This is a genomic window from Bacillus sp. FSL K6-2944 (assembly GCF_038005385.1).
Taxonomy (GTDB): domain Bacteria; phylum Bacillota; class Bacilli; order Bacillales; family Bacillaceae_G; genus Bacillus_A; species Bacillus_A cereus.
Window position 1 is genome coordinate 2995565 of sequence record NZ_JBBOTE010000001.1, and the last position, 684436, is coordinate 3680000.

Genomic DNA, 684436 nt, shown 5'->3' on the forward strand with positions numbered 1-684436 from the left:
TTCTATTCTTTTTTCACATTCCACTATTGTTGCACCAGAACCCTTAAATAAAGCTAATACTAGCAACCATTGTCGTTTCAATAAATTCAAATAAGTTAACCCCGCTCTTCATTCCTATCGTGAAACAACCGACCGTTACACTTATAAAAAGAATAATTATTGCTACTATATATTTCGCATACACAATTTGTTTTCTCAATATTGGTAAACTATTTACTATAACTTCACTCTCATTTTTACTATCTGCTTCAAATGTTTTTACTGTTGCCCCAATTGTAATAATTACTGACATAATTATGAACAGATTTTCCGTATCTGTTAAGGCCATATAAAAGAAAACAGGATACAGTATGTACCAAATTAAAAATTTCCATTGAATGATGAAATCTTTTAAAATTAGTTGCTTGATCATGTATTACCCCTCCTAATATGAAAATGCCCCTTCTATAACTCTGCCTCCTGAAACATTTTCATTGAGAGGAACATTGATATGAATATACTTACTAACACTCCAATACTAAGAACACCCATTGCTAGTGTAGCCTCTTGAGAGTGGAGTACTTTTAACATAATTGTTTTATCACCAAAAATATTGCACATAAGACCAATCATACCCATTAAAGGAAAAAGCATAATCAAATTTAAGACAGTAATAACTTTATATCCCCCAATGTAATTAGTCGGTATCGTTACTGCACAATAAATCAAAGTTGCTACTATTGCTGAAAATATTGCATACCCAGGCATAACTATATCTCTGTTCAATAAAATATTTCCTAATATTACGACTATAAAAGTTACACTCAAACCAGCCATAATAAATAATGTGCTTGAAATATATTTAGCTATAATTATCTCTTTTCTCGTTATAGGCAAACTCACTAACACTTTTTCTGCTTTACTTTTCTCGTCATAATAAAAAGAAATATATATAATCGTACTACATGTTATAAATACTCCTATTGCAATCCCCATTGGTTCGACGGAATTCTTAAAAATAGATAAAATAGGGATTAAAAAATAGAAAGGAAACATCTTCTTCTGTAAAAAAACTCCTTCAAAATCAATTGTTGCATATAAATTCTCCTCTCTATAAATCACGCGTTTCATAAATTTTAATTGTAAGAAACATAGAAACGATATAGACACTAGCTAATATCATTCCTCCAACTATAAATACACCAATATGTACTGGATTCATAATCCACTCACTGAATGAAGATGTTGTTTCATTCAGCCCATCACTAATAAATATCCAAAGAATTACACCCACTCCTATTGATGCTGCTGATCCTATACTTCTTACTACCTTCGATTTTGTACCATAATAACTAGGGAAAAACGTGACAACAAAAAATGTGGCATAAACAGCTCCATTTATGACTTCATACCATGGAATTTCAATGTATAGATTAGGATGATATACACCGATATCACTAATAACCACAATACCCCTTATAAGAAAAACAACTAACATCGTAGAGAGAATGGCACCAACAATGAATATTGCACAGGAAATATATCTAGCAATTATGATATCCTTTCGACTTACCGGTAAACTATTTATAACAATGTCACTTTTATTTCTTTCATCCATAACGGTTAACGTCATAACCGATGAAAAGGTTATAAATAGACAACTCATTGGAAATAACAATTCACCACTTGCATCTAACATAAAGAACAAAAGGGGCATAACAAGATTCACTAACCAAATTACCCGAAAAAAGAACAAATCTTTATATACGAGCTGACGCATAGGCACCTCTCCCTTTCGCAGTGTAAACGATAATGTCATCTAATGTAGGCTTTTCTAGTACAACCTCATTTCCAAACCAATCGATAATTGTTTGTTTATCCTTCGCTAAACCTTCAAAACCAAATTTATTTTTTCGTAATCCAACAAATAGTTCTTTTCCTTCTCGGTCTAATAAATCATTACTTCCTTTTACGATTACGTAGTTCTCCATTAAGTCTTCTTTTTCACCAGTAAATATAATTTCTCCATCATTGATGAACGTAACATAATCTGCAATGCGCTCTAAATCTGTTGTAATGTGCGTTGAGAATAATACGGATACTTCATCTTCCATTACAATTTCTTGCAACATATCAAGTAATTCACTTCGAACAACTGGATCTAACCCTGCTGTCGGTTCGTCCATAATAATAAACTCTGCGTGGTGCGAAAGTGCGATGGCAATCGCAAACTTCATTTTCATCCCTTTAGATAGCTCTTTAATTTTTTTATACTTTGGAACTTGCAATCTATGCATATACGATTGATACTGCTCTTCGTCCCACTTTTTATATAACGGTGCAATAATACGCTTCATTTGTTCACACGTTAAATCTTCGTAATAATGATTTTCATCATATACAAAACCAATATTTTGTTTTATGTCCTTTTCGGCTTTCTTATTGTCTTTGCCAAAAATTTTTATATCGCCGCTATCTTTTCTAATTAAATTCATAATCATTTTGATCGTTGTACTTTTCCCAGCACCATTTGGTCCGACAAACCCCATAATATATCCTCGTGGTAATGCAAAACTTATATTTTTCACTGCAAAATCTTGATAACTTTTACAAACATTTTTTAGCTCTAACATCTCTTATTCCCCCTTATATAAACACGCAATCATCTGCTGCAATTCTTCAAGTGAAAGCTGCAACACTTTACTTTCTTTTACGATTTCTTCAGCTTTACTTTCCAATAGGCGAAGCCTTTGTTCTTTTAATAGTTCATTATTTTTACGTGAAACATAAGTCCCCTTCCCAGCAACAGTTTCTATATATCCTTCTTTTTCAAGCTCCTCGTATGCACGCTTCGTTGTAATGACACTAATTTGTAATTCCTTCGCTAAGCTACGAATAGACGGTAATTGATCTCCACCCTTTAAACCGCCATTTAAAATAAGCTGGCTTAATTGTTTTCTTATTTGCACATAAATAGGGTCTTGGGAAGAATTCGAAATAATAATATTCATGTTTTCCTCCAGTGTGTGTATATACTGTGTATACCTTATATATACAGTATATACACACCATCCTATTTTTGGCAAGAAAAAAGACCAACATTTTCCTGTTGGTCTTTCGTATATGTATCACTTTTCAAAGCGATCTAACATCTCGTCTCTCATTCCGAAACTTACTACTGCAATTCCTATATACATAAACAGAAGGAATGCCGGATGAACTGTGTTGTACCAGCTGCTGTCAACAATTAAGTAAATCGTTAATGCCACAACAAGAACAAACGCTAAGATAAACATATAAAAGTGTCTTGTACTACCCATGATAAACTCCTCTCTTCTCACTTCACCATTCAACAGTTTATTTTATCGAATAATTCGATATGACTCAAGGTTAACTTTCTGTTATGTAATCAAGTTCTACCTTTACAATGTCCTCACATGCTATTGAAATGATTGTTCCTTGTTTATCAATCGCCGTCACTTCTCTATTATCCATTACACGATTTGCTACTCTTTCTAACACTTTTCCTTGGTCTCGATAGCAAAATTCTTTTACATCTTTAATTGTTTCTCCATTTTCTAAATGGTATACCATTCTATAACATCGATATCCCACACTTTCACCCCCGTCTTGTTCGTTTTTTCACATATACATAAAAATGAGTAATCTTTGCCTCATCACATCTTCTTAATTTCAATAAAATTCTAACAAAAATAAATACTTTTATCAAACCGACTTTTTCAACAAAACTACCTATAAAACTACACCTTTACACCATTAGGAAACAAAAAATATATTTTTTAACATTTTCTTCACTATTTCTGCATAAAGTGAAACTTTAATCAGTGGGGATTTTTGTTCATCCCCACTGATTATTAGTTGAACCAATCGGGCATTTACGGACAGTTTATCTCCCACCTGACTTCTTTGCACCAGCTAAGTTTTGAGTTGGAAGTTTACTGTCCGTTAATGCGGGACAAATTATCCATACAAAAAAAGAACCCGCCTCAGCGAGTTCTTCTTTTGTTATTCTAATTAAACTTGTACAGGAGCTGGCTTTGCATAACGTAAAACTGGTTTACGTGCAGCCATCGTTTCGTCTAAACGTTTAATGACTGTCGTATGCGGTGCTTCTTGTACAACTTCTGGATTTTCTTCTACTTCTTTAGCGATTTGAATCATCTTATCAATGAAACCATCTAATGTTTCTTTTGATTCTGTTTCTGTGGGCTCAATCATAATACATTCTTCCACATTTAATGGGAAGTAAATTGTTGGTGGATGGTAACCAAAATCAAGCAGACGTTTTGCAATATCTAATGTACGTACACCAAGTTTCTTTTGACGACGACCTGATAATACAAATTCATGCTTACAATGTCTATCGAATGGAAGATCATAGAATGGCGCTAATCTTCTCATCATATAGTTCGCATTTAATACAGCATACTCCGTTACTGCACGCAAACCATCTGGACCCATAGAGCGAATATACGTGTATGCACGAACGTTAATTCCGAAGTTACCATAGAATGGTTTCACACGACCAATTGCTTCTGGGCGGTCGTAGTTGAAGTGATAACCACTTTCCGTTTTCTCTAAAATCGGTTTTGGTAAGTACGGAATTAAATCAGCTTTCACACCTACTGGACCAGAACCTGGGCCACCACCGCCGTGAGGACCTGTAAATGTTTTATGAAGGTTTAAATGCACAACGTCAAATCCCATATCTCCTGGGCGTGCTTGGCTTAATACCGCATTTAAGTTTGCACCATCATAGTATAATTTACCGCCTGCATTATGGACGATTTCTGCCATTTCTAAAATATTTTCTTCGAATAGACCTAATGTATTAGGATTTGTTAACATAAGTGCTGCTGTTTCTTCGTTTACAACACGTTTTAAGTCTTCTAAGTCAACAAGGCCATTTTCATTTGATTTTACTGTAATTGTTTCAAAACCAGCTACAGTTGCAGATGCTGGGTTCGTTCCGTGAGCAGAGTCAGGTACAATTACTTTCGTACGGTTAAAGTCACCATTCGCTTCATGGTATGCACGAATTAACATTAAACCTGTCCATTCTCCGTGTGCACCAGCTGCTGGTTGTAAAGTAACAGTATCCATACCTGTAATTTCAATTAAATGCTCTTGTAAGTCGTACATTAATTCCATTGCACCTTGTACTGTCTTTTCATCTTGCAGTGGATGAATATTTGCAAATCCTGCGAAACGAGCTACACTCTCATTAATTTTCGGATTATATTTCATCGTACAAGATCCAAGTGGATAGAATCCAGAATCAACACCGTGGTTACGGTTTGAAAGTGCTGTATAGTGGCGCATAATATCAAGTTCAGATACTTCTGGTAGCTCTGCATCTTCTACTCGAATATAATCGCTCTCAAACACATCTTCTAGTTTCACTTCTTCTACATCTAATTTGGGTAAGCTATATCCTATGCGTCCTTCTTTACTCACTTCAAAGATAAGTGCTTGGTCTTGGTTCTTCATTGGATAGCCCCCATTTCGTTTACAAGTGTGTCAATTTCCTCTTTTGTACGAAGCTCAGTTACTGCTACAAGCATATGGTTTTCATGCTCTTTATAATCACGGCCTAGATCGTAACCACCGATAATATTCTTTTGTAATAATGCATCGTTTACTTCTTTCACTGGACGTTTGCAATCTACAACAAACTCATTGAAGAATGGTCCAGCAAATGTTACTGTGAAGCCTTTTGCTTCAAATTGACGTTTTGCATACTGTGCTTTAGAAATGTTTTGACGTGCCATTTCTTTCACACCTTGTTTGCCAAGTGCCGTCATTGCAACAGAAGCTGCTAATGCATTTAACGCTTGGTTTGAACAAATGTTAGATGTCGCTTTATCACGACGAATATGCTGTTCACGTGCTTGTAACGTTAATACAAATCCACGTTTACCATCTGAATCTACAGTTTGTCCAACAAGACGTCCTGGAATTTTACGCATAAATGCTTTCGTTGTTGCAAAGTAACCACAGTGCGGTCCACCAAACTGCGTTGGAATACCGAATGGTTGTGCATCACCGATTACAATATCAGCACCAAATTTCCCTGGTGGTGTTAATGCGCCTAATGATAATGGATTTGAAGAAACGATAAATAATGATTTTTGTTGATGAACGATTTTTTCAATATCAGCTAATTTTTCAACTTGTCCGAAGAAGTTTGGATATTGAACGATTACACAAGCAACTGTATCATCTACTTCACTTTGTAATACGTCTAAATCTGTTACACCATCTTTATGATTAATTTCAACAACTTCAAGATTTTGACCTTTTGCATACGTTTCAAGTACTGCTCTTGATTCTGGATGAACCGCGCTAGATACAAGAATTTTCTTTTTGCGAGTATGGCCAGCTGCTAACATTGCCGCTTCAGCTAAAGCTGTACCCCCGTCATACATAGAAGAGTTTGCTACATCCATTCCTGTTAATTCACAAATCATTGTTTGGAATTCAAAGATTGCTTGTAATTCCCCTTGTGAAATTTCCGGTTGGTATGGTGTATAAGCTGTATAAAATTCTGAGCGAGAAATAACATGATCTACAATTACTGGAGCATAATGATCGTATACGCCTGCTCCTAAGAAAGAAGCGTATTCTTTTAAGTTAGCATTTTTATTAGCCATTTGAGATAGCTCTTTTAAAAGCTCTGGCTCTGATTTTGCTTCTTTAATTTTTAAATCCCCTTTAAAACGAACACTCTCTGGAATATCAGAGAATAATTCATCGATCGTTTGAACGCCGATCGTTTGTAACATTTCTTTTTTGTCTTCTTCTGTCATTGGAAGATAACGATGCAACATGAAATCTACCCCTCTCCCCGTTACTTTGAACGTTTGTAAAATGGTGTTGGAACAACTACTGCTTTGACGCGTTTATTACGAATTTCAATTTCTACTTCTGTATCAACTGCTGCGTATTTTACATCAATTAGTGCTAAACCAATGCTTTTCTTTAACGTTGGAGATTGTGTACCACTTGTTACTTCCCCAATTTTCTCTTCACCAATAAATACAGGGTAATGCGTACGAGGAATTCCACGTTCGATTACTTCGATGCCGACTAATTTACGAGGCGCACCGTTTTCTTTTTGCTCTTTTAACGTTGCTTTTCCAAAGAAGTCTGCTTCTTTATTTGTTTTTACCGCAAAGCCAATTCCAGCCTCAATCGGTGTAATATCTTTTGATAATTCTTGTCCATAAAGTGGTAATGTTGCTTCGAATCGAAGTGTATCACGAGCACCTAAACCACATGCTTTTAAGCCCTCTTCTGCTCCAACTTCAAGAAGTTTCTCCCAAAGTTTTGCAGCATCTTCACTCTTACAGTAAATTTCGAATCCATCTTCACCTGTGTAACCTGTACGAGATACAAGTGCTGGAATTCCATCTACAAAAATATCGTTTTTAAATTTAAAGAACTTAATTTCTTTCAAATCTTCTGACACAACTTTTTGTAAAATGCCTTCTGCTTTTGGTCCTTGAATTGCAAGCTGTGCAACTTCACTAGAAACATTGACTACTGTCGCATCGCCAATTACATGACTTGCTAACCATTCGTAATCTTTCTCGATATTTGATGCATTGATTACTAATAAATAGTCTTCTTCACCACGTTTGTAGATTAATAAATCATCTACTGTACCACCATTTTCGTAGCACATAGCTGTATATTGTGCGCCCCCTACCTTTAAGGTAGATACGTCATTTGTAACAACACGTTGTAAAAATGCTAAACTATCTACACCTTTTACTTCAACTTCTCCCATATGAGACACATCGAACAAACCTGCAGCTGTACGTACAGCTTCGTGTTCTTCTTTAATGCTTGAAAATTGAACTGGTAATTCCCAACCACCGAAGTCGATTGTTTTCCCACCATACTTCGCGTATACATCAAATAACGGTGTACGTTGTAATGTAATCATGCTCTCTCCCCCTTATGCTTTGACAAATCAATAAAAGTTGCTTCCCTTTTCTAAACATTTTCATTCTGAAAAGATAGGATATACGGAATCTCATTATATTTTTTTATGAAAGCGTAAATAAAAAATCACTTTCTTGGATAAAATACGAAAGATTCCACACATTTCACACCATTATCCTAACATCATTCGCTATATTTCATCAATATTCTAGCATAAAAAATAATTTAGAATTTTTTATGTTAAAACACAATAAATACAGCTTTTGAGATTTAATACTTTATTATTGTCTATCATATAGCCTTTAATAACGATAATTATGCCTTCTTTTAAGGTAAATCATCATACATTAAAAAATAATTACTTTAGTTTATAAAAGGTGGGAGAGTTGTAATGAATGTCGATATTTCCGTAGATCGGACGTGGCAAAACAATTTTTTAAATAGAATTGACGAAGATGGTCCTTGGACAAACTGGGATTTATATCACTTAGCTTATGAAACAGAAAAATCGTTACTTGTTCCTACTTTTGATGGACTACAAGCACCGAAACATTTATCCCATTTCACACCGCTTCCGCATCAATTAGAAGTCGCTCAAAATGTGATTGAACAAATGAATGGTAAAGCGATTCTAGCAGATGAAGTAGGCCTTGGAAAAACAATCGAAGCTGGACTTATTTTGAAAGAATACATGGTCCGCGGGCTCGTGAAAAAGGTACTTATACTTGTCCCAGCTTCTCTCGTATCACAATGGGCATACGAGCTGAATACAAAGTTTTTCATTCCCGCTGTAGCACAAAAGAAAAGCTACTCGTGGGAACAAGCTGACGTAATCGTATCATCAATTGATACTGCGAAACGTTCACCACATCGCGATATCGTGTTGAACTTGGAATATGACCTTATTATTATCGATGAAGCACATAAACTGAAAAATAATAAAACAAAAAACTATGAATTTGCACAACGATTAAAAAAGAAGTTTTGTTTATTACTAACCGCTACTCCTGTTCAAAATAAGATTGATGAAATTTTTAACCTTGTTTCTTTATTAAAACCAGGACATTTAGGCAATCAATCCAACTTTGAAGAATATTACGCTTCCAAAAATCGCTCAGCCGAATCAGATGAAGACTTAAAAGCTCTCATTAATAAAGTAATGGTGCGAAATAGACGACATAATACCGGTATCGATTGGCCGAAGAGACATGTACGCACAATTTTTGTTGAGTTTAATGAACAAGAACAAGCTCTATATAATGATATCGAAAATTGGCGAGGACAAGACGCCTTCACATCTGCTTTCTCATCGTTAACTTTAAAACGGGAAGCATGTAGTAGTCGTGAGGCTGTTTACTATTCATTGAAAAAGCATGTAGAAAAAAGACAGAAAGAAAACGAACATTATATAAAAGATCCACATATCGATGTGCTAATGGACAAAATTAATCATATTCCTTTCAACTCGAAAGCAACTAAAGCTCTAGAGCTTATAAAAGAAATTGACGATAAAGTCGTCATTTTCACGGAATACCGAGCATCACAGATGTACTTACAATGGTTTTTACAACAACACGGTATTTCTTCTGTTCCATTCCGCGGCGGATTTAAACGCGGGAAGAAAGATTGGATGAAGGAACTTTTTCAAAATCGTGCCCAAGTGTTAATTGCAACGGAAGCTGGCGGAGAAGGCATTAACTTACAGTTTTGTAGCCATATGATCAATTATGATTTGCCATGGAATCCAATGCGTCTTGAGCAAAGAATCGGACGTATTCACCGTCTCGGTCAAAAGAATGATGTTCATATTTATAACTTAGCTACAAAGCATACTGTTGAAGAACATATTCTGAAACTGTTATATGAAAAAATCAACTTATTCGAGCGTGTTATCGGTGAACTCGATGAAATTTTAACGAGAATTAATATGAAAAACATCGACGCGCACATTCAAGAAATTTTCGCGCAATCAAAAAGCGAAGGTGAAATTAGAATTAAGATGGAAAACTTAACATCTATTATCGACTTTGCGAAACGAAATGAAGCTGAGGTGCAAGGCTATGCAGCAACATGAAATTCATAATTACTTATACAATTTCTTTGAGGCGAATAACTGTGAAATTTTAGAACGTTCTCCTCATTTATTAGATGTACAGTTAACAATTGAGATGGATAAATTATTAATGAATCGCCCTTTTTATTGGCACTATCTTGAGAAAACAGGAGGCGTACCGAATCCGATGCGCCTTACTCTTATTACAAATCCAGAAAATGAAGAAAATGATGGTGAGCTTATTCACTACGGTTCACCACGTCTACATCAAATTTTCCAAACGACAAAAGAATTAGGCTCTTACATACGTTTATATGAGGATGTAAGACATAATGGGGCAACACATACACCGCTCCACCCTTGGCTCGGTATTAATATAAAAGTTTCCTATCAATGTGATCGAAAAAAAGACATCCTTCACTCGATTGGCATTCATCTCATTTCTGGAACAATGATGGCAAACTTTCATGAAACATTAACAAACATTAAACTTACACCAAAAATACCTGATTTTTGTTTTACGCTCTCGCCCATCATTAAACCTCAAAGTGGTTTACAACGTATAGAAGACGCTTTAAAAAATATAATTGCAGAAGATGACCATACGTGGGCAAAAGAAGCAAGAGTGCGTTGGAATCATGATTTAGACCTTTTAAACCGTTTTTATGAAGAAAGTGACGAACTTCCTGAGAGCTATGAAATTGAAAAACAAGCTCTGCAAGAACAGTATGAACCACGTATTACAGTGCAAATTATTAACGGTGGACTCTTTTATGTTACCGCGAATCATTTTCTATCAAAATAAAGCTCCTTCTGCTTTAGAAGGAGCTTTATTTCGAGTTACTCTCTATCCTCATTACGCTCTTGTTGTTTTTGCTTTGCCATGCGTTTTTGATACGCACGATCCTTCGCGCTCACATGATTTGCATCAGTTGGAAGATTTTCTTTCGAACGTCCAATTCCATTGCTCATCTTTCCCACTCCTTTTTACGTTTTTCAGAATACATGTTTATTTTCAGCTAGAGTTACAATCCTTATACAAAAAAATAAGAGCAGCCATTGGCTACTCTTACTCGCTCACATATTTTTGAAACATATCATGGATGCCTTTATTTACTAGGTTCGAGATCTGCTCGTCAGATTTATTCGGATAACGATCACGCAATCTGATAGATGCCTTCACCATTAAATTTTCTAATACAGAACGGCCACCTTCTCCATAAATAATTTCAGCATATTTAACAAGCCTTCCATCCTCTACTGTTGCTGGATTATGATTGAAGAAAAATTTACTCATTGTCTCCACCTCTCTCTTTTGATAACGTTTACATTTATATAGATTATTTATGTTATTTATTTCACAATATTGTATGCATGTATATTTAATTAGTTTCATTATAAAGCAACATATCGATAGTAAATATGTGATTTTCCGTCCATTTTGTGAACAAACTAAAAATGAAAGCGTTTCCTTTATTATATACTAAAAAAACTTACTACGCTAGGGGCAATTTTTTTCAATCTACTAATCCCTCAAAAATTGATATATTTTTTCTTTTCCCATTAAACCTTATACAATTTTCAGAAATTATATTATAAAATATATGTATGACTTAAGGAGGCTTTGTATGAATCAAAATAAAAAAGCTATATTAGATCTTGTCTTTTATCTCGTAATCCCATTCCTCATTTGGAAATTTGCAAAACCTTATATCGATCCTTATTACGCGATGTTACTTTCCTCTGTTCCGGGGATTATTTATACACTGTATACCTTTAAAAAAGAAAAACAGTTTAACGTGACAGGGTTCTTTATTTTAATTACACTCATTTCTAATACAACGGTAGATTTATTATCTGGGTCAGCTGAACGAATGTTGTGGAATGATGCATATTATCACATCGTACTCGGTATTATCGTCATCTGTACAATTTTCATAAAAAAACCACTCATGTTATATTTCGCTGCGGATATTGCAGCACTGCAAGGTCATGACCGTGATAAAAGTCGTGAGCTGTATCGTGATAGTCGTATATATCCAGCACTGCAATATTTAACGTTATTTTTCGGGCTACAATTTATATTAAAAAGCTTTTTAAAAATTTATTTCATCTCTGTTTTTGGTGTAGATGGCTACGGTGAAATGAGAGCGATTATGACCGCTGTCGGATGGGGTATTTCTATTTGTATCGGAATAGGGTTCGTATGGGTGAACAATAAAATACATGCCGTTACGGAAGAACAAGAATCCGTGCAGTAAACAAAGATGCCCTAGTGTATTACGACACTAGGGCATCTTTATTTTGCTAGACATATGACTAAAATTTAACTTGATTTTTTTCTTTTACTTTTTACATTTCGATAAAACAAAGCAGCACTCAGCGGCATAACACCAAACCACTTATTCATAAATGGCTCTTTTTCAGCACGGCGTTGTTCTTTCTTTTGTTTTCGATCTTCTTTTGGAGCATCCATATACGACACAAACTGCTGCGTCACAAAGCGAACATAATCATTAGTAGACATATTATCATCACCTCTACTTGATTAGTATGTCCACTTTTTTATACATTAATCTTTTCCCTTAATTCATTCATAATTTGCTTTACAGACTTATTTGTCGTATCGATATGAATATGAGCCTCTTCATAATAAGCTCGGCGTAATTCAAATTTCGTTACAAATGCATCTATATCTTTCTTTTGAAATAGTGGACGTGTCGTATCTTCACGAAGCCTTTCTGCAATTACATGCGGATCACAATATAAATACACGACAGTTCCGTTCTCTTTCATCCACTTGCGATTTTCTGCTCGTTCAATAATTCCCCCACCAGTTGTAATAATGACATTATGGACTGGTAGCGAACGTAACATTTCGCTTTCATATTCCCGAAAAGCCATTTCGCCTTCTTCGGCAAAAATATTTCGAATTGCCTTCTCTTGCTTCTCTTCGATTTTTTGATCAGTATCTACAACATCCATTTGAAGTTCTTTACTTAACGCTTTTCCAATTGTTGTTTTCCCTGCTCCCATGTAGCCGGTTATGTATATAGATTTCATTTTCTGTCCTCTCAATCGTCATTTATTAATTGTTATTATAACGAAAGATGCTACTTTGTTTAATAAAAAAACGTTTTGTTCTTCATACTATGAAGAACAAAACGTAACATTCGCTTTTACTTATAAGTACCTCTTCTCACCCACTGCGTTGCAATCCATTTCTCGCCTTTCGTTACAGGTGCCCCTCCATGTAACGTAAGCTCATTTAGTGATTGATCTTGATAAAAATACTCAAAGTATACTGCCATTCCTTTTCTAGGATGTACAGAAAGATTTAATTTCGGGAAGTACGTTTCCCCGCCTTCTTCTACATCATTTAAGTACATTACAAGCGTACTAATACGATTGTTAGCAGCTGATCTACTATGTTCCGCAAAATAATCATAGTGTGCTTTATATTGTTGATCCACTTCATAATTTAAAATGTGCAATCCTTCACCATGCGACGCAGGAACATTCATGATAGATGAAATTCGTTTTTCAATCTTTGAAGTAAGTTCATTGTCTTCCAAAAATGCACCGCTACTTGTTCGAATATCATTTACATCACGTGATGAACCAACTTTAGAACGCTTCATTTTATTTTTAGACATTTCAATCAATTCATCACACTCTTCATCACTTAGTACATTTGCTAATACGACAATAAGAGGTTCTTCAAATTTTGAAATAATGTGTATTTCTCTATCTTCTGTCATAATCGTATTTCCTTTATGATCAAAAATAGTTTGTTCCTTATTTTCACCTATTTGATTGTTGTTTGTCATTTCCCTATTCTCCCTAAAAATAATGATTGGATAGCATGAATATATCATATTCTTTCTACCTTTCTCTTTTTTGAGAAAATTTAAACTTTTAATCATTATATTTATCCATTTCTTCTAAAAAATCAATTTAATTTACAATAGGAAACCTTGATTTATTTACATATATTTTACATATTATCCTTCTATCCAATCGACTATTTTCCCATCCTTTTTTCTATACCGAAAACCTACCGTATAGAAAGCTTCCTGTTTGAGTGTGCACTGCAACGTAACGAGAATTAAATCATTTTCAAAGACATAATTTCCACTCGCTTCTCCCTTTTCATACTGAAAGAAAAATGTACCTTCTTTTTCTTTTTGCTGTAAATCTTTTTTTATATCTGTAATAGATCGGTTAAGTAATTCATCCAATAAAAACTTTTGTTCTATTTCTATATAAAATTTTTTATCTGTAAACAACATATTTGTTTCGTATATAAAAAAAGAAGTTAATAAAATAAGAAAGATAATCGTTCCAGGCATTGTAAATCCATTTTGCTTTCTCATACGTTTATTCCTATTTCGCTATATCGCATAACTACACCTTCATATATTTTCCCACTAGTATCTTTCACATTTATAATGAGTACATGAGGTGTTAGTTTGTAAGAAACCGTTCCAATATTTTGTAAAACAACTTCCCTCCCGCGCCTATTTACCTTTCTTATAAGACGACTATTCTCTTTTTCATACGATACTTCACTCCCATTACGCGATCGGAATCGTAAAATACTTTCTCCATTTTCAAATGCTAGCTGTTCTCCAGATGATACTTCACGAAACTCCAATTGCATTTGCCCTAAATACACATCCCACTCCCAATCATTTAACCCTTTCGACTGTTTATTTTCCATTTCAATGAAATGTAGGCGGGGAAAGAGCAAAAAAAATATTGATAATAGAAACAGACATACAATCATTTCTATTAATGAAAAACCAAATTCTAATTTATTTTTTCTCCTACATAAAAGCATTGTTCCATCATTCTGTCTTTCACATCTCTCCACATAGTACAAACTTCATTGCCTCCCCAATATGTGTAATACACAATTCCATTTATATTCTTTTCTATTATTCGCTTGTCTTCATTTCCATACATATATATAGCTGCTTCTTTTTTTAATAATCCAGTTGCCTTATAACGAATTTGTATATTTTTTCTTTCTTGCATAACTAATACTGTTTGCGGTAGTAGTAACGATACAGCCATCATTAAAACACTTAACGATACAATCATTTCAGCCATTATGGATCCTTTTTGACATTTCACGATACGTAAATCTCCCTCTTCCAAGCTGAAATACAATTTCATATTTATAATTTCGATACGAAATTATAATCGTACCACCTCTATTAATATTTCCACTTGGATTATATGTCATCGGATTTGGAAACGTATGCAAATCAATTTGTATATCTTCTTCATACTCTCGCTTGACGATATAATACTTTGTACCTGACTCTTTTATAGCATACATATTTCTATCTTTATGCCAACGTAATGTATAGTGCTTTTGACGGTTTATCGCTAATTGCTGCATATACAAAATATCATTTGAAAACTGTCTCAAAAATTGTTCAACTTTTTGTCGCTCGTATAAGGAATGAACACTAAAATACGTAACTATACTTAATACAGAAATAGCAAATAAAACGAGTAACATTTCTAAAAAAGTAAACCCCTGTTGTTTCACAATGCCCTAATTGATACTGCGCCATCATCTGAAATATGAATAGATTCGCCATTCGGGCACTTATCAGTTGTAATATACTTTTCATCTGTCAGTTCTTTTAACGATGGAATTTTATTATGTTGTAATTGATATACTTGTATTTGCGCTTCTATAGATTTCACGTAAGCTGCACAACCTTTTCCTTGGACCGATGAGCGCTGTGTAACTACATTCGGAATAATTAATAGTAATAATATAGTTATGACAACCATTACTAATAGCATCTCTAACAGAGTAAACCCTTCCTCATTCTGCATACAAATGCCCCCTAAATAGAATTCATCATTTGAAACATCGGCATAATCATCGCTAAGTACATAAGGACAACGATTCCTCCAATACATGTAAATAAAATAAGCTGAATGATAACTAACATATGTTTAATTTTCCGTTCCATCTTTTCCATAATAAGATCGCTATAGTCACCTAATTCAATCCCTAAATTGCCGTTTGCTTGTCCATGCGTAATAACATAAGAAAGTTCTTTCTCGTAATACCCACTTTTAGCAATGATAGATTGTAACTGTTCTCCTCCAATTAATTGTCTTTCAATCCGGCTCGCTTCATATTTAAAGAACGGATGATATCTTTGCTCCATCATTATTGTTAAAGCTTCACATACTGATAGTCCACCATTTAATAAACCACTCAACTGAGTAGCAAAATAATGTGAATGCTTTAAAATAAGAAATGTTTTGATGAGGGGAATACGAAGCATAATTTTTACCTGTCTAATATGTGGAAGTTTCCTAAAATACAACATGTATAAAATACCTCCAATAATAACAGTTAAAATAGCGGTTAAAATAATGTAAGGTAGCAGTTTTATTGCACTTAAAATTTGTTCTGTAAGTAGTGGTGTATTAGAACCGAACGAACTATAAACCATTTCAACCTGAGGTAATAAAATGAGTTTAAAAATAAAGAGCATGATTAGTAGAAAAAACATCAAAAACATAGGATACTGCATTATTTTCATCATGTCTCTCCTATACTTATCTTTCTTATAAAGAAGTGCACTTCCTTGTTGCAAAGCAAAAGAAATATCACCATGTTGCTCGGCATAAAATAAATAACTTAACATGTCCTGATGAAACTTTAACTGATGAAAAGAATCGTGTAGACTTTTCCCATCTTTTAACCCCTCAATCATGCGCTGCAATTGTACTTTCTTTTCTACAGGTAATTGAAACTGTAAAAATTCTAATGCTTGTAAAAGAGAGTAGCCTTTTTCTAATAATTCTCCTAAACGTTTCAATAATACTACTTGATCACTTAAACTCCATGTTTTCTTAAACATAAACATCTTCTTCTAAAAAACCTAAAGCATATCCTTTTCGTATTGACGATTCTAAAGTCTCATGTTTGTAAGTAACACATTCTCCACCAGCTTCTTTAAGCGCTTGTTTTAACTCATATCCATATAGTAGCTCATATATGCTAGCCTGCCTTACTTGCCTCATTGATTTACATAAAGTTGAGCACTTTCCTCTGCAAAACGGACACTTCAATTCGACAAGTCGCTGTGCAGCTACAGCCAATAAAGACTGTTCAATCTCTTGCCTCGTTATACCATAATCCATGAAGCGAATGATTGCTCCTTTCGCATCATTCGTATGCAGTGTTGTCATTACTAAATGTCCTGTCAAACTTGCTCTTATAGCTATTTTTGCTGTTTCTTCATCACGGATTTCACCGACTAAAATAATATCTGGATCATGACGTAAAATAGCCTTTAATCCTGTTTCATATGTGAGACCCGCTTTTTCATTTATTTGAATTTGTAATACATCGTCACTTCTTTTTTCAACCGGATCTTCAAGTGTAATGATGCGACGTGTTTTCTTTTTTCTAATTACCTCTAATAATGCATACATTGTCGTCGTCTTCCCAGATCCAGTCGGTCCAGTAAACACAAGTAGCCCCTGTGAATAGCGTAAAAACGAGAGTAGTTTTGCTGCCGTACTTGGAAATAACGAAAGATGTGATAAGGGCTGAACAGATGCTTGTAAATGAAGGCGAATAACGAGACTTTCTTGATATACTGTTGGAAGTGTTGAAAGGCGTAAATACACTTCTTGTCCATCAATTTGCAAATACAACGAACCATTCTGTGGCTTCCGTTTCTCGCCTATGTCCATAGATGCTAAAAATTTGAAATGTGAGACAAGTTTTTCTCCAAATTCCTTTTCAATACACTGTCTCGTCATTAAATCTTTTCCTATACGTAGTTGAACCGCTACATCCTTCTGCCGGGGCACAATATGTAAATCTGACGCTTGTACCCTACACGCTTCTTTTAAAATTGCATTCGCAAAAATTTCAATCCCATTCATCACTTTTCCCTCCTCACTATGTATATAGCATGAAAACATGCGCAATAAAAATTTGGACTTTTGTATTTTCAATAGAGGAAAAAGGAAAAATATGTTTGTGAAATTATGAACAATTTCCGAATTATTGTCTGAAATTACCTATACTCATGTTTATCTGTATTATAATGTTATTATCTTGGATAAAGTGATAAAGGTGGAGATCCTCATGGAACAAGCTTTAAAAATTACAGGTGTATTATCTGACCCAACTCGTTATTACATTTATAAATATATTTCGCAAAAACATAGTTACGTAACGGTACAAGAAATTGCAGATGAGTTTGACATTCATCCAAACGTAGCGCGTTTACATTTATCTAAATTAGAAGATGTTCATATGCTAAAATCGGAAACGAAGAAAACTGGAAAAGGCGGACGACCGAGCAGATTGTATGTCTTATCTGAAGATGTTATCCAATTACAATTTCCATTCCGTGATTATCAATTGTTAGCAAGAATCGCATTTAATTCTTTACTTAGTCTTGGTGCTGCTGGTGAGAAAGCGCTATACGAAACAGGAAAACAATTCGGAGCTGAATTAATGCAACAACATATGCAACGTTTAAATGTGAGTGAAGATGCTTTAACAGTGGAACAAAAAGTTCAAATTGCAAAAGAAGCTTTCTCAACAGCTGGCTTATCACCTGCATTTGAATTAAGTGCAGATGGAACAAAAATTTTCTATGATGTACACAATTGTCCATTTAAAGAAGTTGCTGTTCATCATCCAACTGAAATTTGTAACATGCACGGAGATATGATGAAAGGGATTTTTGAAATCCTATTCCCTAACATGGAATTAACTCGAAATGATAGTCTATTAGATGGATGTAAATCTTGTAATTATAAACTAACAATTTAATTTTTCATATAAAAAGAAGCCAATAATAATTGGCTTCTTTTTATATGAACGAATATTTACAATAGTAAGAAAAATAAACTATAATGAGGTGAGGTTTACTTTTTTTAGAAAAGGAGGGAGATGGCATGGAGCGCATGTTTCGCGTTCTCGGCTTTTGGACTGGAATTTTCTCGGTTATGTTTTACGTAGGGGATATGCAACCGGCCGCACTACTATTTTTAGGACAAACAGGTTTCTTCGTACTTTTAAGCTATTTAAAATTAACAGAGCGTATGTATATATACGTATTTGGGGCATATTTAACTGTTTTCTTCATAGGATTTACATACTACACGACATTCTTACTTGTGCCTGGGGCTGGACATTAAAAGATGGCATTTTGCCATCTTTTTTTTTAATTCCGGAATTTCCTAGTTGACTTATAGGTTTTATTACCTTATATTCTATATAACAGATTGGAATTAGGGGGAATCAACATGAATACACTGCTTGTCGGAATTAACGTTGCAGTCATGCTCATCTTAGTTGGCGTATTATATTATATGCAACGTAAGCATGTATCTTTTAATAAACGTGTATTTACCGCTTTAGGAGTCGGAATTTTATTCGGTCTTATATTACAATTTATTTATGAGCCAACTTCTAAAGTAATTATTGAATCAAATACTTGGTTTGGCTTAATCGGTAACGGTTATGTAAAATTACTTCAAATGATCGTTATGCCACTTATTTTAGTATCTATTATTTCAGCATTTACAAAATTACAGTTAACGAAAAACCTTGGTAAAATTAGTGGCCTTATTATCGGTATTTTAATTCTTACTACAGGAATCGCTGCAGCTGTCGGTATCGCTGCAAGTGCAGGATTTGATGTATCTGCAACCGGCCTACAACAAGGTGATGCAGAATCTGCTCGTCTGAAACTAGTTGAAGAAAGATTTACTTCTATTGAAAAGACAACAATTCCAGATAAATTATTAGAGCTATTACCTACAAATCCGTTTCTTGATTTAACAGGCGCTCGTCCAACATCAACAATTTCTGTCGTAATATTTGCAGCCTTTATCGGCATTGCCTTTATAGGTGTAAAACGAAAATATCCAGAACAAGCAGAGCTATTTAAGAAGATGCTTGATGCTGTATATGCAATCGTAATGCGTATGGTAACATTAATTTTACGCCTTACTCCATACGGCGTATTAGCTCTTATGGCAAAAACAGTTGCTGGTAGCGACATAAATGCTATTTTAAAACTTGGCAACTTCGTGTTAGCGTCTTACGTAGCACTTATCGTAATGTTCGTTATCCACTTATTATTAATTGCGCTATCTGGTTTAAATCCAATTCAATATTTAAAAAAGGTGTTCCCTGTATTAACATTTGCATTCACATCTCGCTCTAGTGCTGGTGCGATGCCATTAAATATTGAAGCGCAAAAAGAAAAGCTTGGTATTTCCGAAGGAATTGCAAACTTCGCAGCTTCATTTGGGGTATCTATCGGACAAAACGGTTGCGCAGGTATTTATCCAGCAATGCTTGCAATGATGGTCGCTCCAACTGTAGGAATTGATCCATTACAACCACAATTTATTTTAACTTTAATCGCTGTTGTTGCTATTAGCTCATTCGGTGTTGCCGGAGTTGGTGGCGGCGCAACATTCGCAGCTTTAATCGTACTATCTACAATGAACTTACCAATCGGTATTGTTGCTCTAGTTATCTCGGTTGAGCCATTAATCGATATGGGGCGTACAGCTCTTAACGTAAGTGGCTCTATGACAGCAGGTCTTATTTCAAGTAAATGGCTTGGTGAATTAGATCAAGATACGTACAATCAAGATGATACAAAAACTGGTGAAATTGCTTCATAATGAAAAAAGACGCTAACATACAATTGTTAGCGTCTTTTTTATTCCGTCCCCTCTTTATAGATTTTATCTTGAGAATTATCACTCTAAGTATTCTTCTAGTTGCTCTTTTAACTCTTCCTCAATCTCATAACAAGATTCATCAGCGAGTTCCCCTACTTTCTTACTCCCCAAAATGTTTGATTGAATTGGCATTCCTAAAAAGATTCTTTCACATTTCCAAATTGGAATATTATGAAATCCAATCAGCTCTTTTTCTTCATCTAATATAGCTATAGCAACTGATGAATAATAACCCACCTCAAAGGGATTCTCTTTTTCTCTTGCAAATCCCATATCTAATTCCATGTGTTTTTCTATGTATAAATGTGAATACTCTTTATGCAGTTTAAGTGATATTCGCTCTATTTCCTTCTCCATACATTGAATGTTCTCTTTTAACTCCAACGTAAACTCCTGTTCTTTATATTTCATTTTCGCCTCCTTAAACATAGAAAAAGAGAATACAATAACATATCCTCTTTCCTCAAATATATTTCATTATCTCACAGCCCGTCCTTTTCACAAATAACCATTTTGTTCGCACCATTTATGAAATTGTCCTACGTCTACTCCAACTAACACGATATCCTTTAGCTCTACATCAATGACTTGTTCTCCAATTACAATAGCAAACTGCGATGCTAATTTTGTCTCATTTTTCTTTACAATTCCAATTCGGTTCCGATGCGGTCCATCTTTTATATATGCTTTTTGTCCTACAATATCAAAGTTCAAAATTCTCACCTGTTATGAAGTGACCTTTGTCAATAGTTTTTCACCCATAATATTTTTCTTGATGGCATACAAAAGCTTCAGAAATAAGATCTATCGACAGTTAACCACTCTGTTATTCGTGGATTGGTTACCTCAGGTTAATGGTTCGTCGTTAGGCTCTTATAATCTCACTGCGTGGATCACACCTTTTCAAATTCTAATAAATAGCTTGTTTATCAGAATTTCAGCCATGCCAGAAGAGGTGAGTCATAGATAGCCAGACCTGTAATTCACTATCTCTGAAGCTCATCTATGCCATCAATTGATACCTTTGGTTTCTAACTATGAATGAATCAATCAACTTCATATCCTTCCCTCTTTATTTTCGGTGAATTTTACCTGTTTCTAATCCCCATATAAAACACCCCAGTTCTCTTGCGATAGCTGTAACGGCAACATTTCTAGGTTTCCCTTGATATATCATGCGATAATATTTTCTTTGTAACCTTTCTACAGCCTGATCCGCATAAGCAATCACTTCGCTTCGTTGCCCTTTTTGTCTTGCTTTCACTCGCTTCGATTTTAATCCGATTGTTCCTTTTACCAACGCATTTGCACATTCTACAAGAGTAGACCTAACGGTCGAATTTCCTTGTTTTGTAATCGAACGTCGACTGATTTTTTCTCCACTTGAGCTTTCGCTTGGTGTCAATCCTACATAAGCCATAAATGCTTTAGCCGTGGGAAAACGAGTGAAGTCTGCAATTTCCACATGAACAGTCATTGCCGATGTTGTATCTATACCTTTTAAGCATCTTAAATTTGCGATTGGTTCTTCGTACCTTTCACGATGAGATAATTCTTCTAATCTCAGACTGAACCGCTCAATTTTATCGACTAGAACATCATACTGTAATAGGTATTCGCCTAACGTTTCTTTGAATAATCCTTGTAGATCAAGATTCTTTAACCATTTCATATAAGCGATTGTCCAGCTTGATTTCCCTTCATACACATAGCCATGCCTTAAAAGGAATGCTTTTATCTGTTGTTTTATTTTTTTCAAAGATGTTTTAAAATCACCTAACATGCGGATATACTCTTTCACGGCAACATCCTCTTCTTCTGGAACATATACTTCTTTATAGGTGCCATTTGCTAAATTAAGAGCAATCATTTTGGCATCGAATTTATCATTTTTAACCATTTTATTTTTTGATGAACTGTACATTGTTGTGGGAGCTAAAATATCACAATCAATTCCATTTTGTTCAAGAAGATTATGAAGTGAATACCCTAAACAACCAGCCTCATATCCAGCTTTAATTTTTATATCTTCACCATATTTTGTTTTCAGTTTCTCAACGAATTTTTTTACGAGAGATACATTTGAAGCACATCGTGCTTCTCTTACAATTTCCCCAGTTGTTCCGTGTAGTGCACATAAGCTAAAACTTTCCTTGTGGACATCCATCCCAATATAGATTATATTTTCCATAGTGGCCTCCTATTATCATAGGGTATAACCCCATTCATAATGTTTTCATTCATTATTATGGGTTAAAATCCCTGACTTGATAATCTAGGAGGTCGCTTCATATTATCTCTTTTACTGCGCTCAAATTGGAAATACGATCTCCACCTCGGAAAATTTCCTTTCATTGCACTATTTCTATATATATATGACGAAACAATAAAAGAGTCCTTCCTTCTTTACAATTATTTTTTCTTTGTTTCATTTTTGTGATTGAAACGTAAAGTTTATAATAAAATACACTTGGAAGCGCTTTCTATGTAATTTTTTATGTTATAATATATAAGTAGAACTTCGTAAAGAGGGTTAAAAAATGAATACAAAAATGATTAAAAAAGTAATTGAAGCATTAAAAGTATATGGCTTTCAGGATGTATCATTCTGTGACAAAACGAGGCAATTTTTATTTCATAACGAAACCGATATTATGAGCGGCTATGCAGAAATAACATATAGTAGTCAATTTGAAAAATTCAACGTACAAATTCATCCAATTGAAACACATCACCAAGCAGAGTTACAAGAGATTGAAAGACATATACAAGCTTGTATAAGAAAAGTGGAATATTTAAACGCACTTCTTACCGGGCAGACAAAACTAGATGATAAAATTATTATTATGTAAAAAAAGAACGTGATCCAATCACGTTCTTTTTTCATTATACGTTCATCTTTTCCTTTAGTTGTAATCCTGTAACAGATTCTAATACATCCATCGATTCTCCAAATGTCATATCAAAAATTGTCTTGTCCTCTATGTATGAAAACTGTCTGAAACGCTTTTCTAACACCTTCACAGCATCTGATGTAAAGTTTGCACTATCAATGCCAAATTCTGTTTCAAGAAGAACGATCCAATCTAACACATGAAAACCTAATCCATTGACGAATGAAATCAATTTTTCTTCTGGGTTTGAAGATAAGAATACTTGGCGTTCCATCTCACTAAAAAGTTCTTCTCCTAAGATTTCAGCTAACTCATCATCATGTTCACGTTCAACAAGTTCTTCGTAGCCGTAATCATCCACAAGCTCTTCTACTTCTTCACTATCCTGACAAAGCAATTGACTAAGAAGTGCCTCTTTCTTAAATTCACTATTTTGTACGACTTCTAAAAAGCTCGTTTCCCATCCATTTTCTAATTTCATATTATGTACTCCTTTATATACGTTTCTTATCATCACTGTACCCAAAAGATCACTTTTATAACCTTTTAGGTAGTTACTATTATTTCATATGATTCATAACATAAGATGCAAACTCAGCTACATCTCCTTCAAAAATATTTATTTCTGGCAAGTGATAGAACGTTGTTTGGAGCGGGCTTCCTGCATGATATACATATATCGTTTTCTCTAGTGCAATCGCCATTCCAAACTCTGTATGGCTCCCATTTCCGCCATCTAATATAAGTAAAAATACATCCGCTTCTTTTACAGCATTTTGTTCTGCCTGACCAATTTCTCTTAATTGTTCTTCATTTGCTGCTTTTTCGTTTTTGGTCCAATCATATGTATGGTGCCATCCTGCATGTTTCAGTTCATTTGCTACGGAACGTACAAGATGTTTATTTTGGAAACCTGAGGCGATATAAAAATTCATTTATATACACTCCTTCATTATGTATAGGGAAACTCCTTTTTAGCGTTATTTGTTATAGCTACAATAAAGAACAACTTCAAAAAAAATCCCCATCTTTAAAACTTATTTGCGTTTAAATGATGGGATGCTTCATGGTCTTCTTTTATTTTTTGTTTTTTATAACTTTCATCAGCTAACATTTCTAGTTCAGCTGTTATCTCCGACTTTTCAAGCTCTCTTTCTTGCGAAAATTTCCTTGAAATATAAACAATAACACTACCAACGTACAACACAAAGCATATAATAAGTGCAGTATTTTCATAGAGACTTAGCTCCAACACAGTCACTCCTAATCCATTCGTATTTTCACGCCTCATTAATTGGAATTTCCCTATTAACCCATTTGTTATCCCGCTATTTGAGGGCAGTAAGACTCCCTCCTCAAAATTCAGTAACAGTAAAGAAGTTAGATGTGGGATGCACCCAACTGATTAAAGTTTCACTTTATTGTAACATAAAAATATCAATTCTTGGAATCTTTCACCCTACTAAAAGAGGCATGATTATTTCATCATGCCTCTGAAATATTTTGAATGATTGTTTTAATTGCTTCTTTTCCATTATATTTTTTTAGTGCTGTTTTATACTTCTCATTATTTTGATTTAATTCTTCGACATACTTTATAAGAGATTTTACATTTACATCTTCTTCATATAATACGGAGGCATATCCTTGTCTTTCAAAGGACTCTGCATTTAATATTTGATCTCCACGGCTTGCAAATTTCGATAATGGAATTAAAACCATCGGCTTTTGTAATGTTAAAAATTCAAAAATTGCGTTGGAGCCCGCGCGTGAAATAACAAAATCTGTTACCGCTAATATATCTGGCAGTTCTCCATGTACATATTCAAATTGTCTATATCCTTCTTTATTTTGTAAACTTTCATCAAGGTTACCTTTTCCGCAAAGGTGAACAATTTGATACTTTTTAAGAAGTTCTGGTAATGCTTCTCGAGCCGTATCATTAATTTTTTTCGCGCCCAAGCTGCCTCCCATAATCGTAATAACTGGCTTTTTACGTGAAAAACCTAAAAACGCTAAACCTTTTTCACGATTTCCCTTCAGCACTTCTTCACGTACAGGAGACCCCGTATATATTACTTTTTCTTTCGGTAAATGTTTCGCTGCTTCTTCAAATGTAACAAATATTTTCGAAGCAAAACGAAGCGCAATTTTATTTGCTAGTCCTGGCGTCATATCAGATTCATGTAATAAAACTGGTACTCTATTTAGCCATCCGCCAATTACGACTGGTACAGATACGAAACCGCCTTTTGAAAAAATCACATCTGGTTTTAGTTTTCGAATTCTTACATACGCATCCATAACACCCTTCATTACAAGAAAAGGATCTTTTATATTTTTTAAATCAAAATAACGACGTAGCTTTCCACTCGAAATACTATAGTAGGGAATGCCTTCCTTTTCTATAATCGTTTTCTCAATACCTTGGTGAGAACCAATATAAGAGATATCCCAGTTGTTTTCCTGTAAATATGGGATAATGGCTAAATTAGGTGTTACATGTCCTGCCGAACCGCCACCTGTAAAGACTATTTTCTTCATACGTCTCCCCCTTCTAGACTATAATACACTAAAATATCTTGCCTCAGGGTGAGAAAATACCATAGCCGTTACGGACGCTTCTGGCTCCATCATGAATCCTTCTGTTAATGAAATACCTATTTCCTCTGGATGAATTAAGCGAAATAGCTTTTCTTGATCTGCAAGTTCTGGACACGCCGGATAACCAAATGACACTCGTATTCCTCTATATTTCGTACGGAAACGTTCTTCCATCGTCAGTTCAGGTGAGTCCGGAATGCCCCAGCGGTCACGAATGAGCATATGTGTTTTTTCAGCAAGTCCTTCCGCTAATTCAAGCGCTAACGATTGAATGGCATGACTACGTAGGTAATCACCTTTCGCCTTCCACTCTTCAGCAATATCCCGAACTCCTTCCCCAACCGTAACAGATAAGAAAGCAACATAGTCCATCTCATCTCCTATTGGGCGCAAATAATCACCTAAAGTACGATAGGGAGCCTTTCCTTGTCTAGGGAATGTGAAACGCTCTATAACACGCGTATGATCTTCTGGATCATATATTACAATGTTTTGTCCGTCGCTTTGCGCTGGGAAAAATTGATACACTGCTTTCGGCTTTAACCAAGATTGTCCTTCCTGCAATAATTCATCTATTAAATCATTTAATTCATGTGCTCTCTTATCTCCCTCTTTCAAAAGCTTCTTCACATTTCCTTTTAATCCAAGGTGATGCCCAAGTAGCATTTGTCTATTCAGAAATGGTGCGAGATGAAGGGCGGGAACATCTCGTAATACAATTCGTTTTGTTGAATCAGGCACCATAACCTCTGATTTTGGTAATGGCTCAATTACTGCTGGAATTTCTACTTTCTTCTCCTCTTTTTTTACGATATGAAGATGACGTTCTTTTTTATCCTGCTTCATCTTCTCACGCTCTTCTTCTTTTTGAAGCTTATTAATAATATCGAGCCCCGTCATCGCATCACTCGCATAACAAACGAGTCCTTTATATGATGGTGAAATCCGATTATCTGTAAACTTTCTCGTTAACGCTGCACCACCTACAACAATGGGCACATCAATATTTGCCGCTTTTAAATCTTCAGCAGTCGTTACCATTTGTTGAGCTGATTTTACTAATAAACCTGAAAGGCCTATAATGTCCGGCTTCTTTTCTTGTACTTCTTGAACAATTCGATCCGAACGTACATTAATTCCTAAATTAATAATCTCATATCCGTTATTCGCTAAAATAATTTCAACGAGATTTTTCCCAATATCATGCACGTCACCTTTTACAGTTGCTAACAATACTTTCCCTTTTTTCGCACTATCACTAGATTCCATATGTGGCTCTAAATAGCTTACAGCGGCTTTCATACTTTCGGCACTTTGCAATACTTCAGCAACAATAAGTTCATTATTATTAAATAGTCGTCCTACCTCGTCCATCCCTGTCATAAGCGGACCGTTAATAATATCAAGAGGTTTTCTTCCTTCTTCAAGTGCAAGACTTAAATCCTCGTGTAATCCTTGTTTTGTACCTTCTACAATATAATTTGCTAGTCTTTCATCAAGCGTTAACGTTTCTTGCACAACGACATCTTTCTTTTTAGCAACTCGGTAAAAGTTTGTAAATTCTTCTAACGTCTCTTTCGTCGTTTCAAACAGTAATGCATCTGCAAGGCGTTTTTCTTCCTCTGGAATCGACGCATAGCGTTCTAATTTTTCCGTATTCACAATCGCGTAATCTAATCCTGCTTTCGTAGCATGATATAAAAAAACTGAATTTAATACTTCACGTCCAGCCGGTGGTAAACCAAATGATATGTTACTTACACCTAAAATCGTTAAACACTCTGGTAACGCTTCTTTAATAAGGCGAATTCCTTCTATAGTCGCTGCCGCTGAGCCAATATATTCTTCATCACCTGTCCCTACTGGAAACACAAGTGCATCAAAAATAATATCTGACGGGCGTATCCCATACTTCTTTGTAAGTAATTCATAGCTTCTTTTCGCAATTTCTATCTTTCGTTCCGCACTAACCGCCATACCGTCTTCATCAATTGTTCCTACAACTATAGCGGCACCATACTTTTGAAGAAGCGGTGTCACTTTTTTAAATCGTTCTTCTCCATCTTCTAAATTAATTGAATTAATAACAGCTTTTCCTTGAATATAAGTAAGAGCTCGCTCCATCACATTTTCATCTGTTGAATCAATCATAATCGGTACTTTTAAAACTTTCGTAACTTCTGCTAAGAAGTTTTCCATATCTTCTATTTCATCGCGATCAGGATCTGCCATACAAATGTCAATAATATGAGCATTTTTCTTCACTTGCGCTCTTGCCACTTCAGCAGCCTCTTCAAATTTCCCTTCTGCTACTAAGCGTTTAAATTTACGTGACCCAATAACATTCGTTCTTTCACCTACAAATAACGGTCTCATAGACTCATCATATTGCAGTGCTTCTAATCCACTAATTCCATGTCCTTCTCTCTCATGATGGTCACGAGGCCTAAGAGATGCTAGCGCGGATTTCATTGCTTTTATATGTTCTGGTGTCGTGCCACAACAACCACCAATAATATTAACCCATCCTTCTTCAGCAAATCGCTTCACCTTTTCAGCAAGAGAAGATGGAGATTCATGGTAATGTCCATCTTCATCAGGAAGACCTGCATTTGGATAACAAGAAATGTAACACTCCGATAAATCAGATAGTGAACGAATATGGTCCCTCATAAACTCCGGACCAGTCGCACAGTTTAACCCAACAGATAATGGTTTCATATGTTCTACTGATAAATAAAAAGCTTCAATTGTTTGCCCAGCCAGAGTCGTTCCCATTGGCTCAATCGTTCCTGAAATCATAATAGGAACCGTTTTTTTCAGTTCTTCAAAAGCGGCTTGAATTCCAATATAAGCTGCTTTCACGTTACGCATATCTTGACTCGTCTCAACGAGTAATACATCAACTGCTCCTTTTAATAATCCTCGTGCCTGCCTTGTATAAGCCTCAATCAATTCTTCAAAAGTCACACCACCTGTAACACTAATTGCTTTCGTTGTTGGTCCCATCGCTCCCGCAACATATACTTCCTTCCCGCTTTCTTTAACAGCTTGCTTCGCCAAAAGTGCTGCCTTTTCATTTAGTTCTTCATCTAAATGAGACAGATCATAATCACTTAGTACAATATTCGTTGCCCCAAATGTATTTGTTTCAATAATATCCGCTCCAGCTTCAATATAAGCTTTATGAATCTTTAAAATAACGTCTGGTCTTGTTTCCACTAAATATTCATTACAGCCCTCGTACTCTTCTCCTCCGAAATCTTCAGCAGTTAAATCCTCTTGCTGAATCATTGTCCCCATCGCACCATCTAATATTAAAATGCTATTTTTTAATTTTTCTTCTATACACTTCATCAATTAATACCTTCTTTCACTTCTTGCTTTTCTCTTACATATTTAACAAGATGTTCTGTAATTTCATACTTTAAAAATGGTGTAATAAGATAAATACCATTAAAATATTTCATCGCTGCGTCGACCAATTCTTGTGAAATGCGGATCCCTTCCTCAATTGCTGCCTCTTTCGTTTCATGTCCATCCATTCTCTCTCTTATTTCTTCAGGAAGAGTAATACCCGGCACCTCAAAATGAAGAAAATCTGCATTCCGCTTACTTACTAACGGCATAATTCCAATAAAAATAGGTTGTTCCAAATGCTTTGTCGCTTCATACACTTCTTCAATTAACTTGATATCGTAAATTGGCTGAGTTAAAAAATACTCCGCTCCAGCATCTATTTTTCGTTCCATTCGCTTAACCGCTGCTTTTAAGTGCCTCACGTGAGGATTAAATGCGCCGCCTACAGAAAACCTTGTCGCCGGTCCAATTGATTTCCCTAAAATTGAACGTCCATCGTTCATTTCTTTAATCATTTTAATAAGCTCAATAGAGGATAAATCATATACAGAAGTGGCACCGGGAAAATCACCAACGCGCGCTGGATCACCAGTTAAAGCTAACACTTCTTCCATCCCTAACGCCGATAAACCTAACAAATGAGATTGTAGTCCAATGACGTTATGATCTCTACACGTTAAATGCGTCAATACTGGGATATCATGCTTCGTTAATAACGCACCCATCGCCATATTAGAAACACGAGGCGATGCTAATGAATTATCTGCTAGAGTAATAGCATCTGCTCCCGCTCTTTTTAACGCTCTTGCTCCTTCAAAAAAACGCTGTGTATCTAACGTTTTCGGTGGATCTAATTCCACTACAACTGTTGTTTGTTTTTTCGCTTTCTCTGCTAGAGTGACGTGAGCCTTCGAACGTTTCTCATGCGTATGAACGACTTTCGGCCTTTGAATCGTGTCTTTTTCTATTACAGGGGTAATATTCGCAACAGCGCGCTTCATACTTTGAATATGTTCTGGAGTCGTACCACAACAACCACCCAATAACCGAATACCTTGCTCAATAAATCTCGGTGTCATCGCTTCAAAATAAGCTGGACTTCCCTCATATACGTAACGTCCATCCACATAATTCGGGAGGCCTGCATTTGGGTATGCTGATAAATAGCCATTTTGAGGAATCGATATCATTTTGAAAGCTTCCGTCATATGAAGCGGCCCTAGTTGACAATTCAATCCAACAACATTTGCACCGTAATCTATAAGTTGCTTTAATATTTCATTGACATCATTTCCATTTTGAGTCGTACCTGCTTCATGTAACGCTAATTGCGCAACAATTGGAATATTCGTTTGCTTACGCAATACTTTAACGGCATGAAGTAATTCAAATTCATCGTAAAAAGTTTCTAATAGTAATCCATCAACCTGTTCTTCTAGTAAAGCCCCTGCCTGTTCAAGTAACATAAACTCTCTTTCCATATCAGTCGTTGTAACAGCTCCGATATGTTTCATACCACCAATTGTTCCTAAAATTGCATTTTTATCTGTCACAGATGCTTTCGCTAGTTTTACTGCCGCTCTATTAATTTCTGTAACTTGATTTTCTAAACCATACATACGTAATTTCGCCTCATTTGCTCCATACGTATTCGTTTGAATTACATCTGCTCCAGCAGCTACATATTGTTTATGAATCGATATAATTAAGTCTGGATCAGATACATTCAATTCTTCAAAGCTACTTTGCAAACCATGTGAATGCAATAACGTCCCAACCGCACCATCACCTATTACAATTCCTTTTGATAATAAATCTAGTAATTTCACGACTCTCCCTCATTTCTATCAATATAAAAACCCCCTCTTCACTTTGAAGAGGGGGACATAATCGTTCCTCCTCTTATTATGCAAAACATTCGTTTTGCAGGTATTAGCACCGTTTCAAACATTTCGTTTGAAGGTTGCCGGGTTTCACAGGGCCTTTCCCTCCACCGCTCTCAATAAGAGTTGTCTTTATTATTTTATTTATGTAGCTAAAAGGAAATGCGTTCCCCTTTTAACAATGTTTGTTAATTTTTTGTAACTACTCAGCCACCTTTCGGTGTCTTTTTTAAATTTTACTAGTTTCATATGCCTCCCATTTGTAAATACTGAGTATATCAAACAGGGGAGGTGAATCTTATGGTCGATCGAAAAATTATTTTAGATACATATAAAAAAGGACCTGAAGCTGTTATTTCTTTATTTGAAGAAACATTTTCTAAGTTAGAAAAACGTATACAAGAACTAGAAAATGCTTCAAAAAAAAACTCCAAAAATAGTCATAAGCCACCTTCTACAGATGGTTTGGGTAAGCCCGTTACAAAAAGTTTGCGCAAACCGTCTCATCGTCAAACGGGTGGCCAGTTGGGCCACAAGGGACATACTCTTGGTTTGACAGCGACTCCAGATCATACGATTACACATTCTCCTACATATTGTACTTGTTGTCATACTTCCTTGAACCACGAGCCTGTAAAAGGGTATCGCATTCGCCAAGTGTATGACTTACCACCTATTCAGATCGAAGTGACAGAACATAAAGTAGAACAGAAAGAATGCCCACATTGCCATTCTATCCAAGAAGCCCAATTTCCTTCGACAGTATCTCGTCCTGTTCAATATGGTCCAAATATAAAAAGACTGATTCCCTATTTAACGCATTATCAATGCATTTCTTTGAAGCGAACAAAAGAATTCTTTCAGGATTGTTTTGGACATTCTATAAGCGAAGGAACCCTGGTAAATCATACACAGGCTTTCGCTTCTCAATTGCAGCCATTCATAAAAGAAGTAAAGGAAAAGATTCTGCAGTCTCCTGTTGTCCATTTTGATGAAACTGGTATGCGTGTAGAAAACAAAACACAATGGTTACATACTGCCAGTACACCGGAGGTGACATTGCAACATATTCATCAAAAACGTGGAAAAGAAGCAATGGATGCTGGAGAAATCTTGCCATCTTTTTCTGGAATTGCGATGCATGATGGTTGGAAATCGTATGATGCGTATACAGATTGTCGTCACGTTTTATGTAATGCCCATCTCTTACGAGATTTACAAGGAATTATAGATAGTACTGGAGAACAATGGGCACAACAGATGCAGAAATTTCTAACGCAAGCGTTGACGATGAAAAAGCAATCCGAAGGTACCATGCCAAAAGCGACGCAAAAGAATCTGTTTATTATGTATCAATCCATATTGAAAGAACAACAGATTCTTTCCACGAAACAAAAGAAGAAAGGAAAGCAGACGCCTTCTCAAAATTTATGGAATCGCTTCGTCAAGTATTCTGACAGAATTCTAGCGTTTTTAGAACATCCAGCCATTCCATTTGATAACAATCAAGCAGAACGGGATATTCGGATGACGAAAGTAAAACAGAAAGTGTCTGGGACTTTCCGAAGTAAGAAAGGCGCAGAATCTTTTTGTCAGATACGAAGCTTTATGAGTACCATGAAAAAACAAAAACAATCGGTCTTACAAGCGATAAACCAAGTCATAGAAACTAGAACGGTTCCTTGGAATAACACGACTTCATAAGAGAATTTCTCTATTTGGCATAGATTCTTTCTCTGATTGGAGTATTTTCTTTTCATGTTTTCGAATCGGAAACATGTATTTGGCCTGTTTTTTTATTTGAAGAAGCTGAGTAGTTACAATTTTTTAATAAATTTAGCATGCACAAAAGTAAAAGTCAATGACACTTGCGGAAAAATAAAAATTATTTAAAATAAAGTTGCAATTCAGTTATATTTTATTGTAAAGTTAAAAACATAATAAAAATTTCATACGAACATTCTTATCTAGAGAGGTAGAGGGACTGGCCCTGTGACGCCTCAGCAACCATTAACATTTTGTTAATAAGGTGCTAATTCCAGCAAATTGTGAAAGATTTGACAGATGAGAAGAAGACTCTATTCAAACCGAAAGCCTTCTTCTTAGAAGGCTTTTTTTATTTTATATTCACTTAATGTTTCAATTTAAAAAGGAGGAATTTTCATATGTCAACAATCGAAACAAAACTAGCACAAATCGGAAATCGCAGTGAAACTACAACCGGAACGGTTAATCCACCAGTTTATTTCTCAACCGCTTATCGTCACGAAGGAATTGGTAAATCTACTGGCTTTGACTATTCACGAACTGGCAATCCAACTCGAGGTCTTTTAGAACAGGCGATCGCAGACTTAGAATATGGCGAACAAGGTTATGCCTGTAGTTCAGGGATGGCGGCTGTTCTCCTCGTCCTTTCTCTATTCCGCTCTGGAGACGAACTTATTGTATCTGAAGATTTATACGGGGGAACGTATCGATTATTTTCTGAGCATGAAAAAAAGTGGAATGTTCGATGTAGATACGTAAATACACAGTCTATTAAACAAATTGAGCAAGCTATCACAACTGAAACGAAGGCTATTTTCATAGAAACTCCAACTAATCCATTAATGCAAGTTACTGATATTGCTGCTGTCGCAACTGTAGCGAAAAGGAACGGACTACTCCTTATTGTAGACAACACTTTCTACACACCTTATATACAGCAACCATTAACAGAAGGTGCTGACATTGTACTTCATAGCGCAACGAAATATTTAGGGGGACATAACGATGTACTAAGCGGGCTTGTTATTGCAAAAGGAAAGGAACTTTGCGAGGAAATCGCTCATTATCATAATGCATCAGGTGCAGTTTTAAGCCCATTTGACTCATGGTTATTAATTCGCGGTATGAAAACGTTAGCGCTTCGCATGAGGCAACATGAAGAAAATGCGAAAGCAGTTGTTGCGTATTTAAATGATGAAGACGGGGTGACAGATGTATTTTATCCAGGAAGAGGTGGCATGATCTCATTCCGCCTTAAAGATGAAGCTTGGATTAATCCATTCTTACAATCTTTATCCTTAATTACATTTGCCGAAAGTCTTGGTGGTGTAGAAAGTTTAATGACTTATCCAGCAACGCAAACACATGCTGATATTCCTGAAGAAATTAGAACAGCAAACGGCGTATGCAATCGTCTTCTTCGATTCTCAGTTGGCATTGAAAATAGTAACAATTTAATTCAAGACTTAAAGCAAGCAATTAAACTCGTAAAAGAAGGTGTAAGAATATGAGCTATTCTATAGATACACTCTTACTACACAACCAATATAAACACGACTCGCAAACAGGCGCTGTGAACGTTCCTATTTATAACACATCAACTTTTCACCAGTTTGATGTAGATACGTTCGGAAAATATGACTATAGCAGGTCAGGAAACCCAACTCGTGAAGCTCTTGAAGATATCATTGCTTTATTAGAAGGCGGAACAAAAGGATTCGCCTTTGCATCAGGCATTGCAGCGATTTCCACTGCATTCCTCCTTCTTTCACAAGGTGATCACGTACTCATTTCAGAAGATGTGTACGGAGGCACTTACCGAGTGATAACTGAGGTACTCTCCCGTTACGGTGTTTCACATACATTTGTTGATATGACCAATTTAGAAGAAATAAAACAAAACATTAAACCAAATACAAAGCTCTTTTATGTAGAAACACCTTCTAACCCACTTTTAAAAGTGACAGATATTCGCGAGGTTTCTAAACTCGCAAAATCTATTGGGGCTCTTACTTTTGTTGATAATACATTTTTGACACCACTATTCCAAAAACCACTTGAACTTGGAGCTGATGTCGTTCTTCATAGTGCTACAAAATTTATTGCTGGTCATAGTGATGTTACTGCCGGATTAGCAGTAGTAAAAGATTCAGAACTCGCTCAAAAGCTTGGATTTTTACAAAATGCATTCGGTGCTATTTTAGGACCTCAAGATTGTTCTCTCGTACTTCGCGGTCTAAAAACATTGCATGTACGCCTCGAACATTCAGCTAAAAATGCCAATAAAATCGCACATTATTTACAAGAGCACTCTAAAGTAAAAAATGTCTATTATCCGGGATTACAAACTCATCTCGGATTTGATATTCAACAATCTCAAGCAACATCAGCTGGAGCGGTCTTATCGTTTACTTTGCAGTCAGAAGATGCACTCCGCAAATTTTTATCAAAAGTAAAATTGCCTGTTTTTGCAGTTAGTTTAGGAGCTGTAGAGTCAATTCTTTCTTATCCAGCAAAAATGTCACATGCAGCACTGTCGCAAGAAGCTCGTGATAAAAGAGGAATCTCTAATTCATTACTTCGGTTATCAGTCGGTCTTGAAAATGTTAACGATTTAATATCCGATTTTGAAAATGCCCTTTCTTATGTAGAAGAACCTGTAAATGCATAGAGAAAAAGAAGATATGAGATTAGGTTTTCATATCTTCTTTTTATGCGGTTTAGCTATATTCATTTGAATTTCTTCTTTTCTTATAGTCCATAAAAAATAAAAGTATATCATCTATTTCTAAATAATGGATTAATTGATATATTAAGAAATAAAAAGGGGTGAAAATAATGGATACTTGTGCAGATATTTTAATCGTTATCGATTTACAAAATGGCGTATGTTATAGCGAGGAGCATTTATTTGATTTACAGAACTTACTAAAAAAAGTAAATAAAAGAATTTATTCATATAGAAAATTAAATAAACCAATCCTTTTTGTTCAACATTGTGATGATGATTTAGTACCCGAGAAAGAACTTTGGGCTATTCATACCGATCTAGATGTTCAAGAACAAGATTTTTTTGTAAGAAAAACACATGCAAATTCATTTTATAAAACAAACTTAAAAGAAATTTTAGATCAATTATCTGTAAATCGCATTGAATTTTGTGGCGCCCAAACAGAGTACTGTATGGATGCAACGATTAAGTTTGCCCACGGACTAGGATACGAAAACTTTATGGGACAGAAAACAACCTCTACGTTGAATAATCCTTTTATGTCCGCAAAAGAGACAATTGATTTTTATGAGAACATATGGAATCACAGATTTTTAACGTTGCTAAAAGATGAATTTTAGAATAAATGACTAATGACTTGATCATCCTAAGATTTATCAGCCGTAATCAAATATTTCATTATCACCATAAAGAAGCGAATGACATTCAGCTTCTTTTCTTTTAACCTGTTTTATATTCTATATATATCATTATAATTCCTTTGTCATATTATTTTAAAAATTTCGTATATTCATTTGAAAGAATAAGAAAATCATGATAAAATTGTGTTACAAATATATCTATATCTTTCAATTTTTAAAACGCATCGAAATTTTCACCCAAAAATGTCATTTTACAAAAACATGCTAATTTACCTATTTTATTTACATCCGGGTCTCTTTTCTTACAATTTCTTTACTTTAGGACTTTTTTTCTGCAACAACTATTTTCTTTTCTTTAAATTTTTGGTATGTATAGTATGGTATAATAGCTCACACGGAGGTGGAAAAGAACATGTTAGAAACCTTTCAAAAAGAATTAGAACTATATGAAAGTAATGCAGAATTATTAAAAGTGCTAGCTCATCCTGTTCGTTTATGTATCGTAAAAGGATTAATCGAGCGCGGTCCAAGCAACGTTTCTACAATGTATACTGGCTTAAACATGCCACAATCTACAATTTCACAGCATTTAGCAAAATTAAAAAGCGCTAAAATCGTTTCTAGTGAAAGAAAAGGATTGGAAATTTATTACAAAGTAGAGAATGAAACAATCATTCAACTCGTTCGTGTATTATTAGGTTAGGGACTAATAATCGCAGAAAAAGAACGTATTCTATATTTTTTATCTCATATCTTTAATATAAATATATATCATGAGAGGAAATATATAATACTACATAAGTCGTATTAAAAAACAAGACACAGTATATACTGTGTCTTGTTTTTTATATTGTTACATACTGATCCAAATGTAAATGTTGCATATCTTTTGTATGTATAACAACATCAAACGAACTCCCTACTCCTCCATTTAAAATCATAGAACGAACTGCTCGATTTTGTTTTTGCGTTTCAGAAAAAGGATTCGTATCTTGATGGCTCGTAAGCTGTTCTAATATCCCTGCAGCTAACAAGAACTCAGATTGTTTCTTATGCCATACTGCACTCATTCCTTGCATACTAAAGATCTCCTTTAGCTCGTCCCAATGAACATGAGTAGTAAGATCCATTTCACCTGGATGCGCTAGTGGGTTACGCATTAGCTTATGCTGATAATATCCTCGCAAACTTCCTTCGCGGTGTGCTGGATGCATCCATTCTTCTTTTGTGTATCCGTAATCAACTGTAATACATATACCTTTTTGAAACCATTTCGAAATTTCTTTTATATACTCCTCCATAACAATTGGTACTTCAAAACGTTGCCCTTCAGCAATATAAATATTATATTTCAATAAATAGCGACCAATTCTTTTATTTAACGGCCTACATACTTCTGAAAGGTTTCCTTCCTCTGTATATGTAATACGTACTTCATACAATATACCATTTCTTTTCTCAATTACTTCAACAGGAAATGCATCAAACAACTCATTCGAAAAAAGAATTCCCTCGAAAGAATCTCCCATTTCACTATAGGAGGTATAGTACGATACATTAGAAAATGAGCCAAGTTGCTCCTGCTGTAATTTCCTATGAAAAGGGCTCACTTCAATCATTGAATAGTTTAAATTAATAAAGGTGTTTGGAGATAATTGCTTCCATTCTTGTAAAACATCATAGGCAAACTTCCCTGTTCCCCCACCAACCTCACAAATATTCGAAGCAACTTCACCATTTTCAACAAGACGAATAAAAAGTTTAGCAAAAGTTTTTGCAAAAACAGAGGATACATTGCTACTTGTAAAAAAATCCCCTTGTCTTCCAATCTTTTCACGTTCTTTCATATAATATCCATGACCCTCCGTATACAATACAAGGTTCATATACGTACTATATGAAATTGAATAATCCTTTTCTTTCCCCATCCATTCTCTTAAAATGAGCTCCATTCCCATAATAACTCCTTATTGTAAAAACGGATTATTTTCTTTTTCAAAGCCAATGCTTGTTTCTGGACCATGTCCACATAACACCGCTGTTTCATCTGGTAATACAAATAATTTCTCTTCAATACTTCCAATTAATTCAGCAAAACTTCCACCAGGCAAATCTGTTCTTCCAATGCTCATTTGGAACAATACATCTCCTGAGAATACAGCATTCGCTTCTTTACTATAATAAGAAATACTTCCTGGAGAATGTCCTGGTGTCTCAAAAACTTCAAAATTAAATGATCCAATTGTTAATGTACCTTCTGCATCAATAATATGATCCGCTGGTTTTGCTGTAATACTGCGGTTCATCATAAAAATTTGAGAGCCGTTTACAGTTGCATCTCCTAACCAATCTGCTTCTTCTTTATGTACGTACACAGGAATATAAAAAGCGTCTCTTACGGCATCAACAGCACCGATATGATCAAAGTGAGCATGTGTTAATAAAACAGCCAATGGTTTTAATTGTTCTTCTTGTAAATATGTAACGAGCTTTTCACCTTCATGACCAGGGTCAAAGATAATGCACTCTTTTTGATCGTTCATTAAAATATAAGCATTTGTTTGTAATGGGCCTAACGGCATTTGTATCCATTTCATATAAAAATCTCCTCCAGTTATTAAAAACTTACTTTTAATGATACAACATTTCTTTCTCTGAGGAAAAGAAAGGATGCTATCTCGACAATCATTTTTAAAACATGTACAATATAAAAGAGTAAATATTCCAAAAACTCATAATAAGAAATGGGTAGACAGAGGAGGATATTGTATGGGCCTTGTTATTATTTTTACACTTGTCACTCTGTTAGCTGTATTTGCTACGCTTAGAACACTTCGTGAAAAAAACTTTTTCGCGAGCGGCTTTGCAATTGCAACTGTACTCGTTTTCGGATGGTTTACGATCATGACTGTTCTATATAACGGGTATCCACCAGCAGCTTAATTCGTTTACACTTTATTCTTCATCGAGATTTTACACAAAAAGAGGAAGGGTTCCCCCTTCCTCTTTTCATATTTCACAACTTATATCATCTTCGCTTCGTATTTGTGCTTTTTTACAAGCCAAGCTCCTCCGATAACACCTGCATCATTACCAAGTGTTGCAATAGCTAACTTCGTGCTCTTTACAGCACGTGAGAAAGCGTATTGCTCGAAATAGCGTTGAATTGGTTCTAATAGCGCATCTCCAGCTTTAGACACGCCTCCACCAATAACAATTTTCTCTGGGTTCAATGTACTAGAAAGGTTCGCTACAGCTAATCCTAAATAAGAAGCTACTTTTTCTACTACTTCACCTGCTAATTCATCACCTTGTCCAAGTGCTTCAAAGACATCTTTTGATGTAATACGTCCTTCTTCAGCTAACATAGAACGCAACACGCTCTCTTTATTAGTCTCTTGTATTTTTTGCATAGCAACACGTACAATACCTGTCGCAGATGCTACTGTTTCTAAGCAACCAGACTTCCCGCAATTACATGGGAAAGCATTTTCTGTAACGACTGTAATATGTCCAATCTCACCAGCAGCACCACTCACGCCGTGTACAATCTCACCATTGGCGATTACACCACCACCAACGCCCGTACCAAGTGTCATACAGATTAAATCTTTTGCACCTTCACCAGCACCTTTCCACATTTCACCAAGCGCTGCTAAGTTCGCATCATTATCAATAACAACAGGTAATCCTGTTTCTACTTCTAATAAATCTTTTAGCGGATAGTTTTTCCATCCTAAATTAACCGCTTCATAAATCATTCCAGACGCCACATGTACAGGACCAGGAGCTCCCATACCAATACCAATTAATTTGCTCTTCAATTCGCCTAATTCTTCTAGCTTTTTATCAATTGCTTTCGCAACATCAAGTGTAATATGTTTTCCTTGCTCACCTGTATTCGTAGGGATTTCCCACTTATGTAAAATTTCACCGTATACATTAATAAATGCTAATTTAATCGTTGTACCACCAAGGTCAACACCAACTAACCATTTCTCTTCCATGTTGCTTACCTACCTTTATCTAATTCTTATTTAGCTCTTTTTGAATTTCTTGCTTCAATAAAAATAAAGCTGTTTGATAGTCTTGTGGATCGATTAGCTGTGATTGATTTAATTCACGCAATTCATCTTGCATTAATTGTAAATCTGCAATTCGATCTCCCGTATAAATAATCGTACCAAATTTCTTTAGCAATTGCTGAATATCATAAATAGATACCATTTCATCACCCTCTATGCTCACTTACTATAAAAAATTATAATAAGAAAACGTTCACATATTTTATTATAATCAAGAAGAAAAAGTCTCGTCAATTTTTATTTGTCTATACAAGCTTATTTATAAGCAGTGTTCCTTTTTCTGTAATAATTTTTTCTATGTTTTTATCAAATGGCTCTACTGGAATGTGTTTTACCATTTGAAAATCATACGCTAATGACAGCGTTTTCCCTTTATAATGCACGAGATAACGATCATAATAGCCACCGCCGTACCCAATTCGCTCTCCTCGTTCTGTATAAGCTACGCCTGGGACAATTTGAAGATCAATTTCATCCATATTCACTTCTTCCGTAAGCCCGGGAATCGGTTCACGTAAATTCATATACACCGTTTCTAATTGATCAAAATCATTAATTTGCCGGAAGGACATCGTTCTAGTTCCTTTATTACACTTAGGAACTACAACTTTCTTTCCTTCTTCCCAAGCTTTTTCGATAATAGGATATGTATTCACTTCATTTTCCATTGAAAGAGTAATTCCAATTGTTTTAGCTTCAACCCACTCTTTTTGCGCATACAACGAAAATGCAATCTGTTCTGATAAAGTTGTATACTGTTCTTCTGATAAAGAATTCATGTGTTCTATTATTTGTTTACGTAAACGTACTTTCTCTGCTTTCACACATTCTCCCCCTTACAGTGACACTTTACTCTATGCTGATAGTGTATCACTTTTAACATAGGAATCGAATAAAAAAAGAAACAGTAGGAAAATATTCCTACTGCTTACTTTGTTTCACGGTGTAACGTAGACTTCTTGTCACGCTTGCAATACTTTTTAAGCTCGATACGCTCAGCGTTGTTACGTTTATTTTTCTTTGAGATATAGTTACGATCTCCGCATTCTGTACATGCTAGAGTAATATTCACACGCATTCTTATTTCCCTCCAGTACTAATAACTTAAATCAGACTATACTATAATACCACTTTTAAAATAAAAATTCTACACCTTTTGATATTGTCTAATTTTTTCTATAAGATTTTTCATATTTTCCCTTGCTATTACTGGGTTTCTAGCATGTGAATACACCAAAAATTTTGGTTGTTTTGTGTCAGAAACGATATAAGACCACTCTTTTTCAGTATATTTGAACTGTACTCCTTCAAATATACCTTCTCCCTTCCTTTCTATATCATCCAATAATTTCCTCATAATTTCCCCTTTTTCATTCCATGAACATACCACTTCATCATAAAGTAAATAGAGCGGAGGTGATTGCTCTACTATGCTGAGAAACGTTTTTCCTTGCAATGCTATTAGCTCGAATAATTTTCCAATCCGATATAAAATATCTCGCTTCCACCTTACTTGAAACGACTTTCTTTCATCCTGCGTATAAAATAGAAGATAACATTCTCCTAACTTCAAAGACATTGGGTAAATATTTCCTGTCGATTCGAGTAAGAAATCTGGAATATCGACCTCTTCCAAATCTGTACCTTGGTAAATATTACTATGTTTATCGTATAACTCGAAATGATTTCCTTGCTCAGAAAACATAAGAGCCATATTCGCTTTACTTGATTTCATCAAAGCTTTCACATGATCTTTTTGTTCGCTTGCATAAATCCATGTAACTGTACAACCAAGTCTTTGTAGAAAGAGCATAAGTAAATGTTGCAACGTATCATTTCTCTTATTAATAAGAAGATGAAACTTCTGCATCTGTATTTTCTCGATATCAATATGCCCCAATATAACTTCTATATACTCATTCATAGAAACATGAACCAGCTTATTTCGCCCCATCTCTTTCTCATGCACGTAATAAAACAATTCGGACATATATACTTGTTCTATCTCTTTTTGCTGCTTATACGTTAACGGCATGCCAGCTTGACCATACAACTTTATAACAATCTCATTCTCATTCTCCACTTGAATGAAAACCCCACCTGCACATTGCAAATGATGAACACTATATTGAAAAAGTGACTCGTTCATTTCTTTACATTCCATCGTATGAATCCCTATACCATGAATAGCATGTAAAAATAAATTTTTATAAGAGGTTGTTTCTATATTTTCTTGACTTCCAATTAATATACTTTCTCCTTTTTTAAAAAGAGAACCATACGCCATCGCAATCTTCACGATAAACTGGGGAGTAATTTCAACATTCCCTCTTCCTACAATGCGGCTTTTTTGTAACCACCCTGCACTCATTTCACTTTCTTGAATACCAGCCGCTCCTACTATCGAATGACTATCAATCGCCTTATAAGGCCATAGTTTTCCTTTTTGCTTAATTACCGTACTTCTTCCGATGTGACAGTGATCCGCTACAACACTTTTTTGAAACAGTGTAACATCATCTTCAACTATTGTACGCTCTCCTATTGTCGTTTCTAATAGTTCACAATACTTCCCAATGTGGGCATTTGCAAAAACAATACTTTTTTGAAGATGAGAATAATTTGAAACGATACTATTTTTCCCAATAATAGAATATGGCTCAATTACAGCTCCTGTACCAATCTTTGCTCCTTCTCCAATAAAAGAGGGGCCATGAATTTTCGTCCCTTTACCAATCGTCACCCCTTCTCCCATCCATACCATCGGTAATACTTCTGTATAAGGAATAGGTACTTGTAACTTTTTCGTTAACAAATCAAATTGTGCTTGTCGATATTGATTAAATGTGCCGATATCTAACCAATAACCTTCTGACAAATATGCGAATAACACATTTTTGTTTGCCAATAACGGAAACACATCATGACTGAAATCAAAAAATTGCCTAGGCGGTATGTAAGAAAAGATTTCTGGCTCCATAATATATATGCCTGTATTCACAACATTAGATACTACCTCATTCCAGCCCGGCTTTTCTATATATCGTGTAACCTCCTGGTCTTTATTCATTACAACCAATCCAAATGAGAGTGGATTTTCTACTTCTTTCACAAACATTGTTACCATTCTTTTCTTTTGTTCATGAAACCTAATTCCTTCTGATAATTGAAAGTCAGTTAATGCATCCCCGCTTATCACAACAAATGTTTCATCTAAAAATTGTTCTGCTTGTTTAATACTCCCTGCTGTGCCAAGCGGAGGAGAGTCTTCAAAATAATACAAGTTAACTCCCCATTTACTACCGTCACCAAAATATTGCTTAATGGTCGTACTCATATATTGAACAGTAATTGCAATTTCACGAATACCATGCTGGCGTAATAACTCAATATTATATTCTAAAACTGGTTTTTCTAATAATGGTAACATCGGCTTTGGAGTATTACATGTTAATGGTCTAAGGCGCCTTCCTTTTCCTCCAGCTAAAATAACCCCCTTCATATACTTCAGCCTCCACTTATATAATGTTCAGTAACTCCATATACCATATGTATATTCCCTATCCCACATGAACTAGCAGCATAAACTTGATTAGTTAAACACATCCTCATTTAGAAGACTATATAATTAAATTTCTAACCTATAAAAAAGTACATTTCAAACAACAAGAAAGCGCTTACTATAAATTGGTAAATAATACTTATTAACGACAAACATATATACTAATTTTTCCATTACATTATGATACATCTTATCATCATAAACTAAAGGAAACAACGAGCTTTTTTTGTCATGTTTTGACTAAAAAAAGCAGGTGATTTCTCATCACCTACTTTCATTCCTACTCATTCAATAAATAATGCTTTCCTTTTACTAAATAAAAGACATTTTCAGCAATATTTGTAATATGATCTGCTACACGCTCAATATATCTCGCGACAAATGATAATTGTGTAATTTGCGTAATTGCTTCTGGTCGTTCCGGAACTGAAGATATAAACTCACGAATTGCTTTTCCATATATTTCATCAACGGAATCATCCATTTCAGCAATTTGTTTCGCAAAAGTTAAATTTTCTTGTTCATATGCTTCTAACGCTAAATGCAACATCTCATTTGCAACCGCAAACATTTCATCTAGGTTGTGCAAACTAACAGCCACTTCTTTTTCCCCAAGACGAATTGTAGCCTTTGCAATATTAACAGCATGATCTGCAATGCGCTCTAAATCTGTCGCTGTTTTAATTGAAATAAAAATCCTTCTTAAGTCACTTGCTACAGGTTGCTGCTTCGTAATGAGCATAAGCGCAAGATCGTTTATTTCCTCTTCTAAATTATCCATGCGGTAATCACCATCAATGACCTCTAACGCTTTCTCTACATCTCTTGTATGCAGACCTTCCATAGCAATCAATAAAGCCGCATTTGCTAATTCTCCAAGCTCAATCACCTTTTGCTGTAACGCTTTTAAATCACCTTGAAACTGTTCTCTTACCATTTTTCTTCCCCCTCAATATTATGTGCCATTATATAAAAGTGAAACTTTAATCAACCCTCATCAATCGGGATTTGATAGGCAGCAAGATCCCCTCCCTAACTTCTTTGCTTTCGCTAAATTTTAAGGTGGGGGTCTTACTGCCCGCAAATAGCGGGGTAAATCTCCTACATAGCCTCTTACGCTTGTAATAAAACTTAAGATAAGGAGAAGTATTACTTCTTTATTAACAGTAAGATAAAATAAGAAATGCCCTCTGTTAAGAGGGCATTTGCTCTTAGCTTTGAAACGATATCAACCAAAGCGACCTGTAATATAATCTTCTGTACGCTTATCTGAAGGAGTCGTAAATAATTTGTTTGTATCTGTATACTCCACAACTTCCCCGCTTAAGAAGAAAGCTGTTTTGTCTGAAATACGCGCTGCTTGTTGCATATTATGCGTTACGATAACAATACTAAAATCTTTCTTTAGCTCTTGAATTAATTCTTCTACTTTTAATGTTGAAATTGGGTCTAATGCCGATGTTGGCTCATCCATTAAAATAACGTCTGGCTCAATAGCTAAGCAGCGTGCGATGCATAGACGCTGTTGCTGTCCACCAGATAAACCGTATGCATTATCGTGCAAACGATCTTTTAACTCATCCCAAATCGCTGCTCCACGTAAACTTTTTTCAACAATTTCATCTAATGTCTTTTTGTCACGAATACCATGGATTTTTGGACCGTATGTTACATTCTCATAAATAGATTTTGGAAATGGATTTGGCTTTTGGAACACCATTCCTACATGCGTTCTTAATTCTTCAACTGGATATGATTTATCAAATATATTGCGTTCTCTATACTCAATTACACCTGTAGTTCGAACGATCGGTACTAACTCTACCATGCGATTTAATGTTTTTAAGTAAGTTGATTTACCACAGCCACTTGGACCGATAATGGCTGTAACTTCATTCTCATGAATACTTAAATTAATATCTTTTAAAGCATGGTCTTCCCCGTACCATAAATTTAAATTTTTCGTATCAAATACTACCTTCTTTGGCGCAGTCTCGATTTTCTCTTCGTTTTTCACCTGTACATTTACTACTGTTGCTACCATTTGAATTCCCCTTTCATCCACTTCCAACTTATTTTCGATTTCGTAACCATAAAACAAATATATTGATAAATAGCAACAAACCTAACAAAACAATCATCCCAGCTGCTGCTACATACTGAAATTCTTCTTGTGGCCTACTCATCCAATTAAAAATTTGAATTGGTAGAACTGTAAATCTATCAAACATACTAAATGGAACATAATTTGCAAACGCAAGTGCCCCAATAACTAATAGTGGTGCAGCCTCTCCAATTGCTCTTGATATCGCTAACGTACAGCCCGTTATAATCCCTGGGAAAGCATATGGCAATACAATTTGATACATCGTTTGCCACTTCGTAGCACCTAATCCGTAAGAACCCTCTAATAAAACACTTGGTACTGATCGAATTGCTTCTTGACTCGCCACAACAACTGTTGGTAAAACGAGTAGACTCATCGTCAATGCTGCTGCAACTATACTCTCTCCTAAATGAAGAGCATATACAAAAATAGTTAAACCAAGCAATCCAAATACAACGGATGGTACTCCTGCCAACGTTTGATTATTAATCTCTATTATTTTTTTAAATAGAGATTCCTTCGCATATTGCTCTAAATAAAGTGCTGTTCCAACTCCAAATATAAAAGAAACAGGTATAACAATACTCATAAATAATATTGTCCCTGACAAAGCTGCAGCAATACCAGCTTCTTTCGGATTACGTGAAGCGAAATTTGTAAAGAAATCTATTGAAAGATAACTTATACCTTTTTCAACAATTTGAAACAGTAACAAAAACAAAATTACGATTGAAAATAAAATTGCTATATAAAATAACAATTTGTAAATTCGATCTTTTAAAAAGCGTGATGCCATATTTTTTTGTATTTTTTTATGATTCAACATTCGCATATTATGTCATCCTCCTAAAACGGCGCATAATTGACTGCGAAATGATGTTCATAATAAAGGTAAACAAAAATAACGTTGCGCCTACAGCATACATGCTGTAATACGTAATCGTTCCATGCGGAGCATCACCTAAACTTACTTGCACAATATAGGCTGTTAACGTTTGAATAGAATGTGTCGGATCAAGCGATACATTTGGTGTGGATCCTGCTGCAATTACAACGATCATCGTTTCACCAATTGCACGAGAAGCTGCTAATATAATTGCTGCCATAATCCCTGTAAAAGCGGACGGAAACACCACTTGTTTTACCATTTCAAACCGCGTCGCTCCGAGTGCTAATGAAGCTTCTTTCGTCCCTTTCGCCACAGCTCTCATCGCGTCTTCAGATAGAGATGCAATTGTAGGCATCATCATAAATCCGATAACGATTCCTGGACTAATCGCATTAAAAAACTGTAAATCTGGTATAATCCTTTGTAAAAGCGGTGTAACAACTGTTAATGCAAAAAAACCATATACAATTGTCGGGATACCTGCTAATAGCTCTAACATCGGCTTTAATATTTTCCGTGCACTATTTGAAGCATATTCGCTTAAAAATACGGCACACGCTAAACCGATAGGAATTGCTACAAACATAGCAATTGCTGTTACAAGGAACGTTCCACATATAAGTGGTAATATACCGAATTTAGGATCTTCAAAAAATGGTAACCATTCTTTCTCCGTTAAAAAGGAGTATAATGATATTTTTTGAAAAAACATGATTGTTTCATTAGAGAGCGTAAAAACAATTCCAAGTGTCGTCACAATAGAAACACTAGCAATTATTTTTAGTAATAAAGGCACTATTCGATTGATTCGCTGCGTTTTTTTTCTTTGTTTTGTATTTCTTTCAATCAAATGTTGTACAGAAAATGTAATTTGACTTTTGTCATTATGAGCCAAAGATGAAAACCCCTTTCCACCCTGACATTACCTTTTTATTTCTGTTAACATACGCAGCTGTTCATTGTATTTTTCTTTTCTTAATTTTACATATCCGACCTCTTCAGCGAGGTTACCGACATGCTGAATCATAAACTCAACATAGTTTGCTACATTCATTTTATTTCGGATAGATGCATTATTCACATAAGTAAGTAGCGGCCTAGATAACGGCTTATACTTACCTGATTGAATGGTCTCTTTCGTCGGAAATACACCATTTACTTTTATTGCTTTCACCTTATCTCGATTAGCCATATAATAAGCATATCCTACAAAAGCAATGGCATGTTTATCATTCATTACCCCTTGCATAATAACTTGATCATCTTCAGACAAAGAGACTTTTTTTACAATGCGATGATTTTGTAAGATGACATTTTGAAAATAATCATACGTACCAGAGTCTACGCCTGGTGCATAAAACTTCACTTGTTCACGTGGCCATGTTGAATGAATTTGTGACCATCGCTTCTCTCTTCCATCTTCACTCCAAAGTAGTCGTAACTCGTCTACTGACATATCGTCTACCCATGTATTATGGCGATTCACAACAATCGTAAGACCGTCGTTAGCAACCTCAAAAGGTGTGAACTGAATAGAGTTTTTCTTCATTTCATTTTTCTCGACTTGTTTCATTACTCTCGAAGCATTATTTATATCTACTTCTCCTTTACTGAAACGATTAAATCCTCCCCCAGTTCCAGAAATACTGATGGAAATTTTCACGTCTGGATGCACCTTTGTATATTCCTCCGCTACTGCTTCTATAATAGGAAAAACCGTTGAGGATCCATCAACTCTCACTTCTCCCGTATCATTTAAAGCAAATGCAGTAGACATTTCAAAACAGAGGAACCATATTGATAATACGAAAACTTTAATCGGTGTACGCATCCATTTCACGTGTTCTTCCTCCTAGAAGTAACCGGAAATAACAGGATTACAGATATAAGAATACTGCTAAACTATTAATTCGGTTTTAATTGTTTGTAAAAGTTTTGTAAAGTTCCACAAAAATCAACATACGGTACAATTTTAATTCAGTAGTAGCTATTCATTTCCTCTGATGATTTCCCTATAAAACAGTTATCCCCTATCCCATCATATACAAGTATCATTTATACGGCCGCGTTTTTTCAATGTTGTATACTTGTCCACATTTATTACACGATATGCATAAACCATAAAAAAAAGCACACTATCTTTTCAGATAGTGTGCTTTTTTACAACTTTTTTATTCATCATCTTGCTCTTTATTTTTATTGTCTTTATCATCTTTTGGAGCTTCACCATTTACTTCCTTGTTTTTCAAATCAAAGTAAGCGTCCATAATTTCACGACCAATATATCCATTAATACCAGTCTTATCATCATGTACCCATGGAACGACAACAGAGAATGCTACTTCTGGATCTTCAAGTGGCGCATAACCTACTAATGTTAAGTTATATGTTTCCACACGTTCACCTTTTGCATTTCTACCAATCTCTTTATCTCCACCATACACAGTTTGCGCCGTACCCGTCTTCCCTGCCGCTTTATATTTTGCACCTGTAAAGTATTTTGTAGCTGTACCACCTGAATCATTATACACTTGTCTAAATCCTTCTTGAACATGTTTAATTTGCGATTCCGGCATATCAATACGATTTAATACTTTCGGTTCCATAGATTGAACAACTTTCCCAACTTCATCTGGTTTCACTGCCGGTTGACGAATTTCTTTTACAACTTGTGGTTGCATGCGATATCCGCCATTGGCAATCGTCGAAATATATTGCGCTAATTGAAGCGGTGTATACGTATCATACTGTCCAATTGATAAATCTAGTAAGAAACCTGGTTGACTACTTCTACCCATCTGACCAGCAGATTCATTCGGTAAATCAATTCCTGTTTTTACACCAAGTCCAAACTGTCCAAAATAATAACGCATCGTATCAAATGCTTTTTGAGGTATATCTAACGTACCACCTCTCACATATTTAACACCGGCGATATTCATCGCTGTTTTAAACATATAAACGTTAGAAGACATTTTTAAAGCTGTAAGGTCATTAATGTATCCCATCGTTTTCCAAGACGACTTCGTAGGTGTACCTTTTAATTTAATTGGTTCATCCAATTGCACCGATCCTGGTTGAATCGCACCAGTTTGATATCCAGTAAGTACTGTTGCACCTTTTACAGTTGATCCCATCGGATAAGAACTTGTCATGGTACCTAATGCAAAGTCATTTACTTTCGTTTGACCATCTTCGTTAACTAATTGTTTCCCCGCCATAGATAAAACTTCACCATTTTTTGGGTTCATCATTACAACGAATGCGCGATCTAAAAGAGGTTCGCTTCCTTTAAATCTCATTAAATTCTTCGCAAGAATATCTTCCACACGCTTTTGTAATTCCATATCAATTGTTAAATTCAGATCATTACCACTTTGTCCTTTTGATACATTAATCGTTTCTAAAATATTACCGTTTTTATCTGTAACATTTCTAACTTCTGCTTTCGTACCGTGCAGACTATCTTCATACTGTTGTTCAAGATAACTTTTTCCTACTCGGTCATTTCGATTATAATCACGAACAAGATAGTAATCTAGTCTTTCTCTCGGTAAGCCTTCATCAGATGTCGACACCCCACCTAGTACACTTCGGAATAAATCATCGTACGTATATTTTCGCTCCCAATCAACATTCGTATCTACACCTGGTAATGCTGCTAGGTTTTCACTAATAATCGAATATTCCTTTTCTGTAGCATCCTTTTTAATAACTTGAGGTGTCATTGCATATCCGCCGTCCATCTTACTTTTAATCGCTAGTATTTCTAGATCTTTTGCGGATAATTGATTAATCTCTTCTTCTGTTACACGACTTCGCTGACGCTCGTCTAATTCTTTATCATCAATTTTTTTATCTTTAAACTCTTGACGATCTTTATTCGTAATTTTTTCTTTAGCTTCCTCTTTATGCATAGCAAGCCAATAATCTTTTTTATCGCGATCTGTTAATTTATCTGTCGGTACTTCAATCAAATCTGCTAGCTTTTTCGCTGTTTCTAAGCGATCTTCTGCAGTTGATCCTTTCATTTTTGTAAATGTAATAGTACGAACGGCTGCATTATCTACTACAGGTCGCCCATAACGGTCAAATATTTTCCCACGCGGTACAGGATTACTTATCGTTGAGTTTTCTTTCTTCTCCACTTCATTCTTATATTCTTCACCGCGAACAATTTGTACATATCCGAGCCTTACAATAACCGCGGAGAACATTAAAAACACGCAGAAAAACAGCACGTTTAACCGAAAAGGAACGTGGGTCTTTTTCTTATTTTGCTTCTGCTTCTTGCTCATACAAACCCCCTCTACCAACAGCTATGTAATGTGAAAGGGACACCTTCATACAGGTGTCCTCACTGCTGTCTTACATCTTTTTCTATTCTAGCATAAAACAAACGAGAAGTTAACCTTCTGGTTCAGTTTGATTTTGCGCGTTCCCTTGCGTTACAACACTTGCTTTACTCGCATTTCCCTCATCATATTTGACATTTTTAACTGCAAAATAAATAAGAAAATGTCCAGCACCTAAAATACATAATAAGTAAGGTAAACTTTTTTCAGGTGGAAAGAATAGTACAGCACATAAAAAACTTAAAATGGAACAGATTCTTCCGGCGTTTAACCACAACTCCCGAACAACGACATATTCCACACGCCATTCTCTCGCATTTTTCGCTCTACCAATTACGTCATATGTCATTGATCCGTACGGAACAAGTAAAATAGGATATGCAATTGCAATACATGCCGCATAAATAAGTAATTTCGTGTATGTAACATTGAAAATAACTAAAAAGACGACAGCATATAAAATAATGCCTCCAAGTAAAATTGCTTTTTTTCGCCACTCCTTCTTTAACATACGAGCAACTAAGTAATAACATACAAAGGATACAGCAGAGTTCACTAAACTGTATTTCCCTAATGCAAACTCACTATTAGTTGCTAAATAAACATATACTGAAATGACAAAAATAAACGTTCCTTCTCTCAATCCTTGGAAAAAATGAGCTCGTGTAATCTTTCCCCAATTTTTATCAATCCGTCGTTCTTTCAATACTTGCACGATTTCATAACGCCCTTCACATTCTCTTTTAGATAAAAAGAAGCTTAAGACGACAGCAATTGCAAATAGAACTAATGAAAGAAAGAATATAACAGTATAGCCACTCCATTTCTCCATACGTGAAATTGTGTATCCTGCTGCTATTGGTCCAATCATTCCAGAGAAGGATGTAAGAAGTCCAAGAAACCCATTAAAGAAATCTCTTGTTTCTGGTTCTGTAATTTCAAATGTCAATAAGTTAAAAGCCAACCAGTAAAAACCGTATCCTACTCCTAAAAGAGCCCCCATTAATAAAATATACTGAGAAGCACTTTTCCCTGCTACTAAGACAACAATAAAAAAAATTGCGAGCGTCCCTACTCCTATTCGTAATAAAATCGAGCGATCGATACGTTTCGCTAATTTTCCCCCTACAAGAAATGTGAGAGGCTGTAATACCACGCTGGCTAAATTATACAAGCCAAGATTCACATAATTTTGTGTTTGTTTCCATAAATAAATATTTACAAACGTATTCGATAAAGAAATTGCGAGCGTGTATAAACCTCCTATAAGGAGCAATAACACTAAATCCCGATTCACTTCAACGTCACCAATTATATGTTTCCATTTCATACACAACTCTCCTTTACTTCATGTTCTAGTCTTCCAAAGACAAGCCCAATTATGTAAAAGGAAAACATAGAAAAAAGCTAGGAGCTCTCCCCTAGCTTTTTCTATATTTATTACGATTATTTTGCTTCTTGGTAACGTTTTTCAGCAGCGTTCCAATCTACAACGTTCCAGAATGCGCCGATGTAGTCTGGACGACGGTTTTGGTAGTTTAAGTAGTAAGCATGCTCCCAAACATCTAAACCGATAACTGGAGTTTTACCTTCAGTTAAAGGAGAATCTTGGTTTGGAGTGCTTGTTACTTCTAACTCACCATTGTTTACTACTAACCAAGCCCAACCAGAACCGAAGCGAGTTGCGCCAGCTTTTGCGAATTCTTCTTTGAATGCATCGAAGCTACCGAATTTTGCTTCAATTGCAGTTGCAAGTTCACCTACAGGTTGTCCTCCGCCGTTTGGAGATAGGATTGTCCAGAAGAATGTATGGTTAGCATGTCCGCCACCATTGTTACGTACTGCTGTACGGATTGCTTCTGGTACTTCGTTTAAGTTTGCAACTAATTCTTCTACGCTTTTGTCAGCTAATTCTGCATGACCTTCTAAAGCAGCGTTTAAGTTTGTAATGTACGTGTTGTGATGTTTTGTATGATGGATGTTCATTGTTTCTTTGTCAAAGTGAGGCTCTAAAGCATCATACGCATAAGGTAAATTTGGTAATTCGTGTTTTGCCATTGTTATATTCCTCCCAGTTTATGTATTGCCACTTAAGTGACATACAACTTCATTCTACCCTAATTGCCATAGGGTGCAAACAAATAAATCACATTGTCTTGCTATCATTAAAGTAGCAAAATTCCCACTTCTTTTCAATTAAAATGCTCATATATTCCGTAAAAAAAGCTTCCTTCTACAAGGAAGCTTCCTGCTAACATAATAAACATGCGAAATGGATATGGACCCTGTAGGACTCGAACCTACGACCGGACGGTTATGAGCCGTCTGCTCTAACCAGCTGAGCTAAGGGTCCACAATTATGTATGTAACAACATATCAAATAGAGGAATTCCTATCGGATATGCTCTTTAAGAAATGTAAGATAAATTTACCATATAGAAAAGAAAAGTGTCAATTGTATTTTTCTTATTTAAAAGAAGAAAGTTAATAAAAGAAATTTAGTTATCTCCACTATATGTAAATATAATATATCTTGAGATTCTCTAGATTCCTACGTTACAATGATTTTATACATACATAAAGGAAGTGAATCTATGTCCATATTTACCCAATTCGTAAAAAGCATATACTCGCCTAAAGATATGGCGCTATTCCGTTTTCAAAAAATCGGTAAAACCATTTTGTATATTATGCTACTTTGCTTAATTACTACTATTCCAAGAACTTTTTTGTACGGTAGTTTTATCCAGGATGGTGTTGGCATGGTAAATCAAGTCATCGATAAAGATTTACCTGATTTTAAAATCGAAAATGGCGAACTAAAAGCCGATATTGATCAACCTATTGAAAAAGAAGAAGGAAATACACTTTTCGTATTTGATCCAAATTCAACAGACCTAGAAAAATATCAAAATAAAACAGGTTTATTTGTTTTAAAAGATAAAGTAGTCTCTATGGGAAATGGTCAAACACAAACGTATTCTTATAACGATTTGTTAGGTGCATCCCTGGAGAAAAAAGATTTACAAGAATTTATTTCTTTATTCGATAATATTTATCCAATTTTATTATTTGTTATTGGATTCTTAGTGTACCTATTCCAATTATTCATCACTTTTGTAGGCGTGACTTTACTTGCGTTCATCGGTTCTGCTATGAGCGGTCAACGTAAACTATCCTATAAACAAGTTTGGACACTAACTGCATACAGCTACACAATCCCAACCATTTTCTTCATGATTATGGATTTATTCAAAATCGTCGTACCTGGAGCAACGTTCATTTATATCGCTGTTGTTTTAATCGTTCTATACTTAACGATTAAAGAGGTACCCAAACCGAAAGAAAAATAAAAAATGCCTAAATAGGCATTTTTTTTTTGGACAAGCATATATTCCTAGCAAAGGAGTGAAGAATATGAAGAGATTAGGTATATTCCTATTCGTGCTTGTTCTCGGTTATATATTTTATTACGATATAAAAATCGGTACTTTACCGATGTTAAGTTCATATAAAAAAACAACTGCTGCTCAAACAATTAAAAAAGAAAACACAGACAGTCAACAAAATAAAGCGAACAAAACAGAAAAAGAAACGGATGTATCTTATAAAACAATTGAAGTAAAAACTGGTGAGACAGTTCTTTCTATTACAGAACAAATTAACAAGAAAAAAATTCCTTCCATAGAAAAAGTCATTGACGACTTTAAACAATTAAACAAAAGTACATCTGCTACAAAAATACAAATTGGAAAGTCTTATAAATTCCCGTTATATCAATAAGCTATCACTTAATCCTTGTCAATTACATAAAGGCGCTGATACAATAGTAAAAGTGAAACCGAGTACTTCGGTTTCTATAGCCCTATATCACGTATACTATCATTGATATGAGGGACTAAATAAGAAACTTCTTTTATAAGGAGAGCGATCTATTCGTGAATGAAATGACTCATCGTACAAAAACACGTCCAGTTAAAGTCGGTAATTTAACAATCGGCGGTAATAATGAATTAATTATACAAAGTATGACAACAACAAAAACACATGATGTTGAAGCAACAGTTGCTGAAATCAAGCGTTTAGAAGAAGCCGGCTGTCAAGTCGTCCGCGTTGCCGTTCCAGATGAACGCGCAGCAGATGCTATTGCTGATATAAAAAAACAAATCAACATTCCACTTGTTGCTGATATTCATTTTGATTATCGCCTTGCTTTAAAAGCAATTGAAGGTGGTATCGATAAAGTACGTATCAATCCAGGTAATATTGGTCGTCGCCATAAAGTAGAAGCTGTTGTAAATGCAGCAAAAGAGCGCGGTATTCCAATCCGTATCGGTGTAAACGCTGGTTCATTAGAGCGACACATTTTAGAAAAGTACGGGTACCCAACTGCAGATGGTATGGTTGAGAGCGCGCTACATCATATTAAAATTTTAGAGGACTTAGATTTCCACGATATTATCGTATCTATGAAAGCCTCTGATGTTAACTTAGCAATCGAAGCATACGAGAAAGCTGCTCGTGCTTTTGATTATCCATTACATTTAGGTATTACAGAATCTGGAACATTGTTTGCCGGAACTGTAAAAAGTGCTGCTGGTCTTGGAGCAATCTTAAATAAAGGCATCGGAAATACACTACGTATTTCATTAAGTGCTGATCCAGTTGAAGAAGTAAAAGTTGCTCGCGAATTATTAAAATCATTCGGTCTTGCGTCTAATGCAGCAACACTTATCTCTTGTCCAACTTGTGGTCGTATTGAAATCGATTTAATTAGCATTGCTAACGAAGTGGAAGAATACATCTCTACACTTCAAGTACCAATTAAAGTTGCAGTACTTGGTTGCGCTGTAAATGGCCCTGGTGAAGCTCGTGAAGCTGATATCGGTATTGCCGGTGCACGTGGAGAGGGATTATTATTCCGTAAAGGGCAAGTCGTTCGTAAAGTACCAGAAGAAACAATGGTAGAAGAACTGAAAAAAGAAATCGACGTAATTGCTGCTGAAATGGCTGCTGAACGAGAAAAAGAAAAAGAGACACAAGAACAATAAAAAGAAGGTTGCCACAATATTTGTGAGCAACCTTCTTTTCTACGTAAAAAAGCTCGTCAGTTACATAACCGACGAGCTTTTACTTTGCACATTTTGGACAACGACCATATATTTCAAACTTATGACCCGTTACTTCATAACCAGTAAAATCTTTATTCATAAAATCCATTGGGCAGGAAGTAATCTCTTTCGTCCCCCCACAATCCAAACAAATAAAATGATGATGATGTTCCATAATAGAACAAGTAAAACGAAAATGTTTTTCGCCATTTAATTCCGTTTGTTCTAAAACACCAATCTCAGCAAAAACTGTTAAGTTACGATAAATCGTATCAAAACTAAGCCCTGGATAATCGTCTTTCATATGTTCTAAAACGTCTTTCGCAGTTAAATAACGATTATGTGCTGCAAATAATCTGAGCATCTCTTCTCTTTTTCCAGTATGTTTATATCCTTTTTCTTTCATTAGGCGTAAAGCTTCTGTTAGATTCATACCTATCCCTACTTTATGCAGTTTTTTTCTTCTTCCATAAAATCGCACCGATTAAAATAAGAACTGCTATCATAACAATTGTACCACCTGGCGCTAGATCAAGTTGATACGAAGCAAACATTCCACCAATTACTGCAATTTCACCAAATAAAATGGAAAAGAAAATTGTTTGTTTAAATCCTTTATCAATACGAATACTTGCTGCAACTGGTAATGTCATTAATGATGATACGAGAAGAACCCCCACTACACGCATTGATACTGCAATGACAAGAGCAACTAATATAATGAAAATAAAGTGAATCCATTTCGCTCTTAAACCAGTTGATACTGCGTATTCCTCATCAAATGATAATAGAAACAGCTCTTTATATAATAAAATAATTGTCGCAACAACAACAATTGCTACAATCCCAATAATAATTAAATCTGTACTTGTTACAGCACTGACACTACCAAATAAATAACTAAATAAGTCTGTGTTAAATCCATTTGCAAGTGAAATGAAAATAACTCCAACCCCCATCCCTGCCGAAAGGATAATTGGAATTGCTAATTCTTGATAGTGCTTATATACAGTTCGTAACTTTTCGATTAGTAGCGCTCCACCAATCGAGAAAATCATCCCCATATATAAGGGGTTTAAAAATCCACCTGTAAAAATGGTTTTTTCAAGTAATAAACTTGCTGCAATACCCGATAACGTCACGTGACTTAATGCATCCGCAATAAGAGATAAACGACGAATAACAACAAACACACCAATTAGCGGTGCAACAAGTCCAATTAAAATACCTGCGTATAAAGAATTACGTAAAAAGTCATATTGTAAAAAATCTTGTATCATTATATCCTCCCGTGATGCTCATGTTCGTGTTCTAAACGATGAACATGATGTCCATATAAGACGGACATTTCTGCATCTTCTAACTCTCGGAACTTCTCTACATTTCCATGGAAATGTAGATGTTGGTTTAGGCATGCAACATGTGTTACTTTTTCAGTAACAGCTCCCATATCATGAGTAACAAGAATTAATGTGATCCCGAGCCTTTTGTTTAAATCCTCTAATATTTCGTAAAAACTTTCCACATTTTTCACATCGATTCCAACAGTAGGCTCGTCCAAAATAAGCAATTCAGGATCACTAACGAGCGCACGAGCAATAAATACACGCTGTTGCTGTCCACCAGAAAGCTCTCCAATGTTACGACCTTGAAACTCACTCATCCCTACATCAGCAATTGCTTTTTCTACCTTTTTTTTATCCTCTTTTGTAAAAAAGCGAAAAAGCCCTTTTTTCGAAACAAGTCCCATTGAGACAACTTCAGAAACAGTTGCTGGAAAACCAGAATTGAAACTATTTGCCTTTTGGGATACATAACCAACTTTGTTCCATTCCTTAAACTTCTTACTATCAACGCCAAACACGCGTATGCTTCCTTCTTTTGGCTTTAAAACGCCTAATAAACACTTAAGTAAAGTTGATTTACCTGAACCATTCGGTCCCACTAAACCTAAAAAAGCTCCCTTCGGAACTTGCAAATTAATATTTTCTAACACATTCCGATCTTCATATCGGAATGTTAAACCTTCAATTTCTAATATATTATTCATAGCATCTCACCTATTTTAATTCAGAATGATTCCGATTTATATCTATTTGAATTATAGTACAGCTTATTATAGTTGTAAACCAATCTGCCTAAAATATATCTATTTTTTCAAGAAACCTTACTATTATAACAAAAAGCAGAGAAAAATTCTCTGCTTTCAAAAAATATTCCTATAAACTTTTAGTGAATAGCCGATTTAAACTTACCACCATTTGTCTCTTGCGTGCTCATAATCGTAACAAACGCATTTTCATCAATTTCATGCACAATTGACTTTAATTTCGTCACTTCTAGACGCGTTACAACTGCATAAATAACTTCTTTTTCTTTATCCGTGTAACCACCTTTTGCTACAAGCTTTGTCGTTCCACGGCCAAGACGATGCAAAATCGCGTTTGATACTTCCTCATATTGATCAGATACAATTAAAACCGCCTTCGTTTCATCTAGCCCTTGAATTACTGTATCGATTGTTTTAAATGCGATATAGTACGTCATAACAGAATACATCGCTTGTTCCACACCAAACACAAATGCTGCCCATGCAAAAATAAATAAGTTCACAAACATTACGAATTCACCAACAGAGAATGGTAATTTCTTCGTTAATAAAATCCCCATAATTTCAGTTCCATCTAGCGATCCACCATGACGAATTACAAGTCCTACACCAAGACCTAAAATAAGACCACCAAACACTGTCGCTAAAATAGGTTCTGTTGTAAATGGTGGTACCGCATGTAACGTTGACTCAATGAAAGCTAACGCTACAATACCAAATGTCGAAGATAACATAAATGTTTTTCCAATTTGCTTATAACCGGAATACATAAATGGGATATTGAGAACAACGACTAAAGTAGAAAAACTTAACCACCAAATGTTAGGAGTAAGATAATCTAATATAAGAGAAATACCAATAATTCCACCATCAATAATTTTATTTGGCATTAAAAATAGTTCAATTGCTACCGCCGCGCATGCTGCTCCAAAAATAATCATAACTAAACGATAAATGAGATGAATAACACTTTCTTTTCGATGTTGCTTTTGCTCCATAAGTCCTCCCTTTACTCTTTTTCTGTAGTTTTGTCCTTATATTATAACATACGCTTCTTTTCCTCATGAAAAAAGAAACTCCATACGAATATGTACAAGCTACATGCTCATATATTTCGATAGAAGAACGCGTGAAGGAGGATAATAAGATGAACCTCATTAAACAAATTGTTAATAAAAAATTAAATCATATTTCTACAAAAGAGTTATTAAAATATAGCAAAGAATACGAAGTTCCTATTACAGCCGCACAAGCTGACCAAATCGTTTTACTTATGAAGGGTAAAAATATTAATATTTACGATAACAACGAGCGACTAGAGCTCTTAAAACAGATCGCAAAAGTAACTTCCCCTGCCACTGCCCAACAAGTAAATACATTATTTCAGCAACTACTAAAATAAGGAGGGGATTTCCCCTCCTTATTGCGCTTTAATTTTTTCAAGAAGCCCTTCATCAAAAGTGCCGTTTTTCAGCATTTCGATTTCCAATTTATATGGTGGCTTCTTATCTTTTTTATCTTCCCCTACATACGGTGTTTCAAGAATTTTTGGTACATGCATTAACTGTGGATGATGTACAATGTGATGCAATGCTTTATACCCAATGTGACCAAATCCAATGTTTTCATGACGGTCTTTTCCTGCTCCGCGTACATTTTTACTATCATTAATATGAAGTACTTGTAAACGATCTATACCAACAATCTTATCAAATTCGTTTAATACGCCGTCAAAGTCATTTACAATATCATATCCTGCATCGTGCGTATGACACGTATCAAAGCATACAGATAGCTTTTCATTATATTTTACACCATCAATAATCTTCGCAATTTCTTCAAAGCTACGACCGCATTCTGTTCCTTTTCCTGCCATCGTCTCTAACGCAATGTTAACCGTCTGTTCTGGCGTTAATACTTCATTAAGCCCTTTAATAATTTGTTGAATACCAGCATCTGCTCCAGCACCAACGTGCGCTCCTGGGTGAAGAACAATTTGTTTCGCTACACCTAATGCCGATGTTCTTTCAATTTCCATGCGAAGAAAGTCTACGCCTAATTGGAATGTTTCTGGCTTCGTCGTATTCCCAACATTAATAATATACGGCGCATGGACGATAATTTCCTCAATTCCGTTCAGCTCCATATGTTTTCTTCCTGCTTCTATGTTCAATTCTTCAATTGGTTTTCTTCGTGTATTTTGCGGTGCACCTGTATAAATCATAAACGTTGTTGCACCGTATGAAACAGCCTCTTCACTTGCTGCTAATAACATTTTCTTACCACTCATAGAAACATGAGATCCAATCTTTAACATACAATCACCTCTTCAATATACAATAGATATAATGATAGCATAATTTGTAGAAATATGTAGTGAATTGTTTGTTCACAAAAGACGCACTACACAAATTCATATGACTATTTAGACAGACTATACTCTTCATTTAAATTAGCGGGATTAAAAAAAGATAAGGGAAACCCCTTATCTTTTTTTATTGCTATATTTTCTCTTCACTTTGTCACGTTCTGTTGCAAGTTTACGTTTATAGTTTGGTTTTACTTTTTTCGGTTTTTTAATAACTTTCGTTGCCATAACATCAAGTTCGTCATTTGGTTTTTTACGGCTCTTACGACGACGACGCTCACCTAAATCTGCCCACTCATCTCCACGTAAATCTACATGTTTAAACTCGATATGACGTTGTTTTTCTAAGCTATCTAACGCTTCTTCGTTTGCTGGATCATAAATCGTCACTGCAATACCAGAATGCCCCGCACGTGCTGTTCTTCCAACGCGGTGAACGAAGAAATCTAAATCTGATGGTAGCTCATAGTTAATAACATGGCTAATCCCTTCAATATCAATACCACGTGCTGCTAAATCAGTCGCAACAATATATTGGAATTCAAGGTCACGAATTTGTTTCATCATTTTTTTACGATCACGTGGTGATAAATCCCCGTGAATTCGTCCAACTTTTAAGCCACGTTCCATTAATCCATCAGCAACTTGGTCTGCCATCTTTTTCGTATTCGTGAAAACAACTGCTAAATACGGTTTAAATTGAAGTAGCATTTTATGCACTAAATCAATTTTATTACGATGTTTAGAAGGCACTAAATAGTGTTCAATGTTTCCAGCTGCAACTTGTTTTGGATTGATATGAATATGCTCTGGATTCTCCATATATTTCTTCAGAAACGGTTTTAGTTTTTGAGGAATTGTTGCAGAGAAAACTAACATTTGCAAGTTTTTAGGCATGCGTGCTGCAATTTTGTCTACATCATGAATGAATCCCATATCAAGCATTAAGTCTGCTTCATCGACAATAATCGTATTTGCTTTATGAACAAATAATGCTTGTTCTTCAACTAAGTCTTTAATACGTCCTGGTGTCCCAACTACGATATGAGGTTGTTTTTTCAATTTCTCAATTGAACGTTGTTTATCAGTTCCACCAATTAAACAACGTGCTGTAATCATTTGGTCTTCCGCACAAAACTTTGTTAATTTCACGATTTCTTCGTAAATTTGTTGTGCTAACTCACGAGTAGGCGCTGTAATAACAAGTTGTACTTCTTCACGACTTGCATTAATTCTGTTTAATGTAGGAAGTAAGTATGCATGTGTTTTCCCAGAACCTGTTTGGGATTGTCCAATTACACTTACACCTTTTTTCACGACTGGGAAAATTTTCTGCTGAATTCCTGTCGGCTCTGTAAAGCGTAGTTCACGAACTGCATCTATTAAAAATGGTTTAAAATCATACTGTGTAAAAGTTTGTTGTGTCATAAGTTACACCTTCTTTCTAAAATTTCTACTGCGCGCACAAATCAGTCAAGTCTACATTATATCGAAATCTACAAGTAAAATCCATCTTTAGTTTAGGTTTTCACTTCAAAAACTAACCTTCTTCCCTTTTATTGCATATTGTATGTGTATATACCTAACTGAAGAAAGGAGGATTTCTCACATGTTTCCGAAATCCCCTACAAGGCAAATGTATCCGAATCCAGGGCAGCAACCTTATACACCATATCCAATTCCACAACTACCACCAATGGCACAAAAAAAGAAAGGTTTTCTTGCTAAGCTTTTTAAAAAACACGATCCAACCGAGCCTTTTATGCAAATGGTTCCACCTTACCGACAAATGGAAGGGCAACCGATGATGCATCAGCAACCACCACCGCCCCAATATCAACAGCAATATCCGCAGCAATACCAACAACAATATCCGCAGCAACATCCACAATATCAACCATACATGCAGCAATATCCTGAGCAAATGATACCGCCTCAAATGTATGAATCAACTGAAACGCGCGGGGGCACAACTACAGCTGCGGCAACAGCAAGCAGTGGCATCGGCAGTTTTTTTTCGAACTTAATTTCAAATCCAACTAATATGATAAATAACATCGAAAAAGTATCCCAAGTCGTTCAATCTGTAGGTCCTGTCGTCGAACAGTACGGTCCTATTATGCGTAGTCTACCAAGCATTGTTAAAATCCTCACCTCTGGAAAAAGCACGGAAGAAAATCAAACGGAAAATGTAACAGAGCCAGTTGAAGTAGAAAGTCCGCCTCCTGCACCTCAAAAAAAGAAACGAAAACGAAAGAAAATAGTGATTGAACCTGTAATAGAAAAAGAGTTACCGAAAGAACCAGTTCAACAAACAGCAACAAAACCAAAACTATATGTGTAACAATCCTTTGTTTTCTATCCACTCCTCCTTTATAATGTAAAAGACTATGCACAAAAGTATCCCTTGTTTAGAAGGAGAGGATTACTCATATGAAAATTGTAAAAATTTCCCCTCGTGGTTATTGCTACGGTGTTGTCGATGCAATGGTAATTGCACGTAACGCCGCATTAGATAAATCATTGCCGAGACCCATTTATATTTTAGGTATGATTGTTCACAATAAACATGTTACAGACGCTTTTGAAGAAGATGGAATCATCACATTAGACGGTCCAAGTCGCTTAGAAATTTTAGATAAAATTGATTCTGGTACTGTTATTTTCACTGCACACGGTGTTTCTCCAGAAGTTAAACAACGCGCAAAAGAAAAAGGTTTAACAACAATCGATGCTACTTGCCCAGATGTTACCAAGACGCATGACCTTATCGAAGCTAAGAAAGCGGAAGGGTATCATGTCATTTATATCGGTAAAAAAAATCATCCAGAGCCAGAAGGCGCAGTTGGTATTGCACCTGACATCGTTCACCTTATCGAAAGAGCCGATGATTTAAAAACATTAGAAATCCCAACAGATAAAATTTTAGTAACAAATCAAACAACGATGAGTCAATGGGATGTTCAACATTTAATGGAGGACATTCAAAAAAAATTCCCAACAGCAGAATTCCATAAAGAAATTTGTTTAGCAACTCAAGTTCGCCAAGAAGCTGTCGCTAAACAAGCTGATGTTGCAGACTTAACAATTGTTGTTGGTGATCCGAAAAGTAACAATTCAAATCGCTTAGCACAAGTATCACAAGAAATCGCGGGTACAAAAGCATATCGAGTTGCTGATGTAAGCGAAATTCAATTAGAGTGGCTACAAGGTGTAGAAAACGTAGCTGTTACAGCAGGTGCTTCTACTCCAACGCCAATTACGAAAGAAGTTATCGCTTTCTTAGAGCAATATAACCCAATGAATCCCGCTACATGGGAAAGAGTTCGAAAAGTACCGTTACAAAAAATATTACCTCGCGTGAAAGTGAAAAAAGAACAATAATAAAAACCGTTGCTTGCATGAGCAACGGTTTTTATTTTTCTTATACAAATATAAATGGATCTGTATGTAACTGCGAAGCATGAATGTGTACATTGAGTTTCTTTGCATCTACTTTTTCTTGTAATTGCTTTTGTACACCTTGTTTCATTACTTTTTCAACATTATGTCCTGGGTCAACTATATTTAAACCGAGCATCATCGCATCATGAGCAACATGATAGTACATGTCACCAGTTACATATACATCTGCTCCTTTAAATTTCGCTTGGTTTATATATTTATTACCATCTCCACCAAGTACAGCTACTTTACGCACTTTATCGTCTAACTTACCGACAACTCTTGCGCCCTTCACGTCTAATGATTGTTTCACATGTTCTGCAAATTGACCAAGCGTCATTTCTTCTTGTAAGTATCCTATTTTTCCTAGGCCTAACGTTTCACCTTTATTATCAAGCGGATACACATCGTATGCTACTTCTTCATAAGGGTGCGCCGTTACCATTGCTTTAATCACTTTCCGCTGTAATGAAGCTGGAATAATCGTTTCGATTCGCACTTCTTCTACACGTTCTAACTGTCCAGTTTCCCCGATATAAGGATTTGTCCCCTCTTGAGGTACAAATGTGCCTGTACCCTCGCTACTAAACGTACAGTGGCTATAATTGCCGATATGACCAGCACCTGCGTCTCCTAATGCATTCCTTACTTCTTCTGCATGAGTGACTGGCACAAACACAACAACTTTTTTCATTTCTTCTGCATATGTCGGTGCCAAAACTTCTGTATTTTGCAATCCTAACGCCTCAGCAAGTAAATCATTTACCCCGCCCTTAGCAACATCCACATTTGTATGCGCTGCATAGATTGCAATATCATTTTTAATACACTTTTCAATAATTTTCCCATACGCCTTATCTGTATGAATCGCTTTTAACGGGTTAAAAATTAAAGGATGATGAGCAATAATGACATTTGCCCCTAATTGAATTGCTTCATCCACAACTTCTTCCGTTACATCTAACGCAATCAATACGTGCCGCACCGGTTTATTAAGCGCTCCAATCTGCAGGCCAATCTTATCTCCTTCCATCGCCAAATGCTTCGGATACATACTTTCAAATAAAGAAATAATTTCATGGCCATTTGGAATTTTACTCATGATAAAACCTCCCCTATCATTTTCATTTTCGCTTCTACTTCCCCACGCTTCGCTTTTGTTTCTTCAGAATCAGCTGCACGTTCTAACTGTTTTAAAATATTTTGGAAGTTTTTTAATTCTCCTTCCCATTTTTCAACGAAGGCTTCACTTTTTTCTGTTATTAAAAATGGTCCCATAAACAATTCAGCTTGTTTATTTTCAGAGTAAGGCGCTGCAACATTTCCTCGCTCCCCTACTAAAATTTCGTAAATTTTCCCATCTTCTTTTACGATTTTTTCATGGATAAGCTCCCAACCATTCTCAATAAACCATTCACGAATATGATGCGCTGCAATATTAGGCTGTAAAATTAAACGTGTTACACCTTCTAATTTTTCTTTACCACTTTCTAAAATGTCACGAATTAACGCTCCGCCCATTCCGGCAACTGTAATTACATCTACTTCTCCTGGTGTGATAACAGCTAATCCATTCCCTTTACGCACATCTACTTTATCTTGTAAACCACTTTCAGCTACAGTTGCTTGCGCAGAGCGAAATGGTCCATCTACGACCTCTCCTGCAACTGCTTTTGTAGCAATATTATTTATAATTGTATAACACGGTAAATACGCATGATCCGATCCAATATCAGCGACTGTAGATCCTACTGGTATTTCACGTACAACTTCTTCTAATCGTTTTGAAAGCTTTACTTCATTCATGTATTTCCATTACTCCTTCTCTTGTCAGTCTGTCTCCATGATAATGAATTTATAGTAGTTGTTGCAAGCCCATAACAACAATTCACTGCTCTTATCATTCATCGTATTTTAGAAAATATAGAAAAACAAGCCCTTTGCATAAGCAAAAGGCTTGTCATACGGAACTTTATTTTTTCTTCGATAACCAATCAGCTACTTTAGCGGCTTGATCAGCTGGAACTATATTGGCAGGCATATTGCCTTTTCCTTTCGAAAGAATTTCTTTAATTTCATCCTTTGAAAGTTTCCCACCAATTTTTTGCAAGTTAGGTCCAACTGCCCCTTGTAACTGATCACCATGGCAGCTCGTACAGCTTTGCTTCACAATATCTTCTGGTTTTGATGCCGTTTGTGCTGGCTTCCCGCCATTTTTTGCATCAGCTAACTCTTTAGATTTATTTAGCCCCTGAAATGAAAATACAAACATAACGATAATACCCAATGCTGCAATAAGAGCGAACGGAATCAGCGGATTACGTTTCATATCTCTTCTCCCCCCTCTATACCCCTAAATAGTTAGATGATTCAGTCATTTCCATTGTACTTGAAAACGCTCTATCAGAAAAGAGTAAACTACCACTTGTTAAAAATATTCCATAAATTCAGTTTATTGTTTTTTATTGTCATATCGCTTATTATTTCGATAATTATTAACGTTTCTCATCATATTTTTCGCTTTTCTACATATATTTTTGTATAGAATAAACAAAATTAATCGAAAAATCGAAAAATGAGCATTTGCAAATCAAAAGACAATTCTGTAAAATAAATTACAAGAAATTGTAATCGTTGCCGATAGCTAAATTTTAACAAAAATTAACAAAATAAAAAAGTTTACTTCACAATGGTGAAGTAAACTTAAAAAATAACCTATTCTAAGAAATCCTTAAGACGCTTACTACGGCTTGGATGTCTTAATTTGCGAAGTGCTTTTGCTTCAATTTGACGGATACGCTCTCTCGTTACGCCAAATACTTTCCCAACTTCTTCAAGCGTACGAGTTCGTCCATCATCCAAACCGAAACGAAGACGTAGAACATTTTCTTCACGATCTGTTAGCGTATCTAACACATCTTCTAATTGTTCTTTTAGCAATTCATAGGCTGCATGGTCCGCAGGCGATGTTGCTTCTTGGTCTTCAATAAAGTCACCTAAATGGGAGTCATCTTCTTCACCAATTGGTGTTTCAAGAGAAACTGGCTCCTGTGCAATTTTTAAGATTTCACGTACTTTTTCTGGAGCAAGATCCATTTCTTCACCAATCTCTTCAGGAGACGGTTCACGACCTAAATCTTGTAATAATTGGCGTTGTACACGAATTAACTTGTTAATCGTTTCAACCATATGGACTGGAATACGAATTGTTCGCGCTTGGTCTGCAATGGCACGTGTAATAGCTTGGCGAATCCACCAAGTTGCATACGTACTAAATTTGAAACCTTTACGATAATCGAACTTTTCAACAGCTTTAATTAGACCCATATTACCTTCTTGAATTAAGTCTAAGAAAAGCATACCACGGCCTACATAGCGCTTTGCAATACTTACTACAAGACGTAAGTTTGCTTCTGCAAGACGACGTTTCGCTTCTTCATCGCCTTCTTCAATACGCGTTGCAAGTCGAATTTCTTCTTCTGCAGATAGTAAGTCTACACGACCAATTTCTTTTAAATACATACGAACAGGATCGTTGATTTTAACCCCTGGTGGTACACTTAAATCATTGAGGTCAAACTCTTCTTCTGTTTTTGAAATTTGGCGATTATTAGGGCCTTCTTCGTTGTCATTATCACCAACTAAGTCAATGCCTTGTTCACCTAAATATTCATAGTATTCATCCATTTGATCGGATTCAATTTCAAATCCATTCATGCGTTCTGCAATCTCTTCATATGTAAGAACGCCACGTTTTTTTCCGAGCTCAGTGAGTTGTTCTTTCACTTGCTCAAGGGTCATTTCAGTTTCAATTTGTTTAGAACGAGCTGGTTTGTCAGCCATCTGTTCCCCTCCTTACGCGAGATACAAACATTCATTATACTAAAACTTTATCAAAAAAGCTATTTTCTCGCTTTTTGATTTTGTAAATATGCTACATAATATTTAGCAGCCTCTACAGGATCTGTTTTTTCCATTTGTTTCACTTTAAAGATGATCTCCATCTTTTCAAGTTTTTCCTGATGCCGCCTAAGCGTCTCCAAATGGCCTTGCAACACTTCTTCTGTGTATTCTGGATTAATAAATTCATCCGTCGAAATATCAGTGATAATATTTTTCAACTTTTCATCAGAGAGCCAACTTAAAAATGTTCCGACTGAAGGTTCATTTCCCTTTTCATAATATGCGTATAGTTCATATAAAATCCCTTTATGTTCTTCTGTATGAAAATCTTCTATATGGGATTCCATACGAACAGCTACTTCTGCACTTTGCAACATATGGTAAATAATTTCTCTTTCCGCTCTTTCAAAACCTGTTAACTTCGGTTTTGTTTGAACGACTTGAGACGGTTTAGCAACCTGCTTTATTTGTTTTTGCTGTACCTTTTGTTCTTTGCGATATTGGTGCAATTGATTCAAAAGTGTTTCCATTGAATACGAAAATTCTTGCGATAATGACTTCAAATATGACTCTGCCTGCATCGCATCTTGTAACAACGATAACTCTTTTAAAACACTTTTCACATATTCTTCTTTGCCAGACTCATCTTGCAAATTTTTCCCTAAACGCAAATAATTTATTTTAAAACCAACAAAACTCACACTTGATTTCACAAGATTTTCAAAAGCGGTAGTCCCATATTGTTGCACATATTCATCAGGATCAAGCTTATCTGGCAAGGATGTGACTTTCACTTGGCAACCAACTTTTAGCAATAATTGCCCTGCTTTCATCGTCGCTTCTCGCCCTGCTTTATCACCATCATAGCAAAGAACAACAGTTTCAACGTTACGTCGCAGAAGTTTTGCTTGTTCTTCAGTTAAAGCTGTTCCCATTGTCGCAACAGCTTCTTCCACACCACTTTTTACCGCAGCTAGTACATCGGCATATCCTTCAAAAAGAACCACTTGCCCACGCTTTCTAATAAACGGTCTTGCTTGGTGGAAGTTATACAACAATTTACTTTTGTGAAAAATCGGTGTTTCAGGGCTATTTAAATATTTCGGAGTGTCATCCCCTAACGCCCTTCCACTAAACGCTATCACCTTACCTTGTAACGTATAGATCGGGAACATAACTCTTCCACGGAAGCGATCGTAATGACTACCATCCTTCTCACTTCTTATTAGAAGGCCAGCTTGTTCCATACTAGACAGCGATAAACCTCTTTTTTGTAAAATTTTCGTCGCCGCATCCCAAGCAGGTGATGCATAACCAATTTCAAACTTCTCAATCATCTCTTTCGTAATACCACGGTTTAATAAATATGAAAGTGCTTCATTTCCCTCTTCCGTATTTACTAATAAATGATGATAATACTTTTTCAATAATTCATGAGCTTGTTGCATGATGACAGTGTCATCAGATATGTCTTCTTGTTGTCCTTGTCCTGATGTGTACTCTGCAACCGCAATTCCATTTCTTTCGCCTAGCTTTTGAACAGCCTCGGTAAAAGCCAGTCCTTCCATTTTCATTAGAAAGGAAAATACATTTCCACCTTCTCCACATCCGAAGCAATGAAAAATTTGCTTATCAGATGAAACAGAGAATGAAGGAGAATTCTCACCATGAAATGGACAAAGGCCGAAATAGTTACGCCCCTGTTTTCTAAGTTGAACGTATTCACCAATGACTTCTACAATATCGGATGATGTCCGAATCTGTTCAACAACTTCTTCGGGAATTCTGTTCCCCATAACTCCATCTCCGTGTCGTATTTTGTATTCGATATAAATTAAAAAATTCCTTTATAATTCGACAATATTTTTCTAAACTTGTTAGAAAGTGTTGCCGATTACATTGTATAAACGATTTTGAACCTTTCCTATAGGTCCTTTATCTGCATAAATCGCATATACATACTTGCTATATAAAATTGTATACATTTGCTCATCTGTTACAAATGTATCTCTTAGAAACAATACATATACACCTTTTTCCAAGAAGAGTAGCAAGCCACATATACTGTTTGATCTTGAGATCTGTAACTTTTTCATGTTGATCCATATAACAATCAACTCCATTTTGTTCAGTATCTACAATGATCCAATTGCCTTGCTATTTCCTTAAAGGATGAGCATATGATGCGACAAACAAAATTCAGACATGAAATTCCGCTCCAACTTGCACAATTTCAGCCTTCACGGGATATACATCTACACCAACTAATATGTTGTTGATGTTTTGCATATTTCTGTATTCTACATCCCTTCTGTGAATCCTTCCATAATGTGCGTTTTCTTGTATAGATTTTGTCGATTTAACGTAATTACATGTCTTTTTCGTAAATCCTATCCCTAGTTTATTCTGAAAAATTAAAGTCTAAACGTAAAATATAGGTTTTTATCACAATTTTTTATTATAATATATTTTCTTCAACTACGCTACATATCCCTTTATTTTTTCATCTTACATTTCAGGATGACAAACTCACACCTTGAATATACTAAAAGACAAAGGAGTATAAGTATAACCATTACACTACAATCTATTACAAAATCCATAGGTATCATATTTCACACGAGCGAAAAAAGCACATTCACCTTTGGTAAATGTGCTAAAACATTTTTTGGTTTTGCACTGCATTCACAATAATATTTGCTGTTTCTTCAATCGCTTTATTCGATACATCGATTACTTGGCAATTTATTTTACTAATTACTTCCTCAAAGTGATCAATTTCTTCTTGAATACGATTAATATTTGCATATGTTGCTCCATCACTTAATCCAAGTGATTTTAATCGTTCTTTTCGAATATGATTTAACTTATCTGGCGTAATTTTCAAACCGAAACATTTTTCTTTTGCCACTTGATATAGTTCTTCAGGTGGGTCAACTTCTGGCACGAGTGGTACATTCGCAACTTTCAAGCGTTTGTTATGAGCTAAATATTGGGAAAGTGGTGTTTTTGATGTACGCGAAACACCAATCAACACGATATCTGCTTTTAAAATACCTCGTGCATCTCTGCCGTCATCATACTTCACAGCAAACTCAATCGCTTCAATCTTTTTAAAGTATTCTTCATCTAACCTACGGACAACACCTGGCTCATATCTCGGCACTTGCCCCGTAATTTCTTCAATTTGATCAATAAGAGGGCCGATAATATCGTATGCCTCTACCCCTTCTTTTGCAGCCTCTGTTACTAAATACTGGCGCATATCAGGCTTAACTAACGTAAAACATATAAGTGCTTGATTACTCTTAGCAATCGAAATCACTTCTTTTAATGTCCCTGTATCTTCTACATACGGTACACGTCTAATATCAGGAGCAAACGGGAATTGCCCCATTGCTGCTCGAACAACCAAATCAGCCGTTTCCCCTACAGAGTCAGATACGACATATACGATTTTATTATCCATTACATTACCTCACTTTAAACAAATTACACTTATTCGTTATTTACTAAATTTACAAACGCACGTGTAATATTTGTTTTTGTAATTCGCCCAATCACTTCTAAACCTTGTTTCGTATCTTTTACAACTGGCATTGCATCAATCTGTCTTTCTATTAATTCCATCGCAATATCATATAAAGAATCCTCTCTACGACACATCGCAATGTTTGGCATCCTTGTCATGATAATATTAACCGGAAGAGAGGTTAAATCCTGCTTTCCTAAGCTCGCTCTTAATAAATCTTTACGAGACACAACACCAACTAATAGAGTCATCTGATCTACAACGAACAATGTACCAACGTCCTCTAAAAACATCGTACAAATTGCATCGTATACGGAAACATTTTTATCAATTACAACCGGTCTAGATTGATAATCTTGTACTTTAATTTTCTTAACAGCTTCAGATAATAGCTGCCCCCCAGTTTTACCCGTATAAAAATAACCTACGCGTGGACGTGCTTCTAAATAACCAGCCATCGTTAAAATTGCTAAGTCTGGTCTTAGCGTCGCACGTGTTAGACCCAATTGCGCTGCAATTGATTCCCCTGTAATAGGACCGTGATCTTTTACAATCTGAATGATATGTTCTTGCCGTTTATTCAGCTCTATGATAATCACCACCTTTAATGCACAACGAAAAAAGTTATACTATCTCTTAAATATTATATACTAAATATGCTATTCGAAAAAGAAAGTATGTAAAAAGGACCGTATACGGCCCAAAATTATATTTGAAACTTATCAAGTTGTTCTAAAAAACGTCTTGATTTCAAATAAATTCCGCAATATTCATCATAATATGTATTCAATACTAAACGCATTTGTTTTTTTGTGCTATCCTTTACCGATACATTTCCGAGCCTATGTAAATCGAAATGGAAGAAAAGACGTAATAATTTATGAACAGCTTCTCCTACCGGTATACGATATGGGTCTTGCTCTGCATGACGTGAGCACAGAAAACCGCCTTCCCTGACGGAGAAGGCGACAAAGTCTGTTTCTTGATGACAAATCGCACATGTATCAAAGTACGGGCGCATCCCTAATACCGGAAGCATTTTCGTTTGATAAATTAATGATAATACTTCTGGATCAACACCCTCACACATATAATGCAACGTTTGATATAACATTTCAAATAAATACGGATTATGTTTTTTATCTTCTGTTGCTTTATCAGTTAACTCAACAATAAATGATGCATAAGCAGTTAAAAATATATCCTCGCGAATTTCTTTCATAGTTGAAATAATCTCGCCTTGTTGCAATGTTCCAAGCCCAGATCCCATTTGAATTAGAAAATGGCCATGTGTCATTAATTGCGACACAGATGCTAATCGGCTTTTCGGTTTTTTTGCCCCTCTTGCCATTGCACTTACCTTACCAAGTTCTCTTGAGAATATTGTAACAATTTTGTTCGTTTCTCCGTAATCTGTCGTACGGATAACGATGCCCTCAACTTTTTGAAACATGTTCGTCACCATCCAAGGTTTGAACAAAACGGGTCAAGAAATTGGAGAGTCTAGATGCGCTAGCTCCTCTTCATGTTGATCCATCTCATCGTTTACGTCTTTTTCCATTTCTTTCAAAAGCAAGTACGTTTCAATGCTTCCTGTTTTGGAGAAAAACTTCCAGGTAAAATCTAGCATAAGAATCCACCTTTCTCAATAAGCGTAGCCTATAAACCAATTTCCTTTGTTGTTATTAAATTGACCCATTTTGTCCATTTTCATGTGAGAAAAATTTTTCCTAATTTATCAAAGTTCATAAAAACCAATAATCAGTGGATGAACCAACCATCCACTGATTACAACTTTACTCTATTTTAGTACTCATCCTCGCGGAAACCTAGGTCACGAAGCTGAGACATTTTATTACGCCAATCTTTTTGCACTTTTACCCATACTTCTAAAAATACTTTAGAACCAAGTAGCGCTTCAATATCAAAACGAGCTCGCTTACCAACTTCTTTTAACATTTTTCCTTGTTTTCCGATGATGATTCCTTTTTGTGATGCACGTTCAACAACAATCGTTGCATTTATATAAACTGCCCCGCCCTCACGCTTTTGAATCGCATCGATAACAACAGCCACAGAATGCGGCACTTCTTCACGTGTTAAATGTAGTACTTTCTCACGAATAAGCTCTGCAATAATAAATCTCTCCGGATGATCCGTTACTTGATTCTCTGGATAGTATTGTGGTCCTTCTGGTAAATACTTTTTAATTGTCCCAATTAAAGCGTCCACATTATTACCGTCTAACGCAGAAATTGGTACAATCTCTGCAAACTCATGTAGTTTACGATATTGATCAATTAACTCTAGTAATTGCTCTGGATGAAGTTGGTCAATTTTATTAATGACTAAAAATACTGGTTGTTTTGTTTCTTTTAATTTCTCAATGATGAATTCCTCACCACGACCAAATCCTTCAACTGCATTAACCATAAACAGAACAATATCAACTTCTTTTAATGTCGTTTGCGCCATCTTTACCATGAAGTCGCCTAATTTATGTTTAGGTTTATGTATTCCTGGTGTATCAATGAAAATAACTTGTGCATCATTTTCTGTATATACACCTTGAATTTTATTACGAGTCGTTTGTGGCTTATCACTCATAATAGCAATTTTCTGGCCGATAATACGGTTTAAAAATGTAGATTTTCCAACATTCGGTCTGCCAATAATAGAGACAAAACCTGATTTATAACCTTTTCTATTCATGTAAATCCTCCGCTAAAAATGCTCCTGGTAACAATTCTCCGACTGTCGTCTCTTGAACGTCACCATGTAAGTTTGATAAGTATACTTTCGTATCCTGTTTACATAATTCTACCATAACTTGTCGACATGCTCCACAAGGAGGTACTGGACGCTTTGTATCTGCTACAACCGCAATGGCTACAAATTCGTTATCCCCTTCAGAAACCGCCTTAAATAAAGCTGTTCTTTCAGCACAATTACATAAGCCATATGATGCATTCTCAACATTACATCCACGATACACTTTTCCATCGCGCGTTAATAATGCTGCACCTACTTGAAATTTAGAATATGGTACGTACGCTTGTTTACGCGCTTCGATTGCTTCTAGAATTAATTGTTTACTATTCATATTCCCGCATCCTTCCTGTTCACAGCTATGAAGAGATACACTCTCTCATTAAAGGCCCTTACGGCACTTCCAAAGCTTAATAAAAGCTTCGGAATGCAACTATACCATATACGGTAAAAAGATAATAGCACCAATTATAACAGCTATAATTGCAAACAATAAAACCGCTCCTGCCGCAACATCCTTTGCAATTTTTGCAAACGGATGAATATCGGCAGTCGCTAAATCTACCGTTTTTTCCACAGCCGTATTTACCATCTCTAAACTCATTACACTCCCTATTACAATAAGTAATATCATCCACTCTATTTTCGTAATATGGAAATAAAAGCCGCAGCATATAACAATGACTGCGGCTAAATAATGGATTTTCATATTTCGTTCATGACGAAAACAAAAGAATATACCAGCTATAGCATATCCAAAACTATCTATAAGTTTTCCTTTTTTCATCGTCCTAATCCAAAAGCTTCTAAAATTTCTTTTTGTCTTCCGAACATTTCTTTTTCATCTTCTTCTGTCATGTGATCATAACCAAGTAAATGTAAAAAGCCATGTAACGCCAAAAATCCAAGTTCACGATCGAAAGAATGTCCGTACTCTTCAGCTTGCTCTTTCGCCCTTGGAATAGAGATAATAAGATCCCCTAACATGCGCGGCATCTCTGCACCAACAATCTCCATTTCTCCTTCTCCCATCTCTTCCATGGCAAAGGATATTACATCTGTAGGTTGATCTTTATCTCGGTAATCACGATTAATTTCTCTAATGCGCTCATTATCTACAAATGTCACCGATACCTCCGCACCATCCTCGATATTTTCCATTTGAGCTGCTTTTTCTAACACTTCACGAATTAAACTCATATACTCTTCTTTTACTTCTTCTGTTTCATCAATAAAATCAATTAACAAACTCATTCTTTCTCCTTTTCTTCCGGAGGTTCCGGATATGTAATACGCGAATGGAAAATACCATTTAACGTTTCACACAACGTTTTTCCAACGATTTGTAGTTCCTTAAACGTCAAATCACATTCACTAAATTGACCGTCTTGCAGTCGATCTTTAATAATACTTTGCACCAAATTATTAATTTGTTCTGGCGTTGGGTGATTCATAGAACGTACCGCAGCTTCTACACTATCAGCAATACCAACAATTGCCGATTCTTTCGAAGTTGCTTTTGAACCTGGATAACGGAACATCTCTTCTGTATATTTTTCTTTATCTTCTTTAATAGCTTTATAATAAAAATATTTCAGTAACGTTGTACCGTGATGTTGCCCAGCGATATCAATAATTTCTTGTGGAATATGATATTCTTCGAGCATTCTTACTCCATCCGTTACGTGAGCAATTATAATATCTTTACTCGTTACAGGATCTAATTTATCATGCGGGTTTTTAATTCCCATTTGGTTTTCAATAAAGAATTGCGGTTGTACTGTTTTTCCTACATCATGATAATATGCCCCTACACGCGCTAATACACCATTTGCCCCAACTGCTTCACAAGCAGCCTCAGAAAGATTCGCTACCATTACACTATGATGATATGTCCCTGGCGCTTCTAACAAAATTCTGCGTAAAAGCGGATGATTTGGACTTGATAGTTCCATAAGCTTCATACTTGATACGATTCCAAGTCCACTTTCTAAATATGGTAAAATCCCCATAGCCAAAACGGATGATATAATCCCTGAAAGTGAAGCCATTAATAATTGCGTACCAATTTCAAGAGGCGAAAAATTCCCATTACGTAATAATAAAAGCGCCGCCAATACGACTACATTTAATACAGAAACGAGTATACCAGCTTGTAAAATCATTGTACGACGATTTTTTTCTCGCAAGAAAATACTAACCGATAACGAACTTAACAATACGTAAATCCCTACACTATAATTTAATGTACTCGTTACTCCTTCATTAAACATAATACTTCCGCATACAGAAAAAATCATACTCGTTAAAAAGACAAATCGATCACCAATCATTAGTTTTACAAGTATTGTTCCCATCGCAACTGGGACAACATATGCAATCCCTGCGTATTCAAGTTTTTGAAACAAACTAATGATTTTCATTAAGACGATTGTGATAGACAAAATTGTAATATACGCTAAAACATACGGTCTATCTTCTCTTTTTCTCTTTAAAAATAATTCAAATTGTTTATGCATAAAGTATAGTAACACACCAATGAGTACCGCTAATCCAACATAAGGTTGAAAACCGTTCCCTTTTTCTAACAAACCAACTAATTTCAACTGATTATACACATCACTTGAAATTGTTTCACCTTCTCTAACAAGAACTTGTCCTTGAAGAATATAAACAGGTGGAACTAAATCTTCCTCTGCTTTTCTCTTCTCTTTCGTTAAGATTGGGTCATAAAAATAGTTAGCTGAAATTGCATATCTTCCTAGCGCCTTAATTGATTCTTTTAAACCATTATCAACATTAACACTATTCATCTCACTTACATATCGTTCTTTCGCATCTTTCAATTCGTCCATTTTAATATGCTCAGTCATGATACTATTAATCGCTGTGACCGCAGCATCTTTCGCTAATACTAATTGGCTCGGATCTGCATTAATCAAATTCAGTAAGTTTGAATCAGATAACTCTTTCGTTAAGTCAGCGGGTAGTTTCTTTTTTAACTTGTCCACTTTCTCAGCATCAGTCATCTTTTTTTGATCATCCGGTCCAACAGCTTTAATCTCTTGCACCACTTCATCCACTTTAGCAAAGACGTCATTCACAATATCAACTTTGTTTTGTTTATACTCACTTTTATATGTATATTGATCTTCAACTTTTGTAGCGGCTTCTTTTTTCTTTTTATCCGTTGTAACTTTATCTTCAATTTTTATAGGAGAATGGATTGTCTTTTTCGCAATAGAATACATATTAACATCTAATTGTTCTGGTTTTACATTATTCATAAGCGCAAAAAACAGCACTGCTCCTAACACAACGTAAGAAATCCAACTTAGTTTTTTCGAATGTTGTAAATTACGAAACCACTTAGAAATTTCTTGAGATCTTGACATGATTTCAATACCTTCTCCTCTCCAGAAATAAAGTGAAACTATTTATAGCTTTCATTTCTTCTACCAAACGATACTTTGAGGCAATATTTTATACACTAGTACCAATAGTTTATTTTCCTTATCTTTCATGATAGTAAAAAATATGACGTTCGCCAACCTTATCATACAAAAAGAAATGATCCTGACAAATAGGATCATTCCATTTTATCATATGCCTCAATAATACGTTGCACCAATGGATGTCTCACAACGTCCGTTTGTTCTAATGTAATAAATGACAGACCTGATACACCAGATAAAATATTAGCAGCTATAGATAGCCCTGATTTTACCCCTTTTGGCAAGTCTACTTGTGAAGGGTCCCCTGTAATAACCATTTTAGAACTAAAACCTAATCTTGTTAAAAACATTTTTATTTGAGCACCCGTTGTATTTTGAGCCTCATCTAAAATAACAAATGAATCATCAAGCGTACGCCCCCTCATATAAGCAAGCGGAGCTATTTCAATTACTCCTCGCTCCATCATACGCTGCGTATATTCTTGTCCAAGAATATCATGTAAAGCATCATATAACGGGCGTAAGTATGGATCTACCTTCTCTTTCAAATCCCCTGGTAAAAAACCTAAATTTTCTCCAGCTTCTACAGCAGGTCTTGTTAAAATAATTTTCTTTACATATCCTTGTTTTAAAGCCCTCACAGCCATTACTACAGCTAAATATGTTTTTCCAGTTCCTGCAGGCCCTATCCCAAAGACAATATCATTCTTCTTCATCGCATGAATATATCTTCTTTGCCCCATTGTTTTTACACGAATGGATTTACCTTTTGCAGTCTTGAAAATTTCTTCCTCATATAACTCTTCAAATTGAGCAATTTTCCCTTGTTGTGCAAGCTGAATCGCATACGCAACATCTCTCTCTGAAATTGATATACTTTTACGAATTACAACAAGTAATTGCTGTAAGATTTTTTCTACGAGTGCCACCGTTTCAACTGCCCCAGATACATGAACAGTTTCTCCTCTAGTTACGATCGATACATTCAGTTCTCGTTCAATTACTTTTAAATGCGCATCATTAACTCCAAAAAGAGCGATTGCTTCGTTAGCATTTTCCAATTGTTGGTTCATTTCTACTAATTGTTCTGCCATTACTCAGTCTCCTTGAATATCGGATTCGGATATTGGTTGTGGCTCTGCAATATTTTCAACCACAGTATAATGCAATGTGACTTTTAGTTGATCCGCCTCAACCTCTTTACTCAAAATCTTATCACTTACAATCATAGCATGTTCATCCAATTTTTTCTTTAGTTCTTTTTCGGCCATCTCCTTCGCTACTTTCAGCGCTTGCTTTTCTGTATATTCTCGATTCGCTTCTTCCTCTTCTCTCACAACATCTTTTTCATATGCAATCGGCAGTGTAAAACCAAATAATTTCACATCATGCTTTACACTTTCAGTACGAGAGCGTTTATACTTATCATGCTGAAATCCCCATATTTTTATTTTCGTATCCCCAAATTTAAGAAAATGTTCATTGTATACATTACCAGTATACACTTGGAATTGCGTCTTTAACGGGACATCCACCTTAGATGTATACCACGTTTCGCCATATACAATACCTTTCGCTGAAACAATCGTCGGACTTTCCTCATTACCATATATTCCCGATACGAGAATCTGTCCTTTTTCTACATGATCATTTTTCAGTACAACCGGCTTTCCAACTTCTACAAACGTTTTTGTAATAATCGCTTCTTTTTTTGCTACTAAATTTTGCGGCCTTTGTTCCTTTTCTTTCTTCGGTTCGTTTTTTTCAACAATTTTAAAATGATAAGTCGTTCCCCTTACTTCTAGTCCCGCCCAAGTAATGGCATTAATATTATCTGTCAAATGGCGTTGTACATCTTCTACATTCGGCATTTGAAATTGTAGTTTCCCTTTTTTAATACCCATTTTATCCAATTCTTTCATCAATATATATTCTGTTTCAGGTTTAGCTCCTGTAATTTCAATTTTCCAAACCATATTTGACATTGCAATCACACCAAAAAAGAAAATTAAAAAACCAATTAAAAATCCACTGTTTTTAATTAAACGTTTATTCCAAAAAGGAAAACCATAACGTCCAATAAAATATAATTTACATTCATTTTTTCTATAAATTGGTTTTATTTTTTTCACATCGCGTAACAACATACAAAAAACTAACGTTTCATCAGCTATCTTTTTAACATCCCAAACTAATAAATTCCTCCGTACACATTCATTAACAAACCGTTCCGCTCCTCTACCTTCAATTCGCACTTTTACATATCCAAGCCACTTTATAAACCATTTATTTTTCATTTACCACCTTCACTACCTTTCTAAAAGTAGATATACTACTTTTTATTTGAAGCATTAAAATAGCTCGTACTAAAATAAAACAGAGTAAAACTGTAATCAGTCTCTATCAACGGAACTTTTACAGGATAAAGAAGAAAAACTTCACAAATGGAAGTTTCACTTCAATCACCTTTTTTTTCATTTTCTAAAAATGTTACTTGCTCAATTATCCCCTCGAGTAAAAGCTCTTCTGGAAGAATCGTTTTAATAACAAAGGATTGTCCTTTAATTAATAATTGACCGTGTTTTAAAAGCAATCGCACTTCTTTATCTGAAAACACTAATAACCCCCGATGATTTTCTATATAAATATGTATTTGCCCAACAAGAGTAATCCGAGGTAGATCCATTAATACATCCACTGGTAGGTCTACTTGTTTTGTCAACCAATTTTTCATTTGTTCTAATTTCTTCATCTCGAAAGACCCCCTCTCATCCCATATATATGTATTTCTTCACAAGTGCCTATCGTGTTATAACGACTTCACTAACATAACTATATTCTGCAAGAGTTCATATCATGTTAATTAAAACAGTCGCTATATGAAATCATATTTGTCAGGACAATGATGGATCAGAGGATGTTACCTTTAATAATAGAAGTATTAATACAAGAATATGCGCCCCTACAGGATATCAGTACAAGTTACATTAAGAAATTGAGCCTAGCGAGAAGTGGGAAACTTGAAAAAACCTGTTACAATTCGTTCTGGACGTGACATACTGACCATAGAATAAGTAGTTGTCATTTATTGGACAACTGAGATAAAGTAAAACTATAATCAATCCTCACCAATCGGGCTACCCGTTAATGCGGGATAAAATCAAAAAAAAAGAAAATTTCTTCACTCTGAATGTTACGTTGTAAGTAAGAATATTTTATAGATGGTTGTTATATGAATTTCAAAAAATATTAGGGTTCATTAAAAAATGAATTAATAAATGAGGAAATACGAAAGGAAATCGGCTTTGGTCAAGAAGTTTTGAATGTTATAAAACAAGTTACCGACAGTAATATCCAGCCATTTTATGCAACTGATGCAAAATCTAAAATAGTTAGAATCTCTTTCGTTACCTTTGAGGATTATGCTGAAGAGCAAGCTATAAAACTTCAATCTGAGTTTCAGAAGGCTCGGTACTTAGCTTTTATTCGCGAAAGAAGTTTTAGTCAAGGAAGTAAGAATAGGTGTAGAATCGGAATTATACAAGGAAATAATAAATTGAAACTTTAACTAGAGGGGTTTTTATCACTTACAGAAACGCTTTTTAAGCAATATAGCGTTTCTCCTTAATCAGAACAATAAAAAAACGTCTCATACGAAATGAGACGTTTTTTTATGCTAATAGCTGGATAACCAGCTTATTCACAAGTGATCCGTCTGTTTTACCTTTTACTTTCGGCATAACAGCAGTCATCACCTTACCCATATCTGCTTTAGAAGTCGCACCAACTTCAGAAATAACTTGCTTGATTACATCAACTAGTTCTTCTTCAGTTAATTGCTCTGGCAAATATGCGCTTAAAATCTGAATTTCACTTTGCAGTTTATTAACAAGGTCTTCACGACCAGCTTTTTTAAATTCAAGGAGGGAGTCCTTATACTGTTTTACTTCACGAGCTAAAACTGTTATTTCCTCTTCTTCAGTAAGAGTATGTTGCAGTTTAATACCTTCATTTTGTAAAGCAGCCTTAACCATACGAATAACGGTTAATTTTTCTTTTTGTTTATTCTTCATCGCTTGTTTCATATCATCGTTTAAACGACCGAGAAGACTCATAACTTACACCCTCTCTTAGAATTTACGCTTTCTTGCCGCTTCAGATTTCTTCTTACGTTTTACACTTGGTTTTTCATAAAACTCGCGCTTTCTTGCTTCAGCAAGTGTACCAGTTTTAGAAACCGATCTTTTAAAACGGCGAAGTGCATCCTCCAAAGACTCGTTTTTACGAACGACTGTTTTTGACATTCTCTTTCCCTCCCTCCGAAACATCACACTTACATACTAACTTCAGCATGCAAAAAGAAACACTTCTTCAGCATGTCTTTTACGATTATAATACATTTTATCACTTCAGGTCAACTATTTGGCAGAATAAAAGAAGAATAGAAGCATTTCCTTTTCAAAAGTTATGCAAATAACTAGTATCCTTCACTGATGAAGACAACTATATTTTTATCATTTCATCTTTTTTCATACAGGGATGCATGAAACGCCTCCCCACCTTCTATTACTTAACCGCTTCAAATAAAGAAAGCATGCAAACCGTTTCCGGTTGCACGCTCTTTTTATGCGCTAGCTGATTCTTTTTTCACATCATCTTCAAGAACACGAACAAATTGCGCTTCGTTATATGGATAACCAGCTTTCGTAATTTTCACTTTCACTAGCTTACCAATTAATTCTTCTGATCCTTCAAATACAATTTTCAAGTAGTTATCTGTATAACCTACATATAACCCTTCACGGTCGCCCTCTTTAAATTGCTCTTCCGGAATGATTTCAAGCACTTCACCTTCAAACGCTGATGCGTACTCTTTCGCTAATTGATTAGATAGCTCAATTAAACGATGAACACGATCGTTCTTCACATCTTCAGGAACTTGATCTTCCATGCGCGCTGCAGGTGTTCCTGTACGTTTTGAGTAAGGGAACACATGTAACTCAGAGAAGCGGTTCTCTTTAATGAAATTGTATGTTTCCATGAATTCTTCTTCTGTTTCACCTGGGAAACCAACGATTACGTCAGATGTAATCGCAAGGCCTGGTAACACTTCTTTCAAACGATCTAAACGCTCTTGGAAGAATTCCATCGTATATTTACGACGCATACGTTTTAATACAGTATTAGAGCCAGATTGCAACGGAATATGCAAGTGGCGTACAACTACTTCAGATTTATCTAACACTTCAATTACTTCATCTGAAATTTGACTCGCTTCAATAGAAGAAATACGAAGACGTTTTAATCCGCCTACTTCCGCTTCCATATCACGAAGTAATCCAGCTAAGTTATAATCTTTTATGTCTTCGCCGTATCCACCTGTATGAATACCCGTTAATACGATTTCTTTATAGCCTGCATCCACTAATTGTTGCGCTTGTTTAATAACTTCTTTTCCATCACGAGAACGCATTAAACCGCGCGCCCAAGGAATGATACAGAATGTACAGAAGTTATTGCAACCCTCTTGTATTTTTAAAGACGCACGTGTACGATCCGTGAAATAAGGTACATCAAGTTCTTCGTACACACGTGTTTTCATAATATTGCGGACAGCATTAATTGGTTGACGCTCTTTACGGAATTCTTCGATGTAACCTAACATCTTTTCACGATCCTGTGTACCAACTACAATATCCACACCCGGGATCGCCATAATTTCAGCTGGAGATGTTTGTGCATAACATCCCGTTACACAAATAACTGCATCTGGATTTTGACGCACAGCACGTCTGATTACTTGACGGCTTTTTTTGTCCCCAGTATTCGTTACTGTACATGTGTTAATAACATATACATCAGCTTTCTTTTCATATTCTGTTCTTTCATAACCACCTTGTTTAAACAATTGCCAAATGGCTTCTGTTTCATAGTGGTTTACTTTACAACCTAACGTATGGAACGCAACAGTTGACATTGATCATCACCCCATCAATTCAAAATGATACGAAGCAGCACTTAACGCGTATAACGGCGCCGTTTCTGTTCTTAAAATTCTTGGTCCTAAACTACATGGTACAAATTTATGTTCACGAAGCGCTGTAATCTCTTCCTCAGCTAAACCGCCTTCTGGGCCAAATACAATCAATAGCTTTTGACCTGGTTTCATTGTCGTTAAAGCTTTCGCAAAATTAGATTTCTCGCCTTGTTTTGCTTCCTCTTCGTAAGCAACAAGACAAGCATCATACTCACCACTCATTGAAAGCAATTGCTTAAATGATGCTGGAGCATGTACTTCTGGAATTTCACTTCTATGTGATTGTTCCGCAGCTTCTTTCACAATTTTTCTTAAACGCTCAACTTTTTTATCAGCTTTTTTCGCATCCCATTTTACGATAGAGCGAGATGCTTGAAATGGTAAGAATGCAGCTGCCCCAAGCTCAGTTCCTTTTTGAAAAATTAACTCTAGCTTGTCTCCTTTTGGCAGTCCACTTGCAATCGTCACGAAAACAGGAAGTTCACTTGACGCCTCTACCCATTCTACAATAGCCGTATTAATAAATTCACTGGTAATTTCATCAATTGAACATACTGCTGTTTTTCCATTTACACAGCAATAAATATGATCACCAGCTGACATACGCATCACTCTTGCGATATGATGTACGTCATCACCTACAATGCGAATACTTGTCTCATTTACATATTTCTCTTCTACAAAATAACGTTGCATATAATCACCTTAGTAGAGTTTCGTTCCTTTCGTAAGTCAACACTTACGAAAAGAACGAAACGTTATCATTTTTCATATAACAAACGGCAAGTCCCTCACCTTATAGTGAGAGACTCCCCTTTTCATTATAGACTAAAATCTATATTACGCATTTCGTGCAATAATTGCTACCCAATCTTCCATTCGTAACACTTCTTCAATTGTAAATCCAGCTTTTTCTAGCGCCTCAGAAATTACTTTTTCCTTCGCAGCAATAATGCCCGATGTAATAAATAATCCACCTGACTTCACAACTCTTGCTGCATCTTCAGGGAATAATAGAATAATTTCTGCTAATAAGTTAGCTACGATTAAATCAACAGGACCTTCAATACCTTCTAAAAGACTATTTTGTCCAACAGACACGATATCATCTGTTGTATTTAAACGTACATTCATTTCTGCACTTTCAACCGCAACCGGATCTAAATCATACGCTTGAACAGAAGACGCACCTAATTTTGCTGCTGCAATACTAAGTACACCAGAACCTGTTCCTACATCAATAATAGCGTCACCTGGCTGTACTGTTTTTTCTAAAGCACGGATACACATCGTTGTTGTTGGATGAGTTCCTGTACCAAACGCCATACCCGGGTCTAATTCAATGATTTTTTCATCAGGAGAAGATGGTGTATATTCTTCCCAAGTCGGTACGATTGTGAATGTATCAGAAATTTGTACTGGATGGTAATATTTTTTCCAAGCAGTAGCCCAATCTTCTTCATTGACTTCGTTAACGGTAATATTTCCAGTACCAATTTCGATGTCGTAAGATGGAAGCACATCAATAGATGATTTTACACCTGCAATCGTTTCATGTAAAGAATCGGTTTGCGGGAAATATGCTTTTATTAATACACCTTCCGCCGGATATTCATCTGGATTCAATGCATAAATTTCACCATATTGTTGCTCGCGCTCTTTCGTTAACTCCGCTGGATCCTCAATCGCAACTCCGCTAGCACCAGCTTCATGTAAAATATGAGAGACAGCTTCTACTGCTTCTTCTGTTGTATGAATACTAATTTCTGACCATTTCACAATTTACCAACTCCATTTTTTATTTCCATTATTCCCCTTTGAAAGCACGTTTAAGCTTTCCGAATAAACTATCATCCTGCTCTTCTTGTCCTGCAAATTCACGTAATAAATCTTTTTGCTGTGAAGTTAATTTCGTCGGTACAACAACACGAACGACTACATATTGATCTCCTTGACCGTATCCACGTACGTTCGGAGCACCTTTTCCTTTTAAGCGGAACTCTGTTCCAGTTTGTGTTCCTGCTGGGATTTTCAGCTTCACTTTACCATGAACAGTAGGGACTTCCACTTCAGCACCAAGTGCCATTTGTGCAAATGTTAATGGCATTTCGCAAATAATGTGGTCTCCTTCACGCTCGAAGAATTCATGATTTCTTACATGAACAACAACATATAAGTCTCCTGCTGGTCCGCCATTTACGCCGGCTTCACCTTTTCCAGACACACGAATTTGTTGACCATTATCAATACCTGCTGGAATTTTAACATTAATTTTTTTACGTTTACGAACTTTACCTGAACCGTGACATGTCGTACATTTTTCTTTAATAATTTGTCCAGTTCCTGAACAATGACCACAAGCTTGACGGTTTACGATACGACCAAACGGTGTGTTTTGTTCAACACTCACTTGACCAGAACCTGAACAATGTTTACATGTTTCTTTTGAAGTTCCTGGTTTTGCTCCACTACCTTTACAAGTATCACATGGATCTTCTACTGGAATTTCCACATTTAATTCCTTACCAAAAATAGCTTCTTCAAAATCTAAAGTGACTTGATATTGTAAGTCAGCGCCTTGGCGCGGAGCATTTGGATCACGACGTCTGCCGCCACCACCGCCAAAGAAAGAACTAAATATATCTTCAAAACCGAAGCCACCGCCGAAGTCTCCTCCGCCGCCAAATCCACCGAATCCTTGATTTGCACCAGCATGACCAAATTGATCGTACTGCGCACGCTTTTGATCATCACTTAACACTTCGTATGCTTCTTGTACTTCTTTAAACTTTTCAATTGCATTTTCTTCTTTGCTTACGTCTGGATGGTATTTTTTAGCCAAACGACGATACGCTTTTTTTATTTCATCTGTTGAAGCGCCCTTGCTAAGTCCAAGGACCTCATAATAGTCTCGTTTACTCATAAATTTACAACCCCCGAATCTTTCACATAAACGTAATTTTAACACCGAAAGAAAGTGCTTTGCAACAAAGTTTCCTCACTTACAGTATGCAAAGCGAAAAACTTAAGATCCTCACACATCGCTTCTCATTCGTGAAAAAAGCCAAAGTCAAGGCACGCTTGACTTTGACTTTTTGTCATCTTACTTATTATGTTTACAGTTGAATTACTTGTCTTCTTTTACTTCTTCAAACTCAGCGTCAACTACATTGTCTTTCTTCGCGCCAGCGTCTTGTGCACCTTGCGCACCTTCTGCTTGACCAGCAGCTGCTTGAGCTTGCTCGTATAATTTAACAGTTAATTGTTGTACGATTTCTTGTAAAGCATCTTTTTTCGCACGAATTTCTTCAAGCTCGTTTTTCTCGATTGCAGCTTGTAATGCTTCTTTCGCTTCTGTTGCTTTTGCAACTTCAGCTGCATCTACTTTACCTTCTAAATCTTTTACAACTTTGTCTGTTTGGAATACAAGTTGGTCAGCTTCATTACGAAGTTCAACTTCTTCCTTACGTTTTTGGTCAGCGTCAGCATTTGCTTCCGCTTCTTGTACCATACGTTCTACTTCTTCATCAGAAAGACCTGAAGAAGATTGGATTGTAATAGCTTGCTCTTTGCTTGTTCCTAAGTCTTTCGCACGTACGTTAACGATACCGTTCGCATCAATATCGAATGTTACTTCGATTTGTGGAATACCACGTGGTGCTGGTGGAAGGTCAGTTAATTGGAAACGACCTAACGTTTTGTTGTCAGCTGACATCGGACGCTCACCTTGTAATACGTGAATGTCTACTGCTGGTTGATTATCAGCAGCTGTCGAGAATACTTGTGACTTACTTGTTGGAATTGTAGTGTTACGCTCGATTAATTTCGTGAACACGCCACCCATAGTTTCAATACCTAAAGAAAGTGGAGTTACGTCTAATAATAGAACACCTTCTACATCACCAGTAAGTACGCCACCTTGAACTGCAGCACCTAATGCTACAACTTCATCAGGGTTTACACCTTTATATGGCTCTTTACCAGTTTCACGTTTAATAGCTTCTTGTACAGCTGGGATACGAGTAGATCCACCAACAAGAATAACTTTATCTAATTCGCTTGGAGCAAAACCAGCGTCTTTTAATGCACGACGAGTTGGCTCTAATGTTCTTTCAACAAGACCTGCTGAAAGCTCTTCGAATTTCGCTCTTGTTAACGTTAATTCTAAGTGTAATGGACCAGCAGCTCCAGCACTAATGAATGGTAATGAAATTTGAGTTTGTGTTACACCAGAAAGATCTTTTTTCGCTTTTTCAGCTGCATCTTTCAAGCGTTGAAGCGCCATTTTATCTTGGCTTAAATCAATGTTATTTTCTTTTTTGAACTCAGCTACTAAGTGATCGATGATAACTTGGTCAAAGTCATCGCCACCAAGACGGTTGTCACCAGCAGTTGAAATAACTTCGAATGTGCCGTCTGCTAACTCAAGGATAGATACGTCAAATGTACCGCCACCTAAGTCATATACTAAGATTTTTTGTTCTTCGTCTTGTTTTTCTAAACCGTAAGCAAGTGCTGCTGCTGTTGGCTCGTTAATGATACGCTCAACTTCTAAACCAGCGATACGACCAGCATCTTTCGTTGCTTGACGCTCTGCATCGTTGAAGTATGCAGGTACTGTAATAACAGCTTTCGTTACTGTTTCACCTAAGTATGCTTCAGCAGAAGCTTTTAAATTTTGTAAAATGATTGCAGAAATTTCTTGAGGTGTATAATCTTTACCTTCAACTTCTACTTTGTAGTCTGTACCCATATGACGTTTAACAGACATGATTGTATTTGGGTTTGTAATTGCTTGGCGCTTTGCAACTTCCCCAACTTGACGTTCTTCATTTTTGAAAGCTACAACAGAAGGTGTTGTACGGTTCCCTTCTGGATTTGGGATAACCTTTGGTTCTCCACCTTCCATAACAGCTACACAAGAGTTTGTTGTACCTAAGTCAATACCGATAATTTTACTCATGGCGAATCCTCCTAGTTTTATGTAAATTATTGATTTACTTTTACCATTGATGGGCGAATCACACGGTCTTTTAATTTATAACCTTTTTGGAATTCTTCCACAACCGCGTTTGATTCAAATTCACTATCTTCCACTTGCATAATAGCTTGGTGTTCATTAGGATCAAACTGTTTACCAACAGCTTCAATCACTTCCACACCTTCTTTAGTCAGCGCTTCTAACAATTGACGATGCACCATCTCCATACCTTGTAACAATGATTTCGTTTGCTCATCAGTCGCTTCCACTTGCATTGCTCTTTCAAAATTATCAAGAGCTGGCAAGATGTCTGAAACTAGACTTTGTGCTCTATATTTTTCAGCAGCCTGTTTATCCATTTGGACACGGCGCTTATAATTTTCAAAATCAGCTTGTAGACGTAATGTGCGACCTTCCGTTTCCGTTAGTTTCGCTTGTAACTCATCTACTTTTTCTTGTAAAAGAGCAGCCTCACTTTTTTCTTCTACAGTTTCTTCACTGTTTTCTGGCGTGACAGCTTCTTCAACTTGCGCTTCTTTTACTTCTTCTACCACTTGTTCGTTACGCTCTTCCACAATATTCACCTCCTTAAAAGGTATTAGGTATCATGCATAGCATGATTACCTAATCATTATATATTACACACAGCAATGAAAATTTCATCACTTGAGCGAATGTATTACTCTCATTTACTTTTTAAGCCCATCAGTAAATTGTCTCGTAAATAACTGTAACAAACTAATTACACGAGAATATTGCATTCTCGTAGGACCTAAAATAGCAATTGTTCCAAGTTGCTCTTCGCCGATCGAATATGTTGCAGAAATTAAACTACAATCCTCCATAGCCGTCGAAGAGTTTTCCCTACCAATTTTCACTTGAATCCCGACTTGTTTATGACGCAAAATGTCATAAAATTCGGCTTCATTATCAATCATGGTAAGTAAAGATCTAACCTTTTGAATGTCATGGAACTCTGGCTGCGAAAGCATATTTGCTTTTCCTCCAAAGTATATCTTTTCCGATAACGGAACTTGAAATGTACCATCCAACATTTTTATTGCACTATCGTAATTATGAACATACCCACGTAAAACTGTAACAATTTCCTTAAAGATTTTATTATGAAGTTCTTCCATCGGTACGCCAGATAGCTTTTCATTTAAAATATTAACCATTTTTTCTAAATCTGATAAATCAACAGATTCCGGAACGGTAATCGTTTTACTTTGTACATGCCCTGTATCGGTTACAATAATAGCGACTGCAGTTTGACGATCAAGCGGCACAATTTGTACATTTTTAAGTTTATTTGTACTTAACTTCGGTCCAAGAACAATTGCCGTATAATTCGTAAGTTCTGATAAAATTTGAGCAGATTGCTGTGCAATTTTTTCCGCTTCAAAAATTCTTTCAGCAAATAAATCTTTAATTTGTACAATTTCAGCGTTCGGTAAGTTTTGCGGCGCTAAAAGATGGTCTACATAAAATCGGTAGCCTTTCTCAGAAGGAACACGTCCAGAAGAACTGTGCGTTTTTTCAATAAAACCTAATTCTTCTAAGTCCGCCATTTCATTTCGAATAGTAGCTGAACTAAATGTGATTTCATCTTTTTTAGCCAACGTTCTAGACCCAACGGGCTGCGCTGATCCAATAAAGTCATCAATAATTGTTTGTAAAATTAAGAGCTGACGTTCCGTAAGCATCTCATCATCACCTCTGTTAGCACTCTTTGTCTTTGAGTGCTAAATCTATTAATAACTTACCAAAATTGACATTCAATTGTCAACGGAAACGTCACGAAATAATGAAACTTTTTCACGCCTATGGAACATTTAATTAGTCAATCAAAAATGATTGGAATACTTCATTCCCTAATAATTTTCCTTTTCGCGTTAAACGCACATGTCCATCTTCCTCTTCAAGCAATCCCTGCTCTTGGTTGCTTTGTAACTGCTTTGCGAAAACTTGATCCATCTCTATATTAAATTTATTGTGGAACGCCGTTTTAGAAACACCTTTTGTTTTTCGAAGCCCTAAGAACAGCTCTTCTTCCATTCTTTCTTTCTCCGTCACTTTGTGAACATCTAAATACGGAAATCCTGTTTCATCAATTTTATTAAAATATTGCTTCAGAGGACCAACATTTTGAATACGTTCTCCGTTCACATAACTATGAGCTCCAGCTCCAAATCCATAATACTCTTCATTATTCCAGTATGTGAGATTATGTCTACTTTTATTGTCACCTTTTGAGAAATTACTAATTTCATACTGGTTATAACCGTGTTTCTCCATTTCATCCATTACTATTTCATACATTTTCGCTTCATGGTCTTCACCCGGAAGACGTAATTTTCCTTTGTTCATTAAGTTATAAAACACTGTTTTTGGCTCCACAATTAATGAATATGCCGAGAAATGTTGTACACCAAGCGTAAAAGCAATATCTAATGTTTCTTTTACATCTTCTATCGTCTGTCCTGGCAAAGCATAAATAATATCTACATTAATATTTTTAAAGCCTACTTCCTGTGCCTCTCGAATCGCGAGGAATGCATCTTCCCTCGTATGCTTGCGCCCGATCTTCTCAAGAAGTTCATCACGGAACGTTTGCACACCAAAACTAATTCGATTTACTCCACCTTCTAGCAGTACATTTAGCTTCTCTTTCGGTAAATCTCCTGGATTCGCTTCAAATGTTAATTCACAATTCGGGGCGAACGGACGCAAATGACGATTAATAATCTCGAGTAAATTTTTTGTCTGTTCCATATTTAACGCTGTCGGAGTTCCCCCACCCACAAAAATCGTTTTCATACTATCAAATGGAACTTTTTGAACCGTATTTATTATTTCCTTCTCTAAATAATCTAAATATTGATCAACCGGTTGGCGTTCAATAAACACTTTATTAAAATCACAATAGTGACAAATGTGCTGACAAAACGGAATATGAATGTATGCAGCTTGTACCAAATATAACTCCTACCTTTCTAAAAAGAAAACCTCCGCACTCCGGAGGGTTCTCTACTTCTCTAACGTATTACGAATTTGTTCCATTCGCATTTTTCCCCAATCATACATCATTTCAACGATCGGTAAAAGTGACATGCCTAGTTCCGTCATATAATACTCAACGCGAGGAGGAATTTCAGGATATACTGTCCGATCAACAATCCCATCTTCCATTAACTCTTTTAATTGGTTCGACAAAACTTTATGAGAAATGCTTGGGAATAACCGTTGTAATTCACTGAAACGATGCGGCCCTTCCACACCAAGATGCCACAGTATCACAACTTTCCACTTTCCACTAATAATAGAAAGCGTCAATTCCTTTTCACAATTAAAATTACCATTTTGTATTTTATCTTGAATATCTTTTCGAATATTTTCGGACATTAACAATCTCCTAACTCTATATGAACTAAAAAGCTCTCTCATTATTGTAAATGAGAGCTGCTCAGATGTCTAAAAAGTAATTATACAGAAAAAAGAAGCCGCACAAACGACTTCTTTTTTATTTCAAATATTAGTTGTCATCCATTTTCAGTACAGCCATGAATGCCTCTTGCGGTACTTCTACAGAGCCAACAGACTTCATACGTTTTTTACCTTCTTTTTGCTTATCAAGAAGTTTACGCTTACGAGAAATGTCACCGCCGTAACATTTTGCAAGTACGTTTTTACGCATCGCTTTAATTGTAGAACGTGCTACAACTTTATTTCCGATAGTCGCCTGAATTGGCACTTCGAACTGTTGTCTCGGAATTAATTCTTTTAATTTCTCTACGATTACTTTACCACGGTCATACGCTGAATCACGGTGTACGATAAATGATAAAGCATCCACTTGTTCATTATTTAAAAGAATATCCATTTTCACAAGTTTAGATGGCTTATAGCCAATTAACTCGTAGTCAAATGATGCATACCCTTTCGTATTTGATTTCAATTGATCGAAGAAGTCATATACGATTTCTGATAACGGGATTTCATATGTTAATGTAACACGCGTTTCATCTAAATATTGCATATCAATAAACGTTCCACGTTTACCTTGGCAAATCTCCATTACAGCTCCAACATAGTCATTCGGAACCATAATTGAAGCCTTCACAAACGGCTCTTCTACACGATCGATAGACTGTGGATCTGGCATATTAGATGGGTTATCAACAATAACATCTTCACCGTTAGTTAAATAAACTTTATAAATAACGCTTGGCGCTGTTGTAATTAAGTCAATCTTAAATTCACGTTCAATACGTTCTTGAATGATTTCCATGTGAAGAAGCCCTAAGAAACCACAACGGAAACCAAATCCTAGCGCTTGAGATGTTTCTGGTTCAAACTCAAGAGCAGAATCGTTTAACTCTAATTTTTCTAATGCATCACGTAAATCGTTATAACGAGCAGAGTCAATTGGATACAGACCACAGAATACCATCGGGTTTAACTTACGGTAACCTGCTAACGGCTCTGCAGCTGGACGTTTCGCATGTGTAATCGTATCACCAACACGTGTGTCACCAACATTTTTAATCGATGCTGCTAAGAAACCTACATCACCTACTGTTAACTCGTCACGTTGCGTAGTTTTCGGTGTAAATACACCTACTTCTGTTACTTCAAATTCTTTACCCGTTGCCATCATACGTACTTTATCGCCAACTTTTACTGTTCCATTTACAACACGGATATAAGCAATTACACCGCGGTACGGATCATATAAAGAGTCGAAAATCATACATTGTAATGGCTCTTCTGAATCACCCGACGGAGCTGGTACTTTTTCAACAATTTGTTCTAAAATTTCTTCAATACCAATTCCAGCTTTCGCAGAAGCAAGTACCGCTTCTGATGCATCTAAACCAATTACATCTTCTACCTCTTGACGTACACGTTCTGGATCCGCACTCGGTAAGTCGATTTTATTAATAACTGGTAAAATTTCCAAATTATTATCAAGCGCTAAGTATACGTTTGCTAACGTTTGCGCTTCAATACCTTGCGCTGCATCTACTACAAGAATCGCGCCTTCACAAGCCGCTAAACTACGAGATACTTCGTACGTAAAGTCGACGTGTCCTGGTGTATCAATTAAATGAAGAATATACTCTTCACCATCTTTTGCTTTATAGTTTAATTGTACTGCGTTTAATTTGATTGTAATACCACGCTCACGCTCTAAATCCATAGAGTCAAGCAACTGAGCTTTCATTTCACGTTGTGTTAACGCGTTTGTTTTCTCTAAAATACGGTCTGCTAACGTTGATTTTCCGTGGTCAATATGAGCAATAATAGAGAAATTACGAATTTTGGACTGTCTTTTTGCTCTTTCTTCTTTATTCATCTATGTTCTCAACTCCTAATAGTCTCGCCAATATACACTAGCACTGATTATATCAATAGAGCAACAAAGATTCAATGAAAACTCGTGCTGCTTACGATACAAATCATTCTATCTATATCTTATGCGAATAAACCATAAGAGACAAACCCTTTTCAAATTTTAAAACGGCTGTCTTACAAACCAGTAAAACAACCGCCTCCCATGTTACTCTTAGCTAAAAATTCCTTTTATTTTCCCAACAACGATATCCGTTCCGAACTTCGTCATTTCATAAGCTACACTAGCTACTGCCATCCCAATTCCTTCTACAACATTAAAACTTCTTAAACGTTCTAACTGTTGTTGTTTTTCTGAGGCCGAAAACGAGCTACCCAAAATTTCTGATTCAGCACCTGTACTTTCTGTCCCTGTCATATGAGCTATTTGTTCATATGACAGTTGCTGATAGCCTTTCATACTTTTCAAACCATGATTAGCAAGTGCCACTCCTGCTATCATCATAAGTAAACATAAAGCCACACTACATATACACAAAAGCGTAAAGCGACTCAAACGATAATCATCTGTTCCCCTCAATGTGTATATGCTCCCGTATTATCTTGATCAATTTGATGATGCAGCGCCGCATTTAAACCACTCGCTATTACATTCGCCATATCCTCAATAAAAGTATCTACTTCTTTTGGGGTTACCATTAAATTATGACCAAGAGGAGATAGCACTTCATAAATCAGCCTTCTTTTTTCTTCTTCTTCCAACGTACCAACAGCACCTAAAAACATATTTCTGCTCTTTTCATCCGGCATATCTTCTTCCGTTAATTTTTTCTTTTCTCCAAATGAAAATCCCGCTGGTAACAAAGAGCGTGAAGGTTTATTTCCTTCTTTCATCTCTCGGCCGAAATGTTTCAAAATAAAATCAATCGTATCACTTGTAATCGAAACAGCATCGACCACAGTCGGAACACCAATCGCGATTACAGGGATACCTAATGTGTCTTTACTTAGTTCTTTACGTTTATTCCCAACCCCCGATCCGGGATGAATTCCAGTATCAGAAATTTGTATCGTGCTATTTACTCGTTCAATAGAACGGGCAGCTAATGCGTCAATCGCAATTACAAAGTCCGGGTTCGTCTTCTCAATAATCCCATAAATAACATCGCTCGTTTCGATTCCTGTAATTCCCATTACCCCCGGCCGAATTGCACTAACAGGCCTAAACCCTTCTTCTACACTTTCAGGCTGTAATTGAAACAAATGTCTCGTTACTAATACATTTTCTACAACTATCGGTCCAAGAGCATCTGGTGTTACATTCCAATTCCCAAGACCTACAATTAAACAGCTTGCTTCTTTTGTAACGCCAACCTCTTCTAAGAAATTAGAAAATTCTTTTGCAAAAATACGCTCCACTTTTTGTTGAAGTTCTGTATCTTGCTGACGTATACCTTGAACTTCAAGCGTTAAATAATTTCCAGGCTTTTTACCCATCGCTTCAGAGGCAGCTTCATCAATTGTTACTTTTGTAATTATAGTCCCCTCTTCTTCTCTCTCTTTTACAATAACTCCCTGTATCCCTTTTTGTTCCTCTTGGCTTTCTTGCAACATTTGATGGGCTTCTACAGCAAGGTCAGTTCTAATGCTATATTTACTTAAATCTAATGGTTCTTTCATCGTATCTCCTCCGTAATTCATAGTAAATATCGTTAGATTTCCCAAAGTTATATAAGGTCATTCTTTCCTTTACGTGAAATTTCATGGATATACTATTGCAATTCTCTTCACCGTTTGATAGAATATCACTTGTTCTATGTAAGAATCGAGTCATTCGATTGCACCAGGGAGGTGAAAAGTATGGCAAACATCAAATCTGCTATCAAACGCGCTAAACTTAGCGAAGAGCGTCGTGCACATAACGCTTCTATCAAGTCTGACATGCGTTCTGCTGTTAAAACTGTAGAAGCTTTAGTTACTAATAACGATCTTGAAAATGCTAAAGAAGCTTTCAAAACTGCTTCTAAAAAACTTGACAAAGCAGCTCGTAAAGGTCTTATCCACCAAAACGCTGCAGCTCGTCAAAAATCTCGCTTAGCGAAACAAGTAAACGCGTAAGGCGTTTAAAAAACGATCCATTTGGATCGTTTTTTATATACAAAAAAGTTCATGTACTTAGTACATGAACTTTTTTGTGTCATCACATATGATTTAATCGCATTAAGAAAAACTCGAGCACAAGTTTCTTATCCATCTTTCCCGTCTTCATACTATAATCAGCTTCCGCTAATTCTATAATCACTTTTTTTAATTCTTCAAAAGAGAAAAACTTCGTTTGATTCATTGCCAACTTCACGCGATACGGATGTACACCAATATGAGACGCAATTTGATTTTGTCCATAACCACGTTGCTGTAGCTCTTTCACTTGATACAACAAGCGGAATTGACTCACTAATAACGCAAGCAATTTAATCGGCTCTTCCTGCTGCGTAAATAATCCATCCAAAATTTGCATTGCACCTGCAATATCTTTTTTCACCACTTTTTCTGTCAAAGCGAATACATTTTGCTCAACGGATTTTGGTACAAGCTCTGCAACAAGTTTCGTCGTAATCTCTCCGCCCATACCGACGTATAACGTTAACTTGTCCATTTCCTTCGCCAACATTGTTACATTACTTCCCACAAGCTCTAGCAACAAACTAACAGCCGCGTTATCAATATGCACATGCACTTCATCTGCACGAGCAACAATCCACTTCTGAACATCCTGTATTTGCATCGCATTTGCTTCTACTACATCTGCTGTTTTCTTTAATAGTTTTGTAATTTTTTTTCGCTCATCAAGTTTTTCGTAAGGCGCAACAAAAACAAGAATAGAAAATGGAGAAGGTTCACCAATGTATTCTTCTAAAATTTTTATATTTTGCTCTAACTTTTCTTTTTGCGAAGTCAAAAATAGCGGTGATTTTATTAACAGTACTTTCCGTTCTCCGAAGAAAGGAAGCGTACGCGCATCCTCAACCACATCTTCTAAATACGCTTCTTCTAAATCGTATGTCACAACATTAAACTCTCGATCTTCTTCTTCAAGTGCTTCTGTCGTAATAAGCTTTATCGTTTCATTTATAAAAAAAGCTTCCGTTCCATATAGTAAATATAACGGAGCAAACTGTTTCTTTTTAATTTTTTTATGTATATCACTCATACTTTTTCCTACTCCCTAACTTGGCAATATATATTTATACTAATGCCCTAGCTTTTGTTTTACAAGTACAAAGGAACAGGCTTTATAACCCGTCCCTTTATTTATATTAAACGCCACGCAATAAGCCCCGGGTTTCTTATTGGTGTGCGGTAATCACCTTCCCTTTATTATTCGCAATAAAAATTTGAGTATAAGTGCCAACTGTTAACATGCTTGGAAACGAAAAACTCACATTACTTCATGATTTAAAAGTAGCAAAAAAGCTCGTTTTCTCTTCATATGGAAATTGTAGATTTTTTTCTGACAATATTTTATACTAAAGTGGAATGTTGGGGAGGGATTCTAAATGAATGATTTTGAACAAAACGTTCAAAGTAAACGCAATGACGCTATTGATTCAGGGGTAGGATTTATCGTCTCATTTGGTTTTTTCGCAACACTTTTCATCATTGCAACTGTTATTAAATTTATCGGTTCTTAAAGACTGCCACTTCATGGCAGTCTTCTCTTTTTCATCTATTATGTGTTTTATCATATGTGATTTTACTTTTAAAGGTTCCATTTTCCCCTTTAAAAACATAGGAAATAGCACCTTGCTTGTCCGTGCGCCATATCGCACTCCCCATCTTCTCAAAACGCTCTATCACTTCTTTATGCGGGTGTCCATACCTATTCTGCTTACCAACAGATATAATCGCTACACGAGGCTGTATGACGTTCAAAAAAGGCTCTATAGATGACGTATTACTCCCATGATGAGCAACTTTTAAAACATCCACTTGTAAATCTGGATATGCCTCTACTAAAATCTTTTCCCCTTCTTCTTCCAAATCGCCTGTAAATAGCCACTTCAACCCTCCAAATTTTGCCCATATTACAATTGAAGCGTTATTTTCGCTTTTTTCTTTTCCTTTTGGAGCTAAAACGAAAAATTCCGCTTCATTTACACTCCAACTCGCCCCTTCCCCCACTTCAGTTATTTTCATTTCCTTTTCTAATGCCTGTTTCTTGACTACTTTTTCTAATACTGCATCTTTTCCCTTTCGGCCAAATACCACTTCTTTTACAGGTATATATGATAATAATTCTTGCGCAGCACCTATATGATCTGCATCTCCATGCGTTACGATTAATTTATCAATTGTTTTAATACCTTCTTTTTGTAAAAAGGGTATTAAAACATCATTCCCAACAGAAAATTCATGCTTTTTTTGTTGCCATTCTTCCTTATTCACACGAAGCGTTCCACCTGTATCAATAAGATAAATCCCTTTATCATACGGAAGGCGAATTAATATTGCATCACCTTGTCCAACATCAATAAATGTTACACTTCCGCTTCCTCTAAAATATGGATATACATAATGACATGTGCTAATAAAAATAAATACACTCGCAACTATACAAACCATTTTTTTCGGCGCTCTTCTTTCCCAAACCATCAATATACTGACAATACTCGCGCAATATACAGCTACAAGATTGAAGGGCGTTTCCCCGAAGATAAGCTGGGTAAATGGTAAACTTTCACAATAACTTAGAAAATCATTAGACATACTCAAGCCTATTGATAATACATCCGCAAATCCTTTTGCAAGAAACGGGACAATTGGCATACACAGTAAAATAATAATGCTACATGGTAATACAATGATAGATAAAAACGGAACGTATAAGAGATTGAGGAGAATGCTATATGGAGAAAAATAACCAAAGTGATATAACAAAATCGGAGTACTAACGAGCTGTGAAATGATAGAAATATAAATAGAATTTCGGATTACTCCGTTGCTACTCCCTAACAATAACGGAGCAGACAAAAGTAAAGCGAAGCTACCTACAAAAGAAAACTGAAATCCAATATTAAAAACAAGATAAGGGTCATATATAAGCATACATATAGCTGTTACACTTAAAGCATCTAAACTAGATAAACGAATCGAGCACATAAAAGCAATCAACATCAAAACCCCTGTTATAGAAGCTCTTATAACAGAGGGTGAAGCCCCTGCTAAAACCATATACAAAGGAATACAAATGATAAGGCAAATTGTTGCTACCTCCCTCGTCGCACCGCTTCTTAGCAAAATAAAATATACTATCACCATCAACAATACAATGTGTGAACCTGAAATTGCTAACAAATGTACAAGACCAAATTGTTGATATTGCTCTTCCACTTCAAACGTCATTTGTTGTCTATCACCAAAGAGTAATGCATTCATAAAAGCACCTGATTGCTCTGGAAACATTTCTGTAACTTTCGAGATTGCTTGTTGCCTTAAAAGAAGAATCCATTGCGTGAGCGACAGTGATGTTTTATAGCATTCAGAAATATATGTAGCCTCAAATGTGAAATGAATATGTTGCTTGTATAAATAATCACGGTAATTAAAACCATGAAAATTCCGAGCTGTTTCCGGTTCTTTCCTCTCACCCTCGAATACACATGATATCCCTGCGTATAATTGTTGCATTTTTTTCTTTTCCAAAGCTGATTTTATTCTATAACTTAACTGCACTATATTTTTATTCTGATCTTCAAATTGAAAAGATAGGCGATCCCCATTAACAAGCGGTGTGTTTTGTATAACCCCTCTTGTAACTGCATAGGGCTTCCCTAGAGGCTTATTCCATACTTGAACATAGGAAGTGTATATAACGCTACTAAAGCACGCTACAATACAAAAAATGAAGGTTTTACGCGAAGTGCGATATAAACAGAAGAAAACATTTAAAAAGAGGCAAAAAACTATCAATAAAAGTGACGAGGAAAAGGCAATTGCAATCCCTATTATAAACGAGATTGCAACATACCCCCATTGTTCTTGCAACTTATACTCACTCCTTATAGCATCATTTTTGCTTTCGTGAATACATGCTGTAATTCTTCCATTGATAAATTATCTTTTTCTAAAGACACAAATAATTCTTTCAACTCTGTATAACGTTTTTGATCCTCTAATGCAGCAATATCATATTCTAGCGGAACGTGTTTCACTGTTACATTCGCTTGTTCAAATAACTCTATGGCGTATGGATGATTTTTATAATCCTGCGCATAATAAACCGCTGTAATACCACTTTGAATAATTGCCTTACAACATTGTAAACAAGGGAAATGCGTAACGTAAATTTCTGCTTCCTCTGTTTTCGCACCAAACTTGGCACATTGTAATAAAGCATTCATTTCGGCATGAATTGTCCGAACACAATGATTATCGATTACGTAACAACCATCATCTATACAATGTACGCCACCTTTAATTGAACCATTATATCCACCAGCAATAATTCGTTTATCGCGAACGATTGTCGCTCCTACCGCAAGCCTTGTACATGTACTACGCAAAGATAGTAGATGGCTTTGCGTCATAAAATATTGATCCCATGAAATTCGTTCCATATTTTTCACCTACTTTTTTGTCTACTTGTAGTGTAGCGAAAGAAGAAAAACTTCGTCAATCTTTTACGGAATAATAATTTGATCTTTTATCTTTTCAAGAGACTTCGCACCAATCCCATCAATCTCTAATAAATCTTCTATTTTCTGAAACGGACCATGTTCTTCTCGATATTTCAAAATACTTTCTGCCTTTCGAGAGCCAATCCCTGTAATTTTTTCTAGTTGTTCTTTCACCGCTGTATTTATTCGAATCTTGCCATCTTCCTTAGAAGAAGTAAGCACCCCTTGTTCTGATTCATTTTTACTCGGTATATAAAGAAGCATTTGATCTTGTACAATTTGTGCTAAATTCACTTTTTTCATATCTACTTCTGATAAAAAACCACCAGCCTTTTGAACCGCATCCTTTACGCGATCTCCTTCCTTCATTTCATATACCCCTTCTTTACTAACCGCTCCTTTCACATCAATTATAATTGTTCTTTTCTGTTCCTTTGTATCCGATATTTTCGGTTTACCCTTTTTTTCGATCTCCTTCTCTTGTACATTCATTGTAATAGGCATTCGTTCTACACTCTGATTCGTTTTCCAAAAAACAAGAAAAAGTAAAGTTCCAATAATAGCTACTAAACCTAACCACTTTTTCGGAAAATCCCACATCATTTTACACCTCTAATCATAAATTTATAACATCATTCATATTGTTTAGGAGAAAGCTGTTACGAAGGAGGGATGAAACTTTGAACATAGGAATTATAGGGACAGGAAACATGGGGAATATACTAATCGATGCATTTTTAGAAACCCGTGCTGTCAAACCTTCGTGCCTTACAATCATTAATCGGACGCCTGCAAAAGCATATCATATAAAAGAAAAATACCCTTCTGTTCATATAGCAAAAACAATCCCGGAAGTAATCGAACAATCACAACTTATTTTTATTTGTGTCAAGCCGATAGATATATACCCTATCCTAAAAAAATACGCTGAACATTTTTCTGATGAAACGTGCTTAGTTTCTATTACAAGTCCAATATCTCCATCACAATTAGAGACTCTCGTACCTTGCCACGTCGCGCGTATCATTCCAAGTATCACAAATCGCGCGCTCTCTGGCGCCTCACTATTTACATTTGGAGATAATTGCTCTGAAGAATGGCAACAAAAACTACTTCGTCTATTCAAAAACATTTCTACACCTCTTGTAATAGAAGAAGATATAACGCGCGTTTCATCTGATATAGCAAGTTGCGGTCCTGCTTTCTTTAGTTATTTACTACAATGCTTCATTAACGCTGCTGTAGATAAAACAAATATTACACACGAAGAGGCTACTACTTTAGTAAGTGAAATGGTCGTGGGGATGGGGAAATTACTTGAAAAAGAAATCTTCACATTACCTACCTTACAAGAAAAGGTTTGCGTGAAAGGCGGCGTTACTGGGGAAGGCATTCGGGTTTTAGAAGAGCACGTTGGAGATATGTTCCATAAGTTAATCGAGCGAACACATGAAAAATTTGATGAAGATTTAGAATGCGTTGATCAGCAATTCAATAAACACACATAATAAATACGTCATTTTCATTCCAAATCCTTTTTATAAATACTTACTTTTTTACAATACATTTTCACTTCAACTACTATTCCCACACTTTACGCATACAATCTTCAGATTATGCTAGAACTAAAAATACATCTTCTTTATAAAACAAAAGCAACCTTCTCGGTTGCTTTTGTTTTATCCATTTTTCTTCGCCATGAAGAAAATACGCTCTGTTTGTTCTGTAACTTCAAGTCGCTCAAAATCACCTGTTACACGAAGCACTGTAAAACCTGCTTCTTCAAGCCATTTCGTTAACTCTTCCACTTGATATGCACGTTGCACGTGACATTCGTCAAACCGATGGTACACATCTTCTTCCGGATCTTGAACAAAGAATGTTAAATCATGCTCTACACTATTTGATTCTTCACCAGGGAAGCAATTCCAAATAAGAGATATTTCTTCTCCATTCACTGTATACGTTTCATTTTGAAATACATGATGTATTTTATATAAAGAATGTACATCAAATAAAAACAAACCATCTTGACGTAAATGATGAAATACTCTTCTAAATGTTTCTTGTACTCCATCTTCTTGCAATACATAATTTAATGAATCACAAAAGATGGTTACACAATCAAACTCACCTGGAACATCAAGCTCTCGCATGTCTTGTTGATAAAAAGGAATAAAGTATCCCTCTCCTCCTAGTTTTTGCTGAGCGACTGTTAACATTTCTTCTGAAAGATCGACACCTATTAAATCGTAACCCTTTTGCACAAGCGGCAGGGTTACATTACCTGTACCGCATGCTACATCAAGAATTTTTGCCTCTTTCATATCTGCCTGCTGTAAACTTTCCTCTGTAAATTCCACCCATTTATCATAAGGGACATCATTCATTAGTTCGTCGTACAACAATGCAAATTGTTCGTATTTCATTGGCCTAACTCTTCTGTAATATCTTCACGTGGCACATCGCCCCATAGACGCTCTAAATTATAGTGATTACGCTCATCTTTATGGAATACATGAGCAACTACATCTCCAAGATCAACTAATACCCAACGTGCTTCGTCAAACCCTTCCATACGTTGTACGTCGATTTGGAACTCATGTGCTTTTGATTTAATTTCACGTGCAATTGCTTGCACTTGTTTATCTGAATTTCCGTGACAAATAATGAAATAATCTGCAATTGGTGAAATACCTTGCATATTTAGGACAACCATATCTTCTGCTCTCTTATCATCAGCTGCTTTTGCCGCTAATACTAATAAATCTTTATCGTTCATTTACTCATTTCCTCCTTGATAACTGCATTGTATGTTTGGAATGTTAATGGATAAATCGTCTGATCTTTTTCCATTAAAAATTGAATTGTTCTCTTTAACGCAAATAATAAAGCTTGATTTATATCCGTATATGCGAGTTTACGAGCCTCTTCCACTCCTGGAAACTTTCGCCCAGGTTCAATGTAATCCGCTACATAAATCACTTTATCTAACATCGTCATATTCTCATGACCACTTGTATGATATGTAATAGCTTGCAAAATTTCAGAATCCGTAATGCCTACTTCTTTTTCTACTAAGTATGCCCCAACAGGTGCATGCCATAACTCTTTGTTATAGCAAAGTAAATCTTTCGGCAAATCTTCACGTTTAATAATCTCTTCCATCTCTGAAATTGTTCTACATTTCGCATAATCATGGAATATAGCTGCCATCTCTGCTTTTTTTTCGTCCACACCGTATAACTTAGCAAGCTCAATCGCTGTCTCCATTACACCAATTGTGTGTATATAACGTTTTTCATGCATTTGTTGTTTGACAATATGCAGTGCATTTTCACGATTCATACAACCCATTCCTCTCGATATATACCTGTACTTTTTCGGGAAGTAAATATTTACACGTTTTCTTCTCCTTATATCTCTCACGTAATAAGGATGAAGAAACTGCAAATTCCGGAATTTCCACTGTAGTAATCTTATATGGTGTATGCAATGTATACCCAGGTCTTGCAACTCCAACAAACGTTACAAGATTAAGTAAAGCTTCAATGTTATACCACTTCGGTAAATACTCAACCATATCCCCACCAATAATAAAGTGAAACTGCACATCCGGATACTTCTTCGTCAATTGTAACATAGTGTCATACGTATAAGATGGGCCCTTCCTACTTAGCTCTTCTAAACAAATAGAAAAGTGCTCTTCTGCCTCAGTCGCGAGCTCTAACATATGTAAACGACTTTCTACACTTGTAATATTCCGCCCTTGTTTATGTGGCGGAATCTGGTTTGGCAAGAACCATACTTCTTCCAAGTTCAAAGCGTGATATACTTCATTTGCAATTAGCAAATGTCCATAGTGAGGCGGATCAAATGTACCGCCAATGATGCCAATTTTTCTCAAAAGAAACGCCCCTTCCTTTTACATACAGCAACTCTCCTCGGTTAGGAATGAAGAGAGTTGCTATTAATAAAAGTTCAATCGGTTTCGCTCTCTACATCATTACGCATAAACGATAAAAATAGCGCATGCTAGTCTTTTTATCGAGGAAGCTTAATTTGTTTATTTTCTCTTGATTCTTTGTATAAAACGATTGTGCTTCCAATTACTTGAACGATTTCAGCACGTGCACCTTTTGCAAGTTCTTCCGCAACCTCACGGCGATCAAATTCACAGTTTTGTAATACACTTACTTTAAATAACTCACGAGCTTCTAAAGTATCTGCGATTTGTTTAATCATATTTTCATTTACTCCGCCTTTTCCTACTTGAAAAATTGGTGTTAAATGATGTGCTTGTGCACGTAAAAATCTTTTTTGTTTTCCTGTTAACATGTATGTTAGCCTCCAAGCTTTTCTATAACTAATTGTTTCATTCTCTCGATATTTGGCGTGCGTCCTGTCCACATTTCAAATGCAAGTGCTCCTTGATAAACAAACATATCAATACCATTTTGAATGATTGCACCTTGCTCTTTTGCCTCACATAAAATTTTCGTTTCAAATGGATTATAAATTATATCTGATACAATCGTTCCTTTTTTTAACGAACAAATTTGTAATGGCGTATGTTCTACGTGTGGATGCATACCTATCGTTGTCGTCTGAATGATAATATCATAATTTCCTTGTTCTTCTGTCGCTTTTTCTAACGACAAAGCAACAGAATTAACATCGGCCGTACGTGCAGCAATAAGTTCCTTTGCCTTATCTACTGTACGATTGGCTACATCAATCTCTTTTACACCTACATCAGCAAGAGAAAAATAAATAGCTCGGCTAGCACCACCTGAACCAAGTAACAAAATACGTTTCCCTTGAAGTGGTTCATTACTAATTGACTGCAGCGCTCGAACAAAACCAATCCCGTCTGTGTTATAGCCAATTAATCTTCCATCCTTATGAACCACTGTATTTACTGCACCGATTTTCCTTGCTAATGGGTCAATCTCATCCAAATACTCCATAATAGCAACCTTGTGCGGAGTTGTTACATTAAATCCTGAAATACCTAATGCTTTTAAACCTCTTACTGCTTCCCCTAGCAATTCCTCTTCAACAAGGAACGCATGATAATGGGCATCCATATTCAAGTGTTCAAATGCATCGTTATGCATAACGGGTGATAATGAATGTCCAATTGGATTTCCGATTACACCATATAATTGTTTCATAAATCCCTCTCCATATTAAATTAAAGATTTACGTAGTGAAACACTTACTCCTTTTGGTACGTGTGCAACAATTTTTGCTCCTGGTTCGTTCACAGTAACCCATCCTAATCCAGAGAATACAACATCCGTTTTAGGTTCACGAATATTAAATTCGTATTTCACTAGCTCAGGCATATTTGCTAATTCTTCTGGCGTTGGTGGGCTTAGTAAATCCCCGGCATGATTTTTATATAATTCATCTGCTTTCTCAAGCTTTGTACGATGGATTGTTAAGCGATTCGAGAAGTGACAAGTAAATGCACGACGACCACCACTTACATAATCAAAACGTGCCAATCCACTAAAGAATAACGTTTGTTCTTCATTTAATTGGAATACCATCGGCTTAATTTCTTTTGTTGGTGTAATAAGCTTTAAGCTTTGCTTTCCAACATAATGAGCCATTTGGTGGTGGTTAATAATACCTGGCGTATCATATAAAGAAGACTCTTCGTCCAATGGAATATCAATTAAATCAAGTGTTGTTCCTGGGAAATGAGATGTTGTAATTACATTTTCAGTCTCATCACTAAATTCTTTAATCATACGATTAATAAATGTCGATTTCCCTACATTCGTACATCCAACAACATAAACATCTTTGCCGCCGCGATAATACTCAATAGCATCTGCTAGTTCAGCGATTCCTTGTCCCTTCGCTGCACTAATTAAAAAGACATCTTCTGGTTTTAATCCTAGCTGCTTTGCACTATAGCGCATCCAATGTTTTACTTTATCATGTTTTACTGACTTTGGAATTAAATCAGCTTTATTTCCAACAAGTAATACTTTATTATTCCCTACGAAACGATGTAAGCCAGGTAACCAGCTACCATTAAAATCAAAAATATCTACAATTTTGACTACTAATGCATCTGATTTTCCAATTCCATTTAAAATGCGTAGGAAGTCATCATCTGTTAACGATACATCTTGAATTTCATTGTAATGCTTCAAGCGAAAACAACGTTGACAAATAACTTGTTCTTTCTCTAAAGATGAGGCAGGAGCATACCCCACTTCGTTTTTATTTTCTGTTTGAATTTCTACACCGCAACCAATACATTTAATTGTTTCAGTCAAACTTTATTCCTCCCAGTTAATTAAACCTTTTTTCTTCATATTTTTCATAATTCTTCGTTCAATTTTTCGATTAAAACGCGTTACTAATCCGTCCGTTTGTGCTACCGGTACAACTAAAATTGTATGAAGGCCTACTCGGTTGCCACCAAGCACGTCCGTCAGTAACTGATCTCCAATTACTACAACTTCATCTGGCTGCAAACGCATCTCTTGTATCGCACGCTTAAATGCGCGAACAAATGGTTTACGTGCACTATGAATAAATGGAATACCTAATGGATCAGCAAAATCTTTTACACGTTGCTCATTATTATTTGAAACGACCGTTACTTGAATGCCTTGCTCTTTCATTTCCAAGAACCATTTTTCAAGTTGCGGTGTTGCATTGGGACGATCCCATTCAATTAAAGTGTTATCTAAGTCAGTAATAACGCCTTTAATCCCACGTTTTTTTAAATCTTCTGGTTGAACATGATATACATTTTTCACATATTCATTTGGTAAAAATAGTTTCAATTTCTTTCACCTCTTTGAGGATTTTTCATAAAATTTTTCGACAACATTTTTCGATATATAACCTGTGGATAAAATTGTACACATTTTCCACATTAATTTTTCAGTTAATTTGGAATTTACTAACAAACTATACACACTTTATCCACCTAGGTATGTGGATAACCACTCGTTTGTGACTGTCATATTTTTTTGGTACATTAAATGCATCAACGAATCAATCCTTATATTATTAGGAGGTGACTCACCTTGAAAACAAAACATATGGAACAGTTATCCACTGAGTTACTCACTGAGTCTTATTATAAAGCAAAAGAACTAAAATTAAATCCCGACTTCATTTTACTTATAAAACAAGAAATCATTAGACGCTCATTAGAGGACAAGCTTGTCAAATCATCTTGATTACATATAAAGTGAAAGTTTAATCAGCCCTTATCAATTAAACAGTTAAAGGATAATTTATTGGATGCCCTGTAAAAAGAGCCATCCTACGATGGCTCTCGAATAAACAAGTACTCCCATCTAGGGGATTTCATCATTAAGTATCTTTGCCCATAACTCTTACTTACGGTTATAAAAGCTTTTCTTTATTTATGAGCTAAGCGAGTAGCTATTTTTTGACCAAGACGAAGCTCTTGTCCACTCTTTAATTCCTGCACTACTTCTATCATATCTTTTTCAAACAATAACACAACTGTTGAACCAAATGTAAAGTATGCCATTTCTTCACCTTTTTGAACAGTGTCTCTCTCATGCAAAAGCTCAATACTATTAACAAACATGGCACCTACTTTTACAAGAGCCATATGCTCGCCATCACTGCTTACTTCTGTAACAGAACGATAATTTTTTGACAGTGGTTCTTTCCCGTATTCCATACCAGCTGCATTTACCGGATATGATTTTCTACCGAGTACAAATCTTTCAGTCACAGAACCAGAAAGCGGACTATGAATGCGATGATAATGACTTGGACTCAAATAAATTACCATATATGTACCGCCTGCATATCGCGTTGCACGTTCTTCATTACCTAGCATATCCACAATCGAATAACGCTTTCCTTTAATATCAAATGTTTTTGTATCCTCAATAGGACCTTGATCTGCAAAAACACCATCAACAGGACTAACGATACTCGATGCATCTGTATCAATACTACGCTTTCCTTCTTTTAGCTTACGCGTAAATAATTCATGCAATGTTCTATATTCCTTCAAACCCTTTTCCATCTCATCTTGATTAATTTGAAAAACTTTCGCATACGATGGAATAATGATAGAGCTCAAACGAGATTGTGCAAATTTACGTAATATATAAGAAGTAAAGCGACCATTTGTAAGTTCTATCATAAGTCGATATAATGTACGTCGCAAATTGCGAAACCCCCTAATCAGTCTATAACTTTAGTTTTCCCTTCTTTTCTTTCTATATCATATGTAAAATTGGTTCTTATTCCCACATATCATATAAAGCAGCCTTATTATACATACAGAAAACTAAGTATGGTATTATTCTTAAATTATTTAGCACCTTCTAATATTACAGATAGAATCCGTCATTTTCAACAGTGAACATGTATTTCTTCTTAGCATAACGCGTTTTCTTTTCTTATTTACAATAAGAAAAGCAGCCCATTTTAAATATGGCTGCTTCTAATACACTTTACTCTTTCGCTTTTTTCTCTTTCTCTGCCCTTACAAACTCGTGGAACATTTTCATTAAAGCACGCTTTTCAATCCGTGATACATAGCTTCTAGAAATACCAAGCGCCTTAGCGATTTCCCGCTGTGTTTTCTCCTTATCTAGCCCAAGTCCAAAACGTTTCACAATCACTTCTTTTTCTCTTTCGTCTAAAATATCGATATACTCTTTAATTTTTTCTAACTCCATACTAAGCTGAATCATATCAATTACATCTTCAGACTCTGATTTTAATATATCAATAAGCGATATTTCATTGCCCTCTTTATCTTGCCCGATCGGATCATGAAGTGAAACATCTTTTTTCGTTTTCTTTAGTACACGTAAATGCATCAAAATTTCATTTTCAATACAGCGTGCTGCATACGTCGCAAGCTTCGTTCCCTTTCCAGCAGAATAGCTCTCGATCGCTTTAATGAGCCCGATCGTACCAATTGAAATTAAATCTTCTGCATCTTCTCCTGTGTTCTCAAATTTTTTAACGATATGAGCTACAAGCCGTAAATTATGTTCAATTAAAAGATTTCTCGCTTGAGCATCACCTTGCTCCATTAACTCTAAGTACTTTCTCTCATCATCTGATGATAACGGCTGCGGGAACGCATTATTCTTCACATAAGAAACAAAGACAAACACTTCTCGAACCATATATCCAATTGCGGCGAATAGACTCAAACCTTTCACCTCCGCCAAAATAGTGGTCTTTATTATGTGTATGTGGGCGTGAGGTTGTTTGTGTCTGTACAGTTTATTTATAAAACTCAACACTTCCAACATTTAAAATAATTTATTGTTATATTATAATTATATAAAATTGTTATTTATATATGAATATGCTATTAAAGGGGACATTATTCATGATTACATTAGAACGATTATTAAATGTAACAATTTATTTAGGGGTATTTTTACTTTTCATTTCGTTCATTACTTTTGTTATTAAAAGAGGGCCTGATTTATTATTTTTTCAATTTGGAATTTCTTTATTTTTTGGAGCTCAAATTATAACTGGAATAAAATTTTTTCATAACTATGGTTTCTCGTTTCACTCAAAACTAGAACTACTTATCTTTATTTTCTATGTAATTGGAATTATTACATGTATACTATTGTTCTTTCATTTTCAAAATCTGTATCGAATTTTTTTATTAATTTGTAGTTTTTTATTTTTAACTGGATCCAATTATTACTTTAAAGAAACATTAAATTTTAGTAAAAAAACTCCAAAGCAACATAAAACTTTTTTAAGTACACAAGAAGACTCTTTTCCAAAAGAAGTCCGTAAATTTTCAGAGGATTACAATAACATAATAAGGAATGACTTTTATGAAATACCGATGATTCCTACTGAATTACAGATTACAAGCAAAAAAGATTCTTCCCATAGTACATCTTTCTTAGTTGAACTTCATAATAGCGAGAATGAAATTACTGATGACTCTGTACAATTAACTCCATCAGACCGTTTTTATGTGCTGTTAAATACACAAAAAACAAAAATATCAAAAATAGTATATGAAGGGCAGAATTTTTTCACATTTACAGTCACACTAAAGGCTCTTAATTTACAGCAAGAACCAGAAATTCATAATATGTTTTTAGAAATAGATAAACGTAGAGCGATAAATCTTCTTAATTTTGAAATTAAAGCCCATACTAAAGAATGGAAAGTAATATTTAAAAGTGATAGTTCTCATTCCAATCTTCCTATCACATTTACTTTTGAAAAGCGAACAGGCAAATTATAAAAATAAAAAGAGTTATTTTCTTTGAAAAATAACTCTTTTTATTTTACTTACTCCAAATCTTTCTCCCAGTTTGGGCATCAATATAACGAATTTCCCGACTACAATCAAAAGGTTCTTTATGTTTTTCATCTGTCGTTTGTTTGTACAGTAGTTTGTATTTCGTTTCCTCTGCATCATGATCTACAAACCATTCTAATTTAACTCGGATAGCCGCTCTGTATATTTCTAACGCTTTTTCTTTTGTTACTTTTGGTGTTGTTTCATATGTAAGTAATTTTTTTATAAAGTTGCTAGACTCCCCCGAGTAGTGCATAACAGCACCATTTTCTGCATTGATGTTGATCATAAATTGGTTATACTCTGCCGGAATATCATTTATATATACAGAAAAGATAAATCTTTCAATCCCATCTTCTTCTGCTTCACGTTCCTCCCAAAGACGCAGATATTGTTTGATATCTGGAATAACTCGTTCTAAAAATTGAAGTGCTTTTTGTAAACATTCCTCTCTAGACAGTATTTGCTTTACTTCTTTATCATCTGTCAGTTTTATAAAACCAGTTAATTCATTGGTTAATTTATCAATTGTAACGCTAACTAAATTATTATATTTCAACATCGGTAAATGCTTGTTAAAGAATTCATTCATTAAATATGGATTCTTTTCTTCTTTCTGTTTTTGTAATTCCTCTTTCGGAACAAATTTCATCCTTATTTCATCATCATTTTCCGTCTCAACTACTTTTGTAAAACTTTCTTTATCCCAGTCAAATAAATCGAATACATCATCTTGTTGGCTACCCTTTTTTTGTTTTCTAACAGCCACTGTTGGCGGTAATTTATAATGATCTGGTCCAAATAAATCTTTACCTGTACTTGCATCAATAAATACATGACTAGGTTCTGGTACATACACAAGGTGGTACCCTTTTACTTCTTCTCCATTTTCATATTTACATAAAGAATGTGTTAAATCTACAAATACAAGCCTCATATCTTGTTTGGCCTTTAAGTTGTCTAAAACGATATTCTCCTCAACAATCTCACTTGGCCATAACGGCTTTTCTTTTATGCTTTCTCGTCCGTTATAATGAAAATTCACAACATTCCCTGAAGGATGCACTTGCACCACACATCCTGTATCCGGTAATGGATATCCATTTACTTCTTGCATATAATTTATTTCTTTCCAGCCACGCCAATCATCCTGGATAGTTACATATGTATAAAACTCTAATTCTTCTTCCACATGTTTTTTTATAAATACATTTGCAATCTCTCTTACCCTATTCTCCTCTATAACTTCCTTATCACTCGAAAAATAATTTCCATCATCTATCCTAAATTCAATTAAATTACCAGTATGTCTATTCAATGTAATTTGTATCGTTCTCTCCTGATCCTCTTTATGCTCCCACCATAATAGATGATACGGGTCATCAACCCCTTCTTGATCATCTACAACAAGACTATATTCATCTGGAATGTTAATAATATGAGCCACTCGCTCTTTTCTTTCCTTATCTTTTTGATTCATCATACCGCTCCCTTTATTACATTTTAAGGTAATTATAACAAACAAAACCAAGGAACTATAAAAAAAAGACTAGAGATATCTCTAGTCTTTTACTTCGTCTCACGATGTAACGTTACTCGCTTTAATCGTGGACAATATTTTTTTAGTTCGATGCGTTCTGGATTGTTTCGTTTATTTTTCTTAGAAATGTAATTACGATCGCCGCACTCCGTACAAGCTAATGTAATATTTACACGCATATTTAATTCTCCTTTCTTTCAAAGATCGCAACTAAAACGTAATGATTACGATTTATATATTATAAAACTTCATTCTATTTGTCAATTGCAAAAACAAGAAGATTCCATTTAGAATCCCCTTGTTTTTATAGTTAAATAAATTTTGTCCCGCATTAACGGGCAGTAAGACCCCCACTAATTAAAAGTTTCACTTTATTAAAACGATTCGTATGTAACAAATTCACTAATCGGCTTTCGATATCCTCGTGGGCGAGTTTTAGTCATATCACTTTTTCCTATCGTAATCATTAAAACAGGTACTATATGCTCCGGCATATTTAATTCACTTTGTACTGCTTTTTCATCGAAACCAATCATTGGACATGTATCATAGCCATAATATTTAGCTGCGTACATAAAAGTCATCGCGCTTAACGAAGCATTTCTAATCGCTTCATCCTCCATGAAACGCTCTCCTTTTCCTTCATATAAACCTTTCGTTTGCCTAATTGTATCTTCATATTCACATTCATCAATCATTTTTAAAACTTTCATACCGAAGTAAATATTTTCAACATTTTGGTATGCTTTTTTATCACCACAAACGAGCACTACCGCTGATGCACTCGATACTTTATATTGACCGAAAGCTAATTCTTTTAATCTTTCTTTTCGCTCTTGATCACGAATTACAACATAATGTGTGTGCTGCAAATTATAGCAAGATGGAGAAAGCTTAGTTAACTCAAATATTTTTTTAAAATCCTCATTAGGGATTTCTATACCTTGTATAAATTTCATTGCAGAACGTCTAGCGATTGCTAATTCTTCAAAGTTCACCATATATCCTCCTCAATAACTATAAATTCAAATATACATTAATTTATACAAATAGATAAATCAAATAAAAACACTTTAAATCCGAATAATAATTATGATTAACAGCAAAAAAGACAAAAAGCTGAAACAATTAGTTCATACGAAATTCACACGAATCTATTACTATAGAAACTGTACATAGTGAACTTATTAACAATCACGTTTATTTATATAAAATCTTACTCGAAAGGAGTTGAAAGTATGAAAACTAAATATCGCTTTATGATCTCATCATTTGCTGCTTGCGCTTATATGATTTGGTATTTAGTATAATAACGACCTCACTTGCAAATAGGAAAAGGTGTGTATATAAATGGAATATAATCAATCAACAGTTAACTACTGGAAAGCTTTTGTATTACCATATACATTTGCTTTAGAAGAGTTAAAAACTAAATTTGAAATTATGAACCGGGAAGCTCAATTTCTAGAGGATTACAACCCGTTTGAACATATAAAAACAAGACTAAAACAACCTGAAAGTATTATTAAAAAACTAGAGCGCAAAAGCTTATTACCAACAGTTGAAAACGCTCAAACACATTTACAAGATATTATTGGTATTCGTATTACATGTTGCTTCGTAGAAGATATCTATCATTTGAAAGAAGTCATTCAAAAACGCGAAGATATGGAAGTCATAGAAGTAAAAGATTATATCGCTAACCCAAAACGAAACGGATATAAAAGTTTACACATGATTATTAAATACCCTTTATCACTAAATTCTGGTACAAAAGATGTATTTGCAGAAATTCAGTTACGTACACTAGCAATGGACTTTTGGGCAAGTTTAGAACACAAACTTTATTATAAATATGAAGGGAAAATACCGGAGTATTTAAAAGATGAACTACATGATGCAGCAATGAAAGCTGAAGATCTTGATAATAAAATGGCCACAATCCGTCAAGATATTGATGATATTGAGGCATGCTCAAATCAAATTATGCTACCACTATAAAAAAAGGTTCTCGCCAATGAGAACCTTTTTTCTACCATTTTGGGAAGTACGACTCCTACACTTATTAAAGTTTCACGTTATTTTTTCTCTATTGTTCGAACCTCTTCAATCTTCCATTTATCCTCTTCTTTTCCAAGGGCATACTGTACTTTCTTTTGAAGAGTGATACTGTCGTCTACTTCCTTTTCTTTCGTTTCAACAATAACATACCCTACTTTACTAACTTTCATATCTATATGTTCCAATTCAATTTTCTTATTTCCCTTTTGAAATGCGGCTTCTTTTTGTGTTTTTAAGTCTTCAGCACTAGGCATCTTCTTTGAAAATAACTCCATATGTTCTGCAAGATTTTTTTCATTCGTCGTTCGCACAAATGTATGAATAACATCTTGAATAGATCTCTCTTCTTCTTTTGTTATTTGTACCTTTTCCTCAGTTTTTTTAGTAGTAGATTTTTGTTCTACATTATTCTCTTCTTGTTGACATCCAACTAGTAATACTACAAATACTAAAAGGAATCTTAATTTCCTAAATAACTTTTTCATATTCCCAACTCCTAAAAAGAAAAGTGAGGCATTTCGCCTCACTTTCGCTCTTAATTAGCGTCTTCCTTTATTCGGATCGCCACCGCCAACAATATCAAAGACACGTTTCGCTATATTTGTATTCTCTTGAACGCCAGAGAACAAGTATTTACCTGGACCAAATGCATATACGTTTACATCTTCCCCTGTATGTCCACCCGTTGTCCAGCCTGTAACCGAGCGCTTATTGAAAATATCTTCAATTGCATTATCAATCTTTGTTACATCTTTTGAAGGAGCTATATCATTTACAGCTTGAATTTCTTCTGGAGTTAATTGTAAATCAATATACTTTTTCAATGTTTCTTCTACATTTGCACCTTTTGCAATCTCATTTGCCATAAAGTCTGGTGTACGCTTTGCAGCTTTAATTGGATCTACTTTAAAGTTATACTCGCCATTGGCACCTAAAGATAATCCACCAGTAGCGTGATCTGCCGTTGCAACAACTAACGTATTTTTATCTTTTTTCGCAAACTCAATCGCTGCTTTGAAAGCTTTTTCGAAGTCTTCCATTTCACTCATTGCACCAACAATATCATTATCATGTCCAGCCCAGTCGATTTGACTTCCTTCCACCATTAAGAAGAAACCATTTTTATTTTTGTTCAAACGCTCAATTGCTGCATTAGTCATTTCTTCTAATGAAGGTGTTTTCTCATTACGGTCAATCATTTTATCTAATCCACCTGGTGCAAATAAACCAAGAATTTGATCATTTTTATCATTTAACAATTGATCTCGATCCGTTACATAGCTATAACCAGATTTCTTGAACTCTTCTGTAAGATTACGATCTTTTCTAACAAAGTTCTTTACGCCGCCGCCAAGCATAACATCTACTTTATGCTTCCCTTTAATTTTCTCATCAAAATAATCATTTGCAATTGCGTCCATATTTTTACGGCTAATGTCATGCGCACCGAAAGCAGCTGGTGTTGCATGTGTAATTTCAGAAGTTGCAACGAGTCCCGTTGATTTCCCTTTTTCTTTCGCTTGCTCAAGAACTGTTTTCACTTCCGCTTTATCATTATCAACTGCAATTGCAGCATTATATGTTTTAATCCCTGCTGACATAGCTGTTGCTGCCGATGCAGAGTCTGTAATATTTTCATGTTCATCTTCTGGGTATGTTTTTTGTGTTCCTACAAGATGCTTATCAAATTCTGTAGATTCCATTTCAAAGGTTTTTGGATTATCTTTCATATAACGGTGAGCCGTCATATATGAAGGGCCCATACCATCCCCAATTAATACGATAACATTTTTAATCTTTGCATTGCTTCCGTTCTCATCTGCATTAACCTCACTAGAACGAGTAAAATTCCATGTTGCTACCGAAGTAACTGCTAATGATGCCACAACTGCAAATGGCCATGCTTTTTTCACAAACTTTTTCACTGTCTTGTCCCCCTAATTAGGTTATTCATTTCCCACTATCAAATTTAATGGAAGACTATTAAGAGAAAATTAGCTGTATGTAAATTTTCTGTTAACTTATGTAAATATCAGTTATAATTTGTATAACTTTGTCTTTTTGTATCAATCATCCCGCCCTTTACAATTTAAATATAAACAAGTTGAATTTCATTTAACGTAAATCCCTTTTTTTACATTTTGACTCTATTTTTATGAAAACAAATAGAAATGCGGTGAGCCTTTATGAAAATAGTAAAGCTAAATGAGTCTTTTATTTTTGAATTACTTAATCTTTGCAAATCTGTTGGATGGTTACACGATGAAATTTTTATGAAAAAACAATTCGAAATGTATCTTTCTATCGGCACACTTGTAGGTTACATTCATGAAAACAAACTCATTGCGACTGGAGGAGTATTTCCCTTTCCAAGTAACTTCGCTTCCATTGGTATGTTAATCGTTCACCCTAATTTTCAAGGACGCGGATTAGGGCGCATGTTGCTAAATCATTGCTTGGAACAAATTCATCCAAAACAACCCATTGCACTTATTGCGACAAAAGCTGGCGAACCTCTATACACATCATGTGGATTTCAAACAGCAACAACGATTCATCGTTTTGAAAAGCAGACTATTAAGACGTATCCTTCTCACTTACAACAAGTACAAGAAGAAGACCTTATATCTCTTACTTCTCTGGATCAAATTGCAACTGGTATGAATCGTTCTCTACTTTACTCTTTGCTATTACCAAGGGTCGTATACTCTTTTAAAATTGAAAGAAATAACTGTATAGAAGCTTTTTCATTATGCATACAAAAGGGCAATATATTATGTATCAATCCACTTATCGCCAAGCAAGAAGAAGATGCTATCCAATTATTAAAAAAGATATGTGAATGTTGGAATGGTATAGTACGAATTGATGTTCCACACTCACAATTTACATTTCGTCAATTTCTTCAAACAGAAAATTTCCAAGAAACGCTCCTTTCACCTCTTATGATAAAAAATGGTAGCCAACTTCCTGGAAATCGTAATATGCTATTTGCTATGATAGATACAGCGTTATGTTAGAAAGGAGACACCTAATTGAAGCGATTTAGCTATTTTATGGTAGGTTGTCTTACTCTTACACTATTAGTAGGATGTAGTGCAGCAGAAAAGCCAGTAGAACAAGTAAAACAAGTTAAAAATACAATTACAGCGAAACTAGCTACCGAGGAAAAAATGGTAGAAATAGATGGTCAAACCATTTACTTTAAAAAGATTGGTAATGAAAAACCACCTTTACTTATGATTCATGGCTTTGGAGGGTCATCAGATGGTTTTCAAAAGATTTACTCCGATTTAGCAAAAGATCATACAATTATTTCTGTAGATGCTTTAGGATTCGGGCGCTCATCTAAGCCAATGGATTTTTATTATTCTTTTCCAACTCATGCAAATTTGTATTATAAATTAATGAAAAAACTAGGGTATGATTCATTCGCAATACTGGGGCATTCCATGGGGGGAGAAATTTCTCTAAATTTAACATATTTATATCCTGAAGCAGTTACTCACCTGTTATGAAGTGACCTTTGTCAATAGTTTTTCACCCATAATATTTTTCTTGATGGCATACAAAAGCTTCAGAAATAAGATCTATCGACAGTTAACCACTCTGTTATTCGTGGATTGGTTACCTCAGGTTAATGGTTCGTCGTTAGGCTCTTATAATCTCACTGCGTGGATCACACCTTTTCAAATTCTAATAAATAGCTTGTTTATCAGAATTTCAGCCATGCCAGAAGAGGTGAGTCATAGATAGCCAGACCTGTAATTCACTATCTCTGAAGCTCATCTATGCCATCAATTGATACCTTTGGTTTCTAACTATGAATGAATCAATCAACTTCATATCCTTCCCTCTTTATTTTCGGTGAATTTTACCTGTTTCTAATCCCCATATAAAACACCCCAGTTCTCTTGCGATAGCTGTAACGGCAACATTTCTAGGTTTCCCTTGATATATCATGCGATAATATTTTCTTTGTAACCTTTCTACAGCCTGATCCGCATAAGCAATCACTTCGCTTCGTTGCCCTTTTTGTCTTGCTTTCACTCGCTTCGATTTTAATCCGATTGTTCCTTTTACCAACGCATTTGCACATTCTACAAGAGTAGACCTAACGGTCGAATTTCCTTGTTTTGTAATCGAACGTCGACTGATTTTTTCTCCACTTGAGCTTTCGCTTGGTGTCAATCCTACATAAGCCATAAATGCTTTAGCCGTGGGAAAACGAGTGAAGTCTGCAATTTCCACATGAACAGTCATTGCCGATGTTGTATCTATACCTTTTAAGCATCTTAAATTTGCGATTGGTTCTTCGTACCTTTCACGATGAGATAATTCTTCTAATCTCAGACTGAACCGCTCAATTTTATCGACTAGAACATCATACTGTAATAGGTATTCGCCTAACGTTTCTTTGAATAATCCTTGTAGATCAAGATTCTTTAACCATTTCATATAAGCGATTGTCCAGCTTGATTTCCCTTCATACACATAGCCATGCCTTAAAAGGAATGCTTTTATCTGTTGTTTTATTTTTTTCAAAGATGTTTTAAAATCACCTAACATGCGGATATACTCTTTCACGGCAACATCCTCTTCTTCTGGAACATATACTTCTTTATAGGTGCCATTTGCTAAATTAAGAGCAATCATTTTGGCATCGAATTTATCATTTTTAACCATTTTATTTTTTGATGAACTGTACATTGTTGTGGGAGCTAAAATATCACAATCAATTCCATTTTGTTCAAGAAGATTATGAAGTGAATACCCTAAACAACCAGCCTCATATCCAGCTTTAATTTTTATATCTTCACCATATTTTGTTTTCAGTTTCTCAACGAATTTTTTTACGAGAGATACATTTGAAGCACATCGTGCTTCTCTTACAATTTCCCCAGTTGTTCCGTGTAGTGCACATAAGCTAAAACTTTCCTTGTGGACATCCATCCCAATATAGATTATATTTTCCATAGTGGCCTCCTATTATCATAGGGTATAACCCCATTCATAATGTTTTCATTCATTATTATGGGTTAAAATCCCTGACTTGATAATCTAGGAGGTCGCTTCATATTATCTTATTTTAACTGATGCTACAGGTGGCCCTCATACATTCGTTAATAAACAAGGCTCACCAAAACCACAATTGTCGACTGATTTAAATGCCGTTTCTTCTATTACAGATTATGATGAAAGCAAAGTGAAATTCAAACGTAATGATGAAGAGCATTATAATAAAATGAAATTATGGCCTAGACGTCTTAAAATTAATGCAAATGAAATAAAACAGCCAACTTTAATTATATGGGGCAGAAATGATAGTAGCGTTTCCTGGAAAGAAGGAGAAACGTATCATCAATTCTTAAAAAATAGCACTTTACATATTATTGAAAAAGGTTATCATGCACCATTTCGCCAAGAACCACAAGAATTTGTCGGGTATGTAAAAGATTTCTTTAAGAACAATCCGATTAAAGTTGAAAAATAACATAAACGGGTATCTCAAAATGAGATACCCGTTTTCATATATTAAGCAGCTTGCTTTTGGCGTTTTGGCGTTTTTGATCCTAATACTTTCGGGATAACGAAGCCATCCATTCCAAATTTCCCAGCGTTCATACCGGAAACAAGAACAAACATAGATAAGATAACCATCTCAGGGTTCACACCAATTGACCCACTAAACATATAGGAAAAGTTCATTACAAGACCAAAAAAGACCGCTGTTTTTGTTAAACAGCCTACAATTAAACCAATTCCGACTAAAATTTCTCCCCATGTTACAAGTGTATTAAACAAATCTACATTTGGAATTGCAAATTCTTGTAAGAATGATGCCCACCAAGATTGAACAGCCGGTTGTGCACCTTTAGATTTTTCAATTGCCCCTTGCAAATAACCTGTTGCATCGAATCCTTTTCCTTGTAGTTTACCGATTCCAGCCATTAACCATGTGTAACCAAGATATACTCGAATTACTGCTAATGCAAAAGAAACTGCTTTGTTTTCTCTTAAAAATTGAATAACCATATCTTCCTCCTAAAGTTGTAATTAAGTTAGTTACAGATAATATAATAACATTAGTTACTTATTTTTCAAACGTTAATTATGAATAATCTGTGACATGCGTATGAAACATTAAAAACTAACGTTTATATAGTAACTTTTATTACCTGTAAAAACTTGAACATATCATACCACAAGTGATAACCATTTTCATTGAAAAAATGTAAAAAAAATGTGAGTTAAATGTGAAACACGTTTATTCGAATATAGAATAAACGTGTTTCACACTAATTATAGAATCGAAATGTATGTGTCTCCTCATCAATTAAACTCGCTTCTTGAAAGGCTTCTTCTAACGTTTTCCCATGGTTAATAACCCCATAAAATAAACGTATAGTAAACATAAGTGCTGCATTTCCATCTACATAATCAATCGATCCAATATATGATTTCGCACCACTATGTAAAAAAGATTTTGCTAGATTTTGCTCCCCTAACGTGCACCCGCTATTTACAATATGTGTATTATGCAATTTTGCATATTTATAAATTTCTTCTGTACCAAAATACCCTCTCGGTTCATCTTGTTCATATACTTCTTCGCCTAACTCTTCCATGACAAACTTCCCTTCTTCACCATGAAAGCAAAAAATAATATAATTAATATCGTTAAATAAGTTCTTTCCAGAAAGAACTTCCACAAAATCTTTCGGTCTACCAATCCAATATGTCACAACCCTTGCACCAAAATATTCAAGAGATGCTCGGATTGATTGCGCCTCTAAATCCGAATTAAAACCAACTACTAATGCAATATTCAACATACAACCCCCATCCTATAATCAGCCCTTATCAATCAGAATTTTATGGGATAAATCCATTTCATATATGCCCGTTTCTTTCAAAAAATCTGATCTAGTTAAAACGACTTTCTGTAAATATTGCCTATATGCTGTAATTGTTCCATCGTGAGATACAATGCAAATTCTTTCAGCACCCAGTTCATAACACCAAAGAAGAAATTTATCTACTATTTGCTGAAAACTATTCTCTGAAATAGTGTTTATACCTTCCTTCCATAACTGATTATTTGAGCTTTTCTCTATCGAAAAATGCGGAAATAACTTTGTTATCATTCCCTGATCTACTATATAATCGCACGGTAATGTTCTCGCTACTTCTCGATAAGGAAAAATACGCGGAGATACATATGGATGAACGATTTTTTGACAAGCAACTTTCGCACTCCATATTGTCGCCGTTTGCAAAGTTCTAAGTGTAGGACTAGCAATTAATATATCCGCCTCTTGTAATGGCACATTGCATTGAAGTAATTTAGCCTGATTCCTTCCTTCATCCGTCAATGGCGGATGAAGCACTTTTAAACTTGATGGCAAATCCCTTGTATGTTCTCCTTCCCCGTGCCGAACAAAGACGATTTTCATCCCCTTCCTCCTCTCATTATGAAATCCTCTTACATATTTCTTCCCTATCTCATACTTTATTCCTGCTATATGAAAAACTGATATGTAAAACACTTTTTACAAGGGAGAAGTGAATCAAAAAATATAAAATGGATAACCATCTTAATTGGAATGATTATATGGGGATACATAAATGGATTTTTTAGTAGTGATAAAGTGAAACTTTAATCCGTGGGGGTTTTGTTCATCCCCCCACGGATTATTAGTTGAACCAATCGGGCTTTTACGGACAGTTGATCCCCACCTAACTTCTTTGCCTCCGCTGAATTTTGAGGTGGGGGTCTTACTGCCCGTTAATGCGGGATAAAACTGCTAATCCTTGGATTACAGATGATGAACGTGAAACAAAAATTAAACAAAAAGCAATTACGGCAAGCTGGTCCGGTGTTTTTATGTTTTGTACCATTAGCCTCTTAAATAAATGGTTAGGTTTAAGCACAAATGATAACTCACCGTACTTACCAGACCCTATCGCAGCTATTTTAAAGGCAAATGTAGAGTTACAAGTTTTACTCATGCTATTTGTTATGTATGGAATATTTTACTTACATTATCGAAGAAAATTAAGTGCCTAACTTCTAACTCATGATTATCCTCCTAAATGGTTATAGTAATCATGACAAAATGAAAGGAGAGATATAAACATGAGTAACTCGAATGAATTTTTAGATACACTACATGAAAAACAAGCAAAAGATGAACAAAATAGAAAGCGCCAAGGGAACGGAAACCCAGCGAAAAAAAAGCCAAATAAAACACATAAATAACAGTAAAAAACTGCCTAAAACAATCTTTTAGGCAGTTTTTTATTCTTCTTTTACCGAGATAACATTTCCCCAATTCCATCTCTCATAATACCATTCTGGTACATCTATATTTTCAATCCACTTCATTTCATGCTTTCCATCCTTATGAGCAAGCCATACATCCGCTTTCTTACGGTCTGAACGTATCCAAATTAATTGATTACTCTTCTTCATGAAGATCGGGTGGTAATCCCCTTGCTTGTTCGTTTTCTTTGTGATTTGATGCTGTGCATTACTTGTACTATCGACCTCATATAAAGATGGTAGTGGCCTTTTTTCTGGTGGAGTTTCTATCCCTGCCTCTTTTGCTCGTGAAACGATAATTACTCTATCGTTCTTCCATACAAAATCCCAATCAACATATCCTTTCGGCGTAAATATGTTCTGCTGAAGTGCTGGCAATTCCTTTACTTTTAAATGTTTATTTTCTAATGCAACTCTTCCGCTCCCTTCAATATAAGCTAATATATTTTTTGATGGTGCCCATTGAAACCATTGTGCGTTTAATAACATTTGATCTACTTTTTCAAACCGACTGCCGTCTGCACGAACTAAGCAAAGCGTATTACTATCAGCTGACCATGAAGCTGTCGGTACTGCTAAAAATGAAATCCACTTTTGATCTGGTGACCACTTAAAGCCACTTGCTACTAGCGCTAGGAAATCATCGTGTTCATTTGGCAATGCATACAAATGCTTCATTTTGTGAGGATTCATATGTGCATCTTTTTGCACTTCATATAGCTGAGCCCCTGTCCATCCTGTTGGAAGTAAGTGCGCTTCAGAGGATACAAGAAAGTTCTTTCCATCGGGGTACCATGCATAATCCCCTACACCAGCCGATACATTTTCAAAATCTGCATTCTTTTTTTCTACATCAAATGTATTTAATGTACCTGTAAATATAAATGCAATTATATTTTCTGTTGGTGACCATTGATAATTCGATGCTTCTGAGTGAAACGGCGTAACTTTCTTTCCATCTTTCAGCCGATATAACTCAAGAATATTTTGTTTCTCCCCTTTTACATATGCCAGCCATTCTCCATCATGTGACCACTTTGGCCCTGTTATGTTCTCTCCTTTTGTAAGTTGTTTTTCTTTCCCATCAACTTTAATCCAAAGGTTATGATGACGAATAAAAGCAACTTTCACACTATTATTTTCTGCGCTAGTAATAGCGATAGAACATAAAAACATAAACAACACTACACTAACACTTACTATTAGCCTTTTCATACCATCACTCCATTTCCCTCATAGCATTCCTCACTTTCTTCCTACAATATGTGAAAAATATCGATTCGACATAATCAGAAAAAATCCCCCAAGAAATTTCCAATTCATAGAGGATTGGTATGAATTATGTCGAAAGTATAGTTTAGCCAACATTTATATGTATAAGTTCTAACTAAAATGTAAGATTACATTTCTGAATATTGGCACTTTTTATTAGGGGGAGTATCAATGAAAAAAACTACATCTACACTATTAAGCATGGCGCTTGTCTTTTCTAGTTTTGGAGCTTTAAGCGCTCATGCTGAATCACTACAAAAGGAGAAGCAATTTAGTCCACAATTAAAAACAACGATTGAACAGTGGGGAGAACATAAAATTGCTCAAAATGTTGAAACGAAAACAACAAAAGAAATATCAGTAATTGTAGAATTGCAACATGCACCTCTCGCTGCTCAAAGTAATATTCAGCATGCTCCAGATTTACAAAATAGTAATGCGCAGTCTTATCATGCTGAGCTCAAAAAAGCACAAGAAGATACAACTAAGAAAATAAAAGAAAAAGCACCTGGTGCAAAAATTAAAGAAGTGTATAATACGTTATTTTCCGGATTCTCTATTTCAGTTCCTGGAGATCAAATTACCTCTCTTGCCTCTTTACCTGAAGTAAAAGCAGTCTATCCGAACTTAACATATAAATTGCATGAAACATCAAAAAGTACTACTAACGAAGAAGCACCAAATATCGGTGGACCGACAATTGGTGCACCTGAAGCGTGGAATTTAAAAGATCCATCTGGCAAACCGCTTGATGGAAAAGGCATGAAAGTAGCCATTATCGACTCTGGCGTAGACTATACACACCCTGACTTAAAGGCAAATTATATCGGTGGATATGACACGGTTGATGAAGATAGCGATCCAATGGATGGTAACGTACATGGTACTCATGTAGCTGGAATTATTGCTGGTAACGGAAAAATTAAAGGCGTTGCTCCAAACGCTTCTATTCTAGCCTATCGTGTAATGAATGGCGGTGGAACTGGTACAACAGATGATATTATCCAAGGGATTGAGCGAGCGATTCAAGATGGTGCGGATGTGTTAAACCTCTCCCTTGGGCAGGATTTAAATGTACCTGATCAGCCTGTAACATTAACGTTAGAACGAGCAGCGAAACTTGGTGTTACTACTGTCGTTTCAAATGGAAATGACGGACCAAAACCTTGGTCTGTTGATGCTCCCGGTAACGCAAGTAGTGTCATTTCTGTTGGAGCATCTACGGTTTCTATCCCGTTTCCAACATTCCAAGTAGCTGGTTCCAGCAAAACATATCAAGGGTTACCGTTATCAAAATCCGATTTTCCAATAGGAAATGCTTCCCCTCTTGTATACGTTGGTTATGGCAATCCAAGTGATTATGCAAAACAAGATGTGAAAGGGAAATTCGCACTTATTTTACAAGGTACTTCTAGTACATTAGTAAAAGCAGAACAAGCGAAGCAAGCTGGGGCACTTGGTGTGTTATTAATCTCTAGCGAAAAAGAAATTAATATGATGCCGGAATATTTTTCACGTGAACATCTAGCTGTCCCAGTAATGCAATTATCAAATACAAATGGGGAAGAATTAAAAACTTTAATTACAAAACGAAAGAAAAATATAAAAATTGGACAACCAAAGCAAACAGAACTTATCGGTAACTTTAGTTCAAGAGGACCATCACAAGGAAGTTGGCTAATAAAGCCTGATGTTGTTGCACCTGGAGTACAAATTACTAGTACAGTACCGCGAGGCGGCTATGAATCGCATAACGGAACAAGTATGGCTGCTCCGCAAGTAGCTGGAGCGGTTGCCCTCTTGCGTCAAATGCATCCTGATTGGACGACAGAACAATTGAAAGCGGCTCTTGCTAACAATGCAAAAACATTACATGATGTCAATGAAAATACATACCCTGTTATGGCACAAGGATCAGGTTTAATTAACATTCCGAAAGCAGCTCAAACAAATGTATTAGTAAAACCTAACAATGTCAGCTTTGGTCTTATTAAGCCAAATAGCGGAAAAGTAAAACTGACGCAAAATGTTACATTACAAAACCTTTCTAGTAAAAAGAAAAGTTTTTCAACTCGTGTGGAGTTACTAGATGCAAACACAAAAGTAAAAGCTTCTGTCCCTTCATCTATTAGCATTCAACCGAATAGTAGTACCGAAAAACCATTTACTATCACTGTAGATAGCTCACTACCACAAGGTGTGTATACTGGAAATGTATATGTAAAAGAACAAGGGGCAAAAGAAGAAATTCGAATTCCATTCACATTTAGTATCGATCCTAAAGATTATAAACGTATCGATGGACTTGAAATTATTAATTCTACTTTTAGCCCAAATGGCGACCACGTACTAGATGATAATCTCATCAACTACTATTTAGTTGCGCCTGTGGATGATGTCACATTGCATGCAAATTTAGTTATGAAAGAACGTGTAACGTATCAAGGGATTATCCATCAAGCTAAAAATGCAACTCCTGGATACAAACCTTTCAAATGGAATGGTACAAAAGCCGATGGCACTCCTTTAGCTGACGGGCTATATCAAATCGAAGCAGTTGCTTCTAATTCTGGCGGAGAAACAAAACAAACAGCTGCTGTATTTCTTGATCGAACTGCACCTAAGTTAACATACGAAGTTGACCAAGAAAATCTCGTAATTAAAGGAAAAGTTGATGATATTCTACTAGATTGGATGTCAGAATCTGGTTGGATAGCACCTGGTATTCCAGTGAGAATGCAATATGAAATTAATGGAAATGGTGTATGGGACCAGGCATTCCTGAACCCTTGGGAGAAAAGCTATGACATTTATTTCGATCGTACTCAATTACAAGAAGGAAAAAATACTATTCACATTGTAGCAACTGATGCAGCTGGCAATACCTCTAATTTAACTGTTAATTTAGAAGTGAAATAAAGTGAAACTTTAATCAGTGGAGATTTCGTTCATCCCCACTGATTATTAGCCTTCACCAATCGGGAGTTACGGGCAGTTGATCTCCCCTCTCACTTCTTTACTCCAACCGAATTTTGAGGTAGGAATTTTACTGCTCATTAACACGGGATAAAAAATTTTTGTTGACAATTTTTTTAATATAGTTTTATAATACAAAACATAGTTTAGTTGAACGAATTATATATCGGCTTTGAAGGAATACTAGTAGCGACTTATATCACTGTCTCAGAGAACTGATGGTTGGTGCGAATCAGTACATATACAAGCGTGAATTACAATTCTGGAGCTTCTTTCCCGTAATGCTTTTTATGCATGAAGAGAAAGACGGATCTTTCCGTTATCGTAAAGTGAGTGGTAAACAATTAGTTGTTTACAAATAGGGTGGTACCGCGATTTTTATCGTCCCTATCGGATTTTCCGATAGGGACTTTTTTGCGTCCATCCTCTTACACAATTTCATATATACGCGTTGAAAGAATCGCAGTAGTATCTTATATCCCTGTTACAGAGAGCTAATGATCGGTGGAAATTAGCACATATATAAGTATGAATTACAATTCTGGAGCTTCTTTTTCGTAGTGCTTTTATGCATGAAGGAAAAGACGGAATTTTTCCGTTATCATTAATTGAGATGTAAGTATATTTTCACTTACAAATAGGGTGGTACCGCGATTCTTTCGCCCCTATCGGACTTTCCGATAGGGGCTTTTTCTATTTCTCACAGAAACAGATGTTAAATAATTCCGAATCTTATGATAAAATTTTATAAGCGCTTACAAAAATGAAAGGAGGTGATACAAGCTATACGAAATCGATATTCAATTTTATTGAAAAAAAGGAGGATGTCTAAATGACAAAGAAAACAGAAATTCCATCACATTTAAAACCATTCGTATCCACACAACATTATGATCAATACACACCGGTGAATCACGCTGTGTGGCGTTATATTATGAGACAAAATCATAGCTTCTTAAAAGACGTTGCTCATCCAGCCTATGTGAACGGACTACAATCATCTGGTATTAATATAGATTCAATTCCAAAAGTAGAAGAAATGAATGAGTGTTTGGCACCAAGTGGCTGGGGTGCTGTAACGATTGACGGACTTATTCCCGGCGTAGCATTCTTCGATTTCCAAGGACACGGATTACTACCGATCGCAACAGATATTCGGAAAGTAGAAAATATCGAGTACACACCAGCGCCAGATATCGTACACGAAGCCGCAGGACACGCACCGATTTTACTTGATCCTACATATGCAAAATATGTGAAACGTTTTGGGCAAATTGGTGCAAAAGCTTTCTCTACAAAAGAAGAACATGATGCATTTGAAGCTGTTCGTACATTAACGATAGTAAAAGAAAGCCCTACTTCTACTCCTGATGAAGTTAAGGCTGCTGAAAATGCTGTAATTGAAAAACAAAACTTAGTTTCTGGTTTATCAGAAGCTGAACAAATTTCACGTCTTTTCTGGTGGACAGTAGAATATGGATTGATTGGAAATATAGATGATCCAAAAATATATGGTGCTGGTCTCCTTTCTTCTGTTGGCGAAAGCAAACATTGCTTAACAGACGCTGTAGAAAAAGTTCCATTTTCTATCGAAGCATGTACAGGGACAACTTATGACGTAACAAAAATGCAACCACAACTATTCGTTTGCAAGTCCTTTGAAGAATTAACAGATGCGCTTGAAACATTTTCTAAAACAATGGCCTTTAAAACAGGTGGAAAAGAAGGTTTAGAAAAAGCAATTCGCTCTGAGAACTATGCAACAGCTGAGCTAAATAGCGGATTACAAATTACAGGTACATTTAGCGAGACAATTGAAAACGATGCAGGTGAATTAATTTACATGCGAACAAATTCGCCAACGGCATTAGCACTTCATAATAAACAGTTAGCGAATCATTCTACTTCTGTACACAGTGACGGATTTGGAACACCAATTGGATTACTCACTGAAAATATTGCATTAGAAAATTGTACAGACGAACAACTACAATCATTAGGAATTACAATTGGAACTATCGCTGAGTTTACTTTTGCAAGTGGTATTCATGTAAAAGGAACAGTAACAGATATTGTAAAAAACGATAAGAAAATTGCTCTTATTTCCTTTATCGATTGCACAGTTACTTATAACGCCCGCGTTTTATTTGATGCTTCATGGGGCGCATTTGATATGGCTGTTGGCTCACAAATCACTTCAGTATTCCCAGGTGCCGCAGATGCAGCAGCATTTTTCCCAATGGATGAAGAAGTTCAAGAAATTCCTGCTCCACTTGTACTGAATGAACTTGAACGTATGTATCAAACAGTTCGAGATATTCGAAGTGAGGGGATTTTACACGAAGCGCATATCGATCAATTAGTAGCAATTCAAGAAGTATTAAATAAATTTTATGCGAAAGAATGGTTGCTGCGCCTTGAAGTATTAGAGTTACTTTTAGAGCATAACAAAGGGCATGAAACATCTGCAGCATTACTACATCAACTTTCTACTTTCACAACTGACGAAGCTGTAACACGCCTTATTAACAATGGTCTTGCGTTACTTCCAGTAAAGGATGTGAAAAATGATGCTAAGATTAACTGAAGAAGAAGTTCACGAGGAATTATTGAAGGTAGATAAATGGATGGTAAAAGATGAGAAATGGATTGAACGAAAATATATGTTTTCCGACTACTTAAAAGGAGTCGAATTTGTCTCTGAAGCCGCCAAACTATCAGAAGAACATAATCACCATCCATTTATCCTTATCCAGTATAAAGCAGTTATTATTACTTTGTCATCTTGGAATGCAAAAGGTTTAACGAAACTAGATTTTGAGCTTGCAAAACAATTTGATGAACTATTTTTACAAAACGAAAACGCAATTATAAGAAAATAAAAAAGAGAAGCCTTTTTAGGCTTCTCCTTTTATTTTGAAATGGATACAATGTCCAAATGGATCCTCGACTTGTAATATTCCATCTTTGTACGTAGCAATCTTGCCAATATTTTTTAAGCTTTCACATACTTGCTCTTTTTGTTTTTCATCCGCTAGTACAATTGTGAAATATTTTAAACCAACAGAACCTGGCATTTGCGGTGGTACCCCTTCACCTTGCCACGTATTTAAACCGATATGGTGATGATAACCACCTGCTGATACGAACAACGCTCCATTACGAGCTGGGATCGTTACTTCAAAACCAAGACCATCAACATAGAAACGTTTCGCTTCCTCTAAATCAGCTACATGGAAATGAATATGCCCCATCACAGTACCAGCTGGAAATCCATTCCATGTACTTCCTTGCTGTAATAATTCTTCACCAGCTAACGGGTTACTAACAAATGGGAGTTCTCCATTCTCATCACGCCAAACTTCTTTTTGTCGATCATGATAAATTTCAATCCCGTTTCCATCTGGATCAGCTAAATAAAGAGCTTCACTAAAGTAATGATCGGCTCCGCCATGTAGTGGATATACCATCTCTACAAGATGACGAAGAACATTCGCTAAATCCTGCCTACTTGGTAATAAAATTGCGTAATGATATAACCCTGTTCTTCCTCTTTGTTTCGGAAAAGCTTCTTTCTTTTCTTCAATGATAAGAAGTGGTTCATCATTTTCATTCCCAAATGTAACGACTGCTTCTTCTTCTTTTAGCACCTTCATACTTAGTACTTCCGTATAAAACTCTAGTGATTTCTTTACATTAGATACGTATAAATGAACAACATCAAGTGTTGTATCGGGATGAAGTTGAAAACTCATCTTGTTAGCCCCCCCATTTAAATTAGTTCTTCTTTGACATTTTTTCTTTTAAGAAATTATCTACAAAACCATCAGCTTTTGCAACAAATAAATATGCACCCATTGCTAATAATGCAAGTTCTAATTCGAAACCAGGATTTTTTCCATCTCCCAATAAACCAGCTGACCATTTCACTTTTACGATTGCTCCAACCATAACAAGCGCAAATAATAATCCAATATATCTTACACCTAAACCTAGAATTAATAATAGGCCTCCAACTAATTCAAATGTTGCTACACCGTATGCAAGTCCTCCTGGTAAACCAATGCTTGTAAACCACCCTGCAATATTGTCAATTCCTGATTGGAATTTTGTTAAACCGTGCATGAAGAATGTTACCCCTAACACGATACGAATAATTAAGTTACCAATATGTTGATTCATTTCTTTCTCTCCTTTATAGTTTTCTTATACAAAACTTTTATTTACATTACAAAACATACACTAATTTTTTTTATTCGTCAATTCATTTTCACTGGGAAAAAATATATTTTTTTTGCTATGATACAAATAGTTGTTTACAAAAAGGAGCTTGATTTTATGAATATTGGTTCTGCAATACGTGAAATTCGTCAACGTAGGGGCATAACAATCGCACAAATTTGTGAGGGAACAGGTCTTTCTAAAGGATTTATGAGTCAGGTTGAAAATAATAAAACATCACCATCTATCTCAACTTTAGAAACGATCTCCAATTTTTTAAACGTTCCCCTTCCCTATTTATTGTTAGAGCAAAAAGATCGATTAAAAATTGTCAAAAAAGAAGAACGGAAATACAGTGTATACGGCAAAGATGAGCAAAGAATTGAACATGTTGCGGAGCAAGGGGGCCTTCGCCTATCTTTAGTAGAAATCCCTACTGGATTCCCGAAAGAAAACTCACCAAATGCCCATGAAGGGGAAGAATGTCACCTTGTATTACGCGGAAAACTAGAAGTTCAGCACGGTGAAGATATTGCAATTGTAGAAGAAGGTGATTCTTTCTCATGGAATGCATGCGTTCCTCATATTGTTCGTAATATAGGAGAAGAAACTGCATTATTACTCATCTCTAGTTATGCGGAAAATCGAAAACGTGTTTATTAAATAATAAAAAAAAGAAGCCTGTTAAACAGGCTTCTTTTTTATCCCCTTATAATTCCATAACTTGTCCCAACTAGTACAGTCTTTTCATGCTGATTGCGATAAACTGACTCGATTGAAACTTTTTTATAGCCTTCCATTTGCTCAACATTTGTTAAAGTTAGTTCACAAGTGATCGTATCTCCTGTGAAAACTGGTCTAATAAACTCACTTACTAATTCTCTTGCTATGTAATGTAACTCTTCTCCCACTTTCGTTCCAATGCTAGCAGTCAATAAACCATGAACCATTAATCTTCCATTTTCATCGTATTCCACATGGTGTCTACCTTTATCACCGGTAATATTTGCAAATTCAAAAACTTCTTCCTCAGTAAATCTTCTTTCATATTTAAATACATCCCCAGCTTTTACACTCATTTTTATCCCCCTAATAATAAACAGAATTTTCTTTTATTTTATCATAAAACGAGCCTCAATCCATTCTCTATTATCAAAAGTCTCAAAATTACCTCGCTATACTTTTTTACTTTCCATTCATTTATCGGTGACCATCTCTTTTTGCGACTTGATATCCATAATACGCACATGTTCCATTTCTCGATAGCTCTCTAACTTCAAATCCACAGCTTCTATAAAAATCAAAATTGTTCGCTGATGTATGCGCAAACCAATCACCGTGGGGAAGTTTTTGCAGGCAAAGAGCTACAAGCTTCTTACCTAATCCCTTCCCTCTATATTCACACTTCACAACTAAATTTACTATGTTCGCAATCATAATTCCATCAGAAATGACTCTAACCATCGCAATCATCTCTTCCTCATCCCAAATTGTGAAAGCCCATGTTGAATTTTCGAATGCTATCGTAAATTTTTCAATTTGCCAAGAAGGGATATTATCATTACTCCAACCGGCATCTTCAAATAAAGCTTTAATTGCATATGCTGGTACACTACTCGTTCCCTCACGAATAATAAGTCCATTATGATAAATGTACATGTAACCCCTCCCTTTATTTTCATATACCATTCTTCAAAAAATGCAATTTACCTTTAAAAAAGTAATTTTTTCATCCAACACGCTTAATAGAATAAACTAGAGCATCGATTCCATGAAATGACGTTGTTTTCTCGTAGCTGAGCCCAGTTTTTCTAGCAACAAATATTGAGGCAGGATGATTCGGATTAATAAGAGAAATTAATTTATTCATTCGTAATGCTTGGAAACCATAGTCACGAAATGCTGCCGCCGCTTCTTTTGCATACCCTTTTCCCCAATACTGAGGAAGTAACCAATAACCAATTTCAATTTCCTCTTTTCCATCTATTTTCTGCTTTACCAGCCCTGCATGACCAATTCTTGTTCCCGTTTCCTTTTCAATCAATACAAATAAACCGAGACCGTTTTTATAGCTAGGAATCACCCATTCCTCCAGACTTTTTTTACACTGCATATATGTTTTTAATGTCCCATTTCCAATATAACGCATTACCTTCTCGTTCCCCCATAGTGAAGCGTAGAACTGTAAATCATCCATTGTATATTTGCGAATTTGTAAACGTTCTGTATGAAACATGCTGGCACTCCTTTCCACTAATTTATTCTTCATTTCACGATCATGTTTTGTATGTATACGGTATGTTACTATTTATTATAAAATGAAACTTTAATCAGTGGGGAATTTTGTTCACCCCACTGATTATTAGCCTTTACCAATCGGACGTTTACGGGCAGTGGATCTCCCGTCTAACTTCTTTGCTTTAACTGAATTTTTAGGCAAGAGTCTTACTGCCTGGAAAATAGCGGGATAAATGAACCAACGATAAAATAAACAATATTCATTCTAAATAACTAAAAAAAGCAGTAGACAAATATTGTCCACTGCATCCATATCATAACTAGCATAAAGAAAACTACAATTGAGGGGGGTGTAGGATTTTCAAATATACTAGATACTTATCCCGTTCTAACGGGCGGTAAACTTTCCAATTGTTTCAAGTGAAAAGTTTACCGCTCATAAGAACTTCCTTCGTTCATTAAGATAGTATTGCTAGATAATCATATACACGCTTAGATTTCTCTCCACCCATTCGTGCATGTTGAAGAAGAGAAATACCATGAGGGCCAGATGCACGCAATGCTTCTGGTTGAGCTACTAAAATAGCTTGTACAACTTCTAATTCACCAAGCATAGCTGCTGCAAAAATATCCATCCGAGCACCCTTTTCTAGTAAATAAAGAGCAATATCTTTACGACCTACATGTGCCGATGCCCCTAACGCACTTTCCCAATCTGATCCACCCCAATTATAAGAAGCGTGAAGTAAGCTTGGTGATTCAACCAATAGCTCTTGTACTTTCTCTAAATCCCCGTGAGCTGCCATAACAAATTCTCTTACTAATTCAGTGGTAATACGCTCTTCTGTTTGCATCGCTCTTCTCCCCTTTTAGAAATTCGTTTCGGTGTAAAAAAAGGCTTGTCACTTCCCTGAAAAATATCTACATCTATGCCAAATACATGTTGAAACATTTCATGGCATAGTACTTCTTCTGGTATACCATCATACTGAATCTTTCCTCGCTTTAATACAAGTAAACGATCACTATATTGAGCAGCTTGGTTAATGTCATGTAAAACCATTATAATTATCATTCCAAACTCCTCATTTAATCGTTTCACAAGTTCCATTACTTCCAACTGGTGAACGATATCTAAAAAGGTTGTTGGTTCATCCAATAATAAGACATTTGTACGTTGCGCTAGCGTCATCGCAATCCAAGCACGTTGCCGTTCCCCTCCTGATAAAGAATGTAAAAGACGATATTCATACCCTTCAAGATTTGTAACAGACAATGCCCAATCAACAATTTTTTCATCTTCTTTATTTAAGCGGCTACTCCATGATTTATGTGGACCTCTTCCGAACTCAATTAGTTCTTTCACTGTTAAATCTAATTGATGATCATGCATTTGTGGTAACATTGCTAATTGCTTCGCTACATCAGCACTCTTCATCATATGAATATTTTTCCCATCTAAAATGATGTCCCCTTCGCTTTGTTTCAGTAGCCTTGCTATTAAACGAAGCAAAGTAGATTTTCCCGATCCATTCGGACCAATTAAACTAACGATTTCTCCAGCCTTAATATGTACATTCATATTTTGCATTTGAAATCTTTCAGAGTGTGCGTAAAACACTTTGTTAACGGAAATCACTTTGTTTTCCTCCTCTATGAATTAAATATAAGAAGAACGGACCACCTAAGAAGGACAGTAAAATACCAACAGGCAATTCGATTGGGTCAAACCAACTTCGAGCTATTGCATCCGCAAAAACAAGTAATACCCCGCCGCCAAGGCATGATAAAGGTAGCAAATATCTATAATCATTTCCAACTAATAAACGTAGCATATGTGGTACGACAAGACCGACAAATCCAATAAGACCAGACACACTTACTGCAATTCCAGCTAATAATGTACTTACTACGATTAAATAAAACCGACTTTTTTCCACATTATGTCCTAATAACTTTGCCATTTCATCTCCAAGCATTAACACTCGAATATGCTTAATACCAAAGAAAGCTAATATAATGGCGAATATTGCATAATAAATAATCATGTTTAAATGTGCCCAACTTACACCACCAATACCGCCCGCTAACCACGGTAACACCGATTGTACTTTGTCACTATGTAATAACATTAATGCTGACGTTGCTGCACCAATTAATGCATTGATCGACACCCCTACTAAGACGATTCTTGAAGGTGGTGCCCCTTTTTGCCATGATAAAGCATAAATAACCATCGCTGTTATGAAAGCTCCTAAAAACGCCCCTAGTGGTAAAAAAGCTAGATGCTGTGGGAATAAAATCATGATGACAATTGCTACAAGGCCTGCTCCAGATGAAACTCCGATAATACCAGGATCTGCAAGAGGGTTTCTCATAACCCCTTGTAGCAGTGTACCAGATGCAGCTAAACATGTTCCTACTATAAACCCAATAAGCACTCTCGGTATGCGAAGATCCCATACAATTCGATGAACTGTCGAACCTTCCTCTTGTATACCTGTTAAAATATCTCGTATAGAAAAGGATAAACTTCCTGCGAAAAGACCGTACAAGAGACCTAGGATTGTTAATATAACTAAAGTAACTGCTATTATCCATCTTTTTTTCGCAAAAGGATGTTCCTTTTCTCTTACTACTTCACTACTTTCCATACGTATCATTTCCTTACATCTTGTATACTTTTATACATAAAGTCCATTGCTTCTGTAACTTTTGTACCAGGATTAGATCCAAATAAATCAGGTGGCAAAATAACTACGCGGTTTTGTTTTACTGCCTCTAAATTTTTCCACGCTTCATTTTTCATCATTTCGCCTTCGAATGCTTTTTTCACACTTTTTGGATCTCCGTGTGTAATTAAATAAATCACATCTGGATTCGCCTCAATAATACGTTCTACACTTAGCTGTGCATATTGCGGATATTCTTTCGTTTCTGGAAAATCAGAAGCAATATTTTTTCCGCCTGTTTTTTCTAAAATATCACCTGATAAAGATGTTGGTAATGCCGCTAAATAAGTACCTGGTGCGCCATACACTAGCAATGCTTTCACATCGCTCTTTTTCTCATATTTCTTCATTTGATCATTCATTTTTTGATTAATTTCTTTTGCTTTATCTTCTTTCTTCATTACCGTTCCATATAATTCAATATTCTTTTGAATATCTTTTACAGAATTCGCAGAAGAAATGATAACTTGCGTTCCTTGTCCTTCAACCGTTGGCACATTCTTTTGGAATCCATTGTTAGCAACAAGTACATCGGGCTTTAAACTAGCAATTTGCTCAAAATTCGGTTGATGTGCATTCCCAATTACTTGTGCTTTCTTTAACTCCTCTGGAAGAGTTAATTTCGTATCCGGGCGACCTACTATTTTTCCACCTAAAGCATGAATAATATCCATGTCCCCCATACTTAATGTTGCAAAACTTTCTGGCACTTTATCGAATGTTACCTTTCTTCCTGATAGGTCGGTAATTTCGATTTTCTCTTTTCCTTTTTCTGTTTTGGTTGCAGACGCTTTTTCGTCCCCTTTGGCACTGCAACCTATTAACAAGAAAAAAATAGATAAAATCGCTGTAAATAGCGTAATAGATTTTTTCATTCCTTCACCTCTAATTGATAATGATAATCATTAACTACTATTCTACTTTAATTGATAAGGATTATCATTGCCAACACGAAACGCATACATTTTTCTACAAAAAACAAAAAGCGTGACAAAAAGATTTTTTCTTTTCGCCGCGCTCTAGTTAACAATATTATTCACATTCATTTTCCTCTAGCTGGTCACGCATCACTTTCACACGCTGAAAGAAAAAGAACGATAAACTTAAAAATATAACGATGCTCCCCATCATAACAAAAAATTGGATTGTCTCTTTTGCTCCATTCGGAATCAACAAGCCAACCATTAACAATGTACTTACAGCGAGAAGAATTTGTCCGAACCGAGTATAGTCTTCTATTTTTCCTTTTAATTCTTTCATTATATTCTCACTCCTCCATTTCACTGTATCATATTCTATGAAACTGAAAGACCAGTAAATACAGCCATTCTGGGAGATGTTTTCCAATAAAAAAAGAGCCGCTTTACTGCGGCTCTTTTTTAATCATTATTCACCTTTATATGCTTCCATATAAATTTCTTTCAGTTCTGAAATAAGCGGCAACTTTGGATTAGCAGTTGTACATTGATCTTCAAAAGCTCTTTCTGCTAATACTCCAACAACCTCTTCAAATTGCTCTTTATCTACTCCTTGTCCTGCAATACTCATATTAATATTTACGCTTTTTCCAAGCTCAATAATTGCTTTGACGAGTGATTCCACCCCTTCTGCTGCCGAGCTTGCTGGAAGCCCGAGCATTCTCGCTATATGTGCATATCTTTCATCTGCCACAAAGTGCTCATATTTTGGGAACAATGCGTGTTTTCTTGGCTTAATAGCATTATAGCGGACTACATGCGGCATTAGAATGGCATTTGCGCGTCCGTGCGGAATATGGAATTCTGGTCCAATTTTATGTGCTAAGCTGTGATTAATACCGAGGAAAGCATTTGCAAATGCCATACCTGCAATTGCAGAAGCGTTATGCATTTTTTCTCTTGCTTCTTCATCATTTCCATCTTTATATGCTCTCGGTAAATATTTGAATACGAGATCAATAGCTTTTAATGCTAATCCATCTGTATAGTCATTTGCCATAACAGACACATACGCCTCAATTGCATGTGTTAAAACATCCATACCAGTATCTGCTGTTACATGTGGTGGTACTGTCATTACAAATTGCGGATCAACAATTGCTACATCTGGTGTTAATTCATAATCTGCAAGCGGATACTTTATATTATTTTTCTTATCTGTAATAACCGCAAATGGTGTCACTTCTGATCCCGTTCCTGATGTCGTTGGAATCGCAACAAACTGCGCCTTATTTCCTAATTCCGGATATTTACATGTACGTTTTCTTATATCTAAAAACTTCTGTTTAATGCCATAGAATGTCGTTTCTGGATGCTCATAGAATAACCACATTCCTTTTGCTGCATCCATAGCTGAACCACCACCAAGTGCGATAATTACATCTGGCTTAAAGCTTCTCATCATTTCCGCACCTTTAAAAACAGTTTCATCTGATGGATCTGGTTCGACCTCAAAGAAAACTTCAACTTTCACATCATTTGCATGCTTGTTTAAATAGTGCGCGACTGTATCGACATAGCCATGTTCAACCATTCCAGGGTCCGTTACAATAAATGCACGTGAAATGTTAGGCATATTTGCTAAATAAGCTGTAGCATGTTTTTCAAAATAAATTTTTGGTGGTAATTTGAACCACTGCATATTCTTTTTTCTATTTGCCAGCCTTTTTATATTTAATAAATGAGTGGCTGTTACATTTTGGGAAACTGAATTCTTTCCGTATGAACCACAACCAAGTGTAAGTGATGGAATAAATCCATTATATATATCCCCTATTCCACCTTGTGATGAAGGTGCATTTACAATGAGACGGCAAGCTTTCATACGTAACCCAAATTGCTTTTGCACATCTTTATTTGTAGAATGGATAACTGCTGAATGTCCTAAACCACCTAGGTTCAACATTTCTTCGCAATATGTAAATCCTTCTTCTAATGAATTCGCCTTCACACAAGCTAATACTGGACTCAGTTTCTCACGAGATAACGGATATGCTGCTCCGATACCTTGAATTTCAGCTACAAGCATTTTTGTATGTTCAGGAACAGTAATCCCAACTAAATCGGCAATATACTGTGCTGATTTCCCTACAATATCACTATTTACTGCACATGTATTTTCATTTATAACAAGCTTTTCTAATTTTTTTCTTTCTTCTTCTGTTACAAAGTAACAATTGTTTTCAATCATTTCTGTTTTAACATCATCATAGATTTCTTTATCGACAATTATTGCTTGTTCCGATGCACAAATCATACCGTTATCAAATGTTTTCGATAAAATTAAATCATTAACAGCTCGTTTTACATGTGCTGATTTTTCTATATAACACGGTACATTACCAGGCCCAACGCCTAACGCTGGTTTTCCAGTAGAGTAAGCTGATTTCACCATACCAGCGCCTCCAGTTGCTAGAACGAGTGCTACACCATCATGGTTCATTAATTGTTTCGTCGCTTCAACAGACGGTCTTTCAATCCATTGAATACAGTGTTTTGGTGCACCAGCTTTCATCGCTGCATCATATACTGTTTTCGCCGCTGCCACAGAACATTTTTGTGCGGAAGGATGAAACGCGAAAATAATTGGATTTCTTGTTTTTATCGCAATTAACGCTTTAAACATTGTTGTCGACGTTGGATTCGTTACTGGCGTTACCCCAGCTACTACACCGACAGGTTCCGCGATTTCTATTATTTCTTCATGAGAATCTTCGTGAATAATTCCTACCGTTTTATCTTGCTTTATACTATGCCAAATATATTCAGTGGCAAAAATATTTTTAATGCATTTGTCTTCATATACACCACGGCCAGTTTCTTCAACTGCTAATTTTGCTAGCGGCATATGTTGATCAACACCTGCTAATGCCATTTCATGAACAATGTTGTCAATTTCCTCTTGTGTAAAACTTTCTAATGCTTGTAAAGCTTGTTGACCATTATTTACTAGTGTATCAATCATCTTTTTTACTTCCTGCATTTCATTTACAATTTTCTCTTTGACTACCATGTAAATTTCCTCCTATTCTACTATCACGGTCCTTATATGTCCCTATGGGTCAAAATAAGTCCCAATTAACATAAAAAAATAGAGATGCTTTCCTACATGAATTTCATTGTTTGTGAAATTTTTCACAAGTTTGTTCGTGAGTAACATTTCCTGAATTCAATATACATGAAATCATTTCGTTTGTGTATGTCTATTTTGTGAAATGTTTCACAAAATAATGTAATAAAAAAACACACTGCTAATATAGAGCAGTGCATTTTTTTATTATGCTAACGCTTGTGCTAAATCTTCAATTAAATCTTCACCATCTTCAATACCGACAGAAATACGAATTAATGTATCTGTAATTCCTAATTCTTTGCGGCGATCAGCTGGGATTGATGCATGTGTCATTTGAGATGGAATAGAAATTAAACTTTCTACTGCTCCTAAACTTTCAGCAAGTGTAAAGTACTGCAATTTCTCAAGTACTTTATTTAATGTCTCTTCACTATCTACATCAAATGAGATAATAGCACCAAATCCATTTGCTTGTTCTGTTGCTAATTCGTGGTTTTGATGTGATTCAAGACCTGGGTAATATACTTTATTTACTTTTGGATGATTATTTAAGAACTCAGCAATAGCGCGTGAATTCGTTTCATGTTCTTCCATACGAATTCCTAACGTTTTTAAACCACGAAGTAGTAAAAAGCTATCTTGTGGCCCAAGAATACCGCCTGTTGAGTTTTGTACAAAGTGAAGATCTTCTGCTAGTTGTGGGCTATTTACAACTACTAGACCTGCAACTACGTCACTATGACCTCCTAAATATTTCGTTGCACTATGAAGCACAATATCTGCTCCTAAAGAAATCGGCGACTGCCAATATGGCGTCATGAATGTGTTATCAATAATTGTTAATAAGTCTTTCTCTTTAGCAAGAGTAGATATTTTCTTAATATCAGTAATTTTTAGTAGTGGGTTCGTTGGTGTTTCTACATAAATTGCTTTCGTATTTGGACGAATCGCTTCTTCAACTTCCTCTAAGTTTGTTGTATCTACAAATGTATGCTCAATACCGAAACGGTTTAATACTTTCGTAATAACGCGGTATGTTCCGCCATACACATCATCTGTTAAAATAACGTGGTCACCTTTTGAGAACAACATAATTGTCGCTGTAATAGCAGCCATTCCTGAACCAAATGCAAATCCAGCATGCCCATTTTCTAATACAGCAATCATTTCTTCTAAAGCTGCACGTGTTGGGTTACCTGTACGTGAATATTCATATCCTTGATGCTTACCAACTGCTTCTTGTTTGTACGTACTTGTTTGATAAATCGGTACGTTTACAGATCCAGTTGAAGGTTCTCCTATGCGAATACCATGAATTAACTTTGTCTTTGCTCTCATTTTTTATTCCCATCCTTTGTATATGTCTTTACTTAAATAGCGCTCACTGCTATCTGGAAAAATGGTTACAATATTTGTACCTGGTGCTGCCTTCTCTGCCTCAAGTAAGCTCGCATGAAATGCTGCTCCTGAAGAGCTTCCAACGAGAAGTCCTTCTTTTTGCGCTAATTCTTTCACTCGTAAAAATGCATTTCGATCAGAAATCGTATGAATTTCATCAAAATAAGATGTCTTCAAAAATGGGGGGATAAATTCCAGTCCAATTCCTTCGGTCTCATGTGAACCAGCCTTACCACCATTTAAAATAGATCCTTCTGGCTCTACGATAACTGTTTTAATATCTATATTTTTTTCTTTCAAGTAAGATGCAGTCCCCATAAACGTACCGCCAGTTCCTGCTCCAGCAACAAATATGTTAATCTCTCCATTCAATGCGTCCCACAGTTCAGGTCCTAATGTTTTAAAATATGCACGAGGATTTGCCTCATTTGCGAACTGACTTGGAGAGTATGAATTCGGTATTTCATTTACTAACTCTTTTGCTTTAGCAATTGCACCGGTCATTCCTTGCTCAGTCGGTGTATGCACGACAGTTGCACCTAGTGCTTTCATTAATTCTTGTTTTTCAATACTAAATTTCTCTGGTACACAAACAATAACACGTAAATCATGTTCTAATGCTGCAAGTGCCAGTCCAATACCAGTATTCCCAGCAGTCGGTTCAATAATTGTTCCACCCTGGGTAACAAGCCCTTTTTCTAGCGCATCTTCGATTAATTCTCTTCCTAAACGATCCTTAACGCTTCCGCCTGGATTATAAAATTCAAGCTTTGCAAATAAACGGACCCCTGTTGGAAGTGAAAAACGAGTAATTTCTACAATTGGTGTATGACCAATTAACTCATGAACTCCACGATATACATTCATCGTGTTCTCCCCCTTGTTTGCCAATAAAGAAAAGGCAACTGTATGTATTTTCTTTATATGAGACAGTTGCCTTTTTGTTACATTACTTTAACTCTTCTAACACTTTTACGATAAAGTTTGTAGAATGAAGAGCTGCTTGATCTAAAAACTGATCAAATGAAACATTTGATTCTTTACCAGCAATATCAGAAAGTGCGCGAATGATAACAAACGGAATTTCATATTGGTGGCATACTTGTGCAACAGCTGCTGCTTCCATTTCTACCGCATAAAGATTTTCAAATTTATCACGGATGGCTGCAACGCGGTTCGGATCACTCATAAATGAATCACCTGTTGCAATCATACCTTTTACAACTTGAATATTTTCTTCAGCCTGCATACATTTCTCAGCTAATGCAACTAACGCCTCATCAGCTTTAAATCCAGGCGGCATTCCTGGTACTTGACCATATTCATAGTTAAATGCTGTTACATCTACGTCATGGTGACGAACTTCAGTGGAAATAACTACATCACCAACGTTTAGAGAATGATGGAATCCACCAGCTGAACCAGTATTAATTACTTTTTCAGGCTTATATTTTTCTAATAAAATTGTCGTTGACATCGCTGCGTTTACTTTACCAATACCAGACTTTAACAAGATTACTTCATGCCCTGCTAATAGCCCTTTCGTAAATTCACAACCAGCAACCGTTTCTGTTTCTGCTTGTTCTAATTTGTCACGTAAAATACGTACTTCTTCTTCCATTGCTCCAATTACAGCAATTCTCAATCTAATCCCTCTTTCTATTGCTTAGTTGCCTCCATTACCCAAACGAAATGATTTAATCTCGTGAAAGTTACATGGAAGCCATTGTTTTCAAAAATAGTCTGCATAACTGGAATACGTGTATAGTATTCCGTTTGCAAATCGTTTGCTAACTGGTGGAAACCTCTTTCTTTTGCTGTTTCAACAGTTTTATCATATGCATCTTGATCTGCAAATATCGTATCAGCAAACACTATTTTACCACCTTTGTTTAGCAATTGACTATATTTCGCAATCGCTACATTTTTTTCATCATCTGTTAAATGATGAAATGCATAGGTGCTTACAATGGTATCAATTGAATTTGGAACTTCAAACGAAAGAAAATCACCCTCTGTAATTGAAAATTCTTTTGGCAATTTCTCTTTTGCAATCATGCGCATTTCACGCGACGGTTCTATACCGTAAACTGTGCGGCCAGCAAGTAATAATTTATTTGTTAAATTACCTGTACCGACACCAAATTCTAATACATTACCAAATGACTTGTTAACTACATCCTCTAGAATGTCCTCATAATGAGCGAAAACTTCTTTATATTGTATATCTTCGCCTTGTACAAATGAGTCGTACGTATGAGCCCACTCATCAAATAAACCATTAAATTCTGTACCCATAAAAATTCCCCTTTTTCTTATCGGTTTTATCAGTATGATATTCCCTCTTTCTAAAAATGTCAATTGAAATGTACATGGTATTTCCTTCTTTTCTTTGTTACACTATAGTTGATTACATAGGAGAGGGGCCGTCTTCATGTCATTTACCTTTGAAATGTTAGAAGATAAAGTAGAGTTTTTTGAAGCGGGAGACTTAGCTTCTTTAGAACGAAAAATTAGTGAACAAATTGATAATAATAAAGCACTTATGCTTGAAGTTCATCACATCTCTCATCAAATGGTTATGGATCCTGAAAGCAAAAGACCGTATTATAGCGCGGTTGTTCATTTTAAATTAAAGAAATTGCGTTAACAAAAAAGAGAAGCTCCTAAGGAGCTTCTCTTTTTTAGTTTAGAGTTTGAACAAGTACTGGTTTCCAGCCCTCATTGTCTACCCAATCAATATTTACGTAATATCTTTTCCCACTTTGCTTATCTTGAACATCACCATAAGCTTTGCTCTTTCCAGTTTTGTCTCTTCCAACAAAATGGAATACTAATTGCTCTTTCGGTATCTCAACACCTGCAGCAATTGCACTTTGCATCTCATTCCAATCTGATGACCCTTGTTTAAACGTCATCGCCGGTGATGAACCTTGTTCTGTTCCTACAGCTTTCCAAGAAGGTTTTGTGTAAGCCTCTTTTGCCTTAGATACAGTTTTTTCAGCTGATACTTTCTCGTTAGCTTTCGCTTCTTCTTCAGCTTTTTTCTGTTCTTCTTCAGCCTTTAGCTTCTCTTCTTCAGCTTTTTTCTTAGCTTCTGCTTGCTCTTGTTCTTTTTCTTTTTTCTTAGCAGATTCTTTATCTTCTGATTTTCCAGCTTTCTCATTCTTTGTTGTTTGTTGAGAGACTTTCTTATCAGTAGAAGATGCTTGCTCTTTCGTACTAGGAACGAACAATTGATATGCTACAATAGCTACTAATAGTAATACAATAGCGATTGCAATATTTAAAACACCGTTTTGACGACGTTTTTGTTGTTTCTGTTGGAATCTTGATCCTCCTGCCATTCTCCAAACCTCCATGCAGTTTTTCCTAATTGCTATTGTAACATTAAACCTAGAAAGGTTGAACATTTACAATGATATTTTCATGAAATGAAGACATTTCACTATAAATTGCAAGATTACTTTTCATTCTCTAATTGATAGATTGCTCCCACCATATCTTTAAAAGTAGGTGTAACTTTATTCACTTTGCTATCAGTCTCTAGATCAACAACAACTAAAGCATATCTTGGATTCTCATACGGAAAATAACCTGCAAACCAGCGATTCACCCTCGTCCCTTTCCCCGTTTGCGCTGTCCCGGATTTTCCAGCGACACTTAGTGGCAACGAACGGAATGCCGTTCCTGTTCCTTTCTCCCTTGTTACAACGCCTCTTAATAACTCTTGTAATGTTTTCACTGTTTCATACGAAAGCTGTTTTCCATTTAACGTATGGCTCTCAAATGTAAAAAAATCCGCTCCATTTTTATATACTATTTTTTCAACAGCTTTCACTTCCATCTTTTCTCCATTCCTCGCAATCGTCGCCATCATATTTGCAATTGCTAGAGGTGATATACGTACATCTTTCTGTCCAATCGCTGTTTGTTCTACCGCTTTTTTATTACTTTTATTTTCTTCATTCCCCCAAATAGTAGTGCCTTTCTCTTCTGGCATTTGCTCAAAATGAGGTGTATGAAATACAGAACCTTTCCATCCAACCTTTTCATTTGCTCCTAGAGCTGCTACGTATGTTTCTAACACCGTCCTATCCTTTTGTAATAGCTCGTTACCTAACTCGGAAAATGTCCTGTTACAGCTCCTAGCAAAGCTCTCTTTAAAGTTAAGCGTACCCATCCTAACTTGCGGGTCGTTTTCACCATATAAATCTTTATTACAGTTAAATGTCCGATTAAACAAATTTACTTTTTGATCAATGACTGCAGCTGCAACTACTGTTTTAAAAACAGAGCCTGGAAAATGTGGCGTTAACATTTGATTTTCAAGTGTAGTTTTATATAAATTCTCATCCCTTACTTGTAAAGACGGCTTACTAACCATCGCTAATATTTCATTTGTCTTTACATCAAGTAATACTAATCCCCCCTTCTTTATTTCGTTTGCTTCAATCACTTCTTCTGCTTTTTGCTGCAACTCTTTATGTAAAGTAGTTTGAATCCTAACTGGATAAAATGGATTTCCTGGTGAAGTGTATTTCGCTTGCTTTCCGAAAATTGGTTCTCCTTGCCGATCTACTTGATATAATACTTTTGCCTCTCCATCAGTCAATAGAAATTCATCAAATGATTGCTGTAATCCTGAAATACCTATCGGCGTTTGTTTTGAATTTTTGTAACTACTCAGCTTCTTCAAATAAAAAAACAGGCCAAATACATGTTTCCGATTCGAAAACATGAAAAGAAAATACTCCAATCAGAGAAAGAATCTATGCCAAATAGAGAAATTCTCTTATGAAGTCGTGTTATTCCAAGGAACCGTTCTAGTTTCTATGACTTGGTTTATCGCTTGTAAGACCGATTGTTTTTGTTTTTTCATGGTACTCATAAAGCTTCGTATCTGACAAAAAGATTCTGCGCCTTTCTTACTTCGGAAAGTCCCAGACACTTTCTGTTTTACTTTCGTCATCCGAATATCCCGTTCTGCTTGATTGTTATCAAATGGAATGGCTGGATGTTCTAAAAACGCTAGAATTCTGTCAGAATACTTGACGAAGCGATTCCATAAATTTTGAGAAGGCGTCTGCTTTCCTTTCTTCTTTTGTTTCGTGGAAAGAATCTGTTGTTCTTTCAATATGGATTGATACATAATAAACAGATTCTTTTGCGTCGCTTTTGGCATGGTACCTTCGGATTGCTTTTTCATCGTCAACGCTTGCGTTAGAAATTTCTGCATCTGTTGTGCCCATTGTTCTCCAGTACTATCTATAATTCCTTGTAAATCTCGTAAGAGATGGGCATTACATAAAACGTGACGACAATCTGTATACGCATCATACGATTTCCAACCATCATGCATCGCAATTCCAGAAAAAGATGGCAAGATTTCTCCAGCATCCATTGCTTCTTTTCCACGTTTTTGATGAATATGTTGCAATGTCACCTCCGGTGTACTGGCAGTATGTAACCATTGTGTTTTGTTTTCTACACGCATACCAGTTTCATCAAAATGGACAACAGGAGACTGCAGAATCTTTTCCTTTACTTCTTTTATGAATGGCTGCAATTGAGAAGCGAAAGCCTGTGTATGATTTACCAGGGTTCCTTCGCTTATAGAATGTCCAAAACAATCCTGAAAGAATTCTTTTGTTCGCTTCAAAGAAATGCATTGATAATGCGTTAAATAGGGAATCAGTCTTTTTATATTTGGACCATATTGAACAGGACGAGATACTGTCGAAGGAAATTGGGCTTCTTGGATAGAATGGCAATGTGGGCATTCTTTCTGTTCTACTTTATGTTCTGTCACTTCGATCTGAATAGGTGGTAAGTCATACACTTGGCGAATGCGATACCCTTTTACAGGCTCGTGGTTCAAGGAAGTATGACAACAAGTACAATATGTAGGAGAATGTGTAATCGTATGATCTGGAGTCGCTGTCAAACCAAGAGTATGTCCCTTGTGGCCCAACTGGCCACCCGTTTGACGATGAGACGGTTTGCGCAAACTTTTTGTAACGGGCTTACCCAAACCATCTGTAGAAGGTGGCTTATGACTATTTTTGGAGTTTTTTTTTGAAGCATTTTCTAGTTCTTGTATACGTTTTTCTAACTTAGAAAATGTTTCTTCAAATAAAGAAATAACAGCTTCAGGTCCTTTTTTATATGTATCTAAAATAATTTTTCGATCGACCATAAGATTCACCTCCCCTGTTTGATATACTCAGTATTTACAAATGGGAGGCATATGAAACTAGTAAAATTTAAAAAAGACACCGAAAGGTGGCTGAGTAGTTACGAATTTTTTTTCAATTCTCCATATCGCTTTTGAAATTCCCTTTCGTTCTCCCCTACATCACCAATTAAATGACTTATCTCTCCAGTTTGTTTTAATCGCACTTCAGCTGCTACAATACCTAATACATGTAATTCATTTACCTTCTCCATCTGCTCTCGTGTCACTCGAAATGGAGCAGTTTCTCCTTGTAGGGTAAATGCATTTTTGTTATTTTTCATTTGTCTTCTAATCTCTTGTCTCGACACACCAATGATATGCGCGATTTTCTCTAACATGTCATTTTTTATTTGTAAAAATGGAAAAATAATTAAAACAGGATATTTTTCCTCACCTATTTCTTTACCATTACGATCTATAAACTGCCCACGTCCATCGTCTACTGTAATGGATTGTGTGCGTTGCGTAACACTTTTTTCAATTAAATTTATTTTGCGATCAGTAAATGATTCTGTATCTATAATTTGAATTTGGATTAAACGACAAAGCAATAAAAACATAACGCTCATAAAACAAATTAAAACAATTGTAATTCTCCGTTTTATTTTCATAAAAAACACCTCGTCTATTGTAGTTTAGACGAGGTACTATTTTATTTATACAAGCTCCAAGACAAAAATAGATATTATATAAAGCTATTATTGTTTTTTTGGCTTCTCTAAAAATTTCGTAAGAAGCGATTTAAATTCAGTTTCATTCACTCCAGTGTTTTTAGCAACTTCAATTACAGTAGTTGTTACATTAGCCGCTACTTTTAAATAGTCCTTACTGAAATTATCCATTTCATTTCTTTTTTCTTTTGCATTCTCAACTGTTACAGAATCAATACAAGTAATCATCTTATCTACAATATGTAAATAATTATTTTGTGCATCTATTATTTTTTGAACGTCATCTTTATTACTTACTTTCGATTGTTTTAAATATGTATATGCTTGATTCACTTCATCTTTTAAAATTTTATCATTATTTTTCGCCTGTTCTTGTAACATATTCTTCATATCATCTATTGTTTTTTGATCCATCGAATCTCGCAATAAATAATCTGGATTCCCAATCGCATAATCGTACTTAATCGTTACATCTTGAAATATTTTCATCACAATAGCTAATTGATACGCTACATCAAAATCATTGAATTCCTTTTTATCTTGTGGATTTGCTAAGGCTTTTGAACTCTCAGTTGCTTTTGAACTCTCAGTTGCTTTAATATCCTGTTTTTCTTCTTGCTTCACTTTTTCTCCCTTTGATGATGTAGTTTCCTCTTTCGTTCCGCAGGCAGCAAGTCCTAATATAGAGATACTACAAACCAATCCTGTAAAGATTTTATGTAACTACTCAGCTTCTTCAAATAAAAAAACAGGCCAAATACATGTTTCCGATTCGAAAACATGAAAAGAAAATACTCCAATCAGAGAAAGAATCTATGCCAAATAGAGAAATTCTCTTATGAAGTCGTGTTATTCCAAGGAACCGTTCTAGTTTCTATGACTTGGTTTATCGCTTGTAAGACCGATTGTTTTTGTTTTTTCATGGTACTCATAAAGCTTCGTATCTGACAAAAAGATTCTGCGCCTTTCTTACTTCGGAAAGTCCCAGACACTTTCTGTTTTACTTTCGTCATCCGAATATCCCGTTCTGCTTGATTGTTATCAAATGGAATGGCTGGATGTTCTAAAAACGCTAGAATTCTGTCAGAATACTTGACGAAGCGATTCCATAAATTTTGAGAAGGCGTCTGCTTTCCTTTCTTCTTTTGTTTCGTGGAAAGAATCTGTTGTTCTTTCAATATGGATTGATACATAATAAACAGATTCTTTTGCGTCGCTTTTGGCATGGTACCTTCGGATTGCTTTTTCATCGTCAACGCTTGCGTTAGAAATTTCTGCATCTGTTGTGCCCATTGTTCTCCAGTACTATCTATAATTCCTTGTAAATCTCGTAAGAGATGGGCATTACATAAAACGTGACGACAATCTGTATACGCATCATACGATTTCCAACCATCATGCATCGCAATTCCAGAAAAAGATGGCAAGATTTCTCCAGCATCCATTGCTTCTTTTCCACGTTTTTGATGAATATGTTGCAATGTCACCTCCGGTGTACTGGCAGTATGTAACCATTGTGTTTTGTTTTCTACACGCATACCAGTTTCATCAAAATGGACAACAGGAGACTGCAGAATCTTTTCCTTTACTTCTTTTATGAATGGCTGCAATTGAGAAGCGAAAGCCTGTGTATGATTTACCAGGGTTCCTTCGCTTATAGAATGTCCAAAACAATCCTGAAAGAATTCTTTTGTTCGCTTCAAAGAAATGCATTGATAATGCGTTAAATAGGGAATCAGTCTTTTTATATTTGGACCATATTGAACAGGACGAGATACTGTCGAAGGAAATTGGGCTTCTTGGATAGAATGGCAATGTGGGCATTCTTTCTGTTCTACTTTATGTTCTGTCACTTCGATCTGAATAGGTGGTAAGTCATACACTTGGCGAATGCGATACCCTTTTACAGGCTCGTGGTTCAAGGAAGTATGACAACAAGTACAATATGTAGGAGAATGTGTAATCGTATGATCTGGAGTCGCTGTCAAACCAAGAGTATGTCCCTTGTGGCCCAACTGGCCACCCGTTTGACGATGAGACGGTTTGCGCAAACTTTTTGTAACGGGCTTACCCAAACCATCTGTAGAAGGTGGCTTATGACTATTTTTGGAGTTTTTTTTTGAAGCATTTTCTAGTTCTTGTATACGTTTTTCTAACTTAGAAAATGTTTCTTCAAATAAAGAAATAACAGCTTCAGGTCCTTTTTTATATGTATCTAAAATAATTTTTCGATCGACCATAAGATTCACCTCCCCTGTTTGATATACTCAGTATTTACAAATGGGAGGCATATGAAACTAGTAAAATTTAAAAAAGACACCGAAAGGTGGCTGAGTAGTTACGATTTTATGTTTCATAATTAGCCCCTTTTCCCTTTTGAAACCTATATTCTCCAATTATGATATCAAAGTTTAAAATGTTTTTTTGACATTTTTTGTCGAATCACTCTAAGGTTTACACAAATTTTTCTATTCTACAGATAAAGTGAAACTTTAATTAGCCCTCACCAAGCGGGCGTTTACGAGCAGTCCGACGCCCACCTAACTTCTTTACTTCCGCTGAAGTTTGAGATAGTGGTCTTACTGCCTGGCAAATAGCGGGATAAAAAAAAAGATTCTCCCGATAGGAGAATCTTTTTTTTATTTTACAGAGACAATCTCTACTTGCATTTCTCCGCCTGGTGTTTGGATTGTTACTTTCTCACCAATTTGCTTACCTAATAAGCTTTTTGCGATTGGAGAATCGTTAGAAATTCTTCCTTCAAATGGGTCAGCTTCCGCGCTACCTACGATTGTGTACGCTTCTTCATCTCCATTTGGTAATTCTTTAAATGTTACTGTTTTACCTAATGTAACAACAGTAGATACTTCGCCATTATCTTTAATGATAACTGCGTTACGAATCATATTTTCTAATTGTGTAATACGTCCTTCTACGAACGCTTGCTCATCTTTCGCTGCATCGTACTCAGAGTTCTCAGAAAGGTCCCCGAAGCTACGTGCGATTTTAATACGTTCTACTACTTCTTTACGTCTTACTGTTTTTAATTGCTCAAGTTCGTTCTCTAGTTTTTGCTTACCCTCTTGCGTCATAGGGTATGTTTTTTCTGTTGACATATTTTCCACTCCTTTTATATACCAATCCCCCGAAAAAAAGAGGAGTTCCATATGAAAACTCCTCCGCTTCCATTGTTAGCGGAGGTTTCTAGTACCCTTGCACTAGCGGAGTTGTCACATACAACCCCGTATTTCCAATTCTTCTTTATATAAAGAAGATATGTATGGAAAGTTGATATAAATATGCCCTCACCTATATATAGATGAGGTTGCATGTTTCATTGTATTCGATAGGAAGGGAAAAAATCCCTTCCTACCGTATATCTTTTACTATGCTATTACAAATTTACTTTTTGTTCAAGAATTGTTGCAATTTTTGTCACCATAATATCAATTGCAACGTGGTTTTGTCCACCTTCAGGGATAATAATATCCGCAAATTTCTTAGAAGGCTCAATAAATTGATTGTGCATTGGACGTACAACATTTACGTACTGATCAATAACTGAATCCATCGTACGACCGCGCTCTTTAATATCACGCTGCATGCGACGCAGAATACGAAGGTCAGCATCCGTATCAACGAATAATTTAATGTCCATTAACTCGCAAAGACGTGGGTCTTCTAAAATAAGAATTCCTTCTAAAATAATTACATCTTTCGGCTCAACTGGAATAATTTCTTCTGAACGCGTATGCAATGTATAGTCATATACAGGCTTATCAATTTGCTCATATGCAAGCAACTGCTGCAAATGTTCAATTAACAGATCATTATCAAACGCAAGCGGATGATCATAATTTGTTTTTAAACGCTCTTCCATTGGTAAATGGCTTTGATCTTTGTAATAATAATCTTGCTCTAAGATTAAAATAGAATGACCTTTAAAATGGTCAAAAATCGCTTTCGTTACACTCGTTTTACCTGATCCCGAACCACCAGCAATTCCAATTACAACAGGCTTATTCGTCCCCATTCGACTATCACTCTTTCTTATTGAAGTATGCTTTTGCGCATCATATTATTCACATACACTCGTTGATCCACTTTGAATTTCACGATTTGCAACGGATGTCTCGCTGCATCTAATTCGTTTCCATCCTCATCCCAAATTTTCTCCACCGTTTGCGTAAAGTTTTCTATTTCTGGTCCAAAGAACTCCACTTCATGTCCTGGTTTGAAATGATTACGTTGCTCAATCGTTACGATGCCCGTTTCTTCATTATAATCTAACACTAAACCAGCAAAATCATACGTTGTTTTCTTACTATGATTTCCAAACATTTGCTCTTGATGTCCTGGAACCCCTTCAAAGAATGCAGGAGCTGTATCACGATTTGCACATTTATCAAGCTCATCTAACCATTCTTGTTTAAACTCAAAGTTATCTGGATCCGCACAATAAGCATCAATTACTTTACGATATACAGTTGCTACAGTCGCTACGTAATGGATTGATTTCATACGTCCTTCTACCTTTAAGCTATCGATTCCGATTTCAATCATTTTCGGAATTGATAAAATTAAATTTAAATCTTTTGGACTCATCGCAAAGTGAGCATCTCCTTCTTGGAATAGAGGAAGCTCTTTTGCATCTTTATGTTGTGATACTGTTTGAACTAAATCATAATCCCAGCGGCAAGATTGGCAACAACCACCACGATTAGAATCACGCGCTGTCATATGGTTACTTAATGTGCATCTTCCTGAATATGCGATACACATTGCACCATGTACGAATGCTTCAATTTCAATATCCACTTTTTCTTTAATTTCTTTCATTTCTTCATAGCTTGCTTCACGAGCTAATACAAGACGATGTAAACCTTCTTCTTTCCAATACTGTGCTGCTTTCCAGTTGGATAGTGATTGCTGTGTGCTTAAATGCACCTCAACAGAAGGCGCTACGCGTTTACAAGTCTCAATGATAAGCGGATCAGCAACGATAATTCCCGTTACGCCAGCTTTTTCAATCCCTTTTAAATATTCCTCTAGCCCGTCCATATTTTCATTATGTGCAAAGATATTTGTTGTTACGTATATTTTTGCTCCATACTTCTTTGCAAACTCAACGCCTTCTGCCATTTCTTCTAGCGTAAAGTTACCTGCATTCGAACGAAGACCAAATTCTTGTCCACCTAAATATACAGCATCTGCCCCGTAATGGATAGCTACTTTTAATTTTTCTAAGTTACCCGCAGGGATTAACAGTTCAGGTTTCTTCACAATAACACGTTTGCCATCGATCACTCGTGAAATTTCTTGTACAGTCATTTCCTACACCCTCCTCGTTTAGTAAACCGTTTCTTTAAAGAAGAATCCTGTATCTAACGGACGATTTACTGGTTGCATTTCTTCTATTTCTTTATATAGATCATCTTTCACGTCATAATATGCATCACGATCTTCTACGCATAAATCAATCGCTTGACGATATTTCTTCGTTACTTCAATAATGTATTCAGAGCTTTTTAGTACACCGTCGATTTTTAAGCTATCAACTTCAGCTTCGATTAGTTCCTCTAATTCATCGATGAAACAAATATCGTTCGGACTCATAATGTGAGTACCATTTTCATCTTCATAAATTGGATATTTATTGTTACGCTCTGGGTCATATAAGAACATATTCTCTTCATATTTTTTCTTTTCAATGTCAAGATTACGTCCTTGATACTCAAAGTAGTTTCCTACTAATGAACGCTTCGATTGGAACATACAAGTCATACCGTGAATTTGTACTTCTAGTTCCACTTCAGCATTTTCTTTTAAATCAACAATTTCATCTAAGCTCAGCTCACGAGCTAATACAGCGCGCTTCGCTCCTCTTTGTCCCCAGTAGTTACAAGTGAACCAGTTTGTTGCTGTCGTTTCTGTATTCCAGTGCAACTGCATATTTGGTGCTACTTCGCGAACAGCCATTAATACCGCTGGATCTCCGAAAACAATTGCATCTACATTTACTTCGTTTAAAAATGAAACGTAATCTGTTAATTCTTCTACTTTATCGTTGTGGAACATAGCGTTCATGGCTACGTATACTTTCACACCATTTTCATGTGCAATCTTCACAGTTTGTTTTACATCTTCACGTGAAAACTCCCCTGCTAAACGTAAACCAAACTTTTGCTCACCGATCATTACCGCATCTGCTCCTGCTTTCGCAAGAGGTTCGATATCCGCCACCGCTCTTGGCGTTACTAACAATTCAGGTTTCTTCATACCTTGGTCACCCTCTCTTTTTACTAACAGCTACTCCATCACCAATTGGGAAAATCGTTGTATCATATCCTTCATGATTCATAAGCCACTCATTGTACGTCTTAATACGACGGATTAAACCACGTGTACGTCTGTTTTCAATTTTCTCTTTTGTCGTTACAAGACCGTGGTACATAACATTATCTGAAATAATTACTCCACCAGGATTTAATAACGGTTCATATAAGTCAAAAAAGCGACGATACTGTCCTTTTGCTGCATCAATAAAAATAACGTCAAATGTCCCGTGTTCTTTTACTTGTTCACCTGTCTCTAACGCATCACCGTAAATAACTGAAATACGATCTGTTACTGGGGAACGTTCTATATATTCAAGTGCTTTTTCATATCTCTCACGATTGCGCTCAACTGTCACAATACGTGAATTTGGAATAGCTTGCATCATACGAATACTAGAATAACCGATTGCTGTTCCAAGTTCTAAAATGCTTTTCGGTCCAATTAAACGTAAAAATTGCAGCATAAATTCCATTCCAAGTCGATCCATAATCGGCACATGATTTTCTGTTGCATATTCTTCCATTTCAAGAATTAATTTATCTTTCGGATCAATAAATGATAATAGGTACTCGTTAACTGCATCCTCCATAAATGGTCCTCCTTATTTACATGGAGAAGTGCCTCTATGACGTCTTTTCACACATAGAATGCAATAAAAATACAAGCCAGCTTTACCCTTAGCTTGTACGTCCCGTTTTGATATTAAAAACGATTCTTCTGCCAGTTTTTAACCCGATATATTTTACCACAAAAAAGAGGGATGTGCGACTTTTTTCGCTATCCCTCCCCATTTCACTGTTTTTTCGTAATGTATTTTTGCTTTAATGCATTATGCTCTTCTAATGTTTTCGCATAATACACTTCACCACTTGGTGCAGCTAAGAAATAATAATAATCTGTTTGCGCAGGTTCTAACGCAGCTTCCACTGAATGTTTACCAGAGTTTGCGATCGGCCCTACCGGCAATCCTTTTACAACATACGTATTATACGGTGAGTTGACCTTTAAATCTTCGTATAATACACGTTGTTTATGCTTTCCAAGTGCATATAATACCGTTGGATCCGTTTGAAGTGGCATGCCTTTTGTTAAACGATTATAAAAGACACTAGAGATCTTTTGACGATCTGTAAAACCAGTTGCCTCTTCTTCAATAAGTGAAGATAATGTTAAAAGCTGATGAACATCCCAATTCTTCGCTTTCATTTTCGCCTCATTTTGAACAATGATTGCATTTGTTTTCTCAAGCATTGGAATTACAATTGCTTCTAACGTCGTATCTTTCTTATAAAACGAATACGTTGCAGGATATAAATAACCTTCTAATGGGTATTTAATATTACTATCAAAGATTTTATCTGTTAATAACTTCGGATACTTTTGCTGCATTTTTTGAATAAATGCTTTATCGTTTAATTGACGCGTAACATCATCTTTATTCCACTTTAGTTCTGTCGCAATCGTTTCTGCAATTTCAGTTACTTGCGCCCCTTCTTTAATCGTCACTTTATAAAGAGCTGGACGATGCACGTTGCCAGATGACATTTGTTCGATCACATCTTCAGCATTCATTGAAGGATTTAATAAATATGTACCTGCTTGTAAACTTTTCGATTTAGCCTTTGTATAAAAACTAAAAACTGTACCGTTTTTTACAGCGCCTTTTTCTTCTAAAATTTCTCCAATTTTACTTGTAGATGATCCTTTCGGAATTTCTACTTCAATCTCTTTTTTATTCCCGCTATCAACTGGTCCTAATGCGGATGAAATATACGCATAGACTGAACCACAAACTAAAAGCAGTGCAATAATCGAAAATAAAAAGATGCGTCTACGCTTCTTTTTCACTTGATTCTCTATCAAAACATTTCCTCCTTACTTAATTGTAGACCGTATGTACACCTTTCTATACAGCACGATGTAAAAACGCAACAAATTCACTTATCTTTTTTAATTGATACTTTATTTTTCTACAATCCGTCTCATTATACTACAAAGACTTACACAGTTTCGACAAAAAATCTTTCATTTTACATATAAATACAAAAAAAAGATGGACTGTATGTCGTCCATCTTTTCAGTACTTATTATTCAGCTTCTTGCTCATCAGCAATAGTGTTAAACGTTTCTTGTACCATTTCCCACTCTTCTTCTGATTCGATTGGAAGTAAAACTCCGCCCTCTTCTTCATTTTGCTCATAAGCCATTGCATCATAAATTGGGTCTCCATCTTCATCTACTTCACCGATTGGAGAGAAGATTACGTATGATTTTTTACCAAATTTGTCAGCATCAAAAGTGAAAATAATTTCACATAAATGTTCGTTACCTTTTTCGTCTACAATTGTAATTTGACGTTCTTCCATTTTGGTCACCTCTTATTTTCTATCTAAAAATCCTTGTAAGATTACGACTGCAGCCATCTTATCGATTACTTGTTTTCGCTTCTTACGACTTACATCAGCTGAAATGAGTAGACGTTCCGCTGCCATTGTTGACAAACGCTCGTCCCACATTACAACGTCTAATTGTAACAGCTCTCGTAGGTTTTCTGCAAATTGTTGGCACGCTTCACCACGTGGGCCAATTGTACCATTCATATTTTTAGGTAAACCTACTACTATTTTGTCCACATTGTACTGCTTTACTAACTCAGAAATACGATCAAAACCAAAGTGACCTCGTTCTTCGTTAATCTTAATTGTTTCTAATCCTTGTGCTGTCCAGCCCATCTCGTCGCTAATTGCAACTCCGACTGTTTTTGTACCTACATCTAAACCTAATATCCGCATAAACTACTCCTCACGATGATGTTTCAAGTAAGACTTCACAAGCTCTTCAATTAACTCATCACGTTCAAGCTTGCGAATGATGCTACGTGCATCTTTATGGCGAGGTATGTATGCTGGGTCTCCACTTAATAAATAACCGACGATTTGGTTAATCGGATTATAGCCTTTTTCTTGAAGTGCATCATACACAGTTAAAAGTACATCATTTACATGGACACTCTGTTTTTCATCTTGAATGCTAAACTTCATTGTTTTATCAAAACCGTCCATTTCAAGCACCTCACTTATATAGTAAGTATAGGGAGAAGAACTTCTCCTCTCCCTACCATTGTACACTACTATCTCTTTATTTTGAAACAGATTTAACGTACTCTTGTACAAATGCTAAAGCTTCTTCGACTTGAGCTGGGTTTTTACCGCCTGCTTGTGCCATATCAGGACGGCCACCACCGCCACCGCCGCAACGAGAAGCTACTTCTTTCACAAGTTTACCAGCATGGTAACCTTGGCTAATTAAGTCTTTCGTTACACCTGCTAGGATGTTTACTTTATCGTCATTAACAGACGCTAATACAACAACTGCTGACTCTAATTTATTTTTCAGATCATCCATCATCGTACGTAAGTTGTTCATATCTGCAACATTTACTTTCGCTGCTAATACATTTACACCATCAACTGTCATTACAGAATCAGTTAAGTTTCCAGCTTCGATATTGCTTAATTTCGCAGCAAGAGATTCATTTTCTTTTTGCAGTTGTTTCACTTCAGCAAATAGACCATCAACTCTTGTTAAAATATCTTTCGGATTTGTTTTCATTTTTCCTGCTGCTTCTTTTAATAAACCTACTTGATCGTTCATTAATTCGTATGCAGACTTACCAGTTACTGCTTCAATACGACGAGTTCCTGCACCAATACCAGACTCAGCAACGATTTTGAAAATACCGATAGAAGCTGTATTATCAACGTGACAACCACCACAAAGCTCTAAGCTGTAATCGCCAACTTGTACAACGCGTACAACATCTCCGTATTTTTCACCGAATAATGCCATTGCGCCCATTTCTTTCGCTTCTTCGATTGCTTTTTGAGAAATCTCAACATCAATACTTTCCCAAATTTTTTCGTTTACCATACGCTCAATTTTTTCTAATTCGTCAGCTTGTACTTGACCGAAGTGAGAGAAGTCAAAACGTAGACGTTCAGAAGTTACAAGAGAACCTGCTTGGTTAACGTGTGTTCCAAGTACGTCTTTTAATGCTTGGTGTAGTAAGTGAGTTGCTGTATGATTTTTTACAACGCTACTACGGTTTTTCGTATCGATAATAGCTTTTACAGCCGCATCTTTCGTTAATGTACCTTCTTCAACAACAACTTTATGCAAGTTTTGGCCGTTTGGTGCTTTTTGTACGTCTTTTACAAGAACTTTCACACCATCTGCAAGAAGGTAACCACGGTCTGCAATTTGTCCACCACTCTCAGCATAGAATGGTGTTACATCAAGAATTAACTGTCCTTCTTCACCAGCTTGTAAGCTGTCTGTGTATTCGCCGTTTTTCACAAGTGCAACAACGTTACTTTCTGTTACAACTGTACCGTAACCAACGAATTCGCTCGCTACTTTAATTTCTCCAAGGACACCACCTTGAACTTGCATAGAATCAACGTCTTGACGAGCAGCACGTGCACGCTCACGTTGTTTTTCCATTTCATTTTCAAAACCTTCATGATCAACTGTCATGCCAGCTTCTTCTGCATATTCTTCTGTTAATTCAATTGGGAAACCGTATGTGTCATATAGACGGAACGCATCTACTCCAGAAATAACAGTTGTTTTTTCTTCTTTTGCTTTTGCAATTACTTCAGCTAAAATTGCTTCACCATCATGAAGTGTTTCATGGAAACGCTCTTCTTCGTTCTTCACAACTTTCGCAATGAAATCTTTCTTTTCAAGTACTTCTGGATAGAAGTCTTTCATTACTTCTCCAACAACCGGTACTAATTCAAACATAAATGGACGGTTGATGTTTAATTTCTTCGAATAACGAACAGCGCGGCGTAATAAACGACGTAATACATAACCACGGCCTTCGTTAGATGGAAGAGCACCGTCACCAACAGCGAATGTTACTGTACGGATATGGTCAGCAATTACTTTGAATGCCATATCTTTTTCTAAATCGCCATTACGATATTTTTCACCAGAAATTGTTTCTGTTGCACCAATCATCGGCATGAATAGGTCTGTATCAAAGTTCGTAGGTACATCTTGAACGATAGATGTCATACGCTCTAGACCCATCCCTGTATCAATGTTTTTCTTAGGAAGTGGTGTATATGAACCGTCTGGATTATGGTTAAATTGAGAGAATACAAGGTTCCATACTTCTAAGTAACGCTCGTTTTCTCCGCCTGGATATAATTCTGGGTCACTAAAGTCATTACCGTAAGCTTCTCCGCGGTCATAGAAAATCTCTGTATTCGGTCCACTTGGCCCTTCACCGATATCCCAGAAGTTTTCTTCTAAGCGGATAATACGCTCTTTTGGAACGCCCATTTTCTCATTCCAAATTGTGAATGCTTCTTCATCTTCTGGATGGATTGTAACTGATAGTAATTCTTTATCGAATCCGATCCATTTGTCGCTCGTTAAGAATTCCCAAGCCCATGTAATTGCTTCTTCTTTGAAGTAATCACCAATTGAGAAGTTTCCTAACATTTCAAAGAATGTATGGTGACGAGCTGTTTTCCCTACGTTTTCAATATCGTTTGTACGAATTGATTTTTGAGCATTTGTAATACGTGGATTTTGTGGGATTACACGTCCATCAAAATATTTTTTTAATGTAGCTACACCACTATTAATCCATAGAAGAGATGGATCTTCATGTGGAACTAGTGATGCACTAGGTTCTACTGCATGTCCTTTTTCTTGGAAAAAGTCTAAAAACATTTGACGAATTTGTGCGCCTGTTAGTTGTTTCATTGTATTTTCCTCCTTAAATATAAAAAACTCCCGTCCCTATAAAAGGGACGAGAGTTAACTCGCGATACCACCCTAATTATGAATTGATTACAATAACAATCAATTCATCACCTCATGGTGCCGTAACGTGGCAAGACGGCAGTGATTAGCTGCTCTCAGGATTAGCTTTCTGTTACCCTTCATTTAAAGCTTCTTTCAGCCATATGGAAGCTTCTCTCTATAAATGGACTGTAACGTACTTGTTCCGTCATTGATTTAATGTATTATATGACTAAATATAATAGAATTCTCTTAAGTTTGTCAATGTAGATAATCATTTATATTGTATTAATTGCTTATTAATCATAGGTATTCTACTATTCATTCTTAACAGCCTTTTCATATATTATGCGTTTATTAACAAATCGGAATCTCCTTATAAGAATGATTTATAAAAATTTCTAAATATTACTTTTTTTGCTACAATTAAATTATTGTTAATAAAATAAAGGAGCGATCACAATGACAACCTTACTTAGCAAAGCTAAAAACATATTAGCGACTGACGAAACGATATTATTTTACGCAGCATGTTCATTAGACATATTTATTTATCGTTCCGTCGCAAGGCCAGGATTGCTAATTTTAACGAACAAAAGACTATTCTTTTATGGGCCAGATGTAAGTAAGAATCCAATATTTGAAGAGTACTCTTTCGCAAAAATTTCTAATCTAAAAGAACAAAAGCGTCTTTTCAACAATCAAATTATATTTATGTATGATAACGAATGGAAAAAAATAAAACATATTCAAACAAATGATGTGAGCTCCCTCGTTCAAAAAATACACGAGCAACTTTCTAAATAAATATATGATTAGCCCTCTATTTCTTACATAGAGGGCTTCTATACTTACACATCTTCTTTTTTCAAGAGCGGTCTCACATGAACAATGACAGTGCGAATAACTGCTAAAATCGGAACCGATATTAGCAATCCTACAATCCCAGCTACCTCTCCCCCAACTAGTAAGGCAAGCATAATAATAACGGGATGCATACGAAGTGACTTACCAACGATGTAAGGCGATAAAATGTTACTCTCCACAAATTGCAAAATCGCAATCGTGATCCCCGCCTTAATAAGTAAACTCGTTGATACTGTTGCTGCAATCATTAACGTCGGGATCGCTCCTAAAATAGGACCGAAGTATGGGATTATATCCGTTACCCCAATAATAATGCCAAGCAATAATGGATATTTCATACCGATAAACCAAAAAGAAAGAGCTGATACTCCCCCTAATACTAAACAAACAAATAACTGTCCTCGAATATAGCTTCCAAGTGACTTATCAATTTCTTTCGCAAGCATTTGCCCCGTACCTCGCCATTTACTTGGGACTAGTTTCCAAAAGATATGATAAAACTCACCATAATCTTTTAATATGTAAAATACAATAAACGGTATTAAGAAAATAATGAGCAATGAATCGAGTACACCACGAGCTGTACTCATCACTTTATTTAAAAGCGCTTGAATCTTCGTTTCCACACCCACAAAAAGTTGCTTCACCTTTTCATGAATGAACGAAGGGAAATTCGCTGTTTGTTCTGTAACGCCATCCATCCACGAATCGTACATCTTTGTAAACTGGGGAAATTGTTCATTAATCTCTTGTAACTGTTTAATAACAACTGGTGTTCCTTTATAAATCCCATAACCAATTCCGCCAAAGAAAAGGATATAAATGAGCAAAATGGCAAGTGTACGGGGCATCCCTTCCTTATGAATTTTTTCAATTAAAGGGTGCAATAAATACGCAATAAAACACGCGATAAGAAACGGCGTGATTGCTACTTTAAATACAAAAATAATCGGTGCCCATAGCGGCTTAATTTTTAAAAAGACGAGCAGACAAAGAAAAACAAGTAACAATAATCCTAAACGATATATCCAAATGATTTTAAGATTCTTCACATGAAAAACCTCCTCCACCTTTATTTTGAAAATAAATGGGGTAGGTTATGTGCGAAACTTTTAAAATCTTTTCATACGGACCATACTGTTTTTTAAAGACGTACATATAAATAACATAACAAGGACAACCACCCCTGAGAATACAGCATGAATTAATATAATCAGGAGGGCTAATTATGGTTTTGTTTATGCTTGGATTATCAGCACTTTTTATGATTCTTGAATGGATTTGTATCGGGTTCGGTATTTGGAAGGGGTTCTTTATTCATTCCTCACGTAAAGAAAAAGCGAAGCAATTATGGCAGTATGGAATACTTGGCGTTGGCTGCTACGGTCTATCTTATCTTTTCTCAGAGATCGGACTTTTTTATTTGCATATGGGTGCATAAAAAAACTCCCTTGTCTACAAGGGAGTTTTTCAATTTATCGAAATGATTATAAGTAAGACTTAATCATCTTACGTGCTTTTTTCATATTGCGTTTTGAAAATACATCTTGTTTACGAGCATATTGATATGCTGCAGCTCCAACACCTAATGCGATTAATGAATTGCGTAGATTCAAAGTAAATCCCCCTTTTCGTTATCCGATCGTTCTTTCATTCTCATCAAATAAATCATCAAGAGAGCTTAATGAACCGTCTTCCTCAACTTGATGTGTATGGATTTTCCCCTTTGAAACCGATAATTCGATATAACAATTCCAGCAATAAAATTGGTTGACACCTATTTTTCCAATGTCTTTCCCTTTGCAATTTGGACAAATGAACATATGGCTTTCATCTCCTTACAGTCTCCCAGATTCTATTCGCCATTATGTCCAAACTGCATTCATTTATACATTACTGGAGCCTTTCAACGCTATGCGTTTGAAAGTTTCACTATATAATTTCACCTTGTTACATGAAATCATACGGTGAAATGTTTTCCACGTCCATTTCCTCGCCATTAACTGTGACCATCTGTACTTCTCCTTGTGATTCTTGCAAGCGACTAGCTAAAGTTGTTTGACGCATTGCATCATCAAGGCGATTTACACCAGATTGGAAAGCTGCTTCCTCCCCGCAAATAATAAGGAACTTCTTACTTCTTGTAATACCCGTGTAAATTAAATTACGACGTAACATACGGTTGTAACTTTTCACGATTGGCATAATAACAATCGGAAATTCACTACCTTGTGATTTATGAATGGAACAACAATATGCATGCGTAATTTGATTTAAATCGGGCTTCGTATACGTTACCTCAATTCCATCAAATGAAACGATAATCATATCTTGTTGCTCAACGTTTTCTTTTGCATAAAACACCGAAACAATTTCCCCAATATCACCATTAAACACTTGGCTCTCCGGCTGATTCACGAGTTGCAGTACTTTATCACCTCTTCGGTACACAACATCACCGTAAGCAATTTCTTTACTCTTTTCCCTCTTCGGATTAAATACTTGTTGCAGCGCTTCGTTTAATACATTAATACCAGCAGGCCCGCGGTACATCGGTGCTAATACTTGAACATCCCTTGCACTAAAGCCTTTTGTTTTAGCATTTTCGCAAACTTTTTTCACAACCTCAACAATTTGAGCCCCTGTACAGCTGATAAACGAACGATCTTTTTTGTTTTGCGCTAAATCTGGTGGTAGAGTTCCATTTTTTATCGCATGGGCAAGTTGAATCACTGATGAGCCTTCCGCTTGACGATAAATTTCAGTAAGCTTCACTGTCGGAACTGCGCCTGCATTTAATAAATCTTTTAATACTTGTCCAGGTCCTACAGATGGCAACTGATCTTCATCACCTACAACGATAACTTGAATATTCGTCGGCAACGACTTAAATAGCTGATTTGCAAGCCAAATATCAACCATTGAAAATTCATCGATAATAAGGAGCTTACCTTGGACAGGATCCGTTTCATTACGCTGGAAAGATCCTTCTGGCGTCCAACCAAGTAAACGGTGAATTGTGCAAGCTGGAAGTCCTGTCGATTCACTCATCCGCTTCGCTGCTCTTCCTGTTGGAGCTGTTAATAGTATTGGAAATGGATTATCATCACTGTATTCATTCGGATTTAACGATAATCCGTGAAGTGACGCATACATTTCAACAATCCCTTTAATAACTGTTGTTTTCCCTGTTCCTGGTCCACCTGTCAATAACATCATCGGTTTATGAAGTGCCGTTTGAATTGCTTCTTGCTGAAACGGTGCATATTGTACGTTCAGTTGTTCTTCAATTTCACCTAACGTTTTTAACACTTCCGCTTCTGGAAATGAAGGTGTTTCTTCTTGATTCATAAGCCTGCGAATAGACTTTACAACACCTTTTTCAGAGTAGAATAACGTCGCTAAATACACTCGTTCTTCTTCTATGATGACTTTCCCTTCACTTTGCATCGTTTCAATACAACCTATAATATCTTCCTCAGTCACTCTTCCTTCTTGATTGTTTAAAAGTGACATCGTTTCTCTTACAAGTTGATCTTTCCTCATATAAACATGACCAAGTTGTAATGAGACATTCTCTAATGTGTAAAAACATCCCGCTCGTACACGGTCGTCATGATTACCCGATATCCCTAACGCACGCCCTATATCATCCGCTCTTCCAAAACCAATCCCGTCCACTTCTTCAATAAGTTGATACGGATTATTACGAATCACTTCTAATGTCATCTCTTTATATTGCTGGTAAATCTTAATAGAAAGTTTCGTTCCAAAACCGTAGCCATTTAAAAAGCTCATTACTTTCTCTAATCCTTGATGTTCAACAATTGTCTCATATATTTCCTGAGCCTTTTGTTTATTAACAACACCATTTAACGCCTCAGGGTCATCCATAATTTTAGAAATAGCATGTTCTCCGAGATGGTCCACAATTTTTTCAGCTGTACGTTTTCCTATCCCTTTAAATAAATCACTCGCTAAATATTGCACCATACCTGCTTTTGTTTGCGGCAATTCTTTTTTAAATGTTTCAACCATATATTGTTTTCCATACTTTGGATGGTCCTTAAAATGACCTGTCAATGTAAACACTTCATCTTCATGCATGCGGGGAAAATGACCGTTTATCATTACTTTCTTTTCGTCATACGTTTCATTCGTTTCAATGACTTTCATACTGACAACGGAATAGAGGTTTTCTTCGTTGTGGAAAATGGTATGAAGAACTTGCGCTTTTATAAACTTTTTCTCTTCCTCAAACAAATCCATTGCATGTTGATTTCCCATCTTTCCTCTCCTTTCCGATATTTTCACTTTAATGAGCAGTACATCCCCCACCTTTTTAGATGAGGGATAACTACCCATTAAACTATATTTTTATCTTATTCAGCTTCTTGCTCTAATAAACGAACGCCATTACCCGCTAAAAAGTGATCTGGCTGAATTTCAGTTGCTTTCTTAAATAAAGCGAGAGCCTTCTCATTATTTTCCTCAAATACGTACGCAACACCTAAATTGTAATACGCATCTGCATGCTCTTCATCCATTTCTAATACCTTTTCAAAATAAGGTTTCGCCTCTTGAACATGTTCTAATCGCGCGAAGCAAAGTCCGCACTGGAATACAGCTTCTACATCGTTTTCATCTAATTCTGTTGCTCTTTGTAAGAATGGTAGTGCAAGACGATCATTTCCAAGCTGTACATGTGTGATACCTAACATAAATGTTACATCAGCTGATTGTAATCCAGCTTGCATTGCTTGTTCAAATACAGCTTTCGCCTCAGTAAATTGCTCTTGGCCATAATATACATTTCCTAAACCATAATAGGCAGCTGCAGATTTATCATCTAACTCTAGTGCGCGTTTATAAAATAAAATCGCTCGCTCGCTATCACCTAATACGTCTAATAAATTTGCAAAATTAATGTATCCAAGCGCATCTTTCGGATTTTCTTCGATTGCTTCTGTAAAATTTTTAGCTGCTTCTTCCCAGTTTCCTTCTTGCATATATTGAATACCTGTTTCAAGTTTGTTTGACATGTCCTTCACCTCTACAACAAATTATAACAAAGAATGTATTTTCCAAGCGAACGAAAATTCGCTTTATGTAAAAGAAACCTCTAACCGCTAATCGGCAGAGGCTTCTCGTTTATCCTAAATAATCCAATTTCTTACCACTACGGTATACTTCATCAATTGTAGCACCGCCTAAGCACTCATCTCCATCATAGAAAACGACTGCTTGTCCTGGTGTAATTGCACGAATTGGCTCATCACAAAGAATACGAACTGTATTTTCATCAACGATTTGAACCGTTACTTTATTGTCTTCTTGACGATAACGGAATTTCGCCGTGCACTTAAATTCTGTTTCTTTTTCTTTGTTACTTACCCATCCTACATTCGTAGCAATAACTTCATCACCATATAGAAGTTCGTTATGGAATCCTTGATCAACATATAAAATGTTTTCTTTTAGATTTTTCCCAACAGCAAACCATGGATCACCATTACCACCAATTCCAAGGCCATGACGTTGTCCAATTGTATAATACATTAAACCGTCATGCTTCCCTTTTACTTCACCAGATAATGTTTGCATTACACCTGGTTGTGCCGGTAAGTAGTTACTTAAGAAATCTTTAAAGTTACGCTCACCAATGAAGCAAATACCTGTACTATCTTTTTTCGCCGCTGTCGCTAAGCCAGCTTCTTTCGCCATTTCACGAATTTGCGGTTTCTTTAATTCACCTAACGGGAACATTGTTTTTGATAATTGCTCTTGGCTTAATTGATTTAAGAAATATGTTTGATCTTTATTGTCATCAACGCCGCGAAGCATTTTATATTCGCCGTCCATATAAGCAACGCGTGCATAATGGCCTGTTGCCACATAATCCGCACCAAGCGCAATTGCATGCTCTAAAAATGCTTTAAATTTAATTTCTTTATTACACATTACATCTGGGTTTGGTGTACGACCAGCTCGATACTCATCTAAGAAGTACGTAAATACTTTATCCCAGTATTGTTTTTCAAAGTTTACTGCATAATACGGAATACCAATTTGGTTACACACTTCAATTACATCATTGTAATCTTCTGTTGCTGTGCAGACACCATTCTCATCTGTATCATCCCAGTTTTTCATAAAAATTCCGATTACATCATAACCTTGCTCTTTTAATAAAAGTGCTGCTACAGATGAATCGACGCCACCGGACATTCCGATGACAACGCGTGTTTCGTGAGGTAGTTTGTTCATCATGTCACCTCCCATGCTAATTTTGTGTTAATCGCTTCACGATTTTCACTGTTTCGTACGCCGCTTTTTCAATTTGCTCTTTCGTATTTCCAAGTCCAAAACTAAAGCGTACGGATGAACGTATTTGATCGGAGTCTTTTCCAAACATCGCTACTAATACATGTGATGGATCAATCGAACCAGCTGTACAAGCAGAACCGCTTGATACTGCAATGCCAGCAAGGTCTAAGTTCACAAGAAATGGTTCAATGTTCATTCCTGTAAAACTTACATTAAGTACATGCGGTAAGCGATGTTCTAAGTTTCCGTTTACCTCGAAAGTAATGCCTTCATTTTTGAAGACAGATACCATTATATCTTTAAACTCTTCATATTGGGCATTTTTTTGCTCACGAGTTTTTTCAGCTATAAGAATTGCATGCTGAAGCCCAGCAATACTAGGCACATTTTCCGTACCAGCACGGCGTTTTCTTTCTTGCTCTCCGCCTATTAATAACGGTTCAAATTTCACATTTGCACCAGCGTATAAGAACCCTACACCTTTTGGCCCATTAATTTTATGAGCTGAAATTGATAATAAATCAATTCCAAACTCTTTCACATTAATTTCTACTAAACCGTAAGCTTGTACCGCATCTGTATGGAAATAAGCTTGATGATCTTTTAGCAACTTTCCTATTTCCACAATTGGTTGCATTGTCCCTACTTCATTATTCCCAAACATAACAGATACAAGAATCGTCTCTTCTGTTAATGCCTTTTGTATGTCAGAAACTTGAATAAGCCCTGTTTCATCGACAGGTAAATATGTCACTTCAAACCCTTCACGCTCTAACAATTCGCACGTATGCAAAATCGCATGATGTTCAATTTGCGTCGTTATTATGTGGTTACCTTTATGACAGTTCGCACGTGCTACACCGATAAGCGCTAAATTATCAGCTTCTGTACCACCGCTCGTAAATATAATTTCATTCGGATTCGCATGAATGCTGCGTGCACACACTCGTCTCGCCTCATCTACTGCATGGCGAGTTTGACGTCCATAAAAGTGAATACTAGACGGGTTCCCGAATATTTCTGTCATATATGGAATCATCTTTTCGACCACTTCTGGGTGAGTCGGAGATGTCGCAGCATGATCTAAGTAAATGCGTTCCATTAAATCTCCTTCTTTCCAAATCGTTTCACAAGGAATTAAATGTAAAACATATAGCCCCCGTGATTTTCTTCCTCATAACGTACTAAATCTTCTAACGTTGTACTATCTAACACTTCTTGCACCGCATCACGAACACGCATCCATAACTGGCGCTGTGCTGGCTCTTCTTCTTCTATCATTTCTACAACACTAATCGGTCCCTCTAATACACGGATTACATCCCCAGCTGTAATGTTAGCCGGTTGATCAGATAATACATATCCGCCGTATGCCCCGCGCGTACTCTTTACAAGACGAGCGTTACGAAGTGGTGAAATTAATTGCTCTAAGTAATGCTCGGATAAGTCATGCGCCTGCGCAATTGATTTTAATGAAATCGGACCTTCACCAAACTTTTTTGCAAGATCAATCATAATTGTTAAGCCATAGCGGCCTTTTGTTGAAATCTTCATCTATTTTGCACCTCTTTTCAAATTTTCACTTCTATTGGTTATATCTTATTTATAAAAAGAACACAATTTAAAATCCTATGAAATTATAGCATAATATAGTATTATAAGAAATTTCAACTTGTGTATCAAAATGATAACATAAAATCACATTGAAAAACTCGGAAATTATTACAATTGAAAGAAAAATGAAAATATTAATCTTCATTTTTCCCATAAAACAGCATCCTATTTCAAATTCCGTAGAAAAAAATGATACGATAGAACGAGATTATATATTAAGGGAGACGGTCCAAATGAAACAACCACTCGCACATCGAATGCGCCCTACAAATATTCAAGAAATTATTGGGCAACAACATTTAGTTGGTGAAGGAAAGATTTTATGGCGAATGGTCCAAGCCAATCATTTTCAATCTATGATTTTATACGGTCCTCCAGGTACAGGAAAAACATCCATTGCCAGTGCAATTGCAGGAAGTACCGGTACCCCGTTTCGTCTATTGAACGCTGTTACTCACAATAAAAAAGATATGGAAGTTGTCGTACAAGAAGCGAAGATGCATCGACATCTCGTTTTAATTTTAGATGAAGTTCACCGTCTAGATAAAGCAAAGCAAGACTTTCTATTACCTCACTTAGAAAGCGGACTTCTTACTTTAATTGGTGCTACGACAAGTAATCCATTCCATGCAATAAACTCCGCTATTCGAAGCAGGTGTCAAATTTTCGAATTACACGCACTAACAGAAGAAGATATTTTAATTGGGTTAAAAAGAGCTTTAGAAGATAAAGAAAAAGGGCTTGGAGAATATGCAGTAACGGTAACAGATGAAGCACTACATCACTTTGCAAACGCCTCTGGTGGTGATATGCGTTCCGCTTATAACGCACTTGAGCTTGCTGTATTATCTAGCTTTACTACAGACGATCAAGCGGCTGAAATCACACTCGAGATTGCAGAAGAATGCTTACAAAAGAAGAGCTTCGTCCACGACAAAGGCGGCGATGCTCATTATGATGTATTATCAGCATTTCAAAAATCAGTGCGCGGAAGTGATGTAAATGCAGCACTCCATTATTTAGCACGCCTTATTGAAGCAGGTGATTTACAAAGCATTGGCAGACGCCTTCTTATTATGGCTTATGAAGATATTGGACTTGCTAGCCCACAAGCTGGACCACGTACACTAGCTGCAATTGAATCAGCTGAACGAGTTGGATTCCCAGAAGCACGCATCCCACTTGCAAATGCCGTTATCGAGCTATGCTTATCACCAAAATCAAATTCAGCTTATAAAGCACTTGATGCTGCATTACACGATTTACGCAACGGTCAAACAGGTGACATTCCAAGCCATTTAAAAGATAGTCATTACAAAGGCGCAGAATCACTTGGAAGAGGCATTGGATATTTATATCCGCACGACCATCCAAACGGCTGGGTAAGGCAACAATACTTACCTGATAAAATAAAAAGCAAGCAATATTATAAACCGAAAACGACAGGAAAATTTGAGCAAGCACTTTCTACTGTTTATGAAAGATTACAAACTTCGAATAAAACGAAAAATAAAGGGTAACATAAACGAAAACGTCACCATTATGGAGGCTTCGCTTATGAAAACACGTCAAGATGCATGGACAAAAGAAGATGATCTCCTTTTAGCAGAAACTGTTTTACGACATATTCGCAGCGGAAGTACACAAATAAAAGCATTTGATGAAGTTGGCGATGCGTTGAACCGGACTTCAGCAGCTTGCGGCTTTAGATGGAATGCTGAAGTAAGACCGAATTACGAGGATGCGGTGCAGCTTGCAAAAAAACAACGTAAAGAATTAAAACGTTCTGAAGCTAATATAGAAAAAGATCGGTTCACGAAAACGAAACAACTCGTAATTGACGCCGATTTTTCAGAAGATATTACGCCAAGTAAACAAGATCTTACGATGCAAAATGTCATCTCATTTTTGCAAAACTTGGAGCATAATAACCCTTCACTCGCAAAGTTGCAAACGGAAAATGATGTATTACAAGCTCAGCTCACTTCTCTGCAAAAAACGAATCATGAACTTGAAACGAAATTAGCGGTACTCACAAAAAAACAACAAGCAATCGAAGAAGATTACGCGATGCTTGTTCGAATTATGGATCGTGCTCGAAAACTTGTTTCAGTCGAAGAGCAAGAAGAGCAAATTGCCCCAATTTTCAAAACTGATCAAAATGGGAATTTAGATATTATTTATTCTGCAGAGAATTAAAAACAGGGATGTCACTTTTTTAACTGAGTGACATCCCTGTTTGTTTTCGGTGAGCCATATATAGATATCGGTAAATGAAATTATATTAACGGTTTTTCGAATATATCTATCACAACTTGCAATATATCAACGATTTTTCAAATATATCTATCACAACTTGCAATATATCAACGATTTTTCAAATATATCTATCACAACTTACAATATATCAACGATTCAATAAAGGATATCGATTTAACGACAAAGATTGACAATAACATTCCTCCTTGTCATACAAGGAAACTCCTAAAACTGATTGGATATTTTTTACTAAAATGTCATTATAAACATATACCTTTAAAGGGAGATGGTTGCTATTTCATTAATAATCTTCAAAATAACTCTTGGCCTTCTCGTCCTAACTTTAGCTCTTTTCACCATTAACAGTCTAAAAAAGACATCCGCCTATAAATCAGATAAATATGATTATTGCTTACTAACCTTACTTACATTTGAACTAGTAGTGATGCAAATATTCATATTTCTTTAATACATATAAAAAAGCATATATCCAAAATGGATATATGCTTTTCTTTTATTCTTGCCCTACACGTTTCACTTCTACGTTTTTAATGCGTTCACGTACAACGTGACTTGCCATAATTAAGCCTGCCACAGATGGTACGAATGCATTTGATGAAGGCGGTAATTTCGCCTTACGAATTTTTGCATTCTCGTCTGGTACAATTTCTTTACGTACTTCTTCACGAATTACGATTGGGTTTTCGTCAGAGAAGACAACTTTTACACCTTTTTTAATACCCTCTTTACGAAGCTTCGTACGAATGACTTTCGCAATTGGATCTGTATGTGTTTTAGAGATGTCCGCAATACGGAAACGAGTTGGGTCCATTTTATTCGCTGCACCCATACTTGAGATAATTTTAATTTTACGACGTAAACATTGTTTAATTAAATGAATTTTGAACGTAATCGTATCAGATGCATCCACTACAAAGTCTAAACCGTACTTAAAGAACTCTTCATATGTTTCATCTGTATAAAACATTTCTAGTCCAATTACTTCACACTCTGGGTTAATGTCCGCGATACGCTCTTTCATTAATTCTACTTTTGAACGTCCTACAGTAGATACTAAAGCGTGAATTTGACGGTTTACGTTTGTAATATCTACAACGTCTTTATCAACTAATACGAGACGTCCTACGCCAGAACGTGCTAACGCTTCAGCTGCAAAAGAACCTACACCGCCAATTCCTAAAATACCGACTGTACTATTTTTTAATATTTCAAGTCCTTCTTTACCGAAGGCTAATTCATTACGTGAAAATTGATGTAACATTCAGCTCTACACTCCTATTACAAAAATGGTCTACCATGTATTCTAGCGTTTTTCCGACTATTTGTATAGAAAAAGTTATAGAATTCTTAAAAATACATATTTCGAGAATGAAAACATAGACCAGAATTTTATTTCTTCCTAAATACACGTTTAAAAAAGAGGATTTAGAGAACCGAGCAGATCGAGGCGCTGAAGCCAGGAGGAGCGCAGTGTAGAAACACTACTCGAGCACCGGACTGGCGAAGCAACGATGAGATGCGACAGTTATCTGAACCAGACTTTTTAAACTTCCTTTCAATACACGTTTAAAAAGGAGGATTTAGAGAACCGAGCAGATCGAGGCGCTGAAGCCAGGAGGAGCGCAGTGTAGAAACACTACTCGAGCACCGGACTGGCGAAGCAACGATGAGATGCGACAGTTATCTAAACCGGACTTTTTAAACAACCTCTCAAAAAAAGTCTAGACGGTTATAGTATAACCATCTAGACCCTATTCTTACTTCTCTTCTTTCAAGCTTAATTTTAAGTTCAGTTCTTCAAGCTGCGCTTCTGCAACTGGGCTTGGAGCTTCTGTTAATAAGCAGCTTGCGCTTGCTGTTTTCGGGAATGCAATTGTATCACGAAGGTTCGTACGGCCTGCAAGTAACATAACAAGACGATCTAAACCTAATGCGATTCCGCCGTGTGGTGGTGTACCGTATTCGAATGCTTCTAATAAGAATCCGAATTGCTCTTGCGCTTCTTCTTGTGAGAATCCAAGTGCTTTGAACATTTTTTCTTGTACGTCACGCTCGTAAATACGAAGTGATCCACCACCAAGCTCATAACCGTTTAATACAAGGTCATATGCTTGTGCACGTGCTTTTTCTGGTGCTGTTTCTAGTAACTCAACGTCTTCACGGAATGGCATTGTGAATGGGTGGTGAGCTGCGAAGTAACGATCTGCATCTTCATCGTACTCAAGTAGTGGCCAATCAGTTACCCATAGGAAGTTAAATTTACTTTCATCAATTAACTCAAGCTCTTTACCTAGACGTAAACGAAGTGCGCCTAAGCTATCTGCAACAACGCTCTTCTTATCTGCTACGAATAGTAATAAGTCGCCAGCAGTAGCTTCTAATGTGCTCATTAACACATTTGCATCTTCTTCACCGAAGAATTTCGCAATCGGTCCTTTTAGGCCGTCTTCTTCAACTTTAAGCCAAGCTAGACCTTTTGCACCGTATACTTTCACGAATTCAGTTAATGCATCGATGTCTTTACGAGAATATTTACTTGCAGCACCTTTTGCATTAATTGCTTTTACTTGTCCGCCGCTTTCTACAGCACTTGTAAACACTTTAAAGCCACAATCTGCTGCAAACTCAGATAAGTCTGTTAGTTCCATTTCAAAGCGTGTATCTGGCTTATCAGAACCGTAGCGAGCCATTGCATCAGCATATTTCATACGAGGGAATGGTGCACTCACTTCTACACCTTTTGCATCCTTCATAACTTTCGTCATCATACGCTCCATCATATCTAAAATTTCATCTTGTGTTAAGAATGAAGCTTCGATATCGATTTGCGTGAATTCTGGTTGACGATCCGCACGTAAATCTTCATCACGGAAACAACGTGCTACTTGATAGTAACGCTCAAATCCGCCGACCATAAGAAGCTGTTTAAATAACTGTGGTGACTGTGGTAATGCATAGAATTCACCATCATGTACACGACTTGGCACTAAATAGTCACGAGCTCCTTCTGGCGTGCTTTTCGTTAAAATTGGTGTTTCTACTTCTAAGAACTCTTCTGTATCTAAGAAGTTACGAATTGTTTTTGTTACATCGTGACGCATTTTGAATGTGTTGAACATTACAGGACGACGTAAGTCTAAATAACGATATTTTAAACGCACATCTTCTGATGCATCTGTATCATCAGCAATGATAATTGGCGTTGTTTTCGCTGCATTTAGTACATTTACTTTTGTTGCTTGTACTTCAATACGACCAGTTGCCATATTGTCATTAATTGCGCCTTCACCACGTTCAACAACTGTACCTTCTACGTGTAATACGTATTCGCTACGAATTGTTTCTGCTACTTCTAACGCTTCTTTTGATGTTTCTGGGTTAAATACAACTTGTACGATACCTGTACGGTCACGTAAATCGATAAAGATTAATCCACCTAAGTCACGGCGTTTTTGTACCCAACCTTTTAATTGAACTGTTTGTCCAACAGCTTCTACTGTTACTTTTCCACATGCATGTGTTCTTTCAGCCACTGTAAGTTCCCCCTATATTAATTTCTCTGCTACGTATGAAGCAAATACATCTAACGCTACTTCTTCTTGTTCACCTGTTGCCATATCTTTTAAGTTAATGATGCCTTTATCTAGCTCATCTTCTCCTAATACAGCTACAAATTTCGCCTTTAGACGATCTGCTGATTTAAATTGTGCTTTCATTTTGCGATCTAAATAATCTTTTTCAACTGACAATCCAGCTTTACGAAGATCGAACGCAACTTTTGCAGCATGGTCTTTCGCTTTTTCGCCAAGCGCTACAACGTAACAATCAATGCTATGTTCAAGTGGTAATTCAATGTTTTCAGCTTTTAGCGCCATAATTAAACGTTCAATACTCATTGCAAAACCGATACCTGGCATTTCTGGTCCACCGATTTCTTGTACAAGTCCGTTATAACGGCCACCACCGCTTAATGTAGTGATCGCACCGAAACCTTCTGCCTCACTCATAATTTCAAAAACAGTGTGTTGATAGTAGTCTAAACCACGCACTAAGTTCGGATCTTTTTCAAATGGAACATCCATCATCGTTAATAGTTCTTGAACTTTGTCATAGTATACTGCTGAATCTTCGTTTAAGTATTCTGTAATAGATGGTGCTGTTCCCATTAATTCATGGTTACGGTCTTTCTTACAGTCTAAAATTCGAAGTGGGTTCTTTTCTAAGCGAGATTGACAGTCAGAACAGAATTCGCCGATACGTGGCTCAAAGTGTGCGATTAATGCATCACGGTGTGCTTGACGGCTCGCTGCGTCACCTAAACTGTTTAATACAACTTTAATATTTTTTAAGCCCATGCCGCGGTAAAATTCAACAGCAAGTGCAATTACTTCTGCATCAATTGCAGGGTCATTACTGCCGATTGCTTCGATACCGAATTGTACGAATTGACGATAGCGACCTGCTTGTGGTCTTTCATAACGGAACATTTGACCGATATAGTATAATTTCGTTGGTTGTGTCGCATCACCAAACATTTTATTTTCAACGTAAGAACGTACAACAGGTGCAGTACCTTCTGGACGTAATGTTAAGCTACGCTCTCCACGATCTTGGAATGAGTACATTTCTTTTTGTACGATATCTGTCGTATCACCAACACCGCGTAAAAATAGCTCAGTGTGTTCAAAAATTGGTGTACGAATTTCTTTATAATTGTAACGACGGCAAATTTCGCGTGCTTGCCCTTCGATATACTGCCATAACTCAACAGTGCCTGGAAGAATATCTTGCGTTCCGCGTGGGATTTGAATAGACATATTCAGTTCCTCCTCAAATTGTTTTAATCTTAATAAAAATAAAAAAACTCCCGCCTCTACTGTTTAAACAGTAGGGACGAGAGTATTATACCCGTGGTGCCACCCTAATTGAAGCACGTATGCTTCCACTTTTTTAATAACGCTTAAATATGCGTTCATCCCTACTAAGCATATATGCCGTTCAAGTTGAAACCTCTAGAGTGTCATTCAATCAGTCATCATGCAGAAATGTTTTCAGCCTAAGACATTCCTTCTCTTTCCATGTGTGTCTCATTTACTCTTCTCTATCAACGGTTATATTCATATGTAAATATAAAATTACTATACGTTTGTTAAGTAGGATTGTCAAGTGCTCTAAGAACGTTCAATCTGCTTCTTTAAACGCTTTACATCTTGAAGAGAAATCCCAAACTCCGAAGCAAGCTCCATTGAAGTATTGTTTTGCTCTTTTGAAATAAAATCATGAAAATTCACGTTAAACAGTTGATTTGCACCATTTGTAACAGAATGCCCTTTTTCATTCATACGCATACGTATATCCCTCACATTCAATATGGATGTTTTACTTTTTATTGTTCCATATTGATGAGAGAGTTATACATAACCGAAACTGCTATTGATTCCAAATAAATGAACAAAACATACAACAATGTATAAAAAAGAGAGGATTATATAACCCTCTCTTTTTTATGAACACTATTTACTTTCTACAATTAAGGTCACCGGACCATCATTGATTAAAGAAACGTCCATCATTGCTCCAAACTTCCCTGTTTCCACATGTAATCCTTGTTTACGAACTTCTTCATTAAAGAAATCGTATAAACGCTCTGCATAATCAGGTTTCGCAGCATCCATAAAGTTTGGACGTCTGCCCTTGCGGCAATCTCCGTATAATGTGAATTGCGAAATAGATAGAACTTGTCCTTCTACATCAAGTACAGAATGATTCATCTTTCCGCTCTCATCTTCAAAAATACGTAAGTTTGCAATTTTTTCCGCAATGTAAGTTGCATCTTTTTCTGTATCTTCGTGCGTAATGCCAACTAGTAATGTTAAACCGAACGGAATTTGTCCTACGATCTCACCGTCTACTGTGACAGACGCTTTCTTTGATCGTTGTAAAACAACTCTCATCTTTCTACACTCCCTATTAATGCATCATGCGTCGTACTGCATAAATTTCTGGAACGCGTTTAATGCGTTCTACTACTTTTTTCAAGTGTTGTAAGTTACGAATCGAGATTGACATATTAATTGTTGCCATCTTATTACGGTCACTTCTACCAGAAACAGCTGAAATGTATGTTTTCGTCTCTGTAACAGCTTGCAGTACTTCATTTAATAAACCGCGGCGATCGTAACCTGAAATTTCAATATCAACGTTATACTCAATTTCTTTTTCAGGGCTACCTTCCCACTCTACCTCTAATAATCGTTCTACAGCTTCTTCTGTATGAACATTTACACAATCACGGCGGTGAATTGATACACCTCGGCCTTTCGTAATATACCCAACGATATCATCGCCCGGAACTGGGTTACAGCATTTCGATAAACGGATTAATAAATTATCAGCACCGCTTACCTTTACACCAGAATCCCATTTTCGAATTTTCATCGGTTTACGGACTTCTTTAACTTCAACAATTTCTTCTTCTTCGCGTTGTTTGCGGAACTTGTCCGTTAGTCGCGTAACAATTTGCGAAGCTGTAATTCCGCTATATCCAACTGCTGCAAACATATCTTCTTCATTTGCAAAGTTAAATTTCTCAGCGACGCGTTTTAAGTTATCCGGCGCCAATACTTCTTTCATCTCATACTCTAGACCACGTACTTCCTTTTCAACAAGTTCACGGCCTTTTTCAATATTTTCGTCTCTACGTTGTTTCTTAAAGAATTGACGAATTTTATTTTTCGCATGAGATGTTTGAGCAAGTTTTACCCAATCTTGACTTGGGCCATATGAATGTTTCGACGTTAAAATTTCAATGATGTCGCCTGTTTTTAATTTATAATCCAACGTCACCATTTTACCGTTTACTTTTGCACCAATTGTTTTATTCCCAATTTCCGAATGGACACGATACGCGAAATCAATCGGAACCGATCCAAGTGGTAATTCCATTACATCGCCTTTCGGTGTAAAGACGAATACCATGTCAGAGAATAAATCAATTTTTAATGACTCCATAAATTCTTCTGCATTAGAAGCTTCATTTTGCCATTCTAATATTTGACGGAACCATGTGAGTTTCTTCTCTAATGTACCTGTTGTTTCTGCTGTTTTTCCTTCTTTGTACGCCCAGTGTGCCGCGATCCCGAATTCTGCAATTTCGTGCATTTCTTTCGTACGAATTTGCACTTCAAGTGGATCACCTTTTGGTCCAATTACAGTCGTATGAAGAGATTGATATAGATTTGCTTTTGGCATTGCAATATAATCTTTAAAACGACCTGGCATCGGCTTCCAGCACGTATGAATAATTCCAAGCACCGCATAACAATCTTTAATACTATTTACAACGACACGTACAGCTAATAAATCGTAAATTTCATTGAACTGCTTATTTTGCAGTGCCATTTTACGATAAATACTGTAAATATGTTTCGGTCTTCCAGAAATCTCAGGTTGAATTGCAACTTCTTTTAATTTCTCACGAATACCAGTCATTACTTCGTCTAAGTATTCTTCACGTTCTGCACGTTTACGCTTCATTAAATTTACAATACGATAATATTGTTGGGGATTTAAATAGCGAAGTGACGTATCCTCTAGCTCCCATTTAATAGTACTAATTCCGAGTCTATGTGCTAAAGGTGCAAAGATTTCTAACGTTTCATTCGCTATGCGACGCTGCTTCTCTTGAGGCAAATGTTTCAATGTACGCATGTTATGAAGACGATCAGCTAGTTTAATTAAAATAACTCGAATATCTTGAGCCATTGCAATAAACATTTTGCGATGGTTTTCTGCTTGTTGTTGTTCGTGAGATTTATATTTGATCTTCCCAAGCTTTGTAACGCCATCAACAAGCATAGCAATTTCTTTGTTAAATTCCCGTTCAATATCTTCTAACGTAATCTCTGTATCTTCCACTACATCATGTAAGAAACCTGCTGATACCGTAGCTGGATCCATGTGTAAATCAACTAAAATACCTGCAACTTGAATCGGATGAATAATATACGGTTCACCCGATTTTCTATATTGTTCGCTATGCGCATCACGTGCATATTCATAGGCACGTGCCACTAGCTCAATATCTTCATCCGCTAAATATTGACTTGCTTTCTCGAGTACCTGTTCAGCTGTTAGTACCTGCTCATTTGCCATCGAATCACCTTTTATTGAAAATTGACTTTATCTTTATTTAATAGAATAAATTATATTCTATCATTATAACCCAATGATTGTGAATTGTGAAAAGGAAAAGATTTTACTGACATTTCACCATAATTTTTTGTTCAATTATACAAAAGTACCCGCTCCTCTCCAAGAGATTCACGGGTACTTTTTATCACCGTAGTTTTACCTATATAGTGATTAGTATTTTTCTAATACTAATACATCGTAACCATCTAACATTTTACGACCATCTAAGTAAGTAAGTTCTACTAAGAATGCAATTCCTGCTACAACTCCGCCTAGCTCTTCAACTAACTTAATTGTCGCTTCGATTGTTCCACCTGTAGCTAATAGATCATCTGTAATTAATACGCGTTGACCTGGCTTAATTGCATCTTTATGGATTGTTAAAACATCTTTACCATATTCTTTACCGTAGTCAACTGTAATTACTTCACGTGGTAATTTTCCTAATTTACGAACTGGCGCAAATCCTACTTCTAACGCATAAGAAACTGGGCAACCGATAATGAAACCACGAGCTTCTGGTCCTACTACAACATCGATATCTCTTTCTTTTGCGTACTCAACGATTGCGTCTGTTGCTGCTTTGTATGCTTTACCGTCATTCATTAAAGGTGTAATGTCTTTAAACACAATACCTTCTTTCGGATAATCCGGTACAATTGCGATATGTTGCTTGAAATCCATATTTCTGAATCCTCCTCAGATCTAAAAGGTTTGTAAATACAAATCCTTTACCCTAACTGTTCTACTTCTTTATGATTACGAATCGTTTCAAACCATGTATATAGTTGCTGATATGTGCTATAAACCAATTCTTTTTCTAATTGTAAGTGGTTCATTTTCTCACGATATGTGTTCGATTCAATTAAATCACGCTTTTGTTTTTTGTCTGCCATAAAAATGACGCCATCTTTTATTGTAACAAATTCTAACTCAAAAAACACCTGTGTCATGAAATTTACTGTATCTTTTGACCAACCTTTATGACGACATAGTTGTTCTCCATATTGTCTTAAAGAAAATGGTGTTTTTTGGCTTAAGAAAGAATAGTACCATTTAAAGTGTTCTCTCGTCGGAACTGTACTAAATAAGTGGTTATTCTCTTGATAAAATAGCGTATAAATTCGCGCTGGGAATCCTACCTTAAATAGCTCACGTAATTCATCTGTTCCTTTTGGTAAATCAAGTAACACGATATATTGATCATCTAAATGCGTTACTTCTGAAGCATGCATGAGCTTTTCTTTATAGCTCTCTAAAGAAAATTTATTCAATACCTCTTCAGAAAAATACACCATTGTTATTTTTTCTTTCGGAAGTTCTGCTAAATTTGCTTCTGCATTACGCATACTACGCCAATCAAATAATTGCCACGCCTCTACAGCAATATCTTGTACCATTAGTTGTGGCTTCTTAAAGTTATTCCATTCATTAATAGACGCTTCTCCTATTACAGATACTTTTGCAACTGGAGAGATTTCTTTCGCATATGCACCAAAGCCAAATCCAATTGTATCCAGTGTTGCTTGTCCATCACGAAGAGCCATTTTTAAATGAGAGCCATCTGATCCGATTGCGCGAATGCTTTCTAACTCTGCATCTTTTACTGCAATACGTGGTTTCGGATTTCCAACACCAAACGGGGCTAGTTTTTGCATATCTTCAATTGCCGCTAGCGTTACATCCTCTACTTTACAAAAAACATCAACTGCTGTAATTGGAATAAAATCTTCTTCTGTTAAAATTGCATCTGCTTGTTCATTTAAGCAGCGACGTAATTCATCTACATCATTCATATGTAGCGTCATTCCCGCTGCCATCGGATGCCCTCCGAAGTGTGGTAATAACTCTCTACAATCTGATAAATTTGCAAACAAATCAAATCCTGCAATACTACGTGCTGAGCCTTTTGCTGTTTCTTTTATAGGATCAATGCTTAATACAATCGTCGGACGATAAAAACGTTCAACTAATTTCGAAGCAACAATTCCAATTACCCCTGGGTTCCAGCCTTCTTTCGCAAGTACTAATACTTTATTTTCTTCTGGTGGGAAGTTATTTTCCACTTCAGCGATAGCCTCTTCTGTAATTTGCTTTACAATATCTTTTCGCAGTTTGTTCAGCTCATCAATTTCTTCAGCTAGCTCTTTCGCTTCCTCTGGATCATCTGATAATAAAAGGTGTACAGCCGGCGCAGCATCTTCTAAACGCCCAACCGCATTAATACGAGGTGCAATTGAGAAACCAATACTCTCTTCGGTAATTTCACTTTGCGAAACGTTAGCAACTTTAAACAATGCCTTCAAACCAATATTTCTCGTCATACGCATATGTTTTAAACCGCGTTTCACTAGCAACCTATTTTCACCATGAAGTGATACTAAATCGGCTACTGTACCAATTACTGCGATCTCTAATAAATGTTCTGGTACACGGCCTAATAGTGCATGCGCAACTTTAAACGCAACACCTACACCAGCTAAATAGTGAAACGGATATACACCGCCATCTAATTTCGGATGTATAATCGCAAGTGCTTCTGGCAATTCTGGCGGTGGCTCATGGTGATCTGTAATAATTAGATCTATTCCAAGCTCTTTCGCTACATTCGCTTCATGTACCGCTGCAATACCAGTATCGACAGTAATAATTAGCGAGAACCCTGCGCTATGCGCCCAACGAAATGCTTCTTCGTTCGGTCCATACCCTTCTGTAAAACGATTTGGAATGTAAAATTCTACTTCTGCACCTAATTCTTGAAGAGCAAGATATAAAACTGTCGTACTACTTACTCCGTCCGCATCGTAATCACCAAATATTAATATTTGCTCTCCATTTTGAATCGCCTTATTTACACGTTCTACCGTTCTATCCATTCCTTCTAATAAAAATGGATCATGAAATTCTTGATTTTCTGTATTTAAAAAATCTAAAATCTTATCTTCTGTATCGAGTCCTCTACCGAGGAATAACGAAACGACAAGTGGCGATAACTGTAATTTACTTGCTAATTCACTCACTCGCTCGTCATTATATTCTTTTTCTTTCCAACGCGTCTTCGGTTGTAACACGAAATCACCCCTTAACCTGTTCATTATACAAGACAGATTAAGGGGTGACAATATAATGCAAACTACGATGCAATATCTATATACTAAAATGTTAATGATGTTTAATTTGGAGAATACGGATTTATATGTACGAATACATTTTGTACATTATCTTGTTTCATAAGTATTTCTTTCACATGTTTTCCAATACGGTGTCCTTCTTCTACAGTAATGTATGGATCTACGGACACTTTAATATCGACAATAACATAATGACCATGCTCCCGTGCATATAAAGAACCAATTTTTTTCACACCATCTACTTGAAGAACTGCTTCTCTAAGCGGAATAACATCCTCCTCATGAAGAACATGGTCAAGCGTTGCATGAATTGCTTCCGCTCCAATGCTCCATGCCATTTTTACAACAAGAAGTGAAACAACTAATCCCGCAATTGGATCAGCGTATACAAGCCAGTCTATACCAAGCTCACCACCTATTATAGCTGCACAAATACCGATTAAAGCTGCAATTGAAGAAAATACATCCGAACGGTGCTCATATGCATTTGCAATAATTGCATCACTGTTTACTCTTTTCCCTAATCGGAATTTATATTGAAACATTCCTTCTTTCACGACGATTGAAAGAACAACAGCAAATATCGTAATTCCTTTCGGCGGTTCTAGTTCTTGCGAAAAAGCTTTTATAGACGAAATCGCGATTTCAAGTCCCACAATAAATAATAATACCGCAACAATAATCGCTGAAATCGATTCCGCTTTACCATGACCATACGGATGATCCTCATCAGGTGGCTGCTTTGCCGCTCGCAATCCAAAAAGTACAGCTAGCGAACCTATTACATCTGATGCAGAATGCACGGCATCCGCTAATAGCGCTTTACTGTTCCCAATATAACCAATTACCGCCTTTACAATCGCTAATATAATATTACCAACGATCCCGACAATAGCACCAAACTCGGCCTGTTTAAAACGTTCATCTTTTTCCATAATTAAAATCCCTTCTTTTCTTAACCTATCTTTTTATTTTAACAAAAACAGCGATAGCACCACCACTTTCTTCCATCTTCTTTCTGTTAAAAAGTTGCTATCTTATTGTATCCACAAACGAAAAAAGAGATGCCTCATAAAGAGACATCATCTTTTCTATACTTGCGGTTCAGATTCTACTTTCTCAACCTTCTTCTTGTTTTTTCCCTTTTTCAAACGACGGTTTTCAAGCATTAACCAAATTTGAGAGGCAACGAAAACAGAAGAGTACGTACCTACAATTAATCCAACAAGTAACGCAAACGAGAAGTTACGTAGTGACTCACTACCGAAGATAAGCAGTGCAATTACTGGGAATAACACTGTTAATACGGTGTTAATCGAGCGACCAAGCGTTTGGCGAATACTTGCATTTACGATTTCTTCTAGATCTTTTATATCGCGCACTCGTTTTTTCTGTTTGTATAATTCACGGTTTCTATCAAATGTAACAATCGAGTCATTAATAGAATAACCGATGATTGTTAGTACTGCAGCAATAAACGTTAAGTCTACCTCTAGTTGGAAAATACTAAACATAACAATCATAACGAATGCGTCATGTAATAATGCAAGCACTGCAGATAACGCATACGTAAATCGGAAACGAATACTTACGTATAAAATGATAACCGCAGAAGCAATTAATACTGCGATAAATGCATTTCGTGCAATTTCTTTACCAATTGTCGGTGAAACTGTACTTACGTTTGGATCTGTACCATATTTATCGTGGAAGAATGTTTTTGTTTTCGCAATTTCATCTTTTGATAAAACACCTAATGTACGAACTGCGAAACCTTTATTGTCATCTCCAGTCGGTACAATATTTTCTTCCTTCACATCAATGTTCAATTCTTTAAAATCTTTATGAACATCAGACACAGTAACGGCTTGTTTTGATTGCAAGTCGATACGTGTACCACTCGCAAAGTCAATACCAAGATTCAATTTGAAAATTGGTAAGATAATTGCACCCGCAATTACAACTACAATCGAGAAGATAAGGAATTTATGACCGATATTTACGAAATTAATACGATCAAATCTCGTTGGCGGATGTACTACCCCTTTTGTTAATGGAATAATATCCTTTTGTTTCACACCAAAATATCCTGGTTTTTTATCAAAGTAACGGCTCTTTACAAGTAAACCTAGTAAGAAACGAGTACCGAATACGTTCGTAATAAAACCAACTAAAATACTTACGATTAAACTTGTTGCGAATCCTTTTACAGAGCTATTACCATAAACGAATAACACACCAGCTGCTGCAAGAGTTGTAACGTTTGCATCTAGAATTGTTGCTAATGAACGATGGTTACCAGCGCGGAATGCCGACATCATGGACTTACCAATTTTCAACTCTTCTTTCAGTCTCTCGTACGTAATAATATTCGCATCAACTGCGATACCTACTCCGAGCACTAACGCCGCAATACCTGGCAACGTAAGAACTGCATGCATCCAGTTAAAGACAAGTAATGTAACGAAAATGTATAAACCTAACATAATAACCGCTACAAGTCCTGGTAAACGGTAGAATACAAGCATAAATAAGAAAATAAGAGCGATACCAATCGCACTAGCGAAAATCGTTTGCTCTAACGCTTGTTGACCAAATTTCGCTCCAACAGATGTTGAATACATTTCTTTTAAATCAACAGGAAGTGCACCTGCATTTAATAAAGATGAAAGTTGTTTCGCACTTTCAACTGTGAAGTTTCCACCTACGATAGATACTTCAGCTTGGTTAAATACTTGGTTTACTGTTGCTGCTGATAAGAATTTCGGATTCGGTTTTGCAGATTCTGCTTTGTACGAATCTTTTCCTTCTTCAAAATCAAGCCAAATTACCATTAAATTCGTTGGTGGTGGCATTTTTGAAATTTTTTCAGTTACTTCACGGAATTTTTCAGCGCTCTTTAGTGTAAGACCTACGCTCGCACGGCCTTGCTCATCAAATGTTTGCTTCGCTCCGCCGCCTTTTAAATCCGTTCCGTCCATAAGAAGATTATCATCTACATCACGGAATGTTAATTTCGCTTGTGTTGATAACATTTCACGTGCTTTTTGCTGATCTTGTACACCAGCAAGCTGTACACGAATTCGATCTTGCCCTTCGATTTGAATGTTCGGCTCACTTACACCGAGAACATTGACACGATTCTCAAGAGCACCTACTGTACTTACAAGTACGTCTCGATCGATTTTGTCACCTTTTTTGGCTGGTTTTACTTCATACAGAATTTCAAAACCACCGCGAAGGTCTAGTCCTAGACTAATTCCTTTTGCTATGTCTTTTCCTGCCGCACCAATTACTCCACCGATTAATAAAACGATGAGGAAAAAGGCGGCAATTCTCGTACCACGCTTTGCCATATGTACCCTCTTTCCGCTACTAACACTTTAAATAAATCTCTTACGATTCACTTTTACACGTGTGCATACGTCTAGTTAGTAGACTTCCTTTCTATAATTTTGCTAGCTCATCACTAGCTGTGCCGGTACGTTTTCACGATACCTGCACTTTCATTATTTGTTTTCTCTCTTCACTACCTCCTTTATATATGATCTTAGACATAATTATTTCCTGATTATCAATACCTATCATTATACTGCAAAAGGAAGAACAAACCAATTGCAGTCGGTTATTTATTTTCATATTCATCAAATGACCAAAGTGGCGCTTGATATGCTTCAACAGTTAAATATGTCATATATTCATTAGCACTTACTGTTAATACGTCATTAACTAATTCATACAATCTAACATCGCTGTCTATCTTCTTCCACTTTTTCACTTTAAGAAACTTCCAAATGTCATCATCTGTCACTCTGTCGTAGCCGAACATTTGAAACTCTTCTACTTTACTTTCTAAAACGACTTGTAACTGTCCGCGGTATGATTCTACCAAAGCCTCTCTATCTAACATCTATAACATCTCCTTCTTATTTCGCACGAAAAGTCGCTTTTATTCCCGCTCTAATGGACAGCAATAACTACTTTCAAGAGCACTATCATATTTCACTCTCTTAAATGCTTGTCATTCTTGTCTCGTACGTGCATATAAATTATTGTAAATCATTCCATTGATTTTGAGAAGGTAGGAGAAGAACATGACGAGACAAAGCTTTTTAAAAGGCGCATTTATTTTAATGATAGCCGGCTTTATTACAAAAATACTCGGCTTTATCAACCGCATAGTAATGGCACGTATTTTGGGAGAAGAAGGCGTTGGTCTTTATATGATGGCCGTTCCTACATTCATTTTAGCAATTACATTGACACAAATTGGTCTTCCTGTCGCAATCGCAAAATTTGTAGCAGAAGCGGAAGCTGTGAACGATAAACAAAGAGTTAAAAAAATATTAACCGTATCACTAGCTGTTACATCCGTTATTAGTATTATTTTAACAATCGGAATTATGTTCCTCACACCTATTTTAGCAAAAACATTATTAACCGACGAAAGAACGTACTATCCATTAATGGCCATTTTGCCCGTTGTTCCTGTTATTGCTGTTTCTTCTGTTTTGCGTGGTTATTTTCAAGGGAAACAAAACATGAAACCTAGCGCTTATGCGCAAGTTCTAGAACAAGTCGTCCGCATTACCATTATCGCTATATGCATTCAATTATTTTTACCTTACGGCATAGAATACGCTGCAGCCGGCGCTATGTTATCAGCTGTTCTCGGTGAAGTTGCATCGTTATTATTTTTACTCACGTTATTTCAGCGAGAAAAACATTTATCAATACGCTCTGGATTTTTCACTACTGTAAAGGAAAGCAAAGGGACATTTTATTCTCTGATGGATATTGCCCTTCCAACTACAGGAAGTCGTTTAATCGGCTCCGTTTCATATTTTTTTGAACCTATTGTCGTTATGCAAAGCTTAGCAATCGCTGGTGTCGCTGCTTCTGTTGCAACCCAGCAATACGGTATATTAAACGGTTATGCATTCCCGCTTCTATCACTACCCGCCTTTATTACATACGCTCTCTCTACAGCGCTCGTCCCTTCTATTAGTGAAGCAATGGCAAAAAGACAACATAAATTAGTGGAGCACCGTTTACAACAAGCACTTCGAATTTCATTAATTACCGGCGGATGGTCTGTCGTTATATTATACGTATTCGCTTCTCCTGTTTTAACTCTTATGTATGGATCAGACAGCGCAACAGCATTCATTCAACTTCTTGCGCCTTGCTTTTTATTTCATTATTTCCAAAGTCCACTTACCTCTGTTTTGCAAGCTTTAAACTTAGCAAGAGCTGCAATGATGAATACATTTATTGGAGCCATCGTGAAATTAATCGTTATTTTTGTACTAGCATCAAGGCCAGAATTTCAAATGATGGGGGTTGCTCTCGCTATTGCAGCAAATATTGTAACAGTAACATTTCTTCACTACGCTACTGTTTTAAAAAAGATTACATTTACCATTTACGCAAAAGACTATATTTTCGGCGGACTTGCCATCGGTATCGCAGGCGCCTTCGGTTTTTATCTTCATAAATATATTATTTTCTCTCATGCCCTTGGCATACAAACATTATGGGAAATCACTTTAACAACAATTGTTTATATCGTACTTCTCTTCACTTTCAAACTCATTCGAAAAGAAGAGTTAAGTCGTCTCCCTATCATTCGTAAACTTTCATTTTTGAAATAAGGTGAAACTTTAATCAGTGGGGTAATCTCCACTGATTATTAGTTACACTAATCATTCTTACTCTTTCAAAGAATAAGTCTCTAATTTTCTTTTACATCAACAAAAAATTTTCCGTTTTGAAAACTACAGTATAAAATTTGTGTTACATCATTATAACCTAAGTTTTTTAATTTCTCAATAAGCCATGCATCTGTATGTTCAATCATTTGTAAATGACTAGATTGAATTTCTCCATCAATAATAAGAGGAAGCGTAAACTGCAATGTATCTTGTTTATTTTTTTGTTTTTGAAAGACAGATAACTTCCCAGACGGTTCCAAAATAGCATATTCTACATCCCGAATATCTCCAACTCCTTGTTCCCTTAATTGCATCATTAAATCATCTATATTATAACGTTGCTTTCTCATCTTCTTTTCATCAATCTTTCCCGCGTTTACAAGAATAGCCGGCTCACCTTCTATTAAATGCCGAAAGCGTTGATACTTTAGGGAAATGACTGACAAAATAATTTGGATGCACATAAGAAAAGTCATCGGAACTAATTGATGCCAAAGTGATTTATCGGTATTTTCAATTGCCACTACAGCCATTTCTCCAAGCATAATAAATACGACTAAATCTAATACACTTAGCTCTCCTATCTCACGTTTACCCATAAGACGAAAAATAATTAAGATGATGATATACAAAAGCATTGTCCGTCCAATTATTGATATCCATTCCATTTCTACATCTCCTCGTATATTAATATTTAAGCCCTATTACAGGCTTAGATTTTCTTCTTAATAAGAGCCCTATAAATAAAAATACTTGGACGTCTCAAGATATTTCTAGATAATGATTGTAGGATCATTTGGGACAATTCTTTCACCTCCTGTGGATTTACCACATTTGAAGAGTGTTTCTCAGTGAACGTGCGGGACTCCCTACTCGCAGGCTGAGCAGCCTGCCCCTCGAACCTAGATGATAGTAGCTCTAGGGCGGCTTTCGATTCAGGACTAGCTCTCATACACGAGGTTGTTGGTCGGCGTACACACTAGAGATATCTCGAGACGTCCAAGAAATGATTCTAATATAGAAGGGAGGTCTCTTACATGAGATTATTTGTTGGTTTAGATGTAAGTTCGTTTGATATGAAAGTTTGCTTTTTAAATGGTGATGGAGAAAAACTGGATTCTTTTTCGGTCAGTAATGACCTACCAGGAGCTACTACACTCAAAGAAAAATTATTACAGTGTGTTGCAGGGAAAGAGGTCGACATCCTTAAGATTGGCCTAGAATCCACCTCTGTTTACAGCTTTCATCCTTCTATGTTTCTTCACCATGATATAGATTTACAGCGTTTTGGAGCAAAAGTATTTCTCCTAAACCCAAAGCAAGTCGCAAATTTTAAGAAAAGCTATTCTGACATGAATAAAACCGATGAGATTGATGCCTATGTCATTGCTGATTACTTACGATTTGGCCGCAATCAAATGTCTATCGTAAAAGAAAGCCAGTACGTGGCACTGCAGCAATTAACTCGATCACGATACCAACTTGTCAAAATGTTAACGAAAGAAAAACAACACTTTCTTCAACACCTAAGTTTTAAATGTAATACATTTTCACAAGAGGTGGATACTTCCGTATTTGGTAGCGCCATGACAGAACTATTTCTTGAAAAATTCAGCTTAGAGGAACTAGCTAATATGCCTTTAGAAGAACTCGCTGAGTTCCTACAGGAAAAAAGTCGAAACCGTTTTGGTGATCCAAAATGCGTAGCAGCATCCATTCAAAAAGCTGTGAAAGCTTCTTATCGCTTGGATAAGGTTGTAGAAGATTCAATAGATGTCATCTTAGGTACATCCATCGCAGTCATTCGTACGTTTCAACAGCAAATCAAGGAATTAGAAAAGTCTATTAAAAAAATCATGGCTGGTTTGACCCAAACACTTGAATCTATTCCTGGAGTAGGTCCTGTTTTCGCTGCCGGTATCATTGCTGAAATTGGCCAAATCGAAAGATTTGACGATGAAACAAAAATAGCCAAATACGCTGGATTATACTGGCGAAAGCACCAATCTGGTCGTTTTACAGCTGAAGATACTTCATTATCCCGTACAGGTAATCATTACTTGCGTTATTACTTAGTTGAAGCCGCCAATTCAGTAAGAAAGCATGTATCAGATTATCAAGAGTATTACGTGAAAAAATATAATGAAGTACCAAAACATCAACACAAACGTGCACTCGTTCTAACCGCAAGAAAATTTGTGCGATTGGTGGATGCGCTACTACGTAGCCACCAACTTTTTACGCCTGGAAGGTGTGTGAAAGAATGACATAAATTTTTGTCATCGCTACCTTTCATTATTTTCCAGTAAATTACATTCGTTACTGGTTTAGTTTCGTGATGCCTTTTTTAAACAAATTGACCTTTGGCAACTTTAAACTTTGTTATTTCTCAGTTGACATACTACCGCAGGTCTTTTTTACGTATAGACTCCCCTATAAAAAAGAAACTAGTCTAACTTAGACAAAAGGAAAATATGCTTGTATTAAAAAGGGGGAATGCATAAATGGATGGAACGAAAAAATTATCAACTGCAATTGGCTTCGGTATTGTTACACTACTAATTCTCGCATCTATTACTAGTATGATTATGGCTCTTTTATTAAAGTTTACGAATATAAACGAAGGGACATTAACCGTTACTATTTTTATACTCGCTCTTTTATCTATGCTTATGTCTGGATTTACTGCCGGCAAAAAGGCTCAAGGAAAAGGTTGGCTAGTAGGTCTCACAACAGGTCTCACGTTCACTATACTCGTTTTTCTAGTTAACTATTTAGGCTTTTCTCAAACTTTATCGAACTCACAATTACTTTATCAATTAGCATTAATGGGGGCGAGTACACTCGGTGGTATTTTCGGTGTAAATATGTCAAAGCAAAGTAACTAAAAAAGGCCCTGCATATTTCATGCAGGGCCTTCCAAATTAGTTTTTCACAACTTCACGAATCGCATTGCGATCGAACGTTAAGTGTGAACCACCAGATTTAATAACAATTTTCGTCTCATCTACTGATTCGATTGTACCGTGTAAACCACCGATTGTTACGATAGCATCACCTTTTGCTAACTCACTTTGCATTTGAGCAACTGCTTTTTGACGTTTTTGTTGCGGGCGAATTAATAAGAAATAGAAAATCGCAAACATCGCAACGATCATAACGATATTCATCATACCTGCATTCATCTTTTGTTCCTCCTTTTAAATTATGTATTAGAAGTTTTTAGCATTCGGTTTATTAAAGCCATACTGTTCAAAGAACTCTTCGCGGAAATCGCCAAGACGGTCTTCACGAATAGCTTGTCTCACCTGCTCCATTAAGTTTAACAGAAAATGAAGGTTGTGATAAGACGTTAAACGAATTCCGAACGTTTCATCACATTTCATTAAGTGACGAATGTACGCACGAGAGTAGTTTTTACATGTGTAGCAATCACAGTTTGGATCAAGCGGACCGAAGTCTCTTGCGAATTTCGCATTTTTTACAACGAGGCGACCTTCACTTGTCATACATGTACCATTTCGAGCGATACGAGTTGGAAGTACGCAGTCAAACATATCAATACCACGAATTGCGCCATCGATTAACGAGTCAGGAGAACCTACTCCCATTAAGTAACGAGGCTTATTATCTGGAAGAAGTGGTGTTGTAAACTCAAGTACACGGTTCATAATATCTTTCGGTTCGCCTACAGATAAACCACCTACAGCGTAACCAGGGAAGTCCATTGAAACAAGATCTTTCGCACTTTGACGACGAAGCTCTTCGTACTCTCCCCCCTGTACAATACCGAATAAACCTTGATCTTGCGGACGTTCATGCGCTTTTAAGCAACGTTCTGCCCAGCGGCTCGTACGCTCTACAGATTTCTTCATATATTCAAAAGTAGCTGGGAATGGTGGACACTCATCAAATGCCATCATAATATCTGAACCTAATGCATTTTGGATTTCCATCGCTTTTTCTGGTGATAAGAATAATTTATCTCCATTTAAGTGATTACGGAAGTGAACGCCTTCCTCTTCAATACGACGGAAGTCACTTAAACTGAATACTTGGAAACCACCAGAGTCTGTTAAGATTGCACGATCCCAGTTCATAAATTTATGCAAGCCGCCTGCTTCACGAATAATTTCATGACCTGGACGTAGCCATAAATGATACGTATTACTTAAAATAATGCCAGAATCCATTGCTTTTAATTCTTCTGGTGACATTGTCTTAACTGTTGCAAGTGTACCAACTGGCATAAATGTTGGTGTATCAAATGAACCGTGCGGCGTATGCACACGACCTAAACGGGCACCCGTTTGTTTACATGTCTTAATAAATTCATAACGAATTGCTGTCATAACTTACTCCTTTTATTTGTTTCTCATTTTAGCGTGAGATGCAACGAACATTGCATCACCGAAGCTAAAGAAACGATATTTTTCTTTTACTGCTTCATTATAAGCATGAAGTACATTATCTCTATTTGCAAATGCACTTACAAGCATAATTAATGTTGATTTCGGTAAATGGAAGTTTGTAATTAAACCATCAATTGCTTTAAATTCATATCCCGGATACATGAAAATATCTGTCCACCCAGAAGCGGCGCAGAGCTTACCGTCATGATCTGTTGCAATTGTTTCTAACGTACGAGTTGATGTCGTACCTACAGTAATAATACGTCCACCATTCTCTTTCACACGATTTAATAATGCCGCTGTCTCTTCAGACATATGATAATATTCTGCGTGCATATGGTGTTCTTCAATCGTGTCTGCAGAAACTGGTCTAAATGTTCCAAGTCCTACGTGAAGTGTAATGAATGCTAACTGAACGCCTTTTTGCTTTAACTTCTCAAGTAACTCTTCTGTAAAGTGAAGTCCCGCAGTCGGCGCTGCTGCTGAACCGATTTCTTTCGCATATACTGTTTGATAGCGATCGCGATCTTCCAGCGTCTCTTTAATATATGGAGGAAGCGGCATTTCCCCAAGTTCATCTAAAATTTCATAGAAGATGCCATCATATGAAAATTCAAGCTGGCGTCCACCTTGATCTGCAGTTCCTGTGCAAGTTGCTTTTAATTTCCCTTCGCCAAAAGAGATAACAGTTCCTTCTTTTACACGTTTCGCTGGCTTTACAAGCGTTTCCCACTTATCACCTTCTTCTTGTTTTAAAAGAAGTACTTCAATGTGCGCGCCTGTATCTTCTTTCACACCGTGCAAACGAGCAGGCATAACTTTCGTTTCATTTAAAACTAAGCAATCCCCCTCATGTAAGTAAGAAAGAATATCCGTAAAATGTTTATGCTCAATATCACCTGTTTCACGGTCTAACACCATTAATCTTGATGTTTCACGATCTTCTAACGGGACTTGTGCAATAAGTTCTTCTGGTAAATGAAAATCAAACAGATTTATATCCATAGCTATATCCACCTATTTCTTATTTAAATCGATTTATTATATACATAATAAAAGATAATACAATACTTAACACAATACATGTAATGATAGGAAAATAAAAGGTAACGTTTCCTTTTTTCACAAAAATATCGCCTGGAAGCCTTCCAATGAACTTCCAAGCTAATCCAACAACGATGAGTAAGATCCCGGCTGTAATAAGCAGCTTTGGCATCTCCGTCATACGTTTGGTATCTCCATTCCGAAATGTTCATACGCAAGCGGCGTTACAATTCGGCCCCTTGGCGTTCGTTGTAAAAAGCCAATTTGTAATAAATACGGCTCATACACATCTTCAATCGTATGAGATTCTTCTCCAATTGTTGCTGAAACCGTTTCTAATCCAACTGGACCGCCACGGAATTTCTCAATAATACCAAGCAGTAATTTATGATCAATATGATCTAGACCTAATTTATCTACTTGCAGTAGCTCTAATGCCATTTGTGTAATTTCCATCGTAACCGTTCCGTTACCACGAACTTGCGCGAAATCACGTACACGTCTTAAAAGACGATTCGCAATACGAGGTGTACCACGAGCACGTCTTGCAATTTCTAATGCAGCTAACGAATCGATTTCAACTTCAAATACTTCTGCTGTACGTTCAACAATCGCAGAAAGCTGATCTACTGTGTAGTACTCTAACCTTGAAAGTACACCGAAGCGGTCACGAAGCGGTGCCGATAATGCTCCAGCACGTGTTGTTGCTCCAACTAATGTAAATGGCGGTAAATCTAGGCGTACAGAACGTGCTGAAGGCCCTTTTCCAATTACAATATCAAGGCAAAAGTCTTCCATCGCAGGATACAATACTTCTTCAATTGATCTATGCAAACGATGAATTTCATCAATAAATAATACATCCCCTGGCTGAAGCGCTGTTAATACAGCAGCTAAATCTCCTGGTCTTTCAATTGCGGGACCTGAAGTTGTTCTAACATTAACGCCCATCTCATTGGCAATAATATTCGCAAGCGTCGTTTTACCAAGACCTGGTGGTCCATATAAAAGCACGTGATCTAACGTTTCTTCACGCATTTTCGCCGCTTCAATAAATACTTCTAAATTATGTTTTGCTTTATCTTGGCCAATATACTGACGGAGCGTCTGTGGCCGTAATGAATATTCTAAATCCGCATCTTCATATGCAGATTCCCCTGAAAGGAGACGTTCGTCCATTATACTCACCTCTTACCATTTAGTAAAAGACTAAGTGCCTTTTTAATATACTGATCCGTCGTTAATGATTCTTTTAATAACTCTGGTACAACACGAGAAACTTCGCGTTCTGCGTATCCAAGTGCGCGGAGAGCTTCCAGTGCCTCATCAAGCTCAGCTGATGAACCTTTCTTCTCATCAAAACGTTCTGTGTCTGAGAATAAATCAACAAATGCATCTGGTACGACATCTGCTAGTTTTCCTTTTAAATCTAAAATCATTTGGCGTGCTGTTTTCTTTCCGACGCCTGGGAATTTCACTAAAAACTTCTCATCTTCATGCTCAATCGCTTGAACGACCTGTCCTGTTTGACCAGAAGCTAAAATTGCAAGAGCTCCTTTTGGCCCAATGCCAGACACGCCTAACAACTTTGTAAATAATAAACGCTCTTCACGTGTTTTAAACCCGTAAAGTGCCATAATATCTTCTCTCACATAATGATATGTATAGACACGGATTTCTTGCTTACTTCTTTGAAATACATACGGATTTGGTGTGAAAATTTGATAACCAATTCCATTATGATCAATTACGACATATTCCGGCCCTACATACTCCACGTAACCTGTAACATATTCAAACAAAATACGATCTCTCCCTCTTAAATCATGTATTCCATTTTAACATATTTAATGATAGAAAAGCGAGACTGCCCCAACAAATGTTCTCCACTTGAAACTTCTGTTATTTTCCATTGACAGAAAGGTTAAAGCACCTTAATATACAGAAGTCGATAATGATTATCAATACTAATTAAAGGGGTTACATCAGGATGAAACGTAAGCTATTTATTTTATTTACTATTATGCTCGTTGTTCTTTCTATCGTTGGCTGTTCTTCTCAAAAAGAAGAATCGAAGGCAAAAGAACAACCGAAAACAAAAGTTGTAAAACATGCTAAAGGTGAAGCTACAATTCCAGTAAATCCAAAGAGAATTGTTGACTTATCTGGATCAACAGAAGAACTATTACTTCTTGGACACAAACCTGTTGGTACAGCAAATACATATAAAGATAAAATCCAAGATCACTTAACAGACAAGTTAGATGGAGTAAAAGCAGTAGGTTGGTACTGGGCACCTAAAGTTGATTTAGAAGCTGTTACTGCTTTAAAACCAGACTTAATTATTTTAAACAACCGTCAATTGAAAATTTATGATCAACTAGAAAAGGTTGCACCTACAGTTGTTCTAGAAACAAACTTAGAAGACTGGCGTGGTAAGTTTAAAGAAGTAGGTAAGCTATTTGACGAAGAGAAGAAAGCGGACAAATGGATTGCAGACTACGATAAGAAAGCAGACTCTTTATCTAAAAAAATTAAAGAGAAAACAAAAGATGAGAACTTTATGTTCGTCGCAGTTACACCACAAAACTTCCGTGTATACGGTAGCTTCGGATACGGTGACATCATCTTTAACGACTTAAAACTTCCAGCAACAAAAGGCACAGATTTAAAACAAACGATGGCGCAAGTATCGCTAGAAGGTCTTGTTGCATTCCAACCTGATCAAATGTTCGTTGTAAACTTCGGCGGCGAAGCTGATAAAGTTTACGAAGACTACAAAAACAGTGCTGTTTGGAAAGACAATAAAGCAGTTAAAAACAATCACGTATATGAAGTATCAAATGAAGTCTTCAATACGAAAGCATTCAATCCAATCGGAAAAGATATGCTAATTGATGAAATCGCAAAAGAAATTTTAGCTAAAAATAAATAAGAAAAAAGCAGCTCACCATGAGCTGCTTTTTTTCTTACTTTGAACTGCGTATTGCTTCATTTTTTCAATCGTCTTCACAAAACCTTCTTTTGATTTAATACGAATGCCACGTTTCAATTTCGCACGTTCATAGCTCTCAAGCTTTTTCATATCAATTTGAAAGAAAGAATGGATCGCATTATCACTTTTCGGTACACCTTTGAAAATTTGTAATATCCCTTCCTCTGAAACACCAAAATACCCGCTCGTTTTCAATAACGGAGAAATATCATCAACTTTCTTTTGCAATACAATTTGTACATCATCACGATCAACGAGCTGCCATTCTTTATACTGCTGTAAAAACTTTTCTAAATCCGTCACTTTTTCTGTAAGTATTTCTTCGCTTACTTCGCCATCAACATACATACGCTCTAATAAAATTGTAACCTCAGGTTCTTTTTTCGTTACTTCTGGTACTGGCCCTTCCGCCTTCACATTCGTTTCATAAACGAAACAAAACATCATAACGAAAGCTTGCATCGCAATCAGTATCCATTTCATTTCCGTTCACCTCTTTTAGGCAAGATCATACTTTCATTAGTAGTTTTTCCGGAAATGGGGGTTTTATCCATATTACATTTCTTTCGAAAAATAAAAAATGCAGATAAGGGTTTACCTCATCTGCATGTATCATTTACTTTTATATAAAATGAAAGACGCCTGCAAAGCAGGCGTCTTGATGCGTTTACGGCGAGAGACCAGGCGACCACATTCGCGTGTTTAGCACTTAAGCATATCTCTCGTCTTACGTAAATTAGCTCATCGCTTTGCTAATATAACATTAATAAAGTATAAGTGCAACATGTTTATAAAAATATTTTATTTCCTCTTTCATCCAAATTATTTTATGTAAATTATAAATTGATAATTGCAATATATATGTTACAATTAATGTGACAGCGAAATCATAATAAGCAGGGGATGAATATTATGAAAAAAATAAAGGATGAACGCCTCATTCTTCAAATGTTAAAAAACATACGTATTGTCTTTCTTTTTCAATACATTGGCGTAGTTGGAATTTTAGGCTATATCGGATTCACTGAAGGCATTGATCAAATTACGAAATCTCCATTGTGGCTATTATTTATGTTTACAAGTATTTTACTTGCTTATTTACAGTTAAGTGTTTCAATCGATGTAGAAGAAGGCGAAAAGGAAATACAGTTAACTCCTTATTACAAACTTGTCTTCCACTCCCTTATTGTAGGAATCGTTACGGCTATTATTTATATTATTTTCAGTCCAGAAAGACCTCTATTTGAAGCTATTTCAACAGGTAGTATTCTTTTCATATGCTTTTTAGTTTCTTATTCCGTTAGTTATTTTATTAAAAAACGTCGCTTACAAGACAACGATGAATAAAGAGGAAGGGCTATCCCTTCCTCTTTTGTTTTGTTATCGCACTGTACCAGTTAAACCGTAACGAATGTCTCGGAACATATTCACTATGTCACGATTAAAATCGTTTGTAACTGTACCGTTACGTAGACGCGTACTCATTGCATCGACACGAGTAAACATATCATTTCTTACAGAAACATATACGTTTCTGTTTCCAACTTCATTTGCAACAGCTTGACGAATTTCGTTAGCCATCGCCGTTTCATTTGTCACTGTGTTACGTGGTTTTACCGCAATCGCTACATCGTTTCCATATACAACTGTAGACACACGGTCTACGTTATTCATACGTTTCACACGATTTGTTATTCTTTCAGCTGTTTTACCATCATTGTTAATGTATGAATTGTTCATTGTAATATTACGAGTTGGATGCGGATTAGCAATTTGTCCATTGTAATTTACATCTCGATAATAATTGTATCCTGTATCGTTACGACCATTTCTATATGTTACATAATCTGTATAACGATCATTACGTGTCACATTATCACGATACTGGTGTGTATCATTATAAGATGTACGCTCGTAATTGTAGTTACGTCCATCCATTGCATTGTTATCTTTCGGTGTACCACATGCAGCTAATGCACTGGTAACTAACAAAGAAGCAGCAATCACTTTTACTTTCGTATTCAATACAAAAACCCCCTCTGTTAGAATGAGCTTCTCTACTGAAAAGCTCCCTCTTATGATGAGTAACCGAGAAGGTTTTTACACTGTTAATATTTCACTGGGAATTTTCTAGCACTTCATAAAAAAACTTCATTTTCTTAATTAACAGGAATGTAAAAAAGGCGGGAATACTCCCGCCTTTTTAAACTTCTTCTTCGTCCTCTTCTTCTGAAACGGGCTCTCCAAATACATTCGGTGGATCTGGTTGATAATACATCGTTCCTGGCTGTGGTGCATATGCAGACTGAGTTGGTTGGTAATATAAAGGATTCGCATATTGCGGACCGCCTGGTTGTGGACTATATAGTCTACTTTCTCCTCCGCATCCACAATCTTCCTCACCCTGCACAAGCGGCGGCATATTATTATCCATTGGCATCATATTCTGGTTTGGCATAGACGTATATTGCGGTCCAAACGGCGCTCCTTGCTGATATGGCATTTGATATGGATTTGGTTGTTGATAATACGGATTCGGCGGCATCATGGGCTGTTGATACGGCATTTGATAGGGCATCATATTGGGTGGTTGATTGTTATCCATAATCGGCATCATATTCGGCATTTGATTGTTATCCATAATCGGCATCATATTCGGCATTTGATTGTTATCCATAATCGGCATCATATTCGGCATTTGATTGTTATCCATGATCGGCATCATATTCGGCATTTGATTGTTATCCATAATCGGCATCATATTCGGCATTATATTCGGCGGCTGGTTGTTATCCATAATTGGCATTATATTCGGTGGCTGGCTGTTATCCATGATTGGCATTATATTCGGTGGTTGGTTGTTATCCATGATTGGCATTTGAATATTTGGCGGTATGACTTGTGGAATAACTACATTTTCTTTCGATACATTTGGCGATACTATATTCCCTACGTTTTCTTTTTTCACTTGCGGTGACACTATATTCCCTACATTTTCTTTTTTCACTTGCGGTGACACTATATTTCCTACATTTTCTTTCTTCACTTGTGGCGATACTATATTTCCTACATTTTCTTTCTTCACTTGCGGCGATACTATATTTCCTACATTTTCTTTCTTCACTTGTGGCGATACTATATTTCCTACATTTTCTTTCTTCACTTGCGGCGATACTATATTTCCTACATTTTCTTTCTTCACTTGCGGCGATACTATATTGTTTTTTTTCGTTTGCGGAGAAATGATATTGTTAGGTTTCATTTTACTAATTTGAGGAGCAATTAACTCGCTTCCTTTTTTTATTACATCTGAAATTTTATATTCTTTTTTCGGTTTTATTGGTGGTTGTGGCGGCTGCGGTAATACATTTACCGAAAACTTCGTGTTTTCTTTTTCCGCCGGTTTTTGTTTTTCTATCACAGGTGGTTTTTGAATAACAGAAGGTTTTTCAACTGGTTTTTCTTTTTGAATTGGCTGTTCTTTTTGCACCTCTTTTTGCGGTTTCACCTGTACTTCTTTTTGTGGCTTTACCTGCATCTCCTTCTGTGGTTTCACCTGTACTTCTTTTTGCGGCTTTACCTGCATCTCCTTTTGCGGTTTTACTTGCACTTCTTTTTGTGTTTGTTGCATAGCTGGCTGCTGTGTAATTGGTGCTGATTGATACGTAACTTCTTCTTCATCTTCTATTCCAAGCGGAGTTGGTGTTGCTGCAAATTCTTTTTGCTGCACTTCTTTTACGTATTGCTTTGGAGGCGCTGAACCTGCTCCAGCCTGTTGTTTCATGTGAACACTCTTGGATGGCACTTTAATTTTCATACCTGGCATAATTAAATCTGGATTACTAAGTTGTGTATTTGTTTTTTTCAACGTGTCAAAATCCACTCCGTACTTTTTCGCAATTTTCCAAAGGGTATCCCCTTTTTGCACGATATGAATTTTCAAATTTTCCCCCTCCTGTATAACTTATCTATAAGTAACAAATCTCATGAAGTAACTCTTTCTAAATAACATTAACTTCTTTTCACTTTTATCACTTCTTCGATTTTCAATATCATTCGAAGCGGAATAAGCATAAAGAACCACAATGATTTCTTCAAAACAATGTATGCCCATTTCGTTCTCGTTATGATTATATGTATGAAAAAAAGCAACAGGAATACCGTTGCTTTACACACGCTCTAACATACGATTTAATGCAAGAACCGCTTCTGCCGTTACTTGTTTGTCTACGCTAATAACGTTAATTTCTTCTCCTCTTTCTATCGTTTCAAGTGTCCATAATAAGTGAGGCAGATCAATTCGGTTCATCGTTAAGCACGGACACATAAATGGATTAAGTGAAACAATTTCTTTATCTGGATGTTGCTGAATAATTCGGTTCACTAAATTCATTTCTGTACCAATCGCCCATTTGCTACCAGATGGCGCTGATTCAATCATATCAATAATATATTTCGTTGAGCCTGCATAATCTGAAGCAGCTACAACTTCATAACAACATTCTGGATGTACAATAATATTCATATCAGAATGATTTTTTCGTACGCTCTCAATGTTCTTCACTGTAAAATTTTGATGAACAGAACAATGCCCTTTCCATAAAATTACTTGAATTTCTTCTATATCCCCATCGTACTCTAATGAATCTGTGTGTGGGTCCCATACTGCCATTTTATCTAACGGGATACCTAAATCGTACGCTGTATTTCTCCCTAAATGTTGGTCTGGTAAAAAGACGAGACGTTCTTTTTGAGTAAACGCCCAAGATACCATTTGCTTTGCATTAGAAGATGTTACTGTTGCTCCTCCGTTACGACCACAAAACGCTTTAATTGCAGCTGTAGAGTTCACATATGTTAACGGAATCATCGTATCTCCAAATAATTTCGTGAGCTCTTTCCATGCTCTTTCTGTTTGTTCAATATCTGCCATATCCGCCATCGAACAACCTGCACGCATATCTGGTAAGATGACAACTTGATCATCTGTCGTTAACATATCTGCTGTTTCCGCCATAAAGTGCACCCCGCAAAACACAATATATTTTGCGTCTTTATTGCTCGCTGCAACTTGTGCAAGCTGAAGTGAATCCCCTGCTGCATCTGAAAATTGTACCACTTCATCTTTTTGATAATGATGCCCTGGAATGAATAACATTTTCCCCATTTTCTCTTTAATTTCACGAACACGCTTTTCCATATCTTCCGTTGACATCGTGTAATAACGCTCTGGTAACATCGTTTCAATTGGCTGTACTTGTTCTAAAATACTCATATACGTTTCTCCCCTCTAAGCCACTTTCCTTATCCTTCAATATTGAAACTAATATCAAGTGCTTTCACTGAATGTGTTAACGCTCCAAGTGAAATATAATCTACCCCTGTTTTTCCGTATTTCGGTAAATCTTCAATTGTGATGCCCCCTGAAGCTTCTGTAACGATAGCACTTGGTACAATTTTTGAAAACTCCCGGATTTCATCTGGCGTACGATTATCGAACATAATAATATCAGCACCAGCAGCAACAGCCTCTCTCACCTGTTCCTCAGTTTCTGTTTCTACTTCTACTTTCACCATATGTCCTAACTTCTCTTTCACTGATGTAACAGCTTTTGTAATAGAACCAGCAAACGCAATATGATTGTCTTTAATCATGACACCATCATATAAACCGAAGCGATGATTAAATCCACCGCCGCACACGACTGCATGCTTATCAAACATACGTAGTCCTGGCATCGTTTTTCGCGTATCACAAATGCGAGTATGACTGCTATCTAAAGCAAGAACCGCTTTACGCGTCATCGTCGCTATTCCGCTCATACGCTGAATAATATTTAATATAACGCGCTCTGCTGTTAATAACGATGCAATTGGGCCTTGCACAGTTGCAATGATTTCGCCTTTTTCTACAAGGTCCCCATCTTTTTTATGAAGCTCTACTTCAATTCTCTCATCAATTAATTTAAATCCTGATTCAATTACTAAACGTCCTGCAAAGACCCCTGTATCCTTCGCAAGAAACGTTCCTTTCGAAAGCAAGTTATCTGGAAAAATAAGCTGAGATGTTACATCTCTTTCCCCTATATCTTCTAAAAAAAATCGATTTAATGCTTCTTTAACTTTTATCGTGTTCATAAAGCCCCTCTTCCCCTCATCACACAAGTTGTCGTTTTCTCTTTACTCGAACAATCTCTTTCTTTCCTATATTTCTATCTGGATAATCACTCCGGTAATGCCCGCCAATACTTTCTTCTCTTTGCAAGGCTGACACAACTATAAGCTCACAAACCGTTAACATATTAATAAGCGTTATCTCTTCATTCGTAAGAACATCATGTTGTAATATCATATTTCGAACACCATACTTACTAAGCCATCTCTTCGCATAAGATAAACTTTGCTCTGTTCGCACAATCCCAACATATTTCATCATGCATTTTTGTATTTCTTCTTTCGTCGGTAAATGATTCAGAACGATAAACTTTGCTTCCTTTTCGGCTAGCATGTTCACCTTTTCTTTTGTCTCTCTAGATAAAATGTGTCGTCCGATTCTTTTTCCAAACACAAGACCTTCTAATAATGAATTACTCGCTAATCTATTTGCACCATGAACCCCGTTACAAGCTACTTCACCGACTGCGTATAAGTTCGGAATAGACGTCTCTCCATCACAGTTCGTTTTCACGCCGCCCATGTGAAAATGAGTACCAGGCACGACTGGAATAAGTTTTTTATTTATATCGACTCCATTTGTTTTACATATCGATGACACGGTCGGAAAGCGTTGTTCAAAGTTTTGAATCATTTCGATGTTTAAGTACACTTTTTCACCCGCAAGTAGCTGTTCATGAATAGCCCTTGCGACTACATCACGAGGCGCTAAATCCTGTTCGGAATGTATATCCATCATAAAACGCTGCCCTTTTCCATTTATAAGGACAGCTCCTTCTCCGCGAACAGCTTCGGACACAAGACCAGAACAACGCCCACCCGCGTATAACATCGTCGGATGAAATTGTATAAACTCTAAATCTACAAGCTCTCCGCCTGCACGGTACACCATTGCAAGTCCATCGCCTGTAATCGTCTCATCATTAGAAGTAAAGGCGTATAAACCGCCAATACCGCCTGAAGCTAACACCGTATAATCTGCATTGTAACGTTTCAATTCTCCTTTATTGTTGCGAGTTAAAGCCCCAACACATTTATCTTTTTCTATAATAAAATCGAGCACCATTTCCTGTTCCACTACCGTAACGTATGGAGCTACTTCTTGAATAAGATGCTCTAATAAATTCTTTCCTGTTGCATCGCCACCTGCATGTAAAATACGACGTTTTCGATGCGCTCCTTCTTTTCCAAGATGAGGACCTGTTTCATCTCCATCAAATTTCATTCCATTTTCAATAAGGTTATTAATTTCTTTCGGTCCTTCCTCGACTAAATAACGGACCACTTCTTCATTGTTATAATGACACCCTGCTACTAGCGTATCTTCAAAATGATCATTAGGATTGTCGTATGTAGCTACCGCTGCGGCAATTCCACCTTGAGCTAAATGTGTATTATTATTATGTTTCGTCTCCTTTGTGATAATAATCACATTCTTTTCGTGACAAATCTCTTTTGCAACACGAAGTGCCGCAACGCCACTTCCAATAATTAAGACATCTGCGCTTGGCATAATTGTTGCCTCCTACTTTACACTTTTTCAACTGTCTTGACACCTATATTTACATAGTTTTAAAATAATGACAAGAGTTTTTTTATAATTCTTATTTTCACTACCATTTTAAAAGTAAAAGAAATGTAACTCTTACTAGAGAGAGGAACTTACATGATGATATATCTTGACTATGCAGCTACTACACCTATGAGCGAGGAAGCGTTACAAACATATATGAAAGCAGCTTCACAATACTTCGGAAATGAACAAAGTTTACATGATATTGGAGGAACGGCTTCTTCTTTATTACAAGTTTGCCGAAAAACATTTGCGGAAATGATTGGAGGCAAAGAACAAGGAGTATTTTTCACAAGCGGTGGATCGGAATCGAACTATCTTGCGATTCAATCACTTCTAAATGCCCGAAATAAGAAGCATATTATTACGACACCTATGGAACATGCATCCATTCGAAGTTATTTTCAATCTCTAAAATCAAAAGGCTATACGATCACTGAAATTCCTGTTGATAAAAATGGACTCATTTGTTTAGTAGATTTAGAGGCAGCTATTACGGAAGATACTGTGCTAGCAAGTATACAGCATGGAAACTCTGAAATCGGAACCGTTCAAAACATTACAGAAATCGGGGCACTTTTAAAAAAATATAATGTTTTATTTCATACGGATTGTGTGCAAACGTTTGGTAAACTGCCTATCCATGTTTTTGAGATGGGGATTGATAGTCTTTCTGTTTCAGCACATAAAATATACGGACCAAAAGGTGTCGGCGCTTGCTACATAAATCCGCAAACTCGCTGGGAACAAGTATTTCCAGGAACTTCTCACGAAAAAGGATTTCGCCCAGGTACAGTGAACGTTCCCGGCATCGCATCTTTTTTAACAGCTGCTGAAAATATATTAAAAACTCAATGGGAAGAAAGTTTACGTTTTAAAGAGTTACGATCCTACTTTTTAGAACAAATACAAACACTTCCGCTAGAAATTGAAGTAGAAGGTCATTCTACTTCTTGTTTACCACATATTGTTGGGGTTACAATAAAAGGAATAGAAGGTCAATATACTATGCTAGAATGTAATCGCCATGGTATCGCCATTTCCACCGGAAGTGCTTGCCAAGTCGGTAAACAAGAACCTTCGAAAACTATGCTTGCAATTGGAAAAACGTATGAAGAGGCAAAACAATATGTCCGCTTCTCTTTCGGACAACAAACAACGAAAGATCAAATTGATACTACTATTCATGCACTACACACAATTGGAAATCAATTTTATAGAGGTGTTAAATCATAATGAAACAAAATGAACAAAAAAAGATTTTAGGTGAAGAAAGACGACAACTTATCCTCCAGTGGCTTCTTGCTGCAAATGAACCGTTATCGGGGAATGAACTATCGAAAAAGACGAACGTAAGTAGACAAGTTATCGTGCAAGATATTTCCTTGCTTAAAGCACGAAACGAACCAATTATTGCGACTGCTCAAGGTTATTTATATTTAAAGCCACAAGAGAAGCAACAAACTTTTGAACGCGTAATCGTATGCCAACATAAACCAGCAGAAGTACGTCAGGAACTTACAATGCTTGTTGACCATGGCGTTACGATTAAAGACGTAAAAGTTGAGCATCCTGTATACGGTGACTTAACAGCCTCCATTATGGTAAGCAATCGCTTTGATGTAGAGCAATATTTACAAAAAATCGAAAACACAAATGCTTCCTATCTTTCACAACTAACAGATGGTATTCACTTACATACAATCGAGGCAGATTCTAAAGAAAAATTAGATGCTGCTTGTGAGGCGTTAGATAAAGCAGGATTTCTCGTTTATTAATGTAAAGCACAGAGTTTTTATCATTCTCTGTGCTTTTTTAATGCTATAATATTGTAATCAATCGTAAAGGAGATCAAATATGGGAATTGAACTCGTTCACTTTAGCATTGGCAAACCGAAACAAATGAAATATGGCGAAGATAAAGAAATGATAACAGGTATATGTAAAGATCCTACAGAAGAGGCCTTTCTCTCAAAAGACGGATTTCGTGGTGATGACGTAGCGGATTTAAAACATCACGGCGGACCTGATCGCGCTGTTTGTGTGTACCCACACGAGCATTACGCACTATGGGAAGAGGAATTTCAAACTACGCTTCCCGCTTCCACATTTGGTGAAAACATTACCGTAACAAATATGTTAGAGCATGATGTTTGCATCGGAGATACATACAAATTAGGTGAAGCGATTATTCAAGTGACACAAGCGCGCGTACCTTGTAGCACAATTTCAAAACGCCTTGGCATCCCTGGCATACTGCCGCGTATTGTAGCAACTGGATTTACTGGCTACCTATGCCGCGTTCTTCAAGAAGGTACTGTACGTAAAGATTCAAAAATTACATTACTAGAACGTCCATCAAGCAATGTTTCTGTTTTATTCTCTAACGAAATTTATTTTCATAATAGAAAAGATAAAGATGGCATCGAGAAGATTCTTGCTGTTCCAGAACTAGCTGATATTTGGCGTGGTCAATTAGAAGATCGTCTTGCGAAGTTAAAATAAAGAATCCCACCTTCTGCAGGTGGGATTTTATTAATCTATTAAAAAATATATTAGGCAATGAAATGATATTGACGATTAGACAAACACCAACATTCCATCTACATCTTACAACCAATAAGAAGAATAACTCCCCAGCACAGTAACAGAAAAACCGAGTGCTTCAAGTTCCATCGTTACGCCTGGCAATAATACGTCATCGTATGCTTTATCGACATCGATTAAGAAAAAGTAATTTCCAAGACCTGTTTTCATCGGACGCGATTCGATTTTTGATAAGTTTAATTTTCTCCATGCGAAAGCTGATAACACTTGATATAGGGCACCTGCATAATCTGCAGGTAACGTTATCATAAGCGTCGTTTTCTCTCCGCGGTTCTCTCCGTTATTCGGGAGTACTGCTTTCTTTTTCTTATGGAGTACTAAGAAACGCGTGTGATTATTTTTATGCGTATGAATACTACGTCTCACAATTGTTAATCCGTATTTTTCTGCAGCCGCTTCATTTGCAATAGCGGCAATTTTCTCTTCAGGATGTTCTTTCACATATTGTGCAGCAGCACTTGTAGATGTCATATCTCGAACAGTTACTCCTTTTAATTCTTCATTTAAAAATTTATGGCACTGTGCAATGGCATGCGGATGAGAATGCACTGCATATACTTCATCCCACACTTCTGCATACTGCGGATGTACAAGTAAATGCTGCTGAATTGGTACTGTAATTTCTCCTACAATGGAAAGCGGCTGCTCATGTACAAGGTAATCAACCGTTATATTCACTGAACCTTCTATTGCATTTTCTAACGGTACAACTGCGAAGTCTACATTTTCATTTGCAGCTGCATCTATACAATCTGGAATCGTTCGATACGGTACATGCTCTGCTTCCGGAAAAAAACGACTCACCGCCATATTTGTAAATGTTGCTTCTGGTCCTAAATATCCTACTCGAATCATCGTCTTTTCCCCTCTTTTTCGTTTTCTTACTGTTATACCATACTTTTTTATATTCTTCTATGTAAATTTCGAATATTTAAAAAAGACTAGCATTCGCTAGTCTAAATGTTTCTTATACTCTCTTTGAGCGAAGAAGAAATAAATGATACATGCTGCGATATAAAACAGAATGAACAAACCTACTTTTCTTAATGATCCATCCATAAAAAGCGTATTATGAAACGTATATAATGCAACTGCACTATGCATACTCCCTACTATAATTGGCGCAAAAAATAGCATACATAATTGCCAACGAGAAATTTTCCATACTTCTTCCTTCGTCATTCCAAGTTTAGAGAGTGCACCATACTGCTTTCGGTCCGATGCAATATTATGGAACCATTTAAAATACACGATACTACATGAAGTGAGAAAGAATAATATACTAATAAATGAGCCTACAAATAGAGTAATATCGCCGCCTTCTTTCATATTTACATACAACTCCATATTGCTTCGAAATGCATTATTATTATCTTGTTTTATATGTCTCCGTAAATCTTCATTTAATTTCTTCGTCTTTTCGATATTTGATAATGTGTAGCCTCTATATATCATTTTTTCAGAATCAGGAACCTGATTTGCTATACTGTCAAAATCTTCATCATTCATAACGAAGAACAGACCATTAATGTACGAAGGGTGATGGTTAAATTGAACCCCTTCTTTCTGACCGTTAAATACGAATTGATATGGTTGATTCATTACTTGCAATTGAATCTCTTTTTGATTATATACATTCGAATTATTGTATTTATTATAATAAACGAGTGTCACTGTACCTTTTTTAGGACGATACGTTTTCTGTCTTTGTTTCCTTGCTTCTTGGTTATATTCACTTTCTTTTATAAGCGGTACTATTGTTGTTTCTCCCTTATTAGACTGAAAGGATGCATAAACTCCAACAAAACTCATATATTGAAAATCATCATACTCATATTGATGCAGTAATTTTTCAACCGCACCTTCCTCAAAGACTTCATGAGTAGAAATACCTTTTTCTATGTACGAAAACGAGTGTACCCCTCCAGTTCGCCACATATCTTGCATGCTAGAAAAATATAAGAACACCGTACCTGTTGCTGTAACTACAAACGTCGTTGCCATAGACATCAGAAAGAAAAAGCGACCATTTTCCTTCATTCGATGTGACAATTGATTCACTATAAATAAATACGGATATGTATACATAATCTTTTTATTTCGCTTTATCATTTCTAACACTTGGGTAGCTCCATGTGTAAAAGAAAAGTACGTTCCAAAAAAGACAAGTATAGACACAGGGAAAAAGTATATTGCTATCGTAGTCATCGTCACTTGTAGCGCCAACGCATACCCGCCCACTAAACAAGCAAAACCGAATAAACAAAGCCACTTTGATGTTTTCTTCTCTTTTTTATCTGTTCGAAATTCTTTCAATAACCGAATGATTTTTATATTCCATATACGTAAAGCACTTATAAAAGATAACAAAATAAAAACGACCATATATGTAATAAATGTTACACCAATCGCCCTTACGTCAAATATCACAGGGAGTTCTTTCGGAAGCCCCAGTAACATACTAAATACCATAAAAAAGAGTTTTAAAAATATCATACCGAGCACAATACCGAAAATATTCGCGAAGACCCCGATTAAAATTTGTTCGGTCATAATCATTCCTATTACGTTAGATTTCGTTGCTCCCATTAACATATATAACCCTAATTCTTTCTTACGTGCTTCTATGAAAATAGAAGTAGAGTACAAAATAAATATGACGAAAAAAGAAATGATTATAACATTACATATGATAAGTCCCCAACGTACGTTTTGATACCACATCGTCTCTTGCATATACGGATGCACAATGACAGACATATATGCGTAAGAAGCAAATATTGCAAAACAACTACTTAAGAAAAACACTTTATAATTACGCCAATTTCCTTTTATATTTTGCAGCGCTAGTTGCCAAATGTTCATCTATCGTCCTCCTGTAACTTACTACATAGGCAAAAAGCTAGAGGTTCCCCTAGCTTTTTACGTGTTTTAAATATCCTCTTTGCGCGATCATAAAGTAAATGGCAGAAGCTAAAATGTATGCTCCAATTACAAGCGCACCTGATTTCCATAAATCAATATAAAGCATTTTCCCTAACGTATGAAGAGCAACTCCACTATGAATGGAACCGATTAAAATTGGGATAAAGAAGATAACTCCCATTTGTCGAATCGCAATTTTGCGAATTTCTTTATCTGTCATACCGATTCTCTTTAACGATTTAAATTGAATACGATCTTGTTCTTTATCGTTAAACCATTTAAAGTATGTCATACTACAAGCGAAGAAGAAGAACAGTACCGCTACGAAGAAACCGATGAACATTGTAATTGCTCCACCTTCTCTTATATCCTTATACGCAAACACTGAATTTCTCAATTCTCCTTGCTTTTCTGGTGCAATTTCATTTTTCAAATCTAATACAAGATTTTCTGTATTTTTCCAATCCTCGATATAATAACCGTAATATTTCGTCTTTTCTTCATCTGGTACGAGTTTTGCATATTTCTCAAAATCTTGATCATTTACAATAAGATATTCACTATCATTAAAAACAGAATACTGCGTTGGATTATTTAATTGAACAGACTGCTTTTGCCCGTTAATTGTAAATTCATACGGTTTCGTACGATCTATCTTCATCAGTTCATTTGACATATCAACCATAACCATCGTTGCACTACCTGGTGCATTATGAACTTCTGTAGGTTGCTCTCTCTTTTGTTTGCGCACTTCTGCATTATATTCTTTTTCTGAAATAATCGTCATCGGTACTTCATGTTCACTATTAAACAACGTTATTTTCTGTGTTGCCGGTAGTTTAACGTAGGTTACTTTTCGCGCATCTTCAAACCCGTGTCTCTTCACAAGCTCCTGTACCTTTTCTTCATTAATAAGATTATGCGTATTTAACCCCTTTTCCTCATATGAAATAGCATGTGGTGTAAGTTCTACCGTTTTCGCACTCATATTTTCAAAATATACGTACAGTGTACCTACTGCTGAAGATACTACCGCCGTAATAATAGAAATTACAAATAGAAAACGAGCATTATCTTTCATTTTATAAATAAGATTGCTAAGAACAAACATATTTGGATACGTATAGAAAGATTGCTTTCTTTTTTGTAATGCTTTTAATACAACTGTACTACCTTGTGTAAATAATAAATACGTTCCGCCAATTGTCAGTCCTACCACCGGTAAAAAGAGGATGAGGAAATTCAGAAACGTTACTTGGAAGCTAAGTACATATGCAACAATAATACATCCTATACCAACTACACATAACCATGTAAATGCAAACGGCTCTACTTTTTGCTTTCTAGCTTCTCTTAATAAATCAATAATTTGCAAGCGTCCTACCGTCCAAACGCTAAACAATGATAGGATTAAAAATAGGATAAAGTATACGCCAGCTGTAATAAGAACTGCTTTACTATTCCAAACAAGTGGAAGTGTCTTATCTATTTTCAATAATACGCTTAACGCTTGGAAAAATAATTTTGAACAAAGCATTCCAACCCCAATACCAATTACAATTGCAATACTACCTAACATCAGTTGCTCTAATATAATCATTCGGCCGAGCTGCGATTTCGTTCCGCCTATTAATGTTAGTAGACCAAACTCTTTTTTTCTTGCTCGTAAAAACGTTGAATTTGCATATAAAATAAAGAGTGCCGAGAAGATGACCACAATATAATTCATCGATTCTAATCCTTTTGTGATCATCTTTCTCATACTAATATTACCGCTTACGACATCTGGATGATAAATAAAAGAAGCATACATGAAAAATACGACAATCGATAAACAACTACTTATAAGAAACGCTTTATAGTTACGCCAATTTCCTTTTACGTTATTAAGCGCGAGCTGGCGAAAGTTCATGATATTCTCCTCCTAGCATCGCAAGTACGTCCAGAATTTCTTGGAAAAAGGCTTGTTTCGTTCTTCCTTTATGTATTTCCGAGAAAAATTCCCCATCGCGTATGAAAAGGATACGTTCACAATAACTAGCCGCTACTGGATCGTGCGTAACCATTGCAATCGTTACTTTCTTTTGCTCGTGTAAATCTTGCAGAGCGCCCATTAGCGATTTCGCTGACTTCGAGTCTAAGTTTCCAGTTGGCTCATCTGCTAAAATTAACGTCGGTTCATGAATGATTGCTCTCGCTGCTGCTGCACGTTGTTGTTGTCCCCCAGATACTTCGTATACTTTTTTATTTAAAATTTCTTCGATGTTTAAAAACTTCGCAATTTCCAGTACTTTCGCATCGATTTCATTTACAGATTTCTTCGCCATTACAAGTGGTAAAATAATATTTTCTTTAATGGATAACGTATCAAGTAAATTAAAATCTTGGAAGATGAATCCTAAATGTGTACGGCGAAACTCCGCTAATTTTGCAGCACGCATTTGATTAATTTCTTCTCCATTTACAAGCACATGACCTGAAGTTTGCTTATCAATTGTTGCTAATAAATTTAAAAGCGTTGTTTTCCCGCTTCCTGAAGGACCCATAATCCCTACAAATTCGCCTTCTTCTATTTTAAAATTTATATCGTTTAAAGCAGTCGTCGCTACTGAACCTTTTGATTGGTACACCTTCGTTAATCCTTTTACTTCAAGAACACTCATTTCTAATCCCCCTATGTGTTTTCTTCTTACATTTACTATAAGAAAAATAAGAAAAAGAAACGAGTGATTTCCCTTACAAAACGTTTTGTTATCTTACAGTTTTGTCATTTTTCTCATTAATGTATGATATTCTTCATCTTTTGCAAATTGGAACGTGAATGTTGTCCCTTCTCCTTTAGCCGATTGCACATAAATACCGTGATGTAAATTATCGCAAATTTCCTTCGTAATATATAAACCCATTCCAGTCGCTTCTCTCGTTTTACGGCCATTTATCCCCGTAAAGAATGGATCAAATATACGCTTTACATCTTGCTCTGGAATACCGATTCCATTGTCCTTAATATGTAATAACACCTTTTGGTCTTTCTCTTCAATTTGAAATTGAATTTCTTTTTTCTCTGCCGCTGAAATTTTTGTATACTTAATTGCGTTTACAACAATTTGACCTATAGCAATACTTAGCCATTTTCTATCAGAGGCAACCATACAAGTATCTTCTTCAAACATCACTTTCGGAAATACAGACGATTGAATGAAGGATTTCCGATTTTCATTAATAATACCTCGCACGACATCTATAACATTTACTACTTCTACCTTATAATCTTTCGCAAACTGCTCTAGTCTTGCCATATGTAACGCTAAATCTAAACCATTTAGTATACGGTTATTTTCTTCACGAATACTTTCAACTGTTGCTCTTGCCTCACGATGCTCTTTGCCAAACTTTTGCAGCAATAATTCAATAACAGATACTGGTGTTTTCATTTGGTGAATCCATTGGTTCATAAATATCATTTGCTGTTGCTCTTTCGCATGCTGTTTATGAACTTCATTCATATATTGCTGTCTTAATAACGTAAAAGATTCAACGACCATTTCTTGCTCTGATGTATAAGATTCATCAATAAGTAAAGAGTCATGTAATGTATTTCCACCAGTAACATACTTTTCGATCCTCTTTAAAAACACACTCCGTTTTCGGTAATCGTAAATAAGGTATACAGTAAACACAACTGTTCCTAATAAAAGTCCATATAACCATGTACTCCAATCAATGGATCGCTTTTCTAAAAGACTTTGCAACTGTAAAACGAGCCCAAATAAACAAAGGCTAACAATATAAGAAAGAATTAAAGAAAAGCGGTCCATGAGGTAAATTTTAACCTTCATGCCCTTCGCCCCACTCCGTAAGAAGCGCATAACCATATCCACGTTTCGTTACAATTGCATTTTTAATGCCTAACTCCTCTAGTTTCTTCCTTACACGTTTTACATTTACGGTTAATGTATTATCATCCACAAATGCTACTTCATCCCATAGAGCTTCTAACAGTTCTTCGCGCGTTACATATTGATTCACCTGTTTCATTAAACACTCTAATAAGTAAAACTCATTTTTTGTCAGTTCAGTTTGTTGTCCTTGCCACTCAACAATATGCTGAGACGGGAATAACAACAGTCCATTTACACCTAAACAATCACTCTCAGCAGCAGAAGCATACTCTCCGTAACCACGGCGAAGTGCACTCTTCACCTTTGCCATTACGATATCTAAATGGAATGGCTTCGTAATATAATCATCGCCGCCATTTTCAATCGCCATTACTTGGTCCATTTCTCCTGTTCTTGCAGAAACAAAAATAATTGGTGCATTCGATACAGTACGAATTTGACGACACCAATAAAAACCGTCAAAGTACGGTAAATTAATATCAAGTAACACGAGATGAGGATTCACTTTTACAAACTCATCTTTTATTTGACGTAAATCACTTGCTCTGAATGATTGATAGCCATATCTTTCTAAATGCTCTTCTAATATTCCCGCGATTTTCTCATCATCTTCTACAATTAATATTTTATACATGTTCGTTTTCTCCCCATAAAAAATTCTTCTAAAAACCACTCCCCTTTTTATTATAAATTGAAAATTTAATTAGTGGGGATTTTTTCCTATACAAATCCGATTTTTACGATATAAAAAAGACTGCCGTATTTCGGCAGTCTTAATCGATAAATTCAAATTCATATTCAAGAATTTTTACAATATCTCCGTCTTTTGCACCACGTGCACGAAGCGCTTCATCAATACCCATTCCGCGCATTTGACGAGCGAAACGACGTACAGATTCATCACGTGAGAAGTCTGTCATCTTGAATGTTTTCTCGATATCGTAACCAGAGATAACAAACGTGCCATCACTTTCACGTGTAATTTCAAATTTAACACCTTCAGTATCAAATTTGTACATTACACTTGTATCAGACTCATCCGCAACTTCATGTATTGGGAATTCTGGTGTTGTTTCTATTAAGTTCGCTACTTCAAACAGTAAGTCACGAACACCTTGTCTTGTTACAGCTGAGATTGGGAAGATTTTTACTTCGTCTCCCACTTTCTCTTTAAATGCTTGTAAGTTTTCTTCTGCATCTGGCATATCCATTTTGTTTGCAACAACAACTTGCGGACGCTCAGTTAAGCGAAGATTGTATTCTTTCAATTCATTATTAATCGTTACGTAATCTTCATATGGATCACGGCCTTCTAAACCAGACATATCAATAACATGCACGATTACACGTGTACGCTCAATATGACGTAAGAATTGGTGTCCAAGTCCGACGCCAGCATGTGCGCCTTCAATTAGTCCTGGAAGGTCAGCCATAACGAAGCTGCGGTTATCACCAGTTTCAACAACACCAAGATTCGGAACGATTGTTGTGAAGTGATACTCTGCAATTTTCGGACGCGCTGATGATACAACAGATAATAATGTAGATTTACCTACACTTGGGAATCCAACAAGTCCAACGTCTGCTAGTACTTTAAGTTCTAGAATAACATCACGCTCTTGACCTGGTTCCCCGTTCTCAGCGATTTCTGGCGCTGGGTTCGTAGCTGTTGCGAAACGTGAGTTACCACGGCCACCACGGCCACCTTTTGCAATTACAGCAGTTTGTCCATGCGTTACTAAATCGGCAAGAATTTGACCAGTTTTTTCATCTTTTACTACTGTTCCTGGCGGAACCTTTACAAGTAAATCTTCAGATTTACGTCCGTGCTGACCTTTACTCATTCCGTGCTGACCGCGATCAGCTTTGAAATGACGTTGGTAGCGGAAGTCCATTAATGTACGTAAGCCTTCCTCAACTACGAAAACAACATCTGCACCTTTACCTCCGTCGCCACCTGCTGGGCCACCTTTTGGTACATACTTTTCACGACGATACGCAACCATACCATTACCACCGTCGCCGCCTTTTACATATATCTTGACCTGATCTACAAACATTATTTCACCACACTTTTTTCAATTGGTTGTAATATAACTGAGACTTCTTCGTCTCGCACTGTATAAGAAATGGAATACCATTTATTGTTTTGGGTCGCAAGCCAATTCTGTAGTTCTTCTACACTCGTTAGCTTACCACGAAAATCAAAAAAGAAACGAGCATTATCCGCGTCACATTCAATTGTGATACAAACATAATTTTCAACATATACGTCTAAACTATGCTGAAGCATCGAGAAAAATTGATTCGTCCATGTACATACAGTCTCATCTAAGTGAGATAAGTTATGTAATTTCCCTAATACTTCGTACTCCAATAAGCACGGCTGCTGTTTCCAATTATATGTTAAAATCCACTCTGAAAATAAAGGCATTGATAGCCCCATCAGATTGGATTCTTGTCTCGCTTCTTGGACAAAACGATCGATGAGACTATGAATTTCTTCCACTTTTCCAAGGGAAAGGTTTCCTTTCACCATCTGCATACGATTGAGCCAATCATGTCTTGAATGGCGCAATGCATCTATAATTGTCCATTTTTCATTCATTTAGATACCCCTTAATATAGAAAAACTCTAACCTGCACTCAGGTTAGAGTTTTCCGTGAGTTCTTATGCTTCTTGAGCAACAGGATATACGCTCACTTGTTTGCGGTCACGACCAAGACGCTCAAAGCGTACTACGCCGTCAACTTTCGCGTATAAAGTGTCATCGCCACCACGACCAACGTTAACACCTGGATAAATTTTTGTACCGCGTTGACGGTAAAGAATTGAACCACCTGTAACCGTTTGACCATCTGCGCGTTTAGCACCAAGACGTTTTGACTGAGAGTCACGACCGTTCTTTGTACTACCTACACCTTTCTTAGATGCGAAAAACTGAAGATCTAATCTTAACATACGTTACACCTCCTGCACTTTTTCTATTAAACGGATATACTTTCCGTAATCAAGTTCGATCGTCTTAAGCGAAACAACTAATCCTTCTAAAAGCGTTTGTGCTTTTTCTGCTGCATGAACGTCTAAATCATTAGGCAATTCATACGTTAAGAATCCGCCATCACTTCCGAGTTCAATAGTTGCTTGCACATTACAAAGTTCTTCCACTGCATTTATAGAACCAAACACAACCGCTGTAGTTCCAGCACAGACAAGGTCTTGTCCATGTGGCGCATAATCGGCATGTCCAGTCATTTTAAATGATTGGATACTTCCTAATTTCGTGCGACTTATCGTAATTTTAATCATGTTAACCAGAATTAAGCGTTGATAGCTTCAACAACTAGCTTAGTGTAAGGTTGACGATGACCTTGTTTCTTACGATTGTTCTTTTTCGCTTTGTATTTGAAAACGATGATTTTCTTAGCGCGACCTTGTTTTTCAACTTTCGCAGTAACTGTTGCACCTTCTACAACTGGGCTACCAACTTTAACGTTTTCGCCACCAACGAAAAGAACTTTGTCAAAAGTAACAGTTTCACCAGCTTCAACATCTAATTTTTCAATGTAGATTGCTTGACCAGCTTCAACTTTAATTTGTTTTCCACCTGTTTCGATAATTGCGTACATACTTGCACCTCCTCTTAATTACTAAGACTCGCCAAAAACGAGGTAGACATAAATGCCTTTAGGGAACCTGTCTTGTGCGGTTGTAGCATATAGCCGTTTAGGTGCTATAAACTATAACATAAAGATGTTATCATGAATCATAGACGGTTGTCAATAAATGTTCTGCTAACTATTTTTTCCGTTCTACAATTTCTTTTTTACTTCCAAAACGAACGATAGCATACTTTTCGATAATATCATCTTTGAAATAAATTTCAAATGGAATATTTTTTTGTAATTCTTTTTGCAAAAACTGTTTTTGCAGTTCTTTAGGCGCAGCGATTAATACTGCTTCATCTTCTATATTGCCATATGTGATTAGTTCTCTCTCTAACTCATACGCAATTGTTTCATGCGACATCACATAACCCGTCGCTTTGCAAGGTACACACTCTTTTAATAATACGTCCCGTAAAGAATGCTTTTTACGTTTACGTGTCATTTCCAAAATCCCTAGCTCCGTAAAGCCGAGCACCCTTGTATATGTTCGGTCATCTTGCATAGCAGCTATGAGACATTCTCTTACCTTTTCTTTATCTTCTCTTTTTTTCATATTAATAAAATCAATTAATATCATACCACCAATATCACGAAGTCTTAATTGGCGTGCAATTTCTTCAGCGGCTAGCTCATTTGTGCGAAGTACTGTATCTTGTAAATTTTGTTTTCCCGTAAACTTGCCCGTATTCACATCAATTACAGTCATCGTCTCCATTTGTTCTACAATTAAATAAGCACCATTTGGAAGCCAAACAATTTTTTGGAGTGCTTTCTCAATCTCACGCTCTATTCCAAAATAGTTAAACATCGAAGACTTTTCATTATAAAAAGATACTTTTTCTTTTCCAACTTTGTCTTCTAATTCCTTTACTATACTTCTTGTATCTACAACTACTTTTTCAATTGTTTCAATTGGGTTCTCTTGAAATACACGATCTAAAAAGGTCGCCGGTCGATGAAGTAATAACGGCACCTTTCCTTGACCCTCTTTTCTTTTTAACTCTTCATACAACTGTTGTAACCCTTGCATTTCAGCTTGTATTTCTTCAATTGCTCCTTTTTCAGAAGCAGAACGGAAAATGTATCCCCCCGTTCCCTCTATTTCAATTTGGAGTAACTGTTGTCTTCTTTTATTATTTTTTATTTTTCGAGAAACAGCGCGCATCTCATCAAACGGCATATAAACGACATATTTCCCGGTAAATTCTATATTCGCTGTCAATTTAGGCCCTTTCATATCAATTGCCTCTTTCACAACTTGTACGAGTATCGCTTGCCCTTCATGTATACGATAAGAAGATGGTACATCATCGTATGAAAGGTAAGCATGTTTTTCTAAACCGATGTTTACAAAAGCTGCATTCATTCCAGCAATTGTTCTTACGACACGTCCAACATAAATATGCCCAACAATCTCTTGCTCTTCATTACGTTTCCATAAAAACTCAACAATCTTTTTCTTCTCTTCAATTGCAACGCGCTTTTCCGAACCAGCGTAATTCACATATAACGTTTTCAAAATTATTTCCTCACTTTATAATCTTCTTTGCTTTTACAATAATAAAAGGTTAGTGCTATCGTCAACACTAACCGATTAATTCTTCAACTGATGAAGTTGTTCGTTTTTCAGTAAAATATGCATAGAGCAATTCATTTTCATCCAATGTGTAATGCTCTTTATATTTTCCACGGACGATAATAGAATGCTTATATCCTCTACGAAATTTTGTGAAAATCGTATATAAACGATCTTCCGTTTGCACTTCAATAGGTGCAATCTTTTCGATTCCTCTTTTGTTTCCATAATAACGTTCTAATAAAAAACGCATAAATGCATACCGTCTTTGTTTCCACTCTTGATATAATGACACTGCTAAAAATATGAGTAGTACCCACATCATAATATTGTTACTATTCCAAAGTAACTGCCATCCTAATATTACACTAAAAAAAACACATGACAATTGCATCATCTTTTCATGTGCTTGTAAATAAGGGAAACGATATGATAATACATTAAACAATACTTTCCCGCCATCTAACGGCCAAATAGGAAGTAAATTGAATGCTAAAATAATTATATTATTCCACATGAAGAAATAATATAAATCTGCATTCAGCCAACCAGCTTTGAACAACATATAACCTACCAGCATCATCCAAACATGTTGAATCGGTCCTGCAATTACGACAACAAGTTCCTCTTTCAATGACTTATTACCATGTTCCTCAAGCTCGGCAACGCCACCAAACGGCAAAAGCTGAATTCTTTTTATACGCCAATTATAGTGTGCTGCTGCAAAAGCATGCCCAAGTTCATGAATAAGAACAATACAAAATAACAGTAGTAACTCTTTAAAACGCGCAGTAAAAATACCAATGACAATAATAACCCAAAATAATGGATGCACGGAAATTTTCGTTAAAACGTCCCTATATTTAATCAAATGATATCACCTGGATCGGATCAATAAATTTCTCATTCTTTTTTATCGCGAAATAAAACTTTCCATTTTTATCATTTGTATCATTACTCACCGTTCCAATTTTTTGTTTCTTTGAAACGTAATCATATAATTTCACTGACATATCGTTTAAGTTTGCATACCATGACTCCGTACCATCTGCATGTTGAATTTGAACTGTATTTCCAAGTTCCTCTTTCTTGCCTGCAAAAACAACTAACCCTTCATTTACTGACTCCACTTTTGCATTTGTAGCTGTTTGGACAAATACACCTTGGCCATTTTTTTGAAACCCTTGCATTACCTTTCCAGAAGCAGGAATTGCATAATCTTTTTGCTGAATACTTCCTTCTTTTTTCTCGTTCGGCGAATAGAATACAAGCGGTTTTCCAAATTGCTTTTCGTACCATTTCGCTACAGTAGCAAACTGAAATTCCTCTTTCATCACTTTTTCTGTAACAGCTTTAGCTCCATTGAATGAAGAAGGAGCATTCTTATATAAAATAGCAACCGAAAGAACTAATATTGCTGATAATAAAACTTTGAAGAAAAAGACTTCCTTTCGAAATAAAGGATGCATTTCCTTTTCTCCATCTTCAATAAATACTGCTTCACTATCAAAATTCCCTCCGTTAAAATACTGCTCTTCCTCCATCCTTTCTTGCTCGGCCTTCCTTTTTGCAATCCGCTTTTTAATTTCTTCTACGCGTCTATTCTTCATACTGTCTCCTTTCTTTCGTTAAGCTAATTTCATTAGAAACAGTTGTATACAGTTTGTACATATGTATGAGCTAAGAAAGAAAGATATTCGTGTGAAGAAAAAAGAAAGCACCTCGCATATGTGCGAAGTGCTCTTAACGGATTCCAAAGAAGTTTTTCACCTTTGCAAATACCGATACCTTTTCTTGTTCAAATGCTTGTAATGGTACATTCTCACCTAACAAGCGTCTTGCAATATTACGATAAGCCAACGCTGCTTTTCCGCTTGGTTGCAACGCCACAGGTTCACCTGTATTTGTAGCTCGAATAACTTCATCGTCATCTTCGACAACACCAAGAAGCTCGATTGACAATGTACGTACAATTTCATCAACATCTAACATATCCTGTTCATGAAGCATATGACTACGTACACGGTTAATAACAAGTTTGGGTGGTTCAATATCCTCTTTTTCTAAAAGCCCAATAATACGATCCGCATCGCGCATTGAGGATACTTCTGGAGTCGTAACAACGATTGCTTTATCCGCACCAGCTACCGCATTTTTAAATCCCTGCTCAATCCCCGCAGGACAATCGATTAATATGTAATCATAATCTTGACGTAATACTTGTATTAATTCATCCATTTGTTCAGGTGTTACCGCTGATTTATCACTCGTTTGTGCTGCAGGTAATAAATAAAGATCATCAAAACGTTTGTCTTTAATAAGAGCCTGAGGTAAACGGCAACGCCCTTCAACGACATCAACAAGATCAAATACAATACGATTTTCCAGCCCCATTACTACGTCTAAATTTCGAAGACCGATATCTGTGTCAATTAAGCACACTTTCTTTCCAGATAACGCTAGGGCCGTACCAATGTTCGCAGATGTAGTAGTTTTACCTACTCCGCCTTTTCCAGATGTAATTACTATTGCCTCTCCCACAGCTATACAATTCCCCTTTCTAACTTTGTTAAATTAGGTCTAAGATGAGTGAGAAGTTGCAGGCGATCGACAACAATGTGATTGTTCTCATTAATATACGCACATTCTGCCGCCTCCGCTCCGTCTTCTTTCTCTTCCGGAGCCCGCATTGCCACATCACTAATTCGAAGTTGCATCGGGTTCATAACAGATGCAGCGATTACAGCATCCGAATCCCCATAATACCCAGCATGTGCAATTCCTCTTAATGATCCTACGACAAAAATATTCCCCCCAGCGATAACCGTTCCGCCTGGATTAACATCTCCAATTAACAACAAATTTCCTTTTACATGTAAAACTTGTCCAGAGCGAACAATTTTGGAAATAGGGACAATTTCTGTTTCTTCTTTCCAAGCTATTGCTTCTGCTTTAGTGATAACATCACTTTCAATTGAATCCACAACAAGATTCTTTTTATTACGAATTAACGTACGAATCTCTTCTTGTTGGACTTCTGTTAAATAACGATTTCCTACTTTCACATGCACTTCAATTAAAGAGCGCCCATCACCATCGTAGTAATGTGTAGAAAGTTTTTCGTCTAATTCCATCAATAATTCTGAGAATGAACAACAATCATCTAAATGAAGCGTTATCCCATCTTTTGTCCCTTTTATCGTTACATTTTGTTGCTTTTTTTCTTCCACTAAAGTTCACCCCACCGATTCAATTCGACATAAAATTAGAAAATCCTTTTTTCTTTTTCTTCCATCGCTTTTGAAAGACGCACTATATATCGTCTCAGTGGGAAACAAACTATCAATAAGAAAATAGCATTTAACAATAAAGTAGGAAGGAGACGATCTGTGAAAAAGACATACGCTGGCATATGAGTACGCCCTAATAAAGTTAAGAATCCATACACATAATACTCTAGTGCTACAACGCTAGCTAATATGATAGAAACAACAATAAATAAATTCAATTGTAGTACTTTCATCACACTATATACTAAATAAGCTAAAATCGGATAAGCAAAAATATATATCCCGACAAGTTCTGTGTATACGGTATCAAATAAGAAGCCAAATAATAGTCCGTAATAAATCCCTTGGACCGGACTATAATACACTGTAATAAAACATAAGACGATTATAAAGAAATGCGGTGCTGCTATGCTGTCTTTCCAAAACACATCCGTTGGAACAACAGTAGCAAACATATTTTCAAATAGAAACACAAAAAGGAGCAAAAGAGGAAGAGCTGCTCTTTTTAATATCTTCATCATCTCTTCTTCTCCTCCTATTCTAATGGCGCTGAAGGTGTTGCACGTTTAGCAACCGTAATATGCTCTACGTCATTTAAATCAGCGGCAGGTTTTACATAAGCTGTTTTTGTTAAGCCATATGCATCCGGCTGAACTTCAACGATTTTTCCAATTACAAGACCTTTCGGGAAAATATCACCCAGTCCAGATGTTACAACTAGTTGATCTTTCTCTACCGGTGCATCAGAGCCAATCTTTGTGAAAAGAAGTAATTGCTTTTCTTTGTCATAACCTTCAATCAATCCAAAGATTTTCTCTTGCCCTTGTACAATAGCAGAAACGCGATTTGTTCGGCTCATAGAACTTAGTAATTCTACTGATGATGTAAACTGAGATACACTTTTCACTCTTCCAACTAACCCTTGTGAAGTTACTACAGCCATATCTTTTTTAATTCCTTGCTGTGCCCCTTTATCAATTCCAATTAAATCGTACCATTTATCTGGATTACGAGAAACAACAGTAGCTGGAATTTCAGTATACCCGCTATTTAACTCTTTTTTACCAGTTAGCTCTTGTAACTTCTTGTTATCATCTTCTAATTGTTTTACTTTCCCTGATAGACCTGCATAATTATCTAATTTTGCTTTTAATTCTTTATTCTCTTCATACGTGCGCTTTACATCCTCTACATTTTCGAAGAATCCAGCTACGTATTTCGCTGGCTTTTGGAATACACGTTCTACAACACCGACAGTATCTTTAACAAACTGCTCTGGCCATGTTAAACTGTTCCGTTCTTTCAATGAGATTCCAATCAATGCCACGAGAAGAATAATACTAACCAACAAAACAATTAATCTTTTGTTTAAGAAAAACTGTGGCACGTTCACACCCTCTTAATTTCACTGATTTTTATTTTGCAATATTATCGAGCAGCAGTTTTGAAAAGATCGATATTGTCTAATGCTTTACCTGTTCCAATTGCTACGCAATCTAATGGATCTTCTGCAACAAGAACTGGCATTTTCGTTTCTTCACTAATTACTTTATCTAAATTACGTAGTAATGCCCCGCCACCTGTTAATACGATACCGCGGTCCATAATATCAGCCGCTAATTCAGGTGGAGTTTTTTCTAACGTATTTTTAACTGATTCTACAATCGCATCTACTGTATCTTTTAATGCATCTGCAATTTCTTCTGGCTGAATTAGTACTGTTTTTGGTAAACCACTTACTAAATCACGACCGCGAATTTCCATAGGCTCGATACCTTCTGGCTCGCCTGCAGAACCAATTTCTAATTTTAATGCTTCAGCTGTTCTTTCACCGATCATTAAGTTATAGCTTTTCTTAATGTACTGAATGATTGAATCGTCCATATCATCACCAGCAACACGGACTGACTGGCTTGTTACAATACCACCTAGAGAAATAATTGCAACTTCTGTTGTACCGCCACCGATATCAACAACCATACTACCAGTTGGTTCCCAAACAGGTAAGTTTGCACCAATTGCTGCTGCAAATGGCTCTTCGATAGGATAAGCATCACGAGCACCCGCTTGACGAGTCGCATCGATTACTGCACGTCTTTCTACAGCTGTAATACCAGATGGTACACATACCATTACATACGGCTTACGTGAGAAGAAACCGTTTGATTTTTGAGCTTGTTGAATGTAATATTTCATCATTGTTGCAGTTGTTTCATAATCAGCAATTACACCGTCTTTCATCGGGCGAAGTGCCACAACGTTCCCTGGTGTACGACCAATCATTTGTTTTGCATCGCTACCTACAGCAACGATTTGTTTCGTATCAGTTTGTAACGCAACTACTGAAGGTTCACGTAAAACTACACCTTTTCCTTTTACATATACAAGCGTGTTCGCAGTTCCTAAGTCTATTCCAAGATCGCGAGTAAATCCACCAAATCCAAACATATTATTTATCTTCCTTTCTTGTTTTCACGGACTCATTTTTTCTTACTTTATATTATAAAAACAGTACGTTTTTTATATCTTTATCCTTTTTGTAGATAAATTTCTACAAAAAACTCATAAATCACATTATAAAACAAAATAAGTAAAAAGCATAGTCTTAAATATGACCTTTTTCCTTTAAACTCACGAATTTATGGTCACCTATTATAATATGATCAAGCACTTCAATTCCGATAATCTGGCCGCATTCTACTAAGCGTTTTGTTACTGCAATATCTTCACGGCTCGGCGTGGGATCTCCTGAGGGATGGTTATGAAGACATATGATAGAGGCTGCTGCACGACGGAAGGCTTCTTTAAAAACTTCCCTCGGGTGTACAATTGACGTGTTTAAACTTCCAATAAAGATCGTTTGCCTATGTATAACTTGATTTTTTGTATTTAAATATAAACATATAAAGTTCACGTAAATACGAAAAATTACAAAACAAAAGAGCACAGCGTGTATAAGTAGTGCTACCAACACTCTTATGCCGTTCACCTGAGCTGACCAGGTAAACACTTGCTATACTCTCATGAGTTATTGTACATCATGCAGGGTCTATTAAGCAACGTTTACCAAATTATTGGTGACGTTGCTTTTTTGTTTCCTAGAAGGAGACTTATAATATGGAAAAGAAATGCATAGATGTTATAGCAAGTGAAGAATCATTCCGTAACTTATCACCATTTATAGAATTAGAAGAATTAAACAAAACTATACGCGTATACAGAGATACTATCCGCATGTCTATTAAGCGTACGGACGTACAATCTAAACTCATTACACTACTTGAAATGTTAAAACGCCACAGCTGCAAATATGTAGGTGTTAGTTTCCTATGCAAAAATTCAATTGCTAGTATGATGGAAGTTTCCTATAAAACTGTACAACGTTTAATGAAAAAACTTGTGAATCTAGGTATAGTGAAACAAGTTTCTATGAAGCGAAAAAAAGATATGCTACAAACTTCGAATGCGATTATCATTCAACCGATTGTGGAAGAAGTGTCCGACAAGGAGTATACAAAATGTCCTGCAAAGTGTCCTACCATTAAAACAAAACCTGTTTCCTTAAAACAAAATATAAAAGATATAAACAAACGTAATCGGAATGAGAATCCCAATACACTTGAAGAAAATATGGAACAAGCTGATTTCGTTGCGCACTGGGTACCAGAGCGTTTCGTTTCTTTCGTTCGCTCTTTTTACAGTGATTCAAAAACCATTCAAGAACTGTGGAAGGTCGTAAGACAGTGTAATCGAGTTGTGAATTATACAACAGGGAAACACGCATTTACAAAAGAGCAGGAGCTTACGATTGGCTTACAAGCTATCAAAGAGCTTGTGATGAAAATGAAATCCGGAGTAAACATGAAGAAGGGGACATTCGCTTATTTCAACGGGATTGTACATAACGTAATGGACAAGTTCTACTTCAATAAAGAATTTATGGCCATATAAAAAACACCTAGCTACATGAACTAGGCATTTCGATTTTGAAACTATCCATGCATTGTTATTGCTTGCCAAACAACTCACACTGTGCGTATGAACGCTACATGGAATCATCCATTTGCCAACCGTTGTTTCTTCTTTTGACAGACAACATTTGCAACTTCCGATACAATGTGGATTTTGATACCTGTGTCTGTTCACAAATTTGAGGAATCGTCAGCTTTTTCTGTGCATAGAGAGCGATGGCTTGCTCCAAATTTGGATTCTTTTTATGGTATCTTTCTACTCGACCCTTGTACTTCCTCTCTCGTTTCGCCAGCTCAATTCCTTCCCGCTGGCGCATACGAATTAAATCTCTTTCTAATTGATTGACACCGCACATGATAGTGAGGAGAAATTGACTATATGGATTTTTGGATGTTAAATCCAGCCAGGTATCTTTCACAGACTGTAAATTCGCCCCTTTTTTCTGAATGTACGCCACTAACTCAAACAATTCCGCTGTACTTCTTGTAATGCGAGTTAAATCAGTTACCCATACTGTATCGCCTTCCTGTAAATCTTGCAGGAGCTTCTGTAGTTTGGGCCGATTACGGTCCGCACCAGATGCCTTTTCTTGATACAATTTATCGATTCCTAGTTGTTGTAATTGCTTGATTTGTCTTGCTAGGTTCTGATCTTCCGAGCTGACCCTGACATATCCAATTTTTCTCACTTGTTCCTCCCCCTACTCTTTAGTAAATAAAATTCGTTCCACACAAGCTCTCCCTGTTGTTCTATGAGCATCTTTGTGTATGCCATTCTTATTCTACAGGATACGTTATCTGTACAACAATCTGTTTCTTGTGTTTTTCGGGGTACGTACCTACATTTCCATTCTCCTATTTTCTACAAGAAAAGTGATTCCCTTTCCTCCAGCACTGAAAGTGCGGTTGACGCTGTTTCTCTGTTTGTACTATATCAGTTAGCATTTTCAATATTCTACATCACAGTCAGTTTACAGGAGATATCATTTACACCTCATACTCGCTCCTTTGTGTTTTGGAATGCTAAAAGTACCATCCACGTGCTTCTCTTTTCTACAAGGGAATGTCCCTCCTCCTCACCCTAGCGCTGGAAGTGCGATTGTTATTGTGCATATAGCTCTTACAACTGGTCTTTCATTCTGTATGTTGTTGCTTGTTATACGATGGATAGATTGGGAATAAAAATGGTGCTTATTATGTGTGCGAAAGATATGGAGGGGGAGGCTTGCTGTTGTTTTTTCTCTTGCTCTTCCCCATTATTATATCCAAATCCTGTTATCACATTTTCAAAACATATTACGTATGATTGTAAGAATGGCTTGTTACGTATTCGATTGCTGATTGGCGTATGTACCATCCCCTGTCAAAAATCGACAGGAAATAAAAAGATTTTATAGGCTTGGCGGGTTAATTGCCACACCGTAAGGATTCGTGCCCACCGCGATGGTCGTTACCTTCGCGTACGACGATGCGTCTATCACCGATACGCTGTTACTATTATAGTTCGTCACCCACACCTGGTTATTCGCTGCGTCCACTGCCACATCCCAAGGACTCGAACCTACCGCGATGGTCGTTACCTTCGCGTACGACGATGCGTCTATCACCGATACGCTGTTACTAACCTGATTCGTCACCCACACCTGGTTATTCGCCGCGTCCACCGCCACATCTTCAGGATTCGAACCCACCGCGATGGTCGTTACCTTCGCGTACGTGGATCCCTCTATCACCGATACATTGTTACTACTGTAGTTCGTCACCCACACTTGGTTATTCGCCGCGTCCACCGCCGCATAGCGAGGACTCGAACCTACCGCGATGGTCGTTACCTTCGCGTACGACGATGCGTCTATCACTGATACATTATTACTGCTGCGGTTCGTCACCCACACCTGGTTATTCGCCGCGTCCACCGCCACATAGCGAGGACTCGATCCCACGACAATTGTCGTTACCTTCGCGTACGACGATGCGTCTATCACCGATACGCTGTTACTAACCTGATTCGTCACCCACACCTGGTTATTCGCCGCGTCCACCGCCACACCTTCAGGATTCGAACCCACCGCGATGGTCGTTACCTTCGCGTACGACGATCCCTCTATCACCGATACATTGTTACTACTGTTGTTCGCCACCCACACTTGGTTATTCGCCGCGTCCACCGCCGCATAGCGAGGACTCGCGCCCACGGCAATCGTCGTTACCTTCTCAAACGAAGTCCCATCTATCACCGATACATCGCTACTTCCGCTGTTCGTCACAAACACATTCCCCACCGGCAAAGGAGGCGTAGGCCCAGTATGTCCCGTTGCCCCTGTCGGCCCAGTTGGCCCCTGTGGTCCAGTATCCCCATTGTCTCCTTCTGGCCCAGGAATACCTGTTGGTCCAGCTGGCCCTTGTGCCCCTTGTGGCCCCTGCGTTCCTGGGTCACCTTTGATCCCCGGTGATCCCGCTGCTCCTTGCACGCCTTGCGGTCCTGTGTGTCCGGCTGCTCCTTGGGCACCCACTGGCCCCTGTGATCCTGGTGGTCCTTGCGCCCCCGCAGGACCTGTTGGTCCAGTAGAGCCAGACGGCACATGAGAGGTAATGGTAACCGTAAACGTGAGCGTGTTAAACAATTGATTTTTCACCGCTACACTCGATGTCAACAGTTCCGCTACAAAAATGGAAAGTGCGTTATATAAAGATTGCATCATATTGGAAATTTTCCCGATTTGCGCGACACCATTTAATTGATTACTCGTACCCAGTAAGAGAAACAAACTAAATCGCGTGGCATTTCGGCCATCTGCTGTGGGGAATTCATCCAGTAAGAAGTTGTAGAGGAGGTCCAGTTCTGTTTTCAGTTGCGCTTGCGTAGCTGGCGTAGGATTGTTCACATAATTCGTAACCGCCGCTTGTAAATTCGCAAATAAGTTCAGCAGCGCGGCTTCTTGCGCAGGGGTAATCGGAACAGTCGGGGTAATCATGGGCACGATGTTGGATGCATCCAGCTTTTCATTTTTTTCATGATTCTGCTCATTTGTCATCGCTGTTTCCTCCTTGCTTGTTGTGCGGATTCCTAGGTTGCACCAAAAAGGAAGTGCCTCCATGTTCCTTCCCGAACAATGTATCTGCTGCGCCAAGTGGTCCCGTCGGTCCGGTAGGTCCTGGAGGCCCAGTTGGTCCCGTAGGCCCTGTCGGCCCGGTCACGCCATTGTCGCCCTCTGCCCCTTGTATCCCTTGCGGCCCAGTTGGTCCTGGTGGTCCTGACGGTCCCTCTGGTCCTTGGTCCCCTTCTTGCCCCTGTAGTCCAGTGACGCCTGGTGGTCCCTGTAATCCTGGCGCTCCTGGTACCCCTGCTGGTCCAGCTGGCCCTAATGCCCCTGGTGCGCCTGGTGGTCCCGGTGGTCCCGTTTCCCCTTGTACGCTGTTCAGTTCTGTCGATGTCACCGCCATTACATTCGTCAAAATCGTAAACAATTGATTCGTAATGGCAGGCGAAGATGTCACTAAAGACGCCACAAATACAGACAATGCGTTATAGAGTGCCTGTAACAGCTCCGCAATTTGTCCAACCGGTGCGGTCAAACTGGCTAACGCACCCTTCGTGCCAAGCAGCAGAAACATACTATACCGCGTCGCATTGCGCCCATCGGCCGTGGGAAACGTGTTTAGTAAAAACGTGTATAACTGATCACAGGCTTGCTGCAGGGCTTGATTCGGCAATATCGTCGGATTATTAAAATAATTGACAACCGCTGTTTGTAACTGTTGAAACAGCGCGATTAGCTGCGCCTCTTCCGCCGGTGTAATCGGAATAATCGGTACCAATAGGGGTCCCACATTCCCATTCTCTTGTTTCATGCCAACATTCCTCCTTTTTTGAGCGTTTGCACACACTGTATCCACGGCTTATGCCCGCCCATTGCTTCTTCCATCCAAAGCAAACGTTGCCGATCACTTGTAAAATAGTACACCTGCGGTACAGGCTTCCCCCTTTTTTCTGCATGTTTCACAAGCCCCTCATACCGGCGCATATTGCAAAGTGTGTAATGCAAATTTTCTCCAGTATCGATCTCCACAATATACAGTTTCTTCCGGTCATACCAATACGCTGCCGGCACCAGCGGGTCCCGTTTCGAAGAAGATAACAACTCTTCTTGCCACTGCCACGCCGGATACCCACACCAAGCCCAGATTTCATTTCGGTATAAGACATCGTAGATGTCTTGCAACCCACTAAGCATCGTGACATGAGATGTCCCCAGTAACGCACCGCCCTTGCGATTGAGTCCAAAAATATGACGAGATGGCTCTTGAATGTTGTGCAAATACGGACGCAAATGCTCGAGTTTACGCAGGATACTCCGCCGACTATACGCGCCCATATAGGCAGCTAATTGCCCCGTCGTGGTCCACTCTAGCTGCTGAATGATCGCCAGCATTTCTAAATCGGTCACGATGGATTCGGCCATTCCCTTTTTTGTCATCCTACACCCTCCTTTTGTACAAAATAGAGACAACGTAACAAGAAAAGAAACCCCCTATCTAGAAGGATCACACCACAAAAAACTTCCCAATAGGGTGTACCCAAAGGAGAAGAATTCAAAATGCTCCTAATCCCCAGTTATCAGAAATATCTAACAGATATAGGAATCTCTTTTGTTCGTTGCTCCCGCAACAGAGAAAAGAAAGAAAAGCCGAATATTCTCCACAACTATCCAAACATACATCTCTCTTTCTCTTTTGTTGCTTATTGTATTCTATACAACAACGTAGCACTTCGTGCATACTTTTTTGTTATTTACACCAAAAAAAAGGAGGTAACAAAAGGAAAAGAAAGAGTAACACCCAAAAGAAATGGTGAAACTCACCAATATATGGAATCCACTATTCCTGTAAAAAAAACAACTTTTACATTTGATTATAAAGATATAATTTTACAAAAAGAACCTTTTTCCCCTCTTTTTCAGGTAACAAGAGGCATACGACATGACCCATACGTACCATTTTTCATCCTTCCTATTAGGGTACACCCTATTGGGAAGTTTTACCCAATAACGCATGATAGATTCCTATTTTCCTAGCTTTCAAATCCACACAAACTCACACTCTTCTAATCCCTCATTCCCATATCCCACCCACCCACCAAAACAGACACAACCTGCCCCTTACACCCGTACATAGCCACTTCCCCTCTCACCCATTCTTCTACCTCGTCCAACGCTTGCCCCGCCTACATTTTCCGCCCGGCCTATTTCTTGTCATGCAATAAGAATGACCACCAGTTCCCTCCACTGCGCCATGATTTTCCCATCATTTCCTAACAAAGAGAAATTCTTCTTTTCCGACCCATCTATCGCCCCTAGTTTCCTATCTTGCAAGATTTCCTAACAGTGATAACGGCTACTGTGGAAGATTTTTTATGTGATAGCATATGTTGCTTCTACCTTACATATCTTAGAGTACTCCCAGTTTATGATATACCTTACAAAAAAAGCAAGCCAGACCACTATCCTGGCTTGTTTCTTCCCGTTTTATCTTTATGGTGATGAGAGCCCAGATATAAGTAAGCATGTACACTTATTCTTATTTGTAAGGAAGTGTCATATCTGAAATTTGGTCACATATAAGAACAGTAATTCCGCATCGCTTCACATAGATGGTTCTACCACAAAACAGCGTACTCTAGTCAAGAATACGCTGTTTTTTTATTTTTATCGTTCCTATTCATTTCTACTGTTTCATATAATACTATTGGTAAACTAACAATGAGAGATAATATATCTTTATCATGTCAAAAAAGAGCGTTCCTCACTCGCCAGAGGAATGCCCTTTTTTGTTTACCTCACATACACATAGGCTTCACTTGTTACTTCTTATTTTGCATGTAATCCAACATAATAACAAATAAGAAGTATAAGGAATATTGAACTTGTAAGAAGTGTTTTTTTTAAGAATTTTTCTCTGTTAAATATTGCGAATATCGCAGTACAACATAATGTTACACCCATAATTCCTAATAAAATATGTGAATTAAATTTGAGGTCAACTCCTGATACATACAATTGAAAAGAACATATTGCTATAAGCAAACAAATTAATGCCATTATACCCAATATTTTATTCATATACTCACCCCTGAAAAATGAATTACTATAAAAATAGCTTAGCTTTAAGAACCATTGATATGGGTTGATTGATATCCCAACATGTATTCGAATATACAATTTACCACATTCTTGCAAATAAAATATACCATAAAAAGTCTTTTGCCAAAGGACTTTTTATGAGGTTTTCTTCTAAGATTTCTATGATAAAATCTCAATTGTCAGTTACCTATATATGGCAATACAAAAAAATAACAATTAAATAAGAGGGGAATTTTAAATGAATACAACAAACAGAAAAATAGCTAGTTCAGCTATGGCTTTAGGCTTATTAACAACTTCACTTCCAACATTATCATTGGCAGAAGAAAAGAATTCTATATCTTCTAACAAGCCTACCCAACTCATTCAAACTCAGCAACCTAACTTAAAAGTTTTAAAGGATGACACGAATGAAAAAATAGTAGAAGCAAGTGATAATCGTATAGTTTCTACTTCTACATATGATAAAAAAAATAAAACATTACATATCGTAACTAAAAATTTAGCTGATCATACTATATCTACTAAAACTGTTAATTTACAACATGCTAATTCCCTTTTACATATTAGAAAAAAACGTGAAAGTTGGGACATTGAAGTTTTAGATCACGCTTCTTCTTTAGATGGTAAGTTTGAATATACTTATTACAATAAAAACGTGTGGTTACTTCAAGTTCCTGGAGAAAATGCTAAAAATCCTGTTGAAAATAGTGATAATAAAGCTGATTTAAATGGTTTTAGAAATTCAGTAAATAATTTGATGACTCATGAAATTGCTTTTCTTTCTAAAGTTTCAGGAGATGTAGCTATAGCTTGTATAGCTTTATTATCGACTCCAACTCCTTGGACAGTAGTTTCTGGAGCAGCAGCTACTATAGGACTTGCAGCATGGGCAGTTCCAGATTTATATAAAGTATTTCAAGAAGCTGATAATTGTAGATACCACTTTAATAGAATATAAAGCAGCTTATTTGTTTAATTACAAGGAAAAAAAGTAAACATAGTTCGAAAAGAAGGTCCTCCCTATCCATGAGTAGACCTTCTTTCCATTTATGTAGCATATACATGGGCTTCACATTTGCTGTTACATACTATGTTTTACCTTTCAAATTTTACATATCCACCTGAAACCCACTGATCGGCACCAACGTTATACCATCCATCTTGATATCCCCACGACTGATACTGTTCTCCTTGGTACACATTTTTTACGACACCATAGTTCGTTCCTGGACCAGTACGAACACGCAATACATCAGCTGTAATCGTTACGACACCAATGCCATCATTTGAAGATGTGGACGTTGCTGATGCATTTCCCCCTGTATAACGAATGTATGATGAATCATGATATACCCACTGCTCGCCACCTAAGTTTAGCCAACCATTTGATTGTCCCCATACTTGGTAGGACTCCCCTTTCCCTAATTGACGGATCACTCCGTATCCAGTACCTGGACCTTTGCGGAGGTTGATACAATTCCCCTCAATATAAGCAATTCCTATTTCACTCGTTGAAGACGGAATTGCTGTCGACGTGACGGAGTTACCACCTCCATTGTATGCATGTTGCACTCTTTCAATAAAGCTATCCCATCGTCCTTCTGCCAACATACGATGTGGGCAATACTTTCCACTCCATGATTGATGTGTACGGACTTTATGAATGGGAATATTGTACTGTTTCATGAGCTGTGCTACAACGATAGCGGCATGATCTTCTGCTTGATAGTATCTCTCTCCACCGCTTAAAGAATAACAGATTTCTACACTAATAGACTTGCGATTACCGGCACCGTTTCCGTCACCACAGGCCCATGCGTTACGCTCTAACGGAATTCCTTGCACAGCTTCTTTATCATCTACCGCGATATGAAACGATACTTGGTTATCATTTCGAATCATATACGCCACTTCATTTTCTGCCGATGCATCATTATACGTATTATGAATTGTGATCCATTCTGGATGCATGGTATACGGACATTTTGTACCATATTTACTTGGGTCAACGAATTGTTTTCTGATTTCCATTATTGAACCTCTCCCTTGTTCTTTTCTTGTTTTTGTTTCCCACCTAACATCTCAACTGCGTTTGTTAAAGCTTGTGGAAGCGGAATCCCCATTCGACCAGCATTTTCTAAAAGCGAAAGCAACTCATTTCCGATAAAGAAAAAGATTGTTGCTTCCCGAATTGCGCTATTGCTTCCAAGTGCCACATCTAGCTGGGTCGCCACTCCGACCAAAAGAAAAAGCACCACCTTTTTGGCGATGCCTTTGAAACCAACTTTACTTTTTAATTCTCCGTTATATCCTGCTGCAATGATGCCAGTTACATAATCAATCACTGCCATTGTTACTAAGACTTTCAATGTTGCATCCCATCCTCCCAGAAAATACCCACAGAAGCCACCAAAAGTGGCAATAAAGGTTTTTAATACTACATCGATACGATCCATCTTTTTCTCTCCTTTTTTCAATCATAAAAACAGCTTATGGCTGCTCTGGTTTCTCGTCTATTCATTTTCGAACGAAATCTTTTAATATGGATACTTCATTTATAAGCATTGAAACTTGCTCTTTTAATTGTTTATTTTCTTCCTTTATTTCTTTCCATTCAATATGCATCTTTTGAGTGGCTGCGATATGAATTGCCAAAGTTCCATATATATTAACAGCCTTACCATCTTCTGATTTGAATATTTCATCGGTCTCTTCTGCTATAAAACCATAATTTGCTACAATATCTTTTGTTGTGAACGGCACTTCTCCTTCTTCTTTTCCTTCTCTCATCTTATACAACTTTTCTACTTCCGTTTTTAAGTTGTAACTCCTTGGTTGCAAAGCCATAATTTTTTCTACAGGATCAAACGGCAAATCCCTAATATTAGCTTTCATATTCTTAGTTGATTTATTGTAAAAGTTCCCATTAACAGTTAGACTTCGGCATTCCAAATCCCTAAATTCAGTACCGTTATAATTCTTAACTTGAAGAGAATTTTGATATCCCGAAACATGAGATGCTCTCACTCGTATATATGCTAGTCTTATATCAGCATTCGCATTATCATCATCAATTAAGACACTATTCTGATCAGATGGTTTATTTCTATTTCTAAAATAAAACTTACCTGCATTATTATCGTAAAAATGTTCCTCATTAGAAGCTAGCCAAATTTGAGAATGAGCCATAACATGAAAACTTTTTGTTGCTTCCATGTTAATATTCGTACCGCCATTATCCCATGTAGTTTCCAACCTCATTGTTCTCTTAGCTCTTACTAACAGAAAATCATCGCTTCTTACGTTCATTAATCCCTTAGAATCTATGAGAACATGTCCACCCGCACTCAACTCTAACCTACCACCACTATCTCTAAAGAACCCTACAGTAGCATTTGTTTTAAACATATTATTACTAATTTCATTAACCATACCAATTGTTCCCCAAGCATTTGCAAAATCTGTTTTATTCGGCGTCACTTGTGTAATTGCTATAGAACCTACAGTATCTGTTGAATCTTTCCCCAAAAATAAAGAAGGCTGAACCCCACCATCATTACGCGTATAAAATCCCCAATAACTTCTTACAAGCCCATCCTCTTTTAATCGAACATTAGATTTCATTATCTCTACCCATCTAGGGTCATTCGATTGCCGGGAAGTCCTAATATTCATCCCTTCCAAAACATCCCCTTTAAGATGTTCGGCTGTAACGTATCCTACAAGGTTGATTTTATTAGCCTGGACTTGAATTTGTTCTGCAGTTTGATTGATAGATGAGATAATATTGCCCTTTTTGACTGTAGAATTCATTTCATTACTCATTACAGATAACTGAGAAGTATGCGAATCCACTAAAGCCTTACTTCCAAATTGACCGTTTGCTTCTGTTTTCGTATAAACATCCTTTTTCTCTGCCCTTAGTTCAATACTTTTAGACTGTTGATTTATGCTTGTTTCAAAAGTTGATACCTTAGAGTGAAAATCAAAAGTTGCTACTTTCTTAGCAATCTCACCAACTAGAGCATCATAGTTTCCTATATCTTTAGGGTTTTCCATGAATGTAGAAGGAGTTGATCCTTGTTGTAGCATGGGTTGAGAAACCCACATTCTACCGTTTTTACGTACCCATATCTCTGCTCTAATATGAGTTACGTCTTTGTTTGGCATTCCTAATGTAACGCTTGCAAATACCCAAGAGCTGTTTACTAATAGTGGCTCAAGCTCTGTTTGTACGTGGTCTAGTGCTGTGTTACCATTCCACAATTGCATTTTAATGACTCCGCCTTGTCCTTCAAACAATGATTTATTGTCTGTGTAAAACCACGCTGAGTAAACATATACACCACTCCTACTTGTCACAGGTATAATTTGATTCATTCCCGCATATACAGGATCGGTTTGTCCTGTCTTCTCAATCTTTGCAGAGTTGTAGCCGTCATGGTGTCTCGCAACATCTACAGTTACTCCAGCAGGAACTATCCATTTATCGAAGCTAGGAGTACGACTGATAATTGCACCGGAGTTCTTATCTATGTCTCTCTTTTCAAATGCAGTATTAAGTAACATATTAGTAGAACCTAATCCACCTACATAATTTTGCATTTGAGTCTCAGAAACTTTAGATTGAATCTGATTATTCAACTGTGTGATATCACTCGTATTTTGTTGAATCATTTCTCCTTGTTTGCCCTGTGTTTGCGATAGAGTTGTAATGGTTTGTGCATTAGAATCTGTTGTTTGTTTAACTTGATTCAAGGTAGTTTGCATTGTACCTTGATCTTTTTGAACAGTTGATACAGTAGTTTTTACACCATCTACACTTTTTGCAATTTCGGTTGTTTTCTTGGTGAATTCATCAGTTGTTACTTGATCTTCTACTGCTGGTTTATAGTCTGTTGCTTTATTTCCAATTTCAATTTGCCATTCTTTTAATTCGATCATGCCTTTAACATTACGTAATAGCGTTTGCGGATTGAAAACCTCAATTGCCTTATCTTTAAGATTATAAGTAAAGGAATATGTTTTCCATTCTTGGTTTGCGTTAACATCACTTTCGCAACGAACACCAGGCCATAATTGTTCACCATCTTTATACTTTATCCACACTTCTACTCCAGCCCATGGATTCGGTGTTCCCTTTTCATATCCAATAGTTCTAGCTTTAAAGCTAACAGTAAACTGCTGCCCTTGTAGCATCGATAAACCATCCGGCACAATTTTAAATGACTTATTTACTACATTAGACACTGTTGTTCCTGTGTCAGATTTAAGTGTGCCACCTGTATTTAACAGAATGTTACGTCCGCCAATCTTCATATCATCAAACTTCTTCTCCACACTACTCAACTTCTCAGTGACTTTTCCTGCTTCTTCTTTAATTTCAGTTGTTGTTTTCTTAAGCTCACTTGTTGTTTGCTGCACATCAGAAATCGTCTTCTTCGTACCTTCCACAGTGGATTCAACCGTATTTAATTTATTACTGATTTCAGTATCTTTTTTTGTTAACGATTCAATAGAAGTTTTAAATCCATCTGCGGTTTGCTCTGATTTCGTCATACGTTCCGTAAGCTTTCCTTGTTCATTTTGAACATTAGAAACCGTAGTGTTAATCCCTTTAATAGTCGTCTCAATTTCTACCGTCTTTTTAGTAAAATCAGTTGTTGTTACTTGATCTTCTGGTGCTGGTGTCCATGCTGTAGCAACGTTAGCTAATTCAAGTTTGACGTTTTTTACATACGCTGTACCTTCAATACCTTCGCCACCATATATATACAATCTAGAAACTTTAGTACCGTCAAATTTTTCATGAAGTTTCATGGTAAACGTATAGCGTTCCCATCTATTAACTTCACTTACGTTAAACACATACTGACCACTGTGAAAGCTTTGTGCTGTGTTACCTTCAATAAAATGATGTAACCCACCGTTTATACGGAAACCTTTTGTATCTGACCAAATATCCATACTAATAGTAATTTCTTTACCCGCGACATTATTTCTCGCAAATTCTGCAACCACATCTTCAGCGATACCCAGCCATCTATTTTTTTGACCGATAATACTGTTTTTATTAATAAACGCTACAACTGGATAACCGAAAGTAGTTATATCTAGATGGGCATGATAACCTTTTGTTGGATCTGCTACACCACCGTTATACCCACTTCCCCAACCAGATGCCTGAAGATTACCATTTAACGATTTGTCCCAACTTATAGAATCATTAACAATATAACTAGAAAAATTAGAGTTTTTAAGCGAATTTCGTCCATCTAGTTTTGTATTATCTACTTGCGTTTTAAGTTCTGTAAGAGTCTGTTTCGTCCCCTCAGCTGTTGTCTTAATCTCGTTTGTTTTCTGCTCCAACTGTGACAACCCTTCATTCGTTTTCTTTAATTCGGACTTCTCCGCTTTCTGTGTAAGAGCTTCATTTGTTTGACCAATCGATGTATTAATATCCTTGAATTTCTGTACATTCCCTTGTTTATCAGTTTCATAGATTTGTTTCCCTATAAAACCATTGTTAATTTCCTCTTTTGTAAACACTCCAGATTTATCGGCTTTATCTTTTAACTGTGCATTAATCCATGTTTGATCCACTTTGCCATTAACTTGCTTTTGAACATCCACTATTTGTCCAGCTATTTCTTGCGCTTTACCTTCCACACTTTGAACCTTTTGATTTAACTCCGTTTTAGCTGTTTCAATATCTTTCGTAACATCTTTAATACTTTGCTGCAATGGTGCTGTATCAGGAACAACAGGTTCCCACACTACACCTGTCCATATTTTTAAAATACCAGGCTTTCCATTACTAATATCACGCCATAGCGTTTTATTTGATTTAAGATTAGCGGTGGGTGGATTAACTCCTTCAATAATATCTACAAGATTTTGATCCATGTATTTTTGTGTTGCTTCTGCCAAATCTTTTGCTGTTTGGCTTTCTTTTTGAGCCTGATCAGCTTTATCTTTAGCATCAATGATGTCTTTGTTTTGTTCCTTTACTTTATTATTTAATTGGTCAAATAACTCCTGCGGAACCTTGTCATACAATGAACTTAGTATCTTTTGGTATAATCTTCGCAACTCATCATTTTGATCAACGATTTCACGATAATCACCAAATACATAGTTATCTTGTGTAGGATCTTTAAAAGATTCATCACCAGCAATAGCTCGCGCTTCAAGATACAACTTAGGTGTAAACCCTTCATCTATAATTCGAATTGTATCTCCTTCATTGATTTCTTCATGTGATAAACCAGGTATTCTTGCTATATTTTGTACATCGACTCCATAAGAAACAGAAGCGTTCACAATCTTACTCATTTCCGTTTTCATTAGAGTTAAAAGTCTCTCTGGAGACATATTTTGGTCGTCTGTTTGTGGAGTGTAGAAAGCGAATTTATGTTTTCCGTTTTCATTCCAGCGTTGATAAGCTGCATCATCCACAAGATAAGGAACACCCTTATTTATGGAGGAGATTGTAATAAATTCTCCATTTTCTTTTTTCACAAAGCCTAATAAGGCTGTACAAATGTTTTGAGAGTTCTCAATACGTTTAATTCCTATTAAATCTTTACCAAAGGTTACTTCTTTTCTTGTATCTCGTCCTCGTCTCTTAACCATATCCACATAACGACCAACAATTTTAGAACCAACAACTTCAGCTCGATATTGAATTTCTATTTCAAATGAAGCGGCAATTTGTTTAAGAAAATCCAATGGATTTGTAAATTCTTCAATTTCCATTGAGTGCGCTCCATCATGTTCGGTTTTACCTATTTTCCACTTCGTTCCTTTAAGAGCTATTTCCATACACTGTTTTAATGTTTTGCTTTCCAACTTTTGTGGCTCTATAATTGCTGCTTTAGCAAGCTGAATCCATTCACCAGATGCATAAACCATTAATGATCTATCCTTAGAATCCTTTTCCGTTTCTGTAATGACATAAGGAACGATTCTACCGCCACGTACTTCTTTTAATACTAAATTTTGCTGTACAAGTGTTGCTGCATGATCTGTATTCTCAAATACCCTAAACTCTAGAGTATCAATATTATTTTTAATTTCCCAATGCCGTTTGTCATCCCAATAGTCCTTAGGTTGTATAGCTGAAACGATTTGATTTGTTTTAAAATCAACAACATGTAAGTCTCCACTTGGTGTACTCATCTAAATCGCTCCCTATACGTTAATTTTGCTATTCCTACATTTGCTGGACGTATTATGACTTCATTTTTCCCTCTCTTTATAACAGGGAATGAACTAAATATATCTTTTAGTGCAATTGCATTTGTTCCATTGATTGTTACTAATGATCTTTCTGTGTCTATTTGAATTTTATCTCCTATATCAAAAATATAAGGTGTTACATCTTTATCGAAATGATTAATCTTGTAAAACTTAACATCTTCAACAAACGCGACTTCCATTGCATCATTATTTCCGTATTTAGTAACTGCTACAGCAATTTTTTTAGGCTTCATGGTCGTATACTTGGACGTATTACTTATGTCTATCCAATAATCTAATACAGTATCATTATCAATCTCTGTATTCGCTCTGTATTTAGATACCTTAGCAGACCACTTGTTACCTTCACGCTTCATTGACAAGTGACCTCTAAAATCATTGAATGACCCTTCACGAATACCACCTGTGGATTCTATGATTCTATAGTTATCTTTATTGACCTCAGATTCCATCCAACCTACGCCTACTCTACCATTGATGTTCTGCATAGTATTGTAGTAATCTGTTAAATCCAGCATAGTCATAACTTCATCATTATCTCCTAGAAGAAATACAGTTACAGAACCCATTTGACCAACCCTAGTAGATTGTAGTGTGAATTGACAATCTAAAATAAAATCAGTAGCATCTTGAGGGATTGCTCTAGTCATTACAGGTCCATGCCATGCGGTACCATTACCATAATCTTCAGCATAGAATGCGTAACCTTGCCATACTTTAAAACTACCTGCAGGCTGAATATAACCGATTTTTTGAGTATACGGTGTCCATTTAGTTAAGTCGGTCATTTCGTCCCATAAAATACGTTCCTCTTTAGATACTACAACCGTCTGTACTGGGACTGGATAACCAAGTCTGAAGTACTCTAACCCGTTCCATACATCCAGAAAAGGACTCTTTGCCCCTACAGTTATATCAATAATTGGATTAGACTCTACAGATCCTTTGTTAATAAAGTTAGACTTTAAATCACTGTTCTCAATAGCAAGGGTTTTATTTTGTATAGGCCCTAACTTATATGGCATTGGACAAATGAACTTAAGTGTTCCTATTCCAAGTGTTACAAACTCATCTGGATCAAAACTGTCATCCACAACTGCTAAATATGTTCTATTGGGTTCTACATCAAAAATAAGCTCTACTGGTTGATCTGTTATTAACCAAGTTGCAATTTCTTCTTTTAACATTTCTAAATCAGCATCATCAGGAACTATAATCCCTACAGGAATTGATAAAACACGCATTTCTGTTTGTGTATTTAATAATCTTGCTCCTGGATATCCTGGGGTACGTAGAAAGTTCCGTTTCAATGGTGCCCAAGTTGGTCTTTTCCAACCTTTTGCAATTTGGATATACTTTTTACGTTCATTGTTAAATTTGAAAGAGCTCATTTTGACACCTCATTTCTTTATAAAATAAAAGAAACCCAAACCTAAAAGTCTGAGTTTCTTTTTTCTTCCCTTTCTTGATACTCGGTTGTATATCGATAAGTACCACGTGCCACATCTCGTCCATCTAAAACAACAGGAACTTCCACAACTAAATCACCGCCAAGCATTGGGGTTACTCCATTACTTGATGAACCAAAAGAATTATTAACAACTTGATTTGATACACTATTTGTCATCGCCTGTCTGCTATTCGACATATTTCCATACACACCACTCATGACATTTTTTAGTCCTGCCAATTGGCTTGCGGAACTAGTCATCATACGTCCCATGTCACTCATTAATTGATTTATTTCACCTGACATAGCAAATTGACCTCGAGGCATGGCTGCTACGATTCCCGCACCAATACCTCCAAGTGTCTTTTTATTTAAAGGTAAAACAGCTTCATCACCAGCTTCGCCAGCCCCTTGTAGATTGCCACCATTCATTCCGAATATTGTCGGCTTAGTGAAGATACCACCTTTTGCACGCCAGTCCACATTAACGCCTGATGGGATAGTAATATTTTTCCCCATCACTGTCCATGTACTAGTCTGCAAGCTAAAGTGTGGTAATTTAGGCATTTCAGGAGATGGTATTTTTAATCTTAAATTACTAAAGAATGACTTGATTTTATCTACAAATCGCTCTACTTTATCAACCGCATCTTTAATTGGATCAATAATAAATCGTTTCGCTGCTTCAAATTTTTCTTGCGCTGCATTTTTTACAGAATCGAATTTTTCTCTAGCTGAATTATATAAATCAGTAAATTTTTGCTTTGCCTGATTATAAGCGTCTGTTACTGGCTGAATAACATATTGCTTCACTAAATTCCAGGCTGCGAGTGTATACAATTTTATAGATTCCCAATTTCCTAATATCCAGTTAGCTAAATCTGAAAGCTTTTGTTTCGTTGTATTCCACAATTCTTGAACCGGTTGAATAACATACTGTTTTATTAAATTCCACCCTGCTAGTGTGTAAGACTTCGCTAATTCCCACTGTGAACCAAGCCAAGAAACTAAATCAGTAAATTTTTGCTTCACTAAAGTCCAAGTTTCCTGAACCGGTTGAATGATATACTGTTTAAATAATCCCCACGCAACTTGCGCTACCGCTTTTGCAATTTCCCATTGTGTACCAAGCCATGTAACTAATTCTCCAATTTTTGTACTTACCCATTCATAAGCTTGTTGAATTGGTTGAATAATATATTGAGATATTGCCGCCCAAGCAATTTGCGCTCCAGCTTGGATTAATAACCATCCAGCTTGTAGTACCGTTGAAATTAATGAAATAATTGGATCTAAGAATGTAAGTATAGAATTCCAAATTTCTTGCCATTTTTGGTATAGTTGCATGAAAAATTGAGTTGCTGTTTCTACCAATGATGACCACCAAGTAGATGCCGTCTCAACCAAAGAGGAGAGCCAACCTACAGCTGTATCAATTAAAGAAGAAAACCATCCTGAGGCTGTTTCTACTAGAGAAGCCCACCAACCAGACACTGATTCTACAAGCGAAGATAACCAAGATGATGCTGTTTCGACTATTCCACTCCACAATTCAGATAAATATTCACCTATAGAATTAAAGGTGTCTATCGTCCATTGACTTATAGAATCCCAATTTTGATATATAGTAATACCTAAAGCAACAACCGCGGCTACAACAATAGCAATTAATGCTACCCATCCCATCATTGCAGCCCCTATACTCGATATAACGACAACGATTGGTGCTAAAGCCATAAATGCTCCTGAAATTACACCAATAGCTACTGCTATAGCTGCCAACGTAGCCGCTAATTTAGGATTATTAGAAATCCAATCCGCTATTTTAGTAACAACATCAGCGATAACTCCAAGAACAGGTTTGAGAGCCATTTGTAAATCTTGCATCGCCTTTTGGAATTTAACCGCTGGGTTTGCATCCATTTTCTTAATGGAATCATTCAATTTATCTTGTTGTTTTCCAAAATCAACCGTTTTATCTTTCGCACCTAGCAAAGTATTAATGATGTTTTGCCCTTGATCTTCATACATTGTCATTTTGTTATCGTAAAGGCTTTTTATCCTCTACTTCTTACAGTTCATTTCCTGTAAGTTCGGCATACGTTTTCACTAATAAGTGTCGCGGTCTCGTGGAGGGATTATATCTTTTCACCCTCTATGCTCTGCCCCTGACTACACTTCGTATAGCCTTCGGTTCAAATTAGGATTCGCACCCTTTTTGCTTTATACCGCGATTTTAATTCGGCACAATTTATCATCTACCGAATAGTTTTACCCCTAATTCATTACGTTTCGTTTCATCTTCTACTTGTGACAATGCTAAAGCAATATCAGTCATAGCGGCCGAACCTTCTTTACCACCATTAGCTACAGCTTGTCCCCATTTTTGTAATTGTTCTGCTGAGATATTAGTACCTTCCAACGTTTCCTTCATAGCTTTATCGACACCTTGACCGAATTCAGCTGCTTTAATCCGTCCCTCTTTCAAACCATCTAAGAGATTATCAATCATTTATATTCAACGTGATTCGCAACGTCACGCCCGTTCTCTTATGAACTGCTATACGTCACCGCATAGATTAGACTATATCTTCAACTACTTGAGTTGCTCCCCGTTTCGAGTGTCATTTGCTTACACCCTACGTCTTTCGACTAGTCGTTGCACGTTCCTTAATTAAAAGGCTTCGCTCAGTATTGTCTCATTCGAGAGTTTCACTGAATTAAAGGAGTTTTTCATTGTATGTCACCATACAAGGGAACTATAATCTAATTCCATGTTCCTGTTTCAACCCCAGCTGCCATGATTGCTTGGACCTCTTCAGCGTTGTAGCCTGCTCGCGTCAGCTGACCACCATATTCAGCGATAATATCTAATTGTTCTGGTGGGAAGCCCATTTTTAGTAATGCATCAGCCATCCCAAGAGCGCCCTCTTGGGAAATCCCTAATTCATTTCCTATTTCATTTGTTTCTTGAATTAATTCAGTGAAATCTATACCTGCATATGCTTTAGAAATAACAGCTGCGCTTTTTACAAATGAAGCATTTGCTTCATCACTAACATTTTTATTTAAAGCCCATTGTCTTCTTACACCTTCAAGCGATTCTTCAGCATCTAATCCATATGCTGAAATGCCTCTTACTGCTTCCTCTACTGATTTCTTTGAGGACTCAGGAACATCGAAAGAGATATCAATCTTCGTTTGTAGCTTTGACATGTCCATTGCTTTTTCAATAGCCGTTGCAATTCCGCCACCAGCTGCTAATCCACCGATAACATTTTCTAATCCAACTTTTAGACCTTCAAACTTCTTCTCAGTTCTTCCAGCTTCTTGTTGTAAATCTCTCAGTTCATTTCGTACTTGCTGAATTGAATTACCAGCATCTACAGATCGTAGCGCTCGCTGTAATTTCTCTATATCTGTTTCTGCTCCTAATGCTTCGCGGCCAATAATTCCAATCGCTTGCTCTAACTGACGACTTGTAGCTGTTCCATTTCGAATTGCATTCACAAGACGATTCCCTAATGCTCCTGCAAAATCATCAACGCTTTTTCCTGTAGCTCTAAACAATGTTTCCAATTGCCTTGTAGAACTCGCTACATTCTCTTGTTCAGCTTTCATGTTTCCTAGTTTATTTTTAAGACCATTAAGTGACCCTTCTGTAAATTCAATCTCACGCCTGAATGCACGATACTGTTCTTCAGAAATTTTACCGTTTTGGAATTGAGCTTGTACTTGTTGCTCCGCTGCTTTCAATTTATCTAGCTTTTGCGTTGTATTTTCAATCTGTTGCGTAAGTAACTGTTGTTTTTGCGCTAATGCTTCCACATTACCAGGATCAAACTTTAACAACCTTTCAACATCTTTAAGTTCTTTAGTTAAATCATTACTTCTTTTATTTACATCTTTTAAAGCGTTTTGAAGTCCTGTGGTTTCTCCGGCAATTTCAATCGTAATCCCTTTAATTCTTCCTGCCATTTTCTCACCCCTCGTATACTATTTTTTAATCGCCCTTTCAAGCGAAGATTTAGCGTCATATTTTCTTGGACGCCTGAGGATATTCCTAGATAATGAAACTAAGGATCATTTGGGACAATTCCTTCACCCCTTGTAGGTATAACTACAAAGAAAGACTGTTTCCCAGTGTCCGCTTTATGCTTCCTACTCACAGGCTGTTCCCCTTGTATCAAACCTAGCTGTTAGTAGCGCTAGGGCGGCTTTTGAAACAAGGACAAAGTTCTAATACACGAGGATGTTGGTCAGCGGGTCACACTAGGGATATCCCCGGGCGTCCAAGGAGAACATTTCTAATGATTCTAAACGAAAGGAGGAGTTTCCCTATGAAATTATTTGTCGGTTTAGATGTGAGTTCTCAAGATGCAAAAGTTTGTTTTTTAAATGGTGACGGAGATCGTTTACAAGCTTTTACCATTACAAATGATTTACCTGGAGCAATAACCTTAAAAGAAAAGATACTAGACACAGCCTCCAGGTCTACCTGTAAAACGATTAAAATTGGACTAGAATCTACATCCATTTATAGCTATCACCCAGCTATGTTTCTTCACAATGACAAAGAGTTAAGAACCTACGGTTCTCAAGTGTTCATGATTAACCCAAAACAAATTGCAAACTTTAAAAAAAGCTATTCAGAGATGGATAAAACAGATGCCATAGATGCATTTGTCATTGCAGATTATGTTCGTTTTGGGCGTCATACGATGTCCATTGTAAAGGAAGAGCAATATATTGCCTTACAACAACTAACTCGTTCTCGATATCAACTCGTACACGCTCTAACAAAAGAAAAACAACACTTTCTTCAACACTTAAGTATGAAATGTAGTCAATTTAGTCAAGATGTTAACTCTTCGGTATTTGGAAATGCCATGATGGAATTATTTTTAGAACAATTCAGTTTAGAGGATCTCATACAAATGCCTTTACAAGAACTAGCTCTTTTCCTTCAGGGAAAAGGAAGAAACCGTTTTGGGAATCCTGAGGAAGTAGCCAAATCCATTCAAAAGGCTGTCAAGGGATCCTATCGTCTAAGTAAAGTCGTAGAAGATTCTATTGATCTTCTGCTTAGTACTTCCATCCGGATTATGCGTACCTATCAAACTCAAATTAAAGAGATTGAAAAAGGCATAGAAAGTTTAATGTCTACCTTGCCTCAGACACTTGAAAGCATTCCAGGTATCGGTCCTGTATTCGCAGCGGGTATTGTCGCTGAGATTGGCCAGATTGAACGATTTACAGATGAAACCAAGATAGCCAAATACGCAGGACTATTTTGGAAAAAATATCAATCCGGTCGCTTTACTGCTGAAAACACATCCCTATCTCGAGCAGGAAATCAATATTTACGTTATTACTTAGTTGAAGCCGCCAACTCTGTAAGACGTAATGTCCCTGAATATCGTGATTACTACGCAAAAAAAGCAGCAGAAGTGCCTAAGCATAAACACAAAAGAGCTCTCGTATTAACCGCAAGAAAATTAGTACGTTTGGTGGATGCGCTACTACGCAACAACCAAATTTACGCGTTCGGAAGGAGCGCTGATAGATGATGTCTAGCGACATTCTTCCTTCTCATTGAATTCCATTAATTTACATATAATTAATGGTCTAGTTTCGTAATGCCTTTTTTAAGTAAAAATGATTCACTGAACTCTTGACTCTTCAAAAGCGTTACTTGACATTACACCACAGGTCTTTCTTAGAATGAATCGAAGTCTTTTTGACCTGCTTTTCTAACTTTTTCTTTATCTGGATTCTCTAACTCAGCGAATTCAGCAATGTAATCAAAGCAATCACCAACGGTCATTTCTTCTAAATCACCTTGTGTTAAATTTGCTTTATAACAAAGAGCAAGAAACAATTCAGTGGTAAATTCTTCATCACTGAATGTCCCTTGCTCTCCATTGTTTTTCTTTATTTTTTTTTTGCTCCCATAGTGAGCTGAACTAATTCCATTACCTCTGGCATAATTTCTTCAATTGGGAATTCTTCAAATTCATCCAGCCATGTCATAGGATCAGGAATATTCGGATCAGCCGTTTTAGCGTATAACCAAGTTAAGTCATAAATAAGTTCAAAATCCACATTGCTTAAATCAACATTAGACATATCAATTGGCTGTTGTGAGCCACCTGGTGAAGTTACTGCACTAATTGCCCCTAATCCCATCAAATCAGCAAATAAATTCCGTCTGAATTGTGCTTTATATCGCTTAACTGTTGCTGCTGTAGCTTTTAATCTGACTTTTTTTCCGTCTATTGTAATTGTCTTTTCCATTCACTTACGCCCCTTTTGGTACTGCAGGTAACTTTGTATACACTTTTTTGTACCAATTATCATAGATTTCTTGTTTTGATTTAGTTGTAGTTTTCGTTTTAACCATACGTTTTCCGTTAATATCAATAGGGCTTGATACAAATTTAAGTTCATTTGTGTTAGGTTCTGCTGAATTTGTTTTCGTTTTAGATGCAATTGTTGGACGACTTGCTGCGCAGTTAAACATAACATGTCGAGTCGCTCGTACATCGCCATCGAATTCAAACAATAAAGCAAATGGTTTTCCTTTTGCGTCAGCTAATTCATTTAATACACCATCTTCTGTGTCTAATTCTTCTCCCAATGCATCAACTGCAAATTGCTCTGGAATTGTCGCGATGGATAGCGTACCGTCATAACCTTGGTTATTGCTTGCTGCATAGTACAGCATGTCATCCGCGTAGAATTCAATTAGATCTCCTCGTGGATCACAGGTTAATTCAACCGCACCTGGTAATCGGATTGGTGTACTGAATGTAACTACACCATCTTTAATTTCATAGAGTGCATAGTGGACATTTTTCAGACCGAAAGCTACTTTATTTTCTGGCATTCACATCAACCTCGTTTCGTATATTTTTTGATACATTTTTTCAGATTCAATAAAAGTCCCGTACGAATCATAAGGAATCTCATGATCGTCTAGGACTTTTTCAAGTTTTGCTTCTGCAACTAAATCTTTTTTATTTGTGTAAAGTTCAATATTTGCATCGTCTATCTTGTAATACACCTTATTATCAGCCATTAAATTTGCTGATCCATCAACAAGGATACAAATATAAGGTGGCACTGGTACTGGCTTTCCTGGCGTTGCTATGAAATGCGAATAAGCCACAGGATAACCTGTAGCTTCAAGGATTTTTATTAACTCACCTAATGTCATTATTCAAGCGCCCTTTCAATACGCCTTGGTAACTCATCAATTACATATTGTTCAACTGGAAGGATATGAACTTGTGCAGGTACACGGCCACCACCGACTTTCGCATGTCCATTTTCTAAAAGATGCGTTAATTGTCCTTGTGAATTGTGGACGACAACACCATTACCTTCTTTTTTCTTACGCCATCCTTTACGATATGCCCCTGTTTTTTTAGGACTACCTTGCTTTAATTTTTCTACAGCAACATCAGCAACCTCTTCTTGTGCTGTCAACAATTCTTCTTCCACAACATTTGCATATCTTTGTAATTCTCTAGCAAGATCACTCGCAAAATCATTCATATCAAGTATGCTCCTTTGCGATAATAGTCAATGTTTGATACATTTCATCATCATTCATTGGCGGTTCGATAATATCAAAGATACGACCTTTCATATTGATTCGCATTTCTTCTGTAATATCAGAAGTATAAGGAATCACAAAACGATAAACTCGTGTAGCTTGTGAAGCCGAAGCTTCAATGTACTCGGAACCTTTCACCGTTTTTATCATTGACCAGGCTTTCTTTAATTCTTGCCAAGATGTTTCGATTACTTGGTTTAATTCATCTTTTATTACTACAGGTTGTTCAATGCTAATTCGATTCCTGAAATCACCTGTATTTAATGGTTTTTTATACTGAAAAGGACGCATATTAATCACCGTCCAACTTAATTTCTTCTAAAGCTTTTCCAATGCTTAAACTATTAATCTGGCTTAAAAAGTTCTTATCGAAATACTCTAAGGCATCGTTATAAACATAACGAGAACGTTCAAAGACTAATTCCTTGAACACCTCGTCAATATTAAAATTGTAATTACCACAAACCCTAGTTAAATCTTCATTGGATGCAAATAGGATGCGTCTCAGGTTGTCATCTTCATCATCACCTAATCGCATCCTATCTTTGAATTGCTGTAATATTTCATTTGAAATTACCTTATCCATTCACATCATTCCTTATTTAGCTGCTGGTGGAGTTGGTGGTGTAAAAGAAATTTTTAAATCATAAACAAGAGCCGCTTTATTATCTTTTGGTTTACCATTAGCAAACTGTTTGATTGTATAAAGCGTAGCATCTTCAATCGCTAATGTTTGGTCAAACTTTTTAAGTTTGTATCCACCTGCTATTGCTGCGATATATTGTCCTTTCACAAAGAATAACGCTTTTCCAACTGGAACTTCTTCAGATTCAACAGTTTGAATGTTATAAGGTAATGCCATTACCCATTGGCCATTAGCAGTTTGAATTGTGTTACGTGCTTGTACACCAATTGCATCTACAGGATTGACAACCATCACAATTTTATTTAACACTTTACGAGATTTTCCTTTTCCATCAACAGATAAAGCTTTTACTACTTCATAAAGCTCACCAGCAATTACTTCACCATTTTCAGAAGGAGCAAATGTTAATGTGCCGGATGATTTTTTATCAGTAACTGCGCCTGTAGTTGCATTTACATCTTTCATTAAACCTACTGGTTGATGCGCTACTAATCCGCCACCATTTACAAAGCCAAACTCTAAACCAACAGAATAACTTTCTACTAATAATGTTCGAACGTAACGCTCAACCCATACTGGACCTAATTCAAGCATGTCATTTGGAACAGCGCTAAATGCAGTTAATTTAAGTTGTCCAATTTGTTCTTCTCTAAAGGCTGCATTTATTTGTCCTCTAATATCACCGAATAATTCTCCCCATGCATACGCTTTTGTTGCGTCAGAATAAATAAACTTCGTTACTGCTCCTAAATCTTGCATTCCAATTGCTTCAAGTAATGGATGTTCAGTTACTAAATCTTCAAATACACGTTCTTGTGTAGTATATGGAAGAATTGAATCATCCTTAAATCCCCCATCTTGTACAACTGCATTAAAGAATTTACGTTCTTCAGACGTTAAAACGTTTTGTCCACGTGACGTCAAAATTTGAGCGTCTTGCGCTTCGATACGTGCTTGCGCTGAAATTTTTTCTGATAAATCCGTTACAAGAGTATCAAACATATCATCAAATGCTGCAGATAAATCCTCCATTTTTGTATCTTCCGCTTTCACCAGATTCATATATGCTTGTTTTTTCGCTTCAAAGTTTTCCATTGTACCTTTAATTTTCATAACCATAATTGTTTCCTCCTAATTTTTGAGAATTAAAAAAACCTTTTCCGTTTTTGATTGCCCTCCACTTGTAAATGTGGTGGTTCTGGATTAGGTTTATTTGATAAATTCATATTTTGTTGTAAGTTATTCGTTACCCTATTAATAATCTGTTCCAACTGTTCATCAGTAATACCACTATCACTTTCTCGATTATCAAATTCTACTTTGTCAGCAAAACCTTCTTGTACTGCTTGTTCAGCAGTAAACCACGTTTCAGCTTCTAATAAATCTGTAATCTCTTCACGACTTTTACCTGTTTTTTGCTGATAAATTGAAACTATCGACTCATCATACGCTTCGAGTGCATTCAATGTTTTTTGAATATCCTGCTTGTTTCCATAAGCTATTGTTGACGCTTCATGAATCATCATTCGTGAGCCTGTGCGCATGACAATCTCGTCAGCAGCCATTGCAATAATCGATGCAGCAGAAGCTGCTAGTGATGTAACTTCCACAATGACTTTTTTATCTAAGTCCTTTAAGTAATTATAAATCTCAACACCTTGATCGGCATCGCCACCACCACTGTTTAATTTAATTTTAACTGTAGATGCTCTAACTTCTTTCAAAGCGCTTCTTACACTTTCAGCACTAATAGCATCGTACCACCAACTGCTACTACCGATATAACCTGATAACACCATTTCGTGCTCATCATTTTCTGGATTAACTGCATTAGAAAACTGATAAGGAATATGTTGTATTTTATTTTTCATTCTTATCACCTCCTCGTATATTAATATTTAAGCCCTATTACAGGCTTAGATTTTCTTCTTAATAAGAGCCCTATAAATAAAAATACTTGGACGTCTCAAGATATTTCTAGATAATGATTGTAGGATCATTTGGGACAATTCTTTCACCTCCTGTGGATTTACCACATTTGAAGAGTGTTTCTCAGTGAACGTGCGGGACTCCCTACTCGCAGGCTGAGCAGCCTGCCCCTCGAACCTAGATGATAGTAGCTCTAGGGCGGCTTTCGATTCAGGACTAGCTCTCATACACGAGGTTGTTGGTCGGCGTACACACTAGAGATATCTCGAGACGTCCAAGAAATGATTCTAATATAGAAGGGAGGTCTCTTACATGAGATTATTTGTTGGTTTAGATGTAAGTTCGTTTGATATGAAAGTTTGCTTTTTAAATGGTGATGGAGAAAAACTGGATTCTTTTTCGGTCAGTAATGACCTACCAGGAGCTACTACACTCAAAGAAAAATTATTACAGTGTGTTGCAGGGAAAGAGGTCGACATCCTTAAGATTGGCCTAGAATCCACCTCTGTTTACAGCTTTCATCCTTCTATGTTTCTTCACCATGATATAGATTTACAGCGTTTTGGAGCAAAAGTATTTCTCCTAAACCCAAAGCAAGTCGCAAATTTTAAGAAAAGCTATTCTGACATGAATAAAACCGATGAGATTGATGCCTATGTCATTGCTGATTACTTACGATTTGGCCGCAATCAAATGTCTATCGTAAAAGAAAGCCAGTACGTGGCACTGCAGCAATTAACTCGATCACGATACCAACTTGTCAAAATGTTAACGAAAGAAAAACAACACTTTCTTCAACACCTAAGTTTTAAATGTAATACATTTTCACAAGAGGTGGATACTTCCGTATTTGGTAGCGCCATGACAGAACTATTTCTTGAAAAATTCAGCTTAGAGGAACTAGCTAATATGCCTTTAGAAGAACTCGCTGAGTTCCTACAGGAAAAAAGTCGAAACCGTTTTGGTGATCCAAAATGCGTAGCAGCATCCATTCAAAAAGCTGTGAAAGCTTCTTATCGCTTGGATAAGGTTGTAGAAGATTCAATAGATGTCATCTTAGGTACATCCATCGCAGTCATTCGTACGTTTCAACAGCAAATCAAGGAATTAGAAAAGTCTATTAAAAAAATCATGGCTGGTTTGACCCAAACACTTGAATCTATTCCTGGAGTAGGTCCTGTTTTCGCTGCCGGTATCATTGCTGAAATTGGCCAAATCGAAAGATTTGACGATGAAACAAAAATAGCCAAATACGCTGGATTATACTGGCGAAAGCACCAATCTGGTCGTTTTACAGCTGAAGATACTTCATTATCCCGTACAGGTAATCATTACTTGCGTTATTACTTAGTTGAAGCCGCCAATTCAGTAAGAAAGCATGTATCAGATTATCAAGAGTATTACGTGAAAAAATATAATGAAGTACCAAAACATCAACACAAACGTGCACTCGTTCTAACCGCAAGAAAATTTGTGCGATTGGTGGATGCGCTACTACGTAGCCACCAACTTTTTACGCCTGGAAGGTGTGTGAAAGAATGACATAAATTTTTGTCATCGCTACCTTTCATTATTTTCCAGTAAATTACATTCGTTACTGGTTTAGTTTCGTGATGCCTTTTTTAAACAAATTGACCTTTGGCAACTTTAAACTTTGTTATTTCTCAGTTGACATACTACCGCAGGTCTTCAATTGAATTTGCAGATTGATAATTCTTCGTAATTACAAATTCGTCTAGTTCTGGATTATTAGAGCGTTCAGCACCAAACAACTTCCTCACCTGTTATGAAGTGACCTTTGTCAATAGTTTTTCACCCATAATATTTTTCTTGATGGCATACAAAAGCTTCAGAAATAAGATCTATCGACAGTTAACCACTCTGTTATTCGTGGATTGGTTACCTCAGGTTAATGGTTCGTCGTTAGGCTCTTATAATCTCACTGCGTGGATCACACCTTTTCAAATTCTAATAAATAGCTTGTTTATCAGAATTTCAGCCATGCCAGAAGAGGTGAGTCATAGATAGCCAGACCTGTAATTCACTATCTCTGAAGCTCATCTATGCCATCAATTGATACCTTTGGTTTCTAACTATGAATGAATCAATCAACTTCATATCCTTCCCTCTTTATTTTCGGTGAATTTTACCTGTTTCTAATCCCCATATAAAACACCCCAGTTCTCTTGCGATAGCTGTAACGGCAACATTTCTAGGTTTCCCTTGATATATCATGCGATAATATTTTCTTTGTAACCTTTCTACAGCCTGATCCGCATAAGCAATCACTTCGCTTCGTTGCCCTTTTTGTCTTGCTTTCACTCGCTTCGATTTTAATCCGATTGTTCCTTTTACCAACGCATTTGCACATTCTACAAGAGTAGACCTAACGGTCGAATTTCCTTGTTTTGTAATCGAACGTCGACTGATTTTTTCTCCACTTGAGCTTTCGCTTGGTGTCAATCCTACATAAGCCATAAATGCTTTAGCCGTGGGAAAACGAGTGAAGTCTGCAATTTCCACATGAACAGTCATTGCCGATGTTGTATCTATACCTTTTAAGCATCTTAAATTTGCGATTGGTTCTTCGTACCTTTCACGATGAGATAATTCTTCTAATCTCAGACTGAACCGCTCAATTTTATCGACTAGAACATCATACTGTAATAGGTATTCGCCTAACGTTTCTTTGAATAATCCTTGTAGATCAAGATTCTTTAACCATTTCATATAAGCGATTGTCCAGCTTGATTTCCCTTCATACACATAGCCATGCCTTAAAAGGAATGCTTTTATCTGTTGTTTTATTTTTTTCAAAGATGTTTTAAAATCACCTAACATGCGGATATACTCTTTCACGGCAACATCCTCTTCTTCTGGAACATATACTTCTTTATAGGTGCCATTTGCTAAATTAAGAGCAATCATTTTGGCATCGAATTTATCATTTTTAACCATTTTATTTTTTGATGAACTGTACATTGTTGTGGGAGCTAAAATATCACAATCAATTCCATTTTGTTCAAGAAGATTATGAAGTGAATACCCTAAACAACCAGCCTCATATCCAGCTTTAATTTTTATATCTTCACCATATTTTGTTTTCAGTTTCTCAACGAATTTTTTTACGAGAGATACATTTGAAGCACATCGTGCTTCTCTTACAATTTCCCCAGTTGTTCCGTGTAGTGCACATAAGCTAAAACTTTCCTTGTGGACATCCATCCCAATATAGATTATATTTTCCATAGTGGCCTCCTATTATCATAGGGTATAACCCCATTCATAATGTTTTCATTCATTATTATGGGTTAAAATCCCTGACTTGATAATCTAGGAGGTCGCTTCATATTATCTCATTTCTAGTGAATGCACCACTTGCTACTAATTTATCAACAGCTTCAGCATGATCTATAATATCTTTCTCTTTCACACCAGTTACTTCAATTTTTTCTCCTAATAGGAAATTCTTTTTTTCAATTAATTTCGCATTTAATTCATCTTCAATCTTTTTAATTAGAGGACTAATACAGAACTTTATATAGGCTTTAATTGATGTTTCGTAGTCTCCCATATCACCACGAACTAATGCCGTAGGAATACCTAAAATATTAGCCACATGATCTATTAAATCTTTTTTTAATTTTGATAGTTCCTCTACAGACCTTCCATTATTTGAACCATCGGCAATTTCCGTATAGTTAAAACCTTTTATTTTTGGAACGATTGCAAAAGCGTTTTTCCGAAACGCCCCAAACAATTTATCCATAAAGCTTTGTAATTTAGTAAGGTTTTCCCCCTCCAAATTCTGTGCGGATTCCATCTCGGCAGTTGCACGTATTTGATTAGAAAACATATTTGTCTCAATCATACGACTAAAAAGTTGAGTGTAATCCTTGAATATTCCACTCATAAATTTTGTCAATTCTTCATTGTTATAAGTAATGTAAATAACCTCGTCCATTTGAAATGACCTTTGGAATGTATAATCCTTTACGGTTACATTTTTAAACACATCAGGATATACTGCATATTCAACACGATCAAAATGATCAGCAATGAGTAAATCATTTTGATCTGTAAGAATTGCCAACACTTCATTATCAAGAATCAATTTATACACAAAATCTTGCCAAAAATCAGCTGCGCTTTGATCTGTATTGGGCCTAATATTCAATAAATAATGCCAATCATTATATTGACGTGTATCCTTTTTCATCATCCGAAATTCAGACAACGAAACGGTTCGAGCAATAAAATTAATACAAGTTTCTAATGCTACCTTTTTTAAATACGCTCTTTGATTCGTTTCAATACCAAAGAAATCAAAATCATTTAGCATCATATTAATCTCTTTATTTTTACCAAGTACATCCGACAACCAACTCATATTTCCCCTTCACCCCCTTCTTAGAAGTTCAATGCATTCAGCAAGTCTAGCGCTGCACCAACATCTGTTTCTCTTACCTCATCCGCTCGATACATAGCATGTACAAATGCCTGGAATCCATCTGTTTTTCTGCGAACTGGTTCTTTCTTCTCATACATTTTATTTCCATCTTTTTTAATAACAACGAGTACATTATTGGTATACCAACGCATTATTGGATTATCACCAAATACAATTTGGCGATGTGCAAATGCAACTTCAATTCTAGGAGCAAGCAAACCATGAATAGCTCTCGGATTTCTAATTACTTCAACTTCAAATCCAGCATCCTCAAAAAGTGTTCTTAGTAAGTCCGCACGATAATTATCCATTATGATTTTTTTGATATCATAATAATTTCGCATTTCAACGAACCAAGCAACGATGGTATGCGGATCAATTGTTTCTCCTTCCACAACTGTCAGAAGGCCTTGCTCTTCCCATTCTCTAATTGGTGCAAACTTTTTCTTACCTGCAATTTCAGCATCATGCTTTTTGGAATAACTATAATATTTATCAACGAATTCCTTTCTAGCATACGAATGAGATTTCCATAAATAATCACCCTTACTTCTAAAAAGTAATCCACATGCTGCGAAATCACGAATACTTGCATAATCAAGTGCGCCGATACATTCATGACCTTGTAAATCTGGCAATTCGCGATTAGTTGCCGCAATCTCTTCCCATTTTGCAACTGACCTTTCTAAATCTGTAACAGGTAAATTCATTCGTTTTGTCATGAATTCTTCTCTATTACTTGGGTCATCTTCTAAATCTTCGTATTCTTCTTTTATAGTTTCAAGTAACCCCTCAGCATATTCGCTCAATGGTTTAGATAACATAGGATTAGCAAGTTCCCAATTATCAATATCATCCACTTCGTTTTCATCATTCAATTTACAGATAAAAGGAAAGACAGCATTCGGACGTGCTTCACCGTTCAATACCTTCATTGCCTTTTCTTTTTGCTTATCTAAGAAACCGTCACGAACATATCCATCTGTACCAATGTAAAATTCACGTGGGTTTTTCTTTTTCCCTAAACCACTGATATGAACACGGACATCTTTATTACTTTCGTATTGATGTATTTCATCAAATACTACAGCACCATCACGCAAACCATCTTTTGTATCACCGTTTGAAGTCCTAAACTTCAGTACACTTTCAGTAGCCTTTGAAACCGTTTGAGTTAACGTTGTTTTAAAGGCCCTCTTCAAGACCTCATTCTTCTTCACACATTTATGAACTTCATCAGGGCTTGTTTTCGCCTGTTCTTCACTATTCGCAACAACTGAAATGTTATACTCTGGAATGCCATGTAATTCACTAATTAAAAAATGAATAATAACAGAAATCAGACCATTTTTACCGCCGCCACGCCCTAACATCCATAGGAATTTACGATAAAATACACGTCCATTTTTCTTATAAAACAAAAAGACGAATGCTATTAAGAATTTTTGAAATGGTTGCATCGGAAAATACCACTTCTCACCGAAGTTAATACAATCCTCAATCATTTCATCATCAAAATACAAATCGTCTCTATTTAGAACGTATTTTTCTAGATATCCAATTAACAGTTCTCTTTCTTTATTGAACTTCACTTTCCCACTTCGATAAAGTTCAATATATTCTTCTACATATTTTTGCTTAATCATGTAAGATCACTTTTGTTATATCCTGTATCAGGGATAGTATTCTTAACAACAAACTTTATATCTCTCCCTAACGCAATTAAAGAACTGTTAATTTTATTCCTCTCACTTATAAGAGGGTGGGCCTTAACGAAAACTTGGGTTCCATTTTTGATTGTTACAGATTCCCCTTCTTTAGTTATCGTTTTATTAATTTTTCGAAATGCTTTAACTAGATCAATATAACGTTCCACCTTTTCAACTTCAACTAAATCTGTCGTATCAATACTATTCATTAACTGTTCCTTTAACCTTACAATACTAACAGCCATCTACCCACCCCCCTTACGCGCGTATTTTCGAAAAAAACCTGACAGTTAACCCCCTCCTCCGGTGCCCCTTAGACGAAAAAAAGCCCATTTCTTGAACCGGGGGGTGTTATTACCGAATCATTTTTATCATTTTTACCACTTTTCATCGTTTTCCCATTTGTTTACCTTTTTAACAAACACTCTACCGTGTTCTTTATTATGGCAATCCACACAGACTGTTTCTAAATTATCTATTTCTAATGCAAGTTCTGGATGATGTTCCAGTTCTTTTCTATGATGGACAACAAGCTGTATCTTCTTACGCTTTGCTCTCTCGCTGTATTCATTGGTGTCCACACAAACACTACCATTGCGCTTACACTCTTGGCATTCATAGTTGTCACGCTTCTTTACTTGTTCACGTAACCTCTTCCACTCACCACTGTCATAAAATTTACGCTTCTGTTGTTTGGTTTTATATTCTTTCATCCCTTATTTACCTTTCCCTTTACATTTGCAAAAGGTCATCTTTATAATTTTATGTTTGTATACTTCTTGTTATAGTAAAAGTACCCTAACATTCCGAACACCTATTATGGTTATAACGGATTTTTTCTTACCCTTTCTTTGCACAGCTACTTGTCTCCACAGATGATGTAGCTGTGTATTTTTTCGTCTATACTGACTTATCATTTTTTACTCTTGGAAAAGGTCATTTTTAACATTCTCTGTATCTTTATTTCCTGTTATAGTAAACATGAGTTAAACCTCTCTTGCTGTCTAGGCTCAATCATAGTTGGATCCTTTATGTATCTCTACCCTTAGCACAGTTGCTTATCGTCCACAAATGATGATGCAGCTGTGCTTTTCATTTGTTTCTATTCCTTTACAAATTCATCCACGGTTTTATCTAACAAACTAACCATCGCTTCTCTTCTTTGCTTTGGTGTTGTATTATCTTCCAACTCATTAAAGATTGGAATTGCATGTTCTAATTTCTGTTTATCGATACGCTCATTCACAAGGTCCTGTCCTAACATTGAAATGAATGTGCCGATGATCACGGCTTGTTCTTGTTTTGTTTGTTTCATCTATTCATTCCTCCACAAAAAAAAACACCCAAATGGATGTTTTTTTAAATTACTCTATTATCCGACTTGGTCTTCGAGTCCGAACAGAAGACACTTGTTGCACAGAAACAATCTGTTCTGGATTAATTAAAATATCATTAAAACGTATCAAACCTTCCCTAAAACTTCCATCTGGAGCAACTACTTTATCTAAAAATTTTTCCAAACTCATTTGAAAAATATGTACTTTTCCATTCACAAGTCCAACATGGGTCGTAACTATTTTATCCATTCCACTCTCTCCTCACCCTACATAAACGCCCCTAAAGAGACCATTATGTTTTTCAGTACCCGTTCACCCCCACACAGCCAGATTATGTATCATACAAAAGTTTGGCTGAGTTTTTTCATGCGAATAAGAAAAAAATTCTATCTCTTTTTATCCTTTGAATGTTTCTGGCTCCACTCTGCTAATCCACCTAACGACTTCACCTTTCCCCTCCATATCCATACACCCATCTTTCTTTTTAAACGATAAAAAAAAGAAGGCCTACATTGTATGTATTTTTCTTTATCTCTTTTCAACAACTCTTCCATGGTTGAACGCATGACATATTCTTTTGAATAGGGCACAAAACATTTCCCAAACATTTTATAATACTCAAAACGCTCTGTATAAATCCCTAATTCCTCATATACTTTTAGATGTTCCTGATAAACACAATCATCCACAGAACATAGCTGTAACCTATCAATTTTCTTTTGTAAATCTGTATTTGTAGTATCCATTTTTTCACGCCTTCCTCACTGTTTTCCACTACAAGAACATCCTAATAAATGTTTATACCACATTTATATGCTTAATTTTGGTACATAACACCATTTTTAATCGTATTGATAAAAAAAGAGAGCAATCAATGACATGACTGCTCTTACATAATTTATTTAGAGAGAAAGGTCTTTGGAAAAAGCGCTATTAATAGGTGTTGTCCTATACTTCATTGTATGCTTATCCTTAGAAAAAAGTTCTAGACACTGCATTTTTTGGTTGTAAAAACCATTTTTCTACGCATACTACAAATGGTTGGAAAACAAACCCTCCAAACGGTTTATTTCAGGCCCTCAACTTGGTAAACAATTACACTTATATCTAAACTGTTTTCCTCCAACATTTCTTTCAGAAGGTTGAAGAATGCCCAGAATCCCTTACATCTACTATAGCTTACCCACATTTGTATATTCTGGCATTCTTCATTCCTTCACCCTAAAAACATACGCCTCCATTATGGATATAGCGCCTCTTTCAAACGCCAAGTATATATGTAACTTGCCCACATTACACATACCTATCTCCATCTTGGCGCCTGAAAGAAGAGCAACCGCTCTCCCGTTACTACCATAATCATTCAATTGACGACTATGGTTGCTGGTTGCGGCTCTTCCTGTTACAATGGTTGCCCGCGAAAGCCTGTAGACATATTATAGTAGGAAACAGTTTCCGCTATTTCTTACCTTCTTTAAGATATCATATAGTCCCCTCATTAACCTACATTTTTTGTCCTTTGACAAATGTCATTTTCTGCATCCACTAAGATGCCTAACATGTTAAAATGCATGTATCCTAATTAAATTTCTGCGAAGGCATAACTTCCTTGCCTTCCAACCCATTACAGCCACATGACTTTTACATAAGTCATGTGGCTCTTTTTTATAGAACCTTTATGCAAGATAGTCGCTCTTACGTAAAATTCTATGCTATTACTATAATTCATTTTTTCAATAGATACCATGTGTAAAACTTACTGTAAGAAAAGTGTAAGTTCCTCAGCCAGCTTTATCCTTCTAGAAATTTCAGCATGCTTTTGATATACATAACTACTACTATAGCCTAATTCTCTAGCTATAGATTCTAATGTTTTTCGTTGCACATACTTACCAAATAAAATTTTATTTTCTAACCCTTCAAACTTGCTAATTAATAGTTTGAGGTCATACTGATCGTTCATCTTATTCGCTAACTCATATTCTATAACCGCTATGTGTTCTTCTATTTTCGCACCATCTGAATCCGCAGTTAACTTATACTTTGATAAATCACCAACACTCCAACGCATTAATTCTTTTTTACTTCTATGCAATTTATTTTCTAAATAAATGATTTCATCTTCCAACTTTTTATAATCTTTAAACCATTCAAACAAGGGTTGGCTCACCTGCTTCCTCTTTCACCACGTAAACTTATTTCTTCATGTTACGTTTATTTAACTGTTTTCTTAAATGTCCATAACTCACATTAAACTTTTTAGCAATTTCAATATATTTCATTCCATGTTCTTTAAGTTTAATGGTCTCTTCACAAATTTTATTCCATTCGTCTTCTGTTCTTTGTATGGATGTTTTAACAAAAACTTTACCTCCCAAAACAACCCCTATTTCATTCAATCTCTTCCCTACTTCACACTTTGTCCAGCAATACACAAAATCACGAGAACATGTATTGTCACACTGACGGCAATGGTTATCTGTTAACCCTAGTATTTCCATCCTCGCTTCTTTTGGACTCATATAGTAACCATTCCTAACTTATCTACATGATATAAATAATCAACAGGTGCTCTATTCGTTTGTGGTACTATATACGCTCTTTTCTCAAATTCCTCTCTTGGAATAGACTTTCTTCCTCCGTCATACAGCATAGCTTCATAGTATTCTGCTACTACAGAAACAGGAACAAAATAAATAACCTGATCCGTTCTGAATTCTATTAAAAAGAAACAAAGTGCTCCCTGTTCTTGTGTATCCTTTAAATAGTCAATCTGGTGCCTACTTATATTATCTAACGGGAAGCTCGTGGTTTTCCAGTAGATTTCGCTTCAAAATAAACAGCCCTTCCTTTATACACACCGTCATAATCTACTGTAGATTTACTTTCCCACGCACTTTTAGTTATATTCCCTTTCTTATCAGTCTGTATCACTTTTATTGGTGTAGGGCGCTTATTAAATACTCCTACATTCGCTGCTTTATACATACGGCATGTATTGTTTAATAAAAGTTCAAATGACATTCCTCTATTAGCGTAACCCATGATACTCCCTCTCTTTCCACTACAATAATTATTTTGTATAAATATCTAGACTCCTATATTTCAAGAAGTCCAGATTGAATTATTTACTTAACTTGAACCAACGGATTAGCTTCTCCACTCACTTGTGGTAACTTACCATCCCATTTTTCTAAATTCTTTTTCTATCGCTCCATTCATTTCCCCTTGATGTTGGAATACCTCAAGAACTGAATCGTTAGAGAAAACGTTTCATGTCGCTTTCTTAAGTCGAGTCTGCAACCACCCGTTCTCAATCACATCTGGAGCTTGTCCTTTGAACTTGTTATAAACAACACCTGCATGTCCCCTGGTCAATCACCCTTACGCTCATTGCAGTTAAAATTCCACCTGTTAAAAGACTACATCCTACTACTGCTGCACCTACAATTTTCTTTGTATTCATTTTATTTTTCCTCCTTGAACATGTTTTTAATTTTTAATACTACGTTTCCAATACACTCAAAAACTCCTAATTTACCTGCTACAATCCATAAAAATGACAACACCATGATAAACACTACAATTCCTACAAATAACGAGAACATTGCATCACGCCTTTCTCTTTAGCTTCACAGCAATCCAGCGTGGTATTTTTGTATATTTTAAGAGTGCAAACATGGTAGTTTCCGTATCCCCATTCACAAATGACCAACAAACTCTTCCCATCATTCTGTCCCAATTAAATGTTGGATCAAGTTTTTCGTTGTATGATCATAACGTTTTGTTCTCTTTAATAGTTATATTTCCCATACCTTTCCTAGCTTTTTTAAACCATTTGTAATCTTTATCGTTACCCTTACATGCATATAAACCATATTGAGTGCCTCTTGCATATCGCATTTTAAATGTGTATCCCCTTATCCTTTATTTGAGATTGAGCAAACTATTTATTCACTTGCTTTATCCAACCATATCTTCAGCGAAAAATAGCATTTCTAAATTATCTATTGCAACCTCATATATTTGATGCGAGTTCATAATTTGTACAGTTGCTCTATCATCTATTACGTGTAAAACACGAGATGCATACACATCATCCGTTACAACATCACCAGAACGATACTCGTTCGGCTTACGTCCTTTTTGAGCAAATACACGTCTTACACTTTCTGCGTTGATTTCCTCAACTGTGGCATATCTACATGTATTCGCATGATTATAGCCCCAATCACCATGTATTGCTCCTTCGCATCCCCATAACTCTACTTTGTCGTTAAAAGTATCCTTAATCACTCGTTTCACTTGTGTAATAACTTTGTTATCCTTCCATTCGCATACAACCCATTGACCAGTAGCTACATTCTTTTCATCAATTTGTAAATTCATTCCCTATCTCTCCTCGTACAAGATTTATGAATTCAAACTAATTCGCTATATAAGTTAACTTCCTGCGCTTCATTCTTTCTTCTCTTGATGGAATTACCATTGTTAGTTAAGTTCTTGAATTTCTTTTAACGATCTATTCGAAACTTCAATACTACGAATCTTAAAACTATAATTCTTACGATATTTTTCACGGATTTTTAATCCTGCATCTTCTTTCGTTTCAGCTTCACAAAATTCTAATTTGAATCCTGATTCTGTAACAATATCCACCATGTATGTATCTATTAGTGGCTCATAAATAAAATCATGATCTATTGTGATTTGTTCAGTCATTTGATTCACCTTCTATTGGTGAAAGCGTAATAATCATTTGTTGATCTAACACATTCCCTATCACAGCATTCATCCATAGATTAGGATTCATTTTTCTCATTAAAAATTCGATGATTGTAATTAACTCTTCGGTAGATAAGTAAACAAATTTACCTAATGACTCTTGATTGAACTTGCCACCTCGTTTTTCAATCGTTAGAGCTACTTCATTATCAATCACGTATCTTTTTGCAGTTACTAAATCAAATTGACGGACTTTCTCGCGGCCGAATCCTTTTATTAATTCCTTTAGCACGTCATAAATGAAACGAAAATCTAACACTTTTACTTTCTGTTCAAGCTGCTCTCTACACTGCTTGCATAAAGTCCTTTCCAAACCAGAAATATATATTTTACTCATATCAGACTCAGGAAAAGGATTTTCGCATTTATAACACTCTTCTCCAATTACATCTTCAAATGGATTTAACATGTAAATTCCTCCTATGATTTATATTTGTTTAGCACTTCTTGCAATCTCTCACGCTCTTCATCAATAGATTGCGAGTTTTGCTTTTCAATTTCTTTTTTAGTTGGCCCAACATCTTCACATAACCAATCTGGAACAATTTCTTTTCTATTTGAACGACCTGGTCCCGAACCATTCAATCGTTTGTTCTTACTCATTTCAAAGCGCCTATCTAATGTAGCAACATCATCTAGTGTTTTTACTTTTTGTTTTTCCCAGCTTTTCAAAATGGCCTTAATATAATTCCATTTTGGTTTATTTTCATCAATGGCTTTGTGAGCAGCATGTTTAATTAATTCGCTACCAAATGAATCACAAAACTCTCCTAATTCCGTAATGGCCATTTCACTTAATGGAATGCCTTCATTTTTTAAAAAGTTATAACTGACCTTAAATTCTTCATCGACTAATACATGTGATTTAGATTCTTTATTATCATCATGATAATAATTAGTATTTTGTATATTAGTATTTAATTTATTAGTACTTGGTATATTAGTATTTAGTAGCTCGGGATTTTCCACCAGTGGGTTTTCCATCGGTGGCTCTTCCACTGGTGGAAAACCCACCAATGGCTCGACTTGTGGAACTTCATGAATTACCGTTTCCCAACTGACAATTTTATTTTTATCGTTTCTAATTGGAATACGTTGTAAATATCCGTATTCTTTCAACTCTTTCATTCCACTTCTTAAACTATCAAGACCATCTTTCGCATGCGTAGCTAGCTCTTCTCTATAAAATACCCAATCATCCGGAAGTGTAAGGATATACGCTAAAATACCTTTTGCTTTCCATGAAAGCCTTTCATCTCTTAAACCGGTATTATTTACGACAGAATAATTTTTGTTCTTTTCTACTCTTACAATTCCCATATTCCCTACCTCTCCTATTTCCAAAATATTGATTAATTGATATAATACGTATTAATTCTTTTATTTCAGGACCCGTTGCAGCGGGTTCTTCTCTTATGCATTCTTGCGAATTCTTTCAACTACTTCTTTTCTGCCACCCACCTTTTCTAGATGATCTGCTACACGAAAAACCTCTGTTCTTTCTGCTTCACGATCACTTTTCTGTTTCTTAAAATACATAGCTGATAACTGTTTTGATATCTCTAAATCTTTTATACTTTGCTTCTGATAAGCGTTATGCAATTCAAGATACAAAGTTTTATTACTTTCCTTATTTGCCTGGTTCATTTGTTTATATAACAGATGTAGATTTTGTATACACTCTCTACGCTCCTCTTCTAATTCCACAGCCTTTTCTAGATGTTCCGGAAGAACTCGGCTTTCTATTCCCATCATTTAAAGCCTCCCTTTCTAAGCGATCACTTTCATCAAACTTTCGTTCAATGAAAGTACCACCTTTATAAACTCCATACGCAAGTATCACTATCCCTAATCCGAAGATACAGACATTCGTTGTACTTTCTACTGTTGTAATATCCATTAAGCTAAAACAAACACCTTTTTAGACTCAATTTCTTGCGCCAATGCTACGTTTAAATACTCTTTAATGTTATTCATCGCTTCTAGCTTCCAAGCCCCACCATCGGCTTCAAACAAACCACAACGTGCACCTTCACGCATTCTGAACACAAACTTACTTTCGGGTTGTTCCACTTCAACAAATGTTCTATATGGGCTTAATTGCACTGGATTTGGTACTTTCGCATTCCCTCTACTAGCAACGCCTGTTTTCACCGTTACAACTTGTGATACACCATCATCTCCAATTTCCTTTACATCTTCTTCTACAACGGTACCAACTACCTGTAAAACAATGTCGCGATGATTGTTTTGTACAAAACCTGATTGCAATGCAATATTAAATTCTTCTCTGTCATAAAAGCTTCCAAAATTAAAACGTGGAATGGATGCTTGTGCTTCGATATAAGTACTTCTAGCCTTATCTCCATTAACCGCAGTAAAGCATCTTACCGTTGTTGGGTTTACAATATGAATCATTACAGCTTCTGTTGTGTCAAATTCTGATTTCACGTAACCTACTAAACCAGATAAACTACGAACAGTAATCTCTGCTGGTGTTGGTTCTTGCACAAGATGTAATCGTTGTGTTGAATAAGTTTGTTCCCCGATTTTATGTGTTTCAATCGTTCCAATCTCTAATACTTTTTCAATTGCTTCTCTTGTCATAGTCATTTTTATTTCCCCTTTTCTTAATTAGATTTACCTTTCATATAATCGATTACTACTGTTTGCTTCTCAACAGCCTGATTTTGTTCTTTTTCTTCTACTTCTTCTACAGGTTGTCCAACATCTGTTTTCACATCACCCTGTAGATCCATATAAAACTGTCCCTGGATCCCCGAAGCTAACTCTTGACCAACTAAATTTCCGTTTTGGTCCATATCTAATAGAATCTTAGACTCTACCGCTTCTGTTGGTGCTAGTTTCGAAGTGGCTTGAACCTGACAATTCCATACATCACGCTTTTTATCACCAGCAAACGAAAGTGTTAAAACAATCTTTCTTGCTTTTTTAGGATCAGTATTTAAATCCGCCATATTTTCCATTACACGCTCAAACTCTTGATGAAATCTTTCAGCAAGTGCTCCATCAGCAAATGTATTTAAATCAATCATGACTTCCATTACTTTTCTCACCTAAACCTTTCTTATTAAAATTCAACATCCACTTGAATATCGATGTTCATAGGTATTTCTTGCGTTACACGAATTGATTTTGGACTTACACCTTTTTGAATTAACTTTTTAACTTCTTCTTTTGCAGCTTCTTTTGTGTGAAATTCACTGATACCTGGAAAACCTGCGAAATTACTAGTAATCACTAAAATCTTTTGTTGCATGCTTGCTCCTCCTACTGAACTTCCGCCATATTTATTTGTGCATTTGTAGCTGTAATTTCTTCTTCTAAAATGATTGGAAGTGAATATTCTTCATTAATGATTTGAATCGCTCTATCTAAATGATGACGTTTAATAGCTTTATAACTACTAATCCCAAACTCTCTATGTAATTGACTATAAATATCGCTATACACTTTTTTTTCTAAGGCTAACATCCCGATAAGCATTAGATTCTTTACCACCTAATAGAAGAACACCTAACTTTCTTACAACCTTTGATACTTCATCACATTCGATAGCATATAAAGGAGCGTTTTCTCTTAAATCCTTCACATCTGATTTAATATCTTGAATTTCTTATTTTTGACCTTCTAAAACATTAAATGTGAGTTTCAGAATACTCATTGGATCTTTAGGAAGTTGTTGCTGATTTTGTATGTGTTGTTTCATTCGTTTAAACTCTTCGATAAACTTGATTTTCATTTGAACAGCTTCTTTTGTGTTGTAACTCATTGCAACTAGCGTGAAAGCTTCTTCTGTTAAGTTGTACTTAAGATATTTTCGCCCACGCTCATTTTCATAATTTGACTCGTGAAAATTTACGAGTCAAAATTCAGGTCCCGCATATTCAATTTGTTTTCTAATATCTTTCAATACATTGTCATGTGTCTTTTCAAACATTTCAGCAATCATTAAACTATCTGTTACTACTTTTCCGTTGTTTTCAAATACTAATGCTTGTTCGTTTACTGCTGTTAATTTAGCCATGCTACGTTCCTCCTAATTAATATACTTTTGGAATTACTTTAGTTGTATTTGTATAACGATGTAATAAATGTAATTCGTTACTTACTTTTTTAAAGATTAACCAATGTTCAGGATTTAAATTGTATGATTCGATATGCATTTTTTCCTTTTTTGTTGGATTTTTACCGTTTTTCATGATTAGTCACCTTCCTTATCTAGTTTTTCTTTACGTTCTTCTTCTAAAATACGAGGGATAGATGTTTTCATGAAAAATTCCACCATTCTTAACTTTGTTTCTTCACTTGGTGGATTATCCAATACAGTTCGTTCCATTAATAGCACCATCCGTCTCCGAAACTTCATATTTCATGAAGTTTGTCGGTAAAAAAATTTCTTCAATACCTTTGCCTAGCTTTTGAGCGATCAAGAACATTTCATTGGCTTTAAATTGAGTAACTCCATGCTCTTTATTAACATATGTTCTTTTATCAGTTCCTATTAAATTAGCCATATCTTGTTGTGTTAACCTATTATACATACGTAATGATACTAGTTTGTCTTGCAAAATAATCCACCTCACTTTCGACAACTTCATATTACATGAAGTTATAACATGATTCAACAATTATTTTCATATTTTATGAAATTTATTATTTATTTTCTTGTTATATGAAATTTCCAGTTTAAAACTTCATGAAATATGATATAATGAAATAAGAAAAGAGGTGAAACTTCATGAAACAAGACGTTTCTAAATATGTTGGTCAACAAATTAAAAACTTTAGGAAACTAAAGAAAATGACACAAAAAGAATTAGGTTTACAAATAGGAAAAAAACATAATACAATTTCATCTTATGAAAATGGCACAAATGAACCTGAACAAGATGTGCTATTCGCAATTGCACAAGCATTAGATATATCAATTAATGATCTGTTTCCGTCTACAAATGAGGTGTATAAGACTAATAATCAAATTATTTCTTTAGTAAATGAATCTGATTACACTTATTTCCCAACTTCAATTTCAGCTGGTTTACCTATACAAGTTGACGGAATGACAGAAATAGATTTGGAAACTATACGTATTCCTGATTCATTAATGGGGAAATGGGCAGGTAGAGAAGATATTTTTATGACTCGTGTTAATGGTGATTCAATGAATAAAGTCATACCTCATTCTTCTTTAATTGCCGTAAAAGAAGTGACATTAGAAGAACTTTATGATAATGACATGGTTGTTTTTAGTAACGGTTGTGATTATTGTGTAAAGCGTTTCTTTAATGACAAGGATAATAAACGTTTAATATTCCGACCAGATTCTTATGATAATTGTTTCTTTGATTACACAGTATCTTACGAAGATGCCACGAATATAAAAATACACGGTAAAGTAGTAATGTACTTCGTTTCATTAGACTAATACAAAAGGTAATTAAATCCTTAGCGCTAGGAATTTAATGGACAGCCCGTACAGCTGTCCTATTTTTTTAAAAAGGAGAGATAATAGTGACTGTTGGGATTTATATAAGAGTAAGTACAGAGGAACAAGCACGAGACGGTTTTTCTATCTCAGCTCAACGCGAGAAATTAAAAGCATATTGTGTAGCACAAGACTGGAATAATTTTAAGTTTTATGTGGATGAAGGTGTATCAGCCAAGGATACCAATCGACCACAATTAAGTATTTTATTAAATCATATTCAGCAAGGCTTAATCACTACTGTTCTTGTTTATCGTTTAGATCGTTTAACTCGTTCTGTTATGGATTTGTACAAGTTACTTGATACATTTGATAAATATAACTGTGCTTTTAAATCTGCAACAGAGGTGTATGATACTTCTACAGCAATGGGACGAATGTTCATTACAATTGTTGCTGCACTTGCTCAATGGGAACGAGAAAATTTAGGTGAACGTGTACGAATGGGGCAATTAGAAAAAGCTAGACAAGGAGAATATTCAGCAAAAGCTCCTTTTGGATTCGATAAAAATAAACATAACAAACTTGTAATAAATGAGATTGAGAGTAAAGTGGTTTTAGATATGGTAAGAAAAATAGAAGAAGGTTACTCTATCAGACAGCTCGCCATCCATCTAGACAGCTATGTTAAGCCTATAAGGGGCTACAAATGGCATATACGTACCATATTAGATATTCTTTCTAATAACGCCATGTACGGGGCTATAAAGTGGTCTAACGAAAGAATTGAAGGTGCACATGAAGGAATCCTTACTAAGGAGCGGTTTATACAATTACAAAAAATATTATCTAGCAGACAAAACATTAAAAAGAGACAAACACATTCAATTTTTATATATCAAATGAAATTAATATGCCCTAATTGTGGGAATCGTTTAAGTAGTGAACGATCCAGATATTACAGAAAAAAAGATGAGCAACATGTGGAGTGTAATCAATATCGATGCCAGTCGTGCGCACTGAATAAACATACAACTAAACCTTTTGCTACTAGTGAAAGAAAGGTAGAATCTGCATTAATGAATTACATTTCAAATTTACAATTTGAACAAGTACCTAAAATAAATAATGAAAATAACGAATTAGAAATACTAAAAAAACAAGTTAAAAAAGTGGAAAAACAAAGAGAAAAATACCAAAAGGCTTGGTCAAACGACTTAATGACAGACGATGAATTTACAGAACGGATGAATGAAACAAAAATAATATTAAATTCTGCTAAAAAAAGGTTACAAACTTTAGAGGTGAATAACCATCAAGAGATAGATGTAGATGTGATAAAAGAAAAAGTGAATAATATCAAAAAGAATTGGTTTCATCTATCTCCTGATGAAAAGAAACAATTTATGAGTATGTTTATAGAGAATATCAAAATTGATAAAAAAGACGGAGTTACAGAATTATTAGATATAGAATTTTATTAGTGTTTATGTTACATTTACACAAACAAAATGCTCTTGTTGTAAAAAACGCATTTCTTCCATCATGTATTTCGCACAATCTTCTGGACTTCGAATACTATATCTATTTTGATATTCTAAACGTACCATTCTTCTGCCTAGTTCAAAGGCTGCCATAAGTTGCGATGCCTTTGAAATCCCAATACCATGTATACTAATTAGCTCTTCTAATGTTGCATCTTTCAACATACGTAAGCCATCAAATTGATGTAAAATTTTATCTGACAACTTTAAAACTGTTTCTTCTTTAGAACCTGTTCTGAGTAACACTGCGAGAAGCTCTCGATTTGATAAACTTCCAGCACCTTCTAACAATAAACGCTCCCGTGGCTGTTCTTCTCTTACAACATCACGAATACCGTTCATCTCTCCACCCCTTTATTTGTTCTCTCAAAGAAAACCCCATGCAATTTTACGCATGGGTTACATCAATATCAAATTGTTTTAATTCCCGAACGAGACGTGCAATTGGTAAGCCAACTACACTATAGTAGTCCCCTTGAATATTTTGAACGAAAATAGATCCTTTACCTTGAATCCCATAACTACCGGCTTTATCAAAAGGTTCTTTCGACGCGACGTATGTATCAATTTCCTCTTCTGTTAACTCCCAAAATGTAACTTCTGTACGCTCATAAAAAGTAACCGTTTTTTCTTTTGCTATAATTGCAACACCTGTATACACTTCATGTGTTTTCCCTGATAGTAATTGCAACATCTCTTTCGCCTCATCCTCATTAGAAGGCTTACCAAGAATACGCGACTCATATGTAACAATTGTATCTGCACCTAACACAATGTGATCACTATTATTTTCTGCCACCGCTGATGCTTTTTGCAAGGCAAGCGACATTACAATATCAGAAGGCGATGAATATGCACCAATTGTTTCCTCTACTTCACTTACAACGATTTCAAATGGCACACTAGCTAACTCAAGCAATTCCTTCCTCCGAGGTGACCCTGAAGCTAAAATTATTTTTCTCATATTTTCTCCTTCCTTTCTCACATGAAGCAGAACAATTTATATTAATCGTATCAAAGGAATAGTTTGTCCACAAATGAAAGAAATATTAATTTCTCTAACTAAAATAACACTTCTTTATTGCATACGATTATATTCCTGTCATAGAGAAAGCACTTTGCTCTAAATTCAAAAGAAAAGAAAGAAGTACATGTACTTCTTTCTTACTCATTTTATTATCCTATCATTTCACTTTCTACGAAACAATTTTTTCATACGAGAGTAAACCATCAATAATAACTTGATTTAATTTCGCCAAAGATTCCTTATCCATCTTCCCATCTTTTACTGTTTGTACAGCTACCGACGTATACATATACAGTTTCTTTGCTTCTTCTTGTTTCATACTTTTCCCTTCTTTTTCAACCTTTTTCCATTCTTTTTCAATTACTTCTATATCTTTTGCGCTACTTTTTCCACCAACTTGTACGCTAGAAGCATATTTTGCTAAATGAGTGTATAATGGCTGCACTTTTGTTAAAAATGTTCCTACTTCTTTATCATCTTTCAGCAATGCTTTATCTGTTATATCCCAGTTCTTTTTTAAAACGGAGACACCATCATTTTTATACTTAGTCATTAATTGATCTATAGACTGTTCATCGCTAGCAATACCAACAACTATTGCATACTTATCACCGCTCGGTCTCAAAGCACCAATGCCCCCATTGCCTTTCCATTCTTCAAGAGCTGCCTGTCCCTTTTCTTCAGAAGAATAAAGCCCTCCTTGAACAAAAAATAATTTCATTGGATCCAATGACGTTCCTGCTTGTGCTTTTTGTTTTTCTTCTTTCGGTGCTGGTGTTTGTTCTGCCGTTCCACCCACCTTTGATTCTCCATTTCCAGTCGGCCTTGAAGCTGTCACTTCACTTCCTCCTGTCGTTCCTTGTCCAGTAAGTAAATGAAGCATCCCCATTCCAAACGCCGTACCGATAATGATTGCAGTTGCAACGATTACAATTAATGTATTACTCCACTTCTTTCGGTATTTTTCCACAGACATTGATTTCGCTTTTTGAAACGGAACAACATTTTTCGGTCGTTCACTTTCTACTACCATCCATTCAAATTCATCTTTCTTTTTTTCCTCATACTTCGCTTCTGTTCCATTCACTTTCACTGAGATCGTTCGTGATTGCTTGTCCATACACTCACACCTCACCTCTTATCGTTGTCCGCATCATATCATATTCATTTCATAAAAAAACGAGATATTTGTCAGAGGAATTCGCCAAATAACCCTATATATTTATCTTATATGTATGCATTTGACTTCATTTGTAGAACAAAAAAACTAGATAGCAAAGACTATCTAGTTTTTCTCGCAAATATATTTTCGTACTTCAGAAATGAAATAAAGAGAACCTGTTATGATAAAAACATCATTTTCTGCTATCATTTCAACTTTTGTATCAATTGCCTCTTTCCAATTTTCAAAAACTAATTTTGATTCTTTCTGTGAATATGATGCAAGCTTATCAGCAGAAATAGCACGATCAAAGGCGAATGTTGTAAAAATAATTTCATCTGCAATGGTTTCTAATTGGCCTACCATGTTATGTAATTGTTTATCACCAAGGGCAGTAAATAACACTATTACATTTTTATCTTTGTAATGCGCTTCTACTGTTTTCACAAGGCTTTCGATACCTTCTGGATTATGAGCACCATCTATAATAATATCTGGATTACTTTGCAGTTTTTCAAAGCGCCCCACCCAATACGCTTCCTGTAATCCAGTTCTTATTTCTTCTTCCTCAATTAAAAATGATAAGTATGTTTTTACATACATGACTGCCATAAGCGCAAGTGCTGCGTTTCCTACTTGGTGGCTGCCTTTCATTGTGATTCGCACATCTTCAAAAGAGGCGAAAGGACAAGTGAAATCGAACTGTTCTCCATCTTCACTAGACTGTTTATGTAATGCTGTAAAATGGTTGCCCATCTCGTATAAGTTTGCATGATTTTCCTTTGCAACATTTTGAATGACTTGCAAAGCTTCTTCATCTTGTACACCAGTAATTACCGGCACGCCAGACTTAATAATCCCCGCCTTTTCATATGCAATTTCTCCTAGTGTATTTCCTAAAATATGCATATGATCGTGACCGATATTCGTAATAATCGTGAGAACAGGGTGTATAACATTGGTAGAATCAAAACGTCCACCAAGCCCTGTTTCAAATAAAACAACATCACAGAAATTGAATTTGCCGAAATAGCAAATCGCCATAACAGTAATAATTTCAAACTCTGTCGCTTCCCCTAAATCCGTTTCATCTAGTTTTTCCACGACTGGTTTTACCAGCTTTACAAGTTCAGTAATCTCTTCGTCTGCAATTGGTGTTCCATTCACACTAATGCGTTCATTAAATGATTCGATGTAAGGAGAGGTAAACGTTCCTACCTTATATTTCGCGCCTTCTAACATGTAACGCATATATGTTAACGTTGAACCTTTTCCATTTGTACCAGCAAGATGAACACATTTGATATGACGCTCTGGATTTCCAAGTTCTTCTAACATCCATCTCATTCTTTCTAATCCTGGCTTAATTCCAAATTTCAATCGGCTATGGATCCACCCTATCGCTTCTTCGTATGTATGTATCACGTATATTTTTCCCCTTTCAAAAGACAACTTTCATAGTTCTATTATACGCAAAGAAAAGAGACTCACCAATATAGTGAGTCTCTAAAAACATTTTTACTTTTCAAGATCTGCTAGACGTTGACGAACTGCTTCGCGTTTTTCTAGGTAATCTTGCTCTTTCGCACGCTCTCCTTCAATAACCGCTGCAGGAGCTTTCGCTACGAAACCTTGGTTAGAAAGTTTCTTCTGTACACGTTCTACTTCTTTATCGAACTTCTCAAGTTCTTTCTCAAGACGAGCTCTCTCTTCATCAAGATTGATAAGATCAGCTAACGGTAAGAATAACTCTGCACCTGATACGATTGCAGTCATTGCCTTTTCTGGCGCTTGTAAGTCTGTTTGAATTGTTAATTCGCTTGGGTTACAGAAACGCTCAATGTAAGAGCTGTTTTTCGTAAGTTGAGCAAGTACAGCCTCATCTTTTGCTTTAATTTGCATTTGAACTTTTTTGCTCATTGGCGTATTTACTTCTGCACGGATGTTACGAACAGAGCGAATGATATCAACTAGAAGGTGCATTTCTGCCGCAGCCTCCGTATCTTGTAAATCTTCGCGAACTGTTGGCCACGCAGCTACTGTAATAGACTCGCCTTCATGCGGTAAATGTTGCCAAATTTTCTCTGTTACGAATGGCATGAATGGGTGTAATAGACGCATTGTTTGATCTAATACGTAAGCTAAAATAGAACGAGTTGTTTTCTTAGCTGCTTCATCTTCACCGTATAGTGGAAGTTTCGCCATTTCAATATACCAATCACAGAAATCGTCCCAAATGAAGTTGTATAATGAACGACCAGCTTCACCGAACTCATATTTATCCATGTTACGTGTTACGCTTTCGATTGTTTCGTTTAAGCGAGTTAAGATCCACTTATCCGCAACTGATTTTTCGCCAGTTAAATCGATTTCTTCATACTTCATATCATCCATGTTCATTAATACGAAACGTGATGCGTTCCAAATTTTATTAATGAAGTTCCAAGTAGATTCTACTTTTTCCATGCTGAAACGTAAATCTTGACCTGGTGCACTTCCTGTTGATAAGAAGAAACGCATTGCATCTGCACCGTACTTCTCGATAACATCCATTGGATCAATACCGTTACCAAGAGATTTACTCATTTTACGACCTTGCTCGTCACGAACTAAACCGTGAATTAATACATCTTTAAATGGACGCTCGCCTGTAAACTCTAAACCTTGGAAAATCATACGAGATACCCAGAAGAAGATAATATCATAACCCGTTACTAGTGCATCTGTTGAATAGTAACGTTTGAAGTCTGCTGAATCTTCATTTGGCCAACCAAGTGTGGAGAATGGCCATAATGCTGAACTGAACCATGTATCAAGTACATCGTTATCTTGATTCCAGTTTTCAATATCTGCTGGTGCTTCTGTACCTACGTATACTTCACCAGTTTCTTTATGGTACCAAGCTGGAATACGGTGTCCCCACCATAATTGACGAGAAATACACCAGTCATGAATATTTTCCATCCAACGTAAATATGTGTTTTCAAAACGCTCTGGTACGAACGTTACTTTTTCTTCTTCTTTTTGTTGAAGCGCTACTGCTTTTTCAGCAAGTGGAGCCATTTTTACGAACCACTGTGTTGATAAATAAGGCTCAACAACCGCACCGCTACGCTCACTATGACCTACTGAATGCATATGTGGCTCGATTTCTACTAATACGCCAGCTTCTTGTAAGTCTTTTACTAATTCTTTACGGCATTCGAAACGATCCATACCGTTATACTTACCAGCTTTTTCGTTCATCGATCCATCTTCGTTCATTACTAAGATGCGTGGTAAGTCATGACGGTTACCTACTTCAAAGTCATTCGGGTCATGAGCTGGTGTAATTTTTACAACGCCCGTTCCGAAATCTTTTTCTACGTACTCATCAGCAATAATCGGAATCTCACGGCCTACGATTGGAAGTGTAACTGTTTTTCCGATTAAATGTTTGTAACGATCGTCTTCTGGATGAACTGCTACTGCTGTATCACCAAGCATCGTTTCTGGACGAGTAGTAGCAAGACGAATGTGACCAGAACCATCTGTTAACGGATAGTTCATATGGTAGAATGCACCTTGAACTTCTTTATGAATTACTTCAATATCAGAAAGAGCTGTACGTGTTGCTGGATCCCAGTTGATGATATATTCACCACGGTAAATTAAGCCTTTTTCGTATAATTGAACGAATACTTTATTAACCGCATCTGATAAACCTTTGTCTAATGTGAAGCGTTCACGAGAATAGTCTAGTCCTAAACCAACTTTCCCCCATTGTTGACGAATGTGAGAAGCGTACTCTTCTTTCCACTCCCAAGCTTTTTCAAGGAATTTTTCACGGCCAAGATCGTAACGTGAAATACCTTCTTCACGAAGTTTTCCTTCTACTTTCGCTTGTGTTGCGATACCAGCATGGTCCATTCCTGGAAGCCATAGTACATCGTATCCTTGCATACGCTTCGTACGAGTTAAAATATCTTGAAGAGTTGTATCCCAAGCATGACCTAAGTGTAACTTACCAGTTACGTTCGGAGGTGGAATTACAATTGTATACGGTTGTTTCTTCTCGTCTCCTGTTGCTTCAAAATATTTGCCTTCAAGCCACCATTGATAAAGGCCTTCTTCAACGGACATATGATCATATTTAGTTGGTAAATTCTTTTCCGTGTTTGACATTATTTTCCCTCCTTAAAATAAAAAATGTCCCTCATCCAAAAAGGACGAGGGACATCGCGGTACCACCTTTATTTACAAACAAATTCATAATTTGCTTATACTCTTAATTTGATAACGGACAAATCCGTCTTTTCCTAATAAGAACTATTCCGTTCAGAAAAGATGCTCCAGGGCTACCTTCTAACATAACTATCTAGAGAATCTCCCAGCTAATGATTCTCCTCTCTGAAGACGTTTCATGTTATACTCTTCCCCTTCAAGGCATTTATATGATTGTTAATTATTATATACAATAGTGTAAAAAACGAAACCTTATTCGTCAAGATAAATTTAAAACTACAGCTTTTGGTGCCAAAAAGAAGATAAGTAGAATCCTCTACTTATCTTCTTTACCCCGCTATTTGTGGGCAGTAAGACCTCCACCTCAAAACTCAGCTGAAGCAAAGAAGTTAGATGGGAGCCCTGGTGCCCGTAAACGCCCAATTAGTGAAGGCTAATCATCAGCGGGGAATGTTTACTTTATCCGTTCCCTTGCTGGGCAGCTTGTAATTGTGACAGGAAATATTCTATATTGCTAACGAGCCAATGCGATTGTTGCAAACTCTTTACTCCGCGCAGTTCATTTTCCTCGTTACGATTATCTCTTCTTTTCTTATAAGACTGGATTTGCCGAATAAATTGCGATGGATACGTCATATACGCAAACATAAGTAGTTGCTCTTCTTTCGTAAAAGGGAAATTTTTTTGATACATTTGAAACCATTCAAACCGATCACTTCTTGCGATTGGATATGTGTTTAAAGACCGTGAATAAAAACCTACTATATCTTGCACAGGCGTTGCAAACTTCGATTTTTCTAAACTAATAAAATAGCCATTCCGTTCATAGTCAAATAAAAAATGATTCAGTGACACATTACCATGCACAAAAGTAATACGCGTTTTCTCCTTTTCTTTCATCGCATCGTTCCACTCATTTAATTGCTTCGTTGCAAATTCACGCGCTCTCATTACATGATGATAGTACGTACAATATTGCAATTCAAACGGGGACATATACCATTTTGATTCAGATTCTACGAGAAACTCTTCTAACATCTCACCATCATTTTCCCAACGATCGGATATACTTGTATAATGTTTTTCTAAATCTTCTTCCGTATACGTTTCTTCCTTCACAGTTTTTTGATGCAACGTTCCAAGTGTCTGAAACATTTTATGGTATTGATCATTGTCCTCACCGTTTCCTTCTGCACGTTCTAACCAAGGCATTAAATAATAATTATACGTCCCGTCACTTAAAATATAACTTCCATCCGTCGCATGATATATAGGTACATAATTTGAAAAACCTTTCTCCTTCAAATATTGAATATGATGCAGAAAGTTATTCCGCTCTAACTTTCTGCCTTCTATTTTCTTGAGTGCATATGGACCTTGATTCGTATAAATTTTCATTACATTTCCGTGCTCTTCCATATGCTGCGTATCCAATCTATATTGCCTCACGATAGGTTCATAGTGATTTCGCAACTCAATATCCATACGAATAACCCTTTCTATTCAAAACATAGCCTCTAAGAAAGGAAGTGAGTGAAAACACTCACTTCCTTATTTCGCCTTTACCCTTGAAACGGGAATATAAATAATTTGCCCCGTATTTAAAAATATATCTTCTGTTTGATTGACACGGTATAAATTTTGTACAGACGTTTCATAACGGTCTGCAATAGATTCAATTGTATCCCCTTCTTGCACGAAATACATTCTTAACTTTGTAAATTCTTCTTCCGGTTCTTTCGTAAATAGTTTTGTTAAATAAAGCGCATTTTCATCTCGCTGTGAGTACTCTTCTTCTTGTTCTTCCTGCTTTTTCGCTTTTTCTTTCTTGAAATCTTTTCGTCCGAACAGTTCAAATTGCGGCGTTGTTTCTTGCTCCTCTTCACGTTCCACAAATTCATGTTCTTCTATTTTCTCTTCTTCTAATTCCTGCTCTTTTCTTTCCTCTAATTGGAACGGTTCAAATGCGTAATCTTCCCACTCATCTGATTCCTTATATGCTGGTTCTTCTACATGCGGCGCCGGTCTATTTTCATCCTCTTGCGCTGAATCTTCTTCTAACTCAGCATACACCGTTTCTTCCTCTTCAACTTCATCCTCGCTTCTCTCTTCATCACACAAACCGGTAATAGATATATCCGCTAATAATTGTAAGCAACCATTTTCCTTTAATTCATAATCAAATTCCTCGATTGATACATATAGCTCTTCAATTACTTTCACTCGATTTCTCGGAATTGATATTTCAAGTGGAAAGGAATGAACAAGTTCATTAACCCCATCTTCTCTTGTTTCTACATAATCAATTGACTTTGCTGGCGATAGTTCTCTTAATGAATACGCGGAATCATCTTTTCGTGCAACATACTCTCCCGTTAAATCTAATTGTCCTCTCACGATTACTTCATGATCAAGCTCTTCTATCTCAACGTCTGGATCTAACGAAATTGACAAAAGTTCTTCGACTTCCTGTCCTTTTTGGAACCACACAGATTCTTTTAATGAAAATCGTAATGAATGATCTGTAGCCACTTCTTTTCCCCCTCCCAAACTATATGTCATTACAGATTTATGTGTGGGAAGCTTACTTTATGAATAAAAAAAATCGCTCCCCTTATGGAGAGCGATTTTCTCTAATACACTACGCTTTTAATTTTGACATTGCAATTTCAGCTGCTGCAATCGTCGCTTCAATATCTGCATCACTATGTGCTGTCGATAAGAATAAACCTTCGAATTGAGATGGTGGTAAGAATACACCTTGTTCTACCATTTCACGATAGTAAGCCGCAAAGAATTCTAAGTTTGAAGATTTTGCTGCATCGTAATTAATAACGGGTTCATCTGTAAAGAAAATACCAATCATAGAGCCTGCACGGTTAATATGATGCGGAATGCCATGTTTTTCAGCTGCTTTACGTAATCCAGCTTCTAACATTTCAGCTTTACGCTCAAATTCTACATATGATTCTGGCGTTAACTGTACTAACGTTTCATAACCTGCCGCCATTGCAAGTGGATTACCTGATAAAGTACCAGCTTGGTAAATCGGTCCGCTTGGCGCAACTTGGCGCATAATTTCTGCTTTACCACCGTATGCTCCTACCGGTAAACCACCACCGATTACTTTACCTAGGCATGTTAAATCAGGCGTTACGCCATAATAACCTTGGCCACAATTATAAGCTACTCGGAACCCTGTCATTACTTCATCAAAAATAAGCAATGCACCGTTTTGTTCTGTTACTTCACGAAGACCTTCTAAAAATCCAGGCTGCGGAGGAACAACCCCCATATTTCCTGCTACTGGTTCTACAATTACACAAGCAATATCATCACCGAATTGTTCAAACGCGTATTTTACGCTTTCTAAATCGTTATAAGCTACTGTAATCGTATTTTTCGCTACACCTTCTGGTACACCAGGACTATCTGGTAACCCTAAAGTCGCCACACCAGAACCAGCTTTAATTAATAACGAATCACCATGACCGTGGTAACAACCAATAAATTTCAAGATTTTATTACGACCTGTATAACCACGAGCTAAACGTAGTGCACTCATTGTTGCTTCCGTTCCAGAGTTAACCATACGCACAATCTCAATTGATGGCACGCGCTCAATAACAAGTTTTGCTAATTTATTTTCAATTTCTGTTGGTGCACCGAAGCTTGTACCTCTTTCAGCAACAGATTTTAACGCTTCTACAACACGATCATTTGCATGACCATGAATTAAAGGACCCCATGATAATACGTAGTCGATGTATTCATTCCCATCGATATCATATACTTTAGAGCCTTTTCCACGCTCCATAAACAACGGATTCATCCCAACAGACTTAAAGGCACGAACCGGGCTATTTACGCCACCAGGCATTAAGTCTTGCGCCTCTTCAAACGCTGCAATTGACTTATCAAACTTTTTCATTATTTAGCGCCTCCTTCTTGTAACCATCTTGCTGCATCTTTTGCATGATACGTAATAATTAAATCTGCCCCTGCACGTTTCATACTAATTAATTTTTCAAGAACAACTTCTTTTTCATTAATCCAACCATTTTGCGCTGCCGCTTTAATCATCGAATATTCACCACTTACATTATAAGCGACAACTGGTAAATTAAAGTTATTTTTCACATCACGAACGATATCTAAGTAAGAAAGAGCTGGTTTTACGATTAAGAAATCTGCACCTTCCATTACATCTGATTCTGCTTCACGGAATGCTTCCATACGGTTTGCCGGATCCATTTGATATGTTTTACGGTCACCAAATTGCGGTGCACCGTGCGCAGCATCACGGAATGGTCCATAAAATGCTGATGAATATTTCACAGCGTACGACATAACTGGCACGTGTCCAAAACCATTTTCGTCTAATGCATGACGAATTGCTGTTACGAAGCCGTCCATCATGTTTGATGGCGCAATAATATCCGCTCCTGCTTTCGCTTGACTTACAGCTGTTTTCGCAAGAACTGCAAGAGACTCGTCATTTAAAATAATCCCATCTTCAATTACACCGCAATGACCATGGCTTGTAAATTGACATAAACATGTATCTGCAACTACTACTAGCTCAGGGAAATCACCTTTAATTTGCTGAATAGCACGTTGTACAATTCCATGATCACAATATGCTGATGATCCAACTTCATCCTTTTCAGCAGGTAAACCAAATACAATAACAGAACGAATACCTAAATCAACAACTTCTTGCATTTCAGCTTGCAATAAATCTAAAGACATTTGATATACGCCCGGCATAGAAGGAACTTCATTACGAACATTTTCACCTTCTAATACAAAAATAGGGTAAATAAAATCTTCCGTATGTAAAAACGTTTCACGCACAAGTGCACGCATGCCCCCGCTTTGTCTTAAACGACGATGACGATTAAATTGTAAAGAGTTCATAGATTTCTATCCCCATTCTTTCATTTTATAGATTCACAAACATATTGTAGTAATGCTTCTACAGTGTACTCTTTCGGCACAATAACAGACGGAAAATAAAGACTTGCCTCTTTTTCCGTAATAGGTCCTATACAAGCAATTGTACATTTTTTTGTCCATTCTCTCCAGTTTGTACCCTCAAGTAAACGAACAAAACTAGTAACAGTTGAAGGGCTCGTAAATGTAATAATGTCTACTTTCCCTAACTTCAATGCTGCTATAAGTTCTTGCTTTTTTTCTATATTCACTTTCGTACCGTATACGATTAGCTCATCTAGAGAAACACCAATTTCCCGAAGTGCAACCGGAATTACCTCTCTTGCTAAATTCCCTTTCGGAAATAAAATACGTTCGTTTCCACTTAATTCTTTTAGAAACTCTTCTGCAAATGCTTCTGCAACAAATGAAGTCGGAACAAAATGAACTTGATAGCCCCTTTTTTCTAACTCTAATTTTGTTTTCACACCTACCGCAGCGATTCTAATGGTTAGCGGTAGTTTCTTTTTTAAACTATCTAGAAAAAAAGCTACACCATTTCTGCTCGTAAAAATAACCCAGTCGTATGAATGTAGCTGCTCTTCAATATGTTGAATTTGCCTATGAGACATACCTTCCATACGCAAAAGCGGAATTTCCAATGGAATTCCGCTCTTTTCTTTCACTGCTACACTCATTTGTTTCGCTTGATGCTGGGCACGTGTAATCAATACCGTTTTTCCAGCGAGAGCGTTCATATTTATTGTTGCTCCTTATTTGCAGCAAGAATGAGTTCTTTGGCGCCTTGTTTAATTAAACGGTCCGCGGCCTCTAACCCTACTTCCTCAGGATTAGTACCCACTACTGTCTCTTTTAATAAAACAGAGCCATCCATAGAGCCGACAAGAGCTGTTAATTCGATTGCATCGTTTTCTGTAAGGGTTGCATATCCAGCAATTGGAACTTGGCATCCACCTTCAAGTTTATGAAGAAATACTCGCTCCGCTGCCACTGTTCTTTCTGTTATCGTATCATTAATATGCGCTAACAACTGCAATAAATCCTTATCATCCTCACGACACTCAATCGCTAATGCACCTTGTCCTACAGCAGGTACACATAACGTATCATCTAAATGTTCTGTAATAACATCATTATCCCAGCCCATTCTTTGTAATCCAGCTGTCGCTAAAATAATCGCATCGTAATCTTCTTCTTTTAATTTACGTAAACGTGTATCGATATTCCCGCGAATCCACTTCACTTGTAAATCTGGTCTCGCAGCGAGTAGCTGTGCACTACGTCTTAAACTACTCGTACCTAAAATAGCACCTTCCGCTAACTCTTTAAACGATGCTCCATTTTTTGAGATAAAAGCATCACGAGGGTCAACACGCTTTGGTGTACAGCCAATCATTAAACCTTCTGGAAGTACGGCTGGCATATCTTTCATACTATGTACAGCCATATCGATTTCTTTCGTAAGTAACGCATGCTCAATTTCTTTAACGAACAAGCCTTTTCCGCCTACTTTTGAAAGAGTAACATCTAAAATAACATCACCTTTTGTGACAATTTCTTTCACTTCAAATTCATATGGTAGACCTAGGGCTTTTAACTGATCAATAAACCAGTTTGTTTGCGTTAATGCTAGTTTACTCTTTCGTGACCCTACAATAATTTTGCGCATAATTCTCTCTCCTCATTATAAATACCAAAAGTGGAAATTGGACAACCTGCTTAATAGAAAAATGTTTACTAGCATTACGAGAAACGATCCGATATTCCACTGTACAATTTTCTTACCTTGCAACACATCTGCCGCTCGTAAATATAAACCTGTGCAATACACAAATAGAACGACAAAAGATCCGATTACTTTCGTATCATACCAATGGAAATTATCCAATTTTGTATATCCCCATATACATCCTAATAAAATTGCTAGTAAGAAAAATGGAACAGAAAATAAATTTAATCCGTAAGACATAGATTCTAGCTTCGGTAAATTCCCTAACCTTCTTAATCTCGCATTCCATTTTTTCTTTTTTAATAGGCGATATTGCAATAAATACATAATAGAAAAAATGAACGATACAGTAAACGTTGCGTAAGAAATAATTGCCATACCGACATGCACGTATACAAGTTCTGAAACTAATTGTTCCGCAAGTACTGGCGACATCTTTCCGAGCGGTGTAAAAATAGAAAAAGCGCTTACGCCAAATGCTACAACATTTGTAAAAAAGACTAAAAAGTCAATTCTCATAAATCGATTAATAACTAACGACATCGTAATCAATAACCAAACATAAAAATAAATCCCTGATAATAAAGTTAAAATAGGATTCGTTTCTGAATCTGTAGCTCTAAGCAACATAAAAATAGACTGCAGGACCCATACAATCGCAAGTAACCAAAAAGCAAATCGGTTCGCCTTTCGGTTACTTTGGAAATAATCTATAAAATATAAACTAATGCTACAAGCATATAAAATAATTGCAATATGATAAATAATACTGTTATTTAAAAAACTCATCCGATCATCCTTCCAAATTATAAAGATGGAACGGATGGTGTCCACACTCTTTTATGTTCTACTTCTTCCGCACGACTCTCTACTTCTTCCGTTTCTAAATCAAAAATCTTTGCAAATAACGCTAATTTTTCGCTCGCTCCCTCTTCAGCAGCTATTTCTTTCGCTACTAAAATTGGGTCTTTTAATAATTGATTAATAATACTTTTCGTATGCTTACTAATAACTTTTTTCTCACGATCACTAAGGTTTGGTATTTTTCGCTCTAGGCTTACCATCGTTTCACTTTGGATTGCAAGTGCCTTATCACGAAGAGCTGATATTAATGGAACAACACCAAGTGTACTTAACCACGTTTTAAATAGAACAATTTCCTCTTCAATCATAAATTGAATTTTCTCTGCCTCTTTCAAACGCTCAGCACGGTTTGCCTCCACTACTCCTTGTAAATCATCAATATCATACAAGAAAGAACCTTCTAGCTCATCAATCGCTGGATCAATATCACGCGGCACTGCAATGTCAACCATAAATAATGGACGACCAGAGCGCATTTTCTCCACCTTTGTCATCATCTCTTTCGTAATGACATACTCAGATGCACCAGTTGAACTAATTAAAATATCTGCTTCTAATAATGCACATTGTAATTCGCTTAACGATTTTGCATGTCCCATATATTTCTCAGCCATTACTTCTGCTTTCGAAAGCGTCCTATTCATAACTGTTACTTTACGAGCACCACTTCCATATAAGTTTTGTAGTGCAAGTTCGCCCATTTTACCAGCACCAAGAATAAGCACATGACATTCTGTTAACTCGCCAAATATTTTCTTTCCAAGCTCAACAGCAGCATAACTAACAGACATTGCACTTTCCCCGATTGTTGTTTCTGAGTGGGCACGTTTTGCTAATGTAATGACTTGCTTAAACAATTCATTAAAAATTGTGCCTGTTGCTTTAACTTGTTGCGCTTCTAAAAAGCTATCTTTTATTTGACCTAAAATCTGCGTTTCTCCGACTACCATTGAATCTAAACCGCACGTTACGCGGAATAAATGATCTATTGCGCCATCTTGTTCAAAAATAGTTAAATATGGCGCGACTTCTTCTATTTCAAGCTGAAACCAATCAGCTAAAAACTTCTTAATATAATACCGTCCCGTGTGTAATTGATCGACAACAGCATAAATCTCAGTGCGATTACAAGTTGACACAATGACATTCTCTAACACGCTCTTTTGATTTTGTAATGTAGTCATCGCTCGCTCTAGTTCTGCTGCCTGAAATGTGAGTTTCTCACGAAATTCTACAGGGGCTGTTCGATAATTTACACTAACAACAAGAATATGCACGCAGCATGTCCCCCTTCACCCGTTTTATCACTTTATCTACTATCATAATACAACTTTCCTCTTATGAATCTGACAATCGTGTGAACAACCGATTATTTTTTAATTATTCTCCGTATGTAATAAAGGAGATTCAATAACACTAATAAAAAAATTCTACTTTATAATGATTATAAATTAATAACTCTATTTGTACGTTACCAAAAAAAGCCCTCATAATCAAGTGATGGAAACTATTCCATATAAATTATAACATCATCTTCCCTATCTTCTTTCATCATGAAGGAAAATATGTATGATTGTTCCAAAATGTAACAAAGACTTTCTCAATACAATGTATTTGACATTGCATTTCTTTTTCGTTATATTAGTTTTACAAAATTAAATTGTGCACAATTTAATTAGAAGGGAGTTATTTATGACAGAAGACTCTTTGCATCTAGATAACCAACTTTGTTTTTCTATTTACGCCTGCTCTAGAGAGGTTACTCGTTTTTATCGACCTTATTTAGAAGAAATGGGTATTACGTATCCCCAGTACATTACTTTACTCGTACTATGGGAGCAAGATGGACTAACAGTAAAAGAAATTGGAGAACGTCTATTTTTAGATTCTGGTACGTTAACACCTATGTTAAAACGTATGGAATCATTAAAACTTGTAAAACGTGTTCGTTCCAAAGAAGACGAGCGAAAAGTTTGTATTGAATTAACAGAACAGGGCAAAGATTTAAAGGAAAAGGCTTGTTCATTACCGACAACGATGGCTACAAACTTAGGAATTACAGAGCAAGAATATCGCTCTTTATTAATTCAACTAAATAAACTGATTGACACAATGAAAACAATTAATGATGGAAAAGGGGAATAAATATGGATAAATTATATACTGCTTCAGTAACAGCAACAGGTGGAAGAAATGGGAAAGTAGTTTCAGATGATGGCATATTAAATCTTGATGTAAAAATGCCGAAAGCACTAGGTGGTGCAGGCGGAGAAGCAACAAATCCAGAACAACTATTTGCAGCTGGTTATGCAGCTTGTTTCGATAGTGCATTACAACTTGTCATTCGTACAAAACGTGTGAAAGTAGAAAGTACAGAAGTAACTGCTCACGTTTCTATCGGAAAAGATACAGATGGTGGTTTCGGCCTATCTGCTGTACTTGATGTACATGTGGCTGGCGTTTCACATAGCGAAGCACAAGAACTTGTAGAAGCGGCTCACGGTGTATGTCCTTACTCGAAAGCAACAAGAGGAAATATTGAAGTTACATTAAACGTACGCTAAAAAATTTAGCAAAACAAAAACGCGCGACATTCGTCACGCGTTTTTTGTTTTTGTAAATTTATGAATTGCTTTCCACGCTTCTTCTTTTCCAAGTCCTGTTTCAGAAGAGAATAGAACAATTTCATCGCCAATTTCAACAGCAAGCGTTTCTTTTACAACTTTTAAATGCTTTTGCCATTTTCCTTTCGGAATTTTATCGGCTTTCGTCGCAATAATAATTGTTGGGATTTCATAATGCTTTAAGAAATCATACATCATCACGTCATCACTTGTTGGTTGGTGACGTAAATCAACTACTAATACAGCTGCGTCTAATTGTTCACGCGTTGTAAAGTACGTTTCAATCATTTTCCCCCATGCAGCGCGCTCCGATTTAGATACTTTCGCATATCCATAACCTGGAACGTCAACAAAGTGCATCATCTCATTGATTAAGAAAAAGTTCAGCGTTTGCGTTTTTCCTGGTTTAGAAGAAATACGTACTAACTTTTTACGATTTAAAATTTTATTAATAAAGGAAGACTTCCCCACATTTGAACGACCTGCTAATGCAATTTCTGGTAAATCACTGTCTGGATATTGTTCTGGTTTAACAGCACTAATTACAATATCTGCTTTTGTTACTTTCATTGTTTCACTCCTACTAATGCGTGCTCCAATACTTCATCTAAATGAGATGCAAGCACAAACGTAAGGTTTTCTTTTACGCTCTCTGGAATATCATCTAAATCTTTCTCGTTTTCTGCTGGCAAAATAATTTTTGTTAAGCCTGCGCGGTGAGCACTTAATGTTTTTTCTTTTAAACCACCAATTGGTAATACACGACCACGAAGTGTAATTTCACCTGTCATACCGACTTCTTTACTTACAGGAATACCTGTTAGCGCAGAAATAAGTGCCGTTGCCATCGTAATACCTGCTGACGGTCCGTCTTTTGGAACTGCTCCTTCTGGAACGTGAATATGAATATCATTTTTCTCATGGAAATTCGGATCGATCTGAAGCTCTTCTGCACGAGAACGTATATAACTAAACGCAGCTTGTGCTGATTCTTTCATAACATCCCCAAGTTTCCCTGTTAAAATTAGTTTCCCTTTTCCTGGCGCTACAGAAACTTCAATGGCAAGTGTATCGCCGCCTGCTGCTGTGTAAGCTAGACCTGTTGCCATACCAACTTGGTCTGTTTTTTCAGCTTGCCCATAACGGAATATGTGTTTACCAAGTAAATCAACAATCTTTTTCTCTGTCACAACGATACGTTTACGTTCTGCTGTAACGATAATCTTCGCTACTTTACGGCAAACTTTTGCAATTTGACGCTCTAGCGTACGAACACCAGCCTCACGTGTATAATAACGAATAATCTCAAGCAGCGCTTCATCACGCACTTGTAAATTACCTTTTCGTAAGCCATGTTCTTTTAATTGTTTCGGCAATAAATGCTCACGAGCAATGTGTACTTTTTCAAGTTCTGTATAGCCAGCAATCGAAATGATTTCCATACGGTCAAGTAATGGACCTGGAATACTTGAAAGTGTATTAGCAGTTGCTACAAACATAACTTTTGATAGATCATATGGTTCTTCAATGTAATGATCACTGAAGTTATGGTTTTGTTCTGGATCTAATACTTCAAGTAATGCCGCTGATGGATCTCCACGGAAATCGTTAGACATTTTATCAATCTCATCTAATAAGAAGACTGGATTAACTGTTTTCGCCTTTTTCATACCTTGAATAATGCGTCCTGGCATTGCTCCAACATATGTACGGCGGTGACCACGAATTTCAGATTCATCACGCACACCACCAAGAGATACACGGACGAAGTTACGATTCAATGATGTTGCAATTGAACGCGCTAACGAAGTTTTGCCGACCCCAGGAGGGCCTACTAAACAAAGGATAGGTCCTTTTAATGAATTCGTTAACTTCTGTACAGCTAAATATTCAAGTACACGCTCTTTCACTTTTTCAAGACCGTAATGATCGTTATTTAAAATCTCTTCCGAATGAGCAAGATCAATTATATCTTCTGTTGCCTCTGTCCACGGAAGCGCTAATAACCAATCAATATAATTGCGAATAACACCACTCTCCGCAGAACTTGCTGGTAACTTTTCATAACGATCTAATTCTTTCAGCGCAGCCTTCATTGTTTCTTCCGGCATTCCTGACTGTTCAATTTTCTCACGAAGTTCTTCTACTTCTCCGCCCTTGCCTTCTTTGTCGCCAAGTTCAGTTTGAATCGCCTTCATTTGCTCACGTAAGAAATATTCTTTTTGCGTGCGCTCCATGGAACGTTTCACTTTTTGCCCAATTTTCTTTTCTAGGCTAAGTAACTCTTGTTCATCTTGAATAATTGAAATAAGTGTTTGTAATCGTTCTTTTACAGATACAATCTCTAGAATCTCTTGTTTCTGCTTCGTTTTAATCGGCAAGTGAGAAGCAATTAGATCAGCTAATCTCCCTGGTTCTTCCACATCAGCTACCGTTGCAAATGTTTCATTTGAAACTTTTTTCGAAACTTTAATATATTGTTCGAAATGCTCCAGTAACGTACGCATAAGAGCTTTCTCTTCTAAATCATCTTCTACTTCTTCAGTTACCGTTTTAATCGACACTTGTACTACATTTTCTTCTTCGATAAACTCTATTACTTCTGCTCTATGTAAACCTTCCACAAGGACACGAAGCGTACCGTTCGGCAATTTTAACATTTGCTTCACTTTCGCCACCGTACCTACACTATATATGTCATCTTCTTTCGGATCATCGATATTCATTTCTTTTTGCATTGCTAAAAAGATGATATTTTCATCCATTGCCGCCTGCTCTAGTGCTTGTATCGATTTATCACGTCCTACATCAAGATGCAAAACCATCGTTGGATATACGAGAACGCCTCTTAATGGTAGGAGGGGCACGATTCTTTCGTTCGTATTCATACTAGACATAGCACCTCCATAATAAATTAAACTCCTGTTCAACTATTTTATATTACAATACACCTAGATGCAATTGCTGAGATTCCGCGCAATTGTAAATAGCTTGTTTTTCTACCTCACGAAAAGAAAAAAGACTCCGATTAAGCATACAAACTTAAACGAAGTCTGGCAAATTTTATTATTGTTTATTTTCACATAGATTGTGCATCAGTTTCGTCTACCTTAGTATGTACATCTAGCTCTCTATGCATATTTTCTTGCATAAACGTTAACTCAAATACTTCTTTTAACTTACGGACAGGAATAATTTCAATTCCCTTGATCGTATACAAAAATGGTTGCATATTTTCAGCAGGAATAATGACTTTCTTAGCTCCCGCTTTTTTCGCAGCTTTTATTTTTGCGTACACGCCACCAATAGGTTTTACTTCTCCGTGTATACTTATTTCCCCTGTCATCGCTACTTCATTATTTACATACGTGCGGTGCACCGCAGAATATACACCTGTTGCCATAGCGATTCCTGCAGAAGGGCCATCAATCGGGATACCACCTGGAAAATTAATATGTATATCATATCCTTCTGGCAACACATCTAAAGAACGAAGTACTGTTAATACATTATCAACAGAGCCTTTCGCCATACTTTTACGACGAATCGATTTCGTTTGACTACCAATACTTTCTTCTTCCACAATTCCGGTAACATTTACCGATCCTTTATCTTTCGCCTTGATTGCTGTTACTTCAATTTCTAATAACGCACCTGTATTTGGTCCGTATACAGCAAGACCATTTACAAGACCAATCCTTGGAATCGGATAAATGCGCTTTTCATATTTCGGTGTAAGCTGACTTGAGTGAACAACCCACTCTATATCTTCATCCTTAATGAAAGAACGTTCTTCATTTATCGCCATACCAGCAGAGATTTGCACGAGATTAATCGCTTCTCGTCCATTCCTTGCATACATCCCGATCATTTCAATACCATTTTCACCTATTTGCATTTCCACTTTTTCCGCGGCATTTTTCGCTACTTTTTGAATTTCTTCCGTATCTAATTCACGGAAAAATACTTCTAAGCAACGTGACCGAATAGCAGGAGGAATTTCCTCTGGCGAACGTGTCGTTGCTCCAACTAAGCGAAAATCTGCCGGTAAGCCTTTTTGGAAAATATCATGTATATATGTTGGGATCATCGTATTTTCTTCACTATAGTACGCACTTTCTAAAAATACTTTTCGATCTTCTAACACCTTTAACATTTTGTTCATTTGAATCGGATGGAGCTCGCCAATCTCATCAATAAACAAAATACCACCATGTGCATCTGTTACAGCACCTTTTTTCGGTTGCGGAATACCTGCTTGCCCCATCGCCCCAGCACCTTGATAAATCGGATCATGCACCGAACCTATTAAAGGGTCTGCAATACCACGTTCATCAAACCGAGCTGTTGTCGCATCAAGTTCAATAAATGTTGCATTCGTACGAAATGGAGATTTAGGATTTCGTTTCGCTTCTTCTAATACAAGACGTGCTGCCGCTGTTTTCCCAACACCTGGCGGGCCATATATGATTACATGTTGCGGATTCGGACCACAAAGAGCCGCTTTTAACGACTTAATTCCGTCCTCTTGCCCTACAATATCTAAAAAGGTTGTAGGACGCACCTTTTCTGCTAGCGGCTCTGTTAAAGAAATCTCACGCATTTTACGAAGCTGTTCTAATTCTTTTTTCGATTCTCGATCAATTGAAACTTTTTGTGTTCGTTGATTTCGAAGTAAATGCCAGAAATACAATCCGACAATTACACCAAAAACAAGTTGAACAACTAAAAATATATTTGTCCAGCTCATTATTTATTTCCTCCCGCAATATTTTATCTCTTAGTATTTCCGCGGAGGAACGTAGCTAAACATAAAGAAAAACAGCAATTATAAAAATTGCTGTTTCCCTTTCGCATTATGCAGATGTTTTTGTATCAAGTACAGTACCGTCTTGTAACACCAATTTTGGCGGCTCATTATCAGCTACTGTTTCTTTTGTAAGAATACACTTCTCGATATCTTTACGAGATGGAAGTTCGAACATTACATCAAGCATTAAGCCTTCAATAATAGAACGAAGTCCACGAGCACCCGTTTTACGTTCAATTGCTTTTTTCGCAATTTCGATTAGTGCACCTTCTTCAAACTCTAACTCAACATCGTCAAGCTCCAATAATTTTTGGAATTGCTTAACAAGTGCATTTTTCGGTTTCGTTAAAATATCAACAAGAGCATCTTCATCAAGTGGCTCTAGGTTCGCAATAACTGGAAGACGACCGATAAACTCTGGAATTAAACCAAATCTTAAAAGATCCTCTGGTAATACGTGAGATAAAACATGCTTCTCATTCACATCAGCATTTTTCTTCTCAGAACCAAATCCAATTACTTTTTCACCAAGGCGACGTTTAATAATCGGCTCAATGCCATCAAACGCTCCACCACAAATGAATAAGATGTTCGTTGTATCAATTTGAATAAACTCTTGGTGCGGATGCTTACGACCACCTTGAGGTGGAACGCTTGCTACAGTACCTTCTAAAATTTTCAGAAGTGCCTGCTGCACACCTTCACCAGATACATCACGTGTAATTGATGGATTTTCGGACTTACGTGCCACTTTATCAATCTCATCAATATAAATAATTCCTTTTTCCGCTTTCTCAACATCATAATCAGCTGCTTGAATTAATTTTAGTAAGATATTTTCTACATCTTCCCCAACATATCCAGCTTCTGTTAAAGATGTTGCGTCCGCGATTGCAAATGGAACATTTAGAATACGCGCTAACGTTTGTGCAAGTAATGTTTTACCACTACCTGTTGGCCCGATAAGTGCGATATTACTCTTCGCTAATTCTACATCATCAATTTTGCTGTTAGAATTAATGCGTTTGTAATGGTTATATACCGCTACCGCTAGTGCTTTTTTCGCGCTATCTTGCCCGATGACATACTCATCTAAGATTTCACGAATTTCTACCGGTTTCGGTACATCTTTGAATTCTACTTCTTCGTCCTTCGCAAGCTCCTCTTGTACAATTTCAGTACAAAGTTCGATACACTCATCACAAATGTAAACACCTGGACCTGCCACTAACTTTCGAACTTGCGTTTGTGTTTTACCACAGAAAGAACATTTTAATTGCCCTTTTTCATCATTAAATTTAAACATATTTTCACACCCCTTACAAAGTGCTAACCTCTTGCCTTCGTATGTACACGATAAATGTATCGTATGTAAATACATATTATGTCACTACGTGGCGAGAAATACAAATAATATGACTAGTTATGTACAAATAAAAAATTTTTAAAACTTTTGAAATATGTATATTCGACTTGTAAAGGAACTTTTCCTTCTCCATCGAAAAGTTTTATAAATATATTTCTATATTTATAAAACAAGGCACGATTTTAATCGTGCCTTGTTATTTTATTATGCAGCGTTTTCTACTAAGAAGTCTACAGCTTTACGCACTTTAAGATCTTCAGCTAAAGCGTCTACGCTTCCAAGAGCTTGCTTGATAGCGTCTACTGGCATACCGTACATTTCAGCCATTTTTTCAACTTCTGCAGTTACTTCTTCTTCAGTAACTTCGATGTTTTCAGCTTCAATGATAGCTTCAAGAACAAGATTGATTCTTACACGTTTTTGTGCATCTTCTTTCATTTGCTCTTTTAATTTGTCAGCATCAGTACCTGTGAATTGGTAGTAAAGCTCAAGGTTCATACCTTGTTGGCTTAAACGTTGCTCGAATTCACGAACCATACGATCTAACTCAGTGTTGATCATAGCTTCTGGAATTTCGATTTCAGCGTTAGCAGCAGCTAATTCTACTACTTCGTCACGTACTTTGTGCTCAGCTTCGTGCTTTTTGCCTTCTTCTAAGTTTGTGCGAAGTTTTGCTTTTAATTCATCAAGAGTTGCAACCGCTTCGTCTGCTTCTTTAGCGAACTCGTCGTTTAACTCAGGAAGTTCTTTTGTTTTGATTTCGTGAATTGTTACTTTGAATGTTGCTGGTTTGCCAGCTAATTCAGCAGCATGGTACTCTTCTGGGAATGATACTTCAACGTCTTTAGACTCACCAGATTTAAGACCGATTACTTGCTCTTCGAAACCTGGGATGAATGTACCAGAACCGATTGCTAGAGAGTAGTTTTCGCCTTTTCCGCCTTCAAATGCTTCGCCATCAACGAAACCTTCGAAGTCGATTACAGCTGTATCACCGTTTTCAACAGTTCCTTCTTCTTTAACAACTAGTTCAGCTTGACGTTCTTGTAAAGATTTTAATTCGTTCTCTACATCTTCGTCAGTTACAGTTGTTTCAACTTTTTCTACTGCTAAACCTTTGTACTCACCTAATTTAACTTCAGGTTTCACTGTAACTTTTGCAGTGAAGATAAGGTTAGCATTTTTTTCGAACTTCTCGATGTCGATTTCAGGATGATCAACTGGGAAGATACCAGCTTCTTCAATCGCTTCACCGTATGCTTTTGGTAAAATGATATCTAAAGCATCTTGGTATAAAGATTCAATACCAAAGCGTTGTTCGAATAATGGACGAGGCATTTTTCCTTTACGGAAACCTGGTACGTTAATTGTTTTTACTACTTTTTTGAACGCAGCGTCGATAGAGTTGTTTACTTCTTTAGCATCAACTTCGATTGTTAAAACGCCAACGTTACCTTCTAATTTTTCCCATTTTGTAGACATTTATTCTTTCCCTCCAACTATAATAATGTATGCACATACCTCTATAGATTAAGATCTTCATTATCTCTTTTTTGAAATAACAAATACACAAATAATCCTCTAGCAAAAGCTTTCAGATATAATGTTCCAATCTACTAATTGCCCAGAAGACAACTACGGTATATTTTGTTCGAGAATAATATGAAACATATTAAGTAAGAGAATTACACTTCTCTTCTCTTACAAACAGGCAGTTTTCTGCCTTTTGCAACCCTTACATTATAACATAGAATATGCTCGTTTCAAGAACTGAACGATTCTTTTTCATAATTATACGGGCAAATATCCTTCTCTTTCAACACGTAATAACCATTGATAGGCAATATGAAACTCTTCCAATTCGATATTGTATGCTGCCATAAGCTCTTCTTCATCAATAGCCAATCCGAAACGCTTTCTTCCAATTCTCTCTAAAACAGCTGACCAAATCTCTTCTTTATCCATTAATAGAGCAAATGGGAAAATACTAATTTGCAATTCTTTCCAATATGTAACCGTTGCTTCAAATATATCGGGATAATTTTGCTCTAATCGACTTGATAATTTATGTATAATGTTATTGGATTGCTCCTCATTATGACCTGTAAATGCTGGAATTACCTTAATCGTATTCCCAAACTTTTCTACCTCTATTTCCTCTTCTACCTGACTTTCTATCATTTTATACAAAATAGAAGTTTTCAAATAGGGGTGTTGCTCTTCTTCTATTAAAAATTTCTTTAAAACAGGTAATGCAAGATCTAAGTCTTTTAACGAAAGTCGCTGAATCGCTCTTAGCTTCTGTCCAAAGTTTTCTCCAAAAATTTCATTAGTAAACTCATCCAACTCAAAATTTGAATCGACTAGCGATGCGTCTCCCTCATTGAGCATACCTTCTGCAAATAAAGCAAGTTGCGCTAATTTTTCCTTTTGATCAGGCATTATATCTTTCGTTTGTAAAACCTTTTCAACAGTTTCAATAACACCTTCATAATCATTTGTTTGAACTAAAATAGTCACGTACGTTTCAAGAATATCACCAAATAAGACAACTCCTGTTTTAAGCAACTGTTCACATTTGTCTTTCGCTTCTTCCATACGTTTTAATTCGAGTAAACAAATAACTGAAGCTAATTCCGTTTGTTCCGTTTCCGCATTATACTGACGTAATATTTCAAAGCAGCGCAATGCATCTTCGAACTTCCGCTCTTTCAGCGCTAAAAAACCTTCATCAATATAGCGCTCTGATAGTTGTGGAAACAATACGACCGTATTTTCTTTTTTATCCATACGTCCGCCTCTTTTTCTTGATTTTAATTATGTTCAAAGTAAATATATCAAATGCGTAATGAGAACACAACATCCCAAAACTATTTGTTTGAAATATAAAAATATTTAATTTTTACATTCCAATACGAATAAATCTCTACTAAAAATTAAAATTGTACAAATAAAAATCCCCAGCAACAAGCGCAGAGGATTCATCATTAATGGAAAGCTTTTATAATTGTGGGGTATATTACAAGGGTAATAATTTGGAGAACAATAATTGCCATAACAATCATGCTAAAATAGAAGATTGGTTTACTTCGCTTCATTAAAAACATAATAATAAGCATCGTACAAGCAAACAAACTTAAGAAGAACAAACTTGTTGTCGAACTAAGTATACCACTTGGGACAAAGAACAATAACACTACACTACAAGTACCTATAATTCCAAATAACCATTCCATTCATTCACTCATTCCCTTTCCCTCTCATGGCTGTTTTCTCTAAGCAATCAAATGTTTCACAACATCAACTACATACGTTAATTTCTCATACGCTACAAATCCAAAAGCAACCGTTAAGCCCGTTACAACTAATCCTTTCATCATTTCTGCCTCCTCGTTTTATCGTTGTTATCTTCATTATAAAAGATTAGCAATTTGTTACCATCGAACTACCTTACAGTTACCTTACAGAATTGTAAGATTTCAAAAGAGGATAGAAAAACACCTCACATAGCTTGAGGTGCTTTCACGGAATTTCTCTATAATCACTTGCAAAATTAACTTTTTTCTCTTGGTTATTTTTCGGAGAATCCAATCTTAAACTAATAGATTTACTAAATAATTTAGGATCAAAATAATTATTCATTACTTTTCTTAACTTACCTTCAGATATTTTCGTATTACAAGAAAACAAAGGATGAAAATCATGTTAATATATTTTTATACAATTAAGAATTTAATTTACAAGGGGGATTATATATGTTTAAAAAAATGGCCGCAGATGTATTAGGACTAAGCGATGTAGGTTCTGTTATTACACCTAAAGACTATGATAAGGTCGATGCCGATGATTATGTAATGCATGAAGACGGAGAGAAAATTTACTTTCTAATTAAATCGAAATCAGATGAATATTGCTTCACAAACAAAGGGTTAATTCACTTGGACGGTACAAGCGCAACAAGTAAAAAACGTACACTACGCCGCTTTCGTTATAGTAAATATCAAATTAAAAACGTAGCACTCGAAACTGCAGGAACGATTGATTTAGATGTAGAAATTAAGTTTCAAATGGGCGATGAACATTACTCAATTGATGTTCATAAAAAACATATTGAAGAATTAAAAGATTTATATAAGGCTTTACTTAAAATCGAAGAAATTTCATACGACAACGATATTACATTACAATATGCACATAAAAGTTTAGATATGGCATCTAATGCCTTTAGCCGCATTTCAAACGCACAAGTAAATTTAGCAGAGCAATTTAAAGAAATGAACGAGATTGCCTTTAACTGGCTTGTTGATACGAAGAAACAATATAATGTGAAAGATTATGGTTTTGTATTTGAGAAGTTTATTAATAACTAAACAGAAAACCTTGTTATCAAAAGATAACAAGGTTTTTGTAGCGTACCAGGAGAAATTCGAACTCCCGCTCCGCCCATTTCCGTACTATTTTATATATTTTGATCGCAGTCTTAATATATCTTCTCCTTCGCGAATGCCTGCCGATCCCTTCCTCACATTTTTTACGACAGTCCAATTCGGGTTAGTTTCATCACCGATGTTCTGTACTGTAAAATTGCCATCACCATATTTTCGGTGGCCTTCTGCCAATTTCTCCGTTAAATCATTCTCATTTGATCTCGCCATCTTTGCGCCATCTCCCTTTTTTATACGACCTTCTTAAACCATCTAACCAATCACAGGTCCAGTCAATTGGAGATTCTCATTTTCCGCTTCTATTAATTGTAACACACTGCCGGGGATAAGTTCCGATAACTGCTGCTCAACCGTACTAGAATGGTAAAGAATTTTATAATATTGCAAGTAAACAATTAAGAGAATCTGGATATGGATTTGAGTTCCATCATAAACCTATTAATTCTTTAAATTAAATAAGATGAATAGGGCGCATAAATGGCGCTCTTTTTATTTAAGAAAAAAAGTACATATGCAACTGCTTAATATCAAAGGAAAGGTCGCAAATATTAAGCATGAACTACACTTATAACCCAAACATCAAATTTTAGACAAACAAAAAACCTTGTTATCTTTTGATAACAAGGTTTTTTTAGCGTCCCAGGAGAGATTCGAACTCCCGACCGTACGCTTAGAAGGCGTATGCTCTATCCGGCTGAGCTACTGGGACATGGAGCGGGTGAAGAGAATCGAACTCTCGACCAGAGCTTGGAAGGCTCTTGTTTTACCACTAAACTACACCCGCATATGTTATTTTCTTTTCTTCGTTAGCGCCGTTGCCCTATCGACAATATTTATTATATGTATAACCACACATAAAGTCAACACCTTTTTTAAAAGAGGATAAATTTTCTTATCCTCTTTTAAAAACTGCCTGTTCAACTAGTTGTCCGTCTAACGTTTCAAAACGAACTTCCATTTGATTTTCATCCATTTCTAATAAAGCAAATGTCTTTTCTACACGCTGACGTGGTAATAAAATACTGCCTGGATTAATAAATAAAACGCCCTCGATTAATTCCGCACCTAATACGTGAGAATGTCCGAAGCATGCAACTTGCGCTCCCACTTCTTCAGCATGGTACGCTAGCGTTTGTAATGTCATTTTTACATTATGTCGATGCCCATGTACAACTAAGAAGCGAATTCCATCTACATCAGTTACAATTTCATCTTGAAAGTTAGCATAATCACAATTTCCTTTTACAACATGGAAACCTTGCAGCTCTTCATGAGCAGGCGTTAGCTCTGAATCACCGCAATGAATCATGGTATCTACTTTCCCTTCATACTTCTCTTTTAACTGCTGTAATTCCTTCACAGAGCTATGACTATCGCTTACGATTAAAGCTTTCATCAATCTCTCTCCCTTATTCTCCTAAAAACCATTCAGGGATTTTTTCTTCTAGCTTACGAAGAGCACGTCCGCGGTGACTAATAGCATTTTTTTCATCTGAACTTAATTCCGCCATTGCTTTTTTGTATTCTTCCACATAAAAGATCGGATCGTATCCAAAGCCATTTTCTCCGCGGCGTTGTTCTAAAATAAATCCTTCACATGTCCCGTTTACAATGACAGGCTTTTTATCACCTTCAGGGAAAGCTACTGCTAATGCACAGTAGAAGCGAGCTTTACGCTTATCAAACGGTATTTCATTTAATTCTTGTAAAACTTTATCAATATTCGCTTGATCATCTTTTGGCTCTCCAGCAAAACGAGCTGAATACACGCCTGGTTTCCCGTTTAACGCATCTACAATAAGACCTGAATCATCCGCAATTACAATTGCATTCAACTGTCTACTCAAACTATCCGCTTTTAAGATCGCATTTTCTTCAAATGTTTCACCAGTTTCTTCGACTTCTTCAATATGAGGAAAATCGTGTAATGATTTCACTTCTAAATCAAATCGCTCAAATAACTCAGCAAATTCACGTACTTTCCCCATATTTTTTGTCGCTACAACAACTTGTTTCATTTTTTCCACCTCTACTCTATATGAGATACGATGTCACCTAACGCTTCTTTTTGCATATCAATCAGTTGGAAAATGCCTTGTTCTGCTGCATCAAGTAATTCATTTAACTGCGCTCTACTAAACGTCGCTTCTTCTCCAGTTCCTTGCACTTCAACGAACTGACCTTTTCCAGTCATAATTACATTCATATCAACGTCTGCTTTAGAATCTTCTGCATAGTTTAAATCTAAAACAACACCTTGCTCTTCAACAATTCCTACTGATGTTGCTGCTAAATAATCTTTTACTGGAATTTTAGATACTTTTTCTGCTTGTAATAATTTCTCGAAAGCTAATACCATCGCTACATATGCACCTGTAATAGAAGCTGTTCTCGTTCCACCATCTGCTTGGATGACATCACAGTCAATCCAAACTGTTCTCTCGCCAAGCGCTTCTAAATCAACTACCGCACGTAATGCTCGTCCTATTAAGCGCTGGATTTCCATTGTACGTCCTGTTACTTTCCCTTTGCTTGACTCCCTAATTGTACGTTGTTCTGTCGCACGTGGAATCATCGCATATTCAGCTGTTACCCAGCCCTTTCCTTCTCCACGCATAAATGGCGGGACACGCTCTTCAATTGTCGCTGAGCAAATTACCTTTGTATCCCCAACTTCAATTAATACAGATCCCTCTGGATGTTTTAAATAATTCGTATGAATATGTATATGGCGTAATTCTGTTTTCTCTCTACCATCTACTCGCATAAAAATAACCTCCTCTTAATTACTACTCGTTAGTATAGCCAAATTTAAATGTATGATATGTATACAATAAAAGAAGGAGAACCCAAAAAGCAATTCTCCTTTCTTGCTTAAGTATATCAAATTATTCAAGATTAAAAACTACCTGTATTCACGTTTTCTGGACGATCTACAGGTTTTATTAACTTTCCGCCCTTTTCATCTATAAGATTTGCTTTTCCATTCACTTCAATAGAAATATTTTTCACACCTTTCTTTTCTGTTAAAGATAAAACTAACGACTTCAATACGTAATTTGAGATCATATTTTTATCTGGGTTTACAAATATATTTTCATTAAAGTTTAATGTAAGATTTCCGTCTTGTAATTTCGGATTCGTAATAAGCTTAACGCCTGGATTAAAATCATTCAGGAGCGATTGATGGATCGGACCTTTTACAAGTTCATCTATAATTGCTGCATAGTCATTTTCTTTACCTTCCGCAACGCGGCGTGTGACTGGTACGTAGTATTGCTGTTTATTATTATTTTGCGCCATAAAATACAGTGTGACTGGTTTTGTATTTGTTACATCTGCTACTTGTTCATCATCGAAGTTAATACCATTTGCACGGCTCACTCCTTCACCAAGCGGTGTACCACCAACCGGCATCTTTGCCAATTTCTCACCATTTATTTGGAACTGCACTTGTTTTATCTCTGTAAATTGCGTCAACGTCCAAGCTATAGATTCAACGATTTGACGCTCTTCTTCTTTCGCATAGTTTTTCATTTCTTTAGAGAAATCAATAACTGCCGTTCCGTCCTTTTTCAAATCTAAAGTCATCGTTGTATTCGCCGGAATGACTGCACGAAACCCATTCGGTAATAAATTCGTTACCGGTCCATCTTTCACAAGGTATTCTAACGTTTGCTTCACAGTCTCATTTGCTTTCGGAGTAGGTATAGCTAACGTTTGTGGTACAACATAACCATTTTTATCAACAAGGTATAGTTCTCTGTTTACCATTTGCCCTTGCTTATCTTTTTTAGCTACTTCTTTCTTCCCACCCTCTGTATACGTAACTTGTTTTGGCGGATCAATTTGTTCAGTTGCTTTCTCTTGATTTATAAAGCCACACCCTGTTAGTAAAACAGCGCTCACAGTAGCACCAACAACCCATTTAAAAGTGGATTTAGGCATGCCATTCCCCCCTAAAATCTAAGTTTGTACTATTATGTATACGAGCTGTTTCACGTTTTAGAACAAGCTGCGCCTCTTATAAATTGAAACTTTAATCAGTAGGGGTCTTACTCCCCAGCAAATAGCAAGATAAAACAAAAACTCCTGATTTCTCAGGAGCTCACTTATATAAATTCTACTATTATTCTTTTTCTAAATGAATATGCTTCACATTTTCAATCGGTTGACCGAACCATTTTGATGCAATTTCTTTAAACAAGCCTATTTTTCCTGTTGTTAAGAAGAGATGATCGCTTTGTTCTTCTCCTTCATTCAACATTTTACTATGATATAAGATTGTACTTACTTCACGTGCTGTTTCATCACCAGAACTAATTAGTTGCACTTTATCTCCCATTACTTTTTTAATAACAGGTCCTAAAATCGGATAATGTGTACACCCTAATATAAGTGTATCAATATCGGTACTTTTCAGTGGTTGCAACGTTTCTCTTACAACTTCATACGCCATTTCACTTTCGAAATTCCCACTCTCTACAAGTTCAACGAAAGGTGGACAAGCTAAACTTTCTACCATAACACGGTTATTAATAGACTTTAACGCCTCTTCGTATGCACCACTTTTCACCGTTCCAATCGTTCCAATAATCCCAACGTGATACGTGTTTGTCACTTTTAAAGCTGTACGTGATCCTGGGTGAATAACTCCTACTACTGGAATTGGTAATTGTTTTTGCATCTCTTCTAATACAACTGCAGTTGCTGTATTACACGCAATAACTAACATTTTAATATTTAAGTCTAGTAAATGCTCTGTCATTTCCCACGTAAATTGACGTACTTCTTCTCGAGAACGTGGACCATAAGGACAACGTGCTGTATCTCCTAAATATATGATACGCTCTTTCGGCAACTGACGAATTAATTCCTTCGCTACTGTTAAACCGCCAACTCCTGAATCGATAACACCGATTGCTCTATTCAACTTCATCACCCGTTTTCTCATTCATCATCTTTTATGTTTATCATTATATTTTACACACTTTAAGTTCGCTCACTTCAAATACTTCTGTATGAAAATTTTCATTTTCCCATGTATAGACTAGGACCTTTTTTATTTTGCTCCTTTTTTTCGTAATTTGCAAGATAGAAAAATAACCGACCTTCTATAAGAAAGTCGGTTTCTTCTATATAAAGTGCATATTCATTGCTCCATCTTTTTTTGAAAAGAAGACATTCCCATCAATAAGAAAAAATGAGCAGCAATTAAAATGACGATCAAAATAAAATTCAATCGATAACTATTTGTAGATTCCATAATTTTGCTCGCTACAGCTGGTCCAAATGCCATACCGAAAAAGTTAATTAAATTATATAAACCAAGACCGACTCCAACTTTAGCTGGATTTAATGTTTTCGGGATAAATGTGTTTAATGATACTTGAATTGCCGAATAACTCATAAATGTTAAAATAACCGCAAATAAAATAAAGAGTAAGTTCCCGTCCGGAATAATCCCTAAAATTAAAAAGCCAATGATCATAACTACAGAAGCTACATACATCATCTTCACATTCCCAAACGAAGGAATAATCTTTCCGGTAATAAAACTAGATACAATACCAAAGAGAGATGCAATAAACAATACAATTCCAATAACGAATGGAGACAATCCATGTCCTCTTCCTAACAGTAATGGTAATAATAATAAACTAGCACATAACGCCACATTAATGATAAATCCGACCGCTATTAAACGAAGTAATGGTTTATTTGTAAATAACTCAATATCAATAAACGGCGACTCTGTTCTCTTCATATGAGCCTTAAATAAAAATAGAAAAACAACAGATAACACAAAAAGCCAACTATTAATATTAACTCCTAATAAAATGGTCGTAATCAATACAAATAATAAAACTGCTCCAATGAAATCAAAGCGAAACACTTCATCTGTATGTCGCGCCTCTTCTGGCATAAATTTTACGAGTAAGAAAATACCAATCATTGAAATAACCATAAATAAAAATAAATACGGCCACCCTAACGTATTTGTAATTGCCCCACCTACTAAAGGTCCAATACCAACCGCTAATGCAATAGAAGAACTAATCATTGCTAACGCACCTGGTTTTTTAGCTGGAGCAACTAATTTCGCCACCGCAATCATACTAAGCGCAATAAACGCTGCTCCCCCGCTCGCCTGCACTAACCTTGCGAAAATGATAATTTCATAAGATTGATTCATAAATCCAACAATAGAACCAGCTACAAATATGATAATAGAAATAATTAATAGTCTTTTTACACTGTAACGATCAGCCAGCTTTCCATATATTATCGAACCAATACCGACAACTAAAGAATACCCTACTACAACCCAACTTACTTTCGATTGACTAATTGATAAATCATTGGCAATATCCTCTAGCGCTACATTAAATAACACAGCGTTCATCGGTCCTAACAAAACAATAAAACATAATGTAAAAACAAACCATTTCGAATGGTTTCTTATATCTTTCCCCATGTGTAACACTCTCCTGATTGCAATTTTAAAACTGTCAAACTATAGATAAAAAAATGAACTTATTTAAATGTTGTATCACCACTAAACAACTTCATTAAATGTATAAAAGGTGCTAATTTATCGCGCGATAAAGTGAAACTTTAATCAGTGAGGTTTGTGTTCATCCCCCACTGATTATTAGCCCTCACCAATCGGGCTTTTACGGGCAGTTGATCTCCCACCTAACTTCTTTGCTTCCGCTGAATTTTGAGATGGGGGTCTTACTGCCCGTTAATGCGGGCTAAATTGAATTCGAAACGAAACACGTATGTTGTTCGATATTCATGGAACTATCATAGTTTCAGCATTACAGTTTGTCAACGAAAAAATATACAAAGTAAACTAATTCAGTCTTTTTAGTTTACTTTGTTCAAAAGTTATTATACACTAATTTCGAAGCCGATATAAGGAGGACTGGCATGATTATTCAAATTTACATTTTTTAACTTAATAAAATGAAACGCATACAGAACTTTTATATAGAAGAGACATTATAGGAGGATTATGATGAAGAGAAAAATGTTAGTTGTATTAACAAGCGTAGAAAAATACCCAAATTTAAATAGGGCTACCGGACTTTGGCTTGGTGAAGCTGTACATTTCGTAAAAAAAGTAGAAGAAGCGGGTTACGAAGTTGATTACGTCAGTCCACAAGGCGGTTATACACCAATTGATCCACATAGTTTAGCAATGGCGGAGAGTATCGATTGGGAATGGTATCAAAAGAAAGAGTTTATGAATCGCCTCGGTTCTACAATGAAACCAAGTGAAGTGAATCCAGAAGACTACGCTGTTATTTATTACGCAGGTGGCCACGGGGTTATTTGGGACTTCCCAGAAAATAAAGAACTTCAAAATATTAGCCGCAATATTTATGAAAACGGCGGAATTGTTTCTTCGGTTTGTCATGGAGCTGCTGGTTTATTTCATATTACATTAAGCAATGGGGATCGTTTAATTAGCGGTAAGAAGGTAACAGGCTTTTCAAATGAAGAAGAAAAATTAGCTGAATTAGATCAATTCGTTCCATTTTTAACAGAAGATGAACTCATTAAAAATGGAGGACTTTACGAAAAAGCCGCGCAACCGTGGGAAGCTTATGCTCTAGAAGATAATCGTGTTATCACTGGTCAAAACCCAGCTTCAGGTGGTCTAGTAGCCGAATTAGTATTAAAACAGTTGCAAAAATAATATGTACTAAAAAAGCAGATTCTCCTCTATTAAGGGAGATCTGCTTTTTTACGAAATCATTTGCAAAATAGCAATAACTTCTTTTTCAATTTCAGAATCATCAATTGCTTCTATATACTCTGGTTTAAAAAGTTGATACTTCTTTAATTGATAAAAATCAAGTATCGCTTTCTTTAACGTAATATCGTACTGAATACAAAAAGAATGATCTATAATACGTCTTAACATCACATCATCTTGTACCATAAATAATTGTGCATTCATTTTATTAAAATAACCTTGTTCCATACCCGCTTCAAAAAACATTTGCAAATTATGGTTACGATTTTGTTGGGCAGCGACTAATTGATCCGACAAATGCGGATATGCTTCTTTCAAATCTTGCAAAAAAACATCCGAAATATATGTCACACATTTTAAAGAATGAATAAACGTCTTTTGGAAACGTTCTGTAAATGACATACTTTCATCTTGATTATCCGCATCACCTTCGAGTAGATAGTTCATGAAATCCTCTACTACCGCCTCAATAATTTCATCTTTCGAAGAAAAACGTTTATATAAAGTAGCTTTACTAATATCCATATATTTCGCAATTTCATCTATTTTCAATTGGCTAAAACTTGTCTTTCTAATAATGGGCTTTATTTTATTAATATAAGTATTTGCACATGCGACTTTTCTCATTTAAAAGAGCCTCCCCTTTTGTCCATACAAAATAGTATAGCAAATTCACGAATGATTATAAATGAAGTTATTATACTCACTATGCCTTTTTAGTTTATTACATTTTCATATACTATACATAAAAAACTATAATCAATTATTACCAACTGGACGGTTACAAACCAATTTCGAGGCGGGAATTTTAGAATACAGTGAAACTTTAATCAGTGGGGGGCGTTCATCCCCACTGATTATTAGCTCTCACCAATCGGGGGTCCTACTGCCCGGCAAATAGAGGGATAAAAATACCCACTACCTTTGTTAGTAGCGGGTACTTTTTCTATAATTTATTTACAGCCCTTTTTATAGCCTTACCTATTTCCACGCTAGACTGTGGATTTTGTCCTGTAATTAAATGACCATCTACTACTACATGCGGCGTAAAATTGGGGGCTACATAAAACAAAGCTCCTTCTTCTTTCAACTTACTTTCTAGCAAAAACGGAACGCGCTTTTCTAAATGTATAGCTCTTTCTTCATCGTTTGTATAACCTGTTATACGCTTACCCACAACAAAAAACGAGCCATCCTTATTTTTCACACCGACTAAAGAGCTTACTCCGTGACAAACAGCCGCTACAATCCGGTTATTGTTATACATATTCTCAATCAAATTTGCTACATATGGATTACCTGGAAAATCTACAATCGCCCCGTGCCCACCACCAAATAAAACCGCATCATAATCCGAAAAATGAACATTTGAAATCGGCCTCGTATTTTGCAATAAAGAAGCTACATGCTTGAATTCGCGAGGTATACCATTCGGAATAGACACTCTATCTATAGGTACTCTCCCGCCTTTTATTGACACAATATCAACATCAAACTTAGCCTTTTTTAATACATGATAAGGAGCTGCGAGCTCTTCAAGCCACAAACCAGTCGGGTGTCCATTCATATCATGAGCACTTGTTGAAACTAACAGTATCCTTTTCAACATATCCCCTCCTTATTACCTATTTATGTATGAAACGTTTTTATCATTCATATAGCAAGTGAAGCAAACAAAAAAATAGCCGACTTTTATATAAAAGTCGGCTGCTTTCTTATAATTCGAGCTCTCCCATACGAAGAAGCTCCACAACTGCTTGTGAACGTCCTTTAACCCCTAGCTTTTGCATTGCGTTTGAGATGTGGTTGCGAACTGTCTTTTCACTTATAAAAAGTTCACCTGCAATTTCCTTCGTTGTTTTATCTTGAACCAGCAATTCAAATACTTCTCTCTCTCTCTTTGTGAGTAAAGGTTTAGATTGATACGCTTTTTCCTTCAACTGGTATAACCCTCCTTGCTTAAGCCAGAGCTGTGTATGTGTAAGTTGGGTGTTTATTTAGTCAAGATATTGTATGAACGAAATGTGCAGGTGGTGAATGAAAATGGGCTTTATTTCCTATGTTATTTTAGACTTTTATACAGTGCGTACACTCTTTTTATCCACTTACTTTCCAACGCGCCATATTTGTTCTAGCAATATACTTACAACCGTACCTACAAATAAGCCATTACCGAATATATATTGCATAACAGACGGCAAGGATTGGAGTGCTCCAGACGGTAAAAACATAACGCCGCTGCCAAATAATACTGCAACGCCTAAAATCGTTACATTCCTTTCACTCATCGGCACTTGTTTTATATTATTAAATCCAATTCCAATTAACTGTACGAACGAAGCCATTAAAACAGCCGATGCGACAGCTGATGGTAAAGATGCTAAGTAACGAATAATACTTGGAAAAAGAGACATTACGACTAGTAACGCACATGCCATTAAGAACGATCGGATATATTTTTGTTTTGTTAAACGTATAAATCCTGCCGTTGCTGGTAACGGAACGACACCTACAGTTGAAAATACAGAAGAGATGATATGCGAAATCCCCCCAACCCATGTTCCATCTTTCAACTGTTTTTGTTCAATAGTCGCTTTATGAATAGTTGCTTGATTAATTGCTATAATAGCTGCCACCGTATTCGAAACTAAAATACATACCATAACAAAACTTGATACAGCCATACCTGTATTCCATTTTGGAAGTCCCCAAGCAAATATATGTGGAAGTTGCACAAAATGAGTTACTTGAGATGGGATTGTCACTTTTCCTGCAATGAGAAAAATAATCCACCCACTAATTAATCCTATTAAAACTGCATAACTTTTGACAAAGCCTTTTCCAAAATTAGATAGTATAATAACGAACAGAAATATACTAAACGCGATCATTGCTGTAAATCCGTCGATTTGAGAAATAGTAGCTGTAATTCCTAACATTCCTTTTAAAAATACACCACTTAATTGTAAACATAATAAAAGTAAAAACGTCCCTGTCACAAGCGGCGTAAATAAAAATAAAATACGTCCTATAAAACCAGTTACTCCTAATCCTATTAAAATAATACCGGAGATTATCATTCCTAATTCTAAAATTTGCAGTGTACTATGTAATTGATCTTGTCCGGCCGTTGCATAAGCAAGTACGGTAAATACACCAACCCAAGATCCAGCCGGCCCATCCGCAATTGGTAGTCTATGCCCAAGCCATCCTTGTAAAAAAGAAGATATACCAACTACAAAAAACGTACGCTGCATTAAATAAAATATTTCTTCCGTCGTAAGATGAAATAATCCGCCAACGACAATTGGTAGTGCGATTGAATTTGCTAATAAAAATATAAACCATTGCAAAGTTCCCATAATATGATTTTGGTTATGTTGATTGTCCAATTTTTTCATCCCTTCTAGCTTTCCTATAAAAATATATTGTAAGAATAAAAAAGAAGAGTTCTATACTCACCATTAGAACCCTCCTCAAAATATTTAAACGATTCTTCTACACAAGATTATTTAATTCCACCTCATTTAAACTTCCAACAACAATATTTCCTTTATACACGACTAAACGTTTTTCTGTTTGACGCGCCACTGCTTCAGCAGCGCATGTCGCATTCGTCAAAACAAAGCTCGCTTCATCCCCTACATTCGGCCATACTCGCTTCCCTTCCTTATTTAACGTTTCTTTTCCTCCTGTAATAAAGCGGAGTGCTTTTCCTAAAGACCTTTCGTCACTCCACCCAAAACGCTCTGCTAATCGATTCGCCTTTTGAAGCATATCACCTGTTCCAAACGGTGACCAATGATCTGTAATGCTATCATTGCCTAATGAAACCGTAACACCTTTTTTATCTAATAACGGAATTGGGATTACTTGTTTACCAATTGGCACTGTTGAAGTAATATCAATATTTACATTTGCGAGTCTTTCTGCCACTTCTTCAGCCTCTTTATCAGTAACACCACCAAGTCCAAGTGCATGACTAATCGTTACACGGCCTTGCCATCCTGCTTCTTCTGTTAAACTTGCCAATCTCTTCATCGTAAACGTTCCAAGATTATTCGCATCGTGCAAATGAATATCAACATCCGCATTAAATTCGACTGCGATATCCATAATTGTATGTAATGACTTTTCAATGTCATTATCCACTGTAGCTGGATCTACTCCTCCGACTAGATTGGCACCCATACGCATCGCATCTTTCACGAGTTGCACAGAATTACTGCGCAATAATCCATGTTGCGGAAACGCAACAATTCTACTAGATACTCGATTTTTATATGTTTCTAATGCCGCTAACGTCGCCTCCAAATTACCAAGCCCAATAATTGGATCAACATTACAATGCGTTCTAATATTCGTTGCACCATTTTGCAGTAGTAACTCTAGCATATTTTCCGCTCTATTTTGAGCAGTCGCTAATTGCTTTGGTAAAATTTTTTCTTCTTCATTAAAACGTGTAAAAATACTTTCTGCTGGCATACAAGCTTTCCATGGGCCACTATAATATGTTTTATCAATGTGAATGTGCATCTCTTTGAAAGCTGGCAACATTAATAAGTTCTTAGCATCAAAAGTTACTATATCTTCCTCTTGAACAATCCCTTTTATAATTTTTTTAATTCGACCATCTTCAATAAGTAAACTGCATAATTCTGTTTCTGTTTGTGAAATTCTCTCTTCTTCATATGTATATCCTGATTCAAGCATTACGTTAGTCAACCAATATACTGTCATCTCTATTTCCCCACCCTTTATTAAAAATCACCTCATAACTACAAGTTTAATATCCACTGAAAATTAAGACAATTAATACGATCGCTTCTCACAAAAAAAATGTAATACAACCCCATAGTCTTCTCATAAATTTCCATATAGAATAAAAGTATGCAATTTGATATAAAAAGGAGTTGATTGGAATATGTCAAAAAGGTTATGTAAATCCGAAACTGATAAAATGCTATTTGGTATATGTGGTGGTTTAGGAGAATATTTTGATATTAGCTCTACTCTTATTCGTATCATTTGGGTTATTGCTGTTTTATGTTTTGGGACAGGATTTTTAGTTTATTTCATTTGTTTATTACTTATGCCACGTTCGTACTAATGGCATCATTTCACATACTTAAGAAGAGCAAATCACCTATAGAATCCTATAGGTGATTTTTTCATGAAGAATATTTCATCGTTAAATGTAATACCGCCACTTCTTCTTCTTCATTTTTATAAATATGCTTCTTATTCGCTTCAAATTGAATGGAATCAAACTCATTTAATTCGTATACATCATTCTCCACTTGAATAGACACTTTCCCTTTCATTACCGTTACAAGCTCAATCGCACCTTCATGATGAGCTTCTGGCTCATATATACTATTTGATCGTAAACAAGCACGGTGCATTTCCATCCCTGTTTCTTTCGTATAACGGAACATCGTTTCTAAATGCCACGCTTGTCCTTCATCTACTGCAAATCCTTCTCCACAGCGCGCAACAGCTACAGGTTCTCCAACAACCATTAATCTGGATAAAGGAATTGATAACCCTTTCGTTATTTTCCAAATGACAGCTAGTGTCGGATTTGTTTCCCCTCTTTCGATCTTTCCTAATGTTAATTTACTAACTCCTGTTTTATGGGCTAATTCTTCTAAACTTAATTTCTGTTCATTTCGAATTTGTCTCAATAACTGTCCAACTTGTTGAATGACTTCTTTCGTTTGCATATCTTCATTTTCTTTCATATATAAAACCACCTCAAAGTATAAAATAGTTTACTTTTAACAATTAAAAGTATATCATACTATACATAATTATTTATTTTCGAAAGGAGTGCTATACTTCATGCGCGCAATTTTATTAGGTCTTTTATCATCGGCCTTTTTTTCTGCAACCTTTATTATTAATAGAGCAATGAATGTATCTGGAACGAGCTGGGCTTGGACAGCTTCCTTCCGTTTTTTATTTGCTCTTCCTATTTTATTCCTTATCGTTTTATTTCGCAAAAACTTTAGGGGATTATGGGAAGAGTTAAAAAAACATCCATTGGCATGGATCGGATGGGGTTCTGTTGCCGGTATTGGTTTTTATTCTTTATTAAGTTTCGCAGCTGTCTTTTCTCCAGCTTGGCTCGTTGCTGGAACTTGGCAAGTTACGATTTTAGCTGGTTTACTACTATCACCACTATTTTTCGTGAAAATAGAAACAAAATCAGGTACGAAACTTGTACGCGGAAAAATTCCACTTCGTAGCTTATATGTTGCATTATTTATTTTACTTGGTGTAATTTGTATGCAAGCAACTGCCGCAGGCCATATTACAATGACTCAGTTCATTTCAGGTTTTTTACCTGTCGTATTAGCCGCTTTCTTATATCCGTTCGGTAACCGAAAAATGATGGAGCTTGTTGGTGGACGCCTTGATACGTTCCAACGTGTATTAGGAATGGCAATTGGAAGTCTTCCTATAACAATCTTGCTTGGTATATACGGATTTTCTACTACTGGCATTCCAACATCCAACCAAATGCTTCAAGGATTTTTGTTAGCATTATGTTCCGGCGTTATTGCAACGATGACATTTTTCTTTGCTACTGACTTAGCAAAAGATAACCTCGCTCTACTTGGAGCTGTTGAAGCAACACAAGCTGGAACGATGGTCTTTACCATACTTGGAGAAATCATTTTCTTAAATGGTTCACTCCCTGGAGGACTTTCTCTCATCGGAATGATTATTATCATGTTAGGAATGGTTGCAAATAGTATTTTAAACCGTTCTGTTCCAGTCGTTAAACAGAAAAAATCGGCATAAAAAAAGGGTATGGTTCTATAGAGATGAACCATACTCTTTTTTATTGTCCCCCTATTTCGCCTTATCAGAATAGTATTTCATTGGCTGTTTATACTAAAACTTATGTTATAATACGTTTCATGCGCATTAATAGGAGGTAAATTATGTTAAAAAAAGCAATCGCTGAATTTATTGGTACATTTGTACTTGTATTATTCGGAACTGGAGTAGCTGTCACTGGCGGCGGAATTGAAGGAATTGGAACATTAGGAATCGCTATGGCTTTCGGCTTATCTATTGTAGCTATGGCATATAGCATCGGAACAATTTCTGGATGTCACATTAACCCAGCAGTATCAGTAGCTATGTTCATCAACAAACGAATGAACGCTATGGAACTTTGTTATTATGTATTAGCTCAAATTTTAGGTGGTTTATTAGGAACTGCAACGTTAGTAACAATTTTAAAATCTGCTAAAACACCTTTAGATAATTTAGGACAAAATGGTTTCGGAACTCTTGGTTTATCTGGAGCATTTTTAGTTGAGTTCATTTTAACTTTCGTATTTATTTTAGTTATCGTTGCTGTAACAGGTAAAAAAGGAAGTTCTTCTTTAGCTGGACTAGTAATTGGTTTCACATTAGTTTTAGTTCACTTATTAGGAATTCCGTTAACTGGAACATCTGTTAACCCAGCTCGTAGTATCGCACCAGCTTTATTTGTTGGTGGAGAAGCACTTTCTCAACTATGGGTATTCATCATAGCACCAATTCTTGGTGGTATCTTCGCAGCTATCGTAGGTAAATTCATTTTAAATACTGAAAAATAGAATTTTCAATATTTCTAAATAAAAAAATGCGAGCCCTCATTATGAGGAAGCTCGCTTTTTTTATTCTTTCATTTTAGACTTTAAATTTGTAACTAATTGATCTACCGTTACATTTGCAAGTACGTTTTCCATCGCTTCTTGCGCTTGCATTAAAATAATTTCTAATACTGATTGAATATTAGCTCCTACTGGACATTCAATGTTGGGATTTTCATGGAAGGAAAATAGTTGTCCTTCTTCTACAACTTCCACTGCTTTATATACATCAAGTAATGTAATTTCTTCTAAATCTCGAGCAAGTGTCGTACCACCTTTACCAGCTTGTACATCAACAAGTCCTGCTCTCTTCAACATTCCTGTAATGCGACGAATCACAACTGGATTTGTATTCACACTACCGGCAATCCATTCAGAGGTACAGCGAGAGTTTCGATCTATCGCAAGTAATGTCAGCATATGAACACCTACTGTAAAACGACTACTAATCCCCATCTGCACACCCTCCTTTTTATTCATTCTATTAAAAGACGACTCTTATTATTATATACTATTTTTAATTTATACATAAAGAAAAAGCATGATTTCAATAGGAAATCATGCTTTTCTCTCATTATTGACGCTTTATAAATTTCGCTAAATCTTTAAATTTCACTTTATCTGAGTAATTCATTACGCCGTTTACGTAAATGCGGCTTGTAACAGCATTTAATACCGCAATTGTCGCCAATAAGACTGCTAATGTTATCGTAATTTCTAGCATACCTGCTTCACCAGCTACAATACGTGAGAAGGTAACCATCGGTGTAAAAAATGGAACGTAAGAACTTACAACAACGATAGTACTATTCGGATCACTTAATGATTTAATACTAATAAAGAATGCAGCCATAATTAAAATCATTACCGGGAAAGATACAGCTTGTAAATCCTCCGTCTTAGACACGACAGCTCCAGCAGCAGCATACATCATCGCATAAAGTAAATATCCCGTAATGAAATAAACAAGAAACATGCTGATAACTTTTGCATCTAATTTCGTAAAGTCAATTGGAATACCAAATAGTGAGGCACTTTCTAAATCGACCCAACCTAACAAATATGGAATAAGATAACCACACGCCAATACGACAAGTTGCAATAACGCCGTTGAAACAACCGCTAAAATTTTCGCATACATCATCGTAAGAGGCTTCACTTTCGGAAGCATTACTTCCATTACACGTGATGCCTTTTCAGATGCAATATTCATTGCGATTGTATTTCCGAACGCTACAATAAACATATATAAAGCAAATGTAAAGAAATAGGCAATTCCGAAAGAAGATGTACGATCTTTTATCGCTTCTTGCTTTACTTGAATTTCTGTTTGTAATTGCTGTGCAATTTCTGGTGAAACATTATTTTTGGCAATCGTCACCATCGTATATTGTTGCTTTAAATATCCTGCCATAATTGCAGAAGTTGCTTGGCTTGGAAATCCATTATACATATATGTAATCGATGGAGCCCCACCCTTTTCCGTCACATGGAATAGACCATCTAAATCGCCTTCTTCTACTTGCTTATGCAGTTTATCAAAATCATCCTTTGAACCAATTGTTATTTTTGCTGATGGCAATAGCTTATTTAGCTCATCTTTTTGTACTTTATATGTGGAACTCTCTACTACAACTGCAATTTTATCTTTATCATTATTTTTATCATCGCCTGAAGTAAAATGATTAAATGCAAAAATCCCAAACACAACTAAAAATAAAATCGCACTCGTAATTAATGATTTCTTAGATAAAAACGCTTCCCTAAAATAAAATGAAAATACGTGAGAAAATTTACGCATCGTTATTTCGCCCTCTCTACAAAGATTTCGTTTAACGTCGGCTCTAACATTTTGAATTGTCGTAAGCTAACACCTTGCTCTTGTAACTGTTGCAAAATCTTGAGAGCTTCCGCATCGTCTTGTACTTTCACATAAAGAAGGCCTTGTTGTTTTTCATACGATACATGTATAGCTTCTAATCCCTTTTCATTCTCTACTGTATCTTCAATCGTTAAATTACGGAAACCGTATTCTTTCTTAATATCACTTAGCTGTCCTTTTACGACTGCTTCACCTTTTTTCAAAATACATACATGTTGGCAAAAAGCCTCTACTTGTTCCATACGATGACTTGATAAAATAATCGTCTTTCCGCTCTGTACTTGTTCTTCAATAATACTAGCTAACATCCCAGCATTAACTGGATCAAGGCCGCTGAATGGTTCATCTAAAATGAGAAGTTCCGGATTATGAAGAAGAGCAGCAATTAATTGGATTTTTTGCTGATTCCCTTTTGAAAGCTCTCCAGCCGTTTTAAATTTATATTCTGGTATCGCTAAACGCTCTAACCAGTGATCAATAGCGTGATCCACTTCTTTCTTCGACATTCCTTCTAATCTACCAAAATATCGCAGCTGATCTATTACTCTACTTTTTGTATATAAACCTCTTTCTTCTGGTAAATACCCAATTGTTACACCACTATTTCCAAATGCTTTTCCATCCCATGTAATCGAACCTTCATTAGGCGTTAATAATCCGAGAAGCATTTTGATTGTTGTTGTTTTCCCTGCACCATTTCGTCCAAGTAACCCTAGTACTTCACCTTTTGGTAACGAAATTTGCAAACCGTTAACTGCTTTTGATTCCCCAAATTGTTTCGTTAAGTTTTGAATTTGTAAACTCAAGTATAAAGCCTCCCCTTTAGTATCATTCGTACTCTCTTTCAAAGACTATGTTTATTCAAGACAAAATATAGCACCACGCTTCATCCTCTTATATGTAAACATCGTCATGAATCCATCATTTGTTCTATTTAGTTAAAATTGTAAATAACAAAGTTCTTTTTGTCAATTATAATTGTCATTACGACAATAAAACTTGTCAAAACAGCTATTATTATTTTGCTCATCTTTCTAATATAGGACATACTACTATATATACAAAAGACAATATGCAAATGTTCATATAAAAATATTATATTTTAATATATAATATAAAATGATTTTCTAACATCAAGGAGGATACATATGAAGATGAAGAGGGGCATTACCACTTTATTATCTGTAGCGGTTCTATCTACATCACTTGTAGCATGTTCAGGAACACCAGAGAAAACAGTGGCGAAAGAAGAGAAAGTAAAATTAACAGAACAACAATTAATGGCTGATTTATGGTATCAAACAGCCGGTGAAACGAAAGCACTTTACTACCAAGGGTACAACATTGGTCAATTAAAGCTTGATGCAATTCTTGCAAAAGGGACAGAGAAAAAACCTGCTATCGTGCTTGATTTAGACGAAACTGTTTTAGATAACAGTCCTCATCAGGCAATGAGCGTAAAAACAGGCAAAGGCTATCCTTACAAATGGGATGATTGGATTAAAAAAGCTGAGGCTGAAGCCCTTCCAGGCGCAATTGATTTCTTAAAATATACAGAGTCTAAAGGTGTAGATATTTACTACATCTCAAATCGTAAAACGAATCAACTAGATGCAACAATTAAAAATCTTGAGCGTGTAGGTGCTCCTCAAGCAACGAAAGAACATATATTACTACAAGATCCGAAAGAAAAAGGAAAAGAAAAACGCCGTGAACTCGTTTCTCAAACCCATGATATTGTCTTATTCTTCGGTGATAACTTATCTGATTTCACAGGTTTTGATGGAAAATCTGTAAAAGATCGTAACCAAACAGTAGCAGATTCAAAAGCACAATTTGGTGAGAAATTCATTATTTTCCCGAATCCAATGTATGGCGATTGGGAAGGCGCTTTATATGATTATGATTTCAAAAAATCAGATGCAGAAAAAGATAAAATCCGTCGCGACAACTTAAAATCATTTGATGTAAAAGGCAAGATAAATACTTCCACACGTCTATTCTTTGCCTTTCCTTCTTGTGTATCGTTTGGAGCAATTGAACGGTATTCTCCGTATCCAATCGCACTAAATTTTTCTGGTTGTAATTCTTTATTTTGCAGTAATACTTGCATAAAATTAACTGCCCGCTGCGTACTTAATTCCCAATTCGACGCAAACTGCGCATTGGCAATAGGGACATTATCCGTATGACCCGATACTGTAATTTCACGAGGTGACGCTGAAACAAGTAAGCTAGACATCTCTTTTGCAATCCCTAAAGATTCTAATTTCACATCTGCTTTCCCCGAATCAAACAGTATATTTTCTAATATTGTCACCATTAATCCCTTTTCAGTTAATTTAGTTTGAAAAGAAGAAGATAATTGTTTTTCATTAATATATTGATCAATCTTTTTTTGTAATGCTTTCAATTCATCCATCTCTTTTTTTTCTTTAGCTCTAGCTTCTTCTTGTTTTTTTGCTTGTTCTGCCTCAAGGCTACTTGCTGATAATTCTTTTTCATCATTTGGCTTTTGATCACTTAAAAATTCTTTGTTACCTGTTCCCCCAGCTAATTCACTTCGAAAAGCAACTGCCATCTGTTTAAACTTCGCAGCATCTATACTACTCATTGCGAATAAAACGATAAACAATGCAAATAACAACGTTAACATATCAGAATATGGGATTAACCACGTTTCATCGATATGCTCATCATGTTTTTTCTTTTTGCCTCTTCTATTTTTCTTACTCCGCATTTTTTTCTGCTCCTTTTTCTAGCTTTTTACGCTCAGTTGCAGAAAGTGCACCTAAAATGCGGTTCTTCATAATAAACGGATATGTACCTTCTTGTAACATTAATAAACAATCAATGATTAAACGTTTTTTCTCAATTTCAGCTGAAGATTTTTGCTTTAACTTATTTGCAAATGGATGCCATAATACATAACCTGAAAAAATACCAAAAATCGTTGCAATAAACGCACCCGAAATAGCATGACCTAACTTTTCAATATCAGTTAAGTTACCAAGCGCAGCTACAAGACCGATAACAGCACCTAAAACTCCTAATGTCGGTGCATACGTACCAGCTTGTGAAAAAATAGCAGCTCCCTTTGCATGTCTTTCTTCAATTGCTTCTAATTCAGATTCCAAAATCTGCTCTAAATCTTCTGCGGATACGCCATCAATCACAAATTTCATACCGCGCAAAAGAAATTCATCTTGAATTTTGTCTAATTGTTGCTCTAAAGACAAAATACCGTATTTTCTACTTTCAGATGTCCAATGAACAAATAATTCTAGCAACTGTTCATAACTTAAATCCTTTTTATTTGAACCAAAAAGAACTTTAAATAGTTTTGGAACCCTTTTTAGTTGATTCATCGGAAATGCAATACATACTGCAGCAAATGTACCGATAAAAATAATTAATGCTGCGGCAGGATTTAATAAGGCTGTTACGTCAGCGCCCTTGACGACCATCCCTACTACCACTGCTACAAATCCTAAAATAAGTCCAATAATTGTTGCAAAATCCATTCCCATTCACTCCTAGTCTATACAAGAAGTTCTTTATTCTCGATAATCGCTACATCTTCTTATGTATATATATTACATAAAAAATGCAAATCATGAAAGATAAGAAATGAATTATATAAAAAAATACTACAAATTCACACATTTTCTGACATTTTCTTTGCATTTCTATTACGTTATGACTCTTATATTCCTTTTCCAACAAACTAGATTTATAATAAAAAAAACAATACACATTTTATGAAGAAGGGACTGTGATTACAAGGCATCATGAAAAAGATAATAATTATTTCTGCCACTACTATTGTAATCGGGATCACATCTTTCGCTTACTTTGGTTCTAAAACACCACTACATAATGAAGCAAAAGCTGTCGAAAGTCAAAAGCATAATAACCATAAAAAAGAAGAGATTCCTGCTTTTCCAAAAGCTGATCATAATGCAAAGAAAATAGATAATGACTTTTCAGTTGTAACAAATCCAAAATCTAATCTTGTCTTAATTAATAAACATCGAAAACTACCAGATGGATACATTCCTGAAGACTTAACGAGACCAAATGTACCATTTATTAGTCCAAAAGATAAAGAAAAAACATTGCTGCGCAAAGATGCTGCCGAGGCACTTGAAAACATGTTCAAAGCTGCGAAAAAAGAAGGGCTTGATCTTACAGCTGTATCTGGTTATCGTTCATACAAACGCCAAAAATCGTTGCATGATACATACGTTAGACGTCAAGGAAAAGCCGAAGCTAATTCGGTAAGCGCAATTCCTGGTACAAGTGAACACCAAACGGGTTTAGCAATGGATATTAGTTCAAAATCAGCTAAATTTCAATTAGAGCCTATCTTCGGAGAGACAGCAGAAGGAAAATGGGTCGCGGAACATGCTCATGAATTCGGCTTTGTCATTCGTTACTTAGAAGATAAAACAGATACAACAGAATATGCCTATGAACCATGGCACTTACGCTACGTTGGTAATCCATACGCTACATACCTATATAAACATCACTTAACATTAGAAGAAGCGATGGAAGACAAAAAATAAGAGAGCAAATTGCTCTCTTATTTTTCTTTCACTCTATTATTGTAGTAATTTCTTCTTCCATTCTTCAGGCCATGGTTCGCCTCTTCCTGTTTTTTTCGAAGCTTGAACCATCATTCCGCGACCTACTAAACAAACCTCTCCTGCTGCATTCTTCACCATATAATGTAAATCTAAAGAAGAATTCCCGACCGATCCTGCCTTTACATACACCTTCAGCTGTTCATCAAAATATATTTGCTTAATAAAATTACATTGTAAATCCGCAACAACGATCATCGTTTCTGATGATGCATGTGTCCACTCTTGCATAAATCCAAGTTCTTTAAACAACGCAATACGAGCTTCTTCAAAATAAGTAAAAGCAACGACATTATTTACATGTCCAAACATATCTACTTCACCAAAACGAACCTTTACAGGGTTGTAAAACGAAAAACCACTTTCCCATTGCTCAAAGTCTTCAATATAAGAAATCCTCTTCATTGTTATCTCTCCTTTTCACCTCGAAATAAACAGAATAAACAGAAAAATAAAGTTATAAATATTGCCTCTTCGATATGAAGAGGCAATATTTATTAATAGTTATTATCGCTACCAAAGAAATCTTTGAACGATTGAATTGTTGTATCACGGTTTAATGCCGCAATTGAAGTTGTTAAAGGAATACCCTTCGGACATGATTGCACACAGTTTTGAGAGTTACCACAGTTTGCTAGTCCTCCATCTCCCATAATTGCACGTAAGCGATCTGCTTTATGCATTTCACCCGTTGGATGTGAGTTGAATAAGCGAGCTTGTGATAACGGTGCTGGTCCAATAAAGTCAGACTTACTGTTTACGTTTGGACATGATTCTAAGCAAACACCACATGTCATACATTTTGAAAGCTCATAAGCCCATTGACGCTTTTTCTCAGGCATTCTTGGTCCTGGACCTAGGTCATACGTACCATCAATTGGAATCCACGCTTTAACGCGTTTTAGAGCATTAAACATGCGACTACGATCAACTTGTAAGTCACGTACAACCGGGAATGTCTTCATCGGTTTTAAGCGAATTGGTTGCTCTAATTGATCAATAAGTGCCGTACATGATTGACGTGGTTTTCCGTTAATCACCATCGAACATGCACCACATACTTCCTCTAAGCAGTTCATATCCCATGCAATCGGAGTTGTTTGGTTCCCTTTTGAATCAACAGGATTACGACGGATTTCCATAAGTGCTGAGATAATATTCATATTCGGACGATATGGAATTTCAAACTCTTGGTCAAACGCTTGCGCATCTGGCCCGTCTTGTCTCGTAATGATGAGGCGGATTGTTTTCTCAGACATGTTGTTTATCCCCCTTCTCTTCACCCTTAGCAGCTACATCGTGTTTTGAAGAATAATCACGTTTACGCGGTTTAATTAACGAAATATCAACGTCCTCGTAATGGAATGCTGGTGCATTTCCTTCTCCCTCAAATTTTGCCATCGTAGTTTTTAAGAAGTTTGCATCATCACGATTTGGGAATTCAGGTTTGTAATGCGCCCCACGGCTCTCATTACGGTTATATGCGCCAATTGTAATAACACGTGCTAACTCAAACATATTTGCAAGTTGGCGTGTAAATGAAGCACCTTGGTTACTCCATCTTGCTGTATCGTTAATGTTAATACGTTTGTAACGAGCCATTAATTCTTCAATTTTCGCATCTGTTTCTAATAATTTTTTATTTTCACGAACTACTGTAACGTTATCTGTCATCCATTCTCCAAGCTCTTTATGAAGAACATACGCATTTTCGTTACCATCCATCGTTAAAATATTGTTAAATTTCTCTGTTTCGATTAATTCATTTTGCTCATATACAGTAGATGAAACAGCATCAGATGATTTAGAAAGACCTTTCATATACTCAATTGCGTTTGGTCCTGCTACCATACCACCATAAATTGCTGATAATAGTGAGTTCGCACCAAGACGGTTACCACCGTGCATAGAATAATCACACTCACCTGCTGCAAATAAACCTGGAATATTTGTCATCTGTTTATAATCAACCCATAGTCCGCCCATTGAATAGTGAACAGCTGGGAAGATTTTCATCGGTAGTTTACGAGGATCATCCCCTGTAAATTTCTCATAGATTTCAATAATTCCACCTAGTTTAATATCTAGTTCTTTTGGATCTTTATGAGAAAGATCTAAGTACACCATGTTTTCACCGTTAATACCTAGTTTTTGCTCTACGCAAACATCAAAGATTTCACGCGTTGCGATGTCACGAGGTACAAGGTTTCCGTAAGCCGGATATTTTTCTTCTAAGAAGTACCATGGTTTACCATCTTTATATGTCCAAACACGTCCACCTTCACCACGTGCAGATTCACTCATAAGACGTAATTTATCGTCTCCAGGAATTGCCGTTGGGTGAATTTGAATGAACTCACCGTTTGCATAATATGCGCCTTGTTGATATACAGCAGAAGCTGCTGTACCTGTATTGATAATGGAGTTTGTTGATTTTCCGAAAATGATACCAGGGCCCCCTGTTGCCATAATAACGGCATCTGCTCCGAAACTTCTAATCTCCATAGTTTGTAAGTCTTGTGCAACGATTCCTCGGCACACACCTTCATCATCAACAACAGCTCGTAAGAAATCCCAACCTTCATATTTCGTTACAAGTCCTGCTACTTCGTGACGACGTACTTGCTCATCTAATGCGTAAAGTAATTGCTGTCCAGTTGTTGCACCAGCAAATGCTGTACGGTGATGTTGCGTTCCACCAAATCGACGGAAATCAAGAAGTCCTTCTTCCGTACGGTTGAACATAACACCCATACGGTCCATTAAATGAATGATACCAGGTGCTGCTTCACACATTGCTTTAACTGGTGGTTGGTTCGCTAAGAAGTCCCCACCATAAATTGTATCGTCAAAGTGGATCCATGGAGAATCCCCTTCACCTTTCGTATTTACGGCACCGTTAATTCCGCCCTGAGCACATACAGAATGTGAACGTTTTACTGGTACTAAAGAAAACAGTTCAACATTTACTCCTGCTTCTGCCGCTTTAATCGTTGCCATTAAGCCAGCCAAGCCACCGCCGACTACTATAAGTTTCCCTTTCATGCTCTCCCACTCCTTACTGGTTTGCTAGCTGTGGATCGATGAACGCTAATAATGCACTCACACCTACATAAGATAAACCTAAGAAAATAGCTAATGTTACATAAGTAGAGATTCTTTGTGAACGTGGAGATACTGTAATTCCCCAGCTGATGCAGAATGTCCATAGTCCATTTGCAAAGTGGAAAATTGTTGAAACAACACCAACTAAGTAGAATGCAAACATAGCTGGATTGTTTAAAATATCTGCCATCATATCATAGTTTACCTCTTTACCTAACATTGCTTGAATACGAGTTTCCCAGACGTGCCAAGAAATGAAGATCAGCGTAACGATACCTGAAATTCTTTGGAAGACGAACATCCAGTTACGGAAATAACCGTAAGAAACCGCATTGTTCTTAGCTGTAAATGCAATATATAAGCCATATATAGCATGGTACAGTATCGGTAAAAAGATGATGAAAATTTCTAGCGCATACCGGAATGGAAGGAGCTCCATAAAGCCTGCAGCTTTGTTAAAAGCCTCTGCTCCTCGTGTTGCAAAGTTGTTTACAATTAAATGTTGCGTCAAAAAGACACCAACCGGGATGACCCCCATTAATGAGTGCCACTTACGAAACGTATACTCGCGGCCTTTCATGTCCCCATTACCCCCCTTGAATGTTTGACTGCTGTTTTCAGATTAGTTTATGACAATAATGTTTTTTCACTATTGGCATAAGAAAAACTGAAAAAATTATTCGAAATATTTCAGCATAATTTGATACCAAGTTCATTTTACTCCTATTTTTGTCGAAGCGTCAAGAAAACGTATACATAATTTGCATATAATTTGCCAATTCTTTTTTTCTTCTTATATATTCAGATTTTCCTAAAGAAAAATCTGTTTTTATAAATGTGAAATGTTATATAATAATCCCTATAGAAAGAGGGGAATATTGTGAGTAAAAATACAATCGATACAACATCTTTAGAAGATGTTTCATTGAACGCCTTCGCTTATGAATTGCTACGTGAAGAATTACTACCTGATTTAATCGGCAACGATTTAGATGGTATTTTATACTGGTCTGGTAGAAACCTTGCAAGAAAATATCCGCTAGAAACAATTGAAGAAGTCATTCAGTTCTTTGAAAAGGCTAGCTGGGGCACTTTAAGCATTGTTGAACATAAGCGTCGTGAAATGCAGTTCCAACTTAAAGGCACACTCATCGCAGAACGTCAAAAACAAAAACGACATTCTTCTTATCAACTAGAAGCCGGATTCATCGCTGAACAAATCCAAAAGCAACGGAACGTCGTTGCAGAGTCATACGAAGAAAAGAAAAAACGTTCTGACTCTATTACATTTCTTGTAAAATGGGATATAAAAGATCTCATTGAAGTGTAAGCATTACCTACAGTCAACTAGACATATCAGTTTAGTTGACTTTTTTGTATTTTCATTCAGATGAGTTTATTTTAAATCTTCAGAAATTATACCAAAAAACAGAAGACGTTGTAAACTACAACGTCTTCTTATCTGTTAAATACGTATAAATCGTCTCCGCGACATTTTTCGGCATACCCGCTTCGACAAATTCCTCTATAGAAGCTTCTTTCATCTTCTTTAATGAACCAAAATGTTTTAACAATACCTTTTTCCGTTTATCACCGATTCCTGGAATATCATCCAATGCTGATTGAATGACAGATTTCCCATGTAATTGACGATGGAATGTAATCGCAAATCGATGCACCTCATCTTGAATACGCTGCAATAAATAAAATTCTTGGCTATTTCTCTCAAGCATCACAGGTTCCGGTGGATCCCCAATAATTAAATGGGAGGTTTTATGTTTATCATCTTTTACAAGACCTGCCATCGGAATATATAATCCGAGCTCATTCTCTAAAATATCACTTGCAGCCGCTAGATGGCCTTTTCCTCCATCAATAATAATCAAATCAGGTAAAGGTGAATTTTCTTTAAGTGCCCTTGTATAACGGCGCCTCACAACTTCTCTCATAGACTCATAATCATCTGGCCCTTGAACCGTTTTAATTTTATATTTTCGATACTCTTTCTTCGCCGGTTTCCCATCGATAAAAGCAATCATTGCAGAAACGGGATTTGTTCCTTGAATATTTGAGTTATCAAACGCTTCAATACGATACGGCGTTTCAATCCCAAGCTGCTTCCCTAAATGATCTACCGCTTTAATCGTTCGTTCTTCATCACGTTCAATTAAGTAAAACTTCTCTTCAAGAGCAATCTTCGCATTTTTATTTGCCAATTCTACAAGGTCTTTTTTCTTACCACGTTTCGGCTGCGTCGCTTCCACTTCTAAAAAGCGCTCTACTAATTCCGAGTCTATACTTCCTGGAACGACAATTTCCTTCGGCTTAAAATGACTACTGTTTTCATAAAATTGGCCGATAAACGTTAAAAAACCCTCTTCTGGTTCATCGTAAATTGGAAACATAGAAACATCACGTTCAATTAGCTTTCCTTTTCGAACGAAGAAAACTTGAACACACATCCATCCTTTATCCACTGCATATCCAAACACATCACGATCTACTAAGTCACTCATAATCATCTTTTGTTTTTCCATAATCGCATCAATATGAGCAATTTGATCACGCAACTCTTTTGCACGTTCAAACTCTAGTTTCTCTGAGGCCTCATACATTTTTATTTCTAGTTCTGAACGAACTTCTTTATGTCCACCATTTAAAAACTTAATAATTTCATCTACAATTTCTTTATTTTGTTCTTCCGTCACTTCTTTCACACAAGGCGCTAAACATTGACCCATATGATAATACAAACAAACTTTATCTGGCATATTCGTGCATTTCCGAAGTGGATACATACGATCTAGCAGTTTTTTCGTTTCATGAGCAGATTGTGCATTTGGATAAGGACCAAAATATTTCCCTTTATCCTTTTTTACGTTTCGAGTAATGAGTAAGCGCGGTTGCTTCTCCGCCGTAATTTTAATAAAAGGATATGTTTTATCATCTTTTAATTGAATATTATATTTCGGATCATATTTTTTAATTAGATTTAACTCTAAAATAAGTGCTTCTAAATTCGAAGAGGTTACAATATATTCAAAATCAACAATTTCTCCTACAAGCCGCAGTGTTTTCCCATCATGTGAACCAGTAAAGTACGAGCGCACACGATTTTTAAGCACTTTTGCCTTTCCGACATATATAACCGTTCCTTGCTTATCTTTCATCAAATAACAACCAGGTTGATCTGGTAAAATAGCCAACTTCTCTTTCAAATGTTCGTGCACTCGTCTCCCTCCATTTCTACATACTTAGCATTTTTATTTTCCCTTGAAAACATACTATGCCCAAACACCCAACATACGTTCTTTTATTGTAACGGAAAGACTGTAAAAAAGAAAATAAAAAAAGCTACCAAATGGTAGCTTTTTTTATTTTAGAAGTGTTTAGAAACTAATTCTACTAACGCTTCTTTCGGTTTGTAACCTAACGCTTGATCAACTACTTTACCGTCTTTTAATACGAAAAGAGCTGGAATGCTCATTACTTCGAATTGACGAGCAGTTTCTTGGTTTTCATCAACGTCTACTTTTACTACTTTTACTTTTTCGCCTAGTTCTGCATCAATTTCCTCTAATACAGGAGCGATCATTTTACAAGGTCCACACCAAGGTGCCCAGAAATCTAATAATACAACACCTTCGCTAGTTTCTGCTGCGAAGCTTTGGTCATTTGCGTTTACAATTGCCATTTTATTTCCTCCTTCAAGTATATTCTACCAAGAGTATATCATTAACTTATATACGTGGCGAATAATATGTATCGTTATGTATTGTAACAAAAAAATGTTCCTTTATACTATATAAAAATACGGATTAAATACTAAAAAGATGAGAGACAGGGGATCTCTCACCTTTTTCTATATATAGGGGTACTTCACTTGGAACTCAAGGGTACTTAAATCATGAATGTACTTTTAACTTTTTAAACTCTTCTGTTAAAAGAGGTACAACTTCGAATAAGTCACCGACAATACCATAGTCAGCTACTTTAAAGATACTTGCTTCTGGATCTTTATTAATCGCAACGATTATTTTTGAGTTAGACATACCTGCTAAATGCTGAATCGCACCAGAAATACCACATGCAATGTATAAGTCTGGCGTAACAACTTTACCAGTTTGACCAATTTGTAATGAGTAATCACAGTATTCAGCGTCACAAGCACCACGAGATGCCCCAACAGCGCCGCCTAGTACGTCTGCTAACTCTTTTAATGGCTTAAAGCCTTCTTCACTCTTCACACCACGTCCGCCAGCGATAATAACTTTTGCTTCAGAAAGATCCACACCTTCTGCTGTTTTACGGACAACATCTTGAATGATTGTACGTAAATCTTTCACATCAACTGTAATAGAAGATACGTCACCGCTGCGAGACTCATCTTTTTCCAGAGTTGCAATGTTATTTGGACGCACTGTCGCAAATAAGATGCCGTCTGTTACAATCTTCTTCTCGAATGCTTTACCAGAGTAAATTGGACGAGTGAAGATAACATTTCCACCTTCAACCTCTAAAGCAGTTACGTCAGAAACTAAACCAGCTTCAAGCTTCGCTGCTAATTTTGGTGATAAATCTTTACCAAGTGCTGTATGTCCAAAAACGATACCTTCTGGATTTTCTTCAGCATGTACAGCTAAAAACGCTTGTGCATAACCATCAGATGTATATGATTTTAATTTATCATTTTCAACTGTCACAACGCGATCTGCACCGTAATGAATCAATTCATTTGCAAAAGAGGCAACGCTGTCTCCAATTAGAAGACCTACTACTTCACCGCCTTCTGCAATTGTTTTTGCTGCTGCTACCGCTTCAAAAGAAACGTTACGTAGCGATCCATCACGAACTTCACCCATTACTAATACTTTACGAGCCATAGATTTTCCCTCCTGCATATATAATTTCGTATTTTATTAGATTACTTTCGCTTCTGTATGGAGCAACGATACAAGTTCTTTTACTTGATCTTGCAGCTCGCCTTGTAACACTTTTCCTGCATCTTTCTTAGGAGGCAAATAGATTTCAATTGTTTTTGTCTTTGCTTCCACATCATCTTCTTCTAAATCTAAATCATCTAATTCTAATTCTTCTAGCGGCTTTTTCTTCGCTTTCATAATACCTGGAAGCGATGGATAACGCGGTTCATTTAAACCTTGCTGTGCTGTTACTAAAACTGGTAATGAAGTTGCAATCACTTCTGTATCACCTTCAACATCACGCTCAATCTTCACATTTGTACCGTCAATTTCAAGTTTTGTAATTGTCGTTACATATGGAATATTTAACGCTTCAGCTACGCGTGGCCCTACTTGTCCAGATGCACCATCAATTGCAACGTTTCCGCCTAAAATTAAATCTGCATCTTTATCTTTTAAATACTCAGCAAGTACTTTTGCTGTCGTGAACTGGTCACCATTTTCTACATCATCTTCAATATTAATTAATACCGCTTTATCACAGCCCATTGCTAATGCAGTACGAAGTTCTTTCTCACTATCTTCGCCACCGACTGTTACAACTGTAACTTCTCCACCTTGTGCGTCTCTTACTTGAATTGCTTCTTCAATTGCATATTCATCGTAAGGGTTGATGATGAATTCCGCTTCGCCATCGTAAATTGCACCGTTTTTAATTACGATTTTTTCTTCTGTATCAAATGTTCGTTTCATGAGTACGTAGATGTTCATTCCATTTACCCCCTTGTTTTTCAGAAAGATTCTATCAATTTTAATTTTCTGTTAATTTATATTAAAAAAATAATTGAACTACCTGCCACTAAATGAAGGTTTACGCTTTTCTAAAAATGCGGCTACACCTTCTCTTCCATCTTCACTCGTAAATACTTCACCAAAAATTTGTGATTCACGTTGTACACCTTCATAGTAATGAGACGATTTTGTCGTTTGCAATAACTCTAGTACAGCACGAGTTGTTGCTGGACTTTTTCCAGCAATTTGTTTTGCAACTTTAAGCGTATCATCTAAAAGAGATTCTTCAGAGAACAATCCGTTAACAAGTCCCCACTTTAATGCTTCTGCACCAGTAATTGGTGTACTTGTTAACATCATTTCACAAGCTTTCGCTTTCCCAACATAACGTGGTAAGCGCTGTGTACCTGCAAAGCCAGGAATTAATCCAAGTGTTAATTCAGGTAAACCAAGTTTTGCACTTTCAGTTGCAAAGCGCATGTGGCAAGACATAGCAAACTCAAGGCCGCCGCCCAGTGCCGCTCCATGAATTGCCGCAATAACTGGTTTTGAACATTTTTCAACACGCTCAAACGTAACTTGTCCAAGCTGTGCTAATTCTGTTGCTTGCTTCGCTTCAGTAACAGATGTAAATTCTTTAATATCTGCTCCTGCTGAGAAGAAACGTCCTTCACCGTGAATAACAACAACACGAATGTTATCATCCTTTTCCACTTGATCAATTAATTCAGTAACGTCATGCATAACTTGTGAAGACATCGCATTCGCTGGTGCGTGATTTAACGTCGCCACCGCGATATGATCTTCAACTCTTACAGATAGGAATTTCAACATGATCCCTCCCATTATTGACGATAACCACAAGCTGCAATAAGTAGCCCGTGTACCGTTTTTGAAAGTGCGACCAGATCATACTTATGATCGCTCATTACCCAATTGGTCACAACTTCATCTACTGTTCCAAAGATCATTTGTCTTGCCACGCGAACATTTAAATCTGCTTGAAATTCACCTTGTTTTATACCAGTCTCTAAAATCTCATCCATAACTTGTAAGTAGCCTTTTAATACTTCATTTATTTTAAGGCGCAAGTCTTGATTGGACTGCCTTAGCTCTAATTGCGTAACGATAGCAAGCGGATCATTTTGCGACAACAGCAAGAAGTGCGTTTCTACCAACATGAATAACTTCGATACAGCGCTTTCAATTCCTGCTGTTTTTTGACGAATTGTTTCGACAAATTCTCCCATCTTCTCTTGGAATAAGGATATTAATATATCTTCTTTATTTTTAAAATATAAATAAATCGTGCCATCAGCTACCCCAGCTTGCTTTGCGATTTTAGAAACTTGCGCTTGGTGGTACCCATTCTCCGCAATCACAATGACTGCCGCATCAATAATTTGATTGTATTTCGGTCTATTTTTCTTCACTTTACTGTCCCCTTCAAGAAGATGACTGAATGAATAGTCATTCATATTCTTATAATACTGACTATTTAGAAAAGTGTCAATCCTATTTTTTCAAAAAGAAAGGGCCTTAGCCCGTTTGCTCATCCTCATTCTTTCTCTTCTCTTCATCTATTAGAACACGGCGTAAAATTTTCCCTACTGTCGTTTTTGGCAATTCATCTCTAAACTCATATACTTTCGGCACTTTATAAGCCGCTAAATATTTACGTGCAAACTGATTTAATTCTTCCTCAGAGCACTCCGTACCTTCTTTTAACACAACAAATGCTTTAACCGTCTCTCCTCGGTACGGATCTGGAACTCCAATTGTCACTACTTCTTGCACTTTTTCATGCTCATATAATACTTCTTCAACTTCACGAGGATACACATTAAATCCACTCGCGACAATCATATCTTTCTTGCGATCTTTTACATAGAAGAATCCATCTTCATCCATGTAGCCAACATCACCTGTATGGAGCCAGCCATCTTGCAATACAGCCGCTGTTTCCTCTGGCTTATTCCAATATCCTTTCATAATTTGAGGGCCTTTCACTACAATTTCACCTATTTCTCCTGGCGGTAATGCCTCACCAGTTTCAAGCGACATAATGATTGCTTCTGTATCTGGCCACGGAACTCCGATGCTACCTGGCACTCGCTTTTCCCATAAAAAATTACTATGTGTAACCGGAGAGGATTCTGTTAAACCATATCCCTCTACTAGTTTACCACCTGTAACTTTTTCGAACTTTTCCTGTACTTCTACTGGCAGTGGTGCTGATCCACTAATACAAGCACGAATAGAAGAAATATCGTATTCTTTTAAAAGCGGACTATTTAAAAGAGCGATATAAATAGTTGGTGCCCCTGGAAACAATGTCACTTTATGCTTCTTAATCGCTTCAAAAACCATTTTCATATCAAACTTTGGAATAAGGACCATTTTGTATCCTTGCATAATACTTAAATTCATAACAGCTGTCATACCATAAACATGGAAAAATGGAAGAACCCCAAGAACGACTTCTTCTCCTTCTTTGCAATTATATAACCATTGAACTCCCATTAACGTGTTAGAGACGAGGTTTTTATGCGTTAACATAACTCCTTTCGGAAATCCGGTTGTTCCTCCTGTGTACTGTAAAAGAGCTAGATCATTTTCAGGATCACAAGGCACCTCAACATTCGTATTCACTTCTTTTTCTACTGAATTCCAAAGATGAATCGTTTCACTCTCTGATACTTTCACAACTAAATTCGACTGTTTTTTCTGCACAAATGGATACAATAGATTTTTAGGGAATGGTAAAAAGTCTGCAATACGAGTTACGATAATATGCTCAATTTTTGTAGCAGATTGAACATTCGTTACTCTTGGAAACACTAAATCGAGACAAAGAATTACTTTTGCTCCCGAGTCATGAAGCTGATATTCTAATTCCCTTTCTGTATACAGTGGATTGGTTTGTACTACGATACCTCCCGCAAGTAATGTACCGTAATAACCAATTACAGCTTGCGGACAATTCGGCAACATAATAGCAACTCGATCACCCTTTTCCACACCGAGCTTTTGAAGATAATTTGCAAACCGCTTCACCTTATCATGGAAGTCCGAAAACGTAATATCCTTCCCTAAAAAGTGAAGCGCTTTCTTTTCTGGGTAGCGAGAAGCCATCTGTTCTACATATCTATGAAGCGGCTGAATATCATAAGAAACCGTACTCGGAATTTCCTCTGGATAACTTTTCAACCATGGTTTTTCCACCTTCATTCCCCCTTCAAATACATAAAAAATAAATGAATGTTCATTCATGATGGTTATTTTCATTATATTATAGTCACCATAGCGTTACAATCATAATATTCTGACTTTTATATAACTATGCTTTACTTCATTAACTTCTTATTATATGTAGAAACTCTCTTAATCTTAAAAGAGTAAGAGAGTTTGTCATTAACTTAATCTTATAATTGTTAATACCGCTCCTGGGGTAGTTGTTGATAATGTCGCAACAGCTAACAAACCAAATAATTGCAAGCTAATAGCATCTCCTGCTGCAAGAGTTGTAATAATTGTTGCACTAAATGATGTGGTTGCTACCGCAGGAGAATTTATTGTCCCAGCAAGTGCCCCTCCATTAATTGTAATCCGTGAACTGACTAATAATGAAGCCGTTATATTAATTGTATATGAAATATAATAATTACCAGCATTTGCAACCGTAAATACTGTGTTTCCACCAGAAACAGTAATTCCTGGACCGATGTTTTGATTATTTGGAAGCGGGACATTCGTTCCACCAAGAACTACCGATATCGCTGTTCCCGACGTATTATTTGCAAATGCATATGTCGCCGTGATACTTGTACCTGTAGCCCCGGTTGAACCCGTTGAGCCCGTCGCTCCTGTTGCTCCTGTCGGACCGGTTGAACCCGTCGTTCCCGTTGGACCTGTTGAGCCTGTTGCTCCCGTTGGGCCTGTCACTCCTGTTGAACCCGTCGCTCCCGTTGCCCCTGTTGAACCTGTCGCTCCTGTTGGGCCTGTCGCTCCCGTTGGACCCGTTGCTCCCGTTACTCCTGTCGCTCCCGTTGGACCCGTTGCTCCTGTTATTCCTGTCGCTCCCGTTGCCCCTGTTGAACCCGTCGCTCCCGTTGCCCCTGTTGAACCCGTCGCTCCCGTTGCCCCTGTTGAACCCGTCGCTCCCGTTGCCCCTGTTGAACCTGTCGCTCCTGTTGGACCCGTTGCCCCTGTTATTCCTGTCGCCCCCGTTGGGCCTGTTGCCCCTGTTATTCCTGTCGCTCCTGTTGGACCCGTTGCCCCTGTTATTCCTGTCGCTCCCGTTGGGCCTGTTGCTCCTGTTATTCCTGTCGCTCCCGTTGGACCTGTGTCGCCTGTTACTCCTGTCGCCCCCATTGGGCCTGTGCCACCTGTTGCTCCTGTTGCTCCCGTTGGGCCTGTGCCACCTGTTGCTCCCGTCGGACCGGTTGGACCAACCTTAGGAACTGTCCCATCGCAACTAAAACAGCATGAATCAACATGTACACCATTTTGATTATTACACCCACAATATCCATTTACGTTATTGCTCCATGAAGACATGTTGATCACTTCCTTTACATTCGATCTTTTTAGCGCAATCACCGACTTAAAAAACACCTATCTAAATAACAAAGAAATACTTTGCCTAGTTGGGGATAAAACACAGATTTCCTCCATACATTCTAGTAATTATTACATGCGATTCACTCTCCTTTTGCTTGTACTTTCGCCTTATCTCCACAGACTATTAACAATACACATTACACTATCGTACACAGCCACTTTCCCATTTAAACTTTCCACATTCGCCAATATTTTTAGTAAAGAGGCTTATTCTTCATAAATAGCGACTATAATATATAAAAATCCGTATAGTTCGTTATTTTTCGTCAAAATTTTAAAAATATATTGACACTTAAAATATCCTCATAGTATGATTTGGGTGTTGTAATTGATAACCATTTTCACTTATGGTACTAGTTACAAAAAACACTTAATTTGGGGGCAAAAGATGAAGAAAATTCTCAGTATTTTCATAGTAGTTCTTCTATTCGCTGTTGGATGCGGACAGCAAAAAGAGGAGAAAAAAGAAACAAAAGCGGACAATAAAAATCAAGCTATAACAATTAAACACGCTGAAGGGGAAACGAAGTTAGATAAACCAGCAAAAAAAGTAGTTGTACTTGAGTGGGTATATTCTGAAGACTTATTAGCACTTGGTGTTCAGCCAGTAGGGATGGCAGACATTAAGAATTATAATAAATGGGTAAATACAAAAACAAAACCGAGTAAAGATGTTGTAGATGTAGGGACACGTCAACAACCAAACTTAGAAGAAATTAGCCGTTTAAAACCAGACTTAATTATTACAGCTTCATTCCGTGGTAAAGCAATTAAAAATGAATTAGAGCAAATTGCACCAACAGTTATGTTTGATCCATCAACAAGCAATAACGATCACTTTGCTGAAATGACAGAAACATTTAAACAAATTGCAAAAGCAGTTGGAAAAGAAGAAGAAGGTAAAAAAGTATTAGCTGATATGGATAAAGCATTCGCTGATGCAAAAGCAAAAATTGAGAAAGCAGACTTAAAAGATAAAAACATCGCAATGGCACAAGCATTTACTGCTAAAAACGTACCAACATTCCGTATCTTAACTGACAATTCTTTAGCTTTACAAGTTACAAAAAAATTAGGTCTAACAAATACTTTTGAAGCAGGAAAATCTGAGCCAGATGGTTTTAAACAAACAACTGTAGAATCATTACAAAGTGTACAAGATTCAAACTTCATTTACATTGTAGCGGATGAAGATAACATTTTTGACACGCAACTAAAAGGCAACCCTGCTTGGGAAGAATTAAAGTTCAAAAAAGAAAACAAAATGTATAAATTAAAAGGCGACACTTGGATTTTCGGTGGTCCTGAGTCTGCAACATCTTTAGCAACACAAGTAGCAGATGTAATGACAGCGAAGAAGTGATTACACAATGAATAGCTTACAACATACACTTCGAGCAAGTCTTGTATTCGGAGGAGGAGCAGCTCTCTTGCTCCTCCTTTTCTTTATTCATATCGGACAAGGTCAAGCAAACATTTCCTATAGTATGATTATTGATGCTCTTATCTCACCGAACCAATCACTAGAACATCAAACTTTAATTATGCTTCGATTACCTAGAGCTGTAATTGCCATTTTAGCTGGAGGCGCTCTTGCTGCATCAGGGGTTATTTTACAAACGTTAACGAAAAATCCACTTGCTGAATCCAGTACAATGGGTATTCACTCTGGCGCATATTTCTTTCTAGTAGCGGCTACAATTTTCTTACCGAAAGATTTACAAATTAATTCTCTTCTGTTCACATTTATCGGTGGTGCTATTACTGCTTTATTTGTATACCGTATTTCTGGTGGAAAAAAGGGAACCCCACTTAGAATGGCATTAGCTGGTATGGTCGTTACATTAATGCTCTCTGCCTTTACCGGAACGATGCAGCTTTTCTATGAAAATGAAACAGCTGGTTTATTTTTATGGGGAGCTGGCTCTCTTATTCAAAATAACTGGGATGGCGTTCAATTTGCTTTTCCATTTATCATTATTTCTTTCCTAGTTTTACTATTTATGTCTCGTAAACTCAACATTCTCTTACTTGGTGATGATGTTGCTATTTCTCTTGGTGAAAAAACAGCAGTAACACGTCTTATCGCCTTCATTGCTGCAATCTTTTTAACAGCAGTAATTGTTACTGTTGTTGGACCAATTGGCTTTGTCGGCTTAGTTGCACCTCATTTAATGCGCCTTATCGGATACCGTCAACACTTTACTCTTCTTCTCTCTTCTTTCTTATGGGGGGCAGTATTATTGCTTGGAGCAGATGTTGTCGGTAGATTAATAGATCCAACCGGTGCAGAACTTCCTGTTGGGGCAGTCACAGCAATGATTGGATCTCCTTGGCTTATTTACTTAGTGTATCGAATGATGAAATCGAAACAATATATGAATGATAACGGTGCGAATGCAGCTGGAGCTAGTTCCCGCTATTACTCTTATAAAAAGGTAATCATTATATCTATCACACTTTGTATTGTGACGATTGCTCTTGGTGTTACAATCGGTAGTAACGCTTATATCGAAAGCATTACTAATGTTATATCAGGTCAATTAACACAATTTGACAAAAATATGATGATGAATCTTCGTTTACCAAGAATGCTCGTTGCTGCTATTGCTGGCGCATGCCTTGCAATAAGTGGGCTTGTTTTCCAAAGTATATTACGAAACCCACTTGCCGATCCTTCTATTATTGGTATTTCATCGGGAGCTGGTGTCGGCGCTTTAACGATTATGTATGTCTTTCCTGCACTTCCTGGTTTCTTCCTACCAATTGGTGCATTTATTGGCGGACTACTTGCAGTTGGAATTGTCCTCTTCTTCTCTTGGAAATCAGGATTTAGTCCAACAGCTCTCGCTTTAATAGGGATTGGTATTTCTGCGCTTGGCTCAGCAATTATTCAAATCTTTATCGTTAGAGCCAATTTGAATGTTGCCGCTGCTTTAACATGGTTATCTGGCAGTACGTATGCAAGAGGGTGGAATCACTTAGAAAATATCATTCTATATCCATCTCTAATTCTTGTATTCATTATCTTTTTCTTAATAAAACAACTTGACGTTCTCGTACTGGGAGACGATTTAGCAACTGGACTTGGGCAACCAGTAAATAAAACACGTCTTGCTCTAATTGTGCTAGCGACACTACTTGCGTCAGTAAATATCGCTGCTGTCGGTACAATTGCCTTTTTAGGCCTTGTCGCACCTGTTATGAAGTGACCTTTGTCAATAGTTTTTCACCCATAATATTTTTCTTGATGGCATACAAAAGCTTCAGAAATAAGATCTATCGACAGTTAACCACTCTGTTATTCGTGGATTGGTTACCTCAGGTTAATGGTTCGTCGTTAGGCTCTTATAATCTCACTGCGTGGATCACACCTTTTCAAATTCTAATAAATAGCTTGTTTATCAGAATTTCAGCCATGCCAGAAGAGGTGAGTCATAGATAGCCAGACCTGTAATTCACTATCTCTGAAGCTCATCTATGCCATCAATTGATACCTTTGGTTTCTAACTATGAATGAATCAATCAACTTCATATCCTTCCCTCTTTATTTTCGGTGAATTTTACCTGTTTCTAATCCCCATATAAAACACCCCAGTTCTCTTGCGATAGCTGTAACGGCAACATTTCTAGGTTTCCCTTGATATATCATGCGATAATATTTTCTTTGTAACCTTTCTACAGCCTGATCCGCATAAGCAATCACTTCGCTTCGTTGCCCTTTTTGTCTTGCTTTCACTCGCTTCGATTTTAATCCGATTGTTCCTTTTACCAACGCATTTGCACATTCTACAAGAGTAGACCTAACGGTCGAATTTCCTTGTTTTGTAATCGAACGTCGACTGATTTTTTCTCCACTTGAGCTTTCGCTTGGTGTCAATCCTACATAAGCCATAAATGCTTTAGCCGTGGGAAAACGAGTGAAGTCTGCAATTTCCACATGAACAGTCATTGCCGATGTTGTATCTATACCTTTTAAGCATCTTAAATTTGCGATTGGTTCTTCGTACCTTTCACGATGAGATAATTCTTCTAATCTCAGACTGAACCGCTCAATTTTATCGACTAGAACATCATACTGTAATAGGTATTCGCCTAACGTTTCTTTGAATAATCCTTGTAGATCAAGATTCTTTAACCATTTCATATAAGCGATTGTCCAGCTTGATTTCCCTTCATACACATAGCCATGCCTTAAAAGGAATGCTTTTATCTGTTGTTTTATTTTTTTCAAAGATGTTTTAAAATCACCTAACATGCGGATATACTCTTTCACGGCAACATCCTCTTCTTCTGGAACATATACTTCTTTATAGGTGCCATTTGCTAAATTAAGAGCAATCATTTTGGCATCGAATTTATCATTTTTAACCATTTTATTTTTTGATGAACTGTACATTGTTGTGGGAGCTAAAATATCACAATCAATTCCATTTTGTTCAAGAAGATTATGAAGTGAATACCCTAAACAACCAGCCTCATATCCAGCTTTAATTTTTATATCTTCACCATATTTTGTTTTCAGTTTCTCAACGAATTTTTTTACGAGAGATACATTTGAAGCACATCGTGCTTCTCTTACAATTTCCCCAGTTGTTCCGTGTAGTGCACATAAGCTAAAACTTTCCTTGTGGACATCCATCCCAATATAGATTATATTTTCCATAGTGGCCTCCTATTATCATAGGGTATAACCCCATTCATAATGTTTTCATTCATTATTATGGGTTAAAATCCCTGACTTGATAATCTAGGAGGTCGCTTCATATTATCTCACTTAGCAAGAATTGTTGTTGGTATGAACCATCAAAGACTATTCGTTTGCTCAGCACTGTTTGGAGCAATTCTTCTTTCCATTGCTGACTTACTCGGCCGAACAATCGCATATCCGAAAGAAATTCCTTCTGGTCTTGTCGTCGCTGTACTTGGAGCACCTTATTTCTTATGGTTGATGAGGAAGAGTGGGAAGAAAGTTAATTAAAAAGGAGGCTTCTTGTTAGAAGCCTCCTTTTTATATACTAAATAAAGTGAAACTTTAATTAGTGGGGGGTTCTTCATCCCCACTGATTATTAACCCAAACCAATTGGGCTTTTATGAGCAGTGGATCTCCCACCTAACTTCTTTGCTCCAGCCGAATCTTGAGGTGGGAATTTTACTGCAGGTGAATAGCGGGATAAATTACTCTGATCTCACTAATTTTACAGATTTAGTCCCTCCCATAAACTCATGATGTACAGTTAATGTGCTCTCCTCAAGTTTCAAATCAACCTTCTGTTTTCTTTCTCCCATTAAAAATACAAGCTCTATGGAAATAATCCCTTGGTCCACACTTAATATTCGAAAGTCTCCTATAGTAGTCCCTTTCCCAAAAATATTATGTTCCATAAATTCTCCGCCTGTTTTCTCACTATTAATAGATTCTATTTCCAACCCAACTGGCCTGTCTGTACTTTCTGATGACATCCAAGACCCCTTTAACTTTCCAATATCAGCCTCTTTTTTCTTTTCATTTTTTAACTCTTCCTCTTTTTTCTTAACTTCTGCTTGTTGAGTTAGTAAGCCATCTATTTGCTTATTCAGCTCTTCGGCCCGTTGATTTTCCGAAATAAATTGTTGATTTTGGCCAGTATCGTTAACAATTTTATTTACTATCCCTTTAGCCTCTTCATACTTTTTATCATTCTTTAACTTCTCTGCCTTTTCCAATTGACCTATATATTGACCTTTTAACTCTTTATGCTCTATGAGCGAATCTTTTTGTTCTTTCGCTTGACTTTGAAGGATTGCGGAACCATCTTTCATCTTTTCTACTTCTTGAAACAAACCTATTGCTTGTTCTATATTTCCACTCGATTTCTCTTTTATCGAACTTATCATCTTAGTAGTTTGGTCTTTTAATACCTTTGCTTCTTTATCATCCTTTTTCTCTTCTAATGCTAGCTCAAATGATGCTACTGCCGTGTCATATTCTTTACTCGCTAACGCCAATTTCCCTTGATCCATTGCTTTTTTATAGGTTTCATTGCTACATCCTACCATTAAAAATAAAATTATGATTCCTAAAATCAATCTTTTCATAATATCCCCCTGAATTAATATAATTCTATATACACTCAATAGTATCATAAAATTTATATATAAAATTTTAAATACCATTATTAAAACATAAAGGGAACTTGTCATTTCTTCTCGAACTTAATCTATGAACATAAGTAGAGGGGGATAACAATAATGTACCAAACAATTGAAGGCTTCTTGCAATCATGGACATACGAAGCAGAGTCTACTCAGAAAATGCTTGATTCATTAACCGATGCATCTTTATCACAAGAAATTGCACCTGGACATTGGACGTTAGGAAGAGTCGCTTGGCATATCGTGACGGCAATTCCTGTTATACTATCTGGCACAGGGCTAAAGTTTGAAGGAGAAACGAAAGATTATCCTGTCCCAACTTCTGCAAAAACAATTGCAGATGAGTACCGTAAAGTGAATGCGGCTTTTGTTGAAGCACTTCAAAGTAAATGGACTAATAAAGATTTAGCAACTATTAATGACTTCTTTGGTCGCCCTATGCCGAATTCTATATTTTTAATGACACTTATTAATCATCAAAATCATCACCGCGGGCAAATGACGGTTTTAATGCGACAAGCCGGCTTAACAGTTCCTGGCGTATATGGCCCCGCAAAAGAAGAATGGGCTGCGGCTGGAATGGAAGCTCCTAAAATGTAACGACAAAAAAGACAAGGTGTTTACACATCTTGTCTTTTTCTGTAACTTGTTTCATGTGAAACTATTTTTTCTAAATGGTTGTTTTATGGAATATATAGGTTAAAATGAATACATATTACGAAGAGGGGTAACCAAATTGAATACAAAAAATAAAAAAATAGCTATGGGAACTATTTTACTAACTTCTATTATTGGAGTTATTAGTGTATCTCTTTATTTCACCTATTATGGTACCCCTTGGGGAAAACAAACAGCAATTACGGAATCAAAAGAGTATATTACAAAATATTTTAATCTAGATGCAGAAGTCAAAAACACTTCTTACGATGCTAAAATGAATAGCTATGCAATCGCCTTTGAAACAAATAAAGACGGAGAGTTTACTATCGAATATAAAAGTCCTAATAACTTTAATATTTCTCCAGAAGTACAAGCGTATTTAAGCAAACACTCCAAATTTACAGAGTAGTAACGAAGCATACATATACAAAAAAGGAGTTAGTATAACACCAACTCCTTTTACGTATTCTTATCATACTGCTATATCTTCCTTCTCTATATTTTTAATGCCGTAATACGCAATCACAACTCCAATTGCTGCGAGTGCTAGTTGAAGGGGAAGAAAAGTTGCTGTAGAAAACTCTGGGTTGCCATTCATTGCAATTGTGACAACGATAAGAGATGAAACAATTGTAGTTGGCACGGAGCGTTTACGCATTCCGAAATATAATGGGATTAAACTCATCCCCGCAGTTGCAATGGCTAAAGGAACTAGTTTTATTCCTTCTTGCATCAATTGATCTACTGTAAATGAATTAGGAAGAATTGAAAAATAGCTATCTATACCAAAGAAAACTCCTACTACTAAAATGTTAGATACAATAACTGTTATAAATGTTACTATCGCTGTAATAGCCAACTTACTAGCCATCATTTTCTTCCGATTAATAGGGTAAGAAAACATAAGTAGTATTGTTTTATTTTTATATTCACCAATTATTAGCCTTGCGATTAATACACTACCAAAAACAATAAACGTTGCTCTTACTATTGTGCTAGCCATTAACAATATCGTCTCTGGATTCCTTATTTCTGCATCACCTTCTACTTGAGCAATGATGCTCACAAAGATCATTAATGCCAGTATAACAATATTTGCAATAATTGCTCTCTTCACGTACCAACCAAGCTTAAACTTTTTCAATTCTAGCTTCATTAAATGTAGCATGATAGTGTCCTCCTTCCTCCTAAGATTTAATCAATATAAATGACTCCTGTTTCACTTAAAATCTTCGCTTCATTTTTTGCATCACCAATCGTTCCTACTTTTATTTTTTCTGTATTTTTATCTTTCTTAAGTCCTTTTAAATCCACTATTACGTCAGCCGAATTACTTTTAGCCATAAGCTTCAATGATGCCGGGACACCTTTATACCGTACGCCAATATCCCCTGATTTTGTTTCTATAAATAATGATTTTCCTTCTGTCATATCTTTCAGCAATACTTCCCCAAATGTTGAAGTGATGTTCATATTTGAGTTACTTACATTTGTTATATAGTTATCACCAGTCGTAGACTTTATATTTAATTCTTGTACTGAACTATCTTTTACAACTAACTCTCCACTTTGCGATATGAATTCACCTTTCTCGGCTGATAGTCCTACAATCATTCCATCCCCAGATTTGCCTTTCGTCACGATACTTTTTACTACTATATCTCTTATTTTCACATCACCTGATTTATTATTTAATACAATTTTATCTATTTCTTTCTTCGGAATAGCTATACATATACTATTCTTCTTCCTAAACGTAAAACCATTAAAAAATTTGTTCGCCTCTTGTTTTTGCTTAACCATAATTTTATTTTCATCATTTTCTATTTTGACGGGATCTATCTCTTTATCTGCTTGTTCACCTTGAGCGGAAATTATTATTTTATTAGCGTCTGTACTTTTAAATTCAAGATTCCAGTTTTCATTGTCTACTTCTATTTCTTTTATATTATTTATCTCAAAAGACTTTTCTTTCTTAAAATCTTTCCCCTGAAATATCTTAAAACCAAAAACCGCACTAGCAATTGTAATGAATAATATTGCAATTACTATTATTTTTTTCACTATTCATACCCCAGTTCGTTTTCGTTTTAAGCTTGCTTCACGCCACATCGATCTTGTCGATTTTACGAAACGATAGATAACTAATGAAAATTCCTAATAAACAGAGCACGATTGGGATAGCTATAAAATCAAACATACTTACTTGACCGTTTCCAGGACCATAGTTACCACTAATCAGCAAGCCAATTATTACTGCTGAAGTAATCGTTGTCGGTGTCGATTTCTTTCTCATTCCAAAAAATAAAGGAATTAAACTTATACCAGATATCATAAATGCACTTATAATAGTACCTGGAACCATAGCTATTATTTCACCTATCGTAGCAGGTGTTTCAATCAGTCCCATCATTGGACTCACAAAATATACGAGCAAGCTAATAATGAAAGTCGCGATAATCGTGCTCACAAAACAAAAACAGAAAACAATTGTTAATTTCGCACTCATTAGCATTTTCCTTTGTAGCGGATACATAAATGATAGTTGTATCGTTTTGTTCTTATACTCATCAATTACTAAACGTGATAAAATGACTGAACTAAAAATAATGAATGTTATCCTAATAAAAATATTTACTAAAGCCATGTTCTGTGTGAAGTCAAAGAAGAGCACGTCTCCCTCGGCTTTCATTCCCCATGCCATAAGGCTTACTGCAGCGAAAATTGCTATAATACAAATTGCTACACTTTTAAAGTAACTAGATAATTGATGTTTCTTCCATTCGAGCTTCATTAATTTAAACATATAAACCACGCCTCCATTCTTTATATACCTGTCTCTACGCTGCTAACATTCTAATTCCAGCAGTAACGAAGCTTAACATTCCTATCACTAGTAGGATTAACAACCATTTCCGCTCTGGTTTTCTATAATATAAAATTCCACTTACTAGCATTACGATAAATCCACTTACCAGGTTCAGCCACAGTCCATTAAGCATGAATGCCCTCTCCATCCATTACATTTAAGAAATATTCTTCTAAGGAACTATGTTTCTTATTAATACTTTCAATTTCCACATCGTTCATAATAAGTGCTTTGGAAATGGCTTGCTGTGTCACCGCCACTTCATAAACCCGAATCATGTTTCCACTCATTATTTTGTAGTTTTTTATACCAAGTTTATCTTCTAAAATATAAGCTGCACGCTTCACATCAGGAACAGTAATTTCAATGTACTCTGTTTGTTTTCCGTTAATACTCTTCATTGAAACTTCTTTTATTAGTTTTCCATTTTGAATGACACCAATTGTATCCGCCATTAATTCCATCTCACCTAAAATATGGCTAGAAACTAATAATGTAATGCCATATTCTTTGCAGAGCATTTTAAATAAGTCTCGTAACTCTTTAATACCAATTGGATCTAAACCGTTAATGGGTTCATCTAAAATGAGCAATTCTGGCTTTGTCACGATTGCTCTTGCAATACCGAGTCGTTGTTTCATTCCTAATGAAAAATCTTTTACTTTTTTATTATCTATCCCTTGTAGTTTCACTAAATGTAAAGCATGGTCAATTGCATTTTTATCGTAGTAGCCCATATATTCACAATGTAGGTCTAAGTTTTCTTTCGCCGTTAATTTATCATAAAAGATTGGGTATTCAATAATTGTCCCCATTCTTTTTAATACTTCATAAGATGTATCTGTTAATTTCTCACCGAAGATTTCAATATCACCACTCGTCGGTTTTATTAAATTTGTAATCATTTTCATAATCGTTGTTTTACCAGCACCGTTTGGTCCTAAAAAACCGTAAATTTCTCCTTTTTTCACATGCATGTTAACACCGGAAATAACTTCTTTCCCTTTAAACACTTTCGTTAACTGATTTGTTTTTAATATATGTCATGTTACTTTCCCCTTTCGCAATACTCTATATTTCTATAATAGACAACGGAAATCTCTTTTTTCTTACCCGTTTCTTACAAATTCCTTACGCTGAAAAAAAGCTTGTAGAATCTACTGCTCTACAAGCTAAAACTGTATCTTTGTTAATACAATTGTAAAAATTGTTTTTTCATACGGTTTACTAGAAAGATGGATTTTCCCGTCCATCGCTTCCACAAGCCGTTTCGTAATCGTTAATCCGAGACCACTTCCTTGGTACAATCTATTTCTTGAATCTTCAAGTGTGTACATACGCTCAAACACTTTATCAATATGAGATTCATCAATCCCTTTTCCTTTATCCCATACATCTATATACACGCCCGTGTCATCATCTCTTAACGTCATACCGAGTGCCTTTCCATCGTCTCCATATGTAATTGCATTTGATATTAAATTATTCAATACCCTACCTAATACTTCTACATTTCCAAGTGCGTATATATTTCTTTCTGGTATATCAATATGAACCTGAAAACCTTTCGTCGTCACTAAATCATAAAAAGATAAAATCTTCTCGCGGCAAACTTCATTCATATTTACTTTTGTCATTTCAATTGCTTTGTCACCAGATTCTAATTTTGCCAAGTCAAAAAACTTATGAATTAACTCCATCACTTCTAGTGTTTTCGTATGCACTTTTTCAAGTAATATTTGTTGTTCTTCTTTATTTATCGTTTTATCCTTATTTAACATTTCTATATATCCAAGAATAACTGTTAGTGGTGTTTTCAAGTCATGCGAAATATTTGAAAGCATTTTTCTCATCGAAATTTCTACTTTTGCATGATCTGCATTCGTTTTCTGTTTTGCATCTAATAATTGATTAATTGCCACTAATAATTTTTGCAATTCTAGATCATCTGTCATAACGAGTAACGTCTCGCCTGTTTTGTCATTTACAATACTTTCTAACTTTTCATATGTGTATCGTAAATTTTTACTACTATTTTTTCTCATTCTATATTGCATATAAATAACACATAACAATATAAAAATAATACCTATTAACAAATTGACCATATTACATCACTTCCAACTTATAGCCGATGCCCCATAACGTTTTAATATATTCTGGATTAGATGGATCACTTTCGATTTTCTCACGCAATCTTCTCATATGAACATTAATAACGTTATCGTCACCGTAATACTCTTCATTCCAAACTAACGTATATATTTGCGCTTTCGTAAATACACGATTTTGGTTCTTTACGAATAGCTTTAAAATCTCAAATTCTTTTAAAGTAAGTTTGAGAGACTTCCCGTTTTTTTCAACTGTAAAATTAATTGGATCAATTGTTAAATCACCAATTTGAATCATCTTTTCTGTTGTTTCTGTAACCGAATATTTCGTAGACCTCCGAATACCCGCTTTTACACGTGCAGCTAATTCAATCATAGAAAACGGCTTACAAATGTAATCATCTGCTCCAAGTCCTAATCCAACAGCTTTATCAACATCTGTATCTTTTGCCGACATCATTAAAATCGGAACAGCACTTTTTTCTCGAATGATTCGTACAACTTCTAAGCCATCTAGCTTTGGCATCATAATGTCAAGGATAATCAAATCAAATGAACCTTTTAAATATGTGTTCACGCCTTCCTCTCCATCAGACGCAATTGTTACTTGAAAACCCTCTTTTATTAAATACTTTTCCACCATCTCTTGAATTGAGATATCATCTTCAACTAATAAAATATGATGTGACATATGTCTATCCCCTTTTTACAAACGTTAACAATCCAATTGTATCGTAACTACTACAGACTGGAAACAATTATATGAATTTTCAAACCAACTTCCCTTCCTTCCTTAACAATGATATGATGAAATTCACTACGATTGTTCATAATTAACTTTATATAAAGGAGACTTATCATGTCAGAAAACAAAAAAGTAAGCTTAGCTGATTTAATGCGCGAACAACTTGCTAAGAAAAAGCAAGGAAATGGAAATGGTCAAAATGCAAAAAATCAAAGCCAAGAAACGAAAAAATTACAAAACCAACAAACAAAGAAAACAAACAACCAACGTAGACGTACAGGTGTGTAAATGAACGGACAAAAACGTTCTAATATCGCGCCCGGTCTTGAAGTTGATATTGTATTAAAACAAGATCAACGAACAGGCAAATTAACACGTGGAATTGTAAAAGATATTTTAACAAACTCCCCTTCCCATCCGCATGGCATTAAAGTGCGATTGCAGGACGGACAAGTCGGTAGAGTACAAAATATCGTTCAATAAGAAAAGGAGCTCAAGTAAACTCGAGCTCCTTTTCTTTATTAACCTTTAATTTTCTCGATGAAAACTACTTTTAAGTAGTCTCCTTCTTTAAATTGATCAATGGTACGGAAATCTTCTGGTAAAGAATGTTCTTCTAATATTTTATATTTGCCATTCATTTCTTTAAAGGCTGTATCGATAAAGCCTTTAAACTTTTTCATATCGAATGCGCTACAATTTGTAGAAGCAACGATAATACCGTTATTTTCTGTAATAGCAATTGTTTCTTTTAATAAATTTTTATAATCTTTTGCTGCACTAAATGTATATTTTTTTGAGCGGGCGAAGCTTGGAGGATCAAGTACGACCATATCAAATTTCATCTTTTTCTTAGCTGCATATTTGAAGTAAAGAAATACATCTTCTACAATAATATCTTGTGCTTCATAATCAACTTCATTTACACTAAACTGCTCAATCGTTTTACTTAAACTACGATTTGCAAGGTCAACACTCGTCGTTTTACTTGCTCCGCCAAGCGCTGCAAATACAGAGAAAGCACCTGTATAAGAGAACATATTTAACACTGTTCTTCCCTTTGCATATTTATCACGAATTTGTTTTCGAACGTTACGTTGATCTAAAAATACACCAACCATTGCCCCATCATTTAAATAAACCGCAAAGTTCACACCGTTCTCTTTTACGATAAGTGGGAACTCGCCGCGCTCTCCTGCTACGAAATCATCACCCTCAATATATTTCCCTTTCGTATCAAAACGCTTTTTCTCATAAATACCTTTAAAGTTTGCTACTTTTTGAAGAGCGGCTATAATCTCATCTCTGAAAGTGTAAATCCCTTCACTATACCAACTTACTACGTAGTAGCCATCATAATAATCGATAATTAGTCCTCCAAGACCATCACCTTCACCATTCACCACACGGAATGCTGTCGTATCACTTGATTTATAAAATTGCTTTCGTTTATGTAGGGCAGATTTGATTTTACTTTCAAAGAAAGATTGATTAATTTGTTCACTCTCTTTTCTCGTTAAAATCCAGCCGTATCCTTTATTTTGCTTTCCATAATAACCTTTTCCGACAAAGTTGTTCTTCTCATCTACTACTTTGATGATTGTTCCTTCTTCACGAACATCATTTAAATTTTGAATCGCATCTTTTAAAATAAGCGGATATCCACTTTTAATTTCTTTTATAAATTTCGGTTTTATTTTTACAGTTACTTCTAATCGCATATAATAACTTCCTTTCCATTTGCATGCTTTCTCTACAGGAAGCATTTGAAAAACGAGACTGAAAAAACAGCCTCGTTTCACTATACCATATTATTGCTTTGCTAGTACAACTAGCTCATTCTCGCACTTAACCGCCACATATTTACTATGTTTTGAAATGAAAATCTCACTGTCCAAAATAATAGAAAAAAACTTATATATTTCACATTTACCATTGACAATGATAATGATTTTCATTATCATTTGATGTATATGAGTTCTTGAAAATATAGCTACATTTATAGGAGGAATAAACATGATTATTGTTACAAATACAGCTAAAATTACAAAGGGAAATGGGCATAAATTAATTGAGCGTTTTAATAAAGTAGGTAAAGTTGAAACGATGCCAGGCTTTTTAGGTCTAGAAGTTCTTTTAACACAAAATACAGTTGATTATGATGAAGTAACAATTAGCACTCGCTGGAATGCAAAAGAAGATTTCCAAGGTTGGACAAAGAGCGCTGCATTTAAAGATGCTCACTCACATCAAGGCGGAATGCCAGAATATATTCTTGATAATAAAATTGCTTACTATGATGTAAAAGTTGTACGTATGCCAATGGCTGCAGCACAGTAAGAACAGTCCTTTTTTAAAGTATAGAATATGAGAAGCGTTATCTATCACTTCTCATATTCTATACTTTTTTCTTTAATTTCTTTTTACTAATTTTGCGTGTACAACTAGCCTTCCAGCCTCTGGATCAAGAGCATAATCACAAGTAGAAAGTGTTACGATTTCATCATTAGCCGTCAATTCCGTATCCGTTTTGTACAGTGATTTTTCTTGAATTTCCTTTAAGAACGATGCATATGCCACATCATTTCCAAAATCCGTTTCAATGTAATAAAAGTCCGTTGTTGTCGTGTATACTGAAAAAACTTCAACGTCGTATCCTTCAAATAATGTATCGTAATATAATTTACGATGAGACATAAAAAAGTCTTCATCCAACATTTTTTTTAAACTACCAAACATAGAACCATCTTTCATACGATGGCCATATAAAATCGTATTTCGATTTTGAGATTTCACATCATTACGATGGTCCATAAAAATGCTTCCCGCTCTCATATCTTCACCTTTATAATTACGAAATAAATAGTAATCATTATCTTTTGCTTGAACGATTGGATAATTAATTTGTGTATCATCCATCGTAATCCATCCGACTATCTCTGGATTAATTTTCTGGAGATCCTGAAACTGTTTACGTACCTCTCCATTTTCTGATTTTTCTTCCATTGGACTTCTTTTATAAATATGTTGTGCCTCAGCCATTACTTTACGATTTTCATAATAATCCATGAAAATCCCGCCCAACTCATACATTGAATAGAAAAAGATTCCTAAAAACACAATTGTAAGTATGCGTTGAAAAAAAGAATTCTTTTTCCGTCCTTTCTTACTATTCAAATTATCACCTCAAAACGGATTATGCTCAGCCTTTAGATTCCCATAGGTACCATGTACAATCCGGTATCTTCATCCTGCTTTACAATGACATCTACACCATATATTGCTTTAACCATTTCTTCTGTTATTACATCATTAGGAATACCTTTCGTAATGATTTCTCCATCTTTCATAACGATAATATGGTCGCTATAACGAATGGCTTGATTAATATCATGTAATACCATTACAATCGTTAGTCCATGCACTTCATTTAACTCTTTCACTAACTCTAATATTTCTAACTGATAGTAAATATCTAAATATGTGGTCGGCTCATCTAAGAAGAGCATTGGTGTATTTTGAGCTAATGTCATCGCGATCCAAACTCGCTGCCTCTCTCCACCAGATAAAGCATAAATTGGCTTATCACGCTTACTTTGTAAATTCGTACATACTAGTGCACGCTCAATCGCTTCTCTATCTTCATCTGTTTGCGGAGAGAATATATTTTTATATGGCATACGCCCGAAGCTTATTAGCTTTTCCACTGTAATATCTGCTGGAGCCTCATTTTGTTGATGGACAACTGCTAGCTTTCTAGCAAACTCTTTCGGTTTATATTCACCAATCGCTTTCCCATCAAGTATTACTTCTCCACTGCTAGGAGCGTGGTTTCTAGACATGACACTAAGTAATGTTGATTTCCCACATCCATTCGGTCCAATGATTGTTGTAATTTTCCCAATTTCTATTTCACTACTAACAGACTTTAAACGATTTGTTACGTTATCGTATGAAAAGGTTACATTTTTAATTTCCATGAACTTTATCACTCTTTCTAAGCAAAAATATTAAGAATGGACCACCAATAACCGCCATAATTGTTGCTGCTGGAATTTCGTTAGGTGGCACAATTAACCTTCCAATTGTATCTGCCGTCAAAATTAATAACGCCCCTGCAAGCGCAGAAAATGGAATTAATACTTTATGGTCTGAACCGACTAATTGTCTTGAAATATGCGGAACTAGTAATCCTACAAAAGCAATAACACCTGCAATCGCTGTTGATACTGCCGCTAAGAGTACTGCAATGGCAGAAATAATAAGACGAACTCTCGTCACGTGCAAGCCTAAGTTTTTCGCAGTCTTATCTTGTAGCGATAATAAGTTACACCAAGCTCCTACGAACAGAGCAAGAATAAGACCAATCGTTCCATAAGTCACCATTATTTCTACATCGCCCCACGTCTTCATTGTTATATTAGAAGTCGTCGTTTGCTTAATACTCTTAATAAAATACCCACAAATCGTAACGAATGATTCATTTAATCCAGTAAACATTGCATTAATGGCAATACCAATTAAAATAATGCGAAGCGGGCTTAATCCTGATTTCCATGAAAACGAATACACGAGATAACATGCAAGCGCACCACCTAAAAAGGCGAATACGGGTGTCCAGAAAAAGAATTGCGGAAACAACGTAATAATAACGAGTGTCATAAAACTTGCTCCTGAAGATATACCGATTACCCCAGCATCGGCGAGTGGATTTTTCATAACAGCTTGAAAAAGCACACCTGAAACAGCGAGAGCCGCTCCAGTGAACAACGCAATAATAATACGCGGGAAACGTAAATCTTTAATGACTTCAACATCTTCATTTCCACCTGTAAATATCCCTTGTACAAGTTCAACAATACCTACTTCTAAACTCCCTTTCATCGCTGACAATGATGTCATAACAATAAGCAATGCAGTAACAATGAGGAAACTCCAAGTTTTTTTATTCATTCTACTCTTCCTTTATATTAAAATGCATCACGGATACATCATTTTTTTCAATTCATCTAACGCTTCAATTGCTGCTAAATTGCCTGTCGTTCCAAATAAACGCTCTTCTAAATCGTAAACACGGTTATTTTTAACCGCAGCAAAGTGTTTCCAAATATCATTTGTTTTAAATTCTTTATCAAACATTTTTACAACTTCATCAGGCATACCATGAGCTGCTCGTAAAATAATATCTGGATCAGCTTTCTTTAAATACTCTGTATTAGAAGCTAAATATTCTACTTGTTCACCTTGCACAATATTTTTACCACCTAGTTGTTTCACTAAATCTCCAATATAAGAATGCTCTGTTGCTACTAAATAACTTCCCGGCACACCTAATAAAATAAGCACTGTCGGTTCTTTCTTTCCTTTTACTTCTTTTTGAATGCTAGCAACCTTTTTATCTAATTTAGTTACTACTGCTTCGGCCTGTTTTTCACGCCCATATTTCTTACCTAAATCGCTAATAGAACTTTGCATATTTTTCAAACTCGTTAAATCTAAAAAGTTTGCTTTCATACCCACACCATCAAAAACTGGCTTTAATTCATATTCAAGTGTTGTCACAGATAACACTTCTGAAGGCTTTAATGACTTTACCTTTTCCATATCTGGACTCATTGGATTCCCAACTTCAGGTAAACCTTTATATCGCTTCGGTAAAGTTTTAGAGCTTGTTGGAACGCCAACTAAATCTACTTCTAACGCATCCATAATTTCAGTAACAGCCACTGTTGTTGCAACAACGCGCTCTTTACTCTCACTCTTTACCTGCTTTGCTGTTTCTTTTTTTGGTGATGAGCACCCAGCTATACTCATTAACAAAATGATAGCCATTAGTACACTTGCAATTTTCTTCACTCTCAATCACCACTCCTTTCCATACAATATGAAACAAGTCTTGATGCACGCGAATATGCATCAAGACTCCAAAAATTACAATCTACCTGCTCTATATTTACGAACTAGTAAAGCAAGTGAACCTAGCAGTAACACCATATATAAACCAAGTTGTGCTGTATCTGCAGTTTTTGAGTTTTTCTCTTTTTTCGAATCATTTTTTGTATCTTCTTTTTTCTTCTGACCATCTGCATTTCGGTTAAAATCAGGAGTACCTACTGTTTTTACATTATCTACTTTCGGTGTAGTCACTGGATTTTTCGGTTCATTTTTCGGTTCCTCTTTAAGAGTTCCTAACGCGCCGATATTATTTGTATCAAATTGAATTTGCACATCGTAGAAATGATGGTAGTTCATCTCATCGATGTCTACCTTTACTTTTGCGTTTAATTTTTTAAATAGATCTTCTACTTCAAACTGTACTACTCGCGTATTTACATTTTTATCTTCGCTTACTACTTTCGCATCAGCGAATAGTTCATTGTTTTCCGTTTGGAATTTCGTAATCCACGCACTATTTTTCAGCGTCATCTCAATATATTTTTTACCATCTTTTACGATTAATTTCGCTGGATTTACAACATAGTCATTCATCTTTGAAATCTCATCTGTTTTATCTTTTAATACTTTAAATGTAATATCATATTGGCCATCTACTAAATTTTTCGGATCAACTATTACTTTCGGGTTATTATTTCCACCTTGGTTGTTGTTTCCGCCTTGGTTGTTGTTTCCGTCTTGGTTGTCGTTTCCGCCTTGGTTGTCGTTTCCGCCTTGGTTGTCGTTTCCGCCTTGGTTGTCGTTTCCGCCTTGGTTCCCTAAGGCTTTAATACTGTCTTGATCAAATACAAATTGAACATCATAAAAATGGTGATAATTCATTGAATCAATATCTACTTTTACTTTTGCATTTAATTTTTTAGACAAATCGTTTACTTCTACTTCTACTACTCTTGTATTTTGTTCTTTATTTTCACTTAACACTTTTGCATTAACGAAAGAACCATTTTTCTCAAATTCAAATTTCGTAATCCATGTACTATTTGTTAATGTAAACGATACGTATTTCTTACCATCTTTTACTTTTAATACACCTGGGCTTTTTGTGTATGTGTTCATCATTGAGATTTCATCTGTTTGATCTTTTAACACTTTAAAGCCAATTCTGTATTCACCATCTTTAAGAGCTTTTGGATCAATTGTTGTGTTATTATCTTGGTTATCATTTCCACCTTGGTTGTTGTTTTCACCTTGGTTATCTAACGACTTAATGCTACCTTTATCAAATGCAAATTGAATATCGTAAAAATGGTGATAATTCATTGAATCGATATCTACTTTTACTTTTGCATTTAACTTTTTCGATAAATCTGGTACTTCTACTTCCACTACGCGTGTATCAGTTTTTTTATCTTCACTTATTACATTTGCATCAACAAACGAACTATTTTTCTCAAATTCAAATTTTGTAATCCAAGAACTGTTCGTTAACGTAAATGATACATACTTCTTACCATCTTTTACTTTTAGCACACCTGGACTTTTTGTATATGTGTTCATCATTGAAATTTCGTCTGTTTGATCTTTTAATGCCTTAAAATTGATGCTGTATTCACCATCTTTAATTGTTTCAGCATCTGGTTTTTTATTTTCATCTGGTTTTTCTACTTCTGGTTTTTCTACTTCTGGTTTTTCTGCTTCCGGTTTTTCTGCTTCCGGTTTTTCTACTTCTGGTTGTTTCTCTTCATTTTTAATTTGTTCAAGTTTATCTTGTTCAAATAAAAGTTGTACATCATGCATTTGCTTATAATTTCTTGATGCCATTTCGATAAATACTTTTGTATTTAGTTTTTTAGATAAATCGTTTACTTCAAACTCTACTACTCTTGTATCTTTTTCCTTATCCTCACTCACTACTTTTGCATCAACAAATGCGCCATCTTTTTCCGTTTGGAAATTTTTAATTAATGAGCTACTTTTTAGTGTTACAATTGCTTTTTTCTTACCGTTTTCTACTTTTAATACTCCTGGATTTACCATGTAACTATTCATCTTAGATTCTTCATCTGTTTGATCTTTTAACACTTTAAATGGAATGCTGTACGCACCATCTGTAATTGTGTTAGAATTTGGTTGTTGATCTGGGTCAGGCTTTTGGTCGGGCTTCTGACCTGGATCGGTAGTTTCATTTGGATCTGGCTTATTAGCTGGGTCCTCTTTTTCATTTGGTTTTTCTACATGAATTGGTGTAATGCTATTTTGATCAAATGCAATACGAACGTCGTACTCATGATGATAATTTAAAAAATCAATATCTACTTTTACTTTTGCATTTAATACCTTCTCTACATCTTCTACATCAAATTCTACTACTCTTGTATCTTTTTCTTTATCTTCACTAATTACATTTGTCGCAACTAGCTTACCTGCTTTTTCTGTTTCAAATTTCGTAATCCATGAACTATTTGTTAATGTAAAGGATACTTTCTTTTTCCCATCCTTCACTTTTAAAGTTCCCGGACTTACTGAATATTGATTCATCATCGATTCTTCATCTGATGTATCTTTTAAAACTTTGAAGCCAATTGAATATTCACCGTCAGCCAACTTGGTAGCTGCTTGAACTGCAAGTGGTTGTAATGTTGATACGAATGTAAATATCATTAAAAACATAGCAACAATAATTTTTGTATACCTGTTCAATGGAACGACTCTCCCTTTTGAAAATTATTTAATACTGTTCCCATCAAATACAAAGCGAATATCATACGAAGCATTATAATTAATAATTGGAATATTAATTTTCACCTTGCCATTTAGTTTTTTTGACAAGTCAGCAACTTCAAATTCTACAACTCTAGTATTATCTTTTTTGTTTTCACTTAACACGGTTGTTTCTACAAATTGACCATCTTTTTCTACTTGGAAACTTTTAATAGAAGCACTATCTTTCACTTTAAATGAAACATATTGTTTTCCATTTTTAACTGTTAATGTTGCTGGGCTTTCAAAATAACTATTCATTCTAGACGATTCATCTTTATCGCCTTTCCATACAGTAAAAGCAATATTATATTTTCCATCAGCTAGTTTTGTAGCAGCCTTTGCATCTTGTAAACCTAGTGTTGCGATAAATGTAAATAAAACAGCAAATACGGCAATAATCATTTTAAATTGTTTAAACATATATTCATCACCCTTCAAAAGATTTATTTACTCAATTTCACTTTACGAATTAAGAAAGCACCTGAAATAAGAATTAACACTGCAAACAATCCAATACGTGCTTCATCGCCTGTTTTTGGGTTATCTGTTTTTTCAGCTTTTCCATTTTCATTTTTTGTTTCTTTATTCACTTCTTTAGCTGTTTCCTTACTCTCTACTTTTGTTTTCTCTTCTTTTACTTGTGTATCTGTTTTCGCTTGATCATTATTTTTTGTTGTAGCAGCTACGCCATTATCGCCACCTACAGCTTTTACATTTGCATCAAAAGCAAAACGAATTGTGTAGTGGTGGTCATAGTTTGCACTTGGTACAACAACATGAATTTTTACAGCTGCCGGTTTGGATAAATCATCTACTTTAAACTCTACTGTTCTTTTATCTGCCGATTCATCTTTATTAACAACTTTCGCATCAACAAAATTTCCGTTCTCTGGTGCTTTAAATTCTGTAATCCAAGCACTATGATTCATCGGAACTTGTACTCTCATCTCACCGTTTTTCACTATTAATTTTGCCGGCTTTTCAAAATAGTCATTTGCCATTGAAGCTGAATCATTTTCCGCTTTTTGAATTACGTAATTAATATCGTAAGTACCATCAGCTAGTTTTGCTGAAGCATTCCCGTATGGCATTACAAGAAAAGCTAGCATACATACGAACGTTATAATAAAAGCGGGTAATACAGAAACCTTTTTCATTTTTTTTGTTTCCTCCTTGGTTATCTTTCATTTCACTTTTTCCGAAAATGATAATTATTCTCAATTAATAAGAAAAAAATAATCTCTTCTACCTATTATTTAATTAGCATTCTTTTATGTAACATAAGCATTATTGATTATCATTCTCATTTAATATTAAAAATAATATCTCACCCTATTCCTTATACGAAGGCATAGAAACTGAGAAAAAATTATAAAACGTATTTATTGATTATCATTCTCAATGTAAGTCAAAAAAAATAAACTTTCTCTTCTCCTCTTCTTTCACCTCTTCCCATAACAACACTATAGTTATAGAAACCCCGTTTCCCTCACTTCCCTTCCAATATTTCCACAACTAAGTCAATCTTAGCCTACTCATAAATTTTTTGTCAACTATATTACGTATAAAATTTTTAATATCTAAATTTCTCTATATGCGGCTTTTTTTACAAAAAAAGAGACTTTCTATTATAGAAAGCCTCTTTTCTCTATTTTTCTACAGCAATTTCCTGCTTTTGAAACTTAGAAACTATATAACCAAATCCTATACCGATTATACCTGGAACTAACCAACCAATTCCTACACTATATAATGGAATCTTATCTAAAATAGGTGCTAGCGCTGCAATTTGAAGGTTTGCATTGTGTAACCCATCAAAGAAACTTATTGCAAATGCTCCTACAATCCCGCCCACATACATCGCTAATGGAAGACGAACGTAGTTTTCAACAAGTGATAATACGATAAGTACGATTCCAATTGGATAAATTGCAATTAAGATTGGTAATGCTAATGCATTTAACTGAGTTAACCCAAGGTTTGCTACCATAAATGCTAATACACAGAAAATGAAAACGACTTTTTGATAAGAAAGCTTTGGTAATAAAGAAGAGAAGTAATCACCACAAGCTGCAACAATACCTACAGAAGTTGTTAAACATGCTGCTGTAATTGCGATCCCTAGTAATAAAGTTCCGTAGCTACCAAATAAATGATTCACGACATTTGTTAAAATAATTCCTCCGTTTGCGCCCATTCCAAGTGACACACTAGAAGCTCCAAGATAAGCAAGTGCTAAATACACAAGTAGTAGACCAAGCGCTGCAATAAATCCTGCAAAGATTGTTACTTTTGCAATACTGTTTTTATTTGTAATGCCTTTTTCTTTTAACGCATGAATTACAACATTTCCGAATACCAGTGCCGCAAGTCCATCTAAAGTTAAATATCCATCAATAAATCCTTTAAAGAGAGGAGCACTATACGCTTCTGTCGGTGCACCAAATTCTCCAATTGGTGTAATAAGTGCTTTACCTACGATAATTGCAATAACAGCTAATAGTATTGGAGTTAGCACTTTACCAATACGACCCACTAATTTCGAAGGATTTAAAGCTAAATAGAAAGTGACTGCAAAGAAAATAAGTGTAAAGATAACAAGTGGATATGACTGACCAGCTATCTCACTTGGTAAAAACGGTGCAACACTCATCTCATAAGCTACTGTTCCTGTACGCGGCACACTTACGAATACGCCTAAACATAAATAAATTGCAGTGATAAAAACAAGTGCGAATATAGGATGTACACGTCCTGCTAGCTCATTAATATCTCCCTTTAAAGCTATAACAATTACTCCTAATAAAGGTAGTCCAACGCCTGTTACGATAAAACCAAACAACGCAATCCATACGTCTGTTCCAGCGCCTTGTCCTAATGCTGGTGGAAAAATCATATTACCCGCACCAAAAAACAGTGCAAATAACATTAAACTTATTGCAAACATCTCTGAAAACTTTAAAGATGATTTCATTTCTACTAACCTCCTAAAATAATAAATTAACAAAATATTCTGAATTAAAATCCGTCACATATCCTCTTTCAAGCATACTTCCCCGTAAAAGAACGCAAAAAACACCCGTCCCTAATAAAGGGACGAGTGTTGAAATCGTGGTTCCACCCTTATTCTAATAAAATGAATTTATAACGAAATAAGCTCATTTTATAGCTCGTGTAAATTGATAACGGTTTTATCCGCCAAGAATTACAATGCATCATGTATGCAGTTCACTCTTGAAGTTTAGAGGTGGTAAGCTTGTCTTTTCGTATTAGGAAGCTCACAGCCTAAGGCTTCCCTCTCTGAGAATCGTAAAATACAACTCATGTCCTCATCATTACTTTTATAAAATATCTTGTCGAAACTTGTTGTTTTTTATTATATGGGCTATTTTTTAAAAAATCAATAGTTTTATTTTTTCTGACAAAAAAATATAGGGAGAAAATTTTTCCTCCCTATAACTGCCCTATTAAAATTTCTAACTCTTCAGCTGTAACGCTCCGCCACTTTCCAACTTCAAGCTCATTTAGCTCTATATTCATAATGCGTACTCGCTTTAGCTTTATTACAGTAAATCCGAAAGCACGACTCATTCTACGAATTTGCCTGTTCATTCCTTGCGTTAAAACGATACGAAATGTTGATTGATCGACTCTTGTCACTTTGCACGGCTTCGTCATTCCATCTTTAATCTTTACACCGCGGGACATCTCATCAATAAACCAGTCCGTAAAAGGTTTATCGACTGTGACAACATATTCTTTCTCGTGCTCATGATCACCATGTAAAATTTGATTCGCAATGCCGCCGTCATTCGTTAATAAAATAAGTCCTTCTGATGCTTTATCTAATCGCCCAACTGGAAAGATTCGCTCTGGGTAATTGATATAATCAATAATATTATCTTCAATATGATCGGCTGCTGTACAAGTAATTCCGACTGGTTTATGAAATGCGATATACACTTTTTCTTTCTCTTCTTTTACAATAACTTGCCCATCAATCGTTACCCTATCACCATCGCTTACGAGTGCACCGTGCGTACATATTTCGCCGTTAATAGCCACGCGTCCAGCTTTAATGAGACGATCTGTTTCACGTCTGGAGCATAATTTTGCTTCGCTTATGTATTGGTTGATTTTCATGTTCTATTCCTTTTCACATATATTAAAAGCGTCAATCTATGGCAATATCATTCTGCCACGATTGACGCTTTTTCACTTCGCAAAAACAACTAAATAAATAACCCCAATCACCAAAAATATTCCACAACAAGCTAACAATACTTTTGCAAGTTTGTCCATAAACATATAATGGTTTCCCCTTTGTTTCGTTGTTTTCTATTTTAATTCGACAACTGTTACGCCTAGGCCTCCCTCGCCCATGTCACCGTAACGGAAGGTTTTTACACCGCGATGCTTCTTCAAGTAATCTTGTACACCTTGGCGAAGTGCTCCTGTCCCTTTACCGTGAATGATTGATACGCGAGGATAGCTTGCAAGCTGGGCATCGTCTAAGTATTTCTCAACGCGCGCCATTGCATTTTCAAATCGTTCACCACGAAGATCAAGTTCTAATGAAACGTGATAGTCTCTACCTTTTACCGTTGCAACTGCTTTTTTCTCTGTTTGCTTCGGTGTGTTAATGTATTCCATATTAGATTCTTTCACTTTCATCTTCAGAATACCGATTTGTACGCTCCACTCTGTATCGCTTACTTTTTCAAGTAGTTGACCTTTTTGACCGAACGTTAATACTTTCACTTCATCACCTGCACGTAACTGTTGTTTCGGTGCAGTGTTTTTCACATTTACTTTTTGTTTCTTAACAAGCTCTGGCGCTGCGCCTTCTAGACGACTCTTCGCTTCAATTAGCTCGTGGTCTTTCACATTTGCAAGCTGTGCTTTACGCAATTGACGAAGTTCTTGAATAATGCCTTCTGCTTCTTTCTTTGCAGCTTCGACTTTTTCTTCTCCTTCTTTTTGCGCTTTTAATAATCGTTCATCACGATCTTCGTTAAATTCAATGATTTGACGTTGTAATTCACGATGCAGTTTTTCAGATTGTTTGCGAAGCGCTTCTGCTTCTTTCCAGTCACGCTCTGCGTTCTTCTGGCTTTCTTCTAACTTCGCAATCATATTTTCAATTTTATTCGTATCTGTACTAATGTGATTGCGTGCTTGCTCAATAACGCGATCAGATAATCCAAGACGTTTCGAAATTTCAAAGGCATTACTACGGCCTGGTACACCGATTAATAATTTATAAGTTGGACTTAATGTATTTACATCAAACTCAACACTCGCATTAATAACTTGCTCACGGTTATATCCGTATGCTTTTAATTCTGGATAATGCGTCGTTGCAACAACGCGAGCACCGCGATTACATACTTCATCTAAAATTGAAATGGCAAGTGCAGCCCCTTCCTGTGGGTCTGTTCCAGCACCTAATTCATCGAATAAAACTAAGCTTTCAAAATCAGCTTTTTCTAAAATATCAACGATGTTCACCATATGTGAGGAGAACGTACTTAAACTCTGTTCAATCGATTGCTCATCACCGATATCAGCAAAGATATTTTTGAATACACAAATCTCTGACTCATCCATTACTGGAATGTGAAGGCCAGATTGCGCCATTAACACACAAATACCAACTGTTTTCAGCGTAACTGTTTTACCACCTGTATTCGGTCCTGTAATAACAATTGTCGTGAAATCTTTACCTAACATAATGTTATTTGGCACGATTATTTCTGGATCGATAAGCGGATGGCGTGCTTGTCTTAAGTCCATGTAACGCTCGTTATTTACAATCGGCTTTGTCGCTTTAATTCGCTTCGCATAAAAAGCTTTCGCAAAGATGAAATCAAGATTTGCAACTACTTCTACGTTTGATAAAACGATATCCGCTTCTACTGCCACTTCTTCTGTTAACATTAATAAGATGCGTTCGATTTCTTGTTTTTCTTTCACACGTGCTTCTTGCAGTGCATTATTTAATTCTACAATGACTTGTGGCTCAATAAATAACGTTTGTCCAGAAGCCGATTGATCGTGAACAATACCACCATATACGCCGCGATATTCTTGTTTTACTGGGATTACGTAACGTTCGTTACGAATCGTTACAATCGAATCAGACAGCATCTTTTGCGCGTTTGAAGAGCGCGTCATATTTTCTAACTTTTCACGAATACGACTTTCCGCAGTACGAATTTGAGTACGAATACCACGCAGTTTATCACTTGCGCTATCGACTACTTCACCGCCGTCACCGATGCAATTTGTAATTTTCTTTTCTAAATCATATAAAGATACAATTTGAGCGACGTGAGTTTCTAAAATCGGAAGCTCGACACCGTTATCAGCCATATCTTCAATGAAGCGTTTCATATTACGACTACCATACATCGTATTTGCAATATCAAGTAATTCATTTGGACTTAACATACTCCCAATTTTTGCACGCTTCACATTTGAGCGAATATCCGTAATACCACCTAATGGTGCACTACCTTTTAAACGAATAACTTTCGCTGCTTCATCCGTTGTATCTTGCATTTCTACAATTTCTTCAAAATCAGTGCTCGGCACTAAATGCTTCACTTTGTCACGACCAAGTGAAGATGCTGTATGTTCAAGTAATTGTTCTTTTACTTTATTGTATTCTAATACACGCAACGTTCTTTCTAACATGTTGCAGGTCCCCCTTGTATTACTTATTACGTTTAATATAGTCTAATAAACGTTCAATATCCCACGTGTTAATCACGTTATCTTTTTGAATCCAACCTTTACGTGCTGCTGCTACACCTGTTTCCATATCTTCTAACATTTCAAGCGTATGAGCATCCGTATTAATCGCTACTTTCACACCAGCATCTTGTGCTTGTTTTAATAATTTCGCGCTTAAATCTAGACGGTTCGGATTCGCATTTAATTCTAAAACTGTATTTGTCTCTTTTGCTAGTTCAATTAATAAATCTGTATCTACATCATAACCCTCACGACGCCCGAGAAGACGTCCTGTAGGATGGGCAATCATTGTGACATGTTTATTCTCAAGTGCAGTACGTAGACGCTTCATAATCGTTTCACGGTCTTGTGAGAAGCTAGAGTGAATCGCTCCAATGACATAATCTAATTCTGCTAATACTTCATCATCAAAATCAAGCGAGGCATCTGGTAAAATGTCCATTTCAATTCCGCGTAAAATTGTAATGTCTGGATACTTTTCATTCATACGTTCAATTTCTTTCGCTTGCTCACGAAGACGCTCTTTCGTTAAACCGTTCGCCACTTTTAAGTATTGCGAGTGATCAGTAATCGCCATAAACTTATATCCACGAGCACGGCACGCTTGTACCATTTCTTCAATAGAAAAAGCACCGTCACTCCAAGTTGTATGCATATGTAAATCACCTTGTATATCGGAAAACTGAATTAAGTTCGGATACTCTTTAATTAATTCAATTTCTTTTCCATCTTCACGCACTTCTGGCGGAATAAATGGCAAACCGAAATGAGCAAAGAAGTCTTCTTCAGTCTCAAATGTTTTCACTTCACCTGTTTCCAAGTTCTCTACACCGTACTCACTAATTTTCTCGCCTTTATCTTTTGCGATTTGACGCATTTTTACGTTATGATCTTTTGATCCTGTGAAATGGTGAAGAGTTGTAATAAACTCTTCTGGTTTTACTAAACGGAAATCAATTGAAATATCATATTCATATTGAAGACGGACAGAAACTTTCGTATCTCCACTTGCTATTACTTCAATCATATTATCAAATTGTAGTAAATGCTCACGTACCGCTGCTGGTTCTGTCGTTGCAATGATAAAATCTAAATCTTTCACTGTTTCACGAACACGGCGCAAACTACCAGCGCAAGAGAAACGAATTACTTCAGCAATATTCGACAATTTCTCCTCTATTTCCCCGGCAATAGGCAATACCATCGCAATTGGTAAACGCTCTGGACGAGAGCCTACTTGATCGATTGCTTCTAATATTTTCTCTTCTGTCTTCTTACCGAAACCAGCTAAAGCTTGTACTTTATTTTCCTCACAAGCAGCTTTTAACGTCTCCATATCAATAACGCCTAGCTCTTTATATAACTTAGCCACCTTTTTACCACCAAGACCTGGTAGTTTTAATAACGGCAATAAGCTACTTGGTACTTCTTTTTCAAGTTCTTGTAATACTTCAGATGTTCCCGATTCTATATATTCTTGTATAACGGCTGCTGTTCCTTTTCCGATTCCTGGAATCTTTGTGAAATCTTCAATTTCAGAAAGACTACGATCGTCACTTTCTAATGCTGCTGCCGCTTTACGAAATGCAGATATTTTAAATGGATTCGCACCCTTTAGTTCCATAAAAAGCCCGATTGTCTCTAATAATTTGATCACTTGTTTTTTATTTACTTTCATCATTGCCCCGCCTTTCTTTCATAGAAAAAAACTTCTCTTTCCGAAAAAAGAGAAGTTATACTCTGCTACCTGTCTGCCATAGTTCCTTCACCTTTTCAGATAGAATCGGTGTATCGTCTACAATTATTTTGCTAATTGATGATTTTTGTAATGGTGTTTGTACTTGTTCAATCGGAAGAATATTTCCAATGATAATTAAGACAAACAAAATAATATATACTTCTAAAAATCCGAGGATTGCCCCCGCAAACGCATTTACTTGCTTTAAAACCGGTATTTCTGCAAACATATTTAACAAATTACCAAGTAATGAAAGTGCAATTTTAGTGATAATAAACAATATGATAAACGCAAGCGCTTGATAAAATACTGTCTCAATATTATTTGCATCAATCCATTCTGGAACAGATACGTTTTTATCAAATGGATACGGAATAAATTTCGCAAGTGCTGGCGCTAAATCTTTACAGTACCAGTATGCAACAAGGTATGCGATAATAAAGCTTGTTAACTTTACAAGTTGCAGAATAAACCCTCTGCGTAAGCCGAGGAAAAATCCCATAACAAGCAGTAAAATGATAATAATATCAATCATGTTATTCCATTCCTTTTTTTGTCATACTTTCTTTCAATTTCTCATGTTCTTCTTTTAATTTTATGTAATCGTGTATGACGTTTACCGCCGTCAATACCGCTAGTCTACTCGTGTCAAGCGAAGGATTCTTGGCATTGAGTTCGCGCATTTTATCATCCACAATCGCTGCTACCATGCGGATATGACTTGTACTTTCATCGCCAACAACTGAATATTGCTGACCATAGATTTCTACATTAATTCGACTTTTCTTTCCCTTTTGTTGTGACAACTCACCGGCCTCCAATCACGTACAGAATCCTAAAGTTTATCATACCATGAACCTTCATAATATGGAAACAGAAAGAACAATCCGATATGATAAAAATAACAATATAAAAAAAGGGGCGACCATTATGTCAAATTCTATCGTAATTCAAACAAATTCTACAGTAATTGAAGACATGAAACAACAATATAAACATTCGCTTAGCCCGAAAACTCCGCAAGGCGGGATCTTCATGGCAAAGGTACCATCTTGCACGATTACAGCGTATAAATCTGGAAAAGTAATGTTCCAAGGAGGCCGCGCTGAAGCAGAAGCTTCTCGTTGGCAAACTGTCTCTCAAACACCGAAAACAGCTGCAAAAAAATCTGTTGATTCACACCGTTATGCACCGCCTGCTTCCATCGGTACAATGTCTATTGTAGGGTCTGATGAAGTTGGTACTGGTGATTTCTTCGGACCGATGACAGTCGTTGCTGTATATGTGGATGCAAAGCAAATTCCACTACTAAAAGAACTTGGTGTAAAAGACTCTAAAAACTTAAATGACGATCAAATTACTGCCATTGCGAAACAACTTCTACACGTTGTTCCTTATAGCTCTCTTGTCCTTCATAACGAAAAATATAACGAGCTATTTGATAAAGGAAACAACCAAGGTAAGTTAAAAGCTTTACTACACAATAAAGCTATTACAAACTTATTAGCTAAAATGGCACCTACAAAACCTGAAGGCGTCTTAATCGATCAATTCACACAACCTGATACATACTATAAATATTTAGCAAAACAAAAACAGGTACAGCGTGAAAATGTTTACTTCGCTACGAAAGGTGAAAGTGTTCATTTAGCTGTTGCCGCCGCTTCCATTTTAGCTCGCTACTCATTCGTAAAACAGTTTGACGAACTAAGTAAAAAAGCTGGTATGCCACTTCCAAAAGGTGCTGGTAAACAAGTTGATATCGCTGCTGCTAAATTAATTCAAAAGCTTGGTAAAGAACGATTACCTGAGTTTGTGAAACTGCATTTCGCTAATACGGAGAAGGCGCTTCGCTTATTAAGATAGTATCGACAAAAACAGGAGCCTACAAACTCCTGTTTTTTGTTTCATGTGTTCTCGATTCAATGTAATTGCATTTACTATTTTCCTCTTCTAACTATATCGCTAAATTAACTCATTTTTAGTAATTCCCCTATAAAAAAGGAGAGCCGCCAAGACTCTCCCTTTTTTATATTAGCTTCGTTTCTGCTTCTTATTTGATGAAGATACTTTATGAGAACCCGTTTCATGTTTTGTTGTCCCTTGTCCTTCCACTTCTGGAGAACCTAGGATTGATCTTGAATGGTCTTTTTTCACTTTTTTACTCATTGCACTCACCCCCAAGGTTACTTTTTACTTAAGGGTAAAAAACTATTCAACATAATAATCTGAACATATACTCGCTACTCTTTTACTCTCGTGTTTGGTTTTCGCTTATGTCCCATAGCCGCTTTGCTGCATCCTTATCCAAGGCAGCTTCAGACATTTCCCCTACTTGTTTATCGGCATAGTAATAACCACTCTGATTAGTAAATCCAGTTGATTCTGCTAGCCATACTAAAGTTTCAGCACCTTTCTCCGGCGTACGGGAGAAAGGTTTCATTGCTGCCATAGTTAAGCGAGCAGCTAGACCATTATCCTGGTTAAAATTTGTATTCACTAGCCCCGGGTCAAAGCTATAAGCACTAACACCCGTTCCCTCCAACCGCTGTGCCAATTCAGAGGTGAATAAAATGTTAGCTAGTTTTGTTTGTGCATAACGCATTGTAGGACCGCCCATGAACTTCTTAATACCGCGATACAGTTGTTCTGCATCTAGATCATCGAAATCAATTCCCTTTTTAGCCATTTTATGACCGTGAGATGCAGTGGTAATGACGCGAGCAGGAGCACTTTCTTTTAAACGCTCCAACAACAAATTTGTAAGTAAGAATGGACCTAAATGGTTTACCGCCCAGGTCATCTCCAAACCGTCCTCTGTAATTTGTCTTGTTTGAAATAAAGCACCCGCATTATTTACTAATATATCAATTCTCGGACATCTTTCTAAAATATCGGTAGCTACCTGGCGTATAGATTGTTGGGAAGACATATCAGCGAAAAATATATCTACCACTGCATTCCCATCCGTTATATTTTCAAGTTGAGTCATAACATCATTCGCTTTTGCTTCATTACGTGCAATGATTCCTAGCTTAGCACCGCTTTTTGCAAACATCTTAGCTGCCGCTAATCCAATACCACTTGTTGCACCAGTGATTACTATATACTTGTCACGCAATGTCCACTTTGTATGACTTGGAATTTCCCCCATTGTATAAAAACCTCTTCCCTATATAAATGTCGCATTCGTTTTACTTATATATGAAGTGGGAATTGAACTATGAACAACATCTTTTCTAGTCGTGAAATACTTTATAAAGTTCAGGTTGCAATTACAACCTTTCTCAATAAAAAAAGCGAGAGCAGTTGCTCTCGCTTTTTTTATATCTTAAAACTCAGAAGAACCTGGAGTTCTTGGGAATGGAATTACGTCACGGATGTTAGCCATGCCAGTGATGTACATTAGGAAGCGCTCGAAACCTAGACCGAATCCAGCGTGTTTTGTACCGCCGTATTTTCTAAGTTCTAAGTACCACCAGTAGTCCTCTTCGTTCATACCTAATTCTTTAATTCTGTCTACTAAAACGTCCATTCTTTCTTCACGTTGACTTCCGCCGATTAATTCGCCGATGCCAGGAACTAGAAGGTCAGTAGCAGCTACTGTTTTACCGTCTTCATTCAAACGCATGTAGAATGCTTTAATGTCTTTCGGATAGTCAGTTACGAATACAGGGCGTTTGAAGATTTGTTCTGATAAGTATCTTTCGTGCTCTGTTTGTAAGTCAATTCCCCATTCTACTGGGTATTTGAAGTCAGCACCTGATTCTTGAAGTACTTTAATTGCTTCTGTATAAGTGATGCGACCGAAGTCTGAGTTAATTACGTTGTTCATGCGCTCAAGAACTGTTTTATCAACGAAGCTGTTGAAGAATTCCATTTCTTCTGGTGCATGCTCTAATACGTATTTCATTGCATATTTCAGCATATCTTCTGTAAGGTTCATTACATCCCCTAGTTCCGCGAATGCAATCTCAGGCTCAACCATCCAGAACTCAGCAGCGTGGCGAGTTGTGTTTGAGTTTTCTGCACGGAATGTAGGTCCGAATGTGTATACATCACGGAATGCTAATGCATAAGCTTCAGCGTTCAGCTGTCCACTTACTGTTAGGTTTGTTTCTTTACCGAAGAAGTCTTTTGACTCATCAACTTTTCCGTCTTCACCTTTTGGTAGGTTATTTAAATCTTGCGTTGTTACGCGGAACATTTCGCCAGCACCTTCTGTATCACTACCAGTGATGATAGGTGTATGAACATGTACGAATCCACGCTCTTGGAAGAATTGGTGAATCGCAAATGCTGCGATAGAACGTACGCGGAACGTTGCAGAGAATGCATTTGTTCTTGGACGTAAGTGAGCGATTGTACGTAAGTATTCAAATGTATGACGTTTCTTTTGAAGTGGGTAATCAGAATCTGATAAGCCCTCGATATCAATTTTTTCTGCTTTAATTTCAAATGGTTGCTTCGCTCCAGGCGTTGCAATTACTTTACCTTCTACTTTAACTGAAGAGCTAAGTGGAAGTTTTGCAATTTCTTTGAAGTTCTCTAATTCTGTATCGAAAACGATTTGAACGCTTTTGAAGAAGCTACCGTCGTTTAATTCGATGAAACCAAATGCTTTTGAATCACGTAAGTTACGAATCCACCCTGATACTTGTACTGTTTGATCTGCATACTTTTCTGTATCTCTATACAGACTTTTTACTAATGTGTTTTCCATAGTGAAATTCTCCTTTGCTCATATATTTAAATACAAAAAAACCTTTCATCCATAAAGGGACGAAAGGTTAAACTTCGCGGTACCACCCAATTTGTCATAAAGACCAACTTTAACTCGTATGTAATACATACTTCCCGGTTTGTAACAGGCCGGATTCCCGTCTAAGTCTACTCTTGAATACGAGATTCAATTTCGGTTAGCAACTCCAAGGTGTTCTTCACATATACCGCCTCATCAGGCTCTCACCGTCCCTGACTCGCTTTGGATTATAGTATATACTACTTTTCCTTATCATCGTCTTTCATTTTGTTAAACTAAAATTAATGTACTACATTCGAGAGAAAGATGCAAGATGTCGGAAAATATATCAGTATTTTTCTTTTTTCAACAACATATATTTAAACGATTTCCATGAGAGATTAATTCCCTACTGTATTATCCTAATTTCCTTTTAATAATTCTTTCATCTTCATTTTTGTATCTTCCTCTATACGTGGCTGATAAATTGTAAGCTTTAATTCAGGTGCATCATAAACCTGGAGTGTAACATGATCCATGACCAACGTCCCTATGGCAGGATGTAAAAGTACTTTCCGACCAATAGGTGTTCCTTGCACTTCATGATTTGACCACCACATACGAAATTCGCTACTTCTTTCCGTAAGTTCCTCAATCACATTTTTAAACCACTCATCCCCAATAAATTGTGTATATGTAGCACGGAACTGTGCAATTAAACGTTGTGCATGATTTTCCCAGTTTTCAAATAGTTTACGGTATTCTTTTGATGTAAAACAACGCCAAACCGCATTTCGATTTCTCTCATCCATTTCACCAAAATCACCAAATACAACACTAGCAGCCTTATTCCAATGAACAATGTTAAGTTTTTCATCAATTACATAAGCAGGACAAAATTGTAATTGATCTAGTAACCCCTCTAAAACCCCATTTATATGTCCAGCAATCGGCTTCCTTATTTGAGAAGGTAGTGAAAGATTTGCCAATAAAATCAAATGATTTCTTTCTTCTCCCTCCAACCGAAACACACGAGAAATTGACTCTATAACTTCTTGAGAAACTTGGATATCACGCCCTTGTTCTAACCATGTATACCATGTCAATCCAATTCCAGTTAATTGTGCAACTTCTTCCCGTCTTAATCCTTTTGTTTTTCTTCGCTGACCAATTGGTAAATTAAATTGCTCAGGAGTCAACCTAGCTCGGCGGCTTTTCAAAAAATCTGCTAGTTCCTTCCTTCTATCTGCATCGCTTAACATATAATATTCCCCTTTATTAGTGGTAGTTTTTATACCAGTATAAATACACTCCTATTTTCATTATAAACCTACCTTTATCTTAATGAGTAAAGACCTGCGGTAGTATGTCAACTGAGAAATAACAAAGTTTAAAGTTGCCAAAGGTCAATTTGTTTAAAAAAGGCATCACGAAACTAAACCAGTAACGAATGTAATTTACTGGAAAATAATGAAAGGTAGCGATGACAAAAATTTATGTCATTCTTTCACACACCTTCCAGGCGTAAAAAGTTGGTGGCTACGTAGTAGCGCATCCACCAATCGCACAAATTTTCTTGCGGTTAGAACGAGTGCACGTTTGTGTTGATGTTTTGGTACTTCATTATATTTTTTCACGTAATACTCTTGATAATCTGATACATGCTTTCTTACTGAATTGGCGGCTTCAACTAAGTAATAACGCAAGTAATGATTACCTGTACGGGATAATGAAGTATCTTCAGCTGTAAAACGACCAGATTGGTGCTTTCGCCAGTATAATCCAGCGTATTTGGCTATTTTTGTTTCATCGTCAAATCTTTCGATTTGGCCAATTTCAGCAATGATACCGGCAGCGAAAACAGGACCTACTCCAGGAATAGATTCAAGTGTTTGGGTCAAACCAGCCATGATTTTTTTAATAGACTTTTCTAATTCCTTGATTTGCTGTTGAAACGTACGAATGACTGCGATGGATGTACCTAAGATGACATCTATTGAATCTTCTACAACCTTATCCAAGCGATAAGAAGCTTTCACAGCTTTTTGAATGGATGCTGCTACGCATTTTGGATCACCAAAACGGTTTCGACTTTTTTCCTGTAGGAACTCAGCGAGTTCTTCTAAAGGCATATTAGCTAGTTCCTCTAAGCTGAATTTTTCAAGAAATAGTTCTGTCATGGCGCTACCAAATACGGAAGTATCCACCTCTTGTGAAAATGTATTACATTTAAAACTTAGGTGTTGAAGAAAGTGTTGTTTTTCTTTCGTTAACATTTTGACAAGTTGGTATCGTGATCGAGTTAATTGCTGCAGTGCCACGTACTGGCTTTCTTTTACGATAGACATTTGATTGCGGCCAAATCGTAAGTAATCAGCAATGACATAGGCATCAATCTCATCGGTTTTATTCATGTCAGAATAGCTTTTCTTAAAATTTGCGACTTGCTTTGGGTTTAGGAGAAATACTTTTGCTCCAAAACGCTGTAAATCTATATCATGGTGAAGAAACATAGAAGGATGAAAGCTGTAAACAGAGGTGGATTCTAGGCCAATCTTAAGGATGTCGACCTCTTTCCCTGCAACACACTGTAATAATTTTTCTTTGAGTGTAGTAGCTCCTGGTAGGTCATTACTGACCGAAAAAGAATCCAGTTTTTCTCCATCACCATTTAAAAAGCAAACTTTCATATCAAACGAACTTACATCTAAACCAACAAATAATCTCATGTAAGAGACCTCCCTTCTATATTAGAATCATTTCTTGGACGTCTCGAGATATCTCTAGTGTGTACGCCGACCAACAACCTCGTGTATGAGAGCTAGTCCTGAATCGAAAGCCGCCCTAGAGCTACTATCATCTAGGTTCGAGGGGCAGGCTGCTCAGCCTGCGAGTAGGGAGTCCCGCACGTTCACTGAGAAACACTCTTCAAATGTGGTAAATCCACAGGAGGTGAAAGAATTGTCCCAAATGATCCTACAATCATTATCTAGAAATATCTTGAGACGTCCAAGTATTTTTATTTATAGGGCTCTTATTAAGAAGAAAATCTAAGCCTGTAATAGGGCTTAAATATTAATATACGAGGAGGTGAATTTTATGATAATAAAAAATATAGAAACACATTCTTTTGAACTAACACAGCGATTTGTTTTATTTATGGCGGTAATATGTGGTTTTACAGTAGCAAACGTGTATATAAATCAAACCCTTTTAGTAAGCATAGCCCATACTTTTCATGTTTCAGAAACTAGAATCGGTATTGTTGCTACCGTAACCCAAGTCGGATATGCATTAGGAAATCTTTTCATAGTTCCTTTAGGGGATATACTTGAGAGAAAAAAATTAATTTTAATTTTATTGTCTCTCATTTGTATTAACTTAGCTTTAGCCGCTTTCTCAACAGATATGACTTGGCTAATTGCAGCTAATTTTATTCTTGGATTTGTTACAATCATCCCCCAGATTGTAATCCCTTTCGTCTCTCAATACGCCACTGATCAAAATAGAGGTCAAATTTTAGGAAATGTATCTATCGGTCTAGTTTGCGGCATTTTAGGAGCTCGATTAATTAGCGGATTCATTGATATTCACTTCGGATGGCGAACTGTTTATGGGATTTTTTTCATAAGTACTTTCATTCTTATGTTATTAGTGAAAATGTATTTCCCTAAAGGAGATAAGACTCATCACATGCAATATAAAAAGCTTCTCTTTTCTTTCATTCCACTCTTGTTGCAAGAGAAAATGTTACGAAAGGCTTGTTTAAGTCAAGGGATGGTATTTGGAGCTTTCAGTGTTTTTTGGACTACACTTATTTTCTTATTAACTACACATCCTTATCATTACGGAAGCTCTACTGTTGGATTAATCGGTTTAGTAGGAATAGTAGGAGCATTTGCAACACCTATTATCGGGCGCATTATAGATAAAAAAGGAGCCATATTTGCAAACGCTTTATGTACGTCTATTTCATTTTTTTCTTTTTTACTATTTTTGTTTTCAGGGTACTGGTTACCAGGACTCATTGTAGGGGCTCTTTTACTTACAGCTGGCACTCAAGCAAATCAAGTAGCTTGTCAAGCACACCTTTTCCAATTACATCCTGAGAAACGAAGTAGTTTGAACGGCATATACATGGTGGCAACATTTCTCGGTGGGTCTATAGGCTCTTACTTCGGACTGCTCGTCTGGAGCAAATGGCAGTGGACCGGAGTATGTATTCTTGGAATTTCCATGATAAGTATTACACTAATCTCATTTATAAAAATGCCCAATTATACTAGAAGGGAAGATGTATGTAATGAAAGAAACTAGTGTGAATTATGAAAAAGGGATGGGAATTTTAGCAAAAATCTCTCCTGAACATTACCAAAACATCGTAAATAACCTTGCAGATTCTGTTGCACCTGATTTAGGAACATTAGCTGTAGAATTTAACTACGGTCAAATTTTTGCCAGACCAGGTCTTGACTTGAAATCTCGATTACTTGCGACCGTTGCTGGATTAACAGCTTTAGGGAATACTGAACAACTGAAATTTTATATAAACGGAGCTTTAAACGTCGGATGGACAGAAGAAGAAATCATTGAAGTAATGATGCAAATGATTATATATGCCGGATTTCCTGTAGCATTAAACACCATTTTAACGGTTGCTACCGAAGTATTTACAGAACGAAAAACAGATACAATGTAATTAAAAATAAAAAGGTTGAGTCCCCTTCAATGGGTACTCAACCTTTTTATTTATAAATTACTTACGTAACTCCGCACCAAATTTCTCTTCTACCGCTGTTAATACACGGTTATGTGCTTCTGTTACTTCTTCGTCTGTTAATGTACGTTCTGCATCGAAGTAAGTCATAGAGAATGCAAGTGATTTCTTGCCTTCTTCCATTTTTTCACCTTCGTATAAGTCGAATAGTGTTACGTCTTTCAGAAGTTCTCCGCCAGCTTCAGCAATGACTTGCTTCATTTCACCAGCTTTTGTTTCTTTCGTTACTACAACAGCCATGTCACGTGTCATAGATGGGAAACGTGGAATTGCTGCGTAGTAAGTTTCTTCAGCGTCTGCACCGAATACTTTTACAAGAGATAATTCAAATACGAATGTATTTTTCACATCTAATTGTTTTTCTGCTTCTGGGTGCAATTGACCGATGAAACCAATTACTTCGCCATCTAATACGATGTCAGCTGTACGGCCTGGGTGCATACCTTCGCGTTTTGCTGGTGCATATGTGATTTGGTTTGCAACGCCAAGTACGTCGAATAGTCCTTCTAGTACACCTTTCACAACGAAGAAGTCTACTACTTTCTTCTCACCTTGCCATGCATGGTGAAGAGCAAGACCTGTCATAACACCTGCAAGATGTTGTTCTTCTTTCGGAAGTTCTCCTTCTTCTGTCGGTAAGAAGATAGAACCTACTTCGTATAAAGCAACGCTGTCGTTTTTACGAGCGACATTGTATGAAACTGCTTCTAGTAATTGCGGTACTAAGCTTAAACGAAGTTGGCTACGTTCTTCACTCATTGGAAGCGCAAGACCTACAGGCGCCTTTTCGTTTGGCTCAACCATATATTGTTTCGCTTTGTCAGCGCTTGTTAATGAATACGTGATTGCTTCATATAAACCAGCACCCTCTAAGAAGCGGCGTACTTTACGACGTTTCGTTTGTGCTGATGTTAATTTACCACGAGTCATCGTTCCAGAAGGTAATGTAACTGGAATGTGGTCATAACCGTATAGACGGCCCACTTCTTCTACTAAGTCTTCTGAAATTGTAATATCAGGACGACGTGCTGGTACATTCACGTGGAATGTTCCTTCTACTTCTGTGAATGGGAATTTCAAGTTTGTGAACATTGTACCCATTTCACTCGCAGAAATATTTGTACCTAATACACGGTTTACTTTTTCAGCAGTAACAGATACTGTACGCTCTTGTACTTGTAAGTTGTCAGCTTCTACTACACCTTCAAGTGCTTCACCGCCAGCATATTTCGCCATTAAAGCAGCTGCGTGTTGAATTGCTTCAAATGTACGTGTTGGGTCGATTCCTTTTTCGAAACGTGCACTTGATTCACTACGAAGACCTAAGTCTTTTGATGTACGACGTACTGTTTGACCTGCAAAATATGCAGACTCAATTAGAACGTTTACTGTCTCATTTGTAACTTCAGAATCCGCCCCGCCCATTACACCAGCAACAGCTAAAGCTTTCGTGCCGTTTGTAATTACAAGGTGGTGGCTTTGTAATGTACGCTCTTGATCATCTAACGTTTCAATTTTTTCACCTTCTTTTGCAAGACGAACAACGATTTCTTTTGAACCTAATTTATCGTAATCGAATGCATGTAACGGTTGACCGTATTCCATTAAAATGTAGTTTGTAATATCAACTACGTTGCTAATTGGACGAATGCCAGCTGCCATAAGACGAGTTTGCATCCACATTGGTGATGGACCAATCTTTACGTTTTTAACCATTTTTGCAATGTATAATGGGTTTTCTTCTTTCGCTTCTACACTTACAGAAATATAATCAGAAGTTTTTTCTGCTGTTTCTTGTAAGTCGATAGCTGGAAGCTTTACTTCGCGGCCATAAATAGCAGCTACTTCGTAAGCAACACCTAACATGTTTAAGCAATCTGCACGGTTTGGTGTTAAGCCAAGCTCAAGTACTTCATCGTGTAAGTTTAAAATTTCAAGTGCATCTGCACCAACTTCAGCGTCACTTGGGAAGATGAAGATACCATCTGCGTATTCTTTTGAAACTAACTTTCCATCAATACCAAGCTCTTGAAGAGCACAAACCATACCGTGAGAAGCTTCACCGCGTAGTTTTGCTTTTTTGATTTTGAAGTTACCAGGAAGTACAGCTCCAACTTTTGCAACTGGTACTTTTAAACCTTTTGCAATGTTAGCAGCTCCACAAATAATTTGAACTGGCTCTTCTTCACCGATATCGATTAAGCATTTGCTTAATTTATCAGCTTCTGGGTGTTTTTCACATTCTAATACGTGACCAACTACAACACCTTTTACACCTTTATTTAATACTTCAACGCCTTCTACTTCAATACCACTTTTCGTGATTTTGTCTGCTAGTTCTTGTGCTGTTACATCTTTAATATCTACATACTCTTGTAACCAACGATATGATACGAACATACTTATCCTCTCCTTCCCTTACGCTCGTTTGAATTGTTGTAAGAAACGTACATCATTTGTATAGAAATGACGAATGTCATCTACTCCGTATTTCAACATTGCGATACGCTCTGCGCCCATACCGAATGCGAAACCTTGATATTCTTTTGAATCATAACCAGCCATTTCAAGTACGTTCGGGTGAACCATACCTGCGCCTAGAATTTCAATCCAGCCAGTTCCTTTACAAGTGCCGCAGCCTTTGCCATGACACATCATACAAGAAATATCCATCTCTACAGATGGCTCTGTGAATGGGAAGAAACTTGGACGAAGACGGATTTCACGATCTTCACCGAACATCTTTTTCACGAATACTTGCAGTGTACCTTTTAAGTCACTCATACGAATGTTTTTATCAATTACAAGACCTTCAATTTGCATGAACTGATGTGAATGCGTCGCATCGTCGTCATCACGGCGATACACTTTACCAGGACAAATAATTTTAATTGGGCCTTTTTCTTTATTATTTTCCATCGTACGTGCTTGCACAGAAGATGTATGTGTACGTAGTAACGTTTCTTCTGTGATGTAGAATGTATCTTGCATATCACGCGCTGGGTGATCTTTCGGTAAGTTTAGTGCTTCGAAGTTGTAGTAGTCTTTTTCTACTTCTGTTCCTTCAGCTACTTCATAACCCATACCGATGAATACATCTTCAATTTGCTCAACAACAGCCGTTAACGGATGGTGACAACCTGTTTCAACAGGACGACCTGGCAATGTAACATCAATTGTTTCAGTAGCTAATTTCGCTTCAATTACTGCTTTTTCTAAGTTACTAATTTTGTCGTCTAGACGCGTTTGAATCGCTTCACGTACTTCATTTACTAATGCTCCCATACGTGGACGCTCTTCTGCTGATAATTTTCCCATGCCGCGTAATACTTCTGTAATTGGACCTTTTTTTCCTAAATACGCTACGCGTACGTCGTTTAAGCCTTTCAGCTCTTTCGCTTCTTCAATAAGCTCTAACGCTTTTTGCTTTAGCTCTTTTAAACGTGCTTCCATTTTGGAACCCTCCTAATTTTAAAAATAAAAAAACCTCGCTCCCAAAAAGGGACGAGGTAAATTCGCGGTACCACCCTAAATTGACAGAACATGTCTGCCCACTCATTAGTTATAACGATCAATTCTGACCGGAACGCCTTTACATATACATGGTCCTGGCGTCAACTCCAGAGGTGAATTCACTTTCGTCTACCATAAGAATGCTTTCAGTCTACGACATTCTCTCCCTATATGGCGATTTTGTAAGCTACTCTTCTCTATCAACGTTTTTCGTTATTTAACTTTTAATATAATGTACTTCAACTTATTATAAGAAGTTTTTTATTTGTTCGCAACCGGGCTTTGCAAATAATACGTTAAAATCCCTGCTGCAACCGCAACATTTAATGATTCTGCCCCGCCGTAAATCGGAATATACAAGTTTTGATCCGTTTTTGCAAGAATTTCTTGGCGTACGCCATTTCCTTCATTTCCTACAATTAATGCAAAACTGCCAGCCGGCGTTACTTCACCATACGGAACTCCATTTTCAAGAGCTGTTCCATATACAGGAACGTTATTTTCTTTTAACTTGTCTACCCATTCTTCTAAGTTCCCTTTTACAATTGGTAAGTGGAAAATAGAGCCTTGTGTAGAGCGGAGTACTTTACTATTGTAAACATCAACACAACCTTCTCCAAGCACAACGGCGTGAATACCAGCTGCATCAGCTGTACGAATAATTGTTCCTAAATTACCTGGGTCTTGCAGGCCATCTAATAAAAGGAATTTCCCATCAGTAAGAGCTACTTCTTTCTCATGCTTCTCACAAACAGCAAATACACCTTGCGTCGTTTCTGTTTCACGAAGTATTTTTACAATCGCCTCAGGTACGATGTACATTTCCACATCATTAACTGTCCAATCTTTCGGAAGGTCTGTCTGATCTGAAACGATAAGTTCTGTTACAATTCCTGTCTTCAAAGCTTCCTCGACTAAGTGGAATCCTTCTACAAAAAATAAACCTTTTTTATCGCGTTCTTTTTTCGTTTGCAGCTTTTTCCACTGCTTTACACGCGGATTTTGTACTGAATCAATGTTTTTCATAATATGTATTTCCCTCTCTTCTTGTCTTATCATTATAGCCTATTTTTCATACATATTTACATAAAAAAGAACAAAAACTAACGTCAGTTTCAATTCTGAAGAAGAGGTGAAAGCAATGAGTTTTAATTTACGCGGTGCCGTATTAGCGAATGTATCTGGAAATTCACAAGATCAATTACAAGAAACAATCGTCGATGCAATTCAAAGCGGTGAAGAAAAAATGCTTCCAGGTCTTGGCGTTTTATTTGAAGTCATTTGGAAAAACGCTGATGAAAATGAAAAACACGAAATGTTAGAAACACTAGAGCAAGGATTAAAAAAATAAGCAATTTGAAAATCACCTTTGCATAAGCTAAGGTGATTTTTTTGCAGAAAAATTTTTTCTTCTCCTAAACATTTCTACTTTACTAACGAACTATGATGGAGTACAATGTTCAAAATACATTTAAACCGATCGATTTTTCTTCATATACACCATAAGATAAAAGGAGTGAATGTTTTATGCACCGTATTACGCTTGAACAAATTTTTAAACACCACATTACACAAAAATACGTAAACCGTTCTGGAATGGTCCACGCGATCGCTGTCGCTTACCATGCATTTCACCTAGCCAAAAAGCATCACGCCTCAGTCGATGCTGCCACAAAAGCTGGCTTCCTTCATGATATCGGACATCATACGTGGTACACAGGCGGCAAATGGGATTATGACTTATATAAAAAGAATGATATCCATGCAATTAAAGGCGCTGAAAGAGCACATAAATTACTTATTAGATTAGGAGAACATCCAAAACTAGCAAAAGAAATTTCTATTGCAATTCTTCTTCATACAGATTCTTTCTTAGTGGAACAAGAAATTGAAAGAACATCTCTTCAAAATATTATTAAATGGGCAGACGAAGCAGATGAAGAACCGGGCGGAGCGCATCATTATCGAACAATTTCTTATGAAAAAGCACTTAAAGCAATTCAGCAATTAGATCGATTGGTAGAGCGTGAATTGCAAATAGAGCAAGCAAAATTGAATAACAAGACAGAACATAGTTATCAATGAGAAAGAGGCATCACTACAGGGTGATACCTCTTTTATTATTTTATGGAAAATAAACCTTTATCCCGCATTAACGAGCAGTAAGACCCCCACCTCGAAATTCAGCAAAGACGAGGAAGTTAGGTGGAGAATCAACTGCCCGTAAAAGCCCGATTGGTGAGGGCTGATAATCAGTGGGGGATGAACCTCCCCAATGATTAAAGTTTCACTTTATATGTAATATTTAAATGTTACATTCAAAAACATCTTACTTTATAATTAAATATACAAATATAAAAGAGGTGATTTTACAAATGCAACCCGCTACACAGCTTTCTAATGAACAAAAACACTCGATGTCATGGGGACAATTTATTAGCTCTGTTTTATTCGCCTTTTTTGGAACTGGACTTATTACTATGTTCCTCGCAATGCCATTAACAATTTATACAGCAGGTCTTACAGATAAAAAACAAGTTGCCCTGTATGAATCTATTGCAAATACTGCAAATACCGTATTACAACTAGCTGTATTGTTATTCTTCATTTTTAAATTCGAACCCGCAAAAAAATTACTACTAAAATCTTTTAACTTTAAAACACTGAAAGAATGGCGCACATACGTATACTTACTTCTTTTCTTCGTTATCAACATCATACTCAATTACATCTTGTTAAATTATGTGTTCCAAGACGCAACAAAGCAGCAATCTTCCGCACTAAGCTTAGACGTCTTTAAACAATATCAAATATTATTACTTCTCAGCTTTGCAATACTCACACCCATTTTTGAAGAACTTATTTTCCGTGGTTTTATACTTCGCTTCTTCTCAGAACGCTTTCCATTTTGGATTGCAGCCATCGTAACAAGTTTCTTCTTCGGTATCGCTCATACATACTCACTTGGGGTAATGGTAATTACTTTCTTTATGGGATTATTAATGGCCATTTTATGTAAAAAAACAAAGTCCATTATTCCAGCTATGTTATTTCATATTATGAATAACATGTTGGCATTCTTGAGTTAAAAAGAGGTATCATCGCGATACCTCTCTTTACTCTTTTATCATAACTTCAAACTCTTCTGCGGTTAGCGTTTTTGATAATCCGTATCGTTATTACCCATTTCCTTCAATTTATATATACTCATTAATAATATCCAAAATAAACCTCATGTAGTAAAATATAACTTAATTCACATAAAGGAGTTTACATATGTTCAGTATTATTTGGATGCTTTTCACGCCACTTCTCTTACTATGCGGGATTGCTGGTGGTATTTTTTTAATAGTAACGGGGATTAAATATCGGAAATTACTCGTTGGTTTAATGGGGCTACTTAGCCTATCCTTTGTCACACTACCTTTTGTTCTTTTAAGTGTAGGGATTCATATCGATACAATTTTCCCGATTCCAACTGCTCTTTACTGGACCCTATTTTCTTTAACTGGATTATTAGCAGGGGTAAGTGGAGTACAAGCCAAAATTAAAAGTATACGTAATATGGGATTCATTATTTTTACCATTGGAATATTAGGTGTTATCTTCTGGGAGCTCATGTCTGTAGGTGATTCATTCTATATATAATATTTTTTAGCAACCTACAAATCGGAGGTAATACAGAAGTGTTTGGAATATTAACTTGGATGATTTTAGCTCTTACTTTAATGTTATGCGCATTTATCGTTGGTATTTTTTTAATTATTTATGGTATTAAATATCATAAATCACTCACTATTATAGCTGGTTTAATTAGCATATTACTTATCGTTGTTCCTATCGTTTGTATAGGTTCTGGAATAGATTTAGAGGGGATGGTTCCAATTTCGGGAACTTTATATTGGTGCTTCTTCTCTTTAGCTGGACTATTAGCTATTATAAGCAGCAGGCAAATATCGAGTATTTGTTCTATGGGGATAATTTTGTTTCTAGCAGGGCTGTGCTCCGTAACTGGTTATCATTTTTTATATCTCACTCTTTAAAAAGACAAAAAAGCAGGGAAATTAATTCCCTGCTTTTCTATTTGGTTTATTGCCTGATTGTAAGAAGAACGATAACACCCAAGCGATACCTGCTAGTATCGTTGCGATTAAGAAGGCATCGTTAATACCGTTAATTGCAGATAGCTTTGAAATTTGTCCATATAATAGTTGTGTGCTCATCGCGTCTCCTGCTTGAGCTGATCCAGCTAAGGCCGCTAAGCTTTGACCCATGCCGTGTACTTTATCAACTAAAATTGGGTTTGATGTTGTTAACACGTTGCCGTAATCAGCTACGTGAGCAGTCGTTTGTTGCGTCATAAGTGTAATTAAAATAGCTGTTCCGATTGAACCCGCTACTTGTCTTGACGTATTTTGCGTTGCTGTACCGTGAGAAATTAATTTCATCGGCAGCGCGTTCATACCAGCTGTCATAATTGGCATCATAATGAATGACATACCAATTGAACGTATAATGTAATCCGTCATAATAACGCTATACGGCGTATCCATCGATAATTTTGTAAATTCATATGTCGCATACGTCGTAATTGCCAATCCAATTATCGCTAATGGACGAATACCATATTTATCGAATAATTTACCCGCTACTGGTCCCATGATCCCCATAATTAATGATCCTGGAAGAAGTAGTAAACCAGATTCAATTGGCGTAAAGCCACGAATGTTTTGCAGATATACTGGAAGCAATAACATACCTCCGAATAATGCCATCGTAACGATTGCATTAATTACTAAAGTAAAAGTAAATACTGGATATTTAAATACTTGTAAATCAAGCATTTTATTGTCCGTTGTTAACTCTCTCCAAATAAATAACGCTAAACCAATTACACCGATAACAAGTGAAATAATGACTTCTGCACTAGTCCAACTATTATTTCCAGCTTCACTAAATCCGTACAATAAGCTTCCTAGTCCAATACTTGAACTAACCACACCGAATATATCTAATTTCGTTTTAGACACCGGCTGAGCTAGTGTAAAGAATTTTAAAGATAGGAACGTAATAATTAAACCAATAATAAACATCGCATAGAACATTAAGTTCCAGCTATAGTTTTCAATCACCCAACCTGTTACAGTTGGTCCGATAGCTGGTGCTAAAATCATCGCTACACCTAGTAATCCCATCGCCGCTCCGCGTTTATGAGGCGGGAATAACGTCATGAAGATATTCATACCAACCGGCATTAAAATACCCGCACCAACTGCTTGAATTACGCGACCTGTCATCATCATTGTAAAGTTTCCTGAAGTAGCACAAATGATAGATCCTACCGTGAAGAATAACATTGCTGCTACAAATAATTTACGATACGTAAATCGTGAAACTAAAAAGGCACTAATCGGTACTAAAATACCATTTACAAGCATGAAGCCTGTAATTAACCATTGTGCTGTTGAAGTTGATACATTAAATTCATTCATTAACGGAGGTAATGCAACGTTAATGATTGTTTGGTTTAAAATAGAAACGAACATGCCGAGAATTAATACAGCTACAACTGCTTTTACGTTCACATTCTCTACAGGCATAGACATTTGTTTTTTCGGCACTTCTTTTTCTTGTTTTACTTCTTCTTGCTTTCCTGTTTCTAACTCAACTACATTAGAAATTTCCGATTCTTGCTTTCGTTCAATTTCTTTCTCTTCTGTTTCAACTTTACTTACTTCTATTTTACTTACGGCTGGGACTTGTTCTTCTCCCATTTTCGTTTTTTTCTTTCGTAAAAGACGATTTACAAGGAAGAAGACGATTATACAAAATAGTGCATATCCTGCAATTACAATTGAGGACATCTCATCTCCCCCTTACTTATGAATACGAACTGTCACATTCATGCCAGGAACAATATTTACTGATTTGCTATGATCTAAAGAAATTTTAACTGGTACTACTTGTGTTACTTTCGTATAGTTCGCTGTTGCGTTGCTTGATGGCAACATAGAGAATGTATTCGCTGTTGTTAAGCCAACTTGTTCTACTTTTCCTGTTAACGTTGTATCTGGGTATGCATCTACATACACATCTACATCTTGACCTTTTTGAACATCATCAACATCTGTTTCTTCAATGTTTGCTGTTACCCATAAATTGTTCATATCAAATGCATAAGCAATCGGGCTACCCGCTCCAACGAAAGCATTTGTTGTCGCGTTTGATTGTACAACTGTTGCATTTTGTGGAATTGTTACATCTACTGTTTGTTCTCCATTAGCTGCCGCTACAGTAACAGTACCTAATTTATCGTTCTCATTATAATTTTTTCCTACTTCAGCTTTCCAGTCAGTTAGTTTACCTGCTACTGGTGAAGCAACCGGAATTACCTTTCCATCAATCTTTGCATTGTCTGTTTTTAAGTAATTTTCCGTTTGATTGTAATAGTAATAACCGCCAATACCGCCGCCAACTAGTACAATTAATGTGATAATGTTGATAATTACCATTCTTCGAAACTGATTCATTGCATTCCTCTCCTTATATCGCATATAATTTTTTTCTAAACTATTTATGTCCTTATTGTTTAGATTGTTTAATTGTTAATTATATTAACCTTTTAACAAAAAAATCACACCATCTGCAGCGTAAATCGAAACTTCTCTACCTGCGAGCGGTGCTGATTTCTGAAGGACTATCGTTTATAATTATAAATAATTATTTTGAATCTACAACCGACAATTTACGTATGAAATGTCGTTTAAACAACAATATAATACCAATATGTTGTTTAAGTATAGAAAATTAAACGAGGGGAAATAAAAATGTCTATTAAAAATACAAATGATCCACGTGTAAAACGGACGAGACAACTCATACAGGATGCTTTTGTCGCTTTAGTAGGCGAAAAAGGTTTTGAAAATGTTACTGTGCAACATATCGCAGAACGCGCTCCTGTAAACCGCGCTACATTTTATAGCCATTACCACGATAAATATGACTTACTAGACAAAAGCATTGAAGAAATGTTAGAAAAGCTAACTGAAGTAATTAAACCGAGAAATAGAAATAAAGAAGATTTCCAACTAACATTTGATTCGCCACATCCAAGTTTTTTGGCCTTGTTCGAACATATTGCAGAAAACACTAACTTCTATAACGTCATGCTTGGTGATAAAGCTGCTGGAAACTATACGTATAAGATGATGAAAGCAATTCAAACGCATTTAACATTAAGCCTCTCTATTTCACAACCTAACGATGAAAAACTAATGGTTCCACGCGATATTCTCATTAGTTATGTTACTGGTGCCCACCTAGGAATGATTATGTCATGGCTAAAAAGAGGGATGATATATACCCCGCATTTTATGGCGATGCAATTAACTCGTTTAATTATTTTAGGGGCTCATACTGCTGCAGGATTAGAAAGGCCTTTTTAAAACATAAAAAAGCGAAGGAGAAGCTCCTTCGCTTTTTCTATTAATTAAATGTAATGTTATGTACAGCCTCTTTATCAAGACGTTTAATAACTTCTACAATTAACTTCACTGCATTTTCATAATCATCACGATGTAACATTGCCGCATGAGAATGGATATAGCGCGTTGCAATTGTAATTGCCATAGAAGGAATACCATTTACAGCAATGTGAATCGCACCCGCATCCGTTCCTCCGCCTGCTACTGAATCATATTGATACGGGATTTGTAATTCATCAGCAACATCAACTACGAAATCACGTAAACCTGTATGTCCAATAACAGAAGCATCATATAAAATGATTTGTGGTCCATCGCCCATTTTACTTTGTGCTTCTTTTGACGTTACACCCGGTGTATCTCCAGCGATACCAACATCTACTGCGAACGCGATATCTGGTTTAATATAATTCGCAGATGTTTTTGCGCCACGAAGACCAACTTCTTCTTGTACAGTTCCAACGCCATATACAACATTTGGATGCTTTTCATCTTTTAATTGTTTTAATACGTCAATTGCAATTGCACAACCGATTCGGTTATCCCATGCTTTTGCAAGTAACATTTTTTCATTCTTCATCACTTGGAATTCAAAGTAAGGTACAACTTGATCTCCTGGTCGTACGCCCCACTCCATCGCTTCTTCTTGGCTAGAAGCACCGATATCGATGAACATGTCTTTAATTTCAACTGGCTTTTTACGAGCTTCTGGAGGTAAAATGTGCGGTGGTTTTGAACCAATTACACCTGTTACATCTCCTTTACGCGTTACAATCGTCACGCGTTGCGCAAGCATAACTTGTGACCACCAGCCACCAACCGTTTGGAAGCGAAGGAAACCTTTGTCATCGATTTGTGTAATCATAAATCCAACTTCATCTAAATGACCTGCAACCATAATTTTCGGGCCGTTTTCTTCCCCTACTTTTTTCGCAACTAAACTCCCTAAATTATCAGTAGAAAGTTCGTCCGCAAACGGCTCAATATATTTCTTCATTACTTCACGTGGTTCACGCTCATTACCAGCAATACCACGTGCATCTGTTAATTCTTTTAGCATTGTCAATGTCGCGTCTAATTTTGTCATTGCCAACACCCTCCTTTTTCTTCAGTCAATTCATTATACAATAATTAAATTGAAATATTCAAAAATTAAATTAGTATCCTTGTGTTTGACGCTGATGATTTACTTCATTTTTATCTAAATATGCTTTTTCAATCTCTTCTTGTTCAAATTCAAGTGCTTGTCCAAGTCGAAGATAGCTCGTAAATAATTCAATATAGTTTGTAATAGATGGTTGATCTGTAAAACGAATTACTTTCGCATATGTGTCTAAGAAAATTTCCACTTGTGTTTTATTCGTCTGTGCACATTTATAGAATAGGAAGTTTTTATCAATACCTAAATCAATTCCGATTGATAAAATAAAATGCAAACCATCTACGTATTCTTCTAATATTACTTCACGTTCTGATGCTGGTTTGTTGCTCCAATATTTAAAACAACGTGTTTCATTTGCAAGTTCTCCAATTTCTACAAGAAGAGCTAGCATTTTTTCTTTTAACAATTTTTTCGGTTGTAAGTCATGTTCTTTTGCAATACGGTCATCTAATTCTTTTTGTAATTTAAATAGTTGTAGTAAGTCCATTCTATTGTCCTCCTCCAACATCGCATTTTACGCAACAATGTTGTTTCATCTCAAAGTTCATTATTATGTTTCAGTTCTTATGAATAAGTCAGCTATCTAACTCTTTATAAAATAGCTTGTCCTTAATTTACAAATACGTTTCAGTCATCGCTCTTAAATTGTTCATCTGATGAAAGTTCCATATCATCTTTCCATTATAGCAGTGTCGTTTCAGCTAGGAAAGATACTCTTCTTTCCAAACGAGCAGAATTGAAAAAAGCCAGGAGTATTCTCCTGACTTCATATGTATATTCTTCTATACTGCTATAACTTTTATATTGATTTTGTCATATTGATAACAACATAGCCGTTAATCTTTAGAATTTCTTTCACTTCTAACTTCTATTTGAATACAAATAAAAAAACCTTAGAAGAAAATTCTTCTAAGGTTTCAACTAATTAATTAGTTAATGTTGTTTTTTGCAACTGTTGCTAATTCAGCGAAAGCTTTTTCGTCATGAACAGCTAAGTCAGCAAGCATCTTGCGGTTAACTTCGATGCCAGCATTTTTAAGACCGTGCATTAAGCGGCTGTAAGAAAGACCATTCATACGAGCTGCTGCGTTGATACGTGTAATCCATAATTTACGGAAGTCACGTTTCTTTTGACGGCGGTCACGGAATGCATACATTAGAGATTTCATAACCTGTTGGTTAGCAACCTTGAATAATGTATTTTTTGAACCGTAGTAACCTTTTGCTAATTTAATTACTTTTTTACGACGTTGACGAGTAACTGTACCACCTTTTACTCTTGGCATAATATTACCTCCTAATTGTTCTATATATCAGCCGAACTTATTTTAAGTTGTCAAGCATTTGACGAATGCGTTTGAAGTCACCAGCGCTTACTACACCAGCTTTACGTAGTTTACGTTTAGCTTTTGTAGATTTGTTAGCGAATAAATGGCTTGTGTAAGCGTGAGAACGTTTCAGTTTACCTGATCCAGTCTTTTTGAAACGCTTTGCAGCGCCGCGATGAGTTTTTTGTTTAGGCATAGGTATTTCCTCCTCTATCTATTACTTATCGTTTTTCGGTGCTAAAACTAAGAACATACTGCGTCCTTCCATTTTAGGCTTAGATTCAACTGTGCTAACTTCAGCACAAGCTTCTGAGAAGCGATCTAAAACACGTTGACCGATTTCTTTATGAGTAATGGCACGTCCTTTAAAGCGAATTGATGCTTTAACCTTGTCGCCTTTCTCTAAAAACTTGATAGCATTACGAAGTTTTGTGTTAAAGTCGTGTTCATCAATTGTTGGACTTAAACGAACTTCTTTCATGCTAATTACTTTTTGATTTTTGCGCTGCTCTTTTTCTTTCTTCTGTTGCTCAAAGCGGAATTTACCGTAGTCCATAATGCGGCATACTGGCGGTTTCGCATTTGGAGCAACTAATACTAAATCAAGATTAAGATTTGCAGCTAAGTCTAAAGCGTCATTACGAGACTTGATTCCAAGTTGATCGCCATTTGCGCCAACTAAACGTACTTCACGTGCACGAATTTGCTCGTTAATCATCATATCCTTGCTAATAGTAAGCCACCTCCAAGGTTTTCTCAGAACATATTTTGTAGTCATAGAACCCGAACAAAAAAAGTGCGGGCATACGACACCCACACTTGTAAAATCTTAAGTAAGAAATACATTTACCTGTTAACTGCGAATGCGTCCATCAGGTGAGAAGCGGGTGCTTCTACTTGTTCCACAAAACAATATTCTATTATCCTTGATGAGTTTATCATAGGACATGACGTCTGTCAAGAAGACGCGATGTGTTTTACTAACAACAAGAAATATTGTAACAAACAACTAACATACTTGCAATACTTTTTTATGATAAGTGTTACATGGTTATTTTTTCTAATTTTTCTCAAGTATATTACATAAAAAAGCCGCGGTATACCGCGGCTTTTTCTTATCGTTTTCCTTCTACTTTAATCATGTCAACAAAAGCATCTAATGCGATTGTTTCTGATTTTTGTTCACCATATTTACGTACGTTTACGCCGTTTTCAGTTACTTCATTGTCACCTACTACAAGCATGTACGGAATTTTTTGCATTTGTGCTTCACGGATTTTGTAACCGATCTTCTCTTCACGAGTGTCTAATTCAACACGGATACCAGCACGACGCAATTCGTCTTGTACTTTCTTCGCATAGTCTAAATGTACTTGCGGAGAAACTGGAATTACTTGTACTTGAACTGGAGCTAACCATGTTGGGAATGCACCTTTGTATTCTTCAATTAAGAAGGCTACAAAACGTTCCATAGTTGATACAACACCACGGTGAATTACAACTGGACGATGTTGTTTACCGTCTTCACCAACGTATGATAATTCAAAGCGTTCTGGAAGCAAGAAGTCTAATTGTACAGTTGAAAGTGTTTCGTCTTTTCCAAGAGCAGTACGAACTTGAACGTCAAGTTTTGGACCGTAGAATGCCGCTTCACCTTCAGCTTCATAGTAATCAAGACCCATTTCATCCATAGCTTCTTTTAACATACCTTGTGCTTTTTCCCACATCTCATCATCCGCATAATACTTTTTAGTATCTGCTGGGTCGCGGTAAGATAGACGGAATGAGTAGTTCTCTAAACCGAAATCTTTGTACACTTCTAGAGTTAAGTTTACAACACGTTTTAACTCTTCTTTAATTTGATCTGGACGAACGAAAATATGCGCATCGTTTAAAGTCATTCCGCGTACACGTTGTAATCCAGATAACGCACCTGACATTTCATAACGGTGCATTGTTCCAAGTTCCGCAATACGGATTGGTAATTCACGGTAGCTGTGAATATCATTTTTATAAACCATCATATGATGAGGACAGTTCATTGGACGAAGAACTAATTCTTCGTTATCCATTTCCATTGATGGGAACATGCCATCACGGTAGTGGTTCCAGTGACCAGAAGTTTCATAAAGCTCTCTGCTTCCTAGTACTGGAGTATATACGTGATCATAGCCTAAGCTTGCTTCTTTATCAACGATATAACGCTCGATAATACGACGAATTGTTGCACCCTTTGGTAACCAAAGTGGTAAACCTTGTCCTACTTTTTGGCTATTAGTAAATAGTTTTAATTCTTTACCTAATTTACGGTGATCGCGCTCTTTCGCTTCTTCAAGCATACGTAAGTGCTCATCTAATTCCGCTTTTTTAACGAATGCAGTACCGTAAATACGTTGTAGCATTTTATTATTGCTATCGCCGCGCCAGTAAGCACCTGCAACGCTTAATAATTTAAACACTTTAATTTTCCCTGTAGATGGAAGGTGAACACCACGACAAAGGTCGAAGAATTCGCCTTGCTCATAGATTGAAATAACTGCATCTTCTGGAAGATCGTTAATTAAATCTAATTTTAACTCATCGCCGATTTCTTCAAAGCGACGAATTGCTTCTGCACGTGGTACTTCATGACGAACGATTTCTAAGTTCTCGTTCACGATTTTTTGCATTTCTTTTTCGATTTTCTTGAAGTCTTCAACTGTAATTGCTTCTTCCATATCAATATCGTAGTAGAAGCCATTTTCAATTACTGGACCAATGCCGAGCTCAACCTTAACATCTTTATATAAACGTTTTAACGCTTGTGCTAAAAGGTGGGCTGTTGAATGGCGTAAAATATATAGGCCATCTTCAGAATCTAATGTAATGATAGAAACTGCACCATCTTCTTCGATTGGTGTAACAAGATCGATCATCTCATCGTTTAATTTTCCAGCTACAGCTTTTTTCTTTAAGCCTGGGCTAATAGAAGCTGCGATTTCTTCAGTTGTTACGCCTTTTGGAAACTCCTTCACAGCTCCATCAGGGAAAGTAATTTTAACTACATCTGCCATCACTGGTCACTCCTCTTTTTCTCAAAATAAAAAACACTCATCCCGTAAAAAGGGACGAGTGTTGAATTCGTGGTTCCACCCTTGTTCCAATTAACATAATTGTTAATTGCTCAAGTTCAACATAACGGTGTTGTCCGTTAGCAATTACTAGAAAAACCGTTCACTGCTAAAGTTTAGAGGTGGTAAGTAATAATCCCGTACTAGGAAGCTCACACCCTAAGGCTTCCCTCTCTGAAAATCGTAGAAAACTACTCATGTCCTCATCATGACATTTCAATATATTTCATTTATGTAGGTAATTATATGCTCAAAAACTTAGAAAATCAAGGGCGTTACCTTTATTTTTTAAATTTTTCACATTGCGCTCAAAATCATGTAATCCATGTAATTGGACCCGTTCTTGGAACACATTTCGCAAAGTAATAATCATATTATGGTCTTGTTCTTTCGTATATAAATAAATCTTTTTAGGCGAAATAGAAAGAAGCGGCGCAATTACTTTCGTATCAATATATACATCATTTTGCTTTAATAATTCCTCATCTATATATTGGACCAACTTCTCCTGTTTTAAACGTCTACCTTTATCATCATAAAAGATAAAGCTTTCATCAAAAATAAGATGCACGCAAGACAAACGTGATTTACGGCTACTTACTTGTTGCCGAAGCGTCTCAATGAACATTTGGTATTCTTGCTCCATCTTATATTCATCAATTGCCACTTCCGCAAGTTTAGCCACCATTTCCCTATATGTACGAAGACGAAAACGGATATATGATGAAAACGAGAATGAGAGCGGATCACAAAGCCAATTATTTAAAGAAGACTTAATATATGACTCAAATGCGTTACGCGTTAAATCCTGAGCTACACCTTTTCTTCTTCCCTTTAAAATCTCATGTGCCATGTGCAATATTTGATGACACTCTTCTTGTTCTTCATAAAAAAACTTTTCTTTTAAAATCGTATAAATCCACTCATTTTGTTTCACATTCACAATGAAATACACCATTACTGGCAATAAGATCTTTTCAATATAATTCGATTCACGTACTGGTATGTGAATCACCACTTTTTGTTCCTGTAAATACACACTCGTTTCCTTATATAATACTTCCGCTCTTTTCAGCAATTGTCTATATACGTGCATAGCATCATTTTTTTCTTCGAAGCAAATTTCAATCACTTTTGTCCCCCCTTTTATCCCCGCTCTAAAGGACTGTATCTATACGTTACAAATCCTATAAGAGTCCGTTCCGCGTGAAGTTCACTCTTAGTAGAATTACATTTCCTATCGTTAGAAAATCCACTCAATATGGCTTGCTAATTTTATATATATTAAGGGAGGGAGAAAAAAATGATACAAGCTACTATGAATTTTTATTGTATACTTTACTTATCAATAAAATGAGGTATCAGAATGTTTGAATATAAATTCGTAAAAGTCGAATTACATTGGGGGTTCACTCGCTCAAAACCAGCTGAAGACTACCAAGAAATTATTCAAGAACATGCTAGAAATGGCTGGAGGTTCGTACAGATTGTTGCCCCTACGATTGGCAGTTCTGGACAACCTGAATATTTCGACCTCATATTTGAAAAGAAAATATCACTATAATACAAAAGAGCAAGCTTCTCAGCTTGCTCTTTTACTTATGACGACGGTTTTTCCCACCAATCGGAATTGGTTTCGCTAAATATTTAATTCGTTCCATAATACGTGCTGCCTTCATTTCTTCAGCCTCGCCACGCTGCGTATACGTTAAATGGTGTTCCAGTTGTTTAAAATCAAAATTAGACGTAAAGAACGTCGGTAAGTTTTCTAACATACGGAATTGTAAGATTGCACCGAGTACATCGTCACGGACAAAGCTTGACATCGCTTCTGCCCCGATATCATCTAACATTAAAACTTGTACGCGTTTAACCGCATCAATCTTCTCACCAATCGAATTATCTTGAATTGAACTTTTAATTTCACGTAAAAATTCCGGGAAGTATACGAGCATCGAACTTATTTTCTTTCGAGCAAGCTCGTTCGCTATTGCTCCTAACAAATACGTTTTTCCTACACCAAATTTACCGTACAAATATAAACCTTGTGCTTTTTTACCTGGTTCATATGTACTTAAAAATTCATTCGCTGCACCAATCGCATCGATACGTGCATTTAAATCAGAAGGATCTAAGTTTTCCATAGTTGCCTGTAAAATATCCGTTGGCATATATACACTTTGAACAAGTTTTTCATATTTCTTTCTCTCGTCATGCGCTACTTTTCTAACGCAGCGATCGTATTGAATATCAATCATCTTCCCTTGAATAACAAGCTTTGGCTCGTACCCTTGTAGCATATTTTTACATGAGCCTAAATCCGGACAATCCACGCAACCTACACTTTGTCCAATATATTCATATAACTTCACAAGACTGCGCTCAATCATAGAAGTCGTTACTTCACCCTTATGTTCATCTATAAATTCTTTCACACGCGGATGCGCCATTACTTCTGCCTTTAATACTTCATATCTATTTTTAAAGTTTTCATTTTCCATTAATTTTGCAAATGAATTTTGAATATGCTCCATTTTCTCACCTGTTATGAAGTGACCTTTGTCAATAGTTTTTCACCCATAATATTTTTCTTGATGGCATACAAAAGCTTCAGAAATAAGATCTATCGACAGTTAACCACTCTGTTATTCGTGGATTGGTTACCTCAGGTTAATGGTTCGTCGTTAGGCTCTTATAATCTCACTGCGTGGATCACACCTTTTCAAATTCTAATAAATAGCTTGTTTATCAGAATTTCAGCCATGCCAGAAGAGGTGAGTCATAGATAGCCAGACCTGTAATTCACTATCTCTGAAGCTCATCTATGCCATCAATTGATACCTTTGGTTTCTAACTATGAATGAATCAATCAACTTCATATCCTTCCCTCTTTATTTTCGGTGAATTTTACCTGTTTCTAATCCCCATATAAAACACCCCAGTTCTCTTGCGATAGCTGTAACGGCAACATTTCTAGGTTTCCCTTGATATATCATGCGATAATATTTTCTTTGTAACCTTTCTACAGCCTGATCCGCATAAGCAATCACTTCGCTTCGTTGCCCTTTTTGTCTTGCTTTCACTCGCTTCGATTTTAATCCGATTGTTCCTTTTACCAACGCATTTGCACATTCTACAAGAGTAGACCTAACGGTCGAATTTCCTTGTTTTGTAATCGAACGTCGACTGATTTTTTCTCCACTTGAGCTTTCGCTTGGTGTCAATCCTACATAAGCCATAAATGCTTTAGCCGTGGGAAAACGAGTGAAGTCTGCAATTTCCACATGAACAGTCATTGCCGATGTTGTATCTATACCTTTTAAGCATCTTAAATTTGCGATTGGTTCTTCGTACCTTTCACGATGAGATAATTCTTCTAATCTCAGACTGAACCGCTCAATTTTATCGACTAGAACATCATACTGTAATAGGTATTCGCCTAACGTTTCTTTGAATAATCCTTGTAGATCAAGATTCTTTAACCATTTCATATAAGCGATTGTCCAGCTTGATTTCCCTTCATACACATAGCCATGCCTTAAAAGGAATGCTTTTATCTGTTGTTTTATTTTTTTCAAAGATGTTTTAAAATCACCTAACATGCGGATATACTCTTTCACGGCAACATCCTCTTCTTCTGGAACATATACTTCTTTATAGGTGCCATTTGCTAAATTAAGAGCAATCATTTTGGCATCGAATTTATCATTTTTAACCATTTTATTTTTTGATGAACTGTACATTGTTGTGGGAGCTAAAATATCACAATCAATTCCATTTTGTTCAAGAAGATTATGAAGTGAATACCCTAAACAACCAGCCTCATATCCAGCTTTAATTTTTATATCTTCACCATATTTTGTTTTCAGTTTCTCAACGAATTTTTTTACGAGAGATACATTTGAAGCACATCGTGCTTCTCTTACAATTTCCCCAGTTGTTCCGTGTAGTGCACATAAGCTAAAACTTTCCTTGTGGACATCCATCCCAATATAGATTATATTTTCCATAGTGGCCTCCTATTATCATAGGGTATAACCCCATTCATAATGTTTTCATTCATTATTATGGGTTAAAATCCCTGACTTGATAATCTAGGAGGTCGCTTCATATTATCTCAAAGAGCGTTCATTCTCTTCTATTAATCACGCTTATATTTTTTTAACACTTCTTCTAGTCGTTTTCGTTCATCTTCTAGCGTACTTGCATCTTTTTCTACACTTACATCTTTCTTCACTGTTTCTTTCTCTTGTTCTTTCGGCTCTTCTTCCTTAAGCCAATCTGGCACCATTTCTTTCCGCACCGTTTTCTTCGCCGTACGGCCTTTTTTCTTCGTCTCAGCCCACTCTTGATATTGACGGTTCTCTTCTTTCGCTAACGCCATCGCGTCCGCTACTGTACCGACCTTTTTACGTGCCCAATGCCCAGCAATCTTCTCGACATACGTTTTCGCAAGTTTCATATCTGAGCGTAGCATAACGTAATAAATAAGTACATTCACAACTCCTGGTGTCAATTTTTGATTAATCATGACATCTTCAACGATCTGCAAGTCCGCTTTCGTTGCCTCTGCACCACCAGAAATCTCTTTCAATAGTTGTTTTGGTGAGATTTCCTCTAGCTGCTTTATTAGCATCTCCTCTTGCGATGAAGGCTCTTTCTCTTTCATCGTACGTGCAGCATGAGGCTGTACTCTTTCACTTAATACCGGTAATGCTTGACCATTTTCAAATTGATACCAATCGCGCGCTCCTTTTCTAAGCCTTTCCATATCAATTGTTTGCATCTCTGTCACTGCACCAAGAACGATATTTTGCATCGATAACACATCTACACCATACACGTAAGCAAGTGTTATAACGCAGTCTCTCACTTGATCTGTAATCGCTTTTTTAGGAACAAGAGCGGACAATCCATCTACAAATAAAGAGAAATCAAAGAAATCATTCCAAACTTTCGGAGCGTCTCCCTTCTCGTTACTTGGCATAGTTGTCGTTTTTGGAATACGAAGGTCTTCTTGCGCATGCTCAAGTTGTCCTGGATTAAACGAACCAAACACATCATTGAAAGAACGCGTAACATTTTCATAAGAAACAAAATCAAATTCTTCTTCTAAGAAATATTGCTTTACTTGATTATATTTTGTCCTGCTCAATCGATTGTATAAAAAGATACTTAAAACAATATCATCAAAAAACTGCTTCGGAGATAAAGGTGGTTGCAACTCATATATGAACATTCGAATATCTTTTTCTTTCTTAATATATACCTTCAAAAGCCCAATTGCCTCTAACTTTACTCGTTCCTCATATACTTCAGGAAGTTGCATTTGCATAGTCACCATAAGGGAATGATGCGTATTCTCTTTTCCAAATACACGATCTTGCTCAAGCTCTCCCCATAGTGTCATGTATAAGCTAAAAGCTCTACTACCTATTAACGGCTGATACAACATCGTTAACACTTTTCGGTCGTAATTGTGCAGTAGTCCTTTCGCACTTACTTTATAACGATCAATCGGCAATAGCTCCATCCATGACTGTTTTTCCATTCTTGCTTTTCCTTTCTCTCATCCAATCTATCCTCTACTTCATTCGTTCTATCTTCATTATATAAATTCTTAGTGAAAAAGAGCTATTAGCTTGCGCTTCTAGCTCTCTTATCCTATTACTTACGGTATGTAAAGAGAATAAAATACAACTTCTACTCTCTTTCTTTTTGCAGTATATCTTTTAATTCTTCAATAAATACATTTAAATCTTTAAATTGACGATATACAGAAGCAAAACGTACGTAAGCAACATCATCAATATCGCGAAGTTCTTCCATAACAATTTCACCAATCATATCACTTTTCACTTCTGATATACCTAAATTACGCAGTTCACGTTCCACGCTTTGTGTTACTTCTTCTAATTGCCTTAAAGATACTGGTCTTTTTTCACACGCTTTAATTAAACCGCGTAAAATCTTTTCTTTATTAAACTCTTCTCGTGTGCCTTCTTTTTTTACAACGATAAGAGGTGACTCTTCTACCCTTTCAAAGGTCGTAAAGCGACTTAAGCAGCTTTCACACTCTCTCCTTCTTCGAATAGAGCGCCCCTCGTCTACCGGACGCGAATCTAACACTCTTGTACCATTATGAGAACAGGATGGACAACGCAATTCATTCACTCCTTTACACTATACTCTTTATTTTTCTCTACTCACTTCACCTAAAATATATATACAATATTATATAACTCATTCTAACTCTCTTACCACTTTAAGTTCCAGCGCATCACTTTATCATCTCATCCTTAAAAATAAGATGGTATATAGGGCACTACCTCATTTGCAAGAGTCCAATTTATTCAACTAACGAGTACGTTATATTTTCCCTTTTTTATAAACTAAAAAAGAGGTGCATTATACACCTCTTTACATTTTAAATCAATTATGTTCTTTTTTAAAGAGCTTTTGTTTCTCTCTGCTTAATTTCGAAGCTACCAGTGCCTCGAGGAAGCTCGATGCTCTCACGCGTTTTCGCGTTTAAACCTTCTGCAATATATTCTGCAGCAACATTTGGATCAATACGATCCCCACAAGTATAAACATCAATACTTGCGTAACCGTGCTCCGGAAAGCTATGAATTGTTAAATGTGATTCTGAGATAATTACTACTCCACTTACACCTTGTGGTGCAAATTTATGGAAAGCAACCTCACGCACTTCAGCACCAGCTCTTAGTGCTGCATCCACAAATAATTGTTCAATATACGGCATGTCATTAAGCTTGTCGAAATCGCAATCCCAAAGTTCAGCGATCACGTGACGACCCATCGTCTCCATAGTATCCATTCTACAGTTCCCCCTTGTAAATTTATTCTAACTGTTCGAATTGAAAACTAATTTGCAATTTGGCTTGCTCCACTACCACGGGGGAAAGTTAGTCCAGAGAGGTCCTAACCCTTTAAGTAGTGACTACGTACCTCAGCTCTTAAGTTTACGAGTGTTAGTATACTTTGTTTATTTTCATTTTGCAACAACAGTTTTTTCGATTTTCTGTCATATTTTCCTCTTTACTTTTCCCTAAAAAAAATAAACGATTCACAAATGCAGTAATCACAACGTTTCGTGGTATGTCCACTTTTTAAAATATACTTATATAATTTTTTTCCTTTTCAGAAAAAATTAAAAAAAGAGGGCAAATATCGCCTTGCCCTCTCCTCCCTTATTCACTTAAATGTGTTGCACATTTTCTTGTTTCGCTAACTCTTCAACAACTAACGTTACAAGATCTACAACACGACGAGAGTAACCCCACTCGTTATCATACCAAGCAAGTACTTTCACTTTACGATCACCCATTACCATTGTAGATAAACCATCGATAATAGCTGAGTGTGTATTTGTATTAAAGTCGATAGATACTAAAGGCTCTTCGCTGAATTCTACAATACCTTTTAACGCACCGTTTGCAACAGTTTTGAATGCATCGTTAATAGCTTCAACTGTCACATCGCGTTTTACATCTACTACTAAATCAACAAGAGACACGTTTGGTGTTGGTACACGAAGTGCCATACCATGAAGTTTTCCGTTTAAATGTGGAAGAACTTTTGCTAGCGCTTTCGCAGCACCTGTCGTTGTCGGAATGATTGATTGTCCGCAAGCACGTGCTCTTCTTAAATCTTTATGTGGGTTATCAATATTTTTTTGGTCATTTGTATAAGCGTGAACTGTCGTCATTAAACCGTTTTCAATTCCAAACTGCTCATCTAACACCTTCACAACAGGCGCTAAACAATTTGTTGTACAAGATGCATTTGAAATAACAGTATGTTTTGTAATATCTAATTGGTCTTCGTTCACACCAACTACAATTGTTACATCTTCATTTTTACCAGGCGCTGTTAAAATAACTTTTTTCGCTCCAGCTTCAACGTGAAGAATTGCTTTTTCTTTCGAATTAAATTTACCAGTTGCTTCAATTACAACTTCAACACCTAAATCTGTCCAAGGCAATTCCTTTGGATCGCGGTTGTTTAAAAGGCGAATCATTTTTCCATCAACTAATAAGTGATCTTCAAATGCTTCTACTGTTCCGTCAAACTTGCCATGAACTGTATCATATTTAATTAAGTGTGCTAACGTTTCAGATGGATAGCTTGCATTGATTGCTACAATTTCGAATGCGCTTTCTTTTATTGCTTGACGAAATACCATTCTCCCAATACGTCCAAATCCATTAATTGCCACACGAGTCATAATATGTTATCCCCCTTGAATGCGTTATACTATTTATCTCCAATCCCAATAATAGTATAACACAAAAAGGGGATATGTCACTAAGCATTTTCATTAATTTCACAATTTTTTAGTCAATAATGTTCCACTTTTTTAAAATTACCTGCAATTGTGTTTTCGTTTCCATAATTGTGCCATCATTATTTATCACTTCATCTGCATTTTTCACTTTTTCTTCTAACGGCATTTGAGATTGAATACGAGCTGTTGCTTCTTCTTCTAAAAAGTTATTTCGTTTCATTAAACGTTCTAATTGCGTATGCGGCTTAACCGCTACAACTAAAATGCGGTCAACGAGACTTGTTAATTTGCTTTCAAATAAGAGAGGAATATCTAACACAACCGCTTGCATACCTTCTTTTATGTACATTTCCTTTTGCCTATTCATTTCCTCACGCACTGCAGGATGAACAATTTTATTTAACTGCAATCGTTTTTCTTCATTATAGAAAACGACACTTCCTAGTTTTGGACGATCTAGTTCTCCATCCTCTTGTAACACTTCCGTTCCAAATACTTCTACTATTTTGTTATATGCTGGTTTTCCTCGCTCTACAACTTCTCTTGCGATAATATCTGCATCAATAACTGGTATGCTCAGTTCACGAAACATTTGAGACACTGTACTTTTTCCGCTTGCAATGCCTCCCGTTAATCCAATTACTACTGTCATAATAATCCTCCTCATAATAAAAGGCGCGAAACTAATGTTCCACGCCCATACTTACATTTTCCAAATTCCAATAATGATGAGTAATACTCCAGGCAGGAATGTAAATTTTTGTAACCACTTCATATTTGATAAAACCGTTCCAAGTTTCATTCCAATAAATAAAAACAAAGAACTCATAACTGCAACTAATATCGCCATCATAGCGGGTGCATACCCTAATAAAGATGCACCAATTCCGGCACCAAATGAATCTACAGAAAGAGCTATACCAAGAAGTAATGCTTCTCCTGCAGAAATGGTGCCTGATTTATCAAAATCTGCAACAGTCGGTTTCCGTAAAATTTGAATCACTAGGCCTAGCGAGGCAATCTCTAATTTCCAGACCTTCTCCTCTTGCTTCGGTTCTTCTTTTCTCTCACTTCGAAAAAATTGATATAATACCCAAATCCCTATTCCAATAAGAACAAGCCCACCGATACGCGTTGCGATAACAGGTGAAAATACTTTCGCGATCATATGTCCAATTCCCATTGAAACAAGCATAACAGCCGCTGAACACATTCCGATAATTATAATTGATCTTAGTGGAATTCTTACGCTTCTTAAACCATATGTTAGCCCTACACTACAGCTATCTAAGCTTAATGTAAAAGCTAATAAAATAAGAGATAAATAAAGGTACATCGGTAAGCTCCTCCCTTATACATAGCTCTGCTGTATGTATATGACAAATGCCTATCCGATGTTATCTCTTTTCTATATTCTAGGCTGACAAATTGGGCAGTAATGCGTTCCTCGCCCGCCAACAACTGTTTTTTCTAATATCGTGCCACAAGTTACGCACGGCTCTCCTTTTTTCCCATATACATTTAGGAGTTCTTGGAACGAACCAATTTGCCCTTGTGAGTTGATATACGTCCGAATTGTACTTCCGCCACGCTTTACTGCTTCGCCTAGCGTTGTAACGGTAGCCTCATAAATTCGCTCAATTTCTTCTACTGTTAAAGACGAAGCTTCTCGTTCTGGATGGATTTGAGAACGGAATAAAACTTCATCTACATATATATTTCCAAGCCCTACTAAAAGACGCTGGTCCAGTAGCACAACTTTTATTTTACGATTTGTCTTTTGTAATCTTTCTTGTAAATACTGCGGTGTCATTTCAGCATCAAATGGCTCCGGACCTAAGTCAGCAAGAGGCATTTGGTTCATTTCTTCACCTTTCTTAAAGAGATGCATCGTACCAAACTTTCTCACATCTTTATAATGTAATTCCGTTCCATCTGTAAATAAGAAACGGACGTGCGTATGTTTATCAATCGGCTCATCCTCTTGATGTAATAAAAACTTACCTTCCATACGCAAATGTGAAACAATGACATAATTCGTTACATATAAAAGCAAAAACTTTCCTCTTCGCTTTATATTTTCAATCTTCTCGCCTTTTAGCATTTCTTTAAAGATTTCTGCATCATCCGGTCGTTTCACTATTTTTGGATAAGTAACAATAACATCTTCAATCGTTTTTCCTGTTACAAGATTTTCAAGTGTCCGTCTGACGTTTTCAACCTCTGGTAATTCAGGCATTTCATCACTTCCTTATTTTGCGTCGTACCAAGTTGGACCGTAAGAATAATCAACTTTCAGCGGAACTGCAAGTTCAATCGCATGTTCCATTACTTCAGGTACAAGCTGCTCTAATTTTTCGATTTCTTCTTTTGGTGCTTCAAATATTAATTCATCGTGTACTTGCAGAAGAAGACGCGCTTGTAATCCTTCTTCTTCTAAACGATCTGCCATAATAATCATCGCTTTTTTAATAATATCTGCTGCAGTACCTTGAATTGGTGTATTCATCGCTGTACGCTCAGCGAAGCTACGCAAGTTAAAATTACGACTCGTAATTTCTGGAATATAACGGCGACGATTTAATAATGTAGCTACATATCCTTTTTGTTTCGCATCTTTTACGATGTCCTCCATGTATTCTTGTACACCAGGGAAACTTTCTAAATACTTTTCAATAAATTCCGCTGCTGCTTTTCTTGTAATTCCTAAGTTTTGTGAAAGACCATAATCACTAATACCATACACAATTCCGAAGTTAACAGCTTTCGCTTGTCGTCTCATATTTGAAGTTACTTCATCTTTTTCAACGCCAAATACATCCATAGCTGTTTTCGTATGAATATCCATGTCATGTTGGAACGCTTCAACTAGCCCTTTATCATTTGCAATATGAGCTAATACACGCAGTTCGATTTGTGAATAATCAGCCGCATACATAATCCATCCTTCTTCTGATGGAACAAATGCCTGACGAATCTTTCTTCCTTCTTCTAATCGAATCGGGATATTTTGCAAGTTCGGATCCGTTGAACTTAATCGACCTGTTTGCGTTAACACTTGATTAAAGCGAGTATGAATTTTAGATGAATCTTCATGTACAACTTTCAGTAAACCTTCAATGTAAGTTGAATTTAGTTTCCCTAATTGACGATAATGTAAAATATTTGGAATAATTTCATGGTGATTCATAAGCTTATCTAGTACATCAGCTGACGTAGAATAACCTGTTTTCGTCTTTTTAATAACCGGTAAGTTTAAGTTCTCAAACAGAATAACACCAAGCTGCTTCGGTGAATTAATATTAAACTCTGTTCCCGCAAGCTTATAGATTTCCTGTTCCATTTCCTTTAATCTACCCGCAAGTTCTTCTCCCATATTACGAAGACGCTCTGTATCAACTTTTACACCCTTTACTTCCATATCAGCTAATACACGTGCAAGCGGCAATTCTAACTCTGTAAACAGTTCATATTGCTCATTCTTCTTTAACTCTTCAACGAATGTTTGCTTTACATCATATAATACATGCACTTTACGAGCCACATGCTCCGCGACTACCTTTAACTCTGGAACAGCACGTTTCGCACCTTTTCCGTAAACTTCTTCATCTGATTTCACAGCATGCGTTTCTTTCATTTTCGCTACAGTACGGAAATCTTTATCTGTATCAGCCGGGTCAAGTAAATAAGCAGCGATTAATAGATCAAAGTCAATCCCTTGCATATCTATCCCATTCCATTTCAGTGCAACGATTGCACGCTTCGCATCAAATGTATGCTTTCTCATCTCTCCATCTGCAAGCCACTCTTTAAAAGCATCTGACTTAAGAGCAATGTCTGTCTGAATAAAGTAACATCCATTTTCATTTTGAATACCGAAACCTTGAATGTCTGCTTTATGATAGTTATCTTCTTGTACTTCAACGATAAGCGCACTATCTTGCTGAAGCATTTCTTCTGTAACTTCTTCCACAATATCAAATGTAATATCATCTAATTCAGCTGGAGCTGTTTCTTCTGGCGTAACGCCTAATTTATTTAAAAGAGATGTAAATCCTAAACTCTCGAACATTGGAATGACATCACTTGCTTCATATCCTTTATACGCCATATCATCCACATGAACTGTAATCGGCGCATCTGTAATAATAGTTGCAAGATCCTTACTCATAAGAGCTTGTTCTTTATTTTCTTCCAGTTTTTCTTTTAATTTCTTCCCACTTACTTGATCTATATTTTCATACACCGCTTCAACCGTTCCAAACTGTGTTAACAATTTAATTGCCGTTTTTTCACCAACTCCTGGTACACCCGGTATATTATCTGACTGGTCTCCCATTAAACCTTTCATATCGATAATTTGCTTTGGTGATAAGCTGTATTTTTCAAATAAAGCTTCTTTCGTATATTCATCCACTTCTGTAATCCCTTTTCGCGGAATACATACAAGCGTGTTATCAGAAACAAGTTGAAGTAAATCTTTATCTCCTGAAATAACTTTTACACTCGCCCCTTGCTCACTCGCTTCTTTCGCTAACGTTCCCATGATGTCATCCGCTTCATAATTTTCTAATTCATAACGCGGTACATTGAACGCATCCAGCATCTCACGAATAAACGGGAACTGCTCTGATAATTCAGGTGGAGTCTTTTGACGTCCTCCTTTATACTCACTATACGTTTTATGACGGAACGTTGTTTTGCCTGCATCAAACGCCACTAACATATGAGTTGGCTTTTCTTCCTCTAATATTCTCATTAACATCATTGTAAAACCGTAAATTGCGTTCGTATGTATACCTTTGTCGTTATTTAAAAGCGGTAGTGCAAAGAAAGCACGATACGCGATATTATTACCATCTACTAATACGACCTTTTTTTCCAAAATTGAAACCTCCCCATACAAATTTGAAATGATTTTTTTCACAGAAAAAAACCGTTCCTTTCCTCTCTCTATATTAACATGACTAATAGAGAGAAGAAAAATAACGGCTATTTTCTTTCATATATAAAACAGACTTATATTGGCATAAAGGGAAGTGACGAGAACAGCTTAACTATTCTCGTCCAAAATTACTCCTTGGATGAAGGGGTTTTCATGTATTATATTAACAGAGCTTTATTAATATTTAATTAAGCCATTGTTAATATATTGTAAACATCCTTCATCCTATTTTTCAGTTGCTGATTTCGGTAAAACAACTGTAAACGTTGTCCCTTCTCCAACTTCACTATCTACTGTAATCGTACCTTGATGCGCCTCAACTAAATGCTTTACGATCGACAATCCAAGGCCGGTACCACCAGTATTTCTACTTCTTGCTTTATCCACCCGGTAGAAACGTTCAAAAATACGCGGAATTTCCTCTTTACTAATACCAATTCCAGTATCCGATACTTTTATATAAGCATTATATTTATCTTCCGCTAACTCTACTGAAACAACGCCTCCAGCCGGTGTATATACGATTGCGTTATTAATTAAATTAATAAAGATTTGTTTCAAACGACTTGGATCTCCAATAACAGAGGCACGTTTTAATACATTAACTTGTAAAGAGATTTCTTTTTCTCCTGCTTTATTATCAAGTACCATATGAATATCTTCAAGCAGCCCCTTCATATCAACGGTTCCCATATTTAATTTAAATCCTTGTTGTTCGATCTTCGACAAATCTAATAAATCTTCAATTAATCCTTGCATGCGCTCACTTTCTTTTAAAATAATGCGCAAGAAATGTTCGCAGAATTTTTTATTATCCATCGCTCCGTCTAAGAGTGTTTCTGAAAAACCTTTAATAGAAGTAATCGGTGTCTTTAATTCATGAGAAACATTCGCTAAAAAGTCTTTTCTCATTTGTTCTAATTTCTTTAACTCTGTTATGTCATGGAATACGAGAACAATCCCTTTCCATTCATGGTTTGTCCCGATAATCGGCGCTCCATATACTTCGAAATGCTTCCGTTCAATTCCAAGTGGCAATAACATTTGTTTACGCACTTTCACTTCTGTCATAAAGATTTCTTCTACAAGCTCAATAATTTCTGTATGATGAAACGATTCATAATATAAGCGATCTAAATATTCTTCATCTGTTACGTGGAAAGTTTCCTTATAAGAGCGGTTTACAAGGTTTATATATCCTCGGCTATCAATTAAAATCATTCCGCTTCCCATATTTTCAATTAACGTATGCAGACGATCTTGCTGCATTTCTTGTTCAAGTGTCATCTCTTGTAAATTTCGAGCTAAAATATTAATCGCTTTACTCAGCATCCCTGTTTCATCCGAATGACTTTCGTATGCACGTGCTTTATAATTACCCTTTGCCAATTCAATTGCAACTTTCGTAACCGATTCAATTGGCCTAATATATTGCCCTGTAATTTTCATACCTAAAAATACAACTACGAGACAAGCAATGACAAATCCGATAATTAATAATCCCCACGTTTTTTGATGTACGTCTCTTAAAGGATCAATTATACTTTTCACCAAAATGTATCCTTGTTTTCCTTCTACATCTTGAACGAACACCGCATGATAAAATTCATTCTTTCGATCCGTTTCTTTCGTAATCACTTTACTTCGTTGTTTTGCCACTTCCGAAGAAAGTTCTTTAATCGTCTCTGGACTAAATGCCAATTCTTGTCCTTTTCTATATTGAACTTTCTTTTTTTCATCCAAAAATACGATAGAAGCTGGTATTTTTTCTTCTAACTTTTCAAATATGTATGGGTTTTTTAAGACATTATCAAAACCTTGCTCTTCTGCTAACGTCGCAACATACTCTGTCTCTTTTACCATTCTCTCTTTAGCATGATCTATATAGTAGTTTTCAAACACAGTTTCTAGTAATAAACCTAGTCCAACTAAAATAAATACAATAAGAGAAACAAATGTAAAAAGAAGCCTGGAACGAAATTTATTCATTCCCTTTTGGCTCCTCTAATTTATATCCTAAACCACGTATCGTTTTAATGTACGTCGGTTTTTTCGTATTTTGTTCAATTTTATCGCGCAAATGGCTAATATGAACATCAACAATTCGTGTATCACCAGCAAAATCGTAATTCCATACAGCACTTAGTAATTGATCACGTGTCAACACGCGACTTTTATTTTTCGCAAGATACACAAGTAGTTCAAATTCTTTTGGTGTTAATTCAAGCTTTCTTCCTTGGAAATAAGCCTCATAAAATTCCGGTAAAATTTTAAGTTCTGCAATTGTGATGCTATCTTCATCTGGCGCTTCTGCAACTTGTTCTTCTTGTTGTAATTTCGTACGACGCAAAATCGCCTTCACACGAGCAACAACTTCTCTTGGACTAAATGGCTTTGTCATATAATCATCCGCCCCAAGTTCAAGGCCTAGCACCTTATCAAACTCATCATCTTTTGCCGTTAACATTAAAATCGGCGTCATAACGCGCTGCAATCGTAATTCTTTACACACTTCCATACCATCCATTTTCGGAAGCATTAAATCTAATATAATTAAATCTGGGCGTTCTGTTGTCGCTTTTTGAAGCGCCATTTCTCCATCCATCGCTGTTATAACTTCAAACCCAGCTTGTTGTAAATTAAATTCGATTAAAGTTAAGATAAATTCCTCATCATCAACTACTAAAATACGATTGTTCATTCTTTTCCTCCAAGTTATAGACTTGAAACCTTCTTCATCCTAGTATTTTCCCCGTTATTCTCATCATACTAGAAAACAAGGTCCCTCTCAATATAATTGTCTATTCATGGAGATCGTTTGTGTAGAATTGAGAAAATAGAAGTAATTACGATTCACCTGCAACTACACAGGATTTTGCCAAACTTTATAGATTGCTCTCTCTTCTTTAAAGCTCACTTCCGTATGAACTATAAAATCTTGATTTTGTGCTAGGAAAAACGAAAGAGCATACGCTATTTTATAATCTGGTGTTTCATATCCATCAAATACTCTCCCGTACATTTCATTCGCAACCCCGTCTGCCCACACTTCAGCTTCTCTTACCGTTTCAAAGATCACGTCTTCTCTTTTCCACCTCACCTAAAAAACCACTCCTTTAATTGACTTCAATTACCGATAATTATATTATTAATCTTAATATATAAATTAATAATATACGGAGTCTATTATGCGACTAATACTATCCATTCTATCTTTAGCAGTCACATGTATCCTTGCTTTTAACGCTCCGAGCTGGGATACGATTAAAACGGGGTGCTCAGAATTTGCTGAAGGGTTCAAAGAAGGGTTCTTCAACTAAAAATAGCGCTAGCATCCTTATTAAAGGTATGCTAGCGCTATTCATATTTTCATCTTTTTAAAAATTATCTAATGCTTTTTCCATAATAGAAACTGATTTAAAAGGTGGCGTTACTGTTAATGAACCTTTCACAACAGTTTCTCCTTTTTCATCATGAGCAGATACAAGCATATCAATTGTATGTTCCTCCTCAGAAACAGCCACAACTTCAAAGTGGATTTGTAACGTTTCATAATGGTGAACATGTTTCACGAATGTAAGGTCCTTTCTCGTAATATGACTTCCTGGACCCGGTAAATATTTCGTAACCGCCGTTGTAATCATTCCCGTTAGCATAATGCTTGGTACAATCGGCTTTTCATACGGAGTTTGGGATGCGTAATCATGCTGAATATATAATGGATTGGCATCATTCGTTAACCCTAAGTACAATAACAAATCTTTATCCTCAATTTTTTCAGTGATAGATAATTTCTCTCCTACTGTAATTTCATCCATTTTACGACCAATTTGAACTTTTTTCTTTAACATGTTACAACCCCCTCCGATTTTTTCACCTTATTATCCTACTAAAAGCGATACCTTATCCGAAATTTACTATGATGAGGGCAATGTATAGTATAAATCTACAGTTTCATTATAGGATATTACAAATGATAGCGTTTTCATATTATTTCAAAAAAACAATTCGGTAAATAGTAGAAAAAGATTCGGAATCCCGAATCTTTTTCACTACTATTCAATTATTAAACAAGAACTTTCATTACATTACGTACAGATTCTACAGAGCGATCTAACGCTTCTTTTTCATCTGCAAGAAGTTCTAATTCAATAATTTTTTCAATTCCGTTACCACCTAGAATTACTGGTACCCCTAAGTAAAGGTCACTATAACCATACTCACCTTCAAGGTACGCAATAGCTGGTAATATACGGCGTTGATCTTTTAAGATTGCTTCTGTCATTTCAACTAAAGAAGCTGCTGGTGCGTAATATGCACTACCGTTTCCTAATAAGCCTACAATCTCACCGCCACCTTTACGTGTACGTTCTACGATTGCTTCTAAACGCTCTTTCGGAATTAACGTTTCTAACGGAATACCGCCTGCATAAGAATAACGCACAAGAGGTACCATGTCGTCACCGTGTCCGCCAAGAACAAATCCTGTAATGTCTTTTACAGAAAGATTTAATTCTTGTGCGATGAATGTACGGAAACGAGCTGTATCTAATACACCCGATTGGCCGATTACACGCTCTTTCGGGAATCCTGCTTCTTTAAATACAGAATATGTCATTGCATCAACTGGATTTGTTAACACAACAATAATTGCATTTGGTGAATGTTTTGCAATGTCGCGCGTAATACTTTTCATAATTTTAGAGTTTGTTGCTACTAAGTCATCACGGCTCATACCAGGCTTACGTGCAATACCTGCTGTAATAACGACAACGTCAGAATCAGCAGTATCTGCGTAATCAGATGTTCCAATAATGTTAGCATCAAAACCTTGTACTGGGCTCGCTTCTAACATATCTAACGCTTTCCCTTTTGTTGGATTTTCCAGTTGTGGAATGTCCACTAATACAACATCTGCAAGTTCTTTTTGTGCTAATAAGAATGCCGTTGTTGCTCCTGTAAATCCTGCACCGATGACTGAAACCTTCTTGCGTTTGATTGTCATAATTTACCCCCCGCTTTAATTATGCGTTTTTGATTATCGCTACATCCATGTTTTTAATAAGTTCATTAGCGAACTCAGAACATTTCACTTCTGTTGCACCTTCCATTAAGCGTGCGAAATCATAAGTTACTACTTTTGAAGCAATTGTTTTCTCAACAGAAGCAGTTACTAATTTCGCAGCTTCGTTCCATCCTAAGTGTTCTAATAATAATACACCTGAAAGAAGAACAGAAGATGGGTTTACTTTATCTAAACCTGCATATTTTGGAGCTGTACCGTGTGTAGCTTCAAAGATAGCATGTCCAGTCACATAGTTAATGTTTGCACCAGGTGCAATACCAATTCCACCTACTTGTGCAGCAAGTGCATCAGAGATATAGTCACCATTTAAGTTCATTGTTGCAACAACATCGAACTCACGTGGACGAGTTAAAATTTGTTGTAAGAAGATGTCTGCAATAGAATCTTTTACGATGATTTTTCCAGCCACTTCAGCGTCTGCCATCGCTTTATTCGCTGCATCTTTACCATCTTTTTCAACGATACGATCGTATTCAGCCCAAGTAAATACTTTGTCGCCGAATTCTTGTTCCGCTACTTCGTAACCCCAGTTTTTGAAAGCACCTTCTGTAAATTTCATAATGTTTCCTTTATGAACTAATGTAACAGAAGAGCGTTTTTCGTTAATTGCATATTGAATTGCAGCACGAACAAGACGCTTTGTCCCTTCTTCTGAAATTGGCTTAATACCAATACCAGATGTTTCTGGGAAGCGGATTTTATTAACACCCATTGCTTCTTTTAAGAAAGCAAGAACTTTTTCTGCTTCTGGAGATCCTTGCGCATATTCAATTCCAGCATAAATGTCTTCTGTATTTTCACGGAAAATAACCATATCAGTATCTTCCGGACGTTTTACAGGTGAAGGAACACCTTCAAAATAACGAACTGGACGTAGACATACATATAAATCTAATTCTTGACGAAGTGCTACGTTTAGAGAACGAATACCACCGCCAACTGGAGTTGTAAGTGGACCTTTAATCGCGATTAAATATTCACGAATTAAGTTTAAAGTTTCTTCTGGTAACCACTCGCCTGTTTGGTTGAATGCTTTTTCCCCTGCAAGCACTTCTTTCCAAACGATTTTCTTCTCACCATCATAAGCTTTTTCAACTGCTGCTTCTAGTACGCGAGATGCAGCTGCCCAAATATCAGGACCAATTCCATCTCCCTCGATAAATGGAATAATCGGATTGTTTGGTACATTCATAACACCATTAGTTACAGTAATTTTTTCACCTGTCGTCAATGTGATAACCCCCATGTTTGAAATTTCATATGTATGAAACTGAGGGAATAACCCCTCAGTTCAAACCGTTAGTCAAATTAAAATATTCTAATCATTACATCTTTCCGAAAAAATCAGACTTTTGAAAGCGTATTTTCACTATCAAAATAGTGTTATTCGCTTATCGTTGTGCAATTGGAACATACACTTGATGCGTTGGTCCATTATAATCAGCACGCGGACGAATTAAACGGTTGTTTTCATATTGTTCTAGAATATGAGCTAACCAGCCTGACATACGGCTAATTGCAAAAATAGGTGTAAATAAGTCATGGTCAATTCCTAAACAATGGTATACAGAAGCTGAATAGAAATCAACATTTGGTGGAAGACCTTTTTCTTTTGTTACAATGTCTTCAATTTTGATAGACATATTATACCATTTCTCTTCTCCTAAAAGCACGCATAATCTCTTAGACATTTCACGTAAGTGTTTTGCACGTGGATCACCCTGCTCATACACACGGTGGCCAAAGCCCATGATTTTCACTTTATTTTGAAGAGCATTATGAATATATGACTCTACATTTTCTTCTTCACCAATCTCAGTTAACATCTTCATTACATTTTCATTTGCCCCACCGTGAAGAGGACCTTTTAATGCACCGATTGCTGCTGTAATACCAGAATATACATCTGAAAGTGTAGCTACGCAAACACGTGCAGTAAATGTAGAAGCGTTTAACTCATGATCTGCATGAAGTACAAGCGCCTTATCAAAAGCTTCAATTTCAACTTCATTTGGCTCGCGATCATTTAACATGTACAAGAAGTTTGCAGCTAATGATAAATCCTTTCTTGGCTCAACAATATCTAAACCTTTACGGATTCTCGCGTAAGCAGCAACTAAAGTTCCCACTTGCGCCTGTAATTTAACCGCTTTCAAATAATTGGACTTTTCGTCCATAATTTCAGCGCTCTCATCGTATAATGATAGCATGGAAATTGCAGTTCGTAAAACAGACATCGGATGTGCAATTTTTAAATCTACTTGTTTCAAATATGTTAAAATCTCACCTGGAACTTTATAGTATTCTGATACAATTTCATTAAATTCCGCTAGTTCTTTTTCATTAGGAAGCTTGCGGTGCCATAATAAGTACACTACTTCTTCAAACGTAGCATTCTCAGCTAAATCATCAATATTATACCCAACATAAGTTAATGTATCATCAATAATAGAGCTCACAGATGATGTTGTTGCTACTACCCCTTCTAAACCTCGAATAACAGTCATGACATTCTCTCCTTTTCCTGAAAATTCTCCCAACCTTGCTCCTTATATCTATTTGCTCCCCTTATGAATTATGAACGCCCGTTCACTCTTTAGGCAAGCAAAATGCACGATCATGCAAATTTGTTGCGATGTTCCCCTCTTATTGTCCATTGTTTACATGGAAAGCATGAGCGTGAATGTCTCCCCGAATCCTCACGCTCAAAACAACAAGTTAGTGAGGAAAATACATTCCGAAGAGTTTTATGATAAAAACAACATAAAACAATATCATTATAAAATTGTTTTATGTTGTTTTTATTTTATCTGGTGTAAAGTCTCTGCTGTTATGTAACTTTTCAAAGTTTCTAATCCTATTATAAACAATTATCTGACTTTTGTGAACAGAAAGAATTCAAAAATTTTATATTACTATAAAATTCCTTATTTAAACATTTGTATAATACTCATAACCGCATAGGCAATTCCAGCCCCAATTAACGGACCAACAGCAACCCCATTAAATAGCGCAACCGCTATAATTGTCCCAAAAACAAGCGCAGTTGTAATGTGGGGATCCGTTGTCAACAATTGTACGCCGCCTTTCGCTAACAAAGCGACCGCTACACCTGAAGCTAAAGCAATCCACGCATAATAAGATTTTGCCGCTTCTCCAAGTTGTTTAAAACCTATTTCCCCCGTCGCAATCGGTACGAGCACCGCTATTGTAATGACCGTTACACCTAGGTTAATTCCTTTCGTTTGTAAATAAGGAAAGACCTTATCTCCTAAAAACGTAAACTTCAATAAAAATAACACACCAATAGCCACAGTAAGCGATTGGTTTTTCGCAATAAGTCCTATAATAAGTAGTATGAATAAAAATAACGTTGACTGACTAATCATGTTTGCACTTCCTTTCTGAAAATAATGAACTCATTTCCAAACAAAAATACCTTTAAACCTATCGTTATACATGATATATCGATGCCTATTCAACATGAATCACTTCATTTTTTATGTATTTTAAAATGATAAATTGAGACTTTCACCATAAAAATTTAAGCGTGTATACATTTTAAAAAACAGACGTCTCTTCTTTCTTTTCTAATTAGAAACAGGTAAAATAAAAAGAAGAGAAAATGAAGTTTTTACCATATAGTAGAAGCATCAACACCAAGCTTTCACAGTCACTCACATACTGAAAAAGCAGGAAAAATCCATCATTCCACTATAACATAAAGTGAAACTTTAATCAGTGGGGCACACTCGTTATAAGTTGAACGAATTAGGATAATCCAAATTGGAATGGGAGGTATACATCTTTGAACCGAAACTTACTATATATGATATTGCGACTCATATTTGTCATTGTAGCAACGGTAGCTGGGTTCTATGTATTACTATACATGTCAGGGCTTATCTATCCTTTTATTATCGCTTTTGCATTTGCTTATTTGATTAATCCTGTCGTCAATTTCCTTAATCAAAAACTACAATTTCCTCGCGCACTAGCAGTACTCGTTAGCTTAATTCTCGTATTTGGAGCTATCGTTGGACTTGTTACATATCTTGTGACTGAAGCAATATCTGCCACAACATACTTACTACAACTTGTTACAGTAAAGTTTCCAGATATCGTTACATTCGCTCAGCAATTTGCACTTAATCATATTATGCCTCTCTACGATGATTTAATCTCTAAATTTAATCATCTTGGAGAACCACAGCGCTATACAATTACACAAAACATTCAAAACTTAGGAACAGAAGCGACAACACAAATGAAAGAACTTTTAACCGCCATTATAAGCGGGTTAACGAATTTCATTAGTGCACTGCCAACAACTTTAACTGTCCTTGTATTCATTTTATTAGCCACTTTCTTCATTAGTTACGATTGGCACCGTCTTGCTCAGAAAGCAAGAAAATTGCTACCGAATCGTGTACATGGCTATGGAAAAACTATTTTTGTCGACTTAAGAAAAGCTTTGTTTGGTTTTGTGAAAGCACAACTTACACTCGTATCTATGACAACTGTCATTGTACTAATCGGGCTTTTAATATTACGCGTACCATACGCCATTACTATCGCGATTATTACAGGGGTTGTAGATTTACTACCATATTTAGGAACAGGCGCAGTCTTTGTTCCATGGGTTATATACGTATTTTTCACTGGCGATACCGCATTCGCCATTGGTCTTCTCATTTTATACATCGTCGTGATTGTCCAAAGACAAATTATGGAGCCGAAAGTACTTTCATCTAACATCGGTCTCGATCCATTAGCAACACTCGTCGCTCTATTTGTCGGCTTTAAACTTTTTGGCTTTTTAGGATTAATCATCGGCCCAGTCACCTTAGTACTACTTAATACATTACACAAAGCTAATGTCTTCCATGACTTGTGGAAATATATTAAAGGTTCACCTTCAAAATAATAGTTTCTAATTCATACACAACAAAAAACTTACATGTAATCAGTGGGAAATTCCCACTGATTATTCCTTGTACTTATTTTTCATACTTATTACATAAAACAAGAGAATTGCACTCAAAAAAGATAATTCTCTTGTTTTTTTGCATGAAAAACGCATATTCCGTGGTGTTTTTACATATTTATTCTATTTATTTTATAATTATCATTTACATTTATTACTTTTTATGTAAATGAATAAATATACAAAATAGCATAAAATAAGACTTCAACTAACAATCTCCGCCTTTTTATATGAATTTTTTACACCAATCGTTCCTCTATATAAGAAAACAAAACTTTAATTTAGCAGTGTTTCCCTCCATCTTATTCATCTAAATTAATAGCACTAAAAAATCACAAGTTTAATCGAAGTACACACAAGAGTTCAAACGAAAATTATATAGCAAATATAATAAGCGAACGTTTTGTTCATCCCCACTCATCATTCGCCCCACATCAGACACTTACGAGCAGCCCAGCTTTGAGATAGAAATTCCACCCCACAAATAGCGCGGTAAAACAAAGCTTCAATCAGCAAGTTCCTCTCCTTTTACAAGACAAAAAAATAGCACTTAGATTTCTACAATCTAAGTGCTATTTCTGAATAATAATAGTAGAACTCTTTCTAAATTTCCATTCCATCCACTTCATAACAAGCGGCTTCAATAAAGCTCTCGTAATAGGGATCACGCAGATAAACCCTAGCATATCTGTCACATACCCAGGAAGCACTAAGAGAATACCTCCTACAAATACAAAAATACCATCTAGTACCGCCTCACCTGGCATTTCCCCTCTATTCAACTTAGATTGAATCTCTCCAAGCACTTTAAACCCTTGTCTTTTCGCCAAATACACACCTACAACACCTGTAAATACAATCATAGCGAACGTAGACCATAAACCTATTACATGACTTGATCCAATTAAGACCGTAATCTCAATCGCCGGTATTAAAATAAACAAGAATAGTAACCACTTCATAGTTCTACACCTCTCTCACATCTCACTTTTAACGCCCTCACAATGCCTATATACATCATATGAAATATAGATACCCTTTCATATTAAAACCCATAACAAACAGCTTTTAAAAGCAATTCTAGGCGCTTTAAGCTAATTTTATCTCGTTTTTGTGTAAAAAAAAAAAAAAAAGAGAAGGACTCCGATCCTTCTCTCCGTATTACTTATAGCACTTCCGCATGTCCATTATAAACAATTCCGCGTGCTGCATCAACTGTTACTTCTTGGCCATTTTTTAAAGTTGCTGTTACGCCGTTTACACCAACGATAACAGGAATACCGATTGATACACCTACAACAGCTGCATGGCTTGTTAAGCCACCTTCTTCTACAACTAAAGCTGCAGCTTTTTCGATTGCAGGAATCATATCTTTATCAGTGCTTGTTGTAACAAGGATATCACCTTCGTTTACGTTCGCTACAGCTTCAGCAGCTGTTTTTGCTACAACTACTTTACCTTTTGCAGCTTTACGACCGATTCCTTGTCCTTTAGCAATTTCTTCACCAACAACGTGGATTTTCATTAAGTTTGTTGTACCAGTTTCAGCAACTGGAACACCAGCAGTAATCACTACAGTATCTCCAAGTCCGATTAGGCCTGCATCCATACCTGTTTGAATTGCTGTATCTAACATTTCGTCAGTTGAAGCTGCGCGCTTCTCAGCCATAAATGCTTGTACACCCCAAACAAGTGCAAGACGACGTCCTACTTGCTCGTCAGATGTTACAGCTACGATTGGAGATTTTGGACGGTATTTAGAGATCATTTTCGCAGTATATCCACTTTCTGTTGGAGCTACGATTGCAGCTACATCAAGAGCAAGTGCTGTATGTGCAACAGATTGGCTAATTGCATCTGTAATTGTTGGAGTGAACTCTTTAATACGTTTTTTGAACATATCTTCATATTGTAATGATTTTTCAACACGTACCGCAATGTTAGCCATCATTGTTACTGCTTCTACTGGGTATTGTCCAGCAGCTGTTTCACCTGAAAGCATGATTGCATCTGTACCATCGAAGATTGCGTTAGCTACGTCACTTGCTTCCGCACGAGTTGGACGCGGGTTACGTTGCATAGAATCTAACATTTGTGTTGCAGTAATAACTGGTTTACCTAACACGTTACATTTTTTAATTAGACGTTTTTGTACTAACGGTACTTCTTCTGGTGGAATTTCTACACCCATGTCACCACGAGCTACCATTAAACCGTCAGAAACTTCTAAGATTGAATCGATGTTGTCGATACCTTCTTGGTTTTCGATTTTTGGTACGATTTGGATGTATTGAGCGTTATGCTCTTCTAATAATTCACGGATTTCTAATACGTCAGACGCTTTACGTACGAATGAAGCTGCAATGAAATCAACTTTTTGCTCGATACCGAAGATGATATCTTTTACGTCTTTTTCAGTGATACCAGGAAGCTTAATGCTTACGTTTGGTACGTTAACACCTTTTTTATTTTTTACAGTTCCGCTGTTAAGAACTTTTGTACGGATGTTTCCATCAGCTTTTTCGATTACTTCTAGTTCGATAAGACCGTCATCGATTAGAATACGAGAACCTGGGTCTACATCGTCATAAAGACCAGCATAAGATACAGAGAACTTCTCTGCAGTACCTAATACTTGCTCAGTAGAAAGAACTACTTCTGCACCTGTTACAAGCTCAGCTTGTCCGTCTACGAAGTCGTGAGTACGGATTTCTGGACCTTTTGTATCAAGTAAGATACCAACTGTTTTACCAGTTTTCTTTGAAGCTTCACGAATGTTTTTAATACGAGCTCCGTGCTCTTCATGGCTACCATGAGAGAAGTTTAAACGAGCAACGTTCATACCTGCTTCGATTAATTGCTCTAATTTTTCAATACTTTCACTAGCAGGACCTATAGTACATACAATTTTAGTTTTACGCATATTGCACCTCCGAAAATTATGAAACCGTTCCCAAATATCTGACATTACGCCGATTAGATGGATAATTCTTTAGATAATTGATACATGTCTTTATCGATTGTATGCTTTTGAGCTAACGCTTCGATAATGTCATGATCAACAAGTTTGTTATCTTGAATACCTACACAACGTCCGCCTTTACCAGCAATTAATAATTCAACTGCTCTTGCGCCAAGACGACTTGCTAATACACGGTCTTGTGCACTTGGTGATCCACCACGTTGTACGTGACCTAATACAGTTACACGAGTATCAAAGTTTGTTGCTTCTTCAATGTGCTTACCGATGTCAATTGCACTTCCAACACCTTCAGCTACAACGATAATACTGTGTTTTTTACCACGTTCACTACCACGCTTCAGACGAGCGATAACATCATCCATGTCATACTCTTCTTCTGGAATTAAGATCGTTTCCGCACCATCTGCTAAACCAGCCCATAATGCGATATCACCAGCGTGACGTCCCATTACTTCGATAACATATGTACGTTCATGAGATGTAGCTGTGTCACGAATTTTATCAATTGCATCAATAACAGTGTTTAAAGCTGTATCGAAACCAATTGTGAAGTCTGTTCCAGGGATATCATTGTCGATTGTACCTGGTACACCAACACATGGGAATCCTTGTTCAGTTAATTTTTTAGCGCCTTGGTAAGAACCATCTCCACCAATAACAACAAGTCCTTCGATACCGTGTTTCTTTAATTGCTCGATACCTTTTAGTCGTACTTCTGGATCTTTAAACTCAGGACATCTTGCTGTATATAATTTTGTACCACCGCGGTGGATAATATCGCCAACAGAACCAAGTTCTAATTTTTCAATGTGACCAGAAATTAATCCAGCGTATCCATGGTAAATACCATATACTTCAATATCATGGAAAATCGCTTTACGAACAACTGCACGAATGGCAGCATTCATACCAGGTGAATCTCCACCACTTGTTAATACACCAATACGTTTCATTTGTACTCACCTCATAAAGATTATTTGCCTTATAATAAAATAACACGAAAAAATATAAAAATACAATGGAGAAGATGTGTCTTTTCATAATAAAAACGTGCATTCGCGAAGTGGAACGCACGCTTTTCTTATTTTATCCAAATGGAAGCGTTTGAAAACGAAACTTGCCCAATTTTCATATATTTTTCATAACGTTTTTCGATTAATTCATCTTTCGAAATTCCGTTTAATTGTTCAAAAGTTTTTCGAATCATTAAGTCTATATTTTCTGACTGTTTCAAAATATTACGGTGAGCTCCGCCTCTTGCTTCTGGAATAATTTCGTCAATCACACCTAATTCTTTCAAATCTGCTGCTGTAATTTTCATTGCCTCTGCAGCTTCCTTTGCTTTTCCTGCATCTTTCCAAAGAATTGCCGCTGCACCCTCTGGTGTAATAACAGAATAAGTGGAATTTTCTAGCATATGAATGTAATCTCCAACTCCAAGGCCTAGCGCACCACCACTACCACCTTCGCCGATAACGATACAAATAACAGGTACCGTTAAACCTGCCATTTCAAATAAATTGCGGGCGATAGCTTCACTTTGACCACGTTCTTCAGCAGCTTTACCAGGATAAGCTCCTTTCGTATCAATAAAACAAATAATAGGACGATTGAACTTTTCCGCCTGCTTCATTAAACGTAATGCTTTTCGATATCCTTCTGGATGAGGCATTCCAAAGTTACGGCGAATATTTTCTTTCGTATCTTTTCCGCGCTGATGCCCAATTACAGTTACAGGCATCCCTTTATATTTCGCAATGCCGCCGACAATCGCTGCATCATCGCCAAATAGACGATCTCCATGACATTCGAAAAAATCAGTAAATAAGTGCTCAATATAATCGAGCGTTGTCGGTCGTTCTGCATGACGAGCAATTTGAACACGGTCCCATACTTTCAGATTGCCGTATATATCTTCCTCTAAATTTTCTAGCTTTTCTTCCAAAATACGAATCTCCTCACTGAAGTCCATCTGGCTGTTTTTCGTATAGTCTTTCAGTTCACGAATCTTATTTCTTAGCTCAACAACTGGTTTTTCAAATTCTAGCTCTGCCATACAGCCATTTCCCCTCCTTGATGAACTTCTAAAATCTTGCGAAGTGATTCTCTCATATCATCACGATGCACCACCGCATCTAATTGACCATGATCTAGTAAGAATTCTGCCGTTTGGAAATCTTCTGGTAGTTTCTCACGCACCGTTTGTTCAATTACACGTCTACCAGCAAATCCGATAAGTGCACCTGGTTCTGCAAGATTATAATCACCAAGTGAAGCGAAACTCGCTGAAACCCCGCCCGTCGTTGGGTGAGTCATAACAGAAATAAATAATCCTCCTGCATTACTATGCTTTTTCAAAGCTACGCTTGTTTTTGCCATTTGCATTAAACTTAATATACCTTCTTGCATACGGGCACCACCCGAAGCAGTAAAGATAATAAATGGAACTTGTAAGTCGTACGCCTTTTCAACCGCACGGGCGATTTTTTCTCCTACTACAGAGCCCATGCTCCCCATTCGAAAACGAGAATCCATTACTGCAACAACAACAAGCATGTCATCAATTGTTCCTTCACCAGTTACAACCGCTTCGTTCAATTCAGTCTTCTTACGATCGCTCTCTAGTTTCTCTTCATAACCTGGAAACTCGAGTGGATTTAATGAAACCATTTCTTTGTCACACTCACGGAATGACCCTTCGTCCAATATACTATCAAGACGTTCCCATGCATTCATAGGATGATGATATCCACAATTCACACATACTTTTAAATTTTTTAGAAGTTCTTTCGTATACATGATTTTTTTACATTCCGGACATTTTGTCATAACGCCATCTGGTACATCTTTTCGTACTTGTTCTGAAGGTATTGCAGCGTACTTTTTCTTTTTCACGAATAAATCTCTTAGCACAATTTGACCCCCTTCGTTGAGAGCTAAGGTTAGCGTAAGAAGAAAATGGGGCTAACACCAAAGTTTGATGTTAGCCTTATCTTCTCAATCTGTCTAATAACCTCACTCTTTACGTTTAACTTTAACCGCTAAGCGGTAGAATGTTTGTCATAACGTGTCATGGTCATTTCGACAAATTTTATACATTACGAGTGAAACTGTATATTCTCTACTAATTCATCGTAAATTTTTAGTGCATCATTTTCTTGTTTTTCTTCCAAAGTAGCATAAAGCTTTCTATACATATCGATAGAATCTCTTGAAACTTTACAAGAAAGAGCTGCTACGTAATCATTTACGATCATCCAAATGCGATATAGTAAATAATTATCGACTTGTTCAATAAGTGTTTTAAAGAACGTTTGATGAAGCGTTGGGACTGAGCTTTCATTTCCTTCAAGTACTTGGTGTAATCTACTTAGTACTTTAGAAAACGTTTCTTTCGGTAAATTACATACAATTCGAATCATATCTTTCTCAAGTAATCGTTTCGTTTGTAATAAATCACGAATTGTTTTCTCATCTTGCAATAAGAACGGAGCAATTAATTGTACAAGACCGTTATCATAAAAGTTTCGAATAAACGTCCCTTCACCACGTCTCGTTTCAATCAATCCTACCAGTTCTAAAGCACGCAATGCTTCTCTTACAGAGGAACGTCCTACGTTTAAGCGTGAACTTAACTCACGCTCAGACGGCAAACGATCCCCCGCCACCAAACCATCCTCTTCCATAATGGAACGGATTTTTTTTACAATTTCGAGATATACTTTTGTATTTGATGATGTCAATGGAAATTCCTCGCTTATTCTTTACCAATCAGCGCTAATTGTTTTGTTTTTTCAGCGATCTCATTTGGATCTACTTGACGGCGAGCTACTCCTGTCTCCATTGCTGCTTTTGCAACGTAAGCCGCTACTTGAGGCGCTACACGCGCGTCAAATGGTGCCGGAATGATATAGTCTGCATTTAACTCATCTTCTGCTACAAGCTCAGCAATAGCCTGTACAGCTGCCATCTTCATTTCTTCGTTAATTTGTGTCGCATGTACGTCAAGTGCACCGCGGAAAATACCAGGGAACGCCAGTACATTATTTACTTGGTTCGGGAAGTCAGAACGACCTGTTCCAACAACAGCTGCGCCCGCTGCTTTTGCCAATTCTGGCATAATTTCTGGAACTGGATTCGCCATTGCAAAAATAATCGCATCGTCATTCATTGTACGAACCATCTCTTCTGTTAATGCACCTTCTGCAGATACACCAATGAATACGTCCGCACCTTGTACAACATCAGCTAAAGAACCTTCTATACGATTCTTATTTGTATATTTTGCAACTTCATCCTTCACCGGATTCATACCTGTAGGACGACCATCATAGATTGCGCCTTTACGGTCACACATAATAATGTCGCGTACACCATAGCGATATAAAAGTTTAATAATTGCAATACCTGCTGCACCTGCGCCATTTGCGACAACTTTAATGTCAGACATTTTCTTTCCAACTAATTTCAGTGCATTTACAAGACCTGCTACTGTTACAATAGCTGTTCCGTGTTGATCATCATGGAAGATAGGAATATTTGTTTCTTTTTTCAAACGCTCTTCAATAATGAAGCAGTTTGGTGCTGCGATATCTTCTAAGTTAACGCCGCCAAAAGTTGGCTCCATTAATTTTACAGTTTCAACAATTTTATCTACATCGTTTGTATTTAAGGCAATTGGGAATGCATCTACACCAGCAAAGCTCTTGAATAATACAGCTTTACCTTCCATTACTGGAAGAGATGCTTCAGGTCCAATGTTACCAAGACCAAGTACAGCTGTTCCATCTGTCACAACTGCTACCATATTTCCCTTCATCGTATATTCATATACCTTACTTTTATCGTCATAAATTTCTTTACAAGGTTCTGCAACCCCTGGAGAATATGCAAGACTTAAATCTTTTGCATTTTCTACTTTTACTTTTGATACAGTTTCTAATTTTCCTTGATGCACTTTATGCATGTGAAGTGCTTCTTCACGAAGTGTTGACAAACTATCCACTCTCCTCAAATTATTCTTGCTGATATCAATTTCTCCAAGTGGTCTGACCACGAACACTACTACTATAATAATCGAAGTGTAGGGAAATTGTCCATTATATTTTCACAACTACATTTTCTTCCCCGACAATTTCACGAAGTGCTCCTAAACATTCTTCACTTGGATGAATCGATAAACTCCGAGATAATTGTACCATTTTATGTTCCTTTTCATAATAAATTAGTACTTTCGCAAAACCTGAATAGTCGAACAATATTTTCGTAACCTGATTTAAAAGCTTTTTCTCATACTGAGACGGCAATTTCACGTAAACAGATGCGTCTTTCTTTTCTTCATAAACATCCATTTCCTCTAGCGGATATAGTCCATTTACAATCCATTGCAGCTTATGATTTCTTAGCTCAATCGTACCGTCAACTAAAACAATTGCTCCTTCTTGCAACTTATCCGAGAAATGTATATACGTTTCCGGGAAGAGGACCGCTTCCATTTCATCATTTTGATCACAGAATGTAATAAATGCCATCTTTTGAAACTTTTTCGTACGAATCACTCTCACACTTGTTATATACACAATAGCTCTTTGTACTTTTTTCTTGTGTCGCATCGCCTGAGCGAGAGATGGAATTTCTAATTCTTTTGCTAACTTCACATATTGCGCTGTCGGATAACTTGATAAATAAAAGCCAAGCGCTTCCTTCTCTTTATTTAGTTGTTCAATAAAAGATAACTCTTCTCCTTGTACATATTTTGATTTTGGAACAGCATCTCCTAAATCACGTGCGAGATTCGCGTACTCTAACGCCCCTTTAATACTTTTCCATAAATTCGTTCTCGAAACACCAAAATCGTCAAAACATCCCGACCAGACGAAAGCTTCTAAATTACGCTCCGTTACGAACTTTGACGGCATACGAAGACAAAATTCAAATAAATCTTCGAACATTTTTTCCTCTCGTTCTTCTAATAATGCCGTCACTGTAGCCATTCCAATATTTCGGATCGAAAGTAAACTGTAACGTATCGCATTCCCTTCTATTTGGAAGTTGTAGCCACTCCTCTGAAGAGACGGTGGCAAAACGTGAAAACCTTTCCGCTTCGTTTCTCGTATATACTGTACAATCTTATCTTCATTTCCAATTGCGCTTGATAATAATGCCGTCATAAATTCCAGCGTATAATTCGCTTTCAAATAGGCAAGCTGATATCCGATCATACTGTAAGCTACAGCGTGACTTCGGTTAAAACCGTAATTCGCAAATCTTACAATTAAATCATAAATTTTCTCTGCGGATGTCTCATCATAACCATTTCGCAAACATCCTTGGACGAAATGCTTACGTTCCTGATCTAAAATATCACGATTTTTTTTACTCACCGCACGGCGCAGTAAATCTGCTTCTCCGAGCGAAAAACCAGCTAACTTCGATGCAATTTGCATAATTTGTTCTTGGTATACAATGACGCCGTATGTTCTTTCTAAAATTGGCTTTAAATCCGGATGTAAATATTCAATTTTTCTTTTTCCATGTTTCGATTCAATAAAAGTCGGTATCTGTTCCATCGGTCCTGGTCTGTATAACGAGTTAACAGCTACGATATCTTCAAACTCATTCGGTTTTAACCCGCGAAGTACATTTCGCATACCACCCGACTCAAGCTGGAATACACCTGTTGTATCCCCTCTCCCTAATAATTGGAACGTCTTTTCATCTTGAAGAGGTAAGTTTCTTATATCGATTTCTTTCCCTGTTTTGTTCGCGATAAATTTTATAATATTTTCAAGTAACGTTAAATTACGTAATCCTAAAAAGTCCATCTTAAGCAAACCAAGTTCTTCTAGCGCATCGGCTGGATATTGCGTAACATAAACATCGTTATGTCCTTCTTGAATTGCTACACTTCCTGTTAGCGGTTCTTGACTCATAATAACACCAGCCGCATGAATAGACGTATGACGTGGTAAACCTTCTACACGTTTTGCGATTTCAAATACACGCTCATGCAGAAGATTCCCTTGTATAAACTCACGAAGTGATTGTGATTCTTCATATGCATCTTTTAACGTTATACCAAGCTTTGATGGAATAAGTTTTGAAAATATATCAATATCTCGCGGCGGAAGCCCCATTACGCGGGCAATGTCTCTAATTGCCGCTTTTGCTGCAAGCGTACCAAACGTTACAATTTGCGCAACACGGAGCTGACCGTATTTATCTTTCACATAGCGAATCATCTCATCACGTCTTACGTCTGGAAAATCAATATCAATATCGGGAAGCGTCACACGTTCAGGATTTAAAAACCTTTCAAATAATAGATCGTATTCAATTGGATCAATATCTGTAATTTCTAATACGTATGAAACGAGTGAACCAGCTGCCGATCCACGACCTGGTCCTGTTAGAATATGATTTTCATGTGCATACTTCATAAAATCCCATACGATGAGGAAATAATCACTAAATCCCATACGAGAAATAACATTTAATTCATGATCCAAACGCTTTATATGCACTTCTTTCGGTTCACCATATCGTTTCCGCAAACCTTCTTCACAAACACGACGCAAGTATATATCACTCGTTTCATTAGACGGAACAGGAAACTTCGGAAGTTGATTTACATGGAACGGTATTTCTACTTGGCAACGCTCTGCAATTTTTATTGTATTTTGGATTGCTTCCGGCGCATGGGAAAATAGTGCTTCCATTTCATCCGATGACTTTAAATAATACTGATCTGTTTTCAGCCTCGGCCTATCTGGATCAGTCATTTTCGTTCCACTTTCAACAGATAGTAAACATTCGTGAACAAGCGCGTCACTTTGATTGATATAGCGCACATCGTTTGTTGCAACGACTGGAATATTAACCCTACTAATAAATTCAGGTAGTTTCTCTTGTAAAAGCAACTCATCTTGAATCGCATGATGCTGCAAACTCATATAAAAATGGCCAAACATATTTTGATACGTGCGAGCTACTTCTTCAGCCTGACTCTCATTGTCTTCTAGTAATAATTGCTCAATTTCGCCATCTTTACCTGGTGAAATTGCAATTAATCCTTTCGCATAATGCGCAAGCCACTTCTTAGGAATACCTTCTTTGGACTTTGTCATAATACTACTAGAAATCTTTAATAAATTTTGGTAGCCTATTTCATTCTCAGCAAGTAATACAAGCGGATAAGACCTTTCTTCTTCTTCACTAAAAATAGAAGCGGTTAATCCAATAACGGGCTGTATACCATGTTTCTTACATGCTTTATAAAACGGAATAACGCCATACATAACATTTTCATCCGTAATAGCCAGCGATGAAAAACCGAGTTCTTTCGCCCTGACTACAAGCTCATCAATTTTACAAGCACTTTTTAATAAACTAAAAACGGTTTGACATTGTAAATGCACAAACTTCACTGTTGTACCCTCTCTTTACCTATTTGACTACTTTTATTATAGGTGATGAGGAAAGCGGAAATCAAAACATACTTCTTATACTTTGTCCATATATATGAAGAAGAAAGGGGAATGACGATGGATGTAAGAGAACATACTTTTTTCTCTCTGCTTATTATTAGTTATTTTATTGCCTTTGGGGTTATACTTGGCGGTTCATTAATTGGTGGATTTGGTGCGTTTCTTATCGGAAAACCAGCTCTAACTTACATTAATCAATTCGCCCAAAATTTAAGAATTTGGGCACTCGTTGCAGCAATCGGCGGAACATTCGATACCTTTTATAGCTTTGAAAGAAGTTTCTTTGGCGGAGATATGAAAGATATCGTAAAGCAAATTCTCCTTATTTTTTTCGCAACTGGTGGTATGCAAACAGGTCTCATTATTATTAAATGGCTAACGCAGGAACATGTATGAGAGTACCAAGTGCCAATACAGCAAAAAGATGGTACTTAGTATTAGCTGGGGCTGCTGTTGGAGGCGTGTTGAGCTGGTTTATTTTTTTGTACATATACGGTGTTTTTCAAGAAGAACAAGCTAGTAAAATAGCAGAACAAAGAGAAATTATAGAAAAACAAGAAGCAAAGCTCCACGTCCTTCTCGAAGATCAAGAAAAATTGAACACTGAAAATAAACGGCTCTTAACCATTCAAGAGATTAAAATAAAACTTATCAATCGAGAAAAATACGATTTAGACAATCTCACACTCGAAAATATGACTACATCTATCCATAATGACCTCCAACATCTTTTAACCAAAAACATTCAAAGTATCGCAAAAAATAAAGACCTACTTAAAAAGGTAATCGAAAATAAAACGTACAAACATTACGATCGGCTATACCGTTTTAAAGTCGATACAATATCTTTTGATACAGTGCTTGAAATTAGCATTACTATAGAGAAAGAAAAATAAAGAAGGAGGGCTTTAGCGCCGCTCCTTCTTTTCGTTCTAACATATAGTCTCTTATTTACAAATCTCACGTAAATCAGCAAAAAGACGATCCGCTTCTTCCCAAGAAGATGCCTTCGCACCAGAAGCCATCGGATGCCCCCCGCCGTTATATTGCATTGCTAATTTGTTTATAACTGGTCCTTTTGAACGAAGACGAACACGAATTACGTCGTCTTCCTCTAAAAATAGAACCCACGCCTTTAATCCATCAATATTGCCAAGCGCTCCAACAACACCAGATGCTTCAGAAGGAAGTACATCAAACTCTTCTAATACTTCTTTCGTTAATTTAATGTAAGCTACTCCTTCTTCTACCATCGTAAAGTTTTGTAAAATATAACCGTTTAAACGAGCAATTTTTTCTTTTGTCTTATACATCTCATTGTATAAATCTGTGAATTTCACACCCATGTCAACAAGCTCACTTACGTAACGAAGTGTTTTTGCTGTCGTATTCGGGAATAAGAAACGACCTGTATCTCCAACAATTCCTGCTAAAATAAGGCGGGCTGCTTCTTTTGTTATTTTTAATCCTTTATCTTTTCCATAGTTATAAAACTCATAAATCATTTCACTTGTAGAACTCGCTGTCGTATCTACCCACGTAATATCTCCATATGGATCTTCATTTGGATGATGATCAATTTTAATTAACATCTTCCCTTTTGTATAGCGTTGATCGTCAACACGTTCTTGATTCGCAGTATCACAAACAATAACAAGCGCATTTTCGTATACACTATCTTCAATATCATCCATTACTCGTAAGTATGCTAGTGACGGCTCATTGTACCCAACCGTATAAATATTTTTCTCTGGAAACGATTCTTGTAGAATTGTACCAAGACCACCCTGTGAACCTAACGCATCTGGATCCGGACGCACGTGGCGATGAATAATAATTGTATCAAACTCTTTAATTGCTCCTAAAATTTGCTCATGCATATGTATAATCTCCTTTTTAATCAACTTCTTCACTTTATCCTCCATTATAACGGAAAGTATTTCATACATGCGAACAATTGCTTTATAATAAAAGTTAGAAAGTTTAGATATTTCTTTTTCTTTTCTATTATTTTTCACAAAGCGATGGGAGTGTTCATTATGCCAGTATTAGTCTTCTGTATTATCGTCTCATTTATGTTGTACCTCTTTTACAAAACAAAATACTTTCGTACAAACCGCCCAATGGAGAAAGGTTGGCTCTCAGGAAAATCCGCAATGGCACTCGGTTCATTCGTTTTATTTTTCGGGATAAACCAATTCTTTTTAGAACTTTCAACCGCTCGTATTATCGTTGGTGTTTTATTCGTTCTATTTGGTAGTGCAAGTGTATTTAACGGGTTTCGCCAATACAAACATTTCTTGCCATTAGCAGTTAAAGAAGCTGAAGTCTATGAAGCAACGTAAAAAAGCATCAATATTGTGATGCTTTTTTACGTCCCTTAACTTTCAAAATCATATACGCAACAAACGCAGATGGTATATTAAATGGGTTCCCTTGTACGTGAAAATGTAATTGTTCTTCTCCAAAAGACATTTTTTCATATAGCTCTCGCTGAGATAATCCTGTCTTTTCCTTTTTTTCATGTAAACCTTGTAAATATAAATATTGAATCGGTATCATTACAAGAAAGTAAAATAGTGCGATACTACCAAAAAAGAGTACGGCTGACGACATAATGTATACCACCTCTCGCAATTCCATTTTATTACAATATAATCATAACACAATATACAACTGAATTGAATTATTATTCCGTCTTTTCTCACATTACTTTTCCACTCCATCCCATACATATTTCACCAAAACTCCCATCTAAAATCATACCTTTCAAATTTAAAACAACAAAAAAAGATGGAACAAATCAAAACGATTTGTTCCATCTTTTTATTTATCGATTAACTGAACCATAAGTAATGCTTTTCCAACAACATTACCTTCATGATGCACCTCTACATCGACCTTACCAAATTTACGTCCAATTTCTAATACTTTCGGATGAACAGATACAACATTATCAATTTGAACCGGCTTTACGAAATAAATCGTTAAGTTTTCAACAATTAAATCACTTTTCTTTTGCGCACGAATGACGCGATTTGTCGCTTCTGTCACAATTGTTGCAAATACACCGTACGATAACGTCCCGATTGAGTTCGTCATTTGCGGCGTCACCGAAAATTGATATAGATGCTCATTCTTCGCTTCTTTTGGTGTCATAAATTGATTCGTTACAATATCATCAATGGTTTCTCCAACTTGTGGCTGACGTTGAATCATTTGCAGTGCCTGAAGTACATCTTGACGGCTAATAATACCTTGCAGTTTGTTTCCTTCCTCAACGACAGGAAGTAATTCAATTCCTTCCCACACCATCATACGTGCCGCAGCTGCGACAGACATTTTACCGTTCACTGTAATTGGGTGTTTTGTCATTACTTTATCAATTGGTGTTTCTTTCGCTACTCCGATCATATCTTTTGAAGTTACGATTCCTAGTACTTTGTTACTTTCATCGACAATTGGATATCTTCCGTGCATTGTCTCTTCGTTATATGCATGCCATTGCTGTACTGTATCACTCGGCTTTAAATATAACGTTTCTTCAATTGGCGTTAAAATATCTTCAACGAGTACAATTTCTTTCTTAATAAGTTGGTCATAAATTGCACGATTAATTAACGTTGCGACCGTAAATGTATCGTAGCTACTTGAAATGATCGGCAGCTTTAATTCGTCTGCTAATTTCTTCACATGATCTTCCGTATCAAATCCGCCCGTAATTAATACAGCGGCTCCAGTTTCTAGCGCTAATTCATGTGCATTGGTACGGTTACCAATAATGAGTAAATTCCCAGCTTCTGTATAGCGCATCATCGCTTCTAATTTCATAGCTCCGATTACGAATTTATTTAATGTTTTATGTAGTCCTTCTCTGCCCCCAAGTACTTGACCGTCGACAATGTTAACGACTTCTGCATATGTCAGTTTTTCGATATTCTCTTTCTTCTTTTGTTCAATTCGAATTGTTCCGACACGTTCAATTGTACTAACATATCCTTTATTTTCTGCATCTTTAATTGCACGGTAAGCGGTCCCTTCACTTACACTCAAATCTTTCGCAATTTGTCTTACAGAAATTTTATGGCCTACTGGCAGGCTATTAATATGTTCTAAAATTTGGTTATGCTTGGTAGCCAAATGGTTTCACCATACTTTCTTTTCCCTAAATTCTTCATGTGTTGTACTTTTAGTATACTATATTTTCAAAACTGTTACACTCTCTCTTTGCATACCTGTACTATTTTTTTTATAACAAAATGACGCTTACATTCCACCAGTCATTCTATTACAACAATGTAATGCTATTGTCATCTCATTCGATAGTTCGCCCACTTAATTGCCTATACAATTAAGACAAGAAATAAAACAAAGGAGCGAACACATGATGAAAAAACTTTTAGAGGTTGTAGGTGCTGTATTTTTAGCTTTCGTAGATGGGAAAAAAGTTGCAATGGAATTGAATGAAACACCTGAACAACCACGTACCAAAAGAGAAGAATCACCAAAACAAATACAAGCATTAAAAGCTGTCCTACACACGTAAAAAACCCTTCACTTTTCTTTTCAAATGAAGGGTTTCTTTTCTATAGTGTAATACTTTCTCCAGCTTCTAATACTTTCCCTGTACAATTTTGTAGCTTTTCTACAAATTGATATGGATCTTGTTCAATAACTGGGAACGTATTGTAATGCATCGGTACAACAGTTTTCGCATTAATCCATTTTGCCGCTAGTACAGCATCTTCTGGCCCCATTGTGAAATTATCACCAATTGGTAAAAATGCTAGATCAACTTTATTTAATTCCCCAATTAACTTCATATCAGAGAATAGTGCAGTATCTCCTGCGTGGTATACAGTTTTCTCTTCTGCTGTAAATAAAATACCTGCTGGCATACCTGTATATGTAATCGTCTTATTTTCTTCATCAATATAACTAGAGCCGTGGAATGCTTGTGTAAACTTCACTTTTCCGAAGTCAAATTCATGTGAACCACCAATATGCATCGGGTGTGTATTTACACCTTGCCAACTTAAAAATGTTGCTAGTTCAAATGGCGCTACAACAACTGCATTATTTTTCTTCGCAAGTTCTACTGTATCTCCAACATGATCACCGTGTCCATGCGATAAAAGAATTGCATCCACTTTTACATCTTCAGTTTTTAAATCTGTTTTCGGATTACCTGTTAAAAACGGGTCAATTAAAATAACTTTTCCATTCGCCTCAATTTTCACAACTGAATGTCCATGATAAGATACTTTCATTATTACATTCCTCCCCTGTTCACATTCTCACTTTGTATTCTACATGATTTTTCAATTCCCTGTCTTTTCTAACATCTATTTACTTGTCATAACGCTTTCTTCCGAGTTAAAGTTATATTTGTAATTAAATATCTCGGGGGTGCCAATCGATGAATGCTAGATTAGAAAATTTAATGCAATGGCTAAAAGAAAAAAACGTAGAAGCTGCGTTCTTAACTTCTACACCAAACGTCTTCTACATGACAAACTTCCACTGTGAACCACACGAAAGATTACTTGGTATGTTTGTATTCCAAGAAAAAGAACCTATTTTAATTTGCCCTAAAATGGAAGAAGGTCAAGCACGTAACGCTGGCTGGGCACATGAAATTATCGGATTTACTGATACTGACAGACCATGGGATATGATTGCAAAAGCAATTAAAGACCGCGGCATCAATGCAAATGCAGTTGCAATTGAAAAAGAACATTTAAACGTGGAGCGCTACGAAGAATTAACGAAATTATTCCCAAATGCAGCTTTCAAATCAGCTGAAGAGAAAGTTCGCGAACTTCGTTTAATTAAAGATGAAAAAGAACTTTCTATTTTACGCGAAGCAGCTAAAATGGCGGACTATGCTGTTGAAGTTGGTATAAATGCAATTAAAGAAGATCGTAGTGAACTAGAAGTATTAGCAATTATTGAACACGAATTAAAAACAAAAGGCATACATAAAATGTCATTTGATACGATGGTATTAGCAGGTGCGAACTCAGCTCTTCCACACGGTATTCCTGGCGCAAACAAAATGAAACGCGGTGATTTCGTACTATTTGATTTAGGCGTAATCATTGACGGTTATTGCTCTGATATTACACGTACAGTGGCATTCGGCGAGATTTCTGAAGAACAAACTCGTATTTACAACACTGTACTTGCTGGACAACTACAAGCAGTTGAAGCATGTAAACCAGGTGTTACACTTGGCGCAATCGACAACGCTGCTCGTTCTGTTATCGCAGATGCAGGTTACGGAGACTTCTTCCCACACCGACTTGGTCACGGACTTGGAATTAGCGTACACGAATATCCAGATGTAAAAGCTGGTAACGAGTCTCCATTAAAAGAAGGTATGGTCTTCACAATCGAACCTGGTATTTACGTACCAAACGTAGGTGGCGTTCGTATTGAAGATGATATTTACATCACAAAAGACGGATCAGAAATTTTAACGAAATTCCCGAAAGAGTTACAATTTGTAAAATAATAGAAAAAGGCAGCGGGAGTGCTGCCTTTTTCTATTTCCCTACTATTTCAAATTTCTCTACAATCATTTTTGCTGGATAACTTTCAAGTATTTGAGAAAACCATACTTTTATTTTATCCCCTGTTTTTAACTGTTTATATGCGTCTTTGTCCTTAAAGCTCAAGACTATATGTGCTGGATGCTCTTTATTCATTTGTTGTTCTATATAATGTTGCAACTCTACTTTTGTTTCAACCGTTTTATCATCGGCAAAAAACATCGTGTCATTTCTTAATATGATATACCCTTCTTTAGGTACTTCTTTTACCGTTACTTGCTCTACTTGTTTTGTATCACACGCTGATAATACGACTAGAAATACACTTAAAAACATAACAATTTTCATATGCCTATTCATTTTTAACTCCTTACTCTAGGCTATTTCAAATTTAACACCATCTTCTCCTCATACTTATCATCCCATTTAATCACAACTTCTATAGGTTCATCTTTAGAGATAGGCGCGCAACTTACACAAGAAGACTTCATTTCAACCTTTGCTCCTCTATGAACTTCTGACGTTTGTGTCATTGTACTAAAGGCTCCATTAATAGCAATCTCTAAGTTTTTAAATTCTGTCTTTCCATCCCCGCCCTTATATTGAAACGTAAACATTCCATCTTCACTGTCATCCTTAATATGCCCTTTATATTGTCCAGTCCAACTTTTGCTCTCGCTAGAAAAAGTAAAATACCAAATCGAGCAGCTTCCTAAAAAGAAAATACTAATGAAAAAGAATAACGCTCTCTTCATCATGCCCCTCCATTCAAATGCACTTATTTATTGTCTATTTCTTCCTTCTATTATACTATTAAAATACAGAATTTTCTAAAACAGGGGGTTTATATGTTACGACAACAGTTAGAAGAAATTCGTAATAATAATTACATACTGGATAACACACTTAACATTGATTCTTTAAGTTCCAATATGCTTGAGCAAATTGGCGATACTGATAGCTATTTAAGGGACAAACTCATCTACTCTACTTTTTTTCATCTCATCAAGAAGGAATATCTTTCACACACACAATTACAGAAACTATTATTAGAAAGCATCGGTGAAAAATATTTATTGTATAAGATTCATTCAGATGATGAAGATGCGGTATTTACCCGAGCATTTACAACATTATTAATTGCCCTCATTATTGATGCTGATACAAATCATAATTTCTTATCACAGACTGATATTTCAAATGTAAAAGATCAACTAATTCTATATATGAACAACGAACATGATTTCCGGGGATATGTGCAAAAACACGGCTGGGCACATAGTATCGCTCATGCTTCTGATACATTTGAGGCGCTTGTGAATAGTCCTAAACTGGAAACTTTATATTACGAAGAAATATTACAAACTTTATTAAACAAAGTTTGTGTTCATTCCATCTATTACAAATATGAAGAAGATGAACGTATCGTTTATCCGATTGTCGCAATGCTACAAAATGGCTTAAAGGAAGAAGCACTCATATTAGCCCTTCGTGATTTAGTAGCTCAATTACCCGTTCAAAAACAAACATTACATATTGAATCATACGAGTTTCTATACGGAAATATAAAATCTTTCTTACGCAGCTTATTTTTCAGACTGCGCAAGCTTTCTATATGTGAAGAAACAGAATGCGAAATTGAAAAATTGCTACAAGAACTTCCAAAATATTATTAAAAAAAGAAGGCCACTCAAAAAGTGCCTTCTTCTATTTCACTAATATTTAATTGAAATTTCACGATCCAAACTGAGAAAAGGTGGACAAGAAGCGCAAACGCCATACATGCTCCGCTTAAAAAAGTTAGTATAGGATGCGAATACACGTGCCCCAATCCATAGGATACCGCCACGAAAAACATTGTTATGTAAATATAAATTGCTCCATGTATTTGCCTCATATAAACCTCCTTTTCCCATATTATAACATAAATTTTCTGATTATTCACATTAATTGCTTGTAATCAATATTTCTCAACTGTTACACCTCTTACAGCAGCCTTAATATATGGTGCTCCTTGTAAACTTTGTAAATCCTCTGTTTTGCCTGTTACGACTACACCGTATATTGGTAGGTCTTTTGGTTTGGTGTTTTTTATTTCTTTATAGTTTGTCCTAAAAGATTCTAATATCCCTTTTATTTTTACTTAAAGATATCCAAATACAGCTGTTCTACATTTTTATCATAATAAAAAGCACATCTATTTTGATGCGCCCTTCACATATATTTTATTAACATATAAATCACTTTTTTGAAACAAAAACTCTCACTCATCTCTCTCCATACTATCGTTATGACTTAGTTTCCATAATAATTGAACGAGGATAAAACCCCAGCTTTTCATAAAACGATACAGCTTCATTTCCGTACACTACTGTTAATTCAATTTCATCTATCTTCTTCGCTTTAAACCATTCCACTGCACTATTCATTAATTTCAAACCAAATCCGTTTCTTCGGTATCTTTCATCAACGAATAAAACTTCAATCTTTCCGTTTACACTTTTGCTATACGCTATACAACATCCTAATATATTATCTGTTTCCGCCTCAACTAATAATTCAATTCTATACTCTCCATACTTTGAATTTTGTTTATAAATTTCAATACGTTCCTCAAATGTCATTCTTGGATAGTCACCAGAAAAATGCCTTGATGTATTATTATGATATTCATGCAATTTATTTAAAGGTTCTCTTATTACTTCTATTTCATCGAGAGTGATATATTTATTACTAATTCTCATCCTACAGCATCTCCAATAATATATATTCCAACCAAAAAGATGACCATTTTACGGTTATAAAATACCAATCTATTATTTCATCGCGTCCTTCACAACATCTTGAATCATAACAACTTCTGTTTTCATATCAATAGACGGTGCTTCTTCATCGATACATTCATACCAAAATGCTAAGTGCTTTTTATCAATTTCATGATGCGAATTTTCGACAAAAATACCAGCTTCTCCTTGCACAGAATACCAATATAAGTACTCTTCTCCATCTCTTATTTCCCGGAAAATTGTCTCAACGTACATCTTTTCGTCGTTTAATGTCAAAAGTACTTCTTTCATATTGTCATTCAGAAGCTGCATCCATTCATCTACACGATGACTTTTATCTTGTTTCACTTTAAATCTCGTTAACTCCACATTCATTTTTATTCCCCCGTTTTCTTACGTACAAACAATCTATATTCTATTGGATGATAAAAACTTAATTTACTAGCTAATTTTTGCGAAGGAATATTGTCTACATAACAATCCCAGCACGGTATAATATCATTTTGTATGCAATGTTCAATAAACCTTGCTGCAACAGCTTGGGCTAATCCTTTCCCTTGATATGCTTTATGCGTCACAATATCAATTTCAGCAAATCCGTTCCCACTAAATATTGAAACACATTCCGCTACAATCATTCCTTCTAGTTCTATACAAAATCCAAAACCACCGTTTAAAAACGTTTCTTTTGATCCCCAATATTCTTTGTAGTACTCCTCTGTAAATTCACTGCTTCGTTCTATATCTCTTCTATCAATACGCTTCACTTCATATGTATTTTTGTTACAATCTCGTTTTCTCTCTTCAAAGGTTACGCTTTGAAATTTCATTCGCGGAATGTTTCGAAGTACATGACTAAAACGTTCTTCTATCATCATTTCCCACTCGTTACTCGAAGAGAACAATGTAAATCTCTTCTCTGTTTTTTCAATAGCCTTTTTTATAAAAGAAAATAAATCTTCGTTATAATTTTGATCATCAGTATCACCAAATAAATAATAAATACCGTTAGCTGTACGAATTAGTCCTGCTGTTAATTTCTCGTTTGCAAAAACCTCACCATCTATCACTTGATCACATACCGCATAAGCAAACGTCGTCGTTTTTGTATGACTTTCTAAAATCGGAAGGATTTTTCTATACTCGGCTACGGATAATTTTTTCATAATTGCTCCACTTTAATCGTATCCGCCTCTATATGTTCAAAACAAAGATTTACAGTTCTCTTTAATGCTCTCGTTCTATGAATCTTACATGCTGGAATTAAGATTGAATCATTTGGCTTTAAAACCGCTGTTTCTCCATCTTCAAAATCAATAAGTAATTCTCCCTCTAACACAATAAATAATTCATCCGAATTAGAATGATAGTGCCAATCATATTCACCAGTAAATACAGCGATTCGTAAGCAATGACTGTTTATATTTGAAACGACGAAGTTTTTATGTTGATCTTTAATATCCTTTGTTAATTCTATTAAGTTCACAGTCTCCATCTTTCGTCCCATCCTTTCATTAGTCGTTCTTCTAAAAAACTAACTTAATCTCCACCACCTCCGCAATCTCCTCCACCATCACTTGAGCTACTACAGTCATTGCTACTGTAGTCACCGAATCCACTTGATGAGCTTGAAGCGTATGAAGATTTTTTGCTTCTTTTTCTATCTTTTTTACTTTCATGACTAGGCCATACTGTAGCAAAGAGTATAACGAATAAGGCTAATTCTATTACAACAAGTATAAATTCTAGAATGCTCTCAATAATATTGGGAGTTATCCCAAAACTGTAAAACACTCCAAATGAATACATACACAAAATTACATACAGAGCCATACAAATATACCGAAATGTTTTCTCTATCGTAATGACTACTTTTTGTGAAAAAGGTATGTTCTGTTCCTTTTTGTTCTTTATATACCTTTGTCTCTTTGCCTGTTTTTTCTTCCTCTTTTTGCTCCCCATCGAATCCCCTCTTTTTATTATATAATTCTAAATTATCATAATAAAAATCGATTTACACCAATAAATAACAATTATTCACATGTTATTTCTCCATATAAAAAAGACCCTCCTCACGAAAAGGAAGGTCTCAAATGTATTTCTATTATGATAAAGCAGGAGCTTTTTCAAGAAGCTCTTTTGCATCAGCGTATTGTAAGCCGTGAGCTTCCGCAACTGCTTCGAATGTTACATAACCATCTAATGTGTTAATACCTTTTAATAATGCAGTGTTGCCTAAGCAAGCTTCTTTGTAGCCCTTGTTAGCAATTTGTACTGCATATGGTACTGTTACGTTTGTTAATGCAAGAGTTGACGTACGTGGAACTGCACCTGGCATATTAGCAACTGCATAATGAACAACGCCATGTTTTTCGTAAGTTGGGTTGTCATGAGTTGTAATACGATCAGTTGTTTCGAAAATACCACCTTGGTCAATCGCGATATCTACAACGACAGAACCTGGTTCCATTGATTGAATCATTTCTTCAGTTACAAGTTTTGGCGCTTTTGCACCCGGAATTAATACTGCTCCAATAACAAGGTCAGATTCTTTAACAGCTTCTGCAATATTGTATGGATTAGACATTAATGTTTTTACTTGGTTACCGAAAATATCATCTAATTGACGAAGACGTTCTGCACTTAAGTCAATGATTGTTACATCTGCACCTAAACCTACTGCAATCTTAGCTGCGTTTGTACCAGCTTGACCACCGCCAATGATTGTTACTTTGCCGCGTTTTACCCCTGGAACGCCTGCAAGTAAAATACCTTTACCGCCTTTGTTTTTCTCAAGGAATTGTGCACCGATTTGTGCAGACATACGACCAGCCACTTCACTCATAGGTGCAAGTAATGGTAAAGAACGATTGTCTAATTGTACTGTTTCGTATGCGATTGATGCAACTTTGTTATCGATTAATGCTTTCGTTAATTCTGGTTCTGGAGCTAAGTGTAAGTATGTGAATAAGATTAAGCCTTCACGGAAATAGCCGTATTCACTTGCTACTGGCTCTTTTACCTTCATAACCATATCTTGATTCCATGCTTCTTCAGCAGTTTCTACAAGTTTCGCACCAGCTTGTACGTATTCTTCATCTGTAAAGCCAGATCCTAAACCTGCTCCTTTTTGAACAAAAACTTCGTGACCATTTTGTACTAAATGTACTGCTCCCGCTGGCGTCATTGCCACACGGTTTTCATTGTTTTTAATTTCTGTTGGAATACCGATACGCATGATTAGTTCCCCCTTGAGTTATGAAATGACCCCTGAATCATTTTTTAAAGCGCTTTCTACGCTCTTATATTTTAACATAATATCTCAATATTTGACAAAAAAATAACACGAGTTTTCCGATAGATTTAATTTTATATTAAAGGACAGTATTATCCGCACCTCTCAGCACAATGGATAAACTGTCCAATTATTCGAAACTTCATCTTATTTTATTCTATCGATGTCTATGAATAACATCCACTGCACCAGTCACTTCAATAATTGTACCGGTAATCATATCGGAATCGTCCTCACATAAAAACGAAATGGTTCTTGCAATATCTTCACCTGTTCCAGATCTACCAATCGGTGTGTTATGCTCTTTCAGCTGACGTGCTTCTTGAATAGTTGCCTCTTTCATATCGCCAATAATATCACCAGGACATACCATGTTCGCAGTGATACCATACTCCGCTTCTTCATAAGCAACTGTTTTCGTTAATGAAACAAGTCCTACTTTCGCTGCGGCAAAAGCTGAACGATAAATCCATCCCGGTGCACTATCCGCCCCTTGAAATCCGTAATTAATAATACGGCCAAAGTTCTGTTTTCTCATGACCGGAACGACAAGTTTTAATAAATGAAATACCGCTGTTAAATTTCCCTGAATCATTTCATTCCATTCATCTTCTTCATAATCAACTAACTTTTTTCGTTCAAATACATATGGACCAGCATTATTAATTAAAAAGTCAATTTTGCCAAAACGGCTCATCGCTTCTTCTACTATTTTATGTAAATCTTCCTTTTTCGTGACATCCGCTTGCACGAATTGTAGACGCTCTTCCACATCTTTATATGTTTCTTTCATCGTTTCCATAGCCGTGATATCGCTATGGTACGTTACTGTTACTGAATAGCCTTTAGCCAATAACTTTTCTGTTACTTGCTTTCCTAAACCTTTCGTACCGGCTGTAATGAGCGCATGTCTCACAAAACTGCCCCCTTTTAAATTGCTATACTTCATATGTAACAAGTTCTCGCTCCAATTACAACTAAAATGAATTGAAACAGAGTTTTCAAAATTCTGTAACGTTTCTGGCAAGCACGTTACCAAAATTTGTTTTATAATTAAGTTGTAAACAGTTATAAAACAGATTGGGAGGAATTTACTATGAATAATACATATACAAATATTTTAATCGCGGTGGATGGTTCTAAAGAAGCAGAAAAAGCCTTTAAAAAAGCAATTCAAGTCGCAAAGCGCAACAATGCAACATTAACAATTGCTCATATCGTTGATGTAAAAGCATACTCAGCAGTAGAAGCTTATAGCCGTGCAATTGCGGAACGTGCAAATCTATTTGCAGAAGACCTATTAGAAGACTACAAAAAAACTGCGCTTGAAGCTGGTCTTGAAAAAATTGAAACTGTATTAGAATTCGGTAATCCTAAATCAAAAATTTCAAAAGAAATCGCTCCAAACCATAAAGTAGATTTAATTATGTGTGGTGCGACTGGTTTAAATGCTGTTGAGCGTTTCCTAATTGGTAGCGTCTCTGAACATATTATTCGCTATGCGAAATGCGATGTCCTTGTTGTTCGTGGTGATGAAGAGCAAGGTGAGCTTTAATTTATAGATAAAACACCAAGTCCACATAGGCTTGGTGTTTTTCATTTTATAAACTTCACTATAAACAAAAGACATGCTACGACAACAACGGTAATTGCCAACACATAAGGCGGAAGAAACTTCAAAGACCATAATGCCATCATAATCGTCGCAACCGTTAAGTACGTTCGCCTTGCACCTTCTGTCATTTTTTTACGAAATAAGAAAACATACAAATAACCAATTGGCGGCGTAATAAAGCAAAGAACGTATATGATTTTTGATTTTAAATACCACTTTTGTTCTCCAAGTTTCTTTATATCCCCTTCTATTCTCTTATGCTCTTGTTCTTTCGCTTCTTCTACAAGCGGATTTTCCTCTTCTCCTCGCTTTTCTTTCATATAAGGAAGAAAGTGCATAAAAAAATAGTATGCGAATACGAATGCTCCAAATCCAATATTTACTCTTTCTAATGGAATATGTTCACTAAAAAAAGCAGCAGTAAGCACTAAAGACAAACAGTATGTCATCATCCAAAAGGAACGTTTTCTCTTTTTCCGTTCCATTTCTTTTTTGCCTTGTATATCTTTTCTTTTCGAAAGCCATATAGAAATAAAGCAATCTACTACAAATAGAGCAAAAATAAATATCGCAACGTGTACTGTTTCTAAATCCTCAAATGAAAAGATATTTGGGAATGCAACATGTAATACAATGAATGTGTACAAAATTAGCCCTATAAAATAAATACGTCTCATTTTCCATCCCTTTCTTATTTCCTAACATTACGTTAACATACATTTTTTAGAAATAGACGGACAAAATATATATGTGTAAAAAAGGAGGATGCTATATGGATGATTCTGAACGCATTATTTTAGATGTGAACGGCAAAGAAATTGAAATGCTAGATACGATTCGCACTCATTTTAAAGAGAAGCACGGCGTTGAACTAAGTAATGGTGCATTACTTCGTGATTTGATGGATATTGAGTATATTCGAATTACGGAAGATCGACATAAGTATGATTAAAAGAAAACGACTGCAGGCGAATGCCATCAGTCGTTTTCTTTCTTTATTTAAGCTCTTGATGTTTCCCGCCCATACCACCAGACTCATTGCTATCTTGGTGTACAGTTAGTTTATTTGTTTTCGCATCTTTTAAAACTCTATATGTATATGATTCATTTGGTTCATCTTTAAACTGTACATTCATACCATACGAATCCATTTTGCTATAAAAGGCCGGTTTTATATATAAAATATCACTTTCTTTATATCCTTTATCTTGTAAATGCCACATCGTTGCGATAACCGCTTCTTCTCGCTTTTCTTTTTCACCAACATATATATATTTGTCCAAAAGAAACACTTTAGCATTTGCAATTAAGCTAATTAACAGTACAATGATCAACACTATTTTTTTCATAGACTTCCCCTAAATTGTTATTTTTTACTACATTTTAACTTAAATGCTAGTAAAAAATAAAGTACGCCAGACTTTAATAGACTGGCGTACTTCCCAACTCAACTCTTAATAACTTCTTTCGTTAACCCCTTCGCCTTCTCCAAAGCGTTTTTGATTTGTTCAAACCCAGTCCCGCCAGCACTGTTACGACGCTTTACAGCTGCATATGGTGACAGCACTTCATACAAATCTTCTTCAAATAAGGAGCTCATTTCTTTATATGTTTCAAGAGAGACATCTAATAAATAAATTCCTTTTTGTGTGCAATATAGCACTAACTTTCCAACAATTTCATGAGCCTGACGGAATGGTAGTCCTTTGTTCGCTAAATAGTCAGCAATTTCTGTTGCGTTGGAGAAATCTTGCGTCACAGCTTGCCCCATTTTTTCTTTGTTTACAGTCATCGTTTCAAGCATGCCCGCCATAATATGAAGGCATCCTTCTACTGTTTTAACTGTATCAAACATTCCTTCTTTATCTTCTTGTAAGTCTTTATTGTAAGCGAGCGGTAATCCTTTCATTACTGTGAGTAAACTGAATAAATTACCGTATACTCTGCCTGTTTTACCACGGATTAGTTCCGCCATATCCGGGTTTTTCTTTTGCGGCATAATGCTGCTTCCCGTTGCATATTGATCGCTCATTTCAATAAATTGAAACTCTTGGCTACTCCATAAAATAAGTTCTTCGCAAAAGCGTGATAAGTGCATCATAAGCATAGAGGAGTTACTTAGGAACTCCAGTATGAAATCACGATCGCTTACTGCATCTAAACTATTTTCATAGATTCCATTAAATCCAAGAAGCTCCGCACTATACTCTCGGTCAATGGGGAATGTCGTTCCAGCTAACGCTCCTGCTCCTAATGGCGAAATGTTAATACGTTTTAACGAATCTTCATAACGATTCACATCACGCTCTAACATCCAAAAGTAAGCGAGAATATGATGAGCAAATGAAATCGGCTGAGCACGTTGCAAATGCGTATAGCCAGGCATAATGGTTTCAATATTATTTTCTGCTTGATGAACAAGAACAGTTTGCAATTGCTTTGTAGCTTTTATAATATGTTCTACCTTTTCTTTTAAATACAAATGCATATCTGTCGCTACTTGATCATTACGACTTCGGCCAGTGTGAAGTTTTCCTCCTACTTCGCCAATTTGTTCAATTAACATTTTTTCGATGTTTAAATGAATATCTTCTGCTTCTACTGAAAATTGTAGCTTATTCTCTTTTGCTTCTTTCAATAAATATTGAAGACCTATCTTTATTTTCTCTGCTTCTTCTTGCGTAACGATGCCTTGCTTTGCTAGCATCGTGACGTGCGCAATACTTCCTTTTATATCTTGATTTACTAATTGTTGATCGAAGGAGATGGATGCTCCGAACTCTTCAACCCATGCTTCCGCTTCTTCTGTAAAACGTCCGCCCCAAAGTTTGCTCACGCTTCCACCTTCTTTTGATTCACTTGGCTGTATACTTTCGTCGGTAAACCGAATAATGAAATGAATCCAACTGCTGCATCATGATTAAATTCATCTTGAGCAGTATATGTTGCTAATTTTTCATCGTATAAAGAGTATTCAGATTTACGTCCTTCTACAATCGCATGACCTTTAAATAATTTCACACGCACTGTACCTGTTACATTCTTTTGCGTTTCTTGTAAAAATGCATGAAGCGCTTGTTTTAAAGGCGAGAACCATAAACCATTATAAATAAGTTCTGTTATTTTCTGTTCAATCACTGGTTTAAAATGTGCTACTTCTTTTACGTGTGTTAAATCTTCCAACTCTTTATGCGCAGTGATTAACGTCATTGCTGCTGGGCATTCGTATACTTCACGAGATTTAATACCGACAAGACGATTTTCTACGTGATCAATACGTCCAACGCCGTGTTTTCCAGCAAGCGCATTTAACGTTTTAATTAATTCTGCAAGTGAATATGCAGTGCCATTTAAAGTAGTCGGTACGCCTGCTTCAAATCCGATTTCTACAAACTCTGGTTTATTCGGTGTATCTTCTAATGCCAATGTCATCTCATATGCATCTTCTGGCGGCGCTGCCCATGGATCTTCTAAAATTCCACATTCGTTGCTGCGTCCCCATAAGTTTTGATCGATTGAAAACGGGCTATCTAAATTAATCGGAATTGGTACATCGTTTTCTTTTGCATAGGCAATTTCTTCTTCACGTGACCACTTCCATTCACGTACAGGTGCAATCACTTCTAAGTAAGGATTTAATGCTTGAATAGAAACTTCAAAACGAACTTGATCATTTCCTTTCCCTGTACATCCGTGTGCAACTGCAGTTGCGCCTTCTTGTTCTGCGATTTCTACTAATTTCTTCGCAATAAGCGGACGAGATAATGCAGAGACAAGAGGGTATTTCCCTTCGTATAATGTGTGTGCTTGCATCGCCATCAATGCATATTCATTCGCGAATTCTTCTTGAACATCAATCATATATGATTTAATTGCACCTACTGAAAGTGCCTTTTCTTTTACAAATGCTAAGTCTTTACCTTCCCCTAAGTCTAAACAAAGCGCGATAATATCATAATTCTTCTCTTGTAACCATTTAATTGCAACGGAAGTATCAAGACCTCCGGAATATGCTAATACAACTTTTTTCTTCTCCATTTTGCATCCCCCTAAGAATAAATATTCATTTTCTTTTATAATAATTCACACTTTACCACCTTTCACAAAATGTATCAAGAGTCATTTTCAAATTTTTTCAAACAATTTCGTCGAACTTCTTTCTGTTTTTCTGTACAATATAAGCAGGACAACGGGGGTGAACTTATGGAAAAGTATTTCTTATACGATGATCATCTAGGAATTGAAATTCCTCATTTACAAGAAGATTGGGAAGATATCCCCGAAAAAATGCAGCATGCTATTTTACTAAGATGGGAACAAGTTCGCGGAAAGATTCCTGATCGAATAAAAGAACTCGAGCACTCTATTAATGCAAAACAGCATCATTTAAATAACGAAGAAGACTTCGAAATTTCTTGCAAATTGAATTCAGAAATTGCCGATCTCGCTTCCATCATTAATGACCTTTGGCTTTGGTATCGACTCACTCAAAATGTATCTGAGGGGAAAGCACACCAATGAAAAAAGCATGCCCCTCAATTACTTTGGGTCATGCTTTTTTGTCGTAACATGATTTACAATATATTTCTTGTGCTGTTTTCGCCAAACATACATCGAATGGACCAACTAATATACTTCTTTCTTCCGGCAACTTTACAAAAGCAACAAGCTCTTCTTCATATTGAATTTTTTTCTGACATGAAATGCATATTAATTCTTTTCTTTTGAACATGTCTTTTAGCATACCTTCACTCTCCCCTTCATCTATCTATATTAATATAATCTCATAACAGTTAAGACTTGTAAAAAAATGACACATTCCGAATCGAATGATTCATATACTATGTACAAAGGGGGGTCTAAAGCTTATGCGTGCTTTCGTTATTATTGCTTTAACTTTTTTAAGTGTGATTAGTTGGGATGCGTTTTTTAAAGATAAAAGTGATGAAAAGAATACAACTGAATAAAACCCTTTTTTTCTTACTTATTGGACAAACCGTTACAAACTGTCCAATCCTCCGAAATAACTTAGGCTTTTCTACAAAAATATTTAAACATAACATTTTTTGTAGATTCCCTCCGTTTATTGTCGGTTTCCATCCGCATACATTTTTTAAAAGTATGATATAATAGTATAAATCTTGAAGGAAGGGATTTTGATATCATGATCGCTCGAAGGAGCATGTGGCATCGTATTGACGAATCATACACGTAGCGTATTTTTTAGCTCAGATACTTTAGTCTAGCGAAAAAAATACGAGAGTGGGGAAATTATGATTGCCCGAAGGATAATTTGGCAAAAAAAAGACTCTTCTTACACATAGCGTTTTGTTTAGGACTTAATTGTTACTAACTAAACAAAACAAAGAAGAGCAGGATTGCTAAATGACGAATCCTACTCCACGTTTTGTTTAGTCGTTTTAAGACTTAAACTAAAACGAAGGTAGGGAGAATTGATGGACGAGAGGATTATTCGTTATTTCTTCAGCGACATATAGCGTAGTTAGTTTTTTCGTAAACTAACTGAAAGCTACATGTGAGCTCGTAGTTAGTTTACAACACAAAAAGGACTACTAACTACGGAAAGAAGGAATAACGATGAGGAACATCCAAAGTCGGCAAATTATTAAAGAAATTTTTATGGTTTTAATCGGTTCATTTATTTTAGCAGCAGCGCTATATCACATTCACTTCCAAAACCACTTAACAGAAGGTGGCTTTGTAGGAATTGCACTATTCATTCAAAACTTTTATGATATTTCACCATCTATTTCAACTGTATTAATGGATATCCCAATTATTTTACTGTGCGCTTCATTTTTAGGTAGAAAAATGGTTGGTTATTCATTCCTAGGTTCAATTTCATTCGGAGTATTTTATTCCTTTATGGAAAATTATTCTCCATTTACGGTAGATTTATCAAATAACTTATTTATAGCTGCAGTAGTTGGCGGTGCGTTAGCTGGTATTGGACTCGGTTTTATATTACGATTTGGCGGTGCAACCGGTGGAGACGATATTTTAACAATTGTATTAAGTAAACGAACTCGTTTTACAATTGGGCAAATTTTCTTCGTCTTTGACGCGATTGTTCTTGCGCTTTCATTATATTATTTAAATTGGACAGAAATTGCTTTTACTATTCTTTCGATTGCCGTACAGGCAAAAACATTGGATTTAATTTATTATCCAAAAACAGAAAAAACAGCAGAAAAGCAGCCAGTATCTGTTCCAATGTCCAAAAAACATGCAACGAATTAAAAAAGCGAAAGGCTTCGGCCTCTCGCTTTTTTTATGCTCTTTTTTCTTTCTCGACTATATGGCGCACTTGATAAAATCTATTTGCAAATTCAGTAACGTTTCTTGTTAAACGATAATTCACTGTAGATCCAATTGCCATTCCAATTACCGGTATACCTTGGAATAATTTACGACGAAGAGCATAAATCGAAAATGTCTTCAAAATTTGTTTTAACACAACCTCAGTAGAAGCTGTTTGTAGCACTGCTTCGTCTCCTTCGTAAAAGAACGAATCTTCTTGCTCCAGCTCTTGCAATAAATTGTACCATGCATATTGCTGAAGTCTTCCTGGTAGTAATGACGCATGAAACACCTTTAACGCAAGCATCATTTCATACGGCTTGTTCACATCATGTCCAAATGATGTTGCAATAAGTTGGACTGCCTTCACATTTAACGCGATCATAACCGGAAAATCCGCCGTTAATAATAATAAACCTCCAGCACCTGTTGCCCCACCTTGTACAAATGAATATAGACGATGACGTGCTGTTTGCTGCTCTGCTATGTATGTTAATTGATCAATAGATAATGCTTTCAAATCTTCAAGCTGTTCAATCGATTCATCAAATAACCTTGATGTTCCTAAAATCCGATTACGTGCATCTAACTGTGCTTGTGAACTTTGAATAAATGCATGCAAATGAAAGAGCCATCCATCTGCTTTCGTGAAGAATTCTTTTCGCTTTTTCTCAGGTAATTTCGCAACTGTAGCATGTAACCATTTATCAAACACTTTTTGAAAATCGGTCGCTTCTTGCTCAACTAATTGCGCTTCCCATTCTTTTATATTGTCTAAAATGGCTTGTTCTCGCTTCGATCGCATCGTAACAACCACCTCGTTCGATTTTTTTCTATTGTAACATATTTCTGCTTATTCTTTGCAAATATGCTTGTCTATCTTTATTCACATACCATTTTTGAATGGCATAAAATATTAACAAAAAGGATGAGATAAATCACATGAATCTATCCGATATAAAAAAAGAATATAATGCGGTATTCAGCTTAGGACAAAACTGCTGGCCCGCTTGGGCATTATATCAATTAGAATTATCACCATTTTTTGGCGTTATTGATTTTATGCTAAGTCCCTCATTAGAAAAAGTGAATGTATTATTACAAAATCGATTTGACCGCTTTTTAAATTTCGAAAATTTATCCTTCATCTCATTTTGGGATGATGATGCAAAATTAAGATTAAGGGACAACCTTTATGAAATTGACTCCTGTCATGACTTTAAAACAGATGTAAATACACCAACTTCTTGGCCTTCTTATACAGAAATTAAGTTAAACTATGAACATCGTATTAATCGTTTTCTAGCTACAATTGAAACGGCAGAATCCATATTATTTATTCGAACTGGAGGAACATATGAAGAAGCATGTTCCCTAGAACAAATTTTATCTCAAATCGTTACACATACATTCTCTGTCCTGTTACTAATTCCTGCCGATATACCAACTATCACCCAAGAAGATTGGGGATTACAACGTATTTGCGTTATGAAATGTCCTATTATGGATGTATACCAATACAATGAAGCATTTTGGAAAGACTTATTTGATGGAATTACAATTAGACCGCACACTTAAATACACGATACTTTTATCACACCATACATTATAATCGTCCTTATACAAAACAAATAAGGAGTGATTCTATATGTATCCACGTGCAAAAGCTTTCGGTCTTGCTGTACATCAAGATCGCCTTCTCGTACAAGAATATTATACAGAAGGCGAAATATATTATCGTCCTCTTGGCGGTTCAATTGAACTTGGTGAAAAATCAGCACATACTGTTATTCGGGAGTTTAAAGAAGAGCTTCATACGGAGATAGAAATCACCAATTATTTAGGGTGTTTAGAAAATGTCTTTCATCTCGATAGAGACATTGGTCATGAAATCATTCAACTATATTCTTTGCGTTTATTAGACACGTCACTATATGAAATGAAAATATTAAATATACAAGATGAAGAAACAGTAGCGTATGCGAAATGGATTCCTATTACGGCATTCATTCAGAAAGAAAAAATATTATATCCAGATGGAGTTTTAAAATACATCCAAAAGAAAAAAGACGAAATCCTATAGGATCTCGTCTTTCTTTTCATATATTAACCAATATCTCCAAGACGTAGTACGTCACGAGCAATCATAACTTCTTCGTCAGTTGGAATTACGATAATTTTTACTGGAGAGTGTGGGAAGCTGATGAATGCTTCTTCACCGAATACGTTATTACGTTTTGCATCGAAGTATACGCCCATGTACTCAAGGCCTTCTAATACACGCTCACGAATAATCGCACTGTTTTCACCTACACCAGCTGTGAAGATGATTGCGTCTACACCTTTCATACGAGCAGTGTAAGAACCGATGTATTTGTGGATACGGCTTACGAATACATCAAGTGCTACTTTCGCACGGTGGTCGCCTTCTTCTTCTTTCGCAATGATGTCACGTAGGTCACTAGAGTAACCAGTAAGACCTAACATACCACTCTTCTTGTTTAATACGTTAACTACTTCTTCTACTGTTTGGCCTGTTTTTTCCATGATGTATGGAATTAACGCAGGGTCAAGGTTACCAGAACGTGTACCCATTGTTACACCAGCAAGTGGTGTGAAGCCCATAGAAGTATCGATAGATTTACCGCCTTCTACTGCTGCGATACTTGCACCGTTACCTAAGTGACAAGAAAGTAAGCTTAAGCTTTCAATTGGACGACCTAATAATTCAGCCGCACGCTCAGTTACATATTTATGAGAAGTTCCGTGGAAACCGTATTTACGGATGCCGAATTTTTCATAGTACTCATATGGTAAGCTGTATAGGAATGCAGATTCCGGCATTGTTTGGTGGAATGCTGTATCGAATACTGCTACTGCTGGTACGTTTGGTAATACTTCTTGGAATGCTTTAATACCAACAACGTTTGCTGGGTTATGAAGTGGTGCTAAATCGCTTAATTCTTCGATATCAGCTAATACTTCATCAGTAATTAAAACAGAGTCAGCAAATTTTTCGCCGCCGTGAACAACACGGTGACCGATACCGCCAATCTCATCTAGAGATTTAACGATTCCGTTTTCAGTTAACTTTTTAAGAAGCATATTAACTGCTACTGCGTGATCTGGAATGTTTGTAATTTCTTTTTGTTTTTCGCCATCTACAGTAATAGTGAAGATACTATCTTCTAAACCGATACGTTCTACTAAACCTTTTGTTAATACTGTTTCACTTGGCATTTCAAATAATTGGAATTTTAAGGAAGAGCTTCCTGCGTTAATCGCGATGATTTTTGACATCTAGTCTTTCGCCCCTTTTTCTCTTGGTAGTTGTGTGGATGTTTCCACAAACCGCTCGATTTTATCTGATCAAATTCACCAAATATGAAAACGTTTCATCATTAGCAAATTTTATACTCACGATTTTAATTTAAACATCGTCCGACATATATTTCAAGTGAAAAAATTGTAACACCAAGAAAAAATATATATTACAGATTTCAAAAAAATTCAGTTAAATCTTGTATATATTTAAAAATATGACATATTATATAAAACTGTACTACATGAATCACTAATGCTGTTACATATACCCAGCTTTATTTATGTGTTGCAAACCAAGTATTTAATTGATCCATAATGTCTTCCATCGCCTTCATGTTAGAGAATTTAGGCAACTCCACTAATAACGCCTGTTTTGGCATTGTTACATTAGCGCCTTTCTTTTGGAGAACAAATATACTTTTTGCATTTTTCTCGTTTTTAAACATGGAAACAGGAAGCTGTAATAACCCTTGAATAAAGCATGTTTCTTTAATAAATGCATGTAATTTTGGTGCCTGGTCACTTTCAAAAATGAAGTTTGGTACTAAGAAGAATAAGTAACCGCCCTCTTTCGTATGTTTCACACTTTGTTCAATAAATAAGTGATGGGCATACGACATTCCTTCATCTGCTTTTAATTTATATTCACTTGCACCGATTTCGTTTGGATAATAACCAACCGGTAAGTCTGAAACGACTGCATCAACTGGATCGATATAAAGTGGTGCTAGTCCATCTTGATGGAAGAATTCGATTGCATGCTTTTGTAAATTTGCATTTACTAAAGCAAGTTTAATTAGCACTTCATCCACTTCTACACCAAATCCACTCATTGTTAGTCCTTCTTTGGCGCTATTAAACACTGTAGTCATTAAATTACCTGTTCCAATTGCAGGATCTAAAACTGTGATCTCGTTTTGACCTTGCATAAATTTATGGAATAAGTAACTCATGAACATTCCAACTGCATCAGGCGTCATTTCATGATTCGCTTGTACGCCTTCTTTCATTCCTTTTAAGATGGCTAACTGAAATGCTTTACGAATTTCTTCACCTTTATATGTTTCTTCATTAAACGTACTATATTCACGATTCAGCCTTTCAATTGCTGATTCGGATAATTCCTCTTGTAAAATCGCTCCCTCAAACAAGTTATCACCTGTTTCTACAAGCGCCTCTAAATATGTTACATCTAATTCTTTACGTAAAACTACCGCAGAAGAATCAAAAATAGAAAATAATGTTTCTACTGTCTGACTCACGTACATTCCTCCTTCTCTCTTTTACACATAACTTATATCATACCACAAAGTGATTTTTTCCAAAAAGAAAAAGCGACCTCCTGTAAAGAGCTCCCCTTTAGTTATATATGATATAACGTTTTTTCTCATATATCGATGCTGTTACAGAGCAATATATGAGAAAAAACGACCTCTTTATAAGAGGTCATTCTCTTCACATTACTTCGCAGATTTAGCTGCTTCTAATGCTGCTTCATAGTTTGGATGGCTTGTACCTTCGCTTACGTATTCTACGTAAACTACTTTGTCATTGCTATCTACTACGAATACTGCACGAGCAAGTAAACGAAGCTCTTTCATTACTAAGCCGTAAGCTTCACCGAATGAAAGATCGCGGTGGTCAGAAAGTGTTACAACATTTTCTAAACCGTTTGCTGCACACCAGCGTTTTTGAGCGAATGGTAAATCAGCGCTAATTGTTAATACTTTCGCGTTTTCAATACCTGCTGCATCTTGGTTAAAACGACGAGTTTGTGCATCACACACACCTGTGTCGATTGAAGGTACAACACTAATTAATTTCACTTCACCTTTGTATGTTTCTAAACTTACTGGAGATAAGTCGTTTGCTAATACTTGGAAGTTTGGCGCTTGATCGCCAACTTTAACTTCTGTTCCAACTAAAGTCATTGGATTACCTTTAAAAGTTACGTTTGCCACTTGAAAATCCTCCCTTATTTAAACAAAATATGTACAATGTAAATGATAGTTTGTCCCTATCGATAATGCAAATAAAATCGCTTTATTTACAAAAAAATTAAAGAAGCTAACCTATTGATTAGCTTCTTTATTCGTTAAATTTGAAATTCAGGATTATCTTCTTTTCGTTTATCCATCATTTCTTTCACTTTATCAACAGCTTGTGGCGCTAATTCAATTATTTTATCGATGACGTGTGTTTGTTTATCTAAGTGCAATACTTTCACACCATCTCCATTTATAACAAGAAAGGCAACAGGATTAATAGAAACTCCTCCTCCACTTCCACCGCCAAATGGATGACGGCCTGAATGTTCTACTTTACCAAATTCACTTCCACCAGCAGCAAATCCGAAACTCACTTTCGAAACTGTAAGAATTACGCTTCCATCTGCCGCTTTAATTGGGTCACCAACAATTGTATTTACATCAGTCATTTGTTTTAAAAGCTGCATTGCTGTTGTCATTAAACCTTGAATTGGATGGTCCATTCTATATCCCCCCTATGCTTGAACAGATTTTTCTGTCATACCAGATCTTTGTCTTCTCATAAATACGAGTAATTTGACGCCAGTTTTTATAGCGCGGAATATACGAAAAGATGCTGTTAACTCGCATCTTGATGCAAATCCTTTCCCTTGAAAAACTGGGGTAATTTCAAATTCTGGTACGTCGACAATATGCATATATTGTCCGACAACTCCAGCAGCCATACCTTTTGTCCCCCATGCATATCCAGTGACAATGCCAGTACTAGCTGCGTCGCCTGCTCCAATTTGTGTATGCCATTTCCAACCATTGATTTTCACTCGTTTGAGAAAATCTTTAACAATAGTATGAACTTCTTGAAGCTTTTTTATCAGTTCACCAATGCTGTCAAGTTGCGCCATAATTTTATTATCGAGTCCGCCGTCCTCTTCAGCTTTTTCGATTTTCTGTCCTGTCTTTTTCTGCTGTTTTTCAATTCTTTCCAACACATCAAATGTATATCGAATCATCCATATTTTCACTTGAAGCAAACATTGCTTTTCCATTTCTGAATATAAAAATGTCACCTTAAGCTTTATTTTCGACAATAGTATAAACAAAATAAAAAGAAGAAGAATTATTATTCCAATTACGAGCCACTTCATACGTATCATCCTTTCACTCCGTACCCATTATCGACAAGTTTATTCATCGTTAAACAGAGTTCTATAAGATTGAATATAAAAATTTTTCTAAAAATAAAAAGGTATTTTGACAATTTATATCGAAATATATTATTTGAACATATCATCAGGGAACGGACTCTAATGATATGTAGCACGAAAAACAGAAAATTTAACTGCAGTGGAGGGATACATAATGGCAGATCGTCGCAATTTATTTTTCTTTTATGGTGATGACAAAGCAACGCTCGTTGAAAAAATGAAACCAATCTATCGTATTTTAGAAGAGAATGGATTTACCATATTAGATCATCCAAAAAATGCAAACGCTATCGTCAGTGTTGGAGATGATGCAACCTTCTTACAAGCCGTTCGTAAAACTGGTTTTAGAGAAGATTGCTTATACGCAGGGATTTCTACGAAAGATGAAATTTCTTTCTACTGCGATTTCCATATTGATCACGTTGATACAGCCCTTCAAGAAATTACAAAAAATGAAATTGAAGTGCGAAAATATCCAACAATTCAAGTAGATGTAGATGGCAGTACATCTTTCCATTGTTTAAATGAGTTCTCATTACGTTCTAGCATTATTAAAACATTCGTTGTAGATGTTCATGTTGATGATTTATATTTCGAAACATTTAGAGGGGACGGTTTAGTGGTTTCTACCCCAACAGGAAGTACTGCTTACAATAAATCATTGCATGGTGCAGTTGTTGACCCGCTTATCCCATGTTTCCAAGTAAGCGAACTAGCATCTTTAAACAACAACACTTACCGTACGCTCGGTTCACCTTTCATTTTAAATCACGAACGTACATTAACTTTAAAACTAAGACCAGACGGTAACGATTATCCTGTTATCGGCATGGATAACGAAGCGCTTAGCATTAAACAAGTGGAAAAAGCTGTTGTACGCTTAAGCGATAAACAAATTAAAACAGTTAAATTAAAAAACAATTCTTTCTGGGAAAAAGTACAGAGAACGTTTTTATAAGATTAAAATAACCGCAGAATTATGAAATTCCATAATTCTGCGGTTATTTATTTCCCCCGATTGACGCGAACAATACTCTCTTACTATCCGGCCGTTATTCTTGTCAGTTTTTGTCGGTAATTCGATATATTCCGAAAACCGCTCATATATTTTTACGCATCTTTTCTATAGACAACTTGGCCATCTATTACGGTCATTTCTGCTTGTACTTCTTTTATTTCTTCTGCCTCAATTTCAAAAATATTGCGGTCTAATATTGTAAAATCTGCTTCATATCCTTTTGCAATTTGCCCTCGCTTCGCTTCTTTTCCGATTGCATAGGCACTTCCTGTTGTAAATAAAGAAACAGCCTCATAAACCGTTAATCTTTCCTCAGGCATATAGCATATACCGTCAATAAAACTTCTACGTGTAACAGCGCTATATATGCCTAGAAACGGATTCACTTGTTCAATAGGAGCATCTGAGCCACCGTTGCAGTGTAATCCTGCCTCCAGTAACGTCTTCCAAGCGTACGCATAACGAAGACGGTGCTCGCCTAGTTTTTCAGTGACTGACGGAAAATCTGATGAAAGAAAGACTGGCTGTATATCGATAATGGCTTGCAAGTTTTTCATTCTTTCTATCAACTCTTCACGAGCAAGCTGACAATGAATAATGCGGTCACGCACCCCTTCTGCTGGTGGATATAATTCGAGTGCATCAATGACATATTCAAGCGATAAGTCACCGATAGTATGAATCGCAACTGGCATATGTAGATCTCGTGCTTTCTTTACTAATTCCGCAAGTTCTTCACGTGAGAAAATCGCAACTCCATTTGTTTCCTTCGCATCTTCATACGGTTCACTTAATAATGCTGTTCTTCCGCCAAAAGAACCGTCAGAGAAAATTTTCATTGCTCCAAATTCAATATAATGTTCATTTTCATATTCTTTTCGTTCATGTGCTACTTCATGGTGAACGAGCAAATGGGCTTTAAATGGCATTTCTTTTATAACGTGAGAAAACGCATTATATGTTTTTCTAAAACCACCATAATAATTTAAATCTTCCGTATGCCCGCCAACAAGTCCGTATTTCCAGCAATCTTTAATCGCTGTTTGCAGAGCTCTTTGTAAATAAGCTTCATCAATTTCTGGCTGAACATGTTTAATTAATTCTTGCCCTTGTTCATATAAAAGCCCTGTTAACTTATTTGATGAATCCCTACCAATTTTCCCGCCTTTTGGATCTTCTGTCGCTGCTGTTATATTCGCTTCTTGTAGTATGTATGCATTCACCCATGTAACGTGACGACAAACTCTCTTTAGTAAAATGGGATGTTCTTTCGAAATTTCATCTAAATCACGCGCATGAACATCTTTCGTATCTGTAAAGTTATTTTCATTCCATCCTTCTCCAATAATCCAAGAGCCCTTTGGAGCTTCTTCCACTCGCTTCTGAACAAGAGTAAGCACTTCGCCATAAGATGTACAATTTGATAAATCTAGACGGAGTAATCTCTCTCCATGCCCAATAAGATGCATATGACTATCAACGAGACCTGGGATCATTGTTTTGCCTTTTAAATCGTACAATGTAACCGCGGCATATTGGTTTTCTAACTCTTCTTTACTTCCAACATCAACGATCGTACCGTTTTCAACGTAAACAGCGCCCACTTTTTCATTTTCTTCTCTCATTGTGTAAATGGTGCCGCCATACCAAATTTCTCCCATATATCCCATCTCCTTTATTTTTTATTGTATAAAAAAAAGCACCATTTCAAAACATGGTGCTTTTCTAAAAATTACTTTTGTTCAGTAGTAGACGTTGTAACTTGCCATTCAATATTAAATTTATCTTTTACTTGTCCGTATGCTGGGCTCCAGAATGTTTCTTGAAGTGGCATGATAACTTCTCCACCTTCTTGTAACTTATCGAATACTTCTTTTGCTTTTTCTGCATTACTAATTTGAATTGCGATTGTTACTTGAGATCCGATTGCATGCCCTTGACCTGGGAATGTATCAGAAATCATAAGATCCGTATTACCAACTTTTAAAGTAGCGTGTAAAACGCGCTCTTTCGCTTCAGCTGGAATCGGGTATTCTGGATTTTCAGGCATGTCACCAAAAGTTTGCATGACTTCTACTTTTGCATCTAAGGCCTCTTTATAAAACTGTACAGCTTCTTGCCCACCACCATCTAAAACTAAGTACGGATTAATACCTAAAATCATACGGACACCTCTTTTTTAAATTTATAAAATCGAACTTGTGTTCGTTTTTATTTTATCATTGATTTACATTTCATTCAACTATTTACTTCACTGTTTTCAAAATTATTTTGACGGAATCTCCATCTCTTGTTTTCTAAGTTCAATACGGCGAATTTTCCCAGAAATCGTTTTTGGTAGTTCATCTACAAATTCAATTTTGCGAGGGTATTTATATGGTGCAGTGAGTTCTTTGACGTGTTGTTGGAGTGTTGGAATTAATGTTTCTTCGTTCTTTTCTATATTCTCTCTTAATACGATAAATGCCTTCACGACACTTCCACGAATTTCATCAGGACTTGCGACAACTGCACATTCTCTTACGTAAGGATGTTTTACAAGTGCATCCTCTACTTCAAACGGCCCGATTGTATAACCAGAGCTAATAATGATATCATCGCCGCGCCCTTCAAACCAGAAGTAGCCGTCTTCATCTTTCTTCGCTTTATCACCTGTAATATAATAATCACCGCGAAATTGCATCGCTGTACGCTCATCGTCTTTGTAATATTGTTTAAAGAGGGCCGGCGTTTCAATGTGAACTGCAATATCACCAACTTCGCCTACTTTAACTGGGGTACCTTCCTCATTTACGATATCGACGTGGTTACCTGGCGTTGGTTTCCCCATTGATCCTGGTCTAATATCCATCCCTTTCATTACACCAACAAGTAATGTATTTTCCGTTTGCCCATAGCCGTCTCTCACTGTAATATGAAAGTGCTTTTTGAACGTTTCAATGACTTCTCTATTTAACGGCTCACCTGCCGATACAGCGCTATGTAGTGCCTCTAAATTGTACTGGCTTAAATCTTCTACCTTTGCCATTAATCTATACTCAGTCGGTGTACAACAAAGTACATTCACCTTATTATCGTCTAATAAGTTTGGGTACGTTTTCGGTTCAAACTTACCGTGATATACAAACCCTGTTGCCCCTGATCCTAAAGTTGCTAAAAACGGGCTCCAAATCCACTTTTGCCAGCCTGGACTAGCTGTTGCCCATACAATATCATTCTCTTCAATTCCGAGCCAATTTGGAGCGCTCGTACGTAAATGAGCGTATGCCCACGCATGTGTATGAACGACACCTTTTGGATTTCCTGTCGTTCCTGACGTGTAAGATAAAAAGACCATATCTTCTTTATCTGTCTTCGCCATTTCTAACATGTCACTCTCTGTTTCTAACGCTGTTTTTAAATTAACCCATCCATCTACTGACTGCTCGCTCAGGACAAATTTTCGAAGAGATTCCATCGCTTCTATATCATCAAACTGCCTAATATACGGCTCATAGCTTACTATCGCTTTTACTTCTCCATGTCCAATTCGATATTCTATATCTTTTTTACGTAACATTTCCGAGCTTGGAATTACGACAAATCCTGCTTTAATAGCAGCAATATACGTCATGTACGCTTCAATTAAACGCGGCATCATAATGAGAAGCTTGTCCCCTTTTTGCAAACCACTTTTTATAAAAGCGTTTCCAATTTTATTCGCACCTTGCATTAATTCAGCGTATGTAACTTCCCTTCGATTCCCTTTATCATCTTGCCAAATTAAAGCTAACTTCCCTTTATCACCTGTATATTTCTCTATTTCAGAAACTAAATTATAAGACGGTGGCGCCAACAATTCTTCTCGCTTCATAAAATATCCTCCCTTTTCTTTATGCCTCCTTTATATAATAAAGAATTTTCAGTTAATTTTGAACCCTCTTCTTTTGACAAATTTTTCAGTTCTGTCGAATTAGTAAACGAAATTACATCGACTTACCGACAAATAGCGACACAACACAAAAAAAGAAAGAGCGGGAGAACCCGCTCTTTCTAAGCCATCATATGGGATTATTTTTGGTAACCGCCTAATTGTTGCTCAGCTAGTGAAACTAGACGTTTAGTGATTTCACCACCAACAGAACCGTTAGCGCGAGCTGTTGCATCAGCTCCAAGTTGAACACCAAACTCTTGAGCGATTTCGTATTTCATTTGGTCTAATGCTGATTCAGCACCAGGAACCGCTAATTTATTTGTGCTACGTGACATGTTATATCACCTCCTTGTGAGTATAGAGTGTGATAAATAACATGACTTCATACACGTTTTAGATATGGTAATTTATGGTTATAGAAAAGTTCTTCAAATTTTTCTTCTTCCGCCACTACTTCTACCGTTTGTAACACCATTGTTTCTTTGTTCGCTACAGCTTCATCGATCAATGGTGTGAAATCGTATTTCGCTTCAAAACGATTTGCTTTTTCACGTTTTGGCTTCGTCGCTGGGCTTGCTGGTGTGAATACAGTACAGCAATCTTCATATGGACGAATTGAAATATCATACGTGCCGATTTCTTCAGCTATTTTAATAATCTCTAATTTATCCATCGTAATAAGCGGACGAATAACTGGGTAGTTTGTTACTTCGTTAATCGTATGCATACTATCTAACGTTTGGCTTGCTACTTGTCCAAGACTTTCACCAGTCGTAATTGCAAGTGCGTTACGCTCCTCAGCAATACGTTCTGTAATACGCATCATCATACGGCGCATAACCGTCATTGAATAGCTAGATGGGATTTCTTTATTAATCGTTTTTTGCACTTCTGTAAACGGAACAAGGTGAAGCATTACTCGTTTACAATACTTCGTTAACTCTTGTGCTAAATCGATTACTTTTTGTTTTGCACGCTCACTTGTGAAAGGTGGACTATGGAAGTGAACTGCTTCCACAGATACGCCGCGTTTCATCGTTAAGTAAGCTGCTACTGGGCTATCAATACCACCAGAAAGAAGTACCATTACTTTTCCGCCAACGCCAACTGGTAAACCGCCAGCTCCCATACGCTCATCGCACATGATATAGCTATAGCCACTGCGGATCTCTACGCGTACATTTACATCTGGATTATGAACATCTACTGTAATATCTTCTGTATTTTCTAGAATGTGTCCGCCAATCTCAGGTAATAATTCCATCGTTCTCATTGGGAAATGCTTATAAGAACGGTGTACAGTAATTTTAAATGTTTTCACATCACCTTTTACTTGTAAGAAAGCTGCTAATGCACCTTCTTTAATGTCTTCTAATTCTGATGGTACTTTCATCGCTAAGTTAAACTTATGAATACCAAATACATCCTTCAATCTTTCAGAGACTGCTTCATGATCTTCACCATTTAACTGGATGTACATACGATCATGTGTTGCATCGATTTTAATATTTGGGAATTTTTTCAGTTTGAACTTCACGTTATCTTTTAATGTGCTTACAAACTTAGAACGGTTCTTACCTTTTGTCGTCATTTCTCCGTAACGCACTAAAATATATTCATATTTCAACATAATTTCTTTACCTCATCACTTCATATAATTTTGGCATCGTCTCTTTTACAATACCTTCAAATTGTTTTACTTCTTCCATTGTGTTTTCTGGTGCCAAACTAATACGAATAGCGCTTGCAGCTGCTGCATGCGGCACTCCCATTGACACTAACACTCTGCTCACTTCATTTGCTTTTGAAGAACAAGCAGATTTCGTTGACACATATACACCGTGTTCTTCTAAAGCATGAACGACTACTTCTGGTTTTAAACCAACAAATGATACATTTAAAATGTGCGGTGCTGCATATGCAAGCGACGTGTTAATCGTTACATCTTCCATCTCTTTAAAGAAACGAACAAGCTCTGCTTGTAAACTTTGCAAATGAGCTACCTTTTCTTTCACTTGTTCCATTGTCATACGAAGTGCTTTCACCATCGCTACAATGCCAGGTAAATTTTCTGTACCAGAGCGATACTTAAGCTCTTGTTGACCACCTGATAAAATCGGATCTAATCTTACGCCATCGCGTACATAAAGAAGACCCGTTCCTTTTACACTGTGGAATTTATGTCCAGATATTGAGCAAAGATCAATATGAGACGCATATAAATCAAGCGGTACTTTCCCTATCCCTTGTACATGATCTACATGGAATCTTATTTTCGGATGATTCGATAATAACGTTCCAATTTCAGCAACGGGCTGAATTGCTCCAGTTTCGTTGTTCACATGAATAATTGACACAAGAATCGTATCTTCACGAAGTGCTCGTTTCACATCTTCTACCGACACAACACCATGCTCGTTAACCGGTAAATATGTTACATCAAACCCGAGCTCTTCTAATTGCTTATATGCCTCAAACACAGACGCGTGTTCAATATTTGTTGTAATGATATGTTTGCCACGCGAACGATTCCTCATCGCTATCCCTTTAATCGCAAGGTTATTCCCTTCCGTTCCACCTGATGTAAAAATAATTTCAGAAGGTTTAACACGAAGAAGCTGCGCTGCAATCGTTCTTGATTGTGTTAATAGACGCTCTGCCTCTCCTCCAAGCGAATGAATAGAAGAAGGATTACCAAAATATTTCCCAGCAACCGTCACGTACGATTGAAGAGCTTCTGGATATGGCTTCGTCGTCGCACTATTATCAAAATAGATCATCGTTCTTCCCCTTTCAGCGCTATCACATCGTATAATCATATCATAAATACGTGTCATTACGCTAAGACTACGCAAAGGTTCCATTTTATCTCGATTGGTGAAGGCTAATAATTGTCGAGGATGCCCTCCTATTACAGTTTCACTTTATCCCGCATGAACGGGCAATAAGACTCTCACCTGTTATGAAGTGACCTTTGTCAATAGTTTTTCACCCATAATATTTTTCTTGATGGCATACAAAAGCTTCAGAAATAAGATCTATCGACAGTTAACCACTCTGTTATTCGTGGATTGGTTACCTCAGGTTAATGGTTCGTCGTTAGGCTCTTATAATCTCACTGCGTGGATCACACCTTTTCAAATTCTAATAAATAGCTTGTTTATCAGAATTTCAGCCATGCCAGAAGAGGTGAGTCATAGATAGCCAGACCTGTAATTCACTATCTCTGAAGCTCATCTATGCCATCAATTGATACCTTTGGTTTCTAACTATGAATGAATCAATCAACTTCATATCCTTCCCTCTTTATTTTCGGTGAATTTTACCTGTTTCTAATCCCCATATAAAACACCCCAGTTCTCTTGCGATAGCTGTAACGGCAACATTTCTAGGTTTCCCTTGATATATCATGCGATAATATTTTCTTTGTAACCTTTCTACAGCCTGATCCGCATAAGCAATCACTTCGCTTCGTTGCCCTTTTTGTCTTGCTTTCACTCGCTTCGATTTTAATCCGATTGTTCCTTTTACCAACGCATTTGCACATTCTACAAGAGTAGACCTAACGGTCGAATTTCCTTGTTTTGTAATCGAACGTCGACTGATTTTTTCTCCACTTGAGCTTTCGCTTGGTGTCAATCCTACATAAGCCATAAATGCTTTAGCCGTGGGAAAACGAGTGAAGTCTGCAATTTCCACATGAACAGTCATTGCCGATGTTGTATCTATACCTTTTAAGCATCTTAAATTTGCGATTGGTTCTTCGTACCTTTCACGATGAGATAATTCTTCTAATCTCAGACTGAACCGCTCAATTTTATCGACTAGAACATCATACTGTAATAGGTATTCGCCTAACGTTTCTTTGAATAATCCTTGTAGATCAAGATTCTTTAACCATTTCATATAAGCGATTGTCCAGCTTGATTTCCCTTCATACACATAGCCATGCCTTAAAAGGAATGCTTTTATCTGTTGTTTTATTTTTTTCAAAGATGTTTTAAAATCACCTAACATGCGGATATACTCTTTCACGGCAACATCCTCTTCTTCTGGAACATATACTTCTTTATAGGTGCCATTTGCTAAATTAAGAGCAATCATTTTGGCATCGAATTTATCATTTTTAACCATTTTATTTTTTGATGAACTGTACATTGTTGTGGGAGCTAAAATATCACAATCAATTCCATTTTGTTCAAGAAGATTATGAAGTGAATACCCTAAACAACCAGCCTCATATCCAGCTTTAATTTTTATATCTTCACCATATTTTGTTTTCAGTTTCTCAACGAATTTTTTTACGAGAGATACATTTGAAGCACATCGTGCTTCTCTTACAATTTCCCCAGTTGTTCCGTGTAGTGCACATAAGCTAAAACTTTCCTTGTGGACATCCATCCCAATATAGATTATATTTTCCATAGTGGCCTCCTATTATCATAGGGTATAACCCCATTCATAATGTTTTCATTCATTATTATGGGTTAAAATCCCTGACTTGATAATCTAGGAGGTCGCTTCATATTATCTCAAAATCCAGTTAGAGCAAAGAAGTTAGGTAGGAGTCGGGCTGTCCGTAAATGCCCGATTGGTGAAGGCTAGTAATCAATGGGGATGAATCCTCCTACTGATTACAGTTTCACTTTATTTTGAAACGAATAACCTTGCTGTATTCCGCTATTCATTATAGCAACATCGTCTGCAAAATTACACAAAAAAACAAACCCTTTTATGAAAGGGTTTGTTCATTGTCTACATATTCAGCTATTTTTTGAACAACGCCAGGTTCAAGTTGCTCTAATACTGAAGCCGCTTGTTCTAAAGCTGCATCGTATTGGTATTCACGGAATAATTTCTCAGCATAATTTAAACTTTCTGCTAGGTTTTCATCATGACTACGGTAACGGTTACCGTACTGAATTAATTTTTCCACTAAATATGCTTGTCCAATTAACTCTTCTGTCATTTCAGCCACACCGTTCACAGTTGTGTATGCTTCTTCTAAACTGCTATTTACAGCGTTCATATTTAACGGCTTCACTTCTAATTGTTCATATACAGCTTGCATTGCCATTTGCCCTCTTTTTAAATCTTCCATAATACTCTCTGGAAGACCTGGCAAATTCGACTTTTGCATAAAGCGTTTCGTTTCGAAAATAGTATTTCGCATTTCTTGTAACTTCTCACGTGCTTCAAATTCTTCTTTGCGCATCGCTTGCAGCATTTCTTTATATTCTGCATGAAGTACTTTTAACGTTTCACATTGCTCATAAACCTCTTCTAGTTCCTCACGAATAATAGAGAAGGCAATATCTTGTTCTGCAACGCGTAATTGTAGCATTTCAAAACGTTTCGTTAAAATGTGCATTTGCTTTTCAATTACTTTTTGAGACTCAATGTCTTTATCTTGTAACTGATAGCTTTGTTTCACAAGTTGTGTTTCTGTTTTCGTTTCAATCGTTTCGATACGCATTTCTTCTAAGTCATCGTAAACAGAAAGTGTTTTTTGCTCCACATAATGTCTCGCATGTACTTCTTGTTCCAATTGATCGTAGAAGCCATCTAAACGTATTTTTAAGTTTTCTACTTTTTCAGCCGCTTCTGTTATATGAAGCTCCTGTATATCCATTAAACATGTTTGTAGTTGTTTCGTCATATCGCGAACTTCTTTAGGGACTTCCAAATAATCTAATACATAACCTTGTCTTACCATATCATTATGTCCGTGTAATAAATCTTCCAGCTGAACTGGTAACGTCGCTTGACACTCTACCAATAAATCTGGAATTTGGTGAATAATGATTTCTAAATCTGCTAAACCTTCTTCCAAACTAATAACAATTTCTCTCGCTTTTAAATAGTCGCCATTGTTTGTTGCTTCTTCAAAGGTTTTAAATTTCTCAGATTCAGCGTCTAGCATCTCTTCGATTTTCTGCTCTGCTGCTCCATACATATGTCTATGAGCAAGAACACTCTTTTTCATACTACGATATGTATCACGTAACCCTTCAATTTCCGAGCTATTTTTCTCATGGCTTTCTAACAATTGCTGTAATTCATTTAAAATGTCAGTAATACGATTATCAGCGTCATCTAAACCACTTATGGATTCGTTCATCGCATGCTTTGCTTTTCGGAAGGAGAATTGCGAGGCGAATTTTCGCGCTTGCGCTAAATCTTTGTCAGCTTTCGGAAGGGTTGTTGATACAATTTCATCCCATTCTTCACGCCATTTACCAAACAGTTCTTCTGTTTGACCCGTCATGTTTAAATCTTTTACCCGTTTTAGTTCATCTGCCACAGGTTTATCTTTTATCTCTTGTTTCCACTGCTCCAGTGCTTCAATATCTTTATATGAACGATTTCTTATCACAAGCTCTATCATGAGCAGCACTAGAATAGAGCTTACTACAATGATAACGATCGTCAGGATAGAATCCATGCAAAAAAGCCTCCTAGTTATATCTCTTTTTTTGTCCGTTCCGTTTATGAAATGGAAGGCATTATGTATAAAAAGGGAATTCCCCTATATTTAACAACTAACAATGTACTAATCATACCATGTAATGGTTTGTTTTTGACCTAGTTTTTTTAAAAATTTCATGTTTCTTTCAATGTGATTGTAATCTTTCTCAATATTCCGCCTACCTCACTCCCTATCCTCAAATGATTGTAATAACAAACAATCTTTCGTATGGGATACGAAATAAATTTTCCGCATGAGTGGTGGTTCAACAGAAATTACATGTACATTTCCTTGCCTTACAGACTGCTCTACTGCCCTTTCTGGAAGTAACGTGATACCAAGGCCAGCTTTTACCATTGCAAGCATCGGTTCTGCGTAAGATGTTTCCACAGCTATAGTTGGTTTTACACCTATTTCATGAAACATGTTCATAATCATTTTCCTTACATCACATATTTCTGGATATACAATTAATTTTTCATTGTGCAGCTCTTCTATTTGAATGACTATCTTCTCTTTGTACGGATGATTATTTGAAACGGCACAAACAATTTTCTCTTGTTGCACTTCTTTTATATACGTAGCACCTTCTACTACTGAATCGATGAACATCGCGTCAATCTCCCGCGCTTTAAATAAATCTCTTAATACTTCCGTATGCCCGATTTGCCATTCCACTTCGAACTCATCACCTAATATATTTTTACATTCTGATATGTAATGCTCCGCTAAACTCGGTAGTATACCAATTGAAAACTTCCGGTTCTCTTGATACCCCCTCATTTCTGTTTTCACTTCATTTATTTGCTCCAAAATCGGTAACATTCTTTTTATAAATAACTCTCCTGCCTCCGTTAACTCTACTCCTTGCGCAGAACGCTTAAGTAACGTAACCTCTAAATCCGCTTCTAACTTTTGAATTTGTTTACTAAGCGCTGGTTGCGATATATGTAAAATCTTACTTGCCTTTGATAAACTTCGCGTATGCTTCACTTCAATAAACGATCGTACTGCCTCCAAATCCATCGTACACACCTCTAACAAAAAGTTATAACCGTTATAAGAAATCGATATTTCCTCCTATAAACAATTACTCTTTATACTTATTTCATCAACTTACTATAACGAAATGTAAAGGGGAAAGATACTCTTGAACAAAAAACAAATGCTACTCGGATCCTTTCTATGCTTACTCGCTGTCACTGCCTGGGGATTTATGTTTCCTGTAATGGCAAATGCTCTGCAATTTATCGATCCATTCTTCTTCACAACGATTCGCTATGGATCAGCAGCTATTATTTTTCTTATTTTGCTATTAATTACTGAAGGAAAGACTTCACTCCGCTTAGAAAAAAGAACACTTTCTCTATTCTTTTACGGGACAGTCGGTTTCGCGGGGTATGGTTTTCTCGTTTTCTACGGACAACAACTTGCCGGACCTTCCGGAGCAATCCATGCAGCTATGATTCAATCCCTTATGCCACTGATTGCCTTATCACTGCAATGGATAACGAAAAATCGCCGCCCACAAAACTATACATTCCTTTGTATGTTTGTTGCATTACTTGGTGTTATGCTTGTCATTTCAAAAGGAAATATTCACTTATTATTTGGAGCTGTAAGCCACTTATCAACAAACATATTGATGCTATGCGGCGTTACTTGCTGGGTCATTTATACAAACGGGGGTGCTCGTTTTCAATCTTGGTCACCACTTAGGTACACGACATTAACTTGTTTATTTGGCTCCATTTCACTCATCGTTATTGTTACTTTCTTAACGTACACAAATATAGTTACTATGCCGTCACTGCGTACAGTTGTGAGCGTTCGTTTTGAGCTCTTTTATATGTCGATTATCGCAGGCGTTATCGCTGTATTTTGCTGGAATATGGGAAATCGCTATATTTCATCTATTAACGGCATATTATTTATGAATTTAGTTCCTATCCTTGCACTGATCGGTTCTATCTTTCGAGGTTATACAGTCGATAAAATTGAAATCGCTGGAGCTGCATTAACAATTATAGCGCTATTATGTAACAATTTATGGCAAAGAAAAGTAAACATAAAAATCCCCACCTCAGTTCGTTAGGTGGGGATTCTTCACATATGAACAGCTCTTGGCCATTCATGGTACATATTCGCCTTACATAATGCTTGTTCCATCCATTGCTCAATCTCTTTCGTGTACATTTCTATGAAAAATGTCTCAGACGGGAAAGAATGCAGTACTTCTGATATATATTGTGGATATAAAAACGGCATATTTATCATACCTTTTAATTGCGTCATAAACATTGTAAATGATACTTTCTGAAATTCTTTTTTCATTTGTCCTTGTCTAATCATTTGTTCTATATAATATCTTTCTTTAGAAAAATAAACGGTCATCACTTCACGAATTAATGTCGTATCAAGCGAAAGCTCTCGGTAGAAGAAACGTGTTAGTTCTCTATTTTCAAATTGATATCGTAAAATCCCGCGCACCATTTGCACCATCACATCTTTAGCCGACAAATACTCTCTCTGTTCAAACGACATTTCAATCACATGAATATATCCTTCTAAAAAATCAGTAATAAGCTGTTCTAATAAACCTTGCTTCCCAGCAAAATAATATGAAATATTCGCTACATTCACATCCGCTCGCTTTGCAATGTCTCGCACCGATGTTCCATCATACCCTTTCGTATTAAACAACGATATTGCCGCATCAATTACTTTTTGTTTCGTCTGCTTCATGCGCTCACTTCCCCTCACTGAACAGCTATAGTTTAAATTTCTTGACTTTTAAGACAAATTCCTTTAATTTTCTATCGACAAAGTCATGTGAAATACATCGTATTTTGCTAATATTTTACACATCTCGATAAAAAAGGAGCTGTTTCCATGTTTACTAAAGAAAGTTATGCAGGATCTCGCGTGCAGCAATATGAGACAGTAATTAAACAACTGGATGCGTTATTAACTGGCGAATCAAACGTAGTCGCAAACTTATCAAATGCGTCCGCATTATTAAACCAATTTTTAGATCGCGTTAATTGGGTTGGCTTTTACGTAACAGAAGGAAATCAGCTTGTCCTTGGACCGTTCCAAGGAATGCCTGCTTGCGTACGCATTCCATTTGGACGAGGCGTTTGCGGCGTAGCAGCTGAAACGAAAACAACACAGCTTGTAGCAGACGTTCACCAATTCCCAGGTCACATCGCTTGCGATAGTGCTTCTAATTCAGAAATCGTTGTACCGATTGTGAAAGAAGGAGCTGTCATTGGTGTACTTGACATTGATAGTCCTGAAAAGAATCGTTTTGATGAAGTAGATCAGCGCTATTTAGAAAAGTTTGTGGAAACACTCCTAAAACATATGTAAAAAGAAAAGAGCGAGTTATCGATTTAGTACGCCCTGTACAAAACCGATAGCTCACTCTTTTTTCATTGATTTACAGTAGATATTTTCTTTAATGCCTGCTCTAAATCAGAAACGATATCCTCCCACGATTCTAAACCGACTGATAAGCGTATTAAATTATCGAAAATGCCCATTTCTTTTCTTAGTTCAGCTGGAATCGCAGCGTGCGTCATCGTTGCTGGATGCTGAATTAACGTTTCTGTATCTCCTAAACTCACCGCAATTGTAATAAAGTGAAGATCATTAATAAACGCTTGCGTCTCTTCTTTTCCGCCTTTTACTGAAAAAGAAATAACACCGCCCCCGCGTTTCATTTGACGAGATGCTAACTCCCCTTCTGGATACCAAACACCTTCTACCGCATCATGTTTTCTTAGGAACGATACAATTTTTTCTGCATTATCACAATGACGATCCATTCTTACTGCTAACGTCTTTAACCCGCGTAATAATAACCACGCATCAAACGGTGCCATAATACCGCCAATATCCTTTCGCATCAGGCGAATCTTTTCAGCTAATGCTTTCGTTTTACAAATTGTTACGCCCGCTACAACGTCACCGTGACCACCAATATATTTTGTCGCACTATGCACAACAGCGTCACAGCCAAGCTCAAGCGGTTTTTGTAAATAAGGTGAACAAAATGTATTATCAACAATAACAAGTAAGCCATTTCGCTTTGCAACCCGAATCACTTGTTTTAAATCAATTAATTTCATTGTCGGATTAATTGGTGTTTCAACGAAAATAAGCTTTGTATTTGGGCGAATTTTATTTTCAATATCAACCTCTGTTTCCATATCACAAAACGAATGCGTAATCATAAATTTTTCTTCTAACACTTCTAAAAAACCGTACGTGCATCCGTATAATCCATTTGAACAAATAATATGATCTCCAGCCTTTAAAAAACCGATTAAAGTCGCTGAAATAGCTGCCATACCAGATCCGAAGGCAAGTGCCTCTTCTCCTTCTTCTAACACCGCCATACGTTCTTCAAATAATTTCACAGTTGGATTTCCAAGCCGTGAGTAAATATAAGATGGATCCACTCCCGCAAAACTCGCCTCTCCTTGCTGCGCAGTCTCAAATGTAAATGTAGAAGTTTGAAATAAAGGTGGTGTTAAACTTCCTTTATGTTCCTCAGGTGTATAACCGTGATGAATTAACGCTGTCTCCATATGCTTCTTTTTCATAAAAACATCCCCCTTATGTTTTTATTGCCGCATATTCATCCATAAAAATTTGATGAACGTTTTACTTCATTTTATGTAAGCGTTTTATTTGTGTTTCTATCTCTTCTTCTATATTGTTTTAAATTCCTTCTTATATTAATTTCCAAAATTTATATGCATAAAACAAAAACGTACTCGCTTGACGAAACTCTGGGTAAAAGATATAATAGCGTTTGTGTAAAATAAAAAGGCAGCCTTGTAATGTGAGTTTATCGTTTGTATTTTGTTCCTCTACGGAGGTGTATCTCGTAACTCCCTGCTGCTGGAGCGAAGGTACATGAAAACAAAATGCCCGTAAATATCGATTACGTCTGTTTTTATTTTACGTAAATAAAAACATTTTTAAAGGAGGAGTCAACTATGGCTCGTTATACAGGTCCAGCTTGGAAACTGTCTCGTCGTCTTGGAATCTCTCTAAGCGGCACAGGAAAAGAATTAGAAAAACGCCCTTACGCACCAGGTCCTCACGGTCCTAACCAACGTAAGAAACTTTCAGAATACGGTTTACAATTACAAGAGAAACAAAAACTTCGTCACATGTACGGCATGACTGAGCGTCAATTCCGTCGCACATTTGACCAAGCAGGTAAAATGCCTGGTAAGCACGGCGAAAACTTCATGATCCTTCTTGAAGCTCGTCTTGACAACTTAGTTTACCGTATGGGCTTAGCTCGCACTCGTCGTGCAGCTCGCCAATTAGTAAACCACGGTCACATCATGGTTGATGGCGCTCGCGTAGATATCCCATCTTACCGTGTAAAACCTGGTCAAACTATCAGCGTTCGCGAAAAATCTAACAGCCTTGTTGTTGTTAAAGAAGCGATCGAAGTTAACAACTTCGTACCAGAATACTTAACTTTCGATGCTGACAAATTAGAAGCTACTTACACTCGTCACGCTGAGCGTGCTGAGTTACCAGCTGAAATCAACGAAGCATTAATCGTAGAGTTCTACTCTCGTTAATGACAAAAAGCCAATCCTGTGGATTGGCTTTTTTCGTTTATATATAAAATAAAATTATTTATTTTCCTCTTTCTGAACATATACATAAGCATCTTTCTGCTCTTTATGTACATCCACCTTCGAATTCTCTGCAAGCTGACCCGCATTTAGCAAAGAAAAAATAATGAGCGCTTCTAGTGACATTTTGTTTTACCACTCCTTTCTAGTTGTTATACATTTATCATACCGCTTACATGTGATTTCCGTATGAACTCGAAAAGGAGATTACAACAAAATGGTTACAAGCATATGAATGCACGCTATATTAACCATAAAATGGGAGGTGGATTCTTTTTGAAAATAAATCAAATGGTTCAACTCGGAAGTTCATTTATGCTATTTATTACTTCCGCACTTATTAATTGGTATCAGGGAAGTAATTTAATAGATGATCCTGATGAATGGAAATATAGCGCTAAATTTACGAATTACTTTAAAGGTACCGTTTCAAATTACGAAGATATTTATCAAATCGACTTCTTTATATATGCAGCAAAATTTTATCCAACAGCATTTATCGTTATGCTAGTGAGTTTACTTTATATGCTCATATTAATTCTTTATATTCTATTCAAAAGAAAAGATGTGGCGTTTTAAATCCATACATAAAAACCCCGAATCATAAACTTTTCAGCCTACAATTCGGGGTACTATTTGTTTATATTCGTTTCGGATTAGTAACGAATTAAGAAATATTTCTTTTTACCGCGGCGAATGATTGTGAATTTACCTTCGATGCGGTCTTTTTCTGTTACAACGTAGTCTAATGCTTGTGTACGCTCACCGTTTACGTAGATTGCGCCGTTCGTTACATCTTCACGTGCTTGACGTTTTGATGGAGAGATTTTGCTTTCTACAAGTAAGTCGATTAATACTGTATCTTCTGCAGTACGTTCTACAGATGGTACGTCTTTGAATCCTTGTTCGATTTCGCTTGCAGTTAGTTCTGCTACAGAACCGCTGAATAATGCAGCTGAAATTTTAATCGCTTGTTCTAATGCTTCTTCGCCGTGAACAAGTTTTGTCATTTCTGCACCTAATGCTTTTTGTGCTGCACGTTTTTCTGGCGCTTCAGCTACTTGCTTTTCAAGCTCAAGAATTTCTTCATGAGATAAGAATGTGAAGTATTTTAAGTATTTAACAACATCACGGTCATCTGTGTTAATCCAGAATTGGTAGAATTCATAAGGAGTTGTTTTCTCTAGGTCTAACCAAATTGCGCCGCCTTCTGTTTTACCAAACTTCGTACCGTCAGATTTAGTAACTAGTGGAATTGTTAAACCGAATGCTTTCGCATCTTCTTCTGATTTACGGATTAATTCAAGACCAGCTGTAATGTTACCCCATTGGTCACTACCACCGATTTGCAGACGGCAATTATGTTGTTGGTATAAGTTTAAGAAGTCGTATGATTGTAAAATCATGTAACTGAACTCAGTGAATGAAATACCAGTTTCTAAACGAGATGCTACCGTATCTTTTGCTAACATATAGTTTAAACCGAAGTTTTTACCGATATCGCGTAAGAATGAAATGACATCTAAATTACCAAGCCAGTCATAGTTATTAGCCATCGTTGCTGGGTTGTCCACGTTTTCAAACTCTAAGAAGTTTGAAAGTTGGTTTTTAATGCTTTCTGTGTAGTAAGCAACTGTATCTTTCGTATTTAATGTACGCTCTGCTTTTTTACCACTTGGGTCACCGATCATACCAGTACCACCGCCAACAAGTGCGATTGGTTGATGACCAGCTAATTGGAAACGACGTAACATTAATACTGGTAACATATGACCGATGTGTAAGCTATCTGCTGTCGGGTCGAAACCACAGTATAATTTAACGCTTTCTTTTTCTAATAATTGCTCAAGTCCCTCAGCATCTGTTTGCTGATTAATTAGACCGCGAAATTCAAGATCTTGTAAAATACCCATATCCTACATACTCTCCTTTAAGTTCATTACTGGCGTGAAGGTTGAAAACATAAAAAAATCGCCCCTTCAAATAAGGGACGATTTTGATTATCGCGTTACCACCCTAGTTGCAGGCAAAAAAAAGCCTACCACCTTATTTACATAACGGCTTAGCACCGTCTTTTCCCTTTTGAATACAATTCAATCGAAAAAAGATGCTCTAGGGGCGTAATTCGCGATCATCTATGTGCTGATTTTCACCGGCCATCAGCTCTCTAAAACAGGGAAATGATCACTACTTCTCCCTTTCCACGCTCAATTATTCATATACTTTTCTTTATACCATCATTTATATAGGCATGTCAAATAGAGGTCAGGTTTCCCTTCTTGTCAATCCTTTACAACACCATAAAGAGTATCGTAATAAGAGAAAGAATTGGAACCCCAACTAATAACGATACATGAAACACAATCGATAAATCATTCCCAATGGTCGCCTCCACAGGATCTTTCGTTGGGGAACCAAGAAACCCGATTAATCGATCGAATCGACTTACCGTTTTTGGAAAGTCTGGTATTTCTACATGATCACTATCTAAATGTTGCTTTAACTTATATTCACTCTTAAAGGGATTTTCGCTCAATTTCGTCCACCTCCAGCAATTGTTTCAATTTCTTTATCCCGTTATGAAGTCTCGATTTCACCGTTCCAATCGGAATGTTTAATATCTCTGCAATTTCTTTTTGCTGCATGTCATGATAATAAGAAAGGATTAGGACCGCTCTTTGCTCTTCTGGAACTTTCAAAATTGCTTCTCTTACTGTGAGCCGATCTTCGTGAGAAAATTCTTTTTCCGGAATCGGCACTAAAAATGGCAAAAGCGTACGCCACTTTTTTCTCCTATTTAATTTATTAATCATAAGACGATAACCAATTTGAAATAAATACGTTTTTATTTTACCTTTTTCAAGTTCATACATATGTTTCTTACGCTCTAGCGTCAAAAACGTATCTTGCACAAGATCGATACTTAATTGTTCATCTCGGTTAAATCGATATAAAAATGTGTATAGCGCTGGTTTGATTAAAACATATAGTCTTTCTCCCGCTTGTTTATCTCCACTTTGATACGCAAGCATGAGCTCCTCCTCAATCCCAATCTGCGCCATGATTTTTGATCTCCTTTATTCCTTTTAACGTTAATGAAATACGGGAAATTAAATATGCAATCGCAATAAAAATCCACAATTGTGATTGATTTGTAAAAAATTGCACATATGGGTTTTGAATCGTAAATCCCATTGCAACTAAAGTATTTAACGCTTGCACACATATGCATGCATACAACGCAAGGCAGACAGAAATAGTGTCAAATACATTCCAGCGAAAATACACTTTTGTTTTTGTAAAATCAATTTTATATCCATTTTTCCGTACTATATGTTTTCTATCAAATGGAATAATGATTGAAAACAGAACACTCATTATAACTCCAGCTGTAAGCATTGATACTCTATATCCAATTGGTATCGGTAAGAAAAGACCACAAGAAAATACGACTATAATTCCAAGTAAAGCAAAAGCAAGAAGTAATTTATTAGACATATAAAAGCCTCCCTCATCTATTCTTTCATAAATGTATACAGACGAGGAAGGCACTTCGTTCAAATATTATTTTAGTTTTTTTATAATCTTTGCAGGATTCCCGCCAACTACTACATTATTAGGCACATCTTTCGTTACGACAGCACCAGATGCGATCACCGCATTGTCTCCAATTGATACACCGGGATTAATAATTGATCTTCCGCCAATCCATACGTTATCGCCAATTGTAACTGGTTTTCCGTATTCTGATCCGCTTATGCGCTCTACTGGATCAAGCGGATGTGTTGCTGTATAAATGTGAACACCTGGAGCTAACATACAGTTCACTCCGATTGTTACCGGGCATACATCTAAAATCGTACAGTCAAAGTTCGCGTAAAAATTTTCGCCAACGTGAATGTTATAGCCGTAATCACATCTAAAAGAAGATTCAAGATGAATATTATCTCCTGTCGTTCCGAATAATTCTTTTACGATTTCGCTACGCTCTTTCAATTGCTCTTCTGGCGTATCATTTAATTTTCTCGTTAATATACGTGCTTGCTCTCTTTCTTGTACTAAAACTGGATCAGCCGGTATGTACATTTCTCCTAGTATCATCTTTTCCTTTTCTGTTTTCATCATACTATCCCCTTTAACTTATATATATGAGTTCATGATATCATAAAAAAGAAAGGCCTGAACATTTTTCGTTCAGACCTTTCTCTCTTAATCTTCCATCGTTGATAAGTCACCTGTTGGTAAATTCAGCTCCCACGCTTTTAATACGCGTCGCATAATTTTACCACTTCTCGTTTTCGGTAATTTATCTCTAAATTCAATTTGTCGTGGCGCTGCATGAGCTGCTAGGCCTTTCTTTACAAATTGACGAATTTCTTCTTTTAATTCATCAGATGGTTCGTATCCTGCTCGAAGTGCGATAAATGCTTTAATAATTTCGCCGCGCACCGGATCAGGAATACCAATTACACCAGCTTCTGCAACAGCAGCATGCTCGATTAATTTACTTTCTACTTCAAACGGACCAACGCGCTCACCTGACGTCATAATTACATCGTCAATACGTCCTTGGAACCAGAAGTATCCATCTTCATCCATATAAGCAGAGTCACCTGATACGTACCAATCTCCCGGCATGAAATAAGATTCATATTTTTGCTGGTTATTCCAGATCCCGCGCATCATAGATGGCCAACCTTTCGCAATTGCTAAGTTACCCATTGTGTAAGGAGGTACTTCATTTCCTTCATTATCAACAATCGCTGCTTTCACACCTGGAATTGGTTTCCCCATTGAACCTGGACGGATTTCCATACAAGGGTAGTTACAAATTACTTGTCCACCTGTTTCTGTCATCCACCACGTATCATGAATACGAAGTCCAAATGCATTCATACCCCAGCGAATTACTTCTGGATTTAACGGCTCACCAACGCTTAATACGTGACGAACTTGTGATAAGTCATATTTTTTAATTGCGTCTTGTCCAGCTCCCATTAACATACGGAATGCTGTTGGTGCGCTGTACCAAACCGTCACACCGTAATCTTGCAGTGCTTCATACCAAGCTTCTGGACTAAAGCGTCCACCTAAAATAACGTTTGACGCTCCAACTAACCACGGTGCGAAAATACCGTAAGCTGTTCCAGTTACCCAGCCCGGGTCAGCAGTACACCAATATACATCGTCTTCTTTTAAATCTAATACCCACTTCGCCGTTTGATAGTGCTGAACCATTGCGTTTTGCGCATGAAGCACACCTTTTGGCTTACCAGTAGAACCAGACGTGTAATGTAGAATCAAACCGTCTTCACGGCCTAACCATTCAATATGTAATTCTTTTGAAGCTTGTTCAAATAACGGATTGAACGCTACCGTTTTACCGCCTTCTTCTACATTATCTCCAACAAGGAAAACTGTTTTTAAAGCCGGTAAATCATTTAATGGTACGCGCTCTAATAATTCAGGCGTTGTAATTAACACCTTTGCTTCGCTATCTTCTAAGCGATCGCGAACTGCGCCTTCCATAAATGCTTCAAATAGCGGTCCAACAATTGCTCCTAATTTCACTGCACCTAAAAGTGCGAAATATAACTCTGGAGAACGTGGCATAAAAATAAAAACGCGATCGCCTTTTTCTACATCGCCATAATTCTTAAGGACGTTTCCTGCTTTATTAGAAAAATCCTTCATTTCCTTAAATGTATATTTCTCTTTTCGCGATCCATCTTGATAATAAAGAGCTACTTTATTCTTTCGATCGGATTTCGCATGCTTATCAATTGCCTCATACGCCATATTTACTCGGCCTGTTTCATTCCAAGTAAAGTTTTTATTAACCTCTTCCCAGTTAAAATTCGCGTATGCCTCATCATAATTCGGCAAATTATTTTCTCCTTTAATGACAGGAAGCGTTTCTACTTTCATACTTTACATCCCCCTCCTATGTATTCTATTATCTATTATAATGACATTATTTAAAATTTTCAGTATATTTGTTGATTTTTAGACAAATTTTTAATGACAAATTTCGATTCACATCGCATATATTATAAAGTACGATATTAATAGATTCACAAACCCTCAAGGTGGTGAGCAATACATTGATTCATAAAAAAATATATAATGCTAGAAACTTAAAAACAGCGAAAGGCACTTTAATTATTGAAGGTCCTGTCTCTACACATAACTTAGAAATGTATGAGTTTCATCCAGACTTAATTGCGTTTCGTCCTGCCGAGCAACAATATAAAGCAATTGTCGAAATTTCTAAATTACCAGAAGCTCGTCTCATTATTGCTAGACATGACCAAACAATTGTTGGATATGTTACATACTTGTATCCTGATCCACTTGAACGATGGTCAGAAGGAAAAATGGAAAACTTAATTGAGCTTGGGGCAATTGAAGTAGTCCCAGCCTTCCGCGGGAGTTCTGTCGGAAAGAACTTACTAGAGGTTTCTATGATGGACGATTATATGGAAGATTACATTATATTGACGACTGAATATTATTGGCACTGGGATTTGAAACAAACAGGATTGAATGTGTGGGAATACCGAAAAGTAATGGAGAAGATGATGAATGCTGGCGGGTTACAATGGATGGCTACAGACGATCCTGAAATTTGTTCACATCCTGCCAACTGTTTAATGGTCCGCATCGGTAAACGCGTTGATACGGATTCTATTCAAGCTTTTGATCGTCTACGTTTTCACAATCGTTTTATGTATTAATAAAGGGGGCAACTGGAATGATTGTAGAAGAAATTATGAATCAAAATGTAGTTACATTACATCCAAACGATACAATCGAAACAGCAATCCGAACGATACGCACGAAAGGCATTCGGCACATTCCAATTGTCGATCAAAATAATCACGTCGTAGGCATTATTTCTGATCGGGATGTAAGAGATGCAAGTCCGTCTATTCTAGATGAACAAGTTTCACTCGATATGCTACAGCAACCTCTCGAACTTATTATGAAACATCCTGTTATGACTTGCCATCCTCTCGATTTCGTTGAGGAAATTGCTACTTTATTTTTTGAAAATAAAATTGGCTGTCTTCCTGTTACAAAGGCCGGGAAGTTAGTTGGAATCATTTCTGAATCTACAGTATTACACACGTTAGTAAAATTAACAGGAGCACATCAACCAAGTTCGCAAATTGAAATTCAAGTAAAAAACGAACCTGGTATTCTTGGAAAAGTCGTTGCTATTTTTAGTGATTTACAAATAAATATCGTGAGTGTTCTCGTCTACCCAGCAAAAGACGAGAATGATAAAGTACTCGTTTTCCGCATTCAAACGATGAATCCTCTAAAAGTGATTGATGCACTTGAAGCAGAAGGCTACCGCGTATTATGGCCAAACATCATGGGGATGCAAGCATGAGTAGCGCGTTTATTTATTCGGATGACTTTCGGGGCTATTCATTTAGCCCTGATCATCCTTTTAACCAACTGCGCGTCACACTTACGTATGATTTATTACAAAAGGGCGGTTTCATCTCTCCCTCTCAAATCATCTCACCACGGATGGCTACAGATGAAGAGATCGCCTACGTTCATACAGAGGAGTACATAAATGCGGTAAAACGTGCTGGAGAAGGAAAGTTAGAAAAATCAATTGCGATGACATATGGACTCGGAACAGAAGATACACCGATGTTCCCAAATATGCACGAAGCAAGCGCATTGCTCGTTGGTGGTACGTTAACAGCTGTCGATGCTGTTCTTTCCGGAAAAGTAAAACACGCACTTAATTTGGGCGGCGGCTTACATCACGGCTTTCGCGGCAAAGCATCTGGCTTTTGTATTTATAACGACAGTTCTATCGCAATGAAATATATTCAAAAGAAATACGGTTTACGCGTCTTATATATTGATACAGATGCTCATCACGGTGATGGCGTACAGTGGTCGTTTTATGATGACCCTAACGTATGCACCATTTCACTACATGAAACTGGTCGCTATTTATTCCCTGGAACTGGTGCTGTAAACGAACGCGGACAAGGTAATGGCTATAGTTATTCTTTTAACGTTCCACTCGATGCTTTTACAGAAGATGAATCGTTCTTAGAATCATATCGAACTGTTGTAAAAGAAGTTGCAGCGTACTTTAAACCGGATATTATTTTAACGCAAAATGGTGCTGACGCACATTATTATGACCCACTTACGCATCTTTGTGCGACAATGAATATTTACCGCGAAATACCGAAGCTCGCTCGTGAAATTGCTAATGAATATTGCGACGGTCGCTGGATCGCTGTCGGTGGCGGTGGCTATGATCACTGGCGCGTCGTTCCAAGAGCTTGGGCACTCATTTGGCTCGAAATGAACAACATCCAAAACATCTCAGGTTATCTCCCTCCAGAATGGATTGAAGCTTGGAAAGGACAAGCAGAAACAGAACTTCCCCTCACATGGGAAGATCCAGACAACATGTATAAACCTATCCCCCGTAAACCAGAAATTGAAGAAAAAAACGCATTAACTGTAGCGAAATCCCTTGAAATTATTCGGAATAATATGACAAAATCTTTATACTAAACGAAAAGGAGGCTCGTTTTTGAATAGCCTCCTTTTATTTAAAGCTTGCTATTATTGTCGTTTTCTGTCGGTAAGTCGATATATTTTAATAATCGCTAATATATTTCGAGTTGCGCCGATATATTTTGATAATCGCTGATATATTCCGAGTTGCGCCGATATATTCTAATAATCGCTGATATATTTTTATGTACTAATGGATTTTATGAGGAAAGGTCGTGATATTATGTGGATACAACAAATGATCCACACGAAACGTGGCACATTTGAGCTTTTTACTAAAGGCAGTGGCGAACCGCTTTGTATTACACATCACTATTCACAATTTAATGAAACTGGTGATTACTTTGCGGATGTTTTTACTGCTACGCATCGTGTATTTCTCATTAATTTACGAGACGCTGGTAACTCGTTAAAAGCCAATTCAGAAAAAGAATTAAGCATGATTGAAACAATCCACGACTTGGAAGCCATACGAGAAGCATTACAACTTCCAACATGGCATTTCGCTGGCCATTCAACAGGTGGTATGCTTGGACTTTTATATGCAATTACATATCCACATTCCTTACAATCATTAGTCGTAGTAGGAGCTGCAGCAAGTAACTATACCGAAACACCATTTTGCATTTATCACCCAGCACATCCACAGTTTCATTATATGCAAAAACTCATCGAAAACTTAAAAAGCCCTCACCTTACAAATGAAGAACGAAAAGAACTATCTACTAAGAGAACAAAATTATCATTGTATAAACCAGAAAACTACAACTCTTATTTTTGTAAACCAATCAATAAAACAATGTCCATTAGCCGGATGAATGCTTTCGCCAATGAATATCCTTCATTTGATTTAAGAGAGTATTTATCTTCCATCCAAACAAAGACACTTATTATATGCGGAAGATATGATGTGCAGTGCCCGATTCAATATTCTATCGAGATACATGATGGAATACGTAATTCTATCTTCATTCCATTCGAAAATAGCAACCATTATCCTTTTTTAGAAGAAGCTGCTCAGTTTACTTCTACTACTCAAACATTTTATAAATCGTTAGTACCATTATTATTAAGAAAACCTAAACACTGACAAAAAGCTCACAGCCTCTATAAGACTATGAGCTTTTTTCAAAAGAAATATTTCACACTAAAAACAACTAAAAAAACAAAAGAAATAACAACTAAACCCACATCAAATAATACCGACTTTTTATCTCTATCTTTTAAACTTACCTTAGAGCTAGAAATGCTTTTAATTACCCAAAAGATCGCAAAAAAGAACCAACCGAAATGATTATTCGTAGAATCTTCATCATAAAACATTTGTATTGCACCAATAATCAATAAGATAAGTACGATATTAGTTCCAATCTTTAAAGTCTTATTTGATTTATTATCTTTTAATATATCCCCCAACATATAGCTCGCTCCCTATGCTCTCCTCTGTTTTGTTTCTCTTTACATTTTAACATAAATTACCTATTCCTTCCTTTTCATTCGAATAACATACAAAAAACCTGCCAATTACTCGGCAGGTTCCCTACACATTAAAACGATAACCAGCTCCCCACACTGTTTCAATATATTGCGGGTGAGCAGGATCTCTTTCAATTTTTTCACGTAGCTTTCTAATGTGGACGACAACAGTGGCTAAATCACCAGCGGAATCTAATCCCCAAATGCGTTCAAATAACTGTTCTTTATTTAATACTTGGTTTGGATGTGTTACAAAGAATGTTAATAAATCAAATTCCTTCGTTGTAAATGCCACTTCTTCATTGTTTATAAAAACTTTCCTCGCCCGTTGATCGATAGAAATTCCGTGAATGTATAGCGTATCACGTTGCTTACTTACATTTCCTGATAATCTTTCATAACGAGAAATATGTGCTTTTACTCTTGCGACTAATTCACTCGGGCTAAACGGCTTCGTTATATAATCATCCGCTCCTAATCCGAGTCCGCGAATTTTATCTATATCTTCTTTTTTTGCTGAAACAAGTAGAATCGGAATATCTTTTACAGCACGTATTTGTTTACAAATTTCGAATCCGTTCATTTTCGGAAGCATAATATCTAAAATAATTAAATCATAGTCTTCTTGCAACGCTGTTTGTAAACCTATTTCTCCTGAATGCTCTACATCAACTTGGAAATCATTAATTTCTAAATAATCTCGCTGTAATTCTGCAATACTTACTTCATCTTCTATTAGTAAAATTCTTTTCAATTTACTCACCACATTCCTCTACTTTTTCCAATGAGAAGAAAATGCTTGTGCCTTTACCAAGCTCGCTTTCCGCCCAAATTTTCCCGCCATGTTCTTCAACAATTTGCTTCGCTATTGCTAAACCAAGTCCACTTCCACCTGTGCTAGAATTTCGCGATTGTTCTGTACGATAAAAACGTTCAAAGATATACGGTAGCGTATCAGATTCTATACCTGATCCATTGTCCATCACTTTCACAATAACTTTATTGTTATCACTCGATACTGTTACAGTAATTTTCTTCTCTTCTTTATCCATGTACTTCACACTATTATGAATTAAATTTGATATAACTCTATTTATCTTTTCGCAATCAGCCGTTACATATAATGGCGATGCATGTAATTGTAAGTTAACTTCTATACCTTCTTCACTTAAATCCATCTGCATCTCTTCTATTAATTCTTGCATAAACGTATTTAATTCAACTGTCTCAAATTGGAATGGAACTCGATTCAAATCGAGCTTCGAAAACAAAAAGAGTTCATCAATGAGTGTGTCCATATGTTTTGCCTTCGTGTGAATTGTCGTTAAATACTTATCCATTTTTTCTGGCGTATTTGCTACCCCGTCCTTTATTCCCTCTACATATCCGATAATAGATGTAATCGGTGTTTTTAAATCATGCGATATGTTTGAAATAAGTTCTTTTCGATTTTCTTCATACTGCGTTTGTACTTCAATCGATTCTTTTAACTTCTTCCTCATTTCCTCAAATCCTTGATTTAATTGACCTATTTCATCGTGCGATGTAACTGGCATTTGAAAATCTAAATTTCCTTCTTTAATTTTCTCTGTTGCGCCTTTCAATACAAAAATTGGTTTTATTATACTTCTTGAAACGAGATAACTTAATAACCCAATAAGTAAAATAGCTAATAGTAAAAGCGATACGAATAAGATTGGAAATAATTTTTGTGTAAGATCTACAAATGAACTTTGCTTTTTTAGTACAAATATACTCCCTTCTTCTTTCTCTGCAAAATAAAAATCAAATTTTACATATCGATAAAATGTATCACCTAGTTCCGTTGTACCACGACTATTAATATTTGCTGCTTCAAATTTCGGAAGGGCTTCTTTTAAAGATACACTTTCAAATACGTTTGAAGCATATGAAAGTGTTTCTCCTTTTCTTACTACTATTTTCACACCCTCTTTTTCTATTGCTGAGACAAACGACTCATCTAGCAATTGAGATTGATGCTGTTTAGCTGCTGACTTCAACTCAAGATAGGCATTCTCTTCTTCTGGTGTAAGCGGCTTTTGAATATAAGAACTTTTATAGAAATTTTTCACTGCTTCCAAGTCACCTGTTATCGAAAAAACGATTAAAAATCCCGCGACTAATATAAGTGTAATGGAAACGAGGATAACAGCAATATAAGAAAATAAAAACCTTGTTTTAATAGACATATCTTAAATCCTCACTTTACCCCGCATTAACGGGCAGTAAGATCCCCACCTCAAAATTCAGAGAAAGCAAAGAAGTTAAGTGGGGGATTAACTGCCCATAAAAGCCCGATTGGTTCAACTAATAATCAGTGGGGGATGAACAACCCCCCCACTGATTAAAGTTTCACTTTATCAAACCTTATTATTTATAAGCATAAAAATATATGTTCAATTACTCAAGCGATTTTATAGTAATTTTAGCGTCAGTTTATAAAAATTTAATGTTCCTATTTTACAGTTGAAATTAGGAGGTTGAAATTCCATGTTCAAAAAAACATTCAGTATGATATGTTGCGTAATTTTTTTACAAGGATGCTCGCAAGAACAAGAAGTAAAAAAGGAGATGATAAACATGGAGACTGCACTATTAGCAGCTACTGAAAAAAATGAAACGAATACTGTTATATCTTTACTAAAACAAGGCGCAAATATAAATGCGACGGATAGTCAAGGACGCACTCCGCTTATGATTGCTACATACAAAAATGATGTAAAAACCGCAAAGGCGCTTATCAAAGCCGGTGCTGACGTAAATATTCAAGATGACATGAAAAATAATCCCTTTCTATACGCCGGTGCGGAAGGTTACTTAGACATTTTAAAACTAACAATTGATGCTGGTGCAGATCCTACGATTACAAATCGTTACGGCGGAACAGCTCTTATCCCAGCTTCAGAACATGGCTATATTGACGTCATAAAAGAACTCCTCACTCGAACAAATATTGATGTAAATCATGTAAATAACCTGGGATGGACAGCTTTAATGGAAGCCATCGTACTAAGCAACGGAGATGAAACACAACAACAAGTCATCCGCCTGCTCATTGAACACGGCGGAGATGTAAACATTCCAGACAACGATGGTGTTACCCCGCTAGAGCATGCTCGCGCTCATCACTTTGAGGAGATAGAGAAGATTTTGTTAGAAGGCCGTAAGTAAAAAGCTAATTTTTGCCTTCCTCCCCCACCCTATGCTACATTTAAGCCGTTACATTAATATTAATAGGGTGGGAATAAACATGAACAAACCTAAAATTGGGATGATTGGACTTGGAAGTATTGCGCAAAAGGCCTATCTTCCAACACTTACAAAAGAAACTGATTGGAATTTTGTAGGGGCGTTTACACCTAACGCAGAGAAAAGAAAACAAGTTTGCCAGCAATACCGAATTCAAGACTTTCATTCTATTGAAATGTTAGCTTCGGAATGCGATGCAATCTTCGTTCATAGTTCAACTGCATCGCATTATGAAATCGTTTCTGAACTTCTAAAAAAAGGGATCGACGTTTATGTTGATAAACCGCTCGCAGCTACAGTGGAACAAGCTGAGCAACTAGTCGAGTTAAGCGAGAAGTATAACCGAAAATTAATGGTCGGATTTAATCGCAGATTCGTTCCTATGTATGTCGCTGCCAAAGAACAGGCTAATGATATTTCATGGATTCGAATTGAAAAGCATCGTACAAATAAAGTCGGGCCATATACGTACGACTTCACTATGTTAGATGATTATTTACACATTGTAGATACCGCTCGCTGGTTAGCTAATGATGACCTTAACGCCGTTCACAATATGATGCAAATCAATGAAAAGAATGAACTTCTTTACGGACATCATACATATACAACTCCAAGTGGACTGTTACTTTCTACTGCAATGCATCGCCATGCCGGTACAAATTTAGAACAAATTGAACTTGTAACGCCAGGGAAAATCATTCGCGTAAAAAATATGAATACATTTGAAATTGAACAGGAAAACTCAGTTTCACAAAGTGGTTCCCCATCATGGGATACGACGTTAAAACAACGTGGTTTTGAAGATGCTGTTCATCATTTTATTAAGTGTGTACAAGGCGATACAAAGCCTGTTGTAGATGGATTAGAAGGATTAAAAACGCAGCAAATGCTACAATCTTTACTAGATGATGTAAACAAAAATTAAAACGGATACATTTTTCAGAATTTACTTTCATTCCCATTCCCTCTTTATTTCTCTCGTAAATTTCTATAGAATATGTTGATAGGAATTATAAATTTCATAATGAATCGTGGAAAGGATGGGATTAACACATGTGGAACGAGTTTAAAAAATTCGCTTTCAAAGGGAATGTCGTTGATTTAGCTGTCGGGGTTGTAATCGGTGCTGCATTCGGTAAAATCGTTAGTTCTTTAGTAAAAGATATCATCACACCATTACTTGGTATGGTATTAGGTGGCGTTGACTTTACAAGTTTACACTTTGGATACGGTAAATCTGCTGTTATGTATGGTAACTTCATCCAAACAATTTTTGACTTCTTAATTATCGCAGCTTCTATCTTTATGTTTGTTAAAGTTTTCAACAAACTAACATCTAAAAAAGAAGAAGAAAAAGAGGAAGAAATTCCAGAACCAACAAAAGAAGAAGAACTTCTTGGCGAAATTCGCGACTTACTAAAACAGCAAAACTCTTCTAAAGATAGAGCATAATTGAACGGATAAAAAGGCATGTCCCCTCGGGACATGCCTTTTCTATATGCTATAACGTTTCCGAATTCATATGAATAAATAAAATAATACCAGCAACCATAAGTACCATAATGCTACCTGCAAATAGTGTAATACCAATAAACATTAAACTTGTGCTCATATCTACTGATACACTTTCAATAAAAATAGAAATTACATACGTGATAAGGGCAATTCCTGCAAGAATACTTCCTGGAACAAATCGCTTTAAACCATTTTGTTTTAACGTCATATATGCAAAAATAGCAGTCATACAAAGCGTAATTATCCAAAGAACGATCATCTCTTTTCCCCCCTCACAAGCCTTTTCTTTCTATTATACATGACATTGCCCTATAATAGTTAAATTTGCACTTATGTGACATATAACAAGGAATCATACAATCTATAAAGAAGTCTTCCAAATAAGCTATAGACTAGGGAGGATTTCAATTGGAAGATGATATTGTAGGATATTTTAAACGAGTAGAGCGATTCGATTAAATCACAATTGACTTAGACAAAGATGAAACCATTATTACTGACCATGTGAAACAATATGATCCTTCTAGATTAGAACAGTTAATACAAAGTTTTAAAACGCACTGCCCAAACATGCCTTGAACATAATTTACGAAGCGCTGAAGAACTTTTTGCATTTTGGAAAAGACATTGACGACCAGGAAAATATGGATATTTCTCATATAAATTGATATAATTACCATATATAAATATTCTTTGTAAGGGAGTGTTCATAATGATTTGGATTTCACTAATCGTATTAGCTTATTTCATCATTCTCGTCCCAATACAGTACAACTACATTAAAATGCTCAAAGAAAAACAGAAAAAAATGAGTGTCTCACAAAACGAACTATATGACAACATGTCTTATGAAGAATCCCAAGTACATTACCATTATCAAAGTAACGTATTTACAATACCTGCTTCGCTTGTCGCAAGTATTATTTATAAAGTGAACCATGCAGCATAATATGTACGCTGTAAAATTATTGTTTGAGTCTGTTCATTCTAGTGAGCCTGATTCTACGAAAATTGATGAGTATTATGAAGAGAATCACGATACACTTTTTGAAGAAAGTATTATTCTTGTTAAAGCAAACAGTTTGGAAGAAGCTCATGCACTAGGCGAACAAATCGCTATACAGTCTGAGCATACGTACGATAATAAGTACGGCCAGCAAATAACATGGACGTTTCGAAAACTATTGCATGTGTTTGAATTAGACGATACCCCATTTGAAACTGGAAAAGAATTGTATGCAAGATTTTTACACGTTAAGAAAGACGAAATGGTAAATGCAGTCGTACAAAAATACTATCCTGAATACGAATAAAAGCTCACAGCAATCGCTGTGAGCTTTTTTATACTTACTTCGTTGAATCTCTAAATTGGATACGGTGAGGTAAGATAACAGTGTGATCTTCCACTTTTTCTTTGTTCATATACTTTGTTAATAGACGCATTGCTACTGCACCGATATCATACATCGGTTGAACAACTGTTGAAAGCTGCGGACGAACCATTAATGCAAGGCGTGTATTATCGAAACCAAGTACTTCTACGTCAGTTGGTACGTTTAATCCAGCGTCTTGTGCTGCATGGATTACACCTAGTGCCATTTCATCAGAAGATACGAAGATTGCTGTTGGCTTTTCATCATTGCTCCAAAGCTTTTCGAATGCTTCGATACCTGAGTCATATGTGTAATCTCCATCGATTACAAGATTTTCATCATATGAAATACCTGCTTCTTCTAAAGCTTTTTTATAACCTTGTAACTTCTTCGCGCTTCCCGCTTTATCAATGAAAGGACCAGAGACGAAACCGATACGTTTATGTCCTTGCTCGATAAAGTGCTTCATTGCATCATAAGCTGCTTGTGTATAATCAATATTTACTGATGGCGTTTCATTTTGCTCATCAAATGATGCTGCTAATACAATTGGTACTGGAGATTTTTTAAATTCTTCAATGTGAATGTCTGTAATATCTTCACCCATGAAAACAATTCCGTCCACTTGTTTTCCAAGCATCGTATTTAATAAATGGAACTCTTTCTCTTTGTTTTGGTCAGAGTTACTTAAAATGATGTTATATTTGTACATTGTTGCGATATCTTCAATTCCACGAGCTAGTTCTGCATAAAACGTATTTGAGATATCAGGAATAATAACACCTACTGTAGTTGTCTTCTTACTTGCTAGTCCACGTGCTACCGCATTTGGGCGGTATCCTAAACGATCAATTGCTTCTAATACTTTCTTTCTTGTTGTAGGCTTTACATTTGGGTTACCGTTCACAACGCGTGATACGGTAGCCATTGAAACGTTCGCTTCACGCGCTACATCATATATTGTTACGTTCATCTCATCGCACACTCCTTCTATTTTTGTTATCTATTTTTATGTATCGGTTACTTGAATGAAAAAAAGACATCAACTCTATTTGCAGATGCCACCAATCGTCCCGAGTTCTTCCTTTTACTAATGATACGATAAAAACGCAGGCTCATACAATATTTTCCCGCAAAAGTTTCGAAAAAATTCGCTTCTTTTCTCGTATTTTCGTATTTTTTATGAAAAAAGGGCATTTTTTGTAAAAAAATAGATGTTTCCTTAGTAGAAATCTTATTTTAAGCAGTACGATAGTAAATGAAATTTATATCGGCGATTTTTCGAATATATCGACTGTAACTCGAAATATATCAGCGATTTTCCAAATATATCGACCGCAACTCTAATTATATCAGCGATTTTTTAAATATATCAACTTACCAACAAAAATCGACAATGACAGTCGCTATACAATAGGAGAAAGCTGTTCCAAAATGCCTTTTTGGAACAGCTCATTAAAAGTTTTTATAATTTACTTCCAAATGATTTTAATTCATTCATAAAATCATTGAACTGCGGTATATTCATTTGTTGCGCTGCATCAGATAAAGCTACAGCTGGATCTGGATGTACTTCAGCCATAATTGCGTCTGCACCAATTGCCATCGCTGCTTTTGCAGTTGGTAAGAGAAGGTCACGTCGCCCTGTAGAATGCGTTACATCGACAACGACAGGTAAATTGTGTTTCTTTCTTTAAAATCGGCACAGCGGAAATATCAAGCGTATTACGCGTCGCTCTTTCATACGTGCGAATACCTCGTTCACATAAAATAATGTTCCCATTTCCCTTTGCCATAATATATTCTGCCGCATTAATGAATTCTTCAATCGTTGCTGATAGACCACGTTTTAATAATACTGGTTTATTCACAGCACCAGCTGCCCTTAGCAAATCAAAGTTTTGCATATTGCGAGCGCCAATTTGAATAACATCAACGTAATCTAATGACATCTCAATATCATTCGGATTTAAAATTTCACTAATAACAGCCAAATCATATTCATCTGCTACCTGGCGCAAAATTTGTAATCCCTCTAATCCAAGACCTTGAAAATCATACGGTGAAGTACGTGGTTTAAACGCACCACCACGCATTAATTTCAGACCTTGCCCTTTCATTGCTTCAGCAACTTGACGTACTTGTTCATAACTTTCCACTGCACACGGTCCCATAATAAAATGCTGATTTCCGTCACCAATTTTTTCACCATTAATTTCAACAATCGTATCTTCTGTTTTTTTCTTACGAGAAACAAGTAATGCTTTACGATGATCGTCTTCTTGTAATTCTAAACCAGCTTGAAAAATTTGTTTGAAAATATGTTGTAAAGTCGAAGTTTCAAATGGACCATTATTATTCTCTGCAATTAAATCCAGCATATTTCTTTCACGTACAGGATCAAAACGTTTCACACCTTGTACTTCTTTTAAATTACCAACTTCTTGTACGAGACGACCTCTTTCGTTTAGTAACTCTAATATTTGTAAATTAAGTTGATCAATTTCAGAACGTAAACGACCTAATTGTTGTGATGCCATAAGAAAGCCACCTCTTTCAAATTCCTATATGTTACTTTTTTAAGATAATTTATTATAGCTGATACATATACGATTGTCACACGATATACAGCAAGGAATTACTATCAAAAAACATTATATATTTTCATTTAAAATAAAAAAAAGACAGTTTACATACTGTCTTTTTTTACAAGAAGGAAACAAACGGTTTATCACTGTTTTTCTCTTTTATAATAACGGCCTCAATTTTACTCTCGGACTTGATCTGTAATTGTACTTTCGCATCTTTAGGCAATTTGTCTAACATGCCTTGAGCAGCCAATTGGGTAAGAGCCATTAATTCTGTTTTACCGTTATATTTAATAACAATATTCATATTTAATGTATCCATTTGATCTTTCTTATAAGAAACTTTAGCGTTGACTGGAATAAAATCTCCATTAGAAAAACCTTTTATTTCCTTAGCAAAGTTATTTATTTTTGTATTATCTTCTCCATGTGCTTGTGTAAATTCATCAGAAGGATATGAATACGACTTTTCATCGATCGTACTCCAATTTCCAAGGTTCGTATCATTCTTTTGAACAGTAGCACTAGCAATATACGTACCATTTTTTAAAGAACTTGTACTTTCTTGCTTAAAGATAGCAAACGTAATTGGAGATTTGTTATATTTATCATTTTTGTTAATAGCTTCAATAAGTTGTTTAGCAACTTCAGTCCCTTTAGACATAGCCTCTTCATTCGATACACTTGAAGACATAGCTAAGCCAATCATAACACCAGATAAACTTAATTCATTTGAATTCTGTTTTCCGAAATAATCTTGTTCTATAATATTTGTCAAAACTGGGGCTTCTACTTTCGCAACTAGTTCATCAATTAGTTTCTCTGGAATATACTGGTTTAATTGCAGTACGTGACTCTCTGTATCAAATTGCTGCGTTGCAATATTTATTAAACCATTTTCATACTCTGCTAAATCTAATTTAGAATTTGTTTTTATATTAGCTGTATTAATAACCTTTTGTTCTTTTAAAGGAATAACAGTTCTATAATAATCTTTAGAAACAGCAGTTCTCGGAATCATACTTTTTTCTTTTGTATCTTTTTGTATAACTTCATCCTTCTTACTAATCGTATTACTATTGTTACTACAAGCTCCCAGTAATAAACTTACGACTGCGAAGGATAATGCCATTTTCTTCATTACTTAAAACCTACTTTCAACAATCTAGTTATTTAGTTTGAACTATTAATAGTGTACCACTAAATATATTTCAACAAAAACAAAAAAAAAAGAAGCAAGCACCTTTAGCTTGCTTCTTTTTACTTTATATTCTCTTCTAAAGCATCTTTTTTAATATTCCAATGAGATGTATTCCATACTACCATCCCATCTTTTATGTATAACACTTGTGGTGATTCATGTCTAATACTGTATTGTTCTGCAACACGATTTGACACATCTCTCGCATCTTGTACGTATAAGTAATACGCTGGTACTTCTCTTTCTTCGCTGCAATACGCTTGAAATTCTGTGTATGCACCGTGACTAATTGGGCATGTCGTACTGTGTTTAAAAAGAACATACGGCTCGTTCTTTTCTACTAAGACTTCAAGCTCTTCAATTGTTTCAAGTTTTGTCATATTCATCACGATTCACCTCTCATACGAAATCTAGAGCGTTTCTCTTTCTTTTCAGCTTTTTTCTCAATTCTTTCTAATTTACGCTCTTCTTTTTCAACCTTCTTCTCTTGTCTCGACGCACGGTAATGATTGTATACTTCAATCGCCGCACTGCTCCACTGTACAACTTGCGCTACTTTATCAGCGTTATTTTCAATTTCGTCCGTTACAGAGTCTGATACATTACGAAGCTTCGTATTTAAAGATTGGATTGTCGTTCCAATCCCATCTACACCCGCTACCACTTTATTTAATGACTGTGACTTCTGTTGAATATCATCAGCTAACGCATTCGTTTTATGTAATAATTGCTCTGTCTCTACGCTAATTCCTTGCATTTGTTTTTCTAAACCTTCTAACGTGCTTGCAACGTTTTCTAACGTCTTCTGAACCGATAACAACGTTCTGCATACATACACTACTAATACTGCGAAAGCAACCGCGATAATAGCCGCACTTACATATAAAAGAACTTGCATTTCATCACTTCCTTTATCTTTTTCATACTTTCCCCTATTATACAATCATTTTCCGTTTCATTCTAATCCCTATCTCATCATTAGAATTTTCATACTTATTCGTTAACTGTAACATAAATCATTCAACAAATTCCACTAAGTAGGTTACAATAGGAGAGGATACATAATTAGTAGGGAGGCTTTACATATGAAAGATCCACGTATTGAAAAGTTAGCATACAATTTAATTAACTACTCTATCCGCTTACAAAAAGGTGAAAAAGTATTAATTGAAAACTTTGGCTTACAAAAAGAACTTGTAACTGCACTTGTAAAAGAAGCATATGCAGCTGGTGGTTTCCCATTCGTCTCTTTAAAAGATCATCAAGTAGATCGCTCTTTATTAATGGGGGCTACTGAAGAACATTTCGAACAAATCGCTGCATATGAAGCAAGCGTAATGAAAGACATGGACGCTTATATCGGCCTTCGCTCTGGCGATAATATTAATGAACAAGCTGACGTTCCAAGTGAGCGTATGAAAGTTCATGGCCAAACAGTTGGTAAAAAAGTTCATAGAGACATTCGCGTTCCAAAAACACGCTGGGTTGTTCTTCGCTACCCAAATGCTTCTATGGCACAGCTTGCTAAAATGAGTACAGAAGCTTTCGAAGACTTCTACTTTGAAGTATGTAACTTAGACTACGGTAAAATGGATAAGGCGATGGACAGCCTTGTTACATTAATGAATAAAACAGATAAAGTTCGTTTAACTGGTCCTGGAACTGACTTAACATTCTCTATTAAAGACATTCCAGCAATTAAATGCTCAGGTCATTTAAACATTCCAGACGGTGAAGTATACTCTGCACCAGTTCGTGATTCTGTTAACGGTACAGTTTCTTACAACACACCATCTCCTTACAACGGTTATACATTTGAAAATGTACAACTTAAGTTCGAGAACGGCCAAATCGTTGAAGCAACTGCAAACGATTCAGAACGCATTAACAAAATCTTCGATACAGACGAAGGCGCACGCTACGTTGGTGAGTTCGCAATCGGCGTAAACCCATACATCTTACATCCAATGGGAGACATCCTATTCGATGAAAAAATCGATGGCAGCTTCCACTTCACTCCTGGACAAGCTTACGACGATGCATGGAACGGTAACAACTCGAACATCCATTGGGACTTAGTATGTATCCAACGCCCTGAATACGGCGGCGGCGAAATTTACTTCGACGACGTACTCATCCGTAAAGACGGACGCTTCGTTGTAGCTGAATTAGAAGCTTTAAATCCAGAGAACTTAAAATAATAATAAAAACGCTCGGGATTTTTCCGAGCGTTTTTTTTATTAATACTTTAATAACTCTTTCGCCACATCTTCTGGCACTTTAAAACTCATTTTCTTATTTTTCATTTCAACTTCGACATAAGGGACATCTTTATATACTGTCATCGTACCAATTTCATGTAACTCTTTTTTATCTTTACTCGAATCCAATAATTTCGGTGTATCCTCTTGATACATTGTAAATGTTTTCCCTTGCGGAGTATCTAAAGGAGCCGATTGCATTTTCCACTTATCCATTTTCATGACTTCAAACAGCTTTTCAATTTTTTTCTTATCGGTAATTACTTTTTTCTCACTTGAATCAGTAAGTGATTCAATTTCAACTTTTTGTGCCTTTTCTAAGTTCATATCAGCCTTTTCCTTCTTCGCACTACACCCTATTAAAAGAAAGGATGCAGTTAACAGAAGTAAAAATAACATAAGGGCTTTTTTCATTTCTAATCCCCCTAACTACATAGTGCTACTTTTCTCACTTTTTGTTTGCTGAAAATGAAAATAATATAAAAGTGCCACTGCGATAGTACCGATTAATATTGGTACATATAAAGGCAGGTTCCATTTCATATTTATCCTAGTGCAGATAGCAAACACCAGCATAATTTCCAAGCAAAAAAAAGGTTTTATATATTTCATTTCTTCCCTACCATTTCTATTTTCACATATGGATTTTCTTTCTCTATAAGCGCCAAGAATTCATCCATATTTTGCGGCATCGCAACCATATGTACTTTATATGCATTCGTCGTAATTTCAAGAGACTTTCCGACCTGACGTATAATTCTCACATCTTTTAATACAATATCATCATTTAAAATACCGTACTTTAATACGCCATTTTCTACTTTATGTTTTTTAATAAATACTTCCCAAACGAGTGGTACATTTACAATGAAGCATAAACCCATCCCAATCAACGCTGACATCCAATGTGCTTTATTAGTGAAAAGCATGACAATTGGATATATAAACATAAAAACTAACGTAAGGCAAACGAAAATGACTACTGACTTACTTCTTTGAATTGGAAAGTTCATACCTACACCCCCTAATCCAAATTATACCACTATTTCCATTTTGGTTCATAGAAAAAGGCCATTTCTAAATGACCTTTTACACAATGTACCTATAAAATTTCTTATCTACCTGTAGCACCGGAAAGTTTTTCGGCAACTCGTCTATACTCACACTTTGAAAACCATTCTTTTCATAAAAACGATGTGCCGCTAAAAATTTTACTGTTGTTCCTAAGTAAATATCTTTCAATTTTTTATCCTCAGCCCATGAAATTGCTGTTTGAAGCAACATATGTGATGCGCCCCATTCTTTTCCGCGAAACTCTTTTTGTACGAACATTTTTCTTAGCGCTACTTGATGATTCTCAATATCTAATAAAGCTACTGTTCCAACTACTTTACCATCATAAATTGCTACCCAAAAGTTTCCGTGATCCTTTTGATAGAATGTTTCTATTTCAAGTAAATCAGGTTGCTCTTCTTTCGTAATTGAAACATTATACTCTTTTTGCTGAATATGAACGATAAGATCTACTACTTCCTCTTGAAACGTACTTTCATATGGAACAATACGAATCTTCTCGTTCATCGAATCTCTTTCCATTCTGAAGCTAGTAAACTATATACAGCGATATCATGAAAATGATCATATAGCCATTCTTCATCTCGTAAAATACCATCTAACTTAAATCCTAAACGTTCTGGAATTGCGCGGCTTTTCGCATTTCCAACACCGCACCGAATTTCAATTTTATTCAGCTTTAAATTTTCAAATGCATAGTGAAGTACAGCCTTTACGCTACGCGTCATAATACCTTTCCCGCCAGCATCTTCTGCAAGATAATACCCAAGACTCGTCGCTTTCTTCCCCCAGCTCACTGGATGAATGCCTACCATCCCAACGAGCTTTCCTTTGTAACGTATACCACTTTCAAAACCGTCTCCCTCTGCAAACTTCTTTAACCACATCGGAAAAATTTCATCATAAGCATCAGCAGATTTTGTCCCATCTACCCAAGGGAGCCATTTCCGTAAATGATTACGGTTTTGATCTAATAATTGATATAATTCCTCTTTATGATGTTTTTCTAGTAATTGTAGTTCGATTTCGTCATCTACTCGGAGTGTGAACATGTTTTTTAGTCCCCTTTTTAGTTTTCTTATTATTCTAACATTTATATTTCAAAACGCGTACCAATATATCAACGATTTTTGAAATATATCGAACACAACTCCATATATATCGACGTTTCAACATTAATGCACAACCACGACAACATAAAAAAGACGCACAGCCAAGCTATGCGTCTTTTCTATTATTTCTCTGCAACTTGAACTTCTTTTACGTAAGCCGCTTCGAATTTTTGGATGTCACCTGCGCCCATGAAAATTAGAACGCCGTTTTTATGTTTCTTTAATACATCCGTTGTTGTATCTGTAATTAATTCTGCACCGTCAATACGCTTTTGCAGATCTTCGATTGTTAATTCACCTTTGTTTTCACGTGCTGATCCGAAAATATCACATAAGTATACTTGGTCAGCTTTGCTTAGGCTTTCTGCGAACTCATCTAAGAACTTTTCTGTACGTGAGAATGTATGTGGCTGGAATACAGCGACAATTTCACGCTCTGGATGTTTTTGACGAGCAGCTTCAATCGTTGCATTAATCTCTGTCGGATGGTGTGCGTAGTCATCGATGATTACTTGCTCTCCCATCGGCTTTTCATTAAAGCGACGTTTTACGCCTTCAAAAGTTGTTAATTGATGTTTTACTGCTTCTACATCAACATTTTCATAATGGCAAAGCGCGATTACTGCTAACGCATTTAATACGCTGTGATTGCCGTATCCTGTAATTTTGAACGTATCATAGTACGTGTTACGAACGAATACATCAAATATCGTACCATCTGTTCTCTTTTGAATGTTGCGTGCTTGGAAATCATTATCTTCTCCAAATCCATAGAAAATAACAGGTACTTTCGCTTGAATTTTTTGAAGTTCTTCATCATCTCCACATGCAATAATGCCTTTTTTCACTTGCAATGCCATCTCTTGGAATGCACTGAATACATCATTGATGTCTGCAAAATAATCTGGATGATCAAAATCAATATTCGTCATAATTGCATAGTCTGGATTATAAGACAAGAAATGACGACGATACTCACAAGCTTCAAATACAAAATACTTACTATTTTCTACCCCATGCCCTGTTCCATCTCCAATAAGGTAAGATGTTGGGTGTGCACCTTGCATTACATGGGCTAACAAACCTGTTGTTGATGTTTTTCCGTGTGCACCAGTTACAGCAACACTTGTGTATTGGCTCATCAGGTCACCTAAGAAATGATGGTAACGATGGACTGGGATGTTTAATTCTTTTGCTGCTACGATTTCTTCATGCGTATCAGGAAATGCATTTCCTGCAATAATCACTTGTCCTTCTTCTACATTATTCTTATCAAAAGGAAGGATCGAGATACTACGCTTTTCCAACGCTGTTTGTGTAAAGAAACGTTTTTCATAATCAGACCCTTGAACAGTATGCTTCATATCATGAAGAATTTGCGCTAATGAACTCATTCCTGTTCCTTTAATTCCTACAAAATGGTAAACTGTCATCTTAAAGAACCTCCAACATTTCGAACTAATACAACGGCCTATCTATAAGACAGTATATGAATCTTTTCTTATTTTGGTAATCATCATACATTTTTGATGTAGTGAAGTTATTCTTTCCCTTCACTTATCAGGATAAACTCGTACGTACTTCTTTATATGTCCATAATAAGTCCATTATAGCAAAAAAGAAGCCGCTATACTATGATAACAGAAAAACTGATAGGGTCAATCACCTATCAGTTTTTCTCTCTTTTACATCTCTTCTCTTTTTTCTAATTGAACACGCTCTAAACGTGGGTTTGGACGATATTTACGACCAGCTTTTGCTTCTGGTTTCCCATTTAGTTCTACATTATCACCAGTAAAGCCAATATTCATTTTTAATAAGCTACTTCCTACCCCGTATATGTCAACAGGTACGTTTTGAGCTTCAAATTCACGAATACGCTTCTCATCAAATCCACCAGTTACAACGATGTCTACATGCTGGAATCCTTCTTCATCAAGTGCTTTACGAAGTGCGAATACAAGCGATGGGTTTACACCACGTGGATCGAATGTTCCAAGTACTTCTGGGTGGCGAATAAAGTATTGATCAATCATCGTGCGGGACGTATCTACACGTACACCTTTTAATGTTGATCCAAATTCACGCGCTACGCGAAGTGCATCTGTAATGACATCATTGTTGTAATCAATTAATACAACTAATTCATCTTCTGGGAATTTCTTATGATATGCTTTTGCCGCTTCCACAACATCACCATTAAACATTTGAATTAATGCGTGAGGCATCGTCCCCATACCACTTTTGCCCCACCATTCATTCATCGCATGCGTCGCTTGTGCGCTCATACCTCCGATGTATGCTGCATAACCGTCACCAGCTTGTTGTGTATAATGATCATCACGATCTCCCATGAAAATAACTGGTTTTTCTTTATCTACGCTACGCGCAGCTTGGACAACGTTATATACGTTTGTCGCAACCGATGTACGACGAGCTAAAATCCCATCAATGACACCTTCTAAAAATCCGAAATTTTCATAAGGACCATGAATTGTTAACACTGTTTCAAATGGACTAATTTTATCGCCATCTTTTAAAGAGTTAATTTCAAGTTCCTCAGGATTTTTAGCGAATGTTTGTAGCAATGCAATTACTTCATCCGTTCCGCAAAGAACTGCATTTTCCTTTTGGAAAAATTGCATCGTTACAACACTTTTCGGGCGAAATTCTTCGATGATTTCTCTAGTCTTTAAAAAGTAAACGGCAGAGAACCAACCTTCTCCAACACGTTCGTCAAATTTAAATGTTTTATTTGTTAGTCTATTTATTTCACCTTTTAATTTTAATTCAATTTCTTTCATGTCGCTTTACTCCCTACTTTACTATCCAACATTTTCTCTTAGTATACAGCAAAACCGTTTACTATACATTTGTTTCCTGCATAGCGGCAAATTCATCCTCAGAAATAAGGACATCTCTCGGTTTCGTTCCTCTACCTTCAGAAATAATTCCTTGCGATTCCATCTCTTCAATGAGACGTGCCGCGCGATTATAACCGATGCGGAATTTTCGCTGTACAGAAGATGTGGACGCTCCCCCTTGTTCTACAACAAATTGACATGCATCAAGGAACAATTCGTCTTCCGACTCAGCTTGTTCTGTTTTCGCTAATAAATCCTCTTGCTTAAATAAGTAATTCGGCTTCATTTGCTTTTTCACATGATCAACTGTTTTTTCAATCTCATCATCCGATACATATACACCTTGTACACGAACTGGTTTAGATGTACCGTTCCCTAAGAATAACATATCACCACGGCCAAGTAATTTCTCCGCGCCCCCAATATCAATAATCGTACGCGAATCAACTTGAGATGATACAGTAAACGCAATACGCGTTGGAATGTTTGACTTAATTAAACCTGTAATAACATCTACAGATGGACGCTGCGTCGCTACTAATAAATGAATACCACAAGCACGTGCTTTTTGCGCAATACGACAAATCGCTTCCTCAACATCACCAGGTGCTACCATCATTAAATCGGCTAACTCGTCAATGACAATAACGATATAAGGTAATGTCTCTCCTGGAATTTCTCGCTCACTTACAATCGTATTGTAGCGAGTTAAATCACGAGCACCTGCGTGTGCAAACAATTCATAACGGCGTTCCATTTCCTCAACTGCCCATTTTAATGCAGCTGTCGCTGCTTTTACATCCGTAATAACAGGTGCTACAAGATGCGGAACAGAATTGTATGGTGCAAGCTCAACCATCTTCGGATCAATTAACATTAACTTCACTTCATGTGGTTTCGCTTTATATAAAATACTCGTTAAAATCGCGTTAATACACACACTTTTACCTGAACCCGTTGCACCCGCAATAAGTCCGTGCGGCATTTTTCGAATATCCGTTACAATTGGGTCCCCTGAAATATCAAGTCCAAGCGCAACAGTAAGCGGTGATTCACTCTTTGTGAATACAGGACTTCTTAAAATTTCGCGAAGAAATACTGGCTTGCTTTCTTTATTTGGAACTTCAATTCCAATTGCACTCTTCCCTGGAATCGGCGCTTCAATACGAATATCTTTCGCAGCTAAACTTAACTTAATATCATCACTTAAGTTTGTAATTTTATTTACTTTCACACCTGGGTCTGGCTGTACTTCAAAACGAGTTACCGCTGGCCCTTGCGATACATTAATAACATGTGCGCCAACGTGAAAATTATTAAACGTTGTATCTAATAATTCTTTCTGCTCCTCTAACCATTCTGTATTATCTAACGCTGATTGCTGTGGAATCGACAACAGCGCTAATGGTGGAACAGTATATGTCGGTGGTGTATACAATACATTTCGCATATCGTTCTCTCTTTGATTTACAACATATGCTTTCTCTTGTACTTCCGTACTTGAAATTGGCTTTTGTACTTGCTCTACCACTACTTGCTGCACGGGACGTTCTTCCACTTGTGATTCTACCACCTGCTGCATTGGGTTTTCTTCCACTTGCGGTTCTGCTACCACCTGCTGCATTGGTTTTTCTTCCACTTGTGGTTCTGCTACTACTTGCTGCACTGGGCGTTCTTCCACTTGTGGTTCTACTACCACCTGCTGCATTGGGTTTTCTTCCACTTGTGGTTCTGCTACTACTTGCTGCACTGGGCGTTCTTCCACTTGTGGTTCTGCTACCTCTTGTTGTACTGGCTTATTCTCTACTCGTACATTAGCAGAAGGCTGCATTGCATTTGCTCTAGCTGCATGTCTTTCCATTAATCGTGTTCTATCTTGTTTCAACATAACAACATTAAATGGTACATGGCGCTTTTTCTCACGTTTTGGTTCTTCTTTTTGTACAACTGGTTGCTCTTCTACGACTTGTGTTTCTTCTACAACTCGTTGCTCTTCTACGACTGGCGCTTCTTCTACAACTCGTTGCTCTTCTACGACTGGCGCTTCTTCTACAACTCGTCTATTTTCCTCTGTTTCTGCAATTAAAACATTCGCAAAGCTTTGAACATCTTTCTTCGTTTGTTCATCAGCCTCAGCAACATGTATGAATTCACTCTTTTGTTCAATTGCTTCATCTTCTTGCTGAATTTCCTCAAGTGCTACAAATGTCTCTACTACAGGCGCTTTTGTTTCTGCAATCACTTCTGTTTCTTCTGCTTCCGCAATTACTTCCACTTCTTCTGACTCTTCCGTTTCTGCAATTACTTCCACTTCTTCTAGCTCTTTTGCTTCCGCAATTACTTCCACTTCTTCAGGTGCCTCTGTTTCCATAACTACTTCTTCAAGCTCTTCCGTTTCTGCAATTACTTCTACTTTTGACACTTCTTCTGGTATTTCCACAATGATTGTTTCTTCAAGTTTTTCTTCTGCTTTGACAATCACTGATTCTTCTGGAGCTTGCTTTTCTACTTCAATAGTAGGTTGTTTTATTTCTGTATTACGTTTAATTTCTTCTGATAATATTGTATCCTCGTGCTCTACTTTAGAAGCTACTAATTCTTCTTGTAGATTGTTTTCGTTTAACACCACTACATCTTTTTCTAGCTTAGCACTTTCCATCTGCTCAGCTACTGTTTTATGAAGTAATTCATCCGCTGAAACTTCCTGCGGTGTACTCATTTCTTTAATCACTTCTTTTTCTTCTACTAAAGGCACTTGGCGTTCAATTTCATAACCGTTTTTCTCTAGCCATTGATCAACTACTGACTTTTCTTCCTTTTTATTCTCTTCATATTGTTGCTCTCCTTGCTGGTTAGCAGCTCTATGACTAGAAGAAGTTGGTGCTTGTCCTTCTGAGAAATCAGATAATTTATATCCTTTTTTCTCTAACCATGCATCAACGACTGATTTACCCTCTACAGATATTTCAAGATCTTCTCTTTCTTTTACTTCCTCCTGCTTTTCAACCTTTTTCTCTACTGAAGGACGATTATATCCATAAATTGGCGAAATCATTTCTGTTGGACGAAATGGTCTACGGTTACTCTCTTGCGAAGGTGCAGATGCCTTTTTAACGACAGACTCCCGCACCGGTTCATATTGCACTTCCGGTTCTTCATATGTAGAAACAACCTTTTCCACATACGGTCGTCTGCTTCTTTCCACCTTTATTCCTCTTTGGGCAGTCGGTTCTTCATATGCTACTCCTTGAACAGGTTGTTCTTCAAAGCGATTTACTTCGCTTTCATCCTCTTCATCGAACCCATTATCCGGTACTAAAGGAAAACGGCATTTACCTGCATTCCTACTTGCCATTTGTGCTTCTCTTGCTTCAGTGTAGTGGTTTACACGAGGAATTTTCGGCTGACTTTCAATTTGCTTTGGTACTTCTTTATTCATCGCTGTTTGTTCTTCCTCTTTGTTAAACAGCTTTTTCATCCAATCTAACATGCTTACCACTCTTTCTACTAAATAGTAACATCCTTTATTGTATCAGCATTCGGCAAAAAGTGCAGGTAAAATTAAGCATGTCATATTTATCCACAATATTCTAATTTACGAGTGTTTTCATATGGAAAAACGCAGCCTTTCATGTAAGACTGCGTTTAAGCTTTACTCTTCCGATATGCATCTACACTATCCGTTACACTTTGCAATAAAGAATTTACATACTGCGGGTCAGATAATTTTTTGTCTTCTTCATAGTTTGACATAAACCCAAGTTCTAATAACACACCAGGAACCTTTGCCCAATTAAATCCAGAAAGATCATCCCGAAATTTAATTCCATTTACTTTTACTTGCTGGTTCTCCCTCATTTTATTTACAATCATTTGAGAGATTTGAAGACTTTCCGCATAAATCTCTTTCGTATACGGACTTCCTTCTGCCGGCGTCAATACAGCAAACCCACTTTCGTTTGGATTTTCAGAACCATCTGCATGAAGACGTAAAAATAAATTCGCCTTATGATTATTTGCGAATGTCGCCCGTTCTTTATTACTTATATCAACGTCTTGTGATGTTCTCGTCATTAATACTTGTATCCCTTTTGCTTCAAGCTTTTCTTTTAATAAAAAAGCCATTTCTAATACAAGTACAGCCTCTCTCTTTTTCGTCACAACACCTGTTGTACCGTCTGTCACTTTATATTTTTGCGTTGTTGCCCCTGGTCCAATTGGCTCTAAATTTAAATTCGCTTTTTGTTGATGTCCTGGATCAATAACGACGAGAAACTTCTCTTGTTTTTCATTCCCCTCTACTTTTTGTTCATTATTTTGCACTGGTTGCTCAGTTGGCTGTACTGGCGTAGTTTCTTCTTTCTTTTCCTCAGATGATACTTCCTCTTGCTTATGTTCTACTTGCTCATTCGTTTGAATTGCTTGTGACTCTTCATTCTTTTCTTGTTCTTGCTGCTTTTCTACCGGTGCGTCTTCTTTGGTATCTTTGTTTTTCTCTTGTATAGAAGATGTAGTTTCTTTTTTCGGCTGCTCTTGTGAACAACCGGCCATATATATTCCAATGAATGCAATCATGCTCATTATTTTTATATACTTCATACTTCTCTCCCATCACTTTGCACCGGATTCAAAGTTTTTCTTATAATTGCCCTATAATCTCATCCATATTTCCAATATAAACTGGCTGCCATTTTTCTGTACCACGTTCTGCAGTATAAACCGGATAAGCGTCATCATCTATATTTACGAAAACTGGATCGCCCATATCCGTTTCATATCCAATTGTAATCCATCCTTCTTGCCACTTTCCGTTTTCTTCACTTATTAATGAATTTTTATGTTTATCGTATCGGTAACCGATTTGTCCTTTTTCTAATTCACTTTCACTAAACACATATATTTCATAAGTACCTAGCTCAATATCTTGCTGTTTTGAAGTTTCAATTCGTTTTAGAAGTTCTGCGATTTTTATTTGTTGTTTCATACGTCTATCCCCTTCTATTTTTCTAAATTTTAACTAGTTTGTTTATAAAATACAATATAGATTTTAAGAAAAAAGGTGACATCCTTATAATATGAATGATTTTTTGAATATATCTGTCACAACTCTACATATATCAACGATTTTTCAAATATATCTATCGTAACTCTACATATATCAACGATTCGACACGGAATATCGACTTACCAACAAAAAATGACAAAACAAAAAGAGAGGCTGCCCAAAAGGACAACCTCTCTTTTCTTATATCAATTAAAATTTAAACTCTTGTCCAACTTCAAAGCTATCTTCTAATACAAGAATACCTTTTTCTTGTGGAGCATCTGGAAGCTCTAATTCACATGCAGAGCAGATCATTCCAGAAGAAGGAATACCGCGAAGTTCTGCTGGTTTAATTAACATACCACTTGGCATTACAGCACCAATTTTTGCAACGACAACTTTTTGTCCTGCATCAACGTTTGGTGCACCACATACGATTTGTAATGTTTCTGTACCGATTTCTACTTTACAGATGTTTAGCTTGTCAGCATTTGGATGCTTTTCTTTTTCAGCTACATAGCCTACAACAAATTTCGGAGAAAGATCTGCTTCTACTGTTTCTTCAAAGCCATTCTTCGCTAAAATTTCGTTGATTTTCTCTACAAGCTCTTTCGTTAATGTAAGGTTGCCTGTTTCTTTTACTTCTAAGTAAGAAGATGCATTAAAAATGTTGAATCCTGCTGTTACATTGCTTTCACGATCATATACGCGTGCAACATCTCCTTTGCGATCAAAAGTACGGTTCTCTAAAGTAATATCTTGTAAGGCAACAATTAAAGTGTCACCAATTCCTTCAAGGTTGTAAAAAACGTTCACTTCGTTCATCCTTTCTCTTTTCCATCTGTCTTCTTCCGATTTTTCGCTAAAATAAAGATTGGTTCAAATTCTCCATCTTCATATACGAATGAAAGTGATGTAATCGGAACATGCCCTTCGGCAAAAAATTTCATTGTCATTTGTGCAATAATATCATAACCGATTTCGTTGACGATATCAGCAATAATTAATACATCTTGGTGAGGAACAGCAACAACCATGTCACCAGAAATCTTTTCACGCATCGATTGTAGTAACGATTCGTTTAAAATACGAGTCGCGTCATACCCATCATTTGTGTTTAAAAAGTAGAATGTATTACCCGCTACTGTGTCTTGTTTAAATTCATAACCTAATGAGCGTGCGTTGAATAATGCCATTTCACGCACTTGCTGTTCTGTAAGTTCTAATTTTTGTAATAGACGCTCATCAATTAGTCGATACGTTTTATTCGAATCTAGCGCGTAGTAAATACGTGTTTCCGCCGTATGATCCGTCATAATAAACGGATTTCCTTCTTCTGCTTGTTTCGGGAAAGAAGTAGAGCGAATAACAGGTAAAATTTTCGCTCCGCTATTTTCTTCTTTATGCATCGCAATTAGCGCTTCTTGTACGTAATAAGCAACTTCTTCAATTGCCTTTTCCTTGTTCACTTCCCATTTTGCCACAACTCCTGGAAGCGATACGTTAATACCTTTTTTGGAGTCTTTTTGTTCAATACGTAAAACTTCTTTCTCACTATCATACTGAAAGTCCCATTCTGGGCGAGATAATTTCTTTATTAACTCATCTTTCATCTTTTTACTTGTCATCTTCATCTCTTTTTTCCTCCCTTCCAAAAAAATAACCTCCCCCGCGAAGGTAGAGGTTGTTTTACAATTCAATTGGCAAATTGCCTTATTTTAAACCTTCAATGAACTCTTCGATTTGTTCTTGTGTTTTACGATCTTTGTTTACATAGCGACCAGTTTCTTCACCTTTATTGTACGCTACAAAGCTCGGAATGCCAAATACGTCTAATTTTACACATAGATCAATAAACTCATCACGATCTACATAGTAAAATGAGAAATCACTATATTTCTCTTCTACTTCTGGCATAAATGGATCTACAAAGCGGCAGTCTGGGCACCATTCTGCTGAGAACATAAAGACTACATTCTCTTCATTTTTTAACTGTTGGAATTGCTCCATGCTTTCTAATGACTTCATCTATATTTCCTCCTCTAACGGGTGCATTTTTCATGTTATAATCTTTCTTTTATACTACCATACATCGCGCATGGTGCAAGGTTTATGCTTGCTTTTTGTCATACCTATATTGCCCAACTAACAACTTAACAACGTGTACAAATAATTCCGTGCGGTCGACATAATCATCTGTAAAAATACCGATAGCACCTTCGTGACTACGAATATCTTTTCGCTGCACAAACTCTTCCATCACTTCGCTTAATTCCTTACCATCTTCAAGAGGTGCTAAAAAATCGTCTGGTAACGTAATACGCGCTCCTCCGGCCACAAATACTTTCCCATCCATTGTTGCTAGCGCGCCCCAGTTACACATAAATAAACCGTGCTCCGTTTTCATTACGCCGCCTTCTAGCCCAATACCAATTGGAGCTTCTCCTTCCTCTAGCGCTCGCTTCGCTCTATTAATCGCTCCTTGCATCGTCTCTTCATCTGAGAAAGGCTGAGCTGATACTCCTGACGGAACAGAAAGAGATGTAATTTCAGCATCTTTCCAAACCTTCTCCACAGCGCCAACCTTCGTTTTATTCTTTGATCCTACTACTACTTTCATTTCGTTCACCTCTATAAAAATTCATCATTCTATTCTAATACCTCTATCAGATACGAATTAAGCATCAACCACTACCACATATCACCAAGTCATCTATTCAGCCAAAAAAGAAGGTTTTTTCTAGCAACATTACCGTCTTCAAAAACAAAAACAGCCTTCCTCTCACTTCCTACTTGGAGTCTTCATACATCATTCGAACACCAATTAAGCACTGACCGCTCCCACTCATCGCTGGGTCATCTATTCAATCTAAAAAAGAAGGTTTTTTCTAACAACATTACCGTCTTCAAAAACAAAAACAGCCTTCCTCTCTTTTCCTATCTAGGGTCTTAATACACCATTCGAGCACCAATTAGGCACTGACCGCTCCCACTCATCGCTGGGTCATCTATTCAATCTAAAAAAAGAAAGGCTCTTCAGCCCTTCTTCCTCTCTACGCGTTATTCTTAATTGTCTCTAACGTCGTTTTATCTGTTGTTCTTACAAGCTTCGTAATTAATTCTTTCGCCGCTGCATAATCATCAACATGTAAAATTGAAGCATGTGTATGAACGTAGCGCGCACAAACACCAATTACTGCTGATGGGATACCAGAGTTACTTGTATGTACACGGCCCGCATCTGTACCACCTTGTGAAATAAAGTATTGGTACGGAATGTTGTTTGTTTCTGCTGTATCTAAAATGAATTCGCGTATTCCTCTATGTGTTACCATCGTGCGATCGTAAATACGAAGAAGAGCACCTTTTCCTAATTGACCGAACTGTGTTTTGTCACCAGATGCATCGTTTGCTGGACTTGCATCAAGCGCATAGAAAATGTCTGGTTGAATCATATTTGCAGCGGTTTGCGCTCCGCGAAGACCTACTTCTTCTTGTACAGTAGCACCAGAATATAATGTATTTGGTAATGTTTCGTCTTTTAATTCTTTTAACAATTCGATTGCAAGACCACATCCGTAACGGTTGTCCCAAGCTTTCGCCATAATTTTCTTCTCATTTGCCATCGGTGTAAACGGGCAGATCGGCACGATTTGTTGTCCTGGTTTTACACCAATTTCAATCGCATCTTCATAACTATCTGCACCTATATCAATTAACATATTTTTTATATCCATCGGTTTTGCACGTTGCGCGTCACTTAATAAATGAGGAGGAATAGAACCAACAACCCCAATAACAGGACCATTCTTCGTCATAACTTGTACACGCTGTGCTAATAAAACTTGGCTCCACCAGCCGCCTAACGTTTGAAAACGAAGCATTCCGTTTTTCGTAATTTGCGTAACCATGAAACCTACTTCATCCATATGACCTGCTACAAGAACACGTGGGCCAGTTTCGTCCCCTTTTTTCAGACCAAATACGCTACCTAAACCGTCTTGTACAATTTCATCCGCATATTTGCTTAATTCTTGTTTCATAAAACGGCGTACATCATGTTCAAAACCTGATGCACCTTGTAATTCTGTTAACGTACGAAATAATTGTAATGTCTCTTTATTCACGAAGTCCCCTTCTTTCAAACCTTAGTAGAATACCTCTTTTATTGTAACGAAATTTTCGAAATGTTTCTAGTTTCTTCTTTTTTAACTGTATTTGCTTTATAATTATTATCGGTACACTATTTTTATTTTATAGAATTGAGGTGAATATATGAGCTGGAAAGGTTTAGTAGCAGGTCTTGGCGTTGGGTTCGCAGCTGGTTATCTCGTTGCAAACAAAGTACAAGAACAATCCCATATTTCTTCAGAAAAAGCATTGAAAATGGTGAAACAAGCATTAAGTCATAAAGGTGAAATTACTGGCTCCTGGGTACATATGGTTCCAGAGACATTTGAAAAATATGATGTCGCATATGAAGTTTATCGCGGCGGTCTTACAACGATGTTAAATGATATACAAGAACGATTTGAATTTTTAGTTGATGCTAAAACAGGTACTGTTTTAGAGGTTATAGCAGCATAAAACGGAGGGTTCCCATTAGGTGAACCTCTTATTTTTTTGAAATTGCGAGTATTGTTTAAAATTATATCAGCGATTTTTCGAATATATCAGTGCAACTCAAATTATATCGGCGATTTTTTAAATATATCGACTTACCGACAAAACCCCACAATAAAAAAGAAGCTGCTCCAATAAATATGATGGAACAACTGCCTATTTTTATGCTTCTATACTCGTTTTCCGTTCTATTTTTTCTACGATATGCCCTTCCTCATTCCACTTCACAGCACGATAATATGCATCATGATAAAACGTAAACCACGCCTCTTTGTCAGCACCATACTTCATCCACTTTTGTTTATTTTCAATCGAGGTCATCGGATAATCATCGTATGCCATTACCCATAATACATTTTGATGCGCGTGCGTCGGCAAGAGATCTGCTAAATGTAGCATCGTTTCCCCTTGACTCTCCAAAGCGATGACTGCATGTCCATCACTATGCCCACCCGTATGCGCCATCTTGATTTCATCTGTAATTTCTATTTCTTGCTGGAACGTAACAACTTGATCTACAATTGGCTCCCAATTTTCCTTCCAATATGTATTACGTGATCTAATGTTTGGATTCCTCATTTCATTCCATTCTGTTTCACTTACGTAAACTTTCGCATTTGGAAATGCCGGCACAAGGTGATCATCTTCCCATTTTGTTAGACCAGATGCATGATCAAAATGAAGATGTGTCATTAAAACATATTGAATATCTTCAGGCTTTAATCCCTGTTTTTCTAACGATTCATAAACCGATGATTCTTCTGTTACACCTTGATTTCGTTTCATCTTCTCATTCAACTTACCGTTTCCTATTCCTGAATCAATGAGCATATTTCCATCTTTCGTTTGTAAAAGTAACGGATCTGTTCGTAAGTAAATATGATTTGTGTCATTATGTTTATATTTACGTGACCAAAGTACTTTCGGCACAACACCAAACATTGCCCCTCCATCTAAATGTGTATTTCCGCCTTTTAACCACGTTACTTTTATATCTCCAATTTGTAACTGTTCCATTACACATCCCCCTTTCAATTAATCTTAACATAAAATTCTGATTATTTTAGATGTAAAAAAACCTATGCATTACTGCATAGGCTCTGTACGATATTTTGCTTCAACTCGGTAAATACGATGACCTTTACTAGAGAATTTCTCTTCGTATTCAGTCATGATGTTACCTTCAAAGTCGCTGTTATGAAGATCTAAGCTTAAGTACGTTAGTAACATACCATACTCAGCCATACTCATAAGAGAATATTCAAATAAACCTTGATTATCTGTTTTGAAATGAATTTCTCCGCCTTCTACTAACACTTCTTCATAATTGCGTAAAAACGTTTTATACGTTAAACGACGCTTCGTATGACGCTTCTTTGGCCATGGATCTGAGAAGTTTAAATAAACGCGATCAATCTCACCTTTTGCAAAGAAAACTGTTAAATCTTCAGCATCTTTATTAATTAACTTTAAGTTCGGCACTTCTTCTTCAATTAATTTATCAAGTGCATCTACAACAACACTTGTGAATTTTTCAATTCCAATATAATTAATATGTGGATTCGCTTTTGCCATATCATACATAAAGCGGCCACGACCTGTACCTACTTCAATATGAATTGGTTGTTCATTTCCAAATACTTCTTTCCAGTTACCAGCGCGCTCCTCTGGGTTTCCGATTACGATATGTGAATACTCATTAATTCGATCCATTGCATATGGTTTATGTCTTAAACGCATAGATGTCTCCCTCTCTTTACAAAACTATTTTAAAGGAATAATTCCTTCTTTCTGTTTTTTAATCAATCTACCAAACAAAAAACCAAGTACGTACGAGCACTCGGTCCGTTTCTTTCAAGTATAAGATGTACCATTTTGATAAAAACTACATACAGCATTAAACATTCCATGACGAAACAGCTTTTTCTCTTACATTTGAAGAGAAAAACAATCGAAAGGATGATCCGTTCATGCCAATTAATCAACAACATCAATTAGAAGTGCTGAAAGATATTTTAGTCAACCACCAAAGTGATTGCTGCGGGACAGTTTCAGAATGCGAGCAATTAGAGCGCCTCATTCAATCGTTACTCGCAAACGATAATATAAGTAGTGACGCTAAAACAATGCTAAACGATGTATATTCTTATAGTCAATCGGGTAAATCTTCCTCTAATTTGGACAACCATATTTCCAATAATCAAGAACAACTTACTCAGTGGATTGCTGGAATGGACAATTTTTCTTAAGTATTATTCTGAAGCAAGTAGTTGCTGTAAATATTGATGCCAATATTCAGCTTCTGCTTGCTGTTTTTTTGTTGTATGCCATTGAATAGACAAAATCGTTTGTGCTATCACATACCATCTCATGCGCCTAAGCAGCGATTCATCCATTTCAATATCATAAAAACCGAGCCACTCACTCCACTCCTGGCGCGGAATGTACCAATATAATAACATACCAAGGTCTAGAGCTGGGTCAGCAATTACAGCTCCATCCCAATCAATTAAAAACAACTCATCTTCATCCGACAATATCCAGTTGTTATGGTTTACATCACAATGGCATACAACGAATTCATTGTATTCAATAGTTTTTAATGAATCCATTAAATATTGAAGGCCTTGCTGAATTGTTTCATCATCCCTTATATCTCCTCTTAAAACGAGTTGCAGTTGTTGTAATAACTCTTGTGCGTGAAGCGGTTGCTTCCCAAGTCTTTGAATCATCTGTACAAGCGCTTTAGAGGAGTGAATTTTCTTCAAAAGTTTCGCAACACGTTCTAGTTTCATATCCTCTGGCTCTAACTTCTGTCCCGGAAGCCATTTTTGAGCAGAAATTACATCACCGTTCGTTACCCTTCTTGTCCAAAGTAATTTTGGAACAATTCCTTCTGCTGACAATACCGCTAAAAAGGGCGATGTATTCCGCTTTAAAAATAACTTCTGTTGTCCGTTTTGCGCAATATATGCATCGCCCGTTACTCCACCAGCCGGTACAAGACTCCACTCTTTTCCTAATAATTGTTCCAACCATTCCATATTCATTACCCGTTAACAAATCCTTATCTTTTATAGTTATGAAAAGAAAAACCGCAACATTTCTACACATGTTGTGGATTCATATATTTTACTGTAAATGAAAAGAAAAATTAGCCTAAGCCAAAAATCCTCTATTTTATTTTACAAAACCTGTCATAGAATGACAACTTATCAAAATCGTCACCTTTGTCAATTCTACATTTATTACATTCTCATCGTCAAGTAGCGATTTGTCACATTATCGTCAATATATACGTGCTAATTGGAGCGAGCTTAAGTTCCTTTCCTCTAAATGAAGAAATTGGCTCTATTTTCGCTTCGTTTTCGTTTACTAACACATGCCACGTTGCTTCTTTCGGAAGTTGCACAGTTTTAGCTTCTAAACCGCTATTAAATAAGACGATAATCTCTTTCCATGGCCCAAACGTTTCTGCATGCTCTAGGTGATATGCAAGTACTTCTGTAGATGTTTGTAAAAAAGTCATATGTTTTTTTATAAGGTCTGCGCTTTGTAATCGGAATGCCCCATGCTCTTTACGAATCGCAATTAAACCTTTTATATAGTTAACAGTCTCTATCTCTTTCTCTTTTTGATCCCAATCTAATTGATTAATCTCATCATTTGCATTATAACTATTTTCATTTCCTTTCTTCGTACGATAAAACTCTTGCCCTGCGTGTAAGAAAGGAATGCCTTGTGAAAGAATAACCATTGCGCTCGCTAACAGGTGACGTTTTTTCAAAATCGTTTCTGATTCTTCATTACTGCGCACTAGTTTATCCCACATCGTCATATTATCATGACATTCTACATAGTTAATGCTTTGCGCTGGCTCTAGAAACAGCCCTGTTTCTTTCATACTTAAAAGACTTCCTGCTGCAATATACTGCAAATGATTACAGTCTACATGCCCACCAAATGCAAAACCACGCTTATTTATATGAAATGTACTCCCTTTTATCCCATCACGAAATTGATCATTAAACTGCGCGATATGTGGCATTTTCTTCGCATTATTTAACGTTGCTTTTTCTTTGGCAGGAAGCGGTGTTTGTAAATCCCATCCTTCTCCTAATAACAAAGCATCTCGTTTTATGTTTCGCACTTCTTTTTCTATCATATTCATTGTATCAACATCTAAAATTCCCATTAAGTCGAATCGGAATCCATCGACATTGTATTCAGTAAGCCAATATAAAATAGACTCTACAATGAATTTCCTCATCATTTTCCGTTCAGACGCTATATCATTTCCGACTCCCGTCCCATTAGAAGGCATACCATCTTCACCATGACGAAAATAGTATCCTGGAACAAGCTTTTCAAATGATGATAGCTCTCTTTCATAAACATGATTATAGACAACATCTATAATCACCCTAATACCTTGTTCATGAAATGTTTCAATTAGTTGTTTGCACTCAACTATCCTGTTATACGGATCAGAGGGGTTTGTAGCATAATATCCTGTTGGTGCATTGTAATATAATGGATTATATCCCCAATTATAGGCGGACGAAGGATTCGCCTCATCTACACCACCGAAACAATATAAAGGTAATAGTTCAACATGTGTAACACCTAAATCTTTTATATGGGACAACCCTGTTAATGTCCCATTCCGTCCTGTTGTTCCCTCTTCCATCAATCCTTTATATGTTCCCTTTTGAATTACTCCACTATTTGGATGTATAGTCGCATCACGAATATGCAGTTCATACAATATGGCATCTGTCATTGATTGTAATGTTGGTAATCCCTCTCGTCTTGTTACATTCGTTTTTTCTAAATTGATAACAACACCATGTTTTCCATTTACCGTCACCGACTTTGCATAAGGATCTACAGCTTCGTTCCATATTAAATTAATACAAACGAGAAATGTATAGCGTGCTCCGTCTAAATCACCTTGTAATGTTTGAATCCAAACTCCGTTTTCTCCCCTGTACATTTCATGATCGGTATATTCTTTATCGCTCTTATAAATTCTTACTTTCGCAAGCCTTGCAGTTGGGGCCCATACTTTAAATGTCGTTTCTTCTTTTTGATAAACAGCACCTAAATCTGTACCTTCGTAATAATACTTTTCATCGAAACTTTTTGTTCGAATAACAGCACCTATTTGTAAATCAGTTTCTTCATTCCGTTCATCTCGTACTGTATAATACTTCCCCACATCTAGCGGCTCTTCTATAAAGCACTCATACTTCGTTGCATCTGGAAGCGCAATAGTATGAGCAATCGGTAAATCTTTCACATTACTTCCTTCTTGCAAACGAAATGTCCGACTTGTTCCATACGCATGTGGGAGCAAAATTGTAATTTTATTCATTTCATCTAAATAGGCATCAAATGGACGTTTTACTTTCAACATAAAAAAATCACCATCATTCTCAAAGTTAAAATAAAGTGAAACTTTAATGAGCGAGAAAATTTTTCCATCCTCACTTATTATTAGCCTTCACCAATTAGGCGAGATAAAATGAGCTGCAAATGATAAGGCTTTTCTTATCAACAAGACTCTATACAGTAACTCCATTCTTCTCTATAGTATATTCACCTGCATAAAAAACGTTTTCAACATTCTATTTTTGTAATTTTATTTCAGCAATCGATTTATACTTCGGGGTTTCTTTCACGTGGGATTCGTATAAAGTAATTGTATCTGCTTGAAATGATATTTCAGGCACTTCTTTTATACTTTCTAAACGAAACTTTTCTTCTCCTATCCATTTACGAGCAACGGTAATATGCGGGTGATATGGGCGTGTTTCTAGAGAAAATCCATTTTCTTCACAAATGGCATGTATTTGCTTTTGCAACTGAAACAAATCGTGATTCTCACTTACCTTCGCCCAAAAAATACGAGGCTGATCTTCCCTACCAAACGTTGAAAAACCTTGTAATGTGAACGATAGTTCTTTTGTTTCTGCAATTGTTTGTAATCCATTCTTTATTCCCTCTAATTGTTCCCCCGTTGCACTCCCTAAAAATGAAAGGGTAATATGATAGTCTTCTTTATGTACCCATGAACGAAATTGTAATTCCTCTTGCATATCCTCTTTATAGTTAGACAGCATTTCTTTTATATGATTCGGTAACGTAATTGCGACAAAATAATGCAGTTCCATGTACATCTTCTCCTTCTTTTCTATTGTTGCTTTTCTTTCTTATCTCATTCAGGTAAAAAGAAGCCGCTCTCCAAAATAGAGAGCGGACATTATTTATATATCCATTACTTCGCTAATTCATGAATTGCTTGCGCGTAAATTGCTGTTGCTTTCAATAAGTCTTCAATTTCGATATACTCATCTTTTTGATGCGCAAGTTCTTCTTTTCCAGGGAATAGCGGGCCAAATGCCACACCAGCTTTTAATGAACGAGCATAAGTACCGCCGCCGATTGCTAATAGTTCTGCTTTTTCACCTGTTTGTTCTTCATACACACGTTGTAACGTACGGATTAATACGTGATCTTTATCGACGTGATGTGGGCGAGAATTAGAATAGTCAGCCACTTCAAAACCATGCGTACCAACATATTCTTTCAACTTCACAATTATTTCTTCAAAGTTAGTTGTAACTGGGTAACGTACGTTTAGCCCTAAGTTACCACCGTTTTCTTTCGTATAAGAAATGCGACCGACATTCACTGTTAACGGACCGCTAATTTCATCTTTGTAAGCAATAGTAGCTTTTTCACCAAAAATATCACCAGTAAATGTTTCTGTTGAAAATGTCGCAAATGCAGTTGCTTTTCCATCAAGTGAAACTGTAGTTAAGAAGTTTGCTAATAATAAACCTGCATTTTCTCCTTTTTCAGGAGTAGATCCGTGCGCTGAAATTCCTTCTATTTGCAACGTCACTGTATTTCCTTCTATAGTCGATTTCCCTATTTTTTTAGCAGTTTGTAAATACTCTTCATATGCTACTGTAAGTGCATTTACATCTTCTCCTGTGATAACTGCTTCTGCAAAATCAGGAACCATATTTAAACGGCGCCCTGAATCAAATGAAACAAGTTCATATGTACCTTTTTTCTCTTCACTACCATTTTGCACAACTTGTATATCAGAAATTCCTTTTTCTGCATTAATAATTGGAAAGTCTGCATCCGGTGCAAAACCAATTGTTGGCATTTCTTCATTTTTAAAGTAGTGATCTACACATTTCCAATTGCTTTCCTCATCTGTTCCTATAATCATACGAACACGTTTTGAAAGAGGTAAGCCTAATTCTTTCACAATTTTCATTGCATAATATGCTGCCATCGTTGGGCCTTTATCGTCAATTGCACCACGTGCAAAAATCTTTCCATCGCGAATATCCGCACTATATGCGGGAGTCGTCCAGCCATCTCCTTCTGGTACAACGTCAACGTGACAAAGAATACCTACTAATTCTTCTCCTTGTCCCATTTCAAGATGACCTGCATATCCTTCTAAATTTTTAGAAGCAAAACCTTCAGCTTCTCCTTTATGTAACATGAAAGATAGAGCTTTTTCTACACCTTCACCGAATGGTGCGCCCTCTTTCGCAGATTCTTCTTCCCATACACTTTTAATTTGTAAAAATTGTTGTGTATCACGAATTAAATCATCTTTTCGTTTTGCAACTTCTTCTGTCCAATTAATCGCTGACATCACGCATCCATCCTTCACTATATTGTTTCTTTCATCATAACAAACAGAAATCTCTTATGCCATACACGAAAACTAAATACCGAACAATTGTAATATTTCAGATATTTCTTATTAGTTTTTCTTTTGTTTTTTCAAAAAAATTTGCAGGAATTTGGCGTTTTACGTAGAATTTTATGTGTTAGTTGACTGACCATATATACAATGTCAACTACCAATATTTTTCTATATGAATATTTGTTAAATTTCTGTAAAATTTAAGTAGATTAAAGCATGAATTTTATCATGTAGAGTACAATGGTAGTAACGACCTTCTTTCCTGAATGGGGTCAAAAAAACTAGTAGAGGAGTGGTTTTCTCTTGAAACCTACAACTACTCGTATGCTAACACGCATTAAATCAATTTATATGTACATCAATGAAAACGGAACGGTAACGACGAAAGACCTTGTAGATGAGTTCGGGATCACACCGCGAACGATACAACGTGATCTAAATGTGTTGCAGTTTAATGAACTCGTGTATAGCCCTTGCCGCGGTAAGTGGACAACAACAGGAAAGAAAGTGAGAATGACCTCATAACGAAAAATAATTGTATGGTAAATAAATACATACCCCTTTCTAATGATTAGAAAGGGGTCTTTTCTGCGCCTATAAAGGTACTACTTTTCAGTATCTACTTGATATGTTTTTAACATTTCTACTTCTTCATCTGTTAGCTCTCGGTATTGTCCAAGTTCTAGTTCTTCATCTAATACTAACGGACCCATCTCTGTTCTCTTTAGGTAGACTACTTTTTTTCCTACCGCTTCAAACATACGCTTCACTTGATGGAATTTCCCTTCCGTAATCACAAGCTCAATTTCAGAAATATCATCGCTTTTCAATATTGTAAGTGCACCTGGCTTTGTTTCATAGCCATCGTCTAAAATAACACCTTTAGCAAATTCTTTTACATCCTCTTCTGTTACTACTCCTGCAACGTGTGCATAATATTTTTTCGGCACATGCTTTTTCGGAGATAATAATTGATGTGATAACTTCCCATCATTTGTTATCAATAAGAAGCCTTCCGTATCGATATCAAGTCGTCCAACTGGGAACGGATCAAAGATTGCATCTTCTAATTCTAATAAATCTATTACTGTTTCATGATTATCATCTTCCGTCGCTGAAATAACACCTTGTGGTTTATGCATCATTAAGTAAACAAATTCTTTGTATTCCACAACTTCACCGTGAATCATAACTTCTTGCTCTTCTACATTTACATGAACTTTCGCATCTTTTACTGGCGTTCCATCAATTTTCACAACGCCATCTTTCAATAATTTCTTTACTTCTTTTCTACTTCCATATCCCATATTTGCTAATAATTTATCTAATCTCACGTTTTTCACCTTCTTTATTTATCATAGAAAAGGGGACGTAATTACGCCCCTCTTGATTTCAACTTTATTTTAAATCTACTACCAAGTTTACGTTGAATTTTATCTAATGCTTCTCCACCAAATACTCTTTCAAGTACTCCTGTGCGAATTGCTAACAATCCGTAAACAAGACCGCCAATACCTGCACAAATCGCAACTGTTATAAGAGCACCAATACGGCCATCAGGCGAAATCATGAAGGATAGAATCCATTGTGATAGTTTTACAGCAACGACCATTATAAGTGTCAGTACTGCAATTTGGAATGTTCTTTTATATACAACACCGAATGAATAGTGTGCGTATTTTTTAATTTGTTGATTTGTGTACCAAACAGAAGCTAAGAAACCAACTGCTGTCGCTAGAATTGCTCCTACTGTACCGAAATAACGAATAAAGATTACGTTACATACAAATTTCAAAATAACGCCCATTATAAGCGCAATAATCGCATGCTTCTGCTGGTTAATACCTTGCAGGATTGCTGCTGTTACTGTAAATAAAGCGAATAACAACGCAACTGGTGCATACCACATTAATACTTGTCCACCTAGTGGATCTGAATCGTAAAACGCAGTATAAATTGGATATGCAAGTGAAGAAATACCGACAACTGCTGGCAATGTTAAAAACATATTTGCCTGGAATGTTTGTGTAATTTGTAATTTCAAATAGCGGTATTGTTTTTCAGTAAATGATTTTGTGATTGCTGGTACAAGTGTTAAACTAAACGCTGTTGCAAGTGATACAGGAATCATAATTAACTTATGCGTCCACATTGTGAAAATACCGAGAGCTCGCTCTGCGATATCACCTTGACCAATCGCCTGCATAATTGAGTTAAATGTCAATGTATCAATTTGTTGATATAAAGGAATTGTTAACCCAATTACAACGTAAGGAATCGCATATGCAAATAACTCTTTAAACAATTGAACGGTGCTTACTGTTGATTCTGGTACAGTTTGTTCAATTAAATATTGATCCAAATATTTTTTACGTTTTAGCCAGTACCAAATTAACACACCGAGTGCTCCAACCGCTGAAACGAACGCAGCAAATGTCGCTACTCCAACTGCTGTTGCAACTGTACCGCCAAGTACTTTAATAACGATAAAACTACCTGCTAATAAAAAGACGATACGAATAATTTGTTCAATAATTTGTGAAACGGTAGTTGGTCCCATAGACTGGTGACCTTGGAAATAACCACGAATTAAACTCGCTGCTGGTACAACAATAAGCGCGAAGCTTACAAGACGAATGATCGTCGTAACTTCTCCTACATTATTGTGTATACTTTGTTTACCAAGCATCGCTTCTGCAAACAATGGCGCCGTCATATACAGTACTAGGAACGAAAGAACTCCTGTTACTATCATCATAACCATTCCCGAGCGGAACATTCTCCGGCTCGTTTTATAATCGCCAAGCGCATTATATTTGGAAACAAATTTTGAAACAGCAAGTGGCACACCTGCCGTTGCGATACTTAAAAAGATCGTATATGGAATGTATCCATATGTATAGAGCGTTCCGCCTTCTGTTCCTACTAATGCATGAAACGGAAAGACGTAAATCATGCCTAAGAACTTTACTAAAAATGTCCCTAGCGTAACAATAAGCGTTCCGCGCAGAAATTTCGAATCGGACATACAAAAATCCTCCTACATCTACATAAAGTGAAACTATAATTAGTTGGAGACTTCTCTCCTACTCCTTATTAGTTGAACCATTCGAGCATTTACAGGCTAACAGACTCCCTATTTACTTCTCCTAAATCTTGAGGTTTTAGTCTTATCGCCTACAAATGGCAGGATAGTGCTGAACTCTAACTTTTGTATTGTACCACAATTCTCTCATTAAGCAGTACTTCACTCTATTTTTCTTTTAAGGGAAAACATGCTATTCTTTTAGGCAGGAAATGTAGAAAATGAGGTCGATATATTATGCATTATGATGTTATTGTCATCGGCGGCGGTCCTTCTGGGCTAATGGCTGCAATTGGTGCTGCAGAAGAAGGCGCAAATGTCTTACTTCTTGATAAAGGAAATAAACTTGGGCGTAAACTTGCAATTTCTGGTGGCGGACGCTGTAACGTAACGAACCGTCTACCACTTGATGAAATTGTTAAACATATACCAGGAAACGGTCGCTTCTTATACAGCGCTTTTTCTATTTTTAATAATGAAGATATTATTACATTCTTCGAAAATCTCGGTGTTAAATTGAAAGAAGAAGACCACGGTCGCATGTTCCCTGTGTCAAACAAAGCACAATCTGTTGTAGACGCACTTTTAACACGATTAAAAGACTTAGGTGTAAAAATTCGTACAAATACGCCTGTTGAAACGATTGAATATGAAAATGGTCAAACAAAAGCAGTTATACTGCAAACAGGCGAAGTGTTAGAAACAAATCACGTCGTTATCGCTGTTGGCGGAAAATCAGTTCCTCAAACTGGATCTACTGGAGACGGATATGCTTGGGCTGAAAAAGCGGGTCATACAATCACAGAATTATTCCCAACAGAAGTACCTATCCTTTCAAACGAGCCGTTTATACGTGACCGCTCATTACAAGGTCTTGCTTTACGTGATATAAACTTAAGTGTATTAAACCCGAAAGGAAAAGCTATCATTTCTCACAAAATGGACATGCTCTTCACTCATTTCGGCCTATCTGGACCTGCTGCTCTTCGCTGTAGCCAATTCGTCGTGAAAGCACTGAAAAAGTTTAAAACGAATACAATACAAATGAGTATTGATGCATTGCCAGAGGAAAATAGTGAACAACTATTTCAGCGCATGCTGAAACAAATGAAAGAAGATCCGAAAAAAGGAATTAAAAACGTTTTAAAAGGTTATGTTCCTGAACGTTACTTCCTATTCTTATTAGAAAAAAATGAAATTGACGGCAGCGAACAAGCTGGACAAGTTTCTCACGAAAAGATTCGTGCACTTGTGAAAGACTTTAAAGAGTTTGCTGTGAATGTAAATGGTACGCAGTCAATTGAAAAAGCATTCGTTACTGGCGGCGGTGTATCCGTGAAAGAAATTAATCCGAAAGAAATGTCTTCTAAATTTACGAACGGCTTATATTTCTGCGGAGAAGTTCTTGATATTCATGGTTATACTGGTGGCTATAATATTACATCAGCCCTTGTTACTGGTAGAATTGCCGGAACGACAGCTGGAGAAAACGCGAAAATGCAGTATTAAAAAAGAAACAGGGATTCCTGTTTCTTTTTTTATATGTACATGAAATTATATGAGCGATTCCACAAATATATCAGCGATTCCGCAACTTATATCGGCTATTTTCCAAATTTATCAGCGATTCTGCAACTTATATCGGCGATTTTCCAAATATATCGACTTACCGACAAGAAACGACAAATATAGGCTCCACTTAACTTCCCATTGCTTTTTTGTTGCTTTATATACCTTAGTACCTTTATATTTTATATTGTTGAATATTTAAAAAAGGGTAAGGGGAAAACAAATGAGAAAAAAAGTCATGATGTCTTTAATGTTAATGACGTTTCTTTCTGCGGTAGAAGGAACGATTGTTAGTACAGCAATCCCTCGTATAACGAGTGATTTGTCAGGCGTCGAACTTGTTAGTTGGGTATATGCAATTTATATGCTTGCAACAGCTGTTTCGACTCCAATATACGGAAAGCTCGCTGATTTATTTGGCCGTAAAAAAGTTTTACTGATCGGAGCTACAATCTTTTTAGTCGGTTCTGCACTTTGCGGAGTCGTTACATCGATGGAACAATTAATCTTCTTCCGCGCGCTTCAAGGTATCGGTGCTGGTGCTGTTATGCCAATCACAATGACGATTATTGGAGACTTATATAGCGAAGCGAAAGACCGCGCGAAAGCACAAGGTTGGATGAGTGCCGTTTGGGGTGTATCCGGTGTTATCGGACCGTTAGTAGGTGGATTTTTAGTTGATTCCCTTTCTTGGCGTTATATTTTCTTCCTAAACGTTCCATTCGGAATTATCGCTTGCTTAATGATTGCAATTTACTACAAAGAATCTATTAAACCTGCTAAGCATCATATCGATTATCTTGGTGCAACAGTCTTCTCATTAAGTACAATCGCTCTACTATATGCATTATTAACAGGTAGCAGTAAGCAAAACTGGGGAGACATGACAATTATCGGCCTATTAATCTTTGCCGCTATTTCATTTATTATTTTCTTATTCATCGAGAAGAAATCTCCGGAACCATTAATTCCGCTAGCACTTTTCTCTAACCGTACATTATCTACGATAAATATATTAACTCTTATTGCTGGCGCAATGATTATTAGTATTACAATGTACCTTCCAATTTGGAGCCAAGGTGTATTAGGGAAAAACGCTACAGAAGCTGGACTTATTTTAATGCCAATTCCTGTTATGTGGACATTTGGCGCTATTTTCTCTGGTAACTTAGTAGGCAAATTAAAAACGAAACAAATCATTTTACTTGGAGCTAGCATTTTATCAGTCGCTACGTTCTTATTATTTACACTATCAACAAATTCACCATCGTTCCTTATTTATGTAGCAGTCGGATTATTCGGCTTAGGAATGGGGCTTGTGACACCGATTTACATGGTAACAATTCAAGCAGCCGTACCAGCTCATACACGCGGAACAGCTGTTGGTTTAAACACATTTATTAATACATTTAGTCAAACGTTAGGTGCTGCAATATTCGGTACAATCTTCAATACGATGATTCACGCACGTGGTATTAAAAATCTTGATCTTGTATCTGGTGGACATGGCGGTACTACAGCAAACGTAGTAACCGAATCGCAATCTGCATTAGCATCAAGCGTACACGTCATTTATATGAGCACTTTCGTATTAGCAGTATTTACATTAATTATCGCTTGGCTCTTATTAAAGCCAGCTACACAAACAAGTGAGCAACAATAAAAAGGATGACCATTTTGGTCATCCTTTTTTATTCTTCATTCTCCACAATATGTTTCAGCATGGATAATTTATTATCCCAAAAACGTTCATAATACGAGAGCCATTGTTGTAATTCTTCTAATGGTTCTGGATGCAAACGATATATCTTCTCTCTTCCGCTTTTTCTTCCACTTACTAAATTCGCTTCTGAAAGAATATGAAGGTGCTTTACAACCGCAGTACGACTCATCGGAAAATGATCCGTTATTTTGGAAATCGGTAACTCTTTGTCACTTAATAACCGTATTACTTCTCGGCGGGTTGGATCAGCAATTGCTTGAAATACATCATATTTCGCTGCTGACGAGGACACTTAGCCTTCGACAACCTTTTTCAGTTTTTCATTTACAATCGCTACCCAACCACCGCTCATTCTATCGCGAATAATAGAGCTCTTCGCATTTGCTTTCGGAAGAATTTCATCAGGATGTTTCCAGCCGCCGTGAATTAACGTAAATTCTGTTTTGTTATCTCCTAAGTCTTTCAAATCAAATGAAACAACCCAGCCATCTGTATCCCATGAGAAAGATAAATGGTTTGGTTCATCAATTTCTAATACTTTACATGGTGATGGCCCAAATGGTGATTGCACATGAAATTCATGTCCTACCTCTAATACAAAATCATTTGGCATAAACCATGACGCAATCCCTTCTGCAGTTGATACTACACTCCATACCTTTTGAATAGACGCGTTAAAAACGATTGTTTGTTTAATATCATTTAATGTATTTTGTTGTTCCATTTTCATTCTCCTTTACTCGGCGTTACAACATAACACCTTTTGGTTACACTTTGATAATATAACACCTTTTAGTTTCATGTCAACGCTAATTCTTTTACTGTTGAGAAATTCTCAACATTTTTTCAACAGGACAAACACCCTCTTAGCATTTCCTCATAATATACTCACAAAGGCAATACAAAATAAAAACTTCTCTCAACATGAAACTCCATCATTCATATTGAAAGAAGCGCCTTACTTATATCATGCGTACTTCGTCTCTCCTCCTTCCCTCAGGGACAATACGCGAGATATGACAAATCAGAAGGAATATGCCCACCATTTGAGTAGGTAGTTATTTCTCTTCTCCTCAACATTTCCTCAGGAGCGAAATGACTACCGACTCACTTTTTTCAAACAAAATAAAAAGGGGTTGAACGCTATGTTCTATTGTATTAACTGCTCTGATATTCATCATGAAAAACATCCAAATGATAAAGTATTCAAAAACGGTTTTTATATTGATCCATTTTTAGGTGATCGTTATCACCTTGGTATGTGTAAAGATGCCCAAAACCATGAAACAGGGGAGCCTCTTTTAACGACAAAGAAATCAGGCGCCCCCCAATCTATTATGAATGTATTACCGACACATGTTGTCCCAACATAAAGCATAAAAAAGAGCTGGCTCACCCAGCTCTTTTTTATGCTTTATAAACGATCATTGCTGAAAAACAATAAATTTGGTTTTCATCGTCGTTAATGGAAACACCAACTTGATATTTAATATCTACCAAGTTGCTATCATCAATCTTTTTCAAAAAAACATTTACAGCATCTTCTAAGTCTTTTTCGTGACTTTCATCAAATACTTTCACACGAATCATGTTAACACCGTCCTAGATCGCAGCCCTCCGCCGCTTGATTATTGCCACGGTGCGTATCTATGATGCGATAAAACTTTCCATTCTCATATATATATCCGTCTTCTAACACATATTCTTTATCTTCAGTATAGACATAAAACTTACCTATCATAAATTTACTCGTATATAATTCCAAATAATTTGGTCTAAATTTAGCTACAACTTTATTTGTAATATCAATTTTTATTGTGCGCCCCACCTTCTCTCCCTCCTTTGCAAAGAACGGATTTAGGTATATTGTATTAGCGCTTTTACATTTTATGCTTAAAAATAAGTGGATATGCCTTCTTTCTTCACCTGTACTATTTTTCTAAAAAAATCACGATAAATAAGGTCCCAAAAAAAAACATAAAAAAGCACTTTATCTTATTGACTCGAATATAAATATTATGTTATTATATAAAATTTGACATTTTTACATACTTATGCTATCATTAAAAGTGGTTACCACATATGGAGGTGGATGATTTGTTTCAAATTGGTGATAAAATCGTTTATCCAATGCACGGTGCAGGAATCATTGAAGCAATTGAAGAGAAAGAAATATTAGGTACTTCACGTCAATATTGTGTGATACGCATCATTAGTAAAGATATGCAAGTAATGCTTCCGATGGATCAATTAAAAAAATCGGGTATTCGTTATATCGTTGATCGAGGTACGTTAGATGATATACTTCTTGAATTTCAAAACGGGGAGTCAGACACATCACTCTCATGGAAACAAAGATATACAATGAATATGGAAAAAATGAAAAACGGCAATTTACAAGATAGCGCAGAAGTTGTTCGGGATTTACTTCGCCGCAATAAAGAGAGAACTTTAAATGCGAGTGAAAAACAAATGCTAGATAACGCCCGAAAAATGATGATCAGTGAAGTTGCACTCGTACAAAATGTTTCTGAACATCAAGCAACAGAATTTCTTCAAGATACAATTAATCACTAAATTTAAAATAGCTGGCCGCTATTTTTTTTTGTAAAAAAAGGACGAAGAGTTTTATCTCTTCGTCCTTTTATATTACCCACGCCCAGCTTGAAACGATGGATATAACGTCATTCCACCATCTGCAAATAGCGTAATTCCCGTTACGTAACTCGCCTCTGATGAAGCAAGCCAAGTTGCTACTGCTGCGATTTCTTCAGGTTTTCCAATATAGCCCATAGGTATCATACTTTCTACGTCAGCACGTTTTTTAGGATCAGCAAACTTTTCTGCATTGATTGGCGTATTAATTGCACCTGGTCCTATATTATTTACTCGAATACCTTTTGGTGCATACTCTAGCGCTAACGTTTCTGTCATCAGTTTAATGCCACCCTTACTTGCTGCATAGTGCACAAATAGTGGCCACGGAATTTTCTCATGAACACTAGACATATTAATGACAGAACCTTTAATATCATGTTCTACAAAATATTTAATCGCTTCACGACTTCCTAAAAAAGCACCTGTTAAATTTGTATTAATTACCCTATTCCAATCTTCAAGCGGCATTTCATGCGACGGTACCGCGTTTTCTATCCCTGCATTATTAATCATAACGTCAAGCGTACCAAACTCTTTCACAGCAGATTGAATGAGATTCACAACATCTGATTCGACGGTTACATCACCTTTTACAGCAATCGCTTCGCCGCCTACCTTTTTAATTTCTTCTAACACATCATTCGCTTCTGATTCTCGTGAGCGATAATTAATAACCACTTTCGCTTTTTCCTTAGCAAACCTCACTCCCATCGCTCTTCCAAGACCAGTTGCTGATCCTGTAATAACGACAACTTTCCCTGCTAAATCACTATACATTTCCATACCTCCTTTAACTTTTGGCTATACCTAACATAATTCCGGCTGCGATAATAAAAACAATACCGACAACGATACCCGTTAATTGACGTTTCGTTTTCTTTTCACCTAATATAAGGATCCCACCAAGCGTGGAAATAATAATTCCCATTTGCGATAGCGAGAAACTTGTTGCGACTCCAACACGCGGCTGCGAAATGAATAAAAACATATTTCCAGCTGCCCAAATTAATCCTGGAATAATATTTCGGATTGCATATTTATTAAATGGATGATGTTTAAAGGTAAGCAAAATCCCACCTAACACCATACCAACTGCTTGTGGCAACAAAGCTGACCAACCATCTACGTTAAATAGTCTAATCACTACTACGTAAACTAAATAGCCAACTGTTGAAATTAATAAAATTACGATACCTCTTTTAAAGTTTGCTGCTTGCTCTGCATTCTTTTCTTCTTCACTTTGAAGCGATGTTAAAATAACACCGATAATAATACAAACGAGCGCTAAAATCCCAAGGACGACCGATATTGTCGTGGACCATTCATGAAATACGATAACGCCAAATAAAGTCGTCGCGACTAATTGAAGTCCTGTTGAAATTGGCATCGTCCTCGAAACACCCATTAAATCAATACTTTTCAATTGATTTGCCTGACCAAGCGCCCAAAATAAACCTGACACAACTCCAACTCCGATAACGGTAGGTGTTAATACTGGCTTCATAAAAATATAAACAACAATTGAGAAAATAAGTGCTCCAAACGTTGTTCCGAGCGTTTGACTATACGGTCCCCCGCCCAGTTTTACGTTAAATAGCACAATACTTCCCCAAAATATAGCTGGTAAAATCGCTAAAAATATATCCATCACTCATTACCTTTCTTTACTAAATGCATAGGTTATCACTCTAAGTCATTAGAGTGAGCTTTTATTTTTTCTTTTTCCCGTTCACAAACTTTTTCTGCAATAGCGTCAGAAACATTCTTTTCTCGCTCCACTTTCTTTATCTTTACGTGATCTAAATGGTCTTCCAAAGTAAGCGTAACTCTATCGTTCGGGGGATTATGCGCTCCTTGAAATGTAAGAAATTGTAGCTTCACTTCATACCTAGGAACAAATTCATCTTTCTTGCCGAGACGCTTTATATTTATAACTGAAGCACATTCATATTGATCTTCTGTCACTTGTCTAATAACTGAATAGTACCTATTTGATAATGCACTCTCTAAAAGCTGTTCTCTTGATTCTTTCGCGAAAGAATCACTTGGAGAAGAGAAAAAAGACGCACATAGCATTGTCATAACTACACATATTTTTTTCATAATTCCCTCCTTGTTCTATAGATTAGTGTTCTCAAAACTGCCATAAAAAAACGACTTTCCCTATATAGGAAAGTCGTTTTAATGAATCCAATATTAACCACCGCTCACTGGTGGGATTAGTGCAACAACATCACCAGATTGGACCCTGTCATCTTCATTTGCATATTCTTCATTAATCGCAACCATAATTGGCTCTGAAACTGGTACATTATATTCGTTCGCAACAACATCTTTTAACTGTGCAACCGTAATATTTTCTTTCTCTATTTGTAATTCACTTGTCCCTGCTTCTTCTTGCAAGTGCGCAAATAACAATACTCGAATCATACTTATAGCTCCTTCCCAGGCTCTCCCGCCGGATATGGTGTTTTTTCTAATTGATCACCAATCCATGAGTCACCATCTTCCCAAAACTCCTTTTTCCAAATCGGAACAATTTGTTTTATGCGTTCCATAATATATTCGTTCGCTTCATAAGCCGCTTTACGGTGTGGTGTTGAAACAGCAACAACAACCGCTATATCAGAAATTTGCAACGTACCGATGCGATGTGTAATCGCAACGTGTGTACCTGGCCATTTCTCTTTCACTTCTAATCCGATTTTCTCTAGCATCTTTTCTGCCATCGTTTTATAAGCGACATATTCTAAGTATAATGTACGACGCCCTTTCGTAAACTCTCTAACCGTTCCAATAAATGTTGTAACAGCACCGCATTCACGTCGAATTACTTTCTTCGTTACCTCTTCAATCGAGATTTCTGTATCAATTACTTCATAATATGTATTTGTCATTTCGCACTCCTAACCGTTTGTAAAAACCAGTCTATGTACAACTCTTCTTCTGTTATATGAAATACTTTATATTCTTCTCGTATATTTACTGGGACATCATACCACGTAATAACCGCCACTATATTTTCTACTTTATGTAAAAGCTCAGCATCTTCCGCAGAACGAAGTAACACTACTTTCGGGTAGTTCTCTTTTTTATAGCCCTCTATTAAAATTGTATCCACTTTAAAAAACTCATATAAGCGAATAATTTCTTGCAAGGACCATTTCTTTCTTAGTGAAGAAAGTGAAAGTAATCCAGCACCTTCTACACTACTTACGACAGCACCAGCTTTACGGTGTCGTTCGCTATCTTTTTGCGCTACTTCTGGAAAACCTCCGTGCCCGTGATGTTTAATTGTAGCAACTTTCATTTCGCTTTCGGCTAATGCATGCACAATTTTCTCTACAAGTGTCGTTTTTCCGCTATTTTGATACCCTACTATTTGTAAGATTGAAGGGGCTTCGCCCATGGCCACTCACATCCCTCAGAGTGCTCTAACAATAATATGGATACTTTCATTCCGGTCTCAAATCCTCTCGTTCCTCCGGGTAACACGATAAAAGCATTCGCATCTGCAAGTGAAGATACCGCACTCGATTTATCTAAACCAACCGGCATCGCTTGTAACGCCCCATCCACAATTGTTACGTTCGCTCTTACGAAACGAGTAAATGGATTTGGCTTCGGAAAATCTTTTTGTAAAATAGCATCCGCTCTATATACGTGAGGTTCCTTCGCATACAAATACGTTTTTATAATTGGATGCACAAATAATTCAAAGCCTACATAACAAGCAGACGGATTTCCTGATAAACCAAAGAGTAACTTTCCATCAACTTCAGCTACTGTCGTTACACTTCCGGGCCTCATGGCTATCTTATTAAAGAGTACATTTGCCTGTAATCTTTCATAAATAGCTGGTAAGTAGTCATAATCTCCTACTGATACACCGCCTGTTGTAATTAAAATGTCGACCTCATCCATCGCTGATTGAACAGCTGTAAAACATGCCTCTAACTCATCCGCGAGTTGACCATAATAACGAACTTTCCCGCCAGCTTTCATAATTTGAGCTGCGATCATATACGAGTTACTATTTCTAATTTTCCCCGGTTCTAACGGCTCATGTACTTCTAATAATTCACTTCCTGTCGTTACAATACCGACAACAGGCTGTTTTACAACTTTCACCGTGCTATATCCAAACGTTGCTAGTAAGGCCGCAACACCTGGATTAATTGCAACACCTTTCTTAACGAGAACTTGATTTTGTTTTATATCTTCTCCTTTAAATGACACATTGTCACCGTTATTAAAAGGGCGTTTTAACTTCATATATGTTTTCCCGTTCTTCTCAAACCCTTCTGTCAGCTCTAGCATTACGACTGCATTGCAATCTTCTGGAATAGCTGCTCCTGTCATAATGCGAATTGCTTCAAAAGCTCCTACTTCCTCTAAAAAAACGGAACCCGCCCCGATTTCTCCTATTACTTCAAATTCAACTGGATTCTCTTGAGTTGCTTCTTTCGTATCTTCTGCTCGAATGGCGAAACCATCGTAAGGGGAACGATCAAAATGAGGAACGTCATGATCTGAGACAACATCTTCCCCGAGAATTCTCCCGTAACTTTCCGTAATAGAAATTTCTTCTACTTCACCATGCTTCGCATATTTCATTACCCGTTCTACTGCCTCAGCAACTTGAATTGGAATTCGTTTTTCTACCATCGTTTCTCACCTGTTATGAAGTGACCTTTGTCAATAGTTTTTCACCCATAATATTTTTCTTGATGGCATACAAAAGCTTCAGAAATAAGATCTATCGACAGTTAACCACTCTGTTATTCGTGGATTGGTTACCTCAGGTTAATGGTTCGTCGTTAGGCTCTTATAATCTCACTGCGTGGATCACACCTTTTCAAATTCTAATAAATAGCTTGTTTATCAGAATTTCAGCCATGCCAGAAGAGGTGAGTCATAGATAGCCAGACCTGTAATTCACTATCTCTGAAGCTCATCTATGCCATCAATTGATACCTTTGGTTTCTAACTATGAATGAATCAATCAACTTCATATCCTTCCCTCTTTATTTTCGGTGAATTTTACCTGTTTCTAATCCCCATATAAAACACCCCAGTTCTCTTGCGATAGCTGTAACGGCAACATTTCTAGGTTTCCCTTGATATATCATGCGATAATATTTTCTTTGTAACCTTTCTACAGCCTGATCCGCATAAGCAATCACTTCGCTTCGTTGCCCTTTTTGTCTTGCTTTCACTCGCTTCGATTTTAATCCGATTGTTCCTTTTACCAACGCATTTGCACATTCTACAAGAGTAGACCTAACGGTCGAATTTCCTTGTTTTGTAATCGAACGTCGACTGATTTTTTCTCCACTTGAGCTTTCGCTTGGTGTCAATCCTACATAAGCCATAAATGCTTTAGCCGTGGGAAAACGAGTGAAGTCTGCAATTTCCACATGAACAGTCATTGCCGATGTTGTATCTATACCTTTTAAGCATCTTAAATTTGCGATTGGTTCTTCGTACCTTTCACGATGAGATAATTCTTCTAATCTCAGACTGAACCGCTCAATTTTATCGACTAGAACATCATACTGTAATAGGTATTCGCCTAACGTTTCTTTGAATAATCCTTGTAGATCAAGATTCTTTAACCATTTCATATAAGCGATTGTCCAGCTTGATTTCCCTTCATACACATAGCCATGCCTTAAAAGGAATGCTTTTATCTGTTGTTTTATTTTTTTCAAAGATGTTTTAAAATCACCTAACATGCGGATATACTCTTTCACGGCAACATCCTCTTCTTCTGGAACATATACTTCTTTATAGGTGCCATTTGCTAAATTAAGAGCAATCATTTTGGCATCGAATTTATCATTTTTAACCATTTTATTTTTTGATGAACTGTACATTGTTGTGGGAGCTAAAATATCACAATCAATTCCATTTTGTTCAAGAAGATTATGAAGTGAATACCCTAAACAACCAGCCTCATATCCAGCTTTAATTTTTATATCTTCACCATATTTTGTTTTCAGTTTCTCAACGAATTTTTTTACGAGAGATACATTTGAAGCACATCGTGCTTCTCTTACAATTTCCCCAGTTGTTCCGTGTAGTGCACATAAGCTAAAACTTTCCTTGTGGACATCCATCCCAATATAGATTATATTTTCCATAGTGGCCTCCTATTATCATAGGGTATAACCCCATTCATAATGTTTTCATTCATTATTATGGGTTAAAATCCCTGACTTGATAATCTAGGAGGTCGCTTCATATTATCTCATATTTGCAAATTTTTTTATCTCGATTAAACTTTATATATTCAATAGAAATTACTTCAAGGAGGAATTCCATGTCTTCATTTACACATTTCAATGACCAAGGACGCGCAAAAATGGTTGATATAAGCGACAAAAAAGCAACCGTTCGAACAGCAATTGCGTGCTCTAGCATTGTCGTTACGAAAGAAATTTACGATAAAATCTCTCACAATGAAATTGGGAAAGGTGACGTATTAGCAGTTGCGCAAATCGCAGGCATTATGGCCGCGAAACGTACTTCTGATATTATCCCAATGTGCCACCCTTTATTATTAAAAGGTGTTGACGTTTCTTTCGATTGGAAACAATCAGAAGAACAATATCGTTTACTCATTGAAGTAAAAGTTAAAACAGAAGGTAGCACCGGTGTTGAAATGGAAGCTTTAACAGCTGCTTCCGCTACCGCTCTTACTGTGTATGATATGTGTAAAGCTGTCGATAAAGGTATGATTATCGGCGAAACGTACTTACTTGAAAAAACAGGTGGAAAAAGTGGAGATTATGCGAGAAATTCATAATCCTCTCTCCGTTGAGCCTAAAGGGTTTCCTTTAGGTTCAACCTATATATCTTGCATATAAACTTTTCGCTACATTCATATCATTCGTCCCATGAATGAACGCCCTGCCATCTGTAAATAAAACAAAACGATATTCTTCTACCGGAAATGATAATAAATAAGGTGTCGCCTTTATCTCTACGCTTCTTTGTAAGCGTTTTTTAATTTCTTCTAAATTAAAATTCTTCCGCACACCCGGGCGAATTTGTACTGTATTCCGCCCACATAACACTTCTGTTTTCGTTTGTCCTTCAAATGTTAAACTCGGATATGTACGTAACCTTCCGCAAGATAAACAAGTATCTTTTTTCTGCCTATTCACTTTAAATGCCATCTGTTGATTATTCCAAAGATCAAACGATAACATCGTTTCACGAAGCGCACCAAAGTCTTCTACTAATATTTTCAGCGCTTCCGTAATTTGATGCGCAACTACTAATTGTACTGCCGGTTGTATAATACCAGCTGTGTCACATGTTGCACCGCTCGCTGGATGCTCCATTAAACAGCGAAAACACGGGGTTTTCCCTGGTAAAATTGTATACGTTACTCCGTAGCTTCCGACACACCCACCATATATCCACGGAATATTATACTTTTGTGAAATATCATTAATAAGAAGACGCGTTTCAAAATTATCTGTCGCATCTAATATTAAATCTACATCATTCACTAATTCTTCCATTTCTTGCACCGTGACATCCGTCACAACCGGATTTATTTCTACCTCAGAATTAATCGCTTTTAAATGCTCTGCAGCCGCTACCGCCTTCGGTTTATACTGCTTTGCATCTTCTTCTGTGTATAGTTGTTGTCTTTGTAAATTACTCCATTCTACATAATCACGATCAGCAATCGTTACTTTTCCAACCCCTGCTCTAACAATCGCTTCTGCATTTGCCGCACCGAGAGCACCAGCACCAATAATAAGCACATGCTTCTCTCTTATTTTTCTCTGTCCTTCTTCTCCAACACCAGAAAATAATATTTGTCTTGAATATCGCTCCTGCATGCGATAGCCCCCTTTCTTATCCTCCTATATAAGACATTTCGATTTTCGGACGATTTTTTGCACTTTCTTCTGTTCGTTCATCCGAATACCTATCTTTTCTATTCATCCATACATCTTGTATAACACTTAATAACTCCTCATCCGAAAGATTTCCTCTAAGAAGTTCTCTTACATCCAAACCCTCTGTCGCAAATAAGCACGTATAAAACTTTCCATCTGCCGAAATTCTCGCCCTCGTACAAGAGGCACAAAATGACTCAGAGACAGATGTAATAAAACCAACTTCAACATTTGTTCCAACGTACCGATATCGCTTCGCAACTTCACCAAAGTAATGCGCTTCAGCTGGCTCAAGCGGATACACCTTATGAATCATCTCAATCAATTCTCGTTTTGTAACGACTTGATCAAAATTCCACCCATTTGTACTACCAACATCCATAAACTCAATAAACCGAAGCGTGATTCCTTGCTCTTTAAAATACGCAGCCATCGGAAGTACCTGATGATCGTTCATCCCTTTTTTCACAACCATATTTACCTTTACTCCCAGCCCCGCCTCTTTAGCTGCTATAATTCCCTTAATTACCGGTTTCGTATTAATATTTCGACCATTAATATTCTTAAATATGTCATCATCTATCGCATCTAAACTAACATTCACTCTATGTAATCCAGCTTCTTTTAATGCCTTCGCTTGTTTCGTTAAATGAATAGCATTTGTCGTTAACCCTATATCTATTAGCCCATCAATTTTCACAAGACGTGCAATAAGTTTTGTTAAATCTTTACGAAGTAGTGGCTCACCACCAGTAATTCTAATTTTTCGTACACCGATGTTAACAAATAATTTTGCCAAACGCTCAATTTCATCAAAAGTTAGTAAAAACTCATCTTTCAAAAAAGCATAATCTGGCCCAAATATTTCCGCTGGCATACAATATGTACATCTAAAATTGCAACGATCAATGACAGATATACGTAAATCTTGAAGTGGGCGTCCAAAAAAATCTTTAACCATCTCCTGCATCGCCACCCTCCCTTTCTGCCAAATTTCTTTCTTTTCATTCTATTATAATATATTTTCGAACTACGATGTTTTTGCTCAAGGGAATAAAGTGAAACTTTAAATAATTAGAGGGGATCCACTCCCCCCTGGTTAACGAGGTTTACTTACAAATACAAAGATAAAAAAACCTTGAAACATAAAAGTTTCAAGGTTTTTTGCTTATTAACTTAATCTAATAATAGTTAGGGTAGCCCCTGGCGTTGCTGTAGATAATGTAGCTACTGCAACTACTCCAAATAACTGTAAGCTAACAGCAGCTCCAGCAGGCAAGTTAGCGATTATTGTTGCACTAAATGAACCAGTAGCCACTGTCGGAGCGTTTATCGTTCCCGCAAGCGGACTGCCATTTACAGTTATACGAGAACTTACAACTAATCCTGCCGTTAAATTAATTGTATAAGCTATATAATAATTTCCTGCATTCGCAACTGTAAATACAGTATTTCCACCACTAACGGTTATTCCTGGACCAATATTTTGATTGTTCGGTAATGGTACATTCGTACCACCTAATAAAACGGAAATAGCGGTTCCTGATGTATTATTCGCAAATGCATACGTTGCAGTTGTACTAACTCCAGTCGCCCCGGTCGCTCCAGTGGCTCCAGCTCCGGTTGGACCTGTATCTCCAGTTGGACCTTGTGAACCGGTTGCTCCTGTTGCCCCCGTTACTCCTTGGATTCCTTGCGGGCCTTGAATTCCTTGTGGTCCTTGCACTCCTTGTGCACCTGTTGCTCCTTGAATCCCTTGTATTCCTTGCACTCCTTGTGCGCCCATCGGACCGGTTGGACCAATCGCCCCTTGTATTCCTTGCACTCCTTGGGGCCCCTCTGGACCGGTTGCTCCTATTTCCCCTTGTATCCCTTGAATTCCAGTTGCTCCTTGTGCTCCAGTTGCTCCCGTTATCCCTTGCACACCTTGTATTCCCTGTATTCCTTGTGGACCTTGTGGGCCGGTTGCTCCTTGCACTCCTTGAATTCCTTGTATTCCCTGAGGACCCTCTGGACCCGTTGCTCCAACTGGCCCTTGAACACCTTGTATTCCTTGCGGGCCCTGCAGTCCCTCTGGGCCTTCTGGGCCGGTTGGACCTATCTCTCCTTGTATCCCTTGGATTCCAGTTGGACCTTGTGACCCAGTCGGACCTATGTCACCTTGCGGACCTTGGATTCCCTGTGGGCCTTGTGCTCCTGTTCCCCCTGTCGCTCCTTGGATTCCTTGAGAACCTTGTGGGCCTTGAATTCCTTGTGGGCCAGTTGGACCTATGTCGCCTTGTGGGCCTTGAATCCCTTGCGGACCTTGATCTCCTGTGGCCCCCGTTACTCCTTGAATTCCTTGGGGACCTTGAACACCTTGTGGCCCTGTTGGACCTATCTCTCCCTGCACACCTTGGATTCCTTGCGGACCCTGTAAACCCGTCACTCCGGTTGCTCCCGTTTCTCCTGTCGCTCCTGTCACTCCAGTTGAGCCTGTCGCCCCAGTATCTCCTGTTACTCCTGTCGCCCCGGTTGCTCCTGTCGGGCCAGGTGGTCCACCAGATGGACCAGTTACTCCCGCCGGACCTGATGGCCCCGTTGGGCCGGTCGGTCCTGCTGGTCCTCCAGACGGGCCTGTTACCCCTGTTGGACCAGTTACTCCTGTTGGGCCTGTAGTGCCTTCCCCTGTCGCCCCAGTTGCTCCCATATCTCCTGTTGCCCCCGTCGGACCTTGGATTCCTTGAATTCCTTGTGGACCTTGCACTCCTTGTGCACCCGTCGCTCCTTGAATTCCTTGTACTCCTTGCACTCCTTGTGGCCCCATCGGACCGGTTGGACCAATCGCCCCTTGAGCACCTTGCACTCCTTGTGGCCCCTCTGGACCCGTTGCTCCTATTTCCCCTTGTATCCCTTGAATTCCAGTTGCTCCTTGTACTCCTGTTGCTCCCGTTATCCCTTGCACACCTTGTATTCCCTGAATTCCTTGTGGGCCTTGTGGGCCTGTTGCTCCTACCGGTCCTTGAATGCCTTGTATCCCCTGGGGACCCTCTGGACCCGTCGCTCCAACTGGCCCTGGCACACCTTGTATTCCTTGCGGGCCCTGCAGTCCCTCTGGGCCTTCTGGACCTGTTGGTCCTATATCACCCCATCGGACCTTGTATCCCTTGAACTCCCTGTGGCCCTGTTGCTCCTGATGGCCCTGGTACTCCTTGTATACCTTGTGGACCTTGATCTCCTGTGGCCCCTGTTACCCCTTGTGGCCCTATAACCCCCTGTATACCTTGTGGACCTTGATCTCCTGTGGCTCCCGTTGCCCCTTGAATACCTTGAACTCCTTGTATTCCTTGTTCACCAGTTACTCCCGTCGGACCCGGAATACCTTGAATACCCTGCGAACCTTCTGGACCTGTTGGCCCAATTGGTCCTTGAATCCCTTGGATTCCTTGCAAGCCCTGTGCTCCCGTACTTCCAGTCGGACCTGTACTTCCCGTTGCTCCTGTTACCCCTGTACTTCCTGTAGCCCCAGTATTCCCCGTTGCTCCAGTCGCACCTGTACTTCCACTCGGTCCGCCACCCGGACCTGTCGCACCAGTCGGCCCCGTCGGACCAGGAGGTCCTCCAGATGGTCCAGTTATTCCAGTTGGACCTGTTATTCCAGTCGGGCCTGTTATCCCCTGACCAGTTGCTCCAGTCGCTCCGGTTGCACCTGTATTTCCACTCGGTCCTGGTGTTCCTGGTGTTCCTTGTATCCCTTGTGCTCCTTGTATTCCTTGTGGACCAGTTGCACCCGGTAACCCTTGGACGCCTTGAATTCCTTGAGATCCCTCAGGTCCCGTCGCTCCAATTGGCCCCTGTAATCCCTGTATCCCTTGTATACCTTGTGCCCCAGTCGCTCCCATTGGACCAATCGGACCTTGTAACCCTTGCACACCTTGAGGTCCTGTCGCTCCAGTTTCTCCTTGTGGTCCTCTCAGTCCTTGTGGCCCCTGCTGTCCTTCTGGTCCAGTTGCACCTATTGGACCAACTGATCCTTGTATCCCTTGCACACCTTGAGGTCCTGTCGGGCCCATCTCCCCCATCGGACCTTGTAATCCTCTTGGTCCTTGAGGTCCTGTTGGGCCTTGTGGACCGGTTGGACCAGTAATCCCTATACCTGTAAATCCAGTTGGAACAGGGGGGAAAGTAGGCCCAATAAGTTCTGGTGGAATTCTAAAATTAGAGCTTAACGAATTTTGCTTCCGATTATTATCACGATTCTTCACACTTTCACCACCTACAAACCGTCTTTTTCATAATAAATAAGCCTCTTCTTAATCTATTTACAAAAATAATTTCCAAGACTATTTTTATTTTAAATAATAAAAACTCCCTTAATTCCTTAAGGGAGTCCTGCAATTGAATCCATATTATCTGTATTAGGGACAGCTTGTGCTATACCCGATGTATTTACACTTTGCCCCATATTTGTTCCTGTTACAGTACCAGCAGGAGTGCCTCTTGTATATGTTGTCGTCACCGAATCACCCGGCTGTAAACAAAGCTTCGTCTCCGTCCCTATTACTGTAACAACATCAATCCAAGTGCACCCCATTGAACCACTATATGATTTCGAAGCAGTAAATGAAGTATCACTCAAATTATCACCGGTAAATATATTCCCAGTGTTATTCACAATAAGAAATTCTTTTATATGAGCAGGCATAATTACACTCTACCTTTCCTCTATGAACCTAATGTACGTGTACTTGTTGCTAACGGCGGAAGAAACACTGATGTTCTAATGACTGCTTCTGGCTGTCTTTTCCCATTTAAAAAAATAGCCGCACTCGACCCTCCAGCACCTGCATATACTTTTGCTACAGCTAAAGGCGAGATATCATAACAGTCGCCGACATTAACAGCTCCTGTATTATTAATAATTTTTACTTTACGCAAATTAATCCCCATTTACCCCTCCTCCTTTTTATACTGTATGCAAAAGAAAAAAACTTGAAACAGACTCGTTTCAAGTTTTTAACTATTAACTATTTCGTTTCACCTTCATATTGAAGCATACCGCCAACCATATTCACTGTTTTAAATCCTTGCTCATTTAAATAATGACATACATTTTCACTGCGCATTCCTGAACGACAAATAAAGATATATTCATTCTCTTTATTAAAGAAATCTACTTTATGTGGGATATCGCCCATTTTAATATGTACAGCTTCTGGAATCTTTCCTGCCGCTACTTCTTCATCTTCTCTTACGTCTACTAAAAATAACGTTTCTCCATTTTCTAAACGCTCTTGTACCTCTTCTGTAGTAATTGTTTTAACTTCTGTCATATGTAGTTCCTCCTTATATACAATAAAACCTTTAGTTTCTTTTTCACAAACATTCTCTACCAATTTTAGCACGCAAAAGAAAGAACGCAAAGAATCGAAAAACTATTTCTCAATTTTCTCGCAAAACTTATTCTTTACAAACATAACTCTTGCATTGTATCCTCAATATACTTGTCTTATGAAAGGAGCCAATGAAAATGACACTTTCCCTTTTCATAATGGGCATCATTTTCTTAATCGCTGCAATTATTACTCTTAGTATGAAAAATACTAAAAAAATAAAATCACCCCAAGAAATGTCATTCTTATTTCTATTGCTTAGTATCGCATTCTTCGGTATAGCAATTGCCACATATATTTTCCGTCTACAAATCATGTAAAAAAAGGTGCCTACTACAAACATTGCACCTTTTCCCCATCATTTGTCTTCTAAACAAAACTAGATACTTTCCGATTTAAAAATTCATAAACTTTCTTTTCAAATAAATGAATATCAAATGCTCCCGCCATATGCCCATTTATACTTTCTATCTCATACACTTCCGCATACTTCCCTTGTTTTTGCAAAATATCTACCATTTTATAGTTGTAACGAGACGGCTGAAGCAAATCTTGTTTACATGGAATCATAAGTACATTCGCTTCTATGTTAGAAAGAGATTCTTCTAATGAAGAAAAACCATGTGTAATATCATGCAATAAAACTGCCTTTGCAGTATACATCCATGAATTTGCATCTACTAACTCTATACTTCTATATGTCGCTTTATTTATCTCTTTTTCAAATGATGTTAGTGTAGAAAACTTTTCATAAGGTTTTATCTCTATACTATTACGAGGAAATGCCATTTCATAAAAATGCTCATCAAACGCGTTCATAAACATCATTCTATTTGCTAAATGAAGCCCCTTTATCGGCTGCTCTTCTCCATATTTTCCACCTTTCCAACTTGGATCCAGTTGAATTGCTTCAATCGCATTTTGCGCTACGTTTACTGACGTAATAATTGGATTTTGTGGGTTCGTAATAACGCCAATCATCCGCTCTACCATATGTGGATAGTGAACCGCCCATTGTTGTGCAATCATTCCCCCTGCCGACGGTCCAATTACAGCGTGTAATCTTGAAATTCCCATACCTTTTATTAACTCATATTGCATACGAGCTATATCAAGAAATGTAAAAACCGGAAAATCCATAGCATATTCTTCTCCAGTTTCTGGATTAATCGATTTCGGTCCTGTTGTAATCACATATGGATTTCTCACCTGCACATTACAAAGATTATCTGTACATATAACAAAATACTTATTTGTATCAATTGCTTTTCCAGGTCCAATGAGCCCATCCCACCAACCAGACTCCTCATCATGCACTGTATATTTTCCTGCCGCATGACTTGTTGCACTAAAATAATGACAAACCAAAATCACATTTGACCTTTCTCTATTTACCGTACCATATGTCTCGTATCCCATTTGAACAGGAATTTCCCTGCCATTTTCAAACGTAAACCCTTTTAAAACAAACTTCTCCTTTTTTACAATTTGCACAGATTCTCCCTCTTCCCGTTATAGTATGAACTGCTTACTAAAGATTTTTTTCCATGCAAACTAATCTCCTTCTTCTTTTCATAAATAAATGAATAATATACAAAATTAGCCACAAAATAGCACTATATTACAAGATTAAAGAGGGTATACACATGATTTGGAATTGGTTACGTAAGAAAAAAAAATCAAATAAACCAGAAGCAAACGAAACAGATAATCAGGAGCAGCATTCTAACAATGAAGAGGATGATAACAAAGAACAGACTAGAAGTATGAAACATAATAAAGGTAAAAATCACGAACAAAAAGATTCTTCTCAGGATACGCAACAAAGTGCTAAACAGGAGGACTCGTCTCAAGATAAACAACAAAGCGATAAACAAGAGGATTCCTCTCAAGGTAAGCAACAAAACGATAAACAAGAGGATCCCTCTCAGAATAAACAACAAAGCGATAAACAAGAGGATTCCTCTCAGGATACGCAACAAAGCGATAAACCAGAGGATTCTTCTCAGGATAAGCAACAAAGTGCTAAACAAGAGGATTCTTCTCAGGATAAGCAACAAAACGCTACACCAGAGGATTCTTCTCAGGATAAGCAGCAAAGTGCTACACCAGACGAACCTTCTCAAGAACAACAGCAACATTCTAAGCAAGACAACTCGGAGCAAGGGCAAGGGCAACAGCAACATTCTAAGCAAAACAGCTCCGAGCAGGATCAACAACAAAATGCTAAACAAGACGAATCTTCTCAAGGACAGCAGCAGCAAAACTCTAAAGGTAATAGTATTTATGATTTTACGAAACCAGAAAAAGACCGTATCCATTCTTTACAAAATTTAATAGAGAAGCTGAAAAGGTCTAGTGATTTTGTGAATTATCATACATCCGACGATGAAACGATGCCTTATTGGATTTCTTACTATCGTCCTTCGCTTGATGGAGAGAAATTACAAAAATATTTAATGCCTACTCTTTTGGAACGACCTAATGCTTCACTAGAAGAGCTGAAAGAACATATTCCAATGAGCGGCATTACAATTACGAACGACTTACAAAAAATTGAGGATATGGTTTTAAAGGGGCATGCGATTATTCAATTGAATCAGCAAGATCAAAAATGTATGCTAGCAAACATTGCAATTGATAATTATCGTGCACCAACCCCTCCTTTAAACGAATCAACTGTTATTGGTCCGCAAGAAGGTTTTGTAGAGGATATTGATACAAACATTAATTTAGTTCGAAAGCGTCTTCCTGTTTTAGATTTACAAACAAAAGAAATGATTATTGGCGAGTTTTCCAAAACAAAAGTTGTCATGATGTATTTAGACAACCTCGCTGAAAAAGATAATGTAGATTTTCTCGAGGAATCATTACGCGCTCTTGAATATGATCAAATTAATGATAGTGCTTATATACAAGAATTGATGGGTGAAAAATCGATTTTCCCTCTCTATATCAATACAGAACGCACTGATAGAGTTACAAAAGCACTAATTGATGGAAAAATCGCTATTTTCGTTGATGGTTCTCCAAGTGTTTTACTAACACCTGTATCCTATTTCGATTTTTTCATTTCACCAGAAGACTATAACGTCTCCTGGATGTACGCTACATTTTCAAGGATTTTAAGATTAATTGCCGTTCTATTTTCAATTTGCGCTACACCGTTATACGTTGCAGTTTTAAATTATCATTATGAACTTATTCCAAGTGATTTACTTGAAACTTTAATTTTATCAAGGGCACAAGTACCATTCCCACCTTTAATTGAAGCGCTCTTTTTAGAACTTGCAATCGACTTACTGAGAGAAGCTGGCGCGAGGTTACCGATGAAAGTTGGTCAAACGCTCGGTATTGTAGGGGGTATCGTAATCGGACAAGCATCTGTACAAGCAGGTTTAACGAGTAACATTTTATTAATTATCGTTGCACTATCAGCACTCGCTTCCTTTATTACACCTATTTATAAAATGGGAAACGCTGTTCGATTACTACGCTTTCCTTTTCTTATGTTTGCAGAAATAGGCGGATTGCTCGGAATTTCTCTTGGATTTATCTTTTTATTTACTCATCTCTTTAGACTTACTTCCTTACGTAAGCCGTACGCTTTGTTTTATCCGACAAGGCAACAATCAGTTAAAGATTCTTGGATTCGTTTTCCATTAACAATGATTGATACGAGAGATGTGCAAGCAAGACCACAACATGTAAAAAAAGCAGCGAAAGGAATTTCAACAAAACATAGATCAGATTTTGATGATTGAGAAATGAGGTGCATTGATGAGTAAAGTTCAAGAAAAATATCAAATATCTCCTATCTTTGTTTTCTTCTTAATTCACGGTGCACAGTTTGGTGCTGGAGTTCTCGGATTCGCTCGAATCATCGCAAAGGCCGCTGGATACGACGGATGGATGGGAGTTATACTCACAGGAATTTTCATCCATATTCTTATATGGATGATGTATGTCTTATTAAAAGAAACAAATGGGAATTTAGTTGATTTACATCGGCAAACATTTGGAAAATGGCTAGGAAATGGCATTAGCATCATCTTTATGGCTTATTTTTTAATCGTTAGTATTTCGGTCATCCGAACATATGTTGAAATTATTCAAGTATGGATGTTTCCTACCGCTTCCACCTTTATGTTAACACTCTTTTTATGCTTAGTTAGCTATTACATTATCTCTTCTGGATTTCGTGTAATTACCGGTATTTGCGTCATCTCTGTTGGTGGTACATTAGGATACTTATTTCTAAGCTTATTCGTTTTGAAATATTCACATTGGGATAATTTATTACCTATATTCACACATTCTTTTTCAGACATTTTAAAATCCGCTCAACTGTCAATCTACAGTATGACCGGTTTTGAAATTTACCTCATGGTGTATCCATTTGTGAAAAAGCCTATGCAATCTCATAAATACGCTCAGTTTGGAGCACTATTTTCAAATCTTCTATATTTATTTAGCACCCTTTTAGCCTTTGCATTTTTTAGTGAAAAACAATTGTTAAAAACGATATGGGCCCAACTTTCTATGACCCAAGTCATTCAATTACCATTTATAGAAAGACTCGAATATATTGCAATTTCAGGCTATGCACTCGTTATTATTTCAAGTTTCATCCTCCCTTTATGGGCGTCAATGAGAGGAACACATGAAATATTCCGTGTAAAACAAAGGGGTATTTTAATTGCTTTTATCTTTATCACTCTCATTGTTTCGCAACTTTTAACCAACAGACACGATATTAATAACTTTATTAGTAATGTATCAAAAGTTAGTTTTTGGCTCATTTATGTATACATCCCAATCCTATTTATTATTGTGTGGGTGAAAAGAAAATGGAAAAAATCAAAAGCACAAGCAAATTAATACTTATTTCTTGTATAACATTCTTCAGTCTAATTGGATGTTTACAAAAAAATATTATCGATGATGTACAACTTATTCAAGGAAGCGTTTTTGATGTCGCAAAAGATAATAAAGTAAAAGTGACATTCGTTTGTCCCATTCAGAAAAAAGGAAATAAAGTTCAAGTTTTTGAAGGCAGTGCAAATGCAGTAAAACAAGTAAAAGCAGACACATCTTTAGAGTCTTCTCAACCATTTGCTAGCGGACAAATGCGTGTCGCTCTATATACAATAAGGCTTGCCAAAACAGGAATGTCTACTTCATTCGATACATTACTTCGAGATGTGAATATAGGGAACGCTTTATATGCTGCTTTATTAGATGGGAATGGTACTGAACTTTTAAAGGGCAAATATTCGACTTCATACAACGTTGCAATTTATATAAAAAAATTGCTAGAACATAACATGGAGACCGGACCTTTACCAGCGGATAATCTACATATAGGAGCATTTCGCTATTATCAAGAAGGAAAAGACTACTATATTCCCATTCTAAAGAAGCATGGTGATAAAATAAAAATTACCGGAATTGGCCTTTTTAAAAAAGATAAATATATCGGTAAAATTGCGGAAAAAGATATGTTCATATTTAAAGGACTATTAGAGAAACATAAATTAGATTCACATGAATTTAAAACAGATTCTGCGTACGTAATGATTAATAATATTCGTTCTGTTCCAACTTACGATATAAAAATTAAAAACGGAAAGCCTTCTTTTTTCATTCACGTTCGTCTTGATGCACGTATTCAAGAACTATCAAAACAAATTAACTTAGAAAATAACAAGAACACAAAAAACATTGAAAAAGATGTCCAAAAACAATTAGATAAACAAGCTGCTAAGTTAATTAAGCAATTTAAATCTTTAGGCGTCGATCCTCTCGGGCTAGGTGCAAAGTATAAACAACATTATCGCCCATTCAAATTAGAAGAATGGAGACAAATGTATAAAGATGTTCCGGTTCATATAAAATACACCGTAAATATTACAAATTCTGGTGTTATTGAATGAGAAATGATTGAACTCCTCTCTCCAGCATGATACAACGGAGAGAGGAGTTTTTTATTATCAAATAGAGAGAGAAGATATTTATGGGGGAGCTTATGTCTAAAAAATTAGTAAAGCCTATTTTAAATGGTATTTTATTTCTCGGCGTCTTTTTATTTGCTCATACATACTTAAAAAATGTTTCCTTCACACGTTACTTACTTGTCGTTATACCAATGTTACTCGTCGGTATTTTTGGCATCGATCTTATTTCATCGCTTTTAATAAAAAAAGAAGAATAACGAGCGAACATCTTATTTCGATAAGATGTTCTTTTCATTTCATAATCACCTTATGTTACAATAAACTTCGGCATAACGTAAGAAAGGATGAAACAACATGACAAACGAAAAAGGTTTAGATAAAGGATACGAACTTGTTGCGAAAATGCATGAAGTATTCGGACATCCTGTGACAAATACTCCAACAAAATTAACAGAAGAACGTGCAAAAATCCGTGCGAGTTTTATGCAAGAAGAGCTAGAAGAATTTCTAGAAGCAACGACTGTTGAAGATCAATATGATGCACTGATTGACCTTATTTACTTTGCATTCGGCACGTTTGCCGAAATGGGCGTACGTCCTGATAAAGGATTCGAAATTGTAAATAACGCAAACATGGCAAAACTATTCCCTGACGGGAAACCTCGATTCCGCGAAGGTGACGGTAAAATTCTAAAACCTGAAGGCTGGCAAGCACCAGAACCACAACTTCGTGTTGAAATTGAACGTCAGCGTCAAGAAGCTGAAAAAAACTGCTAGGATTTCCTAGCAGTTTTTTATTATGGCTTTTTTTCTGCCAATCATTAATGACCCACGTGCCCTGCGTGTCCTGCTGCTCCACTAATACTAGCTGCTCCTGCTGCCCCTGCTCCTCCTGCTCCAATTCCACCTGTCCAAGGAGAAGATTGTTGTTGATATTGCTGATATTGTTGGTGCTGTTGGTGCTGTTGACCTTGGTGTCCATGATGGTGGCCTTGGTGCCCATGATGACCGTGTTGGCCTTGATGACCTTGGTGATGGTGGTGACCTTGGTGTCCATGATGTTGGCCTTGGTGGTGATGTCCATGGTGACCATGTTGGCCTTGGTGAGTTTGATAAAGAACAGCCTGCGGATGTATATGATGGTGGCCGTGGTGATGTACTTGTTGTTGATGATGTCCATGATGGCCATGGTGACCTTGGTGGTGATGGTGTCCATGATGGCCATGGTGACCTTGGTGGTGATGATGTCCATGATGGCCATGGTGACCTTGATGATGGTGTCCATGATGACCGTCGTGGTGGCCATGGTGACCGTAAAAACCTTGTGGATAACCACCTACTCCGCCTGCCACAACACCTACTCCCGGTACCGGAAATCCTGTTTGTACTCCTCCAACGAAAGATGGGAATGTAGTTGGTACGCCTACTGGTACTCCTCCGGCTGCTCCGCCTACAAATGTTGGGATTCCTGTTTGCACTCCAGCTACTGATGATGGAAATCCTCCTGTTAATGTTGGGATTCCTGTTTGTGCTCCAGCTACTGATGTGGAAAATCCTCCAGGTGTTCCACCCATCCAGCTCGGAATTCCGCCATATCCTTGTTGTCCGCCTCCCATTAACATCATTTGTTCATAACTATCCGATCCACCTCCGAAAAAGCCATGTGGTGCATTATTGTCCATCCCTTTCATTCCTTTCACCTCTTCTACTCAATTTAGCCTACCTTTTTTATCATATTTCCTATAGAAAAATAGGTGTTTGTCTGTATTGGAATTCCGCTCTTTTATTTGTACGTATTGGAATAATTGAAAACTTAGACTAGGGTGATCCAGAGATTATTTTCTACACAAAAAAGCTCAGAGTATACATACTCTGAGCTTTTATTTAGAATAAATTAATTTGCAACAACATTAACAAGTTTTCCAGGAACAACAATTACTTTACGAACTGTTTTCCCTTCAATTTGGTCTTGAATTGCTTCAAGTGCAAGTTGTTCCATTTCTTCTTTTGATGCGTCTTTACTCATTGTTAGTTTTGCGCGAACTTTACCCATAACTTGAACAACAATTTCAACTTCATCTTCTACAAGTTTAGACTCATCAAATGTTGGCCAGCTTGCATATGTGATTGTTTCATTGTATCCAAGTTTGCTCCATAGCTCTTCCCCGATATGAGGTGCAACTGGTGCAATCATTTTTACGAAACCTTCTACATATTCTCTTGGAAGTGTTTCAGCTTTGTATGCATCGTTGATGAATACCATCATTTGAGAAATCGCTGTGTTGAAGCGAAGCTCTGCATAGTCTTCTGTTACTTTCTTCACTGTTTGATGGTAAGCTTTTTCAAGCTCTTTATTTGGTGCGTCAGTAATTTTCTCACTTAATTCACCGTTATCTTGAACGAATAGACGCCATACGCGGTCTAGGAAACGACGAGCTCCGTCAAGACCATTTTCAGACCAAGCAATTGAAGCATCTAATGGTCCCATGAACATTTCGTATAGACGAAGTGTATCTGCACCGTGGCTTGCTACGATATCATCAGGATTTACAACGTTACCTTTTGATTTACTCATTTTCTCGTTGTTTTCACCTAGAATCATACCTTGGTTGAATAATTGTTGGAATGGCTCTTTCGTTGGAACTACACCGATATCGTATAATACTTTATGCCAGAAACGAGCATATAGTAAGTGAAGTACGGCATGTTCTGCACCACCGATATAAATATCAACTGGAAGCCATTGTTTTACTTTTTCAGGATCTACAAGTGCTTCGCTATTGTTTGGATCGATGTAACGTAGGTAGTACCAGCAGCTACCAGCCCATTGCGGCATTGTGTTCGTTTCACGACGACCTTTTTTACCAGTCTCAGGATCAACAACATTTACCCACTCGTCAATGTTAGCAAGTGGTGATTCACCTGTACCTGAAGGACGGATGTTTTCTGTTTTCGGAAGAACTAATGGTAATTCCTCTTCTTTCACAGCTGTCATTGTACCATCTTCCCAGTGAATTACTGGAATTGGTTCACCCCAGTAACGTTGACGGCTGAATAACCAGTCACGTAGACGGTACGTTACTTTTTGATTTCCTGCGCTCGTTGCTTCAAGCCATTCAATCATTTTTGCGATTGCTTCTTCTTTATTTAATCCATCAAGGAATGCTGAGTTTACGTGTGCCCCATCACCTGTGTACACTTCTTTCGTAATATCTCCGCCTTTTACAACTTCCTTCATTGGAAGATTAAATACTGATGCGAATTCATAGTCACGCTCATCGTGAGCTGGAACTGCCATTACAGCACCTGTTCCGTAAGTTGCAAGAACATAGTCAGCGATCCAGATTGGTAATTTCTCACCGTTTACTGGGTTAACTGCGTAAGCACCAGTGAATACACCAGTTTTCTCTTTCGCAAGTTCTGTACGCTCTAGGTCACTCTTCATTTTTACAGCATTAATGTAAGCTTCTACCGCTTCTTTTTGTTCTGCTGTTGTAATTTCTGCAACAAGTGCATGTTCTGGAGCTAGTACACAGTATGTTGCACCAAATAATGTATCAGGGCGCGTTGTGAAAACTGTGAATTTCTCGTCTGTACCATCGATGTTGAAGTGTACTTCTGCACCTTCAGAACGACCGATCCAGTTACGTTGCATATCTTTTAAGCTTTCAGGCCAATCAAGCTCATCTAGATCTTCTAATAGACGATCTCCGTAAGCTGTAATTTTTAACATCCACTGTCTCATCGGACGACGCTCAACTGGATGTCCACCACGCTCACTCTTACCGTCAATGATTTCTTCGTTTGCAAGTACTGTACCAAGTGCTGGGCACCAGTTTACAGGTACTTCATCAACGTAAGCTAAGCCTTTTTCAAATAGTTTTAGGAAGATCCATTGCGTCCACTTATAGTAGTTTGGATCTGTTGTATTTACTTCACGGTCCCAATCGTAAGAGAAACCTAATGATTTAATTTGGTTACGGAACGTATTAATATTATGCTCTGTAAATTCAGCTGGGCTGTTTCCAGTATCAAGTGCATATTGCTCTGCTGGAAGACCAAATGCATCCCATCCCATTGGATGAAGAACGTTATATCCTTGCATACGCTTCATACGAGATAAAATATCTGTCGCTGTATAACCTTCTGGATGTCCTACGTGTAAGCCTGCACCTGATGGATATGGGAACATATCTAGTGCATAAAATTTTGGTTTTTCTGTCTCATCTGGCGTACGGAATGTTTTATTCTCTTCCCAGTACCCTTGCCACTTCTTCTCAATTTCTTGATGATTAAAGCTCATGAGATACCCTCCTTGAAATTCTATTTATTTTCACCGCCCAAAATACAAAAAACCTCTCATCCCTAGAAAGGGACGAGAGGTTATAGATTCCCGCGGTACCACCCTAAATTAATGTACAAATATACATTCGCTTAGATCCGTAACGTGGATTAACGGCAATTGCTACTATTAGTTTCACAACTGCAACTCAAAGGCGAGTTCATAACGAAACGTGGATTGACTTGCACCGACCGTCAACTCTCTAAACCAGCTTCTATTACTACTACTCCTTCTCACTGTTATTACACATATAAGTTAAGTGAACTATCCTTCACCTAGTATCTCTTAAGAGCTTACTTAAAGCGAGGACTTCTCGGTTAATCGTTACTCTTAATAACTAACGAATTCATCTTAAGACAGCCGAGCTATCTCCCTTGTTCTAAAGGTTGTTTTATTTAAATATATTCTAAAACATGTTACATGTTCCGTCAAACTAAACTGCAATTTTTTCTTCAACTGTTTCTTCTACTTTTACTCGTTTATCATAAATGCTCGTTGCTATAAGCGCTACTACAAGCATTACCATGATTGCTATAAACAATACTTCCATATTGTATAAATCCACAATTGCTCCGCCAACGACCGGTCCGAACATTTTTCCTACAGTCGCCGCACTATTTACGACACCTTGATAAAATCCTAATTTATCTTTTGGTGCAAGTATATTTGCAATCGTTGGAACCGCAGGCCATACAAATAACTCACCAATTGTTAATGTTACCATCGCAACGAGGAACATCGTAAATTGCTGCGCTTGACTTAACACAATGAATGACGCCGCAAAAATGAAGATTCCAATCATAATTTGTTGTTTTAAAGAACGCTTCATCCAACGAATTAGCATACTAACAAGTGGTTGCGCACAAACAATCATCGCTCCGTTTATCGTCCATAGTAAACTATAGTGACGAAGGCTAATATTCAATTCTTGCATATGTGTTGCAATCGCTCCTTGCCACTGTACGTATGTAACCCAGCATAAAGCATATGCTACACACACGATAAGAAGTGCTTTAAATCCAGGTGTAAGTGACCACCCTTTTTTCGTTTCGACTTCTTTTTGCACTCCTGGCTCTTTCTTGTCTTCCATACCGCGGAATCCAATAAAAGCAATTAAAAAGAAAACAAAGTATAAAATAAAATTCGCTAAGAAAATATAATCAAAACGATACGATGCAACTAATCCACCACATGCCGTTCCGATTGCAATACCAACATTTTGTCCAACGTACATCGCATTAAATGCCCGTCTTCCGCCTTCTGGCCAAACCGTACCAACCATCGCATACATCGATGGGAAGACCATTCCAGAACCGAAGCCGATTAACGCTAGCCACACAACATATAACGGCCAACCGTGGAAGAACACAAGACCTAAAATCGATACAAGTGTAATCACGATCCCTACTAAAGTTGATTTATAACCGCCCCATTTATCAAATAAAACACCGCCGAGCAAGTTTCCGATTACACCAGTAAGCGAATTGATCATTAATACCATTCCGGCCACAGATAAAGATTTTCCTAGGTGATCATGCAAATAAATTGTATTAAAAGGCCATAAAAAAGAAGCACCCGTGACATTAATAATCATCCCAGCTACTAATAGCCATACTTTCCTTGGCATAGTTTCCCCTCCTATTCTATTTTTTTCGTTCATATATATAACAGTAAAATTGTAGTCGTTTTTAAATAGGAAGGCAACTGATTAATAGTTGATGAAATTCAGATAATGGTTCGACGGTTAATGAAATTATAATGATTGCTTCTTGGATTATATCAGCGATTATTAAAATATATCGACTTACCGACAAAAAATGACAACAGTAACAATGTATAAAGAGGCTGCATGAACTTCATGCAGCCTCTTTATACTATCCAACTTCCTTTTCTCGCTTCGCACTTTCTTTAGCGCTCCATTTAAATATTTTATCTAATAAGAAATATATTCTCCCAGATTCTTTCGTTAACAAAGGTCCTAACGATGCCAATATTAAAACATACAAAGCTGAGAATGGTTTAATAGTTGCCATTAAGCCGCCCGCAATTCCAATATTCGCGACGATAATGGAAAATTCTCCGCGTGATACAAGTGTTAAACCGATATTCGTAGAAGCCTTATGCGATAACCCAGCTTTACGCCCCGCAACCATTCCAGCAGTAAAATTACCGATAAGAGTAATGAAAACTGCTCCTAATGCCAACCACACTGCTCCTCCAAGTGAAAATGGGTCTATACTTAAACCGAAGCTGAAAAAGAATATAGCTCCAAAGAAATCACGAAACGGAACAACGAGCTGTTCAATTCGATCACTATGCTCTGTTTCAGAAAAGACGAGCCCCAATAATAATGCTCCAATCGCCTCCGCGACATGAATCGTTTCTGAAAATCCTGCTACAAAGAACAAAATAGCGAATATTACGATAATAAAAATTTCATTGGACGAAATATCTAACATTTTATTTAAAAATCGTGTAGCTTTTCTAGCAACTACAAAGAATAGTAGCATATACCCTACTGCGATTAAAATAGATGTAAGAGCCCCTACAAGTGACGTTGCCCCTCCGAGTACTAATCCTGAAACGACTGATAAATATACGGCTAAAAAGATATCATCAAACATAATGATTCCTAAAATTAGCTCCGTCTCTTTATTACCAGATCTTCTTAAATCAACAATTACTTTCGCAACAATTGCACTCGATGAAATTGTTATAATCCCAGCAATAATTAATGTTTCTAATAAGGGGAAACCCATTATATATCCGTAAAGTAAACCTAATATAAAATTAAGCGATATATGAACAGTTCCCCCAAAAGCAATTGATTTTCCTGATTTAATTAATTTTTTAATTGAGAATTCTAAGCCTAAATAGAATAAGAGGAATATAACGCCAACACGGCCGAGGAAGGAAATAACTTCTCCGCTTTCAATAAATCTTAAATCGATAAGCCCTAAATCTGGCGCATGTGGCCCCACTAGCATACCGAGTATAATGAGAAACGGAATAATCGAGAACTTTAACTTTGCAGCGAGAATAGCTGCAAAAGCGACTAATACTAACGCAGTCCCAACTTCAAAGATTAAAGGTAACTACTCAGCCACCTTTCGGTGTCTTTTTTAAATTTTACTAGTTTCATATGCCTCCCATTTGTAAATACTGAGTATATCAAACAGGGGAGGTGAATCTTATGGTCGATCGAAAAATTATTTTAGATACATATAAAAAAGGACCTGAAGCTGTTATTTCTTTATTTGAAGAAACATTTTCTAAGTTAGAAAAACGTATACAAGAACTAGAAAATGCTTCAAAAAAAAACTCCAAAAATAGTCATAAGCCACCTTCTACAGATGGTTTGGGTAAGCCCGTTACAAAAAGTTTGCGCAAACCGTCTCATCGTCAAACGGGTGGCCAGTTGGGCCACAAGGGACATACTCTTGGTTTGACAGCGACTCCAGATCATACGATTACACATTCTCCTACATATTGTACTTGTTGTCATACTTCCTTGAACCACGAGCCTGTAAAAGGGTATCGCATTCGCCAAGTGTATGACTTACCACCTATTCAGATCGAAGTGACAGAACATAAAGTAGAACAGAAAGAATGCCCACATTGCCATTCTATCCAAGAAGCCCAATTTCCTTCGACAGTATCTCGTCCTGTTCAATATGGTCCAAATATAAAAAGACTGATTCCCTATTTAACGCATTATCAATGCATTTCTTTGAAGCGAACAAAAGAATTCTTTCAGGATTGTTTTGGACATTCTATAAGCGAAGGAACCCTGGTAAATCATACACAGGCTTTCGCTTCTCAATTGCAGCCATTCATAAAAGAAGTAAAGGAAAAGATTCTGCAGTCTCCTGTTGTCCATTTTGATGAAACTGGTATGCGTGTAGAAAACAAAACACAATGGTTACATACTGCCAGTACACCGGAGGTGACATTGCAACATATTCATCAAAAACGTGGAAAAGAAGCAATGGATGCTGGAGAAATCTTGCCATCTTTTTCTGGAATTGCGATGCATGATGGTTGGAAATCGTATGATGCGTATACAGATTGTCGTCACGTTTTATGTAATGCCCATCTCTTACGAGATTTACAAGGAATTATAGATAGTACTGGAGAACAATGGGCACAACAGATGCAGAAATTTCTAACGCAAGCGTTGACGATGAAAAAGCAATCCGAAGGTACCATGCCAAAAGCGACGCAAAAGAATCTGTTTATTATGTATCAATCCATATTGAAAGAACAACAGATTCTTTCCACGAAACAAAAGAAGAAAGGAAAGCAGACGCCTTCTCAAAATTTATGGAATCGCTTCGTCAAGTATTCTGACAGAATTCTAGCGTTTTTAGAACATCCAGCCATTCCATTTGATAACAATCAAGCAGAACGGGATATTCGGATGACGAAAGTAAAACAGAAAGTGTCTGGGACTTTCCGAAGTAAGAAAGGCGCAGAATCTTTTTGTCAGATACGAAGCTTTATGAGTACCATGAAAAAACAAAAACAATCGGTCTTACAAGCGATAAACCAAGTCATAGAAACTAGAACGGTTCCTTGGAATAACACGACTTCATAAGAGAATTTCTCTATTTGGCATAGATTCTTTCTCTGATTGGAGTATTTTCTTTTCATGTTTTCGAATCGGAAACATGTATTTGGCCTGTTTTTTTATTTGAAGAAGCTGAGTAGTTACGATTAAAGTATCCATCGATTATGAATCCCCTCCTACTGAAAGTAACTCATTAATAATTCTTTTTACTTCATGTCTTTCACCTGATAATACAAGCATATCGCCAGCTTCAATGATAGAATCTGGGCCTGGATTAAAGAACTTCTTCATATTCTTTTTCAAAATGGCAATAATCGTTACATTATATGTGTTTCGGACATGTAAACTACCAATTGTTTTTTGTACGACTGGTGCATTATTTTCCACCTTAAACCACTCAATTGATAATCCTTCAAAGGCCATTTCAATCGTATCTAAAGCTTGTGGTCTATATACCATTCCGCCCAATATAGCTGCAATTTGTCTCGCTTCGGAATCACGAAGAGAGACGCTTGAAATACTCTCCTCATGATCAGTATCAAAATGGTATATTTCTCTTCGGCCATCATCATGAATAACGATAACCATCTTTTCATTACCTTTTGTAATCACTTCAAACTTACATCCAATACCCGGCAGTTCACTCTCTCTAATATTCATATTTTCCGCCTCCTAATTCTTTTAGTTACGGCTTTTATAAATCGACATCAATCTCCGTTTTAAAGGTCTCATCCTTTGAGATGCCTAAATACTTTAGCGTCTCTGATGGAGTCGCGTGATGGAAATGTTTTTGCAATAACGCAATCGCTATCCCTCTTTTGTACGCATGAAATCCAAACGTTTTCCGCATTGAATTTGTTCCGATCTTACCAACAACTCCAACTGCTTCTGCAGCATTATGAATTACACGATACGCTTGTTGGCGCGTAATTGAATTTGGCGTTTTATTAGATTGAAATACGTAATTTTCTCTTTTAACGCCAATAGATTGTACGTAATCTAAAAGCGCTTCTTTTACTTTTGTATTTAAATAAATATCTTGTTTAAATTTTTCATCTTTCACAGGAAGAGTATAAAACTCTTTAACAGTCCCGTCTTCATTTAATACATCTTCAAATTTCATACTAAGTAGTTCTGTAATTTTTAATCCTGTGTTAATTCCAATAACAAATAAAAGATAATCTCGCTGGGAGTGCTCTTTTAAATATTTTTTCATAGCCTCAATTTGGCTTATATCTTTTAATGCCTCTACAACTTCCATACATGTATTCTCCTCATCTTATGAACGGTAATTTTCTCATTATGTTGTCCATTTTACCTTATCATGCTATGAGATTTCCATGTGTTATCCATTATTTTCACAATATACTCAGGTGGTTCTGAAAACTTTCAATGTGGAAACTTACGATTGTATAAATACGTTGCGGTAAAAAATGTGGGGATAAAAGTTCAGCTTCTTTCTACAGATTGGATTCCTCCTTTCCTTATACAGCTACTTCTACTTTTATATTACGTTACTTACTTGCATTATATTATATATTTCAGTAACATTAAAGTGTTTTTATTATTAATCTTCTTTCGGAAGAACAATTCCTTTATACAATTGAACTGTAATAAGGTAATAAATCGTGTAAATAACTAAGAAAATTACGATTGGTACCCAAATACGGAAGTACGGATCAAGTAAAATAAATCCGAAAATATTCATACCAACTAATACGTGAGCAATACCTACAATTGCTGGGAATAGGAATACTAAGAATAACTCTTTATAAATTGATTTTGTTAATAATTCACGGCGCACCCCGATTTTACGAAGCATTTGATAACGCGTAATATCTTTTGATGCACCAGAAAGAATTTTGAACATTAAACAACTTGCCATCATTGCTAAGAAAGCAATTCCAAGGAAGAAGCCCATAAACACTGTTCCGCTCGCAACACCATAGAACATGTCGTAAGATTGATATTTACTGTTCATTCTTTCAGCTGTTACATTTTTATATTTATCTAATTGCAACTCGTCAAGTTTTTTCCATTCTTTTGTATATGTTAAGAAATCATCTGCTTTTCCGATAAATGCTATACCTTCTTTACCACTTATCCCATCGTACATTTTTTGATCTACAATTTTAATTGCATGATCTTCGTATATATAATATGGATGAATTGTGCTAAAAGCATCTACCCATTCTTCTGGAAGTTCTTTAGCGTTCGCATCTTTTTCATTCATTTCTCTAGAAACTGCACCTACTGGTAATTCCTGTGAAGCCTTCTTCGTATTTACTAAATCCTTCATCGACTTCATATTTTCCATATCTTTTACTAAAGGACGATTTTTCTCTAAATCTTCTTTTACATAGTAAACGTATTTATCATCTACTTTGTAACGATATTCGCTTTTCTCTTTAAATGTAATACCGTTTAAAATTTTCTTTTCTTCAGCTGTCGGATTATGAACTACTGAATCATAGATTACTAAACCATCAACCATTTTTATAACGTTATTTTTAAACGCCATACCACCTGAAATTGCACCAGCTCCAAGAGCAACTAACATCGCTACTGTTGCAAGTACCTTTGTTAAGCTATTAATACGGAAATTTAATTGTGCAAATGTAAAAGCGTTAAGTCCTTTTTCACTACGCTTTTTATTACTTTTTAACTTTTTAATAATAACTGGAAGAAGTGATCCAAATAACATGTAAGTACCAGCTGTTGTTGTAATTAATGCAATAAGGATTCCCATCTCTCTTAATTTTTCCATATAAATCATTGATGCATAGCCAATTCCTAATAAAATAACCGCAAGGAAGGCAACTAAACCTGTCATTTTCCCTTTTACTGCAACACGTTCTGTTTGTGCATCTGCATGTACAAGTTGCAATACAGAAATACGTGATAATTTAATACTGTTCATAATTGCTGATAGTACAAATAATGCAAAGAAGAAGATGCAAGTAACAGTCATAGATGGGAGGTAAAATGCTTTATAGCCTTCACCAGCAAATTCTAATTGTTTCATTAATAATTGACCGATACCTTCTGCAAGTCCTACACCAACTGCAATTCCAATTGCAAGAGACGCGGCGCCTAATACAATTGTCTCAATAAACATAAGTAATGTAACTTTATGCTTTTTTGCTCCTAACATCATATACATACCAAACTCTTTTTGACGAAGAGATAGTAAGAAAGAGTTCGCATATAAAATATAGAAGAACGTTATGATTGCTAATAAAAATGAACCTGCTTGGAATACAAATCCGATTGATTTAATCACTGAATTAGATTCAAGAAATGATTCATTTAGTGCTAACGTTTGAAACATATAAAAAATTGAGATCGACATGACAAGACCAACAAGTAAGACGATATAATCTTTTAGCTTACTCTTTAGCCCTGACATGGAAAGTTTGAATAACATGCTCTAGAACCTCCTTTCTTACGCTTTTTGTGTGCCTAAGTCCGCAAGCACATCTAAAATTTCTTTATAAAACTCTTCACGTGTACCGCCGCGGTGAATTTCTTTATATAGCTCACCATCTTGAATGAATAAAATACGCTGACAGTAACTTGCACTGTACGGATCATGTGTAACCATCATAATAGATACGCCTTGATCTTTATTTAAGTTTGTCATCGCATCAAGTAAGCTCGTTGCATTTTTAGAATCAAGCGCTCCTGTTGGCTCGTCCCCTAAAATAATTGCAGGCTCATGCACTAAAGCACGCGCTGCTGCTGAACGTTGTTTCTGTCCACCAGATACTTCAGATGGATACTTTTGAAGTATTGCTGAGATTCCTAACATATCAGCTACCTTTTCTACTTTCGGTCCAATATTACGTGACGCGACACCTTGAAGAGATAGTGGAAGTGCGATGTTTTCATAAATAGATAAGTTTTCTAATAAGTTAAAGTCTTGGAAGATGAAGCCTAATTTTTGTGAACGGAAATCAGAAAGCTCACCTTGCTTCATTTTCGTAATATCCGTACCCGCAATTTCAACAACGCCGCCCGTTGCTTTATCAAGTGTTGAAATTACGTTTAATAATGTCGTTTTACCAGAACCAGATGGTCCCATAATCCCTACAAACTCACCCTCTTGAATTGAGAATGAAACACCTTTTAACGCATGTGATTGGTTCTCACCTTTTTTACCGTACACTTTTTGGACGTTTTTCACGTCTACAACTGGTTTCGTCATATATATCCTCCTACGCTTGTTTTTCCATTACCTATTTTGCGCCTTTTGGAAGTGAACTGCTATTTGTTAACATTACATTTACCTTACACTTTTGTAATATAAAGAAGGTGGGCGTGTAAGTTTGGCTTTTACTACTTTGAATATTAGTGACATATTGAATCGGTAAATGAAATTATATCGGCGATTTTTCAAATATATCGGTGCAACTACAAAAGCTGAAAATAAAAATAGGCTGCTCCACAAAAAAGGAACAGCCCACTTCTCTCTTTATTTCTTTAAAGGTGTTACCGTCCAATACGTAACAACTCGCCAAATCCATTCTAATGGACCCATTTTAAAGATTTTCATCCAAATTACACTAAACACAATTTGAATTGCATAAATTGCAATACATACATATAAAGTCTGCATGTAAGTTAAGTTTTCTGCAAAGTTAAATACACTGCCTGCAATTAAAATCATTGCAGTTTGTCCAATATAATTCGTTAAAGCCATTCGGCCATAATATTTCAGTGGTGCTAACAATGTTTGAACTGGTTTTAATTGAAGTAATAAAATTAATGCTCCAACATAGAAAGCTGAAATAATTGGTCCCACTGTAACACCAATTTTTAAAAATTGGCTTGCAGCGTCCATTGTTCCGTCCTCATTCATAAGTATCATATTTACAAATGGATCAGCAGGAACGTGCCCATATTGATACCATACAGCTATGACACTTAAAACAAACATAATACCTGTAAAAATAGCGACTTGCTTTATGTTTTTTGAAAGATTTTCAAATACACGATATTGTCCTGCAGCAAGTCCTAATAAAATTAAACCAAGTGGTAATAGTTCTTTAACTCCCATTACACTGAAGGCAATTGTCAAAATAAGTCCTAGTACTAGGTTCACTTCTTTTTTCGCTTTATAAAACGGTAAAACGATTAACCCGCAAATTGCGTATAACGATAGTGCTTCTCCAGGCTGAAACATTTGATGAATTAAACCAAAAATAAATAGTGCAACTAAGCGGCGTAAAAATAAAACATAGCCATTTTTCCCCTTCGCAATCGCTCTTGAAATAAAGATATAGAATCCCACTCCAAATAAGAATGAGAAGATTGAGAAGAAACGACCTTCTACAAATAAGTATAAAAATCTTTGATAGCTAGCATCCACTGTGCTAGGATCTGGAATTTTAATGTTAAGTAGTGCGAGAATATTTACTAAAATAATCCCTAGTAGTGCAAAGCCGCGAATGTAATCTAACTCATCAATTCGCTTGTTTATAATATTGTTCCCCATAAAGCAACTCCTTGTATAAAACTTAATCCTTTCTTACTCTACTGGAGAAAGCTGCTCACAACTATCGACAAACCTTACATAAATCTTACATTATTGTCATATGGCAAAATAAAACCAGGTCATATTGCGACCTGGTCTACTCTGATTGTTTCGATTTTTGAGGTTGTCCTTTTTTACTATTACGCTGTTTTACTTGAACAATCGGATCAAGTTCATTCGAAAACTCAGCGTTATGTCCATTTTGCGTTTTTTGTTCTGGGTTATTTTGATCTGAACGTTTCGCCATTACATTCACTCCTTATTAGTGCGGTGTAATAATCATTTGATGTTGCAATTGGCGAATTGCCATACGTGCTCTATTTAACTGCTCACGTTGCTCATCATTCGCATGTTGTTGCATCGTTTGTAAATCGTTATACGCTTGTTCTAATTGTAACTGCGCATCTGAATACTCCATCGTATTATAATGCTCTTGTCTCATACCAAGATCTAATTGTTCTTTCGCATATTCCACCGCTTGTTCCGCTTGTGTAATATACGATTCAAGTGATTGACGCTCTGCCATAATTGTCCCTCCTTGCTTCAATTCCCCTTTAGTGTGTCCCTTCCATCTGAACCTTATGAGTATGTTATAATGGATTTTGTTTCATTTTGACTCGGCTTAGGAGGGAAAGTAATGAAGGTTCAAAACCCTTTTCCATATACAAACGACAATAAACGTTATCATACATGGAATTATCATTTACGAAATGAATTTGGTGAAAAAATCTTTAAAGTTTCATTAGATGCTGGCTTCGATTGCCCGAACCGTGACGGTACAGTTGCTTATGGCGGTTGTACATTTTGCAGTGCTGCTGGATCTGGTGACTTCGCTGGCGATCGCCGCGATGATGTTATAACGCAATATCATGAAATGAAAGAAAAAATGCGCTCAAAGTGGAAAGACGGAAAATGTATCGCTTATTTCCAGGCGTACACAAATACACATGCACCACTTGAAGTGTTAAAAGAAAAATTCGAACCGCTTCTAGCAGAAAAAGACGTTGTCGGTCTTTCTATTGCGACTCGTCCAGATTGTTTACCGGACGATGTTGTTGAATATTTAGCGGACTTAAATAAACGCACTTACCTTTGGGTTGAACTCGGACTACAAACCGTCCATGAACGTACTGCAAATCTTATTAATCGTGCTCACGATTATCCTTCTTACGTTGAAGGTGTAAATAAATTACGTAAGCACGGCATTAAAGTTTGTTCTCATATTATTAACGGCCTTCCACTTGAAGATTACGACATGATGATGGAAACAGCTCGTGAAGTAGCGAAGCTTGATGTACAAGGAATTAAAATCCACTTACTTCACTTATTAAAAGGAACGCCAATGGTGAAGCAATATGAAAAAGGACAACTCGAGTTCCTTTCTCTTGAGGATTACGTAAGTCTCGTTGTTGACCAACTTGAAATGGTTCCAGAAGACGTAATTGTGCACCGCATCACAGGTGACGGTCCGCCTGATTTAATGATTGGTCCAATGTGGAGCTTAAATAAATGGGAAGTATTAAATTCCATTGATGCAGAATTTGTACGCCGCGGAAGCTGGCAAGGAAAATATGCAAATGAGGAGAAACAAAAATGAAATTAGAACGTGTATTACCGTTTGCTCGCTCGCTTCTGCAAACGGCAGTAAAAGAAGGCGATTACGCTGTAGATGCAACTTTAGGAAACGGCCATGACACTTGCTTCCTAGCTGAAATCGTTGGAGATAACGGAAAAGTATTTGGATTTGATATTCAAAAAGAGGCAATTGAAAGCTCAACAACTCGTCTAAAAGAAAAAGAACTTTTCGAACGTACTGTTTTAGTTCACGATAGTCACGATACACTTCTATCCATATTACCAGAAGATGCAAAAGGAAAAGTAACAGGCGCAATTTTCAACTTAGGTTACCTTCCAGGCGGAGACAAGCATATCGTCACAAAACCGAACTCAACAATCTCGGCGATTGAGCAATTATTAGACGTAATGGCGCCTGAAGGTATCATCGTCCTTGTCATTTACCACGGACATCCAGAAGGACAAGTAGAACGCGACGCTGTACTTAAATTTGCCGAAGAACTAGACCAAAAACAAGCACACGTACTGCGATATGGCTTCATTAATCAACAAAATAACCCGCCATTTATTGTGGCGATTGAGAAGCGATAAAGTGAAACTTTAATCAGTGGGGGCATCCCCACTGATTATTAGTTGAACCAATCGGGCATTTATGGGCAGTTTATCTCCCACCTAACCTCTTTGCTCCAGGCGAATTTTAAGGTGGGAGTTTTACTGCCCGTTAATGCGGGGTAATATATCAACGATTTTTCAATTATATCTATCGTAACTCGGGATATATCAACGATTTTTTCGATATATCTATCATAACTTACAATATATCAACGATTTCTCGGATATATCGATTGTTCGACAAAACATAACAAAAAAAGACGTGCATTCATTGCACGTCTTTTTGTTATTCTCCTATATAATGGATGTAAACATTCTTAAAGGAGACGAAACAATGATCGGAATACTAGCAGGAATGGGACCAAAATCAACTGGGCCATTCGTCGATACAGTTGTAGCAAAGTGCCAAACAATATACGGAGCAAAGTATGATATGGACTTTCCTCATATGATGATCTATTCGTGCCCAACACCGTTTTACATGGATCGCCCTATTGATCACGAAGCGATGAAAAAAGCAATTATTGAAGGAGCACAAAAACTTGAAAGTACTGGCGCAAGCTTTATCGCTATGCCGTGCAATACGGCGCATCTTTATTTTGAAGAATTACAGCGTTCGCTTTCTATCCCGATTTTAAATATAGTCAATGAAACGTTACAAGCAATTCCTGAAAATACAAAAAGAGTCGCTCTTCTCGCAACAGAAGCAACTGTTCAAGCTGGGATTTACCAAGATGGGATTGCAAAACGTAATATAGAGTACATTCATCATGAAAAATGGCAGGAAATGATTAATCAAATCATTACTTATATTAAATCTGGGGAGGTTGAAGAAGCTCGCGAATTGTGGAATGCGCTCGTTTTACAATTGAGAGAGGAAGTTGATACGGTAATTATCGCATGCACCGATTTGAATGTGGTGGCGAGTGAGGATTTTGTTGATTCCTCTCAATGTCTTGCTAATGCGGTTGTTAGGATGTATCTATCAAATACAAAGAAATCTTCATAAACATAGAAAACACCCCTTTTGAAATGTGTTTTATGTTTTATGAAAATCATCCTAAAAACTTTTAACTTTCTTCACAATTCTTTCAAAGTAATCACACTTAATCTCGCTATATTAAATAAGTAGTTATTCATATAGGGAAGGTTAGGGGAACTGAAAGTATGAAAGTAAATCGTTCGCTTCATTACATTTTTTGGCGTTGGCATTTTTATGCTGGGCTTTTTATTACGCCGCTTCTTATTACGTTGTCACTGAGCGGAATTGGGTATTTATTTCGGGAGGAAGTTGAAGATTTCATCTATAAAGATTTATATTTTGGGAAGAGTGCTCAAACAGAATCTATTTCGATGTCTGATTCTATTTCCTTAACAGAGAAAAAATATCCACATTATAGCGTGGCGAAAATTAGTGAGTTTAATGGGGATTATAATACGAGACTTACCATTGCAAATGAGTATACTGGGCAACAAAAATATGTGTATTTAGACAGCAATAATCAAATTGTTGGGGATCAAAATGCAAGTGAAACGTTTGCCAATATAATGAGGGAATTACATAGTTCTCTTTTAGTTGGTGGCACTGTCGTAAACTATACTGTAGAACTCGCGGCATGCTGGACAATCTTTTTAATCGTAACCGGATTGTACATGAGTATACGACAATTCAAAAACACACCATCATCCAATAAGCGAGAAAAAGCAAAAAGACGTCATTCTATTATCGGTATTATATTTACAATTCCTCTCTTTCTGCTAGTCGCATCTGGATTGCCATGGTCAGGATTTATGGGGAACCAAATTTATAAAATCGCATCGTCAAATGAATCACTCGGATATCCAAAATTGTACATGGCTCCGCCTGAATCAAAGGTAAAAGAATTGCCGTGGGCAACAAGAAAAGAAGCTCCGCCTGAATCAAATTCAAATGAACCGAAAGCAATTTCTGTCGATGAATTACAAAAAGGAATTGAAATAAAGAAGCCATATGTTATTTCACTACCAGCTGATCCGAAAGGTGTATTCACTGTTTCGAAATCGAGCGGTTCTGGTATTACAGGTATGCATGTTGCACCAAATGAAGAGATAACAGCTTACTTTGACCAATATAGCGGGGAGCTCATTTCAAAAACGGACTATCGTGATTATGGATTACTTGCACAATGGTTCACTTACGGTATCCCGCTTCATGAAGGACATTTATTCGGATGGCCAAATAAAATATTATGCTTACTAACGACATTATCTCTACTACTTCTCATTTATTACGGAATAAAAATGTGGTTAGCAAGAAAGCCGAAAGGAAAATTAGCCGCACCTCCAAAACAAAGAGATAAGAAAAGTATATTCGTTTTCTTTATCATGATGGTGATACTAGGCGCTGTCATGCCTTTATTTGGACTATCTGTTTTAGTTATTTTTGCAATTGAACTTCTTATATATGTATTTTTAAAAATACGATCATAATGAAAAGAAAACCACTCTACATGAGTGGTTTTCTTCATCACTGCGCTGTTTTCTTTCGGTACATCTTCCCGTTCCAATAGAAGAATCGTGAAGTGAGGCCTCCGTACTTTACAATGCGCCGTGCCATTTTGTGCATATTCTTTTGTGCTGATACTTTTTGATCTGATAAATAAATACCAAGTAACCCTCGGCTTATAAGGCGATGAAACTTCGCATGAGGCAAATCACCAATGCTCTTCTCCGCTTCTTCTACAAAGTGTTTCATCCGATCTAATATCGCTTGCTCGTTTTCATAATAACTACAGAAATTCAAATCTCCCCCTATACGGTCTTCTTCTTGATCAATGAAATAATCAAGTAAGATATGAAGTCCTTGTACGTAAGGGAAGTACCCTTGTCTAATTTTCGCAATATCTTCATCATGTAACTCATCATGAAATGCATATGCTACAAGACAGAAAATTCCAAGTGTAGAACCGGCACATGCTGAAAATTCAAACCAACTCATCTCAGGTAAGTTTTCTTTATGTGCTTCAAACCAATTTTTCAGGCGCGGCTCTCTTTCTTCTAATTTCACGTGTTTATGAATTTGCAAATCACAATAATAACAAGCAAGTTCATGAAGAACAGGAGCAATTTTGTCATAGTGCTTCGTTTTCTTTAAAACATCTTGGCATGTTTCAACAAGTTCATCTAAATAACCACCATCATCTTGATCATCACGATAACGATAATAATTACCGCCACCTTCTACTTCAGGTGATAATGCCATTAACATCGATTCATGCAGTGCGGCAAAATCATTTGGATCAAGTGATGTACTGCGATCACATAAATTATCTAAATAGTCGCTGATCGTTTGATACGCTACGATAAAACGAATACATTCTTCTCGGTGTTCATTTGCTAGCAGAGCTAAAATGCCACCGCCCTCACAATGAAACGTTTTATGCTCAATACTTGCGATTGCCTGACTATGAAGCTCATCATTCGGAATATGGTAGGCACGCTCTTTCCACATCGCTAGCTCATGGTGTACAACCGGAAACACATCACGGTATACTTTCGCCATGAGCGTTATGGGATTACTCGGTACGTTCACTTCTTCCTTCATCTCCTCTATTAAATGTACAAATAATGATTTATTTGTTTGTTTTTACTATATTATTGACATGCATTTCAGTAAATGACTGAATATAACTCAAAATTTCATCACGCTCATACTCATTTAATAACTCGTGATAACAATTCGGCCATTCTTTAAAAGCCTTATCACTTATTTTAACATTATCAAACCAAGTGCGGACACGTGTTTTATCTACAAGTTTATCCTCACAAGCTTGCATTAGCAAGAGCGGAACATCTGGAAAATCATCTATTTTTTTATGAGCAATTTCGATAGACTTAATCAATTCACTATACCAACGTACTGATACTTTGCGCAAGAACAAAGAATCATTCTCCATTGCATCTCTCACTTCGTGGTTACGTGTTGACATTTCCACCGTAAGATTCGTTGCAAATTGCAATTTTGGAGCCACAACATTTAATATTTTTGAAGCAAATTGAAGCGGAGCAGAGGGTCCAGTCACTACCCCTAAACAAGGCGAACTCAAAATAATACCCTCTACATCTTCTCTCTTCGTTTCTTGCATCATACGAATGACAATAAGACCACCCATACTATGACCGAATAGAAAAATAGGTAACCTATACTTTCTTGCTTCTTTCACCCATAATTTAACTTCCTCTATGTATTCATCAAATGAATCAATATGTCCTCTATTTCTTGAAGTCGTTCCATGTGACGGAAGATCCCCCATCACGACGTGATAGCCGATATGATTCCACATTTCCGCAACGGCTTCGTAACGTCCGTGATATTCCATTGCGCCGTGCACAATAACAATGACAGCCTTTGCTTCCTCCGCTTCATAATTCCACATACGGCTCTCCTCCATTTCACTCTTTCTCATAATTTGATACACTAAAACTAGTCTCTAGGAAAGGAAGACTTTACATGATATATCCTTACAAAGAAAAAAACCGAAAATTGCGAGTAGTGCTTTTATCGCTGACTATGTTACGATTACAGGCGATGTTTACGTTGGCGAGGAATCAAGTATTTGGTTTAATACAGTCATCCGTGGTGATGTGTCACCAACGATCATTGGAGACCGAGTAAATGTACAAGACCAATGTACACTCCACCAAAGCCCTCAGTATCCTCTTATCTTAGAAGATGATGTTACAGTTGGGCATCAAGTTATTTTACATAGTTGTCATATTAAAAAAGATGCTTTAATTGGAATGGGATCCATTATATTAGATGGTGCTGAAATTGGCGAAGGAGCTTTTATCGGCGCTGGAAGCCTCGTTTCACAAGGAAAGAAAATTCCACCAAACACGTTAGCTTTCGGTCGTCCCGCGAAAGTCATTCGTGAATTAACAGCAGAAGACCGTAAAGATATGGAGCGTATTCGCACGCAATACGTTGAAAAAGGTCAATATTATAAATCATTACAGAAGTAAATTTCCGCTGCCATAAGATTGGCAGCTTTTTTTATATAAAATCTAACTTTTTCTTTACAAAACATTATTACTCCCTCAACAAAATCTTATTAAAATAAAAGCTAATATCTCCATATATATGTAAACGAGGGAGGAGAATTTTCATGAAGGTCAGTGGATTATATAAAATAGAATGTTACATTTTCAAAGGAATTAATCGCTACTTTGATCAAAAAACATTAAATATCTTTTTCAGCAATATTACTCATATCGGTGGCGCGACTTTCTCCATCGCACTCACACTTTTCTTTTTAATTTTTGCAAAAGGTACTTTACATCAAGCAGCAATTGCAACTGCTATTTCTTTAGCAATTAGCCATATTCCTGTACAAATATTAAAAAGATGGTATCCACGAAAACGTCCTTATTTAACAATTCAGGATGCAAAATATCCAGTCCATCCATTAAAAGACCACTCTTTCCCGTCTGGTCATACAACAGCCGTTTTCTCTGTCTTCATTCCATTTATTTGCTATAATCCAAGCTTACTTGCTTTCCTATTACCGTTAGCATTATGCGTTGGTATTTCACGTATTTATTTAGGACTTCACTATCCGTCAGATGTATTCGTCGGTATGTGCCTTGGCACTTGCTCTGGCATCATCTCTTTTTATCAATTCATCCCACTTTTCACATAAAGGAGTGATATGATGAGAGTCGCCATTTTTACCGATACTTTTACGCCACAAGTTAACGGGGTTGCGAAAACGTTAGAGCGATTAACACGATATTTTCAGAAAGAACAGATCGCCTATTCTGTTTTCGCCCCTCAGCATACAGCTGAAGATAATTTTGTAGCGAATGTGAATAAGATGAGAAGTATCCCGTTAACAATATTATATCCAGAATGTCGTTTTTCTTTTCCTACTCCGCGCATTAAACGGGAACTACTTTCCTTTAAACCTGACATTATTCACATTGCCACACCTTTCAACATGGGACTTTGTGGATTGTATTATGCAAAAAAGTTAAACATCCCAGTTGTCGGTTCTTATCATACTGATTTCGATGCCTATTTACGTTATTACAAAATCGAATTCCTCTCCAATATGCTGTGGAACTATTTAAAATGGTTTCATAGTCATATGCAAAAAAATTTTGTACCCTCTCCTGAAACATTACATCAATTAAAACATAAAGGCTTTCAGGCCCTCTCTATTTGGGGACGTGGTGTAGATTGCAATCTCTTTCATCCATCTTACAATACAGACCTATTCCGAAAAAAATATAATATTACAGCGAAGTACGTCCTTTCCTATGTTGGACGGATTGCTCCTGAGAAAGATATTGATACGTTGCAAAATCTTATCGTTAAATCAGCACATACTCGAAGCGACATTCATTGGCTTATAGCAGGAGACGGTCCTCTAGCAACAAGTTTACGTGAAGCTGTTCCGAAAACAAATATCACTTTTACTGGCTATTTACAAAGTGCAGATTTAGCTGAAGCATATGCTTGTTCTAACATAATGGTATTTCCATCAGCTACTGAAACATTCGGAAATGTCGTACTTGAATCACTCGCATGCGGTACACCTGTTATTGGTGCAAATAGTGGCGGGGTTAAAAATATTATTACAGATGGAAAAACGGGAGTTCTTTGTCCGCCTAAAAATGAAGATGCATTTCTATCATCCATTTATTTTTTATTACAAAATGAAGAAAAACTTGAGCAGATGGGAATAGCAGCTTCATCTTTTGCGAAATCAAAGAGCTGGGATGAGATCTTTCGTGGCTTGCTTAACCAATATGAAGAAGTCCTTCAGCATAACGCATCAGAGTTGCTTGCTTAAATAGAAAAACTCCCTTCAAAAAAACGAAGGGAGTTTATTACATGGTCATAAATTTTAGTTTAATAAATGATACATAAGGTTAAGCATTGTTTTATTTCCATATTAATTATATCAAAAATAAACATAACTAAACAGACTTGTAATAAAAACCCATAAAAATTAATATATGGTTATACAGTGTTTTAACTGTATAATGATTTTAAGAATTCCCCTTAAAATCAACTCACTCACATACCTTTATACAGCAATTGTTCCCCAATTCTGTATATCAAAAAAACCTTTCATTCATTTGAAAGGTCTTTTTGAGCCTGCACATATTCTTCTTTCGTATTTACATTTATAAACCAATCCGCATTCGCTTGTACATCTTCTCCAGAAACATACTTCACATTACATTGTGATAAAAGCTGCCCCATACTTCTTTTTTCTTCCTGAAGTAAAGCATAAATCTTTTCTTTCACGCGGTTATGATACGCCGCAAGTAGCGGTTGTTTTCTTCCATTAATAATAGGTACAACCGCATCATATTCATTGTTCGTTTGCTCTAGTAAAATGGTAAACCATTCATGCGACACGTTTGGTGCATCGCAAGGCATAATAGCGTACCAATCTGCTTCTATGTATTCCATTCCTGATACAATGCCGGCCAGCGGTCCATTCCCTTTATAGTGCGGAATGTCTTCTATAACAGGTACTTGTACGAATTGCTCTACTCGCTCTTTTATATCAATATGGCTAATTACTACAATGTCTTGCAAAGTATTTCCCATCACTTTCACAATATGCTCAACAAAAGTAGTTCCCTTCCAAATTGCTAACGCTTTCGGCTCACCGAATCTACTCGACATACCACCTGCTAATACAATTCCAGCATACTTACTCATTGGCGATGCAGCTCAAATGTAATATGACCTAATTCCGGTAAAATTAATTTATTCATCGCAAGGCGAACCGCTCCGCTAGACCCTGGCATCGAGAAGACTACTTTGCGCCCAATTGTACCACCAATCGCTCTACTTAACATTGCGCTGCTTCCGATATCTTCTAAATAACTAATCATACGGAACAGCTCACCAAATCCAACAATTTCTTTATCTAATAACGCTGATACTGCTTCAATTGTGACATCGCGTTTCGTAATACCAGTACCGCCATTTGTTAATACAACATCTACATCTTCCTTATGATAACCAGCTAACACTGCTTGCTGAATACTTTCTTTATCATCTTTTACAATTTCATAAGAAGTTACTTTATGTCCCGCTTCTTTTAACAATTCATGTAATAGTTGTCCGCTCTTATCTGTTTCTTCCGTACGTGTATCGGAAATCGTCACGATCTTGCAACGCACTTCTTTTGGAGCTTGTTTTTTATGTTCAGTTACACTCATTTTTTATCTTTCCTTTCTTAAAGACTTTTCTTCATTTTATCATACATACCTTTACACAATTATGTATGAAGCCAATCATGCGCCATGATACAATATAAGTATACTAACCCACAAAAAGGAAAGTGCCCTTTCTTATACTCCTAGACTACACTTCTTTAGCTACTCTTTATATTTTCTACATAATAGAATTCAATTTTAAAACTTGTACTAAAAAATAAATTGGAGGTCTACATAGTATGGAACTTTATAAAAAATTAACAACAACATTTATCCTCTTATTCATCGCTTCAATCACTGTCGGCTTTTCCTTAAAAGGCGCAATTCCATACGCTACATTAGTAAGCATTATATTCGCGACACTATTTTTACTAAGTAGTGCATTTTGCGCAGGTAAAGCACGTCAAATGAAAGGTTGATTACATATGTTCCAGAAGAAATCAATCCTTTGTAAATCATGTGAAAAGGAAATATAAGCATATGAAAAGGCATGGATTCATATGCCATTTCCAGCAAGTGGCATGACTAATATGAAAAAGTATATTGAGCTAGATGGAGAAGTATATTGCAAATCATGTATTCAAATTATAAGTAAAACGAAATAAAAAAAGCTTTGCGCTCACCGCGCAAAGCTTTTTTTCATATATTATAGACCAGCTTGCTCTTTTAAAGCTGCTGCTTTGTCTGTACGTTCCCATGATAGATCTACATCAGTACGTCCGAAGTGGCCGTAAGCTGCTGTTTGTTTGTAAATTGGGCGACGTAAGTCTAGCATTTTAATAATACCAGCTGGGCGAAGATCGAAGTTGTTACGAACTAGCTCTACTAGTACGTCTTCAGATACTTTACCAGTGCCGAATGTATCAACTGAAATTGATACTGGTTGTGCTACACCGATTGCGTATGCAAGTTGTACTTCTGCTTTTTCAGCAAGACCAGCTGCTACGATGTTTTTCGCAACATAACGAGCTGCATATGCTGCAGAACGGTCAACTTTCGTTGCATCTTTACCAGAGAATGCACCGCCACCGTGGCGAGCGTATCCACCGTAAGTATCAACGATGATTTTACGTCCTGTTAAACCAGCATCACCTTGTGGTCCACCAATTACGAAGCGGCCAGTTGGGTTAATGAAGAATTTCGTTTCTCCATCCATTAATTCTGCTGGTACTACAGCTTTAATTACGTGCTCTTTTAAGTCGCGATCGATTTCTTCCCATGTAACATCTGGGTGATGTTGTGTAGAAATTACGATAGTATCAACACGTACTGGTTTACCATTTTCATCATACTCAACTGTAACTTGCGTTTTTCCATCCGGACGTAAGTATGATAATGTATCATCTTTACGTACTTCAGTTAAACGGCGAGCTAATTTGTGAGCAAGCGAGATTGGAAGTGGCATTAACTCTTGTGTTTCATTACATGCGAAACCAAACATTAAACCTTGGTCTCCTGCACCAATTGCCTCAATCTCAGCGTCAGTCATTTGACCTTCGCGTGCTTCTAGCGCTTGGTCAACACCCATAGCGATGTCAGCAGATTGCTCATCGATAGATGTTAAAACTGCACAAGTTTCTGCATCGAATCCGTATTTTGCGCGTGTGTAACCAATGCCTTGAATTGTTTCACGAACGATTTTTGGAATATCTACGTAAGTAGAAGTCGTAATTTCCCCCGCTACCAATACTAAACCAGTTGTTACAGTTGTTTCACAAGCTACACGTGCATTTGCGTCTTTTGATAAGATCGCATCTAAAATTGAATCAGAAATTTGGTCACAAATTTTATCTGGATGTCCTTCAGTTACAGACTCAGATGTGAACAGATGACGTTTTTTTGTCATGTGGTAAACCTCCCTACAGTAATTGTATATATTGTACGGAACTCATCCTTAATTTGCCACAAACTGCGACATACATTTATTCTCCCACACAAGCATACAGAAAAACCTTTCCTACTTTACATAGAGGAAAGGTTTAATTTGCTACTTGCATACTGCTTTTTGCCCTTCGCTCTTATCGTTCGAGACCTGTAGCCTCGCACAGGTTTTAGCACCTATTCACCTGTATTTACCACTACAAGTGAGGTTGCTGGGCTTCATCGGGCCTGTCCCTCCGCCAGCTCGGGATAAGAGAGTATCCGTCCCAACCTATACTAAAGAAATGATATTCATTTGTCAATTAATATTCACATTTTCCTGAAAGTTTTTCTCAATACGCCTGAAATGAAATATTAATAGGGAAATAATGCATTCACACAAACAAAAAGAAATAAATAGTATACATTATTTATATAATTGTGTTATACTCTTGTTGGGGATTACGAGAAATATTTCATTAAATGAAAAGGATGGTATATAAATATGAGTACTGTGAATGTCCAAATTGGTTTACACGAATTATTGAACGGAAGCAATGCACAGATTCAACTAAGTGTTCCGCAATTAGTGGAAAAAGTATTAATGCGAAATGAAGGGAAATTAACTTCGACTGGTGCCGTTTCTGCTTCAACTGGAAAATATACAGGACGTTCTCCTAAAGATAAATTTATTGTGAAAGAAGCATCGGTTGCTGACAAAATTGCTTGGGGAGCTGTGAACCAACCGATTTCTGAAGAACATTTTAATAAATTATATACTAAAGTTTTAGAATACTTAAAAGAAAAAGAAGAGTTATTCGTCTTCAAAGGATTTGCAGGCGCTGACCGCAATTACCGCCTACCAATTCAAGTTATTAACGAATATGCATGGCACAATTTATTTGTACATCAATTATTCATTCGTCCAACTGAAGAAGAATTAACAACTCATGAATCAGAGTTCACAATTGTTTCTGCACCGAATTTCAAAGCTGATCCAGCTGTTGACGGTACAAACTCTGAAGCATTCATTATGGTTTCATTCGAAAAACGTATCGTACTAATTGGTGGTACAGAATACGCTGGAGAAATGAAAAAATCAATCTTCTCTATTATGAACTTCTTATTACCTGAACAAGATATTCTTTCTATGCATTGCTCTGCAAACGTAGGTGAAGAAGGCGACGTAGCACTATTCTTCGGTTTATCTGGAACAGGTAAAACAACATTATCTGCTGATCCAAACCGTAAACTAATCGGTGATGATGAGCACGGTTGGTCTGATAACGGTGTATTCAATATTGAAGGCGGTTGCTACGCGAAATGTGTAAACCTTTCTCACGAGAAAGAACCACAAATTTTCGATGCAATCACATTTGGATCTGTTTTAGAAAACGTTATCATTAATGACCAAACACGTATCGCCGACTACAACGATACTACTTTAACAGAAAATACTCGTGCTGCATACCCTATGCATGCGATCGACAATATCGTACTGCCAAGTGTTGCTGGACACCCAAATACAATTATTTTCTTAACTGCTGATGCATCTGGCGTATTGCCTCCAATCAGTAAGTTATCAAAAGAGCAAGCTATGTATCATTTCTTAAGTGGTTACACTAGTAAACTAGCAGGAACAGAGCGCGGCGTTACTTCTCCGCAAGCTACATTCTCAACTTGCTTCGGTTCACCATTCTTACCACTTGATGCATCTCGCTACGCTGAAATGCTTGGTGAAAAAATCGAGAAACACGATGCGAAAGTATTCTTAGTAAACACTGGCTGGACTGGTGGCGAATACGGCGTTGGTAAACGTATGAACTTAGGTTACACTCGTGCAATGATTCAAGCTGCATTAAACGGTGAACTTGCAAAAACTGAAACAGCTAAACATGATATCTTCGGTCTTGAAGTTCCACTTCACGTACCAGGTGTACCTGACGAAGTGTTAATGCCTGAACAAACTTGGGCTGATAAAGCTGCTTACAAAGCAAAAGCAATCGAACTTGCAAATGAATTCAAAGCTAACTTCAAAAAGTTCGACAGCGTATCTGAAGACATTATTAACTTAGGCGGTCCAATCGCTTAAATTAAAACTTTCTGTTGGAATAACCCTTTACTCATATGAATAAGTGTCGTGTAACCGTAAAGTTTCGCGTACTCACCGACAAAACCCAATGCGGCTTAACGGTTACACACACTTACATAAAAAAGAAGCTTACGTGAAAACGTAAGCTTCTTTCTATATCTTATATAAAGTGAAACGCTAATCTCTTCATCTGTGACCTAGATTATAAAATTACAGCTTCGAATATATACATTATATCCCTACTCACTACATCTCTCGGGTTTCACATCGTATGGGGCTAAAAAAGGCCCTGACCGCTTCTATTCGTGACTGGATCATCTATTCCATCTAAAAAGAAGTCTTTTATCTTTTTAGCTCTTTGTTAGTTCTTTCTCATCTTTCATGCTATAGTAACCTAAATTCACAACGATTAAGAAATACCCACCCATAATCCCTACTGCAAACGCCCACATAACCATGTGGTGCTCAATTTCGTACATAATAATAGCACCCAAAATGGCAGCTGCAAAACGGTTAAACATACCGAGTGTCGGTGCTTTCGTCTTCTTTACAATACTATCTCCAAGCTTCTCAATTCTTCTGCCTAAAAGCCAAACGCAATACATACTTACAATAAGCCCAATTCCAGCGCCTAAAAAGTGTGCTGAAAACGGTGTTAACATCCAACCTAGTAACAAAATACCTAGTATATAATACGATTGGATTTTAAATGATCTTAGTGACATACTAATCATGCTGTACCTCTCTTCATTCGTTCTTATCTATCCAACAAAAAATTTCTTTCAAATTCATATTCCTTACATTCATTTCATTCAAATTAAAAACAACATAAACAGTATGTTTATGTTGTTTAAATGTTTTTAGAAAATAATATTATACAAGATTTCAAACATCATATTCTCATATTTTGTGACGGTTTTTCAAACTTTTTTCGTCCATTTATGAAAAAAATGATATCAATCTATGATCATACGGATATGATGTAATAAGCACACAAATAAAGGGGGCGTCTAATGATTTATTTTTTAATGGCTCTCATTCACCTCATTATCCCTGCACTTATTGGACTTTCATTGTATTGGTACACGAAAAATCATAGCATTTTTTACGCTGTCCTCGGTGTTCTTCTTCCAGGTATTATTCTTATTACACTCTTCCGTATTCCATTTTTAAACTTAATTCCACTTATTACTGCTATCTTGTTTCTCATCTTCTTACCAAAAATAAAAAAATAGGAAAGCAGATCATAGGTGATCTGTTTTCCTATTTTGATATAGGTTCCCCTGCAATAGAATGAACTTTTACTTTCTCCGATTTCACAAACCATAGACCGACAAAAATGATAATTCCACCGATGATTTGTTGAAACGATACATATTCATTTGCCCAGACAGCTGCAAATAGAACCGCTACAAGCGGCGTTATATACATATATACCATCGTATGTGACGCCCCAATTTTTTGAACACCAACATACCACATTACTAGACCAAATACTGTTACAAAGAAAATAGAATATAGTAAAGCAAATAGTGTCATTCCGTGAGTAATGTGAAATGGCATGACAAACACATGTGGACCACTTAACAATAATAGCGGAATCGCACCCACTAATGCAGACCATGCAGTAACACGTAATGCTGAATATTTTTTAATTAATGGTCCTGCTAAAACAGGATAAAGCCCCCAGCATATTGATGTAATAAGTCCAATTCCATTGCCATAAAAAGAACTAGTAAGTGAATGTCCTGCTACTAAAACTAAGGCTGCACCAACAAAGGCAGTCATAGAACCGATTAACTTTCGAGAAGAAAACTTTTCTTGTTTCAAGAAAATCGCAAATGCAGTTGTAAAAATAGGTGAAATAGAAATGAGTAAAGAGGCATTTGTAGCGGATGTATATTTGACAGTTTCCATAAATAACGTTTGATACAGTACAATACCTACAACGCTAACGATAATTAATCTAGGTATATCCGTTCGCTCCATATAAACCGACTTTTCAATACAAAAGGTAAGGAGTAACAGAAGCGGTGCCGCCGCCATCATACGAAGTGCAGTAAACTCAATTGCTGTAAATTCTAAAAGTCCATACTTCGCAATTGTATAGTTAATCCCCCAAATAATAACAACACTTAAAATTAATAACTCAATTCCCCATCTTCTCATGCGTATCCCCTCCGCAAAGAAGATTATACAGAAAATTCAATCACATGTACATTTCATTATGTGAAAAAATCTTTTTATTATATGAAACGTTTTGGTAAATGAAATTATATCGTCGATTTTCTGAATATATCGGCGCAACTCCATTTATATCAGCGATTTTTTCAATATATCGACTTATCGACAATAATAGCGACTTATAAAATAAAAAAAGTGAGTCCAAAATACATTTTGGACTCACCTTTACTATACTCGAACGTGTAATTTCATATTTGGATTATAAAACTGGCTTGGGCTCTTCAACTGAAAAGTTCCTCCACCTTCATGCCAATCAACCGTTAACTTATCGTCCATAAATACAAGCTTTGTACGATCAGCGATAAAATTCATTGTGCTTGATTCAATATCCACATCGCGCTCATCTTTCTCTGCTACAGCTACTAAATCGATGATTCCGCTCATAACACAACCGCAACCTTCATTATCATAAAATAACTTTATATATTTCGCTTCACTTGGAATCGTATCCATAATCTTTTTATATGCTGCTTCTGTTACAGTAACGTACATATGTTAATCTTCATCCTCTCTTCTCTTATCATTCATATATTGTATCACCATTTTTCTTAAAAGTTATATACAGAAAATTAAGACTAATATACAATGTATGTGATAAAGTTTCAGCAATCGAGCTTTTATGAGTAGTTCATGCAGGAGAAAGGATGTTTACTATCTGTCTTCAAACTACAACGATATCCCATGTTATTAGGTGTATTTAGTAGTTTCTTCATTTCTAGCGGAATGCTATTACAGCATGTACTTCCCTATTCTCCTTCTATTAGCTGGATTCTAGGTTTTATTTGTTTCCTATCCGCTTCTTATTTTGCTACGAAGAATACAAACAACTCATAAAGCAAGAATCATCTTAAGGAGGATTATCAAACATGCCAGCCTTAAAAAAAATAGAGCAATCACTCGATCACTTATTCCAAATTGAAAAATACGGAAAAGATAGTGCCTTTAGTCGATTTATCCCAGCCGTATATGATCCTATCAAATTTCCTTGGCAACAATTTTTCGAAGCAAATTTTGTAGATTTATGTAACGGCCTTATGATGCACGGATCTGAAAATGTAAACAAAGTATTTTTAGCTGTATTCCCTACAGATGACGTTCTTGAAACATTCATTTCACAATCCACACCCGGTGATTTACTCTTTATGCACCATCCCCTTGTAATGGAGTGCGGTGATCCGCTTGGAAGATCAGGCCGCGGTTTCATACCAATTCCTGAAAAATATTTGCAAGGAATAAAAGAAAAACAACTTTCTATATATACATGTCACGTACCAATGGATTTTCATCAAACACATGGAACGAGTATTTCAATTGCAAAAGCATTAAACTCTACTGTAGTGGACGACTTTGCATATGGAGGTCCAGAGCAAGAACCAGTTGGCCTTATTTGTGAAATAGATGAAACATCAACAGAAGCACTCCAAAAACATTTAAAACAACTCTTCCAGATTCCTTACACAGACTTCGAAGGTAAACGACATGATTCCATCAAAAAAATCGCAATTATCGCTGGATGTGGCGATGTTGTATCTTTAATGAAGGAAGCAGAAGAAAAAGGTGCTGAAGCATATATTACAGGAGAAATCCATTGCCATATCGACAATGATTACGGCAGACATAAATACTCGCTCATTATGGATTATGTAAAAGAAACGAATATGTCTCTAATTGGTGTGTCACACTCTGCCTCTGAATATTTAGTGAAAGAGACATTGATGTATGATTGGTTTAAAGAGAATTTTGATGTGGATGTTATTTTGCTTCCGCAGGAGAAATGGTGGCTCTAACGCTATCATTTTTTAAATTTATATACACAATACAATCGACCACAGAAAAATAGAGAAATGCGAAAGCACCACCTGTACCAACGTAAATGCTTTCGTTGTGCCGGAAAACGAACCTACTGGTAGCACCGAGTTTACTGGTGCTACCAGTATTACAGCATGAATATATATTCTATTTTTCTAATCACTGACATATAGCAATTCATTTCATAAAAAAAAAGACCCGAGATTCGGGTCAACAAATAGAAATATAAATGAACTACAACAAATAACAGACAAAGCCATTATATATTTTTCATAGTAAAACATCCATTATTTTCTTTTTACACTATCAATATATTATTTTTCGTTATCGTCCTCTTTGTTAGAACGTCTACCTAAGAAGAACACAAAAACATCACTTCCAAATAAGTGATGTTTTTTGTAGTTAATGCAGTGGTAACATAACTTCAACCGTCGTTCCAACCCCAACTTCACTTTCAAAACTCATTTTACCGTTGTGGTCTTTAATAATTTTTTCTGTAACTACTAAACCTAGACCAGTTCCTGTTTCTTTCGTTGTATAAAAGGCTTCATTTAACTTTGGAATTTTATCTTTCGGAATGCCGCATCCCTCATCTTTCACTTGAACGATGATTCCATCTTTTACAGTAACTTTAATCGTAATTGTTCCGCCAACTGACATTGCTTCAATTGCATTTTTGATTAAATTAAAAAAGACCTGTTTTAATCGTTTTTCATCACATGTAATTGATGGTAAGTCTTTACTGTAAATACCCTGTATGTGGACTCCTTGTTTTAAAGCAGGCTTTTCCATAACTCGAATAACATAAGAGATAATTTCTTGTATGTTATGAGTTTCTGATTCTAGTGATTTAGATTTCTCAAATCCACTAAGTTCTGTAGCAATTATATGAATCCGATCTACTTCTTGTTTCATAATATCACTATAAATTTGTAACTACTCAGCCACCTTTCGGTGTCTTTTTTAAATTTTACTAGTTTCATATGCCTCCCATTTGTAAATACTGAGTATATCAAACAGGGGAGGTGAATCTTATGGTCGATCGAAAAATTATTTTAGATACATATAAAAAAGGACCTGAAGCTGTTATTTCTTTATTTGAAGAAACATTTTCTAAGTTAGAAAAACGTATACAAGAACTAGAAAATGCTTCAAAAAAAAACTCCAAAAATAGTCATAAGCCACCTTCTACAGATGGTTTGGGTAAGCCCGTTACAAAAAGTTTGCGCAAACCGTCTCATCGTCAAACGGGTGGCCAGTTGGGCCACAAGGGACATACTCTTGGTTTGACAGCGACTCCAGATCATACGATTACACATTCTCCTACATATTGTACTTGTTGTCATACTTCCTTGAACCACGAGCCTGTAAAAGGGTATCGCATTCGCCAAGTGTATGACTTACCACCTATTCAGATCGAAGTGACAGAACATAAAGTAGAACAGAAAGAATGCCCACATTGCCATTCTATCCAAGAAGCCCAATTTCCTTCGACAGTATCTCGTCCTGTTCAATATGGTCCAAATATAAAAAGACTGATTCCCTATTTAACGCATTATCAATGCATTTCTTTGAAGCGAACAAAAGAATTCTTTCAGGATTGTTTTGGACATTCTATAAGCGAAGGAACCCTGGTAAATCATACACAGGCTTTCGCTTCTCAATTGCAGCCATTCATAAAAGAAGTAAAGGAAAAGATTCTGCAGTCTCCTGTTGTCCATTTTGATGAAACTGGTATGCGTGTAGAAAACAAAACACAATGGTTACATACTGCCAGTACACCGGAGGTGACATTGCAACATATTCATCAAAAACGTGGAAAAGAAGCAATGGATGCTGGAGAAATCTTGCCATCTTTTTCTGGAATTGCGATGCATGATGGTTGGAAATCGTATGATGCGTATACAGATTGTCGTCACGTTTTATGTAATGCCCATCTCTTACGAGATTTACAAGGAATTATAGATAGTACTGGAGAACAATGGGCACAACAGATGCAGAAATTTCTAACGCAAGCGTTGACGATGAAAAAGCAATCCGAAGGTACCATGCCAAAAGCGACGCAAAAGAATCTGTTTATTATGTATCAATCCATATTGAAAGAACAACAGATTCTTTCCACGAAACAAAAGAAGAAAGGAAAGCAGACGCCTTCTCAAAATTTATGGAATCGCTTCGTCAAGTATTCTGACAGAATTCTAGCGTTTTTAGAACATCCAGCCATTCCATTTGATAACAATCAAGCAGAACGGGATATTCGGATGACGAAAGTAAAACAGAAAGTGTCTGGGACTTTCCGAAGTAAGAAAGGCGCAGAATCTTTTTGTCAGATACGAAGCTTTATGAGTACCATGAAAAAACAAAAACAATCGGTCTTACAAGCGATAAACCAAGTCATAGAAACTAGAACGGTTCCTTGGAATAACACGACTTCATAAGAGAATTTCTCTATTTGGCATAGATTCTTTCTCTGATTGGAGTATTTTCTTTTCATGTTTTCGAATCGGAAACATGTATTTGGCCTGTTTTTTTATTTGAAGAAGCTGAGTAGTTACATAAATTTTATCCTCTGGATGCTTGTCTGCTTGTTTATTCACAAGTTTTTTTAAGTTTGCTAAAGGTCTTCTAATCTTATAACCAATAACCGTTGCCATCTTTCCAACAGCTGCTAGTTTTTCTGTCTGTTTTATTTCTTTGTCCATCATCTCAAGCGTACGAACGTAAGACTGAACCCTTAAAAATATAATCCAACATATGATAGTAAATACGCTATATAATGCCATTGGGATTAAAACGAGAGAAGATTGAATAATGATTCCTGTAAGAGCATACTTTCCGATAAGTATCGCTGGAACTAACCAGAAATATCTTTTATTCACAAAGATTGGTGCAAACAAAATAAAAAATCCTTCTACTATATTTCCACCGTCAAATTCTGCATCGCTACCATAATAAATCATAATGTTATGGATACAATCTAATACATTATAGCCAATTAGAATAATATACTTTACCGCAAAAGCATTCTTCCATTTCATAAAGTATATTCCAATGCAAAACAATACCACCATCAAAAAGTAAAGCCATAAACCTAAACCATCTTCAAACTCTCCTACACCTTCTTGCTCTCCACCGATTAACGGTACGATAAATTCATAGGCAAGATCATATACGAAAAATATAATAAAAAATAAACTTAAAAATGCTTTCAGCGCCTTTATTTCTTCATTTTTAAATATATAGCCTTTATTCATATGGTAACTCCTAGCTTTTCTTCCACTTGGATTTCAGTATTTCCACACTTCCTTGGGAGAATGATGTCTATTCTCGTTCCAGTATCTTTTTCACTTGAAATATGCAACTCACCAAGGTGCTCGGCGACAATTCGATTCGCTACCGTCAGTCCCAGACCAATTTTATCTTGTTTCGTTGTATAAAAGGCCTCTGTAACACGGGGTAAGTTTTCTTGCTTAATACCATGACCATTATCGATCACACTGATCATTACATATTCTTTCCCTTTATTTTCTAATTGTAAATGTAATATGCCACCTTGTCCCATTGCCTCTAAAGCATTTTTTATCGTATATAAAAAGACTCCTCTTATTTTTCGTTCATCACATTCAACTTCTATTGTTTTTTCTTCCACATTAGAAATAAACTGAATGTTTAATTCATCTATTTTTTCACGAAGACTTGTTATTACTTGTAATACAATTTTTCCTACATCATGTTTCTTATAAATAGAAGGTTTGCATGTAGAAACTTCCATTAACTCACTTATCATATTATTCATATTTTCTATTTCAAAAATCATACGTTTATAAATAGGATCCTCTTCATGCTTCTCTCGTTGTAATTGCGTAAATCCTTTTAATGAAGCAAGTGGATTTTTAATTTCATGTCCAACCGTCGCTGCCATTTTTCCGATTACTGCTAATTTCTGTGATTCACTAGCAATCGCAATACTTTCCTTTACAGCTGAAAGATATTGTAAAAATCGGTTTAAAATGATATATGCAGCTATTAACATAAGTGTATACATAATAAGGAACATAAATGCTTTTACTTCCTCTAATACAAATAAATAAATTAAATATTTTCCTACAATAGAGGAAAGTAAAAACACATAGAATTTTTTATTTAAAAATATAGGTACAAAGAAAATGAGAATAATTTCTATTATATTTGTCGCATCAAACGCCGCCTTATTATAAAAAACATACGAAAATATATTAGCGAGTTCTATCCCTATGTATGCAAATATCCATGCATATTTAACAAGGTTTGCCTTCTCTTTTTTCATTAAATATATATTCACGCACAGTATTGCTACTCCGCAAATAACTTGCCATATTATATTGTATCCCTTATCCATTATTGATTTATCTTCTAATACGATTGCATAGAAAATTTGATATACAATAACAATGACATATAACACCCATAAAAGGATTTTTGCATTTCTTTCTTCTTCTTTATATGATAGAAAACTTTCTTTCACTTCAACACCCCTTCAAAATAATATCTCGAAGAATACCATTTATTATAATAAATGATTTTCATAGACAAACAAAGATAAATCGAACATTTGAGGAAAATCGTACCAAAAACGCAATATATTTAGACTATATACAGAGCATAAAATCTATGATCATTAATACGTATATTATGGGAGGTGTTTTTTATGGATGGCAAAAAAAATAAAAAGATCGAACAACTCCAATCTTTCATGCGTGAAAATGAAGGAAAGGAGATGACAACAAATACAGATATTAAAATTTCAAATGATGAAAACTCTTTAACTGCCAGTGATCGTTTCAGAACGATTAGGCATAGTGCAGGGAACGCCAAATGGACAGTGGGAAGTAAATGATACTTTCTTAACAGGCTCACCACTCCTTTATGATGGATTACTTCTTATCGGCGGAGAGATGGATGATCATTTTCTTAACAAAGCAAGTTCATTTGTCGTAGAATCATATAATCACTTTAAGCCGATTGGCTCCTTCCAAAACGGCTCTTCTATTATTCAATCTTTAAATATCGAAGGAAAGCCTGGTGTTCTAATAGAACAAGACCCTACGAGGCTAGCAAATGAATTTATTAAAGCTATGACAAAACAACGCTTTTGGGATAGAGCATATTCATAAAATAGGGGGAAATTTATGTTTGTTACTGTCGAGAAAGATGTGCATATTTTTGTGCAAGACGTTAATCCTGGTCCAGGTAGTAAGACTGTTTTCTTCGTTCACGGATGGCCTTTAAATCATCAAATGTATCAATATCAACTCAATGTTTTACCAGAGCATGGCTTTCGCTGTATCGCCATGGATATACGAGGGAATGGGCAATCTGATAAGCCATGGACTGGTTACACGTATGATCGATTAGCCGATGATATCGCAATTGTTCTGGAAGCACTTCAAGTAGAGAACGCTACATTAGTCGGTTTCTCAGTTGGTGGTGCTCTTTCTATTCGCTATATGTCTCGCTATAATGGGCGCCGCATTTCTAAGCTCGCATTAATTGACGCTGTCTCCCCCTCTTTCGTTAAAAATCAAGAGTCCCCTTACGGTGTACCGAAAGAACAAGCAGATGCTCTCATTAATCAAATGTATGCTAATTTACCAAAATTTTTAAATGATGTATCTTTATCCTTTTTTAATAGAAACTTAGGGGCTGCAACCCTTGAATGGTTTTCTTATCTCGGTATGCAGTCCGCTTCTTATGCCCTTATAAAAATTTTACAAGCAGCTGCAAATGAAGATGTAACGAAAGATTTAAATAAAATTAACGTCCCAACAAAAATCTTCCACGGCGTTCACGACCAACTAATTCCTTACAAAAGTGCCGAGCTTACGCAACAACGAATTAAAAATTCTCAGTTACATGCTCTTACAAATAGTGGTCATGGTTCACCAATCGATCAAGCGGATGAATTAAATAAAGAACTGATAAAATTTTTACATGCATAACAACTGCAATACAAGAACGAAAGTTAATACAATCGATTTTTCACAAAACATAAAATTCACATATTTCTCACAAATACACAAATAAAACGATTACATTTTCATATATACTAAATGTACAGGTAATACTCCCTAAACCCAGCTTGTCTGGTTACCCCGTTAAATACTATGAAAAAAGAACTTGTATCGTTATACAAGTTCTTTTTGTTTCTTTTATTTAAAGAGGATATCTTTACTATATTGATTTCCGACGAGTAAATCATATTGGAGCATTTTATATTGCTCTAACATTTCTTTTTGTTTCTTTGTTAAATCATTGATTACTTCTCCATTTTTATCAACTTTTAATTCATCTCTAAGCACTGGTATTTCCTTGTAAAATTCCGATAAAAATTGATAAAATAAGGATTTATTTAATCCTGCATAATCAAAAATAAGATTAGAAAAATGAATTGGGCTTACTAAACCTAAATTATCATTTGGCATATCAAAGTTTGCATACATTAATAGCGGTGTTTGCGCCATGGCTAAACGTTCATTCGGTGTTTTTTCATTCGTTATATACCCATTTTCTTTATAAAAAGATTTATTTGTTCCTAATGATGGAAGATGATCTCCAAAGAATACTAATAATGTAGGTCTATCAAAATTATCTAGTTGCTCTATTAAATATTGAAGAGCCTCATCTGAACGTCTTAATCCTTCTGTATACGTCTCTAATTCTCCCTTTGAGTCTTCATTTTCTAGACCGCTAATTTCGATTAGGTTTTCACCAAATCGGCCCTCTGTAAATGGAAAATGATTTTGCATCGTAACTGCATGAATAAATGTAGGTTGTTTTTGTTTCTCTAACTCAGCAATTATCTCTTTACTCATCGCTAAATCACTAATATAATCTCCATCAATATCCACATTTTCCATCGTGTCCTCTGCATTAAACTTATCAAACCCTAACACCTTATATACATCATCACGTTTAAAGAATGTGCGACCAAATGAATGAATTGCACTTGTATAATAACCTTCTTTTTTCAACGCCGTAGGGATTGATGGAATTTCTTTCTTATTTGTAATAACCTGCTGATATGGTATAGAACCTGGCTTTAACAAACTCATTGAATAACTTGTTAATGCCTCAAATTCAACGTTCGCCGTATTTCCCCCAAATGTAGGAGAAATAGTTTGTCCACCAGGAAAGTTTTCTATATAATGATGTAAATTTGGTACAGGATCTTCACTAAAAGAAAGGTTAGTTACTTTCGTCGGATCCCAAAACGATTCACTCATTACAAAAATAATATTCGGTTTCTCTTTTTTCTTTTGGCTCCCTATATTTCCACTATATTGTTTTTTTATATCGTTTGCTATTTGAAGCATATTTTCTTTAGAATAATTTTTTGGTTTTTCCATAACTGTTGTATCTAAATTGCTAATAAACCCAAGTACAAAACCATTTGAAGCATAGTTCTCATTTTGATTCCACAAAACAAAATCTACACCTGATTTTTGAAATACTTTATTCATAAATGTATTCGCAAAATTACCGTACGCATATAGAACAAAAATAGATCCTACTACTAATAAGGCTCTTATTCCTAGATGAATCTTTACATTTTGAATATACCTTCTCATATATATCCCTGCTACAATACAAGCTACGATACTTAAGATAATGACAAAAATATAACTCCAACTAAAATAGTCCATCACCATCGGTATAACAGATTGCATATGCGTAATTTGTGTAAAATCAGAAGGATATAACGGATCACCTCTGAAAATAAGCTTCAAATAATTCACAATACATAAAATGACTAACGTACAGCTCGTTAAAACCATACTTAGAAAAACCTTACCTATTAAATTATATACAAGAATATATATTGCATAAATTACTACAAAACTTAATATAAACTGCATATTATAAAAGTAAATCCAATTCATTGCCTCTATGAAACTCATATTAACTTGCATGACAATATAAAATAACGCTACTGTATGAGCTAGCAAAAATAATATAAAATGCACTCGTAGGGATGCTCTAAGTATAGACATCTCTTTTTTATTGAAATGCGTAATATAAAACGTTATGCCCCATACGAAAATCATCATAACACTTAAAACAAGCTTTTGATTTAAATGATCTTTCATCATGTCTAAATTGAAAACCTTTAAAATCATAAACAGCATAGTTATTACTAATAAAGTCACCATACTACTTATAATGCTAGAAATTAATATATTTCTTTTTGGAAGATGAAAAAGTGTAGAACCATACTTCAATTCATTCCCTCGTTTCTATGTCTTAATTTCCCCCGCATCGAAAGAACTATTTCTATTAAAATAACATATATTACATATTTCGTCTGCATACTTGTTTCTATCATAAATGTATTGTCTTAATATTCCCTTAATCAACAGTTAAATTGTGGCATACAAATTACTCATTCTTGAAAAACTTAATTTCAGCATTCCACTTTATGATATAATAACTATGTTTTGGAAATCCTTAATACTATTAAAGATTTCACATAAAAATACGAAAGAATTAATAAAAAAGGAGTTGCTCATTTTTGCTTACTAAGTTTAAGAGTTTGCCTAAAGCGGTATATGTAATTTTGGCGCTTTCTTTCCTGTTGCACGTTTTTTGTTTAGTAAAACAGCCGGGATTAGATGGAGAGTTAGTCAAAGTAACATATGGTGCAAATGATGCCTTTAACTATTCGTTAACAGCTGAACAACTATTAAAACATGGTGTATTTGGTTATGTGTATTTAGAACCTAGTGAAGTTCCAGGAAAAAATGCATATATTACACCAGGTCAGCCATTACTATTAGCTGGCGCTATGATTATTTCTGATATTACATCAATTCCTTACTATTACGTAGCAACTGTTATTAACATGATCATGAACCTTTGCACAGTGCTATTAGTATTCTTAATAGGAAAAGAATTGTTCGAAAAAAACATTTATGGAATTGTTGCAAGTATTTTATATGCTATTTATCCAAGTAACTATACATACTTCCGTACATTGCTAACAGAAGTTCCATCTATATTCTTATTGGCGTTATGTGTATATGTATTTGTTCTCGCATGGAAATACAATAAAGTGAAATTCCATATATGGTTTGGAATTGTCGTTTCAATTTTACTTATGTTCCGTCCAAATCCAGCTCCAATGATGCTCATTCCTGTTCTTGTTGTGTTATTTACATATGGATTTAAAGACTCCATTCGAATCGGATTGTTATGGTTTATCGGACCTTTCTTTATTATTGGCGCATGGGTTGTTCGTAACTACTTAGCACTCAACCAATTTATTTTATTCTCAACCCAAGGTGCAGATCCACTAATTGCCGGTGCAGATCCATTTAATAAAATTGGATATGAAAATATAGTAAATGAAATGAGAGCTAAAGGCTTAGATGACAAAGGTGCATACGCAAAAGAATTAATCAAGAACGGATTTAAGACGGACTTCACTTATTGGTTCTCTTGGTTCACTGTCGGTAAAACAATTGAATTATTCAAAACAGCTCCTGCTGTAGACCAATACCGTATTCACAACTTTATGCAACTATGTCATAGAGTGTTTATCATCGGTACATTCTTGAGCAGCTTCTGCTTCATGCTAAATTCATTTAAACATAAACGCGTTATGATGCTAGTAGCAAGTTCTATTATTTACATTATCTTCTCAAACTTATTCTTAGCAATTAATCGCTATGGATTTTTCATTAATCCTCTTATGTGCTTAATTCTTGCATACGGATTAATTCACATTGTGCAGAAACTTCCATTCTTCCGCACTAACCAAGCATAATAAGAAAGAGGTCGTCCACCGTTGGACGACCTCTTTCTTATTCCCCACACTTTACACACGGCCAATTTGTCCATTCTGTAATTACACTTTAATTCCGTATGTATGTGTTTCTGTATTTGTCAAAATATCTTTCACAACACTACTCACTGTTTTATGTATAAATGCAAGTTTTTTACAACTATTACTATAACGAAAAGAACCCGCCACAAGACAGGTTCTTTTCGTTATTTTATGATAAAAGAGAAGATGATTAGCATGTGTATTATATACAAGGAAGCAGCCCTATTTTCCATACGATACATACGAGTACTGTAACTACAAAATCAAAAAAATCTAATATCGGGCCTTTTTTCATATTCATATGTAGCCACATATGAAACCATTTTATTTTTGTATATTTATGGATGTTTTTCTTTGCAAATTGGTAAATAAGCATTTGCATGATAAAAAATCCGGCCACAAAAATAAATAATAAGATGAGAAATCCAATCACAAAATTCCTCCTATTTTTGTAGCGTTTTTTCTACTATCCGATTTTTCAAAACCCACTCTTCAAACTGGGCACTTCCAAATTCCCAGCTAAGATCGCGAGCATGTACAGAAAAAACGTAATGACCAGCATATTCGTCCATAAATCTCCCTAACTCTACATCGTCTTTCTGAATACCGTATACTCCAAAATTAAAATACACATCCCATACGTCTTCATTCTTTCTCTTATAAGCAATCGATTCCATATCACATTCTGTCCCGAAATAATCAAGATGTAAATGTACGCTATCATCGTATTCGTTCTCCATTTTATCCCCCCTTATATTTGTACTTCTTTACCTCCAAAAAAATTCCTGCTATCTACACTCACATATGGGCACTTACCTACATATCATGCTTGTAGAGTGACTTCTGGGAGGTGTTATATAGTGAAAAAATTAATCGCGATTTTTTGCATCATATTACTAGCTGTTTTTACTTTTGCTGCTTGTAGTAGTAAAAAAGAAAGTACGAAAGAACAAACCCAAAACATTCGCGTCGGCGAAGTTACCCATTCTCTCTTCTATGCCCCATTATATGTCGGGATTGAAAAAGGATTTTTTAAAGATGAAGGACTAAATATTGACCTACAAACAACAGCTGGTGGCGATAAAACGATGACCGCCCTATTATCTGGCGGAATTGATATTGCTCTCGTCGGTTCTGAAACATCTATTTACGTTCATCAACAAGGAGCGAAAGACCCTGTCATTAACTTTGCACAACTTACACAAACAGATGGGACATTTTTAGTTTCACGTAAAAAACTAGACTCTTTTAATTGGAATGACGTAAAAGGTGTTACATTTTTAGGACAGCGTAAAGGCGGCATGCCGCAAATGGTTGGGGAATACGTTTTAAAGAAAAATGGTATTGATCCTCGCAAAGATACGAACTTAATTCAAAATATCGAATTTGCTAATATTGCAAATGCCTTTGCATCTGGTACAGGAGAGTTTGTCCAGCTCTTTGAACCGACTGCAAGCATATTCGAAAAAGAAGGTAAAGGTTATATCGTCGCTTCATTCGGAAATGAATCTGGTACTGTTCCTTATACAACATTCATGGCAAAAGAAAGTTTCTTAAAGAAAGATAAAGCTGCTGCTGAAAAGTTCACACGTGCGCTCTATAAAGCACAGCAATGGGTTGATACACATAGTCCAGAAGAGATTGCTGATACTGTTTCCCCGCTATTTAAAGACACTTCAAAAGACATTACAGTAAAAGTAATTGAACGGTATAAAAAGCAACATTCTTATGCGACAAATCCACTATTAGATGCAGAAGAATGGAAACAGCTCCAAACTATTATGAAAAACGCTGGTGAATTACAAAAAGAAGTCCCACATGAAGCGCTCGTCAATACAAAAATTGCCGAAAGCGTTATTAAGAAATAGAGGCGAAGTGTATGAGTTTTTTGCAAATACGTAACGTTTCTCACTGTTTTTTTGCAAAAGAGAATGCCAAACTTATTCTTGAAGATATGAGCTTACAAGTGGAAGAAGGCGAATTTATTTCTATACTCGGTCCAAGTGGTTGCGGTAAAACAACGCTCCTCTCAATCATTGCTGGACTACTTGATCCAATTGACGGTATCGTCTTTTTAGATGGTGAACCGATTACAACGAAAACATCATCTATGGGATATATGTTGCAGCAAGATTACTTATTCCCGTGGAAAACGATTGAAGAAAATATTATGCTTGGACTTCATATTCGAAGGATTTATGATGAACAAATGAAAGAACATACTTTAAACCTTTTAAAGCAAGTCGGTCTACATGGGGTAGAAGGACAATATCCTCGTGAACTATCCGGCGGTATGCGTCAACGTGCCGCTCTCGTTCGAACGTTAGCAACTGATCCGAAAATTTTATTACTAGATGAACCATTCTCCGCACTCGATTATCAAACGAAATTAAAACTAGAAGAACTCGTTTTCAACTTACTAAATAAATATAAGAAAACATCACTACTTGTTACTCACGATATTGAAGAGGCGATTGCGATGAGTGATCGTATTTATTTACTTCAAGCGAATCCTGGAAAAATCGCGAAAATCTTTATCGTCCCGGAAAGTATCCGTTCTTTATCACCGTTAGAAGCACGCCATCACTACGATTTCCCAGCCCTCTTTCAAGATATATGGAAGGAGCTGGAACGACTTGGATAATATAAAACAACTACATGAACAATTTCGAAAGAAAGAACGCAGGCGTGCTTGGATTGCTCGCTCATTACAGCTTTTACTACTTATTCTTTTCTTTGCACTATGGGAAATAGCTAGCAAAAAAGAATGGATTGATCCTTTACTCTTTAGCTCTCCTTCGAGTATTTGGGATCTCTTCTTAACGAAATGGATCGACGGTTCACTTTGGGTCCACATATGGACGACATTGCTGGAAACAGGAGTAGGCTTCATTCTCGGAACGGTACTCGGTGCTATTATTGCCACGTTTCTTTGGTGGATGCCACTTCTAGCCCGCGTACTTGATCCTTACCTCGTCGTCCTAAATGCAATGCCAAAAGTTGCACTCGGTCCAATCATCATCGTTATTTTCGGTCCAAACATTTCATCTTCTATCGCAATGGGAGTAATCATTTCCATCATCATTACCATTCTCGTTATTTACAGTGCATTTCAAGAAGTCGATTCTAACTATATAAAAGTAATGGACACATTTGGCGCAAATAAATGGCAATGTTATAAGCAAGTCGTTCTCCCTGCATCCTTTCCAGCAATTATCTCAACGTTAAAAGTAAATGTTGGTTTATCCTGGGTTGGTGTTATTTTCGGAGAACTTCTCGTTTCCAAACAAGGACTTGGCTACTTAATTAGCTACGGATTCCAAGTCTTTAACTTCACACTCGTCTTACTTAGCGTACTACTCACATGTGTTCTTGCAACTCTTATGTATGTATTTGTTGAGGCATTTGAAAAAATTCTAATTGGAAAAAGAAAAAGAAGCTGACTCAAAACAGTGCGCTATAGTCAGCTTCTTTCTTTTACCTTTTATCACACATTTTCGTTTCATTTGTAATGTTTCCATCCGCAACCGTAACTGTATGGAAACAGTCTTTCACACGTACTGTAACGACATTATCTTTTCGATCTATCACATGATAATCATTAAACTTTTCATTCAAAGCACTACGAATTTGCTCCCCTTCAAAAATCGGAAAACCGTGAGACATTACCCAAATGAGACCAGCAACAGCAAGAATCGTTTTCATACGTTTCATTACCTCCTCGAGAGTAAACTTATAGTCCCTACAACACGTGCATTATAATTGTGTCTAAATTGTGACATTTTTATACTAATTCTCTTTTGTGCCTCCAGTTCCTTCTTCTTTTTGATAAAAATACAGAATTTTCAATTTTATCAACATAAGAAAAAACGCAAAGAATTAAAAATTCTTCACGCTTTTCTTTAACGAAACTATATCGAAAGCATAACTCACATTAGTCTCCACTTTGTTGTTCTATCGTTTTCGAAACATCATATAATCCTGACAGCACTTCCGCTCTCATTTTTACAAGCTCAGGGAACTGATAGAAGAAAGCAATTTTCTTATATTTTAACTCTGTTCCTTCTTTCACTTTTTTTGAATCTTGTAAAATGAACGCTGTAAATGTATCTGCGATATCTTCCGTTACATTTGTTGTTCCATATAGCGATACAAAATCATCATGCTTTTCTTTATAAAATTCAATTTGTGCCTCTTCACTTTCTTCTACTTTCTTTTCTGTCCACTCTTGCTCAATTGGTTTCCAAAATTCATTATAAAATTGGTTAATATACGAACTTTTTCTCACACATCCATTTTTCACGAACACCGTTTTACATTTATTTCGATATGATGAAATGTCTTTCTCTTCATCAAACGCCTCTAAATACTTTCTATCCACTGGTACTTGTTTATGTCCAATCGTTAATACGTGAGCCGTTTCATGAATTAATGTTTTCATCACTTCATCTATATTCACCCCAGAATCAAGCACGTCTAAACTAAGCACCCAATCTCTCGGGTCATCTATACTTGGCATGACATGGGCAACAACGCCATCATAACCATCCGTTATTAGACCAAATCCTGTTATATTCTCACGATATTTCACTGGGACGAGAGTGCGATACATGTCCCATAAGGTTTCATGATACTCTCTATCTTGTCGCTGACTTAACAAATCATCTTTTGCTACTTCGTCATCTGCAAAAACTTTATTCAATCTCTTACGATCCAATTTCTCAAAATAAGGATCTACAATTTCATCACCATCGATATAATAAGAAGCTAAAAAGAAATAATTGTCATCCTTTTCTTTTTTCTGTTCCGCCTCTTTCATATTCACACTTTCATACTCTTCTATGTCATAATCTTCTACTTTTTCAAGTTCTGAAAGTCCCTCTATCTTTTTATATACTTTTTGTAATGTTTTATCTCCTATTTGCGTACACTCTTCTTCTGTTTTACAAATTTCTTTTTCTTTCGTAACCTCGATAGCACTATCGCATCCTGCAACTAAACTGCTTGCTATAATACAACACACTAACTTGCCATACAGTTTCTTCATACAATCCCCCATTATTCCATTCTACAAAATATCATAATCATTTTTTTGCGAATATGCGATAATTAATTATAAAAACTCCAAGGAGGCTTCTCATGATTCGTGCAATCTTATTCGACTTAGATGGAACACTATTAGATCGGCGCCAATCTTTAGAACAATTTATTTATGAGCAATATAATCGCTTCTCCTCACATTTGATGAGTATAGAGAAATCAGAGTATTGTTCTCGATTTCTTGAACTCGATAATAATGGCTATACGTGGAAGGATAAAGTATATGCTACTCTCCTTTCCGAATACAACATTACTACTTTAACGCAAGAGCAACTACTACACGACTATATTACAAACTTCCAACATCATTGTATTCCTTTCAAAAACACGCATGAACTACTTCAACAGTTAAAACAGCGAAACATTAAAATTGGTATTATCACAAACGGTTTTACTGAATTTCAGATGAGCAACCTTCGAGCACTACATATACATACGTATACAAACACCATTCTCGTTTCAGAAGCTGAAGGAATTAAAAAACCTCATCCTGAAATTTTCGAACGTGCTTTGCAAAGACTAGATGTGAAGGCAGAAGAATGTCTTTATATTGGAGATCATCCAGAAAACGATGTGCTTGGTTCTGAACAAGTAGGGATTCTTGGTGTTTGGAAAAAAGATTCGTTTTGGGGTGATTTTAAGCATTCACGTATCGTAGATGATTTGTTGGAGGTGCTTTCGTTTTTAGAGGTGGAGGTGGAGATAAAAATACAATAATAGTAATTAAATTATATCAACAATTTTCACAATATATTGATTTACCGACAAAAAATAATAAGAGGAGGCAGTTGTTCAAAAACGCCTCCTCTTATTATTCATATACTGTAAACTGCGGTTTACTCGGATGATCTTTTACTAGCGCATCATCTGGAAACTTTGAAACTTTTTGATATACGGCAATGTCGCCGATACACCCTGCTGTTAGTAGAATTCCTAAAAATGAGAGTGGCTCCAGATTCATAGCTAATCCCAATACAATTGGCAAAATTCCAGTTGGTAAAAACGGAAGCATTAACACTTTCTTCATTTGCTTTACTGTAACCGCCTGTTTAGAATGAGCATATGCAACACCTAATTTCCAATTAACGCCCCATTTTAGTTCACTCCACGGAACACCTCCGATATAGCGAAAGCCAATTAAATGTATCGCTTCATGAATACAAACGAGAACAATCATTGCGATAATAAAAAGAAACATCGTTAATAATGTAACTTCGACTTGAACCCCACCTGAAAGAAATATATGCAAATAACCAATTCCAAACGACAAAGCAATTATTATAAAAAATAAAGAAAAGTTTAATTTAACCATCGAAACAGTAACAGTCGTTTCTTTTCTTTTATCCATCTTCCCCCTCCTAAAATGTAAATATATCTTTACAAAATTGTATAATATCCCCAAAATAATGTAAAGATATGTTTACATTTATTCTTACATACAAAAAAAGAAACCGGCTACTTTACTTCGTAAAACAGCCGATTTCTTCTATATGTTTCATCGTACGCGCTAATACGTCATCGCGCATTATAAAGCTAAATTTTCTATTCGTTTTAATGTTGTCAGGAATGTCTTTTAATAAAACAGACCCTTTCGTTTCTTCGTAATGCGTATGTTCTTCTACCGCACTAATTGTTGCAAAATAAATGTTTTTAATGATTATTTTGTCTTTTCCAGATACTTTGTATTGTCCTAAGTAAGTTAAATCAGAAACTATGCCGCCGGTTTCTTCATGAACCTCTCGAACTGCCGCTTCTTCCGGTGTTTCCCCTAGTTCTACTTTACCACCTGGAAATTCAAGACCGCGACGTAAATGATGCGTTAATAACCATTGATCCCCGTACCGGCATACAACCCAAACATGCTTTGGCTCAGGAGAAAATGGATAACGTTCAAACGATAATTGTACAGTGTTGTGGTAATAATCTTTAAATTTGTACATGCCATTACTCCCCTATTGATGGTTACAAGTTTTTCCTACCACAAATTGTAGCATATTCTCGCTTTTCTGCATAATATTATCCAATTACAATCCATTGATTATTCCCATTTGTGCGACTAATTCTTTCGTCTCATGATTTCCTAAATCGTAAATCATTTTATATGCTTTTTGTAGTTGTTCATCATATCGGTCATTATTTGAATCGTGATGATACTCAACAAATGGAACGTGGGAGCGTACAAATGACCCTAAATCTTCTACATATGCTTGATCAAAGTGCTCTCTTAATTCCGTAATTTCCTCATCATTTGCGGAAATCTCAAAATTATACGTATCCGCCGTCTTCACTTGTGAAATTTGACCGTTTCCTATTGATATATAATATGTTTTTTTCGTCTCCATGTAACACCCTTCTTTCATCCTTTTATTTTCTATTGTTTTCATCAATTACAAAATTATGTAAAATAAAGAAAAGGAGGGATTTTATGTTCAAAATATTAATTATCGGTATTATCATCGTCCTAATCATCCTCGTACTCTCCGTCATGACAATTAATAAAGGCTATGCTTATAAACATTCCGTCGATAAACTAGAAGACAATCCTTATACAAAAAAGAATAAGGAGAATTCCTAATATGCTTCGTATACTTCGCATCATAGTAGCACTCACTGTGATCGTTATGTCGGCAATTGGATTATATACAGGTCAAAATAATTCTTTACCTCTTTCACAATTTCTATTAGGGGCTTTAATGTTTCTCATCGCATTTGAACAAATAAAGAAAAGGGAATCAGCAACTGGACTTATTTGTATTATTGCCGGTGCTTTCATTTGGATTGTTCTCATTATTACCTACATAAAATAGAGGAGGTCTTTTATGCTAAAATGGGGACGGATTACTTTATCACTTATTGCCTTATCTATAGCAATCTATGGATTTTTTACTGGTAATAGAGAAATAATCCCTTATATGTTCATCTTTTTAGGAGGTATGGCCCTCACCATAAGTTTAGAGGAAATATTAAAACAGCAAACAGGAGGTAGTGTGCTCGCTCTACTAGCAGGAGCCGCTGCTTTATTTATTGGTTTCACAGAAATATTCTAGTAAATGGTCTAAAGGGGGCTATACGATGCTAACTCTAACTATATTACGGATTTTTTTAGCATTTTTCATGCTTCTCTTACTCACTCTAAGCACTTATGTCCATTTTACCGATAATTTTTCACTTCTCCCATACGTACAATTTATTCTCAGTTGTTCCTTTATTCTTCTAGGAATTAATGAGTATCCCGTATTTTTTCGTTTCTAGTCTCATATTCTTCTTTTTAATATCAAACTCTTTCGCTACATGTAGAATAAAATTTCGATCAATTTAGCATTTATAATTATTTTCTCTCAGTAACTATTTCTTTCTACTTAAGGGGGATTCCATGTTAAAAAACATTCAAATTATAATCGCCACTATCGCTCTTTCTCTCGCCCTATTTAGCTTCTTTACAAACTTCACTATTCTTTTACCTTACGTGTTTATCCTTTTAAGTATTATGTTTATCCTTTTTGGAATTGATGAAATGAAGAAACGGGAAAAAGCAAAAGCATTTGTTTATTTTCTCGGTTCTGCCTTTGTTTTATATGTTGGAGTATCTAATATATTTTCATAAAAAAGAAGAGTATGTTCGCTCTTAGTACAATAAAAAAACTGCCCTTTCACAGGCAGTTTTCCTTTTTATCCAAACACTTTCTCAAGTTCATCTTTATCTTGGCTTAACCAGAAGTTCATTAAGCGTTGTGCTCCTTCTAAGTCGTGAAGCTTCGCTTGACCACATTGTGTTTCATTTGCAGCTGGAATTTCTGTAATTTGAACCGCATCTTTTAATGTTAGTTCTAATAAATCAATGATTTCTCGTACTGTCGGTGTTCCGCTTACTACAAGATAATATCCTGTTTGGCAGCCCATCGGTGAAATATCGATAATATCAAAATGCGGATAACGATCAATATATTTACGTAAATTAAATGCTAATAAATGCTCTAACGTATGAATAACATCTGGTTTCATTGCTTGTTTATTCGGTTGGCAGAAACGAATATCAAATTTATTTACAATACCGTCACTACCTACATTGTGAACTCCGCAATGTCTTACATAAGGTGCCTTTACAATCGTATGATCTAATTCAAAGCTTTCTACTGATGGCATACAACATCTCTCCCGCTTTTAATTTAATTCCGTTATATCCAATATGATATAACGGAAATGCACATTAGTAAAGTATTATGTACAGTCGTGCTATAATACTTTAAGAATATGCTGAAAAGGAGACCGTTATGAAACAGATTTTTATTGGGATTATACGCTTTTATCAAAAATTCATTTCTCCGATGACACCACCAACATGCCGTTTTTATCCGACTTGTTCTCATTACGGATTAGAGGCGTTTCAAAAACATGGTGCACTCAAAGGTTTTTGGCTTACTTGTAAGCGTATATTAAAATGTCACCCTTTCCACCCGGGAGGATTTGATCCTGTCCCAGATAAAAAGGATGACAAAGTAAATTCTTAATTGTCGTAACCATTCACAACTAAATCTAATTTTCCTGTTTCAGGATCGATAACAAGACCGTGAACAGGTACTTCTTCTGGAAGTAACGGATGGTTGCGAAGTATCGATACGCTATGTTCTACACTTTCTTCTACACTAGAGAACCCTTGTAGGAATCTTTCTAAATCGATTCCAGAATAACGGAGTGTATCTAATTTCTCATTTGTTATACCGCGCTCTTTCATCTTCTCAATTGTACTGCTTGCCTGAATTTTTGCCATACCGCAATCGTGGTGACCAACTACACAAACTTCATCAGCACCAAGTTCATATACAGCAACTAAAATACTACGCATAATACTTCCGAATGGATGTGAAATAACAGCGCCTGCTACTTTAATAATTTTCACATCGCCGTTACGCATATTCATCGCTTTCGGTAATAGTTCAACAAGTCGTGTATCCATACAAGAAATAATTACCATCTTTTTGTTTGGAAATTTCCCCGCTACAAACTCTTCATACTTTTTCTCTTCAACAAATTTCTCATTGTACTGCAAAATCTCTTCTAATGACTTCATAGTAAGGAACCCTCTTTTCTCTCATTTACACTACATAAATAGTGTACCAAAATATGAAAAACTCAAAAAGGATATCGCTTTATAGTAAAAATAAGATATTTTCAGATAATCGACATAATTCTTTCAAAATATACACACAGCTTTGTAACAAGTTTCACATACTTTAAACGTATTTTCACTATAAACTGATTGTAGATAATGTAAAAAAGGAGTGAATATTTATTATGTCCGACGTTCTGTTACTGAGTCGTTTTCAATTTGCAATTACTATTTTTTATCACTTTTTATTTGTACCTTTGACAATCGGACTTGTTATTTTGGTGGCATGTATGGAAACTCAATACGCCCGCACATTGAATCCAACATACCGCAAAATGGCAAATTTCTGGGGTAAATTATTTACAATTAACTTCGTAATGGGGATTATAACCGGGATTACAATGGAATTCCAATTTGGAACAAACTGGTCTGAGTACTCCAAATATATGGGAGACATTTTCGGATCACCTCTCGCAATCGAAGCACTTGTTGCCTTCTTCTTAGAATCTACTTTCATGGGAATATGGTTATTCGGTAAAGACAAAATTTCACCAAAGTTCCGTGCCTTCTGCATGTGGATGGTTGCACTTGGAACAAATATTTCCGCCCTTTGGATTATTACAGCAAACGGCTTTATGCAAAACCCTGTTGGCTACGTAGTACGTAACGGCCGCGCTGAATTAAATGATTTCTGGGCACTCGTTACGAATCCATACGCTTGGAATATGTTCTTCCATACTGTAGTTGGTTGTTATATTGTTGGTGCTTTCTTCGTTATGGCAATTAGTGCCTATCACTTATTACGTAAAAATGAAGTTGAATTCTTCAAAAAATCATTTAAGTTCGGCTTAATGTTAGGCTTATTCGCCGCAACAATTACACCGTTTATGGGACATCAATCTGGTGTATCAGCAGCTAAATATCAACCCGCAAAAGGAGCTGCGATGGAAGCAGTTTGGGAAACTGGAAAAGGACAAGGCTTCTCAATTGTTCAAATTCCTGATGTAAAAAATGAGAAGAACTTTGAATTCCTTACGATTCCAAAACTCGGAAGCTTCTTCTACACAAATTCATTTGATGGCGAAATTGTTGGTTTAAAAGATATTCCGAAAGATGAACGTCCAAATGTTAACCTCGTGTATTATAGCTTCCGCTTAATGGTTGCACTCGGTATGTTCTTTATGGCATTAACTTGGTATGGCTTCTATTTAAACCGAAAAGGAAAACTAGAAAACTCAAAACGTTATTTAAAAATTACAATATGGTCTGTCTTACTTCCTTATATTGCGATTAACGCAGGATGGATTGTCGCTGAAGTAGGTCGCCAACCATGGACAGTATATAAACTAATGCGTACAGCAGAATCTGTATCGCCTATATCTGTCCCGCAAATTTGGTTCTCATTAATTAGTTTAATTTTATTCTACACTTTACTTTTAATCGCAGACGTATACTTAATGCTGAAGTTCGCGAAAAAAGGACCTGCCGCATTAGAAGAACCTGCTACTGAGGGAGGTGTGGCTCATGTCTCATGATATGCTTGCAATCATCTGGTTCGGTTTATGGGGCGTGATTTGGACAGTTTACTTCATTCTTGACGGGTATGCACTTGGTAACGGAATGATTTTTCCCTTCGTTACGAAAGACCGACAAGAACGAAATCAATTACAAGAAGCAATTGGCCCGTTCTGGGGCGGTAATGAAGTATGGTTAATTACAGCTGGTGGCGCAACATTTGCTGCCTTCCCAGTCACATATGCTAATATGTTTAGTTATTTATATACACCGTTATTCTTAGTATTACTTGCACTATTTGCTCGTGCCGCTGGACTGGAATTCATGCATAAAGATGATTCACCAATTTGGCAAAAAACTTGTAAATGGGCATTTGCAATTGGCAGTTTCTTAATCGCCTTTTTATTCGGTGTTACATTTGCTAACTTGTATTACGGACTACAAATCGGAAAAAATGGCTATGAAGGAAATTTACTTAGCTTACTAAACCATTACGGTATATTAGGTGGTCTTTTCTTCACTGCTATATTTGTCGTATCCGGTGCCCTTTGGGTCATGATTAAAACGACTGGTGAAGTATCTGATCGTGCTTATAAAATCGCAAGACCGTTTTCAATGGCAGCTGCTATCATTTTAGCTATTTTCTATGTAGCGACTGCTAATCGAACAAACTTATTCCAAAACTTTACGGAATATCCGGTACTATTCATTCTTCCAGTACTTGCAATGCTAATGAGTGTACTCGCACTAATTATGGTGTACAAACATAAAATTGGCCTTGCATTCACATTCGTTTGCCTAACAATCGCAATGTTTATGACAACTGGCTTTGCAGGTATGTTCCCAAGAATGTTACCATCTCGTATTAACGATGCATACAGTACAACGTTATACAACGCAGCTGGTAGTCAATTAAACTTAAAAATTATGTTCTTCGTTGCAATGATCATGGTACCAATCGTTATTGGATATCAGCTTTGGAGCTACAGTATATTTAAAAATAAAATTCATAAAGACTCTGCTAAAGGGTATCACTAAGGTAAAAAAAGACACTTCATTTGAAGTGTCTTTTTTATACGTATGATTTTCGATAAGATGTTATATTTCTAATCTAACAACTATACTACAGAAGAATCATTAACAGCTCACAGCTAGATTGTATCATAGGGCAACTTCATCATTTTATGCAATTTTACATACTGTACTATAAAGTAAACTGTATCCCCTGATCATTCGCATCATTATCCCATACATCAGCTGTACTAATCCCGCTAAACGTTTGTACTTTCATTCCTGTATTTGATGATCCCGATCCATTATAAGCCTTCGTCTTTTCAATCGGCTGTACGTTATATTTGTCACCTACATTAATTGTTCCATTGCAGTTTTCAATAATAACACCTTCCACAACTGCCGGCATTTTGTCACCCACTTTCATTTCTTTACTTTTATTTTATGAAAATCGCCTAGAAAAATAGCATGTTTCAATAAGAAAAAGCACTCAATTTGAGTGCTTTTTCTTTAAGCATAAAGACAAGTTTGGAGACAGTTGACTTCTTCAAAATTTTATTAGGGGTAATATTTTGAAAAAGAAAGCCTTTCATATGTAGGGTAACACCACTGGAATATATAGTAAATTGATAATATTTATACGGAAGATTGCTAATGTTTAGTATAGATAGTTTACACTATGCTAACAGTGTAAACTATCTATACTAATAAAAAAAGGTGCCTTCAAAAAAGACACCTTTCAAAAACAGACACTATAAAACAGAATTATTTATTGTTATACGATTGTTAGATACAAAAAGTAGAGGGAAATGTTTGTATGAAATTCTGCTTTATAAAGTCTGTCTACAACTTATATTGTAATCCTCTTCATTTGAAAAAAAATATAATATGCACAATTGCATACAAAAAGAAAAAGCACTCTACTGAGTGCCTTTTCAACCATTTTACTTTTAATATATCGCTTTGAATATATTGTAACATACGTATCTATATATTTTATTGAGAAAATTCAAAATCCTTTTTCTTTCATTTTCACTTATAAAATCATGTAATATAAAAGGTATGTCAAATTCTTATACAAGTTGAGGTGTACTATATTTATGATGTATTTCGGAATTATTCCTCTTATATTATTTATTATTTTTCTTATCTCATATTTAAAAGATCCGCGAAAAATAATAAACGGCTTTTTATTTAATGCCTTTATCTGTTTTTTCCTTCTTTTTTGTGTGATTGTATCATTGAACTCAGATAGTGATGTCCTACGCTACATTATATTTTTACCTTTTTTAGCACTTCTCATTATGCTTCCTTTCGGTATTGTTGCTTTAATGTTTGGGCTATTTCTTAATGCTAGAATTTTAATGAAGCGAGAAGGACGACGGTTCACTAACTGTTTAACACTCCTTGCTGCTTTAGGGATGTTATTCTTTATGTTACTCCCTATTATAAATCCAGCAAGTTTGGTTTCATCGCATTTAGAGCCTATTTTTGCAGCTATTTCTCTTATAAGCATATATTTCTTTATACACTTATCTAACTTCTTAAGTGCATATTTTTTATACCAATTCAACAGACCAAGACGTAATCAAGATTTCATCATCGTTCTTGGTAGCGGCTTAATTAATGATAAAGTACCACCTTTACTTGCAAGCCGCATTAATAAAGCGATTGACTTCTATTGGAAACAAGCCGCTGTTAATACACCACCAACAATTATTTTTTCTGGTGGACAAGGTCCAGATGAAGGTCTTCCAGAAGCGGAAGCGATGCAAAGTTACGCTGTTGAAAAAGGAATTCCTCTTGAACATACAGTCCAGGAAAATCGCTCTGTAAACACATATCAAAATATGCTGTTCTCTAAAGAAATTATGGATTCTTTAAAACCAGAAGGTAAATATAAAAGTATTTTTACAACGAATAATTTCCACCTTTTCCGCGCTGGTATATATGCAAGACAAGCCGGTCTTAATAGCCAAGGAATCGGATCAAAAACTGCATTTTATTACTGGCCTAACGCAATGATCCGTGAATATGTTGCGATTGTCGTAATGGGACGCAAGCGCCATATGAAAATATGTGGAACTATTTTAGGTTTCGCTTTATTCGTATCAGTACTTAGTTTTATATTTTCTTAATAGCATCCCATCCTTTGAAAGGATGGGATTTCTTATACTGATTTCAAAAATATTTTAAAGATAATATGGTGATAATATTCCCTGCATACATCCATTAAAGGAGAATTTTTTCAAATTAAATGTTAAAATAAAATTTAGGTGTGAATTACGTAACAAATAAGAAACTAGTTTGAAACGAGGAAATTACATGGAGAAAATTATCAAAAACAAGCCCAATAAGCTAAGAATTGCTTCAAAAGCTTTGATGATTATTATTGGGGCATTTATCACAGCGTACGGATTAGAAGCAGTATTAATTCCAAATAACGTATCAGACGGTGGTGTAACTGGTTTAAGTATCGTTAGTTCAAGATTATTTGGATTGCCATTAGGAGCTCTAATCGCAGTTATTAACATTCCTTTCGTTTGGTTAGGGTATAAGCAAATCGGTAAAAGCTTTGCGATTTATTCTATTATCGGAATTGCTTCATTAGCAGTAGGTACCGTTGTCATGCACGGAATACCAGCTATTATTGAAGGCGATACATTATTAGTTACAGTTGTTGGTGGTATTATCATCGGTTTTGGTATGGGACTAGCATTACGTAACGGTGGGGCATTAGATGGAATCGATATGCTTGCTGTATTGCTTTCTCGTAAGTTACCATTTGGAACGAGTGACCTTATTTTATTCTTAAACATGTTCGTATTTATTTTCGTATCAACGGTATTCGGCCTGCAAGGAGCTATCCTTTCGGCAATTGCTTACTTTATCGCTTCGAAAGTGATTCATATCGTTGAAGTTGGTTTAAGTGGTTCAAAAGCATTTAAAATTATTACAAAAGAGCCTGAATTAATGGTAGAAACAATTCGCGATCGTTTAGGCCGAAGTGCAACATATAACGAAGTATACGGTGGTTATTCAAGAGAGAAGTTTAAAGAAATTTCATGTGTAATTAACCGTTTAGAAGAAAGTAAAATGAAAGAACTTATTAATGAAATCGATCCACACGCCTTTATTACAGTTTATGACGTAGCAGAAGTAAAAGGCGGTAACTTTAAGAAACGTGATATTCATTAATCGTTATGAAAAAGAGGGTGTGCCAAAATTTTGGCACACCCTCTTTTTATTATTAAGTTGCTATCGTTGTCAGTTTTTGTCGGTAAGTCGATATATTTCAATAATCGCTGATATATTTTTACTTCCTCCCTTATGCCTAAATCGTACCACATGAGAGGAATTAATTCCCATAACAAAAAAGACCAAAAAGCAAATTCCACTTTTCGGTCTCTACACTATCTTCTCTTCGTAATTTTTCCTGAACCACCGACCCTCGTTTTCGGAGGAGATGTATTCCTTGGCGGCGTTTTAATAGATGATTTTGGCTTCACATCTGATCCGCTTGAACCGCCTGGTGTTTTTGTAATTTTACCCTTGCTTCCAGTAGAAGGTGGGGGCGTCGTATTACTTCCTTTTTCAGTAATACTTCCCTTATCACCTACTGATGGTTTCGAATCTACATTATCGCCTCGCTTAATGATAGACCCTTTCCCTTCCTTCGTAATTGGAGGTGGGGTTTTCTTTTCTTCTTTTGTAGGTGGTCTCTCTGGAATAACTGGTTTATGATTTTGTCTATCGTTATATCCTCGATAATCACCGTATGATGATTTTCGTGAACCGAATATATCGTTTAATATGCTACCCATAATATATCCTTGCAAGAAGGACGGTTGGTAATTTTGACGGACAAATTCTTTATTACTTATTTCAATTAACGTATCAGATGGTTTCTCTTTATCCTTTTGCAGGTTATAAATCTTATCAGAATAAACGAGGAACATTTGATTTTCGTCTTCTTTAGATGCTTGCTGCGGTTCTCTTTCATTAATGAGTTCCTTTGCGACTTCAGGAACTGACCGATTGGCGGCCCTATACACGTAAGATTCTTGTTTACCTTCCTTGGCAACAGATTCAAGTGGATAACGGTCTTGAATCGACTTTGTCTGCCCGCCTTGACAACCTGATAAGGCATAACCAGCAACAACAAGTAATATAACGATAGCAAGTATAGGGATCACAAACGATTTAATCATGGTAAACAATCGGTTTGACATGATTACGCCCCCTTACGTTGCTCTTATAATTTGTACATCAGCAGGAATGATTGCTTCTCCCTCATACATCATTGTGCGACCATTTTGCCATTCAATACGCAATAATTTCCGATTATCTGATTGGAATTCCCATATATACTGTTCTTCTGAAGCTGAGAATGGAGTTTTTCCCATCACAACAACACGTCCGTTATATTGTTCTTCCATATGATACTCGGTATCATCCATTTCAATTGTCGTCGGAATTTCATCAATTGAATCTAAGCGACCATCAATTGGAGTATATAATTTGTAATACGTATTTTCTCGGTCTTCAATTTTTAAATAACGAATATCTTTTCCATCTTGCAATGTCAAAACAATTTCCTTACGCGAATGCATACTCGTTTTCCCAATTAATTCATACATAACTAATGAAACTTCAATCATATCGCCAGGAGCTAACGTTAAAAGACTCTTTTCCGGCTTCGGTGGCTCTGGGCTTTTCATTATATTTTTAATTCGTTTAAATAAACTCATGATCTACCCCTCCTTTTCTCTTTATAAACAAGCACCTAAAATTAGTGCACCAACAATATGTAATGATCCGGCTAACATCGCATGTGCAACGCTACCTTCTTTCGTACCTTCTTCTAAATCAAGACCAGACATTTTCTTTAATACGAATTCGATAAACATTTCTACCACTAATAAAATAACGAAAGAAACTGCTGATGCAAGAAGTGCTTGCCATAAATCATTTGCTTTCGTTATCGATTGAGATAAAATGTACCCTTGTGCAAATAATTTCATAATAAAACGAGTTGTTACAGCTGTATTTCCATTTTTGATTTCTTTTAAATCATTGTATTTTGTAAAAATTGAATCAACCCACATAATTGCAAATAAAAGTACTGCACTCGCTCCAGTCCATACAAGCATGGCAACTACATTCATCCATGTCATTGCAAAACCTCCTCTAAAATATAATAGAAAACCGACATGAATATATTTAGACATGTCGGTTCATTTGTCTTTATTCTATATTATTTCTCATACTGCTTCATAATACGAGCTAATTCATCGTCAACAGCAGAATTTTTGTTTAAGCTTGCGAATTCATCATCTAATGATTTTTCTTTCTTATAAACTTCACCGCTTGCTTCCGCTTCAGCCTCTAATTGAAGGGCTTTCTCTTCCATACGGCTTAAACCAGCTTTTGCTGAGTTTGAATCAAATCCAGACATCGCCTGATTAATATTCTTTTGTGCTTTCGCCGCATTTACACGCGCTACAAGTGTTTCACGTTTATTTTTCAGCTCATTTAATTGCTTACGCATTTCTTCTAGCTTTAGGCGCAGGTTATCAGCAGCAGCTTTATTTTGCTCGTAGCTTGCTTTATACTCATTCATTTTTTGCTCTGCATTTTGTTTTTCTTCTAATGCACGACGCGCAAGATCTAAGTTATTAGCTTGAACAGCCGTATGAGCCTGCTCTTCACGTTTTTTCACAAGTGCTTCTTGCTCTTCAAATAATATTTTGAATTTCTTCTCAAGTGCGATTTGAGCTGCTACACTTTTCTCAGCCTCTTGTACATCGGCTTGCATATCGCGTAAATATTGATCAGTCATCTTAACTGGATCTTCCGCTTTTTCAATTAACGAATACACATTTGACATTGTTAAATCTCTTAATCGTTTAAATACAGACATCTAAATTCCTCCTATGATATACCTCATATTTCAAATTCACTACTTGGAAAACTGAAAAATCTCCCTTTACAGTAAAGAATATTCATTTTACAGCCTATGTGTTTATTATAACAAAACTAATATGTCCTTACATGTTATTTCCAAAATACATCCATTATAATATGACATTCTATATACAATATTGTATTTCTAATATATTCTCATTATCCCTCTTTGAAATTAACTTACTTTTGTGCAATTTCACTAAATTACATAAGTGTAATGTTACTGTAAGCTAACTCGATAGTTGCATTCGGATATTTCTTATACACTAATACCAGAAGCAACAAACAAGCTTCTTCACATGTAAGCACTAATACAAAAATTGTATTTACTATAAAACATATAAAAGGGGAAATCATCATGAAAAAATTAGTAGGAATCGGATTAGCAGCAGCAATTTCACTTGGAGCATTATCAGGTTGTTCTTTATTAGGAGAGAAAGCGAACGGCTTTGTACTGTACGGATCAGAAGAACAAGTTCAGCAAATTACAGATAAAAACAAAAAAGAAGTGAAAGAAAAAGACTTCTATAAAATGAAAATGACAACATTAGATGGTAAAAAAGTTCTTGTAATGGATAAGAAAACTGGTGAAGAACTAGTGAAAAAAGAGTTACTTAGCAAAGTTGATGAAAAAGACAACACGAAACCACTTGATAAATTACCAGCTGTAACAACAGAACAAGGTGTATTATTTGCAAAAGAAAAAGTAGAAAATGCTGCACTTGATGGGGCAAAATTAAAATATGAAGGCAACACAATTATCGGAAGTGGTCGTGCATATACAGATATGTATGCGATTGTCGATGACGCAACTTACAGCAATGTAAAAGGTGATGAAAAATCTGTAGGTGTATTAAAATTTGATAAAGACCCAAGTAAAGAATTCCCTGGTTACAAAGGCGTAGAAGCTTCTCAACTTGTAAAAATTAAAAAGTAAAACAAAAAAGCTTTGCGAAATTGAACTGCACCCCAATTGTTAGACACAGTCTAACAATTGGAGGTGCAGTTTTTTGTATGACAAAATTTACGAAGGATTTAAAGTTAACGCTCGTTCAAGGATTTAATCCGAAAATAATTTCTCAAGCAGAATATGCAAAACAGATGCATATTACAAAGGCACAATTTCAATACTGGTTACGCTTATACGAACTCCATGGAGAAGAAGGTTTACACGAGGTCTATACAAATTACACCGCAGAGTTTAAACTAGACGTACTAAATTTTATGGCTCAATCGGGTATATCGTTAATGGATACAGCGGCTATCTTCATGATTCCTTCTTTTACAACGGTTTATCAATGGAAGAAGCAATTTGAAGTAGGTGGCTTAGATGCCCTTGAACCAAAGAAAAAGGGGCGTCCATCCATGAAAAATAAAAACACAAAACATGATACTAAAAAGATTCCGGCAGAAGGTTCAGTTGAAGCGTTACAAGCTGAATTAGAACGCTTACGTATGGAAAATGCGTATTTAAAAAAGTTGAATGCCTTAGTTCAAAACAAGGAAAAATCACCAAACAAGACAAGGCACAAGTAGTCTATGAATTAAGGCATGAGTTTCAAGTGAAAGAATTAGTAAAGTTAGCGGATATCCCTCGAAGCACCTATTATTTTTATGTAAAACAAATGGATAGAATCGATCCAGATGCCGATTTAAAAGTAGAAATTAAAGCGATTTATGATGAACACGAAGGTCGTTATGGATATCGTCGTATTCGTGATGAGTTAGCCAATCGTAATCAAATAGTGAATCATAAAAAAGTGCAACGAATTATGAAAGAGTTAGGTTTAAAATGTCTTGTACGTATGAAAAAATATAAATCTTATAAAGGAACAGTCGGTAAAATTGCATCTCATATTTTAGAGCGTAAATTTACGGCAGATACGCCAAATGAAAAATGGGTAACCGATATTACAGAATTTAAATTATTCGGTGAGAAACTTTATGTATCACCTGTATTAGACTTGTATAATGGTGAAATCATTACCTATACAATTGGCTCTAGACCGACGTATTCACTTGTTTCAGAAATGTTAGAGACAGCATTAGAAGGTTTACCTGAAAATCACCAACTAATGATGCATTCAGATCAAGGGTGGCATTATCAAATGAAACAGTACCGTCACGCATTACAAAAAAGAGGTATCGTACAAAGTATGTCTCGTAAAGGCAACTGTTATGACAACGCAGTAATGGAGAATTTCTTTGGAATCATGAAGTCTGAGTTTCTCTACATAAAAGAGTTTGAAAGTGTAGAGCACTTCAAAATAGAATTAGAAAAATATATAGATTATTACAATACAAAACGGATAAAAGCAAAATTAAAAATGAGCCCGGTGCAATACCGGACTCATTTTTATCGAGCTGCCTAATGAAATAACCGTGTCTAACTTTTAGGGGTCACTTCAAATTCGCAAAGCTTTTTTCTATTTATTATGAGCAATTTGCTCCATATCCGGGCTACAAGTTTGCGACTGACATGACTTATTTAAAGAACATGCCGCGCATTTTCCTTTTTTACTTCTCTTTACAAAATTAACTAACGTATATGCTGCATAACCAAAAATGATAGCTCCAATTATAATATTGACCATCATCACAATACATCTCCTTCTAGAATCCGAGTAAGGATCCAACTTGGTATATAATGAGCGTTAATACATAAGCAACTACGAGTGGATAAACGACTGAGAAAATCGTCCACTTCGCTGATCCTGTTTCACGTTTAATAACAGCTACCGTCGCTAAACACGGAACATATAATAAAATAAAGAACATAAATGCATAAGCTGATAATGCTGTATAATGTGCTCCCATTACATTTCCAAGCACATCTTCTTTAACTGCATAAATAATTGCCATTGTAGAAACGACAACTTCCTTCGCTAAAAATCCTGTTAAAAGGGATGCTGCAGCTTGCCACGTTCCGAAGCCGAGTGGTGCAAATAGTGGTGCGATAAATCCACCAATCATCGCTAAGTAGCTATCTCCCATATCAACGCCGAATCCTGATGGACCTGCATAGTTTAATAACCAAATAACAACCGAACCACCAAAGATGAATGTACCAGCTTTACGAACAAATCCTTTTCCTTTCTCCCACGTGCTTAGCCATAATGTTTTTGCTTGTGGCACACGGTAAGGCGGTAATTCAATTACGAAAATAGACTTTTCCGCTTTCAAAATTGTAAGAGACATAATTTTTGTAACTAATAACGCAAGAACAATCCCTGCAACATATAAAGAAAATACAACAGTCGCCTGACTATGCGGGAAAAATACGCCCGCAAATAATGCATATACAGGTAATCGTGCTGAACAAGACATAAATGGTGTTACTAAAATGGTAAGTAAACGTTCTTTTTCCTGTTCAATCGTTCTCGCAGCCATGATACCTGGAACGTTACATCCAAAACCGATAATCATCGGAATAAAAGCTTTTCCGTTTAAGCCGAAAAACTCCATAATTCTATCCATAACAACTGCAATTCGCGCCATATACCCTGAGTCTTCTAATAATGAAATAAAAAAGAATAGTGCAAAGATTTGTGGTACGAATACTAATACAGCACCAACACCGGCAATAATACCTTCTGTAACGAGTGCTTGAATAAAATCAGAAGCTCCAATACTTGTAAGTCCAGCCGTCACCCAATCCGTAAGCTGGCCACCAAAAAACTCATCTAACATATCCGATAAAGGTGTACCAATCCACGTAAACGTAACCTGAAAAATAAAAAACATAACTGCTAAAAAGATTGGAAGTCCTAAAATTTTATGTGTAATTAATCTATCAATTTTTTCTGAAAAAGGAATTTTTCCTTCTTTCTCATGCTTCATAACATTTGTTTTTAACTTTTCAATATACGCTTCACGAGTTTTGTAAATGTGCTCTTCTAACGTACAATCAAGTCTTCCTTCTAAGCGAGATCGAATGGCTATGAGTTCCTTATAAATTGGTAATGCTTTCATTTCTTTTTCTACTACTTCGTTATTGCTTAAAAATTGAAGTGCTAACCATCTCGGATGCTCGTAATTCGCTGTCTCTAAAAGAGCAATTACTTCTCCAATTCCTTCATCCATTTGTACACCATATGAAATAAGGAATGGCTTTTTCTCTTTTTTGTCATTTTCTTTAAGAGTCGTAAGCAGTTCTTCACAGCCTTTTCCACTTCTTGCAACAACAGGAACGACTGTTACACCTAATAGCTCTGATAATCGTTTTACATCAATGACAATTCCTCTTTGCTTCGCCACATCAACCATGTTTAAACCAATTGAGACTGGCTTACCAAATTCAAGTAACTGCAACGTTAAATGCATATTTCTTTCAAACTGCGAGGAATCTACGATATTTAACATATGATTAAATTCTTCTGTTAATAGAAAGTTTGTTACAACACCTTCATCACGTGAAACTGGATTTAAATCATACACACCTGGCAAATCAATTAATGTTCCTTGTCTATCTTTTAATTTACCAACCTTCTTTTCTACTGTTACACCGCTCCAGTTTCCTACGTATTCATAAGAACCAGTAAGTGCATTAAATAATGATGTCTTCCCTGTATTCGGATTCCCTAGCAAAGCTACCTTATTCACGCTAATTCCACCTTTATCATTTTCGCGTCACAATGACGAATACTAATTAACTGTCCACGACACTCCAATGTACAAGGACCTTTGAACATCGCTTTCTGTTTCAGGCGAAGTTCGCTTCCTTCAGCAAGACCGAAAGCAGCTAGTCTACGCTTTAATAGCTGATCTAAAGACTGAATACTTTTTACTAACACTTTCTCTCCAATTTTAATATCTACTAAGCTCATAACCTTCCCCCTCAGAAGAGAATGATAATTATTTTCAAAAAAATTATACCACACCCAATTTCTCTTGTACTATACCCTTTTGCTTCATATTTATTAACATTTCGCTACAATTCTATTTCAATTATTGTCATACTGTATTCGTTTGCCATTCTCATCCATTTCGCTTACAATAAACAATAACAAATAAAGAATTTCGTTATCACTGGGGGAGCCATGCCGCTGAGAGGGAACACTTCGTTCCGACCCTTCGAACCTGTTAGTTAATGCTAACGCAGGGATTGTGCAAACGTCCGAAATACATACCTCATTTTTATTTACGTATTTCGTATCCTCCTATGATATCTATTCTTTTTTGTACAACTTGGATTTAGGGGGAGACAACATGCGTAACACCAATTTACAAGCGTTGATCGAATCTGCTATTCTTGCAGCCTTCGCCATGATTATCGATATTTTACCATTATCACTTAAACTTCCAACAGGCGGTTCTATCTCATTCGCTATGATTCCTATTTTTATTATTGCTTACCGCTGGGGCTTTAAATCAGCTTTCTTAGGCGGTTTAGTTTGGGGACTATTACAAATTGTCGTGGGAGATGCTTATATTTTAACACCTGTTCAAGCATTCATTGAGTACTTCATTGCCTTTGCTTTTATCGGATTTGCTGGCTTATTCTATCGTCCAATTCAAAAAGCACTTTTAACATCCAATGAAAATAGCTTAGAACAATCAAATTTAGGTAACCGTAAAGACAAACCTTCATCAAAACAAAATCAGGGTAAGAAAGTCCTTGCTTATATTATCCTTGCTACATTTATCGGTAGCTTTGCTCGCTATTTCTGCCACTTTATTGCCGGCATTATTTTCTGGGGACAATATGCGCCGAAAGGTCAATCAGCTGTGTTATATTCATTAATCGTAAATGGAAGTACAATGCTTGGTTCTTTTATTTTATGTACCGTTTTACTTATATTTTTATTTATCACTTCACCACGATTATTCAAAAGCATCAGTGCTTATCAAATGAATACACAAAAAAAGGGCGCTTAATGAGCGCTCTTTTTTCATATCGTAATATCAATTAAAAATACAATAAATGCGCAAAAGAAAATAAATACCATTATACTTAGCCAATTGCTATGCACGGTTCATCGACTCCTTACATAACCTCATATTCTAAACAAATTATACTGATTAAAAATAAAGATTAGGTAAAGATAATATGAAAATAAATTAAAAAAGCATAGATCATATTGTCTACGCTTTTTTCGGTAAATAGAAATAAAATAATACACCATCTTCTGTATTTTCTGCCCCATATTCAGCATCATGTAGTTCTAAAATATTCTTTGAAATAGCAAGCCCAAGCCCCGTCCCACCTTGTGAACGCTGACGAGCTGTATCCACGCGATAAAAACGATCCCAAATTTTATCTAATTGCTCTTCTTCAATATGAGTACCTTTATTTTCAATGCACACTTTTATACGATTCTTCTCATCTATTGTAGAAATAATAATATCCTCTTTATTTGGTGTATATCGTATAGCATTCGTAATGAAGTTCACGATGACTTGTTCAATCCGGCCTTGATTTGCAATCACTTCAAATGAACTTATATTTTTATGAATATGAAGTTCTTTTTTCTCTATTTCCACAGATAGATGTTCACATATACCTTCAATTACTGTATCAATATAAAACGAATCTTTTTTCATTTTATATGTACCAGATTCAAATTTAGCTAACTCAAGCATATCCAAAATTAACGTATCCATTTTGTCTACTTCTCTCTCCATTGCCTGAAAATAATACTCTTTTTTATGTTCAGCTACCCCGTCTTTTAAAATAGAAATACAGCTTTTCATAATACTTAGCGGTGTTTTTAATTCATGTGAAACACCAGAAATGAATTCTTTTCGCGTCTTTTCTAACTTTCTTTCCTTTTCAATATCTTCTTCTAACTGTCCAATATGCGAATGGAGTTTATTTGATAGCACATTAATATTTTTCGATAAATCTCCAATTTCATCTTTCGAAGTAATCGGTATTTTTTCTGTGAAGTCTAAATGCGCTATTTTCTTTGTTGTATCATTTATTTTCAATAATGGCTTTGCAATTTGTTTTGAGTAATAGAACGAAGCTAAAAAAATAAGAACGACTACAAATGCAATGATATAGATATAATAATCTTGCACCATTTGTACAGCTTCATCTACCGGCTGTAAAGAAGCCATCGCATAAATATATGTTACCGATCCGTCTTTTTCTTTTATTGGTTTCATTAATAATTTATATTTTATATCATTCTTTTCGTAGTCCATTGTCTTTGTTAAATACTCTATTTGATTACTCTCTTTTAGTAACACATCCGTTTGAAATTCTTTTATACTATCCAAAAATAAAGTGTTTTTATAAATTGGATTTACGGGGCCTTTTACATCTGGAAACTGTACTTTCGTAACACGCCCTCCTATGTAAACATCTGGTTCTTGAGCAGCTTGCTCCCGAACAGCCGGCTTCTTTTCCTTACCAACTTGTTCCACAGCTGCTTTCTTTTTCTCCTCATTTAATTTACTCATTTTCTCATTAAATGCTTTTTCTAACGGTTTATTAGATCCGCTTAAATTCTGCTTAGATAAAGAAAAAGAGAATGGAATAAAACTATCTTCTTTTCTCACTCCAGAAAAATAAATTTCTTGCCCTAAAAAATGCTCCGATAATTTATTATCAATCTCCTCTATATTGACGAGATTGCCTAAAGGAATTTTAAATATTTGTTGTCCAAAGCTCTTTTGTTGCCTACGATCTATCGTTACCTCAAAATAAAAATCATCTGCATGTTTTAAATTCCCGTTCTTATCTAATGTCGTAATCCACGTATTATTTTCTCTTAAAAAGTCTTGCTCTAGTTTCTGAATTTCTTCTGCATTTCCTGCATGATTTAAATAGTTCTTCTCAAAGGAATTTAAATTCACTTTAATATCTTCCACTTTTCGATTCGCATAATATTGTTTAAAAAATATCGTTTGTCCAATAAATATCGTCGCTAAAATTAACATGCATAATGCTGTTGTAAGAGTAAATAATTTTAGAACAATCCCTTTTCTCATATATTCCCCTCAAATTTATAACCAGTTCGTACTACAGTTGTAATATACTTTGCTTTCTCTCCTAATTTATTTCTTAAATTACGAATATGGCTATTCACCGTTCGATCATCGCCAGCAAATTCATATCCCCAAATTCTTGAAATGAGTTGCTCTCGCGTTAAAACAATTCCTTGATTTTTCATGAAATACGCTAATATTTCAAATTCTGTATGCGTTAAATTAATGTCGGTTCTATCTACCGTAACAGTGCGAGACGGAAAATGAACGTGAATACCGTGGATTGATAATGTATCATCTTCATTCTCTAAAAGTTGCTTTGTCACTTTTCTGCTTTCTAATAACCTTTTCGCTCTTGCTAATAAAATTGGCGGACTATACGGCTTCGTCACATAGTCATCTGCCCCAAGTTCAAAACCGAGTAACGTATCGTCTTCATCTACGCGCGCCGTCAGCATAATAATAGGCACCTCGGACGTCTTTCGAATTCTTCGGCAAACAGACCATCCATCGAGTTCTGGCAACATAATATCTAAAATAACTAAATCAACCTCTTCTTCTTCAAATACAACTAAAGCCTCTTTCCCGTCCCTCGCTTCAAACACTACATATTGCTCACTTAAAAAATAATCTTTTAATATTTCACGTAATATGTCTTCATCTTCAACAATTAAAATATTTTTTGACATAATTTATATATCCCCCTCCCGCTTTCAGAAACTATAATTTCACTTTGAATGACTGCCAGTTAACTTCGCCTCGATAATATATCTATCTGGTGCATTCCCTATATAATTAAATGGGTAACAAGTTGTCAGTGTTAATATCGGTTCTTCTTTTTTTATAATAACAGTACGATCATCCGCATGAGTAATCCATGTCTTTTGAATTTCATATGTGTACGTTTTATTATCATACTCTAAAACAAGGGTATCCTTTTCTTTCAACTCTCCTAAATCTGTAAATACAGTATCTCGATGTCCACTTAGTACAGTATGTCCCCCTCCAGATGGAGTTGTCGTTAAATCACTAACGAACATACCCACTCCTTTTTTCAAAGTCGTATCATCCGCTCCCCAATATATAGAAAACTTCTTCTTTATTTTTGGTATGTTTAACATCGCTACCTTTTCTCCTTCTTTATGTTCTGTTTGAGAAGAAGGCACTTGAGAAGTTACAGGTGTTTCACGAGAAAGTTGAGTATCTTGTATATTTTTAAGACTCTTTATTTCTTCTGCAGTTAATTGCCCGGCAGAGCTTCTTCCTTTATACCATTCCACAGCATAATAGGATCCCATGAATAGCCCTATAGCCATCAATATGATACCGATATAATTGAGTAACTTCATTCTTCATTCCTCCATGCCAAAAATGGTAGGAGTAACCTACCATTTTTAATATATGAAATTATCCCATTCTTTATAGGAAAATATTTTATTTACGCTTTAATCTTATTGCGACGATTCAAACCAAATAATGTACCTACCGCTACAAGACATGCACTTAATCCCATCATTGCTACATTATTTGATGCTGTATTTGGTAATTTTTCACCTTGTACAACTGGCTTTGCTACTTCTTTTTTAGCTACTTCATTCTTTTGCTCGGCTTTTATCGCTGCTTCTTTTTTGGCCATATCGTTTTTTAACTGTTCTTGCGCTATTCTCTTTTTCTCTACTTCACTTTTTTGCTGTTCCTTAATTGCTTCTTCTTTTTTAGCTTTATCTTGTTGCACTTGCGCTTCTTCCTTTGTTACTGTTCCAGTATCTGCACTCGCTACTGAAGAATATCCTACTGTTAAAAGTGCCATTGCACAAATTGGTAATAGTCTCTTTTTCATTTTCATTCTCTCCTTATATTTTATTCTCATCAACTCGCACCGGATGTATTACTAGAATAAGCAAGAGATATAAATATAAGATGCAGATGAAATATATTTCATTTAAAGATTTCATTGTAGAAAAAGAAAAAAACATCGCAATATGTACGATGTTTTTTTCGGGTGTGTGTCTCAATTATTTACATGTTACTTTCGCGTGATTTGGAAGTAGAACGGGCTGGAGCGATAACTAATTGTCTCGGCTCAGTTTTCTTGAAGTGATTTTTGACGTTACACTTACGACGTTGAACAACCCACGCTTTAATAGGGTTTGTTAAAATAATCTTTTGCTCTTCGTTAGGGGCCTCTTCTTCAAACCTACAACTCTCGCTCCATTTATTCCATTTCATTGTAAATTTAGAAGAAGAATGATCATCTTCACGATCAAACAAGTGCAAAAAATCCATTTTTCCATCTAGCATTACGGTGTTACTAGTCGCTAAAAAAGAAAAGGTCGTCCAACGTTTCTCCATGCCCTCCTACTCCTTTTTCACATATAGAGTGCCTAAAACTTAATTTACCTAAAATATGCTTGCCTTTTACCTTACACCCATAGTTTATCCAAAATGCTATTATGCAACTATCGATTTGCCTTACAACTACCTTACATTTTTGTAAGAAACAAAAAAAACTTCACTCTATATAATGAAGGTTTCTTACTTTTTATCTATATGATCTCTCATATCATCAAGTCCAGCTTCTTTTAGCTGCGACATCATACCGTGCGAAATTGCTCCTAACACTAAAGTCATTCCAATTAATGAAATACGAATCGCAGGTACATCAATTACGTAAGCCAACAGGCCAAGAACAATTGTTAAAAGTAATGCTTTTATAAATGTTACACTTGTGTACTGTTTCTTCTTCATCATATTCACCCTTTATGGAAGCGTTTTCTTAATATAATTAGTATATCATATCATCAGATGATTTTGTCGTTATCTTTGTAAAAAATTACTATCTCCTTTGACTTTTTCTATTCTATCCTTTACAGTCGAAATGTTCGCAAGTTTTACACTGTAGGAGGATTACAATGAATATTGAAATAAAAGACACTTTAATTTCTGAAGAACAATTACAAGAAAAAGTAAAAGAACTAGCACTTCAAATCGAACGTGACTTTGAAGGAGAAGAAATCGTAGTCATCGCTGTACTAAAAGGATCTTTCGTATTCGCTGCTGATTTAATTCGTCACATTAAAAACGATGTAACAATCGACTTTATTTCTGCATCTAGCTATGGAAATCAAACAGAAACAACTGGAAAAGTAAAACTATTAAAAGATATCGACGTAAACATTACTGGCAAAAACGTAATTGTCGTAGAAGACATTATCGATTCTGGTTTAACACTTCATTTCCTAAAAGACCACTTCTTTATGCATAAACCAAAAGCGTTAAAATTCTGTACGCTACTTGATAAACCTGAGCGTCGTAAAGTGGACTTAACAGCTGAGTATGTTGGCTTCCAAATTCCAGACGAATTCATCGTTGGATACGGTATCGACTGTGCGGAAAAATATCGTAACTTACCATTTATCGCTTCAGTTGTAACGGAATAATATAATAAAATAAACTTTCATCAATTACTGGTGGAAGTTTATTTTCTATCACAATTCGTAAAAGACAAAGGGAGAGAAAAAAATGACAAAGACAAAATTTGAAAAAGTACTCCTCATCGTAAATCCGAAAGCTGGACAAGGTGACTTACATACAAATTTAACGAAAATCGTACCACCTCTTGCCGCAGCTTTTCCTGACTTACATATCCTTCATACGAAAAAGCAAGGTGATGCAACAAAATATTGCCAAGAGTTTGCTAGTAAAGTAGATTTAATTATCGTCTTTGGTGGTGACGGCACTGTATTTGAATGCACAAATGGCTTAGCACCTCTTGAAACTAGACCTACACTTGCAATCATTCCAGGCGGAACTTGCAACGACTTCTCTCGCACACTTGGCGTTCCGCAAAACATTGCAGAAGCGGCAAAACTTATTACAAAAGAACATATAAAACCAGTTGACGTTGCAAAAGCAAATGGACAACATTTCTTAAACTTCTGGGGGATTGGTCTCGTATCTGAAGTATCAAACAATATCGATGCAGATGAAAAAGCAAAGCTTGGTAAAATCGGTTACTATTTAAGCACAATTCGAACTGTAAAAAATGCTGAAACATTCCCAGTAAAAATTACTTATGACGGACAAGTATATGAAGACGAAGCTGTCCTTGTCATGGTTGGAAATGGTGAATATCTTGGTGGTATTCCATCCTTTATTCCGAACGTAAAATGTGATGACGGAACACTTGATATTTTCGTAGTCAAATCAACAGGTATTCAAGCATTTAAAGATTACATCGGAAAGAAACTATTCGAGGATTCAAATGAAAATGACATCTTCCACGTAAAAGCAAAATCCATTCATATTGAAACGAAAGAAGAAAAAGAAGTAGATACAGATGGAGAAAGTTCGCTTCATACACCTTGTCACATTGAATTATTACCAGGACACTTTACGATGATTTATAATCCTGCGGTTGTGTAAAGAAAAAAACGAGTGCTAGCACTCGTTTTTTCTCTTCTAATCTAGTTATGTCGTTGAATCATTTCTTGTATTTCTTTAACTCTCTCTAAAGTAATTCCATTTCTTTGTTCGATTGCTAAAGGATGCTCGGTTGGCTCTAATTCAACATACGGTGCCGTTCCAACTTCTCTTATATGTACATTTGTTTTTAAATTTAATGTTTCTGGATAAACTGGTATTTCTACAGATAACCAACCAAAATAAGGATCACTATTTTCTCGGCCTCTCTCATCCCACTTTTCTAATACTTCATCATAACTTTCTTTACTAAGTGATACCCACACAGTCCATATGAAATTTTCGTGGTAATCAATGATAGGAAGCTCTAAACAACCTCTAATAAAATAGAAGAATGGCTTGTTTGCATACTCTAGTTCTTTTTATGTACAATGAAGGAAAGAAGTACCTTCATATAAGGGAGAGGACAAACTTTGTTCAACCAACAGTTAGTTAATTTACGCATTGATTTTGCATTTAAACAATTGTTTGGTACGAATGGTAGCGAAGATATTCTAATTGCATTTTTAAATGCTATGTTACAAGAGTCTTTAGAGTCGCCCATTGCTTCTCTACAACTAGAAGATCCACATTTACACAGGGAATATGAAGAGGATAAGTTATCTATTTTAGACGTTTCAGCGACATTAGACACAGGAACAAAAGTTAATGTAGAAATACAACTCAATAATAATCACGATATGGTTAAACGCAGTTTATATTATTGGGGAAGACTATACACATCTCAACTACAAAAAGGGATGCCCTACAGTGCACTTCACAAAACCATCACCATAAACTTACTAAACTTCGTAATGCTTTCGGAACACCCAACCTTCCATACAACGAGCATATTATGGAATACACAACAACAAAAACTCCTGAGTGAAGACATAGAAATCCACATTATAGAAATTCCAAAGTTAACTGAACAATGGCATGAAGAAAAAGTAAATCCGTGGAAAGATCCATTTGTTCGTTGGCTTTTATTGCTTTCAGCAAATGAGGATGAGCACTTAACTAAACTATTGGAGGATATTGCTATGAACGAAGATCCTATTTTACAAAAAGCGATAAATAAATGGGAACGTATGAGTCAAGATTCTTCTTTCCGGCAAGCCTATGACGCAAGGGAGAAAGTTTTAATGGATGAAGCAGCAAAATTCGCCCATGCAGAGACAGAAGGAATAAAAAGAGGAATGGAACAAGGGATGAAACAAGGAATTAAAAAAGGCATTGAAAAAGGCATTGAAAAAGGCATTGAAAAAGGCATTGAAAAAGGCATTGAAAAAGGTCGAAAAGAAGGAGTTCAGCAGGGAAAAATTCAAATGATTAAAAATATGTATGATCTTGGTATACCACTTGAAACGATTGCTAAGGCAAGTAAATTAAGTTTGCATGAGATTGAGCATATTTTAGGACATAAATAGTGATAAAAAAAGAGCTTGAATTGTTTCAAGCTCTTTTTTATCAACTCTCCTCAATATCATCCAATTGAGTCTTATAACATTCATCACACTCTGGCCTCGTAGGAAGAATCCCTCTTTCATCAGGTAATAAAACCCTCAAAACTTCTCGATCCATCTCTACGAAAGACTTCATAATAATGGGATATCCTTCAATAATATTCGTATACTCAATCCCTTGTTCAAACTTTTTTCCGCTCTTTATTTCTTCTATTATGGTACAAAAAACACTATGCGCGACTTCAGGATCCATATTTAATGCTATTTGTAAATCTTGATGATTAAAGTTATCTCTTAGACCATGCGTATGATAATTAGCATGGATGCCATCAATATCTTCTGCTAATATGCTATGCATGTACCATCCATACTCTTGTAGCATATTTTCTTCCCATTCATCTGCATCCTCTTCTAAATCTTCATCAAACAAATTCGGATCATACCACACGTCCTCGTAATCTCCAGCAATTAAAAATCTCCAACCAGGTGGTAACCCTAAATACTTCTTTATTTCAGGTGCCCATTCATCAATATGTTGAACGTGTAAAGGAAGAAAGAAATCTTCTTCTGTCCCCATTTCTTCACCAGCCCAAATGTACCAACCTGTCGTTCCGTTTTCTATAGGCATTCGTAACCCATTAATTGGAACGGTACTACTTTTCACATTTTGCGCTATCCCTAACTTAAAGTTATCTGGTGATTCTACATACTCCGCCCCATATTTTTCACATATGCGTAGTTGCTCTTTTATGCATTTCTTCATCCTCTTAGCATACTCCTCAATTTTTGAAATATAGATTTCTTTGGCGAAGCACTCTCTAACTTCCATACCCCACATGGATTATAAAATGGATCCTCTTGCTCATAACGTTCATCTATATAATGAGATACAAGATACACTGGAGCACCTTCTGTGAAACTAATTGTATCTCCATCTTTCAAATTAGGTTTTTCCAATATATTATGTAGGTTAAAATCATTTAATAAATCTACAGCTACTTCCGGATCTATTCCTCCGTCTAAAACAACGTCTGGTAGATTAAATGCCTGCATTCCACATGAATAATAACCGTCCTCTTCATCTCCGACTAAAGTTACAAGATGTGAATACATAGGGAAGATTTCCTTATCCTCTGCAAGCTCTTGCCATTCCTCTTTCGAATAAGCTACACCTGCTGTTTCAACTTTTAAAGCAAGTCCACCTGCATTTAAAAGTTCCATTCCTACATCAATTACTTCTTGTAATCTCTCTGTATCGTCAACTTTTGCAATAACATACACTGTATAAGTATGCTTCTCCAACTCCTGAAGCAATTCTTCATCAAAACGCTCACCACCTGCATAGAAGAAAGCCTCTCTCAAAGAAGGGTCTTGTTCATATATATCAATTTCAAAGCCAATCTCTTTCTCCTTATGGTGCATCACATTTCCCGCTAATATATAGTTACTTTTACTCACAACTTCTTGTATTAATTCTGTTCTATCTTTCCATAAACCAGGTACTCCAATAACGATTTGTGTCTCCATCATATGCACTCCACTTCTCATCTATTTTCAATCTATTCTTTCAATCTTCCAAACTAAATTAGCTGGGATATCTTTCTCTAAAAAGGTTAACATCCATACAGTTTTTCCTTTATCGTTCATCAGTAGCACTTTATGGTTTAACTTCCAAGCCACTTCACTAACATGATGAAATATCTTATACATATCTTCTTCTCTAATAAGCTTTTCCTTTTTGATTAACCGCCTCGTTCTATACTCTCTTATTTCTAAGTACACGTCAGCATAAGCCACTTCATGCTGACATGTTATACTACATACGTATTTTTTATTCGGACTACTCTTTTTTATATATACGAACTCGTTTCTATAATTCAATTCTAGTATCTTATTCTTCACTTTTTCTAACTCTTCTATATCCCAATCATATTTCACAGCTAAACGCTTCATTTCCACATGAACGATTTGAAGGGCTAATTCTTTTTTCTCTCTATCTGATAAATATGGAAAAGCCTTCACACTCTCATACTCCACAAAAACATTCATATATTCAGGGAAAATTCTATATTTCTTCTCCCACTCATCGAGTAATGAAATATCATCCACACAATGAATCAAAATCCCTTTCTCATAATCCATTCTTAACTTTGGCATATGTCGACAATATAAAGAAGTAATACTGCTCATCTCTTTACCAAAAGAGATGTCTTCATCGTAGTTGCTTGTAGATGTTAACTGTAATGCCTCTATGTTTCTGGTATGCTCTTTTACTTTTAGAAAACTCAATTGTATATCTCTTATAACCGGCATTTGCTCTCTCCTCTTCGCAATACAACTATGAAATATCTTTGTTAATACGCCTTAATCAATTTCAAGCCACCCCATTCCCATAGAAAGAAATAACAACAGTCCGATTACAAAAAAGAGACCTCCAGTTAAAAAATAGAACGGCACTCCATGCAATGGATCACTAAATAACTCTATCAAATTTCCAGCTACTACTTTCCATTTCTCTTTCTTTGAATTTTTTTCTTTTAATTCTTTTATAAATCGATAATTACTTATACTAATCAAAATAATTCCTATTAATAGGCATCCTACTATGATTAAAATCTCCAAATATAGCACTCCATATGTACATCTATATTTATTTTCGTTTACATACTATTGTTATTCATATTCCATTTTAGCTAATAAACAAACGAAAGAGAACTAGGTGGATTAATGTTTACTTAAAAAGAAAAAGTCCGAAACCATATAAAGTGATTTCGGACTTTTTCTTTTTAAAATATTAAATTACATTTCGAACAAAAAGGAGCTGAATTTCCTCTTCTAATTTTCGTATCACATTTTGGACAATATACATATCGTTCCTCTACCTTTTGTCGTTCTATCATGTGTAAGGATACTATTTTCATACTGCACATAATTCCAATTAAGATAAGGCTAAAAATGAGTAGCACAACGCTCTTCCTTAACTACTTACCTATATTTTACCATTAAATAAAGATAATTTTATACTTATAATCCTATCTTACCCTTCATACCGGCAGGAACTTTCTTTACTTCTATTTACTCATCAGTGTGATTCTTTTTTGTCTATATAAATAAAGAATACCTGTAACTATAAAAACAATCACGCCAAAATACACGCCATATTCTATCGCGATCGCTACAATCCTTTCAATATGTTGTCCAAATAAAGAACCGAGCACAAAATAAACGAGTGTCCAAACAAATCCTGTCGTATAGGAATACAAAGCATATATCCGAAATGACATGTTATTCATCCCAACTAAATACGGTACGATATGTCTTACAACTGGTATGAAATAGCTTGTAACTAACGCGTACTGTCCGTATTTATCAACCATTTCTTGTGATTTCATCAAATACTTCGCTTTTTTCTTTTTCATTAATTTATGGAGTACCTTCGTTCCAAAAACCTTCCCTAATATATATCCTAAAGAAAGCCCTGATACAACACCTAAATATGTTAATACGAATGAAGGAACAACACTTAATATACCTACTGAAGATACGAAACCACCACTCATAACAATCATTTCATCTGGAATTGGCATACCGATAATCCCTAACCATAAACAGAAAAATAAAGCCCAATAACCGTATTGTTCAATATAAGATAATAATTCATGTAATTCCATTATGCATATGCTCTCCTTAGTTCTTTTTTGCAACTAAAGACGTAGGCTGGCGGGAAATTGAGCCATACTTTTTCTAGTGTAATTTCAGGGAAGAAATGCTGTATAAACCCTTTTTTCACAAGTGAATATTGAAATGTAATGAACTCACCATTCTCATGTATCGCTTCCATCGCATTATTTAAAATGCGCTTTGAAACTTCTTCTGGTAAAGAAGTGAAAGGCAACCCTGATAAAACGTAATCAATGCATTCTATATTGAGCTCCTCCATATACTTCTTTATATTTTCAGCTGAACCGTGTACAACAATGACATTCTGCTCATCTTTAAACTTTCTTTTTAATTCTTTGAAAAATACTTCATTAATTTCAATAAGAAGAAATATCGTTTCCTTCTTTTTTCTCTTCATAATCTCTTTCGTAAAAACCCCTGTGCCAGGCCCTAACTCTACAATACATTTCGCTTTATTAAAATCAATTACATCGACCATTTTCTTTGCTAATATTTTTGAACTTGGCGCAATTGCACCAGTATGTTTTGGATGCTTTATAAATTCATGTAAAAATGTAATGAGCTGCATGTAAACCTCTCCTCATTCGTTCGATAGTTTTTAACTTGTGTCTAAGTATAACTATCGTTTCTTAATAAAAATTGAGGAAGTTTCTTAAGATTTTATGAAGAATAAAAAAAACAGCTATCGCGTGTAGCGATAGCTGCCCCTTATTACTTCGCACTCACGATCTTATAATAAGAACGAACCGTTAAGAAGTAATATCCAATATAGATGACACCGTATACTCCAATACTAATGAGAAGCGGAATCATAATTTCAAATGGTAATATGTTCCCTAAACCTTTTAATGCAAACAAGCTGTGCAGGATTCCGATTACTAACGGAATCGCAAAGATAAAGCTTACTTGTTTTGCAATAGCTTTTTTCATTTCTTGTTTTGTGACCCCTATTTTGTGAAGTACAACATAACGCTCACGATCAGCATTTGCTTCTGTTAATTGTTTAAAGTAAATGATAGAACCTGTTGCTAGTAAGAATACAAGTCCTAAGAACATTCCGATGAACATCATTAATCCTGTTCCTTCAAGCCCCATATGGAAACCAGTGTAGAAATCTCTAAATGATGGCACCATTTCTGATTCACCAGCTGGCATCACTTTTGTTAATTTTTCTGTTAACACTTTACTATCTTTTTCATCTTTTACATCAATATTTTTTACAACGCGTGTTCCAAATGCTTGCTTCGCTTGTTCATACATTTCATCCGAAACGACAACAACTAATTCACCTAAATTTGTAATCGCAATGTCATTTGCACCTTGGATTTTTAATTGCTTCGTTTCGTTTCCAATTTGGAATACTGCTTTGTTTCCTTTATATTGTGGACTAAACTCATGCCCTTCCATATACGAACTATCATATATAAATGCTTCATCAGCAGCTACATTCACTGTTTCTGCGTCAATTTTCTTAGCAAGTTTATTGAATTCCGACTGAGACATTAACTGATATTTCTCTGAAATCGTGTAATTCATATTCAGAATGAACTCAACTTTGTCTCCTTCAAACTTCCCTTTTACAGGAACTGTCTCAATTTCAAATTGATCTTTGATCGGGTGATCTTTCTTCTCTTCTGTAAAAATTGTATTTACTTTCTTATCAAGCGCTGCATCTTTTTTCTCGTAAGAATAACTGTATGGCATAGCTGCTTTTGATTGCGTAAATGTGTTGTAATACATCGTAACAGACGTACCAACCGCCGTTAATGTTACCGCGCTTAAAATAGAAATTGTCGCAAGTGATTTTGCATTTCCTTTAATACGATATAGTAGCTGTGACGTCGTTACCATATTCATACCGTTATAAAACGATGATTTATTCGTTCTTGCACGTTTCAATACGAATACTGTAAAGAACATAAATAGTAAGTACGTACCTAATACTGTCGCTAGTAAAATATAAAGTGCAACTGCCATAAAGTCTGCATATTTAACTGCCTTCATGAACATTAATGCTAAGAAATAACCTGAACCGATTAAGACAACTGAAATTAATGCCATAATGACAGACCCTTTTGGCATTGTTTCTCCTTCACGTTCTGCGCGGAAAAGTTCAATTAACTTAAAGCGATAAATTAAACGATATCCTTGAAGTGATGTATATAAAATAATCACAAAGAAAATAATTGCTGTATCAATAATAGCAGCCATCGGTACTTCAAAATGAACATTTAAATTTAATCCCATCATATTTACTAATAACTCAAGGAATAATTTCGAAAGGACACTACCAATCGCAATCCCGATTACTAATGACATTAATCCCATTAACATATTTTCATAAAAGAGCATTTTACCAATTTGTCTTTTACGAATACCTAATAACGAATATAAGCCAACTTCTTTTTTACGTTTACGTGTAAAGAATCCGTTCGAATATATAATGAACACTGCTACGAAAATGATAAGCATCACACTGGAAACTTGGAACGCTCCGCTAATCTTTTTAGAAGCTTCTGCTGCTTTTTCCATTTGTGAATTATATTGCAGTGCTTTAAATGTAAAATAAATAACGATACTAAAAATCATAGATGCGAAATATACAAAGTAGTCTTTAAAGTTCCGCTTTATGTTGCGGAGGGCAATGCTAGATAAGGTCATCAGCCATACCTCCAGAAATAGAAGACATTACGTCAACAATTTTTTGGAAGAACTGTTTACGCGTTGATTCACCACGGTGCAATTCTTTATATAGTTCACCATCTTTAATGAAAATAACTCGTTTACAATAACTTGCTGCAAATGCATCATGCGTTACCATTAAAATTGTTGAGTTATCATATTCATTTAATGACTTCATACTTTCAAGTAAATCTGTTGCAGATTTAGAATCAAGCGCTCCAGTTGGCTCGTCTCCGAAAATCATACTTGGATTCGTAACGATTGCACGTGATGCTGCGCAGCGCTGCTTCTGTCCACCAGATACTTGATATGGGAACTGACTTAAAATATGATCAATACCAAATTTCTTTGAGATTTCAAGAACGCGGCGATCAATCTCACTCGCTTTCACCTTTGATAACGCAAGTGGTAAAGCAATATTCTCTTTCACTGTTAACGTATCTAATAAGTTATAATCTTGGAAAATGAAGCCTAAATGATCGCGGCGGAATAACGCTAACTTATCATCATTCATTTTCACAATATCTTTTCCATCAATTAAAATTTCACCGTTCGTCGCATTATCAATTGTAGAAAGAACATTTAGTAAAGTCGTCTTACCAGAACCAGAAGGTCCCATAATTCCAACGAACTCACCTTCTTTTACTTGTAAGTTAATACCTTTTAACGCTGCAAATTTATTACCACCCGTGTCATATACTTTTTCAATATTTTTTGCTTCTAATACTGTTTTCATCTCGACATCCCTCATTTCTTCTATTCTCTATTTTCAACTATATACACTCTCTACTCTTGCCACTATCGATGTTTCTTACACAAACATGACAGTTATGTAAGGCACATAAGTAAAGAAATCAAAAAGTTAACGTAATGAATTAAAGTACTTTGTTACTATAACATTGGGATATCATACCATCCATTCATTCTCCTTACAGGAACATTACAATTTTGTAAGGTAAAAAATGCACCTACAAAGTTGTGCACGAAATGTCGGATGGAGCTATTTCGTTCCTGCTATTCTATGTACAGAGGAGGTCATAATATGGATTCACTTAAAAATATGAATGCTGCAATGCAGTATATCGAAAACAACCTTACACATGAAATTGATTTTAAAGAAGTCACAAAAATAGCTTACTGCTCCGAATATCATTTCAAGAGAATGTTTTCTTTTTTAGCTGGCATATCACTATCAGAATATATTCGCTGTAGACGTCTTACTCTCGCTGCCTTTGAACTAAAAAACAGCAATGTAAAAGTCATTGATATCGCTATAAAATATGGATACAACTCACCAGATTCATTCGCTCGTGCATTTCAAAACTTGCACGGTATAACACCTTCAGAGGCCCGAAATAGTAGCCATTCTTTGAAGGCTTATTCACCAATGACCTTCCAATTATCCATTCAAGGAGGAAATGAAATGAACTATCGAATTGAAGAAAAAGAGCCCTTTCGAATTATAGGTATTACAAAACGAGTACCAATCGTTTTTAATGGTGTAAATGAAGAAATTGCTTCTATGTGGAAAAGTTTAAACCCAGAGTCCATTGAAATGTTAAAGTCACTTTCAAACATGGAACCGAATGGAATTATTAGTGCTTCTACTAATTTTTCTGAAGGAAGAATGGAGGAAAAAGGAGAACTTGATCACTATATTGGAGTAGCCACAACAAAGGATTGTCCAGAGCAGTTTAAACAACTCGAAGTCGTAGCTTCAACATGGGCTATATTCGAAGCTGTCGGTCCATTTCCTGATGCACTACAAAATGTATGGGGACGTATTTATTCTGAATGGTTCCCTTCTTCGAACTATGAACTAGCGGAAGGACCGGAAATATTGTGGAATGAACAGAAAGATATATCTTCTCCAAACTTTAAAAGTGAAATTTGGATACCGGTTTTGAAGAAGTGATAAAAAAAAACAAAGCTGCTCTTCCCTAAAAGGAAAAGCAGCTTTATTTACATTTTCAACTCTTCTTTATAAATACTATATGACTTTATTGTTGATACGATAATACATATTAATATGATTCCAATCCCCATAAAAATATTAAATGGATCTGGAAGCAAAGCCCCGGCATATATACAAAGTGAACCTATTACAAATACCCTCGAAGCAAATCTATGTGTTTTTCTCCAAACTACAGGATTTTCTAATGTCCAGTCCATTCGAATGCCTACTAACCCGTTCGGCTTCGTTTGTTGCATGTAATTACCTAGTACAAGAAACAATGTTCCAAGTCCAAAATTAAATGCAATTGAGCCCGATGCAATATAATTAGACGCTGCTAATAGTGCAAATATGTTACATCCAAATCCGATAAAGAGAATGGCATAATTAATCGCTGAAAGAACTTTGGATTGCTGTGTAGACTTATCTTTTATGAATCCAAAAACTAGCCATATCATATAGAGCACTACCATACTACCTATCGAGAATGAACTTGCTTCTATTTTAGAAAAATATCCATCTACTACTCCTGCTGCATTATAATGGCGTGGAATTTGTTCTGGTAAATATGGCCATACAATATACCATCCAATTGCAATGCCACTAATTAAACTCCATGGTAATACGTGTCTTTTCATCCTCTCTCCCCCATAATTTTTTATTAGGCCCCTATTTCTTTTTTATAAGCAATATATGAATATCCCATCGTTAATCCTACTGCACCAATAATAATTCCAACCATTACGAAAGATTTCCACGCCACTGGTGCAAAAACACTTAAAATCATAATGATCCCCAATGCAACAAACACCTTTCCGCTAAAACGATGCGTTTTTCTCCACACTTCTTCGTTACTTAATGTCCACGGTGTTTTTATACCTACAAAGTAGTTTGGTTTACATTGTGGTAAATAGTTTCCGATGACTATAAATAAAATACCCACTAATAATTCCGGCACGCGATTAATGAATAAATTGTATCCTAATCCACTTGTAATAATATCTATATTCCCTACAAATAGTAGCAGTAGTATCCCGTTATTCATCATCATAAAAGCTTTAGAAAACTTCTCGTAGTTCGCTTTCTTTGGATCAATCTTTGGTAACACGTTTAGAAAAATATATAAAACAATCATAATTCCAACCATAGAAAGCATTCCATACAATTTAGAAGAATATCCATCTACTTTACCGCCGCTCCAATGCGTTGCAATTGTATCCGGTAAATGTGGCCAAGCAAACGCCCAAGCTAAACAAGTTATAACAATTAATAAGATTGCAAAAAGATGCTTTTTCATTTCCCCTCTTCCCCCTTATTCGTAAATGTAAACACCCAAGTCAATAAATCTTGAAAGACCGTTGTGTTTAAAGAGTACATAACGAATTGCCCTTTCTTTTCATCTTGAATAAGTTCAGCATTTTTAAGTGCATTTAAGTGGTGTGAAATACTTGGTTTTGTCATATTGAAATGTTCAGCAATCTCACCAGCGGTTAGATCGCCTTCTTTTAATAAGTCTAAAATTTTTCGCCTTGTTGGATCTGCTAATGCTTTGAATGCTTGATTCAATGTCTTTCTTCCTTTCGATAATTAGACATTTAGATATTTATCTAAATATTAAACCAATTACCGTTATTTGTCAATTTCATCCAGCGCCCTTTTTACTTTTCTCACTTTTAACCTATACTGTTTACTAGCTTATCTTTCAACATAATGAAAAGACTTGAAACACATGATACACTATAGCTACAATTGTTTTTTTGAGGAGGAATATACATATGTATAAAATTTTAATCGTTGAAGACGATCCAAATATTTCATCATTACTGCAATCTCACATTCAGAAGTACGGTTATGAGGCTGTGGTAGCGGAGAATTTCGATGATATTATGGAATCGTTTAACGCAGTGAAACCACATCTTGTTTTACTTGATGTAAACTTACCGAAATTCGATGGTTTCTACTGGTGCCGTCAAATTCGTCATGAATCTACTTGTCCAATTATTTTCATTTCAGCGCGTGCTGGTGAGATGGAACAAATTATGGCAATTGAAAGCGGTGCGGATGATTACATTACAAAACCATTCCACTACGACGTTGTAATGGCAAAAATTAAAGGACAATTACGCCGTATTTACGGTGATTATGCACCAAATATTTCTGAACGTATCGTTGAAGTAGAAGGTTTAAAACTATTCCCTGAACGTCCAGAAATTCATTTTGGATCTGAACAAGTTCTTTTAACGAAGAAAGAGGCAATTTTAGCAGAAATGTTATTATCTAAATTCCCTCGTACAGCGAGCCGTGAAGATTTATTAGCTGCGCTTTGGGATGACGAAAGTTTCGTTGAGGAAAATACATTAAACGTAAACATTACACGTCTTCGTAAAAAGTTTAATGAGCTTGGCATTGAGAACTCTATTGAAACAGTACGTGGACTTGGATATCGCTTTAACGCAACTTGGAGTGAATAAGCATGAAGCTATTTTTACGTGATCATTTTGCATTTTTTCTACTGTACGTATTAAACTTCGGTATCATTTTCGTTCTTTATGATGCAGTAGACGGATTTCAAAATAATAAATTTTACTTCGTCGTTTTAAGTTTATACTTATTTATTTGTTTCCTCGCTTATCGTTACGTTCGCAATCGTAGAATGTACCATAGATTAAGTGAGCAACCAGAAAAAATGGAAGATGCGTTTATTGAAAGAGCAACTGCTCCGATGCCTCACGGTGTCAATGAACTCGTACGTACGCAGTACCGTCTATTCCAAAAAGAACTACAATCGTATGAAGTAAAACAACAAGAACATCAATTATTCATTAACCATTGGGTACATCAAATGAAGACACCTGTTTCTGTTATGCAGCTTATGGTGCTAGAAATGGAAGACGAGCATTTAATTCCAAAGTTTAAAAAAGAATTAGAGCGTCTAAACCAAGGACTTGATATGGCTTTATACATGGCTAGGTTAAATAACTTCCATGAAGATTTCCATGTCGAGACGATTTCATTAAAAGATACGGTAACAAAAAATATTAACGGATTAAAAGAACTATTCATTCGTAATGGTGTCTTCCCTGTTTTAGAAGTCCATTCTGATTTAAAAGTTGCTTCTGATGCGAAATGGCTAAAATTTATCATCTATCAGTTAATGACAAATGCTGTTCGTTACTCTGGGGAACGCGGAAAGAAGGTATTCTTATCTGCTTACCGAAACGGAAAAGATATTATTTTAGAAGTTCGCGATGAAGGTGTTGGTATTCCGCAAGAAGATATTCGAAGAGTATTTGAACCATTTTACACTGGGAAAAACGGTCGCGCATTCGGAGAATCTACTGGTATGGGCCTTTATATTGTAAGTAAAATTTGTGATTATTTAGGTCACTCTGTCAAACTAGATTCTGAAGTTGGTAAAGGAACGACGATTAAAATCATCTTCCACAACGCTGCAAATAATCAAGCAGAACATACGGAGAAGGTGACCGAAGCATGATCGTAACATATGCAAGCAAAATGTATGAGAACTCACTCTCATACATTTTTTGCAATACAACTACTTCTATATCTTCTAGCCGGAGGTATAATCTATGACATTTTGGCAATTTGCATTTAAAAACGTCACGCGCAACTCAAGAGCTTATTTTGCTTACTTTGTAAGTAGCTCCTTTTCCATTGCTGTGTTCTTTTCGTTTGCTGTTTACTTATTCCATCCGAAATTACAAAACTTTGACATGACCTCTGAAATTTCAGGATTAATGATATTTTCAGAAGTAGTAATTGTATTTTTCTCTTTCTTCTTTTTACTATATTCCATTGGTACTTTTTTAAAAGTTAGAAAAAAACAATTTGGTATTTTGACCATTTTAGGAATATCGAGAAAACAATTACATCGTCTTATTTTTATGGAGAATATGTTAATCGGGATTTTATCTATCTTTTTCGGCATGCAGTTTGGAGTTGTTTTTTCTCAATTTTTCTTATTAGTAACAGCCAAACTTACCCATGTTCCAGGAATATATTTATACGGGCCTACTAACGCGTTTATTTTAACAACCATTGTTTTCCTTAGTCTTTTTATCATTGTATCTGCATTCACACCAATGCTTATTCGTACAAAAAAAGCAGTACACCTTTTAAAAACAAATGGTGGAAAACAAAAAGAAAGAAAACCATCCATACTTGTTTCATTATTTGGTGCGATTTGTTTATTTGGTGGTTATGCGTTAGCTGGAAATCCTAAATATTTCGTATCAGTAAGCCCGCAAATCGGTGTTATATATATGGTTTCAAGTATTTTCGTTATCCCAACGCTTGTTACAATTGGAACATATTTCTTCTTTTCACAAATTAGTTTCTTACTTATTTATATTTTAAAGAAAAGAAGGAAGTTTTATATGAAACAGATTAATATGCTTTGGATTTCGGATTTAGCGAGCCGTATTCGAACGAATATTAATATGCTGTTTATTGTAGCGATGCTATCTACAATTGCTTTCACAATGATTACATTTCTATATGGATTCGGGAAATTTATTAAGCTAGAGGTGAATAGAACTTCTCCTTTTCCAATTTCTTATTTTTCTTATGATGCGAACCCTTTTGTTACAGAGCATTTAAATTGGCTTGAGCAACAATTACAAAAAGAGCATTTCCCCTATCAAAAAATAAAAGCTGATATATATGAAACACCACTAAAAGAAGATAAAGATATAGCTATTTATAATGACGTATACGCAATTAAGCAAAGTGACTATAGCAAACTTGCAGATTCTTTACGAATGAAACAACTATTTATGGATGATAACGAAGCATATGTGCTAACAGGGACATCTTATAACACCATATTCAACGAATTTGAGCAAAGCTACAAAAGAGATTACATTACACTCTCTAGTACAAATACGAAATTACGAGTGAAAGGCTATGAGCATGTGAATGCAATTCCATCTGGCTTTTCATATCAAACGATAGTTTTGCCTGATGTTATCGTAAATAACTTACCTAGCACCGTAAAGCATATATCAGCATACAATTACAAAATTCAAAACTGGGAACAGACATATGAAATTGCTGATAATTTTATAGAAAAAGTGCAAAAAGATCGAAATAAATCCCAGTATGAAGGACCTCTTATTCGTTCCTTTGAATCAGCAGGATCGTTATACAAAATAACATCAGGCAGTGCTGCATTTTTCCTAATTGGGACATTTTTAGGAGTTATTTTCTTCATTGGAGCTGGTAGCGTTCTTTACTTTAGAATGTATACGGATTTGACGAACGAACAAGAGAAATATATAACGATTTCTAAAATCGGTGTAACAGATACAGAGATGAAACGATCTGCAACCATTCAACTTAGTATTTTATTTTTCATTCCGTACATTATGGCATCCATTCATACAATGTTTGCAACAAAAATGCTACAAGATGTAATTGGTTTATCTCTGTTCAAAGAGGTTTCAGCCGTTCTTATTATTTTTGGATTCGTTGAAATCGTATTTTTCATATTCATTCGTTCACTTTATATGCAAAAATTATCACAATACACGAGTGGACAAAATATTTAAAACAAACTTGATGAAAAGAGTATTTCTTATGCTCTTCTCATCTTCACCCTATCAGGAGGTTCAGGTGAATGACATTTTGGCAGTTTGCATTTAAAAACGTGACGCGGAACGCCAGAGCTTATTTCGCCTATTTTGTAAGCAGTGCGTTCTCCATCGCAATCTTTTTCTCATTTGCAGTTTATTTATTTCATCCTAAATTGCATATGACAGACGTGAATTATTCTCTGAACATATTAATGACAATTTCAGAAGTTGTCATTGTGTTCTTTTCATTTTTCTTTTTACTGTATTCAATCGGGACCTTTTTAAAAGTACGAAAAAAACAGTTCGGGATTTTAACAGTACTTGGCATATCTCAAAAACAATTAAAGCGACTCATATTTATAGAAAATATGTTAATTGGTGCTCTTTCTATATTTTTTGGCATTCAACTTGGAGTTGTCTTTTCACAGTTCTTTTTATTAGTTACCGCCAAAATTACACACGTACCTGGTTTATATTTATATCCGCCTACAAGTGCTATCGTTTTAACTATCATCATCTTTCTTGGGCTCTTCATTCTCGTATCATCTTTTACACCGATGCTCATTCGTACGAGAAAAGCCGTACGTCTTTTAAAAGAAGGAACACAACAAAAAGAAAGAAAAGCATCCGTGCTCATCTCTCTATTTGGTGCGACGTGTTTAATATGTGGATATGCGTTAGCCGCAAATCCGTTGTATTTTATGTCGCTAGGTGACATCATTGGGCTTTTATACGCCGTCTCTAGTATATTTGTCATCCCATCGCTTATTGCAGCTGGAACATACTTTTTCTTTTCACAAATTAGTTTTTTACTTATTCGTATTTTAAAAACGCGAAGAACGTTTTATATGAAACGAATTAATATGCTTTGGATTTCGGATTTAGCAGCGCGCATTCGGACAAACATTAACATGCTCTTTATTGTAGCGATGCTATCAACACTCGCTTTTACAATGATTACATTCTTATACGGTTTTGGGAAATTTACAAAGTTTGATGCAATTAGACAAAACCCTTTCCCGTTTACGTATTTATCGCATACTGAAAATACATTAGCTGATGAACATTTAAACTGGTTAGAGCAGAAATTTAATGAAGGGCACTTTACTTATACAAAATTTAAAACGGATATATATGAGGTATCTTCAGCTGAAGATAACACGCAGCTCTATTACGCAATTAAACAAAGTGACTATAATGTACTTGCTAAAGCATTAAATTTGGAAAAACTCACGGTAAATAAGAATGAATCTTATATTCTTATGAAAGACTTAGATGATCAAGTTATTGGAACACTTCACAATGAAGAAAAGAAAAATACTCTTACACTTACTCAAAACAATTTACAACTACAAGTGAAAGAATATAAAAGTTATAGCCCATTCCCAAACAGCTTAATATACCAATTACTCATACTATCTGATGAAAATGTAGAATCCTTATCCACAGTTTCCAAACAAATGAGTGTATATAACTTCAAAGTTACAGATTGGGAAAAGGCACATAATATCGGTTCATCGTTTATAACAAAAATTGATAACGATAATGCAGCAATTCAAGCAGAGCACCCACCTTTCCATGCAAGTGAAGCGAGCGATTCTCTATATAAGAAAAAACTAAATGTTGCCTCATTCTTCTTAATTGGTACTTTCTTAGGTGTTATTTTCTTTATCGGTGCTGGTAGTGTTCTTTACTTCCGAATGTATACAGATTTAACAAATGAGCAAGAAAAATATATAACGATTACGAAAATTGGCTTAACTGAGACTGAAATGAAACGTTCAGCGACAATTCAGCTTGCGATTCTTTTCTTCGTGCCTTACATTATGGCATCAATCCATACGATGTTTGCGACAAAGATGCTACAAGAAATATTACATCTCTCGTTCTTCGCTGAAATTACAGTCGTACTTATGATTTTTGGAACAGTTGAAATTTTATTTTTCCTTTTAATTCGTTCCTTTTATATGCAAAAATTATCACAACACATTAAGTTTTAAAAAGTAGAAAGGTGATTACTATGGAAGAAGTATTACACATAAAAAACGTCTCAAAAGTATATGAGGGAAAAGTCCCTCATACTGCTTTAAAAAATATAAATTTACACGTGGATAAAGGTGAATTCGTTGCCATTATGGGACCATCTGGTAGCGGGAAATCTACATTTTTAAACGTTATCTCTACAATCGATTCTCCGACTTCTGGTGATGTCGTGATTAACGGAAAAAAACCACACACATTTCGTAGAGAGAAGTTAGCTATTTTCCGCCGCCAAGAGTTAGGATTTGTTTTCCAAAACTTTAACCTACTAGATACACTAACAATCGGTGAAAATATCGTACTACCTTTAACATTAGATAATGTTCCATTAAAAGAAATGGATGAAAAGCTTGATAACATTTCAAAAAAGCTTGGAATTGATCATATTTTGGACAAGCGTATTTTTGAAGTTTCCGGGGGACAAGCACAGCGTACCGCAGTAGCACGTGCTGTCATTCATCATCCTTCACTTCTACTTGCCGATGAACCGACAGGAAACTTAGATTCAAAAGCGGCAATTGACGTAATGGAGCTATTTACGAAATTAAATAAAGAAGAAGATGCAACGATTTTAATGGTTACCCATGATCCGTTTGCAGCAAGTTATTGTAACCGTGTTATTTTTATTAAAGATGGAGAGCTTTACAATGAACTACACCGCGGATTATATCGCGAGAAATTTTATCAAGAAATATTAGATGTTCTAGCATTATTAGGAGGAAGACGTGGATGACATTTTGGCAATTCGCATTTAAAAATGTCTCACGTAATTCGAAAGCATATTTCGCCTACTTTGTAAGTAGTGCGTTTTCTATCATGGTTTTCTTTTCATTTACTGTATACGCGTATCACCCGCGGTTACAGAGTGTACAAAGCTTTCAAGATCGGGATCCTCTAATGAATTTAGCTAGTACAGCACAGCTTGTGATTGTTATGTTCTCGTTCTTCTTTCTCTTATATTCAATTGGAACATTTTTAAATGTACGGAAGCAGCAATTCGGGATACTCACCATTCTCGGTATCTCACAGAGACAATTAAAGAGACTGTTATTTACTGAAAATATGATAATCGGGATATTGTCTATCTTTATCGGCATTCAAGGTGGACTTGTATTTTCTAACTTTTTCTTATTAGTCACTTCGAAATTAACAAATGCGAAAGGTCTCTATTTATATTGGCCAACAGAAGCGATTATCGTTACAACCGTAACGTTTATCATCTTATTTTTAATCGTTTCTACATTTACACCAATGTTTATTCGTACTCGAAAAACAACGAAGCTTATTAAGGGCGTTAACAAAGAGAAGAGCGAAAAAAAACCATCTATACTGATTTCACTATTTGCTTTAACTTGTTTAGGACTATGCTATTATATTGCTGGTTATCCGCAAGGCTACATAACGGAAAAAAATGCACAAAATGGATCTGTATTCTTAATTATGCTATCTATTTTACCGCTTGTAGTAGTTGGGACGTATTTATTTTTTTCACAAACATTTCTTCTCTTTATCTATATTTTAAAGAAACGAAGAAAGTTTTATTTAAAACAAATAAATATGTTATGGATTTCAGATTTAGTTTCTCGTACACGCAGTAATATTAATGTACTCTTTATTGTTTCTATGCTATCTGCACTTGCATTTACAATTATTATCGGGTTATTTGCTGCAAACAATAATACGAAAGCACCCATACTAGAACGATATCCAATACCATTCACCTATACATCAGAAGGTGTTAATGCATTTGAACAAAAGCATATTACTACGATTGAAACTGAACTTACAAATGCTAATTTTCAATATGACAAATATAAATTTACCGTTTTAAAAGATACAGCTTCAAAAGAATCAATTGCCATTATGAAAATGAGTGATTATAACGCAATAGCACAGCAATTAAACAGACCAAAAATCACTCTCGATTCTTCACAAGTTTATAATATTTCTCGCTATTCACCAGTGTTATTAAATCTCGTGTCTAACCCATTTGCGAAGCAGAACACGATTACACTTGGCTCTAATAAAAAGGAATTTCAAATTAAAGGTTTTATTAATAGAGGAATTGAGCCTCCCTTTGCATTACCTCACTTAATTGTGATGCAAGATGAAGTAATTGAAAATATGATTCCTCATATTGAAACAATTACAGTCTATAACTACTTCGTGGAAAATTGGGAAAATGCAATTGTCCCAACAAAAAATATATTAAAAAACTTAAATCATGATGCAGAAACCTTGTATGAAGCACATAAAAATGAAGAAGATTTCATTAAACCATTTTATATTTATACAGCTACGGATGAACTCGTTCATAGTAAAGGAAATGCAGTCGCTCAATTCTTTATTTGGGCATTTCTCGGCTTTATTTTCTTTATCGGAGCAGCTAGTGTTTTATATTTCCGTATGTATAATGACTTAACAACTGAAAGACAAAAGTATATTACGATTACAAAGCTTGGCTTAACTGAATCAGAAATGTTTCGCTCTGCAACGATTCAATTAGGAATTTTATTTTTCGTTCCTTATGTCGTTGCTGGTGTTCACACATTATTTGCGGTTAAGTTTTTACAAAGCATGTTTTCTTTCTCCTTATTAAAAGAGACATGTATCGTACTCACCTTTTTCGGGATTATCGAGATCATTTTCTTCTTCTTAATCCGTTCTCTTTACATTAATAAATTATCACAGCATATAAAAATATGAATAAAATAGCCTTGTGCAATATGCACAAGGCTATTTTCAATAGTTTTTAATAATTAGCAGCAATATCCGCCGTAGCCGCCAGCATAACCGCCATAACCACCATAGCCACAACCGCCGCCTCCGCCGAAGCAGCTAGCACCGATGATAATTAATAAAATAAACAATACAATTAGAAGCGCAAAACCGCCTCCGCAACCATGTCTGCGGTTACAATCATCATGTCTGTGTTCACACTTTTCGCTCATTACCCTATTCCTCCTTTAGTATCATTCATAACAAGTTCACCTTGCTCTAAATGAGGGGATTCCATTTATATTATGTTTTCAGGGCGAATAGGAAGCTTGGCTTACCTAAAAACGGGCTTGTTTTAGGAATTGGGCTTTATTAAAAAGCGAATGAGCCTTATCCAGATGTAAGCATAAAACATTTGACATACTCTTAATTTCTTACTAATATTTAATTGAACGATCAATCATTTTTTTGATTATACATTCAAATTATATAAATCAGGAGTTGAATAGCGTGACTGATTCTTTTATTGCAGAGGCTAGGCGTGAACAAATTATTCTTGCATGTATTGATACATTAGAAGAGGTTGGATATAACAACTTAAGCTTAACGAAGGTGGCAAAAAAGGCTAAGATTAGTACCGGACTTATTTCTTATCATTTTAATGATAAGCTTTACCTTATGAATCGCACATTACAATTTTTAGTTGCCAAGCAACATGAATTTATTAGTAATCGAGTGCTATTAGCTCAATCTGAAATAAATAAACTAGAGGCTTTTATTGAAGCGCATTTGGCTTATCAAGAAACTCATTACAAAAATAATATTGCCTTAATTGAGATTGTCTTTAATGCAAGAAATGAAGAGAACGTTCCTTATTACAGAATCGAAGACGACGAAGAGGAGGATGCTCTTAGAACGATGTTATTAGATATTTTGAAGACTGGTCAACAAAATGGCGTGTTTTCCGATTCTTTCCAAACCGACACATTAGCTTCATTTATTTTAGGAGCAATCGAAGAAAGAATGCTGAAGGCAAATTCATCTATATCCATAGAAAATTACTCAGATGAGCTCATAAAAATGGTGAAGAAACTCACTGTTTAAATATGCCTTGATTAAAAAAATATATATGAAAGGATGAACTACACATGAAAAAGGCATCTGTCATTGGATTAGGTTTTTTAGAAAAATTACTTGCTATAGTAAGTCCAATCCTTTTAGGCGTTATTGGATATTTTTCACCTAAATTAATAGAGATTATAAAAAAGATTCCTCTCTTTTCTGATTCAAAAATTATAGAACTTTTAAATTTTATTAATCCCTTCTGGCTTCCTATTATCCTCATGCTAATTGGTGTTATTGCAGGAATTTTATTTTCTTTAATTATTTATAGTGAAGCTTTAAAAATGAACATTACTTCGGAAAGCATTCACGTGAATAAGGACGATCAAAAGAAACAAATCACCAGATTAAATGTAAAAGCCGTTTTTGTAGATAAGCGTCAAGTGGTTATCATTGATCAAGAAGACCGAGAATGGTTACGTGAAACATCTGACATTACCCCAAGCAAAATTAAAGATACTTTCTTAATGCACGGCTTCCCCTGGGTGGAACAAGATCCTTATAAACATGAGTATAGCTTATGGAAATTAGAGGATGAGCGATTTAATAAAAGCATAAATACTATTTTGTATGAAAGACGCAATGCCCTTCGAGAAGGAAACTCTAAAAAAAAGAAGCATTTACGCAAAGATTTGAATGAGCTAGGAGTCTTTGTCAAAGACGATGGAGAAGATCAGTATGTCCGTTCCATTAAGTAATAGAAAGCACAAAAAACGAATAAAACCTACAGAGAAATTACATTTCCTCTGTAGGTTTTATTCGTTTAAATCTGATCTCCTCTCCTAAAGAAACATATTCAACAAAAGAGCAAAACCAAATGCAATAAATGATAACAATGTCTCGAGTACCGTCCACGTTTTAAACGTTTCCTTCACCGTCAAACCTAAATACTCTTTTACAAGCCAGAACCCTGCATCATTTACGTGAGAAAACATTAATGAACCTGCACCGGTTGCAATAACGAGAAGCTCTAAATTCACACCAGACATGTGCTGAATAACTGGTGAAACAATCCCTGCTGCTGTCGTTAATGCTACTGTAGCTGAACCTGTTGCAATTCGAATTAAACCAGCTACCATGAAAGCTAATACGATTGGTGATAACGAAATATGTTCTGCCATTTGTGCAATAGCTGTTCCAACGCCGCTTTCAATTAATATTTGTTTAAATCCACCGCCTGCACCAATTATTAAAATAATAGAACCGACAGGCAATAAACTTTCATCTGTTAATTTTTTAATCATCTTTTTATTAATACCTTGTTTGATACCAAGTAAATAAAATGCTGCGAAACATGAAATAAGTAAGGCGATTACTGGACTTCCTATAAACACGAAAAATTCAGTCAATTTTTTCGGTAATGAAATATATGGTGCAACTACTGATAAAATCATCAATACAACTGGTAGTAAAATAATAAAGAATGAAACTTTACGACTTGGCAAATCAGTTGAGACAGTCGTAACCCGAATAAGCTCTGGTTCATTTTCAGGTATCACCCTTTTATGTACCCACTTTGCAAATATCGGTCCTGCGATAATGGCTGTTGGTAACGCGATAATTAATGAATATAAAAGTACCTTTCCTAAGTTCGCGTTATAAATACCGATTGCTGTCATCGCCCCTGGATGCGGAGGCACGAGCCCGTGAACAATAGATAATCCTGCAATGACAGGTAACGCAATTAATAATATATTTTGCTTCGTCGTTTTTCGAATGGAAATAACAAGTGGTAATAAAATGACGATCCCCACTTCAAAAAACACTGGAATCCCTATAACAAATCCTGCAAATAACATAGCCCAAGGTAGTTTCTTTACACCGAAAAATCGAATAAAGAAATCTGCCACTTGCATGCCGGCCCCTGAATCGGACATCATTTTCCCTAAAATTGTTCCGAGAGCTAAAATACCAACTAAATGCCCTAGTACACTACCAACACCAGTTTCATAGGCAGTCACTATTTTCGTTAAGTTCAGTCCAGACATGATAGCTAAAAACAAACTCGCAACTGTTAAACTAATAAATGCATGCCATTTCCACCATGATACCCCTAAAATAACAATCGCAATTGCAAGTAACGTGACGATTAATAAGTATATATCCATCTCCCATTCTCCTTACTTTATAAAAAAAGAGGGAAAATCCCCTCTTTTTTATACGTCATAATTCACTACATAATGCTGCATTTCTGTATTGTAGTAGCCTTCGCTATATTCAATTACTTCGCCAACTTCATCGTAAGAATAACGCATGCGTTTTAATAGCGCTGTCCCCTCTTTTTCACCTAGCGCTTCTGCAACGAAACTAGGCGCGAGTCCAACAGCGAATTCATCTCTGAAGTTTTCTAAATGAATACCTCGGTCTTCAACTAAATCATAAAGCGATTGCAAGTCAAAATCCGATAAATCTGAACTTGCCATTCCTGCTGAGAAATAGTGCGTATAATGAATGTACGGTGCATCATTTAACGTATATAAACGTTCAATACGAAAACTCTCCTTACCGAATAATCGAAATGGCACTGTTCCTTCTTCATTCTGCACAATTTCTGCTTTTAGCAATTTCTTCTGTACTTTATATCCTTCTTCCACTAACACTTCAGTAAATTTCTTACCCTTTGACAGTTTTGTCGCAGAAGTATTGCGGATGACTTTCGTTCCTTTACCGCTTTTCTTTTCCAAATATCCTTCTTGAGCGAGTTCTTTAATCGCATTTCGCACTGTAATTTTACTCACTTTGAACTCTTCTTCTAACTGCGGTTCGGAAGGGATATTCGTATGAATCGCATATACACCATGCAATATTCGATCACGAATAATATTTTTTATTTGCAAATATAATGGTCCTTTTTTTCTCGTTACGTTCACCGTTACACCCACTACCTTTCTACATCACCTACTGATGCCGTCATTGCCCGAAGTATATCCTTCTCTGATGACATTGGCGTATCACCGACGATTGTATGTGCTAGCATTCCAGCTGCTGACGCAAATGAAACAGCTTTCTCTGGTGCGAACTCCTTTATCTCGCCATGAATAATTCCGCTCGTATAAGCATCTCCAGCACCTATTCTATCATATACAGAAAACGTAAGTGTTTTTGCAAAAGTGAACGTTCCATCTTTACATATAAACCCGCGAAGCGAATGTGTATTATCACTGTTAATAGAGCGATGAGTACCAGCGATTGTAGCGATATGATACGTTTCAGCTACCTTTGGAATAAGATCAACAAGTTGCGCCTCTCGCTCCGTTTCTTCGGTTTTTATTCCTAAAACAAACATTGCATCTTTTTCGTTCATCATAACGATATCAGCAAGTCCCAGCATTTCTTCATAATGCGGTTTTGCCTGTTCATATCCGTCTTCTCCCCAAAGTGATGGACGATAATTACAATCAAAAACGACGGTTCCTCCGTTTTCTTTAACTGCTCTCGCTAAAGACTTCATATGATGGCGCACCATATCATTCATCGCAAGTGTAATACCGCAAAAATGAACGATATCAATTTCCTTAGCAATTTCTTCAAATTGGTATATCTCTTCAGACGCCGTATTGAAGCTACTTTCTAGTCGATTCGAATACGTAACGCGGCTTGCACGTGCACCGAATCCATTTTCTAAAAAATACATACCTACATATTTACCACCTCTTGAAACAAGAGAAGTTTGAATTCCTAACTTTTGAATGTAAGATACAGCTGCATCTCCAACCGAATTTTCCGGTAAAGTTGAAATAAGAAGCCCTTCATGCCCTAAGTGAGAAAGTGCCGCTGCAACGTTCACACCTGTACCTGAAAATGAGTAATTTAACGTGTTAGCTTGCGACAACAATTCATATCCAGGTACTTGCAGGCGCATCATTACTTCGCCGAACGCTGCAATTTTCTTACGCATATTGATCAACTAGCTTCTTCACGACTGCTAATAATTCACGCACATCTTCTACTTTCGTGTTACCAGTTTCTTTATCAATAATAGAAGAGTACACGTGCGGGATAACTTGCTCTACGTTTGCTTCAAGCGCAATACGTACAATTGTTTCGAAGTTTTCTTTATCAATTCCGCCTGTTGGCTCTAATGCGAATCCTTCTTCCGCACAAGCTTTCGCAACTGCACGATATTCTTCTTCATGAGCTAGCCCTTTCATTGGGAAGTATTTCAATGAATTTCCGCCCATATCACGTACAAGTGCGATCGCTGTTTTAATTGGAACGATTGCTTTTTCTTCTCCAGCTGCACTAATTGGACCAGTAGAAATATTTACGTACCCTACTTTTCCTGTTGGCGATACTAAACTATTAATCCAGCTATCTTTTCCGCCAAGATTTGCACGTGTCGCTCCAACTGAAGGGAACACTTGATTAATATGGCTACCAGGGTAATGCTTCGCAATTTCAGCTACAACTGCTGCTTGGCGATTATCTCCTGCGCCTAGTCCAATTGATACAGCGTCATCAATTTCTTTTCCGTATGCTTTCATAGCTGTAACTGCTTCTTCTACTGTTGGATAATCTTTTGATAACACTCCCACTACTACATAACCTTCTGCTACTTCAAAAATATCTTTCGCATTTTCGATATTGTTTGCCAATACATTTAATGCTACGCGGCCTTTATAAAAACGTTTTTGAATGTTTGTCATTTTAGTTTCCCCCTACAATTTCTCTCAATTTTTCTTCAATTACATGTATGTCATCACCTTGAAGTGGACGTGGATCAATATCAAAGAATCCTTGTCTTACTCCGTAATCACGTGTATAAATTGCGATTTCCCCTTCGCGTAATGCTGTCACAACGTCTTTTGCCGATTTATTTAACTCTTTTTCGTTAATATGAATACGGGCTCTAAAGATTGCTCTTCCAGCTTCATCTTGAACGATCGTTACATTTACACCATTTAATTCTTTTAGCGGCATAAGTACTTGTAGCAATTCTTTTTCTTGCTCGCTCTTATCTTCTTTTACTCCGTACTCATCAAGTGCTTGAAGTAAACCAAAAGTTGTTTCTTTCCCAACTTTCATGCTTCTTCCGATACAATGTAATTGCACTTTCAGCCATTCAATATACTTTCTTTTACCGCCCACAATACCAGAAGTAGGTCCTTCAATTGCCTTTGAACCGCTATAAATAGCAAGATCTGAATACTTCACATATTTTTGAATGTCTTCTTCAGCTGCTGCATCCACGATAAGCGGTACTTTATTTCGCTGCGCAACTTCCCATGCTTCTTCAACAGAAATCATATTTTTTTGCACGGCATGATGTGATTTTACATACAGAATTGCTGCTGTATTTTCACCAATTGCATCTTCAATATGCTCTGCTTTCCCTTCATTTGCATAACCAACTTCTACAAGTTTACCGCCGCCTAAGTAAATCATCGTTTCAACAGGAGCACCGTATTGAACGTTATGACCTTTTAACATAATCACTTCGTTTTTCGCGATTACTTCTTGATGAAGTCTTTCACTTTTACGGCGATTTCCTTCTGTAACGATACCAGCGATAGAAAGCGCAATTCCGCTCGATGCTGAATTCACAACGACCGCTGCCTCTGAATCTAGAATTCTCGCAATATAGTCTCCTGCTTTATCTACTAAATCAGCAATTTCCACATAATTTTGTCCACCATGTTTCATCGCATCCATTACTGTATCTGTAGGAGCAGATACACCTAAAATACTCATTCTACCGCTCGCATTAATTACTCTTTTTAATCCGTACTTAGCATTCAATGAATGACCCATTAATTACAACCCCTTTTGTATCAATTCTTTTTTTAGCAATGCGCTGGTCCCCTTCTGAATCGATTAACGTAATCTTCTCATCTTTCACCGTAAATAAAGTTAAGTTTGCAATATCGCCTTCTTGAATACGGCCAAGCTCTGGTTTCTTAAGCCACTCTGCCGCATTTTTCGTAACCGCATCAATCACTTCTTCTAGCGGATAACCTAAGTAAAGGAATTTCGAAAGAACGTGAGCCATACTATACACTGGACCGTGTATACGGTTCTTTCGGTAAATATCTGTACTAATTGTATGAAAGGCAATACCGTGACGCTTCGCTGCTTCTGCTACTTTAAAAGAAAAACTAGCATTACCGTGACCAACATCTAAATGTACGCCGCGATTCACTGCATCTAGTAACACAGGTAGCGGTTTGCCTTCTTCATCAAATAAATTATTTTCTTTCCCGTTTAAGTAATGTGTAATAACATCATCTTTTTCTAAAAGAGGTACAACTTCCTCAATGCGAGGAGGCGCTGAACCGATATGTACCATAATCGGTAATGATGTTTCACGGGATAAAGAGCGCGCTACATGCAGCGGTTCAATTCCACTATCACAAACGACGCTTTTACTCATTCTCGCCTTTAACCCAATGATTACATCTTTATACTTTTCTACTGCTTCTATCACTTTCTCTTTATCTATCCATTCCATATTGGATAATTCATCAATTCGTTTCAAACCGATGCGAGAAATATTTAAAAAGGCAAATAAATTTGTCTTTGCCTGTTCTCTACTTTTTACTAAATCTGCAATGCGATCAGCTCCGCAGCTACCCGCATCAACAATTGTCGTTACCCCTTGCTTAACACCAATTTCATCCACTTCATCGCCATACGGATCAAACTCTGGAAAAGCATGAACGTGTAAATCAATCCAGCCACTCGATACGTAAGTACCAGAGTAATCAAGAACCTTTCCACCCTCACCAGCACCAGCTTTCGTCACCTGTGCAATTTTATTATTTTCAATTACAATGTCAATCTCTTCCCCGTTCACACGTTTCACATTACGTAGTACGAATCGTTCTGTCATTGTACTTCCACCCTTTTCTATAAGAAGCCGTAAGAATACGCTTACATTAAAGTTTCATTTTATATCTCTTTCACACGTTTAGCGTAACACAAAAAAAGGGAGAAGTAAATATAACGTTATAATGTTTAAAAGCGAATAAAAAGATGCTCCTCCAAAATGCTAATAGTATAGGAAATTATATCAACGATTTTTTGAATATATCTATCATAACTTACAATATATCAACGATTTTTCAATTATATCTATCATAACTTATAATATATTAACGATTCGACAAAGAATATCGATTTACCGACAAAAAACGTCAATCCCTTTCTTATATATACGAAGAGGTTGCTCCAAACGGAACAACCTCTTTTTCTATTCCTGAACCGTCACAATAACCCCATCCATATTGTTCCCGGAAATTTCATACTGCTTGTTTGCTGGAACGTTCACTTTCATATTCTCAGAAACTTTATAATAAGAAACAGTATATTTCTTACCTTCGACTTCAGTTGAAATCTCTTTTTCCTCTTTTAAAAACTCTAAATATTCCTCTAGTGTGAAATTCTTTTTTTGCATAATTGCGCTATGAGGTAAGCCTACATAACGTATATGCCATGGCTCATATTGAATGCCTGTAATGTTACTTTTATTTTTCGGATAACGTAATACAAAGCCATGCTTCCATACGTTCTCTTCAATCCATTTTCCTTCAGGCGCTTTCTCCATTTTCTTTTGAGTAGACCCAATGTCCAGTGATAATCCTAAGTTATGTTCACTGTATCCTGCTGGAAGTGCATAATCAGATCCCATTTTTTCATATAGCTGTTTTTGCTCTTGGAAATCTCTATAGCCACTACTAATCAAAAAATGGTTAACACTTTCTTTTCCAGCCGCATCGACAACGTTCAAAAACTTTTTCACAACATCCTTTGATAAACGAAGATTTCTATCAAATATTACATAGCCTCTCACTAATTCAGTATTATGATTTACATTTATAATATCAGACCTAATACTATCTTTTTTTACTGGGTAATCCCTGTTAACTAATAATAAATCACCCTTATAAATTTGGTAACTACTCAGCCACCTTTCGGTGTCTTTTTTAAATTTTACTAGTTTCATATGCCTCCCATTTGTAAATACTGAGTATATCAAACAGGGGAGGTGAATCTTATGGTCGATCGAAAAATTATTTTAGATACATATAAAAAAGGACCTGAAGCTGTTATTTCTTTATTTGAAGAAACATTTTCTAAGTTAGAAAAACGTATACAAGAACTAGAAAATGCTTCAAAAAAAAACTCCAAAAATAGTCATAAGCCACCTTCTACAGATGGTTTGGGTAAGCCCGTTACAAAAAGTTTGCGCAAACCGTCTCATCGTCAAACGGGTGGCCAGTTGGGCCACAAGGGACATACTCTTGGTTTGACAGCGACTCCAGATCATACGATTACACATTCTCCTACATATTGTACTTGTTGTCATACTTCCTTGAACCACGAGCCTGTAAAAGGGTATCGCATTCGCCAAGTGTATGACTTACCACCTATTCAGATCGAAGTGACAGAACATAAAGTAGAACAGAAAGAATGCCCACATTGCCATTCTATCCAAGAAGCCCAATTTCCTTCGACAGTATCTCGTCCTGTTCAATATGGTCCAAATATAAAAAGACTGATTCCCTATTTAACGCATTATCAATGCATTTCTTTGAAGCGAACAAAAGAATTCTTTCAGGATTGTTTTGGACATTCTATAAGCGAAGGAACCCTGGTAAATCATACACAGGCTTTCGCTTCTCAATTGCAGCCATTCATAAAAGAAGTAAAGGAAAAGATTCTGCAGTCTCCTGTTGTCCATTTTGATGAAACTGGTATGCGTGTAGAAAACAAAACACAATGGTTACATACTGCCAGTACACCGGAGGTGACATTGCAACATATTCATCAAAAACGTGGAAAAGAAGCAATGGATGCTGGAGAAATCTTGCCATCTTTTTCTGGAATTGCGATGCATGATGGTTGGAAATCGTATGATGCGTATACAGATTGTCGTCACGTTTTATGTAATGCCCATCTCTTACGAGATTTACAAGGAATTATAGATAGTACTGGAGAACAATGGGCACAACAGATGCAGAAATTTCTAACGCAAGCGTTGACGATGAAAAAGCAATCCGAAGGTACCATGCCAAAAGCGACGCAAAAGAATCTGTTTATTATGTATCAATCCATATTGAAAGAACAACAGATTCTTTCCACGAAACAAAAGAAGAAAGGAAAGCAGACGCCTTCTCAAAATTTATGGAATCGCTTCGTCAAGTATTCTGACAGAATTCTAGCGTTTTTAGAACATCCAGCCATTCCATTTGATAACAATCAAGCAGAACGGGATATTCGGATGACGAAAGTAAAACAGAAAGTGTCTGGGACTTTCCGAAGTAAGAAAGGCGCAGAATCTTTTTGTCAGATACGAAGCTTTATGAGTACCATGAAAAAACAAAAACAATCGGTCTTACAAGCGATAAACCAAGTCATAGAAACTAGAACGGTTCCTTGGAATAACACGACTTCATAAGAGAATTTCTCTATTTGGCATAGATTCTTTCTCTGATTGGAGTATTTTCTTTTCATGTTTTCGAATCGGAAACATGTATTTGGCCTGTTTTTTTATTTGAAGAAGCTGAGTAGTTACTAAATTTGTTTCTTCGTAATCTCTTTCCCATCGGTGTTTGCCGCCTTTACTAGCTCATCTTTCCCGACAATTTTAACGTCGATTTCCTTTTGAAATAACGGTGATATATAAACGCCTACACATACTGTGCATACTATAAAAAAAGAAATAAATACCCACTTTTTCATTTCTAGTTCCTCCTTAACGTAACTTACGTATAGAATAGAAAAAACTATTAAAATAAAAAGTGGGGTAAAGTTTAAATTTTTATTAAATTGTTACATTCTCGTCTTTTGGCAATCGTACTTCAAATATCGTTCTAACTACATTGCTCTCAGCAGAAATCGTACCGTTATGTTGCTCGACAATATTTTTCGCAATAAATAGTCCAAGGCCTGTCCCGCCACGGTTCTCAGTTCTTGCTTTATCACCTGTATAGAACATATCAAAAAGATACGGTAAATCTTCTTCCGGGATGCTATCTCCGTAATTCATAATTTGTACGACAACTTCTCCATTATCAACATACCCATTCATATCAACAAATTGTCCATCATAGCCGTAACGAACGGCATTTGTTAACAAGTTTTCAAATACTCTAGCTAACAATTTTCCATCACCGTGCATCGGTAAATGAGGAGCCACATTCAATCTAGCTTCTAAATGATGTTTTTCTAATAACGGATACAATTCCTCCTCTAACTGTATAAGCAACTCACTTATATCAATCGGCTTTTTATCCAGCTTTAGCATGCCATAATTCATACGTGTAATTTCAAATAGCTCATCAATTAAACTTTCCAGTCTTTGCGATTTTGTATATGCAATTGTGGAGAAATGTTTAATTTGTTCTTTTGTTAAATTTTCATCTTTAAGAATTAAATCTAAATATCCTAACACGGATGTTAATGGTGTTCTTAAATCATGAGCTAAATTCACAACAAGCTGATCTTTACTACTTTCAGCAAAGTCTCCTCTTTCAACAGCTTCTTTTAACTTTTCACTTGCAACATTTATTTCACGCGCGATATTTCCAAACTCATCATTTGATGAAACTTGAACTTTATTCGTAAAGTTACCGTTCGCAAGATGATGAATCCCATTAGAAATTTCATCAAAGTATTTTAAATACGGTTTTGTCAAAAAGAAGAAAAAGATAATAGATAACGGAATAAAGAAAATTAAAAAGAAATTAATGTCTCCAAATTCCCTTACCATTGACCTAAATTGTGCTAAAGGCTCTTCGTAGCGAACCATCGTTTTATAATACAGCTGCAATCCTTTATAAATTATATAAGTTACAGTTGCTGCAAGTACCATACTTAATGCAAATAAGGCAATCATTTTAAATCGAAAACTTTTCATCATATTAGCCATTAAAAGTATAACCTACTCCCCACACTGTTTTTATTAATTTATCCTTTCTTTTATCTTCTCCAAGTTTCTTCCGCAACGTACGAATATGTACCATCACTGTATTTCCACCTTCATAATAATCGTCTGCCCATACGTGCTGAAAAATATTTTCTACATTGTACACTTTCTTCGGATGACTCGCTAATAAATATAAAATATCAAACTCTTTCGGCGTTAATTCAATTTGCTCACCATATACATCAACCGTCCTACGCTCGGGATTAATTACGACTCCGCCTAGTTCTAAAGCAGATTTACTCTCCGCTACTTTCGGTTGATTTAACGTAAAAAACCTACGCAGTTGTGCATTTACACGTGCAACTAATTCAATCGGTGTGAAAGGCTTCGTCATATAATCATCCGCGCCTAGTACAAGACCTGTCACCTTATCAAAGTCCGAAGTTTTCGCGCTTAAAAAAATAATCGGCATATGATGTTTCGTGCGAATTTGACGCGTCACCTCATACCCATCCATTTTCGGCATCATAATATCTAAAATTACCAAGTCGATTGGCTGCGTTTCAATAATATGAACCGCCTCTTCCCCATCCGCAGCCTTCACAACATGGTACCCTTCTTTTTCTAAATGTATCTCAATTAAATCAGCAATTTCTGCCTCATCATCCGCTATTAAAATTGAAATGCGCTTCATTTTACTCCCCCTTTTTCATTCCATTTTTATACGCTCGATTGTAAACTAGACTATCCAATTTGTACAATACAAAAAGGCTACTCGTTAGAGTAACCTTGGTAAATAAAATTATATCAGCAATTATTGAAATATATCGACTTACCGACAATGAACGACAAAATCCTCTCGCTATTTGCGGGCATCCTAATGAAACTTCCATTTACCGCTCAAACACAATCCGCTGCTTCGTAATTTCCGCCAATCTTCCGCGATCTACTTCATACTCAGCATCAACGCTTTGCGGCACCATCACTTTCCCGCCCTCAAGCGTCACTTCCGGCGAAATAATATCCTGCTCCCAATGTCTACTAGAAGCAGATATATCTCCTGGAATCGTAAAGTTAGGCAATGACGCAAGCGCAACATTTTGCGCTCGTGAAATCCCCATTTCTACCATACCACCGCACCAAACGGGTACGTTATGCTCCATACAATAATTATGGATCTGAACCGATTCTGTTAATCCGCCCACTCGCCCTGGTTTAATGTTCACAATTTGGCAGCTGCCAAGCGTAATCGCAACGCGTGCATCTTCTAAACTATGAATACTTTCATCTAAACAAATCGGCGTTTCAATTTTCTTTTGCAATTCCGCGTGATCGAGAAAATCGTAATCCGCTAACGGTTGTTCAATCATCATTAATTGGAATTCATCTAGTCGTTTCAGCCTCTCCGTATCCCCTAATGTATATGCTGAATTTGCATCTGCCATTAGCGGGATATGCGGAAACTCTTTACGAATTTCTTTCAATAACTCATAATCATGCCCCGGTTTTATTTTTACTTTAAAACGCTCGTATCCTTCTTCTGCGTACTTCTCGATTTGTTTTAACATAACCGGAATTGTATTGATCCCAATTACAACGCCGACTTCAATTTCAGACTTCGTTCCGCCAAGCAATGTCGCTAACGATTTCTTTTGACGTTTCGCATATAAATCCCAAACAGCCCCTTCAATTCCGGCCTTTGCCATTCGGTTTCTTTTTATATGTTGAAATAGACCCGGTACCTCATTCGGATGAGAAATTTCAGCCTTTAATAAATCCGGTAATAAAAAGTCTTGCAGTACATGCAGCGCCGTCTTCACCGTTTCTTCCGTATACCACGGTTCAGAGAACGCAACGACTTCGCCAAAACCAATGCACCCGTCTGTATCTTCTAATTCAATGACGATACTCTCACGCTTTTCGTAAGTCCCGTAGCTTGTAGCAAACGGGATTACGAGTGGCATTTCCGTTATATACAGTGTCGCTTTTTTTATTTCCACCTACATCTCCTCCACTAATTGTCTTAACTCTCGTCTTAACAATTTTTTCGAAGCGTTACGTGGTAATTCCTCTAAGAAACATGCTTTCTTCGGCACTTTATATTTCGCTAATTTCTCCTCGCAAAAATGAAGAATTTCTTCTTCTGTTACCGCCCCGCTTTTCACAACAAAAGCAGCTGGTACTTGTCCCCATTTGTCGTCAGACATACCGACAACGCCAGCTTCCGCTACTGCCGGATGGGAGAGTAACACTTCTTCAATTTGAGCTGGGTATATATTCTCTCCGCCAGAAATAATTAAATCACTGCGGCGATCTAATACGTATAAAAACCCTTCTTCGTCTAAATAACCGAGGTCGCCAGTATGAAGCCATCCGTTTTGAATAGTCTCTCGCGTCGCATCTTCACGGTTAAAGTAACCGCCTGTTACGTTCGGTCCTTTTACTACAATCTCACCTTCCGCAAATGGTGGCACTACTACGCCATCTTTTTCAATACGAAGTTGGCACTGAAATAGTGGTTTTCCAGCTGATCCTACTTTCGTTAACATGTAATCTGCGGATAACGTACAAATTTGCGAAGATGTTTCTGTCATACCGTACGTTTGATATACAGGAATTCCTTTTTCTACACATGCTTCTAATAGTGGTTTTGGCGCTGGTCCTCCGCCAAGTAACATGCATCGTAAAGAAGATGGATATGTCTCTGCCCCAAGTCGCTCTAATAAATCAGTTAACATTTTAGAAACGACAGAAATAATTGTTACTCCTCTCGTTTGAAGTGCTTTATGAATAAAATCAGCATCATATTTCGGAACGAGTAAAATGCGCATGCCATACATAATGTTTTTCATTAAAAGAGATAATCCGCCAACATGGAACATCGGCATGCAGGCTAACCAACAATCATCATCACGAATTCCTAAATTAAGCGACGAACCGACTGCGCTTGCCCAATGATTGCCGTACGTTAAAATAACGCCTTTCGGTTTGCCTGTCGTCCCAGACGTATAAATAATTGTCATCGCTTCTTCTAAAGAAAACTCTTCTTGTATAGAGGCTTCCTCTTTTGGTCCATTCATCACTTCGGCGAATGAATAAACAGGAACATCTTTAGCATCAAAATCTTGATCCGTTACTAAACAAACAACTTCAGCATCATCCATTTGCCAAAGTAGCTCTTCTCTTGAAAGACGCGTATTTAAAAGCACAGCTACTGCACCTACATAAGATAGGGCGTGAATAACTGTAATCATCTCCATACCATTTTTCATCAGAACAGCCACCTTTTGCCCTCGCTCCACTCCAACATGCGTGAGGTGTTCACAAACAGATACTACTTTTTCATGCAGCTCCATAAAAGTAACTTTCTCTTCCTCTATTTCAATTGCAGTGCGATCTGGTGTTAAAAATGCACGTTGCATTAACCAATTTGGCATCGTCTCCATCATTCATTCTCCTTTCATGAAAGAAAGAGACTTGATATGATATCAAGTCTCTTAGTTGTTTTGTTTCCGGTTTGGTCTTATCCAGCTACAGCAGCTAGAATGCTCGGTGGCTTCACTTCTTCCTACGAGGCAAAAAGCGCCTCTACGTCAGAAGCTCCATCCCCCTCACATTCTGAACGAGCTGCTTTCGCTTTTGGTTTCATCCAGCTACAGCGGCTAGAACAGTCGGTCGTTTCACGCCTTCCTATGAGGCAAAAAGCGCCTCTACGTCAGGAGTTCCAACGCCCTCTTGTTCTAAGCAAGCCGCTTCCGCTTTTGGTTTGATCAAGGGAAACGAGGGAATTGACCGAAGTCCGGACTGCGTTTTTCTTTGAATGCGTCGCGACCTTCTTTTGCTTCGTCAGTTGTGTAGTACAATAACGTTGCATCTCCAGCTAGTTGTTGAATACCAGCTAGACCGTCTGTGTCTGCGTTGAAGGCAGCTTTTAGGAAACGAAGTGCCATTGGGCTGTTTGCTAAAATTTCTTGTGCCCATTGTACTGTTTCTGCTTCAAGCTCTTCTAATGGTACTACAGTGTTTACTAAGCCCATATCAAGTGCTTCTTGAGCGTTGTATTGACGGCATAGGTACCAAATTTCGCGAGCTTTCTTGTGGCCTACCATACGAGCTAAGTAACCAGCTCCGTATCCACCGTCAAAGCTTCCTACTTTAGGACCTGTTTGTCCGAATACAGCGTTGTCTGCAGCGATTGTTAAGTCACATACGATATGAAGTACGTGTCCACCACCGATTGCATAACCTGCTACCATTGCGATAACTGGTTTAGGAATTGCGCGAATTAGACGTTGTAAGTCTAATACGTTTAAACGAGGGATTTGGTCGTCACCTACATATCCACCATGACCGCGAACTTTTTGGTCGCCGCCAGAACAGAATGCACGTCCACCTTCACCTGTTAAAATGATAACGCCAACATTTGCATCATCACGAGCTTGTGCAAAAGCGTCGATTAACTCCATTACCGTTTTAGGACGGAATGCATTATGTACTTCAGGGCGGTTAATCGAAATCTTTGCGATACCATTGTATGTTGAATAAATAATATCTTCGTAATTGCCTTCTTTTACCCATTCAATAGCCATTACAACTACCTCCTTGTATATTTCTGATCTCCTCTATAAGTGTAACTTCATTCTTAACTGAAAAAAGCATCACTGCATAGTTTTTAGAAATCCCTTTACTATTGTATCAAACTTTTCCGGTTGTTCCACATGAATTGCATGGCCAGCACCATCAATTTTGACAAATTTCGCGTCAGAGATGCATTTTCCAATATTTTTTAATATACGAAAGAACTTTTCATCATACTCTCCGTTCATTAAAAGAACAGGTATTTTTAAGTTTTTCAGCTCATCCCACCATGAAGGCTGAGCCCCCGTTCCCATGCCGCGCAAGCTATTTGCAAGTCCTTTTGGATTGTTAGCAAGTCGTTCTTTTCGCACCGCTTCTTGTACGTTTTTTGCTAAACGTTTTTGCGTTTCAAAAAGCGGAATATTTTCCCACATGGATACAAAAATTTCTATGCCTTCTCGCTCAATTTTATCGGCAAGTCGATCATCTTTTTCACGACGTTCTTTTCTATCCGCTTCGTCTTCGAGCCCAGCTGTACAATTTTCTAATAAAAGAGAGTGTACATAATCTGGATATAGACATGCCATCGTAATCGCCAGTCTTCCTCCCATTGAGTAGCCAAGTATATGTGCTTTTTCAATATGAAGGTAATCTAGTAGTTCTTTCATTTGCAATGCCACATTTCGGATATCATAATGCGCAACATCTTCAGGACTCTCCGTCTTTCCGTGCCCAACAAGATCCACTACAATAACTTGAAACTGCTCACTCCATGAAGAGATAAAAGAACGCCACGTTTCCATGCTTCCCGTAAAACCATGAAGAAGTAGAAGTGGTTCCCCGCTTCCGACTACTTCATATTCATACGATACACCTTGCAGCGTTACGTTCATTTTGATTCACCTTGCAACGATGTAGTAATTACGTCCTGTGTTTTTGCCCATAACGTACGGTGCAATGTTAAGTTTTCATCACGATTCGTACAAATTTCCACAACGTGTAAACCTTCTGTCGTCGTTCCTTTTCGAACTTCTTCTCGGAATTGCTCCCAACCATTTACACGGCTAAATGAACCGCCGTACATTTTGACAACATGCTCATAATCAAGTCCAATTGGTGTTCCAAATAATGATTCAAAATGTTCCTTTTTCTCATACTGTGGTAAGAATGAGAAAATACCCCCACCATCATTATTTACAACGACAATTGTTATATTTAATTCATGTAATTTCGCTGCTAACAGTCCATTTAAATCGTGATAAAATGATAAATCACCAATTACTAATACAAGTGGGTCGCAAATAACGCTTGCTCCTAGAGCTGTCGAAATGATTCCATCAATACCATTTACACCACGGTTTGCCATCACATGGATGTTTTTATCCGATGTGAAGAAGAATGAGTCTGTATCACGAATTGGCATACTATTGCTCGCAAATAACGTTGCGTCTTCTGGTAATACGCGCACAATATCTGTAATAACCTTTCCTTCAAATGCAGTTTCATATGTTTCCATTTCACGAAGTGTTTCCTTCGTTTTTTCGTTTATATGTTGCCACATTAGGGACCAATCATTCTTTTTCATAACTGGCATTTTTTCTATTAATGTCTTGCAGAATTCAATGTCACTTGCTTGCACAACTTCTGTCGCAACAAGAGCTGGATCTCTCCATTGTCCTGATTCATCGACAACGATATGAACTGCTTTCGTTTGTTTTTTTATGAACTGCGTTAATGATTTAGAAACAGGCATACCACCAAAGCGAATTAAAACGTCCGGTTTCCATGTTTCTTTTAACTGTTCATTTCGTAAAAATGTATCATAACAGTCAATTACCATCGTTTTATCGTGGTGTCCGCTACGAATATTAGAAAGTGGGTCTGCTAATATAGGATAGCCAGTTTTTTCAGCTAGTTGCGTTGCAAACATTGCAATTTCTGCATGACTATCATCTCCACAAATAATAAGCCCCTTTTCCATATGTGAAAGGCGCCCTACAAGAGAATCTACATATTCACTCGGCATCACCGCGTTTCCTTGCTGAACTACTCCTGTATATTCACTACGTCCTTTATCCCATAAGCTTGCTAGTGAGAAATCAGGGATAAGTGGCTCGCGAACTGGAAAATTAAGATGAACAGGACCCTGCGGCGCTAAACAAGCATTTGCTACTATACGCTGCGTCGTCATACGAGCGTAATGATACATCGCTTCACTTGCTTCTGGCAGTGCCATCTCTGTAAATTGTTTCACAAAAGTACCGTATAAATTAAATTGATTCATTGCTTGTGGTGCACCCACATCTCTTAATTCATGCGGTCTATCCGCTGTTAAGACGATAAGTGGGACCCTTGAATGAAAAGCTTCACATACAGCTGGATAATAGTTCGCTGCTGCTGTTCCTGACGTACATAATAATGCTACTGGGCGTTTTTTTGCTTTCGCAATACCGAGCGCGAAAAATCCTGCTGATCTTTCATCCACATGTAAATATGTGTTCATTCCTTCGTGTTGTTCCATTAGTAAAGCAATCGGCGTTGACCGTGAGCCTGGACTAATGACAACATCACATACATCTAGACGCGTCAGTTCATCCACGAACGCGCCTAAATAATATGATAATGCTTCTATATGATTGTTCATTTCATTAATTCCTCCAAAGCACCAAGCATCGGTCTAAACTTCAAACTTGTTTCTTCATATTCAAGCTGCGGGATTGAATCAATTACAATACCACAACCGGCAAATAAGGATGCTTTCTCGCCGTTTAATAATCCGCAGCGCAGCGCAACCGCAAATTCACCATTTCCTTCATCATCTATCCAGCCAATCGGTGCACCATACAACCCTCTGTCTAACAATTCAACATCACGGATCAGTTTCATCGCTTCCAAACGAGGTGTCCCGCCAAGAGCTGGTGTTGGATGTAATTCTTCTACCATTGTTAAAAGACTCGCATCGCCTTTTGCTTCTACAGGCGTATATAAGTGAATTAAGTTTTTCGTTGTTAATAAACCTGGGCTTTCCGGAATATTAACGTATTCGCAATGTTCATTTAGTACCGAGCGGATCATGTTAACAACATACCCATGTTCAGCTAAATTCTTTTCATCATGAAGAAGCGCATTACTATTTCGCTTACTTTCTTCTATAGAATGACCATGACCGATTGAACCCGCAAGACACATCGATGTAAATTTCTCATCTTCTTTGCGAATTAATCTCTCAGGCGTCGCTCCTAAGAAGCATGCTCCTTTATAATCAAAAGAAAATACGTAACAATCCGGTTGACCAATGCGAAGTGCTTCTAAAACAAGAGCAGAATCAATCGAATGATTCATCTCTACTTTTAGTTCCCTCGCCAATACAACCTTCTGCACGTTACCCTGCTTCATCTCATCTTGTACTTTTTCAATTGCTTTCATCCAGCCTTTCGGATCCACTTCTACTTTAGAAATAACAGTCAATTTCGATCCGTTTAGCGCACATTTACTCTCTCTCAAAATTTTCTCTTCTAAAGAAATCATTTCGTTATAAAGATTTTCTGCACAATCTGTTGCTGAAACAAATGTATTCATCGTTAACCATGCTTTTTCATTTTTTACAGTTAATAAAAATGCTGGTAGTGAAAATGTCGTATCTTTAAACTCTTTCCATAGGTCCGTTTTCTCTTTTTCTGGATCAAAGGAAAAACCACCAAATAAAAGCGGACCCGTTCCAAATTCATATTCATCTCTTTGGACAAATGCATTCTCTTTTACTTTCTCCCACTCGTCGCGAGCGGTTTGAAAGCGCTTATGAGAAGAATTTGCTATAGTGAAAACAGAGCCAATTCCTGCAAATATTACATGCTGAGCCGGGTCTGCAAAATAACATCTATTTTCGAATGAAATCCTTTTTCCTGCTGCATAGAACAGAAGCGGATCCACCCAGTCTATTTGTTTTACAAAACTAACCAATGTTTTTTCGTTAGTTGCACGCTTGATAGCTGCAATAAGAACTTCTTGCAAGCCTTTTTGTTTCGTTTGAATCACAATTGTCTCCCCCCTATGGGCGAAAAATAGTCATAATTACGCTTGATTTTAAGATACACCTCAAACGAAAGGCCTGTCAACGTTTAGCATTTCTGAGAAATTCACCTTCTCTTCCTAGAAAATAAACGTTGACACTAAATGATGCTTTTTCTACACTTAGTTGTGTACAATATGTGACCAAAGGAGGATTCAACATGGAAATGAACGTCAAAACGAATTCCTCTCCTACGGCGCCAAAGCCAAGTAAGCAAACAGGCTGGCGCATCTGGTGGAGTTTACTACGTCCCCATACATTAACAGCCGCTTTCGTACCTGTTTTCATCGGAACAGCATATTCGATGCAGGTCGGAGGTATAAATCAAATACATCTTCCTCTTTTCCTTATGATGCTTCTTGCTTGTCTTCTCATTCAAGCAGCAACAAACATGTTTAATGAATACTTTGATTATAAAAGAGGACTCGATCACGAAGGTTCAGTTGGTATCGGCGGCGCTATCGTTCGCGATGGCATTCAGCCAAAAACAGTGCTTAACTTAGCATTTGGATTTTTCGGCATCGCAATACTATTAGGTGTTTATATTTGTATAAATTCTAGCTGGTGGCTTGCTGCAATCGGTCTTGTTTGTATGGCCGTTGCTTACCTTTATACAGGTGGCCCACTTCCAATTGCATATACACCATTTGGAGAGTTGACAGCCGGATTATTTATGGGTGTCATTATTATTGGGATTTCATTCTTTATTCAAACTGGAACTGTAACATCAGAAGTCATTTTACTATCTATTCCAAGCTCCATTTTAATTGGTGCCATTTTACTAGCCAATAATATTCGTGACTTGGATGGCGATAAAGAAAACGGTCGTAAAACGTTAGCAATTCTCGTTGGACGCGAGCGAGCGGTTGGTGTACTTGCTTCGATGTTCATCGTTTCCTACATTTGGACAATTGCTTTAATTATCGTGGGCATCGTATCACCATGGATGCTTATCGTATTTTTAAGTGCGCCGAAAGCATTTAAAGCGACGAAAGGCTTTATCGGCAAAAGCATTCCGATGGAAATGGTACCTGCGATGATTGCAACAGCAAAAACAAATACAATCTTCGGTTTCCTAATGGGAATCGGATTATTACTTGGATACTTTCTATAAAAGGAGCTGCTTATGCGGCTCCTTTTTCATATCTAAAATTCATCTCATAATTCCTACTCTCAACGCTCATACTATGTAAAGAAACTGAATTGTAGGAAGGTGGACGACTATGTTAACTCCACAACAAGTAGGTCAATTTAAATCCATTTTAGAAAAACAAAAACAAGAACTAGAGCAAACGATACAAACTCATGAAAATACAGATCGTGCTTCTGAACGTGACTCAGTAGGAGAACTGTCTAGCTATGACAACCATCCAGGTGATATGGCTACAGAGCTATATGAACGGGAAAAAGACTTCGGGCTTATTGAACTTTGGCATAAACAGCTTGAGGACACGAAACATGCCTTGCAAAAAATAGAAGCGGGTACGTACGGCATTTGCGAAGTGTCTGGCGAAGAGATTCCATTTGAAAGATTGGAAGCAATGCCGACTGCTACAACATGCATCCAGCACGCGACAAATAAGTTAAATATGAATACACGACCAGTTGAAGAAGAAGTGTTGTCTCCTTCTTTCCACAAGCATGATGAGGACAATTCTGTTGAGTACGATGTGGAAGATGCGTGGCAAGATGTCGCAAATTACGGAACATCTGAAACGCCGTCTGATTTAGAAAGACAAGATTCAAAAAACTATAATGGCATGTATGTAAATAGTGAAGAAAACGTAGGCTACGTGGAGGATTTTGAAAACTTTATCGGTACGGATATGTACGGGAAAAACCCACAAGTTTTCGCTACAGAAGAGCATGAAGAATATGAACAAATGCTTGATGATTTTGAAGAACGTACCTTCAAAGGTGAATTATCTTCAAATGAATCTAGTTCCAAAGAATAAAAAAAAGCATTCCGAAAATCGGAATGCTTTTTATCGCTAGCTAATTAGTTTTTTGTAACGTTAGCAGCTTGTGGTCCACGGTTACCTTCAACGATTTCGAAAGAAACTTCTTGACCTTCTTCTAAAGTTTTGAATCCGTCACCTTGGATAGCTGAGAAGTGAACGAATACATCGTCTCCACCTTCAACTTCGATGAAACCGAAACCTTTTTCGCTGTTGAACCATTTAACTTTACCTGTTTGCATGTCATGTACCTCCTAAATAAAAATGAAACTATGAATCCACATGAAAAGGTGGATATAAAGGACATGAATGTATAACAAGCTTACAGCCTTTAATTCAACGTGCTTTATTTCCGTACCACATTATGTAGCTCAATAGTGATTTCACTATATCACGCTATATCCAAAACGTCAAATGAGAACACTTTCATTCCACCATTTTTTTATAATTTTAATATAATGTTGAATTTCCATATTCATATATTATCCCGCCATTTGCGGACAGCTTGATTAGCGGGAGCTGATAATCAGTTTTGGTTGGTTCCACTTTATTTGAAAATTAACAAAACTAAAGTATTCTAATCCTACTAAATTCTGTACAATATAAGTATCTATTACATACGAGGTGAAAAAAATGAGAGCACATGAAATTGAGTATAAGTTATATGGCGATGATATGCAGTTTGTTGAAATTGAGTTAGATCCAGAAGAAAGCGTGATCGCAGAAGCTGGTGCAATGATGATGATGGAAGATTACATAGAAATGGAAACAATCTTTGGTGATGGTTCTGGCCCATCTGGAGGTTTATTCGGAAAATTAATGGGCGCTGGTAAACGTCTCGTTACAGGCGAAAGTATGTTTATGACTGTATTTACAAATACAGGTCACGGCAAACGCCACGTCTCATTTGCTGCTCCTTATCCTGGTAAAATTATTCCTGTAGATTTAACAGAGTATCAAGGAAAAGTAGTTTGTCAAAAAGATGCCTTTCTTTGTGCCGCAAAAGGTGTTTCCATCGGAATTGAATTTACGAAAAAAATAGGAACTGGTTTCTTCGGTGGTGAAGGTTTCATCATGCAGAAACTTGAAGGTGATGGCCTTGCTTTCATGCACGCAGGTGGAACTGTATATAAACGTGAATTAAAACCTGGTGAGAAACTTCGCATTGATACAGGTTGTCTCGTTGCCATGACAAAAGATATTAACTATGATATCGAATTCGTTGGTAAAGTAAAAACAGCTCTATTTGGCGGCGAGGGTTTATTCTTCGCAACATTAGAAGGTCCTGGAACAGTTTGGATTCAGTCCTTAACACTTAGCCGCTTAGCAGCACGCCTTACAAGCCCAGCAGCGCAAAGTACCGGCGAAGGTAGTGTATTAGGTGGACTTGGTCGTTTATTAGATGGGAAAGAGTAAAAAGGGCCCTTATGTAGGCATGGCCATCAACTAATAAAATAATAAACTTAAAACACCCTTGCTTGCAGTAATGCAGTGAAAGGGTGTTTTAAGTTACGTCTACAAACGAGAAAAAGCAGTTAAAATAAAGTAATAAGGTTTACTTCAGGAAAATAAGGTATATTATATTTGTTGAATAGATTCTCTTTAGAGACAAGAAAAGTAGGTGAACAAAGTGGGAAAATATCAATTGGATTCCAAAAGTCAGGTAGCTGTGGCAAAGTTCCATGAAAAACAGAAACCTGCCAAATTTGATAAAAAGCAACAACTTGAAAAATTGCGTACGGAGTATTTGAAAAAGAAGCAAAAACAAACAGATAAATAATACGTTTTGTTTTTCAAATTTTTCTGTATATAGTGTAAACAAACACAAGAAAATAGGTAAGTTATTCATCGTTCAAATATATACAGGCTATTTTTTCAAACCTCTTACTTATGCAACTAACGCATGCGTCAGTTCATTAAGAATAACTAAAAAAGTCGATTCCTTGAGATGAAAAAGAGTAAACAGTGCCCTTATCAGGCACTGTTTTATTTTGACGTTATAATTTCCTCCACTGATTTAGATAAGCGATACAAGCTATTCCCCACCTCCAAAAGAATGAATCAAGTTCCTCACTGCATATATTAAACTATACTTTTTCTTAAGGAGGGCTTCCTTAATGCGTACTCCTTTATCCTTTGATAAAGACACTGCCATACTGTTAGCTTCTTGTTGTGAGTTAACGTATGAACAATATAAACAAAATGGCATTTTCGAAATACCAGATGGTTTTCAATATGTACAAGGGTTTCAAGGAAAGGCCATTCAAACAACAGAATGGTTCGGATTTATATTAGAATCTGAGGATACAATTATTGTTGCCTTCAGAGGCACTCAAACAGATCCAGATTGGATTATTGATTCTCTCGTCAATCAAAAACCTTATCCTTATGCTTTAAATGGCGGAAATGTCCATAACGGTTTTCTCTCTATTTATGAGTCTTGTCGTGATTCTATTATGGATATGCTCGTATCATTGCCAGCACATAAAAAACTGCTAGCTACTGGGCATAGTCTAGGTGGCGCGCTTGCCACATTACACATATTAGATGCACGTATAAATACTGCCTTCGCACAGTATGGACTTTATACATTCGCTTCTCCAAAAGTAGGAGATATCGCTTTTCGAAATTATTATAAACTACAAGTAGCTAGTAGCTTTCGTTTCGTCAACTTGTTCGATGTCGTCCCACTTCTCCCTCCCCGAAACATAAATTTTAATGATCATGATTGGGAGTATGCACACGTCCATCACAACATGACATTTACAAAAAACACAAAATCCATTACAAATAATCATTCCATTACAACATACAAAACATGTCTGACTTCTCATTTTTAACCAGTAAACAATTGGAAATAAAATATTCGTATACTATAATAATGTATGAAGTTATTTTTGGATGAGGGGACCTTACATGTTAAAATTTATCTTCGCACTTTTTCTTATTGTAATTTTTACGGTTACAGGTTTCTTTACATTTTCATACTTTGCGACAGGAGAGTATGATGGGGCAGGTATCATATATACCACTGTTCCATTTCTTTCTTAAGCAAAATAAATAAAACGAGCTTAATTTTATTAAGCTCGCTTTATTTATTAATATCCATTTTTGTTGGTAAATCGATAATATATCTCCCAATATAGCAACCTCTTTAAAACTGTTTAACTGCATTACCGATACCCCAAATTTCATTACTGTACTGCAAAATCGTTCGATCGCTCGCAAAATGACCAGACTGTGCAATATTTAAAATAGACATTTCTAGCCACTTCGTTCGGTTCTCATAAGCTCTACCAACAGCTTCTTGTCTTTCAGCATACGGACCAAAATCTCGCAGAACGAAATATTCATCGTTTTGAATAACGAGAGAATCGTAAATCGCTTCAAATTCAGCTCCCGATTGTGCAAAGAAACCATTTGTTAATTGATCAACTACTTTTTTAATGTGCCTATTGTGGTGATAATAATCACTTGCACGATATCCACCATTTTGATAGTAATGAAGAACCTCTTCCGCTGTTAAACCGAAAATAAAACAGTTATCCTCACCGACCCGGTCTTTTATTTCAACGTTAGCACCGTCTAGCGTTCCGAGTGTAATCGCACCATTCATCATAAATTTCATATTACCTGTTCCCGATGCTTCTTTACTCGCCGTTGAAATTTGTTCACTTACATCCGCTGCTGGGAATATATCTTCAGCTAAAGAAACTCGATAGTTTTCTAGAAAGATAACTTTCATATATTGACTGACATACGGGTCATTATTTACTTTTCTTGCGAGTTCATTTATTAATTTAATAATTTTTTTCGCGTAATAATAGCCAGGTGATGCTTTCGCTCCAAAAATAAAAGTACGCGGATAAAATGTAAAACTAGCATCCTCTTTCAAACGGTTATACAAATATAAAATATGAAGAACATTTAATAATTGTCGTTTATAAGCATGTAATCTTTTCACTTGCACATCAAAAATAGAATTTGGATCAATGGTAATCCCCATTGTATTATGAATACGCTCCGCTAAAATCTCTTTACGCTCTTGTTTTACCTCTGCAAATTTCTCTTGGAAACTCGCATCATATTGAACTAATTGTAGCTCTTGAAGCTTAATCGGTTCTTTCTTCCACTCCGTTCCAATCGCCTCTGAAATGAGATTTGTTAACTGTGGATTTGCTTTCATAAGCCAGCGCCTATGAGCAATTCCATTCGTCTTATTATTAAACTTATCTGGATAAAATTCATAAAACAATCGCATTTCCCGCTGCTTTAATATTTCCGTATGAATTTTTGCTACACCGTTTACGCTATGGCTACCGACAATCGCTAAATGAGCCATTTTCACAAGGTCATGTGCAATAATCGCCATTGCTTCAATACGATCCCACTCATATGGATACTGTTCCCACAGTTCATGACAGAAACGTTCATTAATCTCTTCAATAATCATATAAATTCTCGGTAATAACGGTTTAAAAATGTGAATTGGCCACTTTTCGAGCGCTTCTGATAACGTCGTATGATTCGTATAAGAAATCGTCTGCGTCGTTATGTGCCAAGCTTCTTCCCATGCTAACTTTTCTTCGTCTAGTAAAATACGCATCAGTTCCGGAATTGCTAAAACCGGATGTGTATCGTTAATGTGGATCGCAATTTTTTCATGTAGTTGACGAAGGTCACCATATCTTTCTCTATACATTCGAACGATATTTTGCAAACTTGCTGATACGAGGAAATACTGTTGTTTTAAACGAAGTATTTTTCCCTCATCATGCGTATCATCTGGATATAAAAACTCCGATACAGCCTCTGTTTCACGCTTATATTTCAAAATATCTTTGCAGTTTTGCGGGAAAGGAACTGGTTCAGCATTCCAAAGTCTAAGTGTATTTACAGTACTCGTCTCATAGCCAACTACCGGCACATCATATGGCACGGCCATAATGACTTCTGCATTTGTATGCCTAAACTCTAAACGCCCGTCAATTTCTAGCGGTTCAACACTGCCGAAATAACTTACTTCTACAGCTTGATCATACCTTCTTACTTCCCATACGTTTTCATGAAGAAGCCACTGTTCTGGAAATTCAACTTGATAACCATCAACAATTTTCTGATCAAACAAACCATGTTTATAACGAATTCCACAGCCATGTCCTGGTAAGTTTAAAGATGCGAGTGAATCGAGAAAACAGGCTGCTAAGCGTCCAAGCCCACCATTACCAAGGCCTGCATCTGCTTCCACTTCTTCTAACTCTTGTAACGAAATCCCTAGTTCAGATAACCCCTGCTCGCATACATCTCGAATACCTAAATTCAAGATGTTACTTCCAAGCAAACGTCCAAGCAAAAACTCAATAGACAAGTAATACATTTGCTTTTGCTCTCCGGATCGATAACTCTCGTTCGTTGCAATCCATTGACTATTCATATACTCACGTACCATATGGCCGAGTGTATTATATTGATCACGAGTTGTAGAATCTTTAAAACTTTTACCATACATCGTCTCTAACTTTTCTAGAAAAGTTGATTTAAAACTTTCAACATGAGTAAACATTTTTTCACCACCTACATGTTATTCCATGAGACTTTTATACAATTCCTTATAAGCAAGAGCCGATTGCTCCCAGCTATAATCTTCAGTCATCGCTTGTTTTACAAGCTGCTCCCACACTGGTTTATCATGATAGAATTCAATTGCACGATGAATCGTATGCAGCATGTCATGTGCATTAAAATTCGTGAAACTGAAACCATTTCCTTCTCCAGTTTCTTCATCATAAGAATGTACCGTATCGTTTAACCCACCTGTTTCTCTTACAATTGGAATCGTACCGTATGCTAATGCGATAAGTTGTCCAAGTCCACACGGTTCAAACAGCGATGGCATTAAAAACAAATCGCTTCCCGCATACACTTGGTGAGCTAATTCTTCATTAAATCCGATATAAACTTTTACCTTCTCCGGATACTCATATGCCATCCACTCAAAGAATTGCTCATATTCCGAATCACCTGAACCTAAAATAATACATTGTACATCTTCTTCCATTATTTCGCGGAATACAGTACGTACTAAATCAAGACCTTTTTGCTTCGTTAATCTCGTTACCATTGAAATAATTGGTGTATCCTCTTTTTCTGGCAAACCAAAATAACGCTGCAAGGCGCGTTTATTTTCACTCTTTTCATATAATGAATCTGCATCATACTGGGCCTTAATATACGAATCCGTTTCTGGATTATATACGCTCGTATCAATACCATTTACAATGCCGCTAAGCTTATCATTATATTTTCGCAGTAATCCATCTAACTTCTCACCGAAAAATTCATATTGAATTTCTTCCTTATACGTCGGGCTCACCGCTGTAATTTGATCCGAAGCAATAATACCGCCTTTCATAAAGTTTACGTTTCCATAAAACTCTAGCTGCTCACTATGAAAATATTCATCACCAAGCTCTAACAAGTCGTACATCACTTCAGGAGGAAATACTCCTTGGAACTGCAAGTTATGAATTGTATATACCGTTTTAATACGCTCATATAACGGGTTATCTTGATACTTTTCACGAAGTAAGAAATTAACCATAGCCGTATGCCAATCATGGCTATGAAGAACATCCACTTCAAAATCAAGGTGCGGAATACACTCTAACACTGCTTTTGAGAAATAAGAAAAACGCTCTCCGTCATCATAATGACCATACAGAGAATCTCTCTTAAAATAATATTCATTATCTATTAAGTAATACGTAATTCCGTCTTGCTCACCTTTTAAAATTCCACAATATTGATTTCTCCACCCAAGAGGGACGTTAATTACTTTATGTAACGTACATCCATCTCTTAACTTTTGCGGAATGAGACTATAATTCGGAAGTATAATACGAACGTCCACTCCTAATTTTTTTAGCTCTTTTGGGAGCGCACCCGCTACATCAGCTAATCCTCCCGATTTCACAAACGGTACACATTCTGATACTGCAAATAAAATATTCACTTGTTGTCCCACTGCGCGAAAAGTTTTTATTACTCCTCTTGCAGCTTCCTCCCTTCGAGTTTTCATTTAAATTAAAACTTTAATCAGTGGAGGAAAAAGCCCCCACTGATTCTTTAGGAATAACTATTAATCGTACTGTTTTGTACGCTTCCTTTTTCTACAACATACGGCTCATCGGCGCTTCCTTTTAATACGACACCGTCGCCAATTTTCACGTCTTTATCAATAATAACACCGTCTATTATACAGTTATCTCCAATTTGGCTCTTTTGCATAATAATACTGTTACGAATAATTGAACCTTTTCCAATTTTAACCGAACGGGAAACAACACTGTTTTCGACTTCCCCTTCAATAATACTGCCATTTGCAATCATTGTATTTTTCACGACTGCACCCTTTAAATAACGAGTTGGTGGCTCATCTTTTACTTTCGTAAAGATCGGTGCTTCTTTCTTAAATAATTGCTTCCAAATAGCAGGTTGCAAAATTTCTAAGCTATGTTTATAGTAACTTTCAATCGAGTCAATAATTGCTACATATCCAGTATGTTCATATGTAGCAATGTGTAATGATTTCCCGCGCTTTTCTCTCACTACATCAAATAAACTGTATTGTTCCACACCTTTATATGACTCAAATAAGTCTAACAATAATTGTTTCTTTAACACGTATGTTTGAAGCGAAACCCCTTCATGGCAAACTTCTGTAATATCAGCTGCCGTATGTATATGTCGCTCTAACACCGCTTGAAAATTTAATGCTGTTACGAGATGGCTATTCGTAATAACAACGTACTCTTCTCTGCTTCTTAGAAAATAATCAATATGTCTTCTAAAGTGTGCAAAAGACCCAAATTCATCTTGGTCACATTGGCAGTTTGGCGGGAATAAAAATAGTCCGTCTCGTTTTCTATCTAAATCCCACTGTTTTCCTGAACCAACATGGTCCATTAACGAACGATTTTTATGGCTTGTAAAAACTGCCACACTATGAATACTAGAATTCACCATATTTGAAAGCATGAAATCAATGAGTCGATAACGGCCCCCAAACGGTAACGCCGCTAGTGAACGATGCCCTGTTACTTTCTTTAAGGAAGGAAAACTTCCCGTTGCATTAATAATTCCTAACATTTTTTCTCCCATTCATTTCATCCCCCTTTTCTATTTCCCTTCAGCAATTAATACTACATCGTCAACATTCTTTTCTGGACGAATGATTGTTCCATCTTCGATAACCATTTCTGATCCAACAATCGCTCTTTCAATCACAACATTTTTACCAATCTTAGCCCCTGGCATAACAACAGAATCAATCACCATACTTCCTTCTTCCACCGTCACTCCTTGGAATAACACAGAATGCTTCACGTCCCCTTCAATGACGCATCCTTCGTTAATAAGCGATTCTTCTACTTTCGCCTTTTCAGCAATATATTGAGGCGGTTCGTTTGGATTGACAGAGTAAATACGCCAATTACGATCGTTTAAATTCAGTGATGTTTCATCGCGAAGCAAATCCATATTCGCTTCCCATAAGCTCTTCACCGTTCCAACATCTTTCCAATATCCTTCAAACGGATACGCCATTAACTTCTTCCCTTCATCCAATAAAAGCGGAAGTACGTCTTTTCCGAAATCGTTACTAGATTCAGGGTTTCTTGCATCCATCTCTAAATACTCTTTCAAAATTGACCAATTAAAAATATAGATTCCCATTGATGCAAGATTACTTCTTGGAAATTGTGGTTTCTCTTCAAACTCAACAATCTCCATTTCTTCATTTGTATTCATAATGCCAAAGCGACTCGCTTCATCCCAAGGTACTTCAATAACAGAAATGGATACGTCCGATTCTTTCTCAATATGGTAATCTAGCATCTTACTGTAATCCATTTTATAAATATGGTCGCCTGATAAAATAAGAACATACTCTGGTTCATATTGACTTAAATAGTTTAAGTTTTGATAAATGGCACTTGCCGTACCTGTGTACCACTTCACACCTGAAGACTCCGCATAAGGAGGTAATACTGTGACTCCACCGCTTACTCGGTCTAAATCCCATGCATTGCCGATTCCGATATAATTATGAAGTTCTAGTGGTTGATATTGCGTTAAAATCCCAACCGTTTCAATACCAGAATTTGCGCAGTTACTTAGCGTAAAATCAATAATGCGATATTTACCACCAAATGGAACAGCTGGCTTGGCTAAATTTTTTGTTAATGCACTTAATCGACTACCTTTTCCCCCTGCTAGTAACATTGCTACGCACTTTTGTTTTTGAGCCATCTTGTTTTTTGCTCCCCTTTCTCGTCTTCACTGGTCGTAATATGGATACGCCAAATGGTGGAATTGTAATCTCTACATGTGCTGCTTGATTATGGTACGGTTCTAGAATTGTCTTAAGACGTTTCTTATTCACTTGCCCCGAACCGCCATATTGCTGTGCATCACTGTTTAAAATCTCGTTATAATACTCGAAATCTAGTACACCTACTTTATAGTTTTCATATGTAGCTTTCGTAAAATTACATACGACAACTAACGCATCTTCTTGTTTATCCCCTTGGCGGATAAAAGAGAAAATACTTTGCTCATTATTATTAGCATCAATCCACTGAAAACCTTCAGGTGAATGGTCAAGCTGCCAAAGTGGTTTTGAGCGCTTATACAATGCTATGAGCTCATTAAAGTAATCATGCATATAACGATGCATTTCAAAATCATGTAAATTCCAATCTAAATCTTCAAGGTCTTTCCACTCATCAAACTGTCCGAATTCTCCTCCCATGAAAAGTAACTTCTTTCCTGGGTGAGTAAAGAAATATCCATATAATAAACGAAGTTGAGCAAACTTATCCCAGTAATCACCTGGCATTTTATTTAATAACGACTTTTTCCCATGAACGACTTCATCATGAGAAAGCGGTAATATGAAGTTTTCAGAGTACGCATATAGTAAAGAAAACGTCATTTTCTCATGAATGTGTTTCCTATATTCAGGCGCACACTCCATATATTTCAGCACGTCATTCATCCAGCCCATGTTCCATTTGTAATTGAATCCAAGCCCACCTTCATACGTTGGAGTTGTTACAAGTGGCCAAGCTGTTGAATCTTCTGCCGTCATAAGAAAATCTTCATCCTCTGCAAACACCGCTTCATTTAACTCCCTTAAAAATGAAACAGCATGCTCATTACTTTGCTCTTGTCCTTCTTTATTCCAGTACAACATGTTCGCAACTGCATCAACTCTGAAACCATCAATATGGAAATATCTCATCCAAAATAACGCATTTGAAATTAAGAAATTACGTACCTCTCTCTTTCCTAAATCAAAATTGACAGTTCCCCATACTGGATTTTCTTGTACATCTTTATCTTTATATTCATAGGTCGGTGTACCATCAAACAAATATAAACCGTGAGCATCTTTACAAAAATGCCCCGGCACCCAATCTAAAATGACACCGATTCCATATTTATGACATTCGTCGACAAAATGCATTAAATCATGCGGCGTACCAAATCTACTCGTCGCTGCATAATATCCCGTTCCTTGGTATCCCCAAGAACGATCATATGGATGCTCAACAAGCGGCATAATTTCAATATGTGTAAATTGATGTTCCACCACATACGGGATGAGCTCTTCAACCATTTCCCTGTAAGAGTACAGCGTTCCATCTTCTTTCTTTTTCCAAGAACCAAAATGTAATTCATAAACTGTCATCGCTTCTTTATAAATCGATTTTTTCTTTTTCTTACGATTCCAGTTTTTATCATTCCATTCATATCCTTTTATATCAAAAACTACAGATGCCGTATTCGGTCTTACTTCTGCATATACAGCATACGGATCTGCCTTTAAAATGACGTCACCAGCCAACGTTTCAATCGCATATTTATATATTTCTCCTTCTTCAATATGCGGTATAAATAAGGACCAAATGCCTTCTTCTGTCACTTGTAGCATCTTATGTTGCTCATAATCCCACTCATTAAAATCCCCAACAACACTCATTGCTTTCGCATGAGGAGCCCACACTGTAAATCGTACCCCTTGAATCTCATCTTCCGTCACAACATGCGCGCCAAAGATGTTATAACTTTCATAGTACTTTTCTGTATGAAACTCATCTCGTTTCACTTCTTCACAATTTATTACATTCAATATGCTCACCTGTTATGAAGTGACCTTTGTCAATAGTTTTTCACCCATAATATTTTTCTTGATGGCATACAAAAGCTTCAGAAATAAGATCTATCGACAGTTAACCACTCTGTTATTCGTGGATTGGTTACCTCAGGTTAATGGTTCGTCGTTAGGCTCTTATAATCTCACTGCGTGGATCACACCTTTTCAAATTCTAATAAATAGCTTGTTTATCAGAATTTCAGCCATGCCAGAAGAGGTGAGTCATAGATAGCCAGACCTGTAATTCACTATCTCTGAAGCTCATCTATGCCATCAATTGATACCTTTGGTTTCTAACTATGAATGAATCAATCAACTTCATATCCTTCCCTCTTTATTTTCGGTGAATTTTACCTGTTTCTAATCCCCATATAAAACACCCCAGTTCTCTTGCGATAGCTGTAACGGCAACATTTCTAGGTTTCCCTTGATATATCATGCGATAATATTTTCTTTGTAACCTTTCTACAGCCTGATCCGCATAAGCAATCACTTCGCTTCGTTGCCCTTTTTGTCTTGCTTTCACTCGCTTCGATTTTAATCCGATTGTTCCTTTTACCAACGCATTTGCACATTCTACAAGAGTAGACCTAACGGTCGAATTTCCTTGTTTTGTAATCGAACGTCGACTGATTTTTTCTCCACTTGAGCTTTCGCTTGGTGTCAATCCTACATAAGCCATAAATGCTTTAGCCGTGGGAAAACGAGTGAAGTCTGCAATTTCCACATGAACAGTCATTGCCGATGTTGTATCTATACCTTTTAAGCATCTTAAATTTGCGATTGGTTCTTCGTACCTTTCACGATGAGATAATTCTTCTAATCTCAGACTGAACCGCTCAATTTTATCGACTAGAACATCATACTGTAATAGGTATTCGCCTAACGTTTCTTTGAATAATCCTTGTAGATCAAGATTCTTTAACCATTTCATATAAGCGATTGTCCAGCTTGATTTCCCTTCATACACATAGCCATGCCTTAAAAGGAATGCTTTTATCTGTTGTTTTATTTTTTTCAAAGATGTTTTAAAATCACCTAACATGCGGATATACTCTTTCACGGCAACATCCTCTTCTTCTGGAACATATACTTCTTTATAGGTGCCATTTGCTAAATTAAGAGCAATCATTTTGGCATCGAATTTATCATTTTTAACCATTTTATTTTTTGATGAACTGTACATTGTTGTGGGAGCTAAAATATCACAATCAATTCCATTTTGTTCAAGAAGATTATGAAGTGAATACCCTAAACAACCAGCCTCATATCCAGCTTTAATTTTTATATCTTCACCATATTTTGTTTTCAGTTTCTCAACGAATTTTTTTACGAGAGATACATTTGAAGCACATCGTGCTTCTCTTACAATTTCCCCAGTTGTTCCGTGTAGTGCACATAAGCTAAAACTTTCCTTGTGGACATCCATCCCAATATAGATTATATTTTCCATAGTGGCCTCCTATTATCATAGGGTATAACCCCATTCATAATGTTTTCATTCATTATTATGGGTTAAAATCCCTGACTTGATAATCTAGGAGGTCGCTTCATATTATCTCACTTAGATGACAGAATTTTTTATACTTTAACTATTTCTGCGAAAAACTGCAATATCCTTGTTAATTTATAAAAAACATTCGTTTTTTTCTTAAAAATGTTAGTTTTTCTTCACATTTCCGTGTAAAATATCGAATTTTGACGAATATTCATTGTAAACGCTTCATTCTACTTCTATATTTCCTCCTATTATTTTTTTCTCAACCTTTATTTTATTAGGTTTATACTATTTTTCATGCTATTTTCCACTCAAAATCAAAACAAAATAATCTGTAATAAAAAAATGTTTCTCAACATTTTTTGTCATATTTTTATTGAAACGCGAAATTCATAAGCATATACTTGTTCTCAATAAAGAACTCTGATCTTTCGTAACTATAATTCATAGCGGACTACTATGTTTACTTATTTATCCTTGTTGCGAACGGTTGCTATACAAATTTAACTAGGAGGCTTTCTTATGTCATTAAAACAAAAAGTAGGAATGGGAATTATCACCGCTTCACTTGGCTTATCCCTTACATTCGGCGGTGTATTCGCCTATTTCAGTGATTCAGAAACATCAAGTAACTCATTTCAAGCTGGAACACTAGATCTTTCTATTAATCCAAGTGTAATCGTTAATGTGAAAGATTTAAAACCAGGTGATTTTATTGAAAGGAACTTCAAGCTTGAAAATAAAGGTACATTGGATATCGCAAAAGTAGCACTTGAAACATCATATGAAGTTACAGATGCAAAGCAAAATAATGACGGTGAAGATTTAGGTGATCACATTATCGTCAAGTTTCTAGTAAATGATGGACAGCCATCTAATCCAAACGATGATCATGAGATTGTGTGGGAAACAAAACTATCACAATTAAAAACTATGAAACCTGAAGATGTCGCTACGTCTCTAGAACGTCATAACTTAATAGATGGTATTAAATCTGGTGAAACAGATTACTTACACGTCCTCTTCTCATTTGAAGATAACGACCGAGATCAAAATAAATTTCAAGGTGATTCCCTGCAGCTAAACTGGACATTCCATGCTGAGCAAACAGCTGGCGTGGAGAAATAATTTTTAAAAATATAAATTACCGGAGGCCTATAAATGAAAAAGAAAAATCGTTTTGTTACCGGAATTGTAACAGCTGGCGTTTTGTTTTCAACTGCTATTCCGTTCAATGTACTTGCTGAAAATCCTATTAACCAAATTGAATCTTCAAATGCTCATTCTATATTATCTAAGCTTTCTAAAGAACAACGCCTGGCATTACAAACGGTAGATGCCAACCCTGGTTTTACAATTTCACCAGATATTAATACGAGTAGTTCTGAGCCTGTAAATATCATCGTAGAATTTCAAACTGCTCCAGTAAAGATTAATGAATTAAAACAAAAAGAAAAAGGATTACAGTCTGCTCCTGAAAATATAAAAGCACGTATTGATCAAGAACATGAAGAATTCGAAAAAGGACTAAAACGTCTTTATCAATTCAGCCCATCAGTAAAATCAGGAAACTTCCAGTCTGTACAAATTAAACGTTCTTATAAGCATGCGATAAATGGTGTTGCGATGACATTACCAGCAAATACAGTAGAAGAATTGTTACGGATTGGCGTTGTAAAACGCATTTGGAAAGATTACGAAGTGAAATTAAATTTACCAAAACAAGCTGAGCAAAAAGCACCTCAAAAACTAACAGATAGCATCCCGCAAATTGGAGTAGATAAGTTACATAGTGAGGGCATTACCGGAAAAGGAATTAAAGTTGGTGTATTAGATACAGGTATTGATTACAATCATCCTGACTTAAAAGACGTATATAAAGGCTATCGCGCGAAACCTGGTGAGGACTCTAGCAAAGTAGACCCAAACTCAGTAAAGGGTTGGGACTTTATTAATAACGATGCAGATCCAATGGAAACTACTTATTCAGAATGGCAACAATCTGGTGCTCCTGAATTTGATAGCCGTGGTTCTTCCTTCTACACAGCCCACGGCACTCACGTAGCAGGTATCGTTTCTGCACAAAAGAAGAACCAATCTGATTCAGCAGTAAAAGGTGTTGCACCTGGCATTGAACTGTATAACTATCGTGTACTCGGCCCATACGGAAGTGGAGATAGTTCAGGTATTATCGCTGCAATTGATAAATCTATTTCTGACGGTATGAATGTTATTAACTTATCGTTAGGTGATGATAGCAACAATCCACTCGATCCAACATCTATCGCTGTTAATAATGCAATGCTTTCAGGCGTTGTTACAGTCGTTGCTGCTGGTAACTCTGGACCAAATCCATCAACACTCGGATCACCAGGTGCTTCGCCATTTGCAATTACGGTTGGAGCAAGTGATAGCTCTATTTCCTTACCGAAACTATCAGGTCATGCTGGACAATTACAATTTCCTAACCTAATTCTATTCGGCAAAAACTTCACTGATAAAATAGAAGATTTCAAGGGACAAACTTTACCTATTGAATCTGTAGGAATTGGTACGCCTGACGAGTTTAGTAAAAAAGATGTAAAAGGAAAAATCGCTCTCGTTGCACGCGGTACACTGTCATTTGATGAAAAAATTGCTAATGCAAAACAAGCAGGTGCAAAAGCCGTTATTATTTATAACAATGTGGATGGAGAAATTCCTTTCTACGTTGGCGAAAGTACAAAATACATTCCAGCATTCCGCCTAACGAAAGAAGACGGTGAAAAACTAAAAGCTCAAATCGAACAAGGTAGCACCTCCTTAACTCTCGATGAAATTAATTACATTCAAACAGAAGGCGATCATCTTGCAGACTTTAGCTCACGCGGTCCTGTTACAGCAAATGATGATATTAAGCCTGATATTACAGCGCCTGGTGTCGCTATCCTTTCAACAGTTCCTGAATATATTAACGACCCGCAAGAGGGTGAAAACTACGCTGTTTCCTATGAGCGTATGCAAGGAACATCTATGGCTTCCCCTCATATCGCTGGCGTTGCTGCTCTAATTTTACAAGAACACCCAGACTACTCTCCGTTCGATGTAAAAGCGTCTCTTATGAACACAGCTAATGATTTAAAAGAAAAATATTCCGTATATGAAGTTGGAGCTGGGCGAGTAGATGCTTACAACGCCGTTCGTACAGAAACAAGCTTTAAAGTATTAGATACGACACAAACTGTTGTAAATGATGAAGTAATTGAAGCACCCGAAGAAACTGGATCTATTGCATTCGGTAAGTTTTATCAAAAAGACGGTGAAGCTCTTGAACAAAAACGAAATATAAAAGTAACTAATCATAATAAACAAGAGAAAAAAGAATTTAAAACAGAAATTTCTTATACACCAGCATCGTCTACTATTAACGATGCTGTCGCAAACGGTGTAAAAATCTCTGCTCCAGAAACAATTACTCTTGATGCTGGCAAAACAGGTGAAATTGAAGCAAAAATTAATGTTCCAGCCGGTGTGAAACAAGGCCGATATGAAGGGTACATTCATATTACGAACACAAAAAATAAAGAAGAAACATATCAAATCCCATTCTCTATTCGTGTATCAGAGCCTGGTATTGAAAATGCAATACTATCAAGAAAAGCAATTTCAACTGATACATCTAAATTCAATCCATACGGTGAATCGTATGTTCACGGAGCATTCCAATTAAACAGCGAACTTGAAACGTTAGATCTTATCGTAAAAGATTCCAAAACAAATAAAGCTCTTGGCTTCATTGGAACATTAAACACGAGTGGCCTAAAAACTGATGTGTATTACTACTTAGATTCATTCTTTAATGGAAAAGTGTATCCTTTTACAAATGATCCTGCAAAACCAATCGGTGATGAGAAAATCAACTTACCAGAAGGAGACTACACAATTGAGTTTGTCGGTTATGATAAGGCTGGGAAAGCACGTGTAAAAGGTGATTATGTTGTAATTGATAATACACCACCAGAAGTGAAATTAACTGGATTAAAACCTGGTATTTACGAGTTAAATGAAGAAAATTATACAGTAGAAGATGGCAAAAAAGCACTATGGATTAAAGGAAATGTATACGATTCAAACGTTGATTACTTAAAAGGAAAAGGATTAAACATTACGCAAGAAGCGAATGGCGTTATGTACTATGACTATTCTCCATACTTGCATAAGTTTTTACCGATTAATGCAAATGGCGACTTTAAAGTTGGCATTACACCTGACTCCTTCAGAACGGAAGGTCCAATGAACACAGGCGTATATATTTTCGATTATGCAACTGCAGGTCCTGACTATCCAAACGGTGTAAATAACTACTGGTTTATCCCGCAAGGTGCTCAATATGCAAAAACTAGTTACGATAAAAAAGAATTATATAAAAATGACGAGTTCACAGTAACACTAAACGCGAAACACGTAAAACAATTTGTTGCTGGGCAATTTAATGTAAACTTCCTAGAGAAGAACTTCAAATTTGCAAATGCGAAATTGAATCCTGCCTTTGAAAAACTTCTTTCTGAAAAAGGGGTAACAGCAAAAGTAAATGAACCGAAGCTAGAAGCAGGCTCTGTTACAGTTGGCGGTGCTATCGATGACAAAAACTTCGCTGGATTAGATGGTGATTTCCCGTTCATTGATGTAACGTTCAAAGTAGAAAACGATGAGTTTTATGAAGCAACTGCTCAATTAGAGTCACCAGTGTTTGTATACTGGAAACCAGGAGAAACAGAGCCAAATAGAATGCGTGTCCTTCAAGATCAATCATTCTCAGTAATGTCCTTAAACTCACTAGTAGAAGGAAATATTAAACCTGGTGCATTCTTAAATGAACGTGGATATTTAGATGAAAAGTTAGATTATACAAAGCTTGGCGTAAAAGTATATGCGACTGATTCTTACCGTCATAAGTTTGAAGGCTCACTAGATAAATACGGATACTTCAAATTAAATGGACTTCCTGTTAATAAACGCGACTACAACTTATATGTAGAAGTACCAGGCCATTTAACAAGCCGCCTAACTACGAAACTAGGTACTGAAAAAGACGGCAAGCTACTTGGCCAATATTATTATGCACGCCTTGATGAAAACCTTGCAGGTGATGTAAATGGCGATAAAGTAATTGATATAAAAGATGCTGAAATTATCGCTAGCAACTATAATAAAAAAGGACTATCTGTGAAAGACGGCGACCTTAACAAAGATGGTATTGTCGACGAAAAAGATATTCGCTTCGTTGAAAAGAACTTCTTGAAAAAAGGTCCAGATGCATCTAAATCACAAACACCTGTTGAAAAATCAAAAAGCGGTACACTGGCAGATATTTTAAAGAAATTAGGATTAACGCCTAAAAAATAATAATAAAGAGCACTCTACTTAAAGTAGGGTGCTCTTTTCTATAAACGACCCTGATCCAGCAAAAGGGGTATATTGGGGATATACAAGGGAAACCGGAAAAGGAATTTATATTAAATTATATGAATTCAGAGGTAGGAAGCAGTGTCCCGCCCCTGAATGATTTAGCAATTATTATAGTACTGGTGCCATTGTTTCTTTTAATACTTTTACAGAATGAGCGAACTTCGCTTTTTCTTCTTCATTTAACTCAAGCTCTACGATTTCACGTACACCTTCGCGGTTAATTACAGCTGGAACACCTACGTAAGCATCTTTCTCACCGTATTGGCCTTCAAGGTATGCAGATACAGTTAATACGCTGTTCTCGTTGTTTAAGATTGCTTTAGTTACACGAAGTAGTGACATACCGATTCCGTAGTAAGTTGCACCTTTACGCTCGATGATATGGTAAGCTGCATCACGTACATTTTCGAAGATTTTATCTAAGTCTTCTTGTTTGTACTGTTCGTTGTTAGCTAAGATTGTTTCTAGTTTTTGTACACCGATAGTAGCGTGGCTCCATACTGGAAGTTCAGTATCACCGTGTTCACCAACGATGTAAGCATGAACGTTACGTGGATCTACATCTAAGTAGTCACCTAACATGTAACGGAAACGAGCAGAGTCTAAAGTAGTACCAGAACCAATTACGCGCTCTTTTGGTAAACCAGATTCTTTCCAAGTTACGTAAGTTAAAATGTCAACTGGGTTAGTTGCGATTAAGAAGATTCCATCGAATCCGCTATCCATAATACCGCGAACGATTTGTTTAAAGATCTTTGTATTTTTCTCAACTAAGTCTAAACGAGTTTCACCTGGCTTTTGTGGTAATCCAGCAGTGATAACTACTAAATCTGCATCTTTACAATCTGCATAGCTACCGCTCCAAACTTTTGTTGGTGATGGAGAGAATGGTACCGCATGGCTTAAGTCCATTGCTTCCCCTTCTGCTTTTGCTTCATTAACATCTACTAATACGAATTCTTCAGCTACACCTTGGTTGATCATTGAGTAAGCGTAACTACAACCTACAGCTCCTGTTCCTACTAATACTACACGATTGATACCTTTTTTCATGGTAATTTCCCCTCTCTATTGTTCACATATATTTTTTTATGATTGTTTAAGTAATTAATTAAAATACTAATTTAATGTTGTTTAACTTCTTTACATTCATATTGTAGCACGTATTATTGTGAATTACTTCACAAATTATGACCTATTTGTGAACTTTTTCACATAGAGTGTAAAGTTATTGGAATAGGTGTGGAATCCATTTCAATGGAGGCGTTTTCTTTAGATTGTGAAAGGGATTTTCCTGTGGTTTTTGTCGGTAAGTGAAATTATATCAGCGATTTTTGCAATATATCGACTTACCGACAATACTGACAACATAAAAAAGCTGTCTTCAGTAGATCACAGCTATTGAGAGAAAGCAGCTTCTTCTATATATTATTTATTTTCCACAGTAGCTCCCAGATGCATTTTCATCGGTTTCTCCAAGTGTAGGAGGCTACAGCCATACAGCTGGGGTAAAAGTTCAAGTTGAAGTTAATTCCTTCATATTCATACAGGTCCAAATAATTAACATGATTGTATTTACGGCTCTCTATGTACCCAACTGCAACAGCGAATACTTCATATTTCTTCTATTGCATAAAAAAGCAGACTATCCAAAGTCCATTTTTATACAACAAAAAAGAGATAGCAGATTATGCTATCTCTTTTAGTATGACCCGTACGGGATTCGAACCCGTGTTACCGCCGTGAAAGGGCGGTGTCTTAACCACTTGACCAACGGGCCAGTTCTGGCAGAGAAGAAGGGATTCGAACCCTCGCACCGCGTTCGCGATCTACTCCCTTAGCAGGGGAGCCCCTTGAGCCACTTGGGTACTTCTCTATAAATATGGCTCCGCAGGTAGGACTCGAACCTACGACCGATCGGTTAACAGCCGATAGCTCTACCACTGAGCTACTGCGGAACAATTATGGTGGGCCTAAATGGACTCGAACCATCGACCTCACGCTTATCAGGCGTGCGCTCTAACCAGCTGAGCTATAGGCCCATAATTGAAAAGCGGGTGAAGAGAATCGAACTCTCGACCAGAGCTTGGAAGGCTCTTGTTTTACCACTAAACTACACCCGCATTAAATTGTAAATGGTGAGCCATGAAGGACTCGAACCTTCGACCCTCTGATTAAAAGTCAGATGCTCTACCAACTGAGCTAATGGCTCATTTTGAAAGTGGTGCCGACTAGAGGACTTGAACCCCCAACCTACTGATTACAAGTCAGTTGCTCTACCAATTGAGCTAAGTCGGCTTGCGACTTCAAAATGGTGGCTCGGGACGGAATCGAACCGCCGACACGAGGATTTTCAGTCCTCTGCTCTACCGACTGAGCTACCGAGCCTTTATGTAAAAATGGCGGTCCCGACCGGGGTCGAACCGGCGATCTCCTGCGTGACAGGCAGGCATGTTAACCACTACACCACGGGACCATTTGGTTGCGGGGACAGGATTTGAACCTGCGACCTTCGGGTTATGAGCCCGACGAGCTACCGTGCTGCTCCACCCCGCGATGATAAAATATTTACCTTAGAAAAAATGGAGGAGGTAGAGGGATTCGAACCCCCGCGCGACTCTCGCCGCCTGTCGGTTTTCAAGACCGATCCCTTCAGCCGAACTTGGGTATACCTCCGAGATATATACGTCTAATGGTGGACCTTGTAGGACTCGAACCTACGACCGGACGGTTATGAGCCGTCTGCTCTAACCAGCTGAGCTAAAGGTCCTTTATGGTAGCGGCGGAGGGGATCGAACCCCCGACCTCACGGGTATGAACCGTACGCTCTAGCCAGCTGAGCTACACCGCCATAAATGATATTAATATAAGTGGAGCCTAGCGGGATCGAACCGCTGACCTCCTGCGTGCAAGGCAGGCGCTCTCCCAGCTGAGCTAAGGCCCCATGTTTTTTAGGAATATCGGGAAGACAGGATTTGAACCTGCGACCCCCTGGTCCCAAACCAGGTGCTCTACCAAGCTGAGCCACTTCCCGTTAATAAAAGCGCGCCCGAGAGGAGTCGAACCCCTAACCTCTTGATCCGTAGTCAAACGCTCTATCCAATTGAGCTACGGGCGCATATGGTGCCGAGGGCGGGGGTCGAACCCGCACGGTGGTCACCCACCGCAGGATTTTAAGTCCTGTGCGTCTGCCTGTTCCGCCACCCCGGCATGTCATATTGAAAATTGGAGCGGAAGACGGGATTCGAACCCGCGACCCCAACCTTGGCAAGGTTGTATTCTACCACTGAACTACTTCCGCAAGACATGTATGAGTTATTTAATTAAAAGTGCGGGTGAAGGGAGTCGAACCCCCACGCCAAAGGCGCCAGATCCTAAGTCTGGTGCGTCTGCCAATTCCGCCACACCCGCATATTAATTTATTTAAGAAAAATGGGGCGACTGATGGGAATCGAACCCACGAATGCCGGAGCCACAATCCGGTGCGTTAACCACTTCGCCACAACCGCCATGATTTCTGGTGCCGACTAGAGGACTTGAACCCCCAACCTACTGATTACAAGTCAGTTGCTCTACCAATTGAGCTAAGTCGGCTAAATGGTGGAGGATGACGGGATCGAACCGCCGACCCCCTGCTTGTAAGGCAGGTGCTCTCCCAGCTGAGCTAATCCTCCATTTGCCTGGCAACGTCCTACTCTCACAGGGACAAGGTCCCAACTACCATCGGCGCTAGAGAGCTTAACTTCCGTGTTCGGTATGGGAACGGGTGTGACCTCTCTGCCATCATTACCAGACTATATTCATTTAAGACAAGAATTATTATAACTCATTTACTTTTTAAAGTCAACAAGTTTTTTATATTCTTTCAAAACTAGATAACATTGCTTCATATTATATGGTTAAGTCCTCGATCTATTAGTATTCGTCAGCTCCACATGTCACCATGCTTCCACCTCGAACCTATCAACCTGATCATCTTTCAGGGATCTTACTAGCTTACGCTATGGGAAATCTCATCTTGAGGGGGGCTTCATGCTTAGATGCTTTCAGCACTTATCCCTTCCGCACATAGCTACCCAGCTATGCCCTTGGCAGAACAACTGGTACACCAGCGGTGCGTCCATCCCGGTCCTCTCGTACTAAGGACAGCTCCTCTCAAATTTCCTACGCCCACGACGGATAGGGACCGAACTGTCTCACGACGTTCTGAACCCAGCTCGCGTACCGCTTTAATGGGCGAACAGCCCAACCCTTGGGACCGACTACAGCCCCAGGATGCGATGAGCCGACATCGAGGTGCCAAACCTCCCCGTCGATGTGGACTCTTGGGGGAGATAAGCCTGTTATCCCCGGGGTAGCTTTTATCCGTTGAGCGATGGCCCTTCCATGCGGAACCACCGGATCACTAAGCCCGACTTTCGTCCCTGCTCGACTTGTAGGTCTCGCAGTCAAGCTCCCTTATGCCTTTGCACTCTACGAATGATTTCCAACCATTCTGAGGGAACCTTTGGGCGCCTCCGTTACACTTTAGGAGGCGACCGCCCCAGTCAAACTGCCCACCTGACACTGTCTCCCGGGTCGATAAGACCCGTAGGTTAGAATTTCAATACAGTCAGGGCGGTATCCCACCAGCGCCTCCACCGAAGCTAGCGCTCCGGTTTCAATGGCTCCCGCCTATCCTGTACAAACTGTACCAAAATTCAATATCAGGCTACAGTAAAGCTCCACGGGGTCTTTCCGTCCTGTCGCGGGTAACCTGCATCTTCACAGGTACTATAATTTCACCGAGTCTCTGGTTGAGACAGTGCCCAAATCGTTACACCTTTCGTGCGGGTCGGAACTTACCCGACAAGGAATTTCGCTACCTTAGGACCGTTATAGTTACGGCCGCCGTTTACTGGGGCTTCAGTTCAGAGCTTCGCTTACGCTAACCCCTCTCCTTAACCTTCCAGCACCGGGCAGGTGTCACCCCCTATACTTCGCCTTACGGCTTCGCAGAGAGCTGTGTTTTTGCTAAACAGTCGCTTGGGCCTATTCACTGCGGCTTTCCGTTAAGAAAGCACCCCTTCTCCCGAAGTTACGGGGTCATTTTGCCGAGTTCCTTAACCAGAGTTCTCTCGCACACCTTAGGATTCTCTCCTCGCCTACCTGTGTCGGTTTGCGGTACAGGCACCTTTTATCTCGCTAGAAGCTTTTCTTGGCAGCGGGGAATCAAAGACTTCGCTCCATAAGGAGCTTCCCCATCACAGCTCAGCCTTTACGATAAGCGGATTTGCCTACTTATCAGCCTAACTGCTTGGACGTGCACAACCAATCGCACGCTTCTTCTATCCTTCTGCGTCCCTCCATTGCTCAAACGATAAAGAGGTGGTACAGGAATATCAACCTGTTGTCCATCGCCTACGCCTGTCGGCCTCGGCTTAGGTCCTGACTAACCCTGAGCGGACGAGCCTTCCTCAGGAAACCTTAGGCATTCGGTGGACGGGATTCTCACCCGTCTTTCGCTACTCATACCGGCATTCTCACTTCTAAGCACTCCACCAGTCCTTCCGGTCTGACTTCACTGTCCTTAGAACGCTCCCCTACCACTGATACCATTGGTATCAATCCGCAGCTTCGGTGGTGTATTTAGCCCCGGTACATTTTCGGCGCAGAGTCACTCGACTAGTGAGCTATTACGCACTCTTTAAATGGTGGCTGCTTCTAAGCCAACATCCTAGTTGTCTAAGCAACTCCACATCCTTTTCCACTTAATACACACTTTGGGACCTTAGCTGGCGGTCTGGGCTGTTTCCCTTTTGACTACGGATCTTATCACTCGCAGTCTGACTCCTAAGGATAAGTCATTGGCATTCGGAGTTTGACTGAATTCGGTAATCCGATGAGGACCCCTAGTCCAATCAGTGCTCTACCTCCAAGACTCTTACACTTAAGGCTAGCCCTAAAGCTATTTCGGGGAGAACCAGCTATCTCCAGGTTCGATTGGAATTTCTCCGCTACCCACACCTCATCCCCGCACTTTTCAACGTGCGTGGGTTCGGGCCTCCATTCAGTGTTACCTGAACTTCACCCTGGACATGGGTAGATCACCTGGTTTCGGGTCTACGACCACGTACTAAACGCCCTATTCAGACTCGCTTTCGCTGCGGCTCCGCCTCTTCAGCTTAACCTCGCACGGGATCGTAACTC

The 684436-nt window shown here is 36.5% G+C and carries 682 protein-coding genes, 25 tRNA genes, 2 rRNA genes, 29 pseudogenes, 4 riboswitches and 13 other annotated features (1 of these 755 only partly in view); of the genes and pseudogenes, 180 read left to right on the forward strand and 558 right to left on the reverse strand.

Annotation, left to right across the window (positions count from 1 at the left end; translation table 11 throughout):
- Nucleotides 1-46 precede the first annotated feature (46 nt).
- The 10 genes and pseudogenes from MHH55_RS15180 to gcvT all read right to left on the reverse strand — a co-directional run.
- Nucleotides 47-409, reverse strand: a pseudogene (locus MHH55_RS15180) (ABC-2 transporter permease); the annotation flags it as partial.
- Between the two features lie 35 nt (nucleotides 410-444).
- Nucleotides 445-1076: pseudogene (locus tag MHH55_RS15185) on the reverse strand (ABC-2 transporter permease).
- A 14-nt stretch (nucleotides 1077-1090) separates the two neighbouring features.
- A complete protein-coding gene (locus MHH55_RS15190) occupies nucleotides 1091-1759 on the reverse strand; it encodes an ABC-2 transporter permease (protein WP_001249554.1) in 669 nt (222 codons plus the stop codon).
- Nucleotides 1740-2612: an ABC transporter ATP-binding protein gene (locus MHH55_RS15195; RefSeq protein ID WP_078187081.1), complete on the reverse strand. Its 873-nt coding sequence runs from the start codon at nucleotides 2610-2612 to the stop codon at nucleotides 1740-1742. The genes MHH55_RS15190 and MHH55_RS15195 overlap by 20 nt, the downstream gene beginning before the upstream one ends.
- Before the next feature lie 3 nt (nucleotides 2613-2615).
- A complete protein-coding gene (locus tag MHH55_RS15200) occupies nucleotides 2616-2990 on the reverse strand; it encodes a GntR family transcriptional regulator (protein WP_001021349.1) in 375 nt (124 codons plus the stop codon).
- 117 nt (nucleotides 2991-3107) lie between these two features.
- Nucleotides 3108-3299, reverse strand: coding sequence for a hypothetical protein (locus MHH55_RS15205; protein WP_000535933.1), 192 nt, complete (start codon nucleotides 3297-3299; stop codon nucleotides 3108-3110).
- 70 nt (nucleotides 3300-3369) lie between these two features.
- Nucleotides 3370-3573, reverse strand: a complete 204-nt coding sequence (locus tag MHH55_RS15210) for a DUF3929 family protein (protein ID WP_000262496.1) — start codon at nucleotides 3571-3573, stop codon at nucleotides 3370-3372.
- A gap of 441 nt (nucleotides 3574-4014) precedes the next feature.
- Complete coding sequence (gcvPB, locus tag MHH55_RS15215; RefSeq protein WP_000795703.1) at nucleotides 4015-5490, reverse strand: aminomethyl-transferring glycine dehydrogenase subunit 2; 1476 nt, start codon at nucleotides 5488-5490, stop codon at nucleotides 4015-4017.
- The gene (gene gcvPA / locus MHH55_RS15220) at nucleotides 5487-6830 is read right to left on the reverse strand and encodes an aminomethyl-transferring glycine dehydrogenase subunit 1 (RefSeq protein ID WP_000903228.1); all 1344 of its coding nucleotides are present in this window, start codon (nucleotides 6828-6830) and stop codon (nucleotides 5487-5489) included. Before gcvPA ends, gcvPB begins: the two co-directional genes overlap by 4 nt.
- 20 nt (nucleotides 6831-6850) lie before the next feature.
- Entirely contained in the window at nucleotides 6851-7951 is a 1101-nt protein-coding gene (gene gcvT, locus MHH55_RS15225; RefSeq protein WP_078187082.1) for a glycine cleavage system aminomethyltransferase GcvT, read from the reverse strand.
- A 390-nt stretch (nucleotides 7952-8341) separates the two neighbouring features.
- Here gcvT and MHH55_RS15230 point away from each other — a divergent pair, with 390 nt between their 5' ends.
- Both MHH55_RS15230 and MHH55_RS15235 read left to right on the forward strand, forming a co-directional pair.
- Nucleotides 8342-10024: a DEAD/DEAH box helicase gene (locus MHH55_RS15230; RefSeq protein WP_001100040.1), complete on the forward strand. Its 1683-nt coding sequence runs from the start codon at nucleotides 8342-8344 to the stop codon at nucleotides 10022-10024.
- A complete protein-coding gene (locus tag MHH55_RS15235) occupies nucleotides 10011-10808 on the forward strand; it encodes a YqhG family protein (RefSeq protein WP_001183964.1) in 798 nt (265 codons plus the stop codon). Before MHH55_RS15230 ends, MHH55_RS15235 begins: the two co-directional genes overlap by 14 nt.
- A 35-nt stretch (nucleotides 10809-10843) precedes the next feature.
- Here MHH55_RS15235 and MHH55_RS15240 read toward each other — a convergent pair whose 3' ends face one another.
- A complete protein-coding gene (locus MHH55_RS15240; RefSeq protein WP_000064668.1) occupies nucleotides 10844-10975 on the reverse strand; it encodes a hypothetical protein in 132 nt (43 codons plus the stop codon).
- Between the two features lie 97 nt (nucleotides 10976-11072).
- Nucleotides 11073-11300, reverse strand: a complete 228-nt coding sequence (locus MHH55_RS15245; RefSeq protein ID WP_000032702.1) for a hypothetical protein — start codon at nucleotides 11298-11300, stop codon at nucleotides 11073-11075.
- A gap of 73 nt (nucleotides 11301-11373) precedes the next feature.
- Between MHH55_RS15245 and MHH55_RS15250 the strand changes: the two genes are divergently transcribed.
- Together MHH55_RS15250 and MHH55_RS15255 are read left to right on the forward strand one after the other, a co-directional pair.
- Nucleotides 11374-11490: a hypothetical protein gene (locus MHH55_RS15250; RefSeq protein ID WP_003279814.1), complete on the forward strand. Its 117-nt coding sequence runs from the start codon at nucleotides 11374-11376 to the stop codon at nucleotides 11488-11490.
- Between the two features lie 141 nt (nucleotides 11491-11631).
- The gene (locus MHH55_RS15255) at nucleotides 11632-12264 is read left to right on the forward strand and encodes a VC0807 family protein (RefSeq protein WP_001073111.1); all 633 of its coding nucleotides are present in this window, start codon (nucleotides 11632-11634) and stop codon (nucleotides 12262-12264) included.
- A gap of 65 nt (nucleotides 12265-12329) precedes the next feature.
- On the opposite strand, the gene MHH55_RS15260 is transcribed toward MHH55_RS15255, so the two are convergent.
- From MHH55_RS15260 to comGA, 10 genes are all read right to left on the reverse strand, one after another.
- A complete protein-coding gene (locus MHH55_RS15260; RefSeq protein WP_000106083.1) occupies nucleotides 12330-12530 on the reverse strand; it encodes a YqzE family protein in 201 nt (66 codons plus the stop codon).
- A gap of 38 nt (nucleotides 12531-12568) precedes the next feature.
- On the reverse strand, nucleotides 12569-13066 hold the full coding sequence (locus MHH55_RS15265; RefSeq protein WP_078187083.1) for a shikimate kinase: 498 nt from the start codon (nucleotides 13064-13066) through the stop codon (nucleotides 12569-12571).
- Nucleotides 13067-13182: 116 nt separating this feature from the next.
- The gene (locus MHH55_RS15270; RefSeq protein WP_000183863.1) at nucleotides 13183-13833 is read right to left on the reverse strand and encodes a 2OG-Fe(II) oxygenase; all 651 of its coding nucleotides are present in this window, start codon (nucleotides 13831-13833) and stop codon (nucleotides 13183-13185) included.
- A gap of 174 nt (nucleotides 13834-14007) precedes the next feature.
- Nucleotides 14008-14379 carry a competence type IV pilus minor pilin ComGG gene (gene comGG / locus MHH55_RS15275; RefSeq protein WP_001231316.1) on the reverse strand — a complete coding sequence of 124 codons (372 nt, stop codon included), beginning with the start codon at nucleotides 14377-14379 and terminating at the stop codon, nucleotides 14008-14010.
- Nucleotides 14376-14846, reverse strand: coding sequence for a competence type IV pilus minor pilin ComGF (gene comGF / locus MHH55_RS15280; RefSeq protein WP_000923101.1), 471 nt, complete (start codon nucleotides 14844-14846; stop codon nucleotides 14376-14378). Before comGF ends, comGG begins: the two co-directional genes overlap by 4 nt.
- Nucleotides 14816-15118, reverse strand: a complete 303-nt coding sequence (locus MHH55_RS15285; RefSeq protein ID WP_000829468.1) for a hypothetical protein — start codon at nucleotides 15116-15118, stop codon at nucleotides 14816-14818. The genes comGF and MHH55_RS15285 overlap by 31 nt, the downstream gene beginning before the upstream one ends.
- Complete coding sequence (comGD, locus tag MHH55_RS15290) at nucleotides 15111-15566, reverse strand: competence type IV pilus minor pilin ComGD (protein ID WP_000813141.1); 456 nt, start codon at nucleotides 15564-15566, stop codon at nucleotides 15111-15113. Before comGD ends, MHH55_RS15285 begins: the two co-directional genes overlap by 8 nt.
- Nucleotides 15563-15862 carry a competence type IV pilus major pilin ComGC gene (gene comGC, locus MHH55_RS15295; RefSeq protein WP_001178687.1) on the reverse strand — a complete coding sequence of 100 codons (300 nt, stop codon included), beginning with the start codon at nucleotides 15860-15862 and terminating at the stop codon, nucleotides 15563-15565. The genes comGD and comGC overlap by 4 nt, the downstream gene beginning before the upstream one ends.
- Nucleotides 15863-15873: 11 nt before the next feature.
- Entirely contained in the window at nucleotides 15874-16911 is a 1038-nt protein-coding gene (gene comGB / locus MHH55_RS15300) for a competence type IV pilus assembly protein ComGB (RefSeq protein WP_048519303.1), read from the reverse strand.
- Entirely contained in the window at nucleotides 16898-17941 is a 1044-nt protein-coding gene (gene comGA / locus MHH55_RS15305; protein ID WP_001013170.1) for a competence type IV pilus ATPase ComGA, read from the reverse strand. Before comGA ends, comGB begins: the two co-directional genes overlap by 14 nt.
- 205 nt (nucleotides 17942-18146) lie before the next feature.
- Between comGA and MHH55_RS15310 the strand changes: the two genes are divergently transcribed.
- From MHH55_RS15310 to MHH55_RS15320, 3 genes are all read left to right on the forward strand, one after another.
- Entirely contained in the window at nucleotides 18147-18842 is a 696-nt protein-coding gene (locus MHH55_RS15310) for a helix-turn-helix transcriptional regulator (protein WP_000434125.1), read from the forward strand.
- Between the two features lie 125 nt (nucleotides 18843-18967).
- A complete protein-coding gene (locus tag MHH55_RS15315) occupies nucleotides 18968-19210 on the forward strand; it encodes a DUF2626 domain-containing protein (protein ID WP_000440716.1) in 243 nt (80 codons plus the stop codon).
- 108 nt (nucleotides 19211-19318) lie between these two features.
- Nucleotides 19319-20713, forward strand: a complete 1395-nt coding sequence (locus MHH55_RS15320; protein WP_001094345.1) for an L-cystine transporter — start codon at nucleotides 19319-19321, stop codon at nucleotides 20711-20713.
- Between the two features lie 78 nt (nucleotides 20714-20791).
- Here the strand turns inward: MHH55_RS15320 and MHH55_RS15325 are convergent, their stop codons facing one another.
- The 3 genes from MHH55_RS15325 to MHH55_RS15335 form a co-directional block, all read right to left on the reverse strand.
- Nucleotides 20792-21184: a hypothetical protein gene (locus MHH55_RS15325; protein ID WP_000875394.1), complete on the reverse strand. Its 393-nt coding sequence runs from the start codon at nucleotides 21182-21184 to the stop codon at nucleotides 20792-20794.
- An 87-nt stretch (nucleotides 21185-21271) separates the two neighbouring features.
- On the reverse strand, nucleotides 21272-21487 hold the full coding sequence (locus MHH55_RS15330; protein WP_001008327.1) for a DUF3912 family protein: 216 nt from the start codon (nucleotides 21485-21487) through the stop codon (nucleotides 21272-21274).
- A 358-nt stretch (nucleotides 21488-21845) separates the two neighbouring features.
- Entirely contained in the window at nucleotides 21846-22964 is a 1119-nt protein-coding gene (locus tag MHH55_RS15335; RefSeq protein ID WP_340880263.1) for an IS110 family transposase, read from the reverse strand.
- Nucleotides 22965-23313: 349 nt separating this feature from the next.
- Between MHH55_RS15335 and MHH55_RS15340 the strand changes: the two genes are divergently transcribed.
- Nucleotides 23314-23625, forward strand: a complete 312-nt coding sequence (locus MHH55_RS15340; protein ID WP_001093239.1) for a hypothetical protein — start codon at nucleotides 23314-23316, stop codon at nucleotides 23623-23625.
- A 34-nt stretch (nucleotides 23626-23659) separates the two neighbouring features.
- Here MHH55_RS15340 and MHH55_RS15345 read toward each other — a convergent pair whose 3' ends face one another.
- The 6 genes from MHH55_RS15345 to MHH55_RS15370 all read right to left on the reverse strand — a co-directional run bounded on the left by MHH55_RS15345 (nucleotide 23660) and on the right by MHH55_RS15370 (nucleotide 31460).
- Entirely contained in the window at nucleotides 23660-24148 is a 489-nt protein-coding gene (locus MHH55_RS15345; protein WP_139362529.1) for a hypothetical protein, read from the reverse strand.
- Nucleotides 24149-24227: 79 nt separating this feature from the next.
- The gene (locus tag MHH55_RS15350) at nucleotides 24228-24602 is read right to left on the reverse strand and encodes a nucleoside 2-deoxyribosyltransferase (RefSeq protein WP_001012342.1); all 375 of its coding nucleotides are present in this window, start codon (nucleotides 24600-24602) and stop codon (nucleotides 24228-24230) included.
- Nucleotides 24603-24697: 95 nt separating this feature from the next.
- Nucleotides 24698-24958 carry a DUF3966 domain-containing protein gene (locus tag MHH55_RS15355; RefSeq protein WP_001250699.1) on the reverse strand — a complete coding sequence of 87 codons (261 nt, stop codon included), beginning with the start codon at nucleotides 24956-24958 and terminating at the stop codon, nucleotides 24698-24700.
- Nucleotides 24959-25152: 194 nt separating this feature from the next.
- On the reverse strand, nucleotides 25153-26211 hold the full coding sequence (gene murG, locus MHH55_RS15360) for an undecaprenyldiphospho-muramoylpentapeptide beta-N-acetylglucosaminyltransferase (RefSeq protein WP_078187704.1): 1059 nt from the start codon (nucleotides 26209-26211) through the stop codon (nucleotides 25153-25155).
- Nucleotides 26212-26229: 18 nt separating this feature from the next.
- The gene (gene metH / locus MHH55_RS15365; protein WP_000649674.1) at nucleotides 26230-29628 is read right to left on the reverse strand and encodes a methionine synthase; all 3399 of its coding nucleotides are present in this window, start codon (nucleotides 29626-29628) and stop codon (nucleotides 26230-26232) included.
- Nucleotides 29628-31460 (reverse strand): bifunctional homocysteine S-methyltransferase/methylenetetrahydrofolate reductase, encoded by a 1833-nt coding sequence (locus tag MHH55_RS15370; RefSeq protein WP_000770352.1) that lies wholly within the window; start codon nucleotides 31458-31460, stop codon nucleotides 29628-29630. The genes metH and MHH55_RS15370 overlap by 1 nt, the downstream gene beginning before the upstream one ends.
- A gap of 70 nt (nucleotides 31461-31530) precedes the next feature.
- A riboswitch (SAM riboswitch) is annotated at nucleotides 31531-31640 on the reverse strand.
- Nucleotides 31641-31814: 174 nt separating this feature from the next.
- Here MHH55_RS15370 and tnpC (MHH55_RS15375) point away from each other — a divergent pair.
- From tnpC (MHH55_RS15375) to MHH55_RS15395, 5 genes are all read left to right on the forward strand, one after another.
- Nucleotides 31815-33218, forward strand: coding sequence for an IS66 family transposase (tnpC, locus tag MHH55_RS15375; protein ID WP_100910632.1), 1404 nt, complete (start codon nucleotides 31815-31817; stop codon nucleotides 33216-33218).
- Between the two features lie 256 nt (nucleotides 33219-33474).
- Nucleotides 33475-33585, forward strand: a riboswitch (SAM riboswitch).
- Nucleotides 33586-33679: 94 nt separating this feature from the next.
- The gene (metI, locus tag MHH55_RS15380; protein ID WP_078186301.1) at nucleotides 33680-34792 is read left to right on the forward strand and encodes a cystathionine gamma-synthase/O-acetylhomoserine thiolyase; all 1113 of its coding nucleotides are present in this window, start codon (nucleotides 33680-33682) and stop codon (nucleotides 34790-34792) included.
- Nucleotides 34789-35952 carry a cystathionine beta-lyase gene (gene metC, locus MHH55_RS15385; protein WP_000122299.1) on the forward strand — a complete coding sequence of 388 codons (1164 nt, stop codon included), beginning with the start codon at nucleotides 34789-34791 and terminating at the stop codon, nucleotides 35950-35952. Before metI ends, metC begins: the two co-directional genes overlap by 4 nt.
- A 167-nt stretch (nucleotides 35953-36119) precedes the next feature.
- Nucleotides 36120-36632 (forward strand): cysteine hydrolase family protein, encoded by a 513-nt coding sequence (locus MHH55_RS15390; protein WP_000379156.1) that lies wholly within the window; start codon nucleotides 36120-36122, stop codon nucleotides 36630-36632.
- A 433-nt stretch (nucleotides 36633-37065) separates the two neighbouring features.
- Nucleotides 37066-37356 carry an ArsR/SmtB family transcription factor gene (locus MHH55_RS15395; protein ID WP_000894377.1) on the forward strand — a complete coding sequence of 97 codons (291 nt, stop codon included), beginning with the start codon at nucleotides 37066-37068 and terminating at the stop codon, nucleotides 37354-37356.
- A gap of 142 nt (nucleotides 37357-37498) precedes the next feature.
- Here MHH55_RS15395 and MHH55_RS15400 read toward each other — a convergent pair whose 3' ends face one another.
- Entirely contained in the window at nucleotides 37499-38611 is a 1113-nt protein-coding gene (locus tag MHH55_RS15400) for a class I SAM-dependent methyltransferase (RefSeq protein ID WP_000525154.1), read from the reverse strand.
- A gap of 9 nt (nucleotides 38612-38620) precedes the next feature.
- On the reverse strand, nucleotides 38621-39250 hold the full coding sequence (locus tag MHH55_RS15405) for an MBL fold metallo-hydrolase (RefSeq protein ID WP_000871231.1): 630 nt from the start codon (nucleotides 39248-39250) through the stop codon (nucleotides 38621-38623).
- Between the two features lie 172 nt (nucleotides 39251-39422).
- Here MHH55_RS15405 and MHH55_RS15410 point away from each other — a divergent pair, with 172 nt between their 5' ends.
- Nucleotides 39423-39596, forward strand: a complete 174-nt coding sequence (locus tag MHH55_RS15410) for a DUF2759 domain-containing protein (RefSeq protein WP_000524852.1) — start codon at nucleotides 39423-39425, stop codon at nucleotides 39594-39596.
- An 80-nt stretch (nucleotides 39597-39676) separates the two neighbouring features.
- Here MHH55_RS15410 and glcK read toward each other — a convergent pair whose 3' ends face one another.
- From glcK to MHH55_RS15480, 14 genes are all read right to left on the reverse strand, one after another.
- A complete protein-coding gene (gene glcK / locus MHH55_RS15415) occupies nucleotides 39677-40660 on the reverse strand; it encodes a glucokinase (protein ID WP_000391704.1) in 984 nt (327 codons plus the stop codon).
- 19 nt (nucleotides 40661-40679) lie between these two features.
- Nucleotides 40680-40880 (reverse strand): YqgQ family protein, encoded by a 201-nt coding sequence (locus MHH55_RS15420; RefSeq protein ID WP_000253699.1) that lies wholly within the window; start codon nucleotides 40878-40880, stop codon nucleotides 40680-40682.
- Between the two features lie 103 nt (nucleotides 40881-40983).
- Nucleotides 40984-41562, reverse strand: coding sequence for a 5-formyltetrahydrofolate cyclo-ligase (locus MHH55_RS15425; protein WP_000642749.1), 579 nt, complete (start codon nucleotides 41560-41562; stop codon nucleotides 40984-40986).
- A gap of 104 nt (nucleotides 41563-41666) precedes the next feature.
- On the reverse strand, nucleotides 41667-41816 hold the full coding sequence (gene rpmG / locus MHH55_RS15430; RefSeq protein WP_001265616.1) for a 50S ribosomal protein L33: 150 nt from the start codon (nucleotides 41814-41816) through the stop codon (nucleotides 41667-41669).
- A 69-nt stretch (nucleotides 41817-41885) separates the two neighbouring features.
- Nucleotides 41886-44240, reverse strand: coding sequence for a sugar phosphate nucleotidyltransferase (locus MHH55_RS15435; protein ID WP_000679334.1), 2355 nt, complete (start codon nucleotides 44238-44240; stop codon nucleotides 41886-41888).
- 340 nt (nucleotides 44241-44580) lie between these two features.
- Nucleotides 44581-45237: a phosphate signaling complex protein PhoU gene (phoU, locus tag MHH55_RS15440; protein WP_000251242.1), complete on the reverse strand. Its 657-nt coding sequence runs from the start codon at nucleotides 45235-45237 to the stop codon at nucleotides 44581-44583.
- Between the two features lie 291 nt (nucleotides 45238-45528).
- Entirely contained in the window at nucleotides 45529-46344 is an 816-nt protein-coding gene (pstB, locus tag MHH55_RS15445) for a phosphate ABC transporter ATP-binding protein (protein WP_000226686.1), read from the reverse strand.
- 28 nt (nucleotides 46345-46372) lie between these two features.
- Nucleotides 46373-47239 carry a phosphate ABC transporter permease PstA gene (pstA, locus tag MHH55_RS15450; RefSeq protein WP_001242557.1) on the reverse strand — a complete coding sequence of 289 codons (867 nt, stop codon included), beginning with the start codon at nucleotides 47237-47239 and terminating at the stop codon, nucleotides 46373-46375.
- 1 nt (nucleotide 47240) lies between these two features.
- Nucleotides 47241-48191: a phosphate ABC transporter permease subunit PstC gene (gene pstC / locus MHH55_RS15455; RefSeq protein ID WP_000940918.1), complete on the reverse strand. Its 951-nt coding sequence runs from the start codon at nucleotides 48189-48191 to the stop codon at nucleotides 47241-47243.
- Nucleotides 48192-48218: 27 nt separating this feature from the next.
- On the reverse strand, nucleotides 48219-49136 hold the full coding sequence (locus tag MHH55_RS15460) for a PstS family phosphate ABC transporter substrate-binding protein (RefSeq protein WP_000871830.1): 918 nt from the start codon (nucleotides 49134-49136) through the stop codon (nucleotides 48219-48221).
- A gap of 331 nt (nucleotides 49137-49467) precedes the next feature.
- On the reverse strand, nucleotides 49468-51594 hold the full coding sequence (locus MHH55_RS15465; protein ID WP_000038992.1) for a peptidoglycan D,D-transpeptidase FtsI family protein: 2127 nt from the start codon (nucleotides 51592-51594) through the stop codon (nucleotides 49468-49470).
- Nucleotides 51595-51703: 109 nt separating this feature from the next.
- Nucleotides 51704-52981, reverse strand: a complete 1278-nt coding sequence (locus MHH55_RS15470; protein ID WP_000871384.1) for an MFS transporter — start codon at nucleotides 52979-52981, stop codon at nucleotides 51704-51706.
- Between the two features lie 116 nt (nucleotides 52982-53097).
- Nucleotides 53098-53709 (reverse strand): superoxide dismutase [Mn], encoded by a 612-nt coding sequence (gene sodA, locus MHH55_RS15475; protein WP_001052031.1) that lies wholly within the window; start codon nucleotides 53707-53709, stop codon nucleotides 53098-53100.
- Between the two features lie 221 nt (nucleotides 53710-53930).
- Nucleotides 53931-54004 (reverse strand) — tRNA-Ile (locus MHH55_RS15480).
- A 241-nt stretch (nucleotides 54005-54245) separates the two neighbouring features.
- On the opposite strand from MHH55_RS15480, the gene yqgB reads away from it, so the two are divergent.
- The 3 genes from yqgB to ispG all read left to right on the forward strand — a co-directional run bounded on the left by yqgB (nucleotide 54246) and on the right by ispG (nucleotide 56702).
- Entirely contained in the window at nucleotides 54246-55004 is a 759-nt protein-coding gene (gene yqgB, locus MHH55_RS15485; protein WP_000021898.1) for a protein YqgB, read from the forward strand.
- 64 nt (nucleotides 55005-55068) lie between these two features.
- Entirely contained in the window at nucleotides 55069-55434 is a 366-nt protein-coding gene (yqfZ, locus tag MHH55_RS15490) for a protein YqfZ (RefSeq protein ID WP_000825414.1), read from the forward strand.
- A gap of 164 nt (nucleotides 55435-55598) precedes the next feature.
- Nucleotides 55599-56702, forward strand: a complete 1104-nt coding sequence (ispG, locus tag MHH55_RS15495) for a flavodoxin-dependent (E)-4-hydroxy-3-methylbut-2-enyl-diphosphate synthase (RefSeq protein WP_153577907.1) — start codon at nucleotides 55599-55601, stop codon at nucleotides 56700-56702.
- 79 nt (nucleotides 56703-56781) lie between these two features.
- Here ispG and MHH55_RS15500 read toward each other — a convergent pair whose 3' ends face one another.
- The 4 genes from MHH55_RS15500 to MHH55_RS15515 all read right to left on the reverse strand — a co-directional run bounded on the left by MHH55_RS15500 (nucleotide 56782) and on the right by MHH55_RS15515 (nucleotide 59870).
- Nucleotides 56782-57195: a Fur family transcriptional regulator gene (locus tag MHH55_RS15500; RefSeq protein WP_001054516.1), complete on the reverse strand. Its 414-nt coding sequence runs from the start codon at nucleotides 57193-57195 to the stop codon at nucleotides 56782-56784.
- A gap of 13 nt (nucleotides 57196-57208) precedes the next feature.
- Nucleotides 57209-58042, reverse strand: coding sequence for a metal ABC transporter permease (locus MHH55_RS15505; RefSeq protein WP_078186302.1), 834 nt, complete (start codon nucleotides 58040-58042; stop codon nucleotides 57209-57211).
- Nucleotides 58042-58812, reverse strand: a complete 771-nt coding sequence (locus MHH55_RS15510; RefSeq protein WP_001059662.1) for a metal ABC transporter ATP-binding protein — start codon at nucleotides 58810-58812, stop codon at nucleotides 58042-58044. The genes MHH55_RS15505 and MHH55_RS15510 overlap by 1 nt, the downstream gene beginning before the upstream one ends.
- A gap of 179 nt (nucleotides 58813-58991) precedes the next feature.
- Nucleotides 58992-59870, reverse strand: a complete 879-nt coding sequence (locus tag MHH55_RS15515; RefSeq protein WP_000435963.1) for a YitT family protein — start codon at nucleotides 59868-59870, stop codon at nucleotides 58992-58994.
- A 149-nt stretch (nucleotides 59871-60019) separates the two neighbouring features.
- Here MHH55_RS15515 and MHH55_RS15520 point away from each other — a divergent pair, with 149 nt between their 5' ends.
- Nucleotides 60020-60274: a DUF2624 domain-containing protein gene (locus tag MHH55_RS15520; RefSeq protein WP_001048954.1), complete on the forward strand. Its 255-nt coding sequence runs from the start codon at nucleotides 60020-60022 to the stop codon at nucleotides 60272-60274.
- 18 nt (nucleotides 60275-60292) lie between these two features.
- Here MHH55_RS15520 and MHH55_RS15525 read toward each other — a convergent pair whose 3' ends face one another.
- Complete coding sequence (locus MHH55_RS15525; protein ID WP_000912460.1) at nucleotides 60293-61189, reverse strand: deoxyribonuclease IV; 897 nt, start codon at nucleotides 61187-61189, stop codon at nucleotides 60293-60295.
- A 168-nt stretch (nucleotides 61190-61357) separates the two neighbouring features.
- On the reverse strand, nucleotides 61358-62668 hold the full coding sequence (locus MHH55_RS15530; protein WP_000194017.1) for a DEAD/DEAH box helicase: 1311 nt from the start codon (nucleotides 62666-62668) through the stop codon (nucleotides 61358-61360).
- 181 nt (nucleotides 62669-62849) lie between these two features.
- Between MHH55_RS15530 and MHH55_RS15535 the strand changes: the two genes are divergently transcribed.
- Together MHH55_RS15535 and MHH55_RS15540 are read left to right on the forward strand one after the other, a co-directional pair.
- Nucleotides 62850-63584, forward strand: coding sequence for a YqfQ family protein (locus MHH55_RS15535; protein ID WP_000484167.1), 735 nt, complete (start codon nucleotides 62850-62852; stop codon nucleotides 63582-63584).
- Nucleotides 63585-63673: 89 nt separating this feature from the next.
- Entirely contained in the window at nucleotides 63674-64624 is a 951-nt protein-coding gene (locus tag MHH55_RS15540) for a 4-hydroxy-3-methylbut-2-enyl diphosphate reductase (protein WP_000706662.1), read from the forward strand.
- A 40-nt stretch (nucleotides 64625-64664) separates the two neighbouring features.
- On the opposite strand, the gene MHH55_RS15545 is transcribed toward MHH55_RS15540, so the two are convergent.
- The 32 genes from MHH55_RS15545 to gpr form a co-directional block, all read right to left on the reverse strand.
- Nucleotides 64665-65786: a Nif3-like dinuclear metal center hexameric protein gene (locus MHH55_RS15545; protein WP_000036243.1), complete on the reverse strand. Its 1122-nt coding sequence runs from the start codon at nucleotides 65784-65786 to the stop codon at nucleotides 64665-64667.
- Nucleotides 65783-66490: a tRNA (adenine(22)-N(1))-methyltransferase gene (locus MHH55_RS15550; RefSeq protein ID WP_001006553.1), complete on the reverse strand. Its 708-nt coding sequence runs from the start codon at nucleotides 66488-66490 to the stop codon at nucleotides 65783-65785. The genes MHH55_RS15545 and MHH55_RS15550 overlap by 4 nt, the downstream gene beginning before the upstream one ends.
- Before the next feature lie 166 nt (nucleotides 66491-66656).
- Nucleotides 66657-67013 (reverse strand): cytochrome c550, encoded by a 357-nt coding sequence (gene cccA, locus MHH55_RS15555; protein ID WP_000828141.1) that lies wholly within the window; start codon nucleotides 67011-67013, stop codon nucleotides 66657-66659.
- A gap of 386 nt (nucleotides 67014-67399) precedes the next feature.
- Nucleotides 67400-68527 carry an RNA polymerase sigma factor RpoD gene (rpoD, locus tag MHH55_RS15560; RefSeq protein ID WP_000764065.1) on the reverse strand — a complete coding sequence of 376 codons (1128 nt, stop codon included), beginning with the start codon at nucleotides 68525-68527 and terminating at the stop codon, nucleotides 67400-67402.
- Nucleotides 68528-68586: 59 nt separating this feature from the next.
- Nucleotides 68587-70383, reverse strand: coding sequence for a DNA primase (dnaG, locus tag MHH55_RS15565; RefSeq protein ID WP_000528221.1), 1797 nt, complete (start codon nucleotides 70381-70383; stop codon nucleotides 68587-68589).
- Nucleotides 70384-70464: 81 nt separating this feature from the next.
- Nucleotides 70465-70608: a hypothetical protein gene (locus MHH55_RS15570; protein ID WP_000479733.1), complete on the reverse strand. Its 144-nt coding sequence runs from the start codon at nucleotides 70606-70608 to the stop codon at nucleotides 70465-70467.
- 635 nt (nucleotides 70609-71243) lie between these two features.
- The gene (locus MHH55_RS15575) at nucleotides 71244-72056 is read right to left on the reverse strand and encodes a pyruvate, water dikinase regulatory protein (RefSeq protein WP_000368944.1); all 813 of its coding nucleotides are present in this window, start codon (nucleotides 72054-72056) and stop codon (nucleotides 71244-71246) included.
- Nucleotides 72057-72085: 29 nt separating this feature from the next.
- Nucleotides 72086-72718 carry a helix-turn-helix transcriptional regulator gene (locus tag MHH55_RS15580; RefSeq protein WP_000583756.1) on the reverse strand — a complete coding sequence of 211 codons (633 nt, stop codon included), beginning with the start codon at nucleotides 72716-72718 and terminating at the stop codon, nucleotides 72086-72088.
- Between the two features lie 107 nt (nucleotides 72719-72825).
- Nucleotides 72826-73572 carry a DNA repair protein RecO gene (gene recO / locus MHH55_RS15585; protein WP_000487009.1) on the reverse strand — a complete coding sequence of 249 codons (747 nt, stop codon included), beginning with the start codon at nucleotides 73570-73572 and terminating at the stop codon, nucleotides 72826-72828.
- 33 nt (nucleotides 73573-73605) lie between these two features.
- Entirely contained in the window at nucleotides 73606-73749 is a 144-nt protein-coding gene (locus MHH55_RS15590) for a YqzL family protein (protein ID WP_000883924.1), read from the reverse strand.
- Nucleotides 73750-73925: 176 nt separating this feature from the next.
- Nucleotides 73926-74831, reverse strand: a complete 906-nt coding sequence (era, locus tag MHH55_RS15595; protein ID WP_001080230.1) for a GTPase Era — start codon at nucleotides 74829-74831, stop codon at nucleotides 73926-73928.
- The gene (locus tag MHH55_RS15600; protein ID WP_001086283.1) at nucleotides 74824-75222 is read right to left on the reverse strand and encodes a cytidine deaminase; all 399 of its coding nucleotides are present in this window, start codon (nucleotides 75220-75222) and stop codon (nucleotides 74824-74826) included. Before MHH55_RS15600 ends, era begins: the two co-directional genes overlap by 8 nt.
- A gap of 99 nt (nucleotides 75223-75321) precedes the next feature.
- On the reverse strand, nucleotides 75322-75675 hold the full coding sequence (locus MHH55_RS15605; RefSeq protein ID WP_000715464.1) for a diacylglycerol kinase family protein: 354 nt from the start codon (nucleotides 75673-75675) through the stop codon (nucleotides 75322-75324).
- On the reverse strand, nucleotides 75672-76142 hold the full coding sequence (ybeY, locus tag MHH55_RS15610; protein ID WP_000054684.1) for an rRNA maturation RNase YbeY: 471 nt from the start codon (nucleotides 76140-76142) through the stop codon (nucleotides 75672-75674). Before ybeY ends, MHH55_RS15605 begins: the two co-directional genes overlap by 4 nt.
- Nucleotides 76139-78283 carry an HD family phosphohydrolase gene (locus MHH55_RS15615; protein ID WP_000091510.1) on the reverse strand — a complete coding sequence of 715 codons (2145 nt, stop codon included), beginning with the start codon at nucleotides 78281-78283 and terminating at the stop codon, nucleotides 76139-76141. The genes ybeY and MHH55_RS15615 overlap by 4 nt, the downstream gene beginning before the upstream one ends.
- 194 nt (nucleotides 78284-78477) lie before the next feature.
- A complete protein-coding gene (locus MHH55_RS15620) occupies nucleotides 78478-79437 on the reverse strand; it encodes a PhoH family protein (RefSeq protein ID WP_000840501.1) in 960 nt (319 codons plus the stop codon).
- Between the two features lie 3 nt (nucleotides 79438-79440).
- Nucleotides 79441-80640, reverse strand: a complete 1200-nt coding sequence (gene yqfD, locus MHH55_RS15625; RefSeq protein WP_000792498.1) for a sporulation protein YqfD — start codon at nucleotides 80638-80640, stop codon at nucleotides 79441-79443.
- Between the two features lie 161 nt (nucleotides 80641-80801).
- On the reverse strand, nucleotides 80802-81095 hold the full coding sequence (gene yqfC / locus MHH55_RS15630; RefSeq protein ID WP_000732269.1) for a sporulation protein YqfC: 294 nt from the start codon (nucleotides 81093-81095) through the stop codon (nucleotides 80802-80804).
- Between the two features lie 919 nt (nucleotides 81096-82014).
- Nucleotides 82015-82458: a GatB/YqeY domain-containing protein gene (locus MHH55_RS15635; RefSeq protein WP_000054562.1), complete on the reverse strand. Its 444-nt coding sequence runs from the start codon at nucleotides 82456-82458 to the stop codon at nucleotides 82015-82017.
- 15 nt (nucleotides 82459-82473) lie between these two features.
- Nucleotides 82474-82647, reverse strand: a complete 174-nt coding sequence (gene rpsU / locus MHH55_RS15640; protein ID WP_000048061.1) for a 30S ribosomal protein S21 — start codon at nucleotides 82645-82647, stop codon at nucleotides 82474-82476.
- 320 nt (nucleotides 82648-82967) lie between these two features.
- On the reverse strand, nucleotides 82968-84320 hold the full coding sequence (gene mtaB / locus MHH55_RS15645) for a tRNA (N(6)-L-threonylcarbamoyladenosine(37)-C(2))-methylthiotransferase MtaB (RefSeq protein ID WP_000108689.1): 1353 nt from the start codon (nucleotides 84318-84320) through the stop codon (nucleotides 82968-82970).
- 6 nt (nucleotides 84321-84326) lie between these two features.
- Nucleotides 84327-85076, reverse strand: a complete 750-nt coding sequence (locus MHH55_RS15650; RefSeq protein WP_001190154.1) for a 16S rRNA (uracil(1498)-N(3))-methyltransferase — start codon at nucleotides 85074-85076, stop codon at nucleotides 84327-84329.
- 144 nt (nucleotides 85077-85220) lie between these two features.
- Complete coding sequence (gene prmA / locus MHH55_RS15655; RefSeq protein ID WP_000872099.1) at nucleotides 85221-86159, reverse strand: 50S ribosomal protein L11 methyltransferase; 939 nt, start codon at nucleotides 86157-86159, stop codon at nucleotides 85221-85223.
- Between the two features lie 28 nt (nucleotides 86160-86187).
- A complete protein-coding gene (gene dnaJ / locus MHH55_RS15660; RefSeq protein ID WP_000043946.1) occupies nucleotides 86188-87303 on the reverse strand; it encodes a chaperone protein DnaJ in 1116 nt (371 codons plus the stop codon).
- A gap of 204 nt (nucleotides 87304-87507) precedes the next feature.
- Nucleotides 87508-89343 (reverse strand): chaperone protein DnaK, encoded by a 1836-nt coding sequence (gene dnaK, locus MHH55_RS15665; protein ID WP_000034700.1) that lies wholly within the window; start codon nucleotides 89341-89343, stop codon nucleotides 87508-87510.
- Between the two features lie 26 nt (nucleotides 89344-89369).
- A complete protein-coding gene (grpE, locus tag MHH55_RS15670; RefSeq protein WP_000392711.1) occupies nucleotides 89370-89936 on the reverse strand; it encodes a nucleotide exchange factor GrpE in 567 nt (188 codons plus the stop codon).
- A 114-nt stretch (nucleotides 89937-90050) separates the two neighbouring features.
- The gene (gene hrcA, locus MHH55_RS15675; RefSeq protein ID WP_000954941.1) at nucleotides 90051-91067 is read right to left on the reverse strand and encodes a heat-inducible transcriptional repressor HrcA; all 1017 of its coding nucleotides are present in this window, start codon (nucleotides 91065-91067) and stop codon (nucleotides 90051-90053) included.
- A gap of 133 nt (nucleotides 91068-91200) precedes the next feature.
- Nucleotides 91201-92340, reverse strand: coding sequence for a radical SAM family heme chaperone HemW (hemW, locus tag MHH55_RS15680; protein WP_000249438.1), 1140 nt, complete (start codon nucleotides 92338-92340; stop codon nucleotides 91201-91203).
- 51 nt (nucleotides 92341-92391) lie between these two features.
- Nucleotides 92392-92766 (reverse strand): winged helix-turn-helix transcriptional regulator, encoded by a 375-nt coding sequence (locus MHH55_RS15685; protein ID WP_001293539.1) that lies wholly within the window; start codon nucleotides 92764-92766, stop codon nucleotides 92392-92394.
- 130 nt (nucleotides 92767-92896) lie between these two features.
- Nucleotides 92897-94720, reverse strand: a complete 1824-nt coding sequence (gene lepA / locus MHH55_RS15690; RefSeq protein ID WP_001030951.1) for an elongation factor 4 — start codon at nucleotides 94718-94720, stop codon at nucleotides 92897-92899.
- A gap of 210 nt (nucleotides 94721-94930) precedes the next feature.
- The gene (locus MHH55_RS15695; RefSeq protein WP_001215037.1) at nucleotides 94931-95296 is read right to left on the reverse strand and encodes a YqxA family protein; all 366 of its coding nucleotides are present in this window, start codon (nucleotides 95294-95296) and stop codon (nucleotides 94931-94933) included.
- The gene (gpr, locus tag MHH55_RS15700; protein WP_000662618.1) at nucleotides 95293-96396 is read right to left on the reverse strand and encodes a GPR endopeptidase; all 1104 of its coding nucleotides are present in this window, start codon (nucleotides 96394-96396) and stop codon (nucleotides 95293-95295) included. The genes MHH55_RS15695 and gpr overlap by 4 nt, the downstream gene beginning before the upstream one ends.
- Before the next feature lie 180 nt (nucleotides 96397-96576).
- Between gpr and rpsT the strand changes: the two genes are divergently transcribed.
- The gene (gene rpsT, locus MHH55_RS15705) at nucleotides 96577-96834 is read left to right on the forward strand and encodes a 30S ribosomal protein S20 (RefSeq protein WP_001274011.1); all 258 of its coding nucleotides are present in this window, start codon (nucleotides 96577-96579) and stop codon (nucleotides 96832-96834) included.
- A gap of 82 nt (nucleotides 96835-96916) precedes the next feature.
- Here the strand turns inward: rpsT and holA are convergent, their stop codons facing one another.
- Nucleotides 96917-97927 carry a DNA polymerase III subunit delta gene (holA, locus tag MHH55_RS15710; RefSeq protein WP_001279916.1) on the reverse strand — a complete coding sequence of 337 codons (1011 nt, stop codon included), beginning with the start codon at nucleotides 97925-97927 and terminating at the stop codon, nucleotides 96917-96919.
- A gap of 346 nt (nucleotides 97928-98273) precedes the next feature.
- Between holA and MHH55_RS15715 the strand changes: the two genes are divergently transcribed.
- Entirely contained in the window at nucleotides 98274-98408 is a 135-nt protein-coding gene (locus MHH55_RS15715) for a YqzM family protein (RefSeq protein ID WP_000997609.1), read from the forward strand.
- A gap of 31 nt (nucleotides 98409-98439) precedes the next feature.
- Here the strand turns inward: MHH55_RS15715 and MHH55_RS15720 are convergent, their stop codons facing one another.
- From MHH55_RS15720 to MHH55_RS15730, 3 genes are all read right to left on the reverse strand, one after another.
- A complete protein-coding gene (locus tag MHH55_RS15720) occupies nucleotides 98440-100761 on the reverse strand; it encodes a DNA internalization-related competence protein ComEC/Rec2 (protein ID WP_001157837.1) in 2322 nt (773 codons plus the stop codon).
- A 14-nt stretch (nucleotides 100762-100775) separates the two neighbouring features.
- Nucleotides 100776-101333 carry a ComE operon protein 2 gene (locus tag MHH55_RS15725; protein ID WP_000439770.1) on the reverse strand — a complete coding sequence of 186 codons (558 nt, stop codon included), beginning with the start codon at nucleotides 101331-101333 and terminating at the stop codon, nucleotides 100776-100778.
- 63 nt (nucleotides 101334-101396) lie between these two features.
- A complete protein-coding gene (locus MHH55_RS15730) occupies nucleotides 101397-101996 on the reverse strand; it encodes a helix-hairpin-helix domain-containing protein (protein WP_078186303.1) in 600 nt (199 codons plus the stop codon).
- 77 nt (nucleotides 101997-102073) lie between these two features.
- Between MHH55_RS15730 and comER the strand changes: the two genes are divergently transcribed.
- Nucleotides 102074-102901 carry a late competence protein ComER gene (gene comER, locus MHH55_RS15735; protein WP_001020554.1) on the forward strand — a complete coding sequence of 276 codons (828 nt, stop codon included), beginning with the start codon at nucleotides 102074-102076 and terminating at the stop codon, nucleotides 102899-102901.
- Nucleotides 102902-103072: 171 nt separating this feature from the next.
- Here the strand turns inward: comER and MHH55_RS15740 are convergent, their stop codons facing one another.
- The 8 genes from MHH55_RS15740 to MHH55_RS15775 form a co-directional block, all read right to left on the reverse strand.
- Complete coding sequence (locus MHH55_RS15740) at nucleotides 103073-103822, reverse strand: class I SAM-dependent methyltransferase (protein WP_000873069.1); 750 nt, start codon at nucleotides 103820-103822, stop codon at nucleotides 103073-103075.
- The gene (gene rsfS, locus MHH55_RS15745) at nucleotides 103819-104175 is read right to left on the reverse strand and encodes a ribosome silencing factor (protein WP_000998173.1); all 357 of its coding nucleotides are present in this window, start codon (nucleotides 104173-104175) and stop codon (nucleotides 103819-103821) included. Before rsfS ends, MHH55_RS15740 begins: the two co-directional genes overlap by 4 nt.
- Nucleotides 104172-104741, reverse strand: a complete 570-nt coding sequence (yqeK, locus tag MHH55_RS15750) for a bis(5'-nucleosyl)-tetraphosphatase (symmetrical) YqeK (RefSeq protein WP_078186304.1) — start codon at nucleotides 104739-104741, stop codon at nucleotides 104172-104174. Before yqeK ends, rsfS begins: the two co-directional genes overlap by 4 nt.
- Nucleotides 104731-105300, reverse strand: a complete 570-nt coding sequence (gene nadD / locus MHH55_RS15755) for a nicotinate-nucleotide adenylyltransferase (protein ID WP_001226048.1) — start codon at nucleotides 105298-105300, stop codon at nucleotides 104731-104733. The genes yqeK and nadD overlap by 11 nt, the downstream gene beginning before the upstream one ends.
- Nucleotides 105301-105437: 137 nt before the next feature.
- A complete protein-coding gene (gene yhbY, locus MHH55_RS15760; protein WP_000955224.1) occupies nucleotides 105438-105731 on the reverse strand; it encodes a ribosome assembly RNA-binding protein YhbY in 294 nt (97 codons plus the stop codon).
- Between the two features lie 5 nt (nucleotides 105732-105736).
- Nucleotides 105737-106570, reverse strand: coding sequence for a shikimate dehydrogenase (aroE, locus tag MHH55_RS15765; protein ID WP_000812076.1), 834 nt, complete (start codon nucleotides 106568-106570; stop codon nucleotides 105737-105739).
- 15 nt (nucleotides 106571-106585) lie between these two features.
- Nucleotides 106586-107692, reverse strand: a complete 1107-nt coding sequence (gene yqeH / locus MHH55_RS15770) for a ribosome biogenesis GTPase YqeH (protein ID WP_000140799.1) — start codon at nucleotides 107690-107692, stop codon at nucleotides 106586-106588.
- A 3-nt stretch (nucleotides 107693-107695) separates the two neighbouring features.
- The gene (locus MHH55_RS15775) at nucleotides 107696-108208 is read right to left on the reverse strand and encodes a YqeG family HAD IIIA-type phosphatase (protein ID WP_000765314.1); all 513 of its coding nucleotides are present in this window, start codon (nucleotides 108206-108208) and stop codon (nucleotides 107696-107698) included.
- Between the two features lie 246 nt (nucleotides 108209-108454).
- Between MHH55_RS15775 and MHH55_RS15780 the strand changes: the two genes are divergently transcribed.
- Nucleotides 108455-108610 carry a sporulation histidine kinase inhibitor Sda gene (locus tag MHH55_RS15780; protein WP_000850094.1) on the forward strand — a complete coding sequence of 52 codons (156 nt, stop codon included), beginning with the start codon at nucleotides 108455-108457 and terminating at the stop codon, nucleotides 108608-108610.
- A gap of 185 nt (nucleotides 108611-108795) precedes the next feature.
- Here the strand turns inward: MHH55_RS15780 and MHH55_RS15785 are convergent, their stop codons facing one another.
- Together MHH55_RS15785 and sigK are read right to left on the reverse strand one after the other, a co-directional pair.
- Nucleotides 108796-109584 carry a phosphatidylserine decarboxylase gene (locus MHH55_RS15785; protein ID WP_001255003.1) on the reverse strand — a complete coding sequence of 263 codons (789 nt, stop codon included), beginning with the start codon at nucleotides 109582-109584 and terminating at the stop codon, nucleotides 108796-108798.
- Nucleotides 109585-109873: 289 nt separating this feature from the next.
- Nucleotides 109874-110587, reverse strand: a complete 714-nt coding sequence (gene sigK, locus MHH55_RS15790) for an RNA polymerase sporulation sigma factor SigK (RefSeq protein WP_000051382.1) — start codon at nucleotides 110585-110587, stop codon at nucleotides 109874-109876.
- Between the two features lie 152 nt (nucleotides 110588-110739).
- Between sigK and MHH55_RS15795 the strand changes: the two genes are divergently transcribed.
- The gene (locus MHH55_RS15795; protein ID WP_002041824.1) at nucleotides 110740-111660 is read left to right on the forward strand and encodes a hypothetical protein; all 921 of its coding nucleotides are present in this window, start codon (nucleotides 110740-110742) and stop codon (nucleotides 111658-111660) included.
- Nucleotides 111661-111703: 43 nt separating this feature from the next.
- Here the strand turns inward: MHH55_RS15795 and MHH55_RS15800 are convergent, their stop codons facing one another.
- The 3 genes from MHH55_RS15800 to MHH55_RS15810 form a co-directional block, all read right to left on the reverse strand.
- Nucleotides 111704-113200, reverse strand: a complete 1497-nt coding sequence (locus tag MHH55_RS15800) for a YcdB/YcdC domain-containing protein (RefSeq protein WP_139362412.1) — start codon at nucleotides 113198-113200, stop codon at nucleotides 111704-111706.
- 86 nt (nucleotides 113201-113286) lie between these two features.
- Entirely contained in the window at nucleotides 113287-113436 is a 150-nt protein-coding gene (gene rpmG, locus MHH55_RS15805) for a 50S ribosomal protein L33 (RefSeq protein ID WP_001265617.1), read from the reverse strand.
- Nucleotides 113437-113631: 195 nt separating this feature from the next.
- Complete coding sequence (locus MHH55_RS15810; protein WP_000245983.1) at nucleotides 113632-114258, reverse strand: nitroreductase family protein; 627 nt, start codon at nucleotides 114256-114258, stop codon at nucleotides 113632-113634.
- A gap of 349 nt (nucleotides 114259-114607) precedes the next feature.
- Here MHH55_RS15810 and MHH55_RS15815 point away from each other — a divergent pair, with 349 nt between their 5' ends.
- A complete protein-coding gene (locus MHH55_RS15815) occupies nucleotides 114608-115258 on the forward strand; it encodes a GTP pyrophosphokinase (RefSeq protein WP_000456230.1) in 651 nt (216 codons plus the stop codon).
- A gap of 77 nt (nucleotides 115259-115335) precedes the next feature.
- Here the strand turns inward: MHH55_RS15815 and MHH55_RS15820 are convergent, their stop codons facing one another.
- Together MHH55_RS15820 and MHH55_RS15825 are read right to left on the reverse strand one after the other, a co-directional pair.
- Nucleotides 115336-115803, reverse strand: a complete 468-nt coding sequence (locus MHH55_RS15820) for a hypothetical protein (protein WP_000732796.1) — start codon at nucleotides 115801-115803, stop codon at nucleotides 115336-115338.
- Nucleotides 115804-115857: 54 nt separating this feature from the next.
- Nucleotides 115858-117243, reverse strand: coding sequence for an alkaline phosphatase (locus tag MHH55_RS15825; RefSeq protein ID WP_000714912.1), 1386 nt, complete (start codon nucleotides 117241-117243; stop codon nucleotides 115858-115860).
- Nucleotides 117244-117504: 261 nt separating this feature from the next.
- Here MHH55_RS15825 and MHH55_RS15830 point away from each other — a divergent pair, with 261 nt between their 5' ends.
- Both MHH55_RS15830 and MHH55_RS15835 read left to right on the forward strand, forming a co-directional pair.
- Entirely contained in the window at nucleotides 117505-118338 is an 834-nt protein-coding gene (locus MHH55_RS15830; RefSeq protein WP_000706688.1) for a GNAT family N-acetyltransferase, read from the forward strand.
- A gap of 15 nt (nucleotides 118339-118353) precedes the next feature.
- Nucleotides 118354-118833: pseudogene (locus MHH55_RS15835) on the forward strand (alpha/beta fold hydrolase); the annotation flags it as partial.
- 343 nt (nucleotides 118834-119176) lie between these two features.
- Here MHH55_RS15835 and MHH55_RS15840 read toward each other — a convergent pair.
- Entirely contained in the window at nucleotides 119177-120295 is a 1119-nt protein-coding gene (locus tag MHH55_RS15840; protein WP_340880263.1) for an IS110 family transposase, read from the reverse strand.
- Between the two features lie 103 nt (nucleotides 120296-120398).
- On the opposite strand from MHH55_RS15840, the pseudogene MHH55_RS15845 reads away from it, so the two are divergent.
- Nucleotides 120399-120812: pseudogene (locus tag MHH55_RS15845) on the forward strand (alpha/beta fold hydrolase); the annotation flags it as partial.
- A gap of 41 nt (nucleotides 120813-120853) precedes the next feature.
- Here the strand turns inward: MHH55_RS15845 and MHH55_RS15850 are convergent.
- The 3 genes from MHH55_RS15850 to MHH55_RS15860 form a co-directional block, all read right to left on the reverse strand.
- The gene (locus tag MHH55_RS15850) at nucleotides 120854-121354 is read right to left on the reverse strand and encodes a DoxX family protein (RefSeq protein ID WP_000236592.1); all 501 of its coding nucleotides are present in this window, start codon (nucleotides 121352-121354) and stop codon (nucleotides 120854-120856) included.
- A 263-nt stretch (nucleotides 121355-121617) separates the two neighbouring features.
- The gene (locus MHH55_RS15855) at nucleotides 121618-122154 is read right to left on the reverse strand and encodes a hypothetical protein (protein ID WP_000931925.1); all 537 of its coding nucleotides are present in this window, start codon (nucleotides 122152-122154) and stop codon (nucleotides 121618-121620) included.
- A gap of 18 nt (nucleotides 122155-122172) precedes the next feature.
- Complete coding sequence (locus MHH55_RS15860; protein WP_078186960.1) at nucleotides 122173-122775, reverse strand: histidine phosphatase family protein; 603 nt, start codon at nucleotides 122773-122775, stop codon at nucleotides 122173-122175.
- A 335-nt stretch (nucleotides 122776-123110) separates the two neighbouring features.
- On the opposite strand from MHH55_RS15860, the gene MHH55_RS15870 reads away from it, so the two are divergent.
- Both MHH55_RS15870 and MHH55_RS15875 read left to right on the forward strand, forming a co-directional pair.
- Nucleotides 123111-123389: a hypothetical protein gene (locus MHH55_RS15870; RefSeq protein WP_002026353.1), complete on the forward strand. Its 279-nt coding sequence runs from the start codon at nucleotides 123111-123113 to the stop codon at nucleotides 123387-123389.
- A gap of 69 nt (nucleotides 123390-123458) precedes the next feature.
- Nucleotides 123459-123581, forward strand: coding sequence for a DUF4023 domain-containing protein (locus MHH55_RS15875; protein ID WP_000071866.1), 123 nt, complete (start codon nucleotides 123459-123461; stop codon nucleotides 123579-123581).
- Between the two features lie 39 nt (nucleotides 123582-123620).
- Here the strand turns inward: MHH55_RS15875 and MHH55_RS15880 are convergent, their stop codons facing one another.
- Nucleotides 123621-124859 (reverse strand): TolB family protein, encoded by a 1239-nt coding sequence (locus MHH55_RS15880; protein ID WP_078186959.1) that lies wholly within the window; start codon nucleotides 124857-124859, stop codon nucleotides 123621-123623.
- 228 nt (nucleotides 124860-125087) lie between these two features.
- Here MHH55_RS15880 and MHH55_RS15885 point away from each other — a divergent pair, with 228 nt between their 5' ends.
- The 3 genes from MHH55_RS15885 to MHH55_RS15895 all read left to right on the forward strand — a co-directional run bounded on the left by MHH55_RS15885 (nucleotide 125088) and on the right by MHH55_RS15895 (nucleotide 130774).
- Nucleotides 125088-127835, forward strand: a complete 2748-nt coding sequence (locus tag MHH55_RS15885; protein ID WP_078186958.1) for a S8 family peptidase — start codon at nucleotides 125088-125090, stop codon at nucleotides 127833-127835.
- Nucleotides 127836-128055: 220 nt separating this feature from the next.
- Nucleotides 128056-128284: a binding site (T-box leader), on the forward strand.
- A gap of 50 nt (nucleotides 128285-128334) precedes the next feature.
- Nucleotides 128335-128562, forward strand: a binding site (T-box leader).
- A gap of 162 nt (nucleotides 128563-128724) precedes the next feature.
- On the forward strand, nucleotides 128725-130479 hold the full coding sequence (locus MHH55_RS15890) for an aromatic amino acid hydroxylase (RefSeq protein ID WP_000163213.1): 1755 nt from the start codon (nucleotides 128725-128727) through the stop codon (nucleotides 130477-130479).
- A complete protein-coding gene (locus MHH55_RS15895) occupies nucleotides 130460-130774 on the forward strand; it encodes a 4a-hydroxytetrahydrobiopterin dehydratase (protein ID WP_000979538.1) in 315 nt (104 codons plus the stop codon). Before MHH55_RS15890 ends, MHH55_RS15895 begins: the two co-directional genes overlap by 20 nt.
- A gap of 15 nt (nucleotides 130775-130789) precedes the next feature.
- Here MHH55_RS15895 and MHH55_RS15900 read toward each other — a convergent pair whose 3' ends face one another.
- Nucleotides 130790-131647, reverse strand: coding sequence for a VOC family protein (locus tag MHH55_RS15900; protein WP_000009840.1), 858 nt, complete (start codon nucleotides 131645-131647; stop codon nucleotides 130790-130792).
- Nucleotides 131648-131669: 22 nt separating this feature from the next.
- A complete protein-coding gene (locus tag MHH55_RS15905; protein ID WP_001071553.1) occupies nucleotides 131670-132074 on the reverse strand; it encodes a DoxX family protein in 405 nt (134 codons plus the stop codon).
- Nucleotides 132075-132230: 156 nt separating this feature from the next.
- Here MHH55_RS15905 and MHH55_RS15910 point away from each other — a divergent pair, with 156 nt between their 5' ends.
- Nucleotides 132231-132776 carry a helix-turn-helix domain-containing protein gene (locus MHH55_RS15910; RefSeq protein ID WP_001020693.1) on the forward strand — a complete coding sequence of 182 codons (546 nt, stop codon included), beginning with the start codon at nucleotides 132231-132233 and terminating at the stop codon, nucleotides 132774-132776.
- A gap of 38 nt (nucleotides 132777-132814) precedes the next feature.
- On the opposite strand, the gene MHH55_RS15915 is transcribed toward MHH55_RS15910, so the two are convergent.
- From MHH55_RS15915 to MHH55_RS15975, 13 genes are all read right to left on the reverse strand, one after another.
- Complete coding sequence (locus tag MHH55_RS15915; protein WP_000111564.1) at nucleotides 132815-133192, reverse strand: MaoC/PaaZ C-terminal domain-containing protein; 378 nt, start codon at nucleotides 133190-133192, stop codon at nucleotides 132815-132817.
- 121 nt (nucleotides 133193-133313) lie between these two features.
- A complete protein-coding gene (locus MHH55_RS15920; RefSeq protein WP_000276126.1) occupies nucleotides 133314-133772 on the reverse strand; it encodes a GNAT family N-acetyltransferase in 459 nt (152 codons plus the stop codon).
- Between the two features lie 70 nt (nucleotides 133773-133842).
- Entirely contained in the window at nucleotides 133843-134382 is a 540-nt protein-coding gene (locus MHH55_RS15925) for a GNAT family N-acetyltransferase (RefSeq protein WP_004408018.1), read from the reverse strand.
- A gap of 427 nt (nucleotides 134383-134809) precedes the next feature.
- Nucleotides 134810-135205 carry an ankyrin repeat domain-containing protein gene (locus MHH55_RS15930; protein WP_001192766.1) on the reverse strand — a complete coding sequence of 132 codons (396 nt, stop codon included), beginning with the start codon at nucleotides 135203-135205 and terminating at the stop codon, nucleotides 134810-134812.
- Complete coding sequence (locus MHH55_RS15935; protein ID WP_078186957.1) at nucleotides 135172-135990, reverse strand: ABC transporter ATP-binding protein; 819 nt, start codon at nucleotides 135988-135990, stop codon at nucleotides 135172-135174. Before MHH55_RS15935 ends, MHH55_RS15930 begins: the two co-directional genes overlap by 34 nt.
- On the reverse strand, nucleotides 135977-137005 hold the full coding sequence (locus MHH55_RS15940) for a FecCD family ABC transporter permease (RefSeq protein ID WP_002041831.1): 1029 nt from the start codon (nucleotides 137003-137005) through the stop codon (nucleotides 135977-135979). Before MHH55_RS15940 ends, MHH55_RS15935 begins: the two co-directional genes overlap by 14 nt.
- Before the next feature lie 5 nt (nucleotides 137006-137010).
- The gene (locus tag MHH55_RS15945) at nucleotides 137011-137958 is read right to left on the reverse strand and encodes an ABC transporter substrate-binding protein (RefSeq protein WP_078186956.1); all 948 of its coding nucleotides are present in this window, start codon (nucleotides 137956-137958) and stop codon (nucleotides 137011-137013) included.
- Between the two features lie 157 nt (nucleotides 137959-138115).
- Nucleotides 138116-138343 (reverse strand): YrhC family protein, encoded by a 228-nt coding sequence (locus MHH55_RS15950; RefSeq protein ID WP_000661263.1) that lies wholly within the window; start codon nucleotides 138341-138343, stop codon nucleotides 138116-138118.
- Between the two features lie 126 nt (nucleotides 138344-138469).
- On the reverse strand, nucleotides 138470-141073 hold the full coding sequence (gene adhE, locus MHH55_RS15955; RefSeq protein ID WP_078186955.1) for a bifunctional acetaldehyde-CoA/alcohol dehydrogenase: 2604 nt from the start codon (nucleotides 141071-141073) through the stop codon (nucleotides 138470-138472).
- Between the two features lie 264 nt (nucleotides 141074-141337).
- Entirely contained in the window at nucleotides 141338-142471 is a 1134-nt protein-coding gene (locus MHH55_RS15960) for a bifunctional cystathionine gamma-lyase/homocysteine desulfhydrase (RefSeq protein WP_001201908.1), read from the reverse strand.
- A 3-nt stretch (nucleotides 142472-142474) separates the two neighbouring features.
- Nucleotides 142475-143398: an O-acetylserine dependent cystathionine beta-synthase gene (locus MHH55_RS15965; RefSeq protein ID WP_001103883.1), complete on the reverse strand. Its 924-nt coding sequence runs from the start codon at nucleotides 143396-143398 to the stop codon at nucleotides 142475-142477.
- 82 nt (nucleotides 143399-143480) lie between these two features.
- Complete coding sequence (gene mtnN, locus MHH55_RS15970; protein WP_001217024.1) at nucleotides 143481-144176, reverse strand: 5'-methylthioadenosine/S-adenosylhomocysteine nucleosidase; 696 nt, start codon at nucleotides 144174-144176, stop codon at nucleotides 143481-143483.
- Nucleotides 144177-144190: 14 nt separating this feature from the next.
- Nucleotides 144191-144829 carry a class I SAM-dependent DNA methyltransferase gene (locus MHH55_RS15975; protein WP_000536320.1) on the reverse strand — a complete coding sequence of 213 codons (639 nt, stop codon included), beginning with the start codon at nucleotides 144827-144829 and terminating at the stop codon, nucleotides 144191-144193.
- A gap of 136 nt (nucleotides 144830-144965) precedes the next feature.
- Here MHH55_RS15975 and MHH55_RS15980 point away from each other — a divergent pair, with 136 nt between their 5' ends.
- Nucleotides 144966-145181 carry a YrzA family protein gene (locus MHH55_RS15980; protein ID WP_000010984.1) on the forward strand — a complete coding sequence of 72 codons (216 nt, stop codon included), beginning with the start codon at nucleotides 144966-144968 and terminating at the stop codon, nucleotides 145179-145181.
- Between the two features lie 34 nt (nucleotides 145182-145215).
- Here the strand turns inward: MHH55_RS15980 and MHH55_RS15985 are convergent, their stop codons facing one another.
- From MHH55_RS15985 to alaS, 16 genes and pseudogenes are all read right to left on the reverse strand, one after another.
- Nucleotides 145216-145878 carry a YrrS family protein gene (locus tag MHH55_RS15985; protein ID WP_000897098.1) on the reverse strand — a complete coding sequence of 221 codons (663 nt, stop codon included), beginning with the start codon at nucleotides 145876-145878 and terminating at the stop codon, nucleotides 145216-145218.
- Between the two features lie 116 nt (nucleotides 145879-145994).
- Nucleotides 145995-147209: pseudogene (locus MHH55_RS15990) on the reverse strand (penicillin-binding transpeptidase domain-containing protein); the annotation flags it as partial.
- A 117-nt stretch (nucleotides 147210-147326) separates the two neighbouring features.
- Nucleotides 147327-148730 (reverse strand): IS66 family transposase, encoded by a 1404-nt coding sequence (gene tnpC, locus MHH55_RS15995; RefSeq protein WP_100910632.1) that lies wholly within the window; start codon nucleotides 148728-148730, stop codon nucleotides 147327-147329.
- Nucleotides 148731-148831: 101 nt separating this feature from the next.
- Nucleotides 148832-149380: pseudogene (locus tag MHH55_RS16000) on the reverse strand (penicillin-binding protein 2); the annotation flags it as partial.
- Nucleotides 149381-149467: 87 nt separating this feature from the next.
- Complete coding sequence (locus MHH55_RS16005; RefSeq protein WP_078188186.1) at nucleotides 149468-150154, reverse strand: hypothetical protein; 687 nt, start codon at nucleotides 150152-150154, stop codon at nucleotides 149468-149470.
- A 122-nt stretch (nucleotides 150155-150276) separates the two neighbouring features.
- A complete protein-coding gene (gene tnpC, locus MHH55_RS16010) occupies nucleotides 150277-151680 on the reverse strand; it encodes an IS66 family transposase (protein ID WP_100910632.1) in 1404 nt (467 codons plus the stop codon).
- A gap of 399 nt (nucleotides 151681-152079) precedes the next feature.
- Nucleotides 152080-152556: a transcription elongation factor GreA gene (gene greA, locus MHH55_RS16015; RefSeq protein ID WP_014894880.1), complete on the reverse strand. Its 477-nt coding sequence runs from the start codon at nucleotides 152554-152556 to the stop codon at nucleotides 152080-152082.
- Nucleotides 152557-152834: 278 nt separating this feature from the next.
- Entirely contained in the window at nucleotides 152835-153473 is a 639-nt protein-coding gene (udk, locus tag MHH55_RS16020; protein WP_000537078.1) for a uridine kinase, read from the reverse strand.
- Between the two features lie 17 nt (nucleotides 153474-153490).
- Nucleotides 153491-154771, reverse strand: coding sequence for a peptidase U32 family protein (locus MHH55_RS16025; RefSeq protein ID WP_000217974.1), 1281 nt, complete (start codon nucleotides 154769-154771; stop codon nucleotides 153491-153493).
- A gap of 18 nt (nucleotides 154772-154789) precedes the next feature.
- Nucleotides 154790-155719, reverse strand: coding sequence for a peptidase U32 family protein (locus tag MHH55_RS16030; RefSeq protein ID WP_000742801.1), 930 nt, complete (start codon nucleotides 155717-155719; stop codon nucleotides 154790-154792).
- Nucleotides 155720-155726: 7 nt separating this feature from the next.
- Nucleotides 155727-156368, reverse strand: coding sequence for an O-methyltransferase (locus MHH55_RS16035; protein WP_000389102.1), 642 nt, complete (start codon nucleotides 156366-156368; stop codon nucleotides 155727-155729).
- Nucleotides 156369-156571: 203 nt separating this feature from the next.
- Nucleotides 156572-157642 carry an endolytic transglycosylase MltG gene (mltG, locus tag MHH55_RS16040; protein ID WP_000572134.1) on the reverse strand — a complete coding sequence of 357 codons (1071 nt, stop codon included), beginning with the start codon at nucleotides 157640-157642 and terminating at the stop codon, nucleotides 156572-156574.
- A 224-nt stretch (nucleotides 157643-157866) separates the two neighbouring features.
- Complete coding sequence (locus tag MHH55_RS16045; RefSeq protein ID WP_000392730.1) at nucleotides 157867-158145, reverse strand: DUF1292 domain-containing protein; 279 nt, start codon at nucleotides 158143-158145, stop codon at nucleotides 157867-157869.
- 12 nt (nucleotides 158146-158157) lie between these two features.
- Nucleotides 158158-158571: a Holliday junction resolvase RuvX gene (gene ruvX, locus MHH55_RS16050; RefSeq protein WP_001221192.1), complete on the reverse strand. Its 414-nt coding sequence runs from the start codon at nucleotides 158569-158571 to the stop codon at nucleotides 158158-158160.
- A 3-nt stretch (nucleotides 158572-158574) separates the two neighbouring features.
- Complete coding sequence (locus MHH55_RS16055) at nucleotides 158575-158841, reverse strand: IreB family regulatory phosphoprotein (protein WP_000348590.1); 267 nt, start codon at nucleotides 158839-158841, stop codon at nucleotides 158575-158577.
- A gap of 76 nt (nucleotides 158842-158917) precedes the next feature.
- Complete coding sequence (gene alaS, locus MHH55_RS16060) at nucleotides 158918-161560, reverse strand: alanine--tRNA ligase (RefSeq protein WP_078186721.1); 2643 nt, start codon at nucleotides 161558-161560, stop codon at nucleotides 158918-158920.
- Nucleotides 161561-161600: 40 nt separating this feature from the next.
- Nucleotides 161601-161820: a binding site (T-box leader), on the reverse strand.
- 241 nt (nucleotides 161821-162061) lie between these two features.
- Between alaS and MHH55_RS16065 the strand changes: the two genes are divergently transcribed.
- A complete protein-coding gene (locus MHH55_RS16065) occupies nucleotides 162062-162406 on the forward strand; it encodes a PH domain-containing protein (RefSeq protein WP_000209578.1) in 345 nt (114 codons plus the stop codon).
- A 44-nt stretch (nucleotides 162407-162450) separates the two neighbouring features.
- Here MHH55_RS16065 and MHH55_RS16070 read toward each other — a convergent pair whose 3' ends face one another.
- On the reverse strand, nucleotides 162451-163518 hold the full coding sequence (locus MHH55_RS16070) for an AI-2E family transporter (RefSeq protein WP_000793128.1): 1068 nt from the start codon (nucleotides 163516-163518) through the stop codon (nucleotides 162451-162453).
- Nucleotides 163519-163694: 176 nt separating this feature from the next.
- Here MHH55_RS16070 and MHH55_RS16075 point away from each other — a divergent pair, with 176 nt between their 5' ends.
- The gene (locus MHH55_RS16075; protein WP_000242535.1) at nucleotides 163695-163907 is read left to right on the forward strand and encodes a hypothetical protein; all 213 of its coding nucleotides are present in this window, start codon (nucleotides 163695-163697) and stop codon (nucleotides 163905-163907) included.
- 46 nt (nucleotides 163908-163953) lie between these two features.
- Here MHH55_RS16075 and MHH55_RS16080 read toward each other — a convergent pair whose 3' ends face one another.
- The 7 genes from MHH55_RS16080 to cymR all read right to left on the reverse strand — a co-directional run bounded on the left by MHH55_RS16080 (nucleotide 163954) and on the right by cymR (nucleotide 170347).
- Nucleotides 163954-164082 carry a YrzQ family protein gene (locus tag MHH55_RS16080; RefSeq protein WP_001053553.1) on the reverse strand — a complete coding sequence of 43 codons (129 nt, stop codon included), beginning with the start codon at nucleotides 164080-164082 and terminating at the stop codon, nucleotides 163954-163956.
- A gap of 18 nt (nucleotides 164083-164100) precedes the next feature.
- Nucleotides 164101-164289, reverse strand: a complete 189-nt coding sequence (locus tag MHH55_RS16085) for a hypothetical protein (protein ID WP_000469281.1) — start codon at nucleotides 164287-164289, stop codon at nucleotides 164101-164103.
- Nucleotides 164290-164416: 127 nt separating this feature from the next.
- Nucleotides 164417-166753 (reverse strand): SF1B family DNA helicase RecD2, encoded by a 2337-nt coding sequence (recD2, locus tag MHH55_RS16090; RefSeq protein ID WP_000528082.1) that lies wholly within the window; start codon nucleotides 166751-166753, stop codon nucleotides 164417-164419.
- Nucleotides 166754-166848: 95 nt separating this feature from the next.
- Nucleotides 166849-167508 (reverse strand): tetratricopeptide repeat protein, encoded by a 660-nt coding sequence (locus MHH55_RS16095; protein WP_000066409.1) that lies wholly within the window; start codon nucleotides 167506-167508, stop codon nucleotides 166849-166851.
- A 109-nt stretch (nucleotides 167509-167617) separates the two neighbouring features.
- Nucleotides 167618-168733, reverse strand: coding sequence for a tRNA 2-thiouridine(34) synthase MnmA (mnmA, locus tag MHH55_RS16100; RefSeq protein ID WP_001038010.1), 1116 nt, complete (start codon nucleotides 168731-168733; stop codon nucleotides 167618-167620).
- Between the two features lie 16 nt (nucleotides 168734-168749).
- On the reverse strand, nucleotides 168750-169895 hold the full coding sequence (locus tag MHH55_RS16105) for a cysteine desulfurase family protein (RefSeq protein WP_078186720.1): 1146 nt from the start codon (nucleotides 169893-169895) through the stop codon (nucleotides 168750-168752).
- Between the two features lie 35 nt (nucleotides 169896-169930).
- The gene (cymR, locus tag MHH55_RS16110) at nucleotides 169931-170347 is read right to left on the reverse strand and encodes a cysteine metabolism transcriptional regulator CymR (protein WP_000704116.1); all 417 of its coding nucleotides are present in this window, start codon (nucleotides 170345-170347) and stop codon (nucleotides 169931-169933) included.
- Nucleotides 170348-170640: 293 nt separating this feature from the next.
- Between cymR and MHH55_RS16115 the strand changes: the two genes are divergently transcribed.
- Both MHH55_RS16115 and MHH55_RS16120 read left to right on the forward strand, forming a co-directional pair.
- Nucleotides 170641-171927 (forward strand): replication-associated recombination protein A, encoded by a 1287-nt coding sequence (locus MHH55_RS16115; protein WP_000812943.1) that lies wholly within the window; start codon nucleotides 170641-170643, stop codon nucleotides 171925-171927.
- Nucleotides 171928-171964: 37 nt separating this feature from the next.
- A complete protein-coding gene (locus MHH55_RS16120) occupies nucleotides 171965-172606 on the forward strand; it encodes an RsfA family transcriptional regulator (protein ID WP_000857709.1) in 642 nt (213 codons plus the stop codon).
- A 574-nt stretch (nucleotides 172607-173180) separates the two neighbouring features.
- Here the strand turns inward: MHH55_RS16120 and MHH55_RS16125 are convergent.
- From MHH55_RS16125 to MHH55_RS16175, 11 genes are all read right to left on the reverse strand, one after another.
- The gene (locus MHH55_RS16125; protein ID WP_000903179.1) at nucleotides 173181-173948 is read right to left on the reverse strand and encodes a tRNA threonylcarbamoyladenosine dehydratase; all 768 of its coding nucleotides are present in this window, start codon (nucleotides 173946-173948) and stop codon (nucleotides 173181-173183) included.
- A gap of 496 nt (nucleotides 173949-174444) precedes the next feature.
- The gene (gene aspS, locus MHH55_RS16130) at nucleotides 174445-176220 is read right to left on the reverse strand and encodes an aspartate--tRNA ligase (RefSeq protein WP_000840891.1); all 1776 of its coding nucleotides are present in this window, start codon (nucleotides 176218-176220) and stop codon (nucleotides 174445-174447) included.
- A gap of 12 nt (nucleotides 176221-176232) precedes the next feature.
- Nucleotides 176233-177504, reverse strand: a complete 1272-nt coding sequence (gene hisS, locus MHH55_RS16135) for a histidine--tRNA ligase (RefSeq protein ID WP_000027084.1) — start codon at nucleotides 177502-177504, stop codon at nucleotides 176233-176235.
- A 69-nt stretch (nucleotides 177505-177573) separates the two neighbouring features.
- Nucleotides 177574-177804: a binding site (T-box leader), on the reverse strand.
- A 54-nt stretch (nucleotides 177805-177858) separates the two neighbouring features.
- The gene (locus MHH55_RS16140; protein ID WP_001242605.1) at nucleotides 177859-178035 is read right to left on the reverse strand and encodes a hypothetical protein; all 177 of its coding nucleotides are present in this window, start codon (nucleotides 178033-178035) and stop codon (nucleotides 177859-177861) included.
- A gap of 165 nt (nucleotides 178036-178200) precedes the next feature.
- Nucleotides 178201-178641 carry a D-tyrosyl-tRNA(Tyr) deacylase gene (locus MHH55_RS16145; protein ID WP_001266965.1) on the reverse strand — a complete coding sequence of 147 codons (441 nt, stop codon included), beginning with the start codon at nucleotides 178639-178641 and terminating at the stop codon, nucleotides 178201-178203.
- Nucleotides 178642-178657: 16 nt separating this feature from the next.
- Nucleotides 178658-180841, reverse strand: coding sequence for a GTP diphosphokinase (gene relA / locus MHH55_RS16150; protein WP_001262795.1), 2184 nt, complete (start codon nucleotides 180839-180841; stop codon nucleotides 178658-178660).
- 210 nt (nucleotides 180842-181051) lie between these two features.
- A complete protein-coding gene (locus tag MHH55_RS16155) occupies nucleotides 181052-181564 on the reverse strand; it encodes an adenine phosphoribosyltransferase (RefSeq protein WP_000346215.1) in 513 nt (170 codons plus the stop codon).
- A 47-nt stretch (nucleotides 181565-181611) separates the two neighbouring features.
- Nucleotides 181612-183951 carry a single-stranded-DNA-specific exonuclease RecJ gene (gene recJ / locus MHH55_RS16160; protein WP_078186719.1) on the reverse strand — a complete coding sequence of 780 codons (2340 nt, stop codon included), beginning with the start codon at nucleotides 183949-183951 and terminating at the stop codon, nucleotides 181612-181614.
- Between the two features lie 101 nt (nucleotides 183952-184052).
- A complete protein-coding gene (locus tag MHH55_RS16165; RefSeq protein ID WP_078186718.1) occupies nucleotides 184053-184946 on the reverse strand; it encodes a cation diffusion facilitator family transporter in 894 nt (297 codons plus the stop codon).
- Nucleotides 184947-185102: 156 nt separating this feature from the next.
- Entirely contained in the window at nucleotides 185103-187367 is a 2265-nt protein-coding gene (secDF, locus tag MHH55_RS16170) for a protein translocase subunit SecDF (RefSeq protein ID WP_001119066.1), read from the reverse strand.
- 269 nt (nucleotides 187368-187636) lie between these two features.
- Complete coding sequence (locus tag MHH55_RS16175; RefSeq protein ID WP_000886978.1) at nucleotides 187637-187921, reverse strand: post-transcriptional regulator; 285 nt, start codon at nucleotides 187919-187921, stop codon at nucleotides 187637-187639.
- 184 nt (nucleotides 187922-188105) lie between these two features.
- Between MHH55_RS16175 and spoVB the strand changes: the two genes are divergently transcribed.
- A complete protein-coding gene (gene spoVB, locus MHH55_RS16180; RefSeq protein WP_000198300.1) occupies nucleotides 188106-189665 on the forward strand; it encodes a stage V sporulation protein B in 1560 nt (519 codons plus the stop codon).
- An 80-nt stretch (nucleotides 189666-189745) separates the two neighbouring features.
- On the opposite strand, the gene MHH55_RS16185 is transcribed toward spoVB, so the two are convergent.
- Nucleotides 189746-190393 carry a DUF421 domain-containing protein gene (locus MHH55_RS16185; protein WP_000454818.1) on the reverse strand — a complete coding sequence of 216 codons (648 nt, stop codon included), beginning with the start codon at nucleotides 190391-190393 and terminating at the stop codon, nucleotides 189746-189748.
- 369 nt (nucleotides 190394-190762) lie between these two features.
- Between MHH55_RS16185 and MHH55_RS16190 the strand changes: the two genes are divergently transcribed.
- Together MHH55_RS16190 and MHH55_RS16195 are read left to right on the forward strand one after the other, a co-directional pair.
- Entirely contained in the window at nucleotides 190763-191992 is a 1230-nt protein-coding gene (locus MHH55_RS16190) for an IS110 family transposase (protein WP_340880302.1), read from the forward strand.
- 237 nt (nucleotides 191993-192229) lie between these two features.
- Nucleotides 192230-192613, forward strand: coding sequence for a TIGR04086 family membrane protein (locus MHH55_RS16195; protein WP_000349150.1), 384 nt, complete (start codon nucleotides 192230-192232; stop codon nucleotides 192611-192613).
- Between the two features lie 36 nt (nucleotides 192614-192649).
- On the opposite strand, the gene yajC is transcribed toward MHH55_RS16195, so the two are convergent.
- Genes yajC through ruvA form a run of 6 tightly spaced genes read right to left on the reverse strand, consistent with a single transcriptional unit; the run spans nucleotide 192650 to nucleotide 196983 of the window.
- The gene (gene yajC / locus MHH55_RS16200; protein WP_000991115.1) at nucleotides 192650-192910 is read right to left on the reverse strand and encodes a preprotein translocase subunit YajC; all 261 of its coding nucleotides are present in this window, start codon (nucleotides 192908-192910) and stop codon (nucleotides 192650-192652) included.
- Between the two features lie 27 nt (nucleotides 192911-192937).
- The gene (tgt, locus tag MHH55_RS16205) at nucleotides 192938-194077 is read right to left on the reverse strand and encodes a tRNA guanosine(34) transglycosylase Tgt (protein ID WP_000125365.1); all 1140 of its coding nucleotides are present in this window, start codon (nucleotides 194075-194077) and stop codon (nucleotides 192938-192940) included.
- A gap of 12 nt (nucleotides 194078-194089) precedes the next feature.
- Entirely contained in the window at nucleotides 194090-195142 is a 1053-nt protein-coding gene (gene queA, locus MHH55_RS16210) for a tRNA preQ1(34) S-adenosylmethionine ribosyltransferase-isomerase QueA (RefSeq protein ID WP_000354014.1), read from the reverse strand.
- 19 nt (nucleotides 195143-195161) lie between these two features.
- The gene (locus tag MHH55_RS16215) at nucleotides 195162-195362 is read right to left on the reverse strand and encodes a DUF2905 domain-containing protein (protein ID WP_000138162.1); all 201 of its coding nucleotides are present in this window, start codon (nucleotides 195360-195362) and stop codon (nucleotides 195162-195164) included.
- Entirely contained in the window at nucleotides 195359-196360 is a 1002-nt protein-coding gene (gene ruvB / locus MHH55_RS16220; RefSeq protein ID WP_078186500.1) for a Holliday junction branch migration DNA helicase RuvB, read from the reverse strand. The genes MHH55_RS16215 and ruvB overlap by 4 nt, the downstream gene beginning before the upstream one ends.
- A 5-nt stretch (nucleotides 196361-196365) precedes the next feature.
- Nucleotides 196366-196983, reverse strand: a complete 618-nt coding sequence (gene ruvA, locus MHH55_RS16225; protein WP_000464511.1) for a Holliday junction DNA helicase RuvA — start codon at nucleotides 196981-196983, stop codon at nucleotides 196366-196368.
- Nucleotides 196984-197171: 188 nt separating this feature from the next.
- Here ruvA and MHH55_RS16230 point away from each other — a divergent pair, with 188 nt between their 5' ends.
- Entirely contained in the window at nucleotides 197172-198116 is a 945-nt protein-coding gene (locus MHH55_RS16230; RefSeq protein ID WP_078186499.1) for an iron-hydroxamate ABC transporter substrate-binding protein, read from the forward strand.
- Nucleotides 198117-198128: 12 nt separating this feature from the next.
- Here MHH55_RS16230 and MHH55_RS16235 read toward each other — a convergent pair whose 3' ends face one another.
- A complete protein-coding gene (locus MHH55_RS16235; protein ID WP_000871175.1) occupies nucleotides 198129-198659 on the reverse strand; it encodes a BofC C-terminal domain-containing protein in 531 nt (176 codons plus the stop codon).
- A 429-nt stretch (nucleotides 198660-199088) separates the two neighbouring features.
- Here MHH55_RS16235 and MHH55_RS16240 point away from each other — a divergent pair, with 429 nt between their 5' ends.
- Nucleotides 199089-199523, forward strand: a complete 435-nt coding sequence (locus MHH55_RS16240; RefSeq protein WP_000721223.1) for a hypothetical protein — start codon at nucleotides 199089-199091, stop codon at nucleotides 199521-199523.
- Nucleotides 199524-199556: 33 nt separating this feature from the next.
- Here the strand turns inward: MHH55_RS16240 and MHH55_RS16245 are convergent, their stop codons facing one another.
- The 5 genes and pseudogenes from MHH55_RS16245 to nadB all read right to left on the reverse strand — a co-directional run bounded on the left by MHH55_RS16245 (nucleotide 199557) and on the right by nadB (nucleotide 205863).
- The gene (locus tag MHH55_RS16245; RefSeq protein WP_001093536.1) at nucleotides 199557-200201 is read right to left on the reverse strand and encodes a YhcN/YlaJ family sporulation lipoprotein; all 645 of its coding nucleotides are present in this window, start codon (nucleotides 200199-200201) and stop codon (nucleotides 199557-199559) included.
- A gap of 1761 nt (nucleotides 200202-201962) precedes the next feature.
- A pseudogene (safA, locus tag MHH55_RS36415) lies at nucleotides 201963-202119 on the reverse strand (SafA/ExsA family spore coat assembly protein); the annotation flags it as partial.
- Nucleotides 202120-202344: 225 nt separating this feature from the next.
- Nucleotides 202345-203451 (reverse strand): quinolinate synthase NadA, encoded by a 1107-nt coding sequence (nadA, locus tag MHH55_RS16255; protein WP_000025339.1) that lies wholly within the window; start codon nucleotides 203449-203451, stop codon nucleotides 202345-202347.
- A gap of 29 nt (nucleotides 203452-203480) precedes the next feature.
- Nucleotides 203481-204314, reverse strand: a complete 834-nt coding sequence (gene nadC, locus MHH55_RS16260) for a carboxylating nicotinate-nucleotide diphosphorylase (protein WP_069358209.1) — start codon at nucleotides 204312-204314, stop codon at nucleotides 203481-203483.
- A 19-nt stretch (nucleotides 204315-204333) separates the two neighbouring features.
- Entirely contained in the window at nucleotides 204334-205863 is a 1530-nt protein-coding gene (gene nadB, locus MHH55_RS16265; protein ID WP_001138522.1) for an L-aspartate oxidase, read from the reverse strand.
- Nucleotides 205864-206016: 153 nt separating this feature from the next.
- On the opposite strand from nadB, the gene MHH55_RS16270 reads away from it, so the two are divergent.
- The 3 genes from MHH55_RS16270 to MHH55_RS16280 all read left to right on the forward strand — a co-directional run bounded on the left by MHH55_RS16270 (nucleotide 206017) and on the right by MHH55_RS16280 (nucleotide 208428).
- Complete coding sequence (locus MHH55_RS16270; protein WP_000973777.1) at nucleotides 206017-207159, forward strand: IscS subfamily cysteine desulfurase; 1143 nt, start codon at nucleotides 206017-206019, stop codon at nucleotides 207157-207159.
- Nucleotides 207159-207701, forward strand: coding sequence for a transcription repressor NadR (locus MHH55_RS16275; RefSeq protein ID WP_000812275.1), 543 nt, complete (start codon nucleotides 207159-207161; stop codon nucleotides 207699-207701). The genes MHH55_RS16270 and MHH55_RS16275 overlap by 1 nt, the downstream gene beginning before the upstream one ends.
- Nucleotides 207702-207780: 79 nt before the next feature.
- Nucleotides 207781-208428: an MOSC domain-containing protein gene (locus MHH55_RS16280; protein WP_078186497.1), complete on the forward strand. Its 648-nt coding sequence runs from the start codon at nucleotides 207781-207783 to the stop codon at nucleotides 208426-208428.
- Nucleotides 208429-208533: 105 nt separating this feature from the next.
- Here the strand turns inward: MHH55_RS16280 and pheA are convergent, their stop codons facing one another.
- From pheA to radC, 20 genes and pseudogenes are all read right to left on the reverse strand, one after another.
- Nucleotides 208534-209385, reverse strand: coding sequence for a prephenate dehydratase (pheA, locus tag MHH55_RS16285; RefSeq protein WP_000621701.1), 852 nt, complete (start codon nucleotides 209383-209385; stop codon nucleotides 208534-208536).
- Nucleotides 209386-209481: 96 nt separating this feature from the next.
- Complete coding sequence (locus MHH55_RS16290; protein ID WP_016123402.1) at nucleotides 209482-211395, reverse strand: ABC transporter permease; 1914 nt, start codon at nucleotides 211393-211395, stop codon at nucleotides 209482-209484.
- A gap of 49 nt (nucleotides 211396-211444) precedes the next feature.
- Nucleotides 211445-213367, reverse strand: a complete 1923-nt coding sequence (locus tag MHH55_RS16295) for an ABC transporter permease (RefSeq protein ID WP_001011413.1) — start codon at nucleotides 213365-213367, stop codon at nucleotides 211445-211447.
- The gene (locus MHH55_RS16300; protein WP_000114527.1) at nucleotides 213342-214118 is read right to left on the reverse strand and encodes an ABC transporter ATP-binding protein; all 777 of its coding nucleotides are present in this window, start codon (nucleotides 214116-214118) and stop codon (nucleotides 213342-213344) included. The genes MHH55_RS16295 and MHH55_RS16300 overlap by 26 nt, the downstream gene beginning before the upstream one ends.
- 93 nt (nucleotides 214119-214211) lie before the next feature.
- Nucleotides 214212-215294, reverse strand: coding sequence for a HAMP domain-containing histidine kinase (locus MHH55_RS16305; RefSeq protein WP_078186496.1), 1083 nt, complete (start codon nucleotides 215292-215294; stop codon nucleotides 214212-214214).
- Nucleotides 215284-215991 (reverse strand): response regulator transcription factor, encoded by a 708-nt coding sequence (locus MHH55_RS16310; RefSeq protein ID WP_000276723.1) that lies wholly within the window; start codon nucleotides 215989-215991, stop codon nucleotides 215284-215286. Before MHH55_RS16310 ends, MHH55_RS16305 begins: the two co-directional genes overlap by 11 nt.
- Nucleotides 215992-216130: 139 nt before the next feature.
- Nucleotides 216131-217417, reverse strand: coding sequence for a GTPase ObgE (obgE, locus tag MHH55_RS16315; protein ID WP_000497128.1), 1287 nt, complete (start codon nucleotides 217415-217417; stop codon nucleotides 216131-216133).
- A complete protein-coding gene (locus MHH55_RS16320) occupies nucleotides 217417-217965 on the reverse strand; it encodes a sporulation initiation phosphotransferase B (RefSeq protein ID WP_001003584.1) in 549 nt (182 codons plus the stop codon). Before MHH55_RS16320 ends, obgE begins: the two co-directional genes overlap by 1 nt.
- Nucleotides 217966-218028: 63 nt before the next feature.
- Entirely contained in the window at nucleotides 218029-218319 is a 291-nt protein-coding gene (gene rpmA / locus MHH55_RS16325; RefSeq protein ID WP_000944958.1) for a 50S ribosomal protein L27, read from the reverse strand.
- A 3-nt stretch (nucleotides 218320-218322) separates the two neighbouring features.
- Complete coding sequence (locus MHH55_RS16330; RefSeq protein ID WP_001973720.1) at nucleotides 218323-218667, reverse strand: ribosomal-processing cysteine protease Prp; 345 nt, start codon at nucleotides 218665-218667, stop codon at nucleotides 218323-218325.
- A gap of 11 nt (nucleotides 218668-218678) precedes the next feature.
- Nucleotides 218679-218987 (reverse strand): 50S ribosomal protein L21, encoded by a 309-nt coding sequence (rplU, locus tag MHH55_RS16335; RefSeq protein ID WP_000270907.1) that lies wholly within the window; start codon nucleotides 218985-218987, stop codon nucleotides 218679-218681.
- 14 nt (nucleotides 218988-219001) lie between these two features.
- Nucleotides 219002-219079 (reverse strand) — a sequence feature (ribosomal protein L21 leader region).
- Nucleotides 219080-219156: 77 nt separating this feature from the next.
- Nucleotides 219157-220545: an Rne/Rng family ribonuclease gene (locus tag MHH55_RS16340; protein WP_078186495.1), complete on the reverse strand. Its 1389-nt coding sequence runs from the start codon at nucleotides 220543-220545 to the stop codon at nucleotides 219157-219159.
- Nucleotides 220546-220612: 67 nt separating this feature from the next.
- Entirely contained in the window at nucleotides 220613-221473 is an 861-nt protein-coding gene (gene spoIVFB, locus MHH55_RS16345; RefSeq protein WP_000599058.1) for a stage IV sporulation intramembrane metalloprotease SpoIVFB, read from the reverse strand.
- Entirely contained in the window at nucleotides 221466-222212 is a 747-nt protein-coding gene (spoIVFA, locus tag MHH55_RS16350) for a stage IV sporulation protein SpoIVFA (RefSeq protein ID WP_000797471.1), read from the reverse strand. The genes spoIVFB and spoIVFA overlap by 8 nt, the downstream gene beginning before the upstream one ends.
- Before the next feature lie 133 nt (nucleotides 222213-222345).
- Nucleotides 222346-223143, reverse strand: coding sequence for a septum site-determining protein MinD (gene minD, locus MHH55_RS16355; RefSeq protein WP_000503309.1), 798 nt, complete (start codon nucleotides 223141-223143; stop codon nucleotides 222346-222348).
- 2 nt (nucleotides 223144-223145) lie between these two features.
- Nucleotides 223146-223832, reverse strand: coding sequence for a septum site-determining protein MinC (minC, locus tag MHH55_RS16360; protein WP_000391521.1), 687 nt, complete (start codon nucleotides 223830-223832; stop codon nucleotides 223146-223148).
- Between the two features lie 35 nt (nucleotides 223833-223867).
- Complete coding sequence (mreD, locus tag MHH55_RS16365) at nucleotides 223868-224413, reverse strand: rod shape-determining protein MreD (RefSeq protein ID WP_078186494.1); 546 nt, start codon at nucleotides 224411-224413, stop codon at nucleotides 223868-223870.
- A 14-nt stretch (nucleotides 224414-224427) separates the two neighbouring features.
- Nucleotides 224428-225279: a rod shape-determining protein MreC gene (gene mreC / locus MHH55_RS16370; RefSeq protein ID WP_001135488.1), complete on the reverse strand. Its 852-nt coding sequence runs from the start codon at nucleotides 225277-225279 to the stop codon at nucleotides 224428-224430.
- 41 nt (nucleotides 225280-225320) lie between these two features.
- Nucleotides 225321-226340, reverse strand: a complete 1020-nt coding sequence (mreB, locus tag MHH55_RS16375; protein WP_000466736.1) for a cell shape-determining protein MreB — start codon at nucleotides 226338-226340, stop codon at nucleotides 225321-225323.
- Between the two features lie 157 nt (nucleotides 226341-226497).
- Nucleotides 226498-226803: pseudogene (gene radC / locus MHH55_RS16380) on the reverse strand (RadC family protein); the annotation flags it as partial.
- Nucleotides 226804-227009: 206 nt separating this feature from the next.
- Between radC and MHH55_RS16385 the strand changes: the two are divergent.
- The gene (locus tag MHH55_RS16385) at nucleotides 227010-227843 is read left to right on the forward strand and encodes a cytosolic protein (protein ID WP_078186493.1); all 834 of its coding nucleotides are present in this window, start codon (nucleotides 227010-227012) and stop codon (nucleotides 227841-227843) included.
- Nucleotides 227844-227937: 94 nt separating this feature from the next.
- Here MHH55_RS16385 and MHH55_RS16390 read toward each other — a convergent pair whose 3' ends face one another.
- The 4 genes from MHH55_RS16390 to MHH55_RS16405 all read right to left on the reverse strand — a co-directional run bounded on the left by MHH55_RS16390 (nucleotide 227938) and on the right by MHH55_RS16405 (nucleotide 232341).
- Nucleotides 227938-228552, reverse strand: coding sequence for a recombinase family protein (locus tag MHH55_RS16390; RefSeq protein WP_078186492.1), 615 nt, complete (start codon nucleotides 228550-228552; stop codon nucleotides 227938-227940).
- A 702-nt stretch (nucleotides 228553-229254) separates the two neighbouring features.
- Nucleotides 229255-230898 (reverse strand): virginiamycin B lyase family protein, encoded by a 1644-nt coding sequence (locus MHH55_RS16395; protein WP_176116576.1) that lies wholly within the window; start codon nucleotides 230896-230898, stop codon nucleotides 229255-229257.
- Nucleotides 230888-231715: a collagen-like repeat preface domain-containing protein gene (locus MHH55_RS16400; protein WP_078186710.1), complete on the reverse strand. Its 828-nt coding sequence runs from the start codon at nucleotides 231713-231715 to the stop codon at nucleotides 230888-230890. Before MHH55_RS16400 ends, MHH55_RS16395 begins: the two co-directional genes overlap by 11 nt.
- Complete coding sequence (locus MHH55_RS16405; RefSeq protein WP_078186709.1) at nucleotides 231712-232341, reverse strand: hypothetical protein; 630 nt, start codon at nucleotides 232339-232341, stop codon at nucleotides 231712-231714. Before MHH55_RS16405 ends, MHH55_RS16400 begins: the two co-directional genes overlap by 4 nt.
- A gap of 1900 nt (nucleotides 232342-234241) precedes the next feature.
- Between MHH55_RS16405 and MHH55_RS16410 the strand changes: the two genes are divergently transcribed.
- The gene (locus MHH55_RS16410; protein WP_078186487.1) at nucleotides 234242-234964 is read left to right on the forward strand and encodes a geobacillin-26 family protein; all 723 of its coding nucleotides are present in this window, start codon (nucleotides 234242-234244) and stop codon (nucleotides 234962-234964) included.
- Nucleotides 234965-235101: 137 nt separating this feature from the next.
- Here the strand turns inward: MHH55_RS16410 and MHH55_RS16415 are convergent, their stop codons facing one another.
- From MHH55_RS16415 to MHH55_RS16445, 7 genes and pseudogenes are all read right to left on the reverse strand, one after another.
- Nucleotides 235102-236037: an N-acetylmuramoyl-L-alanine amidase gene (locus MHH55_RS16415; RefSeq protein ID WP_078186486.1), complete on the reverse strand. Its 936-nt coding sequence runs from the start codon at nucleotides 236035-236037 to the stop codon at nucleotides 235102-235104.
- The gene (locus MHH55_RS16420; RefSeq protein ID WP_078186485.1) at nucleotides 236037-236462 is read right to left on the reverse strand and encodes a phage holin family protein; all 426 of its coding nucleotides are present in this window, start codon (nucleotides 236460-236462) and stop codon (nucleotides 236037-236039) included. Before MHH55_RS16420 ends, MHH55_RS16415 begins: the two co-directional genes overlap by 1 nt.
- 61 nt (nucleotides 236463-236523) lie before the next feature.
- A complete protein-coding gene (locus tag MHH55_RS16425) occupies nucleotides 236524-242187 on the reverse strand; it encodes a phage tail spike protein (RefSeq protein WP_078186484.1) in 5664 nt (1887 codons plus the stop codon).
- Nucleotides 242184-243659: a distal tail protein Dit gene (locus MHH55_RS16430; RefSeq protein WP_078186483.1), complete on the reverse strand. Its 1476-nt coding sequence runs from the start codon at nucleotides 243657-243659 to the stop codon at nucleotides 242184-242186. Before MHH55_RS16430 ends, MHH55_RS16425 begins: the two co-directional genes overlap by 4 nt.
- A 41-nt stretch (nucleotides 243660-243700) precedes the next feature.
- Nucleotides 243701-245755, reverse strand: coding sequence for a phage tail tape measure protein (locus tag MHH55_RS16435; protein ID WP_078186482.1), 2055 nt, complete (start codon nucleotides 245753-245755; stop codon nucleotides 243701-243703).
- Nucleotides 245756-245978: 223 nt separating this feature from the next.
- Nucleotides 245979-246206: pseudogene (locus MHH55_RS16440) on the reverse strand (hypothetical protein); the annotation flags it as partial.
- Nucleotides 246207-246487: 281 nt separating this feature from the next.
- A pseudogene (locus tag MHH55_RS16445) lies at nucleotides 246488-247696 on the reverse strand (hypothetical protein); the annotation flags it as partial.
- A 362-nt stretch (nucleotides 247697-248058) separates the two neighbouring features.
- On the opposite strand from MHH55_RS16445, the gene MHH55_RS16450 reads away from it, so the two are divergent.
- The gene (locus tag MHH55_RS16450; RefSeq protein ID WP_078186481.1) at nucleotides 248059-249288 is read left to right on the forward strand and encodes an IS110 family transposase; all 1230 of its coding nucleotides are present in this window, start codon (nucleotides 248059-248061) and stop codon (nucleotides 249286-249288) included.
- A gap of 364 nt (nucleotides 249289-249652) precedes the next feature.
- Here MHH55_RS16450 and MHH55_RS16455 read toward each other — a convergent pair whose 3' ends face one another.
- The 8 genes from MHH55_RS16455 to MHH55_RS16490 are packed head-to-tail and all read right to left on the reverse strand — an operon-like array spanning nucleotide 249653 to nucleotide 253856.
- Nucleotides 249653-250015, reverse strand: coding sequence for a hypothetical protein (locus tag MHH55_RS16455; RefSeq protein ID WP_069355651.1), 363 nt, complete (start codon nucleotides 250013-250015; stop codon nucleotides 249653-249655).
- Between the two features lie 4 nt (nucleotides 250016-250019).
- On the reverse strand, nucleotides 250020-250607 hold the full coding sequence (locus tag MHH55_RS16460; protein ID WP_053564359.1) for a major tail protein: 588 nt from the start codon (nucleotides 250605-250607) through the stop codon (nucleotides 250020-250022).
- A complete protein-coding gene (locus tag MHH55_RS16465; RefSeq protein ID WP_069355649.1) occupies nucleotides 250608-250937 on the reverse strand; it encodes a hypothetical protein in 330 nt (109 codons plus the stop codon).
- Nucleotides 250937-251278: an HK97 gp10 family phage protein gene (locus MHH55_RS16470; RefSeq protein ID WP_078186480.1), complete on the reverse strand. Its 342-nt coding sequence runs from the start codon at nucleotides 251276-251278 to the stop codon at nucleotides 250937-250939. The genes MHH55_RS16465 and MHH55_RS16470 overlap by 1 nt, the downstream gene beginning before the upstream one ends.
- 1 nt (nucleotide 251279) lies before the next feature.
- A complete protein-coding gene (locus MHH55_RS16475) occupies nucleotides 251280-251630 on the reverse strand; it encodes a phage head closure protein (RefSeq protein WP_078186479.1) in 351 nt (116 codons plus the stop codon).
- Between the two features lies 1 nt (nucleotide 251631).
- Nucleotides 251632-251925 carry a hypothetical protein gene (locus tag MHH55_RS16480; protein ID WP_078186478.1) on the reverse strand — a complete coding sequence of 98 codons (294 nt, stop codon included), beginning with the start codon at nucleotides 251923-251925 and terminating at the stop codon, nucleotides 251632-251634.
- A 12-nt stretch (nucleotides 251926-251937) separates the two neighbouring features.
- Nucleotides 251938-253098 (reverse strand): phage major capsid protein, encoded by a 1161-nt coding sequence (locus MHH55_RS16485; RefSeq protein ID WP_445661834.1) that lies wholly within the window; start codon nucleotides 253096-253098, stop codon nucleotides 251938-251940.
- A gap of 32 nt (nucleotides 253099-253130) precedes the next feature.
- Nucleotides 253131-253856, reverse strand: a complete 726-nt coding sequence (locus MHH55_RS16490) for a head maturation protease, ClpP-related (RefSeq protein WP_000791073.1) — start codon at nucleotides 253854-253856, stop codon at nucleotides 253131-253133.
- Nucleotides 253857-254226: 370 nt separating this feature from the next.
- Here MHH55_RS16490 and MHH55_RS16495 point away from each other — a divergent pair, with 370 nt between their 5' ends.
- Entirely contained in the window at nucleotides 254227-255456 is a 1230-nt protein-coding gene (locus MHH55_RS16495; protein ID WP_340880302.1) for an IS110 family transposase, read from the forward strand.
- Nucleotides 255457-256044: 588 nt separating this feature from the next.
- Here MHH55_RS16495 and MHH55_RS16500 read toward each other — a convergent pair.
- From MHH55_RS16500 to MHH55_RS16615, 24 genes and pseudogenes are all read right to left on the reverse strand, one after another.
- Nucleotides 256045-257163, reverse strand: a complete 1119-nt coding sequence (locus MHH55_RS16500) for an IS110 family transposase (protein WP_340880263.1) — start codon at nucleotides 257161-257163, stop codon at nucleotides 256045-256047.
- 97 nt (nucleotides 257164-257260) lie between these two features.
- Complete coding sequence (locus MHH55_RS16505) at nucleotides 257261-258304, reverse strand: phage portal protein (protein ID WP_254849822.1); 1044 nt, start codon at nucleotides 258302-258304, stop codon at nucleotides 257261-257263.
- Nucleotides 258305-258324: 20 nt separating this feature from the next.
- On the reverse strand, nucleotides 258325-260010 hold the full coding sequence (locus MHH55_RS16510) for a terminase large subunit domain-containing protein (RefSeq protein ID WP_016125622.1): 1686 nt from the start codon (nucleotides 260008-260010) through the stop codon (nucleotides 258325-258327).
- Nucleotides 260007-260318, reverse strand: a complete 312-nt coding sequence (locus tag MHH55_RS16515) for a P27 family phage terminase small subunit (protein WP_016125621.1) — start codon at nucleotides 260316-260318, stop codon at nucleotides 260007-260009. The genes MHH55_RS16510 and MHH55_RS16515 overlap by 4 nt, the downstream gene beginning before the upstream one ends.
- 132 nt (nucleotides 260319-260450) lie before the next feature.
- Entirely contained in the window at nucleotides 260451-260786 is a 336-nt protein-coding gene (locus MHH55_RS16520; RefSeq protein ID WP_078186311.1) for an HNH endonuclease, read from the reverse strand.
- 389 nt (nucleotides 260787-261175) lie between these two features.
- A complete protein-coding gene (locus tag MHH55_RS16525; RefSeq protein WP_078186312.1) occupies nucleotides 261176-261388 on the reverse strand; it encodes a hypothetical protein in 213 nt (70 codons plus the stop codon).
- 49 nt (nucleotides 261389-261437) lie between these two features.
- Nucleotides 261438-261659, reverse strand: a complete 222-nt coding sequence (locus tag MHH55_RS16530) for a hypothetical protein (RefSeq protein ID WP_078186313.1) — start codon at nucleotides 261657-261659, stop codon at nucleotides 261438-261440.
- Between the two features lie 137 nt (nucleotides 261660-261796).
- Complete coding sequence (locus MHH55_RS16535; protein WP_078186314.1) at nucleotides 261797-262156, reverse strand: hypothetical protein; 360 nt, start codon at nucleotides 262154-262156, stop codon at nucleotides 261797-261799.
- 1010 nt (nucleotides 262157-263166) lie between these two features.
- Nucleotides 263167-263568: a hypothetical protein gene (locus MHH55_RS16540; RefSeq protein ID WP_078186315.1), complete on the reverse strand. Its 402-nt coding sequence runs from the start codon at nucleotides 263566-263568 to the stop codon at nucleotides 263167-263169.
- 37 nt (nucleotides 263569-263605) lie between these two features.
- Nucleotides 263606-263932 carry a hypothetical protein gene (locus MHH55_RS16545; protein WP_078186316.1) on the reverse strand — a complete coding sequence of 109 codons (327 nt, stop codon included), beginning with the start codon at nucleotides 263930-263932 and terminating at the stop codon, nucleotides 263606-263608.
- Nucleotides 263929-264455: pseudogene (locus MHH55_RS16550) on the reverse strand (Holliday junction resolvase RecU). The gene MHH55_RS16545 and the pseudogene MHH55_RS16550 overlap by 4 nt, the downstream one beginning before the upstream one ends.
- A gap of 144 nt (nucleotides 264456-264599) precedes the next feature.
- Nucleotides 264600-264876, reverse strand: a pseudogene (locus MHH55_RS16555) (prohibitin family protein); the annotation flags it as partial.
- 497 nt (nucleotides 264877-265373) lie between these two features.
- Complete coding sequence (locus tag MHH55_RS16560; protein WP_078186317.1) at nucleotides 265374-265799, reverse strand: hypothetical protein; 426 nt, start codon at nucleotides 265797-265799, stop codon at nucleotides 265374-265376.
- 102 nt (nucleotides 265800-265901) lie between these two features.
- Nucleotides 265902-266132 (reverse strand): hypothetical protein, encoded by a 231-nt coding sequence (locus MHH55_RS16565; RefSeq protein WP_078186318.1) that lies wholly within the window; start codon nucleotides 266130-266132, stop codon nucleotides 265902-265904.
- Nucleotides 266125-266604: a hypothetical protein gene (locus tag MHH55_RS16570; RefSeq protein ID WP_078186319.1), complete on the reverse strand. Its 480-nt coding sequence runs from the start codon at nucleotides 266602-266604 to the stop codon at nucleotides 266125-266127. Before MHH55_RS16570 ends, MHH55_RS16565 begins: the two co-directional genes overlap by 8 nt.
- Nucleotides 266605-266615: 11 nt before the next feature.
- A complete protein-coding gene (locus MHH55_RS16575; RefSeq protein WP_078186320.1) occupies nucleotides 266616-267515 on the reverse strand; it encodes a DnaD domain protein in 900 nt (299 codons plus the stop codon).
- A 93-nt stretch (nucleotides 267516-267608) separates the two neighbouring features.
- A complete protein-coding gene (locus MHH55_RS16580) occupies nucleotides 267609-267950 on the reverse strand; it encodes a hypothetical protein (protein WP_078186321.1) in 342 nt (113 codons plus the stop codon).
- Between the two features lie 144 nt (nucleotides 267951-268094).
- Nucleotides 268095-268808, reverse strand: coding sequence for a hypothetical protein (locus tag MHH55_RS16585; protein WP_078186323.1), 714 nt, complete (start codon nucleotides 268806-268808; stop codon nucleotides 268095-268097).
- Between the two features lie 17 nt (nucleotides 268809-268825).
- Nucleotides 268826-269260, reverse strand: coding sequence for a replication terminator protein (locus tag MHH55_RS16590; protein WP_078186324.1), 435 nt, complete (start codon nucleotides 269258-269260; stop codon nucleotides 268826-268828).
- 26 nt (nucleotides 269261-269286) lie between these two features.
- On the reverse strand, nucleotides 269287-269475 hold the full coding sequence (locus MHH55_RS16595; protein WP_001186272.1) for a hypothetical protein: 189 nt from the start codon (nucleotides 269473-269475) through the stop codon (nucleotides 269287-269289).
- A gap of 11 nt (nucleotides 269476-269486) precedes the next feature.
- Nucleotides 269487-270243, reverse strand: a pseudogene (locus MHH55_RS16600) (Rha family transcriptional regulator).
- A gap of 16 nt (nucleotides 270244-270259) precedes the next feature.
- The gene (locus MHH55_RS16605; RefSeq protein ID WP_000788391.1) at nucleotides 270260-270418 is read right to left on the reverse strand and encodes a DUF6906 family protein; all 159 of its coding nucleotides are present in this window, start codon (nucleotides 270416-270418) and stop codon (nucleotides 270260-270262) included.
- 2 nt (nucleotides 270419-270420) lie between these two features.
- Complete coding sequence (locus tag MHH55_RS16610; RefSeq protein ID WP_256703125.1) at nucleotides 270421-270555, reverse strand: hypothetical protein; 135 nt, start codon at nucleotides 270553-270555, stop codon at nucleotides 270421-270423.
- Nucleotides 270533-270787 carry a helix-turn-helix transcriptional regulator gene (locus tag MHH55_RS16615; protein ID WP_078186325.1) on the reverse strand — a complete coding sequence of 85 codons (255 nt, stop codon included), beginning with the start codon at nucleotides 270785-270787 and terminating at the stop codon, nucleotides 270533-270535. Before MHH55_RS16615 ends, MHH55_RS16610 begins: the two co-directional genes overlap by 23 nt.
- A 170-nt stretch (nucleotides 270788-270957) precedes the next feature.
- Between MHH55_RS16615 and MHH55_RS16620 the strand changes: the two genes are divergently transcribed.
- Entirely contained in the window at nucleotides 270958-271644 is a 687-nt protein-coding gene (locus tag MHH55_RS16620) for a helix-turn-helix domain-containing protein (RefSeq protein WP_078186326.1), read from the forward strand.
- An 86-nt stretch (nucleotides 271645-271730) separates the two neighbouring features.
- Entirely contained in the window at nucleotides 271731-273128 is a 1398-nt protein-coding gene (locus MHH55_RS16625) for a recombinase family protein (protein WP_078186327.1), read from the forward strand.
- A gap of 15 nt (nucleotides 273129-273143) precedes the next feature.
- Here MHH55_RS16625 and MHH55_RS16630 read toward each other — a convergent pair.
- The 13 genes and pseudogenes from MHH55_RS16630 to hemA form a co-directional block, all read right to left on the reverse strand.
- Nucleotides 273144-273530, reverse strand: a pseudogene (locus tag MHH55_RS16630) (UPF0758 domain-containing protein); the annotation flags it as partial.
- Nucleotides 273531-273576: 46 nt separating this feature from the next.
- Nucleotides 273577-274152, reverse strand: a complete 576-nt coding sequence (locus MHH55_RS16635) for a Maf family protein (RefSeq protein WP_001226290.1) — start codon at nucleotides 274150-274152, stop codon at nucleotides 273577-273579.
- A gap of 232 nt (nucleotides 274153-274384) precedes the next feature.
- Nucleotides 274385-275335 (reverse strand): stage II sporulation protein B, encoded by a 951-nt coding sequence (locus tag MHH55_RS16640; protein WP_078186328.1) that lies wholly within the window; start codon nucleotides 275333-275335, stop codon nucleotides 274385-274387.
- 165 nt (nucleotides 275336-275500) lie between these two features.
- Nucleotides 275501-276802 (reverse strand): bifunctional folylpolyglutamate synthase/dihydrofolate synthase, encoded by a 1302-nt coding sequence (locus tag MHH55_RS16645; protein WP_000582064.1) that lies wholly within the window; start codon nucleotides 276800-276802, stop codon nucleotides 275501-275503.
- 93 nt (nucleotides 276803-276895) lie between these two features.
- The gene (locus tag MHH55_RS16650) at nucleotides 276896-279541 is read right to left on the reverse strand and encodes a valine--tRNA ligase (protein WP_000072244.1); all 2646 of its coding nucleotides are present in this window, start codon (nucleotides 279539-279541) and stop codon (nucleotides 276896-276898) included.
- Nucleotides 279542-279578: 37 nt separating this feature from the next.
- Nucleotides 279579-279810: a binding site (T-box leader), on the reverse strand.
- Nucleotides 279811-280060: 250 nt separating this feature from the next.
- Nucleotides 280061-281086: a spore coat protein YsxE gene (gene ysxE / locus MHH55_RS16655; RefSeq protein WP_000350658.1), complete on the reverse strand. Its 1026-nt coding sequence runs from the start codon at nucleotides 281084-281086 to the stop codon at nucleotides 280061-280063.
- 66 nt (nucleotides 281087-281152) lie between these two features.
- A complete protein-coding gene (gene spoVID / locus MHH55_RS16660; RefSeq protein ID WP_002024850.1) occupies nucleotides 281153-282163 on the reverse strand; it encodes a stage VI sporulation protein D in 1011 nt (336 codons plus the stop codon).
- A 79-nt stretch (nucleotides 282164-282242) separates the two neighbouring features.
- Nucleotides 282243-283532 (reverse strand): glutamate-1-semialdehyde 2,1-aminomutase, encoded by a 1290-nt coding sequence (gene hemL / locus MHH55_RS16665; RefSeq protein WP_000712943.1) that lies wholly within the window; start codon nucleotides 283530-283532, stop codon nucleotides 282243-282245.
- Nucleotides 283532-284521, reverse strand: a complete 990-nt coding sequence (gene hemB / locus MHH55_RS16670) for a porphobilinogen synthase (RefSeq protein WP_001087065.1) — start codon at nucleotides 284519-284521, stop codon at nucleotides 283532-283534. Before hemB ends, hemL begins: the two co-directional genes overlap by 1 nt.
- Before the next feature lie 20 nt (nucleotides 284522-284541).
- Nucleotides 284542-285294 (reverse strand): uroporphyrinogen-III synthase, encoded by a 753-nt coding sequence (hemD, locus tag MHH55_RS16675; protein ID WP_000992353.1) that lies wholly within the window; start codon nucleotides 285292-285294, stop codon nucleotides 284542-284544.
- Between the two features lie 2 nt (nucleotides 285295-285296).
- Nucleotides 285297-286226 carry a hydroxymethylbilane synthase gene (hemC, locus tag MHH55_RS16680; RefSeq protein WP_001226407.1) on the reverse strand — a complete coding sequence of 310 codons (930 nt, stop codon included), beginning with the start codon at nucleotides 286224-286226 and terminating at the stop codon, nucleotides 285297-285299.
- 15 nt (nucleotides 286227-286241) lie between these two features.
- A complete protein-coding gene (locus MHH55_RS16685) occupies nucleotides 286242-287075 on the reverse strand; it encodes a cytochrome c biogenesis protein (protein WP_078186329.1) in 834 nt (277 codons plus the stop codon).
- A 17-nt stretch (nucleotides 287076-287092) separates the two neighbouring features.
- On the reverse strand, nucleotides 287093-288427 hold the full coding sequence (gene hemA, locus MHH55_RS16690) for a glutamyl-tRNA reductase (protein WP_078186330.1): 1335 nt from the start codon (nucleotides 288425-288427) through the stop codon (nucleotides 287093-287095).
- Nucleotides 288428-288842: 415 nt separating this feature from the next.
- Here hemA and MHH55_RS16695 point away from each other — a divergent pair, with 415 nt between their 5' ends.
- Together MHH55_RS16695 and MHH55_RS16700 are read left to right on the forward strand one after the other, a co-directional pair.
- Nucleotides 288843-289295, forward strand: coding sequence for a MarR family winged helix-turn-helix transcriptional regulator (locus MHH55_RS16695; RefSeq protein WP_000133916.1), 453 nt, complete (start codon nucleotides 288843-288845; stop codon nucleotides 289293-289295).
- A gap of 2 nt (nucleotides 289296-289297) precedes the next feature.
- Nucleotides 289298-289714 (forward strand): organic hydroperoxide resistance protein, encoded by a 417-nt coding sequence (locus MHH55_RS16700; RefSeq protein WP_000359781.1) that lies wholly within the window; start codon nucleotides 289298-289300, stop codon nucleotides 289712-289714.
- Nucleotides 289715-289747: 33 nt separating this feature from the next.
- Here the strand turns inward: MHH55_RS16700 and ysxC are convergent, their stop codons facing one another.
- From ysxC to MHH55_RS16735, 7 genes are all read right to left on the reverse strand, one after another.
- Nucleotides 289748-290344, reverse strand: a complete 597-nt coding sequence (ysxC, locus tag MHH55_RS16705; RefSeq protein WP_000869116.1) for a ribosome biogenesis GTP-binding protein YsxC — start codon at nucleotides 290342-290344, stop codon at nucleotides 289748-289750.
- The gene (lon, locus tag MHH55_RS16710) at nucleotides 290341-292671 is read right to left on the reverse strand and encodes an endopeptidase La (RefSeq protein WP_000097289.1); all 2331 of its coding nucleotides are present in this window, start codon (nucleotides 292669-292671) and stop codon (nucleotides 290341-290343) included. Before lon ends, ysxC begins: the two co-directional genes overlap by 4 nt.
- Nucleotides 292672-292853: 182 nt before the next feature.
- A complete protein-coding gene (lonB, locus tag MHH55_RS16715) occupies nucleotides 292854-294524 on the reverse strand; it encodes an ATP-dependent protease LonB (RefSeq protein ID WP_000119176.1) in 1671 nt (556 codons plus the stop codon).
- 106 nt (nucleotides 294525-294630) lie between these two features.
- Nucleotides 294631-295890, reverse strand: a complete 1260-nt coding sequence (clpX, locus tag MHH55_RS16720; RefSeq protein WP_000472289.1) for an ATP-dependent protease ATP-binding subunit ClpX — start codon at nucleotides 295888-295890, stop codon at nucleotides 294631-294633.
- A 264-nt stretch (nucleotides 295891-296154) separates the two neighbouring features.
- A complete protein-coding gene (gene tig, locus MHH55_RS16725; RefSeq protein WP_000105215.1) occupies nucleotides 296155-297432 on the reverse strand; it encodes a trigger factor in 1278 nt (425 codons plus the stop codon).
- A gap of 309 nt (nucleotides 297433-297741) precedes the next feature.
- The gene (locus MHH55_RS16730) at nucleotides 297742-298740 is read right to left on the reverse strand and encodes a hypothetical protein (protein ID WP_078186331.1); all 999 of its coding nucleotides are present in this window, start codon (nucleotides 298738-298740) and stop codon (nucleotides 297742-297744) included.
- 197 nt (nucleotides 298741-298937) lie between these two features.
- Nucleotides 298938-299186: a hypothetical protein gene (locus tag MHH55_RS16735; RefSeq protein ID WP_001983650.1), complete on the reverse strand. Its 249-nt coding sequence runs from the start codon at nucleotides 299184-299186 to the stop codon at nucleotides 298938-298940.
- Between the two features lie 519 nt (nucleotides 299187-299705).
- On the opposite strand from MHH55_RS16735, the gene MHH55_RS16740 reads away from it, so the two are divergent.
- Nucleotides 299706-300320 carry a PH domain-containing protein gene (locus tag MHH55_RS16740; protein ID WP_000473863.1) on the forward strand — a complete coding sequence of 205 codons (615 nt, stop codon included), beginning with the start codon at nucleotides 299706-299708 and terminating at the stop codon, nucleotides 300318-300320.
- An 84-nt stretch (nucleotides 300321-300404) separates the two neighbouring features.
- On the opposite strand, the gene MHH55_RS16745 is transcribed toward MHH55_RS16740, so the two are convergent.
- Nucleotides 300405-300605, reverse strand: a complete 201-nt coding sequence (locus tag MHH55_RS16745; protein WP_000124460.1) for a hypothetical protein — start codon at nucleotides 300603-300605, stop codon at nucleotides 300405-300407.
- Between the two features lie 152 nt (nucleotides 300606-300757).
- Between MHH55_RS16745 and MHH55_RS36420 the strand changes: the two are divergent.
- Nucleotides 300758-300850, forward strand: a pseudogene (locus tag MHH55_RS36420) (DUF6572 domain-containing protein); the annotation flags it as partial.
- A gap of 180 nt (nucleotides 300851-301030) precedes the next feature.
- On the opposite strand, the gene MHH55_RS16750 reads toward MHH55_RS36420, so the two are convergent.
- From MHH55_RS16750 to MHH55_RS16785, 8 genes are all read right to left on the reverse strand, one after another.
- Nucleotides 301031-301104 (reverse strand) — tRNA-Arg (locus MHH55_RS16750).
- Between the two features lies 1 nt (nucleotide 301105).
- Nucleotides 301106-301179 (reverse strand) — tRNA-Gly (locus MHH55_RS16755).
- A gap of 108 nt (nucleotides 301180-301287) precedes the next feature.
- Nucleotides 301288-301791, reverse strand: coding sequence for a metallophosphoesterase (locus MHH55_RS16760; protein WP_078186332.1), 504 nt, complete (start codon nucleotides 301789-301791; stop codon nucleotides 301288-301290).
- A gap of 13 nt (nucleotides 301792-301804) precedes the next feature.
- Nucleotides 301805-302413, reverse strand: coding sequence for an XTP/dITP diphosphatase (locus tag MHH55_RS16765; RefSeq protein WP_000815939.1), 609 nt, complete (start codon nucleotides 302411-302413; stop codon nucleotides 301805-301807).
- A gap of 11 nt (nucleotides 302414-302424) precedes the next feature.
- Nucleotides 302425-303162 (reverse strand): ribonuclease PH, encoded by a 738-nt coding sequence (gene rph, locus MHH55_RS16770; protein ID WP_001261765.1) that lies wholly within the window; start codon nucleotides 303160-303162, stop codon nucleotides 302425-302427.
- Between the two features lie 131 nt (nucleotides 303163-303293).
- Complete coding sequence (gene gerM, locus MHH55_RS16775) at nucleotides 303294-304343, reverse strand: spore germination protein GerM (protein ID WP_001126746.1); 1050 nt, start codon at nucleotides 304341-304343, stop codon at nucleotides 303294-303296.
- Nucleotides 304344-304524: 181 nt separating this feature from the next.
- A complete protein-coding gene (gene racE / locus MHH55_RS16780) occupies nucleotides 304525-305334 on the reverse strand; it encodes a glutamate racemase (RefSeq protein WP_000774005.1) in 810 nt (269 codons plus the stop codon).
- Between the two features lie 213 nt (nucleotides 305335-305547).
- Nucleotides 305548-306873: an MFS transporter gene (locus tag MHH55_RS16785; protein WP_000513854.1), complete on the reverse strand. Its 1326-nt coding sequence runs from the start codon at nucleotides 306871-306873 to the stop codon at nucleotides 305548-305550.
- A gap of 546 nt (nucleotides 306874-307419) precedes the next feature.
- Between MHH55_RS16785 and MHH55_RS16790 the strand changes: the two genes are divergently transcribed.
- Nucleotides 307420-308103: a type 1 glutamine amidotransferase domain-containing protein gene (locus MHH55_RS16790; RefSeq protein WP_000823847.1), complete on the forward strand. Its 684-nt coding sequence runs from the start codon at nucleotides 307420-307422 to the stop codon at nucleotides 308101-308103.
- A gap of 48 nt (nucleotides 308104-308151) precedes the next feature.
- Here MHH55_RS16790 and MHH55_RS16795 read toward each other — a convergent pair whose 3' ends face one another.
- The 5 genes from MHH55_RS16795 to MHH55_RS16815 form a co-directional block, all read right to left on the reverse strand.
- A complete protein-coding gene (locus MHH55_RS16795; RefSeq protein ID WP_001233006.1) occupies nucleotides 308152-308790 on the reverse strand; it encodes a TetR/AcrR family transcriptional regulator in 639 nt (212 codons plus the stop codon).
- A 319-nt stretch (nucleotides 308791-309109) separates the two neighbouring features.
- Nucleotides 309110-309772, reverse strand: a complete 663-nt coding sequence (locus MHH55_RS16800) for a type 1 glutamine amidotransferase domain-containing protein (protein ID WP_078186334.1) — start codon at nucleotides 309770-309772, stop codon at nucleotides 309110-309112.
- Nucleotides 309773-309878: 106 nt separating this feature from the next.
- Nucleotides 309879-310103, reverse strand: coding sequence for a spore germination transcription factor GerE (gerE, locus tag MHH55_RS16805; RefSeq protein WP_000659484.1), 225 nt, complete (start codon nucleotides 310101-310103; stop codon nucleotides 309879-309881).
- A 165-nt stretch (nucleotides 310104-310268) separates the two neighbouring features.
- A complete protein-coding gene (locus MHH55_RS16810; protein WP_000732140.1) occupies nucleotides 310269-311564 on the reverse strand; it encodes a purine/pyrimidine permease in 1296 nt (431 codons plus the stop codon).
- Nucleotides 311565-311661: 97 nt separating this feature from the next.
- Entirely contained in the window at nucleotides 311662-312903 is a 1242-nt protein-coding gene (locus tag MHH55_RS16815; RefSeq protein ID WP_078186335.1) for an amidohydrolase family protein, read from the reverse strand.
- Nucleotides 312904-313087: 184 nt separating this feature from the next.
- Here MHH55_RS16815 and MHH55_RS16820 point away from each other — a divergent pair, with 184 nt between their 5' ends.
- On the forward strand, nucleotides 313088-313273 hold the full coding sequence (locus tag MHH55_RS16820; protein WP_000044334.1) for a PspC domain-containing protein: 186 nt from the start codon (nucleotides 313088-313090) through the stop codon (nucleotides 313271-313273).
- A gap of 61 nt (nucleotides 313274-313334) precedes the next feature.
- Here MHH55_RS16820 and MHH55_RS16825 read toward each other — a convergent pair whose 3' ends face one another.
- A complete protein-coding gene (locus MHH55_RS16825) occupies nucleotides 313335-313907 on the reverse strand; it encodes a helix-turn-helix domain-containing protein (RefSeq protein ID WP_000661924.1) in 573 nt (190 codons plus the stop codon).
- Nucleotides 313908-314007: 100 nt separating this feature from the next.
- On the opposite strand from MHH55_RS16825, the gene MHH55_RS16830 reads away from it, so the two are divergent.
- Together MHH55_RS16830 and MHH55_RS16835 are read left to right on the forward strand one after the other, a co-directional pair.
- Nucleotides 314008-314973: a DMT family transporter gene (locus MHH55_RS16830; protein ID WP_078186336.1), complete on the forward strand. Its 966-nt coding sequence runs from the start codon at nucleotides 314008-314010 to the stop codon at nucleotides 314971-314973.
- A 143-nt stretch (nucleotides 314974-315116) separates the two neighbouring features.
- Complete coding sequence (locus MHH55_RS16835; protein WP_078186337.1) at nucleotides 315117-315782, forward strand: aquaporin; 666 nt, start codon at nucleotides 315117-315119, stop codon at nucleotides 315780-315782.
- Nucleotides 315783-315842: 60 nt separating this feature from the next.
- Here the strand turns inward: MHH55_RS16835 and MHH55_RS16840 are convergent, their stop codons facing one another.
- The 3 genes from MHH55_RS16840 to MHH55_RS16850 form a co-directional block, all read right to left on the reverse strand.
- Complete coding sequence (locus tag MHH55_RS16840) at nucleotides 315843-316274, reverse strand: Rrf2 family transcriptional regulator (RefSeq protein ID WP_000512998.1); 432 nt, start codon at nucleotides 316272-316274, stop codon at nucleotides 315843-315845.
- A gap of 118 nt (nucleotides 316275-316392) precedes the next feature.
- Nucleotides 316393-317619, reverse strand: a complete 1227-nt coding sequence (locus tag MHH55_RS16845) for an ABC transporter permease (protein ID WP_001224990.1) — start codon at nucleotides 317617-317619, stop codon at nucleotides 316393-316395.
- 2 nt (nucleotides 317620-317621) lie between these two features.
- On the reverse strand, nucleotides 317622-318506 hold the full coding sequence (locus MHH55_RS16850) for an ABC transporter ATP-binding protein (RefSeq protein ID WP_000058117.1): 885 nt from the start codon (nucleotides 318504-318506) through the stop codon (nucleotides 317622-317624).
- 342 nt (nucleotides 318507-318848) lie between these two features.
- Between MHH55_RS16850 and MHH55_RS16855 the strand changes: the two are divergent.
- Nucleotides 318849-319673, forward strand: a pseudogene (locus MHH55_RS16855) (5'-nucleotidase, lipoprotein e(P4) family); the annotation flags it as partial.
- On the opposite strand, the gene motB reads toward MHH55_RS16855, so the two are convergent.
- Entirely contained in the window at nucleotides 319601-320440 is an 840-nt protein-coding gene (gene motB / locus MHH55_RS16860) for a flagellar motor protein MotB (protein ID WP_078186338.1), read from the reverse strand. The pseudogene MHH55_RS16855 and the gene motB overlap by 73 nt on opposite strands.
- Nucleotides 320430-321224 (reverse strand): flagellar motor stator protein MotA, encoded by a 795-nt coding sequence (gene motA, locus MHH55_RS16865; RefSeq protein WP_000344859.1) that lies wholly within the window; start codon nucleotides 321222-321224, stop codon nucleotides 320430-320432. The genes motB and motA overlap by 11 nt, the downstream gene beginning before the upstream one ends.
- 267 nt (nucleotides 321225-321491) lie before the next feature.
- Between motA and MHH55_RS16870 the strand changes: the two genes are divergently transcribed.
- Nucleotides 321492-322271 (forward strand): M15 family metallopeptidase, encoded by a 780-nt coding sequence (locus MHH55_RS16870; RefSeq protein WP_000720201.1) that lies wholly within the window; start codon nucleotides 321492-321494, stop codon nucleotides 322269-322271.
- Between the two features lie 36 nt (nucleotides 322272-322307).
- Here the strand turns inward: MHH55_RS16870 and MHH55_RS16875 are convergent, their stop codons facing one another.
- From MHH55_RS16875 to sdhC, 4 genes are all read right to left on the reverse strand, one after another.
- Nucleotides 322308-322754: an acyl-CoA thioesterase gene (locus MHH55_RS16875; RefSeq protein WP_000822734.1), complete on the reverse strand. Its 447-nt coding sequence runs from the start codon at nucleotides 322752-322754 to the stop codon at nucleotides 322308-322310.
- A gap of 92 nt (nucleotides 322755-322846) precedes the next feature.
- Entirely contained in the window at nucleotides 322847-323608 is a 762-nt protein-coding gene (sdhB, locus tag MHH55_RS16880; protein ID WP_001291827.1) for a succinate dehydrogenase iron-sulfur subunit, read from the reverse strand.
- Nucleotides 323601-325394: a succinate dehydrogenase flavoprotein subunit gene (gene sdhA / locus MHH55_RS16885; protein ID WP_000676750.1), complete on the reverse strand. Its 1794-nt coding sequence runs from the start codon at nucleotides 325392-325394 to the stop codon at nucleotides 323601-323603. The genes sdhB and sdhA overlap by 8 nt, the downstream gene beginning before the upstream one ends.
- Nucleotides 325395-325407: 13 nt before the next feature.
- Nucleotides 325408-326034 carry a succinate dehydrogenase cytochrome B558 gene (gene sdhC, locus MHH55_RS16890; RefSeq protein WP_000678354.1) on the reverse strand — a complete coding sequence of 209 codons (627 nt, stop codon included), beginning with the start codon at nucleotides 326032-326034 and terminating at the stop codon, nucleotides 325408-325410.
- A gap of 300 nt (nucleotides 326035-326334) precedes the next feature.
- Here sdhC and MHH55_RS16895 point away from each other — a divergent pair, with 300 nt between their 5' ends.
- Complete coding sequence (locus MHH55_RS16895) at nucleotides 326335-326784, forward strand: YslB family protein (RefSeq protein WP_078186339.1); 450 nt, start codon at nucleotides 326335-326337, stop codon at nucleotides 326782-326784.
- 115 nt (nucleotides 326785-326899) lie between these two features.
- On the opposite strand, the gene uvrC is transcribed toward MHH55_RS16895, so the two are convergent.
- From uvrC to MHH55_RS16935, 8 genes are all read right to left on the reverse strand, one after another.
- A complete protein-coding gene (gene uvrC / locus MHH55_RS16900; RefSeq protein WP_000544296.1) occupies nucleotides 326900-328684 on the reverse strand; it encodes an excinuclease ABC subunit C in 1785 nt (594 codons plus the stop codon).
- A 149-nt stretch (nucleotides 328685-328833) separates the two neighbouring features.
- Nucleotides 328834-329148: a thioredoxin gene (gene trxA / locus MHH55_RS16905; RefSeq protein WP_001018943.1), complete on the reverse strand. Its 315-nt coding sequence runs from the start codon at nucleotides 329146-329148 to the stop codon at nucleotides 328834-328836.
- A 211-nt stretch (nucleotides 329149-329359) separates the two neighbouring features.
- The gene (etfA, locus tag MHH55_RS16910; RefSeq protein WP_000101945.1) at nucleotides 329360-330337 is read right to left on the reverse strand and encodes an electron transfer flavoprotein subunit alpha; all 978 of its coding nucleotides are present in this window, start codon (nucleotides 330335-330337) and stop codon (nucleotides 329360-329362) included.
- 36 nt (nucleotides 330338-330373) lie between these two features.
- Entirely contained in the window at nucleotides 330374-331147 is a 774-nt protein-coding gene (gene etfB, locus MHH55_RS16915) for an electron transfer flavoprotein subunit beta (protein ID WP_001029028.1), read from the reverse strand.
- A 78-nt stretch (nucleotides 331148-331225) separates the two neighbouring features.
- Entirely contained in the window at nucleotides 331226-332002 is a 777-nt protein-coding gene (locus tag MHH55_RS16920; protein ID WP_000911292.1) for an enoyl-CoA hydratase, read from the reverse strand.
- An 11-nt stretch (nucleotides 332003-332013) separates the two neighbouring features.
- On the reverse strand, nucleotides 332014-332601 hold the full coding sequence (locus MHH55_RS16925; RefSeq protein WP_000742223.1) for a TetR/AcrR family transcriptional regulator: 588 nt from the start codon (nucleotides 332599-332601) through the stop codon (nucleotides 332014-332016).
- A 106-nt stretch (nucleotides 332602-332707) separates the two neighbouring features.
- Nucleotides 332708-334393, reverse strand: coding sequence for a long-chain-fatty-acid--CoA ligase (locus MHH55_RS16930; protein WP_000414746.1), 1686 nt, complete (start codon nucleotides 334391-334393; stop codon nucleotides 332708-332710).
- Nucleotides 334394-334582: 189 nt separating this feature from the next.
- Entirely contained in the window at nucleotides 334583-335728 is a 1146-nt protein-coding gene (locus MHH55_RS16935; protein WP_139362414.1) for a collagen-like protein, read from the reverse strand.
- A 451-nt stretch (nucleotides 335729-336179) separates the two neighbouring features.
- Here MHH55_RS16935 and MHH55_RS16940 point away from each other — a divergent pair, with 451 nt between their 5' ends.
- Complete coding sequence (locus MHH55_RS16940; protein WP_000722821.1) at nucleotides 336180-337154, forward strand: ABC transporter substrate-binding protein; 975 nt, start codon at nucleotides 336180-336182, stop codon at nucleotides 337152-337154.
- Nucleotides 337155-337161: 7 nt separating this feature from the next.
- Nucleotides 337162-338991, forward strand: a pseudogene (fhuB, locus tag MHH55_RS16945) (Fe(3+)-hydroxamate ABC transporter permease FhuB); the annotation flags it as partial.
- A 347-nt stretch (nucleotides 338992-339338) separates the two neighbouring features.
- Here the strand turns inward: fhuB and MHH55_RS16950 are convergent.
- Nucleotides 339339-340457, reverse strand: coding sequence for an IS110 family transposase (locus MHH55_RS16950; RefSeq protein ID WP_340880263.1), 1119 nt, complete (start codon nucleotides 340455-340457; stop codon nucleotides 339339-339341).
- Nucleotides 340458-340556: 99 nt separating this feature from the next.
- On the opposite strand from MHH55_RS16950, the pseudogene MHH55_RS16955 reads away from it, so the two are divergent.
- A pseudogene (locus tag MHH55_RS16955) lies at nucleotides 340557-340772 on the forward strand (iron chelate uptake ABC transporter family permease subunit); the annotation flags it as partial.
- Nucleotides 340773-340970: 198 nt separating this feature from the next.
- On the opposite strand, the gene MHH55_RS16960 reads toward MHH55_RS16955, so the two are convergent.
- Nucleotides 340971-341870, reverse strand: coding sequence for a hypothetical protein (locus tag MHH55_RS16960; RefSeq protein ID WP_000825579.1), 900 nt, complete (start codon nucleotides 341868-341870; stop codon nucleotides 340971-340973).
- A gap of 153 nt (nucleotides 341871-342023) precedes the next feature.
- Between MHH55_RS16960 and MHH55_RS16965 the strand changes: the two genes are divergently transcribed.
- Together MHH55_RS16965 and MHH55_RS16970 are read left to right on the forward strand one after the other, a co-directional pair.
- Entirely contained in the window at nucleotides 342024-342527 is a 504-nt protein-coding gene (locus tag MHH55_RS16965) for a DinB family protein (protein ID WP_000284980.1), read from the forward strand.
- Between the two features lie 136 nt (nucleotides 342528-342663).
- Nucleotides 342664-342996, forward strand: coding sequence for a YfjL-like protein (locus MHH55_RS16970; protein ID WP_001093296.1), 333 nt, complete (start codon nucleotides 342664-342666; stop codon nucleotides 342994-342996).
- A gap of 63 nt (nucleotides 342997-343059) precedes the next feature.
- Here the strand turns inward: MHH55_RS16970 and MHH55_RS16975 are convergent, their stop codons facing one another.
- From MHH55_RS16975 to MHH55_RS17005, 7 genes are all read right to left on the reverse strand, one after another.
- A complete protein-coding gene (locus MHH55_RS16975) occupies nucleotides 343060-343755 on the reverse strand; it encodes an ABC transporter permease (protein ID WP_000902926.1) in 696 nt (231 codons plus the stop codon).
- Nucleotides 343756-343781: 26 nt separating this feature from the next.
- Complete coding sequence (locus tag MHH55_RS16980; RefSeq protein WP_000720988.1) at nucleotides 343782-344651, reverse strand: DUF4097 family beta strand repeat-containing protein; 870 nt, start codon at nucleotides 344649-344651, stop codon at nucleotides 343782-343784.
- Nucleotides 344652-344688: 37 nt separating this feature from the next.
- The gene (locus tag MHH55_RS16985; protein WP_000475552.1) at nucleotides 344689-345393 is read right to left on the reverse strand and encodes an ABC transporter permease; all 705 of its coding nucleotides are present in this window, start codon (nucleotides 345391-345393) and stop codon (nucleotides 344689-344691) included.
- 34 nt (nucleotides 345394-345427) lie between these two features.
- A complete protein-coding gene (locus MHH55_RS16990; RefSeq protein ID WP_000931817.1) occupies nucleotides 345428-345589 on the reverse strand; it encodes a hypothetical protein in 162 nt (53 codons plus the stop codon).
- On the reverse strand, nucleotides 345582-346496 hold the full coding sequence (locus MHH55_RS16995; protein WP_078187293.1) for an ABC transporter ATP-binding protein: 915 nt from the start codon (nucleotides 346494-346496) through the stop codon (nucleotides 345582-345584). Before MHH55_RS16995 ends, MHH55_RS16990 begins: the two co-directional genes overlap by 8 nt.
- Nucleotides 346497-346628: 132 nt before the next feature.
- A complete protein-coding gene (locus MHH55_RS17000) occupies nucleotides 346629-347564 on the reverse strand; it encodes a HAMP domain-containing histidine kinase (RefSeq protein WP_078187292.1) in 936 nt (311 codons plus the stop codon).
- 1 nt (nucleotide 347565) lies between these two features.
- A complete protein-coding gene (locus MHH55_RS17005) occupies nucleotides 347566-348258 on the reverse strand; it encodes a response regulator transcription factor (RefSeq protein ID WP_000018039.1) in 693 nt (230 codons plus the stop codon).
- A gap of 168 nt (nucleotides 348259-348426) precedes the next feature.
- On the opposite strand from MHH55_RS17005, the gene MHH55_RS17010 reads away from it, so the two are divergent.
- Together MHH55_RS17010 and MHH55_RS17015 are read left to right on the forward strand one after the other, a co-directional pair.
- A complete protein-coding gene (locus tag MHH55_RS17010; protein WP_001293578.1) occupies nucleotides 348427-348600 on the forward strand; it encodes a hypothetical protein in 174 nt (57 codons plus the stop codon).
- Nucleotides 348601-348795 carry a YwbE family protein gene (locus tag MHH55_RS17015; RefSeq protein WP_001014310.1) on the forward strand — a complete coding sequence of 65 codons (195 nt, stop codon included), beginning with the start codon at nucleotides 348601-348603 and terminating at the stop codon, nucleotides 348793-348795.
- Between the two features lie 38 nt (nucleotides 348796-348833).
- Here MHH55_RS17015 and MHH55_RS17020 read toward each other — a convergent pair whose 3' ends face one another.
- On the reverse strand, nucleotides 348834-350033 hold the full coding sequence (locus tag MHH55_RS17020; protein WP_001235507.1) for a class I SAM-dependent rRNA methyltransferase: 1200 nt from the start codon (nucleotides 350031-350033) through the stop codon (nucleotides 348834-348836).
- A gap of 295 nt (nucleotides 350034-350328) precedes the next feature.
- Here MHH55_RS17020 and isdG point away from each other — a divergent pair, with 295 nt between their 5' ends.
- Nucleotides 350329-350652, forward strand: coding sequence for a heme oxygenase (isdG, locus tag MHH55_RS17025; protein WP_000587818.1), 324 nt, complete (start codon nucleotides 350329-350331; stop codon nucleotides 350650-350652).
- Nucleotides 350653-350724: 72 nt separating this feature from the next.
- Here the strand turns inward: isdG and srtB are convergent, their stop codons facing one another.
- The 13 genes from srtB to zapA form a co-directional block, all read right to left on the reverse strand.
- On the reverse strand, nucleotides 350725-351489 hold the full coding sequence (srtB, locus tag MHH55_RS17030) for a class B sortase (RefSeq protein ID WP_001086127.1): 765 nt from the start codon (nucleotides 351487-351489) through the stop codon (nucleotides 350725-350727).
- A gap of 32 nt (nucleotides 351490-351521) precedes the next feature.
- Entirely contained in the window at nucleotides 351522-352292 is a 771-nt protein-coding gene (locus MHH55_RS17035) for an ABC transporter ATP-binding protein (protein WP_000403758.1), read from the reverse strand.
- The gene (locus MHH55_RS17040; RefSeq protein ID WP_001036848.1) at nucleotides 352282-353265 is read right to left on the reverse strand and encodes a FecCD family ABC transporter permease; all 984 of its coding nucleotides are present in this window, start codon (nucleotides 353263-353265) and stop codon (nucleotides 352282-352284) included. The genes MHH55_RS17035 and MHH55_RS17040 overlap by 11 nt, the downstream gene beginning before the upstream one ends.
- Nucleotides 353266-353292: 27 nt before the next feature.
- Nucleotides 353293-354174, reverse strand: coding sequence for a heme ABC transporter substrate-binding protein IsdE (gene isdE / locus MHH55_RS17045; protein WP_002182955.1), 882 nt, complete (start codon nucleotides 354172-354174; stop codon nucleotides 353293-353295).
- A gap of 69 nt (nucleotides 354175-354243) precedes the next feature.
- Nucleotides 354244-356910 (reverse strand): NEAT domain-containing protein, encoded by a 2667-nt coding sequence (locus tag MHH55_RS17050; RefSeq protein WP_173602390.1) that lies wholly within the window; start codon nucleotides 356908-356910, stop codon nucleotides 354244-354246.
- A gap of 24 nt (nucleotides 356911-356934) precedes the next feature.
- Nucleotides 356935-357393 (reverse strand): NEAT domain-containing protein, encoded by a 459-nt coding sequence (locus MHH55_RS17055; RefSeq protein ID WP_000476164.1) that lies wholly within the window; start codon nucleotides 357391-357393, stop codon nucleotides 356935-356937.
- A 23-nt stretch (nucleotides 357394-357416) separates the two neighbouring features.
- Nucleotides 357417-358130: a heme uptake protein IsdC gene (gene isdC, locus MHH55_RS17060; RefSeq protein ID WP_000757944.1), complete on the reverse strand. Its 714-nt coding sequence runs from the start codon at nucleotides 358128-358130 to the stop codon at nucleotides 357417-357419.
- 491 nt (nucleotides 358131-358621) lie between these two features.
- Nucleotides 358622-359947 carry a branched-chain amino acid transport system II carrier protein BrnQ6 gene (gene brnQ6, locus MHH55_RS17065; protein ID WP_000842650.1) on the reverse strand — a complete coding sequence of 442 codons (1326 nt, stop codon included), beginning with the start codon at nucleotides 359945-359947 and terminating at the stop codon, nucleotides 358622-358624.
- A gap of 115 nt (nucleotides 359948-360062) precedes the next feature.
- Nucleotides 360063-360318, reverse strand: a binding site (T-box leader).
- Between the two features lie 108 nt (nucleotides 360319-360426).
- Nucleotides 360427-361116, reverse strand: a complete 690-nt coding sequence (locus tag MHH55_RS17070) for a 23S rRNA pseudouridine(2604) synthase RluF (RefSeq protein WP_000700716.1) — start codon at nucleotides 361114-361116, stop codon at nucleotides 360427-360429.
- Between the two features lie 195 nt (nucleotides 361117-361311).
- Nucleotides 361312-363672 carry an endonuclease MutS2 gene (locus MHH55_RS17075; RefSeq protein WP_078187375.1) on the reverse strand — a complete coding sequence of 787 codons (2361 nt, stop codon included), beginning with the start codon at nucleotides 363670-363672 and terminating at the stop codon, nucleotides 361312-361314.
- Nucleotides 363673-363691: 19 nt separating this feature from the next.
- Nucleotides 363692-365410, reverse strand: a complete 1719-nt coding sequence (gene polX / locus MHH55_RS17080) for a DNA polymerase/3'-5' exonuclease PolX (protein WP_078187374.1) — start codon at nucleotides 365408-365410, stop codon at nucleotides 363692-363694.
- Nucleotides 365411-365465: 55 nt separating this feature from the next.
- Nucleotides 365466-366005 carry a CvpA family protein gene (locus MHH55_RS17085; RefSeq protein ID WP_000565409.1) on the reverse strand — a complete coding sequence of 180 codons (540 nt, stop codon included), beginning with the start codon at nucleotides 366003-366005 and terminating at the stop codon, nucleotides 365466-365468.
- Between the two features lies 1 nt (nucleotide 366006).
- A complete protein-coding gene (gene zapA, locus MHH55_RS17090; RefSeq protein WP_000082701.1) occupies nucleotides 366007-366276 on the reverse strand; it encodes a cell division protein ZapA in 270 nt (89 codons plus the stop codon).
- A gap of 124 nt (nucleotides 366277-366400) precedes the next feature.
- On the opposite strand from zapA, the gene rnhC reads away from it, so the two are divergent.
- On the forward strand, nucleotides 366401-367336 hold the full coding sequence (rnhC, locus tag MHH55_RS17095) for a ribonuclease HIII (protein ID WP_000071587.1): 936 nt from the start codon (nucleotides 366401-366403) through the stop codon (nucleotides 367334-367336).
- A 168-nt stretch (nucleotides 367337-367504) separates the two neighbouring features.
- On the opposite strand, the gene MHH55_RS17100 is transcribed toward rnhC, so the two are convergent.
- The 5 genes from MHH55_RS17100 to MHH55_RS17120 all read right to left on the reverse strand — a co-directional run bounded on the left by MHH55_RS17100 (nucleotide 367505) and on the right by MHH55_RS17120 (nucleotide 372940).
- Entirely contained in the window at nucleotides 367505-367639 is a 135-nt protein-coding gene (locus MHH55_RS17100) for a YuzL family protein (RefSeq protein WP_078187373.1), read from the reverse strand.
- Between the two features lie 82 nt (nucleotides 367640-367721).
- Complete coding sequence (locus MHH55_RS17105; protein WP_078187372.1) at nucleotides 367722-368624, reverse strand: SDR family oxidoreductase; 903 nt, start codon at nucleotides 368622-368624, stop codon at nucleotides 367722-367724.
- Nucleotides 368625-368801: 177 nt separating this feature from the next.
- On the reverse strand, nucleotides 368802-370193 hold the full coding sequence (asnS, locus tag MHH55_RS17110; RefSeq protein WP_078187371.1) for an asparagine--tRNA ligase: 1392 nt from the start codon (nucleotides 370191-370193) through the stop codon (nucleotides 368802-368804).
- A 52-nt stretch (nucleotides 370194-370245) separates the two neighbouring features.
- Nucleotides 370246-370497 (reverse strand) — a binding site (T-box leader).
- A 136-nt stretch (nucleotides 370498-370633) separates the two neighbouring features.
- Nucleotides 370634-371473 carry a helix-turn-helix transcriptional regulator gene (locus MHH55_RS17115; protein WP_048656150.1) on the reverse strand — a complete coding sequence of 280 codons (840 nt, stop codon included), beginning with the start codon at nucleotides 371471-371473 and terminating at the stop codon, nucleotides 370634-370636.
- Between the two features lie 237 nt (nucleotides 371474-371710).
- Nucleotides 371711-372940 carry an IS110 family transposase gene (locus MHH55_RS17120; protein ID WP_340880302.1) on the reverse strand — a complete coding sequence of 410 codons (1230 nt, stop codon included), beginning with the start codon at nucleotides 372938-372940 and terminating at the stop codon, nucleotides 371711-371713.
- Nucleotides 372941-373310: 370 nt separating this feature from the next.
- On the opposite strand from MHH55_RS17120, the gene MHH55_RS17125 reads away from it, so the two are divergent.
- On the forward strand, nucleotides 373311-374528 hold the full coding sequence (locus MHH55_RS17125; RefSeq protein WP_078187111.1) for an MFS transporter: 1218 nt from the start codon (nucleotides 373311-373313) through the stop codon (nucleotides 374526-374528).
- A complete protein-coding gene (locus tag MHH55_RS17130) occupies nucleotides 374515-374910 on the forward strand; it encodes a carboxymuconolactone decarboxylase family protein (RefSeq protein ID WP_078187115.1) in 396 nt (131 codons plus the stop codon). Before MHH55_RS17125 ends, MHH55_RS17130 begins: the two co-directional genes overlap by 14 nt.
- A 57-nt stretch (nucleotides 374911-374967) precedes the next feature.
- Here MHH55_RS17130 and pheT read toward each other — a convergent pair whose 3' ends face one another.
- From pheT to MHH55_RS17145, 3 genes are all read right to left on the reverse strand, one after another.
- Nucleotides 374968-377388, reverse strand: coding sequence for a phenylalanine--tRNA ligase subunit beta (gene pheT, locus MHH55_RS17135; protein ID WP_078187112.1), 2421 nt, complete (start codon nucleotides 377386-377388; stop codon nucleotides 374968-374970).
- 18 nt (nucleotides 377389-377406) lie between these two features.
- The gene (pheS, locus tag MHH55_RS17140) at nucleotides 377407-378441 is read right to left on the reverse strand and encodes a phenylalanine--tRNA ligase subunit alpha (protein ID WP_000388219.1); all 1035 of its coding nucleotides are present in this window, start codon (nucleotides 378439-378441) and stop codon (nucleotides 377407-377409) included.
- Nucleotides 378442-378485: 44 nt separating this feature from the next.
- Nucleotides 378486-378714, reverse strand: a binding site (T-box leader).
- 48 nt (nucleotides 378715-378762) lie between these two features.
- The gene (locus MHH55_RS17145) at nucleotides 378763-379560 is read right to left on the reverse strand and encodes a TrmH family RNA methyltransferase (protein ID WP_002026395.1); all 798 of its coding nucleotides are present in this window, start codon (nucleotides 379558-379560) and stop codon (nucleotides 378763-378765) included.
- A gap of 82 nt (nucleotides 379561-379642) precedes the next feature.
- On the opposite strand from MHH55_RS17145, the gene sspI reads away from it, so the two are divergent.
- The 5 genes from sspI to MHH55_RS17170 all read left to right on the forward strand — a co-directional run bounded on the left by sspI (nucleotide 379643) and on the right by MHH55_RS17170 (nucleotide 382544).
- On the forward strand, nucleotides 379643-379852 hold the full coding sequence (gene sspI, locus MHH55_RS17150) for a small acid-soluble spore protein SspI (RefSeq protein ID WP_000009509.1): 210 nt from the start codon (nucleotides 379643-379645) through the stop codon (nucleotides 379850-379852).
- 176 nt (nucleotides 379853-380028) lie between these two features.
- Nucleotides 380029-380586, forward strand: a complete 558-nt coding sequence (locus MHH55_RS17155) for an HD domain-containing protein (protein WP_000554800.1) — start codon at nucleotides 380029-380031, stop codon at nucleotides 380584-380586.
- Between the two features lie 290 nt (nucleotides 380587-380876).
- On the forward strand, nucleotides 380877-381590 hold the full coding sequence (locus MHH55_RS17160; RefSeq protein WP_001182107.1) for a CPBP family intramembrane glutamic endopeptidase: 714 nt from the start codon (nucleotides 380877-380879) through the stop codon (nucleotides 381588-381590).
- A gap of 187 nt (nucleotides 381591-381777) precedes the next feature.
- Nucleotides 381778-382149: a hypothetical protein gene (locus MHH55_RS17165; protein ID WP_000491395.1), complete on the forward strand. Its 372-nt coding sequence runs from the start codon at nucleotides 381778-381780 to the stop codon at nucleotides 382147-382149.
- Nucleotides 382150-382187: 38 nt separating this feature from the next.
- Complete coding sequence (locus MHH55_RS17170) at nucleotides 382188-382544, forward strand: ammonia permease (RefSeq protein ID WP_078187113.1); 357 nt, start codon at nucleotides 382188-382190, stop codon at nucleotides 382542-382544.
- A 21-nt stretch (nucleotides 382545-382565) separates the two neighbouring features.
- Here MHH55_RS17170 and MHH55_RS17175 read toward each other — a convergent pair whose 3' ends face one another.
- Both MHH55_RS17175 and MHH55_RS17180 read right to left on the reverse strand, forming a co-directional pair.
- Nucleotides 382566-384365 carry a DHA2 family efflux MFS transporter permease subunit gene (locus MHH55_RS17175; protein WP_078187114.1) on the reverse strand — a complete coding sequence of 600 codons (1800 nt, stop codon included), beginning with the start codon at nucleotides 384363-384365 and terminating at the stop codon, nucleotides 382566-382568.
- A gap of 12 nt (nucleotides 384366-384377) precedes the next feature.
- The gene (locus tag MHH55_RS17180) at nucleotides 384378-385031 is read right to left on the reverse strand and encodes an HlyD family secretion protein (protein WP_001071419.1); all 654 of its coding nucleotides are present in this window, start codon (nucleotides 385029-385031) and stop codon (nucleotides 384378-384380) included.
- A 297-nt stretch (nucleotides 385032-385328) separates the two neighbouring features.
- On the opposite strand from MHH55_RS17180, the gene MHH55_RS17185 reads away from it, so the two are divergent.
- Nucleotides 385329-385946, forward strand: coding sequence for a TetR/AcrR family transcriptional regulator (locus tag MHH55_RS17185; RefSeq protein WP_000023672.1), 618 nt, complete (start codon nucleotides 385329-385331; stop codon nucleotides 385944-385946).
- Between the two features lie 40 nt (nucleotides 385947-385986).
- Here MHH55_RS17185 and MHH55_RS17190 read toward each other — a convergent pair whose 3' ends face one another.
- The 7 genes from MHH55_RS17190 to ytxC all read right to left on the reverse strand — a co-directional run bounded on the left by MHH55_RS17190 (nucleotide 385987) and on the right by ytxC (nucleotide 392717).
- Nucleotides 385987-387072: a M42 family metallopeptidase gene (locus tag MHH55_RS17190; RefSeq protein WP_000163555.1), complete on the reverse strand. Its 1086-nt coding sequence runs from the start codon at nucleotides 387070-387072 to the stop codon at nucleotides 385987-385989.
- A 70-nt stretch (nucleotides 387073-387142) separates the two neighbouring features.
- A complete protein-coding gene (locus tag MHH55_RS17195) occupies nucleotides 387143-387634 on the reverse strand; it encodes a dUTP diphosphatase (protein WP_000365050.1) in 492 nt (163 codons plus the stop codon).
- 442 nt (nucleotides 387635-388076) lie between these two features.
- Entirely contained in the window at nucleotides 388077-388433 is a 357-nt protein-coding gene (gene rplT, locus MHH55_RS17200; RefSeq protein ID WP_001138362.1) for a 50S ribosomal protein L20, read from the reverse strand.
- Between the two features lie 37 nt (nucleotides 388434-388470).
- Entirely contained in the window at nucleotides 388471-388671 is a 201-nt protein-coding gene (gene rpmI / locus MHH55_RS17205; RefSeq protein WP_001125945.1) for a 50S ribosomal protein L35, read from the reverse strand.
- A 21-nt stretch (nucleotides 388672-388692) separates the two neighbouring features.
- Nucleotides 388693-389196 carry a translation initiation factor IF-3 gene (gene infC / locus MHH55_RS17210; protein WP_000973215.1) on the reverse strand — a complete coding sequence of 168 codons (504 nt, stop codon included), beginning with the start codon at nucleotides 389194-389196 and terminating at the stop codon, nucleotides 388693-388695.
- A gap of 63 nt (nucleotides 389197-389259) precedes the next feature.
- Nucleotides 389260-389380: a sequence feature (ribosomal protein L20 leader region), on the reverse strand.
- 210 nt (nucleotides 389381-389590) lie between these two features.
- On the reverse strand, nucleotides 389591-391528 hold the full coding sequence (gene thrS / locus MHH55_RS17215) for a threonine--tRNA ligase (RefSeq protein WP_000786083.1): 1938 nt from the start codon (nucleotides 391526-391528) through the stop codon (nucleotides 389591-389593).
- A 47-nt stretch (nucleotides 391529-391575) separates the two neighbouring features.
- Nucleotides 391576-391804 (reverse strand) — a binding site (T-box leader).
- Nucleotides 391805-391835: 31 nt separating this feature from the next.
- Nucleotides 391836-392717, reverse strand: coding sequence for a putative sporulation protein YtxC (ytxC, locus tag MHH55_RS17220; RefSeq protein ID WP_000569629.1), 882 nt, complete (start codon nucleotides 392715-392717; stop codon nucleotides 391836-391838).
- A gap of 234 nt (nucleotides 392718-392951) precedes the next feature.
- Here ytxC and MHH55_RS17225 point away from each other — a divergent pair, with 234 nt between their 5' ends.
- The gene (locus MHH55_RS17225; RefSeq protein ID WP_000464458.1) at nucleotides 392952-393149 is read left to right on the forward strand and encodes a DUF4177 domain-containing protein; all 198 of its coding nucleotides are present in this window, start codon (nucleotides 392952-392954) and stop codon (nucleotides 393147-393149) included.
- A 31-nt stretch (nucleotides 393150-393180) separates the two neighbouring features.
- On the opposite strand, the gene dnaI is transcribed toward MHH55_RS17225, so the two are convergent.
- The 18 genes from dnaI to MHH55_RS17315 all read right to left on the reverse strand — a co-directional run bounded on the left by dnaI (nucleotide 393181) and on the right by MHH55_RS17315 (nucleotide 413316).
- Nucleotides 393181-394119: a primosomal protein DnaI gene (gene dnaI / locus MHH55_RS17230; RefSeq protein ID WP_000400104.1), complete on the reverse strand. Its 939-nt coding sequence runs from the start codon at nucleotides 394117-394119 to the stop codon at nucleotides 393181-393183.
- 357 nt (nucleotides 394120-394476) lie between these two features.
- Complete coding sequence (locus MHH55_RS17235; protein WP_340880263.1) at nucleotides 394477-395595, reverse strand: IS110 family transposase; 1119 nt, start codon at nucleotides 395593-395595, stop codon at nucleotides 394477-394479.
- Between the two features lie 131 nt (nucleotides 395596-395726).
- Nucleotides 395727-397136: a replication initiation and membrane attachment family protein gene (locus tag MHH55_RS17240; RefSeq protein ID WP_000415054.1), complete on the reverse strand. Its 1410-nt coding sequence runs from the start codon at nucleotides 397134-397136 to the stop codon at nucleotides 395727-395729.
- 152 nt (nucleotides 397137-397288) lie between these two features.
- On the reverse strand, nucleotides 397289-397750 hold the full coding sequence (gene nrdR, locus MHH55_RS17245; RefSeq protein WP_001203687.1) for a transcriptional regulator NrdR: 462 nt from the start codon (nucleotides 397748-397750) through the stop codon (nucleotides 397289-397291).
- Nucleotides 397751-398033: 283 nt separating this feature from the next.
- Nucleotides 398034-398417: an adenosylmethionine decarboxylase gene (gene speD, locus MHH55_RS17250; RefSeq protein ID WP_176116541.1), complete on the reverse strand. Its 384-nt coding sequence runs from the start codon at nucleotides 398415-398417 to the stop codon at nucleotides 398034-398036.
- A 390-nt stretch (nucleotides 398418-398807) separates the two neighbouring features.
- Nucleotides 398808-399836: a glyceraldehyde-3-phosphate dehydrogenase gene (locus MHH55_RS17255; protein ID WP_000198974.1), complete on the reverse strand. Its 1029-nt coding sequence runs from the start codon at nucleotides 399834-399836 to the stop codon at nucleotides 398808-398810.
- Nucleotides 399837-399945: 109 nt separating this feature from the next.
- The gene (gene coaE / locus MHH55_RS17260; RefSeq protein ID WP_000219313.1) at nucleotides 399946-400548 is read right to left on the reverse strand and encodes a dephospho-CoA kinase; all 603 of its coding nucleotides are present in this window, start codon (nucleotides 400546-400548) and stop codon (nucleotides 399946-399948) included.
- 51 nt (nucleotides 400549-400599) lie between these two features.
- Entirely contained in the window at nucleotides 400600-401232 is a 633-nt protein-coding gene (gene ytaF / locus MHH55_RS17265) for a sporulation membrane protein YtaF (RefSeq protein ID WP_000281747.1), read from the reverse strand.
- Nucleotides 401233-401304: 72 nt separating this feature from the next.
- Nucleotides 401305-402135, reverse strand: coding sequence for a DNA-formamidopyrimidine glycosylase (mutM, locus tag MHH55_RS17270; protein ID WP_001114478.1), 831 nt, complete (start codon nucleotides 402133-402135; stop codon nucleotides 401305-401307).
- A gap of 12 nt (nucleotides 402136-402147) precedes the next feature.
- Entirely contained in the window at nucleotides 402148-404781 is a 2634-nt protein-coding gene (gene polA / locus MHH55_RS17275; RefSeq protein ID WP_000412802.1) for a DNA polymerase I, read from the reverse strand.
- A 285-nt stretch (nucleotides 404782-405066) separates the two neighbouring features.
- Entirely contained in the window at nucleotides 405067-406830 is a 1764-nt protein-coding gene (gene phoR / locus MHH55_RS17280; RefSeq protein ID WP_075676888.1) for a sensory box histidine kinase PhoR, read from the reverse strand.
- Nucleotides 406823-407542: a two-component system response regulator PhoP gene (gene phoP, locus MHH55_RS17285; protein ID WP_001065220.1), complete on the reverse strand. Its 720-nt coding sequence runs from the start codon at nucleotides 407540-407542 to the stop codon at nucleotides 406823-406825. Before phoP ends, phoR begins: the two co-directional genes overlap by 8 nt.
- Before the next feature lie 162 nt (nucleotides 407543-407704).
- Entirely contained in the window at nucleotides 407705-407941 is a 237-nt protein-coding gene (locus tag MHH55_RS17290) for a hypothetical protein (RefSeq protein ID WP_001267383.1), read from the reverse strand.
- A 277-nt stretch (nucleotides 407942-408218) separates the two neighbouring features.
- Complete coding sequence (locus tag MHH55_RS17295; protein WP_000914180.1) at nucleotides 408219-408692, reverse strand: MaoC family dehydratase; 474 nt, start codon at nucleotides 408690-408692, stop codon at nucleotides 408219-408221.
- A 215-nt stretch (nucleotides 408693-408907) separates the two neighbouring features.
- Nucleotides 408908-409846 (reverse strand): malate dehydrogenase, encoded by a 939-nt coding sequence (gene mdh, locus MHH55_RS17300; protein ID WP_000153230.1) that lies wholly within the window; start codon nucleotides 409844-409846, stop codon nucleotides 408908-408910.
- Nucleotides 409847-409865: 19 nt separating this feature from the next.
- Complete coding sequence (gene icd, locus MHH55_RS17305) at nucleotides 409866-411158, reverse strand: NADP-dependent isocitrate dehydrogenase (RefSeq protein ID WP_000206898.1); 1293 nt, start codon at nucleotides 411156-411158, stop codon at nucleotides 409866-409868.
- Nucleotides 411159-411318: 160 nt separating this feature from the next.
- Nucleotides 411319-412467 (reverse strand): citrate synthase, encoded by a 1149-nt coding sequence (gene citZ, locus MHH55_RS17310; protein WP_000503652.1) that lies wholly within the window; start codon nucleotides 412465-412467, stop codon nucleotides 411319-411321.
- 387 nt (nucleotides 412468-412854) lie between these two features.
- Nucleotides 412855-413316, reverse strand: coding sequence for a DUF441 domain-containing protein (locus MHH55_RS17315; RefSeq protein ID WP_000625507.1), 462 nt, complete (start codon nucleotides 413314-413316; stop codon nucleotides 412855-412857).
- Nucleotides 413317-413735: 419 nt separating this feature from the next.
- Here MHH55_RS17315 and ytvI point away from each other — a divergent pair, with 419 nt between their 5' ends.
- Nucleotides 413736-414854 (forward strand): sporulation integral membrane protein YtvI, encoded by a 1119-nt coding sequence (gene ytvI, locus MHH55_RS17320; protein WP_001081388.1) that lies wholly within the window; start codon nucleotides 413736-413738, stop codon nucleotides 414852-414854.
- Between the two features lie 632 nt (nucleotides 414855-415486).
- On the opposite strand, the gene MHH55_RS17325 is transcribed toward ytvI, so the two are convergent.
- The 8 genes from MHH55_RS17325 to dnaE all read right to left on the reverse strand — a co-directional run bounded on the left by MHH55_RS17325 (nucleotide 415487) and on the right by dnaE (nucleotide 426323).
- The gene (locus MHH55_RS17325) at nucleotides 415487-415876 is read right to left on the reverse strand and encodes an FxsA family protein (protein WP_075676886.1); all 390 of its coding nucleotides are present in this window, start codon (nucleotides 415874-415876) and stop codon (nucleotides 415487-415489) included.
- Between the two features lie 203 nt (nucleotides 415877-416079).
- The gene (gene pyk / locus MHH55_RS17330; protein WP_001232673.1) at nucleotides 416080-417837 is read right to left on the reverse strand and encodes a pyruvate kinase; all 1758 of its coding nucleotides are present in this window, start codon (nucleotides 417835-417837) and stop codon (nucleotides 416080-416082) included.
- 53 nt (nucleotides 417838-417890) lie between these two features.
- A complete protein-coding gene (gene pfkA, locus MHH55_RS17335; RefSeq protein ID WP_000821157.1) occupies nucleotides 417891-418850 on the reverse strand; it encodes a 6-phosphofructokinase in 960 nt (319 codons plus the stop codon).
- Nucleotides 418851-418978: 128 nt separating this feature from the next.
- A complete protein-coding gene (gene accA, locus MHH55_RS17340) occupies nucleotides 418979-419953 on the reverse strand; it encodes an acetyl-CoA carboxylase carboxyl transferase subunit alpha (protein WP_000818804.1) in 975 nt (324 codons plus the stop codon).
- On the reverse strand, nucleotides 419941-420810 hold the full coding sequence (gene accD / locus MHH55_RS17345; RefSeq protein ID WP_075676883.1) for an acetyl-CoA carboxylase, carboxyltransferase subunit beta: 870 nt from the start codon (nucleotides 420808-420810) through the stop codon (nucleotides 419941-419943). The genes accA and accD overlap by 13 nt, the downstream gene beginning before the upstream one ends.
- Before the next feature lie 185 nt (nucleotides 420811-420995).
- Entirely contained in the window at nucleotides 420996-421640 is a 645-nt protein-coding gene (locus MHH55_RS17350; RefSeq protein WP_078186394.1) for a FadR/GntR family transcriptional regulator, read from the reverse strand.
- A gap of 14 nt (nucleotides 421641-421654) precedes the next feature.
- Nucleotides 421655-422863: an NAD(P)-dependent malic enzyme gene (locus tag MHH55_RS17355; protein WP_161508111.1), complete on the reverse strand. Its 1209-nt coding sequence runs from the start codon at nucleotides 422861-422863 to the stop codon at nucleotides 421655-421657.
- Between the two features lie 133 nt (nucleotides 422864-422996).
- Nucleotides 422997-426323 carry a DNA polymerase III subunit alpha gene (gene dnaE / locus MHH55_RS17360; RefSeq protein ID WP_000673727.1) on the reverse strand — a complete coding sequence of 1109 codons (3327 nt, stop codon included), beginning with the start codon at nucleotides 426321-426323 and terminating at the stop codon, nucleotides 422997-422999.
- A gap of 42 nt (nucleotides 426324-426365) precedes the next feature.
- Here dnaE and MHH55_RS17365 point away from each other — a divergent pair, with 42 nt between their 5' ends.
- Complete coding sequence (locus MHH55_RS17365) at nucleotides 426366-426779, forward strand: YtrH family sporulation protein (RefSeq protein WP_002005839.1); 414 nt, start codon at nucleotides 426366-426368, stop codon at nucleotides 426777-426779.
- Nucleotides 426776-427279 carry a sporulation membrane protein YtrI gene (gene ytrI / locus MHH55_RS17370; protein ID WP_001265736.1) on the forward strand — a complete coding sequence of 168 codons (504 nt, stop codon included), beginning with the start codon at nucleotides 426776-426778 and terminating at the stop codon, nucleotides 427277-427279. The genes MHH55_RS17365 and ytrI overlap by 4 nt, the downstream gene beginning before the upstream one ends.
- Nucleotides 427280-427330: 51 nt before the next feature.
- Here ytrI and MHH55_RS17375 read toward each other — a convergent pair whose 3' ends face one another.
- Nucleotides 427331-428263, reverse strand: coding sequence for a DHH family phosphoesterase (locus MHH55_RS17375; RefSeq protein WP_000545138.1), 933 nt, complete (start codon nucleotides 428261-428263; stop codon nucleotides 427331-427333).
- 159 nt (nucleotides 428264-428422) lie between these two features.
- On the opposite strand from MHH55_RS17375, the gene MHH55_RS17380 reads away from it, so the two are divergent.
- Nucleotides 428423-428728: a YtpI family protein gene (locus MHH55_RS17380; protein WP_001144776.1), complete on the forward strand. Its 306-nt coding sequence runs from the start codon at nucleotides 428423-428425 to the stop codon at nucleotides 428726-428728.
- A 7-nt stretch (nucleotides 428729-428735) separates the two neighbouring features.
- Here MHH55_RS17380 and MHH55_RS17385 read toward each other — a convergent pair whose 3' ends face one another.
- Together MHH55_RS17385 and MHH55_RS17390 are read right to left on the reverse strand one after the other, a co-directional pair.
- On the reverse strand, nucleotides 428736-428999 hold the full coding sequence (locus MHH55_RS17385; protein WP_000093045.1) for a DUF3949 domain-containing protein: 264 nt from the start codon (nucleotides 428997-428999) through the stop codon (nucleotides 428736-428738).
- Between the two features lie 210 nt (nucleotides 429000-429209).
- Nucleotides 429210-430523: a CBS domain-containing protein gene (locus MHH55_RS17390; RefSeq protein WP_000201572.1), complete on the reverse strand. Its 1314-nt coding sequence runs from the start codon at nucleotides 430521-430523 to the stop codon at nucleotides 429210-429212.
- Between the two features lie 244 nt (nucleotides 430524-430767).
- Between MHH55_RS17390 and MHH55_RS17395 the strand changes: the two genes are divergently transcribed.
- Entirely contained in the window at nucleotides 430768-430929 is a 162-nt protein-coding gene (locus MHH55_RS17395; protein ID WP_000976303.1) for a hypothetical protein, read from the forward strand.
- Between the two features lie 40 nt (nucleotides 430930-430969).
- On the opposite strand, the gene MHH55_RS17400 is transcribed toward MHH55_RS17395, so the two are convergent.
- Entirely contained in the window at nucleotides 430970-431653 is a 684-nt protein-coding gene (locus tag MHH55_RS17400) for a metal-dependent hydrolase (RefSeq protein WP_000868927.1), read from the reverse strand.
- Nucleotides 431654-431802: 149 nt separating this feature from the next.
- On the opposite strand from MHH55_RS17400, the gene pepQ reads away from it, so the two are divergent.
- Nucleotides 431803-432900: a Xaa-Pro dipeptidase gene (pepQ, locus tag MHH55_RS17405; RefSeq protein ID WP_078186395.1), complete on the forward strand. Its 1098-nt coding sequence runs from the start codon at nucleotides 431803-431805 to the stop codon at nucleotides 432898-432900.
- A 31-nt stretch (nucleotides 432901-432931) separates the two neighbouring features.
- On the opposite strand, the gene MHH55_RS17410 is transcribed toward pepQ, so the two are convergent.
- Together MHH55_RS17410 and MHH55_RS17415 are read right to left on the reverse strand one after the other, a co-directional pair.
- Nucleotides 432932-433297: a DUF3221 domain-containing protein gene (locus MHH55_RS17410; RefSeq protein WP_001079377.1), complete on the reverse strand. Its 366-nt coding sequence runs from the start codon at nucleotides 433295-433297 to the stop codon at nucleotides 432932-432934.
- Nucleotides 433298-433317: 20 nt separating this feature from the next.
- Entirely contained in the window at nucleotides 433318-433692 is a 375-nt protein-coding gene (locus MHH55_RS17415; protein ID WP_000816717.1) for a hypothetical protein, read from the reverse strand.
- A gap of 93 nt (nucleotides 433693-433785) precedes the next feature.
- Between MHH55_RS17415 and MHH55_RS17420 the strand changes: the two genes are divergently transcribed.
- Nucleotides 433786-434613, forward strand: coding sequence for a DUF2785 domain-containing protein (locus MHH55_RS17420; protein ID WP_075676881.1), 828 nt, complete (start codon nucleotides 433786-433788; stop codon nucleotides 434611-434613).
- A 14-nt stretch (nucleotides 434614-434627) separates the two neighbouring features.
- On the opposite strand, the gene MHH55_RS17425 is transcribed toward MHH55_RS17420, so the two are convergent.
- The 9 genes and pseudogenes from MHH55_RS17425 to MHH55_RS17465 all read right to left on the reverse strand — a co-directional run bounded on the left by MHH55_RS17425 (nucleotide 434628) and on the right by MHH55_RS17465 (nucleotide 439967).
- The gene (locus tag MHH55_RS17425) at nucleotides 434628-434834 is read right to left on the reverse strand and encodes a hypothetical protein (RefSeq protein WP_001248908.1); all 207 of its coding nucleotides are present in this window, start codon (nucleotides 434832-434834) and stop codon (nucleotides 434628-434630) included.
- A 63-nt stretch (nucleotides 434835-434897) separates the two neighbouring features.
- Nucleotides 434898-435087, reverse strand: a pseudogene (locus MHH55_RS17430) (anti sigma factor C-terminal domain-containing protein); the annotation flags it as partial.
- A gap of 138 nt (nucleotides 435088-435225) precedes the next feature.
- Nucleotides 435226-435681: a GNAT family N-acetyltransferase gene (locus tag MHH55_RS17435; protein ID WP_001222930.1), complete on the reverse strand. Its 456-nt coding sequence runs from the start codon at nucleotides 435679-435681 to the stop codon at nucleotides 435226-435228.
- A 72-nt stretch (nucleotides 435682-435753) separates the two neighbouring features.
- Nucleotides 435754-436098, reverse strand: coding sequence for a DUF6176 family protein (locus tag MHH55_RS17440; protein ID WP_059303410.1), 345 nt, complete (start codon nucleotides 436096-436098; stop codon nucleotides 435754-435756).
- Between the two features lie 2 nt (nucleotides 436099-436100).
- The gene (locus tag MHH55_RS17445) at nucleotides 436101-436889 is read right to left on the reverse strand and encodes a GNAT family N-acetyltransferase (protein WP_000736747.1); all 789 of its coding nucleotides are present in this window, start codon (nucleotides 436887-436889) and stop codon (nucleotides 436101-436103) included.
- Entirely contained in the window at nucleotides 436886-437218 is a 333-nt protein-coding gene (locus tag MHH55_RS17450; protein ID WP_000450925.1) for a cupin domain-containing protein, read from the reverse strand. Before MHH55_RS17450 ends, MHH55_RS17445 begins: the two co-directional genes overlap by 4 nt.
- A gap of 44 nt (nucleotides 437219-437262) precedes the next feature.
- A complete protein-coding gene (locus MHH55_RS17455) occupies nucleotides 437263-437685 on the reverse strand; it encodes a hypothetical protein (protein WP_000534945.1) in 423 nt (140 codons plus the stop codon).
- Between the two features lie 142 nt (nucleotides 437686-437827).
- Nucleotides 437828-438961 carry an alanine dehydrogenase gene (gene ald, locus MHH55_RS17460; RefSeq protein ID WP_001219403.1) on the reverse strand — a complete coding sequence of 378 codons (1134 nt, stop codon included), beginning with the start codon at nucleotides 438959-438961 and terminating at the stop codon, nucleotides 437828-437830.
- Between the two features lie 214 nt (nucleotides 438962-439175).
- A complete protein-coding gene (locus MHH55_RS17465) occupies nucleotides 439176-439967 on the reverse strand; it encodes an SDR family oxidoreductase (RefSeq protein ID WP_002024902.1) in 792 nt (263 codons plus the stop codon).
- 147 nt (nucleotides 439968-440114) lie between these two features.
- Between MHH55_RS17465 and MHH55_RS17470 the strand changes: the two genes are divergently transcribed.
- Nucleotides 440115-440573 (forward strand): universal stress protein, encoded by a 459-nt coding sequence (locus MHH55_RS17470; protein ID WP_001066673.1) that lies wholly within the window; start codon nucleotides 440115-440117, stop codon nucleotides 440571-440573.
- A 41-nt stretch (nucleotides 440574-440614) separates the two neighbouring features.
- Here the strand turns inward: MHH55_RS17470 and MHH55_RS17475 are convergent, their stop codons facing one another.
- On the reverse strand, nucleotides 440615-441310 hold the full coding sequence (locus tag MHH55_RS17475) for a hypothetical protein (RefSeq protein WP_001252877.1): 696 nt from the start codon (nucleotides 441308-441310) through the stop codon (nucleotides 440615-440617).
- A 95-nt stretch (nucleotides 441311-441405) separates the two neighbouring features.
- Between MHH55_RS17475 and MHH55_RS17480 the strand changes: the two genes are divergently transcribed.
- The gene (locus MHH55_RS17480) at nucleotides 441406-441585 is read left to right on the forward strand and encodes a hypothetical protein (RefSeq protein ID WP_000342760.1); all 180 of its coding nucleotides are present in this window, start codon (nucleotides 441406-441408) and stop codon (nucleotides 441583-441585) included.
- 43 nt (nucleotides 441586-441628) lie between these two features.
- On the opposite strand, the gene MHH55_RS17485 is transcribed toward MHH55_RS17480, so the two are convergent.
- The 3 genes from MHH55_RS17485 to MHH55_RS17495 form a co-directional block, all read right to left on the reverse strand.
- Entirely contained in the window at nucleotides 441629-441982 is a 354-nt protein-coding gene (locus tag MHH55_RS17485) for a DUF3139 domain-containing protein (protein ID WP_078186396.1), read from the reverse strand.
- A gap of 98 nt (nucleotides 441983-442080) precedes the next feature.
- Entirely contained in the window at nucleotides 442081-443469 is a 1389-nt protein-coding gene (argH, locus tag MHH55_RS17490) for an argininosuccinate lyase (protein WP_078186397.1), read from the reverse strand.
- Entirely contained in the window at nucleotides 443466-444671 is a 1206-nt protein-coding gene (locus tag MHH55_RS17495) for an argininosuccinate synthase (protein WP_000412315.1), read from the reverse strand. Before MHH55_RS17495 ends, argH begins: the two co-directional genes overlap by 4 nt.
- 165 nt (nucleotides 444672-444836) lie before the next feature.
- Here MHH55_RS17495 and MHH55_RS17500 point away from each other — a divergent pair, with 165 nt between their 5' ends.
- Nucleotides 444837-445154, forward strand: a complete 318-nt coding sequence (locus MHH55_RS17500; RefSeq protein ID WP_000417207.1) for a hypothetical protein — start codon at nucleotides 444837-444839, stop codon at nucleotides 445152-445154.
- A 28-nt stretch (nucleotides 445155-445182) separates the two neighbouring features.
- Here the strand turns inward: MHH55_RS17500 and MHH55_RS17505 are convergent, their stop codons facing one another.
- Complete coding sequence (locus MHH55_RS17505; RefSeq protein WP_000910272.1) at nucleotides 445183-445377, reverse strand: hypothetical protein; 195 nt, start codon at nucleotides 445375-445377, stop codon at nucleotides 445183-445185.
- An 854-nt stretch (nucleotides 445378-446231) separates the two neighbouring features.
- Here MHH55_RS17505 and MHH55_RS17510 point away from each other — a divergent pair.
- On the forward strand, nucleotides 446232-446894 hold the full coding sequence (locus MHH55_RS17510; RefSeq protein ID WP_001244515.1) for a YitT family protein: 663 nt from the start codon (nucleotides 446232-446234) through the stop codon (nucleotides 446892-446894).
- A 31-nt stretch (nucleotides 446895-446925) separates the two neighbouring features.
- Here MHH55_RS17510 and MHH55_RS17515 read toward each other — a convergent pair whose 3' ends face one another.
- Nucleotides 446926-447759, reverse strand: coding sequence for an EcsC family protein (locus tag MHH55_RS17515; RefSeq protein WP_001256850.1), 834 nt, complete (start codon nucleotides 447757-447759; stop codon nucleotides 446926-446928).
- 137 nt (nucleotides 447760-447896) lie between these two features.
- On the opposite strand from MHH55_RS17515, the gene MHH55_RS17520 reads away from it, so the two are divergent.
- Both MHH55_RS17520 and MHH55_RS17525 read left to right on the forward strand, forming a co-directional pair.
- On the forward strand, nucleotides 447897-448532 hold the full coding sequence (locus MHH55_RS17520; protein WP_001053728.1) for a DUF1796 family putative cysteine peptidase: 636 nt from the start codon (nucleotides 447897-447899) through the stop codon (nucleotides 448530-448532).
- Nucleotides 448533-448602: 70 nt separating this feature from the next.
- Nucleotides 448603-449037, forward strand: a complete 435-nt coding sequence (locus tag MHH55_RS17525; protein ID WP_078186398.1) for an NUDIX hydrolase — start codon at nucleotides 448603-448605, stop codon at nucleotides 449035-449037.
- Between the two features lie 23 nt (nucleotides 449038-449060).
- On the opposite strand, the gene ackA is transcribed toward MHH55_RS17525, so the two are convergent.
- From ackA to MHH55_RS17550, 5 genes are all read right to left on the reverse strand, one after another.
- Nucleotides 449061-450254 carry an acetate kinase gene (gene ackA, locus MHH55_RS17530; RefSeq protein ID WP_000034575.1) on the reverse strand — a complete coding sequence of 398 codons (1194 nt, stop codon included), beginning with the start codon at nucleotides 450252-450254 and terminating at the stop codon, nucleotides 449061-449063.
- 299 nt (nucleotides 450255-450553) lie between these two features.
- Nucleotides 450554-451540, reverse strand: coding sequence for a class I SAM-dependent methyltransferase (locus tag MHH55_RS17535; RefSeq protein WP_000084367.1), 987 nt, complete (start codon nucleotides 451538-451540; stop codon nucleotides 450554-450556).
- A 198-nt stretch (nucleotides 451541-451738) separates the two neighbouring features.
- Nucleotides 451739-452239: a thiol peroxidase gene (gene tpx, locus MHH55_RS17540; RefSeq protein WP_000024529.1), complete on the reverse strand. Its 501-nt coding sequence runs from the start codon at nucleotides 452237-452239 to the stop codon at nucleotides 451739-451741.
- 134 nt (nucleotides 452240-452373) lie between these two features.
- On the reverse strand, nucleotides 452374-452769 hold the full coding sequence (gene ytfJ, locus MHH55_RS17545; RefSeq protein ID WP_078186399.1) for a GerW family sporulation protein: 396 nt from the start codon (nucleotides 452767-452769) through the stop codon (nucleotides 452374-452376).
- A gap of 12 nt (nucleotides 452770-452781) precedes the next feature.
- Nucleotides 452782-453420 (reverse strand): DUF2953 domain-containing protein, encoded by a 639-nt coding sequence (locus tag MHH55_RS17550; protein WP_002164419.1) that lies wholly within the window; start codon nucleotides 453418-453420, stop codon nucleotides 452782-452784.
- Nucleotides 453421-453625: 205 nt separating this feature from the next.
- Between MHH55_RS17550 and MHH55_RS17555 the strand changes: the two genes are divergently transcribed.
- A complete protein-coding gene (locus tag MHH55_RS17555; RefSeq protein WP_000785177.1) occupies nucleotides 453626-454429 on the forward strand; it encodes an NAD kinase in 804 nt (267 codons plus the stop codon).
- Nucleotides 454430-454581: 152 nt separating this feature from the next.
- Here MHH55_RS17555 and MHH55_RS17560 read toward each other — a convergent pair whose 3' ends face one another.
- From MHH55_RS17560 to MHH55_RS17600, 9 genes are all read right to left on the reverse strand, one after another.
- The gene (locus tag MHH55_RS17560; RefSeq protein WP_078186400.1) at nucleotides 454582-456150 is read right to left on the reverse strand and encodes an amidohydrolase; all 1569 of its coding nucleotides are present in this window, start codon (nucleotides 456148-456150) and stop codon (nucleotides 454582-454584) included.
- A 71-nt stretch (nucleotides 456151-456221) separates the two neighbouring features.
- Nucleotides 456222-456653 (reverse strand): VOC family protein, encoded by a 432-nt coding sequence (locus MHH55_RS17565; protein WP_025689065.1) that lies wholly within the window; start codon nucleotides 456651-456653, stop codon nucleotides 456222-456224.
- Nucleotides 456654-456755: 102 nt separating this feature from the next.
- The gene (gene mbcS, locus MHH55_RS17570; RefSeq protein ID WP_078186401.1) at nucleotides 456756-458342 is read right to left on the reverse strand and encodes an acyl-CoA synthetase MbcS; all 1587 of its coding nucleotides are present in this window, start codon (nucleotides 458340-458342) and stop codon (nucleotides 456756-456758) included.
- Between the two features lie 197 nt (nucleotides 458343-458539).
- The gene (locus MHH55_RS17575) at nucleotides 458540-458737 is read right to left on the reverse strand and encodes an alpha/beta-type small acid-soluble spore protein (RefSeq protein ID WP_000091640.1); all 198 of its coding nucleotides are present in this window, start codon (nucleotides 458735-458737) and stop codon (nucleotides 458540-458542) included.
- 47 nt (nucleotides 458738-458784) lie between these two features.
- Nucleotides 458785-460032, reverse strand: coding sequence for a tRNA uracil 4-sulfurtransferase ThiI (gene thiI, locus MHH55_RS17580; protein ID WP_078186402.1), 1248 nt, complete (start codon nucleotides 460030-460032; stop codon nucleotides 458785-458787).
- Nucleotides 460033-460039: 7 nt separating this feature from the next.
- Nucleotides 460040-461182 (reverse strand): cysteine desulfurase family protein, encoded by a 1143-nt coding sequence (locus MHH55_RS17585; protein WP_000638992.1) that lies wholly within the window; start codon nucleotides 461180-461182, stop codon nucleotides 460040-460042.
- Nucleotides 461183-461708: 526 nt separating this feature from the next.
- Nucleotides 461709-462827 (reverse strand): IS110 family transposase, encoded by a 1119-nt coding sequence (locus tag MHH55_RS17590; protein WP_340880263.1) that lies wholly within the window; start codon nucleotides 462825-462827, stop codon nucleotides 461709-461711.
- Nucleotides 462828-463134: 307 nt separating this feature from the next.
- On the reverse strand, nucleotides 463135-464847 hold the full coding sequence (gene ezrA / locus MHH55_RS17595) for a septation ring formation regulator EzrA (RefSeq protein WP_078186236.1): 1713 nt from the start codon (nucleotides 464845-464847) through the stop codon (nucleotides 463135-463137).
- Nucleotides 464848-465054: 207 nt separating this feature from the next.
- The gene (locus tag MHH55_RS17600; RefSeq protein WP_071740844.1) at nucleotides 465055-465897 is read right to left on the reverse strand and encodes a LysR family transcriptional regulator; all 843 of its coding nucleotides are present in this window, start codon (nucleotides 465895-465897) and stop codon (nucleotides 465055-465057) included.
- A 124-nt stretch (nucleotides 465898-466021) separates the two neighbouring features.
- Between MHH55_RS17600 and MHH55_RS17605 the strand changes: the two genes are divergently transcribed.
- Nucleotides 466022-466966: a DMT family transporter gene (locus MHH55_RS17605; protein WP_025689070.1), complete on the forward strand. Its 945-nt coding sequence runs from the start codon at nucleotides 466022-466024 to the stop codon at nucleotides 466964-466966.
- An 11-nt stretch (nucleotides 466967-466977) separates the two neighbouring features.
- Here MHH55_RS17605 and refZ read toward each other — a convergent pair whose 3' ends face one another.
- Complete coding sequence (gene refZ, locus MHH55_RS17610; protein ID WP_000814918.1) at nucleotides 466978-467616, reverse strand: forespore capture DNA-binding protein RefZ; 639 nt, start codon at nucleotides 467614-467616, stop codon at nucleotides 466978-466980.
- A 147-nt stretch (nucleotides 467617-467763) separates the two neighbouring features.
- Here refZ and MHH55_RS17615 point away from each other — a divergent pair, with 147 nt between their 5' ends.
- Entirely contained in the window at nucleotides 467764-468243 is a 480-nt protein-coding gene (locus MHH55_RS17615) for a GAF domain-containing protein (protein WP_000494340.1), read from the forward strand.
- Between the two features lie 62 nt (nucleotides 468244-468305).
- Here MHH55_RS17615 and megL read toward each other — a convergent pair whose 3' ends face one another.
- Nucleotides 468306-469481, reverse strand: coding sequence for a methionine gamma-lyase (gene megL / locus MHH55_RS17620; RefSeq protein WP_025689072.1), 1176 nt, complete (start codon nucleotides 469479-469481; stop codon nucleotides 468306-468308).
- Between the two features lie 399 nt (nucleotides 469482-469880).
- On the opposite strand from megL, the gene rpsD reads away from it, so the two are divergent.
- Nucleotides 469881-470483 carry a 30S ribosomal protein S4 gene (gene rpsD, locus MHH55_RS17625; protein WP_000135315.1) on the forward strand — a complete coding sequence of 201 codons (603 nt, stop codon included), beginning with the start codon at nucleotides 469881-469883 and terminating at the stop codon, nucleotides 470481-470483.
- A gap of 54 nt (nucleotides 470484-470537) precedes the next feature.
- On the opposite strand, the gene MHH55_RS17630 is transcribed toward rpsD, so the two are convergent.
- Nucleotides 470538-470666 carry a hypothetical protein gene (locus tag MHH55_RS17630; protein ID WP_000050944.1) on the reverse strand — a complete coding sequence of 43 codons (129 nt, stop codon included), beginning with the start codon at nucleotides 470664-470666 and terminating at the stop codon, nucleotides 470538-470540.
- A 105-nt stretch (nucleotides 470667-470771) separates the two neighbouring features.
- Here MHH55_RS17630 and MHH55_RS17635 point away from each other — a divergent pair, with 105 nt between their 5' ends.
- The gene (locus tag MHH55_RS17635; RefSeq protein ID WP_139362406.1) at nucleotides 470772-471119 is read left to right on the forward strand and encodes a DUF4306 domain-containing protein; all 348 of its coding nucleotides are present in this window, start codon (nucleotides 470772-470774) and stop codon (nucleotides 471117-471119) included.
- Nucleotides 471120-471196: 77 nt separating this feature from the next.
- Here the strand turns inward: MHH55_RS17635 and tyrS are convergent, their stop codons facing one another.
- The 6 genes from tyrS to acsA all read right to left on the reverse strand — a co-directional run bounded on the left by tyrS (nucleotide 471197) and on the right by acsA (nucleotide 476468).
- On the reverse strand, nucleotides 471197-472453 hold the full coding sequence (tyrS, locus tag MHH55_RS17640; RefSeq protein WP_078186238.1) for a tyrosine--tRNA ligase: 1257 nt from the start codon (nucleotides 472451-472453) through the stop codon (nucleotides 471197-471199).
- 70 nt (nucleotides 472454-472523) lie between these two features.
- Nucleotides 472524-472753 (reverse strand) — a binding site (T-box leader).
- Between the two features lie 77 nt (nucleotides 472754-472830).
- Nucleotides 472831-473076, reverse strand: a complete 246-nt coding sequence (locus tag MHH55_RS17645) for a hypothetical protein (RefSeq protein WP_001293787.1) — start codon at nucleotides 473074-473076, stop codon at nucleotides 472831-472833.
- Nucleotides 473057-473602, reverse strand: a complete 546-nt coding sequence (locus MHH55_RS17650) for an RNA polymerase sigma factor (RefSeq protein WP_000057201.1) — start codon at nucleotides 473600-473602, stop codon at nucleotides 473057-473059. The genes MHH55_RS17645 and MHH55_RS17650 overlap by 20 nt, the downstream gene beginning before the upstream one ends.
- Entirely contained in the window at nucleotides 473583-474038 is a 456-nt protein-coding gene (locus MHH55_RS17655) for a hypothetical protein (RefSeq protein ID WP_078186239.1), read from the reverse strand. The genes MHH55_RS17650 and MHH55_RS17655 overlap by 20 nt, the downstream gene beginning before the upstream one ends.
- Before the next feature lie 66 nt (nucleotides 474039-474104).
- The gene (locus MHH55_RS17660) at nucleotides 474105-474665 is read right to left on the reverse strand and encodes a maltose acetyltransferase domain-containing protein (protein ID WP_002164418.1); all 561 of its coding nucleotides are present in this window, start codon (nucleotides 474663-474665) and stop codon (nucleotides 474105-474107) included.
- An 84-nt stretch (nucleotides 474666-474749) separates the two neighbouring features.
- A complete protein-coding gene (gene acsA / locus MHH55_RS17665) occupies nucleotides 474750-476468 on the reverse strand; it encodes an acetate--CoA ligase (protein ID WP_000862049.1) in 1719 nt (572 codons plus the stop codon).
- A gap of 176 nt (nucleotides 476469-476644) precedes the next feature.
- On the opposite strand from acsA, the gene acuA reads away from it, so the two are divergent.
- From acuA to MHH55_RS17685, 4 genes are all read left to right on the forward strand, one after another.
- On the forward strand, nucleotides 476645-477277 hold the full coding sequence (acuA, locus tag MHH55_RS17670; protein WP_000581388.1) for an acetoin utilization protein acetyltransferase AcuA: 633 nt from the start codon (nucleotides 476645-476647) through the stop codon (nucleotides 477275-477277).
- Between the two features lie 17 nt (nucleotides 477278-477294).
- Complete coding sequence (locus MHH55_RS17675) at nucleotides 477295-477939, forward strand: acetoin utilization AcuB family protein (protein ID WP_000634583.1); 645 nt, start codon at nucleotides 477295-477297, stop codon at nucleotides 477937-477939.
- The gene (gene acuC, locus MHH55_RS17680; protein ID WP_000092823.1) at nucleotides 477936-479102 is read left to right on the forward strand and encodes an acetoin utilization protein AcuC; all 1167 of its coding nucleotides are present in this window, start codon (nucleotides 477936-477938) and stop codon (nucleotides 479100-479102) included. Before MHH55_RS17675 ends, acuC begins: the two co-directional genes overlap by 4 nt.
- A gap of 205 nt (nucleotides 479103-479307) precedes the next feature.
- Nucleotides 479308-480195, forward strand: a complete 888-nt coding sequence (locus MHH55_RS17685) for an alpha/beta fold hydrolase (RefSeq protein WP_139362405.1) — start codon at nucleotides 479308-479310, stop codon at nucleotides 480193-480195.
- Between the two features lie 38 nt (nucleotides 480196-480233).
- On the opposite strand, the gene MHH55_RS17690 is transcribed toward MHH55_RS17685, so the two are convergent.
- The 3 genes from MHH55_RS17690 to MHH55_RS17700 all read right to left on the reverse strand — a co-directional run bounded on the left by MHH55_RS17690 (nucleotide 480234) and on the right by MHH55_RS17700 (nucleotide 482791).
- Complete coding sequence (locus MHH55_RS17690) at nucleotides 480234-480524, reverse strand: hypothetical protein (RefSeq protein ID WP_000900163.1); 291 nt, start codon at nucleotides 480522-480524, stop codon at nucleotides 480234-480236.
- Nucleotides 480525-480645: 121 nt separating this feature from the next.
- Entirely contained in the window at nucleotides 480646-481335 is a 690-nt protein-coding gene (locus tag MHH55_RS17695; protein WP_033689866.1) for a response regulator transcription factor, read from the reverse strand.
- 1 nt (nucleotide 481336) lies between these two features.
- Complete coding sequence (locus MHH55_RS17700; protein ID WP_078186240.1) at nucleotides 481337-482791, reverse strand: sensor histidine kinase; 1455 nt, start codon at nucleotides 482789-482791, stop codon at nucleotides 481337-481339.
- A 301-nt stretch (nucleotides 482792-483092) separates the two neighbouring features.
- Here MHH55_RS17700 and MHH55_RS17705 point away from each other — a divergent pair, with 301 nt between their 5' ends.
- From MHH55_RS17705 to mscL, 3 genes are all read left to right on the forward strand, one after another.
- A complete protein-coding gene (locus MHH55_RS17705; protein ID WP_078186241.1) occupies nucleotides 483093-483773 on the forward strand; it encodes an ankyrin repeat domain-containing protein in 681 nt (226 codons plus the stop codon).
- A 79-nt stretch (nucleotides 483774-483852) separates the two neighbouring features.
- Complete coding sequence (locus tag MHH55_RS17710) at nucleotides 483853-484779, forward strand: Gfo/Idh/MocA family protein (RefSeq protein ID WP_001039694.1); 927 nt, start codon at nucleotides 483853-483855, stop codon at nucleotides 484777-484779.
- A 128-nt stretch (nucleotides 484780-484907) separates the two neighbouring features.
- Entirely contained in the window at nucleotides 484908-485306 is a 399-nt protein-coding gene (gene mscL / locus MHH55_RS17715) for a large conductance mechanosensitive channel protein MscL (protein ID WP_000267011.1), read from the forward strand.
- Nucleotides 485307-485355: 49 nt separating this feature from the next.
- Here the strand turns inward: mscL and MHH55_RS17720 are convergent, their stop codons facing one another.
- On the reverse strand, nucleotides 485356-485628 hold the full coding sequence (locus tag MHH55_RS17720) for a DUF3917 domain-containing protein (RefSeq protein WP_000636589.1): 273 nt from the start codon (nucleotides 485626-485628) through the stop codon (nucleotides 485356-485358).
- 453 nt (nucleotides 485629-486081) lie between these two features.
- Between MHH55_RS17720 and MHH55_RS17725 the strand changes: the two genes are divergently transcribed.
- Nucleotides 486082-486318, forward strand: coding sequence for a DUF3949 domain-containing protein (locus MHH55_RS17725; protein ID WP_000637903.1), 237 nt, complete (start codon nucleotides 486082-486084; stop codon nucleotides 486316-486318).
- A gap of 1 nt (nucleotide 486319) precedes the next feature.
- Nucleotides 486320-486682 (forward strand): DUF4288 domain-containing protein, encoded by a 363-nt coding sequence (locus MHH55_RS17730; RefSeq protein WP_002164415.1) that lies wholly within the window; start codon nucleotides 486320-486322, stop codon nucleotides 486680-486682.
- A 34-nt stretch (nucleotides 486683-486716) separates the two neighbouring features.
- Here MHH55_RS17730 and ccpA read toward each other — a convergent pair whose 3' ends face one another.
- The 5 genes and pseudogenes from ccpA to MHH55_RS17755 all read right to left on the reverse strand — a co-directional run bounded on the left by ccpA (nucleotide 486717) and on the right by MHH55_RS17755 (nucleotide 491429).
- Nucleotides 486717-487715, reverse strand: coding sequence for a catabolite control protein A (gene ccpA, locus MHH55_RS17735; protein ID WP_001103297.1), 999 nt, complete (start codon nucleotides 487713-487715; stop codon nucleotides 486717-486719).
- Between the two features lie 492 nt (nucleotides 487716-488207).
- A pseudogene (locus MHH55_RS17740) lies at nucleotides 488208-489282 on the reverse strand (bifunctional 3-deoxy-7-phosphoheptulonate synthase/chorismate mutase).
- Nucleotides 489283-489448: 166 nt separating this feature from the next.
- The gene (locus MHH55_RS17745; RefSeq protein WP_000738025.1) at nucleotides 489449-490471 is read right to left on the reverse strand and encodes a CamS family sex pheromone protein; all 1023 of its coding nucleotides are present in this window, start codon (nucleotides 490469-490471) and stop codon (nucleotides 489449-489451) included.
- Between the two features lie 119 nt (nucleotides 490472-490590).
- The gene (gene ytxJ / locus MHH55_RS17750) at nucleotides 490591-490917 is read right to left on the reverse strand and encodes a bacillithiol system redox-active protein YtxJ (RefSeq protein ID WP_001057469.1); all 327 of its coding nucleotides are present in this window, start codon (nucleotides 490915-490917) and stop codon (nucleotides 490591-490593) included.
- The gene (locus MHH55_RS17755) at nucleotides 490917-491429 is read right to left on the reverse strand and encodes a DUF948 domain-containing protein (protein ID WP_001197720.1); all 513 of its coding nucleotides are present in this window, start codon (nucleotides 491427-491429) and stop codon (nucleotides 490917-490919) included. The genes ytxJ and MHH55_RS17755 overlap by 1 nt, the downstream gene beginning before the upstream one ends.
- A 187-nt stretch (nucleotides 491430-491616) precedes the next feature.
- Between MHH55_RS17755 and MHH55_RS17760 the strand changes: the two genes are divergently transcribed.
- Nucleotides 491617-492732 (forward strand): aminopeptidase, encoded by a 1116-nt coding sequence (locus MHH55_RS17760; RefSeq protein ID WP_000654727.1) that lies wholly within the window; start codon nucleotides 491617-491619, stop codon nucleotides 492730-492732.
- 39 nt (nucleotides 492733-492771) lie between these two features.
- Here the strand turns inward: MHH55_RS17760 and MHH55_RS17765 are convergent, their stop codons facing one another.
- From MHH55_RS17765 to MHH55_RS17835, 15 genes are all read right to left on the reverse strand, one after another.
- Nucleotides 492772-493206, reverse strand: a complete 435-nt coding sequence (locus MHH55_RS17765) for a hypothetical protein (protein ID WP_000709855.1) — start codon at nucleotides 493204-493206, stop codon at nucleotides 492772-492774.
- 15 nt (nucleotides 493207-493221) lie between these two features.
- Nucleotides 493222-493404: a hypothetical protein gene (locus MHH55_RS17770; RefSeq protein ID WP_078186242.1), complete on the reverse strand. Its 183-nt coding sequence runs from the start codon at nucleotides 493402-493404 to the stop codon at nucleotides 493222-493224.
- Nucleotides 493401-493805, reverse strand: coding sequence for a PH domain-containing protein (locus MHH55_RS17775; protein WP_078186243.1), 405 nt, complete (start codon nucleotides 493803-493805; stop codon nucleotides 493401-493403). The genes MHH55_RS17770 and MHH55_RS17775 overlap by 4 nt, the downstream gene beginning before the upstream one ends.
- A gap of 76 nt (nucleotides 493806-493881) precedes the next feature.
- Complete coding sequence (locus MHH55_RS17780; protein WP_001003163.1) at nucleotides 493882-494373, reverse strand: GNAT family N-acetyltransferase; 492 nt, start codon at nucleotides 494371-494373, stop codon at nucleotides 493882-493884.
- The gene (locus tag MHH55_RS17785) at nucleotides 494370-494918 is read right to left on the reverse strand and encodes a GNAT family N-acetyltransferase (RefSeq protein WP_000494681.1); all 549 of its coding nucleotides are present in this window, start codon (nucleotides 494916-494918) and stop codon (nucleotides 494370-494372) included. The genes MHH55_RS17780 and MHH55_RS17785 overlap by 4 nt, the downstream gene beginning before the upstream one ends.
- A 182-nt stretch (nucleotides 494919-495100) precedes the next feature.
- Nucleotides 495101-496411, reverse strand: a complete 1311-nt coding sequence (gene murC, locus MHH55_RS17790; RefSeq protein WP_000219468.1) for a UDP-N-acetylmuramate--L-alanine ligase — start codon at nucleotides 496409-496411, stop codon at nucleotides 495101-495103.
- Between the two features lie 252 nt (nucleotides 496412-496663).
- On the reverse strand, nucleotides 496664-497782 hold the full coding sequence (locus tag MHH55_RS17795) for a nicotinate phosphoribosyltransferase (RefSeq protein ID WP_000658370.1): 1119 nt from the start codon (nucleotides 497780-497782) through the stop codon (nucleotides 496664-496666).
- A 61-nt stretch (nucleotides 497783-497843) separates the two neighbouring features.
- Entirely contained in the window at nucleotides 497844-501332 is a 3489-nt protein-coding gene (locus MHH55_RS17800; protein WP_078186244.1) for a DNA translocase FtsK, read from the reverse strand.
- A gap of 155 nt (nucleotides 501333-501487) precedes the next feature.
- The gene (locus MHH55_RS17805; RefSeq protein WP_000874046.1) at nucleotides 501488-502441 is read right to left on the reverse strand and encodes an N-acetylmuramoyl-L-alanine amidase; all 954 of its coding nucleotides are present in this window, start codon (nucleotides 502439-502441) and stop codon (nucleotides 501488-501490) included.
- Between the two features lie 40 nt (nucleotides 502442-502481).
- Nucleotides 502482-502826 (reverse strand): hypothetical protein, encoded by a 345-nt coding sequence (locus MHH55_RS17810; protein WP_000813166.1) that lies wholly within the window; start codon nucleotides 502824-502826, stop codon nucleotides 502482-502484.
- 270 nt (nucleotides 502827-503096) lie between these two features.
- Nucleotides 503097-503711, reverse strand: a complete 615-nt coding sequence (gene ytpR, locus MHH55_RS17815) for a YtpR family tRNA-binding protein (protein WP_078186245.1) — start codon at nucleotides 503709-503711, stop codon at nucleotides 503097-503099.
- Entirely contained in the window at nucleotides 503708-504520 is an 813-nt protein-coding gene (locus MHH55_RS17820) for a DUF1444 domain-containing protein (RefSeq protein ID WP_000784588.1), read from the reverse strand. The genes ytpR and MHH55_RS17820 overlap by 4 nt, the downstream gene beginning before the upstream one ends.
- 79 nt (nucleotides 504521-504599) lie before the next feature.
- A complete protein-coding gene (locus MHH55_RS17825; RefSeq protein ID WP_000838193.1) occupies nucleotides 504600-504914 on the reverse strand; it encodes a thioredoxin family protein in 315 nt (104 codons plus the stop codon).
- A gap of 82 nt (nucleotides 504915-504996) precedes the next feature.
- Entirely contained in the window at nucleotides 504997-505506 is a 510-nt protein-coding gene (locus MHH55_RS17830; RefSeq protein WP_078186246.1) for a DUF84 family protein, read from the reverse strand.
- A gap of 433 nt (nucleotides 505507-505939) precedes the next feature.
- The gene (locus MHH55_RS17835; protein WP_001031514.1) at nucleotides 505940-507013 is read right to left on the reverse strand and encodes a M42 family metallopeptidase; all 1074 of its coding nucleotides are present in this window, start codon (nucleotides 507011-507013) and stop codon (nucleotides 505940-505942) included.
- Between the two features lie 148 nt (nucleotides 507014-507161).
- On the opposite strand from MHH55_RS17835, the gene MHH55_RS17840 reads away from it, so the two are divergent.
- Nucleotides 507162-507473: a PepSY domain-containing protein gene (locus MHH55_RS17840; protein ID WP_000118543.1), complete on the forward strand. Its 312-nt coding sequence runs from the start codon at nucleotides 507162-507164 to the stop codon at nucleotides 507471-507473.
- A 198-nt stretch (nucleotides 507474-507671) separates the two neighbouring features.
- Here the strand turns inward: MHH55_RS17840 and MHH55_RS17845 are convergent, their stop codons facing one another.
- On the reverse strand, nucleotides 507672-508526 hold the full coding sequence (locus MHH55_RS17845) for a YtnP family quorum-quenching lactonase (protein WP_016080031.1): 855 nt from the start codon (nucleotides 508524-508526) through the stop codon (nucleotides 507672-507674).
- A 69-nt stretch (nucleotides 508527-508595) separates the two neighbouring features.
- On the reverse strand, nucleotides 508596-509249 hold the full coding sequence (gene trmB, locus MHH55_RS17850) for a tRNA (guanosine(46)-N7)-methyltransferase TrmB (protein ID WP_001239383.1): 654 nt from the start codon (nucleotides 509247-509249) through the stop codon (nucleotides 508596-508598).
- Nucleotides 509250-509479: 230 nt separating this feature from the next.
- On the opposite strand from trmB, the gene MHH55_RS17855 reads away from it, so the two are divergent.
- Complete coding sequence (locus tag MHH55_RS17855) at nucleotides 509480-509758, forward strand: YtzH-like family protein (RefSeq protein WP_001122235.1); 279 nt, start codon at nucleotides 509480-509482, stop codon at nucleotides 509756-509758.
- Between the two features lie 3 nt (nucleotides 509759-509761).
- On the opposite strand, the gene MHH55_RS17860 is transcribed toward MHH55_RS17855, so the two are convergent.
- From MHH55_RS17860 to pepV, 4 genes are all read right to left on the reverse strand, one after another.
- Entirely contained in the window at nucleotides 509762-510559 is a 798-nt protein-coding gene (locus tag MHH55_RS17860) for a phosphotransferase family protein (RefSeq protein ID WP_078186248.1), read from the reverse strand.
- 227 nt (nucleotides 510560-510786) lie between these two features.
- Nucleotides 510787-512928: a type I pullulanase gene (pulA, locus tag MHH55_RS17865; RefSeq protein WP_000921750.1), complete on the reverse strand. Its 2142-nt coding sequence runs from the start codon at nucleotides 512926-512928 to the stop codon at nucleotides 510787-510789.
- 211 nt (nucleotides 512929-513139) lie between these two features.
- On the reverse strand, nucleotides 513140-513685 hold the full coding sequence (gene thpR / locus MHH55_RS17870) for an RNA 2',3'-cyclic phosphodiesterase (RefSeq protein WP_048656116.1): 546 nt from the start codon (nucleotides 513683-513685) through the stop codon (nucleotides 513140-513142).
- Between the two features lie 104 nt (nucleotides 513686-513789).
- The gene (pepV, locus tag MHH55_RS17875; protein ID WP_078186249.1) at nucleotides 513790-515196 is read right to left on the reverse strand and encodes a dipeptidase PepV; all 1407 of its coding nucleotides are present in this window, start codon (nucleotides 515194-515196) and stop codon (nucleotides 513790-513792) included.
- 357 nt (nucleotides 515197-515553) lie between these two features.
- Here pepV and MHH55_RS17880 point away from each other — a divergent pair, with 357 nt between their 5' ends.
- Nucleotides 515554-515775, forward strand: coding sequence for a DeoR family transcriptional regulator (locus tag MHH55_RS17880; protein WP_000805512.1), 222 nt, complete (start codon nucleotides 515554-515556; stop codon nucleotides 515773-515775).
- An 80-nt stretch (nucleotides 515776-515855) separates the two neighbouring features.
- On the opposite strand, the gene MHH55_RS17885 is transcribed toward MHH55_RS17880, so the two are convergent.
- Both MHH55_RS17885 and MHH55_RS17890 read right to left on the reverse strand, forming a co-directional pair.
- The gene (locus tag MHH55_RS17885) at nucleotides 515856-516584 is read right to left on the reverse strand and encodes a pseudouridine synthase (protein ID WP_001234947.1); all 729 of its coding nucleotides are present in this window, start codon (nucleotides 516582-516584) and stop codon (nucleotides 515856-515858) included.
- Nucleotides 516585-516625: 41 nt separating this feature from the next.
- A complete protein-coding gene (locus MHH55_RS17890; RefSeq protein ID WP_001284028.1) occupies nucleotides 516626-518278 on the reverse strand; it encodes a putative polysaccharide biosynthesis protein in 1653 nt (550 codons plus the stop codon).
- A 294-nt stretch (nucleotides 518279-518572) separates the two neighbouring features.
- Between MHH55_RS17890 and MHH55_RS17895 the strand changes: the two genes are divergently transcribed.
- Both MHH55_RS17895 and MHH55_RS17900 read left to right on the forward strand, forming a co-directional pair.
- Nucleotides 518573-519844 carry a BaiN/RdsA family NAD(P)/FAD-dependent oxidoreductase gene (locus MHH55_RS17895; RefSeq protein WP_078186250.1) on the forward strand — a complete coding sequence of 424 codons (1272 nt, stop codon included), beginning with the start codon at nucleotides 518573-518575 and terminating at the stop codon, nucleotides 519842-519844.
- A 283-nt stretch (nucleotides 519845-520127) separates the two neighbouring features.
- Nucleotides 520128-521567 carry an MDR family MFS transporter gene (locus tag MHH55_RS17900; protein WP_001228021.1) on the forward strand — a complete coding sequence of 480 codons (1440 nt, stop codon included), beginning with the start codon at nucleotides 520128-520130 and terminating at the stop codon, nucleotides 521565-521567.
- A 28-nt stretch (nucleotides 521568-521595) separates the two neighbouring features.
- On the opposite strand, the gene MHH55_RS17905 is transcribed toward MHH55_RS17900, so the two are convergent.
- Together MHH55_RS17905 and MHH55_RS17910 are read right to left on the reverse strand one after the other, a co-directional pair.
- Nucleotides 521596-521919 carry an ArsR/SmtB family transcription factor gene (locus MHH55_RS17905; protein ID WP_000098837.1) on the reverse strand — a complete coding sequence of 108 codons (324 nt, stop codon included), beginning with the start codon at nucleotides 521917-521919 and terminating at the stop codon, nucleotides 521596-521598.
- Nucleotides 521920-522351 (reverse strand): SRPBCC family protein, encoded by a 432-nt coding sequence (locus MHH55_RS17910; RefSeq protein WP_000437765.1) that lies wholly within the window; start codon nucleotides 522349-522351, stop codon nucleotides 521920-521922.
- 421 nt (nucleotides 522352-522772) lie between these two features.
- Here MHH55_RS17910 and MHH55_RS17915 point away from each other — a divergent pair, with 421 nt between their 5' ends.
- Entirely contained in the window at nucleotides 522773-523000 is a 228-nt protein-coding gene (locus MHH55_RS17915) for a DUF3973 domain-containing protein (RefSeq protein WP_078186251.1), read from the forward strand.
- Nucleotides 523001-523034: 34 nt separating this feature from the next.
- Here MHH55_RS17915 and MHH55_RS17920 read toward each other — a convergent pair whose 3' ends face one another.
- A complete protein-coding gene (locus tag MHH55_RS17920) occupies nucleotides 523035-523217 on the reverse strand; it encodes a sporulation protein Cse60 (RefSeq protein WP_078186252.1) in 183 nt (60 codons plus the stop codon).
- A gap of 1 nt (nucleotide 523218) precedes the next feature.
- A complete protein-coding gene (locus MHH55_RS17925) occupies nucleotides 523219-523455 on the reverse strand; it encodes a DUF2553 family protein (RefSeq protein WP_000533803.1) in 237 nt (78 codons plus the stop codon).
- A 254-nt stretch (nucleotides 523456-523709) separates the two neighbouring features.
- Here MHH55_RS17925 and MHH55_RS17930 point away from each other — a divergent pair, with 254 nt between their 5' ends.
- On the forward strand, nucleotides 523710-524204 hold the full coding sequence (locus MHH55_RS17930; RefSeq protein ID WP_000451445.1) for a CarD family transcriptional regulator: 495 nt from the start codon (nucleotides 523710-523712) through the stop codon (nucleotides 524202-524204).
- A gap of 72 nt (nucleotides 524205-524276) precedes the next feature.
- Here the strand turns inward: MHH55_RS17930 and MHH55_RS17935 are convergent, their stop codons facing one another.
- The 8 genes from MHH55_RS17935 to MHH55_RS17970 all read right to left on the reverse strand — a co-directional run bounded on the left by MHH55_RS17935 (nucleotide 524277) and on the right by MHH55_RS17970 (nucleotide 530431).
- A complete protein-coding gene (locus MHH55_RS17935) occupies nucleotides 524277-525062 on the reverse strand; it encodes a glucose 1-dehydrogenase (RefSeq protein WP_000286673.1) in 786 nt (261 codons plus the stop codon).
- Between the two features lie 13 nt (nucleotides 525063-525075).
- Nucleotides 525076-525933: a glucose uptake protein GlcU gene (glcU, locus tag MHH55_RS17940; RefSeq protein WP_000350861.1), complete on the reverse strand. Its 858-nt coding sequence runs from the start codon at nucleotides 525931-525933 to the stop codon at nucleotides 525076-525078.
- 35 nt (nucleotides 525934-525968) lie between these two features.
- Nucleotides 525969-526388, reverse strand: a complete 420-nt coding sequence (locus tag MHH55_RS17945; RefSeq protein ID WP_000717687.1) for a DUF3888 domain-containing protein — start codon at nucleotides 526386-526388, stop codon at nucleotides 525969-525971.
- 93 nt (nucleotides 526389-526481) lie between these two features.
- Nucleotides 526482-526715 (reverse strand): molybdopterin converting factor subunit 1, encoded by a 234-nt coding sequence (gene moaD, locus MHH55_RS17950; RefSeq protein ID WP_000621778.1) that lies wholly within the window; start codon nucleotides 526713-526715, stop codon nucleotides 526482-526484.
- 2 nt (nucleotides 526716-526717) lie between these two features.
- On the reverse strand, nucleotides 526718-527182 hold the full coding sequence (moaE, locus tag MHH55_RS17955) for a molybdopterin synthase catalytic subunit MoaE (RefSeq protein ID WP_000185942.1): 465 nt from the start codon (nucleotides 527180-527182) through the stop codon (nucleotides 526718-526720).
- A complete protein-coding gene (gene mobB / locus MHH55_RS17960; protein WP_000503325.1) occupies nucleotides 527179-527694 on the reverse strand; it encodes a molybdopterin-guanine dinucleotide biosynthesis protein B in 516 nt (171 codons plus the stop codon). The genes moaE and mobB overlap by 4 nt, the downstream gene beginning before the upstream one ends.
- Complete coding sequence (locus MHH55_RS17965) at nucleotides 527664-528953, reverse strand: molybdopterin molybdotransferase MoeA (RefSeq protein ID WP_078186253.1); 1290 nt, start codon at nucleotides 528951-528953, stop codon at nucleotides 527664-527666. Before MHH55_RS17965 ends, mobB begins: the two co-directional genes overlap by 31 nt.
- Nucleotides 528954-529312: 359 nt before the next feature.
- Nucleotides 529313-530431: an IS110 family transposase gene (locus tag MHH55_RS17970; RefSeq protein WP_340880263.1), complete on the reverse strand. Its 1119-nt coding sequence runs from the start codon at nucleotides 530429-530431 to the stop codon at nucleotides 529313-529315.
- 179 nt (nucleotides 530432-530610) lie between these two features.
- On the opposite strand from MHH55_RS17970, the gene moaC reads away from it, so the two are divergent.
- Nucleotides 530611-531096: a cyclic pyranopterin monophosphate synthase MoaC gene (gene moaC, locus MHH55_RS17975; protein ID WP_078186254.1), complete on the forward strand. Its 486-nt coding sequence runs from the start codon at nucleotides 530611-530613 to the stop codon at nucleotides 531094-531096.
- 37 nt (nucleotides 531097-531133) lie between these two features.
- Here moaC and MHH55_RS17980 read toward each other — a convergent pair whose 3' ends face one another.
- From MHH55_RS17980 to MHH55_RS18005, 6 genes and pseudogenes are all read right to left on the reverse strand, one after another.
- Nucleotides 531134-532147, reverse strand: coding sequence for a molybdopterin-synthase adenylyltransferase MoeB (locus tag MHH55_RS17980; protein ID WP_048656111.1), 1014 nt, complete (start codon nucleotides 532145-532147; stop codon nucleotides 531134-531136).
- 16 nt (nucleotides 532148-532163) lie between these two features.
- Nucleotides 532164-533177, reverse strand: a complete 1014-nt coding sequence (gene moaA, locus MHH55_RS17985; RefSeq protein WP_078186255.1) for a GTP 3',8-cyclase MoaA — start codon at nucleotides 533175-533177, stop codon at nucleotides 532164-532166.
- Nucleotides 533178-533378: 201 nt separating this feature from the next.
- Nucleotides 533379-536451, reverse strand: a pseudogene (locus MHH55_RS17990) (BclA-related collagen-like exosporium protein).
- Nucleotides 536452-536567: 116 nt separating this feature from the next.
- Nucleotides 536568-536891, reverse strand: a complete 324-nt coding sequence (locus MHH55_RS17995; protein WP_078186256.1) for a hypothetical protein — start codon at nucleotides 536889-536891, stop codon at nucleotides 536568-536570.
- A gap of 20 nt (nucleotides 536892-536911) precedes the next feature.
- Entirely contained in the window at nucleotides 536912-537136 is a 225-nt protein-coding gene (locus MHH55_RS18000) for a spore germination protein (RefSeq protein WP_000512463.1), read from the reverse strand.
- Between the two features lie 77 nt (nucleotides 537137-537213).
- Nucleotides 537214-537519 (reverse strand): rhodanese-like domain-containing protein, encoded by a 306-nt coding sequence (locus MHH55_RS18005; RefSeq protein ID WP_000141207.1) that lies wholly within the window; start codon nucleotides 537517-537519, stop codon nucleotides 537214-537216.
- 197 nt (nucleotides 537520-537716) lie between these two features.
- Between MHH55_RS18005 and MHH55_RS18010 the strand changes: the two genes are divergently transcribed.
- Complete coding sequence (locus tag MHH55_RS18010; protein ID WP_000175905.1) at nucleotides 537717-537899, forward strand: hypothetical protein; 183 nt, start codon at nucleotides 537717-537719, stop codon at nucleotides 537897-537899.
- A 49-nt stretch (nucleotides 537900-537948) separates the two neighbouring features.
- Here MHH55_RS18010 and MHH55_RS18015 read toward each other — a convergent pair whose 3' ends face one another.
- Nucleotides 537949-539073 (reverse strand): alpha/beta fold hydrolase, encoded by a 1125-nt coding sequence (locus MHH55_RS18015; protein ID WP_078186257.1) that lies wholly within the window; start codon nucleotides 539071-539073, stop codon nucleotides 537949-537951.
- A 152-nt stretch (nucleotides 539074-539225) separates the two neighbouring features.
- Between MHH55_RS18015 and MHH55_RS18020 the strand changes: the two genes are divergently transcribed.
- From MHH55_RS18020 to MHH55_RS18040, 5 genes are all read left to right on the forward strand, one after another.
- Nucleotides 539226-541343 (forward strand): spore germination protein, encoded by a 2118-nt coding sequence (locus tag MHH55_RS18020; RefSeq protein WP_078186258.1) that lies wholly within the window; start codon nucleotides 539226-539228, stop codon nucleotides 541341-541343.
- Nucleotides 541344-541359: 16 nt separating this feature from the next.
- The gene (locus MHH55_RS18025; protein ID WP_078186259.1) at nucleotides 541360-542460 is read left to right on the forward strand and encodes a spore germination protein; all 1101 of its coding nucleotides are present in this window, start codon (nucleotides 541360-541362) and stop codon (nucleotides 542458-542460) included.
- Nucleotides 542430-543515, forward strand: coding sequence for a spore germination protein GerHC (gene gerHC / locus MHH55_RS18030; protein ID WP_000411387.1), 1086 nt, complete (start codon nucleotides 542430-542432; stop codon nucleotides 543513-543515). The genes MHH55_RS18025 and gerHC overlap by 31 nt, the downstream gene beginning before the upstream one ends.
- 92 nt (nucleotides 543516-543607) lie before the next feature.
- A complete protein-coding gene (locus MHH55_RS18035; protein WP_000038781.1) occupies nucleotides 543608-543793 on the forward strand; it encodes a hypothetical protein in 186 nt (61 codons plus the stop codon).
- Between the two features lie 97 nt (nucleotides 543794-543890).
- Nucleotides 543891-544313, forward strand: a complete 423-nt coding sequence (locus MHH55_RS18040; RefSeq protein WP_078186260.1) for an HAD family hydrolase — start codon at nucleotides 543891-543893, stop codon at nucleotides 544311-544313.
- 44 nt (nucleotides 544314-544357) lie between these two features.
- On the opposite strand, the gene MHH55_RS18045 is transcribed toward MHH55_RS18040, so the two are convergent.
- The 4 genes from MHH55_RS18045 to MHH55_RS18060 form a co-directional block, all read right to left on the reverse strand.
- Nucleotides 544358-545227, reverse strand: a complete 870-nt coding sequence (locus tag MHH55_RS18045) for a hypothetical protein (protein WP_078186261.1) — start codon at nucleotides 545225-545227, stop codon at nucleotides 544358-544360.
- 203 nt (nucleotides 545228-545430) lie between these two features.
- A complete protein-coding gene (gene leuS, locus MHH55_RS18050; RefSeq protein ID WP_000009461.1) occupies nucleotides 545431-547839 on the reverse strand; it encodes a leucine--tRNA ligase in 2409 nt (802 codons plus the stop codon).
- Nucleotides 547840-547904: 65 nt separating this feature from the next.
- Nucleotides 547905-548124 (reverse strand) — a binding site (T-box leader).
- Nucleotides 548125-548311: 187 nt separating this feature from the next.
- Nucleotides 548312-549505, reverse strand: coding sequence for an MDR family MFS transporter (locus tag MHH55_RS18055; protein ID WP_001137561.1), 1194 nt, complete (start codon nucleotides 549503-549505; stop codon nucleotides 548312-548314).
- 247 nt (nucleotides 549506-549752) lie between these two features.
- The gene (locus MHH55_RS18060; protein WP_078186262.1) at nucleotides 549753-550964 is read right to left on the reverse strand and encodes a cation:proton antiporter; all 1212 of its coding nucleotides are present in this window, start codon (nucleotides 550962-550964) and stop codon (nucleotides 549753-549755) included.
- 107 nt (nucleotides 550965-551071) lie between these two features.
- On the opposite strand from MHH55_RS18060, the gene tnpC (MHH55_RS18065) reads away from it, so the two are divergent.
- Nucleotides 551072-552475, forward strand: a complete 1404-nt coding sequence (tnpC, locus tag MHH55_RS18065) for an IS66 family transposase (RefSeq protein WP_100910632.1) — start codon at nucleotides 551072-551074, stop codon at nucleotides 552473-552475.
- Here tnpC (MHH55_RS18065) and MHH55_RS18070 read toward each other — a convergent pair.
- The 8 genes from MHH55_RS18070 to MHH55_RS18105 form a co-directional block, all read right to left on the reverse strand.
- Nucleotides 552470-552607 carry a hypothetical protein gene (locus tag MHH55_RS18070; protein WP_176116557.1) on the reverse strand — a complete coding sequence of 46 codons (138 nt, stop codon included), beginning with the start codon at nucleotides 552605-552607 and terminating at the stop codon, nucleotides 552470-552472. The two genes, tnpC (MHH55_RS18065) and MHH55_RS18070, sit on opposite strands and share 6 nt — an antisense overlap.
- 3 nt (nucleotides 552608-552610) lie before the next feature.
- Nucleotides 552611-553108 carry a cation:proton antiporter regulatory subunit gene (locus tag MHH55_RS18075; protein WP_078186559.1) on the reverse strand — a complete coding sequence of 166 codons (498 nt, stop codon included), beginning with the start codon at nucleotides 553106-553108 and terminating at the stop codon, nucleotides 552611-552613.
- Nucleotides 553109-553142: 34 nt separating this feature from the next.
- The gene (locus tag MHH55_RS18080) at nucleotides 553143-553709 is read right to left on the reverse strand and encodes a tyrosine-type recombinase/integrase (RefSeq protein WP_000454210.1); all 567 of its coding nucleotides are present in this window, start codon (nucleotides 553707-553709) and stop codon (nucleotides 553143-553145) included.
- Between the two features lie 306 nt (nucleotides 553710-554015).
- Nucleotides 554016-555875: an FtsX-like permease family protein gene (locus MHH55_RS18085; RefSeq protein WP_078186558.1), complete on the reverse strand. Its 1860-nt coding sequence runs from the start codon at nucleotides 555873-555875 to the stop codon at nucleotides 554016-554018.
- 18 nt (nucleotides 555876-555893) lie between these two features.
- Nucleotides 555894-556655 (reverse strand): ABC transporter ATP-binding protein, encoded by a 762-nt coding sequence (locus MHH55_RS18090; RefSeq protein ID WP_048656104.1) that lies wholly within the window; start codon nucleotides 556653-556655, stop codon nucleotides 555894-555896.
- A gap of 267 nt (nucleotides 556656-556922) precedes the next feature.
- Nucleotides 556923-557945: a DUF418 domain-containing protein gene (locus MHH55_RS18095; protein WP_078186557.1), complete on the reverse strand. Its 1023-nt coding sequence runs from the start codon at nucleotides 557943-557945 to the stop codon at nucleotides 556923-556925.
- A 136-nt stretch (nucleotides 557946-558081) separates the two neighbouring features.
- Nucleotides 558082-558231 (reverse strand): hypothetical protein, encoded by a 150-nt coding sequence (locus MHH55_RS18100; RefSeq protein ID WP_001129340.1) that lies wholly within the window; start codon nucleotides 558229-558231, stop codon nucleotides 558082-558084.
- A 15-nt stretch (nucleotides 558232-558246) separates the two neighbouring features.
- On the reverse strand, nucleotides 558247-558510 hold the full coding sequence (locus tag MHH55_RS18105) for a YtzC family protein (protein ID WP_000840865.1): 264 nt from the start codon (nucleotides 558508-558510) through the stop codon (nucleotides 558247-558249).
- Between the two features lie 111 nt (nucleotides 558511-558621).
- Between MHH55_RS18105 and MHH55_RS18110 the strand changes: the two genes are divergently transcribed.
- The 4 genes from MHH55_RS18110 to MHH55_RS18125 all read left to right on the forward strand — a co-directional run bounded on the left by MHH55_RS18110 (nucleotide 558622) and on the right by MHH55_RS18125 (nucleotide 562640).
- Entirely contained in the window at nucleotides 558622-559581 is a 960-nt protein-coding gene (locus tag MHH55_RS18110) for a TIGR01212 family radical SAM protein (protein ID WP_078186556.1), read from the forward strand.
- Nucleotides 559578-560150, forward strand: a complete 573-nt coding sequence (locus MHH55_RS18115; RefSeq protein WP_017656636.1) for a class I SAM-dependent methyltransferase — start codon at nucleotides 559578-559580, stop codon at nucleotides 560148-560150. The genes MHH55_RS18110 and MHH55_RS18115 overlap by 4 nt, the downstream gene beginning before the upstream one ends.
- 355 nt (nucleotides 560151-560505) lie before the next feature.
- Entirely contained in the window at nucleotides 560506-561180 is a 675-nt protein-coding gene (locus tag MHH55_RS18120) for an aspartate/glutamate racemase family protein (RefSeq protein WP_078186555.1), read from the forward strand.
- A 158-nt stretch (nucleotides 561181-561338) separates the two neighbouring features.
- Nucleotides 561339-562640, forward strand: coding sequence for a PepSY-associated TM helix domain-containing protein (locus MHH55_RS18125; RefSeq protein ID WP_048538442.1), 1302 nt, complete (start codon nucleotides 561339-561341; stop codon nucleotides 562638-562640).
- A 37-nt stretch (nucleotides 562641-562677) separates the two neighbouring features.
- Here MHH55_RS18125 and MHH55_RS18130 read toward each other — a convergent pair whose 3' ends face one another.
- The gene (locus MHH55_RS18130) at nucleotides 562678-563742 is read right to left on the reverse strand and encodes a tetraprenyl-beta-curcumene synthase family protein (RefSeq protein ID WP_001102461.1); all 1065 of its coding nucleotides are present in this window, start codon (nucleotides 563740-563742) and stop codon (nucleotides 562678-562680) included.
- Between the two features lie 40 nt (nucleotides 563743-563782).
- The gene (locus MHH55_RS18135) at nucleotides 563783-564586 is read right to left on the reverse strand and encodes an alpha/beta hydrolase (protein WP_000267421.1); all 804 of its coding nucleotides are present in this window, start codon (nucleotides 564584-564586) and stop codon (nucleotides 563783-563785) included.
- Nucleotides 564587-564660: 74 nt separating this feature from the next.
- Between MHH55_RS18135 and MHH55_RS18140 the strand changes: the two are divergent.
- From MHH55_RS18140 to MHH55_RS18150, 3 genes and pseudogenes are all read left to right on the forward strand, one after another.
- A pseudogene (locus tag MHH55_RS18140) lies at nucleotides 564661-565172 on the forward strand (gamma carbonic anhydrase).
- A 143-nt stretch (nucleotides 565173-565315) separates the two neighbouring features.
- Nucleotides 565316-565849, forward strand: a complete 534-nt coding sequence (locus tag MHH55_RS18145; protein WP_000868582.1) for a phosphatase PAP2 family protein — start codon at nucleotides 565316-565318, stop codon at nucleotides 565847-565849.
- Between the two features lie 12 nt (nucleotides 565850-565861).
- Nucleotides 565862-567004: a glycosyltransferase family 4 protein gene (locus MHH55_RS18150; RefSeq protein ID WP_001261646.1), complete on the forward strand. Its 1143-nt coding sequence runs from the start codon at nucleotides 565862-565864 to the stop codon at nucleotides 567002-567004.
- A gap of 281 nt (nucleotides 567005-567285) precedes the next feature.
- Here the strand turns inward: MHH55_RS18150 and MHH55_RS18155 are convergent, their stop codons facing one another.
- Together MHH55_RS18155 and MHH55_RS18160 are read right to left on the reverse strand one after the other, a co-directional pair.
- On the reverse strand, nucleotides 567286-567888 hold the full coding sequence (locus MHH55_RS18155) for a molybdenum cofactor guanylyltransferase (RefSeq protein ID WP_078186554.1): 603 nt from the start codon (nucleotides 567886-567888) through the stop codon (nucleotides 567286-567288).
- Nucleotides 567885-568394 carry a MogA/MoaB family molybdenum cofactor biosynthesis protein gene (locus MHH55_RS18160; RefSeq protein WP_000117124.1) on the reverse strand — a complete coding sequence of 170 codons (510 nt, stop codon included), beginning with the start codon at nucleotides 568392-568394 and terminating at the stop codon, nucleotides 567885-567887. Before MHH55_RS18160 ends, MHH55_RS18155 begins: the two co-directional genes overlap by 4 nt.
- 236 nt (nucleotides 568395-568630) lie before the next feature.
- On the opposite strand from MHH55_RS18160, the gene MHH55_RS18165 reads away from it, so the two are divergent.
- On the forward strand, nucleotides 568631-568810 hold the full coding sequence (locus MHH55_RS18165; protein WP_000424797.1) for a hypothetical protein: 180 nt from the start codon (nucleotides 568631-568633) through the stop codon (nucleotides 568808-568810).
- A gap of 6 nt (nucleotides 568811-568816) precedes the next feature.
- A pseudogene (locus MHH55_RS18170) lies at nucleotides 568817-568996 on the forward strand (hypothetical protein).
- Nucleotides 568997-569037: 41 nt separating this feature from the next.
- Here the strand turns inward: MHH55_RS18170 and metK are convergent.
- Nucleotides 569038-570237, reverse strand: coding sequence for a methionine adenosyltransferase (gene metK, locus MHH55_RS18175; RefSeq protein WP_000163123.1), 1200 nt, complete (start codon nucleotides 570235-570237; stop codon nucleotides 569038-569040).
- A 169-nt stretch (nucleotides 570238-570406) separates the two neighbouring features.
- Nucleotides 570407-570528, reverse strand: a riboswitch (SAM riboswitch).
- Nucleotides 570529-570756: 228 nt separating this feature from the next.
- Between metK and pckA the strand changes: the two genes are divergently transcribed.
- A complete protein-coding gene (gene pckA / locus MHH55_RS18180; protein WP_000108802.1) occupies nucleotides 570757-572343 on the forward strand; it encodes a phosphoenolpyruvate carboxykinase (ATP) in 1587 nt (528 codons plus the stop codon).
- Between the two features lie 350 nt (nucleotides 572344-572693).
- On the opposite strand, the gene MHH55_RS18185 is transcribed toward pckA, so the two are convergent.
- Complete coding sequence (locus tag MHH55_RS18185) at nucleotides 572694-573077, reverse strand: ATP synthase subunit I (RefSeq protein ID WP_000624926.1); 384 nt, start codon at nucleotides 573075-573077, stop codon at nucleotides 572694-572696.
- A gap of 279 nt (nucleotides 573078-573356) precedes the next feature.
- Here MHH55_RS18185 and MHH55_RS18190 point away from each other — a divergent pair, with 279 nt between their 5' ends.
- A complete protein-coding gene (locus MHH55_RS18190) occupies nucleotides 573357-573578 on the forward strand; it encodes a hypothetical protein (protein WP_000639042.1) in 222 nt (73 codons plus the stop codon).
- 28 nt (nucleotides 573579-573606) lie between these two features.
- On the opposite strand, the gene MHH55_RS18195 is transcribed toward MHH55_RS18190, so the two are convergent.
- Together MHH55_RS18195 and MHH55_RS18200 are read right to left on the reverse strand one after the other, a co-directional pair.
- The gene (locus MHH55_RS18195) at nucleotides 573607-574512 is read right to left on the reverse strand and encodes a DMT family transporter (protein ID WP_001255411.1); all 906 of its coding nucleotides are present in this window, start codon (nucleotides 574510-574512) and stop codon (nucleotides 573607-573609) included.
- Between the two features lie 243 nt (nucleotides 574513-574755).
- Nucleotides 574756-575079, reverse strand: coding sequence for an iron-sulfur cluster biosynthesis family protein (locus tag MHH55_RS18200; RefSeq protein WP_000289570.1), 324 nt, complete (start codon nucleotides 575077-575079; stop codon nucleotides 574756-574758).
- A gap of 374 nt (nucleotides 575080-575453) precedes the next feature.
- Here MHH55_RS18200 and MHH55_RS18205 point away from each other — a divergent pair, with 374 nt between their 5' ends.
- Entirely contained in the window at nucleotides 575454-576374 is a 921-nt protein-coding gene (locus MHH55_RS18205; protein ID WP_071740516.1) for a Nif3-like dinuclear metal center hexameric protein, read from the forward strand.
- Nucleotides 576375-576798: 424 nt separating this feature from the next.
- Here MHH55_RS18205 and MHH55_RS18210 read toward each other — a convergent pair.
- A pseudogene (locus tag MHH55_RS18210) lies at nucleotides 576799-577329 on the reverse strand (ATP-binding protein); the annotation flags it as partial.
- A 101-nt stretch (nucleotides 577330-577430) separates the two neighbouring features.
- On the opposite strand from MHH55_RS18210, the gene tnpC (MHH55_RS18215) reads away from it, so the two are divergent.
- A complete protein-coding gene (tnpC, locus tag MHH55_RS18215) occupies nucleotides 577431-578834 on the forward strand; it encodes an IS66 family transposase (RefSeq protein WP_100910632.1) in 1404 nt (467 codons plus the stop codon).
- A 117-nt stretch (nucleotides 578835-578951) separates the two neighbouring features.
- Here tnpC (MHH55_RS18215) and MHH55_RS18220 read toward each other — a convergent pair.
- Both MHH55_RS18220 and MHH55_RS18225 read right to left on the reverse strand, forming a co-directional pair.
- Nucleotides 578952-579650, reverse strand: a pseudogene (locus tag MHH55_RS18220) (ATP-binding protein); the annotation flags it as partial.
- On the reverse strand, nucleotides 579647-580900 hold the full coding sequence (locus MHH55_RS18225) for an ATP-binding protein (RefSeq protein WP_078186552.1): 1254 nt from the start codon (nucleotides 580898-580900) through the stop codon (nucleotides 579647-579649). The pseudogene MHH55_RS18220 and the gene MHH55_RS18225, both read right to left, overlap by 4 nt.
- Nucleotides 580901-581083: 183 nt before the next feature.
- Between MHH55_RS18225 and MHH55_RS18230 the strand changes: the two genes are divergently transcribed.
- The 3 genes and pseudogenes from MHH55_RS18230 (at nucleotide 581084) to MHH55_RS18240 (ending at nucleotide 582374) form a co-directional block, all read left to right on the forward strand.
- Nucleotides 581084-581272, forward strand: a complete 189-nt coding sequence (locus tag MHH55_RS18230; protein ID WP_078186551.1) for a catalase — start codon at nucleotides 581084-581086, stop codon at nucleotides 581270-581272.
- Nucleotides 581205-581549, forward strand: a pseudogene (locus MHH55_RS18235) (catalase); the annotation flags it as partial. The gene MHH55_RS18230 and the pseudogene MHH55_RS18235, both read left to right, overlap by 68 nt.
- Nucleotides 581550-581564: 15 nt before the next feature.
- A complete protein-coding gene (locus MHH55_RS18240) occupies nucleotides 581565-582374 on the forward strand; it encodes an alpha/beta fold hydrolase (RefSeq protein WP_000498278.1) in 810 nt (269 codons plus the stop codon).
- Between the two features lie 210 nt (nucleotides 582375-582584).
- Here the strand turns inward: MHH55_RS18240 and MHH55_RS18245 are convergent, their stop codons facing one another.
- Nucleotides 582585-584654, reverse strand: coding sequence for an LTA synthase family protein (locus MHH55_RS18245; protein ID WP_000873634.1), 2070 nt, complete (start codon nucleotides 584652-584654; stop codon nucleotides 582585-582587).
- Between the two features lie 290 nt (nucleotides 584655-584944).
- Between MHH55_RS18245 and MHH55_RS18250 the strand changes: the two genes are divergently transcribed.
- Nucleotides 584945-586198: a glycosyltransferase family 39 protein gene (locus MHH55_RS18250; protein ID WP_000956221.1), complete on the forward strand. Its 1254-nt coding sequence runs from the start codon at nucleotides 584945-584947 to the stop codon at nucleotides 586196-586198.
- 81 nt (nucleotides 586199-586279) lie between these two features.
- Here the strand turns inward: MHH55_RS18250 and MHH55_RS18255 are convergent.
- The 3 genes and pseudogenes from MHH55_RS18255 to MHH55_RS18265 form a co-directional block, all read right to left on the reverse strand.
- Nucleotides 586280-586351, reverse strand: a pseudogene (locus MHH55_RS18255) (DUF2196 domain-containing protein); the annotation flags it as partial.
- A 109-nt stretch (nucleotides 586352-586460) separates the two neighbouring features.
- Nucleotides 586461-586691, reverse strand: coding sequence for a hypothetical protein (locus MHH55_RS18260; protein ID WP_078186549.1), 231 nt, complete (start codon nucleotides 586689-586691; stop codon nucleotides 586461-586463).
- A gap of 10 nt (nucleotides 586692-586701) precedes the next feature.
- Nucleotides 586702-586998, reverse strand: a complete 297-nt coding sequence (locus tag MHH55_RS18265) for a DUF3986 family protein (RefSeq protein ID WP_000426897.1) — start codon at nucleotides 586996-586998, stop codon at nucleotides 586702-586704.
- 120 nt (nucleotides 586999-587118) lie between these two features.
- Between MHH55_RS18265 and MHH55_RS18270 the strand changes: the two genes are divergently transcribed.
- Genes MHH55_RS18270 through MHH55_RS18280 form a run of 3 tightly spaced genes read left to right on the forward strand, consistent with a single transcriptional unit; the run spans nucleotide 587119 to nucleotide 589701 of the window.
- On the forward strand, nucleotides 587119-588126 hold the full coding sequence (locus MHH55_RS18270; protein WP_078186548.1) for an ABC transporter substrate-binding protein: 1008 nt from the start codon (nucleotides 587119-587121) through the stop codon (nucleotides 588124-588126).
- A gap of 11 nt (nucleotides 588127-588137) precedes the next feature.
- Entirely contained in the window at nucleotides 588138-588902 is a 765-nt protein-coding gene (locus tag MHH55_RS18275; protein WP_000009033.1) for an ABC transporter ATP-binding protein, read from the forward strand.
- Entirely contained in the window at nucleotides 588895-589701 is an 807-nt protein-coding gene (locus MHH55_RS18280) for an ABC transporter permease (protein WP_000368771.1), read from the forward strand. The genes MHH55_RS18275 and MHH55_RS18280 overlap by 8 nt, the downstream gene beginning before the upstream one ends.
- Before the next feature lie 34 nt (nucleotides 589702-589735).
- Here the strand turns inward: MHH55_RS18280 and MHH55_RS18285 are convergent, their stop codons facing one another.
- Both MHH55_RS18285 and MHH55_RS18290 read right to left on the reverse strand, forming a co-directional pair.
- Complete coding sequence (locus MHH55_RS18285) at nucleotides 589736-589963, reverse strand: hypothetical protein (protein WP_000849112.1); 228 nt, start codon at nucleotides 589961-589963, stop codon at nucleotides 589736-589738.
- Nucleotides 589964-590192: 229 nt separating this feature from the next.
- Nucleotides 590193-591305, reverse strand: a complete 1113-nt coding sequence (locus MHH55_RS18290; protein WP_071740510.1) for a hypothetical protein — start codon at nucleotides 591303-591305, stop codon at nucleotides 590193-590195.
- Between the two features lie 92 nt (nucleotides 591306-591397).
- On the opposite strand from MHH55_RS18290, the gene MHH55_RS18295 reads away from it, so the two are divergent.
- On the forward strand, nucleotides 591398-592075 hold the full coding sequence (locus MHH55_RS18295; protein ID WP_065212183.1) for an HAD family hydrolase: 678 nt from the start codon (nucleotides 591398-591400) through the stop codon (nucleotides 592073-592075).
- 94 nt (nucleotides 592076-592169) lie between these two features.
- On the opposite strand, the gene MHH55_RS18300 is transcribed toward MHH55_RS18295, so the two are convergent.
- The 3 genes from MHH55_RS18300 to MHH55_RS18310 form a co-directional block, all read right to left on the reverse strand.
- Entirely contained in the window at nucleotides 592170-592706 is a 537-nt protein-coding gene (locus MHH55_RS18300) for a DUF3267 domain-containing protein (protein WP_000361288.1), read from the reverse strand.
- Between the two features lie 112 nt (nucleotides 592707-592818).
- Nucleotides 592819-593298, reverse strand: a complete 480-nt coding sequence (gene mutTA / locus MHH55_RS18305) for an antimutator 8-oxo-(dGTP/GTP)ase (protein ID WP_000276385.1) — start codon at nucleotides 593296-593298, stop codon at nucleotides 592819-592821.
- 84 nt (nucleotides 593299-593382) lie between these two features.
- The gene (locus MHH55_RS18310) at nucleotides 593383-593700 is read right to left on the reverse strand and encodes a hypothetical protein (protein ID WP_000448409.1); all 318 of its coding nucleotides are present in this window, start codon (nucleotides 593698-593700) and stop codon (nucleotides 593383-593385) included.
- Between the two features lie 83 nt (nucleotides 593701-593783).
- On the opposite strand from MHH55_RS18310, the gene ytzI reads away from it, so the two are divergent.
- From ytzI to MHH55_RS18330, 4 genes are all read left to right on the forward strand, one after another.
- Nucleotides 593784-593933 carry a YtzI protein gene (gene ytzI / locus MHH55_RS18315; RefSeq protein ID WP_000472794.1) on the forward strand — a complete coding sequence of 50 codons (150 nt, stop codon included), beginning with the start codon at nucleotides 593784-593786 and terminating at the stop codon, nucleotides 593931-593933.
- Nucleotide 593934: 1 nt separating this feature from the next.
- Nucleotides 593935-594165: a DUF3953 domain-containing protein gene (locus MHH55_RS18320; RefSeq protein ID WP_000944458.1), complete on the forward strand. Its 231-nt coding sequence runs from the start codon at nucleotides 593935-593937 to the stop codon at nucleotides 594163-594165.
- 12 nt (nucleotides 594166-594177) lie between these two features.
- The gene (locus tag MHH55_RS18325; RefSeq protein ID WP_000922253.1) at nucleotides 594178-594405 is read left to right on the forward strand and encodes a DUF3953 domain-containing protein; all 228 of its coding nucleotides are present in this window, start codon (nucleotides 594178-594180) and stop codon (nucleotides 594403-594405) included.
- A gap of 326 nt (nucleotides 594406-594731) precedes the next feature.
- A complete protein-coding gene (locus MHH55_RS18330; protein ID WP_078186546.1) occupies nucleotides 594732-594962 on the forward strand; it encodes a YczI family protein in 231 nt (76 codons plus the stop codon).
- A gap of 65 nt (nucleotides 594963-595027) precedes the next feature.
- Here the strand turns inward: MHH55_RS18330 and luxS are convergent, their stop codons facing one another.
- Entirely contained in the window at nucleotides 595028-595501 is a 474-nt protein-coding gene (luxS, locus tag MHH55_RS18335) for an S-ribosylhomocysteine lyase LuxS (protein ID WP_001141371.1), read from the reverse strand.
- Nucleotides 595502-595629: 128 nt separating this feature from the next.
- Here luxS and yidD point away from each other — a divergent pair, with 128 nt between their 5' ends.
- Nucleotides 595630-595866 (forward strand): membrane protein insertion efficiency factor YidD, encoded by a 237-nt coding sequence (yidD, locus tag MHH55_RS18340; protein WP_000809334.1) that lies wholly within the window; start codon nucleotides 595630-595632, stop codon nucleotides 595864-595866.
- On the opposite strand, the gene MHH55_RS18345 is transcribed toward yidD, so the two are convergent.
- On the reverse strand, nucleotides 595863-596426 hold the full coding sequence (locus MHH55_RS18345) for a beta-class carbonic anhydrase (RefSeq protein ID WP_048656633.1): 564 nt from the start codon (nucleotides 596424-596426) through the stop codon (nucleotides 595863-595865). The genes yidD and MHH55_RS18345 overlap by 4 nt on opposite strands.
- Nucleotides 596427-596650: 224 nt before the next feature.
- Between MHH55_RS18345 and cydA the strand changes: the two genes are divergently transcribed.
- The gene (cydA, locus tag MHH55_RS18350) at nucleotides 596651-598000 is read left to right on the forward strand and encodes a cytochrome ubiquinol oxidase subunit I (RefSeq protein WP_001286188.1); all 1350 of its coding nucleotides are present in this window, start codon (nucleotides 596651-596653) and stop codon (nucleotides 597998-598000) included.
- Nucleotides 597990-599018, forward strand: coding sequence for a cytochrome d ubiquinol oxidase subunit II (cydB, locus tag MHH55_RS18355; RefSeq protein WP_000017661.1), 1029 nt, complete (start codon nucleotides 597990-597992; stop codon nucleotides 599016-599018). The genes cydA and cydB overlap by 11 nt, the downstream gene beginning before the upstream one ends.
- 166 nt (nucleotides 599019-599184) lie before the next feature.
- Here cydB and MHH55_RS18360 read toward each other — a convergent pair whose 3' ends face one another.
- Nucleotides 599185-599418 (reverse strand): spore germination protein, encoded by a 234-nt coding sequence (locus MHH55_RS18360; protein WP_002001299.1) that lies wholly within the window; start codon nucleotides 599416-599418, stop codon nucleotides 599185-599187.
- Between the two features lie 673 nt (nucleotides 599419-600091).
- Here MHH55_RS18360 and MHH55_RS18365 point away from each other — a divergent pair.
- Complete coding sequence (locus MHH55_RS18365; protein WP_000990094.1) at nucleotides 600092-601129, forward strand: YdcF family protein; 1038 nt, start codon at nucleotides 600092-600094, stop codon at nucleotides 601127-601129.
- A 187-nt stretch (nucleotides 601130-601316) separates the two neighbouring features.
- On the forward strand, nucleotides 601317-602189 hold the full coding sequence (locus MHH55_RS18370; protein WP_000411246.1) for a YitT family protein: 873 nt from the start codon (nucleotides 601317-601319) through the stop codon (nucleotides 602187-602189).
- 215 nt (nucleotides 602190-602404) lie between these two features.
- On the opposite strand, the gene MHH55_RS18375 is transcribed toward MHH55_RS18370, so the two are convergent.
- The 4 genes from MHH55_RS18375 to MHH55_RS18390 all read right to left on the reverse strand — a co-directional run bounded on the left by MHH55_RS18375 (nucleotide 602405) and on the right by MHH55_RS18390 (nucleotide 604914).
- Nucleotides 602405-603223, reverse strand: coding sequence for a DUF4247 domain-containing protein (locus MHH55_RS18375; RefSeq protein WP_000071199.1), 819 nt, complete (start codon nucleotides 603221-603223; stop codon nucleotides 602405-602407).
- 12 nt (nucleotides 603224-603235) lie between these two features.
- Nucleotides 603236-603742, reverse strand: coding sequence for a DUF4178 domain-containing protein (locus tag MHH55_RS18380; RefSeq protein WP_000051745.1), 507 nt, complete (start codon nucleotides 603740-603742; stop codon nucleotides 603236-603238).
- Nucleotides 603743-603763: 21 nt separating this feature from the next.
- Entirely contained in the window at nucleotides 603764-604168 is a 405-nt protein-coding gene (locus tag MHH55_RS18385; protein WP_000220087.1) for a DUF350 domain-containing protein, read from the reverse strand.
- Nucleotides 604169-604248: 80 nt separating this feature from the next.
- Nucleotides 604249-604914, reverse strand: a complete 666-nt coding sequence (locus MHH55_RS18390) for a PspA/IM30 family protein (protein ID WP_000110290.1) — start codon at nucleotides 604912-604914, stop codon at nucleotides 604249-604251.
- A 402-nt stretch (nucleotides 604915-605316) separates the two neighbouring features.
- Here MHH55_RS18390 and MHH55_RS18395 point away from each other — a divergent pair, with 402 nt between their 5' ends.
- Complete coding sequence (locus tag MHH55_RS18395; protein ID WP_000737501.1) at nucleotides 605317-605895, forward strand: lipoprotein BA_5634 family protein; 579 nt, start codon at nucleotides 605317-605319, stop codon at nucleotides 605893-605895.
- A 77-nt stretch (nucleotides 605896-605972) separates the two neighbouring features.
- Nucleotides 605973-607330 (forward strand): IS3-like element ISBce18 family transposase gene (locus tag MHH55_RS18400; protein ID WP_139362596.1). Its coding sequence is split into 2 segments (ribosomal slippage): nucleotides 605973-606429 and nucleotides 606429-607330, totalling 1359 coding nucleotides; the frame shifts between segments, so codons are not numbered across the junction.
- A 54-nt stretch (nucleotides 607331-607384) separates the two neighbouring features.
- On the opposite strand, the gene MHH55_RS18405 is transcribed toward MHH55_RS18400, so the two are convergent.
- The 3 genes from MHH55_RS18405 to MHH55_RS18415 are packed head-to-tail and all read right to left on the reverse strand — an operon-like array spanning nucleotide 607385 to nucleotide 609784.
- On the reverse strand, nucleotides 607385-607555 hold the full coding sequence (locus MHH55_RS18405; RefSeq protein WP_000989598.1) for a FeoB-associated Cys-rich membrane protein: 171 nt from the start codon (nucleotides 607553-607555) through the stop codon (nucleotides 607385-607387).
- A gap of 16 nt (nucleotides 607556-607571) precedes the next feature.
- A complete protein-coding gene (feoB, locus tag MHH55_RS18410) occupies nucleotides 607572-609560 on the reverse strand; it encodes a ferrous iron transport protein B (protein WP_001044840.1) in 1989 nt (662 codons plus the stop codon).
- The gene (locus MHH55_RS18415; RefSeq protein ID WP_000060512.1) at nucleotides 609557-609784 is read right to left on the reverse strand and encodes a FeoA family protein; all 228 of its coding nucleotides are present in this window, start codon (nucleotides 609782-609784) and stop codon (nucleotides 609557-609559) included. Before MHH55_RS18415 ends, feoB begins: the two co-directional genes overlap by 4 nt.
- A 194-nt stretch (nucleotides 609785-609978) precedes the next feature.
- Nucleotides 609979-610080: riboswitch (TPP riboswitch) on the forward strand.
- An 86-nt stretch (nucleotides 610081-610166) separates the two neighbouring features.
- Here MHH55_RS18415 and thiT point away from each other — a divergent pair.
- Complete coding sequence (gene thiT, locus MHH55_RS18420) at nucleotides 610167-610835, forward strand: energy-coupled thiamine transporter ThiT (RefSeq protein ID WP_078187155.1); 669 nt, start codon at nucleotides 610167-610169, stop codon at nucleotides 610833-610835.
- A 207-nt stretch (nucleotides 610836-611042) separates the two neighbouring features.
- Here thiT and MHH55_RS18425 read toward each other — a convergent pair whose 3' ends face one another.
- The 6 genes from MHH55_RS18425 to MHH55_RS18450 all read right to left on the reverse strand — a co-directional run bounded on the left by MHH55_RS18425 (nucleotide 611043) and on the right by MHH55_RS18450 (nucleotide 615644).
- Nucleotides 611043-612896, reverse strand: coding sequence for a sensor histidine kinase (locus MHH55_RS18425; RefSeq protein ID WP_078187154.1), 1854 nt, complete (start codon nucleotides 612894-612896; stop codon nucleotides 611043-611045).
- A complete protein-coding gene (locus MHH55_RS18430) occupies nucleotides 612893-613582 on the reverse strand; it encodes a response regulator transcription factor (protein ID WP_000041856.1) in 690 nt (229 codons plus the stop codon). The genes MHH55_RS18425 and MHH55_RS18430 overlap by 4 nt, the downstream gene beginning before the upstream one ends.
- Before the next feature lie 39 nt (nucleotides 613583-613621).
- Complete coding sequence (locus tag MHH55_RS18435) at nucleotides 613622-614242, reverse strand: class D sortase (RefSeq protein WP_078187153.1); 621 nt, start codon at nucleotides 614240-614242, stop codon at nucleotides 613622-613624.
- A gap of 89 nt (nucleotides 614243-614331) precedes the next feature.
- Nucleotides 614332-614733 carry an LPXTG cell wall anchor domain-containing protein gene (locus MHH55_RS18440; protein WP_078187152.1) on the reverse strand — a complete coding sequence of 134 codons (402 nt, stop codon included), beginning with the start codon at nucleotides 614731-614733 and terminating at the stop codon, nucleotides 614332-614334.
- 179 nt (nucleotides 614734-614912) lie between these two features.
- Complete coding sequence (locus MHH55_RS18445) at nucleotides 614913-615245, reverse strand: hypothetical protein (RefSeq protein WP_000415613.1); 333 nt, start codon at nucleotides 615243-615245, stop codon at nucleotides 614913-614915.
- A gap of 183 nt (nucleotides 615246-615428) precedes the next feature.
- Nucleotides 615429-615644, reverse strand: coding sequence for a hypothetical protein (locus tag MHH55_RS18450; RefSeq protein ID WP_002001286.1), 216 nt, complete (start codon nucleotides 615642-615644; stop codon nucleotides 615429-615431).
- Between the two features lie 161 nt (nucleotides 615645-615805).
- Between MHH55_RS18450 and hpt the strand changes: the two genes are divergently transcribed.
- On the forward strand, nucleotides 615806-616333 hold the full coding sequence (gene hpt, locus MHH55_RS18455) for a hypoxanthine phosphoribosyltransferase (protein WP_001019306.1): 528 nt from the start codon (nucleotides 615806-615808) through the stop codon (nucleotides 616331-616333).
- Between the two features lie 82 nt (nucleotides 616334-616415).
- Nucleotides 616416-617318: a diacylglycerol/lipid kinase family protein gene (locus tag MHH55_RS18460; RefSeq protein ID WP_000167897.1), complete on the forward strand. Its 903-nt coding sequence runs from the start codon at nucleotides 616416-616418 to the stop codon at nucleotides 617316-617318.
- A gap of 41 nt (nucleotides 617319-617359) precedes the next feature.
- Here MHH55_RS18460 and MHH55_RS18465 read toward each other — a convergent pair.
- Nucleotides 617360-617704: pseudogene (locus MHH55_RS18465) on the reverse strand (DUF2199 domain-containing protein); the annotation flags it as partial.
- Nucleotides 617705-617788: 84 nt separating this feature from the next.
- Here MHH55_RS18465 and MHH55_RS18470 point away from each other — a divergent pair.
- On the forward strand, nucleotides 617789-618784 hold the full coding sequence (locus tag MHH55_RS18470; protein WP_078187150.1) for an Rpn family recombination-promoting nuclease/putative transposase: 996 nt from the start codon (nucleotides 617789-617791) through the stop codon (nucleotides 618782-618784).
- Between the two features lie 40 nt (nucleotides 618785-618824).
- Here MHH55_RS18470 and MHH55_RS18475 read toward each other — a convergent pair whose 3' ends face one another.
- From MHH55_RS18475 to MHH55_RS18515, 9 genes are all read right to left on the reverse strand, one after another.
- Nucleotides 618825-619583 (reverse strand): DUF4262 domain-containing protein, encoded by a 759-nt coding sequence (locus MHH55_RS18475; protein WP_000710547.1) that lies wholly within the window; start codon nucleotides 619581-619583, stop codon nucleotides 618825-618827.
- The gene (locus tag MHH55_RS18480; protein WP_000449850.1) at nucleotides 619580-620347 is read right to left on the reverse strand and encodes a DUF4261 domain-containing protein; all 768 of its coding nucleotides are present in this window, start codon (nucleotides 620345-620347) and stop codon (nucleotides 619580-619582) included. Before MHH55_RS18480 ends, MHH55_RS18475 begins: the two co-directional genes overlap by 4 nt.
- A 27-nt stretch (nucleotides 620348-620374) precedes the next feature.
- A complete protein-coding gene (locus tag MHH55_RS18485; protein WP_001144121.1) occupies nucleotides 620375-621133 on the reverse strand; it encodes a hypothetical protein in 759 nt (252 codons plus the stop codon).
- A gap of 51 nt (nucleotides 621134-621184) precedes the next feature.
- On the reverse strand, nucleotides 621185-621442 hold the full coding sequence (locus MHH55_RS18490) for a hypothetical protein (protein WP_000404320.1): 258 nt from the start codon (nucleotides 621440-621442) through the stop codon (nucleotides 621185-621187).
- Between the two features lie 164 nt (nucleotides 621443-621606).
- Nucleotides 621607-621786 (reverse strand): hypothetical protein, encoded by a 180-nt coding sequence (locus MHH55_RS18495; protein WP_001986677.1) that lies wholly within the window; start codon nucleotides 621784-621786, stop codon nucleotides 621607-621609.
- Nucleotides 621787-621891: 105 nt separating this feature from the next.
- Entirely contained in the window at nucleotides 621892-622491 is a 600-nt protein-coding gene (locus MHH55_RS18500) for a DedA family protein (RefSeq protein ID WP_000418944.1), read from the reverse strand.
- Nucleotides 622491-623069, reverse strand: a complete 579-nt coding sequence (locus MHH55_RS18505; protein WP_001176064.1) for a class I SAM-dependent methyltransferase — start codon at nucleotides 623067-623069, stop codon at nucleotides 622491-622493. Before MHH55_RS18505 ends, MHH55_RS18500 begins: the two co-directional genes overlap by 1 nt.
- A 143-nt stretch (nucleotides 623070-623212) precedes the next feature.
- A complete protein-coding gene (locus MHH55_RS18510; RefSeq protein ID WP_078187149.1) occupies nucleotides 623213-625162 on the reverse strand; it encodes an ABC transporter permease in 1950 nt (649 codons plus the stop codon).
- Nucleotides 625149-625919 (reverse strand): ABC transporter ATP-binding protein, encoded by a 771-nt coding sequence (locus MHH55_RS18515; RefSeq protein ID WP_000859655.1) that lies wholly within the window; start codon nucleotides 625917-625919, stop codon nucleotides 625149-625151. The genes MHH55_RS18510 and MHH55_RS18515 overlap by 14 nt, the downstream gene beginning before the upstream one ends.
- 306 nt (nucleotides 625920-626225) lie before the next feature.
- Between MHH55_RS18515 and MHH55_RS18520 the strand changes: the two genes are divergently transcribed.
- The gene (locus MHH55_RS18520) at nucleotides 626226-627098 is read left to right on the forward strand and encodes an AraC family transcriptional regulator (protein ID WP_078187148.1); all 873 of its coding nucleotides are present in this window, start codon (nucleotides 626226-626228) and stop codon (nucleotides 627096-627098) included.
- 47 nt (nucleotides 627099-627145) lie between these two features.
- Here MHH55_RS18520 and MHH55_RS18525 read toward each other — a convergent pair whose 3' ends face one another.
- The 3 genes from MHH55_RS18525 to MHH55_RS18535 are packed head-to-tail and all read right to left on the reverse strand — an operon-like array spanning nucleotide 627146 to nucleotide 628703.
- On the reverse strand, nucleotides 627146-627775 hold the full coding sequence (locus MHH55_RS18525) for an SdpI family protein (RefSeq protein WP_000820681.1): 630 nt from the start codon (nucleotides 627773-627775) through the stop codon (nucleotides 627146-627148).
- Nucleotides 627776-627798: 23 nt separating this feature from the next.
- On the reverse strand, nucleotides 627799-628434 hold the full coding sequence (locus MHH55_RS18530; RefSeq protein WP_000716355.1) for an SdpI family protein: 636 nt from the start codon (nucleotides 628432-628434) through the stop codon (nucleotides 627799-627801).
- Entirely contained in the window at nucleotides 628431-628703 is a 273-nt protein-coding gene (locus tag MHH55_RS18535; RefSeq protein WP_001070523.1) for an autorepressor SdpR family transcription factor, read from the reverse strand. Before MHH55_RS18535 ends, MHH55_RS18530 begins: the two co-directional genes overlap by 4 nt.
- A 209-nt stretch (nucleotides 628704-628912) precedes the next feature.
- Here MHH55_RS18535 and MHH55_RS18540 point away from each other — a divergent pair, with 209 nt between their 5' ends.
- From MHH55_RS18540 to MHH55_RS18565, 6 genes are all read left to right on the forward strand, one after another.
- A complete protein-coding gene (locus MHH55_RS18540) occupies nucleotides 628913-629608 on the forward strand; it encodes a response regulator transcription factor (protein ID WP_000276738.1) in 696 nt (231 codons plus the stop codon).
- A 2-nt stretch (nucleotides 629609-629610) separates the two neighbouring features.
- Nucleotides 629611-630633 (forward strand): sensor histidine kinase, encoded by a 1023-nt coding sequence (locus tag MHH55_RS18545; protein ID WP_000765341.1) that lies wholly within the window; start codon nucleotides 629611-629613, stop codon nucleotides 630631-630633.
- A gap of 94 nt (nucleotides 630634-630727) precedes the next feature.
- Nucleotides 630728-632707, forward strand: a complete 1980-nt coding sequence (locus tag MHH55_RS18550; RefSeq protein ID WP_078187176.1) for an FtsX-like permease family protein — start codon at nucleotides 630728-630730, stop codon at nucleotides 632705-632707.
- Nucleotides 632708-632775: 68 nt separating this feature from the next.
- The gene (locus MHH55_RS18555) at nucleotides 632776-634731 is read left to right on the forward strand and encodes an ABC transporter permease (protein ID WP_078187175.1); all 1956 of its coding nucleotides are present in this window, start codon (nucleotides 632776-632778) and stop codon (nucleotides 634729-634731) included.
- A gap of 20 nt (nucleotides 634732-634751) precedes the next feature.
- The gene (locus MHH55_RS18560) at nucleotides 634752-635504 is read left to right on the forward strand and encodes an ABC transporter ATP-binding protein (RefSeq protein WP_000393250.1); all 753 of its coding nucleotides are present in this window, start codon (nucleotides 634752-634754) and stop codon (nucleotides 635502-635504) included.
- On the forward strand, nucleotides 635501-637477 hold the full coding sequence (locus MHH55_RS18565; protein WP_000144940.1) for an FtsX-like permease family protein: 1977 nt from the start codon (nucleotides 635501-635503) through the stop codon (nucleotides 637475-637477). Before MHH55_RS18560 ends, MHH55_RS18565 begins: the two co-directional genes overlap by 4 nt.
- Nucleotides 637478-637530: 53 nt before the next feature.
- Here MHH55_RS18565 and MHH55_RS18570 read toward each other — a convergent pair whose 3' ends face one another.
- Complete coding sequence (locus MHH55_RS18570; protein ID WP_001290392.1) at nucleotides 637531-637722, reverse strand: YjcZ family sporulation protein; 192 nt, start codon at nucleotides 637720-637722, stop codon at nucleotides 637531-637533.
- A 277-nt stretch (nucleotides 637723-637999) separates the two neighbouring features.
- Between MHH55_RS18570 and MHH55_RS18575 the strand changes: the two genes are divergently transcribed.
- Together MHH55_RS18575 and MHH55_RS18580 are read left to right on the forward strand one after the other, a co-directional pair.
- Entirely contained in the window at nucleotides 638000-638593 is a 594-nt protein-coding gene (locus MHH55_RS18575; protein ID WP_000132248.1) for a TetR/AcrR family transcriptional regulator, read from the forward strand.
- A gap of 44 nt (nucleotides 638594-638637) precedes the next feature.
- Complete coding sequence (locus MHH55_RS18580) at nucleotides 638638-639309, forward strand: YqeB family protein (protein WP_000710354.1); 672 nt, start codon at nucleotides 638638-638640, stop codon at nucleotides 639307-639309.
- Nucleotides 639310-639393: 84 nt separating this feature from the next.
- Here MHH55_RS18580 and gntP read toward each other — a convergent pair whose 3' ends face one another.
- The 7 genes from gntP to MHH55_RS18615 all read right to left on the reverse strand — a co-directional run bounded on the left by gntP (nucleotide 639394) and on the right by MHH55_RS18615 (nucleotide 646583).
- Nucleotides 639394-640719 (reverse strand): gluconate permease GntP, encoded by a 1326-nt coding sequence (gntP, locus tag MHH55_RS18585; protein ID WP_000356166.1) that lies wholly within the window; start codon nucleotides 640717-640719, stop codon nucleotides 639394-639396.
- Between the two features lie 48 nt (nucleotides 640720-640767).
- On the reverse strand, nucleotides 640768-641493 hold the full coding sequence (locus MHH55_RS18590; RefSeq protein WP_000539278.1) for a GntR family transcriptional regulator: 726 nt from the start codon (nucleotides 641491-641493) through the stop codon (nucleotides 640768-640770).
- A complete protein-coding gene (locus MHH55_RS18595; protein WP_017656840.1) occupies nucleotides 641493-642509 on the reverse strand; it encodes a sugar kinase in 1017 nt (338 codons plus the stop codon). Before MHH55_RS18595 ends, MHH55_RS18590 begins: the two co-directional genes overlap by 1 nt.
- A complete protein-coding gene (gene dagF / locus MHH55_RS18600) occupies nucleotides 642502-643257 on the reverse strand; it encodes a 2-dehydro-3-deoxy-phosphogluconate aldolase (RefSeq protein ID WP_078187174.1) in 756 nt (251 codons plus the stop codon). Before dagF ends, MHH55_RS18595 begins: the two co-directional genes overlap by 8 nt.
- A 1-nt stretch (nucleotide 643258) precedes the next feature.
- The gene (locus MHH55_RS18605; protein WP_078187173.1) at nucleotides 643259-644362 is read right to left on the reverse strand and encodes a DgaE family pyridoxal phosphate-dependent ammonia lyase; all 1104 of its coding nucleotides are present in this window, start codon (nucleotides 644360-644362) and stop codon (nucleotides 643259-643261) included.
- Complete coding sequence (locus MHH55_RS18610) at nucleotides 644340-645440, reverse strand: amidohydrolase/deacetylase family metallohydrolase (RefSeq protein ID WP_078187172.1); 1101 nt, start codon at nucleotides 645438-645440, stop codon at nucleotides 644340-644342. The genes MHH55_RS18605 and MHH55_RS18610 overlap by 23 nt, the downstream gene beginning before the upstream one ends.
- 360 nt (nucleotides 645441-645800) lie before the next feature.
- Entirely contained in the window at nucleotides 645801-646583 is a 783-nt protein-coding gene (locus MHH55_RS18615) for a M15 family metallopeptidase (protein ID WP_438284847.1), read from the reverse strand.
- 21 nt (nucleotides 646584-646604) lie between these two features.
- Here MHH55_RS18615 and tnpC (MHH55_RS18620) point away from each other — a divergent pair, with 21 nt between their 5' ends.
- Nucleotides 646605-648008, forward strand: coding sequence for an IS66 family transposase (gene tnpC / locus MHH55_RS18620; protein WP_100910632.1), 1404 nt, complete (start codon nucleotides 646605-646607; stop codon nucleotides 648006-648008).
- A 119-nt stretch (nucleotides 648009-648127) separates the two neighbouring features.
- Here the strand turns inward: tnpC (MHH55_RS18620) and MHH55_RS18625 are convergent.
- From MHH55_RS18625 to MHH55_RS18665, 9 genes and pseudogenes are all read right to left on the reverse strand, one after another.
- Nucleotides 648128-648292, reverse strand: a pseudogene (locus MHH55_RS18625) (D-Ala-D-Ala carboxypeptidase VanY); the annotation flags it as partial.
- Nucleotides 648293-648374: 82 nt separating this feature from the next.
- The gene (locus MHH55_RS18630) at nucleotides 648375-649481 is read right to left on the reverse strand and encodes a sensor histidine kinase (RefSeq protein WP_000002598.1); all 1107 of its coding nucleotides are present in this window, start codon (nucleotides 649479-649481) and stop codon (nucleotides 648375-648377) included.
- On the reverse strand, nucleotides 649474-650172 hold the full coding sequence (locus MHH55_RS18635) for a response regulator transcription factor (protein ID WP_078187028.1): 699 nt from the start codon (nucleotides 650170-650172) through the stop codon (nucleotides 649474-649476). The genes MHH55_RS18630 and MHH55_RS18635 overlap by 8 nt, the downstream gene beginning before the upstream one ends.
- 199 nt (nucleotides 650173-650371) lie before the next feature.
- Complete coding sequence (gene menC / locus MHH55_RS18640; protein WP_078187030.1) at nucleotides 650372-651478, reverse strand: o-succinylbenzoate synthase; 1107 nt, start codon at nucleotides 651476-651478, stop codon at nucleotides 650372-650374.
- The gene (locus MHH55_RS18645; RefSeq protein ID WP_139362473.1) at nucleotides 651479-652924 is read right to left on the reverse strand and encodes an o-succinylbenzoate--CoA ligase; all 1446 of its coding nucleotides are present in this window, start codon (nucleotides 652922-652924) and stop codon (nucleotides 651479-651481) included.
- A gap of 324 nt (nucleotides 652925-653248) precedes the next feature.
- Nucleotides 653249-654067 (reverse strand): 1,4-dihydroxy-2-naphthoyl-CoA synthase, encoded by an 819-nt coding sequence (gene menB / locus MHH55_RS18650; RefSeq protein WP_000963881.1) that lies wholly within the window; start codon nucleotides 654065-654067, stop codon nucleotides 653249-653251.
- 69 nt (nucleotides 654068-654136) lie between these two features.
- Complete coding sequence (menH, locus tag MHH55_RS18655; RefSeq protein ID WP_078187032.1) at nucleotides 654137-654949, reverse strand: 2-succinyl-6-hydroxy-2,4-cyclohexadiene-1-carboxylate synthase; 813 nt, start codon at nucleotides 654947-654949, stop codon at nucleotides 654137-654139.
- Nucleotides 654946-656700, reverse strand: coding sequence for a 2-succinyl-5-enolpyruvyl-6-hydroxy-3-cyclohexene-1-carboxylic-acid synthase (menD, locus tag MHH55_RS18660; protein WP_078187033.1), 1755 nt, complete (start codon nucleotides 656698-656700; stop codon nucleotides 654946-654948). Before menD ends, menH begins: the two co-directional genes overlap by 4 nt.
- Entirely contained in the window at nucleotides 656697-658091 is a 1395-nt protein-coding gene (locus tag MHH55_RS18665; RefSeq protein ID WP_016123513.1) for an isochorismate synthase, read from the reverse strand. The genes menD and MHH55_RS18665 overlap by 4 nt, the downstream gene beginning before the upstream one ends.
- A 194-nt stretch (nucleotides 658092-658285) precedes the next feature.
- Between MHH55_RS18665 and MHH55_RS18670 the strand changes: the two genes are divergently transcribed.
- Complete coding sequence (locus MHH55_RS18670) at nucleotides 658286-659239, forward strand: 1,4-dihydroxy-2-naphthoate polyprenyltransferase (protein WP_000425766.1); 954 nt, start codon at nucleotides 658286-658288, stop codon at nucleotides 659237-659239.
- Nucleotides 659240-659348: 109 nt separating this feature from the next.
- Complete coding sequence (locus MHH55_RS18675; protein WP_078187034.1) at nucleotides 659349-660080, forward strand: yteA family sporulation protein; 732 nt, start codon at nucleotides 659349-659351, stop codon at nucleotides 660078-660080.
- A 44-nt stretch (nucleotides 660081-660124) separates the two neighbouring features.
- Here MHH55_RS18675 and cspD read toward each other — a convergent pair whose 3' ends face one another.
- Nucleotides 660125-660325 carry a cold-shock protein CspD gene (gene cspD, locus MHH55_RS18680; RefSeq protein WP_001193054.1) on the reverse strand — a complete coding sequence of 67 codons (201 nt, stop codon included), beginning with the start codon at nucleotides 660323-660325 and terminating at the stop codon, nucleotides 660125-660127.
- Nucleotides 660326-660716: 391 nt separating this feature from the next.
- Here cspD and MHH55_RS18685 point away from each other — a divergent pair, with 391 nt between their 5' ends.
- The 4 genes from MHH55_RS18685 (at nucleotide 660717) to MHH55_RS18700 (ending at nucleotide 663134) form a co-directional block, all read left to right on the forward strand.
- Nucleotides 660717-661499 carry a TIGR00266 family protein gene (locus MHH55_RS18685; protein WP_025709976.1) on the forward strand — a complete coding sequence of 261 codons (783 nt, stop codon included), beginning with the start codon at nucleotides 660717-660719 and terminating at the stop codon, nucleotides 661497-661499.
- A gap of 214 nt (nucleotides 661500-661713) precedes the next feature.
- Nucleotides 661714-661863, forward strand: coding sequence for a hypothetical protein (locus MHH55_RS18690; protein ID WP_000521639.1), 150 nt, complete (start codon nucleotides 661714-661716; stop codon nucleotides 661861-661863).
- Nucleotides 661864-662200: 337 nt separating this feature from the next.
- The gene (locus MHH55_RS18695; protein WP_001260111.1) at nucleotides 662201-662923 is read left to right on the forward strand and encodes a lipase family protein; all 723 of its coding nucleotides are present in this window, start codon (nucleotides 662201-662203) and stop codon (nucleotides 662921-662923) included.
- Between the two features lie 76 nt (nucleotides 662924-662999).
- Nucleotides 663000-663134 (forward strand): hypothetical protein, encoded by a 135-nt coding sequence (locus MHH55_RS18700; protein ID WP_000911075.1) that lies wholly within the window; start codon nucleotides 663000-663002, stop codon nucleotides 663132-663134.
- A 103-nt stretch (nucleotides 663135-663237) separates the two neighbouring features.
- Here MHH55_RS18700 and glgP read toward each other — a convergent pair whose 3' ends face one another.
- The 6 genes from glgP to MHH55_RS18730 all read right to left on the reverse strand — a co-directional run bounded on the left by glgP (nucleotide 663238) and on the right by MHH55_RS18730 (nucleotide 672754).
- A complete protein-coding gene (gene glgP, locus MHH55_RS18705) occupies nucleotides 663238-665646 on the reverse strand; it encodes a glycogen phosphorylase (RefSeq protein ID WP_078187035.1) in 2409 nt (802 codons plus the stop codon).
- Nucleotides 665647-665664: 18 nt separating this feature from the next.
- Complete coding sequence (glgA, locus tag MHH55_RS18710; protein WP_033666648.1) at nucleotides 665665-667095, reverse strand: glycogen synthase GlgA; 1431 nt, start codon at nucleotides 667093-667095, stop codon at nucleotides 665665-665667.
- Between the two features lie 113 nt (nucleotides 667096-667208).
- The gene (glgD, locus tag MHH55_RS18715; protein ID WP_000504168.1) at nucleotides 667209-668243 is read right to left on the reverse strand and encodes a glucose-1-phosphate adenylyltransferase subunit GlgD; all 1035 of its coding nucleotides are present in this window, start codon (nucleotides 668241-668243) and stop codon (nucleotides 667209-667211) included.
- 18 nt (nucleotides 668244-668261) lie between these two features.
- A complete protein-coding gene (glgC, locus tag MHH55_RS18720; protein WP_000057619.1) occupies nucleotides 668262-669392 on the reverse strand; it encodes a glucose-1-phosphate adenylyltransferase in 1131 nt (376 codons plus the stop codon).
- A complete protein-coding gene (gene glgB, locus MHH55_RS18725; RefSeq protein ID WP_078187036.1) occupies nucleotides 669340-671277 on the reverse strand; it encodes a 1,4-alpha-glucan branching protein GlgB in 1938 nt (645 codons plus the stop codon). The genes glgC and glgB overlap by 53 nt, the downstream gene beginning before the upstream one ends.
- Before the next feature lie 358 nt (nucleotides 671278-671635).
- Nucleotides 671636-672754: an IS110 family transposase gene (locus tag MHH55_RS18730; RefSeq protein ID WP_340880263.1), complete on the reverse strand. Its 1119-nt coding sequence runs from the start codon at nucleotides 672752-672754 to the stop codon at nucleotides 671636-671638.
- A gap of 567 nt (nucleotides 672755-673321) precedes the next feature.
- Here MHH55_RS18730 and MHH55_RS18735 point away from each other — a divergent pair.
- Together MHH55_RS18735 and MHH55_RS18740 are read left to right on the forward strand one after the other, a co-directional pair.
- The gene (locus MHH55_RS18735; protein WP_000053927.1) at nucleotides 673322-673927 is read left to right on the forward strand and encodes a CalY family protein; all 606 of its coding nucleotides are present in this window, start codon (nucleotides 673322-673324) and stop codon (nucleotides 673925-673927) included.
- 33 nt (nucleotides 673928-673960) lie between these two features.
- Nucleotides 673961-678184 (forward strand): S8 family serine peptidase, encoded by a 4224-nt coding sequence (locus tag MHH55_RS18740; RefSeq protein ID WP_078187657.1) that lies wholly within the window; start codon nucleotides 673961-673963, stop codon nucleotides 678182-678184.
- 171 nt (nucleotides 678185-678355) lie between these two features.
- Here the strand turns inward: MHH55_RS18740 and MHH55_RS18745 are convergent, their stop codons facing one another.
- From MHH55_RS18745 to MHH55_RS18865, 25 genes are all read right to left on the reverse strand, one after another.
- Nucleotides 678356-679300 carry an L-lactate dehydrogenase gene (locus tag MHH55_RS18745; protein ID WP_000715339.1) on the reverse strand — a complete coding sequence of 315 codons (945 nt, stop codon included), beginning with the start codon at nucleotides 679298-679300 and terminating at the stop codon, nucleotides 678356-678358.
- 655 nt (nucleotides 679301-679955) lie between these two features.
- Nucleotides 679956-680027: transfer RNA gene (locus MHH55_RS18750), tRNA-Glu, on the reverse strand.
- A gap of 5 nt (nucleotides 680028-680032) precedes the next feature.
- Nucleotides 680033-680123, reverse strand: a tRNA-Ser gene (locus MHH55_RS18755).
- A gap of 7 nt (nucleotides 680124-680130) precedes the next feature.
- Nucleotides 680131-680205: transfer RNA gene (locus MHH55_RS18760), tRNA-Asn, on the reverse strand.
- 7 nt (nucleotides 680206-680212) lie between these two features.
- A tRNA-Ile gene (locus MHH55_RS18765) sits at nucleotides 680213-680289 on the reverse strand.
- A gap of 10 nt (nucleotides 680290-680299) precedes the next feature.
- Nucleotides 680300-680370, reverse strand: a tRNA-Gly gene (locus tag MHH55_RS18770).
- Between the two features lie 13 nt (nucleotides 680371-680383).
- Nucleotides 680384-680459, reverse strand: a tRNA-Lys gene (locus MHH55_RS18775).
- A gap of 10 nt (nucleotides 680460-680469) precedes the next feature.
- Nucleotides 680470-680545 (reverse strand) — tRNA-Thr (locus MHH55_RS18780).
- A gap of 14 nt (nucleotides 680546-680559) precedes the next feature.
- Nucleotides 680560-680635: transfer RNA gene (locus MHH55_RS18785), tRNA-Phe, on the reverse strand.
- A 12-nt stretch (nucleotides 680636-680647) separates the two neighbouring features.
- Nucleotides 680648-680723, reverse strand: a tRNA-Asp gene (locus tag MHH55_RS18790).
- Between the two features lie 3 nt (nucleotides 680724-680726).
- Nucleotides 680727-680803 (reverse strand) — tRNA-Met (locus MHH55_RS18795).
- A gap of 27 nt (nucleotides 680804-680830) precedes the next feature.
- Nucleotides 680831-680923 (reverse strand) — tRNA-Ser (locus MHH55_RS18800).
- 17 nt (nucleotides 680924-680940) lie between these two features.
- Nucleotides 680941-681017, reverse strand: a tRNA-Ile gene (locus MHH55_RS18805).
- Nucleotides 681018-681021: 4 nt separating this feature from the next.
- A tRNA-Met gene (locus tag MHH55_RS18810) sits at nucleotides 681022-681098 on the reverse strand.
- Nucleotides 681099-681118: 20 nt separating this feature from the next.
- A tRNA-Ala gene (locus MHH55_RS18815) sits at nucleotides 681119-681191 on the reverse strand.
- Nucleotides 681192-681207: 16 nt separating this feature from the next.
- Nucleotides 681208-681281 (reverse strand) — tRNA-Pro (locus MHH55_RS18820).
- A gap of 10 nt (nucleotides 681282-681291) precedes the next feature.
- A tRNA-Arg gene (locus MHH55_RS18825) sits at nucleotides 681292-681365 on the reverse strand.
- 3 nt (nucleotides 681366-681368) lie between these two features.
- A tRNA-Leu gene (locus MHH55_RS18830) sits at nucleotides 681369-681457 on the reverse strand.
- Between the two features lie 16 nt (nucleotides 681458-681473).
- A tRNA-Gly gene (locus tag MHH55_RS18835) sits at nucleotides 681474-681548 on the reverse strand.
- A gap of 29 nt (nucleotides 681549-681577) precedes the next feature.
- Nucleotides 681578-681658, reverse strand: a tRNA-Leu gene (locus MHH55_RS18840).
- A 22-nt stretch (nucleotides 681659-681680) separates the two neighbouring features.
- Nucleotides 681681-681756, reverse strand: a tRNA-His gene (locus MHH55_RS18845).
- Nucleotides 681757-681765: 9 nt separating this feature from the next.
- Nucleotides 681766-681841, reverse strand: a tRNA-Thr gene (locus MHH55_RS18850).
- Nucleotides 681842-681845: 4 nt separating this feature from the next.
- Nucleotides 681846-681921 (reverse strand) — tRNA-Val (locus tag MHH55_RS18855).
- Between the two features lie 4 nt (nucleotides 681922-681925).
- Nucleotides 681926-682041, reverse strand: a 5S ribosomal RNA gene (gene rrf / locus MHH55_RS18860).
- Nucleotides 682042-682142: 101 nt separating this feature from the next.
- Nucleotides 682143-684436, reverse strand: a 23S ribosomal RNA gene (locus tag MHH55_RS18865); it runs 628 nt beyond the window's last position.

Bases quoted from the DNA above. Each gene is read 5' to 3' on its own strand.
- MHH55_RS15190 (WP_001249554.1), bottom strand. From the start codon at position 1,759: ATGCGTCAGCTCGTATATAAAGATTTGTTCTTTTTTCGGGTAATTTGG.
- MHH55_RS15195 (WP_078187081.1), bottom strand. From the start codon at position 2,612: ATGTTAGAGCTAAAAAATGTTTGTAAAAGTTATCAAGATTTTGCAGTG.
- MHH55_RS15200 (WP_001021349.1), bottom strand. From the start codon at position 2,990: ATGAATATTATTATTTCGAATTCTTCCCAAGACCCTATTTATGTGCAA.
- MHH55_RS15205 (WP_000535933.1), bottom strand. From the start codon at position 3,299: ATGGGTAGTACAAGACACTTTTATATGTTTATCTTAGCGTTTGTTCTT.
- MHH55_RS15210 (WP_000262496.1), bottom strand. From the start codon at position 3,573: ATGGTATACCATTTAGAAAATGGAGAAACAATTAAAGATGTAAAAGAA.
- gcvPB (WP_000795703.1), bottom strand. From the start codon at position 5,490: ATGAAGAACCAAGACCAAGCACTTATCTTTGAAGTGAGTAAAGAAGGA.
- gcvPA (WP_000903228.1), bottom strand. From the start codon at position 6,830: ATGTTGCATCGTTATCTTCCAATGACAGAAGAAGACAAAAAAGAAATG.
- gcvT (WP_078187082.1), bottom strand. From the start codon at position 7,951: ATGATTACATTACAACGTACACCGTTATTTGATGTATACGCGAAGTAT.
- MHH55_RS15230 (WP_001100040.1), top strand. From the start codon at position 8,342: ATGAATGTCGATATTTCCGTAGATCGGACGTGGCAAAACAATTTTTTA.
- MHH55_RS15235 (WP_001183964.1), top strand. From the start codon at position 10,011: ATGCAGCAACATGAAATTCATAATTACTTATACAATTTCTTTGAGGCG.
- MHH55_RS15240 (WP_000064668.1), bottom strand. From the start codon at position 10,975: ATGAGCAATGGAATTGGACGTTCGAAAGAAAATCTTCCAACTGATGCA.
- MHH55_RS15245 (WP_000032702.1), bottom strand. From the start codon at position 11,300: ATGAGTAAATTTTTCTTCAATCATAATCCAGCAACAGTAGAGGATGGA.
- MHH55_RS15250 (WP_003279814.1), top strand. From the start codon at position 11,374: ATGCATGTATATTTAATTAGTTTCATTATAAAGCAACATATCGATAGT.
- MHH55_RS15255 (WP_001073111.1), top strand. From the start codon at position 11,632: ATGAATCAAAATAAAAAAGCTATATTAGATCTTGTCTTTTATCTCGTA.
- MHH55_RS15260 (WP_000106083.1), bottom strand. From the start codon at position 12,530: ATGTCTACTAATGATTATGTTCGCTTTGTGACGCAGCAGTTTGTGTCG.
- MHH55_RS15265 (WP_078187083.1), bottom strand. From the start codon at position 13,066: ATGAAATCTATATACATAACCGGCTACATGGGAGCAGGGAAAACAACA.
- MHH55_RS15270 (WP_000183863.1), bottom strand. From the start codon at position 13,833: ATGACAAACAACAATCAAATAGGTGAAAATAAGGAACAAACTATTTTT.
- comGG (WP_001231316.1), bottom strand. From the start codon at position 14,379: ATGAGAAAGCAAAATGGATTTACAATGCCTGGAACGATTATCTTTCTT.
- comGF (WP_000923101.1), bottom strand. From the start codon at position 14,846: ATGCTTTTATGTAGGAGAAAAAATAAATTAGAATTTGGTTTTTCATTA.
- MHH55_RS15285 (WP_000829468.1), bottom strand. From the start codon at position 15,118: ATGGCTGAAATGATTGTATCGTTAAGTGTTTTAATGATGGCTGTATCG.
- comGC (WP_001178687.1), bottom strand. From the start codon at position 15,862: ATGCAGAATGAGGAAGGGTTTACTCTGTTAGAGATGCTATTAGTAATG.
- comGB (WP_048519303.1), bottom strand. From the start codon at position 16,911: ATGTTTATGTTTAAGAAAACATGGAGTTTAAGTGATCAAGTAGTATTA.
- comGA (WP_001013170.1), bottom strand. From the start codon at position 17,941: ATGAATGGGATTGAAATTTTTGCGAATGCAATTTTAAAAGAAGCGTGT.
- MHH55_RS15310 (WP_000434125.1), top strand. From the start codon at position 18,147: ATGGAACAAGCTTTAAAAATTACAGGTGTATTATCTGACCCAACTCGT.
- MHH55_RS15315 (WP_000440716.1), top strand. From the start codon at position 18,968: ATGGAGCGCATGTTTCGCGTTCTCGGCTTTTGGACTGGAATTTTCTCG.
- MHH55_RS15320 (WP_001094345.1), top strand. From the start codon at position 19,319: ATGAATACACTGCTTGTCGGAATTAACGTTGCAGTCATGCTCATCTTA.
- MHH55_RS15325 (WP_000875394.1), bottom strand. From the start codon at position 21,184: ATGAAATATAAAGAACAGGAGTTTACGTTGGAGTTAAAAGAGAACATT.
- MHH55_RS15335 (WP_340880263.1), bottom strand. From the start codon at position 22,964: ATGGAAAATATAATCTATATTGGGATGGATGTCCACAAGGAAAGTTTT.
- MHH55_RS15340 (WP_001093239.1), top strand. From the start codon at position 23,314: ATGAATACAAAAATGATTAAAAAAGTAATTGAAGCATTAAAAGTATAT.
- MHH55_RS15345 (WP_139362529.1), bottom strand. From the start codon at position 24,148: ATGAAATTAGAAAATGGATGGGAAACGAGCTTTTTAGAAGTCGTACAA.
- MHH55_RS15350 (WP_001012342.1), bottom strand. From the start codon at position 24,602: ATGAATTTTTATATCGCCTCAGGTTTCCAAAATAAACATCTTGTACGT.
- MHH55_RS15355 (WP_001250699.1), bottom strand. From the start codon at position 24,958: ATGAGGCGTGAAAATACGAATGGATTAGGAGTGACTGTGTTGGAGCTA.
- murG (WP_078187704.1), bottom strand. From the start codon at position 26,211: ATGAAGAAAATAGTCTTTACAGGTGGCGGTTCGGCAGGACATGTAACA.
- metH (WP_000649674.1), bottom strand. From the start codon at position 29,628: ATGAAGTGTATAGAAGAAAAATTAAAAAATAGCATTTTAATATTAGAT.
- tnpC (WP_100910632.1), top strand. From the start codon at position 31,815: ATGGTCGATCGAAAAATTATTTTAGATACATATAAAAAAGGACCTGAA.
- metI (WP_078186301.1), top strand. From the start codon at position 33,680: ATGTCAACAATCGAAACAAAACTAGCACAAATCGGAAATCGCAGTGAA.
- metC (WP_000122299.1), top strand. From the start codon at position 34,789: ATGAGCTATTCTATAGATACACTCTTACTACACAACCAATATAAACAC.
- MHH55_RS15390 (WP_000379156.1), top strand. From the start codon at position 36,120: ATGGATACTTGTGCAGATATTTTAATCGTTATCGATTTACAAAATGGC.
- MHH55_RS15395 (WP_000894377.1), top strand. From the start codon at position 37,066: ATGTTAGAAACCTTTCAAAAAGAATTAGAACTATATGAAAGTAATGCA.
- MHH55_RS15400 (WP_000525154.1), bottom strand. From the start codon at position 38,611: ATGGGAATGGAGCTCATTTTAAGAGAATGGATGGGGAAAGAAAAGGAT.
- MHH55_RS15405 (WP_000871231.1), bottom strand. From the start codon at position 39,250: ATGAAATGGATACAAATGCCGTTAGGCCCATTACAAACAAATGCTTAT.
- MHH55_RS15410 (WP_000524852.1), top strand. From the start codon at position 39,423: ATGGGCCTTGTTATTATTTTTACACTTGTCACTCTGTTAGCTGTATTT.
- glcK (WP_000391704.1), bottom strand. From the start codon at position 40,660: ATGGAAGAGAAATGGTTAGTTGGTGTTGACCTTGGTGGTACAACGATT.
- MHH55_RS15420 (WP_000253699.1), bottom strand. From the start codon at position 40,880: ATGGTATCTATTTATGATATTCAGCAATTGCTAAAGAAATTTGGTACG.
- rpmG (WP_001265616.1), bottom strand. From the start codon at position 41,816: ATGCGTGTGAATATTACTCTAGCATGTACAGAATGCGGAGATCGTAAC.
- MHH55_RS15435 (WP_000679334.1), bottom strand. From the start codon at position 44,240: ATGAAGGGGGTTATTTTAGCTGGAGGAAAAGGAAGGCGCCTTAGACCA.
- phoU (WP_000251242.1), bottom strand. From the start codon at position 45,237: ATGGTAAGAGAACAGTTTCAAGGTGATTTAAAAGCGTTACAGCAAAAG.
- pstB (WP_000226686.1), bottom strand. From the start codon at position 46,344: ATGGTAGCAACAGTAGTAAATGTACAGGTGAAAAACGAAGAGAAAATC.
- pstA (WP_001242557.1), bottom strand. From the start codon at position 47,239: ATGCGAATGTTGAATCATAAAAAAATACAAAAAAATATGGCATCACGC.
- MHH55_RS15465 (WP_000038992.1), bottom strand. From the start codon at position 51,594: ATGAGCAAGAAGCAGAAGCAAAATAAGAAAAAGACCCACGTTCCTTTT.
- MHH55_RS15470 (WP_000871384.1), bottom strand. From the start codon at position 52,981: ATGAAATGGAAACATATAATTGGTGACGTTGAAGTGAATCGGGATTTA.
- sodA (WP_001052031.1), bottom strand. From the start codon at position 53,709: ATGGCAAAACACGAATTACCAAATTTACCTTATGCGTATGATGCTTTA.
- yqgB (WP_000021898.1), top strand. From the start codon at position 54,246: ATGTCCATATTTACCCAATTCGTAAAAAGCATATACTCGCCTAAAGAT.
- yqfZ (WP_000825414.1), top strand. From the start codon at position 55,069: ATGAAGAGATTAGGTATATTCCTATTCGTGCTTGTTCTCGGTTATATA.
- ispG (WP_153577907.1), top strand. From the start codon at position 55,599: ATGACTCATCGTACAAAAACACGTCCAGTTAAAGTCGGTAATTTAACA.
- MHH55_RS15500 (WP_001054516.1), bottom strand. From the start codon at position 57,195: ATGAATCTAACAGAAGCTTTACGCCTAATGAAAGAAAAAGGATATAAA.
- MHH55_RS15505 (WP_078186302.1), bottom strand. From the start codon at position 58,042: ATGATACAAGATTTTTTACAATATGACTTTTTACGTAATTCTTTATAC.
- MHH55_RS15510 (WP_001059662.1), bottom strand. From the start codon at position 58,812: ATGAATAATATATTAGAAATTGAAGGTTTAACATTCCGATATGAAGAT.
- MHH55_RS15515 (WP_000435963.1), bottom strand. From the start codon at position 59,870: ATGGAGCAAAAGCAACATCGAAAAGAAAGTGTTATTCATCTCATTTAT.
- MHH55_RS15520 (WP_001048954.1), top strand. From the start codon at position 60,020: ATGAACCTCATTAAACAAATTGTTAATAAAAAATTAAATCATATTTCT.
- MHH55_RS15525 (WP_000912460.1), bottom strand. From the start codon at position 61,189: ATGTTAAAGATTGGATCTCATGTTTCTATGAGTGGTAAGAAAATGTTA.
- MHH55_RS15530 (WP_000194017.1), bottom strand. From the start codon at position 62,668: ATGACACAACAAACTTTTACACAGTATGATTTTAAACCATTTTTAATA.
- MHH55_RS15535 (WP_000484167.1), top strand. From the start codon at position 62,850: ATGTTTCCGAAATCCCCTACAAGGCAAATGTATCCGAATCCAGGGCAG.
- MHH55_RS15540 (WP_000706662.1), top strand. From the start codon at position 63,674: ATGAAAATTGTAAAAATTTCCCCTCGTGGTTATTGCTACGGTGTTGTC.
- MHH55_RS15545 (WP_000036243.1), bottom strand. From the start codon at position 65,786: ATGAGTAAAATTCCAAATGGCCATGAAATTATTTCTTTATTTGAAAGT.
- MHH55_RS15550 (WP_001006553.1), bottom strand. From the start codon at position 66,490: ATGAATGAAGTAAAGCTTTCAAAACGATTAGAAGAAGTTGTACGTGAA.
- cccA (WP_000828141.1), bottom strand. From the start codon at position 67,013: ATGAAACGTAATCCGCTGATTCCGTTCGCTCTTATTGCAGCATTGGGT.
- rpoD (WP_000764065.1), bottom strand. From the start codon at position 68,527: ATGGCTGACAAACCAGCTCGTTCTAAACAAATTGAAACTGAAATGACC.
- dnaG (WP_000528221.1), bottom strand. From the start codon at position 70,383: ATGGGGAACAGAATTCCCGAAGAAGTTGTTGAACAGATTCGGACATCA.
- MHH55_RS15575 (WP_000368944.1), bottom strand. From the start codon at position 72,056: ATGGATAATAAAATCGTATATGTCGTATCTGACTCTGTAGGGGAAACG.
- recO (WP_000487009.1), bottom strand. From the start codon at position 73,572: ATGTTTCAAAAAGTTGAGGGCATCGTTATCCGTACGACAGATTACGGA.
- MHH55_RS15590 (WP_000883924.1), bottom strand. From the start codon at position 73,749: ATGCTAGATTTTACCTGGAAGTTTTTCTCCAAAACAGGAAGCATTGAA.
- era (WP_001080230.1), bottom strand. From the start codon at position 74,831: ATGAATAGAAAAGGTTATAAATCAGGTTTTGTCTCTATTATTGGCAGA.
- MHH55_RS15600 (WP_001086283.1), bottom strand. From the start codon at position 75,222: ATGAATAGTAAACAATTAATTCTAGAAGCAATCGAAGCGCGTAAACAA.
- MHH55_RS15605 (WP_000715464.1), bottom strand. From the start codon at position 75,675: ATGAAAAAAGGAAAACTTATAGATAGTTTTGGATATGCTATAGCTGGT.
- ybeY (WP_000054684.1), bottom strand. From the start codon at position 76,142: ATGAGTTTGTTAATTGATTTTATTGATGAAACAGAAGAAGTAAAAGAA.
- MHH55_RS15615 (WP_000091510.1), bottom strand. From the start codon at position 78,283: ATGTCAAGATCTCAAGAAATTTCTAAGTGGTTTCGTAATTTACAACAT.
- MHH55_RS15620 (WP_000840501.1), bottom strand. From the start codon at position 79,437: ATGGCAGAACAATTAGTAGAAATGAACCAACAATTGGAAAATGCTAAC.
- yqfD (WP_000792498.1), bottom strand. From the start codon at position 80,640: ATGAAAAATAAATGGTTTATAAAGTGGCTTGGATATGTAAAAGTGCGA.
- yqfC (WP_000732269.1), bottom strand. From the start codon at position 81,095: ATGAAGAAATTAGAACAAATGAAAAATTGGTTGACAAAACAAGTAGAC.
- MHH55_RS15635 (WP_000054562.1), bottom strand. From the start codon at position 82,458: ATGAGTCTTCTCGGTCGTTTAAACGATGATATGAAACAAGCGATGAAG.
- rpsU (WP_000048061.1), bottom strand. From the start codon at position 82,647: ATGTCAAAAACAGTCGTTCGTAAAAACGAGTCTTTGGAGGATGCACTT.
- mtaB (WP_000108689.1), bottom strand. From the start codon at position 84,320: ATGTCAACTGTTGCGTTCCATACGTTAGGTTGTAAAGTAAACCACTAT.
- MHH55_RS15650 (WP_001190154.1), bottom strand. From the start codon at position 85,076: ATGCAACGTTATTTTGTAGAAGAGAAATATGTAAATGAGACAAGTATT.
- dnaJ (WP_000043946.1), bottom strand. From the start codon at position 87,303: ATGAGTAAACGAGACTATTATGAGGTCCTTGGACTTAGCAAGGGCGCT.
- dnaK (WP_000034700.1), bottom strand. From the start codon at position 89,343: ATGAGTAAAATTATCGGTATTGACTTAGGTACAACAAACTCTTGTGTA.
- hrcA (WP_000954941.1), bottom strand. From the start codon at position 91,067: ATGCTTACGGAACGTCAGCTCTTAATTTTACAAACAATTATTGATGAC.
- MHH55_RS15685 (WP_001293539.1), bottom strand. From the start codon at position 92,766: ATGTCCGAAAATATTCGAAAAGATATTCAAGATAAAATACAAAATGGT.
- lepA (WP_001030951.1), bottom strand. From the start codon at position 94,720: ATGAATAAAGAAGAAAGAGCAAAAAGACAGTCCAAAATTCGTAATTTC.
- gpr (WP_000662618.1), bottom strand. From the start codon at position 96,396: ATGAAAGAACCATTAGATTTAAGTAAATATAGCATTAGAACTGACCTT.
- rpsT (WP_001274011.1), top strand. From the start codon at position 96,577: ATGGCAAACATCAAATCTGCTATCAAACGCGCTAAACTTAGCGAAGAG.
- holA (WP_001279916.1), bottom strand. From the start codon at position 97,927: ATGAGTGATATACATAAAAAAATTAAAAAGAAACAGTTTGCTCCGTTA.
- MHH55_RS15715 (WP_000997609.1), top strand. From the start codon at position 98,274: ATGAATGATTTTGAACAAAACGTTCAAAGTAAACGCAATGACGCTATT.
- MHH55_RS15725 (WP_000439770.1), bottom strand. From the start codon at position 101,333: ATGGAACGAATTTCATGGGATCAATATTTTATGACGCAAAGCCATCTA.
- MHH55_RS15730 (WP_078186303.1), bottom strand. From the start codon at position 101,996: ATGATGTGGGATTTTCCGAAAAAGTGGTTAGGTTTAGTAGCTATTATT.
- MHH55_RS15740 (WP_000873069.1), bottom strand. From the start codon at position 103,822: ATGAAATACGAACAATTTGCATTGTTGTACGACGAACTAATGAATGAT.
- rsfS (WP_000998173.1), bottom strand. From the start codon at position 104,175: ATGAACGATAAAGATTTATTAGTATTAGCGGCAAAAGCAGCTGATGAT.
- yqeK (WP_078186304.1), bottom strand. From the start codon at position 104,741: ATGAATCGTGAAAATGCACTGCATATTGTCAAACAACAAATGCATGAA.
- yhbY (WP_000955224.1), bottom strand. From the start codon at position 105,731: ATGTTAACAGGAAAACAAAAAAGATTTTTACGTGCACAAGCACATCAT.
- aroE (WP_000812076.1), bottom strand. From the start codon at position 106,570: ATGAAACAATTATATGGTGTAATCGGAAATCCAATTGGACATTCATTA.
- MHH55_RS15795 (WP_002041824.1), top strand. From the start codon at position 110,740: ATGAATATGCTATTAAAGGGGACATTATTCATGATTACATTAGAACGA.
- MHH55_RS15800 (WP_139362412.1), bottom strand. From the start codon at position 113,200: ATGATGAATCAAAAAGATAAGGAAAGAAAAGAGCGAGTGGCTCATATT.
- rpmG (WP_001265617.1), bottom strand. From the start codon at position 113,436: ATGCGTGTAAATATTACATTAGCTTGTACGGAGTGCGGCGATCGTAAT.
- MHH55_RS15810 (WP_000245983.1), bottom strand. From the start codon at position 114,258: ATGGTGAACTTTGAAGAATTAGCAATCGCTAGACGTTCTGCAATGAAA.
- MHH55_RS15815 (WP_000456230.1), top strand. From the start codon at position 114,608: ATGGAATATAATCAATCAACAGTTAACTACTGGAAAGCTTTTGTATTA.
- MHH55_RS15820 (WP_000732796.1), bottom strand. From the start codon at position 115,803: ATGAAAAAGTTATTTAGGAAATTAAGATTCCTTTTAGTATTTGTAGTA.
- MHH55_RS15830 (WP_000706688.1), top strand. From the start codon at position 117,505: ATGAAAATAGTAAAGCTAAATGAGTCTTTTATTTTTGAATTACTTAAT.
- MHH55_RS15840 (WP_340880263.1), bottom strand. From the start codon at position 120,295: ATGGAAAATATAATCTATATTGGGATGGATGTCCACAAGGAAAGTTTT.
- MHH55_RS15850 (WP_000236592.1), bottom strand. From the start codon at position 121,354: ATGGTTATTCAATTTTTAAGAGAAAACAAAGCAGTTTCTTTTGCATTA.
- MHH55_RS15855 (WP_000931925.1), bottom strand. From the start codon at position 122,154: ATGTTGAATATTGCATTAGTAGTTGGTTTTAATTCGGATTTAGAGGCG.
- MHH55_RS15860 (WP_078186960.1), bottom strand. From the start codon at position 122,775: ATGAAAATCGTCTTTGTTCGGCACGGGGAAGGAGAACATACAAGGGAT.
- MHH55_RS15870 (WP_002026353.1), top strand. From the start codon at position 123,111: ATGCGGGATAAAACTGCTAATCCTTGGATTACAGATGATGAACGTGAA.
- MHH55_RS15875 (WP_000071866.1), top strand. From the start codon at position 123,459: ATGAGTAACTCGAATGAATTTTTAGATACACTACATGAAAAACAAGCA.
- MHH55_RS15880 (WP_078186959.1), bottom strand. From the start codon at position 124,859: ATGAAAAGGCTAATAGTAAGTGTTAGTGTAGTGTTGTTTATGTTTTTA.
- MHH55_RS15885 (WP_078186958.1), top strand. From the start codon at position 125,088: ATGAAAAAAACTACATCTACACTATTAAGCATGGCGCTTGTCTTTTCT.
- MHH55_RS15890 (WP_000163213.1), top strand. From the start codon at position 128,725: ATGACAAAGAAAACAGAAATTCCATCACATTTAAAACCATTCGTATCC.
- MHH55_RS15895 (WP_000979538.1), top strand. From the start codon at position 130,460: ATGATGCTAAGATTAACTGAAGAAGAAGTTCACGAGGAATTATTGAAG.
- MHH55_RS15900 (WP_000009840.1), bottom strand. From the start codon at position 131,647: ATGAGTTTTCAACTTCATCCCGATACAACACTTGATGTTGTTCATTTA.
- MHH55_RS15905 (WP_001071553.1), bottom strand. From the start codon at position 132,074: ATGAATCAACATATTGGTAACTTAATTATTCGTATCGTGTTAGGGGTA.
- MHH55_RS15910 (WP_001020693.1), top strand. From the start codon at position 132,231: ATGAATATTGGTTCTGCAATACGTGAAATTCGTCAACGTAGGGGCATA.
- MHH55_RS15915 (WP_000111564.1), bottom strand. From the start codon at position 133,192: ATGAGTGTAAAAGCTGGGGATGTATTTAAATATGAAAGAAGATTTACT.
- MHH55_RS15920 (WP_000276126.1), bottom strand. From the start codon at position 133,772: ATGTACATTTATCATAATGGACTTATTATTCGTGAGGGAACGAGTAGT.
- MHH55_RS15925 (WP_004408018.1), bottom strand. From the start codon at position 134,382: ATGAAGAATAAATTAGTGGAAAGGAGTGCCAGCATGTTTCATACAGAA.
- MHH55_RS15930 (WP_001192766.1), bottom strand. From the start codon at position 135,205: ATGCAAACAGAAGAGCGTATTACCACTGAATTAGTAAGAGAATTTGTT.
- MHH55_RS15940 (WP_002041831.1), bottom strand. From the start codon at position 137,005: ATGGAAAGTAGTGAAGTAGTAAGAGAAAAGGAACATCCTTTTGCGAAA.
- MHH55_RS15945 (WP_078186956.1), bottom strand. From the start codon at position 137,958: ATGAAAAAATCTATTACGCTATTTACAGCGATTTTATCTATTTTTTTC.
- MHH55_RS15950 (WP_000661263.1), bottom strand. From the start codon at position 138,343: ATGAAAGAATTAAAAGGAAAAATAGAAGACTATACTCGGTTCGGACAA.
- adhE (WP_078186955.1), bottom strand. From the start codon at position 141,073: ATGGTAGTCAAAGAGAAAATTGTAAATGAAATGCAGGAAGTAAAAAAG.
- MHH55_RS15960 (WP_001201908.1), bottom strand. From the start codon at position 142,471: ATGAGAGCAAAGACAAAGTTAATTCATGGTATTCGCATAGGAGAACCT.
- MHH55_RS15965 (WP_001103883.1), bottom strand. From the start codon at position 143,398: ATGAATGTATATCGTGGAGTTCATGAGTTAATTGGTCATACACCAATT.
- MHH55_RS15975 (WP_000536320.1), bottom strand. From the start codon at position 144,829: ATGGGTACAGAATTTAATGGTTTATTTGATGAGTGGGCTCATACGTAC.
- MHH55_RS15980 (WP_000010984.1), top strand. From the start codon at position 144,966: ATGTCATTTACCTTTGAAATGTTAGAAGATAAAGTAGAGTTTTTTGAA.
- MHH55_RS15985 (WP_000897098.1), bottom strand. From the start codon at position 145,878: ATGGCAGGAGGATCAAGATTCCAACAGAAACAACAAAAACGTCGTCAA.
- tnpC (WP_100910632.1), bottom strand. From the start codon at position 148,730: ATGGTCGATCGAAAAATTATTTTAGATACATATAAAAAAGGACCTGAA.
- tnpC (WP_100910632.1), bottom strand. From the start codon at position 151,680: ATGGTCGATCGAAAAATTATTTTAGATACATATAAAAAAGGACCTGAA.
- greA (WP_014894880.1), bottom strand. From the start codon at position 152,556: ATGTCAACAGAAAAAACATACCCTATGACGCAAGAGGGTAAGCAAAAA.
- udk (WP_000537078.1), bottom strand. From the start codon at position 153,473: ATGGGGACGAATAAGCCTGTTGTAATTGGAATTGCTGGTGGTTCGGGA.
- MHH55_RS16025 (WP_000217974.1), bottom strand. From the start codon at position 154,771: ATGACTGTACAAGAAATTTCACGAGTGATCGATGGCAAACGTGTTATT.
- MHH55_RS16030 (WP_000742801.1), bottom strand. From the start codon at position 155,719: ATGAAGAAACCTGAATTGTTAGTAACGCCAAGAGCGGTGGCGGATATC.
- MHH55_RS16035 (WP_000389102.1), bottom strand. From the start codon at position 156,368: ATGGAGGATGCAGTTAACGAGTACCTATTATCATTTATTGATCCGAAA.
- MHH55_RS16045 (WP_000392730.1), bottom strand. From the start codon at position 158,145: ATGGAAGAACGTCAAATTACAATTGTAGACGAAAAAGGTAACGAACAT.
- ruvX (WP_001221192.1), bottom strand. From the start codon at position 158,571: ATGCGGATATTAGGTTTAGATGTAGGTACAAAAACAGTCGGAGTTGCA.
- MHH55_RS16055 (WP_000348590.1), bottom strand. From the start codon at position 158,841: ATGGACGGTTTTGATAAAACAATGAAGTTTAGCATTCAAGATGAAAAA.
- alaS (WP_078186721.1), bottom strand. From the start codon at position 161,560: ATGAAACAACTAACAGGCGCACAAATTCGTCAAATGTTTTTAGACTTT.
- MHH55_RS16065 (WP_000209578.1), top strand. From the start codon at position 162,062: ATGACAACCTTACTTAGCAAAGCTAAAAACATATTAGCGACTGACGAA.
- MHH55_RS16075 (WP_000242535.1), top strand. From the start codon at position 163,695: ATGGTTTTGTTTATGCTTGGATTATCAGCACTTTTTATGATTCTTGAA.
- MHH55_RS16085 (WP_000469281.1), bottom strand. From the start codon at position 164,289: ATGTTCATTTGTCCAAATTGCAAAGGGAAAGACATTGGAAAAATAGGT.
- recD2 (WP_000528082.1), bottom strand. From the start codon at position 166,753: ATGGGAAATCAACATGCAATGGATTTGTTTGAGGAAGAGAAAAAGTTT.
- MHH55_RS16095 (WP_000066409.1), bottom strand. From the start codon at position 167,508: ATGTCAAACAAACTTGAAACAGGTATTCAATATATGCAAGAAGGAAAC.
- mnmA (WP_001038010.1), bottom strand. From the start codon at position 168,733: ATGAACAAACTACCTCACGAAACACGCGTTGTCATCGGAATGTCCGGT.
- MHH55_RS16105 (WP_078186720.1), bottom strand. From the start codon at position 169,895: ATGGAACGCATTTACTTAGATCATGCTGCGACATCTCCGACTCACCCA.
- cymR (WP_000704116.1), bottom strand. From the start codon at position 170,347: ATGAAGATTTCAACAAAAGGCCGCTATGGCTTAACAATTATGATTGAT.
- MHH55_RS16115 (WP_000812943.1), top strand. From the start codon at position 170,641: ATGAAACAACCACTCGCACATCGAATGCGCCCTACAAATATTCAAGAA.
- MHH55_RS16120 (WP_000857709.1), top strand. From the start codon at position 171,965: ATGAAAACACGTCAAGATGCATGGACAAAAGAAGATGATCTCCTTTTA.
- MHH55_RS16125 (WP_000903179.1), bottom strand. From the start codon at position 173,948: ATGTTACATCAATTTTCACGTAATGAATTAGCCTTCGGTAAAGAAGGA.
- hisS (WP_000027084.1), bottom strand. From the start codon at position 177,504: ATGTCTATTCAAATCCCACGCGGAACGCAAGATATTCTTCCAGGCACT.
- MHH55_RS16140 (WP_001242605.1), bottom strand. From the start codon at position 178,035: ATGCGTATGAATGAAAAAGGGCATTCTGTTACAAATGGTGCAAATCAA.
- MHH55_RS16145 (WP_001266965.1), bottom strand. From the start codon at position 178,641: ATGAGAGTTGTTTTACAACGATCAAAGAAAGCGTCTGTCACAGTAGAC.
- relA (WP_001262795.1), bottom strand. From the start codon at position 180,841: ATGGCAAATGAGCAGGTACTAACAGCTGAACAGGTACTCGAGAAAGCA.
- MHH55_RS16155 (WP_000346215.1), bottom strand. From the start codon at position 181,564: ATGGATTTCAAGCAACATATCGCAATTGTACCGGATTATCCGAAAGAA.
- MHH55_RS16165 (WP_078186718.1), bottom strand. From the start codon at position 184,946: ATGGAAAAAGATGAACGTTTTAAACAGGCCGAGTTTGGTGCTATTGTC.
- secDF (WP_001119066.1), bottom strand. From the start codon at position 187,367: ATGGCAAAGCGTGGTACGAGAATTGCCGCCTTTTTCCTCATCGTTTTA.
- MHH55_RS16175 (WP_000886978.1), bottom strand. From the start codon at position 187,921: ATGTTAGATAGAGAGGCTTTGGTAGAATCATACCGCGGACAGTTACAA.
- spoVB (WP_000198300.1), top strand. From the start codon at position 188,106: ATGACGAGACAAAGCTTTTTAAAAGGCGCATTTATTTTAATGATAGCC.
- MHH55_RS16185 (WP_000454818.1), bottom strand. From the start codon at position 190,393: ATGGAATGGATATCAATAATTGGACGGACAATGCTTTTGTATATCATC.
- MHH55_RS16190 (WP_340880302.1), top strand. From the start codon at position 190,763: ATGAGATTATTTGTTGGTTTAGATGTAAGTTCGTTTGATATGAAAGTT.
- MHH55_RS16195 (WP_000349150.1), top strand. From the start codon at position 192,230: ATGGATGGAACGAAAAAATTATCAACTGCAATTGGCTTCGGTATTGTT.
- yajC (WP_000991115.1), bottom strand. From the start codon at position 192,910: ATGAATGCAGGTATGATGAATATCGTTATGATCGTTGCGATGTTTGCG.
- tgt (WP_000125365.1), bottom strand. From the start codon at position 194,077: ATGACAGCAATTCGTTATGAATTTATTAAGACATGTAAACAAACGGGT.
- queA (WP_000354014.1), bottom strand. From the start codon at position 195,142: ATGGATATAAATCTGTTTGATTTTCATTTACCAGAAGAACTTATTGCA.
- MHH55_RS16215 (WP_000138162.1), bottom strand. From the start codon at position 195,362: ATGACGGAGATGCCAAAGCTGCTTATTACAGCCGGGATCTTACTCATC.
- ruvB (WP_078186500.1), bottom strand. From the start codon at position 196,360: ATGGACGAACGTCTCCTTTCAGGGGAATCTGCATATGAAGATGCGGAT.
- MHH55_RS16230 (WP_078186499.1), top strand. From the start codon at position 197,172: ATGAAACGTAAGCTATTTATTTTATTTACTATTATGCTCGTTGTTCTT.
- MHH55_RS16235 (WP_000871175.1), bottom strand. From the start codon at position 198,659: ATGAAATGGATACTGATTGCGATGCAAGCTTTCGTTATGATGTTTTGT.
- MHH55_RS16240 (WP_000721223.1), top strand. From the start codon at position 199,089: ATGAAAAAAATAAAGGATGAACGCCTCATTCTTCAAATGTTAAAAAAC.
- nadA (WP_000025339.1), bottom strand. From the start codon at position 203,451: ATGAGTATTTTAGAACAAGTACAGCCAATTGAAACGATGTTACCAGAG.
- nadC (WP_069358209.1), bottom strand. From the start codon at position 204,314: ATGAACACGATAAAAGTTAAAGAAGCATTAAATCGATTTTTTTTAGAA.
- nadB (WP_001138522.1), bottom strand. From the start codon at position 205,863: ATGCCAAGCGCAGATGTCTTAATTATTGGAAGTGGCGTTGCGGCACTT.
- MHH55_RS16270 (WP_000973777.1), top strand. From the start codon at position 206,017: ATGATGATATATCTTGACTATGCAGCTACTACACCTATGAGCGAGGAA.
- MHH55_RS16275 (WP_000812275.1), top strand. From the start codon at position 207,159: ATGAAACAAAATGAACAAAAAAAGATTTTAGGTGAAGAAAGACGACAA.
- MHH55_RS16280 (WP_078186497.1), top strand. From the start codon at position 207,781: ATGGGAATTGAACTCGTTCACTTTAGCATTGGCAAACCGAAACAAATG.
- pheA (WP_000621701.1), bottom strand. From the start codon at position 209,385: ATGATTCGAGTAGGATATTTAGGACCAGAAGCAACATTTACAAATATG.
- MHH55_RS16290 (WP_016123402.1), bottom strand. From the start codon at position 211,395: ATGAACATTTGGCAACTAGCGCTGCAAAATATAAAAGGAAATTGGCGT.
- MHH55_RS16295 (WP_001011413.1), bottom strand. From the start codon at position 213,367: ATGAACTTTCGCCAGCTCGCGCTTAATAACGTAAAAGGAAATTGGCGT.
- MHH55_RS16300 (WP_000114527.1), bottom strand. From the start codon at position 214,118: ATGAGTGTTCTTGAAGTAAAAGGATTAACGAAGGTGTACCAATCAAAA.
- MHH55_RS16305 (WP_078186496.1), bottom strand. From the start codon at position 215,294: ATGAAGGTTAAAATTTACCTCATGGACCGCTTTTCTTTAATTCTTTCT.
- MHH55_RS16310 (WP_000276723.1), bottom strand. From the start codon at position 215,991: ATGTATAAAATATTAATTGTAGAAGATGATGAGAAAATCGCGGGAATA.
- obgE (WP_000497128.1), bottom strand. From the start codon at position 217,417: ATGTTTGTAGATCAGGTCAAGATATATGTAAAAGGCGGCGACGGTGGT.
- MHH55_RS16320 (WP_001003584.1), bottom strand. From the start codon at position 217,965: ATGAATGAAAAATGGACAATTATAGATGCATTGCGCCATTCAAGACAT.
- rpmA (WP_000944958.1), bottom strand. From the start codon at position 218,319: ATGTTAAGATTAGATCTTCAGTTTTTCGCATCTAAGAAAGGTGTAGGT.
- MHH55_RS16330 (WP_001973720.1), bottom strand. From the start codon at position 218,667: ATGATTAAAATTACGATAAGTCGCACGAAATTAGGAAGTATCCAATCA.
- rplU (WP_000270907.1), bottom strand. From the start codon at position 218,987: ATGTACGCAATTATCGAAACAGGTGGAAAACAAATTAAAGTTGAAGCT.
- spoIVFA (WP_000797471.1), bottom strand. From the start codon at position 222,212: ATGAAGAATAGACGCGTAGAAGAAATTAAAAAGCGGATTGCAAAAAGG.
- mreD (WP_078186494.1), bottom strand. From the start codon at position 224,413: ATGATGAAGATATTAAAAAGAGCAGCTCTTCCTCTTTTGCTCCTTTTT.
- mreB (WP_000466736.1), bottom strand. From the start codon at position 226,340: ATGTTTGGATTTGGTGGATTTACTCGCGATCTTGGAATAGACTTAGGA.
- MHH55_RS16385 (WP_078186493.1), top strand. From the start codon at position 227,010: ATGGAAAAGAAATGCATAGATGTTATAGCAAGTGAAGAATCATTCCGT.
- MHH55_RS16395 (WP_176116576.1), bottom strand. From the start codon at position 230,898: ATGACAAATGAGCAGAATCATGAAAAAAATGAAAAGCTGGATGCATCC.
- MHH55_RS16400 (WP_078186710.1), bottom strand. From the start codon at position 231,715: ATGAAACAAGAGAATGGGAATGTGGGACCCCTATTGGTACCGATTATT.
- MHH55_RS16405 (WP_078186709.1), bottom strand. From the start codon at position 232,341: ATGACAAAAAAGGGAATGGCCGAATCCATCGTGACCGATTTAGAAATG.
- MHH55_RS16410 (WP_078186487.1), top strand. From the start codon at position 234,242: ATGAATACAACAAACAGAAAAATAGCTAGTTCAGCTATGGCTTTAGGC.
- MHH55_RS16415 (WP_078186486.1), bottom strand. From the start codon at position 236,037: ATGGAAATCAGAAAACAATTCGTTGACCCAAGTAAATATGGTACAAAA.
- MHH55_RS16420 (WP_078186485.1), bottom strand. From the start codon at position 236,462: ATGGATCGTATCGATGTAGTATTAAAAACCTTTATTGCCACTTTTGGT.
- MHH55_RS16425 (WP_078186484.1), bottom strand. From the start codon at position 242,187: ATGAGTACACCAAGTGGAGACTTACATGTTGTTGATTTTAAAACAAAT.
- MHH55_RS16430 (WP_078186483.1), bottom strand. From the start codon at position 243,659: ATGAGCTCTTTCAAATTTAACAATGAACGTAAAAAGTATATCCAAATT.
- MHH55_RS16435 (WP_078186482.1), bottom strand. From the start codon at position 245,755: ATGACAATGTATGAAGATCAAGGGCAAAACATCATTAATACTTTGCTA.
- MHH55_RS16450 (WP_078186481.1), top strand. From the start codon at position 248,059: ATGAAATTATTTGTCGGTTTAGATGTGAGTTCTCAAGATGCAAAAGTT.
- MHH55_RS16455 (WP_069355651.1), bottom strand. From the start codon at position 250,015: ATGGAAAAGACAATTACAATAGACGGAAAAAAAGTCAGATTAAAAGCT.
- MHH55_RS16460 (WP_053564359.1), bottom strand. From the start codon at position 250,607: ATGCCAGAAAATAAAGTAGCTTTCGGTCTGAAAAATGTCCACTATGCA.
- MHH55_RS16465 (WP_069355649.1), bottom strand. From the start codon at position 250,937: ATGACATTAGGTGAGTTAATAAAAATCCTTGAAGCTACAGGTTATCCT.
- MHH55_RS16470 (WP_078186480.1), bottom strand. From the start codon at position 251,278: ATGAATGATTTTGCGAGTGATCTTGCTAGAGAATTACAAAGATATGCA.
- MHH55_RS16475 (WP_078186479.1), bottom strand. From the start codon at position 251,630: ATGCGTCCTTTTCAGTATAAAAAACCATTAAATACAGGTGATTTCAGG.
- MHH55_RS16480 (WP_078186478.1), bottom strand. From the start codon at position 251,925: ATGGATAAGGTAATTTCAAATGAAATATTACAGCAATTCAAAGATAGG.
- MHH55_RS16485 (WP_445661834.1), bottom strand. From the start codon at position 253,098: ATGAAAATTAAAGGTACAATGGAAAACTTTGAAGCGAAAAAACAAGCA.
- MHH55_RS16490 (WP_000791073.1), bottom strand. From the start codon at position 253,856: ATGAAAAATAAAATACAACATATTCCTTATCAGTTTTCTAATGCAGTT.
- MHH55_RS16495 (WP_340880302.1), top strand. From the start codon at position 254,227: ATGAGATTATTTGTTGGTTTAGATGTAAGTTCGTTTGATATGAAAGTT.
- MHH55_RS16500 (WP_340880263.1), bottom strand. From the start codon at position 257,163: ATGGAAAATATAATCTATATTGGGATGGATGTCCACAAGGAAAGTTTT.
- MHH55_RS16505 (WP_254849822.1), bottom strand. From the start codon at position 258,304: ATGAGTTGGTTGTCGGATGTACTTGGTAAAAATAAAGAGATTAATATG.
- MHH55_RS16510 (WP_016125622.1), bottom strand. From the start codon at position 260,010: ATGATTAAGCAAAAATATGTAGAAGAATATATTGAACTTTATCGAAGT.
- MHH55_RS16515 (WP_016125621.1), bottom strand. From the start codon at position 260,318: ATGGCTGTTAGTATTGTAAGGTTAAAGGAACAGTTAATGAATAGTATT.
- MHH55_RS16520 (WP_078186311.1), bottom strand. From the start codon at position 260,786: ATGAAAGAATATAAAACCAAACAACAGAAGCGTAAATTTTATGACAGT.
- MHH55_RS16525 (WP_078186312.1), bottom strand. From the start codon at position 261,388: ATGAAACAAACAAAACAAGAACAAGCCGTGATCATCGGCACATTCATT.
- MHH55_RS16530 (WP_078186313.1), bottom strand. From the start codon at position 261,659: ATGGATAAAATAGTTACGACCCATGTTGGACTTGTGAATGGAAAAGTA.
- MHH55_RS16535 (WP_078186314.1), bottom strand. From the start codon at position 262,156: ATGGATACTACAAATACAGATTTACAAAAGAAAATTGATAGGTTACAG.
- MHH55_RS16545 (WP_078186316.1), bottom strand. From the start codon at position 263,932: ATGAGTCCAAAAGAAGCGAGGATGGAAATACTAGGGTTAACAGATAAC.
- MHH55_RS16560 (WP_078186317.1), bottom strand. From the start codon at position 265,799: ATGAATTTACAAATTGATGAAAAGAATGTAGCTACTGGTCAATGGGTT.
- MHH55_RS16565 (WP_078186318.1), bottom strand. From the start codon at position 266,132: ATGACTGAACAAATCACAATAGATCATGATTTTATTTATGAGCCACTA.
- MHH55_RS16570 (WP_078186319.1), bottom strand. From the start codon at position 266,604: ATGTTAAATCCATTTGAAGATGTAATTGGAGAAGAGTGTTATAAATGC.
- MHH55_RS16575 (WP_078186320.1), bottom strand. From the start codon at position 267,515: ATGGGAATTGTAAGAGTAGAAAAGAACAAAAATTATTCTGTCGTAAAT.
- MHH55_RS16580 (WP_078186321.1), bottom strand. From the start codon at position 267,950: ATGATGGGAATAGAAAGCCGAGTTCTTCCGGAACATCTAGAAAAGGCT.
- MHH55_RS16585 (WP_078186323.1), bottom strand. From the start codon at position 268,808: ATGACTATGACAAGAGAAGCAATTGAAAAAGTATTAGAGATTGGAACG.
- MHH55_RS16590 (WP_078186324.1), bottom strand. From the start codon at position 269,260: ATGGAAGTCATGATTGATTTAAATACATTTGCTGATGGAGCACTTGCT.
- MHH55_RS16595 (WP_001186272.1), bottom strand. From the start codon at position 269,475: ATGCAACAAAAGATTTTAGTGATTACTAGTAATTTCGCAGGTTTTCCA.
- MHH55_RS16605 (WP_000788391.1), bottom strand. From the start codon at position 270,418: ATGAAAAACGGTAAAAATCCAACAAAAAAGGAAAAAATGCATATCGAA.
- MHH55_RS16610 (WP_256703125.1), bottom strand. From the start codon at position 270,555: ATGGAACGAACTGTATTGGATAATCCACCAAGTGAAGAAACAAAGTTA.
- MHH55_RS16620 (WP_078186326.1), top strand. From the start codon at position 270,958: ATGAAACAAGACGTTTCTAAATATGTTGGTCAACAAATTAAAAACTTT.
- MHH55_RS16635 (WP_001226290.1), bottom strand. From the start codon at position 274,152: ATGAGAAAAATAATTTTAGCTTCAGGGTCACCTCGGAGGAAGGAATTG.
- MHH55_RS16640 (WP_078186328.1), bottom strand. From the start codon at position 275,335: ATGGACAAGCAATCACGAACGATCTCAGTGAAAGTGAATGGAACAGAA.
- MHH55_RS16650 (WP_000072244.1), bottom strand. From the start codon at position 279,541: ATGTCAAACACGGAAAAGAATTTACCAACTAAATATGATCATATGTCC.
- ysxE (WP_000350658.1), bottom strand. From the start codon at position 281,086: ATGGATATTGAGTTGCGAAATCACTATGAACCTATCGTGAGGCAATAT.
- spoVID (WP_002024850.1), bottom strand. From the start codon at position 282,163: ATGACATATAGTTTGGGAGGGGGAAAAGAAGTGGCTACAGATCATTCA.
- hemL (WP_000712943.1), bottom strand. From the start codon at position 283,532: ATGAAAAAGTTTGATAAGTCAATTGCAGCGTTTGAAGAGGCGCAAGAC.
- hemB (WP_001087065.1), bottom strand. From the start codon at position 284,521: ATGAACTCTTTACAATTTAATCGTCATCGTCGTTTAAGACAAAGCGGG.
- hemD (WP_000992353.1), bottom strand. From the start codon at position 285,294: ATGAACGCTCTCGCTGGAAAAACGGTATTGATTACACGTGCCCAGCAT.
- hemC (WP_001226407.1), bottom strand. From the start codon at position 286,226: ATGCGCAAAATTATTGTAGGGTCACGAAAGAGTAAACTAGCATTAACG.
- MHH55_RS16685 (WP_078186329.1), bottom strand. From the start codon at position 287,075: ATGAGTTTTTTAAATAACAGTATTATTTATCATATTGCAATTATTTTA.
- MHH55_RS16695 (WP_000133916.1), top strand. From the start codon at position 288,843: ATGACAGAAGACTCTTTGCATCTAGATAACCAACTTTGTTTTTCTATT.
- MHH55_RS16700 (WP_000359781.1), top strand. From the start codon at position 289,298: ATGGATAAATTATATACTGCTTCAGTAACAGCAACAGGTGGAAGAAAT.
- ysxC (WP_000869116.1), bottom strand. From the start codon at position 290,344: ATGAAAGTAACAAAAGCAGATATTGTAATTAGTGCTGTTAAACCAGAA.
- lon (WP_000097289.1), bottom strand. From the start codon at position 292,671: ATGTCTAGTATGAATACGAACGAAAGAATCGTGCCCCTCCTACCATTA.
- lonB (WP_000119176.1), bottom strand. From the start codon at position 294,524: ATGAGCTGGACAAATATATTTTTAGTTGTTCAACTTGTTTTTGGTGTA.
- clpX (WP_000472289.1), bottom strand. From the start codon at position 295,890: ATGTTTAAATTTAATGATGAAAAAGGGCAATTAAAATGTTCTTTCTGT.
- tig (WP_000105215.1), bottom strand. From the start codon at position 297,432: ATGTCTACAAAATGGGAAAAATTAGAAGGTAACGTTGGCGTTTTAACA.
- MHH55_RS16730 (WP_078186331.1), bottom strand. From the start codon at position 298,740: ATGGATAAAAAAGAAAATACGGTCGTATTGTTTCCACAACTATCAGAG.
- MHH55_RS16735 (WP_001983650.1), bottom strand. From the start codon at position 299,186: ATGGAATGGTTATTTGGAATTATAGGTACTTGTAGTGTAGTGTTATTG.
- MHH55_RS16740 (WP_000473863.1), top strand. From the start codon at position 299,706: ATGTTTAAAAAAATGGCCGCAGATGTATTAGGACTAAGCGATGTAGGT.
- MHH55_RS16745 (WP_000124460.1), bottom strand. From the start codon at position 300,605: ATGGCGAGATCAAATGAGAATGATTTAACGGAGAAATTGGCAGAAGGC.
- MHH55_RS16760 (WP_078186332.1), bottom strand. From the start codon at position 301,791: ATGAAAGCTTTAATCGTAAGCGATAGTCATAGCTCTGTGAAGGAATTA.
- MHH55_RS16765 (WP_000815939.1), bottom strand. From the start codon at position 302,413: ATGAAACAAGTTGTTGTAGCGACAAAAAATATGGGGAAAGTACGTGAA.
- rph (WP_001261765.1), bottom strand. From the start codon at position 303,162: ATGCGAGTAGATGGTAGAGAGAAAACAGAATTACGCCATATACATATT.
- gerM (WP_001126746.1), bottom strand. From the start codon at position 304,343: ATGCCTAAATCCACTTTTAAATGGGTTGTTGGTGCTACTGTGAGCGCT.
- racE (WP_000774005.1), bottom strand. From the start codon at position 305,334: ATGAAGTTGAATAGAGCAATCGGTGTTATCGATTCAGGAGTTGGCGGT.
- MHH55_RS16785 (WP_000513854.1), bottom strand. From the start codon at position 306,873: ATGGGGAAAGATATAAGAAACCATTCGAAATGGTTTGTTTTTACATTA.
- MHH55_RS16790 (WP_000823847.1), top strand. From the start codon at position 307,420: ATGAAGAGAAAAATGTTAGTTGTATTAACAAGCGTAGAAAAATACCCA.
- MHH55_RS16795 (WP_001233006.1), bottom strand. From the start codon at position 308,790: ATGAGAAAAGTCGCATGTGCAAATACTTATATTAATAAAATAAAGCCC.
- MHH55_RS16800 (WP_078186334.1), bottom strand. From the start codon at position 309,772: ATGTTGAAAAGGATACTGTTAGTTTCAACAAGTGCTCATGATATGAAT.
- MHH55_RS16810 (WP_000732140.1), bottom strand. From the start codon at position 311,564: ATGAAAAAATTGGACAATCAACATAACCAAAATCATATTATGGGAACT.
- MHH55_RS16815 (WP_078186335.1), bottom strand. From the start codon at position 312,903: ATGACAGTATATTGGTTGACTAACGTAATGCTTGAATCAGGATATACA.
- MHH55_RS16820 (WP_000044334.1), top strand. From the start codon at position 313,088: ATGTCAAAAAGGTTATGTAAATCCGAAACTGATAAAATGCTATTTGGT.
- MHH55_RS16825 (WP_000661924.1), bottom strand. From the start codon at position 313,907: ATGAAAGAAAATGAAGATATGCAAACGAAAGAAGTCATTCAACAAGTT.
- MHH55_RS16830 (WP_078186336.1), top strand. From the start codon at position 314,008: ATGCGCGCAATTTTATTAGGTCTTTTATCATCGGCCTTTTTTTCTGCA.
- MHH55_RS16835 (WP_078186337.1), top strand. From the start codon at position 315,117: ATGTTAAAAAAAGCAATCGCTGAATTTATTGGTACATTTGTACTTGTA.
- MHH55_RS16840 (WP_000512998.1), bottom strand. From the start codon at position 316,274: ATGGGGATTAGTAGTCGTTTTACAGTAGGTGTTCATATGCTGACATTA.
- MHH55_RS16845 (WP_001224990.1), bottom strand. From the start codon at position 317,619: ATGCGTAAATTTTCTCACGTATTTTCATTTTATTTTAGGGAAGCGTTT.
- motB (WP_078186338.1), bottom strand. From the start codon at position 320,440: ATGCGGAGTAAGAAAAATAGAAGAGGCAAAAAGAAAAAACATGATGAG.
- motA (WP_000344859.1), bottom strand. From the start codon at position 321,224: ATGGATTTTGCAACAATTATTGGACTTATTTTAGGATTTGTAGCAGTG.
- MHH55_RS16870 (WP_000720201.1), top strand. From the start codon at position 321,492: ATGAAAAAGATAATAATTATTTCTGCCACTACTATTGTAATCGGGATC.
- MHH55_RS16875 (WP_000822734.1), bottom strand. From the start codon at position 322,754: ATGAAGAGGATTTCTTATATTGAAGACTTTGAGCAATGGGAAAGTGGT.
- sdhB (WP_001291827.1), bottom strand. From the start codon at position 323,608: ATGTCTGAGAAAACAATCCGCCTCATCATTACGAGACAAGACGGGCCA.
- sdhA (WP_000676750.1), bottom strand. From the start codon at position 325,394: ATGAAAGGGAAACTTATAGTAGTCGGCGGTGGCTTGGCTGGCTTAATG.
- sdhC (WP_000678354.1), bottom strand. From the start codon at position 326,034: ATGAAAGGCCGCGAGTATACGTTTCGTAAGTGGCACTCATTAATGGGG.
- trxA (WP_001018943.1), bottom strand. From the start codon at position 329,148: ATGGCAATTGTAAACGCAAATGACCAAAGCTTCGCAGCAGAAACTAGC.
- etfA (WP_000101945.1), bottom strand. From the start codon at position 330,337: ATGGCTCGTAAAGTATTAGTAATGGGTGAAGTTCGTGATGGATCGCTA.
- etfB (WP_001029028.1), bottom strand. From the start codon at position 331,147: ATGAACATCTACGTACTCATGAAACGAACATTTGATACAGAAGAAAAA.
- MHH55_RS16920 (WP_000911292.1), bottom strand. From the start codon at position 332,002: ATGTTGAAATTCCTATCTGTAAGAGTTGAAGATCATATCGCGGTGGCG.
- MHH55_RS16935 (WP_139362414.1), bottom strand. From the start codon at position 335,728: ATGTCTTCATGGAGCAATAACGTAAATGGATATTGTGGGTGTAATAAT.
- MHH55_RS16940 (WP_000722821.1), top strand. From the start codon at position 336,180: ATGAAGAAAATTCTCAGTATTTTCATAGTAGTTCTTCTATTCGCTGTT.
- MHH55_RS16950 (WP_340880263.1), bottom strand. From the start codon at position 340,457: ATGGAAAATATAATCTATATTGGGATGGATGTCCACAAGGAAAGTTTT.
- MHH55_RS16960 (WP_000825579.1), bottom strand. From the start codon at position 341,870: ATGAAAAGATTGATTTTAGGAATCATAATTTTATTTTTAATGGTAGGA.
- MHH55_RS16965 (WP_000284980.1), top strand. From the start codon at position 342,024: ATGTACCAAACAATTGAAGGCTTCTTGCAATCATGGACATACGAAGCA.
- MHH55_RS16975 (WP_000902926.1), bottom strand. From the start codon at position 343,755: ATGCTACATTTAATGAAGCTAGAATTGAAAAAGTTTAAGCTTGGTTGG.
- MHH55_RS16985 (WP_000475552.1), bottom strand. From the start codon at position 345,393: ATGTTTAAATTAATGAAGCTCGAATGGAAGAAACATCAATTATCTAGT.
- MHH55_RS16990 (WP_000931817.1), bottom strand. From the start codon at position 345,589: ATGCTTAATGGACTGTGGCTGAACCTGGTAAGTGGATTTATCGTAATG.
- MHH55_RS17000 (WP_078187292.1), bottom strand. From the start codon at position 347,564: ATGGTCAATTTGTTAATAGGTATTATTTTTATATTGTTATGTGTTATT.
- MHH55_RS17005 (WP_000018039.1), bottom strand. From the start codon at position 348,258: ATGTCACATCATATTTTATTAGTTGAAGATGATATCTCAATTCAAGAG.
- MHH55_RS17010 (WP_001293578.1), top strand. From the start codon at position 348,427: ATGTCAGAAAACAAAAAAGTAAGCTTAGCTGATTTAATGCGCGAACAA.
- MHH55_RS17015 (WP_001014310.1), top strand. From the start codon at position 348,601: ATGAACGGACAAAAACGTTCTAATATCGCGCCCGGTCTTGAAGTTGAT.
- MHH55_RS17020 (WP_001235507.1), bottom strand. From the start codon at position 350,033: ATGCGATTAGAAGTAACTGTAAAAATAAAACCGAAATTTATAAAAGAA.
- isdG (WP_000587818.1), top strand. From the start codon at position 350,329: ATGATTATTGTTACAAATACAGCTAAAATTACAAAGGGAAATGGGCAT.
- MHH55_RS17035 (WP_000403758.1), bottom strand. From the start codon at position 352,292: ATGGAAATTAAAAATGTAACCTTTTCATACGATAACGTAACAAATCGT.
- MHH55_RS17040 (WP_001036848.1), bottom strand. From the start codon at position 353,265: ATGAATAAAAAAACTTGGAGTTTCCTCATTGTTACTGCATTGCTTATT.
- MHH55_RS17055 (WP_000476164.1), bottom strand. From the start codon at position 357,393: ATGTTTAAACAATTTAAAATGATTATTGCCGTATTTGCTGTTTTATTT.
- isdC (WP_000757944.1), bottom strand. From the start codon at position 358,130: ATGAAAAAGGTTTCTGTATTACCCGCTTTTATTATAACGTTCGTATGT.
- brnQ6 (WP_000842650.1), bottom strand. From the start codon at position 359,947: ATGAAATCATCTTTAAAGTTTTCAGAGATGTTTGCAATAAGTTTAATG.
- MHH55_RS17070 (WP_000700716.1), bottom strand. From the start codon at position 361,116: ATGAAAATCAACCAATACATAAGCGAAGCAAAATTATGCTCCAGACGT.
- MHH55_RS17075 (WP_078187375.1), bottom strand. From the start codon at position 363,672: ATGTTAGAAAGAACGTTGCGTGTATTAGAATACAATAAAGTAAAAGAA.
- polX (WP_078187374.1), bottom strand. From the start codon at position 365,410: ATGAAAGTAAATAAAAAACAAGTGATCAAATTATTAGAGACAATCGGG.
- MHH55_RS17085 (WP_000565409.1), bottom strand. From the start codon at position 366,005: ATGATTGATATTATTATCATTTTACTGCTTGTTATGGGATTTTTCCTC.
- rnhC (WP_000071587.1), top strand. From the start codon at position 366,401: ATGTCAAATTCTATCGTAATTCAAACAAATTCTACAGTAATTGAAGAC.
- MHH55_RS17100 (WP_078187373.1), bottom strand. From the start codon at position 367,639: ATGAGTAAAAAAGTGAAAAAAGACCATTCAAGATCAATCCTAGGTTCT.
- MHH55_RS17105 (WP_078187372.1), bottom strand. From the start codon at position 368,624: ATGGGGGAAATTCCAAGTCATACAAAGTGGACATTGCGTGACAAGTAT.
- asnS (WP_078187371.1), bottom strand. From the start codon at position 370,193: ATGGAAAACACATTAGTAAAAAGTCTGTATAGAGATACAGAAAAGTAT.
- MHH55_RS17115 (WP_048656150.1), bottom strand. From the start codon at position 371,473: ATGTTAAGCGATGCAGATAGAAGGAAGGAACTAGCAGATTTTTTGAAA.
- MHH55_RS17120 (WP_340880302.1), bottom strand. From the start codon at position 372,940: ATGAGATTATTTGTTGGTTTAGATGTAAGTTCGTTTGATATGAAAGTT.
- MHH55_RS17125 (WP_078187111.1), top strand. From the start codon at position 373,311: ATGATAATAAAAAATATAGAAACACATTCTTTTGAACTAACACAGCGA.
- MHH55_RS17130 (WP_078187115.1), top strand. From the start codon at position 374,515: ATGAAAGAAACTAGTGTGAATTATGAAAAAGGGATGGGAATTTTAGCA.
- pheT (WP_078187112.1), bottom strand. From the start codon at position 377,388: ATGTTCGTATCATATCGTTGGTTACAAGAGTATGTAGATATTAAAGAT.
- pheS (WP_000388219.1), bottom strand. From the start codon at position 378,441: ATGGAAGCACGTTTAAAAGAGCTAAAGCAAAAAGCGTTAGAGCTTATT.
- MHH55_RS17145 (WP_002026395.1), bottom strand. From the start codon at position 379,560: ATGATAAGACAAGAAGAGAGGGAAATACATATTATGAAAAACATTGAT.
- sspI (WP_000009509.1), top strand. From the start codon at position 379,643: ATGAGTTTTAATTTACGCGGTGCCGTATTAGCGAATGTATCTGGAAAT.
- MHH55_RS17155 (WP_000554800.1), top strand. From the start codon at position 380,029: ATGCACCGTATTACGCTTGAACAAATTTTTAAACACCACATTACACAA.
- MHH55_RS17160 (WP_001182107.1), top strand. From the start codon at position 380,877: ATGCAACCCGCTACACAGCTTTCTAATGAACAAAAACACTCGATGTCA.
- MHH55_RS17165 (WP_000491395.1), top strand. From the start codon at position 381,778: ATGTTCAGTATTATTTGGATGCTTTTCACGCCACTTCTCTTACTATGC.
- MHH55_RS17175 (WP_078187114.1), bottom strand. From the start codon at position 384,365: ATGTCCTCAATTGTAATTGCAGGATATGCACTATTTTGTATAATCGTC.
- MHH55_RS17180 (WP_001071419.1), bottom strand. From the start codon at position 385,031: ATGAATCAGTTTCGAAGAATGGTAATTATCAACATTATCACATTAATT.
- MHH55_RS17185 (WP_000023672.1), top strand. From the start codon at position 385,329: ATGTCTATTAAAAATACAAATGATCCACGTGTAAAACGGACGAGACAA.
- MHH55_RS17190 (WP_000163555.1), bottom strand. From the start codon at position 387,072: ATGACAAAATTAGACGCGACATTGACAATGCTAAAAGAATTAACAGAT.
- MHH55_RS17195 (WP_000365050.1), bottom strand. From the start codon at position 387,634: ATGGACTTACTACAACTATTTAAATTACAAAAAGAATTAGATGACCGT.
- rplT (WP_001138362.1), bottom strand. From the start codon at position 388,433: ATGCCAAGAGTAAAAGGTGGTACAGTTACTCGTCAACGTCGTAAAAAA.
- rpmI (WP_001125945.1), bottom strand. From the start codon at position 388,671: ATGCCTAAACAAAAAACTCATCGCGGCGCTGCAAAGCGTTTCAAAAAG.
- infC (WP_000973215.1), bottom strand. From the start codon at position 389,196: ATGATGATTAACGAGCAAATTCGTGCACGTGAAGTACGTTTAGTTGGC.
- thrS (WP_000786083.1), bottom strand. From the start codon at position 391,528: ATGGCAGATGTAGTTAAAATTACTTTCCCTGATGGAGCTGTGAAGGAG.
- MHH55_RS17225 (WP_000464458.1), top strand. From the start codon at position 392,952: ATGTTTGAATATAAATTCGTAAAAGTCGAATTACATTGGGGGTTCACT.
- dnaI (WP_000400104.1), bottom strand. From the start codon at position 394,119: ATGGAGCATATTCAAAATTCATTTGCAAAATTAATGGAAAATGAAAAC.
- MHH55_RS17235 (WP_340880263.1), bottom strand. From the start codon at position 395,595: ATGGAAAATATAATCTATATTGGGATGGATGTCCACAAGGAAAGTTTT.
- MHH55_RS17240 (WP_000415054.1), bottom strand. From the start codon at position 397,136: ATGGAAAAACAGTCATGGATGGAGCTATTGCCGATTGATCGTTATAAA.
- speD (WP_176116541.1), bottom strand. From the start codon at position 398,417: ATGGAGACGATGGGTCGTCACGTGATCGCTGAACTTTGGGATTGCGAT.
- MHH55_RS17255 (WP_000198974.1), bottom strand. From the start codon at position 399,836: ATGACTCGTGTGGCAATTAATGGATTTGGACGTATTGGGAGAATGGTA.
- coaE (WP_000219313.1), bottom strand. From the start codon at position 400,548: ATGACAGTAGTAATTGGATTAACGGGAGGCATTGCAAGCGGAAAAAGT.
- ytaF (WP_000281747.1), bottom strand. From the start codon at position 401,232: ATGTACCTTTATTTATCTCTTATTTTATTAGCTTTTACATTAAGCTTA.
- mutM (WP_001114478.1), bottom strand. From the start codon at position 402,135: ATGCCTGAATTACCAGAGGTTGAAAACGTCAGACGGACACTTGAAAAT.
- phoR (WP_075676888.1), bottom strand. From the start codon at position 406,830: ATGAATAAATTTCGTTCCAGGCTTCTTTTTACATTTGTTTCTCTTATT.
- phoP (WP_001065220.1), bottom strand. From the start codon at position 407,542: ATGAACAATCGTATTTTAGTAGTTGATGATGAGGAATTTATCTTAACT.
- MHH55_RS17295 (WP_000914180.1), bottom strand. From the start codon at position 408,692: ATGTTAAAGAAAAAAGTTCAAATTGGTCGTAAAATGGATGAAATTACA.
- mdh (WP_000153230.1), bottom strand. From the start codon at position 409,846: ATGACAATCAAACGCAAGAAGGTTTCAGTCATCGGTGCAGGATTTACA.
- MHH55_RS17315 (WP_000625507.1), bottom strand. From the start codon at position 413,316: ATGATTAGTCAGTCAACGTTATTTTTATTCATACTACTTATTATAGGA.
- MHH55_RS17325 (WP_075676886.1), bottom strand. From the start codon at position 415,876: ATGAAGTGGTTACTATTCTTGTTTATTTTAATACCGGCGATTGAGATT.
- pyk (WP_001232673.1), bottom strand. From the start codon at position 417,837: ATGCGTAAAACTAAAATTGTATGTACTATAGGTCCTGCTAGTGAAAGT.
- pfkA (WP_000821157.1), bottom strand. From the start codon at position 418,850: ATGAAACGTATTGGTGTATTAACAAGTGGTGGAGATTCACCTGGTATG.
- accA (WP_000818804.1), bottom strand. From the start codon at position 419,953: ATGGCAGAGCTAGAATTTGAAAAACCAGTTGTTGAGCTAAGAAATAAG.
- MHH55_RS17355 (WP_161508111.1), bottom strand. From the start codon at position 422,863: ATGCATAAAGTGCATCAAGGAAAATTAGAAACTGTATCAAAAGTAAAA.
- ytrI (WP_001265736.1), top strand. From the start codon at position 426,776: ATGAGAGTACCAAGTGCCAATACAGCAAAAAGATGGTACTTAGTATTA.
- MHH55_RS17375 (WP_000545138.1), bottom strand. From the start codon at position 428,263: ATGCATGAGCAAATTTTAGGAGCAATTAAAGAGTTTGATACAATTATT.
- MHH55_RS17380 (WP_001144776.1), top strand. From the start codon at position 428,423: ATGCCAGTATTAGTCTTCTGTATTATCGTCTCATTTATGTTGTACCTC.
- MHH55_RS17385 (WP_000093045.1), bottom strand. From the start codon at position 428,999: ATGTCGTCAGCCGTACTCTTTTTTGGTAGTATCGCACTATTTTACTTT.
- MHH55_RS17395 (WP_000976303.1), top strand. From the start codon at position 430,768: ATGATGAAAAAACTTTTAGAGGTTGTAGGTGCTGTATTTTTAGCTTTC.
- MHH55_RS17400 (WP_000868927.1), bottom strand. From the start codon at position 431,653: ATGAAAGTATCTTATCATGGACATTCAGTTGTGAAAATTGAGGCGAAT.
- pepQ (WP_078186395.1), top strand. From the start codon at position 431,803: ATGAATGCTAGATTAGAAAATTTAATGCAATGGCTAAAAGAAAAAAAC.
- MHH55_RS17410 (WP_001079377.1), bottom strand. From the start codon at position 433,297: ATGAATAGGCATATGAAAATTGTTATGTTTTTAAGTGTATTTCTAGTC.
- MHH55_RS17415 (WP_000816717.1), bottom strand. From the start codon at position 433,692: ATGAAGAGAGCGTTATTCTTTTTCATTAGTATTTTCTTTTTAGGAAGC.
- MHH55_RS17420 (WP_075676881.1), top strand. From the start codon at position 433,786: ATGTTACGACAACAGTTAGAAGAAATTCGTAATAATAATTACATACTG.
- MHH55_RS17425 (WP_001248908.1), bottom strand. From the start codon at position 434,834: ATGAGGCAAATACATGGAGCAATTTATATTTACATAACAATGTTTTTC.
- MHH55_RS17435 (WP_001222930.1), bottom strand. From the start codon at position 435,681: ATGAGAATTAGTAATAAATATATCACTCTCGATGAAATAGAAGTAATA.
- MHH55_RS17440 (WP_059303410.1), bottom strand. From the start codon at position 436,098: ATGAATGTGGAGTTAACGAGATTTAAAGTGAAACAAGATAAAAGTCAT.
- MHH55_RS17445 (WP_000736747.1), bottom strand. From the start codon at position 436,889: ATGAAAAAATTATCCGTAGCCGAGTATAGAAAAATCCTTCCGATTTTA.
- MHH55_RS17450 (WP_000450925.1), bottom strand. From the start codon at position 437,218: ATGGAGACTGTGAACTTAATAGAATTAACAAAGGATATTAAAGATCAA.
- MHH55_RS17455 (WP_000534945.1), bottom strand. From the start codon at position 437,685: ATGGGGAGCAAAAAGAGGAAGAAAAAACAGGCAAAGAGACAAAGGTAT.
- ald (WP_001219403.1), bottom strand. From the start codon at position 438,961: ATGCGTATCGGTATTCCAACAGAAATTAAAAACAATGAAAACCGTGTG.
- MHH55_RS17465 (WP_002024902.1), bottom strand. From the start codon at position 439,967: ATGAAGTATAGCAATTTAAAAGGGGGCAGTTTTGTGAGACATGCGCTC.
- MHH55_RS17470 (WP_001066673.1), top strand. From the start codon at position 440,115: ATGAATAATACATATACAAATATTTTAATCGCGGTGGATGGTTCTAAA.
- MHH55_RS17475 (WP_001252877.1), bottom strand. From the start codon at position 441,310: ATGAGACGTATTTATTTTATAGGGCTAATTTTGTACACATTCATTGTA.
- MHH55_RS17480 (WP_000342760.1), top strand. From the start codon at position 441,406: ATGGATGATTCTGAACGCATTATTTTAGATGTGAACGGCAAAGAAATT.
- MHH55_RS17485 (WP_078186396.1), bottom strand. From the start codon at position 441,982: ATGAAAAAAATAGTGTTGATCATTGTACTGTTAATTAGCTTAATTGCA.
- MHH55_RS17495 (WP_000412315.1), bottom strand. From the start codon at position 444,671: ATGGAGAAGAAAAAAGTTGTATTAGCATATTCCGGAGGTCTTGATACT.
- MHH55_RS17500 (WP_000417207.1), top strand. From the start codon at position 444,837: ATGGAAAAGTATTTCTTATACGATGATCATCTAGGAATTGAAATTCCT.
- MHH55_RS17505 (WP_000910272.1), bottom strand. From the start codon at position 445,377: ATGCTAAAAGACATGTTCAAAAGAAAAGAATTAATATGCATTTCATGT.
- MHH55_RS17510 (WP_001244515.1), top strand. From the start codon at position 446,232: ATGAGGAACATCCAAAGTCGGCAAATTATTAAAGAAATTTTTATGGTT.
- MHH55_RS17515 (WP_001256850.1), bottom strand. From the start codon at position 447,759: ATGCGATCGAAGCGAGAACAAGCCATTTTAGACAATATAAAAGAATGG.
- MHH55_RS17520 (WP_001053728.1), top strand. From the start codon at position 447,897: ATGAATCTATCCGATATAAAAAAAGAATATAATGCGGTATTCAGCTTA.
- MHH55_RS17525 (WP_078186398.1), top strand. From the start codon at position 448,603: ATGTATCCACGTGCAAAAGCTTTCGGTCTTGCTGTACATCAAGATCGC.
- ackA (WP_000034575.1), bottom strand. From the start codon at position 450,254: ATGTCAAAAATCATCGCGATTAACGCAGGAAGCTCTTCCTTAAAATTC.
- ytfJ (WP_078186399.1), bottom strand. From the start codon at position 452,769: ATGGACCATCCAATTCAAGGTTTAATGACAACAGCAATGCAGCTTTTA.
- MHH55_RS17550 (WP_002164419.1), bottom strand. From the start codon at position 453,420: ATGATACGTATGAAGTGGCTCGTAATTGGAATAATAATTCTTCTTCTT.
- MHH55_RS17555 (WP_000785177.1), top strand. From the start codon at position 453,626: ATGGCAGATCGTCGCAATTTATTTTTCTTTTATGGTGATGACAAAGCA.
- MHH55_RS17560 (WP_078186400.1), bottom strand. From the start codon at position 456,150: ATGGGAGAAATTTGGTATGGCGGCACCATTTACACAATGAGAGAAGAA.
- MHH55_RS17565 (WP_025689065.1), bottom strand. From the start codon at position 456,653: ATGATTTTAGGTATTAATCCGTACTTAGTTTTAGATGGTGGTGGGCAA.
- mbcS (WP_078186401.1), bottom strand. From the start codon at position 458,342: ATGAAGCGAGAAGAATTGTTGGCGCCACCGTCTTATAATTTAGTTTCT.
- MHH55_RS17575 (WP_000091640.1), bottom strand. From the start codon at position 458,737: ATGTCACGTAGCACAAATAAATTAGCGGTTCCTGGTGCTGAATCAGCA.
- thiI (WP_078186402.1), bottom strand. From the start codon at position 460,032: ATGTTGAAATATGAATATATTTTAGTGCGTTACGGAGAAATGACGACA.
- MHH55_RS17585 (WP_000638992.1), bottom strand. From the start codon at position 461,182: ATGATCTATTTTGATAATAGTGCGACGACGAAGCCATATCCAGAAGCT.
- MHH55_RS17590 (WP_340880263.1), bottom strand. From the start codon at position 462,827: ATGGAAAATATAATCTATATTGGGATGGATGTCCACAAGGAAAGTTTT.
- ezrA (WP_078186236.1), bottom strand. From the start codon at position 464,847: ATGGATTCTATCCTGACGATCGTTATCATTGTAGTAAGCTCTATTCTA.
- MHH55_RS17600 (WP_071740844.1), bottom strand. From the start codon at position 465,897: ATGGATTTGGAGGCAGTACGATCGTTTATTGAAGTGAAGCATACGCGA.
- refZ (WP_000814918.1), bottom strand. From the start codon at position 467,616: ATGAAGCAGACGAAACAAAAAGTAATTGATGCGGCAATATCGTTGTTT.
- MHH55_RS17615 (WP_000494340.1), top strand. From the start codon at position 467,764: ATGTTTACTAAAGAAAGTTATGCAGGATCTCGCGTGCAGCAATATGAG.
- megL (WP_025689072.1), bottom strand. From the start codon at position 469,481: ATGAAAAAGAAGCATATGGAGACAGCGTTAATTCATCACGGTTATACA.
- rpsD (WP_000135315.1), top strand. From the start codon at position 469,881: ATGGCTCGTTATACAGGTCCAGCTTGGAAACTGTCTCGTCGTCTTGGA.
- MHH55_RS17630 (WP_000050944.1), bottom strand. From the start codon at position 470,666: ATGTCACTAGAAGCGCTCATTATTTTTTCTTTGCTAAATGCGGGTCAG.
- MHH55_RS17635 (WP_139362406.1), top strand. From the start codon at position 470,772: ATGAATGCACGCTATATTAACCATAAAATGGGAGGTGGATTCTTTTTG.
- tyrS (WP_078186238.1), bottom strand. From the start codon at position 472,453: ATGGGTATTTTACAAGATCTTGAATTTCGCGGTCTAATTAATCAGCAA.
- MHH55_RS17650 (WP_000057201.1), bottom strand. From the start codon at position 473,602: ATGGCGCAGATTGGGATTGAGGAGGAGCTCATGCTTGCGTATCAAAGT.
- MHH55_RS17655 (WP_078186239.1), bottom strand. From the start codon at position 474,038: ATGTCTAATAAATTACTTCTTGCTTTTGCTTTACTTGGAATTATAGTC.
- MHH55_RS17660 (WP_002164418.1), bottom strand. From the start codon at position 474,665: ATGATGAAAACAGAAAAGGAAAAGATGATACTAGGAGAAATGTACATA.
- acsA (WP_000862049.1), bottom strand. From the start codon at position 476,468: ATGAAAGTAGAAACGCTTCCTGTCATTAAAGGAGAAAATAATTTGCCG.
- MHH55_RS17675 (WP_000634583.1), top strand. From the start codon at position 477,295: ATGATTGTAGAAGAAATTATGAATCAAAATGTAGTTACATTACATCCA.
- acuC (WP_000092823.1), top strand. From the start codon at position 477,936: ATGAGTAGCGCGTTTATTTATTCGGATGACTTTCGGGGCTATTCATTT.
- MHH55_RS17685 (WP_139362405.1), top strand. From the start codon at position 479,308: ATGAGGAAAGGTCGTGATATTATGTGGATACAACAAATGATCCACACG.
- MHH55_RS17690 (WP_000900163.1), bottom strand. From the start codon at position 480,524: ATGTTGGGGGATATATTAAAAGATAATAAATCAAATAAGACTTTAAAG.
- MHH55_RS17700 (WP_078186240.1), bottom strand. From the start codon at position 482,791: ATGTCTATTAAAACAAGGTTTTTATTTTCTTATATTGCTGTTATCCTC.
- MHH55_RS17705 (WP_078186241.1), top strand. From the start codon at position 483,093: ATGTTCAAAAAAACATTCAGTATGATATGTTGCGTAATTTTTTTACAA.
- MHH55_RS17710 (WP_001039694.1), top strand. From the start codon at position 483,853: ATGAACAAACCTAAAATTGGGATGATTGGACTTGGAAGTATTGCGCAA.
- mscL (WP_000267011.1), top strand. From the start codon at position 484,908: ATGTGGAACGAGTTTAAAAAATTCGCTTTCAAAGGGAATGTCGTTGAT.
- MHH55_RS17720 (WP_000636589.1), bottom strand. From the start codon at position 485,628: ATGATCGTTCTTTGGATAATTACGCTTTGTATGACTGCTATTTTTGCA.
- MHH55_RS17725 (WP_000637903.1), top strand. From the start codon at position 486,082: ATGATTTGGATTTCACTAATCGTATTAGCTTATTTCATCATTCTCGTC.
- MHH55_RS17730 (WP_002164415.1), top strand. From the start codon at position 486,320: ATGTACGCTGTAAAATTATTGTTTGAGTCTGTTCATTCTAGTGAGCCT.
- ccpA (WP_001103297.1), bottom strand. From the start codon at position 487,715: ATGAACGTAACAATATATGATGTAGCGCGTGAAGCGAACGTTTCAATG.
- MHH55_RS17745 (WP_000738025.1), bottom strand. From the start codon at position 490,471: ATGAAGAAAATGGCATTATCCTTCGCAGTCGTAAGTTTATTACTGGGA.
- ytxJ (WP_001057469.1), bottom strand. From the start codon at position 490,917: ATGAATATGACAAAACTTGAAACAATTGAAGAGCTTGAAGTCTTAGTA.
- MHH55_RS17755 (WP_001197720.1), bottom strand. From the start codon at position 491,429: ATGCAAGTTCTTTTATATGTAAGTGCGGCTATTATCGCGGTTGCTTTC.
- MHH55_RS17760 (WP_000654727.1), top strand. From the start codon at position 491,617: ATGAAAGATCCACGTATTGAAAAGTTAGCATACAATTTAATTAACTAC.
- MHH55_RS17765 (WP_000709855.1), bottom strand. From the start codon at position 493,206: ATGAAAAAAGCCCTTATGTTATTTTTACTTCTGTTAACTGCATCCTTT.
- MHH55_RS17770 (WP_078186242.1), bottom strand. From the start codon at position 493,404: ATGAAATATATAAAACCTTTTTTTTGCTTGGAAATTATGCTGGTGTTT.
- MHH55_RS17775 (WP_078186243.1), bottom strand. From the start codon at position 493,805: ATGAACTTTCCAATTCAAAGAAGTAAGTCAGTAGTCATTTTCGTTTGC.
- MHH55_RS17780 (WP_001003163.1), bottom strand. From the start codon at position 494,373: ATGAACGAGAAGATTCGTATTGTTCCATATGAAAGTACGTTTCAAGAG.
- MHH55_RS17785 (WP_000494681.1), bottom strand. From the start codon at position 494,918: ATGTTCACACTCCGAGTAGATGACGAAATCGAACTACAATTACTAGAA.
- murC (WP_000219468.1), bottom strand. From the start codon at position 496,411: ATGACAGTTTACCATTTTGTAGGAATTAAAGGAACAGGAATGAGTTCA.
- MHH55_RS17795 (WP_000658370.1), bottom strand. From the start codon at position 497,782: ATGAAAGAAATTGAATTAAAATTAAAAGGTGAAATAAATAGACTAACA.
- MHH55_RS17800 (WP_078186244.1), bottom strand. From the start codon at position 501,332: ATGTTAGATTGGATGAAAAAGCTGTTTAACAAAGAGGAAGAACAAACA.
- MHH55_RS17805 (WP_000874046.1), bottom strand. From the start codon at position 502,441: ATGAAGTATATAAAAATAATGAGCATGATTGCATTCATTGGAATATAT.
- MHH55_RS17810 (WP_000813166.1), bottom strand. From the start codon at position 502,826: ATGAAACAACAAATAAAAATCGCAGAACTTCTAAAACGAATTGAAACT.
- ytpR (WP_078186245.1), bottom strand. From the start codon at position 503,711: ATGAACGAAGTGAACGTTTTTTACAACCTTGAAGGAATTGGTGACACT.
- MHH55_RS17820 (WP_000784588.1), bottom strand. From the start codon at position 504,520: ATGAAGATGACAAGTAAAAAGATGAAAGATGAGTTAATAAAGAAATTA.
- MHH55_RS17825 (WP_000838193.1), bottom strand. From the start codon at position 504,914: ATGAAGTCATTAGAAAGCATGGAGCAATTCCAACAGTTAAAAAATGAA.
- MHH55_RS17830 (WP_078186246.1), bottom strand. From the start codon at position 505,506: ATGAAAGTAGTAGTAGGATCAAAGAATAAAACGAAGGTTGGCGCTGTG.
- MHH55_RS17840 (WP_000118543.1), top strand. From the start codon at position 507,162: ATGAGCTGGAAAGGTTTAGTAGCAGGTCTTGGCGTTGGGTTCGCAGCT.
- MHH55_RS17845 (WP_016080031.1), bottom strand. From the start codon at position 508,526: ATGGAACAGTTACAAATTGGAGATATAAAAGTAACGTGGTTAAAAGGC.
- trmB (WP_001239383.1), bottom strand. From the start codon at position 509,249: ATGCGTTTAAGACATAAACCATATGCAATGGATCGAATTAATGAGTAT.
- MHH55_RS17855 (WP_001122235.1), top strand. From the start codon at position 509,480: ATGCCAATTAATCAACAACATCAATTAGAAGTGCTGAAAGATATTTTA.
- MHH55_RS17860 (WP_078186248.1), bottom strand. From the start codon at position 510,559: ATGAATATGGAATGGTTGGAACAATTATTAGGAAAAGAGTGGAGTCTT.
- pulA (WP_000921750.1), bottom strand. From the start codon at position 512,928: ATGTTGAAAGTAAAACGTCCATTTGATGCCTATTTAGATGAAATGAAT.
- thpR (WP_048656116.1), bottom strand. From the start codon at position 513,685: ATGGAACTGCATTATTTTGTCGCAATTACGTTACCGAATCATATAAAA.
- pepV (WP_078186249.1), bottom strand. From the start codon at position 515,196: ATGTCAGCGATTAATTGGACAGAAGAAGTTGCAAAACGAAAAGATGAT.
- MHH55_RS17890 (WP_001284028.1), bottom strand. From the start codon at position 518,278: ATGTCCGATTCGAAATTTCTGCGCGGAACGCTTATTGTTACGCTAGGG.
- MHH55_RS17895 (WP_078186250.1), top strand. From the start codon at position 518,573: ATGCATTATGATGTTATTGTCATCGGCGGCGGTCCTTCTGGGCTAATG.
- MHH55_RS17900 (WP_001228021.1), top strand. From the start codon at position 520,128: ATGAGAAAAAAAGTCATGATGTCTTTAATGTTAATGACGTTTCTTTCT.
- MHH55_RS17910 (WP_000437765.1), bottom strand. From the start codon at position 522,351: ATGGAACAACAAAATACATTAAATGATATTAAACAAACAATCGTTTTT.
- MHH55_RS17915 (WP_078186251.1), top strand. From the start codon at position 522,773: ATGTTCTATTGTATTAACTGCTCTGATATTCATCATGAAAAACATCCA.
- MHH55_RS17920 (WP_078186252.1), bottom strand. From the start codon at position 523,217: ATGATTCGTGTGAAAGTATTTGATGAAAGTCACGAAAAAGACTTAGAA.
- MHH55_RS17930 (WP_000451445.1), top strand. From the start codon at position 523,710: ATGGAGGTGGATGATTTGTTTCAAATTGGTGATAAAATCGTTTATCCA.
- MHH55_RS17935 (WP_000286673.1), bottom strand. From the start codon at position 525,062: ATGTATAGTGATTTAGCAGGGAAAGTTGTCGTTATTACAGGATCAGCA.
- glcU (WP_000350861.1), bottom strand. From the start codon at position 525,933: ATGGATATATTTTTAGCGATTTTACCAGCTATATTTTGGGGAAGTATT.
- MHH55_RS17945 (WP_000717687.1), bottom strand. From the start codon at position 526,388: ATGAAAAAAATATGTGTAGTTATGACAATGCTATGTGCGTCTTTTTTC.
- moaD (WP_000621778.1), bottom strand. From the start codon at position 526,715: ATGATTCGAGTATTGTTATTTGCGCACTTGCAAGAAGAAGCAGGGACA.
- moaE (WP_000185942.1), bottom strand. From the start codon at position 527,182: ATGACAAATACATATTATGAAGTAATTGATACAGAAATCTCGATTGAA.
- mobB (WP_000503325.1), bottom strand. From the start codon at position 527,694: ATGGGCGAAGCCCCTTCAATCTTACAAATAGTAGGGTATCAAAATAGC.
- MHH55_RS17965 (WP_078186253.1), bottom strand. From the start codon at position 528,953: ATGGTAGAAAAACGAATTCCAATTCAAGTTGCTGAGGCAGTAGAACGG.
- MHH55_RS17970 (WP_340880263.1), bottom strand. From the start codon at position 530,431: ATGGAAAATATAATCTATATTGGGATGGATGTCCACAAGGAAAGTTTT.
- moaC (WP_078186254.1), top strand. From the start codon at position 530,611: ATGTCTTCATTTACACATTTCAATGACCAAGGACGCGCAAAAATGGTT.
- MHH55_RS17980 (WP_048656111.1), bottom strand. From the start codon at position 532,147: ATGCAGGAGCGATATTCAAGACAAATATTATTTTCTGGTGTTGGAGAA.
- moaA (WP_078186255.1), bottom strand. From the start codon at position 533,177: ATGCAGGAGATGGTTAAAGATTTTTTTGGACGCCCACTTCAAGATTTA.
- MHH55_RS17995 (WP_078186256.1), bottom strand. From the start codon at position 536,891: ATGCCTGCTCATATAAAAGAATTTCTTATTGTGAATAACACTGGGAAT.
- MHH55_RS18000 (WP_000512463.1), bottom strand. From the start codon at position 537,136: ATGGGGATTAATTTGCGTAAAGTAAAAATTATTAATAATACAGGAGCT.
- MHH55_RS18005 (WP_000141207.1), bottom strand. From the start codon at position 537,519: ATGACAGAAGTTAAAACAATTACTACAGAAGAGGTACAAGAGCGTTTA.
- MHH55_RS18010 (WP_000175905.1), top strand. From the start codon at position 537,717: ATGACACTTTCCCTTTTCATAATGGGCATCATTTTCTTAATCGCTGCA.
- MHH55_RS18020 (WP_078186258.1), top strand. From the start codon at position 539,226: ATGATTTGGAATTGGTTACGTAAGAAAAAAAAATCAAATAAACCAGAA.
- MHH55_RS18025 (WP_078186259.1), top strand. From the start codon at position 541,360: ATGAGTAAAGTTCAAGAAAAATATCAAATATCTCCTATCTTTGTTTTC.
- gerHC (WP_000411387.1), top strand. From the start codon at position 542,430: ATGGAAAAAATCAAAAGCACAAGCAAATTAATACTTATTTCTTGTATA.
- MHH55_RS18035 (WP_000038781.1), top strand. From the start codon at position 543,608: ATGTCTAAAAAATTAGTAAAGCCTATTTTAAATGGTATTTTATTTCTC.
- MHH55_RS18040 (WP_078186260.1), top strand. From the start codon at position 543,891: ATGACAAACGAAAAAGGTTTAGATAAAGGATACGAACTTGTTGCGAAA.
- MHH55_RS18045 (WP_078186261.1), bottom strand. From the start codon at position 545,227: ATGAAAGGGATGGACAATAATGCACCACATGGCTTTTTCGGAGGTGGA.
- leuS (WP_000009461.1), bottom strand. From the start codon at position 547,839: ATGAGCTTTAATCATCAAGAAATTGAGAAGAAGTGGCAAGGGTACTGG.
- MHH55_RS18055 (WP_001137561.1), bottom strand. From the start codon at position 549,505: ATGCCAAGGAAAGTATGGCTATTAGTAGCTGGGATGATTATTAATGTC.
- tnpC (WP_100910632.1), top strand. From the start codon at position 551,072: ATGGTCGATCGAAAAATTATTTTAGATACATATAAAAAAGGACCTGAA.
- MHH55_RS18070 (WP_176116557.1), bottom strand. From the start codon at position 552,607: ATGGATACTTTAATCGTAACTACTCAGCTTCTTCAAATAAAAAAACAG.
- MHH55_RS18075 (WP_078186559.1), bottom strand. From the start codon at position 553,108: ATGAATATTAGAGAGAGTGAACTGCCGGGTATTGGATGTAAGTTTGAA.
- MHH55_RS18080 (WP_000454210.1), bottom strand. From the start codon at position 553,709: ATGGAAGTTGTAGAGGCATTAAAAGATATAAGCCAAATTGAGGCTATG.
- MHH55_RS18085 (WP_078186558.1), bottom strand. From the start codon at position 555,875: ATGTTATTCAAACTTTCCATGTCAGGGCTAAAGAGTAAGCTAAAAGAT.
- MHH55_RS18090 (WP_048656104.1), bottom strand. From the start codon at position 556,655: ATGACGAAACCAGTTGTAGACGTGAAAAACGTCCAAAAAGTGTACGGT.
- MHH55_RS18095 (WP_078186557.1), bottom strand. From the start codon at position 557,945: ATGGGGAACAATATTATAAACAAGCGAATTGATGAGTTAGATTACATT.
- MHH55_RS18100 (WP_001129340.1), bottom strand. From the start codon at position 558,231: ATGGCGAAACGTTCAGATCAAAATAACCCAGAACAAAAAACGCAAAAT.
- MHH55_RS18105 (WP_000840865.1), bottom strand. From the start codon at position 558,510: ATGGCAGAGCGTCAATCACTTGAATCGTATATTACACAAGCGGAACAA.
- MHH55_RS18110 (WP_078186556.1), top strand. From the start codon at position 558,622: ATGAAGGTTCAAAACCCTTTTCCATATACAAACGACAATAAACGTTAT.
- MHH55_RS18115 (WP_017656636.1), top strand. From the start codon at position 559,578: ATGAAATTAGAACGTGTATTACCGTTTGCTCGCTCGCTTCTGCAAACG.
- MHH55_RS18120 (WP_078186555.1), top strand. From the start codon at position 560,506: ATGATCGGAATACTAGCAGGAATGGGACCAAAATCAACTGGGCCATTC.
- MHH55_RS18125 (WP_048538442.1), top strand. From the start codon at position 561,339: ATGAAAGTAAATCGTTCGCTTCATTACATTTTTTGGCGTTGGCATTTT.
- MHH55_RS18135 (WP_000267421.1), bottom strand. From the start codon at position 564,586: ATGTGGAATTATGAAGCGGAGGAAGCAAAGGCTGTCATTGTTATTGTG.
- MHH55_RS18145 (WP_000868582.1), top strand. From the start codon at position 565,316: ATGAAGGTCAGTGGATTATATAAAATAGAATGTTACATTTTCAAAGGA.
- MHH55_RS18150 (WP_001261646.1), top strand. From the start codon at position 565,862: ATGAGAGTCGCCATTTTTACCGATACTTTTACGCCACAAGTTAACGGG.
- MHH55_RS18155 (WP_078186554.1), bottom strand. From the start codon at position 567,888: ATGAGTAAGTATGCTGGAATTGTATTAGCAGGTGGTATGTCGAGTAGA.
- MHH55_RS18160 (WP_000117124.1), bottom strand. From the start codon at position 568,394: ATGAGTGTAACTGAACATAAAAAACAAGCTCCAAAAGAAGTGCGTTGC.
- MHH55_RS18165 (WP_000424797.1), top strand. From the start codon at position 568,631: ATGGAACTTTATAAAAAATTAACAACAACATTTATCCTCTTATTCATC.
- metK (WP_000163123.1), bottom strand. From the start codon at position 570,237: ATGACAAAAAAACGTCATCTGTTCACATCTGAGTCTGTAACTGAAGGA.
- pckA (WP_000108802.1), top strand. From the start codon at position 570,757: ATGAGTACTGTGAATGTCCAAATTGGTTTACACGAATTATTGAACGGA.
- MHH55_RS18185 (WP_000624926.1), bottom strand. From the start codon at position 573,077: ATGATTAGTATGTCACTAAGATCATTTAAAATCCAATCGTATTATATA.
- MHH55_RS18190 (WP_000639042.1), top strand. From the start codon at position 573,357: ATGATTTATTTTTTAATGGCTCTCATTCACCTCATTATCCCTGCACTT.
- MHH55_RS18195 (WP_001255411.1), bottom strand. From the start codon at position 574,512: ATGAGAAGATGGGGAATTGAGTTATTAATTTTAAGTGTTGTTATTATT.
- MHH55_RS18200 (WP_000289570.1), bottom strand. From the start codon at position 575,079: ATGTACGTTACTGTAACAGAAGCAGCATATAAAAAGATTATGGATACG.
- MHH55_RS18205 (WP_071740516.1), top strand. From the start codon at position 575,454: ATGCCAGCCTTAAAAAAAATAGAGCAATCACTCGATCACTTATTCCAA.
- tnpC (WP_100910632.1), top strand. From the start codon at position 577,431: ATGGTCGATCGAAAAATTATTTTAGATACATATAAAAAAGGACCTGAA.
- MHH55_RS18230 (WP_078186551.1), top strand. From the start codon at position 581,084: ATGGATGGCAAAAAAAATAAAAAGATCGAACAACTCCAATCTTTCATG.
- MHH55_RS18240 (WP_000498278.1), top strand. From the start codon at position 581,565: ATGTTTGTTACTGTCGAGAAAGATGTGCATATTTTTGTGCAAGACGTT.
- MHH55_RS18265 (WP_000426897.1), bottom strand. From the start codon at position 586,998: ATGGAGAACGAATACGATGATAGCGTACATTTACATCTTGATTATTTC.
- MHH55_RS18275 (WP_000009033.1), top strand. From the start codon at position 588,138: ATGAGTTTTTTGCAAATACGTAACGTTTCTCACTGTTTTTTTGCAAAA.
- MHH55_RS18285 (WP_000849112.1), bottom strand. From the start codon at position 589,963: ATGAAAACGATTCTTGCTGTTGCTGGTCTCATTTGGGTAATGTCTCAC.
- MHH55_RS18290 (WP_071740510.1), bottom strand. From the start codon at position 591,305: ATGAAGAAACTGTATGGCAAGTTAGTGTGTTGTATTATAGCAAGCAGT.
- MHH55_RS18295 (WP_065212183.1), top strand. From the start codon at position 591,398: ATGATTCGTGCAATCTTATTCGACTTAGATGGAACACTATTAGATCGG.
- MHH55_RS18300 (WP_000361288.1), bottom strand. From the start codon at position 592,706: ATGGATAAAAGAAAAGAAACGACTGTTACTGTTTCGATGGTTAAATTA.
- mutTA (WP_000276385.1), bottom strand. From the start codon at position 593,298: ATGTACAAATTTAAAGATTATTACCACAACACTGTACAATTATCGTTT.
- MHH55_RS18310 (WP_000448409.1), bottom strand. From the start codon at position 593,700: ATGGAGACGAAAAAAACATATTATATATCAATAGGAAACGGTCAAATT.
- ytzI (WP_000472794.1), top strand. From the start codon at position 593,784: ATGTTCAAAATATTAATTATCGGTATTATCATCGTCCTAATCATCCTC.
- MHH55_RS18320 (WP_000944458.1), top strand. From the start codon at position 593,935: ATGCTTCGTATACTTCGCATCATAGTAGCACTCACTGTGATCGTTATG.
- MHH55_RS18325 (WP_000922253.1), top strand. From the start codon at position 594,178: ATGCTAAAATGGGGACGGATTACTTTATCACTTATTGCCTTATCTATA.
- MHH55_RS18330 (WP_078186546.1), top strand. From the start codon at position 594,732: ATGTTAAAAAACATTCAAATTATAATCGCCACTATCGCTCTTTCTCTC.
- luxS (WP_001141371.1), bottom strand. From the start codon at position 595,501: ATGCCATCAGTAGAAAGCTTTGAATTAGATCATACGATTGTAAAGGCA.
- yidD (WP_000809334.1), top strand. From the start codon at position 595,630: ATGAAACAGATTTTTATTGGGATTATACGCTTTTATCAAAAATTCATT.
- MHH55_RS18345 (WP_048656633.1), bottom strand. From the start codon at position 596,426: ATGAAGTCATTAGAAGAGATTTTGCAGTACAATGAGAAATTTGTTGAA.
- cydA (WP_001286188.1), top strand. From the start codon at position 596,651: ATGTCCGACGTTCTGTTACTGAGTCGTTTTCAATTTGCAATTACTATT.
- cydB (WP_000017661.1), top strand. From the start codon at position 597,990: ATGTCTCATGATATGCTTGCAATCATCTGGTTCGGTTTATGGGGCGTG.
- MHH55_RS18360 (WP_002001299.1), bottom strand. From the start codon at position 599,418: ATGAAAGTGGGTGACAAAATGCCGGCAGTTGTGGAAGGTGTTATTATT.
- MHH55_RS18365 (WP_000990094.1), top strand. From the start codon at position 600,092: ATGATGTATTTCGGAATTATTCCTCTTATATTATTTATTATTTTTCTT.
- MHH55_RS18370 (WP_000411246.1), top strand. From the start codon at position 601,317: ATGGAGAAAATTATCAAAAACAAGCCCAATAAGCTAAGAATTGCTTCA.
- MHH55_RS18375 (WP_000071199.1), bottom strand. From the start codon at position 603,223: ATGTCAAACCGATTGTTTACCATGATTAAATCGTTTGTGATCCCTATA.
- MHH55_RS18380 (WP_000051745.1), bottom strand. From the start codon at position 603,742: ATGAGTTTATTTAAACGAATTAAAAATATAATGAAAAGCCCAGAGCCA.
- MHH55_RS18385 (WP_000220087.1), bottom strand. From the start codon at position 604,168: ATGACATGGATGAATGTAGTTGCCATGCTTGTATGGACTGGAGCGAGT.
- MHH55_RS18390 (WP_000110290.1), bottom strand. From the start codon at position 604,914: ATGTCTGTATTTAAACGATTAAGAGATTTAACAATGTCAAATGTGTAT.
- MHH55_RS18395 (WP_000737501.1), top strand. From the start codon at position 605,317: ATGAAAAAATTAGTAGGAATCGGATTAGCAGCAGCAATTTCACTTGGA.
- MHH55_RS18405 (WP_000989598.1), bottom strand. From the start codon at position 607,555: ATGATGGTCAATATTATAATTGGAGCTATCATTTTTGGTTATGCAGCA.
- MHH55_RS18415 (WP_000060512.1), bottom strand. From the start codon at position 609,784: ATGAGCTTAGTAGATATTAAAATTGGAGAGAAAGTGTTAGTAAAAAGT.
- thiT (WP_078187155.1), top strand. From the start codon at position 610,167: ATGCGTAACACCAATTTACAAGCGTTGATCGAATCTGCTATTCTTGCA.
- MHH55_RS18425 (WP_078187154.1), bottom strand. From the start codon at position 612,896: ATGAGAAAAGGGATTGTTCTAAAATTATTTACTCTTACAACAGCATTA.
- MHH55_RS18430 (WP_000041856.1), bottom strand. From the start codon at position 613,582: ATGTCAAAAAATATTTTAATTGTTGAAGATGAAGACATATTACGTGAA.
- MHH55_RS18435 (WP_078187153.1), bottom strand. From the start codon at position 614,242: ATGAAGTTACTCAATTATATCGGTATCATATTGATGGCTATAGGGCTA.
- MHH55_RS18440 (WP_078187152.1), bottom strand. From the start codon at position 614,733: ATGAAAAAGAGACTATTACCAATTTGTGCAATGGCACTTTTAACAGTA.
- MHH55_RS18445 (WP_000415613.1), bottom strand. From the start codon at position 615,245: ATGGAGAAACGTTGGACGACCTTTTCTTTTTTAGCGACTAGTAACACC.
- MHH55_RS18450 (WP_002001286.1), bottom strand. From the start codon at position 615,644: ATGATGAAGAAGAAACAGTACACAAGTGTAACATTTATAAAAGCATTA.
- hpt (WP_001019306.1), top strand. From the start codon at position 615,806: ATGAATATTGAAATAAAAGACACTTTAATTTCTGAAGAACAATTACAA.
- MHH55_RS18460 (WP_000167897.1), top strand. From the start codon at position 616,416: ATGACAAAGACAAAATTTGAAAAAGTACTCCTCATCGTAAATCCGAAA.
- MHH55_RS18475 (WP_000710547.1), bottom strand. From the start codon at position 619,583: ATGAAGAAATGCATAAAAGAGCAACTACGCATATGTGAAAAATATGGG.
- MHH55_RS18480 (WP_000449850.1), bottom strand. From the start codon at position 620,347: ATGGAGACACAAATCGTTATTGGAGTACCTGGTTTATGGAAAGATAGA.
- MHH55_RS18485 (WP_001144121.1), bottom strand. From the start codon at position 621,133: ATGCCGGTTATAAGAGATATACAATTGAGTTTTCTAAAAGTAAAAGAG.
- MHH55_RS18500 (WP_000418944.1), bottom strand. From the start codon at position 622,491: ATGGAATTACATGAATTATTATCTTATATTGAACAATACGGTTATTGG.
- MHH55_RS18505 (WP_001176064.1), bottom strand. From the start codon at position 623,069: ATGCAGCTCATTACATTTTTACATGAATTTATAAAGCATCCAAAACAT.
- MHH55_RS18510 (WP_078187149.1), bottom strand. From the start codon at position 625,162: ATGACCTTATCTAGCATTGCCCTCCGCAACATAAAGCGGAACTTTAAA.
- MHH55_RS18515 (WP_000859655.1), bottom strand. From the start codon at position 625,919: ATGAAAACAGTATTAGAAGCAAAAAATATTGAAAAAGTATATGACACG.
- MHH55_RS18520 (WP_078187148.1), top strand. From the start codon at position 626,226: ATGGATTCACTTAAAAATATGAATGCTGCAATGCAGTATATCGAAAAC.
- MHH55_RS18525 (WP_000820681.1), bottom strand. From the start codon at position 627,775: ATGAAAAGACACGTATTACCATGGAGTTTAATTAGTGGCATTGCAATT.
- MHH55_RS18530 (WP_000716355.1), bottom strand. From the start codon at position 628,434: ATGAAAAAGCATCTTTTTGCAATCTTATTAATTGTTATAACTTGTTTA.
- MHH55_RS18540 (WP_000276738.1), top strand. From the start codon at position 628,913: ATGTATAAAATTTTAATCGTTGAAGACGATCCAAATATTTCATCATTA.
- MHH55_RS18545 (WP_000765341.1), top strand. From the start codon at position 629,611: ATGAAGCTATTTTTACGTGATCATTTTGCATTTTTTCTACTGTACGTA.
- MHH55_RS18550 (WP_078187176.1), top strand. From the start codon at position 630,728: ATGACATTTTGGCAATTTGCATTTAAAAACGTCACGCGCAACTCAAGA.
- MHH55_RS18555 (WP_078187175.1), top strand. From the start codon at position 632,776: ATGACATTTTGGCAGTTTGCATTTAAAAACGTGACGCGGAACGCCAGA.
- MHH55_RS18560 (WP_000393250.1), top strand. From the start codon at position 634,752: ATGGAAGAAGTATTACACATAAAAAACGTCTCAAAAGTATATGAGGGA.
- MHH55_RS18565 (WP_000144940.1), top strand. From the start codon at position 635,501: ATGACATTTTGGCAATTCGCATTTAAAAATGTCTCACGTAATTCGAAA.
- MHH55_RS18570 (WP_001290392.1), bottom strand. From the start codon at position 637,722: ATGAGCGAAAAGTGTGAACACAGACATGATGATTGTAACCGCAGACAT.
- MHH55_RS18580 (WP_000710354.1), top strand. From the start codon at position 638,638: ATGAAAAAGGCATCTGTCATTGGATTAGGTTTTTTAGAAAAATTACTT.
- gntP (WP_000356166.1), bottom strand. From the start codon at position 640,719: ATGGATATATACTTATTAATCGTCACGTTACTTGCAATTGCGATTGTT.
- MHH55_RS18595 (WP_017656840.1), bottom strand. From the start codon at position 642,509: ATGCGTAAGAAAATTGCAGCGTTCGGCGAAGTAATGATGCGCCTGCAA.
- dagF (WP_078187174.1), bottom strand. From the start codon at position 643,257: ATGACAAACATTCAAAAACGTTTTTATAAAGGCCGCGTAGCATTAAAT.
- MHH55_RS18605 (WP_078187173.1), bottom strand. From the start codon at position 644,362: ATGGGTCATTCATTGAATGCTAAGTACGGATTAAAAAGAGTAATTAAT.
- MHH55_RS18610 (WP_078187172.1), bottom strand. From the start codon at position 645,440: ATGACAGAACGATTCGTACTACGTAATGTGAAACGTGTGAACGGGGAA.
- tnpC (WP_100910632.1), top strand. From the start codon at position 646,605: ATGGTCGATCGAAAAATTATTTTAGATACATATAAAAAAGGACCTGAA.
- MHH55_RS18630 (WP_000002598.1), bottom strand. From the start codon at position 649,481: ATGGCTAATATGATGAAAAGTTTTCGATTTAAAATGATTGCCTTATTT.
- MHH55_RS18635 (WP_078187028.1), bottom strand. From the start codon at position 650,172: ATGAAGCGCATTTCAATTTTAATAGCGGATGATGAGGCAGAAATTGCT.
- MHH55_RS18645 (WP_139362473.1), bottom strand. From the start codon at position 652,924: ATGGAGACGATGCCAAATTGGTTAATGCAACGTGCATTTTTAACACCA.
- menB (WP_000963881.1), bottom strand. From the start codon at position 654,067: ATGGCTATTGAATGGGTAAAAGAAGGCAATTACGAAGATATTATTTAT.
- menH (WP_078187032.1), bottom strand. From the start codon at position 654,949: ATGAACGTAACGCTGCAAGGTGTATCGTATGAATATGAAGTAGTCGGA.
- menD (WP_078187033.1), bottom strand. From the start codon at position 656,700: ATGAACAATCATATAGAAGCATTATCATATTATTTAGGCGCGTTCGTG.
- MHH55_RS18670 (WP_000425766.1), top strand. From the start codon at position 658,286: ATGGAAATGAACGTCAAAACGAATTCCTCTCCTACGGCGCCAAAGCCA.
- MHH55_RS18675 (WP_078187034.1), top strand. From the start codon at position 659,349: ATGTTAACTCCACAACAAGTAGGTCAATTTAAATCCATTTTAGAAAAA.
- cspD (WP_001193054.1), bottom strand. From the start codon at position 660,325: ATGCAAACAGGTAAAGTTAAATGGTTCAACAGCGAAAAAGGTTTCGGT.
- MHH55_RS18685 (WP_025709976.1), top strand. From the start codon at position 660,717: ATGAGAGCACATGAAATTGAGTATAAGTTATATGGCGATGATATGCAG.
- MHH55_RS18695 (WP_001260111.1), top strand. From the start codon at position 662,201: ATGCGTACTCCTTTATCCTTTGATAAAGACACTGCCATACTGTTAGCT.
- MHH55_RS18700 (WP_000911075.1), top strand. From the start codon at position 663,000: ATGTTAAAATTTATCTTCGCACTTTTTCTTATTGTAATTTTTACGGTT.
- glgP (WP_078187035.1), bottom strand. From the start codon at position 665,646: ATGTTTACTCATGTTGAAAGTTTTAAATCAACTTTTCTAGAAAAGTTA.
- glgD (WP_000504168.1), bottom strand. From the start codon at position 668,243: ATGGGAGAAAAAATGTTAGGAATTATTAATGCAACGGGAAGTTTTCCT.
- glgC (WP_000057619.1), bottom strand. From the start codon at position 669,392: ATGGCTCAAAAACAAAAGTGCGTAGCAATGTTACTAGCAGGGGGAAAA.
- MHH55_RS18730 (WP_340880263.1), bottom strand. From the start codon at position 672,754: ATGGAAAATATAATCTATATTGGGATGGATGTCCACAAGGAAAGTTTT.
- MHH55_RS18735 (WP_000053927.1), top strand. From the start codon at position 673,322: ATGTCATTAAAACAAAAAGTAGGAATGGGAATTATCACCGCTTCACTT.
- MHH55_RS18740 (WP_078187657.1), top strand. From the start codon at position 673,961: ATGAAAAAGAAAAATCGTTTTGTTACCGGAATTGTAACAGCTGGCGTT.
- MHH55_RS18745 (WP_000715339.1), bottom strand. From the start codon at position 679,300: ATGAAAAAAGGTATCAATCGTGTAGTATTAGTAGGAACAGGAGCTGTA.